Annotated in this window: 889 protein-coding genes, 6 tRNA genes and 22 pseudogenes (2 of these 917 cut by a window edge); 411 read left to right on the top strand and 506 right to left on the bottom strand. The window is 64.0% G+C overall.

From position 1 onward, the window contains the following. On the bottom strand, window positions 1-3,380 hold the 5' portion of the coding sequence (locus tag AB7Z56_RS22280; RefSeq protein ID WP_441256416.1) for a beta strand repeat-containing protein. It extends 1,129 nt beyond the left edge of the window; the window shows 3,380 of its 4,509 coding nt (coding positions 1-3,380); the start codon lies at window positions 3,378-3,380; the stop codon falls past the left edge of the window. Between the two features lie 521 nt (window positions 3,381-3,901). Between AB7Z56_RS22280 and AB7Z56_RS22285 the strand changes: the two genes are divergently transcribed. From AB7Z56_RS22285 to AB7Z56_RS22300, 4 genes are all read left to right on the top strand, one after another. Further along, window positions 3,902-4,447, top strand: coding sequence for a phage tail protein (locus tag AB7Z56_RS22285; RefSeq protein ID WP_063983286.1), 546 nt, complete (start codon window positions 3,902-3,904; stop codon window positions 4,445-4,447). A gap of 110 nt (window positions 4,448-4,557) precedes the next feature. Further along, entirely contained in the window at window positions 4,558-5,085 is a 528-nt protein-coding gene (locus AB7Z56_RS22290; RefSeq protein WP_166096568.1) for a phage tail protein, read from the top strand. Window positions 5,086-5,125: 40 nt separating this feature from the next. Then, complete coding sequence (locus AB7Z56_RS22295) at window positions 5,126-5,674, top strand: phage tail protein (protein ID WP_354113829.1); 549 nt, start codon at window positions 5,126-5,128, stop codon at window positions 5,672-5,674. Window positions 5,675-5,696: 22 nt separating this feature from the next. Next, window positions 5,697-6,212: a GNAT family N-acetyltransferase gene (locus AB7Z56_RS22300; protein WP_354123800.1), complete on the top strand. Its 516-nt coding sequence runs from the start codon at window positions 5,697-5,699 to the stop codon at window positions 6,210-6,212. Here AB7Z56_RS22300 and AB7Z56_RS22305 read toward each other — a convergent pair. Further along, on the bottom strand, window positions 6,209-7,165 hold the full coding sequence (locus AB7Z56_RS22305) for an alpha/beta fold hydrolase (RefSeq protein WP_441256417.1): 957 nt from the start codon (window positions 7,163-7,165) through the stop codon (window positions 6,209-6,211). The two genes, AB7Z56_RS22300 and AB7Z56_RS22305, sit on opposite strands and share 4 nt — an antisense overlap. Before the next feature lie 152 nt (window positions 7,166-7,317). On the opposite strand from AB7Z56_RS22305, the gene AB7Z56_RS22310 reads away from it, so the two are divergent. The 6 genes from AB7Z56_RS22310 (at window position 7,318) to AB7Z56_RS22335 (ending at window position 14,031) form a co-directional block, all read left to right on the top strand. Continuing rightward, a complete protein-coding gene (locus tag AB7Z56_RS22310) occupies window positions 7,318-8,580 on the top strand; it encodes a D-alanyl-D-alanine carboxypeptidase family protein (RefSeq protein WP_166341880.1) in 1,263 nt (420 codons plus the stop codon). Between the two features lie 2 nt (window positions 8,581-8,582). Next, on the top strand, window positions 8,583-9,269 hold the full coding sequence (tmk, locus tag AB7Z56_RS22315) for a dTMP kinase (protein WP_085401502.1): 687 nt from the start codon (window positions 8,583-8,585) through the stop codon (window positions 9,267-9,269). Beyond that, window positions 9,266-10,312, top strand: a complete 1,047-nt coding sequence (locus tag AB7Z56_RS22320; RefSeq protein ID WP_283016470.1) for a DNA polymerase III subunit delta' — start codon at window positions 9,266-9,268, stop codon at window positions 10,310-10,312. The genes tmk and AB7Z56_RS22320 overlap by 4 nt, the downstream gene beginning before the upstream one ends. Window positions 10,313-10,421: 109 nt before the next feature. Beyond that, window positions 10,422-12,431 carry a methionine--tRNA ligase gene (gene metG / locus AB7Z56_RS22325; RefSeq protein WP_441256418.1) on the top strand — a complete coding sequence of 670 codons (2,010 nt, stop codon included), beginning with the start codon at window positions 10,422-10,424 and terminating at the stop codon, window positions 12,429-12,431. A 12-nt stretch (window positions 12,432-12,443) separates the two neighbouring features. After that, on the top strand, window positions 12,444-13,220 hold the full coding sequence (locus tag AB7Z56_RS22330) for a TatD family hydrolase (RefSeq protein WP_283016468.1): 777 nt from the start codon (window positions 12,444-12,446) through the stop codon (window positions 13,218-13,220). Between the two features lie 13 nt (window positions 13,221-13,233). Next, window positions 13,234-14,031: an MBL fold metallo-hydrolase gene (locus tag AB7Z56_RS22335; RefSeq protein ID WP_283016467.1), complete on the top strand. Its 798-nt coding sequence runs from the start codon at window positions 13,234-13,236 to the stop codon at window positions 14,029-14,031. 15 nt (window positions 14,032-14,046) lie between these two features. On the opposite strand, the gene AB7Z56_RS22340 is transcribed toward AB7Z56_RS22335, so the two are convergent. The 6 genes from AB7Z56_RS22340 to AB7Z56_RS22365 form a co-directional block, all read right to left on the bottom strand. Beyond that, window positions 14,047-15,696 carry an acyl-CoA synthetase gene (locus AB7Z56_RS22340; protein ID WP_283016466.1) on the bottom strand — a complete coding sequence of 550 codons (1,650 nt, stop codon included), beginning with the start codon at window positions 15,694-15,696 and terminating at the stop codon, window positions 14,047-14,049. Window positions 15,697-15,719: 23 nt separating this feature from the next. Further along, window positions 15,720-17,609, bottom strand: coding sequence for a TRAP transporter large permease (locus tag AB7Z56_RS22345; protein WP_354123802.1), 1,890 nt, complete (start codon window positions 17,607-17,609; stop codon window positions 15,720-15,722). A 30-nt stretch (window positions 17,610-17,639) separates the two neighbouring features. Next, window positions 17,640-18,659, bottom strand: a complete 1,020-nt coding sequence (locus AB7Z56_RS22350; protein ID WP_354123803.1) for a TRAP transporter substrate-binding protein — start codon at window positions 18,657-18,659, stop codon at window positions 17,640-17,642. Between the two features lie 485 nt (window positions 18,660-19,144). After that, window positions 19,145-19,684 carry a 4-hydroxylaminobenzoate lyase gene (locus AB7Z56_RS22355; RefSeq protein WP_063983298.1) on the bottom strand — a complete coding sequence of 180 codons (540 nt, stop codon included), beginning with the start codon at window positions 19,682-19,684 and terminating at the stop codon, window positions 19,145-19,147. Beyond that, window positions 19,663-20,412, bottom strand: a complete 750-nt coding sequence (locus AB7Z56_RS22360; protein ID WP_063983299.1) for a nitroreductase — start codon at window positions 20,410-20,412, stop codon at window positions 19,663-19,665. The genes AB7Z56_RS22355 and AB7Z56_RS22360 overlap by 22 nt, the downstream gene beginning before the upstream one ends. Further along, window positions 20,409-21,617 (bottom strand): ABC transporter substrate-binding protein, encoded by a 1,209-nt coding sequence (locus AB7Z56_RS22365; protein WP_063983300.1) that lies wholly within the window; start codon window positions 21,615-21,617, stop codon window positions 20,409-20,411. The genes AB7Z56_RS22360 and AB7Z56_RS22365 overlap by 4 nt, the downstream gene beginning before the upstream one ends. Before the next feature lie 228 nt (window positions 21,618-21,845). On the opposite strand from AB7Z56_RS22365, the gene AB7Z56_RS22370 reads away from it, so the two are divergent. Next, window positions 21,846-22,823: a LysR family transcriptional regulator gene (locus tag AB7Z56_RS22370; RefSeq protein ID WP_063983301.1), complete on the top strand. Its 978-nt coding sequence runs from the start codon at window positions 21,846-21,848 to the stop codon at window positions 22,821-22,823. 149 nt (window positions 22,824-22,972) lie between these two features. Continuing rightward, window positions 22,973-24,169 (top strand): M24 family metallopeptidase, encoded by a 1,197-nt coding sequence (locus tag AB7Z56_RS22375; RefSeq protein ID WP_441256419.1) that lies wholly within the window; start codon window positions 22,973-22,975, stop codon window positions 24,167-24,169. Window positions 24,170-24,316: 147 nt separating this feature from the next. On the opposite strand, the gene AB7Z56_RS22380 is transcribed toward AB7Z56_RS22375, so the two are convergent. Beyond that, entirely contained in the window at window positions 24,317-25,132 is an 816-nt protein-coding gene (locus AB7Z56_RS22380; protein ID WP_354123804.1) for a hypothetical protein, read from the bottom strand. Window positions 25,133-25,421: 289 nt separating this feature from the next. Between AB7Z56_RS22380 and AB7Z56_RS22385 the strand changes: the two are divergent. Further along, a pseudogene (locus AB7Z56_RS22385) lies at window positions 25,422-25,574 on the top strand (glyoxalase superfamily protein); the annotation flags it as partial. Window positions 25,575-25,646: 72 nt separating this feature from the next. Further along, window positions 25,647-25,740, top strand: a pseudogene (locus AB7Z56_RS22390) (ClpX C4-type zinc finger protein); the annotation flags it as partial. A 350-nt stretch (window positions 25,741-26,090) separates the two neighbouring features. On the opposite strand, the gene fsrB reads toward AB7Z56_RS22390, so the two are convergent. From fsrB to AB7Z56_RS22415, 5 genes and pseudogenes are all read right to left on the bottom strand, one after another. Then, on the bottom strand, window positions 26,091-27,383 hold the full coding sequence (fsrB, locus tag AB7Z56_RS22395) for a siderophore utilization protein FsrB (RefSeq protein WP_063983305.1): 1,293 nt from the start codon (window positions 27,381-27,383) through the stop codon (window positions 26,091-26,093). 495 nt (window positions 27,384-27,878) lie between these two features. Beyond that, window positions 27,879-29,285, bottom strand: coding sequence for a Dyp-type peroxidase (locus AB7Z56_RS22400; protein ID WP_063983306.1), 1,407 nt, complete (start codon window positions 29,283-29,285; stop codon window positions 27,879-27,881). Between the two features lie 81 nt (window positions 29,286-29,366). Then, entirely contained in the window at window positions 29,367-29,825 is a 459-nt protein-coding gene (locus AB7Z56_RS22405) for a hypothetical protein (protein WP_028147544.1), read from the bottom strand. Between the two features lie 207 nt (window positions 29,826-30,032). Beyond that, a complete protein-coding gene (locus AB7Z56_RS22410) occupies window positions 30,033-32,033 on the bottom strand; it encodes a primary-amine oxidase (protein WP_231141974.1) in 2,001 nt (666 codons plus the stop codon). A gap of 15 nt (window positions 32,034-32,048) precedes the next feature. Further along, a pseudogene (locus tag AB7Z56_RS22415) lies at window positions 32,049-33,245 on the bottom strand (serine hydrolase domain-containing protein). Between the two features lie 179 nt (window positions 33,246-33,424). Between AB7Z56_RS22415 and AB7Z56_RS22420 the strand changes: the two are divergent. After that, the gene (locus AB7Z56_RS22420) at window positions 33,425-34,414 is read left to right on the top strand and encodes a helix-turn-helix domain-containing protein (RefSeq protein WP_063983308.1); all 990 of its coding nucleotides are present in this window, start codon (window positions 33,425-33,427) and stop codon (window positions 34,412-34,414) included. Between the two features lie 177 nt (window positions 34,415-34,591). On the opposite strand, the gene AB7Z56_RS22425 is transcribed toward AB7Z56_RS22420, so the two are convergent. From AB7Z56_RS22425 to AB7Z56_RS22445, 5 genes are all read right to left on the bottom strand, one after another. After that, window positions 34,592-35,365 carry a MetQ/NlpA family ABC transporter substrate-binding protein gene (locus tag AB7Z56_RS22425; protein WP_063983309.1) on the bottom strand — a complete coding sequence of 258 codons (774 nt, stop codon included), beginning with the start codon at window positions 35,363-35,365 and terminating at the stop codon, window positions 34,592-34,594. Window positions 35,366-35,393: 28 nt separating this feature from the next. Further along, entirely contained in the window at window positions 35,394-36,059 is a 666-nt protein-coding gene (locus AB7Z56_RS22430) for a methionine ABC transporter permease (protein ID WP_063983310.1), read from the bottom strand. Then, window positions 36,049-37,188, bottom strand: a complete 1,140-nt coding sequence (locus AB7Z56_RS22435) for a methionine ABC transporter ATP-binding protein (RefSeq protein ID WP_187387699.1) — start codon at window positions 37,186-37,188, stop codon at window positions 36,049-36,051. The genes AB7Z56_RS22430 and AB7Z56_RS22435 overlap by 11 nt, the downstream gene beginning before the upstream one ends. Window positions 37,189-37,421: 233 nt before the next feature. After that, entirely contained in the window at window positions 37,422-38,894 is a 1,473-nt protein-coding gene (locus AB7Z56_RS22440; RefSeq protein WP_063983311.1) for a DASS family sodium-coupled anion symporter, read from the bottom strand. A gap of 128 nt (window positions 38,895-39,022) precedes the next feature. After that, entirely contained in the window at window positions 39,023-39,829 is an 807-nt protein-coding gene (locus AB7Z56_RS22445; protein ID WP_063986375.1) for an enoyl-CoA hydratase/isomerase family protein, read from the bottom strand. Between the two features lie 120 nt (window positions 39,830-39,949). Here AB7Z56_RS22445 and nthA point away from each other — a divergent pair, with 120 nt between their 5' ends. Genes nthA through AB7Z56_RS22460 form a run of 3 tightly spaced genes read left to right on the top strand, consistent with a single transcriptional unit; the run spans window position 39,950 to window position 41,606 of the window. Further along, the gene (nthA, locus tag AB7Z56_RS22450) at window positions 39,950-40,573 is read left to right on the top strand and encodes a nitrile hydratase subunit alpha (RefSeq protein WP_063983312.1); all 624 of its coding nucleotides are present in this window, start codon (window positions 39,950-39,952) and stop codon (window positions 40,571-40,573) included. Further along, complete coding sequence (gene nthB / locus AB7Z56_RS22455) at window positions 40,570-41,229, top strand: nitrile hydratase subunit beta (protein WP_063983313.1); 660 nt, start codon at window positions 40,570-40,572, stop codon at window positions 41,227-41,229. The genes nthA and nthB overlap by 4 nt, the downstream gene beginning before the upstream one ends. Next, window positions 41,229-41,606 carry a nitrile hydratase accessory protein gene (locus AB7Z56_RS22460; protein WP_063983314.1) on the top strand — a complete coding sequence of 126 codons (378 nt, stop codon included), beginning with the start codon at window positions 41,229-41,231 and terminating at the stop codon, window positions 41,604-41,606. The genes nthB and AB7Z56_RS22460 overlap by 1 nt, the downstream gene beginning before the upstream one ends. A 149-nt stretch (window positions 41,607-41,755) precedes the next feature. Here the strand turns inward: AB7Z56_RS22460 and queC are convergent, their stop codons facing one another. After that, a complete protein-coding gene (gene queC, locus AB7Z56_RS22465) occupies window positions 41,756-42,469 on the bottom strand; it encodes a 7-cyano-7-deazaguanine synthase QueC (protein WP_063983315.1) in 714 nt (237 codons plus the stop codon). Window positions 42,470-42,606: 137 nt separating this feature from the next. Between queC and mazG the strand changes: the two genes are divergently transcribed. Together mazG and AB7Z56_RS22475 are read left to right on the top strand one after the other, a co-directional pair. Further along, window positions 42,607-43,461 carry a nucleoside triphosphate pyrophosphohydrolase gene (gene mazG, locus AB7Z56_RS22470; RefSeq protein WP_063983316.1) on the top strand — a complete coding sequence of 285 codons (855 nt, stop codon included), beginning with the start codon at window positions 42,607-42,609 and terminating at the stop codon, window positions 43,459-43,461. A 193-nt stretch (window positions 43,462-43,654) separates the two neighbouring features. Next, window positions 43,655-44,677 carry a DUF2278 family protein gene (locus tag AB7Z56_RS22475; protein ID WP_354123806.1) on the top strand — a complete coding sequence of 341 codons (1,023 nt, stop codon included), beginning with the start codon at window positions 43,655-43,657 and terminating at the stop codon, window positions 44,675-44,677. A gap of 78 nt (window positions 44,678-44,755) precedes the next feature. Here the strand turns inward: AB7Z56_RS22475 and hflX are convergent, their stop codons facing one another. The 4 genes from hflX to AB7Z56_RS22495 all read right to left on the bottom strand — a co-directional run bounded on the left by hflX (window position 44,756) and on the right by AB7Z56_RS22495 (window position 50,419). Then, entirely contained in the window at window positions 44,756-46,135 is a 1,380-nt protein-coding gene (gene hflX, locus AB7Z56_RS22480; protein ID WP_166096548.1) for a GTPase HflX, read from the bottom strand. 11 nt (window positions 46,136-46,146) lie between these two features. After that, window positions 46,147-46,395 carry an RNA chaperone Hfq gene (gene hfq, locus AB7Z56_RS22485; protein ID WP_007591126.1) on the bottom strand — a complete coding sequence of 83 codons (249 nt, stop codon included), beginning with the start codon at window positions 46,393-46,395 and terminating at the stop codon, window positions 46,147-46,149. Window positions 46,396-46,643: 248 nt separating this feature from the next. Then, on the bottom strand, window positions 46,644-48,014 hold the full coding sequence (gene ntrX, locus AB7Z56_RS22490) for a nitrogen assimilation response regulator NtrX (RefSeq protein ID WP_071914044.1): 1,371 nt from the start codon (window positions 48,012-48,014) through the stop codon (window positions 46,644-46,646). A gap of 17 nt (window positions 48,015-48,031) precedes the next feature. Continuing rightward, window positions 48,032-50,419, bottom strand: coding sequence for a sensor histidine kinase (locus AB7Z56_RS22495; RefSeq protein ID WP_354123807.1), 2,388 nt, complete (start codon window positions 50,417-50,419; stop codon window positions 48,032-48,034). A gap of 45 nt (window positions 50,420-50,464) precedes the next feature. Between AB7Z56_RS22495 and AB7Z56_RS22500 the strand changes: the two genes are divergently transcribed. Then, window positions 50,465-50,749 (top strand): hypothetical protein, encoded by a 285-nt coding sequence (locus AB7Z56_RS22500; protein ID WP_063983321.1) that lies wholly within the window; start codon window positions 50,465-50,467, stop codon window positions 50,747-50,749. A 167-nt stretch (window positions 50,750-50,916) separates the two neighbouring features. On the opposite strand, the gene ntrC is transcribed toward AB7Z56_RS22500, so the two are convergent. Genes ntrC through dusB form a run of 3 tightly spaced genes read right to left on the bottom strand, consistent with a single transcriptional unit; the run spans window position 50,917 to window position 54,542 of the window. Continuing rightward, window positions 50,917-52,359, bottom strand: a complete 1,443-nt coding sequence (ntrC, locus tag AB7Z56_RS22505) for a nitrogen regulation protein NR(I) (protein ID WP_028147560.1) — start codon at window positions 52,357-52,359, stop codon at window positions 50,917-50,919. Window positions 52,360-52,368: 9 nt separating this feature from the next. After that, entirely contained in the window at window positions 52,369-53,544 is a 1,176-nt protein-coding gene (locus AB7Z56_RS22510; protein ID WP_063986376.1) for a two-component system sensor histidine kinase NtrB, read from the bottom strand. Continuing rightward, window positions 53,541-54,542 carry a tRNA dihydrouridine synthase DusB gene (gene dusB, locus AB7Z56_RS22515; RefSeq protein ID WP_187388075.1) on the bottom strand — a complete coding sequence of 334 codons (1,002 nt, stop codon included), beginning with the start codon at window positions 54,540-54,542 and terminating at the stop codon, window positions 53,541-53,543. Before dusB ends, AB7Z56_RS22510 begins: the two co-directional genes overlap by 4 nt. 282 nt (window positions 54,543-54,824) lie before the next feature. Between dusB and AB7Z56_RS22520 the strand changes: the two genes are divergently transcribed. Beyond that, window positions 54,825-56,006, top strand: coding sequence for a bifunctional 2-C-methyl-D-erythritol 4-phosphate cytidylyltransferase/2-C-methyl-D-erythritol 2,4-cyclodiphosphate synthase (locus AB7Z56_RS22520; protein ID WP_063983322.1), 1,182 nt, complete (start codon window positions 54,825-54,827; stop codon window positions 56,004-56,006). A 3-nt stretch (window positions 56,007-56,009) separates the two neighbouring features. Then, a complete protein-coding gene (locus AB7Z56_RS22525) occupies window positions 56,010-56,621 on the top strand; it encodes a CinA family protein (protein ID WP_028161429.1) in 612 nt (203 codons plus the stop codon). A gap of 6 nt (window positions 56,622-56,627) precedes the next feature. Here AB7Z56_RS22525 and AB7Z56_RS22530 read toward each other — a convergent pair whose 3' ends face one another. Beyond that, window positions 56,628-56,813 carry a hypothetical protein gene (locus tag AB7Z56_RS22530; RefSeq protein WP_231141971.1) on the bottom strand — a complete coding sequence of 62 codons (186 nt, stop codon included), beginning with the start codon at window positions 56,811-56,813 and terminating at the stop codon, window positions 56,628-56,630. A 124-nt stretch (window positions 56,814-56,937) separates the two neighbouring features. Then, complete coding sequence (locus AB7Z56_RS22535) at window positions 56,938-57,489, bottom strand: hypothetical protein (protein WP_354096316.1); 552 nt, start codon at window positions 57,487-57,489, stop codon at window positions 56,938-56,940. Window positions 57,490-57,678: 189 nt separating this feature from the next. On the opposite strand from AB7Z56_RS22535, the gene AB7Z56_RS22540 reads away from it, so the two are divergent. From AB7Z56_RS22540 to AB7Z56_RS22565, 6 genes are read left to right on the top strand one after another with little or no spacing between them, the layout of a single operon-like run. After that, the gene (locus AB7Z56_RS22540; protein WP_225048829.1) at window positions 57,679-58,290 is read left to right on the top strand and encodes a c-type cytochrome; all 612 of its coding nucleotides are present in this window, start codon (window positions 57,679-57,681) and stop codon (window positions 58,288-58,290) included. Window positions 58,291-58,298: 8 nt separating this feature from the next. Continuing rightward, window positions 58,299-59,555 (top strand): cytochrome c, encoded by a 1,257-nt coding sequence (locus AB7Z56_RS22545; protein WP_094183930.1) that lies wholly within the window; start codon window positions 58,299-58,301, stop codon window positions 59,553-59,555. 8 nt (window positions 59,556-59,563) lie between these two features. After that, complete coding sequence (locus AB7Z56_RS22550; protein WP_166341619.1) at window positions 59,564-59,740, top strand: hypothetical protein; 177 nt, start codon at window positions 59,564-59,566, stop codon at window positions 59,738-59,740. Further along, entirely contained in the window at window positions 59,737-60,306 is a 570-nt protein-coding gene (locus AB7Z56_RS22555; RefSeq protein ID WP_354123809.1) for a cytochrome C oxidase subunit II, read from the top strand. Before AB7Z56_RS22550 ends, AB7Z56_RS22555 begins: the two co-directional genes overlap by 4 nt. After that, complete coding sequence (locus AB7Z56_RS22560; protein ID WP_135213613.1) at window positions 60,293-61,915, top strand: b(o/a)3-type cytochrome-c oxidase subunit 1; 1,623 nt, start codon at window positions 60,293-60,295, stop codon at window positions 61,913-61,915. The genes AB7Z56_RS22555 and AB7Z56_RS22560 overlap by 14 nt, the downstream gene beginning before the upstream one ends. Then, entirely contained in the window at window positions 61,915-62,730 is an 816-nt protein-coding gene (locus tag AB7Z56_RS22565) for a c-type cytochrome (protein ID WP_166096541.1), read from the top strand. The genes AB7Z56_RS22560 and AB7Z56_RS22565 overlap by 1 nt, the downstream gene beginning before the upstream one ends. A gap of 110 nt (window positions 62,731-62,840) precedes the next feature. Here AB7Z56_RS22565 and AB7Z56_RS22570 read toward each other — a convergent pair whose 3' ends face one another. After that, window positions 62,841-63,311: a type II toxin-antitoxin system RatA family toxin gene (locus AB7Z56_RS22570; protein ID WP_071914058.1), complete on the bottom strand. Its 471-nt coding sequence runs from the start codon at window positions 63,309-63,311 to the stop codon at window positions 62,841-62,843. 6 nt (window positions 63,312-63,317) lie between these two features. Continuing rightward, on the bottom strand, window positions 63,318-64,274 hold the full coding sequence (gene lipA / locus AB7Z56_RS22575) for a lipoyl synthase (protein WP_063983327.1): 957 nt from the start codon (window positions 64,272-64,274) through the stop codon (window positions 63,318-63,320). Between the two features lie 130 nt (window positions 64,275-64,404). Here lipA and AB7Z56_RS22580 point away from each other — a divergent pair, with 130 nt between their 5' ends. Beyond that, window positions 64,405-65,013 (top strand): DNA-3-methyladenine glycosylase, encoded by a 609-nt coding sequence (locus AB7Z56_RS22580; RefSeq protein ID WP_063983328.1) that lies wholly within the window; start codon window positions 64,405-64,407, stop codon window positions 65,011-65,013. An 86-nt stretch (window positions 65,014-65,099) separates the two neighbouring features. On the opposite strand, the gene AB7Z56_RS22585 is transcribed toward AB7Z56_RS22580, so the two are convergent. The 24 genes and pseudogenes from AB7Z56_RS22585 to AB7Z56_RS22700 all read right to left on the bottom strand — a co-directional run bounded on the left by AB7Z56_RS22585 (window position 65,100) and on the right by AB7Z56_RS22700 (window position 92,566). Then, a complete protein-coding gene (locus AB7Z56_RS22585) occupies window positions 65,100-67,976 on the bottom strand; it encodes a valine--tRNA ligase (protein WP_231141965.1) in 2,877 nt (958 codons plus the stop codon). 162 nt (window positions 67,977-68,138) lie between these two features. Further along, window positions 68,139-68,873: a PopZ family protein gene (locus tag AB7Z56_RS22590; protein ID WP_223154042.1), complete on the bottom strand. Its 735-nt coding sequence runs from the start codon at window positions 68,871-68,873 to the stop codon at window positions 68,139-68,141. A gap of 339 nt (window positions 68,874-69,212) precedes the next feature. Next, entirely contained in the window at window positions 69,213-70,604 is a 1,392-nt protein-coding gene (locus AB7Z56_RS22595) for a TolC family outer membrane protein (RefSeq protein WP_071914064.1), read from the bottom strand. A gap of 217 nt (window positions 70,605-70,821) precedes the next feature. After that, window positions 70,822-71,478, bottom strand: coding sequence for a protein-L-isoaspartate O-methyltransferase family protein (locus AB7Z56_RS22600; protein WP_063983331.1), 657 nt, complete (start codon window positions 71,476-71,478; stop codon window positions 70,822-70,824). A 137-nt stretch (window positions 71,479-71,615) separates the two neighbouring features. Next, window positions 71,616-71,792 (bottom strand): hypothetical protein, encoded by a 177-nt coding sequence (locus tag AB7Z56_RS22605; protein ID WP_094183926.1) that lies wholly within the window; start codon window positions 71,790-71,792, stop codon window positions 71,616-71,618. A 270-nt stretch (window positions 71,793-72,062) separates the two neighbouring features. Continuing rightward, the gene (locus AB7Z56_RS22610; RefSeq protein WP_063983333.1) at window positions 72,063-73,067 is read right to left on the bottom strand and encodes an ABC transporter substrate-binding protein; all 1,005 of its coding nucleotides are present in this window, start codon (window positions 73,065-73,067) and stop codon (window positions 72,063-72,065) included. Further along, window positions 73,064-75,169 (bottom strand): adenylate/guanylate cyclase domain-containing protein, encoded by a 2,106-nt coding sequence (locus tag AB7Z56_RS22615; RefSeq protein ID WP_063983334.1) that lies wholly within the window; start codon window positions 75,167-75,169, stop codon window positions 73,064-73,066. Before AB7Z56_RS22615 ends, AB7Z56_RS22610 begins: the two co-directional genes overlap by 4 nt. Window positions 75,170-75,191: 22 nt before the next feature. Further along, window positions 75,192-76,202, bottom strand: coding sequence for a SphA family protein (locus AB7Z56_RS22620; RefSeq protein WP_063983335.1), 1,011 nt, complete (start codon window positions 76,200-76,202; stop codon window positions 75,192-75,194). A 51-nt stretch (window positions 76,203-76,253) separates the two neighbouring features. Next, the gene (locus AB7Z56_RS22625; RefSeq protein ID WP_063983336.1) at window positions 76,254-77,693 is read right to left on the bottom strand and encodes a DUF1254 domain-containing protein; all 1,440 of its coding nucleotides are present in this window, start codon (window positions 77,691-77,693) and stop codon (window positions 76,254-76,256) included. A 13-nt stretch (window positions 77,694-77,706) separates the two neighbouring features. Beyond that, window positions 77,707-78,648 (bottom strand): HlyD family secretion protein, encoded by a 942-nt coding sequence (locus AB7Z56_RS22630; protein WP_063983337.1) that lies wholly within the window; start codon window positions 78,646-78,648, stop codon window positions 77,707-77,709. Continuing rightward, window positions 78,648-78,887 (bottom strand): DUF3302 domain-containing protein, encoded by a 240-nt coding sequence (locus AB7Z56_RS22635; RefSeq protein ID WP_063983338.1) that lies wholly within the window; start codon window positions 78,885-78,887, stop codon window positions 78,648-78,650. Before AB7Z56_RS22635 ends, AB7Z56_RS22630 begins: the two co-directional genes overlap by 1 nt. A gap of 10 nt (window positions 78,888-78,897) precedes the next feature. Beyond that, window positions 78,898-79,930, bottom strand: a pseudogene (locus tag AB7Z56_RS22640) (DUF1254 domain-containing protein). Window positions 79,931-80,229: 299 nt separating this feature from the next. Beyond that, entirely contained in the window at window positions 80,230-80,739 is a 510-nt protein-coding gene (locus AB7Z56_RS22645) for a hypothetical protein (protein WP_231141962.1), read from the bottom strand. A 36-nt stretch (window positions 80,740-80,775) separates the two neighbouring features. Beyond that, window positions 80,776-80,982: pseudogene (locus AB7Z56_RS22650) on the bottom strand (haloacid dehalogenase-like hydrolase); the annotation flags it as partial. Between the two features lie 24 nt (window positions 80,983-81,006). After that, window positions 81,007-82,692, bottom strand: a complete 1,686-nt coding sequence (locus AB7Z56_RS22655; RefSeq protein ID WP_063983340.1) for an arylsulfatase — start codon at window positions 82,690-82,692, stop codon at window positions 81,007-81,009. 91 nt (window positions 82,693-82,783) lie between these two features. Then, window positions 82,784-84,151: a BatD family protein gene (locus tag AB7Z56_RS22660; protein ID WP_245328429.1), complete on the bottom strand. Its 1,368-nt coding sequence runs from the start codon at window positions 84,149-84,151 to the stop codon at window positions 82,784-82,786. A gap of 23 nt (window positions 84,152-84,174) precedes the next feature. After that, window positions 84,175-85,698, bottom strand: a complete 1,524-nt coding sequence (locus AB7Z56_RS22665) for a vWA domain-containing protein (RefSeq protein WP_084795128.1) — start codon at window positions 85,696-85,698, stop codon at window positions 84,175-84,177. Beyond that, entirely contained in the window at window positions 85,691-86,689 is a 999-nt protein-coding gene (locus AB7Z56_RS22670) for a VWA domain-containing protein (RefSeq protein WP_063983342.1), read from the bottom strand. Before AB7Z56_RS22670 ends, AB7Z56_RS22665 begins: the two co-directional genes overlap by 8 nt. Beyond that, window positions 86,682-87,173, bottom strand: coding sequence for a DUF4381 domain-containing protein (locus AB7Z56_RS22675; protein ID WP_187387700.1), 492 nt, complete (start codon window positions 87,171-87,173; stop codon window positions 86,682-86,684). The genes AB7Z56_RS22670 and AB7Z56_RS22675 overlap by 8 nt, the downstream gene beginning before the upstream one ends. Then, window positions 87,166-88,152, bottom strand: a complete 987-nt coding sequence (locus AB7Z56_RS22680) for a DUF58 domain-containing protein (protein ID WP_063983344.1) — start codon at window positions 88,150-88,152, stop codon at window positions 87,166-87,168. The genes AB7Z56_RS22675 and AB7Z56_RS22680 overlap by 8 nt, the downstream gene beginning before the upstream one ends. A gap of 7 nt (window positions 88,153-88,159) precedes the next feature. Then, entirely contained in the window at window positions 88,160-89,194 is a 1,035-nt protein-coding gene (locus AB7Z56_RS22685) for an AAA family ATPase (RefSeq protein ID WP_231141961.1), read from the bottom strand. A 62-nt stretch (window positions 89,195-89,256) separates the two neighbouring features. Further along, window positions 89,257-90,909: an arylsulfatase gene (locus AB7Z56_RS22690; RefSeq protein WP_063983345.1), complete on the bottom strand. Its 1,653-nt coding sequence runs from the start codon at window positions 90,907-90,909 to the stop codon at window positions 89,257-89,259. A gap of 10 nt (window positions 90,910-90,919) precedes the next feature. Further along, window positions 90,920-91,927 (bottom strand): formylglycine-generating enzyme family protein, encoded by a 1,008-nt coding sequence (locus AB7Z56_RS22695; RefSeq protein WP_063983346.1) that lies wholly within the window; start codon window positions 91,925-91,927, stop codon window positions 90,920-90,922. 459 nt (window positions 91,928-92,386) lie between these two features. Then, window positions 92,387-92,566, bottom strand: a complete 180-nt coding sequence (locus AB7Z56_RS22700) for a hypothetical protein (RefSeq protein ID WP_245328430.1) — start codon at window positions 92,564-92,566, stop codon at window positions 92,387-92,389. Here AB7Z56_RS22700 and AB7Z56_RS22705 point away from each other — a divergent pair. Then, window positions 92,546-93,430 carry a helix-turn-helix domain-containing protein gene (locus AB7Z56_RS22705; RefSeq protein WP_245328431.1) on the top strand — a complete coding sequence of 295 codons (885 nt, stop codon included), beginning with the start codon at window positions 92,546-92,548 and terminating at the stop codon, window positions 93,428-93,430. The two genes, AB7Z56_RS22700 and AB7Z56_RS22705, sit on opposite strands and share 21 nt — an antisense overlap. 152 nt (window positions 93,431-93,582) lie before the next feature. Here the strand turns inward: AB7Z56_RS22705 and AB7Z56_RS22710 are convergent. From AB7Z56_RS22710 to AB7Z56_RS22760, 11 genes are all read right to left on the bottom strand, one after another. Beyond that, a tRNA-Asn gene (locus AB7Z56_RS22710) sits at window positions 93,583-93,657 on the bottom strand. Window positions 93,658-93,789: 132 nt separating this feature from the next. Next, on the bottom strand, window positions 93,790-94,158 hold the full coding sequence (locus AB7Z56_RS22715; RefSeq protein ID WP_063983400.1) for a hypothetical protein: 369 nt from the start codon (window positions 94,156-94,158) through the stop codon (window positions 93,790-93,792). 210 nt (window positions 94,159-94,368) lie between these two features. Then, window positions 94,369-96,063, bottom strand: coding sequence for a flotillin family protein (locus AB7Z56_RS22720; protein WP_166096526.1), 1,695 nt, complete (start codon window positions 96,061-96,063; stop codon window positions 94,369-94,371). 23 nt (window positions 96,064-96,086) lie between these two features. After that, window positions 96,087-96,746, bottom strand: a complete 660-nt coding sequence (locus AB7Z56_RS22725; protein WP_354123813.1) for an OB-fold-containig protein — start codon at window positions 96,744-96,746, stop codon at window positions 96,087-96,089. 10 nt (window positions 96,747-96,756) lie between these two features. Next, window positions 96,757-97,920, bottom strand: a complete 1,164-nt coding sequence (locus AB7Z56_RS22730) for a PspA/IM30 family protein (RefSeq protein ID WP_354123814.1) — start codon at window positions 97,918-97,920, stop codon at window positions 96,757-96,759. Between the two features lie 341 nt (window positions 97,921-98,261). Beyond that, window positions 98,262-98,645 carry a RidA family protein gene (locus tag AB7Z56_RS22735; RefSeq protein WP_063983404.1) on the bottom strand — a complete coding sequence of 128 codons (384 nt, stop codon included), beginning with the start codon at window positions 98,643-98,645 and terminating at the stop codon, window positions 98,262-98,264. A 14-nt stretch (window positions 98,646-98,659) separates the two neighbouring features. Beyond that, the gene (locus AB7Z56_RS22740) at window positions 98,660-100,990 is read right to left on the bottom strand and encodes an acetamidase/formamidase family protein (protein WP_063983405.1); all 2,331 of its coding nucleotides are present in this window, start codon (window positions 100,988-100,990) and stop codon (window positions 98,660-98,662) included. A gap of 134 nt (window positions 100,991-101,124) precedes the next feature. Continuing rightward, window positions 101,125-102,366 carry an acetamidase/formamidase family protein gene (locus tag AB7Z56_RS22745; RefSeq protein WP_063983406.1) on the bottom strand — a complete coding sequence of 414 codons (1,242 nt, stop codon included), beginning with the start codon at window positions 102,364-102,366 and terminating at the stop codon, window positions 101,125-101,127. 46 nt (window positions 102,367-102,412) lie between these two features. Next, window positions 102,413-104,035 carry an amino acid ABC transporter permease/ATP-binding protein gene (locus tag AB7Z56_RS22750; protein ID WP_063983407.1) on the bottom strand — a complete coding sequence of 541 codons (1,623 nt, stop codon included), beginning with the start codon at window positions 104,033-104,035 and terminating at the stop codon, window positions 102,413-102,415. Further along, complete coding sequence (locus AB7Z56_RS22755) at window positions 104,035-104,952, bottom strand: ABC transporter substrate-binding protein (RefSeq protein WP_063983408.1); 918 nt, start codon at window positions 104,950-104,952, stop codon at window positions 104,035-104,037. The genes AB7Z56_RS22750 and AB7Z56_RS22755 overlap by 1 nt, the downstream gene beginning before the upstream one ends. 440 nt (window positions 104,953-105,392) lie before the next feature. After that, a complete protein-coding gene (locus AB7Z56_RS22760; RefSeq protein ID WP_063983409.1) occupies window positions 105,393-105,656 on the bottom strand; it encodes a hypothetical protein in 264 nt (87 codons plus the stop codon). Between the two features lie 262 nt (window positions 105,657-105,918). On the opposite strand from AB7Z56_RS22760, the gene AB7Z56_RS22765 reads away from it, so the two are divergent. Beyond that, window positions 105,919-106,113: a hypothetical protein gene (locus AB7Z56_RS22765; RefSeq protein WP_039148908.1), complete on the top strand. Its 195-nt coding sequence runs from the start codon at window positions 105,919-105,921 to the stop codon at window positions 106,111-106,113. A gap of 81 nt (window positions 106,114-106,194) precedes the next feature. On the opposite strand, the gene AB7Z56_RS22770 is transcribed toward AB7Z56_RS22765, so the two are convergent. The 10 genes and pseudogenes from AB7Z56_RS22770 to AB7Z56_RS22815 all read right to left on the bottom strand — a co-directional run bounded on the left by AB7Z56_RS22770 (window position 106,195) and on the right by AB7Z56_RS22815 (window position 119,733). Beyond that, window positions 106,195-106,341, bottom strand: a complete 147-nt coding sequence (locus AB7Z56_RS22770; RefSeq protein WP_167767891.1) for a hypothetical protein — start codon at window positions 106,339-106,341, stop codon at window positions 106,195-106,197. Window positions 106,342-106,530: 189 nt separating this feature from the next. Further along, a tRNA-Cys gene (locus AB7Z56_RS22775) sits at window positions 106,531-106,604 on the bottom strand. 56 nt (window positions 106,605-106,660) lie between these two features. Next, window positions 106,661-107,266, bottom strand: a pseudogene (locus AB7Z56_RS22780) (ABC transporter ATP-binding protein); the annotation flags it as partial. Between the two features lie 163 nt (window positions 107,267-107,429). After that, window positions 107,430-108,275 (bottom strand): ABC transporter permease, encoded by an 846-nt coding sequence (locus AB7Z56_RS22785; protein WP_245328437.1) that lies wholly within the window; start codon window positions 108,273-108,275, stop codon window positions 107,430-107,432. Window positions 108,276-108,342: 67 nt separating this feature from the next. Next, window positions 108,343-109,077 carry a tRNA-uridine aminocarboxypropyltransferase gene (locus AB7Z56_RS22790; RefSeq protein WP_063983412.1) on the bottom strand — a complete coding sequence of 245 codons (735 nt, stop codon included), beginning with the start codon at window positions 109,075-109,077 and terminating at the stop codon, window positions 108,343-108,345. A 498-nt stretch (window positions 109,078-109,575) separates the two neighbouring features. Then, window positions 109,576-110,388 carry a class I SAM-dependent methyltransferase gene (locus AB7Z56_RS22795; protein ID WP_187387706.1) on the bottom strand — a complete coding sequence of 271 codons (813 nt, stop codon included), beginning with the start codon at window positions 110,386-110,388 and terminating at the stop codon, window positions 109,576-109,578. 213 nt (window positions 110,389-110,601) lie between these two features. Continuing rightward, the gene (locus AB7Z56_RS22800) at window positions 110,602-113,706 is read right to left on the bottom strand and encodes an efflux RND transporter permease subunit (protein ID WP_441256420.1); all 3,105 of its coding nucleotides are present in this window, start codon (window positions 113,704-113,706) and stop codon (window positions 110,602-110,604) included. Further along, window positions 113,706-116,855: an efflux RND transporter permease subunit gene (locus AB7Z56_RS22805; protein ID WP_063983415.1), complete on the bottom strand. Its 3,150-nt coding sequence runs from the start codon at window positions 116,853-116,855 to the stop codon at window positions 113,706-113,708. Before AB7Z56_RS22805 ends, AB7Z56_RS22800 begins: the two co-directional genes overlap by 1 nt. Window positions 116,856-116,891: 36 nt before the next feature. After that, window positions 116,892-118,292: an efflux RND transporter periplasmic adaptor subunit gene (locus AB7Z56_RS22810; protein WP_063983416.1), complete on the bottom strand. Its 1,401-nt coding sequence runs from the start codon at window positions 118,290-118,292 to the stop codon at window positions 116,892-116,894. Continuing rightward, window positions 118,282-119,733: an efflux transporter outer membrane subunit gene (locus tag AB7Z56_RS22815; RefSeq protein WP_245328438.1), complete on the bottom strand. Its 1,452-nt coding sequence runs from the start codon at window positions 119,731-119,733 to the stop codon at window positions 118,282-118,284. Before AB7Z56_RS22815 ends, AB7Z56_RS22810 begins: the two co-directional genes overlap by 11 nt. 648 nt (window positions 119,734-120,381) lie before the next feature. On the opposite strand from AB7Z56_RS22815, the gene AB7Z56_RS22820 reads away from it, so the two are divergent. Beyond that, window positions 120,382-121,611 (top strand): SAM-dependent methyltransferase, encoded by a 1,230-nt coding sequence (locus AB7Z56_RS22820; protein WP_063986386.1) that lies wholly within the window; start codon window positions 120,382-120,384, stop codon window positions 121,609-121,611. A gap of 96 nt (window positions 121,612-121,707) precedes the next feature. Then, the gene (locus AB7Z56_RS22825) at window positions 121,708-122,742 is read left to right on the top strand and encodes a cysteine synthase A (protein WP_063983418.1); all 1,035 of its coding nucleotides are present in this window, start codon (window positions 121,708-121,710) and stop codon (window positions 122,740-122,742) included. A 167-nt stretch (window positions 122,743-122,909) separates the two neighbouring features. Here AB7Z56_RS22825 and AB7Z56_RS22830 read toward each other — a convergent pair whose 3' ends face one another. From AB7Z56_RS22830 to AB7Z56_RS22845, 4 genes are read right to left on the bottom strand one after another with little or no spacing between them, the layout of a single operon-like run. Further along, window positions 122,910-123,647 (bottom strand): amino acid ABC transporter ATP-binding protein, encoded by a 738-nt coding sequence (locus tag AB7Z56_RS22830; RefSeq protein WP_063983419.1) that lies wholly within the window; start codon window positions 123,645-123,647, stop codon window positions 122,910-122,912. 11 nt (window positions 123,648-123,658) lie between these two features. Further along, on the bottom strand, window positions 123,659-125,179 hold the full coding sequence (locus AB7Z56_RS22835) for an amino acid ABC transporter permease (protein WP_354123816.1): 1,521 nt from the start codon (window positions 125,177-125,179) through the stop codon (window positions 123,659-123,661). Then, window positions 125,176-126,381, bottom strand: a complete 1,206-nt coding sequence (locus tag AB7Z56_RS22840; protein ID WP_441256421.1) for an amino acid ABC transporter permease — start codon at window positions 126,379-126,381, stop codon at window positions 125,176-125,178. Before AB7Z56_RS22840 ends, AB7Z56_RS22835 begins: the two co-directional genes overlap by 4 nt. Before the next feature lie 19 nt (window positions 126,382-126,400). Further along, window positions 126,401-127,417 carry an amino acid ABC transporter substrate-binding protein gene (locus AB7Z56_RS22845; RefSeq protein ID WP_085401451.1) on the bottom strand — a complete coding sequence of 339 codons (1,017 nt, stop codon included), beginning with the start codon at window positions 127,415-127,417 and terminating at the stop codon, window positions 126,401-126,403. A 394-nt stretch (window positions 127,418-127,811) separates the two neighbouring features. Between AB7Z56_RS22845 and metC the strand changes: the two genes are divergently transcribed. Then, a complete protein-coding gene (gene metC, locus AB7Z56_RS22850) occupies window positions 127,812-128,996 on the top strand; it encodes a cystathionine beta-lyase (protein ID WP_135213582.1) in 1,185 nt (394 codons plus the stop codon). Between the two features lie 179 nt (window positions 128,997-129,175). Next, a complete protein-coding gene (locus AB7Z56_RS22855; RefSeq protein WP_354234379.1) occupies window positions 129,176-130,864 on the top strand; it encodes a Na/Pi cotransporter family protein in 1,689 nt (562 codons plus the stop codon). Between the two features lie 9 nt (window positions 130,865-130,873). Here the strand turns inward: AB7Z56_RS22855 and AB7Z56_RS22860 are convergent, their stop codons facing one another. The 7 genes from AB7Z56_RS22860 to AB7Z56_RS22890 all read right to left on the bottom strand — a co-directional run bounded on the left by AB7Z56_RS22860 (window position 130,874) and on the right by AB7Z56_RS22890 (window position 142,322). Beyond that, on the bottom strand, window positions 130,874-131,212 hold the full coding sequence (locus AB7Z56_RS22860; RefSeq protein WP_071914138.1) for a lipid-A-disaccharide synthase N-terminal domain-containing protein: 339 nt from the start codon (window positions 131,210-131,212) through the stop codon (window positions 130,874-130,876). Then, the gene (locus AB7Z56_RS22865; protein ID WP_085401448.1) at window positions 131,209-131,946 is read right to left on the bottom strand and encodes a glycosyltransferase family 2 protein; all 738 of its coding nucleotides are present in this window, start codon (window positions 131,944-131,946) and stop codon (window positions 131,209-131,211) included. Before AB7Z56_RS22865 ends, AB7Z56_RS22860 begins: the two co-directional genes overlap by 4 nt. A 65-nt stretch (window positions 131,947-132,011) precedes the next feature. Continuing rightward, window positions 132,012-132,857: a phosphatase PAP2 family protein gene (locus tag AB7Z56_RS22870; RefSeq protein WP_354123818.1), complete on the bottom strand. Its 846-nt coding sequence runs from the start codon at window positions 132,855-132,857 to the stop codon at window positions 132,012-132,014. Then, window positions 132,858-134,600, bottom strand: a complete 1,743-nt coding sequence (locus AB7Z56_RS22875; RefSeq protein WP_028151725.1) for an ArnT family glycosyltransferase — start codon at window positions 134,598-134,600, stop codon at window positions 132,858-132,860. A 50-nt stretch (window positions 134,601-134,650) separates the two neighbouring features. Beyond that, the gene (pbpC, locus tag AB7Z56_RS22880; protein WP_441256422.1) at window positions 134,651-136,759 is read right to left on the bottom strand and encodes a penicillin-binding protein 1C; all 2,109 of its coding nucleotides are present in this window, start codon (window positions 136,757-136,759) and stop codon (window positions 134,651-134,653) included. Between the two features lie 119 nt (window positions 136,760-136,878). Beyond that, window positions 136,879-142,083 (bottom strand): alpha-2-macroglobulin family protein, encoded by a 5,205-nt coding sequence (locus tag AB7Z56_RS22885; protein WP_354123819.1) that lies wholly within the window; start codon window positions 142,081-142,083, stop codon window positions 136,879-136,881. Next, entirely contained in the window at window positions 142,080-142,322 is a 243-nt protein-coding gene (locus tag AB7Z56_RS22890) for a hypothetical protein (RefSeq protein WP_155795229.1), read from the bottom strand. The genes AB7Z56_RS22885 and AB7Z56_RS22890 overlap by 4 nt, the downstream gene beginning before the upstream one ends. A gap of 163 nt (window positions 142,323-142,485) precedes the next feature. On the opposite strand from AB7Z56_RS22890, the gene AB7Z56_RS22895 reads away from it, so the two are divergent. Both AB7Z56_RS22895 and AB7Z56_RS22900 read left to right on the top strand, forming a co-directional pair. Continuing rightward, a tRNA-Arg gene (locus AB7Z56_RS22895) sits at window positions 142,486-142,562 on the top strand. Between the two features lie 276 nt (window positions 142,563-142,838). Continuing rightward, a complete protein-coding gene (locus AB7Z56_RS22900) occupies window positions 142,839-143,093 on the top strand; it encodes a hypothetical protein (RefSeq protein WP_354123820.1) in 255 nt (84 codons plus the stop codon). 147 nt (window positions 143,094-143,240) lie between these two features. Here the strand turns inward: AB7Z56_RS22900 and AB7Z56_RS22905 are convergent, their stop codons facing one another. Beyond that, window positions 143,241-143,459 carry a hypothetical protein gene (locus tag AB7Z56_RS22905; RefSeq protein WP_063983431.1) on the bottom strand — a complete coding sequence of 73 codons (219 nt, stop codon included), beginning with the start codon at window positions 143,457-143,459 and terminating at the stop codon, window positions 143,241-143,243. A 267-nt stretch (window positions 143,460-143,726) separates the two neighbouring features. Beyond that, entirely contained in the window at window positions 143,727-143,879 is a 153-nt protein-coding gene (locus tag AB7Z56_RS22910; RefSeq protein ID WP_014495428.1) for a hypothetical protein, read from the bottom strand. A 188-nt stretch (window positions 143,880-144,067) separates the two neighbouring features. On the opposite strand from AB7Z56_RS22910, the gene AB7Z56_RS22915 reads away from it, so the two are divergent. Beyond that, window positions 144,068-144,226 (top strand): hypothetical protein, encoded by a 159-nt coding sequence (locus AB7Z56_RS22915; protein ID WP_028161343.1) that lies wholly within the window; start codon window positions 144,068-144,070, stop codon window positions 144,224-144,226. A 100-nt stretch (window positions 144,227-144,326) separates the two neighbouring features. Here the strand turns inward: AB7Z56_RS22915 and AB7Z56_RS22920 are convergent, their stop codons facing one another. From AB7Z56_RS22920 to AB7Z56_RS22930, 3 genes are all read right to left on the bottom strand, one after another. Beyond that, entirely contained in the window at window positions 144,327-145,109 is a 783-nt protein-coding gene (locus AB7Z56_RS22920) for a hypothetical protein (RefSeq protein WP_247310434.1), read from the bottom strand. A 173-nt stretch (window positions 145,110-145,282) separates the two neighbouring features. Then, on the bottom strand, window positions 145,283-145,519 hold the full coding sequence (locus AB7Z56_RS22925; protein ID WP_063983433.1) for a hypothetical protein: 237 nt from the start codon (window positions 145,517-145,519) through the stop codon (window positions 145,283-145,285). Between the two features lie 70 nt (window positions 145,520-145,589). Continuing rightward, on the bottom strand, window positions 145,590-145,817 hold the full coding sequence (locus tag AB7Z56_RS22930; RefSeq protein ID WP_028150973.1) for a hypothetical protein: 228 nt from the start codon (window positions 145,815-145,817) through the stop codon (window positions 145,590-145,592). A gap of 263 nt (window positions 145,818-146,080) precedes the next feature. Between AB7Z56_RS22930 and AB7Z56_RS22935 the strand changes: the two genes are divergently transcribed. Then, a complete protein-coding gene (locus tag AB7Z56_RS22935) occupies window positions 146,081-146,428 on the top strand; it encodes a DUF6481 family protein (RefSeq protein ID WP_071914157.1) in 348 nt (115 codons plus the stop codon). Window positions 146,429-146,565: 137 nt separating this feature from the next. On the opposite strand, the gene AB7Z56_RS22940 is transcribed toward AB7Z56_RS22935, so the two are convergent. Beyond that, window positions 146,566-146,808, bottom strand: coding sequence for a pentapeptide MXKDX repeat protein (locus AB7Z56_RS22940; protein ID WP_028150975.1), 243 nt, complete (start codon window positions 146,806-146,808; stop codon window positions 146,566-146,568). Window positions 146,809-147,105: 297 nt separating this feature from the next. Here AB7Z56_RS22940 and AB7Z56_RS22945 point away from each other — a divergent pair, with 297 nt between their 5' ends. The 3 genes from AB7Z56_RS22945 to AB7Z56_RS22955 are packed head-to-tail and all read left to right on the top strand — an operon-like array spanning window position 147,106 to window position 150,034. Beyond that, a complete protein-coding gene (locus AB7Z56_RS22945) occupies window positions 147,106-148,128 on the top strand; it encodes a TRAP transporter substrate-binding protein (protein WP_063983435.1) in 1,023 nt (340 codons plus the stop codon). Then, entirely contained in the window at window positions 148,125-148,679 is a 555-nt protein-coding gene (locus tag AB7Z56_RS22950) for a TRAP transporter small permease (protein ID WP_063983436.1), read from the top strand. The genes AB7Z56_RS22945 and AB7Z56_RS22950 overlap by 4 nt, the downstream gene beginning before the upstream one ends. Further along, entirely contained in the window at window positions 148,676-150,034 is a 1,359-nt protein-coding gene (locus AB7Z56_RS22955) for a TRAP transporter large permease (RefSeq protein ID WP_063983437.1), read from the top strand. Before AB7Z56_RS22950 ends, AB7Z56_RS22955 begins: the two co-directional genes overlap by 4 nt. Before the next feature lie 143 nt (window positions 150,035-150,177). Here the strand turns inward: AB7Z56_RS22955 and AB7Z56_RS22960 are convergent, their stop codons facing one another. Then, window positions 150,178-150,870, bottom strand: a complete 693-nt coding sequence (locus AB7Z56_RS22960; RefSeq protein WP_063983438.1) for a GntR family transcriptional regulator — start codon at window positions 150,868-150,870, stop codon at window positions 150,178-150,180. Window positions 150,871-151,101: 231 nt separating this feature from the next. Between AB7Z56_RS22960 and AB7Z56_RS22965 the strand changes: the two genes are divergently transcribed. The 4 genes from AB7Z56_RS22965 to AB7Z56_RS22980 all read left to right on the top strand — a co-directional run bounded on the left by AB7Z56_RS22965 (window position 151,102) and on the right by AB7Z56_RS22980 (window position 154,983). Then, on the top strand, window positions 151,102-151,710 hold the full coding sequence (locus tag AB7Z56_RS22965; RefSeq protein WP_063986387.1) for a TRAP transporter small permease: 609 nt from the start codon (window positions 151,102-151,104) through the stop codon (window positions 151,708-151,710). After that, window positions 151,710-152,975, top strand: a complete 1,266-nt coding sequence (locus AB7Z56_RS22970) for a TRAP transporter large permease (protein WP_063983439.1) — start codon at window positions 151,710-151,712, stop codon at window positions 152,973-152,975. The genes AB7Z56_RS22965 and AB7Z56_RS22970 overlap by 1 nt, the downstream gene beginning before the upstream one ends. A gap of 24 nt (window positions 152,976-152,999) precedes the next feature. Then, on the top strand, window positions 153,000-153,983 hold the full coding sequence (locus AB7Z56_RS22975; protein WP_354096302.1) for a TRAP transporter substrate-binding protein: 984 nt from the start codon (window positions 153,000-153,002) through the stop codon (window positions 153,981-153,983). A gap of 73 nt (window positions 153,984-154,056) precedes the next feature. Continuing rightward, on the top strand, window positions 154,057-154,983 hold the full coding sequence (locus AB7Z56_RS22980) for a dihydrodipicolinate synthase family protein (RefSeq protein ID WP_063983441.1): 927 nt from the start codon (window positions 154,057-154,059) through the stop codon (window positions 154,981-154,983). Window positions 154,984-155,084: 101 nt separating this feature from the next. Here the strand turns inward: AB7Z56_RS22980 and AB7Z56_RS22985 are convergent, their stop codons facing one another. Genes AB7Z56_RS22985 through AB7Z56_RS23000 form a run of 4 tightly spaced genes read right to left on the bottom strand, consistent with a single transcriptional unit; the run spans window position 155,085 to window position 160,762 of the window. Next, on the bottom strand, window positions 155,085-155,996 hold the full coding sequence (locus AB7Z56_RS22985) for a hydroxymethylglutaryl-CoA lyase (protein WP_063983442.1): 912 nt from the start codon (window positions 155,994-155,996) through the stop codon (window positions 155,085-155,087). A gap of 1 nt (window position 155,997) precedes the next feature. After that, window positions 155,998-158,001 (bottom strand): acetyl/propionyl/methylcrotonyl-CoA carboxylase subunit alpha, encoded by a 2,004-nt coding sequence (locus AB7Z56_RS22990; RefSeq protein WP_063983443.1) that lies wholly within the window; start codon window positions 157,999-158,001, stop codon window positions 155,998-156,000. Between the two features lie 4 nt (window positions 158,002-158,005). Beyond that, the gene (locus tag AB7Z56_RS22995) at window positions 158,006-159,610 is read right to left on the bottom strand and encodes a carboxyl transferase domain-containing protein (protein WP_063983444.1); all 1,605 of its coding nucleotides are present in this window, start codon (window positions 159,608-159,610) and stop codon (window positions 158,006-158,008) included. Between the two features lie 24 nt (window positions 159,611-159,634). After that, a complete protein-coding gene (locus AB7Z56_RS23000) occupies window positions 159,635-160,762 on the bottom strand; it encodes an isovaleryl-CoA dehydrogenase (RefSeq protein ID WP_135213850.1) in 1,128 nt (375 codons plus the stop codon). A gap of 147 nt (window positions 160,763-160,909) precedes the next feature. Here AB7Z56_RS23000 and AB7Z56_RS23005 point away from each other — a divergent pair, with 147 nt between their 5' ends. After that, window positions 160,910-161,938, top strand: coding sequence for an AraC family transcriptional regulator (locus AB7Z56_RS23005; protein ID WP_063983446.1), 1,029 nt, complete (start codon window positions 160,910-160,912; stop codon window positions 161,936-161,938). A 91-nt stretch (window positions 161,939-162,029) separates the two neighbouring features. On the opposite strand, the gene AB7Z56_RS23010 is transcribed toward AB7Z56_RS23005, so the two are convergent. The 3 genes from AB7Z56_RS23010 to AB7Z56_RS23020 form a co-directional block, all read right to left on the bottom strand. Next, on the bottom strand, window positions 162,030-162,317 hold the full coding sequence (locus AB7Z56_RS23010; protein WP_063983447.1) for a DUF3551 domain-containing protein: 288 nt from the start codon (window positions 162,315-162,317) through the stop codon (window positions 162,030-162,032). Between the two features lie 240 nt (window positions 162,318-162,557). Beyond that, a complete protein-coding gene (locus AB7Z56_RS23015) occupies window positions 162,558-163,049 on the bottom strand; it encodes an Lrp/AsnC family transcriptional regulator (protein ID WP_063983448.1) in 492 nt (163 codons plus the stop codon). A 311-nt stretch (window positions 163,050-163,360) separates the two neighbouring features. Continuing rightward, entirely contained in the window at window positions 163,361-163,666 is a 306-nt protein-coding gene (locus AB7Z56_RS23020; RefSeq protein WP_014495449.1) for an ETC complex I subunit, read from the bottom strand. Between the two features lie 259 nt (window positions 163,667-163,925). Between AB7Z56_RS23020 and AB7Z56_RS23025 the strand changes: the two genes are divergently transcribed. Beyond that, complete coding sequence (locus AB7Z56_RS23025; RefSeq protein ID WP_063983449.1) at window positions 163,926-165,107, top strand: OpgC domain-containing protein; 1,182 nt, start codon at window positions 163,926-163,928, stop codon at window positions 165,105-165,107. 64 nt (window positions 165,108-165,171) lie between these two features. Here AB7Z56_RS23025 and AB7Z56_RS23030 read toward each other — a convergent pair whose 3' ends face one another. Then, a complete protein-coding gene (locus AB7Z56_RS23030; RefSeq protein WP_063983450.1) occupies window positions 165,172-165,363 on the bottom strand; it encodes a hypothetical protein in 192 nt (63 codons plus the stop codon). Window positions 165,364-165,667: 304 nt separating this feature from the next. Here AB7Z56_RS23030 and AB7Z56_RS23035 point away from each other — a divergent pair, with 304 nt between their 5' ends. Beyond that, entirely contained in the window at window positions 165,668-165,835 is a 168-nt protein-coding gene (locus tag AB7Z56_RS23035; RefSeq protein WP_166341408.1) for a hypothetical protein, read from the top strand. Window positions 165,836-166,378: 543 nt separating this feature from the next. Here AB7Z56_RS23035 and tnpC read toward each other — a convergent pair. The 3 genes from tnpC to tnpA (AB7Z56_RS23050) form a co-directional block, all read right to left on the bottom strand. Beyond that, the gene (gene tnpC, locus AB7Z56_RS23040) at window positions 166,379-167,908 is read right to left on the bottom strand and encodes an IS66 family transposase (protein ID WP_283018506.1); all 1,530 of its coding nucleotides are present in this window, start codon (window positions 167,906-167,908) and stop codon (window positions 166,379-166,381) included. Window positions 167,909-167,977: 69 nt separating this feature from the next. After that, the gene (gene tnpB / locus AB7Z56_RS23045) at window positions 167,978-168,334 is read right to left on the bottom strand and encodes an IS66 family insertion sequence element accessory protein TnpB (RefSeq protein WP_007606730.1); all 357 of its coding nucleotides are present in this window, start codon (window positions 168,332-168,334) and stop codon (window positions 167,978-167,980) included. Then, window positions 168,331-168,783: an IS66-like element accessory protein TnpA gene (gene tnpA / locus AB7Z56_RS23050; RefSeq protein WP_144030647.1), complete on the bottom strand. Its 453-nt coding sequence runs from the start codon at window positions 168,781-168,783 to the stop codon at window positions 168,331-168,333. Before tnpA (AB7Z56_RS23050) ends, tnpB (AB7Z56_RS23045) begins: the two co-directional genes overlap by 4 nt. Before the next feature lie 158 nt (window positions 168,784-168,941). Between tnpA (AB7Z56_RS23050) and AB7Z56_RS23055 the strand changes: the two genes are divergently transcribed. Further along, a complete protein-coding gene (locus AB7Z56_RS23055) occupies window positions 168,942-169,103 on the top strand; it encodes an RNA-binding protein (protein WP_223153565.1) in 162 nt (53 codons plus the stop codon). 155 nt (window positions 169,104-169,258) lie between these two features. Here the strand turns inward: AB7Z56_RS23055 and AB7Z56_RS23060 are convergent. The 4 genes from AB7Z56_RS23060 to AB7Z56_RS23075 form a co-directional block, all read right to left on the bottom strand. Further along, window positions 169,259-169,335, bottom strand: a tRNA-Pro gene (locus AB7Z56_RS23060). A gap of 92 nt (window positions 169,336-169,427) precedes the next feature. Then, window positions 169,428-169,910 (bottom strand): DUF192 domain-containing protein, encoded by a 483-nt coding sequence (locus AB7Z56_RS23065; protein ID WP_038959501.1) that lies wholly within the window; start codon window positions 169,908-169,910, stop codon window positions 169,428-169,430. A 123-nt stretch (window positions 169,911-170,033) separates the two neighbouring features. Then, window positions 170,034-170,666: a cold-shock protein gene (locus AB7Z56_RS23070; protein ID WP_028150990.1), complete on the bottom strand. Its 633-nt coding sequence runs from the start codon at window positions 170,664-170,666 to the stop codon at window positions 170,034-170,036. Between the two features lie 199 nt (window positions 170,667-170,865). Then, the gene (locus tag AB7Z56_RS23075; RefSeq protein ID WP_354096254.1) at window positions 170,866-171,627 is read right to left on the bottom strand and encodes an SIR2 family NAD-dependent protein deacylase; all 762 of its coding nucleotides are present in this window, start codon (window positions 171,625-171,627) and stop codon (window positions 170,866-170,868) included. Between the two features lie 284 nt (window positions 171,628-171,911). On the opposite strand from AB7Z56_RS23075, the gene AB7Z56_RS23080 reads away from it, so the two are divergent. Continuing rightward, window positions 171,912-172,076, top strand: a complete 165-nt coding sequence (locus AB7Z56_RS23080) for a hypothetical protein (RefSeq protein ID WP_014495457.1) — start codon at window positions 171,912-171,914, stop codon at window positions 172,074-172,076. A 69-nt stretch (window positions 172,077-172,145) separates the two neighbouring features. On the opposite strand, the gene AB7Z56_RS23085 is transcribed toward AB7Z56_RS23080, so the two are convergent. Further along, the gene (locus AB7Z56_RS23085) at window positions 172,146-172,433 is read right to left on the bottom strand and encodes a hypothetical protein (protein WP_063983453.1); all 288 of its coding nucleotides are present in this window, start codon (window positions 172,431-172,433) and stop codon (window positions 172,146-172,148) included. 172 nt (window positions 172,434-172,605) lie between these two features. On the opposite strand from AB7Z56_RS23085, the gene AB7Z56_RS23090 reads away from it, so the two are divergent. Beyond that, window positions 172,606-172,959 (top strand): hypothetical protein, encoded by a 354-nt coding sequence (locus AB7Z56_RS23090; protein ID WP_354096252.1) that lies wholly within the window; start codon window positions 172,606-172,608, stop codon window positions 172,957-172,959. Between the two features lie 78 nt (window positions 172,960-173,037). Then, entirely contained in the window at window positions 173,038-173,163 is a 126-nt protein-coding gene (locus AB7Z56_RS23095; protein WP_135213555.1) for a hypothetical protein, read from the top strand. Here AB7Z56_RS23095 and AB7Z56_RS23100 read toward each other — a convergent pair. The 3 genes from AB7Z56_RS23100 to AB7Z56_RS23110 form a co-directional block, all read right to left on the bottom strand. Beyond that, window positions 173,160-173,357, bottom strand: coding sequence for a hypothetical protein (locus AB7Z56_RS23100; protein WP_039148983.1), 198 nt, complete (start codon window positions 173,355-173,357; stop codon window positions 173,160-173,162). The two genes, AB7Z56_RS23095 and AB7Z56_RS23100, sit on opposite strands and share 4 nt — an antisense overlap. A gap of 370 nt (window positions 173,358-173,727) precedes the next feature. Next, window positions 173,728-173,856 carry a hypothetical protein gene (locus AB7Z56_RS23105; RefSeq protein WP_256376411.1) on the bottom strand — a complete coding sequence of 43 codons (129 nt, stop codon included), beginning with the start codon at window positions 173,854-173,856 and terminating at the stop codon, window positions 173,728-173,730. 288 nt (window positions 173,857-174,144) lie between these two features. Next, window positions 174,145-174,282, bottom strand: a complete 138-nt coding sequence (locus AB7Z56_RS23110; protein ID WP_014495463.1) for a hypothetical protein — start codon at window positions 174,280-174,282, stop codon at window positions 174,145-174,147. A 346-nt stretch (window positions 174,283-174,628) separates the two neighbouring features. Between AB7Z56_RS23110 and AB7Z56_RS23115 the strand changes: the two genes are divergently transcribed. After that, entirely contained in the window at window positions 174,629-174,856 is a 228-nt protein-coding gene (locus AB7Z56_RS23115) for a hypothetical protein (RefSeq protein WP_063983455.1), read from the top strand. A gap of 294 nt (window positions 174,857-175,150) precedes the next feature. Here AB7Z56_RS23115 and AB7Z56_RS23120 read toward each other — a convergent pair whose 3' ends face one another. Further along, the gene (locus tag AB7Z56_RS23120) at window positions 175,151-175,327 is read right to left on the bottom strand and encodes a DUF2934 domain-containing protein (RefSeq protein ID WP_084795141.1); all 177 of its coding nucleotides are present in this window, start codon (window positions 175,325-175,327) and stop codon (window positions 175,151-175,153) included. A gap of 128 nt (window positions 175,328-175,455) precedes the next feature. Next, window positions 175,456-175,752, bottom strand: a complete 297-nt coding sequence (locus AB7Z56_RS23125; RefSeq protein WP_007591377.1) for an HU family DNA-binding protein — start codon at window positions 175,750-175,752, stop codon at window positions 175,456-175,458. Between the two features lie 350 nt (window positions 175,753-176,102). Between AB7Z56_RS23125 and AB7Z56_RS23130 the strand changes: the two genes are divergently transcribed. From AB7Z56_RS23130 to AB7Z56_RS23140, 3 genes are all read left to right on the top strand, one after another. Next, on the top strand, window positions 176,103-176,597 hold the full coding sequence (locus AB7Z56_RS23130) for a hypothetical protein (protein ID WP_063983456.1): 495 nt from the start codon (window positions 176,103-176,105) through the stop codon (window positions 176,595-176,597). Window positions 176,598-176,760: 163 nt separating this feature from the next. After that, window positions 176,761-177,063: a hypothetical protein gene (locus AB7Z56_RS23135; RefSeq protein ID WP_028161315.1), complete on the top strand. Its 303-nt coding sequence runs from the start codon at window positions 176,761-176,763 to the stop codon at window positions 177,061-177,063. A gap of 86 nt (window positions 177,064-177,149) precedes the next feature. After that, complete coding sequence (locus AB7Z56_RS23140; protein WP_187387710.1) at window positions 177,150-177,326, top strand: hypothetical protein; 177 nt, start codon at window positions 177,150-177,152, stop codon at window positions 177,324-177,326. A 466-nt stretch (window positions 177,327-177,792) separates the two neighbouring features. On the opposite strand, the gene AB7Z56_RS23145 is transcribed toward AB7Z56_RS23140, so the two are convergent. Continuing rightward, window positions 177,793-178,071 carry a hypothetical protein gene (locus AB7Z56_RS23145; protein WP_063983458.1) on the bottom strand — a complete coding sequence of 93 codons (279 nt, stop codon included), beginning with the start codon at window positions 178,069-178,071 and terminating at the stop codon, window positions 177,793-177,795. Next, window positions 178,071-178,271, bottom strand: coding sequence for a hypothetical protein (locus AB7Z56_RS23150; RefSeq protein ID WP_084795142.1), 201 nt, complete (start codon window positions 178,269-178,271; stop codon window positions 178,071-178,073). The genes AB7Z56_RS23145 and AB7Z56_RS23150 overlap by 1 nt, the downstream gene beginning before the upstream one ends. Before the next feature lie 173 nt (window positions 178,272-178,444). Here AB7Z56_RS23150 and AB7Z56_RS23155 point away from each other — a divergent pair, with 173 nt between their 5' ends. After that, a complete protein-coding gene (locus AB7Z56_RS23155) occupies window positions 178,445-178,630 on the top strand; it encodes a hypothetical protein (protein ID WP_028151001.1) in 186 nt (61 codons plus the stop codon). Between the two features lie 131 nt (window positions 178,631-178,761). On the opposite strand, the gene AB7Z56_RS23160 is transcribed toward AB7Z56_RS23155, so the two are convergent. The 3 genes from AB7Z56_RS23160 to AB7Z56_RS23170 all read right to left on the bottom strand — a co-directional run bounded on the left by AB7Z56_RS23160 (window position 178,762) and on the right by AB7Z56_RS23170 (window position 179,989). Next, window positions 178,762-179,433 carry a transposase gene (locus AB7Z56_RS23160; RefSeq protein WP_354096250.1) on the bottom strand — a complete coding sequence of 224 codons (672 nt, stop codon included), beginning with the start codon at window positions 179,431-179,433 and terminating at the stop codon, window positions 178,762-178,764. Between the two features lie 77 nt (window positions 179,434-179,510). Beyond that, window positions 179,511-179,789 carry a hypothetical protein gene (locus tag AB7Z56_RS23165; protein ID WP_063983460.1) on the bottom strand — a complete coding sequence of 93 codons (279 nt, stop codon included), beginning with the start codon at window positions 179,787-179,789 and terminating at the stop codon, window positions 179,511-179,513. After that, window positions 179,789-179,989, bottom strand: coding sequence for a hypothetical protein (locus AB7Z56_RS23170; protein WP_354096249.1), 201 nt, complete (start codon window positions 179,987-179,989; stop codon window positions 179,789-179,791). Before AB7Z56_RS23170 ends, AB7Z56_RS23165 begins: the two co-directional genes overlap by 1 nt. A 242-nt stretch (window positions 179,990-180,231) precedes the next feature. Between AB7Z56_RS23170 and AB7Z56_RS23175 the strand changes: the two genes are divergently transcribed. Next, entirely contained in the window at window positions 180,232-180,417 is a 186-nt protein-coding gene (locus AB7Z56_RS23175) for a hypothetical protein (protein WP_441256423.1), read from the top strand. A 131-nt stretch (window positions 180,418-180,548) separates the two neighbouring features. Here the strand turns inward: AB7Z56_RS23175 and AB7Z56_RS23180 are convergent, their stop codons facing one another. The 5 genes from AB7Z56_RS23180 to AB7Z56_RS23200 all read right to left on the bottom strand — a co-directional run bounded on the left by AB7Z56_RS23180 (window position 180,549) and on the right by AB7Z56_RS23200 (window position 185,126). After that, window positions 180,549-181,220 (bottom strand): transposase, encoded by a 672-nt coding sequence (locus AB7Z56_RS23180; protein ID WP_231141878.1) that lies wholly within the window; start codon window positions 181,218-181,220, stop codon window positions 180,549-180,551. Window positions 181,221-182,252: 1,032 nt separating this feature from the next. Beyond that, window positions 182,253-182,816 (bottom strand): hypothetical protein, encoded by a 564-nt coding sequence (locus AB7Z56_RS23185; RefSeq protein ID WP_063983464.1) that lies wholly within the window; start codon window positions 182,814-182,816, stop codon window positions 182,253-182,255. Between the two features lie 162 nt (window positions 182,817-182,978). Beyond that, window positions 182,979-183,890, bottom strand: a complete 912-nt coding sequence (locus AB7Z56_RS23190) for a peptidoglycan-binding domain-containing protein (protein ID WP_084795143.1) — start codon at window positions 183,888-183,890, stop codon at window positions 182,979-182,981. A 310-nt stretch (window positions 183,891-184,200) separates the two neighbouring features. Beyond that, the gene (locus AB7Z56_RS23195; RefSeq protein ID WP_354096940.1) at window positions 184,201-184,914 is read right to left on the bottom strand and encodes a hypothetical protein; all 714 of its coding nucleotides are present in this window, start codon (window positions 184,912-184,914) and stop codon (window positions 184,201-184,203) included. A 5-nt stretch (window positions 184,915-184,919) separates the two neighbouring features. Further along, window positions 184,920-185,126, bottom strand: coding sequence for a hypothetical protein (locus AB7Z56_RS23200; protein WP_028151003.1), 207 nt, complete (start codon window positions 185,124-185,126; stop codon window positions 184,920-184,922). A gap of 302 nt (window positions 185,127-185,428) precedes the next feature. Here AB7Z56_RS23200 and AB7Z56_RS23205 point away from each other — a divergent pair, with 302 nt between their 5' ends. Next, the gene (locus AB7Z56_RS23205) at window positions 185,429-185,881 is read left to right on the top strand and encodes a VOC family protein (protein ID WP_014495478.1); all 453 of its coding nucleotides are present in this window, start codon (window positions 185,429-185,431) and stop codon (window positions 185,879-185,881) included. A 341-nt stretch (window positions 185,882-186,222) separates the two neighbouring features. After that, entirely contained in the window at window positions 186,223-186,861 is a 639-nt protein-coding gene (locus tag AB7Z56_RS23210) for a glutathione S-transferase family protein (protein WP_441256424.1), read from the top strand. Between the two features lie 132 nt (window positions 186,862-186,993). Here the strand turns inward: AB7Z56_RS23210 and AB7Z56_RS23215 are convergent, their stop codons facing one another. From AB7Z56_RS23215 to AB7Z56_RS23225, 3 genes are read right to left on the bottom strand one after another with little or no spacing between them, the layout of a single operon-like run. Next, on the bottom strand, window positions 186,994-187,161 hold the full coding sequence (locus tag AB7Z56_RS23215) for a hypothetical protein (RefSeq protein WP_014495480.1): 168 nt from the start codon (window positions 187,159-187,161) through the stop codon (window positions 186,994-186,996). 6 nt (window positions 187,162-187,167) lie between these two features. Then, a complete protein-coding gene (locus AB7Z56_RS23220) occupies window positions 187,168-187,413 on the bottom strand; it encodes a hypothetical protein (protein WP_354096942.1) in 246 nt (81 codons plus the stop codon). Window positions 187,414-187,469: 56 nt separating this feature from the next. Beyond that, window positions 187,470-187,724 carry a PilZ domain-containing protein gene (locus AB7Z56_RS23225; protein WP_063983468.1) on the bottom strand — a complete coding sequence of 85 codons (255 nt, stop codon included), beginning with the start codon at window positions 187,722-187,724 and terminating at the stop codon, window positions 187,470-187,472. Window positions 187,725-187,948: 224 nt separating this feature from the next. Here AB7Z56_RS23225 and AB7Z56_RS23230 point away from each other — a divergent pair. From AB7Z56_RS23230 to AB7Z56_RS23265, 8 genes and pseudogenes are all read left to right on the top strand, one after another. Then, window positions 187,949-188,023, top strand: a tRNA-Glu gene (locus AB7Z56_RS23230). Between the two features lie 114 nt (window positions 188,024-188,137). Beyond that, window positions 188,138-189,487, top strand: coding sequence for a hypothetical protein (locus tag AB7Z56_RS23235; protein ID WP_231141877.1), 1,350 nt, complete (start codon window positions 188,138-188,140; stop codon window positions 189,485-189,487). A gap of 402 nt (window positions 189,488-189,889) precedes the next feature. Then, window positions 189,890-190,180 carry a hypothetical protein gene (locus AB7Z56_RS23240; RefSeq protein ID WP_354096944.1) on the top strand — a complete coding sequence of 97 codons (291 nt, stop codon included), beginning with the start codon at window positions 189,890-189,892 and terminating at the stop codon, window positions 190,178-190,180. A 549-nt stretch (window positions 190,181-190,729) separates the two neighbouring features. Continuing rightward, window positions 190,730-191,158 (top strand): IS66-like element accessory protein TnpA, encoded by a 429-nt coding sequence (gene tnpA, locus AB7Z56_RS23245; RefSeq protein WP_354124927.1) that lies wholly within the window; start codon window positions 190,730-190,732, stop codon window positions 191,156-191,158. Further along, window positions 191,155-191,256: pseudogene (gene tnpB / locus AB7Z56_RS23250) on the top strand (IS66 family insertion sequence element accessory protein TnpB); the annotation flags it as partial. The gene tnpA (AB7Z56_RS23245) and the pseudogene tnpB (AB7Z56_RS23250), both read left to right, overlap by 4 nt. Continuing rightward, window positions 191,253-191,360: pseudogene (locus AB7Z56_RS23255) on the top strand (transposase domain-containing protein); the annotation flags it as partial. The pseudogenes tnpB (AB7Z56_RS23250) and AB7Z56_RS23255, both read left to right, overlap by 4 nt. 610 nt (window positions 191,361-191,970) lie before the next feature. Next, window positions 191,971-192,471, top strand: a complete 501-nt coding sequence (locus tag AB7Z56_RS23260) for a hypothetical protein (protein WP_283016368.1) — start codon at window positions 191,971-191,973, stop codon at window positions 192,469-192,471. Between the two features lie 121 nt (window positions 192,472-192,592). Further along, window positions 192,593-193,687 carry a DUF2971 domain-containing protein gene (locus tag AB7Z56_RS23265; protein WP_354234073.1) on the top strand — a complete coding sequence of 365 codons (1,095 nt, stop codon included), beginning with the start codon at window positions 192,593-192,595 and terminating at the stop codon, window positions 193,685-193,687. Between the two features lie 54 nt (window positions 193,688-193,741). On the opposite strand, the gene AB7Z56_RS23270 is transcribed toward AB7Z56_RS23265, so the two are convergent. Then, the gene (locus tag AB7Z56_RS23270; RefSeq protein ID WP_283016366.1) at window positions 193,742-193,981 is read right to left on the bottom strand and encodes a DUF6894 family protein; all 240 of its coding nucleotides are present in this window, start codon (window positions 193,979-193,981) and stop codon (window positions 193,742-193,744) included. Window positions 193,982-194,140: 159 nt separating this feature from the next. Here AB7Z56_RS23270 and AB7Z56_RS23275 point away from each other — a divergent pair, with 159 nt between their 5' ends. After that, entirely contained in the window at window positions 194,141-194,317 is a 177-nt protein-coding gene (locus AB7Z56_RS23275; protein WP_187387677.1) for a hypothetical protein, read from the top strand. 697 nt (window positions 194,318-195,014) lie between these two features. Here AB7Z56_RS23275 and AB7Z56_RS23280 read toward each other — a convergent pair. The 5 genes from AB7Z56_RS23280 to AB7Z56_RS23300 all read right to left on the bottom strand — a co-directional run bounded on the left by AB7Z56_RS23280 (window position 195,015) and on the right by AB7Z56_RS23300 (window position 199,988). After that, window positions 195,015-195,509 carry a DUF4142 domain-containing protein gene (locus tag AB7Z56_RS23280; protein ID WP_063983357.1) on the bottom strand — a complete coding sequence of 165 codons (495 nt, stop codon included), beginning with the start codon at window positions 195,507-195,509 and terminating at the stop codon, window positions 195,015-195,017. Window positions 195,510-197,362: 1,853 nt separating this feature from the next. Further along, entirely contained in the window at window positions 197,363-197,599 is a 237-nt protein-coding gene (locus AB7Z56_RS23285) for a hypothetical protein (protein ID WP_085398194.1), read from the bottom strand. 139 nt (window positions 197,600-197,738) lie between these two features. Further along, window positions 197,739-198,014 (bottom strand): hypothetical protein, encoded by a 276-nt coding sequence (locus AB7Z56_RS23290; protein WP_231141875.1) that lies wholly within the window; start codon window positions 198,012-198,014, stop codon window positions 197,739-197,741. A gap of 136 nt (window positions 198,015-198,150) precedes the next feature. Continuing rightward, a complete protein-coding gene (locus AB7Z56_RS23295) occupies window positions 198,151-198,714 on the bottom strand; it encodes a hemerythrin domain-containing protein (protein WP_231141873.1) in 564 nt (187 codons plus the stop codon). Between the two features lie 839 nt (window positions 198,715-199,553). Beyond that, a complete protein-coding gene (locus tag AB7Z56_RS23300; protein WP_187387703.1) occupies window positions 199,554-199,988 on the bottom strand; it encodes a hypothetical protein in 435 nt (144 codons plus the stop codon). A gap of 323 nt (window positions 199,989-200,311) precedes the next feature. Between AB7Z56_RS23300 and AB7Z56_RS23305 the strand changes: the two are divergent. The 3 genes and pseudogenes from AB7Z56_RS23305 (at window position 200,312) to AB7Z56_RS23315 (ending at window position 201,842) form a co-directional block, all read left to right on the top strand. After that, a pseudogene (locus AB7Z56_RS23305) lies at window positions 200,312-200,661 on the top strand (PRC-barrel domain-containing protein). A 450-nt stretch (window positions 200,662-201,111) separates the two neighbouring features. Continuing rightward, window positions 201,112-201,576, top strand: a complete 465-nt coding sequence (locus tag AB7Z56_RS23310) for a hypothetical protein (RefSeq protein WP_231141865.1) — start codon at window positions 201,112-201,114, stop codon at window positions 201,574-201,576. Then, on the top strand, window positions 201,573-201,842 hold the full coding sequence (locus AB7Z56_RS23315; RefSeq protein WP_085398671.1) for a hypothetical protein: 270 nt from the start codon (window positions 201,573-201,575) through the stop codon (window positions 201,840-201,842). Before AB7Z56_RS23310 ends, AB7Z56_RS23315 begins: the two co-directional genes overlap by 4 nt. A 9-nt stretch (window positions 201,843-201,851) precedes the next feature. Here AB7Z56_RS23315 and AB7Z56_RS23320 read toward each other — a convergent pair whose 3' ends face one another. The 5 genes from AB7Z56_RS23320 to AB7Z56_RS23340 all read right to left on the bottom strand — a co-directional run bounded on the left by AB7Z56_RS23320 (window position 201,852) and on the right by AB7Z56_RS23340 (window position 205,001). Then, window positions 201,852-202,082 (bottom strand): DUF6894 family protein, encoded by a 231-nt coding sequence (locus AB7Z56_RS23320; RefSeq protein WP_014494432.1) that lies wholly within the window; start codon window positions 202,080-202,082, stop codon window positions 201,852-201,854. 48 nt (window positions 202,083-202,130) lie between these two features. Then, complete coding sequence (locus tag AB7Z56_RS23325) at window positions 202,131-202,331, bottom strand: hypothetical protein (protein ID WP_231141863.1); 201 nt, start codon at window positions 202,329-202,331, stop codon at window positions 202,131-202,133. A 353-nt stretch (window positions 202,332-202,684) separates the two neighbouring features. Further along, window positions 202,685-202,933, bottom strand: a complete 249-nt coding sequence (locus tag AB7Z56_RS23330; RefSeq protein WP_014494430.1) for a hypothetical protein — start codon at window positions 202,931-202,933, stop codon at window positions 202,685-202,687. Between the two features lie 372 nt (window positions 202,934-203,305). Next, complete coding sequence (locus AB7Z56_RS23335) at window positions 203,306-203,548, bottom strand: DUF6894 family protein (protein ID WP_014494428.1); 243 nt, start codon at window positions 203,546-203,548, stop codon at window positions 203,306-203,308. Window positions 203,549-204,299: 751 nt separating this feature from the next. Beyond that, window positions 204,300-205,001 carry a response regulator transcription factor gene (locus tag AB7Z56_RS23340; RefSeq protein WP_441256425.1) on the bottom strand — a complete coding sequence of 234 codons (702 nt, stop codon included), beginning with the start codon at window positions 204,999-205,001 and terminating at the stop codon, window positions 204,300-204,302. A 266-nt stretch (window positions 205,002-205,267) separates the two neighbouring features. Between AB7Z56_RS23340 and AB7Z56_RS23345 the strand changes: the two are divergent. Both AB7Z56_RS23345 and AB7Z56_RS23350 read left to right on the top strand, forming a co-directional pair. Further along, window positions 205,268-205,480 (top strand): annotated as a pseudogene (locus AB7Z56_RS23345) (hypothetical protein); the annotation flags it as partial. Between the two features lie 607 nt (window positions 205,481-206,087). After that, window positions 206,088-206,780 (top strand): helix-turn-helix domain-containing protein, encoded by a 693-nt coding sequence (locus tag AB7Z56_RS23350; RefSeq protein WP_063983365.1) that lies wholly within the window; start codon window positions 206,088-206,090, stop codon window positions 206,778-206,780. Window positions 206,781-207,242: 462 nt separating this feature from the next. Here the strand turns inward: AB7Z56_RS23350 and AB7Z56_RS23355 are convergent, their stop codons facing one another. From AB7Z56_RS23355 to AB7Z56_RS23385, 7 genes and pseudogenes are all read right to left on the bottom strand, one after another. Continuing rightward, a complete protein-coding gene (locus tag AB7Z56_RS23355) occupies window positions 207,243-207,605 on the bottom strand; it encodes a response regulator (protein WP_084795133.1) in 363 nt (120 codons plus the stop codon). Window positions 207,606-207,613: 8 nt separating this feature from the next. Further along, the gene (locus AB7Z56_RS23360) at window positions 207,614-208,015 is read right to left on the bottom strand and encodes a response regulator (protein WP_085398163.1); all 402 of its coding nucleotides are present in this window, start codon (window positions 208,013-208,015) and stop codon (window positions 207,614-207,616) included. After that, window positions 208,012-208,362 carry a PilZ domain-containing protein gene (locus tag AB7Z56_RS23365; RefSeq protein ID WP_341850513.1) on the bottom strand — a complete coding sequence of 117 codons (351 nt, stop codon included), beginning with the start codon at window positions 208,360-208,362 and terminating at the stop codon, window positions 208,012-208,014. Before AB7Z56_RS23365 ends, AB7Z56_RS23360 begins: the two co-directional genes overlap by 4 nt. Window positions 208,363-208,563: 201 nt before the next feature. Next, on the bottom strand, window positions 208,564-208,809 hold the full coding sequence (locus AB7Z56_RS23370; RefSeq protein WP_084795134.1) for a hypothetical protein: 246 nt from the start codon (window positions 208,807-208,809) through the stop codon (window positions 208,564-208,566). Window positions 208,810-208,901: 92 nt separating this feature from the next. After that, window positions 208,902-209,108, bottom strand: coding sequence for a hypothetical protein (locus AB7Z56_RS23375; protein ID WP_231141861.1), 207 nt, complete (start codon window positions 209,106-209,108; stop codon window positions 208,902-208,904). Between the two features lie 439 nt (window positions 209,109-209,547). Next, entirely contained in the window at window positions 209,548-209,934 is a 387-nt protein-coding gene (locus tag AB7Z56_RS23380; RefSeq protein ID WP_231145284.1) for a DUF1236 domain-containing protein, read from the bottom strand. A 423-nt stretch (window positions 209,935-210,357) separates the two neighbouring features. Next, window positions 210,358-210,756 (bottom strand): annotated as a pseudogene (locus AB7Z56_RS23385) (ATP-dependent DNA ligase); the annotation flags it as partial. A 41-nt stretch (window positions 210,757-210,797) separates the two neighbouring features. On the opposite strand from AB7Z56_RS23385, the gene AB7Z56_RS23390 reads away from it, so the two are divergent. From AB7Z56_RS23390 to AB7Z56_RS23410, 5 genes and pseudogenes are all read left to right on the top strand, one after another. Next, window positions 210,798-210,947, top strand: a complete 150-nt coding sequence (locus tag AB7Z56_RS23390) for a hypothetical protein (protein WP_441256831.1) — start codon at window positions 210,798-210,800, stop codon at window positions 210,945-210,947. 177 nt (window positions 210,948-211,124) lie between these two features. Beyond that, window positions 211,125-211,583, top strand: a complete 459-nt coding sequence (locus AB7Z56_RS23395) for an Hsp20 family protein (RefSeq protein ID WP_231141859.1) — start codon at window positions 211,125-211,127, stop codon at window positions 211,581-211,583. A 70-nt stretch (window positions 211,584-211,653) separates the two neighbouring features. After that, complete coding sequence (locus AB7Z56_RS23400; RefSeq protein WP_063979757.1) at window positions 211,654-211,974, top strand: hypothetical protein; 321 nt, start codon at window positions 211,654-211,656, stop codon at window positions 211,972-211,974. Between the two features lie 15 nt (window positions 211,975-211,989). Further along, window positions 211,990-212,211: a hypothetical protein gene (locus tag AB7Z56_RS23405; RefSeq protein ID WP_084794892.1), complete on the top strand. Its 222-nt coding sequence runs from the start codon at window positions 211,990-211,992 to the stop codon at window positions 212,209-212,211. A 738-nt stretch (window positions 212,212-212,949) separates the two neighbouring features. After that, a pseudogene (locus AB7Z56_RS23410) lies at window positions 212,950-213,201 on the top strand (hypothetical protein); the annotation flags it as partial. A 435-nt stretch (window positions 213,202-213,636) separates the two neighbouring features. Here AB7Z56_RS23410 and AB7Z56_RS23415 read toward each other — a convergent pair. The 3 genes and pseudogenes from AB7Z56_RS23415 to AB7Z56_RS23425 all read right to left on the bottom strand — a co-directional run bounded on the left by AB7Z56_RS23415 (window position 213,637) and on the right by AB7Z56_RS23425 (window position 214,643). Continuing rightward, window positions 213,637-213,879 carry a hypothetical protein gene (locus AB7Z56_RS23415; RefSeq protein WP_063983370.1) on the bottom strand — a complete coding sequence of 81 codons (243 nt, stop codon included), beginning with the start codon at window positions 213,877-213,879 and terminating at the stop codon, window positions 213,637-213,639. Window positions 213,880-213,930: 51 nt separating this feature from the next. Beyond that, window positions 213,931-214,327 (bottom strand): annotated as a pseudogene (locus AB7Z56_RS23420) (Ku protein); the annotation flags it as partial. Window positions 214,328-214,361: 34 nt separating this feature from the next. Next, window positions 214,362-214,643, bottom strand: coding sequence for a hypothetical protein (locus AB7Z56_RS23425; RefSeq protein ID WP_085398433.1), 282 nt, complete (start codon window positions 214,641-214,643; stop codon window positions 214,362-214,364). A gap of 830 nt (window positions 214,644-215,473) precedes the next feature. Between AB7Z56_RS23425 and AB7Z56_RS23430 the strand changes: the two genes are divergently transcribed. The 3 genes from AB7Z56_RS23430 to AB7Z56_RS23440 all read left to right on the top strand — a co-directional run bounded on the left by AB7Z56_RS23430 (window position 215,474) and on the right by AB7Z56_RS23440 (window position 217,912). After that, a complete protein-coding gene (locus tag AB7Z56_RS23430; protein WP_231141857.1) occupies window positions 215,474-216,670 on the top strand; it encodes an MFS transporter in 1,197 nt (398 codons plus the stop codon). 87 nt (window positions 216,671-216,757) lie between these two features. Then, window positions 216,758-216,997 (top strand): hypothetical protein, encoded by a 240-nt coding sequence (locus AB7Z56_RS23435; protein WP_063983378.1) that lies wholly within the window; start codon window positions 216,758-216,760, stop codon window positions 216,995-216,997. 771 nt (window positions 216,998-217,768) lie between these two features. After that, entirely contained in the window at window positions 217,769-217,912 is a 144-nt protein-coding gene (locus AB7Z56_RS23440) for a hypothetical protein (protein ID WP_231141855.1), read from the top strand. Here AB7Z56_RS23440 and uvrA read toward each other — a convergent pair. After that, entirely contained in the window at window positions 217,909-220,437 is a 2,529-nt protein-coding gene (uvrA, locus tag AB7Z56_RS23445) for an excinuclease ABC subunit UvrA (RefSeq protein ID WP_063983379.1), read from the bottom strand. The two genes, AB7Z56_RS23440 and uvrA, sit on opposite strands and share 4 nt — an antisense overlap. Window positions 220,438-220,626: 189 nt before the next feature. Here uvrA and AB7Z56_RS23450 point away from each other — a divergent pair, with 189 nt between their 5' ends. The 6 genes and pseudogenes from AB7Z56_RS23450 (at window position 220,627) to AB7Z56_RS23475 (ending at window position 225,654) form a co-directional block, all read left to right on the top strand. Beyond that, window positions 220,627-221,652, top strand: a complete 1,026-nt coding sequence (locus AB7Z56_RS23450; RefSeq protein ID WP_231141853.1) for an aldo/keto reductase — start codon at window positions 220,627-220,629, stop codon at window positions 221,650-221,652. Next, a pseudogene (locus AB7Z56_RS23455) lies at window positions 221,649-223,432 on the top strand (thiamine pyrophosphate-requiring protein). The gene AB7Z56_RS23450 and the pseudogene AB7Z56_RS23455 overlap by 4 nt, the downstream one beginning before the upstream one ends. A 436-nt stretch (window positions 223,433-223,868) precedes the next feature. Then, a complete protein-coding gene (locus AB7Z56_RS23460; protein WP_028152961.1) occupies window positions 223,869-224,189 on the top strand; it encodes a PepSY domain-containing protein in 321 nt (106 codons plus the stop codon). 37 nt (window positions 224,190-224,226) lie between these two features. After that, window positions 224,227-224,847, top strand: a complete 621-nt coding sequence (locus AB7Z56_RS23465; RefSeq protein WP_231141849.1) for a general stress protein — start codon at window positions 224,227-224,229, stop codon at window positions 224,845-224,847. A 73-nt stretch (window positions 224,848-224,920) separates the two neighbouring features. Beyond that, a pseudogene (locus AB7Z56_RS23470) lies at window positions 224,921-225,381 on the top strand (YidB family protein). Window positions 225,382-225,390: 9 nt separating this feature from the next. Then, window positions 225,391-225,654 (top strand): GlsB/YeaQ/YmgE family stress response membrane protein, encoded by a 264-nt coding sequence (locus AB7Z56_RS23475; RefSeq protein WP_063983383.1) that lies wholly within the window; start codon window positions 225,391-225,393, stop codon window positions 225,652-225,654. Window positions 225,655-226,751: 1,097 nt separating this feature from the next. Here the strand turns inward: AB7Z56_RS23475 and AB7Z56_RS23480 are convergent. The 4 genes from AB7Z56_RS23480 to AB7Z56_RS23495 are packed head-to-tail and all read right to left on the bottom strand — an operon-like array spanning window position 226,752 to window position 229,186. Then, the gene (locus AB7Z56_RS23480; protein WP_283018862.1) at window positions 226,752-227,702 is read right to left on the bottom strand and encodes a L,D-transpeptidase family protein; all 951 of its coding nucleotides are present in this window, start codon (window positions 227,700-227,702) and stop codon (window positions 226,752-226,754) included. Between the two features lie 57 nt (window positions 227,703-227,759). Then, window positions 227,760-228,836 carry a glycosyltransferase family 4 protein gene (locus tag AB7Z56_RS23485; protein WP_063983385.1) on the bottom strand — a complete coding sequence of 359 codons (1,077 nt, stop codon included), beginning with the start codon at window positions 228,834-228,836 and terminating at the stop codon, window positions 227,760-227,762. 12 nt (window positions 228,837-228,848) lie between these two features. Continuing rightward, a complete protein-coding gene (locus tag AB7Z56_RS23490) occupies window positions 228,849-228,983 on the bottom strand; it encodes a hypothetical protein (protein WP_256376410.1) in 135 nt (44 codons plus the stop codon). Next, a complete protein-coding gene (locus AB7Z56_RS23495) occupies window positions 228,977-229,186 on the bottom strand; it encodes a hypothetical protein (protein ID WP_063983386.1) in 210 nt (69 codons plus the stop codon). Before AB7Z56_RS23495 ends, AB7Z56_RS23490 begins: the two co-directional genes overlap by 7 nt. A gap of 601 nt (window positions 229,187-229,787) precedes the next feature. Here AB7Z56_RS23495 and AB7Z56_RS23500 point away from each other — a divergent pair. The 3 genes and pseudogenes from AB7Z56_RS23500 to AB7Z56_RS23510 all read left to right on the top strand — a co-directional run bounded on the left by AB7Z56_RS23500 (window position 229,788) and on the right by AB7Z56_RS23510 (window position 232,306). Then, window positions 229,788-230,923, top strand: a pseudogene (locus AB7Z56_RS23500) (YihY/virulence factor BrkB family protein). A 60-nt stretch (window positions 230,924-230,983) separates the two neighbouring features. After that, complete coding sequence (locus tag AB7Z56_RS23505; protein WP_084795139.1) at window positions 230,984-231,334, top strand: response regulator; 351 nt, start codon at window positions 230,984-230,986, stop codon at window positions 231,332-231,334. Between the two features lie 456 nt (window positions 231,335-231,790). Continuing rightward, on the top strand, window positions 231,791-232,306 hold the full coding sequence (locus tag AB7Z56_RS23510) for a YciE/YciF ferroxidase family protein (protein ID WP_231145137.1): 516 nt from the start codon (window positions 231,791-231,793) through the stop codon (window positions 232,304-232,306). Window positions 232,307-232,339: 33 nt separating this feature from the next. Here AB7Z56_RS23510 and AB7Z56_RS23515 read toward each other — a convergent pair whose 3' ends face one another. Genes AB7Z56_RS23515 through AB7Z56_RS23530 form a run of 4 tightly spaced genes read right to left on the bottom strand, consistent with a single transcriptional unit; the run spans window position 232,340 to window position 234,324 of the window. Next, a complete protein-coding gene (locus AB7Z56_RS23515; RefSeq protein WP_063983389.1) occupies window positions 232,340-232,807 on the bottom strand; it encodes a DUF3147 family protein in 468 nt (155 codons plus the stop codon). Further along, window positions 232,804-233,151, bottom strand: coding sequence for a DUF3147 family protein (locus AB7Z56_RS23520; protein WP_063983390.1), 348 nt, complete (start codon window positions 233,149-233,151; stop codon window positions 232,804-232,806). Before AB7Z56_RS23520 ends, AB7Z56_RS23515 begins: the two co-directional genes overlap by 4 nt. Further along, window positions 233,148-233,753: a cupin domain-containing protein gene (locus AB7Z56_RS23525; RefSeq protein WP_231145135.1), complete on the bottom strand. Its 606-nt coding sequence runs from the start codon at window positions 233,751-233,753 to the stop codon at window positions 233,148-233,150. The genes AB7Z56_RS23520 and AB7Z56_RS23525 overlap by 4 nt, the downstream gene beginning before the upstream one ends. Further along, window positions 233,740-234,324 (bottom strand): phosphatase PAP2 family protein, encoded by a 585-nt coding sequence (locus tag AB7Z56_RS23530; protein WP_441256426.1) that lies wholly within the window; start codon window positions 234,322-234,324, stop codon window positions 233,740-233,742. Before AB7Z56_RS23530 ends, AB7Z56_RS23525 begins: the two co-directional genes overlap by 14 nt. A gap of 356 nt (window positions 234,325-234,680) precedes the next feature. On the opposite strand from AB7Z56_RS23530, the gene AB7Z56_RS23535 reads away from it, so the two are divergent. The 5 genes from AB7Z56_RS23535 (at window position 234,681) to AB7Z56_RS23555 (ending at window position 236,777) form a co-directional block, all read left to right on the top strand. Further along, entirely contained in the window at window positions 234,681-234,971 is a 291-nt protein-coding gene (locus AB7Z56_RS23535; RefSeq protein WP_063983394.1) for a SemiSWEET family sugar transporter, read from the top strand. 36 nt (window positions 234,972-235,007) lie between these two features. Next, window positions 235,008-235,646: a cysteine hydrolase family protein gene (locus tag AB7Z56_RS23540; RefSeq protein ID WP_063983395.1), complete on the top strand. Its 639-nt coding sequence runs from the start codon at window positions 235,008-235,010 to the stop codon at window positions 235,644-235,646. Further along, window positions 235,643-235,954, top strand: a complete 312-nt coding sequence (locus AB7Z56_RS23545) for a hypothetical protein (RefSeq protein ID WP_063983396.1) — start codon at window positions 235,643-235,645, stop codon at window positions 235,952-235,954. The genes AB7Z56_RS23540 and AB7Z56_RS23545 overlap by 4 nt, the downstream gene beginning before the upstream one ends. A 61-nt stretch (window positions 235,955-236,015) precedes the next feature. Continuing rightward, on the top strand, window positions 236,016-236,519 hold the full coding sequence (locus AB7Z56_RS23550) for a YciE/YciF ferroxidase family protein (RefSeq protein WP_231145131.1): 504 nt from the start codon (window positions 236,016-236,018) through the stop codon (window positions 236,517-236,519). Window positions 236,520-236,582: 63 nt separating this feature from the next. Beyond that, window positions 236,583-236,777, top strand: coding sequence for a hypothetical protein (locus AB7Z56_RS23555; protein WP_144030747.1), 195 nt, complete (start codon window positions 236,583-236,585; stop codon window positions 236,775-236,777). 971 nt (window positions 236,778-237,748) lie between these two features. On the opposite strand, the gene AB7Z56_RS23560 is transcribed toward AB7Z56_RS23555, so the two are convergent. Continuing rightward, window positions 237,749-237,925, bottom strand: a complete 177-nt coding sequence (locus AB7Z56_RS23560; RefSeq protein ID WP_231145129.1) for a hypothetical protein — start codon at window positions 237,923-237,925, stop codon at window positions 237,749-237,751. An 803-nt stretch (window positions 237,926-238,728) separates the two neighbouring features. Here AB7Z56_RS23560 and AB7Z56_RS23565 point away from each other — a divergent pair. Beyond that, window positions 238,729-238,920 (top strand): CsbD family protein, encoded by a 192-nt coding sequence (locus AB7Z56_RS23565; protein ID WP_231145127.1) that lies wholly within the window; start codon window positions 238,729-238,731, stop codon window positions 238,918-238,920. Window positions 238,921-240,011: 1,091 nt separating this feature from the next. Here AB7Z56_RS23565 and AB7Z56_RS23570 read toward each other — a convergent pair. From AB7Z56_RS23570 to AB7Z56_RS23580, 3 genes are all read right to left on the bottom strand, one after another. Further along, window positions 240,012-241,232, bottom strand: a complete 1,221-nt coding sequence (locus tag AB7Z56_RS23570) for an AAA family ATPase (protein WP_231145125.1) — start codon at window positions 241,230-241,232, stop codon at window positions 240,012-240,014. Continuing rightward, window positions 241,229-242,065, bottom strand: coding sequence for a DUF7146 domain-containing protein (locus AB7Z56_RS23575; protein ID WP_231145123.1), 837 nt, complete (start codon window positions 242,063-242,065; stop codon window positions 241,229-241,231). Before AB7Z56_RS23575 ends, AB7Z56_RS23570 begins: the two co-directional genes overlap by 4 nt. A 302-nt stretch (window positions 242,066-242,367) precedes the next feature. Further along, on the bottom strand, window positions 242,368-242,913 hold the full coding sequence (locus AB7Z56_RS23580) for a phage N-6-adenine-methyltransferase (RefSeq protein WP_231145120.1): 546 nt from the start codon (window positions 242,911-242,913) through the stop codon (window positions 242,368-242,370). Between the two features lie 1,355 nt (window positions 242,914-244,268). Between AB7Z56_RS23580 and AB7Z56_RS23585 the strand changes: the two genes are divergently transcribed. From AB7Z56_RS23585 to AB7Z56_RS23625, 9 genes are all read left to right on the top strand, one after another. Then, window positions 244,269-244,499: a photosystem reaction center subunit H gene (locus AB7Z56_RS23585; protein WP_081369264.1), complete on the top strand. Its 231-nt coding sequence runs from the start codon at window positions 244,269-244,271 to the stop codon at window positions 244,497-244,499. Between the two features lie 901 nt (window positions 244,500-245,400). Further along, the gene (locus tag AB7Z56_RS23590; protein ID WP_354096874.1) at window positions 245,401-246,060 is read left to right on the top strand and encodes a hypothetical protein; all 660 of its coding nucleotides are present in this window, start codon (window positions 245,401-245,403) and stop codon (window positions 246,058-246,060) included. 141 nt (window positions 246,061-246,201) lie between these two features. Then, complete coding sequence (locus AB7Z56_RS23595; protein WP_354096873.1) at window positions 246,202-246,828, top strand: PilZ domain-containing protein; 627 nt, start codon at window positions 246,202-246,204, stop codon at window positions 246,826-246,828. A 122-nt stretch (window positions 246,829-246,950) separates the two neighbouring features. After that, on the top strand, window positions 246,951-247,958 hold the full coding sequence (locus AB7Z56_RS23600; protein ID WP_354096872.1) for an acyl-CoA desaturase: 1,008 nt from the start codon (window positions 246,951-246,953) through the stop codon (window positions 247,956-247,958). 137 nt (window positions 247,959-248,095) lie between these two features. Next, window positions 248,096-248,353 carry a hypothetical protein gene (locus AB7Z56_RS23605; RefSeq protein ID WP_063983473.1) on the top strand — a complete coding sequence of 86 codons (258 nt, stop codon included), beginning with the start codon at window positions 248,096-248,098 and terminating at the stop codon, window positions 248,351-248,353. Window positions 248,354-248,446: 93 nt separating this feature from the next. Then, the gene (locus AB7Z56_RS23610; RefSeq protein WP_187387714.1) at window positions 248,447-248,602 is read left to right on the top strand and encodes a hypothetical protein; all 156 of its coding nucleotides are present in this window, start codon (window positions 248,447-248,449) and stop codon (window positions 248,600-248,602) included. Between the two features lie 329 nt (window positions 248,603-248,931). Next, window positions 248,932-249,972 (top strand): PrsW family glutamic-type intramembrane protease, encoded by a 1,041-nt coding sequence (locus AB7Z56_RS23615; RefSeq protein ID WP_028151012.1) that lies wholly within the window; start codon window positions 248,932-248,934, stop codon window positions 249,970-249,972. Between the two features lie 69 nt (window positions 249,973-250,041). Then, on the top strand, window positions 250,042-250,620 hold the full coding sequence (locus AB7Z56_RS23620) for an HdeD family acid-resistance protein (RefSeq protein ID WP_063983474.1): 579 nt from the start codon (window positions 250,042-250,044) through the stop codon (window positions 250,618-250,620). Between the two features lie 231 nt (window positions 250,621-250,851). After that, window positions 250,852-251,937 carry a 3-deoxy-7-phosphoheptulonate synthase gene (locus tag AB7Z56_RS23625; RefSeq protein WP_063986391.1) on the top strand — a complete coding sequence of 362 codons (1,086 nt, stop codon included), beginning with the start codon at window positions 250,852-250,854 and terminating at the stop codon, window positions 251,935-251,937. Window positions 251,938-251,995: 58 nt separating this feature from the next. Here AB7Z56_RS23625 and AB7Z56_RS23630 read toward each other — a convergent pair whose 3' ends face one another. From AB7Z56_RS23630 to epmA, 3 genes are read right to left on the bottom strand one after another with little or no spacing between them, the layout of a single operon-like run. Further along, a complete protein-coding gene (locus AB7Z56_RS23630; protein WP_063983475.1) occupies window positions 251,996-252,253 on the bottom strand; it encodes a hypothetical protein in 258 nt (85 codons plus the stop codon). Window positions 252,254-252,296: 43 nt separating this feature from the next. Then, a complete protein-coding gene (locus AB7Z56_RS23635; protein ID WP_063983476.1) occupies window positions 252,297-253,391 on the bottom strand; it encodes a lysine-2,3-aminomutase-like protein in 1,095 nt (364 codons plus the stop codon). After that, a complete protein-coding gene (gene epmA, locus AB7Z56_RS23640; protein WP_063983477.1) occupies window positions 253,388-254,452 on the bottom strand; it encodes an EF-P lysine aminoacylase EpmA in 1,065 nt (354 codons plus the stop codon). Before epmA ends, AB7Z56_RS23635 begins: the two co-directional genes overlap by 4 nt. Window positions 254,453-254,670: 218 nt before the next feature. Between epmA and AB7Z56_RS23645 the strand changes: the two genes are divergently transcribed. The 5 genes from AB7Z56_RS23645 (at window position 254,671) to AB7Z56_RS23665 (ending at window position 257,490) form a co-directional block, all read left to right on the top strand. After that, window positions 254,671-255,135: a hypothetical protein gene (locus AB7Z56_RS23645; RefSeq protein ID WP_441256427.1), complete on the top strand. Its 465-nt coding sequence runs from the start codon at window positions 254,671-254,673 to the stop codon at window positions 255,133-255,135. Continuing rightward, complete coding sequence (locus AB7Z56_RS23650) at window positions 255,132-255,398, top strand: hypothetical protein (RefSeq protein ID WP_441256428.1); 267 nt, start codon at window positions 255,132-255,134, stop codon at window positions 255,396-255,398. Before AB7Z56_RS23645 ends, AB7Z56_RS23650 begins: the two co-directional genes overlap by 4 nt. Window positions 255,399-255,505: 107 nt before the next feature. Then, complete coding sequence (locus AB7Z56_RS23655; RefSeq protein ID WP_441256429.1) at window positions 255,506-256,330, top strand: hypothetical protein; 825 nt, start codon at window positions 255,506-255,508, stop codon at window positions 256,328-256,330. Between the two features lie 164 nt (window positions 256,331-256,494). Next, window positions 256,495-257,244, top strand: coding sequence for a hypothetical protein (locus AB7Z56_RS23660; RefSeq protein ID WP_441256430.1), 750 nt, complete (start codon window positions 256,495-256,497; stop codon window positions 257,242-257,244). A gap of 45 nt (window positions 257,245-257,289) precedes the next feature. Continuing rightward, window positions 257,290-257,490 carry a hypothetical protein gene (locus AB7Z56_RS23665; protein ID WP_441256431.1) on the top strand — a complete coding sequence of 67 codons (201 nt, stop codon included), beginning with the start codon at window positions 257,290-257,292 and terminating at the stop codon, window positions 257,488-257,490. Window positions 257,491-257,676: 186 nt separating this feature from the next. On the opposite strand, the gene AB7Z56_RS23670 is transcribed toward AB7Z56_RS23665, so the two are convergent. The 10 genes from AB7Z56_RS23670 to AB7Z56_RS23715 form a co-directional block, all read right to left on the bottom strand. Then, on the bottom strand, window positions 257,677-258,600 hold the full coding sequence (locus tag AB7Z56_RS23670; RefSeq protein WP_441256432.1) for a DUF4435 domain-containing protein: 924 nt from the start codon (window positions 258,598-258,600) through the stop codon (window positions 257,677-257,679). Continuing rightward, window positions 258,597-259,154, bottom strand: a complete 558-nt coding sequence (locus tag AB7Z56_RS23675) for an AAA family ATPase (protein ID WP_441256433.1) — start codon at window positions 259,152-259,154, stop codon at window positions 258,597-258,599. Before AB7Z56_RS23675 ends, AB7Z56_RS23670 begins: the two co-directional genes overlap by 4 nt. Further along, complete coding sequence (locus tag AB7Z56_RS23680; protein ID WP_441256434.1) at window positions 259,151-261,307, bottom strand: hypothetical protein; 2,157 nt, start codon at window positions 261,305-261,307, stop codon at window positions 259,151-259,153. Before AB7Z56_RS23680 ends, AB7Z56_RS23675 begins: the two co-directional genes overlap by 4 nt. After that, a complete protein-coding gene (locus AB7Z56_RS23685; RefSeq protein WP_441256435.1) occupies window positions 261,225-261,662 on the bottom strand; it encodes a hypothetical protein in 438 nt (145 codons plus the stop codon). The genes AB7Z56_RS23680 and AB7Z56_RS23685 overlap by 83 nt, the downstream gene beginning before the upstream one ends. 96 nt (window positions 261,663-261,758) lie before the next feature. Beyond that, window positions 261,759-261,950, bottom strand: coding sequence for a hypothetical protein (locus tag AB7Z56_RS23690; RefSeq protein ID WP_231145077.1), 192 nt, complete (start codon window positions 261,948-261,950; stop codon window positions 261,759-261,761). Window positions 261,951-261,959: 9 nt separating this feature from the next. Continuing rightward, window positions 261,960-262,415, bottom strand: a complete 456-nt coding sequence (locus AB7Z56_RS23695; protein ID WP_231145075.1) for a hypothetical protein — start codon at window positions 262,413-262,415, stop codon at window positions 261,960-261,962. Beyond that, window positions 262,415-262,894, bottom strand: coding sequence for a hypothetical protein (locus AB7Z56_RS23700; RefSeq protein ID WP_231145073.1), 480 nt, complete (start codon window positions 262,892-262,894; stop codon window positions 262,415-262,417). Before AB7Z56_RS23700 ends, AB7Z56_RS23695 begins: the two co-directional genes overlap by 1 nt. Window position 262,895: 1 nt before the next feature. Beyond that, entirely contained in the window at window positions 262,896-263,702 is an 807-nt protein-coding gene (locus AB7Z56_RS23705) for a hypothetical protein (RefSeq protein WP_231145071.1), read from the bottom strand. A 12-nt stretch (window positions 263,703-263,714) separates the two neighbouring features. Continuing rightward, window positions 263,715-264,077, bottom strand: a complete 363-nt coding sequence (locus AB7Z56_RS23710) for a hypothetical protein (protein ID WP_231145069.1) — start codon at window positions 264,075-264,077, stop codon at window positions 263,715-263,717. A gap of 80 nt (window positions 264,078-264,157) precedes the next feature. Continuing rightward, window positions 264,158-266,095 carry a PBSX family phage terminase large subunit gene (locus AB7Z56_RS23715; RefSeq protein ID WP_441256436.1) on the bottom strand — a complete coding sequence of 646 codons (1,938 nt, stop codon included), beginning with the start codon at window positions 266,093-266,095 and terminating at the stop codon, window positions 264,158-264,160. Between the two features lie 178 nt (window positions 266,096-266,273). Here AB7Z56_RS23715 and AB7Z56_RS23720 point away from each other — a divergent pair, with 178 nt between their 5' ends. The 5 genes from AB7Z56_RS23720 (at window position 266,274) to AB7Z56_RS23740 (ending at window position 269,491) form a co-directional block, all read left to right on the top strand. Continuing rightward, window positions 266,274-267,410 (top strand): amidoligase family protein, encoded by a 1,137-nt coding sequence (locus AB7Z56_RS23720; RefSeq protein ID WP_441256437.1) that lies wholly within the window; start codon window positions 266,274-266,276, stop codon window positions 267,408-267,410. Window positions 267,411-267,452: 42 nt separating this feature from the next. Then, entirely contained in the window at window positions 267,453-267,641 is a 189-nt protein-coding gene (locus tag AB7Z56_RS23725; protein ID WP_231145054.1) for a hypothetical protein, read from the top strand. Window positions 267,642-267,753: 112 nt separating this feature from the next. Next, window positions 267,754-268,245: a hypothetical protein gene (locus AB7Z56_RS23730; RefSeq protein ID WP_231145053.1), complete on the top strand. Its 492-nt coding sequence runs from the start codon at window positions 267,754-267,756 to the stop codon at window positions 268,243-268,245. Next, window positions 268,197-269,189 (top strand): gamma-glutamylcyclotransferase family protein, encoded by a 993-nt coding sequence (locus tag AB7Z56_RS23735; protein ID WP_441256438.1) that lies wholly within the window; start codon window positions 268,197-268,199, stop codon window positions 269,187-269,189. The genes AB7Z56_RS23730 and AB7Z56_RS23735 overlap by 49 nt, the downstream gene beginning before the upstream one ends. Window positions 269,190-269,194: 5 nt before the next feature. Then, the gene (locus AB7Z56_RS23740) at window positions 269,195-269,491 is read left to right on the top strand and encodes a hypothetical protein (RefSeq protein ID WP_231145051.1); all 297 of its coding nucleotides are present in this window, start codon (window positions 269,195-269,197) and stop codon (window positions 269,489-269,491) included. Here the strand turns inward: AB7Z56_RS23740 and AB7Z56_RS23745 are convergent. After that, window positions 269,488-269,862 carry a hypothetical protein gene (locus AB7Z56_RS23745; RefSeq protein WP_231145050.1) on the bottom strand — a complete coding sequence of 125 codons (375 nt, stop codon included), beginning with the start codon at window positions 269,860-269,862 and terminating at the stop codon, window positions 269,488-269,490. The genes AB7Z56_RS23740 and AB7Z56_RS23745 overlap by 4 nt on opposite strands. A gap of 241 nt (window positions 269,863-270,103) precedes the next feature. On the opposite strand from AB7Z56_RS23745, the gene AB7Z56_RS23750 reads away from it, so the two are divergent. The 7 genes from AB7Z56_RS23750 to AB7Z56_RS23780 all read left to right on the top strand — a co-directional run bounded on the left by AB7Z56_RS23750 (window position 270,104) and on the right by AB7Z56_RS23780 (window position 273,534). Then, window positions 270,104-270,826 (top strand): methyltransferase, encoded by a 723-nt coding sequence (locus AB7Z56_RS23750; RefSeq protein WP_441256439.1) that lies wholly within the window; start codon window positions 270,104-270,106, stop codon window positions 270,824-270,826. 115 nt (window positions 270,827-270,941) lie between these two features. Then, window positions 270,942-271,223 (top strand): hypothetical protein, encoded by a 282-nt coding sequence (locus AB7Z56_RS23755; protein WP_231145048.1) that lies wholly within the window; start codon window positions 270,942-270,944, stop codon window positions 271,221-271,223. Continuing rightward, the gene (locus tag AB7Z56_RS23760; RefSeq protein WP_231145047.1) at window positions 271,220-271,435 is read left to right on the top strand and encodes a hypothetical protein; all 216 of its coding nucleotides are present in this window, start codon (window positions 271,220-271,222) and stop codon (window positions 271,433-271,435) included. The genes AB7Z56_RS23755 and AB7Z56_RS23760 overlap by 4 nt, the downstream gene beginning before the upstream one ends. Further along, window positions 271,432-271,953, top strand: coding sequence for a hypothetical protein (locus AB7Z56_RS23765; protein WP_231145046.1), 522 nt, complete (start codon window positions 271,432-271,434; stop codon window positions 271,951-271,953). The genes AB7Z56_RS23760 and AB7Z56_RS23765 overlap by 4 nt, the downstream gene beginning before the upstream one ends. Before the next feature lie 40 nt (window positions 271,954-271,993). After that, window positions 271,994-272,416: a gamma-glutamylcyclotransferase family protein gene (locus tag AB7Z56_RS23770; RefSeq protein ID WP_231145044.1), complete on the top strand. Its 423-nt coding sequence runs from the start codon at window positions 271,994-271,996 to the stop codon at window positions 272,414-272,416. Between the two features lie 37 nt (window positions 272,417-272,453). Beyond that, complete coding sequence (locus AB7Z56_RS23775; protein ID WP_231145042.1) at window positions 272,454-272,591, top strand: hypothetical protein; 138 nt, start codon at window positions 272,454-272,456, stop codon at window positions 272,589-272,591. Window positions 272,592-272,706: 115 nt separating this feature from the next. Further along, window positions 272,707-273,534, top strand: coding sequence for a hypothetical protein (locus AB7Z56_RS23780; protein ID WP_231145040.1), 828 nt, complete (start codon window positions 272,707-272,709; stop codon window positions 273,532-273,534). Between the two features lie 52 nt (window positions 273,535-273,586). On the opposite strand, the gene AB7Z56_RS23785 is transcribed toward AB7Z56_RS23780, so the two are convergent. Together AB7Z56_RS23785 and AB7Z56_RS23790 are read right to left on the bottom strand one after the other, a co-directional pair. Further along, window positions 273,587-274,051, bottom strand: a complete 465-nt coding sequence (locus AB7Z56_RS23785) for a hypothetical protein (protein WP_231145037.1) — start codon at window positions 274,049-274,051, stop codon at window positions 273,587-273,589. A gap of 14 nt (window positions 274,052-274,065) precedes the next feature. Next, complete coding sequence (locus AB7Z56_RS23790) at window positions 274,066-275,469, bottom strand: methyltransferase domain-containing protein (RefSeq protein ID WP_231145035.1); 1,404 nt, start codon at window positions 275,467-275,469, stop codon at window positions 274,066-274,068. A 169-nt stretch (window positions 275,470-275,638) separates the two neighbouring features. Here AB7Z56_RS23790 and AB7Z56_RS23795 point away from each other — a divergent pair, with 169 nt between their 5' ends. Continuing rightward, window positions 275,639-276,142, top strand: a complete 504-nt coding sequence (locus tag AB7Z56_RS23795) for a hypothetical protein (RefSeq protein WP_231145033.1) — start codon at window positions 275,639-275,641, stop codon at window positions 276,140-276,142. Between the two features lie 32 nt (window positions 276,143-276,174). Here the strand turns inward: AB7Z56_RS23795 and AB7Z56_RS23800 are convergent, their stop codons facing one another. Next, on the bottom strand, window positions 276,175-276,804 hold the full coding sequence (locus tag AB7Z56_RS23800) for a ParB/Srx family N-terminal domain-containing protein (RefSeq protein WP_441256440.1): 630 nt from the start codon (window positions 276,802-276,804) through the stop codon (window positions 276,175-276,177). A gap of 376 nt (window positions 276,805-277,180) precedes the next feature. On the opposite strand from AB7Z56_RS23800, the gene AB7Z56_RS23805 reads away from it, so the two are divergent. Further along, window positions 277,181-278,587 (top strand): invasion associated locus B family protein, encoded by a 1,407-nt coding sequence (locus AB7Z56_RS23805; protein WP_341850559.1) that lies wholly within the window; start codon window positions 277,181-277,183, stop codon window positions 278,585-278,587. 137 nt (window positions 278,588-278,724) lie between these two features. After that, a complete protein-coding gene (locus AB7Z56_RS23810) occupies window positions 278,725-280,455 on the top strand; it encodes an adenylate/guanylate cyclase domain-containing protein (protein WP_231145021.1) in 1,731 nt (576 codons plus the stop codon). A 101-nt stretch (window positions 280,456-280,556) separates the two neighbouring features. Here the strand turns inward: AB7Z56_RS23810 and AB7Z56_RS23815 are convergent, their stop codons facing one another. The 19 genes and pseudogenes from AB7Z56_RS23815 to AB7Z56_RS23905 form a co-directional block, all read right to left on the bottom strand. Next, window positions 280,557-280,733 carry a hypothetical protein gene (locus AB7Z56_RS23815; RefSeq protein WP_231145019.1) on the bottom strand — a complete coding sequence of 59 codons (177 nt, stop codon included), beginning with the start codon at window positions 280,731-280,733 and terminating at the stop codon, window positions 280,557-280,559. Between the two features lie 665 nt (window positions 280,734-281,398). Continuing rightward, window positions 281,399-281,740 (bottom strand): hypothetical protein, encoded by a 342-nt coding sequence (locus tag AB7Z56_RS23820; protein WP_231145017.1) that lies wholly within the window; start codon window positions 281,738-281,740, stop codon window positions 281,399-281,401. A 23-nt stretch (window positions 281,741-281,763) separates the two neighbouring features. After that, window positions 281,764-282,045, bottom strand: a complete 282-nt coding sequence (locus tag AB7Z56_RS23825; RefSeq protein WP_231145016.1) for a hypothetical protein — start codon at window positions 282,043-282,045, stop codon at window positions 281,764-281,766. Further along, window positions 282,038-282,310, bottom strand: a complete 273-nt coding sequence (locus AB7Z56_RS23830) for a hypothetical protein (RefSeq protein ID WP_231145015.1) — start codon at window positions 282,308-282,310, stop codon at window positions 282,038-282,040. Before AB7Z56_RS23830 ends, AB7Z56_RS23825 begins: the two co-directional genes overlap by 8 nt. Further along, a complete protein-coding gene (locus AB7Z56_RS23835) occupies window positions 282,307-282,501 on the bottom strand; it encodes a hypothetical protein (RefSeq protein ID WP_231145014.1) in 195 nt (64 codons plus the stop codon). Before AB7Z56_RS23835 ends, AB7Z56_RS23830 begins: the two co-directional genes overlap by 4 nt. Then, window positions 282,498-282,701 carry a hypothetical protein gene (locus AB7Z56_RS23840; protein WP_231145013.1) on the bottom strand — a complete coding sequence of 68 codons (204 nt, stop codon included), beginning with the start codon at window positions 282,699-282,701 and terminating at the stop codon, window positions 282,498-282,500. Before AB7Z56_RS23840 ends, AB7Z56_RS23835 begins: the two co-directional genes overlap by 4 nt. Beyond that, complete coding sequence (locus AB7Z56_RS23845) at window positions 282,701-282,925, bottom strand: hypothetical protein (protein ID WP_231145011.1); 225 nt, start codon at window positions 282,923-282,925, stop codon at window positions 282,701-282,703. Before AB7Z56_RS23845 ends, AB7Z56_RS23840 begins: the two co-directional genes overlap by 1 nt. Window positions 282,926-283,183: 258 nt before the next feature. Beyond that, window positions 283,184-283,558 carry a hypothetical protein gene (locus AB7Z56_RS23850; protein WP_231145001.1) on the bottom strand — a complete coding sequence of 125 codons (375 nt, stop codon included), beginning with the start codon at window positions 283,556-283,558 and terminating at the stop codon, window positions 283,184-283,186. After that, window positions 283,555-284,151 carry a hypothetical protein gene (locus AB7Z56_RS23855; RefSeq protein WP_231145000.1) on the bottom strand — a complete coding sequence of 199 codons (597 nt, stop codon included), beginning with the start codon at window positions 284,149-284,151 and terminating at the stop codon, window positions 283,555-283,557. Before AB7Z56_RS23855 ends, AB7Z56_RS23850 begins: the two co-directional genes overlap by 4 nt. A 22-nt stretch (window positions 284,152-284,173) precedes the next feature. After that, window positions 284,174-285,055 (bottom strand): YdaU family protein, encoded by an 882-nt coding sequence (locus AB7Z56_RS23860; protein WP_441256441.1) that lies wholly within the window; start codon window positions 285,053-285,055, stop codon window positions 284,174-284,176. A gap of 11 nt (window positions 285,056-285,066) precedes the next feature. Further along, window positions 285,067-285,513 carry a RusA family crossover junction endodeoxyribonuclease gene (locus AB7Z56_RS23865; protein ID WP_441256442.1) on the bottom strand — a complete coding sequence of 149 codons (447 nt, stop codon included), beginning with the start codon at window positions 285,511-285,513 and terminating at the stop codon, window positions 285,067-285,069. Further along, entirely contained in the window at window positions 285,510-285,815 is a 306-nt protein-coding gene (locus AB7Z56_RS23870; protein WP_441256443.1) for a hypothetical protein, read from the bottom strand. The genes AB7Z56_RS23865 and AB7Z56_RS23870 overlap by 4 nt, the downstream gene beginning before the upstream one ends. 14 nt (window positions 285,816-285,829) lie before the next feature. Continuing rightward, entirely contained in the window at window positions 285,830-286,027 is a 198-nt protein-coding gene (locus AB7Z56_RS23875) for a hypothetical protein (protein WP_441256444.1), read from the bottom strand. Then, window positions 286,024-286,329 (bottom strand): hypothetical protein, encoded by a 306-nt coding sequence (locus AB7Z56_RS23880; RefSeq protein WP_441256445.1) that lies wholly within the window; start codon window positions 286,327-286,329, stop codon window positions 286,024-286,026. The genes AB7Z56_RS23875 and AB7Z56_RS23880 overlap by 4 nt, the downstream gene beginning before the upstream one ends. Window positions 286,330-286,418: 89 nt before the next feature. Next, window positions 286,419-286,670 (bottom strand): annotated as a pseudogene (locus AB7Z56_RS23885) (DUF2312 domain-containing protein); the annotation flags it as partial. After that, window positions 286,667-287,149 (bottom strand): hypothetical protein, encoded by a 483-nt coding sequence (locus tag AB7Z56_RS23890; RefSeq protein ID WP_441256446.1) that lies wholly within the window; start codon window positions 287,147-287,149, stop codon window positions 286,667-286,669. The gene AB7Z56_RS23890 and the pseudogene AB7Z56_RS23885, both read right to left, overlap by 4 nt. Then, entirely contained in the window at window positions 287,146-287,688 is a 543-nt protein-coding gene (locus tag AB7Z56_RS23895; RefSeq protein WP_441256447.1) for a GcrA family cell cycle regulator, read from the bottom strand. Before AB7Z56_RS23895 ends, AB7Z56_RS23890 begins: the two co-directional genes overlap by 4 nt. A gap of 18 nt (window positions 287,689-287,706) precedes the next feature. Continuing rightward, on the bottom strand, window positions 287,707-288,078 hold the full coding sequence (locus AB7Z56_RS23900; protein WP_441256448.1) for a hypothetical protein: 372 nt from the start codon (window positions 288,076-288,078) through the stop codon (window positions 287,707-287,709). A gap of 168 nt (window positions 288,079-288,246) precedes the next feature. Beyond that, complete coding sequence (locus AB7Z56_RS23905) at window positions 288,247-288,510, bottom strand: hypothetical protein (protein WP_441256449.1); 264 nt, start codon at window positions 288,508-288,510, stop codon at window positions 288,247-288,249. On the opposite strand from AB7Z56_RS23905, the gene AB7Z56_RS23910 reads away from it, so the two are divergent. Further along, window positions 288,509-288,961 carry a helix-turn-helix domain-containing protein gene (locus tag AB7Z56_RS23910; RefSeq protein ID WP_441256450.1) on the top strand — a complete coding sequence of 151 codons (453 nt, stop codon included), beginning with the start codon at window positions 288,509-288,511 and terminating at the stop codon, window positions 288,959-288,961. The two genes, AB7Z56_RS23905 and AB7Z56_RS23910, sit on opposite strands and share 2 nt — an antisense overlap. Window positions 288,962-289,210: 249 nt before the next feature. Here the strand turns inward: AB7Z56_RS23910 and AB7Z56_RS23915 are convergent, their stop codons facing one another. Continuing rightward, window positions 289,211-289,699 carry a hypothetical protein gene (locus AB7Z56_RS23915; protein ID WP_441256451.1) on the bottom strand — a complete coding sequence of 163 codons (489 nt, stop codon included), beginning with the start codon at window positions 289,697-289,699 and terminating at the stop codon, window positions 289,211-289,213. 44 nt (window positions 289,700-289,743) lie between these two features. Here AB7Z56_RS23915 and AB7Z56_RS23920 point away from each other — a divergent pair, with 44 nt between their 5' ends. From AB7Z56_RS23920 to AB7Z56_RS23970, 11 genes are all read left to right on the top strand, one after another. Further along, window positions 289,744-289,920 (top strand): hypothetical protein, encoded by a 177-nt coding sequence (locus AB7Z56_RS23920; RefSeq protein WP_354095367.1) that lies wholly within the window; start codon window positions 289,744-289,746, stop codon window positions 289,918-289,920. Further along, complete coding sequence (locus tag AB7Z56_RS23925; protein ID WP_441256452.1) at window positions 289,917-290,135, top strand: hypothetical protein; 219 nt, start codon at window positions 289,917-289,919, stop codon at window positions 290,133-290,135. Before AB7Z56_RS23920 ends, AB7Z56_RS23925 begins: the two co-directional genes overlap by 4 nt. 87 nt (window positions 290,136-290,222) lie before the next feature. Beyond that, complete coding sequence (locus tag AB7Z56_RS23930) at window positions 290,223-291,110, top strand: hypothetical protein (RefSeq protein WP_354095365.1); 888 nt, start codon at window positions 290,223-290,225, stop codon at window positions 291,108-291,110. A 51-nt stretch (window positions 291,111-291,161) separates the two neighbouring features. Continuing rightward, a complete protein-coding gene (locus tag AB7Z56_RS23935; protein ID WP_354095364.1) occupies window positions 291,162-291,674 on the top strand; it encodes a hypothetical protein in 513 nt (170 codons plus the stop codon). Window positions 291,675-291,762: 88 nt separating this feature from the next. Then, a complete protein-coding gene (locus tag AB7Z56_RS23940; RefSeq protein WP_354095363.1) occupies window positions 291,763-292,227 on the top strand; it encodes a DUF1367 family protein in 465 nt (154 codons plus the stop codon). After that, on the top strand, window positions 292,224-292,478 hold the full coding sequence (locus AB7Z56_RS23945) for a hypothetical protein (protein WP_441256453.1): 255 nt from the start codon (window positions 292,224-292,226) through the stop codon (window positions 292,476-292,478). Before AB7Z56_RS23940 ends, AB7Z56_RS23945 begins: the two co-directional genes overlap by 4 nt. Continuing rightward, the gene (locus AB7Z56_RS23950; protein ID WP_441256454.1) at window positions 292,475-292,942 is read left to right on the top strand and encodes a DUF968 domain-containing protein; all 468 of its coding nucleotides are present in this window, start codon (window positions 292,475-292,477) and stop codon (window positions 292,940-292,942) included. Before AB7Z56_RS23945 ends, AB7Z56_RS23950 begins: the two co-directional genes overlap by 4 nt. Further along, window positions 292,891-293,190 carry a sigma factor-like helix-turn-helix DNA-binding protein gene (locus AB7Z56_RS23955; RefSeq protein ID WP_441256455.1) on the top strand — a complete coding sequence of 100 codons (300 nt, stop codon included), beginning with the start codon at window positions 292,891-292,893 and terminating at the stop codon, window positions 293,188-293,190. The genes AB7Z56_RS23950 and AB7Z56_RS23955 overlap by 52 nt, the downstream gene beginning before the upstream one ends. Before the next feature lie 319 nt (window positions 293,191-293,509). Continuing rightward, a complete protein-coding gene (locus AB7Z56_RS23960) occupies window positions 293,510-294,529 on the top strand; it encodes a tyrosine-type recombinase/integrase (RefSeq protein WP_441256456.1) in 1,020 nt (339 codons plus the stop codon). Window positions 294,530-294,713: 184 nt separating this feature from the next. Further along, window positions 294,714-295,280 (top strand): elongation factor P, encoded by a 567-nt coding sequence (gene efp / locus AB7Z56_RS23965; protein WP_063983478.1) that lies wholly within the window; start codon window positions 294,714-294,716, stop codon window positions 295,278-295,280. 17 nt (window positions 295,281-295,297) lie between these two features. Beyond that, a complete protein-coding gene (locus AB7Z56_RS23970) occupies window positions 295,298-296,920 on the top strand; it encodes a hypothetical protein (RefSeq protein WP_063983479.1) in 1,623 nt (540 codons plus the stop codon). Between the two features lie 31 nt (window positions 296,921-296,951). Here AB7Z56_RS23970 and AB7Z56_RS23975 read toward each other — a convergent pair whose 3' ends face one another. Together AB7Z56_RS23975 and AB7Z56_RS23980 are read right to left on the bottom strand one after the other, a co-directional pair. Next, window positions 296,952-297,455, bottom strand: coding sequence for a cupin domain-containing protein (locus AB7Z56_RS23975; protein WP_063983480.1), 504 nt, complete (start codon window positions 297,453-297,455; stop codon window positions 296,952-296,954). A gap of 32 nt (window positions 297,456-297,487) precedes the next feature. Beyond that, window positions 297,488-297,967 (bottom strand): carboxymuconolactone decarboxylase family protein, encoded by a 480-nt coding sequence (locus AB7Z56_RS23980; protein WP_063983481.1) that lies wholly within the window; start codon window positions 297,965-297,967, stop codon window positions 297,488-297,490. 53 nt (window positions 297,968-298,020) lie between these two features. Here AB7Z56_RS23980 and AB7Z56_RS23985 point away from each other — a divergent pair, with 53 nt between their 5' ends. Next, entirely contained in the window at window positions 298,021-298,551 is a 531-nt protein-coding gene (locus AB7Z56_RS23985; protein WP_063983482.1) for a MarR family winged helix-turn-helix transcriptional regulator, read from the top strand. Between the two features lie 6 nt (window positions 298,552-298,557). On the opposite strand, the gene AB7Z56_RS23990 is transcribed toward AB7Z56_RS23985, so the two are convergent. From AB7Z56_RS23990 to AB7Z56_RS24000, 3 genes are all read right to left on the bottom strand, one after another. After that, window positions 298,558-298,740, bottom strand: a complete 183-nt coding sequence (locus AB7Z56_RS23990) for a hypothetical protein (protein WP_063983483.1) — start codon at window positions 298,738-298,740, stop codon at window positions 298,558-298,560. Between the two features lie 84 nt (window positions 298,741-298,824). Further along, on the bottom strand, window positions 298,825-299,076 hold the full coding sequence (locus AB7Z56_RS23995; protein WP_063983484.1) for a hypothetical protein: 252 nt from the start codon (window positions 299,074-299,076) through the stop codon (window positions 298,825-298,827). 73 nt (window positions 299,077-299,149) lie between these two features. Continuing rightward, on the bottom strand, window positions 299,150-299,410 hold the full coding sequence (locus AB7Z56_RS24000) for a hypothetical protein (RefSeq protein ID WP_028151025.1): 261 nt from the start codon (window positions 299,408-299,410) through the stop codon (window positions 299,150-299,152). A gap of 133 nt (window positions 299,411-299,543) precedes the next feature. Between AB7Z56_RS24000 and AB7Z56_RS24005 the strand changes: the two genes are divergently transcribed. After that, entirely contained in the window at window positions 299,544-300,773 is a 1,230-nt protein-coding gene (locus AB7Z56_RS24005) for a lytic murein transglycosylase (RefSeq protein WP_063983485.1), read from the top strand. A 70-nt stretch (window positions 300,774-300,843) separates the two neighbouring features. On the opposite strand, the gene AB7Z56_RS24010 is transcribed toward AB7Z56_RS24005, so the two are convergent. From AB7Z56_RS24010 to recJ, 3 genes are all read right to left on the bottom strand, one after another. Further along, window positions 300,844-301,641 (bottom strand): aldolase, encoded by a 798-nt coding sequence (locus tag AB7Z56_RS24010; RefSeq protein WP_283018789.1) that lies wholly within the window; start codon window positions 301,639-301,641, stop codon window positions 300,844-300,846. A gap of 108 nt (window positions 301,642-301,749) precedes the next feature. Beyond that, window positions 301,750-302,559 carry an SDR family NAD(P)-dependent oxidoreductase gene (locus AB7Z56_RS24015; protein ID WP_283018788.1) on the bottom strand — a complete coding sequence of 270 codons (810 nt, stop codon included), beginning with the start codon at window positions 302,557-302,559 and terminating at the stop codon, window positions 301,750-301,752. A 91-nt stretch (window positions 302,560-302,650) separates the two neighbouring features. Then, window positions 302,651-304,492 carry a single-stranded-DNA-specific exonuclease RecJ gene (gene recJ / locus AB7Z56_RS24020; RefSeq protein WP_071914265.1) on the bottom strand — a complete coding sequence of 614 codons (1,842 nt, stop codon included), beginning with the start codon at window positions 304,490-304,492 and terminating at the stop codon, window positions 302,651-302,653. Between the two features lie 283 nt (window positions 304,493-304,775). On the opposite strand from recJ, the gene AB7Z56_RS24025 reads away from it, so the two are divergent. Further along, window positions 304,776-305,852, top strand: a complete 1,077-nt coding sequence (locus tag AB7Z56_RS24025; RefSeq protein WP_085401220.1) for a methyl-accepting chemotaxis protein — start codon at window positions 304,776-304,778, stop codon at window positions 305,850-305,852. A gap of 80 nt (window positions 305,853-305,932) precedes the next feature. Here the strand turns inward: AB7Z56_RS24025 and AB7Z56_RS24030 are convergent, their stop codons facing one another. After that, window positions 305,933-306,691 (bottom strand): sulfite exporter TauE/SafE family protein, encoded by a 759-nt coding sequence (locus AB7Z56_RS24030; RefSeq protein ID WP_354123662.1) that lies wholly within the window; start codon window positions 306,689-306,691, stop codon window positions 305,933-305,935. Window positions 306,692-306,764: 73 nt separating this feature from the next. Continuing rightward, window positions 306,765-306,938, bottom strand: coding sequence for a hypothetical protein (locus AB7Z56_RS24035; RefSeq protein ID WP_166096445.1), 174 nt, complete (start codon window positions 306,936-306,938; stop codon window positions 306,765-306,767). Window positions 306,939-307,308: 370 nt separating this feature from the next. Between AB7Z56_RS24035 and AB7Z56_RS24040 the strand changes: the two genes are divergently transcribed. Both AB7Z56_RS24040 and AB7Z56_RS24045 read left to right on the top strand, forming a co-directional pair. After that, window positions 307,309-308,052 (top strand): SDR family oxidoreductase, encoded by a 744-nt coding sequence (locus tag AB7Z56_RS24040; protein WP_354123661.1) that lies wholly within the window; start codon window positions 307,309-307,311, stop codon window positions 308,050-308,052. A 50-nt stretch (window positions 308,053-308,102) separates the two neighbouring features. After that, on the top strand, window positions 308,103-308,516 hold the full coding sequence (locus AB7Z56_RS24045; protein ID WP_354097772.1) for a cupin domain-containing protein: 414 nt from the start codon (window positions 308,103-308,105) through the stop codon (window positions 308,514-308,516). Between the two features lie 10 nt (window positions 308,517-308,526). Here AB7Z56_RS24045 and AB7Z56_RS24050 read toward each other — a convergent pair. Further along, window positions 308,527-308,667: pseudogene (locus AB7Z56_RS24050) on the bottom strand (4-hydroxythreonine-4-phosphate dehydrogenase PdxA); the annotation flags it as partial. Between AB7Z56_RS24050 and AB7Z56_RS24055 the strand changes: the two are divergent. From AB7Z56_RS24055 to AB7Z56_RS24085, 7 genes and pseudogenes are all read left to right on the top strand, one after another. Further along, window positions 308,629-309,101, top strand: a pseudogene (locus AB7Z56_RS24055) (GntR family transcriptional regulator). The pseudogenes AB7Z56_RS24050 and AB7Z56_RS24055 overlap by 39 nt on opposite strands. A 110-nt stretch (window positions 309,102-309,211) precedes the next feature. Then, window positions 309,212-309,694: a bleomycin resistance protein gene (locus AB7Z56_RS24060; RefSeq protein ID WP_354123660.1), complete on the top strand. Its 483-nt coding sequence runs from the start codon at window positions 309,212-309,214 to the stop codon at window positions 309,692-309,694. 278 nt (window positions 309,695-309,972) lie between these two features. Next, complete coding sequence (locus tag AB7Z56_RS24065) at window positions 309,973-310,659, top strand: alpha/beta fold hydrolase (protein ID WP_071914273.1); 687 nt, start codon at window positions 309,973-309,975, stop codon at window positions 310,657-310,659. A 264-nt stretch (window positions 310,660-310,923) separates the two neighbouring features. Then, window positions 310,924-312,345: an L-lactate MFS transporter gene (locus AB7Z56_RS24070; protein ID WP_354131283.1), complete on the top strand. Its 1,422-nt coding sequence runs from the start codon at window positions 310,924-310,926 to the stop codon at window positions 312,343-312,345. Between the two features lie 27 nt (window positions 312,346-312,372). After that, on the top strand, window positions 312,373-312,531 hold the full coding sequence (locus AB7Z56_RS24075; protein WP_157790313.1) for a hypothetical protein: 159 nt from the start codon (window positions 312,373-312,375) through the stop codon (window positions 312,529-312,531). Between the two features lie 4 nt (window positions 312,532-312,535). Beyond that, window positions 312,536-312,661: an MFS transporter small subunit gene (locus AB7Z56_RS24080; protein ID WP_014495518.1), complete on the top strand. Its 126-nt coding sequence runs from the start codon at window positions 312,536-312,538 to the stop codon at window positions 312,659-312,661. Window positions 312,662-312,668: 7 nt separating this feature from the next. Then, a complete protein-coding gene (locus AB7Z56_RS24085; protein WP_354123658.1) occupies window positions 312,669-312,878 on the top strand; it encodes a hypothetical protein in 210 nt (69 codons plus the stop codon). A gap of 18 nt (window positions 312,879-312,896) precedes the next feature. Here AB7Z56_RS24085 and AB7Z56_RS24090 read toward each other — a convergent pair whose 3' ends face one another. From AB7Z56_RS24090 to AB7Z56_RS24115, 6 genes are all read right to left on the bottom strand, one after another. After that, complete coding sequence (locus AB7Z56_RS24090) at window positions 312,897-313,790, bottom strand: LysR family transcriptional regulator (RefSeq protein ID WP_135213526.1); 894 nt, start codon at window positions 313,788-313,790, stop codon at window positions 312,897-312,899. Between the two features lie 75 nt (window positions 313,791-313,865). Further along, window positions 313,866-314,585: a haloacid dehalogenase type II gene (locus AB7Z56_RS24095; RefSeq protein WP_135213525.1), complete on the bottom strand. Its 720-nt coding sequence runs from the start codon at window positions 314,583-314,585 to the stop codon at window positions 313,866-313,868. A 142-nt stretch (window positions 314,586-314,727) separates the two neighbouring features. After that, window positions 314,728-315,729 (bottom strand): class II fructose-bisphosphatase, encoded by a 1,002-nt coding sequence (gene glpX / locus AB7Z56_RS24100; protein ID WP_063983497.1) that lies wholly within the window; start codon window positions 315,727-315,729, stop codon window positions 314,728-314,730. 139 nt (window positions 315,730-315,868) lie between these two features. Next, a complete protein-coding gene (locus AB7Z56_RS24105) occupies window positions 315,869-317,185 on the bottom strand; it encodes a homoserine dehydrogenase (protein WP_085401211.1) in 1,317 nt (438 codons plus the stop codon). A gap of 30 nt (window positions 317,186-317,215) precedes the next feature. Continuing rightward, window positions 317,216-318,436, bottom strand: coding sequence for an LL-diaminopimelate aminotransferase (locus AB7Z56_RS24110; protein ID WP_014495524.1), 1,221 nt, complete (start codon window positions 318,434-318,436; stop codon window positions 317,216-317,218). A 209-nt stretch (window positions 318,437-318,645) separates the two neighbouring features. Then, the gene (locus tag AB7Z56_RS24115) at window positions 318,646-318,921 is read right to left on the bottom strand and encodes a hypothetical protein (protein WP_135213523.1); all 276 of its coding nucleotides are present in this window, start codon (window positions 318,919-318,921) and stop codon (window positions 318,646-318,648) included. 253 nt (window positions 318,922-319,174) lie between these two features. On the opposite strand from AB7Z56_RS24115, the gene AB7Z56_RS24120 reads away from it, so the two are divergent. Together AB7Z56_RS24120 and AB7Z56_RS24125 are read left to right on the top strand one after the other, a co-directional pair. Then, window positions 319,175-320,983 (top strand): PHA/PHB synthase family protein, encoded by a 1,809-nt coding sequence (locus AB7Z56_RS24120; protein WP_354234062.1) that lies wholly within the window; start codon window positions 319,175-319,177, stop codon window positions 320,981-320,983. Between the two features lie 63 nt (window positions 320,984-321,046). After that, on the top strand, window positions 321,047-321,445 hold the full coding sequence (locus tag AB7Z56_RS24125; protein WP_063983501.1) for an MAPEG family protein: 399 nt from the start codon (window positions 321,047-321,049) through the stop codon (window positions 321,443-321,445). 19 nt (window positions 321,446-321,464) lie between these two features. Here the strand turns inward: AB7Z56_RS24125 and AB7Z56_RS24130 are convergent, their stop codons facing one another. The 4 genes from AB7Z56_RS24130 to AB7Z56_RS24145 all read right to left on the bottom strand — a co-directional run bounded on the left by AB7Z56_RS24130 (window position 321,465) and on the right by AB7Z56_RS24145 (window position 324,861). After that, window positions 321,465-322,052 (bottom strand): class I SAM-dependent methyltransferase, encoded by a 588-nt coding sequence (locus AB7Z56_RS24130; protein ID WP_085401209.1) that lies wholly within the window; start codon window positions 322,050-322,052, stop codon window positions 321,465-321,467. 14 nt (window positions 322,053-322,066) lie between these two features. Beyond that, entirely contained in the window at window positions 322,067-323,113 is a 1,047-nt protein-coding gene (gene argC, locus AB7Z56_RS24135) for an N-acetyl-gamma-glutamyl-phosphate reductase (RefSeq protein WP_208071604.1), read from the bottom strand. Window positions 323,114-323,209: 96 nt separating this feature from the next. Next, on the bottom strand, window positions 323,210-324,196 hold the full coding sequence (argC, locus tag AB7Z56_RS24140; RefSeq protein WP_208071606.1) for an N-acetyl-gamma-glutamyl-phosphate reductase: 987 nt from the start codon (window positions 324,194-324,196) through the stop codon (window positions 323,210-323,212). Beyond that, window positions 324,193-324,861 (bottom strand): FMN-binding negative transcriptional regulator, encoded by a 669-nt coding sequence (locus AB7Z56_RS24145; RefSeq protein WP_063983505.1) that lies wholly within the window; start codon window positions 324,859-324,861, stop codon window positions 324,193-324,195. The genes argC (AB7Z56_RS24140) and AB7Z56_RS24145 overlap by 4 nt, the downstream gene beginning before the upstream one ends. Window positions 324,862-325,249: 388 nt before the next feature. Between AB7Z56_RS24145 and AB7Z56_RS24150 the strand changes: the two genes are divergently transcribed. Next, window positions 325,250-326,251, top strand: a complete 1,002-nt coding sequence (locus tag AB7Z56_RS24150; protein ID WP_085401206.1) for an MBL fold metallo-hydrolase — start codon at window positions 325,250-325,252, stop codon at window positions 326,249-326,251. A gap of 40 nt (window positions 326,252-326,291) precedes the next feature. On the opposite strand, the gene AB7Z56_RS24155 is transcribed toward AB7Z56_RS24150, so the two are convergent. Then, the gene (locus tag AB7Z56_RS24155; RefSeq protein ID WP_354113167.1) at window positions 326,292-326,822 is read right to left on the bottom strand and encodes a DedA family protein; all 531 of its coding nucleotides are present in this window, start codon (window positions 326,820-326,822) and stop codon (window positions 326,292-326,294) included. A 271-nt stretch (window positions 326,823-327,093) separates the two neighbouring features. Between AB7Z56_RS24155 and parE the strand changes: the two genes are divergently transcribed. From parE to AB7Z56_RS24170, 3 genes are all read left to right on the top strand, one after another. After that, window positions 327,094-329,139 carry a DNA topoisomerase IV subunit B gene (gene parE / locus AB7Z56_RS24160; RefSeq protein ID WP_071914292.1) on the top strand — a complete coding sequence of 682 codons (2,046 nt, stop codon included), beginning with the start codon at window positions 327,094-327,096 and terminating at the stop codon, window positions 329,137-329,139. A 428-nt stretch (window positions 329,140-329,567) separates the two neighbouring features. Further along, window positions 329,568-330,350 (top strand): outer membrane protein, encoded by a 783-nt coding sequence (locus tag AB7Z56_RS24165; protein WP_085401054.1) that lies wholly within the window; start codon window positions 329,568-329,570, stop codon window positions 330,348-330,350. A gap of 278 nt (window positions 330,351-330,628) precedes the next feature. Continuing rightward, window positions 330,629-331,453 (top strand): outer membrane protein, encoded by an 825-nt coding sequence (locus tag AB7Z56_RS24170; protein WP_354113166.1) that lies wholly within the window; start codon window positions 330,629-330,631, stop codon window positions 331,451-331,453. A 92-nt stretch (window positions 331,454-331,545) separates the two neighbouring features. On the opposite strand, the gene AB7Z56_RS24175 is transcribed toward AB7Z56_RS24170, so the two are convergent. Continuing rightward, window positions 331,546-332,247: a hypothetical protein gene (locus tag AB7Z56_RS24175; protein WP_354234056.1), complete on the bottom strand. Its 702-nt coding sequence runs from the start codon at window positions 332,245-332,247 to the stop codon at window positions 331,546-331,548. A 173-nt stretch (window positions 332,248-332,420) separates the two neighbouring features. Here AB7Z56_RS24175 and AB7Z56_RS24180 point away from each other — a divergent pair, with 173 nt between their 5' ends. Beyond that, complete coding sequence (locus AB7Z56_RS24180; RefSeq protein ID WP_007609848.1) at window positions 332,421-332,606, top strand: hypothetical protein; 186 nt, start codon at window positions 332,421-332,423, stop codon at window positions 332,604-332,606. Between the two features lie 21 nt (window positions 332,607-332,627). Then, window positions 332,628-333,398, top strand: a complete 771-nt coding sequence (locus AB7Z56_RS24185; protein WP_063983511.1) for an SDR family NAD(P)-dependent oxidoreductase — start codon at window positions 332,628-332,630, stop codon at window positions 333,396-333,398. Between the two features lie 366 nt (window positions 333,399-333,764). On the opposite strand, the gene AB7Z56_RS24190 is transcribed toward AB7Z56_RS24185, so the two are convergent. Both AB7Z56_RS24190 and AB7Z56_RS24195 read right to left on the bottom strand, forming a co-directional pair. Then, window positions 333,765-334,532 (bottom strand): outer membrane protein, encoded by a 768-nt coding sequence (locus AB7Z56_RS24190; protein WP_354113164.1) that lies wholly within the window; start codon window positions 334,530-334,532, stop codon window positions 333,765-333,767. A 179-nt stretch (window positions 334,533-334,711) separates the two neighbouring features. After that, window positions 334,712-335,971 (bottom strand): FAD-dependent oxidoreductase, encoded by a 1,260-nt coding sequence (locus AB7Z56_RS24195; RefSeq protein ID WP_354113163.1) that lies wholly within the window; start codon window positions 335,969-335,971, stop codon window positions 334,712-334,714. A 121-nt stretch (window positions 335,972-336,092) separates the two neighbouring features. On the opposite strand from AB7Z56_RS24195, the gene AB7Z56_RS24200 reads away from it, so the two are divergent. Then, window positions 336,093-336,377, top strand: a complete 285-nt coding sequence (locus AB7Z56_RS24200; protein WP_028148780.1) for a hypothetical protein — start codon at window positions 336,093-336,095, stop codon at window positions 336,375-336,377. Window positions 336,378-336,426: 49 nt separating this feature from the next. On the opposite strand, the gene AB7Z56_RS24205 is transcribed toward AB7Z56_RS24200, so the two are convergent. After that, window positions 336,427-337,947: a caspase family protein gene (locus tag AB7Z56_RS24205; RefSeq protein ID WP_441256457.1), complete on the bottom strand. Its 1,521-nt coding sequence runs from the start codon at window positions 337,945-337,947 to the stop codon at window positions 336,427-336,429. A 200-nt stretch (window positions 337,948-338,147) separates the two neighbouring features. Between AB7Z56_RS24205 and AB7Z56_RS24210 the strand changes: the two genes are divergently transcribed. From AB7Z56_RS24210 to fabA, 4 genes are all read left to right on the top strand, one after another. Continuing rightward, the gene (locus tag AB7Z56_RS24210) at window positions 338,148-339,158 is read left to right on the top strand and encodes a helix-turn-helix transcriptional regulator (protein WP_354113161.1); all 1,011 of its coding nucleotides are present in this window, start codon (window positions 338,148-338,150) and stop codon (window positions 339,156-339,158) included. Window positions 339,159-339,458: 300 nt separating this feature from the next. Next, a complete protein-coding gene (locus AB7Z56_RS24215; RefSeq protein ID WP_063983517.1) occupies window positions 339,459-340,997 on the top strand; it encodes a DEAD/DEAH box helicase in 1,539 nt (512 codons plus the stop codon). 165 nt (window positions 340,998-341,162) lie between these two features. After that, entirely contained in the window at window positions 341,163-342,230 is a 1,068-nt protein-coding gene (locus AB7Z56_RS24220) for a GGDEF domain-containing protein (RefSeq protein ID WP_247310734.1), read from the top strand. Between the two features lie 104 nt (window positions 342,231-342,334). After that, window positions 342,335-342,865, top strand: a complete 531-nt coding sequence (gene fabA / locus AB7Z56_RS24225) for a bifunctional 3-hydroxydecanoyl-ACP dehydratase/trans-2-decenoyl-ACP isomerase (protein ID WP_354075579.1) — start codon at window positions 342,335-342,337, stop codon at window positions 342,863-342,865. A gap of 60 nt (window positions 342,866-342,925) precedes the next feature. Here fabA and AB7Z56_RS24230 read toward each other — a convergent pair whose 3' ends face one another. From AB7Z56_RS24230 to AB7Z56_RS24265, 8 genes are all read right to left on the bottom strand, one after another. Next, window positions 342,926-343,357, bottom strand: coding sequence for a TfoX/Sxy family protein (locus tag AB7Z56_RS24230; RefSeq protein ID WP_354123654.1), 432 nt, complete (start codon window positions 343,355-343,357; stop codon window positions 342,926-342,928). A gap of 162 nt (window positions 343,358-343,519) precedes the next feature. Beyond that, a complete protein-coding gene (locus tag AB7Z56_RS24235; RefSeq protein ID WP_071914312.1) occupies window positions 343,520-343,930 on the bottom strand; it encodes a HesB/IscA family protein in 411 nt (136 codons plus the stop codon). 49 nt (window positions 343,931-343,979) lie between these two features. After that, window positions 343,980-344,351 (bottom strand): SUF system Fe-S cluster assembly protein, encoded by a 372-nt coding sequence (locus AB7Z56_RS24240; RefSeq protein WP_354123653.1) that lies wholly within the window; start codon window positions 344,349-344,351, stop codon window positions 343,980-343,982. Beyond that, entirely contained in the window at window positions 344,348-345,595 is a 1,248-nt protein-coding gene (locus tag AB7Z56_RS24245) for a cysteine desulfurase (protein ID WP_166096422.1), read from the bottom strand. The genes AB7Z56_RS24240 and AB7Z56_RS24245 overlap by 4 nt, the downstream gene beginning before the upstream one ends. Next, window positions 345,592-346,896, bottom strand: a complete 1,305-nt coding sequence (sufD, locus tag AB7Z56_RS24250) for a Fe-S cluster assembly protein SufD (protein ID WP_354075584.1) — start codon at window positions 346,894-346,896, stop codon at window positions 345,592-345,594. Before sufD ends, AB7Z56_RS24245 begins: the two co-directional genes overlap by 4 nt. 11 nt (window positions 346,897-346,907) lie before the next feature. Then, on the bottom strand, window positions 346,908-347,660 hold the full coding sequence (gene sufC, locus AB7Z56_RS24255; RefSeq protein ID WP_028161255.1) for a Fe-S cluster assembly ATPase SufC: 753 nt from the start codon (window positions 347,658-347,660) through the stop codon (window positions 346,908-346,910). 62 nt (window positions 347,661-347,722) lie between these two features. Further along, window positions 347,723-349,219 carry a Fe-S cluster assembly protein SufB gene (sufB, locus tag AB7Z56_RS24260; protein ID WP_135213508.1) on the bottom strand — a complete coding sequence of 499 codons (1,497 nt, stop codon included), beginning with the start codon at window positions 349,217-349,219 and terminating at the stop codon, window positions 347,723-347,725. Between the two features lie 115 nt (window positions 349,220-349,334). Next, window positions 349,335-350,474, bottom strand: coding sequence for a cysteine desulfurase family protein (locus tag AB7Z56_RS24265; protein ID WP_135213507.1), 1,140 nt, complete (start codon window positions 350,472-350,474; stop codon window positions 349,335-349,337). Between the two features lie 345 nt (window positions 350,475-350,819). Between AB7Z56_RS24265 and AB7Z56_RS24270 the strand changes: the two genes are divergently transcribed. Further along, the gene (locus AB7Z56_RS24270; protein ID WP_014495555.1) at window positions 350,820-351,467 is read left to right on the top strand and encodes an alpha/beta hydrolase; all 648 of its coding nucleotides are present in this window, start codon (window positions 350,820-350,822) and stop codon (window positions 351,465-351,467) included. An 8-nt stretch (window positions 351,468-351,475) separates the two neighbouring features. Continuing rightward, window positions 351,476-351,988, top strand: coding sequence for a DUF1697 domain-containing protein (locus AB7Z56_RS24275; RefSeq protein ID WP_135213506.1), 513 nt, complete (start codon window positions 351,476-351,478; stop codon window positions 351,986-351,988). On the opposite strand, the gene AB7Z56_RS24280 is transcribed toward AB7Z56_RS24275, so the two are convergent. The 3 genes from AB7Z56_RS24280 to AB7Z56_RS24290 all read right to left on the bottom strand — a co-directional run bounded on the left by AB7Z56_RS24280 (window position 351,985) and on the right by AB7Z56_RS24290 (window position 354,208). Beyond that, window positions 351,985-352,308, bottom strand: coding sequence for a DMT family transporter (locus AB7Z56_RS24280; protein WP_354123652.1), 324 nt, complete (start codon window positions 352,306-352,308; stop codon window positions 351,985-351,987). The genes AB7Z56_RS24275 and AB7Z56_RS24280 overlap by 4 nt on opposite strands. A gap of 10 nt (window positions 352,309-352,318) precedes the next feature. Beyond that, entirely contained in the window at window positions 352,319-352,996 is a 678-nt protein-coding gene (locus tag AB7Z56_RS24285; protein ID WP_354123651.1) for a glutathione S-transferase family protein, read from the bottom strand. A 108-nt stretch (window positions 352,997-353,104) separates the two neighbouring features. Then, window positions 353,105-354,208: an anhydro-N-acetylmuramic acid kinase gene (locus AB7Z56_RS24290; RefSeq protein ID WP_063983525.1), complete on the bottom strand. Its 1,104-nt coding sequence runs from the start codon at window positions 354,206-354,208 to the stop codon at window positions 353,105-353,107. Window positions 354,209-354,372: 164 nt separating this feature from the next. Here AB7Z56_RS24290 and tyrS point away from each other — a divergent pair, with 164 nt between their 5' ends. The 3 genes from tyrS (at window position 354,373) to AB7Z56_RS24305 (ending at window position 357,605) form a co-directional block, all read left to right on the top strand. Next, a complete protein-coding gene (gene tyrS / locus AB7Z56_RS24295) occupies window positions 354,373-355,626 on the top strand; it encodes a tyrosine--tRNA ligase (RefSeq protein WP_135213502.1) in 1,254 nt (417 codons plus the stop codon). A gap of 56 nt (window positions 355,627-355,682) precedes the next feature. Next, a complete protein-coding gene (locus tag AB7Z56_RS24300) occupies window positions 355,683-356,942 on the top strand; it encodes an MFS transporter (protein WP_208086615.1) in 1,260 nt (419 codons plus the stop codon). A 219-nt stretch (window positions 356,943-357,161) separates the two neighbouring features. Further along, window positions 357,162-357,605: a DoxX family protein gene (locus AB7Z56_RS24305; RefSeq protein ID WP_071914328.1), complete on the top strand. Its 444-nt coding sequence runs from the start codon at window positions 357,162-357,164 to the stop codon at window positions 357,603-357,605. Window positions 357,606-357,743: 138 nt separating this feature from the next. Here AB7Z56_RS24305 and AB7Z56_RS24310 read toward each other — a convergent pair whose 3' ends face one another. Next, complete coding sequence (locus AB7Z56_RS24310) at window positions 357,744-357,983, bottom strand: hypothetical protein (RefSeq protein ID WP_208086614.1); 240 nt, start codon at window positions 357,981-357,983, stop codon at window positions 357,744-357,746. On the opposite strand from AB7Z56_RS24310, the gene AB7Z56_RS24315 reads away from it, so the two are divergent. Both AB7Z56_RS24315 and AB7Z56_RS24320 read left to right on the top strand, forming a co-directional pair. After that, complete coding sequence (locus AB7Z56_RS24315; protein WP_354123650.1) at window positions 357,966-359,657, top strand: methyl-accepting chemotaxis protein; 1,692 nt, start codon at window positions 357,966-357,968, stop codon at window positions 359,655-359,657. The genes AB7Z56_RS24310 and AB7Z56_RS24315 overlap by 18 nt on opposite strands. A gap of 270 nt (window positions 359,658-359,927) precedes the next feature. Further along, window positions 359,928-361,623, top strand: a pseudogene (locus tag AB7Z56_RS24320) (methyl-accepting chemotaxis protein). A gap of 166 nt (window positions 361,624-361,789) precedes the next feature. Here AB7Z56_RS24320 and AB7Z56_RS24325 read toward each other — a convergent pair. Continuing rightward, complete coding sequence (locus AB7Z56_RS24325; protein WP_166105781.1) at window positions 361,790-365,590, bottom strand: DUF3971 domain-containing protein; 3,801 nt, start codon at window positions 365,588-365,590, stop codon at window positions 361,790-361,792. Window positions 365,591-365,792: 202 nt separating this feature from the next. On the opposite strand from AB7Z56_RS24325, the gene AB7Z56_RS24330 reads away from it, so the two are divergent. Together AB7Z56_RS24330 and AB7Z56_RS24335 are read left to right on the top strand one after the other, a co-directional pair. Next, window positions 365,793-366,482, top strand: coding sequence for a peroxiredoxin (locus AB7Z56_RS24330; RefSeq protein WP_166096410.1), 690 nt, complete (start codon window positions 365,793-365,795; stop codon window positions 366,480-366,482). A gap of 110 nt (window positions 366,483-366,592) precedes the next feature. Next, window positions 366,593-367,960: a M23 family metallopeptidase gene (locus tag AB7Z56_RS24335; protein WP_201266171.1), complete on the top strand. Its 1,368-nt coding sequence runs from the start codon at window positions 366,593-366,595 to the stop codon at window positions 367,958-367,960. Window positions 367,961-367,996: 36 nt separating this feature from the next. On the opposite strand, the gene AB7Z56_RS24340 is transcribed toward AB7Z56_RS24335, so the two are convergent. Together AB7Z56_RS24340 and AB7Z56_RS24345 are read right to left on the bottom strand one after the other, a co-directional pair. Then, on the bottom strand, window positions 367,997-369,205 hold the full coding sequence (locus AB7Z56_RS24340) for a DUF5666 domain-containing protein (protein WP_354123649.1): 1,209 nt from the start codon (window positions 369,203-369,205) through the stop codon (window positions 367,997-367,999). Beyond that, entirely contained in the window at window positions 369,202-370,101 is a 900-nt protein-coding gene (locus AB7Z56_RS24345; RefSeq protein WP_354123648.1) for a DUF6502 family protein, read from the bottom strand. The genes AB7Z56_RS24340 and AB7Z56_RS24345 overlap by 4 nt, the downstream gene beginning before the upstream one ends. Window positions 370,102-370,227: 126 nt before the next feature. Here AB7Z56_RS24345 and AB7Z56_RS24350 point away from each other — a divergent pair, with 126 nt between their 5' ends. The 5 genes from AB7Z56_RS24350 to AB7Z56_RS24370 are packed head-to-tail and all read left to right on the top strand — an operon-like array spanning window position 370,228 to window position 375,816. Beyond that, window positions 370,228-370,389 carry a hypothetical protein gene (locus AB7Z56_RS24350; RefSeq protein ID WP_193375689.1) on the top strand — a complete coding sequence of 54 codons (162 nt, stop codon included), beginning with the start codon at window positions 370,228-370,230 and terminating at the stop codon, window positions 370,387-370,389. A gap of 7 nt (window positions 370,390-370,396) precedes the next feature. Further along, on the top strand, window positions 370,397-372,325 hold the full coding sequence (locus tag AB7Z56_RS24355; protein ID WP_354123647.1) for a glycosyltransferase: 1,929 nt from the start codon (window positions 370,397-370,399) through the stop codon (window positions 372,323-372,325). Between the two features lie 3 nt (window positions 372,326-372,328). Further along, window positions 372,329-373,069, top strand: a complete 741-nt coding sequence (locus tag AB7Z56_RS24360; RefSeq protein ID WP_354123646.1) for an ABC transporter ATP-binding protein — start codon at window positions 372,329-372,331, stop codon at window positions 373,067-373,069. Continuing rightward, window positions 373,066-374,445 carry a glycosyltransferase family 4 protein gene (locus tag AB7Z56_RS24365; RefSeq protein ID WP_354123645.1) on the top strand — a complete coding sequence of 460 codons (1,380 nt, stop codon included), beginning with the start codon at window positions 373,066-373,068 and terminating at the stop codon, window positions 374,443-374,445. The genes AB7Z56_RS24360 and AB7Z56_RS24365 overlap by 4 nt, the downstream gene beginning before the upstream one ends. Window positions 374,446-374,457: 12 nt before the next feature. Continuing rightward, window positions 374,458-375,816, top strand: a complete 1,359-nt coding sequence (locus AB7Z56_RS24370; RefSeq protein ID WP_354123644.1) for an O-antigen ligase family protein — start codon at window positions 374,458-374,460, stop codon at window positions 375,814-375,816. 5 nt (window positions 375,817-375,821) lie between these two features. Here the strand turns inward: AB7Z56_RS24370 and AB7Z56_RS24375 are convergent, their stop codons facing one another. From AB7Z56_RS24375 to AB7Z56_RS24410, 8 genes are all read right to left on the bottom strand, one after another. Further along, on the bottom strand, window positions 375,822-378,005 hold the full coding sequence (locus AB7Z56_RS24375; protein ID WP_354123643.1) for a hypothetical protein: 2,184 nt from the start codon (window positions 378,003-378,005) through the stop codon (window positions 375,822-375,824). A gap of 237 nt (window positions 378,006-378,242) precedes the next feature. Further along, entirely contained in the window at window positions 378,243-379,478 is a 1,236-nt protein-coding gene (locus tag AB7Z56_RS24380; protein ID WP_354123642.1) for an ABC transporter substrate-binding protein, read from the bottom strand. 109 nt (window positions 379,479-379,587) lie between these two features. After that, complete coding sequence (locus tag AB7Z56_RS24385) at window positions 379,588-380,493, bottom strand: DMT family transporter (protein ID WP_354113156.1); 906 nt, start codon at window positions 380,491-380,493, stop codon at window positions 379,588-379,590. 78 nt (window positions 380,494-380,571) lie between these two features. After that, window positions 380,572-381,447: a DMT family transporter gene (locus AB7Z56_RS24390; RefSeq protein WP_354113155.1), complete on the bottom strand. Its 876-nt coding sequence runs from the start codon at window positions 381,445-381,447 to the stop codon at window positions 380,572-380,574. Between the two features lie 14 nt (window positions 381,448-381,461). Next, a complete protein-coding gene (locus AB7Z56_RS24395; RefSeq protein ID WP_283018754.1) occupies window positions 381,462-382,343 on the bottom strand; it encodes an NAD(P)-dependent oxidoreductase in 882 nt (293 codons plus the stop codon). Next, a protein-coding gene (prfB, locus tag AB7Z56_RS24400; RefSeq protein ID WP_166341001.1) for a peptide chain release factor 2 occupies window positions 382,343-383,474 on the bottom strand; the annotation gives its coding sequence in 2 pieces (ribosomal slippage) (window positions 382,343-383,404 and window positions 383,406-383,474; 1,131 coding nt in all). The genes AB7Z56_RS24395 and prfB overlap by 1 nt, the downstream gene beginning before the upstream one ends. A 104-nt stretch (window positions 383,475-383,578) precedes the next feature. After that, entirely contained in the window at window positions 383,579-386,089 is a 2,511-nt protein-coding gene (locus AB7Z56_RS24405; protein ID WP_071914354.1) for a penicillin-binding protein 1A, read from the bottom strand. Window positions 386,090-386,352: 263 nt separating this feature from the next. Beyond that, window positions 386,353-387,648, bottom strand: a complete 1,296-nt coding sequence (locus tag AB7Z56_RS24410) for an N-acetylmuramoyl-L-alanine amidase (protein WP_354113154.1) — start codon at window positions 387,646-387,648, stop codon at window positions 386,353-386,355. 705 nt (window positions 387,649-388,353) lie between these two features. Between AB7Z56_RS24410 and AB7Z56_RS24415 the strand changes: the two genes are divergently transcribed. Next, window positions 388,354-391,449, top strand: a complete 3,096-nt coding sequence (locus AB7Z56_RS24415; protein ID WP_354234043.1) for an Rne/Rng family ribonuclease — start codon at window positions 388,354-388,356, stop codon at window positions 391,447-391,449. Window positions 391,450-391,513: 64 nt separating this feature from the next. Further along, window positions 391,514-392,746: an NAD(P)/FAD-dependent oxidoreductase gene (locus AB7Z56_RS24420; RefSeq protein WP_354113151.1), complete on the top strand. Its 1,233-nt coding sequence runs from the start codon at window positions 391,514-391,516 to the stop codon at window positions 392,744-392,746. On the opposite strand, the gene AB7Z56_RS24425 is transcribed toward AB7Z56_RS24420, so the two are convergent. Beyond that, a complete protein-coding gene (locus tag AB7Z56_RS24425) occupies window positions 392,743-393,582 on the bottom strand; it encodes a helix-turn-helix transcriptional regulator (RefSeq protein WP_354113150.1) in 840 nt (279 codons plus the stop codon). The genes AB7Z56_RS24420 and AB7Z56_RS24425 overlap by 4 nt on opposite strands. Before the next feature lie 91 nt (window positions 393,583-393,673). Between AB7Z56_RS24425 and AB7Z56_RS24430 the strand changes: the two genes are divergently transcribed. Continuing rightward, window positions 393,674-394,558 (top strand): SDR family oxidoreductase, encoded by an 885-nt coding sequence (locus tag AB7Z56_RS24430; RefSeq protein WP_354123639.1) that lies wholly within the window; start codon window positions 393,674-393,676, stop codon window positions 394,556-394,558. A 35-nt stretch (window positions 394,559-394,593) separates the two neighbouring features. Here the strand turns inward: AB7Z56_RS24430 and AB7Z56_RS24435 are convergent, their stop codons facing one another. The 3 genes from AB7Z56_RS24435 to AB7Z56_RS24445 form a co-directional block, all read right to left on the bottom strand. After that, window positions 394,594-395,928, bottom strand: a complete 1,335-nt coding sequence (locus AB7Z56_RS24435) for a dicarboxylate/amino acid:cation symporter (protein ID WP_208086594.1) — start codon at window positions 395,926-395,928, stop codon at window positions 394,594-394,596. Window positions 395,929-396,011: 83 nt separating this feature from the next. Then, the gene (locus AB7Z56_RS24440) at window positions 396,012-396,569 is read right to left on the bottom strand and encodes a biotin transporter BioY (RefSeq protein ID WP_354123666.1); all 558 of its coding nucleotides are present in this window, start codon (window positions 396,567-396,569) and stop codon (window positions 396,012-396,014) included. A gap of 106 nt (window positions 396,570-396,675) precedes the next feature. Next, a complete protein-coding gene (locus AB7Z56_RS24445; protein WP_354123638.1) occupies window positions 396,676-397,863 on the bottom strand; it encodes a pyridoxal phosphate-dependent aminotransferase in 1,188 nt (395 codons plus the stop codon). Window positions 397,864-398,041: 178 nt separating this feature from the next. On the opposite strand from AB7Z56_RS24445, the gene AB7Z56_RS24450 reads away from it, so the two are divergent. The 10 genes from AB7Z56_RS24450 to aat all read left to right on the top strand — a co-directional run bounded on the left by AB7Z56_RS24450 (window position 398,042) and on the right by aat (window position 407,905). Then, a complete protein-coding gene (locus AB7Z56_RS24450) occupies window positions 398,042-399,445 on the top strand; it encodes a M48 family metalloprotease (RefSeq protein WP_071914367.1) in 1,404 nt (467 codons plus the stop codon). A 98-nt stretch (window positions 399,446-399,543) separates the two neighbouring features. Continuing rightward, entirely contained in the window at window positions 399,544-400,311 is a 768-nt protein-coding gene (locus AB7Z56_RS24455; RefSeq protein ID WP_135213478.1) for a DsbA family protein, read from the top strand. A gap of 237 nt (window positions 400,312-400,548) precedes the next feature. Next, complete coding sequence (locus AB7Z56_RS24460) at window positions 400,549-401,343, top strand: DUF1236 domain-containing protein (protein ID WP_063983551.1); 795 nt, start codon at window positions 400,549-400,551, stop codon at window positions 401,341-401,343. Between the two features lie 257 nt (window positions 401,344-401,600). After that, a complete protein-coding gene (gene aroQ, locus AB7Z56_RS24465) occupies window positions 401,601-402,068 on the top strand; it encodes a type II 3-dehydroquinate dehydratase (RefSeq protein ID WP_135213477.1) in 468 nt (155 codons plus the stop codon). 35 nt (window positions 402,069-402,103) lie between these two features. Next, the gene (accB, locus tag AB7Z56_RS24470; RefSeq protein WP_063983552.1) at window positions 402,104-402,592 is read left to right on the top strand and encodes an acetyl-CoA carboxylase biotin carboxyl carrier protein; all 489 of its coding nucleotides are present in this window, start codon (window positions 402,104-402,106) and stop codon (window positions 402,590-402,592) included. 59 nt (window positions 402,593-402,651) lie between these two features. Next, complete coding sequence (accC, locus tag AB7Z56_RS24475) at window positions 402,652-404,007, top strand: acetyl-CoA carboxylase biotin carboxylase subunit (protein WP_354123637.1); 1,356 nt, start codon at window positions 402,652-402,654, stop codon at window positions 404,005-404,007. 103 nt (window positions 404,008-404,110) lie between these two features. Further along, on the top strand, window positions 404,111-405,628 hold the full coding sequence (locus AB7Z56_RS24480) for a sensor histidine kinase (RefSeq protein WP_094184055.1): 1,518 nt from the start codon (window positions 404,111-404,113) through the stop codon (window positions 405,626-405,628). Then, window positions 405,625-406,065 (top strand): response regulator, encoded by a 441-nt coding sequence (locus AB7Z56_RS24485; RefSeq protein ID WP_063983554.1) that lies wholly within the window; start codon window positions 405,625-405,627, stop codon window positions 406,063-406,065. Before AB7Z56_RS24480 ends, AB7Z56_RS24485 begins: the two co-directional genes overlap by 4 nt. Next, window positions 406,062-407,177, top strand: coding sequence for a sensor histidine kinase (locus AB7Z56_RS24490; protein WP_441256458.1), 1,116 nt, complete (start codon window positions 406,062-406,064; stop codon window positions 407,175-407,177). Before AB7Z56_RS24485 ends, AB7Z56_RS24490 begins: the two co-directional genes overlap by 4 nt. A 47-nt stretch (window positions 407,178-407,224) precedes the next feature. Beyond that, on the top strand, window positions 407,225-407,905 hold the full coding sequence (aat, locus tag AB7Z56_RS24495) for a leucyl/phenylalanyl-tRNA--protein transferase (RefSeq protein ID WP_166096386.1): 681 nt from the start codon (window positions 407,225-407,227) through the stop codon (window positions 407,903-407,905). Between the two features lie 39 nt (window positions 407,906-407,944). On the opposite strand, the gene AB7Z56_RS24500 is transcribed toward aat, so the two are convergent. After that, entirely contained in the window at window positions 407,945-409,003 is a 1,059-nt protein-coding gene (locus AB7Z56_RS24500) for a DUF2155 domain-containing protein (protein ID WP_166096385.1), read from the bottom strand. Window positions 409,004-409,207: 204 nt separating this feature from the next. Between AB7Z56_RS24500 and AB7Z56_RS24505 the strand changes: the two genes are divergently transcribed. Together AB7Z56_RS24505 and AB7Z56_RS24510 are read left to right on the top strand one after the other, a co-directional pair. Next, window positions 409,208-410,155, top strand: a complete 948-nt coding sequence (locus tag AB7Z56_RS24505) for an alpha/beta hydrolase (RefSeq protein WP_354131250.1) — start codon at window positions 409,208-409,210, stop codon at window positions 410,153-410,155. A gap of 8 nt (window positions 410,156-410,163) precedes the next feature. Then, the gene (locus AB7Z56_RS24510; RefSeq protein WP_354131249.1) at window positions 410,164-411,171 is read left to right on the top strand and encodes a Na+-dependent transporter; all 1,008 of its coding nucleotides are present in this window, start codon (window positions 410,164-410,166) and stop codon (window positions 411,169-411,171) included. Window positions 411,172-411,178: 7 nt separating this feature from the next. On the opposite strand, the gene AB7Z56_RS24515 is transcribed toward AB7Z56_RS24510, so the two are convergent. Together AB7Z56_RS24515 and AB7Z56_RS24520 are read right to left on the bottom strand one after the other, a co-directional pair. Beyond that, the gene (locus AB7Z56_RS24515; protein ID WP_354131248.1) at window positions 411,179-411,973 is read right to left on the bottom strand and encodes a methyltransferase domain-containing protein; all 795 of its coding nucleotides are present in this window, start codon (window positions 411,971-411,973) and stop codon (window positions 411,179-411,181) included. 35 nt (window positions 411,974-412,008) lie between these two features. Further along, window positions 412,009-412,950: a GlxA family transcriptional regulator gene (locus AB7Z56_RS24520; RefSeq protein ID WP_441256459.1), complete on the bottom strand. Its 942-nt coding sequence runs from the start codon at window positions 412,948-412,950 to the stop codon at window positions 412,009-412,011. 94 nt (window positions 412,951-413,044) lie between these two features. Here AB7Z56_RS24520 and AB7Z56_RS24525 point away from each other — a divergent pair, with 94 nt between their 5' ends. Then, on the top strand, window positions 413,045-413,731 hold the full coding sequence (locus AB7Z56_RS24525; protein ID WP_354131246.1) for a DJ-1/PfpI family protein: 687 nt from the start codon (window positions 413,045-413,047) through the stop codon (window positions 413,729-413,731). 411 nt (window positions 413,732-414,142) lie between these two features. On the opposite strand, the gene AB7Z56_RS24530 is transcribed toward AB7Z56_RS24525, so the two are convergent. After that, complete coding sequence (locus tag AB7Z56_RS24530; protein WP_028148726.1) at window positions 414,143-414,550, bottom strand: NADH:ubiquinone oxidoreductase subunit NDUFA12; 408 nt, start codon at window positions 414,548-414,550, stop codon at window positions 414,143-414,145. Window positions 414,551-414,796: 246 nt separating this feature from the next. Here AB7Z56_RS24530 and AB7Z56_RS24535 point away from each other — a divergent pair, with 246 nt between their 5' ends. The 4 genes from AB7Z56_RS24535 (at window position 414,797) to AB7Z56_RS24550 (ending at window position 423,030) form a co-directional block, all read left to right on the top strand. Further along, window positions 414,797-415,417, top strand: coding sequence for a BA14K family protein (locus AB7Z56_RS24535; protein ID WP_063983561.1), 621 nt, complete (start codon window positions 414,797-414,799; stop codon window positions 415,415-415,417). A 246-nt stretch (window positions 415,418-415,663) separates the two neighbouring features. Next, window positions 415,664-416,077, top strand: a complete 414-nt coding sequence (locus AB7Z56_RS24540) for a response regulator (RefSeq protein ID WP_028148724.1) — start codon at window positions 415,664-415,666, stop codon at window positions 416,075-416,077. Next, window positions 416,074-418,332, top strand: coding sequence for a CHASE3 domain-containing protein (locus AB7Z56_RS24545; RefSeq protein WP_354131245.1), 2,259 nt, complete (start codon window positions 416,074-416,076; stop codon window positions 418,330-418,332). The genes AB7Z56_RS24540 and AB7Z56_RS24545 overlap by 4 nt, the downstream gene beginning before the upstream one ends. 336 nt (window positions 418,333-418,668) lie before the next feature. After that, on the top strand, window positions 418,669-423,030 hold the full coding sequence (locus tag AB7Z56_RS24550) for an autotransporter domain-containing protein (RefSeq protein ID WP_354141730.1): 4,362 nt from the start codon (window positions 418,669-418,671) through the stop codon (window positions 423,028-423,030). A 15-nt stretch (window positions 423,031-423,045) separates the two neighbouring features. On the opposite strand, the gene AB7Z56_RS24555 is transcribed toward AB7Z56_RS24550, so the two are convergent. After that, window positions 423,046-423,942 carry a DMT family transporter gene (locus AB7Z56_RS24555; protein WP_354131243.1) on the bottom strand — a complete coding sequence of 299 codons (897 nt, stop codon included), beginning with the start codon at window positions 423,940-423,942 and terminating at the stop codon, window positions 423,046-423,048. Between the two features lie 745 nt (window positions 423,943-424,687). Here AB7Z56_RS24555 and AB7Z56_RS24560 point away from each other — a divergent pair. The 4 genes from AB7Z56_RS24560 (at window position 424,688) to AB7Z56_RS24575 (ending at window position 430,450) form a co-directional block, all read left to right on the top strand. After that, a complete protein-coding gene (locus tag AB7Z56_RS24560) occupies window positions 424,688-428,452 on the top strand; it encodes a vitamin B12-dependent ribonucleotide reductase (RefSeq protein WP_354131242.1) in 3,765 nt (1,254 codons plus the stop codon). Window positions 428,453-429,213: 761 nt separating this feature from the next. Continuing rightward, complete coding sequence (locus AB7Z56_RS24565) at window positions 429,214-429,402, top strand: hypothetical protein (protein ID WP_155257768.1); 189 nt, start codon at window positions 429,214-429,216, stop codon at window positions 429,400-429,402. 38 nt (window positions 429,403-429,440) lie between these two features. Beyond that, window positions 429,441-429,614, top strand: coding sequence for a hypothetical protein (locus AB7Z56_RS24570; protein WP_166096372.1), 174 nt, complete (start codon window positions 429,441-429,443; stop codon window positions 429,612-429,614). 143 nt (window positions 429,615-429,757) lie between these two features. Further along, on the top strand, window positions 429,758-430,450 hold the full coding sequence (locus tag AB7Z56_RS24575; protein ID WP_231144942.1) for a phasin family protein: 693 nt from the start codon (window positions 429,758-429,760) through the stop codon (window positions 430,448-430,450). Window positions 430,451-430,676: 226 nt separating this feature from the next. Here AB7Z56_RS24575 and AB7Z56_RS24580 read toward each other — a convergent pair whose 3' ends face one another. Together AB7Z56_RS24580 and AB7Z56_RS24585 are read right to left on the bottom strand one after the other, a co-directional pair. After that, entirely contained in the window at window positions 430,677-430,874 is a 198-nt protein-coding gene (locus AB7Z56_RS24580) for a hypothetical protein (protein WP_014495617.1), read from the bottom strand. A gap of 100 nt (window positions 430,875-430,974) precedes the next feature. Continuing rightward, window positions 430,975-431,271, bottom strand: a complete 297-nt coding sequence (locus AB7Z56_RS24585) for a hypothetical protein (RefSeq protein WP_063983569.1) — start codon at window positions 431,269-431,271, stop codon at window positions 430,975-430,977. A gap of 487 nt (window positions 431,272-431,758) precedes the next feature. Here AB7Z56_RS24585 and AB7Z56_RS24590 point away from each other — a divergent pair, with 487 nt between their 5' ends. Next, entirely contained in the window at window positions 431,759-432,805 is a 1,047-nt protein-coding gene (locus AB7Z56_RS24590; protein WP_441256832.1) for a hypothetical protein, read from the top strand. 185 nt (window positions 432,806-432,990) lie between these two features. After that, on the top strand, window positions 432,991-433,215 hold the full coding sequence (locus AB7Z56_RS24595; RefSeq protein ID WP_441256833.1) for a GCG_CRPN prefix-to-repeats domain-containing protein: 225 nt from the start codon (window positions 432,991-432,993) through the stop codon (window positions 433,213-433,215). Between the two features lie 68 nt (window positions 433,216-433,283). Here AB7Z56_RS24595 and AB7Z56_RS24600 read toward each other — a convergent pair whose 3' ends face one another. After that, on the bottom strand, window positions 433,284-433,790 hold the full coding sequence (locus tag AB7Z56_RS24600) for a hypothetical protein (RefSeq protein ID WP_063983570.1): 507 nt from the start codon (window positions 433,788-433,790) through the stop codon (window positions 433,284-433,286). Window positions 433,791-434,136: 346 nt separating this feature from the next. On the opposite strand from AB7Z56_RS24600, the gene AB7Z56_RS24605 reads away from it, so the two are divergent. Further along, complete coding sequence (locus AB7Z56_RS24605; protein ID WP_063983571.1) at window positions 434,137-434,931, top strand: transglycosylase SLT domain-containing protein; 795 nt, start codon at window positions 434,137-434,139, stop codon at window positions 434,929-434,931. Between the two features lie 103 nt (window positions 434,932-435,034). Here AB7Z56_RS24605 and AB7Z56_RS24610 read toward each other — a convergent pair whose 3' ends face one another. From AB7Z56_RS24610 to AB7Z56_RS24625, 4 genes are all read right to left on the bottom strand, one after another. Further along, complete coding sequence (locus AB7Z56_RS24610) at window positions 435,035-435,322, bottom strand: hypothetical protein (RefSeq protein ID WP_063983572.1); 288 nt, start codon at window positions 435,320-435,322, stop codon at window positions 435,035-435,037. Between the two features lie 183 nt (window positions 435,323-435,505). Next, window positions 435,506-435,787 carry a hypothetical protein gene (locus AB7Z56_RS24615; protein WP_071914421.1) on the bottom strand — a complete coding sequence of 94 codons (282 nt, stop codon included), beginning with the start codon at window positions 435,785-435,787 and terminating at the stop codon, window positions 435,506-435,508. 66 nt (window positions 435,788-435,853) lie between these two features. After that, on the bottom strand, window positions 435,854-436,537 hold the full coding sequence (locus tag AB7Z56_RS24620) for a hypothetical protein (protein ID WP_063983573.1): 684 nt from the start codon (window positions 436,535-436,537) through the stop codon (window positions 435,854-435,856). Window positions 436,538-436,789: 252 nt separating this feature from the next. Further along, on the bottom strand, window positions 436,790-437,326 hold the full coding sequence (locus AB7Z56_RS24625) for a helix-turn-helix domain-containing protein (protein ID WP_063983574.1): 537 nt from the start codon (window positions 437,324-437,326) through the stop codon (window positions 436,790-436,792). 287 nt (window positions 437,327-437,613) lie between these two features. Between AB7Z56_RS24625 and AB7Z56_RS24630 the strand changes: the two genes are divergently transcribed. Next, complete coding sequence (locus tag AB7Z56_RS24630; protein ID WP_063983575.1) at window positions 437,614-437,964, top strand: zinc ribbon domain-containing protein YjdM; 351 nt, start codon at window positions 437,614-437,616, stop codon at window positions 437,962-437,964. 20 nt (window positions 437,965-437,984) lie between these two features. Here AB7Z56_RS24630 and AB7Z56_RS24635 read toward each other — a convergent pair whose 3' ends face one another. The 3 genes from AB7Z56_RS24635 to AB7Z56_RS24645 all read right to left on the bottom strand — a co-directional run bounded on the left by AB7Z56_RS24635 (window position 437,985) and on the right by AB7Z56_RS24645 (window position 439,895). Then, complete coding sequence (locus AB7Z56_RS24635; RefSeq protein WP_063983576.1) at window positions 437,985-438,386, bottom strand: VOC family protein; 402 nt, start codon at window positions 438,384-438,386, stop codon at window positions 437,985-437,987. A gap of 73 nt (window positions 438,387-438,459) precedes the next feature. After that, the gene (locus tag AB7Z56_RS24640) at window positions 438,460-439,380 is read right to left on the bottom strand and encodes a DMT family transporter (protein WP_063983577.1); all 921 of its coding nucleotides are present in this window, start codon (window positions 439,378-439,380) and stop codon (window positions 438,460-438,462) included. A gap of 98 nt (window positions 439,381-439,478) precedes the next feature. Beyond that, the gene (locus AB7Z56_RS24645; protein ID WP_231144940.1) at window positions 439,479-439,895 is read right to left on the bottom strand and encodes a nuclear transport factor 2 family protein; all 417 of its coding nucleotides are present in this window, start codon (window positions 439,893-439,895) and stop codon (window positions 439,479-439,481) included. A 140-nt stretch (window positions 439,896-440,035) separates the two neighbouring features. On the opposite strand from AB7Z56_RS24645, the gene AB7Z56_RS24650 reads away from it, so the two are divergent. Beyond that, a complete protein-coding gene (locus tag AB7Z56_RS24650) occupies window positions 440,036-440,599 on the top strand; it encodes a bifunctional transcriptional activator/DNA repair enzyme AdaA (protein WP_063986402.1) in 564 nt (187 codons plus the stop codon). Between the two features lie 25 nt (window positions 440,600-440,624). On the opposite strand, the gene AB7Z56_RS24655 is transcribed toward AB7Z56_RS24650, so the two are convergent. The 3 genes from AB7Z56_RS24655 to AB7Z56_RS24665 all read right to left on the bottom strand — a co-directional run bounded on the left by AB7Z56_RS24655 (window position 440,625) and on the right by AB7Z56_RS24665 (window position 441,683). Beyond that, a complete protein-coding gene (locus AB7Z56_RS24655; RefSeq protein WP_166096368.1) occupies window positions 440,625-440,771 on the bottom strand; it encodes a hypothetical protein in 147 nt (48 codons plus the stop codon). A 285-nt stretch (window positions 440,772-441,056) separates the two neighbouring features. Then, a complete protein-coding gene (locus tag AB7Z56_RS24660; RefSeq protein WP_028161188.1) occupies window positions 441,057-441,311 on the bottom strand; it encodes a hypothetical protein in 255 nt (84 codons plus the stop codon). A 207-nt stretch (window positions 441,312-441,518) separates the two neighbouring features. Further along, window positions 441,519-441,683, bottom strand: coding sequence for a Flp family type IVb pilin (locus AB7Z56_RS24665; RefSeq protein WP_028169565.1), 165 nt, complete (start codon window positions 441,681-441,683; stop codon window positions 441,519-441,521). Window positions 441,684-441,991: 308 nt separating this feature from the next. Here AB7Z56_RS24665 and AB7Z56_RS24670 point away from each other — a divergent pair, with 308 nt between their 5' ends. After that, entirely contained in the window at window positions 441,992-443,314 is a 1,323-nt protein-coding gene (locus AB7Z56_RS24670) for a hypothetical protein (RefSeq protein ID WP_063983579.1), read from the top strand. A gap of 5 nt (window positions 443,315-443,319) precedes the next feature. Here the strand turns inward: AB7Z56_RS24670 and pdxY are convergent, their stop codons facing one another. The 3 genes from pdxY to AB7Z56_RS24685 all read right to left on the bottom strand — a co-directional run bounded on the left by pdxY (window position 443,320) and on the right by AB7Z56_RS24685 (window position 445,701). Further along, window positions 443,320-444,138: a pyridoxal kinase gene (pdxY, locus tag AB7Z56_RS24675; RefSeq protein WP_063983580.1), complete on the bottom strand. Its 819-nt coding sequence runs from the start codon at window positions 444,136-444,138 to the stop codon at window positions 443,320-443,322. Between the two features lie 181 nt (window positions 444,139-444,319). Next, window positions 444,320-444,961, bottom strand: a complete 642-nt coding sequence (locus AB7Z56_RS24680; protein WP_063983581.1) for an FMN-binding negative transcriptional regulator — start codon at window positions 444,959-444,961, stop codon at window positions 444,320-444,322. Window positions 444,962-445,068: 107 nt separating this feature from the next. Continuing rightward, window positions 445,069-445,701, bottom strand: a complete 633-nt coding sequence (locus tag AB7Z56_RS24685; protein ID WP_063983582.1) for a TetR family transcriptional regulator — start codon at window positions 445,699-445,701, stop codon at window positions 445,069-445,071. Window positions 445,702-445,798: 97 nt separating this feature from the next. On the opposite strand from AB7Z56_RS24685, the gene AB7Z56_RS24690 reads away from it, so the two are divergent. From AB7Z56_RS24690 to AB7Z56_RS24700, 3 genes are all read left to right on the top strand, one after another. Continuing rightward, window positions 445,799-446,464, top strand: a complete 666-nt coding sequence (locus tag AB7Z56_RS24690; RefSeq protein WP_063983583.1) for an O-methyltransferase — start codon at window positions 445,799-445,801, stop codon at window positions 446,462-446,464. 222 nt (window positions 446,465-446,686) lie between these two features. Then, window positions 446,687-447,031 (top strand): DMT family transporter, encoded by a 345-nt coding sequence (locus tag AB7Z56_RS24695; protein WP_014495640.1) that lies wholly within the window; start codon window positions 446,687-446,689, stop codon window positions 447,029-447,031. After that, complete coding sequence (locus AB7Z56_RS24700; protein WP_063983584.1) at window positions 447,031-447,600, top strand: TetR/AcrR family transcriptional regulator; 570 nt, start codon at window positions 447,031-447,033, stop codon at window positions 447,598-447,600. The genes AB7Z56_RS24695 and AB7Z56_RS24700 overlap by 1 nt, the downstream gene beginning before the upstream one ends. Window positions 447,601-447,612: 12 nt before the next feature. Here the strand turns inward: AB7Z56_RS24700 and AB7Z56_RS24705 are convergent, their stop codons facing one another. Together AB7Z56_RS24705 and AB7Z56_RS24710 are read right to left on the bottom strand one after the other, a co-directional pair. Then, entirely contained in the window at window positions 447,613-447,933 is a 321-nt protein-coding gene (locus AB7Z56_RS24705; protein ID WP_231144935.1) for a hypothetical protein, read from the bottom strand. 130 nt (window positions 447,934-448,063) lie between these two features. Continuing rightward, the gene (locus AB7Z56_RS24710; protein ID WP_063983585.1) at window positions 448,064-448,270 is read right to left on the bottom strand and encodes a hypothetical protein; all 207 of its coding nucleotides are present in this window, start codon (window positions 448,268-448,270) and stop codon (window positions 448,064-448,066) included. 111 nt (window positions 448,271-448,381) lie between these two features. On the opposite strand from AB7Z56_RS24710, the gene AB7Z56_RS24715 reads away from it, so the two are divergent. Next, on the top strand, window positions 448,382-448,660 hold the full coding sequence (locus tag AB7Z56_RS24715) for a DUF3551 domain-containing protein (protein ID WP_187387720.1): 279 nt from the start codon (window positions 448,382-448,384) through the stop codon (window positions 448,658-448,660). 15 nt (window positions 448,661-448,675) lie between these two features. Here AB7Z56_RS24715 and AB7Z56_RS24720 read toward each other — a convergent pair whose 3' ends face one another. Further along, window positions 448,676-448,903 carry a hypothetical protein gene (locus tag AB7Z56_RS24720; RefSeq protein ID WP_224580733.1) on the bottom strand — a complete coding sequence of 76 codons (228 nt, stop codon included), beginning with the start codon at window positions 448,901-448,903 and terminating at the stop codon, window positions 448,676-448,678. Window positions 448,904-449,142: 239 nt separating this feature from the next. Further along, entirely contained in the window at window positions 449,143-451,065 is a 1,923-nt protein-coding gene (locus AB7Z56_RS24725; RefSeq protein WP_063983586.1) for an FAD-binding monooxygenase, read from the bottom strand. A gap of 102 nt (window positions 451,066-451,167) precedes the next feature. Between AB7Z56_RS24725 and AB7Z56_RS24730 the strand changes: the two genes are divergently transcribed. Beyond that, window positions 451,168-451,632 carry a MarR family winged helix-turn-helix transcriptional regulator gene (locus tag AB7Z56_RS24730; RefSeq protein WP_063986404.1) on the top strand — a complete coding sequence of 155 codons (465 nt, stop codon included), beginning with the start codon at window positions 451,168-451,170 and terminating at the stop codon, window positions 451,630-451,632. A gap of 121 nt (window positions 451,633-451,753) precedes the next feature. Then, entirely contained in the window at window positions 451,754-452,185 is a 432-nt protein-coding gene (locus AB7Z56_RS24735) for a COG4315 family predicted lipoprotein (RefSeq protein ID WP_063983587.1), read from the top strand. Between the two features lie 60 nt (window positions 452,186-452,245). Here AB7Z56_RS24735 and AB7Z56_RS24740 read toward each other — a convergent pair whose 3' ends face one another. Further along, window positions 452,246-452,863 (bottom strand): L,D-transpeptidase, encoded by a 618-nt coding sequence (locus tag AB7Z56_RS24740; RefSeq protein WP_166105773.1) that lies wholly within the window; start codon window positions 452,861-452,863, stop codon window positions 452,246-452,248. 335 nt (window positions 452,864-453,198) lie between these two features. Here AB7Z56_RS24740 and AB7Z56_RS24745 point away from each other — a divergent pair, with 335 nt between their 5' ends. Together AB7Z56_RS24745 and AB7Z56_RS24750 are read left to right on the top strand one after the other, a co-directional pair. After that, window positions 453,199-454,239 carry a hypothetical protein gene (locus tag AB7Z56_RS24745; RefSeq protein ID WP_354102581.1) on the top strand — a complete coding sequence of 347 codons (1,041 nt, stop codon included), beginning with the start codon at window positions 453,199-453,201 and terminating at the stop codon, window positions 454,237-454,239. A gap of 377 nt (window positions 454,240-454,616) precedes the next feature. Continuing rightward, window positions 454,617-454,847, top strand: a complete 231-nt coding sequence (locus tag AB7Z56_RS24750) for a DUF6894 family protein (RefSeq protein ID WP_027530842.1) — start codon at window positions 454,617-454,619, stop codon at window positions 454,845-454,847. 94 nt (window positions 454,848-454,941) lie between these two features. Here AB7Z56_RS24750 and AB7Z56_RS24755 read toward each other — a convergent pair whose 3' ends face one another. After that, a complete protein-coding gene (locus AB7Z56_RS24755) occupies window positions 454,942-455,724 on the bottom strand; it encodes an SDR family NAD(P)-dependent oxidoreductase (RefSeq protein WP_063986405.1) in 783 nt (260 codons plus the stop codon). 129 nt (window positions 455,725-455,853) lie between these two features. Here AB7Z56_RS24755 and AB7Z56_RS24760 point away from each other — a divergent pair, with 129 nt between their 5' ends. Next, entirely contained in the window at window positions 455,854-456,243 is a 390-nt protein-coding gene (locus AB7Z56_RS24760) for a hypothetical protein (protein ID WP_063983589.1), read from the top strand. Between the two features lie 110 nt (window positions 456,244-456,353). Further along, on the top strand, window positions 456,354-456,602 hold the full coding sequence (locus tag AB7Z56_RS24765) for a hypothetical protein (protein WP_231144930.1): 249 nt from the start codon (window positions 456,354-456,356) through the stop codon (window positions 456,600-456,602). Window positions 456,603-456,618: 16 nt separating this feature from the next. Here the strand turns inward: AB7Z56_RS24765 and AB7Z56_RS24770 are convergent, their stop codons facing one another. The 4 genes from AB7Z56_RS24770 to minC form a co-directional block, all read right to left on the bottom strand. Continuing rightward, window positions 456,619-456,804 carry a hypothetical protein gene (locus tag AB7Z56_RS24770; RefSeq protein ID WP_028161169.1) on the bottom strand — a complete coding sequence of 62 codons (186 nt, stop codon included), beginning with the start codon at window positions 456,802-456,804 and terminating at the stop codon, window positions 456,619-456,621. Between the two features lie 212 nt (window positions 456,805-457,016). Further along, window positions 457,017-457,298, bottom strand: a complete 282-nt coding sequence (gene minE / locus AB7Z56_RS24775) for a cell division topological specificity factor MinE (RefSeq protein WP_063983590.1) — start codon at window positions 457,296-457,298, stop codon at window positions 457,017-457,019. Then, window positions 457,295-458,110 (bottom strand): septum site-determining protein MinD, encoded by an 816-nt coding sequence (gene minD / locus AB7Z56_RS24780; RefSeq protein WP_063983591.1) that lies wholly within the window; start codon window positions 458,108-458,110, stop codon window positions 457,295-457,297. The genes minE and minD overlap by 4 nt, the downstream gene beginning before the upstream one ends. 21 nt (window positions 458,111-458,131) lie before the next feature. Next, window positions 458,132-458,830, bottom strand: coding sequence for a septum site-determining protein MinC (gene minC, locus AB7Z56_RS24785; protein ID WP_063983592.1), 699 nt, complete (start codon window positions 458,828-458,830; stop codon window positions 458,132-458,134). Between the two features lie 331 nt (window positions 458,831-459,161). On the opposite strand from minC, the gene panB reads away from it, so the two are divergent. Beyond that, entirely contained in the window at window positions 459,162-459,983 is an 822-nt protein-coding gene (panB, locus tag AB7Z56_RS24790) for a 3-methyl-2-oxobutanoate hydroxymethyltransferase (RefSeq protein ID WP_063983593.1), read from the top strand. 40 nt (window positions 459,984-460,023) lie between these two features. On the opposite strand, the gene AB7Z56_RS24795 is transcribed toward panB, so the two are convergent. Beyond that, window positions 460,024-461,040: an ABC transporter substrate-binding protein gene (locus AB7Z56_RS24795; protein ID WP_063983594.1), complete on the bottom strand. Its 1,017-nt coding sequence runs from the start codon at window positions 461,038-461,040 to the stop codon at window positions 460,024-460,026. Window positions 461,041-461,140: 100 nt separating this feature from the next. Here AB7Z56_RS24795 and AB7Z56_RS24800 point away from each other — a divergent pair, with 100 nt between their 5' ends. The 6 genes from AB7Z56_RS24800 to AB7Z56_RS24825 all read left to right on the top strand — a co-directional run bounded on the left by AB7Z56_RS24800 (window position 461,141) and on the right by AB7Z56_RS24825 (window position 466,337). After that, complete coding sequence (locus AB7Z56_RS24800) at window positions 461,141-461,788, top strand: TetR/AcrR family transcriptional regulator (RefSeq protein ID WP_441256460.1); 648 nt, start codon at window positions 461,141-461,143, stop codon at window positions 461,786-461,788. A gap of 84 nt (window positions 461,789-461,872) precedes the next feature. Further along, complete coding sequence (locus AB7Z56_RS24805) at window positions 461,873-462,643, top strand: ABC transporter permease (protein WP_063983596.1); 771 nt, start codon at window positions 461,873-461,875, stop codon at window positions 462,641-462,643. Between the two features lie 16 nt (window positions 462,644-462,659). Further along, window positions 462,660-463,697, top strand: coding sequence for an NAD-dependent epimerase/dehydratase family protein (locus tag AB7Z56_RS24810; protein ID WP_441256461.1), 1,038 nt, complete (start codon window positions 462,660-462,662; stop codon window positions 463,695-463,697). Then, on the top strand, window positions 463,684-464,505 hold the full coding sequence (locus AB7Z56_RS24815) for a GNAT family N-acetyltransferase (RefSeq protein WP_063983598.1): 822 nt from the start codon (window positions 463,684-463,686) through the stop codon (window positions 464,503-464,505). Before AB7Z56_RS24810 ends, AB7Z56_RS24815 begins: the two co-directional genes overlap by 14 nt. Before the next feature lie 6 nt (window positions 464,506-464,511). Continuing rightward, entirely contained in the window at window positions 464,512-465,567 is a 1,056-nt protein-coding gene (locus tag AB7Z56_RS24820; RefSeq protein ID WP_063983599.1) for a dihydrodipicolinate synthase family protein, read from the top strand. Next, entirely contained in the window at window positions 465,555-466,337 is a 783-nt protein-coding gene (locus tag AB7Z56_RS24825) for an ABC transporter ATP-binding protein (RefSeq protein ID WP_063983600.1), read from the top strand. Before AB7Z56_RS24820 ends, AB7Z56_RS24825 begins: the two co-directional genes overlap by 13 nt. Window positions 466,338-466,517: 180 nt before the next feature. Here AB7Z56_RS24825 and AB7Z56_RS24830 read toward each other — a convergent pair whose 3' ends face one another. From AB7Z56_RS24830 to AB7Z56_RS24840, 3 genes are all read right to left on the bottom strand, one after another. After that, entirely contained in the window at window positions 466,518-467,609 is a 1,092-nt protein-coding gene (locus AB7Z56_RS24830; protein ID WP_063983601.1) for a TRAP transporter substrate-binding protein, read from the bottom strand. Window positions 467,610-467,786: 177 nt separating this feature from the next. Further along, window positions 467,787-468,044: a hypothetical protein gene (locus AB7Z56_RS24835; protein ID WP_014495671.1), complete on the bottom strand. Its 258-nt coding sequence runs from the start codon at window positions 468,042-468,044 to the stop codon at window positions 467,787-467,789. Window positions 468,045-468,108: 64 nt separating this feature from the next. Further along, complete coding sequence (locus AB7Z56_RS24840) at window positions 468,109-469,092, bottom strand: DUF2778 domain-containing protein (RefSeq protein WP_063986406.1); 984 nt, start codon at window positions 469,090-469,092, stop codon at window positions 468,109-468,111. Between the two features lie 192 nt (window positions 469,093-469,284). Between AB7Z56_RS24840 and AB7Z56_RS24845 the strand changes: the two genes are divergently transcribed. Together AB7Z56_RS24845 and AB7Z56_RS24850 are read left to right on the top strand one after the other, a co-directional pair. Next, the gene (locus AB7Z56_RS24845; protein WP_063983602.1) at window positions 469,285-469,725 is read left to right on the top strand and encodes a DUF1810 domain-containing protein; all 441 of its coding nucleotides are present in this window, start codon (window positions 469,285-469,287) and stop codon (window positions 469,723-469,725) included. Between the two features lie 134 nt (window positions 469,726-469,859). Next, a complete protein-coding gene (locus AB7Z56_RS24850) occupies window positions 469,860-471,941 on the top strand; it encodes a methyl-accepting chemotaxis protein (protein WP_231144926.1) in 2,082 nt (693 codons plus the stop codon). A gap of 5 nt (window positions 471,942-471,946) precedes the next feature. On the opposite strand, the gene AB7Z56_RS24855 is transcribed toward AB7Z56_RS24850, so the two are convergent. Next, window positions 471,947-472,537: an NADPH-dependent FMN reductase gene (locus AB7Z56_RS24855; RefSeq protein ID WP_063983604.1), complete on the bottom strand. Its 591-nt coding sequence runs from the start codon at window positions 472,535-472,537 to the stop codon at window positions 471,947-471,949. A gap of 51 nt (window positions 472,538-472,588) precedes the next feature. After that, the gene (locus AB7Z56_RS24860; protein ID WP_063983605.1) at window positions 472,589-473,518 is read right to left on the bottom strand and encodes an AraC family transcriptional regulator; all 930 of its coding nucleotides are present in this window, start codon (window positions 473,516-473,518) and stop codon (window positions 472,589-472,591) included. A 301-nt stretch (window positions 473,519-473,819) separates the two neighbouring features. Between AB7Z56_RS24860 and AB7Z56_RS24865 the strand changes: the two genes are divergently transcribed. Genes AB7Z56_RS24865 through AB7Z56_RS24875 form a run of 3 tightly spaced genes read left to right on the top strand, consistent with a single transcriptional unit; the run spans window position 473,820 to window position 476,429 of the window. After that, on the top strand, window positions 473,820-474,929 hold the full coding sequence (locus AB7Z56_RS24865) for a DUF2336 domain-containing protein (RefSeq protein WP_063983606.1): 1,110 nt from the start codon (window positions 473,820-473,822) through the stop codon (window positions 474,927-474,929). Next, window positions 474,926-475,258, top strand: a complete 333-nt coding sequence (locus AB7Z56_RS24870) for a PilZ domain-containing protein (RefSeq protein ID WP_028152715.1) — start codon at window positions 474,926-474,928, stop codon at window positions 475,256-475,258. Before AB7Z56_RS24865 ends, AB7Z56_RS24870 begins: the two co-directional genes overlap by 4 nt. 49 nt (window positions 475,259-475,307) lie before the next feature. Then, on the top strand, window positions 475,308-476,429 hold the full coding sequence (locus AB7Z56_RS24875) for an HD-GYP domain-containing protein (protein WP_441256462.1): 1,122 nt from the start codon (window positions 475,308-475,310) through the stop codon (window positions 476,427-476,429). Between the two features lie 452 nt (window positions 476,430-476,881). Here AB7Z56_RS24875 and AB7Z56_RS24880 read toward each other — a convergent pair whose 3' ends face one another. Continuing rightward, window positions 476,882-477,559, bottom strand: coding sequence for a nitroreductase (locus AB7Z56_RS24880; protein WP_063986407.1), 678 nt, complete (start codon window positions 477,557-477,559; stop codon window positions 476,882-476,884). A 125-nt stretch (window positions 477,560-477,684) separates the two neighbouring features. Here AB7Z56_RS24880 and AB7Z56_RS24885 point away from each other — a divergent pair, with 125 nt between their 5' ends. The 4 genes from AB7Z56_RS24885 to AB7Z56_RS24900 all read left to right on the top strand — a co-directional run bounded on the left by AB7Z56_RS24885 (window position 477,685) and on the right by AB7Z56_RS24900 (window position 480,720). Continuing rightward, window positions 477,685-478,647, top strand: a complete 963-nt coding sequence (locus tag AB7Z56_RS24885; protein WP_063986408.1) for an alpha/beta hydrolase — start codon at window positions 477,685-477,687, stop codon at window positions 478,645-478,647. A 116-nt stretch (window positions 478,648-478,763) separates the two neighbouring features. Continuing rightward, a complete protein-coding gene (locus tag AB7Z56_RS24890; RefSeq protein WP_063983609.1) occupies window positions 478,764-479,012 on the top strand; it encodes a hypothetical protein in 249 nt (82 codons plus the stop codon). Window positions 479,013-479,334: 322 nt separating this feature from the next. Beyond that, window positions 479,335-479,691 (top strand): PilZ domain-containing protein, encoded by a 357-nt coding sequence (locus tag AB7Z56_RS24895; RefSeq protein WP_063986409.1) that lies wholly within the window; start codon window positions 479,335-479,337, stop codon window positions 479,689-479,691. A 54-nt stretch (window positions 479,692-479,745) separates the two neighbouring features. Next, entirely contained in the window at window positions 479,746-480,720 is a 975-nt protein-coding gene (locus AB7Z56_RS24900; RefSeq protein ID WP_063983610.1) for an ABC transporter substrate-binding protein, read from the top strand. 53 nt (window positions 480,721-480,773) lie between these two features. Here AB7Z56_RS24900 and AB7Z56_RS24905 read toward each other — a convergent pair whose 3' ends face one another. Continuing rightward, a complete protein-coding gene (locus AB7Z56_RS24905) occupies window positions 480,774-481,271 on the bottom strand; it encodes a DUF3551 domain-containing protein (protein WP_321576634.1) in 498 nt (165 codons plus the stop codon). Window positions 481,272-481,918: 647 nt separating this feature from the next. On the opposite strand from AB7Z56_RS24905, the gene AB7Z56_RS24910 reads away from it, so the two are divergent. The 3 genes from AB7Z56_RS24910 (at window position 481,919) to AB7Z56_RS24920 (ending at window position 484,500) form a co-directional block, all read left to right on the top strand. Continuing rightward, window positions 481,919-483,028, top strand: a complete 1,110-nt coding sequence (locus tag AB7Z56_RS24910) for a DUF937 domain-containing protein (RefSeq protein WP_063983611.1) — start codon at window positions 481,919-481,921, stop codon at window positions 483,026-483,028. A 94-nt stretch (window positions 483,029-483,122) separates the two neighbouring features. Further along, window positions 483,123-483,617 carry a hypothetical protein gene (locus tag AB7Z56_RS24915; protein ID WP_063983612.1) on the top strand — a complete coding sequence of 165 codons (495 nt, stop codon included), beginning with the start codon at window positions 483,123-483,125 and terminating at the stop codon, window positions 483,615-483,617. Window positions 483,618-483,876: 259 nt separating this feature from the next. Next, window positions 483,877-484,500 carry a septal ring lytic transglycosylase RlpA family protein gene (locus tag AB7Z56_RS24920; protein ID WP_354075822.1) on the top strand — a complete coding sequence of 208 codons (624 nt, stop codon included), beginning with the start codon at window positions 483,877-483,879 and terminating at the stop codon, window positions 484,498-484,500. Between the two features lie 79 nt (window positions 484,501-484,579). Here the strand turns inward: AB7Z56_RS24920 and AB7Z56_RS24925 are convergent, their stop codons facing one another. Beyond that, window positions 484,580-485,455, bottom strand: coding sequence for an MBL fold metallo-hydrolase (locus AB7Z56_RS24925; protein ID WP_063983613.1), 876 nt, complete (start codon window positions 485,453-485,455; stop codon window positions 484,580-484,582). A gap of 234 nt (window positions 485,456-485,689) precedes the next feature. On the opposite strand from AB7Z56_RS24925, the gene AB7Z56_RS24930 reads away from it, so the two are divergent. Further along, the gene (locus AB7Z56_RS24930; protein WP_231144922.1) at window positions 485,690-487,924 is read left to right on the top strand and encodes an alkaline phosphatase family protein; all 2,235 of its coding nucleotides are present in this window, start codon (window positions 485,690-485,692) and stop codon (window positions 487,922-487,924) included. 189 nt (window positions 487,925-488,113) lie between these two features. Here AB7Z56_RS24930 and AB7Z56_RS24935 read toward each other — a convergent pair whose 3' ends face one another. Together AB7Z56_RS24935 and AB7Z56_RS24940 are read right to left on the bottom strand one after the other, a co-directional pair. Beyond that, window positions 488,114-489,736 carry an ABC-F family ATP-binding cassette domain-containing protein gene (locus AB7Z56_RS24935; RefSeq protein ID WP_063983614.1) on the bottom strand — a complete coding sequence of 541 codons (1,623 nt, stop codon included), beginning with the start codon at window positions 489,734-489,736 and terminating at the stop codon, window positions 488,114-488,116. 348 nt (window positions 489,737-490,084) lie between these two features. Then, entirely contained in the window at window positions 490,085-491,035 is a 951-nt protein-coding gene (locus AB7Z56_RS24940) for an AraC family transcriptional regulator (RefSeq protein WP_231145272.1), read from the bottom strand. A 236-nt stretch (window positions 491,036-491,271) separates the two neighbouring features. Here AB7Z56_RS24940 and AB7Z56_RS24945 point away from each other — a divergent pair, with 236 nt between their 5' ends. From AB7Z56_RS24945 to AB7Z56_RS24955, 3 genes are all read left to right on the top strand, one after another. Beyond that, the gene (locus tag AB7Z56_RS24945; protein ID WP_063983616.1) at window positions 491,272-492,948 is read left to right on the top strand and encodes a winged helix-turn-helix domain-containing tetratricopeptide repeat protein; all 1,677 of its coding nucleotides are present in this window, start codon (window positions 491,272-491,274) and stop codon (window positions 492,946-492,948) included. A gap of 59 nt (window positions 492,949-493,007) precedes the next feature. Then, a complete protein-coding gene (locus AB7Z56_RS24950; protein ID WP_224581010.1) occupies window positions 493,008-493,967 on the top strand; it encodes an MBL fold metallo-hydrolase in 960 nt (319 codons plus the stop codon). A gap of 309 nt (window positions 493,968-494,276) precedes the next feature. Continuing rightward, window positions 494,277-495,173 (top strand): hypothetical protein, encoded by an 897-nt coding sequence (locus AB7Z56_RS24955; RefSeq protein WP_341850557.1) that lies wholly within the window; start codon window positions 494,277-494,279, stop codon window positions 495,171-495,173. Between the two features lie 112 nt (window positions 495,174-495,285). Here AB7Z56_RS24955 and AB7Z56_RS24960 read toward each other — a convergent pair whose 3' ends face one another. From AB7Z56_RS24960 to AB7Z56_RS24970, 3 genes are all read right to left on the bottom strand, one after another. After that, a complete protein-coding gene (locus AB7Z56_RS24960; RefSeq protein WP_354131238.1) occupies window positions 495,286-495,990 on the bottom strand; it encodes a GrlR family regulatory protein in 705 nt (234 codons plus the stop codon). A gap of 165 nt (window positions 495,991-496,155) precedes the next feature. Then, window positions 496,156-499,668 carry an autotransporter domain-containing protein gene (locus tag AB7Z56_RS24965; RefSeq protein WP_354131237.1) on the bottom strand — a complete coding sequence of 1,171 codons (3,513 nt, stop codon included), beginning with the start codon at window positions 499,666-499,668 and terminating at the stop codon, window positions 496,156-496,158. Between the two features lie 258 nt (window positions 499,669-499,926). Beyond that, window positions 499,927-503,727 carry an autotransporter outer membrane beta-barrel domain-containing protein gene (locus AB7Z56_RS24970; RefSeq protein WP_354131236.1) on the bottom strand — a complete coding sequence of 1,267 codons (3,801 nt, stop codon included), beginning with the start codon at window positions 503,725-503,727 and terminating at the stop codon, window positions 499,927-499,929. A 664-nt stretch (window positions 503,728-504,391) separates the two neighbouring features. Between AB7Z56_RS24970 and AB7Z56_RS24975 the strand changes: the two genes are divergently transcribed. After that, on the top strand, window positions 504,392-504,850 hold the full coding sequence (locus AB7Z56_RS24975) for a hypothetical protein (protein WP_354131235.1): 459 nt from the start codon (window positions 504,392-504,394) through the stop codon (window positions 504,848-504,850). Window position 504,851: 1 nt separating this feature from the next. On the opposite strand, the gene AB7Z56_RS24980 is transcribed toward AB7Z56_RS24975, so the two are convergent. The 4 genes from AB7Z56_RS24980 to AB7Z56_RS24995 all read right to left on the bottom strand — a co-directional run bounded on the left by AB7Z56_RS24980 (window position 504,852) and on the right by AB7Z56_RS24995 (window position 508,341). Beyond that, entirely contained in the window at window positions 504,852-505,673 is an 822-nt protein-coding gene (locus tag AB7Z56_RS24980) for a tetratricopeptide repeat protein (protein WP_354131234.1), read from the bottom strand. A 32-nt stretch (window positions 505,674-505,705) separates the two neighbouring features. Further along, a complete protein-coding gene (locus AB7Z56_RS24985; protein ID WP_354131233.1) occupies window positions 505,706-506,389 on the bottom strand; it encodes a substrate-binding domain-containing protein in 684 nt (227 codons plus the stop codon). Between the two features lie 18 nt (window positions 506,390-506,407). After that, on the bottom strand, window positions 506,408-507,109 hold the full coding sequence (locus tag AB7Z56_RS24990) for a GrlR family regulatory protein (protein WP_071914523.1): 702 nt from the start codon (window positions 507,107-507,109) through the stop codon (window positions 506,408-506,410). Window positions 507,110-507,306: 197 nt separating this feature from the next. Beyond that, on the bottom strand, window positions 507,307-508,341 hold the full coding sequence (locus AB7Z56_RS24995) for a glutamine synthetase beta-grasp domain-containing protein (protein ID WP_038943077.1): 1,035 nt from the start codon (window positions 508,339-508,341) through the stop codon (window positions 507,307-507,309). 535 nt (window positions 508,342-508,876) lie between these two features. Here AB7Z56_RS24995 and AB7Z56_RS25000 point away from each other — a divergent pair. Continuing rightward, on the top strand, window positions 508,877-509,080 hold the full coding sequence (locus tag AB7Z56_RS25000) for a DUF2735 domain-containing protein (RefSeq protein WP_028147811.1): 204 nt from the start codon (window positions 508,877-508,879) through the stop codon (window positions 509,078-509,080). Between the two features lie 111 nt (window positions 509,081-509,191). Here AB7Z56_RS25000 and AB7Z56_RS25005 read toward each other — a convergent pair whose 3' ends face one another. Then, the gene (locus AB7Z56_RS25005; RefSeq protein ID WP_166105761.1) at window positions 509,192-509,518 is read right to left on the bottom strand and encodes an MliC family protein; all 327 of its coding nucleotides are present in this window, start codon (window positions 509,516-509,518) and stop codon (window positions 509,192-509,194) included. Between the two features lie 69 nt (window positions 509,519-509,587). Here AB7Z56_RS25005 and AB7Z56_RS25010 point away from each other — a divergent pair, with 69 nt between their 5' ends. Both AB7Z56_RS25010 and AB7Z56_RS25015 read left to right on the top strand, forming a co-directional pair. After that, a complete protein-coding gene (locus AB7Z56_RS25010) occupies window positions 509,588-510,331 on the top strand; it encodes a tyrosine-protein phosphatase (RefSeq protein ID WP_354131232.1) in 744 nt (247 codons plus the stop codon). Between the two features lie 23 nt (window positions 510,332-510,354). Continuing rightward, window positions 510,355-511,035: an SDR family oxidoreductase gene (locus AB7Z56_RS25015; RefSeq protein ID WP_354131231.1), complete on the top strand. Its 681-nt coding sequence runs from the start codon at window positions 510,355-510,357 to the stop codon at window positions 511,033-511,035. Here AB7Z56_RS25015 and AB7Z56_RS25020 read toward each other — a convergent pair. Beyond that, a complete protein-coding gene (locus AB7Z56_RS25020; RefSeq protein ID WP_354131230.1) occupies window positions 511,032-511,379 on the bottom strand; it encodes a GrlR family regulatory protein in 348 nt (115 codons plus the stop codon). The genes AB7Z56_RS25015 and AB7Z56_RS25020 overlap by 4 nt on opposite strands. Before the next feature lie 143 nt (window positions 511,380-511,522). Between AB7Z56_RS25020 and AB7Z56_RS25025 the strand changes: the two genes are divergently transcribed. The 3 genes from AB7Z56_RS25025 to AB7Z56_RS25035 all read left to right on the top strand — a co-directional run bounded on the left by AB7Z56_RS25025 (window position 511,523) and on the right by AB7Z56_RS25035 (window position 512,925). After that, window positions 511,523-512,209, top strand: coding sequence for a DUF2161 domain-containing phosphodiesterase (locus AB7Z56_RS25025; protein ID WP_135216872.1), 687 nt, complete (start codon window positions 511,523-511,525; stop codon window positions 512,207-512,209). 25 nt (window positions 512,210-512,234) lie between these two features. Beyond that, the gene (locus AB7Z56_RS25030) at window positions 512,235-512,534 is read left to right on the top strand and encodes a putative quinol monooxygenase (protein ID WP_135216871.1); all 300 of its coding nucleotides are present in this window, start codon (window positions 512,235-512,237) and stop codon (window positions 512,532-512,534) included. Window positions 512,535-512,619: 85 nt separating this feature from the next. Further along, window positions 512,620-512,925: a hypothetical protein gene (locus AB7Z56_RS25035; protein WP_135216870.1), complete on the top strand. Its 306-nt coding sequence runs from the start codon at window positions 512,620-512,622 to the stop codon at window positions 512,923-512,925. Window positions 512,926-513,003: 78 nt separating this feature from the next. On the opposite strand, the gene AB7Z56_RS25040 is transcribed toward AB7Z56_RS25035, so the two are convergent. Continuing rightward, window positions 513,004-513,615, bottom strand: coding sequence for a GNAT family N-acetyltransferase (locus tag AB7Z56_RS25040; protein ID WP_028147806.1), 612 nt, complete (start codon window positions 513,613-513,615; stop codon window positions 513,004-513,006). Between the two features lie 162 nt (window positions 513,616-513,777). After that, the gene (locus AB7Z56_RS25045) at window positions 513,778-514,179 is read right to left on the bottom strand and encodes a PaaI family thioesterase (RefSeq protein ID WP_028157491.1); all 402 of its coding nucleotides are present in this window, start codon (window positions 514,177-514,179) and stop codon (window positions 513,778-513,780) included. A 119-nt stretch (window positions 514,180-514,298) separates the two neighbouring features. On the opposite strand from AB7Z56_RS25045, the gene AB7Z56_RS25050 reads away from it, so the two are divergent. Continuing rightward, window positions 514,299-515,087, top strand: a complete 789-nt coding sequence (locus AB7Z56_RS25050; RefSeq protein WP_354131229.1) for a cobalamin-binding protein — start codon at window positions 514,299-514,301, stop codon at window positions 515,085-515,087. 180 nt (window positions 515,088-515,267) lie between these two features. Here the strand turns inward: AB7Z56_RS25050 and kynU are convergent, their stop codons facing one another. The 5 genes from kynU to AB7Z56_RS25075 all read right to left on the bottom strand — a co-directional run bounded on the left by kynU (window position 515,268) and on the right by AB7Z56_RS25075 (window position 520,589). Continuing rightward, entirely contained in the window at window positions 515,268-516,470 is a 1,203-nt protein-coding gene (gene kynU / locus AB7Z56_RS25055; protein ID WP_354131228.1) for a kynureninase, read from the bottom strand. A 7-nt stretch (window positions 516,471-516,477) separates the two neighbouring features. After that, on the bottom strand, window positions 516,478-517,317 hold the full coding sequence (kynA, locus tag AB7Z56_RS25060; protein WP_135216868.1) for a tryptophan 2,3-dioxygenase: 840 nt from the start codon (window positions 517,315-517,317) through the stop codon (window positions 516,478-516,480). Between the two features lie 34 nt (window positions 517,318-517,351). Continuing rightward, window positions 517,352-518,161 (bottom strand): alpha/beta hydrolase, encoded by an 810-nt coding sequence (locus AB7Z56_RS25065; protein ID WP_135216867.1) that lies wholly within the window; start codon window positions 518,159-518,161, stop codon window positions 517,352-517,354. A gap of 372 nt (window positions 518,162-518,533) precedes the next feature. Beyond that, window positions 518,534-519,811 carry an ArgE/DapE family deacylase gene (locus tag AB7Z56_RS25070; protein ID WP_135216866.1) on the bottom strand — a complete coding sequence of 426 codons (1,278 nt, stop codon included), beginning with the start codon at window positions 519,809-519,811 and terminating at the stop codon, window positions 518,534-518,536. A 52-nt stretch (window positions 519,812-519,863) separates the two neighbouring features. Beyond that, window positions 519,864-520,589 carry a pyridoxamine 5'-phosphate oxidase family protein gene (locus AB7Z56_RS25075; RefSeq protein ID WP_135216865.1) on the bottom strand — a complete coding sequence of 242 codons (726 nt, stop codon included), beginning with the start codon at window positions 520,587-520,589 and terminating at the stop codon, window positions 519,864-519,866. Between the two features lie 75 nt (window positions 520,590-520,664). On the opposite strand from AB7Z56_RS25075, the gene pdxR reads away from it, so the two are divergent. Further along, window positions 520,665-522,134, top strand: a complete 1,470-nt coding sequence (pdxR, locus tag AB7Z56_RS25080; protein WP_354131227.1) for a MocR-like pyridoxine biosynthesis transcription factor PdxR — start codon at window positions 520,665-520,667, stop codon at window positions 522,132-522,134. 67 nt (window positions 522,135-522,201) lie between these two features. Next, the gene (locus AB7Z56_RS25085) at window positions 522,202-522,447 is read left to right on the top strand and encodes a DUF6719 family protein (RefSeq protein WP_071914551.1); all 246 of its coding nucleotides are present in this window, start codon (window positions 522,202-522,204) and stop codon (window positions 522,445-522,447) included. A gap of 3 nt (window positions 522,448-522,450) precedes the next feature. Here AB7Z56_RS25085 and AB7Z56_RS25090 read toward each other — a convergent pair whose 3' ends face one another. Continuing rightward, window positions 522,451-522,816, bottom strand: coding sequence for a hypothetical protein (locus tag AB7Z56_RS25090; RefSeq protein WP_063983641.1), 366 nt, complete (start codon window positions 522,814-522,816; stop codon window positions 522,451-522,453). A gap of 59 nt (window positions 522,817-522,875) precedes the next feature. After that, the gene (locus tag AB7Z56_RS25095) at window positions 522,876-523,040 is read right to left on the bottom strand and encodes a hypothetical protein (protein ID WP_354131226.1); all 165 of its coding nucleotides are present in this window, start codon (window positions 523,038-523,040) and stop codon (window positions 522,876-522,878) included. 413 nt (window positions 523,041-523,453) lie between these two features. Between AB7Z56_RS25095 and AB7Z56_RS25100 the strand changes: the two genes are divergently transcribed. Then, entirely contained in the window at window positions 523,454-523,657 is a 204-nt protein-coding gene (locus AB7Z56_RS25100; RefSeq protein WP_354131225.1) for a hypothetical protein, read from the top strand. Window positions 523,658-523,690: 33 nt separating this feature from the next. On the opposite strand, the gene AB7Z56_RS25105 is transcribed toward AB7Z56_RS25100, so the two are convergent. Then, entirely contained in the window at window positions 523,691-524,239 is a 549-nt protein-coding gene (locus AB7Z56_RS25105; RefSeq protein ID WP_028157500.1) for a CreA family protein, read from the bottom strand. Between the two features lie 208 nt (window positions 524,240-524,447). Here AB7Z56_RS25105 and AB7Z56_RS25110 point away from each other — a divergent pair, with 208 nt between their 5' ends. The 4 genes from AB7Z56_RS25110 (at window position 524,448) to AB7Z56_RS25125 (ending at window position 528,483) form a co-directional block, all read left to right on the top strand. Next, complete coding sequence (locus tag AB7Z56_RS25110) at window positions 524,448-526,067, top strand: L,D-transpeptidase (RefSeq protein ID WP_354131224.1); 1,620 nt, start codon at window positions 524,448-524,450, stop codon at window positions 526,065-526,067. Between the two features lie 110 nt (window positions 526,068-526,177). Further along, the gene (locus AB7Z56_RS25115) at window positions 526,178-526,744 is read left to right on the top strand and encodes a glutathione peroxidase (RefSeq protein WP_247311262.1); all 567 of its coding nucleotides are present in this window, start codon (window positions 526,178-526,180) and stop codon (window positions 526,742-526,744) included. A gap of 166 nt (window positions 526,745-526,910) precedes the next feature. Then, entirely contained in the window at window positions 526,911-527,924 is a 1,014-nt protein-coding gene (locus AB7Z56_RS25120) for a polysaccharide deacetylase family protein (protein WP_028147793.1), read from the top strand. Between the two features lie 7 nt (window positions 527,925-527,931). After that, a complete protein-coding gene (locus tag AB7Z56_RS25125) occupies window positions 527,932-528,483 on the top strand; it encodes a dihydrofolate reductase (RefSeq protein ID WP_028147792.1) in 552 nt (183 codons plus the stop codon). A gap of 182 nt (window positions 528,484-528,665) precedes the next feature. On the opposite strand, the gene AB7Z56_RS25130 is transcribed toward AB7Z56_RS25125, so the two are convergent. Both AB7Z56_RS25130 and AB7Z56_RS25135 read right to left on the bottom strand, forming a co-directional pair. After that, window positions 528,666-529,118, bottom strand: a complete 453-nt coding sequence (locus AB7Z56_RS25130) for a DoxX family protein (protein WP_354131223.1) — start codon at window positions 529,116-529,118, stop codon at window positions 528,666-528,668. Between the two features lie 350 nt (window positions 529,119-529,468). After that, window positions 529,469-531,778 carry an NADP-dependent malic enzyme gene (locus tag AB7Z56_RS25135; protein ID WP_063983646.1) on the bottom strand — a complete coding sequence of 770 codons (2,310 nt, stop codon included), beginning with the start codon at window positions 531,776-531,778 and terminating at the stop codon, window positions 529,469-529,471. Window positions 531,779-532,024: 246 nt separating this feature from the next. Here AB7Z56_RS25135 and AB7Z56_RS25140 point away from each other — a divergent pair, with 246 nt between their 5' ends. Further along, window positions 532,025-533,998, top strand: coding sequence for a hypothetical protein (locus AB7Z56_RS25140; RefSeq protein WP_354131222.1), 1,974 nt, complete (start codon window positions 532,025-532,027; stop codon window positions 533,996-533,998). Window positions 533,999-534,068: 70 nt separating this feature from the next. Here the strand turns inward: AB7Z56_RS25140 and AB7Z56_RS25145 are convergent, their stop codons facing one another. Beyond that, window positions 534,069-535,010 (bottom strand): transposase, encoded by a 942-nt coding sequence (locus tag AB7Z56_RS25145; protein ID WP_208067597.1) that lies wholly within the window; start codon window positions 535,008-535,010, stop codon window positions 534,069-534,071. 268 nt (window positions 535,011-535,278) lie between these two features. Continuing rightward, window positions 535,279-537,051 carry an aspartate--tRNA ligase gene (aspS, locus tag AB7Z56_RS25150; protein WP_135215317.1) on the bottom strand — a complete coding sequence of 591 codons (1,773 nt, stop codon included), beginning with the start codon at window positions 537,049-537,051 and terminating at the stop codon, window positions 535,279-535,281. Between the two features lie 197 nt (window positions 537,052-537,248). Between aspS and AB7Z56_RS25155 the strand changes: the two genes are divergently transcribed. Next, a complete protein-coding gene (locus tag AB7Z56_RS25155) occupies window positions 537,249-538,727 on the top strand; it encodes a protein adenylyltransferase SelO (protein ID WP_135215316.1) in 1,479 nt (492 codons plus the stop codon). A gap of 120 nt (window positions 538,728-538,847) precedes the next feature. Here AB7Z56_RS25155 and AB7Z56_RS25160 read toward each other — a convergent pair whose 3' ends face one another. Then, entirely contained in the window at window positions 538,848-539,381 is a 534-nt protein-coding gene (locus AB7Z56_RS25160) for an REP-associated tyrosine transposase (RefSeq protein ID WP_135215315.1), read from the bottom strand. A 75-nt stretch (window positions 539,382-539,456) separates the two neighbouring features. After that, complete coding sequence (locus AB7Z56_RS25165) at window positions 539,457-540,467, bottom strand: M23 family metallopeptidase (protein WP_354131221.1); 1,011 nt, start codon at window positions 540,465-540,467, stop codon at window positions 539,457-539,459. Window positions 540,468-540,727: 260 nt separating this feature from the next. On the opposite strand from AB7Z56_RS25165, the gene AB7Z56_RS25170 reads away from it, so the two are divergent. From AB7Z56_RS25170 to AB7Z56_RS25185, 4 genes are read left to right on the top strand one after another with little or no spacing between them, the layout of a single operon-like run. Beyond that, window positions 540,728-541,579, top strand: coding sequence for a phosphodiesterase (locus tag AB7Z56_RS25170; protein WP_135215313.1), 852 nt, complete (start codon window positions 540,728-540,730; stop codon window positions 541,577-541,579). A gap of 1 nt (window position 541,580) precedes the next feature. Beyond that, the gene (locus AB7Z56_RS25175; protein ID WP_167768106.1) at window positions 541,581-542,531 is read left to right on the top strand and encodes a carbohydrate ABC transporter permease; all 951 of its coding nucleotides are present in this window, start codon (window positions 541,581-541,583) and stop codon (window positions 542,529-542,531) included. Then, a complete protein-coding gene (locus AB7Z56_RS25180; RefSeq protein WP_135215311.1) occupies window positions 542,528-543,397 on the top strand; it encodes a carbohydrate ABC transporter permease in 870 nt (289 codons plus the stop codon). Before AB7Z56_RS25175 ends, AB7Z56_RS25180 begins: the two co-directional genes overlap by 4 nt. An 11-nt stretch (window positions 543,398-543,408) precedes the next feature. Then, window positions 543,409-544,740, top strand: coding sequence for an ABC transporter substrate-binding protein (locus AB7Z56_RS25185; RefSeq protein ID WP_354131220.1), 1,332 nt, complete (start codon window positions 543,409-543,411; stop codon window positions 544,738-544,740). A 75-nt stretch (window positions 544,741-544,815) separates the two neighbouring features. Here AB7Z56_RS25185 and AB7Z56_RS25190 read toward each other — a convergent pair whose 3' ends face one another. The 4 genes from AB7Z56_RS25190 to AB7Z56_RS25205 form a co-directional block, all read right to left on the bottom strand. Next, the gene (locus AB7Z56_RS25190; protein WP_354131219.1) at window positions 544,816-545,637 is read right to left on the bottom strand and encodes an ABC transporter permease; all 822 of its coding nucleotides are present in this window, start codon (window positions 545,635-545,637) and stop codon (window positions 544,816-544,818) included. Window positions 545,638-545,647: 10 nt separating this feature from the next. Continuing rightward, window positions 545,648-546,532 carry an ABC transporter permease gene (locus tag AB7Z56_RS25195; RefSeq protein WP_028147781.1) on the bottom strand — a complete coding sequence of 295 codons (885 nt, stop codon included), beginning with the start codon at window positions 546,530-546,532 and terminating at the stop codon, window positions 545,648-545,650. An 11-nt stretch (window positions 546,533-546,543) separates the two neighbouring features. Then, window positions 546,544-547,608: an ABC transporter ATP-binding protein gene (locus AB7Z56_RS25200; RefSeq protein ID WP_354131218.1), complete on the bottom strand. Its 1,065-nt coding sequence runs from the start codon at window positions 547,606-547,608 to the stop codon at window positions 546,544-546,546. Between the two features lie 66 nt (window positions 547,609-547,674). Further along, window positions 547,675-548,814, bottom strand: coding sequence for an ABC transporter substrate-binding protein (locus tag AB7Z56_RS25205; protein WP_354131217.1), 1,140 nt, complete (start codon window positions 548,812-548,814; stop codon window positions 547,675-547,677). 250 nt (window positions 548,815-549,064) lie between these two features. Between AB7Z56_RS25205 and AB7Z56_RS25210 the strand changes: the two genes are divergently transcribed. After that, a complete protein-coding gene (locus tag AB7Z56_RS25210; protein WP_354131216.1) occupies window positions 549,065-549,742 on the top strand; it encodes a FadR/GntR family transcriptional regulator in 678 nt (225 codons plus the stop codon). Between the two features lie 32 nt (window positions 549,743-549,774). On the opposite strand, the gene AB7Z56_RS25215 is transcribed toward AB7Z56_RS25210, so the two are convergent. Further along, a complete protein-coding gene (locus tag AB7Z56_RS25215) occupies window positions 549,775-550,764 on the bottom strand; it encodes a zinc-dependent alcohol dehydrogenase family protein (protein ID WP_354131215.1) in 990 nt (329 codons plus the stop codon). A 103-nt stretch (window positions 550,765-550,867) separates the two neighbouring features. Between AB7Z56_RS25215 and AB7Z56_RS25220 the strand changes: the two genes are divergently transcribed. Both AB7Z56_RS25220 and rnd read left to right on the top strand, forming a co-directional pair. Beyond that, window positions 550,868-551,767 carry a LysR family transcriptional regulator gene (locus tag AB7Z56_RS25220; protein WP_354131214.1) on the top strand — a complete coding sequence of 300 codons (900 nt, stop codon included), beginning with the start codon at window positions 550,868-550,870 and terminating at the stop codon, window positions 551,765-551,767. Between the two features lie 353 nt (window positions 551,768-552,120). Beyond that, on the top strand, window positions 552,121-553,290 hold the full coding sequence (gene rnd, locus AB7Z56_RS25225) for a ribonuclease D (RefSeq protein WP_085402881.1): 1,170 nt from the start codon (window positions 552,121-552,123) through the stop codon (window positions 553,288-553,290). A gap of 255 nt (window positions 553,291-553,545) precedes the next feature. Here rnd and AB7Z56_RS25230 read toward each other — a convergent pair whose 3' ends face one another. Both AB7Z56_RS25230 and AB7Z56_RS25235 read right to left on the bottom strand, forming a co-directional pair. After that, window positions 553,546-554,928 carry an aspartate aminotransferase family protein gene (locus AB7Z56_RS25230; RefSeq protein WP_071914591.1) on the bottom strand — a complete coding sequence of 461 codons (1,383 nt, stop codon included), beginning with the start codon at window positions 554,926-554,928 and terminating at the stop codon, window positions 553,546-553,548. Window positions 554,929-555,123: 195 nt separating this feature from the next. Next, the gene (locus AB7Z56_RS25235; protein WP_208071750.1) at window positions 555,124-556,455 is read right to left on the bottom strand and encodes an MFS transporter; all 1,332 of its coding nucleotides are present in this window, start codon (window positions 556,453-556,455) and stop codon (window positions 555,124-555,126) included. Window positions 556,456-556,610: 155 nt separating this feature from the next. Here AB7Z56_RS25235 and AB7Z56_RS25240 point away from each other — a divergent pair, with 155 nt between their 5' ends. Together AB7Z56_RS25240 and AB7Z56_RS25245 are read left to right on the top strand one after the other, a co-directional pair. Further along, window positions 556,611-557,354, top strand: coding sequence for an IclR family transcriptional regulator (locus tag AB7Z56_RS25240; protein WP_166096102.1), 744 nt, complete (start codon window positions 556,611-556,613; stop codon window positions 557,352-557,354). 98 nt (window positions 557,355-557,452) lie between these two features. Then, window positions 557,453-559,045 carry an FAD-dependent monooxygenase gene (locus AB7Z56_RS25245; RefSeq protein WP_225048801.1) on the top strand — a complete coding sequence of 531 codons (1,593 nt, stop codon included), beginning with the start codon at window positions 557,453-557,455 and terminating at the stop codon, window positions 559,043-559,045. Between the two features lie 30 nt (window positions 559,046-559,075). Here the strand turns inward: AB7Z56_RS25245 and AB7Z56_RS25250 are convergent, their stop codons facing one another. From AB7Z56_RS25250 to AB7Z56_RS25265, 4 genes are read right to left on the bottom strand one after another with little or no spacing between them, the layout of a single operon-like run. After that, window positions 559,076-559,246 carry a hypothetical protein gene (locus AB7Z56_RS25250; RefSeq protein WP_166096098.1) on the bottom strand — a complete coding sequence of 57 codons (171 nt, stop codon included), beginning with the start codon at window positions 559,244-559,246 and terminating at the stop codon, window positions 559,076-559,078. A 34-nt stretch (window positions 559,247-559,280) separates the two neighbouring features. Further along, complete coding sequence (locus AB7Z56_RS25255) at window positions 559,281-559,844, bottom strand: isochorismatase family protein (protein WP_063983663.1); 564 nt, start codon at window positions 559,842-559,844, stop codon at window positions 559,281-559,283. A 25-nt stretch (window positions 559,845-559,869) separates the two neighbouring features. Beyond that, the gene (locus tag AB7Z56_RS25260) at window positions 559,870-560,490 is read right to left on the bottom strand and encodes a GNAT family N-acetyltransferase (RefSeq protein ID WP_063983664.1); all 621 of its coding nucleotides are present in this window, start codon (window positions 560,488-560,490) and stop codon (window positions 559,870-559,872) included. After that, a complete protein-coding gene (locus tag AB7Z56_RS25265; RefSeq protein ID WP_063983665.1) occupies window positions 560,477-561,094 on the bottom strand; it encodes a hypothetical protein in 618 nt (205 codons plus the stop codon). Before AB7Z56_RS25265 ends, AB7Z56_RS25260 begins: the two co-directional genes overlap by 14 nt. Before the next feature lie 71 nt (window positions 561,095-561,165). Here AB7Z56_RS25265 and AB7Z56_RS25270 point away from each other — a divergent pair, with 71 nt between their 5' ends. Then, on the top strand, window positions 561,166-562,206 hold the full coding sequence (locus tag AB7Z56_RS25270; protein ID WP_071914600.1) for a LysR family transcriptional regulator: 1,041 nt from the start codon (window positions 561,166-561,168) through the stop codon (window positions 562,204-562,206). Between the two features lie 20 nt (window positions 562,207-562,226). On the opposite strand, the gene AB7Z56_RS25275 is transcribed toward AB7Z56_RS25270, so the two are convergent. Continuing rightward, window positions 562,227-563,381, bottom strand: coding sequence for an autotransporter outer membrane beta-barrel domain-containing protein (locus AB7Z56_RS25275; protein WP_283018685.1), 1,155 nt, complete (start codon window positions 563,379-563,381; stop codon window positions 562,227-562,229). 372 nt (window positions 563,382-563,753) lie between these two features. Between AB7Z56_RS25275 and AB7Z56_RS25280 the strand changes: the two genes are divergently transcribed. Next, a complete protein-coding gene (locus AB7Z56_RS25280) occupies window positions 563,754-563,960 on the top strand; it encodes a cold-shock protein (protein WP_007591938.1) in 207 nt (68 codons plus the stop codon). Window positions 563,961-564,054: 94 nt separating this feature from the next. Here AB7Z56_RS25280 and purN read toward each other — a convergent pair whose 3' ends face one another. Together purN and purM are read right to left on the bottom strand one after the other, a co-directional pair. Next, on the bottom strand, window positions 564,055-564,708 hold the full coding sequence (purN, locus tag AB7Z56_RS25285) for a phosphoribosylglycinamide formyltransferase (RefSeq protein WP_063983667.1): 654 nt from the start codon (window positions 564,706-564,708) through the stop codon (window positions 564,055-564,057). A 14-nt stretch (window positions 564,709-564,722) separates the two neighbouring features. Beyond that, complete coding sequence (purM, locus tag AB7Z56_RS25290) at window positions 564,723-565,796, bottom strand: phosphoribosylformylglycinamidine cyclo-ligase (protein WP_441256463.1); 1,074 nt, start codon at window positions 565,794-565,796, stop codon at window positions 564,723-564,725. A gap of 154 nt (window positions 565,797-565,950) precedes the next feature. Between purM and AB7Z56_RS25295 the strand changes: the two genes are divergently transcribed. From AB7Z56_RS25295 to ppx, 4 genes are all read left to right on the top strand, one after another. Further along, window positions 565,951-566,493: a CDP-alcohol phosphatidyltransferase family protein gene (locus AB7Z56_RS25295; protein WP_063983669.1), complete on the top strand. Its 543-nt coding sequence runs from the start codon at window positions 565,951-565,953 to the stop codon at window positions 566,491-566,493. A 112-nt stretch (window positions 566,494-566,605) separates the two neighbouring features. After that, a complete protein-coding gene (locus AB7Z56_RS25300) occupies window positions 566,606-567,283 on the top strand; it encodes a DnaA ATPase domain-containing protein (protein WP_063986416.1) in 678 nt (225 codons plus the stop codon). Between the two features lie 144 nt (window positions 567,284-567,427). After that, on the top strand, window positions 567,428-569,620 hold the full coding sequence (locus tag AB7Z56_RS25305; RefSeq protein WP_063983670.1) for an RNA degradosome polyphosphate kinase: 2,193 nt from the start codon (window positions 567,428-567,430) through the stop codon (window positions 569,618-569,620). A 15-nt stretch (window positions 569,621-569,635) separates the two neighbouring features. Continuing rightward, the gene (gene ppx, locus AB7Z56_RS25310) at window positions 569,636-571,138 is read left to right on the top strand and encodes an exopolyphosphatase (RefSeq protein WP_041957841.1); all 1,503 of its coding nucleotides are present in this window, start codon (window positions 569,636-569,638) and stop codon (window positions 571,136-571,138) included. Here ppx and AB7Z56_RS25315 read toward each other — a convergent pair. The 4 genes from AB7Z56_RS25315 to ndk form a co-directional block, all read right to left on the bottom strand. Continuing rightward, window positions 571,135-572,283 carry a PepSY-associated TM helix domain-containing protein gene (locus AB7Z56_RS25315; RefSeq protein WP_354076017.1) on the bottom strand — a complete coding sequence of 383 codons (1,149 nt, stop codon included), beginning with the start codon at window positions 572,281-572,283 and terminating at the stop codon, window positions 571,135-571,137. The genes ppx and AB7Z56_RS25315 overlap by 4 nt on opposite strands. A gap of 30 nt (window positions 572,284-572,313) precedes the next feature. Further along, entirely contained in the window at window positions 572,314-574,359 is a 2,046-nt protein-coding gene (locus tag AB7Z56_RS25320) for a TonB-dependent receptor (protein ID WP_354075912.1), read from the bottom strand. A gap of 623 nt (window positions 574,360-574,982) precedes the next feature. Then, window positions 574,983-575,843: a TerC family protein gene (locus AB7Z56_RS25325; protein WP_063983672.1), complete on the bottom strand. Its 861-nt coding sequence runs from the start codon at window positions 575,841-575,843 to the stop codon at window positions 574,983-574,985. 41 nt (window positions 575,844-575,884) lie between these two features. Next, entirely contained in the window at window positions 575,885-576,307 is a 423-nt protein-coding gene (gene ndk / locus AB7Z56_RS25330) for a nucleoside-diphosphate kinase (RefSeq protein WP_027535388.1), read from the bottom strand. 310 nt (window positions 576,308-576,617) lie between these two features. Between ndk and AB7Z56_RS25335 the strand changes: the two genes are divergently transcribed. The 3 genes from AB7Z56_RS25335 to AB7Z56_RS25345 all read left to right on the top strand — a co-directional run bounded on the left by AB7Z56_RS25335 (window position 576,618) and on the right by AB7Z56_RS25345 (window position 579,182). Continuing rightward, window positions 576,618-576,872 (top strand): hypothetical protein, encoded by a 255-nt coding sequence (locus AB7Z56_RS25335; RefSeq protein ID WP_038931848.1) that lies wholly within the window; start codon window positions 576,618-576,620, stop codon window positions 576,870-576,872. Window positions 576,873-577,088: 216 nt separating this feature from the next. Continuing rightward, a complete protein-coding gene (locus AB7Z56_RS25340) occupies window positions 577,089-577,262 on the top strand; it encodes a hypothetical protein (RefSeq protein ID WP_166096073.1) in 174 nt (57 codons plus the stop codon). Between the two features lie 57 nt (window positions 577,263-577,319). Further along, a complete protein-coding gene (locus AB7Z56_RS25345; protein ID WP_283018684.1) occupies window positions 577,320-579,182 on the top strand; it encodes an ABC-F family ATP-binding cassette domain-containing protein in 1,863 nt (620 codons plus the stop codon). An 83-nt stretch (window positions 579,183-579,265) separates the two neighbouring features. On the opposite strand, the gene AB7Z56_RS25350 is transcribed toward AB7Z56_RS25345, so the two are convergent. The 7 genes from AB7Z56_RS25350 to AB7Z56_RS25380 form a co-directional block, all read right to left on the bottom strand. Continuing rightward, window positions 579,266-580,231, bottom strand: a complete 966-nt coding sequence (locus AB7Z56_RS25350; RefSeq protein WP_063986418.1) for a tripartite tricarboxylate transporter substrate-binding protein — start codon at window positions 580,229-580,231, stop codon at window positions 579,266-579,268. Window positions 580,232-580,408: 177 nt separating this feature from the next. Continuing rightward, window positions 580,409-581,857 (bottom strand): HlyD family type I secretion periplasmic adaptor subunit, encoded by a 1,449-nt coding sequence (locus AB7Z56_RS25355; protein WP_441256464.1) that lies wholly within the window; start codon window positions 581,855-581,857, stop codon window positions 580,409-580,411. Beyond that, window positions 581,844-583,976, bottom strand: coding sequence for a type I secretion system permease/ATPase (locus tag AB7Z56_RS25360; RefSeq protein WP_231144892.1), 2,133 nt, complete (start codon window positions 583,974-583,976; stop codon window positions 581,844-581,846). Before AB7Z56_RS25360 ends, AB7Z56_RS25355 begins: the two co-directional genes overlap by 14 nt. Before the next feature lie 27 nt (window positions 583,977-584,003). After that, window positions 584,004-586,853, bottom strand: coding sequence for a beta strand repeat-containing protein (locus tag AB7Z56_RS25365; RefSeq protein WP_063983677.1), 2,850 nt, complete (start codon window positions 586,851-586,853; stop codon window positions 584,004-584,006). Window positions 586,854-587,351: 498 nt separating this feature from the next. Next, window positions 587,352-587,840, bottom strand: a complete 489-nt coding sequence (locus AB7Z56_RS25370; RefSeq protein ID WP_028147753.1) for a hypothetical protein — start codon at window positions 587,838-587,840, stop codon at window positions 587,352-587,354. 166 nt (window positions 587,841-588,006) lie between these two features. Continuing rightward, entirely contained in the window at window positions 588,007-588,459 is a 453-nt protein-coding gene (locus tag AB7Z56_RS25375) for a DNA polymerase III subunit chi (RefSeq protein ID WP_014495779.1), read from the bottom strand. A gap of 6 nt (window positions 588,460-588,465) precedes the next feature. Continuing rightward, window positions 588,466-589,965 (bottom strand): leucyl aminopeptidase, encoded by a 1,500-nt coding sequence (locus AB7Z56_RS25380; protein WP_063983678.1) that lies wholly within the window; start codon window positions 589,963-589,965, stop codon window positions 588,466-588,468. Window positions 589,966-590,306: 341 nt separating this feature from the next. Here AB7Z56_RS25380 and lptF point away from each other — a divergent pair, with 341 nt between their 5' ends. The 17 genes from lptF (at window position 590,307) to AB7Z56_RS25465 (ending at window position 605,144) form a co-directional block, all read left to right on the top strand. After that, window positions 590,307-591,476, top strand: coding sequence for an LPS export ABC transporter permease LptF (lptF, locus tag AB7Z56_RS25385; protein WP_063983679.1), 1,170 nt, complete (start codon window positions 590,307-590,309; stop codon window positions 591,474-591,476). Beyond that, complete coding sequence (lptG, locus tag AB7Z56_RS25390) at window positions 591,473-592,570, top strand: LPS export ABC transporter permease LptG (RefSeq protein WP_063983680.1); 1,098 nt, start codon at window positions 591,473-591,475, stop codon at window positions 592,568-592,570. The genes lptF and lptG overlap by 4 nt, the downstream gene beginning before the upstream one ends. Next, window positions 592,570-595,056, top strand: coding sequence for an LPS-assembly protein LptD (locus AB7Z56_RS25395; RefSeq protein ID WP_063983681.1), 2,487 nt, complete (start codon window positions 592,570-592,572; stop codon window positions 595,054-595,056). Before lptG ends, AB7Z56_RS25395 begins: the two co-directional genes overlap by 1 nt. 68 nt (window positions 595,057-595,124) lie before the next feature. Continuing rightward, window positions 595,125-596,060 carry a SurA N-terminal domain-containing protein gene (locus AB7Z56_RS25400; protein ID WP_208086436.1) on the top strand — a complete coding sequence of 312 codons (936 nt, stop codon included), beginning with the start codon at window positions 595,125-595,127 and terminating at the stop codon, window positions 596,058-596,060. Further along, window positions 596,060-597,094: a 4-hydroxythreonine-4-phosphate dehydrogenase PdxA gene (gene pdxA / locus AB7Z56_RS25405; protein ID WP_441256465.1), complete on the top strand. Its 1,035-nt coding sequence runs from the start codon at window positions 596,060-596,062 to the stop codon at window positions 597,092-597,094. Before AB7Z56_RS25400 ends, pdxA (AB7Z56_RS25405) begins: the two co-directional genes overlap by 1 nt. Further along, on the top strand, window positions 597,094-597,951 hold the full coding sequence (gene rsmA, locus AB7Z56_RS25410; RefSeq protein ID WP_063983684.1) for a 16S rRNA (adenine(1518)-N(6)/adenine(1519)-N(6))-dimethyltransferase RsmA: 858 nt from the start codon (window positions 597,094-597,096) through the stop codon (window positions 597,949-597,951). The genes pdxA (AB7Z56_RS25405) and rsmA overlap by 1 nt, the downstream gene beginning before the upstream one ends. A 22-nt stretch (window positions 597,952-597,973) precedes the next feature. Beyond that, the gene (locus tag AB7Z56_RS25415) at window positions 597,974-599,032 is read left to right on the top strand and encodes an alcohol dehydrogenase (protein ID WP_063983685.1); all 1,059 of its coding nucleotides are present in this window, start codon (window positions 597,974-597,976) and stop codon (window positions 599,030-599,032) included. 168 nt (window positions 599,033-599,200) lie between these two features. Continuing rightward, window positions 599,201-599,362: a Flp family type IVb pilin gene (locus AB7Z56_RS25420; RefSeq protein WP_354131206.1), complete on the top strand. Its 162-nt coding sequence runs from the start codon at window positions 599,201-599,203 to the stop codon at window positions 599,360-599,362. Between the two features lie 72 nt (window positions 599,363-599,434). After that, entirely contained in the window at window positions 599,435-599,671 is a 237-nt protein-coding gene (locus AB7Z56_RS25425) for a hypothetical protein (protein ID WP_354131205.1), read from the top strand. Window positions 599,672-599,913: 242 nt separating this feature from the next. Then, window positions 599,914-600,624 carry a Crp/Fnr family transcriptional regulator gene (locus AB7Z56_RS25430; protein ID WP_354131204.1) on the top strand — a complete coding sequence of 237 codons (711 nt, stop codon included), beginning with the start codon at window positions 599,914-599,916 and terminating at the stop codon, window positions 600,622-600,624. A gap of 48 nt (window positions 600,625-600,672) precedes the next feature. Continuing rightward, window positions 600,673-600,888: a DUF6894 family protein gene (locus AB7Z56_RS25435; protein ID WP_063983687.1), complete on the top strand. Its 216-nt coding sequence runs from the start codon at window positions 600,673-600,675 to the stop codon at window positions 600,886-600,888. A gap of 106 nt (window positions 600,889-600,994) precedes the next feature. Beyond that, on the top strand, window positions 600,995-601,186 hold the full coding sequence (locus AB7Z56_RS25440; RefSeq protein WP_354131203.1) for a hypothetical protein: 192 nt from the start codon (window positions 600,995-600,997) through the stop codon (window positions 601,184-601,186). A gap of 36 nt (window positions 601,187-601,222) precedes the next feature. After that, entirely contained in the window at window positions 601,223-601,399 is a 177-nt protein-coding gene (locus AB7Z56_RS25445; RefSeq protein ID WP_354131202.1) for a hypothetical protein, read from the top strand. A gap of 60 nt (window positions 601,400-601,459) precedes the next feature. Then, entirely contained in the window at window positions 601,460-601,681 is a 222-nt protein-coding gene (locus AB7Z56_RS25450; RefSeq protein ID WP_354131201.1) for a hypothetical protein, read from the top strand. A 176-nt stretch (window positions 601,682-601,857) separates the two neighbouring features. After that, window positions 601,858-603,204 carry a caspase family protein gene (locus AB7Z56_RS25455; RefSeq protein ID WP_247311389.1) on the top strand — a complete coding sequence of 449 codons (1,347 nt, stop codon included), beginning with the start codon at window positions 601,858-601,860 and terminating at the stop codon, window positions 603,202-603,204. 28 nt (window positions 603,205-603,232) lie between these two features. Beyond that, complete coding sequence (locus tag AB7Z56_RS25460) at window positions 603,233-603,745, top strand: hypothetical protein (protein ID WP_063983692.1); 513 nt, start codon at window positions 603,233-603,235, stop codon at window positions 603,743-603,745. A 151-nt stretch (window positions 603,746-603,896) separates the two neighbouring features. After that, the gene (locus AB7Z56_RS25465; RefSeq protein WP_354131200.1) at window positions 603,897-605,144 is read left to right on the top strand and encodes a hypothetical protein; all 1,248 of its coding nucleotides are present in this window, start codon (window positions 603,897-603,899) and stop codon (window positions 605,142-605,144) included. On the opposite strand, the gene gmk is transcribed toward AB7Z56_RS25465, so the two are convergent. From gmk to AB7Z56_RS25510, 9 genes are all read right to left on the bottom strand, one after another. After that, on the bottom strand, window positions 605,077-605,736 hold the full coding sequence (gene gmk / locus AB7Z56_RS25470) for a guanylate kinase (RefSeq protein WP_071914659.1): 660 nt from the start codon (window positions 605,734-605,736) through the stop codon (window positions 605,077-605,079). The two genes, AB7Z56_RS25465 and gmk, sit on opposite strands and share 68 nt — an antisense overlap. A gap of 3 nt (window positions 605,737-605,739) precedes the next feature. Further along, window positions 605,740-606,627 carry a YicC/YloC family endoribonuclease gene (locus AB7Z56_RS25475; protein ID WP_063983695.1) on the bottom strand — a complete coding sequence of 296 codons (888 nt, stop codon included), beginning with the start codon at window positions 606,625-606,627 and terminating at the stop codon, window positions 605,740-605,742. A gap of 116 nt (window positions 606,628-606,743) precedes the next feature. Then, window positions 606,744-608,021 (bottom strand): endolytic transglycosylase MltG, encoded by a 1,278-nt coding sequence (gene mltG / locus AB7Z56_RS25480; RefSeq protein ID WP_354131198.1) that lies wholly within the window; start codon window positions 608,019-608,021, stop codon window positions 606,744-606,746. Between the two features lie 125 nt (window positions 608,022-608,146). Next, the gene (fabF, locus tag AB7Z56_RS25485) at window positions 608,147-609,412 is read right to left on the bottom strand and encodes a beta-ketoacyl-ACP synthase II (protein ID WP_354131197.1); all 1,266 of its coding nucleotides are present in this window, start codon (window positions 609,410-609,412) and stop codon (window positions 608,147-608,149) included. Window positions 609,413-609,520: 108 nt separating this feature from the next. After that, window positions 609,521-609,760, bottom strand: a complete 240-nt coding sequence (locus AB7Z56_RS25490) for an acyl carrier protein (protein WP_008130699.1) — start codon at window positions 609,758-609,760, stop codon at window positions 609,521-609,523. Window positions 609,761-610,067: 307 nt separating this feature from the next. Next, entirely contained in the window at window positions 610,068-610,805 is a 738-nt protein-coding gene (fabG, locus tag AB7Z56_RS25495) for a 3-oxoacyl-[acyl-carrier-protein] reductase (RefSeq protein ID WP_028147729.1), read from the bottom strand. Window positions 610,806-610,817: 12 nt separating this feature from the next. Then, the gene (fabD, locus tag AB7Z56_RS25500; protein WP_354131196.1) at window positions 610,818-611,777 is read right to left on the bottom strand and encodes an ACP S-malonyltransferase; all 960 of its coding nucleotides are present in this window, start codon (window positions 611,775-611,777) and stop codon (window positions 610,818-610,820) included. Between the two features lie 172 nt (window positions 611,778-611,949). Next, window positions 611,950-612,975: a fatty acid desaturase family protein gene (locus AB7Z56_RS25505; RefSeq protein WP_354131195.1), complete on the bottom strand. Its 1,026-nt coding sequence runs from the start codon at window positions 612,973-612,975 to the stop codon at window positions 611,950-611,952. Window positions 612,976-612,978: 3 nt separating this feature from the next. Beyond that, window positions 612,979-613,683 (bottom strand): TetR/AcrR family transcriptional regulator C-terminal domain-containing protein, encoded by a 705-nt coding sequence (locus AB7Z56_RS25510; RefSeq protein WP_354131194.1) that lies wholly within the window; start codon window positions 613,681-613,683, stop codon window positions 612,979-612,981. Between the two features lie 344 nt (window positions 613,684-614,027). Here AB7Z56_RS25510 and rpsF point away from each other — a divergent pair, with 344 nt between their 5' ends. The 4 genes from rpsF (at window position 614,028) to rplI (ending at window position 616,536) form a co-directional block, all read left to right on the top strand. After that, entirely contained in the window at window positions 614,028-614,534 is a 507-nt protein-coding gene (gene rpsF, locus AB7Z56_RS25515) for a 30S ribosomal protein S6 (RefSeq protein ID WP_014495806.1), read from the top strand. Between the two features lie 5 nt (window positions 614,535-614,539). Further along, window positions 614,540-614,779 (top strand): 30S ribosomal protein S18, encoded by a 240-nt coding sequence (rpsR, locus tag AB7Z56_RS25520; protein ID WP_007592020.1) that lies wholly within the window; start codon window positions 614,540-614,542, stop codon window positions 614,777-614,779. A gap of 128 nt (window positions 614,780-614,907) precedes the next feature. After that, the gene (locus AB7Z56_RS25525) at window positions 614,908-615,885 is read left to right on the top strand and encodes a hypothetical protein (RefSeq protein ID WP_063983701.1); all 978 of its coding nucleotides are present in this window, start codon (window positions 614,908-614,910) and stop codon (window positions 615,883-615,885) included. A 48-nt stretch (window positions 615,886-615,933) separates the two neighbouring features. Next, window positions 615,934-616,536: a 50S ribosomal protein L9 gene (rplI, locus tag AB7Z56_RS25530; protein WP_063983702.1), complete on the top strand. Its 603-nt coding sequence runs from the start codon at window positions 615,934-615,936 to the stop codon at window positions 616,534-616,536. 36 nt (window positions 616,537-616,572) lie between these two features. On the opposite strand, the gene AB7Z56_RS25535 is transcribed toward rplI, so the two are convergent. From AB7Z56_RS25535 to AB7Z56_RS25550, 4 genes are all read right to left on the bottom strand, one after another. Further along, window positions 616,573-617,040 carry a PaaI family thioesterase gene (locus AB7Z56_RS25535; RefSeq protein WP_028149711.1) on the bottom strand — a complete coding sequence of 156 codons (468 nt, stop codon included), beginning with the start codon at window positions 617,038-617,040 and terminating at the stop codon, window positions 616,573-616,575. A 10-nt stretch (window positions 617,041-617,050) separates the two neighbouring features. Then, window positions 617,051-617,647, bottom strand: coding sequence for a TetR/AcrR family transcriptional regulator (locus AB7Z56_RS25540; RefSeq protein WP_231144888.1), 597 nt, complete (start codon window positions 617,645-617,647; stop codon window positions 617,051-617,053). 108 nt (window positions 617,648-617,755) lie between these two features. Next, the gene (locus AB7Z56_RS25545) at window positions 617,756-618,745 is read right to left on the bottom strand and encodes a hypothetical protein (protein WP_063986420.1); all 990 of its coding nucleotides are present in this window, start codon (window positions 618,743-618,745) and stop codon (window positions 617,756-617,758) included. Between the two features lie 312 nt (window positions 618,746-619,057). Next, entirely contained in the window at window positions 619,058-619,363 is a 306-nt protein-coding gene (locus AB7Z56_RS25550; protein WP_231144886.1) for a hypothetical protein, read from the bottom strand. Window positions 619,364-619,805: 442 nt separating this feature from the next. On the opposite strand from AB7Z56_RS25550, the gene AB7Z56_RS25555 reads away from it, so the two are divergent. Then, a complete protein-coding gene (locus tag AB7Z56_RS25555) occupies window positions 619,806-621,314 on the top strand; it encodes a replicative DNA helicase (RefSeq protein ID WP_063983703.1) in 1,509 nt (502 codons plus the stop codon). Between the two features lie 46 nt (window positions 621,315-621,360). Continuing rightward, window positions 621,361-622,644: an alanine racemase gene (gene alr, locus AB7Z56_RS25560; RefSeq protein ID WP_441256834.1), complete on the top strand. Its 1,284-nt coding sequence runs from the start codon at window positions 621,361-621,363 to the stop codon at window positions 622,642-622,644. 150 nt (window positions 622,645-622,794) lie between these two features. Here alr and AB7Z56_RS25565 read toward each other — a convergent pair whose 3' ends face one another. Then, window positions 622,795-623,019 (bottom strand): cysteine rich repeat-containing protein, encoded by a 225-nt coding sequence (locus tag AB7Z56_RS25565; RefSeq protein ID WP_071914679.1) that lies wholly within the window; start codon window positions 623,017-623,019, stop codon window positions 622,795-622,797. On the opposite strand from AB7Z56_RS25565, the gene AB7Z56_RS25570 reads away from it, so the two are divergent. Together AB7Z56_RS25570 and AB7Z56_RS25575 are read left to right on the top strand one after the other, a co-directional pair. Then, window positions 623,018-623,467, top strand: coding sequence for a hypothetical protein (locus AB7Z56_RS25570; RefSeq protein WP_231144883.1), 450 nt, complete (start codon window positions 623,018-623,020; stop codon window positions 623,465-623,467). The two genes, AB7Z56_RS25565 and AB7Z56_RS25570, sit on opposite strands and share 2 nt — an antisense overlap. A gap of 68 nt (window positions 623,468-623,535) precedes the next feature. Beyond that, window positions 623,536-624,312, top strand: a complete 777-nt coding sequence (locus AB7Z56_RS25575) for an exodeoxyribonuclease III (protein WP_063983707.1) — start codon at window positions 623,536-623,538, stop codon at window positions 624,310-624,312. 142 nt (window positions 624,313-624,454) lie between these two features. On the opposite strand, the gene AB7Z56_RS25580 is transcribed toward AB7Z56_RS25575, so the two are convergent. The 3 genes from AB7Z56_RS25580 to AB7Z56_RS25590 form a co-directional block, all read right to left on the bottom strand. Then, complete coding sequence (locus AB7Z56_RS25580; RefSeq protein WP_063983708.1) at window positions 624,455-625,270, bottom strand: DUF4886 domain-containing protein; 816 nt, start codon at window positions 625,268-625,270, stop codon at window positions 624,455-624,457. A gap of 98 nt (window positions 625,271-625,368) precedes the next feature. Then, a complete protein-coding gene (locus AB7Z56_RS25585; RefSeq protein WP_063983709.1) occupies window positions 625,369-625,737 on the bottom strand; it encodes a GFA family protein in 369 nt (122 codons plus the stop codon). Window positions 625,738-625,814: 77 nt separating this feature from the next. Beyond that, window positions 625,815-626,132: a hypothetical protein gene (locus AB7Z56_RS25590; RefSeq protein WP_063983710.1), complete on the bottom strand. Its 318-nt coding sequence runs from the start codon at window positions 626,130-626,132 to the stop codon at window positions 625,815-625,817. A gap of 180 nt (window positions 626,133-626,312) precedes the next feature. On the opposite strand from AB7Z56_RS25590, the gene AB7Z56_RS25595 reads away from it, so the two are divergent. The 8 genes from AB7Z56_RS25595 (at window position 626,313) to AB7Z56_RS25630 (ending at window position 632,295) form a co-directional block, all read left to right on the top strand. Then, window positions 626,313-627,053, top strand: a complete 741-nt coding sequence (locus AB7Z56_RS25595; protein WP_166095906.1) for a FadR/GntR family transcriptional regulator — start codon at window positions 626,313-626,315, stop codon at window positions 627,051-627,053. Then, a complete protein-coding gene (locus tag AB7Z56_RS25600; RefSeq protein WP_354095448.1) occupies window positions 627,053-628,006 on the top strand; it encodes an NAD(P)-dependent oxidoreductase in 954 nt (317 codons plus the stop codon). The genes AB7Z56_RS25595 and AB7Z56_RS25600 overlap by 1 nt, the downstream gene beginning before the upstream one ends. 10 nt (window positions 628,007-628,016) lie before the next feature. Then, window positions 628,017-628,700: an amino acid ABC transporter permease gene (locus AB7Z56_RS25605; protein WP_063983713.1), complete on the top strand. Its 684-nt coding sequence runs from the start codon at window positions 628,017-628,019 to the stop codon at window positions 628,698-628,700. Between the two features lie 7 nt (window positions 628,701-628,707). After that, complete coding sequence (locus AB7Z56_RS25610; protein ID WP_063986421.1) at window positions 628,708-629,376, top strand: amino acid ABC transporter permease; 669 nt, start codon at window positions 628,708-628,710, stop codon at window positions 629,374-629,376. 1 nt (window position 629,377) lies between these two features. Then, window positions 629,378-630,136 (top strand): amino acid ABC transporter ATP-binding protein, encoded by a 759-nt coding sequence (locus AB7Z56_RS25615; protein ID WP_063983714.1) that lies wholly within the window; start codon window positions 629,378-629,380, stop codon window positions 630,134-630,136. 19 nt (window positions 630,137-630,155) lie between these two features. Further along, window positions 630,156-630,950 carry a transporter substrate-binding domain-containing protein gene (locus AB7Z56_RS25620; protein ID WP_063983715.1) on the top strand — a complete coding sequence of 265 codons (795 nt, stop codon included), beginning with the start codon at window positions 630,156-630,158 and terminating at the stop codon, window positions 630,948-630,950. Window positions 630,951-631,018: 68 nt separating this feature from the next. Continuing rightward, window positions 631,019-631,465, top strand: a complete 447-nt coding sequence (gene rpiB / locus AB7Z56_RS25625) for a ribose 5-phosphate isomerase B (RefSeq protein ID WP_063983716.1) — start codon at window positions 631,019-631,021, stop codon at window positions 631,463-631,465. A gap of 104 nt (window positions 631,466-631,569) precedes the next feature. Continuing rightward, the gene (locus AB7Z56_RS25630; RefSeq protein WP_063986422.1) at window positions 631,570-632,295 is read left to right on the top strand and encodes a sulfite exporter TauE/SafE family protein; all 726 of its coding nucleotides are present in this window, start codon (window positions 631,570-631,572) and stop codon (window positions 632,293-632,295) included. 6 nt (window positions 632,296-632,301) lie between these two features. Here the strand turns inward: AB7Z56_RS25630 and AB7Z56_RS25635 are convergent, their stop codons facing one another. Together AB7Z56_RS25635 and AB7Z56_RS25640 are read right to left on the bottom strand one after the other, a co-directional pair. After that, window positions 632,302-634,380: a putative bifunctional diguanylate cyclase/phosphodiesterase gene (locus tag AB7Z56_RS25635; protein WP_063983717.1), complete on the bottom strand. Its 2,079-nt coding sequence runs from the start codon at window positions 634,378-634,380 to the stop codon at window positions 632,302-632,304. Further along, the gene (locus AB7Z56_RS25640) at window positions 634,380-635,537 is read right to left on the bottom strand and encodes an ABC transporter substrate-binding protein (RefSeq protein WP_231144879.1); all 1,158 of its coding nucleotides are present in this window, start codon (window positions 635,535-635,537) and stop codon (window positions 634,380-634,382) included. The genes AB7Z56_RS25635 and AB7Z56_RS25640 overlap by 1 nt, the downstream gene beginning before the upstream one ends. 201 nt (window positions 635,538-635,738) lie before the next feature. Here AB7Z56_RS25640 and radA point away from each other — a divergent pair, with 201 nt between their 5' ends. The 6 genes from radA to AB7Z56_RS25670 all read left to right on the top strand — a co-directional run bounded on the left by radA (window position 635,739) and on the right by AB7Z56_RS25670 (window position 643,110). Further along, window positions 635,739-637,187: a DNA repair protein RadA gene (gene radA, locus AB7Z56_RS25645; RefSeq protein WP_063983719.1), complete on the top strand. Its 1,449-nt coding sequence runs from the start codon at window positions 635,739-635,741 to the stop codon at window positions 637,185-637,187. Window positions 637,188-637,353: 166 nt separating this feature from the next. After that, on the top strand, window positions 637,354-637,983 hold the full coding sequence (locus tag AB7Z56_RS25650) for a CvpA family protein (protein WP_063983720.1): 630 nt from the start codon (window positions 637,354-637,356) through the stop codon (window positions 637,981-637,983). A 29-nt stretch (window positions 637,984-638,012) separates the two neighbouring features. Continuing rightward, window positions 638,013-639,518 carry an amidophosphoribosyltransferase gene (purF, locus tag AB7Z56_RS25655; protein ID WP_063983721.1) on the top strand — a complete coding sequence of 502 codons (1,506 nt, stop codon included), beginning with the start codon at window positions 638,013-638,015 and terminating at the stop codon, window positions 639,516-639,518. A 216-nt stretch (window positions 639,519-639,734) separates the two neighbouring features. After that, window positions 639,735-640,475: an SDR family NAD(P)-dependent oxidoreductase gene (locus AB7Z56_RS25660; protein ID WP_063983722.1), complete on the top strand. Its 741-nt coding sequence runs from the start codon at window positions 639,735-639,737 to the stop codon at window positions 640,473-640,475. A gap of 78 nt (window positions 640,476-640,553) precedes the next feature. Further along, a complete protein-coding gene (locus AB7Z56_RS25665) occupies window positions 640,554-641,717 on the top strand; it encodes a hypothetical protein (RefSeq protein WP_231144878.1) in 1,164 nt (387 codons plus the stop codon). 166 nt (window positions 641,718-641,883) lie between these two features. Further along, complete coding sequence (locus AB7Z56_RS25670) at window positions 641,884-643,110, top strand: ABC transporter substrate-binding protein (protein ID WP_063983724.1); 1,227 nt, start codon at window positions 641,884-641,886, stop codon at window positions 643,108-643,110. A gap of 105 nt (window positions 643,111-643,215) precedes the next feature. Here AB7Z56_RS25670 and AB7Z56_RS25675 read toward each other — a convergent pair whose 3' ends face one another. The 8 genes from AB7Z56_RS25675 to AB7Z56_RS25710 form a co-directional block, all read right to left on the bottom strand. After that, entirely contained in the window at window positions 643,216-644,472 is a 1,257-nt protein-coding gene (locus AB7Z56_RS25675) for a TCR/Tet family MFS transporter (RefSeq protein WP_166352692.1), read from the bottom strand. Next, window positions 644,469-645,851: a ribosome biogenesis GTPase Der gene (gene der / locus AB7Z56_RS25680; protein ID WP_063983725.1), complete on the bottom strand. Its 1,383-nt coding sequence runs from the start codon at window positions 645,849-645,851 to the stop codon at window positions 644,469-644,471. Before der ends, AB7Z56_RS25675 begins: the two co-directional genes overlap by 4 nt. Before the next feature lie 49 nt (window positions 645,852-645,900). Next, window positions 645,901-646,452: a hypothetical protein gene (locus AB7Z56_RS25685; protein WP_166352690.1), complete on the bottom strand. Its 552-nt coding sequence runs from the start codon at window positions 646,450-646,452 to the stop codon at window positions 645,901-645,903. Between the two features lie 44 nt (window positions 646,453-646,496). After that, window positions 646,497-647,150: a tetratricopeptide repeat protein gene (locus AB7Z56_RS25690; RefSeq protein ID WP_063983726.1), complete on the bottom strand. Its 654-nt coding sequence runs from the start codon at window positions 647,148-647,150 to the stop codon at window positions 646,497-646,499. Window positions 647,151-647,317: 167 nt separating this feature from the next. Then, the gene (locus AB7Z56_RS25695; protein WP_063983727.1) at window positions 647,318-648,910 is read right to left on the bottom strand and encodes a class I adenylate-forming enzyme family protein; all 1,593 of its coding nucleotides are present in this window, start codon (window positions 648,908-648,910) and stop codon (window positions 647,318-647,320) included. A 75-nt stretch (window positions 648,911-648,985) separates the two neighbouring features. Beyond that, window positions 648,986-649,570, bottom strand: coding sequence for an NnrU family protein (locus AB7Z56_RS25700; protein ID WP_063983728.1), 585 nt, complete (start codon window positions 649,568-649,570; stop codon window positions 648,986-648,988). Between the two features lie 166 nt (window positions 649,571-649,736). Further along, window positions 649,737-650,315: a hypothetical protein gene (locus AB7Z56_RS25705; RefSeq protein ID WP_063983729.1), complete on the bottom strand. Its 579-nt coding sequence runs from the start codon at window positions 650,313-650,315 to the stop codon at window positions 649,737-649,739. Between the two features lie 232 nt (window positions 650,316-650,547). Beyond that, a complete protein-coding gene (locus AB7Z56_RS25710) occupies window positions 650,548-652,167 on the bottom strand; it encodes a peptide chain release factor 3 (protein ID WP_063983730.1) in 1,620 nt (539 codons plus the stop codon). A 158-nt stretch (window positions 652,168-652,325) separates the two neighbouring features. Here AB7Z56_RS25710 and sugE point away from each other — a divergent pair, with 158 nt between their 5' ends. Then, a complete protein-coding gene (sugE, locus tag AB7Z56_RS25715; protein WP_231144876.1) occupies window positions 652,326-652,640 on the top strand; it encodes a quaternary ammonium compound efflux SMR transporter SugE in 315 nt (104 codons plus the stop codon). On the opposite strand, the gene AB7Z56_RS25720 is transcribed toward sugE, so the two are convergent. The 7 genes from AB7Z56_RS25720 to AB7Z56_RS25750 form a co-directional block, all read right to left on the bottom strand. Next, window positions 652,633-653,640, bottom strand: coding sequence for an inorganic phosphate transporter (locus tag AB7Z56_RS25720; RefSeq protein ID WP_063983731.1), 1,008 nt, complete (start codon window positions 653,638-653,640; stop codon window positions 652,633-652,635). The two genes, sugE and AB7Z56_RS25720, sit on opposite strands and share 8 nt — an antisense overlap. Window positions 653,641-653,655: 15 nt before the next feature. After that, window positions 653,656-654,300, bottom strand: coding sequence for a DUF47 domain-containing protein (locus AB7Z56_RS25725; protein WP_014495845.1), 645 nt, complete (start codon window positions 654,298-654,300; stop codon window positions 653,656-653,658). A 156-nt stretch (window positions 654,301-654,456) separates the two neighbouring features. After that, window positions 654,457-655,425, bottom strand: a complete 969-nt coding sequence (locus AB7Z56_RS25730) for a branched-chain amino acid ABC transporter permease (RefSeq protein ID WP_135215252.1) — start codon at window positions 655,423-655,425, stop codon at window positions 654,457-654,459. A gap of 1 nt (window position 655,426) precedes the next feature. Then, entirely contained in the window at window positions 655,427-656,290 is an 864-nt protein-coding gene (locus AB7Z56_RS25735) for a branched-chain amino acid ABC transporter permease (protein ID WP_063983732.1), read from the bottom strand. 72 nt (window positions 656,291-656,362) lie between these two features. Next, the gene (locus AB7Z56_RS25740) at window positions 656,363-657,583 is read right to left on the bottom strand and encodes an ABC transporter substrate-binding protein (RefSeq protein WP_063983733.1); all 1,221 of its coding nucleotides are present in this window, start codon (window positions 657,581-657,583) and stop codon (window positions 656,363-656,365) included. A 48-nt stretch (window positions 657,584-657,631) separates the two neighbouring features. Then, a complete protein-coding gene (locus tag AB7Z56_RS25745; protein ID WP_063983734.1) occupies window positions 657,632-658,378 on the bottom strand; it encodes an ABC transporter ATP-binding protein in 747 nt (248 codons plus the stop codon). After that, on the bottom strand, window positions 658,371-659,126 hold the full coding sequence (locus AB7Z56_RS25750) for an ABC transporter ATP-binding protein (protein ID WP_063983735.1): 756 nt from the start codon (window positions 659,124-659,126) through the stop codon (window positions 658,371-658,373). The genes AB7Z56_RS25745 and AB7Z56_RS25750 overlap by 8 nt, the downstream gene beginning before the upstream one ends. Before the next feature lie 302 nt (window positions 659,127-659,428). On the opposite strand from AB7Z56_RS25750, the gene AB7Z56_RS25755 reads away from it, so the two are divergent. After that, window positions 659,429-660,121 carry a hypothetical protein gene (locus AB7Z56_RS25755; protein WP_063983736.1) on the top strand — a complete coding sequence of 231 codons (693 nt, stop codon included), beginning with the start codon at window positions 659,429-659,431 and terminating at the stop codon, window positions 660,119-660,121. A gap of 23 nt (window positions 660,122-660,144) precedes the next feature. On the opposite strand, the gene AB7Z56_RS25760 is transcribed toward AB7Z56_RS25755, so the two are convergent. Further along, window positions 660,145-660,498 carry an ArsC family reductase gene (locus tag AB7Z56_RS25760; protein WP_014495852.1) on the bottom strand — a complete coding sequence of 118 codons (354 nt, stop codon included), beginning with the start codon at window positions 660,496-660,498 and terminating at the stop codon, window positions 660,145-660,147. Between the two features lie 104 nt (window positions 660,499-660,602). Here AB7Z56_RS25760 and AB7Z56_RS25765 point away from each other — a divergent pair, with 104 nt between their 5' ends. The 3 genes from AB7Z56_RS25765 to AB7Z56_RS25775 all read left to right on the top strand — a co-directional run bounded on the left by AB7Z56_RS25765 (window position 660,603) and on the right by AB7Z56_RS25775 (window position 662,605). After that, a complete protein-coding gene (locus AB7Z56_RS25765; protein WP_063983737.1) occupies window positions 660,603-660,974 on the top strand; it encodes a tRNA-binding protein in 372 nt (123 codons plus the stop codon). Window positions 660,975-661,186: 212 nt separating this feature from the next. Continuing rightward, on the top strand, window positions 661,187-661,819 hold the full coding sequence (locus AB7Z56_RS25770) for a TetR/AcrR family transcriptional regulator (RefSeq protein ID WP_063983738.1): 633 nt from the start codon (window positions 661,187-661,189) through the stop codon (window positions 661,817-661,819). A 3-nt stretch (window positions 661,820-661,822) separates the two neighbouring features. Further along, window positions 661,823-662,605: a sulfite exporter TauE/SafE family protein gene (locus AB7Z56_RS25775; RefSeq protein WP_283018677.1), complete on the top strand. Its 783-nt coding sequence runs from the start codon at window positions 661,823-661,825 to the stop codon at window positions 662,603-662,605. A gap of 2 nt (window positions 662,606-662,607) precedes the next feature. On the opposite strand, the gene AB7Z56_RS25780 is transcribed toward AB7Z56_RS25775, so the two are convergent. The 8 genes from AB7Z56_RS25780 to AB7Z56_RS25815 all read right to left on the bottom strand — a co-directional run bounded on the left by AB7Z56_RS25780 (window position 662,608) and on the right by AB7Z56_RS25815 (window position 668,205). Beyond that, window positions 662,608-663,312: a glutathione S-transferase family protein gene (locus AB7Z56_RS25780; protein ID WP_231144874.1), complete on the bottom strand. Its 705-nt coding sequence runs from the start codon at window positions 663,310-663,312 to the stop codon at window positions 662,608-662,610. Between the two features lie 92 nt (window positions 663,313-663,404). Continuing rightward, window positions 663,405-663,548, bottom strand: coding sequence for a hypothetical protein (locus tag AB7Z56_RS25785; RefSeq protein ID WP_167768104.1), 144 nt, complete (start codon window positions 663,546-663,548; stop codon window positions 663,405-663,407). Between the two features lie 118 nt (window positions 663,549-663,666). Further along, window positions 663,667-664,332 carry a DUF429 domain-containing protein gene (locus AB7Z56_RS25790; RefSeq protein ID WP_063983740.1) on the bottom strand — a complete coding sequence of 222 codons (666 nt, stop codon included), beginning with the start codon at window positions 664,330-664,332 and terminating at the stop codon, window positions 663,667-663,669. A gap of 28 nt (window positions 664,333-664,360) precedes the next feature. Continuing rightward, window positions 664,361-664,708, bottom strand: coding sequence for a carboxymuconolactone decarboxylase family protein (locus tag AB7Z56_RS25795; protein ID WP_028157609.1), 348 nt, complete (start codon window positions 664,706-664,708; stop codon window positions 664,361-664,363). Between the two features lie 3 nt (window positions 664,709-664,711). Beyond that, window positions 664,712-665,233: an RNA polymerase sigma factor gene (locus AB7Z56_RS25800; RefSeq protein ID WP_063983741.1), complete on the bottom strand. Its 522-nt coding sequence runs from the start codon at window positions 665,231-665,233 to the stop codon at window positions 664,712-664,714. Beyond that, entirely contained in the window at window positions 665,230-665,397 is a 168-nt protein-coding gene (locus tag AB7Z56_RS25805) for a YgaP family membrane protein (RefSeq protein ID WP_441256835.1), read from the bottom strand. Before AB7Z56_RS25805 ends, AB7Z56_RS25800 begins: the two co-directional genes overlap by 4 nt. After that, a complete protein-coding gene (locus AB7Z56_RS25810; RefSeq protein ID WP_063983746.1) occupies window positions 665,397-667,061 on the bottom strand; it encodes an acetolactate synthase large subunit in 1,665 nt (554 codons plus the stop codon). Before AB7Z56_RS25810 ends, AB7Z56_RS25805 begins: the two co-directional genes overlap by 1 nt. Window positions 667,062-667,311: 250 nt before the next feature. Next, on the bottom strand, window positions 667,312-668,205 hold the full coding sequence (locus tag AB7Z56_RS25815) for a LysR family transcriptional regulator (protein WP_063983747.1): 894 nt from the start codon (window positions 668,203-668,205) through the stop codon (window positions 667,312-667,314). Between the two features lie 117 nt (window positions 668,206-668,322). On the opposite strand from AB7Z56_RS25815, the gene AB7Z56_RS25820 reads away from it, so the two are divergent. Further along, window positions 668,323-668,550, top strand: a complete 228-nt coding sequence (locus tag AB7Z56_RS25820) for a tautomerase family protein (protein WP_014495867.1) — start codon at window positions 668,323-668,325, stop codon at window positions 668,548-668,550. Here the strand turns inward: AB7Z56_RS25820 and AB7Z56_RS25825 are convergent. The 3 genes from AB7Z56_RS25825 to AB7Z56_RS25835 all read right to left on the bottom strand — a co-directional run bounded on the left by AB7Z56_RS25825 (window position 668,537) and on the right by AB7Z56_RS25835 (window position 670,507). Further along, on the bottom strand, window positions 668,537-669,181 hold the full coding sequence (locus AB7Z56_RS25825) for an O-methyltransferase (RefSeq protein ID WP_063983748.1): 645 nt from the start codon (window positions 669,179-669,181) through the stop codon (window positions 668,537-668,539). The genes AB7Z56_RS25820 and AB7Z56_RS25825 overlap by 14 nt on opposite strands. Before the next feature lie 19 nt (window positions 669,182-669,200). Beyond that, complete coding sequence (locus AB7Z56_RS25830; RefSeq protein WP_063983749.1) at window positions 669,201-669,827, bottom strand: PadR family transcriptional regulator; 627 nt, start codon at window positions 669,825-669,827, stop codon at window positions 669,201-669,203. A 128-nt stretch (window positions 669,828-669,955) separates the two neighbouring features. Then, complete coding sequence (locus AB7Z56_RS25835; protein WP_063983750.1) at window positions 669,956-670,507, bottom strand: carboxymuconolactone decarboxylase family protein; 552 nt, start codon at window positions 670,505-670,507, stop codon at window positions 669,956-669,958. Between the two features lie 68 nt (window positions 670,508-670,575). Between AB7Z56_RS25835 and AB7Z56_RS25840 the strand changes: the two genes are divergently transcribed. Beyond that, the gene (locus AB7Z56_RS25840) at window positions 670,576-670,929 is read left to right on the top strand and encodes an MmcQ/YjbR family DNA-binding protein (RefSeq protein WP_063983751.1); all 354 of its coding nucleotides are present in this window, start codon (window positions 670,576-670,578) and stop codon (window positions 670,927-670,929) included. 100 nt (window positions 670,930-671,029) lie between these two features. Beyond that, window positions 671,030-671,185 carry a hypothetical protein gene (locus AB7Z56_RS25845; protein ID WP_094184234.1) on the top strand — a complete coding sequence of 52 codons (156 nt, stop codon included), beginning with the start codon at window positions 671,030-671,032 and terminating at the stop codon, window positions 671,183-671,185. Window positions 671,186-671,262: 77 nt separating this feature from the next. On the opposite strand, the gene AB7Z56_RS25850 is transcribed toward AB7Z56_RS25845, so the two are convergent. Further along, on the bottom strand, window positions 671,263-671,733 hold the full coding sequence (locus AB7Z56_RS25850) for a MarR family winged helix-turn-helix transcriptional regulator (RefSeq protein WP_063983752.1): 471 nt from the start codon (window positions 671,731-671,733) through the stop codon (window positions 671,263-671,265). Between the two features lie 148 nt (window positions 671,734-671,881). Here AB7Z56_RS25850 and AB7Z56_RS25855 point away from each other — a divergent pair, with 148 nt between their 5' ends. Genes AB7Z56_RS25855 through AB7Z56_RS25865 form a run of 3 tightly spaced genes read left to right on the top strand, consistent with a single transcriptional unit; the run spans window position 671,882 to window position 673,659 of the window. Continuing rightward, on the top strand, window positions 671,882-672,283 hold the full coding sequence (locus AB7Z56_RS25855) for an Ohr family peroxiredoxin (protein WP_063983753.1): 402 nt from the start codon (window positions 671,882-671,884) through the stop codon (window positions 672,281-672,283). Window positions 672,284-672,314: 31 nt separating this feature from the next. Beyond that, window positions 672,315-672,728 carry a cupin domain-containing protein gene (locus tag AB7Z56_RS25860; protein WP_063983754.1) on the top strand — a complete coding sequence of 138 codons (414 nt, stop codon included), beginning with the start codon at window positions 672,315-672,317 and terminating at the stop codon, window positions 672,726-672,728. 52 nt (window positions 672,729-672,780) lie between these two features. After that, the gene (locus AB7Z56_RS25865; protein ID WP_063983755.1) at window positions 672,781-673,659 is read left to right on the top strand and encodes a bifunctional helix-turn-helix transcriptional regulator/GNAT family N-acetyltransferase; all 879 of its coding nucleotides are present in this window, start codon (window positions 672,781-672,783) and stop codon (window positions 673,657-673,659) included. Window positions 673,660-673,665: 6 nt separating this feature from the next. Here AB7Z56_RS25865 and AB7Z56_RS25870 read toward each other — a convergent pair whose 3' ends face one another. Beyond that, a complete protein-coding gene (locus AB7Z56_RS25870; RefSeq protein WP_063983756.1) occupies window positions 673,666-674,886 on the bottom strand; it encodes an MFS transporter in 1,221 nt (406 codons plus the stop codon). Between the two features lie 322 nt (window positions 674,887-675,208). On the opposite strand from AB7Z56_RS25870, the gene AB7Z56_RS25875 reads away from it, so the two are divergent. Beyond that, the gene (locus AB7Z56_RS25875) at window positions 675,209-675,670 is read left to right on the top strand and encodes a cupin domain-containing protein (RefSeq protein ID WP_063983757.1); all 462 of its coding nucleotides are present in this window, start codon (window positions 675,209-675,211) and stop codon (window positions 675,668-675,670) included. A 17-nt stretch (window positions 675,671-675,687) separates the two neighbouring features. Here AB7Z56_RS25875 and AB7Z56_RS25880 read toward each other — a convergent pair whose 3' ends face one another. Both AB7Z56_RS25880 and AB7Z56_RS25885 read right to left on the bottom strand, forming a co-directional pair. Then, window positions 675,688-676,266, bottom strand: a complete 579-nt coding sequence (locus tag AB7Z56_RS25880; RefSeq protein WP_063983758.1) for a hypothetical protein — start codon at window positions 676,264-676,266, stop codon at window positions 675,688-675,690. 105 nt (window positions 676,267-676,371) lie between these two features. Beyond that, window positions 676,372-676,956: a TetR/AcrR family transcriptional regulator gene (locus tag AB7Z56_RS25885; protein ID WP_063983759.1), complete on the bottom strand. Its 585-nt coding sequence runs from the start codon at window positions 676,954-676,956 to the stop codon at window positions 676,372-676,374. Window positions 676,957-677,034: 78 nt separating this feature from the next. Between AB7Z56_RS25885 and AB7Z56_RS25890 the strand changes: the two genes are divergently transcribed. The 3 genes from AB7Z56_RS25890 to AB7Z56_RS25900 all read left to right on the top strand — a co-directional run bounded on the left by AB7Z56_RS25890 (window position 677,035) and on the right by AB7Z56_RS25900 (window position 681,405). Continuing rightward, window positions 677,035-677,532 (top strand): peptide deformylase, encoded by a 498-nt coding sequence (locus AB7Z56_RS25890; RefSeq protein ID WP_231144870.1) that lies wholly within the window; start codon window positions 677,035-677,037, stop codon window positions 677,530-677,532. 428 nt (window positions 677,533-677,960) lie between these two features. Beyond that, window positions 677,961-679,703 (top strand): adenylate/guanylate cyclase domain-containing protein, encoded by a 1,743-nt coding sequence (locus tag AB7Z56_RS25895; protein WP_231144868.1) that lies wholly within the window; start codon window positions 677,961-677,963, stop codon window positions 679,701-679,703. 751 nt (window positions 679,704-680,454) lie between these two features. Further along, complete coding sequence (locus AB7Z56_RS25900) at window positions 680,455-681,405, top strand: transglycosylase SLT domain-containing protein (protein WP_354122525.1); 951 nt, start codon at window positions 680,455-680,457, stop codon at window positions 681,403-681,405. A 481-nt stretch (window positions 681,406-681,886) separates the two neighbouring features. Here the strand turns inward: AB7Z56_RS25900 and AB7Z56_RS25905 are convergent, their stop codons facing one another. Further along, entirely contained in the window at window positions 681,887-682,906 is a 1,020-nt protein-coding gene (locus AB7Z56_RS25905) for a phosphatase PAP2 family protein (RefSeq protein ID WP_063983761.1), read from the bottom strand. A 154-nt stretch (window positions 682,907-683,060) separates the two neighbouring features. Here AB7Z56_RS25905 and AB7Z56_RS25910 point away from each other — a divergent pair, with 154 nt between their 5' ends. From AB7Z56_RS25910 to AB7Z56_RS25935, 6 genes are all read left to right on the top strand, one after another. Then, complete coding sequence (locus AB7Z56_RS25910; RefSeq protein WP_187387726.1) at window positions 683,061-684,050, top strand: phosphatase PAP2 family protein; 990 nt, start codon at window positions 683,061-683,063, stop codon at window positions 684,048-684,050. A gap of 238 nt (window positions 684,051-684,288) precedes the next feature. Beyond that, window positions 684,289-685,290, top strand: a complete 1,002-nt coding sequence (locus AB7Z56_RS25915) for an ABC transporter substrate-binding protein (protein ID WP_071914789.1) — start codon at window positions 684,289-684,291, stop codon at window positions 685,288-685,290. Window positions 685,291-685,587: 297 nt separating this feature from the next. After that, a complete protein-coding gene (locus tag AB7Z56_RS25920; RefSeq protein ID WP_063983765.1) occupies window positions 685,588-687,261 on the top strand; it encodes an arylsulfatase in 1,674 nt (557 codons plus the stop codon). Window positions 687,262-687,621: 360 nt separating this feature from the next. Then, window positions 687,622-687,885, top strand: a complete 264-nt coding sequence (locus AB7Z56_RS25925; RefSeq protein ID WP_028157629.1) for a hypothetical protein — start codon at window positions 687,622-687,624, stop codon at window positions 687,883-687,885. Window positions 687,886-688,176: 291 nt separating this feature from the next. Then, window positions 688,177-689,505 (top strand): H(+)/Cl(-) exchange transporter ClcA, encoded by a 1,329-nt coding sequence (gene clcA / locus AB7Z56_RS25930; protein ID WP_084795165.1) that lies wholly within the window; start codon window positions 688,177-688,179, stop codon window positions 689,503-689,505. A gap of 359 nt (window positions 689,506-689,864) precedes the next feature. Then, on the top strand, window positions 689,865-690,251 hold the full coding sequence (locus AB7Z56_RS25935; protein WP_354176695.1) for a hypothetical protein: 387 nt from the start codon (window positions 689,865-689,867) through the stop codon (window positions 690,249-690,251). Window positions 690,252-690,398: 147 nt separating this feature from the next. On the opposite strand, the gene AB7Z56_RS25940 is transcribed toward AB7Z56_RS25935, so the two are convergent. Together AB7Z56_RS25940 and AB7Z56_RS25945 are read right to left on the bottom strand one after the other, a co-directional pair. Beyond that, on the bottom strand, window positions 690,399-690,917 hold the full coding sequence (locus tag AB7Z56_RS25940) for a hypothetical protein (RefSeq protein ID WP_354176696.1): 519 nt from the start codon (window positions 690,915-690,917) through the stop codon (window positions 690,399-690,401). 161 nt (window positions 690,918-691,078) lie between these two features. Continuing rightward, window positions 691,079-691,504 carry a hypothetical protein gene (locus AB7Z56_RS25945; RefSeq protein WP_205124592.1) on the bottom strand — a complete coding sequence of 142 codons (426 nt, stop codon included), beginning with the start codon at window positions 691,502-691,504 and terminating at the stop codon, window positions 691,079-691,081. Between the two features lie 150 nt (window positions 691,505-691,654). Between AB7Z56_RS25945 and AB7Z56_RS25950 the strand changes: the two genes are divergently transcribed. After that, window positions 691,655-692,626 (top strand): LysR family transcriptional regulator, encoded by a 972-nt coding sequence (locus AB7Z56_RS25950; protein ID WP_441256466.1) that lies wholly within the window; start codon window positions 691,655-691,657, stop codon window positions 692,624-692,626. Between the two features lie 194 nt (window positions 692,627-692,820). Further along, window positions 692,821-693,330 (top strand): GFA family protein, encoded by a 510-nt coding sequence (locus tag AB7Z56_RS25955; protein ID WP_441256467.1) that lies wholly within the window; start codon window positions 692,821-692,823, stop codon window positions 693,328-693,330. 94 nt (window positions 693,331-693,424) lie between these two features. Here AB7Z56_RS25955 and AB7Z56_RS25960 read toward each other — a convergent pair whose 3' ends face one another. The 9 genes from AB7Z56_RS25960 to AB7Z56_RS26000 form a co-directional block, all read right to left on the bottom strand. Continuing rightward, the gene (locus tag AB7Z56_RS25960) at window positions 693,425-693,787 is read right to left on the bottom strand and encodes an ArsR/SmtB family transcription factor (RefSeq protein ID WP_135214285.1); all 363 of its coding nucleotides are present in this window, start codon (window positions 693,785-693,787) and stop codon (window positions 693,425-693,427) included. Next, entirely contained in the window at window positions 693,787-694,449 is a 663-nt protein-coding gene (locus AB7Z56_RS25965; RefSeq protein WP_441256468.1) for an SRPBCC family protein, read from the bottom strand. The genes AB7Z56_RS25960 and AB7Z56_RS25965 overlap by 1 nt, the downstream gene beginning before the upstream one ends. Window positions 694,450-694,618: 169 nt before the next feature. Then, entirely contained in the window at window positions 694,619-695,497 is an 879-nt protein-coding gene (locus AB7Z56_RS25970) for an AraC family transcriptional regulator (RefSeq protein WP_135214287.1), read from the bottom strand. A gap of 205 nt (window positions 695,498-695,702) precedes the next feature. Then, window positions 695,703-696,962 carry a serine hydrolase domain-containing protein gene (locus AB7Z56_RS25975; RefSeq protein ID WP_439037333.1) on the bottom strand — a complete coding sequence of 420 codons (1,260 nt, stop codon included), beginning with the start codon at window positions 696,960-696,962 and terminating at the stop codon, window positions 695,703-695,705. Window positions 696,963-697,154: 192 nt separating this feature from the next. After that, window positions 697,155-699,074, bottom strand: coding sequence for a Vps62-related protein (locus AB7Z56_RS25980; RefSeq protein ID WP_208071832.1), 1,920 nt, complete (start codon window positions 699,072-699,074; stop codon window positions 697,155-697,157). Between the two features lie 256 nt (window positions 699,075-699,330). Beyond that, window positions 699,331-700,224 (bottom strand): APH(6)-I family aminoglycoside O-phosphotransferase, encoded by an 894-nt coding sequence (locus tag AB7Z56_RS25985; protein ID WP_441256469.1) that lies wholly within the window; start codon window positions 700,222-700,224, stop codon window positions 699,331-699,333. Window positions 700,225-700,408: 184 nt separating this feature from the next. Next, complete coding sequence (locus AB7Z56_RS25990) at window positions 700,409-702,694, bottom strand: hypothetical protein (protein ID WP_441256470.1); 2,286 nt, start codon at window positions 702,692-702,694, stop codon at window positions 700,409-700,411. 101 nt (window positions 702,695-702,795) lie between these two features. Continuing rightward, window positions 702,796-703,092: a hypothetical protein gene (locus AB7Z56_RS25995; protein WP_028150930.1), complete on the bottom strand. Its 297-nt coding sequence runs from the start codon at window positions 703,090-703,092 to the stop codon at window positions 702,796-702,798. 397 nt (window positions 703,093-703,489) lie between these two features. Further along, the gene (locus tag AB7Z56_RS26000; RefSeq protein WP_441256836.1) at window positions 703,490-704,452 is read right to left on the bottom strand and encodes a cupin domain-containing protein; all 963 of its coding nucleotides are present in this window, start codon (window positions 704,450-704,452) and stop codon (window positions 703,490-703,492) included. A gap of 217 nt (window positions 704,453-704,669) precedes the next feature. Between AB7Z56_RS26000 and AB7Z56_RS26005 the strand changes: the two genes are divergently transcribed. The 4 genes and pseudogenes from AB7Z56_RS26005 to AB7Z56_RS26020 form a co-directional block, all read left to right on the top strand. Beyond that, entirely contained in the window at window positions 704,670-705,440 is a 771-nt protein-coding gene (locus AB7Z56_RS26005) for an alpha/beta hydrolase (protein WP_063983778.1), read from the top strand. Window positions 705,441-705,615: 175 nt separating this feature from the next. Then, window positions 705,616-706,512: an alpha/beta fold hydrolase gene (locus AB7Z56_RS26010; protein WP_063983779.1), complete on the top strand. Its 897-nt coding sequence runs from the start codon at window positions 705,616-705,618 to the stop codon at window positions 706,510-706,512. A gap of 46 nt (window positions 706,513-706,558) precedes the next feature. Then, window positions 706,559-707,053, top strand: coding sequence for a DUF302 domain-containing protein (locus AB7Z56_RS26015; RefSeq protein WP_354176712.1), 495 nt, complete (start codon window positions 706,559-706,561; stop codon window positions 707,051-707,053). 90 nt (window positions 707,054-707,143) lie between these two features. Then, a pseudogene (locus AB7Z56_RS26020) lies at window positions 707,144-707,281 on the top strand (alpha/beta hydrolase); the annotation flags it as partial. Between the two features lie 270 nt (window positions 707,282-707,551). On the opposite strand, the gene AB7Z56_RS26025 reads toward AB7Z56_RS26020, so the two are convergent. Further along, window positions 707,552-708,454 (bottom strand): HNH endonuclease, encoded by a 903-nt coding sequence (locus AB7Z56_RS26025; RefSeq protein ID WP_354176713.1) that lies wholly within the window; start codon window positions 708,452-708,454, stop codon window positions 707,552-707,554. Window positions 708,455-708,520: 66 nt separating this feature from the next. After that, window positions 708,521-710,119: a glutamine-hydrolyzing GMP synthase gene (gene guaA, locus AB7Z56_RS26030; protein WP_441256837.1), complete on the bottom strand. Its 1,599-nt coding sequence runs from the start codon at window positions 710,117-710,119 to the stop codon at window positions 708,521-708,523. Between the two features lie 149 nt (window positions 710,120-710,268). Between guaA and AB7Z56_RS26035 the strand changes: the two genes are divergently transcribed. The 3 genes from AB7Z56_RS26035 (at window position 710,269) to AB7Z56_RS26045 (ending at window position 711,671) form a co-directional block, all read left to right on the top strand. Then, window positions 710,269-710,637 (top strand): nuclear transport factor 2 family protein, encoded by a 369-nt coding sequence (locus AB7Z56_RS26035; protein WP_071914830.1) that lies wholly within the window; start codon window positions 710,269-710,271, stop codon window positions 710,635-710,637. A 226-nt stretch (window positions 710,638-710,863) separates the two neighbouring features. Next, window positions 710,864-711,196, top strand: a complete 333-nt coding sequence (locus tag AB7Z56_RS26040; protein ID WP_063983785.1) for a DHCW motif cupin fold protein — start codon at window positions 710,864-710,866, stop codon at window positions 711,194-711,196. A gap of 265 nt (window positions 711,197-711,461) precedes the next feature. Beyond that, window positions 711,462-711,671, top strand: a complete 210-nt coding sequence (locus tag AB7Z56_RS26045) for a cold-shock protein (protein WP_008141931.1) — start codon at window positions 711,462-711,464, stop codon at window positions 711,669-711,671. Between the two features lie 214 nt (window positions 711,672-711,885). On the opposite strand, the gene AB7Z56_RS26050 is transcribed toward AB7Z56_RS26045, so the two are convergent. After that, window positions 711,886-713,184 (bottom strand): RsmB/NOP family class I SAM-dependent RNA methyltransferase, encoded by a 1,299-nt coding sequence (locus tag AB7Z56_RS26050; RefSeq protein WP_441256471.1) that lies wholly within the window; start codon window positions 713,182-713,184, stop codon window positions 711,886-711,888. A 111-nt stretch (window positions 713,185-713,295) separates the two neighbouring features. Further along, window positions 713,296-713,670: an MAPEG family protein gene (locus AB7Z56_RS26055; RefSeq protein ID WP_063986431.1), complete on the bottom strand. Its 375-nt coding sequence runs from the start codon at window positions 713,668-713,670 to the stop codon at window positions 713,296-713,298. Window positions 713,671-713,837: 167 nt separating this feature from the next. On the opposite strand from AB7Z56_RS26055, the gene AB7Z56_RS26060 reads away from it, so the two are divergent. The 10 genes from AB7Z56_RS26060 (at window position 713,838) to AB7Z56_RS26105 (ending at window position 722,277) form a co-directional block, all read left to right on the top strand. Next, entirely contained in the window at window positions 713,838-714,452 is a 615-nt protein-coding gene (locus AB7Z56_RS26060; RefSeq protein ID WP_441256472.1) for an acriflavin resistance protein, read from the top strand. A 70-nt stretch (window positions 714,453-714,522) separates the two neighbouring features. Next, a complete protein-coding gene (locus AB7Z56_RS26065; RefSeq protein ID WP_441256473.1) occupies window positions 714,523-715,365 on the top strand; it encodes a metallophosphoesterase family protein in 843 nt (280 codons plus the stop codon). A gap of 141 nt (window positions 715,366-715,506) precedes the next feature. Next, on the top strand, window positions 715,507-716,802 hold the full coding sequence (locus AB7Z56_RS26070) for an amino acid deaminase (RefSeq protein WP_441256474.1): 1,296 nt from the start codon (window positions 715,507-715,509) through the stop codon (window positions 716,800-716,802). 11 nt (window positions 716,803-716,813) lie between these two features. Next, on the top strand, window positions 716,814-717,473 hold the full coding sequence (locus AB7Z56_RS26075) for an amino acid ABC transporter permease (RefSeq protein ID WP_063983789.1): 660 nt from the start codon (window positions 716,814-716,816) through the stop codon (window positions 717,471-717,473). A 10-nt stretch (window positions 717,474-717,483) separates the two neighbouring features. Further along, window positions 717,484-718,134 carry an amino acid ABC transporter permease gene (locus AB7Z56_RS26080; RefSeq protein WP_071914840.1) on the top strand — a complete coding sequence of 217 codons (651 nt, stop codon included), beginning with the start codon at window positions 717,484-717,486 and terminating at the stop codon, window positions 718,132-718,134. Continuing rightward, complete coding sequence (locus tag AB7Z56_RS26085) at window positions 718,121-718,849, top strand: amino acid ABC transporter ATP-binding protein (RefSeq protein ID WP_441256475.1); 729 nt, start codon at window positions 718,121-718,123, stop codon at window positions 718,847-718,849. The genes AB7Z56_RS26080 and AB7Z56_RS26085 overlap by 14 nt, the downstream gene beginning before the upstream one ends. Before the next feature lie 31 nt (window positions 718,850-718,880). Then, the gene (locus tag AB7Z56_RS26090) at window positions 718,881-719,678 is read left to right on the top strand and encodes a transporter substrate-binding domain-containing protein (protein ID WP_441256476.1); all 798 of its coding nucleotides are present in this window, start codon (window positions 718,881-718,883) and stop codon (window positions 719,676-719,678) included. Window positions 719,679-719,736: 58 nt separating this feature from the next. Continuing rightward, on the top strand, window positions 719,737-720,081 hold the full coding sequence (locus AB7Z56_RS26095; protein WP_441256477.1) for a RidA family protein: 345 nt from the start codon (window positions 719,737-719,739) through the stop codon (window positions 720,079-720,081). Between the two features lie 61 nt (window positions 720,082-720,142). Next, a complete protein-coding gene (locus AB7Z56_RS26100; RefSeq protein ID WP_441256478.1) occupies window positions 720,143-721,171 on the top strand; it encodes a succinylglutamate desuccinylase/aspartoacylase family protein in 1,029 nt (342 codons plus the stop codon). A 41-nt stretch (window positions 721,172-721,212) separates the two neighbouring features. Then, complete coding sequence (locus AB7Z56_RS26105; protein WP_441256479.1) at window positions 721,213-722,277, top strand: LacI family DNA-binding transcriptional regulator; 1,065 nt, start codon at window positions 721,213-721,215, stop codon at window positions 722,275-722,277. Between the two features lie 9 nt (window positions 722,278-722,286). On the opposite strand, the gene AB7Z56_RS26110 is transcribed toward AB7Z56_RS26105, so the two are convergent. Together AB7Z56_RS26110 and AB7Z56_RS26115 are read right to left on the bottom strand one after the other, a co-directional pair. After that, complete coding sequence (locus tag AB7Z56_RS26110) at window positions 722,287-722,583, bottom strand: hypothetical protein (protein ID WP_063983794.1); 297 nt, start codon at window positions 722,581-722,583, stop codon at window positions 722,287-722,289. Window positions 722,584-722,743: 160 nt separating this feature from the next. Next, complete coding sequence (locus tag AB7Z56_RS26115; protein WP_441256480.1) at window positions 722,744-723,766, bottom strand: NADP-dependent oxidoreductase; 1,023 nt, start codon at window positions 723,764-723,766, stop codon at window positions 722,744-722,746. A 256-nt stretch (window positions 723,767-724,022) separates the two neighbouring features. On the opposite strand from AB7Z56_RS26115, the gene AB7Z56_RS26120 reads away from it, so the two are divergent. After that, a complete protein-coding gene (locus AB7Z56_RS26120) occupies window positions 724,023-725,198 on the top strand; it encodes an IS481 family transposase (protein WP_283016764.1) in 1,176 nt (391 codons plus the stop codon). Between the two features lie 37 nt (window positions 725,199-725,235). On the opposite strand, the gene guaB is transcribed toward AB7Z56_RS26120, so the two are convergent. After that, complete coding sequence (guaB, locus tag AB7Z56_RS26125; protein WP_028150953.1) at window positions 725,236-726,729, bottom strand: IMP dehydrogenase; 1,494 nt, start codon at window positions 726,727-726,729, stop codon at window positions 725,236-725,238. Between the two features lie 469 nt (window positions 726,730-727,198). On the opposite strand from guaB, the gene AB7Z56_RS26130 reads away from it, so the two are divergent. From AB7Z56_RS26130 to AB7Z56_RS26140, 3 genes are all read left to right on the top strand, one after another. Continuing rightward, entirely contained in the window at window positions 727,199-728,689 is a 1,491-nt protein-coding gene (locus tag AB7Z56_RS26130) for an MFS transporter (protein WP_441256481.1), read from the top strand. A 173-nt stretch (window positions 728,690-728,862) separates the two neighbouring features. After that, on the top strand, window positions 728,863-729,546 hold the full coding sequence (locus AB7Z56_RS26135) for a VIT1/CCC1 transporter family protein (RefSeq protein WP_354176727.1): 684 nt from the start codon (window positions 728,863-728,865) through the stop codon (window positions 729,544-729,546). Window positions 729,547-729,629: 83 nt separating this feature from the next. Beyond that, entirely contained in the window at window positions 729,630-730,484 is an 855-nt protein-coding gene (locus AB7Z56_RS26140) for a TorF family putative porin (RefSeq protein WP_441256482.1), read from the top strand. 1 nt (window position 730,485) lies between these two features. Here AB7Z56_RS26140 and AB7Z56_RS26145 read toward each other — a convergent pair whose 3' ends face one another. The 3 genes from AB7Z56_RS26145 to AB7Z56_RS26155 all read right to left on the bottom strand — a co-directional run bounded on the left by AB7Z56_RS26145 (window position 730,486) and on the right by AB7Z56_RS26155 (window position 734,226). Then, window positions 730,486-732,342, bottom strand: a complete 1,857-nt coding sequence (locus tag AB7Z56_RS26145; protein WP_441256483.1) for a hypothetical protein — start codon at window positions 732,340-732,342, stop codon at window positions 730,486-730,488. A gap of 116 nt (window positions 732,343-732,458) precedes the next feature. Beyond that, window positions 732,459-733,151, bottom strand: a complete 693-nt coding sequence (locus AB7Z56_RS26150) for an RlmE family RNA methyltransferase (protein ID WP_071914858.1) — start codon at window positions 733,149-733,151, stop codon at window positions 732,459-732,461. Between the two features lies 1 nt (window position 733,152). Then, the gene (locus tag AB7Z56_RS26155; protein WP_259257891.1) at window positions 733,153-734,226 is read right to left on the bottom strand and encodes a Ppx/GppA phosphatase family protein; all 1,074 of its coding nucleotides are present in this window, start codon (window positions 734,224-734,226) and stop codon (window positions 733,153-733,155) included. Between the two features lie 212 nt (window positions 734,227-734,438). Here AB7Z56_RS26155 and AB7Z56_RS26160 point away from each other — a divergent pair, with 212 nt between their 5' ends. Beyond that, on the top strand, window positions 734,439-736,811 hold the full coding sequence (locus tag AB7Z56_RS26160) for a xanthine dehydrogenase family protein molybdopterin-binding subunit (RefSeq protein ID WP_063983802.1): 2,373 nt from the start codon (window positions 734,439-734,441) through the stop codon (window positions 736,809-736,811). A gap of 55 nt (window positions 736,812-736,866) precedes the next feature. Here AB7Z56_RS26160 and AB7Z56_RS26165 read toward each other — a convergent pair whose 3' ends face one another. Further along, a complete protein-coding gene (locus AB7Z56_RS26165) occupies window positions 736,867-738,291 on the bottom strand; it encodes a DUF5107 domain-containing protein (RefSeq protein ID WP_441256484.1) in 1,425 nt (474 codons plus the stop codon). Between the two features lie 18 nt (window positions 738,292-738,309). Then, window positions 738,310-739,110 (bottom strand): hypothetical protein, encoded by an 801-nt coding sequence (locus AB7Z56_RS26170; RefSeq protein WP_063983804.1) that lies wholly within the window; start codon window positions 739,108-739,110, stop codon window positions 738,310-738,312. 107 nt (window positions 739,111-739,217) lie between these two features. Between AB7Z56_RS26170 and AB7Z56_RS26175 the strand changes: the two genes are divergently transcribed. The 3 genes from AB7Z56_RS26175 to AB7Z56_RS26185 are packed head-to-tail and all read left to right on the top strand — an operon-like array spanning window position 739,218 to window position 742,618. Continuing rightward, on the top strand, window positions 739,218-739,721 hold the full coding sequence (locus AB7Z56_RS26175) for a YaiI/YqxD family protein (RefSeq protein WP_063983805.1): 504 nt from the start codon (window positions 739,218-739,220) through the stop codon (window positions 739,719-739,721). A gap of 2 nt (window positions 739,722-739,723) precedes the next feature. Continuing rightward, complete coding sequence (locus AB7Z56_RS26180) at window positions 739,724-741,535, top strand: ABC-F family ATP-binding cassette domain-containing protein (RefSeq protein ID WP_063983806.1); 1,812 nt, start codon at window positions 739,724-739,726, stop codon at window positions 741,533-741,535. Window positions 741,536-741,538: 3 nt separating this feature from the next. Continuing rightward, on the top strand, window positions 741,539-742,618 hold the full coding sequence (locus AB7Z56_RS26185; protein ID WP_441256485.1) for a D-TA family PLP-dependent enzyme: 1,080 nt from the start codon (window positions 741,539-741,541) through the stop codon (window positions 742,616-742,618). On the opposite strand, the gene AB7Z56_RS26190 is transcribed toward AB7Z56_RS26185, so the two are convergent. Further along, complete coding sequence (locus AB7Z56_RS26190) at window positions 742,615-743,517, bottom strand: LysR family transcriptional regulator (RefSeq protein WP_071914874.1); 903 nt, start codon at window positions 743,515-743,517, stop codon at window positions 742,615-742,617. The genes AB7Z56_RS26185 and AB7Z56_RS26190 overlap by 4 nt on opposite strands. A gap of 93 nt (window positions 743,518-743,610) precedes the next feature. Here AB7Z56_RS26190 and AB7Z56_RS26195 point away from each other — a divergent pair, with 93 nt between their 5' ends. After that, window positions 743,611-744,828: an MFS transporter gene (locus AB7Z56_RS26195; RefSeq protein ID WP_354176739.1), complete on the top strand. Its 1,218-nt coding sequence runs from the start codon at window positions 743,611-743,613 to the stop codon at window positions 744,826-744,828. Here AB7Z56_RS26195 and AB7Z56_RS26200 read toward each other — a convergent pair whose 3' ends face one another. The 8 genes from AB7Z56_RS26200 to AB7Z56_RS26235 form a co-directional block, all read right to left on the bottom strand. Further along, complete coding sequence (locus AB7Z56_RS26200) at window positions 744,829-746,049, bottom strand: NAD(P)/FAD-dependent oxidoreductase (protein WP_441256838.1); 1,221 nt, start codon at window positions 746,047-746,049, stop codon at window positions 744,829-744,831. It abuts the gene before it with no gap. After that, window positions 746,046-746,963 (bottom strand): SDR family NAD(P)-dependent oxidoreductase, encoded by a 918-nt coding sequence (locus AB7Z56_RS26205; protein ID WP_071914878.1) that lies wholly within the window; start codon window positions 746,961-746,963, stop codon window positions 746,046-746,048. Before AB7Z56_RS26205 ends, AB7Z56_RS26200 begins: the two co-directional genes overlap by 4 nt. A gap of 226 nt (window positions 746,964-747,189) precedes the next feature. Next, on the bottom strand, window positions 747,190-747,669 hold the full coding sequence (locus AB7Z56_RS26210; protein WP_014495943.1) for a MaoC family dehydratase: 480 nt from the start codon (window positions 747,667-747,669) through the stop codon (window positions 747,190-747,192). Further along, complete coding sequence (locus tag AB7Z56_RS26215; protein ID WP_441256486.1) at window positions 747,670-749,385, bottom strand: AMP-binding protein; 1,716 nt, start codon at window positions 749,383-749,385, stop codon at window positions 747,670-747,672. It abuts the gene before it with no gap. Beyond that, window positions 749,385-750,281 carry a 3-hydroxyisobutyrate dehydrogenase gene (mmsB, locus tag AB7Z56_RS26220; protein WP_441256839.1) on the bottom strand — a complete coding sequence of 299 codons (897 nt, stop codon included), beginning with the start codon at window positions 750,279-750,281 and terminating at the stop codon, window positions 749,385-749,387. The genes AB7Z56_RS26215 and mmsB overlap by 1 nt, the downstream gene beginning before the upstream one ends. Window positions 750,282-750,305: 24 nt before the next feature. Further along, a complete protein-coding gene (locus AB7Z56_RS26225; RefSeq protein WP_441256487.1) occupies window positions 750,306-751,373 on the bottom strand; it encodes an enoyl-CoA hydratase/isomerase family protein in 1,068 nt (355 codons plus the stop codon). Continuing rightward, window positions 751,370-752,515, bottom strand: coding sequence for an isobutyryl-CoA dehydrogenase (locus AB7Z56_RS26230; RefSeq protein WP_135214325.1), 1,146 nt, complete (start codon window positions 752,513-752,515; stop codon window positions 751,370-751,372). The genes AB7Z56_RS26225 and AB7Z56_RS26230 overlap by 4 nt, the downstream gene beginning before the upstream one ends. A 23-nt stretch (window positions 752,516-752,538) precedes the next feature. Then, window positions 752,539-754,035, bottom strand: a complete 1,497-nt coding sequence (locus AB7Z56_RS26235) for a CoA-acylating methylmalonate-semialdehyde dehydrogenase (RefSeq protein ID WP_063983817.1) — start codon at window positions 754,033-754,035, stop codon at window positions 752,539-752,541. Between the two features lie 101 nt (window positions 754,036-754,136). Between AB7Z56_RS26235 and AB7Z56_RS26240 the strand changes: the two genes are divergently transcribed. Then, window positions 754,137-755,051, top strand: coding sequence for a LysR family transcriptional regulator (locus AB7Z56_RS26240; RefSeq protein ID WP_439034686.1), 915 nt, complete (start codon window positions 754,137-754,139; stop codon window positions 755,049-755,051). Between the two features lie 95 nt (window positions 755,052-755,146). Here AB7Z56_RS26240 and AB7Z56_RS26245 read toward each other — a convergent pair whose 3' ends face one another. Together AB7Z56_RS26245 and AB7Z56_RS26250 are read right to left on the bottom strand one after the other, a co-directional pair. Beyond that, on the bottom strand, window positions 755,147-755,767 hold the full coding sequence (locus tag AB7Z56_RS26245) for a TetR/AcrR family transcriptional regulator (protein WP_028153393.1): 621 nt from the start codon (window positions 755,765-755,767) through the stop codon (window positions 755,147-755,149). 69 nt (window positions 755,768-755,836) lie between these two features. Next, window positions 755,837-756,367: a PaaI family thioesterase gene (locus AB7Z56_RS26250; RefSeq protein WP_441256488.1), complete on the bottom strand. Its 531-nt coding sequence runs from the start codon at window positions 756,365-756,367 to the stop codon at window positions 755,837-755,839. 153 nt (window positions 756,368-756,520) lie between these two features. Here AB7Z56_RS26250 and AB7Z56_RS26255 point away from each other — a divergent pair, with 153 nt between their 5' ends. The 3 genes from AB7Z56_RS26255 (at window position 756,521) to AB7Z56_RS26265 (ending at window position 760,196) form a co-directional block, all read left to right on the top strand. After that, window positions 756,521-757,291 carry an enoyl-CoA hydratase gene (locus AB7Z56_RS26255; RefSeq protein ID WP_441256489.1) on the top strand — a complete coding sequence of 257 codons (771 nt, stop codon included), beginning with the start codon at window positions 756,521-756,523 and terminating at the stop codon, window positions 757,289-757,291. A gap of 299 nt (window positions 757,292-757,590) precedes the next feature. Further along, window positions 757,591-758,787, top strand: a complete 1,197-nt coding sequence (locus tag AB7Z56_RS26260; RefSeq protein WP_441256490.1) for an acetyl-CoA C-acyltransferase — start codon at window positions 757,591-757,593, stop codon at window positions 758,785-758,787. A 113-nt stretch (window positions 758,788-758,900) separates the two neighbouring features. After that, window positions 758,901-760,196, top strand: coding sequence for an MFS transporter (locus AB7Z56_RS26265; protein WP_063983822.1), 1,296 nt, complete (start codon window positions 758,901-758,903; stop codon window positions 760,194-760,196). Here the strand turns inward: AB7Z56_RS26265 and AB7Z56_RS26270 are convergent. The 3 genes and pseudogenes from AB7Z56_RS26270 to AB7Z56_RS26280 all read right to left on the bottom strand — a co-directional run bounded on the left by AB7Z56_RS26270 (window position 760,193) and on the right by AB7Z56_RS26280 (window position 763,530). Then, window positions 760,193-761,594: pseudogene (locus AB7Z56_RS26270) on the bottom strand (carbohydrate porin). The gene AB7Z56_RS26265 and the pseudogene AB7Z56_RS26270 sit on opposite strands and share 4 nt — an antisense overlap. Window positions 761,595-761,615: 21 nt before the next feature. Further along, window positions 761,616-762,632: a transporter gene (locus tag AB7Z56_RS26275; RefSeq protein WP_231144625.1), complete on the bottom strand. Its 1,017-nt coding sequence runs from the start codon at window positions 762,630-762,632 to the stop codon at window positions 761,616-761,618. A 115-nt stretch (window positions 762,633-762,747) separates the two neighbouring features. Then, the gene (locus AB7Z56_RS26280; protein ID WP_441256491.1) at window positions 762,748-763,530 is read right to left on the bottom strand and encodes an acetoacetate decarboxylase; all 783 of its coding nucleotides are present in this window, start codon (window positions 763,528-763,530) and stop codon (window positions 762,748-762,750) included. Window positions 763,531-763,750: 220 nt separating this feature from the next. On the opposite strand from AB7Z56_RS26280, the gene AB7Z56_RS26285 reads away from it, so the two are divergent. Both AB7Z56_RS26285 and AB7Z56_RS26290 read left to right on the top strand, forming a co-directional pair. Continuing rightward, on the top strand, window positions 763,751-764,926 hold the full coding sequence (locus AB7Z56_RS26285; protein ID WP_135214333.1) for a patatin-like phospholipase family protein: 1,176 nt from the start codon (window positions 763,751-763,753) through the stop codon (window positions 764,924-764,926). A 467-nt stretch (window positions 764,927-765,393) separates the two neighbouring features. Beyond that, complete coding sequence (locus AB7Z56_RS26290; RefSeq protein WP_208086279.1) at window positions 765,394-766,194, top strand: type 1 glutamine amidotransferase domain-containing protein; 801 nt, start codon at window positions 765,394-765,396, stop codon at window positions 766,192-766,194. A gap of 117 nt (window positions 766,195-766,311) precedes the next feature. Here AB7Z56_RS26290 and AB7Z56_RS26295 read toward each other — a convergent pair whose 3' ends face one another. From AB7Z56_RS26295 to AB7Z56_RS26310, 4 genes are all read right to left on the bottom strand, one after another. Further along, window positions 766,312-766,965, bottom strand: coding sequence for a TadE/TadG family type IV pilus assembly protein (locus tag AB7Z56_RS26295; protein WP_028157690.1), 654 nt, complete (start codon window positions 766,963-766,965; stop codon window positions 766,312-766,314). After that, window positions 766,965-767,522: a TadE/TadG family type IV pilus assembly protein gene (locus AB7Z56_RS26300; protein ID WP_135214335.1), complete on the bottom strand. Its 558-nt coding sequence runs from the start codon at window positions 767,520-767,522 to the stop codon at window positions 766,965-766,967. Before AB7Z56_RS26300 ends, AB7Z56_RS26295 begins: the two co-directional genes overlap by 1 nt. Before the next feature lie 10 nt (window positions 767,523-767,532). Next, complete coding sequence (locus tag AB7Z56_RS26305; RefSeq protein ID WP_071917521.1) at window positions 767,533-768,957, bottom strand: TadE/TadG family type IV pilus assembly protein; 1,425 nt, start codon at window positions 768,955-768,957, stop codon at window positions 767,533-767,535. Between the two features lie 380 nt (window positions 768,958-769,337). Further along, the gene (locus tag AB7Z56_RS26310; RefSeq protein WP_354176752.1) at window positions 769,338-770,132 is read right to left on the bottom strand and encodes an IclR family transcriptional regulator; all 795 of its coding nucleotides are present in this window, start codon (window positions 770,130-770,132) and stop codon (window positions 769,338-769,340) included. Between the two features lie 237 nt (window positions 770,133-770,369). Between AB7Z56_RS26310 and AB7Z56_RS26315 the strand changes: the two genes are divergently transcribed. From AB7Z56_RS26315 to AB7Z56_RS26340, 6 genes are all read left to right on the top strand, one after another. After that, a complete protein-coding gene (locus AB7Z56_RS26315; protein WP_354176753.1) occupies window positions 770,370-771,530 on the top strand; it encodes an aminotransferase class V-fold PLP-dependent enzyme in 1,161 nt (386 codons plus the stop codon). 29 nt (window positions 771,531-771,559) lie between these two features. After that, window positions 771,560-772,456 carry an amino acid ABC transporter substrate-binding protein gene (locus AB7Z56_RS26320; RefSeq protein ID WP_354176754.1) on the top strand — a complete coding sequence of 299 codons (897 nt, stop codon included), beginning with the start codon at window positions 771,560-771,562 and terminating at the stop codon, window positions 772,454-772,456. A 62-nt stretch (window positions 772,457-772,518) separates the two neighbouring features. Then, window positions 772,519-773,313 (top strand): amino acid ABC transporter permease, encoded by a 795-nt coding sequence (locus AB7Z56_RS26325; RefSeq protein ID WP_354176756.1) that lies wholly within the window; start codon window positions 772,519-772,521, stop codon window positions 773,311-773,313. Further along, window positions 773,310-774,002 carry an amino acid ABC transporter permease gene (locus AB7Z56_RS26330; RefSeq protein WP_354176758.1) on the top strand — a complete coding sequence of 231 codons (693 nt, stop codon included), beginning with the start codon at window positions 773,310-773,312 and terminating at the stop codon, window positions 774,000-774,002. Before AB7Z56_RS26325 ends, AB7Z56_RS26330 begins: the two co-directional genes overlap by 4 nt. 40 nt (window positions 774,003-774,042) lie before the next feature. Beyond that, window positions 774,043-774,810, top strand: coding sequence for an amino acid ABC transporter ATP-binding protein (locus AB7Z56_RS26335; RefSeq protein WP_354176760.1), 768 nt, complete (start codon window positions 774,043-774,045; stop codon window positions 774,808-774,810). Window positions 774,811-774,980: 170 nt separating this feature from the next. Further along, window positions 774,981-776,456, top strand: a complete 1,476-nt coding sequence (locus AB7Z56_RS26340; RefSeq protein WP_441256492.1) for an FAD-binding oxidoreductase — start codon at window positions 774,981-774,983, stop codon at window positions 776,454-776,456. A gap of 20 nt (window positions 776,457-776,476) precedes the next feature. Here AB7Z56_RS26340 and AB7Z56_RS26345 read toward each other — a convergent pair whose 3' ends face one another. Further along, complete coding sequence (locus AB7Z56_RS26345; protein ID WP_441256493.1) at window positions 776,477-778,513, bottom strand: molybdopterin-containing oxidoreductase family protein; 2,037 nt, start codon at window positions 778,511-778,513, stop codon at window positions 776,477-776,479. A gap of 269 nt (window positions 778,514-778,782) precedes the next feature. Here AB7Z56_RS26345 and AB7Z56_RS26350 point away from each other — a divergent pair, with 269 nt between their 5' ends. Continuing rightward, window positions 778,783-779,058 (top strand): DUF3303 domain-containing protein, encoded by a 276-nt coding sequence (locus tag AB7Z56_RS26350; RefSeq protein WP_038941960.1) that lies wholly within the window; start codon window positions 778,783-778,785, stop codon window positions 779,056-779,058. Between the two features lie 491 nt (window positions 779,059-779,549). Here the strand turns inward: AB7Z56_RS26350 and AB7Z56_RS26355 are convergent, their stop codons facing one another. Next, window positions 779,550-781,109: an acyl-CoA carboxylase subunit beta gene (locus AB7Z56_RS26355; protein ID WP_354176765.1), complete on the bottom strand. Its 1,560-nt coding sequence runs from the start codon at window positions 781,107-781,109 to the stop codon at window positions 779,550-779,552. Beyond that, entirely contained in the window at window positions 781,039-782,013 is a 975-nt protein-coding gene (locus AB7Z56_RS26360; protein WP_354176766.1) for an IclR family transcriptional regulator, read from the bottom strand. Before AB7Z56_RS26360 ends, AB7Z56_RS26355 begins: the two co-directional genes overlap by 71 nt. A gap of 94 nt (window positions 782,014-782,107) precedes the next feature. Between AB7Z56_RS26360 and AB7Z56_RS26365 the strand changes: the two genes are divergently transcribed. From AB7Z56_RS26365 to glsA, 4 genes are all read left to right on the top strand, one after another. Beyond that, window positions 782,108-782,329, top strand: a complete 222-nt coding sequence (locus AB7Z56_RS26365) for an acetyl-CoA carboxylase biotin carboxyl carrier protein subunit (protein WP_135214343.1) — start codon at window positions 782,108-782,110, stop codon at window positions 782,327-782,329. Window positions 782,330-782,496: 167 nt separating this feature from the next. Then, window positions 782,497-783,660 carry a TAXI family TRAP transporter solute-binding subunit gene (locus AB7Z56_RS26370; protein ID WP_354176768.1) on the top strand — a complete coding sequence of 388 codons (1,164 nt, stop codon included), beginning with the start codon at window positions 782,497-782,499 and terminating at the stop codon, window positions 783,658-783,660. 42 nt (window positions 783,661-783,702) lie between these two features. Next, window positions 783,703-785,901 carry a TRAP transporter permease gene (locus AB7Z56_RS26375; RefSeq protein ID WP_063983840.1) on the top strand — a complete coding sequence of 733 codons (2,199 nt, stop codon included), beginning with the start codon at window positions 783,703-783,705 and terminating at the stop codon, window positions 785,899-785,901. A gap of 22 nt (window positions 785,902-785,923) precedes the next feature. Beyond that, window positions 785,924-787,771 carry a glutaminase A gene (gene glsA / locus AB7Z56_RS26380; RefSeq protein WP_354176769.1) on the top strand — a complete coding sequence of 616 codons (1,848 nt, stop codon included), beginning with the start codon at window positions 785,924-785,926 and terminating at the stop codon, window positions 787,769-787,771. Window positions 787,772-787,786: 15 nt separating this feature from the next. On the opposite strand, the gene AB7Z56_RS26385 is transcribed toward glsA, so the two are convergent. From AB7Z56_RS26385 to AB7Z56_RS26450, 14 genes are all read right to left on the bottom strand, one after another. Then, entirely contained in the window at window positions 787,787-788,089 is a 303-nt protein-coding gene (locus tag AB7Z56_RS26385) for a nucleoside triphosphate pyrophosphohydrolase family protein (RefSeq protein ID WP_014495972.1), read from the bottom strand. Between the two features lie 26 nt (window positions 788,090-788,115). Next, window positions 788,116-788,643: a carboxymuconolactone decarboxylase family protein gene (locus tag AB7Z56_RS26390; RefSeq protein ID WP_028146557.1), complete on the bottom strand. Its 528-nt coding sequence runs from the start codon at window positions 788,641-788,643 to the stop codon at window positions 788,116-788,118. 497 nt (window positions 788,644-789,140) lie between these two features. Then, entirely contained in the window at window positions 789,141-789,500 is a 360-nt protein-coding gene (locus AB7Z56_RS26395; protein WP_063983842.1) for a Zn-ribbon domain-containing OB-fold protein, read from the bottom strand. Beyond that, a complete protein-coding gene (locus tag AB7Z56_RS26400; protein WP_063983843.1) occupies window positions 789,497-790,633 on the bottom strand; it encodes a thiolase family protein in 1,137 nt (378 codons plus the stop codon). Before AB7Z56_RS26400 ends, AB7Z56_RS26395 begins: the two co-directional genes overlap by 4 nt. Continuing rightward, window positions 790,630-791,844: a CaiB/BaiF CoA transferase family protein gene (locus tag AB7Z56_RS26405; RefSeq protein WP_085401985.1), complete on the bottom strand. Its 1,215-nt coding sequence runs from the start codon at window positions 791,842-791,844 to the stop codon at window positions 790,630-790,632. Before AB7Z56_RS26405 ends, AB7Z56_RS26400 begins: the two co-directional genes overlap by 4 nt. A 119-nt stretch (window positions 791,845-791,963) precedes the next feature. Further along, window positions 791,964-792,170: a hypothetical protein gene (locus tag AB7Z56_RS26410; protein WP_014495977.1), complete on the bottom strand. Its 207-nt coding sequence runs from the start codon at window positions 792,168-792,170 to the stop codon at window positions 791,964-791,966. Between the two features lie 123 nt (window positions 792,171-792,293). Beyond that, window positions 792,294-793,463: an acetyl-CoA acetyltransferase gene (locus tag AB7Z56_RS26415; protein ID WP_063983845.1), complete on the bottom strand. Its 1,170-nt coding sequence runs from the start codon at window positions 793,461-793,463 to the stop codon at window positions 792,294-792,296. 57 nt (window positions 793,464-793,520) lie between these two features. Next, window positions 793,521-794,171 (bottom strand): bifunctional 4-hydroxy-2-oxoglutarate aldolase/2-dehydro-3-deoxy-phosphogluconate aldolase, encoded by a 651-nt coding sequence (gene eda / locus AB7Z56_RS26420; RefSeq protein ID WP_354176773.1) that lies wholly within the window; start codon window positions 794,169-794,171, stop codon window positions 793,521-793,523. A 13-nt stretch (window positions 794,172-794,184) separates the two neighbouring features. Then, entirely contained in the window at window positions 794,185-795,171 is a 987-nt protein-coding gene (locus AB7Z56_RS26425; RefSeq protein WP_441256494.1) for a sugar kinase, read from the bottom strand. A gap of 29 nt (window positions 795,172-795,200) precedes the next feature. Then, entirely contained in the window at window positions 795,201-796,187 is a 987-nt protein-coding gene (denD, locus tag AB7Z56_RS26430; protein WP_014495981.1) for a D-erythronate dehydrogenase, read from the bottom strand. Window positions 796,188-796,266: 79 nt separating this feature from the next. Further along, on the bottom strand, window positions 796,267-797,142 hold the full coding sequence (locus AB7Z56_RS26435) for a carbohydrate ABC transporter permease (protein ID WP_014495982.1): 876 nt from the start codon (window positions 797,140-797,142) through the stop codon (window positions 796,267-796,269). Between the two features lie 2 nt (window positions 797,143-797,144). Next, the gene (locus tag AB7Z56_RS26440; protein WP_063983847.1) at window positions 797,145-798,092 is read right to left on the bottom strand and encodes a carbohydrate ABC transporter permease; all 948 of its coding nucleotides are present in this window, start codon (window positions 798,090-798,092) and stop codon (window positions 797,145-797,147) included. A gap of 67 nt (window positions 798,093-798,159) precedes the next feature. After that, window positions 798,160-799,473 (bottom strand): ABC transporter substrate-binding protein, encoded by a 1,314-nt coding sequence (locus AB7Z56_RS26445; RefSeq protein ID WP_071914934.1) that lies wholly within the window; start codon window positions 799,471-799,473, stop codon window positions 798,160-798,162. A 72-nt stretch (window positions 799,474-799,545) separates the two neighbouring features. Further along, on the bottom strand, window positions 799,546-800,607 hold the full coding sequence (locus AB7Z56_RS26450) for an ABC transporter ATP-binding protein (protein WP_063983849.1): 1,062 nt from the start codon (window positions 800,605-800,607) through the stop codon (window positions 799,546-799,548). Between the two features lie 201 nt (window positions 800,608-800,808). Here AB7Z56_RS26450 and AB7Z56_RS26455 point away from each other — a divergent pair, with 201 nt between their 5' ends. The 6 genes from AB7Z56_RS26455 to AB7Z56_RS26480 all read left to right on the top strand — a co-directional run bounded on the left by AB7Z56_RS26455 (window position 800,809) and on the right by AB7Z56_RS26480 (window position 807,223). Further along, window positions 800,809-801,909: a LacI family DNA-binding transcriptional regulator gene (locus AB7Z56_RS26455; RefSeq protein WP_441256495.1), complete on the top strand. Its 1,101-nt coding sequence runs from the start codon at window positions 800,809-800,811 to the stop codon at window positions 801,907-801,909. Window positions 801,910-802,031: 122 nt separating this feature from the next. Further along, on the top strand, window positions 802,032-803,861 hold the full coding sequence (locus AB7Z56_RS26460; protein ID WP_028146570.1) for an IlvD/Edd family dehydratase: 1,830 nt from the start codon (window positions 802,032-802,034) through the stop codon (window positions 803,859-803,861). A 164-nt stretch (window positions 803,862-804,025) separates the two neighbouring features. Then, entirely contained in the window at window positions 804,026-804,757 is a 732-nt protein-coding gene (locus AB7Z56_RS26465; protein ID WP_135214354.1) for an SDR family oxidoreductase, read from the top strand. Between the two features lie 120 nt (window positions 804,758-804,877). Next, on the top strand, window positions 804,878-805,624 hold the full coding sequence (locus AB7Z56_RS26470; protein ID WP_014495989.1) for an SDR family NAD(P)-dependent oxidoreductase: 747 nt from the start codon (window positions 804,878-804,880) through the stop codon (window positions 805,622-805,624). Between the two features lie 69 nt (window positions 805,625-805,693). Continuing rightward, a complete protein-coding gene (locus AB7Z56_RS26475) occupies window positions 805,694-806,827 on the top strand; it encodes a serine hydrolase domain-containing protein (RefSeq protein ID WP_441256496.1) in 1,134 nt (377 codons plus the stop codon). 3 nt (window positions 806,828-806,830) lie between these two features. Further along, the gene (locus tag AB7Z56_RS26480; protein WP_071914943.1) at window positions 806,831-807,223 is read left to right on the top strand and encodes a GFA family protein; all 393 of its coding nucleotides are present in this window, start codon (window positions 806,831-806,833) and stop codon (window positions 807,221-807,223) included. A 2-nt stretch (window positions 807,224-807,225) separates the two neighbouring features. Here AB7Z56_RS26480 and AB7Z56_RS26485 read toward each other — a convergent pair whose 3' ends face one another. Beyond that, on the bottom strand, window positions 807,226-808,137 hold the full coding sequence (locus tag AB7Z56_RS26485) for a DMT family transporter (protein ID WP_441256497.1): 912 nt from the start codon (window positions 808,135-808,137) through the stop codon (window positions 807,226-807,228). 90 nt (window positions 808,138-808,227) lie between these two features. Here AB7Z56_RS26485 and AB7Z56_RS26490 point away from each other — a divergent pair, with 90 nt between their 5' ends. The 3 genes from AB7Z56_RS26490 (at window position 808,228) to AB7Z56_RS26500 (ending at window position 810,328) form a co-directional block, all read left to right on the top strand. Next, complete coding sequence (locus AB7Z56_RS26490; RefSeq protein ID WP_063983856.1) at window positions 808,228-809,094, top strand: LysR family transcriptional regulator; 867 nt, start codon at window positions 808,228-808,230, stop codon at window positions 809,092-809,094. A 71-nt stretch (window positions 809,095-809,165) separates the two neighbouring features. Next, the gene (locus tag AB7Z56_RS26495) at window positions 809,166-809,846 is read left to right on the top strand and encodes a site-2 protease family protein (RefSeq protein ID WP_063983857.1); all 681 of its coding nucleotides are present in this window, start codon (window positions 809,166-809,168) and stop codon (window positions 809,844-809,846) included. Between the two features lie 62 nt (window positions 809,847-809,908). Beyond that, a complete protein-coding gene (locus AB7Z56_RS26500; protein ID WP_028146575.1) occupies window positions 809,909-810,328 on the top strand; it encodes a hypothetical protein in 420 nt (139 codons plus the stop codon). On the opposite strand, the gene AB7Z56_RS26505 is transcribed toward AB7Z56_RS26500, so the two are convergent. From AB7Z56_RS26505 to AB7Z56_RS26530, 6 genes are all read right to left on the bottom strand, one after another. Continuing rightward, window positions 810,316-811,131, bottom strand: coding sequence for an energy transducer TonB family protein (locus AB7Z56_RS26505; protein ID WP_063983858.1), 816 nt, complete (start codon window positions 811,129-811,131; stop codon window positions 810,316-810,318). The two genes, AB7Z56_RS26500 and AB7Z56_RS26505, sit on opposite strands and share 13 nt — an antisense overlap. 9 nt (window positions 811,132-811,140) lie before the next feature. Continuing rightward, window positions 811,141-811,596 carry a TonB system transport protein ExbD gene (gene exbD / locus AB7Z56_RS26510; RefSeq protein WP_014495997.1) on the bottom strand — a complete coding sequence of 152 codons (456 nt, stop codon included), beginning with the start codon at window positions 811,594-811,596 and terminating at the stop codon, window positions 811,141-811,143. Between the two features lie 3 nt (window positions 811,597-811,599). After that, a complete protein-coding gene (exbB, locus tag AB7Z56_RS26515; RefSeq protein WP_063983859.1) occupies window positions 811,600-812,508 on the bottom strand; it encodes a tonB-system energizer ExbB in 909 nt (302 codons plus the stop codon). Next, entirely contained in the window at window positions 812,505-813,194 is a 690-nt protein-coding gene (locus tag AB7Z56_RS26520; RefSeq protein ID WP_063983860.1) for a Fe2+-dependent dioxygenase, read from the bottom strand. The genes exbB and AB7Z56_RS26520 overlap by 4 nt, the downstream gene beginning before the upstream one ends. 20 nt (window positions 813,195-813,214) lie before the next feature. Then, window positions 813,215-815,767 carry a TonB-dependent receptor gene (locus AB7Z56_RS26525; protein WP_231144619.1) on the bottom strand — a complete coding sequence of 851 codons (2,553 nt, stop codon included), beginning with the start codon at window positions 815,765-815,767 and terminating at the stop codon, window positions 813,215-813,217. A gap of 424 nt (window positions 815,768-816,191) precedes the next feature. Continuing rightward, on the bottom strand, window positions 816,192-816,431 hold the full coding sequence (locus AB7Z56_RS26530; protein WP_063983861.1) for a hypothetical protein: 240 nt from the start codon (window positions 816,429-816,431) through the stop codon (window positions 816,192-816,194). A gap of 397 nt (window positions 816,432-816,828) precedes the next feature. Between AB7Z56_RS26530 and AB7Z56_RS26535 the strand changes: the two genes are divergently transcribed. The 3 genes from AB7Z56_RS26535 to AB7Z56_RS26545 all read left to right on the top strand — a co-directional run bounded on the left by AB7Z56_RS26535 (window position 816,829) and on the right by AB7Z56_RS26545 (window position 821,775). Next, window positions 816,829-818,001, top strand: coding sequence for an efflux RND transporter periplasmic adaptor subunit (locus tag AB7Z56_RS26535; protein ID WP_071914957.1), 1,173 nt, complete (start codon window positions 816,829-816,831; stop codon window positions 817,999-818,001). After that, window positions 817,998-821,144, top strand: coding sequence for a multidrug efflux RND transporter permease subunit (locus AB7Z56_RS26540; protein WP_063983863.1), 3,147 nt, complete (start codon window positions 817,998-818,000; stop codon window positions 821,142-821,144). The genes AB7Z56_RS26535 and AB7Z56_RS26540 overlap by 4 nt, the downstream gene beginning before the upstream one ends. Window positions 821,145-821,208: 64 nt before the next feature. Then, entirely contained in the window at window positions 821,209-821,775 is a 567-nt protein-coding gene (locus tag AB7Z56_RS26545) for an invasion associated locus B family protein (protein ID WP_063983864.1), read from the top strand. Between the two features lie 151 nt (window positions 821,776-821,926). Here AB7Z56_RS26545 and AB7Z56_RS26550 read toward each other — a convergent pair whose 3' ends face one another. Next, window positions 821,927-824,215, bottom strand: a complete 2,289-nt coding sequence (locus tag AB7Z56_RS26550; RefSeq protein WP_063986439.1) for an arylsulfatase — start codon at window positions 824,213-824,215, stop codon at window positions 821,927-821,929. Between the two features lie 107 nt (window positions 824,216-824,322). Between AB7Z56_RS26550 and AB7Z56_RS26555 the strand changes: the two genes are divergently transcribed. Continuing rightward, window positions 824,323-824,988 carry a TetR/AcrR family transcriptional regulator gene (locus tag AB7Z56_RS26555; protein WP_063983865.1) on the top strand — a complete coding sequence of 222 codons (666 nt, stop codon included), beginning with the start codon at window positions 824,323-824,325 and terminating at the stop codon, window positions 824,986-824,988. Here AB7Z56_RS26555 and AB7Z56_RS26560 read toward each other — a convergent pair. The 6 genes from AB7Z56_RS26560 to AB7Z56_RS26585 all read right to left on the bottom strand — a co-directional run bounded on the left by AB7Z56_RS26560 (window position 824,970) and on the right by AB7Z56_RS26585 (window position 830,340). Then, window positions 824,970-825,689 carry an ABC transporter ATP-binding protein gene (locus AB7Z56_RS26560; RefSeq protein ID WP_063983866.1) on the bottom strand — a complete coding sequence of 240 codons (720 nt, stop codon included), beginning with the start codon at window positions 825,687-825,689 and terminating at the stop codon, window positions 824,970-824,972. The genes AB7Z56_RS26555 and AB7Z56_RS26560 overlap by 19 nt on opposite strands. Further along, window positions 825,686-826,453 (bottom strand): ABC transporter ATP-binding protein, encoded by a 768-nt coding sequence (locus tag AB7Z56_RS26565; protein WP_441256498.1) that lies wholly within the window; start codon window positions 826,451-826,453, stop codon window positions 825,686-825,688. Before AB7Z56_RS26565 ends, AB7Z56_RS26560 begins: the two co-directional genes overlap by 4 nt. Next, window positions 826,443-827,414 (bottom strand): branched-chain amino acid ABC transporter permease, encoded by a 972-nt coding sequence (locus AB7Z56_RS26570; protein ID WP_063983868.1) that lies wholly within the window; start codon window positions 827,412-827,414, stop codon window positions 826,443-826,445. Before AB7Z56_RS26570 ends, AB7Z56_RS26565 begins: the two co-directional genes overlap by 11 nt. Before the next feature lie 13 nt (window positions 827,415-827,427). Then, entirely contained in the window at window positions 827,428-828,291 is an 864-nt protein-coding gene (locus tag AB7Z56_RS26575; RefSeq protein ID WP_063983869.1) for a branched-chain amino acid ABC transporter permease, read from the bottom strand. A 67-nt stretch (window positions 828,292-828,358) separates the two neighbouring features. Further along, window positions 828,359-829,612, bottom strand: coding sequence for an ABC transporter substrate-binding protein (locus AB7Z56_RS26580; protein ID WP_063983870.1), 1,254 nt, complete (start codon window positions 829,610-829,612; stop codon window positions 828,359-828,361). Between the two features lie 365 nt (window positions 829,613-829,977). Beyond that, window positions 829,978-830,340, bottom strand: coding sequence for a DUF1428 domain-containing protein (locus AB7Z56_RS26585; RefSeq protein ID WP_063983871.1), 363 nt, complete (start codon window positions 830,338-830,340; stop codon window positions 829,978-829,980). A 205-nt stretch (window positions 830,341-830,545) separates the two neighbouring features. On the opposite strand from AB7Z56_RS26585, the gene AB7Z56_RS26590 reads away from it, so the two are divergent. Continuing rightward, a complete protein-coding gene (locus AB7Z56_RS26590) occupies window positions 830,546-832,369 on the top strand; it encodes a caspase family protein (protein WP_441256499.1) in 1,824 nt (607 codons plus the stop codon). A 161-nt stretch (window positions 832,370-832,530) separates the two neighbouring features. On the opposite strand, the gene AB7Z56_RS26595 is transcribed toward AB7Z56_RS26590, so the two are convergent. The 3 genes from AB7Z56_RS26595 to AB7Z56_RS26605 all read right to left on the bottom strand — a co-directional run bounded on the left by AB7Z56_RS26595 (window position 832,531) and on the right by AB7Z56_RS26605 (window position 834,862). Beyond that, a tRNA-Gln gene (locus AB7Z56_RS26595) sits at window positions 832,531-832,604 on the bottom strand. A gap of 485 nt (window positions 832,605-833,089) precedes the next feature. Beyond that, window positions 833,090-834,397: a DUF6056 family protein gene (locus AB7Z56_RS26600; protein ID WP_441256500.1), complete on the bottom strand. Its 1,308-nt coding sequence runs from the start codon at window positions 834,395-834,397 to the stop codon at window positions 833,090-833,092. Between the two features lie 144 nt (window positions 834,398-834,541). Continuing rightward, window positions 834,542-834,862, bottom strand: a complete 321-nt coding sequence (locus tag AB7Z56_RS26605) for a hypothetical protein (protein ID WP_063983883.1) — start codon at window positions 834,860-834,862, stop codon at window positions 834,542-834,544. Between AB7Z56_RS26605 and AB7Z56_RS26610 the strand changes: the two genes are divergently transcribed. Continuing rightward, a complete protein-coding gene (locus AB7Z56_RS26610; RefSeq protein WP_441256501.1) occupies window positions 834,861-835,151 on the top strand; it encodes a hypothetical protein in 291 nt (96 codons plus the stop codon). The genes AB7Z56_RS26605 and AB7Z56_RS26610 overlap by 2 nt on opposite strands. An 80-nt stretch (window positions 835,152-835,231) precedes the next feature. On the opposite strand, the gene AB7Z56_RS26615 is transcribed toward AB7Z56_RS26610, so the two are convergent. The 6 genes from AB7Z56_RS26615 to AB7Z56_RS26640 are packed head-to-tail and all read right to left on the bottom strand — an operon-like array spanning window position 835,232 to window position 841,936. Further along, window positions 835,232-836,203 (bottom strand): Bug family tripartite tricarboxylate transporter substrate binding protein, encoded by a 972-nt coding sequence (locus AB7Z56_RS26615; RefSeq protein ID WP_441256502.1) that lies wholly within the window; start codon window positions 836,201-836,203, stop codon window positions 835,232-835,234. 58 nt (window positions 836,204-836,261) lie between these two features. After that, window positions 836,262-837,392, bottom strand: a complete 1,131-nt coding sequence (locus AB7Z56_RS26620; RefSeq protein ID WP_354176798.1) for an iron-containing alcohol dehydrogenase — start codon at window positions 837,390-837,392, stop codon at window positions 836,262-836,264. 13 nt (window positions 837,393-837,405) lie between these two features. Then, entirely contained in the window at window positions 837,406-838,443 is a 1,038-nt protein-coding gene (gene pdxA / locus AB7Z56_RS26625) for a 4-hydroxythreonine-4-phosphate dehydrogenase PdxA (protein WP_441256503.1), read from the bottom strand. Continuing rightward, window positions 838,440-839,546: a four-carbon acid sugar kinase family protein gene (locus AB7Z56_RS26630; protein WP_354177098.1), complete on the bottom strand. Its 1,107-nt coding sequence runs from the start codon at window positions 839,544-839,546 to the stop codon at window positions 838,440-838,442. The genes pdxA (AB7Z56_RS26625) and AB7Z56_RS26630 overlap by 4 nt, the downstream gene beginning before the upstream one ends. A 2-nt stretch (window positions 839,547-839,548) precedes the next feature. Further along, on the bottom strand, window positions 839,549-840,988 hold the full coding sequence (locus tag AB7Z56_RS26635; RefSeq protein ID WP_441256504.1) for an FAD-binding oxidoreductase: 1,440 nt from the start codon (window positions 840,986-840,988) through the stop codon (window positions 839,549-839,551). 27 nt (window positions 840,989-841,015) lie between these two features. Then, the gene (locus AB7Z56_RS26640) at window positions 841,016-841,936 is read right to left on the bottom strand and encodes a dihydrodipicolinate synthase family protein (RefSeq protein WP_247311880.1); all 921 of its coding nucleotides are present in this window, start codon (window positions 841,934-841,936) and stop codon (window positions 841,016-841,018) included. A gap of 123 nt (window positions 841,937-842,059) precedes the next feature. Here AB7Z56_RS26640 and AB7Z56_RS26645 point away from each other — a divergent pair, with 123 nt between their 5' ends. Continuing rightward, window positions 842,060-842,893 carry an IclR family transcriptional regulator gene (locus AB7Z56_RS26645; RefSeq protein WP_354176804.1) on the top strand — a complete coding sequence of 278 codons (834 nt, stop codon included), beginning with the start codon at window positions 842,060-842,062 and terminating at the stop codon, window positions 842,891-842,893. 15 nt (window positions 842,894-842,908) lie between these two features. On the opposite strand, the gene rnz is transcribed toward AB7Z56_RS26645, so the two are convergent. The 5 genes from rnz to AB7Z56_RS26670 all read right to left on the bottom strand — a co-directional run bounded on the left by rnz (window position 842,909) and on the right by AB7Z56_RS26670 (window position 848,677). Next, window positions 842,909-843,811, bottom strand: coding sequence for a ribonuclease Z (rnz, locus tag AB7Z56_RS26650; protein WP_441256505.1), 903 nt, complete (start codon window positions 843,809-843,811; stop codon window positions 842,909-842,911). Between the two features lie 66 nt (window positions 843,812-843,877). Further along, window positions 843,878-844,861, bottom strand: coding sequence for an antibiotic biosynthesis monooxygenase (locus AB7Z56_RS26655; protein ID WP_441256506.1), 984 nt, complete (start codon window positions 844,859-844,861; stop codon window positions 843,878-843,880). Window positions 844,862-844,875: 14 nt separating this feature from the next. Next, window positions 844,876-846,273: a guanine deaminase gene (gene guaD, locus AB7Z56_RS26660; RefSeq protein ID WP_441256507.1), complete on the bottom strand. Its 1,398-nt coding sequence runs from the start codon at window positions 846,271-846,273 to the stop codon at window positions 844,876-844,878. A gap of 15 nt (window positions 846,274-846,288) precedes the next feature. After that, complete coding sequence (locus AB7Z56_RS26665; protein WP_441256508.1) at window positions 846,289-847,506, bottom strand: multidrug effflux MFS transporter; 1,218 nt, start codon at window positions 847,504-847,506, stop codon at window positions 846,289-846,291. 397 nt (window positions 847,507-847,903) lie between these two features. Further along, a complete protein-coding gene (locus AB7Z56_RS26670; RefSeq protein WP_441256509.1) occupies window positions 847,904-848,677 on the bottom strand; it encodes an alpha/beta fold hydrolase in 774 nt (257 codons plus the stop codon). A gap of 156 nt (window positions 848,678-848,833) precedes the next feature. On the opposite strand from AB7Z56_RS26670, the gene AB7Z56_RS26675 reads away from it, so the two are divergent. From AB7Z56_RS26675 to AB7Z56_RS26695, 5 genes are all read left to right on the top strand, one after another. Continuing rightward, a complete protein-coding gene (locus AB7Z56_RS26675; protein ID WP_028146609.1) occupies window positions 848,834-849,484 on the top strand; it encodes a GntR family transcriptional regulator in 651 nt (216 codons plus the stop codon). Beyond that, complete coding sequence (locus AB7Z56_RS26680) at window positions 849,481-851,010, top strand: aldehyde dehydrogenase (RefSeq protein ID WP_166094885.1); 1,530 nt, start codon at window positions 849,481-849,483, stop codon at window positions 851,008-851,010. The genes AB7Z56_RS26675 and AB7Z56_RS26680 overlap by 4 nt, the downstream gene beginning before the upstream one ends. A gap of 76 nt (window positions 851,011-851,086) precedes the next feature. Next, a complete protein-coding gene (locus AB7Z56_RS26685) occupies window positions 851,087-852,454 on the top strand; it encodes an MFS transporter (RefSeq protein ID WP_166352431.1) in 1,368 nt (455 codons plus the stop codon). A gap of 222 nt (window positions 852,455-852,676) precedes the next feature. Beyond that, window positions 852,677-854,161 carry an amidase gene (locus AB7Z56_RS26690; protein WP_441256510.1) on the top strand — a complete coding sequence of 495 codons (1,485 nt, stop codon included), beginning with the start codon at window positions 852,677-852,679 and terminating at the stop codon, window positions 854,159-854,161. 84 nt (window positions 854,162-854,245) lie between these two features. Then, window positions 854,246-854,698, top strand: coding sequence for a hypothetical protein (locus AB7Z56_RS26695; protein ID WP_441256511.1), 453 nt, complete (start codon window positions 854,246-854,248; stop codon window positions 854,696-854,698). Between the two features lie 65 nt (window positions 854,699-854,763). On the opposite strand, the gene AB7Z56_RS26700 is transcribed toward AB7Z56_RS26695, so the two are convergent. Further along, the gene (locus tag AB7Z56_RS26700) at window positions 854,764-855,366 is read right to left on the bottom strand and encodes a TetR/AcrR family transcriptional regulator (RefSeq protein ID WP_441256512.1); all 603 of its coding nucleotides are present in this window, start codon (window positions 855,364-855,366) and stop codon (window positions 854,764-854,766) included. A 201-nt stretch (window positions 855,367-855,567) separates the two neighbouring features. Between AB7Z56_RS26700 and AB7Z56_RS26705 the strand changes: the two genes are divergently transcribed. Continuing rightward, window positions 855,568-856,812, top strand: coding sequence for an efflux RND transporter periplasmic adaptor subunit (locus AB7Z56_RS26705; protein WP_441256513.1), 1,245 nt, complete (start codon window positions 855,568-855,570; stop codon window positions 856,810-856,812). Window positions 856,813-856,947: 135 nt separating this feature from the next. Continuing rightward, a complete protein-coding gene (locus AB7Z56_RS26710) occupies window positions 856,948-860,151 on the top strand; it encodes an efflux RND transporter permease subunit (RefSeq protein ID WP_441256514.1) in 3,204 nt (1,067 codons plus the stop codon). Here the strand turns inward: AB7Z56_RS26710 and AB7Z56_RS26715 are convergent. From AB7Z56_RS26715 to AB7Z56_RS26785, 15 genes are all read right to left on the bottom strand, one after another. After that, window positions 860,148-860,876 carry a sulfite exporter TauE/SafE family protein gene (locus AB7Z56_RS26715; protein WP_063983902.1) on the bottom strand — a complete coding sequence of 243 codons (729 nt, stop codon included), beginning with the start codon at window positions 860,874-860,876 and terminating at the stop codon, window positions 860,148-860,150. The two genes, AB7Z56_RS26710 and AB7Z56_RS26715, sit on opposite strands and share 4 nt — an antisense overlap. Window positions 860,877-861,069: 193 nt before the next feature. Further along, window positions 861,070-861,327, bottom strand: a complete 258-nt coding sequence (locus tag AB7Z56_RS26720; protein ID WP_441256515.1) for a hypothetical protein — start codon at window positions 861,325-861,327, stop codon at window positions 861,070-861,072. Between the two features lie 231 nt (window positions 861,328-861,558). After that, window positions 861,559-862,677, bottom strand: a complete 1,119-nt coding sequence (locus tag AB7Z56_RS26725; protein WP_354176820.1) for a helix-turn-helix transcriptional regulator — start codon at window positions 862,675-862,677, stop codon at window positions 861,559-861,561. A gap of 108 nt (window positions 862,678-862,785) precedes the next feature. Continuing rightward, on the bottom strand, window positions 862,786-863,904 hold the full coding sequence (locus tag AB7Z56_RS26730; protein ID WP_354176821.1) for a helix-turn-helix transcriptional regulator: 1,119 nt from the start codon (window positions 863,902-863,904) through the stop codon (window positions 862,786-862,788). Between the two features lie 144 nt (window positions 863,905-864,048). Then, complete coding sequence (locus tag AB7Z56_RS26735; RefSeq protein WP_441256856.1) at window positions 864,049-864,270, bottom strand: hypothetical protein; 222 nt, start codon at window positions 864,268-864,270, stop codon at window positions 864,049-864,051. Then, window positions 864,251-864,499 (bottom strand): DUF6894 family protein, encoded by a 249-nt coding sequence (locus tag AB7Z56_RS26740; RefSeq protein WP_282518163.1) that lies wholly within the window; start codon window positions 864,497-864,499, stop codon window positions 864,251-864,253. The genes AB7Z56_RS26735 and AB7Z56_RS26740 overlap by 20 nt, the downstream gene beginning before the upstream one ends. Window positions 864,500-864,633: 134 nt before the next feature. Next, window positions 864,634-865,608, bottom strand: coding sequence for a helix-turn-helix transcriptional regulator (locus AB7Z56_RS26745; RefSeq protein WP_135214390.1), 975 nt, complete (start codon window positions 865,606-865,608; stop codon window positions 864,634-864,636). A 222-nt stretch (window positions 865,609-865,830) separates the two neighbouring features. Next, window positions 865,831-866,988, bottom strand: a complete 1,158-nt coding sequence (locus AB7Z56_RS26750; RefSeq protein ID WP_354177100.1) for a helix-turn-helix transcriptional regulator — start codon at window positions 866,986-866,988, stop codon at window positions 865,831-865,833. 289 nt (window positions 866,989-867,277) lie between these two features. Continuing rightward, the gene (locus tag AB7Z56_RS26755) at window positions 867,278-867,790 is read right to left on the bottom strand and encodes a hypothetical protein (RefSeq protein ID WP_166352411.1); all 513 of its coding nucleotides are present in this window, start codon (window positions 867,788-867,790) and stop codon (window positions 867,278-867,280) included. A gap of 99 nt (window positions 867,791-867,889) precedes the next feature. Beyond that, window positions 867,890-868,336: a MaoC family dehydratase gene (locus tag AB7Z56_RS26760; RefSeq protein WP_014496047.1), complete on the bottom strand. Its 447-nt coding sequence runs from the start codon at window positions 868,334-868,336 to the stop codon at window positions 867,890-867,892. A gap of 387 nt (window positions 868,337-868,723) precedes the next feature. After that, window positions 868,724-869,146 (bottom strand): hypothetical protein, encoded by a 423-nt coding sequence (locus AB7Z56_RS26765; RefSeq protein WP_063983909.1) that lies wholly within the window; start codon window positions 869,144-869,146, stop codon window positions 868,724-868,726. Window positions 869,147-869,158: 12 nt separating this feature from the next. Next, a complete protein-coding gene (locus AB7Z56_RS26770; protein ID WP_028146622.1) occupies window positions 869,159-869,380 on the bottom strand; it encodes a hypothetical protein in 222 nt (73 codons plus the stop codon). A gap of 105 nt (window positions 869,381-869,485) precedes the next feature. Beyond that, on the bottom strand, window positions 869,486-870,319 hold the full coding sequence (locus tag AB7Z56_RS26775) for a lytic murein transglycosylase (RefSeq protein ID WP_354176824.1): 834 nt from the start codon (window positions 870,317-870,319) through the stop codon (window positions 869,486-869,488). Window positions 870,320-870,438: 119 nt separating this feature from the next. Continuing rightward, on the bottom strand, window positions 870,439-871,245 hold the full coding sequence (locus AB7Z56_RS26780; protein ID WP_354176826.1) for a shikimate dehydrogenase family protein: 807 nt from the start codon (window positions 871,243-871,245) through the stop codon (window positions 870,439-870,441). Beyond that, entirely contained in the window at window positions 871,242-873,104 is a 1,863-nt protein-coding gene (locus AB7Z56_RS26785; RefSeq protein WP_063983912.1) for a flavin-containing monooxygenase, read from the bottom strand. Before AB7Z56_RS26785 ends, AB7Z56_RS26780 begins: the two co-directional genes overlap by 4 nt. A 163-nt stretch (window positions 873,105-873,267) precedes the next feature. On the opposite strand from AB7Z56_RS26785, the gene AB7Z56_RS26790 reads away from it, so the two are divergent. Further along, window positions 873,268-874,893, top strand: coding sequence for a long-chain fatty acid--CoA ligase (locus AB7Z56_RS26790; RefSeq protein ID WP_441256516.1), 1,626 nt, complete (start codon window positions 873,268-873,270; stop codon window positions 874,891-874,893). A gap of 92 nt (window positions 874,894-874,985) precedes the next feature. Beyond that, window positions 874,986-876,095 (top strand): glycoside hydrolase family 172 protein, encoded by a 1,110-nt coding sequence (locus tag AB7Z56_RS26795; RefSeq protein ID WP_441256517.1) that lies wholly within the window; start codon window positions 874,986-874,988, stop codon window positions 876,093-876,095. A gap of 83 nt (window positions 876,096-876,178) precedes the next feature. Here AB7Z56_RS26795 and AB7Z56_RS26800 read toward each other — a convergent pair whose 3' ends face one another. The 4 genes from AB7Z56_RS26800 to AB7Z56_RS26815 are packed head-to-tail and all read right to left on the bottom strand — an operon-like array spanning window position 876,179 to window position 878,845. Continuing rightward, entirely contained in the window at window positions 876,179-876,712 is a 534-nt protein-coding gene (locus AB7Z56_RS26800) for a porin (protein ID WP_063983914.1), read from the bottom strand. A gap of 31 nt (window positions 876,713-876,743) precedes the next feature. Next, complete coding sequence (locus tag AB7Z56_RS26805) at window positions 876,744-877,559, bottom strand: outer membrane protein (protein WP_441256518.1); 816 nt, start codon at window positions 877,557-877,559, stop codon at window positions 876,744-876,746. Further along, window positions 877,556-878,065: a porin gene (locus AB7Z56_RS26810; protein WP_441256519.1), complete on the bottom strand. Its 510-nt coding sequence runs from the start codon at window positions 878,063-878,065 to the stop codon at window positions 877,556-877,558. Before AB7Z56_RS26810 ends, AB7Z56_RS26805 begins: the two co-directional genes overlap by 4 nt. Window positions 878,066-878,116: 51 nt before the next feature. Further along, a complete protein-coding gene (locus AB7Z56_RS26815; protein WP_441256520.1) occupies window positions 878,117-878,845 on the bottom strand; it encodes an outer membrane protein in 729 nt (242 codons plus the stop codon). A gap of 569 nt (window positions 878,846-879,414) precedes the next feature. Here AB7Z56_RS26815 and AB7Z56_RS26820 point away from each other — a divergent pair. Continuing rightward, window positions 879,415-880,626, top strand: coding sequence for an acyl-CoA dehydrogenase family protein (locus AB7Z56_RS26820; RefSeq protein ID WP_441256521.1), 1,212 nt, complete (start codon window positions 879,415-879,417; stop codon window positions 880,624-880,626). A 659-nt stretch (window positions 880,627-881,285) separates the two neighbouring features. On the opposite strand, the gene AB7Z56_RS26825 is transcribed toward AB7Z56_RS26820, so the two are convergent. From AB7Z56_RS26825 to AB7Z56_RS26840, 4 genes are read right to left on the bottom strand one after another with little or no spacing between them, the layout of a single operon-like run. Beyond that, window positions 881,286-882,152 carry an efflux RND transporter periplasmic adaptor subunit gene (locus tag AB7Z56_RS26825; protein WP_063983918.1) on the bottom strand — a complete coding sequence of 289 codons (867 nt, stop codon included), beginning with the start codon at window positions 882,150-882,152 and terminating at the stop codon, window positions 881,286-881,288. Next, complete coding sequence (locus AB7Z56_RS26830; RefSeq protein ID WP_028146630.1) at window positions 882,149-882,355, bottom strand: DUF1656 domain-containing protein; 207 nt, start codon at window positions 882,353-882,355, stop codon at window positions 882,149-882,151. Before AB7Z56_RS26830 ends, AB7Z56_RS26825 begins: the two co-directional genes overlap by 4 nt. Continuing rightward, the gene (locus tag AB7Z56_RS26835; protein ID WP_441256522.1) at window positions 882,352-884,403 is read right to left on the bottom strand and encodes an FUSC family protein; all 2,052 of its coding nucleotides are present in this window, start codon (window positions 884,401-884,403) and stop codon (window positions 882,352-882,354) included. The genes AB7Z56_RS26830 and AB7Z56_RS26835 overlap by 4 nt, the downstream gene beginning before the upstream one ends. A 1-nt stretch (window position 884,404) precedes the next feature. Beyond that, complete coding sequence (locus AB7Z56_RS26840) at window positions 884,405-884,878, bottom strand: MarR family winged helix-turn-helix transcriptional regulator (protein WP_063983920.1); 474 nt, start codon at window positions 884,876-884,878, stop codon at window positions 884,405-884,407. 91 nt (window positions 884,879-884,969) lie between these two features. Between AB7Z56_RS26840 and AB7Z56_RS26845 the strand changes: the two genes are divergently transcribed. Continuing rightward, window positions 884,970-886,196, top strand: coding sequence for an MFS transporter (locus AB7Z56_RS26845; RefSeq protein WP_441256523.1), 1,227 nt, complete (start codon window positions 884,970-884,972; stop codon window positions 886,194-886,196). A gap of 10 nt (window positions 886,197-886,206) precedes the next feature. Here the strand turns inward: AB7Z56_RS26845 and AB7Z56_RS26850 are convergent, their stop codons facing one another. Then, window positions 886,207-887,115, bottom strand: coding sequence for an amino acid ABC transporter substrate-binding protein (locus tag AB7Z56_RS26850; RefSeq protein ID WP_014496061.1), 909 nt, complete (start codon window positions 887,113-887,115; stop codon window positions 886,207-886,209). A gap of 351 nt (window positions 887,116-887,466) precedes the next feature. On the opposite strand from AB7Z56_RS26850, the gene AB7Z56_RS26855 reads away from it, so the two are divergent. Then, complete coding sequence (locus AB7Z56_RS26855; RefSeq protein WP_354176838.1) at window positions 887,467-888,261, top strand: ABC transporter ATP-binding protein; 795 nt, start codon at window positions 887,467-887,469, stop codon at window positions 888,259-888,261. Beyond that, window positions 888,258-888,639 carry the 5' portion of an ABC transporter ATP-binding protein gene (locus AB7Z56_RS26860; RefSeq protein ID WP_063983924.1) on the top strand. Its footprint extends 362 nt past the window's final position, so only the first 382 of its 744 coding nucleotides appear in the window; its start codon is at window positions 888,258-888,260; the stop codon falls past the right edge of the window. Before AB7Z56_RS26855 ends, AB7Z56_RS26860 begins: the two co-directional genes overlap by 4 nt.

An 888,639-nucleotide genomic window follows, 5' to 3' on the forward strand; every position in this document is an offset into this window, starting at 1 on the left:
TGTGCCACGATCTTGGTGACGTTGAGCTGGAGGGCGCGCAGCTTGGCGCTGTCGGCGGGAATGTCGACCGACTGGTTCAGAGCCGGCGATGTCGAGGCGTTGAAGGCCACACTGCCGTTGTAGGTCGCCGTGATGCTGTGATTGCCGACGGGGAGCGTGGTCGTGGCAAAGGTGGCGTCACCGGCCGACAGGGTAGACGTGCCGATCGGCGTGCCGCCGTCGTTGAAAGTGACCGTTCCCGTCGGCGTTCCGCCCGAACTCCTCACCTTGGCCGTGAACGTTACAGACTCGCCGTAGCTGCTCGGATTCTTCGACGAGGTGAGCTCCGTGGTGGTCGTCGCGGACAGATAGGTGAACCTGTCTGCCGCCGAGGTCGGCGACGTTCCTCCGGCCGTCGTCACGGTGACATCGACCGTGCCGGCGCCGGGCGGCGAGGTTGCCGTGATCGACGTTGCCGAATTAACCGTGAAGCTGGTCGCGTTGTTGGCGCCGAACTTCACTGCGGTGGCGCCGGTGAATCCGGTCCCCGTGACCGCCACGGAGGTGCTGCCGATCGCGGATCCGGAGCTCGGTGAGATTGAGCCGACCGTTGGTGCCGGCGTGTAGCTGAATTGGTCCGATGCCGATGTGGCGGACGTTCCGTCTGGCGTCGTCACGGTGACATCGACCGTACCGGCGCCGGCCGGCGAGACCGCGGTGATCGAGGTCGCGGAATTGACCGTGAAGCTCGATGCATTCGTCACCCCGAACTTCACGGCGGTCGCACCGGTGAAATTGGTGCCGGTGACGGTCACCGACGTGCCGCCTGCGAGCGGGCCGCCCGTCGGCGAGATCGACGTCACGGTCGGCACGGCGAAATAGGTGAACTGGTCTGCCGCCGATGTGGCCGAGGTGCCGCCCGTGGTCGTCACCCTGACGTCGACGGTACCGGTGCCGGCCTGCGATGTCGCGGTGATCGAGGTTGCGGAGTTGACGGTGAAGCCCGCCGCCGCGGTTGCACCGAACGTCACGGCTGTCGCGCTGGTGAAATTGGTGCCCGTGATCGTTACCACCGTGCCGCCGGCCGCCGGCCCCGACGTCGGCGAAAGCGACGTGACGGCTGGCGTGGCGACATAGGTGAACTGGTCGGCGGCGGAGGTGGCCGAGGTGCCGCCTGGATTGGTCACGCGGAGGTCAACGGTGCTGGTACCGGCGGGTGACGTCGCGGTGATTGATGTTGACGAATTGACCGTGATACTCGTTGCGGCGGTTGCGCCGAATGTCACTGCGGTGGCGCCGGTGAAGCCTGTGCCCGTGACCGTCACGACCGTGCCGCCTGTCTGCGAACCCGTAGTCGGTGAGATCGAGGTGACGGTCGGCGCGGCGGTGTAGGTGAATTGGTCAGCGGCGGACATTGCCGACGTTCCGCCCACGGTGGTCACTCTGACATCTACGGTGCCGGCCCCGGCAGGCGATGTCGCGGTGATCTGGGTTGCCGAATTGACGGTGAAGCCGGCCGCCGCCGTGGCGCCGAACGTCACCGCCGTTGCACCTGACAGATTGGCGCCGGTGATCGTGACCGTCGTGCCGCCGCCCAGGGGGCCGCCTGTCGGCGAAATCGACGTGATGGAGGGAGGGCCGGCATAGGTGAATTGATCAGCCGCCGAGGTCGCGGACGTCCCGCCCGGCGTCGTGACCCTCACGTCCACGACGCCGGTCCCGGGCGGCGAGGTCGCTGTGATCGATGTTGCTGAATTGAACGTGAAGCCGAGCGCGGCCGTCCCGCCGAATGACACGGCCGTGACGCCGGTGAAATTTGTGCCTGTGATCGTCACCACCGTGCTGCCGGCCTGCGAGCCCGCAGTGGGGGAGATCGAGGTGACGGTCGGTGAGGGAATATAGGTGAACTGGTCCGCTGCCGATGTTGCCGACGTGCCGCCGGCTGTCGTCACCCTGATGTCGATCGTGCTGGTTCCTGCCGGCGACGTCGCGGTGATCTGGGTCGCCGAATTAACCGTGACGCCAGTCGCAGCCGTTGCTCCGAACACCACGGCCGTCGCGCCTGAGAAGTTGGTGCCGGTGATGGTTACGGAGGTGCCGCCAGAGCCCGGACCCGAGGTCGGCGAAATCGAAGTGACCGTCGGTGCCGGAACATAAGTGAATTGATCGGCTGCTGACGTTGTCGATGTTCCGCCCACGGTCGTCACCGTGATGTCGACCGTACCAGTGCCTGCGGGCGATGTCGCGGTGATCTGGTTCGCGGAATTGACCGCTAAACCGGTTGCCGCTGTTGCGCCGAACGTGACCGCAGTTGCTCCGGAGAGGTTCGTGCCGGTGATGATCACGGTTGTGCCGCCGGTCTGCGGGCCTGATGCCGGCGAGATCGACGTCACGGTTGGCGGAGCAGCATAGGTGAACTGATCCGCAGCCGAGGTCGCTGATGTCCCGCCCGGTGTCGTGACCCTGACGTCAACAGCACCGGCGGCACCCGCCGGCGAGGTCGCCGTGATCGATGTCGCTGAATTGAACGTAAAGCCGGCCGCCGCGGTCCCGCCGAACGTCACGGCCGTGACTCCGGTGAAGTTGGTGCCGGTGATCGTCACCGACGTCCCGCCGGCGGTGGGGCCTGCGGTCGGTGAGATCGAGGTGACAGTCGGGGCGGCAATATAGGTGAACTGGTCTGCCGCCGACGTCGCCGACGTCCCGCCGGCCGTCGTCACTCGGACATCCACGGTGCCAGTCCCGGCCGGAGATGTCGCAGTGATCTGGGTCGCCGAATTGACCGTGACGCCAGTCGCGGCCGTTGTCCCGAACGTCACGGCCGTCGCACCTGTGAAATTGGTGCCAGTGATGATCACGTTGGTGCCGCCTCCACCTGGGCCTGAAGTCGGCGTAATCGAAGTGATGGTCGGCGCGGGGACGGGCAGATTGATCGTGAACGTGTAAGCGGTGTTTGCTATCGAACTGCCGGAGCAGCCCACGTTGAAATCGCTGCAGCCCGGCGCGTAATACAGGATGATCGAGTCCTGTCCGTTACCTGTCTTGCTGTTCAGCGTGATATCGATCTCGGCCTGGCCGGCCTTCGCGGATTGACCGTTTTGGTTCGGGTTCGTTGGATGAAATGTGTAAGTTGCCTTTGACGTGGTCGGATTATAATCGGCCGCTGTGAGCAGTGGGCTGCCCGAATGGCCGCTCGAATTTGCGATCGGTGCATTGTAAAAGGCGTCTGTGCCCGCGACGGAATAGACGCCGTATACAACCGAGTCGTCGGCCGCGGCTGCGCCAACGGTCAAACACAGGCGATAGATCTGACCGACCGACGTGAAGTTGATCGTCACGCCCGACGTCGAATCCGTCGTTTGATCACAAGCCGCGTTCGCCGCTGCCATCGCGCCGAGCATCACGACGGCCGCGATGCAGATGCGTTGAGCCGCCCGCCAGAGAGAGCGCAATATCTGCGAAGGCTTAGCTTCACCATCGCGTGTCGGGACCGCCAGTTCCCCGACTATCTCTGGAATGGCCACCGCAATTGCGTGACTCACCGGCCCCCCTTAGCGGCAGCTCTCGATAGAGCATCCGCCTAAAATCCCTGATTGTGAAATTATTCGCCTATATCGTTGCGTGCATTTGACGGGACGCGGTGCGCAACGCAAGCGAACGAGCCAGCCAAACTGCCGGAACCAAGTCGCGGGCACTACTTTGCGGCGAACCGTTGCATAGCGGCAACAAAAGCGTGCTTTGATGGCAATCGACGGAAACGCTTGATGTATCAATTTATGGTTGCGCTTGCGCTTGACTGTCGACGCTGGCTGTTCAACAATCTCGGCGAGTGGGCCGCAATAAATTCATTCTTTAATTTAAGTGCCGCCGTCGTGGTTTGCATCATCACGCGACGGGTCGTTAGTTTTTTGGGGGAGGGGTCATGCCGTTACAGCCGGTTCTCGGACAGATCATGCCTTTTGCGGGCGCAGTGATTCCCAGAGGTTGGGCGCTGTGTAACGGTGCGCTGCTGGCCATCCAGCAAAATTCCGCACTGTTCTCGTTGCTCGGCACCTATTATGGCGGCAACGGAGTGACGACGTTTGCACTCCCGGATCTGCGCGGTCGCGCGATCCTCGGCTCGAGTGGCGCCGGCCAATATCCCGTGGGCATGACCGGCGGATCGTATATGGCCAGCCTCAATGTGCAGCAGCTCCCGGCCCACAATCATCTTATTCAAGTGTCTGCAGCGGTCGGAGGAGGCGGACGCGGGAGCGTCCCTCCCACAGGCAACGTCTTCGCGACAAACTCACTGCCGGCGACCAATCCGACGAAGATTTTTGCCGCAGCCGGGAGCGGCGACACGCCATTGGCCACCGCCACCAATCTGGTGAACGAAGGCGGCAACCAGCAGCATAACAACATGCAGCCCTATCTCACGATCAGCTATCTGATCGCGACGCAGGGGATTTTTCCGTCGCGAAGCTGAGCGGCTGCACGGCCGCATTTTCGCAACCGTAATCCATCCACTTCAGTTTTCCCACATTCGCGCATTCGCCGATCGGATCGGAACGGGCGCACACCAAAGGATCATATGCGATGGCAGATCCGTTTCTCGGCGAGATCAGGTTGTTTGGCTTTCCGCGGGTGCCGGACGGCTGGTTCGCCTGCAATGGACAGTCGGTCTCGATTGCCCAATTTGAGACGCTTTACGCCGTGATCGGCACCACCTATGGCGGCGATGGCGTCAACACGTTCAACCTTCCCGATCTGCGCGGCCGTGTGCCGATTGGACAGGGACAGGGGACAGGCCTTCCGAACTATACGCTGGGCCAGCCCGGGGGTGAGGAGAACCACACCCTGATCGAAGCCGAAATGCCGACCCACAGTCATGCGCTGATGTCCTCGACCGTGACGGCAACGGATGTAACGCCCGGGCCGACCCTTCATCTTGCCACGGCGTCAGCAGGTGAACTCTACGCACCGATTGCGAACGCCGGGACGTACTCCACGATGGCCCCCTGCGTCGCCACTTCGGGCAACAGCCTCGGGCACAACAACATGATGCCGAGCGTCGTTGCCAATTACTGCATTTGCTACGCGGGCGTCTTCCCTTCGTCCGGTTAGGCTGCGCGCGCATCCGTATTCAGTCTCGAGGAAAGACACCATGTCAGATCCGTTCGTCGGAGAAATCCAGGCTTTTGCGTTTCCTTTTGCAGTCGGCGGCTTCAACAGCGCCTGGCTGCCGTGCGGCGGCCAGCTCCTGCCAATTCAGGGTTACAGTGCATTATTTGCACTCGTCGGTACCTACTACGGCGGCAATGGCACGACCAATTTCGCCTTGCCGAACCTGAACGGTTCGGTCGCGATCGGCCAGGGGCAAGGTCCGGGATTGCAAAATTATGTCGTCGGCGAGACCGTCGGCAGTTCGACGGTGACGCTGATCGGCGACAACATGGCGAGGCACACGCACGCCCTGCAACTCGGCGACAAGAGCGCGACAGGCGCTACGGCAGGTCCCGGCGCGGCGGGGACCACGGTTGCGATCGACCCGAACTTCACCGGCTTCACGGCGCCACCCGGCAGTCTCACCTTGGTGCCAAGCGCCGTCACACTCACCGGGCAGAACCTGCCGCACGACAACATGCAGCCGACCCAGGCGATCGTGTGGTGTATCGCCTACGCGGGAATCTTTCCGGCTTTCGGCAGCTCCTGAACGATCTTGAGTGCGCAACGGCATGATTGACGGCGCGCCGCTCGACATCGTCCCGGACGATCCGGCTCTTCGGCTTCGGCCCGCAAGTCCGAATGACGAGCCGTTCATCCGGCGTCTCTTCGAGGAGGTGCGGACAGGGCAATTCACCGCGACCGGATTGTCCGGGCCGATCGTCGGCCAGATCATCGCGCAACAGTTCCGCGGCCAGGCGGCCGGCTATGCCGCGCAGTTTCCGCGTGCGATCTCGCTGATCGTCACACAGGACGCGACCGCGATCGGCCGGCTGCTGCTTCATTGCGCAAGCGAGTGCTGGCACATCATCGACATCGCGCTGCTGCCGGCCGATTGCGGTCGCGGCGCCGGCACGAAGATCCTCGACGCGCTCGAAGCGAGCGCACGGCAGCAGGGTGTCGGTGCGCTGACGCTCTCGGTGCTTGCGGACAATTCGGCCGCGCATAGGCTTTACCTGCGGCGAGGATTTGCCGAGATGGGGCAGGCGGGCGCCGTCCACATCGCGATGAAAAAGGATCTCGCCTAACGCACAGTCACCTCGCGCAGGAACTTCAGCAGCGCGGCATTGACCTCGTCGGGCCGCTCCTGCTGGACCCAATGGCCGGCGCCCTCGATGATCAGCTTCCGCGTCAGATTGGGTAGCACGCGCTCGAGCTCGTTGACGCGCTTGGCGCCGATCAGGCCGGTGATGACAGCGTCTTTCGAGCCGGCAATGAAGAGCGATGGCTGATGGATCTGCGCGTCCTGCCAGGGCGCCGTCAGCTCCCAGTTGCGGTCGAGGTTGCGATACCAGTTCAGCCCGCCGCGGAAGCCGGACTTGCGGAAGCTTTCGGTGAAATAGGCGAGGTCAGCCTCGCTGAGCCAGTTGGGCAGCGGCTCCTCGGTGAGCGCGTGACCGAGAAAGCCCTTGCCCTCCTGGACGAACATCGCGGCGCTGGGATCGGCAAGGCCGCGGCCGCCGAGCACGATGCGCATGGTGCGGGCAACATCACGCTCGAACTCCGCCTCGGCGACGCCGGGCGTCTGGAAATACTGCCAGTAGAAATTGCTGACGCCGCCCAGGCGCAGCAGATCGAGCGGCTTGCCGCGGCCGCGGAATGGCGGCGGCACGCTCAGGCCCGCCACCGCCGTGAAGATGTCGGGCCGGAACAACGCCGCGTGCCAGGCGACCGGCGCGCCCCAGTCGTGGCCGACCACCATCGCCTTGCTCTCGCCGAGCGCGTGCACGAGGCCAACGATGTCGCCGACCGTGTCGAAGATCGAGTAGGCGGCGACGTCCGCCGGCGCCGCGCTCTGGCCGTAGCCGCGCATGTCGGGGGCGACGACGTGGAAACCGGCGTCCGCCAGCGCCGGGATCTGGTGGCGCCAGGAGTAGGATAGCTCGGGCCAGCCGTGGCACAGCACCACCAGCGGACCCTGGCCGGCCTCGCGGATGAACAGGTCGATCCCGTTGGCCTTGATCACGCGGGTGGACAACATCGCTTTTCCGCCTTGTTTCAGGGGTTTGGTCGGGAAATATCAGGTGCCACGATAGGGGCGCGCCGAGAATCGTGCAATCTCGGGTTCGGCGGCCAGCCCCGTGTTGTTCGCACCGGTTCCTGCTGTTAGAACGCCGCTCTCAGGGCTTCGCCATGGCATTTCGTCTTTTTCCGCTCCGTCGCACCCGGTTCTCCGCCGGTGCGCTGGCGCGTGGGCTGATCGCGGCGGTTCTGGTGGCGGGCATCGGCTGGGGCGGGGCCCTCTACGCCGCCAACCAGAGCATCCAGGGCGCCAAGAAAGCCGAGGATTCCGGCTTCGATGGCGACGCCCCCACCGCGATCCTGATCGAGGCTTCCAGCGGCAGCGTCCTATTCGAGAAGAACGCCGACGAGCTGCGTGCGCCCTCCAGCATGATGAAGCTGATGACGGCGGAAGTCGTCTTCAATGCCATCAAGAAGGGCGACATCAAGCCGACCGACGAGTACCGGATCAGCGAGAATGCCTGGCGCAAAGGCGGGGCGCCCTCGGGCGGCTCGACGATGTTCGCCGCCATCAACAGCAAGGTTTCGGTCGACGACCTCCTGCATGGCGCGATCATCCAGAGCGGCAATGACGCCTGCATCGCGCTGGCCGAGGGCATCGCCGGCAACGAGAAGATCTTTGCCGCCGACTTCATGACCAAGCGTGCCCGCGAGCTCGGCATGACGAAGTCGACCTTCGGCAATTCCAACGGCCTGCCCGATCCCGGCAACAAGATGACAGTGCGCGAGCTCGGCATCCTCGCCCGCCACATCATTCTCGACTTCCCCGAATTCTACAAACTGTTCGGCGAGAAGGAGTACACCTGGAACAAGATCCGCCAGCCCAACCGCAATCCTCTGCTCAATTCGATGGAAGGCGCCGACGGTCTGAAAACCGGCTACACCAAAGAAGGCGGCTACGGCATGGTCGGCTCGGCCGTGCAGAACGGCACGCGGCTGATCGTGGTCGTCAATGGCCTGGAAGATCCTGAGGATCGCGCCACCGAAGCCAAGAAGATGCTGGAATGGGGCTTTCGCAATTTCGAGACCCGCACCCTGATCGCGGCCGACCAGCAGGTTGGCTACGCAAAAGTGTTTGGCGGCGAGAGCCGCTCGGTCAAGCTGGTCGCCAAGACGCCCGTCAAGGTGATGGTGCACAAGAACGGCAGCGACAAGCTGATTGCGCGCATCGTCTATAGCGGACCGGTGCGCGCGCCGATCGAAGCCGGGCAGAAGGTCGGCGTGGTCAAGGTCTGGCGCAGCGGCAATATCGCGGTGGAAACGCCCGTCTATGCCGCCGAAGCGATCGGCACCGGCTCGACCATGCGCCGCGCGATCGACGGCGCCAGCGAGCTCGTGATCGGCATGTTCCGCGCGGGCGCCGAGAAGCTCTGATCATGAGTGAGAGCGCAGCACAGCGGCCGTCCGGACGCGGACGCTTCATCACCTTTGAAGGCGGCGAGGGCACCGGCAAGTCGACCCAGATCAAGAAGCTCGCCGATCGCCTCACTGCGGCCAGGATGCGGACCCTCGTCACGCGCGAGCCCGGCGGCTCGCCGGGTGCCGAGATCATGCGCCACCTGGTGCTGTCGGGGATGGGCAAGCTGCTCGGGCCCGAAGCCGAGACGCTGCTGTTCGCGGCTGCCCGCGACGACCATGTCCGCACCGTGATCCAGCCTGCGCTCAATCGGGGCGCCTGGGTGCTGTGCGACCGCTTCGCCGACTCGACGCGGGCCTATCAGGGCAGCCTCGGCCGCGTGCCGATGGGCCTGATCAACGCGATGCAGCGGGTCACGATCGGCGATCTCAAGCCGGACCTCACCCTCATCCTCGATTTGCCGGTCGAGATTGGATTGCAGCGCGCCGCCGTGCGTCGTGGTAGCGGCACACCTGACAGGTTCGAGGGCGAGCAGCTCAGCTTCCACCAGGGCCTGCGCGAGGCCTATCGCAAGATCGCCGAGGACGATCCCGGCCGTTGCGTCCTGATCGATGCCAATTCCGATCCCGACACGGTTGCTGGACGAGTCTGGACGGCGCTGCGCGACCGTCTTCTCCCAACCCCTGCATCGGTGGTTTCCCTATGAGCCCGCGCCAGGCCGAACGCGAAACCGCCATTCCGCATCCGCGCGAGACGAGCCTTCTGTTCGGCCATCGCGAGGCCGAGACGGCGCTGCTCGCGGCCTATCGCAGCGGGCGCATCCCGCATGCCTGGCTGATCGGCGGGCCGCAGGGGATCGGCAAGGCGACGCTGGCCTATCGCATGGCGCGCTTCGTGCTTTCCAACGGCCAGCCGCTGGCGCCGTCCGTGCAGCAAGCCCAGACCCTCGCGATCGATCCTGATAACGCCGTGGCGCGGCAGGTTGCGGCCAGCTCGCACGGCGGGCTGTTGACGCTGGAACGCACCGCCAACGATCGCGGCGTGATGCGCACCGTGATCACCGTGGACGAGACGCGGGAGACGATCGGTTTTTTCGGCTCGACTGCCGCGGCAGAGGGCTGGCGCGTCTGCATCGTCGACACCGTCGACGAGCTCAACCCGAATGCCGCCAACGCGCTGCTGAAAATCCTCGAAGAACCGCCGCAGCAGTCGCTGTTCCTCCTGGTCAGCCACGCGCCGGCGCGCGTGCTCGCCACGATCCAGTCGCGCTGCCGCAAGCTGCGCCTGCGCCCGCTCGGCACGGATGATGTGATCGGCGCCGCAGCTTCGACGGCTGACCTCGATCCGAACGATCCGGCGCTGCGCGAGGCCGCGGAGGCCTCCGAGGGCAGCGTCGCGCGGGCGCTGACGCTGCTCGGCGGCGATGCCCTGAAGCTGCAGCAGCGCACGGCGGCGCTGCTTGCGCGCCTGCCACAGGTCGATCCGCGCGAACTGCACACGCTCGGCGATTCGCTCGGCACCAGTGACCGCGTCGCGCTGGCGGCCTTCATCGACGGCATCGATCGCTGGATTGCGGAACGCCTGCACTCCGACGAGGCCAATGCCAACCAGAATCTGCCGCGCCTTGCGCGCCTAGCTGAGGTATGGGAAAAGATCGTCCGCGCCGCGCGCGACACCGAAACCTACAATCTGGAGCGAAAGCCCTTGGTTTTCTCGGTGTTTGGCTGGCTGGCGGACGCAACGCGCTAGAGCATGATCCGGAAAAGTGTGCAGCGGTTTTCCGACAGGATCATGCTCCAAATAATGACCTAACGCAGGTTCGTTTCCAAATTTCGAGAAGCCGGTAAAGGAATTCGTCGTGGCCACGCGAGCTAAGAAAACCGCTAGAGGCAAGAGCAGCAAGAAGAAGGCTGCCAACAAGGCCGTGAAGAAGGCCGTGAAGGCGCTCGCGCGCAAAGCTGCCAAGAAGGTCAAGAAAACCAGGAAGGCTGCCGCCAAGAAGGGCGTGAAGAAGAGCGCTGCGAAGACGACAAAGAAGGCCGGCAAGAAGGCTGCGAAGAAGCAGGCCGTCGCCAAGAAGGCGGTGAAGAAAGCGGCCAAAAAGGCAGCCAAGTCTCCGGCGAAGAGCAAGGCTCCCGCGAAGAAGGCCGCCAAGAAAACGAAAGTGACTGCGCCTGCCGTGACCGTCGCACCGGCTCCCGTCGCCACGCCGCCGAAGGTTGTGAAGCCCAAGGTGTCGAAGCCGAAGGTGTCGAAGCCTGAGGCGCCGCCCGCGCTAAAGCCCGTCGCCGCTCCGCAAGCCGCAACTCCCGTTGCTGCGCCCGCGCGCGACAACGTCTTCTATATCTCGACCGCCATCGCCTATCCCAACGGCAGCCCGCATATCGGCCACGCCTATGAGGCGATCTCGGCCGACGTGCTGGCGCGCTTTGCGCGGCTCGACGGCAAGGACGTGTTCTTCCTGACCGGCACCGACGAGCACGGCCAGAAGATGGTCCAGACCGCGCAGAACGAGGGCCTGACCCCGTCCGCGCTCGCGACCCGCAATGCTGGCCGCTTCAAGGAGATGGACGAGCGTCTGAACGTGTCGTTCGACCGCTTCATCCGCACCACCGAAGAGCAGCACCATCGCTCCAGCCAGGAAATCTGGCGGCGCATGGAAGCGAACGGCGACATCTACTCCGACACCTATGCCGGCTGGTACTCGGTGCGCGACGAGGCGTATTACGCCGAGGACGAGACCCGCCTGAACGACGACGGCGTGCGCCTCGGCCCGCAAGGCACGCCAGTCGAATGGGTCGAGGAGAAGAGCTATTTCTTCCGCCTGTCGGCCTATCAGGACAAGCTTCTGAAGCTCTACGAAGATCATCCTGAATTCATTGGCCCGGACTCGCGCAAGAACGAGGTGGTGAGCTTCGTACGCGGCGGCCTGCGCGATCTCTCGATCTCGCGCACCACCTTCGATTGGGGCGTGAAAGTGCCCAGCGACGAAGAGCACGTGATGTATGTCTGGGTCGACGCGCTGACCAATTACATCACCGGCGTCGGATTCCCCGACGAGAGCGACAAGAACTGGCGCTACTGGCCGGCCGACGTGCACATCATCGGCAAGGACATCATCCGCTTCCACGCGGTCTACTGGCCCGCATTCCTGATGTCGGCCGGCATTTCGCTGCCGAAGAGGGTCTATGCCCATGGCTTCCTGTTCAACAGGGGTGAGAAGATGTCGAAGTCGGTCGGCAATGTCGTCGACCCCTTCAATCTTGCCGACCAGTATGGCGTCGACCAGATGCGCTATTTCTTCCTGCGCGAGGTCTCGTATGGCCAGGACGGCAACTACAACCACGATGCCATCGTCGCGCGCATCAATGCCGATCTCGCCAACGACCTCGGCAACCTCGCGCAGCGCTCGCTGTCGATGGTCGCCAAGCAGCTCGGCGGCGTGCTGCCGGAGCCGGGCGAGTTCAGCGACAACGACAAGGCGATTCTGGCGATGGCGGACGGCATGATCGCCGCATCGCGCGAAGCGATGGCGACGCAGCAGATCCATCACTGGCTCAACGCCGTGTGGGCCGTGGTCGCGGAGGCCAACCGCTATTTCGCGGGCGAGGCGCCGTGGGCGCTCGCCAAGACCGATCCTGTCAGGCAGAAGACGGTGCTCTATGTCACCGCCGAAGTCGTGCGCCAGATCGCGATCCTGGCCCAGCCGGCGATGCCGACTGCCTCGGGCTTGCTGCTCGACAGCCTCGGCATTCCCGCGGGCGAGCGGAATTTCGTGATGCTCGGGGGCGCCAAACGGATCGCGCCCGGCTCGACGCTACCGGCGCCGACACCGGCGTTCCCGCGCTACATCGAGCCGGCGGCCTAGGGCGTTCGGGCGATGCTGGTCGACAGCCACTGCCATCTGGATTTTCCGGACTTTGCGGAAGATCTCGACGGGATCGTCTCGCGTGCACGTGCGGCCGGCATCGGCCGTATGGTCACGATCTCCACGCGGGTGCGAAAGCTCAATCAGCTTCTGGCCATCGCTGAGCGCTACGACGACGTCTACTGCTCGGTCGGCACCCATCCGCACAACGCGGACGAGGAAGACGGCATCTCGCCGGACGAACTGATCGGGTTGACCGGGCATCCCAAGGTGGTCGCGCTCGGCGAGGCCGGGCTCGACTATTTCTACGACAACGGCGCGCCGGAGGCGCAGGCGAGGGGCTTCCGCGCCCACATCGCGGCGGCCCGTGCGACCGGCCTGCCGCTGGTGATCCACACCCGCGAGGCGGACGAGGATTGCGGCCGCATCCTGGAGGAGGAAGCGGCCAAGGGATCGTTTCGCGCCGTGCTGCATTGCTACACGGGCGGGCGCGAGCTGGCGCTGAAGGCGGTGTCGCTCGGGCTCTATGTCGGGTTCACGGGCATCCTGACCTTCAAGAAGTCGGAGACCCTGCGCGCGCTTGCGGCTGAACTGCCGTCTGACCGTATTCTGGTTGAAACAGACTCGCCCTATCTTGCGCCCGGCAAGTTCCGGGGCAAACGCAACGAGCCGGCCTATGTGGTCGAGGTCGCCAAGGTGCTAGCCGAAACGCGCGGCGTGTCGCTCGATGAGATCTCACGCCAGACCACCGAAAACTTCTTCCGCCTGTTCTCCAAGGTGAAATCTTAGGACTGGGAGCCGCATGACGCTGACGCTGACGATCCTGGGTTGCGGCTCCTCCGCCGGCGTGCCGCGCCCGGCACTCGGCTGGGGCGCCTGCGACCCCAACAATCCAAAGAACCGCCGCCGCCGCTGCTCGCTGCTGGTTGAGCAGACATCACACCACGGCACCACGCGCATCGTGATCGACACCTCGCCCGACCTGCGCGAGCAGCTCATCGATACCAATGTCGACCACATCGACGCGGTGTTCCTGACCCACGAGCATGCCGACCAGACCCACGGCATGGACGATCTGCGCTCCGTCGTGCTCCACATGCGCAAGCGCATTCCGGTCTATTTCAACCAGTCGACCGCGAAAGACATCATGGCGCGGTTCTCCTATTGCTTCATCTCGCCCGAGGGCAGCGACTATCCGCCGATTTTGCACCGGCATTCGATCGAGGCCGGCGAAAGCCGGACCATCAGCGGCAAGGGCGGGGACGTGACCATGACCGCCTTCCTGGTCCAGCACGGCCAGATCCCCGCGCTCGGCTATCGCATCTGCAATGCCGCCTACACGCCCGACCTCAACGACATCCCGCGCGAGAGCTGGGGCGCGCTGGAGAATCTCGATCTCTGGATCGTCGACGGCTTACGCTACACCCAGCATTCCAGCCATTTCAGCATCAACGATGCGCTGTCCTGGATCGAGCGCTTCAAGCCCAAGCGCGCCGTCATCACCAACATGACGGCCGACGTCGATTACGAGGTGATCCGGCAATCGCTGCCGGCGGGCGTGGTGCCGGCCTACGACGGCATGCGGCTCGAGACGCACTGATCGCGCCGGCTCGGTTCAGGCCGAGATCGCCTTCGACGAGCCGATCTCGTTACGCAGCAGGAATTTCTGGATCTTGCCCGTGGACGTCTTCGGGATCGGTCCGAACACGACGGCCTTCGGCGTCTTGAAGCCGCTCATATGCGTGCGGCAGAAGGCGATGATTTCGGCTTCGGTCGCGCTGGCGCCGTCCTTCAGTTCGACGAAGGCGCAGGGCACCTCGCCCCATTTCGGATCGGGCTTTGCGACGACGGCTGCGAACAGCACGGCCGGATGCTTGTAGAGGATGTCCTCGACCTCGACGGAGGAAATGTTCTCGCCGCCGGAAATGATGATGTCCTTGGAGCGATCCTTGATGATGACGTAACCGTGCTCGTCGAGCACGCCGAGGTCGCCGGTGTGAAACCAGCCGCCCTCGAAGGCTTCTTTCGTCGCCTTCTCGTTCTTGAGGTAACCCTTCATCACGATGTTGCCGCGGAACATGACCTCGCCGATGGTCTCGCCGTCGCGGGGCACCTCCTGCATCGTCTGCGGATTGATGACGGTGACGCCTTCCTCGAGCGGGTAGGGCACGCCCTGCCGCCGCTTCATGCTGGCGCGCTCGGCGGCGGGCAGATCGTCCCAGCCGGGTTGCTCGGCGCAGACGGAGGCGGGGCCGTAGACCTCGGTCAGGCCGTAGACGTGCGTAAGCCTGATGCCGATGTTTTCTGCGCCTTCGAGCACCGCGACCGGCGGTGCGGCGCCGGCGATCAGGCCGACGACGCCGCGCGCGGCACTGCCCTTCGGCGCATCGGGTGCGTTGATCAGCGTGTTGTAGACGATCGGCGCGCCGCACATGTGGGTGACGCCGTGCTGCTTGATCAGCTCGAAGATTTTTGTCGGCTCGACCTTGCGCAGGCAGACATTGATGCCGGCGGCCGCAGCGATGGTCCAGGGGAAGCACCAGCCGTTGCAGTGGAACATCGGCAGCGTCCAGAGATAGACCGGATGCTGGCCGAGCTGGCCGGCGAGGATGTTGCTGACGGCGTTGAGATACGCGCCGCGATGATGGGTGACGACGCCCTTGGGATTGCCCGTGGTGCCCGAAGTATAGCTCAGCGCGATGGCGTCCCATTCGTCCTTGGGCGGGATCGCCGCGAAGTCCGGGTCGCCTTGCGCAACCGCCGCCTCGTACTCGATCTCGCCAATGCGCTTGCCGCCCTTGAAAGCGGCGTCGTCGACGTCGACGACGAACGGCTTCGGGCCCTTCATCTGCGCGAGCGCGTCGGTGATGACAGTCGAAAACTCCGGATCGACCAGGATGATCTTGGCGCCGCCATGATCGAGCTGAAACGCGATCGAAGGCGCATCGAGACGAATGTTGAGCGCATTGAGAACGGCGCCGGTCATGGGGACGGCGAAGTGCACCTCGTTCATCGCCGGAATGTTCGGCAGCATCGCCGCGACGGTATCGCCGACGCCGATGCCCTTGCCGCCGAGCCAGGACGCAAAGCGTTTGCAGCGCTCATGCGTCTCGCGCCACGTGAAGCTGCGGCCCTCATAGACAGTGCTGACGTGGTTGGGATAGACGGCGGCGCTGCGCGCGAGGAAGCTCAGCGGGCTCAGGGGGACGTAATTGGCGGGGGTCTTGTCGAGGCCGATATTGTACTGGTTCTGCCGCTCGCTCATCGAACCCTCCTTGACGCCGCGCTCTACAGGAATCCGATCGAGATCCAGGGGAAGATCGCGACGATGATCAATCCCACCAGCAGCGCCAGCAGATAGCCCCAGATCGGCCTGATGCCTTCGGCCGGATCGACGCGTCCGATGGCGCAGGCGGCATAATAGCCGACGCCGAAGGGCGGGGCGAATAGCCCGATACCCATGGCGAGAATGATCACCATGGCGTAGTGCACCTCGTGCACGCCGACGGCACGGGCGATCGGAAACAGCAGCGGCCCGAACAGCACGATTGCCGGAATGCCCTCAAGCACGCTGCCGAGGATGGTGAAGGCCAGGATCGACACGGCGATGAAGGTCGCAGGCCCCCCGGGCAATCCGGTCATGGCTGAAGCCAGCGAGCGCGAGAAGCCGGATTGGGTGAGCCCCCAGGCCATGCCGGTCGCCGTGCCGATGATCAGCAGGATCGCGCCCGACAGCGCCGCGGTCTCGACCAGCATGGGAAACAGCCGCCGCCAGTCGAAGCGGCGGTAGACGAGGAGGCCGACCAGGGCGCCGTAGACGATCCCGATGGTGGAGACTTCGGTCGCGGTCGCAATGCCCTCGACCACGGCGTAGCGGATCACGAAGGGAAGCGCGAGCGCGGGCAGGGCGATGACGAAGGTCTTGCCGATCTCGCCACCCGTGGCGCGGCGCACATGGCTCATGTCCTCGTGGCGATAGCGCCACCACACCAGCATGCAGAGGGTGATGGCGAGCACGACGCCGGGCAGCAGGCCGCCGGTGAAGAGGGCGGCGATCGATACGCCCGTGACCGAGCCGATCGTGATCAGCACGAGGCTCGGCGGAATGGTCTCGGTTTGGGCACCCGTAGCCGCAAGAAGCGCCACGAGGTCGCCGGGCTTGGCGCCGCGCTGCTTCATTTCCGGGAACAGCACGGGCGCCACCGCCGCCATGTCGGCGGCCTTGGCGCCGGAGATGCCGGAGACGAGATACATCGCGCCGACCAGCACGTAATGCAGGCCGCCGCGGACATGGCCGAGCAGGCTCGCCAGGAACGCGACCATGGCCCGCGCCATGCCGGTCATCTCGATCAGAAGCCCCAGGAACACGAACAGCGGCACCGAGAGCAGGATGAGGTGGCTCATGCCCTCGTCCATCCGCCCGACCAGCACCATCACCGGCGTCCGCGTGGTCAGCGCCAGATAGCCGTAGATCGCGAGGCCAAACCCGAACGCAATGGGAACGCCGGCAAAGACGCAGAAGCCGGCGACGCCGACGAAGAAGATGACGAGGTTGAGGTTGCCGAGCGGCCGCAGATAAGGCTGCGCCAACCAGAACAGACCGACGATGACGGCAACCGATATCACCGCCGTCAGCACCATGCGGTAATCGGCGGCGCGCAGCAGCCGCAGCAGCGCGAACACCGCCATCAGGCAGATGCCGGCCGGCAGCGCCGCGGCGCGCCACATGTTCGAGATCTGGAGCGCCGGCGTGGTGATGAAGCTTTCCTCGTAGGCGTATTCGGCGGATGGCCAGACGATCAGCGCCAGGAACGCCAGCGCCGCGCAGGTCGCGACCATGTCCAGATAGGCGCGCAACGCCGGCCGCGCGCTCGCGACGAGCGCCGTCATGCGCATGTGCTCGGAGCGGCGGAATGCGACCGCCGCGCCCAGCATCGCCAGCCACAGGAACAGGATCGAGGCGAGCTCATCCGACCAGATAAGCGGCCGGTGCACGCCATAGCGTGCGACCACGCCGGCAAACAGGATTACGATCTCGGCGACGACCAGGATTGCCGCGGGGATCTCGACGGCGAGGCCGAGGAGGCGCTCCAGCGAGGCCAGCACGGGGGATCGGCGAGGGGGCTGAACAGCCACCTCGCCCACCACTTCGGTCGCCTGAACCTCGACATGAGCCATCTCGATAAGAACCTCGGCGGCCCCGACGCGTTACGACAGCTTGCCGACGGCCTTTTCCAGGAGATCCCAGGCCTGGTCGCCATACTTGCCCTTCCACTCGGCATAGAAGCCGGCGGAGCGCAGCTTGTCACGGAACGGCGCCACCGCAGGCTGGTTGAAGGTCAGGCCTTTGCCCGCGAGCTCCTGCTGGAGATTCGCATTGAGCTTGGCGGTATCCTCACGCTCCTTGACGGCGGCGGCGTTGATGTTCTTGGCGACGACGGTGCGCACATCCTCTGGCAGCGCGCTCCAGGCGCGGCGGTTGGCCAGGAACCAGAATCCGTCCCACATGTGGTTGGTCAGCGAGCAGTACTTCTGCACCTCGTACAGCTTGGCGGTCGAGATGATCGCCAGCGGGTTCTCCTGGCCCTCGACGATCTTGGTCTGAAGCGCGGAATAGACCTCGGCGAAATTGATCGAGGCGGGCGCGGCGTCGAACGCCTTGAACATCGAGGTCCACAGCGGTGACACCGGCACGCGGATCTTGAAGCCCTTGAGGTCGTCGGGACCGGTGATCGGCTTGCTCGACGACGTGGTCTGGCGGAAGCCGTTGTCCCAGATCTTGTCCATGACCTCGAGGCCGGCCTTCTTGATCTCGCCGCGGACATGGGCGCCGAGGTCGCCGTCCATGGCCTTCCAGACCGTGCCGTAGTCCGGGAACGCGAAGCCGATGCCGTTGATGGACGCGGCCGGCACCAGGGTCGACAGGATCAGGCCTGACAGCGTGAAGAATTCGACGCCGCCGGACCGGATCTGGCTCAGCATGTCGGTGTCGGAGCCGAGCTGGTTGTTCGGAAAGATCTGGAGGTCGAACTTGCCGTTGGTCTCGGCCTTGATCGCCGCCGCCATCTCCTTGGCGCGCACGTTCAGCGGATGGGTGTCAGGCAGGTTGTTGGCGTATTTGTAGGTGAACTCGGCGCTCTGGGCGCGGGCCACATGGGGCGCACCGAGGCCGCCCAGGACCGCGGTCGCGGCGGAGGCCTTGAGAAGCGTGCGTCGGGAAAAGCTCATGGGTCTGCTTCCTCGGAAGTTTGTTATTGTTCTGAGATGCAAACCTATACGGACGGAAGGCCTGAAGGTCATCTGCGATCTCGCGAGGTCTCGCTTATTGCAGCCGGGCACCGTTGCGGCAATATCGGCTTTCGGCAGATGGCCCGGATTCAAAATCTGAAAAACAACAAGAGCCGAGAGGCCGGTCGCGGCGTAGACCGAAAACGGACGGCAAGCGAAGACGCGGTGTCAGGAATTCGATCTAAATATCTGATCTAATTGTATATAAAGATATTCCATAATATACCTTATGCGAATTACGGATGTGGCGGTCCGGGCTGGGGCCCGCCTGGCGCATGGTCGCCGAAATCCCTCCCCACCGTTCATGGTGAGCCGCGTTGCTGGCCGTGGCGTCGCGGCGCATCGCCGCGCGCGGGCTCAGCTGTGCATTCTTCTGAGCGGGTGACGCTCGCGCACGGCGTCACCCGAGATGGTCCGGCCGGCAGTCAGGACGGCGCCGCGAAGTCGTAGGAGATGCGTCCGGCGGGCAGATAGAACAGCGCGATGACGGCGCCGCCGCGCACCTCAGGATAGTGCCGGCTGCCGGGGTCGGGCGCGGTCCAGCCAGGCCCTTGCCAGCCCTGCAGCCCCTTGAGCTCGGCGCCCTTGTCCAGCGGCACGACCAGGTTCAGTTCCCCGTATGGGTGACCGTGATATTGCCCGCGGAGCACGTCGTGGTCGTCCTCGTCCTTGAAGCGGCGCGGATCGGTGCTGTTCATGTAGACGGCCGTGATGCTGAACTGGAACGTTTCAGGCGTCGGATCCATGATGCGGCTGCGCCGGTAGTTCGGACCGTCGACCTCCTGGTTCGCCGCCCAGCCTTCCTCGACGCCGCGCTTAATCAGCCGCGCCAGGTCCTGGTAGAGCTGGCTGCCCTCGCCGTAGGTTTGGTTGAGCCACCGCTCCATCTCCGCGCCGGGCGTCATGTCCTTGACCTCGCGGAGAAACGGAATGCTGCACTGAATCAGTTCGTCTCGGCTTCCCATGGCGTTGTCCTTTCCATTTGGGTTGCACTTTGTTCTTCAAAGCCCGCGAACGAGGCGAAGTCCGCGATGTCCGCGCGCGGCATCAGCCTGCCCGCGATTTGGTGCCTGGCACGGCCGATCGAAATGCCGCACACGACCATTTGCTCCGCCGGGATCGACAGCAGCGGACGCAGGATCCGGTGGTATTTCGAGAACGTCTCCTGCGGACATGACTGGAGCCCATGGCCTGCCGCAGCCAGCAGCACGTTCTGGATGAACATGCCGAGGTCGAGCCAGCTGCCGACCTCCAGGCGCCGGTCGATCGTGACGATCAGCGCGACGGGCGCGCCGAAGAACGCATAGTTCTTGGCGGTCTGGCCGCTCCTGGCTTTGATATCGGTCTGGGCGATGCCGAGCGAACCGTAGAACAACCGGCCGAACTCCTGTCGTCGTTGCAGGTAGGGTTCGGGCAGATCACTGGCGTAGTATCTGTATTCCGACATATGCGCGTCGCGGGCGGTTTCGTGCGCCTCGCGCAGCGCCACCGAGACCCTGTCTTTGGCATCGCCGGCCAGCACGTAGACGTGCCAGGGCTGGATATTGGCGCCGCTTGGCGCAAACCGTGCCACGCGCAGAATCTGCTCGATGGTCCCTCGCCCGACCGGCGCGCCCGAGAAGTCGCGGCATGCAAAACGGCCTGCGATGATCTCGTCTATGCCGCTCTGCACGGCTGCGCCCTCGCCGATCATGGCTGCTTCAGGAGCGGACATCCGCCTTGCTCCATCGGCCGGAAGGCTTCCTCGCCCGGAATCGTCGCCAGCAGCTCGTAATAGTCGAACTTGTATTTGGACTGCTCGGGCGACTTGACGCGAAACAGATACATGTCGCGGACCAGCCGGCCGTCCTCGCGGATCCGGCCATTTCTGGTCATGAGATCGTTCACGGGCATGGCGCGCATCCTGGCGGCTATGATCGGCCCATCCAGCGTGCCGGCCGCCTGGACCGCCCTAAGGTAGTGCATCACCGCGCCATAGGTGCCGGCGTGGATCATGGTCGGGACCTTCTGGGTCTTGGCGATGAAGCGCTTCGACCACGCCCGTGTATCCTCGTTCAGGTCCCAATAGAACGCCGAGCTCAGCATCAGGCCCTGGGCGCTCTGGAGCCCGAGACTGTGAATGTCAGCAATGAAGACGAGCAGGCCGACCAGCTTCTGCCGCTGCGTGATGCCGAATTCGCCGGCCTGCTTGACGACGTTGATGAAGTCGCCGCCGGTGTCGGCGAGCGCGATCACGTCCGCCTTCGAGGACTGTGCCTGGAGCAGGAAGGACGAAAAATCCGGCGTATTGAGCGGATGTTTCACGGCGCCGATCACCTTGCCGCCCATGGCATCGATGACCTTGCGGCTGTCGGCCTCGAGCTGGGCGCCGAGAGAATAGTCGACCGAAATGAAATACCAGGACTTTGCGCCGAGACGCGACATCGCCCGTGTCGTTCCCTGCGACAGCGCATACGTGTCGTAGGTCCAGTGAATTCCGGTCGGCGAGCATTCGTCGCCAGTCAGGCGCGACGTGGCGGCGCCGGTGGCGAGGAACAGTTTCTTCTTGTCCCGTGTGATGCCCTGCACCGCCAGCGCGACCGCAGAATTCGGCACGTCGAGGACGACCTCGACGTTTTCGTTTTCAATCCAGCGCCGCGCGATGGTCGCTCCCACATCGGCCTTGTTCTGGTGGTCTCCCGCGACGATCTGGATACCGCGCCCCAGCACCTGACCACCGAAATCGTCGACCGCCATTTGCGCCGCAACCACCGAGCCCTGGCCGCCATTGTCGGCGTAGAGCGAGGACATGTCGGTGAGAACGCCGAGCTTCACCGGACCGTCCTGCGCAATAGCCGGCGCCGTGAACAGCGCCAGTGCCAGTCCGAAAGCTCCGATCGACATCCCGCAGGATTTCATTGCCCATCTCCTCCAAATCCGGCGTCGGGATCATGACGGGATCGCGCGAATGCGGAAGTGAAACTCTTGCAGAGTGATCCTGAACCGCCTTCAGATTGGTGGCGCGAACGGCCAGGCGTCGCGGTCCGGGCGCCCTGCTCGGTTGCGTCGGCTGCGCGCATGGCCTTAACTGGAATAGATCGCAGTTATGCAACGGGCGCGCGATCCGCCTGCGACGGTGTCCTGCACGTGGCTGTTTCCTTCAAGACCCTGGACCTGAACCTGCTCAAGGTCTTCGACGCCGTCATGGAGGAGCGCAGCGTGCTGCGGGCGAGCCAGCGGGTTGCGCTCAGTCAATCCGCCGTGAGCCATTCGCTCGCCCGGCTCCGCGAGATGCTGGAAGACGATCTGTTCGTGCGCACGGCGACCGGCATGCAGCCAACCGCGCGTGCATTGACGATGGCTCCACAGGTTCGCGAAGCGCTGCGATCTCTCGAGGCGGCGGTCGAGCAGCCGCGCTTCGTTCCGGCGGCCTCGACCCGACAGTTCACCCTGGCCGCCAACGACTTCACCACGATGGTGCTGGCGTCACCGCTCCTGAAGATACTTGGGCTTGAGGCGCCGGCGATCGACCTGATTATCAAGCCGGTGACGCGGATCGACCTCGCCGAGCAGATCGACCTCGGTCGCATCGACGTTGCGATCGGCGTCTTCTCGGATCCGCCGAACCGCTTTCGGACCTCACTGTTGTTCGAATATGACGACGTGCTGATCGTGGGCGGAAAGCGCAAGCTCGGTCGGATCGACAACGCGGCCCTGGCGCGCATGCCGCTGGTCGTTGTCTCCTTCGGCGGCGAGCAGGAGGGAGCGATCGGAGGCTTCATCTCCGAGCGTGGCCTCGCAAGGCGATCGGAGATGTATGACCGCGCGGCACTCGAACGGGCATTGTCCGAAAGCGACCGGCCGCCGCGCATAGCTGTTTCGCTGCCGCATTTCCTGGCGCTGCCCGCCCTGCTCGCGGACTCTGAACTCGCGGCCATCGTTCCGCGTCCATTGGCGCGGGCATTCGAACGTGAGCATGCCATCACGACGTACGAACTGCCTTACGCCACAACGCCGGTCGAGGTCCGGCTGTTGTGGCACGAACGTATCGAGGGCGAGCCGTCGCATGACTGGCTTCACGATATCCTCAGGCGCGCGACAGCGGATCTCAGGCGTGGACGCTAGCTGGAGACGCTCTCAGTCCTGGTTCCATTTTCCATCGGGTCGTTCGGTTGGGGCGCGCGAGTGGAAGGTTGTGCTAGACTAGGCGTCGCAGTCCTGAAGAGGTCAACGATACAAGGCGGTCCCAACCGCCCGCCCAAGGGAGCCCTGTCATGCAAGAGAGCGCCGCCCGCGCGAACAGCTCGCGCGCCATTCCGTTCGATGCCGCCAAACTCGACAAGCTGATGGACGCCGCCGGCCTCGACGTGCTGGTCGCGACCTCCAAGCACAATGTGCAGTACCTGCTGGGCGCCGAGCGCGCGATTTTCTTCGACTACATGGACGCCATGGGTGTCAGCCGCTATCTGCCGGTCCTGGTCTATCCCAGGGGCGCGCCTGATAAGGCGGTCTATATCGGTCACCGTCTGGAAACCCATCAGCGTGCCGTGGCGCCGCCATGGGTGCCGCAGGTCCGCACCGAATCCAATGGCTCGGTGGATGCCGTGACGCGGGCCGTGGGCCTGATCCGGGATGCCGGCGTGCCCTTGAAGCGGGTCGGGGTCGAGATGGCGTTCCTGCCGATGGATGCAGGAAGGGCGCTCGCCGACGCCCTGCCCGGTGCCGAGCTCAAGGACGCGCTGCTGGTGCTGGAGCGGCTGCGGGCGGTTAAGTCGGCCGATGAGCTGGCCAAGCTCAAGACCGCATCCGAACTGGTGATTGCCTCGATGCTGGAGGTGATCGCCGGGCACGGGCCCGGCACGACCAAGCAGCAATTGTCGGACGGCTTGCGCATCGCCGAGGCCAATCGCGGCCTGACGTTCGAATACTGCCTGCTCGCCTGCGGCAGCAGCCACAACAGGGCGCCGTCATCGCAGCGCTGGGAGCAAGGCGACGTGCTGTCGCTCGACTCCGGCGGCAATTATCACGGCTATATCGGCGACCTCGCCCGCATGGCCGTGCTGGGCGAGCCCGATGCCGAACTGAGAGACTGTCTGGCCGAGATCGAAGCCGTGCAGCGCGCCGCGTTCGCCGCGGTCCGGCCGGGCGCTCTGGGCGGCGACATCTACGTCGCGGCCGAACGGCAGCTTGCCCAGATCACCCAGCGCGACTGCACCGATTTCCTGGCCCACGGCATGGGCCTCGTCAGCCACGAGGCCCCTCGCCTGACCGCGAAGGGCCCGGTCCCCTACGACGACACCGACGCCCGCCTGCCGCTCGAAACAGGCATGGTGGTCTCGATCGAGACCACCATGAAGCATCCGAAGCGCGGCTTCATCAAGCTCGAGGACACGGTTGTGGTGACGCCGACCGGGTATGAGATTTTTGGCGAGGGCGGACGGGGGTGGAATTTGGGTGGCAGCGCGCTCTAGCCTGATGGCGTTGCAATACCCTCATGGTGAGGAGCGCGGCACGCGCGTCTCGAACCATGAAGGCCCGCCTCTCGCGTGTGGCCATCCTTCGAGACCCGCTTTGCGGGCTCCTCAGGATGAGGTGCGGAGTGTGGTGAAGCTGCGCAATTACCGCGCCAGCAGCATCTCCAGCTGGCTCTGCGCCTTCTTCACCGCGCCCGCGAACCAGCTCTGGCTTGGCGCTTCCTTGGCGAAACATTTGGTGTAGCCGTCCATCGCCTGGTCTTCCTTGGCCATGGCGTCCTCTGGAGTCTTCCTGGCCATCATCTGCTTCCAGACTTTTTCGCAGGCCGGGATCTCGGCCGTCTTCACGGCGTCGGTGACGGCGAGGAAGAAGACCTTCTCGCCCTGGATCGCGACGACATCGATTTCGTGCGGCGCGCCCTTCAGGTCGCCGTTGCCGCGCACGCCGAGCACGGCGACCGCGGTACTCGTGGATGCGGGCTTCGTGATCGGCAGCTCGGCATATTTGGCGAAGGCCGAGTCCTGGATGGCTTGATAGTAGAAGCGATCCGGCTTGAAGGCTGCGGCGATCTCCTGCGGCATGCCGTCTTCGCGGTGCTCGCGCAGCCAGTGCTTGAGCAGACCTGTGGTGGTCACCACGGCCTGCATCTTGTCGCCTTCGGAGGCAAAGCCCAGACCGTCGAGATGGCCGAAGCCCGAGTCGCCCTTGAACAGCGTGTCGGCGTTCGACTTGCCCTCGGCCGGCAGCCCCTTGATCGTAACCGGTCCGACCAGGCCGCGCAGCACACCGGTCAGCTCGTTGAGCGCTGCATCGTGCTGCTTGAAAGTCTCGTCGTTCTCCTTGGCTTTGGAGAATTTTGCGATGTAGCGATCGCGTAAATCGAGATAGTGCTGCTCGGGCGTGGCGGCGTCGGTTGGCGTCGCGAAAACGAGCAGGCAGAGCAAGGCGAGCGATCTCATTGCAATTTCCGGAAGACTGGGAGCGATCTCCAGTCTTTGTGCCGGTGCCGGACTGGAAGGTTCATCGGCTCCTGAACTGCAAACTGCGCGGCGGCCGGAGGTGTCGATGTACCCGTTTCAGGTTGACAAGAGCGGCCGTCCAGCGCCAAAATTCGGTTGGGTCGATACACCCGCTGCCTGCGCCCTTTGGGGATGGTGAACGTATCAAAGTCGCCCTCACCCTCGCTATTGGCGAGCGGGTCGGCAAGGCAGGCACCGATCTTCTCCGTTCGCCGATACGGGTGCTCTCATGCGCGATTTCCGCGATGCGAAGGCTATGGCTCGTTCCTTGCGCGATGCCTTGAATGCCAAAGCCGTGCAAACCACTCACAGCGAAGCTTTGGAACTGATCGCGAAAGCGTTCGGGTACGAGAACTGGAATATTCTGTCGGCCAAGATTGATGCGGCGCAGCCGAGTGCTGGCGTGCAGAATCCTGCCCAGCAGGATCGTCCCATCTACTGTTCGTTCTGCGGCATGAACCAGCATGAAGTGAGCAAGCTGGTGGCTGGGCCAGCTGTCTTTATATGCGACGAATGTATCGACCTATGCACCGATATCGTTGATGAGCAGCTGCTTCGCCTCATCGAAGGCGATGCAGACAGTGCTCGCGCCATGCCCACCGATAGACTGCTTCACTATGTGGAGCACGCGAACAAAGGGGTGGAGCGCAATCGGCTGTTGTCGCAGAACATCGAAAGGGTTTTTGCGCTTCGACAGAACGCTTCGGCGGCAAATGATGACGTGTTCAAGACATCCAACGTCGCCCGATTGAGAGGCAAGACGTCCGACGAACTGCTGGCGATGAAGAAGTTTTCGCTCAGTCAGTCGAAGCGTTACGAGCAGGCGCTGCAGACAGCGATGCCCATCGTCAACGAGCGGACTCGGTAAACGCGCAGACGATCGAGCGGCACGCCGGCCCTACTCCGCCGGCGTGAGTTGCTGCCGGCTCAGGCGCATCGCCGCCGTCTCGCGCGCCCGGACGCGGGCGCGGCGCTTGCGCCACCAGATCACGACGCCGGTGACCGACAGTGCCGCCACCACGAGGCCCATGATCGAGATCAAGATGCGGCCGAACAGCCCGACGATGCGGCCCGAATGTAGCGGGAATTGCGCCTGCACGAAGATGTCGGCGGCCGTGCCGACCCAGGGCAGCCGTTCGCCGATCGGGCGGCCGTCCTCGCTGTCGTAATAGAGCTGCGCCGGCCCGACGCCGCCGGCGCCGTGATCGTCGCCGGGATGAAAGAACGCCGCGGCATAGACGCCATGGGCCGGGCCGTAGCTGAGCGCGCCGACCGGGACGGTCCACCCTCGCCCCTTGCCCTCAGCCGCCGCGCGCGCAGCAATGTCGGCGAACGTCACCTTGGGCTCGATGGGATCGTCGGGATTGCGGTAGGGCCGCTGCTCATAGGGCGTCGGCGTGTAGTTCGACACCATCTTCATCATCGGCGAGAACACCTCGAAATAGAGGTTCAGCGAGAACGCCGTGAAGGCGATGACGAACAGCACGCCCCAGGTCCACAGGCTGAAGGCGCGATGGATGTCGAAATTGATCCGGTAGGCGCTGCCCGATGCCTTGATGGTCCAGGCCGGCGCCCAGCGCGCCCAGAAGCCGCGTTCGAGCTGGCGCGTGACCTGGGGCGCCCGCGCGGTCTTGGCGCGCCGTCGCGAGGGCAGCGTCAGATAGAAGCCGACGAAGCAATCGATGGTCCAGATGATGGCGATCACGCCGAGCACGCGCATGCCCCAGCGATCGCTGCCCCAGAATTCCGGGATGTGCATGGTATAGTGGAGCTTGTAGAGGAACGAGACGAAGTTTTCGCGCGTCACCGGCCACACCGCGCCCCAATAGCGCCGGCCGAGCTCCGCGCCGGTGTTGGGATCGAGGAAAATCTGGTTGTAGTCGATCGCGAAGCGTTTTCCCGTCGCCGGATCGATCCGCGGCATCACGAAGAACCACAGCGAGTGCCCCTCCTCCGGCGTCATGAAGAGGTAGACGACGCGCGCGCGGGGATCGCGCTGCTCGATCATCTTCGCGAGCTCGATCGAGGGAATGGCCGGGCCTTTGCTGGTGACATCGAACAGGTGGTGATTCAGCACCTCGTCGATCTCGTGGTCCCAGGAGATGATCGCCCCGGTGATGCCGGAGAAGAACAGGAATCCGGCCGTGAGCAGTCCCGCCCAGCGATGCAGCCTGCCAAATATCGCTCTCATCGTCTCGACTCTCATTAAGCGGGTCGGGCGCGCTGCGCCGGCGCTTCCACCGAGACCGTGGGAATTTGAGTCTGCGCCTGTACGGGCGCGAAGGGAACGCAGAGAGCGAATGTGCTGACGGCGCCGAAGAAAAGCACCTGAAGCTGTCGAACACGCGCATTGGAGCACGAACGAAGTTGGAAGTCTGACACGTCTAGCGAGGTCCCGCGCTGCCGGCTTTGCCGGAATGATTTTTGGACTCTCGCCCTAACGCGGGGGCATTCTCAGTGCGAGAGACGCAGAGTTAGAATCTATCGAGACCGGGGAATAAATCGTGCGACCAATGCGCCCATCTGCGCGTCGAGGCGCATCGCCGGCTTCTATGAGCGCTTCGATATGGAATGCTTCTAGAGTGAGAACATTCGCCGCTTGTCCGCAAACGCGTGACAACGGCGGACTCGCTGCCGCGAGCGAATGGCTGCGACGACGATGCGAAGGCTGACGGGAGCCGGCAATTCAACGTTGCACGGCAATCATCGTGTTGAGCGCTTTAACGCTCGGCGCAAACAGCACTGCGACGCCCTTGTAGCGGATAAATTGCTTCATCTGGAACGTCACGGAGGCGTCCCCCGCGAGCGGAACCTGGAACCGGGTCTCGGCCTTTGGATCTGCCCGGTTTCCAGTCAAGGCATCCTGCGCGTTGGCTCCGTTCGGAAGGCGCATGTAGGCGTCGGCAAAGTCGGTCTGATGCATCCACCGCAAGATGGTATAGAATTGCTCGTTGATCCTGGCGAAGTAGAAAAGCCCTACGATGCCGCGGTCCTTGCCGTCGTCCTCCGTGCCCTCCAGATGAGGACCGTAGGAAAATCCGCGGCGTATGACGCGTGGCGGCCCCTTGGGGAAACGAATCTGATTGGCAAATTTCAGCGGATGATCGCGGCAATTGACAATGCGAATGTGAGCCCCGAGCGGGCATTTGACGCCGTTTGGATCGTCGCCATAGCCGAAAGCATCGTTCAATTGCGGGGTCGACGGTGGTGCATCCGGAAAACGTGACAGCGGCGACCCGTGTCGCCAGCGCCCCATCATCTTGGCCGCGATCCATTCTTCGGCCAGTTCCGGGCCGACATGCGGCGCCGCCTGCGGTGCATTCGCCTTCAGGAATCTGTTGAAGGCCGCGACGTCCTGATAAAGCCACGACAGGCCGACGAATGATCCATCGCGCGCGAAGTCCTGCCATGGACCGGGCTTGAACGGTGCAGTGGGAAAATCGCTGTTCGGATAGCCGACGACGATCTCGCGACAATCGACGGCGTCGGAAGCCCTGGCAGCCGGCGCATCCTGCCAGTCAATATTGGGCGCGGTGATTCCATCACGATAGCCAAAATGCAGGCGGCCGTCGGCTGGCCGACAGCCGGACAGCGCGCCGTCGTCCCAACTGTCGAGCGACAATTCCCGGACACCGAGGCCTGTCGCGGACTGCCGCACCTGCGCGAGGCAATCGGCTTTCTGCTCGGGCGTGTCGAACCCGATGTGGATGGCGAGATCGATATCGCTCGACTTGAACTTGCCGTCCCACCATCCCGCCGGAGCGCTGGCGTCGAAGAAACCAAGCTGTGTCGCAATGCCGCCATCCGGCGCCTGCGCCGGGTCCACGAACGATACCTCGAATTGCTGCCGCCCCTGCGCGACGTCAAGGTCGGCGCGACCCGACATCATCGTCGCGATGCCGTTCCAACTGAACATGAAGTGGAACGCGGGACCCTCGGCGTCCGGGCCCGCCCCCACCGCGACCCGCGGTATCCATTGCCGCAGGAAGGACCTGGCGCCGCCGGCGTCGCCAAACCTAAACAACAGAGCCGCAAGTAGCGGCTTGGCCGAGCTTCGAGCGACGATCGCCTGCAAATTGCCGAGATCCACCATGGCGCCTGCCCTGCAAGAACGGTCAGTCGATAGGCAGCCTCAAAGCCGGCCTATCCCGAAAGCGCAAATACGCTCTGAAAGCTATTTCCCGAGCTTTGCCAGAATGTCTGCAACAGTCATGCCGTCGTAAGCCGAGAACAGCCAGCCGGACGGGTTGCCGCTGATGTCGGTTGAGCCGTCGGTCGCAGTGCCCAGCGAGCGCGCGTTGTGGTTCTTCGAGAATTCGAAGAACGCATTGGGATCGTTGATGTCCAGGCCAGTCGTATCTGCCAGGGAAAATATCGCGGCAAATATCGGCGTGAGCGCTCGCCGGAAAAACTCCGTGTATTCCTGGTGCGTTCCCTCATATTCGGTGATGACCTGGATGTACTTGTCCTCGATGACGACGACCCGGGCGAAATGAACAATCCTGGACTGCTTCAGCGCCGCCGCGATGGCGGGCTGAACCTTCTCAGTGAAGCTCGCCTCGAGATTCCGCAGCTTTGCCAGGGTCTCGGCATCCTGCTTGATCGGCAGCGTGAGATTGAGTGCATGGGTCATGGGAAATCTCCTTAAAGAATACAACCTTAAGATGGTATCACTCTCGAAAGGAATTGGAAGCGATCTTTTCGACGTGCGGCCGGCCGTCGCGTCGCGGGCCCTTCGAAAGGGGCAGCAATACTCCCCTGACAATTCGACCGCGAGCGCATGCGACCAGCGAACCAGCGCTGGTTGGCCTGCTGCGAACGTTGTTGTCGCGCGACGAGCCTACGCTTTGCCGGCGTGGCAGCACGCGCCGCCGGCGGCATCCTTCGGGTCGCCCGCCAGCACGCTGCGGCTGTTGCGCTCCGGCGGAATGTCGCCGGCGGCATTGGCCGAAAAGAATCCGGTCGGCTTCAGCATGAAGCCGGCATATTCGACCGGCATGATCGGAAAATCCTCGGGCTTGCAGACATGGGTGTGGCCGAAGGAGTGCCACACCACGAGATCTGTATTCTCGATGTTGCGGTTCTGCGCGGCGTAGCGCGGCAGGCCGTCGCCGCCGGCGTGGACATTGGGATAATCGCCGCTGGCGTATTTCTCGTCCTTGTCGAAGGCCGTGACCCAGACATGCTTTGTGGCAAAGCCGCCGCGCTTGCGCACATAGCTGCCCTCCTGCGCCAGCATCAGCGGGCTCGGATTGACCACGAGCTTGTAGGCCGGCGCGTTGCCGACCGAATTGGTCTCGTTGGGATTGCTGATCTTCCAGAACCGGCCGGTCTCGCCGTTCGCAATGGCAGCCGCATCACGCTCGCGCGACAGGATGCGGGTCGTGGTATCGAACGCGTTGCCGTGCGGATTGTCCGCGCCCCAGGGCCGCGGCAGGAACTCGTGCTCGGTGACGGTATTGCCGCCGCCGTCGAGGTCCATGTGCAGGCGCACGTTGAAGAAATGCTGGTGCGTTGGGCCGCCCAGATTGTCGTCGACCATGCCGCCCCATTTGTACTTTTCGCCGGATGGCACGGCGGCGGTCTGGATGATGCCGGTGAGTTTTGTCTCGAGCTGGATCGTGCCGTCCTGGTACAGGTACCAGTAGAAGCCGTAGTCGTAATTGCCGACGGTGGCGAAGAACGAGATGACGAGGCGCCGCGAGCGGCGCACCTCGAACAGGCCGTTGCGGAATTCGTAGTGTTTCCAGGCAATTCCGTAATCTTCCTCATGCATGCAGATGGCATTCTGCATGACGAAGGGCGCGCCCTTGTTGTCGGCGGCCGGCACGTCGAAATAATGGATGTTGCCGAGACAGTCGCAGCCGAGCTCGAGCGCATTGGCGAGCATGCCGAGCCCGTATTCACCGGCATCGAACGCCGACTTCCAGAAATGGTTCTCGGTCGGATCGGCATAGGGCACCACCATCTCGGTGACGCTGGCGCGATGGATCAGCGAGCGCTTGCGATCACCGTCCTGGTAGGCGAGCTGATGCAGCACCAGCCCTTCGCGCGGCGTGAAGCCGGCGCGAAAACTCCATTTCTGCCAGTCGACCTTCCAGCCATCGACCTTGAAGCTCGCGCCCTCCGGCTGTTCGATATGCAGCGGCTTGATGTCGGTGCGCGGGTTTTTGACTTCATGCGCGCCGTAATTCCGCTTCTTGCGCGGGATCGGCACGATCGGGTCTGCGTCCGTGAGGTCGATGACCTTGCCGCCGATCAGGTCGACCACAGCGACTACGCCCTCGATCGGATGGGCGTAGCCGTTGTCCTGCAGATGTTCGCGGAAAAAGCTGACGGCGCGCACGATACGGGCGCCGCGCTCGTACTCAAAATCGAAGAAGCCCGAGGAGAACGGATCGACCTGGACCAGCTCGATATCCTTGTCGGTGAGCCCGCGGCGGACCATCGCCGCGCGCCAGCCTGGATCGGCCTTCACCACGGCCTCGCACTTGAAAAATTCTTCCAGCATCACCGGCGGCTGCCCATAGGGCGCCTCGCGGTTCGGAATGACCTTGCGGCCGACGATCTCGTTGCGGCCGAGATCGACGATGTGCTCGATCGCCTCGCCCGTGGTGACGTCGAGCGTCAGCGCGAAGGCGCGGCGCCCTGCTCCGCCCGTAGCCAATTCCTGTTTGGTCGGCTCCTCCAGCCGGACGGTCGGGAAGCGGCAGTTCTCCGGCGAGGTCGCGGCGGCACGAACCAGCGTGCAGGCGGCCGTGATCTCTTCGGCTGTCAGAGGATCGAGCGGATGCGGTGCGGCCGCTTGAATCGGTGATTTGGCTTTGACGGTATCGAGCATGATGATGACCAGAAATCAGCGCGGGGCGAGATGCGCGGTGATGGCGCGGAAGGCGGCGAGCCAGCGGTGGTCGAGCGGAACGTCCATCGCCTTCGGCTGCGTCGCGAGCTTGACGATGACGGTGTCGGTGGCCGCGTCGATGTAGAGCCACTGGCCGTGAATGCCGATCCCCGCGAGATCGTTCCGCGACGGATCGATCGTGTACCATTTGCTGCGGTAGCGGGCGCCCGGGAAGATGTCGGCGAGGTCGCCGTCTTTCCACGCCTGGGGATCGCCGTTCTCGTGGATGTCGTCGATCCACTAGCCCGGCACCACCTGCCGTCCCTCGACCACGCCGCGGCAGCGGATCATTTCGCCGAAGCGCAGCAGATCGCGTGCGGTGACGGAAAGCCCGCCGGCGATGCGGCCCATGCCGTGGCTGTCGAGCGTGAGGGAGCCATCCTCCTCGGCGCCCATCGGCTGCCAGAGATAGTCGGAGAGGATGCGATGGTAAGGCATGCCGCAGGCGCGCTCGTAGACCCAGCCGAGCACTTCCGTATTGGTCGAGACGTAGTGGAACACCTTGCCGTGCGGCTTTCCTGTCCCGCGCAGCGTGGTGAGATAGGCGCGCTGATGGCCGGCCTCGACGCCTGGCGGCGGCACGTCCCAGCCCGAGGAGAAGCGATAGCGCGCGACGTCGCCGGCCGGATCCTCGTAGTCCTCCTCGAACTTGATCGCGACCGCCATGTCGAGGACGTTGCGGACGGTGCAGCTGCCATAGACCGAGCTCTCCAGCTCCGGCACGTAGCGCACCACCCTCGCCTCCGGATCGAGCAGGGCGCGCGCAGCCAGCACGCCGCCGAGCGTGCCGGCGATCGACTTGCTGATGGAGCAGATCAGATGCGGCGTGGTGACGCTCATGCCGTCGCCGTACCATTCGTGGATCAGTGTGCCCCGGTGCATGACCAGCAGCGCATCGCCGAAGGTTTCGCGCAACGTGGCCTCGACCGTGGTCGGCTTGCCGTCCGGCGCGGTGAAGCTGAGCTTTTGCAGCTCGCGCGGCGCGCTTGCCATCGGTGTGGGATGCGCGGAGCGGCGAACCTCCGCGGTCGGCAGCACTTCGCGGGTGTGGGTGAAGCCCCAGCGGATGGCGGGAAAGCTGCGCCAGTTGGCGCGGGTCACCTGGGCCTCGGGCGTGGGCGGGCTGCCGCGCATGATGTCCGTCGGTCGCATCTCGATCCTCCGCAAGGCCATCCCGACTGCGATGTCGGAACGGCAAGGGAGAAGACTGCACACAGGCCGCATCGGGCGTTATCGAGATCCGGCAATATTTTGCTGGACAGCGGCCATGGCCGTGCCAGTCTGGCGTAGTTCTTGCTGGCTATTCGGCTTGCAAATACTGACGTGCTGTCATGGCCTTAAGCGCAACTCTTCCGATTCAAGACTCGGCTGCCAATCTACTTCAAGCGAGCAGCACGGATGTCGACGAGCATTGCGCCACGCTCGGCCGCTGGCGGCTGAGCTACGACCAGATCAGCGCCGGGGCGTTCCGGGGCAGCTTCACGCAACTCTCCCTGCCCCGGCTCGAAGTCTTCCGCGAGATCACCAGCCAGCAGGTGCGCCAATACGGCCAGCTAGGTGCCGACAGCTTTGGCATCGGCCTGCCCTGGCACGGCGGCAGCGAGGTCAATTGCAACGGCGCCAATGTTGCGGGCTCCCAGGTCATCGCCAGCATCGACGCCGAGATCGACATGTGTACGCCGAAGGCGTTCGAGCTCCGCGGTGTCGTCGCCAGCGCGGCGCTGATCGCGGAGCTTGCGGCACGGCTCGACATCGAATTGCCGCGCGCCGTCTGGCACCAGTTGCTGGTGATCGAGATGGCGGCGGCGCCGGTCGCGCGGCTGCGCGCCCACCTCGCCGCCATTCACGAGACCATCACGGCCGCATCCGAACGGTTCGACGATCCGGCCGCGCGACAGGCGCTGGAGGACGCCCTCCTCGTCGAGATCATGGACATGCTGCCGACGGCCCAGCCCAGCGATCCCGGCCGCAGCGCCACGGCGCGCAAGCGCACCGTGGATCGCGCCCGCGAGCTGATGCATGGCAGCGGCGATCGCTCGCTGTCGCTGCTGGAGGTCTGCAAGGCGGTCGGCGCGAGCCCGCGCAAGCTCGGCTATTGCTTTCAGGAAGTCGTGGGCACGAGCCCGATGCATTACTGGCGCGCGATGCGGCTGAATCGGGTGCGGCGGGACCTGAAGCGCGCCGGCGGCGCCGAGACGTCGATCTACGACGTCGCCGTGCAACACGGCTTCTGGCACTTCAGCCAGTTCTCGCTCGACTACAAGCGCCACTTCTCCGAGCTGCCCTCGGAGACACTGCGGCGCGCGAGGCTTATCGCCTGACGCGCGCGTCTTCTACTCTACGACTAGTCGTGGCTAGCAGCTCGCTTGCGGCCATCCTTCGAGACGCCCGCCTCTGGCGGGCCCTCAGGATGAGGTCGTGTTTTGCGGCGAGATATTGGACCCTCGTGGTGAGGAGCCCGCGCAAGCGGGCGTCTCGAGCCATGCAGGCCGGGCACGTCACCAGGTCGGCAAATACGTACCCTTGAAGCGCGTCTCAAGAAACGCCTTCACGGGATCGGAGTGATAGACCGCGATCAACTGCTTCACCCACGGCTTGTCCTTGTCCTCCTCGCGGACGGCGAGGATGTTGACCCAGGGACCATCGGGGTTCTCGCGCGCGATCGCATCGGTCGCCGGATTGAGGCCGGCCTGCACGGCGTAATTGTTGTTGATCGAGACGACGTCGACGTCCTGCAGCGCGCGCGGCAGCTGGGCGGCATCGAGCTCGACGAAGCGCAGCTTCTTCGGATTGTCGGTGATGTCGGCAATGGTCGAGGAGACGTTGTTCGGATCCTTTAGCTTGATCACGCCGTGCAGCGCCAAAATCATCAGGCCGCGCGCGCCGTTGGAGGGATCGCTGGCAATCGCAACGCGAGCGCCTTCCGGCAAATCGGCGAGCTTCTTGTATTTCTGCGAATAGACGCCCTGCGGCGAGCCGATCGTGTTGGCTACCTTGACAATTTTCCAGCCGGTCTTGGAGATCTGGTTCTTCAGGTAAGGCTCGTGCTGGAACGAGTTGGCTTCGAGGTCCTTCAGCGCCAGCGCCTGGTTCGGAATGACGTAGTCGGTGAACTCGACCACCTTGATGTCGAGGCCGCGCTCGGCGCCGACCTTCTTCACCACGTCCAGGATCTCGGCATGGGGGCCGGCGGTAACGCCGACGCGGATGGTTTCAGCTTGAGCGGTGGTCGCAAGCAAGGCTGCAGCCGCAAGGGTTGCGAGAAAGCGCATTGTAGTCTCCAGTTTCAGGGAATGAGTATCAGCGCTGCCGCAGCCGGCGGTTGACCCGGCGTGCCAGATAATCGCCCGCGCTCTGCACGAGCTGCACCAGCGCGATCAGCACGACCACGACGGCCAGCATCATCTCCGGCATGAAGCGCTGATAGCCGTAGCGGATGCCGAGATCGCCGAGTCCGCCGCCGCCGACGGCACCGACCATGGCGGAGTAGCCGAGCAGGCTGACCACCGCGAGCGTCAGCGCCAGCAGCAGGCCGGGCAACGCTTCGGGGATCAGTACCTTGAGAACGATCTGGATCGGTGATGCCCCGAACGAGGACGCGGTTTCGATCAGGCCGCCATCGACCTCGCGGATCGCGGCCTCGACCAGACGCGCGATGAACGGCGTCGATGCGATGACCAGCGGCACGATCGCCGCGGTCGATCCGATCGAGGTGCCGGCAATGAGCCGCGTGAACGGGATGATGGCGACGACCAGGATGATGAAGGGCGTGGAGCGCGTCGCATTGACGACCATGCCGAGCACGCGATTGATGGTGGGCGCCGCGAACAGCTCGCCTTTCCGGCTGGTCGCGAGGAACACGCCGAGCGGCAGGCCGAAGGCGGTGCCGAGCAGTGCCGCGATGCCGACCATGTACAGGCTTTCGCCTGTTGCCTGGACGATGAGGTTGATGAGTTCAGGCGACATAGCCGAGACGCTCCGCCGGGAGTTGATATTGAGAGAGCCAGGCGAGCGTGCGCGTCACCGCGTCCTCGCCACCGGGAATACCGAGGGTCAATGAGCCCACATGCTGGCCGCCGATCTCGTCGATGCGCGCCGACAGCAGCGCCACGTCGAGACCGAGCTCGCGGGCAAGCCGCGCCACCACCGTGTCGCCGGCCCCTGCCCCGCGCACCTGGACGCGGATCACGGCCTGCCCGCCCGCAGACGGCTCTGGTACGATCCGGCTCGCCAGCGAGACCGGCAGGCTGTCGCCGATGACCTCGGCCAGGAAAGACTGTGTGATCGGGTGTTTGGGATGGGTGAAGATATCGGCGACATGGCCGCTCTCGACGACGTGGCCGGCATCGAGTACCACGACTTCCTTGGCGAGCTGTCGCACCACGGACATTTCGTGGGTGATCAGCACGATGGTCACGCCAAGCTCGCGGTTGATGTTGGCAAGCAGATCGAGGATCGCGCGCGTGGTCTGCGGGTCGAGCGCCGAGGTCGCCTCGTCCGACAGCAGCACGCTCGGCCGCGTCGCCAGCGCACGGGCAATGCCGACGCGCTGCTTCTGGCCGCCCGAGAGTTCGGAAGGATAGCGGTCGTGCTTGTCGGCGATGCCGACCAGCGCCAGCAGCTCGGCGACGCGGGCCTTGATGTCGGACTTGGCCCAGCCGGCGATCTCCAGCGGCAGCGCGATGTTGTCGGCCGCCGTACGCGACGACAGCAGGTTGAAATGCTGGAAGATCATCCCGATCGAGCGCTGCGCCAGCCGCAATTCGCGGCCGGCCAGCGCCGAGATATCGCTGTTATCGACGATCACGCGGCCCGTGGTCGGCTTCTCCAGCCCGTTGATCAGCCGGACCAGGCTCGACTTGCCGGCGCCGGAGCGGCCGATGACGCCGGTGATCGAGCTGCGCGCAATCGCGAAGTCGATGTCTTGCAGCGCGTTGACGCCGGGCTTGCCGCGATAGGCCGGATAGATCTTCGAGATGCCCTCGAAACGGACCATCGCGTCAGCGTTTCGGGCGGCAGGTGAAATCGCTTCAAGCGTTTCGATCTTCTGTCCGATCGCGAGCGATTGGTGGGCGTTCATGGGGGCGGCCTTCATGCACAACAGTTCCTGCTGCCCCCGTGGGGCATGCGGGAACCGGTCGCGTCAAGCGACGGAGAGTGAAATCGCGGCGAGGGTTCCGGTGGAACGCGCTGCACTGCAGCACGCACCATCGCCTTTTCAGGTCTTCCTTGCAATGTCAGATATTTGCGGGGAGTTGGACGAAGTTTTCCTAATCCCACCCCGGCGAAGAAAATTCGTCTGCCGGGGGTATGAGCTTCCGGCCCCGCTCAACTGATCTGCAACCAGGGCAGCACGATCAGCAGCAGTCCCGCAAAATAGAGCAGCCCGAACAGCAGCCCAAAGCCCCAGAACTGGCCCTTCCCGATGTAGCCGCTGCCGAAATACATCGGCGCGGGTCCCGTCGCGTAAGGCGAGATCACGCCCATCAGGCCGAGCGAATACATGCAGAGCATGGCGAGCGTCGTGACCGGCAGGCCGGGGATGCCCGATCCGACCGCGAGCACCACCGGCAGCACGGCCGCCGCATGCGAGGTGATGCTCGAGAAGAAGTAGTGGATCCAGAAGAACAGCGCGACCAGCAGGATCATCGCGGTCGACGGCGACAGCCCCGCGAGCGGTTTGGCGTATTCGGTCGCGAACCATTTGATGAAGCCGATCTCGTTGAGGCCCGAGGCCAGCGTCAGCAGCGAGGTGAAATAGAAGAACACCTCCCAGGCGCTCTTCTCGCTGACGATGTCGGCGAACTCGATCACGCCCGTCACCAGCATCAGCGAGATCACGATGAACACGACGGTGGTGGCGTTGACGAAGTTCGAGCCGAGCAGCGGCACGTGGATGTCCGGGCTCGAGCCCGCGATCCACAGGAACATCGCGAGGATGATCAGAGCCAGCATGATCCACTCGTTGCGCGACATCGGGCCCATCTCGCTGACCTCCCTGGCCGCCCATTCGGAGATCTCCGGGCTGTGCTTCACCTCGGGACGGCAGACCACATAGCTGAGCAGCGGAACGAGGATCATCAGGAGGATGCCGAGCGGCGCAAAGCCGACGAACCACTGCGCCCAGCTCACCTCGACGCCGGCGGTCCTCTTGGCGATCGCAAGCGCGGCCGCATTGGGCGCGAGCGCGGTGAAGAACAGCGAGCTGGTAATCGCGGTTGCCGCAAACGCCGTCCACATCACATAGGTGCCGATCTTGCCGGCGGTCGGTCCCGGCTCGGAGCCGTAGATGCGCGGGATGTTGCTGATGATGGGATAGACGATGCCGCCGCTGCGCGCGGTGTTGGATGGCGTCGCTGGTGCCAGCAGGAAGTCCGACATCGCCACCGCATAGCCGAGACCGAGCGTGTTGCGGCCGAGCTTCTGCACCAGCACCAGCGCGATGCGGCGGCCGAGCTGGCTCTTGCGATAACCGATCGAGAATACGAAGGCGCCGACGATCAGCCACACCGTGCTCTCGGCAAAGCCCGCGAGCATCCAGCGCAGCGACTTGCCGGGATCGGGATCGATATAGCCGGCGACGCCAGCGACCGTCAGCCCGATGAACCCGACCGCGCCGACCGGCATCGATTCCAGGATGAGTCCGGTGATGACGGCCGCGAACACGGCAAAATAGTGCCATTGATTGGCGTTGAGACCCGTCGGCACCGGCCACAGATAGATGGCCAGCCACACCACGAGCGGCGCGATCAGCTTCCAGCTAAACCCTTTTGCCTGAGGCGTCTGCGAGCTAGCGGCCATGGGCCCTCCCCCCTCGATTGTCGTCGCATTGTACCGCCCGTTGGCCGAGCCGTTTTTGTCCTAGCGCGGCGTATACGGACTGTCCGCGGCGCGATCAATGGCCTGACTTCACGTTCTACCGCCCCTTGCTACCGCCCCTTGAAGCGCGGTTTGCGGCGGGTCAGGAACGCCTCGATGCCCTCCTTGTGGTCTTCGGTGAGACTCGCCAGCGCGAACTGGTCGACGTCCATGTGGCTGGCGAGATCGTCCAGCGCATGTGCCAGCCGGTTGACGGTCAGCTTGGTCATTGCGACTGAGAGCGGCGGCTGCGCGGCGACCTTCCGGGCAAGCTCCATGGCGGCATCGAACGCATGGCCGGGATCGGCCACCTGCTCCACCAGGCCCCATTCATAGGCCTCATCAGCGCTGATGCGCTGGTCGGCCAGGATCACCGCCTGCTTGGTGCGGGCCGGCCCGATCAGATGCAGCATGCGCGGGATGCTCTGCCAGCTCATGTTCATGCCGAGCCCGATCTCGGGCACGCGCAGATGCGCGTCGTGCCCCATCACGCGGAAGTCGAGCGCCACGGCCAGCGCGACGCCGCCGCCGACGCAAAAACCCTCGATGGCGGCGATCGTGATCTGCTCCATCTCATGCCAGGCGTGGGTCAGACGCGGCCCGAGCTTGAGATGCCGCCGCAGCGTGCCGAGATCCATGTCCTTGCGCGAGCGGCCCTCGGCATCCTTGAGGTCGAAGCCGGCGCTGAAGGCGCTGGTGCTGCCCGTCAGAACCACGACGGACGTTGCGGCATCATCCTCGAAGCTGCGCGCGGCCGCGGTGAGCTGGCGCAGTGCCTCCGGCGAGAGCGCGTTGATGCCGTCGCCGCGGTCGAACCGCACCACCGCAATCCGCCCCTCCGGTCCGAGGCCCTTCTCGATCGTCACGAAGTTCGTCACCAATGTCTCCCAATCCGCTTTGCTGCGAGGCTAGCCTACATCCGGCCTCACGAATATGGGACCCGGTTGCGCCCCAGCGCATACTCGACAGGCAGGGACCATTGCGCCTATCTTTGCGCCATGAGCCACGATCACGACCATCATCACGACCATTCCGAGCTGTCGGAGACCGAGCTGCGCGTGCGCGCGCTCGAGACGATCCTGACAGAAAAAGGCTATGTCGAGCCGGCCGCGCTCGACGCCATCATCCAGGCCTATGAGACCAGGATCGGACCGCACAATGGCGCGCGCGTCGTCGCCAAGGCCTGGACCGATCCGGCGTTCAAGAAGGCGCTGCTAGAGGATGGCTCGAAGGCCATCGGCACGCTCGGCCATGTCAGCCGCGTCGGCGACCATCTCGTCGTGGTCGAGAACACGCCGGAGCGACACAACATGGTCGTGTGCACGCTGTGCTCCTGCTACCCTTGGGAGATGCTGGGGCTGCCGCCGGTCTGGTACAAGGCTGCGCCCTATCGCTCGCGCGCGGTGAAGGACCCGCGCGGCGTGCTCGCCGATTTCGACGTCACCCTGCCGAAGGACATGGAAATCCGTGTCTGGGATTCGACGGCCGAGACCCGCTTCCTGGTGCTGCCGATGCGCCCCGCGGGCACCGAAGGCTGGAGTGAGGAGCAGCTCGCCGAACTCGTCACGCGCGATTCCATGATCGGCACCGGCTTTCCCAAGACGCCTGGAGCGCCCTCGTGAACGGCGTCCACGACATGGGCGGCATGGACGGGTTCGGCAAGGTCGAGGCCGAGCCGAACGAGCCGATGTTTCACGAGGAGTGGGAATCGCGTGTTCTCGCCATGGTGCGCGCGATGGGCGCGGCGGGCGCCTTCAACATCGACACCTCGCGCTTCTATCGCGAGACGCTGCCGCCGCACGACTATCTCTCGAGCTCCTACTACAAGAAATGGTTTCTCGGGCTCGAGGAGATGCTGATCGAGAAGGGCTACCTCACCCGGGAGGAGGTCGCCGCCGGCCACGCGATGCAGCCTGCAAAGGCGCTCAAGCACGGCAAGTTCGACCTCGCCAATGTCGAGCGCGTCATGGTGCGCGGCAAGTTCGCCCGCCCTGCTCCGGCGCCGGCAAAATTCAACATCGGCGATCGCGTCCGCGCCAAGAACATTCATCCGACCACGCATACGCGGCTGCCGCGCTATGTGCGCGGCCATGTCGGTGTCGTCGAGCTGAACCACGGCTGCCACGTATTTCCGGATTCGGCGGCGATGGAGCTCGGCGAAAATCCGCAATGGCTTTACACGGTCGTATTCGAGGGCCGCGACCTCTGGGGCGCGGACGGTGATCCGACCTTGAAGGTGTCGATCGACGCCTTCGAACCCTATCTGGACCCGGCGTGATGAGCAGCCCGGCTGCGGCCGCTGCGACGGCGGCCATTCCGAGCATTCCGCGCGATGACGACGGCCCGGTGTTCCGCGCACCCTGGGAAGCGCATGCGTTTGCGATGGCGCTGACGCTGCACGAGCGCGGCGTGTTCACCTGGCCGGAATGGGCCGCAGCCTTGGCCTCCGAGATCAAGCGCGCCCAAGCCGCCGGCGACCCTGACACGGGCGAGACCTATTACCTGCACTGGCTCGCCACGCTGGAAGGTTTGGTTGCAAGCAAGGGCGTCGCATCGGCGGAGACGCTGCACCGCTACCGCGACGCCTGGGACCACGCCGCGGATCGTACGCCGCACGGTAAGCCGATCGAGCTGCGGCCGGAGGATTTTCGGTAGGTCGGTAAGAGGCACGCTCGTGCCAAGCCCTCCGCTGTCATTCCCCGCGAAAGCGGGGAATCCAGTAGGCCGCGGCCTCTCGACTCAAGCACGGTCTCTGGGATACTGGATCACCCGCTTTCGCGGGTGATGACACCGAATATGTGGCCTCAGCGGCCCGCCGCAAACTCCCGCCATCCCTTCGCCCGCAAACTGCACGCCGGGCACTCGCCGCACCCGAAACCCCACTCATGCTGCGCGCCGCGTTCGCCGAGATAGCAGGTGTGCGAGTGCTCGCGGATGAGATCGACCAGTCCTGCGCCACCGAGGTCGTGAGCGAGCTTCCACGTCGCCGCCTTGTCGATCCACATCAGCGGCGTATGCAGCTCGAATTGCCTGGCCATGCCGAGCGAGAGCGCGGCCTGCATGGCGCGGATGGTGTCGTCGCGGCAATCGGGGTAGCCGGAATAATCGGTCTCGCACATGCCGCCGACGATGTGGGTGATGCCGCGCCGGTAGGCGAGCGCCGCGGCAAACGTCAGGAACACCAGGTTGCGGCCGGGCACGAACGTATTCGGCAGGCCGTCGGCGCCCATCGCGATGGCGACGTCGCGCGTCAGCGCCGTCTCGGACACAGCCGCCAGCGTCGGAATCGACAGCGTGTGGCTCTCGCCGAGCCTTGCGGCCCAATCGGCACGCAGCCCCTTGATGCCGTCGAACAGCCGGTCGCGGCAGGCGAGTTCGATGGCATGGCGCTGGCCATACTCGAAACCCAGTGTCTCCACGCGTGCAAAGCGGCTGAGCGCCCAGGCGAGGCAGGTGGTGGAATCCTGGCCGCCGGAAAAGAGCACCAGGGCGGTTTGTGATGAAAATGCGTCACTCATGGCCCGCGCTTTAGCACTGCGGGCGCGGCTCGCCAATCTGCCGCCAATCGGTGGAAATCGGCCTGTTCCGCAGCGCCGCGCTGGGAACGGCGGGCCGCTTTTGGCATAAGGCTTTGGAGCCAGGAGACTGCCCCGCAATGACCCCTTCCCGCGACATTTCCCGTCTGATCGAGATCATGGCGGCGCTGCGCACGCCGGTGACCGGCTGCCCCTGGGACCTCGAGCAGAATTTCGCGACGATCGCGCCCTACACGATCGAGGAGGCCTATGAGGTGGTCGAGGCCATCAGCCGCGGCGATCTCGACGATCTGCGCGAGGAGCTCGGTGACCTCCTGCTCCAGGTCGTGTTTCACGCCCAGATGGCTTCAGAACAGAATGCCTTTACCTTCGGCGACGTCGTGGAGGCCATCACCCGCAAGATGATCCGGCGCCACCCTCATGTCTTCGCCGACAAGGACGGCAACCTCGCCTCCTCCCACGTCAAGGAGGTCTGGGACCGCATCAAGGCCGAGGAGAAAGCCGAACGTGCGGCTCGCCGGCCGCCGGAGGAAACGCCGACGCACAAGTCGTTACTCTCGGGCGTCAAGGCCGGTCAGCCCGCGCTGACGCGCGCGATGGAGCTCCAGCGCAAGGCCTCCACCGTCGGCTTCGACTGGAACGACCCGCGCGCGGTGCTGGCGAAAATCCGCGAAGAAGCCGACGAGATCGAGGCGGCGCTCGACCGCAACGACAGCGAGGGGCTGGCGGAGGAAACCGGCGATCTGATGTTCGCACTCGTCAATCTCGCCCGCCACGTCGACGCCGATCCGGAAGCCGCGCTACGCGCGACGAATGCAAAGTTCGAGCGGCGCTTCGCCTTCATCGAGCGCGCGCTTGAGGCGCAAGGGCGGACGCTCGAGCAGGCGTCGCTGGCGGAGATGGACGCGCTGTGGAACGCGGCGAAGAGTGAGGGGAAACCGGTATCAGAGACTCGCTCGCAGGCCCGCCGCTAGCGTTGTGGCCTGCTCCATCGGTGTACCCGCAAGGATCGAAGCGGTCGCGAAGGAGATATAGGTCAGCATCTTTTCCCGAATGCCGCGAGGCGGTCATGGCGGATCGCAGTCAAGCCATGAAACCGTCACGACAAGCAGTCTAGAGTTGAGCAACGGAGCCCGCGCAGCCGAAATCCCACCTCAGGTGAGTGCGATGCCATTAAAGCACTATTCGGTCCTCAAAGGACGCCCGATCGCGATGCGTTTCGGCACCGGCCAGTCGCCGCACTATCAAGTCCATGTCGTGGCCGACAACGCGGATTTCCGCATCGCCGTCAATGTGCAGTCAGCCGACGGAAGCGAAGTCGAGTTCCTGGTGCGATCGCACTTTGTCCATCCGATCACCGATCATCTCGCGGCGCTGCCGGAGGGCCTGCACCCGCAGCCGCCGAAGCCGGCCAGCATCGCGCTGGACTTCATTCGCGGCAATCTGATGCAGCCCCAGGAGATGATCCCGCTGCCGCTGTCCGTGCCCGGACCCGACAATGACCTCAACGAGAAGCTCGACCAGTTCGTCCAGCGCGCGCTCTCAAACGAAAGCGCGATGATCTACGCATTCGGTGAGACATGGGGGCCGGAAACCAAAGCGGACAATTATTTCGGCTTCCGGCCGGGTCGCGGCATTCACGACATCCATATGAATCAGGGAAATCCAATCGGGCGATTCTCGGGCGACAACGGGCCATGGCAAGACGGCGGGCTGGTGTTCGAATTCCCGGATCAGAAGCTATGGACGGCGGTCTTCCTCAAATTTCAGACGCAGGCCTGGCACACCGACGACAAGACCGGTGACCCCATCGATCTCGGCGCGCCGACACAGCCGCCAGATCCGACCGCTCCTCCGACCGGGCAAATGCCTGACGGACTCGTGCGCATCATCGCAGCACTCGTCAATGCCTTGAAAACGCCTGAGCGGGAAGTCGTCACGCTGCTCAATACGGCCGATCGCGACATCGATCTCACCGGCTGGATGCTGGCCGACAAGCAGAAGAACAAGATGGCCCTGTCAGGGAAGATCGCGGCCGGGGGCACGCTCGCAATCGTCGTGCAGAAGCCGATGGAGTTGTCGAACCAGGGCGGCATCATTTCGCTGCTGGACGAGCGCGGGATCAAGATCCACGGCGTCGCCTATACCAAGGCGCAGGCGAAGAATCCGGGCCTGACCATTCCATTCTAGCGTTACGCGTCTCAACCCAGAAACGCGGATATGGTCGATATCGCACGCAGGCCGGTCGGGCGCACCGCGCCCTTCGGATCACGCCACGCGCGGCACGGCATCGAACCGGTTCACCACGATATCCCGCTTGGTCTCGTCGACCCGCACCGTCATGTCGAAGCGGCCGTCGTGCAGCTCTTTCGCCAGCACCTCGGAATTCCTGTGCAGCCAGCTGATCCCGGCACCGTCGGCGGCGTCGATGGAGAGATCGAGCGTGGTGCGCTTTGCGGCGAGCCGTTCCTCGATCGCGGCGAGCAGCGCGTCGATCCCCTCGCCTGACACGGCCGACACCAGCATCGCCGGGTGATCCTCCGGCCGGCGCGCGGCGATGTTCAAGAGCTCTTCGCGCTTGTCAGGCTCGTAACGGTCGATCTTGTTCCAGACCTCGATGATGCGGCCGGAATCGTCGGGGTTGATGCCGAGCTGGCGCAGCACCGCGTCGACGTCACTCTGCTGGGCCTCGGCATCCTCGTGCGAGATGTCGCGCACATGCAGGATGACGTCGGCCTCCAGCACCTCTTCCAGCGTAGCGCGGAAGGCCGCGACGAGCTGGGTCGGCAGGTTGGAGATGAAGCCGACGGTGTCGGACAGCATTGCCTTGCCGCCATGCGGCAAAGTGAGCGCGCGCAGGGTCGGATCGAGTGTTGCAAACAACATGTCGGCGGCCTGGACGTCTGCGCGCGTCAGGCGGTTGAACAGCGTCGACTTGCCGGCATTGGTGTAGCCGACCAGCGCGACGACGCGATACGGCACACGCTGACGGCCGGCGCGATGCAGCCGCCGCGTCGCCTGCACCTTCTTCAGCTCGCCCTCGAGTTTCGAGATGCGCTCCTGGATCAGGCGGCGATCGGCTTCGATCTGCGTCTCGCCGGGACCGCCCATGAAGCCGAAGCCGCCACGCTGGCGTTCCAGATGGGTCCAGGAGCGAACGAGGCGCGAGCGCTGGTAGTTGAGATGCGCAAGCTCGACCTGGAGCGAGCCTTCCTTGGTCTTGGCGCGGCGGCCGAAGATTTCCAGGATGAGCCCGGTGCGGTCGAGCACCTTGGCGTGCAATTCCTTCTCGAGATTGCGCTGCTGGATCGGCGCCAGCGCGCAATCCATCACGACGAGCTCGACGTCGAGGCTCTTGGCCAGCGCGGCGATCTCCTCGACCTTGCCCTTGCCGATATAGGTCGCGGGGCGGATCTGGCTGATCGGCGCGATGATGGCGTCGGCAATGACGAGGTCGATCGCCCGCGCGAGGCCGGCGGCCTCATCAAGCCGGGCCTCCGCGTCACGCTGAACATGGCTTTCCGATTGCGTGTCGGTACCGCCCGCGCGCACACGCAAGTAGGGGCCGATGACAAGCACCCGCCCCGTCTGCTTCGCCCCTGCCGACCGCGGACGGTCGGCCTCCCCGTCGAAATTCCGGGGTTCCAATCAGATCACTCTCAAGCCGGCTGATCCTCGCCGCCTTCGAACAACTGGATCGGAGCGCCCGGCATGATGGTCGAGATCGCATGCTTGTAGACAAGCTGCGAGTGACCGTCGCGCCGAAGCAGCAAACAGAAATTGTCGAACCAGGTCACGATGCCCTGGAGCTTCACTCCGTTGACCAGAAAGATCGTCAGTGGCGTCTTGGTTTTGCGAACGTGATTGAGGAAGGTGTCCTGTAGGTTTTGTGCGCGGTCTGCCGCCATTGTTTTTTTCTCGCTTTGAGTTTCTTTTTATTGCGCCGGTTGCGGCCCTCTTTGTGACATTCGGGGCCTCTTCCGGTTGCTATTCCTCATGAGATCCCCCTCGGAGGAACAGCGGTTCGATTAGAGGACAGGACGGGTTATTAGGCAAGCCGCTTCACGCGGCAGGCCACGCCCAAATGCCCCGAAAAACTACGGAAATCGATGATTTTCCTCGCTAATCCCTGAGGTGCGGCCGCGACGTCGCGGTGTCAGCCGACACCGAGCGCCTTCAGCTTCCGGTGCAACGCCGAACGTTCCATGCCAACAAACTCAGCTGTGCGAGAAATATTTCCTGAAAAACGGCTGATCTGTGCAATCAAATAGTCGCGCTCGAACACTTCGCGCGCTTCGCGCAGCGGCAGCCCCATGATGTGCTCGCCATTGTTGCTGGTCGGCATCGCCGGCACCATCGAGCCGACGTCCTGCGGCAGCATGTCGGCGGTGATGATCACCTCCGGTCCGCCCGCGGCCAGAATCATGACTCTCTCAACGTTGTTGCGGAGCTGGCGCACGTTGCCCGGCCACACATGCGATTGCAGCACCGCCATCGCGTCCTGCCCGATCTGCCGCTTGGGCAGGCCGCTGCCGGCCGAGATCTGCTCCATGAAATAGTCGATCAATTCCGGAATGTCCTCGCGCCGCTCCGAGAGCGCGGGCACGCGGATCGGCACCACCGAGAGCCGATGATAGAGGTCTTCGCGGAAATGACCGGCAGCGATCTCCTCTTCGAGATTTCGCGCCGTGGAGGAGATGATGCGGACGTCGACCTGCACCTTGCCGGTGCCGCCGACGCGCTGGAACGACTGCTCGACCAGCACGCGCAAAATCTTGTTCTGGGTCTCGCGCGGCATGTCCGCGATCTCGTCGATGAACAGCGTGCCGCCATGGGCTTCCTCGAGCGCACCGGGCTTGCGCGCCTGCTCGCCGTTAGATTGCTCGACACCGAACATCTCGTGCTCCATGCGCTCCGGCGTGATCGCGGCGGCATTGATCACGACGAACGGACCATCGGCGCGGCCCGAGGCCGTATGCAGCGTGCGCGCGGTCAGCTCCTTGCCCGCGCCGGCCGGGCCGACGATCAGGATGCGGCTGTTGGCCTTGGCCGCGCGATCGATGGTCTGGCGCAGCTGGTTCATGCTCGGCGAGCGGCCGACGAGCGAGCTTGCGCTCGGCGCGAGCTGCTTCAGCTCCTTGACCTCGCGCTTGAGTCGCGAGTTCTCCAGCGCTCTGTTCGCGACCAGGATCAGCCGGTCGGCCTTGAACGGCTTCTCGATGAAGTCGTAGGCGCCGCGCTTGATCGCGGCGACCGCGGTCTCGATATTGCCGTGGCCGGAGATCATCACGACCGGCAGATCGGCATTGTCCTTCTTGACCTGCTCCAGCAGCTGCAAGCCGTCGAGCTTGGAGCCCTGGAGCCAGATGTCGAGAAACACCAGGTGCGGCCTGCGATTGGCGATCTCGGCGAGCGCCGTATCGCTGTCGCGAGCGGTCCGGGTCACGAAGCCCTCGTCTTCGAGAATGCCCGCGACGAGATCGCGAATATCGGCCTCATCATCGACAATCAGAATTTCACTTGCCATGGTTCGCGCCTGTCTTGTCAGATGCCTGTTGAGGCTTCGATCTTCGTTGAATCATTGGTCATTTCAGCCGGCTCTTTGGTTTCGGCGGCCGGCGGTTTTGTTTCGGGCGGCTTGGCGATGTCCGTGACCGCGTTTGCGGCCAACGATGCCTGCACGGTCCCCTCGCTCTTCGCGGGGGCACCGGAGATCGCAAAACGCATCCGCATCCACGCGCCGCGCTGGCCCTCGCGGAAATCGGAAGCGTCCTTCAGCTCGATACGCCCGCCATGGTCTTCGAGCACGCGGCCGACGATCGCCAGGCCAAGGCCGGTGCCCTTGGCCCGCGTCGTCACATAAGGCTCGAGGAGGCGCGAGCGCGCGACCTTGGGCAGGCCGATGCCGTTGTCGATGACGTCGATCAGCACGTCCTCGCCCTCGCGCGAGACCACGACGTCGATGCGGCCCTTGCCGTAATCCTTGCCGAGCTCCTCCGGCGGCACCTGCTCGACCGCCTCGGTGGCGTTCTTGACGATGTTGGTGACCGCCTGCGAGATCAGCCGCCGGTCGAACTGCGCGCGCAGCGGATCTTCCTTGAATTCGGCCTCGATATCGATCTCGGGATGGGCGACCTTCATCAGGAACACCGCCTGCCGCACGGTGTCGGCGACGTCCTCGCCCTCCATCACCGGCTTCGGCATCCGTGCGAAACGCGAGAACTCGTCGACCATGCGGCGGATATCGTCGACCTGGCGCACGATGGTATCGGTGCACTGCTCGAAGATCTGCTTGTCCTTGGTCTCGGTGATGTCCTTGCCGAACTTGCGGCGGATGCGCTCGGCCGAGAGCTGGATCGGCGTCAGCGGATTCTTGATCTCATGCGCGATGCGGCGCGCGACGTCGCCCCAGGCCGAGGTGCGCTGCGCCGAGACCAGCTCGGTGATGTCGTCGAGCGTGATGATGTAGCTGTCGTGCGGCTGGCTGGTCTTCTCGGCGCTGACGCGGACCGACAGGTTGCGCTCGGTGCCGTCGCGCGTGATCGTGATCTGGCCCTGCACCAGGCGCTGGGTCCCTTCCCGCGCCGTCTTCATCATCTCCTCTAGCTCGGGCAGCACGTCGGAGAGCGGATGGCCGAGCGTCTCCGCTTCGGAGTGCCCGATCAGCTTCTCGGCGGAGCGGTTGAGGATGCCGACGCTGCCCGAATTGTCGACGCCGATGATGCCGGCACTCGCCGAGGACAGCACGGCCTCGATGAAGCGGCGGCGGCTGTCGATGAGATCGCTGGCGTTGACGAGCTCGTCACGCTGGCTGCGCAATTCCTGCGTCATCTTGTTGAAGGTCTCACCCAGCTGGGCGAGGTCGCCTTCCGACTGGTGCACGGGCACCTTCACATGGAGGTCGCCGGTCGAGACCGTGTGTGCCGCGTTCATCAGCCGCCGGATCGGGGCCACCAGCGAGTTGGCGAAGTTGAGGCCGATCAACACCGAGGCCATCAGGATGGTCAGCGCGATCACCGCGAACATCAGCGCGAAGGCGACCTGGATGCCGAGCCGGCGCGACTCGATCTGGGCGTATTCGGCGACGCTGACTTCGGTCTGCTTGAGCTGGTTGACGACGTTCGGATCGAGCGGCCGCGCGACATAAAGGAAGGTGTCGCTGAAGGCGCGCAGGCGGATCACCGCGGCGACGAAGCTCGCATCCGGCAGCACGGCGATCTCGGGCTCGGATTCGTTGACGTTGCTGAGGAAGTCCGGCGCCGGCGGCGAATAGGCGAGCCGCATGCCGGTGTCGGCCGATTCGAGGATATTGGTGTTCTTGTCGATGATCATCGCGCCCGGCAGGTTGCGGGAGCCGGCGCTGGCGGTCAGCAGCTCGCGGAACGAGCGGCGGTCCTGGTCGTAGAGCGGCCGGGCGTGGGCGATGTCATTGGCCATGCCGAGAATGTCGCCGCGGATCAGCTGTGCGTGGTCCTGCATGTAGGCGCGCGCGATCGTCAGCGAATTCTGGATCACCTCCTTGGTCGGGCCGGAGAACAGCCGGTCGAGGCCGCGCTCGATGGTGACGTTGGCGACGACGGCGACCAGCACCGCCGGCAGCACCGCCACGATCGAGAACAGGCTGACGATCTGGACATGGAGGCGCGCCGCCGCCCGGCCCCGCCGCCGCGCCAGGATCAACTGCCAGAGCTCGCGGACGATGATGCCAACCAGCAGCAGGATCGTGGCCGCATTGATCAGATAGAAGGAGCGGACCACCTCCGGCGTCGGCTCGATCCTCGTGAGACCGGTCAGGACCAGGAAGGTCAGGAGGGCCGACAGCAACGCCATCGCCACGGCAAGGGGTGCCAGCCAGCGTCGCACCGACCAACGCCGGGGCTCTTCCGCTGGGGCCGTGTCGAAGTGTGCGGCCGAGGTATCTGCGCTGGTCATTCCGGCAATGGTGCTGAAAACGGGGTCCGCGGCGGGCGGATACTGATGTATTCGTACCACATTGTTGCCGAATTGCGACAATTCCGCGGCGCCCTCGCCGCGACGGACCGGCGCATCCACAGGCCGCTGTTCTGGCAAACCTCGCTTGCGGGAACGGATTCCCGCCCCTGCGGCTTGACCGCCATGGACAGGTTCTTTCTCGCGATGATGGTGTCGGCCGTGCTGCTGCTGATCGTAGCCGCCGACCTCCTGGTCAATGGTCTCGGGGTGCAGCAGCCGCTGGCGAACGTCGCCAGCGCCCAGCCGGTCTCGGCGCGGCTGATCAGATGAGCGCGACGCTGCGCTCGGCGGTTGAATAGCAATTCATACGTTCCAGCGGAACGTTTCGGCCTGATTCGGACTTTTGCTCACCGCGTTAGCCACAACGGCCAGCGCGATCCGGACAGGCTCAGCTCCGCTTTGGTAGGGGGAGCTGAGCCACCGTCCGTTCGGGAAGACTAACCCCCGCTCCGGTACACCTGGATATCGAGGTCCCGGATCTTCTTCCGCAGCGTGTTGCGGTTGAGACCGAGCAAATCGGCGGCGCGGATCTGGTTGCCGCGGGTGGCGGCGAGCGCGGCCGTGAGCAGTGGCACCTCGATCTCCTTGAGGATGCGGTGATAGAGGCCCGGCGGCGGCACGCCGTTCGGGAAGCCCTGGAAGTGCGAGGAGAGATAGGCCTCGACCGCGCCGCCGAGATTGTCGACGCCCTGCTGGACCGCGGCACCGGGGCTGACCGTGGGCGGCGCCAACTCGCCGTCGATGACGGAGCCCGTGATCACGTCCTGCGGGTAGAGCGCGGCGAGGCGCCGGGCGAGATTCTCGAGCTCGCGCACGTTGCCGGGCCAGCGGTGCTGCTTCATCCGCTCCAGCGCCAGCGCATCGAGCTTCTTCGGCGGCAGGCCGTCCTTCTCGGCCAGCGTGAAGAAGTGCCGCACGAGGTCCGGCAGGTCTTCGATGCGCTCGCGCAAGGGGGGCAGCCGCAGCGGCACGACGTTGAGGCGGAAGAACAGATCTTCGCGGAATAGGCCCTGCTGGATCAGGACGCGCAGGTCCTTGTTGGACGCCGCGACGATCCGCACGTCGGTCTTGATCGGGGTGCGGCCGCCGACGGTGGTGTATTCGCCCTGCTGGAGCACGCGCAGCAGGCGGGTCTGCGCCTCCATCGGCATGTCGCCGATCTCGTCGAGGAACAGCGTGCCGCCCTCGGCCTGCTCGAACCGGCCCGAGGCGCGGGTGTTGGCGCCGGTGAAGGCGCCGCGCTCGTGGCCGAACAGTTCGGACTCGATGAGGTCACGCGGGATCGCCGCCATGTTGACCGCGACGAACGGGCCGTTGCGGCGCTTGCCGTAATCGTGCAGCGCGCGCGCCACCAGCTCCTTGCCGGTGCCGGACTCGCCCGTGATCATCACGGTGAGGTCGGTCTGCATCAGGCGCGCCAGCACGCGGTAGATTTCCTGCATCGCCGGCGAGCGGCCGACCAGCGGGATCGCCTCCATCTCGGCGTCCTCGTCCGGCGTCGAGACCCGTTCCTTCGGCTCGGCCAGCGCACGGCCGACGATGGCGATCAGCTCCTTCAGGTCGAAGGGCTTTGGCAGATATTCGTACGCCCCGCGCTCCGAGGCGCGGATCGCGGTCATGAACGTGTTCTGCGCGCTCATGACGATGACGGGCAGATTCGGCCGCATCTTCTTGATCCGCGGCAGCAGGTCGAAGGCGTTCTCGTCGGGCATCACCACGTCGGTGATGACGAGATCGCCCTCCCCCTGGCTGACCCAGCGCCACAGCGTTGCGGCATTGCCGGTGAGCCGGACTTCATAGCCGGCGCGGGATAGCGCCTGATTGAGAACCGTGCGGATGGCGGTGTCGTCATCAGCAACGAGAATGCTACCTGCGGGCATCGTTAATCCTCATTTCGCCCCCTGTGACGCAGACGACGACTTCCCGGCAGAGCCGTCGCGGCTGCTTGGATCGGCATGTTTGACCGATGTGGAATACATCGGCATCAGCACGCGGAAGGTGGTCTTGCGCGGCTGAGACTCGCATTCGATGATGCCCCCGTGATCTCCGATGATCTTTGCGACCAGCGCCAGGCCAAGACCCGAGCCGGTCTGCTTGGTGGTCACGAAGGGATCGAACAGGTTGGGCAGAAGATCGTCCGGCACGCCTGGTCCGTTGTCCTTCACGCAGAATTCGAGCGGCAGCGATACACGGGATTTTTGACCGGGGACTGACAGGCGCACGCCGGGACGGAACGCGGTGGTGAGCTGGATCTCGGCGTCGGGGACGTCGATCAGCGCTTCGGCGGCGTTCTTCACGAGGTTGAGGAACACCTGGACGAGCTGGTCCTGGTTCGCCAGGACCGGCGGCAGCGACGGATCATAATCCTCGATGAAGCGGATGTTGCGGGCAAAGCCCGACTGCGCCAGTCGCTTCACGTGATCGAGCACGGAATGGATGTTGACGGGACCGCGCACCACGGGGCGCTCGTCGCCGAACACCTCCATGCGGTCGACCAGCGTCACGATGCGGTCGGCCTCGTCGCAGATCAGCCGCGTCAGCATGCGGTCCTCGGACGAGGCCTGCTGCTCCAGCAGTTGCGCCGCGCCGCGGATGCCGGAGAGCGGATTCTTGATCTCATGCGCCAGCATGGCGGCCAGCGCGATCACCGAGCGCGCGGCGCTGCGATGGGTGAGCTGGCGATCCATCTTGTCGGCAATGGAACGCTCCTGGAGCATCACCACGATATGGCCGGGCCGCTCCGTCAGCGGGGCGACATGCAGATCGACCTGGCGGTCGCCGCCCATGCGCGGCGTGCCCAGATCGACCTTGTATTCGTTGACCGGCGAGTTCGACGAACGAACCTGGTCGATCAGCGCCAGCAAGGGGCTCCCGAACGGCACCAGCTCTTTCAGCGACTGCCGTTTCAGGAACTGCGTCGAGATGTCGAAGAAGGCTTCGGTCGCGATGTTGGCGGCGACGATCTTGCCGTCCGGCCCGATCATGAGCACGGGATTGGGCAGCGCATCCAGGATCGCATCGCTCTCGGACGGAAGCGGCCGGCGATGGTCAGCAGCTGAGCTCATGCAGCAGCGCTCCATGCGAAATCGTCGAAGGCATCTTGCAGCGACTGGTGGACGAGGCGCGGATCCTCGGAGGTGAGGATCTTCTGGCGCCAGGCTTTCAGCTTCTCGGCCGGCGCACGGCTCACATCGGCCGCGACGTCGAGCGCCCAGCCGAGATGTTTTCGCGCGTGCCGGAGGCCGATGCGCAGGCCGTAGAGCGCGCAGACGCCCTCATAGAGCGTGCGGACATAATGCAGCTGGGTCGCGAGCGACGGCGCGGCTTCGACCGCCCCGCCCTTCAGGCGGCGGCCGATCTCGCCGGGCAACCAAGGCTGCCCCTGCGCGCCGCGGCCGATCATCACGGCATCGGCGCCGGAGGCCTCCAACGCCGCGAGCGCCTTCTCGTAAGTGGTGATGTCGCCGTTGACGACGAGCGGAATGGAGATCGCTTCGCGCACCGCGCGGATCGCATCCCAATCGGCCTCGCCCTTGTAGAACTGACAACGGGTGCGGCCGTGCACGGTGACGAGCTTGATGCCGGCGGCTTCCGCACGCCGCGCCAATTCCGGCGCGTTGCGGGTGTGATCGTCCCAGCCGAGCCGCATCTTCAGCGTTACCGGCACCTTCACCGCCGCGATCGTCGCATCGATCAGGCTGACGGCATGGTCGAGATCGCGCATCAGGGCGGAGCCGGACTGGCCGCCGGTGACGTGCCGGGCCGGACAGCCCATGTTGATGTCGATGATGTCGGCGCCTCCGGCTTCGGCGATCCGGGCTCCCTCGGCCATCCAGTGCGCCTCGCAGCCGGCGAGCTGGACCACATGAGGCCCGATTCCGGTCGCTTCGCAGCGCAACCGAGACATCTTGTGGCCATTCGCGAGCTCATCGCTGGCGGTCATTTCGGACACGACCAAACCGGCCCCGAGCTCGGCGGCGAGCCTGCGGACGGGCGAGTCGGTGACCCCCGACATCGGCGCCAGGAAGACCGGGGTGGCGACCTCGATATCGCCAATTTTCAACGGCTTAGAGCCTGATACTGCCGAGCCGGTCACAGGGGTCTCGTTGCGTAGGCAGGGCCTCATCGCGCCTGCCATGACCTATCTTGCGCACAATTCTTGTGCAGTCAAGCGTCATGCCTACAGTTTAGACAGTTCTGCAAATCTTTCAAGTGCAGTGCAGCAAAATGCTGTTTCCCACAATCCGGGGAAACCCCCTTTTTTTGCGGGCCTGCCGTGCTAGAGGCATGCGGCAATCACCCCACTCCCCGACTCTCTTCATCACCAACTGAGTATTTGAGTCCTATGGCGAAATCACAGCGCACCGCAGTCGTCCTCGTCGCGGCCGGACGCGGCCTGCGGGCTGGCGCCGGTGGTCCCAAGCAATATCGCGAGATCGGCGGCGTGCCCGTGATCTATCGCGCCATGGAAGCCTTCAGCCGGCACCCCGACGTGTTTGCCGTGCAGCCGGTGGTGAACCCCGACGACAGCGCCATGTTCACGGCAGCGGTCGCAGGTCTCAGCCACGAGCCGCCGACCAATGGCGGCGCGACGCGGCAGGCCTCCGTGCTCGCAGGGCTCGAAGCACTCGCCAGGCATAAGCCCGATATCGTGCTCATCCACGACGCCGCGCGCCCCTTCGTCTCGGCAGGCGTGATCTCGCGCGCAATCGAGGCGGCGAGCCGCACCGGCGCCGCGCTCCCCGTCGTTGCCGTCACCGACACCATCAAGGTCACCGGCGAGAGCGGCAATGTCGAGGACACGCCGGACCGCTCAGCCTTGCGAATCGCGCAGACGCCGCAATCCTTTCGTTTCGACGTCATCCTCGAGGCGCATCGTCGCGCGGCAAAGGATGGACGCAGCGATTTCACCGACGATGCCGCGATTGCCGAATGGGCGGGATTGACGGTCGCAACCTTTGAAGGCGATGTTGCCAATATGAAGCTCACCACTCCCGAGGATTTCGTGCGCGAGGAAGCGCGCCTGGCCAGCCTGCTCGGCGACATCAGGACCGGCACCGGCTACGACGTGCACGCCTTCGGCGAAGGCGACCACGTGATGATCTGTGGCGTGCGGGTACCGCACACCAAAGGCTTCCTCGCCCATTCCGACGGCGATGTCGGCCTGCATGCGCTGGTCGACGCCATCCTCGGCGCACTCGCCGACGGCGATATCGGCTCGCACTTTCCGCCGAGCGATGCGAAATGGAAGGGGGCTTCCTCCGACCAGTTCCTGAAATACGCCATCGAGCGCGTCGCGCAGCGCGGCGGCCGCGTCGCCAACCTCGAGGTGACGATGATCTGCGAGCGGCCGAAGATTGGCCCCTTGCGCGACACCATGCGCGCCCGCATCGCCGAGATCTCCGGGGTCGACATCTCGCGCGTCGCGGTGAAGGCGACCACCAGCGAGCGGCTCGGCTTCACCGGCCGCGAGGAAGGCATCGCGGCTACCGCGAGCGCCACCATCCGCCTGCCCTGGGGCGTCTAGGTCATGGGCGGCAGCGACGCACGCGCCCTCTCCCGCTCGCTGCTCGATCTTTGCCGGATGCGCAAGCTGACGATCGCCACCGCCGAGTCCTGCACCGGCGGCCTGGTTGCCGGCGCGCTGACCGACATTCCCGGCTCCTCCGACGTGATCGACCGCGGCTTCGTCACTTATTCCAATGATGCCAAGCGCGCGATGTTGGGCGTCGAGGCGAGCACGCTCGCGAATTTCGGCGCCGTCAGCAAGGAGACCGCAACCGCGATGGCGGTCGGCGCGCTGGAGCGGGCCGGCGTCGATCTCGCCGTTGCCATCACCGGTATCGCCGGCCCCGGCGGCGCCACGCCCGGCAAGCCGGTCGGTCTCGTGCATTTTGCGGTTGCCGCGCGCGACGGCCGCATCGTCCATCGCGAGCATCGCTTTGGCGCGATCGGCCGGACCGCCGTGCGCCAGCGCTCGGTGGTCGAGGCATTGCGCATGCTGATGGATCTCGCCCGCGGCCCGAAGGCCCAGCCCAAGCCCCGGCGCGCCGCCGCGGCAACCCGCCTGCGTCCCCGCGTGACCCGCTCGCCGCGCCGGCATGCGGTGAAGCGCAGGACGCCGCGGTCACCGCGCGGCTGAGCCACGTCATGCCGCCGCCAGCAGCGCGCTCGCGTGGTCGAGCACGCGCTGCTTGACCGCATCGGCGTCGGACGGCGCCACCTTCGCGCTCACCGTCAATTCCACGACGGGCGCTGCGGGATCGGCGGCGACCACCTTCGACACATTGACCGATGGCGCGGCCCGCTCGTCGACGCGAGGATCTTCACGCAACTCCTTCAGGATCTGGTCAGCCAGCTGCCGGCCTGTCCCATGCTGTCAATTGAGCGCGGCCAAGCGCGCGTTCCCGGCATGTGCGTTCGGCGCAAGGAAGCTGAATGGGTTCCGCGACATCCAATTATTGTTCCTGGCGCTTCGTCCGACAAATGACAGGGAGCTTCTGCTCAATCGCCTTCGCCAGCACCGTGCCGCGGGTCCGGCCGAGCTCTTTCGCTATCAGCGCAATCGGCTTGGTGCCTGCCAGTACCTTCAGCCTGCCAAGGTCTTCTTCGCTCCATGCCTGCTTCCAGCGTCCCATCTCCCCCGATCCCGCGATAAAGCGCCCGCGCCCGACTCGGATTGTAGTCAAACCTTTCGCGAAGGGCAGAGCTCGTGGTGCGCCGTTTGCGGCAAGGGGTGTTGCGTCAGCGCGCTGCGTTTTGGCACAAACTGCACTTGTCGCCCGACGGGAAGATGCACTCTGATGACAGGTCGTCTGCCCGGCCCAAGCGGCAGAACACCCGCGCGCGCGAACGGATTCCACATTGCCGCGCTTCCCGCTTGTGAAGCAAAGCTCGGGCGGAATACGCCGCGAGATCGCGGCGTTACGCCAGTTTTCAAAAAGCACGCAATTCTTGTCGAATTCGATCAGGATCGCAAATGTGCAACCGCGACCAAGCGTCATCGCCATGTCCGATCTTGCGCGCGACTGTATTGGCGCAATAATGCGGCTCTACGCTGTGGCCAGGAATCAACCCGGTCCTGCTTTTTGGAGGGCGACGGCGTGTTCGCTCGCGACACTGCACTGGCTATCGCAATTGCTACCTTGGCCGCTATTGATGGTACTGCCGCACAAACGGCCAACCAGCCGCCGGATACCATGGCGGCGCGGGTGGAGGCGTGCACGCCCTGTCACGGCAACAAGGGCGAAGGCACCAGCGACGTCTATTTCCCGCGGCTTGCCGGCAAGCCGGCCGGCTATCTCTACAACCAGCTCCTCGCCTTCCGCAGCGGCCGGCGCAAATACCCGCCGATGAACTATCTGCTGGAGTTTCTGCCTGATCCGTATCTGGAGGCGATGGCTGAATATTTCGCCAGCGAGCATCCGCCGCTGCCGCAGCCCGCGCCGAGCGAAGTCAGCAAGGAAGTGCTGGCGCAGGGCGAACTGCTCGCGACCAGCGGCGATGCCGGTCGTAACATACCGGCGTGCGTGAGCTGTCACGGCCCGGGCCTCACCGGCATGCAGCCCGGCATCCCCGGTCTGCTGGGCTTGCGCGCCGCTTACGTCAGTGCGCAGCTCGGCGCCTGGCGCTACGGCACGCGAACGGCAAAATCGCCGGACTGCATGCAGCTCGTCGCCGGCCATCTGACGGAAGCAGATGTTACCGCCGTTGCGGCCTGGCTCGCGACGCGACCCGCGCCCACCAACCCGGCCCCCGTCCCGAAAGGCACCTACGCGCTGCCGTTCGGCTGCGGCAGCCAGCCCAACTGACGAGGCGCATGATGGGCTCAAGACTGTCGATCACGCTGCTTTCGATCAAGCTCCTGGCCCTTGCCGCGCTCATCACGGCCGCGCAGGCGCAGGACAAGGCCGGCGACGTCATTGCGCGGGGTGAATATCTCGCCCGCGCCGGCGATTGCACGGCCTGCCATACTGCGGCTGAGGGCCGGCTGTTTGCCGGCGGGCGCCCGATGCCGACCCCGTTCGGAACGATCTACACCTCCAACATCACGCCCGATCCGGAGACCGGCATCGGCAAGTGGAGCGCGGACGATTTCTACAGAACCATGCACAACGGCCGTTTCCCGGATGGTGGGCTGATCTATCCGGCGATGCCGTTCGCGTCCTACACAAAGGTGACACGCGCCGACAGCGACGCGATCTTCGCCTATCTGCGCTCGATTCAGCCGGTGAACCAGAAGAACAAGCCGCACGAGCTGCGCTTTCCCTATGACAACCGCCAGCTCATCCTCGGCTGGCGCACGCTGTTCTTCCGCGAGGGTGAGTTCAAGCCCGACCCCACCAAGTCGGCGGAATGGAATCGCGGCGCCTATCTGGTCGAGGGGCTCGGTCATTGCGGCATGTGCCATTCGCCGATCAACGCGCTCGGCGGCACCTCGCAATCGGACGCCTTCAAGGGCGGCCTGATCCCGATGCAGAACTGGTACGCGCCGTCCCTCACCTCCAACCGTGAGGCGGGTCTCGGCGACTGGAGCATCAAGGACATCACCGACCTGCTCCAGACCGGCGTCTCCATGCGCGGCGTGGTCTACGGCCCGATGGCCGAGGTCGTGCACAACAGCCTGCAATACCTCAACGACGAGGACACGCGCGCCATGGCGGTGTACCTCAAGGGCATCGCGGAGCCCTCGCCTCCGCCCGCGCCGAGCTCGGCGCTGCCGAACACCGAGAGCAGCCTGCTGATCAGCCTCGGCAAGACCGTCTACGACAAGAATTGCGCGAGCTGTCATGGGGCGCAGGGCGAAGGCAAGCCGCCGCACTGGCCGCCGCTCGCCAACAACCAGTCGATCGAGATGCAGTCGGCGGTCAATCCGATCCGCATGGTGCTCAACGGCGGCTATCCGCCGGGCACCAAGGGCAATCCGATGCCCTACGGCATGCCGCCCTTCGCAGGCCTCCTCTCCGACAACGAGGTCGCCGCCGTCGTCTCCTACATCCGCACCGCCTGGGGCAATCGCGGCACGCCGGTCTCGGCGCGCGAGGCCAACGAGCTGCGCTCCGCACCGCTGAACTGAGAGGCGTCATGTTCAATTCCGATCCGCCGACCAGCCCAGCCGCCGCCGACCAGGCCGTCGAGGAAGTCGTCTCGCAAGGACCGTCCGGCGCGATCGTGCTGGCCGGCATCGCCACGGCCTGCGTGGTCGCGATGTGGTTTGCCTTCTATCTCTTCGTCTTCCTGCCGCGCGGATCGCTGCAATGAGCGCAGGGGACACCCACACCCATGGCAGCGCCGAGGTCGCGGCCCGCGTCGAGCGGCGCTGGGCGACCATTGCCGTGATAATCGTCGTCGGCATGGCGCTTCTGGCAGCCTTCGCCGGCATCCATCGCGCCACCATGCCGCAGCCGCGCGTCGAGACCACCGATCCCTCGCGCATTCATCTGTCCGGCGAATTCGTCGAGAGCAATCTCGGCAGCGTGCTGGAGGCCAATGGCAATGTGACCGTGCGCGCGATCGGCCAGCAATATTCCTTCACGCCGGCCTGCATCGTGGTGCCCGTAGATACGCCGATCACGATGCGCGCCACCAGCGCCGACGTCGTCCACGGCATCCTGATCCAGGGCACCAACATCAACACCATGCTGGTGCCGGGCTACATCTCCGAGCAATTGATGCGCTTTACGAAGACCGGCGACTATCTGATGCCCTGCCAGGAGTTTTGCTCCTTCGGCCACGAGGGCATGTGGGGCAAGGTCAAGGTGATCAACAAGACCGACTTCGCCGATCGCGCGAAGGGTGGCGGGAGGCTGAGCTGTGTTGGCGAATAGGAAACTCATCCTCGCCCATTTCTGGCTGGCCTTCGGCGTGTTCGGCATCGCGCTCACGCTCGGCGCCTGGCAGATGTTCATCCGCAGCCCGATCGGCACCTGGCTGTCCAATCCCGAGCTCTATTACCGCTCGCTGACCGCGCACGGCACGGTGATGGGCTACGTCTTTCCCACGCTCGTCGCGATGGGCTTTGGCTATGCCATCAGCGAGTCCGCGCTGGAGCAGCGCCTGGTCGGCGTGCGCTGGGCCTGGACCGGATTTTGGCTGATCGTGATCGGCAGCGTCATGGCGCTGATCCCGGTCGCGCTGGGGCGCGCGTCGGTGCTCTACACCTTCTATCCGCCGCTGATCGGCAACGTTTTCTACTACCTCGGCGTCGTGCTGGTCGTGGTCGGCTCCTGGATTTGGGTCGCGCTGATGGCGATCAATCTGCGCGTCTGGCGGAAGGCCCATCCCGGCGCACCGGTGCCGCTGGCGATGTTCGCCAATGTTGCGGGCTCCTATCTCTGGGCCTGGACCGCGGTTGGTGCCGCGCTCGAGCTGCTGCTCCAGATCATTCCCGTCGCGGCCGGGCTGAAGGCCACGATCGACGCGGGTCTTGCCCGCGTGTTCTTCTCCTGGACGCTGCACGCCATCGTCTATTTCTGGCTGATGCCGACCTACATCGCCTATTACACCATCGTGCCGCGCGCGATCGGCGGCCGGGTTTATTCCGACAGCATGGCGCGGATCTCCTTCATCCTGTTCCTGGTGGTGGCGATGCCGATCGGCATGCACCACACCTTCGCCGATCCGCAGGTCGGCGCCGGCTTCAAGTTCATCCATTCGGCCTTCACGGCGCTGGTCGCGCTGCCGACGCTGCTGACCGTGTTCACGATCTGCGCCTCGGTCGAGATCGCGGCGCGCCTGCGCGGCGGCCGCGGCCTATTCGGCTGGATCAAGGCGCTGCCCTGGGACAACCCGATGATGCTGGCGCTGGCGTTCTCGTTCGTCATGCTCGGCTTCGGCGGCGCCGGCGGCCTGATCAACATGAGCTACCAGCTCGATGCGTCGATCCACAACACGCAGTGGATCACCGGCCATTTCCACCTGATCTTCGGCGGCGCCATCGTGATCATGTACTTTGCGATCGCCTATGATCTGTGGCCGCATCTGACCGGGCGCGAACTCATCGACATCCGCCTGATCCGCACCCAGCTCTGGCTTTGGTTCATCGGTATGATCATCACGACCTTCCCGTGGCACTGGGTCGGCATCCTGGGCATGCCGCGCCGCATGGCCTATTTCGACTTCGGCGATCCCGCGATCGCGCCGCAGGCGCTCTCGGTCACGTTCTCCGCGATCGGCGGCTTCATCCTGCTGGCGTCGGGCATCATGTTCATCGTCATCCTCGCACGTGGCATGCGTGCGCCCCGGGTTGACGCCGGCCCGTACCGCTTTGCGCTGGCTGTGCATCAGCCCGCGACCGTGCCGGTCGCGCTCAACACGCATGCGCTGTGGGTGGCGCTGATGATCGTCCTCACCCTCACCAATTACGGCTACCCGATCGTGACGCTGGCGCTGACCGAGGGCACGTCGGTGCCGGCCGTCTATGTGGGAGCGCAGTGATGAGCGCGCGCGACCTCTTCACCTTCCGCAACAGCCATTTCAGGATGGGCGTCGGCATCACCGCCGCGATCCTGATCGTGACGGCGATCACCGGCTTCATCGTGCTGCCCTTCGCACAGCCCTGGGTTCAGTTCGCCAATGTCTGGGATGCGATCTGCAGCGCCGCCGGCGTGCCACAGCGCGCGGCGAATGTTACTGCGCCCGAGCAGACAAAACGCCTGTCGGAGGTCGTGCTGACCTCGCATACGCTGTCGCGTCCGAGCCAGGAAGCGATCGGCCGCGGCGCGACGCTGGCGCAGCGCTGCGCGATCTGCCACGGCCCGACCGGCATCAGCCGCGCGGATTCGCCCAATCTCGCCGGCCAGTACGCGGCCGTCATCTACAAGGAGCTGCACGATTTCCGATCCGGCGCGCGCACCAATGCCGTGATGTCGCCATTCGCCGTCAATCTGACGGACCAGGAGATCGCCGATCTCTCGAACTATTACGCCTATCTGCCGCGGCCGGCAGCCTATCACCCGACGCCGCAGCTGCCGAAACCGAGCATCGTCATCTACGGCGCGCCGATGCGCGGGATCGCGCCCTGCGGCTCCTGCCATGGCAGCCTCGACAACAAGACCGGCAGTCCGTGGCTCGAAGGCCAGTCCGAAGCTTACATGAAGGCGCAGCTCCAGGCCTTCGCATCCGGCGAGCGGCGCAACGACATCAGCCAGCAGATGCGCAACATCGCCCGCGCGATGACGCCGCAGGAGATCGAGGCGGCCGCGGCCTATTACGCCTCGCAGCCGCCGGATGTGGTGAAGGCGGTGGATTGAGCCTCACTGTCATTGCGAGCGCAGCGAAGCAATCCAGAATCCCTCCGCGGAAAGACCCTGGATTGCTTCGTCGCAAGGGCTCCTCGCAATGACGGCGGAGAGAGTACGCCTTACGACGACGCCAGCTTCGGCCGGCCGTAGATCGCATCCGCCCGCTTCTCGAATGCGATGGAGAAGCGCGCGAACGCGGCATCGAACATCGAGCCCATCAGCATCGCCAGCATCCGGCTCTTGAACTCGTAGGCCAGGAAGAATCCGACGTCGCAGACGCCCTCACCCTTGGGCTCGAACGTCCAGCGGTTCTCGAGGTTGCTGAACGGGCCTTGCAGATATTCGACCCGGATATTCAGATTGGCGCGGTCGAGAGTCACGCGGCTGGTGAAGGACTCCTTGACCAGCTTGAACGACACCGTCATGTCGGCGACCAGCACCTCGGTGCCGTCGGGTTTGGCCATCCGCTGGCGGATCTTGAGCGCGCTGCACAGCGGCACGAACTCCGGGTAGCGCTCGACGTCGGCGACCAGATCAAACATCTCGGACGCGCTGTGATGGACACGGCGCTTGCTTGAAAATTTGGGCATGGCGGTTCAGCGGGCAGTCGCGGCCCGTGCGGCCTTCAGTCTCGCAAAGTCCTCGCCGGCATGATGCGACGAACGGGTGAGCGGGCTCGCCGACACCATCAGGAAACCCTTGGTGTAGGCGACCTTCTCGTAGGACGAAAACTCGTCGGGCGGCACATAGCGCATCACGGCGTGGTGCTTCCGGGTCGGCTGGAGATATTGCCCGATGGTCAGGAAGTCGACGTCGGCTGAGCGCAGATCGTCCATCACCTGCTGCACCTCGTGGCGCTCCTCGCCGAGGCCGACCATGATGCCGGACTTGGTGAAGATGGTGGGATCGAGCTCCTTGACCCGCTGCAACAGCCGGATCGAGTGGAAGTAGCGCGCGCCGGGCCGCACCGTGAGGTAACGCGACGGCACGGTCTCGAGATTGTGGTTGAACACGTCGGGCCTCGCCGCGACGACGATTTCGAGCGCCCCCTCCTTGCGCAGGAAGTCGGGCGTCAGGATCTCGATCGTGGTCGAGGGGCACGCGGCCCGGATCGCACGGATGGTCTCTGCAAAATGCTCGGCGCCGCCATCGGCCAGATCGTCGCGGTCGACGGAGGTGATGACGACGTGGGCCAGCCCCAGCTTGGCGACGGCTTCGGCGACGTTCTGCGGCTCGGCCGCATCCAGCGCATTGGGCATGCCGGTCTTGACGTTACAGAACGCGCAGGCCCGGGTGCAGGTGTCCCCCATGATCATGAAGGTCGCGTGCTTCTTGTCCCAGCACTCGCCGATGTTCGGGCAGCCCGCCTCCTCGCACACGGTATGCAGGCCGTTGGCGCGCACGATGTTGCGGGTGTCGGCATAGCCGCGGGTATTGGGCGCGCGCACGCGAATCCAATCCGGCTTCGGCGGCGAAGCGGAATCAGGGCGATTCACCTTTTCAGGGTGGCGGGGGCGCAACGGGTTCGAGATGGTGTCGACAATAACGACCATGGGCTGTCCGGTCTGTTCAGGTCCTACCTAGTCGGTCTGGCTGCCTGCCGCAACCCGGCTCGCGCCGCTTCAGGGAACATGGCAGATATGGGCAATATCCTGCTCTGTTCTCAGGCGATTCTCACCTCGAATGGCTCCAACCTCGAAAGCCTCACCACCGCGGCTCGGCAAAGCCCTGAAGCGTGGGTTTTTCGGCCGCAGCGTCCACGAGGTCGCGCCCGATTTGATCGGGGCCACCATGCTGGTCAATGGCGTCGGCGGCCTCATCGTCGAGGTCGAGGCCTATCATCATACCGAGCCGGCGGCGCACTCCTACAATGGCCCGACGCCGCGGAACCAAATCATGTTTGGCCCGCCCGGTTTTGCCTATGTCTACCGCTCCTACGGCATTCACTGGTGCGTGAACTTCGTCTGCGAGGAGGAAGGCTCCGCCAGCGCCGTGCTGATCCGCGCATTGGAGCCGACGCATGGCATCGCCGCGATGCGCCGCCGCCGCCATCTCCAGGAGGTGCACGCGCTGTGCTCGGGTCCCGGCAAGCTGACCGAGGCGCTGGGCATCACCATCGCGCACAACGCCCTGCCGTTGGACCGGCCGCCGATCGCGCTGCATGCGCGGACAGAGGAGGTCGAAGTGGTGGCCGGCATCCGGATCGGCATCACCAAGGCCGTCGAGCTGCCCTGGCGCTATGGCGTCAAGGGCTCGAAGTTCTTGAGCAAGCCGTTCCCGAAGGAGGCCTAGAACCCGTTCCGATGGAACGGGCTCTAGATTCTAGTTTTGACGCGTTTTCTTGACGCGAACCGGTTTCCACTTCGCTCGAAAACGCTCTACGACGCCTGCTTCAGCCGCTCCAGCGCCTCCAGCAGCTTGGCCTTGCGGGCCAGCGCCGCCTCGCGCTTTTCGCGCTCCTCCTCGACGACCTCCTCGGCCGCGTTGGCGACGAACTTCTCGTTCGCCAGCTTGGACTCGGCGCGCTTGATGTCGGCGTCGGCCTTGCCGATTTCCTTGTCGAGGCGCGTGCGCTCGGCGGCAACGTCGATCACGCCCTTCAGCGGCAGCGCGGCCACCTCGCCGCGCACGAGGAGCTGGACCGCGCCATCAGGTGCGCGGTCGGCGAAGGAGATGTCGGACAGCCGTGCCATGCGCTTGATGACGTCGGTCCAGCGCGGCGCGCGTTCCTTCGTCTCGGTCGAGGCGCCCGCGAGCACCAGCGCCGTCAGCGTTGCCGGCGGGATGTTCATCTCGGCGCGCACCGAGCGGATCTGCGTGACCAGGTCGATCACCCAGCCGATCTCGGCTTCCGCCTTCGGATCGGTGAAGTCGGCATGGTCGAAGATCGGCATGATCAGGACCGGCGAGATCAGCGGATCAGTCGGCCCGGCAGCCGCGGCGAGCATCGCGAGTTGCTCCGGCGTCGGCTCGGACGGCTTCAGCGGCCATTGCGCCAGCGCCAGCAGGCCGTCGCGCTTGGCCGTCACCTCCCACAGCTCTTCGGTGATGAAGGGCATGAAGGGGTGCAGCAGCTTCAGGATCTCGTCGCGCGCCCAGGCGACCATGGCACGGGTTTCGTCCTTGGCGGGGCTGTCCGGACCGAGCAGCACGGGCTTTGCGAGCTCGACATACCAGTCGCAATAGACGTTCCAGACGAAGCGGTAGATCGCACCGGCCGCATCGTTGAAGCGATAGGCTTCGATTGCCTCGGTCACCTCGCGCGTGGTGTGGGCGCTCTCGTGCGCGATCCAGCGGTTCAGCGTTTCCTTGGCCTTCGCCGGCTCGAAACCTTCGGGCACGGCGCAGTGGTTCATCTCCGCGAAGCGCGACGCATTCCAGAGCTTCGTCGCGAAATTCCGGTAACCCTCGACGCGGCTGGTGGCGAGCTTGATGTCGCGTCCCTGCGCCGCCATGGCGGCCAGCGTGAAGCGCAACGCGTCGGCGCCGTATTCGTCGATCAGGTTGAGGGGGTCGATGACGTTGCCCTTCGACTTCGACATCTTGGCGCCCTTCTCGTCGCGGACGAGGGCGTGGATGTAGATCGTCGAGAACGGCACTTCTTTCATGAAGTGCAGGCCCATCATCATCATCCGGGCAACCCAGAAGAAGATGATGTCGAAGCCGGTCACCAGCGCGTTGGTCGGGTAATAGCGCTGCACTTCCGGCGCGTCCTCGGGCCAGCCGAGCGTCGAGAACGGCCACAGCGCCGAGGAGAACCAGGTGTCGAGCACGTCCTCGTCACGCGTGATGAAGCCTTCGCGCTTGTTGCGGTCGAGCGCCATCTCGCGGCCCTGCTCGGCCGTGATGACCTCCTGCTCGACGTAATAGCCGAGCGCGTGGCTGACGGCCTCCTCCTCGGTTTCGGCGACGAACACCTTGCCATCAGGGCCGTACCAGGCCGGGATCTGATGACCCCACCACAGCTGGCGCGAGATGCACCAGGGCTGGATGTTCTCCATCCACTCGAAATAGGTCTTTTCCCAGTTCTTCGGCACGAACGTCGTTTCGCCCGAACGCACCGCCGCGATCGCGGGCTTTGCCAGCGTCTTGGCGTCGACGTACCACTGGTCGGTCAGATAGGGCTCGATCACGCTGTTCGAGCGGTCGCCGTGCGGCACCATGTGGGTGTGCGGCTCGATCCGCTCGACGAAGCCGAAGGATTCCAGTCGCTCGACGATGCGCTTGCGCGCCGCGAAGCGGTCGACCTTGTGAAACTCCTCGGCGAACTGCGAAGCGCCTTCCGGCAGGTTACGCAGGTAAACCTCATTGTCGACGAGGTCGAGGCAACCTTCCTTGTCGATGACGCTGATCCGGCCCAGGCCGTGGCGATTGCCGACCTCGAAATCGTTGAAGTCGTGCGCCGGCGTCACCTTCACCGCGCCCGAGCCCTTGTCCGGATCGGAATATTCGTCAGCGACGATCTTAATCTTGCGACCGACCAGCGGCAGGATCACGTTCTTGCCGACCAGCTTCTGATAGCGCTCGTCGTCGGGATGCACCGCGACGCCGGTGTCGCCGAGCATGGTCTCGGGCCGCGTGGTGGCGACGACGATGAAGCTCGAGGAATCCTCGGGGCTGAACGTCTTGCCCTCGATCGGATAGCGCAGATACCACAGGTGGCCCTTGACCTCGGTCTGCTGCACTTCGAGGTCGGAGATCGCGGTCAGCAGCTTGGTGTCCCAGTTCACCAGCCGCTTGTCCTTGTAGATCAGGCCGTCGCGATGCAGCTCGACGAACACCTTGATGACGGCCTTCGACAGGCCCTCGTCCATGGTGAAGCGTTCGCGCGACCAGTCGCAGGAGGCGCCGAGGCGCTTGAGCTGGTTGATGATGGTGTCGCCGCTCTCGGCTTTCCACTGCCAGACCCGCTCCAGAAACTTCTCGCGGCCCATCTCGCGGCGGCTGGGCTGCTGACGCTCCATCAGCTGCCGCTCGACCACCATCTGGGTGGCGATGCCGGCATGGTCGGTGCCGGGCTGCCACAGCACGTCGCGGCCGCGCATTCGCTCGAACCGGCACAGGATGTCCTGGAGGGTGTTGTTGAGGGCGTGGCCCATATGCAGCGAGCCCGTCACGTTCGGCGGCGGGATCACGATGGTAAAGGGCACTGCGTCGCGGCGGTCGGGGCGGCCGGCCCTGAAGGCACGGCTGTCCTCCCACACGACGGACATGCGGGCTTCGATATCGGCGGGCTGGTAATTTTTCTCGATCATGGGCTGCTAGAAAGCCGCGCGCGGGGGGCAAGTCAACGAAAAGGTCCAAAAGAAGGACCAAGAGAAGATCAACGGAAAGCCCGGCGGCAAAACGGCTTGCCGGCCGGTCGGCAGGCCAAACAGGCGCATAAGAGGGGCTTTATGAGGGCTCGGGAGCCGCCCTCACCTGCCGCCGCGCGAGACCCGCTCGATTTCGGCCTTCACGATGCGTTCAACGAGGCCCGGCAGGTTGTCGTCGAGCCAGGATTTCAGCATCGGACGCAGCATCTCCTTGACCAGATCTTCCAGCGTCCGCGCATTGCTGCTGAGCACCGTGTGGGCCAGGGAGTTGAAGGCGGATTCGACCGCCGAGACCGTCGATTGGGCCAGGATCGGCTGTTGGGGCGGTACCGGCGGCGCATCGTAGTCCACCGCCGCATAGGACGATGACGGCATCAGGCGCAGCGGCGATTCGGCGAATTCCAGATCGTCGCGCGGCTCGACCTTGCGGAAGCTCGGCGGCGGCGGAGGCGGCGTCGGCTCCGGATCCACCGCCATCTCGTCGGTCAATTCGAGCACGTCGGGTTCAGGTTCGGGCTCTGGCTCAGGTGCACGGACCTCGGGCGCAGGCGTAGCCGCGTCCAGCCCCGCCAGCAGAGCATCAATATCGTCCTGGTTATTGGATGCATCCGCCGCAGGTGCGGGCGGCGGCGGCGCTGGAGCCGGCTTCGCAACCGGCGGCGGCGCGGGCTTCTCGGCAGCAGGTTTCGCGGGAGCGACCTTGGATGGCGGAATGTCGTTCATTGCTGACGGCTTCGGCGCAGCTGCAGCGGGCGCTGGCTTGGCAGCTTCGGCCGGCGGCGGCTTGGCCTCATCGTCGGCAATGATGCGCCGGATCGAGGCCAGAATCTCCTCCATCGAGGGTTCTGTGACCTTTGCAGGCTGCGTCATCTCCGACTCCACATCATCAACGCCCTCGCATGCGTTGTTTTACACCAAGCACGACAGGATTGGCCGGTTCCGCAACGGACGCCCCGACATTTTCGTCGCGGCAGCCCGACTTGTCCCCAGTTCACGGCTCAACGTGCGGCGGTGCGCCCCTGCCCTCGGCACTCAAGCCTTTACGCACACGACATCAGGTGCCGGGCGAATCGACCCGCATCTTCTTGGCAAGGCTATGTCAGGGATTTTGATGATTGCAAGCAAAGCACCAGTCGGCCTCGGCTGTTTGCGAGGCCGACCGGATGACTACGGACCTTAGCGTCCGTCAGGCGTGCGCACGCCGGCCCAGCTGTCGCGGACCTGATGGTAGTGAACGCTCGCATCATAAACCGTGGTCGCAAGGCCGAGGACCTGCGGCGACAGACGGCCGATGGCGGCCAGAACCTGATAGGACGCGACCACGCGGTCGTGCTGTGCGGTCACCAGCGCGACGCGCGCGTTGACCAGCGCCTGCTGCGCGTTGAGCACGTCGAGGGTGGTACGCTGACCAGCCTTGGCTTCTTCGCGCACGCCGTTCAGCGCGATCTCGGACGCCGTGACCTGCGCCTGCGCGGACTGCACCTGGGCCTTACCGGCCTGCAGCGAACCCCACCACTGCACGACCGTCGCGCGGGTCTGGTCGCGGGTGGTTTCGAGGTTGAGACGCTGCTGCGCCAGGTTTTCCTTGGACTGGCGGATCAGCGAATATGTATTGCCGCCATCGTAGAGCTGCCAATTGGCCTGCGCGATGGCGGACGCGTTGAACGACCTGTATTGAATCAAGGACTGTTCGTTCCCCTGCGTGGCCCCCACTTGCAACGCGATCGTCGGCAGCAGCGCGCCTTCGGCGACCTTGACCTGCAGAAAGTTGACGTCGATGCCGAACATCGCGGCCGTGACGTTGGGATGTTCGATCAGGCCGAGCTCGACTGCCCCGGCGAGGCTTGCGGGCAAGAAACGATCCACCGGCGAACCGGGCGCGAGGTTCGTCGGCTCGTTGCCGATGATGCGGCGGAAGTTCGCGCGCGTCGTGGTGAGATTTGCTTCGGCCGTGAGGGCCTGCGTCTTGCCAGCCGCCAGCTGCGCTTCCGATTGCGCAACGTCGGTGCGCGTCACTTCGCCGACGTTGAAGCGATCACGCGTCTGCTTCAGCGTCTGCTCGAGCACGCGCACGTTGCTGCGCTGGACTTCGAGCGTAGCTGCATCGCGCAGATAGTCCATGTAGATCGAAGCGCCCTGAAGCAGCACGCTCTGATCCAGGCTGCGCAGCGCTTCGCGGGAGCCGGAAACCTGGCTCTCGGCGGCGCGCGTCCTGTTGCCGGTGATGTTGCCGTTATAGAGCGTCTGCGTGACGGTCACACCCACGCTGCGCGGCACGCTCGGCCCGTTGATTGGTGTGTTACCCGGCCCCGGCGAACTCAGTGTATCCTGATATTGATAGCCGCCGTTCGCCGTCAGCGCGACCCTGGGACGATAGCCCGACAACGCCTGAGGCACGTTCTCGTCGGTCGAGCGCACCTGGGCGCGCTGTGCGTTGAGCTGCGGATTGTTCTGATAGGCCCGCACCAAGGCGGCCTCGATCGTGTCCGCCAAGGCAGGCGTCGGCCCGGCAAGCGCCAGCAGCAGGACCGAAACCGCAGCTCCGGTGAAGAGCTTCACCCCATGCATCCCTTAAATTCCGTTCATTCTAACGCCCCGCTCGTGCCCGCGAGCTAGGATACCGTCTACCGAGTGGAGTCGTTGCCCCTCAGCAACATAGGCTGCCAATTGGCGCAACGGAACCACCTGAAGGTAGTTCCCGGTGGAAACTCTTCACGTGCAGCATCCGGGCCACACTTCTGATTCAGAACGGGATTTTAACGGGCCAAAGCCCTCAATCGGGCGTTCAGAAAACGAAAGCGGCGGCCCGTTCCAACCCGGGAAGGACCGGAGCTGCGGCATCGAACAGCGCCCGATGGCCGAATTCACCGTGGGTATGGGTCACGATCACGGCCCGGGGGGGCGTGGATTGGGCCGACACCCCCACGAGGCGCCCGCCCTCCTTGAGCTGCCCGAGCAGCGCCTCTGGCGTCACCTCGAAGGCACCGTTGAGGATAATGACGTCATAGGGAGCGGCAGAAGGATCCCCTTCGGCGCAGGCTGCGGCCTTGCACGTGACGTTGGCGAGGCTGGCGCAAGCATCCTTGGCCTTCGCGGCCAGGGCCGAATCACACTCCGTCGCGGTGACCTGACGGGCGAGCCGGGCCGTCAGCGCGGCGAGGTAGCCGGTGGCGCAGCCGACCACCAGCACGTTGTCCCCCTCGCCGATTTCGGCGGCCTGGAGCAGCTTGCCGGTCAGCTGCGGCTTGATCAGGAACCGCTTGGCCCCGCCTTCGCTCACGTCGAGATCGAGGTCGAGATAGGCCAATGCCTGCCTGGCAATCGGCACGAACGCCTCGCGCGGAACTGTGAGCATCGCGTCGAGAATACGGCGATCGGTGACGTCATTGGTGCGCACCTGGCCATCGACCATTTTTAGGCGCGCGGTCGAGAAACCGGACATTTGCGGACCCTGCAATGCGGACGATGCCGCGGACGAAATTTGGCGGCATCTTTGGAACAGGCTCCGCGAAAACGCAACACGTCCGTTGGCCCGGCGGACCAGGCTGCGCAACCCGAGGCGTCAAGGTGATCGATGAGCTATTCGATCGTGACTGCGAGGCGGCCGATCAATGCGGCGACTTCGTCGAGCCGCGCCGAATCGTGCGCCTCGACGGCGCGCGCGAGGCAGGCCAGGCATTCATCATCGCTGAGCTCGGGAACGTCCGCCGGCAGAATCGAGGGGGCCATTTCGGAACGGTCGAGGACGTCTGGCATTGGAATCACCTCCGTAAGGATCCGGCGCCTGCCAAGCTCGATTTGAATTGGGTCGAATTGGCGTCGCCCTCATGACGCGACCGCGCCCGACACACACAACTGCTTGAGTGCGATTCTGCGCTGGGGCGGATATCACCTGACGTGGTGCCGCGGCTACATTAGAATGCGGGCGCAGGATATTGAAAACACATTGAAATATGATCTGGACGCTGGGCAGGCCGATGCATGGCCCGAAGGGAGTGTCCGTGCGAGCCTGTGCCCCCTGCAAGTTCAGGCGACGGTTGCAAGGTAAAGCTGCGTGTCGAAATAGTCTGCGGCCCGCACGGGGGTGGTGACGCCGGCATCCGTCATGAAGAAGTCACTGACCTGCTGGAGCCATTTCACGACGGTCCCGTCGGAATAGAGCCGCTTCCATTCGCGCGAGGAATAGAGCTTCTGAGCCTTGAAGGCTTCCGCGATGTCGGCGGGACGCGACTGCCCGTAATGTGTCTGGATCGCCTCCGCTGCGGCCGCCGGGTTGCGCACCATGTGGTCGTTCGCTTCTGCCCACGCGCGGATGATCCGGGCCAGCACCTCCCTGTTCGCCGCATAAAAATCCATCCGCGCGGCCCAGCCGCCGAGCACGGCGGATTGCGGGTAGAAGGCGGAGGCGTCCACCAGCTTGACCGCATCCGGCAACGCATCGCGGACGGCAATGTTGAACGGCACCCAGAGCGCAACGGCCGGCACCTCGCCGGCAATGAACGCCTTGACGGCGGCGGCCATGCTGCCGTTGACGATCTCGACCTCGGACGGATTGACGTTGTTGGCCCGCAGCGCGCGATCGAGAAAAATGTGAGCCGTGGTCTTCATCGTCGTCGCGATCCGCTTGCCCCTGAGATCGGCCATCCCCTTGACGCCGAGCGTCGGCCGGACCCAGAGCTGTGCGGTCGCGACCTCAATGTCGTTGATGAGAAAGCCCCGGCCGCGGCCGAGCGCCAGATAGTTGGAGATGACGCCGCCGGCCGAGAGAACGTCGAGCTCACCCCGCGCCATCGCCTCGAAGACTTCAGGTCCGGTGTTGAACTCGTGCAATTCGAAATCGATCCCTTCGCGGTCGAACGAGCCGCGATCGAGCCCGGTCCAGATGTGTCCGTCCACGGCGACAACGTGGAGATAACCGAGCCGAATTCTGCTGCGCGCCTGCGCAATGGCTGGCGCCGCGTGCATTGACGCGGCCGCCAGCGCCGCGCCGTGCCGCAGCAATTGCCGGCGATTGAGACCACAGATGTTCATGCCGCCGCTCCCGCATTCCGGGCCGCGGACCGAAATCGCTGGGCATGAAATAGCGCGACGCTATCCTCGGGATAGTCGTGCAGGAAGGCCGACAGCCGGACCCGCGTCGTCTCGGCCGCGCCGTCCTGCGCGATCGCCGCAAAGACTTCATCCCAGCGTCGACACATCGCAACCTCGGCTTCATCGGCGTGCGCCAGCTCGCCGCGGAGCTCACTGACTTCGATCGCGTCGGCAAATCCCTTCGGCGTGATGCTGTCGACGCTGCGGAACAGGAACCGATCGCCGACGCTGGCGCGGACCGCCGCGCTGACCAGCACGCGCGTGCCGTAATTCTTGTTCAGTCCCTCCAGCCGCGACGCCAGGTTGATGGTGGCGCCAAGCGCGGTGTAGTTCATCCGGTCGCTCGAGCCGATGTTGCCGACCACGGCATCGCCGACATGCAGGCCAAAGCGGGTGTCGTAGGGCGGCCAGCCCTCGCGCCAAAACTCCTGGTTGAGCGCTTCGTTGGCCGCAAGGCATGCCAGGATGGCGCGGCAGGCATTGACGGTGTGGTCGGGATCGTCGGCCGGCGCGTTCCAGAACGCCATCACGGCGTCGCCGATATATTTGTCGACCGTGCCCTGGTGCCGCATGATCTCGTCCGACAGTACCGCGAAATAGCGCGAGGTGTGGATCATCACCTGCGACGGGTCGGCGCGCTCCGTCTTGGCGGTAAAGTCGGCGACGTCGGTGAACAGCACCGTGACCTCACGCCTGGAGCCGCCGAGGCTGAGCGAAGAGCCGGTCTCGATCAACTGCCGCACGATCTGGCGCGGGATGAAGCTCGCAAAGCTGCGGACCACGCTACGCATGGTGAACACCGAGCGGCCAAGCTCCTCGATCTCGGCGATGACGGAATGGACGCGCGGCCGCTCGGTAATCTCGAACCGCTGGATCGCGTCGGTCTCGTCGGCCAGTTTGCGCAGCGGCCGCGCCATCAGCGATCCCAGCCAGAACGCGAATGGCAGCGTGGCTCCGACAAAGGCCAGCGCAAGCGCGAACAGCGTACGGCGCTCGTCGATGATCTGCGCATAGAACTCGTCGAGCGGCGCGACCATCGCCATCCGGATATTGGCCGAGCCGGCCGTCTCGAGCCTGTGAACCGCCGCAACATAGGTTCGGCCCGACGCGTCGGCAAAGAACTGCTGGGCCGCGCCGCCGTCCCGCCAGGAGCGGATGACCGGCACGAGCGCAGGCAGCCGGAGCGCGCCGATCTGTGGCAGGTCGTCCTGCCGCTCCGGGATCTCCGCCATCAGGCGGTTCATCTCGGGATGGCCGACGATGCGCCCGGCATCGTTGAACAGGAACGCCAGCCCTGATTGGCCGAGCTTCTGCTCCGCCAGCATGTCCTCGAACCGGTTCAGCAGCAAATCACCCGCAATGACGCCGCGGCGCCCTTCCCTCAACGGCGTCCGCAGCGTGTAGCCCGGCTCGCCCGTGGCGTAGAAGACGTAAGGACCGGTCAACAGCGTCTTGTCGTTCTTGAACGCCTCGACATACCAGGGCCGCTGCCGCGGGTCGTAGCTCGCGGGTCCGGCGACCTCGGCAACCTGAATGAGGTTTTCGGAGAGATACTGCGTGACAGGCGCGGCCCCCGTCGTGCGCGAGATCACGACCAGCCGGAAGGCAGCATCCTCATCGACGTTCAAGCCCTTCCGGAACGACGGTTGGGCGCGGTCGATCACGTCCATCTCGATGAACGAGCCGTCCTCGTAGCCGACATAGAGGTTGAAGAGCTGCGGGTTGTTGCGCAGCATCGCCGCCATCAGGCTGTAGAGCCGCGTATTGTCCGCGATGTCGGCCTCCTGGATCGGCGGCAGGCCGGACAGTATGTCGAGATTGTCGCGGACATTCTTGAACTGCTCGTCGATGTGATCGGCGCCAAGCTGTGCCACCTTCTCGATGAAGCCAGAGGCGGCCGTCCTGGTGATGGCGGTCACGCGTTCGAAGCTGAGATAGACCAGCGTCAGGCCCACAAGCAACACCACGCCCACGAACACCGTGATGATCGATGTCTGAAAGCCAATGCGAAATACGCGCTTGCTGGTCTTCTCTCCTGTCATCGGAGCTGCCTGAACGCCTCCATCAGTATTTTCGCACGATGGGCTTCGTCGCCGCCGGCGCCGACGGCGAGACCGAGAAAGTAACCCAGGTCGACCAGCTGTTCGGCCGGTTCTCGGTCTCAAGGTCCTTGTAGCCTCGGATATTGAGATAGCCCTGGTAGCCGTCGGACATCGGGATCATGAAGCCGATCTGCGGACCGATGCCGACCGCCTGGCCGCGGAAGCCTCCGAGCTTGGCGCCGGGACCGCTATCGTCGGTGATCTGCTGGAAGAAATAGCCGGCGATGCCGATGTGAACGTTCTTGCTGACGAACTGCGAGGCGGCCCAGTCGACATGAAAATCCATGCCGTTCTGATACTGCAGGGCCCCGTTCATGAAACTATAGGTGAGCCCGCCGACGATCGAGAATTCGTGGCCGCTCTTCGGATCGAGATAGGTGTAGCCGGCACCGACATCGATCGCGGGGAAGCCAAAACTCAGATTCGCGAGCCGGCTGGAATCATAGGTGCCGCTCGGGATGTTGCCGGTGATGTAGACAAGCTCGTTGTGGACGCCCTGATTCCATTTCAGCGTGCCCTGGTAGAACACGTCGGTCAGCGTCGTGCGGTTGTCGGTGGCGCTGCCCGAGATCGTATTGCCGCGCGGACCGGTCAGCGTCGCATCGATGCCGGCGCCAATGTTGCCGGGCGCGGTGAGCACGGTGAAGCCGGCTTGGCCGCCCAGCACCGGCATCGGCGAGGTGTAGGTGATGCCCATGACGAACGCGTCGGCATGTGCGTTGAGGCCGGCGGTCACCGAGCCGGGTATGCGGCCGCTAGTGACGAAGTTCTGCCCTCCTCCGGCCTTTTCGTTGAGGTGAATGTAGATCGTCGAATAGGCCCATCCAGGCGTTACGGGAACGGCGGCCAAGCTGCCGAAGATGCCCGGAAGCCAGAAGCTCACGCCGCCTGAAGCCGCGAGCGCAGGCTGAGCGGCGAAGCTCGCCATCGCCAATGCCGTCGCGAGCCCGACTTTGCGAATGTGTCCCGTCATGTCGAGTCCTTCATTCCATCCTAAAAACTGTGCTTCTCATCTCCCAGCGATCTAGTTCTTCGTCGCACCTCCCACAGTCGCTGCGATCCGCTCGACGTCAGACAGTTTCCAGCTGTGGTCGAAAAGCGCCTTGGTCGGCGCATAGGCGCGGAACATCAACTCGAACTTGCGGTTCGGGTCGGTCGGCACCCAGTTCGATTCCTTGCCCGCCGGCGCCGCCGGGCCAAAATAGATATCGACCGAGCCATCCGCGTTCTTCTGCAACTCGGGAATCTGCGAGGAGCGGCTGGCGCGCGACATGTTCTTGATCAGCGCATGGGTCTGCCGGTCATACGCCGTGACGGACCAATATTGCTCGACCGGCGGATTGGCCGGCACGGTCAGCCGATAGGACTGGCCACCCTCGAACGATTGGCCGTCCTTGTCCCGGATCGAGATCAGGTAGAACTGCCCCGAACCGAGGCGCTTGATGCCGATATAAGCGTAGCTGTAGGCCATGCCACGCTGATCGACCGGATACTGTTCCGGATCCGCATAACCTTCTTGCGCCGCTTTGATCAGATCTGGCGGCGCGGGAAAGGTCCAGCGGCTCGTCGTCGAGAAGAATGGTGGCAGGCCGGCGTCGTATTTCGCTTCCAGCAGAGCCCCGGCCTCACGTGCCGCAGACGCCAGCAGGGTCTTGGTCGCATCAGCCGGTTGGAACGGCTTTCCCTTCTCTATACCGAGCGTCTTGAGCTGATCGATCATCGCCCGATCGCGCTGCAGCCATGGCTCGCTCTGCACCATGCGATCAAGATGCTCGAAGAAGCTCTCGTCATAGCGGATGGTCGAATCGTAGTTGACGTCCTTGACGTCGGTGAAAACGGTCGCAGGAGGATTTTCGGCTTGCGCCAGCGGATACACCTTGAGCCGCTTGCCGTAGGCGATGGACGTCGCGACGTCGGCGGGGCCGTGGCTCCTGAGATTTGATCGGAACAGCATGTATCCGCCGAACGTATCGGATTGCAGTGTGACGTATCCGTCCGGCGGTTTGCCTGAATACCCCGGCGGCAGAACCAGATATTTTCCCCCGCTTCCCTTGTCGGCACCGAGAAGCCCGGCGTCTTCGAGCGGCATCTGCCAGACCGTCACGATGTTGCCGTTGAACGAGCCGTCATTGTCGCCGGGCGGCAGGTCGAGCACGACCGGACCGTCCTTGGTGTTGAAGAACACCATGAAATAGAGCGCGTCGGGATTCGGGGTCAGGGTTTGGTTGTGCCAATCCAGCGGCCGCCCCCAATAGATCGCCTGCCCTACCTTTCCTTCCGTCTTCGCGAACATTTCCTGGAGCATCAAGTCGTAGTTGACCACCGGCATCCCCCAGATTACGGCCTCTATGGCGCGGCGCTGGATGCTGCGGCTGTTCAGTTCGTCCGGTGAAATGCTCTGGGCGTGTGTGCCCGACACCGCGAGAGCTATTGCGATAGCTGCTCCAATGATCGTCTTTTTCATCGGCGGCTCCTCTCTAGAACGGGTTGACGTAGTTGAGGATCGCAAGCTGGCGCAGGACCACGCGACGGACGATGTGGGTCGGCTTCAGATGGTCAGTATAGATCGCCGCCGTTCCGGCGCTGCCGGCTGGCAAGCGGTCGGCGAAGGCAGCATCGTCGAGCTTGACCCGAACGATGAAGGGGGCCGCCTCGATCGCCTTTGGCAGCACCGCCGTACCCGAGGTCTGCGCCTGCCCGGTCGCGATCGCCTGAAGCACGCTTTCGACCTTGCCAGTGTAGATCCGCCCGGGCGCGAACTTGAACGTGGCTTCGACGTCCTGTCCGGGTGCGACGTAGCGGGCGTCGATCTGGTTGATCTCGACCCCGATGATCGTATTGGAAGTATCAATGAACGCCATCACCGGCGACAGCGGCAGGTTCGCCACCCGGGCACCCTTGCGCAGCGCAAGGTTGGTGACATAGCCGTCGGTCGGTGCGCGCACGACCGTCTTGTCGAGATTCCACTGTGCCGACTCCAACTGACCGCCAAGCTGGTCGACCTCCGATTGGCGCTGCTCGACGTCGAAGCCGCGGCCGGCGTCGCGCTCGTAGAGCTGCGTCATTTGGCCCAGGCGCGTCTTGGCAAGCTTGAACTGGGCCTCGATGGCCTTGACCTGCGCCGCGTAGGGCGTCGGATCGATCTTGAACAGCACGTCTCCGGTCTTGAGCGGAGTGTTCGCCACCACCGGCACGTCTATCACCTCACCCGCCACGTCGGGTACGATCGATACGGCATTGCGTACCACCAGCGCGTTACCTTGCGGCGCACCCCAGCCCATCGGAACCAGAAGCCCGAACATCACGAGCACCAGAACGATGAACGGCGAAGCCTTCCAAAAGGTGTTGAAAGGTACGACCTTGAAGCGCACCAGCAGGAACAGCAGCAGCAGATAGATGTTGAGGATCGCGACCGCCATCACGCGTCTCCCGCCTTGCGCGAGGGTACGTCGACATAGGCCCAGATCAAGGCAATCGGCCACAACGCGAAGCCGAAGAACAACGTAATCCAGCCCGCGACCGTCACCGCCTGCGCGTAAGGATGGTTGCGGGACTTCGCGATGTGTCCCGGCAACCAGCCGGCGATGCAGACCACGCCGATCGCGCTCACGACGAGAATGATGAGCACGATCCAAGCGAAGATGTCGTAGCCGCTCATGGTCGATCCTCTAGCTCGCCGGCTGCGGCTCCGGGAATTTCCACTTGCCGTTCAAGATTTCGGGACGCGGGCGATAGAGCCGCACCGTGTAGCTCCAGCCGCTCATGATCGGCAGGCAGTTGGGAATCGTGCCGTCGCAGCCGCCGAATTGAACGCTAACCGATCCATCCGCATTTTTCTTTCGATGTGATGTTGTTGAGCGAATAAGCCTCATACGGATTCTTCTGATAATAGCCGTCAGCGTTGTAGAGACTGATCGACCAGAAGCCGTCGATGGGCACATCCTTGACGCTGAGCTTGTAGATCGAGTTTCCATCGTTCTTCGGCGGCGTGTAATTGAGATAGATGGCATCTTTCCGTGGATTGCCGCCCCACGTCGCAGCTGCCGAGATGAGACGCTGGACCGGATCGACCTGATCTTTGGTGCCGAAGGAGCGGCTGGTGTCGGTGAGCGTTGTGGCCAGAACGATCAACGCGTCGCGAACTTTTTTCTGGCTGACCGGGTCCCATTTCGGTACCTCGAACGTGCCCGGCCCTCCGGGCTGGTCGACTTTGATCGCGTCCTGGAGCGCATGAACCTTCTTCACGTCGGCGGCGTCGTTGGGATCGACCAGCGTTCGTACGCCGACAAGCACATAACGCGTTCCGATCTGCCTCTTGGTGATGGTGTGCTTGCCGGCGCCATAGAGCGCAGGCGGTGAATACTCATCCTGACTGATAAGCTGAAGAGACATGAAACGCTTGCCCGCGTCCGGCAGCGTAACCGTTACGGGGCCGGCATCGAGATCGAACACAGCCGCCGAGTAGAGTGTGTCGCGGTTCATCCGGACGATGGTCTGGGCATCAATCGGTGACAGTTCACGATGGTGCTCGAACCTGCCGAAGCCGCCTTCTTTAATCGCGACGACGCTGAGATAGAGATCGGATTCCGCACGGATGAAATTGTCGACCGTGACGGGAATTGTGTTTGAAACCTGCGCCAAGGCCGCACCTGTGCAGATAAGTATCCCCTGCAATCCCCAAAAGACATATCTCAATTTCATCGCTGATCCTCGCGTTCGAAACCGGAAGCCGGCGACAAAAATCCGACGCGTTGTCCCGTTCATCATTGCATCGGCTCCAGTGGCGGCGGCTTCCATGCTCCGGTCATCGCGGCTTTGCTCGGCCCGTAGACGCGCGCGACCAGGCTGCATTTCTAAACCTCCATCCAGCACTTTGTTGATCGTTCTACCCACCATTGGGGATCGGACGCGTATCTTGTCCGGAGATGGGAACCGGGCCGGTAAGCGTCCGCCCCGGTTGGCCTTCGCAGGCGAGCATCACATCGATCGGCGCCCCACCATCACTGGCAGTAATCCCAAAAGCCCTGGGTCCGGGACGGATCGGTGTAGTACCAGCACATGCCGGGCGCAGGCGCAGCACCTGCCCAGGCAGCAGCCGTGGCCGCTGTCACGAAACCGATCGCGGCGCCCGCCGCAATGGCACCGCCCCTCGGCCAACCGTACCAGCCGGGCCGCGCCCAGCCGCCGCGTCCCGCCACGGCCGTGGTTCGGCGAACTGCAACGTTGCCGCGCGGTCCGCGCACCACGGTGCCGCCGCGATAGGCCGCGCCGCGAGGCCCGACCACGGCGCCGCCGCGGTGAACCACGGCCCCACCGCGCGGACCCATGGCAGCTCCGCCGCGACGAACGGCCGCGCGCACTTCGATGAGATCAGACGATGTGGCGGCGTCCCAGTGAATGGCGGCAGGCTGAAGCGGCGCCGCCGCCGCAGCCCCGATCGGAAGAGAAGCGCCGGTGGCCAGCGCCAGCAAGCAGGTCGTCAACCGAAAAACGCGCATATGTTCAAGCATCTTGGTTTCTCACATTGTTCTTGCTTCGTTGATGAAATCGAACACGGCAATGCGCTCGGCGGGCGGCACAAAGTCCGTTCCGCCTTGCGTCGTGACGCGCGCGACGAAATCGGAAATCGCCTTTTTCGCCGCGCCATCGTTCCACGATGGCAAGGGATCCGCCGGCTGCGCCACCGCAACAGCCACCGCAACGGAGATGGCTGCGAGACATGCAGGCAGCACAGCGTAAACCCTAACCATCAGCACACTTGTCCTTTCTGCCCGTTGCTATTGCGGCTTGAGGGTTTCAAGCTCGTTGAGCCGCTTCAGCGCCGCTTGCTGCCGGAGCATTCCGTAGTTGATGCTGCCCGCGTTCAGCGAACTGCCTTCCTGATAGGGGAACTGATCGAAATCGGAGAAGAACTCCTTGATCTTGCCCTGCACCGGCACGATGAGCCACATGTTCTGGGCGAGGAATTTCATCGCCTCGCCGCCCTCCTCCAAGCCACGCTCATATGGATCCATGCGCAGATTGGTGATCAGCGACCAGGCCGTAACCTCACGCGTGCCGGTTGCGATGTTTCCCTTCGACGAGGCAAAGCTCAGCTTCCAGTCGTTCCACCGGATGGCATTGAGGTTGCCGCCCTGATCGAAGTAATAGATCGCCTCGCGTGGTCCTTGCTTGGCCTCGCCTTTGAGGAACGGCATGAAGTTGTAGCCGTCGAGATGAACCTTGAAGTTCTTCCCGCCTGCACCTGCAAATCCCGTCTTCATCTTCTCCTTGACGTCGGGGATCCCCGCCGCTGCACAGAGGGTCGGGAACCAGTCGGTCAGCGAGATAATGTCGTTGTACTGGGTGCCGGGCTTCACCACGCCGGGCCAGCGCACCATCATGGGAATGCGCATGCCGCCTTCCCATGTGGTGCCCTTCTCGCCATGGAAGGGGGTCATGGCTCCGTCCGGCCAAAGCGCGATTTCGGCGCCGTTGTCGGTCGTATAGAGAACGATCGTGTTCTCAGCGATGCCGAGGTCATCGAGTTGCTTGAGCAACTCCCCGACCATCCCGTCGTGCTCCACCATGCCGTCGGCGTGGATGCCCTTGCCGGTCTTGCCGAGCGACTCCTTCTTCAGATGCGTGAACACGTGCATGCGCGTCGAGTTGAACCAGACGAAAAACGGCTTGTCGGCCTTGGCCTGACGGCCGATGAAGTCCTTGGCTGCCCCCAGGAACTCCTCGTCGACCGTCGGCATGCGCGCGGTATTCAGCGGTCCAGTATCTTCGATCTTTCCGTCCGCCGATGATTTGATGACGCCACGCGGACCATACTGCTTCCGGAAGTTCGGATCCTTGGGATAGAAGTACCCTTCCGGCTCCTCCTCCGCGTTGAGGTGGTAGAGATTGCCGAAAAACTCATCGAAGCCATGCTTCGTCGGCAAATGTTCGTCGCGGTCGCCCAGATGGTTCTTGCCAAACTGCCCGGTGGCATAGCCCTGGGTCTTCATGGCGTCGGCAATCGTCGGCATCCAATCCTGGATGCCGTGGGGGTCGCCCGGCATACCGATCGTGAGAAGGCCGGTCCGGAACGGTTCCTGCCCCAGGATGAAGGAGGCACGACCGGCTGTGCAGCTCTGCTGGCCGTAGGCGTCGGTGAAGATCGCCCCTTCATTCGCGATGCGGTCGATGTTGGGCGTGCGATATCCCATCATGCCCATGGTGTAGGCGCTGATTTGCGGGATGCCGATGTCGTCACCGAAGATGACGAGAATGTTGGGCTTGCGGCCCGCGGCGGGCGCCGCAGTCGGCGCCGCCGAAGGAGCCGCCTTCTGAGCCTGCGCCAGTGCCTGCGATGTCAGCGCCGCTGTTGCGACGATCGACGATGTGCCAAGCAACACGGCGCGGCGATGAATCGCCGAATGGTCGCTACAGGTGGAATCAACAACGGCATTATTCTGCTTCTTCGTCTCGTTGGTCATTCGACGCTCCCTGACTTATTCGATGTTGGTTGGCGTGGATGAGGGCGAATCTAGATCGTCCGTTCCGTCTGAGTGGCCTCCTGTGCTTTGCTTATCTCGCGGGTTTTCCATACGCGGTGACCTTCGGGGTCCCGACCGGGTTCAAATGCGGGGGCAGACCTGTCGTGGCCCGGCTTCCGGCGCGCGGGCGCAGCTTGCGGCGGGCGGCGACCAATTGGTGGAGCAGCCGGCGTGGAGACCAATGAGCCGGATTGCCCCGATTTCCGAACAACTCGCTCTCGATCGCATCAAGCTGGAGATCCAGCTCCGGATCGCGTGCGGCGGCCTTGAAAGCTCCGGCCGAAATTGGAGGTTGCGTCGCGTTGAGATGCGGCAGCCATTCAAGCAGTGCAAAATAAGACGCTTTTGAGTCGCGATGGCGGATCGCGCGGCGCAACCGGCTGAAGGCAAACGCCTCCGACTGAAGATAGGCCTGGTGCCGACGATGAAGATTGCCCGCAACGCGGCGGGTCACACGAGGAGCAAACCAAGCGAACCCGGCGGTGACGGCCACCAAGAGCAGGGCCGTCAGCCAGTGGTCGAAGATAAAGTCGACGACGCTATCCCACGTCCACCGCCGAGCTGATTGGTTCGAAGAAGCTGGACCCGCCACCGCCGAAGTCACGGTTCCCTTGAGCGGCACGGCCTCGAGATGAACCTGATCGACCTTGCCGCTGCCGACATTCCACCAACCGATATCGATGGACGGCAGCGAATTGTCACTTGCCCGCTCCACCATATACGTTGCGGAATCGACGCGGGTCGACGTCATGACGTCGGAGCGCCCGTCGACCTTGTCCTCGAGCTTCGGCTGCGCCGGATAAAGCTTCAAGCCATCGACAGACGGGAATTGCTGAGGCGGCAGCAGCATCGCCGGCGTGCCTTCCGCCCGGATCGTGATGGTTCGTGTCACGGCGTCACCGGCCTTGAGCGGGTCAGACGAACGCCTGACGTCCTGCTCGGCGGTCAGGCTGTTGGCCGATACGAACGGGCGAAGCGCGCTCGCCGCATCCGGAATGAATGCTTCGAATGACACGCGTGGCAGCGCGACAGCCACCTCACGGGTGGCTGGCGGCTCGGCCGCATATTTGATCCTGACGATCTGGTTGGCGACGGCGTAGGACCCCGGCTCCTGCGGCGAGATCGCGTATTCAAACCGCACACCGGCATAGGGCACGCCATCGCGCTGCTCGCTGGTGTTGACGCTCTGCAATTGTCGTGTCACCGCGTTGCGCACCTGAAAATCCGGCAGTTCGGGCGGCGACGTCATGTAGTTCGGCGCCAGGACCAGGACACTCAACGTGGTTTTTTGCCCAACCACGACTCGCGGCGGGGCGATCGTCACCTGCACGATCGGCTCGAGCGCCACTGATTGCTGCGCATACACAGCCTGCGACGGGAGCGCGCCGCCGAGCAGCAAGGCGATGAAGCCGATCCAAACTCTCACTGCGACACCCTCCCCTGGGCTGGAGCGGCCGCCTGGATCGCGAATTTGAGTTTGAGGAAATCCGCAGGTGAGGTCTGGACCTGACGCATCCAGGCCTCGGCGGCGCCGGCAGTGGTGACGTCCTGCGGTGTGACCGTGATCTTCTTTCCGCCTTTCTGATTGGGATCGACGCGCATCTCGTCGGCCTTCTCATCCGGCGGTGCAGGGTCATCCTGCTCCTGCTTGCGGCGCTTGGCTTCACGCGCATCCAGCGCCGCCTGAACGATGGCGCGGTTCGTCTTCGCGGCGGCGTTGCCGGGTTGCGCCTTGAGCACCTCGTCATAGGTCTTGAGCGCTTTCTCATAAGCGTGGTTCTGCGCCTGCGCGTTGCCCAGCGCGAATTTTCCCTCCAGCGTGTCAACGCGCGAGAATTCCTCGGCAGCGGCGAGAAAATCGTATGCGCGGTAAGCCGAGATGCCGCGCCACATTGGATCGGCAAACGTCGTTTTCGCGGCGGCATAGTCGCCACGGTCAAATGCAAGCCGTCCCTGTTGATCCGGCGTCAGCCAAAGATTAGTAAAGCGCGATGTCTCCTCGGCTCTCGAAGCGCTGGCGTGCGTCACGATGAAGAGAGCCAGGACCCACGCCACTGTCGTACCGCGCCGGAACCAGAGAAGACTCAACAGGGCCAGCGGCGGCAGCAGCCAATAGCCCTCATCCCGCCATTGCGTGCCGAACGCATCGCCCTGGGCGGCCTGAAAGTGCGTTTCGATCCGGCGCTCCAGTCGCACGATGTCCGAGCCGTCGATGCTGACCCGAATGACGTCCGCGCCAGCGGGCAGCGCCGATGAATCCGGGCTGACCGCGAATATGACGAGACCATTGCGTCCGGCTGCCTGCCGCACGGCGGCCGCATCCGCGGTCCCGAGATCGTCCGCGACCAGCAGGACCGTTCCGGGGACCGGTTCGGCCGCCAGCGCGTCGGCCGCCAGCGCGACCGCACCCGCAACGTTCTTGCCATCCGCCGGCATTAGCCCTGGCTCAAGCGCGGCCAGAAACGGCTCGATCACGGACCGGTCGTCGGTCGGCGGCATCACCAGATGCGCGGTGCCGGCAAAGGCCACGAGCCCGGTCCTGGCGCCCGCGCGGGCCGCCAGCAGATCCCTGATCTTCTGCTTGGCGCGTTCGAGGCGCGAGGGCGCCACATCGGTCTCATTCATCGATGATCCGACTGCGAGCGCAATCATCAACGGTGCCTTGTCTTCGACAAAGGGCGGAAGCTCGCGGCGCCAGGTCGGACCGGACAGGCCGATGATGCCGAGCATCATTCCGGCGGCGACGAGATAGAGCGGGTTGATTTGGCGTCCTTGTCCCGGCCGCACGATGAGATGCGTCAGCAGATGCGGCGCGATCACGCCACCCCATTGCGCGCGCACATCTTGCCGGCGAAGCAGCACCGCAAACACGACAGCAAGCGGGAGCAGCGCGAGCAGCCAGAGCGGGCGTAAGAGATGGAAGGACATGGTGGCTGCGTCACGCATGGCTGACGCTCCTCATCCGGCGCCACTCGCTGCCGAGCAGGAGCCAGAGCCACAAGAGCAGACCGATCGCGATGGCCAGGCCGAACGGCCATTGAAACAGCGGCAGCTTCGGCCGCCATGACAAGGTCTGAAGCTTGGCCGGCGCGAGGCGATCGATATCGGCATAGATCGCCTGCAACTGCGCGCCATCCTCGGCGCGAAAAAAGTGCCCTCCGGTGGCGTCCGCGACATGCTGCAAGACGGCGAGGTTGACGCGGTTCTCGCCCGAGGCTGCGGGATCGCCAACGCCGATGGTGTAGACCGTGACATCGTTCTGGCGAGCGATGTCGGCGGCGTGCTCGGGCGGCACCCGGCTCGCCGTATCGTTGCCGTCCGTCAGGAGGATCAGGAGCTTCTGCTTCGCCCTGCTGGCTGCAAACGTCTTGATGGCAAGACCGATCGTGTCGCCGATCGCCGTCTGCTGGCCGGCCATGCCGACCCCCGCCTGATCGAGCAGTTGCTGCGCCGTCTGGAGGTCTTGCGTGAATGGCACCTGCACATAGGCCATGGTGCCGAACAGGATCAGGGCGACGCGGTCGCCCTTGCGGCGGGCGATGAAGTCTCTGACCACGCGCTTGACGCCGTCGAGACGGGTGAGCGACGTACCGTCCGGCGCTTTGAAATCGCGCTGATCCATCGATCCCGAAATGTCGATCGCCAGGATCAGGTCGCGCGCGGAGACCTCGCGCGTCACCGCCTCGCCGACCCATTGCGGCCGGGCCAGCGCCACAACCAGCAGCGTCCAGATGGCCACTGCCGCGACCATCTGGACGGTGCGGCGTTCAAGGACGACCGCGCCGCGCTGCGGCGTCTGCCCGGTCGCCGCCGCCAGCCTGTCGAAGAAGGGCACCTGGATCGAGGCCTGCCGCGCCCGGTATGGCGGCAGCAGCCACCACGCCAGGACTGGCAGCGGCAACAGCAGAAGCAACCATGGCCAGGCGAATTCAAGCATGATGCCCCCTGATCCAGCGGCGCACGAGACGGACCAGCGATTGCAGCTCGGCGCCATCAGGCGGAATCTGCCGATAAGGACCACTCGCGAGCAGCTGGCCTACGCCGTGAGAAAACTCCTCGCCTCCACAGCTGCGATCGAGGAAGGCCAGCCATGCCGGCCCGACCAGTGGCGCCACTCGCTCGCGCGGAAAGGCCGCGAGCGCCGTGCGCCGCACCAGCAAGGTCAGCTTCGACAACAGCTCCGACGGCACCGAATTTCGCGCATGCTCGATGCTATCAAGCTCCGCGAGCGCTTCGCGGCGATAGCGGTTGACACGGCGCAGATGCGCCACGCGCCACACGGTAGCGCAGATGGCCGCGAGCAGCAGGGCGATCGCAAGCCTCGCCTCCCAGGTCTGTGGCCAGAGGCTGACCTCGCGCGGCAGCGGGAAGTCGATTAGGCCGGCCACCGGGTCGGCAGTCACGGATGTAGCCTCAGCCAAGAGCCGCCTCCGTCTGGTTATGCGGGGCCGCGCGGCCACGACCGGCCGGCAGACCACCAAGAAGACGCCGAAGCTGCGCAGCGGTGTCCTCCGCCGCGCTCAGCGGCAGCACGGGAATTCCGAGCTCGTGCGTCCAGTCGAAGATGCCTTTCAGGCGGTCCCGGGTGACCTGCGCTACGCTCTTGCGGACGCTGTCACGGCCGACATCAAGCCGGATCTGCAACTCGCCATCGGTCACCGTCATGCTGGCCGACGGTGGCAGATCGCTTTGCAGGGGATCATGGACCAACGCAGCGACGACGTCATTGTGCCGCGCCAGCGCGGCGACCATATCGCGCGTTGCAGCGTCCGCGCCGTCGAAATCGCTGATGATGATCACGGCGGCATCGTGCGGTGCCCGACGCCTTGCATGATCGAGCGCGGTGTTGAGCATCGCCGGCGCGGACACCAGACCGCGCCCGACGCCGAGCGCCTGGTTCTGCGTGACGACCGCCGCGAGGATCTGGAGCACGGTCGCCCGGCTGCGGCGCGCCGTCACCTCGATGAAGTCTCGATCGTTGAACACGACGGCGCCGACGCGATCGCCGACGCCTAGCACCCGCCACGCCCCGATCGCTGCGGCCTCGGCCGCCGTCACCGATTTCATCGCATGCCGGCTGCCGAAGAACATCGACAGGCGCTGATCCACCACCAGGATCGTCTGCCGGTCGCGCTCCTCGTTGAAGACCCGGATATGCGGCTTGCGCAGGCGCGCCGTCACCTTCCAGTCGATCGAGCGGACGTCGTCGCCGGGACGATAATCCCTGATCTCCTCGAAGTTCAGGCCCCGGCCCCGCATGCGGGACGCAAAGCGGCCGGACAAAAGGCTATGCACGGGTTGGCGCGGAAGGAAGGAGACCTTGCGTCCGCGATGTTCGAGCGCGATCAATTCGTGAAGACCGACATAGACACCTGGCATATTGGCTGATGTCTCGGTCATGATGGCCTCAGGCTGCCGCAACTAGCTCGGTAATCTTGTCGATCACCTGATCGGGCGTAACGCCCTGCGACACTGCCTCGTAGCTGAGGATGATCCGGTGGCGTAGGCAGTCGTGGATCACCGCGCGCACGTGGTCGGGCGTCACGAAATCGTATTCATCGAGCCAGGCGCGAGTCCGCGCGGAACGATCGAGCGCCAGGCTGCCGCGCGGGCTGGCGCCGACCTGGATCCATTTGCTCAGCGGTTCGCCATAGCGCCCGGGAAAGCGCGTCGCGTAGATCACGTCGACGATGTACTTCTGAACGAGGTCCGAGACGAAGATGCCGTCGATCTCACCACGTGCGTCCAGGATCGCCTGTTGCGGGATCGGCGGCGGCTCCGAGGTGTGATCCTTCGGTGCTTGCGCGTTCTCGGCGCGATTGAGCCGGATGATCTCGCCCTCGGATGCCTCGTCGGGGTAAGTGATGACGACATGCATCAGGAAGCGGTCGAGCTGCGCTTCGGGGAGCGAATAGGTGCCTTCCTGCTCGATCGGGTTTTCGGTCGCGAGCACCATGAAGAGGTCCGGCATTTTGTAAGTCTTGCCTGCAACCGTGACCTGGCGTTCCTCCATGGCCTCGAGCAGCGCGGACTGCACCTTGGCCGGAGCGCGGTTGATCTCGTCGGCGAGCACAAGATTGGCGAAGATCGGCCCTTTCTGAAATTCAAACTGTCCACCCTTGTCGGTCTGGACGTAGATCTCGGCGCCAGTCACGTCCGACGGCAGGAGATCCGGGGTGAATTGCACGCGCGACAAATCAGCGGCGAGATGCTTTGCCAGCGTCTTGACTGCCCGCGTCTTGGCGAGACCGGGCAGGCTCTCGATCAGAAGATTACCGTTGGCAAGAAGGCCAATCAGCATGCTCTCGACCAGATGATCCTGGCCAAGCACGGACTTTCCGATCCGCGATTTCAGCTCGAGCACGGCATCGCGGGAGGCCGAGCGTTTGGTGTCCGCTCGCTCTGTGAAGCCTGACGTTTGCGCCGTTCCGGAATCCGACATGTCCTTCCAGTCTCATCGAGAAGCGTCCGGCCGGAACGCAGCCGGCCGGTAGGCCGCTTTTGTCAGTTCTTGCCCGGAGGCGTTGTCGTCAGCTTGTCCATGACGTCGCTGACGGTGAAGCTTGCCGCCTTGGCGCGCGGTGGAAATTCCTTGAAGCTCTCGATGTACTTCGCGACAATGGCCTGCGCCGGCACGAACATAAATGCGCGGTGCGCCTGCCAATCGGCGTAATAGATGCTGTCGGGCCCACGTTCGAATGGATCTGTCCGTAAATTGTAGAGATTTGGCCCGCGAAGCTTGGTGAAATTGCCCTGCCAGACTCCAAGCGGGGTCTTGGGACCTATTTCCGTGTGCTGCTCCATGAAGCTGATCTTCCAATCGCGCAGACGAAGAGCCATCAAGTCGCCGTCATCACTCCAGTACAGGAATTCCTTGCGGGGCGATTCTTTTACGTCGCCCTTCAAGAACGGCATCAGATTGAAACCGTCCAGATAGACCTTAAAAGTCTTGCCGTTCAGCATTGAACCTTTTTTGACCTTCTCGACGAGGTCCGGATCGCCATTCGCTGCGGCGAAGGTCGGGATGAAGTCTTCGTGGGCACAGATATCATTGATGATCGTGCCCGGTTGGATGACACCCGGCCAGCGCATCAAGCACGGGACGCGGAAGCCGCCTTCCCAGTTCGTGGCCTTCTCACCCTTGAACGGCGTTGAGCCACCGTCCGGCCAGGTGAATGCCTCGGCGCCATTGTCGGTGGTGTAGACGACAATGGTGTTGTTGGTGACACCGAGGTCATCCACAAGCTTGAGCAGTTCTCCGACCATGCCGTCGTGCTCGACCATTCCGTCAGGGTAGGTCCCGAGACCTGTCTTTCCTTCCGACGCCTTCTTCAAATGTGTGAAAATGTGCATGCGCGTCGAGTTGAAATAGCAGAACCAGGGCTTGTCGGCCCGATGCTGTCGGTTGATGAAATCTTTGGCCGCGCCAAGAAATTCCTCGTCGATGGTCTCCATACGCTTGGCATTCAATGGGCCGGTATTCTCGATCTTGCCGTCGGCAGTTGATTTGATGACGCCGCGCGGCCCGAATTTCTTCCGGAACTCCGGGTCCTTGGGATAGTCGGGATTCTCGGGCTCCTCCTCGGCATTGAGATGATAGAGGTTGCCAAAGAACTCGTCGAAGCCATGCGCCGTCGGAAGATGTTCGTCGCGGTCACCAAGATGGTTCTTGCCGAACTGGCCGGTGGCGTAGCCGTAGGTCTTGAGCACATCGGCGACACTAGGGTCGAGCGGTCCCAGGCCGAGCTCGGCGCCGGGAAGACCAACTTTCGTCAGGCCGGTTCGGATAGGCGATTGGCCGGTGATGAAGGCGGCGCGGCCTGCGGTACAGCTCTGCTGTCCGTACCAGTCGGTAAATACCGCCCCCTCCTTGCCGATGCGATCGATGTTGGGGGTACGGTAGCCCATCACTCCCATGTTGTAGGCGCTGACATTGAACCAGCCGATGTCGTCGCCCATGATGAAGAGGATGTTCGGCTTGCGACCGGATGATGTCGCTGCCGGCGAGCCGCCTGGTGCTGCCTTCTGGGCTTGCGCTAATGCCTCCGATGTTAGGGCCGCGGCGGCAACTAGGGAAGACGTCCCGAGAAGGAGATTGCGACGATTGATGGCATCATTTGCGTCCGTCCCGGTCTTGCTCCTAATTCCACGGCTCATTCCGATGCTCCTACTTTGTGGTCGGTGATCTCACTGAATTCGGATCGACTGCTCGAACCACACACCTGAACCCGACGTGGCTCGTCGACGTATCGACCGGCTCGGCGTGGCGGGCGGCGGGACGATAGCGGCGGCAGTAATTCGGCGCGCAGAGGTGCGAGCCGCCCTTTAGAACCTTGCGCGGGATCCTGATGTCCGGCAGGCGCGGGTCGTAGCTCGCGTCCTCGCGGCCGCCACGCGGATTGTTCGGGATGCAGCAGGGCTTTGCGGCGTCGGCGGCATGCTTTGACGACCACCAGTCCGAGGTCCACTCCCAGACATTGCCGATCATGTCGTGGAGGCCGTAGCCGTTCGGCGGGAAAGCCATGACCGGCGAGGTACGCTCGAACCCATCCTCGCCGAGATTCTGGACGGGGAAATTGCCCTGCCAGATGTTGGCCATGTGCTTGCCGCCGGGCATCAGCGCATCGCCCCAGGCGAACTCCTCGCCGTCGAGGCCGCCGCGCGCGGCGAACTCCCATTCCGCTTCCGTCGGCAGCTCCTTGCCGGCCCAGCGGGCATAGGCTGCCGCATCGCTATAGGAGACGTGCACGACCGGATGGTCGTCGAGGCCCTTGATGTTGCTGCCGGGGCCGTAAGGATGACGCCAGTTGGCGCCGCGCATGAAGGACCACCATTGGCTCCAGTCGGTGAGATCGGTGATGCGCGGCAGCGGCGAGAACACCAGCGAGCCGGCGTAGAGCATCTCCTTCAGCGCGCCGGGATAGTCCTTGGGGTCGGGAACGATCTGCGCCTCGGTGACGTGGCCGGTCGCGTTGACGAATTGCTTGAACTGCCGGTTGGTGACGGAGGTGCGGTCGATCCAGAAACCGTCGACGGAGACGCGGTGGCTCGGCGCCTCCTCGGGATAATGATGGTCGGATCCCATACGGAAGGTCCCGCCGGGAATGAAGACCATCTCGCCGGTCTTCGCGTCGTCCGGTAACCACTCGCAGTGATCCGTATCTGCCCGCAGCATTGTGGAAACTCCGATACGAGTATTCCACCCGATACTATGGCGCGGACTTCAGCAGGCGTCGACGAGAACACATTGCCCGGCATTCTGGACGCATTGTCTGGTCCCCTCTTCTTGGCGCCGAGGGTGCGAGATGGGTGTCGTAGACTTGCGTCAGCATCTCTCCCTCTTTTGCGCACATCCTTCGAGCCCGCGGCAACACCATACCGCCATCCTCGCCCCGCGGTTCGCAGAGCGATCGTCACCGAAATCGCCTAGGTTGCAAATGGTATCCGAAGATTGGATGCCCGTGATGTGCAGTTTGTGCCAATACGTCGCGCCGATCGGTGAGGCTTAACGACACATGTCGCAAATTCCTCAATCCACAGCATCATGTGGTGCACAGCTCGCGTCAAATTCGGTGATAATTTACCTCAAAGCGCGAACTCGGCTCGTCGTACCCACTTCGCGTTGTGGTGGTATTCAGCCGCCGCCTGCCGCAGAATTGTCGCGCTTGAGTAACAGGGTGGCGCCATGGGCCAATTCCTTCTGGTTGATTCGCGTAAGCTTGACGGCTTCGAAGGTCTTCACCAGGCCGTTCACGGCTCGCACGTCGATGTCATGCAGCTCGGGCGCGGGCGATTGCGCGGATCGCTGTCCCATGTCGGCATCGGCGATTTCTCGCTCAGCATCGGCACCTTCAGCGTCGGCATGCGTACGCAGCGCGTCGCCAGCGACGACAAGCTGATCATCGGGATGTTGCTCGCGGCCGAAGAGCGCGTCACCCACTGGTCCTTCGACATGCGCCTCAACGACGTGCTCGTGATCCCGCCGCTGCTCGAGCATGACGGAATCTTTCACGGTGGATCCGCTTACGCCGCCATGCGCTTCGACATCAACGAGGTCGCATCGCTGTTCGGCGGCGAAGCGAGGCTGAGCAATCCCGACACCTGGCGCAGGCGCGACCATTTCCGGGCGGACCCCGATGGCGGCGCGATCGCCGCACATCGTCTGGTCCGGATCATGTCGCATCTGCGCACCTACAGGAGCGGCCTGACGCCCTCGACCGCCGATTTCTGGAAGCGATCGATCGTCGAATGCATGGCGGCCAACGTGATGTCGTCACTGCCGCCCGACGACACCGGCTGGCTGCCTTCGGCAAGGCGGCTGATCCGCCGGGTCGAGGAGTATCTCGACGAGGCCGGCACGCGCCCGGTGCATGTCTCGGAGATCTGCGCCGCTCTCGGGGTGTCGCGCCGCACCCTCCATCGCGCGTTCCAGGAGGTGTTCGGCTTGGGCCCGGTCAGCTTCCTCAGGCACAAGCGGCTGTGTGCCGTTCATTCCATTCTGCATGAGAGCGTTCCCGGCTCGACGACCGTGGCCGCTGTCGCCATGCAGCAGGGCTTCTACGAGCTCGGGCGGTTCTCGCAATATTACCATGCGATGTTCGGGGAACGTCCGTCGCAGACCCTGGGAGGACGAACTGTCCCTCGCCTGAGGGTTCAACCCTCTGAGCATGAATTATAGGCGCCTGGTTCGGCTGTGCTGGGGGACGGCTATGGTCCGACCGATTCCCGCTCCACCGGTCGACTGCACAGCCGTGCACCGGGCCCAACGCGGCGGCCGCGGGTAGTGTTGCGCAATTGCAACGCAAGTAAGGCTTTGAATTTGCTGGATTTTGGCTCCCCGGGCTGGATTCGAACCAGCGACCATCCGATTAACAGTCGGATGCTCTACCGCTGAGCTACCGAGGAAAGGGCGAACCAGTCGTTCGCGCGCGGCTGCGTATAACAAAGCCGCTTGCGCTTGCAAAGGACGAATTCGCGATCTTGCACAATGCGCCGAGGAAGGGCCGCCGCCCCTCCCCTGGCTCAAGTCAGGTCAAACTATTCGGCGACGAAGGACGTGGTCTTGGTTCCGGAATCGTACCGCAACCGAAGCGCGGTGATCTTGCAGAGGTTGACGTTCTTCCAGAGCACGGATTCGTCATAGTTCTGCCAGTCGACGCGGATGTTCCAGACACATCCCTCGTCGTCCTCCTCGAACTCGACATAGGTGCTCGCCTGGTTCTGCAAAACCTTGTCGAGTTCGTTCTCCCATTCGTCCAGGCCGTCGTCCGGTGCGTTGAAGCCCAGGAATTTGATGGCATAGCCGGTCTCGTTGACGACGGTGACGTTGCGGGCGTCGGCCGCGAACGACGGCGCAGCGGCGATCGCAAGACCGATCGCGATCAGTCCGGACAGAAAATACTTCATGTGAAATTCCCCCGATCGAAAGAGGCTCCGGTGCCTGACGTCGATCCGCGCAGGCACCGCGGCAACAAATGGCGTTGCCTCGAAGAATTCACCCGGAGCGCGATCAAGTGGTTCAACACGCGATCGATCGACGCTCCGGAGCGTGCGCGACGCGAGACGCGCACGGGCAGTTCATATCGATTCGAATTCTCCGCAGCAATGAACCGGCGTTCATAGATCGGCGGTGTTTGTTTTCTCCGGCACGGGCGCCGGCACTGCGGCGCCGTTGCTCTTTCCCGTCACCGCGCCGACCAGCGCTTTCACGGGATCCTCGCCCGGCGCAAACCCGCTCTGGCGCAGGATCTCGTCGATCATCGGACGCAGCGCGTGCACCTTGAGGAGCTCGCCCGCAAGCCCTTCGCCGAAGCCGACATTGCCGCCGCCGGTGCCATTGCCGCCGAACGCGCCGCCGGTGTGCAGGATGCGGACGTCCTTGAGATTGCCGATCGGCTTGACCATCTCGGCCAGAGCCGAGGGCATGGTCTCGATCCGCTTCTTGGCGAGCTCGAAGTCGATGACGTTGGCACCGAGCTTGTTCTGCGCCTCGTTCTTGAGCGTGATGATTGCGGCTTCGGCCTCGCCGATATTCCTGACGCCGACTGCCTTGATCTTGTTGGACTCGGCTTCCGCGGTGGCCAGCGTCTTGACGGCCTCGGCACGATCGAGCGAGGCCTTCTTTTCAGCTTCGGCCGCGACGATCAGCTCGGTCGACTTGCGCTCGGCCTCGGTGCGCGCGGCGAGCACCTGGGTGAGACGGGCACGGTCGGCGACCTCGACCGCGCGGGCGGTCACGACCTTTTCCTCCGCGGAGACGGCGAGCGCCTCGGCGGTCTTGGCGTCGGCGACGGCTTCCGAGGTCTGCTTGCTCTTGGCCGCGATCTGGATCTCGTTCTCCTGCGTGGCGATCTGGATTTCGCGCTGCGCGTCGGTCTTGCGCTTGTTGATGGCGAGATCCGACTCGATGACCGCGGTTTCCTTGACCTGCTTGGCGCCGGCCTCCTTCTCGGCCACGGCGCGGTCGGTATCGATGCGGGCGTTCTCCTCGGTCAGGCGCGCGGTCTGGGTCGCGGTTGCGACTTCAGCGCGGGTGCTCGCGGTCTTGTTGGCGATGTCGCGCTCCTGGGAGAGCTCGGCCTCCTTCTTGGTGCGCTCGATGGTCAGGGTCTGCTGCCGCGCCTCGAGGTCCTTTTGCGCAATCGCCACCTCGTTGTCGCGCACGATCGAGTTGCGGTCGCGCCGGCGCGTCTCGGTGACGGTCTTCAGCTGGGTCAGACCTTCGGCGTCGAAGAAGTTTTCCGGATTGAAGAATTTCACATCCGTCTGGTCGAGCTTGGTCAGCGACACCGATTCAAGCTCGAGACCGTTGGATTTCACATCCGATTCCACTGTCGCCTGCACATGCTTGACGAAGTCGCTGCGCTTCTCCTGCAACTCCAGGATGGACATGGTGGCCGCCACCGAACGCAGGCCGTCGACGAATTTTGCCTCGACCTGGTTACGCAGGGCTTCGGCGTCATTCGTCAGCGCGCCCAGCGTCTGGCTCGCGAGCGCAATGCTCTCATCGTCAGGACGGACGCGCACGTAGAACTCGGCGACGATGTCGACGCGCAGGCGGTCCTTGGTGATCAGGGACTCCCGCTCCTTGCGCTCGACGGTGAGCCGCAGCGTCTTCAAATTGACGCTGGCATAGGAGTGGAAGATCGGCAGGATCATGGCGCCGCCGTCGAGCACGACCTTCTTGCCGCCGAGGCCGGTGCGCACGAAGGCCTCGTCGCGGGTGGCGCGCTTGTAGAGGATGGTGAAGACGATCCCGAGGACGACGATCAGCGCGACGCCGATCATGGCCGGGACTGCAATGTCGAACATGACTTTCTCCGATAAATGACTTGTCAGCTGCTTAGAGGCGGTTTGGAAGGTTTCAGTTCATCGTCGGCCTTCACCGCCACGAAGCGGGTGCCGGCGCGATCGACCAGCAGGACCATGGTTCCCTGCGGCAGGGGCAATGATGACGGTGCGGCGACCGCCCACACGAAATGGCGGTTGCCGTGGATGTCGGCGACGCTGACGCGGCCGGGCGGCCCCTGATCGAGCGGGCCGATCACGACCGCGCCGACACGGCCGACGAGATCGCCGAGACCGACGGCATAGCTTTCATCCTTGGGAATGACCCGCGCGATGCCCCTGCTTGCGGCGCGGACCACCGGAATCGAGACGGCGACCGCTCCGACCGACGCGAGCGTTGCCGGCAAGGGACCGGCCACCATCCGCGCGATGTCCTGGATCAGGAAGCCGGTGATGGAGAACGCGCCAAGCAGCAACAGCAGGAAGATCAAGAGCGGCACGCCGCCGACATTGATCCAGGAGATGGCGTTGATCACGCCATTGTCGCTGGGGTGACCAAAATCGATGTTGGTGCCGAGCATCTCGCTCAGCGAGGCCCCGACCAGCATCGAGACCACCTCGATCGAGCCGACGATGAGGATCATGGCCGCCGCGATCGCGAACGGCCTGACCTCCGGCGACATCACGTGTTCGAGCAGAGCGCTCATGACACATTACTCAGGAGCGCGACTTCAACCGCGCCAGCCTCGCTGCAATCTCCTTGTCGCGATGCAACGTGCTGAGCTCGTCGATGTCGCTTGAATACGGGATCGCTGCCGGGACGCCGGTGGCGCGCGCCACCGCCCTGCCCGCGCGCAAGGCCTTCGCTGCCGCCGAGGCACCACCGGACTTCCGGGGCGACGTCGAAGCCTGATGGCTTGCCTGAGCCTCGCTCTTTTCGAGATCGGCGCGGCGTTGCTCGGCATCTTGCAATGCTGACAGCACGGCGCGCAGCGACGTCACGCACTGTTCGATCTTCTCGTTGTTCTCGTCGATGGCCCGGGAGAGCACCTCGAACTGCGCTTCGAGGTCCATCTGCCGCGCGATGCCGGCGCGGGCGAGATCGTCCCGGCTATCAGCAATCGCACCTTCGATCTTGGGCGCAAGATTGGTCATCTCGCGTTCTATCTCGGTGCGGCGCGCGTTGAGACGGTATTCCTCGGCGCGCGCGGCCGCGAGCGCATCGCGCGCTTCACTCTCCGCGCGCTCGATCTCGCGGATGGCTTGGCCAACCACGTTCAGCTTGTTCTTCCCCTCCGCCTGCTCGATCGCGTCATAGGCGATCCCGGCGATCAGGCGCCCGACCCGGGACAGGAAGTTGTCGGGGGCGGCAGCGATGGTATCCATAGCGTTCTCCTCCTCTGGCAGATTGTTCGGCGTGACGCCGTAGTGAACTTCGAAACCGTCGTCGGTGCGGATGAGGTGCGCGGGAGCGCTCTGCCCCCAACCCTCGGCATAGCCGGCATAGTCGAAGGGAACGCTGAAGCGCCCTTCCACGGTTGCAATCGAAATGGTGGCGGGGCCCTTGATCTTGGCGAGCTTGTCGTCGAGCGGCAGGCGGCGGCCCTGCGCGGCGCGATAATCGGCGCGGTCGCGCAGGCCCAGCGTCACCAGCCGCGACGGCAGCGCGGTTTCTTTCCGGATCGGCTCATAGGCATGGGCATGGAGCAGGACGACATTGGAGCCGACGTTATGGCTCCGCGCCACCTCGTCCAGGATCTCCATCATGCGGTCATAGGCCCTGAACGTCGCCTCCATGGCGGCCTTGGCGGACGGGTCAGGGGCAAGCCTGTAACGCAGCGCGGACGGCGCGTTTTTGGACGACGGGCTCATGGAAAGCACTAAAGCACCATTTTGGTGCTTTTGGAAGAGGAAGTACGATCACGTTCCCCTGACCCTCATGCACTCTGTGGGTTAGTCGTCGGCCGCAGGCGACGCGTTCAAGGAGGTTGATCATCCCTAGATCACGGCCGATCAAGACTTCATGCACGCACGGGTTGCAATTTAAGGCGAACCCAACGGAAACCGGACTGGTCAACGTTGCCGCCGACCATCCGACTGTTAATCGGCTGGTCGATGTCCCGACACTTCCATTTTTAGAGCCCGGATGGAGCGCAGCGTAATCCGGGGCCTCAGGACGCGTCCAGGATCGATCTGCGCGCCATCCGGGCTACAGCATCGCCTCACGGCCGCCGGCACACCAGATCGATCTCGATCAGTGCGTCATAGGCGAGCCCGGTGACGCCGACACACGTGCGAGCCGGCAAACGATCCGGTGCGAAGAAGCTGCGATACGTCTCGTTCATCGCGGCATAGTCTTCCTTGAAACGCGTCAGATAGATCCGCGTCATCACGACGTGCTCGAGGCCGAGATCGAGGCCGGCGAGCACCACCTTCAAATTCTCCATCACGGCCCGCGTCTGCGCCTCTATGCCGTCGGGCAGCACACCCGGCGCCTGCGGCGTGTCCGGCATCTGGCCGGTGACGAAGACAAACCCGTCGGTCTCGACGGCGTGGCTGAAGGGCGCGACCGGCTTCGGTCCGCCGCTGATCATGTGGAATTTCACTTGAGATGTCCTTGTTAAGTCGCGTCCCGAAACAGGCGCTTGCTGAGGATGGCGTGCACGCCCCAATTGCCGTCGACGACCTGGGTGACGCCGAAATCAACGGCGGCCGACATCAAGGCGATCGCCTCGTCCTCGCTGAGCCCTTTGACGTTCATCAGAAAGCGCCGCATTTTGCGGAACGCATCCTTCATGGCGAGGTCGAGCGAGGATTTTGTGTAGACTTCGCTTTGGCCCTGCGCGCCGAACTCGGCGAGATAGTTGGGATGGCTGAAGCCGGTCAGCACCCAGTCGGTCTCGGTCTCGATCAGGGGATAAGAGAGATCGGCAAAGGGCCGGCCTGCAAGATCGGCCTTCTTGTGCAGGATCACCTCGAATGTCCCTGTCATCGAGCATTCGATCGCCGTGCCGCTGAGTTCGCCGTCGCCTTGCGTGGCGTGGGAATCGCCGACCGACAGCAGCGCGCCGGGCACCGAAACCGGAAGATAGACGGTAGAGCCCTTCCCCAGCCGCCAATTGTCGAGATTGCCGCCGAAATAGGACGGCGGCACGGAGTCGACGAAATCGACCTCGCGCGGCGCCACCGCGATCACGCCGAAATGCGGCCTCAGGGGAATGCGGATGCCATCGAGTACGGCATGCCGGCGCTTCACCGTGGCCGGCGCGACGGGGACGCCGGGATAGTCGTAGGTGGCGTGCACGACGCCGAAGGGGTCGGTCTGCGGCTCCCAGCGATAGGAATAAAGCGCCCGGGCGTGCGGCTCCTCTGGATCGTCGAAGATCTCGTAGATGGTGACGACCTCGCGCGGCATGGGACCGCCGAGAAACTCGTTGTAGTGATAGCCCCACCAAGCCGCGACCGAGGAGCCGAACACACGGCCGGCATGGTTCGGATTGCGGCTCGCGCGCGGCACGATGTCGAGGATGCGCACCTCCAGCACGTCGCCGGGCTGGGCATCCTTCACCGCGACCGGCCCCGTGCAGATGTGCACGCCAAATCCTTCGCCGGCGCCACGGCCGAACACGCTGGCATCCATCGGGCCAGCGCCGCGACGATCGACGTTCTTCTTGTCCCGTGTCCAGCCGAACACGCTTTCAGCACCGGAATCGCCCGCGATCATCATCTCGGGCGCATCGGAGGCGTGCTGCGTCAGCGTCTCGATGGTGATGGTGTCGCCCGAGGCGATCTCGATTTGCGGCGATAGCGAGCGGCTGAAATAGCCCCAATGGATGCGGCTGGCTTCGACCGGGAGATGGTGATGCCTGCGTTCCGCGGTCGTCCGCTCCTCGGTGCCGGCGCAAGCAGCGGTGCTGCGTGCCTCGACGCTCGAATGCACGCGGAGCTGCGCCAGCGCCTCCTGCGGCCAGCCGCGCTGGCCGGCAATGCCGTGCTGCAAGGTCGCCCGCTCCGCCTCCTGCTGGCGGAATTCGCGCGGCGGCAGGCCGAAGCGATGACGGAAGGCGCGGCTGAAATGTGCGGAATCGCCAAAGCCGTAGGCGTAGGCGATCTCCGAGATCGAACGAAGCGCCTCGGTCGGATTGGACAGATCGGCCCAGGCACGCTGGAGGCGGCGCTCCCGGACGTAATGGGTGAAATTGTCGCCGACCGTCTCGAACAGTTTTTGCAGGTAGCGCTCGGAAATCCCCTGGGCCTGCGCGACGCGCGCCGGCGCCAGTTCGGGATCGTCGAGCCGCCGCTCGATGGTCTGGCAGATCCGGTGCAGCAGCGCGGCCTGCGTCGCACTCGATCCGGCATCGGACGTCGAAGCCGCCAGTTGATGCGCGAGCGTCAGGAGCAGGTCAACGAGCGACTGCGCGACCGAATTCCACTCGGCATCGCTCAACGTGTCGAGCGTGCGCGCGGTCGCGTCCAGCAGACGCGAGAACACATCGGCAAAGCCGCTGGGTGGAACGACGCGGGGCTCGCCGAGCCGCGGCCTGCCCGAGAGGCGTCCGTGCAGCGCTTCCGAGGTCACCGACAGCACGATGGCCCGCATGTCGCGCTGGAACACGATGCTCCAGTCTCCGCTCCGCGGCAGCAGCACGAGATGGCCGACCGGAACGATGCGGTGGCCGCCGGCGCTCTTCAGCACCATGCCGTCCTCGACCGGGATCAGCGCGATCGGAAGGTCTTCATTCGCTTGCGATAGCGGCGCGACGCTTTGCGCGCCAGCCGCCATCCGCGTCAGCGCAACACCTGCTGTGTGGCGATGCGATGCGGTTGCATGTCCGTCAAAGAAGGAATGGCCGGTCGCCGGTTGCAGGCCGACCGCCGCCAGCACGTCCCGCCAGGCTTCGGGGCGGTCGTCTTGCGCGTAGGACTCGCTCGTGAACGGCCGGAAGCTCATCAGATCAACCCAGATTGCAGTTGATCGAAGCAACCTCTGTGCCAGACGAACGCGGTCATCCGTCGCAGCAACGGGCCGCAAATGACGTTCGCCGCTCATCCCCTCATCCCGAAAACTCGCTGTGTCTCAATGCATTAGTCGCAGCGAAAGATGTTCTTGCGGATCGTGCCGTGGACGCCCCAGTTGGCGTCGACGACCTGGGTGACGCCGAAATCGGCGCCGACCGACAGCAGCGAGATCGCCTCGTCCTCGCTGAGACCGTGCACGGTCATCAGGAACCGCCGGAGTTTTCTGAACGCATCGCGCATCGCACGGTCGAGGCTCGAGTGATTGGCAATCTCGGTTTGTGCGTCGGCGCCGAGCGCGGCCAGATAGTTCGGATAGGTGAAGCCGTAGAACGACCAGGCGTGATCGGTCTCCAGCATCGGATGGTCGAGGCCCTCCAGACTGGTGCCGGCCAGATCAGCCTTCTTGTGCAGGATGAACTCGAAATCGCCGGTGAGCGAGGTCTCGATTGCGGTGCCGCCGAGCTCGCTGTCGCCTTGCGCGGCGTGAGGATCGCCGACCGAGAAATAGGCGCCGGGGACTGCGACCGGATAGAACATCCGCGCGCCCTTGCCGATACGCCAGTCGTCGATGTTGCCGCCGGTGTAGCTCGGCGGGATCGAGCTGACGAAATCAGCTTCCGAGGGCGCGAGGCCCATGGTGCCGAAATGCAATCGCGCGGGCACCCTCACGCTCGACAGGATGTTTTCGCGCTTCCTGACGGTGGCGTGATCGACGCGCACGCCGGGATAGTCGATGGTGGGATGCACGATGCCGTCGGGGTCGGTCTGCGGCGTCCAGACGTAGTTGTAGACCGCTTTCGCATAAGGCTCGCCCGAGGTGTCGAGCTCGAAGATGGTGACGACCTCCCGCGGCTTCGGCTCCTCGATCAAATCGTGATAGTGAAAGCCCCAGTTTGCGGCGACGTTGGAGCCGAAGCAGCGGCCGGCGTGGCAGGCGCTGCAGCTCGGCCGCGGCCTGATATCGAGGATGCGCACTTCCAGGATGTCACCGGGCTCGGCGCCTTCGATCGCGACGGGACCTGTGAGAAGATGCACGCCGATCCCCTCGCCTGCGCCGCGGATGAACGGACCTTCGACCGGGCCTGAGCCGCGGCGCGGGACCGCCTTGTACTCGCGCGTCCACTGGAACACGCTCTCGGCGCCGGGATCGCCCTGGATCATGCGCTCGTAATCATCGTTGGCGTGATGGGTCAGCGTCTCGATGGTGGCGCGGTCGCCGGAGCGCAGTGTCAGGGCCGGCGTGACCTTCTTGGAGAAATAGCCCCAGTGGACGGTCTTCGGCGAAACCGGCAGCGTGAAATGCTTCATCAGGTGGCCTCTTCGGGGAACGCGGTCTTGAACGTGGGGGCGGCGCTCATCGCACCGCCTCCGGAGTCTTGTCGGCTTCCATCACGCTGAGGAAACGCGCCGTCAGCGGATTGCGGGGATTGGTGAGCACCTCGTGCGCCGGTCCCTCCTCGATGATGGTGCCGCCGCTCAGGAAAGCGACGCGGTCGGCGACTTCATCGGCAAAGCGGATCTGGTGCGTCGAGATGATCATGGTGAGACCGTCGTCGATGGCGAGCCGCCGGATCACTTCCAGTACCTCGTTGACGAGCTCGGGATCGAGCGCCGAGGTCGGCTCGTCCAAGAGCAGCACGCTTGGATTGGGCGCCAGCGCGCGGGCGATGGCGACGCGCTGCTGCTGGCCGCCGGAGAGATGTCGCGGCAGCGCGTCGGCGCGCTGTGAGAGACCGACACGGTCGAGCAGCTCGGTGGCGCGACGGTCGGCGTCGATGCGGGTCATACCGTGGACCCAGCGCAAAGGCCCGGCGATGTTTTCGCGTGCCGACAGATGGGCGAACAAATTGAACTGCTGGAACACCATGCCGACACCGACCGTTGCCCGCTCGTTGGCGATCGCCCGCGGTGACAGCAACTTGCCGTCGTCGTCAAAGCCGAGACGGCGGCCGCCGACGCGCACGGTGCCTCCGTCCCAGCTTTCGAGATGGTTGATGCAGCGAAGCAGCGTGCTCTTGCCCGAGCCGCTGGGGCCGAGCAGCGCGACCACTTCGCCGACGCGAACGGTCAGATCGAGGCCACCGAGCACCTTTTGCGTGCCGTAGCTCTTGGTGAGGTCCTTGGTCTCGACCGCGATGTTGTTGCGCGCGATCGTCGCGGAACGCCGCGTGCGCTCCTCTCTGGTCAGAGCAAGCGGCGGCGTGTCGGTCAGCTCTGCCTGCACGGGTTCGGGATCGGCGACGGTCGCCTCCGCAAGCTCCAGCTTGGCGCCGAGATCGACGCGACGCCACGGCAGGTAATCGGCGAGCTTGCGCTTCCGTCCCTTGGCGCGGTCGAGATCGAGCAGCCATTCGACGAACAACTGGATGACGCTGATGGCAAAGGTCAGCACGAGGTACAAGAGGCCAGAGGCGAAGAAGATCGAGAAGAAGTCGAAGGTCGAGGACGCCAATTGAGTCGAGCGCAAGGTCAGCTCCTGGACTGCGACGACGGACGCCAGCGAGGAATTCTTCAGCGCGCTCACCGCCTCGTTGCCGAAGGCCGGGATCATGGTGCGGATCGCCTGCGGCGCGATCACCCGCCACATCAGGATCCGCGGCGTCATGCCGAGCGCCTGGCCGGCCGTCACCTGCCCGCGGTCGACGCCGAGCACGCCGGCGCGCAGCATCTCCGCGATGAACGGCGCCTCGTTGCAGGCGAGCGCGAGGCCGGCCGCCAGCACCGCCGGCAGCTTGATGCCGATATGCGGTAACGCATCGTAGGCGAAAACCATCTGCAGAATCAGCGGCGTGCCGCGAAAGATCACGGTATAGGCCCTGGCGATCGCCGCCAGGAGCCAGAAGCGCGAGAGCTGCATGCCGGCGAGGATCAATCCAAGGATCAATCCACCGCCGAGCCCGAGGGCGGTCACCTCGAGGGTGAGCTCGATGCCCTCGAGCAGATACGGCATGCTCAGGTAATGGAGGAACAGCGACATCAGTCTGCCGTCAGAATGTCAGGCTCCTTGAAGTTGTTCACGTCGAGCCCATGCTTCTTTAGAAGCTCCATATGCGTGCCGGCCTTCTGCACCTCGATCAGTGCGGCGAGCACGGCGTCGCGGAATTTCGGCTTGTCCTTGGGAACGGCGATGCCGACCGAATACGGGATCGTCACCGCGATCGCCTTCTCCAGCTTGTCCGGATAGGCCTTCACCGCACTGTCGACGGTGTTGACGTCATTGACATAGGTGTCGGCGCGGCCGGCCAGGATCGCCTGGATGCAGTTGGCGTTGTTGTCGTAGAGCTGGATGGTCGGCTCGGCCTTGCCCGCCTTCTTGCATTCCGGGATCAGGGCCTGGATCAGGGGCACCTCGACATAGCCGGTGTTCTCGGCGGCGGCCGCGCCACACATCGACATGTTGATGCCGTTGATGCCCTTCGGATTGCCCTTGGCGACGAGCACCCCGTCGAACACTTTCGAGTAGGTGATGAAGTCGGCGGCCTTGGCGCGCTCCTTGGTGGCGTAGATGTCGGAGATGACGATGTCCGCCTGGCCGGCAGCGAGCGTTGTGAGGAGTGCTGCGAACGTCACCGGCTTGTAGGTCAGCTTGAAGCCGAGGCATTCGCCGATGGCCTCGCCAAGATCGATGTCGAAGCCGATATATTTGCTGGGATCCTTCGGGTCGATCGTCTCATAGCCCGGTGTATGCGGGTTGATGGCGTTGACGAGCGTCTTGCCCTTCCAGTCCGGATATTTCTCCTGGAGTGCGGCGCAGGCGGCGGGCGCGGCGGCCTGCGCGCTCAGCGGCGCCGCTGCGACGAGGCCGAAGGCGATGGTGGCGCCGAGCGCGACCTTGCGCCACGGTGATGATGCGCGCGCCGTTCCCTGCGCGTGGGGCAATACCCGTCTCTCCATCTCCAGCTCCTTTGAATTGTCATGGCACTGGCCATGTTCCAGATCTCGGGAGCGAGCCTAGGTGGAGTGCGGACGGGAAAGCTTGTCCGCGGGCGTACAAAAAATTGGATGAATGAGGCCCGCGAATTAGGCAGCCGGCTGCACAAAAACTGTTCGTGCGTCAGGTGTCCTGCGGCACGCAATTCCGAATTCGGGAGAACCAAATGATCTCGCGCGACGCAATAATCTGCACGGTTGGAGAATCAATCAGTCAGGATATTTGACAGAGATATGACGTTCGCTGACGGAAATGAGGCGCGGGGCAGACGCATCTGTGGACGACATCCACAGCATCTCACCGCTTTCCACAGCCTGTCCGCAGCATATCCACAGGCCGACTATGCCGGATTCGCGAGGCCGCACGAGCCACTTGCTGCGCACAAACCCACAGGGCGGCTATGTCAACCGCCGGCTTGATCGAACACGGTGCGGCAAGCCTCGCTCAAGCTTGACCGGTTACGGCGCAGACAGGCCGTGATGGCGCGGACGTTGGGGATCTCGCCGGCGCAGAGCCGGTAGACGTCGGGGGTGCAGGCCCGGCGCTGCTCCGGCGTTCCCTGCTGTGCATTGGCGGCGGAGGCGAACAGCGCCAGGAACAGCCCGACCGTCGAGGCGCGGCGCGCCCGGCTCTTCGCCCCCGCAAACCGTAAGAACCTTGCCCTCATGACCAAGTCTCCCGTCTGCCTTGCCCGCCCCCGGCCTTCGCTGGCCGGTGTCGTGCCAAGGGGTAGGAGAAATAAATCGCGGGGGATGTGATCTCTTTCACACTGAGGCCGGACGGGAGGAACGTACGGTTCCGCGGGGATTTTAAGGAATCGCTAACCAATCGGAGCCCGATCGCCGGATCGCTAAAATGCGAACGATCGGCTCAATCGGGTAACAAACCGGCTTTGCGACATTGCGCCATCCGCGTTCTGCGAGGGTGCGATGAGCGAAGCCGAATTCAACTTGCTGCTGGATGCCGTCCGGGACGCCATGGTCTATCAAGATTTCGCGCCCGAGCCGGAGGAGGAATTCGTGCCCCGCTCGTGGTCGTACGTCGCAACGCCCAAAGCCGCCAATGACAATGAGGGCGCCTGGCCCCTTCTGCCGTTTCCGGACGGCTGGTACGCGGCCTGTTGAGACCACTTTCAACGTCAACCGATGCGCCCGCTCCTGCGGGCGTTTTGCTATCGGCCATGCGCCGGAACGGCGCGGCTCCGATCAGGTCTTGACCCGCTCCTCGCCGTCCTGCGGCACCCGGTCGGGTGCGGCCGGCGGAAAGATACTGTCATAGATCGCACGGGCCTCGCGAATGAGGCGAGCCCGCTCCAGCTCGGATTTCGGGACAAATCGGACGACGTCGCTCACGTGCTCTCCAGCTCCAGGGGGGCCTGACGCATCACTTCGCAGATGCGAAGTCTATGCCATCGGGCCTGAATCGCTGGTGTCCGCCAAGCCCCGGGCAAACCCGGTGTGCACGACCTGGCAGGCCTTAGCCGCGCGCTTGGCGGAACGCGCGGTGAGCAAAATTTGTGATGAAATATCAGGAAGTTGTAATGGAGGCCACGACCAGAATTGAACTGGTGTACACGGTTTTGCAGACCGTTGCGTAACCACTCCGCCACGTGGCCCCGTACGGGCGGAGCAATATAGGGGATCAATGGCTTAGGCAACCCCGGCCGGGTGTTTACGCCTTTGCCACGCCAGGACCGGCGAGATATTTCGCAAGAATCGCATCGGTCGGGCCGGCCGCGGTCATCCGCCCCTCCTCGAGCAGGATCGCGCGGTTACAGGTGCTCTGGATCAGCTCGATGTCGTGGGAGGCCAGCACCAGGATGCCGGCACGGGCCACGATCTCGTCGAGCCGCTGCCGCGCCTTCCGGCGGAATTGCTGGTCGCCGACGCCGATCCATTCGTCCAGCAGCACGATCTCGCCTTCCACGGCGGTTGCGACCGCGAAGATCAGCCGCAGCATCATGCCGCTGGAATAGGTCCGCAGCGGCAGGTCGAGCCTGTCGCCGAGCTCGGTGAACTCTGCGATCTCCGCCCGCCGCGCATCGATCTCGGAGCGCCGCGCGCCGATCACGAGCCCGCGGCGCACGATGTTCTCGTAGCCCGTGGCCTCCTCGTCGAAGCCGGCCGACAGGTCGAACAGCGACAGGCAGCGGCCGAGCACGTCCACGCTGCCCGCGGTCGGATGATAGATGCCGGCGAGCACCCGCAGCAGCGTGGTCTTGCCTGCGCCGTTGGCGCCGATGATGGCGACGCGGTCGCCGGCGCGGATGTCGAGACTGACGTCGTTGAGCGCGGAGACGATGTGCGGCACAGCCCGCGTCCGGCGCAGCGTCACCGCGCTGACGAACCGGCTGCGCAGCGAACGGTCGCGGAACGACAGCACCGGAAAGTTGACCGAAACGTTGCGAAGCACGATGTGGGCAGCAAGGCTCATGCGCGCCTCACAGCCAATACGCCACGCGGTGGCGGTATTTCGCGTAGCAGCCGAAGGCGATGACGGCTACGACGATCGCATAGATCGCCCCGAGCAGCCATTGCACCGGATCGGTCGGCTGCGACAGCAGCGGCCTGCGCACGAGGTCGAGCAGCGTCGCGAACGGATTGGCGCGGATCAGCCAGGAGAACGCGGTGCCGCGCAGGGCGTCCTCGGTCCAGATGATCGGCGTCAGGAAGAAGATGAATTGCAGGCCGCTGACGACCGCCGTGCCGATATCGCGAAAGCGCGCGCAGAGCATGCCGAGTGCGACCGAACCGCCGAGCAGAACGATGAGCAGGATCGCAAAGCCGGGCACCGCGAGCAGCATGCTCCCATGCAGCGGCCAGGGCATCACGATGTAGAGCAGCACCACGATCACCAGATGATGCGCGAAGATGAGCACGTTGCGCGCGATCATCTGGAGCACATGCACGATCAGCGGCGCCGGCACGGCCTTGATCAAGTGGCCCGACGCCACGAAGATGCTTGAGCCTTCCTGGAGCGTCGTCGCGATCAGGGTCCAGACGATCAGGCCGACGGCGAAGGGCGGCAGGAAACCGGCGATGTCCTGCTTGAACAGTGCGGCGTAGACCGTGCCGACACTTGCGATTGTTGCTGCCAGCGTCAGCGTGATCCAGAGCGGGCCGATCACGGTGCGCCGGTAACGCAGCGAGATGTCCATCAGCGCGAGCGTGCCCCACCGATCGGGCCGCGCCGCCTGTGCAAGGATTTCCTTCGCCGCGGCCTGAATTCGACTGCCCCTTCCGCTTCCGGCTTTCCGATTCTGCGAAGATAACAGTTCGCGGCCCATCGGCCGATCGTCTCTACCCGCCCGTCTCGCGCGGGGCAATCAACCGTACGGAGGATTTAAGCGCGAGTCAGCTGCGCTTGCTGCGCCGGACACCGCGCCGGCGGTCCTTGACCGGCGGTTTTGGCGCCAATTCCGGCATTTCGGCCTGAACCTCGCGGTAGCGCGTCAACATCCGTTCAAAACTGGCATTGAGCGTCTCGGCGATATCGGGGCGCTTCTCAAGACTGGCCAGGATGGTCGCGGCCGCCTCGATGGTCGACAGCCCGTCTTTCCGCGGCTCCTTGCGCAGGCGTCCGTATCGGGAGGGATGCGCCGGGTTGAGGATCACGCGCTGGCATTTGAGCATCCAGGGATTGCGCCACCACAGCGCCTTGGCCTGGCTCCAGGTGCCGTCGAGCAGCACCACGCCTTCGAGCTTGCCGAGGATCGAGCGCTGGTTCTCCGCGACTTCGCCCTTGCGGTTGAGCGCCAGGATCTCGCCCTCGGCCTCCAGATCGGCCGCGCGCGCCGAGCCAAGATAGAGCACGGCCCAGTGCGAGGCGTTCTCGACCGGCCGCGCCAGCGCCTTGGACAGGCTCGACCAGGACAGGCCGACCCGCACCGTGGCATCGGCAAAGTGCTTCGCAAGCAGCCGGGCGGTGCCGAGCGCCCTGTCCTGCTCCTGCGGATGCTGGAGGATCAGGAGCGAGAGCCGGTTCTTGATGGGCGTGACACTGTCGCAGATGCACAGCGGCATCGGCTTCTGGCAGTGCGGGCATTCGGGGATCGGATCGGCCGGCGCGGCGGCTGTGGGGTTCGACATGGTCGCCGCTATACGCTTGAAGCGGCGGTTCAACAACTCTCTTGCCGGGAGTGGCGCCGCCATAACCCCGAACCTCGGCACACGACAAAAAGACCGCCCGAAGGCGGTCTCGTTGCGCCGGTATGTCGAACGCGTCGACCGCTCTGCTAGACCGGCGTTCCGGCAGCGTCTCTCCAATCCACAGTACCATTCGCGGCCACGTTGGCGACCCAAATCGGCTTGCTGAGGTCTGTGTCGTAGAACTGAGCACCTACGTCGACATGGGCTTTGGGATGGGGATTGGGAGGCGATGGTCATGAAGTGTGGTGGTCAGGCCGTAATACACGCCCCAGTTGATCGCCGAATGACGTTATCGCTCGGACTTGGTGACGTCTTGGAGGGTACGATCTTTCTACAAGGCGCCTGCGTTGCGTGACGTTCCGCGCTCGAAGGCCTTTCGTCCCGTCTTCGCAATGAGGTGTACGGCGGCTTGAGCCCGACGTGACTTGGCTGTCGGGCTCACGGCACGGGGCGTTTGCGCATGAACGCCGTCAACACCGTCTTGAACGGAGCCGGCGTGCAGTGCTGAACCGCTAGCAACAGCGAATAGAGCAGCTTCGATCCGAAATAGTAGGCCGGCTCCGCGTCCCACGGGATCACATACAGATCGTATCGGGAGGCGGGAAAATGCCGTTTGAACGCGCTGGCAGTGTTCAGCCGATAGACGGCCGGGAAGACATCCTCGCCCTTGCGGTCGTCCTGGGCCGACTGGATGATGCGGGCATGCAACTGGTCGGGGATCATCCGGTTGGCGAGTGCGATGTATCCATAGCGGTTGGGCGTTCGCGCGCAGATCCAGCCGCCCGGCTTGAGCACGCGGTCGAGTTCACGGGCGGCTCTGGCAGGATCCTGGAGATGCTCGAACACAAAATCCGATACGATCACGTCGATGGAGTGATCGGCGATCGGTAGCTCTCCATCGGGTGTGATCACGAACGCCCGATCCAGCGCCTTGTTGGTCGTTACGGCCGGGTCGACATCCACCCCGACGAGCTCGCGCACCCGTCCCTTCAACGACCGCAGACTGCGCCGGTAGGCGACCGAATCCTCGCTCTGGCCGGCGCCTCGCCCGGCGCCAAAGTCCAGCACGACGGAATCCGGGCCAACCAAAGCCCCGACCCGCTGCCAGAACTGAACCGTGCCATCGACCCGAGAGAATCCACCCGCCGCAATCTCCGGGAAAAAGTGCGATCCGACCGTATTAGCCATTTGGCCAATCACTCCAAAACACCACGAGCCAGCCGATTTCCGCTCGCCCGCAAGGATTCCCAAGCACGTCACACGTTCTCGGGGCGGGATTCCGTTCGAATGCAATAGCTTCGGGCGGCGCGACGAGCGAAGGCCGCGCCCGTCTCCGTTCTGTAACGAGCTTTGTTGACAGAAATGAGAAGTAACAGCCTTTATGAGAACAGATGTTAAGTTGACAACATCAAATGTTAGGGGATCGAGCCGACTGACGGTGTCGGAACGTGCGCGATACTTGGCCTATTCCGCGGGCGCGGCGAGCGGACGGGGCTCGGAACGGCGGCGCAGGCGGTCGATCAGCAGGTAGATCACGGGCGTCGTGTAGAGCGTCAGGATCTGCGAGACGAACAGGCCGCCGATGATGGTGATGCCGAGCGGACGGCGCATCTCCGTGCCCGGACCGGTCGCGATGACCAGCGGAATGCCGGCGAACAGCGCCGCCATGGTCGTCATCAGGATGGGGCGGAAGCGCGCCTGGCAGGCCTCGAAGATCGCCTCCGCCGAGGACAGGCCGCGCTGGCGCTCGGCATCGAGCGCGAAGTCCACCATCATGATGCCGTTCTTCTTGACGATGCCGATCAACAGGATGATGCCGACGAAGGCGATCACCGTCAGCGGCGTGTTGGTGAGCTGCAAGGCGAGCAGTGCGCCGAGCCCGGCGGACGGCAGCGTCGAGATGATCGTCAGCGGATGGGCGAGGCTCTCATAGAGCACGCCGAGCACGATATACATCGCCACCAGCGCACCGAGGATCAGCAGCGGTTGCCGGCCGCTGGTCCTGGCGAAATCGCCGGCATTGCCGTCAAAACTGCCGCGAATGCCTTCCGGCATGTGCAGCTCCTCGATCGCGCGCTGCACGTTCTGGGTCGCGGTCTGGAGCGGCACGTCCGGCATCAGGTTGAACGATACCGTGGTCGAGGGAAACCCCTGCGAATGGTAGACCGCCAGCGCAGCGAGCCCGCGCGTCGCATGCACCACGGCCGACAGCGGCACCTGCGCGTCATTGGCACCGGCGACATAGATGCGATCGAGGTTGGATGGGTCGACCTGGAATTTCGGGTCGATCTCCAGCACGGTCATATACTGGTTGCGCTGAGTGTAGATGATCCCGATCTGCCGCTGCGAAAATGCGTTGTTGAGCGCGTTGTCGATGTCCTGGACCTTGACGCCGAGCGCCGAGGCCTTCTGGCGGTCGATCGAGAGCGTGAGCTGAAGCCCGCCGGGATCGCGGTCGCTGGAAATATCCGTGATGCCCTCGACGCTCTCCATGCGCTTGGCCACGATCGGCGCCCATTTCTGGAGCAGGCTAAGGTCGGTGCTGGTCAGCGTGTACTGGTAGTCGGAATCGCTCTGCCGTCCGCCGGCGCGGACGTCCTGGGCGGCGAACATGAACAGGCGGATGCCGGGCACCGGGTACAGGGCGCGCCTGAGACGGTCGATCACGACCTGCGTCGAGACGTGGTCACGCTCCTCCGGCGGCTTCAGGCTGATGAACATGGTGCCGCGGTTCGAGGTCGCTCCCCCCGGCCCGCCTCCGCTGCCGACCGTCGAGCCGATGCCGGCCACGGCCGGATCCTGCATCACGATGTCGGCGAGCCGCTGCTGCAGGCCGAGCATGGACTGGAACGAGATGTCGGCCGAGGCGCGCGTCGCGCCGATGACGAAGCCGGAATCGTCGGTCGGGAAATAGCCCTTGGGGACCTTGATGTAGAGCGTCACCGTGAGGCCGATGGTGGCGAAGAACACCAGCAGCGTCAGCAGCGGATATTGCAGCACGGTGCGCAAGCTGCGGGCGTAAAACGTGACGACGCGTGACAGCGAGCCTTCGATCAGCCGATCGAACAGCGTCGCGGTCCCGGACGTGGTCTGCCGGATGTAATGGGCGCAGATCATCGGCGTGACCGTCAGCGACACCAGCGTCGAGACCAGGATCGCGAAGGTCAGCGTCAGCGAGAACTCGCGCAGCAGGCGGCCGACGATGCCGTCCATGAAGATCAACGGCGTGAAAGCCGCGATCAGCGATAGGCTGATCGAGACCACGGTGAACCCGATCTGCCGGGCGCCTACGAGCGCCGCCTGGAGCGGCCGCATGCCATGTTCGAGATTGCGGTACATGTTCTCGATCATGACGATGGCGTCGTCGACCACGAAGCCGACCGAGATCGCCAGCGCCATCAGCGACAGATTGTCGATCGAGAAGCCCGCGACCCACATCCCGGCACAGGTCCCGGCCAACGCCAGCGGCACGGAGATGCCGGCCGCGATCGTCGGCGTCAGCCGCCGAAGGAACACGAACACCACGACCATTACGAGGACAGCGGTTGCCAGCAGCGTCCACTGCATGTCGAGCACGCTGGCGCGGATCGTACTGGTGCGATCGACCAGCGTGGAAATATCGACACCCGCCGGGATCCATTGCTTCAGCGCCGGGATCAGCGCCTTCACCCGGTCGACGGTGTCGATGACGTTGGCGTCGCCCTGCTTGGTGATCTGGATCAGCACGGCCGGCTGCTTGTTGAACCAGGCGATCGAGCGAGCGTTGCGGACGGAGTCCTCGATGTCGGCGACGTCGGCCAGCCGGACGAAATTGCCGTTCGAGCTCTTGATGATGATGTCGCGGAACTCTTTCGCCGTCCGCATCTGCTTGTTCAGCGACAGCGTCTCGCTCTGGCGCTCGCCGTTGAAGATGCCGACGGGACCAAGCGGGTTGGCGTTGATGATCGCGGTCCTGACGTCGTCGGTGGCGATGCCGGCGTTGGACAATGCGACGGGGTTGAGCTGCACGCGCACCGCCGGCTGGTCGGCGCCGCTCACCGTCACGTCACCGACACCAGGCACCTGCGAGATGCGCTGCGCGAGCACGGTATCGGCGACGTCGTAGATCGCGCTGGCCGACAGCGTCTTCGAGGTCAGCGCCAGCACGAAAACGGGCGCGCCGGCCGTGTTCGCCTTGCGGAAGCGCGGCAGCGTCGGCAGGTCGCTCGGCAGGTCGATCAGCGCCGCGTTGATCGCCGCCTGCACGTCGCGTGCGGCCTTGTCGATGTTGCGACCGATGTCGAACTGCAGCTGGATGCTGGTCGTGCCGAGCGACGACGTCGAGGTGATCTGGTTGATGCCCGCGATCTCGCCGAGCCGACGCTCCAATGGCGAGGCCACCGTCGCCGCCATGACGGACGGGTCGGCGCCCGGCCGGCTGGCCGACACGAAGATGGCGGGGAAGTCGACGTTCGGGACCGAGGCGACGGGAAGGAACTCGTAGGCGACGACACCCAGCAGGAACAACCCGATCGACAGCAGCGTGGTCGCGACCGGCCGGCGGATGAAGGGCTCCGAGATCGATGCCATCACTGCATCCCCTCGGTTGCGCCCGCGACCGGCGGGCCGCCGGATTCAGCCGGCGGCAGCGCCTGCTCGAGGCGGCGGTTGATGCGGTCGAGCGCCAGGTAGATCACGGGCGTGGTGTAGAGCGTCAGAAGCTGGCTCAGCAGCAGGCCGCCAATGATGGATATGCCGAGCGGAAAGCGCAGCTCGGCGCCGGTGCCGCTCTCGATCGCGAGCGGCAGCGCGCCGAACAGCGCCGCCAGCGTCGTCATCATGATCGGACGGAAGCGCAAGAGACAGGCCTGCACGATCGCCTCGTTCGGCGACATCCCCTGCCTGCGCTCGGCCTCGAGCGCGAAGTCGATCATCATGATCGCGTTCTTCTTGACGATGCCCATCAGCAGGATGATGCCGATCAGGCCGATCACCGAGAGGTCCTGACCGCACAGCATCAGTGCCAGGATCGCGCCGACGCCGGCCGAGGGCAGCGTCGACAGGATGGTGATCGGGTGGATGTAGCTCTCATAGAGCACGCCCAGCACGATGTAGATCGTGATGACGGCGGCGAGCAGCAGCCAGGGCTGGCCGGCGAGCGCCTTGGCGAATTCGGCGGCATCGCCGGCATAGACGCCGACGATGCTGTTGGGCATCTCGATCCGGGTCTCGATCGTCTTCACCGCCTCGACGGCATCGCCGAGCGCGGCGCCCGGGGCGAGGTTGAAGCTGAGCGAGATCGACGGGAATTGCGCCTGGTGCGAGATCGCGAGCGGCGCCGTGGTGCGCTTCAGGGTCGCCACGGCCGAGAGCGGCACCTGGGCGTTGGGCGCGCCCACGATGCTGCTCGCCGCGCCCGGCAGATACAGCTTCGACAGGATCGAGGGATCGCGCTGGTACATCGGCAGCGCCTCCAGCACCACGCGGTACTGGTTGGCCTGGCCGTAGATGGTCGAGATCTGCCGCTGCGCGAACGCGTCGTTGAGCGTGTCGGTGATTCCTTGCAGGCTCACGCCGAGCTGTCCGGCCCGGGTCCGGTCCACATCGAGCTGCGCCCGCAGGCCGCCCTCCTGCGCCTCCGAGGAGACGTCGCGGAACAGCGGATCGCGCCGCATCTCGGCAACGAGCTTGCGCGCCCATTCCGACACCAGCGTCGCGTCGGTCCCGGTCAGCGTGTACTGGTACTGCGAACGGCTCGACTGGGTCGAGATCTGCACGTCCTGCACCGGCTGGAAATAGACGGTCATGCCGGGGATGGCCGACACCCGTTCCTTCAGCCGGGTCACGACCGCGCTGACGTCGTCGCGCCGCTCGCCGCGCGGCTTCAAGGTCATGACCAGGCGCCCGACATTGGTGGTCGGGTTGACCGAGCCCGCCCCGATCACCGAGACCACGCCGACCACATCAGGGTCCGCCTTGATGGCATCGGCCGCCTCGGCCTGCCGATTCTGCATCTCGGTGAACGACACGTCGGGTCCCGCCTCCGTCACCGCCGTGATCGATGCGGTGTCCTGAAGCGGCAGAAAGCCCTTTGGCGCGACGACGTAGAGGACGAGGGTCGCGCCCAGCGTGGCGAACGTCACGAGCAGCGTGGCGCGCTGGCGTTCCAGGACCCAGAGGAGCGTCCGGTGATAGAACTCGACGGTGCGATCGATGAAGCGGCTGATCGCGGCCAATCCCGGCACAGCCAGTTCCTCATGGGCGTGCTTGAGCAGCCGCGAGCACATCATCGGCGTCAGCGTCAGCGAGACCACGGCCGAGGTCACGACCGCGATCGTCAGCGTCAGCGCGAATTCGCGGAACATGCGCCCGACGAGGCCGGACATGAACAGCAGCGGGATGAACACCGCAATCAACGACACCGTCAGCGAGATCACGGTGAAGCCGATTTCGCTGGCCCCCTTCAGCGAGGCCTCCATCGCGCTGTCGCCGTTCTCCATGTGGCGGACGATGTTCTCGATCATGACGATGGCGTCGTCGACGACGAAGCCGGTGCCGATGGTGAGCGCCATCAGCGACAGATTGTCGAGGCTGAAGCCGGCGAAATACATGATGCCGAAGCTGGTGATCAGCGACAGCGGCAGCGCGACGCCCGCGATCAGCGTGGCCCGCAGCGAGCGCAGGAACAGCAGCACCACCAGCGTCACCAAGACGACGCTGAGGATCAGGGTGAACTGCACGTCGCGGACCGAGGCGCGGATCGTGACGGTGCGGTCGGAGACGATGGTGAGGTTCACGCCGGCCGGAATGGCGCGCTGGACTTTTGGGATTTCCGCCCGGATCTGGCTGACGACATCAATGACGTTGGCGCCGGGCTGGCGCTGGATGTCGATGATGACCGCCGGCGTGCCCTGGTACCAGCCGCCGGTGCGGTCGTTCTCCAGGCCATCCACGATCTGCGCGACGTCGCCGATCGTGACCGGGGAGCCGTTGCGGTAGGCGATGATAACAGGCTTGTAGGCGTCGGCAGCGGCGATCTGGTCGTTGGCGGCGATGAGGTAGGATTGCTGCGCGCCGTCGAGCGAGCCTTTTGGCCCGGAGACGTTGGCATTGGAGATCGCGGTGCGCAGATCCTCCATGGCGATGCCATAGGCGGCAAGGCGCGCCAGATCCGCCTGGATGCGCACGGCCGGCTTCAGCCCACCTAGCACCGAGACCCGGCCGACGCCGGAGATCTGGCTCAGCCGCTGCGCCAGAAGCGTGTCGGCGATGTCGCTCATCGCCCGCAGCGAGATCGTGTCGGAGCGAAGCGCCAGGGTCATCACCGGTGCGTCCGCCGGGTTCACCTTGGCGTAGGTCGGCGGATAGGGCAGCGTCTTGGGCAGCACGCCGGCCGCCGCGTTGATCGCGGCCTGCACGTCCTGGGTCGCGCCGTCGATGTCGCGGTTGAGATCGAACTGGAGCGAGATCTGGCTGACGCCGAACGAGCTCGTCGAGTTCATCGCCGTCAGCGACGGGATCTGGCCGAGCTGCCGTTCCAGCGGCGCGGTGATCAGCGAGGCGATCACGTCGGGGCTCGCGCCCGGAAGCTGCGTCGACACCTGCACGGTCGGGAAATCGACCTGCGGCAGCGCCGAGACCGGCAGCGAGAAATAGCCGAGCGCGCCCCCGATCAGCAGGGCGATGCCGAGCAGCGAGGTCGCGATCGGGCGGCGGATGAAGGGTTCGGAGACGCCCATGGGATATGCCTGCCGCTCAGGCGGCTGTTGTCGGGATCATGGCTGCTTGGCTCCAGGTCCCGATGCCCCCGGCCCCGATGCCGGTCCGGTCTGCCCCTTCTGGTCGCCTTCACTGCTGCTCCGCTTGGCGCGGTGCTCGCCGTCCTTGCCCTGTCCGTCCTTTTGCCCGTCCTTGGCCTGCCCATCCTTTTTCTGGCCGTCCGGGCCGCGCGTGCGCTTGCGCGGGGCGAGATCGGCCGACGGTGTCTGGTCATCGCGGCCGACGACCACCTTGGACCCGTCGGACAGATTGGCAAAGCCCGTCGTGACGACCTTGTCGGTCGGCGACAAGCCGCTGGCAATGACGGCGTCATGCTCGTTCTGCTGGGTCACGGTCACCGGCTTGGCGGAGACGACATTGTCCTCGCCGATGACGTAGCTGAAGGTGCCGATCGGTCCGCGCTGCACCGCCGATGTCGGCACCACCAGCGCCTGCATCAAGGTCTCGACCTTGAGGCGGACATTGACGAACTGGCCCGGCCAGAGCTGATAATTGGCGTTGGGGAATTCCGCCTTGAGCTTGAGCGTGCCGGTGGTCTGGTCGACCTGGTTGTCGATGCCGGTCAGCTTGCCGGTGTCGATCACGGTGATGCCGTCATTGCCGAACACGTCGACCGCGAGCGTGCCCTTCGACGCCGCTGCGTTGACGCGCATGATCTGCTGCTGCGGCAGGCTGAACCACACCGCGATCGGCTGCAATTGCGTGATCACCAGGAGGCCGGTGGCGTCGGCGGCGTGGATGATGTTGCCCTGGTCGACCTGCCGCAGGCCGGCGCGGCCCGAAAGCGGCGCCACGATCTTGGTGTAGCTCAACGTCGCCGCCGCATTGTCGATCGCGGCCTGATCGGCTTTGACCAGCGCCTCGGTCTGCGCGACCGCGGCGCGCTGGGTGTCGGCCTGCTGCTTGGAGCCCGCGTTGGAGGCAGCCAACTGCTCGTAGCGCGTGAGATCGATGCGCTGGTTGGCGAGCTGGGCCTCGTCCTGCGCCTTCTTGGCGACGGCCTGGTCGTACGTCGCCTGGTAGAGCGCGGGATCAATCTCGCCGAGCACGTCACCCTTCTTGACGTCCTGGCCCTCGGTGAATTTCACGGCGATCAGCTTGCCGTCGACCTGCGAGCGCACGGTCACGGTGTTGAGCGCGCGGATCGCTCCCACGCCGTCGAGATAGACCGGGACGTCCTGGATGCGGGGCGTCGCCGCCAGCACCGGCACCGGCAGATCGGGCCGTTGGTTGCGGCCATTCGCTTGCTGCGGCTGCTGGTGCCAGACGGTCCAGCCGAAATAGCCGAGCCCGCCAAGGATGGCGAGCGTGATCAGGGTCATGACGAAGCCGCGGCCGCGCGATTTCTTCGCCGTCCCTTCTTTCGCGCCTTCCTTCGTATCCGGCTTAAAGAGCATTGACCGGTTTCTCCATTCGCGGCTCCCAGCCGCCGCCGAGCGCCTGATACAGGCTGACGATGGCGAGAAGCCGTGCGAGTTGGGCCTGCCACAACGCATCTTCGGCCTGAAATAGTGTCTGCTGGACGTTCAGCACAGTCACGATGTCGGCCGTGCCGGCGCGCAATTGCTGCTCGGCGAGATCGAAGGCGCGCTTCGACGAGGTAACGACATCGCGCTGCAATTGTAGCTTGATCGTGGTCTGCTTGATCGAATACAGCGCGTTGTCGACGTCCGCAAACGACTGGATGATGGTCTTGCGGTAGGTCTGGAGCAACTCGTCCTGCCGCGCCTTGGCGAATTCGAAATTGCCGAGGATCTTGCCGCCGTCGAAGATCGGCTGCGTGGCGCTGCCGACGAGCTGGAAGAAGGCCGCATGCGGCTGGAACAGCGAGACCAGCGCCGAGCTCTGATAGCCGCCATTGCCGGTGAGCTGGATCGTCGGAAAGAACTGCGCGCGGGCATTGCCGATGTTCGCGGTCGCCGAGGCGAGCTGTGCCTCCTGGCGGCGGATGTCGGGCCGCTGCGTCAAAAGCTCCGACGGCAGGCCGGGCGTGACGCGCGGGATCGCGATCTTGTTCAGCGTGCCGCCGAGCACGCGCACGCTCTCCGGCGGCCGCGACACCAGCACGGCGAGCGCGTTGACGTTCTGGTCGAGCGTCTGGCGCAGCGGCGGCACCAGCGCCTTCTGGTTGGCGACCACGCTCTCCTGCTGGGCGACGTCGAGATCGGTCCCGGTGCCGGCCTTGCGGCGCTCGCGAATGGCATCAAGGATCCGCTGCGCGCTGGCGATGTTGCTCTGGGCGGTGCGCAGCCGGTCCTGCGAGGCCAGCACCTGGAAATAGGCGTTGGCAACGCCTGCCAGCGTCGTGAGCGCGACGACGTCACGATCGAACCGGTTGGCATTCGCCGTCTCTTCCGCCGATTGCAGCGCATCGCGGTTCTGGCCCCAGAAGTCGAGCTGGTAGCTCGCGCTCAGCGACGCCGAATAGTTGACGACCTCGCGGCCGCCGATGGACAGGCCCGAGGCGCTCGAACCCGAGGTGCGTGAATAGGTTTCCGATCCGCCGCCCGACAGGCTCGGCAGCAGCGCAGCGCCCGCCTGCCGCGCCTGGGCGTCGGCCTGGACGATGCGCGAGACGGCGGCGGCGATGTCGAGATTGACGGTCTGCGCCTCCTCCACCAGTTGCGTCAGCTCCGCGGAGCGAAAGCCGCGCCACCAATCCAGCGACGGCGGCGCATCCGGCTTGCCCGCGTATTTGTACTGCGCGGGAACATCGAGTGCGGGATCAGGCAAATCCTGCGTCAGCACGCAGGCGCCTGAACTGGCGGCAAGGCACGCCACGGCAGCCCATCGCGCCGCGCGCGACGTCCGGAACGTAAGGCCGGGAGATCGCCTCATGGCGACCGCAGGACCATCCTGTGTCACATCCACCCCCCGCCGGGCAGATAGATCCGCCACCGCAGAGCCGGATTAACCGATTCGTGGCGGGACGGCCGGGGGCGTTTATGTAACTCGTTCACAGCCGTGATGCTTTCTGCGGAACCTGAAGTTCATACTAGCGGGGCGCGGAACAGGGGGACAGTCCCGCACCTGCGAAATGCGGCCTCGAATGCGTCGATGTCGAACTCACGCAAATACAAAATATACCTGTGTCACAGGGCTTTTTTGTATTCCAACCTCGCTCCGAGGCGCATTCAAGCTTACCAAGATTTCATGTGATATTGCCGCCACGCCGACGCCAGAGCTACCGGTCCCGCCAGGCGCTCCACCGAAACCTGCGCCGCGGCGCACCGCAGCTTCCCCGGCCTTGGCTGAGCGCACGGCGCGCTATGATCGGGTGCTGGCCCGCAATTGCGCTGTGCACACGGCGGTGGACTGCCGGAGGTACCCCGCCAGCCCCTTGGCGACCGGCGCAGCGCGCACCTATATCATGCGCATGATTCGACGCTGACCGTTTGCGGGGCGCCCTCGGGTCCAGCGATATGAGGCGTATGGGGGCGCCTGGCTCGCGGTCGGACAGTATCCGTTCAGGTGATGGATCTGCCGATGTCGCATACCATCTCGGTGACGTCAGACACCATAGACACAGTGCTCGCCGATCTGCCGCGCATCGTTCGGCTCGCACTCAGTTTTGGCGCGCGGCTGCGGCGAGGAACGCTCGACGTCACCCTGCCCGACGGACGCGTGATCCGTCTCGGCGGCCAGGAGCCGGGCCCGAATGCGGCGATGCGACTGCACAATTACGGCTTCGCGTCGCGCCTCATCAACGGCGGCGACATCGGCATCGCGGAGGCCTATCTCGCCGGCGACTGGGATACGCCGGACCTGACGCAATTCCTCTACCTGTTCTGCGTCAATCACGATCTGATCCAGGCCATGCTGAACGACAAGCCGCTGATGCGGTTCGTCCAACTGCTGCAGCACTGGTTCAACCGCAACACCCGCCGTCAGGCGCGGCGCAACATCCATGCCCATTACGACATCGGCAACGCGTTCTATTCGGCCTGGCTCGATCCCGGCATGACCTATTCCTCGGCGCTGTTCGAGGAGAGCACCTCCGATCTCACGGCAGCCCAGACCAACAAATACCGCCGGCTCGCCGAGGCGCTCGACCTGAAGCCGGACCAGACGCTGCTCGAGATCGGCTGCGGCTGGGGCGGCTTCGCCGAGTTCGCCGCAAAGACCTTCGGCACGCGCGTGGTGGGCCTCACGATCTCGACCGAGCAGCGCGATTTTGCGCAGAAGCGCATTCACGAGGCGGGCCTTGCCGACAAGGTCGAGATCCGTCTTCAGGACTATCGCGACGAATGCGACCGCTACGACCGCATCGCCTCGATCGAGATGATCGAGGCCGTCGGCGAGCAGTTCTGGCCGAAATATTTCGCCCAGTTGCGGGACCGGCTGCTGCCCGGCGGCCTCGCCGGCATCCAGGCGATCACCATCCAGGACAGGCTGTTCCAGAGCTACCGGCGCGAGGTGGACTTCATCCAGCGCTACGTCTTTCCCGGCGGCATGCTGCCCTCGCCCGCCGTGCTCAAGTCGCTCGGCGACAGGTTCGGCCTGCCCGTCATTCGCGAGCGCATCTTCGGGCAGGATTATGCCAAGACGCTGGCCACCTGGCGGAATAACTTCCAGACGGCCTGGCCGGGCCTCGTGCCGCTCGGCTTCGACGACCGGTTCCGGCGGCTGTGGGAGTATTACCTGTCCTATTGCGAGGCCGGATTCCTGTCCGGAAATATCGACGTCCGGCAAGTCATCTTCGCAAAGCAGCAATAAGAGTTTGCGGGCTCGCCTTGCAAGGGTCGCTTGTAAGGCCCGCCACCCTACTTTAGGGTCGCGCCCACCCTATGATCCAGCCGGTAATTGCCTGACATGACCATCAAAAATGACGTTGTCGAAGCCATCGGCAACACCCCGCTCATCAAGCTCAAGCGCGCCTCCGAACTGACCGGCTGCACCATTCTGGGCAAGGCCGAGTTCATGAATCCGGGCCAGTCGGTGAAGGACCGCGCCGGCAAATGGATGATCCTGGAGGCCGAGAAGCGCGGCGAGCTCAAGCCGGGCGGTCTCGTGGTGGAGGCGACCGCCGGCAACACCGGAATCGGCCTCGCGGTCGTGGCGAGCGCGCGCGGTTACCGCACGCTGATCGTGATCCCGGAGACGCAGAGCCAGGAGAAGAAGGATTTTCTGAAGCTGTGCGGCGCCGAGCTGATCGAGGTGCCGGCCCTGCCCTATGCCAATCCTAACAATTATCAGCATGTCGGCCGCCGGCTCGCCGACGAGCTGCGCAAGACCGAGCCCAATGGCGTGCTGTTCGCAGACCAGTGGAACAACCTCGACAATGCGAAGGCGCACTACGAGTCGACGGGCCCCGAGATCTGGGAGCAGACCGGAGGCAAGGTCGACGGCTTCGTCTGCTCGGTCGGCAGCGGCGGCACGCTCGCCGGCGTCAGTCGCTATCTGAAAGAGAAGAACAAGGACGTCCGGATCGCCTGCGCCGATCCGCATGGCGCCGGCATGTTCGAATATTTCCGGAGCGGCGACGCCAAGGCGACGCCGGGCGGCTCGATCACGGAAGGTATCGGCCTCAACCGTGCGACCGCAATCGTCGAGAGCGCCAAGGTGGATGACGCCTATCTCGTTCCCGACGCGGAAGCCGTCACGGTGATCTACGAGCTGCTCCAGCACGAAGGCCTGTGCCTCGGCGGTTCCACCGGCATCAACATCGCCGGCGCGATACGACTCGCGAAACAGCTCGGGCCCGGCAAGACCGTCGTCACCGTGCTCTGCGATTCCGGCAGCCGCTATCAGTCGAAGCTGTTCAATGCGGATTTCATGCGCGCCAAGAACCTGCCGGTGCCGGAATGGCTGGAGAAGCGCAGCAACATCAAGCCGCCGTTCGTCTAGGCCGGGAGGGTTGCGGCCGCCCGGATTTCGAAGTCCGGCTCAAGTTGAGGCAAGCCGCGGTGCCGTAGCCGTAGGGTGGGCAAAGCGAAGCGTGCCCACCTTGCTTGCCGGAGACTGCGGACGGATGGTGGGCACGGCGCAAAGGCGCCTTTGCTCACCCTACGGGGTCACCGCAAGATCTGGCTCAAGAACAGCTTCGTCCGCGCGTGCTGGGGGGCGGCGAAGAACTCGTTCGGCGTATTGGCCTCGATGATCTGGCCCGCATCCATGAACACGACGCGGTTGGCGACCTCGCGGGCGAAGCCCATTTCGTGGGTGACAACCAGCATGGTCATGCCCTCCTCGGCGAGGTCGACCATGGTGTCGAGCACTTCCTTGACCATTTCGGGGTCGAGCGCCGAGGTCGGCTCGTCGAACAGCATCACCTTGGGGTTCATCGTCAGCGCGCGTGCGATCGCGACGCGCTGCTGCTGGCCGCCGGACATCTGTCCCGGAAACTTGTTGGCCTGGTGCGGGATCTTGACCCGCTCCAGGAATTTCATCGCGTTGACCTCGGCGTCCCTCTTCGGGATGTTGCGCACCCAGATCGGCGCCAGCGTGCAGTTCTCCAGGACGGTCAGATGCGGGAACAGATTAAAGCTCTGGAACACCATGCCGACCTCGCGGCGGACCGCATCAACGTGCTTCAGGTTCGGCCCGAGCTCGATGCCGTCGACGACGATCTCGCCCTCCTGGAATTCCTCGAGCGCGTTGATGCAGCGGATCAACGTCGACTTGCCCGAGCCTGAGGGGCCGCAGATCACGATGCGCTCGCCCTTCTTGACCTCGAGGTCGATGTCGCGCAGCACGTGGAACTCGCCGTACCATTTGTTGAGGCCGGAAATCTTGACGATGGGGTCGGACATGATGACCTCGATCAGTTGCGACGGTGAGCGTTGAGGCGGTGCTCGACGAAGAGCGAGTAGCGCGACATTCCAAAGCAGAAGATGAAGTAGATGATCCCGGCGAAGGCAAAGCCGGTGAACGCGGTCGACGGCGTCGACCATTTCGGATCCGAGAACGACGCCCTGAGCGAGCCCAGCAGGTCGAACAGCGCCACGATCGAGACCAGCGACGTGTCCTTGAACAGCGAGATGAAGCTGTTGACGAGGTTCGGAATGACGTGGCGCAGCGCCTGCGGCAGCACGATCAGCGAGGTCGTCTTCCACCAGGACAGGCCCAGAGCGGCCGCCGCCTCGCCCTGCCCGCGCGGGATCGCGGCCAGCCCGCCGCGGACGTTCTCGGCCTGATAGGCGCCCGTGAACAGCGAAATGCCGATCAGCGCGCGCACCAGACCGTCGACCGTGAAATTGCCCGGCAGGAACAAAGGCAGCATGTAGGTCGCGAAGAACAGCACGGTGATCAGCGGCACGCCGCGCCAGAACTCGATGAAGGCGATCGAGAAGATCCGGATCAGCGGAATGGTCGAGCGGCGGCCGAGCGCCAGCGCGATGCCGATCGGCAGCGAGGTGACGATGCCGGTCACCGAGACCACCAGCGTCACCAGGAGCCCGCCCCACAGATTCGTGGTCACGACCGGCAGGCCGCCGTGATCGAGCCCCATCAGCTTGATCACGGCCGCGATGCCGATGAAGGTGCCGACGCTGGATGTCAGAGCCCGGCCGCCGGTGCGAACGCCGCCACCGACAGCGAAGGCGATCAGGGAGACGACCGCCGCCGTGATGGCGAAATCGGCCCAGACCGACTGGCCCGTTCCCTGGAGCTGGTCACGGAGCCAGGTCAGCGGAAAGATCAGCCAGTAGATCGCGCTGCCGACCAGCACGATGAGATTGCCGGCCAGCCAGAAGAGCGGTGCGACGGCCGAGGTCTTGGCGAGACTGAGCAGAGCCTGCCCGGCGCCGATGATGCTGTCGTCGAACAATTGCAGCAGGCCGGCCGTCCAGCTCAGGCCGAACCCGGTGATGCCGCCGCCGTGCAGCAGAAAGAACGCAACCACTGGAAAGGCGAAGAAGAAGAGACTTGCGTTCAGTCCTTTCGCCGGCAGGCGCGGAATGAGCAGCGGCAGCAGCAGAGCCGCCGACAGGATCAGCGCGAGATTGACCCGCCAGCGCTCGGCCTCGGGATAGAAGCCGTAGATCAGTTGCGGCAGCTTGGCCTGGATGAAGGGCCAGCAGGCGCCGACCGTAAAGCCGGCATTCTCGGTCAGGCACGCCGTGCGATCCTTGCCGGTCCAGACCGCATCGACCATCAGGAACTTCACGGCAGGAATGACGGTGAACCAGAGCAGCAAGGCGCCCACGATCGTGAGCAAAATGTTGGTCGGCGAATTGAACAGGCGCGTGCGCATCAGGCCGATGAAGCCCGTGGTCTTGACCGGCGCGGGACGCTCGGTGAGCAGGTCCCGGCGGACATAGGCGGACGAGATGATGTCGCTCATGCGCCCAGACTCCGGCTGACGCGCCAACCGTAGACGCTCATGACGGCGCTCGTGAGCAGCGAGATCAGGAGGTAGACGCCCATCGTCATGGCAATGATCTCGATCGCCTGCCCGGTCTGGCTCAGCGACGTGCCGGCGAACACCGAGACGAGGTCGGGATAGCCGATCGCGACCGCCAGCGAAGAGTTCTTGGTGAGGTTGAGATACTGGTTGGTCAGCGGCGGCACGATCACGCGCATCGCCTGCGGCACGACGATCAGGCGCAACGTGGTGCCGCGGCTCAGCCCCAGCGAGGATCCCGCTTCCATCTGACCGGAGTGGACGGACAGGATGCCGGCGCGCACGATCTCGGCGATGAAGGCCGCGGTATAGGTCGACAGCGCCAGCGTCAGCGCCACGAATTCCGGGATGACTCTTGAGCCGCCGGCAAAATTGAACCCCTTGAGCTGCGGCAGCTCGAAGGTGAAGGGCAGGCCGAACACCAGCACGGCCGCGAGCGGCAGCCCGAACAGCAGGCCCAGCACATAGGGCCAGATCCGGATCATCTGACCGCGCTGAAATAGCGCCCGCCGCGCATAGAAGCGCAAAACCAGCGAAGCGACGATGCCGAGGACCAGCATCGCCAGGAACGGCTCGAAGCCGCCCTCGCCGATCGGGCGCGGAATGACGAGCCCACGGTTGCTGATGAAGGCGATGCCCAGCAGCGAAATGCTCTGCCGCGGATTGGGCAAGGCCGCGAGAACCGCCAGGTACCAGAACAGGATCTGGAACAGCACCGGCAGATTTCGGCAGATCTCGACATAGATCTCGCCGACGCGCGACAACAGCCAGTTGGGCGACAGCCGGCACAGCGCGACGATGAAGCCGATCACGGTGGCGAAGAAGATGCCCACCACCGAGACCACGAGCGTGTTCAAAAGCCCGACCACGAACACGCGCAGGAATGTGTCCGAGCCGGTGTAGGAGATCAGGGTCTGGTTGACGTCGAAGCCGGCATTGTTCCGGAGGAAGCCGAAGCCGGCGGCAATGTGCTGGTTTTCGAGGTTCGTCCGGGCGTTGGAAACGATCTCATAGCCAATCCAGCCCAGGATCGCCGCGAAGGCAAACTGGACGGCGACGCCGTTCCAGCCTGCCTTGCCGCCCAGAACACGCCTGATCTTCAGCGCGATCCGGGCCGGCGGTTTTCGAGCCTCGGTGCTCATCGCCGCGGATCAGGCGGGATCAGCGGATCGGCGGCGCGTACTGAAGACCGCCCTTATTCCAGAGATTGTTGAGGCCACGGCTGATGCCGAGCGGCGAACCGGCGCCGACGTTGCGATCGAACACCTCGCCGTAATTGCCGGTGGCCTTCACGATCCGCACCACCCAGTCCTTGGTCAGGCCGAGCTGTTCGCCGAAATTGCCGTCGCTGCCGAGCACGCGCTTCAGCTCCGGATTTTCCAGTTTCGCCTTCTCGTCGACGTTCTTCGAGGTCACGCCCAGCTCTTCGGCGGTAACCATGGCGAACAGCGTCCATTTCACGATGTCGAACCACTGGTCGTCGCCGTGACGCACCATCGGCCCGAGCGGCTCCTTCGAGATGATTTCGGGGAGCACCATATGGTCGTTGGGATTGGCAAGCTTGAGGCGGTTGGCGTACAGGCCCGACTGGTCGGTGGTGAAGACGTCGCAGCGCCCGGCTTCATAGGCCTTGACGGTCTCGTCGTTGGTGCCGAACGCGATCACCTCGTACTTCATGTTGTTGGCCTTGAAGTAGTCGGCGAGGTTCTGCTCGGTGGTGGTGCCGGTCTGGACGCAGACCGAGGCGCTGTTGAGCTCGAGCGCCGAATTCACCTTGAGCGACTTCTTCACCATGAAGCCCTGCCCGTCATAATAGGTCACGCCGGTGAAGTTGGCGCCGAGCGAGGTGTCGCGCGAGATGGTCCAGGTGGTGTTGCGCGAGAGCACGTCGATTTCGCCGGATTGCAGCGCCGTGAAACGATCCTTGGCGGACAACGGCACGTACTTGACCTTGGTCGGATCGTTGAAGATCGCGCCTGCGATCGCGCGGCAGAGGTCGACGTCAAGCCCGGTCCAGTTGCCCTTGTCGTCGGGCGAGGAGAAGCCGGGCAGGCCTTGGCTGACGCCGCAGGACAGCATGCCCCGGTCCTTGATGGTCTTGAGCGTTTGCGCATCGGCGGCCTGGGCGGAGAGGCCGGCGGCGACAGCGAGAGTGAGAGCCAGGGTTACGCGTTTCATGGGCTGAAGGCCTTTCAAAGTCGTCTCAAGGTCAGGAATGGCGTCTTTGGGATCGTCTCCGCCAGGGCTAGCCGCATCAAGACTAGCCTTGCAAGAGTCATGCTGGAAAACCTTGCCGAACACTCGCCCATCCCGGGAGGCCATACCTTAATCCCCGCCGCAGGCGTCCGCCGTTATGGCTGTGACGCAAGGTCCGGTCAGACGATGGATCGAAGGTCGCGGCAGCCCCTCAACATGCGGCGACTGAATAGCACCCGCGCATCTCAGAACGACTGGCGAGCCGGGTCAAGGGGTTGACGGGACTCTTCTGTGTTCTGTTATTAACGGCAGCGGCCTTCGGCCGGCCCGCGGGCGCGGCGCGCCCGGTGGAAACGCGCTTTTTGAAAGCAGACGCATGGATTCCTCGCATCCCGCCCAACAGCACGCCGAAACCCGGCTGGTGACCTCCGGCCGCGACACCAAGGCGCAGAAGGGGTTCGTCAATCCGCCGGTGTTTCACGGTTCGACCGTGCTCTATCCGACCGCTGAGGACCTGCACGCCCATCGCGGCGAGTTCCAGTACGGCCGCCACGGCACCCCCACCACCAGGGCGTTCCAGGAGACGCTGATGGCACTGGAGGGGCCGCAATGCGCCGGCGTCGGCATCGTGCCGTCAGGCCTGTCGGCGATCTCCACCACCCTGCTCTCGGTGCTGAAGACCGGCGACCATCTGCTCGTCTGCGACAACGTCTATCGGCCCTCGCGCAATTTCTGCAACGGCATGCTCGCGCGCCTCGGCATCGAGACCACCTATTTCGATCCGCTGATCGGCGCGAGCATCGACAAGCTGTTCAAGCCCAACACCCGCGCGGTGCTGGTGGAGGCGCCGGGCTCGCAGTCGTTCGAGATGCCTGACATCCGCGCCATCGCCGAGGTCGCGCATGCGCGCGATGCGCTCGTCATCGACGACAACACCTGGGCGACGCCGCTCTATCATCGCTCGCTCGACCAGGGTGTCGACATCAGCATGCAGGCCGCCACCAAGTATATCGGCGGCCATTCCGACATCATGTTCGGCACCATCTCGGCCAACGCCAAGGCGTGGCCGCAGATTGCCGAAGGCATCCGCCTGCTCGGCGTCTGCGCCGGCCCTGACGACGTCTTCCTGGCGCTGCGCGGCCTGCGCACGCTGTCGGTACGATTGGCGCAGCATCACCGCTCGGGGCTCGACATGGCGCGCTGGCTCGCGGCCCGCCCCGAGGTCGCGCGCGTGCTGCATCCGGCGCTCGAGACCGATCCCGGCCATGCCATCTGGAAGCGCGATTTCACCGGCGCGTCGGGCCTGTTCAGCATCGTGTTGAAGCCGGCGCCGCAGAAGGCCGTCGACACCATGCTCGACACGCTCAAGCTGTTCGGCATGGGCTTCTCCTGGGGCGGCTTCGAGAGCCTCGTGATTCCCTTCGATTGCGACGCCTATCGCACCGCCACGAAGTGGTCGCCGGGCGGCCCGACCCTGCGACTGCACATCGGCCTCGAAAGCGTCGACGATCTCAAGTCCGATCTCGATCGCGGCTTCGCTGCCCTCAAGGCGGCAATGTGAGCCTGCTCACAAGGCATCGCGCCTCGGGACGCGGCAATCGCGCGCCGGCGGACGCGCAAAACGCGCGCCGCGGGAACGCGCAACCGCCGCAAACGTTAACGCGGATGCGCCAACAAAGGGTTTGAACCGCTGACGTTTGGCGCTAGCCTCACCAATCGACTCCAATCCGGACGCGGAGCATGGGAACGTTGGTTCTGCTCGATCTGATGGGCGGCGTGGCGCTGTTGCTGTGGGGCCTGCACATGGTCCACAGCGGGATTCTGCGCGCCTTCGGCCCGGACCTGCGGCGGCTGCTCGGCAAGGCGCTCGGCAACCGATTCAACGCGTTCGCCGCCGGGCTAGGCCTTACCGCGCTGCTCCAGAGCAGCACGGCGACGGCGCTGATCACCAGCTCATTCGCGGCAGAAGGCCTCGTCAGCCTGGCCGCCGCGCTCGCCATCATGATGGGGGCCAATGTCGGCACGACGCTGATCGTGCAGGTGCTGTCGTTCAACATCGCAGCCGTTGCGCCTGTCCTGTTCGTGCTCGGGCTCGTCGCCTTCCGCTCCGGCCCACGGTCGCGGATCAAGGATATCGGGCGCGTATTCATCGGTCTCGGCTTGATGCTGCTGTCGCTGCACATCCTGCTCGACACGCTGGCTCCGGCGGAGAACGCGCCGGGTGTTCGTGTCATGATGTCCGCGATCACGGGCGATCCCGTGCTCTGCATCGTCATCGCCGCGCTCGTCACCTGGGCGGTGCATTCGAGCGTCGCCAGCGTGCTGCTGATCATGTCGCTGGCCTATTCGCAGTTCATCACACCTTACGCGGCCCTCGCGCTGGTGTTGGGGGCCAATCTCGGCAGCGCCATCAATCCCGTGTTCGAGGGGGCCCGGCGCGACGATCCCGCAAGCTACCGCCTGCCGCTCGGCAATCTCGCCAACCGCGTGATCGGGATCGCGCTGGTGCTGCCGTTCCTGAATGGGATCGCTGAGCACATGCACGCCTGGCAGCCTGATCTCGCCAGGATGACGGCGGCCTTCCACATCGCCTTCAACGTAGGCACGGCCGTCATCTTCATCGGCCTGCTCGACATCATGTCCCGGCTCCTGACCCGGCTGCTGCCTGATCGCGTCCGGGAAGACGATCCGGCCCGGCCGCGCTATCTCGACGAGAGCGCGCTGGAGACGCCGTCACTGGCGCTCGCCGACGCCGCGCGTGAGACCTTGCGCATGGGCGATCTGGTCGAGGTCATGCTGCGCAAGGTAATGGCGGCGATGATGACCGGCGACCGCGCGCTGGTCGACCAGGTCACGAAGATGGACAATGTCGTTGACAGCCTCGACGAAGCCATCAAGCTCTATGTGACGAAGCTGATGCGGGGCAGCCTCGACGAGAGCGAGGGCCGGCGCGCGATGGAGATCATCTCCTTCGCCATCAACCTCGAGCATATCGGCGACATCATCGACAAGAGCCTGAGCGAGCTCGCGACCAAGAAGATCAAGCGCCGCTTCCAGTTCTCGGCCGAGGGCGCCGAGGAGCTCGCCGCCTTCCACAAGCGCACGATGGACTCGCTGCGGATCGCCTTCGGCGTCTTCATGTCGGGCGATGCCAACGAAGCGCGCAAGCTGCTGGTGGAGAAGACCACGCTGAAGAACACCGAGCTCGCCGCCGTCGAGCGTCATCTCGACCGCTTGCGCGAGGGCCGCCCCGAGACCATCGAGACCACCTCGCTGCATCTCGACGTGCTGCGCGACCTACGCCGCATCCACTCGCATATCTGCTCGGTCGCCTATCCCGTGCTCGATGCCGCCGGCGAGCCTTATCGCAGGAGCGAGGCGGATGCCGCCCTGCCCGCCTCCGGCGCGGCGTCGGCGTTACCGCGCTAGCGGCGCGTCTCAGCGTTCCAGCGTCCTCGAGGCGCGGCCGCGGTTCTTGATGATCAGCATGATGTTGCGGATATAGATGATGGTCGCGAGCGCCTGTCCGAGGATGATGACGGGCTCGCGCTTCACGACGCCGTAGACCAGCGTCATCAGCCCGCCGCCCATCGAGCAGAACCAGAACGCCATCGGCACCACGCTGTTGCCGGCCCGCTCGCTCGCGATCCACTGCACCAGGAAGCGTGCGGTGAAGAACAGCTGCGCGACGAGGCCGAACGCCAGCCAGAAATCGAACTTGGCGACGAAGACGTCGTAGAGATAGTTATTCAACGCCTGACCGTATTGGATGATCATGCCTTCACCTCAGTCACATCTGGTGTCGGCTTCTTGCGGCGGATCAGCCACCACACGCCGACGAGATCCATGATGCCGATCCACAGCCGGTCGAAGAAACCATAGTTTGACACGCCGGAATGGCGCGGCCGGTCGATCACGTCGACATAGGCGATCTCGTAGCCTTCGCGGCGCACCAGCGCCGGCAGGAAGCGATGCAGCCCGTCGAAATAGGGCATCATCAGGAACACGTCGCGCCGGAACGCCTTCAGGCCGCAACCGGTATCGCGCGTTCCGTCCTTCAGGATAGCATTGCGGACGCCGTTCGCCACGCGCGACTGGAATTTCTTGAAGCCGGTATCCTTGCGTCCGACACGCTGACCGGCCGCGAGACCGACGCGCCCCGCCCCCTTCTCGACCGCCGCGATCAGGTCCGGCAGGAAGGCGGGATTGTTCTGCCCGTCGCCGTCGAGCGTCGCCACGATCGCGCCGCGCGCTGCGCGCACGCCGCTGCGCACTGCTGCCGACTGGCCGCCTGATCTGGCATGGCGAAGCTGCCGGAGATTGTCCCGCTGCTGCATGATCGCGCCGAGCCGTTCGCCGGTCGCGTCCGTCGAGCCGTCATTGACGTAGATGATTTCATAGGCCCAGCGGCCGTCGAGCGCCGCGCCGATCTCCTCGATCAGCGGCGCGATGTTGTCGGCTTCGTTGCGCACGGGAACGACGATGGAAACCGAAGGCTGGGACGACGACAAATCGAAAGCTCGTGGTTGGAATTGGCCTGCCCCGGGGAACCGGCGGTCCCGGCAGGCAGCCGCTTTTATGGGGCGGATGCCCCGTGGGCAACCCTTTTGAGGCGGCCCGAGACCGCCCCTGCAAGAGGCACAATGGTGCCGTCGGCGCGGATGGCAAAGCCGAGCCTCCGGGCCGCGAACCAGTAGCGCACTGCCATGGCGCCGACCATGCCGACCAGAGCGCCGGCGACGACGTCGCTCGGATGATGCGCGAGCAGCACCAGCCGGGTCAGCAGGATCACGATTGCGTAAGTGAACATGAACACGCGCAGGCGCGGCCACAGCGCCGAGACAGCAAACGCCAGCGCAAACGCCGTCACCGCATGACCCGACGGCAGGCTGGCATAAGCCCCCGTTCCCTCGAACGGGATGAAGTTGAACGGATCGGCCTTGCCGCTCACGAACGGACGGCCGCGGCCGATGAGATATTTCAGGATCTCGGCAACGAACACGGACAGGGCGACAGACAGAAACATGAACTGCAGCCGCGTACCGATGCCGAGCAGCAGCCCACGACGGGTGCCGTGCAATCCCGCTGCAACGAGCGCCAGGACCACCAGCGTCCCCCCGAGCACCGAGAGCACATACTCGTCCTTGCCGAAATCGGTGAGGATACGGATCGGCCACAGGCTCGGCGTGCCGCGCGTCGGCATCAGCTGGATCTCGGTCTGATCGAACGCGAGCATCAGCACGATGATCAAGGTCGCACCGGCCGCACTGAGCCACAGCGAATGCCGCGCCAGCTTTCGCGCGGCTTCGGCGCGGCGCGAATGCGAAGGCGTACGGACGAGCTGCACCAGGGCATGGCCCGACACCGCGAGCAATTGCGCGGGATAGCCCGGGCGTGGCGCGCTGTCGGCCGGCGCTGGCATCTACTCAGTGCCTTCCGAGCGGAAGATCGAGATCGAGATCGCGCGCCCTTGCGAGAAATTATAGCCGTCGATGCGGGTACCTACCTTGTAGCGCAGCCCGATCGCCTCGGCCCGCTGCACGAAGCTGCGCTCCGAGCGCTGCTCGATCAGCGCGAAGCGACAGCTCCCCTGCCGCAGGAAATCCGCCGCGCCCGAGCCGTCGGTGAGCAGCGTCTGCGTGCCCGTCAGGAACACGAGGCTCGGCTCGTGATAGCCGGCGGCGGCTGCCTTCGGCCCGACGCAGGTGACGTTGCGAAGCGCGCGTGCGATCTCGATGCTCGGAAACAGCGGGGTCAGCGACGGCAGCACGATGCCGTAGACCACGACCGCGAGCATCAGCGCTGCGACCAGCGCGTTGAGCAGCGAGCGCTCGGCGCGGTTGGTGTCGAACAGCCACCAGGCGAACAGACCGAAGATGAGCGAGGCCGCAATGAACGGCCAGGCCACGAACGCCGGTTGCCGCGTCAGCATGACCGCGCCGACCACGGCGATGATCGAGGCGGCAGCGGGAATCGCGAACCACCACGCCGAGCCGCGCGCGAGCCACGAGCGCGACAGCACGTTCCGCTCCAGCGCACCGACCGTGAGGATCGCGATCGCCGGATACAGCGGCAGCACGTAATGCGGCAGTTTGGTCAGCACCGCCTCGAACACGATCCAGGACGGGATCAGCCAGGCCAGCAGGAACTGCGCGCCGGGCTCGCGCCGGGCCCGCCACACCGCCGGCGCCGCCATCGCCGCAAGCGGCGCGCCCGGCCAGAATGTGATCCAGAACAGCGCCAGATACAGTCCGGGCGGCGCGCCATGGGATTCCTGGGCGCCGATTTTGCTCAGCATGTCGCCGCCGACGGAATCGGCGAAGAAGGCATCACCCGCGCGCCAGAAGATCGCGACGAACCAGGGCAGCACCAGCACCAGCATCCACATCAGGCCCCAGAGCGGACGCAGCTTCCACAGCCACGAGGCATCACGGTCCTGGATCGCGAGCGCGACAATGGTGAGGCCTGCGAACATCAGGATCAGCGGACCCTTGATCAGGATGCCGACCGCGAGCGCGGTCCAGAAGATCGCGGGCCAGCTCCACGGCGGATGGGTCTCATCCTCGGCGCGCTGCCACGACAGATAGGCGCGCGACATTGCGCCCATCGCGGCGGTCACGCAGAACAGCAGCATCGCATCGGTTTTCGCCAGCCGCGCCTCGACGCCGAGCAGCACGGAGGCACACATCAGGAGCGCGGCAAGCACCGCCGCGCGCCGCGTGACGAAGCCGAGCGCCGCCCAATAGGTCATCAGCACGGCGCCGATGGCGCCGATCAGCGACGGCAGCCGGTACACCCAGATCCGCAATTCGGCCTTCGGCAGCTTGAGCGCTGATGCGGCTTCAACTGCGGCCGATTGCAACCAGTAGATGCCGACCGGCTTCTTGTAGCGGACGTCTTCCTGGAAACGGATGTCGACATAATCGCCGCTCTCGACCATCTGCTTGGTGGCCTGCGCGAAGCGCGCCTCGTCGCGGTCAACAGGCGGAATCGTGAAGAAGCCCGGCAGGAACAGCAGCAGCGCACACAGCAGCAGGAAGCCGACTGCGCGGGCGTGACTGGCCGTGGCGTAGTCCAGCATAAGCACGAGCCGGCTGCCCGGATTCACGGGCGCTTTCGGCTCGCGGGGTGCTCCAAAACGGGGGCTGGGATAGGTCTCGGCCATTGGTTCCGCTTACGCTGAAACCGTCATTCCGACAACCGGTTAAGGCGGGGTCATTGAATTCGAATGACAACTGTGTCCGCGGCGCCAGTTGCGTCGATCACGGTAAGCCGCGCAAAGCCCGGACCGGGCGGATCGATCAGGCGCTGGCGGCGCCCGTCGATCTCGCCGAGTGATGTTCCATTAACCATGACGGTCATGGGAAGGACGCCGCCGGCGACCTTCACCGGCATGGCTGCGCTCCCCTCGCCGCCGGAACGGTCGACATCGATCCGCGAGCCGTTCAGCGGGAACTGGATGTGCAGCGCCTGCTCGCTGCCGGTCCGCACCAGGTCCCCGACCGGGCGGAACCGCTTGAGTGGCAATGGCAACTTGGCGTTGCTGGCGACCAGGGTTCCCTTCGGCGGCTTCGGCAACGGGGCCAGCGTCTTGCCGGTGCGCGCGAAGGCGTCGAACAGGATCGGGGCTGCGGCCACGCGGCCGATCAGGCCGGGAACCGGCGCGCCGTCGGGCCGGCCGACCCAGACGCCGATGGTCATGCGGCCGTCGAAGCCGACCGACCAGGCGTCGCGATAGCCGTACGAGGTGCCGGTCTTGAACGCGATGCGGTTGTGGGCGGCGTTTTCGGGCGGCGGCGTGCCCAGGAGCACGTTGCCGACCTGCCAGGCCGCAACCTGGTCCAGCAGCCGCAGCGGTTCCCGATCGTCCCGGCCGGTCATGAGGTCGCGCAACGGCATGGTGGTGCCGAGCCGAGCGAAACCCGTATAGAGCTGGGTGAGGTCCTGGAGTGTCACACCGACGCCGCCGAGTCCCATCGCGAGCCCCGGTGCCTCGTCCTTGGGCAGGACCAGATTGCCGCCGGCCTGCCGCAGCCGCGACGACAGCCGGCTCGCGCCGACGCGGTCGAGCAGCACGATCGCCGGCACGTTCAGCGACAATTGCAGCGCCTTCTTCACTGGCACCGTGCCCTGAAACGTCATGTCGAAATTTTCCGGCGCGTAGGAGCCGAAGCGGACGGGCCTGTCGTCGATCAGGCTGTCGGGATGGACAAAACCGTCCTCGAAGGCGAGCCCATAGATGAAGGGTTTCAGCGTCGAACCCGGCGAGCGGACGGCGCGGGTCATGTCGACCTGCCCCGCCCGGCTCTCGTCGAAATAATCGGCCGAACCGACGCGGGCGAGCACGTCGCCGCTCTCATTGTCGACCACGATGATGCCGACCGAGATGTTGGGCCCGAGCGCAATGGCGCGGTCGCGCGCCAGTGGCTCCAGCACCTTTTGCAGATTGGCATCGAGCGTCAGCTTGATGACCGGCGTATCCTTGACCGTCGACAGCGCCGTGTCGGAAGCGTGCGGCGCGAGGATCGGCATCGGCTTGCGCAGTTTTGGCACGGGCACGGCCTTGGTCTGCTTCGCGTCCTCAAGACTGACCACATGCTCCTCGACCATGCGGTCCAGCACGCGGTCGCGCGCCTTGCGTGCGGCCTCGGGATAGCGATCGAGCCGGCGCGTCTCCGGCGATTGCGGCAGCGCCACCAGCAGCGCGGCCTCGGCCAGAGAGAGCCGCTTCGGCTCCTTGCCGAGATAGGCGATCGAGGCTGAGCGGATGCCTTCGAGATTGCCGCCGTAGGGCGCGAGCGCGAGATAGAGGTCGAGGATCTCAGCCTTGCTCATGCTGCGCTCGATCTCGATCGCCCGCACGATCTGCCGCAGCTTTGCATAGAGCGAGCGCTGCCGCCGCGGCTCCATCAGCCGCGCCAGCTGCATCGAGATGGTCGAGCCGCCCGAGACGATGTGGCCGCGCGTGGTGAGCTGTAGTGCGGCGCGCCCGAGAGCGAGCGGGTCGAGACCGTTATGCGCGTAGAAGCGCTGGTCCTCATAGGCGAGCAGCAGTTTGAGATAGGTCGGATCGACATTGGCCTTGGCATCGACCGGCAGCCGCCAGCGGCCGTCGGCCATGGCATACGCGCGCAGCAGTTTTCCGTTGCGATCGACGATGGTGGTGGAGACCTGGCGCGCCTCGTCGAGCGGGAGCGGGCCGAGCGAGTAGACCCAGGCGACAAAGCCGAAGATGGCGAGGATGAGCGTGAGCGCGAGGCCCGAGAGGACGCGAAAGCCCCTGCCCCTTGCCCCGTCATGGCCGGGCTTGACCCGGCCATCCACGTCTTTGCCGGCAGCGCCACAGCTCGTGGATGCCCGGGACATCTGCGCGAAGACGCGCTTCGCGCTTTTGCCCGGGCATGACGACGGAGTATGTGGCTCTGCTTCGCTCATCTCTCCACTCACTTCGCCGCCCGCACCTCGACGTTACCCGTCCCGGTCCGGCCGTAGCGCGAGGGATTGTACATGTCCTCGACATAGGCCTGCGGCAGCACGTATTTGCCGGGCGAGACCGCGCGCACGACGTAGGCGACGGTGAAGACCGACTTGGAGTCCGAGGCGCGATCGACCGCCGCCGTGAAGCGGTCGTCACGGAACTCGGTATCTTCAGGCTCCTCGCCGTCCTCGATCCAGTCCAGCGTGCCACTGTCGCCCGACGACACCAGCTTCGGATTGTCGATCTCGAGGCCCGCGGGCAGATAGTCGGACACCATGATGTGGCCGTACTCGGGCTTCGCCTCGGTGATCTTCAGCACCACGGCGAAACGCTGGTTCTGCTTGACCTTGCTGATGTCGGCGGGCTTGCCGTCGAGCGTGAAGTAATTGCGCTCGATCTTGAAGCCGTTCGATGCAGCCGGCTCCGGCGTGACCGGCGAGCCCGACACCGAGACCACCGCCTGGACCGGCGCATCGCCGGTGTTGGTGATCTTCAGTGGCTTGCCCTCCAGCGTCACGGCCTTGTAGCTGCGGTACAGCGCGGTCTTGACCGGCTGGCCGTCGACGTCCATCGACAGGTTCTCCTTGGCGAGCGCGCGCGCCGCCAGCACCAGCCACGCATTCTCCTGCGTCGAAGTGTAGGGCGTCAGACCGCGCGCGGTCTCGACCCGCGACACCGCCTGCGTCAGCGTCGCCTTCGGCGCATTGCCTTCGCTGGCGAGCGAGACCAGCGCGGCGGCATCGCGAAGCTGCGAGCCGTAGTCGGTGCGGCCGAACTCCAGCACCGGTTTTGGCGCAAGGCTGTCGAGCGCGGCACCGTAGACGCGTTCCGCGCGGTTGCGGTCGCCGACCAGTGCGAGCGCCGCCGCAAGCTGCGACTTCGCGATCGGCGTTGCGAGGTTGGCGAGCTTGGTGTCGGCGAGGTAGCGCAGATCGCCGATCGGAGCAGCGCCGTTACGCGCGAGCACGTAGAGGCCGTAGGCGAGATCGCGCCCGCCGTCCTTCTCAGGCTCGTTGCCGTTCACGACCGAGTTGCGGATACGGTCGAGCGCGTTCTTGAACAGCACGTCCGGCACCGCAAAGCCTTTTTCGCGGGCGCGGGTGAGGAAGTCCGTTACGTAGGCGTCGAGCCAGGCGTCGTCGCCTCCGGCCGACCACAGGCCGAACGAGCCGTTGGAGCCCTGGCGTGCCAGGAGCCGCTCGATCGCATCGCGGATGCGCTGGTCGACCTCGGTGTCCATGGCCAGATGCGCGCCGACGGCGAGCTCATTGACATAGAGCAACGGCAAGGCACGGCTCGTGATCTGTTCCGAGCAGCCATAGGGGTAGCGGTCGAGCGCCTTCAGGATCGTTGCGGCGTCGAGCGCCGTCGACAGGCTGGCCGAAACCGAGACGCTGCCGGTGCCCGGGACGAGATCGGAGAACATGTCCGAGGTCAGCGTCAGGCTTTCACCCTTCGCCAGCGTCCGGATCGAACGCCGCGCCAGCACCTGTGTCGCCGCCTTGACGTCGAGCGCATAGTGACGCGCCAGCGCAAGGCCGTTCGGCCCCTTGATGTCCACGTCGAGCGTCGCCTGCCCCGCCGCCGTCGCGTCGATTGCGAGCGTAAACGCGTTGCGCTGCTTGGCGGCGAGCTTGACCGTGGTTGCGGGATTGCCGGTCATCTTCACCGGGCCGCCGGTCTTCACGTTGATGACGTAGTCGCCGGCCTGGCCCTCGACATTGTCGATCTCGAGGTTGACCGTGCCGTGGTCGCCATTGAGCAGGAAGCGCGGCAAGGTCGTGGTCAGCACCACGGGATCGCGGATCACGACATCCGTGTTGGCACGGCCGAGTTTCGTGGCGGTCCACGCCACCGCCATGACGCGCGCGGTGCCGGCGAACTCGGGGATATCGAAGCTCACTTCGGCGGTGCCGTCGGCGGCGACCGTGACGATGCCCGAGTAGAGCGCGAGCGGCTTTTGCGCGGGCGGAGAGCCCTGCAATTCGCCGGCGCCGGCATCGCCGCCGGACTTGATCTGTCCGCGCGTGCCCGACATGCCGTCGATCAGTTGCCCATAGAGATCGCGGATTTCCGCGCTCAGGCGGCGCTGGCCGAGATAGTAATCGTCCGGCGCCGGCGGCTTGTAATTGGTCAGGTTGAGGATGCCGACATCGACCGCGGCGATGACGATTTTGGCGTCCTCGCCCGGATTGAGCCCGTCGAGCTTGACCGGGATCTTCAACGTCGCATTCGGCCGGACCAGTGCCGGCGGCGTCAGCTTCACCTGGAGCGTGCGGGTCTGCTTGTCGATGCCGAACCATTTCAGGCCGATCGCCCGGCCCGGCATGCGTTGCGCAGCCGCATCGAGCGGCCGGCGCAGCGTCGCCACCACATAGGCGCCGGTGCCCCAGTCCTTGCCGACCGGCAGCCTCACCTGCGCGGTACCTTCCTTGACGTCGATGGTCTGCGTCGTCAGCAGGCGGTCGCCGAGCACATTGACGGTGAGCTTGCCGGCGCTGCGGACGTTCACCGATACCGTCATGGTGTCGCCGGAGGCATATTGCGGCTTGTCGATCGAGGTCTCCAGCAGGTCCGGCGTGTCGGCGCTGCCGTCGGAATACCAGCCGACATCGAACTGCACCGAGGTCACCGGACCGTCGGCATCGTTCGACTTCACATCGAGCCGATAGCGGCCGGGCTGCGGTGCCAGCGAAATCCGCGACGGCTTGTCGGCCGCGATCGTCACGTCGCCGTCGGAAACGCGCGAAGTCGATTTGACCGGCTCGTACTCCCAGTAATTGTTCTGGCGATACCACTGGTAGCGCGACTCCATCTTCAGGAGCTCGTAGCGCAGGCCATCGCGGCGCAGCCTCTCACCTTCGGGCGAGACGAACACGACGTCGAACTCGGCCTTGTCGCCCTCGGCGACGTTCTTGTCGCCGAACAGCGGCTTGATGCCGATCATGGCGTTGGCGGGCGCGACCGGCAGCACGATCTTGCGCTCGACGGCACGGCCGCCGGTCTCGACCATGCGAACGAAGATCTGCGCTTCCTGCGGGCGCGTCGAGGCGGGCTGCTTGTCCAGCGTCACCGGGAAGGTGGCAACGCCGTTGGCGTCGGCTTCCGGCAAATTCTCCAGCGGCGTGCGCTCGTTCGAGGTGGTCTCCTCGTCGGCGACGCCGAACTGGTAGCCGGCAAAGCCCGGGCGTTCGCTCGCGGGCGCGACCAGCATGTCGCCTTCGAGCTGGAGACCCGACGCCGGCGCTCCATAGAGGAAATGACCATCCGCCTTGAGCTCCACCGGAGCGTTAGCTTTGATCAGCTTGTCCTTGGCGGACAAGTCGAATTCGATCCGATCTGGAACGTAATCCTCGACCATGAAGGTGGTTTCGCCGACCGACGAGCCCTTCGGATCGGTGAAGGCACGCACCCGCCAGGTCCCGGTCGGGACGGCCGAATTGAGCGGCACGGACAGCGTACGGCCGCCGGCGCCCTGGTCGGCCAGCACCGCGCGGCGGAATTCGACGCCGTCGGGGCGCTCGATCACCAGCGTCAGCGGCCCGCCGGCAATGGCATTGCCCTGCCCGTCGCGCAAGAGCGCGGTGAGATAGACGGTCTCGCTGGAGCGATAGACGCCGCGCTCGGCGTAGACGAAGGCATCGGCGCCCGATGGCACCGCCCGGCCCGAAACGCCGCGGTCGGACAGGTCGAAAGCCGAGGTCTTCAGGCTCAGGAAAGCATAGTCGGCCTTCTCGCCCGTGACAGTCAGCATCGCCGGCGACAGGCCGCCCTCGCCACGCGCAAGCCCCGCCTCGAACAGCACATGGCCGGACTCATCCGTCTTGCGGGTCGCCAAAATCTCGTTGTTGCGCGCGACCAGCCGCACCTCGGCCTTGCCGACCGGATCGGTCGAGGCCAGCGAGTTCACGAAGACATGGATGCCGTCATTGCCGGAATAGGCGGTGACCCCGAGGTCTGAGACGATGAACCATTGCGTCGCGAGCTGGTAATCGTCGTCCGAGCCCGGCCCCTTGGCCGCGGCGGTCATCACGTAGACCCCGGGCTGGAGCTCGCCGAGCGCCTGGTCGACCGGGAATGCGGTGGTGACGTCCTGGTTCAGCGTCATCGCGGTCGCGAGCTCGCCGGTCCAGACCTTGACGCCACGCTCGCCGCCGAGATCGGCGAGCTGGTAGCGCGACAGCGTCTTCTGGAAATCGCTGTCGACCACCGTGTTGATCAGGTTGCGGTCGCCGATCCGGAAGACGTTGACGTTGACGGCGGGCGTGTTGACGCTGACCACGGGAATGCCGCGCTGGCCGGTCCGCGGCAGCACATAGGCACGGCTGGTGAAGCGCACGAAGGGCTTGCGGTCGCGCACATAGACGTTGAACTCGGCCGATTTCGGCAGGCCCTCCTTCACGGTGGACGGCAAGCCGGCGCGCAGATTGATGTTGTAGCGCTCGCCGTGCTTCAGCCCGTCGACGCAGAGCTGCTTGCCTTCGGCCGATAGCGCCGGCTTGTCCTGGCCCGCCAGCGCGAGGTACGGCGCGAAATCGGTGCGCTTGGCCAGCTCCTCCGAGAACTGGAAGCAGGCGCGCGGGCTCGCCGAATCCGAGTCCACGGTATAGTCGAGCAGCCGGAAGCCGTGCTCGTCGCGCATCTTCTCGTATTGGCCGCGAACGTCGGCGACCTCGCGCATGTCGAGCGACAGCCGCAGCGCATCCAGCGCCGGCCGCCACAGCTTGCGTTCGGCCAGCGACTTGCCGAGCACGGCGAGCGCATCCGCCTCCTCGCCCGGATTGCCGGCGCGCTGGTAGGCGATGTAGGCGGCGGTCGAGGCCCGCTCCAGCAGGAACGTCTGCTCGCTAGAGCTCTTCGGCGAGATCTGGAAGATCACCTTGGCGAGCCGCAGCCAGTTGCCGGTATCCTCCGGCGTGGTCGCGGCGATCTGGCCGAGCACCGACAGCCCGGTGCGGAAATCATTGCGCCGGAAGGCGGCGTCGGCGTCGGTGCGCAGCGTCGCGCTGGTCTTGGCGACCGGCCCCGCCTCGCTCTTGATCTGGGCCTCCAGCTTGATCGCGGAATCGGCGAGGTCGTCGCGCTTGAACGCTTTGTCGGCGGCCAGCGCTGCGCTAAGGCCGAGCGCCAGCGTGGCGCAGAGTGTGACGGCGCGAACAAGACCGATCATAATGGACTCCCGGAAATCGCGGCGAACGCCGCGTGAGCATGAAATGCGCGGAAAGGTGACCGACTCAAGGCGATGGAACCAAAGGTGCAAATCGTCGCATTCGCCATGACAAGGCAAGCCCTGAGGAGACCGATCGAGATATCACCGCGCACGCCGTCCTGATGGCGCAGCCATACCTGACCGATCGACCGGCGGCCGTGTCCCGGAAGCTGGCCAGCGTTCCCGGCGATGTAATCCATCGTCCAGTCCGCTGCCGCTCAACCCGGCACCCTGACACCCCACCGTTCCGCTTAGTCGCGGCGTTCAGGAAAACGGTTCGGTTCAGACTTGGCGGGGTCGAGGATTTTTTATATCTGGCGTGATAGAAGACCGGCAGGCGGCAGCCAAGGCTGGCCTCAAGACGGTCCCATAGCTCAACTGGATAGAGTAGCGGATTTCTACTCCGCGGGTTGCAGGTTCGAGTCCTGCTGGGATCGCCATTCATCACTGGATTGACGAGGCCGATGAGAGCCGACTTGCGGTATCGGCCGCCCGCTCACCGGAGACGTCTTCAAGAGCCTCGCTGTTCTCGTCGATCCCGTGGACGATTTCGATTCGCGCTGCCGGAATTTCGGTGCCGCTTGATCGACGTGACGGACGCACAGTTACCAATCCTCATTACTTCACGAATACGTGGGTACCCTCGCCCCGGTCTTTGAACCGGACAGACGAACCCTATCTATGCGCCGGGCGACGTGCGCCCGATAGGGAATTCGATGCTGCCAACCGAGTGGACGAGAATGACTATCGCATCTGCGGTTGCCGTGATCGCGATGTCGTATTTGGCAATCGACGCTGGCGTCGTGAACTCCAGCGTGATCACACGGCGCATCGAGACGGCGCGGGCTTCCATTGCGGACGCGGCGGCCAGTCAGCATCAACTCGCCTTCGCTATTCAGGCCTGGGCGCGTCCAAGCCGCCAGAAGGCGGACTCGGAGCCACATCTGGAGCACTGCCTGGCGATCGATTGAGTCAGGCGCAGCACCAGATCAGCCGACGCCTAAGCGGCATTTCTTTTGTTCACGGTCCGACTCCGCTTCGTTCCAAAAGCACGAATCGTCATCGCAAAAATCGGCAGCGCGCATTCATTAATGCCGCGTTTCGCTGGCTCGGTTCGTTCATGCATCCGAGGTCACGAGCACGGGCCGCAATCGGTACGCATCGATCGCGGCGTTCGACAGCAGCAGCCTGCGCCGCTCGCCGCGCAGCATCAACCGGTCGATCCTGTTCAGGATGAAGCGGGCTGAATCATTGGGCTCACCGGTGAGCAGGCCGGATTGGTCGAGATATTTCCAGGCGATCTCGAAAGACTGCGCGCGCAATTCGGGGTCTGTCATAGCCGGCCAACGTCGACGGGGAACGGATGTTCCTAACCGCGCAACGTCAGTCGCAGCGAACCACGGCGCGACGAAATGCGTAGCGCCGCGAACGAGATCACGACCAGCACGTTGGCTGCAACGAAATGGAGTGGTGCCGACCCGCCAGCCCCGGTCGGCTTTGAAGGGCCCCGTGCTTGTCCCCCCGAGCACGGGGCTTTCTCATGCAGGCCAACCAGCGTCCCGACCTCGGCCGGCCATTGACGCGAGATCTCGCCGAGGATGCGATTAGTCCGTCTGCTCGTCGCGCCGGTCGCGGGCGAGTTGATGCCAGGCCAGAGCCAGTTGGATCAGTCTCTGCCGGTCGGCGCCGTCGGCGGACGCCGCGGCCCGCTTCATCGCCGCCTCGGCTTCGTGCTGTGGGTCGTACTTGGGGCACATGAGGCCGAACCTAACCGACCGATATGGACGGACCGATGGCAATTTCGTCCGTATGAATGCGGGGTGGCTTCGCGTCGTCCGAACCCACCCTGACGCATCTGTGAAGTGCGTCACAGCCTGCAACCGGCGTCTCGGCTAAACAGAACTCAACCGCTCGCACCACCGCGAGAGGGCATGGGTGGTCCATCATGACACAGGAAGCAGCAGCCGAGGCTCACGTCCCAACGCGACGCGCAAGGCCCGACCTGTTCGGCGCCACGTTTCTTGCCACCATCGGTATCGTGATGCTGGCCTGGATCGCAGGCCTGGTCTGGGCCGCGATCGCGTTCTTCAACTGGCTGGTGTGACGCGCGAAGCGATCAGTATCGCTTCAGCAAGCAATACGTTGCCCAGACAAAAAGAGGCGGGCCTGCGCCCGCCTCCTTGTTTCAGACCTTGCCTGAAGCCTCAGTAACACGCGCGAGGATCGGCCTGCACATACTGGCCGCTCGGATAGCGGTAGTAGCAATTGCCCTGGGCGAAATAATAGCCGGGCCGCGAGGCAGCCGTGGCGCCGGCGATCGCGCCGGTGGCGCCGCCGATCACGGCACCCGCGGCCGCGCCCGAGGCGTTGCCCGAGATCAGGCCGCCCAGCACGCCGCCGACGATGGCGCCGCCAAGTGCGCTTGCGCCGGGATCAGCCGGTGGCGGAGGCGGCGGCGGTTCGTAGGCGACGGGAGGCGGCGCCGGAGCATAGGCCACCGGCATGTCGTCGAAGTAATCCTCGGAGATGTAGGCCGGCGGGCCGGCCATCCGCTGCGGATAATAGTACCAGACGCCGCCGACGTCCCACCACCAGCCGGAGCGGCCGTTGCGGACCTCGTGGCGCCAGCGCCCGCCATCCCAGGCGCGATTGCCGCGATAGGCGTGTCCGCCCCAGTCGCGCTCCGGTGCGGGGCCCCTGGCGTAATTGCGTCCGGGCGGCGGGCCGCCTGCTCCGTGCGGGCCGGGACCGGGGCCGCCGGCGTGGGGCTGGCCGCCGGGCTGTTGCGCGGGCCGGGCCGCCTGCTGCGGCGGGGGGCCCTTGCGCATGTTCTGGTTGTTCTGGGGCGGCGCGCCCGCGCCGGGCCCCGCAGGCGTCTGGGCCTGGGGTCTTGGCGGCAATGAGTCCTGTGCCTGCGCCGAAAGCGCGACAAGGGACATGGCCGAAACCAAGGGAATAATGATCTTCATGCGGCTGGACGCACTCATGCGTGCTTGACCCCCTACTCTCGCGATTGCCGTGGTGCCTAGCGCGATAGACGATTCGCCTCGCGCCTGGCTGATGCCGGCGGACATAACTGACCTGCTTTGGTCGGCTAAGTCCCGTTACAAATGATTAAGATCACGGCAATTTTCGGCCCTGGGGGCGCGGCGGAACCGTTCTAGCGCGCCGGCTCGATCACATTGCAGTTGGTCCGCCCCGACATCAGGCAGTCCTGCATCTTGCTGGCCGCGGTGAGATCGCGGGCGAGCCACCAGCCGACACCGAGGATCACGAGCGCGATGACCAATCCGGCAATCGCGCCGCGACGGTTGTCGCCGGATTGAGGTTTTGCGAGGGATTTGGGCTTTTTGCCCGGTTCGGGCTTGGACTCAGACTTGGACTCAGACTTGGACATGACTGGCCGATCGCAGGGGTGAGCCGGCTTTACCACCTCTGCGACGTCGCGTCACATCCCGGTCGATCGTTCAGCCCCGGGTCTGCCGGATCGCATCCTTGCGCGAGGTTTCGACCGCCGGTGTGGCCCGCGGTGCGCAGGTCGTCAGCAAGAATGCGGTCTGGGTGCATTCCCAATCCGCGCCGAGGACGGCACTTTCGATCGGCTTCGGGCGGGCAAGCAACAGTGCGACGCCAGCCAAGGCGACCACCGCGACGGCGATTGCGAGCGCCTTCGGGCTCAGTCTTGAGATCATCATGCCCGTGCTCCGTCTCGTACCGGGCGGACGCTAGGCGCCGCTCCGTGTGGTCCTCTATGAAGGACATCACAATTCGGCAGTTTTTCGGGGCTACGAGAGATCGTCGGGGGTGGCGATTTTTCGTCTACCTGATCGGCTGCGATTATGGGTGGCTTCGCGACGCGCGCCGATGTACACGCTTCTGCGTCGCGTGGTGCCTGCTATGCCCAGCCGACGTACCAACAGTCACCGATGTAGGATTGAAAGCGAGGAAGGCAAGGCCCGTGAGTGGATTTAGGGAACCCGGGTTTTCAGACCGGCAAAAGGCGGCGCAGGAAGCGCGCAAAAATCTTTTGAACAAATTCAAGTCGCAGCCCGGGCTGGATGATCCGGCCGTGGCGGCACGTCGTGCTGAGCGCGAGGCGCTCGCGGCCAAGCGCGCAGAGGCAAAGGCCGCGCGCGAAGCCGAGAAGGCCGAGCAGAAGCGTATTGCGGAAGAAGCTGCAGCGGCCGAAGCCGCGCGTATCGCCCGCGAAGCGGAAGAAGCGATCGCCAAGCAGGCTGAAGTCGAGGCCGAGCAAAAGGCCAAGCGCGACGCCCGCTACGCTGCCCGAAAGGCTAAGCGGAAGTAACGTTCGCAAGTCACGTTCAACTCACGTCGCGTTCAAGTGAAGTTGAACTGAAACATCGCTGGGGGCGGTCCATGTGACCGCCCTCGGACTTCCAAGCGCGCGGCTGCCTTCGCAGACGCCGCGACGACGGCGGAAGATCAGTTCTTCTTCATCATCCCGTCGTCTTTCTTCATCCCGTCCTTCGACATGTGGTCCTTCTTCATGCCGTCGTCCTTGGACATGGTGTCCTTCTTCATGCCGTCCTTGGACATCGTGTCCTTCTTCATCATGCCGTCGTCCTTGCCCATCTTGTCCTGGGCAAAAGCGGCCGGCGACAGCGCGAGGCCAAGCGACAGAGCGGCAGCCGAGACGCCGAGCACGATGCGGGTGCGAATGGTCATGAGTGATTTCCCTTCGAGATGGTGTTTGTCAGCGACGGACGCCGCTATCTGATCTCGACGGATTGCCCGCTGGCGTTGTTACGCGCCCACTGACAAAATTTCTGCGGGCCGGCTGCGAGGATGTTCCGTGTGCACTGCAGCAAGGCCGGCACTTGCCCCGGCATTCGGTCTCGAACTATCAGATGAGAGAATATTGGGTGAGAGACCGGCTAGGATGGACCTATGCGCTGGTCTCAAGGACCCAGCCCACCTCACACCAAACAAGAACCGGCCAAGGGCCGTCCAAGGGGATACACCATGCTCACGCGCCGTCATCTGATCGCGACCGCCGTCGCCGCACCCGCCATTCTTCGCTTCGGCACTGGTACCGCGCATGCCGCGACCACGCTGAAGATCTCGCATCAATTCCCGGGAGGGACCATCGACAAGGGCGACTTCCGCGACCGGCTTTGCCGCATGTTCGCGGCTGAAGTCGCCAAGCGCAGCAAAGGCGACATCGCCGCTGAAATCTATCCGAACTCCTCGCTGATCAAGACCAACGCGCAGTTCTCCGCGATGCGCAAGGGCGCGCTCGACATCAGCCTCTATCCGATGCCTTACGCCGGTGGTGAGCTGCCGGAGACCAATATCGGCCTGATGCCGGGCCTCGTGACCACCTACGACCAGGGCATGCGCTGGAAGAAGGCGCCGGTCGGCAAGGCGCTGACTGACTTCCTCGCCGACAAGGGCATCATCCTGCTCACCTGGGTGTGGCAGGCCGGCGGCGTCGCCAGCCGCTCCAAACCGATCGTCGCCCCTGAAGATGCCAAGGGCATGAAGGTGCGCGGCGGCTCGCGCGAAATGGACATGGTGCTCCAGACCGCCGGCGCCTCGGTGCTCTCGGTGCCGTCGAACGAAATCTACGCGGCGATGCAGACCGGCGCCTGCGATGCCGGCATCACCTCCTCGACCAGCCTGATCTCGTTCCGGCTCGAAGAGGTCGCGAAGTCGCTGACCTCCGGTGCGGGTGCCTCCTACTGGTTCATGCTCGAGCCGCTGATGATGTCGAAGGCGATCTTCGACAAGCTGCCGAAGAACCAGCAGGACGTCCTGCTCGCGGTCGGCACCGAGCTCGAAGCCTTCGGCCGCAAGGGCGCGCAGGACGACGACGTCGAGGTCGCCAAGGTCTACGAGAAGGCCGGCGCCAAGGTCAGTGCGCTCGATGCCGCCACCGTCGGCAAATGGCGCGACATCGCCCGCGACACCGCGTGGAAGGATTACGGCGCCAAGACCGCGACCGCCGCCAACCTGCTCAAGCTCGCCTCCGACGTCGGCGCATGAGCCACGGTCCGCTTCCGGATCGTGACGACCAGGCGAACGCTGCCGCAGGGACCGGCCTTGCGGCGGCGATCGATCGCGGTCTCGCCGTCCTCAACACCATCATCGTCGTGTTCGCAGCGATCGCGCTGATCGCGGCTTGCGCCATCCTGAGCTACAGCGTGCTCAGCCGCGCTCTGTTCAAGGCCGCCAATTACTGGCAGGACGAGGCCGCCGTATTCCTCCTGGTCGGCGCCACCTTCATGACGGCGGCCTATGTGCAGCAGAACCGCGGCCATATCGGCATCGAGGCCTTTGTCGGCCTGCTGTCGCCGCTCGCGAACCGGATCAGGCTCTGGCTGGTCGATGCCGCGACGTTCCTGTTCTGCGCCTTTTTCGCCTGGAAGTCCTGGACGCTGACCCATGAAGCCTATGTCGACGGCCAGGTCTCGAACTCGATGTGGTCGCCGCCGCTCGCCATTCCCTATTCGCTGATGGCGCTCGGGATGAGCCTGCTCTGCATCCAGATCCTCGTGCAGCTTGCGCTGCCTTTCGCAGGAGCCAGGCGTCCATGAGCGTTTTCGGTATCGGCCTCGCCTACGGTATCGCGACGCTGGTCGTGATGTTTTCAGGCATGCCGATCGCGTTCGCGCTCGGCGCGGTCGCGGTCGTGTTCATGGGCATCTACATGCCGGCCGCGTCCCTGGATACGGTGACGCAGAACGTCTACGAGGAAATGGCCTCGATCACGCTGCTGTCGATCCCGCTCTTCATCCTGAAGGGCGCCGCGATCGGCAAATCGCGCGCCGGCCAGGATCTCTATTCGGCCCTCCATGCCTGGCTGCATCGCGTCCCCGGCGGCCTCGGCGTCGCCAACGTGTTCGCCTGTGCGCTGTTTGCGGCGATGGCGGGCTCCAGCCCCGCGACCTGCTCGGCGATCGGATCGGCCGGCATCCCCGAGATGCGCAAGCGCGGCTATTCCGGCGGATTTGCCGCCGGCATCATCGCGGCCGGCGGCACGCTCGGCATTCTGCTGCCGCCCTCGATCACGATGATCCTGTTCGCGGTCGCCGCGGAAAAATCGCTCGGCCGTCTCTTCCTCGCCGGCATCGGGCCCGGCCTGCTGCTGGTGTCCCTGTTCGGCGCCTATGCGGTGATCCGCTTCCGCCAGGAATATGCCGCGGCGCAGGCGATCTTTGAGAAAGGCGGGCCTGAGGCTGCGATCCTGGCCCGCGACGAATACACGCTGGCCGAACGCTTCAGCGTGCTGCCGCGCGTAATCCCCTTCGTGCTGCTGCTCACCGGCGTCATGATCGCGCTCTATGGCGGCTACGCGACGCCGTCGGAAACCGCCGGCCTCGGCGGCCTGCTCGCGCTGGCGCTGATCGCGGCGATCTACAGCGTCTGGCGGCCGAGCGACCTCGCCCCGATCTTGAAGTCGACGATCCGGGAATCGACCATGCTGATGATGATCATCGGCATGTCGCTGCTCTATTCCTACGTGATGAGCTATCTGCACATCTCGCAATCGGTCGCCGAATCCATCGTCGCGATGCACCTGCCGCGCTGGGAGCTGCTGTTCGCGATCCTCGTCATGGTCGTCGTGCTCGGCTTCTTCCTGCCGCCGGTCTCCATTATTCTCATGACCGCGCCGATCATCCTGCCGCCGCTCCGCGCCGCCAATTTCGACATCATCTGGTTCGGCGTAGTCATGACCATCGTGATGGAGATGGGGCTGATCCATCCGCCGGTCGGCCTCAACATCTTCGTCATCCGCAACGTCGCGCCGGACATTCCCCTGCGCGAGGTGATCTGGGGCACCCTGCCCTTCGTGCTGCTGATGATGCTCGCGGTGCTGCTGCTGTGCTTCTTCCCGGGAATCTCGACCGGGCTGCCGGACCTGGTGATGGGGCCGGACGGGAGCAGATGATGCTGCCGTAGGGTGGGCAAAGCGACTTGTCCGCCGTAGCTCGAAGAGCGAAGGGCGGAAGCGTGCCCGCCATTTGTCGTGTCCGTTGGACAGCGTGGTGGGCACGGCGCAAGTGCGCCTTTGCCACCCTATGAGCGCATCGATTACGACTCGCTCTTCCGCCGTGACTTCGGCGCGATCGTGCTGCCGGCCACCACCTGCAACAGATCCTTGCGCACGGCCTCGATGTGCCGCTCCAAAAACCGGCAGGCCTCCTCGACCTTCTGCGCGCGGCAGAGCGCGATCAGATGGGCGTGCTCCTTTTCGGCGATCCCCATTGCCTTGGTGTTGGAGAGCTGGAGGCGCGTGTAGCGGTCGCTGGTCTGGAGCAGCGACAGCACGATCGCGCGCGTACGCGGCTGCGGGGCGTGAACATAGAGCGCCATGTGGAAGTCGGCGTTGAGCTGCCCCCATTCGCTGACGTTGCGCGCCTTGATCGCCTTCTCAAAACTCTTGTGGATGTCGTCGAGCCCGCTGAAATCATCGGCGGTGAAACGCGGCGCCGATTGCGCCAGGAGGCGTGGCTCCAGGATTCCGCGCAGGTCGAACACATCGTTGATCTCGTCCAGCGACAGCTCCGAGACGATCGCGCCCTTCTGCGGAACGATGCGCACCAGGCCTTCGGCCTCGAGCTGGAACAGCGCTTCGCGCACCGGGATGCGGCTGACGCCATAGGCCTCGCCAAGTGCGTCCTGCCGTAGCTGCGATCCGGCCGGATAGGTGCCGTCGAGGATCGCCTGCCTGAGCTGGTCGACGATCGCGGCCGACAGCGTGCGATGCTTCAGAGGCTGTTTCATCTGACCTTCTGTTGTCCTTCCCGACTCATCCGGCCGAAGCGGTCTCTCTCTTGCATGTTGAGGGGCCCAACAAAAGTGTGGGGCCCGGCAAAAGCCAGTGCCCAGCAAAAGCGCGTCCTGCCGCCGAAATGACCGCAATCTCCGTTTGACACGCAAAATGTATAAATTATACATTTGCCGATAGCACGAGATTTCTCAGGGGGCGGGGCCTCTTTCATGATCGAGCAGACGATGCCGGCCACGCGCGCATTCAGCGTTCGACGCATTGTCGTCGGCGCGTCCAGTGCCCTGCTCGCCGTCGAGCGCGTCGCGCTGATGGGCCTGATGTACCTGCTCACCGGCCTGATCCTGGTGAACGTCGTCACCCGCTACGCGCGCTTCCCGATCTACTGGATCGATGAATCCGCGGTCTATTGCGTGGTCTGGCTGACCTTCGTCGGGGCGTCCGCGATGACGCGGCTGCGGCTCGATTTCGCGGTCACCATGCTGACGGAGCGTCTTTCGCCACGGCACCAGAAGATCGCAAAGGTGATCTCGACCGGCATGGTCGTCGCGTTCGGAATCGCACTGATCGTGACCTGCGTGCTCTGGATGGACCCGATTGGTCTCGCGCGCGCCGGCTTCGACGGGCGCAAGCTCGCGGCTGAGACCTTCAACTTTCTCTACACCGAGCACACCCAGACGCTGAACTGGCCGACCTGGGTGCTCTATTTGACGCTGCCGATCTTCGCGGTCTCGATGACCATCCACGGCCTCGCCAACCTGCTGGAAGATCTCGAACTGGTCCCGCGCACGCCGCCGAAGGGCTTTGCGCTCTCCGAACTCGACGGGGTCAACTGATGATCACGTCAGCCGCCTTCGTCGCGATCATGCTGGTCGGCGTGCCGATCGGCCTCTGCCTATGCCTCGCCGGCCTCGTCTACATCGCAGCATCCGGCAATCCGGTGCTGTTCCAGTCCTATCCGCTCCAGCTGTTCGGCGGCGTCGACAGCTACGGCCTGATCGCCATTCCGCTCTTCATCCTGATCGGCGAGATCATGAACGGCGGCGGCATCACGCGGCGCATCGTCGACATGGCGATGGCCTTCGTCGGCTCGCTCAAGGGCGGGCTCGCCTACGTCAACATCCTCGCCAACATGTTCATCTCCTCGATCCTGGGATCGGCGACCGCGCAGGTCGCGATCATGGCCCAGATCATGGTGCCGGAGATGGAGAAGAAGGGCTACGACAAGACCTTCGCGGCGGGATTGACCGCCTATGGCGGCATGCTCGGCCCGATCATTCCGCCGTCGGTGATGTTCGTGGTCTACAGCGTGCTCGCGCAGGTCTCGGTCAGCGACATGCTGATCGCCGGCATCGTGCCGGGCGTGATCCTCACGGTGATGTTCTGCCTCGTCATCGCGCTGATGGGATACGTCTACAACTATCCCCGCGCGGATTATCAGACGCCGCGCCAGCGCGTCATGACGATCCTGCGGACGTCACCCACCCTGCTGATCCCGATCGTCATCGTCGGCACCATCCTCAGCGGCCTCGCCAATGCGACGGAATCCGCTGCGGTCGGCGCGGTCGCCGCCGCACTTGTCGGGAAATACTGGACCAGGGAATTCGAGTTCTCGCAGCTGCCGCAGATGATGCTGCGCAGCGCCATCTATTCGGCGATCGTGCTGTTCCTGGTGGCGGCCGCGGCGGTGTTCTCCTGGGTGCTGATCTTCGGCAAGGTGCCGCAGGAAACCGCCGGCTGGATCCAGTCCGCCGCCAAGGACCCGGTCAGCTTCATGCTGATCTGCAACGTCATCCTGCTGATCATCGGCACGGTGATCGATGGCATTCCCGGCCTGATCATGACGGTGCCGATCCTGCTGCCGGTTGCAACCGACGTCTACCACATCGATCCCAGGCATTTCGGCGTCGTGGTGGTGATCAACCTCGTGCTCGGCCTGCTGTCGCCGCCGGTCGGGCTCTGCTTCTTCGTCGCGGCCGCCGTCACCGGGGCCAAGCCCGGCAAGATGTTCATGGTGACGCTGCCGTTCTTCGTCATCTCCTGCGTCCTGCTGGTGCTGCTCTCGCTCTACCCGTCGCTCTCGCTGATCCTCATCAAATAGGCCCGTTCAAAAGGAAGCCCGACCATGCCGCTTTCACGCCGCCGCTTTCTCGCCGCCAGCGCCGCCGCCTCGGTGTTCGCGCCCTCGCTGGCGCTTGCCCAGGCCAAGGAATTCCGCCTCGGCCTGATCACGCCCAATGGCCATTCCTGGAACAAGGCGGCGCTGAAATTCGGCGACGATCTCAAGGCCGCGACCAACGGCCGGCTCACCCTGACCGTGTTCCATTCCGGCCAGCTCGGCAACGAGCCCGCGATGATGCAGCAATTGCAGTCCGGCGCGCTCGACATGGGCTTCATCCAGGCCGCCGAGCTCGGCTCGCGCGTGCCGCACATCGCCGCGATCAATGCGCCCTACATCGTCCGCTCGACGCCTGCGGTCGCGAAATTCGTGCGGCATCCGGCTGCGGTGAAGTTGTTCGATGTGCTGCCGCAGGAGACCGGCACTATCGGCCTCGGTTGGGGCATCACCGGCATGCGCGCGGTGTTCTCCTCGAAGGACCTGAACTCGCTCGCCGACATCAAGGGCATGAAGCTGCGCATCAACCCGACGCCGGTCTATCGCGATTTCTATTCCTCGCTCGGTGCCGCGCCGACGCCGATCCCGACGCCGCAGGTGTTCGACGCGATGGCCAACGGCCAGGTCGATGGCCTCGAGGCCGATCTCGAATTCTCCTGGAACCAGCGCTTCGACAAGGTCTCCAAGGTGATCCTGCAGATGAACGCCGTCTTCATGCCGATGGCCGCGGTCGTTTCCGGCCGGGTCTGGCAGACGCTCCCCGCAGCCGACCGCGAGCTGATCGCCAAGACGGTGAAGTCGACGCTGGACGCGCAGATCGACGAGTTGGCCTCCAACGAGCCCGCGCTGATCGAGAATTTCAAGAACGCGCCGATCCCGATCCGCCAGGTCCCGGCCGGCGACACCGAGGCTGTCATCGCCGAGTTCGACAAGATCTGGCTGCCCAAGGCACCTGTCCTTGCCGAGCTGCGCAAGGTCGGCGCGACGCTCTGATCCCATCCGCTATCCTCTTCACCACAGCCGGCGGATCCAGCCCCCCGCCGGCAAACTCACTTGGAGTCAATTCATGAGCCGCCGCGTTTCCTGGGAAGGCGTCTTCCCGGCCGTCACCACGCAATTCCACGACAATCTCTCGCTCGACATCGACGCGACCGCCAAGGTCATGGACGGGTTGATCCGCGACGGCGTCTCCGGCCTGATCGTCTGCGGCTCGGTCGGCGAGAACACCTCGCTGGAGCGCAAGGAGAAGGTCGCGATCATGGAGACGGCGAAATCCGTCGCGGCCGGCCGCGTGCCCGTGCTGTGTGGCATCGCCGAATTCACCACCGCCTTTGCGGTCGAAACCGCCAAGGAAGCCGCGCGCGTCGGCATCGACGGCGTGATGGTGATGCCGGCGCTGGTCTATTCGTCGAAGCCGCACGAGACCGCCGCACATTTCCGCGCGGTTGCCAGCGCGACCGACCTGCCGGTGATGCTCTACAACAATCCGCCGATCTACAAGAACGACGTCACCCCCGACATCCTGGCCTCGCTCGCCGACGTCGAGACCGTGGTCTGCTTCAAGGATTCCTCGGGCGACACGCGGCGCTTCATCGACACCAGGAACATGGTCGGTGACCGCTTCGTGCTGTTCGCTGGTCTCGACGACGTCATCGTCGAGAGCATCGCTATGGGCGCGGTGGGCTGGGTCTCCGGCATGTCAAACGCGTTCCCGCGCGAGGGCGAGACGCTGTTTCGTCTCGCCAAGGCCGGCCGCTTTGCGGAAGCCATGCCGATCTACGAATGGTTCATGCCGCTGCTGCATCTCGATGCGCGCCCCGACCTCGTCCAGTGCATCAAGCTGTGCGAGCACATCATGGGCCGCGGCACCGCGCTGACCCGCCCGCCCCGCCTCGCGCTGCTGCCGCAGGAGAAGGCCGAGGTCGAGGCCATGATGGCGAAGGCGCTCAAGAACCGGCCGCGCCTGCCGGATGTCGGGCTGAAGGCGGCCTGAAGGCACAGTTTGGTAGGGTGGGCAAAGCGAAAGCGTGCCCACCATTTGAGATCAAAATCGCGGAGAGATGGTGGGCACGGCGCTACGCGCCTTTGCCCACCCTACGAAGCAGCCCGCTTCTTCTTCGCGTTCAGCGCGGAGGCTACGCGGCTCACAGGCGGCTTGCCCAGCACGCCGCTCATCTCGTTCGTGGCCGCCAGCAGCTTGTCCATGTCGACACCGGTCCTGACGCCCATGCCTTCGAGCATGTAGACGACGTCCTCCGTCGCGACGTTACCGGTCGCGCCCGGCGCGTAGGGGCAGCCGCCGAGGCCGCCGGCGGCGGCATCGATGACGCGGACGCCCTCCTCCAGGCCGGCATAGAGATTGGCGAGTGCCTGGCCATAGGTGTCGTGGAAATGCATCGCGAGTTTTGCCGGCGGGATATTGGCGATGACCGCGCGCAGCATCTCCTTGGCCTTATCAGGCGTGCCGACGCCGATGGTGTCGCCGAGCGAGATCTCGTAGCAGCCAAGCTCCCACAGCGTGTTGGCGAGATCGGCGACCGCCTTCGGCTTGATCTCGCCGTCGAACGGACAGCCCAGCACGCAGGAGATATAGCCGCGGACCCTGACGCCATCCGCCTGGGCGCGCGCCAGCACCGGCTTGAACCGTTCGATGGACTCCGCCACCGTGCAGTTGATATTGGCGCGCGAAAACCCTTCCGAGGCCGCCGCGAACACGGAGACGACTTGCGCGCCGGCAGCGCGCGCGGCGTCATAGCCCTTCTCGTTCGGCACCAGCACGTGGAATTCGGCGCCCTTGACGTGGCTGACGCCGCGCAGCACGGCGTCCGAGCTCGCCATTTGCGGGACCGCCTTGGGCGAGACGAAGGCGCCGACCTCGACCGTGGTGAGGCCAGCGGTGACGAGCGCCTCGACGAAGGCGATGCGGGCCTCGACGCTGACGGGCGTCTTCTCGTTCTGGAGGCCGTCGCGCGGCCCCATTTCGATGATGCGGACGGGATCGCTCATCTCACTCTCCCGATGGCTCGACCACGGCGAGCTCGACGCCCTCCTGGACGATGTCTCCGACCTTGCATTTGATTGATTTCAGCACGCCGGCATAGGGCGCGCGCAGCGTCTGCTCCATCTTCATCACTTCCAGGGTGAGGATCGGCGCGCCCTTCTCGAGCTTGGCGCCCTCCTCGGCCAGCACGGCGACGACCGTGCCCGGCAGAGGCGCCGCGATCTTGTCCTCTCCGACATGCTCTTCGCTCTCGCCGCCGAACGGATCGACCCAATGCAGGTCGAAGCGGCCGTTGCGTGTGCGCAAATACAGCTCATGACCGTCGATCACGGCTGCGACCTGTGATTTGACGCCATCGAGTGTCAGATCGAAGCCGCCGTCACGCGGGGCGATCGTGAACGCCAATTCGCGGTCGCCGGTCACCAGCGTCGAGGGGCCGCTGCCGTAATTCAGCGTGATCTTCTGTTCAGGTCCATGGCCGACGCGGAAGGCAAAGCTGCGCTGGCGGCGGCCGACCGGCTGCCAGCCAAAAGTCTGCCAGGGCGAACTCGCCTCGTCTTGCGCGGCCTGCCGCTCGTCGTTGATAACAGCGGCGACTGCTGCGCACAGCTCGAGCTCGCCGGGTGCCGGCGGGGCCTGCGTTAGGCCCGCCAGCTCGCGCTCGATGAAGCCGGTGTCGATCGCATTGGTCCGCACCTTCGGATGCGTCATCAGCGCCGACAGGAACGGGATGTTGGTGACGATGCCGCGGACGTCGGAGTCTTGCAGCCCGCGATTCAGCCGTTCGATCGCGACGTCCCGCGTCGGCGCCCACGCGATCATTTTTGCGAGCATGGCATCGTAATAGGGCGAGACCGTATCGCCTTCGCGATAGCCGGCGTCGATGCGCAGGCCGCCGGTTTCCGCCGGCAGCCGCCAAGTCGAGATCCTCCCGACCGACGGCATGAAGTTCTTGGTCGGATTTTCCGCGTAGACACGCGCCTCGACCGCATGGCCATTGAGCCGGAGCTCGTCCTGCTTCAGCGGCAGCGCCTCGCCGAAGGCGACGCGCAGCTGCCACTCGACCAGATCGATGCCGGTGATCAGCTCGGTCACGGGATGCTCGACCTGAAGACGCGTGTTCATCTCGATGAAGAACACGTCCTTGCCGTCGGAGACGAACTCGATCGTGCCGGCGCCGACATAGTTCACGGCTCCGGCCGCCTTTCGCGCGGCGGCGCAGACGGTCTCGCGCTGGGCGGGATTGAGCGTCGGCGACGGCGCCTCCTCGATCACCTTCTGGTGCCGGCGCTGCAACGTGCATTCGCGCTCAAACAGTGACAGCAGATTGCCGTGGCTGTCGCCGATGATCTGCACCTCGATGTGGCGGGGATTGTCGACATATTTTTCGATCAGCATGCGGTCGTCGCCGAACGCGGCCTTGGCCTCGCGCTTGGCGCTGACGATCGCCGGCCCAAGCTCGTCCGCCGAGCGCACGATGCGCATGCCGCGGCCGCCACCACCGGCGGACGCCTTCACCAGGATCGGGAAGCCGATCTTGTCCGCGGCCTTCGAAAGCGTCGCCTCGTCCTGGGCCTCGCCGTGATAGCCGGGCACCAGCGGCACGCCGGCCTTCTCCATCAGCTCCTTGGAGCCGGACTTCGAGCCCATCGCCGTCATCATCGCGGCGGTCGGGCCGACGAACACCAGGCCCGCCTCCAGGCACGCCCGCGCGAACTCGGCATTTTCGGACAGGAAACCGTAGCCGGGATGCACGGCTTCCGCGCCGGTCTTTCGCGCGGCCTCGATCAGCCGCTCGACACTGAGGTAGCTGTCGCGCGCCCGCGCCGGACCGAGCAGCACGGCTTCATCTGCTAGCGCGACATGCATCGCGTCGCGGTCGGCCTCGGAATAGACCGCGACCGTGCGCAGGCCCATGGCTCGCGCGGTGCGGATGACGCGGCAGGCGATCTCGCCGCGGTTGGCGATCAGAAGCGTGCGAAAACGCCGGTAGAGCATTGAACGGTCCATCGCATCACATCCTGAACAGGCCGAATTTGGTAGGCTCGATCGGCGCATTCGACGCCGCGGAAAGGCCGAGGCCGAGCACGAGGCGCGTGTCGGCCGGGTCGATCACGCCGTCGTCCCACAGGCGGGCGGTCGCGTAATACGGATGTCCCTGGCTCTCATATTGCGCGCGGATAGGCTCGCGGAACTTGTCTTCCTCTTCCTTCGACCAGCTATCGCCCTTGGCCTCGATGTTGTCGCGCCGGACCTGGCTCAGCACCATCGAGGCCTGCTCGCCGCCCATCACCGAGATGCGCGCGTTCGGCCACATCCACAGGAAGCGCGGCGAGTAGGCGCGGCCGCACATGCCGTAATTGCCGGCGCCGTAGGAGCCGCCGATCACCACGGTAAATTTCGGCACCGAGGCGGCCGCTACCGCCGTGACAAGCTTGGCGCCGTCGCGCGCGATGCCGCCGGCCTCGTACTTCTTGCCGACCATGAAGCCGGTGATGTTCTGCAGGAACACCAAGGGAATGCCGCGCTGGCAGCACAGCTCGATGAAATGCGCGCCCTTCAGCGAGCTCTCGCTGAACAGGATGCCGTTGTTGGCGATGATACCGACCGGATAGCCCCAGACATGGGCGAAGCCGCAGACCAGCGTCGTGCCGTAGAGTTTTTTGAACTCGTCGAACTCCGAGCCGTCGACGATGCGGGCGATGATATCGCGTACGTCGAACGGCTTTCGGCCATCGACGGGCACCACGCCGTAGATTTCTTCCGCCGCAAACAGCGGATCGCGCGGCTTGTGCATGTTGAGGTTCGGCCGCACCGATGGCTTCAGCGTGCCGACGATGCGCCGGGCGATGCCGATCGCATGCGCATCGTTCTGGGCGTAGTGGTCGGTCACGCCCGACTGCCGCGAATGCACGTCGGCGCCGCCAAGCTCCTCGGCACTCACCACCTCGCCGGTCGCGGCCTTCACCAGCGGCGGACCGCCGAGGAAGATGGTGCCCTGGTTGCGCACGATGATGCTCTCGTCCGACATCGCGGGGACATAGGCGCCGCCGGCGGTGCAGGAGCCCATCACGATCGCGATCTGCGGGATGCCCTGCGACGACATCTGGGCCTGGTTGTAGAAGATCCGGCCGAAATGGCGCTCGTCCGGAAAGATCTCGTCCTGGAGCGGCAGGAAGGCGCCGCCGGAATCGACCATGTAGACGCAGGGAAGATTGTTCTGCCGCGCCACGTCCTGCGCGCGCAGATGCTTCTTCACCGTCATCGGATAGTAAGTGCCGCCCTTGATGGTGGCGTCGTTGGCGACGATCACGCATTCGCGGCCCGAGATGCGCCCGACGCCGGTGATGACGCTCGCCGAATGCACGTCGCCGCCATAGAGGCCGTACGCCGCCAGCGGCGACAGCTCCATGAACGAGGTGCCGGGATCGACCAGCAGGTCGACGCGCTCGCGCGCCAGCATCTTGCCGCGCGAGGTGTGGCGGTTGCGCGAGACCTCGCCGCCGCCGCCGGCGACCTGGCTCAGTTTTTCGCGCAAGTCCGCGACAAGCCCGCGCATGGCCTCGGAATTGCGCGCAAAGTCCGATGAAGACGTATCGATGCTGGAATGGAGCGGCATGTTGATTCCAATGAGGTGAAGGTTTCAGGCCGTCTCGGACATCAGCTCGCGGCCGATCAGCATGCGACGCACCTCCGAGGTGCCGGCGCCGATCTCGTAGAGTTTTGCGTCGCGCCAGAGACGTCCGACCGGGAATTCGGAGGTGTAGCCGACGCCGCCGAGCGCCTGGATCGCCTCGCCGGCCATCCACGTCGCCTTCTCCGCGGAATAGAGGATCGCGGCCGCCGCATCCTTGCGCAGCGTGCGGGCGTGGTCGGCCCTGTCGCAGGCGCGCCCGACCGCATAGACATAGGCGCGCGCCGACTGCCAGGTCGCATACATGTCGGCGAGCTTGCCCTGCATCAACTGGAAGTCGCCGATCGGCTGGCCGAACTGTTTTCGCTCGTGCATGTAGGGCACCACGGCGTCCATGCAGGCCGCCATGATCCCGAGCGGGCCGCCCGACAGCACCGTGCGCTCGTAATCGAGGCCGGACATCAGCACCTTGACGCCCTCGCCGACCTTGCCGAGCACGTTCTCCTCCGGCACCTCGCACTCGTCGAAGAACAACGGATAGGTGTTGGAGCCGCGCATGCCGAGCTTGTCGAGATGCTGGCCGTGGGTGAACCCCTTGAAGCCCTTTTCGATCAGGAAGGCGGTCATGCCGCGCGGGCCCGCCTCCGGATCGGTCTTGGCATAGACGACCAGCACGTCGGCGTCGCCGCCATTGGTGATCCACATCTTCGAGCCGTTGAGCACGTAACGGTCGCCGCGCTTGTCGGCGCGCAGCTTCATCGAAACGACGTCGGAGCCCGCGCCGGGCTCGGACATCGCGAGCGCGCCGACATATTCGCCGGAGATCAGCTTTGGCAGATAGCGCGCGCGCTGCGCGTCGTTGCCGTTGCGGCGGATCTGGTTGACGCAGAGGTTGGAATGGGCGCCGTAGGATAGCCCCACGGCAGCCGAGCCCCGCGAAATCTCCTCCATGGCGACGATATGGGCGAGATAGCCCATGCTGGAGCCGCCATATTGCTCCGGCGCGGTCATGCCGAGCAGGCCGAGGTCGCCAAAGCGCTTCCAGAGGTCGGCCGGGAACAGATTGGCCTTCTCGATCTCGGCGGCGCGCGGGGCGATCTCCGCCTCCACGAAGGCGCGCAGCGTGTCGCGCAGCATGCTGATGTCTTCGCCCAGATCGAAATCGATGCTCGGGATGTTCAAGGCGATTCCTCCGTATTCTTGTCGGGTCCGAACCTACCCCCGCCCGGGCGTCCCAGCGGTCGAAAAGGTTGCATTTTCCGCCAAGTTTGGCGAGGATTTTTCATGCCCTTTCAAGCCGCGACCGCGACGCCCCGCCGCGCCATGACCCCAGCCGCCTTCGTCCGCGGCGTGGTTGCCGCTTATGCCCTTTACGGGCGGGATCCGGCCGAAGCCTTGGGCAAGGGGCAGGTCACCGCGGACCTCGTTCGATCCCGCGACGGACGGGTGACAGCGGCCCAGTTCGAGGCGCTGGCCGGCCATGCCATGCGCGAGCTCGACGACGAAGCGCTTGGCTGGTTCTCGCGCCGGCTGCCTTGGGGAACCTACGGTATGCTGTGCCGCGCCTCGATCACGGCCCCCAATCTCGAAGTCGCGCTAAAACGCTGGTGCCGGCATCATCGCCTGCTGACCGAGGACGTGCTGTTCGAGCTCTCGCTTGGTGATGAGACCGCGACGATCTCCATTCGCGAACAGCGCGACCTCGGCCCCTTGCGTGAATTCTGCCTGGTCACCCTGCTCCGCTATGTTCTCGGCTTCTCCTGCTGGGCCGTCGATTCCGCGATCGCGCTGCGTGCGGCCGAGTTTCCCTATTCCGAGCCGGGCCACGTCTCGGTCTATCCGACGATCTTCTGCAGGCATTTGAGCTTTGGTGCGGACGGCGCCCGCATCGTGTTCGACAAGCATTATCTCTCTCTGCCGCTGACCCGCAGCCCCGCCGATCTCGACAGCATGCTCAAGGGCGCGCTGCGGCTCACCGTGCTGCCCTACCGGCGCGACCGGCTGCTGGTCGAGCGCGTCCGCCGCGTGCTGCGCAATGCACGCGGGCGCATTCTCGGCGCCGAGGATGTCGCAAGCGAGTTGGCACTCTCGACCCGCACCATGCACCGGCGCCTGCGCGAGGAAGCGACCTCGCTGCGCGATCTCAAGGAAGAGGCAAAGTTCGAGCTCGCCAAGCAGGAGCTGATGCGCGGCCGCGCCCCCATCAAGCGGATCGCGGAGATCGCCGGCTTCCGCAACGAGAAGAGTTTTTCGCGCGCCTTCCGCACCTGGACCGGCGCCTCCCCGCGCGAGTTTCGCGAGCGCTATCGCTGAGGCGCGGCGTCACCTGCTTGTCATAAATTGACGTCCTCCGAGATCACTCTCGGAGGACGCAATCTCTCGGATCAGGTCGCGATCTCAGGCGTTAGTTCTGCGCGCCCTGGCGAGCCTTGGGCTGCTTCGTCTGCTTCGGCTGGAAGGCGAGCGCATCGTTGCTAGTCTTGGCGCCGCCGGCCTGCGAGCACGTGCCGCCGATGCCACCGGCCGCCTGACGGCAGGCTTCCATCGTCGGATAGCCGCAGCCGTGAGCGGCCTGGGCGCCGTTGGTGATGCAATAATCGTCGGCCTTCGCAGCCGGCGCCGACAGAACAAAAAACGCAGACGCAAACAGCGTCGCAGCAGAGGCTGCGATCGTCTTCGAAGTCGATGTCATGATGTCTTTTCCTGCTTAGGGTCCCACAAAAGCATCCCCGGCGTGCGACGCAGACCGAGGTTCACACCCTGCATTTAGGCAGCGCAAAGATGCCGACAATCACGGTTGCGCGCATTGCAGTCCTGCCTAAATCACATGTCATAGTTAGGTGAGTTACTAAGCTATTATAACTATCCGAATCGACCGCACCGCGCGCAAGCGCCCCCCGACTTCGGACTTTCAGTAGAGAGACTTGAACGCCTATCCGACGGGTGCCGCCACTACATCCTGTAACGGCAGCGGCACATCCTTCGCGACGCCCAGCACCGGAAAGCTGCGGACGTTCTTCACATCAGGCATCGCGGCGAAATGCAGCAGCTGCTGGCGCATGCTTTCGACGTTCGGCGCGACGCATTTCAGCAGGTAGTCGGTGTCGCCTGAAATCCGCCAGCACTGCTGGATGCGCGGGATCGCGGCAATCGAGCTCTCGAACGCCTCCAGCACCGGCTGGGCCTGGCTCACGAGCTGGATCGAGACGAACGAAACCACCTCATAGCCGAGCAGCCGCTCGTCGATGACGGCGCGGACCGCCCGGATCACGCCGCGGCTGAACAGCAATTTCAACCGCCGCAGGCAATTGGGCGCGGACACGCCGACCCGCAGCGCCAGCTCGTTGTTGCGCACCCGCCCGTCCTGCTGCAGCTCGGAGAGTATCTTCAGATCGATGCCGTCGAGCTGGTCACGCCCGGCCATCCCCCACCTCGCCATGATCCCGTCATGACGTCAGCGAAGCACGCGGCGGAATCGCTGCCAAGGGGCCGGAGCCCGGCGCGACAGCTGGTCCGTGGATCGGGATCATCGGACGCGACGTCATGTCTGCGGGCGGGGTACCCCCGCCGTCATGCCAGGGCTTGTCGCGGCCATCCGCGCTCTTTCACTCGGCCCCAAAGACGTCGATGCCCGGGCCTTCGCCTCGCCGAAGCGGCTTCGGCCGCGCAGGCGGGACAAGGCCCAAGCATGACGAGTAAATCACGTCGTATGAAGTCGGAGCAGCCAGCCGCCCCTCAATGCGTCCAGGGCTCGCCGCGCCGGAACGAGAAATTGTCGGCATAGGCGACCGGGCGGCGGATCGAATCCTGCGGCTCGATCACCTGGTAGGCGATGCCCTTGCGCTCGCAATAAGCGACCGCCTCTTCCTTGCTGTGGAAGCGCAGCGTGATCTGCTGCTTCATGTCGCCGGACGAGGTCCATCCCATCAGCGGCTCGACCGAACGCGGCTGCTCCGGCTCGTAATCCAGCTGCCATTCCTTGGTCTTGGACCGGCCGGATTGCATCGCGTTCTTGGCGGGCTTGAAAATGCGTGCGGTCATGGGTGGTCCGGGCCTCTTGGTCTTTTCGTTCGATTTCGATGCGTCACGGTAGCAGTTGGTGGAAACCGCGGGCATAGTATAGAGACACCTTTTGGGAACTGATCGGTGATTCCGGTCCCCCCGGGGGTGCGTTGCCGACGGGTATAGTCATTATGCTGCACCGTGACAATTGCGTACCCGCCTTCCGCGCCGGGATCCCGCCCGGCGGCCCTGTCTCGCCGACACCAGCGTATCCGCCCCCTCCGAAAGCTTCCGTCGCATGGCCTTCCTGAACATCAACGCCACGCTTCCCGAAAAGGGCCGTGACCTCAGGCTCGACCTGTTTCGCGGCATCGCGAACTGGGCGATCTTCCTCGACCATATCCCCGACAACGTGGTGAACTGGATCACCACCCGCAACTACGGCTTTTCCGACGCCGCCGACCTGTTCGTCTTCATCTCAGGCTACACCGCTTCCTTCGTCTATGCGCGAATGATGCTCGAGCGCGGCTTCATCGTCGGCGCCACGAGGCTGACCAAGCGGGTCTGGCAGCTCTACGTCGCCCACATCATCCTGTTCGTGATCTACATCGCCTCGATCAGCTATCTGGCGCTGCGGTTCGGCGATTCCGACATGATCAACGAGTTCAACGTCGCCGGCCTCGTCGACAACGCCACCGAGACGCTGCGCCAGGGCCTGTTCCTGCGCTTCAAGCCGCTCAATCTCGACGTGCTGCCGCTCTACATCGTGCTGATGGGGCTGTTTCCGCCGGTGCTGTGGTTCATGCTGCGCAAGCCCGACCTGACGATGGCGCTGTCCATCGTGCTGTGGCTCGCCGCCCGCCATTACGGCCTGAACCTGACCGCCTATCCGGCCGGCCAGTGGTACTTCAACCCGTATGCCTGGCAGGTGCTGTTCGTGTTCGGCGCCTGGTGCGCGATGGGCGGCGCCCGGCGTTCGGGAGCCGTGATCAATTCGCCGATCACGCTGTGGCTTTGCCTCGGCTATCTCGCCTTCGCGCTGGTCATGACCATGGCCGGCCGCTTCCCCACCCTCGGCGGCATGTTCCCGGGATGGCTGTTCTCGGCCTTCAACCCCAACGACAAGACCAACCTTGCGCCCTACCGCTTCCTCCATTTCGTCGTGATCGTGATCCTGGTGATCCGCTTCGTGCCGAAGGACTGGCCCGGCCTGGAGTGGAAGGTGTTCGATCCCTTGATCGTCTGCGGCCAGCAGTCGCTCGCCGTATTCTGCGTCGGCGTGTTCCTGTCCTTCGTCGGCCATTTCGAGCTGTCGATGAGCTCGGGCTCGCTGTTCGCGCAGATCTTCGTCAGCATCGCCGGCATCGCGATCATGACGACGGTGGCCTATTACATTTCCTGGTCGAAAAAGCAGGACAAGCCGTTGAAGCCGCCGCCGCCCAAGCCTGCGGCGGCCGCCTCGCCCGCAAAGGCCGCCTAGAGCCGTTTCCGTTCCGATGAAATCGGAACGGGGCGCTAGATTCAGTTGCGGCAGCGGAGCCGGCTCAGGCCGCCTCGGTGTCGTACTCGGTGAACTTCTTGTAGATCCAGTCGCGGCCGTCGTGGCGGCGCCAGACCTTTCCATAGACGAGCTGCCCGTTGATCGAGCGGCGCGGCACGATCACGGTCCAGAGGTGCCAGATCTCGGTCCAGCTCGACTGCGGATGGACGGTTCGGACGTTGCGATCGAAAGACATGACGCAAAACTCACAAGATATGAGCGCCGCGACGAACTGTGACCTGTGTGACCACCGATTGCAGGCACCCCATCGCGAGCCTTGCCGACCTGATATCAGCCAGGAATGTGGCTGCAACAACCACTCGGCCTTAACCTAACTGGTCAACCTTACCCCTCGTGGGTACCCGCCAAGACCCGTTGAAAGCCGGCGCCGATCTTTCTATGATGCGTGCACAATTTGAGAATGAGCGCGCCGTTTTGGACGCGTGGCAATTGCGAACTGATTTTCATTTTTCAAATGACTTGCTGACTGGGGCACCACAATGAATATGCAATGTGGACGTTTGCGCCTGGCGGTGTGCTCGGTGCCGCCTGCGCCGCGCATCAAGACAGTCAAGACATCCGTCTCTGAACCGCCGAAGGCGGCCAACGACAATCATCTGGCGTGGCCGTTCCTGCCGTTTCCGCTCGGCTGGTACGCGACGAACTGATCCCCGGAAATAGCGCGACGCCGCTCAAGCGGAATATCATCGCTTGGCGGCGTCCGTTTAGGCATTGGGCGCTGAAATCCCCAATGCCTATATGTCTATGGCGACAGCCAAAGGTTCGAAGCAATTTTGCGAATTCTGCGGCGGGCCGGCCGGCGCAATGCCTTGAAAAATCGCGCAGAAGTGGCGTTTTGTGAAGAACAAGCGCCAGGGCTTCAGGCAAGGCTTCAGGCAAGGCTTCAGGCAAGGCTTCAGGCAAGGTTCGCGCGCGCTTCAGGTCGCCATAGGCCGCCTGCCCCGCCCCCACAATCGCGCCGGCTCAGATGCGCGACGTGCTCTGCGCATTGACGCCCAGCGTGCCCTGCGCGTTGTAGACCTGTCCCACCTGGTTGCCATGTTCCCGGCTCTGCGGTCGCAACCAATCACCGCGCCATGAGTTGCAGGTCCTTCCCGTCTGTCCGGGGAAGCCGCGTGGCTGCGATCCATGCCCGCGCGATGTACGGACGATCATCTCGTCTCACGACCGTGTGAGCGTAAGCGATGTTCTCAGGCCACGCGCCAGCGTTCTTGGGTAGCGAGATAGGCCCAGGGTAGCAGTTCGTCGATCTGGCTGTTCGGGTGGTCGTTGACGATGCGGGTGATGACGTCGGCGAGATAGGCGTGGGGTTCGACGCCGATGAGCTTGCAGGTTTCGATCAGTGAGGCGATGACGGCCCAGTGTTCGCCGCCGCCGTCCGAGCCAGCGAACAGGGCGTTCTTGCGGTTGAGCGCGATTGGGCGGATAGCGCGCTCGACGACGTTGGAATCGATCTCGACGCGGCCGTCGGCAATGAAGCGCGTCAGCCCGTCCCAACGCGACAGCGCATATCGGACGGCCTCCGCGAGTTTGGTCTTCTGGCTAATCAGACCAAGCTTGGCGCGCAGCCAGGGTTCGAACTCGTCGGCGATCGGCCGGCTCTTCTCTTGGCGGACGGCGCGACGCTCGTCGGCGGTGCGGCCGCGGATCTCGGCTTCGATGACGTAGAGCCCGGCGATACGTTCGAGTGCCTCGCTGGCGATCGGTGCGGGACCGGCCGCGGCGAGTTCGTAGAAGCGCCGGCGCACATGGGACCAGCAGAACGCCAGTTCTACGTCACCGCGCTCGGCCAGGACCCGATAGCCGGCATAGCCGTCGACCTGGAGGATGCCGGCAAAACCCGCGAGGTGGACGATCGGCCGTTCGGCCTTGCGATCGGGAGCGTAGACATAGGCGACGGCGGGCGGGTCCGTGCCGCCCCAGGGCCGGTCGTCGCGGGCATAGGCCCAGAGCTGGCCGGTCTTGGTGCGGCCGCGTCCGGGATCGAGCACCGGGGCGGTGGTCTCGTCGGCAAACAGTTTTGGCGACTGCTTCAGCCTCGCGAGCAGTCGCTCATGCACCGGCCGCAACAGGAAGGCTGCCCGCCCGACCCAATCGGCCAGGGTCGAGCGATCCAGCTCGAGGCCCTGGCGGGCGTAAATTTGAGCCTGCCGATACAGCGGCAGATGGTCGGCATATTTGGCGACGAGTACCTGCGCCACGGTGGCTTCGGTCGGTAGCCCGCCCTCGATCAGCCGCGCTGGCGCCGGTGCCTGTACCATGGTCTCGCAGGCCCGGCAGGCATACTTCGGCCGCCTTACGACTAGGACCCGGAACTGGGCCGGGACGATATCCAGTCGTTCGCTCACATCCTCGCCGATCCGGTGCAGCGCCTGCTGACAGCACGGGCAGGCGTGATCGTCGAGGTCGACCAGCATCTCGACCCGCGGCAGATGCGCCGGCAACGCTCCTCTGTTCCTGCGGCGCCGTGCGGCTCGGCTCGATCGCTCGGCAGCATTGGCTGCATCGGTCGCCGCATCACTGCTCGCCTCGACCTGCTCGACCTCCTCCAGGCCGAGCAGCAACTGGTCCTCCGGCAGCGTCTCGGCCCGGCGGCCGAAGCGATGACGCTGCAACTCCTTGATGATCTGCTCGAGCCGCGCGGCGCGCGCCCGTTCGGCCAGCAGCATCGCCTTGAGCGTGCCGGGATCGTCCGGAAGCGTGTCGGCCGTCGTCGCCATGATGCGATTACACCATGCGTCGCGGCATCCCGCGAGCGCGACATGCATACTGATTCACTGTGCCGCAGTTCAACTCGCTTGGATCGGCGACGGTGTCTCGCGCGCGGCGTGGACGCGCTTCCAGTCTAGTCCTTCGAGCAAGGCTGACAGCTGCGCCGCGGTCAGGCGAATGACGCCGTCCTGCACGTTGGGCCAGCAGAACGAACCGGTCTCAAGCCGCTTGGCGAACAGGCACACACCCGTGCCGTCCCAATAGATCAGCTTTACCCGGTCGGCGCGCTTGGCGCGGAACACATACACGGCGCCGGAGAACGGATCGGCCTGGATGCTCTCACGCACCAGGGCCGCGAGCCCTTCGGCACCCTTGCGGAAGTCGACCGGCCTGGTCGCCACCATCACCCGCACCGCGCCCGTCGGACCGATCACGTGCAGGTCTTCAGCGCATGGATCACGGCCGCAATCGTCGCGGCATCCGCGCCGCGGCCGACCCGGACCGCGACGCCGTTGATCTCGAGCTCGATGATGCTGCTGTTCTCGGCGCCCTCGAGCGCCTTCCGGAGGCGTCGGCGCTGCCGCGGTGAGCGCTCCGGCGGCGTGGACGATGGGGTAACGACAGCGGGCACGAACGTCTGCGGCTCGGGAGCCACAGGGATCGCAACCGGCTGTCGCATTTGCCGGCGCCACGTAAACAGCTGTTGCGGCGACAATCCGTGCCGCCGCGCGACCTCCGATACCACGGCTCCCGGGGCCAGCGTCTCCTCGACGAACCGCGCCTTGTCGTCGGCCGAGAACTGCCGGCGTCGGCCGCTCTCCGTGATGACCTCGACCAGACGAACCGAGGTCCTGGGCTCAAGCATATGTTCAAGCTTAGACACAAGCCGATCTCCAATCAGAGATCGATCATTCCTCGCTCGACGCCTTCAATGGAAGGTGGGACCGAAACAGCGCTTACGTGTGAGCTGGAGCGCGGCCGGTGAATTTTCACGAGCGAGCAGAGACCAACGAACAGCAGGCCGCAAGCCAAGGGGATGCAGTGAGTCAAATCGATACGACCGAGAAGCTCTCGGGCACGCCGGAGACTGAAAGTTCGCTGTTCGCACTGTGCGGGCTTGGCGTCGCCGGGATCGCAATGCTGGGCTGGATCTGCGCCCTCGCCTGGATCGCCTGGCGCCTGGTCGATTGGCTGTTGTTCTGAAATCGAAACGCCGCCGGCACGCCGACGCACGCAAAAGTGGCAGCGGACGCAATTTCGCGGAGATCGTCCTGCCGACCTGACCGTCGTGGCGGCAGCGGCAACGGGATGAGCGCGGCGCAATATCGAGAGAATTGAAGGAGCTTCAACCTCGGGACTGGTCGGGGCAGCTGGATTCGAACCAACGACCTGCAGTACCCAAAACTGCCGCGCTACCAGGCTGCGCTATACCCCGAATGTCCAGCGAGCCCCGTCGATACACGCTTCCCAAAGCGCCATCAAGCTTTCAAGCCGCCAGCAAGGCGGCAATAACCCCGCCGGGTCGCCCTACTTGGTGCCGAACAGCGGGTGGCCGACGCGGTCGCCGGGACGGATGCCGTATTTCTGCGCCGTTCCCGCCACCACCTCCAGCACGGCCCGCGCGGGCCCCTGGGACGAGATGATCTTGGTCGACAGCGGCTCGGTGTTTTCGGCGATGCGCAGGATGCGGCCGTCGGCGCGGATGAAGATCATGTCGAGCGAGACGTAGGTGTTCTTCATCCACATCGACACTTCCTGCTCGGGTTTGAAGTCGAACAGCATGCCTTTGCCGTCGGCCAGTTCCTTGCGGTACATCAGCCCGGTCTGCTTCTCCTCCTCGGTCGTCGCCATTTCCACCGAGAACACCTGCACGCCGTTCCTGGTGACGATCTCGAGCGGCTGGAAGCTGGCGGCGCGCACCGGCGCGCTCCCGACGGCACAGCCGACGACGAGGATGGCGGCCAGCCAGCCCCTCGCAATGGACCAGACGGCCTTTCGGTCAAAATTCATGGGACGGTACTCAAGGGGGCGTGGGACTGGACCAGTCCTTACGCGGCGATCGTGACAAAAGCCAGAGGCGCGCCGGACGGCCCGCGCGCCTCTTGTCACGATTGCGGGAGTTGGTGATCGCCGCTAGTGCGACTGCAATCCCGGCGATCCCGTCTCGGGATGGATCTCGGCCGCCATCATGCCCTTGGAGCCGGGCCCGAAGCGGACCAGGACATATTGGCCGGGCCTGAGCTCGGTCATGCCGAAGCGGCGCAGCGTCTCCATGTGCACGAAGATGTCGGGCGTGCCCTCGCCGCAGGTCAGGAAGCCGAAGCCGCGCAGGCGGTTGAACCACTTGACCTGGGCTCGCTCCAGTCCGCTGGTCGCGGTGACCGTGACGTGGGTGCGCGGCGGCAGCATCTGCGCCGGATGGATCGCGGTCGACTCGTCCATCGAGACCACGCGGAAGGCCTGGTAGCCCTTGGCGCGCTGGATGCACTCGACGACGATGCGGGCGCCCTCATAGGCGGTCTGGAAGCCGTCGCGCCTGAGCACGGTGACGTGCAGCAGCACGTCCGGCCAGCCATTGTCGGGAACGATGAAGCCGTAGCCCTTTGAAGCGTCGAACCATTTGATGACGCCGTGAACCTCAACGAGGTTGGCACTGCCTTCACCAAGTCCGCTGAACGGGCTTAGCGCGTTATCGCGACCGCCGCCGTGCTCGCCCACAGCGGGAACTCCGATCTTCTTGGACTCAAATCCGTCCGACGACCCCATAACCCCGGACCCCACACTGCCCATTGCAACCCGCCTCAGCGGCGGCGTCGAATCACGCGTCTTAAGAGAATGTTCTCAATTCGACGCGATGCGAATCTTTCGACTCAAAAGATAACACTCCCGGTTGCGGCGCATAGATAAAAATATGATTCGCCGGAACCTATGAACAGCTTGCACAGCCGCGAATCAAATTGATGCCTCAATTTCCGACAAAGGGCCCGAGAGTCTCGCCGATGTCGTGGCGGATGACGAGGTCGGCGATGTCGTCCTGATCGGTCGGCTCGCGATTGATGATCACCAGACGTGCACCGGCGTTCTTCGCCATCATCGGAAAGCCCGCCGCCGGCCACACCACGAGCGAGGAGCCGATCGCGATGAAGAGGTCGCAGGCTTGCGACAGCGCGGTCGCGCGCTGCATTTCGTCGTCGGGCATCATCTGGCCGAACGAGATCGTCGCGGTCTTCACCGGCTCGTCGCACGCGGTGCAGTTGGGTGCGCCGCCGTCTTCGTCGAAGCGGCGCTTCACCCAGTCGAGCTGATAGGCCTGCCCGCATCCGATGCAGCGTGCATAAGTGGTATTGCCGTGAAGCTCGATGACGTGCTCGGCGGCAAAGCCCGAAGCCTGGTGCAGATTGTCGATGTTCTGGGTGATGACGGCGGGAACCTTGCCGGCGCGGTAGAGCGAGGCGAGTGCGCGATGACCGCGGCCGGGCCTGGCCGCGGCAAAGACAGATTCCATCGCAAAGCGGCGGCGCCAGGATTCGTCGCGAGCCTCCTGGCTCGCGACGAACTCGTCGAACGCGATCGGACGATTGCGCGTCCAGATTCCGCCCGGCGAGCGGAAGTCCGGGATGCCGCATTCGGTGGAGATGCCCGCGCCGGTGAACGGCACGATGGTCCTGGATTCGGCGATCATGTCGCCGAGTCGTTCGACGCCGCTGCGAATATCCGATGCAATCACTCGCGGCCTCCCGTGTTGGCCTTGCGCTGGCCGCTCCATGCGCAAGCGACAAGATCGTTGACGCTGTTATCCACTGTCACGTGAGAATCGCGCAAGCGCGGTCGGCAATTTTTTCCGACCTTCGCTTATCACAATCCTGCAATGCCTCCTCCCCATTGACGCCCCAATCAGAAGCGCCAATGCATGTGTTAACGCGACTCAACGTGATTGCGGCGGCAGTGCGTGAGTTCGGCCGTGCACACATATTGGAGTGCACAGATACTGACGTGTAGAGGGGATTTGACATGACCGAAGACGAACAACGCAAAATCCGCGAACGCGAAGAGATCGCCGCCCGTGTCGCCGCCTTCCGTGCCACCCAGGAAAAATTCCAGCGCGAGCGCGAAGAGTATTTCGTGTCGACGCTCGACAATGCGCGCAAGGTGGAGCGGCCCTCGCTCTGGCCATAAAGGCACCTCCGATCGCCACGCATGAAAAAAGCCCGGAGCATCGCTCCGGGCTTTTCACTTGGTCAGCCGTTACCAGTGGCGGTAGTAGTGGCGCCGGGGATAGTACGGCCCATCGCCGTAATAGGCATACGGGCCGGGGCTGTAATAGGCGGGCCCGCCATAATAGCCGTAGCCCGGACCATAATAGCCGTACGGATGGGACGCAGCGACCGCGCCGGCGGTGATCGCGCCGGCGGCGAGGCCGAATGCGAGGCCCGGGCCAATGCCGCGACCGCGCGCCTCTGCAGGCGCAGGCGCCGCGACCGCGGTCACGCCGACGGCCGCAACGGTGGCCAGAACTGCCAATGTCTTCTTCATGACTCTCCTCCTTCGCGTCTCGCGGGGACAACGTCGCCGGCCCGCGATGGTTGCGCGCAGGAGTGGAACCCGGGCGGCAGAAAAATATCGGCACGAGCGGAACGAAAGCCGGTTCGGCGGATTGCATCTGCGAGTGCGGAAGCCTCCGCTATCCGGTTGAGGCGACAGCACGATGCCCCGTCAGCATCTCCGCGATGCTGGCGGGGTTTTTGGTTTCACGGAAAGAAGTTTCACGGAAAGAAAATGGCGGCAGACATCAATGGCTGCCACCGGGACGGATGCCGAGGAGGACCCATTGCCGCTATCCGCTTTGCTGGGGCGCATCCGCAGGCTCGTTCCCAAATCCCGCGACCAGCACTACGACGAGATCGTCCGCAACTTCGGTGTCGGCGCGCTGCGCCCGCCGCCGACGCCGATGAGCGACGGCGAGCTGGCGCGGGCCATCGCCGAGTTCCTCAAGGAGCAGCCCTCGAGCGCGTCCGTTGCGACCCTCGGCCGGCGGCTGGACCCCTCCTCTCCGCTGTAAGCGGGTTTGTTTCTGGCGAGCACGGAACAAATGTTTCCCGCGCACGTTGAACCCTCTTCACGCAAGAAGGGACCCGACATGCCCGCGTGGCTTGAAGTTCTGCTCAACCTGTCCGGCTATGCCGGCTTCGTCGCGCTTGCGCGCCGCGGCACCGCGTGCCCGGACCATTCCGCCGACGACCGCATCTACGGTGACGAGCGCTAATTGGTGTGGGGCGCCTGGCCTGCCGTGCGCACCAGCCGGTCGGCCTTGACCGCGACGCGCGTGTCCTCGAGCTGCGGCCGCAGCGAGAAGCTGATCACCACGAAGGCGAGGCAGAACAGCGAGCCGACGACGGCGACGCGCCGGTAGGTGTGCCGGTCGCCCTGAAAGAAGGATGGTTCTGAAAAAGGTGTCATGCAAACTTGCTTCTGGGCAAAGTCGTTTCTTGTCCTTGCCAAGACACCTATCCCAAGCAACCGCAAGCGCAACGCGATTGGGGTTTTAACCTAACCGAATAGGGTTATCGGCTTTCCCGCAAATTTTCGTTAGGAGTTTGCGCAAGGCTTGAGACATCTGCCCTTGAGATCCCGGCGCGCCGCTTCAGACAACGTCCGCACCAAAACTCGTAAACGCTCCGGCGGAGCCGCGGGTACGGCTTTGTTCCAGCTTCGCCTGCATTTCGTTCTCGAAGAACGAATCGGAATCGAAAAAATCGGCACGGAGCAACTCTTAACAAGTGGTGCGGATCGTCGCGAAAGCGAACGTGCGATCGCAGCGAAGGCACCATCACTCCATGTCATCTCGCTTCGGTGGCGGCGGCACCTGCGGCACCGAGGGCCTGCCTTTGCGCAGCCGCTTGTGCCTGTCGGACCAGAACACTTTGACGATCTCGGCGAGAAACCAGCACGCATCCATGTCGCTCTCCTTCGCCTCATTCCGTAACGAGGACACGAGGGCGGGACCGTGCGAAGCATCACGCTCACGCGCGGCGAGAAGGACTGTCCCGCATCGACACAGAAGGCACGCCTTGTTCTGCATCCGACTCCATTTCGTTCGCAAAGAACGAATCGGAGTCGAGCAAATCAGCGCGGCGCGACTCCTAACGATCGATGAAGGCGCGCGCCGTCACGGCTTCATCGGCAAGATTTTCAACGGCAGACGAGATCGCGCTTACTGGGTCGCGTCGTGGCCCGCCGGCGCGCCTCAGGCCGCTCGCTTGGCGTTGGCCTTCTCGGAAAAACATTCGAGGATCTGGATGCGGAGCTCTTCAGCGGCCGGCCCCTCGACCTTCCGCAGCTGATTCCAGAGCCTAATCACTTCGCGCTGTTTCTCGATGGTCATGAGTCACCTCCAACGTGATTACCAACTAGAACAAAATGAGAACAAAAAGTCCAGCCCCTCGCGCGCGATTTCCCACGCACATCGCCTCAAGCCTTCCTCGCGCCGCGCGGCCCCCCCTGAAAGCTGGGGATTTCCGCGCCCGGCCACTGGCAGCTCCGCCTGACGAACATGCGCCATCGCCACGGCGGGTTGCTTTTTGGATTTTCAACCTTAAGTTCGAGGCGCTGGCGGCCAGGCGCTGAAATCCCAACGCCGCCGGCCAAGAGAGCCCCGTGCGCAAGCGCGGGGTTTTTCTTTTGGGAACGCGCCGTCGTCCTCCCCGTTAGCCATTCCGGAGCGAGGGACCGTGACCAGGAAATTCTACGCCGTCGAAGTGGTTCGTCAGATCGAGGAGACCGTGGAGATCATGGTCGAGGCCCCCGACGAGACCACGGCGCACGATGCGGCGCTTGCGCACCTCAAGGCGCGCGGCTCCGAATATCAGTGGCTCAATCCCAAATGCGAATTCATCGTCTGGCGCGAGCGCCAGATCGATCCGCCGGCGATCATCGATGTGTCGGTGTCGACGGAGTAGCGGCCGGAACGAATGTCCCCGCCCCGCGTTGTCAGGCTGAATTCAGTGGTGCTGGCGGCTGTGCGACGCGGCCATCCAGCTTCGAGAAGCCCCGGCCCCAAGGCCGGGGCTTTTCTTTTCGGCGCCGTCGAACAACAAGGCAGCAAACAACAAAGCAGCCACACGGGCGTTACACCGGGTGGCTGCTTTGACGACTGTCAGCTTCGCGCAAGATTCCGTCGCCGTCATCTTAACCGCCGAACGCCGGACAACGTTCCGGTGTACGGCAAATTTTCGTGCGGCCTTTGTTGACCGTCAGACCGGCAAATTGTCGTTCAGCCCCGGCGGGACTTCGCCTTGCGCGGCCCTCTCGGCGAGGAGCAACTTTTCGGCCTCATACCAGAAGGTGTCCATTCTCCCCGCGGGCTCGCCGGCTTCCCGCCAGAGATGATAGGCGCGGTCCCGGATCTGTTCCTCGCTCAGACTGGCCATGTGACGTCTCCCTTTGGGAAGCAAAGCGTGACGATGCCCGAGAGTTCCTTGTCCGTGTCCGACACACCAGCCGGCGGTCGTTGCGGCGCTCCGCGACAGGAAGCCGCCGCGACGACGTCGCGGGTCGCTTAGACGGAGTCCTTGGCCACCTTCAGCGGCGAGGCCTTCACCGACTTGCTCGCCGGCTTCGCCGCGAACTGCATCGGCTCCTTGGTGAAGGGGTTGACGCCCATGCGGGCCTCGGTCGCCGGCTTGTTCACGACCGACATCTTGACGAAGCCGGGAATGACGAACTCGCCGGACTCGTTGAGCTCCTTGTAGCCAACCGTCGCCATGTACTCGATGACCGACTTCACGTCGTTCTTCGACAGCTGCGTGCCCTCGGCAATTGCATCAATCAATTGAGTTTTCGTCATCTTCGCCATGTCTGAATTCCTTTTGTGCGGGTGAGCAGATCCTGCTCAGGACGCGGCTGAACCACGCAAGTGTGATGCCGATTCACGCCGGAGGTCATGAAGTCACGGGGCTTAGAACCCATTGAGGCCCAAAACACAAGCATGGCTTCGGCTGGGGTTCCAGCCCGTCCCGCGAAAGTGTCGCAGCATGCGCCGCGTTGGCTTTGAACCATTCTGCCGCTGGCGCATCTAACTAATTGAAGTCCCCAAGCTTCACCCCCATCAGAGAGCCCCGCTTCCCCCAGGCGGGGCTTTCGCTTTTGGAGGCCTGGTGGAGCGCGCCGGCTGTTATATGGTCGGATGTTTCTCGTGAGGGGCTGATGAAGATTGCCATTGTTATCGCCGGCCTGATCGTCGTTGCGGTCGCCGCCCTGGTCGCCATCCAGCCGGAGTTCTTGAAGCCTGCGTCTCTGGCACAGGTCAAGAAGTCCGACATCTTCGGCTTTTCGCCCGGGATGACATTCGAGGAGACCAACAAGCTCGTCACGCAACGTCACTACCGCTGCCGACAGGGTCGCGGTTCGTACATCCTCGAATGCGAAATCAACGGCGCCAAAGTCACGGTCTATAGTGACGACGTCGACGCCAGCCACCCCATCCGGCGCGTCAATGCCGCGTTGAACAATCCGGGGCCGCAGGACGCGGCCGTCAAGTCGATCTCCGACCAGTTCAACGCCCAACCGACCAGGGACGCTCGCGAGGGATGGACGTGGATCGTCGGCCGTGGGCTCAAGCTGAGCTACGACGGCAGCGCCTTGAAGCTCGTGGACGAGGCCGGGGATAACAGGCTTCGCAACGACGAAGCCAAGCGCTAGGCGCGCTGCGCCGAAATGAGCGGACTGTCACCGCAACCCGGTTATCCCCAGCCAACGCGTCACCTCATCGTGAAACCTGCGGCCCGGCACGCCTTGTTGAGACTTCGGTAACCTAACCCATCCACTCTCCCCGCCAGTATCGTTGCGTTGGAGTAAACCCACAGTGCTGAATTTTGACGAGCTGCGTGAACTCGCGGCTGATGTTCGCGTGTTTGTTGACATCGCCGAGGACAAGGCTGAAGCGCTCAAGGCCGTCATCGCGGCCTACGACGTGGTGCTGGCGATCTTCCCCTCGCAGGAAGGCATGGGCCTCCACGTCATCAAGGGCAAAGAGATCCTGGACAGAATCGCAAACTCACGGACCCATGCGGTCTATAGCCACACGGCGATCGCGGTTCCCGATCTCGAGCATGCGCAGATGCTCAAATATCTGACGGCGCCTGTCGAACGGCGGATTGCTGCGTAGTTGCCCACGGCATCCTCACAATGACCGGCGCATAGGAACGGTCGGCTCTGCCGCACATTGATCCATCTCCAGATGAGGAGATTGCAATGAGCGTTGAAGGTAAAGCCAAGGAAGCCGCCGGCTACGTCAAGGAAGAGCTGTACGAGCGCGGCAAATCGCCCGAGAGCCAGAAGAAGGCTCAGGAGGGTCGCGACCTCAGGAACGAAGGCCGCGTCGAAGACGGCAAGCCGCCTAAGACGACGAAGCCCGGCACCGGTCACTAGACCGACTTTTCGAAACCCGCCCCTGGCCATGTCAGGGGCGGTTTTTCATGTGCGCTCGTGCCCCGGACGCAGCGCTCCCGGCGATGCGAAGCATGGTCCGACAGCGACGAACGCGCTGCGGCTACGTCCCATCTCGCATGTCCCTGGTCGCGAAGTGACATCCAAACGCCACCAGGACCAGAGCAAACGTCGAGCCGAGCAGAATTCGCAGGGTCGATCCCATCTCCTGGCTCACATATCGGACGTCGTGTCGGTGACTGTAACGCTGGGGATGTGCGGCATCAGGCTCTTGGGGAGAGCTCGTCAAAAGCACAAGCCACGCGACGGTCCCGCAAAGCGCAGCAATCCTCGCAATCTTCCCGAGCCGTTGCAGCCAGCGCGTCATGCCGCCCTCGTCATGGCGTGGATCTCCGCTACGCTCTTTCCCGGATCGGCCTTCATAAGCTCCAGGAGGCAGCCGCGCCTCTCAAGTCTTCGGCTTGGCCAGCAGCCTGAGAGCGCTGAGAACGCTGAGAATGGCGAAAGCACCGAGAGCGTAGATGAGTGCATTCACGAGCCAGGAAATGGCAATCCCTGCGAAGCTGGAGCCTCCGACCGCTCCCCAGAACAAATACGCTGCGCTGATGCCGGGCCACTCCAGCGAAAGAAAAGCGAAGTCGGTCAGCGGCTCGATGGCGAGGAGCACCGACGAGATGAGCGCCCCGATGACCAATGCGATGATGAGGTTCGCTTTCACGGAGAGCATCAAAACCCCAACAGCCCGGCGAAAACAGGAATGAGGAAATAGGCGGCGAGCCCGAGAAGGCCGCCCACGACGAGGCGTGCAGCGCGGCCGTGAATCTTCGTATCGAGCCACGCACAAACCGCCACCGCAACCTGCCTCAGCCAGTTACCAACGAGGCTTCTGACGAGATCAAACAGGAGTTCTGCAAGGACAGCGGACATGGCGTTTAGTCGCCCTAACTCTGGCGGGGTTCAACTGCCGAGGGTTTGACCATTGCGGGCGCCGGTTCGATAGGTTGCTGGCAAGGTCATTGCTCGACACTCATAAACAGCCATCATCGCCGAGCCAGCCGCAAGCGGGTTCACTTTTGAGAGAATTCCCTGCATAGTGCGGCATGGCCAAAGCAAAAGTGACCTTCAAAACCGTCCGCCTCTCAGACAGCGACTGGAAGATACTGGCGGACTACCCCGACCACGAACAGCGCGAAATCACCGGATTCGCCAGCAAGGCAGATGCCGACGACTGGATCAACGGCGATCGCAAGATCGCATGGCTCCGTTCCCAGGGTTACGCCAAGTGAGCTAGCCCAGTGAGCTAACAAAGTGACGTAGCTGTCGCGCGCACCTCGCAATCCTCCTTTTTGATATTGCAGCCGCGTCGTGTCATGTCCTCGCGCGTAATTACGGTGACAGTGCACTTAATTAGCTGACCTCATTCATCATCTGCCGTAGATGGCTTCGGCCCGCGCTTCGCCAGCTTGAGAACGCGTCCGGTCAGGCGCTCGATGCGAGCCAGAAAGCGGTCGTCGCCAAGCGGGCGGCCGATGCTTTCCGCGGAACGCAGCGCGCCGAATAGATTCAGCTCCGGCTCAGTTGCCAGCAAATCGGCAAAATCCGGGAAGCGATCGCGGATCGGCGCCAGCGCGGTCAGGCCGTCATCCCGCCAGCGCAGATGGGCACGCGTGCTCGCCCACCGCCAATCCTGCGCGCGCTGCACCAACCGCGCCCGCACGGGGTTGAGCGACACGTAACGCAGCGCCGCCGCAAGATGGCGCTCGTCCATGGCGACAGCGCCGAACCTACCTTGCCAGAAATGACCCGTGCGCTTGCGTCGCGCCTGGATGGTGCCGGCATAGCTTCGATGCGCACGGGCCAGTGCGCGGCGCAGCCCGTCGGGATCGGACGGCACCAGGATGAGATGCACGTGGTTTGGCATCAGGCACCAGGCCCACACCTCAACTCCGGCGTCGCCGCAATTTGCGGCGAGCAGGTCACGATAGAGCGCGTAATCGTCATCGTCGAAGAACGTGCGCGACCGGCCATTGCCGCGCTGGGTGACATGGTGCGGATGACCGGGAATAACGACACGGGCAAGACGGGCCATGCCGCATCTTGATCGCGAAATCGGATGGCGTCAATTTAGTGCACTGTCACCGTAATTTCAGGAGGTCGCCGCGCGCCTCAACTCTTCGGCCTGGCCAGCAGCCTGAGAGCGCTGAGAACACTGAGAATGGCGAAAGCACAAAGACCGTAGGTGAGTGCATTCACGACCCAGGATATGGCAATCCCTGCGAAGCTGGAGCCTCCGACTGCTCCCCAGAACAAATACGCTGCGGTGATGCCGGGCCACTCCAGCGAAAGAAAAGCGAATTCGGTCAGCGGCTCGATGGCGAGGAGCACCGACGAGATGAGCGCCCCGATGGCCAATGCGATGATGAGGTTCGCCTTCACGGAGAGCATCAAAACCCCAGCAGCCCGGCGATAACCGGAACGAGGAAATAGGCGGCGAGCCCGAGCAGGCCGCCCACGACCAAGCGTGCCCCGCGGCCGTGAATCTTCGTATCGAGCCACGCACAAACCGCCACCGCAGCCTGTCTCAGCCAGTCGCCAACGAGGATTCTGGCGAGATCAAACAGGAGTTCTGCAAAGAAAGCGGCCATGGCGTTTAGTCGCCCTACCTCTGGCGGGGTTCAACCGCCGCGAGTTGGCCATTGAGGGCGCCGGTTCGATAGGTTGCTGGCGAGGTCACTGCTCGACACTCGTAAACAGCCATCATCGCCGAGGAACGGGCCGATCGGGGCCGGATCGGTTTTCCGTCACTGTGAGTGATGCCGATGCGGATTGACGAAAAGCCGGCCGCAAAGCGGGTTCTCTTTTGAGAGAATTCCCTGCATAGTGCGGCATGGCCAAAGCAAAAGTGACCTTCAAAACCGTCCGCCTCTCAGACAGCGACTGGAAGATACTGGCGGACTACCCCGACCACGAACAGCGCGAAATCACCGGATTCGCCAGCAAGGCAAATGCCGACGACTGGATCAACGGCGATCGCAAGATCGCATGGCTCCGTTCCCAAGGTTACGCCAAGTGAACTAGCCAAGTGAGCTAGCCAAGTGACGTAGCTGTCGCGCGCACATCGCAATCCTCCTTTTTGATGTTGCAGCCGCGCCGTGTCATGTCATCGCGCGTAATTACGGTGACAGTGCACTTAATTAGCTGACCTCATTCATCATCTACCGTAGATGGCTTCGGCCCGCGCTTCGCCGGCTTGAGAACGCGTCCGGTCTGGCGCTCGATGCGAGCCAGAAAGCGGTCGTCGCCAAGCGGGCGGCCGATGCTTTCCGCGGAACGCAGCGCGCCGAATAGATTCAGCTCCGGCTCAGTTGTGAGCAAATCAGCAAAATCCGGGAAGCGATGGGGGATCGGCACCAGCGCGGTCAGGCCGTCATCCCGCCAGCGCAGATGGGCACGCGTGCTCGCCCACCGCCAATCCTGAGCACGCTGCACCAACCGCGCCCGCGCGGGGTTGAACGACACGTAACGCAGCGCCGCCGCAAGATGGCGCTCGTCCATGGCGACAGCGCCGAACCTACCTTGCCAGAAATGACTCGTGCGCTTGCGTCGCGCCTGGATGGTGCCGGCATAGCTTCGATGCACACGGGCCAGTGCGCGGCGCAGCCCGTCGGGATCGGACGGCACCAGGATGAGATGCACGTGGTTTGGCATCAGGCACCAGGCCCACACCTCAACTCCGGCGTCGCCGCAATTTGCGGCGAGCAGGTCACGATAGAGCGCATAGTCGCCATCGTCGAAGAACGTGCGCGACCGGCCATTGCCGCGCTGGGTGACATGGTGCGGATGACCGGGAATAACGACACGGGCAAGGCGGGCCATGCCGCTTCTTGATCGCGAAATCGGATGGCGTCAATTTAGTGCACTGTCACCGTAATTCTGCGGATGCACGGACTGGAATGAGAGCAACGATGTCGGACTAAACAGCTACTGGGATTCGGAAGACGCTAGAACCAGAACCCAGGCATTCGCCTGTCCAGGCCAAAATAGGTAGGTGCGTCCAGTTGTTGCCTTGATCGTCTTATTTTCCTTTCCGTCGTGGTACGAGACTAGAACCGTCTCGCCGCATTTTGCACACGAAAAGTCTGTCGACTGCTTAGGCTCAATCGATAGGGTTTGCCATGCAGACTGCCCGTTCCAGTAAGAAAAAACTAACGTGTATGGACCGGGATTTCGTATGCGAATTTCACCCGACTTAGGCGGCGAGTTCAAGAGAATAGACGGGGGAGCTATCTGAGCTATTCCCCCTTCCCGAGGACCGATAGGCGTCCTTGGTGTCGCAGAATCCCCCGCGGCGGCTGGCGCCCCTAGACCTATTGCGACCAAAACGCAAACCGGAATCATCGCGCGGACCATCATGCTGCGCTCCTTACTTCTTCTGTATTCGAAAGCTTTCCTGGTGACTGAGAAGCTGTGCTTTGTTGAGCGTCACTCGAAACAGGGGCAGCCGAAGTAGTTTGTGCAAAACGACCTAGCATGTACCCGATGATAGTTCCGAATAGTCCGAAAGCCGGTGCAATCTGTTCGTTGCTGTAGCCAACTGTCACCAAGATGAGAGTTCCAGTGATTACGGTAAGTATGATTACTGGGCGGGCAATGTCATCAGGCCGAGCATTCGCTACTTTCCGTAACGAAAAAATAAGGGCGCCTATAATCGCGAGACCAAGAATGCCGATCAAGCAGGTCAGCCAAAACTCGTAAGGTGTCTTTGACGAAAAAAATCCCGCGAGAGTGGCTCCTGCGCTCGAAGGATTCTGAAGCACTGGCGGAGGAGGTATGGTCTCCTCGCAGGCGCTTGGCGAAATCCAGCAACTCCACATTGCTATGGCTAAAGTGAGCTGCGCTGAATGCTTTCTACAGTCCACGCACATAGGATGCACCCTCCTGCGCTGAATCTTGGAACGGCTTCCCACTCAACGACAGCGTATATCCTTTATCCAATGCCGCGCATCGCTGCCCCGGAGATCCATGATCATCCGGTGAAGCGTTTTCGTAAGCGCCTAGGTCAATGAATGCCCTCAGTACATCGCGCATAGCGCCGGGATCGGATCCCATCTTCTTGGCCAAATAGTATCCGGCGAGGACGTCAGCATGAAGCTCGCGCAAACGCTCCGTGGGGCCGCTCAAACGAGCATAATATTGATCGGCCGAGAAGAACTGAAATATGTGCCCGCACTCGTGTGCTAACACACAGGCTACGGTGATGCCTCCTTGCCTCGGTTTGAGAAGCTCATTAACCAGCCTGATTCCGATTAAGACAGTCCCCTTTGTTCCATTGACGATGGTCTCAGGCGTGGCTCCTGCGTTCTTGGCGTTGACAAACTTGAATCCAGGGTCAACCGGAATCACCGAAATGATGCGCTTCAATTCTGCTATCAGCGCTCTGTCAAAGGCCGGATCGCCCGATTTGGATGTCATGTTACTATAATCGGGCGGCGAACTTCCAGAAACGCAGGCCACACGGCTGCCGTCGATCGCATAGGAAGCTGTTCGGCTTGACACGAGGGTCGAAATCGAACCGATGATCAAAGCGCGTCGCGAGCATGCAATACACATGGCGACATCTCTCAATGTTAAAGCTCAATCCTTTTTAAACGCGGCAACCGGAGCCGGGGTCATCGCAGCTGGACAATCTCCAAGTCCCTTGTAACAGTCTAAAACGCTGACCGCGGACTTGCTCGTCTGAATTACAAGAGGAGGTGGATTCGCAACGGCAGGCGGAGTGCTGATGCCAACCGTTTCATTCGACGAAGCATCATTCTTTCGGTCGGTGTTGGACCTGAAACTAGACAGCATCGCGGGAGGAATTGCCTGGTACTCGATGGGCCGATCCTTGCTCATCCAAATTGAAAATCCGCGTATCTCCGGTGGCTTGTTAGGCGGCGTTACAACATCGGCGCGGACATAGACAGCTGCTTTTCCCTCGAATGCAGCAATCACGAACCAATCGTTTTCAACGAAACGCTGATAGGCAACTTTCCTGTCATTGATCTTGAGGAATCTGTCGAAGAGATCTTTAAACGACACTTCGGTCCCAAACCGCAGTGTCTCAACAAGCAATCCGTTTTTCTTGCTGTACCAGTGGTTACCCCATTTCGTCTCTGTTGGTCCCTCCACATAGCCCAAGGGAATACCGACTGAAACCCCTGCGTCATTGTCTGTAAACTGCTTAAACCCCGCTTGAGTACGACGAACTCGACCCTCGCGCAGAAGTTGACCTTCTTCCAGCGGCGTCAATTGACCCGTTACAGGATGCCCAATGCGAGCTTGGAATTTCTTGATAGCCGCAAGCGTGCCTTCACCGACATTTCCATCAACAAGACCTTCGTAGTAGGTCATCCAAATCAGAGCTTCTTGTTGCTTTCGGATTTGGGGCGCTGTTTGAGATTGCGCAAATGCCGGTCCGGCGCAAAGCGACGCAACCGTTGCGGCTATCCGTATGACGTGGGTCGCATTCTGGATGCTGGATACAGCCCGTCCGCACGTACTCATATCTTCCCTCCGGAAGAAGCGCGTCCGAAGTTTGCACCGGCAAAGGGTAGTGCTCGCTATACAGCGGGAATATGAACTAGTTCACATTACGAAAAAATGCACAAAGTTATGGGCCGGCGCGTCAAAAGATCGGGGCGCGGCAACCTTCAGGATGATCCGTTTCGAGCGGCAAACAGCATTCGATGCTTGGGATTACGGTGACAGTGCACTAAATTGATTCCCGATCGCCACCCCTACTGACTCTGGGGCTTCGGCCGACAGCTTGGTGCTAGCGCCAATTGAGTGCACTGTCACCGTAACTCCAGCCACTTCAATTCGTCGTGGTCTTGCCGCCGCGCATGGACACGAGCTTGTCCTCACCAAATCCGAGAATGAGCCAAGCGGTCTCATCGAAACCGTCTGCGAGCTTTCCCTCGTGAGAATACACGATCTGAGCAGCTTCCGACTTCGACGGCGGTCCCAACGCCGTGATTACCTCCTGACGCGACATACCTAAATGCAGCTTGCTGTCGAGGACGACGGGCGAGAACTTTTCCGGGATGATGGCGCAATCGGCCGAGGCCCCGGCGTCTTTCTCGGTGAGCTCTTCAACGATCTCCGTGACGAGATGGTCCGGGCCGCCCATCTCTCCGCTGGACACCACCCATAATCGATGCTGCGCGCGCCGATAACACAGCCAATAGATGCTATCTCCAGCGTCGCCTTGGTGTCGGATGGTCCCTTCGCCCACGGCTTCGCGAACCGCGCCGAGTCGCGTCTCTTCGAAGCGGCCGGCGAATGCGCCTAGCGAAAAGCGGGTCGCCAATCTCTTCACGACTGTCGGCGGCACGCGCTCGAACGCATGTTTGTCGACTGGGGGCGGCGGTGTCTGCGCGGAGCAGTCGTCCGCGGGGATCGCGAAAAGGAGAAGGAGCAAGAAGAGCGTCTTTCGACCATCAACTCCGAATTGCCTATATATTTCTCGCCTCAGCAGGTCGCGCCTAGGCGTCGAGAGTGCGGGCATCAGTTTCTGGGTGTCGGACACGTCAGTCACCCCAGCTTCCCTTCATTGATCTTGTGCGCAACCTCGCCAACAGAGCTGCCAACGATGACGGCGGTCACGATTGGCCAAAAACCCGCCACCATGACGATAGCGCCCCAACGCATGTCTTCGCCGGGCCGTCTGTAGCCATCGTTGATGCCGCCGAGGATCAACCAGATCAGGCAGCCAATTGCATATCGCTTGAACCATTTCACGGCGAAATACCTTCCAGATATGGGCATTAGTGACCGGGACATTGAGGATGGTTCATCGGCAGGACCGGGCTTGCTCATTGACGAGAAGCGCTGAATTCCGCTGACAGCGCATTGAACTCATCTGCGTGTCCCGGCTGACGCTACGGCTTGTCCGTCCATGCTGAGTTGGCTGACCGCACCCACCGTCTCTCCCTCACGCACATGTGCCTGCGCCCCCTGCCCCTCCTCCCACTTTCCTGCTATCTCCTGTCCCCGCCGTTCCGGCCCAAACCAAAACACCTCCGTATCAGGGAGCAACAACCATGCGATACCTCCACACCATGCTGCGCGTGCGCAATCTCGATGTCGCGCTGAAGTTTTACCAGGATGCGCTGGGACTGAAGGAGGTGCGGCGGATCGAGAACGACAAGGGGCGCTTCACGCTCGTCTTCCTGTGCTCGGCAGACGATCTCGAGGCGCTGAAGAAGCAGCCGCAAACGCGCGGCGCGCCGCTGGTCGAGCTCACTTACAATTGGGACGAGGAGAAGTATGGCGAGGATCGCTTCTTCGGCCATCTCGCCTATGAGGTCGACGACATCTACGCAACCTGCGCGCAGCTGATGAAGGCCGGCGTCACCATCAACCGGCCGCCGCGCGACGGCAACATGGCCTTCGTCCGCTCGCCAGACCTGCACTCGATCGAGTTGCTGCAGAAGGGCGAGCCGAAGGCGCCGGCCGAGCCCTGGTCGTCGATGCCGAATACCGGCCACTGGTAGGGCCGCGACGCAGGAACTAGCCCTCGCTACCCGTGTTGTCCCTCCGACATAACGATTGGAGGAGGACGCAATGGGACGAGGACTGTTGCTGTGGATGCTTGGCGTGCCGATCCCGGTGATCATTCTGTTGTGGCTGTTCTTCGGCCACTGATCATCGGGCTCGATTTGCCGGGTTCGATTTGCCAGGCTCAACTTGCTAGGTTCAACTTGCCAAGTTTGGCTTGCAATGAAAGCTCCGCCGACGGCGGAGCTTTTTGCATGAGGGGCGCGCCGCAATCGCCGTCGCTCCCGCCAGGGAATTCCGCTATCACGCGCGCCAAAGCGAAATGCGGGAGGACTTCATGCCGGGCACCAAGCGGACGATCTGGGGCCGCGCCAACTCGGTCAACGTGCAGAAGGTGCTGTGGTGCCTCGCCGAGCTCGACCTGCCCTATGAGCGCATCGACGCCGGCATGAGTTTCGGCAAGACCCGCGAGCCCGACTATCTCGCGATGAACCCCAATGCGCGCATCCCGACGCTGGTCGAGGGCGACTTCGTGCTGTGGGAGTCCAACTCCATCATGCGCTATCTCTGCCTCGCGCATGGCCGCGGCACGCCGATCTATCCCGAGGCAGCGAAGCTGCGCACCAGCGTCGACCGCTGGCTCGACTGGACGCTGTCGATGGTGCAGCCGGTCGACCGCCCGGTGTTCTGGGGCATCGTGCGCACGGCACCCGCCGAGCGCGACATGATCCAGGTGCAGCGGGATGCCGATGCCGCCGCCGAGGTCTGGGCCATCGCCGACCGCCTGCTCTCAACGCGCCGCTTCATCGACGGCGACCAGTTTACGCTGGCCGACATCGCGATCGGCGCCTATGCGCGGCGCTGGCTGGGCGTCGAAGGCATCACCCGCCCGGCGCAACCGCATTTGACCCGCTGGCTCGCCGAGCTCGGCAAACGGCCCGGATTTGCACAGTTTGTCGCACCGCCGATGTCGTGAGCCGGTGACGCGGCGTAAGCTCCGCTGAGCGCGCGATGAATCGTCGTCATGGCGCACGTGCCAGGCGTCGCGCCGGCACTTGACGGCTACTGTGCATGGGGTTGTTTTCGCGTTTTTTGTTTCGGGTGGTGCCTAGCGCCAGCCGCGCTCGACCAGCAGCACGCAGATGATCAGCACCAGCGTCACGGCGGCGGTGGCGAGCTTGGCCGTCCAGCTCAGGCCGCGGCCGACCCACAACAGCAGCGCGCAATACATCACGAAGGGGACGATGATGTCGGGCCGCATGAGATCGGGCGGCATCCGGCTTCAGCGCCTGACCGTGGTCTCGACGCTGACCGAGCCGCCGATCTTCACGCAGGTGCCGGTGCTCTCGACCATGACGAAGCGCGGGCCATAGGAGGCGCAGGAGCCGGCCTTCACTGTGCCGCCCGTCCCCTTCAGCGGCAGAGTCTTGCCGGCCTGTGGTCGCTCGGCGGGCGGAAGGCGCAGGGCCTCGGCCGCGGCCGCGGAGGTGGCCAGCAACGGGATGAGGATGAGGAGCAGCGCGCGCATGCAGCCGTTCTAGCCCGGACCGGCGCCCCGCGCCATCCGGGTCGCCTCGGCCGGGATCAGATGAACTTGACGCCGGCCGATTTGCCGCGGCGCCAGATCACCTGGCAGCTCCGCCCGGTGCGGGCATCGCGAGCGAAGGCCATCCGGATCACGCCCGGGAGCTGGCTCGCGTCCTCGTCCAGCGTGATCTTCGCGCCGGTATCGGAGATGTCCTGGACCAGGCAATGCCGCGCCGCGAACCCGCCGTCGAGCGTGATCCAGGCGTGCCGCGACAGCGATTTGCGGGCTGCGCGCTTCTTGGGCTGGGGCATGGACAAATTTCTCCGGTTCCAGCGCTAGCTCACGGGGCCTAAGAAACCGTTGAAATCGCCCCCGAATGTAGCGGGGGTGGAGGCTATCCACCGGTGCCAAAAGACCGTTCCCGAACGGCTTGCCCACGGCGCCAAAGGCCACTATACGTTCGCCCGCTGCAGCCGCTGGGCTCGACTCGGATGGCCGGCGGCCATGCCGTGAAAAGCGGCGGGGCCTTGTGTTTGCTCCCTTCGTCTATCGGTTAGGACGCCACCCTTTCACGGTGGAGAGAGCGGTTCGATTCCGCTAGGGAGCGCCAAAACGTCTCCAATAAAAACACCGCAAAATCAGCTAGTTAAGTGTAAAGAGTGACATATTCGGCACCCTAACGGCATGTAAACGTAGATACATAGCGTAGATACGTGGGGCGGAAATGAAGGCCGACTACCTGATTCAGCGAAACGGCTACTGGCAGTATCACAGACGCGTCCCGAAAGCCTACGTCGGCCTGGGCGGCAAGAGCAGCAAGTTCATCGTCATCAGCACGAAGATCGCGGTTGCCGACGACCGCGCAGGCAGCAAGGCCGCGCGCGTGGCAGCCAGGCTCAATGAACAGCAGGAAGCCCGCTGGCGTAGCCTCGCATCCGGAACCCCAGACAAGCAGCGGTGGCAGGACGCCGTATCCATCGCCCGCTCGCACGGGCTGGATTACCTGACGCCGGTTGAGGCGGCCCAGCGCCAGATTGAAGAGTTGCTTGCGCGGATCGAGACCTTGAAGGTCGGTGAGCGCAGGACCGACGTCGCCGTCGTGGACGCCGTGCTGGGTGCTGTCGACAAGCCGCGCGTCATGCTCTCCGATCTGTTCGGCGAGTATGAAAAGACCCAGCAAACGCCGCTCTCGAAAATGTCGCCCAACCAAAAGCGGAAATGGACCAGCGCCAAGAAGCGCGCGGTCGAAATCCTGATCGAGCAGCGCGGCGACAAGGCGTTGCAAGATATTACGCGCGCCGACGCCGTGGCCTATGCTGACTTCTGGGAAGGCCGCACCATCGCTGAAGGCATCAGCCCTAGCAGCGCTAACAAGAACATCAGCCACATCGGAGGCATGATCCGCGCTGTCGACAAACGCCTCAAGCTTGGGCTGGATCATGTATTCGGCGGCACGCGCCTGGAGGGCGGCAGGGACGGTAATCGGTCGCCATTCACGGTAGAGCACATCCGCAGCGTTATCCTGGCTCCGGGAGCGCTGGACGGGCTCAACGACGAGGCAAAGGATGTGGTTTACATCGTGATGGAAACGGGCTGTCGACCAAGCGAGATAGTGAACCTCAGTAAGAGCCGGATCAAGCTGGGCGCAGAGATCCCGTTCATTCGCGTAGAAGCTGAAGGCAGGCTGTTGAAGACAGAGCACAGCGAGCGCGATATTCCGCTCGTCGGCATGGCGCTGGATGCGATGAAGCGGCACCCGGCAGGCTTCCCGCGCTACTTCGACAACGGCGACAACCTTAGCGCCACGCTGATGAAGCATTTTAAAAAGGCCAAGCTGCTGCCCAAGGTGAGCGAGGATACGCCACTGAAGAAGAGACCCAAGTACGGCGTTTACTCGTTTCGTCACAGCCTCAAAGATCGCCTGAAGGCTGTGGAGTGCCCAGAGGAGTTAACCGACGAGTTGATCGGTCACGCCACAGGCAAGCCGAAGTATGGCGATGGCTACGGGCTGCAGCTCAAGGCGAAATATCTGCAGTCGATTGCTCTGGCGCCAGCATGCATAAGCAAAAAGTAACGCCGCCCGCCGCGCGGTTGAGGAAGATCGTTGCTGCACTGAGTGGAAAATAGCCCGAGGAACCGTAACTAGCCCGCAAGATTTGATTCCTGCCGGGGGCTGCACGGAGAACCCCCATGGGAAGAAACCGCCGCCGTTTCGAACAGATTCAGTCTGCTGAAGAACGTCTGGTTGACCAAGCCGCGGAACTGCGGGAGCGGGCTCAGGCGATGCCTCCGGGGGTCGAGAAAGATGCCCTTCTCCGGCGCGCCCGTCAGGCTGAGGCTGGCACTCACGTCACGAAAGGTCGCCGGGGTTGTAGTTGCCGACGGCGCTGGAGCCCGGCCGAACGGAAAAACGCGGCCAGGGCGTTTTCACACCTGCGAAAGAGAAACCAGTAGCGAGCTGTCGAATTGGGGGTGGATGGCGGAGTCGTTCGGCAGCTCATTTACGGTCGTTGAAGTGACGGCGGAATGCCTGCCGCCCGACCAGCCAAAGCACCAAATTTGGGTCGCGCTCGCTAAGCCAAGTCAGGCTCTAACTTTGGTGCTCGCAGCCGTGCCTGAAGGCTGGACGGCGGAGGTTTTAGATGTCGCGCTCACCGCCGAGCAGCAGCGGATGTTAGAAGAACTAAAACTCGATCCTGGTGATGTGTACAGGTTGACGAAACAGGGCGGTGTTGCCTCGCCTCGGCGCAGTCCGCGGACGGATTGATTGCGCAGCCTCAAACGAAAACTGAAGCTGAAAACCCCGCCTGCGCAAGGAACCTTTTTTTAAATTCCGATTTTAAGGATTTTTCAGTGAGGAGTATCGCAGATGCCCGAGTCGCATCGACGGTGGAGTGAAGATGAAATCTCTACGCTTAAGAGCCTGGCGGGGAAGATGCCGGTTGGCCAGATTGCTGCTAAACTGAGCCGGACCGAAGGGGCTGTCATGGTCGAAGCTTCGAAGTTGAGGCTCTCGCTTCGCCTTCAGCGAACGCACGTACAACAGCCTCAACCGGCCTCGTAACGCGCGTTGCAGCAAGCGTGGTTATTCCTGTAGCGAAGCGCCCGCCCCAGCTTTGCGGCTGGAGCGGGGCTCGGGGTCCAGTCCCTAAGCCAGCACCCCCACGTCCTTAACCACCCGAAGCAGAGCCGCCGAGTCCTCGTCCTCCATGGCCCATTCCAAGCTCTGGGCAATCGTAAGCGCTGTTCAGCGGCCACCTACCGGATGACGGGGTGATCTGCGAGTCTGCGGTTTGTTCGGACCGTTAGGCTTAGAATGGACACAGTGCATAGTGCTATCGCGGAGCCGGTGCGGCGGCTTGAGGTCTTCACCGGAGCCGGTCGTCGGCGGAAGTGGAGCGACGACGACAAGGCGCGGGTCGTCGCCGAGATCGTGGCGAGTGGCGACTCGGTGTGTTCCGTGGCCCGACGGCATGGATTGTCGCCGCAGCAGTTGTTTGGTTGGCGCCGCCAGTTGCGAGAAGCAGCAGGCGGTCATTCCGAAGCGGACAAAGTCCAGTTTGTGCCAGCGGTGGTGGAGGCCGTGGTACCGGCGCCGGCAGCTCACCAGGAGCGTAAAGTGGTGCGCAAGGCAGATAGCGGGATCATCGAGATCGAAGTCAACGGCATCACGATCCGGGCCGGTCGTGGTGCGGACCCAACGATGATTGCGTCGATCGTCCAGGCGCTGAAGGCGAGCCGGTGATCGGTCCGTCGGGTGCGGTCCGGGTGATGGTGGCGACCAAACCGGTAGACTTCCGCAAGGGAATGGAGGGGCTTGCTACCCTGGTGCGCGAGAGTATCTGACCGATGCCCTCACCAGGATCGTCAACGGCCATCCAAACAGCAACATCGATGAGCTGCTTCCGTGGGCCTATTGCCGTCACGACCTCAAAGCCGTGGCCTGAGAACGACGCTTACGGGCAATCGCGACGGCGCGCATTTGGTTCTCATCGGTACGCGTCAGCAGCGCAACCGTGGCCTCGCTCTGGGCCGCGCGCAGGCCCTCTAGCAGGCTCGCCGCCCACCCGTCGGCCGGTCCGCTACAGCGCGGTGCCTGGGCCAGCCCGGTCAGCACAGCCGCCAGGGTGGCAGCGATGTCGTGAATTGCAACGAGTTCGGTGGTGGAAGAAGCCGAGCAAAGAGCGGCGCACCACCGCCGATATGCCCCTCTACCCCACCGAGGCTCGGATAGCGCGGGCGGTGTTGGGCGATCGCGCCAAGGACTGGAAGCGTGTCGCCAAGATCCTGGAAGACAAGGGGGGGTTGCCGCGCATCAATGAGCTAATGGGCGGCAGATTTTGGCCGGCGGTGGTCGCGTTCTTTTATGGGTGGCAGTGCGTTCCAATTAGCGGCAGCATTCCTGAAAATCAGGCGCCATCTATGTTTCGCACTGTCCCGCCGAAGAGCAAGTGGGAGGACTAAAGCGTAGTCCGCACCCCAAAAGCTATTCCAAAAGAATAGTTGCCCCCGCCACCCTCCGCGATCTAAAATTGCGGCGGGTTTGGGGAGATTTCAATGAAGATGTTTTTCGCTGCGCTCGCGCTGCTGGCTGCGTGCGTCAATTCCGCTCGGGCGGCTGACTGCACTTCCATTGCTGACACACAGGCCAGGCTGGCGTGCTTCGACAAAGCGGCCAAAGCACCAAAGGCGGCGATCAAGAAACCTCCCACCGACGAGTTCGCTGATGCTAAGGCGGCACTAGTGCGCAAGCTCACCGATCCCGAATCCGCGTGCTTCACCGACCTTTTCAAGGTCTCTACGCCCGATGAAGGTGAAGTGGTTTGCGGAACGGTCAACTCGAAGAACCGCATGGGCGGATATGCCGGCGCACGAGGCTCCATCTTCCATAGAAGGCAAAATCTCGCCACGCTTATGCTTAGCGGCGGATCTGATCCCGATTATCGTGGGGAGAACGCCGCCTCATATTACGTCTACTGTGCGAACGACCATCGCGGTGACCGCGAATTTTCCGTCCATTGCCCGTCGCTCATCAAGTCATATCGATCCGGTCGATGACTCATCTATTGAATTTTCGCATCCCGACCCAATCAGCTAAATTATCTGGGGACACAGCATGCGTGGATCATCCACGCATTTTGTGCCGATTGTGGTTCGGTTCTCCTGACGGGGGAGCACGATGAGCAAACGTGGGCAGCGTCGAGGCAAGGCGAGAGCGCGGCCGCAGTCCGGCGGACCCATCGTCAAATCTTCTGGCATGCCGGCAAGTGCCCTACCCCCGAAGTCTCGGCGCATCACAGATCCCGACCATTCTCTTTTTCACTACACCACTGCCACCGGTCTTATTGGCATCGTCGAATCCAACACCTTGTGGGCGACACATGCGAGTTTTTTGAATGATACCGCCGAGTGCCAGCTACTGAGCACTCTGCTCGCTCCACAAATAAGACGCGAGTTCGAAAAGATCGTGCCGGAACTAACTTCGCGAGGTGCCTTCAAACCAGAATTGCTTTCGCAGCTTGGCGACAATGGGATGGCTACCGAGGCCGAGCGGGTCGTTAACTCAATTTCCAGGGCCATAGATTCAGGATCGCCGATTCACATCACGTCGTTTTGCCTTCATAAGAATGGATCGCCGGAAAGTGAACACGGTCTCCTGAGTCAATGGCGCGGCTACGGAAGGGGTGGATTTGCCATTGAATTCGATGAGGCCAAGATCGACGATCTAACAAATATCGAGAACGAACGATTCTCGTACCAATCAATGATCACGCGACGAGTTTCCTATCACGACCATAAGAAGGTGGCGGGACTGGACAATTTCATCGGCATGGCAAATGCTTCTCTGAAGGCGGTCTTCGGGGCCGCGGCCCCGAATCTGGCAAGGCGCCCGGACGTCGCAGAGATACTCGGAGAGAGGGAGCTGACGAGCTATATCGGAGCTTTCGTGCAAGCTGTCCCCTTCCTTAAGAGCCCTAGATTTGAGGAGGAAAACGAATACAGGATAGTTGCCCTCCCGACGAGGTCGCCCAAGCTCACCATTGAAGTGGATAAGCGCCAGTGGAAGCCTCGCAATTTCCGAGAAGGCCTCGGCGGATCAATGGTCCCCTTCATCAGATTGGTCGAGGGGGCAGGTCGCCCGCTTCCAATTAAGAAGATAATCGTCGGGCCTCATCGCGACCAACAAAATCAGAAACTAGCTGCTGAGCTACTGTTGGAGAAACATGGAGTGGAAGTCCCGGTCATCGCCTCCGACACCACGCTACGATTCTGATGAACCATAAGACGTCCCCGCTCATACTACTAGCGATAGGCGAACACCTAATTGCTACGGGGAGACTCGCCCTTTCCGCCCGCCCCTCACCTCCCGCCGCGCGATCTCGGTGCCGGAGTCGTCAAGCACGATTACGACCGTGCCCACACCACGGTCGCAATCGGGATCGCTGGCGATATCCCGGGCGACACGCGCGCCGTATTGGACCGCTAGTTCAGCAGAGGCAAATAGCTCTCCCACCTCGTCCGCCTGTGTCTCGCCATTGTGGAAGATCGGGAAGTAGTAACGTCGCATAGCCGCGGCCCTCGTCCTTTAGCCGCGATCATGCGCTCACCCCGGGAGGTCCGCACCTGTCCAAAACGACAGGGTTCGTCAAACAGCGCCGTCCACCAGTGATTTGCGTACCGCGCGCCATGTGTTAGACCGCGCTCCTATCAATGAAGGAGCGGCGAGTTGGCCAAGAAAAAGAAGACTGTTCGTCGCGAGTGGACGAAAGACGACCTGAAGACGCTGAAGTTACTTGCGAGGCAAAAGACTGGTGTCACGAAGATCGCAAAGAAGTTGAAGCGAACGCCGGGCGCGACGGCGGCTAAGGCATTTGTTCTTGGCGTGTCGCTCAGCACGCAATAGGCGGGCACCTACTAGTCATCCGACAGCGCTCGCTTGCGCGGAACCTTGATCTGACGGGATGCCGCGCGATGCGACGCGCTTTTCTGAGCGCCGTTGATCGCGCGCGGCATTCGTTAAGCATTTCCCGGTTATGCGGATGCCATGTTGCGGGCGTTGGGGCAGTTGCTGTTGCGAGGTGCGGTAAGCGTTGCGGGCGCCGCGCTGACGGCCCTCTGCATCGCTGGTGTTCTGTCGTTGGTGGCGACGCACTTTCCGACCAAAAAACAAGCAGTCGTCGAAACCATCGCGCTCAAGATCGGTTGCCTACCCAGCCGATGCGGTACGAGGGTGAACACTGAGCATTAGCGGGAACAGCGATGCTTTCTGGGATGGAGTATCCACACTGGTTTATGCTCGCCGGAGCTGTCCTCGTGCTGGCGGGATTAATCGGATGGGCATTCCAAAGAAACCGACAAGCTTCCAAAGATATCGTGCGAGAACCCGCCGCACCTGAAATCGACCAACCGGCCGTCGAACCGGAGGCGAGTCCCAAACCGCGTTGAGAATCAAGCCCGTCAATCGGCCTAGAAGGTTTAAGCCCGGCCGCCGGCTTACGCGAGCGATCCGCCAGGCACCAGTAAACCGACGGGATAATCTTCCGCCCGGCGCTTTGCATATCTTTTGCCGCGATCCTGCCGCCCCAATTCCCGGCGTCGGATCAATTACCGCTCTTCAACGATTTTGCGGTGTCCAGGTGCTTTTGCAACGTATCTATCTGGCCGGAAGCATATTCTCCAGCAGCATCCTTACTTTTTGATGCCTTCTTGTACTCGGCGATATCCGTCTGGTGGTCTGCGACCATGTGGGTAGCGAACATCTTATCGAAACCCGCGCCGGTCATTTTTGACATCTTGTCATGGTCAGCTTTTTGCTTCGCATTCGGTCCGCCTGGTGAGTTCATTCCCAGTGCTTGGGCAGCATTTAATGCCTTCTGATTGGCGGCAGCGTGGTCTGTAGAGAGCATTCTGCCAAACGATTTGACGGCGTCGCTTTGACCGTTTTGCTGCGCCAGCTCTCCCATGCTCACTTCAGCGAAATTGCCCTCGATTGCCTTCTTAAGGAAGGTTTCGCTTTGCTTGTCTTTCGCAGATGCGCTGGCAATTGAGATTGCCATCAAGGTTGCTGTCCCGAGTGACATAAGCATTCTGATCATCGGCAACTCCTGTGGGTTGTCTGTCGATGAACACGTCAATTGCGGAAGAGGTTCCAATTGAGGATATGGCGCGTTGGATCTGGCGGACGCCTCTTGGGTTCGGACGCAGGACCTACCGCAGGATATTAGTAGGCCGAAGTCGGCACGATCCCCGACAGGAACCGAATAGTGCGGGCGCTATTAGCTCGCTATGAGCGATCGGGTCCTGTATGAAAGCAGCAATGGCGACGTCTGGTCTTTGGCGCGACATCCAGCTTCGAGCACGCCAGTCGTGAAGCATCAGCCGAATGCCGGCTCAGGAGGACGGACCTCGTACATTGAAATCGGCCGATTCCTGCGCGACAGCGTAAACGGTCCGGAGCACCAGGCGCTGCTCAACCTGATCGGGACTTTGATACCAGACTAAGGAGGACGCAATGATGCGGTATCCTTGGACTTTAACGGCAACGCTTTTCGCAGTCGGCGTCATCGCTTGGGCTGTGCTGGCTGAGCGCCCTCCAGAGAACCCGCTCCGGATCGAGGCTTCCCTGACCATAGCCGCCGACCCCGACCTTCGATTGGTCTCAGAGCGCAGCCCTTACATGCGGACAGAGCGATGATAACGAACAGCGCCCAGCCGCCAGCGTGAACCGGCGGGCCTTTGTGATGGACTCGCGATCGGCTTACCAAGGAAGATAGAGCGCGACGAACAGCGCTAGGCCGATCAGACCGCACGCCCACGCGACCGGGCCAATTGGTGTCTGCGTATCCACGATACCCCCAAAAAACTGCGAACTCGACTCTGAAGGGCGGCCCGCGCCTCGATCTCGTCCACGGAGCGCCTACAATCCTCGGCGACCTTCAGTAGTCCGATCCGCTCGATATCCATCGTGGCAAGCGCGGCCTCAGCTAGACAGATCTGCTCTATCCGCCGGAGCTCTTTCAGGTCTCGTTTCATCGGCCATGCCCCCCATTGGCAGATGCTGATCCCTTTGTGGTGCAAAACTGTGGCAATAAAACTTATGCGAGTAAGCGTGCATATAGTTCCAAGATTTGCCGCAAGGTCCACGATGCCACTCGCAGAAGTGCCTTTTGTCACAGCCGGGTCGGCAGCCCGAACGGCCCACACCCGCGACGCAGTAGCTCGCACGCGTTCCGTGGGCGAAAACTTGCTGTCCTTAGAAGCGGTCCGCTGGGTCGGACCGCCGAGTAGCCCGTTCGATGCGTCTTAACCGTGCCTTAAGGCGCTCGATCTTGAGCCGAGCCCTGCGCATGGACGTGCGCCGAGTTTCGGTAAGGCCTGAGAGACGATGTATTGAGCTGCGCCAGCACTATTCGGTTGGCATCTGTCATTCGAAGCTCGGTCGAAGAAAACCCGCCGACCTTGCGAGCCGGCGGGAGTTTTGACTGAGATATTGGCAATCGGCGGGCACCGATTACAGGATTAAGTTAGCGGAGTCGCCGGCCGAGCGCGAACCGCGGAATCGTCTTCAGCGCTTCAGCCGACGGCGGTGCGTCATCAGCCGCTGCCGGTCGCGCCTCCTATGGGCTCGGCGACGGCGGCTTCATTGGTCCACGCTGGGCCAGGATGCGCCTGATCTCGGCGTCAATCGCCTGATCCTCCGGCGAAAGTGGAGCATACCTCGCTGCGAGCTGTTCGGCACTCGGCAGCTACGTCTGTCGGCAGCGGCGCTCGTTGAGGCCCATCAGACGGCAGCCGAGCATCCGGTCGAAGCTGATGCGGTGGCGCTGGCAGTACTCGGCAAGGTCTTTTGGCGGGTCCGGCCAACCCTCGGCGGCGCCCCTGTGTGCTAATAGCTGGCGGCTTTCCCACACTCACGAGCGGCAGTAGCCCGCGCTCTCGACGAGCCACTTCACGCCCTGCCGCCTGCCGGATATACACGGGTGAACTCTCCTTGGCGCTTGATGCGGTCGTAACGAAACGCGCAGCCATGCGCGCGGGCAAAGACTCCTGCCTCTGCAATCGCGAGGGCACGCGTACCGCCGAACGCGCGCTCAATGTATCGGCCGCGAACTATCAGCCGCTCGTCCATCGCGAGAACATCCAAAACACTCGCCAGCCGGAGCAAGTAGTCTTCGCGCGTCTCCATGAAGGCCGGCCATCGTGAGGTTTGTCTTGCCGCGATCCTGCCGAAAGCCAACCAGCGTGAACGAGCATGCTGTCAGCTAGCCAACACTAAGATTCTTTGCCTCGGTTTTCCCTTTCCGGTGTCCTGACGGCGCGGCCCGTCAGTTATGGGAAGCAACCAGCTGCGCACACCGAGGACACACGCCGTCGGCCGCATCCGTGAGTTGGCGCACAATCTCCTCCATGAGATCTTCACGCTCCCAGCACGTGCCATCACTCTTGGTGATGCTTCTGGCGCGGTAATAAGCATGTGTTTCAGCGTCGCTGTCTCCGACGCGGATCATGACCTCGGGATGGAAAGGACAGAGGGCTATAGCACGCGTTGTCAGCAATGCATAGCGCATGGTCGATTCGAGATTGTCGGTGTGGAGCGGCATCATAGCCTCCTGCTTCGGGCCGCAAGCGTATGTGAGCGCGCAAGCAAAGGCGCAGCTCAATTCTGACTCTGCCTTACGCTTGACCTCAGCGTCCTCAGCGTCGCGCGGCACAATGCACGGCGCGACGCCATAGCGATTACTTACGCTCGGCGTCAGCCTCCTGCTCAAGCCGCACAATATGTGCGCGCAGCGTGTCAAACCGCTCCTCGGCAACGTCGCTGAATAGCGGGTCATTGTGACTCGTTGCGGCTGAAGCGATCTCAGTCCAATCTTGAGGCTTGAGAACCTTAAGTGCCACGGGAAAAAAATCGCGTTCTTCCATCCTCATGTGACGGCGCTCGTGCGCGATAAAATCCCGAACGATAAGATCCACATCTTGGCGCAGAATCTCACGTTCCGCGAGAACGCCGTCGACCGCCTGAGCGACGCGGCGCAAAAGTTGGGCCCCTTTCTGGTGTTCGCGAGCTAGATCGCCGACCTTCGCAGCAGCAGCCGGATCTCGTGCCCTCAGCTTGGCAAATACCAAGTCTTCCTGGGGATGATGATAAACTTCTGGGTAGACTTCGAAGTAACTGATAACCGCGTGAATGACCTCGTAGTCAGCACGGTCCCCGCGGTCGAATACCTCGAGTTCCCGCTCGAGGATGGCCAGCAGCTTCTCAATGTTGAGATGCTCTTGGGATAAGCGCTCTATGATCATGGCAGAGCTCCATAAACCAGTCTCCAGTATAGTCTTTGGTCCGGTGTCAGCATTTGCCACAGATCAATCCGAGACAACTTAAATCGGCCGCCGGCTTTCCCGACGGCAGTCTCAGCCGTGCCTAAAGCTCGATCACGACATTGGACGGGAGCGCTTCTTTCGCTCTGTGGCTGCTTAGCTGAAAGTAGGGCTCGCCAACTCAGCCAGCCCCGGCGGCCTTCGCTCTTCGCGTGCCGTGCGCGCGGTTAGTCCTCGTGACCGCACAAAGAGACTGTCGGTTTCGTTGAGAGGGCGATGCGTGCGGACGGCAATCGCGCTGCCATTCGCTAAAACGGAGATGCCGGCATGTCCTGTCTTAATGAGCAGCATTAAAGAAACTATATGATCTCCGGCTCATCCGAAAGTCAGCACAACTGACCGGGTATCGCGACTCCTGAGACGACCAACCAGCGCGTCGCAAGGTCCGCTAATGGGATGGACCGGCTGCTTCCTCCGCGGGATCAGTCTGGAAAGACTACCCTGCAGCATCCGGAGAAACATCCCATGGACACCACCACACAGCCGCTGGCCTCGATCGGCATCCATCGGGAAGGAAGTCTTCCACGTCGTCGGCTTTGGCACGGACGGCAAGATCGCGCGAGCGTCGACCAGTCGGCACGCCCTTGTGCGGTCGGTGACCGCATAAGGCTGTCATGGGTTGCAGCCAACGTGCGCCGATCGACTTCAACCTCGGACCGGAAGCGGAAGCAATCGGCACCGGCCCGGTCCAGTGGTGCAGAGGACCACTTCATATCAGGCGTTTAGCCAGTGTTCCCTCTTGAAGCCATTGACCCCCGCGCTTACTCGCAGTCCTGGTCGGCCGCCGTTACCTTTTTCTGGGACGGCGCGGGCTCGGCCGCACCGGCCGTCGCCTTCTTTGATTGTTCCGTGGGCGCGGGGCGGGTCTGCTCGACGGTGCCTGCCGTTCGATCCGGTGACTGGGCAGAGGGTGCGGGGTGGGTCGCCTTTGATTGTTCGGCAGCGGTCGGCTGGCTCTGCATCTGGCGCTGAGCATCTTCCGACGACGTTGCGGTATTCTCCGAGGCTTTGCTCATCGAAGATGTCGGCGGTTGCTGCTTAGAATCAGTTGCTGTGGAACCAGTGGTTTGTCCCGTATAGCCCGGGACATTTCCTGATCCTGCATCGCGGCTCACCGTGGTGCAGGGACCGGCATAAACGGAGTTGGCGCTGAAGGCGAGCAACGCACCCAAGATCATAAATCTGTTAGCGATCATAGCCCTTCTCCTTTGAACTCTCTGGACGATTGAACAAAGGATGGCGCCTTCCGTTCCGGACGCGCAAGAGCAGCGCCAACATTGACGAGTGGCTGAGTTCACCGGGGCCAAAATCGCCACCTAAAATAGGGCCGCTCAGTTGGCGGCCTCATTATCCTCGTCTTTGCCCACTTCGCCTTCCGATACAGGTTTTCGCCATGGGATCGGAGCTGGAGGTTGTTTGAATCGATGTCGACGACGATAGATTGATGATTGGCGTGCGACACTATTCTCCGAAGCTAGGAACACCCCTGGAGTGGCCGAGTTAGGCCGACAAAACCTACATTCAAGGGACCGAGGTTTATGGAGCAGATCGAAAGAACATCGGTGAGATTGATCACCTCATCATCGACAAGGTCACAGGTCGCGTGGCTTATGCCGTCTTGAGCTTGGGTGGATATGTTGGATTGGGCCATAGCCATTACCGCATTCCGTGGGGCGCTCTAAAATACGATACGTCGCGCTTGGTGGTTTTCGAACCAACATCACCGAGCAACAGCTGAGGGACGCGCCTGAGTTCAGTGATGACTCATGGCAGGATCGAGACTGGGAAGCGCGCACCCACCGGTACTATGGGACGCCGACGTACTGGGAGGGTCGGGGTGGCTTTTATGACGCCCGGCAGTGCATCTGAAACTTCCCAGTCGTGTGTTGCCAGACTGAAGAACTGAACGACCAGCCCTTGCCCTTGGGTCGGCACGGCTGTCAGCGGCGCGTTTATGGGAAATAGAAAAGCACGTTGTTGGGCGGACGACATTCCCGCATCTCCCTATCGCGCGCGAACATGGCGTCGCCTATGTTGACGTGCTGTTGCTCTCCGATCGGCTGGAGGGGTGCAGACCCGAGGTGCGATCCCGCCGTCCTCGCCGGCCTGGGCGCATGCGACGTTTACTGCTTGGGCTGAGGAGCGCGAGCGGCGCGCACTGGCGTGATCACCGGAGCGCTACGCGGCGCACGATAACAAGGTGCAGCTCTGGCCGCACGAAGCGCTTAAGCGTTGACCAACAGATAGAGCCCTGAGACCAGAGCAGGCCTCAAAATCCAGCGACTGGTGCCGCGCCTGACTTGCCCCTATTCTTGTGGAATGACCGCCCTCACCCGTCGCCGCGGTAACAATCCGCACGAGGAATCTTGGCAGATCTACTTCACCGACGTCCGCACCGGGACCATCGGCGCGCGCGCCGGCGTACCGATCCACGCCGATCAATGGGGTTGGTCCATCGGCTTCTATCGTGGCATGGAGCCAGGCACATGGCGGAGTGGCATAGCCGCCACCTTCGAAGCCGCGCGCGAGGCTTTCGAGGCCGCGTGGTCCGAGCTGCGGCTCACCATCCCAGACACCGCCTTCGCCGAATGGCGCCAAGATCGCGACTGGCGGGCCGAGGTTGCGGCCAAGCGGGCGCGGGGCGAGAAGCTCGACAGCGAGATCCGGAGCACACTGATGCGCTGCGTCTGCGGCACCACGTTCGACAGCTGGAAAACGGCGGAGAGCTACCCTCACCGCGCACACATCACCGCCGCGCGGGCGGCCAATGGGACACGACGATGAAGCACACCGCAGAACGACCCTATGCAGACCCGGATGCGGCCGCGCGCAAGCTCGTCGAGCTCGCGGCCAGCGTCGCGGCCGTGCAGGACGGCCGCATCTACATCGAGCGGATCAACGGGCAGTTCATGATCGAGCTGAAGGGCAGCGGGAGCGAGTTCGGCGCCGGGCTCAGATACGCCATCGAGCGCGGCTGGTTATCGAAGCATGAAAGCGGCACCTACGTGAAGCTGATGCCGCCCGGGGAAGATCTGCTGACTCGCAAATAGGAACCGTCCTTACTGCTTCGTCCTACTTCTGTCGAAAATGAATGCGGCTTGAAACACCCGCTCAACTTCTGTCCTCACTTCCACGGAAACGTCCTGCCGTATGGTGGCAAAGTCCTTTGCCAAGTTCGCAAGCGACCTAGCGGCTTCGACCTCGGCCTCTTGCTGAGTGTCGAATTCCAGACCTTCCTCGTCCGGGTACAAACCAGTGTCGTCCCGGATGTCGAAGTAGTACCGGGTCATAAGCCGCCCTCATTCGAGGGAGAGCATAGAAGAAATGTTCGCGTGTTCCTATTCTGGCGGCTGCAGTCCGGGTGATCTCAACCACTCGCTCAAGTGCGAGCCGGTCTCGGCCTGTCTGGCCTTGCGGAGGAGAGCTTCTCGCTCGAAGCCGGCAGGGAGCTTCTTGGCTAGCTCTCTTAAGCGTACGGCTTCTTGGGCAAGACGTTCTTCGAGGGACACAGTTTGTTTAAAACGACGGCGTCGCTGCATGACACACCTCGATCTTACGGGTCCTAACCGTTGGGTTTGAGTTCTTGCAGCCTAACGCGCGGGCAGTTCCGTGGTCTGTGCCCTAGTGAACACAAGTTCCACGCGATAACGCGGGAACCTCGGATCACAATTGAATGTTACTTATCGCGGGCAGCCGGAGGGGAACGCCATGGAAATGGACCTTGCCGAGCGCTTCTTTTTGGGTCTCGCATTCATAGGTGCAAGCTGCCTCTGTGTCGTTTTCTCCGTCTGGATGCTTACTTGAAGTTCTGGCCCGCCAGCGTGAACCGGCCGCCGGACTTGCTTTTCCGCACCCAACGACCAGCAGTAGCCCGCGCTCTCGACGAGCCACCTCACGCCCTGCCGCCTGCCGGATAAGCACGGGTGAACTCTCCTTGGCGCTTGATGCGGTTGTAGCGAAAAGTGCAGCCGTGCGCCCGGGCAAAGACCTCCGCCTCTGCAATCGCGATGGCACGCGTGCCGCCAAACGCACGCTCGATGTAACGGTCCCGAATTATCAATTTCTGGTTCGACCCGACGTCATCCAAAACCGTCGCTAGCTTAAGCAGGAAGTCTTCGCGCGTCTCCATAGGGACAAACATGCAAGGGCGAACGCCTGAATGCCAGCAAGGAGCTATGAAAGGCGAAACCTCGCCGCACAAATAGCCCGTCCTCAGTCTTTGGGCGGGAATGGATGGACGACGGCTTTTGCGTCCGTCGCCTGTGCGATCAGGACTGCAATTCCGTCCAGCGTTTGTCGGTCGTTGATTCGGAATGACAGGCGCCGATACCGGGCGATCTTGTCGTCGTACTGAACGCACTTCTCACACATGGCTTCCGCTTGGCATAGAGGGCGGGAGCATGAAGCACTCTCAGTCACCAATGGGCGCCTCGGACGGGGCGGTGATCTCCGGACCATAAACCAGAACTCGGGTTCCCGACAGAAGGAACACAGCCCGCCAACGGAGGCGGCCTCAATGCCTGCGCCGTTCGACCGCGAATGTGAATTTGAGCTGGAGCACCGGACCGCTCTCGTCCCGGACTTCAATCGACAGCTTTTGGCTATCGCCCCCTAAGGCGCGGACGGCATCTCTGGCCATATCGGCAAGCGAGCGCGCCGCCTCTTCCTGCACCTTCTCTATGGTTGAGAACTCTAGACCTTCCTCATCCGGGAAAATCTCGTCACCCTCTCTGATGTCAAAATAATACCGTCTCATCAGACCAGAACGACGCCAACCTCAAATTGTTTCTTTCGTAAAACAGGCCACGCCCAAATCAAACTAGGCGACTGATGCCGAAAGCAGGCCGGCCACCTACCTCAGCTCGTTCCTCGCGAGAGAAGCCAGTCTGTCCAGTTGGCCAGCCAAACCCACATAAGTTCGGGCGATGTTTTTCAGGACGTCGGCGCGATCTTTGGAAATGCCGCTCGCGCCAGAAAGTCTCTTGTAGAGGTCAGCATGTTCTCGGCACTCAGCAATGTTGATCACTGGCTCTGCCTTCTGTTGGCCGTGCGGGTCACAGCAGCGCCTTCCCCGCTGGCTTGCCTTCTACCATGTTAGCGCCCGTTAAAATCAGTCTTATGACACTGGTTAAATACGGAAGCGCCCCCTTCAGTTTGGAAAAGGAACCACAAGGGCGGCTGATATTTGACTGGCTCGCCGGCAGAGCTGGCGGAGCGGCCTCGGCCTACCCCCTAGGCCCCTGCAGCCGGGGCCGTCTCTCGCTCTTGTTGTATCGGAGTAGCGTATGCGTTCCTCGCCCTCGATCGTGCCGGCCGACCGCCTCGACCGCGATATCTATCTGGTGCTTGAAGACTCTGGAGCGCGCCGGTTGCGCCTGGCGCGAGACGGATGAGGCTGACACCAACCTCGAGGGCGTCCTGCAAACTCCCCTATCGCTAGAGCCATCCCGGTCCCGATGGAACGAGAACCGGCGATGCTCTCAGTCTTTCGTGAAGGCGCGTGAGCCTCAGGCTTCCTTGAAGCGGTAGCCGACGCCGTAAAGTGTCTCGATCATCTCGAACTCGTTGTCGACCACCTTGAACTTCTTGCGCAGCCGCTTGATGTGGCTGTCGATGGTGCGGTCGTCGACATAGACCTGGTCGTCATAGGCGGCGTCCATCAGCGCGTTGCGGCTCTTCACCACGCCGGGGCGGGTCGCCAGCGCCTGGAGGATCAGGAATTCGGTGACGGTCAGCGCCACCGGCTCGTTCTTCCAGGTGCAGGTGTGCCGTTCGGGGTCCATGCGCAGCAGGCCGCGGTCGAGCGCCTTGGCATTGTTCTCCTTCGGCGCGACAGTCGGGTCCTTCGGCGCCGAGCGGCGCAGCACGGCCTTGACGCGCTCGACCAGCAGGCGCTGCGAGAACGGTTTGCGGATGAAGTCGTCGGCGCCCATCTTGAGGCCGAACAGTTCGTCGATCTCTTCGTCCTTGGAGGTCAGAAAGATCACCGGCAGGTTGGACTTCTGCTGCAGCCGGCGCAGCGTTTCCAAGCCGTCCATGCGCGGCATCTTGATGTCGAGAATGGCAAGATCGGGCTGGGTGGTGCGGAAGCCGTCGAGCGCGGAGGCGCCGTCGGCGTAAGTCATGATGCGGTAGCCTTCCGTCTCCAGCGCGATCGAGACGGATGTGAGAATGTTGCTGTCATCGTCGACCAAAGCGATTGTGGGCATGAGCCTCTGCTTTCTGCTTTCCGTTTGGGTCGTGCTTGAAACGGCGAGCAATCCACTGATGTGCCGCATACATGGGTGCCGAAGTCGGCGATCGAACCTTGTCGCCGAGCAATGCAAACTGGGCTGAGGTGTGACCAAGTTCCACAAAGCGCGACAGATTCGCCCCGTTTCGCCCCTTAACCTGACCCCCGTTTACCCGAAAAAAGACCTCCCTTGCAACCACCTGACCCGAGAAGGCCGATGCACCCGCCCCCCGATTTCGACCCTCGGGCCAGTACGCCTATCCGCTCCGGATTGTATCCTTCAATCCCGTCGAGGGGTGGTCGCGGGACGCGACTTCCGAGGTAGCCGATGCGTTGGCCCGGCGCGCGGCCGACACCGACGCCGAGGTCTCGTCTGCGTTGCAAGACTTCATCGCCGCCAACGCCACAAGGCGCTTCGACACGCAGCTCGCGCTGCCCTTGCGCGGGGTCGCCTGACGGTGGCGGACTTCCGCTCTAGCAAGAGGGTAACGCAGATTCGAAACAATCGAGTCAATGACCCGGCGCTGGCTCGGCTGTTGAAGGTCGACGCTTTGGCATGGCGTGGTATCGCAAAGAGATACCGAGCTGACGCGCTTTAACAGCCACCGACGAGACGCCTCGGTTCAATTCAGCGGCTATCTCTTCGCGGCGGTGATTCCCGGCCATCGCCTTGAGCGTCTCAAGGTCTTCCGAGGTCCATGGGCGAACAGAATTGGCCATATGGCGGCCTCCCAAACAACAAATTTGGCTCACGTAGCGCAATAGCCCATGGGACCAAAAGTTTCATTCCGCCCTCTTGGATAGATCGCACGTCGGCTCTGTTATGAGCGCCACCGCGCTAACCGCAAAAATCTAGAAGCACACCGCAGAACGACCCTATGCAGACCCGGAGGCGTCCGCGCGCGAGCTCCTCGAAACGCAACATTGCGGCCGGGGACGCCAGCAACCTGACATTGTCCTTTGGTACAATGATCTAAGGGACATGGAATGAATATGGTCGCTCGTCGAACGACCTGGTGGCAAAGGATTATTCAAAGGATTTGATGCGGAAGAGGAATGACCGATGTTTGTGCGTATCACAACGGATCGACGACCTCAGCCCAATACGCTCGATGAATTCGGTTTAGCGGGTACATTCAACCGAATCATCGGCCTCAGCGAATTTAAATACCGAAAAGACACCGAAATCTTCGGTGAAAAAGAGCCCGCTGTGTATGTCTATCAAGTCAAGCATGGTGCGGTGCGAAGTTACAAGTTGCTCTCGGACGGTCGGCGTCAAATCGCCGCCTTTCACTTAGTGGGCGATATCTTCGGGATTGAGAATGGCGACACGCATCGATTTACCGCAGAGGCGGTCGTCGAAACCGTCGCGCGCCTGATTAAGCGAGAAAGCATTCAATTGGTGGCCGCAAGAGACGCGGTTGTCTCGCACAACCTGCTCAGCATGACTACCCGCAACCTGGAGCACGCAGAAAACCATATGCTGCTTCTGGGCCGCAAGACCGCGGTAGAAAGGGTTGCCGCCTTCTTACTTGAGATGGATTGCCGCACCGGAGCAGACAATGTGTCGCTCCCGATGACTCGTCGCGACATTGCGGACTATCTCGGCCTGACGTTGGAGACGGTTTCTCGCGTGCTATCTAGCTTGCGTAAAGCGGGCGTCCTTACGTTCCTCGACGGCGATCAGCGAGAGATCATGTTAAACGACAGGAGCCGGCTTGCCGATTTCGATCGGCAAGAACCGGCACAACCCTGATACCAAAAGCGACGAGCCGTACTGGCGACGATGATGAATACGCAGACTCACATCATGATCGCGGATATTGCGGGAGCTAGCACGAAGGTCCGTTGACTTAGATCAAGGATTGCCGGCGATCTAGGTTCAAGGCCTCTGCCATGAACAAGCCTTCCGATACCGAGCCCAAGCCAACCGAACCCGAGCCCAAGCCAACTCGCTTGGAGGAGGCGCGCCGGATCGTTGAGGATTATGCGAATGACCTTCGCGAGTTCATCCGAAAGCTCCGTGAGAAGATGAATTGAAGCGGATTGGCGCCGGGCTCAGATATGAGATCGAGCGCGGCTGGTGATCGCAGCATGAAAGCGGACGCCGCCCGGGGAGGATCTGCTGACTCGCAAATAGGAGGTGCTGGGCGGGGTAGCCCGCCAACTGAGGCGGCCTTGCTTCGCAAAGGGCAACCGCAACGGTTGTCTTGCGCTTTCAAGTTTCTCCGTTCGGCAAAACAGTATCGATTGTGTGCCTAAGCTTATCCAGCGTGCACGGTTTGACTAAGACGGGCGTTCCTTCAAATCCGTGCGGCACGCCGCTGCTGCCGTATCCGCTCAAGAAAAAGAACGGCAGCCCTCGTCTCCTTATTGCTTGGGCAACGGGCCCCACGTTCATACCATGCAAATTGATGTCGAGGATCGCGAGATCGTATTCCCCGATCTCGGCAACGGATCGCGCATCATCTATATTCCCCACTTCAGCGATGACCCTGTGTCCGAGTTCCTCGACCATCTCGACAAGCATCATTCGAATAAGCGCCTCATCTTCCACGAGGAGTATTGATGCCTGCGTCATCTCTCGCCTCAAGCCTTGCCTAAATCGGCCACCGAGCGCTCGTTAAGGAGCTGAGAGACCGCCGTTGTAAGCTGCGCGAGGGCAAACGGTTTCTGAAGAATTATGCTGTTGGGAACGCCTTGTGCCGGCCAGTCGTGGGCCGCTGCGCCCGATATGTAGACCACGGGCAAATTGGGATCGGTCTCGCGTGCCGCCCGCGCGACCTCCCAGCCGGTGAGGCTTCCTAACAGATTGATGTCAGTCACTAGAGCGCAGTATGCAACGAGCCGACCTTTGAGCAGTGTTACCGCCTCCTCGCCGGTCTTGGCGCTGGTGAACTCGAAGCCCCCCTCCCTCAATGCTTCCTCGACAATGCCTTGGATCGCATCGTCGTCTTCTACCAGAAGAACTGTCGGCAGCACTTCCGTCATAGTTTTCCGCCGAGCACACGTGAACTGGAGGTTACAAAGTGCACACAAGCCAAAGGTTCCCGGGAAAGTTTGGCAGTCTTGAAATCCGGGGTCCAGCTCCTGTCGGAGGATTTTTTGGCCTTGACCTTTTCGCGGATGAAGCTGACCCGCAACTGGTCGCCGTTTACTCGTTCGAGCTGACAGCGACGATAGGCAAGTCCAGTGGACGAAAGCAGAAGAAAGAACTCGTTCAGGGTCAGCCCCTCAATCGAGGTCTCAACTTGAAGTGTTGCTCCGACATTTGAGACCTCCTTAAGCGTGCACGCGCGACGCCACGTGCCATCAATGGCCATCATTTGCGCAGGCAACGGATGCTCGAAGGTGACCCTTCGGTCTTCTTGCTCTTTTTATGCTGGCATCGGGTAAACGGAAGTGGTCCCCCCTATATCCCCGATCAACTAAAAGGTAGTAACCGCGGTCGGGAAAAGTTGGCAAATTGGGATCCGCTTGGGACACCGAAGTTGAAATACGAACAGCGTCCGTGAAGTCGCAAGCAGGCCAGTGCCGCCTTACTTCACCTCCATTGTCTGCTCGTTCCGCGCGAGAGACGCCAGTCTATCCAGTTGGCCGGCCAAACCGACATAGGTTCGGGCGATGTTTCTCAGGGCGGTGGCGCGGTCCTTGGAGATGCCGCTCGCGGAAGAAAGTCTCTTGTAGTGGTCAGAAAGTCTCTTGTAGTGATCCGCATGTTCGCGGCACTCAGCAATGTTGTGGTCGAGAGGGGCGGCTGGCATGATCGAGAGCGAGGAACGCATACGTTACTCCGATATGACAACGGTAGAGAGACGGCCCCGGCTCTAAGGGCTCAATCCAGCAATCAACACGTCCTGTTGGGACGCATCCATCGCTAATCCCGGCGGAAAATCTGGCCCCGCTCGGCCGCGAGCGCGAGCTCTGTCCATTCGCCCGCAAGCTTCAGCCAGCCTTCTCGATCGACCTGGTCGAGGCTGCGAGCCGCCTCCCCGCGACAGGCCGTCGCCTCCTTGAAAAATTGCTGAGCGGAGGCGGCCATCTTATCGTAGTGGGACAACTTCCCGGGTAGCTTGGTCTTCATCGTTGCCTCGGCGCATAACCATGCAACACAGACGGTTCGAAAACTCGTGGAATTGCCACTTGTTCCCGCAACCAATAAGTACGGCCAGCGCCTAAGGTCGGACACAAGCCAGTGCCCATTTTTGGAATGATGGTCCCAATAGGAACGACGAGCGCGGGCAATTATTGAGTCGTCGCTGGCTCGCCGGCAGAGCTGGCGGAGCGGCCTCGGCCTACCCCCTTGACCCCTGCAGCCGGGGCCGTCTCTCCGCCATTATCGTACACCCGGCTCGGCGGCCTCGAGCACGAGAAGCCCGCCACAGTTGCCTAGGGCCTTCTCGCAACGACTGATCTCCCAACCGCACCGGCGGTTCGCGCCAATTCGGCAATGACGAACTAAGGCCCCGCGGAGTGACGCTCCGCGGGGCCTTAGCTCTTAACAGCCTACACGCCTTGACCGATCAGTCGATGATTTTCACGACCCGGCGCGTGCGCGGTTCGACGATGACACGGCGGTCGTTCACGACCGCGTAGCGATACTCGGTGTAGTTCGGCACCGGGCGCAAGACCACGGTCGGGGGCAAGGGCTCGCCGACGACGACGCGCTCGTGAATCACGACGGAGTCGTCGCGCGGAATTCCGCCGAGCACGGCATTCGGAATTTCGAGGCCGGCGCCAACGGCCGCACCGACGGTGCCGCCGACCATCGCGCCGACCGGGCCACCGATGTCGCCACCCGCACGCGCGCCGTCCCTAGCGCCCTGTTCGGTCGTCGACTGGGCAAAGGCCGCAGTCGACGCCGCCAGCAGCGACACAGCAGCCAATGAAATCGCAAGACGGGTTTTCATGTCCACTCTCTCCAGTGGTTGTTGATGCGCCGTCAACCGCTGGGCCAGAGCATTGTTCCGGTTCCTCCGATGAAAGGCGCGTCTGGAGAATGTTACTGCGTAACAGTTCAGGCCGCGGTGGCGCAGCGTTGCTGTCAGGCATACGTTGCTAAGACGGGTAGCTCTTGATTGGAAAGCCGCAGTATCATGGGCCGGTTGCAAGAAGTTGCGACGAAGAAGGCTATCGCAATTATTGCAATCTTTTGCTCGACGGATTCGAAATCCGCGTTTTCTTGAGCGACGCGTAGCAAATCGGATACACTGCGGCAAATCCTGAAGAAGGGTGGGTTCGGGTGATTCAAGGCGAGCTCGGCCATCATAAACGGCGAGGTCGTGATGCCGGCCGCCGATGGCAGCACCGATTTCTCCGTCTTGCAGAACGACATGGTCGACCTTGCCGGCATAGATTAGGTGGTCGCCCTTGCGCCTCGCGAGATAAATACCGTCCCATTTGCCCTCGTCGAGCGCGAAGCCGGCAATTGTTAAGGTCTCGCGTTGGGCGCATGTCTTTTTGATCCAATTGTTGCCCCGGCCGCTGGCGTAGATGCTGTCACGCACCTTCGAGACTACGCCTTCGAGCCCCACCTTGCAGGCGTGCGTGAACATCTCGCGGCCATCGATCTCGAAGCTATCGCTTAACTGTAGGTCGCTGCCGGTGATGATCTTCTTCAGCGCCGCCTTGCGCTCCAACAGCGGCACATTCCGGAGGTCCCTGCCGTTGAGATAAAGCAGGTCGAAGGCGACGAGCACGATCTTCGTCGAGGCGCCCTTGAGCTGGCTTCGACAAGACATCGGCGGCCGAGCTGCGGCGGCGCCTCGAGCCGCTGGTCCGTAAGACACAGCCCTATGCCAAGAGGATTGCGCACAAAGGCATCTGGGTCGAACCGAAGCTGCTTGCTGAGATCGAATACCAAGCGAAGTCGGCCGAGGGGAAGGTGCGGCATCCGTTCTTCAAGGGGTGCGAGGACCTGTAACGGCGCGGCGATCGGTGGCAAAATTTTTTCAGCCCCCTCTTGAAACCAAAACCGGCTTTGCTAATTTTTTTGTCGCCATCTGACGATGGTGTCCGGGCGCCTCATGGGCCCGGGCCAAGAGACGGGCACCGTGTCCGGTGCCGCTCGTAGACATCTTGCTCTTAGGAGGATTTGGCTATGCGCACCTACGATTTTGCCCCCCTCTGGCGCTCGACCATTGGTTTCGACCGCCTCTTCGACCTCGCAGAAACCGCTCAGCGGGCCAGCGAGGACAATTACCCGCCCTACAACATCGAACGGATGGCGGAGGATCGCTATCAGATCTCGCTGGCGGTGGCGGGTTTCTCGCCCGAGGATATCGTCATCACCGCCGAGCAGAACGTGGTGACGGTTGAAGGCAGCAAATCCGACAAGACCGAACGTGATTTCCTCTATCGCGGTATCTCGCACCGCGCCTTCAAGCGCCAATTCAGCCTCGCCGAATATGTCCAGGTGAAAAGCGCCGCATTCGACAACGGCTTGCTGACCATCGAACTCGTCCGCGAGATTCCGGAAGCGATGAAGCCGCGCCGGATTGCGATCGGCGATGCCTCGACCGGCAGCGTGCGGAAGCTGGAAGCCAAAGCCGCCGCCTAGTAGAGGCGCCATGGAGCCGCGCTGCAAGTCGTGCGGCTCCCATCCATTCGTCAATGAAAAGGAGAGGACCATGCGGCCGACGACCGCTGACGACAACGTTTTCGACTTCGACGCGCTGCTTCATCCCGGCACGGTCTTTGAGACACCCAAAGACGTTCTGGATCACCCTGCCCTGACGCTGGCCGAGAAGCGCGCAATCTTGGCATCATGGGCGTCCGACGCGTCCGCGATCGCCTCTTGCCCGTCGATGCGCGCACCTGCCGGCCTCAAGAAGCCGGTATCGATCGACGAAATCTTGGACGCGTTGCGCGCCTTGGACGGTGGCCCCCGGACGCCACCCGGCGGAAAGCCCTACCGTCTCCGTTCGACCGAACGTGCGGCCGCGGCGTGAAGTTCGGAGCCTCAGATGACAACGGACGAAAAACTAGCGCGGCTTCGCGCCCATCGCAACAACGTCCACCGCTACCGCCGCCTGCTGAGCACTCGGCTCTCAGATCTTGAGCGCGAGTTCTTGATGAAGCGACTCTCGGAGGAGCAAATCGCTATTGATGCGCTATCGACGACGACTTTCCCATTTTCCTTGAATCTCGACGGTCCAATCACCGGTGCAGCATCCAGGGTGGCTTAGCTTCAATGCTGGACCTTATATTGATCGATCGCAATCGTCGTGGTTGGGAATGGCGAGTTTGCGACCAGTCTGGCACTGCCCTGGGTAAGGGCCGTGAAAGAACGCGAATGGCCGCGAGATATCGCGGTTATCAGGCGATGTTTCTATTGCTCGCAAGCGGAGCCCGGTTAATCGATCCGGGGCCGTTGGCGCCATAAGATGAGCTTACGGCTCCTCCCCGGCAATGGCCGAAAGCGGCGGGCCTGCAACAATGTCCTTCCTGACCGGCCCCGGGGCCACCAGGTAGGCGCCACTCCCCTGACGGACTCAGTTTCCGTAATTGGCCGGTAGCGGTCGTCACGGCAACGATGACGAGGTGTTGGATTCACGGGGCATCAGACGTGGTCGGCAAGTCCGGCCCGGCATCCAGGGACATCCCTCCGTTACCGCGATTGCCGCTATGGGCTTCATGTCGCGCGGCACTCTTCATCGATACTTGGTGCTAAGTCCTCAGGACGCATTCCGCGGATGATCCAGCTCAGTGCGAATTGGTCCTTTGGCAGGATTTCGGGAAACCCCTCGGCCTCACGCCCTCGGCCGTCCGAACCACGGTTAGCAGCTGCTTTTTGTAGGCATATCCGGAACGGGAACCTAGGCTTGCTGCCCGCCGTTATGCAATTCCTCTGCGGATCGCCTGGCTCAGGGCACGCCCCTGAAATATTAAGAAATCAATATGCTCAAAGACACAAAGGGGGATCGATGACGTTACGGGCTACGCCATCGGTCGACCGCATGTCCGTCCTTGACACCCTGAGCGATTTCATCCGTCGGATCGACGATCCCGATGCTCTTGCGTATGCCGCGGCTGAACTTCTCGGAAGCAGCCTGGGGGTCAGCAGGGCCGGCTACGGTACGGTCGATACATCGGCCGAAACGATCACCATAAGCCGTGACTGGAATGCGCCGGGCATATCGAGCCTGGCGGGCGTTCTTCGCTTCCGCGACTACGGTATTCGCTGAGGTCGTAAGCTGCAATCCACGGCATCCTAAGCCCCTTAGTTTTCACGGGATGCGTTGGCGGCCGCGATAAGACGACGCAAGTCAATGTTGTACTGCGGCACGTTCGGGTTCTTTACAGCCCGCTCCAGCAGGAGCTGCCACGTTCGGATCGAACCGAGCCATGTGCATGATCTCGTCCGCGTTCTGCTTGTTCGAAGGAAGCTGCTCGAGAAGCAACTTAAACCGCTTGATCAAGCCTCCGCCGGCGAGATCGCCCTTGAAGTGGCGAACGACCTGTTATTCGGCGCATGGTTTGCCCCCCGATCGGCGCCCAAGGCTGACCCCGCCCAACACCATCGACACCCTTGAACCATCACAAGCCGATGGGGGTCAAAGTTCGGCGCTTATTTACAGTCCGGTGCGCAAGGTTTCCGGTCCCACGGGTGCCTAGCGCCGACTCGCCACCCAGATCCCAAGCAGGAACGCCACAAACAGGGATTGCAGCGGCGCCTTCAAAGTCATCTCGCGCAACTGTTCGGCCCAGCGCATCGCGGCATCATGCGAATGCGACGGGCGACGGCTCGCATCCGCCTGGCGGCTCGACCTCGCTAAGGAAGCCTGCTCTATGCCGCCGTCATCATTCGTCAGCCCGGAGGCTTCCGTCATTGCCGAGGTTTCTTTCATATCCATGCGGTCCTCCTACGATAGCGTCGGAGCAACCGATCTCCCGACGGCTCGTTCCTATGCGGACTTCCGCCGCGTCCCGGCCCCCGGCTTCTTGGCGGCCGCCTCCTTCGCCGACTTCTTGCCGGCGATCGGCATCAACATCTCCTTCTGAACGGCCGAGGTCTCTTTGGCCTTCTTGGCCGACTTTTTTGGAACCTTGGCTACGGCTGCGGCGCCCCCGACGCTTTTCCGCCACGTCCATCAGATCGACGACGTTTTCGCCGCGCGGACGCTCCTTCGGAGTGATCGGCTTGCCGGCGCGCTTCTGATTGATGAGCTCGATCAGAGCCGTTTCGTAGTGGTCCTCGAATTTCTCGGGATCGAACGTGCCGGACTTCTGGTTGACAATGTGCTTTGCGAGATCGAGCATATCCTTGGTGACTTTGACGTCTTGGATCTCGTCAAAATGCTGGTTCGCTCCTTCGCTCTAGTGTTATGGCCTAAAGCTACGTGTCAGATTGTGCATTGCGTGATGCTGAAAACTCGGCCAAAACTTGATCTGCCGCGAGTCTCGCACATCGGTCGTCATGCAATTCGTCGAGTTTTCTCAAATAGGCGACTGCCGCTATTTGCAAGAGATCGAAATCATCTTCGCCGGTATTACGAAGATGAGCGACGTAGCGATAGAGGGCGGAACACCTGTCGTCGTTCTCGCTGATGCCACTGTGGAGCAGCAAGTAGTTCCGCCACGCGAACGCGCACGCACCATCTACGGCCTGAGATGTCATGGGCGTCTCCCAAAGTCAGAGAAAGACTGACGATGCCTTTCGTTCCGCGAATCTCACAGATGTAACGTTGTTCCGTAGTTGCGCCGCAAGATGGATTCCACGGGGCAATGTCGATCGTTGCACAGAACGGTCAATGCGATTGGCTGTTCGAAAAAGCGTCGAGCTGGGCTGGCCGCCTTGCAAGTAGCTGCTTTGCCCGAATGAGCCTGCATATGTTCCCTAGAAAAGAAGATTTGGGAACATGCCACCTTTGCTCATGGGGGCCCTTAACCGACCTCGGCATCGGCACCAATGTCCGCTTTGCGCGCGACAAGCTTCCGCCCCAATGAAACGCGTCGTAGCCCAAAGCTTACCCCTGAGCTAAAAGTGCGAATTGGGTGGTGCGTCCCGACGGGTTTTGAACGGCCGACCTCCGCCATGTCACAGCGGCGCTGCTACCAACTGAGCTGCGGACGCGGGCCGGTATCGACGCTCTGACGCGTACGTCGCTGGCGTTTACCCCAGCGGCCGATCTCCGGCTCTGCCCCTTCCAATTCACATATTGCCCCTCGTCCTCGCAGTTCAGGCGCGAGGCAGGTGGATTTCCGCTGTCTGAAATCGGGCGCCGCAGGTTTCGCGGGTCCAGAGAGGCATGGCCATGATCCAGGAGAAGCAAGGGGCACCCACGAGATGACGCCGTAACCATCCCATCGCAGGGGCGGAGGAACCACCGCGATTGGCCCATATTATCCTCTGGTCCGCCCCCGCGCCAATTGGCTGGCCATGTCATCGCGTCTTGTCAGCCCTGCGTGTACGGGACCACATTCTGTCGGAAGTCGTTCAGCGTCTCGATGGCATCGCGCTCCCCTCCCCGCCTCTGGCCCCTCTACGCAGTCAACTTCTTCATGGCCGACATGCAGTCGGGCATCGGACCGTTCGTCGGCGTGTTCCTCCAGGAGCGCGGCTGGGCGACCGGACTGATCGGCACCGCGCTGACGATCGGCAATGTCGCCGGCATGCTGGTCACAACGCCGATCGGCGGCTTCATCGATTCGAGCCGCAACAAGCGCCTGTGGGTCGTCATTCCCGGCATCTGCGTGGTGCTTGCGTCCGCGATCATCCTGATCTCGCAACATTTCTGGGCGGTCACGTTGTCGCAAGTAGCGCAATCGCTCGCGAGCGCTGCGATCGTGCCGGCGGTCACAGGCATCACGCTCGGCATCGCCAGGCAAAAGGGCTTCAATGCGTTGAACGGCCGCAACCAGGCCTTCAACCACGCCGGCAACATGGTGGGCGCGGCGCTGTCGGGCTATCTCGGCTACAAGTTCGGCTACGTCGCCGTGTTCGTGCTTGCGGCGGTATTCGGCGCCATCGCGATAGCCTGCGTGCTGATGATCCCGGACAACTCGATCGACGATCGCCAGGCCCGCGGCAGCAAGGAAGACGAGAGCAAGAACCCGCCGGATGGCATGTCCGTCCTGCTCAAGCACAAGCCGCTACTGGTGCTGGCGTTTGCGCTTGCCATCTTCCATCTCGGCAATGCAGCGATCGTGCCGCTCTATGGACTTGCAGCGGTCGCCGAAGGCCAGGCCAACGGACCGAGCTTTGTTGCGACCACCGTGGTGATCGCCCAAGGCGTTATGGTGGTGACCTCGCTGATCGCCATGCAGGTCGCGGGAAAGCGCAACTACTGGCCGGTGATCCTCATCTCCTTCATGTTTCTGCCGATCCGCGGCGTGCTCGCCTTCTTCGTAACGGGATGGTGGGGGGTGATTCCGACGCAGGTGCTGGACGGCATCGGCACCGGGCTGCAGACCGTCGCCGTGCCTGGCATGGTGGCGCGCTCGCTTGACGGCACCGGCCGCATCAATCTCGGCCAGGGCGCCGTCATCACCGTGCAGGGCGTCGGCGCAAGCCTGAGCCCCGCGCTTGGCGGCTGGATCGCGCAGTGGATCGGCTACGGCCCGACCTTCTTGCTGCTGGGCGGCTTCGGGCTCGCATCGATCGGGCTGTGGCTGGCGTTCGGTGCCGCAGTGAAGAAGTATTGAGGCAAGCGGCCGGCCGGACATTACGGCGCGAATTGCTTTTGCGATCCGGGCACACCAAGCTGCGGCACCTTTGGCACAAGACCAGCCATGCGCCGAAGTCTCGCCGGTACCAATGGCGGCGACCACGGCGGTCGAGATCAGAGGGCCGACGCCCGGAATGCTCATGAGGCGACGGCAGTCAGTTTCCTTCTCACCGATCTGGTCAATCTCGCCGGAAAGGCTCTCGACCCGTTCATCGAGAGATATCCAGTCTTCGTACAAGCCAGCAATCAGGCCGCGCATTCGTGGCGATATCTCATCCTGACGGCTCTCCAGGATCGCCAATGAGCGCGGGGGCGCGAAATGCCACTGTTCCCCAGCGATACGTGAGTTGGTTCAGGCGCCCTTCATATTCGGCCCGCTAAACTGGCGGACTGGGATTTGAGACCAGCGGAATAAGCGCCGCCAGGACAATGTATTTTGAGCCTGGCGGCGTTCAATTTTAAGGCCAATGAGAAGCCCGCCCGCTGAACCGGCGCATACGAAGAGGCTGCCAACTGAGGGCTTCTTTATTTTGGTGCCGTTTCACCGATCAGATCGAATAACCGCGTTCAACGCACGGCTCATGTACCGGGCGCGCGCCGGATTGGGTTATCCCGCCCGGAGGCGGTTTTCGGCGGTGCACACATTGGCGAAAGCTCGATTCTTCCCAATTCCGTTGGCTCCATCAGGACGCTTGTGCCGTCAATCTTGCGGCCGGGTGCAATCAATCTCGTGCGCCATAAGAACCACAGAGACCTAGAGCTGCGCCCGTTCGATACGAAAGTGAACTAGCGGCGTCGTGCACAACCTCCCCACGTGCCGCCGCCTCCAATGCGTTGCGCTGTGATTTGGTAAGAGTCGATCGGCCAACCCCGCTCACGATTTGACTCCGAAGCATCGCCCTTAATGGGCTCACCAGGTGTGGGCCCGCCAGCGTGAACCGGCGGGCCATGATCGCTAGCTAGCCAGAGCCGAAGCGCAATGTTGTCGCCGCGATCGAGACAGTGGCGAAGCAACTCGGCAACACGCCTGCCATCTGCCGCAAGAGCTACGTACACAGAGGTCTTGACTGCCTACATGTCCGGCGAATTCGTCGATATGATCGAAGCGAAAATAGCTCAAAAATTCAAGAAGCAGTACGCGCAACTGACGCCCATCATGGTTCTGGCCTTTCTACACATGCGCCTGGCGGCGTTGAAGGCGGCAGATTCAGGATCTTAGAGGACGGCTGCGAGATAATTCGCTGTCCGGCTCCGCGATTTCTTCGCGACCTGCGACGGCGTGCCTGAGGCTACTATCCGACCGCCTTCGTCGCCGGCACCGGGCCCGATATCGATGATCCAGTCGCTGGCGGCAGCCACCGTCATGTCGTGCTCGACCACGATGACCGTATTGCCGGCCTCAACGAGGCCGTGCAGTTGCCTCATCAATTTGGTGACGTCCGACGGATGAAGTCCAGTCGTCGGTTCATCCAAAACGTAGAGTGTCTGACCACGTTGCGCCCGTTGCAGCTCGGTGGCGAGCTTGACCCGCTGCGCCTCACCTCCTGACAGTTCGGTCGCCGACTGGCCGAGCCGGACATACCCGAGCCCGACGTCGCGAAGCACGCCCAGACAACGACGTAGAAAATCCTCACTACTGAAGAACTCGAACGCTTCGTCTACAGTCAACGCCAGCACGTCAGCGATTGATTTGTTCCGGATCTTGACCTCCAACGTTTTGGCGTTGTACCGCGCGCCTTTGCAAGTCGGACAGGGAGCGTAAACGCTCGGCAGGAAGAGAAGCTCGACACAGACGAAGCCTTCCCCTTGGCACGTCTCGCAACGGCCTTTCGCTACATTGAAGGAGAACCTTCCCGCGTCATAGCGCCTTGCACGCGCCTGTTTGGTTGAAGCGAATATCTTGCGAACATGATCCAGCAGGCCGGTGTAAGTCGCGAGGTTCGATCTCGGCGTGCGGCCGATCGGCTTCTGGTCCACTACTACCAATCGCTTGATGTCATCGAGGCCTTCCGCAATCTCGCCACCTAAGGTTTCGACCGAAGCCTCTAGCTTGTCGTCCTCGTCGCCCGCCTCTTTGCGATGGCCCAGTTCGTCGCCCACGGCATCGACAAGAAACTGACTAATGAGGCTCGACTTGCCGGATCCCGAAATCCCCGTGACGCTCGTAAACACGCCGAGCGGAATTTCCGTGTCTAGCCGATTGAGATTGTTGCGCGTGACACCGCGAAGCTTGAGCCATCCGCGGGGGTTTCGTGGAGCCCTTGCCACGCTCTCGTGCTGGCCACAGAGGTAAGGTCGCGTCCGAGACGCTTCCACGTCTTTCAGTCCTGCCAGGGGACCGCTGTACATAATACGCCCTCCCTGCGCGCCTGCGTCGGGGCCGACGTCGACGATCCAATCGGCGTGCCGCACCACGTCGAGCTCGTGTTCGACGACAAACAGCGAGTTGCCGGCCGACTTCAGGCGGTCGAGAGCGCGCAACAAGGCTTCCGTGTCCGCCGGATGCAGTCCCGCCGAGGGCTCATCCAGGACATAGACCACTCCGAACAGATTAGAGCGGACCTGCGTCGCCAATCGAAGCCGCTGAAGCTCGCCTGGCGACAGCGTCGGCGTGCTGCGTTCGGGCGTCAAATAGCCAAGACCGAGATCAAGTAGCACTTCAAGGCGTGCCGACATGTCCTCCGTTATCCGTTGCACCACGAGAGCCTTCTCAGGATGGCCGACGAATTGATTCCTTTTCTTATCGAGATGCCCGCCGAGCAACAAGCGGAGCTGGTTCAACGGCAGTCGCGAAACCTCGGCAATGTCCATTCCGGCGAAGGTGACGGACAGCGGTTCGGGTTTAAGCCGCTTCCCCTTGCAGACTGGGCAATTTGAGCTCGACAGAAATTGCGCCACCCGGCGTTTCATCATAGCGCTCTGCGTCGTGGCGAACGTCTGCAGCACGTATTTGCGCGCGCCGGTAAAAGTACCTTGATAGCTCGGCTCCTCCTTCCGCTTCAGCGCCCGCCTCGTCTCGGCAGGCGTATAGCCGGCGTAGACCGGCACGGTCGGCTGCTCGTCAGTAAACAGAATCCAGTCCCGATCTTTCTTCGGCAATTCGCGCCACGGCCTGTCTACGTCGTAGCCGAGGGTAACGAGAACATCGCGCAGGTTCTGGCCTTGCCACGCGCTTGGCCACGCGGCTATGGCCCGCTCGCGAATGGTCAACGTGTCGTCGGGAACGAGCGAACGTTCATCGACCGCATGGACGCGTCCGATGCCATGACAGTTGGGACAAGCGCCCTCGGGCGTGTTGGGCGAGAACGACTCCGCATATAGCAACGGTTGATGCTGCGGATAGTCGCCGGCGCGCGAGTACAACATCCGCAGCAGATTGGACAGGGTCGTCACGCTGCCGACTGATGACCTTGTCGTCGGCGAGCCTCGCTGTTGCTGCAAAGCGACTGCGGGGGGAAGCCCCTCGATCGAGTCCACTTCGGGCACTGCCATTTGGTGGAAAAGGCGGCGGGCGTACGGTGAGACCGATTCCAAGTAACGCCGCTGGGCCTCTGCGTACAAGGTCCCGAAGGCGAGCGACGACTTCCCGGATCCGGACACGCCCGTGAACACCACGAGCGCATTTCGGGGTATCTCGAGCGAAACGTCCTTCAGATTGTGCTCGCGGGCTCCGCGGACGCGGACGAAACCGTCGTCTGTATGGATATTCCGCTCGCCCTTATCGCCGATCAGCGACTTGTCCATCGTACGGTTCCTCGCCACTCGCGGAACGCTATGGCCGTCTCGAAGAGGAAAGTCTCCGGGAAATGACCGGTTCCGTAACGGTCACTGTCCGTCCCTTCAGCGCCGAAAACCCAAGCTCCTGTGAATTTACATCTAGGAACCGGCTCTCGCGCCCGTCGTTCAATTCCCGACAAATGTTGAGGATTCTCTATGAATGACCGCGCGCGACAGATCTTCAAACCCAAATTCCGTTTCGGCCTCGGTGGCGTTTCCCTCGGCAACGAGTTCAACAAGCATACCGATAAAGAAGCCGAGGCAACCCTTGAAGGCGCATGGGCGATGGGCGTTCGATATTTCGATGTAGCGCCTTGGTATGGGTTCGGACTCTGCGAGCGTCGCTTCGGTCATTTTCTGCATAACCAGAAGCGCGACGATTATATGCTCTCGTCGAAGGTCGGGAAGCTTTTCAAGGCGTCAAAGAACAACAAACATGCGGATATTTATCCGCTGTCAGATTCGCCCAATGACATCATTTTTGACTATACGGCGGACGGTGTGCGCCGCTCGATCGAAGACAGCCTGCAGCGCCTCGGCGTCGACAGCCTGGACGTCGCTTTCGTGCACGACATCTCACCCGATTTCGCGTTCTTTCCGAACGGCTGGGAAGAACAGTACGAAATCGCCCGTAAAGGCGCGTTTCCGGCGCTCTCCAAAATGCGTGACGAGGGCATCATCCGCGCTTGGGGCATCGGCGTGAATACACCGCTTCCCATCCTCAAAGTCATGGAAGATGCGGATCCTGACGTCTGCCTGTGCGCCCGCCAATACTCGTTGATCGATCACGCAAGTGCGGTGAACGAACTTTTCCCGGTCGTGCGAAAAAAGAACGTTTCGCTCGTCATCGGCTCCTCTCTCAACGCCGGCTTCATCTCAGGAAGTCCACGTTACAATTACGGAAAAGAGAACTTCAAGATTCCCGCTGCTGTCATCGAGAAGCGGGAGAAGCTCAGGACGATCGCCTCTCGGTATGGCGTGGACCTCCGAACTGCCGCACTTCAGTTTTCGGCGGCGGCCGACGTCGCGGTCGCTCTGGTCGTGGGGGCACGGAGCGCTCAACAGATCCAGGAGGACTGGAATTCGCTCCAGGCCAAGATCCCTTCGGATTTCTGGGGTGATCTCAAGCAACAAGGCCTCATCGAGAAAAGCGCCTCGCTCCCTGCTGCTTCGGAGGCTTGAGCATGAAGGTCGGCGATTTTGTGGTCGAACGGCTCCACGCTTGGGGCGTGCGCCGCATCTATGGCTATCCGGGCGACGGCATCAACGGTGTGATCGGCGCCCTGCAGCGCGCCGACAGCATTGAATTCATCCAGGTGCGGCACGAGGAGATGGCCGCCTTCATGGCGGTCGCACACGCCAAGTTCACCGGTGAATTAGGGGTGTGCTTGTCGACCGGCGGCCCGGGAGCAACTCACCTCATCACGGGATTGTACGATGGTAAACTGGACCATGCTCCCGTTCTTGCTATCTGCGGGCAAGCTGAGGCAACCGTTCGAGGTGCCAGTTACCAGCAGGAACTTAACTTAGACCGGATGTTTGCGGACGTCGCTGGCTTCGTACAGGAAGCGTCATCCCCTGCCCAGGTGCGGCACCTATTTGACCGCAGCATCAGGGTCGCTAAAGCCGACAACATACCTTCCGTCATTATATCTTGCCGAAAGATATTCAGGACGAGGAATACGAAGAGCCCGCGGTAGCGCACGGGTTTACGCGGTCTGGAGTGGGCTATTCCAAACCCAAGATCATTCCAGAGGATGCGGACCTATCCAAGGCGGCCGAGGTCCTGAATGCCGGCAAGAAGGTAGCCATTCTGGTCGGCGCGGGCGCTCGTGGCACCGCTCCTCAACTCATCGAAATGGCGACCTTGCTCGGCGCCGGCATTGCGAAGGCATTGCTGGGCAAGGATGTGTTGCCGGACGACCTGCCGTTCGCTACCGGCGCGATAGGCCTGCTCGGGACCGAGCCAAGCTGGGATCTTATGCAAGGCTGCGATACGCTCCTGATGGTCGGCACGGGCTTTCCCTGGTCGGAGTTCTTACCCAAAGACGGGGCCGCACGCGCCGTCCAGATCGACATCAAAGCCTCGATGCTGTCGCTGCGGTATCCGGTCGACGTCGGCCTTCACGGCGATGCCGCCGCAACGCTTAAGGCGCTCCTGCCCCTAATCCAGCGCAAGGAGGACCGGGAATGGGCGAAGACGATCGAGACCAACATAACTGGGTGGTGGAAGAAGCTGGAAGGTCGGGCTAAGGCGGAAGCCAATCCCGTCAATCCGCAGCGCGTCGTTTGGGAAATGTCACCCTTGCTACCTGCTAACGCCATCGTGACCAGTGACAGCGGATCCTGCGCCAACTGGTATGCCCGCGATTTCCGGGTGCAGCAGGGCCAGGCTGCATCGCTTTCGGGAGGCTTGGCGTCGATGGGCGCAGCGGTCCCCTATGCCATCGGGGCCAAGTTCGCCCATCCGGACCGGCCGGTCATCGCACTTGTGGGCGATGGCGCAATGCAAATGAACAACATGGCCGAACTCATCACGGTCCAGAAGTACTGGAAGCGTTGGGCGGATCCGCGATGGATCGTATGTGTATTCAACAATCAGGACCTCAACGAAGTCACTTGGGAGCAGCGGGTCATGGAGGGAAACCCAAGATTCGAGGCTTCGCAGGATATCCCCGACTTTGCCTATGCCAAATTTGGCGAACTGCTCGGGCTCAGGGGGATCTTCGTTGATTCTCCGGGCCGCCTGGCATCCGCATGGCAGGAGGCACTTTCGAGCGATCGCCCTGTCGTCCTGGAAGTGAAGACAGATCCTGAGGTGGCTCCGCTGCCGCCGCACGTCACGTTCAAGGAGGCCCGCTCCTTTATGCCTGCGATGGCTAAAGGAGACAGAGGCGCTGGCCGTGTCATCAGCGACACCGCAAGACAAGTTGTCGACGGCCTATTCGGCAAGAGAGATTGAATTTGGGGCCCGCGGCGCTTCAACGCGTTGCGGACCTCCGCCGACGGCGGGTAGCTTACTTAACCCACGAATCTTCCAACTTCGAAGGCGATGCGGTGTTCCGAATCAAAAGACACGGTGCACGCCTGAACACAGCTAAGGACGGATCACACGTTGCGCTTTGGGATACCGCGCCTGCCGCATCAGCCTCAGCAAATGTACTACCCGCGCTGCGCTTCTTGCGAGGTTCGCTATTACTTCTGACAGGGGCGCGTTGGCGCACGTCGCCCCAGGCCCGAGTTGGACCACGTCCGGGCTCTCCTTCTAATAGGTTCAAGTACGCGCCCCGGAGCTCGCTCCCGCTTTCTTGTAGATGCTTTGCAAGCCCTGCGGACCGGGAAAACTTGGAACTTCTCAGTTCAGCGTATGTTGGGCCTTGCCACGACAGGAGGACGATATGAAAAAGACATTTCTTTTGCTGCTGACGGCTGCTTCGCTTCTGGCGGGTCCGTCGTTTGCGCAAAATCCGCCGGCGACCGATCGGCCCAACAACAATGCGGTCAACAGTTCCGGCCAGAACAATTCCAGCAAGCCGGTTGAAGGCGCCAACAGCTTCACCGAGGGCCAGGCCAAATCGAAGATCGAGGACGCGGGCTACAGCAACGTCACATCCCTGAAGAAGGACGACAACGGCGTTTGGCGCGGAAAGGCCAGCAAAGGCGGTGCCTCGACCAATGTCAGTCTGGATTTCCAGGGCAACGTGAACGCGGCCAAGTAACCTGGCGACCACCAGCGAAAATTAAGAGGGATTCAGCATGACCGTTACGATTTCACGTCTCTACGATAACTACTCCGATGCGCAGCGCGCGGTGACGAGCCTGGAGGCCGCGGGCGTGCCGCATTCGGATCTGAGCATCGTCGCGAACAATTCCGACAACTGGTACAGCACCGACAAGAAGGACGATCGCGATCGCGATGGGGTGGACGATCGGGCGGAAGGCGCAGCCACGGGAGCGGGCGTCGGCGCAGGTCTTGGTGGCGCTGCCGGCTTGCTCGCGGGCCTTGGTTTGTTGGCTATCCCCGGCCTGGGTCCGGTCGTGGCGGCCGGATGGCTCGCATCGACCGCGCTCGGTGCCGTTGCCGGCGGCGCCACAGGCGGGGTCGTTGGGGCGCTGACGCAGGCCGGCGTATCCGATGAGGAAGCACCACTCTACGCCGAAGGTGTGAGGCGCGGCGGTACGCTGGTTTCAGCTCGTGTGCCGGATGCGGATCGGACGCGATACGAAGCGATCTTGAATCAGTCCGCCGTCAACCTGCGCGACCGGAGCGCAGCCTGGCAGAAGGCAGGGTGGAAAAATTATGATCCATCCGCCCAGCCTTATGGCGCGGAGGAGGTCCGGAGAGAGCGCCAGCTCTACGGCACCGGCCTGCGATGAATTACCCGGCGGCCCGCCAAGGCGGGTCGCCCTTTTCTTGCGTACGTTTGCCCATCGAACTCAGGAGCCGAAGATGAGTCGCGGAATGCCATCAATGACCGCCCTCTTGGGTATGCTCGCAATCGCCGGTTACCAAAATCGGGACTCGCCGACATGTTTCGCAACGCTACCTCCGGTCAGCCGGCGGGTGCCAAGGATTCCCTGAGCGGTATGCTCGCAATCTTGGCGGCCTTGTGGGAGGCGGCGGCGTGAGTTCGCTGCTGAACGGCGGGATCGGCGAGTTGCTTGAGCACTTCAAGCAGAACGGACAGGGCGATGCGGCCCAATCCTGGATCAATCAAGGGCCAAACCGGGAAGTCACCCCGCCCGAACTCCAGCAGGCTATCGGTCCGGACGTCCTTCAAAAACTGGAGCAGCAGACCGGCCTGTCCCGGCAGGAGATTCTCGACCGATTGTCTCGCGAGCTGCCGGCAAGCGGTGGACAAATACACGCCTGATGGACGTCTTCCGGCTCCATCGGGATCGCAAGGCTAGGGGAGAGACATGAGCATCATCTGGACGATCATCATTGGCTTCGTCGCAGGCGTCATCGCGAAGTTCATCATGCCTGGCGACAACGAGCCCTCCGGCTTCATCCTGACCACTATCCTGGGAATAGTGGGAGCGTTCGTTGCGACCTATCTTGGCCAGTCACTAGGCTGGTATCGGCCCGGAGAAGGCGCAGGGCTGGTGGGGGCGGTCGTGGGCGCCATCATCGTGCTTTTTGTCTACGGTTTTGTGGCCGGTCGCAGTCGACGGGCTATCTAACCGCGGTAACCGGAAATTCTTCGCGTAAACGCGAATATCCGTCCGGGGCGAAAGGCACAAGCAGATGAAATGGATGCTCGTTGTCCTGGTAGGAGGCATGACACCGGTCAACACCGACCTCGTCTTCGACAAATTCGCCGGTTGCCTTGCCGCCGAGAAGCAGATGAGCACTACACCGACGCCTTCGAGGTCTGGGACCGATCGGCCGCGGCAAATATCGAGCGGCGACGCGAATACTCAAAGGTGCGCGACCTCCAGACCAAACGCCTGCTTAGCAGCATCGGTACGTGCGTTCCTCATGCAGGCGGCGACACCATAGCGCCGCGGCAGCCGAGCAATTCGATGCCCTCTCAGCCTCCTCAAGCCGCACCCACGTCGCCACCAAGTCCGAAATCGTGACGTCTGAACGTTCGGAACATAGGGGTCGCAAACGCGTGTTGCAGCTGCTTTGAAAAGCTCTTCACCGCCGTTGCCGTCGGCAGGCGTAAGCTCCGGCGGCTTAGTGTACGTCGAGAGGCAGCCCGATAGGGAAACTAGCGCTCATAAGAACACGCCTAAATGCCGACTAGAACAGGCCTGCGGCCCTCACCACGGCGACAGAACTAAAGGCGAGAATGGGCGCTTACCGAGATCATGTCGGACGCTTTTGATTACTTCCGCGCCTATCCCGTCCGGGCTCTTTGCAAAGCCCGATCCATGTCGCGGGGCAGGATGAAGCATCTGCAGCTGGTGGCGGGCCGAATTTATAACCTCCTCAAGAAAGAGGCCGCTACACTCCTAACACACAGCACATTGAGGAATTCCGGACAGCGCAGAAACTTGAGGCATCTCTCGATCGTCGGCCCGATGACGGCCCACCCCCTCAATGTCACTTTGCTCCGGCGCCGCCGGGCGCGGAACGGGAGGCTTGGTTAAGTGCCTTCCCTCGACGCTCGCACTGTCGCAAGTCTCTTGCAAGAATACGACAGGCTACTCAACGCCAGAACAGGTTCCGGGTTCGATGCTGCGCTTACCTCGATAAACACTTGCCGACCTGGCCCACCGGAGTCATTCACGCCAATCGGCGCCGGGGGGCCACGCTCGCGGTGCATTTGCTGTCATCGTGAGCCCTCGACGAAGGCGATCGGAGTGCCCTTTGCGACGCTCGCTGCAACCCGCTCCGCATCCCAGTTGGTCAGACGGACGCAGCCATGGGATTCCGCCTTCGAGACCTTGTCGGGCGAGGGTGTGCCATGAATGCCGTATCCTTCAGCGGTGAGGTTGATCCACACCGTTCCAACCGGATTGTTGGGGCCCGGCTTGATGGTGAAAGGTTTTCGGGATTGAACGCCCTTAAAGTGGTAGGCCGGACTGTAGCGATAGGTCGGATTTCGGTCGACCTCGGTCACCTTCAGAGTGCCGGATGGCGACGGCTTCTCCTCGCTCCCGACTGTTGCCGGATAGAAGCCGATAAGCACGTTAGACTTGTCGAACAGCTTCACGGTCTGCCGACTCTTGTCGACCTCGACCCTGTCCGCCCTCGACGGCGCGCCGGCCTCTGCACTGCCAGTATCCACAACGATGATGTCGTCGCCGGGGCGGTCGAAGCGCTGCCCGGGATTGAGCGCCGCCAGCAGTTGCTCGCTCATATGAAATTTCTCGGCCAGTCCTTCTCGCGGACTGGTGAAACCCAGCTTCGGCAGGTCTTTCATTTCCTCCATCTTCGACGGGAGCTTGCTAAGAAAAGGTCCGGCGACATCCTGCTCGGTGATCGTGTAGTTCGCCGTGACCCGCCGATCGTCCGCGCGCAGTGCGTTCCAGACGTCCTCGGTCGGAACGTCCGAGCTCGGCAATTGCCGCGCCTCCGCGAAGGCGCGTAGGGCCTTCTTCGCGTTCTCGCCGAATCTGCCGTCGATCTCACCTGGCGAGAAGTGGGCCCGGTCGAGCAGGACTTGTAACCGAACCCCCGCCGGCGTCGGCTTCTCGTTCGACAAGATCTTCTTCGATGGTTCGGCGGCATCGATAGCAGCCGCGCCCATTTCGGCGCACCGCGCCGCCGGGTCGGCCATCACGGCCAGGAGAACAATGATGTGTTTCACCTTTCGAGGCCACATCGCCAAATCCTTTCATGGTATCGATGGCTGAGCACCTGGGCAAAGGTCCGTTTCCTTCACGCCGGGATCGGCGATCAAGCCTCGGTAGGCGCGCTCATACTCTCGCGCCATCCGGCTTGCGGAGAAGCGCGCTTCGAAGCGGGCGCGGGCTACCCTCCGGTCGAGACGGCCAAGCTCTCCAACCGCCCTTACCGCCTGGTCCTCATTCTCGACGATGAAACCCGTCACGCCGTCCTCAACGACTTCCGGCACGGATCCGGATCGGTAGGCAATAACGGGCGTTCCGCATGCCATCGCCTCGATCATGACGAGACCGAACGGCTCAGGCCAATCGATCGGGAATAGGAGGGCCGCTGCGTCGGCGAGGAACGGCTGCTTCTTCGCATCGTCGACTTCCCCCACAAGCTGAACCATTCGACCATCGATGTGCGGCTCTAGCTTCTTCTTGAAGTATCCGGTCTCACCGCGCGGGATCTTTGCGGCGATGCGCAGTGGCTTACCGGCCGCCCGCGCGATCCGGATTGCGTCCTCGGGACCTTTCTCCGCCGTGAGGCGACCAAGGAAAGCGAGATAGGATCCCTCATCGAAAGACGGGCGGAAGAGGTGCGAAGGCAGCCCGTGCTGGATCGTGGCGATCCAGTTCGCCTCCGGAAGCGGCACGCGCTGGTGCTCGGATATCGAGACGAAGCCGGCGCCGGGAAACTCGCGCACCACGTCCGGCAGGCCCGGGAGGTCTAGCCGACCATGCATCGTGGTCAGGAAGGGCACGCCGAGCCGACTGAGCAGCGGAAGCGGCAACCAATCGATGTGTGCGTGGATCACGTCGAAGTCTTTCGCGCGCCTGGCGATGGCCTCCAGCAGCACGGCACTGGCCGCATTGGGGTCCACGCCCTTCCGACCGAGGCGCAGCGCGCGTGGCCACACGGGATGGAGTTTGCCTTTCGTCCTGGAGTCGCCGCTCGCGAATAGTGTGACCTCGTGACCGAGCTCTACCAACTCGTCCACCAACCATGCCACGACCCGCTCGGTGCCGCCGTAGAGCTTTGGGGGAACGCTTTCGGCGAGGGGAGCAAGCTGAGCAATGCGCATCTTGCCGATCCTCTAGACTGGAAACATCAAAAGGAGGATCAGCATGATGGCAGCCGAAACGAGCTTGGAGATGATCAACAGCGTCCAGTCCGGCCTCGCGGTGCTTGCCACCAATTGCCTGACGAGCTTCTCCATAAGCCTCAACATTCGTCCTTGGGGAGACGGTTCAAGTAGGCCAGGCCGAACCCGGTCAGTTCTTCGACCTCGCTCACGCGCGCTTCCCATCTTCCTTGAAGGTGGCGCTGCAGCAGACAACGCCGGCTGTCCGCGGCATCCACGTCGCGATGCTTCGCACGATAGAGGGACCAAACTGTATCCACGGCTCGCCGCCGCAGGGCTTCGTCGACCATGTTCCGGGTCCAACAAAATTGACATCGTGGGACGGCAACTCATCGCCCGAGCGGAGGTTTCCAGTTTTTCCCGAAAATCTTAAGCCCAGTGACGGAGATGGACCGTATCGAGGCCGTGACGGCTCACGGGACACCTGGAGTTCGCCATCGCCGTCCAAGCGCAATCCCATCGCTTCGAGCTCCAGTGCCAATGCTAAACCATGGCCGATGCGAATAAGATCGACGAGCAAGAGCAAGCCCTGCGCCGGATTATTTCCCTACTTGTCGAGCGGCCGGAGAAGACCCTCGATCCAACAGCGCCTAATGGGATCCTCCAACCGACTTAAGTCATAGCAGTTCATACAAACGTACCGATCCCGCCCCCGCCGGGTTCTGTCAGGCGCGCGTTCATTGGACCCGCCTCACAACGGTCAAGGCTTCCGCATCGGTTGGTCTATCGCCGACATCTGAGTATCCCCACCGAGTTAGCATAGGCTCCTCTCAGGCCGCAGCTCAGGCGCGTGGCGCATGTTTCCCCAACCGGGGGCTAAGGCCGGAAACCTCCGAAGTCGCCGCGAGGAATTCCCTTCAACCACTCCGATTAACTTTCGCGGAGAGGCTCATGAAACATGTTGTCGATGGCACGCCCCGCGGTCGCACCGACCATAGTGGTTGGAGTATCGCCGCGGCGCTCGGCTTGTTGGCCGCGGCATTCCTGGTCGAGCGCTTTGCCCCTTTAGAGGACGAAATCCATCCGCCGCTGGCGGAGGCAAAGCGGGACACCGCCGCTGCCGGCCTGGCGGCAGAAGGCGACGGTCGCGGCCGGAGCGCGACTTCTCCGTCGGAGATCCCGGCGGAAGGGTGGAAAGACATTCTTTGGCGTGTATACGGCAACATCGGCGAACATCACATTCTCGCGCTGGCCGCCGGTATGACCTACTACAGCATACTCGCGAACTTTCCGGCGATCGCCGCTCTCGTCGCCATCTACGGGTTGTTTTCGGATCCAGGCAGCATCGCCAGGCACCTCGACGACGTGTCCGGCTTCATCCCGGGCGGTGCCGTCGACGTGGCACGCGAACAACTCATGCGCGTTGCCACCAAGGGAGATCGGACCCTGGGCTCTTCACATTCGCGATCGGGCTGGGAATCTCGCTGTGGAGCGCGAACGCCGCTATGAAGTCGCTTTTTGACACCTTAAACATAGTCTACTGCGAACAGGAGAAGCGCGGCTTTCTGAAATTGAATGCGATGTCCCTAAGCTTCACCGCCGCCGGGATCGCGTTTGTTATAGCGGCGCTGGGTGCGGTCGTCGTCGTTCCACTGCAGTACGTTGGCCTGTCGAACGCAGCCAAACTCCTGGTCCGGATTGGGCGCTGGCCGGCGCTCTTTGTCGTCCTCGCGCTCTCTCTCGCCTGTATCTACCGCTTCGGGCCAAGCCGCCAAGCGCCACGCTGGACGTGGATCACCTGGGGCAGCACGGGCGCGACCGTGCTCTGGCTCGTGGCTTCGGCGCTGTTCTCCTGGTACGCCGCCAACTTCGGCACGTTCAACCAGACCTACGGCTCGCTCAGCACCGTCATCGGCTTCATGACGTGGCTCTGGATCTCAGCGATCGTGATCCTGCTCGGATGCGAACTTAACGCGGAGATAGAGCATCAGACCGCACGTGACACCACGACCGGCGCGCCTAAGCCGCTCGGCGCGCGGGGCGCGAAGATGGCGGACACGGTCGGCGCGGCCCGTGTGGACCGATAGACCAGCAGGAACCGCCCAAACATTCGGCGGTTCAGACTCCTGAGTGAATCGGAGTTCCGCGTGCGCATCCTTTTCGTCGAAGACGACCCTCTGATCCGAGAATTCATCGTCGAAGCGCTACGCGAGGAAGGCTATGACGTCATCCACGCCTGCGACGGCGAAGAAGCGCTTGCGTGGTGCAAACGTACGGCGGCCGACGTTCTTGTCACCGATGTGAGGCTGCCCGGAAAGATCGACGGCTGGCAGATCGCCGAACACTGCCGTCAACATCATCCGGAGTTGCCGGTGATCTATGCGACGGGCTTCTCTCCCGTGACGCCCCGACCGGTGCCGAACAGCCTCATGTTACGGAAGCCCTACCATCCGGAGCAGATTGTCGAAGCCGTGAGAGAGATGACGGCGGGTCGCTAACGTCTGCTAGTTTTTGCCGTTGCCGCGGTTGGTGACGCGGGCGTTGCCCAGTCCCGTCCCGATCGTCAGCACGCCCCACCGCTTCATGTCCTCGGATGCCGGTCGAGTAGTGGCGCAGCGAGCTCGTCGCGCTCTGCGTCGCGCGACGCAGGAACGGCGACCGACATCGAACGTTGAATAAGCTTCGAGGATGTCACGATACTCGAAGAGCAAAACTTAGGGCCCGCGCCCTCGTGGCGCCGGCCCCTTTTCCCGCCATCGCTCCTGCCGACGTTCGAGGAAGAGTGTCTCTTAAATATGGCGTGGCACGTCGCTCTAGTCGCCCATGGCCGCTCGATCGAGCCGCGCTACGAAGGTATTGGTTCGATCTGTCATCAGTGTCTCCGTGTCGCAAGGCGGAACCGCCGAAGACCCTTCGGCGTTCCGTTGACATCATTGCGAGAGGAGAAATCGATTATGGGCTTCTTCACCAAAGACATCAAAACCATGGATGACCTTCTGATCCACGGTCTTCAGGACATCTACTACGCCGAGCAGCAAATCTTGAAAGCGCTGCCGAAGATGATCGAAAAGGCCACCAACCGCGACCTGGTTACCGGCCTCAAGAACCATCTGGAAGAGACCAATAAGCAGGTAGAGCGGCTCGAGAAGGCCTTCGCAAAGCTCGGCAAGGAGCCCAGCGGCACGAAGTGCCCGGCCATCGACGGCATCATCAAGGAAGCCGACGAGACCGCCGGCGAAATCGAAGAGAAGGCGGTGCTGGACGCGGCCATCGTCGCCAACGCGCAGGCCGTCGAGCACTACGAGATGTGCCGCTACGGGACGTTGATCGCCTGGGCCGAAGAACTCGGCCATGACGAGATCGTGCGCTTCCTCACGACCAACCTGAACGAAGAGAAGGCGGCGAACACCAAGCTCAACACGGTCGCGCTGCGCAAGGGCGTCAACGCCAAGGCCTCCGACGCTGCCTGACGGCTGACCAACTTCAGAAGGGCCGGCTTCGCGTTAACGCGGGCCGGCCCTTTCGGCTGCGGGCGAGCTCCGACATGATCTCGCCTTGCGTCGCACGAACCAAGCCGCGACCGACACCGCCAGCCACGCCAGCGAGGCGCTCGCAAATGCGCCGGCGACGCTTCGTTCGACCAGTAGCCAGAACACTCCGGCGAACGCCAGCATCCCGAGCGCGCCGAGCGCCGCGCCGGCGGCGTCGAGCGCTGCGGCTTGTTGCCCTCGCCGCTTTCCGTCAAGTCCGGCCTCGCGCATGCGGCGGATCTCATGCTTCTCGATGAGAGTGGCGCTGGCGCAGAAGATCGCCGGTAGAGCAAGGAATAGGCCGCCGATCGAAGCCCCGTACCAACTGCTGACCAGGCCGGCGAAGACGGTCGCTGCGCCGCCCAGCGCGAAGCGGACCGCGTATTCGTGCCAGCGTCCTTCTCGCAGCGAGGACGGCGAGATTTCAATCGGCGCGCTCATGTCTGACCTCCCGCGGCCGCCCACAGGCCGAAGGCAGCTGCGAGCCACACGACGATCGACAGCAGCGTGGCCGGCAGCGCACGCATGCGCGCCCGGATCAAGAGCTGGCAGACGACCAAGCTGTAGATCCCGAGCGCGATCGCACCGGCCATCATCGAATGGGTTTGGACGGCTGCGTAGGATTCGCCGTGCTGATAGATCGCGATGCCTAGAGTGGCGAGCGCGACCGAGGGCGCGGCTCCGAACAGGCCGGCGAAGCTCTTCGGCCTGAGCACGTCTCCGAGCATCGCGAAGGCCGACACAACGGCGCCGCCTACCAGGAAGCGGACGACGTACTCGCTCATTTCGGTTTCTTCCATAGCTTTGAGAGCTGGCCTCCCGCGCCGTACACCGGATCCTTGCGCGGGACAGGCACCTTTGGAATCGTCTTCAGAGCTTTCGGACGGTCCTCGACCTGCGTGCACTCGTCGTAGGTGCCGACGCGCGGATAGGCGCCGACGACGAGGAAGTCCTCATCTGCGAACAGGCATTGGTGTCCCGTGCCCGCCGGCAGGATGGCGACATCGCCCGCCTTAAGCTTGAAGATCCGGCCTTTGCTTCCGCCGAAGCGTACACGTCCCCTACCCCGCGCGATGCCAAGCACCTCATGGATACGTGAATGGTAGTGAACGTAGTCGTAAATCCCGTCCCGCCAAGTTTCGCCCCAGCCGTTGGCCTCGAACAGGTCCTCCATGACGGCCGCCGGATCATGCCCGTCGCCGAGATCCACAGCGCCTCGGTAGATGACGAGAGGCCAGCGCGGATGGTTCGGGATGAGACCGTCGTCCTTGAAACGAGCCGTCTGAGGCTTTCTTGGCCGCGCTAGGTCAGGCGCCTCCTTCTTTCCGGGTCGGCGCAGACCGGTCGCGCGCTGCACGTATTCCTTCACGTCCTCAAGGATTGGCATTGTCATCCTCCTTCGGTGGCGACATTGGATAGCCGGTCCAGAGACGCAGTAACCGCTCCATGATGACTCCGAGCGCGAAGCCCGCGATCACGTCGCTCGCCCAGTGCGCCAGCACTTTGACCCGCGTCAGGGAAAGGCCGACCGCCAAGGTACGGATTAGTCGCCGCAGCAGAGGCGGCAATGAGCCCCCAGCGGATGCCAGGGCGCCCATGTGGAGCGCGTGGCCGGACGGAAATGCGTCCTCGCGCTTGCCGGAAAACGAGACCCCGTGCAGATGACCGAGCACCGTCGTGCGATCCGGGCGGGTCTGGTCGAAAACCGATTTCATACCGTGAGGCGCCAGGGAGGCTGCGACTGTGACCAGGAGAGCGTGGTTGCCCGCGCGCTGCAGCTGCTCCGATCTGCCCCTCGTCACGACCCAACCGGCGACGGCCAAAGCCAGGAGGATCTTTTCGTCGCCGCCCCACGTCAGGCCGCGCGAGACCCTCTCCGCGCAATGGTTGGTCTTACTCGCCACGGTCCGTGCAATGAGCACGTCAGGCTTGGTAGGTTTGACAGTGACCAGCGCCATCACCTCGATCCGTGACGGCGTCCGCGTAGTCGCGGACGCCTCGTTTGAATTGCCTTTGCCATCATAACGTCGGAGCAGGTTCCAAGTTCATCTGCCTGTCATGGAACCAATCGACCAGGCCAAGATTTGGAAAACGATGGGTACAATCGGGAAGAAGCGGAAATCGCAATGGCTCGCATCTAGTGGAGCGCTGGTGCTCGCGACCGTTTTCCTCAGTTACCCGCTGATCGGGGGAAGAATTCCGGCTCCGTCCACGCCAACTCCGGTGTGAGCACCGAGCAGGCCGCGGCCGATGTCGGCGCGAAAGTCCTTCCTACCGATCCTAAGCTCAAGATCGAGCCCAAGTAGCTACCGGCTTGTCGACCCTTGCCCCCTACGTCGGCGCACTTGCCGCCTTTCTCGCCTCCCTGTCCTACGTGCCGCAGGTCCGGAAGGCTTGGCCACGCGGATCCACGGACGACCTCTCTCTCGGCATGCTCACGGCACTCACGCTCGGCCTGACGCTCTGGATCGTCTACGGCGCCATTAAGGGAGATTGGGTCATCGTCGGCTCCAACGTGGTCGGCGCCGCCCTCGCCGGTGCCGTCCTCGGCTGCAAGCTCCGCGACCGCAAGTGCCACTCGCACAAGCGAGGAACCAAGCCCTAGCAGGTCCGTTGGGGCTGGCTTTCGAGGATGGGAGCGATGTCAAAAAAGGACGAGCTCAGGTACGGGCCCGTGGGCGCCGAGGCGATCCACCTCTGCGTCGATATGCAGCGCATGTTCGCCGAAGACACGGATTGGAAGATGCCGTGGCTGCCCCGCGTCCTGCCGAACGTCGTGGCGATAACGGCCGCGCACCCGGCGCGCACGGTCTTCACCCGCTTCATTCCGGCGAGCGCTCCCGGCCACGGCGTCGGCATGTGGCGCCGCTACTATGAGCGCTGGAGCTCGATGACCATCGACGAGATCGGTTCCGACATGATCGATCTTGTACCGAATCTCGCCCGCTTCGTTCCACCTGCCCGCACTTTTGACAAGTACGTCTACTCGCCGTGGATCGGCAGCGACCTGCACGCGCAACTGCGCGCCGCCGGCGTCGACACCGTGATCGTCACGGGCGGCGAGACCGACGTCTGCGTGTTGGCGACCGTGCTGGGCGCGGTCGATTGGGGCTTTCGAGTCGTCCTCATGACCGACGCGATCTGCAGCTCCGCCGACGAGACCCACGACTCCATGATGACCATCTACGCGAACAGGTTCGGGCAGCAGGTGGAATGCGTGACGACGGAAACGCTCCTCGCCGCCTGGCCCGGCGGCACCCGCACGGGCCTTCTGCCATGAGCGAGTCCTATCTTGTGCAGATCCTGCTACCGAAGGAGACGGGCAAGGGAGAAAAGATCCCGAAGGATTGGTTCGACGGGCTTCTGAGAGAGCTGACCGACAAGTTCGGCGGCGCAACGAGCTTCATCCGAGCGCCCGGCGAAGGTCTGTGGCGAAGCGGCGGCGGCACCGAGCACGACAATATCGCCGTCGTTGAGGTCACGACGGAGCTTCTCCTCCCGGACTACTGGCGCGGTCTTCGCGAGCGACTGGAGTCGGAGCTCGCGCAGCATAAGATCGTCATCCCCGCGCAGCAAATCCCGCTGTAGCGCGTAGGAACGGTCCCCCCGGCCGGACGTTTGGAGTGCGAACCCAACACAGGAGGACGCCATGGGCTTTTTCACCAGGGACATTAAAACGCTGAACGACCTCTTCGTGCATACGCTGCAGGATATCTATTACGCCGAGCAGCAGATCGCGAAGAACCTTCCGGACATGATCGAGAAGGCAAGCGATCCCGGCCTCAAGAACGGCTTCCAAACGCATCTCTCCGAAACCAAGGGCCAGATCACCCGGCTTGAGAAAGTCTTCGAAATGCATGGCGTCGCGGCGAAGGGCGTCGATTGCCCCGCGATCGACGGCATCCTCAAGGAAGCGAGTGAGGTCGCGGGCGACGTCGACGACAAGCAAGTGCTGGATGCGGCTCTGATTGCGGCGGCCCAAGCCGTCGAACACTATGAAATCACCCGGTACGGCACACTGATCGCATGGGCCAAGATGCTCGGCCGCGATGATTGCGCCTCCGTCCTGCAGCAGAATCTCGATGAGGAGAAGGCGACGGACGAGAAGCTCAATACGATGGCGCTGCGCAGCGTGAACCGGAAAGCCGCCTAGTCCGTTGGCAGGATTGACGTGGAGGGCCGCCCGGAAGGCGGCCCTTGTTTTGAGCAGGAAAGCATGAGCCTTGAAGTATTAAGGACACTGGCAGCCGCCATGACGATTATCGCTGCCGCCATGGTGGCGGCGAACTGGAACGCGCGCATCACCGTGTGCGGGTTCGCTCTCTTTATCGCCGCGTCTCTCGCATGGATCGCCGACGGGATAATGAACCGAAGAACTCGCTCATCATCCAGAACGCCGTTCTTCTTCTGATCAACTTACTGGCGTACAGCGCTGGCTACCGCGCGCCGACAAGGAAGCCGCCGCGTCTCGGCCTGCGGATCACGCGGCCCGGTAGAGAAGATCAGGCCTGCTTCCTGTCTGAAATGGCCCGGCGTGCGAGCGCGGCTTCTCCCGCCTCCGTCAAACCGCCGATCGATGTCTGCCGTTTCCTCGCGCAGGCGATGATGCTGTCGGCGATATGGCTATCATTGATGAGGCGGCCGTCCCATGCTTGCGACTAATCGGCATCCGCAACTGATTTACTTGTCGACGACCAAAGAAAAGCGGAGCGCGTTGCTAGCGGGTTCATGAAGGATCTATTCTTCGACTACGGAGCACTGATCTCGCCGCGCTTTCGCGCGGCATGGGTCTTCTCGTCAGGTGCGTTACTATACAATGCAATCTAAGATACCCCATATTTTGATTTGTGGATGCGCGAAATTTCGGAGGCGGCCGGTTGCTAGTGACGAAGGTCGTAAGGATCTGACCCACCCCTCCCCGAGCTTCTGCTTACGACCTCAGCGGGATATTGCGTCTGCGCATCGCCATGAATAAGGAAAAGTTGCCGTCGGTCCCTGTCTTTGCATAGGGATATCGACTGACACTGGCGAGCATGATGATGGTCGGGTCGAATCTCTGGCGGTATGGAAGGCTGCAAGAAAGCTAGCTATCCAGGCTGGAAACGTGTGGTGTGGTCTTTCACCGAGCGCGACGCCAACAACGCGTGCAGAGCACGCGGATCGTCGGCTAGCGAGCAGCTGAACGCTCTAGTGAGATTGCTGGGTACTGTCGGTTCATGCGCGTAAGAGTTAAGGAGTGAGCCACGCAATCCAATAAGTCCTCACCCTAAGAAGAACGGCATTAGGTCTTGGTCTTAGAAGGTCATCGCTTGGTACCTAATTTGACCATCTCTGCCGAATGCTTTCGGAACATTGCGATCCGCTTGCTAGCGAACTCTGCAACTAGTCCGGGAAGTTCAAGGGGCGACCTTCCAGTAGCATCGCTTGATAAGCCCGCATGTTTGCGCTGGCCGACGACAGAAAATCAATCTCTTTGCTTGAATCGTTCTCTGTCACCTGGAAGGCGATCTCAACAAAAGGCGGCGGCGGATTTTCAACGAGGGTGTCTTCTTGGGACACCTGAGGACGCTTTGCAGGAGGTTCGTTTGCGTCCGCGGCAATGGAAGCCGAAGCACTCGCTTTCGGCTTCTGACAATAGCCTGAGCAGACCGTTGGGCCTTCGCGACTGCTTTCGGGCCGCGGGTATGCTTTGACGTCGCTGGTTTACGCTTGCTCATTTGGCACTCCAAGGATGGTTGGTCGCCCCCCTCGGCGAGACGTCAACATGCTGTGCAGTGCAACGTTCCGAAAGCCACCTCGATAGAGCAAGCCCACCGCCGCAATGTGAATGTCACGTCTGACGAAGATTAGTCCCGCACAATGACTCGCCCGCTTGCCGGTATGTTTGCGTGACCGGCACTGGCAGGGGCACGACGTCCAAAACTCTCAGCCGCCGTTGAGCCGCTCTGCACCAACAGGCTGGGCTGGGTGTACGGTTTCGTCAAAGAGAGGGTATGTCAAACCTACGGGGAACCCAGCCGCCATCGAGGAATAGGAATTCGCAGCCTTCGGCTTAGGACTCGAACATGCTCAATTTGCCATGGTTGAGAGCGTCCGGCGCTGCAAGTGGCCCTTCGAACCTGCTCGCTGTGCGGCGCTAGGCTACGTCTTCGGAGACTGGCCTTCTACAGGCTTTGCAGTTCCGACCGAGTTGTGGCCTCATCGAGATCACCTGAGTCAAGACCGCCCGCACGAACAGCGACTTCTTACGACTCCGGAGTTTCTTCAGCTGAGGCACCTAGCTGAACCACACCTATAGTTCCATAGGAACGCCCACACGAGCGAGCCGTTGTCGTGCCTAATGTCACAGGGAAGGATACGGTATGGATCGCGAACACGTGAAAGGTGCGGCTGATAAAGCAAAGGGTGCCATCAAAGAAGGCGCCGGCAAGCTCACTGGTGATAAGAGCATGGAAGCCGAAGGCAAGATGGATAAAGCCAAGGGCTCCGTACACAATGCCGCAGGCGACGTAAAAGATGGCGCGCGCGATGCGGCGGATGCCCTAAAGAAGTAAGCAATTGGACATAACTAACAACTGGCCGCCTTCGAGCGGCTTTTTCTTTATCTGAGATTGGGTCACATAGTCAGAAACGCCAGTGCTGGCGTCAATGCGCCCTCCTGTGATGAGCTGGATCAGATCTGGCCGCTTGTGCGGCTCGATCGGGTTAGTGGCTAGTGGCGCCGAATGCCAAACGCACCGACTCTTTTTGATATCAAAACTCGGACTAGAATTCTGCCACTGGTTTGTTGGTGCCTTGCTCCAAGGGAAAGGACCGCTCCAGGGGGTGGTTCAGGCTCTGGCGCGGTCGCCCCCACCTACCGCCAAGTTGCACGCGTCATCCCGCAGGTTTTCGAAAGGTAACAAAGGCCAAAATTTTCCTCGAAATCTGCGGGATTTAGCGCGCGAATGTGCGGCCGGAAGTTAAGGCCCACGGTGGGAGCGATCGAGATGGCCCCTACCCCTAGCAGCCAGCCACGGTAGCAGATCGCCGAGGCCAGCCTCCAAGAGCGACTCCACCGCAACCCATTCCCATGTCCACTCGCACAAGCTTGCCAGCCTTGTGTAGACGCCGGCCTTGTGGCCATGAGCCGCCCTGGTAGGCACGCTCGCCCGTGGTTGCTTGCTCCGCCAGGATGCGGCGGTGCTGTTCGGGGCTGCGGGGTTGGTTGTCGTTTGCTGGTGTCATGAGTCCTCTACGTGATGGTGCTCTACGTTGCCGCATTCGCGGTCTATGTGCGCCGGCCTCTTCGCGCCGGTCGAAAATCGAAGCGGTTTCCGGATTGCCTATTCCCAAAGGGTTTTTGATACGCGCGGAAATCGTGCGCACAATTTTCAAATCTGCACGGCAGCTAAGTCATTGCTGACACAATGATTATGCCGATCGTGCGCGCATTCGTGTGCCCTAGAGAAGTAAGTGCACGGCGTTCGCGCACGATCTTGCCCTGTGTGTGGGTGTGATGAATCACACACCACACAGCAAACAGTGGGTTGTTGGTTCAAATCGTGCGCGTCACTCATACGTGTAAGCCCTTGTTTATAATATGATATTCGTCATATCGCGCGACCGTGCGCGCTGGTTTCGTGCGCGCACGGTTCGCGCACGCTCAGCCATCACGCTTGCGAGTGAGGCCTGCAGATAAGCGCGCTGCCGACTCGGCGCTGTGCTTGTCGGCGCGCGCCTCAACAGCGGCCTCATGCCCGCGCTTGGTGAGTTTCCAGCCCTTGCGCGCGACGTCGACAAGCTTTCTCTTATAAAGCCGGTCCTTCGCATGACGAACGCGGTCCTTGTTCGGCTCGCCGGTTGGCGTGCACCAACATAGCGTTTCCGCCATCTCGGCAAGCGAAGCGCCCTTGCCGCGTTCAATCGCAAGCAACACCTCGTCATCGTCACCGCGTGCTTTGTCGGCTCGCTTAACGCTCTCGCCCTTGGTTAGAGCTTCAGCCATAACCGTGGGAACGGGCCGCCCCTTGCTGTCGACAAGCGATGGTGCCGTGACCGTTTTCAACTCGAAATGAATCGGGTCAAAATCTGGGCCGCGGTGCTTACCTTGCCAGTGGAGTTTGACTGTCTCGCCCTTATTGAGTGTGAGATTTCCATCAACCTCTGCAATGAATGCACCACCGCCGCGCGGTAGTAGATTTGACGGATCTGCATTCTTCACGGGATGGCACGCGGCATAGACAGATGGCTTGCCCAGTAGGGTTGTTAGCTTGCGCAAGTTGCGGGCGTGGGCTCCGAGCTGAGTGTTGCTGTTTTCATCATCACCCTGGAAGTACGCGGCGCTGGTGTCGACAACGATCATGTCGGCACCTCCTATCCGGTCGACGTCGGCCTTAATGCGCTCAAACATCTCCGCGACGCTGAATGTTCCAGCAATGAAGTGCACGTCGACGCAATCGGGGTTAAAGTTCAGATGGTGCGCCATGGCAATCCACCGCATGCGGACATCATCTGGATTCTCGCCAGCAAAATAGACGACACGCCCCTTCTCAACCTCACGGTCGCCGAGTGGCTTTCCAAGCATCGTAAGTGCCGCAAGCAAGAGCAGCACAGCTGTCTTGCCCGTGCCTGTCATGGCGGTGGTGCTGTAGAGATAGCCTTTCTGCGACACCCCATCGATGTGGTAGTCAGGCGGCTGAAACCCCCGAATGAACTCCGCGCTAGATTGGATTCCGGGATATTGGTCCTGCTGTTTTGCGGAGGCCGCCTTGCCAGCCGACTTTTCTGGGGACGGAGTATTATCATTCGCGGGCTTCAACGGCTTAGGCGGCACTTCGGCTTCGTTGAACTTGCTGCCAGGCTGCGATTTCCAATTGATGATCATGCCGCACCCCGCATGTCAGCGAAGTCGCTGCCAATCTCTGGTGGCGCAACAATCTCCACCTCCTTGCCGGCCTCATGCCAGCGTCGGCCGCATCCGTTCGCGGCAGACATGCCGGCGTGATCGCGGTCCGCAAAGATGGTCAACGCCTCAATAGCCGCCAGCAACGGGAAGCGCTCCATAGTGCCCGCTGAGAGACACGCCCAGATAGGCGTAAAATCGGCTGCTAGGCAGGTCTCGATGCCCTCACCTATCGCCAATCCGTAATGGACGTCCTGGTCGGCCGAAAGTCGCACCACAGCGCCCAGCGCGCGACCGCGCATCTTGCGCTCGATCTTCCCGACATCTCGATCCAGATATGTGCAGTGAACGCCGCAAGGCTCGTTGGTGACAATATCTGTCATCAACGCGACCATCGTCCGATCATTTTCCCGGAAGCGGAGCGCGTCACCTTGATAAGAGAGGCCGCGGCTGGCGAGATAGGTTTCTGCTAGCGTCCCGGTGAGCGGGACAGCGCGTTCCCACCGCTGTAAGGCGGTGCGAATGCGCGCCGGCTCGTCGTCCTCACGCTCGCGCAACTCGACGACCGGCGCGTCATCATTCACCGGCTCACGGCGCCAGTCGTTCGGAATGCCAAGGCGGTCGCGAATGAAGTCCTTGCAGGCCTGCCAGTTGTCGCCCGCGAAGCTGGTGACCGTGAACGTGCCATCAGATTTGAACTTGACTTTCAGGGAGCGGTCGCGACGGCTGTGGCCGGGCCCGGGACAGAGTACATACCTGTTACCCACCGCGTCGCCGCCGAGAGCGTGAGCAATGCTTTTAAGCGACTGAGACATGTTCGGTCTGAAGCTCCAAAAGAGACTTGAGGGCGAGTTCGGCAAGCGCCTTGCTGAAGGACGAAAGCCAGCAGTGCGTTCTTGGAAGGCATTAGGCGCGAGGACATGCGCGGGCTCGTCACCACGCTGTCGAAGGGCGAGGTTGAAGAGTTTGAGGTGGTCGTTTAGCTCCAAGTCGAAACGCGCAATTGTGCTGCCTCCCGGAGGTGCCGGGCGGATTGATAGGATTTTCAAGGTAGTATTCCCCTAAATCGGGGGTTGCGCCAGTTGGCGCTGTGCACTCGGCAGAAAGGCCGATCGTGCTAGGCGGCTGCCGGCGTGTAACTATTCCACTCCGCCACCCGCCCTGTTGTGGTCGCCCATGTCGGAGGCAGGTGACCTACATTTCCGAGAGGTCCGAACTTCTCGACAAATCGCTCTGGCCTTTTGCCCAAGTAGAAGAACACCTGTCCATTCGGCGGCGTTGCGCTTTTTCGCTCGATAGATTCGAAGCTGATACGTCCCTGCTTAAAAACAGCGAGGCCCGTCTCATCCATCAGCATCTGCGCCCATGCGGTGTCCAGACTGTTCGGCACCAAGATAATCGCCTCATCTACATTTCCGCTGCGATAGTCGGAAATGAGCTTCTTAGTGAACGGCGCAGTCGCGCCACGCCCCTGCGGCGGGTTGAGCCAGATGCGTCCAAACCATCGCTCCCTCAAACCGTCTCGCTCTGGCGTGAAGTAACGCCGCGCTTGGACGTTGCGCTGAGCCGCGTCACTCGATGCCGGGTCGAGATCGATATCGCCCATCACCGATTTAGCGAGGTGAATGAATGGCCGCGGCGTTATCCACTCGATGACGCTCATGCCGCCACCTCGTCTGCCTTGGTATTGTCGTTCGCCCCTCGCCCTTCGAGTCGACGCCGAGCCCGTGCCATCACGTCATCACTGGACCGCAGGGCGGCTAGCTCCCGCTCCAGGCGCTCTACGTAGGGCGCGAAGCACGGTCGATTGTGCCGAACCATGACCTCGGAAATGAGGTCAATAGCGTCATCGAGGCGCTCTGCTGTTACGGCAGGCGCATTCATGGTGGTCATGGATGTGGGAATTTTCGGTTAGCGTTGCCGCTGAGCGGCTGCATTACCTCGGCTAGGAGCCGATGATGGACAAGGCGTCCACCAGGCAGTCACGGGTGCGCCCACGAATCGCACAACGTCGCCATAATCCATATATAGCACAACGCAACCTCAGCCGCAACACGAAAAGTCAAATCAAGTTTTGTTACAAGATGCATATAATATGGTTGCTCTTGCCACCGCCCTGTCCGTCCCGTCAGTTTCGGCAGCCGAGTCGGCCACCGCTAGCCCGAACGTAGATACATTGCGTAGACACACCACGAAACGAATAAATGTCAACATATTGAAATATAGATATAAATTTCATTATTCCCCGTGGTTACATTCCGCTAGGGAGCGCCAACAAAATCAATCACTTACTGCCCTGCCCTACCGCCTTGTCCAACACATGGCCAATATACGCGTGTGGACTCGTACACAGCGCCGGGTCGCGGAGCTGCGCGAGATGGAGCGCCTTTGCTCGGATTGGGCGGACGATAACGATCTCGTTCTCGCGCGCGACGGACTGAAAGCGCTGGCGGCCGACTACCGCGCCGCTGCGGACGCGATGGTTCCCTCTGGTGCTGTTTGGGACCTTTAGGGCGCGGTGAGCGTTAAGGCGTTAGCACCGGGGCAGGATCGCGAACCCCGGAGTTCGGATCATGAGCACGATCCCTGCGGACCTCGAAAGAAAGTTCGAACAACGGTGGGCCGCCAGATTGGCGCGGCCCATTCCGCCGGCTCCATTTGCGCGCCCAGCCTGTCCGAGGTGCAAGGCCCAGATGATGCTCGTCAGCATCGAGCCAAAAAGCCTAAGCGTGGACTTGCACATGTTTCGCTGCGCTGTCTGCAATCACGCACTTACGACATTCGCAACGCATGAAGATCCGATGCATTCCAATGGCCGCTGGCTTCAAGGCGATTTGCGCCCACTGAAGTAACCCGCGCTGCAAGTCGTGACCGAAGGCGAGATGCCGCGGCTGCCGGAAGGTTTCAGGGTCGAGCTCGACAAGGACGGTTGGCGGCACTGACTCGCACGAAGCGGCGATGGCCTCAATGCATCTGCTGCTCTGACTGATCTTCACTAATCCGCCAGCCGCGTAGGGCATGACCATGTCCGATGACTGGACCAAACGAGCGACGAACATCCTTCGAGAACTTCATGCTGCCGAGACGGAGCTAATCGGCAGGGGTGTTATCCTGACCGACGGTAAGGCGGGGACGGTTGATCACGTCTTCCTTGACGAGGTGCACGGGCTCCGGATCTCGATCGGTGGCCACGACGGCAAGTGGCCGATTTCGACTCTGAAGCTTCTAGACTCCGGTTTCGCCAGATAGCTTGTCCGCCCGGTCACCGTCCGCGGTGATCACTCGGTGACCGGGCGCCCAGCGCGGACTTCGAAGGCCTGCTCGCCGGTGCCTGGCCGAGTAAGCCAGTCACGGTTTACCTGGAGTGGCAGCCATGATGCAGAACGTTGTAGCCGGATGCGTCGTAGTGGCTTTGATTATCCTGGCCTTGATTGGCTTCGCCCAAACGCACCATGAATGTTGGCACGGGCACGTGCTCCTAAGCCATGAGCCCTGCGGATCCGTCAGCCCTTCAATATAGGAACAACCATTTTCCGTTGATCTAGGCGCGGGACCAAAGCCCCGCCGCTCGTGAAGTTCTGCCAGCACAGGTAAGCTTGCGGACGACTCAGCGCGAAAGCCCCCCTACCGCCCGGTAACCGCCTTCTGGCGCGCAGCGTTCAGGCCTGCCTTTGTCTGTGCAGTTGCGGCACTCGCGGGCTCTCGATTTGGGGGCGGCTCATTGAGGTCTCGGGCCCACGGCGCGCCAGATCGAGCAACTGACTTCGGAGCGGCATGTTCTGAGCTGGAGCAGGCAGAGACGAGAGAGACGACAACAAGGGACATCCCCGTCCGGCCCAACGTTTGAGTGATCCTGTTCATCAGGCAATCAACTTCCGGCGCGGCCTTACTGTTGGCGCCTGCGATCCGCTCTAGCATCGATATAGATGACCACCGCGAATGTGGCGCCTAGAGCCAAAACGCTGACACAGCCGGTAATCAACGCCACCGCCATCATAGCTGGATCAGTATTTCTACGGCGTCAGGGGTGGGCAATTCACGAATGATTAGCGCATGCAACAAGGCTGGGGCGCGGCGAAATCCGCCGCCCCCGCATGAACCTCCCCGCCCCTGACCGACGACCAATGTCCCGTTGGAACCGGTACAGGCTATGGTGCTGCATAAATCCCCCTCGGACCGCCAGACCGGCGCCGCCTCGCCGGCACCGCCGTCCTGGATGCACCGTACCGCGCCCTACGCGCCGGAGCGGCGCGCCAGAATGCTGGAGCACATGGCGCGCGCCCGATCGCTTCCGCAGTCCCAGGCTGCGACGGTGGCGACGCCGACGCGCATCCGCGGCATGGACATTCTCGGCGATGCCTTCGGCTACACGGTCCTGTTCGGTGTCATCGCCCTGCTGTTCCAGTCGCGCATTCCGCTCTATCTCGGCGCCTATCTCTTCCTCACCGATGGCGAGCGCATCGAGCACGCGCTCAGAGTGGTCGGCATCCGGTTCGAGCCGGATACGGTCGGTCCCGACATCATCAAGGGCTTCGCATCCCTGTTCGGATGGTTCGCGCTGCTCGCATCCTTGCAAGGCTCCGTCCCGGCCTGGCTTGCGGCATGGATGCCGCCGGCCGCATCCTGGTCCGCCATTGCCGGCATCGCCGTCGTGTTCGCGACCGTCGAAGCGTCTGCGGGGTTGGCGATGCGGCACGCATTGCCGTGGTTCGGATTCCAGATCAGGCCGGACAGCCTGACCGCGACGACGATCAGGCTCCTCATGGCCCTTGGCCTGCTCGCCTTGCTGGTGCTGCTCGGATCTCTCTGAGCGGCACGCAATGACGATGTCGTGAGACGGCCGGGCCGTTTACCGGAAATTTACCCCTGCTATTTGATCGGCGTATCGTTTGCTTAGACGTTGCGCCCTACCGTGAATCTACGGAAACAATCCGAAACACGATTGGCGTTCATGTCCGTCTCAGAGTTCCTCCGGCAGCGTGCAGTGGAAGTCAGCGTGAGCGGCAGCTACTCGCTGCCGCGCTGGTACGATTGTGAGGGCCAGCTGCGCACCTTCGCCTGCCGCACCAAGCGTGTCTCCCCGTTCCGCATGATCGTCGACGTGCCTGTTGTCGGCAAGGTCGGCGAGCGCGTGACCTCCTATTTCCAGGACTTTGGCGAATTCCAGTGCACCATCAGCGCGACGCTGAAGGCGGGCTTCCTGATGGAACTCGACATGACGCGGGAGCGGCGCGCCTGGATGTCGGAAAAGCTGACCTGGCTGGAGAGGAAGCAGAAGGACGCCAGCATTCTGGAACTGCGCAATGACGCGCGGTTCGTTCCCCAGGTCTCGCACAGCTTTCTGACGCTCGCCGACGGCAGCACCCATGCCTGCTTCATCATCGACGTCTCCACGGCCGGCGTCGCGATATCCTGCGAATACGACCCGGCGATCGGAACCCCGCTTGCGGTCGGCGCCTGCGTCGGGCGCGTCATTCGCAAATTCGACAACGGCTTTGCGGTCAAGTTCGCCGAGAAGCAGCAGCGGGACGACCTCGTCCGCCTGGTCGTCCGCACGCCCATGCTGCAATCGGCCTGAATCGGCCCGATCGATTTTAACTCAACTTTAACTAAATACTGGAGGTGCCGATCCCCGCGCGCTAGGGTGTGACCCAGCACGTCCGCAATCACTGCGGGCCTCGACTTATTGGAAGTCCTGGAATGTCCATCGCTGAGTTCGCCCCGGCAGAGACCGCCCAAAACGCGCCCGCCGCCGCAAAGCCGCAACTCCCGCCCGGCGTCATCACTGAAGGCCCACTCGTCCAGGCCAAATTGCGCGAAAGCTATCTCCTCCTCGGTATTCTCTATGTCGGCGCTGTCGCGGGCATCATCTGGGCCATCACGCAGGGCGTCGGCAAGGTGGAGCTGTTTACCTTCGCCTGGATGTTCGCGCTGACGACGTTCGGCATCGGTGCCGGCATGCACCGCCTGTTCGTCCATCGCAGCTTCCGCACCGGCCCGATCATGCGCGTCTTCTTCTGCGCCATCGCCCAGATGGCGGTGCAGGGCTCGATCGCGAAATGGGTTGCCAACCACCGCCGCCATCACCTCTATGCCGATGACGTCGGCGATCCCCACAGCCCGCAATTCGACGGCTTCGGCAATCGCTATGTCAGCGCGCTCAAGGGTTTCCTGCACGCCCAGGGCAGCTGGGTGTTCGACCAGGCGACCACCGACAACGAATACTATGCCAAGGACATCCTCGCCGATCCGATCGCGATGTTCTTCGTGCGCACGCGCTGGGTCTGGTACGGGATGTCCGGCGTCTTCATTCCCGGCGTGATCGGCTACACCTTCGGCGGCGTGCACACCATGATCGGCTGCGTGCTGTTCTCCGGCCTGCTCCGCTGCTACCTGCTGATCCTCACCAGCCAGCTCACCGGCTCGGTCTGCCACGCCTACGGCTATCGCCGCTTCGAGGTCGAGGACGCCTCGACCAACGAGTTCGTGACAACGATCCTCACCTTCGGCGAGGGTCTGCACAACAACCATCACCGCTTCCCGCGGGACGCCTATATCTCGCACGCCTGGTGGGAGATCGATCTCAACGGCCTGATCATTTTGGGCATGGAGAAGATCGGCCTCGTCCACGACGTCTTCCACGCCTCGCACCGTCAGCTCGAGCTGGCGTCCGAAGCGGAGGCGCGGGCAGCCACGACGGCGCGCTAAGGCGGCAGGCGGCGGCCGTTCTTCCGGCCGCCTTGCCTCCGCTCCGCTGCCCTATCGCGGCCCCATTGCGGGATCAGCTTTTGAGGGTCTGTGCCTCGTGCCGGACCTCATTTGCAGACTTGCGATCGGGGGACCGAATGGCAGTCAACAAGATTAGGATTGATAAGATCACTTGGGACAGGGTTGGCCGGGTCACCGAGCCCGGACGCTACATGTACACCTTTGGCTGGCTGACGATTACGGCCGGCGATCTCGATATCTGGAAGCAATATCCGCAAGCCGCCTTCACGCTGCTCGCGCACCACGCCGAGCCGGACGAGGCCGTCGGCGAGGAATTCCATCTCGGCGCCTTCGACATCGCGCCGGACACCCCACCGCCGTTCACCACGCATTGAAGGGCGGGAACGCCGGCCCAAATCGCCTTGCGGGCTGCGCGCGGCGCAGGCGGCTGCGGGAACGCATGGCATGCACGTTGCTTAATCAACGTCATGATGCACATCCCCGCCGTCGACCAGGCCTTCCTGCTGCTGCTCATCGTCTTCTGCCTTGGCACGTGCCTCGTGCGCGCCTTCTGGGAGTTGGAGCAGGTGCGGGCACGCCGGGTCGCTGCGCCGCCCCGCGGGCGCACAACGAAGCGTGACTAGGCCGGTTAGCCCGGCCGCGCGTTGTCCAGGCGGAAGCCCCGCCGCCTCTGGACTCGCCGCTCAGTCACGTGCATCGAGAATCGAAGAAACCTGCGCAGTGCCTTGATCTGACTTGCCAATCGCGATCCGGTGGCGGGCGCGGACCGCTCCCATCGATGACGAATTGGTTCTGTCATGCGCTTGATTGCGCTCGTATTCTACACGTTCGGTGCCGATCCCGATGAACGCCGGCTGTCGCGCCTGTTAAGTGACGCGACAGCAAATGCATGACACATGGTCGCATCGGTAGACGTAGATAAGCAGATCAAGGGAACCTATTTTCGGCGCCGATGTACCTGATTGAAGCTTTGCCCACCGTCATCGGAACTGCCGCCATCGCCCCGGCGCTGCTGATGCTGTGGCTCGTCATTGCCGCCGAGGAGCGCCCGGGACCGCCGGCCCAGGTCTGGACTGCGTTCCTGCTCGGGGCGGCCAGCATTTCGCTGCTGGGCCTTGCCCGCGCGCCCTTCGCCAAGATGGTTGCGGCCCCCGACAACCCCTGGGCGGCGCTCGCCATGCATTCGGTCTTCGGGGTCGCGCTGCCCGAGGAAGCGGTCAAGGTGATCGCCATCGTGCTGGTCTCCTCGACCAAGCGGCGGACCTTCGCCAATCCGATGGACACCGTGGTCTATGGCGCCGCGGTCGGCCTCGGCTTCGCCGCCTACGAGAACCTCGCCTACCTCGTCCAGCACGCCGAGATGTGGCGCTCGCTGGCCGCGCTGCGCAGCGTGCTGACCGTGCCGTTCCACGGCGCGCTCGGCATCATCGCCGGCGCCTACCTGACGATCGCGCGGGCCGGCACGGCGCTGGGCGCCAACCGCCACCATCGCGACTGGGCCCGCCTGTCCAGCCGCCTGCTGATCTTCGCAGGTCCGCTCGCGCTGCATTCGGCCTTCGACTTCCCGCTGCTGACCTTGCAGCGGATGCCCGATCTCGATCCGACGCTGCGGATGTGGCTGGGCGGAGCGAGCCTGCTGATCGGCTTCAGCTCGATCGCCTTCGCCATCCGCCTGGTGCGGCGGGTCGCGCGCCATCACGCGCCGCGGACCGATATCGCGCGGGAGCGGCTTAGCCAGCTGCGCCGGATGTGGGCGCTGCTGCTCGCCGGCGGCGGCGTCGGCTTTCTCGGCCTCGCCTTCGTGCTGACCTCGATCCATCACTGGCTGATCAATCCCGAGCGCAATCTGACATTGGCCCTGATCCCGATCGGCTTCGTCTCGATCCTGCTCGGCCTCGCGCTCCTGATCGTCACGATCGCGATCTACATTCTCGGCCGCAACCGCGTTCGCACCAGCGGCGAAGGTTTTTCGTCAGCGCACGGCGGCGGTTGAGCCCCGGGATGGCAAGCGCGGTGTGTGCATACTAGATTGAGCAGACATCTTTCGATCTGGAGCCTGCCGATGACATCGCCTGAGGATTTTTCCCGGCTGCAATCCGCCATGAGCGAAACGGTCAAGGCGCATTGGAAGGCTTTCCTGTTCGAAGGCATCCTGCTTGCCGTTCTCGGCGTCGCCGCGCTGATCCTGCCGCCGCTCGCGAGCCTTGCGATCACGATCTTTCTCGGCTGGATGTTCCTGATCAGCGGCATCGGCGGACTGATCGTGACCTATTGGGCGCGCAGCTCGCCGGGATTCTGGTGGTCGCTGATCTCGGCCGCGCTGGCCGTGCTCGCCGGCATGCTCCTGCTGGCCCGGCCGATGCAGGCCGTGCTGACGCTGACTATCGTGCTCGGCGCCTACTTCCTCGCCGAGGGCGTCGCCACCATCATGTATGCGCTGGAGCACCGCCGCGAGCTGAGCAGCCGCTGGTCCTGGCTCCTGATCTCCGGCCTCGTCGACATCGCCATCGCGTTCATGGTGATCACGGGGCTGCCGAGCTCGGCGGAATGGGCGATCGGCATCCTCGTCGGTATCAATTTGCTGTTCGGCGGCGCCACCCTGATCGGCATGGCGCTGGCGGCTCGCAAGAGCAACAGTTGAGGCGCCTCGTGGCCGCTCGCGCCGATTGGGGGGTGACAACCCGCCAATCGCACGCTATATGAGCGGCCATGATCACCCTCGTCACCAGCTATTTTTGGTACTTTAGCTACGACAGCTCGCTGGCGGCAGGAGGATCGCGCTCAATCTGAATATTGAAGCAAACGTCCGAACAAGCCGCCAGACCTGGCGGCTTTTTTATTGCCGGCAGGTTCAAACAAACAGGAGCCCGCCGTGCTGAGCACGACCGACGATCTTCGTATCCGCGAACTGAAAGAGCTGAGCACGCCGGAAGAGGTGATGCGGGAAGTCCCGCGCACGCTCACCGCAACGCGTGTGGTGATGGCGGCGCGCAACGCCATCCATGCCATCCTCAACGGCCAGGACGACCGCCTGCTGGTCGTGGTCGGCCCCTGCTCGGTGCACGATCCCAAGGCCGCGCTCGAATATGCCGAGCGCCTCGCGAGCTTGCGCGAAGAGCTGGCCGACCAGCTCGAGATCGTGATGCGGGTCTATTTCGAGAAGCCGCGCACCACCGTCGGCTGGAAGGGCCTGATCAACGATCCTGACCTGGACGGCAGTTTCGACATCAACAAGGGCCTGCGGCTGGCGCGCAACGTGCTGTCCGCGGTAAACAATCTCGGCCTGCCCGCCGGCGCAGAATTTCTGGACATGACGACGCCGCAATACATTGCGGACCTCGTGTCCTGGGCCGCGATCGGCGCGCGCACGACCGAGAGCCAGATCCATCGCGAGCTGGCCTCGGGGTTGTCCTGCCCGGTCGGGTTCAAGAACGGCACCGACGGCAATGTGCGCATCGCTGCGGACGCGGTAAAGTCGGCCTCGCATCCGCATCATTTCATGGCGGTGACCAAGCTCGGCCGTTCGGCGATCGCTTCGACCGCGGGCAACGAGGATTGCCACATCATCCTGCGCGGCGGCAGCAAGCCGAATTACGATGCGGCAAGCGTCGCGGCGGCCTGCAACGATCTGGCCAAATCCGGCGTCGCGCCGCTGGTGATGGTGGATGCAAGCCACGCCAATTCGAGCAAGAAGCCGGAAAACCAGCCGCTGGTCATGGCCGACATCGCCGGCCAGATCTCGGGCGGCGAGAACCGTATCATGGGCGTGATGATCGAGAGCAATCTCGTCGCCGGCCGCCAGGACGTGGTGCCGGGCAAGCCGCTGACCTACGGCCAGAGCATCACGGACGGATGCATCGACTGGGCGACCACGGCAACCGCGCTCGAGCAACTCGCTGACGCGGTCGAGATCCGGCGCAACACGAAGCGCGCGGGGCTGCACGAACGCTCGGCGTAAGGCCAAAACCAACGCGGGCGGGGCGAGCTGTCGCGCCCTGCCCGCCGATAGCCACAAGCTAACAGCCGCGGCAGATGCTCTTGATCTTCTTGTCGAGCGCCGCGTCTTCCTTGTTCACGGGATTATTCGGATCGCTCAGATTTTTCTCGTTCGGTACGTCACCGGCGCGCGGCTGGCGATGCCCGATCGGCGCTTGCGGCACCGACCCGGACGTCGCGCCGCCGGATGTCGCCCCCTTGGAGCCGCTGGGCTGTGCAACCGCCGCGCCGCCAAGCAAGACCACGAGCGACGCTGCCACCACCATGATCTTCTTCATGTCCGTTCCTCCATTCTCAAACCCACGTTCTCTGCATCGCCGCTCACGTCTCGGGCGGATAGAGATGAACGTCGCCGCAATAATCCACGATACGATAGCGCGTTTCCTTTTCCGCTTCACGCGCGTCGGCTGCGGTATTTTGCACCGCCAACACATAATTCGGCCCCACCGGCGATTTGCCGGCGCCGCCGGGAATGTCGATGACATAATCGGGCTGACACAGTCCTGACACCCGTCCGCGCAACTGCCGCATCAAATCCTGCCCCTGGGCCAACGTCGTTCGCAAATGCACGGTGCCCGGCGCGAGATCGCCGTGATGCAGATAGTAGGGCTTGATCCGGCATTCGACGAAAGCTCGCATCAAATCCGACAAAGCGGCAATGCTGTCGTTAACGCCGCGCAAAAGCACGGACTGGCTCACCATGGGAATTCCGGCATCGGCAAGCCGCGCGCAGGCCGCGCGCGCAGGCCCCGTCAACTCGCGCGCATGGTTGGCATGCACCGCGACCCAGGTGGTCGCGCCCTCGACCTTCAACGCAGCCACCATCTCGTCGCTGATCCGCGCGGGATCGGCTACCGGCACGCGGGTGTGAAGGCGGATGATCTTGACGTGATCGATTCCCGCGAGATCGGCCATGATCTCGCTCATCCGGCGCGGCGATAGCATCAAGGGATCGCCGCCGGTCAGGATCACTTCCCAGATCTCGCTGTGCGAACGGATGTAGTCGATCGCCGCGCGATATGCGCCGTCCGAGAGCGCGTTCTCCTTGCCGGGCCCGACCATTTCGCGGCGGAAGCAGAAGCGGCAATAGACCGCGCAGACGTGGACGAGCTTGAACAGCACGCGGTCGGGATAGCGATGCACAATGCCCTGCACCGGCGAGTGCGGATGATCGCCGATCGGATCGGCGCTCTCGCCTGGCTGCATCTCCAGTTCTGCGGCGGTCGGAACGAATTGCCGCGCGATCGGATCGTCGGGATCGGACGTGTCGATCAGCTCGACCAGCGCCGGCGTGATCGCCACCGCATAGCGCGCGGCGACACGTTCGAGCGCGGGCAGCGCTTCGGCAGGTGCAAGCTGCGCGGCCACAAGTTCGGCCGGCTCACGCAGGGTGCGTGCAAGGTTGGTCTTCGTCATGTCTCACTTAACGTTTCATTTGCAGGCGGTGTCCACACCACCTGATCGATCCGCGCTGCGCCGCTCGCCAGCATCACCAGCCGGTCGAAGCCGAGCGCGACACCGCTCGCCTCCGGCATTTGGGCGACCGCGGCCAGAAAATCCTCGTCCAGCGGATAGGCCTCGCCGTAGCGGCGCTGCTTCTCCGCCATCGACTCCGTGAAGCGCTTGCGCTGTTCCTCGGCGTCGGTCAACTCGCCAAAGCCGTTGGCGAGCTCGACGCCGCAGGCATAGACCTCGAACCGCTCGGCGACCCGCGGGTCATCGGCCTTCACCCGCGCCAACGCCGCCTCTGGAGATGGGTATTCGAACAGAATGGTCAAACGCCCCTGCCCCAGATGCGGCTCGACATGCTCGACCAGGACCTTGCTGAAGATGTCGGACCAGGTGTCGTCCTCCGCCACCCGGACCTTGGCGCCGGCCGCCTGCGCGAGCGCGGCACGGTTACCCTCGCCGCCCGAAATTGTCGACAGCAGGTCGATCCCTGCGAACCGCTCGAAGGCGCCGGCGACCGTCACCAGCTCCGGCTCGGCGAAGGGGTCCGCGGCCCGGCCGCGGAACGAGAAATTCCCGATCCCGGTCGCCTGCGCGGCGCGGGCGATGACCACGACGGTGTCCGCCATAATGGCATCATAGGGGGCGCTGGCCCGGTACCATTCCAACATGGTGAATTCGGGCAGATGCAGGTCGCCACGCTCGCGATCACGGAACACCCGTGCGAATTCGAAAATCCGCTCCTCGCCCGCCGCCAGCAGCTTCTTGCAGGCGAATTCCGGCGAGGTCCGCAAGTACCGGCTGGCACGGCTGCCATCGGGCCGCATGATCTCGGTCCGGGGGGCGTGCAGATGGGTTTCGTTACCCGGGGAGACCTGAAGGACCGAGGTTTCGACCTCGAGGAACCCCTGCTCGGCGAAAAAGCCCCTGAGAGACCCGGTAATGGCCCCCCTGGCCTGGAGGAGCGGCCGCCGGTCGAGGTGCCGCGAGGGCGACCAGAACGGCGAAATCGGCTTGTCCCCAACCATCAACCGGCCGCCCCGCAGGCCAGCAAAATGCTGGCATTCAATGACAAAATGCGTATTTTCTGCCAAATCGCTAAGTACATTGAATTTGCTTGATCTTTTTTCTTGCGAAACCGTGAACAGAACGGGAAACTAGGGGGGTAGTCTTACCGTAGGCTCACCGGGCTCGCGGTACAACTAGCGGAACTGACTCCGAACATCGAGCCCCTGCTCAGCCGACCATGCCGCCCCTCACTCGCCGCTCGGACAACGACCCACACCGCCAAGGCTGGCTCATCTATTTTGGTGACGTCCGCATTGGTCATATCGGCCGCCGCGCGGGAGTGCCGGTCCATGCCGATCAATGGGGCTGGAGCTGCGGCTTTTATCCCGGCATGGGCCCCGGTGTGCAACGCGCTGGGGTCGCCTCGACCTTTGAAGCCGCACGCGAGACGTTCGAGGCGGCATGGTCGCAGATATTGCCAACGATCCCAGATAGCGCCTTCGATGAATGGCGGCGTGATCGCGATTGGCGTGCCGAGGTCGCCGCCAAGCGCTCCCGCGGGGAGAAGCTCGACAGCGAGGTCCCGAGCACGATGCGGCGCTGCGTCTGCGGCGTCCTGTTCGATGAATGGAAACCGGCCGAGAGCTACCCGCACCGCAAGCATATCTACGCTGCACAAGCAACGCGAGGGGTTCGCTCGTGAAGCACGTCGAGAGCCGTCCTTACGCAGACCCGGAAGCCGCCGCGCGAAAGCTGGTCGAACTGGCCGCCAGCATCGAGCCGGTTCAGGATGGTCGCATTCACATCGAAAAAATCAACGCGGCCTTCCTCTACAAGCTGAAGGGGACCGGACCAGAGTTCGGGGCCGGCATCAATGTGGCGGTCGAGCGCGGCTGGCTCGAACTGCACGAGAGCGGCACCTATGTGCGGCTCAAGGCGACTGACCAAGATTTGGGGAATGGCTAGGAACTGCGCGAACCCATAAACTGAGTCGCATCACACGGATGAACGAATCAGGGCCTCGCGAGGCGAGCAATTTTCTCGAGTCGCAGGGCAGCTTTGCATAGGCCAGCATGTCGAAACTCAAGCTTCCCGATCCCTGCGTCTATTGCGGCAAGCCAGGCTCCAGCCACGAGCACATAATTGGCGACTGGGTAAAAAAATATCTACCGCGGAAGGATCGTCGTTACGGGATTACCAGAGCAACGGCCGATCGTTCCAATCCGGCAGTGCCCCGGCTCAAGTCGCAACAGTCGATGAAGAATGGCGACCTCGGAACGCGCAAATTCAGAAGGGTCTGCCGGAAGTGCAACAACGAGTGGCTAAGCAAAATTCAACAGACTGCTGAACCTGTTCTCGGCCCCATAATATCTGGACATTGGCCAACCCAACTCGACATTGCGCCGGCACAGCTGGTTGCTCAATGGACCGCGATGACAGCGATAAACATAGCCTGCTCCGGCCCAAAGCCCACACAGGAAGTGGATTGCAGGCATTTTCACGAGCACCAAACTCCCCCTTCTCACTGGCGCATCTTCGTCGGGCGCTCGGCTGGCAACTCTCTCAACTTTATGCATCGATACGGTGATTTTATTGAAGCGCCGCAGGGCTCTGCTTATTCAGTCCAACATTTGGCCGATGCCATCACTATCAAGATTGGTCTTGTTACCCTACACGTTGTGGCAATTACGCCAAACACAGCAATTCGACTTGACGAGGTTGCTTATGGTCGGAGCATCGGGATGATGCAGCTTTTCCCGGCAACAGCAGCGATTGATCTTTCTGGAGCAAGACTTCTGTCTAGGGACGAACTGAACAAAGTCGGCAACGGCCTGATTGATAGTGCCATAATGCAGATTCAGAAGTTTCCGATCCCGCGTTACGAGTGGCCGCTTTAGTGTCTCGTCTTCCTAACAATCTTCAACACCCTGGAGTGCGGACGATCGAAATCTATGTTGCGCTTTCCGCCCCTTTCCCCACTGGAGCAGCGATGGTTTGCGCTCGCTCCACGGTTGCGCTCTAATTATGGGCGGTCCCGTCGAACGAAAACGTCACGACTAAAATGCCAGATTTTGAGAGCCCGAAATTTCTTATAGGTCAGACGCGGGAGCAGCTGATTGAGCTCGACCGCATCCTTATTCCTTATTTCTCGCACCACCTTTTGATCGCGGAAAATGAGCCACGAACAAACCGCAAGATTATAAAGCAGGTTTTTACCGGTCCAATCCCGGGCCGAGTTCGTCATATCGCTGCCAGTGGGATCGCTGACATGCGTCATGCCCTCGATCAGGCGACCTGTAGCGCATTCGAGATTGTCACCGGGAAATCCGCGCCAAATACGCTCTATTTTCCTATCGCGTCGAGCCCAGCAGACCTTGCCTCTAGGTTGACGCGGGCCTTGCCTCCATCGCTCCACGCAGTATTTCAAAGCTTCCAATCGTACGGACCATCTCCAAGTTACGAGGGTGGATCGACTATATTGGCAGCGCTAAGCAAGGCTGCACAACGAAAGCACAGGGTGACCTGCTCGGTGCATGCTTCAGTTGGCTCTTGGTCATTCCGTGAATTACATTTATCCGCACATACTGAGTTCCCAATCTTCGAATGGATTGCCGAAAAAGGCGAATTGATTATCGCCAAGACGCCCGGCCATGTGGGCGGCCTAGACATGAACTTCAATTACCAGGTTGTTTATCAGAACGCAGGGCCTATCGACGGAGAACCAATATCGCCGGTACTTGGCACCTTTGCCGATACGGTGGAGAGGATAGTGCTTTCAATTGAGGCAGAGGTCGACCGAATTGTGGGCTAAGGCGAACCTACAGGGGCTGCTGCCACGCCAGCGGGAGTTATTTTCATGAGCGACTTCGAGCTGGGCGAGACCTGTCCCGATCTATTTCGTCACGCCTGCCTGATGGGCCTTGAAGGCTTGGTCTCGAAACAGCGGGATCGAGCATATCGCGCCGGCACCTGCACCCACTGGATCAAGGTGAAGAACCCGAACCATCCGGCAATGACGCGCCACGAAGCGTGGAATAAGCCGCGAGCAGCAAAATAGGTCCCGAGGCCGACAAGGCGACGGAAAGTCAGACGTTCGTGTCGGGCGGGCATATCTAGCGATCAAGTATATCGACCAGCTCATGCCCCGTTCGACGAACAGCGCTCATCACGTGAGCAACGGCGGCACTATGAATTTGCTGACGCGGTTTGACCAGTTGGTGAGCTCGGGCGAGATGGGCTGTCGCTAATGGACCGTATGTAAGAATTCTTTGAGCCCAGCCGGCGCTTCGGACTTCGAGGCCAGCATACCAATCGTAATCCCGCCGGAGTTGACTCCTTTGGCATTTCCAAGCTTGCTGAAGTGTGTCGAGCTTTGCGCTGCTCGGTCGGCGGCAAGAAGTTCTAGCCACTTCATGAAGAACAACAGATTGAATTTGCCCCGATAGGACTTCTGCGGGTTCAACGCCGCAAACTCGGCTTTGAGTGCATCGAATTGCTCAGCGTTAACTTGTTCGTTGAATATGACGATCTGCTCGGGCCCGATCGCGACGGGATACACAGCGTCAAGAGCAACCTGGGCCACGTTGTTTATTCTGGTTGGCAGATTCTTCTTGAGTTCGAAACCGCTTCTTCTGGCGATGAATAGCCGGAGGTTGATTGCTTCGGTTGCACCCAGAAATTCGGCTAGCCGTTTGTCGAAAACAGCGAGGCAAGCATTACGGACACCTGGCTCAGCGTGACAATGGAACTCATCCTTTAAAAGCTCCTCCAACACCTCGCGTGTAACCAAATAATTCTCAATGGAATACTGATCCGTCGCGAACGTAGTGGCCGGATCGGGTTGGAAACCACGGAAATCATCGAAGTCACGATCAATGAAGAAGTACACCCGCGCAGCAAGGCCACCGAGGTCACGTCTTAACATTTCGCGGAATTCAAGGACGTGCCGTTTTCCGCCGCATGGAAACGGCTCGTAAACGAGATCGGCACGAAAACGCCTGACCCACTGGTAATACGCGCCCTTGTCTCCATCACCCTCGAAGGCGAACACGAGGCAGCCGGGGTTAGCGCTCCGAACAGATGCGAGCATTATCTTCAAAACTGCGGGGCGGTTTCGGGCGGCTCTGAGCTTGTTTACGTAAGGATCTGCTGAAACGGGCACGGTCATTGGTTGTCAGTCTCGAAATCATCAGGCACTTGAGATGCGCGATCAGCGTCAATGGTTGAGGTTAAGGGCCGAGCAAAAGGCTCAAGAGTGTTATCGAACACAAAAGGAGAATGGGTGATTGCCACTACCTGGCGACACAGTGGAGCTTGCACGATGTCGACCAAAATCTGTCGCTGCCAGTCTATCGAGAGAGACAGCTCGGGCTCGTCGATGAGAATGATCTTGTCTCTGGGGTAAAGGTAGAGCTTGGCGAAAAGAGAGATCATCTGTTTTTCGCCTGAAGATAGCGAATTAAGAGGGATCTTCCGATGCGCATCGAGGCTCTCAACTGAGATCGTCAGATCGCGCCTACTGAGAGTAAGAGCTTTGCCGTCTGTCTCTCCGTTAGCTGGCGACAACTCGAACGGCAGCTCGAAGGCGTAGATGGCATACGGCTGCAAAGACTGCATGGTCGAGGTGCCGGCGACGCTCTTGTGCTTGAGCGTCTGGAAGCTGGGGGACTTCTTGACCGGCCAAGTCAGGCCGCTCAGTGCAGGGAATGTGAGAATGGTCATGCAGTCAACGCCGCCTTCCCTGTGAGGATTTTGTTAATCATGCCGGCGTTCTCGCGAACGTAGGCCGCGAACGACCGGGCATCGAGCGCCTGCACGTTCCAATGATGGTGCGTAGCGCCGCCCGGCCCCGCCCCTGATCCGTCTGGGGCGTTCACGGCTGCGGGCACCACGCGCTCGCCTCTATGGAGGTACGCCAGACCGTCTGACTGGACCCATGGCGTGCCCACGGCCAGCTTCGGGACGTTAGCCATCTGCGCCATGACGGTGGCCTCACCGGCCGCCGCAGGCCCGGCGGCGAGCGGTCCCAGTGCAGGAGAGAGGTTCGCCATGATGCCGGCGAACGTCAGGCCGGCCGAAGACATCAGTTGGCTCGTGAAGAAACCGATGCGGGCGGGAAGCGTCGCCTCCTGGGCAGCGGTCTCAGCAGCCGCGCGGGCGGTTGCGCCCGAGGCCGTCGCGGCGGTCATGCCGAGCTGGCCGGCTACCCACTCGAAGCCGATCTTCGCGACATACTGGATGAACGAAATGATGAGGTCGCCGAGCATCGACATCATCGCCTGCTTCAGCGACGTGGTGCCGGCTAGCAGCCCGCGGAGCTGGCCGTTGAACGCGCCTTGCAGCGCATCGAACATGTTCTGGAAAATCTTGGTCCGGGCGGCTACCGCCTCGCTGTCCATCTTGACCTGATCGGTGCGGTGCTTCTCCTCAAGCTCCGCGATCTTGTTCAGCACCTGCTGGCGCTGGGTCAGCGACAGGTTTCCAAGCGACAGCTCTTTCTGCAACAACGCCAGCTCAGCGCTGTACTCCTGATCGACGGCCTGCCGGGTCGCTTCAACCTTCTCGCCTTCGGTGATCTGGTGGGCTTGATATTCGGTTTCGAGTATCTGCCGCTTCTGGTTCAACCCCTCGCGCAGCACACGGATTTGGCCGTCCACTTCGCGCATAGCCGCCGAGAGCGCGTCCTTGCCGGACCCGCCATCATCGAGCAGGCCCGTGGCGCTCTTGGTGCCCTGCGCGCCCTTGCCCAGATCGAGGTTCAGGTTCTCGAACGGCTTGGCCGCAAGCACCTTCGCCTTGATCTCGTCGATGGTCTTGATCGCATTGTCGCGAAACTTGTTCAGGCTATCGATCGTAGCGCCGAACTGGTCGATGGACGCGAGAGCTTCGCCCTCCGTGGTCGAGCCCATCTTGGTCTTGATGTACTGCCAGAGCACGAACAGGTTGTAGACGCCGGTCGCGACCGTCGTGACAAAATTGATGAAGCCCTGAGCCGCGGCAAAGCCGCCCTCCACGATGGACTTCATGTTGTCCTTCATGGCTTGGATAATGATGGGCGTCTTTTCGACAAACCAGTTGCCGAACTCCGTGAGGTACGGGAGCACGGCGCTGCCGATGGCCTTCTTGATGCCGTCGAAAGCCATGCCGAGTTCGGTCACGACCAGCTTGTACTCGCGGGCGTTCTGCTGATCCTGCTTCGTGATCGTGAGGCCGAACGCCTCTTCGAGCTCGCGGGCCTTGGCGGTCACGCCGTCCATGCCAAGCTTGACCAACTTCAGGGCTTCGTCACCGCCGCGGCCGAACAGAACGGTCGCGGCGATGTTGCGGTCGATGCCTTCCTTGTACGAGCCGAGCAGAGTGATGGCCTTGTCCATCACTCCCTTCTGTCCGAGGTCCAAATCCTTCGCGGTCAGGCCCATCTTCGCCAAGGCATCGCTGCCCGTGCGAAGCTGGCGGTCCAGCCTCATTGCCATCGACACGTAGTCGTCGGTCGCGATGCCGAGCAAATCGAGCGACGACTTCGTGAGGTTGGCCTGTTCGAGCGTGAGCCCGAACGTCTTTTGCAGCTTGGTCACCTCCCCGGTCGCTTCGAGCGACGAGCGGATCATGTCCTTGAACATCGCGCCGCCGGCTACGACGGCGGCGATGCCAAGCATGACCTCCTGCAACTTCTTGAAGCTGCTGGTGATGCCATCGGCCTGAGACTTCACCTGATCGCTGAAGTCTTTCACGCCGCCGGTCGCCGTCTTCAGGCCCGCGAGGAGCCCTTCCACAGCCGCACCAAATTGGACCTTAGACGCCGGCCGCGCTGACCGAGTATTGGCCCGTCGCCGGGGCCGAGGCGATCTTCGTGAGAGGCAAGCCCGTCGCGGCATTGAGCACGCCAAGGTCCGCGACGTACGTGGCCGTATTGACCACGGTCACCTGAAAGGGCGACGCCGGGACCACGCCCGCCTCGCCGAACGCAGTCGCGAGCTGGCCGGCCTGCGGCACCACGCCGTAGTAGAGCGAGGCGAAGGCGATGCCGGAGATGCGCGCGACCTTGGCTTTGCCCGTGGTCTTGATGGTGCCGCGCGCGATGGCGACCGGGCGCTGAAACTGGCCGTACAGTTCCTTGATGTTCGCGCTCTCGTCGATGGTCACCTCCTGCACCAGACCGAAGTTGATCGGCGTGGCGTTGGCGATGTCCGTGCGGGTGCCAATGAGGACGCCCGATCCGAAGCTATACATGGTTCAGTCCTTTCATGCGGACGGGGCCGCGGTGGAAATAGAAAAGCCGACCTGCGGTGGCAGGCCGGCTCGGTCATGGGTGGATGGTGGGTCGCGCTAAAGCGCCGCGATGCGCTTCTTCAGGTCTTCCTTCGCAGCGAAAGAAGCGTTCCAAAGTTCAGTCGTTGGCATGCCCGCGAAGTGGTCGCGATGCCATGCGTCGATCAGCACATGCACCGGGTCCGGCTTGGGCTCGGTGTCGATCTTGACTTGCGGCAATGCCGCGGCGGTCGATTGAGTGTCGTCCATCTCTGCTCCTTATGGCACGAAGATTTTGATCGGGATGATCGCGAGGGCCTGCCCGTCCAGATCGCCGGGGTCGAGCATGACCTGCCCCTCACGGCGGCAATGCGAAACCAAGCCGCCGAGGGTTTGCTTGCCCGTCAGCACCGATGGCTTCAGCGCCGTGTCGATGCCGTCGAGGATGAGGTTGAGATCAACCGCCTGTTCAACGGTTTCGTCGCCCGTCTTGGTGTAGACGTAGAGGTCGGCCGAGATGGTGGTCTTGCTCGGAGTCAACTCCGACGAATAGGCGTCGTTCTCCTGATGCGCGGCAATGAAGCACGCGGGCTGGATCGGCACCTCATTCCAGAGCTTCAGGCGACGGCTGACAGGCACCGCCCAGGTGGTGGCACCGCCGGACAGGGCGACGAACGTCACGCCCTGCAACAGCGCCTTGAGCGCCGTATATATCGGCTCGCGCGAGACAATCATTAGCGCACCCCTTCCCGCACGGCTTCGGTCATCTCGGCGATGATCTGTTCGCGCATGTCGCTCAGCGAGGAGCGCATGAAGGAACGCTCAGGCATCTTGACCGTGTGCGCGCGAACCTTCTTGTAGAAGGCCATCTTGCCGCCCTGCATGAACGCCAGCGCCTTGCCCTTGGCCGTTATCTCGGGAATGTTGATGACGCCGCCGAACTCGTGAACGCCGGCATACTTCACGTCGCCCGACGATTGCGCCTTGCCGATGGTCGAGGTGTCCGTCTGCTCAACCGAGGAAAAGATCGAGGCCCGGAGCTTGCCGGTCTTTACGTTGAGCACCTGACCGGACAGCTTGTCGGCCTTGATCTTGCGTTCAAGCTGCAACGACAGAGCGGTGATGGTCCGCAGCAGCTTCTTTCGCACCGCGTCCGGCATCGAAGACAGGCGCGCGACGAGCGCGTCGTCTCCGAGGATCTTCAGGTTGAGCATGCTACTGCGTCACGCTTGTGTATTGCTGGAGCATGTCGCCGATGAAGCTTGGGACAGTGCCGATGGCGAAGGACACGGTCTCCTGCCCGCCAAGCGACTTTGAGGTCTGGCCGATGCGCGAGCGATAGGAGTAGCGCTCAGCCACCCATTCCAACGCCGCCTGGGCGAGATCGCCGGGGATGTACCCGTAGCTGATCTGGACGTTCAGGCCCGCGTCGGCGGCGTTGAAGACGTAGCCGCCCACGATGGTCGTCGATAGCTGATATTGCCCCTGTGCCGGAGCGCCCACCACCTTCGTCAGAGCCGCGCCAGTCGCGGCGTTCTTCACGCCAAGGTCTGAGCCCCAAGCGCCGTAAGGCTGCTGGACGGTCACGGCTGCGGCTACGGTGACCGCTTCCGCGCTGACCTGATAGCCGGCGACGTACACCACTGTGACGTTCTGCTGCCCCTTGTTGAAGCAACTACCGCGCAATTGCAGCGTCTGCCGGCTTCCGGGCGGCGTGTCGTCGGGCGGCTGGAACATGTAGCCGTTGCTCTGCCACGAGCCGGCCGGGATGGAGACGCCATCGACGGTCACGCTCAGCACTGCGGTGACCGGATAATTCCTGAGCATGATGGCTTGCTTGCCGTTGCCGTTGAGCACTTCCGTGTACGTGCGCGGCAGCAACCAGTTGCGGTTGATGTGGTTGATGATCTTCAGGCTGCATTGCGTGATGACCGAACCCAGCGGCCCGTCGTCGTTAGCCGACGTGATGTTCAACCACGCCTTGACGGAGGCGAGCGTGACGAGGTCGCTGGGTCCAGCCATGTTGCTCAGTCCTTACTTGCCGGCTTCGGCAGCAGCCTTCGCGGCGGCGTCGTCGGCCGCGCGCTCTTCCGGCGAATACTGCAACCGGGCAGCAGCGCGCAGCTCCTCGGTGCCGGTCTGCGGCACGACCGGGAGGCCCTTGCCCTTGATGTAACCGATGATCTCGGCCCGGCTCATGTCGCTGAATTTGTCCACGGGCGGCTTCTCGGCCGGCGCTGCCGGCTTGTCCGCGTTGAAGATCGTGAAGCCGTGGGTGTCACAGAGTTCGCGAATGGCGGCGACACCGGAGACGGTGACGGTGCCATCGTTCTCGATCTCCAAGTTTTCACCACCCAAGCTGATCGAGCTGGTGCCAATCGGGGCGAGCAATTTCATGTTCGTGCTTCCTGCTTTTGATGTTGAGGGGGCCGAGCCCGCGGCAGTCGCCTGCCGCGGGTCGCTAATCGTCGCGGCTGTTAGCCGTTGCCGATGTTGGTGATCACCGCCATGGACGGCGGGAAGAAGTTCTGGAGCACCTGATCCGAGTAGACGCCGTACTCATACTTGCGCGAGCGCAGCGGCCATTCGATCTGGTAGTAGTCCTGGCGGGTCCTGATCTGGATGATGTTGCCCACGCCGCTCAGCGGATAGGGCAGCGTCTTCGTGGTCATCAGGATCGTGCCCGCCGGAACGTTCGGGTGGACCTTGATGTCGATCACCGACCCGCCCTGCATCGAGAAGCGGTTCAGGTAGGTGCGGACCATGATGCCGCCGCCGATGGCGTCCTGCACGGTCTCGAAGACGAAGCGCTGAGCAGCGGTCGTGCTGCCGGCGACGATCTTCTTCGAGATGTTCAGAGCCTCCTGCGAGTTCACCCACATGGTATCGGGCGACAGCCGATAGAGGTCCCACATGTTCTTCAGGACCGCATCGATCTCCACGATGCCGCCCGCGCTGTCCGAGGTCAGCGGGGTGCCGGTGCCGGCAGTGCCGGCCGGCTGGACGACGACGGTGGCGTTCGAGCCCGGCTTCAGGGCCTGATAGAGCAGACCGTCGAAGGCGAGCGCGTTCTGCGACCAATCGGCCGCGGGCAGCGAAGCCGCAGTCTGCGCGCCGGTCGCAGCGGCAGTGATCAGCGCGGAGTTGATCGTGGTGATCGCGCCGAGAACTTCCGCGCCGGCAGTCCCCCAGAACCAAGCGTAGCCGACCGCGCCGATCTTGGCCGCAACCGAGGCCGAGATCGAAGAGGTCGCGCCGGTCGTGACGACGGTGGCGCTCGCCGACTTCTGGGCCGAGCCGCCGCCGAAGGTATCCGAAGAACCGTCGGCGTTGGTGCGGGTGATGGACGCCTGAATGCCGCCGACCACCGAGCCGTTCACGAGCGCATCGAGCGAGAGCGCGACGCAGATGACCGACCAAGTCTGGGCAGCGAGGGTGCCGCCCGTGGTCGAGCCGACGAGCGTGGCCGTGCCGGTGGTGCCGAGCTGGACCGAGGTGTTGCCGATCTGGTCAGCGGTCGCGAGCGCGGCTTGCTGGCGGTACCAGTCGATGATGCCCACCATGCTCTTCCTCGCCTCTTCGAGCGCATAGCGGAGGGCGTCGATGGTGTGGTTCTTCTTGTCTAGAAGTACCGGGATGACCTTCAGCGTGAGCGGATCGACCTTGTAGCTGTAGTACATCAGCTCGTTGATGACGTGCTTGCAGTCGGGATGCACCACGATGTCGATGGACTTCAGGAAGGCCACGCCCTCCTCGACCGAGCCCGGCCCCTTGATCGAAGGGGTGATCGTGAACCCGTTGCGGTTCATGTAGCTGATGGTCTCAGGCCGCGCGCTGTCCCCGCGCATCTGCCATTTGCGCACGTTCGGAATGCGCTCATCGTTCAGCTTGTCGAAGAGTGCCGGCGTCTCGTCGATCTCGCAGCCGACCTGATAGACCTCTTTGTCGATGTACAGCAGGCGGTCGCTCAGCAGCCAGCAGCGCACGCCCACGGTCGGGTCAGCCGCGAAGCCCCAATCCGCGCCGAACAGCGGCCGAGCCTCCTCCGGAATGTCGAGGACGCCTTCGCGCCAGTTGCGGAAGACAGTCGCTTCCGAGATCGAATTGTACTCGCCGAGCCAGACATGTTTGAACTTGTCCGGGTCGCGCAGCCGGTCCCATTCCAGATCGCGCGCGAGCACGTCCGGAAACCAAGGGTTATCCATGTAGTTGACGCGGCGGACGATGGCGTCCGGCGGCTCGTCCGCGCCGCGCAAGAGCACGTCTACCGGGTCGGTAGCGTTCCGCGGGTTCCAGCTAAACCAGATCTCCGAGCCTTCCTTACGGATGGTCGGCCGTAGCAGGTCCAAGCTGCGCTGGGACAGCGACTGCGCTTCCTCAACCCACGCGCCGTCATAGCCTTCGAGCGACTTCACGCTCTCGGCGGTGTCCCGACCGCAGCAGCGACCTCGACCATCTTTCGCTGCTCGGGGGTGGGAACAAACTTCTTGGACACTTGCTGGCCTTCCCGAATTAAAATACAAATTATTTGTTTTCCCCGTTGACTTCAAACGGACAGGGTATATTCTACCCTCATTGAAACGGAGACGGCAGATGACCCTGAGCAACCGCACCTTTGGAGTTGAACTGGAAGTGATCCTGAACGGTAAGACCCGCGCAGGCGTCGCCCAGGAAGTGCGGCGCGCGACCGGGATCAACATCCGGGAGGAACGCTACGGCCACACGGTCCCGAACGCTTGGAAGATCGTCACGGACGGCAGCATCGGCCACCAGAACGGCGAAGTGGTTTCGCCGGTCCTGAGCGGCGAAGAAGGGCTCGAACAGGCCCGCAAGATCACCGAAGCGCTCAAGGCGGCTGGTTGCACGGTGAACCCGGCTTGCGGCTTTCACGTCCACGTCGGGGCCGGCGACCTCGATCTGAACCAGCTCAGGAAGCTGGCGGTCAACTTCGTACACGCCGAGACGGCGATGGATTGCATCATGCCGGTGAGCCGCCGCGCGGACAAAAACACCTATGTCCAAAGCAACCGCAGCGGTTTCGGTGGCGAGACGGAGAACCAAAAGATCAACAACGCGATCAAGGCTTACGAGCGGGCACAGACCAAAGCCGCCCTGATCACCCACGTTTCGAGCAACGGCAGCGCGGGCGGCGCGAGCCGTTACCGTAAGCTGAACTTCCAAGCCCTGAACCGCCAGCCGTCAGTTGAGTTTCGCCAGCATCAGGGCACGGTCGAAAGCGAGAAGGTCGTGAATTGGGTCCGCCTCTGTGTTGCCTTCGTTGACCGCAGCATAGTCTCCCGGCCCCGCCCCCGCACCGCGCTGAACGCGAAGCATGTCGAAACCGCGGAGCTGGGGCAGCTCCTGACGTGGCTCCGGTTGGAGCCGGAAGCCTGCAAGTTTTTCCGCGCCCGCCGCAAAGAGTTCTCGCAGCGCGCCGTCGAGCGGGCCGCTCAGCAGCAGCGCGAAGCTGCCGCGCGGGCCGAGGCCGAGCGCCTTGCAGCATGGGAAGCCGATGCCCCGGCACGGGCGATCCGTGAGGCAGAGGCGGCCGCTCAGGCCGCCCGCGAGGAAGAGGCACGTCATACCGCCGCGGCTCAGGCAGCCGCCGAGGCTGAGCGCGTTGCCCGCGAGCAGCGCGAGGCCCGCGCGGTCGAACAGACCCGCTACTTCGCCGAGCGCCGCGCCGCTGCCGAGGCCGCCTTGGCCGCAGCAATGTCGGCCCGTGGCTAGTTAATACAACTAATTTGTATTAGAGGCAGAAGGATAACCACCATGACGACGCTTCCAGTGCTCTTCGCCGCAGCAGTCTACGGGACCGCGCTTGGCTTGCTGCCTGACCGGGTCGCCAATTGGTGGGGTATCTTCTCCTGCCTCGCAGCGTTCGCGTGGACCGGCTTCTGGTGGCTGTTGCTGGTCGGCTTGGCCGCCGGCTATCGAACCGCCCGCCGCCATCGAGATTAAATACAAGATTTTTGAATTTGCATGTTGACTGCAAATGCTAGGGGGTATTTTATACCCCATAGAGACCGGCACGGACTGAACCGGAAAAATCAGCCCACACAGGAGACCGACCATGAAGATGATCATCGTGAACCAAGTCACCGGACGCAACGACATTGACACGGGCGCGGAGAGCGTCACGCCGACCGTGATCAACGCGGAGGCCGTCCGCAACTACTACCCCCGCAAGAATGAAGCGCCCGGCACTCGCATGACCTTCGATGACGGCGGCGGCTTTCCGGTCAGCGACAGCTTCGCTGATATCCGCGCCAAGCTTGCCGCCCTTGGTTTGAACTATCTTCCGCTGACCATGGTGGTCGATGTCCCCGCCATGATCGACGAGGAGACCGGCGAGCACCTGAACGCCGACGACGAGGGTAACACGCCCGTCGATGTTAAGCCCGAGCTGATCCGCTGCTTCTACCCGCGGAAGGACAACAAGCCCGGCACCCGCATCACCTTCGCCAAGGGCAGCGGCATTGCGGTGCAGAACCTCTTCGAGGAGGTCACCACGCTTTGCGCCGCCCTCCCGGTCGCAGCGCTCCCGGCCCCCAGCCGCCGCTGACCGCAATCCGGGGCGCGCTGTATAGCGCGCCCCGCCCTCCCCCCGAGCGAGCGCATCACATGACCGAGAAACCCATCTATTATTTCGCCTACGGCAGCAACCTGAACAAAGCGCAGATGAAGTTTCGCTGCCCCAAGGCAATCGCCCTGGGCGGAATGGAATTGCCCAACGCTCAACTACTGTTCAACGGCGTGGCTGACGTGATCTACCACAAGACCAAGACCGCAGTCGGCGGGCTCTGGAAGATCACCGAGGAATGCGAGAAGTCGCTTGACCGATACGAAGGAGTGTCGGGCTTCAAGGGCCGCGGCGCTTACCGCAAGGAAACGATCAAGGTGATCGTGACCATCAAGGGCAAGGAAACCATCGCCGACGCGCTGATCTACGTCATGAACCGCGACCGGCGGGCGATGCCAACGGTGGCCTACCTCAATACGATCCGCGACGGCTTCAAGGACTTCGGGCTCGACACGACCTTCCTCAACCGCGCCCTGCTCGATACGCAGAAGGAAGCGGCTCAGCAGGCCATCAACGATGCCGCCGAGCGCAAGGCCCGTTGGGCTCGCGAGGATGCCGAGCGCGCCTCCCGCAGCCATCATACCCTGTCAAGCTGGGAGGAAGCCAAGCGGCGCGAGAAGCGGCTGCGGCTGCCGCCACCCAACGCCGGCACGACGGACATGTTCAGCGACGAGGTCGATGATCTCTTTCGTGACTATGAGCAGACCCAGCAGGACTTCGAGACCCGCGACTTCGGCGAGTGGCCGGATCGGTTCACCCAGGACGATATCCGCGACATCAAGGAAATCCCGCCGCGGCAGTCCAAGACCGCCCCGCCCCGTCGCGTCATCAAATCGCATGACAAGAGCGGCACGGGGTCTAATATACCCCAGCGCAAATCAGTTCATCTTTTCGATGAGCCGTCCCCGTACCGACACAGGAAGTAAGGCCCATGTCCCTCACCATCCGCGAAAAGCGCCGCCGCCAGTTCCGCGCCATGATTGAGGAGCGCGGCCTGACCCGCGAGCATATCGCCGGCCTACTCCACGTCAGTCTCGACACACTCAAGGCATGGCTGAAACCCGAGACCGCGGCGAGCTCGAACCCGGTGCCGGAGTGGGCAATCGAGTTGCTTGGCTTCAAAGCGCCCATGCCCGGTGACCGCCCGTTCGATCCTGCCCGCGATATCGTGAGCGTCGGGGCCAAACCGGCCAAGGCCAAGCCGGTGAAGAAGCGAGCCCGCGCCTAGTCGCCCAGGGGCCTCGGCCGGCGCAGCAACCACACGTCCTTGCCGTCACGCAGGCGCTTCACAGCGATGAAGCCCTGCTTGCCGAACCACCGATGCCGATGCGCAGCGCAGACGACTTCAATGTCGCGCTTGCCGGCAGCGTCCATAATCTCCTTCAAGATGCGCGTGCCGTTGCCGACCTGACGCTTGCCCGGCAGCACGAAGAGCGCGCCGACGGTCGTGGTGCACGCGTCCTGCTTGATCCCTACAAAGCCCGTGGAGTGCCGGTCGAAGTACCACTGATGCGCCATAGGGCGCGACAGGATCAGGCCATCCAGATGCGCCTCAGCGGCGTGGACGGACACGTCATCAAAGATACAGCGGCGCAGCATTTCGGTCCTTTCGAGGGGCTGTCGAATTTATTCAAATAATTTGTATTTTGTGCTTGCGTCGAACCGGCATCGGCGCGATACAATATTTTTGTATTAGCCGGAGACACGCGATGACCGAGTTCGGTTTTCACTGCCTTGTAGTGCCGCCCCTGCTTTTGGCCATCGCCGTCCTGAGCTTCTACGCCCTCACGATTTTCTGACAGGAGACTTACCAGTGAAGATCGCTACCAACGTCCTCGCCGTGCTCGATCAGGCCACCATCAGCGGCAATGCCCTCACCCTCACCGGCCAGCTAGACCGGGCCATGTACACGGCGGTCGCCAAGGTCATCGAAATGGCCGGCGGTAAGTGGAACAAGAAGGCGAAATGCCACCTGTTTGCCCAGGACGCGGCCGAGACAATCGAGCTGCTGCTGCTCACGGGCGAGATCGCCGACACGAAGAAAGACTTCGGCCAGTTCGACACGCCAGCCGAGATCGCCAAGCTTGCCGTGCGGAATGCCTGCATCAAGCCCGGCATGTTCGTGCTCGAACCGAACGCCGGCCTCGGTAATCTCGCCATGGCCGTCGAGGACGTGGGCGGCCAGACGGCGGGCTTCGAGATAGACGCACAGCGCCTATGGAAAGCCAAGCAGCGTTGCGAGTTTGCCGGCGGCATCAAGCACATGAGCTTCCTGTCAGCGAAGCCAGAGCCGGTGTTCGACCGCGTCGTGATGAACCCGCCCTTCGCCGGGCAGGCCGACATTGCGCACGTCACCCACGCCATGGGCTTCTTGAAACCGGACGGCCGGCTGGTGGCGATCATGTCCAACGGTGTCGAGTTCAGGACGAACAAGGCGACGGTCGCCTTCCGCGCGCTGATGGAGCTGCACGGCGGCGAGATCACGCGCTTGCCCGAGGGCGCGTTCAAGGAAAGCGGGACCGGCGTGAACACGGTCATGGTCAGCATGGACGCGAGGCAGTGATGCGCGACCTTTCCACAATGCTTCTGGTCAGTGGCGCGGTCGGCGTGATCTTCCCCAGGCGGGGTTGGGCCGTGCTCCTGATCGGCATGATCCTGACGCTGGCGCGGAGCGGCTGATGATCAGGCCTGTCAAGCCTGTCTTCGTGAAACCAGCGCGCGTCGTCACCCCTCAGTGCTGCATTGAGCCCGACGACAACGATCGCATGCGGCTGTGGCGGCAAGAACGCTATCGGCAATTGCGACCCGATTTCGATCCACAAAAATGCCAGCGCGAAAGCGTCGTGGAAATAGACGGTAAACACTATTGCGGCAGTCATGCCGGCAAGGTCGCGTTGAACAAATGGCTCAGCGGCGACTTGGTCGAGAAGACGACGCAACAGAAAGGCACCGCCCCATGACCGAACGCTTTATCACCCACTGGTTTCCGCAGAGGCTGGACAAGGATCATCCCCATCGCCTGAATTCACCCTCCGGCCTCGATAACGTTGGCAAGCTGATCGAAAAGCAGCTCAACAAAGACGAACGGCTGCTGGACTACGACTACAAGCAGGGCTTCTGGATGGCCGATGGCCTGCTCATGATCTTTCAAAAGCGAGAGCAGCCCAAATGAAGTTCGACCTGCGCCGTCCCTGCGACAACTGCCCCTTCCGTTCCGACATTCGCTTCCCGCTCGAAGTCGAGCGCGTTGAAGAGATCGTCGAGGCGATCACCGAGCGCGACCTAACCTTCGCCTGTCACAAGACAACGCGCTTCGATCCAGAGACGGGCGAGCACATCCTTGGCAATCCAAAAGAGCAGCACTGCGCAGGCACGCTAATCATGCTGGAGAAGATGGAGCGACCCAACCAGTTGATGCGGATCGCCGAGCGCTGCGGCAACTACGACAGGACGAAGCTCGATATGAACTATGTGCCTGTCTACGATGATGGCGACGACATGATCTCGGGCGGCGCGTGGGTCCGCGGGCGCATGCGCGTCCAGACCACGACGATGCAGCGCACTGCCGAGCGCGACAGGCAAACCGCGCTCAAAGAGGCCAACCCTCCTCCGCTACGGAAGTCCCGCCCCGCGCCGCGGCCGAAGAGCCGCTGGCCCCAGCCCGCCCGCGCTATTGCTCACTCCAAATAATTTGTATATCGCTGGACGCACACAACAGGAGAAAGACGAAGTGACCCACACTGTTTTTGTATATGGCACGCTTAAGAACGGCCAAGGCAACAATCACCTTCTCGACGATAGCGCCTTCATCGGCGCGGCGGTGACCGACACTGCGGACTACGGCATGCTCGACGGCGGCTTCCCCGTGGTGCTGCCGGCAGAGAGCGGCGGACTCGCCGTGGCCGGCGAGGTTTGGGAGGTCGATGATCAGACCTTGGCCCGGCTGGATCGCCTGGAAGGCTACCGCGGCGGAGGCAACCCGACGAACATGTACGACCGCAAGGTGATCAGCGTGAAGATCAACGGCCAGCGGCTGGACAATGTGAGCATCTATATCGGCGCGGGGCGCTGGCAGGAGCGCGGGGCCTTCTACAAGGCCGACCGCCTCACGAACGCCGCCGGCCACCTCGAATGGAACGGAGGCCGGTGGTGACCGAGGCCGATCTGGACAACATGATCGACCTCGCCGCATGAAGTTTTTGGAAGTCATTGCGCGCTGGGTATTCCCAAAGGAGCCCAGCGCGAGCCGAGCGATCATACAGTTGATCATCATTATCGCGCTCGGGATCGCCTGGGGCTTCGCCTACGAAGCTTTCATGGGCAACTGAGCGGTCACAGATCCTTCACTAACCCTTCAGGGAGTTGTGGCAGACCCTAAGGGAGTGGACGGGTTGCCACCCGGGATGGCAAGCTAGGCGCGCTCACCCGTCAGAGGAATTTCACTTGAGATCTGTAATTAACGCTGCGGCGCTCGCGACCCTTGTGGCCGTAATCCTACTCTGCTTGCCTTACATCACTACGGGCCATTTCTGCGGGGTGAACGAAAGCGCCGCTGAATGCACCCGGGGATGGTTAAATGGCATCTTGCCGATCTACGCGCTCGCTGGCGCTATTGTCGCGGCCCTATTTGCCTTCGGGCAAATGGATGCTGCACAACGGCAGCTGAGTGAGATGCAGTCCACAGCCCAGCAGACCAACACCTTGGTCGAGGCCAACAAACAGTTGGCGACCGCAGCAGAACAATCAGCGGCCGCTGCCAGTTCGGCAAACAAACTGTTGACGGCCGTTCAGCGGCCTCATCTGCGGCTGGTACGCGTCGAGATTGTTTCGCCTCTGAGCCGACCAGCTCAGTATGCCGCTCAGTTGTCAGTGAGAGCGACCTTCAAAAACGCTGGCAACACGCCCGCGATCAAAGCGTTCCCATCCTTTAGAGCATTTCATTTTGTCGTAGGCCCATGGGACGAGATCAAAGAGTTCAGCAATGGCATTAAAAACCTTCCTCGGCACGTTCCAGCCGAGACTATCTTCCCAGGGGAAGAAATGACCCACGAGGCTCAGCTCCCTATCGATGCCGCTCCGGGACTTCGAGTTGGTCTTTTTCTCGGTGTCGGATATTTTTTCGAACCCGAACAGGAACGTTACATCACCGCCGCAACGTACATCGTAGAAACAACAGACGGTCGCACTGATTTCTCATCCCTGCCAGCTGGCGAACAGATAGAGAAAGATTTGCTCCGCGCGAGATCCATCCCGATCAGGTTTGTCAGCTAGGCGCACTCCTGCGTAAGCAGCAGGCTAGTCAGCCGCGATCAGAGCCGGCCCGTTAAATGCAGTTGAAGCGTCCGGCGGCGAGCTCCGCGCCGAACTGAAAATTCCGACAGGTCAGAAAGTCCTTGCCGCGGCCCGCAAACGACCGCTCAGCGGTGCTGCCGTCGAACTCAACGCGGGTAGCGCCGCGGAGCATGACCGTATCCCCGCCCGCCATAGGGCCGGCGGCGACGTCATCAGCGGCGCCCGTCACCCGGCAAGCCATGTGGAAGTTGTTTGCCCAGCGGTAGGGCTGAGCGACGCCGCACACATAGATCAGATCGCCGACCGCGTGGCCTGCCAGATCGACCTCTGTGTTGACCGGGGCGCGCGTGCCGATGGGCTTGATGTACGAGCCAATGAGGCACCTGGCGCAATGCAGATCGGAGTTGAAGCCCTTGACGTTCTTTGCCCAGAAATACTTCCAGCCTTGGAAGGCCGGGCGCTCGGACAGGATGAAGAACTTCAGGTTTGCCGACACTGTTGCGCCCTCGCCTATTGAGCCGCGGCGCGGAAGGCGGCCTTCACGTCTTCATGACGGCCGATGCGCTTCTCTTCACCAAACGGCAGGTTGAACTCGAAATCTATCGAAGGGTATAAGATACCCTCCGGCGAGTGCAACACCTTCTTCGCATGAGCCTGCCAAGACGTGCCGGCATTGGTCCGCTTCACGATAGCGAGTCCGTGATCCGCGCAAAGCTTCTCGATGCCCTTGGCGTCGTGGAATTTCTGATAGAACCACACACCGTTGCGGTAGAGCGCGCTGAAGCCGTGCTCATCCAAGAACTCGACGCCGCGACGCTGGTTCGTGTTGACCGTCTTCGTGTGGTTCAGCCGGCTGTGCACGCTTTCCATGGTGCGCCCGCTGAAGAACACGTTGCCGCCGACCTTGCACAGCGAGTTGATCATGGTCATGACCGCGTGCTCAGCTTCGAGGCTGTCCACCGAGTTCATGACGCTGTCGCAGACCACCGCATCGTAGCGCCCGCGGCTGCGCAGGTCCGAGCAGAGCTTGTCGATCATCAGGTTCACGGCGGTGCCGTCCAGCGTCGAGCTCGATCCCTTGCGCCGGAACAGCTCCACGTCATGGAAGTCGAAACCACGCAGCCGCATCGCCTTGGCGTAGTCGCCATGGCCCGAGCCGAAATCGATATATCGGAGATCCTTGTTCGCCTGGGCGAAAGGCACCACCAGCGTTTCGTAGAGCGACGACTTCTGGTCGCGCTTGGCCGCCGAGCCCTCGCCGGCCCGGAGCCGGTTCATCTGGGCCAGCGTCTGGATGTACGTCTTGCGCTCCAGTTTGTCGTAGCTGAACACGCCGTACTGCTTGCTCAGCAGCTCGCGCGCGCGGGCGATCTTGTCGTCGGGCAGCACATGCACCGTGAGCGGGACGTTCTTTGCACGGGCCGCCAGCGCGTATTGCGCGGCATGGATGATCTCGCCGGACATGGTTGATACTACGCCGCCCCATGGGCCGAAGCGCTGTATGAGGCTGCAAATGTCCTCACGGACGATGCTCATGCCGCTGCGCCAGTTGGCCGTCAGCCGCTTGATGTCCACCTGATGCCAGCCCGGCTTGTCGAAGCCGCCCGTGATGCGCGCGTTCTCGTCGCCGTTGTCCACGTCGGTGCCGTTGTGGAACTGGTTGAACTTGATCTCGTCGTACAGCGTCGTCTCGCTGGACAGGAAGTAGACTGCCGCGCGCGTGATGCCCAGGTGCCGGAGCGCCTTGGTCCGTTGATGGCCCGCCACGAGCAGGTCACCGCGGACGATCAGCGGCTTGACCAGCCCCAACTCGGTGATGCTCCCCGCCAGCGCCTTCAGGTCGTCTTCGTTGATCCGGCGCGGGTTGTATTCAGCGCCACGGAGCCCCGTGATGTCGGCGTTCAGGTTCAGCATATCGTATCCAAATAACTTGTATCGACACATGACGTTTGGAAGATACGACCAGACAAGCTATGTTCCCGCCGTGGTTGAACCTGCCACTGTCATTTCGAGTGAGTAAGTACCCATGACCAATTATTTAGCCGTCGCACGCTCATTTTTAAAAGCCATTGGGAGTTGAGAGATGCAGTTTGGCCCACAGCGACTACTTGGACATCTTGAAAGAACTTCTGATCACATAAGCATTCCGACCGACGGATTGCTAACCGGTCTTCGCATTGGGAGGACGATCGAAGATCTCAGTCGCTTTACATTGGAAATTTACTACAGCCCGATCGTTGGCATTGGGCAGTTGCATTTTGATGGTCTCGGCGGTGCTGACAAAACCTTTGCCCAGCGCGGCAGCCTCAGTAAGTTTGTTCAGCTCCCTGCCGGCGGTAGCTGGGGAGACTGGCGTTTTTATGAACTCTCAGATCCCGGACTACAGCTCACGTGGCCGGGCAAAGTCACAAACCCAGGTTTTGCTTTAGGTCCGGAAGAGAAAGGCATGCCAACCAAAGTGCCGGAAAACGGAGGCGGTGGAGCATTGGCTCAGAGGCCCGGCTGGACCATAACCGCCCTACAATTTACCGAAGATCCGTCGGATTGGGATGTCGGGTTGAATTTATGGTACCGACAACTGCTTTAAGCTAAGGGCGTCGCACCAGAGACCATGCCTAGTTAAGCCGCCGCGTCCAGCAGCCACTGCGCGAAGCCGTGGCTGAGCCCGAACTGGTCGGTGTAGCGCGCCAGCATGCGGTTGAGCCCTTCGAGTTCTTCGTCCGTGATGACAACGCTCGCCTTCCCGAATTTCATGTGCTGAGCCCGCACGCCCGTCGCCGCCTCGTCGCGGTCGGCCGCGATATTGACGCCGCCCTCGTCGAACAGCTTGGTCATGAACTCCATGTCCAAGCCCATCTTACCCACGTCGAAGTTCAGCGCCTCGATTGCCTTGATCTCGACCTTGAGCAGCGCTTCGTCCCAGCCGGCGTTCAGGGGCAGCGCGTTGTCGGCGATGGTGTAGGCCCGGATTTGAGCCTCCGTCCAGCCGCGCGCGACCATGACGGGGATCTCGGGGATGCCGAGCTGCTTGGCCGCCTCCAGGCGGGCGTGCCCGGCGATCAGCATGCCCTGTTCATCGACAAGGACCGGCGTGGTCCAGCCCCACTCCTGAATAGATGCGACCAGTTGCGCTACCTGCGCCCGTGAGTGCGTGCGCGTGTTGTTGGGGTAAGGGCGCAGCCTGTCCACGGCCACGCGCTGGACGTTGTCCGCAGGCCATTCCACGGCCAGTCCAATAGGATGCGTCATGGCGGCCGTCCTTGTTGTTAATGTGAGCCGCCCCGGGGCGGTTTCAATGGGCGACAAGCACCGACGCGGCCTGAAGTATGCTGCCGCAGTGCGAATGTCCGCTCTGCCCCCGGGAGCGGAAATGGTTAGTTCTGCCTCGCTAGTCAGCTAAGGGCCAGCAGCGGACCCGCGACGATAGCGGCGGCGGGCCCCCGAAGAAGCAAGAGCAGCGTGAAAAGACCATGGACGCTCATCCAGGTTTCCTAGGACGCTGTTATCGCTTGGCCACTAAGCCGCATGATCTGGGGAACTTGCGGTTTGCTACTTGATCCAGATCAATGGATGCCTACCCCCCAGACCTAGCGTCAGGCCAGACCATATCTGTCGGAGAAAGAAGATGCTGAAGCACTTGCTTGTGATTCTTCTTTTGCTGCTTTTCCCCTCGGCATTCCATTCCGCTACCGCAGCAGATAATCGAACTGCGGGACCACAAATCCAGGAGGAAATCTGGGCGTTGCCGTTTCCGCTACCTGTGCTTGCCTTCCTGGTACGGCCGGTCGGAGATGGGCCGTTCCCCCTGGTGGTCATGAACCACGGGATTTCTCTCGACGCCAATCAGCGGACGATGTTTCCGGCGATCGAATATCGGGACGCGGCACGTTGGTTTGCACGCCGCGGTTATGTGGTCATCTCGCCTATCAGGTACGGGGCGAGCAGTCTCGATGACAAGGATCAGGGTCTCTACGGGTCTGTCTTTGCCCACGTCGGTAGCTGCGACAACCCGAACTTTCGTGGTCCCGGGCTCGCTATCGCCACTCTGAATGAGTGGGTCATCGACTACATGAGTAAGAGGAAGATGATCCAGCCTGGCAAGGTTGTCGTCGTTGGCCAGTCTGGCGGCGGATGGGGTTCGATCGCTCTTGGGAGCCTAAACCCGTCATCAGTTCAGGCCATCCTTACATTTGCGGCTGGCCGTGGAGGCCGCGTTGACGGAAAACCCAACAACAATTGTGCACCCGACAAGCTTGTTGCCGCTACTGGTGAGTTCGGCCGCACCGCGCGCGTCCCGATGCTTTGGATCTACGCCGAAAACGACACCTACTTCGGACCGGAATTGACGAAGCGGATGCATCAGGCCTTTGTCGAAGCGGGCGGAAATGCCGATTATCGTATGCTCCCGTCCTTTGGGACCGACGGGCACTTCATGATCGATTCCGCCGACGCGGTGCCGATCTGGTCGCCCTTGGTATCGCAATTTCTAGAGAAGCATTCAGCGACCGCCCCGCCGCTTGGGCAACAAGTCAACGGCGCTTCGGCCCGGCAGGAGCCTCAGTCGACGCCGCCGCGATTGCGGCTGCCTGAAAACATCCATTTATCAACCTGGCAAAAATTTTGTTTCGCCTCATCCGATCGAACCACGATATGCCGATCGACATCAACCGCCACGGACGATCTCGATCAGGTCGTGGTGCGTGTCGATCTGATCGAGCGAGCTGACGGTCCGGCTCGCTTGCAGCTATTCGTTCCGCAAGGGGCAAATCTGCAGCAGGGAGTCAAGGTGACGGTAGATCAGGGCAGCCCTATCCAGGTTCCTTTCAACTGGTGTCTCACCAACATCTGCATCGCAGCCCGCGGAATCGAACCAACTGTGGCGGCCCAAATGGAAGCCGGTCAACAGCTCAAACTCGAACTCACCGACCTTTACTCCTCTTCGCTGGTGATAAATTTGCCGCTTAGCCAGTTCGGGGCTGTTCACCAAGGCCCGCCTGCCAAAACCTTCGAATTCAGCTTGAATGAGGAATGAACGAAGTTGGTCTCTGACCGCTTGACGTGGCTGAGTGCGGGGAAGCTCGACTGTGAGTACATCGGACGTTTCACCACGGAGCACGAGACATCTCAAAGGTTCTCGCTCTTAAAGGATTCAAGAAATTCTCCGGATCGATGATCAAACAGTCGATACGGCGGCGGATTGTTGCGATCTCCGTCGGATTGATCATCCTCATGCTGGCGACATCGGTCCTATCGATAGTGATGATCAGGCGCGTCGGCCATCTGCTTGATGAACTCTCTGCACGGTACGCCCCGATCAACGGGCATCTGACGCGGATCAATACTCTGTCTCTGGAACGAGGTCTCGCGGTCCGCCGCATGGTGATCGCGAAGATGCAGGAGCCGCCCGATGTGCTCGGGTATAGGGCCCGCTTGGAGTTATACAACGCGAAGGGAGACGAGGTCGAAAGTGAGGCGCAAGCCGCGCGGACACTGATCAATTCGATCATTGAGGACGCAAGTACACCCTCGGACAATGCAGCCCTGGCGCGCATCGAAAACCGAATTGAAAATCTGAGCGATACTCGCCGCAAACTGAAGCAGGAAACCGGAGAGCTACTTTCACACCTTGAGGCCAGAGACTTTGCGGCGGTCAGGCGCAGCCTTGCGCAAGCAGACGCTGCTCGCGACGAACTGGATGAGAAAGTCAACGCTATTCGGTTGAGCATGTTGACCGTCAGCGATGGGGCTATCGCAAAAATCAGGTCGGAACAAACCCGGGTGGCCCTGACCTCGGCCATCGTTACGCTGCTTGCCGCGATCGTCGGATTGATTTTCGCCAACCTGGTCAGTGGCGGCATCATTCGCTCGATCCGTCAACTGCTAGAGGGTACCCGCGCGGTCGAAGCGGGCCAGCTCGATCAGTCAATCGATGTAAGGGCGACTGACGAAATCGGACAACTGGCGGCTGCCTTCAATCGGATGGTTGTGCAATTGCGCAACAACCAACGCATCAAGGAAACATTCGGCAAGTATATCGATCCGCGCGTCGTTGAAGGACTGATCGATCGCCCTAATTTGACGGCCGCCGAAGGCCAGCGCCGAGTGATGACTGTGTTGTTCTGCGACTTGAAGGGCTTCACCAGCCTGAGCGAAGGCATGACCCCGCAAGGTCTCGTCAAGGTCATGAACCACTATCTTTCGGTCATGTCCGAACCAATTCGGAACAACCGAGGGATCATCGACAAGTATATCGGCGACGGCATCATGGCTTATTGGGGCCCCCCTTTCGTCGATGAGGCCGATCATGCCCGGCTTGCATGCCTCGCCGCGTTGGAAATGATCGAACGTATCGAAAAATTGCGTGAGGAGATTCCTGAGCTACTTGGCGTTCGCGCAACCCCAATGGAGAAATGCGATCTAAGGATCGGGATCGCGACCGGCGAGGCGCTGGTCGGCAGCATCGGCTCCGACGTGATGATGAGCTACACCGTCATGGGCGACGTAGTGAACCTCGCCTCGCGGCTGGAGGGCGCGAACAAGGTGTACGGCACCCGCAATCTCGTTTCCGAAAGAACTATTGCTGCCGTGGGCACCTCACTTGAGGTGCGGGAGATCGATCGGATCGTGGTAGCGGGGCAGAGTCGTTTCGAAGCCGTTTTCGAAATAGTTGGAAACAAGGGTGATCTTACACCACAGCAACTTGCATCACGGGCCAAGTACCTTGAAGGGCTCTCGGCCTATCGGGACCGGCGATGCGATGATGCGCTTGCCGCGCTCAATGCGTCGCTCGAAGCGATGCCCGGCGACGGGCCTGCAAGGGCTCTAATCGAGCGCATCGAAAGCTTCAAAGCAGAACCACCGCCGTGCGACTGGGACGGGTCGTGGCACATCGAAAAATAAGCGCCGGTCTGACACGGCGGTCGTCTGCGGTCAAAAGGCGAAATGCTCAAATTGCCTGCGTAAGCCTGCTTTGCCGCCAGAAGCGGGCATCCGTCCGTGCGTTACTGCGCCGGCTTCGGCGAGATGAAGGACACGCAACCGTGCTCGATCTTCTTCGAGACGCGCGTGATCTGGGTCTTGGACGCCTCGCAGCTATCCTTGTCGGCGAACGGGCAGAGCACGCCGACCCCCGCAAGCGCGAAGACGACGGGCAAGCCGCTCAGGTCGGGACCGTACATGCGCGCTCCTGGGCAGCGTCGGGATTTGGTCGGGGCCGACCTCGAGCTTTTTCTAGGCGGGACGTGCCGGGCTCAAACCGGTACCAGCAAATCCGTTCAAGGGCTTAGCAGCCGCGCCCTGAAGCAGACGCGGCCGGTGTGCCAAGCCGAGCGGCCCGTATGAAACCAATCAGCCCCTAGGGCGTACTAGGTGGGCGGAGCGATCAGTCGCTTCCCGCAATGCGGGATCGCCCCGCTAGACATGCGAGACGGAACAATCAGCGTGTTTGTGAGTGCGATATGCAAGAGTGTCAGGAAGCTCAGCGGTATCGGAGGCAGGCGGGGCAGTGCCGAGAACGGGCCAGCGGCTCCGACGACCCGATAGCTCGGCAGGAATGGCTTCGGTTGGCGACGGAAATGGAGAAGCTGGCCGAAGCGGAGAGCAAGCGCGCTAGCCGTTCCGCGATGATCATCCCGAGTATCCGTTCACGGCAAGGAACAACCTGACTAGCGTGTAACCCCAGCCGATGCCGTAGGCAGCAGCGGTGCAGGCCAAGGCCGCGACGGTGACGCGCCCGATGATCTCGTAGACGCTCACGCGCGCCGGCCCGTGCGCCAGCGACAGCCGGCGTAGACGGCGAGCAGGTTGAGCCCAGCGTAGATGCCGGCGGCGATCAGCGCGGTTGTCATCGGCCTGCCTTGTCGAAGATACTGGGGATGATCGGGCGCGCGGGCTGCTCGCCCAGGAAGTGTTGCGCGATCTCGCTGGGGGTCATCTTGCAATCGGCGCTGTACACGTCGATCACGCTGGCCCGCGGCGGGTACCGGAACAGCAACTGACCTTCCGGCGTGGTCACCATGTTCGGCGGCGCGGCTGCCGGCGTCAGACCGATGCCGTGCATGTCGATGGTGTTTTCATCAACGAATGCATGGTCATAGCCGGCGGCACGCAACTTTTGCGCTATCTCATCCCACGCAGCCCGGCTGATCTCCAACTCCGCGAAGGTATGGGTGCTGCGCAGGGTCATGGACGTTCCTCGGTTGCGGGAAGTCAGCCGTGCAAGAACTCGGCGCGGCGATGACGCGCGCGGGCGGCTTCGGTGTTCAGTTTCATCTCGACCAGCCCATGGGTGCGGACGGCGATCAGCATCTCGTAGGGAACCGGCGTCGGATGGTTCTCGACGTAGACGAACGTCGCGCCATCAAGGCCCGCCAGCGGATAAGGCTTGTCGATGCGGACGACATGGAAGCGGTCATGCAGCAAGCCAGCTTCATTCAGAACAGCCATCACGGCGTCATAGTGCCTGCCGTAGCAGAAGAGCCGGCTACGCATGGGCCGCCCTCGCCTGCTCAGCCGCACGCTTGGCGGCCTTGCGGTCACGCTTCGCCTGGGCGGCCGGGATGGCCGTCTCAGCGGCGGCCACGCGGCGCTCGTATCGCTGCATGGACGTGCGAGCCCAACGGTCGCGATCACGGGCCGCGGCGATAGCCGCCGGGTCGTAGGGCGTCTTGGAGCTTTCCATGGGGGCATCATCCGTGACGGTGAGGACGTGGGCCGTGCCGACCGGCGCGGTGACGGCGAGGACGCGGCGGCTCACGCCTTGAACAGCACGGCGCGCACGGCGCAATCCTTGGCCTCCAAGAGCTTGCGGAGGGCCGTGGTGCTCTCGGCGTTCGCCGGCAGCGTAGCGGCCAGCTCGTGCGCGAGGTCATGGAAGCGCTTGCTGATGTCACGCAGGGCCTGATCTCTCAGGTGCTCATAGGCGAAGAATTGCAGCAGCGCGTTCATGTGCCAGCTTTCTTGATCAGGGTCAGGTCGCGCAGGTTGCGGTGCCAGAGCGTGCTGTCGCTCAGCCGCCGGACCTTGAAGATGTTGCCGGTGTGCTCGTTCACGGTGCCGACGAACTCCGGGATCGGCCCGAACTCGCGGACCTTCACGGTGTCGCCATTGCCGATGCTTTGGCGCAGCGGGGCCTTCATGACGGCCATCAGCGGCTCGCCCGGCGGCATTCCAAGGGGCGCGGTTTCTGGCCGAATTTCTTGCTTGCGATCCGCTTCAGTTCCTCGCGGTCCACCCAGCTAAGGGTGGGGTCGTTGAGGTCGATGATCACAATGTCATGGTCATGGAAGGCGAGGCGCTTGGTCCGCTGATAGTCGACCGAATTGCCCAACTGACGGGTCGGGTAGTTCGTGCGGAGCGCGTTCAGGCCCATGGTTTCTCTCGCGTTTTTCCAGACACGCAAGAATTGCGCGTCATACAAATCGGCTGTATATGCGACTGGTGGACAAGATCGAATTCAGGGCCGCCAAGGCCGCCCTCGCCCTCACCAATCCCGGCATGGCGAAGATGCTCGGCGTCTCGCTCAGGACCGCAAACGGCTAGCCGGTCGATGCCGCGCTCGATGAATGCCATCTCGCCCGTGAGCACCGTGATTGCCACGGGCTTCTCCATGACCGCCTTTTTCTTTGACCTACGTGCCATTCGCCTGCCCCCTCTGCTCTCGCGTCAATAGCTTGCCGATGTATTTCCACCCCGTAGCGCCGCGCGGCACCTTGAGCCCGTGCAACACAGCCCAGCGCGCTGAGCCGTACAGCACGGTCGCGTGGTCGCGCGCCGTCAGCTCGCCCAGGAGCGTCGAAGACGCCAAGGTCTCCGTGAGCGCCTGATAGTAGAACTCGTGTAGTGCATCGATCACATGCGGCTGGCGCGTCTTCGGCAGAACATCGACGGGCCGCATGTTGTATTTGTTGACGACGCGGGCGAGCATGCCCTTGAGCACCGGGTGCTCAGCCAGCAGCTCGACCGCGGCGTTCACGCGCACAACCTGCTTTGTGTGCACGCTCAAAAGTCAGCGCCCTGATCCAGCGTCACGCCGTCAATCACGATGGGCGCGGCTTCGAGCGCGGCCATGGCGGGATCGATCATGCGTGCCGGGGCACGGCCTTCGTGCGGCGACACCTGATCCGGCTGCGAGGACGCTCGCCACAGTCCAACCAGCTCAGGCATCGTCCAGCTACCGCCATCGGGCAACGTGCGGGCAAAGGCGCGAAGCGTGTCACCAATCGCGGGGTGCGCGATGTAGTCTGCCTTCGTCCTCACGCGCTGCAACGTTTTCACCGGCTCAACATCGCCGCCGATACCCCAGTTCGGGCCGTACTTCGCTTTGAGTTCATCAAGCGTCGGGCGACGCTCACGCGGCGGCGGTAGCAGGCCCTGATCCTTCATGCGCTCGCGCTCGTCGGCATCGACGTTGTTCAGCCCCCAATTTTCGAAGCGGCGCTTCCTCGCCTTTTCGGCCATACGGTCGTCGCAAGCCGACTTCACCTCGGCGACGCTCGGCATCCACTTCAGCTTGCCCGGAACCCCCGTGCGCGGGTCACACACATGCTGCACGACATCGGGCGCGTAGCATTGCAGCACCGCTGCGATAGCGCCCAAAAAATGCTCTCCGTTGCCGTTGTCAGCGACTCGAAAGCAGGCGGCCAGACTGGTCGCTGCTCCAATCGCTTGCGAGGCCGTCGTCCTGTTCCAGTCGTCGCTGGCGTTCGAGGAGCCGCGCTCCGGCCTCTGCGAGGCTACCTCGATTACCGGGCCGGCTATTTGGTCTAACATCGACGTTCTCCGCGGGTTTGATTGTTGCAGTCGGGACGGGTTGCGCGGCGCGCGCTGCGGCGGTCGCGAAAACTTTCTCGTAGTAGGCAAGCGGCATCGTGGTGCCGGCGCGCTCGGTGACGATGCGCGTCTCGGCGGTGACCATCGCCTCGGACCACCCGGCAGCGATCCACGCCGCCGCGCGCTCGCTGACGCGATAGAACGTCGGTGGTGCGTCGGCGTAGTCGGTGAAACCGGCGGCGTTCAGGAATGCGAGACCGAGAGCGATGGCGGCCTGCTTGTCCGCGGAGGGAAGCGGTCTTGCCGGAAGGCGATCTTCGGCGACAGCGGTTTCCGCCTCGCGCTCGCGCGTTCCTTCAATATCTCTTTCTTTCACCGTCTTAGGTCTTAAGTCTGTGGTGGAAACGTCCTGCAAACCTTGTGCTTCCTCCCTGCGTTTGCGGTGCTGCTCCACTGCATTTGCAGACTTGACCTCAGACTTTCCAATGACATGCGCCAAATCTCGGTCCAGACGACGGTGCCGTAGGTCGTCGCCAAAGAACGACATCAGGAGGTCACCAGATGACGACCACTGGCGGGTGGTCATGCGCGAGACCCGGCGATAGGCGTCACGGTTCGGCAGCGGGCCGCCGCGTGCCCAATACGCCATGATCATCAGCAGATAGGCCCCGATCTCGACCGTGCTCAGGTGCTGCGTGTCCTGAAGGAAGTCGCCGATATCGAGGGGCATCCAAGGTCGTTTCACGCTTCCAGCCCCTTAATGCCGACAACCACCATGGGCTGGAGGCCGTAGACCTTCTTGCTGCCGTCGAGGTCCACGATCCGCGCATCGTCCGTGAGCACGATGCCGTTCATGCCGTCCTCAACCGCCTTGATGATGTTGGACAGGTCGGGCTTTACGCCCGGCCGGATTTCGCCCACCAGCGCGCGGTCCTTTTTCGCCTGGGACCACGATGCGGGGATCTCGAACACAGCCCGGACACAGAGCGACACGCAGCCGTCAATGGGCGGCCGGCTACGCATAGCCAGCCGCGCCATCGTCCCCACCGCGCGCTCGTAGGAGACCGTCTTAGCGGGCGTGTAGTGCGTCCTCTTCCCGCCGGTAGCCGCGGCAAGTTTGCGCGACGAACGCGCCCTCGCCTTTCCCTGCGGCTTGCCGGGCACCACGAACGTGACGGGCTCGATCACGCAACGACCATCCAGACAGTGCGCTTCGTCCTATCGTTCTCGCGACGGGTGCCGCTGTCTTTGAGCACGCCCATCTCCACCAACTCGGCGCGGCGGCTGCGGTAGGTGGACTTCCGGCAATTGAACTTGCTGTCCAGCTCCCAGTCGGTCAGGCCGACGTTGCCGGCCTCGCGCATCACGGCGAGAACCTGAGACTGGATCAGGTTCAGGCGCGGCATGACCATGCGTGCGGCTTCGCGTGACGACTGCGGATCATTGCCGCGATGCATGCCGTGGACGTCGTCGGGCAAGGTGTCCTTCATCGAACGTGCAGGCGCTACCATTTGTGAAATTCCTCATTGCTCTTTTGTGGCTCGGGTACGCGGGACAAAGTTTCGGCGGCTTCGCGCAACATCGCGATGTAGTGCTCAGCCTCGGAAGCGCGGATACCGGCGATGGCGCGCTTCAAATTCGCGGGGCTCAGTTGGTTCGCCAGCGCTACGAGCGCGGAGCGTTGCTGACCGACCGTGCTCATGTCTCCTCCGGCGCTGGAGGTTGACGAAAATGGCTGCAAGCCGGGGTGCGCGCGTCGAAGATGCGGCGGCGCTTGGGTTCGCCTGCCCCCTCGAAGTGACGCCGCCAGCGGTCGCACGCCCCGTTGACGGTCTCCGGTGCCTCGCGCTCGGCCTTGGTCCGCAACTTCCGTTGATCGAAGTTGAGACAGCCGAAGCAAGTCTTGCCGGCCGGGCCGGTACCCGACCAGTGCATCATCCCGGTCGGCGTCGCGTCGATGCGCTCTTGCAGGCTTGGATTGGCAACGGTCAGGTGCTCGGTCATCAGCCAGCCATCCGCGTGTCAGAGCGGTTGCGGCGGCCCGTGGTGCGCGTTGCGGCCTGCATGGCTGCCGCGCCCAGGGGAGTGTCCGCGAGCATCCCCAGCGCGCGCCGGTAGACGTCCAGAATGGACTCGTGTTCGGCCCGGTCGCTCGGGTCTTGCTTGCGTTCACGCACAATGGTCCTGAGCGCCTTCACGTCGTAGCCGTTGCCCTTCGCCTCCGCGTACACATCGGTGATGTCGTCGCTGATCGCCTTCTTTTCTTCCTCAAGGCGTTCGATGCGCTCGATGATGCTGCGCAGTTGATCGCTGGCGAACTCTTGAGCGGGAGCGGTCACCGTCATGACGCTTCTCCCCAATGCGCGCGGTCCCAATCGCTGAGCCGGCGATCCATCTGGTGCTCAGTCTCGTGGGTCATGTAGAAGTCATCGCAACAGCGGCGATAGAACTCATGCCAGCGGCGAAGGAAGTGCGGGTCGGGGTGCTTGTAGCCGATGATCTCGGCACCATGAGCGAGGTGCAGCGTGAAGTGGTGCGGCAGTGTGTCGATGCCGTTGAAGAACATGTTGCAGAGGCCGCGCCACGCAACATCTTCGTCGAAGCCTTCCAGCGTCATGAACGTGGTGGCATCGCCCTCGCCCGACTTCATGGCCCGCCCGAGATAGGCGGCCTTCATGACGCTGGCGCGGTACCGCGCGACGATCTTCTTGGTCGGGTGAAACTTGCGGATGCCGTCCGGCCCGCGGCATGCGAGCACCAAAACGGATTGCTGCTGCATCGTGGTCTCGAAAATCCACTCTTGAAAAACAGATGGCGTCGTCATGCTGCGTTCCTCTCCGGGAGCCGGTGGGTGATGCCGTAGTGGCGGGGGCAAAAGCTCGACCGCTCCGGCCCGCGCTTGCCGCGGATCACCATCGTGATGTGACCGCAGACGGCGACGGGTTCGCCGTCCCCGGTGCAGATGTAGGCGCACTGGTTGCTCAGGCGGTCGAGGAACGGGATCAACAGCGGCGCAACCTCGTCCGCCATGCGGACGGCCGCATGCTGATGCGTGATGGGCGGATTGTGAGGGATGGCAGGGCCGACATACCGGCGCTTCTGCGGCGCGATCACAGTGCCCTCGGCTACGGCCTTTGCGTGCCTGATGCGCGCGACGCTGTTGCCGGTGCGGCGCGGGCGCGGTGTGACGTTCGCGTTGTGCGTTTTGCCGCGAGGCTCAAGCTTGAGCCGGTGCACCTTGCCGATCACTGCGTTGCGCGTGACGTGACCGAGCTCGGCCGCGACTTGCGAGGCGCTGAGCCCGGCCGTCCAGAGCTTCTTCAGCATCTCGATGCGGTCGTCCGTCCATCCTAGCGATGACATGACGGCGACCCCTCGGGCTTATGATTGAAGATCGCCGCGAGGGCGATCCGGCAGAAACGCAGGAAGTGATATTTCGCGAATGAGCGGATCAGTCTCATTAAGGCCCCCAACGATCTCGTTGATTTTGCTCCGCTCGCGCTCAGCCTTTCGGTCGAGATCATCGCAGAGTTCTTGGTAGTATTTCGCGAGGCGATAACCGACCGACCAGCGAGGCTCAGGGGTGCCGTCAACGGTGATGAATTTCCGGACCCAAGACGCTGAAACACCTACGACTGCTGCCAATTTTTCGTAGGCCACCATGCGAGAACCGTACAAAGGCTCCAGCTTATTGACTGTGTTTTTCACGATGCCGCGCATGATCTCGACTTCGCTGTTGTCGTTGTTACGCATGACGCACTCCCAAACTTTTTGACGCACTCCTGCCAATGTTTGTCCCGACAGGGACAATGATCCGTGGGCATGCTGAGCCCATGGAAAACCGAAATAGCAATGAAGATGGTTTTGAACCGATAGGGTTCGCAGCGGCCCGTGTAATCACGAGGCTGCAAACCCGCGACGTCATGCGCCGCGGGCCTCAGTTTTCATCCGCCACAGGGCGTCGGGATCAGCTACGCAGTATCCCTTCGCCGCCAACGCAGCCCTCAGCAGATTGTGCGTGTTGCTGGGGAACGTGTGTTGCCTGCGCCAGTTTGAAATGGCGCTCGGCTCGCCGCCCGTGATCGCCACGACGGCAGGGTTGCCGCCGAGAACGTCAATGACTTTAGCGGTCAAGAACTCGCCGCGATCCGCGGAGAGGACTTGCAGTGCTTTGGATTTGCTCATGCCGAGAATACGTAAAACAGAAAATTTGTATTCGCAAGCATCAAAACAATTTGGATATGATATAAAAGCGCATCAGGGCATAGTTCCCGGCATGGTCAATAAGCCGGCATCGGGGGCAAACAAGCCCATTCCCAAGCGCCTTCGCACCCTGCGCATTGCCGAAGGGTACGAGACGGCTCTCTCGTTCGCGAATCACCTGGGCATTTCGCCCGCCCGCTACGGCAATATTGAAGCCGGCAGCAACCTCTCGATAGAGGTCGCGCAACTCATTGTTAAAAAGGTGCCGGGCGCGTCGCTGGACTGGCTGTATAACGGCAAAGAGGAAGCTCTGCCGCTGGGCTTGCGTCAGCGGCTCGGCTCGGTCGAGGCTGAGACCGGAAACATCAGGACCTCGCCCGCATCCCGCACCAAGACAGGTAGTCCGTCCGGCCGGCGGTCTTCAGCCAAATAGCTCGCGACCAGCACGCGCGTCGCTTCGAGCACGGCCAGCGCATCAGCGGTGTCCTCGGGAAGCTGCATCGCGATTTGCAGCGCGTGGCGTCGGTGCCACGGCAATTCTATTCCAACTAACTCACCCAACATACCCTTAGCCCATATTTCTGCTTGTTATTCCCGCTGACGCAATTGCGACACTATTGCGCGCGTTACCACCTGCCTACCGTCCATTTTGGACGTTCTGTGGACAACAATCAGACCGCGTTCAACGGTCGGTTAACAACTTCTTTGCGAGGGCGGTCAGCTTGTCGATACTCGCGGGCGGCTTTTGGCGACTAACGGCCATCAGGTAGAAATTGCCCCGCTGCACGACGATCTTCGCAGCCAACAACTCCTTCAGTTTGCGAAGCACCGTTGTCCTGGGCATATTCAAATAGAGCGCGATCTTTGTCGCATTCATGGGCCGACCTTCCGCGTGACCGATGAACACGCAGAAGCTTACAAACATTCCCATCACGTTCGCGCTGGAGCCCGCCCCTCGATATACGTCCCGTTGCAAGAGCAGCGCGCCCTCGATTGCGATCTTGTACAACGGATAGCGGGCGTCGCTCTTGTCGATTGATGCTGCTGGCATCCGCGCGAGGTAGGCGAGTATCAGCTTCGTTCCAATACCCGCCCGGTGGAATTCTCGATCGAGGCTGGCCTGAGCTGGATAACAAATACAAACAATTTTGTTCTGTTTGTTGCATATCAAAATTATTTGTGTTTTATGGTTCCCACATTTTGAGGAACCGGCACATGACCAAGCAGCCCGACGACCTCCCTCTCTCCTTCGCGATGTCAGAGCAGGACGCTCAACTGTCCGCCCTCTACCGCCGTGAGTACGCCGCGTGCGGTGATCAGGACACGGCAGCCAAGAACGTCGAGCAGCACCTGCTGCGGCAGAACATCCTCCGCGCAGCGCGCGCCGAATGAACATCATCGAGCAATTCACCAGCCCGCATCAGGCCGCGCTTGACGCCGCGCTGCTACCGCGCCCCGGCGACAGCAATCATTGCGCCTTCGACAGAGCGGCAAAGGTCATCACGGCAGCAACCGTGAAACGAATGGCCGAAGCTCAGCCGGCACGCGAGCTGACCGCCGATGACTTCGACGACGAACAGGCGCGCGAGGATTGGAGCAGGCGATGAGCGAGCTAGCGCAGGCAGCACTGGCACTCGGAAGCATTTTGATCGCGCTGGCCTTCATGGCTTACGCGGGACCGGAGACGGAAGCAGATGGTGAACGTTAAAGAGATCGACTGGCATGGGCGCGGCAATCGCCGCTTCGACTTGCCCCATGAGCCTGATCTGGACGAGCGGCCCAACCCGCGCGCGGTGATGGGCGGCAACAGCAAGCCGGCGGGCGTCGAGCCCCTGATGAACAGCACGGCGCTCACGATCCCCAACCCCACCCCGCTGGAGTTCGCTAAGACCTCCATGGAGATGATGGGCAAGTTTCTCGACGATCACCCGGTCATCGAACTTCACGAAGAGGCCATCGCGAAACAGGCCAAGACGCACATCGACACCGCGCGCGGCTTGCTGTCCGGCCTTGAGACCGAGCGAGACCGCAAGGTCCGCCCGCTCAACGAGCGGGTCTCGGAAATCAACAGCGCCTACAAGGCGGTCACGCGCCCCTTCCAGAAGGTACTGGACGATATCCGGGAGAAGCTGACCGACTACGCCAAGGCGGTCGAGAACGAACGGCTCCAGATTGCCGAGGAAGCGCGCCGCAAGGCTGACGCAGCAATCGCGGCGGCGCGCGAGGCTGAGCGCCTTGAGCAAGAGGCTCGCGACAACGCCCGCCAGGGCGAGCTGGAAACCAGCTTGGCACAGCGCACGGTCGAAGCAGATGCGGCCTTCGCTGACGCGAAGAAAGCAACCCGCCAAGCCGCGGTCGCAGAGCGCGACACGAACGTGAAGGTCGGGGGCGGCGTCGGCCGCAGCCTTGGCCTCCGCACACAGATCACCCTCACGCTGGATGATCCCGTCAAAGCCATCGTTGCGATGAACGGGGTCTCCGAAAAGACGCGCGAGGCAATCCTTTCGGATGCGCGAGCATTCCGGAAACTGAACGGCTCTTGGCCGGCGGGGGTCACCGCCACCACGGATCGCTCAGTCTAGTACGCAACTGACCTGAACCTGAACCTGAAAACCTGAACTGGAAATCCCGAAATGAACATCAATGAAGCTTTCCCGAGCAAGTACCTCTCCGCAGCCGACCTGCAAGGCCGACCCGCAACGGTACGAATGGGCGAAGTGAACAGCGAGGTTCTGGACCGTGAGACGAAGCTGATCCTGTCCTTGCAGGGCAAGAAGAAGCAGATGGTCCTGAACAAGACCAACGCAATGGCAATCGCCGAACTGCACGGAGCCGAGACGAACGACTGGTACGACAAGGTGATCGAAATCTACGCCACCGAAGTCGAGTTCCAAGGCAAGATGACTGATGCGATCCGCGTCCGCGCCCCCCGGCGCATCGAGACGAGATCGGATCAGGGCGCGGATACCCGCCGTGATGCTCCCCGCGAACCTGTCCGTGAGCCGGCTTACGCCGACGATGGACGTGGGCGCGGAGACGACCGGCGCGATCCGCCCCGCGACGATCGCAGCGACTTCGGTCGCGACGAGCCGCCGCGTCGGCCGGCCACGGCACGCAGCGACATGAATGACGACATCCCGTTCTGATCTGCACTGAGCTGATGACTACTGCGGTGCCGGGGGTTGCAGACAGCTTCACCGGCACCGCGCTTTTCCCCTCAGAACCGGACGCACCATGGTGAAATTCCTCGCAGCCAAGCGAGCCGATGGCGGCCTTCATCCGATGGATGACAAGGGCCGCGACGCCGTCGCGAAGCTGGCGCGGGACAAGCTGGTGATGGTCGAGGTGAAGCAACAGCGGCACCTCGAACACCACCGGCTCTATTGGGTGTTGATGGGGCTGTGCTGGGAGCAGATGGACGACCCGCTGCGCTGGCCGGACGTGGAAGATTTTTCCGACAGCGTGAAGATCATGGCCGGGCTCAGGCGCACCATTTGGGCTCCGAACGGCGATGTATACTACAGCCCCGGCAGCATCGCATTCCACAACATGGATCAGACGGTATTCGCCGCCTTCTTCGACCGTGTGTGCGACGTGATCGCCCGCGACTTCCTGCCCGGCGTATCGAGCCAGACGCTCTACGACGAGGTTTCCCTGATCGTTGGCGCGGCCTTCATGCCACAACGGATGGCAGCATGACGTCGGATCTCGAACAAGCCCGCCAGCGCGCGCAGGAGGCGTTCGACGCGCTTTGGCAACCCGGCGAACGTCGGCGCACGCTGAGCCGCGACAAGGCCCTGTATTGGCTTGCTATCGCGCTGGGGGTGAAGCCCGGCCTGATCAACATCGAGCGCGCCAATGAGACGGCGTGCCGGCAGATCGAGCGCGCATGTATCGGGGCTCACGGCCCCGCGGCCTTCAACCTCAAGGCTGAGCGGAGGCGCTTGTGAGCGAGCTGCGGCAGCGTCACCCGCGGCAGGAAAATCCGGCCTATCTCGCCTTCATTCGCGACATGCCGTGCCTGATCTGTCGGAAGAGCCCGGTCGATCCCGCGCACATTCGCATGGGCTGCATCGCGGTCGGCAAGGACGGCACGGGGGGCGGCCAGAAGTCCGACGACAAGTGGGCGCTCCCGCTGTGTCGCGATCACCACGACGAGCAGCACGCCGCCGGCAGCGAGATTCTGTTCTGGCGTCACTACAGGATCGACCCGTTCGCCATGGCCGCCCGCCTCTACGCGGCATGGTGCGAGGCTCGCAACATAAGCGAGCCCGAGGAGCCCGAACGGTACCGCACCAAGAAAAAGCGCTCCAGCTTCAAACGACCATCGAACCCCCAACCGTTCCCCAGGAGAAAGCAGCCATGGCCGACACCGCAACTCAAGAGCAGAGGCTTCCGAAAGGCCCGACCCTGACCAAGTTCAGCGACGCTGAGCTTGCGAAACTTTCGATCCCATTCCGCAATGCCCTGACCGCGCACGTCTGCAACGGCCAGAAGTATTCGCAGATCGCAGTCGATCAAGCGATCCCGATTGGCACGGTCCGCAGCCGCATCAACCGGGCTCGCCGGCACGTCGCCGCTATGCGCGAATTCGAGGCGAACAAGGCGAAGGAAGATGCGCGCGAATTCGAACAATCTGGCCCGCCGAGCGCGAGAGCCTGATGACCCCTTACGTTGATGATGTCCGCCATCCGTTCGGCAACGATGGTGGACATCATCGGCGTGCAGCGAAAGTGGATACACTTGTCCACTGCCTGACTTGCATATCAAAATAATTTGGAATAGAGACAATGACCCATCCGCTGAACGGCATCCCTCGCGATCAGCCGCTTACGCTGGACTTCGTGAGTCGCCAGAAATTCGGCGGTGAAGTGTCTGTCGCGTCTCTTCTCGCTGAACACAGTCGCGGCAAGCTTGTGATCACCAAAGTCGGGCGGTCGTACTACACGACCCTCGACGACATTGACGAGATGTTGCGCCTATGCCGCGTCCCAAGTCCGGCCCACGTCTCTGGCTCGATCCCGCCCGCGAAAAATACACCGTCATCGACGGGCGAAAAACAGTCCGCACGGGCTGCGGCAAGGGCGAGCTTCAAGCGGCTAAAGACTTCCTCCGCGACTACCTAGCAGCGCATCACACGATCAAAGCGGGCACCGACCCCCTGATCGCGGACATGCTGACGGTGTACGCGGACCTGCAAATCGCCGGCAAGCCTTCGGCCTACTCCGTCGCGCGAGATCTCGTGAATCTTGAGGGTTGGTGGGGTGAGAAGCGCGCGAGCGACATCAACGTCGATAATTGCAAACAGTACATCACGCACAGGAATGCCCCGACGATCTGCCGGCGCGAGATTGGCTTCCTGCATGCCGCGGCGATGTTCTGGCACAAGACCCCCAAGAAAGGCCCGCTCGCGACCATGCCGGTCGTGTTCAAACCGGCGGCCAAGCGGCGCACGCGCTGGTTGACCCGGAGCGAGGCGGCTCGGTTCTTGTGGGCAACCCGCAAGCTGCTGCCGGCGACGCGCCAGCGCATCCGGCGCTTCTTCATAATCGGCTGGTACACGGGAACCCGCCACAAGGCGATCAGCGGGGTCGAGTACGACAGCATGATTGACCTCGAAACGAGGATCATGCTCAGACGGCCAGCGGGGGCCGAGGAGACGACCAAGCGGACGCCACCCGTCAAGATGGGCAGCCGGCTGCTCTCGCACCTGAGACGCTGGCGCAGGCTGGACGGGCCGGATGCGCGGTACCCCATCCAGCGCGGCGGAAAGGCGGCCCGAGACATGGGCGAAGCGTGGCGGAAGACGCGCACGCTGGCCGGGCTGTCCAAGGACGTAACCCCGCATACGCTGCGCCACTCACGCGCCACCCACATGATGCGCCAGCGCGTGGACCCCTGGCAGGCCGCCAAGGCGCTTGGAATGGGCGTAAAAATGCTGGTAGAGGTCTACGGCCACCATCACCCGGACTGGCAGAATGAGGCCGCGGAAGCGAGGTAGACTTACCGTAGGTTTACCGGCCTAAGCGCCCGCCCCTACAAGAACCGGAAGAATTGCATTCGGGCCGGAAATGCGTATGTTGCGGCCCGAAACGGGTGCCGCGGTCTGATTTGAGGCCCCAGGTCCCCCATCAATTTGACCACGTCCTGGCCGGAGCCGGGCCAAGCAAGCAGGAAATATAGCTTTGAGAGTCATCGCCAGTTCTATTCGCAAGGGCAACGTGATCGAGCAAGACGGCAAGCTTTATGTCGTTGTGACCGCCGAGAACATCCATCCCGGCAAGGGCACTCCGGTCAGCCAGATCGAAATGCGCCGAATCTCGGACGGGGTAAAGATCTCCGAGCGCTACAAGACCACCGACCAGGTCGAGAAGGCCACGATCGAAGAGCGCAACTTCACCTTCCTCTATGAAGATGGCGACGGCTTCCATTTCATGAACCCGGAGACCTATGACCAGGTCCAGGTGTCCAAGGACGTCATCGGCGACGCGGCCGCCTATCTCCAGGAGAGTATGACGGTCAAGCTGTCGACGCATGACGTCAACGTGGTGTCGATCGCGTTGCCGCAGCGCGTGACGCTGGAAGTGGTCGAGACCGAGCCCGTGACCAAGGGCCAGACCGCCTCCTCCTCCTACAAGCCCGCGGTGCTCTCCAACGGCCTGCGCACCACCGTGCCGCCGCACATCGCCGTCGGCACCCGTATCGTGGTGATGACCGAAGACGGCTCCTACTCCGAGCGCGCCAAGGACTAAGCGAGGAATCAGAGCAGGTGCCGCCGGGGGCCGAGGCAGTGGTTGGGAAAAGTTTCCGCTTCGTCTCGCTGATTCTGGCGGCGCTTTCGCTCCTCACCGCCACTCCGCTCGCTGCGGACGAAATCCGCAGCCCTTCGCTCACGGCGCTGCGCGTCGATTGGCGCGCAGCGCTCGACCAGTTCCGCACCGAGGTCAACAGCCGTCCTCCGATCGCGGGCGACTTCATCTTCGCACCCCGCCGTTCGGTGCCACGCTACGATCCGCGCGCCATGCCTGCGCTGGTGCAGCTCAACGCGGTCTCATCGCAATTCTTCACCGGTATCGCCCGCAGCTCCGTGCCCGTGCTTCTGCCGTTCGATGCTGCCGCCTATCTCGAGGCGCAGCGCAATCGCGCGCCGGGGACACTCGCGCTCTCGCGCTATCAGGCCGATTTCAATCCCGTCGACATGTTTGATGCCGGCCCCTCAGGTTACAGTGCCAGCTTCTCGCTCGAACCCGGTGCCGGCGACGGCATGCCGAGCCGCGTCTACACAAGGCCGGTCGAGGTGCAGATCACGGGCTCGGCACTCGTTTACGACGTCGCCGATCCCGCCGGCGGCAAGGGCGAGCAGGTCAAGCCGCTTGCGGCAACCTATCCGGACCTGCGCAGGTTCATCCGGGAAGGCTATGTGCGCTACGCCTTCACCCGCTTCGGCGTTGCCTATGTCGTCTCCATCCAGTGCCTGGACAGCATCGCAAAGCCGCGGAGGCTCGCCTGCAAGGAAGCCTATCCGGTTGCCGAGCGCTTCCTGAAAGGGCTCCGCATCGCCGGCGGCCAGCGCATGCGGCCGCTCACGGACATGGCCTCCAGCATCATCGATCGTCCTTCAGCGCGGTCGCCGGATTTCACCTACCGACCGAGCGGCGACATCATCCCGAACACCGGCTATCGCAACAAGGCCGGCCATCCGGATGTGATGGCCTATGCGCAGATCCGTTTTCCGCTCGAAAAGGCGCCCGCCTTCGTGCGTTCGCAATCCTACGGCAAGCGCGACAAGAGCGACGGCCCGACGGCCTATCCCTGGCGCGACAATTTCTGCGAGTCCCGCAGTTTCGAGGTCTGGCAATGCGGCGGCGGTTATGGCCACCAGGGCGAGGACATCCGCGCCGCCGAATGCCCACCGCCCGGCGAAGGCCACGAACCCTGCGATCGCAAGCAGCGAGGCGTCGTCGCGGTGCGCGACGCCATCGTGATCCGCGGCGCCAAGGATCAGGCCGCGACGCTCGAGGTCAACAGCCGCACCGAGCATATTCGCTTCCGCTATATGCACATGAACCCGCAGGCGCTGACCGCCGACGGCATGCTCAACGGCCGCATCGTCACCGAAGGCGAGAAGATCGGCGTGGTCTCCAACTATCTCGACCATCCCGCCGGCACATCGATGCATTTGCATTTCGACGTGCAGGTATTTACTCGCGACGGCTGGATCTGGGTCAGTCCTTACGTCACGCTGGTCTCGGCCTATGAACGCCTGATCCACGCCCGCGGCCGCGAAGTCGGCCCGGAGATCGCCGGCACGCCGCAGCCGGTGGCGCATGCGTTGCCGGAGGACGTGATCAAGCCGGACCTGCGCGAGGGATCGAGCGGCGAGGAGAATTGAGGGGCGAGCTCGCTCATGGGGCCGCTACGGACTACTCCAACAGCGTCGTCAGCTGCGCGCCCTCGTCCGCCACGAACACCGCGATCAATTCCGCCGGCTCGGTCGCGCTGGCATTGGCCGAGACCAGATGCGTCGATCCCGGCGGCTCGAAGAAGGACTGGCCGACACCAAATGTCTCGACAGGACCGCCGCCAAGCTGGGAACGGATTTCACCCTTGGTGATGTAAGCGGTCACCGAGCCCGCGTGACGATGCGGCCGCGAGAATCCGCCGGGACCGTAGAACACACGCACGATGGTGACGCGCTTGCCCGGGACGTTCGGTAGCGCGTAGGAGCCGATCGGCTCGACCTTGTCGAGCGGCGAGCTCTCCGCCGCGGTCGCGCAGAGCGGCGCCAACGCGCCGGATACGGCGTCCATCGTCACCGGCAACGCCTTGCCGATCGCAAGCGCGCAGGCGAGCCCGCCGACGACGGCCAGAGCCATCGAGCGCGATGGCGCCGGACGCTGCGCATGGGTCAAACTCATTGCAGTCATGATAACCTCCCCTTGTTTTATCGTTGTTGCACTCAAGATGCCGCGGCGCTCGCTGCGACCGGCCGCTTCGCCGGCGTCCAGCGATACGCGGCGCCAAAGCGGTTCCAGACGTTGATCGAGGCGACCGCCGAGGTCAGGTACATCAGCTCGGTCTCGGAGAATTCGCCGGAAGCCTCCGCATAGACCTCTTCGCTGACGCCATCGGGCAGGCAGGTCAGCGCCTCTGCCCAGGCCAGCGCGGCCCGCTCGCGCGCGGAAAAGACCGGCGCCTCGCGCCAGACCGCGACCAGATTGAGCTTGTCCACGGGCACGCCGATCCGCTCCGACAACAGGACGTGGTGCTGCACGCAGAAGGCGCAGCCGTTGATCTGCGAGGCGCGCAGCTTGACCAGCTCGAGCAGCTGCTTGTCGAGGCCCGCCTTTGCCGCCACCTGGCCGAGCGCCAGCACCAGCTCGTACGCATCGGGCGCGATCTTCTTGAAATCCTCGTACTCGCCGCGGGCGTGTGACATTGGCGTTCACCTCGTGTATTGTAAGACTACTTACATCTTATAAGAGCTCTTATATGACACGCAAGACCGCTGCCATCACGAAATCGAAGGCTCCGCGGAAGCCGACCGCACCTGCCGAAATCGTTGCCGTTCGCGTGCCCGCGCCCGGAGAAGGCAAGCGCGGCGAGCAAGGTTATCTCGGCTATCTGCTGCGACAGGCCCACGCCGCGGTCCGCCTGACGATGGAACGGACGCTCGCCGACCTCGGCGTGACGTCGCCGCAATTTGCCGTGCTCACCATGCTGAACGCCTACCCCGGCCTCTCCGGCGCCGACGTCGCCCGGCTCACATTCCTGACCCCGCAGACGGTCGGTGTGATCATTCGCAACCTCGATCGCGACGGTGCGATCGCAATGACGCCTCATCCGGTCCACGGCCGGATCCAGCAATGGACGCTGACGCAGCGGGGAACGACGCTGTTGAAGGCTTGCAGGGAGCGCGTGATCGCGCTGGAGAAGCGCCTTGCCGCAAGTCTGGACGCCAAGGCAGAGACCGCGATCCGGCGCTGGCTCGCCGGCATCGCCGCCGATTTGCAGGAGGACTAACCGGCTCTAGTCGCCTCCGTCACCACCGCAGCCGCCGTCGCCTCCATCGGCATCCGAGAAGTCGCTGACGGCGCCGTCGCCCTGAATGCCACGGCCAAAGTTCTCGGCGATGATCATCAGGATCACGACAAACAGCCCGGCGCCGAACGGCCAGGGATTGGTACGGATGATGTCGAACAGCTCCCGCATGCGCGCATTCTGGGCAGACGGAAGCAAACCGACCGTAAAGCGACAGGCTCACAATTGGGGATATCCGGGCAAGCCTAAGGACGCTCAGCCGCCCTTCAACGCTTTCTTAACCTCGCCGTCGGGCCAGGCATCGCCTGCCGCGCTCACGCGCACGCGGCTCTGATCGGTGGCATTCACCAGCACATGCGAACTCGTCCGATCACCGCTCGGCTCGAGACGCAAATCGGTTTCGGGCTTCCAGCTCAACGTGGTCGCGAGATCGCCGGGATAGATCCGCCATTGCGATCCGTCGTCGAGTTCGACGACATGACTTTCCGCGTGTGCCCGTATCTTCATTCCGCCCCGAATTCTCGATGAGCAGATTGCGTGCAGACGGCGGGCCCCGGCGCTCGGCCGGGGCCCAGCTCCGTCAGTCGTTGTCGTGATGAATCACGGTCTTGCTGCGATTGCCGAATTCATCTTCCTTCTTGATCACCGTGGTGCGGTTGGCAGGCTCGCGCTCCCTGATGACCGTGGTGCGGTCGCGATCGCGGTCCCGCTCACGATATTCGTGGGACTGTCCGACCGTCACGCCGGCTCCGACCGGGCCGACGTGAACGCCGACTTCGTCGGCGAACGCAGGAGCGGCGATGGCCGTGACCATGGCGGCGGCAAACAGATATCTTTTCATCTTCATCCTCCAGTGTATGCGGAGGGAATGCGGGACTGCGACACTTTGTTCCGGCGGAACGCAGCGCGATGGCCTGTTCCCGGTGTTCCAGGAACGGGCCCACAGCAGCCGTGATTCCCGCTAGAATGGGTCCATGAAACAAGCTGATTCCTCGGCCAATCACAGCCGCCGCGCCCTGCTTCGATCCACGCTCGGCGCAGCCGCATTCATCACATTCCCCACGCAGCTTCTCGCCGCGCCTCCGGGCTTCGACGAATGGCGCGAGGGTTTTCGTGCACGCGCCATGGCGAAGGGCATTTCGGCTGCGACCTGGCAGCGCGCGATGGCGCGGGTCGAGCCCGACATGAGCGTGTTCAAGCAGATGCGCAACCAGCCCGAATTCCACGAGCAGGTCTGGCAATACATCAACCGCCGCGTCTCGGACTGGCGCATCATCAATGGCAAGATCGCGCTGAAAAACAACGAGGCGCTGCTCGCGCGCATCGAGCGTGATTTCGGCGTCGAGCGCGGCACGCTGCTAGCGCTGTGGGGCGTGGAGTCCGCCTATGGCGATCCGCTGGTGCAACAAAACCACATGACGCCGGTATTCCCCTCGCTCGCCGCGCTCGCCTGGAACGAGCCGCGCCGCAAAGCCTATTGGGAGACCGAGCTGATCAACGCGCTGCGCATCGTCGACAAGGGCTGGAGCACGCCGGAGCAGATGCAGGGCTCCTGGGCCGGCGCGATGGGGCATTCGCAATGGATGCCGGAGGTCTGGCTCAATGTCGGCATCGACTATGACGGCGACGGCAAGGTCTCGCCGTTCGGCAAGCCCGACGACGCGCTGGGATCGACGGCAAAGTATCTCGTCAATCGCGGCAAATGGCATCGTGGCGAGCACTGGGGCTACGAGGTGCGCGCGTCCGGCGAGATGAGCGGCAACCGCACCTACGCGGCGTGGGCATCGGCCGGCGTCACTCGCGCCGACGGCCAGCCGTTTCCGCAACCGAATGCATCCGCGCAGATGTGGACGCCGGTTGCGGGCGGGCCGACATTCCTGCTGGGACCGAATTTCTATTCGGTGAAGAGCTACAATCCCTCGATGAACTATGCGCTCGCAATCTGCCATCTGGGCGACCGCTGCCTCGGCGCGCCGCCCTTCATCCAGCCCTTCCCCGGCTCAGAGCGCGCGCTGACGCTCGCCGAGGTGCAGGAGATGCAGACTCGCCTGACCAAGGCCGGGTTCGACACCGGCGGCACCGACGGCCGTGTCGGCAACGACACCATGAAGGCAATCAAGGATTTTCAGCAGCGCGCGGGGATCACGCCCGCCGATGGCTATGGCGGGCTGAAGGTGCTGGCGAAGTTGCGGCAGGGATCGTAGGGCCCGCTCTCTCACTTTGTCGTTCCGGGGCGCGCCACTTGGCGCGAGCCCGGAATGACGGCGGTTGGGGTCAGTGCCGGTACTGCGGCTCTTCCGCATCCAGCTGGCGCCGGATCGCGGCGAGATGCAATCGCGCGGATTCGGAATCGCCTTCGCGCATCTGCCTGTAGGTTTCCGCCGCGATCGCGGGATCGACCGACAGCACCTTTCGTCCCGTCGACATCGCCAGCACCTGCACCTCGGCGGCGCGCTCGAGATAGTAGAGATCGTCCCAGGCCTCCGCGATGGTCGGCGCCAGGACCATCACGCCATGATGCTTCATGAAGACGATGTCGGCATCGCCGACGGCGGATGCGATCCGCGCGCCTTCGCGGTTGTCGAGTGCGAGGCCGTTGTAAACGCGGTCCACTGCGGTGCGGCCGTAGAATTTCAGCGCGGTCTGGCCGGCCCAGATCAGGGGATCACCCTCGGTCATCGACAAAGCCGTGGCGTAGGGCATGTGGGTGTGGAAGGCGACCTTCGCGCGCGGCAGCAGCCTGTGCATCTCGGCGTGGATGTAGAACGCGGTTGCCTCGGGCGCGCCCTCGCCGTCGAGGACGTTGCCGTGGAAATCGCAGATCAGGAGCTTTGACGCCGTCAGCTCGCGGAAGGCGTAGCCATATGGATTGACCAGGAAGAGATCGTCATGGCCAGGCACCACGGCCGAGAAATGGTTGCAGATGCCCTCCTCAAAACCATTGCGCGCGGCCATGCGGAAGCAGGCCGCAAGATCCTCGCGCGCGGTGCGGATCGCGTCGGTGGCGAGATCAGGCCGGTTCGAGCGGAACGGCGCAGGTGCGGATGAGGAAGATTGAAGGCTGTGCGCCATGGCGAAGGAAACCTCTTTCGGTCGGAAGAGGCCCGCGTTGTACAGGGCCGACGCCTCTGCGTCAGCCCCTGCGGGCGCCACCCTGCCCTTCGCGTCTTGCGCGGCGGCTTATTGCCGCCGCGGCACGCCGCCGGCGTTCATGCCGCCGTCGATGACGAGCTCGCTGCCGGTGACGTAGCGCGAGGCATCGGAGGCCAGATACAGCACACCGGAAGCGATCTCCGCGGCCTGCCCGGCGCGGCCGAGCGGGGTTGCGACCTTGGCTCGCTCCTCGGGGTCGATCGGGGCGTTCTGGCCGGCGCCCGTTGCCCCCGTCGGAATCTTGCCCCAGATCGGGGTATCGATGATGCCGGGGTGAACGGAGTTGACGCGGATGCCGTCGCCGGCGGCCGCGCACTCCATCGCGATCGATTTGGCGAACAGCCGCACGCCGCCTTTGGTCAGCGAATAGGCCGAGAGGCCGGGCGCACCGCGCAAGCCCGCGAGCGAGGACATCATCACGATCGAGCTGCCGCCCGTCTTGCGCATCAGCGGCAGGCAATGCTTCACGGACAGAAACACGCCGTCGAGGTTGATCGCGTTCTGCTTGTGCCAGTCAGCGAGCGTCATATCGACGATCGAGGGTACCGCAATGCCGATGCCGGCATTGGAGACCATGATGTCGAGCCGGCCATGGCGCTTGGCGATCTCGGCTACGATCTCGATCCAGCGCTCCTCGCTGGTGACGTCCTGCTCCAGGAAAATCGCCTTGCCGCCGGCTTTTGTCAAGCGCTTGACGAGCTCCGGGCCTCGCAGCTCGTCGATGTCGGTGATGACGACGGTAGCGCCTTCGCGCGCGAACAATTCGACGATAGCCTCGCCAATGCCCGAGGCGCCGCCCGTCACCAGCGCGACCTTGCCCTCAACCTGCCCTGCCATGTTCACTCCCTTTTTTGTTGTTTGAGCGGCTTATTTTTGACGCATGATCTCCGCGCAAACGCGTACCGCGTTTGTCGCGAGGGATCTTGCGTCATCTAATCACGGATGGCCCCTGGTCCGGTAGCGCGACGTCGACGACGCGGAATTGCACGCGCTCGGCGCCCTGGTACCGGTCGACCGACAACGATCCCGCGACATGCAATTGCTGACCGCGATTGGCGAGAAGTGCATTGCCGAGCTTCTGGCCGACCGAACGGAACGCAATGCCGTTGACGATCGAGCCGTCGCCCGACTTGAAGCGTAGCCTCAAATGCGCCTGTCCGACCTCATCGGCATAGACGAGCTGATGCGACGGCAGCGCCAGCACGACTTCCGGATTGCCGCTGCCGAAGGGACCGGCGCGGTTGAGCGTGGTTGCAAGCTCCGTCGTCACGGCGCGCGCGGACACCGCGCCGTCGACATAGAGCTCGTTGACATGGCGCGCCTCGGCAACGTCCCGCGCCAGCGCATTTTCGAGATAGGCGCGGAATTCGGCGAGCTTCTCCTTCCGCAACGTTACGCCCGCGGCCATCGCGTGGCCGCCGCCCTTCAGCAAGATGCCGTCGGTCACCGCCTGCCGCACCGCCTTACCGAGATCGACGCCGGCGATGGAGCGGCCCGAGCCGGTGCCGATGCCGCCGGGCTCCAGCGCAATCGCAAAGGCCGGCCGTGAAAACTTCTCCTTCAGGCGGGACGCGACGAGGCCGACCACGCCGGGATGCCAGCCTTCGGAGGCCGTGACGATGACGCCAATCTTGTCCTCTAGCCCGATCGAGGCCAGCGCCTCGGCTTCGGCCTGCGCTTCGGCCGCCTGCTCGATGACGCGGCGCTCGCTGTTGAGGCGATCGAGCTCGGCCGCAATCCGAGCCGCCTCGACGCTGTCGCCTTCGAGCAAGAGCCGCACGCCAAGGTCGGCGCGGCCGATGCGGCCGCCGGCATTGACGCGCGGCCCCAGCATGAAGCCGAGATGCCAGGCCTCCGGCGGGCCGTTGAGCCGCGCCACGTCCATCAGCGCGGTGTGGCCGACATGGTCGCGCCGCCGCATCGCGATCAGGCCTTTTGCGACGAAAGCACGATTGAGCCCGATCAGCGGCGCGACATCCGCAACCGTGCCGAGCGCGACGTGATGCAGCATGCCGAGGAGATCGGGCTCGGGCATCTCGCTCGTCCAGAAGCCGCGCTGGCGCAGCTCGCGGTTGACCGCGACCAGCGTCACCAGCACGAGGCCGACGGCGGCGAGATGGCCAAGGCCCGAGAGATCGTCGAGCCGGTTCGGATTGACCAGCGCATCGACCTCCGGCAGCTCCGTGCCGGCCTGGTGATGATCGATCACGACCACGGACATGCCGAGGCGCTTGGCTTCAGCGAGCGGCTCGATGCTGGTGGTGCCGCAATCGACGGTGACGAGCAGCGTGGCGCCCTTCGCGGCCAGCGCGCGGATCGCTTCAGTGTTCGGGCCGTAGCCTTCGAAAATCCGGTCGGGAATATGGATCAGCGGATCGAGCCCGCAATGGCGCAGATGCCAGGCGAGCAGCGCCGCCGAGGTCGCGCCATCGACATCGTAGTCGCCGAAGATCGCGACCTTCTCGCCGCGCATCGCTGCGTCCGCGATCCGCTTCGCGGCGGCCTCCATCTCGGTCACAGTGTACGGGTCCGGCAGCAGCTTGCGGATGGTCGGATCCAGGAAGTCGCTGACGCCATCGATGTCGATGCCGCGGCCCGCCAGCACCCGCGCCAGCAACTCCGGCAGCTGGTGCCGCTGCACGATGGCGAGCGCCTTGGCCGCCCCGCGCGCATCCAGCCGGTCGAGCCAGAGCTTGTCGGTGAGCGAGCGCGCGACGCCCAGAAACGCCTGGGGCACTTCGACGGGCAAGGCGGTTGCGGGCGGCGTCATGAGTCGAGACTGGCTTGAGGAACCCGGGAATCGGACTGGGCGTTGCGGCGATCGGCCGACAATGACGATTGACCTGGAATCCCCCGGGATTTGCAATGTCCGCGCCGCACAAAGCGGTGGATTGCCGCTTTGCTGCGCGGACTGACTATCATTTGGGCATTCCGTGGAACAGCAAATTAAGCGGGCGTTAGGCGGAATCTTCGAAAAAGACTCGTATTCGATCTGTAATTAGTTGTTCCGGGTTCGTTGCAGATCAGGCCTCATTGCCAAGGGAAGCTCCCCGATGTCTGCTGCGCTGGGTCTGAAAGCCAAGCCAATCGCCACCGAACCCGCTGATGACGATTCCGATATCTCCGCGCTGATCAATCGCCTGACCGCGGAGGTCAACCAGATCGCGGTCGACAAGACCAAGGCGATCCAGCAGATCACCAACCAGATGAAGATGCTGGCGCTGAACGCGCTGATCGAAAGCTCGCGCGCCGGCGCGCAGGGCGCCGGCTTCGCAGTGGTGGCGCAGGAGGTGCGCGGCGTCGGCCAGCAGGTCGAAACCATCGCCCGCGAGCTCGAAACCCAGCTGACGAAGCGCACCGGTGATCTCGTCGCCTCGATCGACCGCATGAGCCAGCGCTCGCGCGGCGAGCGCATGGTCGACCTGTCGCTCAACGCCATCGAGCTGATCGATCGCAACCTCTATGAACGCACCTGCGATGTGCGCTGGTGGGCGACCGATTCCGCCGTGGTCGATTGCGCGGCCTCGCCCAACGCCGCAGCAGTCTCCCATGCCTCGCAGCGGCTTGGCGTGATCCTCGGCGCCTACACCGTCTATCTCGACCTCTGGCTCTGCGACCTCGACGGCAATGTCATCGCCAACGGCCGCGCCGACCGCTTTCGCGTCGTCGGCCAGAACGTCGCCCACACAAAGTGGTTTCGCGAGGCGCGAACCTTGCGCTCCGGCGACGACTATGTCGCCGGTGACGTCGAGAACCAGCCGCTGCTCGGCAATGCGCAAGTCGCGACCTATTGTGCCAGCGTCCGCGCCGGCGGCCAGGCCAACGGCGCGCCGATCGGCGTGCTCGCCATCCATTTCGACTGGGAGGCACAGGCCCGCGCCATCGTGCAGGGGGTGCGCGTCGGCGACAGCGACAAGGCGCGCGTGCTGCTGGTCGACTCCAATCTGCGTGTCATCGCAGCTTCCGACGGCCAGGGTATTTTGAGCGAGCGCATCTCGATCTCGCTGAACGGCCAGCGCTCCGGCTTCTACCACGACCGCACGGGCGCACTGGTCGCGTTCCATGCGACCCCGGGCTACGAGACCTATCGCGGCCTCGGCTGGTACGGCGTGATCGTCTGCGGGGCGTGACGACATCATCGCGTGATCTGTGAGCGCGGCAGCGTGACCGTCGAACGATGGTCGCGCCGTGATGCGGAGTGACTTGCAGCCTATCCGAGATAGCCAGACACTCCGTCCCACAACAGCTTCAACGCCGTCACGGCCAGCAAGCCATGGCACGCCCGGTAGATCTGCCGCTGGTCCAGCTTTCCGTGCAGCCGCCAGCCGAGCCAGACGCCGCTGGGAATGGCAAAGAGGCACGCCGCCATCACGATCCAGACGTTGCCCGCCGGCCGCACGAGCAGCAGCCAAGGTACCGCCTTGATCGCGTTGCCGACGGTGAAGAACAGGCTGGTCGTTCCCGCGTAGACCTCCTTGCTGAGGCCAAGCGGCAGGAGGTACATCGCCAGCGGCGGTCCGCCGGAATGCGCGACCATGGTCGTGACACCCGAGGCAAGACCGGCAGCAACCGCCTTCGGCGAGGAGCGCGGACGAATGACCACCTTCGGATCACTTACGAACCATATGCCAACGAAGCTCAACGTCACGACCGCCATCACGATCGCGACGGCGCGATGGTCCAATACACGGAACAAGAGATAGCCGAGGGCAATGCCGATCACGAGCCCGGGCAACAGCAGCACCAGGTCCGGCTTCGACCATGTCGATGGCTTCCAGTAGCGCAACGCGAACAGGTCCATGGCGATGAAGAGCGGCGCGAGCAGGCCGCCCGCGGTGACCGGATCCATCACGCACGACAGCAACGGAATGCCAACGATGGAGAAGCCGCCGCCGAATGCGCCCTTCATGAAGCAGATCAGGAAGACGCCGGAAAAGGCGATGATCACCGTGGCGACCGTCAAATCCATCTGCGCATCTCCATGACCGCCACGCTCGCGCCTCGGCGCGCGTCACGCCGAAACATCGCGGGCGAGACCCGGCTCAGGTCGCCGTGACGTCGTCATCGGTTGCTGTTGGGCCGGCGTCGGTCGACGTCGCTTGCGAGGTTCGAGGCGGCTCGGCCTTCGGCTGGAAAAAGAGACCGGGCAGCACTGAAGGCAGGCCAAAGGTCATTCCGAGGAATGCCAGAAACACATCAAGATAACTCACGCTCATTCTGTTGCTCCGCTTTGTCGGGCGCGACCACCTCTCGGTGCATTTGAGGGTCGATGCGGCGCAATATGAACCGGTACATTATTCAGTACAATAAGAACATTGATCTCGGTGCAATTTTGCCGCCTCCGCATGAGCAGAGCAGATGCAGCAAACTTCTTGCGTTGGGCTTCGAACCGACCGCGGCAGGCGCGGCGCCCACCCCGTCGCAACGAGTCTTCTGAAGCATTTTCCGGCAAAGCAGGCCGGTTACAGGCAAGAGCTTGCCGCATTGCTCGGCTACGCTGCGCTTCGCATCACGTTGGGCGGACGTGACGTGATCGGCTCACGGATTGGGATCACTCACGCTCGTCACATGCCGAGGAGACATGCCATGCAGATCGTCGTGATCGGCGGGACCGGATTGATCGGATCCAAGCTCGTGACGAAGTTGAAACAGCACGGCCACGAGGCCGTTGCAGCCTCGCCGAAATCAGGCGTGAACGCCGTGACCGGGGAAGGCCTCGCTGCAGCGCTGGCTGGCGCGGATGTCGTCGTCGACGTTGCCAACGCGCCGTCCTGGGAGCCCGCCGCCGTGCTCGATTTCTTCCAGCGCTCAAGCACAAACCTCGTCGCGGCAGAGGCGGCCGCGGGCGTGAAGCATCACGTGGCGCTGTCGATCGTGGGGACCGAACGGTCGCCCGACAATTCCTATTTTCGGGCCAAGCTCGCCCAGGAGACCATCATCAAATCCTCGTCGGTCCCCTACTCCATCGTTCGTGCCACCCAGTTCTTCGAATTCCTCGGCGCCATTGCCGAAACGGCTGTGGTCGAAGGAAAGATCGTCGTCCCGTCCGCACTGTTTCAGCCGATCGCCGCCGAAGACGTAGCCGATCGCCTCGCGGAGGTCGCCATGGGCCGGCCGCTCAACGGCACCATCGATATCGCAGGCCCCGAGAAGGCGCCCTTCAATGAATTCATTGCGCGGCGCCTGAAGGCGTCCGGCGACGCCCGACCGGTGGTGGGAGACCCGAAGGCACCGTACTACGGCGCCCCCATCGACGACACATCGCTGAACCCGCTCGGCGAGGCGCGGCTTGGAAAAACGCCGCTCGCAACGTGGCTCGCAAGACTCTGAGGGACCGCAAGAGCTTCCATCACGACAACCACTGCAATGAAGGAAATCCCATGCGCAGATTGCTGATCGCAACGGCGGTTTATGCCGCATCAATCCTGACGGCTTATGCGGCCGAACCGGCACCTCTGGCCAAAGTGACGGTCGTGTTCGACCAGGCGCTGCCGAACGTCCCGGGCAAGAGCATGAAGGGCGTGCTGGTCGAGTATGGTCCCGGAGGCTCCTCGCCGGCCCACATGCATCCGCGCTCCGCATTCATCTATGCGACCATCCTGGAAGGAGCGATCCGCAGTCAGGTCAATGACGAGCCCGCCAAGGTCTATCGCAAAGGAGAGAATTTCTTCGAAAAGCCCGGCGACCGTCACGCCATAAGCGCGAATGCCAGCGATACCGAACCTGCGAAGCTGCTTGCCGTCTTCGTCGTGGATTCAGCAGACAAGGAGCTGGTCACGCCGATCACGAAGTAGCGCCGCCTCGTCACGCACCGCGGCGCGCGGCCATCTCCGCGGCGAGCAGCAACGCGGCGCGGCTGGCGCCGATCGACGCGATGCCTTGCCCTGCGATGTCGTAGGCGGTGCCGTGCGCGGGCGTGCAGATCGGGAATGGGAAGCCACCGAGGTCTGCCAGGGTCTCGAGGCGCTCGCCGGCGAGCTCGCCTGCGAGCGCATCAGCGACGCCGGGATCGGCGAAATCGCCGCCGCACATGACGACATGGTTCGGCATTATCGCGAGGGCGATCTGATCCAGTATTATCGCGGCAACCGCGCAATTCACGAGGCCATCGTCGCCGCAGCCGAAATCCCGCGCTGACCCGGCTCTATGCTTCCGTGACCGCGCGCATCAGGCGCGCGCGCTACGTCACGCCGATGACGCCGCAGCGCTGGGCGTTCGCCGTGAAGGAGCACGAGGCGATCCTGAACGCGCTGCAGCGGCGCGATGGCGCCGGCCTCTCCCACATCCTGCGTGCGCATCTGCGCCACAAGCGCGAAGAGGTCTTGCAGGCGGGCTTTGCCGAGACGGAAGGAAACGACCTCGCGCTGCGGATCGCGTGAGGCGACCTTGCCCGGCGAGCACTCGTTCGCCCCATTCCGCGTCTGGCATTCGCGCCGCTTCGCTGCGATAACCGCCCCGAAGGTCGGTCATAAGATCAGGCGACGCCGCAATGAACAAACCACTGCCCTCTGCCCCCGTCGCGCGTGCGACCTCCAACAGCACGGGAAGCGCACCGCAAGGCGGCTTTGCCGATCTCGTTCCCGAACTCAGCGTTTCCAGCATTCAAGCCAGCCTGCCGTTCTGGCGCGACTTGCTCGGCTTCGAGCTCGCCTATGATCGCCCCGATGCGCGATTTGCGTATCTCGTCAGGGGGCGTTTGCAGGTGATGCTCTGCGAACTGAATGGACGCTGGGAGACGGCCGAGATGCAGCGGCCATTCGGACGCGGCGTCAATTTCCAGATGGTCGTCGATCGCATTGATCCCATGCTTAGGGCTCTCGGCGATGCCAAATGGCCGCTCTACGAGCAGCCGAACGAAGCCTGGTATCGGGCTGGCGACCAGGAATTCGGCCAGCGTGAATTCCTCGTCCAGGATCCGGACGGTTACCTCGTGCGCTTCGTCGAACGCCTGGGCATGCGCACGCCATCCTGACGCAAAAAGATTCGTGCCGTCCTGCCGCATCGCGCGATCAGGAGACACAATCGCGACGGTGCACGCTGCCCGGACCATTGAACTGATGCACGCTCTCTGTCGTGTGGGGCGTAAGCTGCATTCGGCTCGCGAGCCGAACTTGCTCAATTTCGCATTCGCCCGATTATCCTTGCGACCCTCTGTCAGCTGACGTGGTCGCGCGTTAGACGTGAAGCTCCCCCGCTTCCCGCTCCGCGAGCACCTCGGCTCGCCGTTGCGCAGCCAACGGAGACCATCTCATGACCAAACCAAGCATCGTTTTCGCGCACGGCCTCTGGGCTGACGGATCGTGCTTCGGCAAGCTGATCCCGACGCTGCAAGCCGAAGGCCACGAGGTCCTGGCGAGCCAGCACGGGCTCGATTCACTCGCAACCGACGTCGCCTGCGTGACGGCGTGCTTTGGCCGTGTTCCCGGACCCGTGGTCCTCGTCGGCCACTCCTATGGCGGCACACTGATCACGCATGCCGGAACCGATCCGCGGGTCGCCGCGCTGGTCTACATCGCCGCGCTCGCGCCCGCTGCCGACGAAACTTCGCAGAGCCAGATTGCAAAATTTCCGACGACGCAGGTGTTCGGCCACATCGACGCGCCGGCGGGCCGTGTCTGGCTCAAGCCAAGCGGCCTGACGCACTTTGCCGGCGACCTGCCCGAAGCCGAGCAAAAGCTGGTCTACGCAACGCAAGGGGCGCCGGTTGCGGATCTCCTGACCCAGAAGGTCGATGGCACAGCGTGGACCTCGAAGCCGAGCTGGTACATCCTCGCCAGCAAGGACCAGACGGTTCACCCCGATCTGCAACACTTCGTCTCGAAGCGCATGAACGCTACCGTGACCGAAGTGGCTTCGTCCCACGTCCCCATGCTGTCGAAGCCGGATGTGGTGCTGGATGTGATCCGAAAGGCTGCGAATGCGGTCACAGCGAAGTAGCATCGGCTGACATACCATACCGAACCAAGGCAGATGACGTTGTCATTCTTCAGATCAGGTCCGGGCGGCGCGAGACCGCCCGGACCTTTTGTCCATCGCGAAAACGCCATGCCGATTTCTGCTCTTTCTAATATCGATTAATCCGATTGTAACAGCGCGTATTATTCGTTTGTCAAAATCCTCCTTCTGCGTAGCCTGATCCGCGCCATCGCCCGGCTGCCCGTAAAGGCCGCCCCCGAGAACAGCGAGGCACCGGAGGATTGGATGACGACGACGCTCGACGCATCGGGAATGCCTGCACGTTCGCTGCTGCCCTTCCTTGATCGCGAGCACACGATCGCAAGGCCGGGCTACAGCCGATGGATGGTGCCGCCCGCCGCACTCTGCGTGCATCTGTGCATCGGGCAGGCCTACGCCTTCAGCGTCTTCAACCTGCCGATGACCAAGCTGCTCGGCGTCACCCAATCGGCATCCGGCGACTGGAAGCTCACCGAGCTCGGCTGGATTTTCTCCATCGCGATGGTTTTCCTCGGACTGTCGGCCGCAGTGTTCGGACGCTGTGTCGAGGAAGGCGGCCCGCGCAAGGCGATGTTCACTGCCGGCGTTGCCTGGGCGAGCGCATTCCTGATCTCGGCCCTCGGCGTCTATCTCCACAATCTCTGGATCATCTATCTCGGCTACGGCGTGATCGGCGGCTGCGCGCTCGGCATCGGCTACATCTCCCCGGTTTCGACGCTCATGAAGTGGTTTCCCGACCGGCCGGGGATGGCCACCGGCATGGCGATCATGGGCTTTGGCGGCGGCGCGCTGATCGCTTCCCCCCTCTCCGTATGGCTGATGAGCAAGTTTGCGACCACGAGCGACGTCGGCGTGCTCGGCGCCTTCATCACGCTCGGCTGTGTCTACTTCGTCTTCATGATGGTCGGCTCCGCCATCGTGCGCGTGCCGGCGCAGGGCTGGAAGCCGGAGGGTTATGTGCCGCCTGCGGCCGCCACCAAGCTGATGACCAGGAACGACGTGTTCGTCTACCAGGCGATCAAGACGCCGCAGTTCTGGCTGATCTGGATCGTGCTGTTCTGCAACACCACCGCCGGCATCGGCGTGCTCGGCCAGGCCTCGGCGATGAGCCAGGAGATGTTCCCCGGCCACATCACCGCAGTCGCGGCCGCAGGTCTCGTCGGCCTGATGAGCCTGTTCAACATGGGCGGACGCTTCAGCTGGGCCTCGTTATCCGACTTCATCGGACGCAAGAGCACCTATTTCGTCTACATGGTGCTCGGAATCGCCCTCTACGTGACCGTGCCCTATGCCGGCGCGAGCGGCAATGTCGTGCTGTTCGTGCTGTGCTTCCTGATCATCGTCAGCATGTATGGCGGCGGCTTTTCCACCGTGCCGGCCTATCTGCGCGACATGTTCGGCACGCGCTATGTCGGCGCCATCCACGGCATCCTGCTGACGGCCTGGTCGATGGCCGGCATCGCTGGGCCTGTGCTGATCAACTACATCCGCGAATACAACGTCACGCACGGCGTGCCGAAGGCGCAGGCCTACAACACGACCATGTACATCATGGCCGGACTGCTCGTGATCGGCTTCCTCGCCAACCTCTGCGTCCGTGCCGTCGACAAGCGTCATCACATGAAAGACGAGGACAGTTCAGGTCTCGAGGCGGCGCGTGCTGCCTGACGTTCGGACGAACACAAGGAGGCGACCATGACCACGACATCACGGAGCGAAGCGTCATTCTCCCAATCGCTGCTGAGCTGGATCGCCTGGCGGGTATCACGGACGATGGCGGCGATGCGGCCGGTGCATCGTGCCACCGAGATCGCGGCCGCAGCCGCGGCGAGCAACAATCCCTCGGGGGCCTGACATCATGCAGACCGCTCAGACGGCAAAGACCACGCCGCTGCAATTGGCGTTGGCCTGGAGCTTTGCGGGCATCCCCCTGCTCGCGGGCGTGATCCAGACCCTGCTCAACGCCATGAAGCTGTTTCAGTAGGCGGCGAATGCGTCCCACGAACAAGCGTGCAACGCTTCTCAGCGGCGCACGACGGTTGATAACCGACGAAGGCTTCACCATCACCGTGCTGGCCGCGGTGATCGCCGCTGCAGTTCTCGCCGTCGGCTTCGACGCGACTGCGGATATCGTCGTCGCGACGCTCGCACTTGGCGCGGTGACGGCGCTCGCCGAGACCCGCCTGCACCGGCGCGGATAGATCCAGTCAAACGAGCCGTCAGCGGCGCCTGCGCGCGCCACGCGCCGGCGTTTCCGTCACGCGCCGGGTCTGCTCGGCGGCGAGGTCGCGCATGATCGCTATCGCGCTCTGCACATGGTCGTCGGGCTGGTCGACCGAATAGACGACATAGGCCGGCATCGAGAATTTCGGCGCTCCCACCACCAGGTGCAGCCGCCGCGCCTTCAGCAGCGGCTCGACGATCCGGTGCGCAAAATAGCCGGAGCCGCCGTTGGCGAGGACGTGCTGCAGCCCGAGCCAGCCGATGTTGGCGGTCAGCGCAGGCCCCGCGAAATTGGGAAAGACGGCACTGTGCCGGGCGTAGAATTCGGGCCCCCAGTCGACATAGACGTAGCCCTCCTGCGGCTCCGGATCGCTCCTGGGATTGGTCGACACCAGCACGAGCTGCTCCTCGATCAGCAACTCGACCTTGAGGCCGGGGCGGCTTTGCGGGGTGTACATCACGCCGATGTCGATGCGTCCCTCGACCAGCCCCTGCATCAGTTCGGGCTCAAGGGCACTCTCGGCCCGGATCGAGATCTGCGGATTGGCCTCCTGCATGCGCGGCACCCAAAGCAGCAGGAACTCCTCCCACAGGCCGATGCGGCCGCCGAGCACCAGCACCCCGCTAAAGCCCTTGGGGAGGCCGACGTCATGGCGGGCCTGCTCGACGGTGCGAACAAGCGTCGAGGCATGGCGCTGAAATTGCCGCCCCGCCACCGTAAGCGTCGCGCCTGCCTTGTTGCGCACGAACAGCGTGCAGCCGAGCAGCTCCTCGAGCGAGTGGATCCGCGTGCTGACGGTGGACTGGCTGACGTGAAGCCGGTCGGCGGCGGTGATGAAATTGCCGGTGGCAACCACCGTCAGGAATGTACGCGCGAGCTCGGTATCCAGGGGCGCACCTCACACATCGACATTGTCGATATGAAAGGCGCTGTCTTGAAGGATGTCAAACAGAAGCGATGCCGCTCAGCAGCCGAGCTTGTCGGCGACCCCGCCAAAATCCTTGGCGACGATGTCCCAATTGCCGGTCGCCTCGAAGTCGACCTTCTGAAGCGGACCGTATTCGGTCGGCCGCGCCACGAACGCGGTCTTCAGCCCGTTCTTCTGCGCGGCGGCGAGATCGCCGTTGTGGGCGGCGACCATCATCACCTGCTCCGGCTTGAGGCCGAGCAGGCGCGCGGCGCCGAGATAGGTCTCGGGATCGGGCTTGTAGTGCTCGAACAGCTCGGCCGACATGATGAGGTCCCACGGCAGGCCTGCGAACTTCGCCATGTTGGTGAGCAGCGCGACATTGCCGTTCGACAGCGGCGAGATCACGAATTTCGACTTCAGCCGTGTGAGGCCCGCGACACTGTCGGGCCAGGGATGCAGACGGTGCCAGCCCTTGGTGATGTAGTCGAGGTCGGCCTCGGTCAAACCCTTGATCGCGAACTTCTCGACCAGCTTGTCCAGCGAGCGGCGGTGCAGGACGTCGAGGATGACATAGCCACGTTCGGGGTGCTTGCGCACGTCATCCATGGCGGCCGTGTACATGCCGCGCCAGCCGTCGACCAAAGCGGTCCAGTCGGCGGAGATGCCGCGGCCCTTGCCCCACCACGTGAGGTCGGTGATCAGGCTGGTGCGCCAGTCCACGACGGTGCCGAACACGTCGAAGACCAGGGCTTTGACGGAGGAGAGATCGGACATGTGCGCTTCCTCTTTTGTTGTTCTTGTCATTCCGGGGGGCGCGTCAGCACCAACCCGGAATCCAGAAGTTATGGCGCGAGATTCCGGTTTCTCCGGGCCGCGCGCTTTGCGCGGTCCCGTCGCGCCGGAATGACGAAGCGCGTCAGCCCAGGTAAAACTTCTCCAACTGCCGGTGCTCGGCCTTGATGTAACGCACGGTGCCGGTGACGGAGCGCATCACGACCGTCTCGGTCTCGATCACGCCGTCCTTGCGGAACTTGACGCCCGACAGCAACGAGCCCGTGGTGACGCCGGTGGCAGCGAACAGGCAGTCGCCGCGCGCCATGTCCTCGATGCCGTAGATCATCTTGGGATCGTTGACGCCCATCTTGGCGGCGCGCTCGCGCTTCTCGTCGGAATCCAGGATCAGGCGGCACTGCATCTGGCCACCGATGCAGCGCAGCGCCACGGCCGCGAGCACGCCTTCCGGCGCGCCGCCGGTGCCGAGATACATGTCGACGCCGGTGTTATCGGGGTCGGCGCAGTGGATTACGCCGGCCACGTCGCCGTCGGTGATGAGGCGGACGGCGGCACCGGTCGAGCGCACGCTCTCGATGATGCTGGCATGGCGCGGGCGGTCGAGCACGAGAACGGTGATGCCTTCCGGCTGGACACCCTTGGCCTTGGCGAGGCGGCGGACGTTGTCGGCGGGCGAGGCATCAATTTCGACAACACCCTTGTCGTAGCCGGGACCGATCGCGAGCTTCTCCATGTAGACGTCAGGAGCGTGCAGCAGCGTGCCGCCGTCGGCCATCGCCATGGTGGCAATCGAGCCCGGCATGTTCTTGGCGCACAGCGTGGTGCCTTCGAGCGGGTCGACCGCGATGTCGACCTGCGGGCCGGCGTTCATGCCAACCTTCTCGCCGATGAACAGCATCGGCGCCTCGTCGCGCTCGCCCTCGCCGATCACGATGGTGCCCTCGATCGGCAGCTTGTTGAGCTCGCGCCGCATGGCGTCCACCGCGGCCTGGTCGGCCGCCTTCTCGTTGCCGTGCCCGCGCAGCCGCGCCGAAGAAACCGCCGCCCGCTCCGTCACCCGCACGATCTCCAGCGTGAGGATGCGCTCGAGCAACGCGTGCGGCGGGACTGAAATATGGGTCGACATCGGCTAACTCCTTCGGAACAGTTTTGGACGGAGATCTCCGTCCGCATCAACTCGTAACACCCACAGTTCGTTCGAACCGTGTCCTATTGTTTGAGCATGACCTTTCCGGAAAACCTCTTCACACTTTTCCGGGTCATGCTCAGTTCTTCTCGATCCGGATCACCTGTGGCCGTCCGCTGATCACCTTGTCCTTCTGCACGGCCGCGAGCGCGCGTCGCACGGCGTCCTCATGCGTCGCATAGGTGATCAGGATGACGGGCACGGGCACCGCCTTGCCGTTCGCCGGCGCAGCGCCGCCATTGGGATGACGCTGCACGATCGACTCGATCGAAATCTTCTGCTCCGCGAGCCGGGTCGCGATCGCGGCCGCAGTGCCCGGGAAATCCCGCGCCAGCAGGCGGATATAGTAGCCGCCCTCGTGCCGCTCCATCGGCGCCTTCTTGGTGTCGCGCAGATGCGAGATCGGCCGGCCGAACGGATTGGCGCGGATGCCGCGCGCAACGTCGGCGATGTCGGCGACGACGGCGGATGCGGTCGCAGCACCGCCGGCACCGGGGCCGACCAGCGTGATCGGAGGAATGCCCTCGCCATCGATCGTGACCGCATTGGTGACACCCATCACCTGCGCGATCGAGGAGGATTTTGGAACCATGGTCGGGTGCACGCGCTGCTCGATGCCCTTGGCGGTACGGACGGCAACACCGAGCAGCTTGAGCCGGTAACCGAGATCGTCGGCCGCGCGCAGATCTTCCGGCGCGATGGATGAGATACCTTCGACATACACAGCGCTTTGAGCAACTTTCGTGCCGAAAGCGAGGCTGGCGAGAATGGCAAGTTTTTGCGCGGTGTCGTGGCCATCGACGTCGAAGGACGGATTGGCCTCGGCGTAGCCGAGCCGCTGCGCATCCTTGAGACATTCGGCGAAGGACAGGCCCTCCTGCTCCATCCGCGTCAGGATGTAATTGCAGGTGCCGTTGAGGATGCCGTAGACGCGGGTGACGCCGGTTCCGGCAAGCCCTTCGCGTAACGTTTTGATGACAGGGATCGCGGCGCCGACCGCTGCCTCGAAATTCAGCGCGCCGCCGTGCTTTTCGGCGGCCTTGGCAAGCTTCAGGCCGTGCTTGGCGAGCAGCGCCTTGTTGGCGGTGACGACCGACTTGCCCGCATTCAGTGCCGCTTCGACCGCAGAGAGAGCGGGATCACCGGCGCCGCCCATCAGCTCGACGAAGCAGTCGATGCCGGGATGCGTGGCCAGTGCCATGGGGTCCCTGACCCATTCGATGCCGCGCAGATCGACGCCGCGCTTCTTCGCCTTCGAGCGCGCGGTGACGGCGACGACGCGAATGCCGCGGCCGCTGCGGCCCGCGAGCACGCGGGCCTGGGTCTCGATCAAACGGACAACTTCGGCGCCCACGGTGCCGAGCCCCGCTATGCCCACTTTCAGGGGTGCAACCATGATGCTTTAGAAAACCTGCCGAAGAGAAACTTAACGCCGATTGGCGAGCGGAACGACGTTGTGCAACGTTTCGATGCCGCTTTCAAGGAAGCGGCGCACGCCGCGCGCGGCTTGTCTGATCCGTTGCTCGTTTTCCACCATGGCGATGCGGACATATCCTTCACCGTGCTCGCCGAAGCCGACACCGGGCGAGACCGCGACGCCGGATTTCTCCACCATCAGGGTTGCGAACTGCATGCTGCCGACGCTGCGGAAGGCCTCCGGCAGCGGCACCCATGCGAACATCGAGGCTTCCGGCGGCGGGATCTCCCAGCCGGCGCGGCCGAATGACTCCACCAGCGCGTCGCGGCGCTTGCGGTAGGTGTCGCGCATCTCCTTGATGCAATCGTCGGGGCCGTTCAGCGCGGCGGTCGCGGCGACCTGCACCGGCGTGAAGGCGCCGTAGTCGAGGTAGGATTTGACGCGGGCGAGCGCGGCGATCACGCGGTCGTTGCCGACCGCAAAGCCCATGCGCCAGCCGGCCATCGAATAGGTCTTCGACATCGAGGTGAACTCGACGGTGACGTCGATCGCGCCGGGCACCTGGAGCACCGAGGGCGGCGGGTTGTTCTCGTCGAAATAGACTTCGGCATAGGCGAGATCGGACAGGATCAGTATCTCGTGCTTCTTCGCGAACGCGACGAGGTCCTTGTAGAAGTCGAGGCTCGCGACATAGGCGGTCGGATTCGAGGGGTAGCAGACGACGAGCGCGAGCGGCTTCGGGATCGAATGCACGATCGCCCGTTCCACCGCCTCGAAGAATTGCGGCGTCGGCTCCGAGGGCACCGAGCGGATCACGCCGCCCGCCATCAGGAAGCCGAAAGCGTGAATCGGGTAGCTCGGGTTCGGGCAGAGGATGACGTCGCCGGGCGCGGTGATCGCCTGCGCCACATTGGCAAAGCCCTCCTTCGAACCGAGTGTCGCCACGACCTGGGTGTCGGGGTTGAGCTTCACGCCGAAGCGGCGGGCGTAATAAGCGGCCTGAGCCCGGCGCAGCCCGGGGATGCCGCGGGAGGCCGAGTAGCGGTCGGTGCGCGGCTTGCCCAGCGTCTCCTTCAGCTTCTCCAGCACATGCGCCGGCGCCGGCAGGTCCGGATTGCCCATGCCGAGGTCGATGATGTCGGCGCCGGCATTCCGCGCGGCCGCCTTGGCCCGGTTGACCTGCTCGAACACGTAAGGCGGAAGGCGGCGGATGCGGTAAAACTCTTCCATGGCTCTCTGGGCTCCGGGCAACCGGTCAGGACAGAATCGACCGGCCATGACAGCCGCTCGGGAAAGCTCTCGCCCCCTCGCGAAAATCACTCAAAATCAAACGCTTAGAGTAATATTCGACGGCAGGAGCTGAAGTCGTTCGCCCTGACTCTCGGCTGAACTGAGGTCTTTTAGCACGGCATGGCGGGGGCGCCAGCGATTACGCCGCGTTACTTGGCGTCTTTTGCGGCAACCGATTGGCGTTCGCGCGCGGCGGCCAGCTCGGCTTCAATCTTGGCGCGCTGGTCCGGCGGGATGATCGCCTGATCACGATCCGGCGGCAGATCGTGCACCGGAAGGTAGGAGCCGGGCTCCCTGGGATGGGCCTGCGCGTCGGTGGGCGTATAGTCAGCCAGCTGACTCGAGCAGCCGCCCAAGGCAAGCGCCGCCATCAGCAGCGCGCCACAGATCGGCAGCGACTTTTGCAGGTCCCTCAACGCCAACACTTGGGAAATCCCCTACTCGTCCCAATGCAAGGCTGCCGGAACTTAACCCGACAACCTGCCCAAGCTCAAACCATTGCTGCCCACAAATGGTACGAGCGAGAATACTTCCAAGGCCCACTGCGGAAGAGGTGCACGCTGATTGTGACAAAACCAAGGGGCTTTGTCGCAGTGCAGCACATGTTGGAGCTTGTTTAACGCCAAACATGCGAGCTTCGCGGTGACGAATACGGAATGAATCGTTACTGTTCTGCTCATGAGTAGCGCCACGACCGACACACCCAAATCCGAAACGAAGTTCGATGCGGAAGCCTTCGCGATGAATGTCGCGCAGGCGATGGAGAGCGGCGGCAAGGCGCTCGCCGCGTATCTCAAGCCACGCGAGAGCGGCGAGGTGCAGGATCGCCCGCCGGCCGAGCTGACGGAAGTGGTCAAGGCCTTCACGTCGGTCGCCGAATACTGGCTGTCGGACACATCCCGCGCGTCGGATCTGCAGACCAAGCTCGCCAAGGATTATCTCGACCTCTGGGGCTCGGCGGCGCGCCGCATGGCCGGCCAGGACGCCCCGCCCGCGATCGCGCCCTCGCCGCGTGACAAGCGCTTTGCCGATCCGGAATGGAAGTCGAACCAGTTCTTCGATTTCATGATGCAGCTCTATCTGCTCACGACCAAATGGGCGCAGGAGCTGGTGCGCGACGCCGACGGGCTCGACCCGCAGACCCGCCGCAAGGCGGAGTTCTACATCCAGCAGATCACCAACGCGATCTCGCCGTCCAACTTCGTGCTGACCAATCCGGAAGTGCTGCGCGAGACGGTCGCCAGCAGCGGCGAGAACCTCGCGCGCGGCCTGAAGATGCTGGCCGAGGACATCGCGGCCGGCAAGGGCATGCTGAAGATCCGCCAGTCCAATCCGGACAATCTCGTCGTCGGGGTCAATATGGCGACGACGCCGGGCAAGGTGATCTACCAGAACGAGATGATGCAGCTGATCCAGTATTCGCCGACCACGGAGAACGTGCTGCGCACGCCGCTCCTGATCGTGCCGCCCTGGATCAACAAGTTCTACATCCTCGATCTCAAGCCGGAGAAATCCTACATCAAGTGGTGCGTCGACCAGGGCATCACCGTGTTTGTGATCTCATGGGTCAATCCCGACAAGCGGCTCGGCAACAAGAGCTGGGAAGACTACATGAAGGAAGGCCCGCTCACAGCGATGGACGTGATCGAGAAGGTCACCGGCGAGTTGAAGGTGCACACCGCCGGCTATTGCGTCGGCGGCACCATGCTCGCGACCACGCTGGCCTGGCTCGCCGAGAAGCGCCGCCAGCGCGTCGCGTCGGCGACGTTCTTCGCCGCGCAGGTCGACTTCACCCATGCCGGCGATCTCCTCGTGTTCGTCGACGAGGACCAGATCGCGGCCCTCGAGCAGGACATGAAGGCGGCCGGCGTGCTCGAAGGCTCGAAGATGGCGATGGCCTTCAACATGCTGCGCTCCAACGATCTGATCTGGTCCTATGTCGTCAGCAACTATCTGAAGGGCCAGCAGCCGAGCGCGTTCGACCTCCTGCACTGGAATTCGGATGCGACGCGCATGACCGCATCGAACCACTCCTATTACCTGCGCAATTGCTACCTGGAGAACCGGCTCTCCACCGGCACCATGGTGCTCGACAACACGCTGCTCGACCTCTCCAAGGTCAAGGTGCCCGTCTACAACCTCGCCACCCGCGAGGACCACATCGCGCCGGCCGAATCGGTGCTGTACGGCTCGCAGTTCTTCGGCGGCCCGGTGAAATACGTCCTGTCCGGCTCGGGCCACATCGCCGGCGTGGTCAACCCGCCCGCCTCGAACAAGTACCAGTACTGGACCAACGACAACGTCAAGGATGTCAACGTCGCCGAATGGATGAAGGGCGCGGTGGAGCACAAGGGCTCGTGGTGGCCGGACTGGCGGCAATGGCTGGGCGAGCTCGATCCGGAGGAAGTCCCGGCGCGCGTGGTCGGCAGCGAGGCCCTGCCCCCGATCGAGGACGCGCCCGGCAGCTATGTCAGGGTTCGCGCATAGCGGACTCGCCCGCGCTTTCGTATAGACTCGCTCTCAACGCAGCGAAGACACAGGGGACGGACCATGACGCGCGAATTGTTCTGGCTGACACTGACGGTGATCCTGACCGGGATCCTCTGGATTCCCTACACCATCAACCGCTGCCAGGTTCGGGGGCTCAGTGGCGCCTTGGCCAATCCCTCGCGCGCCGACAAGCCGCAGGCGGAGTGGGCGAACCGCCTGATGTTCGCGCATGACAACGCCGTCGAAAACCTCGTGCTCTTCGCGCCGCTGGTGCTGATCCTAAACGCGATCGACTATTCCTCGAAATGGACCGTGCTCGCCTGTGCGGTCTATTTCTGGTCGCGTGTCGCGCATCTGATCGTCTATGCGCTCGGAATCCCGGTGTTCCGGACTCTCGCCTTCACCGTCGGCTTCCTCGCCCAGGCCGTGCTTGCGCTGGCAATCTTCAAGGTGCTCTAGAAATCGGGTCTCTTAGGGATCAGGCCCTGCGTACGACGAGGTTCAGCATGTTGGCTGGCGTCTCGTCGAAACTCTGGATCACGTTGGTGTCCGACGACAGCGTGATCCACGAACCTGCGCTGGCGTAAGTCATCTCGAGCCACTCCCGCGAGACGTAGCTGTAGTACCGCCCGAGGCTGTCTCGCGCGTCGCCCTCGCCCATCTTGTAGCTGGCGTAGAACACGCCTGATGGCTTGAGTGCACGGTGGATCTTTCCAAGGATGCCGGCGAGCTCGTCGCGTGGCACATGCAGCAGACAGGCGCTCGCCCAGACGCCGTCATAGGCCTCGTGCCCATCCAGCTGGTCGAACCGCATCGCCTCGACGGGATGACCAAGCCGGCGCGAGGCGATCCCGGCCATTTCGGGCGAGCCATCGGTCGCACGCACTGAAAAACCTTCGGCGAGCATCACTGCGGAATGATTGCCGGCACCGCAACCGAGCTCGAGGATCGCGCCTCCCGGCGGCAGCAGGGCGAGAAAGCCCCGCAACCGCGTCGATGCGGCCTTCGCCCAGCCGGCATAGGCCTCGGCGTTCTGCCGGTAGAATTGCAAGGTCGCTTCGTCCACCGCAGTACCTCGTGTCATGGAAACAGCGCGATCTGCTCCAACCCCGCCGTCTCGGGCAGCCCGAACATCAGGTTCATGTTCTGGATCGCCTGCCCGGCCGACCCCTTCACCAGATTGTCGAGCGTGGAAATCACGATCGCCCGGTTCTTGATGCGGTCGGCGACGACGCCGATCTGCACATAGTTGGAGCCGCGCACATTCTGGGTCTGCGGCAGCACGCCCTTCCTGGCGACATGCACGAAGGGCTCGTTGGCATAAGCCTGCTCCAGCGCGCTTCGCAGATCGTCCGGCGTCGCGCCGTTGAGCTTGACGTAGGAGGTGCAGAGTTCGCCGCGCGCCATCGGAATAAGATGCGGCGTGAAGTTGATCGTCACTGCGGAACCGGCGGCGACGCCGACCTCCTGCTCGATCTCGGGCGCGTGCCGGTGGGTGCCGACCGAATAGGGCGACAGCCCCTCGCCCGCCTCGCTGAACAACGTGTTCTGTTTCAGCCCGCGGCCGGCGCCGGTGACGCCCGATTTCGCGTCGATGACGATGTCGTCGACGTCGATCAGCTTGGCTTTCGCAAGCGGCACCAGCGCGAGCAGCGCCGCCGTGGGATAGCAGCCGGGACAGGCGACCAGCCGCGCCGACGTGATCTTCTCGCGATAGAATTCGGTGAGACCGTAGACCGCTTCGCCCTGCAGTTCGAGCGCCCGGTGCTCATGGCCGTACCACTGCGCATAGGTGCTCTTGTCCCGCAGCCTGAAATCGGCGGACATGTCGAGGACCTTGATTTTGGGATTTGCCTTGAGGACCGCGGCGATGATTTCCTGCGTGGTGCCGTGCGGCAGTCCGCAGAACACCGCATCGAGCTTGCTCCAGTCGACCTTTTCCCATTCCACGAGTTTCGGCAGGTCCAGCATGAAACAATGCGGAAACACGTCGCCCATCGACTTGCCGGCATGGGTGTTGGCGGTGAGCGCGACGATCTCGGCATTCGGATGCCGGGCCAACAGGCGCACCGCATCGGCCCCGGTGTAACCGGAGGCGCCGAGAATGCCGATCTTCTTCGAGCTCATCACGCGTACCTTTCAGGCGTCATTTGATCGTCTTGCCGGGGTCGAAAGTCGCAGCGTCGCTTCGTCCACCGGGCTGGCCTCCCGAGCAACGTTCGATCAGCTATTGTCGGCAAGGCCCAGCATCAGCCGCATGTTCTGCACGGCCGCACCCGAGGCGCCCTTGCCGAGATTGTCGAGCCGGGCGACCAGTACCGCCTGGTGATATTTGTCGCTGGCGAAGACGTGGAGCTCGAGCGTGTTGGTCTCGTTGAGCGCCTCCGGCTCGAGCTTGCCGCCCTTGGTCGCCTCGTTCTGGAGCGGCATCACCGAGACATATTTCGAGCCGGCGTAACGCTTGGCCAGCGCGGCCTGGAGGTCCGCACCGCCAAGCTTGCCCGGCAGCGCGTCGAGCTGGAGCGGCACCGAGACCAGCATGCCCTGCCGGTAGTTGGCGACCGAGGGAATGAAGATCGGCCGCCGCGTCAGTTTCGAATAGAGCTGCATCTCCGGAAGATGCTTGTGCTCGAAGCCAAGGCCGTAGAGCTCGAAGGACGGCGCGCTGCCGTCTTCGAAGCTCGCGATCATCGACTTGCCGCCGCCGGAATAGCCGCTCACCGCGTTGACGGTGACGGGATAATCGGGCGGCAACAGACCGGCATCGACGATCGGCCGCAGCAGCGCGATCGCACCGGTCGGATAGCAGCCGGGATTGGAGACCTTCTTCGCGGCCTTGATCTTTGCGGCCTGGTCCGACGTCAGCTCCGGAAAGCCGTAGGCCCAGTCGGGCGCGACCCGGTACGCGGTGGAAGCGTCCAGCACCTTCGGCGCCGAAGCGCCCATGCTGTCGACCAGCGCCACTGTTTCCTTCGCGGCCTCGTCAGGCAGGCAGAGGATGACGAGATCGACCTCCTCCATCAGCGCCTTCTTGGCCGCGGGATCCTTGCGCTTGTCGTCGGAGATCGTCTTCACGGTGACGTCGCTCTGGAGCTTCAGCCGCTCGTTGATGCCGAGCCCGGTGGTGCCGGAGCCGCCGTCGACGAAGACGGTGGCGGGCTTCTTGGCGGCGCCGGTGGTCGGGGCCTTGGTGGTTTCCGTGAGGCTCATGGCGCGCTCCTTTCGAGCATGTTGGTTTCGTTCGCGAAGGCCTCCGGCCTCACGTCCTGCATCAATTGTGCAATCTCTCTGGCGTCGGCTGCGGGTTGCGCCCCGAGCGCGTTGGCGATCGCGGTATAGTCGGCGTCCGATTTGTGCTGGTTGAGCTTGAAGCTGCCTTCGACCTCTTCAACCGTCATGACCAGGCCCACGATCCCCTTCTTCAACGCTTCCAGCCGGCCTGCCGTCATCTTCGCCGATGTCCACGGCGCTTTCGGCAACAGCCAGCTCTCGAACTTGTCGCTCAGCGTGTCGATCTGCACCGCCAGCTGATCGTCCGACAAGAGGCGCACCGGCCCGCTCAGATGCACCGACTGGTAGAGCCAGGTCGGCACCTGATCCGGCGAGACGTACCAGTCGGGCGATACATAGGCATCGGGGCCGTTGACCGCGAGCAGCCAGGAGGTCGTCCCATCCGCCAGCTTTAGCAGCGGATTGTGACGGGCGACATGAAAGGCGGCCTGCGGCGTGCCGTCAGCGGCGTAAGTCAGGTAGAACGGCAGCGGCGAGGCGACCGGCTTGTGGCCGTCGAAGGCGCACATCGTGCCGAAGCCGCGCTCCTCGGCGAATTTCAGGCTCGCGGCGCGGTCCTGCTTGAAAAAGGGTGGCGTGTACATCGTGGTCTCCTGCTGGGCCTCCTTGAGGGGCCGCCGGATCAGATCGCGCTGACAGGAGAGAGAATGCCGCGGATAGGATCCAGCGGCAAAGACGATGATCTCAAACGCGATCGACCGCCCAAACCGCTAAAGAGCGGCGGCGGCGACGGGCGAACAGGATGGTCGCGGCGTTGATCATGGCGCGCGGCTATAAGGCCAGAGGGTTCCAGGGTCAAGTCCAAATCGATGGGGCGCGACGGCTGCCGCACCACGTGACGGCAGGATGCCGCACGGATGTCATCGGGTCGCAGCGGAATTTCTCCTAAGCTTGGGGGTTCCCGAGAAAGAAAGGCGCCACAACCCCGCCGGTTCGTGCCTTTCGTTCGCAACCCAGCCCCAGGACATCGCCATGACCGAGATCACCCGTCGCGCAACGCTAGCCGGCGCCGCCGCCTCGGCGCTCCTGCCCTTCGTGAAGACCTCGCCCGCGAGCGCCGCCGCGCCCCAGGCAGCGACCCAGAATGCGAGCTTCTACCGCTACAATGTCGGCACCCACCAGATCACCGTGGTCTGCGACGGCGTCGCGACCGTCAACCTGACGGACAATTACGCGGCCGGCGCCAGCAAGGACGACATCAACAAGATCTTCGCCGAGAACCATCTGCCGACCGACAAGGTCACCCACACCTTCAATCCGGTCGTCGTCAACACCGGGCCGAAGCTCGTCGTGATCGATACCGGTCTCGGGCCCGACCAGTTCACGCAGACCAAGGGCAAGGTCGGCCAGTTCCACAACAACCTTGCAGCGGCCAGCATCGACCGCGCGGCAGTCGACACCGTCATCATCTCGCACTTCCACGGCGACCACATCAACGGCCTGCTCGCGGCCGAGAACAAGCCGGCCTTCCCCAACGCCGAGATCATGGTTCCGGCAGTGGAATGGAAGTTCTGGATGGATGACGGCGAGATGAGCAAGGGTACCGGCAATCCGATCCTTGAGAGCAACTTCAAGAATATCCGCCGCGTGTTCGATGCGCTCGGCCGCAAGGTCACGCAATACGAGTCCGGCAAGGAAGTCGCGCCCGGCATCACCTCGGTGGCGAGCCCGGGCCACACGCCGGGACACAACTCCTTCATCGTCGCGTCCGGCGCGGAAAAGGTACTTGTGCAGGTCGACATCACCGCAGGCGCAGCGTTCCTGTTCGTGAAGCATCCTGAATGGAACATTGCCTCCGACGTCGACAAGCCGCTGGCGCAAGAGACGCGGCGGAAGCTCTACGACATGGCGATTGCCGAGAAGATGCCGATCCAGGCCTTCCATGCCGCCTTCCCCGGTCTCGTCCGCGTCGAGAAGGAGAAGGATGGTTCGGGCTATCGCTGGATTCCGTCGATCTGGAACGCCTCGCTTTAGGCTCTGCCGTATCCGCTGACCGGGCGGCCGAGCTGCCCGGTCAGATCACGCGCCAGATCCATTCCATGATCTTCGCGATCACGTCGCCAAAAAGCAGCAGCGCCGCGGACCAGACTAGCGCCGAGATGAAATTGGCGGCCTGAAAACTCCAATAGGGCATCTCGAAAATGCCAGCTGCGAGCGGCACCGAGGCGCGCAAAGGGCCGAAGAAGCGGCCGATGAAGATGCTGGGCACGCCCCAGCTCCGCACGAAGGCTTCGCCCCTGGGCAGCAGTTCCGGGTAACGCGACAGCGGCCACATCTGGGCGACCTGCTCCTTGTAGCGATAGCCGAACCAGTAGGAGACCCAGTCGCCGAGCGCAGCACCGATGCCGCCGGCGATCCAGACCGGATAGAAGCTGATGCCGCTCGCCCCGATCAGCGCGCCGATCGCAACCAGCGCTCCCCAGGCCGGGATCAGCAGCGAGACGAACGCCAGCGACTCCCCGAAGGCGAGCAGGAACACGATCGGGGCCGCCCAAGCCTGGTGAGCGCGCACGAAATCGGCCAGCGCGTGCGCGTACTGCTCCATTCCAGATTGCCTTCCCGCCCCGTCACGGTCCTGTCAGATAAAAGGACTGGTAAGCCAAGGACTTGTGTGACATCAAGTCACAAAGCCGGGCCTGAGCCGGGCCCAGGTGTCAAATTGCCGGGAATTGGTGGGGCCTGCGGCGTAAAATCGCCGGGATTGGCTCCCACCCACACCCGCCGGGCGGACCTGCGGTGACCTTTGCAGGCCAGCCGTGGCATAGTCGGCCCAACCGATTCGCCGCCATCGCGGCCATCAAAGTGCATCAAAATATATGTCCAAGCAGTTGAAGCCAAAAGCAAAAGACGATTTTTTCGGCGGCGATGAGCCGAAGTCGCGTGCGCCCGCCAAGGCGGCTTCGCGCGGAACGGGCGGCGAAGCCGACTACACTGCGGCCGATATCGAGGTGCTCGAAGGCCTGGAACCGGTGCGCCGCCGGCCCGGCATGTATATCGGCGGCACCGATGAGAAGGCGCTGCATCACCTCTTCGCCGAAGTCATCGACAACTCGATGGACGAGGCGCTGGCCGGGCACGCGACCTTCATCGGAGTCGAGCTCAGCGCCGACGGGTTCCTGACCGTCACCGACAACGGCCGCGGCATCCCGATCGATCCACATCCGAAGTTTCCGAAAAAGTCGGCGCTCGAAGTCATCATGTGCACGCTGCATTCGGGCGGCAAGTTCGACTCCAAGGTCTACGAGACTTCCGGCGGTCTGCACGGTGTCGGCATCTCCGTGGTGAACGCCCTATCCTCGCTGCTCGAGGTCGAGGTCGCACGCAGCCAGAAACTCTACCGCATGACGTTCGAGCGCGGGCACCCGAAGGGCAAGCTCGAGGATCTCGGCAAGATCAACAACCGCCGCGGCACCCGCGTGCGCTTCAAGCCCGACACCGACATTTTCGGCGCCAAGGCCGCGTTCAAGCCGCAGCGCCTGTTCAAGATGACGCGCTCGAAGGCGTATCTGTTCGGCGGCGTCGAGATCCGCTGGAACTGCGCGCCCGAGCTCCTGAAGGGCGTCGAGGACGTGCCGGCGGAAGCAACGTTCCATTTCCCCGGCGGACTCAAGGATTACCTCGCCGCTGCGATCCACGCCGACACGCTGGTGCATCCCGACATCTTCTCTGGCAAATCAGGCCGCAACGGCGCGCACGGCGCCTGCGAATGGGCTGTCGCCTGGACCGCGGATGCCGACGGCTTCCTGTCGTCCTACACCAACACCGTGCCGACGCCCGATGGCGGCACGCACGAATCCGGCCTGCGCAGCGCGCTGCTGCGCGGCCTGAAGGATCACGCCGAGCGCGTCGGTCAGGGCAAGCGCGCGTCATCCATTACGTCGGAAGACGTCATGGTGGGCGCGGCCGTGATGCTGTCGGTGTTCGTGCGCGAGCCTGAATTCCAGGGCCAGACCAAGGATCGTCTCGCCACCGCAGAAGCGCAGCGCATCGTCGAACAGGCGATGAAGGATCCGTTCGACCACTGGCTATCGGGCAATCCGAACATGGCCAACCGGCTGCTCGACTTCGTGATCGACCGCGCCGAGGAGCGGCTGCGCCGTCGCCAGGAAAAGGAAACGGCACGCAAGACCGCCGGCAAGAAGCTGCGCCTGCCCGGCAAGCTCGCCGACTGCACCGATGCCGGCACCGAGGGCTCCGAGCTCTTCATCGTCGAGGGTGACTCGGCGGGCGGCAGCGCCAAGCAGGCCCGTGATCGCAAGACGCAAGCGGTGCTGCCGCTGCGCGGCAAGATCCTCAACGTCGCCTCGGCCGGCAAGGACAAGCTGACGGCGAACGCGCAGCTCTCCGACCTCGTGCAGGCGATCGGCTGCGGCCAGCTTTTGCAATATCGCGAAGAGGATCTGCGCTATCAGCGCATCATCATCATGACCGACGCCGACGTCGACGGCGCCCACATCGCCTCGCTCCTGATCACCTTCTTCTACCGGCAGATGCCGCGGCTGATCGACGAGGGCCACCTCTTCCTCGCGGTGCCGCCGCTCTACAAGCTGACCCATGGCTCGAAGTCCGTCTACGCACGCGACGACAAGCACAAGGAGACGCTGCTCAAGAGCGAGTTCAACGCCAACGCCAAGGTCGAGGTGAACCGCTTCAAAGGTCTCGGTGAGATGATGCCGGCGCAGCTCAAGGAAACCACCATGGATCCGCGCAAGCGGACGCTGCTAAAGGTGGTGCTGCTCGCCGACGACCGCGACACCACGGCGGATTCGGTGGAGCGTCTGATGGGCACCAAGGCCGAGGCGCGCTTCGCGTTCATCTCGGACAAGGCGGAGTTTGCGAGCGAGGAGCTGCTGGACGTCTGAGGCAGTCTTCCGACGTCACGCACAAAGTCCCGGCCTCGGCCGGGGCTTTTTTGTTTGCGGCTGCTCGCGGAGGCGCCCGACCCAGACCGCGTCCGCTACCCGACTCATCTTGGGGCGGAACGACTCGGCCAACGACTCACCGGCGCCAAGGCTGAGGCAGGATTGCTACCATTTCGGACAGAGCCGGATTTGCTAACGAGAAGTTACCGGAATTCGATCTTCGGAAAATGACGCAACATATTGTAATAATAGAGATATTTTTGATTTCGGCGATCACGCCCGGAATCCTCGCCGAGCGGCGTTTCCCGGCGACTGTGCCTGTCCGGCAACAGCATTTCGGTGGAAAGCGGCTATAGTCCGGGCATCAGATCACTCGGACTTCAGTGCGCTCGCGCCTGCCGGACAGACCAAAGCTTGGGGATTTTAAGATGAAGAAGATTTTGCTCGCACTCACCGCGGTTGCCGCGATGACCGGCTCGGCGTCGGCGGCCGATCTGGCTGCCCGTCCCTACGTGAAGGCCCCGCTTCCGGCGCCCGTCGCCAACTGGACCGGCTTCTACATCTTCGGCGGTGGTGGTGGTGGCCTCTCGAACTCCGATCAGTCCGTCCAGACCACGGTCGGCGCGGTTCCGCTGACGATCGGCCAGCGCCAGGGTGGCTCGGGCTGGTTCGGCACCGTCGGTCTCGGCTACGACTGGCAGTTCAACAGCACTTGGGTCGCCGGCGTGTTCGCTGACGGTCAGTTCGGCAGCATCCGTGGCACGGTTCAGGATCCCTTCTTCGGCATCACCGGCTCGCAGAAGCTGGAAGACTCCTGGGCCGCTGGTGTGCGCCTCGGCTATCTGGTTGCTCCGAACGTTCTCTCCTACGTCAACGGCGGTTATTCCGGCGCTCACTTCGGCCAGACCAACTTCCTGACGCTGGCCGGCGTTCCCGCTGGTGCCCACCTCAACAGCTACAACCGCAATGGTTGGTTCGTTGGCGGCGGCGTCGAGAACAGCCTGAACATCTTCGGCATCTCTTCGCCCGGCTGGTTCATGAAGACCGAATATCGTTCGGCCTTCTACAACGCCAAGACCCAGGACGAACTGATCGACGGCACCAACCTCCCGACCGGCAACAGCATCCGCGCCAACAGCTGGAACCAGACGATCTCGACCTCGCTGGTCTACCGCTTCAACTGGACCGGTCCGGTCGTCGCGAAGTACTGATCTGTTCTGAAATTCAGACGTCAAAGCCCCGGCATTGTCCGGGGCTTTTTCGTTGCGGCTTCTGTTTTGCGGAGTTCAAGGCTCGATACATCGAGAGCTCCGGTGCGCGGTGCCCCAGCGGGTCGTGCCAGTCCGGAGGCGTCGCCTCAAGCTCTGCGTTCCCAATTCATATGTACCTGACCGGCAACAGCTTTTTGGCTGGAACCGCCTATAGCTTGGTCATCCGATGACTCGAAGTTCAGCGCGCGCGCCGAACAGACCAAGGTTGGGATTTAATCATGAAGAAGTTTTTGCTCGCTCTGACGGCATTGGCGGCGATGACCGGTTCGGCCGCGGCGGCTGACCTTGGGGCCCGCCCCTATGTGAAGGCTCCGGCGCCCGCGCCAGTGCAAAGCTGGACCGGCTTCTACATCTTCGGCGGTGGCGGCGGCGGTCTGTGGTCCGCTGACAGCAACATCCAGAGCACCGGTGTTGCCGGAGGGTTCGGTGCCTTCGGACCGGCGGGCACCGCGATAACCCGCGATACGCGCCTGGGCGGCAGCGGCTGGTTTGGAACCGTCGGCGCCGGTTACGATTGGCAATTCAACGGCCGCTGGGTGGCCGGCGTCTTTGCTGACGGCCAGTTCGGTGACATCAGTGGCTCGCTGACCGACCCCGCCTTCTGGCAAACTGAAGGCCGCCAAAAGCTCCGCACCAGCTACACGGCCGGCGCGCGGTTAGGCTATCTCGTTGCGCCCAATGTCCTGTCCTACGTCAACGCCGGTTACTCGGGTTCGGAATGGTCAGGCACGTCTCAGACGTTTCTGGGTGTGGGACCGGGCGCCAGTACCGCGACGCAGACGACCACTGGCTCCTTCCACCGCGATGGCTTTTTCGTTGGCGGTGGCGTCGAGAACAACCTCGACATTTTCGGAATTGCTGCGCCCGGCTGGTTCATGAAAACCGAATACCGTTCGGCGTACTATGACCGCATTTCCCGGCCCACGACGTTTGCTCCGGGCAATAATTTCGGCGCGCCGGCGGTGGGTCTGACGGGCACCGCAATTACCTTCAAGCCCTGGGTCCAGACCATCAGCACGTCGCTGGTCTACCGCTTCAACTGAAGCGGCCCAACTCCTGAGACAAATCCCGATCCAGTCTGGATATCAGACGTCAAAGCCCCGGCATCATCCGGGGCTTTTTCGTTGCCGGATTGTCAGCGGCCGACGCTCGCCTTCAGAGATCGGTATGCCTCATCAAGCCGGTTCTCGATTCCCGCCCAGTCGGCCTCGGTGATCGCCTCGCCCCGCGCATCGCGAAACGCCATGGCCTCTGCCCGCGCGATGCCGAACTGCCTGATGCCGGAATCGTCCGCACTCTTGCCGTAGGTCAGCGCCGCCACGCGTGCGATGGTGAGGCCATAGTCGCGCGGGTCCACCGCCTCGCGCCGCGCCCGCCACCAGTCAAGCTCGAGACGGGCGGCCTCGTGCGCGTCGAATGCCGCGGGCGCGGCCGATGCAAGATCCCGGTAGTATCCAACGAGCGCTGGCAGGGCCGCATCGGCCTCCCGGCGTGACCGCGTCGGCTGGAACGTCCTGGCGGCCCCGGCGGCGCCGAACGCGATCTGCAAGCTTCCTAGCGGCGAAAAGCCGAACTGCGTCCGCGTCGATTCGTAGAGATGGTAGAACAGCGCGGCATAGCGCTTGTCGTAATAGTCGCGCCACATCGCTGTCTCGAGCCGCGCCATCTCGGCCGGATCGAACGCCCGCAGATCCGCACGACGCGGAATGACGGCATAGGCCGCCACCAGTGCGGCCGCAGCAGCGATGCCAAGGGTGCTACCAAGGCGCCCGCAGATCCGCACGACGCGGAATGACGGCATAGGCCGCCACCAGTGCGGCCGCAGCAGCGATGCCAAGGGTGCTACCAAGGATCATCTTCCGCACGGACATGGATCCTCCCAGCGGCCCTGCATCCGCAGCCATTGTATCCAAACCGAAGCTACGGCTAGTCTGGCGGGAAGTTTTCGTGACAAGCGGCGATCGTTGATGCCGTAGGCCACGACAGAGGCAAACCAACGGGGAGGAATGCATGCGCAGATTTCTGCTGATCGCAGGCCTGTTTGCCCTCGCCGTCGGGCTGCTCTGGATCGGACAGGGAACGGGCACCGTCGCCTGGCCGCGGTCGAGCTTCATGGTCAACCAGTTGCAATGGGCCGGCTATGGCGCAGCCATGGCCGGCTTCGGACTGGTCCTGATCTGGCAGAGCAACCAATAGAAGAAACCAGGGAATACAAATATGACATCCAACCGGTTCGATCTCCGCGGCAAAGTCGCGATCGTCACAGGGGGCAATGGCGGCATCGGTCTTGGCCTCGCCCACGGACTCGCCGATGCCGGCGCCGATATCGCCGTGGTCGCACGTAACGAAACCAAGTCGGCCGCTGCCGTTGCCGATCTCAGAGAGCGCGGCGTGAAGGCGATTGCCGTCACCACCGACGTCACCGACAAGGCGGCGGTCGCGGCCATGATCGACCGCGTCGTCAAGGAGCTCGGCCGGATCGACATCCTCATCAACAATGCCGGCATGAGCATCCGCAAGCCGCCGCACGAGCTCGAGCTCGACGAGTGGAACAAGGTGATCGACACCAACCTAACCAGCGCTTTCGTGTGCTCGAAGCTGGCCTATCCGGCGCTGAAGGCGTCGGGCAACGGCAAGGTGATCAATATCGGCTCGATGATGTCGATCTTCGGTGCGAGCTTCGCCACCGCCTATGCGGCAAGCAAGGGCGGCATCGTGCAGTACACGCGCGCGTGCGCCAATGCGTGGGCGCCCGACAACATCCAGGTCAACGCCATCCTGCCGGGCTGGATCGACACCGACCTCACCCGCGGCGCGCGGCAGCAGGTCTCGGGACTGCATGAGCGCGTGCTGGCGCGCACGCCCGCGGGACGCTGGGGCGATATCGACGACTTCGCCGGCATCGCCGTGTTCCTCGCCTCGCCCGCCTCGAACTTCGTCACGGGCACTGCGATCCCCGTCGACGGTGGATTCTCCGTGATGGCGTAAGCTTGCCCCGCGGTCGACGAAAAGGCCCCGGCAGATGCCGGGGCTTTGAAAGCTCTCACGTTCGGAGAGATCAGTACCTTGCGACGACGGCCGAGGGACCGAAGCGGTAGTTCACGCCGACGCGCACCGCATCAACGACATGGCTGAACGATACGTCGCTGAGTACGTGGGGCAGAAATAGGCAAGTGCTATTTACCTACTGCACCCTTATGCACCGTCACGGTCAGTTTCCGGAGATGACCATCCGCTGCGCCGTCCCGCCCGTGGCGACAACGACGCGCGAATCGGCAGAAGAAAGCCCCGGACGGAGCCGGGGCTTTCAGTTGTTGGCAGTACTTTTTTAGCTTCGGTCGTTTGTTGACGTGCTCAGTAGCGCGCGATGACCGGTGCGTCGAACTTGTAGCTCGCGCGCACGACGGCCCACTGGATGTCGCGCGGCTTGGCATCGAAGGTGTAGTTACCCGAGGTGCCGCCGAGCTGATAGGTCTGGCTGCCGAAGGCCGCGTAATTGTACTCGAGGCCGACGATCCAGTTGCGGGTGATGCCGTATTCCCAGCCGGCGCCGACGGTCCAGCCGTTGGCCCAGTGGGTCTGACCGCCCGAGCCGGTCGAGGGCGCAACGGTGTCGCTGACGTTGAGGCGGTTGTTCACGCCGGCATAGCCGCCCTTGATGTAGAACAAATTGTTCTGCACGGCGAAGCCGGCGCGGCCGACGACGGTCGCGAGCACGTTGGCGCGCCAGGTGAAGATGTCGTCAGCGGCGCCGAAGGCGGTGTTGACGACCGTACCCTTGTTGTCGAGGCCGGAGATCGTGCCTTCCATGCCGAACACGTAGTTGTTGGCCTGCCAGTTGTAGCCGATCTGAGCACCGCCCATGATGCCGGCGCCACGCTGGCGATAGCCCTGGCCCGGAACGAGATCGCCGAACGGCGCGCCGGCCCCGTTGTTGATGAACTGCTCGTTGGTCCATGCGCCACCGATGTGGCCGCCGACATAGAAACCGGTCCAGTTGAACAGCGGCTCCGCATAGGCGGGCGCCTTCATGTAGCGCGCACCGAGATCGGCGGCTGAAGCGGCGCCGGTCGAAACCAGAGCGGTCGTGCAGGCGAAGGCGGCAATCAATTTGTTACGCATGGTACACCCCGTGTCCTTTGATGGGTGCACGGTCACACGCAGGTCTTACTCAAATTTGAATCAAGAAAGTTAAGACGCCGGATTGGCAAGCGGCACGACGTGAATCCGTTTGCGCTGTTGCGCGCACGCAACGCGCGGCGCGCGATTTAACGCCGCGTTATCCCTACCGACCTCCTGCACTATGACGCCGGCGCGGCCTTGGATTGCACGTGCTCGGGCCGCACGCCGAGCGCAATCAGGCGCGCCGGAAGACCCTGGAGCCATGGCAGCGCAGTGATCAGGCGCACGACCAGCGGCACCTTCAGCGGCCGATCGCCGCCCTGCAGGGCGCCGCTGATGATGTTGTTCTGCACGATCACCTGCATGCGCTGCGTCATCCTCACCGGGAATTCGCGGCGTCGGCGCACGGCATCGAGTTCATTCTCGGTTGGGCAGCCCTGCCGAAGCTTGTCGGCCAGCAAATTGGCGGTCGCGACCGCGTCCTGCACGGCGAGATTGACGCCGACGCCACCGACCGGCGACATCGCATGCGCGGCATCGCCGATGAGAAGCAGGCCCGGCCGCGTCCAGCGCGCCAGGCGGTTGATCGCGACGGTGAGCAGCTTGACGTCGTCAAAGCTCTTCACATCGGCAATGCCGGATCGAAGGATCGGCGCCATGCGCACGACGTCGTCGAGCAGCGCCTGCAATCCCCTCGCCTTCACCGCCTCGTATTGTCCCTTCGCGATGACATAGGCGCACTGCCAATAGTCGCCGCGCTCGAACGTAACCATCATCTTTCCGGGCTCGATGCGCGCGAACAGGTTCTCGGTCTCGTCCGCCTTGCGGCCGACGCGGAACCACAGCACGTCCATCGGCGCGCCGATCTCCTCGACGCGGAGCCCCGCACGCTCGCGCACCGTCGAATGCCGGCCGTCGCAGGCAATGGTGAGATCGGCTTCGATGTCGATCGGCCCATCCGGTGTCATCGCGCGCACGCCGGCGATGGTCTCGCCGCGACGGATCAGATCGACGGCTTCCGTATTCATCATCACCTTGAGCGAGGCGAAGCGCTGGCCGGCCTCACGCAGGAAATTCAGGAAGTCCCATTGCGGCATGAAGGCAATGAACGGGTACTTGGTGCGGAGCCGGCGGAGATCGGCGATCCGCACGGGCGTGCCGCCAAACAGACCGTCCATCATCTGCAGGCGCTGGTGCGGCAGCTTCAGGAACCCATCGATCAGGCCGAGCTCGTCCATCACCTGGAGCGTCGAGGGATGCACGGTGTCGCCGCGAAAGTCGCGGAAGAAATCCGCATGCTTCTCCAGCACCACGACGTCGATGCCGGCGCGTCCCAGGAGATAGCCGAGCATCATGCCGGCCGGCCCGCCGCCGACGATGCAACATCGGGTTCTCACGGAGTGACGCACGGTGTGCTCTGGGGTATCAGATTCCGTCATCAACTCCTCGCTTACAACTTTAGTACTCTGTGCGGTGCAACAAGCCGGAATTGGTTTGCCGCAACGCCGAATGGCCGGTAGCGTTGCTGATAATTTCGATTGATTTCAGGATGATCCCGCGTTGCGCACCATACTGATAGTGCTTGGCATCTGGCTGCTGATCAACGTGCTTTTCGTCGTGATCATGCTGCCGCCGCGCAAGCCGCGGAAGCCGGATCCTCAGGAGGCGGGCACGCTCGCGCCGGCACGGATCGACCAGAACGGCTATCCGTTCGAGGAACAGGAGAAGGTCCTGCTTCGCCATGTGGTCATCTCGATCGCCATGGGGACGTTCTTCTCGCTTGCACCGCCCTTGATGGAAGCGATCGACTCCATCAAGCGCTACATCGGGAAGCGTCGCGGCTAGTTTCCCGCGCCAACTGCGCTCGCCGCCCAACAATGGAACCGCAGACCGCTCAGTTGTTGCTGCGGTTCGCGGCCCGAAAACTCTTGATTTCCGACACGCTGCCATCGCGGTAGGTCAGTTCCACCGAGACGAACTGCGTCGCCGGGGCAAGCTTCATGTAGAGCGGCATGCCGGCGCTGATCGCGCTGGGATCGCGCATGTCGCAGCCCGGCATCTTCAACACCTGGTTCGGAACGGCGGTGTCGATGCCGATGCGCACCTCGCGGATGGCGCAGCGGTAGGACACGAGATGCGTGTAATAGACGAGCAGCCCGTTGAACTCGCGGAACGACAGCCAGCTCGTCGCGGTCATGTCGAGAATCTTGCGCTGGTCGCGGATCAGCGCGGCCTCGGGATCGAACCTGATCGGGAATGGCCCCTGCATGTCGCCGGACTGATCGACATAGCGGACCTCGATGGTGCCGGCCTGCGCATCCGGCGGCAATTCGATCGACGGGTTCGGCATCCGCTTGCGCGTGCGCGAATCGAGCGTGTCGATGAAGCCGGTCTCGCGGAAATCGCCATTGCCGGCCATGCGCCAGGAAATGCCGAGCGTCGGGTCGGCGAAGGAGAACACCACGCTCCAGCCGCCATTGTGCCGCGAGAAGCTGGCGATCGGCGCGTTGGTGGTTTCTTCCTTCGGCACGCGCGGTACCGACACCGGCGGGAGAGCCGCGAGCTTCTGCGGCGGCGGATCGGCCGGGCGCGCAGCGGCCGTCGCGTCCTTGGCAACACCACTGAGGAACACGTCGTCGACCATCTGGTCGAAATAGACCGGCACCTGCCTGTGCTTGACGGTGTCGGCCATCTCGCTGACGAGACGGCGGGTGCGCTGCGCCACCTGCACCAGGTTCTCGCCGGGCTGGAGCAGCTCCTTGGCGAAGGTGCGCGTGAACACCGAATTGGGATTGGCGTCGTCGTTGGAGAGACGATCGAGTGCGGTCTGGCGGGGACCTGCGGAGAACACCGAGAACACGCCTTCGGGCAGCTGCACCATCGGCGCGAGGCCGCCGCCGCCGGCGACCGCGCGGGTGCCTTTGCGCTCGAACGGGTTGTTGCGGCAGGCGTCGAACACCAGGATCGACGTGCGCGCCTTCTTGTTCTGAAGGCGCTCGACGATGCGGTCGGCCAGGATGGAAGCGTCGCGCACCAGCTCTTCCTGCCCTTCGGTCGCCGCCGGTACGTCAGTCGGCAACAGGTAGTTCTGGCCCGCGATCTCGAAGCCGTGGCCGGCGTAGAAGAAGAATGCGGTGTCGCCGGGCTCGATCGTCCTGTCGAACGCGAGCAGCGTCTCGGAGAATTGCTGCCGGCTCTGGTTCTCGGCGACCATCACCGAGAAACCGAGCTGCTTCAGTGTATCGCCCATGGTGCGGGCGTCGTTGACCGCCTTGAGGAGCTTGGGGACGTTCCTGTAGTCGTTGTTGCCGACGACGAGCGCAACGCGCTTCTCGGCTTGTGCGGGCAGCGCGAAGCCGCTCAGGCTCACCGCAAGGCCAAGGGCCGCCAGAATTCTGAAAAGCCGACGCGTCATCGTAAAATTCCCGTTGCAGAACGGCGCTCCGCCGGCCCCCTCGAACAGCGATTCATTGGAACCCTCTGCCGTTGATGATAGTCGGTCCAGCCATATCGACGGTTCAACGCGCAGAGCCCACGGGTTCCGTCATCTGGACTATGGCAGATTCCTCCGGAATCTGCTTTTTCTAGGAAGCTGCGCTGCAAGCGGGGGCTGCCGTGTATCGATGGTGTACTGACGAGGTCGAGCCGCATGACCGGTTCGACTATTGGCGCGAGGTCCGGTCCAAGGGCCTGTTCGGCGTCACCGCCGAACTCGAGCGCGAGCGCCGCGCGGACTTCTACGGCGAATTCTCGCTGCGCCAGCTCGGCGGCGGTGGACTCGTCGAGCTGAAGGCGTCGCACTACACGGTCGAGCGCAGCAACTCCGACATCGCCTACGCGCCCGGCGACAGCATCTGCGTCTACCAGCAGCTCGGCAGCGGCGGCTGGTTCGGCGGCATGCGCACCGGCGACTTTGCGATCGCCAACGGCAGCTTCGCCACCAGCCATACCGACCAGCCCTATCGCACCGCGCCGCTCGGCGCAGGCGGCTTCCACCTGCGCATCCTGAAGATCCCCGTGAGCAGGCTCTCCACGCAGGACAGGCGCATGCGCGAGCTTGCGCCCCGGACCTTCAGCGATCCCGGCCTGGCGCCCCTGCTCGGCGCCTGCTTCGCCGACCTCGATGAAGCCGCCGCGGGCGATAACGGCGCCACTGATGCGACCTCAGTCGCCCAGACCTCCTTGGATCAAGCCTCCTTGGATCAAGCCTCGCTCGTCCAGGCCTTGGCCCATCTGGCCCTGATCGAGCGCGGCATCGTGCGGCCCGGCAGCCGCCGTGGGCAGGCCGCGCTGCGGACCGCCCGGCTCTCACAGGCGCGTCGCCTGATCGCGCGCTATCTGCAAGACCCCGATCTGGCGCCGGCGATGGTGGCCGACCAGCTCGGTGTGTCCGTGCGTCACCTGCACATGCTGTTCGAAGCCGCGGCGAAGAGCTTTTCGCAGACCGTGACGGACGAACGCCTGAAACAGAGCCGCCGCCTGATGCGCGAGGCGCCGGACCGGCTGATCGCTGATATCGCAACCTCCTGCGGCTTCGAGAGCTTGGCGACCTATTACCGGGTCTTCAACGCCGCCTACGGAATGGCCCCCGGCGATTTCCGGGCCCGGGGCCCGGAAGGGCGTTAGCCGTCCCTCCGGCAGCCATCGCCCGGTTAGCGGTGGAGGCGGAAAAGCCCAGCCGGGCCCGCTATTTGGGCAAAAACCTCAGGTTTTTTAGGGTCTTCCCGCGCCCGCTCCATTGACTTTGGCCGATTCCCGCCTATGTTCCGGGGCGACGCGGCTCAGATCGAAGACCGATTCTTGAGCCTTGCGCTTTGTTCGCGTGAGTCAGCACCCCCAGCTTCTTTGAGAGCGCGCCGTTTCGGGGTGGAACGCGACAGCCTTAATTACCCTCGATTCCGAACGGCGGTTTCGACCAGAGGCTCAATGTCCTTTTCAAATCTCGGACTGTCCGAAAAAGTCCTCGCCGCAGTGGCGGCCACAGGTTACACCACCCCCACCCCCATTCAGGAACAGGCGATCCCCCACGTCCTCGCACGCAAGGACGTGCTCGGCATCGCCCAGACCGGCACCGGCAAGACCGCGGCCTTCGTGCTGCCGATGCTCACCATCCTCGAAAAGGGTCGCGCCCGCGCGCGCATGCCGCGCACGCTGATCCTGGAGCCGACCCGCGAGCTCGCGGCGCAGGTGAAGGAAAACTTCGACCGCTACGGCGCCGGCCAGAAGCTCAACGTCGCCCTGCTGATCGGCGGCGTTTCCTTCGGCGACCAGGATGCCAAGCTGACGCGCGGCGTCGACGTGCTGATCGCCACCCCCGGCCGCCTGCTCGACCACACCGAGCGCGGCGGGCTCCTGCTCACCGGCGTGGAGCTGCTCGTCATCGACGAAGCCGACCGCATGCTGGACATGGGCTTCATTCCTGACATCGAGCGCGTCTGTAAGCTCGTCCCGTTCACGCGGCAAACCCTGTTCTTCACCGCGACCATGCCGCCGGAAATCCGGCGCATCACCGAGACCTTCCTGCATAATCCGCAGAAGGTCGAGGTCTCCAAGCCCGCCACCACCGCCGTGACCGTCACGCAGTGTCAGGTCCCGGCCGGGCGCGAGGCGCATGAGAAGCGTGAATTGCTGCGACGCCTGCTGCGCGAGGCCAAGGATCTCCAGAACGCGATCATCTTCTGCAATCGCAAGCGCGAGGTCGCCGTCGTTCACAAATCACTGCAAAAGCATGGTTTCAGCGTCGGCGCCCTGCATGGCGACATGGACCAGTCGGCCCGCACGGCGGCGCTCGAACAGTTCCGCAAGGGCGAACTGCCGCTGCTGGTCGCCTCCGATGTTGCCGCCCGCGGCCTCGACATCCCTGAGGTCAGCCACGTCTTCAATTTCGACGTCCCCCACCACCCCGACGACTATGTTCACCGCGTCGGCCGCACCGGCCGCGCCGGCCGGTCCGGCATGGCGATCTCGCTCGTGACGCCGCTCGACCAGAAGTCGATGGTGGCGATCGAGAAGCTGATCGGCCAGAGCATTCCGCGCGCCGAGGGCGATTTCGAAGTGCCCGCGGACGCAGGCGAGCAGAGCGCACGTTCGCGCGAACCGCGCGGGCGCGACCGTGAACGTTCCCGCGGCGGACGCGGCAAGCCGCAGCGTGGCCGCGATCGTGAGCGCAGCCACGAGCCCCGCGAACCGCGCGGCGAGGCGAGGCCCTCCGCAGAGACACAGCCCGCTCCTGAAGCGAGACCTGCACGTGAGCCGAGGCCCGCACGGGAGGCGAGGCCTCCGCGTGAAGCGAAGCAATCATCCGAGCCGCGCGGTGGATCGCGCCAGCAAGCCAATCCATCGCATGTGCCGTCGATCGGCCGCCCCGAGCCGCGCCGCCAGCGCGAGGCCGATACCGAGCCCGGCGATCACTCGCACCTTCCGGCGTTTCTGCTCCGGCCAGTGCGTTCTCCCGCCGGCGCCTGACGCGCCGGCGCGATTCAGGTTCGGTTGAGCAGAACCGCTTCACACTTATTCTGATGCATTCGCGAACGTCTGTTTACAGAGCGTTCACGATCGTCCGTTAGCCTGCGAACATAATTTAAGTATTGCTGCGGTCGATGGCGCACCGACCGCTGTGGGGTATGTTCAGTGGTCAAGGTGCTCGACGAACACGAACGCACGATGGCGTTCGCCGAAGTGGCTCTCGGTCAGATCCGCTCGCTTCGACAGACTGCAATTCCCCGCAATTACGAGATCTGGTACGTCTACGCCACCGGCTATAACGCACCGCTCAACAAGATCATCAACGAGACGCTGGCGCGCCACGGCAAGCTGACCGAAGGCGATCTCGAGCAGATCTACGAGACCTATCTTTCCCACATCAAGACCACCGACCGCATCGACAAGGTCGGCGCACGCGTCATCGGCGAGATCGACGACGTGATGACGGTGCTGAGCGAAGCGCTCGGGATGACCGGCTCCTACGATGCCAGCCTGTCGGGCGCGACCGAGCAACTGTCGTCGGCCAAGAGCCGCGACCAGATCAAGTCGATCGTCGAGACGCTGCTGCGTTCGACCAGCGAGATGCGGGAGACCAACAAGGCGCTGGAAGACCGCCTGACCCTGTCCAAGAACGAGATCAGCAATCTCCAGCAGAGCCTGGAGGCGATCCGCGCCGAGAGCCTGACCGATCCGCTTACGGGATTGGGCAATCGCAAATATTTCGATCGCATGATCGGCATGGCCGTGCAGAGCGCGCTCGCCTCGGGCGAGCCACTGTCGCTGCTGCTGTTCGACATCGATCATTTCAAATCGTTCAACGATTCCTACGGCCATCTCACCGGCGACCAAGTGTTGCGGCTGGTCGGCCTGTCCATGAAGCAGACCATCAAGGGACAGGACATCACCGCGCGCTATGGCGGCGAGGAATTCGCGGTCCTGCTGCCCAACACGGCGCTGCGCCAGGCCCTCACCGTTGCAGATCACATCCGCCGCGCCGTGATGGCGAAGGAATTGAAGAAGAAATCGACCGGCGAGATCCTCGGCCGCGTCACCATCTCCGTCGGCGTCTCCATGCTCAAGCAGGGCGACGACCCCGACGCGCTGATCGAGCGTGCGGATGCCTGCCTCTATGCCGCCAAGCGCAACGGGCGCAACCGCGTGATCTGCGAGGCCGATCCGGAATTCGCGATCGAGTCGCACAGCCGGGTGGCCTGACGCCGAAGCAGCGCGCCGAAGAGACGGCCGGCGCTTGACATTCCAACCCGCCGAACGACATCTTCCCCGCCGCCCGACTGCGAGCGTCGAGAGGACTTGTCGTCTTGCCCAATCCCCATGACTTTCACACACCGCAACCATCCTACACCAGGGACGAACTGCTGAGATCGAGCGACGGCGGCTATTTCGGCCCGGGCAACGCGCAATTGCCGGCCCCGCCGATGCTCATGATGGATCGCATCACCGAGATCAGCCTGGACGGCGGCGAGTTCGGCAAGGGCCACATCGTCGGCGAGCTCGATATTGTGCCCGGCCACTGGTTCTTCGATTGCCACTATCGCGGTGACGCGATGATGCCGGGAAGCCTCGGTTTGGATGCGATGTGGCAGATGATCGGCTACTGGCTCGGCTGGTCGGGCTCACCGGGCAAGGGCCGCGCCATCGGCGTCGGCGAGGTCGAGGCTACGGGATTGGTCACACCGGAGACGCGACGCGTGCGCTACGAGGTCGCCATGCGTATGGTCCGGCGCGGCAAGCTGGTGCTCGGAATTGCCGACGGTCGCGTGCTGGCCGACGGCGTCGGTGTCTTCATGGCCAAGGACATGAGGGTCGGCCTGACCAAGGCCGTAGATTGATCCTCAGGTCCCGTAGGGTGGGCAAAGGCGCGCAGCGTCGTGCCCACCATCTCGGCATAACTATCTCGAACGGTGGGCACGCTTCGCTTTGCCCACCCTACGCACCGCCTTCTTGGCCACTTTCTTGGCTGGCTGCTTCTTCGCCACCGCCTTCTTCCCCTTCGGCCGCTTCTTCACCTTGGCGCGCTGGGCGGCGGCGAGCGCTGCCCTCGCCCATTGCGCAAGCTCCTCGGAATCGTCGAACAGGCGCGCCGGCAATTCCCAATAGGAATTCACCAGCACGGTTTTGGCGCGGGTCGAATACTGGAACGGCTTCGAGCCTTCCGCTTCAAAGTCCGGGATGGTGACCTCGTCGGCGCGGAAGAACAGGCCCGCGCGCAAGGCGAGCGCGAAGTTGATGCCGTCGGCGGAGATGCCGTAGCCGGAGAACATTTTTCGGATGGTGACGGGGCCGAAATTGGCGAACAGGTCGATCAGGAATTCGCGGTCCATGGCCAAGCTGTCTCCCCACGGTCGTCCCCGCGAACGCGGGGACCCATAACCACAGGGAGGAGTTTAGCGAAGACTACCAGCCAGGAAAGCTTGGTACTGATACCGAGCGTCATCGCCAGATCACGCGGTATGGGTCCCCGCGTTCGCGGGGACGACAGCGACTTACCCGTCGATCTTCGCGGGCCGCAGCTCGACCGACTCGCCGCAGCCGCAGGCGGAGACCTGGTTGGGGTTGTTGAAGACGAACTGGGCCTGCATCTTGTCGGCCTTGTAGTCCATCTCGGTGCCGAGCAGGAACAGCACGGCCTTGGGATCGACCAGGATCTTGACGCCCTTGTCCTCGACGACCTCGTCGGTCGGGCGGACATCATGGGCGTATTCGACCGTGTAGGACTGGCCGGCACAGCCGCCGTTCTTCACGCCGACGCGCAGGCCCACGATCTCGGAATCGGCGCGGCTCGTCAGCTCGCTGATGCGCTGGGCGGCGGCATCGGTCAGCCGCATCACCTGCGGACGCGGGCGCCGCGGTTTCGGAGTGGATGCTGGTGTTGGGCCGGACGATATCTGTGTCATGTCAGTGATGTGGTCCGTTGCTGAGCGAATTCAATGCCAGAGTTACGCGTCACCACATATTGAGGACGAGACGGGCCTCGTCGCTCATGCGTTCCGGCGTCCATGCCGGCTCCCAGACGACCTTAACGTCGACCACGCCGACGCCGGGGACGCTGGCGACCGCGTTCTCGACCATGGTCGGGAGCTCGCCGGCAGCCGGGCAGTTCGGCGTCGTCAGCGTCATCTGGACGTCAACCGAGCGGTCGTCCTTGATCTCGACCTTGTAGATCAGGCCGAGTTCGTAGATGTCGGCCGGGATCTCCGGATCGAACACGGTCTTGAGGCCCGCGATGATCTCGGTGGTGAGACGCTCGGTCTCCTCAGGCGGCAGCGCCGACTGGGTCTCCATCGGATTGGCTTTGACTTCGGCCGTGTCACTCATGCGAACAAATCCCGCGCCTTCAACAGCGCCTGTGCCAGATGATCGACTTCTTCCCGCGTATTATACATGCCGAACGACGCCCGGCAGGTGGCAGTCACGTTGAACCGCTCTAAAAGCGGCATCACGCAATGGGTGCCGGCGCGCACGGCGATGCCCTGGCGGTCGATCACGGTGGCGACGTCGTGGGCGTGGGCGCCCTTGAGCTCGAAGGAGATCACCGGGCCCTTGCCCCGGGCGGTGCCGATCAGCCGCAGCGAGTTGATCTCGCGCAGCCGGTCCTGGGCATAGGTGGTGAGATCGTGCTCGTGGGCGGCGATGCGCTCCTTGCCAATCGAATTGACGTAGTCGATGGCCGCGCCAAGGCCCACGGCCTCGACGATCGCGGGCGTGCCGGCCTCGAACTTGTGCGGGGGATCGCCATAGGTGACGATGTCGCGCGAGACCTCACGGATCATCTCGCCGCCGCCGTTATAGGGACGCATCGCGACGAGGTGATCGTACTTGGCCCAGAGGATGCCGATGCCGGTCGGCCCGTAGACCTTGTGGCCGGTAAAGACATAGAAATCGCAGCCGAGATCCTGGACGTCGACAGGCAGATGCACTGCACCCTGGCTGCCGTCGACGAGCACGGGAATGCCGCGGGCGTGGGCGATTTTCACGACGTCCTTGATCGGCACAATGGTGCCGAGCGCGTTCGACATCTGCGTGATCGCGACCAGCTTGGTCTTCGACGTCAGCAGCTTCTCGAACTCGTCGATGAGGAAGTTACCCTCGTCGTCGACCGGCGCCCACTTGATCACGGCGCCATGGCGTTCCCTGAGGAAATGCCACGGCACGATGTTGGAGTGGTGCTCCATGATCGAGATGACGATCTCGTCGCCCTCTTTGATGTTCGGTTCGCCCCAGGACGACGCGACGAGGTTGATCGCCTCCGTCGCGTTGCGGGTGAAGATGACCTCTTCGGTCCGCGGCGCGTTGATGAACTGCGCAACCTTGCTGCGACCGCCCTCATAGGCCTCGGTGGCGGCATTGGCGAGGTAATGCAGGCCGCGATGCACGTTGGCGTATTCGGACGTATAGGCCTGCGTCATGCGGTCGAGCACGGCGCTCGGCTTCTGCGCAGAGGCGGCGTTGTCGAGATAGACCAGCGGCTTGCCGTAGACCTGCATGGCGAGCGCCGGAAAATCCTGGCGCACGCGTGCGACGTCGTAGGCACCGTTCTTGACTGCGGGATGCGTGCTCATTGGCGCCGCTCCAGCCAGCGCTCGGCGATACCGATCACGTGCTCGCGCAAACCGTCATCGGCGATCTGCTCGATCGCCTCACCCACGAAAGCCTGGATCAGCAGCGCCTGGGCCTGCTTCTCCGGGAGGCCGCGCGCCTTCAGGTAGAACAGCAGGCTGTCGTCGAGCGCGCCGGCAGTGGCGCCGTGGCCGCAGGAGACGTCATCGGCGAAGATCTCGAGCTCCGGCTTGTTGTCGGCCTCGGCTTCGTCCGAAAGCAGCAGCGCGCGGGTCATCATCTTGCCGTCGGTCTTCTGCGCGTCGGGACGGACGATGATGCGGCCCTGGAACACCGAATGGGCGCGATCGTCGATCACCGCGCGGAAGACCTCGCGGCTGACGCAGTTCGGCACGGCATGATCGACCACCAGCGTGGTGTCGCCGTGCTCGGTCTTCTGGAGCAGGTTCACGCCGTTGACGGAGAGGTCGCTGCCCTCGCCCGCCATCGTGATGAAGCCCTGGAGGCGGCTGACGGCAGCGCCAGTCGTCATGTTGAAGAAATTGAGCTTCGTGTTCGCGCCGACCGTGACGAACTGCGAAGTCACATTCACTGCGTCGGGTGCATCGTCCAACAGGCGGATATGCGCGACGTCGGCATTGTCGCCGACCGAGAGGATGACGGCGTCGTTGACCTGGTAGGCCTTGGCACCGGCCGCAACAAAGCTCTCGATGATGGTGGCGCGAGCGCCGTTCCCGACCGCGATCTGTGAACGGCTGAAAGCCGACGCGGACGAAGCGGTCGCGATGTGGATGATCTGGATCGGCGCGGACAGCTGCGCACCGTCGGCGATCGACAACACGACGCCGTCGGTTGCCAGCGCCGCATTCAGCGCGATCACGGCATCGGTGGCCGCGGTCTTCAGGAGACCTGCGTCCTTCTCCAGCGCTTCCCGAAGCATCTTGAGGCCCGCCTCAGAGGCAAGCGCCTTGACGTCGGAGAGATCGGCCGCGAACACGCCGTCGACCAGCACCAGCTTGCGGGCGCCTTCGATCGCATGCGCCTTGACGGCATCCGCGGCACGCTTCAGCGCGGCCGCATCGGGGCTGGCTGCAAGCGGCAGCACCTCGCCGACCAGTGCACGCAGGTCGGTGTATTTCCATTCCTCGATCCGGCGATGCGGCAGGCCGAGACGCTCATAGGTCTCGAACGCCTCGCGGCGTACCGCGATCACAGAAGGCGAACCCGGCAGGCGGCCTTCGGCGCTGGCGAAGAGATCGCTCACCGCACGGCCGTTTCCGGTCTTTGCCACAGCAACGTTCATCCTAAAATTCCTTACGCGGCATCCTCGAACTGGGCGTAGCCGGACGCTTCCAGCTCCAGCGCCAAGTCCTTGCCGCCGCTCTTCACGACACGGCCCTTCGACATCACGTGCACGACGTCGGGCACGATGTAGTTCAGCAGCCGCTGATAATGGGTGATGACGACCATCGCGCGCTTGGGCGAGCGCAGCGCGTTGACGCCGTCGGCCGCAATGCGCAGCGCGTCGATGTCGAGGCCGGAATCCATCTCGTCGAGGATGCACAGACTCGGCTCGAACAGCGCCATCTGCAGCACCTCGTTGCGCTTCTTCTCACCGCCGGAGAAGCCGACATTGACGCCGCGCTTGAGCATGTCCTGCGGGATGTTCAGCGACTTCGAGACCTCGCGGACCTTCCTCAGGAAGTCCGGGGTCGAATATTCGCTTTCGCCGCGCGCCTTGCGCTGCGCGTTCAGTGCGGTGCGCAGGAAGGTCATGGTGGCGACGCCGGGAATCTCGACCGGATACTGGAACGCCAGGAACACGCCCTTCGCGGCGCGCTCGTTGGGATCCATCTCCAGCAGGTCCTCGCCCTTGAACAGGATCTGGCCGTCGGTAACCTCGTAGCCGGGCTTGCCGGCGATGACGTGGGAGAGCGTCGATTTGCCGGAGCCGTTCGGCCCCATGATCGCGTGAACCTCGCCCTCGTTCACGGTCAGCGTCAGCCCGTGGAGGATCTCACGCTCTTCGACACGAACCTTCAAATCCTTCACTTCAAGCAAAGCCATCTTGGTGTCCAGTCTATTCAAATGATGCATGGAGCGCCGTAGCGCACCGCGAGGGTCGGCGATTAGCCGACCGACCCTTCAAGCGAGATCGAGATCAGCTTCTGCGCTTCCACCGCGAATTCCATCGGCAGCTGCTGAAGCACGTCCTTGACGAAACCGTTGACGACGAGGCCGACGGCTTCTTCCTGGGTGAGGCCGCGCTGGATGCAATAGAACAGCACGTCCTCGGAGATCTTCGAGGTCGTCGCCTCGTGCTCGAACGTCGCCGAGGAGTTTTTGGCCTCGATATACGGCACGGTGTGCGCGCCGCATTTGTCACCGATCAACAGGGAATCGCACGCCGTGAAGTTGCGCGCGCCGGTCGCTTTCCGGTGCGCGGTGACGAGCCCGCGATAGGTGTTCTGCGACTTGCCGGCGGCGATGCCCTTCGAGATGATCCGGCTCGACGTGTTCTTGCCGAGGTGGATCATCTTGGTGCCCGAATCGACCTGCTGGAAACCGTTCGAGATCGCGATCGAGTAGAACTCACCGCTGGAATTGTCGCCACGCAGGATGCAGCTCGGGTACTTCCAGGTGATGGCGGAGCCGGTCTCGACCTGGGTCCAGGAAATCTTGGACCGGTCGCCACGGCAGTCGCCACGCTTGGTGACGAAATTGTAGATGCCGCCCTTGCCTTCCGAATTGCCGGGATACCAGTTCTGCACCGTCGAGTATTTGATCTCGGCATCATCGTGCGCAACGAGCTCGACCACGGCGGCGTGCAGCTGGTTCTCATCGCGCTGCGGCGCGGTGCAGCCTTCGAGATAGCTGACGTAAGAACCCTTGTCGGCGATGATCAGCGTGCGCTCGAACTGGCCGGTGTTGCGCTCGTTGATGCGGAAATAGGTCGACAGCTCCATCGGGCAGCGCACGCCCGGCGGCACGTAGACGAACGAGCCGTCGGAGAACACCGCCGAGTTCAGCGTCGCGTAGAAATTGTCCGAGGTCGGAACCACCGAGCCCAGATATTTCTGCACCAGCTCGGGATGCTCGCGGATCGCCTCCGAGATCGGCATGAAGATCACGCCGGCCTTCTTCAGCTCGGCCTTGAACGTGGTCGCAACCGAGACCGAATCGAAGACCGCGTCGACCGCGATCTTGCGCCGGGCCGGATCTTCCTCGCCGGGCTTCGGCTCGACGCCTTCGAGCATCGCGACTTCCCGCAGGGGAATGCCGAGCTTCTCGTAGGTCTTCAGAATCTCCGGATCGATCTCGTCGAGCGAGGTGACCGTCTTCTTCGGCTTCGGCGCCGCATAGTAATAGAGGTCCTGGAAGTCGATCTTGGGATAGTCGACGCGCGCCCAGGTAGGCTCGGTCATGGTCAGCCAGCGCCGATAGGCCTCGAGCCGCCACTGGAGCATCCAGGCGGGTTCGTTCTTCTTCTCGGAGATGAACTTGACGGTCTCTTCCGACAGTCCCTTGGGGGCCTTGTCGGACTCGATCAGGGTCTCAAACCCATAACGATACTGATCGACGTCGATGCGCTTCACGCGCTCGACCGTCTCTTGCACGGCTGGCATTCTATCCTCCGCTCGCGGTTTCAAGGACCGCGGTGGATCACAAACTTGGACGAGTATTACGATGTTTTTCGGCAGAAAGCACGCGCTTAGAACCGTTCAAGCCGTGTTTCGTCGCTTAGGCTCTAAGTAGGGTATTACCAAGCTTTCGCCAAGCCTCTAACGTCCTGTTGATGTCATCTGGTTCCGTGGACCAGCCCAGACTGAGACGCACCGCTCCCTGGGCAAGGGTGGCATCATACCCCATCGCCGACAGCACGTGAGACGGCTGCACCTTGCCTGATGAACAGGCCGAGCCCGAGGACACAGCCACGCCTTCGAGATCGAAGCCGATCACGGCGGTTTCGGCCTTCAGGCCGGGGGCAGTGAAAAGGGTGGTATTTGGCAACCGCTTGATGTCATCCGCGAAGACCATCGCCCCGGCAATCCCGCGGATACCATTTTCCAAGGAATCTCTGAGGGTTGCCATCCGCTCCGCATCCTCCGGCAGAGCCTGAAGGGCCGCTCTCACCGCCGCCCCGAAGCCGGCGATGCCGGCGACATTCTCGGTTCCCGCGCGCCGGCTCAGCTCCTGCCCGCCGCCCCGCAGCACGGGTTCCAGTCCGGCGATCCCCTCCGCCAGGACCAGCGCGCCGACGCCCTTGGGGCCGCCGATCTTGTGCGCGGAAAAGGTCGCAAGGTCTGCGTCCACAGTCTTGATATCGAACGGGATTTTCCCCAGCGCCTGGATCGCATCGACGTGCAGGAGCCCCCCCGCCTCGTGGACGATACCAGCAGCCTCTGCGATCGGCTGAATTGCGCCGGTCTCGTTGTTCGCAGCCATGATGGAGACCAGCGCCGGTGGGCCGTCACCGAGCAAAGCCTGCAGACGGTCGAGGTCGATCACGCCGGCGCGTGTGACCGGGATCTGGCTGACCTTCTCCGGTGGGAATCGGCCGCCCGACAGCACCGAGGCATGCTCGACGGCCGAGACCAACAGGCGCTCGACGGGGCCGCCGGACGCCCCCCGCAGACCGGGCGACAGCGCCAACGCATTGGCCTCGGTTCCGGCTGAGGTGAAGACGACGTTCCTCGGCAATGCACCGACGGCTGCCGCGAGCGTGGCGCGGGCTTCCTCGACCAGCCGGCGAGCCTCGCGACCCTCGGCATGAACCGAGGACGGATTGCCGATCAGCTCCCAGGCTGCAAGCATCGCGGTCCGCACTTCGGCGCGGAGCGGCGAGGTCGCATTCCAGTCGAGATAGACACGACTCTGCATGAGGTATTATGTTACTCCATGGATCAAGCTGGTGTGCCCGTCCTGGAGCCCGACATGGGCCCCCGTGGAGCGCTTGGCAACTCGATTCCGAATCCCCACCGTTCAATGACGCCGCCATGACGCGCTAACATCTTGAGCCCATTGCGGGATGTTCAAGATGCTTGCTTTTTGACCCTCGCCTCATGTTAGAACGCCCGCGTCAGTTCACCGCGCGCCGCTCGCGCACCATCCGAGGGCGCCGCTCCACTCTTCCATTCGCGGTTTGATCGGCACAGCAGTCGATGAAGTCCGCACAATCGGTTGATTGCTGAAGAGCGTCTTCAAGGGATCAATCAAGAGATCATCATGCCTGAAGTCATTTTCACCGGCCCTGCTGGCCGTCTCGAAGGCCGCTATCACCCGGCCAAGCAGAAGAACGCGCCGATCGCGATGATCCTGCATCCGCATCCGCAGTTTCACGGCACGATGAACCATCAGATCGTGTACCAGTGCTACTACGCCTTCGCGCATCGCGGCTTCTCGGTGCTGCGCTTCAACTTCCGCGGCGTCGGCCGCAGCCAGGGCTCGTTCGACCACGGCACCGGCGAACTGTCGGATGCTGCCGCAGCCCTCGACTGGGCGCAGACCATCAATCCCGAAGCACGCGCATGCTGGGTCGCGGGCTTCTCGTTCGGTGCCTGGATCGGCATGCAGCTGTTGATGCGCCGTCCCGAGGTTGAGGGTTTCATCTCGATCGCGCCGCCCGCCAACCTCTACGACTTCTCGTTCCTGGCGCCCTGCCCCTCGTCGGGGCTGATCGTGCATGGCGAGAAGGATGCGGTGGTGCCGCCCAAGGACGTCAACACGCTGGTCGAGAAGCTGAAGACGCAGAAGGGCATCGTGATCGACCAACAGGTCATCCCCGGCGCCAACCACTTCTTCGACGCCAAGCTCGAGCCGCTGATGGAAACCATCACGGCCTATCTCGACATGCGCCTCGCCAACGTGCGCTAAGGCCTCAAATGGGCTCCTTCGTCGCCTTGCTGCGTGCCGTCAATGTCGGCGGCACCGGCAAGCTGCCGATGAGCGAGCTCAAGGCCATGTGCGAAGAGCTCGGCTTCGCCGCCGTGCGCACCTATATTGCGAGCGGCAACGTCGTCTTCACGAGCCGCAAGTCGGAAGCTGCAATCAAGACCGCCCTCGAAAAGCGCCTGCACGCCTACGCCGGCGCGCCGGTCGGGGTGCTCGTGCGTAGCGCCGCCGAGATGGCGCAAGTCTCGGCCGACAATCCTTTTCCAAAGGCTACGCCCAATCGCACCGTCGCGATCTTCCTCGACAGGGCGCCACCTGAAGACGCGCTTGCCAACATCCGCGGCCGGAACAGCGAAGAGCTCCGCCTCGGCCGCCGCGAGATTTACGTGCACTATGGCGACGGCATGGGGACGTCGAAGCTCGTCATCCCCGCCGCCAAGACCGGCACCGCGCGCAACATGAATACCGTCGCAACGCTCGCGAAGATGGCCGCGGAGATCTAGGCCAGCTTGAGCGCGGCGATCCCCATCAGCACGAGCGCGATGCCGGCAAGCTTCATCGCGCTCAAGGTCTCGCCGAACAGCACGACGCCCAGCAGGAAGGTGCCGGCCGCGCCGATGCCGGTCCACACCGAATAGGCGACGCCGACCTCCAGCACCTGCAAAGCGCGTCCGAGCAGGAAGACGAAGGCGGCGAGCAGCACCAGCGAGGTGATGCTCCAGCCTGCCCGCGTGTAGCCCTCCGCATATTTCATCGAGATCGCCCAACCGACATCGAGCGCACCGGCGATCACCAGCATCAGCCAGGCCATGGATTGCGACATTGGCGTGCGCTCAGGCCGCAAGCTTCAGCAGATGCGCGTCGTGGCGCACCAGGAAGGCACGCAGCAATTGCGGATAATCCGTGCCGACCGCGGTGCGCACGCTCGGGCGTCTCGCAAGCTCGGCGCGCCACGCGCGGACCTTCGGCACTTCGCGGAAGATACCGTGCTCGGTCAGTTCGTCGAACAGGTCGAAATAGCGGAAGATCGGGGCGAAGACCGCATCCACGAGGCTGAACGCATCGCCTGCGAAGTAAGGCCCTGCGCCGAGCGCTGCCTCCACGCGCGCGAATTTCGCCGCAACCGCCTGGCGCTTGCTTTCGAACGTCGCCGGATCGGTCGTGGTCTCCAGACCCCAGAGGTCACCGAGGATCGCCGAGCCGAACTCCATCCAGGCGCGATGCTCGGCGCGCTTCAACGGATCCGCCGGATGCAGTTTGAGGCCTGCCTGCGTCTCCTCGATATATTCGCAGATCACGTTGCTCTCGAACAGCGCGACCTCGCCCTTCTCCGTCGTCACCACCAGGACCGGCACCTTGCCGAGCGGCGAGAGTTTCAGAAACCAGTCGGGCTTGTTGGCGAGATCGATGTCGATCCGCTCGAACGGCACGCCCTTCTCGTTGAGCGCGATCACGGCGCGCTGCACATACGGGCAAAGCTTGTGGCTGATGAGTTTCAGTGAAGCGGTCATGGCAATGATCCCGGCGGTTTGATGCAACTGCATCCAATATAGATGCAATTGCATTCACTCGTCAAGATCGATGCATTTGCATCAACCGTCCTTGGATCTTCCCGGACCTCAGGGCCGCGCCATCACGCCGCCCGTCATCGGCATCGGCACCCCCGTCGTGGCCGGGTAGGACAGCGGCAGGCCCTTGAGGCCGCGGGCGGCCAGGAAGCCGAAGGCCTGCGCCTCGATGGCGTCGGAGGCCCAGCCGAGCGTCTCGGCGGCTTCGACGGTGGCCGAGCCCACCCGCTCCCGCAGCATCCGCAGCATGGTGAGGTTGCGGGCGCCCCCGCCACAAACGATCCAGCTCCGCGGACGGCGCGGCAGGAGCGAGATGATCCGGGCGATCGCCGCCGCGGTGAAGGCGGTCAGGGTCGCGGCGCCATCGGCCGGCGGGACGTCGCCGAGCTTCAGCGCGGCAAAGTCGTTGCGGTCGAGCGATTTCGGCGGCGGAGCTGCGAAGAACGGCAGTTCCAGTCCCCGCGCGATCCAGGCTTCGTCCGCCTTGCCGAGCGCCGCGAACTTTCCTTCCGCATCGAAGGCCTGGTTCATGGTGCGGTACATGAAATCGTCGAGCAGCGCGTTGCCCGGTCCGGTGTCGCAGGCGATCAGCGTGTCGTTGCCGTCGATATAGGTGATGTTGGAGACGCCGCCGATATTGACGACGACGATCGGCCCTTCGCGCTCCAGCGAATGGACGAGCGCCCGGTGGTAGACCGGCACGAACGGCGCGCCCTGCCCGCCGGCCTCGACGTCGGCGGCGCGGAAGTCGTGCATCACGGGGATATGAATCGCCCTGGCCAGCGCCGGCGCATCGCCGATCTGGACCGTCAGCCGCTTCTCGGGGCGATGCAGCACCGTCTGGCCGTGGAAGCCGACGATGTCGATGTCCTCCGGCTTCATCCGGTTCTGGGCGATGAAGGCGGCCACAGCCTCGGCATGGGCCAGCGTCACCGCGCGCTCGGCCTCGGCCAGAACGCCCGGGCGGGCGTCGCGTCGCGGCAGGTGCACGGCCTCGCTCAGCGCCTGGCGCAGCAGATTGCGCTCCGCCGGGCTGTAGGCCCGGTAGCCGGACGGCCCGAACGCCTTCACTTGCTTTCCGTCGGTTTCGATCAGCGCGACGTCCACCCCGTCCAGCGAGGTGCCGCTCATCAAACCGAGTGCCGTCAACATCATGGATCAGCGTCCTCAAGAGACCCCCTCCGGCATGCCGATCTTGTGCCAGAGGGACACATCTTATAATGCCACAGGCAAAGTGGCGGGTGGCAATCAAGTTCCCACGGGAGACCCTTAAATTGCACCCGAAACAGTAAACCAAGAATTGTCAGGCTCGCCGACAGATGACTGCATTTAAATCGGATTTCCTCAACACCCTGCAGGAACGTGGTTTCATCCATCAGTGCTCCGATTTCGAGGGGCTGGACGCGCTTGCCGCCAAGGGCGAAGCGACCACCTATGTCGGCTACGATTGCACCGCCCGCTCGCTGCACATCGGCAACTACCTGACCATGATGATGCTGCACTGGCTCCAGCAGTCCGGCAACAAGCCGATCACGCTGATGGGCGGCGGCACCACCATGGTCGGCGATCCCTCTGGCAAGGACGAGACCCGCGCGATGCGCACGGTCGCCGAGATCGAGGCCAACAAGGAATCGATCCGCGGCGTGTTCGCAAAGGTGCTGCGCTACGGCGACGGCAAGAGCGACGCCATCATGCTCGACAATGCGGAGTGGCTCACAAAACTCAACTGGATCGAGATGCTGCGCGACGTCGGCCGGCATTTCTCGGTCAACCGCATGTTGACCATGGACTCTGTGCGGCTGCGCCTCGAGCGCGAGCAGGAGATGAGCTTCATCGAGTTCAACTACATGGTCTGCCAGGCCTACGACTTCGTCGAGCTCGCCAAGCGCACCGGTTGCAAATTGCAGATGGGCGGCTCGGACCAGTGGGGCAACATCATCATGGGCGTCGATCTCGGCCGCCGCATGGGCACCCACCAGCTGTTCGCGCTGACGACGCCGCTGCTGACCACGGCGTCCGGCGCCAAGATGGGCAAGACCGCGCAAGGCGCGGTGTGGCTGAACGCCGACCAGTTCTCGCCCTATGACTTCTGGCAATACTGGCGCAACACCGAGGACGCCGACGTCGGCAAATTCCTGAAACTGTTCACGACGCTGCCGATGAGCGAGATCAGGAAGCTCGAGGCGCTCGGCGGCTCCGAGATCAACGAGGCCAAGAAGGTGCTTGCGACCGAGGCGACCGCGCTCTTGCACGGCCGCGACGCGGCAAACCAAGCGGCTGAAACCGCGCGCCGCACCTTCGAGGAAGGCGCACTGGCCGAAAGCCTGCCGACGGTGGAAATTCCGCGCGGCGAGCTGGACGCCGGCCTCGGCGTGCTCAACGCCTTCGTCAAGGCAGGCCTGGTTGCCTCCAATGGCGAGGCACGGCGCCAGATCAAGGGCGGCGGCCTGCGCGTCAACGACGAGTCCGTCAGCGACGAGAAGATGGCGCTGTCTGCGGCCAATCTGACACCCGAGGGCGTGATCAAGCTGTCCTTCGGCAAGAAGAAGCACGTCCTGATCCGGCCTGCATAGGCGTATGAGCTTTTGATGCTTGTCAGGGCACGCCGAAGCGCGCTCCCTGACCGGCAATGGATCAAAACACGCCCAGGGAAACTTCGAGGGAACAAGCCGTACGCACGCAGCGAGATGCGGTGCGCACCGCACTCATCGTGCTCGGACTGTGCTTCACGCTCGCCGTCCTCGGCCGCGGCCTCAGCGAGAGCTTCACTGTCTTCCTCAAGCCGATCTCCGAAAACTTTGGCTGGGACCGTGCGCAGGTCGTCTCGATCTACTCACTGACCTGGCTGATCAGCGGGCTGACCGCGCCACTGGTCGGGCGCCTGTTCGACCATTCCGGACCGCGCATCGTCTACGCACTCGGACTTTTCCTGCTCGGCTCGGCCTTCCTGATCGCTGCGCACGCGCAGGCGCTCTGGCAATTTCAGCTCTCGATCGGCCTCTGCGTCGGCATTGGCGTCGCCTTCATCGGCATTGTGCCGAACTCGATCCTGCTCGGCCGCTGGTTTGGGCCACGGCTGCCGACCGCGATGGCGGTGGTCTATTCGGCGATGGGCGGCGGCGTGCTGGCGCTGCTCCCGACCTCGCAGCTTTTGATCGATCATCTCGGCTGGCGTGAAGCCTATCAGGTATACGGCTTCGCCGCGCTCGGTTTGCTCGTGCCGCTGCTGCTTCTGCCCTGGCGCATGTTCGCGCTCGGCTCGCCGCGTGTCAGCAAGAAGACCGATCCTGATTTCATCGACAACGGCTGGACGCTTGCGAGCGCGATGCGCCACCACGCCTTCTGGGCGCTGTTCTCGACCTTCTTCTTCACCGCGGTCGGCATGTATTCGATCGCCGCGCAGATCGTGGCCTATCTCATCGACGCCGGCTTTCCGCCGCTCCAGGCCGCGACCGCCTGGGGTTTTTCGGGCGTGGTGCTGGTGTTCGGCATGCTCGGCGTATCCGCGCTCGACGGGCTGATCGGGCGCCGGCCCTCGGTACTGCTCAGCTACGCGATCTCGATCATCGGCATCGTCCTGCTCTGGCTCTTGCAGTATTATCCGAACATCATCCTGCTCACCGGCTTCGTCGTCTGTTTCGGCAGCATGATGGGCTCGCGCGGCCCGCTGATCACAGCGACCGCCATGAAGATTTTTCGCGGCAAGCGCGTCGGCACGATCTTCGGCACCATCTCGATCGGCAGCGGATTGGGTTCGGCGTTCGGCTCATGGAGCGGCGGCCTCATCCACGACTTCACGCACGGCTACAATCTCCTGCTCGTCTTCGCACTTGCGAGCGTGATCCTCGGAATGATTCCATTTCTGATTGTCCCTGCCTTGCGGGAGTAGGTCTCCCCGACGTAACCTGCACCCCTCCGCGTCACCGGGAAATTACGGGCGACACACGCGGCTCCGCGTGCGAAACAGTCGAGCGCAACCGGAGTTAAGGGACGAACTGCGATATTTTGTCCACATGACAAAAATGTCAGCACGGAATTGACCCCGGGTGGCTTGCGAGGCCGAACTGAATACGGTCCAAGTCGCCCATTGGATGGAGGGCACAAACCAATGAACTTTTCCTATCTCACTCGCTTTGAACCGGTTCTCCTGAGCCTGTTCCGCTTCATCACCGGCCTGCTGCTGTTTCAATTCGGCGTAGCCAAGCTTTTCAAGTTTCCGCCTTTGCCGATGTTCGCGAAAGTCGAACTGATGTCGCTTTATGGCGCGGCCGGGACGCTTGAACTGGTGCTTGGCGCGCTGTTGATCCTCGGCCTGTTCACCCGCCTCGCCGCTTTCATCCTCTCCGGTGAAATGGCCTTCGCCTACTTCATGGGACATATGCTCAAGGGCGAGACGCCGGTGCTCCTGCCGCTGCTCAACAACGGCACGCTTGCCATCCTGTTCTGCTTCGCCTGCCTCTATCTCTCGGCGGCCGGCGGTGGCCCGATCAGCGTCGATGCGGCGCTGGGCAACGAACGCGCCTCAACCGGCGGCGCATTTGCGCGACGCTGACGCGCGCAATTGACGCGCAAGTCATGGATGGCACCGGCAGCTTTGCCGGTGTCATCTACCGCGAGCCCAGCACGTTCCAGATCAGGACGAGGGCCGCGACGAGCAGCGCGGACATGATGAGGCGGTGAACGAATCGGTTCATTGCCGCTCCCGCCAGGCTCGATGACCACCAAAGTCCAGCATCGATCTTTTCCAGCATACGCGCTGACGTGCGCCGACGCATGTCGCTTTGCCTGCACGGTTGCGCATCAGGCTGCGAACGGTCACGCGCGCGGCCGGCGGCCGCATGCCTATGTTCATGATTGGTAAGAACTTCATGCTACCGATGCGAGCAATAACAACCATTTCGTAGAGGCTGCGATGAAGCTGCTGAGCCATCTGAAGATCCGCACCAAGCTTACCAGCATGGTCTGTCTTGCGGCTCTCACAGTCACGGCCATCATCGCGGTATCGGCCTTCCTCAGCAAGAGCCGCATGATGGAGGACCGGGTCCAGCAGATGAAGACCGCGGTCGACATGCTCTACAATCTCGCCCAGTCGGTCCAGGACGACGTCACCGCCGGCAAGCTGACGCAGGCCGAGGCCAAGGCCCAGTTCCACATGCGCGGACGGCGCATGACCTTCAACGGCAACCAGGGCTATCCGGTCGTCTACAACGCCGACACGTCCCTCCTCGTCAACGGCGCCAACCAGCAGCTCGAAGGCAAGATCACCGGCGCGATCGACGCCAACGGCGTCCTGATTGCCGACGCGATCCTCAAGGCCGGCGAACAGAATGGCGGCGGCGTAGCCTCCTATCTTTATCCCCGCCCCGGCCAGACCGAAGCGGTGCGCAAGACCGTGTTCGCGCGCAAGTTCGCTCCCTGGAACGCGACGATCAGCTATGGCCTCTATGTCGACGACATCGACGCCGATGTGCGCGCGCTGACGCTCGAGCTTGCCGCGGTCGGCTTCGGCCTGATGCTGCTGATGGCGACGTTGTCGTGGCTGATCGCCCGCGACGTGCTCGGCGCGCTTGATCGCCAGAAGACCCGCATGCAGGAGATCGCCGACGGTGCCATCGACAAGCCGGTCGAGGAGACCAGCCGCGGTGACGAGATCGGCCGCATGGCCGAAACCCTCGAAGTGCTCAGGCAGACCGCTTTGACGGCGCGCACGCTGGAGTCCGAACAGATCGCCGCCAAGACACGCAGCGAGCAGGAGAAGCGTGACGCGCTGATCGCGCTCGCCGACCGCTTCGATGCCTCGGTCGGCCAGCTCGTCGGCCTGATGGCCTCGGGCTCCGGCGAGCTCGAGACCACCGCCAAGTCGATGTCGTCCACGGCCGAGGGCACCAACCACCGCGCCGCCGTGGTCGGCTCGGCCGCCACCGAAGCCAGCCAGCGCGTCCAGACGGTCGCGGCTGCCGCCGAAGAGCTCTCCTCCTCCATCACCGAGATCAGCCGCCAGGTCGCGCAATCCGCCGAAGTGACCGGCCGCGCCGTGGACAGCGCACGCCGCACCGACACCATCGTCCGTGCCCTCTCTGACGGCGCCCAGCAGATCGAGCACGTCGCCGAGCTGATCTCCAGCATCGCGGCGCAGACCAATCTGCTCGCGCTGAATGCCACCATCGAGGCCGCGCGCGCCGGTGAAGCCGGCCGCGGCTTTGCCGTCGTCGCCTCCGAGGTGAAGTCGCTGGCGAGCCAGACCGCGGAAGCCACCCGCGAGATCGGCGACAAGATCGCCCAGATCCAGGGCGCGACCAAGGAGGCCGTGGACGCCATCGGCGGCATCACCGCCACCATCGAGGAAGTCAGCCGGATCGCCACCTCGATCGGCGCGGCCATCGAGGAGCAAGGCGCCGCCACCGCCGAGATCGCCCGCAGCGTCTCGCAGACCGCTGAAGCGACCAAGGAAGTCACCACCAATATCGGCGGCGTCAGCACCGCAGCGAACGAGACCGGCAACGCCGCCGGCATGGTGCTCGCGGCCGCCTCCAACCTCTCCAAGCAGGCCGAGCAGCTCTCAGGCGAAGTCGGGACGTTCCTCGCGGGCGTGCGCGCGGCTTAAGCCGCGCAACGCTACGCTGGTTCTGAACGCGACGAAGCATCGGCGAATCGATGCATCGATCGAACCGACACGCGATCGCACGAACACGATCACGATCCGTTTTTTTGGACACGTCGCCGCAGACCTCGGCGTCTCGTCTGCATATGCGTGTCCACGGCTGCGCGAATTGCGCCACGCCTGAATGCACCATGCGGTGCGTTCAGGAATCATAAGAACTTCCTGATACGGCTGCGCGAGAACAAGCATCTTACAACCGTTCCCGAGGCCGTCATGACGCTGCTCAGTCACCTGAAAATCCGCACCAAGCTTGCCAGCATGGTCTGTCTTGCGGCGCTCACCGTGACCGCCCTCATCGTCGCGTCAGCCTATCTCAGCAAGACCCGCATGCTCGAAGATCGCGGGCGCCAGATGCAGACGGCGGTCGATCTGCTGCACGGCTTCGCGCAATCGCTCCAGGACGACGTCACCGCCGGCAAGATGACGCTCGCCGATGCGCAAGACCAGTTCAAGCTGCGCGGCCGGCGAATGAAGTTCAACGGCGGCCAAGGCTATCCCGTCGTCTATACCGCCGATTCAACAGTGATGATGAATGGCGGCGCGCCTCAGCTCGAGGGCAAGAACAACGGCATCAAGGATGCCAATGGCATCGTGATCGGCGATGCCACGGTGGCCGCAGGCAAGCAGACACCGGAAGGCAGTATCCTGTCCTATCTGTTCCCGCGTCCGGGCGAGACGGTTCCGGTTCGCAAACTGGTGTTCGCCCGCCAGTTCGCCCCCTGGAACGTCGCAATTGCCTACGGTCTCTATGTCGACGACATCGACGCCGACGTGCGCGCGCTGACGCTGGAGCTCGCCGCAATCGGCGTTGGCCTGATGCTGCTGATGGCGACGCTGTCCTGGTTGATCGCCCGCGACGTGCTCGGCGCGCTCAACCGCCAGAAGACCCGCATGCAGGAGATTTCCGAAGGCGCTATCGACAGGCCGGTCGAGGAGACCGATCGCGGCGACGAGATCGGCCGCATGGCCGAGACGCTCGAAGTGCTCAGGCAGACCGCTTTGACGGCGCGCACGCTGGAGGCCGAGCAGGTTGCCGCCAAGACCCGCAATGAGCAAGGAGAAACGCGACGCCCTGATCTCGCTCGCCGACCACTTCGATGCCTCCGTCGGCCAGCTCGTCGGCCTGATGGCCTCCGGCTCCGGCGAGCTCGAGACCACCGCCAGGTCGATGTCGTCCACGGCCGAGGGCACCAACCGCCGCGCCGCGGTGGTCGGCTCGGCCGCCACCGAGGCCAGCCAGCGCGTTCAGACCGTTGCCGCCGCGGCCGAGGAGCTCTCCTCCTCCATCACCGAGATCAGCCGTCAGGTCGCGCAGTCCGCCGAGGTGACGGGGCGCGCCGTCGACAGCGCACGCCGCACCGACACCATCGTCCGTGCGCTCTCAGACGGCGCCCAGCAGATCGAGCACGTCGCCGAGCTGATCTCCAGCATCGCGGCGCAGACCAATCTGCTCGCGCTGAATGCCACCATCGAGGCCGCACGCGCCGGTGAAGCCGGCCGCGGCTTTGCCGTCGTCGCCTCCGAGGTGAAGTCGCTCGCCAGCCAGACCGCGGAAGCCACCCGCGAGATCGGCGACAAGATTACCCAGATCCAGGGTGCGACCAAGGAGGCGGTGGATGCCATCGGCGGCATCACCGCCACCATCGAGGAAGTCAGCCGGATCGCCACCTCGATCGGCGCGGCCATCGAGGAGCAAGGCGCCGCCACCGCCGAGATCGCCCGCAGCGTCTCGCAGACCGCTGAAGCGACCAAGGAAGTCACCACGAATATCGGCGGTGTCAGCACCGCAGCGAACGAGACCGGCAACGCCGCCGGCATGGTGCTCGCTGCGGCCAGCAATCTCTCCAAGCAGGCCGAGCAGCTCTCAGGCGAAGTCGGCACCTTCCTGGCGGGCGTGCGCGCGGCGTAAGCTTCCCGACGCCAATCCCTCCACATGCGTCATGGCCGGGCTAAACACTTGTCCCGGCCATTCACGTTTTGCCGCGCGGCAGGAAGGACGTGGATACCCAGGCCTTCGCCGCGCCGAAGCGGCTTCGGCCGCGCAGCCGGGACGAGCACCTGCGAATTTTAGTGGGTTATCGCCGCGCGAGGGTGCAGCCGCTCGAGAGCTGGCGCGCCGATCCGGTCGAGCCGTCGTTCGACTGCGACGGGAATTCCTCGAACGGCGTGTTCTGCTTGCCGGTGTTGAATTCGAAGATCTTGCGGAACACACCCGGCACCATGGCCGAAACCGGATTGACGCGCATCACCGGCGCGGCCGGCGTACCGACGACCTCGTAGGTCACGCCGATCAGGCCTTCCTTGTCGCCACCGCCCAGGAACAACCCGAGCACCGGAATCTGTCCGAACATGTTGTTCAAGCCGTACATCGGCACGAAGGTGCCGCTCATGCAGACCTGGTTGCCGGGATAGTCGATCGAGCCCTCGATGGTGGCGCCGATCATCGGGCCCTTGACGACGCCATCGCGGATCGTCAGCGCGCCGTTCTGGCGCGTGAACTCGGCGCGCAGCGCGCTGAAGGAGACGCCGTTCCCGGTGCCGTTGGGCGCGCCGGCGGCAACGCGTTCGAGCTGCGCCTCGCCCTTCACCGTGAAGTCGCGGACGTTGATGAGGCCCTCGCGCGTGGTGTTCGGCTCCGACGTCGGCGGCTCCATCGCCACCACCATCTGGCCGCCGCTCGCCTTGGTGTAGGTGTCGGTGAAGCGCAGCAACGCGCCGGCATCGTTGGTCTGGAGGTAGATCACCTCGCGATTGCCCTGGGCGCGGCCGCCGCGCAAATCGGCTGCCACCGGCGTGTCGCGGCCGATCTTGCCGTTCAGCGTGAAGGCTTTGACGGTGCCGTTGCGCCGCGACATCTTGCCGTCGACGCTGCGCATCGCCTCGCCGTTGAAGCCCGCGACGGCACCGAGCTTCACGTCGATGTCGAAATCGACGTTCTTCATCTTGTTCTTGGCGTCGTCCTTGGAATTGCCCGAGATCGCCGACTTCAGGAAACCGCGGCCGTCGAACACATCCCCGCGCATCGTGCCCCGCACCACCCCGTCCTGGCCACGCTCCACCTTCAACGAGGCCTTGTCGCCGTCGGACGGGGCGTAGGTCGGGAAGTTCGCGTTCATGAGGTCGCCGTTCGGATCGACTTCAAGCGAGCCCTTGATCGAGGCGCCGCCGCCTTCGACGACGATGTCCTCCAGGCGCGTTGATTGCGCCGTCGGCACCACCTTGAAGCTGGCCTTGGCCGATTTGCCCGGCAGCTTGACCCAGCCGGGCAGGATATTGTCGAGCTTGACCGAGGTCAGGTCCGCCTCGACACCGAGCTTCGTTGTCTGGTCGGGACCTCCGGCGATCTTGCCCGACAGCTTGATCGGCAGCGATCCGCTCACGGCAGGGCTGAGGTCGAATCCGAGACGCGCGCGGCTCGCATCGTCGAGCGTGGCCTGCAATTTGACGTCAGCGTCGCCCTCGGTCGGCTTGCGGTAGTCCAGCGAAGCCGTCTGCCCGTTGATCTTGACGTCGCCCTTGACCTGATAGCCCTGGTTGTTGGCTGATATCTTGAGGTTGTTGGCCTCCAGCTTCTGATTCATCACCAGCTTGTCGGCGGCAAAGCCGCTGAGGTCGGCGCTGACGGCGTAGCTGGTGTCGCCCTTGGTCAGCGCGCCCTTGACCGGCAAGCCGAGCTGGATGTTCGCCGAGAACGTTCCCTTGCTGGTGTTGGGATCGACGAACGTCGCCGACAGATCGCTGAGCCGATCATTGGAAAGGATTTCGGCGGCTGCCGCCACGGGGCCGTCGGCGCGGAACCTGGTCCGCGATGGCGACGGCTTGGGCGCCATATCCGGCACCTCGAAGACGAAGTCGGAGATCGTGACCTTGCGGCCCGCCGGCGTATCGGCAATGCCCTGCCCGATATTCACGGTCGCGGTGCGCCCGGTCACACGCGCCTTCAAATCGGCATCGTGCACCACCGGCATGCCATCCACGGGGCGGACCGCGACGCCACTCGCGACGATGTTGACCGACAGGCCATCGTCGGGAATGGGCGGGCCCTTGCGCGGGAGGTTCTTCGTCGGCGAATTGACGCCGATCTCGATGCGCTGGAGCGTGCCGCGCTCGATCCGCTCGATCACCCATTCGCGCAACTCGGGAACGACGAGCGTCGGCCACATCCGCTTGAGCGCGGAGGCCGACATCGGCGTTCCCGCAAAGCCCAGCGTCAACCGCGGCTCGCCCGAATAGTCGATGGCACCGGTGCCGGCGACGCCGATCTCGCCATTGCTGATATCGGCTTGCGTCAGCAGCATGCGCTTGTGGTCGGTATCGAAGCGGAAGCCGATCGCGATGCGGTTGAAGACCAGCGGGGGCTCGTTGTCGATGCCGCCCAGCAGGATCGAGCCGCCGCTGAAGCCAAGCTGCCAGTCGTTGATGGTGCCGTTGGGCGGCTCGAGATGGGCCAGAAGCGTCAGGCGGTTCGCGCCCGAGAGAATCTTGAACGGAGCGACCAATACCCGCCGGTTCGAATCCCACTCGACGTTGATCTCGGCCGAGTCGATCGCCATCGGATAATCTGGCGTGTCGGTGTCGATGATATTGCCCGCGCCGACCGCGATCTTGCCGCGGAAGAAGGTCGGCACGCCGTCGCGGCCGAGCTCGCCCTTGAGCTCGCCGGTCAGCGGCAGGTCGGCGGTGTAGGTGAAGTCCTTCACCCGGAGCGCCAGCAGGATGTTGGCGGTGGAAAGCTTATCGGCGCGGATGTCGACCGAACGCACACCATTCTCGGCAGGGCCGATCGTGGCGCGCAGCGACCACGGGCGCGCGCCCTCCTCGCCTAGGCTGAGCGCGACGCCGCCATGGCTCGGCCGGCGCAGGCTGAGCGTGATGTTCTCAAAGCTCCATTTGCTGCCGCGCTGCTGATCGTCGACGATCAGATTGCCGTTCTTCAGACCGATCTCGTTGAGGTTCTGGCCGTCGAGGCCGGTCATACTCAGACTGTCGAGCCAGTCGAGGCCCTGAAGAATGCCGCTCGGGGCAGCGGCCTGGGGAGCGGCCTGCGATGCGTCCGGGCTTGCAGGTCCGGTGGCGAATGGCGGCGGCGGGACACCGTTGCGCGGGAATGTCGGCGGCAGGCCCGCTTCCTTCTTGGATGCGACGCCGGTTGCCAGCGGCTTGGCGGTGTCGCCGGCGGACACGGTGACGGTGCCGTCGGGCGCGATGCGGATCGCGAGCTCCGCGTCCACGAGATTGAGGCTCTCGGCGCGCAGGTGCCCCATCAGGAGACCTGCCCCCGACAGCTTCACCTCGGCCTTCGGCGCGGTGGCGACGATGGCGTGGTCGTGGTCGCGGACGACGATGTCGCGGATGCGCACGGCGATGCGGATCCGCCCGGCCCGCTCGATCTGGGTGCCGCCGACCTCCACAGTGTTGCCGTGGCCGATATTGTCCTCGATGGCAGCAGCGAGCCAGGGTGTCGCGATATCGAGATTGATGGGACCTGCACCAAGCCGCCACCACAGCGCGCCGAAACAGCCGATGAAAATGACGGCAAGGGCTCCGACCACGATGGCCAGCCGCTTCAGCCAGCGATCAGCCGCCAGCCAGCGGCGCATTGACGCAAACCCGTCACCGAAACGATGGAAGCCTGAATTGGAACGCGACAACAGCCGGCGCGCCCGATAGCCCGCCGCTGCTTCCTGATCCGGATCCCAGTCGGCGTCGTCCCATTCCTGCGGCTGCTGTTGACCGCCGCGCCGATCGAAATCCCGATTGTAATCCTGGGGCGACGTATTCCTTGCCATTGCCTCTCGATACAGGCGCCCATCGTAGGATTGAGCACCGCCGGGACCGCAGCCGTCCGCGGGAAGCGAAGCTCCCCGCGCCGGCATTGCCGCCATACCTCGAATGTTCCTGCTGTTCGTCATTTCGCCCCGGGCGCGCGTTCAACGAGCAGTGGGGTGGTGCGTGGAATTCCTTGTAACCATACCCCGGCGTCGCCAGACTTGCCCAGACGAGGGCGATTCCGGCACACCGGACGAGAGCTGCAATACCGCTTTGGTTGACCCGCCGAAAGCGACGAAAGGAAGGCGTATGTCCAAGAAATCCCGAAAGAAATCGTCCAAAACGCCCTCCGGCATCGCAACGGCTAAAAAGAAGACCCCGACCAAGCGGGCAACGACTCAAACAAAGTCCGCAAAAACACAGCGGACGCAGGCGAGCAAATCAACCAGGACCGTAGCAAAAGCAGGATCACATAAGGCCGCATCGAAACAGTTAAATTCCTCCAAATCGGCCTCCGCGCCCGCGAAGGCGAAGCCGGCCCTGACCGAAGGCCAGAAGGCGCCCGCCTTCCGGCTGCCCCGCGACGGCGGCGATGTGGTCTCGCTCGCCGACTATGCCGGTCGGAAGCTCGTCCTGTTCTTCTACCCCCGCGCCGACACGCCCGGCTGCACCCGGGAGGCGATCGATTTCACGCGGCTGGCGGACGCTTTCAGCGCTGCCGGCACGGCCCTGCTCGGCATCTCCGCCGATCCGTTAAGGGCCCAGGAGAAGTTCCGCGACAAGCACAGCCTCGGCATGCCCCTCATCTCGGATGAGAAACACGAGATGCTGGAGGCGTACGGCGCGTGGGGCGAAAAATCCATGTATGGCAAGAGCTTCCTCGGAGTTCTTCGCACCACGATACTGCTTGGTGCCGACAGCAAGGTAGCCAGGGTCTGGCGCAATGTCCGCGTCGACGGCCACGCCGACGAGGTGCTGGAAGCGGCAAGAGGCCTTTAACCAATCCGTTAAATTCGAGCGGTTCCGTTTCCGGAAAATTAACCATGACCGGCCCAGATTGCTGCGGCAATTAGGCCGTACGGACTCATCCGACCGGCGCGGGAGTGCCGATGTCGAAAAGTTCTGCCCAATATTCGCAGTACCCCCAACATCACGCGCACGACCACGGACGGCCCCTCCATCGCCGTCCTGCCGCCGCCGTGGCTGCAGCCGCGATCCCCCTTCCCTCGACCGACGACGCCTACACCATCGTGCACCACGGCAAGCAGGTCCGCCTCGGACCGGTGGTGTTCTGGATCGTGGTCGGCACCGTCGTGCTGCTCGGACTCTGGTCGGCCGCGACCGCGACCTATTTCGCCTTCCGCGACGACGTCCTGACCCGGCTGATCGCACGTCAGGCCGAGATGCAGTACGCCTACGAGGATCGCATCGCCGAGCTCCGTGCCAAGGTCGACCGCACCACCAGCCGGCAGCTGCTCGACCAGGAACAGTTCGACCAGAAGCTCGACCAGATCATGAAGCGCCAGACGGCGCTGGAGTCCCGCGCCACGGCGCTCGGGGCCATGCCCGACGTGACCGGATCAATCCCCCGCACGGCCCCGCAGCGCGGTGATTCGAGCCAGGGCGCGACGCAGGGCACGCCGAAGCCGTCGCCGATCAGCGACACCGTGATCTTCGTGGCACCGCCCGATCGCGAAGCGCGGCTTGAGTCGCGTGCGCCGACCGTCGCGGCACCGCCGACCAGCCAATTCGCCAAGAACCAGGGTTTCGACAACGTCCTGGTCCGGCTCACGACCTCGCTTGACCAGGTCGAGCGTCGCCAGATGGCGACGCTCAGCGCCGTCGAGGAAGGCATGGATTCACGCATGCGCCGGATGCGCGGCGTCGTCAGCGACCTCGGCCTCAATCTCGCCAGCCTCGAAGCCGCCGTGCCGCGCTCCGCGATGGGCGGTCCTTTCGTGCCCGTCAAGCTGACGGCCAATGCCGGGCCGTTCGAGAAGCAGCTCAACCGCATCAATGTCACCCGCGCCGAGATGGATCGGCTCAATCGCACGCTGGCGCTGGTGCCCTACCGCAAGCCCGTCATCGGCGAGGTCGAATTCACCTCCGGTTTCGGCGTGCGCAGCGATCCCTTCCTCGGCCGGCCCGCGATGCATACCGGGCTCGACTTCCGCGCCGCGACCGGCGATCCCGCCCGCGTCACCGCCAACGGCAAGGTGGTCTCGGCCGGCTGGTCCGGTGGTTACGGCCGCATGGTCGAAGTCGATCACGGCAACGGGCTGTCGACCCGCTACGGCCATCTCTCCGAGATCAACGTGAAGGTCGGCGAGATCGTGAAGCTCGGCCAGGTCATCGGCCTCGTCGGCTCGACCGGCCGTTCCACCGGCCCGCATCTGCATTACGAAACCCGCATCGACGGCGAAGCGGTCGATCCGCAGAAGTTCTTGCGCGCCGGCGTGCGGCTCAGCGCGGGCTAACAAGCCCACGCCACGCGCTTCCAGCGTGGCCGCGTCCTACCGCCGGCCGCCGCCCATCCCGCCTCCGGGACCTCCGAAGCCGCCACCGCCCATTCCACCGCCGGGTCCCATGGGCCCACCGCCGGGCGAACCAAATCCGCCGGGGCCTGACGGGCCGCTCGGGCCCGCCGGTGCGGAGCCGGGATTCGCACTTGGGCCAGGTCCTGCGCCAGATCCCGGGGCAGGTCCACCACCTGGCGCGCCGGGCTGGCCACCGCTCGGGGTGGTGGCGCTGCGGTTCGGATGCAGGATCGAGCCGCCGGGCGACCGATTGGGATTGCCGCCACCGGATGGAGGGGCTCCAGGCCCCTGACCGATGGCCTGAGCCGACTCCACCTGGAAGCCGCGCGAGCGATCGAACACGCCGTTGACCACCATGCGGGCCTCGCCGGCGGCCGGGCCGAAGCGCGAACCGTCACGAGCCACGAAGCCTGAGCCGAGCTGGAGGTTCGATCCCACACGCTGCACATAGGCCTCGATCGAGAGGCGGCTTGCGCCGACGAGATCCGAGAAGTCGTCGATGCGCGTGCGCGCGGCCTGCATCGTGCCCTGGCTCGAACGGCCCTCGATCTGGGCGCGCTGGCCAACCAGCAGCGGATCGACCCCGCTCAGCCTCAGCCCGCCAATATGCAAGCCGTCAGGCCCGCGCTCGACGAGACCGGTGACACGCTCGGTCGCCTCGCGCCGCGGCTCGATCAAGCTTGCGACGATCACGCCGTCGGTCCGGCGCAGGCCGTAGACGGCCACCTGCGTGCCGGCACGAAGCTTGCTCTCCTTCTCGCTTGTGACGATCTTCTGGCCGAGCACCGTCAGCTCGTTGCCCCTCACGGTTTCGATCGGACCTGCGACCTCGCTCGCGATCGTGATGTTGCGCGTCACGAGCGTGCCGTCGGCCTGACGGGTCGCGACCACGCGCGCAAGCTGGCCGATGCGTAGAGCCTTGGGGCTCGCGGCCTCGCCGTCGATCCGGACCGGCACGTCGCTCGCATAAGTGACCCGCTCGCCGTTGACGTAGATGCTGCCAAACCGCTGGATCACGCCGACGATGCCGGTGCCGCCGATGCCGTGGTCGTCACCGCGCCTGATTCCGGTGCCGCCGATGCCCTGATCGGTGCCGCGCTTAACCTGCGCGTGGGCCATCGCCGTACCGGCGAGCCAAAATCCTGTCAGCAGCAGACGGCGGGAGATCAGCGGCGGCCGGCTCATGAAGAACCACCCTCCTTGCCGCTTTCCTTGCCGCTGTCCTTGCCGCCTTCCTTGGCCTCTGCCTCGCCATCTGCATCTTCGCTGTAGATGTAGATGCCGAAATTCCAGCGGGCGTCGCCGCCCTTGTCCTTGCCGAGCGCGCGGTTGGCCTCGCGGTTAGCGGTCTTCAGCGCGTCCATCGCGAGCTCGCGCGAGCGTGCCTCGAGGCGCCGCGCCAGCTTGGGCGAAATGTTGTTGTAGTGCACCGCGCGTTCGAGGAAGCGCGGCGCCGCGCCTGAGACGTTCTGCGCGGCGGCCGCGATATGGTCGTGCAGATTGCGGCCGAGATAGTGCCACTTGCTGTCGTCCTCGCCGCTCGGGACGAAGGCCGCCTCGACCAGCTCGATCTCGTCGGAATCGTTGATGGTGACGAGCTTGCGGTCGACCCATTCGTCGAGCACCGCGCGCGGCCGCACGTCCTTGGTCACCGAGGCGACCAGCTGCTCGAACGACGGCGCATCGCCCTCGGCCGTGCGCGGCAACGCCAGCGGCTCGCCCTTCGCATCGGTGAATTCGGGCGCAGCAAGCCAGCGCGCAATCACAGCGCTCGTCAGCGACACCGCGGCCGGCGCCTCGTGCACCGGCGCGCCGGCACCGCGCAGCCGCGCCACCTCCTTGCGATGGATTCCGGTGAGCAGGCTGACACGGCTGTCGGTCTGCTCCTTCCCCTCCAGCGCAAAATCGTGCTCGGCGACGTTGACGAACAGCTCGCGGAGCAATTGCGCCAATGCAGGAAAGGTCATGCCGCTGCGAATGCAGAGCCGCACGAGCGGGCGCAGCAGCCGCGCCAGCGGCGCGTGCAGCTTCGCGGCAGTCGGCTGCGGAGCCGCTGCTTTGGACCCGGACTTGGCATTCATGTCTGAATTGTACCCGCGCCCCACGTGGGACACAATCCCACTTTTTTCTCCCTTCCGATTGACGTGGTAAATTTTCCCACGTAAATGAGACGCCACTGAGGGCGCGACGTAAAGGGACTCACACCCATGGCTGACCGTTTGGTCCGCAATTCCAACTCACTGCGTGCTGTGCCGGCTCCTGACTGGGGGCGCGGCGCAATCGAGCCGATGCTGCCGGCGCTGTTGCGCGGCGTGATCTTCATCTCGGTGCTGGCCGCACCGTTCGTCGCGGCCCTTCTCGCAGGCTGACACCATCATGCATCACACCAGCGAAACTCAGCGCCGCCCGTCGGTGCTGCACATCTTCAAGATCTATTATCCCGATCTGTTCGGCGGCACGCTGACGGTGATCCGCGACATCTGCGCCAGCCTGAAGGACAGCTTCGCCTCCGCCGTGCTGGTCTGCTCGCAATCGGCCGAGCGGCGCGAGATCGTCGTCAATGACGTGCCGGTCGAGCGCGTTCGCTCCTTCGGCAATGTCCTGTCGCTTCCCACCGCTCCCACCTATCCCTGGCGGCTCTGGCGCAAGATTGCCGAGCACGATTTGCTCGCGCTCCATGCCCCCTTCCCGCTCGCCGACCTCGTTTTCGCCTTCGGCTTCGGCGCCAATCGCCCGCTGGTGGTGCACTGGCATGCCGACATCGTCACCCATGCCGGCCTTCGCTGGTTCATCGAACCGTTGATGCGGCGGACACTGCGCCGGGCGAAAGCGATCATCGTCTCGGACCACGCGCTGATCGAGAACACGCCGTTGCTGCGGGAATTCGTCGACAAATGCCACGTCGTGCCGTTCGGCATCGACACCTCGGGTTACGACTGGCCGAAGATCGAGCCTCACCACGTGAACGATCGCGGCCGGCTCGTGCTCGCCTGCGGCCGGCTCGTGCCCTACAAGGGCTTTGACGTCCTGATCCGCGCCGCCGTCAACCGCAAGTTCGAGGTCTGGATCATCGGCGAAGGCACCGAGCGTCCGCGGCTCGAGCAGCTGATCCGCGAGCTCGGCCTCGGTGACCGCGTCCGCCTGCTCGGTTCGGTGAACGACAGCGAGCGCATCAAGCTGATGTGCCTGTCCGACGTCTTCGTCATGCCGTCGGTGACCAATGCCGAGACCTTTGGCCTGGTCCAGCTCGAGGCCATGGCCGCCGGCCGCCCTGTTGTGAACACGGCGCTCGACACCGCGGTGCCGCGCGTCGCCCGCCATGGCATGGAGGCGATCACGGTGCCGCCTGGCGATGCCGAAAAGCTCGGCGATGCCATCGACACGCTGATCAGCGATCCCGAGCGCCGCCGCCGCATGGGACTGTCAGCCCGGACGCGCGCCCTCACCCGCTATTCCGCCCCAGCCTTCAGGGAAGGCATGCAGGCCGTCTACCGCGACGCCGTCACCGCGTCGTGCAGGGAACCCGCAACCGCCGCCGAGCTGCCGCAGGCGACCGGCTGGCTGGACACCGTCCGGATTGCGGCGGCACTGGCCTGGTCGGACATGCGCCACCGCTACGTGCGTTCGCTGCTCGGCCCGTTCTGGATGTCGCTTCAGATGGCGATCATGGTCGCCGTATTGGGCTCGGTGATCGGCCAGATGTCGAACGCCGACATGCTGGCGCGCCTGCCGATGCTGGCGCTGTCGATGACGGCCTGGACCTTCCTCAACAGCGTCGTGCTCGATGCGACCACGGCGCTTCAGAATTCCGCGAGCCTGATCCGCGACCGGGCGCTGCCGCCGGTGATCTTCCTGCTGCAATGCACCTTCCGCCAGGCGCTGTTCGCGCTGCATAACGCCTGCGTGCCGCTGGTGCTGTGGCTGATCCTCTCGCCCCACGACCTCTCTCACGCGCTGGCGGCGCTGCCCGGCCTCCTGCTGTTCATAGCCTGTACCTTCGCCCTGAGCCTCGTCCTCGGCGCGACGGCAACGCGCTATCGCGACCTCAAGCCGATCATCGAATCCACGCTGATGCTCGCCTTCCTCGCCTCGCCCGTGATCTGGTCGGCCGAGATGATCAATCACCGCTCGACGGTGATGCGGCTCAATCCGCTGACGCATCTGTTCGCGGTATGGCGCGAGCCACTTGCAGGCGGCCATATCGATCCCGCCAGCATCGTCTACGTCCTCATCACGCTGGCGCTGCTGATCTTTGCGAGCGTGCTGACGCTGGTCCACCTGCGCAAAGCCGCATTCTGGATTTGACGCATGGTCTCGATCAGCCTGCACGATGTCTGTCTCGACTATCCGCTCTACGGCGCCTACGACTTCTCGCTGAAGCGGCGGCTGCTCGGCCACCTCATCCGCGAACCGGGCAAGATGCGGATCATCCGCGCCGTCGACAACGTCTCGATCGAGGCCGAAGCCGGCGCCCGTATCGGGCTTGCCGGGCCCAACGGCTCCGGCAAGTCGACGCTGCTGCGCCTGATCGCCGGTGTCTATCCGCCGAGCAGTGGCCGCGTCACGGTCCGGGGCAACGTCGTGCCCCTGCTCGGCCTGAACGCCGGGGTCAATCTGGACTTCGTGGCGGAGGACAACATCGCGCTGCTGCTGCGGATCAGCGGTCGCAAGCCCACACGCAGCGTGATCGACGAGATATGGGCCTTCACCGAGCTCGAAGCGCGCATGCAGCGCCTGCCCCTGCGGATGTTCTCCTCGGGCATGCTGATGCGGGTGTTGTTCGCGACCGCCACCGCTTTCCCGGCCGACATCCTGCTGCTCGACGAATGGCTCAGCGTCGTCGACGAGCATTTTGCCGAGAAGGCCGAGAGACGGCTGCAAAACCTGGTCTCGCAGGCGGCGATCGTGATCATCGCCTCGCACGACCTGCCGCTGCTGCGCCGCACCTGCTCCAGCATCATCAACCTCGATCACGGCCGCATCGCCTCGACCATCGCGGTCGAGCCGCCCGTCACGCACACCTTTGAGCTCCGAGAGAAACGCGCATGAAACAGAACATCCTGGTCGTGTCCGAGTCGCTCGGACAACCCAATCACAAGCGCGGCATCTTCCACTTCACCCGGGAATTGGTACGGTCGCTCGCGTCGGAAGGCCACGAACTCACGTTGCTGGTGGAAACCTCAAAGCGTTACCGCAAGCTATGTCGGCGCGAGCGACGCACGAAGCTGTTTCCGGCGCAGTCACGCAACATCGAGCTGCTCGCTCTTTATCGCTTCCTCGACGAGGTCAACGTGAGCGGGCCGGTGATGCTCAGCGGCGCGCGTCGCAGGTTCGACTGGTTCCGCCACAAGGCCACCATGCTGCTGTCGCGGGACAATATCCTCTGCCTCCTGCGCGCGATCGGCCTGCTTGGCCTGCACGCCCGGCTGATCGAGAACCGGACCGCCGCGCTCGAATACATTCCGCCGGATATGCGCCATCTCGAACTGTTCAGCGAATTCCAGCTCGAGCCCGGATTCTTCAACTATCAGGACTCCTCGGCCTTCTTCCTGCTGCCGCCGCCGCGGATCGACGCGCGTGACTATGATCTCATCGTCGTGGACACCCCGACGCGGGTCGCGATCAGGCGCAAGCCGAACGCCAAGGTGATCTGCGTCGTCCACGATTTGCTGCCGCTCACCGACCTCAAGCTCAGCGACATCGCCACGCGGCAGTTCCTGGCGCGGATCGGCACCAGCCTGCGCCAGGCTGACGAGCTCGCCTTCGTTTCAAACTATAGCATGATGCGGTTCAGGGAACTGTTGCCGCAATTTGCGCACCTGCCGGCGCGGGTCGTGTATCCCCGCACCCGGTTCGACGCCCCGGATGTCCTCCACCTCCCAGCCCTGTCGGGGCGTCCGGGGCGGCCGAACTTCGTCATCATCGTGTCGAACGAGCCGCGCAAGAACGTCGCCACCGTCATTCGTGCCTTCCGCAACGTCCCTCAGGCCGATCTCGTGGTGATCGGTCATGCGGGCCAGATCAGCCGGATGCGCAACCTGCCGCCAAATGTCCGCTTCGCCGGCTATGTCGACGAGCATGAAAAGGCCGCCATGATCGCGGAGGCGCACGGGCTGATCATGCCGAGCCTGGCCGAAGGCTTCGGCATACCGATCATCGAGGCGCTGGCCGCGAACACACCGGTGCTATGCTCCGATATCGCGGTGTTCCGTGAGGTCGCAGGCGAGCTCGCCGACTATTTCGATCCGTTCTCGACCGATGCGATCGCAGCTTCAATCACCCGCGTGCTGACGCGGCAGGAGGAATGCCGCGGCCGCATCCGCGCGCGGCGACACGAGCTCGCCGAGCGCTTCGGCTACGAGACCCAGGCGCGCGACTTCCTCGGGCATGAGATGCCCCGGGAAAGCCTGGCCGCCGCGCAATAAGCGTCGTTGCACATGACTGCTGAAACCGCGGAATGGTCCGGCCCGGCCGGTCGACAAGCCTTGCGCGCCCGATGGCAGGCCATGGGCAAATCGCGCGCTCTGATCGGGGCCGCCGATGTGCTCGCTGTGTTGATCGCGGCGTCCCTGCCCTGGTCGACCACAGCGCCTTCGATCTTCGTCGGGCTCTGGCTGCTGGTGGTGACACCGACCATCGACTGGCGCGACTATGGACGCCAGCTCGCACGGCCTGCGTTCGCCCTGCCCTTTGTCTTGCTGCTGCTCGCGCTTCTCGGCACGCTCTGGTCGGACGGCGCGTGGGCCGACCGGGTGCATGCGATCAAGCCGGTCGCAAAGCTCGTGCTCATTCCAGCACTGCTCTATCACTTCAGCCGATCCGAACGCGGTTTCTGGGTTTTCCTTGGCTTTCTCGTATCCTGCGCGCTGCTTGCAGTCTACTCCTGGATCGTGCTGCACGATCCCGCCTGGAAGCTCACCGCGACCGCGTCGGCGGGCGTTCCCGTCAAGAACTACATCGACCAGAGCCAGGAATTCACGCTGTGCGCCTTTGCGCTCGCGCTGCCGGCGTTGACTTTTTGGCGCGGCGGAAACGTGGTCGCGACAGCCGTCTGTCTGGCATTGATCCTGCTGTTCGCCACCAACATGGCGTTCGTCGCCTTCGCGCGCACGGCGCTGCTGTGCATCGCGGTGCTGCTTGGACTGCTCGCCTGGAGGCATTTGAGCCGACGCGCGGCGCTGGTCCTGCTCGCAGGCACGATAGCCGCGAGCGCGCTGGCCTGGACGACATCGCCCTATCTGCGCCACCGCATTGCGGACATCGCCGTGGAATACCGCCACGGCCACGAGGACATCAGCCGAGCCTCGACCGCCCAACGCCTGACCTATTGGCGCAAGGCGCTTCACGCCATTGCCGAGGCGCCCCTGACCGGTCACGGCACCGGGTCGATCAAGCGCCAGTTCGAGCGCGCCGCCACCGGTGGAAGCCGCCTCGATGCGGAGATCGTCAGCAATCCCCACAACCAGACCCTCAATGTCGCAATGCAATGGGGCGTACTCGGCGTCGCTCTGCTCTACGCCATGTGGATCGCCCACCTTCGCCTGTTCCTTGACGAAGGCCTTGCGGCCTGGATCGGGCTCGTGGCCGTCGTACAGAACATCGCGAGCTCGCTTCTGAACTCGCATTTGTTCGATTTCCACGAAGGCTGGATGTATGTGCTGGGCGTTGGCGTCGCCGGCGGTATGGCGCTGAAGGCAAGAGCCGGACCGCATCTGCATTATGAGACCCGCATCGGGGGTGAAGCGGTCGATCCGCAGAGATTTCTGCGCGCCCGCGTGCGGCTCAGCGCCGACTAGGCCTTTTACTCCGCCGCCACGCAAGCCACCTGGGGGGGAGCCAACGCAAAGACGCCGAAATCGGGCACGACCATTTCGAGTTCGCGGCGATAGCTTTCGTAGCTGAGCGCTCCCGGCCGAATGAAGCCGAGTTGAAGCGTGTGATCGACCACACGCCTGAGAACGATCGGAGCGCTCGCCGGTGTAAACTGGGCGCCACCGGGATTGGACAGCGTCGTGATCAGACCGCGTGCGGGCTCGTTTCTCTTATCGGGACGTGACACCATGATCAGACGTATCGCTCCCTTTTCGAGGGTGACGAAGTTCAGGAACGGGCGTCCATCCGGGATGTAGACACGGCCCCTCTGCGTGTGCCCGGCATCAACACGCTCGCGTTCCTCGAACATGAGACAGGACTCGGTTTCGTCCCAATGAATGCCGATGATGTAGGCACTGATGATCTCGGGGTTGGAGAACGCGGGCCTGAAGCAGACGTAGTCCCCCTCGAAGGCCTCCACTCCCGCGCGATCGCGGTAACCAAGATCATCGGCGACGTCGAACCTAGACGTCGCTGGCGGAGGTTCGAGTCCGCCGGCAATCGACGGCGCATCATGCAATGGAAACTCCTTGTGCGGACTGGTGGCTATCCGCTCAGCAGTGACGTTGCGTATGCGCTCGGACTCATTGAAGACCGCGAGGACCATGCCGCCGACGATGAAGCCGGTTAAGCCAGTGCTTAACGCCACCAGTTGGATCGCATCCTGCGGATGTACATAGAACAGAGCCAGTACTTGCTGGCCGATCATATGCGCGACCAGCCACCCCGCACAGGTCAGCGCGGCGCCGTTCGCGAGAGCCCCGAGGGCCGCCACGCGGTACCAGCTCATCCGCGAACATCCCATGTAGGAACAAATGAGCCCGAGGGAAATCGTACAGATGAAAGGCGTGATGACGCCGTATAGCCGCTCGATGAACTGCCTAAGAACGTCCTGATATCCTCCTCCCTGCATCAGGGCGGACACTAGTGGAATGCCGATCCGGAGCCCAATCGACAGCCCCACGACGACGAGACCGGCGACAACCAACTCGGCGATAGGCGGATATCCGGGTGTGTTGCCTTCCTTGCGTCCGATGAAGCGTTGCGCCACGACGATCGCGCCCAGGACTGCGAAGCCGATCGAAGCGCCGAACGTGACCGCAATCGTCAGCACCTTGCCGACGTCGATCGGAAGTGTTCCCGGCATGAACACCATCATGCCAATGCTCCAGGCCGTCACGAGGAAGATCGTCGTCGCCCATTGATCCAGCCCAAAGGTCGGCCCCGGACTGTAGGCGAAGCCCATCCTCGCTAGCCGCTGCAATCGGCCGCTATGGGTCCGTTCGCAAAACAGGACATAGCGAGACACGAGGCCGCAAGTGAGGTTGGTGACCTCAGCAATGTTGCGGTTCAAAGCGTCCTTCAATTCCGGGGTTGGAAGCGACGACGTGAAAAAGGCAAGACCGGCGTGCATCATCTCTTCGTAACGGGCATCCGCACGAGCCGCCACCGCGTCGCCCAATTGCATGATCATGGCGTAGGCGGATCGGCCATAGCCATTTCCGGTGAAGTCGAGTGCCGCGGCATTCTGCCGGGGTCCGACGAACAGGTTGTAAAGGCCGATGGCTCTTGTGAAGCGGTCGGGAAGAGTACCGTCCCTGCTGAAACTCAACGCTTGCGGACCGATATTCTCCGAAACGATTTTGGTCACCTTGCTTCGAAGGTCGTCGCGCGGGACGAAACCCGTGGTTTGCGCGAGTTCAAATGCGAGTCGGTCGGCTTCACGCGGAATGGCGGCCAATCTGACACAAAATGCGCGCGCGGCCCGGTCGATCCGTGCCACCTGCCGGAATTGCGAAGCGACGACGATGATGAGCACGGCCACGATCGGAGCATATTGAGCCAGTTGCGCCTGCGCCTTTGGATCTACCGCCTTCACCTGGCCGACGATGAAGTCGAACCCGATGCTGCCCTGGACGAGTCCGATCATGACGACCAGCCAGAGCGGTATCATCAGGGCATAGTAGAATATCACCCCCCAAAAGAACAGCGCGAAGGTCGTACCGGACCGATTGGTGGGCGGAGAGTTGAAGCGAGCCCAGGCAACGACAAAGAGTGCCAAGATCGCAATAATCCATTGGCTCTTCGTAACGATCGCTTCAATGATGTCCATGTTACGCGCTCCCACATAGCAGGCGACGCTTGCATGAATGGCTCTGCCCTCGCCGAGGCAGGGCACAATTCAGATCAGGGACATCGTGGAGACGCAGCGCGCGTCGACACAGGTGCCCGAACAATAGGGAAGACTACGCTGGGCCGACCCGGCTGCAATGTGAAGTAGAACACACCCGGGAGGACATTTCTTTAGCGGAGTTGGACACCGCGACCGCTGTTGGCACATACAACCGAACTACGGACTCCGCTCGTGGCCGACCTCGCCGGTGATGACGTCGCCGAACAGCTCCCAGGCCTGCCCGTTGAAGCGCATCAACTGCATCTGCTCGATCGGGAAATAGTCGTCGGTGGAGGTGTTGACCATGATGCCTGGCAGCATCAGATCAGTGTGGAAATTCTTCAGGCTAGTGGCCTGCTTCATCACGTTCTCACGGGTGAGATTGTCACCGCACTGCTTCAACACCTGCGCCATCGCCTCGGCCTGCACATAGCCGTAGATGTTGTTGGCGTTGGCCTTGTCGCCATCGGGATAATATTTGTCCATGAATTCGCGCCACTTCACCACCGCCGGGTCCTTGTCCCAGGTCGGGTCGGTCGGATCCTTCAGATAGACGGTCGAGATGATATCCTTGGAATAGTCGAGCCCGGCGGGCTTGAGCACCGAGGCGACCGAGGTCGCGGTATTGGCGAGGAAGAATTTTGGTTTCCAGCCGAGCTCTCCGACCTTCCGGATTGCCTGCGCCGATCCCTTCGGGGCGGCCCATGAGAAGAAGATGTCGGCGCCCGAGTCATGCAGCGCCACGATCTGCGAGTCGATCGAGGGATCGCTGACCTCATAGGACTTGTCGGCGATGATCATGCCGGCCTTGTCGCCGAGCCCGTCCTTCAGGCCCTTGAACTGGTCCTTGCCGGCGTCGTCGTTCTGCCAGAACACGGCGATCTTGCTGTTGGGGAAATGATCGCGGATGTACTTTGCGTAGATCCGCCCCTCGCTCTGGTAGTTCGGCTGGAAACCCATGGTCCACGGGAAATTCTTGGGGTCCCCGAACTTGGTACCGCCGGAGGCGACGAACAGCTGCGGCACCTTCTTGGCGTTCATGTATTTCATGATCGCCGAGTTCGAGGGCGTGCCGAGCGGCTGGAAGATCAGCAGCACCTCGTCGCTCTCGACCAGCTTGCGCGCCTGCTCGATCGCCTTCGGCGGCGAATAGGCGTCGTCATAGCTGATGAAGTTGATCTTGCGGCCGTTGATTCCGCCCTGGTCGTTGATCATCCTGAAATAGGCGGCCTCGGTTTTGCCGATCACGCCATAGGACGACGCCGGCCCGCTATAGGGCATAATGTTGCCGATCTTGACTTCGGTGTCGGTGGCGCCGGGATCGTATTTCTTCTGCGCCAGAGCCGGTGCCGTGACGAGCACGCCGGCAGCAAGAATGGCGAGGGCAGCAAGGCTTTCGCGACGACCCGGCATCGTTCTCTCCCCTATGTTTTGTAGTCTTGTTTTGCGGAGAGTGTCGCAAGGCCGTTCGCCGCTGGCAAGCGCCGCGATTTTCCGCGCCGTGAAACGACGGACCCGGAACTTACGCGGTGCGCCGCAGCAGTCTCAGCGCGCGCCCGTCGATCACGAGCAATGCGCTACCGATGACGATGGCGCCCGCGATCTCGCGCGCGGAGATCGGCTCACCCAGCACCAGCCATCCCAGCAGGATGGCGGTGACGGGAATGAGCAGAGTCACCAGCATCACGTTGGTCGCGCCCGAACGCCGAATGATCTGAAAGAAGACGATGTAGGCGAGCGCCGTCGACAGGGCGGCAAGGCCAAGCACCGCGAGCCAGGTCGTCAGGCCCGGCATCGAAAGATGCCACGGCTGCTCCATGGCGCCGGCGACGATCGCCATCATCACAGTCGATGCCATCAGCTGAAACGTCGCCGTTCCCAGCGGAGGCGTGTCCTTCAGCAGCCGCCGCGCGGCCAGCGCCGCAAAGCCATAGCTGAATGCGCCGCCCAGGCAGAGCAGGATGCCGAGCCCCTGCCCCGGCCTCGTTTCCCATCCGCGCAGGATGATGACGCCGGCGAGCCCGAGCGCCACGCCGGCCACCCGACGCATCTGCAGGGCCTCTTCGCCGGCCGCCGCCATCACCATCACCGTGAACAGCGGCGTGGTCGCATTCAGGATCGAGGCCAGCCCACTCGGAATGTAGGTCTGGCCGAGCACGATCAGCGAGAACGGGATGACGTTGTTGAGCAGCCCAATCGCGACGAACGGCTTCCAGCCCGCCATGCCCTTGGGAAGACCGATACCCTGCATCCGCAGCAACGGCAGCAGAATGGCCGCCCCAAGCGCGACGCGCAGCAGCACCAGCGTCAGCGGCGGCAATTCCCGCAGCGCCGCGCCATTGAAGAAGAACGATCCGCCCCAGAGAACCGAGAGCACCGCGAGCAGCGACCAGTCTCGCGCGTCGATCCTGTTATCGTTCGGGGACATGTTGCTTCACCTCGGCGGCCGAGCCTGCCGCCTAGAACGGCGCGAGACAGGCCGCCACCCGATTTCCGACAAATTTGCTCAGGAGGGGCGCCGCGAGCGAGCGTCACCGGCAATATCGGCGACAACCGCTCCGATCACCAGCGCGCCGCCAATGAGCGCATGCACGGCGGGCAGTTCGCGAAAAGCGACCCAGATCCAGAACGGCATTAGCGGCGTTTCCAGCGTCGCGATCAGGGAAGCCTGCCCCGAAGGCAACAAGCGCGAGCCGAGCATGTAGAAGGTCAGGCCGAGCGCGACCTGGAGGCAGCCGAACATCGCGAGGATCGCAAGGCTGTTGCCGCCGACATGGGCGATGTCGTGGGCAAAGGGAAGACTGACGAGGCTCCCCATGAAGTTCGACAGCGCGGCCGCGGCCACCATCGACGTCTCGCGATGACGCCGGACCACGACCGTCATGGCGGAGATGGCGAGCACCATCAGGCAGCTCAGCGCGACGCCGCCGAGATCGGCGCCGGCCCGAACGCCGCCGACCGTGATCACCACGCCGGCAAAGGCGATCAGGCTCGCGGTCAGCGTACGCCACGTCGCGGCTTCGCCGAGCCACAGCCACGCCAGCGCAGCCGCAACGAAGGGCTGGGTGGCGATCAGCACCGCCACGTTCATGACCTTGGTCATCTGAAGCGCGGGAATGAACGAGACCATGCCGACCGCGGACAAGGACGCGACGAGCAGGCCGCCCTTCCCCGGCACTACCAATTGCCACAGTGCAGCGCGGCCCTGCATCACGACAAGAAACACGCTGATCAGGCTGCCCGCGAACAGGCCGCGCCAGAACAGGATGGTCCAGGGATCGAACGGCAAGAGGCGCGTGAAGAACGGCGCCGTGCTCCAGGCAACTGCGGCAGCGATGACGAGGGCAATGCCGAGACCGCGATCCGAACGAGGCTGCCCCATGTTGATGCGTCCAGCTAGGTCGGCTTCTTCGGCCGCGACACCAGCTCGATCATCTTGCCTTCATCGTCGTCGGGCATTGCGGCCTTCGCCTGCGCGTAGGACTCGACCGCAGCGCGCGAGACCAGCGGCTTGTCGGCGAGCAGGCTTTCGGCGAGCTTCACGGCGTAGGCGGCATCCTTGTGCCGCAGCGCCGCCGTAAACGTCGCGCCGCTGAAATCGCGGGCGACCATGCGCTTGGAATGACGCTGCACCTGCGGGCTTGCCGCGACACCGGCCTGGATCGATTCCAGCACCAGGTTCATGTCGAGCCCGGCCTGTTCGGCGATGGCGAGGCCTTCGGCAAGGCCCGCGATCTGGATCGCACCCAGGAGATTGTTGATGAGCTTGTAGACGGTGCCGGAGCCGACCGCGCCGAAATGGCGGATGGTCGAGCCGATCGGTTCGAGGAACGGCCGCGCACGTTCGAGATCAGCTGCGTCAGCGCCGGCGAGCAGCGTCAGCTTTCCGGCCGCTGCCGCATCCGGCAATCCCGTCACGGGGCAGTCGATGTAGATCAGCCCGCGCGCGTTCAGTTCGCGGCCCATCTCGCGGGCGTGGTCATAGGAGACGGTGGAGCACTCGATCGCAATGGTGCCGGCCTTTGCCGTCTTGGCCGCGCCCTCAGGCCCGAGCCAGACCGCGCGCGAGGCTTCGTCGTCGGCGACCATGGTCACGACCGCATCGGCATCGATCGCGGCATCCTCAGGCGACGTCGCCCAATGCGCACCGCGCGCGATCAGGTCGTCCGCCTTTGCCTTGCTGCGATTCCACAACGTCACCGTGAAGCCGGCATCGAGATAGCGACCGGCCATGCCGTGGCCCATCCGCCCCAACCCGATGAAGGCGACGCGGGACATCAGTCGACGTCCTCGATGTCGGCGCCGGTGGTGCCGAAGGCGCGCTGCGCCAGGGTTGCGGCCATGAAGTCGTCGAGCTCGCCGTTCAGCACGCCCGACGTGTCGGACGTCTGCACGCCGGTGCGCAAATCCTTCACCATCTGGTAGGGCTGCAGCACGTAGGAGCGAATCTGGTGACCCCAGCCGATATCGGTCTTGGCGGCCTGGTCGGCGGCAGCCTTCTCCTCGCGCTTCTTCAGCTCGATCTCGTAAAGCCGCGCGCGCAGCATGTCCCAGGCCTGCGCCCGGTTCTTGTGCTGGGACCGGCCGGCCTGGCAGACCACGGCAACGCCGGTCGGAATATGCGTCAGGCGCACCGCGGATTCGGTCTTGTTGACGTGCTGGCCGCCGGCGCCGCCCGAGCGCATGGTGTCGACGCGGACGTCGGCTTCCTTGATGTCGATCTTGATGCTGTCGTCGATGACGGGGAACACCTGCACGCTCGAAAACGAGGTGTGCCGCCGCGCGTTGGAATCGAACGGCGAGATGCGCACCAGCCGGTGCACGCCCGCCTCCGTCTTCAGCCAGCCATAGGCGTTGTGGCCCGAGACCTGGATCGTCGCGGACTTGATGCCGGCCTCTTCGCCCTCGGACTCTTCGAGGAATTCGACCTTGAAGCCGTGCGTCTCGGCCCAGCGCGTGTACATGCGCAGCAGCATCTGCGCCCAGTCCTGGCTCTCGGTGCCGCCGGCGCCGGCATGGACTTCGAGATAGGAATCGAAACGATCGGCCTCGCCCGACAGCAGCGCCTCGAGCTCGCGCCGCGCGACTTCCTTCTTGAGGTTCTTCAGCGCGGTTTCAGCCTCAGCGACGACGCCAGCATCGCCCTCGGCCTCGCCGAGCTCGATCATGCCGATGTCGTCTTCGAGCTCCTGCTCGACCTTGCCGATGCCCGAGAGCGAATCCTCAAGCGAGGTGCGCTCCTGCATCAGCTTCTGGGCTTTCTGGGGATCGTTCCAGAGGTTGGGATCTTCTGCGAGCTTGTTCAGCTCAGCGAGGCGCGCCGTCGATTTCTCGACGTCAAAGATGCCTCCTCAGCAGCCCGACTGACTGCTTGATCTCTTCTACCAACCGTTCGATTTCGGCGCGCATGTTGTTCTCTGATCTCGCGGAATCCCGCGTGCAATTCAGATCGGGATGTAGCGGCGGCGGCTGCAAAGCGCAACCGCCGGAACCGCGATCGTCCGTCTTATCCGCTAGTACAGCCCGCCGGTGCCCGGCCGCATGAAGAAGCCGGAATCCGGCTGCTGCTGCTGCGACGCCGGCACGCCGCCGCGCCCGTCGGCATCAGCAACGCCGATCACCGAATAGTTGTCCGGCGGCGCCGTGCCCGGCTTGAAGGCTTCCAAAATGGTTCCGCCGGTCTCGCCGGGACCGGCGCGCATGCCGGTCTTGGAGACGACGCGCACGAGCTTGATGCCGGCCGGCACCTTGAACGGAACGGCGGGCTTGTCGGCGAGCGCAAGCTTGAGGAAGTCGCGCGCGATGGGTGCGGCCAGATGGCCGCCGGTCGCGGCGTTGCCCCTACCGAGCGCGCGCGGCTTGTCGTAGCCCATATAGATCGCGACGGCGACGTCGGGCGAGAAGCCGACGAACCAGGCGTCCTTGGCCTCGTTGGTGGTGCCGGTCTTGCCGGCGATCGGCTTGCCGACCTCCTTGACCACGGTTGCGGTACCGGCCTGGACCACGCCTTCCATCAGCTCGGTGATCTGATAGGCGGTCATGGAATCCAGCACCTGCTCGCGGCGGTCGATCAGCTGCGGCTCGACCTGATTCTTCCAGCCGCCCGGCGCGTCGCAGCCGCGGCATTCACGCTGGTCGTGCTTGAAGATGGTGCGGCCGTAACGGTCCTGGATGCGGTCGATCAAGGTCGGCTTCACCCGGCGACCGCCATTGGCGAGCATCGAATAGGCCGTGACCATGCGCATCGCCGTGGTCTCGCCGGCGCCGAGCGCGTAGGACAGATAGTTCGGCAGTTCGTCATAGACGCCGAAGCGGCGCGCATATTCGCCGATCAGGGGCATGCCGATGTCCTGCGCGAGGCGCACCGTCACGGTGTTCAGCGACTGCCGCAGCGCGTTGCGCAGCGTGACGGGTCCCTGGAATTTGCCGGACGAGAAGTTTTCGGGCCGCCACACGCCGGCGCCCTGGCCCTGGTCGATTTCGATGGGCGCGTCGAGCACCACGGTCGAGGGCGTATAACCGTTGTCGAGCGCGGCCGAATAGACGATCGGCTTGAACGACGAGCCCGGCTGCCGGTAGGCCTGCGTGGCGCGGTTGAACTGGCTCTGGTCGAACGAGAAGCCGCCGACCATCGCGAGCACGCGGCCGGTCCAGGGATCCATCGCCACCATCGCACCGGACACTTCGGGGATCTGGCGCAGGCGGTACTGGCCTTCGACCGGCTGTCCCTCCTTGGTGTAGAGCGGATCGGCATAGATTACGTCGCCGGGCTGCAACACCTGCGCCACCGACGTCGGGGTCTTGCCCTTGGCATTGCCCTGGGCCGCCCTCGCCCAGCGCACGCCGTCGACCGTGACGATGCCGGTCTCGCGCTGCTTGCTGATGGCGCCGCCGAGCTCGCGGTTCGGCTGGAAGCCGATGCGCGCCGACTGGTCGCTGGTCTCCAGCACCACCGCCATGCGCCATGGCGAGATGTCGGAAAGCGACTTGATCTCGGCGAGCTTCACGCCCCAATCGCCCGAAATATCGAGCTTGCTCATCGCACCGCGATAGCCCTGCTGCTCATCATAGTTCACGAGGCCGGCGACCATGGCCTTGCGCGCCATGACCTGGATCTTCGGATCGAGCGTGGTGCGGACGGACAGACCGCCTTCGTAGAGCTTCTTCTCGCCGTAGCGCTCGAAGATGTCGCGGCGGACTTCCTCGGCGAAATATTCGCCGGCGAAGGTGTGGGCACCGTTGGAACGGTTGGTGACGGCCAGCGGCTCCTTGCGCGCCTTGTCGGCGTCGGCCTGCTTGATCCAGCCGTTCTCCAGCAGACGGTCGATGACGTAGTTGCGGCGCTCGATGGCGCGGTCGCGGTTGCGCACCGGATGCAGCGTCGCGGGCATCTTCGGCAACGCGGCCAGATAGGACGCTTCAGCGACCGTCAGCTCGTTCACCGACTTGTCGAAATACACCAGCGAAGCGGCCGCGATGCCGTAGGCGCCGAGGCCGAGATAGATCTCGTTCAGGTACAGCTCGAGGATCTTGTCCTTCGAATAGGTCTTCTCGATGCGCATCGCCAGCAAGGCTTCCTTGATCTTGCGGGCGAAGGAGACCTCGTTGGTCAGAAGGAAGTTCTTGGCGACCTGCTGGGTGATCGTGGAGGCGCCCTGCGGACGCCGGTTCGAGCCGTAGTTCTGGATGAAGAGCACGCCGGCGCGCGCCATGCCGGTGTAGTCGATGCCGCCATGCTCGTAGAAATTCTTGTCCTCGGCCGCGAGGAAGGCGTTGATCACGAGCTTCGGCACCGCCTGGATCGGCAGGTACAGCCGGCGCTCCTTGGCGTATTCGCCGAGCAGCGAGCCGTCGACCGCGTGCACGCGGGTCATCACCGGCGGCTCGTAATCCTGAAGCTGAGAGTAGTCCGGCAAGTCCTTGGAGAAATGCCAGATCAGGCCTGCCACGGCCCCGACACCGACAAGGAACACCACCGTTCCCGCGGCGAACAGGAAGCCCATGAACCGCACCAGCAAGCGCATTATATGTTTATCCGTTCAAACTCTGGATCAGCTCAAGGCACCCAAAACAGGCGCCAACTCCACGTCGCGAATTTACCGGCCTACTCAATTACATCAGTGCCGGACCCAAGACGCTTGCCGAACGGGATTCTCGCCGATTCCGGAACCCCCTGCGGCATTTTTATAAAGCGCCCGCTGTGGCCAAACTAGGGCTTTTGCAACGGGACGGAAAATCCCTCTCAATTCGACGCCTCCCGGTCGTCAATTCGACGATCCCCCGGTCGTCAATTTGACGATCCGGCCGTGGCCATCCGCTTGGTCAGAAACCCGTCGATCGCCTGCGCCATCGAGCCCACGGCCTTGGACCGCCAGCCCTCGGAGACCAGATGCTCGAGGTCGCCCTTGTTGGAGACATAGCCGATCTCGACCAGCACCGACGGCACGTCCGGCGCCTTGAGGACCCGGAAGCCGGCCGACTTCAGGGGATGCTTGTGCATCCGCACCGACGACTTCATTTCGCCCATCAACAGGCGGGCAAAACGGCTTGAAAAGGTACGAGTTTCCCGCTGGGTGAGGTCGATCAGGATGTCCGCGACGTCGGTCGGCTCCTCCGCGAGATTGAAACCGGCGATCGCGTCCGCCCGGTTTTCCGCGTCCGCCAGTCGCTGCGCCTCGGCGTCGGAGGCCTTGTCGGACAGCGTATAGATAGTCGCGCCCTGCGCATCGCCCTCGGCCTTCGGCAGCGCGTCGGCGTGGATCGAGACGAACAAGGCGGCCTTGAGCCCGCGAGCGACTTTGACCCGGTCGTTGAGCGGAATGAAGGTATCGTCGTCCCGTGTCATCACCACGCGGAATTTGCCGGCCTTGTCCAGCCGGTCGCGCAGCGCCAGGCCGAAGGCCAGCACCAGGTTCTTCTCGCTCTCGCCGCCCGACTGCGTGCCGTTGTCGATGCCGCCATGGCCGGGATCGATCACGACGATCGGGCGTCCGTCGACCTTTTGCTGCCCGGCTTCCGGAGTTGCGGCGGCCGGAACCGTTGCCGGCGGCGCGTCGGCGATTGCCGGCCGCAGTTCGGGGCGTTTCTCGGGGACGAGCGACTGCACGAAGGCGGTCCGGTCGACCTCCTCCAGCTCAAGCACGAGCCGGGCCGGCTGGCCATTGGCGGCCTCCAGCACGTAGGACTTGGCGATCTTGGCCGGGCCTGTCAGGTCGAACACGATTCGCGAGCCGCCGGGCATGACCAGCCCGTAGCGGAAGGCCTTGACCAGTCCCCGCCCCTCGACCCCGGTGCCCGCAGGCAGTTGAAAATTGACTTGAGGCACATCGACCACCACCCGATACGGGTCGGCGAGCGTCACGGCGCGGAAGGTGACGGCCTGATCGATGTCGAGGATGAAGCGGGTCTGCTTGCCATCGCCGGCCAGCCGGGCGGCGGAGGCGGTGGGAAAATTCGCTACCGCAACAGAGGGTTGCGGCTGGCTTTCCGCCGCGCTCAGGCGCCAGGAATCAGCGCATACCAATGCTGCGGCGCACAGAAGCGCGCATCCCAGCAAAACCCTTTGATTTGTGCGGCTCGTCACCGATTCAGTGCCTCCGAGCGGCCCTTCTAACGCAATAGAACCACAGGGTTAATCGTCGCCTAATGACAGATATACGAAACTCCCCGACTGTGACCGCCGTGCGACGCTCCCTTGCACGGTTGGTCCATTCCACGTATGTACGGAGTGCTGACGGCCGATATTTCCGGTTGTGTCGCGTTCAGCCTCCCGGTGCAGCGCCGGAACTCTCAAGGTTTGGGAATTCCAGCGTTTTTCCGTTCCCCTCAAAGACCAGCGCGGTGCGCGGCAGCGAGGTGGAGCGGGTCAAGCCCCGGTGGCGGACGGTCCCTGGTTACCACCGCGTTTCCGGGACGGTTTTGACAGCGACGTGACTCGTTACCCGGTCCCTTAATCCCAAGGGAGCGGTTCGTAATCCCCAAGGCGAGCGCGCTCGCGCCATGCCTGGCCAGCAGCAACTGATTGAGGGGCGGCCCCGCCGCCCAATGTTTCATACGGGCCGACGCTTGATGCGCCAGACTGTGCCGACGAATTCTGAAGGACCGTTCGCGACGCTGCGGAGTGACAATCCCGCGCGCCGCTTCGGCCCTCCAGCTTCCGTTTCGGCAAGGCGCGAGAGACGGCGTTTCGGCCTTCCCCTCACCCCCGAATCAGGTGGACCGTCGCGGCACCCGGCAGCGCTAATCGCGCCCACGGTGAATCGCGCCCGCCGCCGCCAAGAGTTAAGACATGCCCAACAAGATGTTGATCGATGCCACCCACCCGGAGGAGACCCGGGTCGTCGTGGTCCGCGGCAATCGCGTCGAAGAGTTTGATTTCGAGACCGCACAACGCAAGCAACTGCGCGGGAATATCTACCTCGCCAAGGTCACCCGGGTGGAGCCTTCGCTCCAGGCCGCCTTTGTCGAATATGGCGGCAACCGCCACGGCTTCCTCGCCTTCAGCGAAATCCATCCCGATTACTACCAGATCCCGGTCGCCGACCGGCAGGCACTGATCGAGGCCGAGGAACAGGCCCATCGCGAGGCCGAGGAAGAGAGCGAGAACCGCTCCCACGGCCGCCGCCGCTCGCGCCACCGCAACTCCCGCCGCCGCAGTCAAGGCGAACGCGTCCGCAGCGACATCGTCGAGGGCCTCGAGGCCGGCGCCGATCCAGCGGCCCAGCCGGTCGAGAGCGACGCCCTGCACACCGAGGGTGCGTCGCACGAGGGCGAGCACCTGCACGCCGAGACGGAGCATCACGGCGAGCACGAAGGCCACGAGCATCAAGACCACGAACATGGCGATCATGATCACCACGATCATGACCACGAAGGCCATGATCATCTCGATCATGGGCACGACGACCATCATCACGATCATGACCACGGCCACGACGGCCAGCACGATCATCACGACCATGATCATGCCGACGAAACGCCCGCGCCTGTCGCAGCCTTCGGCGCCGAGCCCGTGGTCGCGACCGAGACCGCTTCCGAACCGCAGGAGGCTATCGCCTCCGAAGCCCATGCCGAGGCTCTCGCCGAAGCCGTGACCGCCTCCGCCGAACCGGCCGACGCCGTCTACGCTGCCGGCGAAAGCACTGATGCTCGCCATCAGGAGTCCGAGGAGGAAGACGACGAGGACGAGGACGGCGAGGAAGCCGAAGAGGAACACGTCGAATCCGTCGGCGGCGACGACGTGATGGAGGAGGTGCCGGAGCGCACCTTCCGCCCGCGCCGCCAGTACAAGATCCAGGAAGTCATCAAGCGCCGCCAGGTGATGCTGGTGCAGGTCGTCAAGGAAGAGCGCGGCAACAAGGGCGCGGCGCTGACCACCTATCTCTCGCTCGCCGGCCGCTATGCCGTGTTGATGCCGAACACCGCCCGCGGCGGCGGCATCAGCCGCAAGATCACCAGCGCCCAGGATCGTTCCCGCCTGAAGGAAGTTGTGCAGGATCTCGACGTGCCCGAGGGCATGGGCATCATCCTGCGCACCGCCGGCGCTGCCCGTACCAAGCCCGAGATCAAGCGCGACTTCGAATACCTGATCCGGATGTGGGAGACGGTGCGCGACCTGACGCTGAAGTCGCAGGCCCCGACCCTGGTCTACGAGGAAGGCTCGCTGATCAAGCGCTCGCTGCGCGACCTCTACAACAAGGAGATCGACGAGATCTCGGTTGCCGGTGAGTCCGGCTACCGCGAAGCGCGCGACTTCATGAAGATGCTGATGCCCGCCAATGTCAGCGCGGTGAAGCAGTATCGGGACGGCCAGCCGCTGTTCTCACGCATGGGCGTCGAGAGCCAGCTGGACGCGATGTTCTCTCCGACCGTGCAGTTGCGCTCCGGAGGCTACATCGTCATCAACCAGACCGAGGCGCTGGTCTCGATCGACGTCAACTCCGGACGATCGACCCGCGAGCACCATATCGAGGACACCGCGCTCAAGACCAATCTGGAAGCGGCCGAAGAGGTCGCCCGCCAGCTCCGTCTGCGCGACCTCGCCGGCCTGATCGTCATCGACTTCATCGACATGGACGAGAAGCGCAACAACCGCGCGGTCGAGCGCAAGCTGTCCGATTGCCTGCGGCAGGACCGCGCCCGCATCCAGGTCGGCCGCATCTCGCATTTCGGCCTGCTCGAGATGTCGCGCCAGCGCATCCGCGCCAGCGTGCTGGAATCCTCGACCGATCCCTGCCCGCATTGCGGCGGCACCGGCCATGTCCGCTCGGTCTCCTCGGTTGCGCTCCAGCTGCTGCGCGGCCTCGAAGAGATCCTGATGAAGGGCGCGACCCACAATCTCGTGGTCCGCACCCGCACCGACGTCGCGCTCTATGTGCTGAACCACAAGCGCGGCCATCTGCGCGACCTCGAGAACGGCTTCAAGGTCACGCTGGCCGTCATCGCCGACCCCAGCGTCAGCGGACCGCAGGCCTATCTCATCGACCGCGGCGAGCAGGTGCATACGCTGGAAGCCGCGAAGGCGCTGCTGGCGGCACAGGCCGCCGCAAGCCCGCCGCCCGTAGCCGAAGAAGTCTATGACGACGAGGAATTCGATCCGGAGCTGGAATCCGAGGTCGAGACCGAAGAAACCGAAGGCCTCACCGAAGAGCAGGCTGGCAGCGAAGCGGCTTCCGACCAGGATGGCCAGCGCCGCAAGCGCCGCCGGCGTCGGCGCGGCCGCGGTGCCCCGCGCGACGGCGAGTTGCGCGAGGATGGCGCTCCGGCGTCTTCCGAAGCGGCCGTGGCGGCCAGCGAAGGTGAAGAGGATTCCGAATCCGAACAGGACGGCGAGGAAGGTGAGGACCAGGCGGCCCGCAGCGAGCAGCAGGGCAACGGCGATCGCCGTCGCCGGCGTGGTCGTCGCGGTGGACGTCGCCGTCGCGGTGGCAACGAGGAAGGTCTCGCCGGCTCCATCGGCGACGAACTCGCGGCCAATGCGCCGTCGGAAGCGACCGATGCCGTCGCCGATTTCGACAGCTTTGGCGGCGAGGCTGCGCCCTCGATCGCGCAGGCCGAACACACCACCGCCGAGCCTGAGGTCAGCCAGCCCGAGCCGCGCGCCGAGGTGCAGATTGAGGCGCCGGCCCAGCCTGAGCCCGCTCCTGCCGCCGCGGACGAAGAGCCGGCCGACGACAAGGCTGCGCGTCGCCGCTCCACGGTCCGGGAAAAGGTGAGCTTCCTGTCGAGCAGCGCGAGCGAGCCGGCAACACCGGTTGCGGCAGCGCCAGAGCCGGTTGCCCCGCCCGCACCAGCCGCTGAACCCACGCCGGAGGCGGCAACCGAAACCCCGGCCGCCCCGCGTCGCGCCGGCTGGTGGTCTCGCCGGTTCGGCGGCGGCGAATAGGCGAACAAATCAGTTGAGACCGCCCGGCCAAACCGGGCGGTTTTGATTTGGCAAGGTCAGTACGATGCAAAGCGCAATTGTTCTCGGCGGCGGCATGATCGGCGTGAGCGCGGCGCTGCACCTCCGGCAGCGCGGCTGGTCGGTCACGCTCGTCGACCGCAGGGAGCCGGGCCGCGAGACCAGCTACGGCAATGCCGGGATGATCCAGGCAGAAGCCGTGCGTCCCTATCCGATGCCGCGCGACCTCGCTTCGCTCCTGAAGATCGCGACCGGCCGCACCAACGACGTGCGCTACAGCCTGTCGTCGCTTCATCTCCATATCGAGCCCCTGCTCCGCTACTGGTGGCACTCGGCGCCGAAGCGGCATCGCGAGGCGATCGACGCCTGGGCGCGGCTGATCGCCTACGCGACGGCGGAGCACGACATCCTCATTCGCGAAGCTCATGCCGACAATCTGATCCGCCGCGCGGGCTACCGGCATCTGCATCGCGACGCGGCCTCCTTCGATCTCGCCGTCAAGGCGGCAGAAGAAGACCAGCGCGAATTCGGCGTGAGGTTTCGCGCGCTCTCGGGGGCCGAGCTCGCCAAGGCCGAACCGATTCTGCGCGACGACCTGCCCGGTGCGATCCATTGGCTCGACACCTGGACCGTGTCCGATCCCGGCGCACTGGTCACGGCCTATGCCGAGCTGTTCGAGCGCCTCGGCGGTACCATCGTGCTCGGCGATGCCCAGACCTTGCGGCAGACCGCGACCGGCTGGTCAGTCGATACGGACCAGGGAACCATCGACGCTGCGGCCGCCGTCGTGACGCTCGGGCCCTGGTCGCCCAATCTCCTGCACAAATTCGGCTACCGCATTCCGCTGGTGCGCAAGCGCGGCTACCACATGCATTACAGCGGCGGCGCATCACTCGATCTGCCGCTGGTCGACAAGGCCGGCGGCTACGCCATGGGTCCGATGGCGAAGGGCATCCGCATCACCACGGGTGCGGAATTGACCGGCATGGACGCGCTCGCAACGCCCGTGCAGCTCGCCAGTGCCGAAGCTTCCGCGCGAGAGCTGATCGACCTCGGCAAGCGGGTCGAGCCCGACCCGTGGTTCGGCACCCGCCCCTGCACGCCCGACATGCTGCCGGTGCTCGGGCAAGCTCCGCGTCATCCCGGCCTCTGGATGAATTTCGGCCACGGCCACCAGGGCTTTACGCTTGGACCTGCGACCGGCCGCCTGCTCGCCGAGATGATGAGCGGCGAGACGCCGGCGATAGATCCGACGCCATACCGGCCTGAGCGCTTTTAGCTGTCGGCGCGCTCGGCCAGCATCTTCCTGATGCGGTCGGCATCTTCGGGCGTCGCCGGATTGTAGACGATCATGCTGAGATCGGAGCGGCCCTCGACATTGAAGCTCGAATATTCGAACGACATCGTGCCGTGAACGGGATGCCGCAGCCGCTTGGTGCCGTCGCCATGATGGCGCACGTCATTGTCGCGCCAGAGCGCCGCGAATTCCGGACTTGTCCGGCAGAGCTCGTCGACGAAATCGGCGACATGCGAGACGGCACCTGCTCGCGCCGCGTCTGCCCTGAATGCGGCCACCACGAAGCGTGCCACACTGTCCCAGTCATATTGCGCGGCGCGCACGCGCGGATCGCAGAAGATGAAGCGCAGGATGTTGCGCTGTCCCGGAGGGATCGCGCCGTAGTCGGTCAGCACGACGCTTGCGGCGCGATTCCAGGCGACGACGTCCCAGGTCGCGGTGCGTACCAACGCCGGGCTGAATGAGAGCGCATCGAGCACGCGTTGCAGCCGCGGCGAGACGCCTTCGCTCGCCTGGTAGCGCACCTCGGGCGGGCGGCCGAGGCCGATCAGGAACAGGTGCTCGCGCTCGACATCGGTCAGCATCAACGCGCGCGCGATCCGGTCGAGCACGTCGGCCGATGGCGCCCCGCCGCGGCCCTGCTCCAGCCAGGTGTACCAGGTCGAGCTGATATTGGCGCGCTGGGCCACTTCCTCCCGGCGCAGACCCGGCGTGCGCCTGCGGCTGCCGGAGAAGCCGAACGCGGCTGCATCGAGCCGGGTGCGACGGTCCTTCAGATAGGCCCCAAGCAAGTTCTCGGCGGCAGCGCTCTCACTCATCCTGTTAGCTATTATAACCTGATAAGGTCACTACTTTACCCGGATAACTGTAGCGCAGATGGTTCTCTCCACCAACACCAGGAGATTTCGCATGCGTGTTTTCGTTACCGGTGCCACCGGCTTCGTCGGTTCCGCCGTCGTTCGAGACCTGATGGCCGCCGGCCATAGCGTACTCGGCCTCGCCCGCTCCGATGCCGGCGCCGCAGCGCTCACCGCGATGGGCGCCGAGGTCCATCGTGGGTCGCTGGAGGATCATGCCTCCTTACGCGGCGGCGCCGCCGCTTCGGACGGTGTGCTGCATCTCGGCTTCAACCACGACTTCTCGAAATTCGCCGACAATTGCGAGCTCGACCGCCGCGCGATCCTGGCGCTCGGTGAGGAGCTCAAAGGCTCCGACCGCCCTCTCATCGTCACATCCGGTGTAGCGCTGCTGGCGCCCGGACGGCTCGCGACCGAAGACGATGCGGCGGCCCGCCACTTTCCGCGCGTCTCGGAAGCCACTGCCGAAGACCTCGCAGAGCGCGGCGTCCGCACCGGCATCGTGCGGCTGCCGCCCACGACCCACGGTGAGGGCGACCACGGCTTCGTGCCGCGCCTGATCGCGCTCGCCCGGGAGAAAGGTGCCGCTGCCTATATCGGCGAAGGCCAAAACCGCTGGCCGGCCGCGCACCGCCTCGACGCCGCGCGCGTCTATCGTCTCGCGCTGGAGCAAGGCGCGACCGCGCGACGCTATCATGCGATCGCCGAGGAAGGCGTGCCGTTCAAGGCGATTGCAGAGGTGATCGGCCGACGGCTCGGCGTCCCCGTCGTGTCCAAATCGTCCGAGGAAGCGGCCGCGCATTTCGGCTGGTTCGCACAGTTCGCCGGCATCGACGTTCCGACCTCAAGCACCAAGACGCGCGCTTCGCTCAGCTGGGCGCCGAAAGAAAAAGGGCTGATCGACGATCTCGACCAGCCCCATTATTTCGAGGTCTGACGGCGCCGCCCGCGCCGTCAGATTCCGCTTGCAGATCAGTCCGTCGTGACGGCCGTTTCCAGGTCGGTCGGATCGATCTGCCTGGCGAGGTTGGCGTTGAGCTTGTCGCGGTCGAGCTCACCTTCCCACCAGGCGACGATCACGCAGGCCACGCCGTTGCCACAGAGGTTGGTCAGCGCGCGGCACTCGCTCATGAACTTGTCGATTCCGAGCACGATCGCCATGCCCGGCACGAGGCGCGGATCGACCACGGCGAGCGTCGCGGCCAGCGTGATGAAGCCCGCGCCGGTGATGCCGGAGGCACCCTTCGAGGTCAGCATCGCCACCACCAGGATGGTGAGCTGCTGGCCGAAGGAGAGATCGAAGCCAAGCGCCTGCGCGATGAACAGCGTCGCCAGCGTCATGTAGATGTTGGTGCCGTCGAGATTGAACGAATAGCCCGTGGGCACCACGAGACCGACCACCGACTTCGAGCAGCCGAGGCGCTCGAGCTTCTCCATCAAGGACGGCAACGCGCTTTCCGAGGACGAGGTACCGAGCACGATCAGCAGCTCGTCCTTGATGTAGGCCAGGAACTTGAAGATGGAGAAGCCGGCGAGGCGCGCGATGGTTCCGAGCACGACGAACACGAACAGCGCCGCGGTGACGTAGAACGTCGCGATCAGGCCGACCAGGTTGAGGATCGCCCCGGTGCCGAACTTGCCGATGGTGTAGGCCATTGCGCCGAAGGCGCCGATCGGCGCCGCGCGCATCACGATGGAGATGACTCCGAACACCGCATGCGCGGCGTCATCGATGAAGCTGCGGATGGTATGGCCGCGCTCGCCGAGGCCCATGATGGCGAAGCCGAACAGCACCGAGAACAGCAACACCTGCAGGATCTCGCCTTGCGCGAAGGCGCCGACCACGGTGTCGGGGATGATGTGCAGGATGAAGTCGACCGACCTCTGGCCCTCGGCCTGCTTGGCGTAGTTGGCGACGGCCTGCGCGTTGGCGGCGGCGCTGCCGAAGCCCGCACCCGGCTTCACCAGGTTGCCGATGATGAGTCCGATCACCAGCGCGAAGGTCGAGACGACTTCGAAATAGACCAGCGCCTTGACGCCGATGCGGCCGACCTTCTTGGCGTCCTGGATATGCGCGATGCCGGAGACCACGGTGCAGAAGATGATCGGCGCAATCACCATCTTGATCAGCTTGATGAAGCCGTCGCCCATCGCCTTGATCCACTCGTTGGTGGCGAGCGACGGCCACAGCCAGCCGACCAAGGCGCCGAGCACGATGGCGATCAGCACCTGGACGTAGAGAACCTTGTACCAAGGCTTGGCGGCGGCCGGCGCGACCGGCGCCCCCGCCATCGTTGTCGTCGTCATTGTTTCACTCCCCCTCAAACTCAGAGCCAGCCAAGATCAACTTGGCCGGCTCTGTCAATCGGAACTGCTCGGAACGGTGCGCTTTACCCGCGTCGATCGACGATCCGGCGGGCCGCCGGCATCAGCGCGGCGCCCAGCGCGTTCTTGACCACCGATGCCGCAATGAACGGCGCGACGCCGACCGCCCAGGCCTTGGTTGCGCCAAGGCCGATGACGTAGGCCAGCCAGCCGAAGCCGGCGATGAAAATCACGACATGGGCGAGCGCCATTGCTCCAAACAGCAGCGCGACATTGCGATCCCAGCCGCGCTCGGCCAGCCAGCCGGTGATGAAGGCAGCCAGCACGAAGCCATACAGATAGCCGGCAGTCGGGCCGAGCAGCGGTGCAATTCCACCGACCGGACCGGCGAACACCGGCAGCCCCATCGCGCCTTCGGCGAGGTAGGCGATCATGGTTGCGCTGCCAAGGCGCCAGCCATAGGCGGCGCCGATCATCAGCACGACCAGCGTCTGCAGGGTCATGGGCACGTAAGGCAGCGGCAGATTCACCTTGGCTGATAGCGCCATCAAGGCGGTGCCGAGCGCAATCAGCACGACGGCGCGAAGTGCGCCGACGGTTTCACCCGGACGGGCCGGCCACATCAATGCGGCGAGAGGAGAATGCGGCGTGGCGACGGACGGGAGGGAACGGTCAGACAAAGTTGAACTCCGCAGGGCTGGTGTCGAGACGGCTGTCGAAAACTGGCGGCTATTTAAGCCAGTGAGCGATCCGGTCAACTGCCTCCCGCATCTCCGCTGCCGAACGCGCATAGGAAAGCCGTATGAACGAACGACCATGGATGGGATCGAAATCGAGACCCGGCGTGGCCGCAACGTGCGCCTGCTCCAGCATCTGCTTGGCGAACTCGAAACTGTCCGAGGTGAAGTCCGAGACGTCGGCGTAGAGATAGAAGGCGCCGTCGGCAGGCAGGAACCTGCTGAGGCCCGCCTTGGGCAATCCCTCGATCAGGATGCGCCGGTTTTCCTGATAGCCGTGCTTGATCTCCTCCATCTCGGCCGCGCCGTCGAAGGCGGCCTCGGCCGCGATCTGCGACAGCGAAGGCACCGAGATCGACAGGTTCTGCTGCAGCCGCTCGATCGGCCGCACCAGGATCTCGGGCACGACCATCCAGCCGACGCGCCAGCCCGTCATGCAAAAATATTTCGAGAACGAGTTGATCACGAGTGCGTGCTCCGACAGCGCCGCCGCCGTCGCCGCCGGAAACGCGTAGTCGAGCCCGTGATAGATCTCGTCGGAGATGAAGCGGATGCCGGCGTCTTCTGCCGCAGCGATCAGACCTGCGAGCGCCTCGCGGGACATCATCGTCCCGGTCGGATTGGCCGGGCTGCCGACCAGCACGCCCTTCAGCGGCGCCTTGCGATGCGCCGCCAGCAGCGCCTCGCCGGTCAGCGCGTGGCGCGTGTCATTGGTGGTCTCGATCAGCACCGGCTCGCAACCGAGCGCGGTGAGGATGTGACGGTAGGGCGGATAGCCCGGCACCGTCACGGCGACGCGGTCGCCGGGCGTGAACATCGACAGGAAGGCCAGGATGAAGCCGCCGGAGGAGCCTGTCGTCACCACGATCCGCTCGGGGCTGACATCACAGCCATAGGCATCCCGATAGTGGCGCGCGATGCGTTCGCGCAATGAGGGGATGCCGAGCGCGGAGGTGTAATCGATCCGCCCCGCCTCGAGCGCCGCATGGGCGGCCGCGATCGCGGTCTTTGGGGCGCCGGTTGCGGGCTGGCCGACCTCCATGTGGATGACATGGCCGCCTGCCGCCTCGATTCGGGCCGCGGCGGCCATGACGTCCATCACCATGAACGGGGGAACATCGCTGCGGCGGGAGGGCTCGAGCCACTGCCCCACCCGGTTCCTCAATGTCGCATCGTGCATCGAATTCTGCTATTTCGCTGGCGAACCGGTCGGTTTGGTCCGGGAAACGGGGCGCTTGCGCCCCAGACTGGCCGCATTGTACGGCTCATAAGGGCATATCTCGTATCCGGTCCGCCGCCAATCGCCAAAAACCAATCACGAAACTGCTTGATCAAGACCGTTTGACCCAGACCGCCTGATGTTGCTCCAGATCGCATTGCGCAAGAAGGCCTCCACCCTCACCGCCCTCGTCACTGCAGCGGCGATCGCGCTGTTGCCGACGCCGGCCGCGCATGCGCAGGCCAAGGGGCCGCCGATCCTGCGCGACACCGAGACCGAGCAGCTGCTGCGCGAATACACGCGCCCGATCCTGCGCGTTGCCGGTCTGGAAAAGCAGAACATCCAGATGGTGATCATCAACGAAAGCTCGTTCAACGCGTTCGTCGCGGACGGCCGCCGCATCTTTGTCAATTACGGCGCGATCATGCAGTCGGAGACGCCGAACCAGATCATCGGCGTGCTCGCGCACGAGACCGGGCATCTGGCCGGCGGCCATCTGTCCAAGCTGCGCGAACAGCTCGCCAACGCACAGACCCAGATGATCATCGCCATGCTGCTCGGGGCCGGCGCGATTGCCGTGGGTAGCACCCGAGGCAGCAACAGCGCCGGCAACAACGGCCTCGCCAATGCCGGTGCCGCCGCCATCGCTGGACCGCAGGAGATGATCCGCCGCACGCTGCTGTCCTATCAGCGCCAGCAGGAGGAGAACGCCGACCGCGCCGGCGTGAAATTCCTGACCGCGACCCAGCAGTCGCCGAAGGGCATGTACGAGACCTTCAAGCGCTTCACCAGCGAGAGCCTGTTCGCGTCCCGCGGCGCCGATCCCTATCTCCAGTCGCATCCGATGCCCGCCGAGCGTGTCGCATCGCTTCAGGAATTCGCCAGTTCCAGCCCCTATTGGGACAAGAAGGACGATCCCGCGCTCCAGCTCCGCCACGACATGGCGCGCGCCAAGATTTCCGCGTTCATGGAGCGGCCGGAGACGGTCTACCGCCGCTATCCCCAGACGAACGACAGCATGCCGGCGCGCTATGCCCGCGCCATCAGCACCTATCTGCACGGCGATTTACGCAGCGCCCTGGCCCAGATCGACGCGCTGATCCAGGTCCAGCCGAACAACCCGTATTTCTACGAGGTGCGCGGCCAGGCCCTGCTGGAGGGCGGCAAGCCGGCCGAAGCGATCCCTGCCCTGCGCAAGGCGGTGCAGCTGTCCAACAACGCCCCCCTCATCGAGATGTTACTTGGGCAGGCTCTGGTTGGATCGGATAATAAGGCCTACACCGATGATGCTGTTCGGATTCTCCGGGCCGCTGTGGCACGGGAACCGGAGGCCGCGCTCGGCTATATGCAGCTCGCGATGGCCTATGGCCGGAAGGGCGATTATGCCGAGGCGGATCTGGCGTCGGCGCAGGCCGCTTATCTGCGCGGCGACAACAAGACCGCCCGCGAACTCGCCACGCGCGCGAAAACCCGTTTCGCCGTCGGCACGCCCGGATGGGTCAAGGCCGACGACATCGTGGCGGCCAAGCCGCCGCGCAACTAACGCGACCAAGACGACGCCTGACACCACGACGTCACGACACCGAGCTTAAGTCCGCCGGGACGTTTTCCGAAACCAGCTTTCGATAAGAGGATTTGCCTATGCCTTCGCTGCGCCTGCTTGCTCCCGCGCTGTTCGCGCTCGCCATGTTCGGCGCAGCCGTTCCCGCGTCGGCCGACAGCTTCTCGGATGCCCAGCGCACCGACATCGAGGCGATCATCAAGAATTATCTCGTCACCCATCCCGAGGTGCTCGAGGAAGCGATGACCGAACTCACCAAGCGCCAGGCCGCGGCCGAAACGCAGAAGCATGAAGCCAGCATCGCGCAGAACTCCGATGCGATCTTCAACTCGCCGCGCCAGGTCGTGCTCGGCAACAAGGACGGCGATGTCACCTTCGTCGAGTTCTTCGATTACAATTGCGGCTACTGCAAGCGCGCGATGGGCGACATGCTCGACCTCATGAAGGCCGATCCGAAGCTGAAGGTCGTGCTGAAGGAGTTTCCGGTGCTGAGCCAGGGCTCGGTCGAAGCGGCGCAGGTCGCGGTCGCCGTGCGCATGCAGGATCCCACCGGCAAGAAGTATCTCGACTTCCACCAGAAGCTGCTCGGCGGCCGTGGCGCCGCCGACAAGGCGCGCGCGCTGCAGGCGGCCAAGGAAGCCGGCCTCGATACCGCGAAGATCGAGAAGGACATCGGCAGCCCCGAGGTGCGCGCCACCATCGAGGAGAATTTCAAGCTCGCCGAAGCGATGGGCATGAACGGCACGCCGAGCTACGTGATCGGCAAGCAGATCGTGATCGGCGCCGTCGGCCTCGAAGGCCTGAAGGAAAAGATCGGCGTTGCCCGTTGCGGCAAGGCGACTTGCTAACAAGGCGACCTGCTGATCCCGCATTTCACAATCTGCGCATGCGACGAGGCCGGCTGAACAGCCGGCCTTTTTCGTTGACCGCAGCTTTGCGCGAATTCTGGCGCGAATCCGGCGCGCGCATTCATCTCGCGTTTAAGAAACAAATACCCCGGAACCGCCGATGTTCCGGAACAACTCAAATCTCCTTTCGTTGGTGGCGCGGGCAATGACGCAAAGAAACACGTGAGGAGAAATTTGATGTCTAACCGCTTTATGATCTCGGTCGCCGCGCTCGCGCTCGTCGCAGGCACCGGGCTGGCGAACGCACAGGGCACCATGAACCGCGATAGCGGTGGCGGGGCCGGCGCGCAGCCGACGCAACATTCGCAACCCGCCGGTGGCGCAGCTGAACGTGGCGCGATGGGCAAGGAAGCCGCTCCCGAGAGGGGCACCGTCGGCCAGGCTGGCGGCGCCATGAAGCCCGGCGGAGCAGCCGAGGAGAAGTCGTCTGGCGCGACGGAGAAATCCGGTGCGATGGAAAAGTCAGGCGGGATGGAAAAATCCGGCACGATGAACAAGAACGCGGCTGACGAGAAGGCCGGCGCGACGAAGGGTGAGCACGCCCAGGGCGCGCAGGACAAGTCCAAGAGCACGATGGACAAGTCCCAGATGGACAAGTCCAAGAGCACCGAGACTGACACCAAGAGCGGCAACATGAACGCCCAGACCAAGGGCGCGGACAGCAAGGCTGCCGACACCAAGTCTCAGACCACGACCGGCGCCGCGCCTGCGACCGCTGCGGCACCGCCTGCCGAGAAGCGGACCGAGATCTCAACGGCGATCAAGTCGACCAAGATCGAAGAGACCACGAACGTCAACTTCAACATCTCGGTCGGCGCCGCGATCCCGGCATCCGTTCGCTTCCATCCGCTGCCGCCCCGGATCGTGGAAATCTATCCGGAGTGGCGCGGCTATGACGTGATCTACGTCCGCGGACAGTACATCATCGTCCGTCCGCAGACGCGCGAGATCGTGTACATCATCGAAGGCTAAGCCGCTTGGCTGACGCCCGATAAGCCCTTGCCGAGAGATCGGCAGGGGCTTTTGGCCTATTGGGCGGCCTCCCCTGCCTATCCCGCCCGGCAGCCACGATTAGAACTGGTTAACAAGCAATTTCCGTAGCTTCCGCACAGGTTTTTGCACCCCGGATGAGCTGTTTGAAGCCCCCTGGGAGGTCCTTCAAGGCTTCCCCTAGGGCGCTTTGTTACCTATAACCCCCGCCACGCCGAAGCACCTCTTGCGGGATTGGAATGGCCGAACCAGCAACCGACACGATCCTCGTTCTCAACGGGCCGAACCTCAACATGTTGGGGACGCGCGAGCCCGAGAAGTATGGCCACGCGACGCTGGCCGACGTCGAAACGCTGTGCCGCGAAGCGGCGGCGGCGTACGGCCTCAAGGCCGACTGCCGGCAGTCCAACCGCGAAGGCGAGTTGATCGACTTCATCCACGAGGCGCATGCCCGCAAGATGAAGGGCATCATCATCAATGCCGGCGGCTATTCGCACACCTCGATCGCGCTGCACGACGCGCTGCTCGCGGTGCAGATCCCGACCGTCGAAGTGCACGTGACCAACATCCACGCCCGCGAGAGCTTCCGTCACCATTCCTACACCGCGCGCGCGGCCTTCGCCTCGCTCTGCGGTTTCGGCATCGAGGGCTACCGCCTCGCGATCCAGGGCCTTGCCGCCAAGCTCGGCATCAAGCCCAAAGCCTGACGCTCCCTCTTCACACAGAACATTCGGATCAGAACATGGCGCGCCAGCCAGACGACAAAGCAGCCGTAAAGTTTTCCAGCGAGGATTCCGCGCTCGTCCGCGAGCTCGCACTTCTGCTCGATGAGACCAGCCTCACCGAGATCGAGATCGAACGGGCCGGCCTTCGCCTGCGCGTCGCCCGCAACATCAGCGTAGCCGCCACCATGCCGATGCAGATGGCGGCCGGTCCCGCCGTCCTGCCGGCGGCCGCAGCTGCCGCCGCGCCAGCCGCGGCCGACCTGTCGAAGCATCCGGGCGCGGTGATCTCGCCGATGGTCGGCACCGCCTATTGGGCGCCGGAGCCCGGCGCCAAGCCGTTCATCGAGGTCGGCAGCAAGGTCTCGGTCGGCCAGACGCTGCTGATCATCGAAGCCATGAAGACCATGAACCAGATCCCCTCGCCGCGCGCCGGCACGGTGACGCAGATTCTGGTCGAAGACGGCCAGCCGGTCGAGTACGGCGAGCCGCTCGTCATCATAGAGTAATGGTCGTGGGCGGTCAGCCGCCCTAGCCGCCTCCCGCGCGCCAGTCCCTTAAGGACACCATGTTCGACAAGATCCTCATAGCCAATCGCGGCGAGATCGCCCTTCGCATCCTGCGCGCCTGCAAGGAGCTCGGGATCGCGACCGTCGCCGTGCACTCCACTGCCGATGCCGACGCCATGCATGTGCGCCTGTCGGACGAGAGCGTCTGCATCGGGCCGCCGCCGTCCAAGGACAGCTATCTCAACGTGCCCGCGCTGCTCGCGGCCTGCGAGATCACCGGCGCGGATGCCGTGCATCCCGGCTACGGCTTCCTCTCCGAGAACGCGCGCTTCGCCGAAATCCTTGGCGAGCACAATCTGCATTTCATCGGCCCCAAGGCCGAGCACATCCGCCTGATGGGCGACAAGATCGAGGCCAAGAAGACGGCCAGGAAGCTCGGCATTCCCGTGGTGCCCGGCTCGGACGGCGCGGTCGGCCCCGAGGACGACGCGATGGCGATCGCCAGGAAGATCGGCTTCCCCGTGCTGGTCAAGGCAGCCGCCGGCGGCGGCGGCCGCGGCATGAAGGTCGCGCAGAGCGAGGCCGACCTCCAGGTGGCGCTGTCGACGGCAGCCAACGAGGCCAAGTCCGCCTTCGGTGACGCGTCCGTCTATCTCGAAAAATACCTCCAGAAGCCGCGCCACATCGAGATCCAGATCCTCGGTGACGGCCGCGGCGGCGCGATCCATCTCGGCGAGCGCGATTGCTCGCTGCAGCGCCGCCACCAGAAGGTCTGGGAGGAAGGTCCCTCGCCCGTCCTTGCCGCCGCTGCACGCGCCAAGATCGGCGAAACCTGCGCCAAGGCGATGCGCGAGATGAAATATCTCGGCGTCGGCACCATCGAATTCCTGTTCGAGGACGGCGAGTTCTACTTCATCGAGATGAATACCCGCATCCAGGTCGAGCATCCCGTCACCGAGAGCATCACCGACATCGACCTCGTGCTGGAGCAGATCCGCATCGCTGCCGGCGGCGATCTGCCGGCCAAGCAAAGCGAGATTCAGATCATCGGCCACGCGATCGAGTGCCGTATCAACGCCGAGAACCCGCAGAGCTTCCGTCCCTCGCCGGGCCGCATCACGCAATATCACCAGCCCGGCGGGCTCGGCGTGCGCATCGATTCCGCGGTCTATCAGGGCTACACCATCCCGCCCTATTACGACTCCCTCGTCGGCAAGCTCATCGTCCACGGCAAGACCCGCGCCGAATGCCTGATGCGGCTGCGCCGGGCACTGGACGAGATGGTGGTCGAGGGTATCGAGACGACGCTGCCGCTGTTCCGCGACCTGGTGCGCCAGGACGACATCATCAACGGCGACTATCACATCCACTGGCTGGAACAGTACCTCGCGGGCAAGGAACCGGTCGCGGGGTGACCCCTCTCCTCCCGTGGAACCCTTTGGCCCCCATCGCGTTCTGGACGGGGACAGTTCCGAGGGGGCCTTTTGAGTTCCGTTGACGTGACGAAGCGAGACCGTCGTGACGACTGAAGCGCAACGACGGCGCTCCATGTGGCAGATCCTGCTGTTCTCGGCGGGTCTTCTGGTGTTGACCGTGATCAGCGCCGGCTCCGTCTACCTGGTCAACAAGGCCAGAGACGATAGCAAATGGGTGATCCACACCATCGAGGCGGAGAACCAGATCAACGCTCTGCTGCTGGAAATCCGGCGTGCCGAGAGCGCCGCCCGCGGCTATCTCCTGACCCAAGGGGCGGATTTCAAGGCCGACCATGAGAAAGCCGTGGCAGCGATCATACCTGCCCTCGACAAGCTCACGCGCCTGACCCGCGATAATCCGGACCAACGCGGCAACATCGAGAAGCTGAGCGCGGCGATCGAAATCCGGCTGGGGCAATTCAAGCAGGAGTTGGACTTCATCGGCCAGAATCGGCCGGACAAGGCCATAGCGCAGGTCCGCGAGGCCGCCTCCACCGACACCACGGCCGAGATCAGCAAAGTCGCCGTCTCCATGATCCAGGAGGAGGAGCGTCTGTTCCGGCTCCGATCGGCCAATTCCGACCGCAGCCAGACGCTGGCGGCCTCGATGACCGGCATCGGTTCGGGCCTCGTGGTGCTGCTGACCCTGATCTCGATCTGGCTGGTGCGGCGCTCGGTGCTGGCCCGCGACGAGGCCGAGACGCGCCTGCGCGACGCCTACGCCAACCTCGAGACCGTGGTCGACGAACGCACGGCAGACCTGCGCGAGGCCAACAACGAGATTCAGCGCTTTGCCTATATCGTCAGCCACGACCTTCGTTCGCCACTCGTCAACATCATGGGCTTCACCAGCGAACTCGAAGAGCTCAGCGGCGACATTTTCCGCCGTATCGGCGGCCTTACCCATGTCCCGGCCGATGGCCCGCCGCTAGCTGACGGCGAGGTCACGCTCGAAGGCCCCGACAAGCAGCTTTCAACGGATTTTTCCGAAGCGCTCGGCTTCATCAAGTCGTCGATCGCCAAGATGGACCGCCTGATCTCGGCGATCCTCAACCTCACCCGCGAGGGCCGGCGCGAATTCGTGCCCGAAAAGATCGACACCCGCGAGTTGATCGAAGCCATCGTCTCGACGCTGGCGCATCAGTCCGCCGAAGCGCAGGCCGAGATCCATGTCGCGCCGCTGCCGGATCTCGTCAGCGACCGCCTTGCGCTGGAGCAGATCTTCTCCAATCTGATCGACAATGCCATCAAATATCTCAAGGCCGGCGCCCCCGGCGAGATCAGAATCCGCGGGCGCACCAAGCTTGGCTACGCTATCTTCGAGATCAGCGATAACGGCCGCGGGATCGATCCGAAAGATCACCAGCGGATTTTCGACCTGTTTCGCCGGGCGGGAACCCAGGACAAGCCTGGTCAGGGCATCGGTCTTGCGCATGTGCGTGCACTTGTGCGCCGCCTCGGCGGTACCATGTCGGTATCATCGGAACTGAATACGGGCAGCACCTTCACCATCACGCTGCCCATCACCTGGAACGCAAGCAACCGGAACGCCGACCAATGACTCAACCCGTCACCATCATCATGATCGAGGACGACGAGGGCCACGCCCGGCTGATCGAGCGCAACATCCGCCGATCCGGCGTCAACAACGAGATCATCCCCTTCGCCAACGGCACGGACGCGGTGAAGCACCTGTTCGGCTCCGACGGCAGCGGGCTCGTGCAGAAGGGCAATGCGCTCCTGATCCTGCTCGATCTCAATCTCCCCGACATGACCGGGATCGACATCCTGAAGCAGATCAAGGAGAACAAATATCTGAAGGCCTCGCCCGTGGTGGTGCTGACCACCACCGACGACAGCCAGGAAATCAAGCGCTGCTACGAACTCGGCTGCAACGTCTACATCACCAAGCCCGTGAACTACGAGAATTTCGCCAATGCCATCCGGCAGCTCGGCCTGTTCTTCTCGGTCATCCAGGTCCCGCCCGCCGCCTCATGAACCAGCACCCGCCTACACTGCTCTACATCGACGACGACGCGGCCTTGGCCCGCCTGGTCGAGCGCGGCCTGACGCGACGCGGCTACAAGGTCATTCATGCCGCGAGCGGCGAGGAAGGCCTGGAGCGTATCCGTCGCGCGGGGACCCAAAACAGCGCCGACGGCTGCATCGACGTCGTAGCGCTCGACCAGTACATGCCCGGCCTCGACGGGCTGGAGACGCTCGAGCAGATCATGGCGATACCAGGCGCGCCGCCCGTGGTGTTCGTCACCGCGTCGCAGGATTCCAGCATCGCGGTCACCGCGCTGAAGGCGGGCGCGGCCGATTATCTCGTCAAGGACGTCAAGGGCGATTTCATCCCCCTGCTCCACGTCGCCGCCGACGGCGCGCTGCGCCAGGCCGAATTGCAGAAGGCGCGCGAGGAAGCCGAGGCCGAGATCCACGCATCGCGCGACCGCTACGCCGCGCTCGCCGCCGAACGTGAGCTGCTGCTGCGCGAGGTCAATCACCGCGTCGGCAACTCGCTCCAGATCATCGCTTCGCTGCTGCATCTCCAGGCGAACTCGGCGGGCCAGGAAGAGGTCAAGGCGGCGCTGACCAACGCGATGGGCCGCGTCGCCGCGGTCGCGCAGGTGCACCGCCGGCTCTACACTTCGCAGGACCTGAAGAGCGTGGTGCTGAACCAGTATCTGGATTCGCTGCTCGAGGATCTCAGGCGCTCGGCCGAAGGCAACCGGATGTCGCGCCTGACGGTGAAGGCCGAGCCGATCGAGATCGACCCGGACCGCGCCGTCGCCGTCGGCATCATCGTCAACGAGCTGGTGATGAACGCGGTGAAATACGCCTATCCCGACGGCGCCGGCCCCATCCATGTCGAGCTGACCTCGCAGGGCGAGGATCTGCTGCTGGCGATCACCGACAACGGCGTCGGCGACAAGGTCAAGGCGGATCCACGCTCGACCGGCATGGGCCAGCGCATCGTCGCGGCGATGGCCACCAAGCTCGACGCCACCGTCGAGCGCGACCCCGCCCATTCCGGAACTCGCGTCATGCTGAGGTTCCGCCGCACGCCCGCGGCCCCCGACAAGACCAACAACGCCGCCGCAGGCTGACCCTCGCCCCCTTCGCAACACCTCCACGATCCTGCTATTGTTGCGCCATGACTTCGCGCGACTCCGCTTCGTCTGAAATCACGCCGGCCGTGCTGTTGCGTGCCTATGCCTGCGGCATTTTTCCGATGGCCGAGAGCGCCGACGATCCGACGCTGTTCTGGGTGGAGCCGGAATTGCGCGGCGTGATCCCGCTCGAGGGATTTCGCGTGGCCTCGCGGCTCGCGCGCACCGTCCGTACGGACGCCTTTCGCGTCACCGTCAACACCGCGTTCAAGGCAACGATCGCCGGCTGCGCGGCGCCGCAAGCGGGACGCGAGGACACCTGGATCAACAAGCGGATCCGCGACCTCTATGGCGGCCTCTACGAGCTCGGCCATTGCCACAGCGTCGAGGCCTGGCAGGGCGACGACCTCGTCGGCGGGCTCTACGGCGTGAGCCTCGGACGCGCCTTCTTCGGCGAGAGCATGTTTCACACCGCGCGCGATGCCTCGAAGGTCGCGCTGGTGCATCTGGTCGCGCGGCTGATCCATGGCGGCTTCGAGCTGCTCGACACGCAATACGTCACCGAGCACTTGAAGAGTTTTGGCGCGGTCGAGATTTCGCGTCGGCGCTACACCGCACTGCTCGACAAGGCCCTCGCCGGCGACCCCGGCGATTTCCTGAGGCTGTCAGCCGGTGACGCGATCCCGGGCGCGCGCGCGCTCGACATCGTCGCCTCCCGGCCATAATCGGTGATGGGGCCTAGCGCCCGAACCCGGGGATTTGGTCTAACGCCCAAACCCCGGGATACCGAACAGGCCCGGCCGCTGCTCCGGCGGCGGCGGGGGTGGCGGCGCCGGCTGCTGCTGCTGGATCGGCGGCAAGGGCTGCGGCGGGCGCTGCTGCACGGCCTGCTTGGGTGGCGCCGCCTTCTTCTGCGCGGGCGGCGGAGCCGGCGGCTTTGCCGCGGCCGGATCGGGCGCCGCGGTTGCAATGGTCTGCTGCGGCTCTTTGCAGTCGGTGAGCCAGATGTCGTAGATCGGATGCTCGACGCCGTGCAGGCCGGGGCTTGCCGCATACATCCAGCCCGAGAAGATGCGCTTCACCTCGCCCTGCAAGGTGATCTCGTCGACCTCGACGAAGGCGTCGGTATTGGTGGCCTCCGTCGCCGGCCGCGTGTAGCAGGCGTCGGTCTTGACCCGCAGCGCGCCGAACTGGACGGTCTCGCCGATGTCCTCGTCGAAATTGATGATGCGCCCGGTGATCTTGTCGAGGCCGGAGAAGGTCGCCTTCTTGTTCACGATCTTCTGGGCCGGCGGCTCGGTCACGACCTCGTCGCCCGGCTGGAGGCTAGCCGGGGTCTGCGGGACAGTGCCGCCCGGCCCGCCCTTCTGCTGGGGCTGGCGCTGACCGGGCGCACCCGGGGCGGCTTGCGGATTGGGCGGAGCGACCGCCACGGACGGCGGCTGGTTTGGCGGAGCGACGGTTGAGCCCGGCGGCGGCGCCAGGGGCTGGGATTCGACCGGCCCCGGCATCACGTTACCTTGCCGGCCCGGCGGCGGCGCCATCGGGCGCGACGGCAGCACGCGGCCCTGCGGCGGCAGCTCGGGGACCTCTTCATCGTCATCGGGGATCTGAGGCTGCGGCTGACCACGCGGAATCGAACCCGGCGGCCGCGGCGGCGGGTCGGAGAAGATCGTGCCGATCTGCGCCTGCGCGGGCGTCGCAACCGTCAATGCGGTGGCGGCCAGAAGCGCCGCAAGACCTGGCAGGGCAAGTCTTGTAAGGGTAAAGGTTCGAACCATCTTCTCGCGCGGCTTCAACAGCGAATCGGGCTTGCTGGACATTCTACAGGGGATACCGCCGCTCGCAGGCCATCCGGTTAACACGGCGAATACGGCGGGGGAAGGGCGGCATCCCTGCCCTGCCCGCGGCCCGCTGGCCAGACCGGCGGCCGGATGGGATAGTTCACCGGCTCCTCCCCTGGGCCAAGGCGGGCAGCGCCCCCGAAACGACGTCCAACGATAACAGAAAACCCCAAGGTCGCTCCCATGCCCGTCGTGCTCGATCCCGATGCCGCCGCCGTCTACAAGGCCTTCCAGGAGGCCGGCCGCCCGGCCTACGAGACGCTGACGGCACCGCAAGCCCGCGCCTATTACGCGCAGGCCCGCTTTGCCACCAACCCCGAGCCGCCGGAACTGGCGCGCGTCGCGGCGCTGGCGATCCCGGCGCCGCACGGCGAAATCCCCGCCCGCATCTACGTCCCGAAGCAGCCACGCCTTCAGAACGGCCTGTCGCCGGCGCTGGTGTTCTTCCATGGCGGCGGCTGGGTGATCGGCGATCTCGACTCCCACGACGTCGTCTGCCGCCAGCTCGCCGTTTCAGGCGCGCTGATCGTGATCGCGGTCGATTACCGCCTCGCGCCCGAGCACAAGTTTCCCGCCGCCGCCGATGACGCGATCGCCGCCACGAAATGGATTGCCGCGAATGCGCGCGAACTCGGCATCGACGCTGCGCGCCTTTCGATCGGCGGCGACAGCGCCGGCGGCAATCTCGCCGCTGTGGTCGCACTCACCGCACGCGACGGCAACGGTCCAGAGATCGCGGGCCAGGTCCTGATCTACCCTGCGACCGATTTCGCCATGACACACGGCTCGCACCGCGAGCCCGAGACCAGCGTACTGCTGACGCATTCGGTGATCCGCTGGTTCCGCGACCACTATCTCAATGGCGCCGCCGACATCCAGGACTGGCGTGCCTCGCCGGCGCGCGCGAAGAGCCTTGCCGGTCTGCCGCCGGCCTATGTGCTGACCGCCGGCGCCGATCCCCTGCGCGACGAAGGCGACGACTATGCCGAGCGCCTCAGGCAGGCCGGCGTGCCCGTCGCCTACAAACATTATCCCGGGCAATTCCACGGCTTCTTCACGATGGGCAAGCTGCTGCCGCAGGCCAATGTCGCGGTGCGCGAGATCGGCGCCTGGTTGAAGGAGCTGGGCTGACGCCTCCCATGCCCTTCGTTCTTCAAACCGTCTTCGCCCTCCTCCTGCGCGCGCTGACATGGCTCGGCAGCCAGGGCACCCGCGGGGTCGCGGCGGTCGTGTTCGTCGCCGCCGCCGTGCCGCCGCTCGGCGCGCTGCTGCGGCCCTACATCACCGAAGCGATCCTCGTCCTGCTCTGCATCTCCTTCATGCGAGTCGATCTCGCGGCGCTGTACGGTCACCTACGCCGCCCGGCGCTGATTGCGACCGCAACCGCCTGGACTACGATGGGCGTGCCGCTGATCGTCGGACTGATCATCTATGCAACAGGGCTCAACGACCGCTCGCCCGGCCTTTCCGTTGCCCTGATGCTCCAGAGCATGGCCTCGCCCATGATGGCGTCTCCGGCGCTCGCCGCGCTGATGGGCCTCGATGCCACGCTCGTGCTGGTCACGCTGGTGACCTCCACCGCGCTGGTCCCCTTCACAGCGTCGCTGTTCGCAAGCCTGTTCCTCGACGGCATGCTCAGCGTCACACCGGCGACGCTCGGCCTGAAGCTGCTTGGCATCCTCGCGGCGTCGCTGCTGGCCGCAACTATCATCCGTTGGGTGTTCGGCGCAGAAGCGATCCAGCGCCACAGGAAGCCGATCGACGGCTTCAACATCATCATCCTCCTGATCTTCGCCGCCGCGATCATGGGCGATGTTGTGAACGATCTGGTGGCGCAGCCGGTGTTCACCATCAGCCTGGCGGCTCTGTCCTTCGCCATCTATTTCACGCTGCTCGCCGTCACCACGCTGCTGTTCCGCCGCATCGGCTATGAGCGCGCGCTGGCGCTCGGGCTGATGGTGTCACAGCGCAATCTGGGCCTGATGCTGGCCGCGACCGCCGGCGCGCTGCCGCCCACCACCTGGCTCTATTTCGCGATGACGCAGTTTCCGATCCATCTTGCGCCCTACATGCTGACGCCGATCGCGCGGCGCTTCACGGCGCGCGCGGATGGCAACGGTGAGGCCGCTGCAGGCAAGGCGACCTAGGACGCAGTCATAGCGGCGGCGCAGCCGGCTTCGAGGCCCTGAAGAGATAGCGGTTGGTGCTGAAGAAGTATCGTCCCGCCCCGCTGAGACGCCCGAACTCGCTATGCCATGCTTCGAGATCATCGGCTGAAACGTCGTTCCTGCGGGCGACGAAGTCCCGAATGCCCTGGGCCAGCCCCTTGCTGTAGCTATCGTCATCGTACTGCAGATTCAGGATTGGAAAGACCGACGCACCGTCCAGGTGAAGTCGTGCATTCACCAGTCTATGGGCCATCGACCTCGGGAGACGCGGGTGAGCGCAGTGCGCTTCCCATGATTTCATCACCGCGGCCATACGTTCCGGGCTTTCGGAATGCCACACCACCGCGTCCCAGTCCGTTGCGACAAAAATCGTGCGGCCCCCCGGCTTGAGCACGCGAAATGTCTCTGCGAGGACGCGGTCAACATCAGGCACGTACTCGGCAACCTGTGTGCATACGACAACATCGAACGACGCATCGGATTGACTCAATTCCGTCGCGTTGCCGATCGCATATGAAATCCAGGCGGAAGCCTTCTGCCGGTTGCAGACCTCGATCAGGTCAGTCGACACATCGATACCGAGGACAGCACCATCAGGCCCAACGATCTGCGCCATGCTTTCGCAGAGATAGCCGGGACCACATCCGATATCGAGAACGCTCTCGCCGGCAGACAGATTGAGCTGCCGAATGGTCTCCGCGCGCTGGGCGGTCACGTCCCCTGTGAGATAAAGTCTTTGGAGCCGTTTCGCGTTCTCGTTGCTGTACTCCATCCCGCTCATCTTCGCCTCCACGCTCGAGTGCCAGGTCAGATTGCCTAGCCCGCCCGCGCCGCGCGCCGCAGCGCCTGCGGCGGCTGGCCGAAGGCGCGGATGAAGGCGCGCCGCATGCGCTCGGGGTCGCCAAATCCGGTCGCCTCCGCGACGAGCTCGATCGCCTCGCGCGAGGACTGCACGCGCTCGCGCGCGACCTCGATCCGTAAGCGCTCGATCGCCTTGGAGGGTGTCGTGCCGGTCTCGGCGGCAAAGGCGCGGGCAAAATGCCGCGCGCTCATGCCGGCACGATCGGCGAGGTCTTCGACCGTCAGCCGGGCGTCGAGGTTCTCGCGCGCCCAGGACAGCAGCGCGCCGAAACGGCCGTTCGGCGTCTTCAACTCCAAAAGCGATGAGAACTGCGACTGGCCGCCGCTGCGGCGATGATACAGCACGAGCTGGCGCGCGGCCTGTTGCGCGATCTCCTCGCCATGGTCCTCCGTGACCATCGCGAGCGCGAGATCGATACCCGCGGTGATGCCCGCCGATGTCCACACATTGCCGTCATGCGTGAAGATCTGGTCCGGCTCGAACTTCACCTTGGGATAGCGCGCGACGAAATCCCGTGTGCGGCCCCAATGCGTGGTGGCGCGGCGCCCATCGAGCAGGCCCGCCTCGGCCAGCACATAGGCGCCCGAGCAGACGCTGGCGACACGCACACCGCGCCGCGCCAGCCGCTGCACGAAGGCGCGCGTGACCTCGCAGCGTGCGGCGTCCGTTACGCCTGCCCCACCCGCGATGACCAGTGTCGTGATCGCATTCGCCGACCTGAAGTCGCGCGCCATCATTTCGACGCCGGACGAGCTGCACACGGGCCCCGCGTTCAGTGCCAGCACGCGGATTCCGGTGGTCGTCTTGCCCGTGCAGCGCGCTGCGATCTCGAACACCGAGATCGGGCCGGCCGCATCGAGCAACTGGAAGTCCGGGAAGATCAGGATGCCGATCATGGTCATGTCCGAAAGTGAGGGAAATACGCCATTTTGGACGGAATGGCATCATGAGAGGCTGCGTCCGTCAAGCTCATCTTTGGAGGACCTGCCCATGTCGTCACCGCTCCAGATCGGTCTTTTGGTGTTTCCGCGCGTCACCCAGCTCGACTTCACCGGTCCCTTGCAGGTGTTCTCCTCCGTCCCTGGCGCGAAGCTGCACCTGATCTGGAAACGGATCGAGCCGGTGCCGAGCGATTCCGTGCTGACGCTGACGCCGACCACGACGTTCGCCGACTGTCCGCAGCTCGACGTGATCTGCGTGCCCGGCGGCGGCGGCACCAACGACCTGCTCAATGACGAAGAGGTGCTGGATTTCCTGCGCAGGCAGGCCGAAGGCGCCAGGTACGTCACCTCGGTCTGCACGGGGGCGCTGGCGCTCGGCGCTGCCGGCCTGCTCAAGGGCTACCGCGCTGCCACCCATTGGAGCGCGATGGAGATGCTCGGCCAGTTCGGCGCGACGCCGACCAGGACGCGCGTCTGCATCGACCGCAACCGCGTCACCGGCGGCGGCGTCACCGCCGGGATCGATTTCGCGCTGACGCTGGTGTCGATCCTGGTCGACCGCACCACGGCAGAAGCGATCCAGCTCCAGATCGAATACAATCCCGCCCCGCCATTCACTTCCGGCTCGCCCGACACCGCGCCGGCCGAAGTGCTGGCCTTGCTGAGAGAGCGCGGCGCCGCAAACCAGGCCCGCCGCCTCGAGGCGGTCAAGAGCGCGGCTGAGCGGGTGATGTAGCTCTCATGTCCCGGACGCGGTGCAGCATGCAACGCTGCGCCGCAGCGTCCGGGGCACGAGACCTCCCGCAAGTCCCCAAAAGAAAAAGGCCGCTCGGTTTCCCAAGCGGCCTTTCCTGTCTTACGGTGGCTGCACATTCCATCGGGCGATTTCGAACTTCCAGACCGGGGGCCTATCTCCCGATCGAGTCCTCGTCGGCGGCCGCTGCATCACGGGACAGTCGCGAACTGTTGCCCGAACCGAACGCGATGGTCTCCCATCTCCGTAAGATGGGACCATTGAGCCGCATCGCTCGCGTAGCTGCAACGCCGGCGCAGGCGCTGTCCCCGCTGTTCCCGTTGTCCACAGCAAGGTGAGGCGGATGCTGGTGCATCCACCCCCACGGCAAGGATTCGGACGGAGATCGGAAAGCTAGCCAGGCGTCCAGGGCTGGTAGTCGCCGGTCGCCTTGGGACGCTTGCCGCTGGCAAGCGTCGAGCCGGAGGGCCGATAGGCGTTCGGCGTGCCGGTGGGGTTCGGCTGGTGCGGCTTTTGCCATTCGCGCGGCTGGTAGTTCTCTTCGGTCGGCGGCACATCGACGACGTGATGCATCCAGCCGTGCCAACCCGTCGGGATGCGGCTCGCTTCGGCGTAGCCGTTATAGATGACCCAGCGCCGCTCGAAGCCGAGTGTCGGATCGATCGCGCCGCCGCGGGTCCGATAATAGCGGTTCCCCTGCTCGTCCTGGCCGACCAGCTCGCCATACCGCTTGGTCCAGAGCTGGGTGCCAAAGGTCTGGCCACTCCACCAGGTGAAGAACTTGAGGAAGAACTGTTTCATACGGCTAGGGCCCTGCTTCGTGAGGCCCTGATGCCATCCGGGCGGCGAAATGTCCAGTTCCGCGGGGGCGGCGGTGCCCCCCGCAAAATGTGGTGCCCGGCGCAAGCCCTGCCGCAAATCGGACGCGATCCGTTCATGCCGGGTACAGCGGCCACATGGAAACCTGCGCCATACGCGCACACCGGCGTGAACCCTGGAACCGCGGGCCCTTCAAGAGGTTTGCTTCAGGGAATAAGGAGTTTGAACATGAAAAGTCTGAGAATTTTGAGCGCCGCGGCAGCGGTGGCGTTGGTCCTTCCGTTGGCGACGCCGAGCTTCGCCCAGGGCCGTGGCGGCCACGGCGGTGGCGGCGGTGGTCATTTTGGCGGTGGTGGCGGCGCCCATTTCGGCGGTGGCGGCGCCCGCATGGGCGGCGGCAGCTTTGGCGGCGCGCGGTTCGGTGGCGGCGGCGGCAATTTCGCAGCCGGAGCCATGCGCCCGAGCGCCGGCCTAGCCATGCGTCCGACCGCAGGAGCCACGTTTAGTGGTGGCGGCGGCCGTCCCCTCGCAGTCGCGGGTAACAACTGGCGCGGCGGCGGTGGCAACTGGCACGGTGGCGGCTGGCGTCGTCATGGTGGCGGTTTCTGGCCGGGCGTCGCAGCCGGTGCTGCGATCGGCGGGCTCGGCTCCTACGCCTACTACGGTGGCGGGTACTACAACGATCCCTACTACTATGGCGACGACAGCTATTATGACGAACCGTCGGTCGCGGTGGTGCCGGATAGCGGTGGTGACTCGTCGGCTTATTGCGCGCAGCGATACAGATCCTACGATCCGGCCTCGGGCACGTATCTCGGCTATGACGGCCAGCGTCATCCCTGCCCGTAAGCAGGTCGACAACGCTTGACGGAAGAGGCGTCGCATCGGTGCGGCGCCTCTTTCGTTTGTCGCGCGCTCATCGCCTGTTTCGCGCGCAGCCCGCGCATCGCGCGGGAGTAACTATGCACGCGAACGCGAGGGACCTTTATTCACCGCACCGTGCATATCTACAATGATCCAATCCCAAATTGACCCGTCCCGCGATTCGCCTATATCACCGATGAATGTTGGGACTTCGATCTACTGGGAAATGTCATGCCGCGTATCCTCGTGGTAGATGACGATCCGATGGTCGGCGCGACCATCGAGGTTCTGCTCCAGCGTCAGGGCTTCGATGTCACGATGGCTGACGGCGGCGAAACGGGACTGGCTGCGCTCGAAGCGCAGACGTTTGACGTGATGCTGGTCGACATCTTCATGCCGCACATGCGCGGCTTCGAATCCATCCGCATCTTTCACGAGCGCGCCCCGGCGATCCCTCTGATCGCGATGTCCGGCTACGCCTTCGCCTCGTCTGCCTCGCCCTCCCCCGATTTCCTTCGCATGGCATTGGAACTCGGCGCGACACGCTGCCTGCGTAAGCCGTTCACGCCGGACGCACTCCTGACCACGATCCGGGAATGCCTTGGCGAGGCCGCGCAGCCGAAGGACAAGAAAGAAGCCCCTTGATCCCAACGCAGCGCGTCATTCTCGGTGCTGGACTTGCAATCCTCCTGATCATCACCGCCGCCTCGATCGGACTCGACGTCAAGTCGCGGTACGATGCCGCCTGGGTCAATCACACTATCGAGACGCAGAAGAAGATCTCCGATCTGCGCGTGCTGATGCGCCACGCCGAGAGCGCCGCGCGCGGCTACGAGATCTATCGCAACCCGAGCTTCAGCGACGAGTTTCAGGCGGTGCACGCCCAGCTCGCGCCGGCGCTCGCCGACCTCAAGCGCAGCCTGCGTGACAATCCCGATCAGGTCGCGCTCATCGAGGGCACCGAGCCGCTGGCGCTGCGCCGGGTCGAGATCGCCGCAGAGGTGATGCGCCTGCGCGCCGAGAACGACCAGGCCGGCGTTGCCGCGCTCCAGGGCAAGGGCGAGGGCCGCGGCCTGATGGACACGGTGATGGGCAATCTCGATCAGCTGAGCGCGGAGGAAGAGCGATTGCTCGCCGCCCGCGCCCTAAGTTCCCGCCGCACCGGCATCGTCTTGCTCGGCATCGATGTGATCGGCGCGCTGGTGATCCTGCTGCTGGTCGCGATGCTGATGCGCGAGAGCCAGCGCACCACGGTCGCGCTGAAGAGCACCCTGCTGGAGACCACGGCGGCGAAGGAGCAACTCGAGGCGGCCGTCGCCGAGCGCACCGAGCATCTCGTCAACGCGCATGACGAGCTGCGGCTGTCGGTGAACGTGCTCCAGAGCACGTTCCACAGCATGGCCGAGGCTGTGCTGGTGATCGACGCCGAGGGCACCGTCCTTCTGTCCAATCCGGCCGCGGAGCGCATCTTGCTGCATCGCGCCGGCATGAGCCTGCGCAATCTGCGCGCCCTGTCCGACGTGTTTCACGGCGACGGCGTCACGCCGCTCAGGGCCGACGAGCTGCCCTCGACGCGCGTGCTGCGCGGCGAGCAGTTCGAGAATCTGGAGATGATCGTCCGCCCGCATAACGGCAACGATCCCCGCCATCTGATGATCAGCGGCCGGCCGATGCGCGACGGACAAGGCAACGTCTCCGGCGCCGTGCTGGTCTATCACGACGCGACCACGTCGCGCGAAACCGAGCGACAGCTGCACCAGTCGCAGAAGCTGGATGCGATCGGCAAGCTGACGGGCGGCGTCGCGCACGACTTCAACAACATGCTCACGGTGATATCAGGCAATACCGAGACGCTGGTGGCGAGCCTGAAGCAGCAGCCCGAGCTCCAGCGCGTGGCGCGGCTGATCGACGATGCCGCCGAGCGCTGCGCCGAGCTGATCCAGCATCTGCTCGCCTTTGCGCGAAGGCAGCCGCTCCAGCCGCGCAATGTCGAGATCAACGGCGCGATCGCCGATATCGCCAAGCTGCTGCGCCCCACCCTCGGCGAGCAGATCCAGATCGAGACCGTGCTGGAACAGGGACCGATGACCGCGCACATCGATCCGTCCCGCCTCACCAACGCCGTGCTCAACATGGCGATCAACGCCCGCGACGCCATGCCGAACGGCGGCAAGCTGCTGCTCGAGACCCACCACGTCGTGCTCGACGAGGCCTATGCGCAGGCCCACGCCGAGGTGCAGCCCGGCCCCTACGTGATGCTCGCGGTCAGCGACACCGGCACCGGCATGTCAGCGGACATCCAGCAGAAGGCCTTCGAGCCGTTCTTCACCACCAAGGAGGTCGGCAAGGGCTCGGGCCTCGGCCTCTCCATGGTCTACGGCTTCGTCAAGCAGTCCGGCGGCCACATCAAGATCTACAGCGAGGAAGGCCACGGCACCACGATCAAGCTCTATCTGCCGCCCGGCGACGGCATGACGGACGCGGCGGCCCCCGTGGCGCCGCAGGCCGAAGGCGGCGCCGAGACCATTTTCGTGGTCGAGGACGACACGCTGGTGCGCAACTTCGTCACCGCGCAGCTGCAGAGCCTCGGCTACGACACGGTCGCCGCGCCCGACAGTCGGGCCGCGCTGGACATGATCGAGGCCGGCCAGGACTTCGACCTCCTGTTCACCGACGTCGTCATCCCCGGCGGCATGAGCGGCCGCGAGCTCGCCGAAGAGGTGGCCAAGCGCCGGCCGGGCGTGAGGGTGCTCTACACCTCCGGCTACACCGACAACGCCATCGTCCATCACGGCAAGCTCGACGACGGCGTGCTGCTGCTGACCAAGCCCTACCGCCGAAACCAGCTCGCCGAGATGATCCGGAAAGCGCTGAACGGCGGCGGGATGACGGCGGGCTAGAGCACTTTCTCACGGCTTCGAAAGCGCGCGGATTGTGTGTGCGCTCGGCTGAGAACTGCACTGAATTACGAATGCTCACTGACGTCATCCGCGGTCTCGCGGCGGGTGTCGATGTTGTTTCCGGGTGACAGGCGACCGAAATCAAGCGGTATTTCTGGCAGGCAAGACCATTCTCGTTGAGCCGTTTCGGCGAGCGAATATGTTGCGGTCTGTTTCTGAGGATTTCACCTCGGAATGGCCTGCGGGTCGGTGCCAAGGCTGCCGGTAATACAATTGATAATTGAATCGAGAATTGGTTCTTGTCCGACCCGGCGCCGTTTCAGGCTCCCTACATTGTTGGCGAGCACGGCTGTCGCACTGGCGCTGACGATCGTGTCGGTGCGCGCCGACGGCGGCGCTGGCGGAGCCGGTGGCAATGGCACGGGCGGCGGCGGTGGCGCGGCCGGTACCAGCGCCTCTCCTAACGGTGGGAATGGCGGTGACAACGCGACCGGACAAGGCGCGGGCGGCGGCGGCGGCGCTGCCGCAGGCGGCACCGGAGGCTCCGGGGGCACGGCGACCTCGGGCGGCGACGGCGGACTTGGCGGTGACGGCGGCAGCGTTGCCGGTGGCAACGGCGGCAATGGCGGCAACGGCAACTCAGCCCTGACTGCGGGTAGTGGCGGTGGCGGCGGCGGTGGCGGCGAAGGTGCGCTCGGTGCCGGCTCCGGTGGAGCGGGTGGCGCTGGCGGTCACGGCGGCGCCAGCGCGAGCGGCGCCGATGGTTCTGCTGTCATTGGTGGCCTTGATGCCAGCGCGGGAACGGGCAGCGGCGGCGTCGGTGGCGGCGGTGGTGCGGGTGGCGCCGGCGTGCAGGTCAGCGTCGGAGGCAGCACCCTTTCGATAGCGGCGACCGGCGGCGCGGGTGGGGTTGGTGGCAGTGGCGGCGCCGGCGGGAGCGGCGGCAATGGAGCCAGTGCTCTCTCCCTGGGCGTCGCTGGTGTGACCGGCGGGACCGGTGGCAACGTCCTCGGCAGCGGGGGCGCTGCCGGCGGCGGCGGCAATGGCGGCACCGCCGTGCAGGTCACCAGCGCAGGCACCACGACGGTCCAGCAAACGGTCGCCGGCGGCGATGGCGGCAGCGGCGGGCGCGGCGGTACAGCGGGTCACGGCGGGAGCGGTGGTGCGGGCGCTTCCGGCGCCAATGTTCTCGGCGCGCTCGATGGCGGGACCGGTGGAAACGGCGGCAATAGCGGGGTTGGTGCCGGCGGCAATGGTGCGATCGGCGGCAGCGGTGGCGACGGCATCCAGGTCACGGGTGGCGGCACCGTGACGATTTTGCAAAGCGTCACGGCAGGTACCGGCGGCAGCGGTGGCGCTGGCGGTGCAGGCAGCGCCGGCGGCATGGCCGGCAACGGCGGCAACGCGGGATCCAGCATCGGGCTCGGCGTAGCCGGCGGGCGCGGTGGCAATGGTGGCACCGGCGGCAGCGCCAGCGCCCACGCAGGCGATGGCGCCAATGGTGCCGACGGTGGCGTTGGTCTGCAGGTGACGAGCGGTGGCACGCTCTCAATTTCCCAAACGATCATGGGAGGCGCCGGTGGCAATGGCGGCGCTGGCGGCAACGGCGCCAATGGCGGCGCAAGCGGGATCGGCGGCGCCGGCGGCACAGGCGACAATGGCGCCAACGGGTCCTCCGGCTCCGGCTTTCTCAATGGCAACAACGGTCTGGTTGGTGGCGCTGGCGGCAACGGCGGGAATGGTGGCGCCGGCGGAAATGGCGGCATTGGCGGTAGCGGATCCAGCGGCGGCGATGGTGTCCAGCTCACGAACGGCGGGACCGTTACAGTTTCGGGCAACATCGCTGGTGGCGCCGGCGGGATTGGCGGCTCCGGCGGCAATGCCGGCAACGGCGCCGCCGGGGGCAACGGCAGTGACGCCGGCACAGCGGGCACCGGCGGTGCTGGCGCGAGTGCCCTTCTCCCGGCCGTCGCTGGCGGCAGCGGCGGCAGCGGCGCCGCTGGCGGAATGGGTGGCAACGGCGGGAGCGGAGGAAGCGCCGGCGATGCTGGCGTAGGTGGTCATGGCGGCGCCGGCGGCGCCGGCGCGACCATTTCAAACGGTGGCACGCTGACCAATCAAGGCATCATCACCGGCGGCGATGGCGGCCGCGGCGGCACCGCAGGCAGTGGCGGCAACGGCGGCGCCGGTGGCAATGCGGGCAACGGCGGTGTCGGCGGCGTTGGCGGCGCTGGCGGCAACGGCACCGCTGGCGTCAACGTGGTCGGCTCGACCGATGGCGGCAATGGCGGCAACGGCGGGACCGGCGGATTTGGCGGTGCCGGCGGCAATGCCGGCAACGGTGGCAGCGCCTCGAGCCGCGGCGGCGATGGCGGCTATGGTGGCACCGGCGGCGTTGGCGCCGCCTTCTCCAACGGCGGCACGCTGATCAATCGCGGCACGATCACCGGCGGCAATGGCGGCATCGCCGGGGCCGCGGGCATGGGTGGCCTCGGCGGCACCGCGGGCAGCGCCGGCAGCGGTGGTGTCGGCGGCTCCGGCGGCGTCGGCGGTGCCGAGGCCTTGGCCGCCAGTGGCGGCACGAACGGCACCACGGGAACGAACGGCTTCTCCGGCGTGAGCGGCAGCGCCGGCGCGAGCGGTAGCTCCGGCAGCAGCACCGTCACCGCCGGGGTCTCCGGCGCGGTCGGCGCAGGCGGCGCCGGCGTCATCGGCACCAATCTCAGCATCATCAACAGCGGATCGATTTCCGGCGGTCTCGCCGGCGACGGCGTCACGCGTGCCAACGCCATCACCTTCACCAGCGGCACCAACACGCTGCAGCTTCAGGCCGGCTACAGCTTCAGCGGCAACGTCGTCGATCAGACGGGCAACGGCACCTTGCAGTTCGGCGGCAGCACCAACCCCACTGCTTCTTTCGACGTTTCGCTGATCGGCGCCGCTGCGCAGTATCGGGGCTTCGCGAACTTCGAGAAGACGGGCGCTTCGACCTGGACGCTGAGCGGCACCAATACCGCTGCATTGCCCTGGTCGATCGCCGCCGGCACGCTGCTGGTGAACGGCTCGCTGGCCAATTCGACCATGACCGTGAACGCCGGCGGCACGCTTGGCGGCACGGGCACTGTCGGCGCAACGACGATCAATGCCGGTGGCACGTTCATGCCTGGAGCCGTCAACACGCCGGGGACGTCGACGACGGTCGCCGGCAATCTGGCCTTCCAATCGGGCGCGCTCTACGTCGTTGCGGTCGATCCATCGACGTCGAGCTTCGCCAATGTCACGGGCGCGGCGACGTTGACGGGCGCGACCGTGGTCGCGAATTTCCTGCCCGGCAGCTATGTCTCGAAGACATACACGATCCTGACCGCGGCCGGCGGACGTGGCGGCACGACGTTCGCGGGCATCACCAATGTCGGACTGCCGACGGGCGCGAGCGATACGCTGAGCTATGACGCCAACAACGCCTATCTGAACCTGACGGCCGCCTTCACCAATTACACCGGCCTCAACGTCAACCAGCAGAACGTCGCCAACGCGCTGACCTACGCCTTCAACAATAACGGCAGCCTTCCGATGGGCTTCTTCGGACTCGATCCCACCGGCTTGACCCAGGTCTCCGGCGAGAGCGCCACTGGCTCCCAGCAGACGACGTTCAACGCGATGAACCAGTTCATCGGCGTGATGACGGATCCATTCATCTCCGGTCGCAGAGGTCCCGTCAGCGCCGGCGGCCCGCCGAACGCGTATGCCGAGGACAGCTCGGCTTACGCGGCACGCGGTCGAACTGTTGGCGAGCGCGACGCGTATGCGGCGATGTCCACCAAGGCGCTGCCAGCCCCGACCTTCGAACAACGCTGGAGCGTGTGGGCCGCCGGCTTCGGCGGGTCGCAGACCACGGCCGGCAACGCCATCATCGGCTCGAACAACAGCGCGAGCAGCATCTACGGCATCGCGGTCGGTGCGGACTATCGGGTCTCGCCGGACACGCTCGCGGGATTTGCGCTGGCGGGCGGCCGCACCGGCTTCAACGTCAACGGCCTCGGCTATGGCAGCTCCGACCTGTTCCAGGCCGGCGGCTTCGTTCGCCATAACATCGGTGCGGCCTACATCATTGCTGCGCTGGCCTATGGCTGGCAGGACATCACGACCAACCGCATCGTCACGGTCGCCGGCATCGACCACCTGCGCGCCGAGTTCAATGCGAACGCGTATTCGGGTCGCGTGGAGAGTGGCTACCGCTTCGTCATGCCGAAGCTGGGCGGTCTCGGCATCACCCCTTACGCCGCAGGGCAATTCACCACATTCGACCTGCCGGCCTATGCCGAAAGTGTCGTCGCCGGCTCCCTGTTGTTTGCACAGACCTATGCCGCCAAGAACGTGACCGACACGCGCAGCGAGCTCGGCATTCGCACCGACAAATCATTCGCCATGCAGAACGGCATCATCACGCTGCGCGGCCGCCTTGCATGGGCGCATGATTTTAATCCGGATCGTTCGATTGCTCCGACCTTCCAGTCGCTGCCGGGCGCAAGCTTCGTCGTCAACGGTGCGGCGCTGGCGCCCGACTCCGCGCTGACCACAGCCTCGGCCGAATGGCAGTGGACCAACGGCTGGTCTGCCGCCGCGACGTTCGAGGGCGAGTTCTCGAATGTCACGCAAAGCTATGCCGGCAAGGGCGCGATCCGCTACGCATGGTGATGCCTGGTTCTCGAGCTAGCGCGTCGCCAGCACCACGGCCGCCAGCGTGAAGGTCAGCGCGGCGATCTGGCCCGGTCCCAACGGCTCGCCCAGCGCCAGCGCGGAGGCGACTACGCCAATCACCGGCACTGCCATGGTGCCGATCGCGGCGACCGAGGCCGGCAGCCGCGCCAGTGCCGCGAACCAGCTGACATAGGCAATGCAGAACTGCACCACGGTGGAATAGACCAGCAACCACCAGCCGACCGGCGTCACCAGCGAAAGATGCGTGGTCTCGACCAAGAGGCCGATGATCGAGATCGGCAGGCAGCCGATCCCGATCTGCCAGGCCGCGGCCGTGATCGGCGGCAGATGGATCGGGTACTTCTTCGAGAACACCGTGCCGACGGCGAAGCCGATCGCGCCGCCCAGCGCCATGATGATGCCCGGCAGCTTCTCCACGCTTGCGGCAAAGCCGTTGCCGCCCATGATCGAGGCCAGGCCGACGAAGGCCATCACCAGCCCCAGCGTGCGCAGCACGGTCGGCCGCTCGCCCAGCACTGGCCAGGCGATCAGCGAGGCCCAGACCGGCATGGTGTAGGCGATCAGCGCCGCCTCGCTGGCCGGCAGCCAGAGCAGCGCCAGGCCCATCAGCACCATCCAGCCGGTGACGTTGAGGACGGCGGCGGTCAGTAAGCGCGGCCAGATCCCCGGCCCCACCTTGAGGCTCTGGCGGCGGATCAGCGCGAGGGCGGCGAGCAGCACCGCGCCCAGCACGCCGGTCACCCCGCGCAGCGTCAGCGGCGGCAGCTCAGACAGCAGGAATTTCGTCACCGGCCAGTTGAAGCCCCAGCCGATCGAGGTAATGGCGAGGAACATCAGGCCGGCCGGGGCGATGCGCGGTCGCGCATCCCGGCGAGTCGAATCAAGCATGTGGGGTACCCGGCAAAATCGCGGTCAGCTTGGCGCGGATTCGCACGCGCCACCACCACCCCGGCGGGCATGCCTGCCCTCACCTTCCGTAGCCCTACGTGAGTCCCGCTGAGGCAACCCCGGTCCCGAAAAATATACCTGCCCTGTGAACAGTGGGGTGAAGGGTCCGTATCGTCACGGGATGCAAATTTTTTTGGTTGGGAATCCCTGAGGACTCACTGATACTTGGCTCAACAACAGGCGCGGGCTTGCCCCCTGTTATCCCCCGCAATCCACCATATTTAGTATTTGATTCAGGAACTCGCACTAGTTCTTGACGGGCGCAACGGAGAGTCCTAGCTTTCGGTCCGTTCGGCGCGAGTGAGTTTGCGTCCCGCCGGCACTCCCCCAAAGGGTCTCGCAAATCGTCACTCCGCCAAGCCAGCCAAAGGCCGCGGATGAGGGCTTGTCTGCCCTCGAAATGCAGACCTTCGGGCGCCAGAACGGGCCGGCAACAGGCTCGGATGGCATTGGTTGAAGTGGCGTGTGGGGCGTTGAACGCATGTCGCGCACATCCCCTTGGGGGCGGATGGGTGTGGACATGCCGGCGGATGAGAACCATCGCGCCGGGAGAAACTGGGCCGGATCCACCGGCTGAACTGCGAAGCCTTTGGGCCGATGAGGCCCTTGGAGGAATCGCGAACCGAAATAGCGACCCGGGCGCCTTGCGGAGGCAGTCCGGCAGATAAAAGGACGGGGCAAGACCATGCGGATTGAGCGGCGCCACACCACTTCGGGACAGTCACCTTACGCCGGGATCGATTTCCGGCTGACCACGTCGGAGATCCGGAATCCCGACGGCTCGGTCGTGTTCAAGCTTGAGAACGTCGAGGTGCCGACCGAGTGGTCGCAGGTCGCCTCCGACGTGCTCGCCCAGAAGTACTTTCGCAAAGCCGGCGTCGCCGCGCGCCTGAAGAAGGTCGAGGAGGAGTGCGTCCCCTCCTTCCTGTGGCGCTCCGTGCCCGACACCGAGGCGCTCGCCGCTCTCCCCGAGAAAGAGCGCTTCGTCAGCGAGCTCTCGGCCAAGCAGGTGTTCGATCGTCTGGCCGGCTGCTGGACCTATTGGGGCTGGAAGGGCAACTACTTCTCCTCCGACGAGGACGCCCAGACCTTCTATGACGAGATCCGCTACATGCTCGCCATGCAGATGGTCGCGCCGAACTCGCCGCAATGGTTCAACACCGGTCTGCACTGGGCCTATGGCATCGACGGCCCCGGCCAGGGCCACTATTACGTCGACCCCTTCACCGGCAAGCTGACCAAGTCCAAGTCCGCCTACGAGCACCCGCAGCCGCACGCCTGCTTCATCCAGGGCGTCGGTGACGACCTCGTCAACGAGGGCGGCATCATGGACCTCTGGGTCCGCGAAGCGCGCCTGTTCAAATACGGTTCCGGCACCGGCTCCAACTTCTCCCGCCTGCGCGGCGAAGGCGAGAAGCTCTCCGGCGGCGGCCGCTCGAGCGGCCTCATGAGCTTCCTCAAGATCGGCGACCGGGCAGCCGGCGCGATCAAGTCGGGCGGCACCACGCGCCGCGCGGCCAAGATGGTCGTCGTCGACGTCGATCACCCCGACATCGAGACCTATATCGACTGGAAGGTGAAGGAGGAGCAGAAGGTCGCGGCTCTCGTCACCGGATCCAAGATCAACCAGAAGCACCTCAAGGCGGTGCTGAAGGCCTGCGTGAACTGCGAAGGCTCGGGCGACGATTGCTTCGATCCCGAGAAGAACCCGGCGCTCCGCCGCGAGATCAAGCTCGCGCGCCGCAGCCTTGTGCCTGACAATTACATCAAGCGCGTGATGCAGTTCGCCAAGCAGGGCTACAAGGACATCCAGTTCGACGTCTATGACACCGACTGGGATTCGGAAGCCTACCTCACCGTTTCGGGCCAGAACTCCAACAACTCGGTCTCGCTGAAGGACGACTTCCTCCGCGCCGTGGAAACGGATGGCGACTGGAACCTCGTGGGACGCACGACGAAGAAGATCACCAAGACGCTGAAGGCGCGCGACCTCTGGGAAAAGATCGGCTACGCCGCCTGGGCGTCGGCCGACCCGGGCCTGCACTTCAACACCACCATGAACGACTGGCACACCTGCAAGGCGTCCGGCGACATCCGCGCGTCCAATCCGTGCTCGGAATATATGTTCCTGGACGACACGGCGTGCAACCTCGCCTCCGCCAACCTGCTGACCTTCTACAACACCGAGACCAAGCAGTTCGACGTCGCCGGCTACGAGCACCTCTGCCAGCTCTGGACCATCGTGCTCGAAATCTCCGTGATGATGGCGCAGTTCCCGTCGCGCGCGATCGCCGAGCTCTCCTACGAGTTCCGCACGCTCGGCCTCGGCTATGCCAACATCGGCGGCCTGCTGATGACCATGGGCCTGTCCTATGACAGCAAGGAAGGCCGCGCGCTCTGCGGCGCCCTCACCGCTGTGATGACCGGCATCACCTACAAGACCTCGGCGGAGATGGCGGCCGAGCTCGGCACCTTCCCGGGCTACAAGAAGAACGCCGCGCACATGCTGCGCGTGATCCGCAACCACCGCCGCGCCGCCCACGGCCAGTCCAACGGCTACGAGGCGCTCTCGGTGAACCCGGTGCCGATGGACCTCGTCTCCTGCCCGCAGGCTGACCTCGTCAGCCACGCGCAGGCCGCCTGGGATGCGGCGCTCGAGCTCGGCGAGAAGCACGGCTATCGCAACGCCCAGACCACGGTGATCGCACCGACCGGCACGATCGGCCTCGTGATGGATTGCGACACCACCGGCATCGAGCCCGACTTCGCGCTGGTCAAATTCAAGAAGCTCGCCGGCGGCGGCTACTTCAAGATCATCAACCGCGCGGTCCCCGCGGCGCTGCGCGCGCTCGGCTATCGCGAGAGCGAGATCGCGGAGATCGAAGCCTACGCCGTCGGCCACGGCTCGCTCTCCAACGCGCCGGCCATCAACGCCTCGACGCTGAAGGCCAAGGGCTTCACCGATGAAGCCATCGCCAAGGTCGAAAAGGCCCTGCCGACCGCCTTCGACATCAAGTTCGCCTTCAACAAGTGGACCTTTGGCGAGGATTTCATCCGCGACCAGCTCGGCATCGGTGCCGAGGCGATCGCAGCCCCCGGCTTCGACCTGCTTCAGGCCGTGGGCTTCACCAAGCGCGAGATCGAGGCGGCCAACGTCCACATCTGCGGCGCGATGACGGTGGAAGGTGCCCCGCACCTGAAGGCCGAGCACTATTCGGTGTTCGACTGCGCCAATCCCTGCGGCAAGATCGGCAAGCGCTATCTGTCGGTCGAGAGCCACATCCGCATGATGGCGGCGGCCCAGCCCTTCATCTCGGGTGCGATCTCCAAGACCATCAACATGCCGAACGACGCCACGGTGGAGGACTGCAAGTCCGCCTACATGCTGTCGTGGAAGCTCGCGCTGAAGGCCAACGCGCTCTATCGCGATGGCTCGAAGCTCTCCCAGCCGCTCAACTCGCAGCTCATCGCCGACGATGAGGACGAGGAGGATGCGGCCGAGTCACTCTACGAAAAGCCGATGGCGGCGCGTGCCACCCAGGTCTCGGAAAAGATCGTCGAGAAGCTGGTCGAGCGCATCATCGTGATGCGCGAGCGCGAGAAGATGCCGGATCGCCGCAAGGGCTACACCCAGAAGGCGGTCGTCGGCGGCCACAAGGTCTACCTGCGGACCGGCGAATATGACGACGGCCGTCTCGGCGAGATCTTCATCGACATGCACAAGGAAGGCGCAGCGCTCCGCTCCTTCATCAACAACTTCGCCATCGCGGTGTCGCTGGGCCTCCAGTACGGCGTGCCGCTCGACGAATATGTCGACGCCTTCACCTTCACCCGCTTCGAGCCGGCGGGCCCCGTGCAGGGCAACGACAGCATCAAGTACGCGACCTCGATCCTCGACTACGTCTTCCGCGAGCTCGCGGTGAGCTACATGTCGCGCTTCGATCTCGCCCATGTCGATCCGACCGAGTCGAACTTCGACGCGCTCGGCAAGGGCGTCGAGGAAGGCAAGGAGCCGGACGAGACCCAGCACGCGACCAAGCTGGTCTCGCGCGGCCTCACCCGCTCCCGCACCGACAACCTCGTCGTGATGCGCGGCGGCTCCACCGCGGTCGCCCAGGGTAACGACAGTGCCCCGACCGGTGGCAGCAAGGTCACGGCGCTGGCCTCGCACGGCGCAAGCGCGCGGGTCGGCGATGCCCTGGAAGGCGCGGTCGCGCTGAAGCAGGAAGTGGCCCACGACCTGTCGCCGACGGAGAAGCTCGAGCAGCTCCAGTGGAGCAAGTCCGGCACCGCGCAGACCCTGGTTCCCAGCAAGGCCGAGCGCCGCGCGGAAGCCAAGGCCAAGGGCTACGAAGGCGAGATGTGCTCGGAGTGCGGCAACTTCACGCTGGTGCGAAATGGCACGTGCATGAAGTGCGATACTTGCGGCAGCACGACCGGGTGTTCGTGAGCACCACGTTATAGTCGCAGCCTTGGCGAGACCCGCTGATCGACTCAGCGGGTCTTTTGCTATTGGTCCCCAGCGAATATTCAGCTGCAAACGCACCCGCAGCGGGCGAGCTAACCATGAAGTTCCGACTTCTATATGAGGGTCCGATCGCACCAAAAAGCGGGCGACCGAACGCCCCTTCCGGGGGCGTTCGAACTCGCACCTAGCTTTGGTAATCGGGATTTCCGTCGATACGACCGCTGAGAGCAATTGAGCGAAAATGGCCTTTCGCGATGAAGCGCCAGTTTCTGCGGCTGGCGGCGGATATCGGCAATTCGTAGCTCGGATCAGGGTAGCGATATCTGGGAAGGGTGTAGGAATGGGTGGAGCGTTCGCTCCACCCATCCTACGAGACCTCACGGCTCATCATTCGCCGGCGCGTTGCGGCGTGCTTGCCTTGCGGCTTGTCTTGCGTCTTTTCTGGCAACCCAGTGCGCGCGAAATCGCTTCGCGGCATGAAACGCCCGCGGCGCCACGACCTGAAACGCTATGGAGGCAACGCCGGCGACAAATCCCTTCACCACGTCAAAAGCGAAATCGGGTCCAAAATACTCCCACATGACCCTGCATCCTTCTTCGCGAAGGCACCGCCGGGCAGTCGTGGGCTGACATGAAAAATGGAAAGGCCCCGTCCGTCACCGGCGGGGCCTCAAGAAAAATCCCTGCACGCGCCGTTGCGCGCACGCGAAAATCTCTCGGTTCACCCGCTCATGGTGGACACGATGAAAGAGCTGCAAAGCATGGCCGTGCGATTGAAAACGCCCATAGCGATCATCCCGAAATTGCCAAATGCCGACCCGCCGGTGCGCATCGCCGAGCAAGCGCACGAGGGTATAGTGTCGGTGCTAAAGAAGCAGACCCGAGGGCTGCCGTCTGTGTGCCATTTCACAATTGGCGGAAGACTTTTATAAGGCGTGATGAGCAAGCGTGGCCCGCAGGAAGGACCGCCATGAACGGCAATCGCTACTACGGGGTTCGGGTCGAGGGCGCCAAATACGGCGTGGGTTTTGGCTCCGCACTCGCCATCGCAATCTCCTACACCAACAATCATTCGATCCTGTGGGCGATCATCCACGGCATCTTGGGCTGGCTCTACGTGGTCTATGTCGCCCTGTTCGGGTGACGACGAACGCGCGAGGACCAGGACGCCCGTCATTGCGAGCCACCGGGTCCGCGCGGAGCGCGGCCCGATGACGGGCGCTGCGAAGCAGTCCAGGCCGTCACCCGCGAATTGCGCCTTGCCGATGCCCGGCAAAATCTCACCACATGGCCGCCACGCAAGCGACAACCCACAATCGCGATTTCAGCGCAAACACGACGGAGGCTTGCGGCTTCAGCGATATTCAGGAGTCATTTGCAATGTTGAGTGCGGGCGAAAATAAGACAACGGGAAAATCCGGCCGGCGCGGCGCGAAGAAGAAGGCCGGGCAACGGACCAGGGCCGGCGAGCAACACGCAGCTGCAGCCCATCAACTGCCGGATGCCTCGGCGGAGATCAGCCAAGAGACTAAGCAAGAGAACAAGCAAGAGAACAGGCAAGAGGCCGAGCAAGAGATAAGGCAAGAGACGAGCCGAGAGATCAGTGCTCAGGTACCCTCGGCTGCAGCCTTGCCGGGCGAGGCTTCCGGGATGGAGATCGCTGCAAGCGCGCCCGTCGCACCGGTGGAACCCTCCCAGGCCAGCCCGCAGGCGATTGCCGATGCCTATAGCGACTACACGAGGACGTCGCTTGAGCACGCCTGGAACTTCCTGGGAAAGCTCGCGGCGGCGCGCTCACCCGTCGAGGCCTTTCAGCTTCAGATGGAGTACGCGAAACAGGTGTGCGGATCGTTGATCGCCGAATCCCAGAAGATCGCCGAGTTGCATGGACAATTGACCAGACAAAGGGTCATGCATTTTGAGGGGTTCGTGGCCAAGCTCACCCAGACGACGCTCGAAATCCGCGCGACACGTCACTAACGACAACTGCGTACTCCGACGCAGGGGGGAGCGAGCGTAGCCCGGATGGAGCGACTTGTCCGCCGTAGCTCGAAGAGCGAAGGCGGAAGCGAAATCCGGGCTACCTGCCGCGGTCTCGGCATCGGCTAACGCATGATCCGGAAAAGTGCGAAGCGGTTTTCCGAAAAGATCATGCTCAAACAACAACCTAAAGCGCGATGACGATTCATCCCAATCTCATCGCGCTTTAGCCGGTTGTCTTGGCCCGCTGCACTTCGTGCGGGTGGCGACGATCGCCACGCCGATTTGACTTGCGAACGTAGGTGACGAGTGCCTCGGGGTTCTCGAGCTTGATCTTCAGCGCCGCGACCAATGCGTCCTCGGCTTCGATCGTGAGCACCTTGGCACGCACCCCGAGCTTCAACCCGACAGTATATGACGTCATGGCAGACTCCACGGGTCCAAGCTTCCACCGTACCTCAATCGGCGTCCCTTCGGAACAGCCCTACTCGACACATCCCCTTTCGCCGCCGAACAAAACCGGATCACGACCGCTCTACCAGGATCGGTGAACCGAGCTCTTCGAAATGAAAGAGCTGAAAGACCCGCTGGCCGTTGAAGTCGAGCACTCTCAAATCATCGGTCTCGTGCAGATTGCTTTCGACCGCGTGAAAGTGCCCGCCGTAGCGCTCTCTGGCGAGCGACAAGGGAACCTCGAACGCGACGAACTTGCCGATACCTTTTTGCCTGAGCACCCCAAGGAGCTTCTGGTCGTCCAGGGACTGGTGCGAGGTGAGAATGAGCAGCGGACCGCTCGCCGTGAGCAGCAGAAGCGATTTCATTGGATCCTCCTTTGCGCCCCTCCCTACCTGATCTTCGCCAGGACTCCTTCAGGCGCTCCAGCTCCGTACGAACCTGCGCCTCCATGGCGTCTTGCAATGCGAGTATGCCCTGCTGGACAATTCTGCGGAGGCCTTTCTGTCCAGATTCTGCTTCCAATCCCGGATGGCTTGCTTGGTGGCCTTTTGGGCCTCCGACGTCGTCTTAACGTACTCCTTCATGTGGGCGTCGGCCATTGAGCATGTCTGGCACTCCCGGGCCGCGGCCGGACCTGAAAGAAGCAGGGCGAGTGTCGCGGTAGAGACCCTCATGGCGCTTCCTCCCGCGATAGCACAGCACGTCGCAGGGATGCCCCGGGGAGCAGCGCCCGGCTGCTTCAGCAACCGTAGCCCGCCATAATTTCTCCTTCGCGCGCGCGTTGTGTTGGACAACGGTGAGGCCTATCCTTCCGACGATCGGACTGCCGCACTCCCATTGACGCCCGACTGGATGGAGCGCGCATCGGTGCCTGAAGCGAACGACCCCAAGCCTGATACCGACAAGCCTGATACCGACAAGCCTGAGGCCGCCAAGCCGGACGAGGTGCGCGCCGATGGCGGGCTGGCACGGGCCTATGACCAGATCAAGAGCGCAGAGCAAGACCTTGCGCGGCTGGACCGGCTGGTTTCCGGAATGGAACGCGGCAACGAAGCCCCGCGGGCCTCGCAGGCCAGCGCCGGTGCGAAGGCAGCCGAGGGTCCCAAGGACAAGGTGCCGGCACCGGTTAGCAAGGTGGGCAATCAAGGCCTGAAGGGAGATCGGACCATGCTGCGTGCCTTGGTTGGCCTCGTGTTGGCGATCGGCCTTCTCGGCGCCGCCTTCGCTTCGCAATATCGCGATGAGGCCAAGTCGATGACCAGGTCCATCATGGCGCGATGGGCTCCGCCGGCCGCGAGCGAACCCGCGCGAGCGTCCGTGGTCGAAAGTCCGGCGCAACCGCCGGCCGTGCAACTGGCTGCTGCGGATGGGCCCAGTCCGGTGCCCGCGCCGCCGCTCGGCAAGGAAACGGAAAGCGCTCCAAGAACTGACGCTCCAAGAGCTGAGGCTCCAAAACCTGACGCTGCAAGACCTGACGCGCCAAGAACCGGCGCCACGGCGCCTGATCCGTCATCGTCCGATCTCGCGCAATCGCTCAAGACCATCACCAGCGAGCTTGCGAGCATCAACGGAAAGCTCGAGCAACTGAAAAGCCGCAACGAGCAGACGCTGCGCGAGCAGGCCGACACCATTCAACAGCTCAAGGCGGCGCAGGAGAAGGATGCCGCGGACAATGCGCGCCTCGCCGCACAGGTCCAGGCGCTGCAAACGCAACTGACGACGTCAGCCGCGCCTGCACCCGCGAAACCGGTCGTGCGGAGCGCGACGAGCAACGAGACGGCTGCGCCTGCACGGCCGCACGTGCAAGCGACCGCCCCCCGGCGGCCCAGGCCACCGCCGCCGCGAGGACGCTGGATGCCCCCGCCCTATATGGCCGACCCCTACGATCCGGATTGGTAAGCCGTCAGCGTTCTCGGCCAAGAGGCTTGGTGCCAAGAGCCTTGGTGCCAAGAACCTTGGTGCTATGCTGCGCGGCGATCGGCCGGCAGGCCCTCGGCCAGATCTGTGCGACGTCACGACGGGCCTCGGCATGAAGGAGCAAGCCCATGACCAGGCACCTTTCACGCGTCCTGTTGACCCCAATGATGCTTCTGTTTGCAGTCTGCGCGGCCAGCGCCGCAGACGGCTGCGGCACCGGTTGCCACGCCACCGTTTCCGGCGCGTGCGTGGTCGATGGCTGGGCAACGGGTGCGCGGGTCTGGAATCAATGTCCGGCCACGTCGCGTGCGCGTCCGCCTTGCGGCGGTTCGGATTACGTCTGGGACTCTCGCAAACGGGCTTGTTTCCCGTCGACGCTCGATTGGCTTTGAAGCCCAGCCCGCAGGATGGGGGCGCGCGAGCGCTCACCCCATCCTGCGAACTACGCTCTACGCCCGCCTCACCGTACCTCGCACACCGACACCGTGGCTGCGATCCCGGTCGGCTCGAGCTCTTCCGTCGCAAGCTCCTCGCTGCAGTACTCGCCGACCGAGACGTCCTTCATCCTGCGCTTGACCTGCTCGCACGTCTTGCGGACGTCTTCCGTGAAGAGCGCGCATTCCTCGATGCGCTTGAAGATCTTCCGCCCCTCGTCGCGATACCCCGCTGCCGTCTCGCGCATGAAGGCGATCGCATCATGGACCTGGGCTGTCAGCGCCTCGCATTTTCGCGCGGCATCGATCAGCTCGGCGCCCATGGCCTCGATCTCTTTCGCAGCGGACTCATAGTCACGAATGACCGCCTCTGCACTGAGCGCGCCCACGCGCGTGACCCCCTCGGTGTGCTCGACGTAATCGGGCAGCGCAATTGAAGCAATCGAGCTTCCCGTGCGCACCGATGCAATGTCCGCCTCGAGCTGGACCAAGTTTACGCCTTCACGTCTGCGCAATTGTTCGACACTTGCCATGATTGACCCTCCCAATACGCTCCCCGTACCCCAAACGGCGCTGAGTGTATTACGTGGATAAGCGACCTTCTAATCAGATATGTCGTTGACAGTCGCAGCTTTGCCATTTTTGTGCAGTTTCCGCCGCGGCACGCAGCGATGATGGATGTCATCAACGCTCAACCTCTCATAGTTGCGGTTCGAATTGCGGTGACGGTGCACCCAACTCTCAGAGGACAGGGACGAATCGTTGCAGTGATACCCCCACACGATCCATAGGATGGGTGGAGCGAGTCGATCCCCATCGACCCCGTCAGGTGATGGATTTCGCAAAGCCTCAACTCATCCACGCGCTCCCACCAGACCCATGCCACGAAAAAGCAAACGCCTCCTCCCCCGCCTTCGCAGCGTCCGGCGAGGCGCCCGGTGGATGCGAAAGAGGTTCGCGCGCGCACCGCGGATGGTTCGGATCGCAGGCAGCGTGGCGATCCTGCTTGCGGTCGCTGCGCTTCTGAACATCGTCTATCACGTCATCCGCAAGCCGACCGAGCTGTTCGTCCTTGTCGGCAACGCGCTCGACAAGGAGCCGGCCGAGAACTGGCGGCAATACGGGCCGCTGTTCCGAAGCTTTTCCACCGCGACGATCACGCCCGAATTGCTGGCCGCGCTGGCGCAGGTCGAGAGCTCGGGCAATCCCGTGGCGCGCACCTACTGGCGCTGGCGATTGAGCCTCAATCCGCTCGCGATCTACCGGCCCGCCTCCAGCGCCGTCGGCCTCTACCAGATGACCGATCCCGCCTACGCCGACGCCGCACGGTTCTGTGTCCGCGGCAACGCGGTCACGGAGACCGGTTGCGGGTTCACGGGCCTCTATAGCCGCGCGATCCCGAGCCACGCCATCGAGCTGGCATCGGTGTATCTGGACCGCAACGTGGCTGACGTTCTCGCTCGCGCGGGCGATGTGAAGGCAAGCCGCGAGCAGAAGCAGGATCTGGCCGCCTTCATCCATCTCTGCGGCGCCGGTCCCGCCACAGCCTACGCGCGCCGCAAGTTTCAGATGATCGCCGACGAACGCTGCGGCGATCACTCGGTTGCAAGCTATATCGCCAGGGTCAACGCGATGAAGCGGCAGTTCCTGCGGCTATCGGCGGATGACCCGTAGGGTGGGTTTGCCTGCGGCTGCGCAAAGCGCACCAGCCTAGACATTCATGGTCGCGAGGGCGCGCGTCCCTATATGCGGGTGCTTTCCGCCGCGCGCTTGCGCCCTACCTGATCTTCGCCAGGCACTCCTTCAGCCGCTCCAGCTCGGAACGAACCTGCGCCTCCATCGCGTCCTGCAATGCGAGTATGCCCCTGCTGGACAATTCGGCGGAGGCCTTTCGGTCCAGATTCTGCTTCCAGTCCCGGATTGCTTGCTTCGTGGCCCTTTGGGCCTCCAACGTTGCCTTAGAGTACTCCTTCATGCAGGCGTCGGCCATTGAGCATGTCTGGCACTCCTGGGCGGCGGCCGGGCTTGAAAGAAGCAGGGCGAGTATCGCGGTAGGGACTCTCATGCTGATTCCTCCCGCCCAGGAGCATAGCACGTCTCGGGGATGCCTCGAGGAGCAGCGCGCAGGATGGGTGGAGCGCTTGCGAAACCCATCATTCCATGACGGCCATTGATGGGTTTCGCTTCCGCCTTCGCTCTTCGAGCTACGGCGGACAAGTCGCTCTACCCATCATACGCATCTATTCCTCTACCACCAGTACGGCCACCGCCATCCCTCGTAGCGGACCCATGACGACACATAGGGCGGACCGTTCGGATCGACCCGGTCGTCTTCAGGGCGATAACGATATCGTGGAACAATGTAGTAATCCCACGGCGTCGGCCTGAGCACGGGCGCCGTGACGATAAGCCTCTGCTGTGGTTCGCGAACCACTTGGGCCTTCCGCGTCCGGGCCTCAGCGCCCGATATCCCGAGGTTGCACAGCACCAGGGCCGTTCCGAGCGCACACGCGGCGGTGATGATCTTCATGCGTTGGTCTCCTTCCCTGGAAGAGTGCAAAAGGACGCAAGGCAAGGCAAGCTAAATTCGCTCGCGCTACGTGCGCGCGCGGCGCAGAGCCTCCTCCAGCTTTTTCCTTTGCTTGTCCCACCGGCCCTGCTCGGCCTCGGCGCGTTCGTCGAGCACAGCCCGCTCGGCTTCGATCGCCTCCGCCTTCGCGGCGTGCTCCCGCCTCGCATTGTCCAGCGCCGCCTGGGCCGTGGCCACCGCCTTGTCGCGGCGCGCGCGCTCCTTGGCGCGCTCCTTGGCGAGGGCGACCTCTTCCTTGCGTCGCTCGGCGTCCCGCCGCCGCTCTTCCTTCTCGAACGCCGCGGCGGCTTTGCGCGCGTCCTGATCGTCAATCTTGCGTGACTGTTTTGTTACGCCCTCGGCCGGAGGCTGCTTCGACTCGGATTTGGACTCGGGCTTGGACTTGGAGTTGGAGTTGGGTTTGGGTTTTCGCTTGGCCTCATCGTCGGCGAGATCGGTCGGCAGCGCGGCGTTCTCGGTGAACGGGCCGCCGGAGCCGACCGGACGCCGGAGCACGACGCCCGGGCTTGCCATGGTCGCCGCGACGATGTCGGGGTCGTCGGTCTCCCTCGCGGCGCCCTGATGGAAGAGGTTGGAGCTCGCGCCCCAGGCCTCCAGCGCCGCCTTCATCGAGGGTGCGGCGACCGCCTGGTCGTAGAAGCCGAGCGAGGTCTGGTAGGTCTTCAGTTTTCTCTTCAGGTCTTTCGGCATGTCTCCCCGCGGCCCGGCGAAGCACCTCTCCCTCGCACCGGCGCCACCATGCCATAGTGCCCCTGTTTTGCCCGACGAGTCAAATTTTATTCGGGATCACCGAAATCGATCCGAGGCAAGCAACGATCGGGATTGCCGACGGTGCAGCACAATATTCGGTCCCGCAGACCCCTGAAATCACGCGAGTTTTCTACGGTGCATGGGGTTGTTTTCGACATTTTTGTTGGCCGGACAGTTCCGCGAGGTGTGCCCCTACGCCGCGTCGACGTCCTCAGGCGGCGGACCTGCGACGAGCCCGTCGAGGCCGACCATCAGCAAATCGGCAATGTGCATCAGCTGGTAGAGCGGAATGTCGGCCTCGCCGTTCTCGGCCAGCGCCAGGAAGGCGGGCGTCACGCCGATGCGCTCGGCGAGCTGGACTTCGGTGTAGCCGCGGGTCTCGCGCGCCGCTCTGACGCGCGCACCGATCCCGAGCCGATGCCGGGACTGCTCGTCCGCGGTCATCATGACGGCCTGTTCGTCCGGGCTCGCATAACCCTCGGCGAACGCGGTGCCGATCAGTCTGCCTTTGCGCCAGGCGACGCGGCAGTCCTTGCGCAGTCCGCTGCTGAAGACCAGCGTGAACTGCTCGGCGACCCATAGCGACGAGTTGAGCTGCAGGCGGGCGCCGGTGCCGGAGACATCGCGGATCGTGCAGGGCACGCTGATGAGGCTGCCGGTGCCGTTGTCGAACTCGACAATCCCGGTTCGCAACGTCTGATGTCTGGCAGCGGCACGATGCTCGCTCATGACCTGGACTCCCAAAGCTTGCGGCAGCGTCGAACGGCGTAGCCGACGCATCCGTATGATCAGGACATGGATACCGCGGAATTTTTCCCGAACTCCTAAGGCTCCGGCACTTCAACCGGGACCGGACGCCATGGTAAAGGATTTGCTCCCAATCCATCTTTTCCGGCGGAATGCGTGCGGCGCGCCCGTGAGAGCGTTTTCGAGCGAAGTGGATACCGGTTTTCGTAAAGAAAACGCGCCAAAACAAAAACCTGGAGCAAAGGCTCTAGGGGGTGACGAGGCAAGCAATGACCGAACCGATGAAATGCCCGAACTGCCAGTCCGAGCACGCCTATCAGGACCGCGATCTCTGGGTCTGTCCGGAATGCGCCCATGAATGGCGCGCTGGGGGCGATGCGGCCACTCCGGTCGCGCAGGAGGCCGGCGTGTGCGATGCGCATGGTAATGCGCTCGCCGATGGCGACAGCGTCATCGTGATGAAGGACCTCAAGGTCAAGGGGTCGTCGTCGGTCGTCAAGGGCGGCACCAAGGTCAGGAACATTCGCCTCCAGGACGCCACCGACGGCCACAACATCGCCTGCAAGATCGACGGCATCGGCGCGATGAATTTGAAATCGGAGTTCGTGAAGAAGGCTTAAGCCGCCCGCGTCCGCTCGCGCTATTCCTCCAGCAGCGCGTCATACCCTTTCGCGCTGAATGCCAGCAGACAAAACCCGTGCCCGAACGGATCGGCCAGCATGGCGATCCGGCCATAAGGCACATCGCACGCGGGCGCCTCGAGGGTCGCACCGGCGGCAAGTGCGCGCGCGACGGCGGCATCGACATCGTCGACGACGACGTCGATATGCAGCGGCGTCCAGTGCCGCTCGTAGCGCCGGCGGTCGCTGCCCGCGCCCGGTGTGCCGGCCTGCTTGGTCAGAAGATACACCGGCGCCGGCCAGCCCAGCAGCTCGACGAAGTCGGTGCCGAAGTGGCGGCCGACCGTCAGGCCGAAGGCGGCGGTGTAGAAGGTGGTCGCTTGCGCTGCGTCGGGAACGTCGATGTTGAGCAGGATGGTCATGACGGACAGCGTAGCCCGGATGGAGCGGACGCATAATCCGGAATGTTGCCGCACCTCCGGTCGCGCTATGCGATCACCGCTGCCGCTGCGCCAGATAGAACCCGCACAGCACCGTGACCAGGCCCGCCACCTGCAACATCGTCGGCGGCTCGCCGAGCAGCAGCCAGCCGACCAGGAGCGTCAGCGCCGGCACGCAGGCCGGGATCACGGCGGCGCGGGCGACGCCGAGGCGTTGGACCGAGACAGCGAACAGATAAAGCGCGGCGGGGCCGGCGAGCACGCCCTGCGCCAGCGCCTGAATGGCATTCTCGGTCACGCCGATCGCCGCGACATGGGCGAGACCGACGGTGGCGAGATAGATCGGCAACAGCAGCAGCGACAGCACGTTGATGACGAGCGCGGCCGACACGGCGGAGACGCGCCAGTGCCGCAGCAGCGCGCCAAAACCGGCGAACATGAATCCGGTGAGCACGAAGATCAGATCGCCGAGCACGCCGTCGGACCCAATATGGCCGATCGATTCGGCGCCGATCACGCAGAGGCCGCCGACGATGACCAGGGCGCCGGCAAGGCGCGAGGCGGAGATGTGCTCCTTCAGCACGACTGCCGCGAGCAGGAGGCCGCCGAGCGTCGCGCAGGAGGGCTGGATCACGCTGCCGTGGCCGAGCGGCACGAACAGGAATCCGGTGTAGGAGATCAGCGACATCACGGGACCGCCGAGCACCATCAGCACAAGGCCCCTGCCCCAGCCGATGCCACAGAGATCACCGATGCCGGCGCGCGCGACCAGCGGCAGGAACGCGATGCCCGACCAGACATAGCGATGCACGAGCAGATCGACCGGGGTGAAACCGACCTTGAGGCCGTGCCGCGTGCCGGCAAAGCCCAGCGCCCAGAACAGCGCAGCCGACAGGCCGCAGACGACGCCGAGTAACGCCGGCGCCGCATCGTTCTTCTGAATGAGAGCGTCAGCGCCGCTCGTTCGCTGATCCATGAGGAAGCCTTATGTCAGCGCGTGAGCCGCCTCAACCCACGCCGTTGCAGGTCTGGCACACGGCGAGATTCCGTAGCTCGGATGGAGCGTATCAACCGTCATGCCTCCTCGCCGAACACCATCCGCCATCCCTTGCGCGTGTCCATGTATTCCCGCACCTCGCGAATGCGGTCCCCGGCCACCGTGAACACGAAGCAATAGTCGTTCTCGTAGGGCTTGCCGCCCGCAAGCGTGGCACGCATCCGCTCTTCCACGATCACGACATCGCCGTCGGCGTAGACGCTGCGGAAGGCGATATCGATCTCGGAAAACATCCTGTGCATCTCCTGCGCGATGAAGCGCGCGATCGCTTGCGCGCCCACCATGTGATCGGTGTGATCGAGCGCGACGGCGGTGGCGTTGCCCTTCGGCGCGATCCATTCGGCATCGTCGGTGAACAGTGCGGCGATGCGGCCGGCATCGCGCGACGAAAAGGTCTTCCAGGCGTTGAGGACGATGTCTTTCGGGCTGGTCACGGCGCGCTCCAGAACTGGCATTGAGGGGGCTTGCATCGAGGGCTGGCTTCTAGGCCGCCATGCGCGTTGCGGCTCGCCACAATCGGACTCGGTCATCCCGCGGCCCTTCCGCCCGCGCAGGCATGCGCTATCATCCGGTCATGCTGAGTTTTGACGACTGCAACGCCGCGCGCCTGCGCAGGGATTCCCGCTATGACGGCCGCTTCTTCACCGCGGTGAAGACCACGGGCATCTATTGCCGCCCGGTCTGTCCGGCCAAGCAGCCGCTGACGCGCAACGTCGTCTATTACCCGACGGCGGCCGCGGCCGAAGCCTCTGGCTTCCGGCCCTGCCTGCGCTGCCGTCCCGAAACCGCACCGTTCTGCCCGGCCTGGAACGGCACGCGTTCGACGGTCGCGCGCGCGGTGAAGCTGATCAACGAGGGCGCGCTCGATGAAGATTCGGTGGTGACGCTCGCGATGCGGCTCGGCATCTCCTCGCGTCACCTGGCGCGCTTGTTCGAGCGCCATGTCGGCGCGACGCCGCAGCAGCTTGCCAAGACGCTGCGCGTCCAGCGCGCAAAACGCCTGCTCGATGCCGGCGAACGCACCATGACCGACATCGCGTTCCAGGCCGGCTTCGGTAGCCTGCGGAGATTCAACGCCGCGTTCGCCGAGCTCTATGGAAGATCGCCGTCCAGCCTGCGCTCATCGAAGCATGCGTAGCCCGAATCGAACTGCGCAAGTTCGCTCAGAAAAACCCGGGGCTGAGATCGAGTCCATAGGTCAGGCTCAGCACGAACACGAACAGCGCGGCGGCTGCGAACAATGCAATATGTCTGAGAATAAACGCGCGCGGCGAGGTGGTGGCAATAACGGCTTTTTGCGCAACGGGCATGACGGCTCCATTATGAAAACGGTTTTTGGCCGCCACTAAGCGGCGCCCGCATCAGGCGCCGCGATCTGCAAAGCAACTATTAAAGAGATCACACGCGTCTTGAACGGCCGTACACAACCGGCGCGCGACGGCGATTTTTCTTGCCGCAGCTTTCTCAACCCGCGCACGGCCGCGCCAAATCACGGCTCGCCTCTCAAAAAAAGACCGCGCTCCCGAAAGAGAACACGGTCCGCGCAGGCTCGGGAGGAGACGAGCCAGATTCGTGTTGTCTTCAGACGATTGAGATCAGCGGGCCGTGCCCGTCGTGACATCCGCGGTCTTGACCTTGCGCGGCGTCAGCACGCGGGCCTGGTGGACCGAAGCGACCGTGGTCGGCACGGTTGCCTGCTGCTCGACATGCGCGGCACCAAGCACGCGCACCTGCAGGGGGGAGACCGGAAAACCGTTGGCCTCATAGGTCGGCAACTCGGCGGCGAAAGCCGCGGTGCTGCCCGCGATCGTCAGGATGGCGGCGGCGATCGACAGAGTCTTCTTGTTCATTGGTGATGCTCCTGAGTGGAAGGTTCGGAGCACATTTAAGCGCGTTTTGCTGCATTGCGACATGCTCCGTTGCATTGCAACAGCGCGCCCGCTGCATGGCAATATGTTTAATGCGCACAAGCGCTTGGTCAAAGCCCTGCCAGACGCGACATGACACTTTTATGGGCGGCGGTCAGGTACCGAGCACATGCCCCGCGTCCACGCGGCCTATTTCAACGCCGTCGCCAGCGATTGCAGCTTTGCGACGAGATTGGTGCCGAGCGCATAGATGATCTCGATGATCGCCAGCGCGATACCAGCTGCAATCAAGCCGTATTCGATCGCGGTGGCGCCGGATTCATCGGCGGCAAATTCGGTCAACAGGCATTTCAATTTCACAACTCGCATCCCTTCCAACTCTACCGCACGTTGCTGGCACGGGAGAGATACCAAGCCGCAATCCAAGATTGAGTAAATTCAACCCCTTCAATTTGATGACAATGAATGGCTGGCGCTTTTCAGCCACTTGCCGCCCCTCAAACCGCAGGGAACTCGCGTTGCACCTCGGCAACACCCGCCCGAAAAGCCCCATTTCGCCTCTTTGCGCCATTGCGCCGCCACACCATCCTCCGAACAATTGACGCGTCACGTGCCTGGCTGTGCAAGATTGGTTCGAACAGAACCGTTTGGAGGCAGGGATCATGAATGATCGGCGGTCTCTTCTGGTGGCGGTCTCGTGCCCCTCGGCCGTTCTCGCCGGCTGGCTGGCGCTCTCCCTGTCCGCCTACGCTCCGGCCCTCATCGAGAAAGGCAGCGCCAATGCTTCCGCCGTGTCGCACGCGAAAGATCTTGGCCGGCTCGAGCTCGCCGACGTCCCGCATGCTGCGGCCATCGAGGATGGCATCGCCCTGACCGCCGATATCGCAGCCGCTGTCGCTGCGACACCGAATCCGGATCCGGCCCCCGAGGCCGCAACAGCCGAGATGCCCGCCGCCGTCATCAAGCTCGCCTCGGCCGATCCGGCGCTGATCTTGCCGGCGGAAGCGCCGCCGGCGCTACAGATTTCACCTGAACCCGCGCCCGTCCTCAGCGAGGCTGCACCAGCAGAAGCCGCACCGGCGCCGGAGCCCGTGGTCAAGCTCGCCTCCGCCGATCCCACCGAGATCGTGACGACAGATGAGCTGTCGCCCGCGGCGATCGCGACCGGCCCAGCGCCTGCCGCGAGCACGCCCTCGCCGCCGGCCGACACAGTCGCCGTGCTCGATGAATGCTTTGTCATGGACGCCTGCATCGACCGCTATCTGTGGACGCTCTATCAGCGCACCGCGAAGGAGGATTCGATCAAGGTCGAGGACCGCCGCCCCGTCACCATCAAGCGCAGGGGCAAGATGGTCACGGTGATGCGCAGCTTCACAAAGCTGGTTGATCAGGATTTTGGCTGGAAGGATCCGAAAGCGGCCGAGCGCGCCAGCATGCCGATGATGGACTACGTCATCGGCGGCATGGACAAGAGCTTCAAGCGAAAGCTGTTTCGCATGCTGCTCGCAGCCGAGTCCGCCGGCCTGTCGCCGGGCATCACCAGCGCGTTCCGCGACGACTACCGCCAGTCGATCGCGAGCGGCCTGAAGGCCGCCTCCGACCGCTCCTATCATGGCGGCAGCACGCGCGGTGGCTACGGCCACGGCATGGCGGCCGACATCGTCAGCACCCAGGGCAACAACCGCGCGCAGCGCTGGGTCTCGACCGAAATCCTGTGGAAGTGGGTTGACGCCAACGGCAAGGCATTCGGCATCGGCCGGCCCTATCTCGGCCGCGATCCGCCGCATGTCGGCCCGGTCGACGGCCAGGAATACATCTCGAAGCGTGGCACGGGAGACCGCAAGGAAGCGGCCAACGTGAGGTCCAAGAAGGTGATGCGGGCCGCGGCCCACGCAAAGCTGCGAAAGACACACGCCGCACGCGAGCAGAAGAGTTTGGCCAAGCCGCAGAAGTCAGCGCAATCGGCCGGCAAGCGCGCGACCTGACCCTGTTACGGCTTCCGCCCGGGGATCGGCAGCGGTACGAGGCGCATCTCGGCGGTGCCTGCGTCTTGCGTGCGCACCAGCACCGCAAAGATGGTTTCGACCGCGAGCCGTACGGCCGCCTGCATCGCCTTGCCCTTGGCCAGATGCGCCGCAATCAGGCCGGCAAGGAGATCGCCGGTGCCTGAGGGGCGGATCGGCAACCGCGGCGTCGCAAAGCGCGACAGCTGGCCGTCGGCGCACAGGATCGTCTCCACCTGCCCTTCTGCCGTGTCGGCGAGCGTGCAGCCAGTAGCGACGACATCGATGCGACGTTGCCCCGCCAGCGCCGCGCAGGCCGTGCGCAGGCTCTGCGTGTCCGCGATCGTGACGCCCGACAGCAGCTCGAGCTCGAACTGGTTCGGCGTGGTCAGGTTGGCGGCCGGCAGCAGCCGGTGCTGCACCACGTCCAGAATGCCATCGGCGACGTAGACGCGGCCGTCATCGCCGATCACGGGATCGCAGAGATAGACGAGCTTCGAATTCCGCGTCAGCGCCCGCTCGACGAAGTCGGCGATCACAGCCGCGTTGCCAGGCGAGCCGAGATAGCCGGTGACGAGCACCGCGGCCTCATCGACGAGGTCGCGCTCCTCGACGCCTTTGAGGAGATCGGCGACGAGCTCGGTCTCCAGCACCCGCCCACGCAACGTCGGATAACGCGGATGGTTCGACAGCAGCGTCGTCGGCACCGCCGCGACGTTCACGCCCTCGGCCTGCATGGCATAGGCCGCCGCGCTGTTGCCGACATGGCCGTGAACCACCTGGCTTTGAATGGAGATCACGAGCATGCAGAGGTCCGTAAGATCAAATGCTGAGCGACGCAAGCGTAGCAGGAACGGCTGGTGTAGCCCGGATGGAGCGAAGCGCAATCCGGGGTTCTCAGATCGCGGCATGAATCCCGGATTACGCGGAGCTTGTCATCGGGCGGCCGCTTCGCGCCGACCCGTTGACTCCATCCGGGCTACAAGTTTAGAGCATCTCATACCCCAGCCCCGGCCGCAGCGCCTGCATCTTCCGCGCCAGCCGCCCGTGCCCCGTCTCCTCCGACCGCGCCAGCCGGTCAGCGATCGCGACATGGTCCGCATCGCTCTTGTGCTGATTGAGCTTGGCCTGCCCCTCGACGGTGTCGACCACGAGATCGACGACCCGGATCGCAGCCAGCATGCTCTCGCGCTTGCCCGGCTCCATTTGCGCGAGGTCCCAGGGCTGCTTCGGCAACCGCGCCTCGGACACCGCAAGCAGCGCATCGCCATGCCCGCGGTTCTCGTCCAGTTCGCGCAGATGCGCCACGCCCGACAGGTGCACGGCCTCGTAAAGCCAGGTCGAGACATTGTCGCGCGAAGAGTACCAGTCGTTGGAGATGTAGGCGTCGTCGCCGGCAACGATCAGCAGGAAGCGCCGCGTGCCGTCCGCAAGCGCAACGAGCGGATTCTTGGCGGTGAAATGGATCTGCACGACCACCTGCCCGTCGCGCTCGCCCAGCACGAACGGCACGTGCGAGGCCCGCGGACCGTGCTCGTCCGCCGCGACGATCATGCCGAAGCCGCGTTGCCCGGCAAATTCCAGCGCACGCTGCTCCTCGATGCGAAACTGGGGGCGAAGCACATGCATGGCGCGGCGCTCGATGGCTCGAATAGGGAACGGCGAGAGAAGGTTAACCCACGAGCCGGCAAGATCTGAAGAACAATCGGCCCGCAAACGCCGATGTCAGCAATGCCTCAGCGCCGCGCCAGCGTCGCAAGATAGGCGCAGAACATGTCGGCCATGGCATCGGCATAGACTGCGATCTCCGTCTCGCTCCGCGTCACTTCCGAAAAACTCTTGCCGACCTCGCTCAGCGTCGCCGTGATCAGCTCGCCGGCGAGGGTACGCGTCGCATCCGAGGCTTTCGGCAGCGCCTCCCGCATGAACGCGGCGACGATCCCCTCGCCGGCTGCCCGGGCGTCCTGCGCCTCGGGCGCGTCGCGATACAGCGGTGCAGCGTCACTGAGCGCGACGCGGATCGCGGCCTCCTCGCACTCGGAACGAATGAAAGCGTGGACCAGCGCGCGCAGCCGCGCCGGTGGCGGCTTCGCCGCATCCGCGAGGATCCCGCGCAAGAGCTCGCTCGTGCGCCGCCACTCGTCGCTCTGGAGGCGGAACAGGATCGCCGCCTTGTTCGGAAAATATTGGTAGAGCGATCCGACGCTCACACCGGCCCGCTCCGCCACCCGTGCCGTAGTGAAACGCTGCGCCCCCTCCTTGGCCAGGACCTGAACAGCGGCATCCAGAATGGCGGCCACCAGCCCGCTCGATCGGGCCTGTTGCGGCTGTTTTCGTGAGGAAATTGAACGGCTTCGACGGTCGGCCATGGCGTACTCGGGCAATGCGAATAGGAAATGCGACGAATTAGTCGTATTTCAACCGCTGGGCAAGCGCGCGCTTCCTCGCGAACTCCGGAGACATCAAATGACCACCCCGACCATCACAACGCTTGCGCCGCTGCTGGATCGCCTGTTTGACGAGGCCGAAGCAGCCAGGGGCGCAACGCACGCCGCCGTCGCCGATTTGTCCGACGCAGACCGGGCGCGGATGATGCGGAGCAAGACCGATTACCGCGACCTCTACGGACGCTTGAAGGACGCACCGCTCGCGGTCTCGCGCGAGACGGGTCACCTGCTCTACATGCTGGCGCGCAGTTCGCGCGCCAAGGCGATTGTCGAGTTCGGGACCTCGTTCGGCATCTCGACCCTGCACCTTGCCGCAGGCTTGCGCGACAATGGCGGCGGCCGTCTCATCACCAGCGAGTTCGAGCCGTCCAAGGCGGCACGGGCACGGGACAATCTTTCGGTTGGTGGGCTGATCGATCTCGTCGAAATCCGCGAGGGCGATGCGCTGAAGACGCTCAGCGCCGATCTGCCCGACACGATCGACCTCGTGCTGCTCGACGGCGCCAAGGCGCTCTACCCGGAGATCCTGGATCTGGTCGAAGGCCATCTCAAGCCGGGCGCGATCATCGTCGCCGACAATGCCGACGACAGCCCCGACTATCTCGCGCGCGTACGCAGGCCCGCAAGCGGCTACATGTCCACGCCCTTCGCCGAAGACGTCGAGCTCTCCGTGCGGATCAGCTGACGCCGCATAAAATCGACACTCCGAGCCGTCGTGCGATCTATCGCGCGGCGGCTTCGTCTTTTCGGCGAAACAGCCAAAACTCCGGCAAACCGCTGCCAACAGGCTCCGGCCTGTCGCAGGCTCGTCACTCACACGTGATACCTTCACCCGCCAAAAGCCATGTTCCGCGTGCTAAACATACCTACCGCGCGGTATCTTTCGCGCGCCACATCTGAGCTCGCCATGACCTCCGCCTTCAATGCCTACGCGGCGCTTGCCCTCGCCATCGTCTTCGAGGTGACCGCGTCCGCCTTCCTGCAACAGTCCGCGCAGTTCACGCGGCCATGGCCGACGCTGGCCATGGTGCTGTTCTACGTCGCCTCCTTCTACGCGCTGTCGGTGGCGATCCGGGTCATTCCGTTGAGCATCGCCTATGCGATCTGGGGCGGCGTCGGCATTATTCTGACTGCGACCGTCTCCTTCGTGCTGTTCCGCCAGATGCTGGACGCCGCGGCCTTCGTCGGCATCGGACTGATCGTGTCAGGGGTCGTGGTCATCAACCTGTTCTCGCAGACGACGGCGCATTGATGCCGGCCAGCGCCTACACCCGCGCCAAGCAGCCCGAGCAGGTCCGGCGCGCCCTGCTCGACCATGCCGCGGCGATCGCCATGGATCACGGCGTATCGGGGATCACGGTGCAGGCGGTGGCGGCGGCGGCCGGCGTCACCAAGGGCGGGCTGTTTCATCATTTCGGCAGCAAGCAGGCGCTGATCGAGGGCCTGTTCGCCGATCTCCTCGGCCGCGTCGATGCCGAGATCGACGCCGCTATCGAAACGGACCCGAAGCCGCGCGGCAGCTTTACGCGGGCCTATGTCAATGCGGTCTTCACCGGCAAGGCCTTCGGCTTTGCGACGCCCTGGGCGGCGCTGAGCATGGTCGTCGTCACCGATCCGTCCCTGCGCCGGCTCTGGAACGACTGGATGAAGGCGCGCCTGAAGCGTCACCGTACGACCGACGCGGCGCCCGAACTCCACGTTGTGCGCCTCGCCGCCGACGGCGCCTGGCTGTCCTACATCACGACGGGACAGACGCGCATGGGCGCGGACTTGCGTGCCGTGCACGACCGCCTGATCGCACAGACCTATCGGCGCGGATAACCGGAACGACAGCTATTGGCTCTGCACTGCCTTGGGCGGACGCGGCGCGGATTTGGCCGGCTTTGCACCGGACTTGGCCGCCGCGCGCGGCGGCGGTTCGTCGACGGACACCAGATAGGCGGCGAGCGCCTTGGCGGAGTCGGGGCTGGTTGCGTAATGGTCCTTCAGGAACCAGGCGAGCGTCAGGCTGAAGCGCCCTTTCGCCAATCCCCGCGGGCTGCGATGGCAGGTCGCGCAGCCGTCCGCGAAGAGCTTTGCGGCCGGCTTGCCGGCATCGAGATTTTGCGCGGACGCGACCGTCACCGTCAGCGCCGCGGCTGCGAGAGTCACCATGGGCGCGATCACGTCGCGCCCCGGTCGAAACAGCGAAATCAATGTCGTCCCCTAGAGCGTTTTCGAGCGAAGTGGATTCCGGTTCGCGTAAAGAAAACGCGTCAAAAGAAGAATCGGCCCCGTCGCGCGGTCACGCCGCCGATAGCTGATCGAATTCGGGCGGAGTGTAGGCCTTGCCGTCCGGGTCGGTGATGACGACCTTCCATCCCTCGCTCGCCCATACTTTTGCCTTCGCCACGATGAGCAACCGGCTCTCGCGGGCAAAACTGCACTTCTCATTGTCGCGTTCTGCGACCATTTTATAGGCCAATGCGCATCCCCTTGCGTCGCTCTGCACCCGCTCCCTCGTGGCAGCGGGCTTTGGCGGCAATTCGCCGGGAGCGTGGCAATTTGGTGCCATCGACGGCAGCATTGTGCCCTGGTTCCAACTGAGCGACGGAGATTGATCGTGCGCAGCATCAGAAGTGCGATTCTGCTTGTCGCGGGCTTGCCTGGCGTGGCGCTGCTTGCCACCGCACCTGCGCGGGCGCAGACCTACGATCCGCGCTATCCCGTCTGCATCGAGATCTACACCATCGACGGCAGCAGCATCGATTGCAGCTTCACGTCGATCGCGCAGTGCGCCGCGACTGCTTCCGGGCAGTCCGCCCAGTGCTACGCCAACCCTTATGCCCTGCGGAGCCGGCCACCGGGCCCGGGTCCATCGCCGCCGCGACGGAACCGTTAAGGTATCGCGATCCGCTTAGTGGACGCGAATGATATGGGGACGGCCGAGATCGATCAGCCCTTGCACCGCCGAGAGACGGTCGTCCAACGCTGCGATGGTCAGCAACAGGTTGTTGCGGCGCTCGTCGAGCATGCCCATCTCGGCACCGGTGAGCTTCGTGCTCGTCCGCTCCTTGTGAATCCCGTCGAGGGATTTGCGCAGCCCGGCGATCAGGCTGGACAGTTGTTTGGCCTCCTTGGTCATCGACCGCTTCGCGACATTTTGGCGGCGCGTCTCCGCCTGGCTCTGTCTCATCGTCATCCTCCCGTTGCCCCGCTGCCCCGAGTGGATGCTTACAGCTTTGAGTACACATATTACGATCGATGAAATCTGCCCGCGAAGAACTTTCTTAAATTGGACAAGCCGGGAACCTGACTCGAACCAAACGGAAAGCCCGGCGCGAGGACCGGGCTTTCGTTGGCAACGCCAGGGCTGTTTGAGCGTCAGCTCGCTTGCAGCATGAACGCGTCGAAGTACGCCGCGAGCGCAGAAAAAGCGTCGATCGGAAGAACCTGCGCGACATATTGGTCGGGGCGCACCACGACGATGCAGCCAGCCCTCCGATCGATACCGCGCATGGTGAAAACGTCCTGGCCGCTCTTGAGGTCCGGACAGAACATCTTCTCGTAGTCGATCAAGCCGTGTCGCCCCTTGCGCGGCAGCAGCAGCGCCGGCATCGCCTCCACGGCGAGCGCGCGATGATCCTGCTGGAAGACGGCACGCAGGTCGATCACGCTGTCGATGTCGGCTCCAGCGGGCGTATGGCGACGGACCGGCGATTCACGGGCCTCTGCGAGAAAATCACACAGCGCGCGGATCGCCGATCCCGCGGCGGCGGGATCCTCCGCGGGCGAAAACGCGTAGACGCGGAAGCGGCCATCGGCCTGCGCGGCATGGCCGAGATGCACCGGCTTGGCGTCCGCAAGCCGGATCACCGGCGCGGAATGGAAGCGCGTGCCGATGACGAGGCCTTCGGCAAGATGCTGGTGTGATGTCGCGCCAGTGAGGGGCGACGGCCGGTAATGCGTCGCCGTGCCCGCGGTATAGCGCCCGTGCCTGACGAAATAGTCCTGCGTCCTGGCCGCATCGGCACCACCGGCCTTGGCGGCGGAGGCGAGAATGCCCGCCCATTCGCGGTCGAAATCGATCAGCTCCTTCGCCACCGCCTGGCGCTCGGCCGAATAGGAATGCAAGAGGCCCGGTGCACACTGCCCCCGGAGGACGGCGGCGAGCTTCCAGCCGAGATTGAAAGCGTCCTGCATCGAGACGTTCATGCCCTGCCCCGCCTTCGGGCTGTGGGTATGGCAGGCATCGCCGGCGATGAAGATGCGCGGGAGGCGCGAGGCGATCTCGGCCTCCGGAACGTCGTCGAACTTGTCGGTCAGGCGCTGGCCGATCTCGTAGACCGACCACCAGGCGATCTCCTTCACATCCAACGTGTGCGGCTTCAGGATCCGCCGCGCTTTCGCGATCACGTCATCGGCGGTGATGTTTCGATTGGCGACGCGCTCGCCGACATCGAGCTTTGCGAGCTCGACATAGAGGCGGACCATGTAGCCGCCTTCGCGCGGAATGATCAGCAGGCTGCCGTCCTTCGCCGACTGGATCAGGGCCTTGAAGCGGATGTCGGGAAAATCGGTCACCGCCAGCACGTCCATCACGCCCCAGGCGTGGTTGGCGGAATCGCCATGCAGTTCGCGGCCGATCGATTTGCGCACCGTGCTGCGCGCGCCGTCGCAGCCGACGACGTAGCGCGCCCTGATCGTCTCCACCTTCCCCTCATTGCCGGCATCGCCTCGCTCGAGCCGCACCGTCACGGCATGGTCGGCGGGACCTGCCGCCGGATCGACCTCGAGGTCGAGCAGGCGCCGGTTGTAATAGGGCTCGAGCTTGGCCGGCGAATTGCGCATGACATCGAGAAAGCCGTCATGGATGCGCGCCTGGTTGAGGATGACATGCGGGAATTCAGACAGCCCGTCCTCGACATCCTGCACACGCCCGCTGCGGACGATCGTCTCGGGCTTCCGTTCGTCCGGCTTCCAGAACGTGGTCTCGTTAACCCAATAGGCTTCCTTCAGCACGCGCGCGCTAAACCCATAGGCGTGGAACATCTCCATGGTGCGGCAGGCGATGCCGTCGGCCTGCCCGACCAGCAAACGGCCCGGCTTCTGCTCGACAATGCAGGTCTTGATGTCGCCGAACTGCGCAAGCTGGGCCGCGAGCGTCAGGCCCGCAGGGCCGCAGCCGACGATGAGGACATCGACCTCTTCAGGCACGACCCCGGCTGCGCCCGAAGCCAGAATGCGTTCGGCGGGATCGGCGATTTCAGGATCGCCCGGCTGAAATCCATTGAGATGGAATTGCATGAGCACCTCTCCCGTCAACGTCTTCTTCGATATTGCTCAGTATGCTGACTATCAGTATACTTGTCAACGATCCGCGCCTTCCCTGCCGCAACGGAGAATTCGGTGAAAGACAACAACGACATGCCCGGGCATCTGGCGCGCCGGTTCCAGCAGATCGCGGTGGCGGTGTTTCTGGCCGAGGTTGGGGAAGCCGGTTTCGACCTGACGCCGGTGCAATACGCGGCACTTGCGACCATCAAGGGCAATCCGGGGCTCGACCAGGTGACGCTGGCAGGATTGATCGCCTACGACCGCACCACCATCACCGGCGTCATCGACCGCCTCGTCCAGAAAGGCCTTGCCGAGCGCCGCGCCTCCAGCCGCGACCGCCGCGCCCGCGAGCTTGAGATCACCGACGAGGGCCGACGCACGCTGCGCAAGATCACGCCGGCCGTGGAGTCCGCCCAGCGCGTCATGCTGCGCGGCCTCAGCGCGAAGGAAGGTGAAGAGCTAATGCGGCTGCTGCGCAAGGCCATTGCCGCCGGCAACGAGCTCAGCCGCGCCCCGCTGCGCGAGCTGGAGGCATGAACCCCGTATTTCTATCCGTAATTGTCGCAGTGCCGCGAAACCAGGAACTAACCTTCGGCTGCTACGGTCGGCAATATTCGGCGTTTAACGCGCGATTTACTTTGCCGCCCGGGAGTTTCGGATGTTCAGGTTCCTCATTGCGGCGACGGCCATCGCGCTCTCGGCCGGTCCTGCGCTTGCCAACGGCCATGGCGGCGGCGACCCTGCTCCGCCGAAGCCCGAGGCCACGACCGCACCGGCGAAGGTGGTCCTGACCAAGCAGGGTCCCACGCTCGTCGACCTCAAGGGCATGACGCTCTACACTTACGAGCGCGACACCACCGGCAAGACGTCGAACTGCAACGGCAAGTGCACCGAGAGCTGGGTACCGTTATCCGCTACGGTCGACGCCAAGCCCATCGGCGACTTCACCGTGATCAGTCGCAACGACGGAAGCAAGATGTGGGCGTACCGCTATCGTCCGCTCTACACCTCGCCGGCCGACAAGGCGCCAGGCGACGCCAACGGCAATGCCACGACGTTGCAATGGCGCGTCGCCCGGCCTGAGAACTAGGTCTCAACCCTGCCCACGACGAAAGTCTCGTGAGCAGTGGAATGACCGATCGCACTGCGCCTACCCGCGCCAGCTAGACCCCGCGTCGACCCGTGCATTCTGCCCGGGCGGCAACACCACCACCGTGGCATTCAGCTTCACCCGGTCGAACAGATCGATCACGTCCTCGTTGCGCATCCGAATGCAGCCGGACGAGATCGCCTGCCCGATATATTCCGGCTGGTTGGTGCCGTGGATACGGTAGAGCGTGTCCTTGTTGCCGAGGTAGAGATAGATGCCCCGCGCGCCCAGCGGATTGGCGGGGCCACCGGCGACGCGCGCCGGATACGGTCCTAGCCGCGCCTGGATCTCCGCTGTCGGAACCCAGTCGGGCCATTCCGCCAGACGGCCAACGCGCGCGACGCCGGAGAAGGCCATGGCTTCCTCGCCGACCGCGACGCCGTAGCGGATCGCCTTGCCTTCGGGCAGCACGAAATAGAGGTAGCGCGCATCGGTATCGACCAGGATCGTGCCCGGCTGCTCCTTGCGCGGGTAGTCGACGATATGACGGAGATATTGCTCAGGCACGTTCGCCTGCGCGTAGGGCGTGTGCGCAAGCAACTGCCGGTCGCGCGGCGTCATGCTCGCATCCGTCGATGGAGAAAGCGTCGTCTGCATGCAGCCGGCGAGCGGAAGCATGGCCATGACGAACAATACGATTAGAGATTTTGGCACCACCGGCCCCCCGATAGCGGATAGCAGCGCCCCCAGCCCCACTAGATGCTGCCCAAATCGTGCTGAAAAAAAGGCAGTGTGGAACACGTGCGCGTGTTCCACCGGCCTGGTTCCATCACCACAAACGGCGGAGAAGCGTCGCACAGTCTCCATCCCCTCGCCTTGCTTTGGTCAAACCCGGCTGGACTCGTGGGTCATCGTGCTGACTCATCGGATTTGGGATGGGTTCACCTCGACAGATCGGCTCGCGCCAATGCGGACGCCCATACATTAAACACTCGGACTTCAAAGGAGCTGCGATGCTCGCGACGCTGAACTCTAGGCAAATCGTCGATGAGATCGTGAAGGACACGGTCAAGGACAACGATCCGCACGACGCCGTTGAGATTTCACCCGACATGGTGCTGGCTTCGCGCCCCATCGGTGGTGCGCCCGCGTTGGCGCCTGAGATCGCAACCCGTCCAGAGCCGAAAATAGATCCGAAGTTCGCGCCGGAGCGCACCATTAATCCGGAGCCGAAATTCAGTCCCGTCTTGGAGCCGCAGACGGCAGCGCCCTCGGTCGACACCGCCGTGCGCGTCGCCGCCAGCGATGGTCGCCGGCAGAAGCGATCCTCCGCCGGCAAATGGCTGCGCGGCGCGTTCGTCATGATCTTGTTTGCGGGCGGAAGCGCGGCCGCCACTGTCGCCTGGGAGAAACATGGCGACACGGCCAGGCAGATCCTCGCCGAATGGACACCTGCATTGACTGCGTTGACTTCGCTGTTGCCTTCGACATCGCAAACGGCGGCACCGGTGACCGCCGCGCCGGTCACCGCTGCGCAGGCCGCGCCGCCCGCGGAGCCAGTCGCAACGGATCAAGCGGCGGATCAAGCTGCTCAACCCGCGACGCCGCCTCCGGTTCAGGTTGCAGCAGCCGCACCTGTCGCAACACAGCCCGATCCCGCGCAGTCGGTCCAATCGATGACGCGCGATCTCGCAGCGATGGCGCAGCAGATCGAAGCGCTCAAGGCCAACATCGCCGAGCTGAAGGCCGGGCAGGAGCAGATGGCGCGCGAGATGGCGAAACCGCCCGCGCCAAAGCCGGTGGCTGAGGCCAAGCCGGTCGATCCGCGCGCGCGTGTGTCCACGCTCCCGCCGAGATCTCCGGCGGCTCCGGTTCGCAAACCGAAGCCGGTCGTGTCGCAAACCTACATGCCGGCCTATTCGCCCGCGCCGCTTGCACCTCCGCCGCCTTCGCAGGCTGCCGCGGCGGCGTCGACGGCAGCACCGGTCGCCACGACGCAAGCCGTTGCCGATGACGACGGACCTGTCGTGCGTCCGCCGATGCCGGTGCGTTAAACCAGTCGCGAGCGCGGCGTCGCTTTCGCGACGTCGTCCAAGCTGTCTGAGTCGATGCGACGCGTTGAGTCCGGGCAATTACGGAGACCGATATTTCGATCGTCTTCCGTCAAGAGAAAAGGCCGTCGGGATTTATGCCGCCGGCCTTCTCTTGCAGCTGCCGGTTCCCGGAGCCCGGTTCTGCTGCAATTCCATGCCTTATGATCACGTCGACATATTTAATAAAATCTTAACGCACCCGAATGCTGCACATGATTTCTGCGCCATAAGCACAGAGATTGCGCGCCCCGTTCATTCGAAAATATCGACTCAGTGGTATCATCCGAGATGTGTTGAGACTTCCACTGAAGCTCACGTCGTCACACCGGGGAAATCGAATGCCCTACTATTCCTTCGATCTCGTGGTTGGTGAAGAGTTCAAGAACCAGGGTGGAATCATCCTCGAAGACATCGAGGTCGCTTCCGATCGCGCCGTTCAATTGGCTACCGAGCTGTCGCAGGTGAAGCCGGAGCTGCAACGGAAGGGTTGCGCGGTGCGCGTCACCGATCGCGATCACAACGAGGTCTATCGCACGCCGCTCGATCCCGTGCCGGCCTGGCGACGCTAGGCCACGGCGTTTCGAGCGATTTGGAAACCGCTTCGCGTAGAAGTGCGTCGAACTGTGACTCAAAAGCATCCTTCCGAGTCATCGGAACGGGGCCTTAGTCGTCCAGCTCCGGCGGCTCGAACCAGTTCGTCAGCGACAATCCGCCGTCGACGACGAAGGCTGCGCCGGTGACGTAACCCGAGAGCTTGTTCGACAGCACCGCAAGCGCCATCGGCGCGAGGTCCTTGGCCTCGCCGAGACGCCCGAGCGGAATGTGCTTCGCCAGCGAGGCATCGGCAACGAACCCGCCCGCCGCGATCGCGCCGGGCACCAGCGCGTTGACGCGGATGTCGTGACGCCCGAGCGTCTTCGCGAGCTCCTTCACCAGCATTGCCATCCCCGCCTTCGCCGTCGAATAATGCGGCAGGTTGCGCGGCGTGCCCGCGTGCAGCGAGGTGAGAAACAGGAACGAGCCGGGCCGTTTCGCCGCGATCAGCCGTTTTGCCAGCCCGCGCGCCAGATGGAATCCTGCATCGAGATTGACGGCATGCATCTCGTGCCAGGTCTTGCGGTCGACCGCGAGCGCATGATCGGCCTCCCGCCGCGGCGGCGATGCGCTGTGCACGAAATGCGTCACCCCACCGAGCGCCTCTGCGGCGGCCAGCAGGGCATCGCAAGCGTCTGACCTGGCGAGATCGCCGACCCACGGCACCGCCAGTTCAGGCCTGCCGCTCGCGCTGATCGCCGCATTCACCCGTTCCAGGCTCATATCGGCGAACACGGTCCGAACGCCCTCGCCGACCAGCGCCTGCGCAATCGCGCGGCCGATGCCGTTGCCTGCGCCGGTGACGAGCGCCGTGTCGCGTGCGGGGTCGAACGGCGTGCTCAACAGGCTCATGTCGCTCTCCGTGGCCAGGACGGGGTGACGATAGCGCACCGCACCGGGGAGCGACAAATACGTCCCGGCACCATTGCGGAGTGGCTTGCCGGACGCTAGCCTCCCAAAAAAACGGAGGAGATACCAAGGATGCGCACCGGTTTCCTGATCGCAGGTCTGTTACTGCTCGCCGCGCCGGCCCAAGCGGCGGACCGTGCACGCTCGACCTATGTGACGATGGTCTTGCAGGCCTTCGCCGCCAAGGTGGAATGTCCGAACACCGATCTCGTCTATCAGGACCTCGTGCAGAAGGCGCAGCAGATGCAGCTGCCGGACGGCACCACCGAGAAGGTGCGCAAGGCGATCGCCTGGATGCACACCGGCGGCAAGATGGGCGAGAAGCAGGACGATGATTTGATGGCCGAGGTCGCGGTCGCGACGCAGGCGACCGACATGGACCAGCGCCGCCTCGGCATGCCCGGCTGGTGCGAGGCCCAGAAGACCAACCTCGCCGGCCTGATCCGCAGCAAGGGCGGCTAGGCGCTCTCTCGCGGCGTTAAGCACGCCGTGGCGGAACCGTCGCGGCGGCCAACTATCGTCATAATCCTCGACACCATGCGGCCTCTTCGAATTCGAACAGGAGAGCCCACATGCGGAGTATCCATTTTGTTTTCGCCGGCGCATTTGCGGCCGCCGCTGTGCTGACCGCGCCCGCCCTGGCGAAGAACTCCGATGCCCAGAAAGGCGAGGAAAAATCCACCTCGTCATCCTGCAGTGCTTACCAGCAAGCACCCGACGGCTCGTGGGAACCGCTGCCCTGCAAAGAGACAGGCGAGCGTCCCCAGCCGCAGACACAAAATCGCACTACGCAGCCGGGCGCCGACCGCGGGGAGCGCTGAGCGCGCTGGCCGCGGATCAGCTCTGGTGCGGGCCGCGGATGATCTTCATGGCGTCCTCGATGTGACGCCACTCCTTGGCCTCATCGGCCTCGCCGCGGCCCTCACAGGCCTGCGCCTGCTCGGCGGCCTTCGCAATCGCAGCGAAACCATGTTTTTCCAGCATCTGGCGCGCGATGGTGTGGACCTGGATCTCGGATATCATGGGCGCTCTCCTGTTCAGGAAACCGCAGCGCCTGGCTTGGCGCTCCGCGGCCTCCGACAACGATTTCGCCGCAGGTCCCGTTCCGCCCACGACCGATCACATCGGCAGGCCTGGAATTTGACGTGACGAGCAAGTAAGACAAAGGCGGTCCGCTATGCCCAGCGGACCGCCTTCTCACCCACCCCAAATTTGCAGTGTACCGGCCGGATCCCCTACCCGACCGCCGCGCGCTTGCGCTCCAAATCGTTCGGCACCTCGATATCGACCTCCAGGGTCGATACCTCGTCGCCGCGCTCAAGCCGGACGATGACCTTGGTCGGGTCCAGCGTGACGTGCCTGGACACGACAGCAAGAATTTCCTCGCGCAGCACGCCGAGCAGATCGGGCTGGCCGCGCAATCCGCGTTCATGGGCAAGCAGGATCTGCAATCGCTCGCGAGCGACCGGGGCAGAGGCCTTCTTGCCGCGGAGAAGCCGAAGCAGACCCATGCTCATGCAGCCCTCCGTCGCAGCAGACGATCCATGAAGCGCCTGCGCTCGGCCGGAACCTGCATCGCCACGGTGTCGCCGCACAGCCGCCGCGCCGCATCGATATAGGCCCGTGCGGGTGCGCCGTCCACGTTCGACAGCGTCACCGGCGTGCCGACATTGGAGGCCTTCAACACGTCCTGGCTCTCGGGGATGATGCCGAGCAAGGGCGTTGCGAGGATTTCGAGGATGTCGTCGATGGTCAGCATCTCGCCGCGCGCGGCGCGCGAGGCATCGTAGCGGGTGATGAGAATGTGCTTCTGGACGTGCTCGCCCTTCTCGGCCCGCACCGTCTTGGAATCGAGCATGCCGATGATGCGGTCGGAATCGCGCACCGAGGAGACTTCCGGATTGGTGACGATCACGGCCTCGTCCGCAAAGCGCATCGCCATGGAGGCGCCGCGCTCGATGCCGGCCGGGCTGTCGCAGATCACCCAGTCGAAGCGGTCGCGCAAATCGTCGATGACCTTGCCGACGCCCTCTTCCGTCAACGCGTCCTTGTCGCGGGTTTGCGAGGCCGGCAGCAGCCAGAGATTCTCCAGCCGCTTGTCGCGGATCAGCGCCTGCGGCAGCTTTGCGACACCCTGCACCACGTTGATGAGATCGAACACGACGCGGCGTTCGGCGCCCATGACGAGGTCGAGGTTGCGCAGGCCGACGTCGAAATCGACGACGACGACCTTGTCGCCGCGCTGCGCCAGCGCAGCCCCCAACGCGGCGGTCGTCGTGGTCTTGCCGACCCCGCCCTTGCCTGATGTCACGACCAGTACCTTACTCATCTGAAATGTCTCCTTTGCTGGTCAGTTCAGTGCTGTAATTCGCATGGTATTCCCCTGCAGCCAGGCCTGCGCCGGCTTGCCGCGCAAAGCGGCGTCGATGTCGTCCGCAGTCTGGTAAAATCCATCAATTGCAAGCAGTTCAGCCTCGATCTTCTGACAATAGATGCGGGCGCTCGTGTGCCCATTGACCCCCGCCATGGCACGGCCGCGGAGCGCGCCGTAGATGTGGATGGAACCGCCGGCGACGACTTCGGCGCCGGAGCCGACCGAGCCCAGAATGGTGACGTCGCCCTCCGGGAAGATCACGGTCTGGCCCGAGCGCACCGGGCTATCGAGCAGGAGCGAGGTCGGCTTGGTTACGGCCTTCGCCTCGGCCTTCTTCGGCGCGCTCGGCTCGACCACGCAGCTGCGCCCTCCCGAGAGCAGCGGCGGCATCGTCGGCGTCAGCCGGCCCTCCTCCACCCCCTCGATCCCGAGCACCCGGATGTTGCGATCCTGGAGGCTCGTGAGCAGATGGGCGATGCCGGACTGGCTGAGATCGACCGAGGACAGATCGATCACCACGGGCCGGCCGGCGAAGAAACCCGGCGAGCGCGCAATCGTGGCGTCGATCTCCTGCAGCCAGTCCTGGATCGGAACCGTCGGCACGAACACGAAGGCCACGTAGGAGCGCCCGCGCAGGCGAACCATTTGGCGTTGGACTTTTGCTGCAGCCTCCATAGCGGCCGACTCGATCCCTGTTATTGAATGGTTAACGATGCGGCGGATTTGGTTAACGACGGGTTAATTTCTCCAGGGGTTACGTGGGTAGGTGATGGATTGGCGCTGGCTCTCGCCACATCGTCATTGCGAGCGCAGCGAAGCAATCCAGACTGCCGATGCGGAAAGACTCTGGATTGCTTCGTCGCTGCGCTCCTCGCAATGACGGCGCCCCTGCCCCTCCTTCTTCACCTCTGCTCGCGTCGATTTTGATCGCAGCCCCAATCATCCCGCATTGACATGCCCTTGGCATCTGGCTTCGATCCGCGTCCCCCGGATATGGAGCCCGATCATGTCAATTCAGTCTTCCATCAGGCGCAAGACCGCGCCGGACATCCGTGCACGCAAGCGGGGCGAGCCGATCGTGATGCTGACGTCCTATCACGCGCATACGGCCGCGCTGGTGGATCGGCATTGCGATGTCATCCTGGTCGGCGATTCCCTTGGCAACGTCATGCACGGCTTCGAGACGACGGTGCCTGTTACGCTCGACATGATGATCCTCCAGGGCGCCGCGGTGATGCGGGGCTCGAAGCAGGCGCTGGTCGTGGTCGACATGCCGTTCGGCTCGTATGAAGCTTCCAGGGAGCAGGCGTTCAACTCCGCGGTGCGGATCATGAAGGAGACGCAATGCGGCGCAGTGAAGCTCGAAGGCGGCGTTCGCATGGCGGAGACGATTGCATTCCTGTGCGGGCGCGGCATCCCGGTGATGGGCCACATTGGTCTGACACCGCAATCCATCAACACGCTCGGTTCGTTTCGTGCCCAGGGGCGCAACGAGGTGGACTGGGGCCCGATCGAGGACGACGCGAAGGCCGTCGCCGATGCCGGTGCATTCTCGGTCGTCGTCGAAGCCGTGGCCGAACCGTTGGCGCGCAGGATTACGGAGACGATTGCGATCCCCACCATAGGCATCGGTGCGAGCGCTGCCTGCGACGGTCAGGTGCTCGTGCTCGAGGACATGCTCGGGCTGTCGCCGCGAACCCCGAAATTCGTCCGGCGGTACGGCAATCTTGGTCCGGCCATCGAAGCGGCGATCCAAGGATATGCCACCGACGTGCGCTCACGCGCCTTTCCCGGGCCCGAACACGTCTACGAGATGAAGAAAAGCTGACGATACGCAGCAAGCGGTCAGGGACCGCTCACGGCTCCCCCTACTTCTTCACCTTGCTCGCATCCATCTTGACGGCGGGATCCAGCATCTTCGTCGTGAACGCCGTCGTCACGTCGAACGGCTTCTCCATGCCGAGATAGGTCTGGACCAGCTCATAGTCCTTCTTCATCCGCTCGCCGTCGATCCAGCCGAGACCCTTGGTGGTCGTGAACTCGTCGGTCATCAAATACTTGATGCGCTCCCACTGGCGTTCCTGGTTCTCCTTGTCGAGACCGGAGACCTGGTCGAGCAGCGCCTTCAGGCACGGCGTGACGTCGGCGACGCAGGCCGCAAAGGCCTTCTGCGAGACGCGCACGAACTCCTCGACCAGCTTGGGGTTCTTCTGGAGATAAGCGCCGTTGACGATCAGCGAATTGCCGTAGGGGTTGAGCCCGATGTCCTTCCAGTTGACGAAGCCGAGATCGCTTCCGAACTCTGTCACCTTCAGATCGTGCTCGTTGTAGAAGTCGCTGATGATGTCGACGGTGTGGCTCTTCAGCGCCGCGATTTTCGCGGTCGGCCCGATATTGACGAAGCTGACGGCATCAGGCGCGATGCCTGCGGCCTTGGCAAAGGCCGGCCACATCACGCGCGAGGCGTCGCCGGGCGGGTTGCCGATCTTGTGGCTCGGAAACTCCTTCACGCCATTCACGCCGTAGCTCTTCAGCCAATAAAACGTCTGGCCGGTGTTGGCGTAGATGCTCATCAGCGCGACGTCGTCGGCGCCCTTGCTCTTGGCGACCAGCATGGTGGCGAGATCGGCGATGCCGAAGGCTGAGCCGCCCGAGCCGACCTTGGCGGCGGAGACGCCGGAGCCCTTGCCGACCTCGATGGTGAGGTCGATGCCGGCCTTCTCGAACCAGCCCTGCGCCTTGGCGTAATAGAACGGCGAATGGTCGGCCGTCGGCGTCCAGTTCAGGATCAGATTGACCGCCTCGCCCGCGCTCGCCGGCACCGCCGGCACACCGAGCATCAGGGCCAAAGCCAAAGCCGAGCCCGCAGCCTGCAAACGCTTCATCGCATCCCTCCTCATTGCCGCGACCCGGCTTGTCGCTCTCCCCATGTGAGGATACCAATGCAACAAGCCCGCCCTCGACTTGTCAACTGTCTGGTTGGAAATGCCCGCAAAACGTTCAGGCGACACCGTGCCGCAGCGGCGCGATCCCGTCGCCACCCGAAAGAAGCTGCTCACCGCGGCGCGCCTGGAGTTCGCCCGGCACGGCTTTGCCGGCGCCCGCGTCGACGAGATCGCCGAGCGCGCGGGGGTCAACAAGCAGCTCGTCTACCACTACTTCGGCGACAAGGACGCGCTCTATCTCGCCGTGCTCGAATGGGTCTACGCCGATATCCGCGAGCAGGAGCGCCAGCTCAACCTCGAAGGCCTGCCGTCGGAAAAGGCGATCCGGAAGCTGATCGAGGCCTCGTTCGATTACCTCGCAACAAACCCCGATTTCATCGTGCTCCTGAACGACGAGAACCGCGGCGGCGCCCGCCACGTCCGCGGCTCGACGCGGCTGGAGGCGATGCATTCGCCGCTGGTGAAGAGCGTCTCCCACATCCTCCACGAGGGCGTCCGCACCGGCGTGTTCCGCAAGGGGATCGATCCGATCCAGCTCTATATCTCCATCGCGGGCCTCAGCTATTTCTATCTCTCCAACACGCCGACGCTGTCGGCGATCTTCGGCAAGGACCTCTCGAGCCGGGCGGCAAGGCGCGCCCGCCGCAGGCATGTCGTCGACCTCTTGCTGCATTCGCTCCGGCCCTAATCAACCAACTGGTTGAAACTTTCCGAAAGGCCGGCTAGGCTTAACTTCCAGCGGCATCGTCGCCGCAGTGACAGGGAGCAACCGGTGGCGGGAGACGGGGCAAGCACCTCGCGCAGCTTTGCGATCATCCTGATCGTGCATCTCGCCGTGCTCGTGCTCTGGCAGGTCGCGGTCGATGCCTTCCACGTGCCGAAATTCATCCTGCCCTCCCCGCTCGCGACGGTGCAGACGCTGGGCACCGCGAGCTATGCCTGGGGCGCCAACACGCTGGTCACGGCGATCGAGATCCTCGGCGGCTTCGCGCTCGGCGCGTTCGTCGGCGTCGCGCTAGCGGTGATTTTCAGCTGGGCACCGCTGCTGAGCCTCGTGCTGCTGCCGCTGTTCGTGACGATGAACATGATCCCGAAGGTCGCGCTCGGCCCGCTCTTCATCGTCTGGTTCTCCTACGGCATCGTGCCGAACATTTTGATCGCCTTCAGCATCTGCTTCTTCCCGATCCTGCTGACCACCGCGCGCGGCCTGCGCGAGGTCGAGCCGGACCTGCTCGACCTCGTCAAATCGCTGCGCGGTTCGCGCTGGACGCTGTTCCGCAAGATCCAGTTGCCGGGATCGCTGCCTTACGTGTTCTCCGGCATGAAGGTCGGCGCGATCCTCGCGGTGGCGGGCGCCATCGTCGGCGAGTTCATCGCCTCGGAGCGCGGGCTCGGCTATCTCATGATCCAGGTGCAGTCGTCGCTCGACACGCCCGCGATGGTGATGGCCGTCGTGCTGCTGACCCTGCTCGGCGTCGCTCTCTACGGCCTGGTCCTCGCGCTCGAACGCATGTTCGTGGTCGGCGATGCCAGGCAGAACTAACGACAAGGACCGATCCATGCTGCTCACCCGCCAGACGCTGCCGAAGACGATCCCGGATATCGCAGCCCTCGACGATCTTCTGTGCCGGCCGACCCAGGCGCTGATCGACGACATCAAGAAGGTCGAGGGCGACATCATGATCCTCGGCGTCGCCGGCAAGATGGGACCGACGCTGGCGGGGCTCGCGAAAGCCGCCGCACCCGATCGCCGCGTCATCGGCGTCGCGCGATTCAGTGACCCCAGCGTCAAGGACTGGCTGCAGGCGCGCGGCGTCGAGACGATCAATTGCGACCTGATGGACGAGACGGCGATTCAAGCGCTGCCTAAGGCGCCCAACATCGTCTTCATGGCCGGCCGCAAGTTCGGCGCCGAGGGCGACCTGTCGCTGACCTGGGCGATGAACGCGCATGTGCCGGCCCTCGTCGCACAGGCCTTCCCGACGTCGCGCATCGTGGCGTTCTCGACCGGCTGCATCTATCCCTTCGTCCCCGTCGACGGCAAAGGCGCGACCGAGGACATGGCGCCGAATCCGCCCGGCGAATACGCCCAGTCCTGCGTCGGCCGCGAGCGCATGTTCGAGTATTTTTCGCGCAAGTTTTCGACGCCGGGCCGGCTGTTCCGGCTCAATTACGCGATCGACATGCGCTATGGCGTGCTGCACGATATCGCGACAAAGGTCCTCACGGGAACGCCGATCGATGTCAGTCTCGGCCACGTCAATTTCATCTGGCAGGGCGATGCTTCCTCGCAGGCGCTGCGCTGCCTTGCGCATTGCACGGCGCCGACCTCGCCGATCAACGTCAGCGGCCACGAGATTTTGGCGGTACGAGATCTCGCCGCAAAATTCGGCGCGCGCTTCGGCCGCGCGCCGGTGCTGACAGGCAAGGAAGAGCCGACGGCCTGGCTCACCGACACGTCGAAAGCTGTCGAGCTGTTCGGCCTGCCGGTCGTGGACACCGAACAGTTGATCGCCTGGACCGCGGACTGGGTGTCCCGCGCCATGCCAAGCCTCGGCAAGCCCACCAAATACGAGGTGCGCGATGGACGCTACTGACGGTCCGCCCATCCTCAAGCTCGCCGTCGACGACGCGATCGCCGGGCTGGTGCTGTCGACGGAAGCGCACTGGAACCAGACCGAGGAGGACTGGCGAATCTTCCTGCACGAGGGCGTGGTGTTCGGTATTCGCGACGGCCTACGGCTGGTCGCGACCGCGGCGCTGCTGCCCTATTCCGGCAACAACGCCTGGATCAGCATGGTGCTGGTATCGGGCACGCATCGCCGCCGCGGCCTCGCCACCCGTCTCGTCGATGCCTGCCTGGAAACCGCGCGCAAGAACGGGCTGACGAGCTGGCTCGACGCGACGCCCGACGGCGCCGCCGTCTACGGCCCGCTCGGCTTCACGCCGACGCTGCAATTGCGCCGGCTGAAGCTGGTGAAATCCGGGCGAGCCGAAGCCCCACCGCCTTCATCGGCGACCATCGATGCGCTGCGAGCGCGGGACCGGCGCGCCACCGGTTTCGACCGCACCGCGCTCCTCGCCGCCATCGCCCTGCGCTCCGGCTCGCGCATCGTCGCCGCACATGGCGCCATCGCGCTGGTTCGCGACGGCCGAACCGCGCGCCATATCGGACCGTTGCTTGCCAACAATGCCGCGCCAGCGCTGGCCCTGGTTCATGCGATCGTGCGCTCCGAGACCGGCCCGATTCTGATCGATGCCGTTGCGTCGCAAGCCGCATTCCTGGACGGATTGACCGCCTCGGGCTGGACCATCGAGCGGCCGTTCCAGCGCATGCGGTTCGGCCCCGCCACCACCGCTGCCAAGGATACGCCATTCGCCGTCGCCGGCCCTGAATTCGGATAGGACATCATGCACCACAGCCAGATCAACAGCGACGTCCGCAAGCTGATCGCCGACGGCACCGTGCTGCCGGCGCACCCCCTCGCGCTCACGGCGGAGCGCCAGCTCGACAAGAAGCATCAACGCGCGCTGACGCGCTACTACATCGACGCCGGCTCGGGCGGCCTTGCGGTCGGCGTCCACACCACGCAATTTGCGATCCGGGACGTCGGCCTCTACCGTCCCGTGCTCGAGCTCGCCGCCGAGACCGCTGCGAACTGGACCAAGCGTCCGCTGGCGATGGTCGCGGGCCTCGCCGGCCCGACCCGGCAGGCAGCGGCTGAGGCCCGCACCGCGCGCGATATCGGCTATCACGCGGGGCTCCTCAGCCTCGCCGCGATGAAGAGCGCCTCCGAGGATGAGATCATTGCGCATTGCACGGCGGTCGCCGCCGAGATCCCGCTGGTCGGTTTCTATCTCCAGCCGGCCGTCGGCGGCGTCATCCTGTCGAGCCGGTTCTGGCAGCGCTTCGCCGCGATCGACAATGTGATCGCGATCAAGATCGCGCCGTTCAACCGCTATCGCACGCTCGACGTGCTGCGCGGCGTCGCGGCGGCCGGTGCGCTCGACCGCGTCGCGCTCTACACCGGCAATGACGACCACATCCTGCTCGACCTGATGCTGCCGTTCGACCTGCGCGACAACGGCATCACCACGCGCACCTATTTTAGAGGCGGCCTGCTCGGCCATTGGTCGGTGTGGACCGCGAGCGCCATCAAACAGTTCGAGCGCTGCAAGGCGGCGCGGCACAAGGAGGCCGTGCCGGCCGATCTGCTCGCCCTCGATGCCCGCGTCACCGACTGCAACAGCGCCTTCTTCGACGTCGCCAATAATTTTCACGGCTGCATCGCCGGTTGCCACGAGGTGCTGCGGCGTCAGGGCCTGATGCAGGGCCTGTGGTGCCTCGACCCGAACGAGGGCCTCAGCCCCGGCCAGAAGGAGGAGATCGACCGCGTCTATCGCGAGCACGCCGACCTCGGCGACGATGCGTTCGTCGCCCCCAATCTGAATAAATGGCTGGCATGAGCGCCGAGCCCTTCATCAGCCTGAGCGGCGTCCGAAAGGTTTATCGCAGCGGCGGCGCCGAGTTCTTGGCGGTGTCCGACGTCACGATGGACGTGCAGGAAGGTGAGCTCGTCTCGCTGGTCGGCCCCTCCGGCTGCGGCAAGACCACGGTGATGAAGATTTTGGCCGGCCTGCACAGCTCCGACGGCGGCACCATCAGAATTGGCAATGCCAAAAGCCCGTTCGATCCGACCCGCGACATCGGCATGGTGTTCCAGCAAGCGCTGCTGCTGAAGTGGCGCACCATCCTGGACAACGTGCTGTTGCCGGCCGAGATCGTTGGCCTGCCGATCAAGGCCGCGCGCGAGCGGGCGCGCGATCTGCTCAACCTGGTCGGGCTTGCCGGCTACGAGCAGAAATATCCGCGAGAGCTCTCGGGCGGCATGCAGCAGCGCACCGCAATCGCGCGGGCCTTCATTCACGATCCAAAGCTGATCCTGATGGACGAGCCGTTCGGGGCGCTGGACGCCCTGACGCGCGAGCAGATGAATCTGGAAATGCTGCGGATCTGGCGCGAGAGCGGCAAGACCATCATCTTCGTCACGCACTCGATCCAGGAAGCCGTGTTCCTGTCCTCGCATTGCGCCGTGCTGACGGCGGGGCCTGCGAAGATGGCCGACTACTTCCCGATCGACCTGCCCTTCCCGCGCGACCTGCCGCTCAAGACGACCGACGCGTTCGGCGCCTATGCAAGGCGGATCTACGCGAAGCTGGGGCTGGGTGCGGCGTAAGGCGCCACACGACAGGTGCCGTAGGGTGGGCAAAGCGACTTGTCCGCCGTAGCTCGAAGAGCGAAGGCGGAAGCGTGCCCACCATTGCACGTGACGCAAAGAACGTGGGCACGGCGCAAGTGCGCCTTTGCCCACCCTACGAGAGCGGGGCGCGGCGTAGTCATCGCGCCCCGCTCGTCATCAAGTCTTATTCCGCATCTTGCTGAGCAGATAGTTGTCGTAGAAGTTTTCCGCGATCTGCGTGTAGAACAGCAGCTCCTTCATATAGGCGTCGTGGCTTTCCTTGGTGCGCTTGAACAAATCGCTCTTGGCGGCGAGCTCGTTCAGATGCTCCTGGGTCGCGTTGTAGCAGGCTTCCAGCACCGGCTGCGGGAACGCCTTCAGCTCCGCGCCGTTGGCGATCAGCCGCTTCAGCGCTGCCGGATTCACGCTGTCGTATTTCTCCAGCATCCAGGCACCGGCCGCCGAGGCAGCCTGATTGACGATCGCCTGGTACTGCTTCGGCAAGCTCGCCCACTTCTCGTCATTGACGATCATGTGCAGCATCGCGCCGCCTTCCCACCAGCCGGGGAAGTAATAGTACTTGGCGACCTTCTGGAAACCGAGCTTCTCGTCGTCATAGGGACCGACGAATTCAGCGGCGTCGATCGAGCCCTTCTCCAGCGCCGCATAGACGTCGCCGCCGGCGAGTTGCTGCGGCACGATGCCGAGTCTGGCCAGCACGTGGCCGCCCATGCCGGCGATGCGGAATTTGAGGCCCTTGAGATCGTCGACGGTCTTGATCTCCTTGCGGAACCAGCCGCCCATCTGGGTGCCGGAATTGCCGCAGAGGATGGCGTGCGTCTTGAACGGCTTCAGCGCCTCGTTGGTGAGTTCGGCGCCGCCGCCGAAATACCACCAGGATTCCTGGTGGCGATGGTTCATGCCGAACGGCGCGCCGGTGGCGTAGGCCAGCGCCGGCTCCTTGCCGATGTAGAAATACAGCGGCGTCTGCGCCATCTCGACGGACGCGACGCTGACGGCATCGAGCGCCTGGAGGCCGGGGACGAGCTCGCCGGCCGCAAAGGTCTGGATCTGGAATTTGTTGTCGGTGGCTTCCGCGACGTATTTCGCAAAGGTCTGCGCCGTGCCGTAGATGGTGTCGAGCGACTTGGGGAAGCTCGAGGTCAGGCGCCATTTGATCTCGGGCGCGCCTTGCGCAATCGCAGGTGCAGCAACCAGCGTCGTCGCGCCGGCGACCGCGCCGCCCTTGAGGAATGTACGGCGTTTCATGTTGGGGTCTCTCCCTGCAGGTAAGTTTCAAACATATCGGGGTCTGGCCACGGTCTTCGCGGACCGTTTGCCCGTTCCTATAGCGGAGTTCAAGCTGAGAGCGGAAGGCCTGCCGGCGTCCATAGCCCGGATGGAGCGCAGCGCAATCCGGGCGACGAGAGCGCGTTGAAAGGCCGCTCAGAGCAGCTTCGCGCTCACGAACAGCGCGCGCACGGCGTTGGTCGCCTGCACCGCGAGCATGGCGTTGTCGGCGGCGCCCTCGAGCGCCGCGACCGCCTCTTCATGGAGCGAGCGGAATTCCATCCACTCGACCGATTTGAAGTTGGTGAGGAATTGATAGGCCTGGCCGACGGTCGCAATCGCCAGCGTGTCGCCGTTCAGCTTGATCTTGAACGTCGTACGCAGCGGGGTCTCGGAACTTTGGGGATCACTCATGGGCTGCTTCTGGACGAGGTCGGCTTAACGAAGGGGAAACGGCAGCCCCGCCGTCCAGCAAATATCAGGAGTCGGTGCTCGCGCGCTGCGAGACGGTCGCCGATCCGCGCAGGCTAGGCACGACGACCAGGCGGTTGAACTCGCCATTGTCCCAGGACTTCAGGAAGCGATCATAGTCCTTGATCGAGACGCAGCCATTGGAGTCGCCGCGTGGCCCGAGCATGTAGTTATGGGTGAGCAGGCCGACGCGGCCGAGCGCACTGGTGCCGTCAGTGGGCGTCAAGCGCAGGGCACGGACGCCGTGGAACAGCTTTTCGCGCGGCTTCAAATCGTAAGTCGCCGGCGGGGTCGCGCCAACCATGCGCTGGTCGACATGGTCGGGGTCGTCCATTAGCGCGCCCATGCCCGAATGCGCTTCCAGCGCGATGCCGCTCGGCAGGTAAAGCGCCTTGGCCTTGATGTCATAGACCGCCGTGCGTGAATCGTAGCCGAGCGCGGCGAGATCAGGCGCCCTGCTGAGCAGGCCGTCGCCGGGAGTCAGCGAGGCCAGCTTGATCTTGTCGGTGAATTTTTCGAAGAAATTGCGGTTGTCGACCCTGGGATTGGTCTCGGCGTAGGCCTGGCTCGAGGCGATCTGGGACGCGAGGTCTGCCTGGGCCGGGCGCGAGCGCGGCACCGGGATGGCGTCGGCGCGCTGCGACGGCCTCGTCTCGTCAACCACGTGCCGGTCGTCATCGGTCAGGGTCGAGCCGGTCAGGGTCGAGCGCCAGTCGTCGCCCTGGAGTTTTTGGGCCAGCATCGCCTTGGCGTCGCGCAGCTTGAGCTGGACCACGCTCACCGCGGAGCGCTCCAGCGTCCGCAGGCCGAAGTCACGGGCCGGCGGGCTGCTGGATACTGAAGCGAAACGGTCGTCAAACGAAGGGCCATTGGCCGGAGGCAGTGCGGTGGCCGGAGGCAGTGAGGCGGTGACCAGCGGCGTCGAATCGCCCATGTCAGCGACCCAGGCGGCCGCTCCCAGTGCCAGCGCGACGGCTGCCAAAGACAGCAGTATCGTCTCCGCTCGCCCAATACGGCGGCGCGACAACAGCCTTTCGGCGCTTGCGCGGTCGGAAACCATCAGATCCCCAAATCAACCCCCGGAGGGGCCCAACCCCCGTCCGGAGACTCTATACCAGCTATCGCATTGGGAGCCAAAACTTAGGCATAATCGCGGCCGGCAAGCCCCCCCTTGAGGTATCCAATGACCGATCCTTTCGACCTAGAGCGCTTTGTCGGGGCCCAGGACCCGGTTTTTCACGACGTCCAGGGGGAGCTGGCCCGGGGCCGGAAACAGACTCACTGGATGTGGTTCGTCTTCCCGCAGATCGCCGGCCTCGGCTTCAGCACCATGTCGCAGCGCTACGCCATCGGCTCGCGCGCCGAGGCCAGAGCCTACCTCGCCCACCCCGTACTCGGTCCGCGACTCATTGAATGCACCACGCTCGTGCTTGCCGTCGAGGGACGAACCATCAACGCGATCCTCGGCGCGCCCGATGACGCCAAATTCCGCTCGTCGATGACGTTGTTCGGCGCGGTCTCCGACGAACCCGTCTTCGACCAGGCGCTTGCCCGATATTTCGCAGGCGAGCGCGACGGTGCCACGCTGGAGATGCTCGCCAGGCTCGATCGGCCGGCGCGCTAGCGCGACCTACGCCTAGACGAATGGACGCATGCAGGCGGAGCATGGCGGCCGGCAGCGTAAACTCCGGATTAACACCGGCTGCCTATCGTTTGCGCAGAATAATTTTCTTCCCCGCGCCAATTGCCGGACAGATCATGAAAATCGGTACGCTGCTGACCACCGCCATCGTCTCGCTCTCGACAGTCGGCGGCGGCCTCGCCGTCTACGTCGCCGTGACGAAGTACCAGACGATGGACAGGATCGCTGAAGCGCAGGGACGACTCGCGATCGTCCGCGCCGCCAGCGACATCCCGCGCTACCTCAACCCCGAGCGCGGCTTCGCCACCAACATCCTCTACGGGCCAGCGACGGTCGATCCGGCGCAGCTCACCGAGCACGACAAGCTGCGCAAGCAGACCGACGGCGCCCGCGACCGGATGAACGCGCTGCGCAAGGAGCTGCCTGGCCCGTTCGACGACGGTGCCACCATCGGCAGCAACATCGACGCGATCAATTCGAAATTCACCGCGCTCCGCGAGGCCATCGACAAGGCGATCGCAGGACCTGCGGATGCCCGCAAGGACGCCGCCAAAAAGGTCGTCGCCGACAATGCCGTGCTCAATGCCGGCGTCACCGCGCTGCTCAACGAGCAGGTCCGCCGCATGGCGATCCTGAATGGGGACGCCTACCGCCAGTCCAACTACGCCAACATCGCCATGACGCTGCGCGACGTCGGCGGCCTCAATTCCAGCGTGCACAAGAACCTCGTCGGCGCGAAGAAAGTGGCCAACGACGCCGAGAAGGCCGACATGGCCCGCATGCAGGGCCGCAACGACCAGATCGTGATGTCGCTGATGGAATTGCGTGGCAATGCGGCAACTCCGGCTAACGTCGCCGCGGCGCTGGAGACGATGAACTCGAACTATGTCGAGGAATTCGGCCGCGAGATGAAGCTCGTCAAGGACGGCGCCGTCAGCGGCAAATACGAACACGATGTCGAGACCTTCTACGTAGCGTCCCAGAAGGGCCTCGGGTCCATTATCGGCGTCCGCGACGCCTTCTACGACAACGCCGAGCAGATCCTCGCCGGCGCTTCCTCCGCCGCGCGCACCAGCTTCACCATCGCGCTGGCCGGCCTCCTCGCCGTGCTGATCGCCAGCGCCGGCCTGATCGTGATGGTCCGCCGCCGCGTCTGCGCTCCGATCGTCAGCCTGACGACGCGGATGTCGCGCCTTGCCGACGGCGACGTTGCGGACGAGATCCCCGGTGCCGAGCGTTCCGACGAGATCGGGGCGATGGCTTCCGCCGTCCAGGTGTTCAAGGACAACATGATCCGGGCCGACCGGCTCGCGGCGGAGAAGCAGGCCGAGAACGACGGCAAGATGCGCCGCGCCCAGGCGCTCGACGGGCTCACCCGTGCATTCGAGGCCAAGGTCACCGAGCTCGTCGGCGGCCTCTCCCGCGCCTCCTCCACCATGGAAAGCACGGCGCAGTCGATGACCTCGACGGCGGCCCAGACCAACAGCCAGGCCGCGGTCGTTGCCGCCGCCTCGCAGCAGACCTCGACCAACGTGCAGACGGTCGCTAGCGCGACCGAAGAGCTGACCTCCTCGATCTCCGAGATCGGCCGGCAGGTGGCACAAAGCACCGAGATCGCGGCCCGCGCCGTCGACAACGCCCGCCGCACCGGCGACACGGCGCGCGCGCTCGCCGAGGGCGCCCAGAAGATCGGCGACGTCGTCACGCTGATCCAGAGCATCGCCGAGCAGACCAATCTGCTGGCGCTCAACGCGACCATCGAAGCCGCCCGCGCCGGCGACGCCGGCCGCGGCTTTGCGGTCGTCGCATCCGAGGTGAAGTCGCTGGCGGGCCAGACCGCCAAGGCCACCACCGAAATCTCCGAGCAGATCACCGCGATCCAGTCCGCAAGCGACGAGACCGTGAACGCGATCCGCAACGTCGCCGACGTCATCGCCGAGATCGACCAGATCGGCACCGCGATTGCGGCTGCGATCGAAGAACAGGGCTCGGCAACCCGGGAGATCTCCCGCAGCGTGCAGGAGGCCGCGCGCGGCACCCAGGAGGTCAACACCAACATATCGGGCGTGCAGCGCGCCGCCGACGACACCGGTGCGGCCGCGAGGGAAGTGCTGGGCGCCGCCGAGCAGCTCTCGACCCAGTCGCGCGATCTCGCCGGCCAGTTCGACCGCTTCCTCGGTGAGGTCAGGGCCGCCTAGTCAGCTTAATAAGGCGGCGCCTTGCGGGCCCGCTGCGCCTTGGCGGCCTCGATCCACCACAGCAGGTCATCGGCAAAGCGCGGGAACGAGCGCTCCAGTGCCTTGCCGCCCTCGCCGATCGGCTCGCTCTCGGCCGACAGCGTCTGCGCGATCGGGCCGACGCCGATGGTGCTCGACACCACGACCATGCCCATCTCCGACAGCGTGCCATGCCAGGCGGTCGAGGCGCGTGCGCCGGACAGTCGGCCGGCGGAGTAGCTCACGATCGCGGCCGGGCGCCAGAACCACTCTTCCAGGAAGTGATCGGTGAGGTTCTTCAGGCCGGGCTGGATGCCCCAATTGTATTCGCCGGTGACGAAGACAAAACCGTCGGCGCCGCGGATCTGCCCCGCCAGCTTCTCGAGCGCCTCGGGTGCCGCCCCCTTGGGATATTCCTTGTACATGCGATCGAGCATCGGCAGGCCGATCGCCTTGGCGTCGATGAACTCGACCTCCTCGCCGCGCTGGCGCAGGCGATCGATGACGAAATTCGCAAGGCGGACGCCCATGCGGTCGGAACGGTAGGAGCCGTAGAGGACGAGGATGCGATTGCTCATGGCCGGGACGCTAGCACGAAATGGCGGTACGGCCTCAACCGATTTGCCGCGCTACCGTTGTCGTCCGAGCTCCAGCGTTTGCGACGGCGTCTCGCCGAACTGGTCGCGATAGCTTCTGGAGAAGTCGCTGAGATGCCAGAAGCCGAACGCCAGTGCGACGGCCTTGACGCTGTCGGCACCGGCGAGCAGGCGCTGACGCACCAGCCACAACCGGCGCAGGCGCAAATAGCGATGCAGGCTCATGCCGCGATAGCGGCGGACGACGTCGTGCAGGGTGCGGACGGACAGGTTGAGCTTGCGCGCAATCTCCTCGCTGTAGATCGGCTGCGAGAGGTCGTCGGACAGAAGCGCTCGGATCTCCCGGAAGATCCTGAAGTTGCGCTCGTCATTGGGACGCAGGGTCCATCGCGCGGCAACGACGCTTTCGAACGCGTCGTCGACGGCGCCAAGCAGGGACTCCTTCATGGCTGCAGCCTTCAGCGGCACGTCCGCGCCTCCGATCGGCTCCGACGCGGCAGCCAGCACCTCCCGGACCAGGCTGCGCAGCCGGTTCAGGCTCGCGGCCGTCGTTTCAAATATCTTGAAGCTGGATGTCGCGTGCGGCCAGCCGCGATCCGTCACCTCCGGCCTGAACACCACCGAGGCAATTTGCCGCTCCACCTCCTCGATGGTGGTGTAGGCGGCGCCGCCGCTGCCGATCACGATGACCGGTCGTGCCCGCTGCGAGCCGTTGAAGCGGATGGGCACGTTGAGCTCATCCATCGTGAATCCGATGGCGGTGCAATTCTCGACGAGCTGCGCGTCGACGACGCGGGGAAACGCCCGCGTGAAATTCACGTCGCAACCGGGCAGCGACAGGATGGTCTGCTCGGCCGAAATCCTCCGTACGAAGGGCGTGAACTCGAAATTCAGGCCTCGTATGGCATTCCGAAATTCGTCGACGTCGGAGAAGCGAAATACCCTGGGCGCAATACTGTTCATGGCAATGTGAAACGTCGCGTCGTAACCAACGCGCGTCCGGCGGCGATGCCGGTCCGAGTTTCCCCCTTTCGGTTGTCCCGTTCGACCGAAAGAATCATCCTAATTCGTCTCGTTCAGTTGGCGAGGGTCCCGTTCAAAGGACAAGTCGCCGCATCGAGTCTCGCCGAATTTCGATAGCGTTTCCAGCGCCGCCAGCGGTGCGCTGATACCCCATCGATCAAGCTCTAAATTTCAAATTAACGCCTGTCAGGCGCAATGAAGGTCATTGGATAGTCGCGATTTTTTGAGTCAGGCCCCTGCCATGATGGCAAATTTGCCTGCTGATATTCTGGTTGAGCTGGAACAGGCGGTCGCTAGTTGCCCGCCGGACCGCTGTGCTCGCATCCTCTCGGGCATTGTGCAGTTGCTCACCGGTAGCCCCGACCGGCCTCAGGAATTGCTCGCTGGGGTGGTTGACGGCGTTCTGCTGCGCTTGACGGAACGCGTCGAGGCCAAGGCGCTCGTTCAACTCAGCACGGCGCTTGCCGAGCTCAAGGTCGCCCCGCCCGAGACATTGCTGCGCCTTGCCTCACACGCCGATCCGGACGTGGCCTGTCCTGTCCTCGTCAAATCGCAGGCATTCTCCGCCACCGATCTCGCGACGATCGCGGCCTCGTGCGACGAGCGGCATCAACGCGCGATCGCCGCGCGCAACTCGATCGAGCCTGAAGTGGCCGAGGCGCTGATCAAGCGCGGCGGCCCGATCTGCCTTGCGCTGATCAAGAACCCGGGAACCCAATTCTCCGAGGCAGCTTACGCCGCGCTGATCGCCAGGGCCGATCCGGACGGCGAGATTGCCAAGGCGCTGGTGCTGCGGCCCGACACGCCCGACCTGGTCGTCCGGAAGCTGCTCTCCCAGAAGGCGCCGGCCCCGAAGGCGCCGGCCAAGGCCAACGCATCCACCATTCCGCCCGCACAACACGCCGCGCCGGTTCCGCCCAAGCTGCCCTGCCCGGCCGACTATGCGAGCGCGAGGCCGGAGATCGTCGCCCTCAGCCGCGTCGGCAAGCTCAACGATTCCACCGTCAACCGCTTCACGATCCGCGGCGAGACGGCCAATCTGTTCACGGCGCTCTCGGTGCTCTCGGGCGCTCCGATCGAGATCGTCGAGCATGTCATGACCGATGACGATTGCGAGGGCCTCGTCATGGCCTGCCGGGCCGCACGGCTGAACTGGGCCACTACGCTTGCGATCCTGAGCAACCGCAGCGGCTCACGGCTCTCCTTCGTCGAGCGCGAACGGGCGCAGCAGATTTTCGAAACGCTTCTCTTGTCGACCAGCCAATGGACAGTGCGCTGGGGGGAAATTGCAGCGAGTGCCAACCCAAGCGATGCGGGACATCGCGGCACAAAAATGGGGGTTAACCGATGAGGTTCGACGGTCGAAAGGCGCTTCGCGTACGGATGGATCACAAGCAGGCCGTCAATCTGATGGGCTCCGACGGCACCTGGCGACGTAGTTGCTTCCTGCTCGACGTGTCGCAAAGTGGCGCCAAGATCGAGGTCGAAGGGACGCTCGACGTGCTCCAGGCCAAGGAATTCTTCATGCTGCTGTCATCGACGGGGCTTGCCTACCGGCGGTGCGAATTGGTGTGGATCGACGGCACCATGGCCGGCGTGCACTTCATCACCGCTGACGGCAAGAAGAAGCCGGCGAGCGCAAAGGCGGCCGCCGCGCCAAACTCCACGCCGAGCAAATAGGCTCCAGAATTCATCGAGCTCATTCAACGTCATCATAGTCCGGTCCGCCGTGCAGAGTGCCCGAACCATATCCAGCCCCGCCAAAAACGACGGCGGCGTCCGAATGACGGAAGCGATTCGCCCGTTTGTGCATGTGCTGGCCGATTCGTCCGACAAACTGGCGGGCGTCTGCTCGGCCCTCGAACGGCAATTTACCGTCGCCGGCGAACGACTCGATGCGGAAGCCAAGCTGTCACAAGTGCCATTCGCGGTCGTCGTTCGCGCGGAGCTGCGTGACGTCGGCACCATCGCGGCCATCAAGAAGCGCGCCGGCAAGCTGGCGAAAGCCACGAAGCGCATCTTCCTCGTCGAGCACTCGTCTCACGTCGGCATCTCGCAGGCCTACGCACTCGGCGCCACCCTCGTTCTTCCTGGGGCTCTCAACAAGAGCAAGCTGCTGGCAGCGCTGGCTGACCCGGCCGAACCGGCCTCTGCTGGCTCAAGTGACGCAGCGCAACCGGACAACGCCGTCGAAGCCGCGGCGACCGCCATCGCGTCGATGTTCACGGCCGTCACGCTCGGCGAGCCCCTCGACGTCGACGGCACGAAGGAAGCGGGCCGCAGGATCGCCGACCGCATCACCGAGCACAGCCTGTCCGAATGGCTTGCCACGGTGCGGCGTCACCATGAGGGAACCTACCAGCATTGCCTGCTCGTGACCGGCGTGGCGATCGACTTCGGACTGAGCCTCGGCGTCGGACGAACCGATCTCGAGCGGCTGTATTCCGCAGCCATGTTCCACGACATCGGCAAGGCGCAGATTCCGCTTGCGATCCTCGACAAGCCCGGCCGCCTCGACACCGACGAACGCGCCATGATCGAGAAGCATCCGGCAGCGGGTTACGAGTTTCTGAAGGATCACGAGAAAATCTCGCCCGAGATTCTCGACGCCGTGCGGCATCATCACGAATATCTAGACGGGAGCGGTTATCCCGACGCGCTGTGCGGCGAGAGCATCAATGACATCGTCCGCATTCTGACGATCTCGGACATCTTCGCCGCGCTGATCGAACACCGGCACTACAAGCCGACAATGCCGCGCACCGAGGCCTACAACATTCTTTGCGGGATGACCGGAAAACTCGAGAAGGCGCTCGTAACCTCGTTCAAGGAGGTTGCGCTCACGCGATGACCGCGCAGGCTGGGCGATCCCGCAGCGAGGACCTCGTCACGAACCGCGCTTAGTGCGTGGCCCGGTATTTGGCGCGGTGCGGAATCGACCGGGAGGCCAGTCCTTCCGCAAGCAGCTTCATGTCCTCGCGTCTGCCACTCCGGATCAGCTTGCCGAGCTCATCGGGTGTGAAGGGCAGATTTGGATCATCATCAATCGGATACCGCTGTCGCGGACCGAAGAACCGTCGAACCAGGCTAGCCAGCCGCCGCATGTCGATTCCCTCGCGCCAGCAACAAACCTTTCACTCCGCGTATTGTTCCTCCCGCGCGATCGAGATTGCAAGAGGCCACCAACGGCTCAGCATCAAAAAAATCGACGAGAGAATAATCTCCTCTCCTCCACCTCAGCCGGCTCTCCGCGTTAGTCGGCTCGCAGCGTCAGCCGGCTGTGCGCATCAGTGACTTCCCGCACTAGTCGGCAAAGCCGACATAACGCACGAAATCGTCGTTGCCCTCGCGATCGGAGCGCACGGCGTTCGCGGCGAAGCTGTCGTCGGGATACCCCATCGCCACACATGTCATGATGACTTCGTCTTCCGGAATCTTCGCGACCTCGCGCACGATGTCGGAGCGCATGATGCCCTGCCCGTTGATCACCGAACCGAGACCGCGGTCCCAGGCCGCGAGCACGATGCCGTAGCAGAGCGCACCGAGATCGAAATGGCAGACCGCGCCGGGATCCAGCACGCGGTCATAGGTCAGCACCAGCGAGACCGGCGCGTCGAACTGGCGGAAGCCGCGCAGCACCCAGTCCTGCCGCATCGGCTTGTCGTCGCGCTCGATCCCCATCGCGCCGAACAGCTTCTTGGCGATGTCGACCTGCCGGGTGCGATGAATGCCCTGGTATTCGCCATGGCTGATGATATCGCGCTTGACCTTGGCGCCGCCGACCATCTCCTCCATGTTGCGGCGGCGCAACTCTTCAAGCGGAGGGCCTGTGAGCACATGCACATGCCAGGGCTGGGTGTTCATCGACGACGGCGCGCGCTTGGCGCTCTCGATGATCGCCTCGATCACCGCGCGCGGCACCGGCTGCTGCTTGAAACCGCGCACGCTGCGGCGCGACTGGACCAGCGTTTCGAATTCCAACTCTTGACCTCCCTGACCGTTCATTCCGCGGCATTGCAATTGTAACGCGTAACCGGTTGCCGATGCGGTACGCCAAATCTATGCTACCCCGCAAGCAAGACCAAGAACCCAGCGAGGACCTGCAAATGCCCGCACCGCTCGATCCCGTCATCGCCCAGATCATTCCGCTGCTGCCGCTGCGCGATCCCACCACGATGACGCCACAGAGCGCGCGCGATGCCTTGCGCGCACTGGCTGCCTCGCGTGCGGATGTGCCGCCGCCCCCCGTCGACACGGTGCAGGATATCAAGGTGAAAGGCGGCGCCGGGCCGCTCGATGCACGTGTCTATCGCGTCGGCCCCAATCCTGCGCCAACCGTAGTCTTCTTCCACGGCGGCGGCTGGGTCGCGGGCGATCTCGAAACCCACGACCGGCAGGCGCGCAATCTCGCGATCGAAACCGGCGCGGTCGTCGTCTCCGTCGATTATCGGCGCCCGCCGGAAACGCGCTTTCCCGGCGCCTTCGAGGACGCGTTCGCCGCTGCGAGTGACATCTTCAACCGCGTCGCGGAATTTGGCGGCGATGCAAAGCGTCTCGGCGTTGCCGGCGACAGCGCCGGCGGCAATCTCGCAGCCGCCACCGCGATCGCCTGCCGCGACGCCGGCATCACGCTCGCGGCGCAACTGCTGGTCTATCCCGTGACCGACGTCGTCGGGGGCTACGCGGATGCGCGCGAGAACGCGCCCTATCCGTCACGTACCGAGAATGCCGACGGCTATTTTCTGACACGCGCGACGATGGAATGGTTTTGTGGCCACTATCTCGCCGATCCCAAGGGTGCCGCCGACTGGCGGGTCTCGCCGCTCCGCGCCGCTTCGCTCAAAGGGCTCGCGCCCGCGATCGTGACCACCGCATGGTTCGATCCGTTGCGCGACGAAGGCACGGCCTATGCACGGGCGCTGGAGGCCGCCGGCGTCCGCGTCAAGCACCATGAGGGCCCCGGCCTGATCCACGGCTATTTCGGCCTTGGCGATGCTTCCGCGGCCGCGAAGGCCGAGGCGCAACGCGCACGGGCCGATTTCAAGACACTGCTCGCGCGCGGAATCTGAACCGCAGATGAATGGAAAAATCCGCGACATCGGTCGTGGCGCGCATCGATCCTGCTTGATTGCGCCACGATTCGCGGCTCCAATCCGCTCGGTAATTTTGTCCTAGGGAGACACCCATGATGAAGCGGATTTTTCTCGCAGCGATCGTCGCCACCTTTGCAGCGGGCTCGGCCTTCGCGGAGGACACCTGCGAGAGCAAGGCGGTCGGCAAGGACGGCAAGGCACTCGCCGGCGCCGCCAAGACCTCGTTCATGAAGAAGTGCAAGGCCGACGCTTGCACGCCCAAGGCCGTCAGCGCCGACGGCAAGCCGCTTGCCGGTGCCGCCAAGAACAGCTTCATGAAGAAGTGCGAAGTCGGCGCCTGATCGCTGCTGGTTCGCCACTGCTGCACGGACACTCTGCAACTCCGTCGTGCCCGGGCCTGTCCCGGGCATCCACATATGTGTGTCCGTGCGGCACAGATCAGATGGCCGGGCCAAGTCGAAAGCACGAACGTCCTCTGGTAACATCGTCGTCAAGCCGTTCGAATTAACCACCAATTCGATCCAATTTTAATAAGACAACAACGCTGCTTGTTAGCGTGAGCCGCACAGATCAACGTGCGGGAATTGCCGTTTTCCGGATATCGGCGGGACCGGGAAAGTGACTTCGTCGAGTGCGATCGTCTTTCATTGGGAGCATCTCGCCATGATCGAACGTCGTGCAATGAAGCGCATACCGATCAACCGGGCCGCGCGGCTATCGTTTGGTGAAATTCACGGGACTCATCCGTGCTTGGTGCGCGATATCAACGCCTTGGGTGCCCGCATTTCCACGCCGTACTACATATTTGCCGACGAGTTTGTGTTGTCGTTCGACGGCCATTCCGGAATTTTCTACTGCCGCGTCGTATGGAAAAAGGAGACGCTCTGCGGCGTTTTATTCCTCCTGCGTCGTCGCTCGCCAAAAGCAGCGAACGATTCCGGCGCGCCCGCAAATGTGGTGCGACTTGATCGCCGGCTCGTGTGCCGCGGCGGGGTCTTTAGCCCGGAAGTATCGACCTGACTCCTCGCCCGCGCGGGTGCATATTGCAGCGGTAGGGCGTCGCGAGGTGACCGAATGAAACGCCGCAATTTTGTCGCGCTTCTCGGCGCTGCGGTGACCGTCATGCCCCTCGCGGCCCACGCGCAGCAACCCGCGGTGCCGCGGGTTGGCTATGTCTGGGGTGGCGTTCGCGGGACGGACTTGTACTACCAGACCGGCTTCCGTCAGGGACTTGCGGACCTGGGATATGTCGTGGGGCGCAACCTGCTGCTCGAAGAACGCTACGCCGACGGAGAGCCGGAGCGCGTTCCCGCATTGATCGCTGAACTCCTCACGCTCAACGTCGATGTTCTCGTGACTCCAGGCACACCAATTTCGCAGGCTGCGCAACGTGCAACGTCCACGGTGCCGATCGTCTGCATGAGCGGAGATCCGGTCAGAGCCGGTCTTGTGGCAAGCCTTGCCCGACCAGGCGGCAATATCACCGGGCTGTCGCAGCTCTCGGGCGAATACGGTGTCAAGTGGGTGGAACTGCTGAAGGAGGCGGCACCGAAAGTGCGCCGTGTCGCAGTGTTGTGGAATCCTGACAATCCGACGACCGCCAACCAAGTCGAACTCATGCAGAAAGCGGCGCCCGGTCTCGGTATCGAGCTGACGGCTCTCTCGATACGGCGCGCGGACATCGACAACAGCTTCGCCGCGCTTGGGGAGAGAGGCTTCGATGGTCTCGTCGTCACCGACGATCCATCGCTGATACCCCTCGTTCCCCGCCTGATCGAGTTCACTGCAGAGCGGCGCTTGCCGGCGATCTATCCATTCCGCGACTCGGCTCAGAGAGGAGGACTGATGTCGTACTCGGCCAACCTTTTCAAACTATGGCAACGTGCTGCAAGCTATGTTGATCGCATTCTGAAAGGGGCCCGTCCGGCGGAGCTTCCCGTCCAGCAGACGACGGATGTGATCCTGAATATCAACCTCAAGACCGCCAAGGCTCTTGGTCTCGACATTCCCATGACGCTGTCCGCCCGAGCCGACGAGGTGATCGAATAGCAACGGAAATGCTGCGCGCGAAAATTGCGCTTGGGAGACTGTCGCCGGGCGCATCAGTACGGGGTTGATGAACGCAAGCGGCCGCCTGATAGCCTCGCCTGCGGTCGCTGCCAATACGGGTTGTCCACGCACATCGCGGAAAGTCCGATCGCAGACGCTCGGCATTGATCCCATGACGTATAAGCGCACTCGAAATAGGTGCTGCCACCCCACTCCCATCTCTGAAGGCAGACGGGGTGGCTGGGATCGTAGGTTTGGGCTGTAGCCGAGGCGATCGCCAGGATCGCCGCACTGCCCAGGATTAGCCAACGGAGCATCCGCATCGCCGCCTCCTCCAAATGGATCATCCAAGCTTTCCGGTTCGACCGCCGCTCATGTGGAGACGGGAGACGCTTGCGACGCTTCATAGCTCCTGCGTCGTCGCTCGACGAAAGCGGCGAACGAGTCCCTCGTGCCCACATCGGCACCTCTGCGCTCGCCCCGGGCCGGCGGACATAACTCATCCGATAAGTGGCCCTGAGCCTTGCTCGGAAAGACCCTGCAGCCGCCATCCTGCAATATCACTGGTCTTTCCGCATTGCTCGCAATTCAGGTGAGAGCATCCCCTAGCTCGTCCCCGCTGAACGTTCTCGCGGGAGGCTTCACATCCGCAGCGCGGGCAAGCTAGCGCCGCGCGCCCGCATCCAGGGCTTGCGAGCAAGAAACTGGCGAAGTTCGATACGCGGTCGACGATCCTTCTGATCAATTTGGATTATCCAAACGACGGCCCCGGACTTGGGTTGAGTGTGAGGTTCCGGGACCGTCATCGAGGCGCGGACCGCAGCCCACCCGCGCACTGCCAGTAACGTGGATGTCCGCGCGACGAACAATTGTCTTCTGGTACAATCCCACTGCGCGTCATCATGCCCGCTAGCGGGCATTGCGGTGCTCGGAGCCGATAGCCAATCCTGGCCCGTCAGCGAAATATCGATGCCTCTCAACCAGGTCCGCCTGATGGGCCGCAGCGCACTGGATATCTCGCGCCGAACTCTTCGCATTTGCCCTGTACCGAAGACCTTTGATCTGGATCAAGGAGTCGAACTATCGATGCAATCTCAACTTGGGCGATAGGCGACGTTCGGAACCATCGACGCCTGTCACATCAAATTCGCGAATTAGGGGGCAACCAACAGACCTGCAACGTAGTGGAGAGACCGCCATGGCCGTCAATCTCATTTCAGCTGCACAACAGCTCCTGACCCCTGAAGTCATTGCGCAGATTTCCTCCTTTCTTGGGATGGACCGAAGCGCGACGCAGAAGGCCGCAATAGCGGCCATCCCGACAATACTGGCCAGCCTGTCGGATCTGGTCGGAACCCCGGCCGGCGCCAATCAACTGTCAAAACTGCTGTCACAACAGCAAGGCAGCAATCCCATGGATATGTTGCGCAACGCCGGCGCCCCGGACCTGGCTCAGACGGGTTCGAGCATGTTGTCCGGACTGCTTGGAGGCCGAACCATGGATACCATGGCCCAGGCGATCGGGAGTTTCGCGGGAATGGGCGATGGCGGCGGCAAGTCGTTACTCGCCGTGGTCGGGCCGCTGGTCCTGGGTATGCTCGGCAAGCAGCAGCATGACGCCGGGATGGATGCAAACGGACTGGCATCGCTTCTGCGCTCGCAGAAAGATCAGATCATGGCGGCGATTCCATCGGGCCTCAGTGATCAACTCGGCGCCGCGGGCCTGATCGACAAGGCACGCAGTGGAATGGCCTCGGCCGCCGCCACAGGGAGCCGGATCGCCGGCGTTTCCGGCGCCACTGGCGCGAGCCAGGCCGCCATGGCCGCCGGCCGGTCGCAATGGCCATATTGGCTCGCCGCGCTCGTTATCGTTGCCGGGCTTGCCATATATGCGCTTCAGCGTCCGACCGAGCCGACGGTCGCTCAGAGTACAAACATTACGCGGCCCTCAACCGGAACTGTGGGCATGGCGCCCGCGGATCTGACCGTTGACGGCGTGAATCTGGCGAACCAGGTCAATTCGTCCCTTGGTACGCTGCAGGCTCAACTGCCGACCATCACCGATGAAGCTAGCGCGCAGGCGGCCCTGCCGAAGATCAACGACGCCATCTCACAGCTGGATGGCGTCACGGCACGAGCTGCCAAGCTTTCTCCGGAAGCGCGACGCGCGCTTGCCAAGCTGATCGTCGCGGCGGCGCCGGCCATCAATCAGATGTGCGACAAGGTCTCGGCGACACCGGCCGGCACGATCGCAAAGCCAGTGATCGACAATCTTCGTGCCAAGCTCGACCAGTTGGCGAAAGCCTGAAAGCCAGAGACGTCACACGCAATAAACTCGCCACACTTCAGGACGGGACGTGTTTCCCACCCTCCCGTCCTGCAAGATGAAAGGAGAAGACTCCATGGCCGACAAGACCAGTTTCACCAAGGATGAATGGGCGCTCCTCCTGAGAAGCCCGATGAATGCTGGAATGGCCATTACGGCTGCCGAACCGAGCGGATTGTTTGGCCTTCTGAAGGAATCATTTGCTGGCGGCACCGCGCTCGCCCAGGCGGCCACCGATCCCAATGCCAACCCCTTGGTAAAGGCTGTGGTCGCCGACTTCCAGACGAGCGACGGCCGGGCCGCGGCTCATGACGGGTTGAAGGCGGAGCTCGGCAAGAGCACGCCGGCCGAGATCAAGACCAAGACAATCGCATCGTTGCATGAAGTCACGGCGCTGCTTGCTGCGAAAGCTCCGGATGATGCCGCGGCTTTCAAGGGCTGGCTGCGTCAGATTAGTCAAAAGACGGCTGAGGCTGCATCGGAAGGCGGAGGGTGGTTCGGTGGGGGCGTTCAGGTCAGCGACGCCGAGAAAGCAACCCTCGGCGAAATCTCCAGCGCGCTTGGCATCTGATCTCGGTGGGCCGCACGGCCCACCTCTACGCGCCCTGCACCATTGGTTTGCGGGATGCCAGAGCCGCTGGCTTCCCCAAGGCCAGCGGCTGTTCTTTGCGGCGATGTGCGGGCAGTTGGGCAAATTCTCGTTGCGCGTCGGCTGGGCGCTGACCGAAATGGCAACTCCGCTGCCTTCCACGGCAACGTTGACATATGTCAAAGCCGGCAATTCCTGGAACCGAACTACTCCAACCAGCTGAGGCGCTGGGGGGGCCATCATGAAACGATGGAGCGGTCAACCTGCACTGCTCGCTGCTACCGCGATTGCTGCATCATGCATCGCATTCGATGGTGGAATTGACTCTGCGCATGCGAAGTTCGGTCGAATAACGAAGTCGGCGATTGTCCCTGGCGCAACGCCACTGGAAGTGCATGACCATACCCGCGACGCAAACGGTTCGCCAAACGCCAACGACCTCCCCTCGCTTGCCACGAAATCACCGCGACGGCGTCAGCGCGCAGCAGGGCAAGGCCCGAAAGCTCACGGCGACATTCGGCGAGCAACGCATCGGAAGAGCAACCATCAGCATGCATTTCATAAAAAGCATCCCAGAAGGGAAACCCCACTGTTTGGGCTTGCGAGTTTCTACTCGGAAGACCAGATGACCGCGAGCGGCGAGAGGTTCAACAAGCATGCGCTGCATGCGGCGCATCCGTCCTTGCCTTTCGGAACGCGCCTGCGCGTGACTAATGTCTTGAACAAAAAGTCCGTGATCGTGAGAGTCAACGACCGCGGTCCATTTGTTCATGGACGCATCATCGACGTTACATCGGGTGCGGCCGCAGCCCTTGGAATGATCAAGATCGGCGTGGTCAATGTCACGCTTGAAATCGTTCGATAATGGCCGCCAATTTCATATATCGACGGCGGCCGGGCCGTGATCAATACGGCGGGAAAGGACTGATTTGGGCGTACACGGCCTAGTCCCGCTTGAACCGATAGTCGAACGCCCCATCCAGCGGCTTGATCAGCCCGACCGTCGGAGCCGGAAAATGGATCGGCAGGATCAGCGTGTCGGTGTCCGCAACGGAGGCGAATAACTTTCGTCGCGACACCGCCGACTGCCTGGCATCCCAATCCGGCTTCGCCGACCAGTCCGGCTCGCGGCACTGGATCTGGTGATGCATGAGATCGCCCGCGACCACCGCGCGGCGCCCCTTCGAAAAGATATTCACGCAGCAATGACAAGGTGAGTGCCCCGGCGTCGGCGTCAGCGTGACGGTGTCATCGAGCGCGTAGTCGTCGTCCACCAGCAGCGCCTGCCCGGCCTCGACGATCGGCAGGCAGTTGTCGCGGAAGACGGTGCCGGGCGGGTTGTTGCCTTTGGCATTCTCCGCCTCCCAGGCCGCGTACTCGCCCTTGTGAAAGACGTACTTTGCATTCGGAAACGTCGGCACCCAGCGCCCGTCGCGCAAGGTCGTATTCCAGCCGGTGTGATCGATGTGCAGATGCGTGCAGAAGACGTAGTCGATCTGCTCGAAAGAGATGCCGAGCGCGAACAATTCGTTGCGCCAGCGCACCTTGCCGGGAAAGTCGAACGGCGGCGGATGGCCCTTGTCCTCGCCGGTGCAGGTGTCGACGAGGATGGTGTAGCGCGGCGTGCGCACCACGAAGGTCTGATAGGTGATCACCATCATGCCGCGCGCGGCATCGAACACCTCCGGCTCCATCGTCGGCAGATGACGGGCGAACACGCCCTCGTCATAGGCCGGGAAGAAATCCTGCGGCCGCCGCCACGGCCCTTCCCGCTCGATCACCGCATCGATGGTGATGTCGCCGATCCGCAGTTGCTTCACGCGTCTCCTCCCGCTTTTTCTTCAGCGTAACGAGCGAGTTCGCAGTGCTCAAGGCTCATATGCGCATGTCTGTGCGGCCGGGACCTTGATTTCGGTGTGACGTGACCACAGCCACGCCGCGTTATCTCAACGACGCACACACGTCGCCGAGGCGTCACACGCGCGTCGTGGGCCACGCTCGATAATCCCCGCGTCATTCCAGGTCAAACCCGCGCAGGTTGCGCAGCAAGAAACATGGGGCACCACGTGGACATGAAGGCGCTCTTCTCCCTGATCTCGTCGATATCGCTCGCCGCATCGCTGGCTGGCACCGCAATTCCGGCGCACGCCGATCAGGACGACAACGGCCGCGACCGCGGCTTCGACAATTCCAGGGATCGCGACCACGATCGCGACCATCATCACGGACACCGCTCGCCGCCGGTAGTCGTCATCTCGCTCGACGGTGCAAAGCCCGATTTCATCCAGCAATTTATCGACGAAGGCGTACTGCCGCGCGACGGCGCTCTGGCGCGGCTGAGCCGCCATGGCGCGGTGGCGCAGCAAAACATCACGGCGTCGCCGTCACTTACCGCCGTCTCGCATATCGAGATCGCCACCGGCTCGACCGCCGTCCACAACGACATTCCCTCGAACACCTATCAGGCGATCGTCGGGCCGGTTACGTCGAGCCTCAGCGGTTTCGCCGCGCCGATCGGCGGCTATCGCGAGAGCCCGCTCGGGCCCTCGCCGCGTCCGACGGCATTGCCGCTGTGGGTGCAACTGCGCCAGCAGGGCAGGAAAGTCGTCACTGCGACGTGGCCGGGCGGCGACGGCGCCGACATCTCGATCAACGGCACGGTGGTGCAACCGGCCCAGCCGATCCGCATCACCGACTACACCGTGCCGTTCGGCGCATTCGGCGGTATCGGCGCCCAGGGCTTTTCGCTCACATCGGCGGACTTCGCCGCCGATCCGGCCGTGGCCACGGCCCTCCAGGCGGCTGGCCGCTTCTCGTTCAGCCCGGTGCTGGCAACCTCCGCGCCGATCGAGACGTTCTCATGCGCATCCGCTCCGACCGCAACCTGCACCAACGCGGCTACCCAGGACATCAAATATGCGATCCGGGTAGCGGCGCTCGACACCACCAATGACAGCAGGGTGAACTACGACACGCTTGTGTTCTTCGACGCCACGCGCGGCATTACGGCTGGACCGTTCAAGCCCCCGGCGACCGGACCGGCCTATGCGAAGTTCGGTGGCGAGAACGCGCCGTTCTTCTTCGACGGCAGCGGCGCCAAGGTCGGTGCGGCCTACTTCGTCTCGCAGCTCGCGCCCGATCTCTCGGTGGTGCGCTTCGCCCGTTACGGCGCCAACTTCATTCCGCGCAACGCACCGGTCCTGACCGACGTCGACGACATCAACAACACTATCGGCTTCTGGCGTCCGCAGGCCGACTTCCGCATTCCGGAGCGGCTGAGCCCGGGCTTCACCAATTTCCCGGACATCGAGATCGAGGCGATGTTCGAGGACATGGTCAAGACCTTCGTGCGCTATCAGGCGGATATCGGCGAGCGCGCCATCCTGAACAATCCCGACGCCGATCTCGTGATGGTCTATATCGAGCAGCCCGACGGCTCCGAGCATCAGTTCCTGCTCACCGACCCGCGCCAGGGCACCAACCCGAAGGACCCGAACTCGATCGGGGCCAACCAGGACGCAGCCAAGGTCGCCCGCTACAAGTCCTACATTCGCTTCGCCTATCAGACCGCGGACAAGGCGGTGAAGCGGATCGCCGATGCCGCAGGGCCGGACAGCAACGTCATCGTCGTGTCGGACCACGGCTTTGCGCCGTTCCACACCTCGGTCAGCATGGCCAATATCCTGAAGAACGCCGGCATCGACACCACCAAGGTGGCGATCCGCACCTCCGGTCCGGCGGCCAACATCTACGTCAACCTGCAACAGCGCGAACAGGGTGGCACCGTCGATCCTGCCACCTACAAGTCGCTGGTGACGCAGATCACCGAGGCCGTGAGGAATGCCGTCGATCCCAACCCCAAATTCAACGCTTCGCTCGAGGACGGGCGGCTGTTCACGGTGGTCGAGACCCGCCCGCTACAATGCGAGGCCGGGCTCGGACAGTGCACCAGCAAGACCATCGGTCAGGACTTTGGCGACGTATTCGCGCTGATGGCCCCGGGGTACAATTTCGACGGCATCCAGAGCCCCGGCGTCGCCCGGCTCGGCGATGCTCCGTTCAATGCGGCGACGACCACGCTGTCGATGCCAAACTTCTACGGTGCCCACGGCCACGATCCCAAGCTGCCGGTGATGAGCGCGACCTTCATCGCCGCCGGCCCGCAGATCCGCAACAACACCACGATCCGACGCATGCACAATCTCGACGTCGCGCCGACCATCATGCAGATCCTGGGCGTCAGACCGCACCAGGTCGATGGCGAGGTGCTGCGCGAGATTTTGCGATAGCGATTGAGGGCCACAACGGATGGGTGCTGTACCGCCGCCCATCCCGCTAGTTCATTGCGAGTCTCTCGATTTGGTTGCAGCCCGGATGGAGCGAAGCGCAATCCGGGGCCGGAGCAACTGCATCACGCGACCGCTCGCGTGGAACGAATCCCGGATGGCCCTTCGCTCCATCCGGGCTACGGCTTCCAATTAAGACCGCAACCCCGGCGCTTCCTGCCCGGTGCGCGCGACATATTCGGTGTAGCCGCCGCCGAACTGGTGGATGCCTTCCGGCGTCAGTTCCAGCACGCGGTTCGACAGCGTCGCCAGGAAGTGGCGGTCATGCGAGACGAACAGCATGGTGCCCTCGAAATCCGCCAGCGCCGTGATCAGCATCTCCTTGGTGGCGAGGTCGAGATGGTTGGTCGGCTCGTCCAGCACCAGGAAGTTCGGCGGGTCGAACAGCATCTTGGCCATCACGAGGCGCGCCTTCTCGCCGCCCGACAGTACGCGGCAGCGCTTCTCGACATCGTCGCCGGAGAAGCCGAAACAGCCGGCGAGCGCGCGCAACGACCCCTGCCCCGCGGTCGGAAACTGGTCTTCGAGCGACTGAAACACGGTGCGCTCACCGTCGAGCAGATCCATCGCGTGCTGAGCGAAATAGCCCATCTTGACGCTGCCGCCGACTGCCACCGTGCCCTCGTCCGGCTCGCTCGCACCGGCGATCAGCTTGAGCAGCGTCGACTTGCCGGCGCCGTTGACGCCCATCACGCACCAGCGCTCCCTGCGGCGGATCATGAAATCGAGGCCGTCATAGATGCGCTTGCTGCCGTAACCCTTGTAGACGTTCTTGAGCGCCACGACGTCCTCGCCCGAGCGCGGCGCCGGCGGAAAATCGAATGCCACGGTCTGGCGGCGGCGCGGCGGCTCGACCCGCTCGATCTTGTCGAGCTTCTTCACCCGGCTCTGCACCTGGGCGGCATGAGACGCGCGCGCCTTGAAACGCTCGATGAACTTGATCTCCTTGGCGAGCATGGCCTGCTGGCGCTCGAACTGCGCCTGCTGCTGCTTCTCGTTCTGCGCCCGCTGCTGCTCGTAGAACTCGTAGTCGCCGGTATAGGTCGTGAGCGAGCCGGAATCGATCTCGATCACCTTGGAGATCACGCGGTTGATGAACTCGCGATCATGCGAGGTCATCAGCAGCGTGCCTTCGAAATCGTGCAGGAATTTTTCCAGCCAGATCAGGCTTTCGAGATCGAGATGGTTGCTCGGCTCGTCGAGCAGCATGACGTCGGGGCGCATCAAAAGAATACGCGCCAGCGCCACGCGCATCTTCCAGCCGCCGGAAAGCTTGCCGACATCGCCGTCCATCATCTCCTGGCTGAAGCCGAGGCCGGACAGCGCCTCGCGCGCGCGGCCGTCGAGCGCATAGCCGTCGAGTTCCTCGAACGCGTGCTGCACCTCGCCATAGCGCGCGATGATCTCGTCCATCTGGTCGGCCTTGTCGGGGTCGGCCATCGCGGCCTCGAGCTCGCGCAACTCGGCTGCGACCTCGCTGACGGGACCTGCGCCATCCATCACCTCGGCCACGGCGCTGCGGCCGCTCATCTCGCCGACGTCCTGGTTGAAATAGCCGATCGTGATGCCGCGATCAGTCGAGACCTGCCCCTCGTCGGGCAGTTCCTCACCGGCAATCATCCGGAACAAAGTGGTCTTTCCGGCCCCATTCGGGCCGACGAGCCCGATCTTCTCGCCCTTGTTAAGGGCGGCGGAGGCTTCGATGAACAGGATCTGGTGGCCGGCTTGCTTGCTGACGTTGTCGAGGCGGATCATGGGGTCTTTTTGGGAGGATTTTTTGCGTTGCAGCGTCATAGGCCATGCCGGCCGCCAGGGGAAGCCCGGCCGGGCCCGGATTCCACCCCGCCAGACGCCAGCTTCCTGTAATTCATCCCGACGCGACGCTTCGCGCCCGCTGCCTGCCGTCTCGCTGTCCGCTTCCAGCCGAAGCGCGCTGTGCGAGCGGCAAGGCGTGACGTCCGCCAATGTCCCATATAGCGGACTTGCCGCTACCGCCCGTCAGGCGTCGGCTTGTGACCCATAGCGGTCATGGGACCTTCTTTTGCCCGCCTGCATCCGGGAGCCTTTCTCGCAATGATGCTGTTCCCAGCATAGGCGATGCTGTCAACGTGCACGCCGTCGCCAATTGCTCGGGGTGTCCCCAGTCAGCTTCCTGAAGGCGGCGGCGAACGCGGTCTGGGAAGAATAGCCGAGCGCGACCGCGATCGAGATGACCGACGCGTCGGTGCCGCGCAGCATGTTTTTGGCCTCCTCGAGCCGTTGCTGGCGCCGCCAGGCATGTGGGGAAAGCCCGGTGCTTTCCTTGAAGGCGCGGCAGAAGTGGAATCGCGAAAGACCGGCATCAGAAGCGAGCGCCGCGAGCGATACGTCAGCGTCGATGTCCGAGTGCAGGCGCTCGATGGCGCGGCGCAATACGACCGGTGAGAGGCCGCCCCGCGTCGGCTGGAACGTGGACGGCGCGCCGACATGCGCCGCCAGCAGGCGCGTGGCCAAGAGGTCCATCAGCTGATGCCTGAACAGTGTATCCACGACGACATTGCCCACCACGGCGTCGGTCGCGGTCAGGAGCAATCGGGATGTAATGGGGTCGGGATGCGCCGTTCGCTCCAGCAGATCGGTCGAGGTGGCGCTGTCGACCTCGCCTGCAACCCGCTCGAGCGTGGCGTGCGGAAGATAGAGTTGGATGACATCGACAGGTTTCGGAATATCCCACCGGGAGCTCGATCCTTCGGGGATGATGATCACGACTCCGGGACGAAACGTACCGATCGCAACCGCGCTTCCCATCCGCCGCTCCATGCGCTGCACCGTGCCGTTGTAAGCCATGATGACGTGATGGCTCATGGGCGCGACGACGTCGTGCAGCGGGTCATGCTTCCAGTGGGCGATTCCGGCGCCGGAGGAATCCAAAGCCATTTGAAATGGCGTGGTCCCGAGCACCCGCGCCATTTCTGCACCGGCGGGAGGGCGCTCGGCATGAGCCGGAGTGACTTGGCACGCCTCAGGCGCAAGTGACGCGTCCTCCAGGGAAGCGCGCAAGATATGCTTGTTCATGAACGTATCCTCGCACTCGGGAGGCGATGCAGGTGGTAAGCCTGCCTCGGCTCGGCCAGGTTTGTTGCGTTGTTTGCGAACGTCAGTGCGCGTCGAGTGCAGGCGGGCCAACCATTTCTCGAACCCTCGTTCCCGAAGGGTGAGAAAATGTGTACTGTTTCGAACGGAAAAGACCTTGCAGCCGGCCTGAATTGCGATCGAGTTTTCCTTGGCTTCTTGTCCAGGAAGGATCACAAGTGTCGTTTCTATTCGAAGATTATTGTCTCGATGCCAACCGGCGCGAGCTCAAGCGAGGCTCCGAGCTCATCCCCATCGGACCGAAGGTGTTCGACCTGCTGCTCTTCCTGGTCCGAAACCGGGAACAGGTCGTGACAAGGGACGATCTTCTGAAGGCGGTGTGGGAAGGACGGATCGTGTCCGAATCCACGCTGACCAGCCACGTCAATGCCGTGCGCAAGGCAATCGGGGATACCGGCAAGGAGCAACGCCTGATCCGGACGGTTTCTCGCAGAGGCTTCCGGTTTGTTGGCGAGATCACCGAGGAAGAATTGCCCGCGCGAGCCTCGGTCACAGACCCAGGTACGGATCTTGGCGTTCAACATGTAAAGAACATTCAGGAGCCAATCAGGGCCTTTGAGGTCGATGCGCCGACGGAAACGCGAGAGGCTGCGCCAGTTTTTGCTGCCGAGGCCGGGAGTCCGCCTCCGCTGCCCGACAGGCCTTCCATTGCGGTGCTTCCGTTTCAGAATATGTCTGGCGATGTCGAACAGGAATACTTTGCCGATGGAATGGCCGAGGACATCATCACGGCGCTGTCCCGTTTCAAGGCGCCATTTGTCATCGCCCGAAACTCCAGCTTCACCTACAAGGCGCGCGCTGTCGACGTGAAGCAGGTGGGGCGCGAGCTTGGGGTGCGCTACGTGTTGGAAGGGAGCGTTCGCAAGGCGGCAAACCGAGTGCGCATTACGGGACAACTCGTCGATACCGCTACTGGAGCACATATTTGGGCCGATCGGTTTGATGGCGAGCTCGGCGACATCTTCGATTTGCAGGACCAGGTGACTGAAAGCGTTGTCGGGGCGATCGCGCCTGCGGTGGAGAAAGCTGAGATCGAGCGCGCCAAACGCAAGCCGACCGCTAGTCTCGACGCCTATGCCCACTATTTGCGCGGTCTGGCCCGGCTTCATCAGTTTGGTAACCGGCAAGCGAACGACGAGGCATTGCGTCTGTTCAACCGCGCGATAGAGCTCGACCCGGAATTTGCCACCGCCTACGGTCGCGCAGCCTTTTGCTACCTCATTGCCAGGATCAATGGCTGGATTCCGGACACGGCGAACGCGATTGCCGAAGTGAAGAAGCTCACCCAACGGGCAGTTGAGTTGGGCAAGGATGACGCGAACGCGCTCTCCGCTGGCGGGAATGCGTTAGCGTTTGTTGTTGGGGATCTCGGGGTAGGTGCCGGCTTAGTTGATCGCGCGATCGCGCTTAATTCCAATTTGGCTGAGGCATGGAATTTCGGCGGCTGGGTAAAACTCTGGCTCGGCGAGCCGGAATCGGCGATCGAGCGCTTCGCACGAGCCATTCGCCTGAGCCCACTTGATCCGTGGCTGATGGGCATGCGAGCCGGGACCGCGTATGCACATTTCTTTTTGGACCGCTATGACGAAGCGGCATCATGGGCGGCAATGGCATTGCAGTGCAGCCCGGACTATCGGCCTGGATTACGGATCACCGCCGCAAGCAACGCAATGGCCGGTCGGCCGGAGCAAGCACACAAGGCCGTGGCTCGGCTGCGAGAACTCAGCCCCACGCTGCGCGTTTCCAATCTCAAAGATGTGCTTGGCCCTTATCGACGTGCTGAGGACGTCGCGCGATATGAGGAAGGATTGCGGCAAGCAGGGCTGCCCGAATGACCATCTCGGCCCTGTCGTGAAATTTGCAAGACCGATTTGATAGACTCTGTTTGAACAACATGGGTGTCTTCATGGTTCGGCTTCCGGTTATTTTCTTGCTGGGAATTTTCTGTGCGTCACTGAGCAGTTTGAGCGCTTTCGGACAGAGTTGCGGTACAACGCCGCTCGACGTGCAAATCCTCGGTTCTGGTGGCCCCAGAATGAATCCCACTCGGGCATCGACGAGTTATCTGGTCTGGATCGAGGGGCGCGCAAGAATACTCATCGACATGGGCGGTGGTGCTCAACACCGCTTTGGTGAATCGCAAGCCAAACTCGAAGACTTGTGGATGGTCGGAATAAGCCATCTTCATCCAGATCACGTTTCCGACTTGCCAGCGTTCCTTTGGCTGAGCCACGAGGTCCGCAAGGAACCTCTCAAGGTTTTCGGTCCTACAGGCAACGATGCGGCCCCTGACTTTGCGATTTTCCTCAACAGGCTTTTTGACGAGAAGACTGGCGCATTTCCAGTGCTCGGATCGGCGTTAGGCGGCTCATACGGGGGCAGCGGCGTGCGGCCCGATATGGGGCGCGTTGTGGCGGGTGGCGTTCGACTTGATGTCGGAGTGATTGACGCTGTCAAAAGCGATCCATCCGTGGTTTTGCAGCGCGAGGGAACGACAGTCACGGCACGGAAAATCCCGCATGGAAATATGCCAACCTTGGCCTATCGCGTGCAGACCGGAAATGTGTCGATCGTGTTTAGCTCCGACCAAAACGGCACCGATCCAGGCTTCGTCGAATTCGCAAAGGGCGCGAACCTCCTGATCATGCATCTTGCAATCCCGCCCGGTGCGAATGTTCCCTTGCACGCAACACCGGCAGTCGTCGGACGCGTTGCCCAAGAGGCTGCGGTCAAGCAGCTCATCGTCAGTCATTTCGGTCTGTTTGAACTCGATGCCGCCATCGCTGATTTGCGAACTGCCTACAACGGGCCGCTCATCGTCGGAGCAGACATGCAGTGTACGCCAGTGCTGTGAGACCCACGGTCCTTCGCTGGTTGATGTCCGGTTATGGCCCACAGCGGACCTGCCGCTGCCACCCGTCAGGCGTCAGCCTGTGCCCCCTTGGTTGACTTTGGTCAGTGTGTTTCCCGCACCGGCAACTGCCCCCTTGAGCAAAACCAGCTGTGGCTCTTCCACCGGTTGTTGAAAATCGCGGGAGCAACCAATTTACGGATTGTTAGTAGATTCCATCATAAATGGTTCAAGAAGATAACAACAACCATACCGGGTTCCATTGCCCGACCAAATCCATGAATGCATCTGCTTTCCTGATCGCGACGGCCTTTGGCCGCAGCATTCCTTGCTGTGGAGTACAAGTGGTACTACCAGCCCGACATGTTCAATCCGGATGTCGTGCTCAGCATCTTCTCTAACGAGCACATGAAAGCTCGCGCAGCAGTTCGGCGCGTGCTGATCGATCCGGACTCGGCCAAATTCAGCGCATTGCGTTCAGTCGAGGCCGACGCGGCGCGATATGTTTGCGGCGCCGTCAACGCCAGAGACAAATCCGGCCAATCCATCGATGCCGCTTTCGTCTACACTGTGGCCGTTGACTTTGCCCGCATCGACGACGACGGCCGGATCACGCAGCTGCGCTCGGGATTTCGGCCTTGCCCCACTGAAAATGACAAGGTCGCGCAGCAGAAGCCTGCTCTTTCGCCTGGCATGCTGTCCGTTGCGCAAACCGTTCAGAAGGTTGCTCCGCAGGCCGGCACCTCAACTGTGTCAGGTCTGACGACGCGTGCACCTGCGGCAGGCGCAACGGCGTCCGGCGGGACCATGGAGCAGCAGCTCCGCGAGCTGGGCGCACGGACTGTCCCGCCTCAATCGGCCAATGGAGCCCAGGCAAACTTGCCGGGAGAGCGTGGGACCGGCAAGGAGAGTGAGTGGCGAGCCGATCAGCCTCCCGTCGCATGGCCCAAATTCCCTCCGGATCACCCTTTGGCGAGGTCAACCCGGAAACGGAGCCCCTCCGAAGCACTCGCCTTGGCGAAAGGCGTCGAGGAACGCTGGAACCAAGCCAAGTCGTCCGGCAACGTCGCGATGCGTCCCTCGTCGGACGAAATCAAAGAGGCGTGTCGCGCCTTGCTTGCGATCGATCCGACAGATAGCGAATATCGAAAAGCCTGGGCAACTTTCGTGCACCTGCAAGACATCGACCGCGATGTTGCGATGAAATGAAGCGGGAGTGGTAAGAACTGGCCTTCGCGCCTCTGCCCAAGGACGACATTCGTCCAGACCACTTCGATGTCACTTTTGGCGCGAGCCGACGCGGCTACTATGAGTGCACGTCCTAGGCCCGCCGCATCAGCTTGAGCGAGGCTGCAAGGCGCAGGCTGCGCTTGCCGGCGAGCGCGATGCCTTCGAGCTCGCCGCTATCCGCCATGCAGGTTCCGGAGAAGCCGATCCCGACTTCATAGCCGCCAAACACGGGATTTTCGCCCTTCGCCGGCGTGTGCTCCTGGTTCAGCATCTCGCCCTTCCAGCGGCCGTCCGCCGAGGAATAGGAGCCGAGATAGTAGAAGAACGCATCGCCGCCGAGGATGCGGCCGTCGATCAGAAGCATCACGCCCGATAATCCGGCATCGACACCGTCAAGCGCGCGCAGGCTCATCCCATAGAGTCCGTTGGCGATGCCGCCCGGACCGACCGCACCACTCGGAGGCAGCCCCTCGTCGTCGAGCCGGGTGAGATTGGCCCAGAATTTTGCGCCCGGCATGGTGTCCGCGCCACCCTCGAGACGGATCTGGTTGCCGTGCAGCCGCCCGCGCGCACCGATCGAGGCGATATCGGCTCCCATCAGCGGCTTGTAATTGGGATCCTCGTTGTGCCGTTCGGTGATCACCTCGGCGACGATCTCGCCGTCGCGCTCGTCATAGGTTCCAAGGTGCGCGAAGGCCGAATTGCCGCCCAGCATCTTACCGTCATGCAGGCACATGATGCTGCGGCCGAACGCATCGTTGACGCCGTATTCAACCTTGTAGAGTCCATCCAGCAACGTCTTGAGCCCACAAAATCAAAAAAAGAATCGCGGGCTACCTAGGCCGTGATCCCATAAATCGGCCGATCGGTCGGCTTGCCAGAGTCCGCTATGCCCCCGATAGCTACCAAATTCCGCAGCACAGCGAAATGATGCGAAGGGCCAAAACCGGAAATCGTCAACTTACCAGGAATACCGCACCACGCCCTTGCCGGCGTAGCTGGTGGTGAGTTGAGAGAACTCGCCTTCGAAAGTGCCGGCGGCGGACCAGCCGTTCAGCCATTTCTTCTCGACGGAAGCAGTGACGAGCGCGGAGTCGCTGGCTTGCGCGGCGCCGCCAACGACAAAGGATGCGCCCGGCAGCGTCTGGAACGTCGCACCGATAGTGCGGCCGGGGTTAAAATCGTGCGCCCATGCCAGGCGACCGCGCAAAGTGAGGATGCCGTCCGGCATCGCATATGATTTGTCGCTGCGAAGGCCGAGTTCGCTGCGCGTATCGGTGACACTCTTCGAAGCGTAGGCGAGCGCGAACGTGTTGACGCCGGTTACCGCCTGCTCGGCATAGGCCGGCAGATCGAAGGTGGTGAACTGTCCTGCTACGTAGGGCGTGATGCCGATGCCGCCCATCCACGGGCTGACAAAGCGATAGCCGCCTTCGACGCGACCCGAGAAGGCATTGGCGTTGAACTGCGCGCGCAACTGGTCGATGCCGGTCACCGTCACGGTGCGGTTGGTGGTGATGTCCTGCCAGCCATAGGCCAGTGCGCCGGAGAGATACGCCGCACCGGCATTGTGCCGGATGAAGGCGCCGGCCTGGAACAGATCAGATCGGCCAGAGCCGCTATTGACGACGCTGAAGTTCGTACCACCGCCGGCCAGCGCAAAGCCTGCCAGCGTATTCGGCGAGATACGGTAATCGGCGCCGACCGCGGTGCCTGCGATGCGGCTGGTCGTGTTGTTGGAGCCGAGTGTCGTGTTGCCGTCGGTGGTCTGCGCGCCGCCATAGCCCGCCGCCCACACGCTCCAGCGCTGCGCGAACGGATCGGCCATGACGACCGCCTTAGTGAACATCGCATTGGCGTCCCGCGCCGCACCGGAGCGTGGCATGTCCGGTGAGGCGTAGGCCGATGCGCCCGCCGATGACCCCGCTGAAACGCCATCGCCGCGGCCGTCGATGAAGGGATCGGTCAGCAATCCCATGAACTGGTTCATCGCGTTGAAGGTCGTCTGCTGCGAGCCGGTCGCGGTCTCGCCGGAGATCTGGGTCAGTCCCGCCGGCGTCAGCCCGCCGAACGCCAGCGGAATACTGCCGTTGGAGTTGAAGAAATTGACGATCGGGTCGGCGATGTTCCGTTGGTTGTTGTTGAGACCCGTCCCGGGCGGCGGCACGAAACTGAGAACGAGATTGAGATACGCATTGTTGGCGTCATAGCTCAGGCTCGACGCGAAGCCACCCGGCAAGTTGGTGTTGACGATCGAGCCGAACGTGCTGGTGCCGATACCGCCGGCGGCGTTGAGAATGGTGTATTGCTTTGCGACATAGGCCCCGGCTGCGAAAGATGCCTTGACGGTGGCGCCGCCGAACGTCGCCACGCCGGTGACGTTGGTGCGGTCGGCCGCCGAAGGCGACACCTCGACCATGTAGCTCGATGCGGCCGTCAACACGAGATTGCCCTGCACGGTCAACGTACCGATCGAATTGCCGGGCGCCAGCGTGCCGCCATTGATGGTCGTGTTGCCGACCGTGCCGTTGCCGCCGAGCGTACCGCCGGCATTCACCGTCACCGCGCTGGCCGTGCTCGTGCCGTTGACCGAGAGCAGGCCGCTGTTGACCGTGGTCGCGCCTGTGAAGGTGTTGGTGCCCGTCACATTGGTCGCGCCGCTATTCACCGTCAGCGTCATGCCGCCGCCGAGGCTGTTCAGCGTGCCGCCGCTTGAGGTCACTGCGCCGGTCAACGCGCCGTTGGCCAACGTGCCGCCCGATAGCGAAACGATATTGATCGTTTGTGCCAGCAAACCGAGATCGAGCGTGCCGCCGGTGTTGATTGTCGTCGCGCTCGTAGCGCTGAATGTGTTCGCCGCAGCGCCCCTTAGCGTGCCGGCATTGATCGTCGTAGCTCCAGTATAAGTGTTGGCGCCAGAAAAGCTGAGCGTGCCGATGCCGCTCTTGGTAATGGCGCTCGATCCACCGGTGCCGCCGAGGCCGTCCGAGGCCGCGGCGCCGCCGGAACCGTTCTGATCGGCGATGGCGTCCGACACCGTGTAGCTGCCGCTGCCACCGAAGGTCAGCGTCGAGCCCTGCACGAAGAGGCCCGTGCCTAAGGCCGAGCCCGCACCGCCGCCATTGGAGCCGGTGCCGCCGGCTACGCTGCCGCCCGAGGTCGAGCCGTTGCCGTTGATGGTGAGCGAGCCGCCCTTGACCACGAACACCGCCCCGCCCATGCCGCCGCCGCCGCCGTTCCCGCCACTGGCGCCGTCGCCGCCACCAAAGCCACCCGCCCCAACGGTCCCGCCGCCTCCGCCGCCACCGCCAAACCCACCCGCGCCGCCGCCGCCACCGCCGCCGCCGCCAAAGCCGCCCGCACCGCCGCCACCGCCGCCGCCGCCACCGAAGCCACCGGCGCCGCCAGGGCCGCTGAAACCACCGCCGCCGCCGCCGAAACCACCGCCGCCGCCGCCGTTCAAGCCGGTGCCGCCGCCGCCGCCGAAACCACCCGCCCCGCCGGTCGAGCCGGAACTGCTTGCGCCGCCGAAGCCGCCACCCCCGCCCGCATTTCCGATACCGCCGCCGCCGCCGCCATTGGCACCACCGGTGGTGCCACCACCAAATCCGGCGCCGCCGGCGCCGTTGAGGCCGGCTATCGACAGGAGGCCCGCGGTGCCGTTCGTGCCGTTTCCGCCGGCGCCGCTATAGCCGCCGCCGCCGGCAGCGGCAACGGAACCGCCGAAAATGCCGCCGCCGCCGGGGCCGCCGCCGCCGAAGATGCCGCCGCCGCCGCTGCCGCCGCCGCTGCCACCGAGGCCGCCGCCGCCGCGAAACGTGTTGGTTGTTGCGTTGCCGCCCTTCGCGTTGTTGTTGGCGAAGCTGACATTGCTCAGCGTCACGTCGGCCGACTGGTTGACGAACAGCGCGCCGCCCGCCCCCATGCCGCCGCCGGCGCCGTTGCCGCCGCCCTGGGCGAGGCCCGCGGACAGGATGACGTTGCTGATCGCCACCTGAGGGCGGTCCGCGATGATCGAGCCCGCCACCCCCGCGCTGGTCTGCGTCGCGGTGTCAACGCCGACCATAAAGATGCGCTGCGAATTGTTGCCGCTGATGGTGAACCCGTTGCCGTTGATGGTCACCGAGTTGAAGATCGGCGACAGCGGCCCTGACAGCGTGACATTGGTCTGCAGGTTGATGATGAAGCCGCCGGGGGGCGTGGAAGCATTGATCTGCGCGAGCGCGGCGCTAAGCGTGCCGGCGCCGCCAGTCGAGCCCCCCGAGGTGGTGCCGGTGTCGTTGGCGACCGTGACGTTGATCACCGTCTGGGCCTGCGCTCCGGTCGCGAGCGCGCCGAGCAAGACGCCGGCGAACAGCGCCGCGCGCGTCATCGCCGCGCGCATGGTCGCCGCAAAGCGGCTAATCGATCGCTTGCGCCCAACAACGGCCGCGCCGGTTTCCAGCGCGCCTTCAGACGCTACAAAATAAGACAACCCAAACCTCCCCGCAGCCCAAATAGCGACCGTTGAAATTCCATTGCGCCGTTGCGGCGCCGGTCGCGCATGGACCCGTTAAGCGGGGCTCTGTGGAATCAGGTTTAGCGGGGGAACATCGCGGAGTCCGACCAATATCGGCATCCAACAAAGCGCGCCGCCGTATTTGGCCGACTGCGTCACTAATATCACAGGAGGAACGCGGATATCGACATCACCAGATGGCTTTGGAGAGGCGTCGTTCGGGAAGCCGCCACCTCACCACGCATACCGCACGACGCCCTTGCCGGCGTAGCTCTTGGTGAGCTGAGAGAACTCGCCTTCGAAAGTGGCGGCGGCGGACCAGCCGTTCAGCCATTTCTTTTCGGCAGAAGCGGTGACGAGCGCGGAGTCGCTGGCTTGCGCGGCGCCGCCAACGACAAAGGATGCGCCCGGCAGCGTCTGGAACGTCGCGCCGATATTGCGGCCGGGGTTGAAATCATGCGCCCATGCCAGGCGACCGCGCAGCGTGAAGATTCCGTCCGGCATCGCATATGATTTGTCGCTGCGAAGGCCGAGTTCGCTGCGCGTATCGGTGACACTCTTTGATGCGTAGGCCAGCGCAAAGGTGTTGACGCCGGATACCGCCTGCTCGGCATAGGCCGGCAGGTCGAAGGTGGTGAACTGGCCTGCTGCGTAGGGCGTGATGCCGATGCCGCCCATCCACGGGCTGACAAAGCGATAGCCGCCTTCGACGCGACCCGAGAAGGCATTGGCGTTGAACTGCGCGCGCAATTGGTCGATGCCGGCCACCGTCACGGTGCGGTTGGTGGTGATGTCCTGCCAGCCATAGGCCAGCGCGCCGGAGAGATACGCCGCACCCGCATTGTGCCGGACGAAGGCGCCGGCCTGGAACATATCGGATCGGCCAGAGCCGCCATTGACGGTGCTGAAGGTCGTACCACCGCCCGCCAGCGCAAAGCCTGCCAGCGTATTCGGCGAGATACGGTAATCGGCGCCGACCGCGATGCCTGCGATGCGGCTGGTCGTGTTGTTGGAGCCGAGTGTCGTGTTGCCGTCCGTGGTCTGCGAGCCGCCATAGCCCGCCGCCCACACGCTCCAGCGCTGCGCGAACGGATCGGCCATGACGGGCGCCTTGGTGAACATCGCATTGGCGTCCCGCGCCGCACCGGAGCGCGACCTGTCCGGCGAGGCATAGGCCGATGCGCCCGCCGATGATCCCGCTGAAACGCCATCGCCGCGACCGTCGATGAAGGGATCGGTCAGCAATCCCATAAACTGGTTCATCGCGTTGAAGGTCGTCTGCTGCGAGCCGGTCGCGGTCTCGCCGGAGGTTTGCGACAGCGCGGCTGAAAGATTGCTGCCGGTGAGACCAAACAGCGCGACAAAGCCCGGCGGCAGCGCGCCGCCATTGTTGAAGAAGTTGTTGAGCGTGGATGCGACGGTCTGCGGATTGCCCGGCAGCGAGGTGCCGGCGCCGAGCGAGGCCGTGAGGTTCAGCAACACATCGGACAGCGTGTAGCTCAGGCCGGCATTAAAATTCGGCAGCCCGCTCACGCCACCGAAACTGGTGCCGCCGAGGCCGCCGGCCGCCGACAGGATGGTGTAGTTCTTGCTGACATAGCTGCCCGGCTGGAAGACCGTTTGCACGGTGGCGCCAGTGAGCGTTGCGGCGCCTGTGACATTGGTGCGGTCGGCCGATGCCGAGACCTCGACGCGGTAGAGGCCGCCGGTGCTGAACGCCAGATTGCCGCCGACCGTCAGCGTGCCGATCGAATTGCCGGGCGCGAGCACGCCGCCGCCGTTGATGGTGGTATTGCCGACGGTGCCGTTGCCGCCGAGCGTGCCACCGGCATTGACCGTCACCGCCGAATTGGCGATGGAGCCGTTGACCGCCAGCGTGCCGCCATTGACCGTGGTCGCCCCGCTATAGGTGTTGGTCGCGGTCAGGATGGTGGTGCCGTTCTCCACCGTCACCGACCCCGCGCCGGAAATGACCGGGGCGAAGTTGTAGTTCGAGGCGGTGTGGTTGAAGACGATGCTGCCGGTGCCTGCCCCGAACGCGACCGAGGGCGTGGTCAGCGTGCCCGGCGCGGTCGCGGCCTGGCCGGAGGCGGCGCCGATATTGAGCGTGCCGGTCGAGCCGGCAAAAGCGGCGATCTGCATGCCCGAAGCCGTCGAGACGGTGCCGCCATTGGCGATCGTCAGCATGCCGGTGCCTAAATAGCCGACAAAGAGGTTGAAGGAATTGGTCCAGGTCGAGCCGGCGCCATCAACCGTCGCGGTGCCGGTCGAGCCGCCATTGTAGCCGAGGAAGCCGTTGCCGACGTTGCTCACCGCGCCGCCGTTCTGGATCGTCAGCGTGCCGGTGCCGCGAAAGCCGACAACGAGGCCGGAATTGGTCCACGACGACCCGGCGCCATCAACCGTCACGGTGCCGGTCGAGCCGGCATTGAAGCCGAGATGGCCGATGGTGGCGTTGCTCACCGCGCCGCCGTTCCGGATCGTCAGCGTGCCGGCGCCGGAATCGCCGACATAGAGCGCGCCGGAACTCCAGGACGAGCCGGCTCCGTCCACCGTTACGGTACCGGTCGAGCCGGCATTGTTGCCGAGATCGCCGATGACGTTGCTCACCGTGCCGCCGTTCCGGATCGTCAGCGTGCCGGCGCCGGAATTGCCGACAACGAGGTTGCCGGAATTGGTCCAGGCCGAGCCGGCACCATCAACCGTCGCGGTGCCGGTCGAGCCGGCAAGGGAGCCGAGAAAGCCGACGGCGTTGCTCACCGCGCCGCCGTTCTGGATCGTCAGCGTGCCGGTGCCGGAATTGCCAACTTTGAGGTCGCCGGAATTGGTCCAGGTCGAGCCGGCGCCGTCAACCGTCGCGGTGCCCGTCGAGCCGGCATTGAAGCCGAGATAGCCGAACCCGGCGTTGCTCATCGTGCCGCCGTTCCGGATCGTCAGCGTGCCGGCGCCAGAATTGCCGACATAGAGCCCGCTGGAACTCCAGGACGAGCCGGCGCCATCGACCGTCATGGTGCCGGTCGAACCGGCATTGGCGCCAAGGATGCCGATGACGTTGCTCCCCGCGCCGCCGTTCCGGATCGTCAGCGTGCCGGTGCCGAAACTGCCAACAACGAGGTCGCCGGAATTGGTCCAGGACGAGCCGGCGCCATCCACCGTTACGGTGCCGGTCGAGCCGCCATTGACGCCGAGATGGCCGGTGACGTTGCTCACCGCGCCGCCGTTCTGGATCGTCAGCGTGCCGGTGTCGTCAAAGCCGACAATGAGGCTGGAACTGGTCCAGGCCGAGCCGGCGCCATCAACCGTCGCGGTGCCGGTCGAGGCGCCGCCGAGATAGCCGGTGCCGGCGTTGCTCACCGTGCCGCCGTTCCGGATCGTCAGCGTGCCGGTGCCGGAATTGCCGACAACGAGGTTGCCGGAATTGGTCCAGGCCGAGCCGGCGCCATCAACCGTCGCGGTGCCGGTCGAGCCGGCAAAGGCGCCGAGATAGCCGGTGGCGCTGCTCACAGCGCCGCCGTTCTGGATCGTCAGCGTGCCGGTGCCGGCTTGGCCGACAATGAACAAGCCGGAATTGGTCCAGGCCGAGCCGGCGCCATCAACCGTCGCGGTGCCGGTCGAGCCGGCAAAGAGGCCGAGATAGCCGAGACCGCTGCTCACCGTGCCGCCGTTCTGGATCGTCAGCGTGCCGGTGTCTGAATAGCCAACAATGACAGTGTTCGCTTGCGCGCCGGTCGCTCCGACCACTGTGGCATTGGGCGCGACGGTGTCGATCTTCGCGGTGCCCGCGCTGGTTGGAACGCCGGCCGACCAGTTGGTGGCGGTGAACCAGTCGGTTGAGGTTCCGCCGGTCCAGTCGGTGGCGCGCGATGGCGTCGATGTCGCCAGGACCAGTCCGAGCGCCACCATGGAGCTGGTGCCCAGCAGGCGGCGGGACAACGCGGCCAAGGTCAGCGCCGCAAAGCGGCTAATCGATCGCTTGCGCGCAACAACGGCCGCGCCGGCTTCCAGCGCGCCTTCAGACGCTACAAAATAAGACAACCCAAATCTCCCCGCAGCCCAGAGAGCGACGTTTGAAATTCCGTTGCGCCGTTGCGGCGCCCGTCGCGCATGGACCCGTTAAGCGGGGCTCTGCGGTATCAGGTTTAGCGGGGGAACATCGCGGTGTCCGACTAATATCGGTCTTCCGACAAAGTGCGCGCCGTATCTGGCCGATTGCGTCATTAATATCACAGGAGGAACGCGGACAGGATATGAACGTCACCAGTTGGCTTAAGAGGCGAGGTCCGTTGCGGGTCATTCGCGACCAGGTCGAACCAGTTAGCGGCGCCTCGCAGGGCCAATGCGGCTTGATGGTATCACCGCGGACATGATTCAAGCCCCGAAACTGGAGCCTCGAATCATGCGCTACGAACTCAGACGCACCGAGGTCATCCGGCTTTTCAGCGCAGGGCCGGGAGCGGAGCCCACTCGCCGCATGATGCCATCATGCCCCTGTTTTGCCCGACGGGTCAATTGATTTTCGTAAAATACGAACTTAGTGATTTCGACGACTTGGCTACTGTGCATGGGATTGTTTTTGACTTTTTTGTTTCGTGCGATCCCGGGCGGCCCTCCTCATGTTGTGGTTCAACGGCCCGTGCCGGAGCTGGTTCATCCTTGAGGCCCCTTCGAACCCGCCGGAGCGAGCGCACGACAAAGCGGCATGAACCAGACAGAGCCTTCAGCCGAAGCGCAGATCGCAGCGATCATCGCCAGCGCTGCAAAGCAGCCGCTGCTCGATGCGGCCTTCGAGCTCTGGTGCCGGCGCTACCGGTTCAACACACTCGACGGACGCCCGACCGACGAAGAGGTGCGCGTCTATCGCACCCTCACCCCGCAGCAGATGGCCGAGAAATACCGCTACGACCGCGACCACGCCCATGAGGGACCGATGTTCGGTTATGTGAAGCGCGCCCATCCACGCGCCGATGACGCAGCAATCCGGCAGGCCATCATCACCGCCGTGAAGTTCGAAGATGCCACCTTCGAGCACTTCAACTGGAACGGCGATTTCTGGGAGTGCGTCGTGCGCGCCGTCGCGCGCGCGGCCGCTCAATATCCGGACTTTCTCGAGACGACTTATCGCGACGCCCGCAACAACGTCGCCTACTACTACAAGTGAGCTAGAAGCACAGCGTGGTGACGAGCTTGCCCTGCTTGTCCTTGATCGCATAGGGGCAGCGCAGCCGCTCCAGCGCCTTCTTGGCGTCCTCGTCGCCGAGCGCGGCAGCGCGCTCGTAATAGGCCTTGGCGGCGTCCTTGTCCTTGGCGCCGCCGCGGCCTTCCTGCGCGAAGGCGCCCATCCGCTCCAGCGCGCCGGGATGGTTTTGCGCCGCCGCCTTCTCGAACATCGCGCGCGCCGCGACGTCGTCCTTCTCGCCGCCGTTGCCGTTGGAGAGCATCAGGCCGAGCTGGTACTGCGCCTCCGCGTTGGTCTCGGCCGCCCTGCCGAGCAGCGCGCGCGCCTGTGCGGGATCGGCCGGCGCAGCACCGCCAGCGCCGCCGAGCGCAGCAAGATTGCTGACACCGCGAGGATTGCCGGCCTGCGCAGCCTTCTCGAACAGCTTTCGCGCTTGTGCTTCGTCTTTCGCAACACCGGAGCCGGTGCCGTAGGCGACGCCGAGCTCGACCATCGCCGCGCTCGATCCCTTGTCGGCCGCCTTGCGCCAGGCAGCGATCGCCTCCGCCGTCTGCCGGTTGGCGGCATAGGCGCGGCCGAGCGCGAACATCGCGCGCCGCGACGACGGTGCGGCCTGCTTGCAGAATTTGACGGCGGTCGCAATGTCGGATGCAGCAAGCTCCGTCACGCCCTTCACATCGGCCGGCTTGTCGGGGTCGCTGGGATCGGCGGCCAGCCGGTCGCACAGGACGAGATCGGCCGACTGCGCATGCGCCGATAACGGCGCTGCAAGCGCGAGGAGGATGGCAAGGAGACAAGTCCGCATGGGCGCCACGTTGCGTCTCTGCTCCGGCAAATTCAAGGCTCGAGTCCCGATTGGCGCAGCACCGGGACGACCTCCGGCGATGCCAGATAGCGCAGCAGCCGATCGGCCGCTTCGGCATGTCTGGCGTTGGCCATGCGGCCGGCGGAAAACACGGCCGGTGTTTGCAAATCGTGCGGGATCGGGCCGACGACCTCGATGCCCTCGACCTGCTTCAGCTCACTGATCTGCTGCACGGCGAGGTCAGCCTCGCCGCTGACGAGCCGCTCCGCCGTAAAGCCCTGCTCGACGATGGTGGCCTTGGCGTTGATCTCGGCTGCGATGCCCCATCGCTGGATCAGCTGGGCGAAATAGACACCGCTCGCGCCCAGCCGCGAATAGGCGACGGATCGCGCCGCGAGCAGCGACTTGCGCAATGCAGCTTCGCTGGAGATGTCGGGATGCGCCTGCCCTGCCCGCACGGCCACGCCGACGAAGGAGCGCGCCAGATCGGCCGCGCTACCCGCGGCCACGCGGCCATCGCCGATCATCTCGTCGAGCCCCTCACGGGTCAGGATGACGAGATCGGCGGGCTCGCCGTCGCGCAGACGTTCCAGCAGTGCCAGGGTTGGCGCGAAGTCGGCATCGACATGGATGCCGTGAGCGGCCTCGAAGGCGGAGGACAGGCTGCGCATCGCGCCCATCAGGCCGAGCGTCGAGAGCATGCGAATGTTTTCCATGGGCTATTCCTGTCGCGATCAGGCGCGGTGCATCAGCTTGAGCGCGGCGGTCAGGCGCAGGCTGCGCTTGCCGGCGAGCGCCGTTGCCTCCAGCACTGCCTGCTCCGCGTCATAGGTGCCGGAGAAACCGATGCCGACCTCATGGCCGCCGAAGATCGGATCGTCCTTGGCCGGCGTGTGCTCCTGGTTGAGGATCTGACCCTTCCAGCGCCCCTTGGCCGCGGTGTAGCTGCCGAGATAGTAGAACGAGGCATCGCCGCCGAGGATGCGGCCCTGGTTGAGCAACATCACGCCGGTCAGGCCGCCATCGACGCCGTCGAGCATGCGAAGGTGGATCGAATAGAGCCCGTCGGCGATGCCGGCCTCCCCGACGCCGCCCGCGATCGGCACCTCGTCTTCGGTGATCGGCGTCATCACCGACTGGAAGGGCACGCCGGGCAGCTCTTTCAGCTCGCCCTTGAAGCGATAGAGATCGCCGTCGGCCCAGCCTTTCGCAAGCAAGGTCGCATCGTCGGTGCCGGCCATGGCGCGGTAGTTCGGGTCCGGGTTGTGGCGGACCGTCTTGATGACGATGTCGACGCCGGCTTCGGTCCTCTCATAGGTGCCGATATGAGCGAAGGCCGAATTGCCGCCGAGCATCTTGCCATTGCCGACATGCATCACGCTCCGGCCGACCGCGTCGCCGAGCTGAAATCGCACCTTGTAGAAGCCTTCAAACACCAGCCGTGTCCCCGGCCCCGCGCATCCCGGGGCATTCTATCCCGGTTTCGCCGGCGATGGACAGACTTCAAGCCGGCATGGCCGGCAGACCCACAACAACGGCTGTCATCGGAATGCAAAAATCCGCCGGAGCCTTTTCGGCTCCGGCGGATTGAAGACCAACCCGGGCCAGCCCCCCGGCCCGGGCCGGGAGGATCTTAGGCCGCGGCCTTCTTGTCGGCCGGCACGGACGCGATCGTCTTCAGGATCTGCGAAGCGATCTGGTATGGGTCGCCCTGCGAGTTCGGACGGCGGTCTTCCAGATAGCCCTTGTAGCCGTTGTTGACGAAGGAGTGCGGAACGCGGATCGACGCGCCGCGATCGGCAACGCCGTAGCTGAACTTGTTCCACGGCGCGGTCTCGTGCTTGCCGGTCAGACGCTTGTCGTTGTCCGGGCCGTAGACGGCGATGTGGTCCATCAGGTTCTTGTCGAAGGCCGCCATCAGCGCCTCGAAGTACTCCTTGCCGCCGACCGTACGCATGTACTCGGTGGAGAAGTTGGCGTGCATGCCCGAGCCGTTCCAGTCGGTGTCGCCGAGCGGCTTGCAGTGGAACTCGATGTCGATGCCGTACTTTTCGGTCAGGCGCAGCATCAGGTAGCGGGCCATCCACATTTCGTCAGCGGCCTTCTTGGAGCCCTTGCCGAAGATCTGGAATTCCCACTGGCCCTTCGCGACTTCCGCGTTGATGCCTTCATGGTTGATGCCGGCAGCCAGGCAGAGGTCGAGATGCTCTTCGACGATCTTGCGGGCGACGTCGCCGACGTTCGAGAAGCCGACGCCGGTGTAGTACGGGCCCTGCGGCGCCGGATAGCCGGAGGCCGGGAAGCCGAGCGGACGGCCGTCCTTGTAGAAGAAGTATTCCTGCTCGAAGCCGAACCATGCGCCGGCGTCATCGAGGATGGTGGCGCGCTTGTTGGAGGCGTGCGGGGTCTTGCCATCGGGCATCATGACTTCGCACATCACGAGCACGCCGTTGGTGCGCGCGGCGTCCGGGAACACGGCGACCGGCTTCAGCACGCAATCGGAGCTGTGGCCTTCGGCCTGCTGCGTGGAGGAGCCATCGAAGCCCCAGAGCGGAAGCTGCTCGAGCGTCGGGAACGACGCGAATTCCTTGATCTGTGTTTTGCCGCGCAAGTTCGGAGTCGGCGTATATCCGTCGAGCCAAATGTACTCGAGCTTATACTTGGTCATTGAGCCTCTCTGTAGATGATGCGAAAGGTGGGGTTGAGAGCCCCCGCACGTTTGTACCCGGCCATCATCGGCCGACCCTCTACAAGCATTTTGCGTGCCAAAAGGCCGCAGCGCGGGAGGTTTTCCACCGCGGCCGGGATCGGCCCCCGACGGCAAACCGTCCCCGGCGGCGTGCGTCATAGCCGCGCACCTTCGCGTGAAGCTGCACTGCAAAAATCCCGCGGAAAACGCCTGATTCTGGAGCAGACGCACCGTTGCCGGAGGTTGCCGATGAAACGCGCATCAACGTCCAGCAACTTTCGCAAAGTCCTGCGCCTCTGCCTAGCAACCTTTGGAATGGCCCAGGCGTTAGCCACCGACACGGTGCCTTAGGGGGTGCAGAGGGTCACCTGCCTACAGATTGGGCAGCAACTGATTTCCTTTTCAGCACTTTCCAATTCGGGATGCGCGGCCGATATGGGGAATCCAGTAACCACAATCGAACGAGTCGGGCGCACCATGGAGGCGAAGGCGCTTCGACCCAGGAGCAATCGCAATGATGAATAATGGTCTGAATCACGGATCTGCAACGATCTACCAATTCCCTGTCGGGGGCCGCGCGGCTCTCGCCGGACGCCGCTATGGCGACACCCGTCTTCCCGCCGATCATGCTTCGCTTCCTGCGAACGTCTCGATCTGCAGCGACAGCTGGTACCACCAGGATGCGGTCGACGAAGCAAAGCCCAAATGGGAACGCTAATGTTTGTGTTTGGTATGATACCGCCGCGCGCGCGCAAGCGTCCGACGGAAGTTTGAAAAAGGGTCGAAACAACGAGGTTTCGGCCCTTTTTGATTCCTGCTGGACTTCCGGTTAGAGCGCGGGCTTTTCGATCACCGTGCAGGAAGTGACCGGCCGCTTCAGATGCTGGACCGTGGTCGCTCCGGTCTTGCCGATCCTCAGTGTGATCCCTGCCCCCGAATAGCGGGTGCCAGAAAGCGCCAGCCGCTTCTTCAGCGTGACAGGTTCGCCGTCGATCTGGAGGAAGGCGCGTTTGTCATCGTCATAAAATCCCACGATGAACTGCGTACCATCGGCGCAGCGATAGGTCCGGAACGTCTGCGCGTCCGCCTGTCCCGCACCGATAATTCCGCCCGACAGCATGGTGATCGCCAAAACAATGGCCTTGTGCCGGCTCATGATTGCCCCCTTGAATGCACTCAAGGACGCCGTAGTGCGTCCAGTGGAAACATAACCCAAGCTGATCTCATGCCAGATTCCCCTGCCCGCCACCTCGCCCTGCAAGGCGCCAGCAATTTTCGCGACCTCGGCGGCTATCCGACTTCGGATGGCCGCACCACGCGCTGGCGCCACATCTTCCGCTCCAACCATCTCGGCCAGCTCACGCCCGCCGACGTCGAGATCGTCCGTGCGCTGGGCGTGCGCAGCGCCTTCGATTTTCGCGGCGTCGAGGAGCGCGCGGCCGGCGTCTGCGTCGTGAACGAGATCACCGTGCATTCGCTGCCGATCGAGCCGACGGTCGTCGCCGCGCTGCGCGCCGAGCTTGCTGAGGGCAGGCTCACCGCGCCGGTCGCGCTCGAGCTCATGCGGGAGTCCTACCGCAACTATGTCCGCCACAACACGCACAGTTTTCGCGCGCTGTTCGGCCATCTCCTGGAAGACCGCGCGCCGCTGGTGATCCACTGCACCGCCGGCAAGGACCGCACCGGCTTTGCAAGCGCGCTGATCCTGCATGCGCTCGGCGTGACCGACGAGGTCATTGCCGAGGACTACCTGTTGACCAACCAGCACTACAAGCGGGACGCATCGAACGCTTCCGATCTTCCCGCCGACGTCCTCGATGCGATCGGCAGCGTCGAAGCCTCATATCTTGGTGCTGCCTTCGAGGCCGTCTCCAACGAATATGGCGATCTCGAAACCTACTTGCGCGACGGCCTCAAGCTCGGCACACCGGAGCAAACGGCGCTGAAGGCGCGCTATCTGCAATCGTAAGCGGCCGTGCCGGGAGAACGACGATGCAAGGCAAGGTTCTGATCGTGACGGGCGCGCTCGGCGCACTTGGCAAGGTTGTCGCCGAGACAGCGTTGGCGCGCGGCGCGCGTGTGGCCGGCATCGATCACGCACCCTCGCAGATGTCGGCAACGCCCGAGCGCATCGAGATCGGCGGCGTCGATCTGTCCGACCCAGCGCAAGCGAAGACGGCGGTCGAGGCGGCGGCAAAGCAGTTCGGCAGGCTGGATGCGCTGATCAACATCGCCGGCGGCTTCGCGATCGAGACCGTGGGCGACGGCGACATCAAGACGTGGCAGCGCATGCATGCGCTCAACGTGCTGACGGCCCTCAACACCTCGCACGCGGCGCTGCCGCATCTCGCCGCATCCGGGGCCGGCCGCATCGTCAATATCGGCGCCATGGGCGCGCTTCAGGCAGGTTCCGGCATGGGCCCCTATGCGGCGTCGAAAGCCGGCGTGCATCGCCTCACCGAGGCGCTTGCCAACGAGTGGAAGGGCAAGGTGACCGTGAATGCGGTGCTGCCGTCGATCATCGACACCAAGGCCAACCGCGCCGACATGCCGAAAGCGGATTTCTCCAAATGGGTGACACCGCAGGAACTCGCCGAGGTGATCCTCTTCCTCGCCAGCGAGGCCGCGAGCGGCGTCACCGGCGCGCTGATCCCGGTGAGCGGCCGCGTCTAGTCCGGCACTAATAGCCGCAGATTGCCTTTGAAGCGGATGCTCTGCTTGCCGGCGAGCGCAATGCCTTCGCCATAGGCGGTCTCGTCGGCGTAGGTGCCGCTGAATCCGATGGTCACGACCTTGCGGCCCCACACCGGGCGCTCGTCGAACGAAGGCGAATGCTCCTCGTTGGTCAGCTCGCCCTTCCACTTGCCGTCGGCCGAGGTGTAGGTGCCGTAAGCGAAAAAGAATGAATCGCCACCTCGCATGGTGCCGTCGCGCAGGACCATGACGCCCTGGTTGCCGCCCTGGACGGCATCCAGCATCTCGATGCGAATGTGATAGAGGCCATTCCTGATCGTCATCTTCGTAAAGCGCCCGACTGTCCCGGTCGCAGGATAACCGCACCATCGGTTCCCGATCAAATGGCGCAGAGCCACAACTGCGTTCCGGGCTAGACTGGCCGCGACTGATTCTCGGATCGGAACGCAAGACCCGGACGCTTTCCTTGGAAACCGCGCTTTATCTACCCGTCAAACGCTTCCTCGAAGAGCTCGGCTTCACGGTCAAGGGCGAGATCGGCGGCTGCGACCTCGTCGGTCTCAGCGCCGGTGATCCGCCTGTGGTGGTGATCGGCGAGCTCAAGCTCGCCTTCAATCTCGAGCTGATCCTCCAGGCGGTCGATCGTGCATCGGCAGCCGACGAGGTCTGGATCGCCGCAAAAATGTCGATCCGCGGCAAGGGGCGCGAGAGCGATGCGCGTTATCGCAATCTCTGCCGCCGCCTCGGCTTCGGTATGCTTGGGGTGACTGACCGCGGCCAGGTCGAGGTGCTGGTGAAGCCGCCGACGGCAGCGCCGCGCCGCGAGCCGAAGGTCCGTTCGCGCTTGGTCGCCGAACATCAGCGCCGCCAGGGCGATCCCGTGCTCGGTGGCAGCACCCGCGCGCCGATCATGACGGCCTATCGCCAGCAGGCGCTGGCCTGCGCCTCGGCGCTCGCGGGAGGTCCGCGGCGCGTGAGCGAACTGCGCGAACGCTGTCCCGATGCCGGCAAGATCTTGCTTAGCAATGTGTATGGCTGGTTCGAACGCGTTGAGCGGGGAATCTACGGGCTGACCGAGGCCGGACACGCGGCGCTGACACGCTGGCCGCAGGCACCGATGAAAGAGACGCCCCGCGAGGCATCGCCGCCCTAGCGGAAATCACGTCGGGAGACATCGCATGATCGTTGTGACTGGCAGCGTAACGGTCCGCACCGAAACGTTCGACGAGGCGCGCCGCCTGAGCCTCGAGCATGTTCATCGGTCGCGACAGGAACCCGGCTGCATCTCACATGCAGTGCATGTCGACTGCGAGAACCCGCTCAGGCTGGTGTTCTTCGAGCAATGGGCCGACCGCACCGCGCTCGCCGCCCACTTTGCGGTACCTGCATCCGGCGAGTTCGTGCGCACCTTGCGCTCGCTGGCCACGGGGCCGACCACGCTCGACCTCTATGAGGCCGACAGGCTCGAAAAGCTGTGAGCGCATAGCTGTGATGCCACACCAAATTCATATTGCAATGCAACATCTCCGGCACTAGGTATCCCGGCATCAAACCGAGGCCGTTATGAGCGCAGACTGGAACACCAAATATGGCACGCGGCGCGTGCGCCACGATCCGCCGACCCTGGACGAGGCGATCTTCGCCGCCGTCGGCATCACCGACGATCACGAGCAGCAGGCGGAGATCGCGGCAGCGCTGATGGGGATGCCGCTCGAAATCGTGCAGGCCGAGGTGAAGAAGCAGGCCCGCACCAACGGCCGCATCACCGCCACGCGCGTGATCGCAGGCGAACAGGGTGCGCAGCGCTCGGTGGTGGTCGAACGCCGTGTCGTCCGCCGCTTCGGCAACGACAAGCGCACCGGTACCTGAGCGCTCAATTCCCCATCTCAAATACGAAAGCGGACCGGTTTTGCCGGTCCGCTTTTTGATTCCAGTCCGCTTTTAGATTTAGGCGGCGCGATTGCCGTACATGCTGGAGATGATCTTCCAGCAGGTCGAGTTGAAGCTGAGAAGAGCGCGGCCGGCCGTGAAGGGCGAGGCCGCGAGTTCAGCGAGCTCGGCCTCGGGCGTCTTGGCGAGATCGATCGTGCCGGTCGATTCGCCATGACGGAATTGCAGATTCGCCCCGAACTTCCTGGCGAGCGCCCGCATGGCGTGATTCTCGGCGCCGGTCGTGATGCGCAGGCGCTTGTAGCCTTTCCAGCGCGCTTCCGCGATCAGCCGGCTGAACAAGATGGTGCCGACATTCTGGCGCCGTGCCGAGGCTTCCACGCTGAAGGCGACCTCCGGCAACGAATCGTCCTCCGGCGGATGCAGCTCGGCCGCACCGCGGACCACGCCGTCGACGATGTAGGCGACAATCACGGTGCCGTCCTCGGCGCAGCGGGCGGCGTAACGCTCGATGAAGCTGTCGTCGAGAAAGCCGTTGAAACGGTCGTGCCGGCTTGCGGAATCAAGCCTCAGGAGGTGATCGCGCAGAAGCGGCAATTCTTCCTGCTGGCTCAAGGTCCGCACATAGCCCGGAACGGGCGTCGTGCGGGTCGTGTCTTCAAGTACCACGTCAAGTACCACGTCAAAACTCCTCTTGGTGTCCCTCGAGGAGGCGTTCGAATCCCTAGGCCCCCAATATTGTGCGTCGCAGCATATTTTTCAAGACGGGAACCTGCCCAAGTTTCAGGCATCGAAAGCGACCAATTCGTTAATAAAATCAAGCCCCCGTAGTCATACGAGGACCAGCTGGGTCTGGGTCACCACGGCAACCAGCTTGCCGTCCTCGGTCTCCAGCCGGGTGCTCCAGACCTGGGTCCGCCGTCCCCGATGGACCGGTGTAGCCGTGGCGATAACCGTGGTTCCCTCCTTCGCCCCACCGATGAAGTTGGTCTTGCTCTCGAGCGTCGTGGTGCCCTTGGCATCCTCCGGCAGATTGATCACGGTCGCGGCGGCACCGACGGAATCGGCGAGCGCCATCACCGCGCCGCCGTGGATGGTGTGGTGGAGTGTGCAGAGGTCGGGCCTGACCGTCATCCGCGCCACCACGCGGTCTTTCTCGGCCTCGACGAATTCGACGCCCTTGAGCTCGGCAAACGGCATCTTCATCGCTTTAAGTTTCTCGAGCGGCGTCATCGGATCTCCTCCCAATTCATTGTTGTTTCAGCGTGAATTGCTTCGGGCGGCAAAGCAATGACGTCCGAGGTAATGGCCCTGCTGACATCGGCGACGGCATTTGCGCATATGCTCTTCCCATGCGCCACTTCCCGCCCCGCCGCATCGTCTGCCTGACCGAAGAGACGGTCGAAACGCTGTACCTGCTCGGCGAGCAGGACCGCATCGTCGGTGTCTCCGGCTACGCCGTCCGCCCGCCCCAGGTGCGGCGGGAGAAGCCGCGGGTGTCGGCCTTCGTCTCCGCAGACATCCCGAAGATCCTGGCGCTGGAACCGGAGCTGGTGCTGGCCTTCTCCGACCTCCAGGCCGGCATCGTCGCCGATCTCGTGCGCGCGAGCGTCGACGTCCATGTTTTCAACCAGCGCGACATCGCCGGGATTTTGGCGATGATCCGGACACTTGGTGCGCTGGTCGGCGCCGCTGAACGCGCCGAAGGCCTTGCCCGTGATCTCGAACGGCGCCTCGCAGAGATGGCGGCAACACCTCGCCCCTCGGCGCGGCCAAAGGTCTATTTCGAGGAATGGGACGATCCGTTGATCTCCGGCATCGGCTGGGTGTCCGAGTTGATCGAGATCGCCGGCGGTCAGGATGTGTTTCAGGAATTGCGACATCGGCAGGCGGCAAAGGATCGCATCGTCTCGGCGGAGGCGGTGCGCGAGGCAGCGCCCGACGTGATCCTTGCCTCCTGGTGCGGCAAGAAGGTCGTCCCTGCCCGCATCCGCGCGCGCGATTGCTGGAACGAGATCCCCGCCGTGCGCGACGACCGCATCGTCGAGATCAAGTCGCCGATCATCTTGCAGCCGGGGCCGGCGGCGCTGACGGATGGGCTCGATGCGATCGTGACGGCCTTGTGGGGTAGACTCAAATAGCTTGATCGCGGCTCTCGTGTCCCGGACGCGCTGCAACGCGCCAGCGTTGCTGCGCAGAGCTGGGACCCGTCTCGATACGGAGTTCAGTGCAGCGTGGGCCCCGGCTCTGCAGCGCACCGCACCGGACGATGCTTCGCATTGCCGGGGGCGCTGCGCCGCGTCCGGGGCACGAGACCTTCTTCAGGTCACCGCGTTCACGACCTGATATTCCGGCCGACGCCAGACCTCGCCTGCAATCACCTCCTCGATGATCTCGGCTGCTCGCATGATCTCGCTCTCCCCAATGTAGAGCGGTGTAATCCCGAACCTCATGATGTCAGGCGCGCGGAAATCGCCGATGAGGCCACGGGCGATCAGGGCCTGCATGGCGGCGTAGCCGCCGTCGAACGCGAAGGAGACTTGTGAGCCGCGGTGCTCGTGCGCGCGCGGGGTGACGAGCTTGAGCTCGGGGCAGCGGCGTTCGACCTCGGCGATCAGGAGATCGCCAAGGGCGAGCGAACGCGCACGGACCTCACGAAGGTCGACCCTGTCCCAGATGTCGAGCGAGGCCTCCAGCGCCGCCATTGCGAGCACCGGCGGAGTGCCGACGCGCATGCGCTCGACGCCGCCGGCCGCCGCGTAGCCAAGCTCGAACGCAAACGGCTTGGCGTGGCCCATCCACCCCGACAGCGCGGCGCGCACGCCGTCGGCGTGGCGCGGCGCGACGTAGAGGAAGGCCGGCGCGCCGGGGCCGGCGTTGATATATTTGTAGGTGCAGCCGGCGGCGAAATCGGCACCGCAGCCAGCGAGATCGACCGGCAGCGCGCCGGCCGAATGCGCGAGGTCCCAGACCGTGACGATGCCGAGCGCATGCGCCTTCGCGGTGAGCGTCGCTATGTCGTGGCGCCGTCCGGTGCGATAGTCGACCTCGGTGATGTAGAGGACCGCAATCTCCTCCGACAACGTGGCCTCGATCTCCTCCGGCGCCACCAGGCGCAATTGATGGCCGCGGCCGAGCGTCGCGATCAGGCCCTCGGCCATGTAGAGATCGGTCGGAAAGTTTCCGGTGTCCGATAGCACCACCTTGCGCGAGGCGTTCATGTCGAGCGCGGCGGCGAGTGCTTGGTAGACCTTGAGCGACAGCGTGTCTCCGACCATCACGGAGCCGGCTTCCGCACCGACCAATCGCGCGATGCGGTCGCCGACATGGCGCGGCTGGGCATACCAGCCCGCACTGTTCCAGGCGCGGATCAGCTCGTTGCCCCACTCGGCCGTGATGACGTTGCCGACGCGCTCGGCAACGCCCAGCGGCAGCGCGCCGAGCGAATTGCCGTCGAGATAGATCACGCCCTCAGGCAAATGGAACAAGGCCCTGGTGTCGTCATAGACGCGAAGCTTGGTCATGGGATCTCTACAGAATCGTGCGGACGCGCCAGAGCTCGGGGAACAGCTCGACCTCCAGCATGCGCTTGAGATAGCTGACGCCGCCGGTGCCGCCGGTGCCGCGCTTGAAGCCGATGACGCGCTCGACCGTCGTGACATGGTTGAAGCGCCAGCGCCGGAAGTAGTCCTCGAAGTCGACCAGCTTCTCGGCAAGCTCGTAGAGCATCCAATGCGTCTCCGGCGCTTCGTAGACGATCCGCCAGGCCTGGAGCACGCCCTCGTTGAAGCTGTGGGTTTCGCGAACGTCGCGCGCCAGCACGGACGCGGGCATCTTGAGCCCGTTGCGGTCGGCGAGCCGCAGCACCTCGTCGTACAGGCTCGGCGTGGCAAGCTCGCCTTCGAGCACCCTGGTCGTTTCCACGTCGTGCGCGTGCGGCTTGAGCATGGCGTGGTTGCGGTTGCCGACCAGAAATTCGATCAGCCGGTACTGGCGCGACTGGAAGCCCGAGGACTGGCCAAGCTGCGAGCGGAAACGCGTATACTCGCTGGGAGTCATGGTGCGCAGCACGTCCCAGGCGCCGTTGAGCTGCTCGAAGATGCGCGACATCCGCGCCAGCATCTTCATCGCGGGCTGCACTTCGTCCCTGGCGATGGCGCGGCGCGCAGCGCTGAGCTCGTGGATGGCAAGCCGCATCCACAGCTCCGTGGTCTGATGCTGGATGATGAACAGCATCTCGTCATGGGCCTCCGAGAGCGGATGCTGCGCGCCGAGGATCGCGTCCAGCGCCAGATAGTCGCCGTAGGACATACGCCGGGCGAAATCGGTCTCGGCGCCTTCGCTCGTGGGATCGTAATCGCTGGACGTCATGGCAGGCCCTTTCGATCGATCGATCCTCGCCGCGTCAGTCGAGGCCGATCAGGCGCGCGGTGATCGGGGACGACGGATCCTTCAGTCCGTCGATCACCGTAAAATGGTTGAGCCCGGGATCGACGACGAGGCGCGTCGGCACGTCGAAACCGGTCCAAACATTGGCGATCAGATCGGACTGGCGCATGAATTCGGGCCGCTCACCGCCGCCGACCCAGGCCGTGACCGGCGAATGTCCCAGCGGCAGGTGCAGCGCCGCGCTTTCAAGCGTCGCCTCCTCCATGGTCATGCGTAGCGTGTCGTTCATCTTCGTCTTGAGCAGCGGTCGCAGATCATGCAAGCCGCTGATCGAGAGCGTGCCGGCGATGCGGTTGTAGACGGCAGGCTCGAGCCGGCTGTCGTTGCACAGCATGCGCGTGACGAGATGGCCGCCCGCGGAATGGCCGGCGAGCCGGATCGGGCCGGAAACGAGCGAAGCCGCCTTGGCGATCGCGGCGGTGATCTCTGCGGTGATGTCGGAGATGCGGGCGGCCGGCGTCAGCGTGTAGCTCGGCAGCGCCACCGTCCAGCCGTGATGCCGCGCGCCTTCGGCCAGATCGGTCCAGGTCGACTTGTCGAAGCGCATCCAGTAGCCGCCGTGCACGAAGACGACGAGGCCCTTGCTGTCGCCGTCGGGCAGGATCAGGTCGAGACGCTGGCGCTCGCCCGGGCCGTAGGAGACGTCCGCGCGGAAGTCTTTCAGGCCGGCGCGGTAAGCCGCCGCCCGCTCCGCCCATTGGGCCGGCATCTTGTCCGAGCCCGGGATATGGGCCGAATTGGCATAAGCATCATCCCAATCGCGCATCGTGACACCCTAGGATTCGGCCGTCGAACCGGGCGCCAGTCTGCCACCAGTCAGGACGGCGTCCTAGTCTTTCTTTTAAGCTTAAAGTATTTGATCGCGCCCGTGTTTCAGGCAGTGGGCGCTCCAACCGAGGTGCCGCAGGGTGGGCAAAGCGATTTGTCCGCCGTAGCTCGAAGAGCGAAGGCGGAAGCGTGCCCACCCTTTCGCGCAAGATCGAAGAGAGATGGTGGGCACGGCGCAAGGGCGCCTTTGCCCACCCTACAGGACCGTCCGCCCATCATTGCGAGCGCAGCGAAGCAATCCAGTCTGCTTCCGCAGCGACGCTCTGGATTGCTTCGTCGCAAGGGCTCCTCGCAATGACGGCGGAGAGACCTACGCCTTCTCCACCCCGCACCAATCCGCGATGAACAGGGCCATCGCCTTGGTCGACTTCTTCAGCGACTCCAGGTCGACGAATTCGTTGAAGCCGTGCATCTCGCCGCCGCTCGCGCCGAAGCAGAGGCTCGGGATACCGTGATTGAGACCGTAGAAGCGGGTGTCGGTGAGCGCGGTGAAGACGAGGTCTTGGATTTCGCCGCCATAGACGGTGTTGAAGGCCTTGCCGAACGCGGCCTCGGGCGCCGCGGCGTCGGTCAGTTCATACCCCTCCGACAAAAAGCCCGACCATTCGACCTCCGGCGGATTGTTGGCGAGGAAGCGGTGGTTGCGCGCGGCAGCCGCAACGCAGGCCATGATCTCCTTCTGGTGATCGGCGATCGACCAGCCCGGCAGGACGGCGATACGACAATCGACGTCGCACCAGGCCGGCACGCTGGAGGCCCAGTCGCCGCCCTTGATGATGCCAGGGTTGAAGTTGATGGGATGGTTCAGCGTCTTGAAGTACCGATCGGCTTTCGCGCGCTCGTTCCATTCGATCTCGAGTTTCTGCAGCGCCTGGATCAAATGATAGGCCGCCATGATTGCGTTGGCGCCGGAGCCGGCGAAGGCAACGTGGGTCGGATGGCCCTTCACGCGCAGGCGAAACCAGATCACGCCGACCTGCGAGCGCACCATCTTGCCGCCGGTCGGCTCCGGGATGAAGCAGGCGTCGGCGCGATAGCCGCGCTGCAATGTCGAGAGCGCGCCGACGCCGGTGCTCTCCTCCTCGATCACGGACTGGAAGTGGATCCGCGCCGTCGGCTTGAAACCCGCCGCCTTGATCGCATCCAGCGCGTAGAGCGCGCCGATCGTGCCCGACTTCATGTCGCAGGCGCCGCGGCCGAACATCTTGCCGTCCTTGATGACCGGCGAGAATGGCGGCGTGTCCCACAGTTCCAGCGGCCCCGCGGGCACCACGTCGCAGTGCCCCTGGAGGATCAGCGATTTGCCGCCGTTCGTTTGCGGGCGGTAGGTGCCCACCACCGTGCGCGCCTTGGAGAAATCGTGCTCGATCGGACCGAAACCACGCAGATCCTTGAGGTCATCGACATCGATGTGCCAGTCGTCGACCTCGTAGCCGCGTTCGCGCAGGAGGTCGCCGATCATGTCCTGGCACGGCCCCTCGGCCCCGCGGGTCGAAGGGATCGCAACGAAATCGCTTGTGGTCGCAAGCTGGGCTTCGAAGCCGACATCGACGGCGTCAAGAATCCTCTGCTGCGTTTCGGCATTCATCAGGCAACTCCAAGCATCCAATTGGTCAATGGTGCGCGCAAGCTAGCCGATTTCAGCCGTTCGGGTACTCCACAAAATAAGCATCCCGCAATGCATCTTCGAGCAGCCGGCCTTCCGAATAGCCATTCAGCGTCGCAGGCCGGGTTACACCATCCAGCAGGCGCGAGCACGGCTCCGGCGCGCCCAAGACGGTGCGCACGGGGATGCACTCGGCATAGATCGGCAACTCGTAGTCCTCGTCGTCATCGGCGACACCCTTGGCGCGGACTTTGGCCGAGGCCTCCTCGATCTCCATCGCGATGAAGGAGGTCGCCTTGATCTCCTGCGTGTTGCTCTGACGCAGGGTCGCGGTGCGGTCCGGGAAGAAGCGATCGACCATGGCGATCACCGCCCGCTCCTTCTCCTCGGAATCGGTGACGAGATAGGCAGTGCCGAACGCCATCACGGCGCGGTAGTCGGCGGAATGGTTGAAGCCGCAACGCGCCAGCACGAGGCTGTCGAGATGGGCAACGGTGAGGCAGACGCGCTCGCCCCTGGTCTGATTGCGCAGCATGCGGCTCGCGCTCGAGCCGTGCCAATAGAGTTTTGTCCCTTCGCGCCAGAAGAAGGTCGGCGTGCAATAGGGCTGGCCGTCGATGACATAGGAGACGTGGCAGAGCATCGAGGAATCCAGGATGCGGTGAACGGTGTCGTGATCGTAGAAGCCGCGGTCGTGACGGCGCTTGACCTGGTTGCGCGCTGACGTCGGATAGGAATTCTGGCTTTCAGTTTGGCTCACGGCCGCTCCTGTCGGGCTTGGAACAATTCCAGGAGAGTTGTAACCGCGGATTTGGTCTGCGATAGTGCCAATTCCATGCGAAAAATTCCAACCAATTCACCCGCGCCCGCCAAGGCGGAGTTGCCCCTCGACCTCACCGGCCCGCACATCACCGCGGTCGCGTCGTCGGCGCACCGGCTGTACCAGGCGTTGTGCGACATGATCGTCTCTGGCCTCGTCAAACCCGGCGAGCCGCTGCCGCCGTCGCGGACACTGGCCAAGCAGACCGGCTTCCGCCGCAACGCCGTCGTCACTGCCTATGAGCGGCTGATCGCCGACGGCTTTGCCGACGCGACCGTTGGCTCCGGCACTTTCGTCGCCGCGCGCATTCCGGCGCCTGCGGCCGATTCGAAGAAGCCGAAGGCCGTGGTCGAAGCACCGCGGCAGGGCGCGTTCTCGCTCGGCTGCACCCATATCGACGAGCGCGCGGTGCAGCGCTTCCGTGCCTTCCTCGGACGGCGCATGCGCGCGTTCGGACCTGAGCATCTGCACTATGGTGATCCCCGCGGCAGCCGCGAGCTGCGCTCCGCGATCGCCGATCATCTGCTGTCAGCGCGTGGCCTGCGCTGTGACCCCGATCAGATCATGCTGACCTCGGGCACGCTGCACGCGTTGCGCATCGTGCTGAGCGCGATCCTGAGGCCCAACGATCAGGTCTGGTGCGAGGACCCGGGCTACCCCGCCGCGCGAAACACCATTTGGCATTGCGGTTATCGCGCCGTGCCCGTCCCCGTCGACGAGCACGGGATACGTGTCGCCAAGGGCCGCACCGCCGTATCGTCCGCACGCGCGGCCTATGTGACGCCGTCGCACCAGTTTCCGCTGGGCGTGCAGATGTCGATGCCGCGACGGCTGGAGCTGCTGGATTGGGCGAAGCAGGCCGGCGCCTTCGTGCTGGAGGACGATTACGACAGCGAGTTCCGCTATGACGGCGCGCCGTTGATGTCGCTTGCCGGCATCGATCATCTCCAGCGCGTGATCTATATGGGCACGTTCGCCAAGACGCTGTTTCCGGGCCTGCGCATCGGCTATTGCGCGCTGCCCGAGCGGCTGATCGCGGACGTCACGGCCGCGCGCGCCGCGCTCGACCGCTTTCCCGGCACGCTGATGGAGGGCGCGGTGGCCGACATGCTCAATTCCGGCGCGTTCGCCGCCAACCTGAAGCGGGTACGAAAGCTCTATCGCGAGGCGCGCGACGCGCTGGCTGAGACCCTGGAAACAGCATCCGACGGCGCGTTGTCGGTGCCTGTGCCGTCGCAAGGGCTGCACCTCGTCGCCCGGTTCGATCCATCGGTCGAGCTGTCGGCGGCGGCAGAAGCGAAGCAGGCGGCAGGCGCGGAAGGCTGGCTACTGGCCGACACCTATTCGCGCGCGCGTCCCCTGCCCGGGTTCGTGCTGGGATTTTCCGGCCACGCGGTTCCGCAACTCGTGGCCTCCGCCGAACGGCTCGCGCTGGAGTCGCGTGGCGCCTTGCGCGCGAGGAGCAAATCGGCCCGGCGGGCGTGACGAACGTTCACTATGAGAATCGCCTGCCGCTCCCTACATTGCGGCATCGATGCCGGGACCTCACATCATGCTGCTGCGCCGCGCGACCTGCCTCTCGCTGCTGATCTCGGTCGCCCTCGCGACGGCGGCGCATGCCGTCACTGTCGGACGTGAACAGGACATCACCGATCTCAAGCTCGGCCAGCGCGTGCAAGTGGATGACGGAACCTGCCCCGCCGGGCAGGTCAAGGAAGTGCGCGGTGCGAGAATGACCGACAAGGGCGTCGCGCGGACCATCGCCTGCGTTCCGCGCTTCGGTCCGAAATCGAAGTGATGGTTACGACTTCGCCGGGTCGAACATGCACTGCAAGGTCGGTTTGGCGATCTTGGTGAAGGTCGAGCCGATCTCGCCCTGCTTGGACGCGGGCACCCAATCAGTCTCGATCGTTGGCACGCCGGTCTCGCTGATGCCGCGCAACAGCGCCTCGCGCAGATCGCGGTCCTCGACGGCAGCAACGGCGTGATCATGCAGGCAGCCGCAGACCTCCTCGGGATGCTCCCAGCGCCCGAGCATCCGCGGCGCACACTGACGCATGAACTCGCTGCGGGGATCCGGTAGCCTCGAAGGAGCGCGAACCTGCGCGTGGGCAGCGCTGATCGTCAGAAGCGAAACGAACGCTGCGGCGCAGAATCGGACAATCATGATGGCCTTTATCGGCTGGTTTTTCTTGTGATTTTTCTTTTGATTTTCTTGGCTGTCGATCAGAAACGCGCAGCGACCACGATCGGCTGCGGCGCCGTGGTGGTGACCGGCGAGCCGCTGTACTGGAAGGTGCCGACACCCGGGAGATTGCCGTCCGGCGCCCCCGCGAACGAAGAGCCGGCGAGCACGAAAACGAAGGCAAGGATGAAGCTGAGCGTGCGCATGATCTCGTGTCCCAATTCCTTGGCCGGCGGTGCGTCGTCGTTGTGAAGCTGATAACCATGCGTCGTTTCGCGCGTGATGCGCCAAAAGCGGAAAATGGTTTCGTCTTTGTGAGAATTGTTTCGTCACGCGCTAGGCGACGAAACATTCAGCGGAAAATCCCAGTCTTTTCAAATGGGTCGCGCCGCGCCTGAAAGTGGCCTTGCAGGCTCTGTCCCTGCTTGGAAGCAGACCCACACTGCGCGCCGTCACACGCACGCCTTCCGCACTTCACATGCATTTTACGTTTTTCTGCTGAAGAGAAGCCCGAACGGGGGCTGGGTTCCGTCGAACCGGGCGCGATTCGACTGCGACCCAAGCCATCGAAACCGAGAAGCCCGGAACCACCGGGCGCGTTCAGTTGAGGGATGCCATCATGACGGCGCAAGATCGCGCAACGCCGCGCGACGCGGACCTGCGGACGGACCGCGCCGACCAGCGACCCAGCCGCGTCGCTTCAATCGGGGCGATGTCGCTGCAGTCGGACCGCGGCCACGAGGCCGCGCCACAAGCATTCGTGCGGCTGACCGGCTCGCATCTCGCAAAACCGCGCGCCAGCCGCACTCTCGTCACTGAGTGAACGCAAGAGCGTCACTGAGTGAACGCACGCGCGTCACTGAGTGAAGAACTCGCCGCACTTCTGGACGTTGGCGTCAGCCGGTCCCCACGGCATGACCGGTACCGTCGAGGTCGAGTTCTTCGGCGAGCCTTCGATCAGCCGGTCCGAATAGACCATGTAGACCAGCACATTCCGCTTGGCGTCACAGCCGCGCACGATCTGCATCTTCTTGAAGAACAGCGAGCGGCGCTGGCGGAACATGTCGTCGCCCTGCTCCATCTTGTTCTTGAACTTGATCGGACCGACCTGGCGGCAGGCCAGCGAGATATCCGAGACCTCCTCGGCAAGGCCGAGCCAGCCCTTGAAGCCGCCCTTCTCCGGCACCGTGAAATGACAGGCCACGCCCTCGACTTCGGGGTCGTCGAGGCCGTAGGTCGCGAGCTTGTCATTCGGGCTCATCCATTTGAATACCGTCGAGCGGCGGAAGATCAGATCCGGCTCGTCGGCGGCGATTGCAGAACTCGCTGGGACAGCGAGCAACAGGAGGAATAAAGCAAGGCCTTTCAAGCGGATGCCGGAAAGACCGGGGAAACGAGATGACATGAAGTTCTCCGGTAACAAGTCCCGGCAATGTAGGCATGCGACAGCCGGTCAGGAAGACGACCGGGAGCCAACGCGGTCGCCGTTTACCGCTCCGTGAGGCTTTTTTGCTACGTCATGGACAAAATTCGCTGACGGCAGAACTGCCGTGCTAGTGAACGCGTATCCCCTCTGCGAGACTAATTTCTGAGTTGGATTGTGGATTCGAGGAATGAATAGCGTGAACGGGGCCAGTTTTTCTGCCAGGCCGGCCCGGCTGTGGCAGGTCGCCATTTTGACGGCGGCGGGTGCGATTGGCTTGACCAGCCAGGCGGACGCGGCGTTCTACTACTGGAGCGACTACTCCGACGGGTCCTACGCCGCCCGGCAGGAGCGCTATCCCGACATTCCCCGGCAGAAGCCTCAGAAGCGCAGTACGGCTGGCAAGAAAGCGGTCGTCGCCGAGAAGGAAGCCGGCACGAAGCCGCAAGGTCCGCTCGTGATCGTCGTGTCGATCGATCGGCAGAAGGTGACGGTCTACGACACCAACGGCGTGTTCGCGGAATCCGCGGTGTCGACAGGCATGAAGGGCCACTCGACGCCGATGGGCGTGTTCAGCGTGATCCAGAAGCACAAATTCCACCAGTCCAACATCTATAGCGGCGCGCCGATGCCGTACATGCAGCGGATCACCTGGTCCGGCATCGCCATGCATGCCGGCGTGCTGCCGGGCTATCCGGCCTCGCACGGTTGCATCCGCATGCCGATGGCGTTCGCGGTGAAGATGTGGAACTGGACCAGGATGGGCGCGCGCGTGATCGTCTCGCCCGGCCAGATGTCGCCGCAAAATTTCTCGCATCCCCTGCTCGCCTCGGTGCGCGTGCCGCCGCAGCCCGCCGCCAGCCTGGAGCCGCAGACCAATGTCGGCGACAAGGCCGACAAGGGCGCCGCACCAACCAAAGTCAGCGAAGCAAAACCCGTCGAGACGAAGACCGCCAGCGCGGAGAGCGCGCTCGAGCTGCGTTCGTCGCTCGGCCATACCGTGATGTCGGATGCCACCACCGGCAATGCACCGGCGCGCGCGGAAGCAGCCGCACCAGCCGACAAGGTTGAGGCCAAGTCTGAAAAGAGCGCCGAGGCATCTGCCCCGGTCAAGCCGCAGTCGGAAGAAGCAGCCAAACCCGCAAGCACCGACGCAAAGCCCGTTGAGGCCGCGGAAGCGCCCAAGACTGCAGAAGCGCCCAAGGCTGAAGCCGCCGAGCCCGCGAAGAAGCCCGATGCGCCCGCTGCCGCACCGGCGCTCGCCGCCTCGCCCGACGCCAAGAAGGACGAGACCCGCGTCGCTGATCCTGCGCCTGCCGCGAAGCCGGAGACGCCCAAACGGGCCGGCCAGATCGCGGTGTTCATCAGCCGCAAGGACTCCAAGCTCTACGTGCGGCAGAACTTTGCGCCGCTGTTCGAGGTTCCCGTCACGATCGCTGCGAGCGACCGGCCGCTCGGCACGCACGTGTTCACCGCGGAGGTCGACAAGACCGACACCAACGCGTTGCGTTGGTCGGTGGTATCGCTGCCGGTCTCCGCCCGCGCCGCCGCGCGCGAGGATGACAGCCGCGTGACACTCCGCCAGCGTGGCGCCGCCGTGATCCCCGTCGCCGCCAAGCCCGTTACAGCCAAGCCCGTGGTCATGCCGGACAGCCCAGCCGAGGCACTCGACCGTATCTCGATCCCTGCGGACACCATGGCGAAGATCAACGAGATGCTGACATCGGGCGGCTCGATCATCGTCTCCGACCAGGGCATCAACCAGGGCGAGACCGGCGAAGGCACCGACTTCATCGTCCGCCTGTACTAGAGCGCTTTCGAGCGAAGTGGCGCCGCCCCGCGTCCGATAACGCGGTGTTGACCAGGCGCGTCGCGCCGACGCAGTAAGGTGCGTCCCGGATCACGTCGGGGGACGTTGCCATGCTGAACCGCAGGACCATGCTCGCCGCGCTGGTCGCGACTACCGCGTCTGCTGGACGCAGCCGTGCCGATGGCGGCATGAGCCGAATCTCGGCCTATGCCTTCTCCTTCCCTGCATTATCAGGCGACGACATCCGCCTTGCCGCGTTCACGGGCAAGCCGCTGCTGGTGGTCAACACTGCTTCGCTCTGCGGCTACACTCCGCAATACGCCGGCCTGCAAGAGCTCTGGAGCGAGTTTCGCGAGCGCGGGCTCACCGTGATCGGCGTGCCCTCCAACGATTTCGGTGGCCAGGAGCCCGGCGGCACCAGCGAGATCACGGAGACTGCACACCACCAATACGGCGTTACCTTCCCGATCGCGGCCAAGGCCGTGGTGCTCGGCGCCAAGGCGCATCCGTTCTACAAATGGGCGGCCGAGGCGCGCCCCCGCGACGTTCCGCGCTGGAACTTCCACAAATACCTGATCGGGCGCGACGGCTACATTGCCGAGGTGTATCCGTCTGCGGTCGATCCGACGGACACACGGGTCAAGACGGCGATTGCGAAGGCGCTGGCCGACAGCTGACACCCGCAAGCCCGCATCCGGTTGGGCACAATTGTGGCGGGGTGCCAAACAGCCGTTGCAATGACGAGGGCCCACCATCTAGGCTAGGACTATCAAGGGGCAGGATGGTTTTGCCAGAGGCGAAAAGCTGCGGCGGAACAACGGGATCAATCTCGAGGACAACACCATGCGTGTGGCGGCAGGACTGATTTTGGCAAGCGCGATGTCGGTTGCGATGGCAGGCGCAGCGTGGTCGCAGACCCCGGCCGCAAAGCCCGCAGCCGCCACACAGGCGGCACCTGCTGCAGCCCCCGCCGCAGCACCGGCGCCCGCTCCCGCGGCGGCAGCCGCTGCGCCGACGCAAGCGGCCTTCCCGCCCCCGCCCAAACAGGCGCCCCAGCCCGCCCGCGCGGCCTGCAACACGCCCGGCGCGCTCGGCGTCGCCCGCACGGTTGAGATCGACACCACGGGTGGTCCGGGCTTCGGCTTCGAGCATTTCAAGGAGCTCGACTTCCTGCGCGACAAGGAGGTCGTGCTGACCTTCGACGACGGCCCCTGGCCGAAGAACACGCCCGCCGTGTTGAAGGCTCTCGCCGACGAATGCACCACCGGCATCTTCTTCTCGATCGGCAAGCACGCGACCTATGAGCCGGAGATCTTGAAGCAGGTCTATGCGGCCGGCCACACCGTCGGCGCCCACACCTGGTCGCACGCCAACCTCAACAACAAGAAGCTCACGGAAGCGCAGCGCAAGGAAGAGATCGAGAAGGGATTCTCCGCAGTGAAGTGGGCGCTCGGCGGCATCTCGCCCTCGCCGTTCTTCCGCTTCCCGGCGCTCCAGCACCCGCCGGAGATGGTCACCTATCTCGGCAACCGCAACGTCGCGATCTTCTCCTGCGACATCGACTCCTTCGACTTCAAGGCCTCGAAGCCCGAGAAGGTGATCGAGACCGTCATGAAGAAGCTCGACACCAAGGGCAAGGGCATCATCCTGATGCACGATTTCCAGAAGCACACCGCCGAAGCCCTGCCCGAGTTGCTGAAGCGGCTGAAAGCCGGCGGCTACAAGGTCGTGGCGATGCGCGCCAAGTTCCCGGCCTCGACGCTGCCGGAATACGACCAGGAGCTGCTCAAGGACGTCAAGCTGCCGACGGTGAGCACGCGCCCGGTCAATTCCGTCGTGACGACGGTCTCGGAATAGACCGCAATTGTCTTTCCGGTTTGAAGGTTACGTCATCATATCGGCGGACGGCATGCTTGCCGATCCGTCGCACATCATGCCCTCAACGTTGGTGTTCGAAGGCGACAAGCGCTTTTTCGAGCAAGCGCTCGATCGAGCCGCGGTCGTCGTGCACGGCGGACACTCGCACGAGCAGCAGCCGAATTCGCCGAAGCGCAAGCGGCTGATCCTCACCCGCAAGATCAAGGCACTCACCGTCGACCCGGAGATGCCGAACGCGACGCTGTGGAATCCCGAGCATGCGAGCTTCGAGGAGGCCTGCGCTTTCGCCGATGTCGCCTCCGGCACGGTCGCAATCATCGGCGGCCCCGTCGTGTTCGACATGTTCATGGACCGCTACGACACGTTCTGGCTGTCGGAAGCACCGCATGTGCGGTTGCCCGGCGGCGAAGGCTGCTTTGTCGGCGTGCCGGAGCGGACGCCGCATGAGGTGCTGGCGTCACACGGGATGAAGCCGGGGGCGCCGTATCTGCTCGACGCGGCGCATGACGTCACGGTGACGCCGTGGCGTCGAGTCTAGCGCAGGCGATCTGCGCTACGGCGTCGGAAGGTGATAGGCCAGCACGCCGCGCAGCGTGTGCACCGTGCCGCCCGCGCTCAGGCTGGTCATGAAATCAGACGCCAGATCGTCTCGCGCCCCGAGATGGGTGACGCGATATTCGGCGCGGGCGGAGATGCTGTCGGACGAGCCATCAACTCGCTTTACACGTCGCCGTAGGCCGTCTCGGCTGAGCGCGTAGCGCGGCCGTAGCCCATGATCATGAACAGCGCGCCGATGATCGAGAGATTCTTCAGCGCATCGACCACCATCCTGGCGTTGTCGGGCGCGGCCTGATTCCAGAAATCGGAGAACAGGACGGTCGAAACCGCGATGTAGATGATCATGAGCAATGCGAAAAAGCGCGCGCCGAAGTTCAGCGCAATCATCAGGCCTGCAATGATCTCAAGCCCGCCGGCCGCGATCGCCAGCAGTTGCGGCGTGGTCATGGCGGTCGCCGTCTCGATCTGCTTGGTGTAGGACTCGATGACCTCAGGCACCACCACCTTGGTGGCGATGAAATCGGCCGTCGCCTGGAGGGGAAAGAACTTGGTCGCGCCCGTGTAGATGAACAGCACGGCGAACAGGATTCGCCCGAAAGTCACGAACGCTGGCATGATCGGCCTCTTGGCTCAGGCTTTTTGAAAAAGGCATCTTCACGAGAGTACCGGGCGATTATGAAGAGTCGTGCGCCGGTTTACAAACGGGGAAATGGCGAACTGCGAGCAATTCAAAGTTGGCGGCACGGGCGGTGCAGCTTCTCCCCCTGTGGGAGAAAGTGGCATAGGCGGCCTGCGGCCGCCGTTCTTAAGAACGCCGAAGCGAAGCTTCGGCTATGGCGCCGGATGAGGGGTATCTATCCGCGAGCTCAATAGCGGTGGGACTCGTGGATAGAGACTCCTCACCCGTCTCGCCGCTAACGCCGCGATCCACCCTCTCCCACAGGGGGAGAGGGTAAGACGGCATCTTACGTAAACAACGTCGGCTGCTGCCGTGCAGCGCGCTCCTGCGCTTCCACGACCGCAACGGCCGTCATGTTGAGGATGCCTCGCGCCGTCACCGACGGCGTGAGGATATGGGCGGGGCGTGCCGGGCCGATCAGGATCGGGCCGACGGGGAGCGCATCCGCCAACGACTTGATCATCTGATAGGCGACGTTGGCGGTGTCGAGGCTCGGCATGATCATGATGTTGGCCTCGCCCTCCAGCTTCGAGTGCGGCAGCACCATTTTCCGCGCAGCAGCTGAAAGTGCCGTGTCGCCCTGCATCTCGCCGTCGGCCTCGATCTCCGGATGCTTCTCCTTCAACAGCTGGGTCGCCCGGCGCATCTTGCGCGAGGACTCGGTGTCGTAGCTGCCGAAATCCGAGTGCGAGACGAAGGCGATCTTAGGCTTGATGTTGAAGCGCTGGACGTGGACCGCCGCCAGCGAGGCGATCTCGGCGAGCTCCTCGGCGCTCGGATTGGGCCGAACCTGCGTGTCGGCGATGAAGAAGGCGCCCTTGCTGGTGATCAGCAGCGCCAGCGCCGCATAGTCGATGATCCCCGCGGAGAAGCCGATGATCTCGCGGACATGGCGGAGGTGGTGCATGTAGCGGCCTTCGACGCCGCAGAGCATGGCATCCGCCTCCCCGCGCATGACCGCGAGCGCGGCGATCACCGTGTTGTTGGTGCGCACCACCGTACGCGCCGCATCCGGCGTCACGCCGCGGCGGCCGGCAACCTCGACATAGGACTGCACATAGGAGCGATAGCGCGGATCGTCCTCGGGATTGACGAGGTCGAAATCCTTGCCTGCCTTGATCGACAGGCCGAAGCGCTTGATGCGCGCCTCGACGACCGACGGACGCCCGACCAGGATCGGCGTCGCCAGCTTCTCCTCCAGCACCACTTGCGTGGCACGCAGCACGCGCTCGTCCTCGCCTTCGGCGTAGATCACGCGCACCGGCTGGGTCTTGGCCTTGGCGAACATCGGCTTCATGACGAGGCCGGAGCGGAAGGCGAAGCGCTCGAGCAGCGCGGTGTATTCGTCAAAGTTGGTGATGGGGCGCGTCGCGACGCCCGACTCCATCGCCGCCTTGGCGACGGCGGGCGCGATGCGCAGAATCAACCTGGGATCAAAGGGGCTCGGGATCAGCGAGCCCGGGCCGAAGCCCTGCGTTTCGCCGGTGTCAAAGCCTTGCGCGACCGCATCCGACGGCGCCTCGCGCGCGAGCTGCGCGATGGCCTCGACGGCAGCGTGCTTCATCTCCTCGTTGATGGCGCTGGCGCCAACGTCGAGCGCGCCGCGGAAGATGAACGGAAAGCACAGGACGTTGTTGACCTGGTTCGGATAGTCGGAGCGGCCGGTGCAGATCATGGCGTCGGGGCGCACCTTCCGCGCCTCCTCCGGCATGATCTCCGGGGTCGGGTTGGCGAGCGCCATGATCAGGGGCTTGTCGCCCATCGCCTTGGCCATCTCCGGCTTGAGCACCCCTGGTGCCGACAGCCCGATGAAGATGTCGGCGCCGCCGATGACGTCGCCCAGCGTGCGCTTGTCGGTCTTCTGCGCGTAGACCGCCTTCCAGCGATCCATCGTGGTGTTGCGGCCTTCATGCACGAGACCGTCGATGTCGCAGACCCAGATGTTCTTGCGCTGCGCGCCCATCGACACCAGAAGGTTGAGCGTCGCGATCGCGGCGGCGCCTGCCCCCGACGCGACGATCTTGACGTCGGACAGCTTCTTGCCGTTCAGCCTGAGACCATTGGTGATGGCGGCGGCGACGATGATGGCGGTGCCGTGCTGGTCGTCATGAAAGACCGGGATCTTCATGCGCTCCTTCAGCTGCGCCTCGATCTCAAAACATTCCGGTCCGCGGATGTCCTCGAGATTGATGCCGCCGAAGGTCGGCTCGAGGGCCGCCACGGTCTCGACCACGCGCTCGATGGTGTCGGCGGCGATCTCGATGTCGAACACGTCGATGCCGGCGAATTTCTTGAACAGGACGGCCTTGCCCTCCATCACCGGCTTGGAGGCCAGCGGGCCGATATTGCCGAGGCCGAGCACCGCGGTGCCGTTGGAGACCACCGCGACCAGATTGGCGCGGGTGGTAAGCGTGGCGGCCTCCGCCGGGTTCTTGGCGATCTCGGTACAGGCGGCGGCAACGCCCGGAGAATAGGCAAGCGCGAGGTCGCGCTGGTTGGCGAGCGGCTTGCTCGCCTGGATCTCGAGCTTTCCGGGGCGCGGCAGACGGTGATAGGCCAGCGCCGCCTGGTGGAGATCATCAGAATAAGACGACATGCGGTGTCTCGCCTCGCGTTACCGGCTTCAAAATGCCTCATCCGGAGCCGCCGCCCAAGCGGACGGTATTTCCGGGTCATGGAAACGGGATGAAGCACGGCGGGCGCCCCGGTGGCAACATCCGATTACGGCCCCATCAACAGGGCGCATGGTCAAATACCTGATAGCGCTAGCTTTCCCTAGACCGCGCGGCATTTCCCGAATATGGCAGGTTGCGCAGTGCAAAACGGGCAACTGGAGCTGGGAATGAAGCGAATCCTGATCGGCCTGATCGTGGCAGCCGTGCTTGCCGCGGGCGGATGGTTCGGCTTCAACCTCTATGTCCAGCACCGCGCGACCAGCGAGGTCGAGGCGGCGTTCGAGCAGATGCGCCAACAGGGCGGCAAGGCGAGCCACGGCAAGATCACGTTCGAGCTCGCGACCCGGACGCTGACGATCGAGGATATCGCGGTCACTCCCGGCAACCTGCCGCAGGCGCAGATCAAGATCGCCGGCATCAAAGGGACGGGCGTTCGCCTGGTCGACGATATCAGGTTTTCGGCCGACAGCATCGACATCACCGGTGTTGAGGTCGCACTGGACCAGGCTCCCCCGGCAAAACTGAAGGTCTCCTACAAGATCCCGCAATTGACGATGCGCGACTACGCCGGTCCCGTTCACGCCGCGGCTGCGCCAGCGGACAACTCCCTGATCGAGATGTACCGCTATGCGCTCAGCCAGTACACGGGCGTCACGGCCTCGTCGCTTACGGCCCCGACACTGACGATGAGCTTCGATTCCGGCAACGCTGCCGCCGGCAGCGGCGAGTTCACCTATACCGGGCTGGCGATCCAGAACCTCAAGCACGGCAAGATCGATGCGATGAAGGCCGACCGCGCCGTCATCTCGGTCGAGGTGAAGCAGCCAGGCAAGCCGGACAAGCTGACAGGCGAGCTGTCGAACATCATCGTCAACGATTTCGATGCCACCGCGATCCTCGCGGCGCTCGATCCGCAGACGAGCGGCGACGACAACTATCGCCGGGTCTACCGGCAAGTCTCGGCAGGCCCGTACACGCTCAAATCGGCACAGGCGATTCGCGTCGATATCGACGGCTTCGCCATCGAGGACATCGCCGTGCAGCCGTCGAAATTCCGGCTGGCCGACGTGCTCGCCGCGCTGCCGCAGGATCAATCGGCGCCCCAGACGCCGGCGCAGGCGCGCGAGCTGCTGGAGAAGCTCGCCGGGGTCTACGAGGGTGTTCGCATCGGCAAGGCCGAGATGGGCAAGACGTCGATCGGGACGCCGCAGGGAACAGCCAAGATCAATGCGGTCAGGTACCGCGAGGGCGAGTTCGCCGTCGAGGGCGTCGATACGCCGTCGCCGCAAGGGCAGTTCAAGATGGAGCGCTTCGCGCTCAAATCGTTCAGCATTACGAACCTGATGCGCTGGGCCGCTGGCCTCAGCAATCCCGGGCAGGCGCCCTCGCCCGACCAGATGCTGGGCTTGTTCCGGGTGCTCGAAGGTGCCGAGATCAAGGGCGTGGTCTCGCCCTTCAAGAACACGCGGCAGCTCGTCACCATCGACACGATCAGCCTGAATTGGGGCCAGCTGGTCGGATCGATCCCGAGCAAGGCCAATCTGGTCGTGAAGATGGTCACGCCGACCGATCCCTCCAATCCGGCGCAGCGGCCGCTGATCATGGCGGGCGTGGACAAGCTGGCGATCGACCTCGATCTCGGCGCCGCCTGGACGGAGTCCTCGGGCGCGTTTGCGCTTGCGCCCGCCACCATTGATCTCGGCAACCTCGCCAAGGCGCAGGCCCGCTTCGCGCTCGCCAATGTGCCGCGCGGCCTGTTCACCATGACCGACCCGATGGAGGCTATGAGTGAGATGGCGCAGGTCGAGACCGGCACGCTCGAACTCTCCCTGCGTGACAGCGGCGTCGTCGATCTCGTCGTGGCGCAGTTCTCGCGCATGCAAAATGTCAGCCGCGACGCCGCCCGCAGTACCATCGCCGAGATGATCCGCGCGCAGGGCGAGAAGGTCACGGCCGCCAATCTCGATGCCAAAGCGGCGGTCGATGCACTCGCCGGCTTCGTCGAGACCTCAGGTCAGACGCTGACGATCAAGCTGACCCCGCTCGGCAAGGTGCCGGTGCTTCAGCTCATGGACGCACTGAACAGCGAGCCGATCGTCGCGCTGGCGCAGTTCAGGATCGAGGCGTCGACGGGGCTGTAGGCGACGGCGGTGGTCTTGTGTTCCGGACGCGCTGCAGCGTTCTTACGCTGCTGCGCAGAGCCGGCAACTGTTATGTCGGCTTGACGTTCAGGTAGGGCTTCCTGTCGCGCATCATGGCGTTGAGGACCGTCAGCAGCTTCCTGGCGACGGCAATGAGGGCGAGTTTGGCTGGTTTGCCGGCCTGTCGCAATCGTACGTAAAAGACCTTGAACGGATCGGCCCGGCGGACCGCGTTGAGAGCAGCCATGTAAAGGGCATCACGGACGCGCTTTCGGCCCCCGGCGATCTTACGTTTGCCACGGTAAGCCCCGCTGTCGACGTTGAAGGGAGCCAGGCCGGCTAGCGCTGCCACCTGCTTCGGTCCCACTTTTCCGAGTTCCGGCATCTGCGCGATCAGTTGCATGCAGGTTACGGGACCCACGCCAGGAAGTGAACGTATCAACTGCGCATCGCCCGAGATCTCCGGCTCGGTCTTGATCAGCGTGCTGATGTCGGCCTCGATCTCGGCGATCTCGCCGTCGAGGACCTCGATGAGACGGCCGATACGATCGGCCATGGCACGGTCGTCGGCCTCGCTGCGCCGGTTCTTCTCCTGCGCACGCATGAGGACCAGCTGATCCCGCCGTTTTGCGAGCCTCGCCAAGGCATTGCGGGCGGGATTGGCAATTTGCTCGGTGGCTGGCTTCAGGGCCCGCGCAAAGGCCGCCAGCATCCTCGCATCGATCGGGTCGGTCTTGGCGAGCTGGCCGCTGGCGCGCGCAAAGTCGCGAGCCCGGGCCGGGTTGATCCGCGCGAAGCGGATACCGGCCTGACCCAGCGCCTCGCGAAGTTCGAGATCATAGACACCCGTTGCCTCGAAGACGACCAGCACGTCGCATCGCCAACGCGCCACGATCTGTGTGATGGCCTGCGGCGCGTTGGCGATGCGCTCCGGCACACCCAAGCCCTCATCGAAGATATCGAGATGTTGTTTGGAGACGTCGATTCCGACGTAACGAAGGGGTATGATCACGGTGCCTGTCCCTGTGATGCGAGGTCTGTTGCCGCAGCCTCGTGCAACTGTTCAGGTTGATAGATGGAACGGGCGGGAGACCGGGCCGGATCACGGCGTCAAGCGCCAAGGACCCAACGGCTTCCCGCCCACTCCATCATGACAGGCTTCCAAGACACAGGGACCCAGAAGCGCCGCTGCTCGCCGAGACGTGGGCCCCGGCTCCGCAGCGCACCGCCGAAGTCGCGCTGCGCTGCGTCCGGGGTACGGGACCGAAAACCGGCTCAGATCACTTCTGCGGCAGATTCACCCGCACATGCAGCTCGCGGAGCTGCTTGGTGCTGGGCTCCGACGGCGCGCCCATCAGCAGATCCATGGCCTGCTGGTTCATCGGGAAAAGCGAGATCTCGCGCAGATTATTGGTGCCGCACAGAAGCATCACGATGCGGTCGACGCCCGCGGCCATGCCGCCATGCGGCGGCGCGCCGTATTGGAAGGCGCGGTACATGCCGCCGAAGCGGTCGACCACTTCCTGCTCGCCGTAACCCGCGATCTCGAACGCCTTCACCATCGCTTCCGGCACGTGGTTGCGGATGCCGCCCGAGGCGATCTCGTAGCCGTTGCAGGTGATGTCGTACTGGAACGCCTTGATGGTCAGCGGGTCCTGGCCCTTCAACGCGTCGAGACCGCCCTGCGGCATCGAGAACGGGTTGTGCGAGAAGTCGACTTTCTTGTCGTCCTCGTTGTACTCGTACATCGGGAAGTCGACGATCCAGGCGAGCTCGAACCGCTCCTTGTCGGTGAGGTTCAATTCCTCGCCGACCTTGTTGCGGGCAAGACCTGAGAATTTCCAGAACTTGTCGGGGTCGCCGGCGACGAAGAAGGCGGCATCGCCTTCCTTGACGCCGATCTGCGCGCGGATCGCAGCCGTACGCTCTGGCCCAATGTTGTTCGCGAGCGGACCCGCGCCCTCGCCGCCCTCGCGCCACATGATGTAGCCGAGACCGGGTTGGCCTTCACCCTGCGCCCACGAGTTCATGCGGTCGCAGAACGCGCGGCTGCCACCGCCCGGCGCCGGGATCGCCCAGACCTGGTTCTTGGGGTCTTCGAGCATGCGCGCAAAGACCTTGAAGCCGGAGCCGCGGAAATGCTCGGAGACGTCCTGCATCTCGATCGGGTTGCGCAGGTCCGGCTTGTCGCTGCCGTATTTGCGTAGCGCTTCGGCGAACGGGATACGGCGCCAGTTCTTGCTCACCGGCTTGCCCTTGGCGAACTCCTCGAACACGCCGGTGATCACGGGCTCCATCGCCGCGAACACGTCCTCCTGCGTGACAAAGCTCATCTCGACGTCGAGCTGGTAGAACTCGCCCGGCAGACGGTCGGCGCGCGGGTCCTCGTCGCGGAAGCAGGGCGCGATCTGGAAATAGCGGTCGAAGCCCGACATCATCAGCAGCTGCTTGTACTGCTGCGGCGCCTGCGGCAGCGCATAGAACTTGCCGGGATGGATGCGCGAGGGCACCAGGAAGTCGCGCGCGCCTTCCGGCGAGGACGCAGTCAGGATCGGGGTGTTGAACTCGAAGAACCCCTGCCCCTCCATGCGCCGACGCATCGACTTGATGATTTCGACGCGCGTCATGATGTTCTGGTGCAGCTTCTCGCGGCGCAAATCGAGGAAGCGGTACTTCAGGCGGATGTCCTCAGGGTATTCCTGATCGCCGAACACCGGCAGCGGCAGGTCGCCGGCCGGACCGAGCACCTCAATCTCGCTGACATAGATCTCGATCTTGCCGGTCGGCAGATCGTCATTGTCGGTCCCCTCGGGGCGGCGGCGGACCTTGCCGTCCATCTTGACCACGAATTCCGACCGGAGCTTTTCGGCCAGCGCGAACGCCGGCGAGTCCGGATCGACCACGCACTGGGTCAGGCCGTAATGGTCGCGCAGGTCGATGAACAGCACGCCGCCATGGTCGCGAACGCGATGGACCCAGCCCGAGAGGCGAACTGTTTCGCCGATGTTGCTCTCGCGGAGCGCGCCGCATGTATGTGACCGGTAGCGATGCATGGTCGTCCCAAAATCAATGTCGGAGGGGTCGAATCGGACGGCCTGAAACGACCGGTCCGAAGTTGCGGCAGGGTTTACCCGACGAGGCCGGAGGCGGCAACCAAGGGAACGGGCTGTTTTGGGGCCGAAGCGCCCATTTTTGGCCGATTGGGCCTCAAGCCTTTGCCATCAGGCGTTCCCCGCCTATCTTTACCTCCATGACCGTCCATTTCCCCTTCCAGAACTCGTATTCGGCACTGCCGGACAGCTTCTTTGCCCGGGTCGCGCCGACCCCTGTGGCCGCCCCCCGGCTGATCAAGCTGAACCGGCCGCTGGCGGTCCAGCTCGGGCTCGACCCTGACCTGCTAGAGACCCCTGAGGGTGCCGAAATCCTGGCCGGGAAAACGGTTCCCGCTGGCGCCGACCCAATCGCCATGGCCTATGCCGGCCACCAGTTCGGGCAATTCGTGCCCCAGCTCGGCGACGGCCGAGCGATCCTGCTCGGCGAGGTCATCGACAGAGACGGCATCCGCCGCGACATCCAGCTCAAGGGCTCGGGTCCCACCCCGTTCTCCCGCCGCGGCGACGGCCGTGCTGCGTTGGGTCCGGTGCTGCGTGAATACATCGTCAGCGAAGCCATGTTTGCGCTCGGCATCCCGACCACGCGCTCGCTCGCCGCGGTCGTCACCGGCGAGCACGTCATCCGCGAGACCGCGCTGCCCGGCGCTGTGCTGACGCGCGTCGCCGCGAGCCACATCCGCGTCGGCACCTTCCAGTTCTTCGCCGTCCGCCGCGACACCGGCGCGATCCGCCGGCTCGCCGACCACGTCATCGCCCGCCACTATCCGGATCTGCTCCATGCAGAGCGCCCCTATCACGCCCTGCTCGCCGGCGTCGTCGCGCGTCAGGCCGATCTCATCGCGCGCTGGTTGCTGGTCGGCTTCATCCACGGCGTGATGAACACCGACAACTCTTCGATCTCGGGCGAGACCATCGATTACGGCCCCTGCGCCTTCATGGATGCCTACAACCCCGCGCAGGTGTTTTCGTCGATCGACGAGATGGGCCGCTATGCCTATGCCAACCAGCCGCGCATCGCGCTGTGGAATCTGACCCGGCTCGCCGAATGCCTGCTGCCGCTGTTCTCCGACGATCAGGAGAAGGCGGTCGCGGAAGCCCAGGACATTCTCGGCGCTTTCTCCGAGACGTTCAGCACCGCCTATCAAGCAGGCCTGCGCAAGAAGGTCGGCCTGTTCACGGAACGCGACGGCGACGAGGCGCTGATCCAGGACCTGCTGGACGCCATGGCCAAGAACCAGGCCGACTTCACCCTCACCTTCCGCAAGCTCGGTGACGCCGCAGGCGACGAGGCCGCCGCTGCCGACGTCCGCGCGCAGTTCATGGACCCCTCAGCCCTCGACGACTGGGCCAGACGCTGGCGCGAGCGCACCGCGCTGGAGCCGCAGGCCGCAGCCGAGCGGCAGGCCGCCATGCACGCCGTCAACCCGATCTTCATCCCGCGCAACCACCGCGTCGAGGCCGTGATCCAGGCCGCGGTGAACAACGACGACTACGCGCCGTTCGAAGAGCTGGTGAAGGTGCTGGCCAAGCCGTTCGAGGAGCAGCCGGACTATGCCGCCTACGCCGATCCGCCGCTGCCGGACCAGCGAGTGCTGCAGACGTTCTGCGGGACATAGCAACAAACTCGGTGCGTAGGGTGGATTAGCCGAAGGCGTAATCCACCGCTTCTCTCAACCAGACGAGAGTACAGAGGTGGATTACGCTTCGCTAATCCACCCTACGAGCTAACGCGATCGTCACGCCCGCTCACCGAATTCGCCCGCGATCTTGGCGTCACCGCCCGAATCCTCGGGAAATAATCCAGCCCGCACATCGCGGTGAAATGACGAGTACCGCCAATCGCAAACCTTCGAGACATGACCGTGCTTGACGGGATTGTAATAGCAATATTCGACGTGGCGGGCGTAGTCGGCCTCGTCACGGATCAGATGCTCCCAGAACCGGCGTTGCCAGATGCCGCGTTCGTTCCGCGCCGCACGGACAACGCTCAGCCGCTCATTCGCTGGGAGTGCTTTGGCAAATCGCGTCTTGATCAGCCTCCAGCGGACCGAAAAATTGGCATCGTCCGGTGGCAGCTTCCAGATCGCGTGGAGATGATCCGGTAAAACTACGAAAGCATCGATCTCGAAAGGATGGCTCCGGCGCGTTGCGGCGACCGCGTCCCGTAAGATTTCGATGTGGTGGGTCAAAAGAGCTTTCCGCCGATCGAGCAGGTTCACGGTGAAGAACCAGCCCCCTCCGGGGATGAATGCGCGGCGGTAGTCGGACATATCACCGATAACACAACTTGAAGTTGGCTCACAGTGGTGGATTACGCCTTCGGCTAATCCACCCTACGCACCTTCTTACTTCGTCGCCTTCCTGATCCCGCCGAACGACGCCGCGTCGAACTTCTGCGGATCGACGGGATCGTAGCGGGACCACTCCATGTCGGGCACGTTGGCATACCGCTCGGCCCAGGCCTTGTTCGTCGTCGTCGTTCCGGGCGCGACGGGGCGGATCTCGAAATGCAGCACCTTGTTCGGGTCGATCTCGCCGATCGTGTCCTTTGCCTTGACGCTCGCGCCCACCGCAAGCGCCTCTCCCTTCGGCCCGACAATGCGGCCAAGCTGGACGTAGCGCGTGTAGATGACGCCGCCGTTGGGATAGGTGTGCTTGAGCACGACATAGCGGCCGCAACCGCCGATCACGGGCAGGTCGGCCGGCGCCTGCTCGCTGGTCTCGATCTTGACGACGACGCCGTCCGCCATCGCCGCCACCGGACCGCCTGCCTTGTCGGAGGTGAAATCGACGCCGGGATGCTCGTCCTGGGTCCAGCATCCACAGGAGGTCATCGTCTTGTCTGCCGGCTTGTCGGCGCGCGGAAAGCTGCGCGGGGTGAGGAATTCATTGACCAGCAGCCCCGGCCCTTCGGGGGACGTGAAGGCATGGATCGCATAGAGCGAGAGCTTGTCCCCGACCGGCACCTCCGCCGGCAAGAAGCCGTAGACCACATCCTGGATGAAGACCTTGAGCTCGCGCCCCTTGGCGGAGCGGACCGTGATGCAGTTGGTCGCCTGCAAGGCGTCGGCGTCGGTCTTGGGCATGCCGCTCATGATCAGCGATCGCTTGAGCGCGCCGCTTGCGCACGGCTCGCCGTGGGAGGCCAGCGTGACGTCGAGCTTCAGCGGCGACATCGGGTAGACGTCGAGGCCGGTGGCCGGTCGCCGCCGTGCCAGGAACTCGTCGAGATCGGTCTCCTTGTAACGGGCGAAATTGAATTCGGCGCGCGCCGCATCGGGGACGGCGGAGAGGACGACAAGCAGCAGGGAGACGGCAAGCAAACCCAGCTTGGGGAGGCCACGCGGCGGCAACATTCGGAGGTCTCGTGATGCAAATTCGGTGAGCAGCATGAGCAAACCACGACCGCATCTTCGCGGCAAGGTAGACCGCATCTTGCGCCTCAATCGTGAGAGGTCATTCGGCCCCAGAGTACGCTCGCCCGGTCGTCCCAAGCATGTCCACATCTTCCACGCGCCGCAGGAACCGCTGTCATCAAACTGAAACACTGGCACTCTAACGGCCTATCAGGGACGTCCTGCCGGAGGCGCCCATCCTCCAACAGTCCTGACGCGCCATGCCCTTCAAATTCATCCACATCACCGACACGCATCTCGCGAACCCCGGACTGAAGCTCTATGGCCTCGATCCGCGCGCCCGGCTGGACGCGGCGGTTGCCAACATCAACAAGCACCAGTCCGACGCTGCCTTCGCAGTCGTGACCGGCGACCTCACCCATTGGGGCGAGCCTGAATCCTACATCAATTTCGCCGAGGCGATGGGCGCGCTGAAAATCCCTTATATCGCCATGGTCGGCAATCACGACAAGCGCGTGGCCTGCCTCGACGGCCTGAAGGCCGCGCCGCGCGACCCGAACGGCTTCGTCCAGGGCACCCGCACCACCGAGCACGGCCTGTTCGTCTTCCTCGACACGCTGGACGAGACCAGCCACGCCGGCGAGATGTGCGCCAAGCGCCTCGGCTGGCTCGCGAGCACGCTGGCCGCAGCGCCCGCCGACATGCCGTTCGTCGTCTTCATGCATCATCCGCCCTTCCCGGTCGGCGTCCACGCGATGGACGAGATCGCACTGGCGCAGAGCGCCGAATTCGCCGAGGTGATCGCGCCCTATCGCGCACGCATCCGCCACCTCTTCTTCGGCCACGTGCACCGGCCGATCTTCGGCAGCTACGGCAAGATCCCGTTCTCGACGCTCCGCGGCACCAACCACCAGGTCTGGTTCGAGCTCGACGCTGCCGCGACCGACCATCTCGCCAGCCATGAGCCGCCGGCCTATGGCGTGGTGCTCATCGACAGCGAGAACCTGGTCGTGCACAGCCACGACTTCCTCGACACCAGTCTGCGCTTTCCATTCGCCGCACCGACGGGAATGAACGACCGCGACTATGCGCTCAATTTCCCGGCGCGATGAGATGAGCCTCGCTGAACCCGCGGCTCTCCCGGTCGCGACTTCGGCGGCACCGCGTCTGCACGTCCTGAAGCGGTTTGTAGGCCGCTTCAACGCCTCGCTGCCTGCCTATCTGTTGCTTCTGCCATCACTGGTCTTCCTCGCACTGTTCACCTATGGCGCGATGGGCCGCGTGCTGATCGACGCGCTCTACCAGCGCGCGACGCCGAAGGCACCGGTCCGCTTCGTCGGCCTCGACAATGTCAGTGCCGTGCTTGCCGATCCCGCCTTCACCGGCGCGGTCGTCAACAATCTCGTCTACGCCATCGGCACGGCGATCCCGAGCATCGGACTTGCACTGCTGTTCGCGCTGGCGCTGTCGCGCACCAATGCGGTGAGCAGCGCGCTGCGCGCGGCGCTGTTCCTGCCGGTGCTGATCCCGATGGTCGCGGCCTCCGCGCTGTTCCTGTTCATCTTCCTGCCCAATGTCGGCCTGCTCGACTACTACATCGGCCGCCTGCTTCCGGTGGTGCCGAACTGGCTCGGCGACCCCGACATCGCGCTCTATGCGATCATGGTGATCACCATCTGGAAGAACGCCGGCTACTACATGCTGTTCTTCCTCGCTGGCCTCCAGGCCGTGCCCGAGGATGTCATGGAAGCCGCGCATCTCGATGGCGCCGGCCCGTTCATGCGGCTGCGCTACATCATCCTGCCCGAGCTCAAGCCGACCTTCCTGTTCGTCATTGTCATCGCCACGCTCAACGCGGTCACGCAGGTCGACCACGTCTTCGTCATGACCAAGGGCGGGCCGTCCAACTCGACCAATCTTGTGCTGTTCTACATCTACCAGCAGGCGGTCGAGCATTACGACATCGGCAAGGCCTCGGCAGCGACACTGCTGACGCTTGCGGCGCTGATGGGCCTCACCGCGCTCTCCTTCCGGACGATGGCAAACCGCGAGGGCGGGCCATGACGCTGATCGACCGCCTGCTCAAGGATGCCCCGCTCGCCACCCGCCGCGAGATCACGCCCAAGCTCGGCTTCGTGTTGACGATCTTGCTCGCCATCGTCTGGCTGATCCCGTTCCTGTGGATGGGCGTGGCGACGCTGCGCCCGGCGTCCGACGGCATCAACGTGATGGCCGAGCTGATGCCGAGCCTGAAGCCGACCCTCGACAATGTCAGGGATGCCTGGGAGATCGGCGATTTCCCGCGCTACACCCTCAACACCACGATCATCTGCACCGGCATTCTGCTGGTGCAGTTCGTCACGATCACGCTGGCGGGCTTTGCCTTTGCGCGGCTCGAATTCGCCGGCAAGACGCTGATCTTCTATTTGTTCCTGATGCAGCTGATGCTGGTGCCGGTGCTGCTGATCGTGCCGAATTTGAGCCTGGTGGCGCAGCTCGGGCTCTACGACACGCTCGCCGGCGTGATGATGCCGTTCTTCGCCTCGGCCTTCGGCACCTTCCTGATGCGGCAGGCTTTTGAAGCCATTCCGACCGAGCTGGAAGACGCCGCCCTGATCGACGGCGCCAGCCTTCTCCAGCGCATCCGCCACATCTACGTGCCGCTGTCGATGCCGAGCTTCTCGGCCTTCGCCATCATCTCCGTCACCAGCCACTGGAACGACTTCCTGTGGCCGCTGATGGTGATCAATTCGCCGGACAAGCGGCCGCTCACGGTCGGTCTGTCCGTCTTCACCGCGACCGCCGAAGGCACGCAGGCCTGGGGCACGATTGCCGCCGGCACGCTGATGGTGATCGCGCCGCTGCTCATCACATTCCTGATCTTCCAGAAACGCTTCATCAGCTCTTTCGTCACCTCAGGCATCAAATAGGAGATTTTTCGATGCTGTTTACCCGCAGGCTCATGCTTGGCCTCGCCATGGCAGGCTCTATGGCAGGCGCCCTCGCCTTCCCGGCAATGGCCGAAGGTCCGACCGAGATCGACCTGTTCTTCCCCGTTCCCGTCGACGGCAAGCTCGCCCGCGACATGGGCACCTTGATCAAGGAGTTCAACGAGACCCATCCCGCCATCAAGGCGACCGCGGTCTACACCGGCTCCTATGACGACACGCTGATCAAGACGCGCGCGGCCATCAAGGCCGGCAAGCCGCCGGCCGCCGTGATCATGTCCGCGAACTTCCTGCTCGACATGCAGATCGAGAACGAGCTCACCAATCTCGACAGCCTGATCGCCGCCGACGGCTCCACCAAGGAAAAGTTCTTGGGCCAGTTCTTCCCGGCGCTGCAGGGCAACGCGGTGATCGACCGCTCGGTCTACGGCGTGCCCTTCCACAATTCGACGCCGCTGCTCTACATCAACGCCGACAAGGCCAAGGAAGCCGGCCTCGATCCGAGCAAGCCGCCGCAGACCTGGGCCGAGCTCACCGACTGGGCCAAGAAGCTCACCAAGCGCGAAGGCGACAAGGTGACCCAATGGGGCATCGCGATCCCCTGCGCCTATGACTATTGCGGCTGGATGATGGAAACGCTCACCATGACCAATGGCGGGCGCTACTACAACGAGGAATTCGGCGGCGAAGTCTATTACGACACGCCCTCGATGCTGGGCGCGCTGACCTGGTGGAACGACCTCGTCTACAAGCACAAGGTCCACGCCCCCGGCGCGACGCCCGGCCCGGCCGTCAGCACCTCCTTCATCTCCGGCAATGCCGCGATGATGATGCTCTCGACGGGCTCGCTGACCTATGTGCGCGACAACGCCAAGTTCAACTACAAGGTCGCGTTCATCCCGCGCAACGTCCGCAACGCCGTGCCGATCGGTGGCGCCTCGCTGATCGTTCCGGCCGGCCTCGAAGCCGACAAGCAGAAGGCCGCCTGGACGCTGATCAAGTGGATGACCTCGCCCGAGAAGAGCGCCTGGTGGAGCCGCGCCACCGGCTATTTCGCGCCCAACATGGCCGCCTACAAGACGCCTGACATGGTCGACTTCCTCAACAAGAACCCGGACGCCAAGACCGCCGTCGAGCAGCTCGACGTCGCAAAACCCTGGTTCGCGACCTACAAGACCGTGCCGGTCCGCAAGACGCTCGAGGACGAGGTCATGCTGGTCCTCAACGGCAAGAAGCAGCCGAAGGAGGCGCTGGTCGCCGCCCAGAAGGCTGCCGACGAGACGCTGAGGCCGTACAACGCGGAGACCTCGCTGAAGCTGCCGTGAGGCCAGCGATCAGCCAAACAACCTCGGCGCTCCACGGTGTGGGGCGCCGAAATCATTTCAGGGGCCGTGATCGCGTCAGTTGCGCCTGCCGTCGAGCCTGAACACCATCTGCGTCGGACGCACGAACCGCAATGCGACCAGCAGCACAGCCATGACGGTGCACATGTAGATGACAGCCATCGCATCAATCGAATAGACCGGCCGCACACCGCCAGCGAAGACGTTGTAATACAGCGCGACGACCAGGGTCTGCGATCCCCCGCCCGCGAGCAGAAACGCCAGCTCGAAGTTCGAGATCGTATTCACGAGAACCAGCAGGCCCGCCGTCAAAATGCCGGGCAGCATCAGCGGCAACAGGATGCGGCGGAATATCTGCAGCCGGCTCGCGCCGAGCATCTGCGCCGACCATTCAAGGTTCAAGCTGATCTGCTCGAAGAACGGCAACAGGATGAAGACGGCAAGAGGAACCATCGGGACGAGCACGGCGAGAATGACGCCAATGACCGTCCCGCCGACACCGAACCCATAAAGCGTCGTGGCAAGCGGAATGCCGTAGGTCATCTGAGGGATCAGCAGCGGCAGGAAGTAGAGCAGCAGCAGGACCGGCTTGGCGTTGAAATTCCGCCGCGCCAGCACGTAGGCCGCTGGAAATCCGATCGCGAGCGCGATGAAGACCACGGCCAGCGCGATGAACAGCGTGATGAAGAGAACATGGGACAGCTCGAACTCCCGCCAGGCGTAGGTAAACCAATCCGTCGTGAACGCCGGCGGCAACGGCTTGCCGAACCAGCGTTTGGCGAACGAGCTCACCACGACATGCGTCACGATGCCGACCAGGTTCAGGATGAATCCCAGCAGGAACAGGTAGATCGCCAATTTCCACATCCGTCCGCGCATTGGCGCCCCCTCAGCGTTTGCCGACGCCCATGGTTGTTGCAATCGTCATCCGGCGGCGCACCAGCACGATGACCACCAGCGCCGCGAGCTGGCAGAGCCCCATGATGACCGCGATCGCGGATGCGTAGGACATGTCATATTGCTCGAAGGCCTGCTGGTAGGCCGCGATCGAGATCGTCCGCGTCGAACCGGCCGGCTGGCCAACCATCACCGCGGATGGAAACACCGCAAAGCTCATCACGAAGACGAGGGCAAACGCGATGATCAGGCCCGGTGCGATCAACGGGAACATGACGCGCCGGAAGATGGTCCAGGGCCCGGCGCCCAGCATGCGTGCGGAGCTTTCCAGGCTCGGGTCGATGCCGGAGATGTAACCGAGCAACATCAGGAAGCAGAACGGAAAGTTCTGCATGAACAGCGAGAAGATGACGCCGATCGAATTGTGGGTCAGCTCGAGCGGGTTCTGGATCAATCCGACCGCAAGCAGCAACTGGTTCAGCCAGCCATTGTGGCCGTAGAAGCCGAGGATCCCTTCCGACAGGAAGACGACACCGAGCGAGATCGGAAGCACGAGAATGGTCGTGATGGTGCGCTCGAACCAGATGCCACGCCGCATGCCGTATGCGAGGAACAGCGCAACCAACACGACCGCGACCGTCGTCGGCAACGCCAACATGAAGGTCGTCTTGATCGTATTGTACTGGTAGGCGTCGTTGAAGAACGCGACATAGTTCGAGAATATCCCGGCGTCGCGCTTCTTCGGCTGCAAGCTGATGTAGATCCCGTAGAGGAACGGGTAGACGAACATCGCGAGCACGTAGAGCAGCGACGGCGCAAGACAGAGGATCGCGACGAGGTCCAGTTCGCTGCGAGAATCAGAGCGGATGCGGGCCACGATCTGTCCCCTCACTCGCGACGCAGCAGAACGAACTTGTCCGCCGGCAAGGTCAGATCCAGCATCTCGCCCAGTACGAGCTTCTCGTGCGAGCGCACCCAGAGCCTTGTGCCGCCATCGAGCGCGATCTCGGCCTCCTGCTCGCGTCCGAGATATTCGACCAGCTCGACCTTGCCGCGCAGCACGTTGACGCCATCGCCAAATTTGCCGAGACGCACATCTTCCGGCCGGATCGCCAGAACGGCGTGCTCGCCCGGGCGGAAGCTATCCCTGGCCCTGGCCTGCAGGATTTGCCCCTTGAAACCGGCATCGATCATACCGCCCGCTTCCTTGCCGAGCGTCACATCGAGGAAATTTCGGAAGCCCATGAAATCCGCCACGAAGACGTTCTTGGGACGGTCGTGGATTTCCTGCGGCGTCCCGACCTGCATGAGCACACCTTCGCGCAGCACGACGATGCGGTCGGAGAGCGAGAGAGCTTCGGCCTGGTCGTGGGTGACGTAGATGGAGGTCAGGCCGAGCTGTGCGTGCAGCTGCTTGATCTCGGCGCGCATCTCGACGCGGAGCTTCGCGTCGAGGTTGGACAACGGCTCGTCGAACAGCATCAACCGAGGGTGCAGCACAAGAGCGCGCGCGATGGCGACACGCTGCTGCTGTCCGCCCGAGAGCTGACCGGGATAGCGGTCTTCATAACCGGCAAGACGCACCAGACCGAGCATGTCCCGCACGCGCTGCTCGATTTCCGCAGACGGCCGCTTCTGGAGAGAGAGGCCGAAGGCGACGTTGCCGAACACAGTCAGATGCGGAAACAGCGCGTAGTTCTGGAACACCATGCCGAACCCGCGCTTTTCGGGCGAGACATCGTCAATCCGTCGTCCGTTGAGATGGATCTCGCCGTCGCTCGGCGGCACCAGGCCTGCGATGATGCCGAGCGCCGTGGACTTTCCGCACCCGCTCGGCCCCAGGAAGGTAACGAACTCGCGGCCGCCGACCTCCAGCGGAAAGTGGTCGAGCACCACCTTGCCGCCATAACGCTTGGTGATCGACATCTGCAGCTTATCGATAGAGTCGGCCATTCCCCGCCCCGCATACGCACGCGAGGGCCGCACCTGCGCGCCCTCGCGTCTTGGTCCCGGTTATTGTTATTTCTTGACCTGATCGGCGCCGACCTCACGGTCCCACCGTTCCATCGCGTAGCTCAGCTCGGTCACGCCCAGCGGAGGCGATACTTTCCATTTGGTCCCGATCTGATCATATTCAGGACGCCAGAACTCCTTCACCTCGTCCTGGATATCCTTGGGCGCCGATGCGAGGGCCGCGGCCTTCACGACCGGCCCGATGAAGGCCTTCCAGGTGAGCGCCTGCTGCTCCGGCTTCCACATGAACTTCATGAGGTCGACGATGACATCGACCTGTTCCTGCGGTACGCCCTTCGGGATGCACCAATAATGGCCGTCCACCACGAACGTCGTGTTCTCCAAAATTGCGATCTTCGAGTCCGGCGGGATCACGCTCTGCGCGCGCGGCTTCATGTCCCATTCCATGATCCCGGCGATCATCCAGCGTTGCCCCTGGGCGAATTCCTTCAACGTGATCGCGGTACCGGTCGGATAATATTCGACGGACTTGCCGAGCTCTTTCAGGAAATCCCAGCTCTTGTCCCAGCCCTTTTCGGGGTCGAGCGGCTTGGAGTCCCCAAGAATGAAGGCAAAGCCCTGGAGGATCGCGCGGCCCGGCCCGCTGTTCGCCGGACGCGCATACATGAATTTGCCCGGGTTCGCCTTCACCCAAGTCAGCAATTCCTGCGCGGTCTTCGGCGGGCTCGGCACCTTCGCCGGATTGTAGATCAGCACCGGTCCACCGGCATTGCCGACTGACGGAATCAGGACGCCCTTGCCCTCGTCGTAAAGCGCCTTGCCCGCATCGGTGAGGCCGTCGCGCGGAAAGGTCTTCTGATAATCGGGGATGGCGATGAGCTGGCCGTTCTGGGCCAGCAGTGCGCCGCCATCCTGCCCGGTCAGCACCAGATTGATATCGAGGCGTCCGGCGTCCTGCTGCGCCTTGATCTTGGCCGGAAGCTCCGGCGCGGGCGCGCGCTGGATTCTGATCTCGCTGACCTTGTCCGGATTCGCCTTCTTGTAGTTCTCGATGATGGTCTGCACCGAGGCCAGGTCACCGCCGGTATCAATGATCGAAAGACTGACCGGAGCGGCCAGGGCTCCGCTGCAAAGACACGCCCCCAACAGGGCGGCGACCATTGGGGTTGCTGACCTCGGTTTCATTCTCGCCTCCCACGCGCTTTATTTTTTGCGCAACTTGTTATTTATTTGTAAGGCAAGCATCGACGAAATCTTCGCTGGTTGTCAAGCGGTCTGTTCTGTAGCTGTTTTAAACTGGCGGCCGAGCGCCTTGTGCACGGACTGAAATGTCAAAAACTTGTTTGGAAGCCGAACGCAAAACCGGGCGGAGCCGGACTTGAAAAAGCCTGCGATGAAATCCGTGGAGTTGCCGCTGTCGTCCTCGACGGGACGATTGAGCGACCGGATCTACGACCATGTGCTCGGTCAGATCGCGATCGGCATCCTTCCCGTGAACTGCCGGCTACCGCCCGAGAATGGCCTTGCCGAACTCCTTGGCGTGTCGCGGCCCGTCGTTCGCGAGGCGCTGACGCGATTGCGCGACGACGGGCTGATCGCATCACGCCAGGGTGCGGGCTGGTTCGTGACGCGGCGCCCGGCCGCCAATGCCTTCGACTTCGCGCCTGTCAGTAGCATCCCCGACATCCAGCGCTGCTTCGTGTTCCGGATGGCCGTCGAGGGTGATGCCGCGGCCCTCGCCGCCCGTAATCGGGACAGGCAAAGCCTGCGCCGCATTCAGCAGGTGCTGACCAGGCTGGATACGATGGTCGCCCAAGGGCGCGAGGGCGGCCTTGGTGTCGAGGAAGATCTCCTCTTCCACCGCACGATTGCGGAGGCGAGCGGCAACCGGTTCTTTGTCGAGACGCTGACGTCGTTGAGGGAGCAGATCGCCATTGGCGTCAATCTCAACCGCAACCTGTCGCTCATTCAGCCGCGCGGCCGCATTCTCAGGGGGCAGCAGGAGCATCGCCGCGTGTTCGAGGCCATCGAGGCACAAGACGAGGACGGCGCCCGCCGCGCCATGCGCACGCATGTCGAAAATGCCCGCAAGAGAATATTCGAGGGGGGCTGATCGCCGCGACGTGAGCCACGCGCCGCGCGCGTTTAGATCGTCACAACGATCTTGCCGAACTGATTGTTCGACTCCAGGAAACGATGCGCCTCGACGATCTCATCGAACGGGAACGTTCTGGCGATCACCGGCTTCAAGCTGCCGTCCGCCAACCCATCGAGGATGAACGCCTTTGCCCGCGCAAGGCGCACGGGATCGCGGATGATCTCGTGCACGAGGTAGCCGCGCAGGACCAGACTCTTGGTCAACACGTTGAAGAGTGGGAACGGCGTCGGCGCGGGGCTTAGCCCGCCATACTCGATCAGGATACCGCCCGGTGACATCGCCGCGGTCAGCGGCTCGAATGCGGGACCGCCGACGGCGTCAAACACCACGCGGACGCCGTTTGAACCGGCGATCTCCGCGAGCCGCGCTCCGATGTCCTCCTCGTCCGAGGCGATCACGTGCGCGGCGCCGGCATCGCGCAAGGCGCGCCGCTTGGTCGAGGTCCGCGTCAGGCCGACCGGGACCGCGCCGATCCGGTTCGCGATCTGGATGGCCGCAAGCCCGACGCTGCTCGATGCCGCCGTGATGGCGACGACATCCCCTCGCCCAAGTCCGGCGATGTCGACCAGCGCGCCGTAGGCCGTCAGATACTGCATCCACACCGCGGCCGCCGCCTCGAAGCCAAGCTCGGGCGGATGCTTCACGACGAGCTCGGCCGGAAAGGTGGTAAGCTCGGCATAGGCCGGCCATCGCACCATCGACAGCGGCGGCACGATGCTGACCGCATCGCCCGGCGCAAAGCCGGCCACGCCTTCGCCGATGGCCTCGACGATACCTGCCGCCTCCAGACCAAGGCCGGACGGAAATGTCGCGGTCTCGATATAGGTGCCCGTCCGCAACAGGGCCTCTGCACGGTTGAGACCGAGTGCCCTGACCCGGATCTGCACCTCGCCCTTTCCCGGCGGTGGAACGTCGACGGTCTCGATGCAAAGCACTTCGGGACCGCCATACCGGTGAAAGCGAACGACGCGGGTCATGGATACACTCCAAAACAGTTGAACTGAATGGAGCTATGCCGATCCCACCGAAGTGGATAAATGGCCCGAATGCGCGAACAGTCGAAACCAGGAGTTTTCAATCATGGACCGCCTGACCAGCATGGCCGTATTCGTCCGGGCCGTCGATCTCGGCTCGTTCGCAGCAGCGGCCGACGCCCTGGAGATGTCGGGGCCGATGGTCGGCAAGCATGTGCGCTTCCTCGAAGAACGCCTCGGCGTCCGCCTCCTCAACCGCACCACGCGGCGCCAGAGCCTGACCGAAGCTGGCCAAGTCTATTACGAGCGCTGCCGCACGGTACTCAGCGAGGCCGAAGCCGCCGACGCCGTCGTGGCCGATGAACTCTCCGCGCCGCGCGGCAGGCTGCGCGTGACCATGCCTGCCCTGCTGGGCCGACACTGCATCGCGCCCTTGCTGATGAAGCTCGCGCGAAAATATCCGCATCTCGAGCTCGACCTCTCCTTCGGCGATCCGATCGCTGACATCATCGAGGCCGGCTACGATCTTGCGATCCGGACCGGCGATCTCGACGACCAGTCCGGTCTGATCACGCGGCGCATCGCAAGCCAGCGCATGGTGGTGTGCGGCGCGCGGTCCTATTTGCGCGCCAACGGCAAGCCGAAATCGCTCGACGATCTCGCCGCGCATCAGGCGATCATCTATCGCCGCTCTGGACGCGTCCGGCCGTGGCTGTTTCCGCAAGCCGACCAGCCGGCACGCGAGATCATGCCTTCAGGCCGGCTGAGGCTCGACGATATGGAGGCGATCGCGGACGCCGCCGCGCAAGGCATGGGTCTCTCCTGGCTGCCTTATTGGCTGGTCCGCGAGCGTCTCAATACCGGCGCGCTGGTCGGCCTCTTCGAAGGCCAGCCCGAATTCCTCTACGACTGCCACGCGCTGTGGCCCCGTTCGCCCCGGATTCCGCCAAAAGTCCGTGCCGCCGTGGACGCGCTCGCCGCCGTCTTGCCGAAGCTCATGGGGTGATGGTCGAGCCCGCCCCCGTTAACTCCCCGTCCACCATCCGGCTTGCCGGGCGGCCGGTAACCACGAGCATTAACAGACCCTCAACGTACCCCCGACAAATCTATCAATGTTTCTGGAGATTTCGCCGTGGATCTGTTGGTTTTCGAGTTCCTGGGGCTGGCGCTGGTCGCCATGTGCGTGGTCGTGGTGGCGCTGCCCTGCGCGCGCAAATCCTCGCACCGGATCCGTTACGAATAGGAATTTCGTCGGAAAGAGACGATTCCGGCCCGATGCAAGGCTCGAATTCGCTTAGAGCCCCTTGACATCACAGCGCTTTCGGCAGAACGGCTGATACCAAGTGTCATGGGCCGTTCATGGATTTGATTACCACCACCGCTGACCTCGCGGCTGCCTGCAGCCGGCTGGCCAAGCACCCCGTTATTACAGTCGATACCGAGTTCCTGCGCGAAACCACCTACTACCCGCTGCTGTGCGTGGTGCAGATGGCCAGCCCCGAGGAAGCGATCGTCATCGACACCCTGGCCGAGGGCATCGACCTCAAGCCGTTCTTCGACCTGATGGGCAACGAGGGCGTGCTGAAGGTATTCCATGCCGCCCGCCAGGACATCGAGATCATCTGGCACCAGGCCAACATCATCCCGCACCCGGTGTTCGACACCCAGGTCGCGGCCATGGTGCTCGGCTACGGCGACAGCATCGCCTATGACGCGCTGGTCGAGAAGGTCGCGGGCCACCGCCCGGACAAGACCCACCGCTTCACCGACTGGTCGCGCCGGCCGCTGACGAAAGAGCAGATGCACTACGCGGTGTCCGACGTCACGCACCTGCGCGACGTGTTCGCCGCGCTCGATGCCGACCTCAAGAAGCGGCGCCGCAGCGAGTGGGTCTCCATCGAGATGGAGGTTTTGACCTCGCCCCGCACTTACGACTTCCACCCCGAGCGCGCCTGGGAACGGCTGAAGACGCGGGTCCGCAAGCCGAAGGACCTCGCGGTCCTGATGGAGGTCGCGGCCTGGCGCGAGCAGGAAGCGCAGAGCCGCGACGTGCCGCGCGGCCGCGTGCTGCGTGATGAAGCCATCAGCGACATCGCGACCCACGCGCCGAACACGCTGGAGAAGCTCGCCCATCTGCGCTCGGTGCCGAAGGGGTTCGAGAAATCCAAATGGGGCGCGGACATCGTCGCCGCGGTCGAGCGCGGGCTGGCGCGGGACTTTGCGACGCTGCCGAAGCTGGAGAAGCCGCGCAACAACAACAATGGCGCCGCCATCGTCGAGCTGTTGAAGGTGCTGCTGCGCATGACCGCGGAGCGCCACGCGGTCGCCAGCAAGGTGATCGCCACTGTCGACGATCTCGAAGAGATCGCAGCGGACGACGAGGCCGACGTGCCGGCCTTGCGCGGCTGGCGCCGCGAGTTGTTCGGCGACGCCGCCTTGAAGCTCAAGCGCGGCGAGCTGGCGCTCGCGATCGAGAAAGGCCGCGTGATCGGGGTCCAACGGGTGGAGCCGGTTAAACCGTCATCCTGAGTCGCGAGGCGTGAGCCTCGAAGGATGAGCGGCCCCCGCTGCGGCCAGTCGGCCGTCGCCCTTCGAGGCTCGCCGAAGAGGCGAGCACCTCAGGGTGACGGTGATAAATCGAGGCTCACTGCATCAACGCCGTCATTGCGAGCGAAGCGAAGCAATCCAGAATCTTTCCGCGGAGACGGTCTGGATTGCTTCGTCGCCCGCGCAAAATTGCTTCGCAATTTTGTTGCGGGCTCCTCGCAATGACGAGGAGAGAGCCTACGCCGGCGTCAGCTTCGCCACTTCCGGCTTCATGTCGTTCAGCACGCCCGTAATGGCCGCGATCAGCTCGTCGATCTGGGCCTTGGTGACGATCAGCGGCGGGCAGATGGCGATGGCATCCAGCATGTTGCGCGAGATCACGCCGCGCTCCTGGAGCATGCGGCTGGCGATGCCGCCGACGGCGCCGGGCGTGCTGGCGGCGGTCTTGCGTCCCTTGTCTAGCACGAGCTCGATCGCCGCGATCATGCCGACGCCGCGGACCTCGCCGACCAGCGGATCGCTGGTGAGCTCGCGCAGCTTGCCCTGCATGTAGCCGCCGAGCTCGGCGGCGTGCGCGACCAGGCCGCGCTCCTCGATGATCTTGAGGTTCTCCAGCGCGATGGCCGAGCCGACGGGATGGCCGCCCGCGGTGAAACCGTGGCCGAGCACGCCGATCTTGTTGCTCTCGTCCGCGATCGGCTCGAACATGCGATCGTTCAGGATGATCGCCGACAGCGGGAAATAGCTCGAGGTGATCTGCTTGGAGACCACCATCACGTCCGGCTTGATGCCATAGGTCTCGCAGCCGAACATCTTGCCGGTACGGCCGAAGCCGCAGATGACCTCATCTGCGACCAGCAGAATGTCGTACTTCTTCAGGACGGCCTGGATCTTGTCCCAATAGGTCGCCGGCGGCACGACGACGCCGCCCGCGCCCATCACCGGCTCGCCGAAGAAGGCCGCGATCGTATCCGGGCCCTCCTTCTGGATCAGCGCGTCGAGCTCCTCGGCCCGGCGCGTCGCGAACGCCTCCTCGCTCTCACCGGGCGCGCCGTCCTTGTAGAAATGCGGCGAGCCCGTGTGCAGGATGTTGGGCAGCGGCAGGTCGAACGAGCGGTGGTTGTTCGGCAGGCCGGTGAGGCTTGCCGAGGCAATGGTGACGCCGTGATAGGCGCGCATCCGGCTGATGATCTTCTTGCGCTGGGGCTGGCCGAGCGCGTTGGAGCGATAGGCGATCAGCTTGAGAACGGTGTCGTTAGCCTCCGACCCGGAATTGGTGAAGAACACCTTGCTCATCGGCACCGGCGCGAGCGCCACCAGCTTCTCGGCGAGGTCGATCGAGGGCCCGTGCGATTTGGCGGAGAACGTATGGTAGAACGGCAGCGCCAGCATCTGCTTGTGCGCCGCCTCGACCAGCCGCTTCTCGTTGAAGCCGAGCCCGACGCTCCACAAGCCGGCCATGGCCTCGAAATAGCGCTTGCCCGACGCGTCGAACACGTAAGGACCCTCGCCGCGCTCGATCACCAGCGGACCGGCCTGCTGATGCGCGCGCGCGTTGGTATAGGAATGGAGCTGGTAGGCCACATCCCGGGCCTCTTGCGAATTGGGCAGCATGGACATTGCGGGATTCCTCAACGGTGCGTCATTGGAGGTCACGACGCAGACCTGTCCAAACGACGAGCTTGTCCAAAGAAAACGTCGACATCTTGGCTATTGCGGCAGGCCGCAACTTGCAACGTCATTTCGTTGGCAACAAGCGCACACGAGCGTTGCAGGAAAGCAGCGCTGGCACTTCGGCAGGATATATCGCCTCGGCTAGCCTCGCCGTGCCAGCACGAAGGCCGCCGCCGCGGCGATCAATGCCGGGACGGCCGCAGCGCCAAACAGCGGCTGCGGTCCCATGTCGCGGGCCAGCATCACGCCGCCGATCAGAGGCCCCACGATCGAGCCGATGCGGCCGATGCCCAGCGCCCAGCCCACGCCGGTCGATCTGATCGCCGTCGGATAGAAGGTCGCCGTCAGCGCGTTCGAGGCGATCTGTCCCCCGACGATGCAAAATCCCGACGCGAAGATCGCGATCGTGACCAGCACGATCGAATGGCTGGCCATGCCGACGGCCGCAACCGCGACCGCCGCCGCGAGATAGGTCAGCGACAGCGCGCGAAACGAGAAGCGGTCGATGAATTGGCCGAGCGTGAACGTGCCGACCACGCCGCCGACCTGGAGCATCGCACCAATCGCGGCCGCCCCCGAAACCGACACGCCGAGATCGTTCAGCACGGTGGGCAGCCAGTTCGACAGCAAATACAGGTCGAGCAGGCTCATGAAGAACACGACCCAGAGCAGAACCGTCACCGATGCGCGGCCCTCTGCAAACAAATGCGCGACGCGCAATCCCGACAATTTGGGCTCCTGGACCACGAATTTGGCATTGCCGGCGAAGGATACCCCCGGGGCTATCTTTTGCAGGAGGTTCGCCACCTCGCGGTCGCGGCCGCCCATCATCGCCAGGAACCGGATCGACTCGGGCAACGCCTTGAAGAGGAAAGGCAGAAGCAGCAGCGGCACGAGGCCGCCGACGAGGAACACCGAGCGCCAGCCGAAAGCGGGGATCATGGCGGCCGCCAGCAGCCCGCCCAGGGCCGCACCGATCGAAAAGCCTGCGAACATGATCATGACCATGGTGGCGCGGCGGCGATGCGGGCTGAACTCGGAGGTCAGCGCAATCGCATTGGGCATTGCACCGCCGAGACCAAGACCGGTCAGAACGCGCAACGCGATCAGCCAGGTCGTGTCCACCGCGAACACGGTGAGCAGCGTCCCGATGCCGAACACCAGCACGCTTGCGAGGATGATGCGGCGGCGACCGATCCTGTCGGCCATCGGACCGAAGATCAGGGCGCCGATCATGAGACCCAGAAGCCCCGCGCTGAACACCGGTCCGAGGCTCCCGCGTGCCAGCTTCCATTCCTGCGCGACTGCAGGCGCGACATAACCGATGGCCTGGGTGTCGAAGCCGTCGATGAACAGCACCGCGGCGCAGACGAGCAGAACCCGGATCTGAAAGGCGCCAACCGGCTGACGATCGACATAGGCGGGAACGTCGACCGTGCCCGACACGATCTCATCCGTAGCTGTGACGGCCATGCCCAACCCCTCCCCCGGCAGCTCATGCACTATTATTCTTCTTAAAATCTCTTATAGTGAGATTATAACGAAGGCAAGCCACTACCGTGCCACCGTTTGCGGTCGGCGCGAATGCGGGTATCACGGCCAATACGCGAAGCTGGATCGAATCTCACTTGGTCAAAGCAAACAGTCAGGATCGAGTCCTTGCCGTGCTCGATCTCTTCACCGAGGCACGGCCGCAATGGTCGCCCGAAGAGCTCATGAAGGAGCTCGGCTACACGAGGCCGACGCTGTATCGCTATCTGAAGAGCTTGAAGGACAGCGGCTTCGTGATGCCGACGCGCGGTGGCCGGTTCGCGCTTGGCCCGCGCGTGGTGGAGATGGACTATCTCAGCCGCCGCTCCGATCCGCTGATCGCAGCAGCCACCCCGCATCTGGAGCGGCTGTCGGCCGCGCACCCCTGTACGGCCCTGGTCGTGCGCTGGTATGGGGAAAAGATGCTGTGCGTGGCTTCAATCGCCTCCGTCGTGAATCCCGTGAGCAGCTATCCGCGCGGCCGACCGATGGCGATGGGACGCGGCGCAATCGCGCGCTCGATCATGTCTTTTCTGCCCAAGCAACGCGTGATGCCACTGGTGACGCGCTATGCCGCCGATCTGCGCAGCGTCGGCGTCGGCGACACGTCCGACGAAATCCTGGCAGCGCTGAAGCGCGTGCGGCGCGCCGGCGTCGCCGTTGCCTTTGGCGAAGTGACACCGGGCGCGGTCGGGATCGCCGCGCCGATCCTCGATGCGGGCTACCCGATCGCGAGCCTCTGCATCACGATCGCCGGACCACATGCCAAGGGCGAGTTGATCGATCGCATCAGCGCGGAGGTCCGCGAAGCGGCCCGGCAGATCTCCGAGGCTGCGACATAATAATCTCATTATTTGAGATTTTACTTGACGAGATCTGTACGACATCTCATGAGGACGAGCGATCGCGCCTCGCGCGATGACAATCGTGGGGAAGCGATGTGAGGCAGGCTTCAGCGGATAGCGACGCGCCCGTCGTGATCGTCGGCGGCGGACCGGTCGGGATGGGTCTGGCGATCGGCCTTGGCCAGCGCGGCATCAAGACCATCGTCGTGGAACGCCACGAACAGCCGCAGCCGATCCCCAAGGGACAGAACCTCACGCAGCGGACGATGGAGCATTTCCATTTCTGGGGCGCGGAGGCAGCGCTGCGCGCGGCCCGCACCATTCCTCCCGACTACGGCATCGGCGGAATGACCAGCTACGGGACGCTGCTCAGCGGCCACAATTACAACTGGCTGCAGCGCGAGCTCGTCCGCCCCTTCTATTTCACCGACAACGAACGCCTGCCGCAATACGCGACCGAAGCCGTGTTGCGGCAACGGGCGGCACAGCTTCCCTCCATTGACCTGCAATACGGCTGGACCTGCCGGGATGTCCGGCCTGACGCCGAGGGCGTGGGCCTCGACATCGAAAATCGCGACGGGATGATACAGAGCCTTCGCGCCGACTACGTGATCGGCTGCGATGGCAGCCGATCGATCGTGCGCGAACGCGCCGGCATCACCCAGACCCGCTCCGACCACGATCGGCTGATGGTGCTGCTGGTGTTTCGCTCCGTCGAATTGCATCGACTGCTCGAGGCCTTTCCAGGCAAGTCGTTCTACAGCGTGTTGCATCCGGACCTCGAGGGCTATTGGAAGTTCTTCGGCCGGGTCGATCTCGGCAGCACCTGGTTCTTCCATGCCCCCGTTCCCGCGGACACCACCGCCGACAATTTCGATTTCCGACGCTTGCTGCACGATGCCGCCGGCGCACAATTCGACATCGAGTTCGAGCACATCGGATTCTGGGATCTTCGCTTCACGGTCGCGGACAGCTACCGCGCCGGCCGCGTCTTCGTCGCCGGAGATGCCGCGCACAGCCATCCGCCCTACGGCGGCTATGGCATCAACACCGGCTTCGAGGACGCCGCAAATCTGGCGTGGAAGCTCGCCGCGACGCTGCAAGGCTGGGCGCCAGCCGGTCTGCTCGACAGCTACGATGCCGAGCGGCGTCCGGTGTTTGCGTCCACCGCGCGCGATTTCATCGAGACGCCGATCTTCCGCGACCGCGATTTTCTTCGCCGGCACGATCCAGCGCGCGATCGGGCGGATTTCGAGGCCGCCTGGCACGAGCGGCACTCCGGCGCGCGCGCCGAGGTCAACGCCTTCGAGCCGAATTACGAGGGGTCACCAATCGTCTTTGGTCCGGCCGGCGCTGTCTGCAGCGCGATCGGCTCGCACGCCTATCCGGCGCGCGCAGGTCATCATCTCACCCCGCAACCTCTGTCGTCAGGCAAAAACGTGTTCGAGGAATTGGGCGACGGCTTCACCTTGATCGATCTGACGGACGGCGCCGCGGCAACAGCTCTCGAGCAAGCCGCCGCGCGGCTTGGCATCCCGCTGACGGTGATCAGGGACACCGCATCAGGCGGACGCGAGAAATACGAGGCGCGGCTGATCCTGGTGCGGCCCGATCAATTCGTCGCCTACGCGGGCGACAACGCTGATGACGCATCCGATATCCTGATGCGCGCCATCGGCCGATCCTGAGAGAAACGCTTTCGCCGCAGGCCCGAAACCCTACGCCGCGCCGTCGTCATCCTCTTCGTCGGCAGCGCGAGCGGCTTCCCTCACCTCCACCAGCGCCATCGAGAGCAGATAGACCGTCGTGGGCAAGCCGACGCTGCGCGCCGTCTCCACAGCACGCGACAAATCGCTTGCCAGCTCCTTGAGCTCGTCCCCCCGTGACAATGTCCCACCCCATCCATCCGCCGACCACGGCCGCCTAGACCGCGATGGCGCCGCTGGTTCTGATCAGTTCGGCGCTGGCATGGACTGTAGCAAAATTCCCGATCACATTCACCACCGACTGTTTGTAGACGGCGGCATCGCCCGTGCCCGGCTGCCGGCAGGCCACGGCGTCAGCGACGATCTGGTAGCGATGGCTGCGGTGAAACCCGTCGACGGCGGTGGCCAGGATGGTTTCGTCCAGGGAAAAGCCGACCAGAATGCAGCGCACATTGCGGATATTGGACATGTAGTCCACGAACCGCGAAGAGCTGTAGGCCGACGGCAACGGGTGCTCGAAAGTCATTTCGCCGGGTCGCGGCTTCGCCTCCGCGATCCAATCGGTCAGCCTGGATGCCGGATTGAACCACGCCGCCTGGGCGATGCGCTTCAGATGCATCACCGGCCAGAGATTGGTGCGCCACAGTGTCAGGAGCTCCAGGCAGCGCACGGTGGCGGCTTCGCCGTCGAGGATGACATGGCGACGCCCGGGGGTCAGATATTCGACCTGGAGATCCGCACAGACCAGGATCGACGGATCATCGGTAATGGAAGCCAGCATTGTCTTGCGCAGAGCTGCACCAATTTCAGTGATCGGCGAGTGCGAGGTCCCGTAGCGGCGAGGTCACCGCCCGCCCCGCGGATGCGTCGAGCACGCCGGGCCGGTCCCAATCGCCCTCGGGGCGAATGATCACATAGGGATCGCTGTCCAGCGTGATGGCGTCCGGCCCCGGCTCGATCTCCAGCAGCATCTCCGTGTAGGAGAAATCCGAGAAGGTGATCTTGCGGTTGTGACCGAGCGGCTTGGCGCCGAAATGAGCCCAGAAATCGACCAGCCGGTCCTGCGCCTGGCCGTAGATCTTGCGAAAGCCCTTGCGCTTCACATAGTCGACGCTCGCCTGGACCAGCTTGAACGAGACGCGCGAGCGCCGATATTGATGACGCACCGCGAGCCGCTCCACCTTGGCGAAATCCCCGAAGAAGCGTACCCGCAGGCAACCCGCAGGCTCGTTGCCGACGTAACCGATGAAGTGCGCTGCGACCATGTCGTTGCCGTCGAACTCCTCGTCGAACGGACAATCCTGCTCGGCGAGATAGACCGCCGCGCGAATGGCGGTGACCAGCATGAGGTCGTTGGGATCGCGCGCGAGGCGAATGGTGATGGCGCGGGAGTCGGGCTTGGCGAGGGGAATCCTAGTGCCGTGCATCTGCAAAACTCCTTGTTTGGATGATCGCGCCCGGCATCCGCATCGGCTGCCGATGCCAGGGCCGCTCGTAACACCAGAGATCGGGCTGGAAGCTCGGGACGGGGTCGAATCCCGTCGCCTTCATGATGTCGCGTCCGGCCACGGTTGACGGCTGCGCATAGCAATCCGCGCCGCGAAACCTTACCTGACGTAGATGAGCCGCGGCCTTGCCGAGACCGGCGATACCGCGGCCCGTCGCCGCGATCGCCCAGATGTAGATCGCTGCAACGTCTTCCTTCGCGGAAGCGAGATAGCGCGTCTCGGGTGCGGTCAGGCAGATCTCGTCGAGCAGCAGCGCATCATGTCCGCGGTCGTTGAGGAACAAGAAGGCCATGCCGCCGACCAGATTGCCCTTGCGACTGAACGTCAGGATGCTCTGAGGATCGAACGTGAAATATCGTGCAAGCTCTGCCGTTCCGATCTGCACACCCGGCACCAGCCGGTGCGCCATGTCGGAAAGCGCAGCAATTTCGGAAGATTGCGCACATCGGACATCGACGTCCGGACTGAGCGGCAATGCATCGAAATCATGCCTTGCGGCAAAGGAGCCCCTTTCCATACTCATGTCACCCCTCTATCGTCCGAGGATTTAGTGCCCCGCTATGACGATGACCTTAGCGGTTGGGGATCTGGCGTATGCAGCAGTTATTGCACCGGGGTGCTGCTTTGATGCAGCACCGTGAAGAAGCCCTGGACGCGTCCTGGGACGATTTGAAACTCTTTTTAGCGTGCGCAAAATATAAAAGTTTCCGCAACGCGGCCGAAGAACTCGGCCTCACCTCCACCACGCTGATGCGCAGGATCGACCGGCTCGAAGAGAGCATCGACTGCAAGCTGTTCCTGCGCGACCAGAGCGGACTGACGCTCAGCGATGAAGGCGCCGCGATGATCGCCGACGTCGCGCATATGGAGCGTCATGCCTTCAACGTCTTCCGGCGTGCCTCGCGATCGTCGAACGACACGTCAGGCACCGTGCGCGTCGCGGTGACGGAAGGCCCCGGCAATTTCTGGATCCTGCCGCGGCTGATCGATTTCCAGAAGACCTATCGCAAGATCACCGTCGATCTGCGCTGCGCGATGGAGCAGGCCGACGTCGCCCGGCTTGAATCCGACATCGCGATCCAGCTCGAGCCGCCGACCAATCCCGACCTGATCGTCGCCAAGCTCGGCCGCCTGCACATCTATCCCTTCGTCTCCAGGGAATACGAGAACCTCTACGGCGTGCCGGCGTCCCTCGCCGAGTTGAAGAACCATCGCATCATCAAGCAGAGCGCGCCGCAGGTCGACGACGGCGCCTACGCCCGCGTGCTTGGACTGAAGTCGCTCGAAGGCATCGTCGGAATCAAGACCAACTCCTCGGTCGGCGTGCTCTATGCGGTGGAGCGCGGCGCCGGCATCGGCTTCCTGCCGACCGTGTCGATCGCGCTCGGCGCACCGCTCGTTGCCGTCGATCTCGGTGTCAGCCACCACGCCGATCTCTGGCTCACCTATCACAAGGAATTCCGCAACTCCGAGCGCCACAAGATCGTGGTCGACTGGCTGAAGAAGATCTTCGATGCCAAGACCTATCCCTGCTTCCGCGACGAGTTCATCCATCCGAATGCGCTGGTGCCAATGATGACGGCCGCGCGCGAGGGCTTTGGGCTAACGGGTTATGTCGCGGCAACGCCAACTTAGGCGAAGGGGGCACTTCGCCCTCACCATCTGTATTCGAAGCCGACCGTGCCTTGGTGCGACGTCAGCTCGTTGCGGAACTTACCATCATAGTTGATGTAGAGCCGCGCGACGCTGGTGAGGCTGAGCGAGGCCGAGGCGCCGGCATCCATGCCGTAACGGCTCTCCCCGATGCCGGGAACGACGATGCTCTGGGTGCCCAGGCTGACCTGCACCGATCCCAGGTTCTGGTAGAAATTGTCGACGAACTTGCCGTAGGCCGACAGGTCCAGGATCTTCTGGTCGTAGATGAAGTAGCGCCCGATCTCCGCGCCGATCATTACGCGTGCGCGTGAGAGTGCCGAGGAGCCGACGTTCAATGGATCGAGCCCTCCGGCCTCCTGGAACGCAGCGCTGGTGGCGCGCACATATTCGAGCGCGCCCTTGGGCACGATGCGCATCTGGTCCTTGGTCCAGTAGTAGCTGATCTCGGTCAGGCCACCGTCGATCGCAGCACGATAACCCGCGGTCGCAAGACCAACGCCGGTGTCCCTGCTGGAACGGACCTTGCCGAAACCGTGCACCACCGCGAACGCCCAGGTCCACGGTCCCTTGTCGACCGAGCCGTTGAAACCGATTTGCGTCAGGTCGAGCGTCGCCGACTGGAGCGCCAGCGGCACGTCGATGTCGGTATGGCTCTGGTCGACGGAGAAGCCGAGATTGACGCCCGGCGCGACCCGCGCGCCGAAGCCGGCGACGCCGCCAAAGGTCTTGCGCTTGTCGCCGACGAAGTCGCCTTGCGCGTCGGTCCGGACCGAGATGCCATAGCCTTCGAACCAGGTGCGGTAGAGCGGATCCTCCGTGCTCGCCGAGGCACCGCCCCCACCGGGATTGGTGCGCGATGCGCGGTTGACGCCGCCAGAGGCCTGGTTGCCGAGCCGCTCCAGGAAATTGGACCCAAGATTGAGCGCACTGTTGCCGGCCGACTGGTCGTAATTGGTCGCGGTCGGCATGGGGGTCGGTGACGCCGTGGGTGTCGGGGTCGGGGTCGGCGTGGGCGTCGGACTCTGCGCGAAGGCTGATGTCGCAGACATCATCACGACGAGTCCAAGCGCCATGACGAGCGCAGCCGCGATCCGGCGGACACGGCCCAGCCCGACCGTCTGCCGTGTCCCGGAGAGCTGCAACGCGCAGCGCATGACGACTAATCCCGAAGCAAAGTGGCGGAGCGCAAAAATGCAACACGAACGGCGCGCGCTTGCGGCGATTTGTGCCGAACTGCCACGCAGGGTCAACCGGTTGGCGCGCTGGAGCGGGGCTATTGCCTCGATTGTGGTTCCCTTGCCACAGGTCGCAAATAGCAGACAGCGACACCCGCCGCGATCTTGAAAGCCGTGCGCCGCTTGCTAACGCGCGAATTTCATGTTGCAATATTGGACACAATCGGAATTGGCCGCTCGGCTGTGCGTTTCGCGACATTGAGACTCGAACAGACTATCGGAAGCCCGTTTGTGGCGTGGCACGCGAAACTGCGGCCGCGTCTTTTTTGTATCTAGTGGAGGAGATGAGCGATGCCGCAAAAGGGCACCGTCAAATGGTTCAACCCGACCAAGGGCTATGGGTTCATCAAGCCGAACGGCAGCGATAAGGACGTGTTCGTCCATATCTCGGCCGTCGAGCGTGCCGGACTCTCGACCCTTAATGAGAACCAGGTGGTTGAATACGACCTCGTGGAGAACCGCGGCAAAGCATCCGCGGAGAACCTCAAGGTCTCCTGATTTCTCTCAAAGCTTCGCGCGAGAGATCATGACGATGCCCCCGGCTCTGCCGGGGGATTTTGTTTGCGAAGACGAAACACGGTGCGACGGCGCTTCAGCGCACCACCGGCGATACCAGGAAATTCTCCGAGGGCCCGCTTCCGTCCGTCCTGCACACATCGCCCTCGATCCGAACCTTGCCGGTCGCAAGCAGCCGCAACGCTTCCGGATAGATGCGATGCTCCACCTCGAGAATGCGCTCCGACAGCGTAGCGCCCGTGTCGTGGTCGCTGACGGGGACCGCACCCTGCATCACGATCGGACCGGCATCGGTCTCGGGGATCACGAAGTGCACTGTCGCGCCTGACAGTTTGACGCCGGCGCGCAAAGCTTGACCATGCGGGTCCAAACCTGGGAACGACGGCAGCAGCGAGGGATGGATGTTGAGCATCCGCCCGTACCAGGCCTTGGTGAACTCGGCCGTGAACAGGCGCATGAAGCCGCCGAGACAGATCAGCTCGATGCCGTGCTGGTCGAGCGCGGCCTGCAGCAGCTTTTCGAAGCCGGCGCGGTCCTTGCCGAACGGCTTGCTCTCAATCACCAGCGTTTTGACGCCGCTCGCCTTGGCCCGTTCGAGGCCGAGCGCGTCGGCCTTGTTCGAGATGACGAGCGAGATTTCCGCCGGAAACTCCGCTGCGGCAGCGGCCCTGATCAGCGCGGACATGTTGGAGCCGCGGCCGGAGATCAGGATGGCGACGCGGCGCTTCATCACAGCGCCAGTCATCACAGTGCCAGGTCGAGGTGGCCGTTGTAGACGACGCGGTGCTCGCCCTCGGCCGGAATCACGGTACCGAGCTGCGCCACCGTCTCACCGGCATCGCTGAAGACCTGCACGACCTGATCGACCTTGTCGGGCTCGACGATCGCGATCATGCCGATGCCGCAGTTGAAGGTGCGCAGCATCTCGAGCTCGGCGATGCCGGCTTGGGCAGCCAGCCATTTGAACACCGGCAGCACCGGCAGGCGCGCCAGATCGATGCCGACGCCAAGATGGCTCGGCAGCACGCGTGGGATGTTGTCGGTGAAACCGCCGCCGGTGATGTGGGCAAGCCCCTTCACCGCGCCGGTCTCGCGGATCGCACGCAGGCAGGATTTGACGTAGAGCCGTGTCGGCGTCAGCAGCGCGCCGCCGAGCGTCATGACCGGCGCGAACGGGGCCGGCGCCTCGAAGCTGAGGCCGGACTGCTCGACGATCTTGCGCACCAGCGAGAAGCCGTTGGAGTGCACGCCGGACGAGGCAAGGCCAATCACGGCATCCCCTGCGGCGATGTCCTTGCGCGGCAACAAGGTACCGCGCTCGGCGGCGCCGACGGCAAAGCCGCCGAGGTCGTAGTCGCCGTCCTTGTAGAGGTCGGGCATCTCGGCGGTTTCGCCCCCGATCAGGGCGCAGCCGGATTCGCGGCAGCCTTCGGCGACACCGGCGACGATCGAGGCGGTCGCCTCCGGGTCGAGCTTGCCGCAGGCGAAATAGTCGAGGAAGAACAACGGCTCGGCGCCCTGTACCACGAGGTCGTTGACGCTCATGGCGACGAGGTCGATGCCGATCCCGCCATGCAGGCCGGTCTCGATCGCGATCTTGACCTTGGTGCCGACCCCGTCGGTGGCGGCGACCAGGACGGGGTCCTTGAAACCGGCCGCCTTTAGGTCGAACAGGCCGCCGAATCCGCCAATCTCGGCGTCGGCGCCGGGCCGCGCGGTGGCGCGCACCAACGGCTTGATCAGATCGACCAGGCGGTTGCCCGCGTCGATATCGACGCCTGAATCGGCGTAAGTGAGGCCGTTTTTGCGGTCGGTCATGCCCGATTTCCAGTGGGTTTGCGGCTGGTTACGTCGAATTCCGGGGACGCGCAATGGCAAGCGTGGCGCCCCGCCCTATACTATGTAGATATCAACCGGTTCAGCCTTCAAACGGGCCGGATTCGAGGTCAGGCCGGGTGCCAGGAAGCGCCGCGTGAGTATTCCGAATATCATTACCCTGGGCCGCATCATGCTGGTCCCAATCATCGTCTGGGCCATCGTGTCGAGCCAAATGGAGGTTGCGTTCGCCGTCTTCCTCATTGCCGGCGTCAGCGACGCGGTCGACGGCTTCCTCGCCAAGCGCTTCAACATGACGAGCGAGCTCGGCGCCCTGCTCGATCCGCTCGCGGACAAGGCGCTGCTGGTCTCGATCTATCTGGCACTGGGGATCTGGGGCGACATCCCGCGCTGGATCGTGATCCTGGTGGTGTCGCGCGACATCATGATCGTCGCCGCCGTGATCGTGTCCTGGCTGTTCGACAAGCCGGTCGAGATGAAGCCGTCGAAGGTGTCGAAGCTCAACACCGCCGCCCAGGTGGCCTATGCGGCGCTGGTGCTGGCCTCCCTGGCCTTCGGCTTCAAACCGGCGCCTTATGATATGATCCTGATGGGCCTCGTCACGGTCTTCACGCTCTCTTCCGTGTCGCTCTATCTCGTCGAGTGGCTGCGGCACATGAGTACGATCGAAGCCAAGTAGCACGATCGAGGCCAAATGAGCCGGGATGCGGCCCCGCAAAAGGCCAACTCCCGCTCGATGACGTCGAATCTCTTCAAACGAAGCCGGCGTGCCGGCACGGAGCACAGCAAGCGTGGCAGGCCGCGTTCATCCCCGACAATTGGCATTCTCGCTTCCGCACGCGGAAAGCCTCAGCCGGGATAATTTCCTCGAAGGCCCCGCCAACGAAGCCGGTCTTGCCCTCATCGACGCCTGGCCTGAATGGCCGAACCGGATCATGTGGCTGGCCGGCCCGGAAGGAAGCGGCAAGAGCCATCTCGCCGCGATCTGGGCCGAGGCTTCCGGCGCCCGCTCGACCACAGCCAATGGGCTGACCGCCGAAAACGTCCCGGGCGCGCTCGCCACCGGCGCGCTGGTGGTCGAGGATCTCAGGGCAAAAGAGCTCGACGAGCGGGCCCTGTTTCATCTGATGAACCTCGCCCGCGAGGATGGGGCCTACCTGCTCTTCACCGGCCGCGAGGTACCGGCGTCGCTCGAGATCGAGCTGCGCGACCTGCGCTCGCGGCTGCGCGCGGTGCCTGTGATCTCGCTGCTGCCGCCCGACGACCAGCTCTTCCGCGGCCTGATCGTCAAGTTCTGCGCCGACCGCCAGCTCGCCGTGGATGAGAGCGTGGTCAGCTACCTCGCTACCCGCCTGGAGCGCTCTTCGGCGGCCGCACGGGAGGCCGTTGAGCTGCTCGACAGCGAGGCCCTGCGCCTCGGTCGCCCCGTCACGCGGGCGCTGGCCGCCGAGCTGCTTCGGGACGCCTGACCCTTCCGCCCTGGCTCCAAGGCCGCTTGACGCGGCGCAGCGGCGGAACATCAATGTCATCGAAACGTCATCGGACTAACACATGCTCCCGCCGGTTTTGCGCATAAGTCGCAAATTGGGGCGAACTGGATGGATCGACTTCTGATGGACTCTGCGCAAGCTGTTGAAATTAAAGAAAAAGCCCCGGAGACCGAGGGCCTGCCGGCGATTGCCTCAAGTCCCGAGCGCTTCATCAATCGCGAGCTCTCCTGGCTGCACTTCAACCGCCGCGTCCTCGAGGAAGCGGTCAATCCCAGCCACCCCATGCTGGAGCGGGTGCGATTCCTGTCGATTTCAGCGAATAACCTCGACGAGTTCTTCATGGTCCGCGTCGCCGGCATCAAGGCCCAGATCCGCGAGGGCATCGCCGAGCGCAGCCCCGACGGCCTGACGCCGTCCGAGCAGCTCGCGCTGATCAACCGCACCGTCTCGCAGCTTGCCTCCGACCAGCAGGCGATCTGGCGCGACCTGCGCGGCACGCTGGCCGACGTCGGCATCGTGCTGGTCGACGGCAAGGACGTCACCAAGGCGGAACGGACCTGGATCGAGGACTACTTCCTCAACAACGTGTTTCCGCTGCTGACCCCGCTCGCGATCGACCCGGCTCACCCCTTCCCGTTCATTCCGAGCCTCGGCTTCACCATCGCGCTCCAGCTGACGCGCGCCGCCGACGGCAAGCAGATGAACGCGCTGATTCGTATGCCCGGCAAGATCGACCGCTTCATCCGGTTGCCGGCCGAGGGCAAGGTCGTGCGGCTGATCTCGCTCGAGCAGGCGACCGGGCTGTTCATCAACCGCCTGTTCCCCGGCTACAATCTCCACGGCCAGGGCGCCTTCCGCATCATCCGCGACTCCGAGCTCGAAATCGAGGAAGAGGCCGAAGACCTCGTCCGCCTGTTCGAGACCGCTCTGAAGCGCCGCCGCCGCGGGTCGGTGATCCGGCTCGAGATCGACGGCAAGATGCCGGAGGAGCTGCGCAGCTTCGTGCAGCATGCGCTGTCGGCCGCCGACGACGAGGTCTTCCTGGTCGACGGCGTGCTCGCCATGAACGAGCTCTCGCAGCTCACCCGCCTCGACCGGCCCGATCTCGAATTCACCCCTTACGTACCGCGCCATCCCGAGCGCGTGCGCGAGCATGGCGGCGACATCTTTGCCGCGATCCGGCAGAAGGACCTCGTCGTCCATCATCCCTACGAATCCTTCGACGTGGTGGTGCAGTTCCTGCAGCAGGCCGCCCGCGATCCCGATGTCGTCGCGATCAAGCAGACGCTCTACCGCACCTCCAACAACTCCCCGATTGTGCGCACGCTGGCGGAAGCCGCCGAAGCCGGCAAGTCCGTCACCGCGCTGATCGAATTGAAGGCGCGCTTCGACGAGGAGGCCAACATCCGCTGGGCCCGCGACCTCGAACGCGCCGGCGTGCAGGTCGTCTACGGCTTCCTCGAACTGAAGACGCACGCGAAGCTCTCGATGGTGGTGCGCCGCGAGGGCGGCGGCCTCACCACCTACGTCCACACCGGCACCGGCAATTATCACCCCGTCACCGCACGTATCTACACCGACCTCTCCTACTTCACCTCGGATCCGACCATCGGCCGCGACGCCGCGCGCGTGTTCAATTTCATCACCGGTTATGCCGCGCCGAGCGATCTGGAAAAGATGGCGGTGTCGCCGCTGACGTTGCGCAAGCGCATCATCGAGCACATCCAAGGCGAGACCGCGCATGCGCGGCATGGCCGCCCCGGCGCGGTCTGGATGAAGATGAATGCGCTGGTCGACCCCGACATCATCGACGCGCTCTACGAGGCCTCACAAGCCGGCGTCCAGGTCGAGCTCGTCGTGCGCGGCATCTGCTGCCTCAGGCCCGGCATTCCAGGCCTGTCGGAGAACATCCGCGTCAAGTCGATCATCGGGCGCTTCCTGGAACACGGCCGAATCTACTGTTTCGGCATGGGCCAGGGCCTGCCGAGCGCGAAAGCGGCTGTGTATATCTCCTCGGCCGACATGATGCCACGCAACCTCGACCGCCGCGTCGAGGTGCTGTGTCCGCTGCAAAATCCCACGGTGCATCAGCAGGTTCTCGAACAGATCATGGTCGCGAATCTGAAGGACAATGAGCAGAGCTGGCAATTGTTGCCGGACGGGTCCTCGACGCGTATGAAGACCGCGAAGGGCGAGGAGCCTTTCAACGTCCACAACTACTTCATGACAAATCCGAGTCTATCTGGCCGTGGAAAGTCGCTCAAGGAATCCTCGCCGCGCCGTCTCACGCGCCGTAATGAACGTCATCAATCTTGATCCGGGATCGAGGACGTGAAGCGGCCGCGTAAGCGCGGCTCGAGCGTCGCGGTCATCGATATCGGTTCCAACTCTGTCCGTCTCGTCGTCTACGAGGGACTGACGCGGAGCCTCATTCCGATCTTCAACGAGAAGACGCTGTGCGGCCTCGGGCGCGAGGTGCAGAGCACGGGCCTGCTTGCTCCCGATGCCGTCGACAAGGCGCTGACCTCGCTGAAGCGGTTCCGGGCGCTGTGCCGCGTCATGCAGGTCGGTCGCGTGTTTGCGATTGCGACCGCAGCCTGCCGCGATGCCTCCAACGGCCCCGACTTCATCGCGAAAGCCGAGCGCATCTGCGCCGTGAAGATCGAGATCCTGTCGGGCCCGCGCGAGGCGCGGCTGTCGGCGCTCGGCGTGATCTCCGGCATCCATCATCCCGACGGCATCGTCGGCGATCTCGGCGGCGGCTCGCTCGAGCTGATCGACGTGCGCAAGAACAGCGTGCGCAGCGGCGTGACGCTGCCGCTCGGCGGCCTCGCGCTCCAGGACCTCGCGCACAAATCGCTCAAGCGCGCCGACCGTATCGTGCGCGAGGAGCTCGACGAGGTGCCGCAGCTCACCGCCGGCCGCGGCCGCACCTTCTACGCCGTCGGCGGCACCTGGCGCGCGCTCGCGCGCATCCACATCATCCAGAGCGGCTATCCGCTCCAGGTGATGCACGGCTACTCCATTTCCGCAGCTGAAGCGCTCGACTTTTCGCGTCGTCTCCGCCGGCTTGCGGCCGCCGACATGCTGGCCGACATCGAGATCGTCGCGGATGCCAGGCGCCCGCTCCTTACCTATGCGGCGCTGGTGCTCGAGCACATCATCCGCGTGGCGAAACCCAAGTCCATCGTGTTCTCGACCTTCGGCGTGCGCGAGGGCCTCTTGCACGAGAAGCTGTCGGAATCCGAGCGCAACAAGGACGGGCTGATCTGCGCCGCGGAAGAGCTCAATCAGCTGCTGTCGCGTTCGGCAAAGCACGCCCGCGAGCTGATCGCCTGGACCGACCGCCTCGCGCGCGTGGTGAAGCTGCGCGAGACCGAAGAGGACCGCCGCTTGCGCCACACCGCGTGCCTGCTCTCCGACATCGGCTGGCGCGTGCATCCCGACCATCGCGGCGAGCAGACGCTGAGCTTGGTCGTCAACGGCAATTTCGGCGCAATCACCCACACCGAGCGCGCCTTCGTCGGCCTGTCCGTGTTCTACCGCTATGCGGGCCTGAGCGAGGAGAACCAGCCGCCGGTGACCATGCAGGAGCTGCTGACACCTGCCCAGCTCGAACGCGCCCGTCTGCTGGGCGCGGCGTTCCGCGTCGCCCATCTGATCTCGGCGGCACGTCCGGGTGTGCTGCCGGCCACGCATTTCCGCAGCCAGGGCCGCAATCTGATGCTGGTGTTCGAGCACCGGCTCGTCGACCTCGTCGCCGACCGCGTCGGCAGCCGCTTCCGCGCCCTCGCCCGCCTGATCGGCCGCTCCGGCTCGATCGTGCGGCGCTAGACTCGCCAGCCGGTCCTAATCCTCCCTGGACGCTTCTTGAGCCACATGATCGCGCCGCTGATGAACAGGGCGAGAGGTGCGAAGCCGGTTGCGAACACGAACAGGCGCCCGATCAGCCCGAACGTCGCGCCGTTATGGATCCAGAGCTGTTCGGCCAGATAGCGATCCCCCATCGACATCGCGGCCGAAGTGCGATCGTGCACCACTGCGCCACTCCATGGATCGAGCCAGATCGCCCCCCGGGCACGTACCGCGGGATCAGCACCCGCGGCCCGGAACTGCACCCGCCACGTGTTGCGCGTTTCGGTGGGCGGGCTCAGCATGGCAACCGCCATGCCCGGCTTGGCCGCTTGCGCGCTCCGCATGATCGCATCGGGTGATAGCGGCGGTGTCCCCGTGGGGGGCGGCGCTTCGATCCGCGGCGACGGATCGGCTGTCGGTTGCGACACAAGGCCAACGATGGGACGCACGACGTCGGGAAAAATAATCCCGACGCCGGTCATCGAGATCACCGTGAGCGCGAGCAGCGCCCAAAAGCCGGCCGTGCCGTGGACGTCGAAAACAAATCGAAGCAGCGAAACGTCCTTCCGGACCGACACTGATCGCCAGAATCGACCCGGCCTCGGCCACCACAAGATGACGCCTGACATGGCCAGGCCGAGCAGCATGAACCCGACAACGCCGACCAGCTCTTTGCCCCACCACTCGTAGAGCAGCAGCGTGTAGTGCAGACGATAAACCTTGAGGGAGAACGCGTTGACGTAGTCACGCCGCCCGAGCACCTTCCCGTTCGAAGGATCGACCATGGTCGTCCAGCGATTCGGGTAGCGGCCTTTCGCAGTTTCATGCGCATGTATCACGACCCAGACCGGCCAGGTCCGATCCGGCGCGAGGATCGTGGCAATCGGCGCGGGATCCGCTGCCGCGGCCGCGCGCATCACCTCGCTCAACGTAGCCTCTCGTTCCCGACCTGCGGGAGTGTAAAGCGCCGGGTTCAGGGCGGCGTCGATTTCCCGATAGAAGACGATGAAGCTACCCGTGAGGCCGATCAGCACCACGACGATGCCGCCGAGCAATCCGAGCCATCGATGAGCCCACAGAAGCCCACGCCGTGCGCGTCCGGTGAGGTTCGGGGCCGGCAACATCGCCGTTGCACGCGTCAAAGCCGACCCGCCTCAGAAATCCGTCGACATCGACAATAGCAGGGTTCGCGGTACACCTTGCGACAATGCGGAGAAGCTCGCCACGCCAGCCCAGTAATTGGTATCGAACACGTTCTGAACCAGGGCCCGAAGCGTCACCGGCCGGTTGTTGATCCGCGTGTTGTAGCGGGCACCCAGGTCGAGCCTCGTCCAGGCCGGAACGACCTGCATGTTCGCCGCATCCAGATATTGGTGTCCCGTATAGATGGTGTTTGCGACCAGCGTCAGTCCGGGCGCGAACGGGGTGTCCCATTCAGCGGACAGGTTTGCCTGCACCTGAGGCACACCGATCGGCGTCTTGCCGAGATTGGTTGGCGTGCTTGTCTTTGTCAGCTCCGCATCGATCAACGTCACGCCGCCAAGGACCCGTATGCCCGGCTGCACCTCTCCGAATACGGTGAACTCCAGGCCGCGATTGCGCTGTTCGGCGTCCGCCCGGAAGATCTTGTCGACGCCCAATTGTCCCGACGGCTTGGTGATCTGGAACACGCTGATCGTGGTGGCCAGCATTCCGAAGTCGACCTTGACGCCTGCCTCGTGCTGCTTGCTGAAGTAAGGCGCAAGAACTTCCCCCTGATTGCTCGCGGTCGTCGGTGCGACGTCGCCCTTGCTGAGCCCTTCGATGTAGTTGGTGTAGAGCGAAACGTTGCTCCAGGGCTTGACGACGAGGCCGACCATCGGCGTGAGCGCCGTCTGGTCATAGGAGGACGTGACCGCTCCCGTGTTGGTATTGAAGTTGTTGGACTTCACCCCCTGCTGGCGCACGCCGACGGTCAGCTGAAGGCGCTCCTGAAAAACCGACAAAGTGTCAGCCAGCGCAAGGCCGGTCAATTCGGTATCCGAAAGCTTCGGAACAGTCGCGGGAGCAGCAACGAGCTGCTCAGGACGGGCGATCGGCGCATAGATGTTGGACAGAACCGGCGTCCCGGACACAGAGCCCCGTGAGATCTGATCCGTGTAGTAGCTGCCCTGGAAACTCACGGCGTGACTGATCGCGCCGGTTTCAAACCGGGCGCGCACACCGGCGTCAGCGACATTCCTGTCGATATCGAATTTGAAGCGTCCCGGTGTCGACGTGGTGTTGCCGGCCGCGTTCAGGATCGTCGGCGTGCCGAACAAGCGATCGACCTGGGTCCTGCCGCCACCGCCGTCGGCGAACACCGTCACGGAATCCGTCACATCGTATTCGGCGCGCGCCAGCAGCGAGTTGTCATGAACCTTAGCCCATTCCCAGGCCTGCGTGACATTGCGCCTCCCGACCGGCGCGGTCGGGACAGCTACGCCTGTTGCGACCAGAAACGGTCTCGTGGGCGCGTCGAACTTTTCTTCCTGATCGATGAAGTCGAGCGATGCTCTGAATTTCTCACCGCGATAATCGAATGCGGCGGCGCCGACATGCGCCTCCCGGTTCTGGTTGTCCAGCGGCGTATCACCATTGTGATAGCTGCCATTGACGCGAATTCCGAATTCGCGGTTCTCGCCGAACCGTCGGCTGACGTCGAGATGCGTGCCGAACTGGCTGTTCGTCGCGTAGTCGGTCGTAACCCGTGTGAGATCGACATCAGAGGCACGCTTCGGGACGATATTGATGGTGCCCCCGACGCTGCTGTTCGGGGCCATCCCGTAAAGCAGCGCGGTCGGGCCCTTGATGATCTCGATCCGTTCGACGTAGTCGGTGAAGACACGGTAGTTCGGCGCAACACCGTAGACACCGTTGAAGGCAATTTCTCCGACATTCCCCTCGCCGATCGGAAAGCCGCGGATGAAGAAGGAGTCGAGAATGCCGCCGGTCTGACCGGTGAAACGGACCGAAGGGTCGTTGCTGACGACGTCGGCTATCGTGCTGGCCTGTTGATCTTCGATTTTCTTCGCCGTGTAACTGGTGATGTTGAACGGCGTGTCCATGAAATCCCTGTTGCCCAGCAAGCCGATCTGGCCTCCGCGGGCGACCTGCCCGCCTGAGTAGGAGGGCGGGAGTGCGCCGGGCCTTGCGGCAGCGAGCTTCGCTTCCGCCTGCATCCTGGCCCGCTCATTCGCGGGCGCGCTTTGACGGCCCGCCCTTCGACTTGGGTTCAAACGCGGGCGTGCACGCTGCTTCGGCACGTCGGCAGTGACGGTCACCGCCGGCAAGGCTGTCGCCGTCTCCGGCGCAGCGCTTTGCGCGCTGGTGCGGTGAAGGAAGCCGTCGCCGAACAAGGCGATGGAGACCAGAGAGGCCGCGAAAGCCGTCGGTCTGGAGAACTTCGGATGGGATTTGACGGTAGCGGCAAGAATAGCAACAGGGCGGCAGGTGGCACTCGAAGACATTTCTCAACAGCTTCCGGTTTGACAGGAATAAATACCGGAGCGACGTGCCGCGGCACGAGCCGCCAAGTCAATAAAAACGCCTTTATTTTCAGTAGTTTATAATAAGTCAAAGTCTAAATCGCGCAGAGGTTGAGAGCGCTGTGGGTCACCCACGAAGTGCCGGACCGCACTGTGCGTGACCGCTTGACGCGCGAGTCCGCCATGAGGCGGCAATGCTCGCCGGCGTGCGGAGCTATGATGACCGGTTCAGTGGGGACGGCGACTGCCGGAATGATCGCGCGCAACACCTCTCCCCGCCGGGAAGAGGCAAGCAAAACCAGATCATGCCGCAGAGATTACTCTGCCGAAGCCTTGGCGTGGCGCTCGGAGGATTCCAGCGCGGCCGCGCTCAGGCTGCGCCGGCGCCAGATGCTGCCGACGACCAGCACGACGACGACGCCGAGAGCTGCGCAGAGATATTCGCCGCCTCCGCCGCCATGGGCGAATTGGGGCGGGATGCGAAGTGCGCCGAGCATGCTGTCCAGCGAGGCACCGAGCGGGCCGTCGAACAGCGTGTGCAGCTTCGGCGCGATGCCGGGATCGGTCGCGATCACCTCGCCCGAGATCCAGCCGAGCAGCGCTGCACCCGCCCAGACCAGGACCGGCAGCTTTGCGAGCAGCGCCATGATCAGCGCCGCACCGGCGACGATCAGCGGCACGCTGATGGCGAGACCGAGGATCAGCAGCGGCACGCTGCCATTGGCGGCGGCGGCCACCGCAATGACGTTGTCGAGACTCATGACGATGTCGGCGACGACGACGATCTGCACCGCTTGCCACAGATGCGAGGCGGACTCGACGCCGTCCTCGTCCTCGTTCTCCGGCACCAGGAGCTTCGCCGCGATCACGATCAGCGCGAGACCGCCGACGAGCTTGAGATACGGTAGCTCCATCAGGCTCGCGACGATGCCGGTGAAGATGATCCGCAGCAGCACGGCTGCGCCGGCGCCGAAGATCATGCCCCACAGCCGGTGCCGCGGCTTGAGGCCGCGGCAGGCGAGCGCGATCACCAGCGCGTTGTCGCCGGAGAGCAGGATGTTGATCCAGATGATCTTGGCGACCGCAACCCAGAAGGTCGGTTCGGCCATCTCGTTGCGAAACTGGGTGAAGAATGCCCCGATCGTTGCGGGATCGAAGATCTGCCAGAGCCAGTTCACAATACGTCCTTTCGCCCCGTCGATATTAACCTATCGGCTGATCAGCCGACGATCTCGTTGCCCGAGAAGAACTGCGCGATTTCGATCGCAGCGGTCTCCGGCGCATCCGAGCCGTGAGCGGAATTCTCGCCGATCGACTTTGCGTAGAGCTTGCGGATGGTGCCGTCGGCGGCCTTGGACGGATCGGTCGCACCCATCGCGTCGCGGTACTTGGCAATGGCGCCCTCGGCTTCCAGCACCTGGACCACCACGGGGCCCGAGGTCATGAACTCGACGAGCTCGCCGAAGAACGGGCGCGCCTTGTGCACGGCATAGAAGGTCTCGGCCTGTTCCTTGGTCATGCGGATGCGCTTCTGCGCGACGATGCGCAGGCCCGCCTTCTCGATCACGGCATTGACCGCACCGGTCAGGTTACGCGCGGTCGCATCGGGCTTGATGATCGAGAAAGTGCGTTCGATGGCCATAATCTTGTCCTTGAGAAGAAAGCGGTGGTTCGGAGTTGCCGGGCTTATATCGGCGCCATCGCCGGACGGCAAGCGACCGCAAAAACGGCCTCACAGGCGCTTCGCCGCAGGGCCCGCCCCGGATTCCAGCATGGATTACAACGATTTCATCCAGATGAACCCAATCTGAAACCCCCGTCAGGGTTCGGTTCAGCTTCGCCGGCGTAAGGTCGGGCCTATCGAAACCGAAGGCCCGATCATCAGGCAGACCGTTTCGGCGGCCTTTCCATCGACGCGATAGCCCCGCGCCGGCAGTCTTTAGGAGATCACCATGTTGAGGAAACTTTCGCTTGCCGCTGTCGCCGCGGTTGCGCTGGGTGCCGCGCTGGCGCCGACCTCCGCCTCCGCTCACTGGCATGGCGGCTGGGGCTGGCACGGCGGCGGCGGTGGCTGGCATCACGGCTGGGGTGGACCGCGCTTCTATGCCGGCGGCCCCGTCTCCTACGGTTATGGCGGCTGCTACGCGCGCCGGCTGGTCCCGACCCCCTGGGGACCCCGCTGGCGGCTGATCAACCGCTGCTACTGAGCCCGACAGCACCTTCCTGAGGTACCTAGGCCCCCCAGGTACCTTCCAAGCGAAGCCCCGGCGTTCCCCTGCGCCGGGGCTTTGTATTTCGGCGGATATTGCCCGGCTTCATGCAATTTTTACTAGAGTGCCGGGCAATGTCCGCGAGCGGCGAAACCATTTGGGGGGCCAAGGACTTGGTAACGTGTCATCACCTTGAGAAGACGGAACCCCACAATGGCTGGCCTTTTTGCCAATGACAGCGAACAGATCGACCGGCGCACCAGCCGCTCGATCTGCGATGCGGTGGGCGAACGGCTTCAGCAGAGCCTGCGCCCCGAACCACGGCTCCCGACGCATCTCGAACAGCTCCTCGACGAGTTGAAGCAGCGCGACCGCGATTCGCACTGACGTGAGGCTCACGCAAAAACGGGTTGCGTTCGACGCGCCTTGCGGTGACAAGGCCGCATGCTTGCTATCACCGACCTCTCCATCCGCCTTGCCGGACGCCTTCTGATTGACCAGAGTTCCGTGCAGATCACGCCCGGCGCGCGCGTCGGCATGGTCGGGCGCAACGGCACCGGCAAGTCGACCCTGTTCAAGGTGATCCGCGGCGAGCTGGCGGCCGAGCACGGCACGGTCACCCTGCCGCCACGCTGGCGCGTCGGCAGCCTCGCGCAGGAGGCCCCGAACGGCCCCGAAAGCCTGATCTCCGTCGTGCTCAAGGCCGACCTCGAACGCGACGCGCTGCTTCACGAAGCGGAGAGCGCGACCGCCCCGCACCGGATCGCCGAGATCCAGACCCGCCTCGTCGACATCGACGCCCATTCGGCGCCGAGCCGCGCGGCCGCGATCCTCTCCGGCCTCGGCTTCTCCGCCACCGACCAGCTCCGCCCCTGCGCCGAATTCTCCGGCGGCTGGCGCATGCGCGTCGCGCTCGCCGCCACGCTGTTCGCCGCCCCTGACCTCCTGCTGCTCGACGAGCCCACCAACTATCTCGACCTCGAAGGCACGCTGTGGCTCGAGGATCACCTTGCGCATTATCCGCGCACGGTGATCGTGATCAGCCATGACCGCGACCTGCTGGAAAGCTCGGTCGACCAGATCCTGCATCTGGAGCGCGGCAAGCTCACGCTCTACAAAGGCACCTATTCCTCCTTCGAGGAGCAACGGGCCATGCGCGAGCTGCTCGATGCCAAGGCGGTGAAGCGCCAGGAGGCCGAGCGCGCGCGGCTGCAGGCCTTCGTCGACCGCTTCAAGGCCAAGGCCTCGAAAGCGCGCCAGGCGCAATCTCGCGTAAAAATGCTGGAGCGGCTGAAGCCGATCACGGCGCTGGTCACCCAGGACGTGCGCGAAATCAGCTTTCCCGCGCCGGAGAAAATCCTGTCGCCGCCGATCATCGCCGCCGACAACGTCGTGGTCGGCTACGATCCGAACACGCCCGTGCTTAACCGCGTCACCTTGCGCGTCGACAATGACGACCGCATCGCGCTCCTTGGTTCCAACGGCAACGGCAAGTCGACGCTGGTGAAACTGCTCGCGGGCCGCCTCGCACCGTTCTCGGGCAAGGTGACGCGTGCCGACAAGCTCTCGATTGCCTATTTCGCCCAGCACCAGCTCGACGAATTGAACGAGGATGCCTCGACCTACGACCACGTCCGCAAGCTTATGGGTGAAGCGCCCGAGGCCAAGGTGCGCGCACGCGCCGGCGCCATCGGATTCTCCGGCAAGGCGGCCGATACCAAGGTCGGGAAATTGTCTGGCGGCGAGAAGGCGCGCTTGCTGCTGGGGCTGGCGACCTTCTTCGGCCCCAACATGATCATTCTGGACGAGCCGACCAACCATCTCGACATCGACAGCCGCGCTGCGCTTGCGGAGGCGATCAACGAATTCCCCGGCGCCGTCATCATGGTTTCGCACGACCGCTATCTGATTGAGTCCTGCGCCGACCAACTCTGGATCGTCGCCGACCGGACCGTGACCAATTACGACGGCGACCTCGACGAGTATCGCCGCCTGGTGCTGTCGGCGCGCAATGGCGAGCCCGTCCCGCGCGAGCGTAGCGCCGCGAGCGAGAAGCCGCAGCGCCCGAGATCGGACAATCGTGGCTCGCTGAAGAAGCGCATCGCGGAAGCCGAGAGCGAGATCGCCCGCGTCAGCGAGATCATCACCAAGATCGACACCGCGCTCGCCCTGCCCGACATCTTCACCCGGGATCCCAAGCAGGCCGCGCAACTGTCGAAGGCGCGCGCCAACGCCGCCGACGCGCTGGCGCGCGCGGAGGAACTGTGGCTGGAGGCGAGCACGCAGTTCGACGAGGCGGCGGGCTAGACTCAAAATCTGAAAAACAACCCCATGCACAGTACGGGTAATAAATTACCTGCATGCAAGCCGCTGAGCAGTTGGCCCTTTACTCAATCGGCATACTGCCCCGCTGCCTTGATGATCGGCGCCCAGCGGTCGACTTCGCTGGTCAGCATCGCCCCGAGCGCCTCCGGCGTCGCCTTGTCCTGAGGGACCGGCTCGGTGTTGATGTCGTTGAACCGGGCGATCAACGCGGGATCCCTGAGCGCGGCCTGGAGCACCGCCGTCAGCTTCTGAACGACCGCGGGCGGCGTGCCCTTAGGGGCATAGAGGCCATGCCAGACGCCGAGCTCGAACCCCTTGAGGCCGGCCTCGTCGGCGGTCGGCAGATCGGGCAGGCTCTTCAGCCGCTCTTTTGTGGTGACAGCGTAGGCCTTGACCTGCTTGGCCGTGATCGGCCCGGTCGTGTTCGTCGCCTGGTCGCAGGTGAGATCGATCTGCTTGCCGAGCAGATCGTTCATGATCGGCCCATTGCCCTTGTAGGGCACCGTGGTGAGCTGCTTCTGGATCGCCGTCATGAACAGCATGCCGCACAGATGCGATGCCGCACCTAACCCGGCATTGGCGTAAGTCAGCTTGTCGCCCTGCTGCTGGGCGTAGACGACCAGTTCCTTGAGCGTGTCGGCCGGGAAGTCCGGACGCGCGATGATGGTCATCGGCGCATTGGTCACGAGCCCGATCGGCGCAAAGGCCGTCTTCGTGTCGTAGCTCAGGTTGCGATACAGCGTGGCCGCGGTCGAAATGCCGACATGATGGACCAGCAGCGTGTAGCCGTCCGGCTGGGCGCGCGCGGCGCGCGTCGTGCCGATCGTGCCGCCGGCGCCCGTCGCGTTCTCGACGATGATCTGCTGCCCGAGGGATTTCGCCATGCTTGCTGCGGTCAGACGCGCGATGGTGTCCGTCGGTCCACCCGCGGCGTACGGCACCAGCACGGTGATGGGCCTGGACGGATAGTCCTGGGCGACCGCCGCGCCGAGCGACAGAAGCAGAGCCGACACGATCGTGATGAAACGCATGTTCCCTCCAAGATTCTTTATCGCGCCATAAAAGCGCATCCCCGGCCGCACGGCCATCAGGAAAGCGACCTCTGCAAAAGTGTCGCAATCACGATGATCCGCGCCGAGAATGGCGACGTCGCCGGCGAGACGAATGGTGGGCAGGCGTGATACAGCTCCTCTGGAGCAAAATGGGATCTACCGCTCCCGCATGATCTCCTGTCGGTAGCGCTGAAGCGGAGACAACAGGTAGCTCAAAATGGTGCGCGAGCCGGTCCTGATCTCCACCGTCACGGCCATTCCCGGTGACAGGCTGACGAGGCGATCGTCCACCTGCATTTGCGTACGATCGAGCGAGATGCGTGCGCTGTAGCTCAGCTCCTGCCCGTTAGGCTCGCTGCTGTCGCGCGGCGTCCCGAGCGCGCGGTCGCTTCCCGGCGGACGGTCGCGGATGATGGCGTCCTGCGAGACGCTCAGCACCCGTCCCTCCAGCAGGCCGTAGCGGGTGAAGTTGAAGGTGTCGATCTTGACGGCGGCATCCTGCCCGGCCTCGACGAAGCCGATGTCGCGGTTGGAGATCATCGCCTCGACCTCGAGCCGCGTATCCGATGGCACGATCACCAGCAGCGATTGCGCGGGCGTGACCACGCCGCCCACGGTGTGGACCGCAAGCTGCTGCACGACGCCGTCGACCGGCGAGGTCAGCTGCTGCAGCCGGGTCCGCTGCTGCGCCTTGATCAGATCGCGCGCGACGCCATTGGCTTTCTGCTCGCTCTTGGCGAGTTCGTCGGACAGGCTCTTGCGATACTCAGCCACGGCCTGGGTGCGGGTCTCCCGGATCGCGGCGACGGCCGCCTCGGCTTCCTTCAGATGGCTGCTCTGGACGCGAAGCTCCTCCTGCTGCTCGATCAGAAGCTGAAGGGTCTCGTAATAGGTCAGCTTCGAGCCGATTTCCTTCTCCATCAGAATCTTGCGGATATCGACGCGCTGCTGGGTGACGGGGAGCAACGCATCCAGCTTGTGGATCGTCGCCGCAATGGTCTGATGCTCGGCCTCCTTCTGCGCCTGCTGGCGCGCAAGCGACGCCAATTTGGCGCGATGCTCGCTGACCTGATTGGCAAGAAGCTGCCGCTGTGTCGCGACCAGCGAGGGATCGGCATCCGCAGGCGGGACGAGATCGGTGGAGGCATCTTCGCCGCTTGCCAATGCGGCGCGGAGACGCGCCATATTGAGCCGTTCGGCCATGAGATCGTCATGCAGGTGATCGCGCTCCGCGGCATTCACGGTCGGATCGAGCTCGATCAGCACGTCGCCCGATTTGACCGCCTGCCCGTCCTGTACGTGGATGGCGCGCACCACCCCGGTCTCGAACGGCTGGACCACCTTGCTTCGCCCGCTCGACACCACCTTCCCGGTTGCGGACGCCACGATGTCGATCGTGCCCCATGCCGACCACGCGAGTGCCGCGCAGACAAGGAGCATCAGGGCGATCGCGATGGCCCGGCCGATCGGTGACGGTGGTGCCTCGGCAATCTCCAGCACCGCGGGCAGGAAGGCGATCTCTTCAGTGCGCCGCCCCTTCGCTTTCCGGAAGGGAACGACGGTCTGCTCCGGCCGCGGGGCCGGCGCCGCGCTAGCCAACCTCATAGATCCCTCCCTGGAGACGATGCAGGGCCGCGTATCGGCCGCCGGTCTTGATCAACGCGTCATGCGTGCCGTCCTCGACCAGACGGCCGCGCTCGAGCGTGAAGATGCGATCGGCGCCGCGGACGGTGGACAGCCGATGCGCGATGATCAGAACGGTGCGGCCCCTGGCGATCTCCTTCATGTTCTCATGGATGATCCGCTCGCTTTCATAGTCGAGCGCGCTGGTCGCTTCATCGAAGATCAGGATGCGGGGATTGGTCACCAATGCGCGGGCGATCGCGATGCGCTGGCGCTGCCCGCCCGAGAGCGTCGAGCCGCGCTCGCCGACGACAGTGTCGTAGCCTTCGGGAAGCTCCAGAATAAACTCATGCGCGCCAGCAAGTTTTGCTGCGTCCATGACGCGGTCCATTGGCAGGGTCGGATCGGCCAGCGCGATGTTGTCGCGCACCGAGCGGTTGAACAGCATGTTGTCCTGGAGCACCACGCCGATCTGGCGGCGGAGCCAGGCCGGATCGGTCATCACCAGATCCATTCCGTCGATCAGCACGCGGCCGCCTTGCGGAACGTAGAGCCGCTGCACCAGCTTGGCGAACGTGCTCTTGCCCGAGCCCGACGATCCGACGATGCCGACGGTTTGCCCGGCCGGAACATCGAACGAGACGTCATGCAGGATTTCCGGCCCATCGAGCCGGTAGCGGAACGACACGTGCTCGAACCGGATATTGCCCCGGATCGGCGGCAGCCCCGCACGCGCCGCCGAATAAGCCGGCTCTGCCGCGCTGTTGAGGATGTCGCCAAGCCGCGCGATCGAGAGCCGCGCCTGATGAAAATCCTGCCAGACCTGTGCCAGCCGCAGCACGGGCGCCGAAACGCGCCCCGCAAAAATGTTGAAGGCTACGAGCTCGCCGACGGTCAATGCATCGCCGATCACGAGGCGCGCGCCGACATAGAGAATGGCGGCGGTCACGACCTTGCTGACGAACTGGACGAGTTGGCTTGCGGTGTTGCCGAGGCTGGTGACGCCGAAGCTCGCCGAGACATAGCCGGCGAGCTGCTCTTCCCAGCGGCGTTGCATCTGCGGCTCGACCGCCATCGCCTTCAGCGTCTCGATGCCGCTGACGCTCTCGACCAGAAAAGCCTGGTTCTCGGCGCCGCGGCGGAATTTCTCGTCCAGCCTGCGGCGAAACAGCGGCGTCGCCACCGCCGAGATCGCGATGTAGAACGGGAACGATGCCAGCACGATGCAGCTCATCAACGGCGAATAGGCGAACATCACCGCCAGGAATACCGAGGTGAAGAACAGGTCGATGAGCAGCGTCAGCGACGAGCTGGTGATGAAGTTGCGGATGTTCTCGAGCTCGCGAACCCGCGCCACGGAATCGCCGACACGCCGCGCCTGAAACCATGCCATCGGCAATGCCAGAAGGTGATGGAACAACCGCGCCCCCAGCTCCACGTCGATGCGGTTGGTCGTATGCGCAAACAGATAATTACGCAGGATACCCAGCACCGTGTCGAACAGCGAGACGACGACGAGACCGATGACGAGCACGTCGAGCGTGGACAGCGAGCGATGCACCAGCACCTTGTCGATCACGACCTGGAAGAACAGCGGTGAGACCAGCGCGAAGAACTGCAGAAAGAACGAGGCGGCCAGCACCTCGCCGAACAGCCGCCGGTATTTGCCGATCGCGCCGATGAACCAGGTGATATCGAAATGGCGCCCGAGGTCGGAGAGCCCGGCGCGCCGGGCCATCAGAATCAGTCCGCCGTCCCAGATCGCGCACAGCTCGTCGCGCTCCATCAGCACCGGGCGCTGGGCCTGCGGCGATTGCACCAGCACCTTGTCAGCGGAGGCCTTTGCGATGACCATGAAGCTGCCGTCGCGCAGCACTGCGATCGCCGGCAGCGGGCTGCCCGACAGACGACTCCACTGCGTTCGATAGGTTCGTGCCTTGAGGCCGAGAGATTTGGCGCAGCGGATGATCTCCGCTGCGCCAAAGATAGCCGTTCCGGTCCGGTGCCTGAGCTGGTCGCGGTCGGCCGCAACACCCTGCAAATGCAGCAGGGTGAGCAGCGCGTCCAACCCCGTATCGGTCGAGACCGCGTTCGTGGTCATGGGCGTTCTCCGGGCCGGAGCCTAGTGTCAGGCGTGCTGCGGCGGTGCGAGGGTCTGGCTCTGCGCCGCGTGTGGATCGGGCAACGGCATCTCGCCGTGACCGTCACCTGCCGGAACGAGGTTTGCCGCCATGGCCTGGTTGAGCAGCATCGCGGCCGCCATCGCCCCGCCCCCGTTGATGACGACGTTGTTGCCGGGGCCACCGTCGAGGACGTCCTGTCCGCCGCCACCGATCAGCACGTCGTCACCCGCCCCGCCCGCGAGCGTGTCGTTGCCGGGGCTGCCGATCAGGACGTCATCGCCATTGCCGCCATTGGCGACGAGCTGGATGCCGCCGTGCAGACCGGAGGCCGTGATGACGTCGTCGCCATCGAGGCCGTTGATCACGATCCTGTCACCTGTGCCGGCATCGGTGATGTTGATGTCCTGGCCAAGCCCCGACACCGTAATGATGCCGTCGTGCTCGGTCACCGTGATGACGTCGCTGCCGCTGGTTCCGTTGATCGTCACCGTATCCGCGGCGCCGTCATTGGCGCCGAGGTCGAGGTTGACCTGATTCACGCCGGTCCCGGAGAGGTCGCCGACCGTGATGTTGTCGGCACCACCGAGGGCGTTGAAGTTGATATGCTCGACGCCGTTGAGGTCCATCGCGATGGCAGCAACATCGCGGGTGAACAGCACCCGGCCGCCATTGGCCGAGATGTTGATGTTCTCGTTGATGTTGGCGCCGTTGAACAGCAGCGTATCGGTACCCTTGCCGCCTTCGACAATGTCGCTGCCGTCGCCGGGATTCCAGACGAAGGTATCATCGCCAGCGCCGAGAAGAGCGACGTCGTTGCCGCGGCCGCCGTTCACAATGTCATTGCCGGCACTGCCGGTGATGGTGTCGTTGCCGTCACCGCCGTTGATGTTGAGGCTGAACGGCTGCCCCGCCTTGATGGACGAGGCATTGATGACGTCGTTACCGCCTCCGCCGTTGACGGTCAGGACGTCACCGGCATCGGCGTGAGCGATGGTCACCTGCGCCGCAAGGCCGTTGACAACGATCGATCCGCCAGCGGTCGTGACCGAGATGTTGTCATCGCCTGCGGTGCCGTTCACGGTCACACGATCTGCCGCACCGTCACCACTCTGGCTGCCGGGGCCGGCACTGAGGTCGATCGCCACCTGCGTGACGCCGGTGCCGGAGAGATCGTTGACGGTGATGTTGTCGGCGCCGCCGGCGGCAGCGATCTGCACATGCTCTACGTCGTTGAGATCCATGGTGATGGCACCGACGTCGCGGGTGAGAAGCGCGCGGCCGCCATTCGCCGAGATCGACATGTTCTCCGCGACATTGGAGCCGTTGAACACCAGCGTATCCGTTCCCGCGCCACCTTCGACGGTGTCGCTACCGTCACCGGGATTCCACGTGAAGAGGTCGTCGCCTGCGCCGAGAAGAGCGACGTCGTTGCCGCTGCCACCGGTGACCTTATCGTTTCCGTCGCCGCCGATCAGGGTGTCGGCGCCCTGACTGCCGGTGATGGTATCGTTGCCCGCGCCGCCGTCGATGGTCAGCCCAATCGCCGCAGCAAGTAGCGATGCATCGATGACGTCGTTGCCGCCGAGCGCCTGGATCACCAGCCGGTCGTTGGCAGCTTCCGCATTCGCGATCGTCACGACTTCGGGCAGGCCCGTCACCGTCACGGTCGTCCCGTTGGACGTGACCTCGATGTGCTGGCCGCCGTTAGTGCCGTTGACGGTCACCGTGTCGGCCGCGCCGTCGCCTTGCGTGCCGCCGGGAACGGCTCCGAGATCGACCAGCACCTGCTTGACGCCGGTCCCGGAGAGATCGCCGACGGTGATGTTGTCGGCGCCGCCGCGTGCATCGAATTCGATCTGCTCGATGCTGTTGAGGTCCATCGTGATGTTGGCGACGTCGCGGGTGAAGCGCACCCGGCCGCCATTGGCCGAGATGTTGATGGTCTCGTTGATGTTGGCGCCGTTGAACAGCAGCTTGTCGTTGCCCGATCCGCCTTCGACCGTGTCGCTGCCGTCGCCGGGATTCCAGATGAAGGTGTCGTCGCCCGTCCCTAGTTGCGCGACGTCGTTGCCGCGCCCGCCATTGACGATGTCGTCGCCGCTGCCGCCGATCAGGAGGTCATTGCCGTCGCCGCCGGTGATCCTGTCGTTGCCGGCGCCGCCGTCGAGCGTCAGCGAGATCAGGCTGGCGAGTCCATTGCTTGCGGTGATGACGTCGTCGCCGCCGCCGGCGTGCAGCACGAGATTCTCCGTCGTGCCGATGTCGAGCGAAAATGGCGCGGCGCCTGTCCCATCGAATCGCACGCGCGTGCCGTTCGCCGTGATCGTGAACGTCTCCGGGTCATTGCTTCCGTTGACCTGCGCGGTGTCGTTGCCGTCACCGCCCTCGAACAGGTTGGTGCCGCCCCCCGGATTCCAGATCATGAGGTCGTTGCCCGCTTCGCCGAACAACTGGTTGTCGCCGCTGCCGCCGTCCAGCGTGTCGTTGCCCGCGCCGCCGAACAGCAGATCGTTGCCGCCGCCGCCCTTGATCGTATCGTCGCCGGCCTGCCCAAACAGCAAATCGGCACCTGAGCCGCCCGTGATCCTGTCATTGCCGTCGCCGCCGAAAATGTGCACCGCGGGCATTGGGCCGTTGGATTCGTTAACGGTGATCGTGTCGTCGCCGCCCTGACCGAAGATGTCGATCTCATTGGTGTTGGCCACGGTGGGATCGCCACCGATCGTCTTCACCTGCCCGTTATTGATGAGAATGCGGCCCGACTTGTCGCGGCTGATCACGACGCCGTTATTGGCGCTGTCGCCGAAAATGGTGAGCTGGCCCGTAACCGGGGAGAAAACAGAGGTAGTAGACATCCAAATATTCCTTCGATCGATCTAGCCCCTCCCCTCGATGCGTAGCAGTGGTGCGGATGTCTTACTTGAAGCACTGCTTTAGACACGCGTGATTATTCTGGAGATTTCCTCCAGTTTTCCTCCGGGCTGGTTTCGACAGCGGATGCAAACGCTCTCACATCACGAATTGCCGATCACTTATAACGGCAGCGTGACTTTCGAAGGCGCGCGCGAGTCCCACCAACACATTGATGCGCGCGCAGAAGCCACAGCTCGAAGCGACGACGCATTCGTTTTGATGAGATGGCGAATTCGATCGGTGCTCTCGTGCGCCGGACACAGCGCAGCACGATAGTGGTGCGCTGCTGAGCCGGGGCTCATGATCGAGAGAGACTGGATCGAGAGAGACTTGATCGAGAGAGACCTGGTCCCGGCTCTGCGCAGCAGCCCATAGCGCGTCGAAGACGCGCGTGAACGCGCTGATGGCGCTGCAGCGCGTCCGGGACGCGAGAGTTCGCCTTACGCCGACTTCTTCTTCGGCTTCGGCTTGGTCGCCTTCGGCATGACAGGCGCTTCCGGCGTGCCCTCGATCGAGGACAGACGGCCGGACGTGAAGGTGTAGATGCCTGCGCGCGGACCGGTGCTCCAGGTGACCACGGCAACGCGCCGACCGGCGGCATCACTGGAGAGATTGACGGTCGAGGGCGCCCCGATGCCGCGCACCACATCGCATTCGGTGTGACCGAGCGCGACCGTGCCGCCCATGGGCGCCGGCGCCGTCGTCGAAGCATTGGCGTCAGCCGGCCCAGGGGGCGGCGTCATGCCGGGACAGGCGCCGTCGGCGCTGACCAGATCCTCGGCCGTCACGGGCTTGTCGGGGGTCAGTGGTGGCGATTCGATTGAGATGCTCTTGATGAACAGGCGGCTCGGCGTGTTGAACCACTGGGCATCCTTGGACAACAGGTCGGTCCCCGAGCAGCCCGCGAGCAGCGGTGCTACGGCAGCCAACGCAACTATGAGCGAGCTGGGAAGCTTTTGATGTCGCACGATAAACTAAATTCCCCGCATGAAGGACCGGCCCTAAGCGATTGTCCCAACATCACTTTGCGGCACGAAGGTGACAAAAGCCAGCATCGCCCGAAAAGTGCAAATTATCATTAATTGCAGACGACCGCTAATTCCGGCGCTGCCAACGGCCCCGTTCGTCGGCCTGCCAATAGGTGACATCAAATCCCCGCGCCTTGCAATCCGTCCAGGCGCTCCGGGCAAACGCCAGCGCATCCGGATCGTCGCCGTTGAACAGCAGCACCATGCGTTCATAGCCCTGCGCGTCCTGCGGCAGCGCGGCGTTGTCGACCAGGAAGCGGACATTGGCGCCGTTGGGATTGTCCTCCTCGATCGCCAGCACGATCGGCTGATCGGCGGCATCGTTCACGCGCCATGTCGCGTGCGGCAAGAAGGAATCGTCGCGGTAGGTCCATAGGTGCGCGTCGAGCGCGTCGGCGCGCTCCGGCGAGGTCGACTGCACCACGACGCGCCAGCCGCGCTCGAGCGATTTCTCGAGAAGCGGCGGCAACACGTTCTCCACCGTCATGTTTTGCAGATGGTAGAAAAGGACTTCGGTCATCTCAGATCATTTGCGCTCGTAGTGGTCGGCGACCAGACGGTCGAGCAAACGCACACCGTAACCGCTTCCCCAGCTCTGGTTGATATCGGTCTTCGGCGCGCCCATCGCGGTGCCGGCGATGTCGAGATGCGCCCAGGGCGTGCCGTCGACGAAGCGCTGGAGGAACTGCGCCGCGGTGATCGAGCCGCCGTGGCGGCCGCCGGTGTTCTTCATGTCGGCGAACTGGGAATCGATCAGCTTGTCGTATTCGGGGCCGAGCGGCATGCGCCAGACTTTCTCTCCGCTCTCGATGCCGGCCGCGAGCAGACGGTCGGCGAGCTCGTCATTGTTGGAGAACATGCCGGCATGCTCGGTGCCGAGCGCGACCATGATCGCGCCGGTCAGCGTCGCCAGATCCACCATGAATTTCGGCTTGGTCTTTTTCGCGACGTACCAGAGCACGTCGGCGAGCACGAGGCGGCCTTCGGCGTCGGTGTTGATGATCTCGATGGTCTGGCCCGACATCGAAGTGACGATGTCACCCGGCCGCTGCGCATTGCCGTCGGGCATGTTCTCGACGAGGCCAATGGCGCCGACCACGTTGGCCTTGGCCTTGCGCGCGGCGAGCGCGTGCATCAGGCCGACGACGCAGGCGGCACCGCCCATGTCGCCCTTCATGTCCTCCATGCTGCCGGCCGGCTTGATCGAGATGCCGCCGGTGTCGAAGCAGACACCCTTGCCGACGAAGGCGACCGGTGCCTCGCCCTTCTTGCCGCCGTCCCAGCGCATGATCACGGTGCGGCTCGGCCGCGACGAACCCTGGCCGACACCGAGCAGCGCGCCCATGCCGAGCTTGTCCATCGCCCTGACGTCGAGCACCTCGACCTTGACGCCGAGCTTGCGGAGCAGGCCTGCGCGGCGCGCGAACTCCTCGGGGAAAAGCACGTTCGGCGGCTCGTTGACGAGGTCGCGCGCGATGATCACGCCGTCGACGACATGGCCGGCCGAGGCAAACGCCTTCTTCGCCGCGGTGGCATCGCCGACCGCAAGCGAGACGTCGGCGCGCAAGCCGCCCTCCTCGCCGTCTTTCTTTTTCGTCTTGTAGCGATCGAACTTGTAGGCGCGCAGCCGCAGGCCCGAGGCGATCGCAACCGCCTGCTCGCTGGTCATGGCGCCATCAGGAAGTTCCGCGATGATGGTCATGGCAGCGGCCGCGGCCGAAAGCTTGCTCGCCGCCACGCCGCCGAATTTGAGGAAGTCGTTCGCCTTCAGGCTCGCCGCCTTGCCGGCGCCGATCACGACCAGGCGGGTGGCCTTCACCCCCTCCGGCGCCAGGATGTCCAGCGCGGCGCCGCTTTTGCCCTTGAAGCCGGCGGCGGAGGCCGCCCGCTTGACCAGCTCAGTGGCGCCACCGAGTGCCTTGGCCGTCGCCGGACCGAGCTTCAGAGTGTCGTCGCAGAACACGACCAGAATGCCACGGGCGGCAGCAGACAGCGGGACAAAGCCGACCTTGATGGCATCGGACATGGGTAACTCCTTCAAAACATCGGGCTTTTCGTCGCTGGGCGGACCCGGCCACGGGCCGGAGCTGAACGACGATTCACTGGACTTTCCCCACTATGGGCCACCGGCGCGGTGGCTGCCAAGCACCCCCGTGGCCGCCGGGCCACAACGAGGGAAATATTAACCATATATTGACGGCGCCACGGGGCAGCCATTTTGTTGATGGATCAAAGGGATGGTAGTGAGAGAGTAAGCCGGTGGAAGAGGTGGTTGGCCGACCTTGGGGATCTCCTGATCGGGGATTGGTTGGGCAGCCGAACTTCCGGCCTGCATTGGGGCGCTGGTGGGGATTCGTGCGGTAGCGCATGGGGTCAATCGATAGGTATATCTTCCGCACGACGCTGGCGTCGTTTGCGCTGGTCCTGGTCAGCCTCACCGGCGTGATCTGGATTACGCAGGCGTTGCGCGGCATCGACCTGATGACGAGCCAGGGTCAGACCATCCTGACCTTCCTCGGCATCACCAGCCTCGTCGTGCCGGCACTGGTCCTGATCATCTCGCCGATCGCGCTGATGATCGCGATCTCGCACACGCTGAACAAGCTCGCGACCGATTCGGAGATCATCGTGATGAATGCCGCCGGCTTCTCGCCGTTCCGGCTGTTCTATCCGTTCTTCTACGCCACCTGTGTCGTGGCGCTGCTGGTCGCCTTCATCGCGGCCTATCTCGCCCCCGACGGCATGCGGCGGATCAAGCAGTGGGACGCCGAGATCACCGCCGACGTGCTCACCAACATCCTCCAGCCCGGCCGCTTCGCCCAACTCGACAAGAACCTCACGATCCGGATCCGCGAACGCCAGCCCGGCGGCATCCTCGCCGGGATCTTCATCGACGATCGCCGTGATCCTAACGAGCGCGTCTCGATCGTCGCCGAGCATGGCGAGGTCGTGAAGAACGACAACGGCTCGTTCCTGGTGCTCAAGGACGGCAATCTCCAGCGCTTCGAGGCCGGCAAGCGCGATCCCGCGCTGGTGGCGTTCGGCCGCTACGGCTTCGACATGTCGAAATTCTCGGGCCAAGGTCACGACGTCACCCTCGGCATCCGCGAGCGCTATCTCTGGGAGCTGTTCTCCCCGTCCGAGGACGATCCGGTCTACAAGCAGATTCCCGGCCAGTTCCGCTCGGCTCTGCACGACAGCCTGCTGGCGCCGATCTATCCCTTCGCCTTTGCCGTGCTGACCTTCGCCTTCCTCGGCGCGCCGCGCACCACGCGCCAAAGCCGCAACTTCTCGATCGGCGGCTCCGTGATCGCCGTGTTCGGCCTGCGCATGGCGGGATTCGCCTGCTCGGTGATGGCGGTGAAGTCGCCTGGCCCAGTGCTGTTCCAATACGCGATGGTCCTGGGCGCCATCGGTGTCGGGCTGTGGTTGATCATCGGCGGCATCGTGGTCGAGCCGCCGCCCCGCCTCATGGAGGCCATCAACAGGTCGAACGCGCGCATCGCGCGGCTGTTCGGGCGGCCGGCCGCCGCATGAGCATGCTCACCAACACCCTCGGGCGCTATTTCGCCGGACGCTTCGTCGTCGCGGCGCTCGGCGTGTTCGCGGGCATCTTCCTGCTGCTGGTGCTGGTCGACTACATCGAGATGGTGCGCAAGACCTCAGGGCTCGCATCCGCCTCCGCGATCATGGTGGCCGAGACCTCGCTGTTCCGGGTCCCGCAATTGCTGGAGAAGCTGACGCCGTTCTGCATGCTGATCGGCGCCATGACCTGCTATCTCGCCCTCTCCCGCCGGCTCGAGCTCGTGGTCGCGCGCGCCGCCGGAATCTCCGCGTGGCAATTCATCTCGCCGGCTCTCGGCAGCGCGCTCCTGATCGGGGTGATCGCCACCGTCGCCTACAATCCGATGTCGGCGAACCTGCGCGAGCTGTCCAAGCGCATGGAAGCCGAGCTGTTCGGCTCGGCCCCCGGCGGCGGCATCCAGGACGCCTCCGGCTTCTGGCTCAACCAGGTCACCAATGACGGCCAGGTCATCATCAACGCGGCGCGCAGCGAGCAGCAGGGCGTCCGGTTGACCGGCCTGACCCTGTTCCGATTCGATACGGACTGGCATTTCAAGGAGCGGATCGAGGCGCGCGAGGCGGCGCTGGAGTCCGGTCACTGGCTGTTCAAATCGGTGCGCCGCTTCTCGCTGGATTCGCCGCCGATCGACCAGGCGACGTTGGAGATTCCGACGACGCTGACCGAAGCCCAGATCCGCAACAGCTTTTCCACACCCGAGACTGTGTCCTTTTGGCAACTACCGAGCTACATCCGCTCCTCGGAGAGCTCGGGCTTCGCGACAGCCGGCTATCGACTCCAGTATCACAAGCTCCTGGCACAGCCGTTTTTGCTGGCCGCCATGGTGATGCTGGCGGCTTCCGTGTCGTTGCGTTTCTTCCGGATGGGCGGCGTGCAGAAGATGGTTTTGAGTGGCGTGGGCGCAGGCTTTCTGCTCTACGTTTTGTCGAAAGTGACTGAAGACTTGAGCAAGGCTGAGTTGATGCATCCGATCGCTGCGGCGTGGTTGCCCGCGGTGGTGGGCGGCCTCACCGGCTTTTTGGCCTTGTTGTATCAGGAGGACGGTTAGTGACTGCCGTCCATCGAGGGCTCGTGTCTTGTTTGACGCAGCGTACTGTGGTGCGCGCGAACGGATACGGCTTGTCCATTCGCAGGCTCCTGCTGGCCGTCGCCGCCGTGGCGTCGCTCGGCGGGCTGATGGACGTTGCGGCCGTGACGCCGGCCTCCGCTCAGAGCTTCACCTACAATCCGCTGCCGCCGCGTGCGAAGCCGCCGAAGGTCGCCAACGACAACCAGATGCTGGTTCAGGCGACCGAGGTCGACTACGACTACAACAATTCGCGCGTCTCCGCGGTCGGTAACGTCCAGCTGTTCTACAACGGCACGAGCGTCGAGGCCGACAAGGTCATCTACGACCAGAAGACCAAGCGGCTGCATGCCGAAGGCAACGTCCGCATGACGGATGCCGACGGCAAGATCACCTATGCCGAGATCCTGGATCTCTCCGACGACTACCGCGACGGTTTCGTCGATTCGCTGCGCGTGGACACCGCCGACCAGACCCGCATGGCGGCGAGCCGCGCCGACCGCTCCAGCGGCAACTACACGGTGTTCGAGAACGGCGTCTACACGGCCTGCGCGCCGTGTAAGGACGATCCGAAGAAGCCGCCGCTGTGGCAGGTCAAGGGTGCGCGCATCATCCACGACCAGCAGGAGAAGATGCTGTATTTCGAGACGGCACAGCTCGAATTCTTCGGCGTGCCGATCGCCTACATGCCCTATTTCTCGACGCCCGACCCGACCGTGAAGCGCAAGACCGGCTTCCTGATGCCGGGCTTCACGTCGAACACGCCGTTCGGCTACGGCGTCGAAGTTCCGTTCTACTGGGCGATCGCGCCCGATATGGACATGACCTTCAGCCCGCGCATCACCTCCAGGCAGGGCGTGCTGTTCCAGGCCGAGTACCGCCAGCGCCTGATGGACGGCGCCTACCAGATCCGAGTCTACGGCATCGACCAACTCGACCCCGGCGCACTCGCCGGCCAGCCCGGCGACCGCCAGTTCCGCGGCGCCGTCGACACCAAGGGTCAGTTCGCGCTGAACGACAAGTGGGTCTGGGGCTGGGACGGCGTCGTCATGTCCGACTACTACTTCTTCTCGGACTACCGCCTGTCGCAATACCGCGATCCGCTGGGCTCGTTCCTGTATCTGCCGACTGACGCATTGTCGCAGCTCTATCTGACCGGCGTCGGCAATCGCAGCTTCTTCGATGCGCGCACGATGTACTGGCTGAGCTACTCGGGCAACCAGAGCCAGGTGCCGATCGTCTATCCCGTGATCGACTATTCGAACGTGCTCAACTATCCGGTGTTCGGCGGCGAGTTCAGCTACAAGACCAACTTCACCAACCTGTCGCGTGACACGGCGGTGTTCGATCCGATCACCACGCTCGCCAATACCGCCAGCCTGTGCACGACGACGTCGGCCGATCCGCTCGCGCGCACGCCGTCGCAGTGCTTGCTGCGCGGCGTCCCCGGCACCTACACCCGCCTCACGGCGGAAGCGCAGTGGCGCAAGTCCTACACCGACCCGTTCGGCGAGATCTGGACACCGTTCGCCAGCCTCCGCGCCGACGCGATCAACGCCTCGATCTCCAACCAGCCGGGCGTGTCGAACTACCTGCCGGTCGGCGACACCCAGGCGTTCCGCCTGATGCCGACCGTCGGCCTCGAATACCGCTATCCCTTCATCAACGTTCAGCCCTGGGGCTCGACCACCATCGAGCCGATCGCGCAGGTCATCATCCGGCCGAACGAGCCCTATGCCGGCAAGTTCCCGAACGAGGACGCCCAGAGTATGGTGTTCGACACCTCGAACCTGTTCAGCGTCGACAAGTTCTCCGGTTACGACCGCGTCGAGGGCGGCGGCCGCGCCAATGTCGGCGTGCAGTCCACCACGCAGTTCGACAAGGGCGGCGCCGTCAAGGTGCTGTTCGGCCAGTCCTACCAGCTGTTCGGCCTGAACTCCTACACGGTCCAGGACACCATCAACACGGGCCTTGATTCCGGCCTCGACAAGCCGCGCTCGGATTACGTGGCGAGCGCCAGCTACTCGCCCAACAGCACCTACACGTTCAGCGTCCGCTCCCGCATGGACGAGCAGACCTGGAACGTGCAGCGCTTCGAGGCGGAAGGCCGCGCCAACTTCAATCGCTGGTCGGTCAGCATGATGTACGGCAATTACGCCGAGCAGCCGGAGCTCGGCTATCTGACGCGGCGCGAGGGCATCCTGACCTCGGGCTCGATCAAGGTCGCGGCCAATTGGGTGGTGACCGGCTCGGCGCGCTGGGACCTCGAGGCCAACAAGATCAACCAGTATGTGCTCGGAGCGGGCTATGTCGACGATTGCTTCGTGCTCGGCGTGAACTATGTAACTTCGTATAGTTACTCTGCGGGCACGGCGCCGCCCGTGCTGAACCACGCGTTCATGTTCCAGATCGGCCTGCGCACGCTGGCGACCTCGACGGGGTCCAGCTCGTCCGCCGGCTACCAATGAACCGTCTGAAATGACGGCCGGGCTCTCCCGAGAGCGAGCTCATCCCGGCTGACATGCGAGCGATAATCATGACGACCCAATTGCCTGTTTTTCGCCTCCTCCTCGCCATCGGTGCCGGGCTGATCCTCACCGGCCTGCCCGCGCCGTCGCGCGCGCAGAACATCGTCGTGATGGTCAACGGCGACCCGATCACCGATTTCGACATCGAGCAGCGCTCCAAGCTCGACCAGCTGACCACGCAGAAGACCCCGAGCCGCCAGGACGTCATCAACGAGCTGATCGACGACAAGGTGAAGCTCAAGGAAGGCAAGAAATACGGCGTCGACCCCGGCATCTCCGACATCAACCAGTCCTACGAGGGCATGGCGCAGCGCATGCGCATCACGCCGGATCAGCTCACCAAGTCGCTCGAGGTCAAGGGCGTCCGCCCCGAGACGCTGAAGGGCCGCATGAAGGCCGAGATGGTCTGGACCAGCCTCGTACGCGGCCGCTTCAAGGAGAAGCTGATGGTCGGCGAGCGCGACGTCGCGCAGGCCGTGCAGGCCCAGACCGGCGACAAGCTCCAGATCGAGGGCACCGAGTACAAAATGCAGCCGATCGTGCTGATCGTGCCGCGCGGCTCGTCCCCGGCGTTCCTGGAGACGCGGCAGAAGGAAGCCGAGACCTATCGCTCGCGTGTCGGAAGCTGCGAGGAAGCCAATTCGCTGTTCCGCTCAACGCCGAACGCCACCATCCGCGACACCGTCACCAAGACCACCGCGGAACTGCCCGAGGCGCTTCGCAAGGTGCTCGACGACACCCAGATCGGCCACCTGACCGCGCCGGAGGTCACCAAGGCGGGCATCGAGATGGTCGTGCTGTGCTCGCGCAAGCCGACCATGATCGACACGCCGAAAAAGCGCGAGGTCCGCGAGAAGATGTATTCGGAGAAATACGAGAAGACCCAGAAGGCCTATCTCGATGATCTCCGGAAAGCGGCGATGATCGAATATCGCAACCGCTGATGGCCAACTTCGCCTTAGAACCTTCCATCAAGCCTTCGAAGCCCCTCGCCCTGACCCTGGGAGAGCCCGCCGGCATCGGCCCCGACATCACGATCGCAGCCTGGCTCAGACGCCGCGAACTGAACCTGCCCGCCTTCTATCTGCTCGGCGACGAGGCCTTCGTCGCTCGCCGCGCCAAGGCCCTCGGCGCCGATATCCGGATTGCCTCGGTAAGCGCCGGCGAGGCCGCAGCCGTCTTCACCGAGGCCCTGCCCGTGGTCGCAACGGGTGAGAGTGCGACAGCCGAGCCCGGCAAGCCCGATGAAGCGAGCGCGCCGGCCGCGCTCGCTTCGATCCGGCAGGCGGTCGCCGACGTCCGTGAAGGCCGCGCCGGCGCCGTCGTCACCAACCCGATCGCCAAGAGCGTGCTCTACCGCTCAGGCTTCCGCCATCCCGGCCACACCGAATACCTCGCCGAGCTCGCCGCAAAGAACGGCCGCGTGCCGCAGCCGGTGATGATGCTGTGGTCGCCGCGGCTCGCCGTGGTGCCCGTGACCATCCACGTCTCCTTGCGCGATGCGCTGGCCCAGCTCACCAGCGAGCTCATTGTCTCGACCGTGCGCATCGTCGCGACCGAGCTGAAATCCCGCTTCGGCATCGAAGGGCCGCGCATCGCGATCTCCGGCCTCAACCCGCATGCCGGAGAGGACGGCTCGCTCGGCCACGAGGAGCAGACCGTGATTGCACCAGCGCTCAAAGCGTTGCGTAGCGACGGCATCGAGGCGAAGGGACCGCTCCCTGCCGACACCATGTTCCACGAGGCCGCACGCAGCACCTATGACTGCGCCGTCTGCATGTACCACGACCAGGCGCTGATCCCGATCAAGACGGTCGCCTTCGACGACGCGGTCAATGTCACCCTCGGCCTGCCCTTCATCCGCACCTCGCCCGATCACGGCACCGCGTTCGACATTGCCGGCACGGCCAAGGCCAATCCGGCAAGCCTGATCGCCGCGCTCAAGCTCGCAAGCCGCATGGCGGCTGCGCAAAGCTGATGAGCGCGATCGACGACCTCCCGCCGCTTCGCGAGATCATTCGCCAGCACGCACTGTCGGCACGCAAATCGCTGGGGCAGAACTTCCTGCTCGACCTCAATCTCACCGCGCGCATCGCGCGTGCCGCCGCGCCGCTCGAGGACTCCACCATCGTCGAGATCGGTCCCGGCCCGGGCGGGTTGACGCGCGCGTTGCTCGCGCTCGGCGCCAAACGCGTCATCGCCATCGAGCATGACGAGCGCGCGATCCCTGCCTTGCAGGATATTTCCGCGCGCTACCCTGATAGGCTCGAGATCGTGCATGGCGATGCCATGACCTTCGACCCGCGTCCGCTGCTCAATGGCGAAAGAACCAAGATCGTCGCGAACCTGCCTTACAACATCGCGACCCAGCTCCTGATCGGCTGGCTCACGACCGACCCCTGGCCGCCCTGGTACGACATGATGGTCCTGATGTTCCAGCGCGAGGTCGGTGAACGGATCGTGGCGCGCGAGGACGAGGAGGCCTATGGCCGCCTCGGCGTGCTCGCCAACTGGCGCTGCGAGACGAAGATCCTGTTCGACATTTCGCCGTCGGCCTTCGTGCCGCCGCCGAAGGTCACCTCCTCCGTCGTGCGGCTGGTGCCGCGCGCAGAGCCCCTGCCTTGCGATCGCAAGCTGCTCGAACAGGTCGCAGCCGCCGCTTTCGGGCAGCGCCGAAAAATGCTGCGACAAAGCCTGAAATCGCTTCAAGCGGATCCCGCTCGCCTTGCCGCGGCCGCAGGTGTCGATGCGACGCGGCGTGCCGAGACCATCCCGATATCAGGCTTTGTTGCCATGGCGCGTGAATTGGCGGATATACGAAAGCAAGCTGGATAACAGGAATTTCGGAGGAAGGAATATGGCGTTGATGCGTCGGCAGTCCCTGGTCAAGTTCGATGCGCCGTTGTGCGAGACCATCGTCGACACGCCGAAGCCGAAAGGCGCCGAAGTGCTGGTGCGCATCGAGCGCTGCGGCCTCTGCCATTCCGACCTGCACATCCAGGACGGCTATGCCGATCTCGGCGGCGGCAAGAAGCTCGACACCACGCGCGGCATGACGCTGCCCTTCACGCTCGGCCACGAGATCGCGGGCGTGGTCGACGAAGTCGGCTCGGACGTGCCGGCGAACCTTGTCGGAGCCAAGAAGGCGGTGTTCCCGTGGATCGGCTGCGGCCAGTGCCGCGACTGCGCCAATGGCGACGAGAACCTTTGCGCGAAACAGCGCTTCCTCGGCGTCTCCATCGACGGCGGCTTCGCCACCCACGTGCTGGTGCCCGACGCAAAGTACCTGCTCGACTACGATCCCCTGCCCGTCAACCAGGCCGCGACCCTGATGTGCTCCGGCGTGACCGCCTACGGCGCGCTCAAGCGCCTGGTCGACCGCCCGCGCCAGCGCAATCTGCTGCTGATCGGTCTCGGTGGCGTCGGCATGATGGGCCTGTCGTTCGCGCAGGCGATGTTCAAGCAGCCGATCACGGTGGCCGATCTCTCGCCGGCCGCACGCGAGACCGCGCTGAAGAACGGCGCAGCCGTCGCCTACGATCCGTCCGAGCCCGACGTGATCAAGCGCATCCTGAAGGAAACCGAGGGCGGCTTCGACGAGGTGGTAGATTTCGCCGGCAATGAGAAGTCGATGGCCTTTGCCGTGGCGGTCGCCGCGCGCGGCGGCAAGGTCGTCGTCTCCGGCCTGATGGGCGGCCAGTTCACCCTGCCGATGGTGCAATGGGTCTACAAGCGCCTGACCGTCGAAGGCTTCATGGTCGGCACGCTCGCGGAAGCCCAGGAGCTGATGGCGCTCGCCCGCGCCGGCAAGATCAAGCCGACGCCGATGCGCGAGGAGCCGATGGGCGACGTCCAGAAATGGATCGACGAATTGCGCGCCGGCAAGGTCGTCGGCCGCATCGTGCTGAAGAACTGACGCGCCGGAACATCTGGACAGGCTTGGCGGCGGGATGAGGTCTCGCCGCCGTTTTTTCCTCCGCCGAATTAGCCCGGAATTGATCCAAGCCCCGGTTCCAAATAGGGGAACCGGCACATCGCGAACTAAAGTCCTCGCCAGCTTTCTCTTTGGAATTCTGGTGAGGCCATGCAGACCATCCGCCGCTTCCTGGCCGATGAAATCGCAGCCACTGCGATCGAATACGGCCTGATCGCAGCCGGCATCGCGCTCGCGATCATCGCCGTGGTCAACAATCTCGGCTCGTCGTTGAAGTTGAAGTTCGGCTCGATCAGCACCTCGCTGAAGTAGCGAGAATCCAGCCCGCGCGCTGAAGGCACGTCGCCGCGCGGAACGGCTGCGGCCACACCGCGTTGGCAGCGCATGTCCATTCGTTGCACCGTCGAAAGCGCATTCTTCATCGCCTGGAGTTTCCTGGAGCAGAGCGGCGAGCTCGGGCCTCCGGACGAGACCGCCAACACCATTCTGGATGCCATCGAAGCGCAGCTCAGGACCGGTGAGCGCCGGCAGTTGATGCTCGCCAACAACGCGATCGGTGCCTACCGCAAGCAGGTGGCCCAAAGCCGCCTCCTGGCCGAACGCCAGATCCGTCTCGGATAAGAGCCCGCGGCGCCCCACAAGCGCTGGCTCATTTGGAGATTCCGTAGTTCTCCGGATGAGAACAAAGTTCGCAGCGTGTCCTGCGGGCAACGCCGGACGGCGCGACGCCTCGCTGCTGCGAACTTTTCGGTTTCCCGCAAACACTTGTGTTCACTTTGGAACTGTCGGTTCCTGCGCGGAAACGTAGGGTTTTTCCTGGAGACGCCGATTCCCGGCCAACGAAGAGCCCAGAGACAAGAAGAGTGACCGGCCGGCCCAGGAACGATCTGCTGCGAAGGCTCAGCGCCCAGGATTTCGAGCTGCTCGCGCCGCACCTGCAATCGGTCGAGGTCGCCGCGAACCACGTTCTGCATCACGCCGGCGACGGCATCTCCGTCGTCCACTTCCCCTGCGGCCCTGCGTTCGTGTCGTTCGCGGTGCCGGTTGAGGATGACCGCGAGGTCGAAAGTCTCCTGGTGGGCCGCGAGGGCGGGGTCGGTCTTTCCGCAGGCCGCAGCCCATCGCCGGCCTTTTCCCGCGTCGTCGTGAAGGTCGGCGGCACGCTGGTCCGCCTGCCGCTGCGCGCGCTCGAGCAGGCGCAGCAGCGATCGCCCAGCATGCAGGAGATTTTTTCGCGCTACGCGGCCTGCCAGTTCGCACAGCTGCTCCAGACAGCGGCCTGCAACGCGGCGCATTCGATCGAGCAACGCGCGGCCAAATGGATCATCGCGGCCCGAGAGCATATCGGCAGCGACGAAATCCGCCTCACCCATGAGCAGCTCGCCGGCATGCTCGGCGTCTCCCGCAGCTATGCCAGCCGCGTCATCCAGACCTTCAAGGCCAGGCGCATCCTCGCGCCCCGCCGCGGTGCCATCCTGATTCTCGATGCGCCGGCACTCGAGACAAGCGCCTGCACCTGCAACGGTGCGGTGAAGAAGCACTTTCGCGAAGTGCTGGGACGCGCGGCGGGCTAGAACGATCCGCGCAGCCGGAACATATTCGCGTGGCCCGCATTGCCCGACATGGCGCGCTACTTCTTTCATTTCGAGGGCCAGCAACCTCACACCGACACGACCGGTGAAACGCTCCTCGACGACGATGCCGCCTGGCGCGAAGCCGTCCGCCTCTCCCGCGACGTCGAGCATGCGCTGCGCCCCGGCGACAGCTGGACGCTCAGCGTGTTTGACGGAAGCGAGCCGGTCTTCGTGCTCGCAATGGTGACACGGCGGTTTCGCTGACAGCCCTTCCCGTCGCCTCCGCACCGATCACATCAGACCACCAATTGGAACGCCGCGAATGTCCCATGCGTTGGCATCTCGTGAGGCAACGACGGAGTCAAAGCCCATGACGAAGCCGCTGACGAAAACGGTCAAGCCTGTTCCCGCGGAGAACCAGAGCCACAAGGGTTCCGGCAGCACGCCGTCAATTCCGCTCGACACCACCAAGGGCCATCGCGACGACGAGAAGCAGAACATTCGCGAGCAGGCCGAGCACGGCAACATCACCCAGAACACCACGAACAGGCGCATGGGATAGTCAGGACCAGGGGGAACGAAGAGAGGAGACACGAACTTGGTCAATCTCGGCAAGTGGTACGATCCGATATCCGAGCGCTGGATCGCACCACGTGAATCACGACTGGAGGAAAAGTCCTCTCATGCAAGCGAGAACCACGTCCTTGAGCTGCAGCGGACCATCGAAGTTCAGCGCATCTGGCGCGCACTTGTCGATTGCTGCGCCCGCGACTGATGCTCTTGCGTGCACGCCGCGGCGGAGTAACCGCCGCCGGCCGCGCCGTTGTAACCCTGCATGAACGATCCCGCATCACCCGCAGGGCCCGTCGCAACCGCGATATGCTATCTGTCTATCATCGTTGGCTGCGCCTGCCTGCTGCTGGCCGCAATCTGCATCGCCATCGCCTGTCAGGTCTTCATCCAGACCGGCGTGTTCGCGCAGTCCTACGCGATGGTGGGGCTGATCGGCACTGCGCTGGGATGTCTGGCGCTGACGCTGGCGCGGGTCTGGAAGTAAACACCGATCCATCCCTCATCATTCCGGCGTGCGTGGCCCGGGATAAGCCCGGGCATGACGGCCTGTAACGCTCCCATGCGATTGCCCTGCACAGAATGTCGCACCGCTTTTCGCCGGCGCGCCGGGCTGGTAGATTGGCGTCATTGCCGTGAAGAATTTTCGCTTTGGGGGTTTTCATGCGCGCGAGGATTTTCAATCGCGTCGTGGGGCTGGCGGCGCTGGCCGCAGCCCTGCTTATCGCCGGGGCGGCGCCGGCCTCGGCCGAGAAGCGCATTGCGCTGGTCGTCGGCAACTCCGCCTACAAGAACATCACGCCGCTCGACAATCCGTCCAAGGACGCGAGCCTGATGGCGGAGACGCTTGCCGCACTCGGCTTCACGCTGGTCGGCGGGCGCGCCCAGCTCGATCTCGACAAGGGCGCAATGGACATCGCGGTGCAGAGCTTTGGCCGGCAGGTCCAGGGCGCCGACGTCGCGCTGTTCTATTATGCCGGTCACGGCGTGCAGGTCGCCGGCTCCAACTATCTCGTGCCTGTCGGCGCCAATCCGACGCGCGAGGCCGATGTCGATTTCCAGATGACCGACGTCAACCTCGTGCTGCGGCAGATGCAGGGATCGGGCACGCGCCTCAACCTCGTGATCCTCGACGCCTGCCGCAACAACCCGTTTGGCTCGCGCGGCCTGCGATCCTCCGACGGCGGCCTTGCGCAGATGCGCGCGCCGGAGGGCACGCTGATCTCCTACGCGACGCAGCCCGGCAACGTCGCGCAGGACGGCAGCGACGGCCACAGCCCCTACACCAAGGCGCTGGCGGCGACGGTCCGGACCGCGGGCCTCGACGTGTTCCAGACCTTCAACCAGGTCGGCCTCGCCGTGAAGCGCGCCACGTCAGGCGCGCAGCAGCCCTGGGTGTCATCCTCGCCGATCGACGGCACCTTCTATTTCGTGCCGCCGACGCAAAGCCCGCCGCCGCAGGTCGCCGCGATGCAGCCCGATCCGCTGCCGGCGGATCGGCTGCGCGCCGATCCCGATCGCGTGCCGCTGCGCGATGCCGCGCTGCTGAGCGAATTGAGCGAGCGGCTCTACGAGCTCAATTTCGATCCTGACACGCCCGATGGACTGACCCGTGCGATCACCAAGCTCCAGCAGCGGATCTCGATGGCGCCGACGGGCGAGGCAACCGAAGGCCTGCTGCTGCGGATGCGCAAGATGGAGGATCTGAAGCCGTGGGGCTCGATCGTGTACGGTCCCGACAGCAGCAAATGGGGCATATCGTGGAACCACGCCTCGCGGCGCGCGGCGGTGGCGGATGCGCGCGGCAATTGCGCCGGCGCCAAATGTCCGATCGAGCTCTCCTTCTACGGCAACCGCTGCGGCGCGTTCGCGATATCAGACAAGTCCTGGTCGCTGGTCCAGCGCGACAGCATCCAGCACGCCAGGGATGCCGCGCTTGACGAATGCGGCAAGGCTGGCAAAGCTTGCCGCATTATCGGATCCGTCTGCGCCGACGGCTCCGGCCGCTGATACCTTTTTCATTTCGGATTGTTTCCTCATGCCCAATGCCGTCGTCCGTACGATCGCCCTTGCGTCCCTCCTCAACCTCGCCCTCGCCTCGTCGTCCGCCTTCGCGCAGTCCGGCAGCGCCGGCGGCTCGATCGGCAACGACGAAAAGTCGCTGTCCGGCTCGCGCCAGGATACTTCTTCAGGCCGCTCGGCCGAACCGGCCGCGCCCTCACGCCGGAGCAAGCCGGCGACCGAGGAACGCTCGTCGCCTCGGCGAAGCGGAGGTGGCGGTGGAGGTGGCGGCGGTGGTTTCGACGGTGCCTGGGCGGTCGTCAGCGTTGGTTGCGGCGGCAGCACGAGCGGCGCTGTCGTCGTGAGCTCGGGCAAGATCATCGGCGAAGGCGTTCGCGGAACCGTCAGCACGGGCGGCTCGGTCAGCACGTTCGGCCAGGGCCAAGGCGTGACCTTTACCAGCACGGGCCGGCTCTCGGGCCGCAGTGGTTCCGGAACGTGGCGCCGCTCCGACGGCTGCGGCGGAACCTGGAGTTCGGCGAAGCAATAGCCCTCGAAAACGCCTGAATTCGCGGCGGAACGAACGCCGCGCAGGCCCGATTCAAGCCACATCCTCTCCGGATTTGCGGCTCATTGCCACCCAAGTCTTTGATGACAAAGGGAAGGTAAAGAGTTGCGTTATGCGTAATCGGGAGACCAGGATGGGCAACCGCACCGCGAAGTTCATATCTGCGCTTGTCGGCAGCATCATCGCCGGCGCACCACTGGCCGCCGTGTCGCAGAATGCGCCGGAGGCAACGAGCTCGGCAAATGCCGCCAGCGACTGCCTCGCCTCGCCAAAGGGCGTCGCGCCGCAGGGGCAGCATTGGTACTATCGCCTGGAGCGCGGGAGCAAGCGGCAATGCTGGTATTTGCGCGCCGAAGGCAGCAAGGACAGCGCCAAGGCCGTGCAGGCCGCGCAGGCTGCGCCCGATGCACCGACGGCAGATTCAGCAGCGCCGCCGCAGCAGCACCCAGTGCAGGACGCACGCGCCGAATATCTGACGCCGCAGGGCAATACCGCGCCGACGACGCCGAATGCGCCCGCACCAGCGAAACCGGCGCCGATGCAACAAGCTGCCACTCCCTCCGCTGACAGCAACGCGCAGCAGCCCCCGGTCGCCACGCGCTGGCCCGATGCCTCCGCCGCGGCTCCGTCGCCCGCACCGCAGGCTGCGCCCGCTCCTGTCGCCTCGCCTGCGCCGCCGAGCGCGAAGCCGTCAAAATCCCCTGCCCCGGTCACGCTTGCCGCGGCAGATGCCACCACCGATAAAGCGACCGGCTCGCTCCAGACGCTGCTGCTCGTGATCGGTGGCGCGCTGGCGCTCGCCGGCCTCCTCGCCAGCATCATCTATCGCTTCGCAGGCGGACGACGCGTCCGCGTCCAGGATCGTCGCGTTAATTGGGACAATCGGGAGCCGCACGACGACGGCCGCGCACCCTGGCTCGAGGCGATGCCGACTGCCGCGCCGCGCGCGCAGCAGCCGCGCCCGGTGGATTTCGATGCCGCCCGTCCCCAGGCGGCCGCGCGTCCCCAAGCTGCCCAGCGCGAAGCCGCACAGCCCAAGGCCGCGCAGCTCAAGGCGATCGATCACGCGATCGATGCCGTCGATCAGCGGGCGCCCCAAGCCAGCAACGAGGTCGCAGAGCTCGACGAGGCCAACATGTTCAACGGAGAGTTCGAGATCGAGGCATCGGCCCCCCGGCTCGCGGCCAACGACATTAATGGCAAAGAGTCGGCCAATCGCGATGACGATCTGCAGATCGAGGACGCCGTCGACGTCGACGTGATCACGGCGATGCTGGAACGGCTGGCGCAGGAAGGACCGCGTCTCGCGAAGCCTAACCTTGAAGCTGGCCTTGCAAACCTCGTACGAAACCAACGAGGCCAGTCCGCCGCTCGCGCTTGAGGCGCTCGGCCTTCAGGATCGACTGCACCTCGGCAAACGCCTCGTCGACCGCGTGGTTGATGACGATGTAGTCGTACTCGGCCCAGTGGCTCATCTCGTGGCTGGCGCGGCTCATGCGCTTGCGGATCACCTCGTCGGAATCCTGCGCGCGCGAATGCAGCCGCTTCTCGAGATCGGCGGCCGAGGGCGGCAAGATGAACACGCTGACAACGTCCGCGCGCGCCTTCTCGCGGAGCTGCTGCGTGCCCTGCCAATCGATGTCGAACAGCACGTCTTGCCCGGCCGACAGCGCCGCCTCGACCGGCGCACGCGGCGTGCCGTAGCTGTTGTCGAACACCGTCGCCCATTCCAGCAGCTCGTCGCCCTTCACCATCGCGTCGAACCTGGCCTTGTCGACGAACAGGTAGTCGCGGCCGTCGACCTCGCCGGGCCGCATCGCCCGCGTGGTCGCGGAGACCGACATGCGAAGGCCGGGCATGCGGTCGATCAGTAGACGCGACAGCGTCGTCTTGCCCGCGCCCGACGGCGAGGACAGCACGAACATCAATCCACGCCGCTCGACACCGTCAGTTCCGTGCCCGCCCGCCGTCATCGATCACTCCAGATTCTGGACCTGTTCGCGGAATTGCTCGACCACGTTCTTCATGGCCAGGCCCGTATTGGTCAGCTCGATATCGTTCGACTTCGAGCAGCAGGTGTTGACCTCGCGGTGAAACTCCTGCGCCAGGAAGTCGAGCTTGCGGCCGATCGGGCCGCCCTTGCCGATCAGCTCGCGCGCCTGTGCGATGTGGGAGGCGATGCGGTCGAGCTCCTCGCGGATGTCGGCCCTGGTGGCGATCAGGATCGCCTCCTGCATCAGGCGGTCGGAATCGAAACGGTCGGAAGTGTCGAGCAGGGTTGCGATCTGCTCGGCGAGTCTCGCCTTGATCGCCTCGGGCTTGCGGCCGGGCGCGGCTTCCGCCTTCCTCGCCAGCACCTCGACCTCGTCGACCCGCTGGGTCAGGATCTGCCCGAGCGATGTGCCCTCGCGCTTGCGCATCTCGACGAGATCGGCGAGCGCCTTGTCGAAGGCCTCCGCAGCCGCGGCACGCGCGGCCTTGTCCTCCTCCTCGTCACCCTCGGGCTCGGCGACCTCGACGACGCCCTTGATGGCGAGCAGGCCGTCGACGCTCGGCGCGACCGCATCGACCTTGCCGGCGATCATCGCGGCCGCCTTCAGGACGGCATTGAGCACGTCCTCGTTGACGCGGACGGAAGCTGCGGCGTTGGCGCGCTTGACGTTGAGATTGGCGTAGACGGTGCCGCGCGACAAAAGCTCGCCGGCGCGCTTCTTGGCGTGGGCCTCAAGCTCGTCGAACCCCTGCGGCAACCGCACCCTGAGGTCAAAGCCCTTGGCGTTGACCGACTTCAATTCCCATTCGAACGTATACGGCCCGCTAGCGCCGTGGCTTCGGGCAAAGCCGGTCATGGACGACAGCGCCATCAGGTCAATTTCTCCGGAAACTCAGGATTCGCGAGGCCCATCAGGCCACGCGAATCTTAAGACTATTTTGCAGGAAAGTGGAATCCGCAAAGTCCCGCAGGCAGGTCTGCGCGAACCTAGCGCTGGACCACCGGCGGCGACGGCTGCACCGCGCCCTGGCGGGCGGGCGCGGGACCAGCGGGGCGAGCGGCTGGCGGCTTTTTCTGCTGATTGGGCCGCGTCGGCGTGGTCGCGGTCGGCGGATCCGCGGCAGCGCCGGGCGCGGCGGCTGCCGGCGGCTGCGCATCCTCGACCGGCTCGACCGTGTCGTTCTGGATCTGCTTCTCCATCGCGCGCAGCTTGGCGACGTTCTTCTGGTGCGCGTCGTAGGTTTCGGTGAAGGCATGCCCGCCGGTGCCGTCGGCGACGAAATAGAAGTCGCGGGTGCGGGCCGGGTTGGCGGTGGCTTCCAGCGAGGCGCGGCCGGGGTTGGAGATCGGGCCGGGCGGCAGTCCCTCGATCACATAGGTGTTGTAGGGCGAAGGCTGCGTGATCTCGCTGCGCTTGATCGGTCGGCCGAGCGTACCCTTGCCGCCGACAAGCCCATAGATGATGGTCGGATCGGACTGCAGCTTGATTTTCTGCTTCAGCCGGTTGGCGAATACGGCAGCGACACGGCTGCGCTCGTCCGGCTTGCCGGTCTCCTTCTCGACGATCGAGGCCAGCGTCACCAGTTGCTCCGGCGACTTCACCGGAATGTCCTGGCTGCGACGCTCCCAGATCTCGGCCAGCACACGCTTGTGCGCCTGTTGCATGCGCTGGATCACCTGATCGCGCGGGGTCCCGCGCGGGAACTTGTAGGTCTCTGGCAGCAGCGTGCCCTCACGCGGCAATTCGCGGACGCTGCCGGTGAAGATGTCGTTGTCGGACAGGCGCGCCACGATCTGCTCGGAGGTCAGGCCTTCCGGGATCGTGACGGAATGCTGCACCACCTTGCCCTCGACGATGGTGGCGATGACGTCGCGCAAGGAGGCGTTCTTCTGGAACGAATATTCACCCGGCTTGAGGTCCGAGCTCGCCTTCAGCGCGGCGACGCTGGCGATGAACACCCACGGATTGACGTCGGCCACGCCTTCCCGGTTCAGCGTCTCGGCGATGTCGCGCTTGCCGGCCCGCTGCGGGATGTTGACGATCTTGTCTTCCTTCAGCGGCCCCGGCGCCTCGAGCAATTGCCGGCCGTAGTAGTAGACGCCGCCGGCGCCCAGCATGGCGATCAGCAGAAGGGTGATGATGGCGTTGCCGACGATCACGAAGGGATTGCGCGCCCGGTCCGATCGCCTCGGCGGCGGCGGAACCTGCTCGGGCTCCAGCGCTGCCCGCGGACTCCGGGGCGAAATGGGCGGCCTTTCACTCATCGAAGCAACCTGAATCCTGCCGGTTCAATCGCGGCCAGACAATCGCTTGTCGAGCCAATGCACGCGCCCACGGGGTATGACTATCGCTGAATACGGCAAAACGGTGGATTCGTTTCAAACGCAAACTAATGAACCAGGCGGCGGAAGATCACCGACGCGTTGGTACCGCCAAAACCGAAAGAATTCGACAACGCGACGTTGACCTCGCGCTGCTTCGCAATGTGCGGCACGAGATCGATCGCAGTCTCGACCGACGGATTGTCCAGATTGATGGTCGGCGGCACGACATTATCGCGAATCGCGAGAATGGCGAAGATCGCCTCGATCGCGCCGGCGGCACCGAGGAGATGGCCGGTCGAGGATTTGGTCGAGGACATCGCGACCTTGGAAGCGGCGTTGCCGAGCAGCCGCTCGACCGCACCGAGCTCGATCTCGTCGCCGAGCGGTGTCGAGGTGCCGTGGGCGTTGATGTAGTCGAGATCGGATGCCGTGAGGCCGGCGCGCTTGAGTGCTGCCGACATGCTGCGGAAGCCGCCATCGCCATCGGGCGACGGCGAGGTGATGTGATAGGCATCGCCCGAAAGACCGTAGCCGATCACCTCGGCGTAGATCTTGGCGCCGCGGCGCTGAGCGTGCTCGAGTTCTTCCAGGACGAGGACGCCGGCGCCCTCGCCCATCACGAAGCCGTCGCGGTCCTTATCGTAGGGACGCGATGCCTTCTCGGGCGTTTCGTTGAAGCCGGTCGAGAGCGCGCGCGCGGCGTTGAAGCCGGCAATGCCGATCCGGCTGATCGGCGACTCGGCGCCACCGGCAACCATGACGTCGGCATCGGCCAGCGCAATCAGACGGGCGGCGTCGCCCACCGCATGTGCACCGGTCGAGCAGGCCGTGACCACCGAATGGTTCGGCCCCTTCAGGCCGTGCGCGATCGAGACGTAGCCGGAAGCAAGATTGATGAGGCGGCCCGGAATGAAGAACGGCGACACCCGGCGCGGTCCGCGCTCCTTCAGGAGGATCGCGGTTTCGGCAATGCCGGTGAGGCCGCCGATGCCGGAACCGATCATGGTGCCGGTCGCACACTTGTCCTCTTCGGTCTCGGGATGCCAGTTGGCATCATCGAGCGCCTGGCCGGCTGCGGCCATGCCGAAGATGATGAAGTCGTCGACCTTGCGCTGGTCCTTCGGCTCCATCCAGGTATCGGGATTGAAAGTATCGTTCGTGCCGTCGCCGCGCACGACGGTGCAGGCGTATTTGGTCTGAAGATCGGAGACATCGAAGCTCTCGATCCTGCGTGCGCCGCTTTCGCCGTTGAGGATGCGTTTCCAGGTCGGTTCGACGCCGCAGCCGAGCGGCGACACCATGCCGAGACCAGTGACGACAACCCGCCTCATATTCGAAAACTCCGCATCGAAAGATTCACGGCCAATAACAAGAAACCGGCTGACCGCTGGTCAGCGGCCCGTCCGGTTTCAATGTTGTCCCCGCGAAAATGAAGAGCCTTAGCTCTTCGCGTTCTTCTCGAGAAACTTCGTGGCGTCGCCGACGGTGAGAATCGTTTCCGCGGCGTCGTCCGGAATCTCGCAACCGAATTCTTCTTCGAACGCCATCACCAGTTCGACGGTGTCCAGACTGTCGGCGCCGAGGTCGTCGATGAAGCTCGCAGCGTCGACAACCTTCTCGGGTTCAACACCAAGGTGTTCGACCACGATCTTCTTAACCCGCTCGCCAATGTCACTCATTGCATAACCTCGTGTTGTTCCCTGTAGACCCGACCCCCCGGGACGATACGAGCCGTCGTGGTCGTTGACTGCCTTCGCTTACGTACTTTGATTGGCCCCATCTTAACCGATGCAGGCCCGGCGAGACGGCCAAGGCTCCGCATCGCCAATATACAGGGTTTCAAAAACCTGCAATGGCGTTCTTTGCCCATCCGTTGAGCGTCCGGTTATCATACTTCAACTGCCTTGACTACAAGCCTCATTTCGCACCGGAAACGGCCGTTTGCCGCACTCCGCACCGCCCTTGTGGGCAGTGCGGAAGGAGACGTCAGATCATGGCCATGCCGCCGTTGACGTGGATGGTTTGTCCCGTGACGTAGGCCGCTTCGTTCGAACTCAGGTAGACGGCGGCGGCTGCGATGTCCTCCGGCGTCCCCAGGCGGGCAGCCGGAACCTTGGCCAGAATCGTCTCGCGCTGCTTGTCGTTGAGCGCATCGGTCATCGGCGTCTTGATGAAGCCCGGAGCGATGCAGTTCGCGGTCACGCCGCGCTTGGCGTATTCGGCACCGAGCGTCTTGATCATGCCGATCAGGCCGGCCTTCGATGCCGTGTAGTTGCCCTGCCCGGGATTGCCGGTGACGCCGACGATCGACGTGATGGCAATGATACGGCCGAAGCGCTTGCGCATCATCAGCTTGGTCGCGGCGCGCGCCAGGCGGAAGGTCGAGGTCAGATTGATGTTGATGACCTCCTCCCAGTCCTCGTCACGGAGCTGGACGAAGAGATTGTCGCGGGTGATGCCGGCATTGGCGACGAGAATGTCGACCTGCCCCATCGCGGCTTCCGCAGCGGGCACCAGCGCCTCGACCTCGTCGGCCTTGGAGAGATTGCAGGGCAGCACGTGGGTACGCTCGCCGAGCTTGCCGGCAAGCTCATCCAGCACTTCCTTGCGCGTTCCGGAAATCGCAACGGTAGCACCCTGCGCGTGCAGCGCCTGCGCGATCGCGCCGCCGATGCCGCCGGTCGCGCCGGTGACGAGCGCCTTTTTGCCAGTCAGGTCGAACATTGAAAAACTCCTCTAGGCCTGCTTCGCAGCGGCCAATGCATCCTTGGCAGCGGCAATGTCGTTGGGACCACCGACCGACACGCCGACGGCGCCGTCCGCAATGCGCTTGACGAGACCAGACAGCACCTTGCCGGCGCCGATCTCGAAGAAGCGGTTGACGCCCTGGCCTGCCATATAGGCAACCGACTCGCGCCAGCGCACCGTGCCGGTGACTTGCTCGACCAGGCGGCGACGGATCTCGTCGGGATCGCTGATGGCGCTGGCCAGCACGTTCGACACCAGCGGCGCCGCCGGCGCCTTGATCGTGACCTTCGCCAGCGCCTCCGCCATGGCGTCGGCGGCGGGCTGCATCAACTTGCAATGGAACGGTGCGGACACCGGCAGCAGCATTGCGCGCTTGGCACCCTTGGTCTTGGCAATCTCGACGGCGCGATCGACCGCAGCCTTGTCGCCGGAGACGACAACCTGCCCGCCGCCATTGTCGTTGGCGGCCTGGCAGACCTGGCCCTGTGCCGCCTCGCCTGCGACCTCCATGGCGGCCTCGTAGTCGAGACCTAGGAGAGCGGCCATCGCACCGGCGCCGACCGGAACGGCTTTTTGCATTGCGAGACCGCGGGTGCGAAGCAACCGCGCGGTATCCGAGATCGTCAGGCTGCCGGCCGCAGCCAGCGCCGAATATTCACCGAGCGAGTGGCCGGCGACGAAGGCCGCGTCCCGTCCCACGGAAAACCCGGCTTCGGCCTCCAGCACGCGCAGGGTGGCGACAGATACCGCCATCAGCGCCGGCTGGGCGTTCTCTGTAAGCTGGAGCGTTTCTGCAGGACCATCCCAGATGATCGCCGTCAGCTTCTCCCCAAGCGCGGCATCGACCTCGTCGAACACGGCGCGCGCCAACGGAAAGGCGTCGGCCAGGGCCTTGCCCATGCCAACCGCCTGGGACCCCTGCCCTGGAAATGTGAATGCTGCCGTCATCGGCGCTCCCTGCTTGTCGGGCGTGATCCCTGCGAGAACCGGCAGCCGATGACGCACGGCCTTAGGCCATGGTTCCGGATCATGCTACAAAGGGGGCCGTAGACACTGTCCGGGGCCGGAATGTCAAGCCAAGATAGGAACTTCGCCCGGGATTCAACGGGGAACGCTGGCCCTAGAATCCACCATTGGTCTGATTGGCGTCGACCGCCGCCCCTGCCTGCGCGCGGCGCGCGCTGTTCACGAGTTGCCCCGGCCGGTCATCCCGGTCCGGCTTCGCGGTCGCGAGCCGCAGCACCGCGGCGTAGCCCGGCTGCACCTCCATGCGGCCGGCGTGCCGGCTCGCACTCAGCAGGCGATGCACCTTCGGCAGATTGTAGCAGGGCACGTAGAACAGGAGATGATGCTCGAGGTGATAGTTCACGTAGTACGGCGCGATGAACAGCCGCTCGAGGAAATTCGCATGCGTGGTGCGGGTGTTGCGCAAGGGATCGCTACTGTCGGGCACGACGGCGTGCTCGGCGATGTTGCGGATGCGGGTGATGACCATCATCCAGGTCAACAGCGGCACCAGCCATAGCAGCGGATAGGCCCACCACACGCCGGCTGCCGCGAGCGCTGCGAACATCGCGGCATTGGCGAGGCATTGCGGGCCGAGTTTCTCCCAGAAATGCGCAGCACGCTGCCGCAACGTCCAGTCCTTCGGCCCGAGCGCATTGAGCAGTTGCGCCTTGCGCTGCTGGTAGCCGGTCTGCCCGGTGATGTCGCGAATGAACTTGCGGCGATAGCTCAGCTTGGTGATCGGAAACGGCGCCGACAGCACGAGATCGGGGTCGTCCTCCTGCTGGGTGCGCGCGTGATGCTGAAGGTGATAGCGCCGATAGCTGCGCGTCTCCGCGAAGAGAGGATAGGCGCAGAACCATTGGCTCAGGGTCAGATTGGTCTTCTCGTCAGCGGACAGGCAGCCATGCGCGCCGTCGTGCATCAGGATCGCGAGCCCGAGCTGGCGCGAACCGATGATGGCAACGGCGAGAATGTAGGTGATCGGGTTGGGCCACCACGCGACCAAAGCGATCGCGGCGACAATGAGTGCCCAGGCGTGGGCGATCAGCGCGACGCCTTTCCAGGTCACGCGCTGGCGCACGTCGGCGAGCTGGTCGTCGGTCAGGAAATCGCGGGCACGCATGCGAAGTGCAGTCATGGCCTAACCCTCCTCATTCGAATTGCCAGATGCGTCGCGCTCGTCGACCAGACGGAGGCGCGCCGTGTCGCTGGCTGATTTCGCCTGCTCGCCGAGCACACGCAGCATCTCGGCGCATAATTCATCCGGCGACCGGCCCATCGCGTATCCCTCGAGAATGACGCCGACGGCGACGGCCCAGAACCGCCGCGAGCTTTCGTCGGGCGCACGCAGGGAGCGCCAGCCGTGCCGCGCGACCTGGCTCGCATAGGCGCGTGCGCCTTCACCGTGCAGGCGCTCGATGGTGCGCTCGACCAGCGGCGCAAGATCCTGGCGCCGCCGGGTCAACGTCAGCGCCTCGGCGAAGAAGGCGACCGAATCGCTCGCAGTCACGGTCTCGGCCAGCGCACGGGTGTAGTCGCGCGGCGTGCGCGCTTTCAGCGCCGCCTGCTCCGTCGCCCGCGCCAGATACAGCAGCTCGCGGCAGGCGCATTCGACGAACAGCGCCTCCTTGGTGCGGAAGTAATAGGTGATCTGGCTCGGGAACGCGTCCGCGGCGGCGGCGATGTCGGTGATGGCCGTGCCGGACAGCCCCCGCTCCCTGAACAGCGGGCTCGCCGCATCCAGCAGCAGCGACCGCATCTTGCGGCCGGCCGAACGTGTAGCCCGGGCAGCATGCTTGGGGTCGCCAGCCGCCTCTAACGGCTCATGGACCGACTTTTCCGCCATTGGGGTCCTCTGCGTTGCTTTATTTGTATGCTATACAAACAAATAAATCAAGCTGGTATGGTCCGCGAGGACCGGTCCCGCTGCCCGCACCGGAACCATCCGGGGCCGAAAGCACGGCCTCCAACCTTGCAAAGCCGGCCAAAATCCGTATAAGCGCGCCATCCGCAGACCCGGCCGGGAGCTGAACGGACGGTCTCAGCAAATCATTCGTGATTTTGGTGTGGCAGGGCCAGTCGGCCCGTCGTCCCGTGTTTCCGCCTTCTGAGCTTAATCCCAGAGTCCTTTCCGAAGGCCTCTTAAGGGCTTGACGCCGGGCGATGCGCCAACATGAGGAAAGGACCATTATGGCTCTCTATGAGCATGTTTTTCTCGCGCGCCAAGACGCGAGCACGCAGCAGGTCGAAGAGCTGACTGCGCAGATGACCGGCATCGTCGAGGGTCTCGGCGGCAAGGTGACCAAGACCGAGAATTGGGGCGTTCGCTCCCTCACCTACCGCATGAACAAGAACCGCAAGGCGCACTTCGTGCTGCTCAACATCGACGCGCCGTCCGCGGCGATCGCCGAGATCGAGCGCCAGGAGCGCATCAGCGAAGACGTGATCCGCTATCTCAGCGTCCGCGTCGAGGAGCTCGAGGAAGGCCCGTCGGCGATGATGCGCAAGGCTGACCGTGACCGCGAGCGTGACGACCGTGGCGGCGGCTTCCGCGGCGATCGTGAAGGCGGTGGCTTCCGTGGCGACCGCGAGGGTGGTTTCCGTGGCGGCGATCGCGACGGTGGTGGCTTCCGCGGTGACCGCGGTCCGCGCCGTCCGCGCGACGAAGCTGAAACGACAACGCCGGATGCGGAGTAAGATCAATGGCTGAAGCTGGTGCACGCCGTCCGTTTTTCCGTCGTCGCAAGAGCTGCCCGTTCACGGGCGCAAATGCTCCGAAGATCGACTACAAGGACTCCAAGCTCTTGATGCGCTACGTTTCCGAGCGCGGCAAGATCGTGCCGAGCCGCATCACCGCGGTGTCGGCCAAGAAGCAGCGTGAGCTCGCCCGCGCCATCAAGCGCGCGCGCTTCCTGGGCCTGCTGCCCTACGTCATTCGCTAAGACGAATTCGGCCGGCGGCGACATCGCCGCCGGCCGCGCTTTTTTGGTTTCATAAGGCTTCCGGGTCGTCCGGTCGCCGATGGTTGGGGCAAGATGCCTCTAACCGCTCGAAGGGAGCGGGACAGCTGATGATGACTCTTGGACTGATAGCTCTGATCGCCGGCGCTGCGTCGGCCCTGATGTTCGCCTCGATCGTATCGGGCGCGCTGATCTCGCTCGTCCTGTTCTATCTCGCACCGCTGCCGCTGATGGTCGCCTCGATCGGCTGGGGCCCGCTTTGCGCGAGCCTCGGCGGCATCGCAGCTGCGATCGGCCTCGGGGCCCTGTTCGGCCTGCCCTACTGCATCGCCTTTGCCGTGACCGTCGCGCTGCCCGCGTGGTGGCTCGGCCATCTCGTCCTGCTCAGCCGGCGGGTTGGACCCGTCGCGCCGGAAGCCACCACCGAGCCGCCGGCCGAGCCCGAGCTCGAATGGTATCCGGTCGGTCGCATCCTGCTGTGGATCGCGGGCTTCGCCGCGCTGACCACGATCGCCGCCCTGCTCACCCTCGGCACCGACGCCGAGACCATCACCGGCACGCTGCGGCGCGGCTTGATGCGCCTGCTCCGCACCGCCGACCCGCAGACGTCAGGCGAAGCCGGTCAGTTCGTCGACGCGCTGGTGCTGATCGCTCCGGCCGCCGCCACCATCGTCGCGATGATGACGCTCACCCTCAATCTCTGGCTCAGCGGCAAGATAACGGCGACATCGGGCCGCCTGCTGCGTCCGTGGCCGGACATGATGACGGCCGAGCTGCCGCCGATGACGCTGGTGGCGCTCTGCATTGCGCTCGCGTTCTGCTTCACCGGCGGGTTGCTCGCGATGGTCGCGCAGATCACGACGGCGGCGCTGATGATGGGCTATGCGCTGACCGGATTTGCCGTGCTGCATACGCTGACGCTGGCGCTGAAGAGCCGCACCTTCTGGCTCGGTTCGACCTATGCCGTCGTCGTGGTGTTCGGCTGGCCCGTCATCGCGATGGTGATCCTCGGCCTCGCGGATGCCGTGTTCGGCTTCCGCGAGCGCTTCCTGCGCAGCCGCCAGCCACCGCCGCTGCCAACCTCTTAAGTTCAACCCCAAAACCCAACTCACTCAACACTTCAAAGGAGAACGAATATGGAAGTCATTTTGCTGGAACGCGTGAGCAAGCTCGGCCAGATGGGCGAAGTCGTGAAGGTTCGCGACGGCTATGCCCGCAATTTCCTGCTCAAGCGCGGCAAGGCGCTGCGCGCCACCGCCGACAACCGCGCCAAGTACGACGGCATGAAGGCCGATCTCGAGGCTCGCAACCTCCAGTCCAAGGGCGAGGCGTCCAAGGTCGCCGAGAAGATCCAAGGCAAGAACATCATCGTGATCCGTCAGGCTTCCGAAGCCGGCCAGCTGTTCGGCTCGGTCACGGTGCGCGACGTCGTCATTGCGTTCGAAGCCGACGGTGTCTCGCTTGAGCGCCCGCAAGTGCAGCTCGACGCGCCGATCAAGACCATCGGCAAGCACACCATCACCGTCGCCGTTCACCCCGAGGTCGAGGTCGAGGTTTCCGTCACGGTTGCGCGCAGCCAGGACGAGGCCGAGCGCATCAACCGCGGCGAGGACATCTCGACCCGCAACGAGGACCGCGATGCGGCCGCCGAAGCGATCGCCGCCGCCGGCGAGTTCTTCGATCCGGAAGCCCAGCAGGACGACGAGCCGGCGCCGGCTGCGGACGAGACCGAGAAGTAAGACCCGCGTTCGCGCAGGTTGCGACGCCCGGCCGCCTCAGGCGGCCGGGCTTTTCGTTTTCGCGGCGACGTCCTCGCTCAGCATCGCGATCGAAGCGAGCGCAGTTGCCGTGTGCTTCTCGACACCGTCGTTGACGCAAAACACGTCGGCCGCGACCACCGAGACCTGGCGGCCCGGCTTGATCACCCTGGCCCGGCAGATCAGTTTCTCGCCGACCGCCGGCGACAACAGATTGAGCTTGTATTCCGCCGTCAACGCCGGCTGGCCGCGCGAGGTCGCCGCCGCGATCGTCGTGGCGTTGTCGACCAGGAAGGCGGTGACGCCGCCGTGGAAGAAGCCGTGCTGCTGGAGCAGCTCGGGCCGGCGCGCGACCGCAATCGTGCAAGTGCCGCGCGACAATTCCGAGAGCTCGGCGCCCACCAGGTTCATAAACCCCTGACGGCCGACATTGGCGTGGATGCGCTCGGCTACAGCTGCGAATTCGGGATCTGCTTCGGCTCGCATGCGGCTTCTCCTATTGCTTGTGGATGCGATCGGGCGGCCGCAGCGCACGGATGGCACAGGCGACAAGCGTGTCGGCTTCGCTGCGCGGATCGGCGCGGTCACGTCCCGAGAGAAAGGCGCGGCAGAAGATCTGGGCAGGGCCGATGAGCTGGCTGACGAACATCACCGGCGTCATCGGCAAGAGCTCGCCGCCGGCAACCAACGGCGCGCGCCAGCGCTCGATGCCTTCGGCAAGGCGCGCATTCTGCGCGCGCTGAGCGTCGCGGACGTCCTCGCTCCATTCGCTGCGCGATATCTCGAAGAGATAGCGGGCCTCGCGCCGGCTCGACACCACCCAGTCGAGATGGGCCCGGATCAACCGATCGATGCCCTGCCCGGCCCTCGGCATCGGATCGAGCGCGGCCAGCACCGCGGCGTGATAGTGCCGCAGCACCTCCAGGAAAAGCGCGCCCGCCAGTTCCTTCTTCGATCCGAAGACATGAAAGAAGCTGCCGTTGGAGGCGCGTGCCCGGGCGCGGATCGCTGCCACCGTCGCGGCTTCGAAGCCGACGCGGTCGAATACGAAAAGCCCGGCCGCCAACAGGTCGTCACGCACGCTCGTCGTCATCGACGCCTCCTAGAGCATCACTCTAGAGTAACGCTCTAATTGCAGTCAAGACGATGCGAAGGCCGCGATGCGTGCGGCCTTCGCAAATCGACGGAAAATCTGGCTCGCTTAGCGCGAAATCGGCGGTGTGGGCGGACCGGACGAGTCGGCTGGCGCCGCGGGCGGGGCCGCAGCGGTCGCGGGCGGTGCAGGCTCCTGCGGCTTGGCTGCCGGCTCGGAGCTCACGGCAGGCGCGGCCGGCTTAGCAGCCTCCTCCGCCGGCTTGGCCTCGGCGGGCTTCGCGGCGGCAGACGGTGCAGCCGGCGTGACCTGCGGTACCGGATCGGGCCGCAGCGCCGGAGTATCGCTGCCGCGCGGCTCGACCTTGGCACTATCCGGCCTGGCCTCAGCGGGCTTCTCTGCCGGCTTGTTCTCGGGCTTCGCCTCGTCACGGCCGGGCTCGACCTTGGCCGAGTCGGGCCTGGTCGTGTCAGGCTTGGTCTCGGCCTTCGGCTCGCTCTTCTTGTCTTCAATGGCCGGCGCGGCGGCGTCGACCTTCGGTGCTTCCTCGGTCCCGGGCTTGGCGCGACGCTTAGCTTTGCGTCCCTCGGGCGCGGCCTGGCCCTCGGGCTTCGCACCTTCCTTCGATCCCTCCTCGGGTGGCCGTGCCGCGCGCTTCTGACGGGCGCCCTCGGGCGCGGCAGCCTCGCCGTCCGGCTTGGCGGCGTCCTGGGAGCGCTGGCGGCGCCCCTGATGGTCCGGCGCCTGGCCGGGCGCGGTATTGGCTTCCTTCTCCTTGGCGCCGTCCTTTTTGTCCTTGCCGTCCTTGGCCTGGTAGCGGGTGTCGGTGGCACCGTTGGAGACGAGGTAGGACGCGAGCACGCCGGCCATGTCGGAGCTGGTCGTGTAGTGCTGGCGCAGGAAGCCCGGCAGCGAGCCCGGCGCCACCGTCTTCAACAGACCGCGCGGGCTCTTGTGGCAGGCACTGCAGGTCTGCGCGAAAAGCTGGGATGGGGCCTTGCCGGCCTCGAGGTTCGTCGCCTGCGCAAGGACGGTATCGGTCACGCCGAAGCCGATCAGAAGAAATACCGTCGCGAGGCTGAGCGCTCGGCTCGACATTCCCATCATCTCCATTGAATTTACGCGAATGCAGCCGGCATAAGGCGCGGCGGCGGGTCACCTTTTAGCGGATTGAGCCGCGAATGGAAGCAGCCTCCACACGCAAGGATGTGATTAAGCGCTTTTGGAATATCGGCTGTGATCACAGCGCAATAGCGCTGCAGCTTGTTCGAGTGCCGGTGGCCTCGTGAGACGACGCGTCGCCTGTCGGAAGCGGCACATCGTCGCAAAGTCACGACGCCGCAGACACCCGTCATCGTGCGCGCGAAGGCGGCGCCGAACCCGGACCTGACGCTGGTTGGTGAATGAATCCTAATGACGCAGGGTCGAGATCTGGGACGATCGGAAAGAGGCTGTTAACGCCAGTTGCGCCCGCAGGTCCGCGAGGGTCTCGGGCGAGACCGGCTCGCGCCGCACTTCGGGCCGCTCGGCGTGCTGCATGGCCGCGATCAGCCCCGACAACCAAAGCCGGCTGGCCGCCTCGCTTCGCCAATTCTGGTGCTGCCGTTCTGGCCGCATCGCTCGCCTCGTTCCCTGGTGGCGGGAGACAACCCCCCGACCGCCTTCCTGTTCCGGGTCGTACCCCGAAAGAATCCGGGGAGATGTGATCTGTTTCACATAAGTCTCGTCGGGCCCGGCTTAGACCGTCGCCATGAGCAAGCGGACCCAAACCTCATTCGACGTGCAGGACGACCTCCGCACCGATTACGCTCTGATCGCCACCGGCGTCGGAGCGGCCTTGGTTGCGCTGGTCTACCTCCTGCTGGTCTGAATCCGAGCCCAAAGCTCCCGGCGTGCGTCATTTCGCGCGCTTCTTGATACGTCTGCGCGCCAATCCATTAGGTTCATGTCACCCGGAGTTTTCCGTGGCGCGGTCACGGCCGCTTCCGGGACGGGCGAGTTCCGCAAAAACCGTCAAGCGCGGCGCGTGCCGCGGCTGCCAATCATCCACCATTTTAACTGAGCGGTTGATAGCGGTCAGCTTTTGCTTCCGCTTTGGCCTGAGGCGGCGCTTTATCCCGGCCCCGTATCCGCCCCAGAAAATTGCTAACGCTCGACCATGGCCCTGACTGATTCGAACGTCCTCAAACTCGCGCCCGAGCCCGGAACTCCGGCGTATCGGAGCGCGCCGCATAATATCGAGGCGGAACAGAGCCTTCTCGGCGCGATCCTGGTCAACAACGACGCCTTCTACCGCGTCTCCGACTTCCTCGAGCCGAAGCATTATTTCGAGCCGCTGCATCAGACCATCTACGAGACGGCCAGCAGCCTGATCCGGATGGGCAAGATCGCCACGCCCGTCACGCTGAAGACGTTCCTCCCGGCCGACACCGATGTCGGCGGCATGACCATCGGGCAATATCTGGCGCGGCTCGCGGCGGAAGCAACCACCATCATCAACGCCCAGGACTACGGCCGCACCATCTATGATCTGGCGCTGCGACGCGACCTGATCGGCATCGGCGAGGACATGGTCAATGTCGCCTATGACGCGCCGGTCGACTTCGCGCCGCGGGCGCAGATCGAGGACGCCGAGCGCCGCCTGTACGAACTCGCCGAATCCGGCCGTTATGACGGCGGCTTCCAGAAATTCTCGCAGGCGTTGGCGGTCGCGGTCGATCTCGCGGCCAAAGCGTTCCAGCGCGATGGAAAGCTGTCCGGCATCTCGACCGGCATGCGCGACCTCGACACCAAGATGGGCGGCCTCCAGCACTCCGACCTCATCATTGTGGCCGGACGCCCGGGCATGGGCAAGACTTCGCTGGCGACCAACGTCGCCTACAACGTCGCCAAGGCCTATGTCGGCGAGGTCCAGGCTGACGGCACCATGAAGGCCGCCAATGGCGGCGTGATCGGCTTCTTCTCCTGCGAAATGTCGGCCGACCAGCTCGCCACGCGTATCGTCGCCGAGCGCACCGGCATTCCCTCCTCCCACATCCGCCGCGGCGGCATCTCGGAAGCCGATTTCGACAAGATCCGGGAAGTCTCGATCGAGCTGCAGTCGCTGCCGTTCTATGTCGACGCGACCGGCGGCCTGTCGATCGCGCAGCTGATGGCACGCGCGCGCCGGCTGAAGCGGCAGAAGGGCCTCGATCTCCTCGTGATCGACTACATCCAGTTGCTCTCCGGATCCGGCAAGCGGAGTGACAACCGAGTACAGGAAATCACGGAGATCACGACCAGCCTGAAGGCGCTGGCCAAGGAGCTCAACGTTCCCGTGATCGCGCTGTCCCAGCTCTCACGCCAAGTCGAATCCCGCGACGACAAACGGCCGCAGCTCTCCGACTTGCGTGAATCCGGATCAATCGAGCAGGACGCCGACGTCGTCCTGTTCGTTTACCGCGAGGAATATTACCTCGCGATGAAGGAGCCCCGCCCAGGCACGCCTGAACACGAGAAGTGGCAGCTTGACATGAGTCTTGCGCACGGAAAAGCCGAGGTCATCATCGGCAAGCAGCGCCACGGCCCGACCGGCACCGTCGATTTGGCGTTCGAAGCCTCGGTCACCAGGTTCGGCGACCTCGCGCCTGACAGTCAGTTGCCGGTTCGCAGCGGCAACGACTACTGAGTTCCTTGAACCAGACCGGCCTCTTGCGTAAAACGGCGCCATGACAATGGCGTCCGACCCGAAAATGATCCCGCAATCCGGCCTCCTCTCCGCGGAGGCCAATCAGGCTGCCGCGCTCGCAGCCTATGGCGGCGTGCTCACCGTCGATCTCGACGCCATCATCGCCAATTGGCGCAAGCTCGAGAAGACGGCCGTGCCGGCCGAATGCTCGGCCGTGATCAAGGCCGATGCCTATGGCTGCGGCGCCGCGCAGGTCTCGCGGGCCCTGAGCAAGGCCGGTTGCAAGACCTTCTTCGTCGCCACCATCGAGGAAGCGCGCACTGTGCGCGAAGCCGTGCCGGAAGCCGCGATCTACGTGCTCGGCGGCTATTTCCAGAACACCGGCGAGCACTACGCCAGGATCAATTGCCGGCCGGTGATCGGCGATCTCAACGAGCTTGCCGAATGGGACGTGTTCTGCCGCCGCACCGGCTGGACCGGAGGCGCCGCTGTTCACATCGACACCGGCATGAACCGGCTCGGGCTGACGCTTGCGGACGCGCAGGCCATCATCCCCCGCATCAACGCCGGCGATCCCGGCATCACGCTGGTGATGAGCCATCTGGTCTCGGCCGAGCAGCTCAACAGTCCCGTGAATGCAAAACAGCTGGCAACCTTCCGCAGTATCGCCAGCGAATTTTCCGGCGTGCCGGCTGCGCTTGCCAATTCCTCCGGAATCTTCCTCGGCGCGCCCTTCCAGTTCGACCTGGTGCGGCCGGGCGCAGCGCTCTACGGCGTCAACCCGACGCCTGAGGCCGACAACCCGATGCAGCCGGTGGTCGACCTCAAGGCGCGCATCGTGCAGACCCGCAATGTCGAACGCGGCGAGAGCGTCGGCTATGGCGGCACCTGGACCGCGCGGCGGCCGACAAAACTCGCAATCATCGCAGTCGGCTATGCCGACGGCTATTTCCGCGCCGCCAGCTCCAATGACGGCACCCGCGGCGCCGAGGTCGTTGTCGCCGGCAAGCGCTGCCCGGTCGCGGGCCGCGTTTCGATGGACCTGATCGCGATCGACATCACCGACTTGGCCCCGAACGCGGCGCGGCGCGGCCACATGGTGACGCTGCTCGGCGAGGGCATCACCGTCGACGAGCTCGCGCATCATTTCGGCACGATCGGCTACGAGGTGCTGACCAGCCTCGGCCACCGCTACGCCCGCGTCTACAAGGGCGGCAATGAGGTGGAGCCGCTGGTCAAGCCGGAGCCCGCGCTGGTGCAGGCGGCCGAGCAGCCGCCCTCCCCGCCGCCGATCGAGCAGCCCGCGAGCCCGCCGCCGCTGCCGAGTTAGGGACGCGCCCGTTCTTCGGGCGCGGCGCAGCGCTCCTTCAGCAATGCGCTGCAGAGCCGGGGCCATCTTCTCGCACCGTACTCTGTCGCTTTCTGGGTCCCGGCTCTGCGGAGCAGCGTCACACGCTGCGCCGCGTCCGGGACACGAGACTTACTTCTTCCGGCTGTCGAGCGCCGTCTTGCAGGACGCGCTGAGCTGATCGCGCTTGGCGTTGAGGCAGGCGATGATCTTGCCGCCACCGGGCGCGATGCCGGCGCAGAATTTGTCATAGTCCGCCTTGCACGCGCCGCGTGGATCGGACGATTGTGCCGACGAGACACCGGAGAACGCGACGACGAATGCGACGATGGCGAGGCTCAGACTGGACTTCAACATGGATTTGGATCTCCGGTGGCGGCGCAAACGACCGCGGCCGCAATCTCTACATGAAGATTGCGGCACTCAACGTCAACCGAATCTGTCCTACGACCGCGCGGCGAAGCCTGATGTCGCTGCCTCGCCCGTGGTCCTAGGGGCGATGATGCTTCATCGATCTCATCGCGCTCTATTATCCGCGCACCTTGTTATCGATAACCCACGCATCCATGCTCTCTTTGCACGCGTTGCCGATATGGCTCCTGTACCTGTTCAGGCAAGCAACAATGCGCCCGCCCCCCGGCACGACACTGGGGCAGTATTTGAAATATTCCACCCTACAGGCGATTTCCATTTTCTCGGCAGCAAGAGCCACTCCGGAAAATGCGGTTGCGGCCACGACTACGGCAAGGCAAAGCTTGGTCATCGTCAAACCTCCGTCGTGTTGATCGGCAATTTTGGGTTGTAAGCATACATCGTGGAACGCCGATGACAACGGTAGCGAGTCATTTCTGAAGATTTCCAGTCGTTGGGCCCATGAGGATCGCGACGTTCAACATCAACAATGTCAACCGCCGCCTGCCCAACCTGTTGCGTTGGCTGAGCGCGGCGAAGCCTGATGTCGTCGCGCTCCAGGAACTGAAGGCAGCCGACGGCGAATTTCCGGCAGCGGCCATCGAACAGGCCGGTTACGGCGCGGTGTGGCGTGGACAGAAGACGTGGAACGGCGTCGCCATCCTCGCCCGCAATGCCGAGCCCATTCTCACGCGCGACCGCTTGCCGGGAAAGCCTGATGATCGCGAAGCCCGCTACATCGAGGCCGCCGTGCGCGGAATCATCGTCACCAGCATTTACCTGCCGAACGGCAATCCGCAGCCGGGGCCGAAATTCGACTACAAGCTCGACTGGTTCGCGCGCCTCAAGCGCCACGCCAAGACCTTCATCAAGCAGGATCTGCCCGTGGTGCTCGCCGGCGACTACAACGTCGCGCCTAATGAGATCGACATCTATCCGACGCGGTCATGGGACAAGGATGCCTTGATTCAGCCGAAGAGCCGCGCTGCGTTTGCCTCGCTCATTGAACAGGGTTGGTGTGATGCGATCCGCGAACTGAATCCGGAGAAACGCATCTACACGTTCTGGGACTACAAGCGAAACCGCTGGCCGCGCGATGCGGGCCTCAGACTCGATCATCTCCTGCTGAGCCCCGCCCTGGTCTCGCGTCTGGCCAAGGCGGGTGTCGACAAGAAGGTGCGCGGCGAGGAAGGGGCGAGCGATCACGCGCCGGCGTGGGTGGTTCTGAAGGAGCGTTGACGGTGCCGTAGGGTGGGCAAAGGCGCTCTTGCGCCGTGCCCACCATCTTCTATCGCGAGTAAGGTGGTGGGCACGCTTCCGCCTTCGCTCTTCTAGCTACGGCGGACAAGTCGCTTTGCCCACCCTACGAGATCGCGCCAGATCAACGCCCGTAATACTCCTGCACCGTATCCCACGCCGCCTTTTGCAGCAGTTGGGTGGTCTCCGCATCCAAGCCCGTCGCATAGGAATTGCCGACCGGCGAGCGCCCGGTCAGCGCGGCGAGCGTCACACAGGTTGCCAGATACGTGCCCGCCGGACTCGGGTGTCGCTTGTCCGGCGCATACAGATTGAGCTCCGGCTGGAGCTTGCGCACGCGCGCGAAGGCGAGGCCTGCGGGAATCACGAGCGCATCATTGGCATTGCCGGCGAGCGTATAGGCCTCGGCCAAGGCTTCCGTCATCTCCGGCTTGTCGGCATAGGCCCAGGACATAAAGAACACCGGCCGCATGCCGTGGGCACGGACGATCTCGCTGTCCTTCTTGGCGAAGGTCGCGAACGCGTCCTTCAATTGCGGATGGATCGGGCACTGGCTGCAATCCATCATGACGACGGCGTCGAACTGCCTGCCCGGCTTGTTGAAGACGACGTTGTTCTGCTCGTCGAAGGAATAGGCGCCGATGCCGCCCGGCCGCAGCAGATTGTCCATGTCGTGCCAATCGAGGCCGGAGCCGCCGATCGTAGCCATGGTGTTGCGGTACGCCGCCTTGTTGTCAGCATCAGCCGCGCGCTCCATGAAGGAGAGATGCCCGGGCATGCCGTTGTTGTAGTAGAAGAAGCTGTTGCCGACGAACAGCGCGGCCTTGGGGAAGTCAGGTCCTGATGTCGTGACCTTCGGTTTGGTCTGCGCCTGCGCGTTGAAGCCGGCTGCAACGGCCAGACACATTGCGAGCATCACTCGCGCAAAACGACGCATCATGGCTTCCCCCCCTTTTTCTCTGGGGCCGGACCAAATCAGCTTTTCAAAATCGCCTCAAGGTCACAGATGCGCAGCGGACATGCGCGCGCCCTGCATGCTCACCACAAATTCCTGCCGTCGATCATGTTCACCGGCACGGCATCGAGATCGAAATCGTCGAACAGGCGCGCGTTCACCGCAACCTTGGGATTGTCGAAATCGGCCTTGCCGGTCGACCAGTCCGGCGACTCCGAATAAGTACCGCAGCCGCAGCTCGCGCAGAAATGATGCTTGACCGTGCGGCTGCCCCAGAGATAGGTCGCCACACTTTCCGGCGGCGACAGCAGGCGAAATTGCGCCGGCGTGTAATAGGCCCACAACGCGCCCCGCTTGGCGCAGAGTGAGCAGGTGCAGCGCGTCACGCTCGCCGGCGCCTCCGTCACCTCGAACACCGTCTCACCGCAATGACAGCTTGCCTCGATCGGCATGGACCCGCTCTCCGTTTTGTCAGGAGATGGTCGTAGCTTGCCCCTGCTGCCAACATGCTGTCAGCAGCGCAACTCGGTCATGGAGCCTCGTTCGCGGACAGCCGCCTGGCGTTCGCGGCCACGTGCTCGCGGTAGCGCTGGACGATCGCGGCCGGCGTTGCTCCCGCAAGCAGGCTCGCGGCCGCCTCGAAAGCCGCGGCGATCTTCTCGCTGACCATCAGCACGGCCTCCTGCCGAGCGCCCTCGTCGCCGTGGCTGAGCTTCTCGCAGCGCAGCCGCACCACCTCGCTCGCTTCGACCGCGAGCATCGCGCCCGCATACCAGGGAAAGCCGTTGTCGGATCCGCTGAGCGCCGCATGACGGTCGAGGGCGGAGAAAGAATGATGATCGGGCATCGCGGACCTCAAATTCTTTGAGTGAGCGCTCCGATCAATACGCCTCAAATTTGAAGGATCCGGCCGGGGAACTGATCGGATTAGCCGCGCCTGCGACACCCGCAATTAACCAAGGCTCTTGACGCCGACGCTCTGGTTAGCCTACTGGTCTGACCAAGATCAGACCAAGAAGAGACCGGGATGGAAGTGAAGCGGGCCACTGAGGGCGAAAAAGGGTTCGAGAAGGTGTTCGCCTTCCTGCGCGAACGCCTGCTTGCGGGCTCGCTCAAGCCCGGCGACCGCCTGATTTCCGAGCGCGAGCTGGCGACCCTCCTCGGCGTCAGCCGGCCGATCGTCCGCGAGGCGCTACGCGCCCTCACCGTGCTCGGCATCGTCGAGATCCGCGACCGCATCGGCACCGTGGTGACGCAGCCGGACGTCTCGGTGCTGAACGACTTCTTCACCTTCGCGCTCGCCCAGCAGGCGGACATGCTCGATGACGTCATGCAGGCGCGTGTCGCGATCGAGTGTCAGGCGATCCGGCTCGCCTGCGAGCGCGCCAACATTGCCGATTTCGAACGCCTGCAGCGTGCGCTCGCGAAGATCGGAGATACGATCGACGAGGCCGATGCCGGCGGCATGGCCGACTTCGAATTCCATCGCGCCATCGTCGTGGCATCGCATTCGGAAACGCTGACGGTCTTGCACGGTTCGCTGGCGGGGCTGCTGACGCATTCGCATCGCAGCCGCCGCGAGCTGGTGCAGGCCTTCCCGTCGATGAAGACGTACCTGATCGACGACCATCGGCGCATCTTCGACGCGATCATCGCGCGCGACCCCGAGCGAGCGGATGCGACGCTGCGCAAGCATTTTGCCATTGGCGACGAATACCGCAGGCGCGCCGTCGTCGGCGACATCGACAAGACCAGCGCCTCAGGCTGATCGCGGCAGGCCAACAAGCAAGAAACCACTCAACCAAGAAACGGACGACTGACATGGGACGGAACGACAAGGGCAATGTCGGCTTCATCGGTATCGGCACGATGGGCCGCGAGATGGTGCGCAACCTCCTGGTGGCCGGGCATGCGGTTCGCGTCTTCGATCTCAACGAAGCCGCCTTGGCCGACAGCGTCAAGGAAGGCGCGGCCGGCGCCAACAGCCCCGCTGACGCCGCGCAAGGCGCTGACATCGTCATCACCATGTTGCCCGACACGCCTCATGTCGAGGCGACCGTCTACGGCGAACATGGTCTCCTGAAGTCTCCCCCGCCCGGCAAGCTGATCGTCGACATGAGCACGATCTCGCCAGTCGCCGTCCGCCGCATCCATGCCGACCTGCAAAAGGCCGGCGTCAGCTTCATCGACGCGCCGGTCTCGGGCGGGCCCGTGGGCGCCAAGAACGCTGCGCTCTCGATCATGGCCGGCGGCGATGCGGCGGCCTTCGCGCGGGCCGAGCCGTTCTTCCGCGCAATGGGGACGACCATCACGCATGTCGGCGCGTCCGGCGCGGGCCAGACCGTGAAACTCTGCAATCAGTTGATCTGTGGCATCAACATCCAGGCGATCTGCGAGGCGCTGGCGCTCGGGCGCGCTTCCGGCATCGATCTCAATCTGCTGCGTCGCGTTCTGCTCGGCGGCTCCGCCGCCTCCTGGATGCTCGACAAGCTCGGCCCCGCGATGATCGCGGGCGACGTCTCCGCCGGCTTCCGGATCGATCTCCAGCTCAAGGATCTCCGCCTGGTGCAAGAGCACGCACAGGCGCTGAGCGTGCCGTTGCCCGGCACCGCGCTCGTCACCAGCCAGTACGTGGACGCACGCGCGCATGGCGAAGGCAGCAACGGCAACCAGGCGCTGTTCCGCGTCTATGACCGCATGACCAACCAGACCACCGGCTGAACCTGATACGATGAGCCTCCAACTCGACTTTCCCGCGGTGCTGGAGCGTTGGCCGAATTTTCTGGCCGGCGCGGCGCTGACGCTGGAGTTGGCGGCCTTCGCGACGGTGCTCGGCGCCCTGTTCGGCACGCTCGCAGCCGTCGGCCGCGGCTCACGAAGCCCGCTGATCGCGGGCGCCTGCAAAGGCTATGTCGAGACCATCCGCAACACGCCACTGCTGGTACAGATCTTTCTGGTCTATTTCGGCCTCGCCAGCCTCGGCCTGAAATTCTCCGCCTTCACCGTGGCGGTGGCCGCGTTGACGATCAATGTCGGCGCCTACACCGCCGAGATCATGCGCGCCGGTTTCGAAGCGATCCCGCGCGGACAGATCGAGGCCGCCGAAGGGCTGGCGCTGTCGCGACTGCAAATCTACTGGCACATCATCCTGCTGCCGGCGATCGAGAAGGTCTATCCGGCGCTGACCAGCCAGTTCGTACTGCTGATGCTGGCTTCCTCGGTCTGCTCGCAGATCTCGGCGGAGGAACTCACCGCCGTCGCCAACTACATCCAGTCGGACACCTATCGCGCCTTCGAGACCTACATCATCGTCGCCGTGCTCTACGTCATCCTGTCGCTGGTGATGCGCGCAGGCTTCTGGGGCCTAGGCCTCGTGCTGTTTCCGCGCCGGCGCCGGCTCGGCACACCGTTGTGAGATGACCATGGGCGGACATCTCAACATCAATCATCTGATGTTCCTCGGCCAGGGCGCGCTGTGGACGATTGGCCTGTCCGTGATCGCGCTGATCGGCGGCGGCATTGTCGGCTTCGTGATTGCGCTCGCGCGCATCTCGCCGCTCAAGTCGGTGCGGATCGCCAGCGGCGTCTATGTCCAGCTGATCCAGGGTACGCCGCTGCTCGTCATCCTGTTCCTCGGCTATTTCGGCCTCGCCGCGATCGGCCTCAAGGTCTCGCCGTTAGCTGCCGCCGGCGCCTCGCTCACGCTCTATGTCTCGGCCTATCTCGGCGAGATCTGGCGCGGCTGCATCCAGTCGGTGCCGAAGCCGCAATGGGAGGCCGCCGAAGGCCTCGCGCTGAGCCGGACCCAGCGCATGATGAAGGTGATCCTGCCGCAGGCGATCCGCATCGCGACGCCGCCGACCGTCGGCTTCATGGTGCAGATCATCAAGAATACCTCGCTCGCCTCGGTCGTCGGCTTCGTCGAGCTGATGCGGTCGGGCCAGATCGTCAACAACTCGCTGTTCGAGCCGTTCGCCATCTACGCGATCATCGCCGTCGTCTATTTCACCATGTGCTATCCCCTGTCCCTGTTCAGCCAGAAGCTGGAACGGCGGATGGGGCGTGGCAGGTCCAACCTCGCACCAGCCTGACATGCAGCAAAACCCCTCCTCCTCCGAACCGATCGTGTCGCTCCGCGACGTGCAGAAGAGCTTTGGCCCGCTGCGGGTGCTCGATGGCGTCTCCTTTGCCGTCGAACGCGGCGAGGTGCTGGCACTGATCGGCCGCTCCGGCTCCGGCAAGAGCACGGCGCTGCGCTGCATCGACCGCTTCGAGAAGGTCGACGGGGGCGAGATCGTCGTGTGCGGGCATCGCGTCGACCGCCCTGATGTCGATCTGCGCGCGCTGCGCCAGGACGTCGGCATCGTGTTCCAGAGCTACAATCTGTTTCCACATCTCACGATCGAACAGAACATCACGCTCGCCCCCTGCGCCGTGAAGGGCATGGCCGCCTCGCAAGCCAGGGACCTCGCCCGAAAAGTGCTCGCGCAGGTCGGGCTCGAGGAGAAGCTGCACGCCTATCCCGAGCAGCTCTCGGGCGGCCAGCAGCAGCGCGCGGCGATCGCCCGCTCGCTCGCGATGCAGCCGAAAGTGATGCTGTTCGACGAGGTCACCTCCGCGCTCGATCCCGAGCTTACTGGCGAGGTGCTGAAGGTAATCGAGCAATTGGCGGCGGACGGCATGACCATGGTGATGGTCACCCATGAGATGGGTTTTGCCAAAGGCATCGCCGACCGGATCGTCTTCATGCATCGGGGCAAGGTCCACGAGACCGGCCCCGCCTCGATCCTGACGTCGCCGGCGACGCCCGAACTCACGCAATTCGTGGGCACTGGAAACTTAAAATCATAACAGGAGAGGAGAACCAAGGATGACAAACAAGACACTGCTGGGGACCGCCACCGCGCTGTTCGGCCTCGTCATGATATCAGCCACGCCGGCGTCGGCCGACCTGCTCGACGACATCACGCAGGCCAAGAAAATCCGCATCTCGACGGACGTCGCCATTCCGCCCTCGGGCATGATGGACAGCAGCATGAAGCCGACCGGCTCCGACGTCGAAGTGGCGCAACTGCTCGCCAAGGATTGGGGGCTCGAGCTCGAATTCATCCAGACCACCGGTGCGACGCGCATCCCCAACGTCCTGACCGGCAAGGCCGACATCATCATCTCGACCCTGTCGGTGACGCCCGATCGCGCCAAGGTCATCGACTTCACGAAGCGCTATGCGACGCTGCAGTCCGACGTCGGCTGCCTCAAATCCTCGACCGTCAAGGACTGGCCCGACCTGAAAGACAAGCCGATCGGCGTCTCCCGCGGCACCACGCAGGACACCACCCTGTCCAACATGAAGGACAAGGACCTCAAGATCTCGCGCTACGACGACGACGCCACGATGGTGACGGCGGCCGTCTCCGGCCAGGTCGACTGCGTCGCCTCGTCGGCGACGATCATCAACCAGATCGGGGTGAAGAACCCGTCGCGCGTGTTCGAGTCACGGATTCCGCTGGCGACCTTCGACCTCGCGATCGGCCTGAAGAAGGGTGAGCAGCGCCTGATGGACAAGCTCAACGCCTGGATCACCGAGAACGTCAAGAACGGCAAGCTCAACGCGATCTACAAGAAATTCCATGGGGTCGAGCTGCCGCCCGACATGCGCAGCTGAAACCAGGGAAAATCGTGGCAGCCGCGAAGCGGCTGTCACGACCAACATAAAATCAAGAAGGACATCACATGCGTCTCGTCATCGGATCCGACCACGCCGGCTGGCCGCTCAAGCAGACCGTTATCGACCACATCCGCAGCCTCGGCCACGACGTCGTCGATGTCGGCTCCTATGACGACAAGCCGGTGGATTTCCCCGACATCGCGCGGGCCGTTGCGCAGAAGGTGACGTCAGGCGAAGCCGCACGCGGCATCATGGTGTGTGGCACCGGCGTCGGCGCCTCGATCGCGGCCAACAAGATGAAGGGCATTCGCGCCGCGGTCTGCCACGACGTTCATTCCGCCCATCAGAGCGTCGAGCATGACGACGTCAACGTCATGTGCATCGGCGCGCAGATCGTCGGCGCCTGGCTCGCCGTGGATCTGGTCTCGTCCTATCTCTCCGCCGAATTCTCTACGGACGAGGATTTTCGCCGCCGCGTCGAGAAGCTGCGCATCATGGACGAGCAAGGCTGACGGCCGGCCGGGATGGCATGCGCTGAGCGATTGGTTCCCTCGCCTGGAATGGATCGCCCGCATCGCCGGCCACGGCTAAACTCTCCCGATTCGTGGAGAGCACCTTGGCCTTTCTCTTCGTCCTCATCGTCGGCCTGATCGCCGGCACCGTCTCAGGCATCGTCGGCACGGGGTCGTCGATCATGCTGATGCCGGTGCTGGTCTATGCCTATGGGCCGAAGGAAGCCGTGCCGATCATGGCGGTCGCCTCCGTGATGGCGAACTTCTCGCGGATCCTGGCGTGGTGGCGCGAGGTCGACTGGCGGGCCTGCGCGGCCTATTCGGTGACGGGCATTCCGGCCGCCGTGCTGGGCGCGCGCACGCTGCTCGCGCTCCCCTCGCACGCCGTCGATCTCGCCATCGGCGTCTTCCTGATCGCGATGGTGCCGGTGCGGCACTGGCTGGCGCGGCACGATCTCAAGGCCAATCTCTGGCACCTCGCGATCGGCGGGGCGATCATCGGCTATCTCACCGGCATCGTGGTCTCGACCGGCCCGCTCAGCGTGCCGCTGTTCCTGTTCTACGGCCTGTCCAAGGGCGCCTTCCTCGCAACCGAGGCGGCCTCCTCACTCGGCCTCTACTTCGCGAAGTCCGTGACCTTCGAACGTTTCGGCGCGCTGACGCAGGACGTCTTCATCAAGGGCCTGGTCGCAGGCTCCTCGCTGATGTCGGGCGCCTTCATCGCAAAACGCTTCGTGCTGCATCTCAAGCCGGAGATGTTCCGCCTGGTGATGGACGCGATCATGATCGCGGCCGGGCTCTCCATGCTCTGGAACGCAACGCAGTCGTAATCGCGCTCAGGCGGCGAATTCGGGCGCGATCGACGGGCTGCCGGCGACGACGCGGCTTGTCTCAGTGGGTACCGCCTGCTTTTCGAGCCATTGCAGCACGGCGTCGAGCGGCTGCGGCCGATGGTAGTGATAACCCTGCCCGAGCATCACGCCCATCTCGCGCATGGCCTCAGCCTGCTCGGGCCGCTCGATGCCTTCCGCGACAAGCTTCAGCCCCAGCGTGCCGGCGAGCGAGGCGATGACGCCGACGATCGCCTTGTCTTCCGCGCTGTCAGGGATCTCGCTGATGAAGGCTTTGTCGATCTTGACCTTGTCGAGCGGGAAACGCCGGAGATGAGCGAGCGAGCTATAGCCGGTGCCGAAATCGTCGAGCGCGATGGTTGCGCCCAGGCGCCGCAGGCGGTGCAGCGTCTCGGAGGCGCTGGCGATGTTGTTGATCAGCGAGCCCTCGGTGATCTCGAGCTCCAGCAATGATGCCGCGACATCGAAACGCGCGCAGGTCGCGCGCAGCTCGGCAGCGAGCGAATGGTCGGCGAGCTCGGACGGCGGCAGATTGATCGCGATCCGGATCTGCGGCCTGCCGGCGGATGCCAGTCGCTGCAGCGCGCGACAGGCATCGGTCAGCACGTAGCGCGTCAGCCGCGCATTGTTGCCGCTGCGCTCAATCAGCGGCAGGAATTCGCCGGGACCGATCAAACCAAGTTCGGGATGGCGCCAGCGGATCAGCGCCTCGAGGCCGACAACGGCCTGGCTCTCGAGGTCGACCTGGCTTTGATACCAGACCTCGAACTGCCCGTCGGCGAAGCCTGCGGGAATGGCGAGCTCGAGATCCCGGCGGCGGCGATAGTCGCGCTGAAGCGCTTCGTCGAGCACGGCGACCGTGCCGGGCGCCTTGCTCTTGGCATGGTAGAGCGCGATGTCGGCGAGCGCCGGCAAATGCGACAGCTCGGGATCGCCGGCGCGGCGCACGGCAAGGCCGATGCTGGCGCGCGGCACGACCTGCTTGTCGTGCAGCCGGATCGGCTCGGAAATCGCATCTAACAGCTGGCGCGCGAACGCCTGGGCGGTCGCTTCATTGCTGACCTCGGGGCGGATGACGACGAATTCGTCGCCGCCGAGCCGGGCGACCCAATCCTGCGGTTCGACCGCATCACGAAGGCGCTCGGAGATGTGCACCAGGAACTTGTCGCCGGCATCATGGCCGAAGGTGTCGTTGATGCCCTTGAAGTCGTCGAGATCGATGAAGCAGAAGGCGATCAACGAGTCCGGCGAGCCGGCATCGCCGCTCAGGGTCACCAGATGCTCGGACAGCGAGCGACGATTGGGCAGGCCCGTGAGCGGATCGTGCGCGGCCATGTGCCCGAGCCGGTCGAGCGCGCCCGATGTCGTGTGCTGCATGGCGTTGAAGGCACGCGCGAGCTGGCCGAATTCGTTCGTCGATTTGATGTCGGCCGGATAGGCTCGCCCGTCCTGCTTGCTGCGCTGGATCGCCGACATGATCGCGGTAAGCGGCTTGCCGATGAAGATGTTGGCCGATATCCGCATCGCGATCAGGGTGGCAAATGTTGCGAGCAGGCCGACCACCAGCAGCAGCATCAGCCGGCTGCCCGTGTCCGTGTAGACCGTCGCATAGGAATAGGCGATCGCGATACGACCGGCCTGCACGGCGATGTTGCCGTTGCTGTAGCGGATCGGACGCGAGACTTCCGATACCGCCTGGTCCGCCGGCCGCGCCACCACCCGCGCGATCGCGACGCCGGTGTCGTCATAAACGGCCGCCGCGGCAATGGTCTCGTCGTGCATGATCTCGTTGAGCACGCTCGTGACCTGATCGTAGCGCATCTTCCAGAGCGGCTCGGCGATCAGCTCGGCGCGGCTCTCTGCGGTGCGGGCAATGCGCGCGTCGAGCTGCCTGATCTGCGACCAGAAGCTCGATGCCTCGACGCCGGCGGAGGCGAGCAGCTGCACCACCAGCAGCACCGGCACGGTGGCCCAGATCATCGCACGGACCACCGAGCGCGAGCGCGACGGCGCCGTCGCCTGCTGCTTGCGATCCCGATCGGTCATGTCGTCACCGTTTCGCATCAGTCAGCAGCGCCTTCCGGAAGCGTCAGCGAAGAGATGAGCGCATCGATGGAGAAATCGTACTGGCCGCAGCGCCCCGCCCTCGCCCTGAAGCGCGCGAAATCGATCCGATCGAAGGCGCGCGTCTTGATGAGGTCTCCGACCGAAGCGAGATTGTCGCGCGTGATCGCGGACGTCCTGGCCTCGACGCGGGGCGATGCGGTCGCGAAATCGCAGCCGTCGGCGTAGTCGCGCAGGAGGACGATCGACCAGCCGCCGAGCAGAAAATGTCCGCCATCGGTCATGAGCAGACGGCCCGCCTTGATCTCGCGCAGCGCGTCCTCCGACCAGTTGAGGCCGACCAGCTGGATGTTTCGGCCGGGCGTGAGGCCGGCCGCGACCACCGCGCGAAGCGCGCCGAGCGCCATCGGATCGTTTCCGGCCCAGATGCCGGCAGGCCGGATCTCCTTGCGCGCGGCCCAGCTCAGATAATTCCTGGTGACCTGCTCTGCCTCCGACTGGGTCCAGTTGGCGAACAGCATCCGGTCCACCACCACGTCGGGCGCGGCGTCCACCGCGAGCTTGAGACCCGCGTTGCGGGCGATCGAGGCCGGCGTGATCTCGTCGCCGCCGATGCCGAGAATGTGGATCTTGCCGTCCGGGCTCTGCCATTTCTCGGCGCGCGCCACTTTGATCAAGGCATTGGCCATCCTCGCACCCGCGGTCTGGAGATCCGTCGTGATGTCGCCGAGCCAGGTCTTGAGCTTTTGCCGGGGCGGTCCGAGGCGCGCGGCGTCGTCGCCGATCAGCGTGTTCGAGAGCAGCAGCGTCTTGACCCCGGCGGCCTCGGCCGCCTCCAGGATGGGAACGGCGGCGGATTCCTCGTTCGACAGGATGAGGAAGTCCGGCTTGTCGGCGCGTGCCACCACGCCGAAGCCAAGCTCCTGCATGGTGCGGTAATTTCGTTCGCTGGTCAGCACCTCGACATGCGCGTCGAGCTTGCGGCCCGCGGCCTGCATGGTCTGCGCGACCATGTCCCAGTAGACCTCGCCGGTCTTGCCAGGGTTGACGAAAACGATATTGAGACGCCCGGCGTCGGCCGCAACGGCGCCGCCAATCGGCAGAAGAAGGCCGCAGGCCATGCCCACGGCGAGCATTATCCGCAAGACTACCGTCATTCGTTTCGCCATCCCGTATCGGTTTCGAAACTGGACCGGCGTCCGCTAACATTTGGCAAAGTCCGGAACGGCGCGGCGGCGTAGAGCTAACAAAGGGTGTATCGGCTGCGGTGAATTGGGCTAATGGGGGTTACGGCGATCGCCGTCTCGCCCGTCATTCCGTGCTATCAGCAAACCTGAAAACCCCGACTCGCTGTCCCCATGGCCAAGAACACGCTTTCCTTCGTCTGCCAGAACTGCGGCGCGGCCTATAACCGCTGGCAGGGCAAGTGCGAATCCTGCGGCGAGTGGAACACGCTTGCCGAGGAGGACACGACCGGCAGCGTGCCGGTCTCGATCCGCTCCAAGCGCAAGGGCCGGACGTTTGCGCTGGAGAGCCTGTCGGGGAAGACCCAGGACGCTCCTCGCCTGTCCTCAGGCATGACCGAGCTCGACCGCGTCACCGGTGGCGGCTTCGTCCGCGGCTCGGTGCTGCTGGTCGGCGGCGATCCCGGCATCGGCAAGTCGACGCTGCTGACGCAGGCCACCAGCATGATGGCGCGCGCCGGCCACCGCATCGTCTACATCTCCGGCGAAGAGGCGGTCGCCCAGGTGCGCCTGCGCGCCGAGCGGCTCGGCTTGTCGGACGCGCCGGTGCAGCTGGCGGCCGAGACCTCTGTCGAGGATATCGTCTCGACGCTGTCGGAAGGCGCGGTGCCGCGGCTGATCGTGATCGACTCGATCCAGACCATGTGGACCGACACGGTGGAATCCGCGCCCGGCACGGTCACCCAGGTGCGCGCCTCGGCGCAGGCGCTGATCCGCTTCGCCAAGAAGACCGGTGCTGCCATCATCCTGGTCGGCCATGTCACCAAGGACGGCCAGATCGCAGGCCCCCGCGTGGTCGAGCACATGGTCGATGCGGTGCTGTCCTTCGAGGGCGAAGGCTCACAGCAATTCCGCATCCTGCGCGCAGTGAAGAACCGCTTCGGCCCGACCGACGAGATCGGCGTGTTCGAGATGACCGGCCTTGGCCTGCGCGAGGTCACCAATCCCTCCGAGCTGTTCCTGTCCGAGCGCGATCTGGGCACGCCGGGCACCGCAGTCTTCGCGGGCATCGAGGGTACGAGGCCCGTTCTGGTCGAATTGCAGGCCTTGGTGGCCCCCACCTCGCTCGGCACCCCGCGTAGGGCCGTGGTCGGCTGGGATCAGAGCAGGCTCTCCATGGTGCTGGCGGTGCTGGAGGCCCATTGCGGGGTCAAGCTGTCCGGCCACGACGTCTATCTGAACGTCGCGGGCGGCCTGCGCATCCACGAGCCGGCGGCCGATATGGCCGCCGCGGCCGCACTGGTTTCATCCCTGGTTAATGCGCAGTTACCCACCGATGCTGTCTATTTCGGCGAGATTTCGCTCTCCGGCGTCATCCGCCCGGTGGCGCAGACCCCGGCCCGGCTCAAGGAAGCGGTCAAGCTCGGCTTCAAGCGCGCCGTGCTGCCCGAATCGGCCCGTGGCGGCGATGCTGGCGGCGACGCCGGACTGTCCCTGAACGCGATCAACAGCCTGACGACACTGGTGGCCGAGATCGCGGCCCGGGGCTCCCGCCGCGGCGACTCGAGCCCGCCGGCGGAGAAAAATGCCACACCGGCAAGATTCCGCCGTGGAGAGGGTTAGGTGGAGGTGACGTCCTCCGCCCCCACCGCTATACAGCCGTCACAAAAGCAGCATGGGATTGCGTGGTTGCGGCCTTGCCGGGAACGCCGTCTGGCCCTCACTTAGGGCCACGGCCAAGCACCGATTCGCTGAGCACCTTTGAAGTACGAGCGGACCCGACCAGCCGATGCCAGTAACACTCCTCGACCTGATCCTGCTCGGTGTGATGCTGATCTCGGGCCTGCTCGCCATGGTCCGCGGCTTCATGCGCGAAATCCTGTCGATCGCGGCCTGGGGCGCAGCGGCGATCGTGACGCTGTACTCGTTCTCGAAGCTGCTGCCGACCGCAAAGACCTATTTCAACAACGACACGGTGGCGAGCGTCGTCGTGGTCGCCGGCGTGTTCGTGGGCACCCTGGTCGTGGTCTCCGTGATCACGGTCCGGATCTCCGACATGATCCTGGATTCGCGCATCGGCGCGCTAGACCGCACCCTGGGCTTCCTGTTTGGCCTCGCTCGCGGGCTTTTGATCGTCGTGGTCGCGTTCCTGTTCTTCACCTGGCTGGTGCCGGACAAGCAGCGCCCGGACTGGGTCACGGGGGCCAAATCTCGCGTGGTGCTCCAGGGAACCGGGGATTGGCTGATGGCCCTCTTGCCTGACGACCCCGAGAACACCATCTTGAAGAGATTCAAGAAAAACAAACCAGATGATGATCAAGCTGATTCCGAACCGCAGCCTTCGGGCACTGGCGACGGATACAGTAAACCTGCTCGTGACAGCCTCAAGAAGCTGATCGAGAAACCTGCGGCGCGTTGATTAGGCCCTAAAAGAGAGGCGCGGACGAGATGCGACACCCTGACCAGGACGCCCAACTTGATCTCGGCCCAGCCGCGCTAGAGCTTCAGGACGACCTGGAGGGCGATACGCTCCGCGAGGAATGCGGCGTCTTCGGCATCTACGGCCACCCTGACGCCGCGGCCATCACGGCGCTCGGCCTCCACGCCCTCCAGCATCGCGGCCAGGAGGCCGCCGGCATCGTCTCCTACGACGGCAGCCGCTTTCACTCGGAACGCCGCCTCGGCCTCGTCGGCGACACCTTCTCCCGCCGCGAGGTGATCGACCGCCTGCCCGGCAATATGGCCGTCGGTCATGTCCGCTACTCCACCACCGGCGCCACCATCCTGCGCAACGTGCAGCCGCTGTTCGCCGAGCTCAATGCCGGCGGCCTTGCGGTCGCCCACAACGGCAACCTCACCAACGGCCTGACGCTGCGCCGCGAGCTCGTGAAGAACGGCGCGATGATGCAGTCGACCACCGACACCGAGGTGATCCTGCATCTCGTCGCGCGCTCCAGGCGCAGCCGCTTCATCGAGCGCTACATCGACGCCCTGCGCGAGATCGAGGGCGCCTATGCGCTGGTTTCGCTGACCAACAAGAAGCTGGTCGGCGCGCGCGATCCACGCGGCATCCGCCCGCTGGTGCTCGGCGAGCTCGACGGTTGCCCGATCCTGACCTCGGAGACCTGCGCGCTCGACATCATCGGCGCGCGCTTCATTCGCGACATCGAGCCCGGCGAAGTCATCGTGTTCGACGAGAACGGCCAGGACATCCACAAGCCGTTCCCGCCGATGGCGCCACGCCCCTGCATCTTCGAATACATCTATTTCTCCCGTCCGGACTCCATCGTTCACGGCCGCTCGGTCTACGAAGTGCGCAAGGCCTTTGGTGCGCAGCTCGCGCGCGAGAGCCATGTGCCGATCGACGTCGTCGTCCCGGTGCCGGATTCCGGCGTACCCGCCGCGGTCGGCTACAGCCAGCATTCCGGCGTGCCGTTCGAGCTCGGCATCATCCGCAACCACTATGTCGGCCGCACCTTCATCCAGCCGACCCAGGCGATCCGCGAGTCCGGCGTGCGCATGAAGCATTCGGCCAACCGCGCCGCGATCGAAGGCAAGCGCATCATCCTGATCGACGACTCGCTGGTGCGCGGCACCACCTCGAAGAAGATCGTGCGCATGATGCGCGATGCCGGCGCCAAGGAAGTCCATTTCCGCCTCGCCTCGCCGCCGATCCTCTATCCCGATTATTACGGCATCGACCTGCCGGATCGCGGCGGCCTCCTGGCCGCGACGCATTCGCTGGAGGAGATGCGCGAGATCATCGGCGCCGACTCGCTCGCCTTCCTGTCGATCGACGGCATGTATCGCGCCATGGGCGAGCCCGGCCGCGACCCCGCCAATCCGAAATTCTCGGATCATTGCTTCACCGGGGCGTATCCGACCCACCTCACCGACCAGACCCAGACCGAGCAGCAGCCGCGGCAATTGTCGCTGCTGGCGGAAGCGAGCTGACGAAAGACCGCGACGATGCAGCTGGCCATCGCCATTCTCTGCGGAGGGCTTTTGGTCGGCTTCATCGTCTTGCCTTCAGGCAGGGCATGAAGGTGCCGCCTGACAGCTCGGGGAACGGCCCGAACAATAGTACCAATATCCAGTAGGGCTGCGGCGGGAGCTCGAGGGCAGAAATTCCGGGCTTGTCCCGGCCATCCACGCCTGTAAAACCCCGCCATGACAAATCCCCTCGCCAACCGCATCGCTCTCGTCACCGGCGCCTCGCGCGGCATCGGCTTTGCCACGGCCAAGGCGCTGGCCAAGGCCGGCGCGCATATCGTTGCGACGGCGCGCACGCAGGGCGGGCTCGAAGAGCTCGATGACGAGATCCGGAAAGACGGCGGCAGCGCCACGCTGGTGCCGCTCAATCTCACCGATTCCGACGGCATCGCGCGGCTCGGCGCCGGCCTGCACGAGCGCTACGGCAAGCTCGACATCCTCGTCGGCAATGCCGGCGTGCTCGGCCCCTCCTCGCCGGTCGGCCACATCGAACTGAAAGCCTTCACCGACGTGATGGCCGTCAACGTCTCGGCGAACTTCCAGCTGATCCGCTGCATGGAGCCGCTGCTGAGGCAGTCCGATGCCGGCCGGGCCGTGTTCATCACCTCGGGCGCCGCCAACAAGGCCACCGCCTATGTCAGCCCCTACGCCGCCTCCAAGGCCGCGCTGGAAACGCTGGCCCGCGCCTGGGCGCAGGAAACCGCGAACACGCCGCTCCGTGTCAACCTGTTCAACCCGGGCCCGATCCGCACCCGCATGCGGGCCACGTTGATGCCGGGCGAAGATCCGGCGACGCTGGAGACACCCGAGCAGGTCGCCGAATTCATCGTCCCGATGTGCGCGCCTGACTGGACCGAAACCGGCAAGTTCTACGACTACAAGACCCGCACACTGATGAGCTTCCGCTCGCCGGCCTGATTGACTCGCGTGCCTCCCCGCGATTGACTGCCCGCGCTCAAGCGGCAGCAAGCCGCAAGCCAAAAAAGGGAGGTTGCCATGGCGCCGTGGCATGATCGCGCAGGGCTTGTCTGTACAAGGCTCGGCCGTGCGCTCGTACGAGTCTCTCACGCCTTCTCCATCCTTATTGCAGCCATCGCGTTCGTGCTTCCAGGCACGGCGACTGCGGGTGACGTCCCGACCTTCGCGGTCGATGCCTCCTGGCCAAAACAGCTGCCGAACAACTGGATCCTCGGCCAGGTCGGCGGCATCACCGTCGACTGGCAGGGCCATATCTGGGTGATCCATCGCCCGCGTTCGCTCACCGATGACGAGAAAGGCGCGAGCCTCAACCCGCCGCGCTCGAAGTGCTGCGTCTCGGCGCCGCCCGTGCTCGAATTCGACACCGACGGCAATCTGCTGCGGTCGTGGGGCGGTCCGGGCGAAGGCTATGAATGGGTCGGCCGCGAGCACGGCATCGAGGTCGACGAGCGCGGCTTCGTCTGGGTCGGCGGCAACGCCGACAACGACAATGCCATTTTGAAATTCACGCTCGACGGCAAGTTCGTCGCCCAGATCGGAAAGATCGCGCCGAGCCTCGGCAGCAACGACACCACGCAGCTCGGCAAGCCCGCCGAAACCGCGATCGACAAGGCGGCGAACGAAATCTACGTCGCCGACGGTTATGGCAACCGCCGCGTCATCGTGTTCGATGCGACGACGCTCGCTTACAAGCGGCACTGGGGCGCCTATGGCAACAAGCCCGATGACAATAAGCAGGCGGCGTATGATCCCAAGGCGCCCGTCTCCCAACAATTCGGAAATCCCGTCCATTGCGTGAAGCTCGCCAATGACGGTCTCGTCTACGTCTGCGACCGCATCAACAATCGCATCCAGGTGTTCAAAAAGGATGGCACCTTCGTGAAGGAGTTCTTCTTCGAGAAGAACACCCTCGGCAACGGCGCGGTGTGGGACATCGCGATCTGGCCCGATCCGAAGCAGACCTATTTGCTCAGCGCCGACGGCGAGAACAACGAGATCCGGGTGATCAAGCGCGAGGACGGCAGCGTGGCCGGCAGCTTCGGCCACAACGGCCGCAATGCCGGGCAGTTCCACTGGGTGCATGCCATGGCGATAGACGCCAAGGGTAACGTCTATACCGCCGAGGTCGACACCGGTAAGCGCATCCAGAAATTCAAGCTGACCTCGGACGCGCTCAAATAGCGTCTCAACACACTTTGCCCAAAGGTTAACCGACGGATGACGCTACGCCGCAGCGTCATCCGGCTTTAGGCGCATTGCCGCCAGCCGTGGGACACGGTAGAGCGATCAGCCGGAACAAGGCTCCGCAAGAGAGCCGTCCGCATATTGAAAATGGAGGAGACCTTTTATGACGACGACGCTCGCGCGCCGCTATGCGGCCCTTCTGGCCTGTGCCGCCTTCGGTTTTGCAACATCCGCTTACGCGCAGGACAAGACCGTCAAGATCGGCGTCTTGAATGACATGTCGAGCCTTTATGCCGATATCGGCGGCCCGAACTCCGTGGTCGCGATCAAGATGGCCGTCGAGGATTCCGGCCTGCTCAAGAAGGGCTGGAAGATCGACGTTCTGAGCGGCGATCACCAGAACAAGCCGGACGTCGGCGTCAATATCGCTCGGCAGTGGATCGACAACGAGAAGGTCGATGCGATCGCTGATACGCCGAACTCCGGCGTCGCGCTTGCGGTCAGCAACCTCGTCAAGGAAAAGAATTCGGTGCTGCTGAATTCCGGCGCCGCCTCTGCCGACTTGACCGGCAAGGCCTGCACGCCGAACACGATCTCCTACACTTACGACACCTACATGCTCGCCAACGGCACCGGCAAGGCGCTGACCAAGGCCGGCGGCGACACCTGGTTCTTTCTTACCGCGGATTATGCCTTCGGCCACGCGCTGGAACGCGACACCACGGCCGTCGTGACGGCAAACGGCGGCAAGGTGCTGGGCAGCGTCAAGCACCCGATCAACAGCTCGGACTTCTCGTCCTTCCTGCTGCAGGCCCAATCGTCCAAGGCCAAGGTGGTCGGCCTCGCCAATGCCGGCGGCGACACCACGAACTCGATCAAGCAGGCGGCCGAATTCGGCATCGTATCGGGCGGCCAGAAGCTCGCGGCGCTGCTGCTGTTCATCAACGACGTGCATTCGCTGGGGTTAAAGACCGCGCACGGCCTGACCTTCACCGAGTCCTTCTACTGGGACATGAACGAGCAGACCCGCGCCTGGTCGAAGCGCTTCGCTGCCCTGGCCAGCAAGAACGCGATGCCGTCGATGACCCAGGCCGGCAACTACGCGATGGTGCTGCACTATCTCAAGGCGATGGAAGCGCTCGGCGGCAACCCGCATGACGGCGCCAAGGTCGTCGCCAAGATGAAGGAGCTGCCGACCGACGATCCGCTGTTCGGCAATGGCCCGCTGCGCCAGGACGGACGCCGTCTCATCCCGGCCTATCTGTTCGAGGTGAAGAAGCCCGAGGAGTCGAAGGGTCCGTGGGACTACTACAAGCAGATCGCCACGATCGCGGCGGAAGACGCGGCCAAGCCGCTCAAGGACAGCGAGTGTCCGCTGGTGAAGAAGTAAGAGAGTCGACGCTGCCGTAGGGTGGGCAAAGGCGCGTAAGCGCCGTGCCCACCTTCTCTCCGCGAGTTGACGAAGTAGCGGTGGGCACGCTTCGCTTTACCCACCCTACGAAACCGTCTTCGTGGCAGATAGCGACCGCATCGCGATGGCGACACATACCACCATCAATACCGCCGCAAGCAGGAATGGCGCGCCGGGCAGATGCCACGGCGCGCTGGCGCCGATGAAATAGGAAAACGTCAGCGTGAACAGGAACGGCCCGACGAGCTGCGAGACGCTCTGCACGCTCGCGGTTGCGCCCTGCAACTGGCCCTGCTGATCGGGCGCAACCAGCCGCGTCATCAAGGATTGCATGGCGGCGCCCGAGATTCCCCACAGCGACATCACGGGAATGCCGATCCAGAACAGCGGGCCGGTCGGCGCCGCGCCGAAGATCACGAAGCCAATCGCGCCACAGCACAGACCGAGCACCAGCGCATTCCGCTCGCCGAGCACGCGCACGATCGGGCCGATGGCGAGCCCCTGCACCACCATGGCGCAGATGCCGACCATCGCGAGCGTCAGACCCACGGTCTTGGAATCCCAGCCGTAGCGATAGGTCGCATAGAGCACGAAAGTCGAGGGCAGCACGACATGCGCGACTTGTGCGATGAAGTTGACGATGGATAACGCGGCCAACGCCGCGTTGGAACGCAGCAAGTGCAGCGCTCCGACCGGATTGGCGCTGGTCCAGCGGAACGGCGCGCGCCGCTCCGGCGCCAGCGATTCCGGCAGGACGAAGAGCCCATAGAGCGCATTGGCAAAGCTCAAAGCCGCCGACGCCCAGAACGGCAGCCGCGGATCGATATCGCCGAGCAGGCCGCCGAGCGCCGGGCCCAGGATGAAGCCGGCGCCGAAGGCAGCTCCAATCCTGCCGAAGACGGCCGCGCGCCGCTCCGGCGGCGTGATGTCGGCGATATAGGCAAAGGCGGTCGAAATGCTCGCCGAGGTGATGCCCGAGATCACGCGGCCGATGAACAACCAGAGCAGCGACGGCGCGAGCGCCATCAGCACATAGTCGGCGGCGAGCCCGAAATTCGACAGCAGCACCACCGGCCGCCGTCCGAAGCGATCCGACAGCGCGCCGAGCACCGGCGAGAACACGAACTGCATCAGCGCCCAGGCGGTGCCGAACAGGCCGAAGATGCGGGCCGCATGCGCGGTGTCGTTGTCGACGAAGCTCTCGATCAGCTTCGGCAGGATCGGCATGATCACGCCGAGCGCGAGCATGTCGAGCAGGATGGTGACGAAGATGAAGGCGACGGCACCACGCCGGACCGGCGCAGCGCTTCGCGCCGTCGCCTCGCCGGCATCGTTGCTCACGACGGCCGCTTGCGCTTGTGGGCGAAGGGGTTGGCCTTTTCGCGCAAGGTGATGCGCACCGGCGTACCCGGCAGCTCAAAGGCCTCGCGCATGGAATTGGTCAGGTAGCGCAAATAGGACTGCGGCACCGCGTCCGCGCGCGAGCAGAACAGCACGAAGCTCGGCGGACGCGCCTTGTTCTGCGTGATATAATTCAGCTTGAGCCGTCTGCCGGACACCGCCGGCGGCGGATTGGCCTGCACGGCCTGCTCGAACCAGCGATTGAGCGCGGAAGTCGGCACGCGCCTGTTCCAGACCGCGTAGGCGTCCTGGATCGCCTGCATCAGCCGATCGATGCCCTCGCCCATCAGACCTGATACGGCGACGATCGGCACGCCCTTGATCTGCGGCAGCCAATGGTCGGCATCCCGGCGCAGGCCCGAGATGGCGCCGCCGCCCTTGGTCTCCATCAAATCCCATTTGTTGACTGCGAGCACGACCGCGCGGCCTTCGCGCTCGATCAGATCGGCGATGCGCAGATCCTGCTCCTCGAAGCGGTTCTGCGTATCCATCATCATCACGACGACTTCGGCAAAGCGGACCGCGCGCAACGCGTCGGCGACCGAGAGCTTCTCGAGCTTTTCCTCGATGCGCGAGCGACGGCGCAGGCCTGCGGTATCGAACACGCGAAATTCGCGGCCCCTCCAGTTGATCTCGACCGCGATGGAATCGCGCGTGGTGCCTGCCTCCGGGCTCGTCAGCAGGCGCTCCTCGCCGAGCAGATGGTTGATCAGCGTCGACTTGCCGGCATTGGGCCGGCCGACGATGGCGACGCGGATCGGACGCGTCGCGGCCTCCTCCTCGGTCAGCGGCTCATCGTCATCGGCTTCATCTTCGTCGACAGGCTCCGGCATCAACTCACGGAGCGCGTCATACAGCTCGCCCATGCCCTCGCCGTGCTCGGCCGAGACCTGGATGGGATCGCCGAGGCCGAGCGCAAAGGCCTCCATCGCGCCGGCATCGCCATGCTTGCCTTCGCTCTTGTTGGCGACCAGCAGTACCGGCTTGTCGGCCTTGCGGGCGAAATCGGCGAAGGCGCGGTCGGTGGGCGTCAGGCCGATGCGGGCGTCGATGACGAAGAACAGCGCGTCGGCCTGTGCGATCGCGGCCTCGGTCTGCTCCTGCATGCGCGCGGTCAGCGAGCCCTTGGCGCCCTCGTCGAGGCCAGCGGTGTCGATGATGGTGAATTCGAGGTCGCCGAGCCTGGCCTCGCCTTCGCGGCGGTCGCGGGTAACGCCCGGCAGGTCATCGACGAGCGCGAGCTTCTGCCCAACCAGGCGGTTGAACAGCGTCGATTTGCCGACATTGGGCCGGCCGATAATAGCAATCGTGAAGGACATCGGTCATTCGTGCGCTGCGAAGGCCGCGCCTGTCAATGTAATGAAGGGATCAGCGCGAAAAGCTGCCGCTCGGCATCGGTGCCGGGAAAGCTCCCTGCGATTGCTGCTGGGTGGTCTGGGTCGGTTGCGCCTGCTGGACGGGTTGATCCGGCGGCGGGGCGGTGGTGCGCTTGCGCACGATCTTCTGCTTGGGCGGCGGAGCGGCCGTGGGCGGCGCGGCCTCCGGCTGGGCCTCGCCGTCGACCTCGCCCGCCGGCGCCTCAGCGGGCGCGGCCGCGGTGCTGGCAGGCTGTTTGGTCTTCTTCGCCTTGGTACCCTTTGCCGGCTTGGCCTCGGGCGGCGGCTCGGCGGGCAGAGCCGCGACGGCCGGTGCGTTCGGATCCGGCTGCTGCTGTGCTGCGCCCTTGTACATCTCCCGCGGCACGCCCTGCTCGAGGCCCGGAACGCCCTCCGGGAAGACCGGCTTGCGGTCGCCCGGCAGCTTCTTCTTGGTGTCGAGGAAGTCGAGCATGTCGCTTGGATCGAAGCTGGAGCAGCCGCCCAGGATGCCCGTGAAGGCGATCAGGACGGCGGCTGCGATCAAGCGTGGCGTGCGGCGCATCTTGTGTCTCGTCTACGTCAGAGAGCCCGAAGGTCAGCTCTTGGTCAGCTTTTGGCGACGGGCGGCAGCAGGGCCTGGAGCGCCTCGGCGCGTGAGCGCAAACCGGGCGGCGTTTCGCCGTCCTCGGCAATCGCGTCGAGCCATTTGCGGGCCGCGGTCATGTCGTTGTTGCGCCAGGCCGATAGCGCCAGCAACTCGCGGGCGCTGTGGCGGAACGTGGATTTGGGCGCGGCGGAGGACTCCAGCCGCTGCTGCATGTCGGCATAGGACGCGCTGTCGACCAGCAAGCCGGCGGCGCGAATCTTCGCCAGGTCCTGCCACTCACCACCGATGCTGCGATCGGCGGCGATGTCGTCAAACATCTTGGCGGCCGCCTTGGGATCGCGGGGCGCTGCCTCGGCCGCGGCACGTAGCCGCGCCAGGGTGCGATAACCCGAGGGAGCCTTGGCGGCGAGCGCGGTGAAGGCGGCCTCGGCCTCCGCGTGCTTGTCCTGGTCGGACAGCTCAGCGGCCTTCTCGAAGGCGGCGCCGGCCTCGGCGGCCTTCTTGCCCTCCAGGTACTGGTAGCCGCGCCAGCCGCCCACAGCAGCCACGATCAGCACCATCAGGGCAATGAAGACGATCGAATACTTGTCCCACAGCTTCTTGAGCTGTTCGCGACGTACTTCCTCGTCGACTTCGTCAAATAATTCAGACACTTATGTTAATCCCATGCCCGTCCGGGTGCGCGCGCCAATGCGTTCGCGTCAGGAATCCCCGTCCCCCACGTGGCGGCGGGGTACCCTAACGATATGGCGGTGGCAAGGCAAAGCGAGCCCAATCAAGGCGTTAACCACCCGGAACAGCCCGGACCGGCCTGTCCGGCTCAGGTTCCCAGGAGCTCCCGCAGCTGCCGCTTCAGCACCTTGCCGTTGGCATTGCGCGGCAGCGGCTCGGGGGTGATCGCCATGGTTTCGGGGACCTTGTAGTCGGACAGCCGCTCCGCGCACCAGGCGCGCAAGGCCTCGCCGGTCACCGGGGCGCGCGTCACCACCACGGCGTGGACGCGCTCGCCCAGCACCGGGCAGGCCTTGGCAATGATCGCGCTCTCGACCACGGCGGGGTGGCCGGCCAGCACGGACTCGACCTCGGCCGAATAGATCTTCAGGCCGCCGCGATTGATCATGTCCTTCTGCCGGTCGAACACGCGGACAAACCCCTCCGCATCGACCGAGCCGAGATCACCGGAATGCCAGAAGCCACCCGTGAAGCTTTCGGCCGTCGCCTTCGGATTATTCCAGTAGCCCTTGATGACGGAGGCGCTCTGGATCCAGAGCTCGCCGATCTCGCCAGCGGGCAGCTCGCGCCCGTCCGCTCCCATCGCGACGATGCGGGCACCCGGACACGGCAGGCCGACACTGTCGATGTGGCTCGCGGTCAGCTCGCCCGGCATGATCGTCGAGGGCGACGTCGTCTCGGTCGAGCCGTAGCAGTTCGCGAGCTTCAGGCCGGGAATCGTCGCCTTGAGCTTCTCGATGGTCGCGACCGGCATCGGCGCGCCGCCAAAGCCGCCGATGCGCCAGCTCGAGAGATCGTAGCTGTCGAAATCGGGCTGGAGCAGGCAGAGATTGTACATCGCCGGCACCATCACGGTGTAGGTGACGCGCTCGCGCGCGGCGAGCCTGAGATAATCGGCAGCCTTGAACTCGGGCATGATGATCAGCGCGCCGCCGCAGCGGATCATGGTCGTGATGTTGGCTACGACGCCGGTGACGTGGCCGAGCGGCACCGCCGCGATCGAACGGTCCGCTTCCGTCAATTGCAGGCAGGAGACGAACACCATCGAGGAATGGACGATGTTGCAATGGGCGAGCATCGCGCCCTTCGGCTTGCCCGTCGTGCCCGAGGTGTACAGGATCATCGCGGTGTCCTCCTCGCCGATCTCGACCGGCGCCGGTGCCGGGACGTTGTCGGCGAGCACGGCGAAACGCGACAGGGCCTGATCGCTGTCGACGGCGATGCGGCGGATGACGTCGGGAACATCAAGCGCATCGGGCAGCCGCTCGGTGAGCCCTGCTTCATGGATCAGGATCCTGGCGCCGCAATCGGCGAGGACATAGGCGATCTCAGGCTTCTGCTGGCGCGTGCCGAGCAGCACCGTCACCAGCCCCTCATGCGCAGCGGCAAACAGCAGCAGTGGAAATTCGATACGATTGCCGAGCAGGATCGCGACGCGATCGCCACGCTGCAGGCCGAGCTTGCGAAAGCCCGCCGCGATCCGCGCGGCCTGCTCCACGGCCTGCCGCCAGCTCAACCGGACATCGCCTGCGATCAGCGCTTCGCCGTCAGGATTGCGGGCGCAAGCGTCCGCGATCATCGCCCACAGGCTCGCCGGCCGGTCGCTGAAGGCCGGCACCACCCGATCGCCGAAGCGCGCCTCGAACCGCATCGGCGGGATCTGAGATTGCGACCAGTCCATCGGGATGCCCTCGGCTGTTGCTTGTCACGTTCCGCGCACGGCTGCGCGGAACCGTCTTGCGCTGATCGGCTGTCGTTAGCCCCCCATGACGGGAACGCCGATCACAACCGGGTGGAATGCGAAAGCCAGCGCGAGATAGGCGACGACGCCGACTGCAACAGCGATCAGATCATTGGTCACCCCACCCACTGGAATCGGCGGGCCGCCGCCATCGGTGCGATGCTTCAGCGAGATGCGGTCGTACACGGCCCAGCCCAGGAACGAGCCAAACAGGATGATGGAGCCGAGATCGCCATTGGCAAGCAGATGCGCGGCCGCCCACAATTTGATGCCCGCCAGCATCGGATGCTTCAGCGTCGCATAGATGCGCCCGCGCAAGTAGGACGCCACCACCAGGATGACCGCGGGCAGCATCAGCGCGACTGTAATGTGCTTGAATGCGACCGGCGGCTCCCAAACCGGGATCATTCCGGCAGCGCGATAATGGGCAAAGCCCCAGATGATCAGCGCCAATCCCGCAAGCGAGACGGCCGCATAGAGGATCTTGTAGGTCCCCTCGCCCAGTCTCGCGATCGCTTGCGCGCGCGCCTCTCGTTTCGTTGTGAAAACATGGGCCGCAAAAAACAGCATCAGCCCCAGGATCATGACCAGCAGACCCACGACATCCTCCCCTCAACCAGCGCCCCCGCCCATGGCGTATCATCGATTGGGCGCGGGTCGCAACTCTCACGCCTCATGGTCAGGCGTGAAGGCTCGGGTCTGCAACAGCGCGGCCTTCATCCTGCGAGACCCGCGCAAGCGCAGTCCGCAAGATGCGGGGATAGAGCTATTTTCCAAGCTCGCGATTATCGACATAGCGGATCGCGATCGGGCGTCCGGCCAGAGCGCCGCCGAGGCCGCTGGTGAATTTGAGCGGCAGGCAGGCTTTCAGCGATGAATTGATCGCGTTGAGATAGGTCGTTCGGGTATCGGCCGGGACGCCCGCGGTCGCATAGGTCAGCTGCGGCGGACCGATCATGCCGCCTGCCTTGTTGAAGCTGAAGCGCACCGCCATCTGCATGCCCGCGCGCGCATTGTCCGATGGCGGCGACCAGCAGGTGCGCAGCTCGGCGAAGAGATCGCCGATCGTATCGAGATCGTGATCCGGCTTCCGGTATTTGGCGCGATCAGCCTCCGTCGGCACGGTTTCGATCGTGAGCTGGAGGTTCTGACCGTAGGGATAATCGATCTCGGGAATGCAGGGGCCGGGCTCGAGCGGGCTGCAATAGTACGGCGTGCAGGGCCGGCCGTCGAGCACGCTGCACGGCTCATGCGAAAACGGGATCGGATTGATCTGGCGGCGCTGCGCATCGGCGGCAACCGTCGATATCGCCAATAGGAGGAAAACGAGGATGCCGCGCCACATGATGCGAGCTCACAATGTCACACGCACAAACGTGGCATTGCCAACGAACGCGTCAAGCCTACGGCTGTTCACATGCTCGCGTTTAGCTCCGGTGTCGTCGCCCGGCTCGACCGGGCGACCCAGTACTCCGAGACGGCGGTGATGGAATCGAGAGGCTGCGGCGTACTGGATTCCCCGCCTTCGCGGGGAATGACAGCGGAGTGTGGCCACGCAGCAGCGCGCGGAGTACGCCCTACCCCTTCTTCTTGACGTCCTTGACGTTCGTGAACTCGATGCCCTCGGCGCGCTCCCTGGCGTAGCCGAGATAGAACTCGTTTCTCGCCAGATACACGGGATCGCCGTCGACATCGTCGGCGATGCTCGAGGTGTTGGCGGCGATGAAAGTGTCGAGCTTCTTGCGATCTTCGGATGAGACCCACCGGGCGAGCTGGAACTCGCTGACCTCGAACTCGACGGGCAGCGAATATTCCGCCTCGAGCCGTGCCTTCAGCACGTCAAGCTGCAGCGCGCCGACCACGCCGACCAGCGCCGGTGCGCCGTCGCGCGGGCGGAACACCTGCACCACGCCCTCTTCGGACATTTGCTGAAGCGCTTCCTTCAGCTTCTTCGCCTTCATCGCGTCGGTGAGACGCACGCGGCGGACGATTTCCGGCGCGAAGCTCGGCACGCCGACGAAGGTGAAATCCTCGCCCTCGGTCAGGGTGTCGCCGATGCGCAGCGTGCCGTGATTGGGAATGCCGACGACGTCGCCGGCGAAGGCTTCGTCCGCGACCGACCGGTCCTGTGCGAAGAAGAATTGCGGGCTCGACAGCGGCATGCTCTTGCCGGTGCGCACCAGCTTCGCCTTCATGCCGCGGCTGAGCTTGCCGGAGCACAGGCGCGCAAAAGCAATGCGGTCGCGGTGGTTCGGATCCATGTTCGCCTGGATCTTGAACACGAAGGCGCTCATGCGCGGGTCGGTCGCCTCGACCTTGCGCTGGTCGCTCTCCTGCGCGCGCGGCTCCGGCGCGAACTTGCCGAGGCCTTCCAGGAGGTCGCCGACGCCGAAATTGCGCAGCGCGCTGCCGAAATAGACCGGCGTCAGATGCCCCTCGCGAAAGGCGGCGAGTTCGAACGGTTTCGAGGCCTCGGTGACAAGCTCGAGCTCGTCCTTGACCGCGCCGACATCGAGGTTGGCGTTGAGCTTGCCGAGCTCGGCGATCTCGATCTGCTGTGCAGCGCCGGTCTTGGCGCCGCCGCCTTCGAGCAGACGCACGCCGCCATTGGCAACGTCATAGGTGCCGAGGAAATCGCGGCCGCGGCCGACCGGCCAGGTCATCGGCGTGGTGTCGAGCGCGAGCGTCTTCTCGATCTCGTCGAGCAGCTCGAACACGTCGCGGCTCTCGCGGTCCATCTTGTTGATGAAGGTGATGATCGGAATGTCGCGCAGGCGGCAGACTTCGAACAGCTTTCGGGTGCGCGCCTCGATGCCCTTGGCAGCGTCGATCACCATGACGGCGGAGTCGACGGCCGTGAGCGTACGGTAGGTGTCCTCCGAAAAGTCCTCGTGGCCCGGCGTGTCCAGCAGATTGAACACGAGACCCTCGAACTCGAACGTCATGACCGAGGTCACGACCGAGATGCCGCGCTCGCGCTCGATCTTCATCCAGTCCGAACGGGTGTTGCGCCGCTCGCCCTTGGCCTTGACCTGGCCGGCGAGATTGATGGCGCCGCCGAACAGCAGCAGTTTCTCGGTCAGCGTGGTTTTGCCCGCGTCCGGGTGGGAGATGATCGCGAAGGTGCGCCGCCGCGCCACCTCGGTGGCAAGCGGGGAACGGGCCGGCGAGTCGGCTGATATGGCGATGTCGGACATGGCGGGAGCGTTTGGCAGGGAAAATGGGCCTGATCAAGCCTCATGTGGTGATTGCGGAGCCCTACGGCCAGCCCCATATCCGCTCCCGGGGAGGACGGCCTCCCCCCTCATCAGCATATCCGCCGCGGGGACGACCCTGCCTTGAATGGAGGGTCGTCATGGCCTGGAGCATCCTGTTCGTCGCCGGTCTTCTCGAGATTACCTGGGCGATCGGCCTGAAATACACCGAGGGTTTTACCAAGCTTGTTCCGTCCGTCATCACGCTCGCGGCGATGGCCGGCAGCGTCATCCTGCTCGGTTTAGCCCTCAAATCGCTGCCCGTCGGAACCGCCTATGCGGTCTGGACCGGCATCGGCGCGGTCGGTACCGCCACGCTTGGCATCATTCTGTTCGGCGAGCCGGCCACGGCGTTCCGCCTCGCCAGCATTGGGCTGATCGTCGCCGGCATCGCAGGGCTGAAATTCGTCACCTGACGAGAATCTGGACCGCCCACCAGGTCAGCGCCGCGACAATGGCCGAGGCCGGGATCGTGATCACCCAGGCATAGACGATCGAGCTCGCGACGTTCCAGCGCACCGCCGAGACGCGGCGGGCCGCGCCGACGCCGACGATCGCGCCGGTAATGGTGTGGGTGGTCGAGACGGGAACGCCGAGGAAGGTCGCCATGAACAGCGTCGCGGCGCCGCCGGTCTCGGCGCAAAAGCCCTGCATCGGCGTCAGCTTGGTGATGCGCAGGCCCATGGTGCGGACGATACGCCAGCCGCCCATCAGCGTGCCCAGCGCCATCGCGGCCTGGCAGGACAGCACCACCCAGAACGGCACCGAGAATTCACCGCCGAGATGCCCCTGCGAATAGAGCAGCACGGCGATGATGCCCATGGTCTTTTGGGCGTCATTACCGCCATGGCCGAGCGAATAGAGCGAGGCGGAGGCGAATTGCAGGATGCGGAAGGCGCGATCAACCGCGAACGGCGTCGAGCGCACCGAGAGCCAGGACACGATCGCGACCAGCATCATCGCGAGCAGGAAACCGACCAGCGGCGACAGCACGATCGCCAGCACCGCCTTGGACAGTCCGCTCCACACCGCAGCCGAGATCCCCGCCTTGGCCATGCCGCCGCCGACGAGACCGCCGATCAGCGCATGCGACGACGAGGATGGGATGCCGAGCCCCCAGGTCACGAGGTTCCAGACGATCGCGCCGACGAGCGCCGCGAAGATCACCTGGGCGTCGACGACCGCGGGATCGATGATGCCGGTGCCGATGGTCTGGGCAACATGCAGCCCGAACACCATGAAGGCGATGAAATTGAAGAACGCGGCCCAGAGCACCGCGAATTGCGGCCGCAGCACGCGGGTCGAAACGATGGTCGCGATCGAATTGGCGGCGTCGTGCAGGCCGTTCAGGAAGTCGAACAGCAGCGCGACGGCGATCAAGCCGACGAGGACAGGAAGTCCGAGCGCAGCATCCACGGCGCGACCCCTGCCCTAAACTTGCTCGATGACGATGCTGTTGATCTCGTTCGCGACGTCGTCGAAACGGTCGGCCACCTTTTCGAGATGGTCGTAGATCTCGACGCCGACGATGAAATCCATCGCGCTACCATCACGGTGCTTGAGAAACAGCTCCTTCAGCCCGATGTCGTGGAGATCGTCGACCCGACCCTCGAGCTTGCCTAGCTCTTCCGTGATCGCGGTCAGCATCGCGACGTTCGGGCCGATCGACTGCATCAGCGGCAACGCGCGCCCCACGAGATTGGCGCATTCGATCAGCAGTCCGCCAATCTCCCGCATCGGCGGCTCGAAGGTGCGCACCTCGAACAGCATCACGGCCTTGGCCGTCTGCTGCATCTGGTCGATGGCATCGTCCATCGAGGTGATCAGGTTCTTGATGTCGCCGCGGTCGAAGGGGGTGATGAAGGTGCGGCGCACCGCCGTCAGCACCTCACGGGTGATGTTGTCGGCGTCGTTCTCGAACTGGTTGACGCGCTGACAGTAGACCGGCGTCTCCTCTCCCCCGTTGAGCATGCCCTGGAGCGCGATCGAGCCCTGGATCACCGTCTGTGCATGGCGGTCGAACAGGTCGAAGAACCGTTCTTCCTTGGGCAGGAAAGCGCGAAACCATCGCATCATGGGGATAGGCTACCGGTTGGAAATGGCCCGGCCCGAATAGGCCGTCACAAAACTGTCATAGACCATTTCCGCTCCGCGCGCGTGTCATCTCACGCCCGCGGAGCAGGATCATCCACCGGATTCGCGCACCAATGAAATTGGTGCGATATCAAAGGTTTATAGCGAGCGCCGGAAGTAATGAGCGATTTCGCCGATGACGCCGCGGCGGAAGGTGAGCACGCAGACCACGAAGATCGAGCCCTGGATCACCGTCACCCATTGGCCAAAACCCGCCAGATATTGCTGCATGGCGATGATCGCGAAGGCACCAACCACGGGGCCGAAGATGGTGCCGAGACCGCCAACCAGCGTCATCAGCACGACCTCGCCCGACATCGTCCAGTGCACGTCGGTGAGCGAGGCATTCTGCGCCACGAACACCTTCAGCGATCCGGCAAAGCCGGCCAGCGTGCCGGACAGGACGAAAGCCAGGAATTTATATTGGTCGGTCCGGTAGCCGAGCGAGATCGCGCGCGGCTCGTTCTCGCGGATCGACTTCAGCACTTCACCGAACGGCGAGTTGATGATGCGGTAGATCAGCAGGAAGCCGGCGAGGAAGCCGGCCAACACGACGTAATAAAGCACCGTCGGCTTGGAGAGATCGAGCAAGCCGAACATCCGCCCCTGCGGAATGCCCTGAATGCCGTCCTCACCATGGGTGAACGGCGCCTGGAGGTAGATGAAGTACAGGAGCTGCGACAGCGCCAGCGTGATCATCGAGAAATAGATGCCCTGGCGGCGGATCGAGATATAGCCGGTGATGAGCGACAGCCCGAACGCCGCGGCGATTCCAACGAGGATGCCGAGCTCCGGCGGCAACGCCCACACTTTCAGCGCGTGCGCGCTGCAATAGCCGGCGGTGCCCATGAACATTGCGTGGCCGAACGACAACAGGCCGCCATAGCCGATCAGCAGGTTGAAGGCGCAGGCAAGCAGCGCAAAGCACAGCGCCTGCATCACGAAGAACGGATAGACGCCCGTGAAGGGCACCGACGCCAGCAGCAGCGCCATCACCACGAACACGACCATCTCGTCACGCATCGCGCGCGGGGTTACCGGCAGCGTGTCGTCCGTCAAGGCTGTCATATCAGGCCGCCCTTCCCGTCAGTCCCGTTGGCTTCACCAAGAGCACCAGCACCATCAGCACGAACACGACGGTGTTGGAGGCCTCGGGGTAGAAATACTTGGTCAGGCCCTCGATCACACCGAGCGCAAAGCCGGTGATGATGGAGCCCATGATTGATCCCATGCCGCCGATCACGACCACCGCGAACACGACGATGATGAGGTCGGCGCCCATCAACGGCCGCACCTGGTTGATCGGCGCCGAGAGCACACCGGCGAGCGCGGCAAGGCCGACGCCGAGACCGTAGGTCAGCGTAATCATGCGCGGCACGTTGATGCCGAAAGCGCGCACCAGCGTCGGATTTTCAGTGGCAGCGCGCAGGTTAGCACCGAGCCGCGTCTTCTCGATCAGGAACCAGGTGGCGATACACACCACCAGCGAGAAGATGACGACCCAGCCGCGATAGATCGGCAGGAACATGAAGCCGAGATTCATGCCGCCCTTGAGCTGGTCCGGAATCGCATAAGGCAGACCGGAGGAGCCGAAATAGTTCTGGAACACGCCCTGCACGATCAGCGCGATCCCGAAGGTCAGGAGCAGGCCGTAGAGGTGGTCGAGCCCCGTCAGCCATTGCAGCATGGTCCGTTCCAGGATCATGCCGAAGATGCCGACGATAACAGGCGCGATCAGCAGCGCCCACCAGTAGTTGATGCCGCCGAGGCTCAGCAGGAAATAGGCAACGAACGCGCCCATCATGTAGAGCGCGCCGTGGGCGAAATTGATGATGTTGAGCATGCCGAAGATCACGGCAAGCCCGAGACTGAGCAGCGCGTAGAACGAGCCGTTGATCAATCCCACCAGTAGCTGAGCGTAAAGAGCCTGCATCGATCCCGCACCCGGTCCCTTCGGCGTTGCCTGAAAATCGCCCGCAGGCCTGATGGCCTGCGGGCGGTTATCTTACTTCTTCAAGAGCGCGCACTTGCTCTCGGACAGCGGCGTGAAAGCCTGGTCGCCCGGCACGGTGCCGACCAGCTTGTAGAAGTCCCACGGCCCCTTGGACTCCGAGGGCTTCTTCACCTCGAACAGGTAGGCGCTGTGGATGGTGCGGCCGTTCGGCTGGATCTCGCCCTTGCCGAACAGGTCGTCCTCCGTCGGCAACGACTTCATCTTCTCGACGACCTTGACGCCGTCATGGGGATTGCCGCCGAGCGCTTCCAGCGTCTTGAGATAGTGACGCACGCCCGCATAGACGCCGGCCTGCACCATGGTGGGCGGCGCGTTGTTCTTCATCTTCTCGGAGAAGCGCTTGGAGAACGCCCGGGTCTGGTCGTTCATGTCCCAGTAGAAGGTCTCGGTGAAGTTGAGGCCCTGCGCGGTCTCGAGACCGATCGCCTTGACGTCGGTGAGGAACAGCAGCAACGCCGCGAGCTTCTGGCCACCCTTGACGATGCCGAACTCGGCCGCCTGCTTGATCGAGTTGGTGGTGTCGCCGCCGGCATTGGCAAGGCCGATGATCTTGGCCTTGGAAGCCTGTGCCTGCAGCAGGAACGAGGAGAAGTCCGGCGTGTTGAGCGGATGCTTGACGCCGCCGACCACCTTGCCGCCGTTGGCGGTGACCACGGCCGTGGTGTCGCGCTCGAGCGCCGCACCGAAGGCGTAGTCCGCGGTCAGGAAGAACCAGCTGTCGCCACCGGCCTTCACCAGCGCCTGCCCCGTGGTATGGGCCAGCATGTAGGTGTCGTAGGTCCAGTGCACCGTGTTGGGCGAGCACTGCGCGTTGGTGAGGTCCGAGGTCGCGGCGCCCGAGTTGATGTAGACGCCATTCTTTTCCTTGATGACGTTGTTGACGGCGAGCGCCACGCCGGAATTCGGCACGTCGACGATGATGTCGACCTTGTCGACGTCGAACCATTGCCGCGCGATCGCGGTGCCGATGTCGGGCTTGTTCTGGTGATCGCCGGAGATGATGTCGATCTTCCAGCCCTTCGCCGCAAGGCCGGAATCTTCGACGGCCATCTGGGCGGCGAGCGTCGAGCCGGGACCGCCGAGGTCGGCGTAGAGGCCGGACTGATCGGACAGCGCGCCGATCTTGACGGTCTTGTCCTGCGCAAAGGCTACGCCAGCCGTGGTGACGGCCAACGCCGTGCCGAGCAGAAACGACGCAATCGACTTTTTCATGCTACTTCCCTCGTGAATTTTCTCGTGGCCGTTTGACGCTTGGCCGTCTTAGACGCCGAGATAGGTGTGGAGCTTGTCCATGTTGGCGGCAAGCTCCGAATTGGAAAATCCGTCAATGATCTTGCCGTGCTCGACCACGTAGTAGCGGTCGGCGACGGTGGATGCGAACCGGAAGTTCTGCTCGACCAGGAGGATGGTAAAACCCTCCTTCTTGAGCCGTGCAATGGTGTGGCCGATCTGCTGGATAATGACAGGCGCAAGACCTTCGGTCGGCTCGTCCAGCATCAGGAAGCTCGCGCCGGTGCGCAGGATGCGCGCGATCGCGAGCATCTGCTGCTCACCGCCGGAGAGCTTGGTGCCCTGGCTGTTGAGACGTTCCTTCAGATTCGGAAACAGATCGAAGATCTGCTCGAGCGGCAATCCACCCGGGCGAACCACCGGCGGCAGCAACAAATTCTCCCGCACATCGAGACTGGAGAAAATGCCGCGTTCCTCCGGGCAGAACGCGATGCCCATCCGCGCGATCTTGTCGGAGGTCGCGCGGATGATGTCCTGGTTGTTGAACTTCACCGAGCCGGTCCGCTTGCCGATGATGCCCATGATCGACTTCAGCGTGGTCGTCTTGCCGGCGCCGTTGCGGCCGAGCAGCGTAACCACCTCGCCCGCGTTCACGTCGAAATTGATCCCGTGCAGGATGTGGGACTCGCCGTACCACGCTTCCAGGTTGCGGACCTGGAGGATGTTGCCGCCGGTTGCGGCTTTTGCGGGAGCGTCCGCGGTTGCAGTCTCACGCATGACCGGCTCCCAGATAGGCTTCCTTGACGCGCTCGTCCTTGGTGAGCTCGCTGTAATGGCCTTGCGCCAGCACCTGCCCGCGCGTCAGCACGGTGATGATGTCGGAGAGATTGGCCACGACGCTCAGATTATGCTCGACCATCAGGATGGTGTACTTCGCGGAGATGCGCTTGATCAGCGCCGCGATCTTGTCGATGTCCTCGTGGCCCATGCCGGCCATCGGCTCGTCCAGCAACATCATCTCGGGGTCGAGCGCGAGCGTCGTTGCGATCTCGAGCGCGCGCTTGCGGCCGTAGGCCATCTCGACCGCGGGCGTATTGGCAAACTCGCTGAGGCCGACATCGTTCAACAGTTCACGCGCGCGATCGTTGAAGCGGTTGAGCACGGACTTGGAGCGCCAGAAATCGAAGGAACTGCCGTGCTGGCGCTGGAGCGCGACGCGAACGTTTTCCAGCGCGGTGAGATGCGGAAATACCGCCGAGATCTGGAATGAACGGACCAGTCCAAGGCGCGCCACGTCGGCTGGCGCCATCGCCGTGATGTCCTGCCCCTTGTACAGAATTTTGCCGGCGGACGGTTTGAGGAACTTGGTCAAAAGATTGAAGCACGTCGTCTTGCCCGCCCCGTTCGGGCCGATCAACGCGTGAATGCTCCCACGGCGAACCTTGAGCGCAACGTCGCGGACGGCGAAGAAGCCCGCGAACTCCTTGGTCAAGCCTTCCGTTTCGAGAATGAACTCATCGGCCAAACAGATTTCCCCCTGCCCGCACAATACGCGTGGCTGTCCTTAGTTACTTCGGCTTTCCGGGGGCCTTGGAGCCTGTCCCGGAACGTCGCCTCCGGGCGCGGAATATGCCGGAGGTGACGGGGGTTAGGCAAGGCGGAAAGCTGAGCAGATCAGGTCTCCGGCCGGGAGGCTTATGCTCCCTTAGTCGGACGCGTTTTGATGTCGCCTGCCCGGCCTCCCGGTTCGCAAGGCACCGGTCATCAAGCCGTCGTTAACGGTCTTTCATCCCGCGCGCCAGCCTTCATAGAAAATTTTCCCGCCGCATGGATCATGCGCGGGTTTTATGCGTCGGGAATATTGTCTTGGAAATTGCCTTGGATTTTGCAAGCGCCGCTCCTTCTGTCGTCAAGTCGATCAGGCAGCGTGATCTCCTGAACACGTGGCTGCGACTTTATGCGCGCGGGCAGATGGTGCCGGCGATCTGGGAGTATCAGCCCGCGCGGCTCGAGGAAGAGCTGTCCGATCTCATCTATTATACCGTCGACATCTCGGCGCCGACGCCGCGCCTCATCATCCAGAGCGAGGGCACGCGCATCTCGCGCGCCTATGGACAGACCGGCAAAGGCGTTCTGCTCGACGACTATATCGGGCCGCGCCTCGCACCCTTCGTGATGCCGATCTATTATGAATGTGTGGCGCGCGGCCTTCCGGTCTACAGCGTGGCCGACGTCGACGACATCTATGGCCGCGTGGTTGCCTATGAACGGCTGCTGCTGCCGTTCCAGACCGACGGCAAGGTCTGCCACGTCATCGCCTCGCTCAAGACGTTCTGCGAGGACGGCGGCTTCGAGATCAAGAATCTGATGCGCGGAAATGACGCGCTGCCGCGCCCGAAACTGCGCGCGGTGATCGACCGCGATCTCTTCCATCGCGCCCCCGGCCGGATCGCCGCCGCCGACGTCGTCGAGTTCGCCGATCAGCCGGGCGTCACCACCGAAATCGTCGAGCTGAACTAGGGTCAGCGCGATTTCGCGCCGACTTACTTGGCCTTGACTTCCTTGGCATAGATATCCGGCTTGAAGCCGACCAGAAGCTTGCCGCCGACTTCGAGCACCGGCCGCTTGATCATCGATGGTTGCGCTAGCATCAGCGCCAGCGCCTTCTTCTCGGTGAGGCCTTCCTTGTCGGAATCCGGCAGCTTCTTGAAGGTCGTGCCGGCGCGATTGAGCAGCGTCTCCCAGCCAGCCTTGTCGCTCCACTGCTTGAGCTTGTCCTTCTCGACGCCCGCCGCCTTGTAGTCGTGGAACTCGTAGGCGACGCCATGGGTGTCGAGCCAGGCGCGCGCCTTCTTCATGGTGTCGCAGTTCTTGATGCCGTAGATGATGTTGGGCAAGACCTTCCTCGCGCATGCGTCGTTGGATGACTGCAGCGTTGTACGAAACTCCGGTTCGCGCGACAACATCGCGAACGAACCTCGCTCTCCGAACGGATACATCAATGCACGTCACTCACGATCCCGCCGCGGCCGTGTCGCCAACCATCGACTTCAACAGCTTCCTCGCGGTCGATATCCGCGTCGGCACCATCGTCGATGCAAAACCGTTCCCGGAGGCACGCAAGCCGGCCTGGCGGCTGTGGATCGACTTCGGTCCCGCGATCGGCGTGCGCAAGAGCTCGGCCCGGATCACCGAAAATCATCCGCTCGAGACGCTGGTGGGGCAGCAGGTCGCGGCCGTCGTGAACTTCCCGCCGCGACAGATCGGCCCGGTCGTCTCCGAGGTGTTGACGCTCGGCTTCCCCGATGCCGAGGGCAAGGTCGTGCTGGTGCAGCCGAGCAAGCCTGTGCCGAACGGCGGACGGCTGTTCTAGCCGCGCGATCGCCGGCCGGGCCGCCGCACCTCAGCCACGGCCCCGGCAACGGTTTGATCCTCCTGTTTCCGGACCGTCTGGACTTGACCAAGATCGCCTTTGATAATAAAAATGACTGACTGATCGTTTTTTATTAATACCCGGCTTCATAGGTGCCGCATCAGGCAAACGCTCAAAACGACCGATCTGTCAGTTATTTATGGACGGCCAAAATGCCCAAGATCAGCGACAAGCAACGCGAAGGTAGGCGGCAGCAGATCCTCGAAGCGGCCCTTGCCTGCTTCGCCGAGCAAGGCTTTCATCAGACCGGCATGGCCGACATCGTCAAACGGTCGGGCTTGAGCCACGGCGCGGTCTATCTCTACTTCCAGAGCAAGGACGATTTGATCGAGGCGCTCGCCGACGACCGGCATCGTCGCGAGGCCGTGCTCAACTCGGTGGCGCAGGGATCGGGTGATCCGATCGAAGGACTCCACGCGCTGATCCGCGTCTACGCGCAATGGCTCACCGATCCCGCCGGCGAAGCGCGGCGTCGCGTCGGCATTCACGGCTGGGCGGAGGCCCTGCGCAATCGCCGCGTCCGCACCAGCGTCGTCGAAGGCATCGACATGCCGCGCGCGCTGATCGTGGCGCTGGTCGAGCGCGGGCAGCATGACGGCCTGATCAAGCGCGACCTCGGCGCCGACGCGGTCGCACGCGTGCTCATCGCGATCTTCCAGGGCTTCGTGCTGCAGAAATGCTGGGGCGAGGATTTTGACGTCGAGGCCTGCATGGCGGCCGTCGGCGGCGTGATCGAGGGATTTCGCACGACCAAGCCTGACATCAAGCGACGGACCAGGACGTAAGCGATGTCCTGGATTCACGATCTCCTCGCAGGCATTGGCGTCGGTCTCGTCGGCGGACTGACATCGGGCTTCATGGGTACGAGCCCGGGCGGCGGGCTTGTCGTCTTCACCGTGCTGCTGCTCGGCGCGGAGCAGCATGTCGCCCAGGGGACGTCGCTGATCACGCAGGTCCCGCCCACTGGCCTCGCCGGCGTGCGCCGCTACTGGCAGAGCGGCAATCGCAGCCCGCTGCAATGGATCGCCTGGATCGGCCTCGGATTTCTCGTCGGCGGTGCGGGCGGCGGTTACGCCGCGGCGGCGGTCTCCGACTCGGTGCTGCAATGGACCTACGTCGTCTATCTCGTCGCGCTGATCGCCCTTCTGATCCTGCGCCGCGACCGCAAGGACGGGAGCCACGCGGCCGTTGACCGAGACGTACTGCCTTGGCTCCCCCTGCTCCTCATCGGCGCGCTTGCCGGGTTTTCCTCCGGCTTCATGGGCATCGGCGGCGGGCTCGCGATCACCGTCGGCCTCGCCGCGGGCCTACGCGTCCCGCAGCACCAGGCGCAACTCGTCAGCCTCATCTTCTCGGTCATCCCGACCAACATTCCGGCGGCCTGGATCTACTGGAGCAAGGGGCTCATGGTCGGCTGGCCGGCGATCGTCGGGATTCTCGCCGGCCTCTGGATCGGCACCGATCTCGGCGCACGCGCGGCCAACGGCGTCAGCAAAGCGGTGCTGCACAGGGGCATGATCGCCCTCATCTCGGTGATGGCGCTCTACATGACGCATAAGGCGCTGACCTGATTCTACGGCCGCTTCGGAATGTTCAGCCCGCGCTGCACGGCAGGACGCGCCAGCCCCCGTTCGAGCCAGGCACCGACCGACTTGAACTGGCTGAATTCGACGAGATCGCCGGCGCCGTAGAAACCGATGAGATTGCGCACCCAGCCGAGCATGGAGATATCGGCGATGGTGTAGTCGTCATCCATGAACCACTGCCGGCCGGAAAGATGCGTCTCCATCACGCCGAGCAGACGCTTGGCCTCGCTGACATAGCGGTCGAGCGGCCGCTTGTCCTCGAAATCCTTGCCGGCGAATTTGTGGAAGAAGCCGACCTGGCCGAACATCGGCCCGATGCCGCCCATCTGGAAATGCACCCACTGGATGGCCTGGTAGCGGCGCGCGGCGTCCTCCGGCAGAAGCTTGCCGGTCTTCTCGGCGAGGTATTGCAGGATCGCCCCGGACTCGAACAGCGGCAGCGGCCGGCCGCCCGGACCGTTGGGATCGAGGATCGCCGGAATCTTGCCGTTCGGATTGAGTGAGAGGAATTCCGCCGTCTTCTGGTCGTCCTTGCCGAAGTCGACGAGGTGGACCTCGTAAGGCAGACCGATCTCTTCCAGCATGATCGACACCTTGACGCCGTTCGGCGTCGGCAGCGAATAAAGCTGAAGCAACTCCGGATGCCTGGCAGGCCAGCGCTTGGTGATGGGAAAGGCGGACAGATCAGGCATCGGGACCCCGGCTTCGTTCGTGAGATGCCGCCTAATCTAGGCGAGCCGTCGAACGGCGCAAGGCCGAGCAGTGATCATGCATCGAAGCCGGACTACAGGGGCCGCAGCAGATGCCTGGCGGCGTACGCGATATCGCGCTGCGCGCGTTGCTCGATGAAGAGCTGCCCGGTGACGAGCAGCGTTCCGGTGAAAATGAGCGCGAGCATCGCGGTCGCGAACTGACTGGCATCCTTCATCGCACGAGCTTCTCCGTCATCGGTTCGCACGGGGAACGCGGGCCGACCGTCGACAGTTCCTGCACGCCTCAAACAAATTGCCACTTTATCCCGAATCGAGGCGCGCGAGGCCGCGACCTCAATAATTGATCTCCATCCGCAGTCCGCGCGGATCGACCTCTTCGCCGCCGACACGCTGTGTGCTGTCGCGGGCCGCGACCGCGCAGGCACAGGCATCGATGAGATCGTCGCGGCCGATGCCGGTGCCATGACGCTGCGTCAGCCATGTCTCCAGGCGCGTGAAGCCGCGTTGCGCCAGCAGCGCGATGCGCTGCTCACGACCTTGCGCCGACGTCTTCTTCGGAAGAAGGACGCACCCTGCCAGATTCCAGAAAATCAATTCCGGATGCGCTTCGCCAATTGTCGCCTGGCGCACCGGCGTCATGATCTCGTCGACGTCCCTGATCTTCTCCCTGATGTTCCAGAGCTGCGCCGACACGCCCCTGCCCTTGCCTTCCCGCTCCCAATAGTGGCGATTGGCCGTCGCCATGTCGGGAAATGTCCAGAGATCGCGGCGCGCGCCAAGAAACACGGCAGGGCCGACCAGCTCGCGTGCACGCAAGTCGCAGGCTCGATAGCCGCTTGGCTTCAATCCGATCGGCATGTCGATCATCGCACGCGCATGCGGCATCGCAAGCAAGCGCGTCAGGCCCGGCGAATAATCAAAGCCATGATCGCCGCGCTCGTCGATCCAGGCTGCGACCCAGCCGAAGCGAAATCCATCGAGACCGAGATAGTTTGGCAAATCATGCGTCCCGACGTCGACAAGACATCTATGCTTCTCCCTCGTCTCGATGGCGCTCGAACAAGCGCTGCGCCAGCAGCGCATGGCCGAGCGTACCCCCGGCGCGCACGGCCGCGGCGATCAATGCCGCTTCGGCGACTTCCTCCCGCGTCGCGCCGGCTTTCGCTGCCTGCGCCGTATGCACGTCCAGGCAATAGGCACATTGCGTGGTGAGCGCGACCGCGAGCGAGATCAGCTCGCGATATTTCGGCGGGATCAATCCGTCCTTGCGCTCGACCGCGTGGTTGAACGCAAGGAACGCGTTGGCCTCGACCGGCGCGAGCGCCACGAAAGCCGGGACAGACTTCAGATCGTCAGGCGTTTGATAATCGGTCATGTCTCACCTCGTCAGATATTCGCGCATCAAGGCGCGGGCGCGATGCAGGCGCGCCTTCACAGTCTGCCTGGACGCTCCGAGCGCGGCGGCGATTTCGTCGATGGTCATTTCCTTGACGTCCCGCATCAGCGCGACATCGCGATAATGCGCCGGCAACGCTTCGAACGCAGCCGCCACGTCAAGACGCAAATCCGCTTCGGAGCGCGACAGCAGCAGGGCCTCCGCCTCGCCGTCGTCGATCGATGGCGCAAGCCCCGCCTTGCGCGCGAGCCGCAGACATTCGCGGCGGACCACGCTGAACAGCCACGCGGAAAAGGCGACGAGCGAGCGGATCGTGCCGACATGGCGGAACAGGATCCACATCGCCTCCTGGGTTGCATCCTCGGCATCCGCCGAGCTGCGGCAGGTGGCGCGTGCGTAGCGGCGGATATCCGGCTGCGCCGTCTCGAGCAGAGACGCGATCGCCTGGGGATCGCCGAGCCGGGCCGCCTCGAACAGGCTTGACGAGATCGCCGCCGCACTCACGACACGCCTCCTCGTCCGATCCCGGCCATCGCGCACATCGGGCAATAGCCGACGAGCCCCGTCAGTGCGAAGCCTGCGCCACCGAGCGCCACCAGCCACGCCGCGACGCCGGTGAGAAAAACGAATGCGGCAATCGCAACCGCAATCGAGAGCATCGACCACATCACGCTTTCGCCTTCTCATGCGCCCGCAGCTCGTCGACCAGCACGCGCACATTCTCCGAATAGTCGATCGGGATCACGACCAGATGCACGCCGCCCTCCTTGAAGGCCGCATCGAGCGTCGGGCCGAAGCTGTCGATGCTCTCGATGCGATGTCCTTTGGCACCGTAGGCCTTCGCGTAAAGGACGAAATCGGGATTGCCAAAGGTCATGCCGTAATCGGCGAAGTGATCGACGGCCTGCTTCCAGCGGATCATGCCGTAGGCGTTGTCCTCGAGCACCAGCACGACCAAATTGAGCTTGAGGCGGACGGCGGTCTCCATCTCCTGGCTGTTCATCATGAAGCCGCCGTCGCCGGCAACCGCGAGCACGCGGCGCTCGGGATAGAGCATCGCGGCCATCATGGCCGACGGCAGACCGGCGCCCATCGTCGCCAGCGCATTGTCGAGCAGCAGCGTGTTGGCGACGCGGGTTCGGTAGTTGCGCGCGAACCAGATCTTGTACATGCCGTTGTCGAGCGCGACGATGCCATTCTCCGGGATCACCTGGCGGATGTCGTGCACGATGCGCTGCGGTGTCGGCGGCCAGCGGGCCTCGGTGGCGCGGTCGGCGATGTGCGTGAGGATCCCCTCGCGCAACGGCAACAGCGCCGCCGCCTGCGGCAGCTTGCCTTCGAGCCGGTCGGCGAGCAGCTCCAGGCTCGGGCCGACGTCGCCGACGACCTCGGCATCGGGGAAATAGACCAGCTCGACGCTGGCCGGCGTGTAGCTGACGTGAATGACCTTCGGTCCCGACGGCCCCATGATGAAGGGCGGCTTCTCGATCGGGTCATGGCCGATCGCCACGATCAGATCGGCTGCGTCGATCGCGTCGTGGACATAGTCGCGCTCTGATAGCGCCGCCGTGCCCATGTAGAGATTGGTGCCGCCGGGCACCGTGCCCTTTCCCATCTGTGTCGTGAAAAACGGAATGCCGGTTCGCCGCACGAAGCTGGCGATGCCGTGGGTCGAGCGCGGCCGGCTGGTCGCAGCTCCCATCATCACCAATGGACGTCTTGCGGCCAGGATCATCTCGGCCGCACGGTCGAGCGCGGCGCGATGGGCCACCGGAATTTCAATCGGATGGACCGGGATCACGGGGACGGCGGGCACTTCGTCGCCCGCGATGTCCTCGGGCAGCTCGAGATGCACCGGCCCCGGCCGTTCCTCCATCGCCACGCGAAAGGCATCGCGCACCACGGTCGGAATGCTGGAGGCGCTGATGATCTGCCGAGAGAGCTTCGTCAGCGGCTTCATGGTCGCAACCACGTCCACGATCTGAAAGCGCGCCTGCCGGCTGCTCATGATCGGCTTCTGGCCGGTGATCAAGATCATCGGCATCGCGCCGAGATGGGCATAGGCGGCGCCCGTGGACAGGTTGAGCGCGCCCGGGCCGAGCGTTGAGAGACACACTCCCGGCCTGCCGGTCAGCCGACCGTGCGTGGCGGCCATGAAGGCCGCGGCCTGCTCGTGACGGGTCAGGACCAGCTCGATCTTGGAGGTGCGCAGCGATTCGACCAGGTCGAGATTTTCCTCCCCGGGGATACCGAAGATGCGATCGACGCCCTCGTTCTCCAGCGCCGCCACAAACAGGTCCGATCCTTTTGCCTTGCGTTCCTGCCCGCTCATGTCGCCTCCGCTCGCTGTGCGTCCCGTGGTCGGGAGCGGTCACATGGTAGCGGCTCGTGGCGCAGGCACAACTCACAAAGAGGCGGGCGATTGTTCCAACATCGTCAATACGATCGCAGCGAAGCAATCCAGAATCTTTCCGCGGAATTTCTGGAATTGCTCCGCCGCGCTCGCAACGACGCCGTTTCCGAATTCCGGTAGAGCGGATTGACCGACTGTTCGGACATTTTGCCTGTCGGGCTACGAAGCTCTACAGCTTCGCCTCGGCAAAGATGCCTGATATCCAGTCGAGGAAGACGCGCAGGCGGAGCGCGAGCTGGCGGTTTTGCGGATAGAGCGCGGAGAGCGGCGTCGGCGACGGTGGATAGCCTGCCAGCACCTCGACCAGCGCACCGCTGGCGAGATCCGCTGCGAAGCGATAGCGGGGCGCCTGCGTGAGGCCGAAGCCGAGCCGCGCGAGATCGGCCATGGTGTCGGAATTGTTGACGCGAACCCTGCTTGGCAGCACGACATTGCGCAGCCCGCCGGCGATAGAAAACTCCAGCGGCAAAACATCGCCGGTGCGCGATGAGATGAACGCGACCATCTGATGGCCGTCGAGCGTATCAGGCGTCGCGGGCAAGCCGTGGCTGGCGAGATAGCCCGGGCTCGCCACCGTGATTTCCTCGACCGTCCCGAGACGGCGCAAAATCATCCCGCTGTCCTCGGGCTCTCCCGACCGGATCGCGCAATCGATGCCCTCGCGCACGAGATCGACCAGCCGATCGCCCTGCCCGATCTGCAAGTCGAGTTGCGGATGGCGCGCCAGGAATTCCGGCAGGTGCGGCAAGATGAAGGTGCGGGTCAGCAAAGGATGTGCGTCGATGCGCAGCAAGCCACGCGGTCGCGCATCGCGCATCGTGGTTTCGGCTTCCTCGACCTCCGCGAGGATGGCGACGCAGCGGCGGTAATAGTCCTCGCCGTCGAGCGTCGGCGTGACATGCCGTGTCGTCCGTTCGAGCAGGCGCGCGCCCAGCCGCGCCTCGAGCCCGCGCAAAACCTCGCTCGCCGTCGAGCGGGGAATGCCGAGGTCGGCAGCCGCAGCCGTAAAGCTCTGCCGTTCGACGAGGCGGACGAACAGGCGCATGGCGTCAAACCGGTCCATAGCCGATTGTTCACCACAGCCGACAAGTGATGACAAGTTTTTCGCGATTATCCGGTCGCGGCGATCGGGCATTCTCGAACAGGAGCAACCACACCCCATCACACGGAGAGACCCATCATGCCTTTCGCCAATATCAAGATCCCCCAGGCCGCCTTATCGCGGGCGCAGAAGGCGGAGATCGTGCACAACCTCACCGCGCTGTTCGCGCACTATTTCGGCGAAGCGGCGCGGACGCACACCATGGTGCTGATCGAGGAAGTGCCTGATGGCGGTTATGGCCGCGCCGACGAGGTGTTCGTGGTTCCCGACGCCTATCGCGCAAGCGACGCCGCTACCTCACCTTGAGGCTGAGCTCGGTGCCGCCCTTGAGCGGCAGCGTCATCGATACGAAGCCGTTGTCGGGATCGCGGATGAAATCGAGATAGTCGGGCTCGGCATTGTCGTTCATGACGTAGCCGCCGACGCGCAGCTGCGGCGCGACGATCCCGATCACCTCGCGCGCCAGCGAGGGACCGCTCTCACCCGGCCAGCCGTCGATCAGAACGAAGTCGACGGGACCGCCGAGATCGCGCAAGGTTTTTCGCGCATCGCCCTCGCGGATCTCGGCGTAGTCGGCAAGGCCGGCCTCGGCGAGATTGCGTTTGGCGGTCTCGACCTTGGCCGGCACGATCTCCGAGCCGATCACGGTGCCGCCGCCATTGTCGCGGATAGCGGCCGCGAAATAGAGCGTGGACATGCCGACCGAGGTGGCGAACTCGGCCATGCGCGTAGCACGCAAGCCACGGCACAGCAGATAGATCAGTTCGCCCTGCTCGGAATGAATCGAAAAGCCCTGCTCGGCATAGGCGTGGGGATCACGGCTGTTGAAGGAACCGCGCGGCCCGCCGCCGGCCGGCCGCTGCCGCGCGCCTTGGAGGCGCGCGAGGACGGCGTTGACGCGTGGGTCTTGAATCGGGCTGTAGGGCCGATCATTCATGTGTTGCTTCGCCTCTCAGTTATTTGCCGAGGATTTCCGCGGCGGCACGATCCAGGATCGCCGCGATGCGGCGCGCCTCGGCGGGGTCGCTGCCAAGCCTGGAACGCAGCGCGCGCTTGAGGTTGTGGCGGGCACGGTGCAATTCGTCGGAGGCGTCGGCATCGAGATCGCTGACGCCAGCAAAGGCCTCGCGCACCTCGTCCATGCGGCGACCGATCCGCGACAACGCTTGCAGGATTGCATCCGCAGTGGCGCGGTTCTCGGCGAGATGCGCCTCGCCCTGCGGCGTGATGCTGTAGAGCTTTCGACCGCCATCCTGCTCGACGCTGCTGTGGCCGACCTCTTCCAGATAAGTCAGCGCCGGATAAATCACGCCCGGGCTCGGCGTGTAGAAGCCGTCGGACCGCTCCTCGATAATCTTGATCAGCTCGTATCCATGAGCCGGCTTTTCGGCGAGCAACGCCAGGATCACGAGTTGGAGGTCCTGCGAGGACAGCCGCCTTGCGCCGGGGAAATCGCCCCCCGGGCCGCGCCCGAAGAAGCCATGCCCGCCGCGGCCGAAGCGCCGTCCGCCGCCGTGCCGGCCCATGACGAAATGAGCGAAATGCCCAAAATGGAAGTCTTTGTGGTCTCGTCCGTGGTGCATATCGTACGCCCTTTTGTAAAACATATCTTACGATATAGTTTGCGATAGACAGTCCACAACCCACGAATCTGTGATCGGGCGCCTTGGCGCCGGTCCCGGCTCGGGGGACCGGCACCGCCGGGGGCCGATTACTCCGCGGCTTCGCTGTGGGGAACGCCCTGCTCGACCTCGAGCTGAAAGATGTCGTTGAAGCGGTTGAAGGCACCGCAGAGCGCGATGCGCCAGGTCAGCTCGACGATCTGGGCTTCCGAGAAATGCGCGCGCAGGCGGGCGAATATCTCGTCGCGGGTCTTGTTCCAGTTGTTGGTGACGGCGATGGAATATTCGACGACGAGCTTGTCGAGCTCATCGAGCTCGGGATGGTCTTTGTAATCGACGAGGCGCGCGGCGCCCTCCTCAGACACGCCCTGCACCGCCAGCTTTGGTGCGTGGTGCGAGACGCAATAGTCGCATTTGTTCAGCAGCGAGACCGTGACCAGCGCGAGCTCCAGATGGCGCTTCGAGACATTGCCTTCTTCAGCAAGATCGACCAGCAGCGACCACATATGCTTGAAGATCGGCAGGCGGTGGGCCATGACACCGGCCTGGTTCTCGAACGCGCCGTAGGTCGTCATCTTGTCCCACAACGGCCTCAGCGCCTCCGGCAGATCGTCCCTGGTCTTGATCGAAACGCGCGACATGGCAATTCATCCCTGGTTGGAAGACGCATGTTGCCATAACGGCGGGCCTTCGTCTCAAGTGCGAGCGCATGACACCCAAGACATTCGAAGCCCGCTGCCTGCGCCTGGCCGCGGCCACCAAGGTGGTGCAGTGGGAAGGCACCTCCGTGTTCAAGGTCGGCGGGAAGATGTTCGCGCTCGGCGGCGGCTTTGCCGCGGGCTCCGGCGGCTACATGTTCAAGGTCTCGGACATGGCCTATGCGATGCTGATCGAGCATGGCGTGGCACGACCGGCGCCTTATCTGGCGCGCGCCAAATGGGTGCAGCTCACCAGCAACAACGCACTTCCCGATGCGGAACTCACCGCCTATCTGGCGCAGGCCCATGCCCTGATCGTCGCAAAGCTCACGCGCAAATCGCGCAAGGCGCTCGGGCTGGACTAAGCACTCTCCACAACGTGATGCGCTGATCATCGTACTCCCATTGGACTTTTGTTGCACCGCACCTAGCTCGAAGCAAAGCCCATTCGAGATGGAGTGCTCCATGAGTAAGCCCAACACCACTGCAGCCAACACTTATCGCTATGAACTCGTGCATGATGATGATGACGCCGATTTCGTCGCTTACCAGCGCCGTCGCGAAGACGGGTTCTGGCAGACTTTTGCGACCTGGATGATTCCGCGCACGGTCTGCAACTAGAGCCGCGCGCTTTTCCTCGTACTTGTATCGGAGGCGGACGCCGCCTCCGACTTTCCCAGCGGGAAGGCGCTGCCCGCTCAGCGTTTCTTCTCTCCGGCCGCCTGGGTCGCGCGCAGCAGGTTGTCGCGCAGCCGGCTCACCGTCTTCTGCACCACCGGAAAATCGTCGCCGAGGCCGGTCGCCTCGATCACGGAGTTGCCGAGATCCTGTTCGATCAGCTTTCGGCCGGCCGGCGTCAGGCTCACGCGCACCTGCCGCTCGTCGGCGGGATCGCGGTGGCGCTTGATGTAACCGATCTGCTCGAGCTTCTTCAGGATCGGCGTCAGCGTGTTGGATTCCAGGAACAGCTTGTCGCCGAGCGCGCTGACGGTCTGCTCGTCTTCGTCCAACAGCGCCACCATGGCGATGTACTGGGTGTAGGTCAGTCCCACCTTGTCGAGCAGTGGCTTGTAGGCGCGGCCGAAGGCCAGATTGGCCGAATAGACGGCGAAGCACAGGAAATTCGACAGTTTTCGGCCTTTGCCGGCAGCTTTGGCGGGACGGGACACGTGAACCTCCGCAATTCGTGATCTCCGCGTCAATATAAATCGCATCCGATTAAATCGGAAGAGCTTGACCGGACAGAGCGACGGGTTTATTTCAACGCGCATCCGATTAGATCGGACACGATCTACATCGAACCCGAAAGGATGCGCCATGACCACCGCTGCAAAGCTTCTCTTCACCGGCAAGACCCACGTCACCTCCGGCCCCGACGGCGCCGCGCACGCGAACGACGGCTCTCTCGATATCAAGCTGGCCCAGCCGCACCCGGCCGCCGAGAACCTGTTCGCTGCCGCCTGGTCGGCCTGCTACCTCGGCGCGCTCGGCCTCGCCGCCGCCCAACGCAAGGTCAAGTTGCCGAGCGAGCCGTCGGTCGACACAACGATCGACCTGAGCAACGCCAATGACGCCTTCTTTCTGCGGGCCCGTCTCGACGTCAGCGTTCCCGGCGTCGATCGCTCGGTCGCCCAGGAGCTGATCGAGACGGCGCACGGCATCTGCCCCTACTCCAAGGCTGTCCACGGCAACATCGAGGTGACCACCACCCTCGTTTGACCCGCCATCAAGCGAACATCAGGAGTCGACCATGAGCCCCTATCCATTACGAACCCTGCGCATGCTTGCGAGCGCCGCCGTGCTCGCCACCAACCTTCTCACCCTGCCGGCGGCAGCCCAGCCGGCCGGCGTCACGCGCACCGACCTCCAGCACCATGATCTCAGCGCGCCCGGTCGCGAGGCGGTCCAGGTCCGCGTCGACCTCGCGCCCGGAGTTGCGTTCGGCCGGCACACTCATCCAGGCGAGGAGATTATCTATGTGCTGATAGGCGCCATCGAATACGACGTCGAGGGCAAGCCGCCAGTGACGCTGAAGGCAGGCGACGTGCTGTTCATTCCAGCGGGAGCGGTTCATGCGGCGAAGAACGTCGGCCCGGACACCGCGAGCGAGCTTGCAACCTATGTCGTCGCCAAGGACAAGCCGCTGCTGACGCTGGTGAAGTGAGACCGGCCGTCTCGATTGACCCGCACACAATATCTGACTAAAGTCAGATATCATGCTCGATCCCGTCTCCCGCGTCCGCCGCTTCAATCGCGCCGTGACCTCCGCCGTCGGCGCGCTCGACACCTCGTTCCTCGGGCGCGGCCGACCGCTCGGGGCGGCGCGCGTGCTCAATGCGATCGGACATGGGCGCTCGGACGTCGCGGAGATTCGCGACTATCTCGGCCTCGATTCCGGATTGATGAGTCGGCTGCTCCGCAGCCTCGAGGACGAAGGGCTGGTCGAGACCACGACACATGAGGACGATGCGCGCCGCCGTGTCGCGACGTTGACGCGTGCGGGACGGCGCGAGTTCGCAGCCTACGAGGCGCTGTCCAATACGCAGGCCGAAGGCTTCCTGGCGCAACATTCGCAGCGCGAGGCGCTGCTGGCGGCGATGGACCTGATCGCCTCCGCGCTGACGCGCGAGCGCGTCGCGTTGGACGAGATGGATCCACGGAGCGAAGCAGCACGTTATTGCCTGCGCGAGTACTATTCCGAGCTCGGCCGCCGCTTCAAGCAGGGTTTTGACGTCTCGCTGTCGCGCGATCCTGACGCCAAGGACATGCGCCGTCCGCGCGGCACCTTCATCGTGGCGATGTCCGACACGCTGCCGATCGGCTGCGTCGGATTGAAGGGAACGGATCACGGCTATGCCGAGATCAAGCGTCTCTGGGTTGCCCCCGCAGCGCGCGGATTGCGGCTCGGCCGGCGCCTGATGGACGCGGCCGAGAATGCCGCACGCGACCTCGGCGTCACGCTGCTGCGGCTCGACACCAACAGCGCGCTCGCCGAAGCCGGCCAGCTCTACCGCACCACGGGCTGGCGCGAGATCCCCCGCTTCAACGATGATCCCTACCCGGATCTCTTTTTCGAAAAGCACATCCAGTCATAGACCTCGTCACGCCGCCGCCACCGCGGTCTCGCCTTGCGGCTTCGCGAATGGCCTGAAATTCATCGCCATCAGGAAGGCGCCGAGGCCCATTGCCCAGGAGGCGATATAGAGCCAGGCGTAGCTGGAGAAGGCGTCGTAGATCAGGCCGCCGGCGAGCGGGCCGGTCGCCATGCCGAGGCTGCCGGCCATCGCCGTGCCGCCGATCACCGTGCCCATCATGCGCAGCGGAAAGTTCTCGCGCACCAGCACGGCATAGAGCGGCATGGTGCCGGCATAGATGAAGCCGAAGACGGCGCCGACCGCGTAGAACGTCGCGAGCTGCTGCGCGAAGACATAGGCGAGCGCGCCGAACGCCTGCAACAGCAGCCCCGTCACCAGCACGCGCTTGGCGCCGAAACGATCGCCGAGCAGCCCGAAGGCGATACGGCCGCCCATGCCGGCAAAACCCTCGATGCTGTAGATCGTCACCGCCGCGATCAGCGGGATGCCGCAGCTCACGGCATAGCTGACGGTGTGGATGATCGGGCCGGAATGGGTGGCGCAGCAGAAGAAGTTGGTGGCAAGCAGGATCATGAATTGCGGCGAGCGCAGCGCCTCGCCCAGCGACATCTCCCCTTGCGGCGCGCTCTCGCCCGCAGGCGCGGCCACGGCATGCGCCAGCGCGGGCGGGCGTCGCACCAGGAACGAGACCGGGATCATGATGGCGCCGACCACCAGCGCCACGATCTGCATCGAGGTGCGCCAGTCGTGGCCGGAGACGAGCCAGGCCGCGAGCGGCGCCATCGTCATCGGCGCCATGCCCATGCCGGCCGATACCAGCGACACAGCCAGGCTGCGATGGGTGTCGAACCAGCCGGTGACGGTCGCCATCATCGGCGCGAAGATCGCCGCGCAGGAGGCGCCGACCAGAAGGCCGAACATGACCTGGAACGCCAGCAGCGAAGTCGCATGACTTGCGGCGAACAGGCTGAGCGACAGCACCGTCGATCCCGTCAGCACCACCGGCAGCGGCCCGAATCTGTCGGTCGCCGTGCCCCAGGCCATGCTGGTGAAGGCCATCGCCAGGAAGCCGATCGTCATCGCGCTGGAAATGCCGGTCACCGACCAGCCGGTGTCCTTGGCGATCGGCTGGAGGAACACCGGCAGCGAAAACATGCCGCCGATCGCGACGCAGCCGAGCAAGCCGCCGGCGGCGACGATCACCCAGCGATAGGAGGAAGCGTTCATTTGGGTCTCCCGTCAGATCTGTCTGGGTGGAAGACGAATGGGAACTGCGCTTGCCGACAACGGCATCGAGGACACCAGATTTTTTTGGCGCCGCCAAACAAACCCCCGAAAACAACCCCATGCACAGTAGCCGGCCGCTGCCGGATCAAAGACTTACCAACGCCCTGCAACGCGAGGGGCGCGTTTGACACGTCGGGCAAAACACCGGCACAATGTCATCATCCCGCCAACGCGATCTCATCACACTCCGGACGCCGCCGATCTGGCGCACGCCACCGATCCGGTGCGCGGTCAATGCTCCGACTTCGGAGGGAATAGCTGCATGCCAAAGATTGATCTCGCCACCGTGCCGGGCCGAAAAGGCTCGGGTTATCCCGCGCCGCTCGACGCGCCCTGCGCCGAGCGCATCCGCCAACGGCTGGGCAATGCCGGAAAGCTTAAGGATTTCGGCGTCAACCTGATGCGTCTGCCGCCAGGCAGCTGGTCGAGCCAGCGCCACTGGCATTCGCATGAGGACGAGTTCGTCTATGTGCTCGAAGGCGAGCTGACGCTTGTCGAGGACGAGGGCGAAACCGTGCTGAGCGCCGGCGACTGCGCCGCCTTCCCGAAGGGAAGCGGCAACGGCCATCACATGATCAACCGGTCTGATGCGACGGCCGTCTACCTCGAAGTCGGCTCGCGCTCGCCCGATGACCTCATCACCTGCTCCGACGTCGACATGATGAGCCCGGCTTCCAGCGGCCGGTTCCTGCACAAGGACGGCACGCCCTATCCGCACGAATGAACGGCAACAGCGACGCCTCACATGGCTGCGCCATGCCGCCACTCGGTCACGGTCAGCCATACCGCCGAGACCAGGAAGTAGATCGCGCCGACCGCAGCGTAGCCCGCGACATTTGCGATCGTTGGAGACATCGGCGTCGTGGCCTGAAAGATGAAGAAGCCACCGGCCAGAGCCGACTGGCCGCCGCTGAGCACCATGGCCCACTGCGCGCCAAAACTTCTCCAGCGGCGAATCGCGGTCCCCAGCTGGAGCAATCCGGACAGGATCGCCCAGGCCCCGAAGACGCCGAGCACCCCGTTCATGCTCATCTGCAAGGCGACGAGGACCGCGACAGTGGTCACCAGGCTGACCAGAACGTTCAGCGCCTGCGTGCGATTTTGAGCGAGCCCGCCACTGCGCAACGCGTCGACCAAGTTCGCCGCCGCATCCCATGCCGGATAGAGCACGAGCAAGGCTCCGGCAATCGCCGCGGATGACGGCCCGACGGCAAAGGCGGCAACGACCCAGGCGACGGAGAACGCCGCCCGGATGAAGTAGTAGAGCTTCAGCCATTGCTCGCGGTCGGCCCGAACGAGATCCAATTGATGATGCGTCACTGCACTCTCTCCTTTACCTACTAGTTGGTAGTTTTCCCGCACAACAAGTCACCCTCGCCCGCAAGCTCACCTGCGGGCGTGTCGTTGTCGTCTCGTCGATATGTTTCAGTGCCTGGCGGACAACCGATCCAGCAGCGGCCCGGTGATCACACCGAACATCTTTGGATCGCCATAGGCACGCGCCGACAGCATCGCGCCGTGAACGGTCGCCATGAAGCCTTCAGCCTCGATCTTCGCTGCGCTGGAGAGATGCAGCTGCCCCTTCCGCTTGCCGCGCTCCATCACCGAGGTCAGCCACGACGCCAGCGAACGGAAATGCGCGCGGACCTCAAGCGCCACCTGCTCCGGCAGGATCGGTAGCTCGCAGGCAAGCAGCGCACACACGCAGAAAGGCGCCGTCGCATCATTGATGCACGCCTCCCAATACCGGACATAGCTTTTGAGCTGGTCGCGGGGGTCCGCGACATTGCGTTCGAGCGCGGACAGTCCCGCCTCGGCTTCCGCGCGATAGCGCGACACGAGGGTTCGGACCAGATCGACCTTGCTGGCGAAATGGTGGTGGATGCTCGGCTTGCGGATACCGACGATTTCGGCCACGTCGGCATAGCTGAAGCCGTTATAGCCGCCCGCGATGATCAGGGTACGCGCGCAGGCCAGGATGTCGTCGGCCGTCGACGAAACGTTGGTCATGGCGGATTGACTACCTTCCAGTTGGTAGGCAGTCAAGAACGGGATGCTTCAACCATCCGTGAGTGGTAGGGAGCCTGCATGACCATTCGTCCCCTCCTCCGCTATCCCGATCGCCGGCTCGCGACGCCGGCCCATCCCGTCACCGCATTCGACGGCGCGTTGCGCGAGCTTGCAGCCGACCTGCTCGACACCATGCGCGCCGCGCCCGGCATCGGCATCACGGCGCCGCATATCGGCGTGCCCTTGCGCGTCGTCGTGCTCGAGCTCGACGCCAAGGCGGGTCCGCAAACCTACGTCAATCCGGAGATCGAGTGGGCTTCGCCCGAGATGATCCTGCACAAGGAAGGCAGCGTCTCGATGCCCGGCGTCAACGACGAGGTCCAGCGCCACGCAAGGGTGCGGATCAGCTACTGGGATCTCGACGGCAACATGCACAGCGAGGAGTCGGATGGCTTACGCGCCGTTTGTCACCAGCACGAGATCGACCAGCTCGACGGCATGTTCTGGATCCAGCGGCTGTCGCGGCTGAAGCGGGAACGGCTGGTGAAGAAGTTCGAGAAGATGTCGCGGGATTGAGCGCGTCGCACAGCCAGTGCAGGCTCGCCGACAGACCTGGTTGTGTCGATGCGTGTTGCAGCTCTGAGATGTTCATGGATTTCGGTAGAGGTCGGCACTGGGTCTCGGCATACAGAGCGAGATTTCAGAGAGAACTCCCGCCACTGCAGCTCCAGGTTTGCACGAAATTCAAGCCGATTGGCGTTGTACTTCCAGAGGGCGTGTACTCATTGAGGCGAGATGTCCGCTTTCGGATGCGAAGCAGAACTCACGTGCTCGATCCAAGCCTTACCGGTCGTGACCCAACTCGGACCTTCCGAGTTGCCGCAACAGCAAATGCCACCTCGGGGCAACAGGGCCCTCCCGCGATTACCGCTCACAGGTCCGCAACAAAGTGCTAGGCTCCTCCTGGCCCCAGCGAATTTTTGGCTGGCCGTTCGGAGAGAGCTGTGACGGAGCAGCGGGTTCAAAGGCGATTAGCGGCGATTTTGGCTGCCGACGTGGTCGGCTACTCTGCGTTGATGCAACGCGCCGAGGAAGCTACCTATGCCGAGTTCGAGCGGCTCAAGCGAGAACTGATCGAGCCGAGCCTCTCCCGCCACGAAGGCCGTCTAATCAAGACAACGGGTGATGGCGCACTCGCCGAGTTCGCCAGTCCCCTGGCCGCCATGAGATGCGCGGTTGAGATACAGGATCATCTCGCCGAGGGTAGCGGTCCATTCAAGCTACGCATCGGGCTCAACCTTGGTGACGTGATCGTTGGACAGGACGACGACCTCTACGGCGACGGGATCAACATTGCTGTTCGGCTGGAGGGGATCGCCGATCCGGGCGGTATCCTGATTTCCGACAAGGTCTACAACGAAGTCGAGGGCAAGCTAGACGCTGGCTTCGAGGATCGTGGCGAGCAGCAGCTCAAGAACATCTCCAAGCCGGTCCGCGCCTACGCTGTCCGCGCCGGAGCGCCAGGGGCGCTGACAGAGGGGCTGAGTGCGGCCCCGCCACACCCGGACAAGCCTTCCATCGCCGTACTGCCGTTCGAGAACATGAGCGGCGATCCCGAACAGGAATACTTTGCGGACGGAATGGTCGAGGAGATCATCACCGCACTGTCGCGCTTCAAGTCGCTGTTCGTGATCGCGCGCAATTCGAGCTTCACCTTCAAGGGTCGAGCGGTCGATATCAAGGAGGTCGGGCGAAGGCTCGGCGTGCGCTATGTCCTCGAGGGGTCTGTGCGGAAGGCGTCGGGGAAAGTTCGCATCACAGGGCAGTTGATCGATGCGGTTACAGGCGCGCACATCTGGGTGGACAGGTTTGAGCGTGACCTGACCGACGTTTTTGCTCTTCAGGACGAAGTAACGCTCGCCGTTGTCTCGGCCATTGAGCCAAAGATGCTTCAAACAGAAATTGAATTGGCGACGCGGCGGCGGCCAGAGAACCTCACCGCGTATGATTTTTATCTCCGTGCCATGCCGCAGTTCTACCTAAGGACCCGCGAAGGGTTGGCCGAGGCAATCCGACTGTTCCACCGCGCCTTGGAGCTCGACCCTCGGTTCGGCGCTGTCGCGGCTCTGGCAGGTGTCTGCCACATGCTCAACGTCCTTTTGGGCTATGCCAACGACCCTCAGTTCGACCGCAAGGAAGCGGTTCGGCTTGCTCGTTTGGCATTGAGCATCGACGATGGCGATCCGGACACGTTAGCAAGGGCTGCCGTAATCTCGGCGTTCATGGTCGGCGATCGTGAAGCCGAGATCGAAATGGCTGACCGGGCGGTCGGGCTCAACCCAAATTCATGGCTCACATGGAGCTGCAGAGGCCATGTCTATAGAATTGCGGGGCTGCCGGAGGAAGCGATCTGGAGCTTTGAACGTGCCGTTCGCATGAGCCCAGTAGACCCGCTACTATACATGACGCTTACTGGCATTGGGCAGGCCCTTATCGAGCTTCGCCGCTTTGACGAAGCCATCGTCGTATTGAAGAAAGCCCTTCGTCAGAACCTTTATTTGGCAACTTACCAATGGCTCGCGTCCGCCTTCGCCCATCTCGGACGTGACGCTGAGGCGCACGACGCGGCGGCGCGTGTGCTTGAGATCGATCCCGCCTTTACAATATCGGCGCTTATCGCCCGGGCCGGACTATCAAACGCAAAGCTGTTTATTGAGGGTCTTCGGAAAGCGGGGTTGCCCGATTAGCTCTCCATCCCATGAGGCGATTGAATAGCGGCACTCTGCTGCGACGCATGAGTCCGGTTATGGCCCATCGCTTCAGTTTGCGACATGTCCGGAGCGGGGAGTAGACCGGAGTCTTCGAGCTACGGGCCAACCGACGCGATTGACCCAACTGAGACATTGGCGCACTAGTTTACTGTTGTGCAAGAATGCGGCAGGCGCTGTGGTAAGCCGCAACGCTCCGGCCCGAGCGGAGACAACGGTCACGGCAGACCTGAGCTTGGCTAGACCAGCTCCGCTGAGACCGACGCTAGCGCGTCATAAAGCGGATCGCGATTGTCCATTCCCAGCGAACCGTCCTCGGGTCTTGCGACGTCGCGGCCTCGAGATGCTTGGGAGCGGTGTGCGCGCGGGCGCCGGTCTCGATGCGCTAACGCACGAAGATGCCTTGTTTAGCGATGGTTGCGCGATATGGCGCCCGTCCTGTTCCTCGGCGGGAGGCGCATCACGACCGCAACTTTCAATTTAGGCAATCTTGGCGACGTGACCGAGACCGGCCGCACCTGCGCCACAGGTGCGCCCCATTGTCATCCCCTCACCTCCTTAATCTGCGTGCCAAGTCGGGGACGTGAATGGGGGGACCGCGGCCGCGCGGCTGGCGACATTGAAGATTTGGCAAACAAGCTGTATTGCCGGCGCGCTGACAGCGACTTCGCTTGTCGCGATTGGTCAGATCGCGGTACCGCGCCCAAGCATCGCAACGCCGAATGCAAGAGTGGCTGATGCATTCAGCGGCATCCCGCTGAATGTGACGACGGTTCTGTCAAATGCTGGCGCCGCGTTTCCGGCCCCGGCCATCGAGACGAAATTCGATACAGGATTATCGGCTAATGCGATCGTTGCGGCGGGATTCAGCGCCGCGGCGCCGGACTCGGTGCCGCCGTCCGATGTAACCACTTCGCAAGAGCCAATGGTGCAGGTCGCCAGCCTTGAGGCAGCGTCGCCCGAGAACTCGGCAACGCTACAGCAGGACCGTCCGCCCGTTGCTTCGCCCAATCCGGGCGAAGGCAAACCGTCGTATCTCAAATACTACGTCTACTCGGAAATTCCGCCGCCGGAAAAACCCGCAAAGATCGCCTTGTCGGCGTTGAGCGACGTTCCGCTCGGAACGCCCGTCCAGGAGATCGAACGTGCAGCCGAAGCGTTCGGTGTCGATGTCAACTTCATGAAGGCGGTCGCCAAAATCGAATCCGATTTCAATCCCAAGCAACGCACCGGCTCCTATATCGGCCTGTTCCAGCTGAGCAAGTTTGAGTTCAGCAAATACGGATCGGGCGACATCCTCAATCCTCGCGACAACGCTGTAGGTGCCGCCTACAAGTTTCTCAGCGAGGCTGCGCTATTCGAAATATTGACGCAGAAAAAGCCGACCCTTTCCGACCTCTACCTGATCCACCAGCAGGGCTGGGAAGGAGCCGCCCAACACATCAGCCGTCCGCAGCGGATTGCCTGGAAGTCGATGTGCGCAACCCGGGAGGGCTCGGCAAAGGGCGAGCGATGGTGCAAGCGCGCTATCTGGGGCAATACGCTGCCTGCGGTCAAACGCGAATGGAAGTCGGTCGATGATCTCACCTCGGGTGCGTTCGTGGCGATGTGGCGGGACCGCGTCGACACGCTCTATGCCCGCTATCCTGTGCTAACGGCGGCGGCCGAACGCTCGAGATAGAACAGCTTGCGACTGCGCACACGCACACCTCTGGGTCGACATTCGTTTCGTCGAGAAGCTGTGTCGGCAATCTAGTTTCCGGCGCCAGGTAAGTTTGCGTTCCGCTCAGAGACTGGGTGGTTGTTCGGCTCCCGCGGCCGGATTGACCCAATACCTCGACCAGTGCCGCTCCGCGGCCCGGACTCCTAGATTATTCACAGGCAATCACGTCGGCTGATAACCCATCAGCGAAGTGACGACACTCCTCGTTGAGGTCCGCTTAGTGGGGTGAAGCGGACTGGATTTGCTCACTCTGAGTTCTTCGCATTTTGACCCAAAGCGGTCGAACGTACCCAATCTAGTTGTTGTCATCGTCTGCTGTGGGAGCCTTCCGAAGAAGGTAGGAGCGCAGCCAGCAAAATTAGTGCTTTCCCCAAATTTATTGAAACGTCACCAACGTTAGACTCTGTCACCGGCACGCCAGTGGTGACCATTACAGCAGTCATTGCACGTGAAGCTCTGTCACTTGAGACACAGGCGACGCTCCTTTCCAACGGCCTTCCTGAGCCAGATGGTTTCCGAGACGTTGCACAGTGTAAATTGATCCGAGGGCAACGACCAATCCAGCCCAGACATCAGCGAAGAAGTGCCCACCACCGATCGGCGTAGCCGCGATCATGACGACATTCCACAAAAGGCCGGCGATCCTCAGCCACCGGAACGGCCAAAGAGCCCAAGCGTAAAGAACCGCACAAACGGCATGAAAACTCGGAAACGTCAGGATAGAACCTAGAGAATAGGCGTTGAGCAGTCTGGTGGTGCCGTCGCGCACGAGCGGAAGTTCTTTCAGGGTCCCGTAGTAGACGACTGGTTCGATATTGGGATGGTCGGCCGGCACGATTCCGACCGCGTGATAAGCGCCAATCGCCGGCACCAGCGTGGAGATGATGGTTGTCGCAATCAGCGCGATGGCGAAGCCAAACGCGAACTCTGCTGCACGTCGGTGATGACCGAACAGCGGCAGGATAAACATCAGGATAAGAAGCTGCCGATGGATGGAACCGTATGTTTGCGTGAAAGCCCAGCGCAGCGGCAGTTGGTCGTTCACGAGGCCGAGGTAGGCCCTGAAATCGAATCCAAGCATACGGTCGAGCGCCAGCAGATTTTTTTCCTGCATGGGCAAATTCGCTGCAGCCGCGACGTAACCGAGAGAAATGAGCAGCACGAGCATTGAAATGAACTGCGCCAGCGTTATGAGCGTGGCGTAGATGTTCGCGTTTCTGGCCGCGGATCGCTCATTGAGATGACCGATGATACCGTAGAGCCCGGCCATTCCGAGCATGGCGAGGTAGCTGCTCCACTCGACACGGAAACTGGTTAGCAAAAGGCCAAGACAAAGACTGACCAGAACGAGGAAGATGAGCGCCCAATTCAGCTGGAACAGGCGCAGAGAAACAAGTTCGTCTTGCGTTAAGCTGTCCTGCTTTGAATGTGACGCCCCCCCATAAGACTCCAGAGCCATTTGCAGTCACCCGTGGAATTGCGATAGCGCAAATAGCATTACAACCATTAATACATTAACAATAAAAGCGTGTGTAACAGATTGGGTACACGCCTTGGCACGCCCTCAGATTGTAGGTCGTTGTGGCTATTGTGCTTCCAAAGAGGAGTCGCACTTGGTCGGTCACATGGAGCGACGGATTGCAAACAGGTTGCAATTGATCAATTGGAGCCTTGTAGCTGGATGTGCGATGTCACTTTGCCTCGGACTGGCTGTAACAACCTTCACGCTGGAAGGTCTGGTAACGACGGAGGTCGTCACAGCGCCAGCGCTGGCGGCTACCGGGTTGTGGCTCATGCGGCGGAGTTGGGGCGAGCGACCGGCATTCACGATGCTTGCATTTGCGCAGATGGGATCTGGCGTGATCTGCGCGGCGCCGCTGTCGTATATCGGCTTGAGCGCCGGGATGCCGCTGCAGGACTCAAGATTCGCCGAGCTCGACCGATTGCTCGGCCTGGATTGGCCTGCATATTTCCATTTTGCGATGGCCAATCCGGAATTGCTGCTCTACGCCAAGTTCTTTTACGCAATGATCCTCGTGCCAGCCTTCGGCGTACCGGTCATACTGGGGCTGACGGGGCAATATATCCGTCTGCAGCAGTTCGTGATGGCGGCAATTTTGGCGTTGTGCGTGGTGATTGCTGTCTCCACCCTGTTTCCGGCGATCGGCACCTATTTCGAGTTTGGGCTCCCCTCCGACACCGAGATATTCAAGGCGAACGGATATGGAGGACAGGCGCGCGACATACCGATGCTACGCGATGGCACGCTGCGAGCACTCAAGCTCACGGAACTCGGCGGCATCCTCACCTTCCCGAGCTTTCACGCTGCGACGGCGCTTCTTAGCATCTGGAGTTTGTGGAGCATCTGGTGGCTGCGTCCCGCCCTCCTGATCTTGAATGCGGGAATGCTCGTTGCGACCCCGCTGGTTGGGGGGCATTATTTTGTTGATGTGATCGCCGGCGTGTCGGTGGCTGCGCTGACGATCCAGTTGTCGAAATGCCTAACGGCGGTCGTCGCTGCAAGCCCGCTGGCGGTCTCGACGCAGTCGGCATCGGCGGAACCGGGTCGGCTGGTCGATCCTGCCTTTGGCCGCGGCGTTTGAACGGCCACGCCGTCGTAAGAAGTCCCGGTTTGGGATACACCTTTGGACGCCGGCTTTTGGCTCCAAGCGGTCGACCCGGCATGTCCGCTAGATGTCCGCTCCTTGGGGGTGAAGCAGACTTGATATGCTCAGCCCGAGTTCTTCCGTGTGTGACCCAAAGCAGACTTTCACCGGCCTGATTACACTTCCAAGGCGCCACCTTTTGTCTGTACGATAGTTCGGCTTGGCTGAGGGCCGCATGAAACGGCGCAAGTTCATCACGGTTGTTGGGGGTATGGCTGCAACGTGGCCGTTCGCAGGTCATGCTCAGCAATCGACCAAGCTTCATCAGATCGGTGTGCTTTCACTCGGCCGCGGTGACAAGTCCGACGCAAGTCTAAAGACTCTCGATGCGTTTGTGCCGGCATTGCGTGTGCTCGGCTATACTGAAGGAAAGAATGTCGCGTTTTACCGTAAATTCGCAGACGGCGATGAGGACAAGCTCAACGAGTACGCGCAGGAATTCGTGACGCACCGCGTCGACGCAATTGTTGCTTTGGCTACCCCGGCCGTCCGCGCAGCCAAGAAAGCGACTTCCACCATTCCGATTGTCGGCATAGGCATGGCAGATCCCGTCGACGACGAACTCGCTTCCAGCCTGGCGCGGCCGGGCGGCAATGTCACCGGGACGGCATTTCTCGGCCCGGAGTTGGTGTCCAAACGGCTTCAACTGCTTAAGGAGATCGTTCCCGGTCTCTCTCACGTTGTCGTTTTGTGGCACCCTCGCGCATACGGTGAGCGCACAATGAAGGGGATGCTGAACGAGATTGAGAGCGCCGCCCGATCTCTCGGAGCAAGCCTTCAACTTGTGCCGGCGGATAGCCCCGCCGATCTCGAAAGCGCGTTTGCGGAGTTGGCCAAAGCGCGAGCGGATGGTCTCGTCGTGTTTCCTAGTCCGATGCTGTACAGCCAGTACTCTCGGATTGTACCCTTTGCCGAGAAGAACCGCCTCCCGACGATCTACGCCGCCAGAGAGGGCGTGGAGCTCGGTGGCCTTGTCTCTTACGGAGTCAACCTGCCTGACCTGTCACGCGCGACCGCTATCTATCTGGACCGAATACTCAAAGGCGCAACGCCGGCCGAGTTGCCGATACAGCAGCCAACCAAGTTCGAGCTGGTTGTAAACCTTAAAGCGGCCAAGGCGCTTGGTTTGGCGGCTGGTCGAGACTCTCTCCTGACCGCCGACGAAGTGTTCGAATGAGCAGGCAGAATGTCTGCGATTGGCCCCTTTGAGACATGCCGCCCCTCACGATGAATGTCGGTTTTCGGGGGTAAAGCGGAAGTAGCGCGGACATCGCCAAACCGTCGCTTTTTGACCCGCAGCGGACATCGTGGAGCGACGCCTAGCAAGCGGCATAGACCCGTCACAATCGGTGTCTTGATCTAAATCAAACAATCGCACATTGAACACGCTGTGGCGCAGAGCTAAAAAGCACGACTGCGACATATCCATTCGTTTGGCACAAGTGACCGACCTTTGAAATCGGAGGAAGCAGTCATGAGTATCCGAAAGAGTGTTGCGCACGGCATGTTCGCACTGTTCGGCGCGATGTTGGTTGCGGTACCTCAAGCGACCGCACAGCAGCAGAAGCGGCCAAATGTCGTCATGCTAATGACGGATGACACTGGATGGAACGATTTCGGCGCCTATAGCGGGGGTGGCGCCGCGCTCGGCCATCCAACACCAAACATCGACCGGATCGCTAAGGAAGGCGCGACGTTCACGAACTGGTACGGGCAAGCAAGCTGCACGGCAGGCCGCGCCTCGTTTATAACCGGACGTATTCCGATCCGTTCGGCTCTCTCCATCGTGGTCGCTCCCGGCGATGAGAATGCGCTCAAAAAGGAGACGCCGACCATAGCCGAATTTTTTCAAAAGAACGGCTACTCCACCTACTTTTCTGGCAAATGGCATCTCGGTGATAAGCCGGAGTCCTATCCGATCGAGCACGGGTTCGACGAGATGAAGGCGTTCGCCGCATACTATCCGGGCGTCTACACCTATGCCGATACGTCCAAGTGGTTTCATCCATGGTTTCCCTCGTACAACCCAGAGATCGCGAAAGCCTATTTTGATGTCGTAAACATGTACGAGTGGGAGGGAGTTGCTGGACAACCGGCGAAGAGAGGCGAGTACATTACGTACGATTACCTCGCCAACTTTGACGTCCGGCAGGCTGATTACGCAATCGATTACATCAAGAAGCACGCCAAGGACGCCAAGCCATTCTTCATGGACGTCAATTTCATGAAGATGCACAACCCGACCAACGCATCATCAAAATTCGCCGGGAAGTCGCGGTTGGGCGATTACTCGGACTCGGTGATAGAACTCGATGACGACATCGGCCGGGTCATGGACGCGATCCGTGCCGAAGCGCCGAATACGATTGTGATCGTAACGGCAGACAACGGGGCGTGGCAGGATGCTTATCCTGATGCGGGCACCACGCCTTTCCGCGGCGAAAAGGGTTCAGCATTTGAAGGAGGCTGGCGCGTACCCGGGTTAATGTGGTGGCCCGAACACATTCCCGCCGGTGCAAATTACCATGAAATGATGTCCCATATCGACTGCTGGGCAACGCTCGCCAAGATGGTCGGCCTGAGCCCGCCGCCGCACGGCGCATGGACCGACGATAATGGCAGGCCAATCTACTTCGACAGCATCGACAACAGCGAGTACATCCTCGGCCGCGCGAAGCACTCGGCACGAAGGTCGTGGATTTACATCGACGGCGAAAGCTTCATGGGAGCGCGGGCGGATGTCGGCGGTGATCCAACCAACCCCGATCTCAGCATCGCGTGGAAGTATCTCTGGACGGCCAAGGACACTTGGCTCGGTCCGGAGCAAAATCTCGGCGCGATTGGCTCGGTCTACAATCTGACGATGGACCCATTCGAGAAATACGACATGGTTTTCAACGGCGCGATGTCGGCACGTATGCCATTGCAGTCGCCGGGCAAGTACACCGGACAGGACAACGGCTGGGTCTTGGCACTAATCTTCCCCGTCGTGATGGAGTTCAACAAATCGATTGCCGACTATCCAAGCATCAAGCGTAAGCCGGGCGGAGCCTCGAACGATTGGAGACCGGATCTGCAGCGCCCGGAAAACCCGGTCCCGATGCTCGACATGAAAAACCTGCCGAATATCAAGGGGAGCGGTGGGTAATATCGCGACGTCCCGTGAAGCCATTGGCTGACGGGCTGCATCAAGCGGCATACGGCGGGTCGGCTTTCACGAGCGGCTCGCCGTCGCGCATCGAGTGCTTGCCCGGCGGGAGCCAACGTCGCCTTTTGGCCCATCAGCGAAGTGACGACACCTTTCATTGAGGTCCGCTTGGTGGGGTAGAGCGGACTGACTTTGCTCACTCTGTGTTCTTCGCATTTTGACCCGAAGGCGACATCCGAGGAGGTCGCCAGACAATAGCCTTGCTGAGATCACTCTCCTTGACATTTCAGCTTGTCGACGCTGACGCTGCATTGCTCGGCGATCGTCTTGCAGCCTTCGCAGCGTTGGAAAGGTATCACCATGAGGAAGACGTTGTTGGCTCTCGCTGCCGTCGCGACTTTGGTCGTTTCAGCAGCCTCGCCCGCTTATGCTGGTCCGCGCTATGATTACGGCCCCGGCGGCAATCCGTATCCGCGCACTTATCCCGGACCCGGCGGCTATCCGTACTGGTCGGGCTATGTCGATGCCCCGGTTGGAGAGCCGATCCCGCCCTGCCACTGGATAACCCAGCGCTTCTGGGACGGGCATGGCTGGCGCGAGCGCCGCGTGCGCATCTGCGGCTGATCAGGTCGCGGCTGTTTCAGTTGTCTGTTTTTGGCCCGTGGCTGACCTCTGCTCAGAGGGCTGCAATGTCTGCTTTCAGGAGATAAGCGAACCAGGTCAAGCAGGTTGTCGAAGTCAGCCTGTGACCCAAAGCGGGGCCTTGGTTCGGCGCACCTTTTCGTTGGGACGTGCGGTGAGGTCCCTCGGAGAGGCAGTTGTTCGGTCAAGTTGGAAGCATTCTTTTCCGGGACATTCGCCAGTGATTTTGGCAAAGATTAGCCCTTGCGAAGGCCTCGGGATCATCGACCAGCCGTGGACCATAACCCTGACGACGACCGGCAAGTCGCAGACGAACGTCGCAGCCTGTTGGGGCTCGCGGCGATGGCTCTCATCATAGGAGCGGCGACTGGATGTGTTGGGGCGATCTTCCGGCTTTTGCTCGCGCATGCCGATCGTCTGCGCGATGCGATGATCGCCTGGGCCCATGGCCACGCAATCTGGGGGTTCTTGACTGTCGTCGGCGCGTGCGGTGTCGCGACCCTGGTTGCCGCGTGGATGGTACGGCAATTCTCGCCACACGCTTCGGGCAGCGGCATTCCGCATGTCGAAGCTGTTCTGCGCGAAGAGATCCCGCCGGCTCCGTTTCGCCTGGTGCCAGTGAAATTCTTCGGCGGAATACTGGCGATCGGCTCCGGGCTGGCGCTGGGCCGTGAGGGGCCGACCGTCCAGATGGGCGCCGGTATCGCGGTTTTCGCTGCGCGCGTCTGCCGGTTGTGTTGGGCGGACTCGCGAGTGCTTCTGGCGGCCGGCGCCGGCGCCGGCCTTGCAACGGCCTTCAATGCGCCGATTGCCGGGCTCGTGTTCGTGCTGGAGGAACTGGTGCAGAGGTTCGAACACCGTGTTGCCGTCGCCGCCCTTGCAGCGCTGGCGACGGCGATCCCGGTCGCAAGGCTGCTTCTCGGCGACGCGCCCGACTTCCAGGTCGCGCCGCTGAGCTATCCCAGCGCTGAGTCCGCCCCGCTCTTCCTTGCTCTCGGTGGTATCGCGGGCCTGCTGGCCGTCGCATACAATCGTACCCTGCTCGCGACCATCGCGTTTCGCGACCGATTTGGAGGACTACCGATCGAGCTCCGCGCCGGATTGATTGGCGCAAGCGTCGGCATGTTGGCCTGGTTCGCGCCCGAACTGGTCGGTGGCGGAGATCAGATCACGCAGCGGGCGCTGATCGGCCACGAGAGTGTGGGGATCCTGGGGGGCGCGTTCCTGATCCGATTCGGACTCGGCGCTCTCTCATACGCTGCCGGCACGCCCGGCGGCCTGTTCGCACCCTTGCTCGTGCTGGGAGCCCAGTCTGGGTTGCTGTTCGGGGCGGCTTGCCGTCTTGCATTCCCGGCGCTCTCTATCCAGCCGGAAGCATTTGCTTTGGTGGGCATGGCCGCTCTCTTCACCGGCGTTGTGCGCGCGCCGGTGACCGGCATCGTTCTCGTCGCTGAAATGACCGGTAACGTGACGATGCTGCTGCCGATGCTGGGAGCTTGCTTCATGGCGATGCTGCTGCCCATGCTGCTGGGTAATGCGCCGATTTACGATTCCCTGCGTGAGCATACGCTGCGCTTGGAGCGGCAAATCAGACAGAGATGAGATCGGTGTCACCCACCCCAACGACGCCGATGCGTTGCAACGTTTTGAGCCTTCGACTTCCCCATCGGAAATTCTGTTCTTGAGCAGCGTTCATTTCCGCTTGTGGGCCCCTGGCGGACGCTTTGTGGTCTTTGCTCAGATGTCGGCTTGTGACCCAACGCGGACGTAGCCGCTGTGCGCAGGCGGAAACCAAGACCTCCTTCAATGCGACGAAACAAAACCTGTCGGGATGAAACCATTTTCCGGCGTTCACGAAGGCATGGTGAAACCGCCGGCCATTAGAAAGCAACCATGGGAAGCGATGGGCCGGGGGGCGCTGCGTAAGGATCGACAATCGCCATGGGGCGAGGAGCGAAGCCATGTCACAGATTCGCAAAGCTCTTCTAGGCGCTGTCGCGACCGCGTTGACGCTCGGTGCAGTGCAGTACGCTTCAGGTCACGACCTCGTAAACCGCTGGCAGGCGGTCTCCGAACAGTCAAGCCACATCGTCAATCGCGCCGGCAAGGCAGATCGTCTTGCCGACCGCAAGCCTTTCGCAGTGCCGACGAAAACGGTTTCGCTGCGCTTGAACGATCTCGCCGATACCTCGGTCTTGCTGCGTATTCCGTCTGCGCAGGCCCGCACCACCAAGCCGCCGACGCTGCTGCGAAATCAGAGCCGTAAGCCGACACTTGCCTGCGAGCCCGTGGTCAGCGCGCTCACGGAAGTCGCAAGGCTTCTGCAGCCCGGCCGTTGCGTGACCTGATCGGCTCAATCCTCACCGTTCATACGCCGACCGGAACGCAAACGGCCGCGCGTTGCCTTCATGCGCCAACGGCTGCTCGAGGCAGCCGCCGATTGGTAGGGAGGGCGAGGCCTCTGTCGGAGGGAACTACTACTTTAGCGGTTCGTCTCAGCCCGCGCCGGCCAGTGCCACCGCATCGGCGCCGACTCGCGGGCGTACCAGAAAATAGAATGCGGAGACGTGCGTGATCATCAGCAGCGGCACGTAGATGATCGGGATCGCGTAGGTTGAGCCAAGCCACTCCGCATGCGCGGGAAGGCCGACCTGGATGGCATCATAGTAGTCGACGACGAGATCGACCGTGCCCGCGAGATTGAAGGCGACGACGAACAGCCAGAAGAGCGTGCGTATCCTCACCGTGAGAAGCGCCAGCATGGCCAGCACCCCGGTCGCGAAGTCGCCCCAGGCGGCGAACACCGCGAAGCCAGCCGGCAGGTCCGGGCTCACGATGCCGGGAAGGATGAAGACGAGCCCGAAGAAGCGGAAGCTGTGCAGAGTGGCGATGGCACGGTGCGCGTCGCGCCCGTCCATCGACCTGAGCCAGGGCCAGACATACGTGCCGAAGCAGAGCAGCCACGCGACATAACCGAGGACAAGATGTATCTGGAAGAGCGTTTCTGTCGTCATTTTGGTCTCCGATCAGATCGCGACTAGCGCATGGATCAACAGGTCCACAGTGCCGTGAATGGGACGGTCCAAAGCAGGCTATGCCAGGCTCGAAGCGGCGGGACGATCGCAGAGGGAGCAGCGTCGGTGGTCATCGGCAGTCCTCCATCCGGATCTCGCCCTTATTGCCGGCGCTCGGGATTGGCCATGAGCAGGCGGAGCGGCAAAAGCGGACCGATTGCGATATACTCGTGGTCCATCAGATCTTGCCTGGCCAATGGGAGATCCTCCATGATCGCCTGCGCCCCGGCGACATCCCCGGCATCGACGAGGAAGATCGCTCCGCGCCCATCGCCACGCGAATACCACTCGCGAATTTTCCCATTGAGATAGAGCTGCACCGTCTGCTGGATTTCAGCGGGCATGACGGCCATGACCTGCTCGCGCGTGACGCCCGCCTTCACGGTCAGGATGACCATCACCCCGGTGGTCGCGGGCGACATGGCTTGCGAGATGGCTTGTGTTTGGGCAACGGATGGATCGGTCATGGAAGTCGCTCCCATCAGGGTTAGGGTGAGCATGACGACAAATTTACGGATGACTTTCATCGGTCTCGTTTCCCGGAGCACGGCGGTCCCCTTTGTTCTCTGAGATCGCGCTGACGTCGCAGATGTCCGCCATCAGCGATGGTTCCGATCTGCGAGCGAGACATACGATCGATTGGCGCGAGCGACTATTCGGGATAATGTTGATGGGCTATGAAGCAGAACTTCACAGTCAGACAAGGCGCGCTCGATGGCGTGGAAGCGTTCCTGCGTGTCGCCCAGTATCGCAGTTTCCGCCGCGCAGCCGCGGAGCTCGGCGTCACGCCATCGGCCATCAGCCAGGCGGTCCGTGCGCTCGAGGGGCGTGTCGGCGCAGCCTTGTTCATACGCACGACACGCAGTGTCGGCCTGACCGAGGCCGGCGCGCGGTTCCTCTCGCGCGCAAAGCCCGCTTTCGAGGAGCTCGTCGCCGCAAGCGAGGTTGCGCGCGATCTTGGGCAGCGGCCGACTGGACTGTTGCGCCTCACCGTGCCGCGCGCCGTGGTACCGATCCTGCTGGAGCCGCTGATCGCATCCTTCTGCCAGGCCTATCCCGAGGTCGAAGTGGAGATCGCCGCCGGCGAGGAATTGGTCGACCTCGCGGCCAAGGGGTTTGATGCCGGCGTCCGGATGGGCCAGTTCATCGCCACCGACATGGTCGCGGTCCGGCTGACGCCCCCCTTCCCGTTCGTGGTCGTCGGCAGCCCCGACTATCTAAGCCGGCACAGGCGACCCGAGCGTATCGACGACCTGCGTCGGCACGCATGCCTGCGCATTCGCCGCAGCAACGGATCGATCGCGCCCTGGTCTCTTGTCGATGGCAACAAGACAGTCGAAGCGATCGTCTCGGGGCCGCTGATTGCCCACGACTTTCCCACCATGCTTGGCGCCGCCGTGGAAGGCATGGGACTTGCGCAAGTGCCCGCGCCGATCGCCGCCAGCCAGGTGAAGACGGGAAGGCTCGTACAGGTCCTGAAGTCCTTCGCGCCAATGGCGCCGGGCGTGTTTCTCTATTATCCGAGCCGCCATCAAACGATGCCGAAGCTGAGAGCCTTCATCGACCACGTGAAGGGCCGTCAGGTTGCTGCCGGCAAAACGCGCGTTCACGTTGATGACAAGCGAGCGCGCGGGACGAAAACGCGCTGATATCGAAAGCGCGGAACGGTTGATCGAGCAGTTCGAGAAGATGTCGCGGGGGTGAGGGAGACACCGCAGCAAAGCGAAGTCACCGCTTTCGCTTGCGTGCTTTGCCGTATGATGCGAGGAACCTGCGCGTACCGGCTTCCGCGTAACGCCAGAGTTCCGCAACGGCGAGAACAACCCATGGTGATTGCAGGCAGATGACCCACTCCCCCGTCATGATCGCGTCGTGCGCCTGCGGCAGCGTCGAAGTCAAAGCGCTCGGCAAGCCGATTGTCAGCGCCGCCTGCTATTGCGACGACTGCCAGAAGGGTGCGGCGCAGCTCGAGGCGCTGCCGAACGCGCCTGCCGTCCGCGATCCCGGCGGCGGCACGGCCTATGTGCTTTATCGCAAGGACCGCTTCGCATGCTCCAAGGGGGCCGAGCTCCTGAAGCCTCATAAGCTCAAGGACATTTCGCCGACCAACAGGGTTGTCGCGACCTGCTGCAATTCGGCAATGTTCGTCAATTTCGATCGCGGTCCGCACTGGGTCTCGGCCTACCGGGCGCGATTTCACGGCGAACTCCCTCCCCTGCAGGCCCGGATCTGCACGAAGTTCAAACCGGAGGGCGTCGTGCTGTCGGACGATGTGCCGAGCTATCGAAGCTATCCGCCCGGTCTCATGGTCAAGCTTCTGGCCTCGCGCATCGCGATGGCGCTGGGAAGATGAGCGTGTGGAATGGGTAGAGCGCAGCGAAACCCATCGGGTTCAACGCGCGGTATTGATGGGATTCGCTGCGCTCTACCCATCCTACCAATGGAGCTCACGCCCTCTTCCCGCTCCGTTTGGTCATCGGCGCGTGACGGCGCTCCCGTTTGCCGCGCGCGATCTCCGTCGCCAGCGCGTCCAGCTTCGGCTCCCAGAAATTCCTGAACTGACCGATCCAGGCATCCACCGACCGAAGCCCCGCGCCGTCGACCGAATAGAGTCGTCTTTGCGCCTCCGCCCGAACCGTCGCAAAGCCGCTCTCGCGCAGCACCTTGAGATGCTGCGACACGGCCGCCTGCGTGATCCCGAACTCGGCCCCGATCGCTTCAACGACCTCACCGGACGCCATCTCCCCCGGGGCGAGCAGCTCGAGGATACGACGGCGCACGGGATCGGCGAGGACCTCGAAGACGTGCATCAGCTTCCTGTGCCCGGATGTGCAACGTCAGGCGGCATCTCGCCGCGGTAGAAGGCGATGGTGCGGTCGGAGCGCTGCTTCGCCGTATCAGGATCGACCCCGCTTGCGACATGCGCCTTGCACCAATATTCACCGCTCGTCGTCATGAATTCCTTGCCGGCAGGAGAGCCCATCCAGGCCTCGGCCGTCTCGTGGTCGACCGATGCGCCGGTCGCAACATATCGCTCCAATCCCGCGATGGCGAGATCCCAGCCGATACCCACCGCACCAGGACCGAACTGATTCCAATGGTCCTCGATAATTGCGGTGTGCTCCAGCGTCAGACGCGCCTGATCTCGTTCTGCCGCCAGCTTGACGTCGATCCAGCTTATCCCGCCGCCGAATTCCCACGTCGCTGCAAAATGCGTCGGCGGCGCACATGCCGTAATGGTGCCGCCCGCGTTCCCCTTCAGCTGGTACCTTCCGCCCAGCTGGAGGTCTCCCTCGACCGGCAGGAACCAGCGCGGAATGCGTTGCCGGCTGGTCACTGCGTCCCAGAGATCGTCGACACTGGTCTCGTAAAGCCGCGTCAGCGTCACCGTGCTGGCTGCTTTTCCATCCTTCTCGAAATTCTTCACCGAACGCGTGACAAGCCCCAAGACCCTGGCGACGTCGATTTCCATTGCATCCCTCCGTATCGTTTCGCGCAATGGCGAATATCGGCCTTCACTAATATAAGTCAACTCTTATATTAGTGAGACCGTGCCGCTGTGGCTGGCGCTCCGGGCAGACCGTACGACGCATGGAGCGCGCGATATTGATTGATGCCAGTTCGTCCGCCGTCGGAGGGCGCTATTTCAGCGGCAGGAACACGTCCGCAACCGTCTCGTGCTCCGGCACCTCCGGGAAGAAACTCAGCCGCTGGCAATAGATCGGGAAGTCGCGTGCTTCCTCGCCGCTGGCCGGAAGCCAGTCGCGATAAAGGTAGAGCGCGGCGGGCTCCAGATTGTCGGTGTAGCCGACGACCCGCAGCACCGCGCAGCGTCCGCCGGGGATCTCGCCGGCCTTGATCTCTTCGCCATTCGCCTCGATCGGCTGGTCGGTCCCGACACAGAGGTCCGTGCTGTAAGTGGCGGGCGAGGAAGGACGCCGTTCGGACCGCCAGACATTGAAGGTCGGACTTGTCCTGGGGTGCAGGCCGGCTGCCTTGCGCCACGCGATGAACCGCCGGATGGTGTCGCCGAGCGTCGCCGGGTCGCCCCGATGCTCCATGATCGCCACCCTCGTGGAGGGCACATCGCGTATCGTCACGTCGTCGGTGGTAAAAGTCTTCATGAGCTTGCTCCTCGCGTTGTCGAGAGGCCCGAAGGCCACAAGCCACGGCTCCCAGTCGGGAGAATTGCGGAACGACGACGGTGATTGCCCGAACCGTTGCCGAAAGGCGCGGGCAAAGGCGTCCGGTGCATCGTAACCGGCGTCCATCGCGATGTCAGTGACACCAAGGGCGTCACTGTAGGCCAGCATGTAGGAAGCGCGCTTCATACGGGCCAGCTGGACATAGCGATGCACTGACAACCCGAAGGTCGCCGTAAACTGCCGGTGGAAATGAAATTTCGAGAAGGCCGCAACGCTGCTCAGCGTTTCCAGGTCCAGATCGCTGTCGAGATGCCGGTCGATATGGTCCAGCACCCGCCGCATCCGGTTCTGATAGTTTTGCAGCGCCGCCTTCATCGTCCCTCCTCCGTGGCGGCTCCAGATAGCCGCTGACGGCGATCATTTGCTCGACCGATCTTGCGGTTTGGAAGTTGTCGCGAATTCGTCGGCCCCGTAGGGCGGATTAGCGAAGCGTAATCCGCCATCTTCAACGCGGCTCGATGACAGATGGTGGATTACGCCTTCGGCTAATCCACCCTACGCCATCAGCCCCCGCCTCGCCCTACCCGCCGGCCATCAGCTCCTTTGCCAGCGCCATATAGGCCGGCAGCGTCACGGGGTCGTTGGCGGCGTTGCCCGCTACGGGGTGCGACGCGTAGCGCGCGATCACCATCTCGGCCTTGGGATCGACATAGATGCCCTGGCCGTGAACGCCGCGCGCCATATAGGCGCCGTGGGCGTTGTGTGTGACCCACCATTGATTGCGATAGGACGCGCCGGGCAGCGTGGTGTAGCCGGCCGGCTTGAACTTCTCGGGATCGCCGCCGTGCGCGATGTCCTCGACGACGGACGACGGCACGATCTGGCGGCCGTTGAAGCGGCCGTGATTGCGCATGGTCTCGCCGAAGCGGGCGAGATCGCGCAACGTGGTCGAGAGGCCGCCACCGCCGCTCTCGGTGCCGATGCGATCGACGTGATAATGCGCGTCCTCCTCCGCCCCCATCGGCGTCCAGATGCGCTCGGAGAGAAGGTCGGACAATGTCATGCCGCTGGCACGCCGGCAGATCCAGGCGAGCACATCGGTGTTGACGGTCTTGTAGGCAAAGGCCTTGCCGTGCTCACCCTGCTTCTTCTGCGCGACGAGGAAATCGAAGATATTGGTCGGGCCGCTATAGTCAGGCGGAATCGGCGCCATGCCGTTGGCACGCCGCAAGCCCCACACGTGGGAGTTCTTGTCGGTATAGACTTCGGTGTATTCGAGCCCCGTGGTCATATCCATGACCTCGTGCACGCGCGCATCGCCGAACGCGCTGGCTTTCAGCTCCGGCACATAATCCGTGACCTGTGCCTGCGGATCGACCTTGCCCTCGGTGACGAGAATGCCGGCCAGCACTCCCGTGAACGACTTCGTCACCGACATCGCGATATGCGGCTTGTGCGGCTTCAGCGCGCCGAAATAGCGCTCATAGATCAGCTTGCCCCGATGCAGCACGGCGATGCCGTCGGTATAAGTCTCCTCCAGCATCTTCGCGAACGTCATGGGCCGGCCGTCCATGGTGGTCGAGGCGACCGCGCCGATGTCGTGGTCTTCCCGCGGCAACACGGACGCGGGCCCTGCCCCGCGCCAGACATTCACGGTCGGCACCAGCTGGCGGACGTTGCTCCAGGCCCAGCGCAATTCGGGGAAATTGCGGAACGAGCCGTTCTGGAAGGTGATCGTGCGGTCGGGCGCTGGCGGGAAGCCCTTCATCCAGCCGAGCGCTTCGGCATCGGTCTCGGTGGAAGTTGCGGGCTGTTGGTTCGGGGCAGTTGCGGCGGACATGAACACGAACTCCGGAAGCAGCGGTGCGGATGGCGTATCATGGGATGGCATGATCCACATCCGGCGTTTGCGCCGAGGTGCCGTGCAGTGATCGGGGCGGCGGCGCCCCTTCGCCGCCTGCCCCTGCTTGGTCAATCACACGCCGATCGACGTCGTCAACATCGACGCCTGCATCCGACAGCGCATCGCGCCTTACTCGAAGGTCGCGCTGTTCCAGTACACCGTCGGTGACGACTTGCCGGGATGCACGACGAGAAAGCCGCCCTGCCAGGGGACCACGCTAGGCGTCCGCTGGGTGAACGCGCCAGCGATCGTGCCTGAATCGCTCCAGTCCGCGCCGTCGCTGGTGACCGAGTAACGCACCTTCTTGTTGCCGTCGGCATAGAAGCAATAGAGCGTCCCGTTCGGCCCTCCGGCGAGCGCGCCGCTGGTGTTCGAACAGAGCGACATGCTCGGCAGCAGATTGGGGCCGGTCCAGTTCGAACCGTCGGACGACACATAGGCGCCGAGCACCGTCGGCATCCCCTTTTCGAGCCCGGCGATCGGCGCCACGATCACCAGCGCGCCCCCGCAGCTCTCCACCGCAGGCGCCACCAGCGCACCGCCCGCGATCGTCGCAGGCACCGGGCCGTCGACGCTGGGAATCATCACGCTTTGCGGAGACCCGAAATGCACCCAGTCGGTCGTGCTGAGATACTGGATGCTGCCGTCGGCGCCGCCCCAGGCAATATACCAGACGCCGTTGAGCTGGCCGATGCTGGCCCCGGTCGTGGCCGGCGGTGCGGGCCAGAGCCCCGCTGCGCTCCACGGCCCTCCGGACGCCCCAGAGGACGAGATGAAGGCGAGAAGGCTGGTCTTGCCCAGACCGAGCAGCGCCAGTCCGCCCGAGGGCGTCGCGCAGGCGGCCAGTCCGCCGAACGGGCTCATGGTAGGCGACTTCGCACTGGACCATTTACCCTGATTGAGGCTCCACGCACGCATCGCCGGCGGCAAGGGACTCCCCATTCCGATGCAGAGGATTTGCGATCCCGGCATCGTCGCGAGCGCCACCGGAACGAGACTGACGCTCGAAGCGATCGGCGCGTCGGTGCCGAACGGCAGGAAGGTCGGCGTGACGGCCCAGGAGCCCTTCTGCGATGGTCCCGTTGGGCCGGTCAGGTCGCCCTTCGCGATCGGCAGGATCACTTCCGAGAGCCAGGCCTGCAGCGTGGTCGAGCCTGCCACGTACTGCACGGCGTCCTCGACCAGCACGTTCAGTTGCATGCCGCTGGCGGCGGCGGCGACCAATGAGCCTATCTCCGCGTCGGTCAGCGTGGGCTCGATCGGCTGTCCCCAGCGTCCCCTGAAGGCGAGCCAGGGTGGCGAGGTGACGGGCGTGGGAAGGATCGCCTGCGCATCGTTCTGGATCACGACCGGCGGATTGGGCGCGAACAGATTGACGGTCGGACCGCCGCCGCGCGCGTAGTCGGCCACCGCGAAGCGCACATCCCACACATCGACGCCGCCGATCTCGTAGGTGCTGTTGCTGGCGGCCGGATAGTTGGCATGCGACCCGCTCGCGACATAGACGTTCGGGTGCGTGCCGCTCAGCGACAGGAAGCCGTCGTTCGGCGAGCACCATTGTCCGCCCGAATGCTGCGAGAAGAACACGCCGACGACCTGCTGGTCGATATTGACGCGCACCGTGACGCATTCCCAGTCGCCCCAATGGATCGAGAGCGGCATCAGCGCCTGACCGGTGGTGCCGGTCCAGCCGGTGACCTCGAAGGTCTCCTGCCCGTTATAGGGATAGAACAGCCAGTACTGGAGATCGACCATGTCGGTGCGGTCGTCGACCGGCAGGACGTGAACATAGCTGGTGGCGCTGGGGAGATAGCCCTTCATGAGCGAGGCCCAGATGGCCTGCGGCGCGACCAGATAGTCGTCGGGGCTGCTCTGCTCGACCGTCCCCCAATTCCACTGACCGGGACCGGAATAGATGCCGCCGGCGGCCTGGTAGCCGACCTGGCCGATGTACCAGTCGGTCGACGAGGGCAGATTGACCTCGTCCTTGTCGAGATGAAGGATCGGCGCGAAGTTCGAGACGAGTTCGGCAAGCGTAGGCCAGGCCATGATTTGCTCCCTGCTGGTCGTAGATCGACGGTCGGGAGCTTCGAACAACCGATATTGGACGCGAGCCAGCCCCTGCGCGATAGTCTACAACAATACACGCTTAAAGCGAGATCACATCATGCTGAAACTGAGCGCGGACGAAACAGCGCGGCAGCGATGGAGAATTTCACACTGCTGTCATTCGTCTGTGAAGCTTGCGCCCTGGCGCGGCCGCTCGCGCGGGTCCGCGTCATGAGCGAGCACTCGCGCGCCGAGGCTAAGCGAGCAGGCGGCGAGCTATTGTATTGATGGTCAGGTCGATGGCAGCGCCCTGCTCGTCGCCGTCGCCAATGAACCAGGCTGCCGACAACCCCGTCCACGCAACGATCCAGCGAAGCAGCCGCTCGGGCTGAAGGCCCGTCACGGCGACCACGGTATCCAGCCGGGCCTCCAGTCGACCCGGCAGGATCGCAAGCGGCCGGCTCGGATCGCTGAGGTCAGGGTTCGTGAAGATGTTGGCATAGTCGAATGTTCGTTCGCCGATCAGCCCATGCGGGTCGATCGCCAGCCATCCGCGCTCACCGAAGTCGAGCACATTCTCGTGGTGCAGGTCGCCGTGCAGCGGACCGATGGCGTGTGGCGCGGCCAGGAGTTGGCGGGCGATGTCGGCGGCGGGCGCGAGTGCCGCGTGGTCCGGGGCGAGCTGGAAGAGCGGCTGAAACCAGTCCTCCAGCGGATGCAGGTCGGGAAGCGGGCCGGACCGCGTTGCGTGCAGCCGAGCCGCCGTGTCGCAGAGGATCCGGCATGCCTCGTCGTCCCGGCCCGACCAGGCCATCTGCGCGAGATCACCGGCTCCCGAGGCCCGTTCCATCAGCAGAGCGTCCGCACTCGAGGCAAAGACCCTGGCCGCGCCCTGACCGTCCCACCAGGTCAGAAGACGATAGCCCGCCCCCTCATCGGGAATACGGGCAACCTTGAGCATTGCAGGCCGGCCCTCATGCCGGACCGGCAGGACCCAGCTGGAATGGGTGGTCAGCAGTGCCCCGTCCGGAACCAGACGCCATCGCTCAAGCCAAATTGCGACTGGCGCTGGAATATGGGGATGCGAGTCCATGGGGTCATCACCTGGGATCATGTCCGGCGCTCTGTCTGCCGGGACTTGATCAATCATGCGGCCGGCCGCCACCGTTTCGTTGCAGCGATACCCTTTCCACGTTTTCGTTTTCCTTTCCCGTGGCCAAAGAGTCGCGCTTTCGCGTCGCGGTCGGCGAAGGTGACGGCGCACCTGCGACGACACGGTCGCAGGTGCGCTCGCCCATGACACCGATGGTCTTCACCGGACTCTGGCGAAACCGTTACCGCTTTCGCCCAGCGCGCCCCTTTGCCTTCGCCGCGCGTTTGCGGCCTGGGGCGGCTGCTCGCGCCGGTCCGCGTGGCGTACGGCCGCCGGTCTCAGTGGACAGTTCGGGACGTAACCTGGCGAGCTTGGCGCGATCGGGCAGCATGTCGGCAAAACCGTCGATCGCGCGCGGCGCGGTCGTATCGTCGCCGGCCGCAGCCGTTGCAGCGCGCGCACCTGACGGCCCTGCGGTCTGGCTGAGCGCCTGCAATCGCCGGCACGCTTCACCGAGGTGATAGGCATCGCCGCCGAGCGCCACCCATTTGCCGACCTCGGGATGCAGCACGAGATTGGCCGAATGGTTGTCGCTCGCGCTGGTCGGATAGTCGACGAACACGTCGATCCCCGACTGCACGCCCACCATCACGCCCTGCGCCGACCACGACACCGCGACGTCGACGCGGTAGCGACCCGGCTTCTCGAAGGCGAAGCCCGCCGTGCTCCAGAACACTTTCGCCGAAGCCGTGACGCTCTTGCCGGGCTCGAGCTCGCTCAGCTTCGCGTGCTCGCACAGGATCACGAAGGGCCTGACCGGACGCTCGTGCCCCTCGCCGTCGGTGACGGTGATCGATGCGAACAGGGCCTCGGTGCTGACGTCGTTCGGCGCGCGCAGCGACACGCCGCTCGTGTTCGTCATCGTCCAGGTCAGATCCAGCGGCTGGCCGAGCGCGACGCGGTCGGTCGTGGCCGTCACCGTCAGCGCCAGCTCGGAAGGTTCGAAATCGTGCCGGTCGGCGGCTTGCGGCGCACCGGTCGGGAACCAGCTTGCGAACGGCCATCCGCCCGGACGAATGACCGGATCCGGCATGTGGTTGAGGTGATGACGGACGTTGGTGTTGTGCGCGAGCGCGATCTGGTCCGGGAACACGCCGGGTGCGCCGGTCGCGGGACCGCCGAGCACGTCCGCCACGCTCGGCGTCGTGGTCATGATCGAGTTGTCGGCCGCCGTCTCCTGCTCCTGGTGGATCTGGTTCAGCGTATGCGTCAGCTCGTGGGTCGCGCTGCGCAGGAACGCACGCGGCACGTCGCGCTGCTTCTTGTTGGCGGCGAGACCGAAGTTCGAGGAGTCCGAGACGGGATAGCCGTCATCGGAGAAGCTGGCGCAGCCTTCGCGGGGTACGCCGATCTGGTCGTACATGATGCCGCGCGAGCACCCGAGTTTTGCGGGCACCACGATCATGTGCACGCGCCATTCGGTGTCCAGATTCGTCGCGGGATTGCGTACGGTCGTCATCAGCGCATGCAGATCCGCTGAGCTCCAGCAATTGGTCGCCACCACGCCTGATGGCACCGGAACGTTGAGCTGGTCCTGCACCACCGACAGCTGCCAGCCGGTCTTCGCAAAGACCGTGTCGAAGAACTCGGTGCCACCGGCACCGTCAGGCACCGGCGCGGGCCGGACGGCTCCGACCAGCGTGTCGATCTCCAGCGTGGCGCGGCGGAAGAACTTCGACACCCAGGCGAGCGTGATGCTGCCCTTGTCCACGCCGCCCTCGAACAGCCGGCCCTGGTAGAACGGGCCGCCGGTCAGGGAGAACGGAAACGGCGCCGGCACCTTTGAAAGCTTCATCGTCACGGTGCGCGACGGCGAAGCCGGGAACGTGCCTTTGAACTGGCCGGCCGGCGGCTGCGTGTAATTGAACTGCTCGGCTGTGATCGTCAGCTCGCACTTCTTCGGCGGCGGGACCGCGACAGGCGCGGACGCGCTGGTCACCCTGAGATAGGAATGATAGCGCGCGCGGGGGAAGATGGGGATCCGCGGCCTGCGGATCGGAAACGGAATCAGGGGGTCATCGAGCGCACTGAGCGAACCGGCCAGGCTCGTCAATCCCGAGCCCGCCGCCGCTTCATCTTCGTCCGCGTCGCCCACCGGCACCACGGGCCCCACCGGCGGGATCGGACCGATCACCGGCCGGCGCGAGTAGAGATCGCCGCTGACGATCAGATGGTCGGCGCCGCCGTCGGGTGCCGAGCGATCGACGCGCAGCGTGCCTTCAAAGGTCACGAAGCCCGCGGTCGGCCTGAAGTTGATCTGGTAGCAGCCTTCGCGGAAGTCGAGCCTGCACAGCCTGAACGGCGGAAACGGCTGCAGATCGGTCGAGGCCGGCTGATCGCCGGACTCCTCGTCGCTGAAGCTGATTTGGCGCGACAGGGGGACTTGCGGCTTCATCGCGGGCTCGACCGATGCCGCGGTCATCTTGGAAAGGCTGCCACTCGATTCATGCTCTGAGCAATTGCACATGTCGTCTTCTCCTCGTTGAAAGGGTGAGACGATCGACGTGAGCATCGGGCTCGTTCGCGGGTACAGCCGCGTTATTTCGGTCAGCTGTGGCGTGCGCAGTCCTACGCGCGCCGATAGGTCACGACACAGCCCTCTGAATCCGTAAACTCAAATCGGTCGGCCTTGAGTGAAATGCGATAGGTCACAAGTTCATCAGTCGCCGTCCCGACGACGAGTGTGTTGGAATCTTCGAGACGGTAGATTCCCGCGTCCCACCACACCATGCCCTGCCCTGGTCCGCGCATGCCGCGGTAGGTGCCGGTCGAGAATGTGAGAGTGGCGGGATATTTGTCCGCACACGCAGCCGACGTGGATTTGGTCCACGTACCAACCATGCTCTGTTCGTGTTTGTCAGCCATAGTGTCTCCATAGCTCTCATCGGCCGAGCGGCCGATTGGAGGCTATTTCAACATGCCGTTCTGGCGTGTGCAGCTCATTTGAGGCTGATGTGATGGCAGGTGTGTCAAATCGACTAAATTCACCTCGCTCAATCACAACAGGTACTCTATCGCAGCATTGACGCAAGCGTGCGTGTGAGATGCTTCACACCGAAGGTGCGACAATTGAGCACCGGCGATGAGAGCGAGATGAAAGCGCGGCGGAGAAGCAGCTCAGTCCGCATCTTGCGACAGCGGGCTCAAGTCACAGCCGGCGTTCGTGAACCGGACATTTGGACGGCGCGGTTCGCAGAGGCGTGGTCGTGTTGCAGGTTCGCAGCACGCCTGACATTCCCTGTCGGCACCAACTGACGCAAATTCAATCGGAGACGTTCACTTCCGAACCGTGCGGTTGACCTTGGTGTCCATCAAGGCGCTGAGAGGTCCGGTAGCGGCCGGGCGACATGCCATGATGTCGATGAAAGAGTTTTGAAAACGCCGCCGCTGTCTCGTAACCGACCTGGCTCGCGATCCGTGCGATGGGCTCATCGCTGGTTTCGAGCAGGAACGCCGCTTCCGCCATCCGGCGTTCGATCACATAACGATGCATCGACTGGCCGACGAGCTTGGTGAAGCGGGCCGAAAATACCGAGCGGCCGAGCCCCACGCGATGGCCGAGGTCGCTCAGGGTCCAGGGCCGCTCCGGGTTTTCGTGGATCAACTTGAGCGCCGGTCCGATATGCGGGTCCGATATGGCCCCGAGCCAGCCGCCTTGTCCGGGACTGAGAGACGCGATCCAGCTTCGGAGCACCTCGACAAACAGCACTTCCGTCAGTCGTGAGAGCGCGACGCGCTGGCCGGGACGCTCGTGCGCGGACTCACTCACCATGCGCCGCAGGATCGCTTCGAGCCAGCCACCGTCCGCCGTCGGCTTCAACAGAAGCACGGGCGGAAGCATTTCCAGCACGCTGCTGAACGAGGGCCGCGACACGGTGAAATTGCCGCAGATCATGGTCGAGAGCGGCTTGGCACGGCCGCCGTGACGAACGACGCCAAGACGTGCCGACGATCGATCGAGGTCCACAATCTGCAAAGGCTTGGCCCGGCGATCCGAATAAAACACATGGGGCTCGCCGCGTGTGATGACGACAAAATCGCCCTCGGTCATCTGGATTTCTTGTCCGAGTTCGAGCGCGAGGGTCGCGGAGCCCCGACTGAGATAGTGAAACAGCGCGTAGGGGCGCGCCGGCAGCGCCAAATTCCAGGGATGGCCGAGCTCGAAGTGGAACAGCAGCGTCCCACCGAGACGAACGCGATCGAGCACTTGGGCGAGGATGTCCATGCCGCCGAAGTTAGTCCGGTGGACGGTCGGACACAACATCCGGACGATTGATCCCTACCGTCCGAAAAGCCTGCGAACTAGGTCATGTCGCGGCGGGCCGACGTCATGTGCGGCAACCATCTCGCCAACGGCGGATGGAAGAAACCGCGACCAGGCAGGAAACGCCTGTCCATTCCCCCGGACCTTATTCCGTCCGACATATCAACAGGAACAATCAATGCTAAATATCCTTCTCTCAGCCGCCACCGTACTCCTGGCCGGAACGGCATGGGTCGGCCCCGCCCATTCCGCTGAGCTGCCCAAGGGAGCAGCCCACAACATCGTGCTCGTGCACGGCGCTTTCGTGGACCAGACGAGCTGGCAGCCCGTTGCCGATATTCTGTCGAAGAAGGGCTACAACGTCACGCTCGTGGAAAATCCGCTCACTTCGCTCGCCGCTGACGTCGATGCCACCAAACAGGCGCTCGCGAAACAGGACGGCAGGACCGTTCTGGTCGGCCATTCATGGGGCGGCGTGGTGATCACGCAAGCCGGCAACGATCCCAAGGTCTCGGCGCTGGTCTATGTCTCCGCCTTCGCACCGGAGGTCGGTCAATCCCTGGCGTTGCTGGCCAAAGACGGCCCGCAGACCGAAGGCGTCAAGGCGATCCATCCCGACGCGAAGGGCAATCTGTATATCGATCCTAAGTTGTTTCCGTCAGCCGTCGCGGCTGACCTTCCTCCTGAGATCGCCGAGCACCTGGCCAACTCGCAGCTTCCGCTGAGCCTCGCTGCGTTCGAGGCGCCTGTCAGCATTGCGGCCTGGCGCGACAAGCCGACGTTCTACGTCATCACCACGAAGGACAAAGTCATCGCGCCCGAGGTCCAGAAGTTGTTCGCAGCCAGGATGAAGGCTCAGACGACGGAAGTCGCCGGCAGCCATGCCTCGCTCGTGGTCCATGCGAAGGAAGTCGCTGAGGTCATCGAAAAGGCGGCGCTCGCGAAGTGACGAACCTGCTCCCGGCGCTGTCGCGCCGGGAGCGCGCACGCTCGCTCGGAGGAATGCGGAACGCCTCGGACCGCGATGGCGCGAAGCGCCAGCGACATCCTAGAGGAAGGTTTCGGTCGCCGCGCTGCGTGCGTCACCCGCTCGATCATTTCATGCCAAGCATCCGGAGTACGATATGACTCAACTCGACATCGCGAACCAGGACGCCCTCACACTCGAAACGGCGCCAACCCATTACATCGAAGGCCACGGAATCCGCTTCGCCTATCGCCGTCTCGGCCCCACGACTGGAACTCCGCTGGTTCTTCTGCAGCACTTCTCGGGAAACATCGACGGATGGGATCCCGCCGTCGTCAACGCTCTGGCCGCTGATCGCCCCGTGATCGCCTTTGACAACGCAGGGGTCGGCCGGTCGACCGGTCAAACGCCCGACAACGTCGCGACGATGGCACGAGACGCCGTGGATTTCATCGACTTGCTCGGCCTCTCCGAAGTGGACCTGCTTGGCTTCTCCCTCGGCGGCTGCGTCGCTCAGCAGATCGCCGCCGAACACGGACAGCTGGTCCGCAAGCTCATACTCGTCGGTACCGCGCCGAAAGGCGGAGAGGAACACCTGTTAGCGGTTCTGCAGGAAGCGTTTTCCCAAACCGATGCGCCGGACCCCCGCCTGCCGCTGTTCTTCACGAATTCATCCGCCAGCCGGTCGTCCGGCTTGGCCTTCCTGAAGAGGACCAAGGTGCGCAAGGATGATCGGGACACCGATAACGGCAACGCGGTAACCGATCCACAGGCCAAGGCGCTGATCACCTGGTGCGCCACACCTGATCCCGGGCACGCCATTCTGCGCGCTATCCGCCAGCCCGTTCTTGTGGTCAGCGGCAGCCACGACACCATGCTGCCTGCGAACAACGCTTACGCAATGTCTAGGGAACTGAGTAACGCTCAGCTGGTCCTCTATCCCGATTCAGGGCACGGCGCGCTGTTTCAGCACCACGACATCTTCGTCAGCCACGTCCGGACTTTCCTGGATGCCCAACCCGCCCGCGGCCGCATGACACAAGGCGCGTTCTGACGGGATCAGGCGCACTTTATCCATGAGAATTGTTACAGAGGACAAAATGACAATCGCTAAAATCGAAGTAGAGCGCTTCAGCCTCACGAGCTTAAAATCATTCGACACTATTGTGGCGGCGCTCAAGTCGGCGGTCGGGCAGCCCAACATGGTCGAATTTTTCAAGGAAACGAGGGCGACAAATTCCTTCCCGGATTTGGAGCGCGTTGTACGAAGCGGCCTCGGCCGAACGGACCTTATGCTCTTCGCAGAATTTGACTTGGGCGACATTCTGCGTCGCGAAGCCGGATCCAAGACGCCTAAAATCGTACGGCTTGTGATCGGCAATCCACTCATCATGAAAGAAATGGTCAAGCACGTGCCCGATGCTGGATCTTACGCTCCAGTCACGGTGCTCATTGATGAGCGTTCCGATGGCGTGCATGTCTCTTACGACAAAATGGAGAGTTTTCTGCTGCCTTATGGCAATTCGGACGCACTCTCCGTCGCCCGAAATCTTGATACGAAAATCACAACCTTGCTACGCGAATGTGCAAGCTAAACGCCCTCGACGTCTTCGGCCGATGGAAGTGCGTACCTCATAGCAGTCGCGGAACGAGCTTTGAGTCACAAGCAGCCGTCGCGACCAAACATCGCGCCCGTGGCCCAGAAGTTGTTCGCGGCTAGGATGAAGGCTCAGACGACGGAAGTCGCCGGCAGCCATGCCTCGCTCGTCGTCCATGCGAAGGAGCTCGCTGAAGTCATCGAAAAGGCAGGGCTCGCCAAGTGACGAACCTGCTCCCGGCGCTGTCGGTGTCGGGAGCAGCCTGTGTTTATGCAGAGGACAATTGGGAGGTCGCTTCCAAGATTCTGAAGGGCCGCCTGCACCGGCGTCAACGGCGGGCGATGGAATCTGGCTCTTGGCAGGCGTGTTTGTGAGCCGCTCACACCGAAGGTGCGACAATTGAGCACCGGTGCTCGGAAGGAAATGAAATCGCGGGCAACCAAGGAAATCAATCTGGCAGGTGGGTGGATGTGGCGAAGCACCACCCCCAAATGCTCATTGCTTGAAACAATGCTCGCGATGCCACTTTAAAAAATGCGGATGAGGCCGGTCCGATGGCCTCCTCGGCTCAAGCGCACGACCGGTCTTGTTGATGACCGATCGAACGCCTTCTAGGTCGTTTGTCTGGCGCGAGATCAATATTTCCAAATCATCGGCCAAGCTGATCAGACCGCGATCGAACATCCAATGAGCGGTACCGGACAGTGCGATCCCGTTGCTCACGATGTCCGGCCCGCTCGCCTCCACAGGCCGAATGTGCGCAGCTGCAACTTCTGCGCGCCCCATCCCGTTAATTAGTTTCAACCCGGTAATGGCACAGCGCTCGTCGTAGGCACGCAGTACAATCCGGCGAAAAACTCGATCGCGCAAAACTCTGGATACCGTAAGGCTGACGCGATCTCGCTGCTGCTCAAAGATGAACGGCGCCTGCTCTTTTTCGTCAATTTGAGACAACCGAACATCGGCATCAACCCGGGGCAACACCGGTGCGCCTTCTGTGAAACCGAGCTCGAATATTCGATTGAAATCGTCGGGTGAGATTGGCCGAACCGCCGCCTGAGCACGTCCCGAAATTCGTCCCCGCTCGTTCAACACGCCGCGCTCCACCGGACCATCAGGCCCGTTGAAAGCGACTGGATTGGCAAAATCGAGATAACTTCCGGGTTCAATCAGAGCGAGATACATCCCCGAAGTACCGGGGTCAGGAATAACCTGCTGAACCCGAGCAATCGCAAAGTAGCCGCGCGTCTCGGTAACCTTGCTCGGTTCGTAATAGATGATCCAGTCACCGACGCAGGCTTGAACGCGACGCAAATACTGACTGGGGAACTGATACCGTTCAGCCGGGCTGTCATCGTAGATCGAGTCCAATCGATGGATGAATACCCCAAACCCCATGATCTATGCTGCGACGCCTCTCCGGGAAGTAACCACCGAATTCAGTGCTGTTGAACTTGGAGCCCCCTACTCCCACTCAATCGTCCCGGGCGGCTTGCTCGTCACGTCGTACACCACCCGGTTCACGCCCTTCACCTCGTTGATGATGCGCGTGGCGGTCTCGCCGAGGAAGTTCATGTCGAACTGGTAGAAGTCCGCGGTCATGCCGTCGGTTGAGGTGACGGCGCGGAGGCCCACGACGTAGTCGTAGGTGCGGCCGTCGCCCATGACGCCGACGGTCTTGACCGGGAGCAGCACGGCGAAGGCCTGCCAGATGTCGTCGTAGAGGCCGTGCTTGCGGATCTGGTCGATGTAGACGGCGTCGGCCTTGCGCAGGATGTCGAGCTTGTCTCTGGTGATGTCGCCGGGGCAGCGGATGGCGAGGCCCGGGCCCGGGAACGGGTGGCGGCCGACGAAGATTTCGGGGAGGCCGAGCTCGCGGCCGAGCTTGCGCACCTCGTCCTTGAACAGCTCGCGCAAGGGCTCGACGAGCTTCATGTTCATGCGCTCGGGCAGACCGCCGACATTGTGGTGCGACTTGATCGTCACCGAGGGGCCGCCGGTGAAGGAGACGCTCTCGATCACATCAGGATAGAGCGTGCCCTGCGCCAGGAAGTCGGCGCCGCCGATCTTCTTGGCCTCCGCCTCGAACACCTCGATGAAGAGGCGGCCGATGGTCTTGCGCTTGGTCTCGGGGTCGGTGACGCCTTCGAGCTCGCCCAAGAATTGCTTCGAGGCATCCACGTGCACGAGCGGGATGTTGTAGTGGTGGCGGAACAAATCGACCACGGTCTTGGCTTCGTCGAGGCGCAGCATGCCGTGGTCGACGAAGACGCAGGTGAGCTGGTCGCCGATGGCTTCGTGGATCAAGACGGCCGCGACGGCGGAATCGACGCCGCCGGAGAGGCCGCAGAGCACCTTGCCCTTGCCGACCTGCGCGCGGATCTTTGCGATCTCTTCCTCGCGGAAGGCGCGCATGGTCCAGTCGCCGGAGAGGCCCGCGATCTTGCGGACGAAATTGCGGATCAGCTTGGCGCCGTCGGGCGTGTGTACCACTTCGGGGTGGAACATCAGGCCGTAATACTTGCGCGTCTCGTCCTGGATGATCGCGAACGGCGCGTTCGGCGAGGTGCCGGCCACGGAGAAGCCCGGCGGCATTTTTGTGATGCGGTCGCCATGGCTCATCCAGACCTGGTTCTTGCCGCCTGATGACCAGACGTCCTCGAACAGCTTGCTCGGCGCCTTCACCTCGACGTCGGCGCGGCCGAACTCGCGGTGATGGCCGCCCTCGACGGTGCCGCCGAGCTGCTCCGCCATGGTCATCTGGCCATAGCAGATGCCGAGCACCGGCACGCCCGAGGCGAAGATCAGCTGCGGGGCGCGGGGCGAGCCGGCTTCGTGCACCGACTCAGGGCCGCCGGAGAGGATCACCGCTTTGGGTTTCATCTCCTTGAAGGCTTCTTCGGCCTTGTTGAACGGGACGATCTCGCAATAGACGCCGTCCTCGCGCACGCGACGCGCGATCAGCTGCGTCACCTGGCTGCCGAAGTCGACGATGAGAATCTTGTCGTGCGCCGAGGCCACCGAGGGCGTCGACGCGGAGCGGTCGTTCTGTGCTGCTGTCATGGCCAGCAAATACGCGACCGTGCCCCTGCCCGCAACCGCGCGATGCGCGCGCCCACATTCTTCTTTGGGCATGGACAAATCAATATAGGTAAGTATCATTGACCTAATTTGCCCCACGCGTCAAACAGGGGCCAATCAGGGAGAACGCGATGTCACAGCACCATCAGCCATCAACGCTCGCCGCGCTCGGCCGGACCTGGGTCGAGGCCTGGAACGCGCGCGATCTCGAGCGCGTGCTGACGCTCTACGACGAGGACACCGTGATGACCTCCGACCGCATCCCCGCGATGGGGTTCGATGCCAGCGGCACCGTGCGCGGCAAGGACGCGCTGCGGGGGTATTGGGGCAAGGCGCTCGCCCTGCTGCCGGAGCTGCATTTTGCGCTGATCGACCTGTTCGTCAGCCCGGATAGCGTCGTGGTGTTTTACGAGAACGAGCGGGGGAAGCGGATCTGCGAGTATCTGCGGGTGAATGATGCGGGGCTGATCGTGCAGGGGTCGGCGAACCATTTGGTGTAGTGAAGGCTTGCTACATTCGACGGTGTCGCCTTAACCACCGCTGTCATTCCCCGCGAAGGCGGGGAATCCAGTACGCCGCGGCTTCTCCGCATCACGGCGCGGCCTCTGGAATACTGGATCGCCCGATCAAGTCGGGCGATGACACCGAGTATCGCCCGCAATGACGGAGACTGCCGGACGCGCGTGCGCTAACAACAGCGCTGCCGGCTCTGACATAGGATTCCCCATGAAACTCCCCGCCTCCCCCTTCACCGTCACCGACTGGAGCAAGGTCGAGGCCACCACGCATCCCGGCGAGACCGGGCAGGCCAAGTGGCGGACGCTCAACATCGGCGATCTCCGGGTGCGGATGGTCGAGTATTCGCCGGGCTATCTCGCCGACCATTGGTGCGACCGCGGCCACGTGCTCTACGTGCTCGAGGGCGAGCTCGACAGCGAGCTGCGCGACGGGCGGAAATTCAAGCTCACCGCCGGGATGAGCTACCAGGTCTCGGACTTCGGCGACGCCGCGCACCGGTCCTCGACCGCCACGGGGGCGACGCTTTTCATCGTGGATTGAGGGCTGTCGGGCGGCTCATTTGCACCGCAAAATAGCAAAGCCGCGCCACATGCCGGCCCACGGGTGGTGCCTTGAAGTAGCCCCAAATTCTCGCTATATTGTGATCATCGATACTTGGCCGAACGACTGGGCCGCTTCGCTTCGTTGCAGACGGGCGCGCACGCTTCAGATGACTTCCCCAAACATCGACTGAACAGGATCATGGGCGCAATTTCGCGTACCGGTCCACGTGCGTATCCTCTCTAACTAACTAAAGGAAATTCCCATGGCTATGGGCACCGTGAAGTGGTTCAACACCCAAAAGGGTTATGGTTTCATCCAGCCGGATGACGGCCAGAAGGACGTGTTCGTTCACATCAGCGCCGTCGAGCGCGCTGGCCTCTCCTCCCTCAACGAGGGTCAGAAGGTCTCGTTCGACATCGTCGCCGACCGCCGCAGCGGCAAGTCGTCGGCTGACAATCTCCGCGTCGGCTAACGCCCACGCACCGTTCTGACCACGGACGTACCGGCAGAACGTCGAGTTAGAAAGCCCCGCGAGCTTCGGTTCGCGGGGTTTTTGTTTTAGGGAACTGCGGCACGGCACACGCGGTGCCGTAGGGTGGGCAAAGGCGCGCTCTTCGCGCGCCGTGCCCACCATCTTTCACACTGCGAATGGTGGGCACGCTTTCGCTTTGCCCACCCTACGAGAGCTACGTCTTCTTCAGCACCGAGACGAAGAACCCGTCCGTCCCCGTCCGGCGCGGCGTCATCAGCCAGCCTTCATCCGACGGCAGCGCGGCCTTTGCGAAATCCTCCGCCTTGTCCCAGAGCACGCTTGCGGTCTGCTCGGGCGGCACGACGGCGAACTCGGGATGGCGGGCGGTGAACGCCCTCACCTGCTCGCCGTTCTCTTCCGCCAGCACCGAACAGGTGATGTAGGCGATGCGCCCGCCGGCCTTGACCAGCGGCACGGCGCGCTCCAGCACCTCGGCCTGGTCACGCAGGCGGATCTCCAGCGCGCCGGGGCGCATGCGCCATTTGGCGTCCGGATTGCGGCGCCAGGTGCCGGTTCCCGTGCAGGGCGCATCGATCACGACGAGGTCGGCGGTGCCGCTGATGTCGGCCAGCGGATCGGCCTCGCCCTTGGGCGTGCGGACATCGGCATTATGGACGCCGGCGCGCGACAGGCGCTCGTGGATCGGGGCAAGCTGGCGCTTGTCGCTGTCGGTGGCGATCAGCCGGCCCTTGCCCTGCATCATGGCCGCGAGCGCCAGCGTCTTGCCGCCGGCGCCGGCGCAGAGATCGATCACCTGCTCGCCGGGTTTTGCCGCGGTGAAGCTGGCCGCAAGCTGCGATCCCTCATCCTGCACTTCAACGGCGCCCTTGATGAAATCCTCCTCCGCCTGGAGGCCGGGATTGCGCGCATCGGCCGAAAGCTCGATGCGCAGGCCGTTTGCGGACCATGGCGTCGGTTCCGCATGAAGATGAGCAAGCCCGCGCAGCACCTTGTCGCGATTGGATTTTAGCGTGTTGACGCGCAAATCGAGCGGCGCACGGCTCGCCATCGCGGCCGCCTCCGCGGCGCGCTCCTCGCCGAACACTTTCGCAAAGTACGGGTCGAGCCAATCCGGATAATCGCCGGCGACCGCAGCCGGCGCGTCCTTGAGAGAACGCGAGGCCAGCGCGGCCTGCTCGGCCTCGGTCAACGGCGCCGGTGCAAACCGGCTGCCGTCGAACAGCGCGCCCATGGTGGCCGCATCCATGTTGCGCTCGAGGCGGAGCATGCCGATCAGCCGGGCGCGCGCGGTATCGGCATCCATCAGGAAGGCGCTCGAGGCATAGCGGCGCAGCACGTCCCAGACGAGGCCGGCGATGGCGGCGCGGTCGCCGGAGCCGGCGAAGCGGTGCGCCGTGCCCCACTCCTTGAGCGCCTTGGCCGCGGGCACGCGGTCCTTCTCGATGGTGTCGATCAGTTCGATGGCTGCGGACAGCCGGGCAGCGGGAGTCATATGAATCTTTCAGGTCAGGAATGGCTATTTTTGTTTTGCGCATGATCTTGTCGGAAAACCGGTATCCACTTTGCGCTAACGCGGCCCTCCGGGTCCGGATCATGCGCGCGCCTAGATCAGCAACAGCATCTTCAGCGCGAAGTAGATCCACATCGCGAGCAGCACAAGCACGCCCGCGAGCCAGATCGTGGAGCGCCGGCCGGGATCGTTGGAGGAGACGAACACGCCGGCATGGGCGAACCGCGTCACCACGAACACCCAGGACATCAGCACGATGAAGAGATCGGCATGGCGCAAGGGCAGCGCCAGGGCAATCAGCGCGTAGAACAGCACCGGCAATTCGAACTGCTCGCCCAGCGCAATGTCGCGGCTCTTGGTCTCGCCGGAGACCAGCGAGCGCCGGCGCGCCAGTACCATTCCGATCAGGAGTGCGAAGGTGAGACCGACCTGCACGAAGACAGGCAGCAAAACCATTTGGATGGACATCGGAACTTTCCCGTCAGGCGGAACACCGCGGACCGTCATTAGCCGCGACTGCTGGCGCTGACAATCAACGAGTTGAACCGGTGTTCCCGGTCCCGCGACCAAAGCCCGATAGTTAAAGCGATTTCGGCCCCTGGGGCCGCAAGGCGAGCGAGCGCCAAGAGACTGACATGAACCCCCTCCCCAGCCTTTTGACCGAATCCGCGGACGGCCGGCTCGGCGTCCTGATGTCGGCGCTGGCAGGCATCGCGGCGGCGCTCGCGGTCGCGCTGGCGATGACGGTGTACCTCCGCCTGAGCTACCGGAGCTGGCGCGACGTCGTCAGGCATGGCCTCGCCACTCTGGCCGCCCTCGCCCTGTTCGCCTTTGCCGCCTACGACATGCGCCACGCCGCGCTGGCCTATCTCGGTCTCAACCCCTCCAAGCCGGCGGTCGAGTTCGAGATCCGGATGCCCAGGGAAACGCTCACGGCGGCGCCCGACAGCCAGATCGAGCTGCACACCGACCGCAACCAGACGCTGGCGCTGATCGACGGCGTGCGCGAACTCGATGATGGCCGCTCCGTGCTGCGCGGCGTCGTGGCGCTCAACCACCGCACCGCCGACCGCGTGCTGGTCGTGAACCTGCCCGGCAAGGGCACCTTCGAATTCCGCCTCCGCCTGCCCGCCGAGCCGCATCGCTCCGAGCAGTTCGGGCCCTGGCACCTCGCTGACCGCATCGCCTCGCCGGCAACCGGCAGCGTCGCCCCGCAGGACGCCTACACGATCCGCTATCGCGTGCTTTAAACTTTGTTTCATCGCGATGCATGCGCCTGCCGTCATCGTTCCGACGTGCGACAACGCGTATGCTCATGCCATGTCCGAATTTCGCCTCACGCAGATTTCCGACACCCATCTCGGCCGGCGCTTCCCCGGCCTGATCGCCAACTTCGATCGCGTCAGCGAACACATCGACGCTGATAGGCCCGACCTCGTCGTCAACACCGGCGACGTCTCCTTCGACGGGCCGACAAGTCGCGACGATGTCGAATTCGCCAAGAGCCTGCACGACGCCCTGCCCGTCGCCTGCCGCTACCTCCCCGGCAATCACGACATCGGCGACAATCCGACCGCGATCGGGCCTGCGCCCAAGCCGCCGGTCGAGGAAAAGCACCGCCAACAATTCCGCGACATCATCGGCGAGGACCATTGGACGTTCGAAGCGGCCGGCTGGCACTTCATCGGCCTGAACTCGCTGGTGATGAATTCCGGGCTCGCCTTCGAGGCCGAGCAGTTCGACTGGTTGTCCCGGGAAATGGCGCGCATTAACGGCAGGCCGATCGCGCTGTTCGTCCACAAGCCGATGTTTCTCAACCTGCCCGACGACCCCGAGACGCCGGAGACCTCGATCCGCTACGTGCCGCAGCCGGCACGCGCGCGCCTGATCGAGATGTTCTCGACTGTGGACCTGCGCCTCATCGCAAGCGGGCACGTGCACCAGCGGCGCGACTTCACCTACCGCCACACCCGCCATGTCTGGGCGCCGTCGGTCGGCTTCAGGATCAACGACGCGCGCCAGGACCGGATCGCGATCAAGGAAGTCGGGCTCGTCGAATATCGCTTCCGGCCGAACAGTCTTGAAGTCCGCCACGTCAGGGCCGCGGGCCAGGTCGATGTCGATATCGAGGAGCTGCTCGCCCAGATGGGCGGCGAGCACTAGCCCAATTCACGAGCACAATACCTTACCTAATTACCTCATTGCATCGAATTCGCGCCGAGATTGGCTAGAATCCCCTAATGACAACGTTGTCATTCCGATCTATCGTTCCCTAGCGGTCGAGGGGCCGCTGAGGGAGCGACGATGCAGTTCTTGTCCCGGTGGGAGAGCCAACGTCTTTCAACGACCACGCGGGGCATTCCCCTGGTCGATGGCCTGCCGATCGAGGAGATCGCCGGCCAGGATTGGAAGCCCTCCCGCGGCGATCTCGCTTTGCCCGCCCTCACCCTCGATGAAGCCGCCTTCGCGGCCAATCGCGACCTCTTCCTGCGCTGGTGCAAGAGCGCCGGCGTTGCCGTTGCGCCCCACGCCAAGACGCCGATGTCGCCGGAGCTCGCACGCTCGCTGCGCGAGGCCGGCGCCTGGGGCACGACGGTTGCCAACATCCAGCAGGCCGCCGTGCTGCTCGCGAGCGGCGAGCGGCGCCTGCTGCTGGCCAACGAAATCGGCGGCCTCGCGGCCGGCCGGCGCCTCGGCGCGTTGCTCGGCGCCTATCCCGACGTCGAATTTCACGCCTTCGCGGATTCACCGGCGGCGGTCGCAGCGCTCGCTGAAGCGGCCCGGATTGCGGGCGGCCGCGAATTGTCCGTGCTGGTCGAACTCGGCGCGGGCCGGGCCGGCGCGCGCGATCGCGCCGCGGTCGAAGCGACGATGGCCGCGGTGCTTGCGGCCGACGGCCTCGTGCTCGGCGGCGTCGCCACTTACGAAGGCGCGGTCGCAACGCCCGATGCCGACGAGACGATGCGCGCGATCGCGGCGCTGATGGAGCGCACCATCGCGGCCTTCGCGCTGGTACGTCATGCGGCCCCGGGCCGGCCGTTGATCATCAGCGCCGGCGGCTCGGCCTATTTCGACGTCGTCGCCCGCGCGCTCGCACCGAGCGCGCAGGCCGACGGCAACGCCGGCGTCCTTTTGCGTTCAGGCGCCCTGTTCTTCGCCGATCACGGCATTTACGCGCGCGCTTTCGCCGAGCTCGACCGTCGCGGCGGTCTCGTCATCGACGGCGCGCGGCACTCGGCGGCCGAGGGTTTCCAGCCTGCGCTCAAACTTTGGGCCGAGGTGTTGTCGCGGCCGGAGGCAAGCCTCGCGATCGCTGGCTTCGGCATGCGCGATGCTTCCTTCGATCAGGGATTGCCGGTGCCGCTACGCGTCTTCCGCGACGGCGTCGAACAACAAGGGCTTGCCGAGACCTTGTCGGTCACCCGTCTCAATGACCAGCATGCGTTCCTGTCCGTCGCGCCCGATGACACGCTTGCGGTCGGCGACGTCATCGCCTTCGGCATCTCGCATCCCTGCACCTGCCTCGACCGCTGGCGCGTCATCCTCGGCCTCGATGCCGACGGCGTGGTGACGCGCGCCCTGCCCACCCAGTTCGGCTGAGAGCGGGCCCGATGAATTTCCTGCCGCTGTGGCGCTATCAGAACCAGCTCATCGACGGCGCCATCGTCACGCTCGAGCTGACGGTGATCGCGGCGCTGGCCGGGCTTTTGATCGGCGTTGCCGGCGCGGTCGCGCTGAACGGCCGCATCACGCCGTTGCGCTGGCTGGTGCGCGGCTACATCGAGCTGTTCCGCAACACGCCGTCGTTGATCCAGATCTTCATCGTGTTCTTCGTGCTGCCGAACTTCGGCCTGAAGCTGCCGGCGTTCGAAGCCGCCGCCGTCGCGCTCTCGCTTTATTTCGGGGCCTATTCGGTCGAGATCATCCGCGCAGGTCTCGATTCCGTGCCGAAGAACCAGATCGAGGCCGGCCAGTGCCTTGGGCTGTCAGGCTGGCAGGTGTTCCGTCACATCCTGCTGCCGCCGGCGCTGCGCAACGCCTATCCGGCCGTGACCAGCCAGTTCGTCCTGCTGTTGCTCGGCACCTCGCTCGCCTCGCAGGTCGCGGCCGACGAGCTGTTTCATGTCGCGGGCTTCATCGAGAGTCGTACCTATCGCAGCTTCGAGGTCTATGCGGTGATCTGCGTGGTCTATTTCGCGATGGCGATGTCGTTCAAGGCGCTGTTCGCCATCATCGGTCTGGCGGCCTTCCGCTGGCCGCGGCGGCGCTGAGGACAAGGCGATGCGATCCTTCACCCTCATCGACTTCGTCTCGCTGTTCGCGGCGCTACGCTGGACCGTTGCGCTCGTCGTGCTCGCGCTCGCCTTCGGTGCGCCGCTGGCGCTGGCGCTCGCCACGGGCCGCATCAGCCGCTTCGCCGGGCTGCGCTGGACGATGGCGGCGTGCATCCAGATCGTCCAAAGCGTGCCGCTGCTCGGGCTGCTGTTCTTCTTCTATTTCGGCATGCCGATGTTCCTGGGCATCCAGGTGCCGGCCCTCGTTGCCGTCACCGTCGCCTACACGCTCTACACCGCCGCCTTCCTCGGCGAGATCTGGCGCGGCGGGCTGGAAGCCGTGAAGCAGGCGCAATGGGAGGCAGGCAGCTGTCTCGGCCTCTCCGCCTGGCAGCAATTCCGCCACATCATCGCGCCGCAAGCACTGCGGCTGTCGCTGCCGCCGACCGTCGGCTTCCTGGTGCAGCTCATCAAGGGCACCTCGCTCGCCTCGATCCTCGGCTTCGTCGAACTCGCCCGCGCCGGCCAAGTGGTGAGCGCGGCAACGTTCCAGCCGCTGCTCACCTACGCGCTCGTCGCCGCGATCTATTTCGCGCTGTGCCTGCCGCTCACGCTCTGGTCCCGCTCTCTGGAGGCCCGCCTCGATGGCTCTCGTTGAAATCCGCGACGTGCACAAGACATTCGGCAAGGTCGAGGTGCTCAAGGGCGTCTCGCTCGACGTCGAGGAAGGCGAGATCGTCACGATCATCGGCCGCTCCGGCTCGGGCAAGTCGACCCTGCTCCGCTGCATCAATGCACTGGAGAGCGTCGATTCCGGCGAGATCCGCGTCGAGGGCGAGAAGGTCCACGCCAGGATGCCTGACCTGAAGGCATTCCGTCAGCGCGTCGGCATCGTGTTCCAGGCTTTCAACTTGTTTCCGCACCTGAGGGTCGAGCGCAACATCACGCTCGCTCCGCTCCTGACCGGCCGTATCGACAAGGCCCGCGCGCGGGCCCTCGCCGAGGACGTGCTGACCAGAGTCGGCCTCGCCGACAAGATCGACGCCTGGCCGGAGCAGCTCTCTGGCGGCCAGCAGCAGCGCGTCGCCATCGCGCGCTGCCTCGCCATGGCCCCTCACCTCATGCTGTTCGACGAGGTGACCTCCGCGCTCGACCCCGAGCTCGTCGGCGAAGTGTTGAAGGTGATGGAGGCGATGGCGAAGCAGGGCATGACCATGATCCTCGTCACCCACGAGATGGGGTTTGCCCGCAACGTCGCCAATCGCATCGTCTTCATGCATCAGGGCCGCGTCTGGGAACAGGGACCGCCGGCAAAACTGTTCGCCAATCCTGAAACTCCCGAGCTCGCAAGCTTCATCGCGTCCGCCAGATAACCATCCACCAATCCCCGATCAGGAGAGAGCCATGAGACCACTGAAATCCCTCTTTGCGATCGCAGCCACGGCGCTCGCCGTGCTCGCTGCCCCCACTCTCGCGCAAGCCGACAAGCTCCAGGACGTGCTCGGCGCGGGCAAGCTGCGCGTCGGCCTGCTGACCGATGCCGCGCCGTGGGGCTTCAAGGACGACAAGGGCGAAATCGCAGGTCTCGATGCCGACCTCGCCCGGCTGATCGCCGCCGACATGGGCGTCAAGCTCGAGCTCGTGCCGGTGACGGGCGCAGCGCGCATCCCGAGCCTGCTCTCCGACAAGATCGACATCCTGATCGCGGGCCTCGGCGCGACGCCCGAGCGCGCCCAGCAGGTGATGTTCTCGCAGCCCTATGCGGTGGTGAATCTCGGCGTCTATGGCGCCAAGGCAATTCCGGCCGCGACCGGCAAGAGGCCCGACAATCTCGACGGCCGCAGCGTTGCGGTGGCCAAGGGCTCGACGCTCGACGTCTGGCTCACCGACAACGCGCCAAAGGTGAAGCTGGTGCGCTTCGAGGACACGCCGGCCGCGCTCGCCGCGTTTCTCGCGGGACAGGCCGACACCTTTGCCGAGAACAGCGCCATCGCGCTGAAGGTGCAGGATCAGAACCCGACCAAGGAGGTCGAGCTGAAGTTCCTGATCCGCCAGTCGCCGGCTCATGTCGGCGTGCGCCAGGGCGAGCAGAACCTGCTCAACTGGATCAACACCGACATCTTCTTCAACAAGCTCAACGGCAAGCTCGGCGCACTTCAGCTGAAATGGTTCAAGGAAGAGCAGACGCTGCCGACGCTGTGAGCTAGCACACGGCTCCCGCACCGATGCGGGAGCCAAGCTTCACGAGGAGAATTTCGAGATGATCAAACGTTACGTCGTCGGCTCGCGCATGAGCCAGGCCGTCGCCGCCGGCGGCATGGTGCACATCGCCGGCCAGGTTGCCGATGACCGCAAGGCCGGCATCGTGTCGCAGACCCAGCAGGTGCTCGCCAAGATCGACGCGTTGCTGAATGAAGCGGGCTCCGACCGGTCGAAGCTGATCGCGGTCAACGTCTTCCTGCCTCATATCACCGACTTCGACACCATGAACTCGGTCTACGATTCCTGGATCGATCCGGCCAATCCGCCGGCACGCGCCTGCGTCGAAGCCCGTCTCGCCGATCCCGACCTGCGCGTCGAGATGACCGCGGTCGCCTTGCTCTAGGGCGCCGCCCCCCTTTCAACCTTTGGCCGGCGCCGGCGACGGCGCGGCCGCGAGGCAAGCCATGCATACCGGACTTTTCCACGAGATCGATTTCGAGAAGGACCAGAAATGGTCGGGCCATCTCGGCATTCCCTTCTCGATCGATCGCTCCCCCTACTACCAGCTCAAGATCCCGATCTTCCGGATCAAGAACGGCACCGGGCCAAAACTGCTTTTGATGGCCGGCAATCACGGCGACGAATATGAGGGCGAGATCGCGCTGACGCGGCTGTATCGCCGGCTCGATGCAAAGGACGTTAAAGGCGAGATCACCATCCTGCCCTTCGCCAATTGGCCAGCCGTGATGGCGGCGCGCCGCCGCTCGCCGCTCGACGAGGGCAATCTCAACCGCGCCTTCCCCGGCGATGCCGCGGGCACGCCGACGTTCCGGCTTGCGCACTTCCTCGAGCACGAGCTGTTTCCGCGGCACGACGTCGTCTTCGACATCCATTCCGGCGGCACCTCAATGGCGCATGTGCCTTGCGCGCTGATCGAGCGGCAGGGCACGCCCGAGATGTTCGGCCACGCGCTGCGCCTGATGGAGGGGTTGGGGATGCCCTTCGCCTTCGTCGCGGAAAACGGCGCGACCGCTCCGACCTCGATGGCCGCGGCTGCACGCGCCGGCGCGATCGGGCTCTCCGGTGAATTCGGCGGCGGCGGCACCGTCACGCCGCAGACAATGGCGCTCACCGCGCGCGCCGTCGATCGCCTGCTGCTCGCGCTCGGCATCGTCCAGGCGCCGGTGCTGGGGCCACATGCGCCGGTCGAGCGCGCCACCGAATTGCTGGCGCTGCAAAGCCATGCGCAGGCGGTGTTCGCGACGCGGCGCGGCTGGTTCGAGCCCGCCGTCATGGTCGGCGCGCGCGTTGCGGCCGGCGACGTCGCCGGCTGGTATCATGATTTCGAGCGCCCGGAGTTGTCGGAAGAGGTGCTGCGCTTCCCCGCCGACGGCATCGTGATCTCGCAGCGCCTGCACACCGACAGCCAGAGCGGCGACTGCCTGGTCCAGGTCGGCCGCGCGCTGTCGCGCGACGAGCTGCCGGCGCGCTGAGTTTTGGAGACGATACCGACTGCGATTACACTCGGGATTCGATGACCGATCCGGCAAAGCCGACCTATGACGACGTGGTGCGCATTCCAGCGCCGCCCGGCCGCGCCAGCGCGAGCGGGCGGCCGCCGCGCATCGAGGAGGTCGCGGAGCGCGCGGGCGTTGCGCCGATCACGGTGTCGCGGGTGCTGCGCCACCCCGAGAAGGTCAATCGCGAGACCCGCGAGCGCATCCTCGAAGTGATCGAGGCGACCGGTTACGCCTCCAACCCGCATGCGCGCGCGCTGCGCTCGGGGCGCTCGAACGTCGTCATGGCCTTCGTCTCCAACATTCTCAGCCAGCAGTTCGGCCTTGCGGTGCGCAGCTTCGCCGCCACGCTGGAGCCGGAAGGCTTCGAGGTGCTGGTCGGCCAGACCTCCTACTCCTATGCCAAGGAAGTCGCGATGATCCAGTCGCTGCGCGGCATCCGCCCCGCAGCGGTGATGTTCACCGGCGTGATCGAGCTCGAGGAGAATCGCGCCGCGCTGCTCGAGCTCGGCATTCCCGTGATCGAGACCTGGGCGTTTCCGCGCGACCCCATCGACATGCTGGTCGGCCTGCCCAATGCGGATGCCGGCGCGATGGCGGCGCGCAGGCTGGCTGAAGCCGGACATCGCCGCGTCGCCTTCATCGGACGCAGCAGCGGCCGTGGCGCGCTGCGCCGCGACGGTTTTCGGAGCGCAGCGGCAAAGCTCGGCCTCGAGATCGTCCACGAGATCGGCGTCGGTGAGATCACGGGCCTCGTCGACGGCCGCGCCGCCTTCACCGCCCTGCTCGATCGCGGCGGCGACGTCGATGCGGTGTTCTGCGCCAACGATCTGCTCGCGACCGGCGCGCTGATCGAGGCCCGCGCCCGCGGCCTCTCGGTGCCGCGCGATCTGGCGCTGCTCGGCTTCGGCGACAACGACGTCGCCGATCAGATCACGCCCGGTCTCACCACCATCTCGTTCGATGCGGCGGCCGTGGGACGGATCGCGGGCGAACTGCTACTGGCGCGGCTATCAGGCACGCCGCGCGCCGAGCAGCGGCTCGCCGTCGAGCTGTTCCTGGTCGAGCGCGGCAGCGTCTGAGGTTGCGGATCAGGCGATGGTCTTGAGATCCTGCTGGATCGCAGCCAGCAGCGATTGCAGCGCATCGCTGTTCACCGGCCTCGCCTCCGCCTTCGCAGGCTGGATCTTGTCGGGCTGCGCAGCTTTGCCCGGACGTTTCGGGAATGGCGGTGGTGGCGCCGGCATCGCGGCTGGCGTGAAATCGCCCTCCTCGTCGACGTGGACGAACTTGCCATGGATGACGTCGTCGCGACGGCCCATGACGAACAGGGTCGCCCAATAGCCGGCAGCCAGAAGGATTACGCTGAAAATACCAATCTCTAACATCGCAGCACCTAAAATATGCGCGATGATTCAATGCCTTCGCTCAGCCGTCAATGAACCGACGGTCACACCTGCGGCTTTTGCGGGCAGGTGTGGCCGATCGGTCACTCTTTGTTAACCATCGATGTCCGGGGTGTGACGCCTTTGCAACTAGGCCTTGCAGTTAAGCTTTGTCTTGCCCAACCCGCACCAGCTGCTTGCCGAAATTGGCGCCCTTCAGAAGCCCCATGAAGGCGCCGGGCGCGCTGTCCAGGCCCTCGGTGACGAACTCCTTGTACTTCACCTTGCCGTCACGGACCCAGCCGGACATGTCGCGCAGGAAGTCGCCATGGCGGTTGGCGAAGTCGGAGACGATGAAGCCGCGGAAGGTGAGCCGCTTGGTCAGGGTCGCGCGCATCATGCTGGCAGCCCATTTCGGCGGCTTGGCCTCGGTGTCGTTGTAATGGGCGATCAGGCCGCAGACCGGCACACGCGCGAACGGATTGAGCAGCGGGAACACCGCCTCGAACACAGCGCCGCCGACATTCTCGAAATAGACGTCGATGCCTTTCGGGCAGGCAAACTTCAGCTTCGCGGCGAAATCGGTTTCGCGGTGATCGAGGCAGGCATCAAAGCCGAGCTCCTTCACCACGTAGTCGCACTTGTCCTTGCCGCCGGCGATGCCGACCGCGCGCGCGCCCTTGATCTTCGCGATCTGGCCGACGGCCGAGCCGACCGCACCGGAGGCACCGGCGACGACGACGGTCTCGCCTTCCTGCGGCTTGCCGATGTCGAGCAGGCCCGTATAGGCGGTCATGCCGGGCATGCCGAGCACGCCGATGGAGGTCGAGATCGGACCGAGCTTCGGATCGACCTTGATCAGGCCCTTGCCGTTGGAGATTGCGTGCGATTGCCATCCGGTACGGGCTCGCACGATGTCGCCCTTGGCGAAATCAGGATTGTTGGAGGCCGCGACCTCGCTGACCGCCTCGCCCTCCATCACGCCGCCGACCGGCACAGGTGCTGCGTAGGACGGACCGTCACTCATGCGCCCGCGCATATACGGATCGAGCGAGAGCCAGATCGTGCGCAGCAGGACTTCACCTGCACCGGGCGCCGGGACTGCGAATTCCTCCAGACGAAAATCGGATGGCTTGGGCTCGCCGACGGGACGCGCGGCGAGAACGATGCGCTTGGCTTGGGACATGGCTTCCTCCGGATTTTGTTTCGACCGGACGGAAGCGGAGGGAAAGGAGCGCGTCAATACAAAAGCACACTCTCGCTGTCATCGCCCGCGAAGGCGGGCGATCCAGTATTCCGAGACGCCTGTGATTGAGCCGAGAAGCCGCGGCGTACTGGATGCCCCGGTCAAGTGTTTAGCCCGGACAGATCACTGACGGGTGTTCGGAGACATAGCTGACACATCAACATTGGCTGGATTGGTCCGATTCGGGAGGCCGTCCATGCCTTGGAGCGAGGTGTCAGTGATGGATCAGCGCCACGAGTTTGTGCGGCTGGCTTTGCAGGAGGGCGCCAACCGGCGCGAACTGTGCCGTCGGTTCAACATCAGTCCTGACGTCGGCTACAAGTGGCTGGCGCGCTGGCAGGCCGGCGATCGGGAGCTGGCCGACTGTTCCCGGCGCCCGCATGCGATGCCCAAGCGGAGTGAGGCTGCGGTCGAAGCAGAAGTCCTGGCTGTACGCGACAAGCATCCGGCTTGGGGAGCACGGAAGATTGCCCATTGCCTGAAGCGGGGCGGGCAGACGGTGCCTGTGCCATCAACGGTGCACCAGATCCTGTGTCGGAACGGCCGGATCAAACCGAGTGAGAATGCGCCGCCCAATCCGGGCCACCGGTTCGAGAAGGAAGCTCCCAACCTGCTGTGGCAGATGGACTTCAAGGGTCACCTGCCGCTCGCCAATGGGACGCGGTGCCATCCGCTAACGATCGTCGACGATCACTCGCGCTACGTGCTGTGCCTGAAGGCATGTGCCGACGAGCAGCGCCTCACCGTGCAGAATCACTTGTCGACGACGTTCCGCTGCTATGGCCTGCCGGAGGCGTTCTACACCGACAATGGCTCACCCTGGGGCGATACGTCCGGCATTCGTTGGACCGGACTGAAGGTGTGGCTGCTCAAGCTTGGCGTCAGGGTGGTGCACGCCAGGCCATGCCACCCACAGGCCCGCGGCAAGAACGAACGCTTCCATCGCACCCTGAAGGCCGAGGTGTTTGCAATGCGCCGTTTCCGCACTCTGCCGGAAGTCCAGCGCGCCTTCGACGCCTGGCGGCCGGTCTACAATCTGGAGCGGCCTCACCAAGGCCTCGATATGCAGGTCCCTGCCGATCGCTTCCGGCCAAGTGCTCGCCCCATGCCGGCCCGCGTTCCGAACATCGAATACGACAGCGGCGAGATCGTGCGCAGGGTCTCATCGACAAGACCCTACATCTCCTTCAAGGGACACTTCTGGAAAGTTCCCCAGGCCTTCGCCCGCGAACGCCTTGCCATCCGGCCGCTGGATCGTGACGGCCACTACGGAATCTTCTTCGCCAGCTGGCAGGTCGCATCGATCGACTTGACCAATGGCCAACCTGTCAGTGATGTGTCCGAACAGGTGTCAGCCATGTCTCCGGACTAAACATCAAGCCGGGGCATGACAGTGGTGTGTGGAGTACCTAACCCGCGCCCGGATAGTTCGGGCTCTCGCGCGTGATCGTCACGTCGTGGACGTGGCTTTCGCGCAGGCCCGCGCCGGTGATGCGGACGAACTGGGCCTTGTCGTGCAGGTCCTTCATGTCCTTTGCGCCGACATAGCCCATCGCGGCGCGCAAGCCGCCGGCGAGCTGGTGCATGACGTTGCCGACCGGCCCCTTGTAGGGCACCTGGCCCTCGATGCCTTCAGGCACGAGCTTGAGCGTGTCCTTGATGTCCTGCTGGAAGTAGCGATCGGCCGAGCCGCGCGCCATCGCGCCGACCGAGCCCATGCCGCGATAGGCCTTGTAGGAACGGCCCTGCCACAAGAACACTTCGCCGGGGGTCTCGTCGGTACCAGCGAGCAGCGAACCGACCATGGCGATGTCGGCGCCGGCGGCGAGCGCCTTCGCAAGGTCGCCGGAGAACTTGATGCCGCCGTCGGCAATGACGGGAATGTCGGACTTCTTTGCGGCCTCGACCGCATCCATGATCGCGGTGAGCTGGGGAACGCCGACGCCGGCAACGATGCGCGTGGTGCAGATCGAGCCCGGGCCGATGCCGACCTTGATGCAGTCCGCGCCCGCATCGATCAGCGCCTGCGCGCCCTCGGTGGTGGCGACGTTGCCGGCAACGACCTGGACGGAGTTGGACAAACGCTTGATGCGATTGACCGCATGCAGCACGTGGCGGGAATGGCCGTGTGCGGTGTCGACGACGACGAGATCGACGCCCGCATCGATCAGGCGCTCGGTGCGCTCGAAGCCGGTGTCGCCGACGGTGGTGGCGGCGGCGACGCGCAGGCGGCCCTGTGCGTCCTTGCAGGCGAGCGGATGAGCGACCGCCTTCTCCATGTCCTTCACGGTGATCAGGCCGACGCAGCGATATTGCTCGTCGACCACGAGCAGCTTCTCGATGCGATGCTGGTGCAGCATTCGCCGCGCCTCGTCCTGGCTGACATTCTCGCGGACTGTGACGAGGCCGTCATGCGTCATCAGCTCGGAGACTTTTTGCCGGCGGTCGGTGGCAAACCGCACGTCGCGGTTGGTGAGGATGCCGACCAGCTTGCCGGGCGTATTCTTGCTCGCGCCGGTGACGACGGGAATGCCGGAGATGCCGTGGTCGCTCATCAGCTTGAGCGCATCGTCGAGCGTGGCCTCGGGGCTTATGGTGAGCGGGTTCACCACCATGCCCGACTCGTAGCGCTTGACCTGCCGGACCTGGGCGGCCTGCCCCTCGGGGTCGAAATTGCGGTGGATGACGCCGAGGCCGCCGGCCTGCGCCATGGCGATCGCCATGCGGGCTTCGGTGACCGTGTCCATGGCGGAGGCCATGATCGGGATGTTGAGCGGAATGGCGCGGGTGACGCGGGAGCGGATGTCGACCTCGCCCGGCATGACGTCCGACAGGCCCGGCTTCAACAGCACGTCGTCGAACGTAAAGGCTTCGCGAATGCCTTGAAGTTGCACCGTGGCCATCTGCCAACTCCTTCCTGCGGCCCTGCCGCAAATAGCTATGGATGAGCGCCGCCCTCAGCGTGCCTTGCGGCATCGCCGGAGAATCGGAGCCCATCGGTGGGGTTGACGCGGGTCGATAGCACGGCCACGCGACGAATCAAAGCAAATCGGACCGCCGGCCAGCCATGCACAGGCTTTTTAAGTAAATTCGGCGTGGATGGCCGGGTGGCGGCCCCCCTCGTCATTCCCCGGCGCGACGAAGTCGCGAGCCCGGAATCCATCCCGCAGCGGTCTCTGGGGCCCGATGGATTCCGGGCCCGCCAAGGGGCGCGCCGCGGAATGACGAGGGAGCGCGCGCACCCGCCGTCGAGGGTCACACCGTTGTTACGCAGGATTTAGGTGCTATGCGTTGATCCGCGATGGTCCCGGCGGAGCGGCGGTGATAAGCCGCAAGTCCACCTTTCCTTCTGATTTTCATTACCAATCCGTCATGGTCGAAAAGCAACGCGTCATTCCGCTGATCGTGGCCACCGCTCTCTTCATGGAGAACATGGATTCGACGGTGATCGCCACCTCGCTGCCCGCGATCGCGGCCGACATCGGCACGAGCCCGCTGACGCTCAAGCTTGCCATCACCTCCTATCTGCTGTCGCTCGCGGTGTTCATCCCGGCGAGCGGCTGGACTGCGGACCGGTTCGGCGCGCGCATGGTGTTCGCGATCGCGGTCGGCGTGTTCATGGTCGGCTCGATCGGCTGCGCACTCTCGACCTCTGTCACCGATTTCGTATTCGCGCGCATCCTTCAGGGCATGGGCGGGGCGATGATGACGCCGGTCGGGCGCCTGGTGCTGCTGCGCTCGGTCGACAAGAGCGCGCTGGTCAACGCAATGGCCTGGGTGACGGTCCCTGCCCTCATCGGCCCCGTGATCGGCCCGCCGCTCGGCGGCTTCATCACGACCTATGCGTCATGGCACTGGATCTTCCTGATCAACATTCCGATCGGGCTGCTCGGCATCTTCATGGCCTTGCGTTTCATCGATCCCATCAAGAGCGAGACGCGGGAACCGTTCGATCTTTACGGCATGGTGCTCGCGGGCGTTGGCCTCGCCGGCATCGCGTTCGGTCTCTCCGTCGCCGGGCTCAACCTTCTGCCCTGGAGCACGGTCGCGGCGCTGGTCGTGGGCGGAGCGATCTCGATGACACTGTACGTCCTGCACGCGCGGCGGACGGGTTCGCCGGTGCTGGATTTTTCGCTGCTGAAGCTGCCGACGCTGCGCGCGGCCGTTTTCGGCGGCTTCATGTTCCGGCTCGGCATCGGCGCGCTACCGTTCCTGCTTCCGCTGCTGATGCAGATCGGATTCGGGCTGTCGCCCTTCCGTTCCGGCCTCGTCACCTTCGGCTCCTCGCTCGGCGCCATGGGCATGAAGACGCTGGCCGCGCGCATCATCCGCACCTTCGGCTTCCGCAATTTGATGACGGTGAACGCGATCGTCAGCGCGTTCTTCCTCGGCGTCTGCGCACTGTTCACGGTGACGACGCCGCTGCTCATCATCATGGTGATCCTGGTGGTCGGCGGCTTCTTCCGCTCGCTGGAGTTCACCGCGATCAACACGGTGGCCTATGCCGACGTCGAGACCGCGCAGATGAGCCGCGCCACCACGCTGGTCAGCGTCAACCAGCAGCTCGCGGTCTCCGCCGGCGTCGCGGTCGGCGCGGCCTGCGTGGAAACGACGATGTGGTTCAACCATGTCAGCGAGATCGACGCCACCGTGTTCGCGCCGGCCTTCGTCGTGATCGCGCTGACCTCGGCGGCGTCGAGCTGGTTCTTCTGGCAGATGCCCGCCGACGCCGGCCACGAGATCTCCGGCCGCAAGGCGGTGGAGATCGCCAGCCGCAAGGGGGCCGCAAAGAGCGCCGCGACCGCCGCCGTCAAGACGGCGACGGAGGATACGCAGGACGTGCGGGACCAAAGGCTCGGCTAAGGCGCTATCAGGCCCGAGTGACGTCGGTCAGAACCCGACGTCGCAAAATCGTCCACGATGTGGCGGGCACGGGCGGCGTCCGCCGGCCGGTCGGCCCAGCACTCGTGCCCAGCCGCCTTGACCTAGCTCAAGGAGCGAAAGCCGGACATGAGCCTCGATGACACCTGCAAACGGTGATCGAAGACCAGGCCATGGCTCTATTGGGACGGGATACTCCGTTCGGGGACGTACTTGATCCGATGGAACGGATCTCGGAGACTTTGTTCGGGCTGATCATGGCCCTTACCTTCATCTGCTCGCTTGGTGTCGCGACCGGGACCAATATCAATGTTCAGACGATGCTGGTTGGTGCGCTCGGCTGCAACCTCGCCTGGGGCATCGTTGACGGCGGTCTTTATCTGCTGGCGCGCATCAATGACCGGGGAGACAAGATTCTGACCCTCCGCGCGATCCGCAAGGCGCCGGATCCCGAAGCAGCGCGCCGCGTCATTGCCGACGCACTGCCGCCGGAATTGTCGGCCATGCTGCCCGTAGAGCAGTTGGAATCGCTGCGGCAACGGTTGCAACAATTGCCTGAGCCGGCTCCCGGTCCAGGGCTGACGAAGCGTGACTGGATCGGAGCGCTCGGCCTTTGCCTGCTGAGCTTCCTGTCGACCTTCCCGGTGGTCATCCCGTTCCTGTTCCTGAGCGATGCCAGACTGGCGCTGCGCGTCTCCTATGCCGTCGCCATCGTGATGCTCTTCTGTTGCGGTTACGTGTTCGGGGTTCGTAGCGGGCTGCGGCCTTCAGTGGCGGGACTTGCGATGGTGGCTGTCGGTAGTACGCTGGTTGGCATCGCGGTCGCTCTGGGAGGATGATCGACTTGCGGCGACACGAAGCATCGTTTCGGGGTGCAAGCGGCGCCTTACTTGCCGCGCTGGCCGGATTGTGGCTTGCACCCATGACCGGCGGTTTGGCGCTGGCCCAATCCTCGGCCGGGGCGCTCGGCCTCGGCAACCGCGGTTGGTCGGCGGCCGACACCACCCACGCAACGCCTGCCGACGAGTTCGAGTTCAGCGCTCGCGCGGGGCTTGCATCCGACTACATCTATCGCGGGACCACGTTGTCCGATCATGGCCCCGCGGCTGGCGCCGCCTTCGAGACGAGATGGGGCCCGCTCTACGCCGGCACAACGGTCGCCACCGTCAAGCTGCCGACCCAACCGGCCGCCGAACTCACCTTTGCCGCCGGCATGCGCCCGCAGATTGCCACGATCGATTTTGATCTTGGGGCGACCTATTTCGCCTATCCCGGTGAAAGACTTCCTGGCGAGACCAACGGCATCAATTATTGGGAGATCGTGGTCCGCGGCGATCGACGCATCGGCGATCAGTTCCGCGTCGCCGGCGGTTACGCCTATTCTCCGAACGTCTCGAACACCGGCGCCTGGAGCCAATATGTGGCGGCCGGAGTCGGCTTCGACGTGCCGGAGCGGCTTCTGCTGCAGAACCTGACCGTGTCGTTCACCACCGCCGCCGGCTATTCCTGGTTTGGCAACCAGACCCCGCAACTCGGCGGCTTCCCGCTGCCTGCCTATCTCAACTGGCAGGCTGGCGTGACGTTCACGCACAAGGCGCTCAACCTCGATCTGCGCTACTACGACACCAATCTGTCGAAGGAAAACTGCTTCGTCTTTACAGGCGATCCAAATGCGCGGCCGGGCGGCCGTGTCAATCCGATCACCAACCCGGACGGCCTGGTCTCGAACTGGTGCGGCGCGACATTCGTCGCCAAGGTCTGGTTTGCGTTCAACTAATTTAGGGAACCACCGTCGGCGGCAATATTCGGTAGAGCACGACACCCAGCCCGAGCGCGTCGCCCGTCAGGACGAGCTTTCCGCTATTGATCGTTCGCTGCAGCAATATCCTCTGCAGGTTGGGATCGGGGTGGGTCGGATCGGAATAGAACTTCGCCAGGTTGCTGGTATTCGCATCGATCAGGTAGCGCTCAATCGTCACGGTCGAGCCATTGCTGAACGGCAGGTTGTCGACCTCAAGCGAAATCCCCTCCGGCGTCTCGGTCGAAATGTTGTTGCCGAAGACACGTGTCGGATCATAGTTGTAGACCATGATGTTCGCGGTCGAGTTAGCGCCGTCCCAGGTCGCGAACGCATTGAGGTGGGAGCCCGACCCGCCGGTGAGAGCGGCCTGCACGCGCTGGCCGGACATCTTGTTGTACATCTTGAAGAGGTTCGCGACCGGCTTCGGGTAGTAGTCGGCCGGCTTGTCGCCGTGCGGCACCTTGTGGAGCAGGCTGGCCTGGCCGAGGAAAGGTGTGATGTTCGGATCCCCCTGGCCGTCGCCGATAATGAGGTACGACCCCATCGATATCTTCTTTTTCACGGCTTCGGACAGGAACGCCGCCGTCCAGGCCGCCCCCTTGTGCGAATAATTGACGTCAGTCGCCTCATAGGCCGTAGGGCCCCATTCCGACAGGAACAGTTTAACGTCGGGCATGTTGGCATTGTTCTTCTTCAAGGCGTCCAGCTTGGCCTTGGCCTTGTCGACCAGATTGTCGAAGAACGCGAAACCGCCGGTGCCGTCTGTCGAGCCGTAATAGTGGAACGAAAAACGATCGAGCCGCGCGTTGAATTTTGCCAAGTAAGTGTCGGCCAGCGGATTGAAGGTCTGGTCGAGGAAGACTTCCTCCAGCGTCGGAAGATTCTCCGCCGGATAATAGTTGAAGCTCAGTCCGACCAGGGCCGACCCGGCTATTTCCAGCGTCTTGCCGTTATAACTGTGGTTGGCGGCGAGTTCGTTTCTGATGTTCACGATCGCCTTCGAGAAGACCTTCTGAACCGGCAAGAGCTGCCTGGGCAGACGGCGCGCATCGAGCCCGTAGGGGTACGACAAGGTCGGATCTTCGGCGTTGGACATCACGTGGGTCTGCAGCGGGGTCCACTGGTTGAGGACATACTTGGCCGGATCCATCCACCACAGCCAACGGCCCCATGACCCCAATGGCTTGAGCCTGTAGGCGGATGGATTGGTGTCGCTCCAGTTCTCCGGGGCTGAATCGGCGATATCGGCCTCGTTGCTGACCTCGAAGATGACGGATGACGCCCCGCCGTCGAACGATTTCTTCGCGATATATCGCACGAGAGCGTTGGCGTATTTCTGGAAAAGTGCCGGAGCCGGCCCGTTCCGATTCCAACTCTCGCCAGGTCCGTATTGCACCAGGCGCGGCGGCATGAAGGCCGCGACCGCCACGTGAGGCGAGAGCCCGCGACCCAGGGCCCACTCAAGATGCCAGGCCAGAGGCTGGCAGTCGCCCGGATGGAAAACGCCGTCCTGCGTGTACCCGAACACATCGCCGGTCTGATCGACATCGCAATAGACATCGCTGAGCAGCAGGCGCGTCCGCTTCATGCCGGTATCGGTGATGATCTGGTTGAACTGGTCGAGAGCCTGCTCGGACGGGCTGTTCGCGCTCTGGTAGATCTTCTTGAGATCACCGAGATCGTCGTTGCCGCTGAGGCCGATATTGTAAGGCCTCTGGGTGCTGACCGTGATCGACGTCCCTGCACGCGACGTCGTCGCCGAAGCAAAGCCGAGCGACGCCAACGCCAGCAAGGAGACCGAGGCAAGGGACAGGCGATGCTTGCAAACGCGCAAGCGTTGTCGATGAAGGCACGGCATGGATTGATCTCACCCGCTGAAATTGCAGATGATGTATCTATCAGCTCAAGATGTTATCGATGTGAATGTCATGCTGATGTGAGCGTGACACGTCAGCCCGAGTCCGGCTGCCCGCCGCGAAACCCCGTCGCCAGCACATAGCGCTCGGAGGAATCCTGCCTGCTGGCCGCGGGCTTCACATGCCGCACTGTCGCAAAATCGCGCTTGAGCTGGGCCAGCAGATCGGCGTCGGCGCCGCTCTGGAACGTCTTGGCCAGGAATGCCCCGCCCGGTTTCAGCACGTCGCAGGCGAACGCGGCCGCCGTTTCGATCAGGCCGACGATGCGGAGCTGGTCGGTCTTGCGGTGGCCGGTGGTGTTGGCGGCCATGTCGGACATCACGATGTCGGCGCCGCCCCCGAGCATCGCAGTGAGCTTCGCGGGTGCGTCGTTGTCCATGAAGTCGAGCTGCGCGAAGTCGACGCCGGCAATCTCGGGCATGTCCAACAGATCGATCGCGACGACCTTGCCCTTGCCGTCGACCGAGCCGACACGCTTGGCGGCGATCTGGCTCCAGCCGCCCGGCGCAGCGCCGAGATCGACCACGGCCATGCCGTGCTTGAGCAGGCGGTATTTGTCGTCGATCTCGAGCAGCTTGAACGCGGCACGCGAACGATAGCCGAGCGCCTTCGCCTTGACGACATAGGGATCGTTGAGCTGCCGCTCCAGCCACAGCTTCGACGACAATTTGCGCTTGCCGCCGGTCTTGACCTGGACGTGCAAGCGGCCGGTGGTGTCCTTGGCCATCTCACCAGCTCCTGAGTGCGCCGTCCTCGCGCATCATCTCGACCAGCATGCCTTCGCGCAGGCCCCGGTCGGCGACGCGCAGGCGCGGCAGCGGAAAGGCGCGCCTGATAGCATCGAGGATGGCGCAGCCGGCCAGCACGAGATCGGCGCGCTCGACGCTGATGCAGCTGTTGTTGGCGCGTTCCTCGTAGCTCATGCCGAGCAGCTTGCTGATGGTCGCGGTGATGTCGGAATCGTTCATCCAGATGCTGTCGATGCGGCGGCGGTCGTAGCGCGCGAGGTTGAGATGGATGCCGGCGAGCGTCGTCACCGTGCCCGAGGTGCCGAGCAGGTGCATGTCGGCGAGATCGCCGCCGTGCGCTTCGGCGAACGGTGCGACGTGGTTGGCGACCTCTTGCTCCATCGCGGCATAGATTTCCGGCGTGACGTCGCGGCCGCCGAACTGCTCGGCCAGCGTCACGACGCCCAGCGGGATCGACATCCAGGCTTTGATGCGCGGCTCCGGATTTTGCGGATCGCGTTCGATCCGCACCAGCTCGGTCGAGCCGCCGCCGATGTCGAACAGGATCGCGCCCCGGCCCCTGGGGTCGACCAGCGGCGCGCAGCCGAGCACGGCGAGCGAGGCCTCGGTCTCGCGGTCGATCACCTCGAGGTCGATGCCGGTCTCGGCCGCGACGCGGCTGCGGAAACCTTCCGCATTCGAGGCGGCCCGGCAGGCTTCGGTCGCGATCAGCCGCAGCCGCTTGGCTTTGCGCAAATTGATCTTGTCGCGGCAGATGCTGAGCGCGGCGACGGCGCGCTCGATCGCGGCCTCGCTGATGCAGCCGGTCGCCGAGACGCCCTCTCCGAGCCGGATGATGCGCGAGAAGGAATCGACCACGCGAAAGCCGTCGCTGGTCGGACAAGCGATCAGGAGCCTGCAATTGTTGGTGCCGAGGTCCAGCGCCGCATAGACGCCGGTTCCCGGCGCTTGCGCGACGACGGCCGGTTCGGGGGCCAACGCCACCGCCGCCATCGACCCATCCAGCCCACCGTGCGGCGCATGGCCGTCGCGGAGCCGCGTGTGGTCATTCATACAAATTGTCTTTCCGCGGCCCGATGGGGCCGATCTGGAATTGCTTTTTCGCCTGAAACATTAGCAGCGCGGCAAGCCTGCGCAACAACGCATCACATGGGACCATGCCCATTCGTGCGTTGTCGTGAACGGGACCGTGGGTTATTTTTGGAGGGTCCGGTCCTCCAGGCGCCCCCCAAAACGCGCGATTGCCGGCTTTTCAGGTCAATTCCATGCAAGAACACACCAAATCGTCCACGCTCGAAAACGCTATTGCACTGCAAAAATACGGCGTCGGGCAGCCGGTCCGCCGCAAGGAAGACGATACGCTGGTGCGCGGCAAGGGCCGCTACACCGACGATTTCAACCTGCCCGGCCAGGCCCATGCCGTGGTCGTCCGCTCCACCCATGCCCATGGGCTCATTCGCGGCATCGGCACCGACGCCGCCAGGGCGATGCCCGGCGTGCTGGGGGTGTGGACCGGCAAGGACCTCGATGCCGCCGGATACGGCCCCTTCACCTGCGGCCTGCCGCTGAAGAGCCGCGACGGCTCCCCCCTGCTCCAGACCAACCGGCAACCGCTGGCGACCGACAAGGTCCGTTTCGTCGGCGATCCCGTCGCCTTCGTGGTCGCCGACACGCTGGCGCAGGCGCGCGACGCCGCCGAAGCCGTCGAGCTCGATATCGAGCCGCTGCCGGCGGTGACCGATCCCGAGGAAGCCGCCAGGCCCGGTGCGCCGCTGCTCTATGACCACATCCCGAACAATGTCGCACTCGACTACCACTATGGCGACATGGACAAGGTGAACGCGGCCTTCGCCAGTGCCGCCCACGTCACCAAGGTCGACATCGAGAACACCCGCGTCGCCGTCGTCTCGATGGAGCCGCGCGTGGGGCTCGCCTCCTACGACAAGAAGACCGAGCGCTACACCATCCAGATGCCGACGCAGGGCGTTGCGGGCAACCGCGCCAACCTCGCCAAGAACCTGAAGGTGCCGAACGAGAAGGTGCGGGTCCTCACCGCCAATGTCGGCGGCTCCTTCGGCATGAAGAACGTCAATTACCCCGAATACATGTGCATCCTGTACGCGGCCAAGGAGCTTGGCCGCCCGGTGAAATGGCTGGACGAACGCTCCACCAGCTTCCTCTCCGACAGCCACGGCCGTGCGCAGAAAATCCATGCCGAGCTGGCGCTCGACGCCGAAGGGCACTTCCTCGCGGCAAAGCTTGAAGGCTATGGCAATCTCGGTGCCTACATCACCGGCGTCGCGCCGGGGCCGCTCTCGCTCAACACCGGAAAGAACTTTTCCAGCGTCTACCGCACGCCGCTGATGGCCGTCGACATCAAGACGGTGCTCACCAACACCACGCTGATGGGCGCCTATCGCGGCGCCGGCCGGCCCGAGGCGAACTACTACATGGAGCGGCTGATCGACCGAGCCGCCGACGAGATGGGCATCAACCGGCTGACCTTGCGCAAGCGCAACTTCATCAAGCCGAACCAGATGCCGTTCCCGGCCTCCTCCGGCGTCACCTATGACAGCGGCGACTTCCAGGCGGTGTTCAACAAGGCGCTCGAAATCTCCGACCACGAGAACTTCGCCAAGCGCAAGAAAGAGAGCAAGAAGATCGGCAAGCTGCGCGGCATCGCCGTCGGCTCCTATCTCGAGGTCACCGCGCCGCCGAGCCCCGAACTCGGCAAGATCGTGTTCGATCCCGATGGCTCGGTACAGCTCATCACCGGCACACTCGATTACGGCCAGGGCCACGCGTCCGCATTCGCGCAGGTGCTGTGCGCGCAATTAGGGGTGCCGTTCGACAGCGTGAAGCTGGAGCAAGGCGACAGCGACATCGTCCACACCGGCAACGGCACCGGCGGTTCGCGCTCCATCACGGCGAGCGGCATGGCCATCGTGGGCGCCGCCAAGCTCGTGATCGAGAAGGGCAAGCGCGCCGCGGCGCATATGCTGGAAGCCTCCGAGGCCGACATCGAGTTCGCCGACGGCAGCTTCACCATCGCCGGCACCGACCGCAGCATCGACATCATGGAGCTCGCCAGGAAGCTGCATGACGGCAAGGTGCCGGACGGCGTGCCTGACAGCCTCGACGTCGACCATACCAGCGAACCGGTGCCCTCGGCGTTCCCGAACGGCTGCCACGTCGCCGAGGTCGAGATCGACCCTGATACCGGCGTGGTGCAGATCGTGCGCTACAGCGCGGTCAACGATTTCGGCACGGTGATCAACCCGCTGCTGGTCGCGGGCCAGCTTCATGGCGGCGTCGTCCAGGGCATTGGCCAGGCGCTGATGGAGCACGTCCGCTACGACGAGAGCGGCCAGCCGATCACGGGCTCGCTGATGGACTACGCGCTGCCGCGCGCCGAGGACGTTCCGAACATGACGGTCGGCGATCATCCGGTGCCGGCCACGACCAATCCGCTCGGCAGCAAGGGTTGCGGCGAAGCCGGCTGCGCCGGCAGCCTGTCGACGGTGGTGAACGCGGTGCTCGACGCCCTCTCCGACTACGGCATCAAGCACATCGACATGCCGCTGACCCCGGAGCGGGTGTGGCGCGCCATCCAGGATGCGAAGGGCAACGCGGCGTAGGGGGAGTTCCGCGATCGTGACAACGCCGGGGGTTCGACCGGCATTCCGAAAGAGATCACTTGATCGCTGTTTCGGCGGCGATCAACTCCTTTCCCTCCGTGGTCGTGATCGTTAGCCGTATCTTTTCCCCGCTGCGGCCGTCGGCAATCGCTGCCGAAATGCGATTTCCGTTGTTCGGATCGGCGCTCACGACCCCGCTGAACAGAGCCGTGTCACCCTGTTTCAACGTGACAAGCAACGGGATGGCCGGTTCGACGCTGAAGAACTCGAGAACAGCGCGAGACGCCTCGGCCGAGAAATTGATCAGGATTTTCTCGTTCGCATGCGTCACGTTGCTCATGCCGACGGTCGGGCTGTAGGTTTCCGGAATCGACACCTCACTGCGTGCGGGAAAATCTGTGCTGTGGAAGAACTGGTCTGACACGCCCGCCCATAATTCGACATACGGCCGCCACTCGTTCGGATCCTTCCGGGCATCGGTTTCGCCGGTGAACGACGGAAACCCCCACGTCCACATTTTCAGGCCCCGCGTGAGGGTATTGTCCGCAATGCGAATAATTCCTTCTGCATTGTCATGGTTGATGACGCCCCAGAAATTCCCGCCCTGCATATCTGGTGCAGCATAGGCGATGCCCATCGTTGGCCAGTTCTTGAAGTAGCGCAGGTTTCCGAAGCGCCGCCTGCCCATACCCGCGCTCTCGTCGCCGTCGGCCAGATTGGCCGACCAGGCAGGCGTCGTGAAAGTTCGGATCGGCGCGATGATTTCGGCGCCGCCCGTTGCCTTGGGATTTTTCGGCTCCGATCCCGGAGCGAGCGTCGTGCACGTCCAGTATTCGTATTGGACAGCCTCGTCGTTCGGATTCTTCAGCACCACGCGCGCATCGAGTGCGGCACGATCGGCCTTCAGCGTGACGTAGTAGCTCGCCTCGATGCCGGTCGCGCCCCTGAACTTGCTCGGCCGCGCGGAATAGTCGAAGTCATCCCGGAACGACATCACGACCGTGACTTCGTCGGCGCCCTGCTTCACCACCCGGAAAGCCCACGGCTTCAGCCACGTCTTGCCGTGCTCGGCATCCGGGAACGTTGAAAAGATTCCGCCGTACACCATCAGCCAGTCGTAGTAGAAATTTCCGGCCTTCATGCCGTAGGGCACTCCGACTTCCGTTCGATAGAGCTGCTCGTGGCCGGTCGGCTTGTAGACCATGGAAAGAATACGCCCTCCGAATTCGGGCACGAGCGTTACCCTCAGATATCGATTCTCAAGCACGTAGGACTTGAAACTGCGTTCGACGATCACGCTCTTGTCGAGCGACCCGCTGACAAAGCCATTCTCCGCATCGACGGCGAATTTGACGGTGCTCCACGTCGTCGTCTGCTCGCTGAGCGACACACTATCGGACACCGGTCCGGCGGCATGCACGACGCAAAGCGCCTGGAGTGACAAAAGGAGTGCTATTCCAAAACAAACGAGGGCGCGCAAGGAGACCTCAACTGGCTTTCAGGCCGCCGCCTGCTCGCGCGGCTGGTAGATCGCAGTATGCTGGCAGTGCGCCAGCGGCGTCGTGCCGTTGGCGACGACCAGCGCGTCGAGCTCGACGAAGCGGTGGCCCTTCTTCTCGTAATTCGCGATGACTTTTGCCCGCGCGGTGATCTCGTCGCCGGCGCGCGCGGCCGACAGCAGCTGCATGCGGCTGCCGACATGGATCCACGGGCCCAAAATCGTGTTGTCGACGAGGACGCGATTCATCACGCGCTGGATCAAGCCGGGATGGCCGAGCCCCTCGCGCGCAAAAATCGGATCGGTTTCCCTGACGTCGGCGAGATAATCGGTCGCGTCCTGCCCGGCCCAGCGGCGCGGCATCGTGCCGAGCCACTTGCCGGTCTCGAAAGTCGCTGGGCTGACCGGCTTGCGTTCGGCTACGACCGGCACCGCCACATAGTCGTTCAGCGACACCACAGGCGCGGCCACCGGCAGGGAGGCCGTGCCCGTGGCACAGAGTTCGGTGCGGCTGAACACCTCGATCGTGAGCAGGCCGTTGTGCTCGGTCGCATCGACATCGGCGGTCTCGCCGTCATAGACCGGCTTGATGAAGCGGGCCTCGACCAGCCCGCGCGACAGGAAATCGCGGCCCCAGCGCGCCACCGGCACGTGCATCATGTAGGCGAAGACATCGACGCCGGGGACCAGCCCGCCGGAAAAGCCGAAGCGGCGCGCCACCGTGTCGTCATGCATCTTGTTTTCGGACTGTTTGGCGGTGTTGTAGGCCTCGACGCGGTAGGTTTCGAGCCGGTTCGGCATGGCGGGCCTTTCCCTGAATTCTTGTTGTTTCAGGGTTGATCGTAGGCCCCCGGGAACACCGGTCAATCCCCTCGCCTTTGCGGCCCGAATGGGGTACCACGCGGCGAATGACTGATACCCCCACCCGCATCTATGTCGACGCCGACGCCTGCCCGGTGAAGGACGAGATCTACCGCGTCGCGCTCCGGCACGGAGTGCCCGTGAGCGTGGTCGCCGGCAACTTCATCCGCGTTCCGCAAGACCCGATGATCGAGCGGATCGCGGCCGGCGCCGGCATGGATGCCGCCGACGACTGGATCGCGGAGCGGGCCAAGCCGGGCGACGTCGTCGTGACATCGGACATTCCGCTGGCGAGCCGTTGCGTGAAAGCGGGCGCCGACGTGATCGCACCGAACGGCAAGCCGTTCACGGAAGAGTCGATCGGAATGACGCTGGCGGTGCGCAATCTGATGACGGATCTGCGTTCGGCCGGCGAGGTCACCGGCGGCCCACGCTCGTTCGCGCCGCGCGACCGCTCCGCGTTCCTCTCCGCGCTCGACCAGACGCTGCGCCGGATCCAGCGCCGCCGTGCCGACCAGGCCGCGACGAGCCAGAATTTGAATCAAGGCTAGTCATGGCGCCGCCCCTGATCCAACTCAAAGACATCAAGCTCACCTTTGGCGGCACGCCGCTGCTGAGCGGCGTCGAGCTCAACGTCGCGCCGAGCGAGCGCGTCTGCTTGATCGGCCGCAACGGCTCCGGCAAGTCGACGCTGCTGAAGATCGCAGCCGGCCTCGTCGAGCCCGACGGCGGCACGCGCTTCGTGCAGCCGGGCGCCACCGTTCGCTATCTGCCGCAGGAGCCTGACTTCGGCGACCACAAGACCACGCTCGCCTATGTCGAGGCGGGCCTCGCGCCCGGCGACGACCCGTACCAGGCACGCTACCTCGTGGAGCAGCTCGGGCTTACCGGCAACGAGAACCCGGCCAACGTCTCCGGCGGCGAGGCCCGCCGTGCCGCGCTGGCACGCGTGCTGGCGCCCTCGCCCGACATATTGCTGCTGGACGAGCCGACCAACCATCTGGACCTCTCCACCATCGAATGGCTGGAAAAGGAGCTCGACAGCCGCCGCGGCGCGCTGGTGATCATCAGCCATGACCGCCGTTTCCTCACCAATCTCTCGCGCTCGACCGCATGGCTCGACCGCGGCAAGATCAAGCAGATCGATCGTGGCTTCGCCTCGTTCGAGAGCTGGCGCGACGAGGTGCTCGCCGAGGAAGAGCGCGACCAACACAAGCTCGACCGCAAGATCGTCGACGAGGAGCACTGGCTGCGCCACGGCGTCTCCGGCCGCCGCAAGCGCAACGTCAAGCGGCTCGGCAATCTGCATGCACTGCGCGACCAGCGCCGCAACTATCGCGGCACGGCCGGCACCGCCAGTCTCGCTGCGTCCGAAGCGGAGCAATCCGGCAAGCTGGTGATCGAGGCCAAGGGCATCACCAAGGCCTTCGGCGACCGCGTGATCGTCGACAATTTTTCCACCCGCATCCAGCGCGGCGACCGGCTCGGCATCGTCGGACCGAACGGCGCCGGCAAGACCACGCTGGTCAACCTGCTGACCGGCGGCGCGGAGCCTGATTCCGGCATCTTGCGGCTCGGCGCCAATCTTGAGACGGCCACGCTCGATCAGCACCGCGAAAGCCTCGATCCCAAGTCGACGCTGGCCGAGGCGCTAACCGGCGGCCGCGGCGACCAGATCATGGTCGGCGGCAAACCGAAGCATGTGGTCGGCTACATGAAGGACTTCCTGTTCGCCCAGGAGCAGCGCGGCACGCCTGTCGAGGTGCTCTCGGGCGGTGAGCGCGGCAGGCTGATGCTGGCGCGCGCGCTGGCAAAGCCCTCGAACCTGCTGGTGCTGGACGAACCGACCAACGATCTCGACCTCGAGACGCTCGACGTGCTCGAGGACATGCTCGGCGACTACGAGGGCACCGTGATCCTGATCAGCCACGACCGCGACTTCCTCGACCGCGTCGTCACGTCCGTGATCGCACCCGAAGGCAACGGCAAGTGGACCGAATATGCCGGCGGCTACAGCGACATGCTGGCGCAGCGCGGTGCCGATCTCAAGCGCGAGACGACGAAGGCGCAAGCCCCCGCGGAGAAGAAAGAGGAGCGGCTGGCTGCTCCGCCCGCCACGGCAAAACGTCGGTTGAGCTTCAACGAGAAGCACGCGCTGGAAACGCTGCCGAAGAAGATCGAGACCCTGCACGCCGACATTGCCAAGCTGCAGCGCTTCCTTGATGATCCCAATCTCTACACCAAAGACCGCAAGAAATTCGACGACACCTCCGCCTCCATCGCCAAGGCGCACGACGAATTGTCCGCCGCCGAAGAGCGCTGGCTCGAACTGGAAATGCTCCGCGAAGAGATTGAACAGGCTTAACTCATGACCACTCCCCTCGCCGCCAAAATCGCCCGTGAATATGGCACGCCCTGCGCCGTCATCGACATGGACCGGGTCGAGCGCAACATCGCACGGATCCAGAAGGCCTGCGACGATGCGGGTGTCGCCAACCGGCCGCACATCAAGACGCACAAGAACCCGACGATCGCCAAGCTGCAGGTTGCGGCCGGCGCGAAGGGCATCACCTGCCAGAAGCTCGGCGAGGCCGAGATCATGGCCAATGCCGGCATCGACGACATCCTGATCAGCTACAATCTGCTCGGCGAAGAGAAGATGGCGCGCCTCGGCGCGCTGCAGGCGAAGGCGAACATGACGGTCGCTGCCGATAACTCGACGGTCGTCGCCGGCCTGCCCAAGGCAGCCGCAGCCTCGGGTCGTCCGCTCTCGGTCGTGGTCGAATGCGATACGGGGCGCAAGCGCGCGGGCGTCGAGACCCCGGCTGAGGCGATTGCGCTGGCCCGCGAGATCGCCGGGTCCAAGGGGCTCGAATTCGCCGGCTTCATGCTGTACCCGACCGAGACCGGTTGGGCCGACGCGCAGAAATTCTACGACGAGGCGCTGGCCGGCGTGCGCGCGCACGGACTGGACGCCAAAATCGTCTCGACTGGCGGCACGCCGAACCTGAAGAATCTCGGCAAGCTCAAGGGCGGCACCGAACATCGCTTCGGCACCTATATCTACAACGACCGCATGCAGGTCGCGGCCGGCTCCGCCACCTGGGACGATTGCGCGCTGCACATCTATTCGACCGTCGTCAGCCGCGCCGCACCCAAGCGCGGCATTCTGGACGCCGGCTCGAAGACGCTGACGACGGACACCGGCGGCCTCGACGGCCACGGCCTGATCCTGGAGCACCCCGAGGCCAAAATTGCGCGCTTCGCGGAAGAACACGGCTTCCTCGACCTCTCCCGCAGCAACACGCGCCCCAATGTCGGCGACGTCGTCCGCATCGTGCCCAATCACGTCTGCGTCGTCGTCAACATGATGGACGAGGTCGTGATGGTGCGCGGCGATGAGATCATCGGCACGCTGCCGGTGGCCGCGCGCGGGAAGCTGCGCTAGGCGCGAATTAGAGTTTGCAGCTCCCGATCCAGTCCGTCGCGGAACAGGTTAATCGGGCGAGTCAGTCGCCCGGCCGGCGGGCGATGCACCAGCCATGCGCGGACGGCGGGATTGAACTCCCGCGCAGCGACCGGCTTGAGCTTGTCGCGAAATGCGCTGCGCTTCAGCCCGATCGGCGTGACCAGGCCGACGCCCAGACCGCGTGACACCAGCGACAGCCGAAGCTCGCTGTCCAGCGCCTCCACAGCGACGGTGAACGGTAAATGCTCTGCATCGAAGCGACGCTTGAGTGTGTCGCGAAATCCGCAACCGTCCTGATTGATCACCCACGAGAGCTGCGACAGGCGCTCCAGGTCGACGGTGCGCGGAATCTTCATGTCGCGCGCGACGACGAACACCACCGGCTGCGACCCGAGATCGTCGGCGACGAGATCGGCAGGCGGCGTTGCCCCGTCAGGCAGGCAGATCGCGGCGGCATCCAGCTCGTTGCGGCTGACCCGCTCGACTTGGTTGGGCGACCAGCCCGAGACGACGCGCACGCTCAGTGCCGGAAATTCGGCACGCACCGCGTCGAGCGGCGCGCTGAGTCCGGCTTCGGAGAGAAACGGCGTGAGGCCGAGCCTGAACTCGCCGCGTACAACGCCGTCATTGGCGACGCCTGACTTGAGGTCGTCCAGCATCCGAAGAAGGCGCCGGCCCTGCTCATAGGCCTCACGACCTGCGGCCGTGGGCTTCAACGGTTTCGACAGGCGGTCCAACAACTGCGCGCCCAGCATCTCCTCGAGATTCTGGATGCGCCGGGTTACGCCAGGCTGCGTGAGATTGAGGCGCGTCGAGGCGGCAACGATTGATCCGGTCTCGACCACAGCGACGAAGGCGACAAGGTCATGGGTATTCATAACGAACTCGCATATTCTTTATAGGCTTAATTGAATTGTAGCATATTAGTCACCCCGCTTAAAGGGGACCCCGTACCCTGCCCGCGAGGTCCCATGACCATCTCCGAAACCACCAAGCACGCATCCCCGAAGCAACTTGCCGAGCGATCCCTGATCTGGCTCGGCGCCATCACCACCGGCGTCGTCGTCACCAATTTGTTCGCGCCGCAGATCCTGGTTGGACTGATCGGCCGGTCGCTGGCCATGACCGCCTGGCAGGCTGGCCTCGTCAGCACGCTAACGCTGCTCGGCTATGCGCTCGGCCTGTTGTTGCTGGTGCCGCTGGTCGATCTTATCGAGAACCGGCGCCTGATCCTGCGCACGCTCGGCTGCGCGATCTTCGCGGCGCTGGCAACGGCGCTGGCGCCGACGCCGTCGCTTTTATTGCTCGCCACGTTCGTTCTCGGCGCCTCCTGCGCCGCGATCCAGATGATGGTTCCGCTCGTGGCTTCGATGGTGGCGCCCGAGCGTCGCGGCCAGGCCATCGGTGAAGTCATGAGTGGATTGATGATCGGCATCCTGCTGTCGCGGCCAGCAGCGAGCCTGATCGCAGATCTCTGGAGCTGGCGTGCCTATTATCTCGCCTCAGCCATCCTGATGACGTTCCTCGCGGGTGCGCTCGGCCGTTATCTGCCGACGCTGCGACCGGCAGCCCGCGTCGGCTACGGCGAATTGCTCCGCTCGTTCCCAAAGCTGCTGCGGGAAGAACCTGTGCTGCGCGTGCGGGCCTGGACCGCATCGCTGGTCATGGCCTCCTTCACCGCCTTCTGGTCGGCGGTCGCGCTCCGCCTGCCGGAGGCGCCATTCGGCCTCGACTCCAAGGGCATCGCGGCCTTCGCGCTGATCGGCGTCGCAGGCGCCGCGGCGACACCGCTCGCTGGCCGCTGGGGCGATAAGGGCTGGGCGCGCCCGCTGTTTCTTGTGGCGCATCTGCTCATCATCGGCTCGCTCGCGCTCTGCGCCGTGGCCGGTGCGATGGAGTCCCGCATGGCGGCACTGCTGGTATTGAGCCTCGGCACGATCCTGCTCGACGTCGGCATCACCGCCGACCAGACGCTCGGCCGCCGCGCCGTCAATCTGCTGCACCCCGAGGCGCGCGGCCGCATCAACGGCCTGTTCGTTGCGCTGTTCTTCATCGGCGGCGGCGTCGGCTCCGCAGCGGCCTCGCTGGCCTGGAGTTTTGGCGGCTGGACCGCTGTCTGCGTGGTCGCGGCGAGCTTTGGTGTGCTAGGTCTTCTCACCGATCTTCTGACCAGGACCGGCACGTCGTGATCAGGACGACGCGAGCCATCGCAACACGCCCCTTCCGGCCGCCGCCCCCGTCGCAAACGACGCCTGCAACAGATAGCCGCCGGTCGGCGCCTCCCAGTCCAGCATCTCGCCGGCGGCGAACACGCCGGGCAGCTTTCGCAGCATGAAGTGGTCATCGAGCTCGTCGAAGGTCACCCCGCCCGCCGTCGAGATCGCGCGCTCGATCGGGGCAACGCCGGTAAGCTGAACCGGAATGGCGTTGATCAGCTTCGCAAGCTCCGCCGGCGAGAACGACGCCAGCGGCCGGCCGGATGCGATGGCGGCCTCCTGCATCAGGCCGATGCCGACCGGCGACAGCTGCGCCGCCTTGCGCAGGAAATTTGCGAGCGATTGCTTGCCGCGCGTGCCCGACAGGCGCGTGGTCAGCGCGGCCACGTCGAGGTCGGGCCGCAATGCGATCGTCAGCGTCGCCTGCCCGAGACCCAGCACCGCCTCGCGCAGCTCGGCCGACAACGCGTAGATGGCGCCACCTTCGATGCCGCTGCGCGTGATCATGGCTTCGCCGCGGACCGTATGCGCCCCGATCGTCAGCGCCACGCCCTTGAGCGGCTGGCCCTCAAAGCGGTCGCGGAACACGTCGGACCATGCGACGGTGAAGCCGGAATTAGCCGGCCGCAGCTTCGAGATCGCAACGCCTTTGGATGCAAGGATATCGGCCCAGCCGCCGTCGGAGCCCAGCCGCGGCCAGCTTGCGCCGCCGAGCGCGAGGACTGTGGCCTTGGCTTCAATCGGCCGTTGCCCATCGGTGGTGCGAAATAGCAACCGCCCCTCACCGTCCCAGCCGGTCCAGCGATGACGAAACGCGAACCGCACGCCGGCGGCATCGAGGCGCCGCAGCCAGGCGCGCAGCAAGGGCGAGGCCTTGAACGCCTTTGGAAACACGCGCCCGCTGCTGCCGACGAAGGTCGGCTCCCCCAGCGCATCGCTCCAGACGCGCAACGCATCCGGCGAAAACGCTGCGATCGCCGCTCGCAGCATCGGCGCCGCCTCGCGATAGCGCGCCATGAACTGCGGCAGCGGCTCGCTGTGGGTGAGATTGAGCCCGCCCCGACCGGCCATCAGGAATTTGCGGCCCGCGGACGGCATGGCGTCGTAGACACTGACGCGGGCGCCGCCCTGCGCCAGCACCTCCGCCGCCATCAGCCCGGCGGGACCGGCGCCGATGACGACGATGTCAGTCAGAGCTTGATCCCCGCCCGTGCCGCGGCCTGCGCCACGTATTTCTGCGTCTGCTCGAACGCGCCCTGCAGCGCCTTCGCTTTCGACATGTCGCTGATCTCGGCGAAATGCGCGGCGACCGCATCCGGCGTCCATTCGGATTCCGGCAGGTTGATGCCTTCGCTCTCCACAATCTTGATCACGGCGAAGGAGCCGGCACCGGCGCCCATGATGGTGCGGGTCGGTGCGTCCTCGCTCAACATGTACTCGACAGCGGGCGTGATCGCGTTCGGCTTCATCAGTTGCAGCGCCTGCGGCGGCAGCAGCTCTTCCGTCATGCGGGTCGCCGCGGTCGGCGAGATGATGTTGACGCGGATGTCGGTCTTGCGGCCCTCTTCCGCCAGCACGTTCATCAGGCCGACCATGCCAGACTTGGCCGCGCCGTAATTGGCCTGGCCGAAATTGCCGTAGAGGCCGGAGGACGACGTCGTCAGCACGATGCGGCCGTAATTGCGGTCGCGCATGCCGGCCCAGGCCGCCTTGCAGCAATAGAAGGTGCCGACGAGATGCACGTCGAGCACCTTCTGGAAATCGGCGGCCTCCATCTTGCCGAACGACTTGTCGCGCAGGATGCCGGCATTGGCGCACATCAGGTCGACGCTGCCCCACTCCTTGGTGGCGCGCTCCACCATGGCGGTGACCTGTTCGAAATTGGAGACGTCGGCGCCGTCGGCCATCGCGGTGCCGCCGGCTTTGCGGATCTCCTCGACGACGGCTTCGGCCGGCGACAACGAGCCACCGCTGCCGTCACGCGCGCCGCCGAAATCGTTGACGACGACCTTCGCGCCGCGGCTGGCCAGCCCCAGCGCATGCGCGCGTCCGAGGCCATTGCCCGCGCCGGTGACGATGGCGACACGTCCGTCGAACCTGATTGCCATGTGCAGTTCCTGCCTCTTCTTCCTTCTCCCCTTGTGGGAGAAGGTGGCGCGAAGCGCCGGATGAGGGGTCTCTCTCGACAGGCGCTCGCGGAGAGAGACCCCTCACCCGCCTCGCGTTCCGCGAGGCACCCTCTCCCACAAGGGGAGAGGGTCAGACCCGCGAAAATTTGTCAGCTTTTGAGCAGCGATGGATGGCCGGGTCAAGCCCGGCCATGGCGGCTTGGGCCTACGCGAAATAGATCAACCCCAGCCAGTCGGCGACCAGCGCCGGCTTGTCCTCGCCCTCGATCTCCACCGTGACGTTCGTGCGGGACTGCAACTCGTTGGGCTTGCGCAGCTTGGCTTCCGCCAGCACGAAGCGGCCGCGGACGCGCTTGCCCGAGCGCACCGGCGAGATGAAGCGCAGCTTGTCGAAGCCGTAATTGACGCCCATCGTCGTGCCGGCGATGACCGGCATCACCTCGTACGACATGATCGACAGCAGCGACATCGTCAGGAAGCCGTGGGCGATGGTGGTGCCGAAGGCGGTCTCCTTCTTCGCACGCTCCGGATCGACGTGGATGAACTGGTGATCCTCGATCACGTCGGCATAGGTGTCGATGCGGGGCTGATCGACCAGATGCCACGACGACACGCCGATCTCCTTGCCGACCATGGCCTGATAGGCTTCGAGAGAAATCGGCGGCTTCTTCCAGACTTCGTTCACTTAGGTCTCACTCCGTGTTTTCGGCAGCTCCGGAAAATCCTCTTCCCGGAATTCGCGACCGCGCAGGGGATCGTTGCGGTCGTCGTCGCGCTCCAGCCGTCTGAGCTGCACGCGGCGGATCTTGCCCGAAATCGTCTTCGGCAGCTCGGTGACGATTTCAAGGCGGCGGATGCGCTTGAACGGTGCAAGGCGCGTGTGCAGATGCCTGAAGATGGACAGCGCTGTCTCGGGCGAGCGCTCCGCACCTGATGTCAGCAGCACAAAGGCCTTGGGGATCGCGAGCCGGATCGGGTCCGGGCTCGGCACCACCGCAGCTTCTGCGACGAGCTCATGCTCGAGCAACACGCTCTCGAGCTCGAACGGGCTGATGCGATAATCGGAGGATTTGAACACGTCGTCGGAACGGCCAACGAAGGTGAGATAGCCATCCTCGTCCGCGAACACGACGTCACCGCTGCGGTAGAGCGCGCCTTCCGCGCCCGAGAGCTCGCCGTCGTCGCCCTGATAACCCTGCATCAGGCCGGCGGCGCGCTCAGTGCCGAGCACCAGGGCCACCTCGCCTTCCTTCGCCGGGTTGCCGTCGGCGTCGCTGACCTGCACGCGATAGCCCGGCAGCGGCCGGCCCATCGAGCCGACCTTGATCTTTTGCCCCGGCGAGTTGCCGGCCAGCGCGGTGGTCTCGGTCTGGCCGTAGCCGTCGCGGATGGTGAGACCCCAGGCGGCCTGCACCTGGTCGATCACTTCCGGATTGAGCGGCTCGCCGGCGCCGCAGACCTCGCGCAAGCTCACCTTGAACGCCGCAAGGTTCTCCTGGATGAACAGCCGCCACACCGTCGGCGGCGCGCACAGCGTGGTGACGCCGCAGCGGCCGATGGTGGCGAGCAGCCCCTTGGCATCGAAGCGCGGCTGGTTGACCACGAACACGGTCGCACCGGCATTCCACGGCGCGAAGAAGCAGCTCCAGGCGTGCTTGGCCCAGCCGGGCGATGAGATGTTGAGGTGGACATCGCCCGGCTTCAGCCCGATCCAGTACATGGTCGAGAGATGGCCGACCGGATAGCTCCGCTGGCTGTGCAGCACGAGCTTTGGTTTTGCCGTGGTGCCCGAGGTGAAATAGAGCAGCATCGGGTCTTCGGCGTTGGTCGGACCGTCAGCCGTAAAGCTCTCCGAAGCCTTCGCTGCCTCGTCGTAGGCAAGCCAGCCATCGGAGGCCGCGCCGACGACGATGCGGACAACATTCTCGGCACCAAGGCTTGCGAATTTCGCGACCTGGTCTTGCGCTGCCACCACCGCCTTCGCCTTGCCGCGATCGAGTCGATCGCGCAGCTCGTCCGCGGTGAGCAGCGTGGTGGCGGGAATCACGACGACGCCGAGCTTCATCGCCGCCAGCATCGTCTCCCACAACGGCACCACATTGCCGAGCAGCAGCAGCAGGTGGTCGCCGCGCTTCAGACCCTGCGCGCGCAGGAAGTTGGCGACTTGGTTGGAGCGCTGCGAGAGCGCCGCGAAAGACAGCTTGGTTTGCTTGTCCTGTGCGGCATCGACGATCCAGAGCGCGGGACGGTCCTTGGCGTCCGCATCCTTCGCGAGTTCGTCGAACCAGTCGAGCGCCCAATTGAAGGGAACCGGATCGGGCCAGCGGAACTCTTTGACCGCTGTCTCGTAATCCGTGCGGTGTTTAAGCAGAAACGCGCGCGCGTCCTGAAATGTCGTCATTAGGCTTTCCCGGCTAGCCCCCTAACGTGCTTGATAATTCCGGAAAAATCCACCCCGCCCTGCCCGGCGGCATCGAAGGACTGATAGATCTCCTGCGCATGCTTGCCGAGCGGCGTGGCCGCGCCCGCGGCCTTGGCGGCGTCCTGCGCCAGCGTCAGATCCTTCACCATCAGCGCCGAGGCAAAGCCCGGCTTGTAATCGTTGTTGGCGGGCGAGGTCGGCACCGGGCCCGGCACCGGGCAATAGGTCGTCAGCGACCAGCATTGGCCCGACGAGGTCGAGGCAACGTCGAACAGCGCCTGATGCGAGAGCCCGAGCTTCTCACCGAGCGCAAAGGCCTCGCTCACCGCGATCATGGAGATGCCGAGGATCATGTTGTTGCAGATCTTTGCCGCCTGCCCGGCGCCGGCACCGCCGCAATGCACGATCTTCTTGCCCATCTTCTCCAGCACCGGCTTTGCCGCCGCGAACGCGCCCTCCTCGCCGCCGCACATGAAGGTGAGGGTCGCACCCTTGGCACCACCCGTGCCGCCGGACACCGGCGCGTCGACCGAGAGCACGCCATGCTTGGCGGCCAGCGCATGCGCCTGACGCGCGCTCTCGACGTCGATGGTGGAGCTGTCGATGATCAGCGCGCCCTTGGCCATGGCCGGAACAACCTCGCTCCAGACGCCGAGCACGTGCTTGCCGGCCGGCAGCATGGTGACGACGACATCGGCGCCCTTCACCGCACCCGCAGCGCTGTCGGCAATGCCGGCGCCATCGGCCTTGGCCTGGTTGCGGGAGGCCTCGGCGAGATCGAACGCCGTCACCTTGTGGCCGGCCTTGACCAGATTGGCCGCCATCGGGCCGCCCATGTTGCCGAGACCGATGAATGCGATCGTGGCCATATCGATATCCTCCGCTAGACGTTTCGTTGATTAGTTGAACTTCAGTTCGTCGGCGCCGATCTCGGCGAAATACGGCGCAATCATCGCCGGCGTCACGTCCTCGATGCGCGGCGGCGACCAGGTCGGATTGCGGTCCTTGTCGATCACGGCCGCGCGTACGCCTTCGCGGAAATCGTCGCTGCGGAAGACCTCCAGCGCAGCGCGATATTCGCGCACCAGGCACTCTTCCAGGTTCGATGCAGTGCGCGCGAGCCGCAGCAGCTTCAGCGTCACCACCATGCCGCGCGGCGATTTCTCGTTGAGCGTCTTCAGCGTCGCCTGCGCGAACTCGGAGCCGTCGCGCTTCAACGCAGCGACGATGTCCTCCATGCGGTCGAAGCCGAACAACGCGTCGATAACAGGCTCTTTCGCGGCGACCGGCCCCGCGGTCTCACCGGTCGCAAAACCGTTGATCAGCTTGCTCACGTCGGCCGCAGTCGCCCCCTGACCAACCTTCGTCAGCGCGTTGCGCAGCTCCGGCCATCTGGCGGCCGGCACGACAGCATCGGCGAACTTCGCGTGGATCGCATCGGGCCCGTTCATGGTCTGGCCGGTCAGGCCGAAATACGTGCCGATCTCCCCCGGCGAGCGCGACAACAGAAAAGTGCCGCCGACATCCGGGAAGAAGCCGAGCCCGACCTCGGGCATCGCGAGCCTGGTGCGGTCGGTGACGACGCGGTGGCTAGCATGGGCGGAGAGCCCGACGCCGCCGCCCATCACGATGCCGTCCATGAACGCGACATACGGTTTCGGAAACTTCTTGATCCGGGCGTTGAGGATGTATTCCTCACGCCACAGGATCTTGCCGAGGTCACCGTTGACCTTCGAGCTTTCCCAGAGCGTGCGGATGTCGCCGCCGGCGCACAGGCCGCGCTCGCCGGCCCCCTCCAGCAGGATCACGGCGACGGCGGAATCGGCCTCGAAGCGGTCGAGCGCCTTTTCGATGTCGCGAAACATCTCCAGCGTCACGGCGTTGATGGCCTTGGGGCGATTGAGCCGGATCACGCCGGCTGCGCCCTCGACACGGGCGACCAGATCGCCCTCCTCCACTGAACTCATCGCGCGCCCTCGATCAATTTGCGCGCCACGATGAGCCGCATGATTTCATTGGTGCCTTCGAGGATCTGGTGCACGCGCAGATCGCGCACGATCTTCTCGATGCCGTATTCGCTGAGATAACCGTAGCCGCCATGGAGCTGGAGCGCCTGGTTGGCGACCTCGAAACCGACATCGGTGCCGAAGCGCTTTGCCATCGCGCACAGCATGGTGGCATCGGGGTCCTTGCGGTCGAGCGCAGCCGCTGCGCGCCACAGGAAGGTGCGCGCGGCCTCGAGCTCGATCGCCATATCGGCGAGCCGGAATTGCAATGCCTGGAATTCGTCGAGACGTTTTCCAAAAGCCTTGCGCTCCTTCATGTAGGTGCGCGCCTTGTCGAGCGCGGTCTGCGCGCCGCCGAGCGAGCATGCGGTGATGTTGAGGCGGCCGCCGTCGAGGCCGGCCATCGCGATCTTGAAGCCGATGCCCTCCTCGCCCAGCCGGTTGGCAACCGGCACGCGGGCGTTCTCGAACATCACGGCGCGGGTCGGCTGCGCATTCCAGCCCATCTTGCGCTCATTGGCGCCGTAGGAGACGCCGGGCGTGTTGCCGTCGATCACGACGGTCGAGATGCCGCCGGGGCCGTCACCGCCAGTTCGGACCATGGCGACAAGGAGATCCGTGCCGCCGGCGCCGGAGATGAACTGCTTCTGGCCGTTGAGGACGTAATGATCGCCGTCGCGCACCGCGCGCGTGCGCAGCGCCGCGGCGTCCGAGCCGGCACCCGGCTCGGTCAGGCAGTAGCTCGCAATCAGCTCCATCGAGCAGAGTTTCGGCAACCATTTGTGGCGCTGGGTGTCGCTGCCGAAGCCATCGATCATCCAGGACGCCATGTTGTGGATGGAGATGAAGGCCGAGGTGGTCGGACAGCCCGTCGCCAGCGCCTCGAAGATCAGCGCCGCGTCGAACCGCGTCATGGCGGAACCACCGACATCCTCGCGGATGTAGATGCCGCCCATGCCGAGGGTCGCCGCCTCGCGCATCACGTCGACGGGGAAATGCTTTTCCTCGTCCCAGCGCAACGCGTGCGGCGCGATCTTCTCGGCCGCAAACGCCAACGCCATGTCGCGAACTGCGACCTGATCCTCGTTCAGAGCGAACTGCATCCCCGGCCTCGCTCTTGAGAGGGTTACTTCATCAGCGGGATCGAGAACTCCGCACCTTCCTTGACGCCGGACGGCCAGCGCGAGGTCACCGTCTTGGTCTTGGTGTAGAAGCGGACAGAGTCCGGGCCGTGCTGGTTGAGATCGCCGAAGCCCGACTTCTTCCAGCCGCCGAAGGTGTAATAGGCGATCGGCACCGGGATCGGCACGTTGACGCCGACCATGCCGACATTGACCTTGGCCGCGAAGTCGCGTGCAGCGTCGCCGTCGCGGGTGAAGATGGCGACGCCGTTGCCGTAGTCATGATCCGACGGCAGCGCCAGCGCTTCCTTGTAGTCGTGCGCGCGCACGACCGAGAGCACGGGCCCAAAGATTTCTTCCTTGTAGATCCGCATGTCCTTGGTGACGTTGTCGAACAGCGAACCGCCGAGATAGAACCCCTTCTCGTAGCCCTGCATCTTGAAGCCGCGGCCGTCGACGGCGAGCGTCGCGCCTTCCTTGATGCCGATGTCGATGTAGCTCTTGACCTTCTCGACCGCCTCGCGCGTGACCAGCGGACCGTAGTCCGCCGACGGATCGATCGAGGTGCCGATCTTGAGCGACTCGACGCGCGGAATCAGTTTTTCCATCAGCCGGTCGGCGGTGGACTTGCCGACGGGCACCGCGACCGACACGGCCATGCAACGCTCGCCGGCAGAGCCGTAGCCCGCACCGATCAGCGCGTCGACTGCCTGGTCCATGTCCGCGTCGGGCATGATGATGGCGTGGTTCTTGGCGCCGCCAAAACACTGGCAGCGCTTGCCGGTCTGGGCTGCGCGCTCATAGATGTATTGCGCGATCGGCGTGGAGCCGACGAAGCCGATGGCCTTGATATCGGGATCGTCGAGAATGGCGTCGACAGCTTCCTTGTCGCCGTTGACGACGTTGAGGATGCCAGCCGGCAGGCCCGCCTCGATCATCAGCTCAGCGAGCATCATCGGCACGCCGGGGTCGCGCTCGGACGGCTTCAGGATGAAAGCATTGCCGCAGGCGATCGCGGGGGCGAACTTCCACATCGGAATCATCGCCGGGAAGTTGAACGGCGTGATACCGGCGACCACGCCGAGCGGCTGGCGCATGGAATAGATGTCGATGCCGGGGCCGGCGCCTTCGGTGTATTCGCCCTTCATCAGATGCGGGATGCCGCAGGCGAACTCGGCGACTTCGAGGCCACGCTGAATGTCGCCCTTGGCGTCCGGCACGGTCTTGCCATGCTCACGCGCGAGTAGCTCGGCGAGCTTATCGTAGTCGCGCTGCACCAGTTCCACGAACTTCATCATGACGCGGGCCCGGCGCTGCGGGTTGGTCGCGGCCCATTCCGGCTGCGCGGCGCGGGCGTTCTCGACGGCAGCGCGGACCTCGGCCTTGGACGCCAGCGCCACCTTGGCCTGGACGTCACCGGTCATCGGCTCGAATACGTCCGCCGTCCGGCCTGAGGTGCCCTTGACCTCCTTGCCACCGATGAAATGTCCGATTGAACGCATGGAATGATCTCCTAAGGTCGAGCGTGAACGCTTTGACAAATCCTATCGACCTGCATTTTATAGGATTCAAGTCTGAGATAATGCACCATAGATGTGCGAAAATGCTGGATCAAGGTAGCATCGACTGGGACGACTTCCGCTTCGTGCTGGCCATCGTGCGGGGCGGCTCGGTTTCGGCTGCGGCTAAACAGCTCGGAGTGGACCACGCCACCGTGATCCGCCGTGTCGACCGGCTGGAGAGACACCTCTCGGCAAAGCTGTTTGACCGGCGCAAGACCGGCTATCTCCTCACCGAGGCCGGCCAGCGCGTCGCCGACAGCGCGGAAGCCATGGAATCGACCATCGTCGCCAACCAGGAGCAGGTCGGCGGCTCGGTGGCACGGCTGACCGGAACGGTGCGGATCGGCGCGCCCGACGGGTTCGGCACCGCCTTCCTGGCGCCGCGGCTGGCGCCGTTCGCCGACCGCTATCCCGACCTCGATCTGCAACTTGTGGCCACCGCGCGGCTGTTCAGTCTCTCCAAGCGCGAAGCGGATATCGCGATCAGCCTGACCATGCCGAAGGAAGGCCGCATCGTCGGCCGCAAGCTCCTGGACTACCGCCTCGGGCTTTATGCGGCGCCAGCCTATCTCGACCGTTTCCCGAAAATCACCTCGCGGCAGGACCTGCCGCAGCATCGCTTCGTCGGCTATATCGAGGAGCTCCTGTTCACGCCCGAGCTCGATTACCTCCCGCAGGTATCGCCGCGGATTTCGGCGCGCTTCCGCAGCGCCAATCTGATCGCGCAGCTCAATTCGACACTCGCGGGCTTCGGCATCGCCGTGCTCCCGCATTTCATGGCGAGCGATTATCCGCAGCTTGTCGCGGTGCTGCCGGAGGAGATATCGATCACGCGGACGTTCTGGATGCTGATGCACGCGGACAGCAAGGATCTCGCGCGGATCCGCGCGGTGGCCGATTACATCGGCGAGATCGTGGAGCGCGAGCGGGCGTTGTTTGCGGGGCGAACTTCGTAGGGTGGGCAAAGCGAAAGCGTGCCCACCATGTCTCTTGCAGGCGTGGAGAGATGGTGGGCACGGCGCTGGAGCGCCTTTGCCCACCCTACCGCAGCTCAGTTCTGCTTCGCCTTCTTCGCCGCCGTCACCTTCGGCTCGCGCTTCGCGCCATCGAGCGCGCTGTCCTTGCCGGCCTTCAGCACCTCGTCCGACAGTTCGCTGGATCCTGCAATGCGCGCCAGCAGCATGGTGCCGGCCATCGTGGCCAGCGTCGCGATTGCCTGCTTGCGCGCGGCCTTGCGCGGCAGGTTGGGGATGAAATCGGTCATCATCTCGACCATCTCGTCGAGCTTTCCGGCAAAGGCCTTGCGCGTCTTCGGACTCTCGCGGGCGATCTCGGCGCCGAGCGCGGGAATCGAGCAGCCGTGGCCGGGATTATCCCGATGCAGCGCCGAAAGATAGGTCTCGACGATCTGGGTCAGTTGCTTTTCGGGCGCGACCTGATCGGACTGCTTGCGCCAGTGCTCCATCGAGCGGTCCATGGCATAGGCAAAGGCCTCGATCACCAGCGCCTCGCGCGAGTCGAAATGCGCGTAGAAGCCGCCATGGGTCAGGCCCGCCTCCTTCATGAGGTCGGCGACGCCGATGCCGTGAGCGCCTTTTTCGCGCAGCCGCACGGAGGCCTTCTTCACGATTCGGTCGTGGGTTTCCTGCTTGTGTTCCCGGGAATAGCGCATGCGGGTCTCATTGAATGTCGGAGATCATCTCATAACACAGAAATGGACCAGGCGGCGCATTAATTCATGTTAAGTTGTCGCGCCGATCATGGAAAAGGTTGCAGTTGCATGGACTGCGAGCGCACCCTTGCCGTCGCGCACGAAACCTTCCGTGTAGCTGGTCTGGCGTCCCAGCTTGATGATCTTGCCTTCGGCCGAGATCAGCCCGGAACGGACCGACAGCGGGCGCAGGAACGTCATTTTCAGGTCGAGGGTCACGGACGATTGCCCGGCCTCCAGCCGCGTCGAGATGGCGCAGCCCATGGCGGTATCAATCAGCGCCGCGGCGGTCGCGCCGTGCAGGAGGCCGATGGTATTTTCGAGATCCTCGCGCGGCTCAAGTTCCATCACGATCCGGCCCGGCTCGACCACGGCCATAGTGAAACCGATCAATTTTGCGAAGGGCGGCGGCGGCAACCGGCCGTCGCGGATTCCCAGCATCGCGTCCATGCCTGAAAGCCCCATCGCTGCTTTTGCAACCGGCGCAGGCACCTGCCAGTCCACCACGCGCTCACGCCGCTGCGCGGGCGAAAACAGGTCGAGTTGATCGTTACAGGTCATGGCGGCCTCTTTGTATGATGTATGTCATACTATGTCACGAACTTCGCCATGGCAACTCCGCCCCCCACCCGCTTGACAAGCAGAGCGTTTCGGCACCGAAGTGATCCCGACCCGCGCGCCTCGCGCATGTCCACGAAACTCTGAGATGCTCCGATGGAAATGCTCAACAATCACTGCAGCATGACGCGCGATGCGCGCGGCGTCGTCCATGTCGCGATCTGCAACGCCGGCCCGCTCAACATTCTGGGCTCGCCCGTCACTGATGCCGTGCGCGAAGGCCTGCAGACCCTCGCGACTGACCGCAGCATCCGCGTCGTGGTGCTGCGCGGCCAGAGCGAGAAGAGCATGATCGGCGGCGCCGACATCAAGGAGATGGCCAAGCTCGACCAGAAGTCAGCCGAAGCTTTTATCAGCCGCCTGCGCGATCTCTGCGAGGCCGTGCGCCAATTCCCGGCCCCCGTGATCGCGCGGATGCCGGGCTGGTGCCTCGGCGGCGGCCTCGAAGTCGCCGCCGCCTGCGACTTCCGGATCGCGGCGCATGATGCGCATTTCGGCATGCCCGAGGTCCGCGTCGGCATCCCCTCGGTGATCCACGCCGCCCTGCTTCCGCGCCTGATCGGCTGGGCCCGCGCGCGCTGGCTGGTGATGACCGCGGAGAACATCGACGCGCCGACGGCGCTGGCCTGGGGACTGGTGGACAAGGTTGCGCCGGAGGGCGGATTGGATGCCGAGGTCGAACACGTCGTGAAGGCGCTGCTCGAATGCGGCCCCGAGGCGCTGCGCTCGCAAAAGGCGCTGCTGCGGCAATGGGAGGAACTGCCGCTGACGGAGTCGGTAAATCTCAGCGTCAAGGTGTTCGGCGAGTCGTTCCTGACGGACGAGCCGACGCGGCTGATGCAGGCTTTCGTAAACAGGAAGCGGTAGGCTGCCTCCACACTGACGGTGTCATGCCCCGGCTTGACCGGGGCATCCAGTACGCCGCGGCTCATCGGTTCGATCACCACCGCCTCTGGAATACTAGATCGCCCGATCAAGTCGGGCGATGACAGTGCCGTGCGGAGCGACCGCCACGCCAAAGTCCGCGACAGTCACGTCACCCCCTCCAATCGAACGACCAAATCTCATCCGAACCACGACAATTTCTCATGCCGGCCGCGGTTGCATTTTTTGCGCCGCATCATATGATGACCATAATGTTTTCCGTCATCGCTGGGAGTTTCATCATGGCCGAAGCCGCCGATCCCGTCGTCATCGTCTCCGCCGCCCGCACCCCGCTCGGCCGCTTCATGGGCGAGCTGTCGCCGCTGGCGGCACACAAGCTCGGATCGCATGTGATCAACGCCGCGCTGGAGCGCGCCAAGCTCGCGCCCGAGAAGGTGGACGAAGTTTTCATGGGCTGTGTGCTGCCGGCCGGACAAGGCCAGGCGCCGGCGCGACAGGCGGCACGTAGCGCCGGCCTGCCCGACGCCACGGGCGCGACCACGGTCAACAAGGTCTGCGGCTCCGGCATGAAGGCGACCATGCTGGCGCACGACATCATCCGCGCCGGCTCGGCCGAGATCGTCGTTTCCGGCGGCATGGAGAGCATGAGCAACGCGCCCTATCTGCTCGCCAAGGCCCGCGGTGGCTACCGCGCCGGGCACGACCGCATCATCGACCACATGATGATGGACGGGCTGGAGGATGCCTACGAGACCGGCCGTTCCATGGGCGATTTCGGCGAGGCCACCGCGGAAGCCTATCAGTTCACCCGCAAGGACCAGGATGCCTATGCGATGGAGACGCTGAGCCGTGCGCGCAAGGCGGTCGAGAGCGGCGCGTTCAAGGCCGAGATCGCGCCGATCACGCTGACCGAGAAAGCAGGCCCTCGCATCGTCGCCAATGACGAGCATCCGCTGAAGGTCGATCCTGCGAAAATCCCCGGATTGAAGCCGGCGTTCCGCGCCAACGGCACCATCACGCCGGCCGCCTCCTCCGCCAATGCCGACGGCGCCGCGGCGCTGGTGCTGACGAAGCGCTCGCTGGCTGATCGCAACGGCCTGCCGGCAATCGCCGAGATCAAGGGCCACGCCACCCACAGCCAGGAGCCGCAATGGTTCACGACGGCTCCGATCCCGGCGATCCGCAAGCTGCTCGACAAGGTCGGCTGGAGCGCCGGCGATGTCGACCTGTTCGAGATCAACGAGGCCTTCGCCGTGGTGGCGATGGCGGCGCAGCGCGACCTCGGCATCCCGCGCGAGAAGCTGAACATCAACGGCGGCGCCTGCGCGCTTGGCCATCCCATCGGTGCCACCGGCGCGCGGCTGATTGTGACGCTGCTGCACGCGCTCGAGGCGCAAAACCTCAAGCGCGGCGTTGCGGCACTCTGCATTGGCGGCGGTGAAGCCACGGCCATCGCCGTGGAGCGTCTGACGCACTGACCTAGATACGTCCGAAAATGAGGGAACTCTGTCATTTTCGACAGACGCGTCCCGTGCCATTCTACAAGCTCGTGCAGGTGTCTCAAAGCCTGCCCATCAAACATTGAGGCCCAATGATCTCGAACTGGCTCGCGGCGACACTCGGCCGCCGCAATATCCACTACGGCTGGGTGATGGTCGGCGTGACCTTCCTCACCGCGCTGATCAGCGCCGGCACGGTCGGCGCGCCCGGCGTGTTCATCGTCCCGCTTCAGCAGGAGTTCGGCTGGAGCACGGCGCAGATTTCCTCCGCGCTGTCGATCCGCTTCATCCTGTTCGGGCTGATGGCGCCGTTCGCGGCCGCCCTGCTCAACCGCTACGGCCTGCGCAACGTCACGCTGGCCGCCCAGCTCATCGTCGTTTCCGCGCTTGTGGCTTCGCTCGGCATGACGCAAGTCTGGCAGCTCGTGTTGCTGTGGGGCGTCGTGATCGGCATCGGCACCGGCATGACCGCGCTGGTGCTGGGCGCCACCATAGCGACGCGCTGGTTCGCCGCGCGGCGCGGCCTCGTCGTCGGCATCATGACCGCGAGCGTCGCCACCGGCCAGCTCGTATTCCTGCCGCTGCTCGCAAGCCTGACCGAACGTTACGGCTGGCGGCTCGCGCTCGGCTTCGTCTGCATCGCGCTCGGCGTCTCCGCCGTGGCGGTTCTCCTTGCGATGCGCGACCGGCCGAGCGATGTGGGCCTGCGCCCATTCGGCGACGAAGGCACCGAGCCCCTGCCGGCCCCTCCGGTCAGCCATGGTTCGATCACCGGCGTGGCACTCGGCACGCTGCGCGACGCCTCGAAGTCGCGCGCGTTCTGGATCCTGTTTGCGACCTTCTTCGTCTGCGGCGCGTCGACCAACGGCCTCGTCCAGGTGCACCTGATCCCGATGTGCCTCGATTTCGGGATTCCGCAGGTGCAGGCCGCAGGCCTGCTCGCCGCGATGGGCATCTTCGATTTCTTCGGCACGATCATGTCGGGCTGGCTGTCGGACCGCTACGACAACCGCTACCTCCTGTTCTGGTACTACGGCCTGCGCGGGCTCTCGCTGATCTTCCTGCCGTTCAGCGACTTCTCGTTCTACGGGCTGTCGATCTTCGCGATGTTCTACGGCCTCGACTGGATCGCCACGGTGCCGCCGACCGTGCGGCTCACCGCGCAGAAGTTCGGGCCCGAGCGCGCCAATCTGGTGTTCGGCTGGATCTTTGCCGGCCATCAGCTCGGCGCAGGCACTGCGGCGTTCGGTGCCGGCTTCTCGCGGACGGTCTATGAGAGCTACCTGCCCGCGTTCTTCATCGCCGGCGCGCTCTGCGTGTTCGCCTCGCTGATCGTTCTGGCGCTGTCGCGGCAACCGAAGGCCGAGCCGAAGCCGGCGATGGCCTAGTACCTGATCGTGGTGGTGACGCCGAACACTGCGGCGTCACCGATCCGCGAAACGCCGGTCGGATCGTTCGGATTGGGGATGCCGCCGGAGGGCCGGAACACGTATTGGAAGTAAGGCGCGATCAGCCAGCCCGGCTTGATATGCGCCTCGTAGATCATCTCGATCAGCGTCTCGTTGCTGCGCACCGGACTCTGGATGCCGGTGAAAGCCTGCGTATCAATGTCAAGATTGCGCGCGGTGTTCGAAATCCGCATATAGGCCATCGCCACGCCGAAGCGATCGAGCGGACGGCCTGGCGTGAAGCCCACGAAACCGATGCCGCCGTCCACATAAAGGTCGATCAGATTGCGGTCCGGCGGGCTGTAGGCAATGCGGCCGAACGCGGTGACGCCCGGAAGCGAGGCTGACGTGGTGTTGTCCTTCACCTCCGGCGGGCGATAGAGCACCTGCTCGATGACAGCGAAGATACCGTAATTGCCGCGAAGTCTTGCAGGCACACCGCTTCCGCCGGGATCGGCGATCGAGAGCCCCTCGGCCGTAAAACGCTGGCTGTCGAACGAGCCGTAATGCTTCCAGGCGCCCGGCGTGAAATTGCCGGCGAGCGGCCGGCCGCCGATATCGATGTCGTAGTTGAAGCGGACCTGCCCGATCACCCACGGCGGATCGTTGACCCGGAACGCCAGGCCATGATGGTCGCGCAGCTGCGGATCCTGATCGCCCGGACCCGACGGATCGCCGTTGAACACCGCACCGAACGCGGTGATGTTGTCCGTCAGCGCCGCCTTGATGCGGATACCGGGCACAGCGATCGGGTGCCGGGCCGCCGGCCGGAAGGTTGCTGGCCTTGATCGCGGGCCAGCCGAAGGTGCCGTTGATGAAGAGGTCGTCGGTCTGGCTGTCGAAGAACTCGACGTCGGCGGCCTGCTGGCCGGCCCTGATGTTCAGGCGGTCGCCAAAGAAGCTCTGCTCGAAATAGGCGTTGTAGAGCCGCTGGTCCGGCAATGCCTCGATCTCGCTGATGGTGGCGAGGTTCATCACGTAGTTGCGGCTCAGCCCCTGGCCGTAGATCACGAACGCATTGGCGTAGAAGCGGCCGCCGGCCCAGCCGACGAGCTTGTCGAGATCGGCATCGACCGAGAGATCGAGGCGCCCGAAATGGATGGCGCCGCGCTTCACGCCGCCGGAGACGTTGGCGATGTTGTCGGCGATATAGGTGGCGCCGAAGTTCAGGCCCTTGTTGGCAAGCCCGTCATGCCATTCGTTGAACCATTTCGGCGCCAGCCATTCGGCCGCGCTTTCGTCCTTGGCGCCGGCGAGCGCGCCGGTGCTCGCCACCGTCGAGGCCAGCACGATCGCGGCCGCATTTCGCAGCGGAAATCTGTGGGACGTCCCGATCACGGCTGATACCGGCTGCGTACGCTACCTGAAGATACCCGTGCGCCGCATGAACAGATAGGCCGCGCCGACCGACGAGGCCATCAGGAGCGCCGCCCAGAGAAATCCGCTCTCGACGTCGGTGAGCGGCAGGCCCTTGGTGTTCATGCCGAAGATGCCGGTGATCAGGGTCGGCGGCAGCAGCAGCGAGGTCACGATGGAGAGCGTGTGGAGGTGGTGGTTGCTCTCCTCCTCGTTCTTGAAGCGCAGCTCCTCCTCGAGCAGGCGGCTGCGTTCGCGGAGCTCGACGATGTCGTGATCGAGCCCGTCCAGCCGCTGCGCCAGCTTGCCGGCGTGAATGCGCAAGGCCGGCGCGAGATGATCGGTGTTCTTCTGATCGAGGCGGTGGAACAGCACGCGCAGGCCGGTGAGCTGGCGATGCAACCTGACGCAGGTCCGGCGCAGCCGGCCGAGATTGCGGCGCATCTCCGGCTTGGCGTCGTCGGCCAAAATCCGTTCCTCGATGTCGTCGATCTCCTGGCCGAGCTTGTCCGCCATCCGGTCCAGCGTATCGGCGACCTCGTCGACGATCTTTTCCAGGAGATGGGCGACGTTGTCGACGCGGTAGCCGCCTTCGAGCACGCGGCGCGTCGCATCGGCCGAGCACAGCGCCTGATGCCGGCCGCTGACGAGAAGATGCTCGGTCATGGCGAAACGCAGGAACGCGGTCTCCTCCGTCGCGCTGTCGATGTCGCGCACGAGATCGGAGAAGACGCCGTAGACGCAATGGTCGATGACGTGAAGCTGCTGGAAAGTGTCGTTGGACAGCAGGAGGTCACGCGCGAGCGGCGGCAGCTGTGACGCCGCGATCCAGGGCCGTGCGCGCGTATCGGTCAGGTTGAAATGCAGCCAGAGCCGGCCGTCATGGCTGAACTCGATCGGCTGGTCGATCGGCAGCGCCTCGGCACTGCCGTCGCCGTGCAGCCGGAACGCCCAGACCAGGCCGGGAATGACGGGCACGGTGTCCGATATCGTGCTGACAAGCTTCGCCGGCTCAGCCATGGCCAACCCCAACCGTCAACAAATGCCCCGCTTCCGGAAGATGGCTGACGGCATCTTCCGGACTTCTCGCGGGTACTCAATTACGGCTTTGTTACAGTTTGATGATGGTGCCGCCCTACTCTGCAGCGAGCCCCGTCGCGGCCATCGCCTCGGCCTCCTTGACGTAGTCGTGCACGACGCGGCCGAACGGCAGCGTGAGATCGGCGATGTAGTGGTGCGCGCCCAGGCAGCGGCGGACCGGGAAATCCGCGACCGGCGCGTTGACATGCGGCACCAGATGCAGCCGGCCGGGCCCCATCCAGGAGCCCTTCGGCACGATGTCGATGAGGTTGATCGCGACGAGTTGGCAAACTTCGAGACGGCCGTCGACGCCCGGGATCATCTTCAGATTGATCTGCGTCTTCGACAGCGTCGCACGGGTGTGATCGCCGTTGCCGGCCATGCTCTCGTGCTTGTAGCCCATCGTGCCCATGGCGACGAGCTGACCGGCATATTCCAGCGTGCCAGTCAGCGTGTCCTTGACGATCTCGAGTTTCGGATGGGCATATTTCTTGGGAAAGCCCCAGATCTCGCGGCCCGCCGCGATCGGCGGATCATCATCCAGATACATCTGCGAGACGAAATTGACCTCCTCGCCGTTGAGGCGCGCGGGGATGACGAGGCCGGATTCGGTGTAGCTGCCGAAGCCGGAGGAGTCCGGCATCTTGATCCATTCGTAGTGCACGATCGGCTGGTCGATCGGCTCCAGCGGCTCAGGCAGGCCGGCGCGGATCAGCTCCGGATCGGTCTCGTAGGTGATGACGAGGAATTCGCGGTTGACGAAGCGATAGGGCCCGGCCGGATAGCTCGGCCCCGCCGCCGGCATGGACGGAAGTCTCAGCACGTCTTCCCTGCGCATCCTGATCTCCTGTGTGTGGTGCCCGCCCGGCGGCGTCAGGCCTGGACCGCAAATTGCTAGCCGCCGTCATTGACTGCGATGTGAAGGATTTCCGTCAGGCGCACGACCTCCCGCCATTTCCGCTGCGGTCGGCCTGCATGCAGACGACGCATCGGCGCTGAAATTGTCATCACGCCGTCACTGCCGGACGCAATCGTTTGGTCCACGCTAGGAGGCACCCATGGACGCCCGCACGTCGCAACCGGCTCATCAGACGCATCAGCCTCCCGCACGGGGCTGGCGCCCCGAACGCTGCGACCGCGTCGCGCTGGTGCTGCAAGGTGGCGGCGCGCTCGGCGCCTACCAGGCCGGCGTCTACCAGGCGCTGCACGAAGCCGGCATCGAGCCCGACTGGGTCTGCGGTGTCTCGATCGGTGCAATCAACTCCGCCATCATCGCCGGCAACAAGCCGGAGAAGCGGCTGGAGGCGCTGCGCATCTTCTGGGAGCGCATCACCAATCGCAAGATCTGGCATTACACGCCCGACGGCGACATCTTCCGCCAGTGGCGCAATCTCACCAGTGCGTGGATGACGTCGGCGATGGGCCAGCCCGGCTTCTTCACCCCGCACCAGGTCAATCCCTGGTTCAGCCCGGTCGGCGCGCGCACCGCCACCAGCTATTACGACACGATGCCGCTGAAGGAGAGCCTGCTGGAGCTCGTCGACTTCGACCTCATCAACGAGAAGAAGGTCCGTTTCGCGGTCGGCGCGGTCAACGTGCTCTCGGGCAACTTCATCTATTTCGACAACTCCCATGACGAGATCGAGCCGGAGCACATCATGGCCTCCGGCGCCCTGCCCCCGGCGCTGCCGATGGTGCGGATCGGCACCGATCATTTCTGGGACGGCGGCATCGTCTCCAACACGCCGCTCCAGCATCTGCTCGACCAGGAGGATGCGCTCAACTCGCTGGTGTTCCAGGTCGACCTGTTCAGCGCACGGGGTGTGCTGCCGCGCTCGATCCAGGACGTGATGGCCCGCCACAAGGACATCATGTATTCCTCGCGCACGCGCCACAACACCGACGTCTACCGCCGCACGCACAACCTCAAGGTTCTGCTCTACAAGGCCCTGGCGAAAGTCCCGGACGAGCAACTCTCCGACGAGGATCGCCAGCTCAAGTCGAGCCTGCGCCGCATGCCGGAGATCGCGATCCTGCACCTGATCTACCAGCAGAAGGCCTATGAGGGCGACGCCAAGGACCATGAGTTCTCGGGCACCTCGATGCGCGAGCACTGGACGAGCGGCTACGAGGACACCAAGCGCACGCTGAAGCGCCGCGACTGGATCAAGATGCCGGACGAAGGCATGGGCCTCGTGGTGCACGACGTGCACCGGGAGACGGAGAGCGCGTAAAGCACCCCGCGCGGGCTGCTCCAAACAAAAACTGCGAAAACAACCCCATGCACAGTAGCCGGCGCGCGGCGGATCAATGACTTACGTTTTACCGAAGTAAACTTGACTCGTCGGGCAAAACAGGAGCATGATGGCATCATTGCAAAATCGCACGATGCATCCGCTCCAGGCCGATCGCGCCACATGGTCAGACTACGCCGCATCCCCTAAATTGCGCGCGGAATGACGTTGGGAGGCTGGCTTGCGCGCCATCAGCGAAGCCGCTTACTTCTTCGGCAGCGACAGATTATTCCCTCCGCAGGAGCCTTCGGGGCGAGCTTGCGGAGCGAAGCGGCGTGCTCCGCCCGATCTGCTCCAGTCGTTGCTTGAAACGCCAGAACGGTCGTCGCGTCAGGTTGCCGTTCGCGTCGGCCGGATTGTTATGAAGTTCTAACCGCAAGACGATCAAGCAAATCGCAGGAGACACCATGTCCAAAGGAAAAGTGCTCGTTGTCGGCTCCAATGCCACCCGTATCGAGATCCAGGGCGGCGGCACCGGACCGACCGGCCAATACCTCAATGAAACCGTCGTGCCGGCGATGGCCGTGATCGATGCCGGCTACGAGGTGGTGCTGGCGACGCCGAACGGCAAGCAACCGTACATCGATCCGGCCTCCGATCATGCGGCCCATTTTGACGGCGACGAGAAGGCCTACCGGCGGGGACGCGACTTCTTCGACAAGGACCCGGCGATGACCAACGTCCATACGTTGCGCGCGATCGTGGACGGAGGACTGGATCAATACGCCGCCGTTTTTGTCCCCGGCGGGCAGGGCCCGGTCGTCGACCTCATGCAGGATCCCGAGCTCGGCAAGATTCTGCGATATTTCCACGAACGGAAGAAGATCACGGCGCTGCTCTGCCACGGACCGATCGCAACTCTGGCCGCCCTGCCCGACGCCAAGGCCTATCGCGCCGCCCTGATCGCCGGCGACAAGGCCAAGGTCGCGGAGCTGGGCAAGGGCTGGCAATATGCGGGATATAAGATGACGGTGTTCACCGCCTCGGAAGAGATACCGATCGAGGAGCAGTTCCTGCACGGCAAGATCTACTTCACCATGCCGGACGCGCTGGGAGCTGCGGGTGCCGAGGTCAGCCGAAGCGCCGTCGACTTCGAGCCTTACGTCGTCGAGGACCGCGAGCTGATCACCGGCCAGAATCCGCGGTCCGACCATCCCATCGCGGCAAAGCTGATCGCAGCGCTCGACCGCGCCACTGTGGCGGCGTAAGCGTTTACTCCAATGTCATCCGGCCCGGTGCGCAATTGCGCACAGGGGCCGGGAGGAAATCGGGACGGAAGCGTGCCTCAGCGGCATCCGGCTTCTTTCGGACCGCGTTCCGTGAAACTAACAGGTCTTCTGCTGCAAGTGCTGCACGCAGGTGCAGGTCTTCGCCGCCGGATATTTCACGTCGTAATAGGGAAAACTCGACGTGGCGGGGGTGTTCGTCGAGCAGCGGGGGAACAGGTAATAGCTGTCGGACAGCTTCACCGTGCCGGCGATCGTGAAGCCGAGGTTGGGCGCGTAGTCGTAGGACACCTCGCTCAGAATGAGCGAGATGTTGGCATTGCTGGTGCCGCCCGGCGCGGTAAAGGACGACAAGGTCATCTGCTGACCGGCGGCCCTCGCCCCCGACGTACTGGTCGACTTGCTCCATTGCACCGTCGCGTTGCCATTGCTGTCGGTCGAGACCTCGGAGACCGTGATCGTCATCAGCGAGGTGCTGCCGTTCTTGATGGGATAGGGAGCCATGATGGAGCTCGCCGCAGCGAGAATGCCGTCCATCTGGGTCGACGTGACGGCCGTGTTCTGCGAGATCATGTCGGCAACGCTGTGCGCAGTCGCGCTGACCTTGACGTTCATGGCGAGCCCGTTCCCGAGCTCGACGCCGCCGACATAGAGCACCAGCATGAACGGCGTCACGATGGCGAACTCCGTCGCTGCAACAGCGCGTACATCGGTCAACATCTGCCGAGCGCGAGACGACAGGGCGGAGATCATCAGGTAGCTCCTGGCTCGTTCTGGAACGCGGCGGACGACATGAGCAGCCGGTTGCCATTGCTAAGGTTCGAGAGATTGAAGCCGAGCGGCCCGAGCACGACCGGCCAGACATACATGACGCGGAGAACGACGATATCGCCGGAATCGCCCGGATTGTATTGCCAGCTGTTGGTCACATTGCCCGAGCCGTCGAAGGTCAGCGTGGGCGTCGCCGTGTTCGCGGAAGACCAGGACGTTGCGACCTGCATGTCGACCATCAGACCGCTGCAATTGAACAGGATCACGATCTGATCGCAGACCTTCTGCTTGAAAACCGCCTGGTTCATCTGCGCCGACTGAACCTGCCCCGTCATGACGAGACGCGCCGACTGGCGCACCACGGTTTCAAGCATCTGCTGGGCAAAGAAAACCAGAAACGTCTGGATGAGCGCGATGATGAGGGCGAGAAACGGCGCGGCAACGAGCGCGAATTCGACGGCCGTGGCTCCGCGGCTATCGCCGGCGAAGGCGGCGCAGCGGTTGCGGCGTCTTTTCGTTGTCGTGACCTGTCGGGTCATGGCGCCTTCCCTACTGCACGAGGCTGGCCGTGCTGGACGCAACCTTGATGAAGAGGTTGGTCAGCGCAGCGGAAATGTCGCCACCTGTCTGCACGCTCGCATACAGACCGGGCGATGCGCACGATTGCAGCCGTGTCGCGATCGTGCCGGTTGACGAGGATGGATTGTTGAACTGCGAGATGCGGCTCGTGTACCAGCTGTCGCTCAGCTGCAGATACTCGGTGTAGAGGACCGCGATGCGAATGCCGCGGTTCTTGATCGTCGTGCAGACCGTCGTGTCGAGCGGTTGCTGGCACCGCAAGGTCGTCGAGTTGGCTGTCGGAAGCGCATAGGTGGCATTGGGGTCGCAGGAGCCCCCCGTCTTCGGGATGAGCTTGTCCTCGACGCCGTCGGTGACGAGGAAGACCACTTCCTGCGGCGTATCGCCCGCCTGATTGGTGCCGGTGCCTGGCGCAGGCATCACGGTGTTGACGCCCGTGAGCCCGCCCGAGATATCCGTGCCGTAGTCGGTGGTGTAGGTGCAGTTGCCCTTGCTATCGACAATGGGGCAGTTCTGGTGGTCGACCGTCAGGAGCTGAATGTTGTTGATCTTCGTGGCGGCGGTGTCCGGCGTGGTCAGCACCTGAATCGTGTTGAGGGCGTAGTCGAAGGTGTAGATGGCGGCCTTGTAGGTCGTGTTGTTGAGCGCCGACATGCACTGCATGACGCCGCCCGTCACACCCGCCTGCGGGCACGTCCAGGGTCCCTTCAGCAATTGCGTAACGGCGTTGGTCACGAGATCGATGCGCAGCGTGATGTTGTTTGCGCGTGCGACGGTGAGATTGTCCTTGTTCGTCGAGCTGGCAGTTGCGTTGTTGGGACGCGCCTCATGGCAGGCGAACGAGCAATTCTTCGCGTAGCTGGGCTGGTTCTTCGTGGCCGCGATCATGTTGGTGATGTCGGCCTGCGTCGCGGCAAGCGCCATCGACGGCGAGTCGTCCAGCAGCAGGTAGAAATTCATGTTGGGCGCACTCGACGCCTTCGCCGTTGAGGAGCCAGAGACGTCCCAGGTCTGCTTGCCGAGAACGCTGGGGAAATTATTGACGGACTGCGCGGTGTACGAAACCGTGATGCTTCGTGCGAGGCCGGAATCCGTGACGGTGATGGTCGGCGTCGGCGTCGCCGTCAGACCGGGAAGATTCGCCTTCGCTGCAAAGACGGCTGCGGCGGTCGCCTGGACGACCGTCTTGTCGGTCTGGGTCAGCATCGCCGGCCGCACGGCTGCGATCGCGGCCGCGTCGGCGGCTGCGTTCAATTGCTCCCGCTTGCGGACGGCCTGCGTGTAGTCGAGCGTCATGCCCAGGAGAAAGACGATCGGCACCATCGTGAGGGCGAAGATAACGGCGATGTTGGCCTTCCGGTCTCTTGCGAAACGGAGCACTACCCGGCGGAGCATGACCTTCATCCTGATTGCCGTCGTGGCGGCAGAGAGCAATTCCTAAAGTCTTTTGATCGGGGCAACCGGTGGGATTACCGCTGCCGGTCAGCCCGCCAATCGCAGGCTGGAATATGGATATGGCCTTCTTAATCAACACTTACGGGCAATCCACAAACAGGGAGTGCAACGGAGTGGGATGTTCCATATCGAGAAGACATCATTAACGTCGGTTAAACGCGATCGCAGAGATTGAGGGGTAAGCGGCCTCAGGTGCGGTCGATACGGCCTCAACGCCGGCGCTGGCGGGTGCGTCCGGTGGGCTGCGCAGCATCACCGCGCAGCAGGCACGTCGGTCTGGTTAAGGACGGCTATGGCACAGAGGCCAAGGCATCATGCCGTCATCGGGCATCTGCGCCATCGTCGTCTTCAACTTGCAGAATGGTGTCGGATAGCAGAGCGGCGGCCTTTTGAAGCGGCGCTATGAACCGGTCCAGTTCGGCGAAGCTCACGCGGGCCACCGGTACAGAGACGCCGAGGCAAGCGATCAACTCCCGATCCGGTGACAGAATGGGGACAGCGCACCCCACCACCCCCTTGACGTACTCTTCGTTTGTCTTGGCCCAGCCGCGTTGTCGCGTCTCCTCGAGAACCTTCATCAGCGCCTGGACATCGACGATCGTCGTTTTGGTGAATTTGGTGAGGGGTAGCGCGCGGCACAGCTTCGCCCGGATCCGCTCGGGCAGTCTGCTCATATAGATCTTTCCGGTCGACGTGCAGTGTAACGGCGCCGCTTCCCCCGGATTGAACTGAAGACCTTGCGGCTCCGAAACGCGAACGCTGTCGACATAGGCAACGACGTTGTCGCGTACGACGCCGATCTCACACTGTTCGCCGATTTCTTCCGCGACCGCCCGAAGCACCGCGTGCCGCCGCGCAGTGCGAAATGCAGCGCCGATGACAGTCGCGGACAGTGTGACGAGCTGGTTTCCCACAACGTACCGCTTGGTACCCAACGCCTTCTGAAGCAGTCCGCGGTCTTCGAGGTTTCCGATCAACCTGTGTGCCGTTGGAAGCGGCAGCGAAAGAGCCTTTGCGATCTCTGCGGCCGAGACGGCTTTGCGTTGGTCGGCAACATGCCGAACGATCGCGAAAGCACGATCCAACGGTCCTTCCTTCCCAATTCGCTTCGTCATTTCCCACCCGGCCAAAACTGGAAGTGAAATCAAGATCAACGCCGAGTATTATCATTTTTCGGAATAAAATATATTGAAATTCGACAAAATCAATTGTCGAAATCCTGAAAGCTCATATTCTTGGCGTCACCGGCGATTGACCAGAAATTGTGCAGTGCGGTCTCGCCGTTCCGAAAATCGCGCTCCGCCGCTTGGCCGGGAGCCAAGTTCTGCCGGCGCGCTCAACAGGAGATGTGCATGTCTCGTCATTACGACGTGGAAGCCGTGAGGAAGGAATTCCCCGCCGTCGAACGGATGGTCTATCTGGATTCCGGGTTTCAAACGCCGCTCGCGCGTCCCGTGAAGGCCGCGATCGAGCTTTTCCTTCGCGAGGGCTTCGAGACAGCCGGTCCGAAGAGCATCTGGCTCGATCGGGTCGAGCAGACCCGTGCCAAGGTCGCCCGCTTTCTCGGCGTGACGGCGGATGAGATTGCCTTCACGAAAAACACGTCGGAAAGCATGAACATTGCGGCAAACGCACTGCCGCTACAGGCCGGCGACAACGTCCTGATGATCCACGGCGATCACCCGAACAACGCCTACGCGTTCCTCAATCTGCAACGGAAAGGCGTCGAGATCCGCTTCATCCCGATGACGGACGTCGTCGACGCCGACAGCTTTGCTCCCTTCATTGACGAAAGGACGCGTGCGATCTCGATGTCGCATGTGACTTTTCACGCCGGTCACCGCTTTGACATCGAGAGCGTCGGCGCGATGTGCGTCAGGAACAAACTCCACTTCGTGGTGGACGTGATGCAGGCCATCGGAGTCGTGCCTGTTAACGCCAAGGCGATCGGCGCAAGCTTCATCGGCTCCGGCAGCCACAAGGGATTACTGGTTCCGCAAGGGCTCGGGCTGCTCTATTGGGACCAGACGCTCAAAGAGCTCGAGCCGACCTATCTGGCGGCTGCGAGCCTCGCCGAGATCCCGAGCGACCTCATCGCGCGTGCCGACGGGATGGCGCCCTCGCCGGCCGCCAAGCGCTTCGAGCTCGGCAACTTCAACCTGCCCGCAGTCCACGCCCTCGGTGCTTCGCTCGACATGATCGAGCAGATTGGGGTGCAGAACATCCAGAACCATTGCTTCGATCTCGGCGATCACCTGATTGCACGCCTGGACGAGCTGGGCGTCCGCCTCGTTGGTCCGCGCGAGCGCAAGCATCGCGCTCCGCACATCTACGTCATCGCCCTGCCCGCAGCAGACTGGCTCGGCCATTTCGAGGAGAACGGCGTGCGCGTGTCGCCCGAACGAGATGGCATTCGCGTCTCGCTCGGCATGTTCAACACCGCCACCGACATCGATCGCCTGATCGACGTCATCCGTCGGCGAGGGCTCGGACGCCCGTCCGTCGCAGCTTGAGTTTGACAAACGATGGGAAGGCAAAGACCATGAAGAAGCTCGTTCAGGTATTGGGACTTCTCCCGGCGCTCCTGGCTGTCAACGCAAGCCCGTCCGCGGCAGCCGACAGCGCGACGCTCGACAAGATCAAATCCAGCGGCGCGATCACGATCGGCTACCGTGAGGCTTCGATACCGTTCTCATACCTCGGGCCGGATCAGAAGCCGATCGGATTCTCGCTCGAGCTCTGCGCGGCGATCGTCGATCGCATCAAGGATGAGCTGAAGTTGCCCAGTCTGAAGGTCAACTACACGCCGGTGAACTCCTCGAACCGGATTCCCCTGATCCAGAGCGGGACTGTCGACATCGAATGCGGCGGCACCGCCAACGACAAGAAGCGGCAGGAACAGGTCTCGTTCTCGGTCGCAACGTTCGTCAGCCAGCCGCGCTGGCTCGTCAAGGCCGCCAGTGGCGTGAAGACCGCCGGCGATCTGAAAGGCAAGACGGTTGTCGCTACGCAAGGCTCCAACGCGGTCGGTTTCGCGCAGAGCGTCAACGCCAAGGAGCAGCTCGGCCTCAACATCGTCCAGGCCAAGGACCATGCGGAATCTTTCCTCATGCTGAACACCGGCCGTGCCGTCGCCTTCATGGAGGACGATATCCTTCTCGCCGGGCTCAAGGCTGCGGCGCCGAATCCGGACGCGCTCCTGTTCCTTTCCGAGGGTTACGCGAAGATCTACTATGGACTGATGTTCACCAAGGGCGATGCCGGCTTCAAGAGGCTCGTCGACGACGTTCTCTCCAAGCAGATGGCATCCGGCCAGTTCGAGAAGACCTACGCAAAATGGTTCACCATGCCGATCCCGCCCAAGGGTGAGAACCTCGCATTCCCGCTCACCGACGAGTTGATGGAGCGGATCGCACATCCCAGCGATGCCGTCGACTGATTGACGGAGCTGATCGTCTCGGAAAGTCATCCTCGTCCGCACCTGCAACCCGGAGGCTCGCGATGTTCGGAGTGCTTTTTGAACAGGCGGCAGACGGCCAGCGCTATATCGACTGGCTTCTGTCGGGTCTCGGTTGGACCCTGGCTCTGGCCTTCTTCGGCTGGTGGATCGCCTTCGGCATCGGCGTATTCGTCGGCGTGGGCCGCACAGTCCAGAATCGTTTCGTCTCGATTCCGGCCCGGCTCTACGTCGAGATATTCCGGAACATCCCTGTCCTGGTGCAGATGTTCCTCTGGTACTTCGTTTTCCCGGAGGTGGTGCCGACCGCGCTCGGAAATGCCATCAAGCAGATGCCGCCGCCTTGGGCATCGTTCTTCCCGGCTCTCCTTTGCCTCGGACTCTACACAGCGTCTCGAATAGCCGAGCAGGTCCGGGCCGGCATCGAAGCGCTTCCGAAGGGGCAGATTGAGGCCGCCAACGCTCTCGGCCTCAGTGGCTACCTCACCTATCGGTACATCGTCGTGCCGCAGGCTCTGCGCCTGATCGTGCCGAGCCTCACCAGCGAGGTGATGGGAATATACAAGAACACCTCCGTCGCACTCACGATCGGCTTGATGGAGCTGACCGCACAGGCGCGCCAGATCAGCGAGGCAACGTTCCAGACATTCTCGGCATTCGGCGCGGCGACGATCATCTATCTTTGCCTGGCGCTGGTTGCGTATCAGATCATGACGCTCATCGACAAGGCCTTCAGGATTCCGGGTAGCGCCCCGGTGAAGCTCACTGCTGAACAGGATCTCGCCGCCGACATGCAGCAAGGCAGCGCTCTGCCTGGCACCATGGAGACCGTGAAATGAACACCCTCGATTTCTCGATCGTCGCGCAGTCGTGGCCTTATCTCTGGTCGGGCCTGCTCTTCTCGCTTTCGCTCACGGCGGCCGCATTCGCCATCGGCATGGTGCTCGGAACCTGTCTTGCGCTGGTACAGCACTTCGAGGTCCCGGTGTTCGCGCAGATCGTCCGCGGCTACGTCGCGATCATCCGGTCGATCCCGTTGATCCTCGTTCTCTTCTGGTTCTTCTTCCTGGTGCCGATCGTGCTTGGGCACCTGAGCGGCAACGGCCGCCCGATTCCGATCGGGGCGACCTACACGGCGTTCATCACCTTTGGCTTGTTTGAAGCCGCCTACTACTCCGAGATCATCCGCGTCGGACTGCGGGCCGTGAACAAGGGTCAGTTCGAGGCCTGCCAGGCGCTCGCGCTGTCGACCTACGACACCTACCGTCATGTCGTTCTGCCGCAAGTCCTTCGCGTGGCGAGCCCGATCATCCTGAGCCAGACGATCATCCTGTTTCAGGACACGTCTCTCGTCTACGTGCTGTCGTTGACGGATCTTCTGGGCGCGGCTTCCAAGCTCGCACAGCTCAATGGACGTCTCGTCGAGATGTACCTCGTCGTCGCGGTGGCCTACCTCGCCATCAGCTCGGTGGCCTCCCAGTGCGTCGCCACCCTTCGCAAGCGATATGGCCTTGCCACAGCACGGTGATCCTCGGGATACCCAACGGCCTCGTATTCGGGAGACGAACATGCCTCAAGCGACTGTCAGCAATGCCACGCAGCCCAGTGCAATCGTCCTCGTCGAGAATGTGATGAAGCGATTCGGCGCATTCAATGCGCTGAACGACGTCAATCTCAGGGTCGGCAAGGGCGAGAAGATCGTGCTGTGCGGCCCCTCGGGCTCCGGCAAGTCGACGCTCATCCGGTGCATCAACCATATCGAGAAACACGACGGCGGCAGGATCGTCGTCGACGGTTTCGAATTGAGCAACCGCATGGCCGACATCAACAGCGTGCGCTGCGAGGTCGGGATGGTCTTTCAGAGCTTCAACCTCTTTCCGCACCTCACGGTCGCCGAGAACTGCATGCTGGCTCCGATGAAGGTTCGCGGCATCTCGCAAGCGGAAGCGCGCGATCGCGCACTCGGCTTGCTGCGGAAGGTCCGCATCCAGGATCAGGCGGACAAGTATCCCGCGCAATTGTCGGGTGGTCAGCAGCAACGCGTCGCCATCGCGCGGGCGCTGTGCATGCAGCCCAAGATCATGCTGTTCGACGAACCGACGTCCGCTCTCGACCCCGAGATGGTCAAGGAAGTGCTGGACACCATGGTCGAGCTGGCGCGAGATGGAATGACGATGGTCTGCGTGACGCACGAGATGGGATTCGCCCGCGAGGTCGCCGATCGGGTCGTCTTCATGGATCGCGGAAGCATCGTGGAGGAGGCCGATCCGGAGACATTCTTCCGGGCTCCGCGCACGGAACGGGCGAAGGGTTTCCTGAACCAGATCATCCACTAGAATCCCGCTCGGCCGAGACCAAGCGCCGTCGGTGACGGCAGCTGCTCGACGCGTTCGTCCACGGTCCCCGCTTCGAGACATATTGCCATTAGACTCCGCGCCGCAAACGTGGAGAATGCCCCCGCACGTTACGTGCGCAGTGCACACCAAGATGCGCCAGGGGAAACAAAATGCCGGCTGCCTTCCCGTCCTCCCTACCCACCATCCCGACCGCTCCTTTGACCGCCCGGATGCGCGATGCGTTGCGCGCGATCGTCGGCGAGAAGGGCCTGATCGAGGACGAGCACGGCAAGCAGCCGTTCGTGACGGATTGGCGCGGATTGCTGGTTGGCGGCGCGGGCGCCGTCGTTCGTCCTGGCAGCACCGAGGAAGTCTCGAAAGTGGTCCGGCTTTGCCACGAGCACGGCGTCGCGATCGTGCCGCAGGGTGGCAACACCGGTCTGATGGGCGGGGCCACGCCCTGGCCGGCGCACACCGGCATCGTGTTGTCGCTCGGCCGCATGAACCGCGTGCTGGACGTCGATGCCGTCGGCTACGCGATGACGGTCGAGGCCGGCTGCGTTCTCCAGACGCTTCAGGAGACCGCAAGCCGTCACGACAGGTTCCTGCCGCTCAGCCTTGGCGCCCAGGGCTCATGCATGATCGGCGGCAACCTGTCGACCAACGCCGGCGGCGTGCAGGTGCTCCGCTATGGCAATGCCCGCAATCTCGTCTTGGGGCTCGAAGTCGTGCTGGCCAACGGGGATGTCTGGGACGGACTGCGTGCGCTCAAGAAGGACAACACGGGCTACGACCTCAAGCACCTTTTCATGGGTGCCGAGGGAACGCTGGGCATCATCACGAAGGCCGTCCTCAAGCTATGGCCCGCGCCAAAGGACGTCTGCACGGCGTGGCTGGCGATCCGCGATCCGCGCGCGGCGCTGGAGATCCTGTCGGAAGCGCATGCGGCATCAGGGGACAATGTCGGCTCCTGCGAGCTGATGAGCCGCAGCGCCATCGACATGGTGCTGCGCCATATCCCCGGCACCCAGGATCCTCTCAAGGCGGACACGCCATGGTACCTCCTGCTTGAATGGTCGTCCTCGCGGGCCCGACAGGACGGGACCGAGGGCATGACCGAGAAGCTGGAGCAGTTTCTCGCCGATCAGCTCGAGGCCGGCCGCGTGCTCGACGCGGCGATCGCGCACACCGGAAATCAATCGCGCAACATGTGGCGCATCCGGGAAAGCGTCGCCGAGGCCTCCCGTGCCGAGGGGCCGGGACTGAGCTACGACGTGTCGGTGGCCATCTCCAGGATTCCCGGCTTCATCGACCAGGGGCTCAAGGCCGTGCTCGACATTCTCCCGACCATTCGCCCCTATCCTTTGGGGCACATCGGCGACGGCAATCTGCATTTCTCGTTCATGGGCCCCAAAGGCATGGATCAGCAGACGCTGACCCAATATTCGTCCGCCATCACGCGGGCCGTGAACGATCTCATCACCTCGATGGGCGGCTCGATCTCGGCGGAGCACGGCATCGGCATCGACAAGCTCGACGAGCTCAGTCACTACCGCTCGAAGACCGAGCTCGACATCATGCGCACCATCAAGCGCGCGCTCGATCCGCAGAACATCATGAATCCGGGCAAGATGCTGCGGCTCTGATCGACGCCGGATAGCCTCGTCTACAACGATGCCTGCCTTCGCGCGACCTCCACGCGGGCGCCGTAGTCGGACTGGCCAACGGAGAAGTGAAAAAGACTGAGAGCGTCTCCGGTCAGGACCGCGTCGCCGGACGTGAGATGATTGAGGCCAACCCAGCCATCGCGCATCCAGACCACCCCGGGCTTCACGTCGTCGGTGACGCAGGCCTTTGCCGCGAACTCGCCCCGTTGATTGTAAATCCTGATCGCATCCCCGTTGCTGAGCTGACGCGCCTCTGCATCCACCGGCGATATCCAGAGTTGCGGGGCGACATTGTGCTTTGCCAATGCCGGGAGAGCCTGACCCTCGTCATAGAACGAATGAAAATGTGTCAGCGTCCTTCCGAAGCTCAGCGACAACGGATAGGGCGAAGCCTGGTCGCCGCCATGCACCGGAAGTGGCGGAAGCCCGAGCCTTGCCGCCTGCGGCGAGCAGAATTCGATCTTCCCGGACGGTGAATCGAATTTCCGATCCGCATAGGCGACCGCGGGCACGTTAAGAGGCAAAAAGCCGCCGGCAGCGCGCAGCGACGCAACAGTCGCATGGCCGGTTGTCGTGTCATTCAAGATGACATCGATCACCTCTTCGATCGACGCCCACGGAAAGAAGTCAGCAAGCCCGAGGGAGTCTGCCAAAGAACTCAGGATTTCATGGATCGGGCGCGTCTCTCCCTCCCGCTCTAGTGCACGCTCCATCAGATAGAGGTGCGTGTTCGTCACCTTAAATCCCAATTCCTCGAGCCAGGCGGTTCCAGGCAACAACACATCGGCGAAACGCCGCGCCGTTTCATTCATGAACAGATCGACGCAAACGACCAGACCCGTCTTGTCGAGACCATGGGAGATTTCACCGGCGTCCGCGAAGGACGACAGCATGTTGGTCCCCAGCAGGAGCAAAACCTTGAGCTGCCCGTCGGACAAGGCCTTTGCGATGTCGGGCATTTGATTGGCAACATAATTGCCCGACGCGCGTGCCACACCCGTATTCAGATTGCACATGGCCGCACTGTGGGCGCCATGACGTGGGCCGAGACCGCCGCCTGCAACCCCAAAATTGCCGGTCAACGCCGGCAGACAGCTGATCGCACGCGCCGCGCGCCAGCCGTTGGCACTCTTGTGCATGGAGCTGCCGCCGAGAAGGATCATGGCTGGTCGCGTGGACGCGTACGCTCTGGCGAACGACGCAATCTGGCCTTCCTCAAGACCGGTCTCGGCTGCTGCCCAGGCCGGCGTGAAGGGCAGAACGTGAGACGACAATTCCGCGAAGCCGACGGTATGCGCTTCGATAAACTCAGAGTCGTAGAGCTTTTCAGTGACGATGACGTGCATGACGGCCAAAGCGAACGCAGCGTCCGATCCAGGGCGGATCAGGAAAACTTCATCCGATTGAGCCGCCGCTTCCGTTCTCCTTACATCGATCGTGATGACTTTTGCCCCGCGACGCCGAGCCGCGACGATATGACGGGCGGTATTGGGCTGACTCGAAATGTTCGCGCCCCAAAGCACGATCATGTTCGAGTTCTCAGCCATATCCTCCTTGGTATTGACCTTGAGCGCGCCCGTCAGACCCACTCCAAAACCGCCAAGCCCCCAACAGACCATTGCAGGATGCCAGTTCTGGCATCCATACATATGCGCGAAACGCTGCATCAACTGCACCGTCACGGCACTGCCCACGGTGAAGCCGCCATGCCCCGCCCATAGACCCACCGCCTCGGGTCCAGCCGACCGCATCCGCTTCGCCATGAAATCCAGCGCCTCGTCCCAGCTTACCCGGCGCCAGATGTCGGTGCGGCGATCGTCGCGAATCTGGGGGTAGAGCAGTCGCTTCGGATTGCCGAAGATCTCGCTGGTCGCGCGCCCGCGAACGCAAAGAAACCCGGCACTGTCCGGATTATCCTTGTCTCCGCTCAGCGTCTTGAGCCGACCGCTCTCGACCTCAACCTGCATTCCGCAAAACGTCGGGTGGCAGTTCATCGGACACATGGTGCGGACGATCTTCGCATCGACAGCCGACATGAGCGAGCCCTCCCGGTCTCATTCCCGAGATGATCTTATCAGAGACGGGATAGGTCGGCAGCCCCAATGAGTTCCCCGTTCGCGCCGCTACGGCCGTATCGTCATGTTCTCCGGCGGACGCCGGTGACACACGACCAAGTCCGCTACGGCGCCTCCATCGCACTAACCCGCGGCTTCATTCGCCGTTGTTATTCGACACGCCAGCGCTATTGTGCGCGGGCGGCGCAGCCGCGGCATTCATCCAATAATTCAGATTATGGGAGAATCGCATGAAATTCATTACAACCTGGAGTGTACCTCAAGGCACCTTCAATGCGGCCGTCAGCCGTTTTCTGGAAACCGGCGGAGCGCCACCCGAAGGCGTCAAGATGCTGGGCCGGTGGCATGGCATGAACGGACAGGGATTTGCGATCTCTGAATCGAGCGATCCAAAGGCGATGTATCGGTGGCTCGCACAGTGGGCTGACCTGCTCCCATTGACCGTCACACCCTGTCTGGAGGATGGCGACGCGGGCGAAGTGATGGCCTCGCTGCCCAAGCGCTAATCGTCAATCCTCATGTCGCTGCCGCTGAAGACCGGCGGCAGTGACATCCCCGGCAGGTCTAAAATGTCGATCTGTCCGGCCGAAGGCGTGGCCGTTTCCGTGGCGGCTTACAACGAATGTGTTTGCGGGTATTTCGATAGGGCCGTCAGTGACGGCCGCGATTCCTTTAGCGCTCAGGTGGCGGGCGTGGAATCACCCATTGCTCGAGGCGATCGATTGATGCCTCCCGTTCATGCTGGCCCAGCCAAACCGTAAAGAGAACCAGCGCGGCGGCGAGAGCCCCGATGCCGAAATACAGGTTCCTCATGCGCGTTTGAATGCACAGCGCCGGAAATGGTTCCACGCATCACGACTTGCACCGCGCCGCTCCACGAGGAGCGAAGCGACGAAGCAATCCAGACGGCCTCCGCGGGTAAAGTCAGGATTGCTTCGCGGAGCCCGTCATCGGGACTTCGCTTCGCGCGCCCCCGGTTGCTCGCCATGACCGCAACCTAAGGCCTGATCGTCATGTTCTCCGGCGGCCCCGCCTTCCGCAGCGGCTCGGCCAGCCTCGCGAACTCGCACAGCAGCGACCGCGTCTTCCGGGGATCGATGATCTCCTCGACCCAGAATTTTTCGGCGGAGCGGAACGGCGAACGCAGCTTGTTGAGACGTTCCTGGATCTCCTTGAGCTTGCCCGCCTTGTCCTCGGCCGCATCGATGTCGGCACGGTAGGCGGCTTCGATGCCGCCTTCGAGCGGCAGCGAGCCCCAATAGGCTGACGGCCAGGCGTAGCGGATCGAGAAGCGGTCGGCGGGCTGATGCACCACGCCGGCGACACCGAAGGCGTTGCGCAGGATCACGGTGCACCAGGGCACGGTGGTCTGGTTGACCGCGGCCATGGCGCGGACGCCGTGGCGGATGGTGGCGGCCTTCTCGGCATCGAGGCCGATCATGAAGCCCGGGCAGTCCATGAGATAGACGATCGGCAGATGAAACGTTTCCGCGAAGTCGACCCAGCGCACCACCTTCTGGCACGCATCCGCAGTCCACGAGCCGCCATAGTGAAAGCTGTCGCTCGCAAGCACCATCACCGCCCTGCCCTCGAGCCGGGCGAGACCGACGATGATTGGCTTGCCGAAATTCTTGGCGACCTCGAAGAACGAGCCCTTGTCGACGACCTGCTCGACGATCGGCCGCATCTTGTAGACCTGCTTGCGGTTGCGCGGCACCGCATTCATCAGGGCTTCTTCGGTGCGCTCCGGATTGTCGGTGCAGGGCAAGGTCGGCGGCAGTTCGTAGACCGATGACGGCAGATAAGAGAGGAAACGTCGCGCGCAGGCGAACGCCTCTTCTTCCGTATCGACGGCGTGATCGACCGCGCCGGCGCGAGTCTGGATGTCGGCGCCGCCAAGCTCCTCCTTCGAGAGGTCCTGCCCGAGCGCCTTCACCACCGGCGGCCCCGCGACGAACATCGCGGACTTCCTGGTCATGATGGAATAGTGGCTGGCGGCAAGGCGCGCCGCGCCAAGGCCCGCGACCGAGCCGAGACCGAGCGCGACGACCGGCACGCGCGACAAATTCTCCGTCGTGAAGCGATACCAGCGCGTGCCGCCGATGCCGCCCGGCAGATTGGCCGCGCCCTTGGTCTCGATGGTCTTGACCGAGCCGCCGCCGCCGGAGCCCTCAATGATGCGGACGATGGGCAGACGGAAGTCGTGCGCCATCTCCTCCGCCATCAACGGCTTGGCCGAGATCGACGCATCGGCCGAGCCGCCGCGGACGGTGAAATCGTCGCCGACCACGACGACCGTGCGGCCTTCGACGCGCGCGCGGCCGAACACGCAGTTCGCCGGCGTCAATTTCTGCAACTCGCCGCTGGAATCGTACTCACCGATGCCGGAGACGGCACCGATCTCGTGAAAGGTGCCGCTGTCGATCAGTCTGTCGATACGCTCCCGAACAGTCAGTCGGCCCTGGTCATGCTGACGCTTGACCTTGTCAACGCCGCCCATCTCCCGCGCGAAGGCTTCGCGCCGGGCGAGCTCGTCGAGTTCCGGCTTCCAGTTCATTCACTCCCTCCGAATTGATCGGCTTGTTATTGTTATGCACGGCCATTGCGACCGGTTTGCGCGAGAGGCGGTTGTTGAAGACATCACCTTCGGCGCCCTCCATCAGGCTTCCGAGCGAGCGGCCGAGCGCGACCATCAACGGCGCGACTTCCGCATGCAGACGCTGCTCGTCATACATCGACGACAACAGCCCGATCGTGATGACGACGAAGGTCTGGTATTGCGGCGACCAGATCGGCACCGCGAGGCCGTTGATGTGCGGGCTCCACAGGCCGCAGGCCGTGACATAACCGCGCTCGAGCAACGACTGCCTGTTGGCCTCGATGCGGGGCCGCAGGATCTTTGCAGCTTCGGGCGCTTCCCGTTCCATGTCCGTAATGAAGGCATCGCCGACTTCAGGCGAAAGCGCCGCGGTGTAGGCCGCGCCCGCGGCCGTCGAGGCCATCGAGATGCGGCTGCCGGTGCCCTCATGCAGACCGAGCGCAGTCGCCGAGCGCGCGAACTGGAGATAGACCAGATGGAAGCGATCGGGGACGACGAAGCCGACAGTGCCTGGCAATTGCTCGGCGACTTCCTGCAGCCGCTGCCGGATCATGCTGCGCAGCTGCGCGCCCTTCATCATCGAGGCGCTCATCGCCACCGCGCTCGGGCCGATGCGATATTTCTGGTCGCGCGGCAGGTACACGAGTTGCCCCATCCGCGTCAGCGTGTGCGTGAGCCGCGACACCGTCGAGCGCGGCAGGCCGCAGCGATTTGAAATCTCGAGATTGCCGAGTCGGGCCTCATGGCCCTCGAAGCATCGCAACACGTCGAACGCGCGCGACACCACCTGGATGACATCACCCTCGCCGGCATCGCCAGCGAGCGCACCTTGCCTGCTTAACCGCTCCGATCGTCGTCCCATGTTCCCTACCGTTCGTTCCGCTCTGCGGAATTAAATTCCACTTGCAGACGACGCTACCTCAGGCATTTTGCAACGACAACAAAAAGGCGATGGCATGCCAGAAATTAAGATCGTCACGGAGGTCGCGGGTCGCATCTGCGCAACTCCCGTGCAAGTTGGAGGAACCGTTGCGGATGGCGATGACGTTGTAGTCGTCGAAGCCATGAAGATGGAGATACCTGTGCCCTCGCCCGCGAGCGGCACGATCAAATCGCTGCTCGTCAAGCTCGACGATGTCGTCGCCGAAGGACAGGCGATCGCGATCGTCGCGAACTGACTGCATTATCCGTGGCTTCCGCGACAATCTGTCTGCCTCATCGCCGCGTTCGCGGTACGGCGTTGCCATCGCCTGATCGCGATGACATGATCCGTTTCAAACAAAAAACTGTTTCAAACAAAGAATGAAACTCTTCGCGGCAAACGCGAGGATCATTGGAGGGAAAAATGCTTCGTGAGCTGACCATGCTCGCGCCTGCCTTGGTTGCGGGCATTTCTTTTGCGTCTACAAGCTATGCAATCGCCGAAGACATCAAGCTGCCGGCGACATTGACGTTCACCGCCTATGACACCGGCACCGCCGGCTTCAACATCGCGGTCGGCGTCGGCAAGATGATGAAGGACAAATACGGCACCGATGTGCGCGTGCTGCCCGCAGGCAACGACGTCGCGCGGCTTGCACCATTGCGCGCCAAGCGCGCGGCGTCATCGGCGATGGGATCGGGTACCTATTTCGCGCAGGAAGGCGTGTTCGAGTTCGGCTCGAAGGAATGGGGCCCGCAGCCGCTCCAGATCATGCTCTCGAGCGTCGATTGCAATTGCGGTTCGCTTGGGGTCGCAGCCGATAGCGGCGTGAAAGATCTGAAAGACCTGAAAGGCAAGCGCGTCGGCTTCGTCGTCGGCTCGCCCGCGCTGAACCAGAACTCGCTCGCGGTGCTCGCCTTCGCAGGCCTGACGCAGAAGGATGTCAAGGTCGTCGAGTTCGCGAGCTACGGCGCGATGTGGAAGGGCCTGATCAACAACGACACCGACGCCGCCTTCGGCACCACCATCACCGGCCCCGCCAAGGAAGCCGAGACCTCGCCGCGCGGTCTGGTCTGGCCGCCGCTGCCCGCCAAGGACAAGGAAGGCTGGGCGCGGATGCAGAAGGTCGGCTCGTTCTTCTTCCCGCAGACGGCAACCTGCGGCGCCGGCATCACGCTGGACAAGCCGATCGAGCTCGGCAACTACCCCTATCCGATCTTCGTCGCCTATGCCTCGCAACCGGCAGACCAGGTCTATGCGATGACCAAGGCGATGATCGTCAGCTACGACGCCTACAAGGACTCCGCGCCCGGCGCCGGCGGGCTCGCCGCCGACCGGCAGACCAAGAACTGGGTGGTGCCCGTGCATCCCGGCGCGGTGAAGGCCTTGAAAGAAGCCGGGCAATGGTCTGACGCGCAGGACGCCCACAACAACAAGCTGTTCAAGCGACAGGAAGTGCTTGGCGCGGCGTGGGCGGATTACGGCAAGTCCAATCCGCCGTCGGACGAAAAGGCCTTCCTCGAGGGCTGGATGAAGGCGCGCGCCACGGCGCTGGCCAAGGCCGACATGCCGAACGGGTTTGACTGACCGTCAAGCTGCCTGCCGCAGAACTGTTTTAGGAGAGCGCCGATGTCAGAGACTGCGGCAGCGCCGGCGACGAAGGTTGAGTTCGCAGATCCGCATCTCGGCGCCGCCGCCGACTTGCAGGAAGCCGAGGTCACGCGCGTCCGCACATTGAAGGGCGCGTGGCGCTGGGTGCTGATGGCGGCCACCGCAGCCACTATTCTGTTGTGTGTGAACCAGCAATTCTCGCTGCGGTTCTTCATCGACTACACCCAGCTCAACACCGAATATTTCTACCTGCTGATCGCGTTGATGCTCCCGTTCACCTTCCTGATCTTTCCGGGATCGGAGAAGGCGCCGCTCGACCGCATCCCCTGGTATGACCTGCTGCTGTTCGCCGCGACCTTCGGCTCGGCGATCTGGCTGATGCTCAACATCCGCAAGGCCGCGCAATTCGGCTGGGAGTTCGATGGCGCGCCTGGCAACGTCATCGCCGCCGGGCTCGTGATGTGGTTCGTGCTGATGGAGGCGCTGCGGCGCACCGGCGGCTGGAGCCTGCTGCTCAGCGTGCTGCCCTTCACGCTCTATCCGCTGTTTGCGGACTCTTCCTGGCTCGGGCCGTTCCGCGGCACGCAGTCGACGCTGCAGCAGACCACGTCCTATCACATGCTCTCCGGTGAGAGCCTGCTCGGCATTCCCATCCAGGCCTTTGCCGACACCGTGATCGGCTTCCTCGTCTTCGGCACCGCGCTGATGATGACGGGCGCGGGCAAATTCTTCATCAACATCGCCTTCGCGATGTGCGGCACCTTCCGCGGCGGCGCGGCAAAGGTCTGCGTGTTTGCCTCCGGCCTGCTCGGCACCGTCGGCGGCAGCATCGTCTCCAACGTGCTGACGGCGGGCACGATGACGATCCCTGCGATGAAGAAGACGGGGTTCACGCCGTCCTATTCCGGCGCGATCGAGGCCTGCGCCTCGACCGGCGCCGTGCTGGCCCCGCCCGTGCTGGGCGCCACCGCCTTCGTCATGGCGCAGTTCATGAACACGGGCTATGCCGACGTCGCGCTCGCCGCGACCATCCCCTCGATCCTCTATTATGTCGGCCTGTTCGCGCAGGTCGACGCCTATGCCGCCCGCCACAAGCTGAAGGGCCTGCCACGCGCCGAGCTGCCGCGCTTCTGGGACGCTTTCAAGGAGGGCTGGTATTATCTCTTCGTGATTGTCGTGCTCGTGGTCATGCTGCTGTATTTCAAGCGCGAGAGCCACGCGCCGTTCTACGCCTCCGTGCTGCTCGTGATCCTGCATCAATGGTCCGGGCCGGCGCGCTGGAGGCTCGGCAATACGCTGGTGCTCGCCGGTTCGATCGCGGCAACGGCTGCGATGTTCTGGTTCGGCGTGCTCAACGCCGCGCTGTGGGGCATGTGCCTGCTGGCAGCACTGAACGAATTCTTCCCCGGCAAGAACTGGGGCGGCGCGCGCTGGCTGCATTTCCTCGAACTCAACGGCAAGACCTTCGTCGAGCTGATCGCGATCCTCGCCGGCTGTGGCCTGCTGATCGGCGCCTTCTCGCTCACCGGCGTGATCTCGAGCCTCGCCAACGACCTGCTCAGTATCGCCGGGGGCGATGCCTTCCTGCTGCTGATCATGTGCGCCATCACCAGCCTGATCCTCGGGCTCGGGCTGACCACGACCTCCTGCTACATCTTCCTGGCCATTCTGGTGGCGCCGGCGCTGGAGAAGCTCGGGCTCAACAAGATGGCGGTGCACATGTTCATCTTCTACTGGGGCATGCTGTCCTCGATCACGCCGCCGGTGGCGATCGCCTCCTTCGCGGCGGCCGGCATTGCCGGCGCTCCCGCGATGAAGACGGGCTGGGAGAGCATGTGGGTGGGCAGCATCATCTATTTCATCCCGTTCTTCTTCGTGCTCAATCCGGCGCTGCTGCTTCAGGGCAGCAACCCGTATCTGGAGGCATTCGGGCTGACCGGACTTGCCTGCTTCGGCATCGTCTTCATCTGCGGCGGCATCCAGGGCTACCAGGCTTTTGTCGGCGACCTTCGCGGCGCGGGCCTGATGGAGTGGCCTTTGCGGGTGCTGCTGGTGATCGGCGGTTTTGTCGTGGCCACCCCGGGCGGCGGGATCATGCCGCTGTCGCAGATGCAGGTCACGCTGCTGGGCCTCGCGATCCTCGTGCCCACGGTTTTGATCGCCCTGCTGCTGGTCCGGCGGCAGGCCGTGGTGCCGGACGGGTTGCGCGTGCCCTGATTGCGTTGCACAAAGACAGGCGATGACAACGCACTCGCCTGCCGCCTCCGCCTGGACCCGCTCGAAGCCGCCCTTGCTGCGGTTTCTGGGCAATTGTCTCAACGAATTCTCGGCCGAGACCTCCGGCGCCGTCGCCGACTACATCCCCGAGCTGAGCAAGGCCGACCCTGCCCATTTTGGCATCAGCCTCGCGACGCTGGACGGCCATGTCTACGAGGTCGGCGACAGCCGGGTGCCCTTCACCATCCAGTCGATGTCGAAGCCCTTCGTGTTCGCGCTGGCCCTGGACCTCCTGGGCGCCGGCCGCGTCGAGAGCGCGATCGGCGTCGAGCCCTCGGGCGATCCCTTCAACTCGATCCGGCTCAATTCCGACAACCATCCGTTCAACCCGATGGTCAATGCCGGCGCGATCGCCTGCACCGGGCTGATCTATGACAACAAGGGCACGGAAGCCTTCGAGCAGATCCGGCTTGCGCTCAGCCGCTTTGCGGGGCGCGATCTCGCGGTGGACGAGGCCGTTTACAGCTCGGAGAGCCAGACCGGCGACCGCAACCGCGCCATCGGCTACCTCCTCAAGACCAATGCGGTGATCTCGGACAATGTCGCCGGCGTGCTCGACGTCTATTTCCGGCAATGCGCGGTGCTGGTCACGGCGCGCGACATCGCGGTGATGGCGGCGACGCTCGCCAATCGCGGCGTCAATCCCGTGACGGGCGAGCAGGTGCTGACGCCCTACGCGATCTCGCGGACGCTCTCGGTGATGACGTCGTCGGGCATGTACGACTACGCCGGCGAATGGATCTACCGGATCGGCATCCCCGCCAAGAGCGGCGTCGGCGGCGGCATCCTGGCCGCACTCCCTGCCCGCCTCGGCCTCGGCAGCTATTCGCCGAAGCTCGACAAGCACGGCAACAGCGTGCGCGGCATCAAGGTCTGCGAGGCGCTGTCCTCGCATTACGACCTGCACATGCTCAACCGCAGCGACGACGCCCGCAACGCCGTCATCGCCGACTACGACATCGGCAAGAGCCCGTCGCGGCGCGTGCGCCGGCCGCAGGAGCGCGAGATTCTGGCCGGGCATGAGCAGGAGGTGCGGGTCATCGAGCTGGTCGGCACGCTGTCGCTGTCGGCGGTCGACTATGTCTCGCGCAGGCTGGCCGGACAGCCGCGGCCGCAAATCGTGATCTTCGATCTCCACCGCGTCACCTCCACCACCCGCGCCGGGGCGCGGCTCGTGGCCGAGGCGTTCGAGGAGCTGGCAGCGCTGAACGTGACCGTCGTACTGTCGGGGGTCAGGCGTGCGTCGAAGGAATGGGACAGCCTGCGGGAATGGACGGCGGAGCTGAAGAACGTCCGCGACTTCTATTTGCTCGACACCGCGATCGAATGGGCGGAAGACCAGATCGTCTACCGCTACGGCGGCTCGATCGATTTCCACGAGACCACCGAGCTTGCCGAGCAGCCGCTGCTATCAGGCATGAGCGAGGAAGAGCTGACCGACCTCGCCTCGATCTGCACGATCCGGACCTTTCCATCCGGGGCAAAGATCATCACGACCGGCGACCCCGCCGATTTCCTGTTCTTCCTGCGCAGCGGCGCCGTACATGTCACCCTGCCCGACGGCGTGCGGCTGGCGACGCTGACCGCCGGCATGGCCTTCGGCGAGATGGCGCTGCTGGAGCCGACGCGTTCGGCCGATGTTTTCGCGGACATGGCGGCGACCGCATTCGAGGTGCCGCTGAAGGATTTCGAGCGCTTCCGCAAGCAGCACCCGCGCGCTTCCGAGCGCATCATGCGCAATCTGGCGCAGCTGCTCGCCGACCGCCTGATCGTCGCCAATGCCAAGGTCGACATTCTGACGTCGACGTGAGCGCGCTGATCCGGGTCAGCGGCTCGCGGCTTCGCTCAGTCGCCGCTTGATCTTGGCAGCGCTCGCCTTGAGCAATTCGGACGGCTGCTGGCCGGTCGCGGCGCACAGGCAGGCCCAGTAATAGATGACATCGCCGAGCTCATCGACGAGGCCCGCCTTGTCGAGCCAGTCATCGCGCAGCAGCTTCTTGATGTGGTCGGCGACCTCGCCGGATTCGCCGGCGAGGCCGAGCCCGAGATAGGACAGCCGCTCGTTGGACGGATGCTCATCGACTTTCGCAATGCTCGCGGCCCAGACCGCGTATTCATCGATCGTCATCGGCAAACCTCGCCACAGTTTTTGGATCAGCCCACCACTTCCGTGACGGGCTGGAGGTCGATTTCAAAAGTCTCCAGAAATTTCGAGGTCATGATGTAGAAGCCGACCGAGAGCTGGAGCTCGACCAGCGCGGCCGGTGTCAGCTTCGACGCGATCGCCTTGAACGTCGCATCCGTCGGCTTCTTCAGCTTCACGATCTCGTCGGTGAAGGCGAGTGCGGCGCGCTGCACCTCGTTGAAGCAGGTCGCGGCCTGCCAGTTCTCCAGCGCCTCGTTCTGCTCGTCGGTGACGCCGACATTCTTGCCGATGCGCTTGTGCGCGACGATCTCATACGGCGCCTCGCACAAAATCCCGGTGCGGGTGATCGCGAGCTCGCGCACGATGGGATCGAGCTCGCCCTTGTGGCGGATGGCTCCGCCGAGCCGGCAGTACTGCTCAAAGTAGCTCGGCGAGTGCGCCATCATGCGGAAGATGTTGGCGTTGCGGTTCTTGTCGAGAATTTCGCGGGTGCGGTCGGACGCCTTGAACGGGTCGCTGTAGTTGATGCGGGCCATGATTTACCTGAAGATTTCCTTGACGATTTCCTTGGGCCTTTGATGCTTTTTGTCGTTAGCGGCGAGAGTCCCACGAAACTGTATTCTGGCGTGACCGCAACAGCAACATCATCGAGTCAAAATGCCGCCGCATTGCTGATCGACCTTGGGACAGTCGATATTCGCCGTGTGGGGACAAATCACGGTGAATACTCGCAAGGGGTGTTCCGAGTAAAAAACAATTGACCGTCGGGTGCGCTAGCCGCGCAACGATGAGTCACGCCCAAGTCTAGGGAGAAAAAGGCATGAAGGAAGCCACCAAGGGGGCGGCCTCGGGAGCGCTCGCGCATATGCTGGCGGTGACGGCGATGCTCGTCATCGCCAGCATATTGTTCTACGGGCGTTAGCAAGAGTTGCGTAGAGTGTTTTCGTCATTCCGGGGTGGCTCTCGCACAAGCCAGGCTCAGAATCCCGTTCCAGGCTCGGTCCCTCGGACCGCCCCCGAATGACGGATCCTACTATTTCCTTTTGCTGAAAAACGGCACGAGCTTGCCGGCAAACGTCGGGAAGCTCGCAGTGACCTCATCGCCGATAGCTAGATTCGTCTCGCCGTGCGCCATCATGCGAAATCCCTCTGCGCAATCGACCAGCAGGATGTTGTAGGGCAAGTGCGCCCGGGTCTCGGGCGTGGCGGCGCGGCAGACCAGCGAAGTCGCATAGACGCTGCCCTTGCCGCAGGCGCGCGCATCGCGCGGATCGGGCGCGCCGCAGGCCGCGCAGAAGGCGCGATGGAAATACTGCGCATGGCCGCATGCGCCGCAGGTCTGAAAGGTGATGGCCTGCTCACCCTTGGTCCAGTCCGCGATTCGTTCGCTCATCGCACGCGCTCCAGAAACATGCTCACGTGGGACGACAGCACGCCGCCGTCGCCGTGCAGCAGCGCGATCGATGCGTCGCGCACCTGGCGGCTAGCCGCCCGCCCCGTCATCTGCAAATGCGCCTCGACCAGATGCGCCATCGCGCCGCCGACGCCGCAATGGCCATAGCTGAGCAGGCCGCCATGGGTGTTGAGCGGCATCGCGCCGTCGCGGCTGAAATGGCCTGATCGCACGCGCGCAGCCGCCTCGCCGCGGCCGGCGAGGCCGAGGTCTTCCAGCAGCATGGCGAGCGTGATCGTAAAGCTGTCGTAGATCGCGGCGTAGCGCACGTCGGAGATCGCAAGGCCGGTGGCCTCCTTGGCGCGGGCGATGGAGATTTCAGCACCGAGCTCGCTGAGCGCGGGCGCGGCCGTCACGTGCTGATGGGTATGCGCCTGGGCGCAGCCGCGGATGCGCACGCCGGCCTCGCCGGTCCGCTCACGGCTGATGACGAAAGCCGCGCCGCCGTCCGACACCGGGCAGCAGTCCAGCAGCTTGAGCGGCATTGCCACCGGCTTCGAGGCGATGACATCGGCGACCGTGATGGGATCGTGGAATTGCGCGCCGGGATGGGTGCAGGCGTGCGCGCGCATCAGCACCGCGAATTCGGCGAGATCCTCTTCCGTCACGCCGTATTCGTGCATGTAGCGGGTGGCGACCAGGCCGTAATAGGCGGGAATGGTCGGGCCGAGCGGCACCTCGTAGTCGGGATGCCCGACCTGCGCCAAAGCCTGGATCGAAGCGTCGCGGCTTTGGCCAGTGAGGCGGTTCTCGCCAGCAACGACGAGGACGTTGCGCGCGACGCCCGCCTCGACGAGGTGATGGGCCAGCATGGTCATAGCAAGGCCCGTCGCGCCGCCGACCTGCACGGCGTGCGCGTAAGACGGACGGATGCCAAAATGCTCGGCGAAGACGGTGGCCAGCATGATGTGGGGCGAGACGGTCGAGTAGCCGCAGAGGATGCCGTCGATGTCGGCGCGCTTGAAACCGGCATCGTCGAGTGCGGCTTGCGCCGCCTTGCTCATCAGGTCGAGCGAGGACGAGCCTTCGTGCTTGCCGAAAGGTGTGAGGCCGACGCCGGTGATGAAGCTCATGATGCCCCTCCCTGCTCCGGCGGCGAACGCGTGACGCCATCGCGGACCATCGCGTCGATCTCGTCCGCGGAATAGCCGATCTCACGCAGGATCTCCGCGCCATGCTCGTTGAGCCGCGGCGCCAGCCTTGCCGGCTCGGCCTCGGTCTCCGACCAACTGGCCGTCACCTTCATGCTGCGGATCGGGCCTTCGGTCGGATGGTTCACGACCGGGAAGAAGCCGGTGGCTTCCAGATGCTCATCGTGCAGGATCGACGCGAGGTCGTGCATCGGCATCACGGGCACGTCGGCCTTGGTCAGCAAATCGATCCATTCGGCCGTGGTGCGCGTCTCGAAGATGCGCGCGAGCTCGGCATAGACGACGTCGATATTGGCGGCACGGCCGGCGAAGGTCGCGAATTTGGGGTCGGCACGCAGATCGTCGCGGCTCGTTGCCTTGAAGAAGTTCTCCCACTGCTTGTCGTTGTAGACGATGACGCTGAGATAGCCGTCCGAGGTCTTGTAGGGCCGGCGGTCGCGCGAGAGGTGGCGGGCGTAGCCGCCCTTGTCGAGCGGCGGCTCGTAGGTGAGCCCGCCCATGTGGTCGCCCATGACGAAGCCGGCCATGGTCTCGAACATCGGGATGTCGACGCGCTGGCCGCGGCCGGTGCGATCCCGATGCACGAGGCTGGCACAGATCGCGCCGACCGCAGTGAGACCGACGATGCGGTCGACCAGCGCATTGGGCACATAGCGCGGCACGCCGTCACCGGTCTGCGCCATCAAGGCGGGGAGCGCGGTCGCGCCCTGGATCAAATCGTCGTAGGCGGGCTTGGCGGCATATGGCCCGTCCTGGCCGAAGCCGAACACCCCGGCATAGACGAGGCGCGGATTGATTGCGGAGACGACGTCGTAGCCGAGCTGAAGCCGCGCCATCGCCTGCGGGCGGACATTGTAGACGAGAACGTCGGCGTCCTTCAGCAGCCGCAGCACGGCATCGCGGCCAGCGGGCTTCTTCAGGTCGAGGCAGATCGAGCGCTTGCTGCGGTTGGTATTGAGGAACACCGGGCCCATGCCGGCATGGCGCATCGGGCCGATCAGGCGAGTGACGTCGCCGTCGAGCGATTCCACCTTGATCACGTCGGCACCGTAGTCGCCGAGCATCTGGGTCGCATAGGGACCCATCAGCACGGTGGTCATATCCACGACCTTGATGCCCTTCAGCGGCCCCATCCGTTCGCTCCCGATTGCGCGGGCTCAACCTGGCCCTGCGATTTCGGTCCAGCTAAGGGCAGCGACGCCGCGCGCGCAAGGGCGGCCGGGGTATGGCCGCATGCGCGGTGCCGCGGCCGCTATTTCTTCTGGCGGGATTCGCGGATCTTGATGAGACGGTCGAGCTCATCGTTCTGCTGGTTGATCCGGTCGGCGATCCGCGACTCGTTCTGCTCGCCGGAGGCGGCCGCGGCCTGCTCGATGAGCTGCCGGATATTGTCCTCGAGGATCGCGATGCGATCGTTGAGTGCGTCTATCGACAGCGAGTCTTCGTAGTCATTGCCCATGATGCATTCCCTGCCAATCAATGAAGAGCCGCAGGATGGGCAAAGCGTAGCGTGCCCACCATGATCTAGCGCAACAAAAAGGTGGGCACGGCGCAAACGCGCCTTTGCCCACCCTACGAGAACTTACTTCAGCGGCTCCAGCACGGAAACGTAATTCGCGACCGCTGCGCCGCCCATGTTGAAGATGCCGCCAAGCTTGGCGTTCTTGAGCTGCATGCCCTCGGGCGCCTGGCCAGCGAGCTGCATCGCGGTCATCACGTGCATGGAGACGCCGGTGGCGCCGATCGGGTGGCCCTTGGCCTTCAGGCCGCCGGACGGATTGACCGGCAGCTTGCCATCCTTGAGGGTCCAGCCTTCCTTGATGGCGCGGGCACCCTGCCCCTTCGGCGTCAGGCCCATCGCTTCGTACTCGATCAGCTCGGCGACGGTGAAGCAGTCATGGGTCTCGACGAAGGAGAGATCGGTGAGCGCAACGCCCGCCTTCTCCAGCGCGCGCTGCCAGGCGACCGTGCAGCCCTCGAACTGGAGGATGTCGCGCTTGGACATCGGCAGGAAGTCCTGGGCGTGCGCGGTGGCGCGGAAGCCGATCGACTTGCTCATGCCCTTGGCGGTCTCGGCATCGGCCAGCACCAGCGCCGCGGCGCCGTCGGAGACCAGCGAGCAGTCGGTACGCTTCAGGGGACCCGCGACATAGGGGTTCTTCTCGCTCTCGGCGCGGCAGAACTCGAAGCCAAAATCCTTGCGCATCTGGGCGAAGGGATTGGCGACGCCGTTCTTGTGGTTCTTGGCCGCGATCAGCGCCAGAGCATCGGACTGGTCACCGTATTTCTGGAAATAGGAGCTGGCGATCTTGCCGAACACGCCGGCGAAGCCGCCGACGGTGTCGCCGTCCTCCGGCAGATAGGATGCCTTGAGCAGGTTCTTGCCGATCTCAGGCCCGGGGGTGCGGGTCATCTGCTCGACCCCGACGACGAGCACGATCCTGGCCGCGCCTGCGTCGATCGCACGCAGGCCCTGATGGACCGCGGCGGAGCCGGTGGCGCAGGCGTTCTCGACGCGGGTCGTCGGCTTGAAGCGCAGCTTCGGGTCGGCCTGGAGCACCAGCGAGGCGGTAAAATCCTGCGGCGAGAAGCCGGCGTTGAAATGGCCGAGCACGATCTCGTCGACGTCGGACGCGGAAATGCCGGCATCGGCCATCGCCTCGTTGGCCACGCGGGTGACGAGGCTTTCGACGGTCTCGGTGTCGAACTTGCCGAACGGCGTATGCGCCCATCCGACGATGCTGGCGGTCATGGTCATCTCCCTGGGGTCTCTTACTGACCTAAGTCTTAGCCCACCAACCGCAAGACTTCACGTGGCTTTCAGGGCCTTGAGGGTGCGCTGGCAGATGGCAGTTATGCCGGCCCAGTTCCCGGCCTTGATCTCCGCCGACGGGCATAGCCAGGAACCGCCGACCGCGACCACGTTGGGCTCGGCAAGCCAGGTTGCCGCATTGGCCTCGCCCACACCGCCGGTCGGGCAAAACCGCACGTTCGGGAACGGGCCGCCCAGCGCGCGCAGGCCCTTGATGCCGCCGGCCTGCTCGGCCGGGAAGAATTTTGCGACGTCGAGGCCGTACGACAGCGCCAGCATCAGTTCGGACGCCGTGGCAATGCCCGGCGCGAACGGCAAGGAGCTGTCGGCGGCGACCTTCAGGAGATCGGGGGTCAGGCCCGGGCTGATGCCGAACGCGACGCCGAGCTTCTCGACGCGGACGAAATCGGCCGGATTGAGGATCGTGCCGATGCCGACGACCGCCTCGGGCACCTCGGCCATCATCGCCCTCGCCGCCTCGATCGCAACGGGGGTGCGCATGGTCACCTCCAGCGTGCGGACGCCGCCGGCCACCAGCGCTTTCGCCAGCGGCACGGCATCCTGGATCCGCTCGATGGTGAGGACAGGAATGACGGTCGCGGCCTTGAACAGCGCGACGAGGTGGTTCTGTTGGGCAGTCGTGGTCATCTTGGCTTTCGTTTCACTTGGTCGCTTGACGCGTGGTCGCCGGCCGGTGCCGCTTCTTCGGCGGCATGGCATAGCCCGGAATGATGGCGCCGGCATAGCAGATCACGAGGCTGGCGAGGCGGTGCCCGGCCTGGGCCGCCTCGACCGGATCGGAGCCGCCGAGCCGGGCCGCGATATAGGCCGCGGCAAAGCTGTCGCCCGCCGCTGTGGTGTCAACGACCGGCTTAGTCATCGGTTCGGCGCGGACCTCGCTGGTGCCGCCGGGAAAGCGCAGCAGGCTGACCGGCTCGGCCAGCCGGAACACCAGCTCGGGGCTCGGGATGCGTGCCATCAGCTGGTCATGGCTCTCGCCGGGATAGAGCGCGAGCAGATCCTCGGTCGAGGTCAGCACGATGTCGGCGGTTGCAAATGCCGCGGCAAAGACCTCGCGGGCGACATCGCGGTCCGGCCATCCCCGCGCGCGAAAATTGGTGTCGAACACGAAGCGGGTGCCGAGCAGGCGCGCCCGCTTGATCGCCGCGAACAGGCGCTCGCGCCCGGCCGCATCGTAGATCGAGAGCGTGATCGCCGAGAGATAGACGATGTCGTAGCTCATCAGCGAGTTGAGCAGCTCGTCCGTCTCGGGCAGGCTCATCAATTGGCGCGCCGCCGCGCTGTCGCGCCAGTGGAAGAACTGGCGCTCGCCCTTCGCATCCGTCTGGATCATGTAGAGGCCAGGCAGCTTGCCCGGCAGCCGGGAGACGCGGCGGGTCCCGACGCCCTCCGCATTCCAGGCCGCGATCATCTCGTCGCTCAGGGCATCATCGCCGAGCGCGGTGAGATAGTCGACCTTGACCTCGAGCCGCGCCAGATACACCGCCGTGTTGAGGGTGTCGCCACCGAAGCCGCGCGAATACAGGCCGCCGCCCTGGCCATGCCCGCTGGACTGTCCAGCGGACTGTCCACCCTGGGCCTGCCGGAGCTCGACCATGCATTCACCGATGCAAGCAACGCTCGCCATCGTCATATCCACGCTGTTCATCAGTTCGATCAGGCGACGAAGTTGCCGCCGAGCTCGTCTTCGATGTGAATGCGGATGATGTCGTCAAAAGTCTTTTCTTCGGTGGTGAAGCCGAGCTCGCGCGCCCGCTTCGCCTCGAAATTGCGCGGCCAGCCGCCGACGATGCCGACGATGAACGGATCCAGCTCGTGCTTGATGCGCGCGGCGACCTTGTCGCCGGCCACCCGCTTGAGCGCAGCGATCTGTTCGCCGACGGTGGCCGAGAAGCCGGGCATCGTCAGGTTGCGGCGCGGGCCGACCTTGGCGAGATCCATGGTGCCGGCATGGAGCAGGAAGCCGACGGCGGAACGCGGCGTGGCGTGCCAGTGGCGGACATCCTCGGAGACCGGGAGCACCGCTTCCTTGCCGGCCAGCGGCTCGCGCAGGATGTTGGAGAAGAAGCCCGATGCCGCCTTGTTGGGCAGGCCGGGCCGGATGCAGATGGTCGGCAGGCGGATGCCGATGCCGTCGAGGAAGCCGCGGCGCGAATAGTCGGCGAGCAGTAACTCACCGATCGCCTTCTGGGTGCCGTAGCTGAGCAGCGGGGTGTGGAAGAACTCATCGCCGATCGCATCCGGGAACGGGGCGCCGAACACCGCGATTGACGAGGTGAAGACCACGCGCGGCTTGTAGCCGCCGCCGACGAGCCTGACGGCATCGAGCAGCATCCGCGTGCCGTCGAGATTGATGCGGTAGCCCTTGTCGAAATCGAGCTCGGCTTCGCCGGAGACGATCGCGGCGAGATGGAAGATCACGTCGGGTCGGCCGGCGATCAGCTTTTCGGCTGCGCCCGGCACGGCGAAATCGCCTGACACGGTCTCGACGGGGAAACCGGCCTTTTCCGGCTTCTTGGGCTCGACCACGTCGTGCATGGTCAGCTTGGTGATGTCGCTCTTGCCGAGCCGGCCGTCGCGCAACAGCCGTTCACACAATTTACGGCCGACCATGCCGGCGGCGCCCAGAACCAGAATGTGCAAGAGCCTACTCCTTCTTATTGGCCGGAGCGCGCCGCTCCTGACACGTTCTCCTGGCACGCTCTCAAGGCAGGCCCCGCGATCATTCCTTCACGGCGCCGGTCATCGCCGACACATAGTACTCCACGAAGAAGGAATAAAGGATAACTACGGGGACCGAGCCGATCAGGGCCGCCGCCATCAGCGCGCCCCAATGGTAGACGTCGCCGCTGACGAGCTCGGTGATGGCGCCGACGGGGATGGTCTTGTTCTCCGACGAGGAGATGAAGGTCAGCGCGTAGATGAACTCATTCCAGGACAACGTGAAGGCGAAGATGCCGGCCGAGATGACCCCCGGGAGCGACAGCGGCAGCGTGATCTTGACCAGGATCTGGAGCCGCGTCGCCCCGTCGATCAGGGCGCATTCCTCCAGCTCGTACGGAATGGTGCGGAAATAGCCCATCAGGAGCCAGGTGCAGAACGGGATCAGGAAGGTCGGATAGGTCAGGATCAGCGCCAGATTGCCATCGAACAGGCCGAGCTGGAACACGATCGCCGCCAGCGGAATGAACAGGATCGAGGGCGGCACGAGATAGCCGAGGAAGATCGCTAGCCCCACATAGCGCGAGCCCTTGTAGCGGAGACGTTCGATCGCGTAGGCGGCGCAGACGCTGGCGAACAGCGAGATGAAGGTGGAGGACACCGAGACGATCACGGTGTTCCACATCCAGAGCGGATAGTCGGTTTCGACCAACAGCTTCTTGATGTGCTCGATGGTCGGATTCACGATCCAGAACGGATTGTACTTCTCGTAATCGTACATCTCCGCGTCCGGCTTGAACGTCGCGACCGCCATCCAATAGAACGGGAACAGCAGGAAGAAGATGATCAGGCCGAGCGGAAAGTAGACCCGCAAGAACTTCCGCGGGAAGCTCTCGAGATAATCCATTCCGACGCTTTGGTCGTCTGCGGTGCTCATGGTCAGTCCCTCCCGCCCTGCTGCCAGCGGGAGCGCTGAAGCCCGAAGAAGCTGAGCAGGATCGCCGCGACCAGGAACGGGATCATCGCGTTCGAGATCGCCGCGCCCTCCCCGAGATTGCCGCCGGTGATGGCGCGCTGGAACGACAGCGTCGCCATCAGATGCGTGGCATTGATCGGCCCGCCCCGCGTGATGGTGTAGATCAGCTGGAAGTCGGTGAACGTCATCAGCACCGAGAATGTCATCACGACCGCGATGATCGGCGACAGCATCGGCAGCGTGATGTGGCGGAAGCGCTGCATGTTGGTGGCGCCATCGAGATTGGCCGCCTCGTAGAGCGAGGGCGAAATCGTCTGCAATCCCGCCAGCAGCGTGATCGCCACGAAAGGCACGCCGCGCCAGATGTTGGCGGCGACGACCGACAAGCGCGCATTCCAGGGATCGCCGAGGAAGTCGATGTAGCGCGTGATCAGGCCGGCCTTGATCAGTACCCAGGAGATGATCGAGAACTGGCTGTCATAGATCCACCAGAACGCGATCGCGGACAGCACCGTCGGTACCACGAAGGGCAGCAGCACGATGGCGCGGATCATCGACTTGAACGGCAGCCGCTCGTTGAGCAGCAGCGCGAGGTAAAGGCCGATGGCGAATTTCACGATGCTCGCGGTGAACGTATAGAAGATGGTGTTGAAGACCGAGAGCCAGAACACCGAATCCTTGGAGAGCGAGACGAAGTTCGCAAAGCCGATATAGCGCCCGGCCCCGCCGATCTTGGTGTCGGTCATGCCGAGCCAGAAGCCCAGCGCCAGCGGATAAGCCAGAAACAGGATGAGGATCGCGATCGCCGGCACCATGAACATCGCGCCGAGCCAATTCCGGCTCTCGAATGCTCTGGTCCAGAGGCTGGCGCGCTTGACCTGCGCGACAGCGGACTCGGCCATGACTGCCATGTCGGATTCCCCTCGGGAGAAAAGTCACGGCGTCCGGCGAACCGGACGCCGCGCGGATTGGCTTTGATCAGACCTGGTAGTAGCGCTTGGCGCGCTCGGCGGCGCGCGCCGCCGCCTGCTTCGGCGTCGCCGAGCCGGAGGCTGCTTCCGCGAACATGTCGACGACGACGAAGTCGCCCATCACCGCGGCGGAGGCATAGCCGAGATCGCCGGCAAAGCCGTTGTCGCGGCAGCGCTTCAGGCAGTCGCGATACGGGGTGATCTTCGGATCCGACGTCCACACCGGGTTGTCGTTGTAGGCCGGCAGCGGCGGCGACACGTAGCCGTTGGAAGCGACCTCCCAGGCGTCGTAATTCTCCTTGTCCATCATGAACTTGATGAATTCCTTGACCGCCTTGGGATACTTCGAGTGCTTGTAGCCGTAGTAGACCAGCACGTTCTGCTGCTCGGTCGACACGCCCACGGGGCCGATCGGCATCGGCGCGTGGTTCATGTCCTTGGCGATCTCCTGCTGCTTCGCATCGGTGGAGTTCTTGCCGACGGTCCAGATCGAGATGCCGTTCAGCGTCAGGCTGAGTTCGCCGTTCAGGAACGCCTTGTTGTTGTTCGAGTCATTCCACGACAGCACGCCCGGGATGAAGGTCTCGTAGAGCTGCTTGACGTATTCGAGCGCGGCGATCGTCTCCGGGGAGTCGATCACGACCTCGTTCTTGTCGTTGACGACCTTGCCGCCGAACGCCCAGAGCGCCCACTGGCACCAGCCATTGGCATCGCCCGTGGCATGGCCAAGCGCGAAGCCGGCCGGCGTGTTGTTCTTCTTCAACGCCTGGCAGAGCTTGAGGAAGCCGGCGGTGTCCTTGGGGAATTCCTCGAAGCCCGCAGCCTTCACGTGGCTGATGCGGTAGTTCAGGCAGCCGCCGGTCGCGCCCTGCGGAATGGCGATCCAGCTGTTGCCCTTCTTGCCGTAACGTTCGGCAACCGGATACCAGCCGCCATACTGCGCGCCGAGATAGTCGGCGACATCAGTCATATCGATCAGCTTTTCCGGGAATTTGTGGGGATCGTCGAGCGTGCCGATGATGAGGTCGGGGCCGGCGCCGACATTGGCGGCCACCGCGGCCTTGGGGCGGATGTCTTCCCAGCTCTCGGCCTCGAGCTTGATCTTGACGCCGGTCTTCTCGGAGAACTTCTTGGTCTGCTCGGCAAACTTGTCGAACTCGGCCTGGATGAACTGCTTCCAGCGCAAGACGCGGATGGACGCGTTCGGTTCGGGCGTGTTGGTCCACTCCGCGGCGCGGACCGGCACGATGCCCGGGCCGGCCAGCAGCGCTGCGCCGCCCAGGCCGGCCTTAAGCACACTTCGCCTGTCGAAATTGCTCATCGTTCTCTCCCTGAATTTTATATTTGTATTTGGGTCGTTCTTGAACAGTCGTTGGGCAATCCTTCGGCGCGGCTACATGCGTTTGCCCGTCGCCTCGTCGAACAGATGAACCAGTGACGGGTCAGGCTTCAGCTTGACCTTGTCGCCCGGATTGAACTGGTGACGCTCGCGGAACACCGCGACGACCTGCTCGCCACCCACCTTCGCGAACACCTGCGTCTCCGAGCCGGTCGGCTCGACCACGATGATCTCGGCATCGGCGCCGTCGTCCGCGATGGTGAAATGCTCGGGTCGCACACCATAGACGACAGGGCGACCGTCAGACGCCGCCGGCGCGTTCTTGAGCGGCAGCTTGACGCCGTTCGGCCCCTCGAAGGTCGCAACGCCGTTGACGCGCACATGGCCTTTCAGGAAGTTCATGGCCGGCGAGCCGATGAAGCCGGCGACGAACTGGTTGTCGGGCTTGTCGTAGAGCTCGAGCGGGGTGCCCATCTGCTCGACGATGCCGTCATGCATGACGACGATCTTGTCGGCCATGGTCATGGCCTCGATCTGGTCGTGCGTGACGTAGACGGTCGTCGTCTTCAGCCGCTGGTGCAGCTCCTTGATCTCGGTGCGCATGGCGACGCGCAGCTTGGCGTCGAGGTTCGACAAGGGCTCGTCGAACAGGAACACCTGCGGATCGCGCACGATGGCGCGGCCCATCGCGACGCGCTGGCGCTGGCCGCCGGAGAGCTGGCGCGGATAGCGCTCGAGCAGCGGCGACAGCGCGAGAATTTCGGCAGCGCGCTTGACACGCTTGTTGATCTCGTCGGAGCTCGCGTTCCGCAGCTTCAGCGAGAAGCCCATGTTCTCGCCGACGGTCATGTGCGGATAGAGCGCGTAGTTCTGGAACACCATCGCAATATCCCGCTCCTTGGGCTGGATATTGTTGACGACGCGGTCGCCGATCGAGATCGTGCCGGAGGTGATGTTCTCGAGGCCTGCAAGCATGCGCAGAAGCGTCGACTTGCCGCAGCCGGAGGGGCCAACTAGGACGACAAACTGGCCGTCCTCGATCGGAATCGAAACGCCGTGCAGGACTTCAAAATTGCCGAACGATTTCCGCACGTCGCGGATTTGCACAGACGACATCTAGCTCCCTCCTCGAAAGTCCACGACGCCTCACGCGCCGCGACCGTCTTGTTTTTCAGACTTCACCGAACGAAGCCCGATCTTAGCGAGCGACATTGTCGGCAGTTTGTGCGGTTTTGGCAATTTGTCTTTGGTTAGTCGTTGCTGGTAGCGCTGTCAACGTTCCTTTGTTTGCCGGACCGACTGTGATAAGAGCAACTAATGGGTCGAAAACGCACCAAGTCAGGTAAAATCCGGCTGGCGGAAGTTGCCGAGCTTGCCGGCGTCAGCCCGATCACGGCGTCCCGGTTCTTCCGCAATCCGGAGGCCCTGTCGGTCGCCAAGCGGACGCGGGTCGAGAGCGCGGCCAACGAGCTCGGCTATGTACCGAACCTGGCGGCGCGAGCGCTGGCCTCGCAGCGCACCGAAGTGATCGGCGTCTTGATCCCGTCACTGACCAACAACGTGTTTTCCGACGTGCTGCGCGGCATCTATGACGCCTCCGAAGGCAGCCGGTACTCGATCCAGTTATCCAACACACGCTACAGTATTCTCCAGGAGGAGAAGCTGCTGCGCCTGTTTCTCGCGCAGAAGCCGGCCGGACTGATCGTCACCGGCATCGACCAGACCGCGGAATCGCGCGCGATGCTGGAGGCGGCCGACTGCCCGATCGTGCAGATCATGGAGATCGGACCCAATCCGGTCGACATGATGATCGGCTTTTCGCACTATGATGCGGCCCGCGCGGCGATCGCCCACCTGTTCGCGCAAGGCCATCGCAAGATCGGCTTCGTCGGCGCGCGCATGGATCCGCGGGTGCAGCGGCGGCTGGACGGATATGTCTCGGCCATGAAGGACGCCGCGCTGTTCGAGCAGCGCCTCGTCGTCACGACGGCGACACCGACCTCGGTGACGCTCGGCGGCACCCTGTTCACCGATCTGCTGGCGCGCGAGCCCGATATCGACTCGGTGTTCTGCGCCAATGACGACCTCGCGCTCGGCGTGCTGTTCGAATGCCGGCGCCGGGAGATCGCGGTCCCCGAGCAGATCGCGATCGTCGGATTCAACGACCTCGAATTCATGGCCTCCGCAGTGCCCACCCTCACCAGCGTGCGCACCAACCGCTACGAGATGGGCAACACGGCCGCCACCATGCTGATCGAAGCGATCGACGGACGGCGCCCCGAGCAGCCGGTGCTCGATCTCGGCTTCAAGGTGATCGAGCGGCAAAGCTCGTCGTCGCGGCGGTCGGACGACAGGCCTGCCGCATCAGGCGCGGGCGTCGCGAACAAAATGATAGCGTTACCAAGTGGCCAAGACTAGTATCGCGCTTGTGAGGGAATGACCCGCCAACGGGCCTTTGAACCATGGATCGCGCCGTTGGGCATCGCACCAGCCGAAGCTGAGCTCCCGACGCCAGTGCGTTTGCATTGCAGGAGAAACCAATGACAAAAAAACCAACCAATGGGCATGCGCCCGCCAGCAACGGCGCTCGCCGCCACCTCCGCTCGCAGGAATGGTTCAACAATCCGCATAATCCGGGCATGACGGCGCTCTATATGGAGCGCTACCTGAATTACGGCCTCACCCGGGCCGAGCTTCAGTCCGGCAAGCCGATCATCGGCATCGCCCAGACCGGCAACGACCTTTCCCCCTGCAACCGCCACCATATCGAGCTGGCGCACCGCGTCCGCGAAGGCATCCGCGAGGCCGGCGGCATTGCGATGGAATTCCCGACCCATCCGATCCAGGAGACCGGCAAGCGCCCGACCGCGGCGCTCGACCGCAACCTCGCCTATCTCGGCCTCGTCGAGATCCTCTACGGCTATCCGCTCGACGGCGTCGTGCTGACGACCGGCTGCGACAAGACCACGCCTGCCTGCATGATGGCGGCGGCGACCGTGAACCTGCCCGCGATCGTGCTGTCGGGCGGCCCGATGCTGAACGGCTGGCATGCCGGCGAGCGCACCGGCTCCGGCACCATCGTCTGGAAGTCGCGCGAACGGCTCGCCGCCGGCGAGATCGACTATGAGGAATTCATGGAGATCGTGGCGTCCTCGGCGCCGTCGGTCGGCCATTGCAACACCATGGGCACCGCCTCGACCATGAACGGGCTTGCCGAAGCGCTCGGCTTCTCGCTGCCGGGCTGCGCGGCGATCCCCGCCCCCTATCGGGAGCGCGGCCAGATCGCCTACGAGACCGGCAAGCGCGCCGTCGAGATGGTCTGGGAAGACCTCAAGCCGTCGGACATCCTGACCCGCAAGGCGTTCGAGAACTGCATCGTGATCAACTCGGCGATCGGCGGCTCGACCAACGCGCCGATCCACATCAACGCGCTGGCCCGCCACATCGGCGTCGAGCTGTCGATCGACGACTGGCAGAAATTCGGCCACGACGTGCCGCTGCTGGTCAACATGCAGCCGGCCGGCTTCTATCTCGGCGAGGAATTCCACCGCGCCGGCGGCGTGCCGGCCGTGGTGCGCGAGCTGATGAAGCACAAGCGCATCCACGAGGACGCGGTTACCGTGAACGGCCGCGGCATCGGCGAGAACTGCGCCAATGCGCCCGCGCCCGACAATGACGTGATCCGGGCCTACGACAAGCCGCTGGTGAAGGACGCCGGCTTCCTGGTCCTGAAGGGCAATCTGTTCGATTCCGCGATCATGAAGACCAGCGTGATCTCCAAGGAATTCCGCGACCGCTATCTCAGCAACCCGAAGGACCTCAACGCCTTCGAGGGCCGCGCCATCGTGTTCGAGGGCCCGGAGGATTATCACGAGCGGATCGACGATGCCTCACTCGACATCGACGAGAATTGCATGCTGTTCGTCCGCGGCACCGGCCCGATCGGCTACCCCGGTGGCGCCGAGGTCGTGAACATGCAGCCGCCGGCCGCGCTGATCAAACGCGGCATTCTCGCCCTGCCCTGCATCGGCGACGGCCGCCAGTCCGGCACCTCGGGCTCGCCGTCGATCCTGAACGCCTCGCCGGAAGCTGCCGCCAATGGCGGGCTCGCGATCCTCAAGACCGGCGACAAGGTACGCATCGACCTCAACAAGGGCAGCGCCAATATTCTCATTTCGGACGACGAAGTGAAGAAGCGCCACGCCGAGCTGATGGCCAATGGCGGCTTCAAGCATCCGGCGAACCAGACGCCGTGGCAGGAGATCTACCGCAACACGGTGGGCCAGCAATCGACCGGCGCATGCATGGAGCTCGCCACACGCTACCAGAACGTCGCCGGCACATTTGGTGTCGCCAGAGACAACCACTAACAGCCACGTCGTCATTGCGAGCGAAGCGAAGCAATCCAGAGATATCTCCAAGGAGACAGTCTGGATTGCTTCGTCGCAACAGTGCAAAATTGCTGCGCAATTTTGTCACGAGCTCCTCGCAATGACGAGCCGATAGACAAATTCAAGCCAAGGAGAAAAACAACATGGCAGACCGCCTCAAGGGAAAGCGCGCCGTCGTCACGGCTGCAGCGGCAGGCATCGGGCGCGCATGCGCCATCGCATTCGCGCGTGAAGGCGCAACCGTCATCGCCACCGACATCAACGAGGCCGGCATCGCGGGCCTGACCAAGGAAGGCATCGCCGAGGTCGCCAAGCTCGACGTCCGCAACACCGCCGACGTCAACGCCTTCGCCAAGCGCATCGGCAAGGTCGACATCCTGCTCAACGCGGCCGGTTTCGTGCATCACGGCACCATCCTGGAGTGCTCGGAAGAGGATTTTGACTTCTCGTTCGACCTCAACGTCAAGTCGATGCACCGGACCATCAGGGCGTTCCTGCCCGAGATGCTGGCGGGCGGCGGCGGCAGCATCGTCAACATCTCGTCCTGCGCGGCGCTGCGGCCACCGGCCAACCGCTACGTCTACAGCGCGTCGAAGGCGGCGGTGTCGCTGCTGACGCGCGCGGTCGCGCTCGACTTCATCACCAAGGGCATCCGCTGCAACAGCATCTGCCCCGGCACCGTCGAGACGCCCTCGATGCTCGACCGCGCCGCCGCGCAGGGTCCGCAAGGCAAGGAGATGTTCGTCTCCCGCCAGAAGATGGGCCGGCTCGGCACCGCCGACGAAATCGCATCCATGGCGGTCTATCTCGGCAGCGACGAAAGCGCATTCACCACCGGCGTCGACCTTGTCGTCGACGGCGGCTACATGCTCTGATCGCTCCTCATCCCGAGGAGGCGCGACAGCGCCGTCTCGAGGGATGGGCCACGGGCTTATGGTTCGAGACGCGCGCAAGTGCGCGCTCCTCACCATGAGGGATAGACAAGGGAGTTCTCGATGAACAAGATCGATCTCAACGGCCGCATTGCCGTCGTCACCGGCGGCGCGCAGGGCTTTGGCCGTGCCATCACCCGGCGTTTCATCGACTCCGGCGCCAAGGTCGCGATCTGGGATTTTGACTCGGCTCTCGCCGAGAAGACCGCGAATGAAGTCGGCGGCGAGACAAAAGTCTTCAAGGTCGACGTCACCGACCCCGCCGCCGTCGAGCAGGCGCGCGATGCGACGCTTGCCGCCTTCGGCAAGATCGACATCCTCGTCAACAATGCCGGCATCGCCGGCGTCAACAAGCCGGTCTGGGAGACCGATCTCGAGGAGTGGCGCAAGGTCCTGCGCATCAATCTCGACGGCCCTTTCATCGTCTGCAAGGCGATCGTGCCGACGATGCTCAAGCAGAAGTACGGGCGGATCGTGAACATCGCCTCGATCGCCGGCAAGGAAGGCAATCCCAACGCCTCGCATTATTCGGCCTCCAAGGCCGGACTGATCGCGCTGACGAAATCGCTCGGCAAGGAATTGGCGGCACATGACATCCTCGTGAATGCGGTGACGCCGGCCGCGGCGAAGACCGCGATCTTCGACCAGATGACGCAGCAGCATATCGACTTCATGCTGTCGAAAATCCCGAAGGCGCGCTTCGTGCTGGTGGAAGAGCTCGCCGCGATGGTGAGCTGGCTCGCATCCCAAGATTGTGCCTTCTCCACCGGCGCGGTGTTTGATATTTCCGGCGGACGGGCGACCTACTGAAGCTTTGGCCGCCCCTGGAAGGGGCGGACCATGCGGCTTGGACGTCGGGATTTTGGGCGTCGGGATTTCGTGAAGCTCGCAGCGGGCGCAGGCGCGCTTCCGTTGCTGTCGCGTGTTGCGCCCGCGCAACTGGCGCCCAGCCCGCCGAGCATCCGTCCGCCCTCGCCGGCCGAACGCGGCGCCATGGCGCGGCTCGCGCGCAGCTTCATGGACAAATACGACGTGCCGGCGCTGTCCTTTGCGATCGGCTATGCCGGCACTGTTGTCCACGAGGACGCCTTCGGTCTTGCGGATCGCGAGCGGAACGAGACCGTGACGCCGCGGCATCTGTTCCGGATCGCCAGCGTCAGCAAGATGATCACCTCGGTCACGATCTTCCGCCTGATCGAGGAGAACCGCCTCAAGCTCACGGATCGCGTGTTCGGCCCCGGTGCACTGCTCGGCACCGATTACGGGTCACCGCCCTACTCCGCCGGCATCGACCAGATCACGCTCGAGCATCTGCTGACGCACGCTGCCGGCGGCTGGAGCAACGACAACCGCGATCCCATGTTCACGCATCCGCGGATGGATCATGCCGAGCTGATCGCCTGGACGCTCGCCAACCGGCCGCTGGACCGGCCGCCGGGCCAGCACTACGCCTATTCCAATTTCGGCTATTGCGTTCTGGGCCGCGTGATCGAGAAGCTCACCGGCCAGGCCTATGCCGAGCACGTCCGCACCGAGGTGCTGGCGCGCTGCGGCGTCACCGACATGAGCGTCGCCGGCAACACGCGCGAGCAGCGCCAGGCCGGCGAAGTCGTCTATTACGGTCAGGCCGAAAATCCCTACAGCATGAATGTACGGCGGATGGATTCCCATGGTGGCTGGATCGCGACGCCGGCGGATCTCGTCCAGTTCCTGATGCATGTCGACGGCTACACCAGACCGGCGAACATCCTGCGGCCGCGCACCATCGAGGTCATGACCACCGCGCCCAGTTACAGCCCGAACTACGCCAAGGGCTTCTGTGTCAACAAATTCGACAATTGGTGGCACAATGGCAGCCTGCCGGGCACGAGCACGATTGCCGTGCGCACCCATGGCGGCTTCTGCTGGGCCGCCTTCACCAACACCAGACGCGGGAATTCCAACATGGATGGCGATCTCGACAATCTCAACTGGAGCATGGCGCGCCAGGTCGGCGAATGGCGGGTGGCCTGAGCCATGATCCGGGAAGGTGGATGCCTGTGCGGCGCGGTGCGGTTCAAGGCGGAGGGTGAGCCGCTCAACGTCCGCATCTGCCATTGCCGCCTGTGCCAGAAGGCGATGGGCTCGCCCTACTTCGCCCGCGCGCAATTCGACCAGCGCGCGCTGACCGTCGAGGGTGACATCGAGCGCTATGCCTCGTCCGAGAACATCGACCGCGTGTTCTGCAAGCGCTGCGGCACGCGCCTGTTCTCCTGGCGGCGCAACGGCACGCTGGCGGGCGTTTCGCTCACGACCTTCGACGATCGCAACGCCTTTGCGCCGACCGAGCATATCTGGGTCTCGGAGAAGGTCGCCTGGCTGAAGCTCGACGACGGCCTGACGCAATATCAGGGCACCATCCCGGCGTGACGTCAGGCTTGCCCTGACGCAGGCACTCTCGCCGCCTGAGCGCGCCGTCCCGTCGTCGTCGCGATCCAGATCCCGGCAAACACCGCGACGATGCCGGCCGCCAGATTCCAGCGCAGCGGTTCGTTCAGCAGCCAGGCGCCGACCAGCGAGGCCGTGATCGGATTGACCGTCACCGAGATCGCGACGCGCGTCGGCGTGGTCCGCTCCAGCGCGAAGGCCCAGAGATAGAAGGTCAGCGCAGCACCGAAGGCGCCGAGATAGAAAGCCGCCAGCCATTGCGGCGCGCCGAAGCCGGCGACCGGCGCAAAACTGCTCCGGATATAAGAGAGCAGGATGAGGCAGGCCGCGCCGGCCGCCATGCTCATCGTGGTGAAGGCGATCGGGCCGGAGCGCCGGATCAGCGGTTTTGACCAGATGCCGTACAGCGCCATGCACAGCGCGGCCGCCATCATCAGGAGATCGCCGCGCCAGGCGCCGGATGGTGCCGAGGTCAGGTCGGAGAGCAGCGCGACGGCAACGCCAAACGTCGCGATCACGACACCGATCGATTTGCGCCAGCTCAGGGCCTCGGCGCCGAGCGCGGCGCCGATCACGAGCGACAACAGCGGAAGTGTCGACAAAGCGAGCGCGCCGCGCGCGGCGGTCGTAAAGATCAGCGATGCATTGAACAGGATCGGAAACAGCGCGAAGAACAGAATGCCGAGCCCGGTCGCGGCGGCCCAGTCCCCTCGCCCCGGCCAACGGTCACCGCGGAGCAGCGTCAGGGGTAACAGCAGCAGGAAGCCGATGCCGAACCGGAACGAGCCGATCGCGAGCGGATCGAGGCTGCCCACCAGATAGCGCGTGGCACCGATCGAGGTGCCGCCGAGGCCGCTCGACAGCACCGCGGCCAGAACGCCGGAGATTTCGCCCACACGCCCTCCCTTGACGAGCCCTGAACGCAGCATACGAGGCGCGCCGAAACAGGGAATGGAGTTTCCGTCATGCTGGGATAAGTTTTCGTCATGACCACGCCTGTTCTCGACCCCGATCTGCTGAAGGCATTTCTCGCCGTCGCCGAGCATCGCTCGTTCACGCGCGCAGCCCAATTGCTCAACCGGACCCAGTCGGCGGTCAGCGTCCAGATCAGGCGCCTGGAAGAGCGGATCGGCACCAAGCTGTTTCAGCGCACCAGGGCCGGCGTCGCGCTGACCGCGGCGGGCGATGAGCTCCTCGTTTATGCGAGGCGGCTTCTCGACCTCAATGCAGAGGCGATCGATGTGCTCCGCGCACGCAAGCGCGACGCCGTGGTCCGCCTCGGCGTGATGGACGATTACGGCACGATCGTCATTCCGCCCTTGCTGGCGCGCTTTGCCCAAAACCATCCGGAGATCCGGGTCGAGATCGAGACCGGCCTGACCGCGACGATGCCGGCCCGGCTCGGCGAGGCCTATGACCTCGTCATCGCCATGCATCCGGAAGGACGCGGCGATGGCGAACTGCTCCGACGCGAGCAGGCGGTCTGGGCTGCGGCCAGGACGTATCGAGCCGAAGCACAGGACACGCTGCCCGTCGCGCTCTACCCGCCGGGCTGCCTGTTCCGGCAATGGGCCGCGGACGCCCTCGATGCCGCCGGCCGGCCCTGGCGCCTTGCCTTCGTCAGTCGCACCCTTGCGGCGGTGGAAGCGATCGCGGCGGAGGGCCTTGCGATCACGGTCGTGAAGGCCGGCACCCTGCCCTCCCGCCTGCGCGCCCTGTCGAACGGCCTGCCGCCGCTGCCGGCTGCCGACATCCACCTGCACCGCGCGCGCAACCTGTCGCAGCCGGCGGCGCTGCTGGCGGATCATTTACGGCTTGGGATTTCGGAACCCGCGTCCCATATCCTGACCTGACGCGTTGCCCCATCACCGGATCGGCCGGGTTGGCTGCAAGGCCACGAGGCACAAACCGGGACGGACGAGCCGTGAACATTTCCCTCTATGAGCTTTCTGTATGGGTGCTACCGCTGCTGCTCGCCATCACCTTCCACGAGGCCGCGCACGCTTTCGTCGCGTACCGTCTCGGTGACAACACGGCCTGGCAGCTCGGCCGCGTCAGCTTCAACCCTATCAAGCATATCGATCCGTTCGGCACCCTGATCCTGCCGGCGATGCTGCTGTTCGCGCACTCGCCGTTCCTATTCGGCTATGCCAAGCCGGTTCCCGTCAATTTCCGCAAGCTCAACCATCCCAGGCTCGACATGGTCTGGGTGGCCCTTGCCGGACCCGCCACCAACATCCTGCTGGCGCTCGCGGCGGCTCTTGCCCTGCATGCCCTGCCCCTAGCACCGGCGGCCTCGGCCCAGTGGATCTTCGACAACCTCAAGAATGCGCTGGTGATCAACGCGGTGCTGGCGGTGTTCAACATGATGCCGATCCCGCCGCTCGACGGCGGGCGCGTCGCGGTCGGGCTGTTGCCTCGGGCCCTCGCCATGCCGCTGGCCCGGCTCGAGCCATTCGGGATGCTGATCCTGATTGGTCTTCTGATCCTGCTGCCGCTCGCGGGCTCGCAGTTCGGTCTAAATCTTGATGTTATTTCAGGAATACTGCGAACGTTGACCGGTTATGTGATTCAGGCTGTTCTCTTCCTGACCGGCAACGCGTAGTTCAACAGAACACCCGAACATAAGCCGAAGGGCTCGAGGCCGACTTGGTCAAAGCTGCCGATATGCTGATCGCGCGACGCGCGGACACCCGCGCCCGCGCCGATTTTGCCACCTGGAAGATGATGGCCAAGCTCAACGGGGCCTCCGCGCTGCCTGCCGAGGCGCAGGAGTTCCTGGTCAGCTACAAGAACCTGCTGGCGCGGATGAGCGAGGGCGAGGCCACCGAGGCCACGATCGGCGCGATCTACAAGGCCTACTATGCCGAGATGGGCGGCGCGGGAACTCCGCCCGACGTCCGCACCCGTCCGCCCGAGCCGGCGGCGGACAATGTTACCGCTTTCCGCCGACCTCCCCCGAAACCGACGAAGACGGCCTCCTTCACGGCGGCGTTTAGCGGAGCCCAGAAACGGCCCCTCCCGGTGGCGCTGATCTTCGTCTGCCTGGTCGTGGTCTATGTCGGGATCCGGCTCTACTGGCGCTGAGCCGATTTCTTCTTTTTCTTCTCGTCCGGCGGCGTGAAGATGATGTCGACGGTCCGCTCGAACCGGTCTTCGGTCAGTCCGGCCGGGGGCTGCGGGATGGGATCGGACTTGCGGACAATCGAGAGCGCGGCCGCATCGTAGGCCACATCCCCCGATGACTCCACGACGTCGACGGACAGCACATTGCCCCTGCGGTTGATCGCGAAGCTGACCTTCACCTTCTGATTATTGGGCTGCTTGCCCTCCGGGTTGACCTTGTGGGCCGTGAGGTGCGCACTGATCTTGCGATTCCAGTCGGTCGTGATCCTGAGGATGTCCTTGCCGAGGCCAAGCACCGGCGCCAGGGCCTTCTCGGCCTCGCGCGCGTCCTCGTCGAGTGTCTGCCGCGCCGTTGCAACCGACTGCGGCGAAGCCTCGGCAGCGGGTGTCTCGACCGCCGCGATCTTGGGATCCTCGTCCTGCGGCTTCTTCGAGATGTTTTCGGTGACGACCCGATCGGGATCGTCGACCTGTTGCGACTGGTCCTTTGGAAGCTCGGTTTCCTTGGTCTCGGCCTTTTGCTCTGGAAGCGCCTGCTGCTCCTGCATCGCTTCGCTGTCCGGTCCCGGCGGAAGGTCGGTCTCGGGCGCCTTGGGCGAGGCCATCTCGACGGCGAACTCCGCGCCGGCCGCACCCAGGCCATCGTCGTCGTCATCGGTCCGCAGATGGGCCAGGGCGAGCGCGGCACCGCCCAGATGGAGCGCGAGCGCCGCCACCGCCGCCAAAATCCAGAGCTTCCGGGATGGTCTGGCTTCGTCCGACATCGTGCGCCTCTAAGGCTGACCGGCGCCTGCCGCAGGCGCTCCGGGAGCGCCCTCCAGCGCGACCAGCTTCACCCGGGAATAGCCGCCTGAGCGCAAGAGCTCCATGACACTCATTAACTCGCCATACGGCACCGAGCGATCGGCGCGCAGGAAGACATACTTGTCCTTGCTCATGTCGGACAGGCCGTCGAGGGTCCCGATCAACTCGGCGCGGTGGACCGGGTTTTCGCCGATCGCAAGCGTCAGATCGGGCTTGATGCTGAGATAGGTCGGCTTGTCCGGCTTCTTCTGCGGGGTCGCGCTCGAGGTCGGCAGATCGATCGGCAGGTCGACCGTGGAGAGCGGAGCTGCGACCATGAAGATGATCAGCAGCACCAGGATGACGTCGATGAACGGCGTGACGTTGATGTCATGCGTCTCGCCGAAATCGTCGTCGTCATCATTGTCTGCGAGCGAAACGCCCATGGTTCACTCCGCCGCGCGCGAATGCGCGCTGCCGTGGCTGCGGTCGAGATCGCGCGAGAGCAGCCGCCCCGCCGCGCCCGAGGCACGGCTGACGAGCTCGAGATAGCTTTTCGTCACGCGCGAGAAGTGGTTGTAGATGATGACGGCGGGAATGGCGGCGACGAGGCCGATCGCGGTCGCGAGCAGCGCCTCGGCGATGCCGGGCGCGACCACGGCGAGGTTCGTGGTCTGCGACTTCGAGATGCCGATGAAGCTGTTCATGATGCCCCAGACCGTGCCGAACAGGCCGACGAAGGGCGATGTCGAGCCGATGGTCGCCAGCACGCCCATGCCGATGCGGATGCGCCGTGCCTCCGCGCGCACGATTTCGGAAAAGCTCGAGGCCGCACGCTCCTTGATGCCGGCATCGCTGGACAGGCCGGCCGACATCCGCGCCTCACGCAGTGCCGCCGCCAGGAAGGACGGCAGAATGCCCTGCTTGGCGCCGAGCGCCATTTGCGCTTCCGCGAGCGAGCGCGCCTCCGAGATCTTCTTCAGTGCCGAACGAAGCTTGCCGGACGCGACCGACAGCTCGATCGACTTGGCGATCAGGACGGTCCAGGTCATCAGCGATGCGAAGGCAAGCCCGATCATCACCGCCTTCACGATGACGTCCGCCGACATAAACATCACCCAGGGGGACAGCTCCTTCATGGCGGGCGCGATAGCGGCCGCGTCGGGCTTCGCCACGGGCGCCACCACCGCCGGAGCGGCAGCCGGAGCCGGGCTGGCGGTGGCCGGCTGAGCCGTCGCCTGTGCCGGTGCAGGTGCCGCCGGCGGGGTCTGTGTCTGGGCAGAAACAGGGGATACGAGCCAGGCGGCCGCCAGCATCAAGGCGGCGGCAAGGCTTGCTTGGAAGGACATGATCTTCATACTTCGGCCCAGTAGCGAATGAGGTTGTGATAGATACCCGTCAATTTGACCGTTTCGGGATCGTCACGCCCGAGCCGTTCCACCAGCGCCTGTATCGCGGTGTCGAGGTCAAAGATCATGCTCCGGGCTTGATCGTCCCGTATCATGCTCTGAAGCCAGAAGAAAGACGCAACCCGCGTCCCCCTCTTCACCGGCGTGACGAGATGGAGGCTGGTCGAGGGATAGAGCACGCAGTCCCCGGCTTGCAACTTCACTTCGTGCGAACCGTAGGTGTCCTCGATCACAAGTTCGCCACCGTCATACTCTTCCGGCTCGGCCAGGAACAGCGTGACAGACAGGTCTGTGCGGATGCGAAGGCCGGTCAGGCGGTCGCCGCGGATCGCATTGTCGACATGCAGCCCGAAATGATGGCCGCTGTTGGCCGCATAGCGGTTGAACAGCGGCGGGAAGATCTGCAGCGGGATCGCCGCTGCCAGGAACCGCGGGTTCGACGTCAGCGCCGAGATGATGCGGTTGCCGAGCTTGCGCGCGACCTCGCTGTCAGGCGGCAACTGCTCATTGCGCTTGACCATTGCTGACTGCGCGCCCGCGGTGGAACGGCCGTCTTCCCATTCGCTGGCGTCCATGATGCGGCGGAATTCCGCCACATCATCCTTGCTCAGGACGCCGTCTATGCATGTCAGCATGGCACCTCGTCGTTACTCCATCAGTAGCGCGCCGAGATCACCAGATAGGCGGCGCGTCCCGGTGCTTCCAGCACGAAGGGCGCGGCGCTCTGGTACAGCGCGTCATAGTAGCGTTTGTCGAAGATGTTGTTCACGAACAGCTTCAGCTGCCAGTTCTGGTTGAGCTTGGCTTCGACGAAGGCATCGAACCGCCAGTAGCTCGGGATCGAAGTGCCCTGGTTCGCCGCGAGGAACGTACCGCCATAAATCTTCGAGCGGTAGACCGCCTGACCGCCCAGCTCCCACACATCCGTCAACTGATATTTGCTGAGCAAACTGAAGGATTGGTGCGCGACGTTGGAGAGGGGCAGGCCCACGTTGGTGGTGTAGAGCGTCGTGTTGGCCGGCGGAATCAGCGACTTCGTCACTTCCGACTGCATCAGAACGAGACCGCCGAAAATGCTCCATTTGTCGGTGATCTTGCCGCTGACGCCGAGGTCGATACCGCGAATACGATAGGCCGCGCCGGCCGTGATACAGGATACGTTCCCCGCCGTAGCAGTATAGGGACATGCCGCAGTCGCAGTTGCAGCAGTGACATTGCGCGACTCTCGCGCATTTTCCTTTTCGGTCTGGAAGAGCGCAGCGGTCAGCAACAGGTGCCTGTCGAACAGCTCCCACTTCGTTCCAAGCTCGATCGCCTTGTTCTTCTCAGGACCGAAGATCTGAGGAGCGGCGCCGTTGAGCACGGGCGCAAGACCACCATACTGAACGCTGGTTCCGTCAAATTCCGCGCCGACCGGGTTCGACGAGGTTGCGTAGGCCGCGTAAACGCTTCCGTTCGGCAATGGCTTGAGGGTGAGGCCGAGATTGAAATTCGGCATCCCGTAGTCTTGCTGCTGCTGGCCAAAGGCGTTCAGCGTTCCCCCGTTGACCGAACCCCAGCCGTTCACCTTGATATTGTAGTCATCAAACCGAACGCCACCATTCAGGATCAGGACGTCGTTGTAGTTGGCCGTATCCAGCACGTATACGCTCTTGGTATCGATCGCGATGTTGGTCGGCTTCTGCGTCAAACCTCCGGGAATCCCGAAGGGAAGGTTTGTGTATTGCGGACTGAACACGCTCACGCCTGTCAGCGAGTTGCCGGTAAAGCCGCCAGGCAGCGCCTCCGAAGCAAGGCCGGTATAGCTGTTGATAGACGAGGTCTCGTGGTCGTATTCAAACCCGGCAAGCGCAGTGTGTTTGAAGCCTGCGCTATCACTGAACTTGTAAGTCGCCTCCGTCTGATTGGCGATGACGTCCGTGACCTGGTAGCGGCTCTGCGGATTCGCACTGAGGGTGTAGGCCGTAAACGGAGCCCCTGGGGCGAGTGTCGGCGCTTCAGGCAGCGTTCCAATGTAGTTCTGCGTGGAGTGAGAATCCCTGAACCTATTGGTGATCAAGAGATCTGGCGTGACGTAAACCTCGGCGTTGAGCGAACCAATGTCCTGGCCGGTCCGGTAGAAGTCTCGGTTGAGGAAGCCGTACCAATTCTTACGATTAACCCCGAAATCGGTGAACGGGCCGCCGGCGGTCGTCGCCGTGCTCGGCCGATAGTAAGGCACGCCGAAGTCCGGGAGTCCGGTCAGTTCGGTATGGATGTAGTTGGCAGTGATTTTGACTGCATCCAGAGGCTTCCATATCGTCGCGACGAATGCGCCGTCGCGATTGTCGGTCACATAGCTTCGCCCAGCGACATTGGCGTCCTGAAACAGTCCGCCCGCGCGCACCGACCAGGTCGGGTTGATCACCTGGTTGACGTCGAGCACCACGCGCTTGGTCATGTCGGTGCCAAACGTGGTGTCCATGTTGTAGAAGCTCTTCTCGGTCGTCGCCTGCTTGGTGACGATGTTGATCGCACCACCGGCGACACCGCGGCCCGCGAAAGTTGAGCCCGGACCACGCAGAATTTCGACCTGCTCGGTGAAGAAGTTTTCACGGACGCTGACGCCCGCGTCGCGCACGCCGTCGATGAAGACGTCGTTGCGGGCATCGAAGCCGCGAATGAAGAAGCGGTCACCGAAGGCATTGCCGCCCTCACCCGTTCCGAGCGTCACGCCGGCCGTGCTCAGGATCGCCTGCTTCAGCGTCGTGGCGTTCTTGTCCTCCAGCACATCCTTTGTAAGCACGGTGATCGATTTTGGCGTGTTGAGGATTGGCTCAGGGAATTTACCTGACGCTTGCACTCGGGTGGCCATGTAAGGCGCGGCGGGATTTGCGTACGGATCACGATCGGCAGGACCAGGGCTCGGATTGGCGACAGGCGCTTGTGCGGCCTGCTGCCGCTGCGCCGCGCGCCGCAGCGCGTTGCGCGCACGAATCTGATCGGCGGTGGGCTTCGAAGCGGTCGGACGCGGACGCTGCTGAGGCGCATCGACGTTCACGGGGGGCAGATTGGTCTGCTGCGCCTGTGCGCCGGTCGAGACCGTCGCGACCGCAATCAAACTGGCGACCGTGGACACAGTCTTGCCGGTCGCAGTGTCGAAATTGTTGCCGAAGGATTTCCGATCCGCATCCGAACGCAACGATCGCGGTGTTTTCATCATGCCCATCACACGCCCCACAGTGCTTATGCTTCCATTGGTCGCGTTGCGACAACGCGACGCATTGGTGCTATCGGGCGTGTTCATGGGGGTCAACGCGATCTCTGCAACACTCCGTTTGAATCCGACCATTTCAAAGCAATTCTAAACTCGGTTGAGTGCGCCGCAGTTTTAAATGGTTCTAAACTTGAACCGTTCTAATCTGGACATTGAGCGCTGCGATCTCGTCGTGCCGCATCAACCTTCGAGCTGATGCGCTTCGTCGATGCAGAAACGCGAACGATGGGGCGGTGCTATCGGTCGGAGAAAAGCAGGTCAATGCGATTGATCTGCCAGCACATTTGAATTCATCCAGATCGGACTCGGTGCAGATTTCAATCTGGAAACATGGGCGCATGCGAGAGCTGCGCAGGCGCGAGCAGCGGCGCCGCTCTCAATCGCTGCTCGGCGGCTTCATCAGCGAGAACAATTCGTCGACGGTTTTCTGCGCGACGGCGCGCACGCGATCGGAGTTGTCCATGCCGGCGATGTTGACGCCGCCAACGACGGCTTTGATCTCGTCCCGGAAGTCGGTCAGGAATCGCAAGGGATCGCGCTGCTCGTTGGCGACGCGCGCGATCAGTCCCGTGATCAGAATCTGGCACGCGATCAGCTTGCCGTTCAGTTCGTCCATCCTGCGCTCCCGTTGTGGCGGGGCCGATATGACCGATGCCGGATTTCCTGACAACCGAAACGCCGTGCAGGCGAATTAGAACCGTTCTCACGGGGGTTGATCCCGGCTCACTTCGCAGCACAGCCGGGGCGCCCTTGCGGACAGCTCTGCAAGCCGCCCACACCGGCTCCGGGCATTGCCCAAGATTTGCGCGCGGATCGCTCGCGCCGGGAAAATGCAGCACTGCACACCGTAGTGTCACGGAGCTGCCTAGACAGTACAAAGCTTTCCAATTGTTTAGGATTCCGAACCGATAGTGCTGTTTACACTGGAACTTGGCGTGTATTATACAAGCGCGCTGGAACCCTATGATTGCTCCACAATTCGTAGTTTTGGGCGTAAAAGCCAACGAGCCGACATGAAAAAAACACGGCCGATCCTCTGGATTCTGATCATCGCGGCCGTGGCCTCCGCGGGTTACTATGGCTGGCAGAAATTCGGCTCGCCCGAGGCCGGAAAAACCCAGACGGCTCAGAAGGGTCCGGCGCGTCCGCCCGCCATCCCCGTCAGCGTTTCGCCGGTCCAGAAGGCCGACTTTCCGGTATATCTGACCGGTCTCGGCACGGTTCAGGGCTTCAACACCGTACAGGTCCGGAGCCGGGTTGACGGCCAGATCGACAAGATCGCCTTCAGCGAAGGCCAGATGGTCAAGCAGGACGAGCTTCTGGTCTCGATCGATCCCCGGCCCTATCAAGCCACGCTCGACCAGGCCAAGGCCAAGAAGGCGCAGGACGAGGCGAATCTGGCCAACGCCAATCTCGAGCTCCAGCGTGCCATGAAGCTTGGCGAGTTCGCGACTGCGCAGCGGGTCGACACCCAGCGTTCCACCGTCGCGCAGCTGACCGCCCAGATCGCCGCCGACGAAGCCGCCATCTCCAACGCCCAGACCCAGCTCGACTACACCCAGATCAAGGCGCCGTTCACCGGCGTGGCCGGGCTGCGCCTGGTCGACGTTGGCAACATCGTCAACGCCTCCACGCAGACGGGAATCGTGACGATCTCGCAGGTCGAGCCGATCTCGGTGATCTTCACCGCGCCGGAAGACCAGCTGCCTTATATCAGCGAAGGCCAGAAGGCCGGCGCGCTCAAGGTGATCGCGTTCACCACCGACGGCAAGAAAACGTTGGCCGAGGGCAAGCTCGCGGTCATCAACAATCAGGTCGACACGACCAGCGGGACTATTCGGCTCAAGGCGGTGTTCGACAACAAGGAACACACGCTGTGGCCGGGCCAGTCGGTTTCGACGCGCCTTCTGGTACGCACCCTGAAGGACGCGACCGTGGTTCCGGATGACGCGGTTCAGCATTCGACCAACGGCCTCTACGCCTATACCGTCAATCAGGACAACAAGGCGGAAGTGCACAAGATCAAGGTCAGCTACGCCATCGACGGCCGTTCGGTGGTCGACGAAGGCTTGAGCCCGGGTCAACAGGTGATCACCGGCGGCCAGTTCAAGGTCCAGCCCGGAAGCCTCGTCTCGACGGCCGTAGCAAGCTCGGATCCGAGCCAGAATAAGGTACGACAGGAATGACCGAGGGCGGGATTTCGGCACCTTTCATCCGTTATCCCATCGGCACCTCGCTGCTGATGGCCGGCATCCTCTTCGTCGGTCTCGTCGCCTATCCCCTGCTGCCGGTCGCGCCGCTGCCGCAGGTGGACTTCCCGACCATCCAGATCACAGCCAATTTGCCGGGCGGCAGCCCCGAGACGATGGCCTCGTCGGTGGCCCAGCCGCTCGAGCGGCAATTCGCCCAGATTCCCGGCATCGCCCAGATGACCTCGACGAGCTATCTGGGAACCGCCTCGATCACCATCCAGTTCGACCTCAACCGCAGCATCGACGGCGCCGCCAACGACGTGCAGGGCGCCATCAACGCCGCAAGCGGTCAATTGCCGAAGAATCTGCCCTCGCCGCCGACCTACCGCAAGGTCAACCCGGCCGACGCGCCGATCCTGCTGCTCTCGGCAACATCCGATACACTGCCGCTGACCACCGTCAGCGATGCCGTCGACGCCCAGCTTGCCCAGCAGATCAGCCAGCTCTCGGGCGTCGCGCAGGTCTTCATCGGCGGCCAGCAGAAGCCCTCCATCCGCATTCAGATCGACCCGGCGAAACTCGTCGCCAAGGGCCTGTCGCTGGAGGACGTGCGCAGCCAGATCGCGATCACCACAGTCGACAGCCCCAAGGGCAATATCGACGGGCCGAAGCGCGCCTACACGATCTACGCCAACGACCAGCTCACCCAGTCCAAGGACTGGAACGACGTCGTCATCGCCTATCGCAATGGCGGTCCGCTTCGAATCCGCGACATCGGACAGGCGGTGAGCGGCGCCGAGGACGCCAAGCAGGCAGCCTGGGCCAACGGCAAGCGTGGCGTGTTCCTGGTGGTGTTCAAGCAGCCGGGCGCCAACGTCATCGAGACCGTCGACCGGATCAAGGCCACCCTGCCCCGCCTCGTCGCGGCGATTCCGCCCGCGATCAAGATCGAGTTGATCAGCGACCGCACCACGACCATCCGCGCCGCGGTCGAGGACGTCCAGTTCACGCTGCTGCTGACCATTGCCCTCGTGGTCATGGTCATCTTCGTCTTCCTGCGCAGCTTCTGGGCGACGGTCATTCCCACCATCACGGTTCCGCTGGCGCTACTGGGCGCGTGCGCCCTGATGTGGGTGGTTGGCTATTCGCTCGACAATCTATCGCTGATGGCGCTCACCATCGCGGTCGGATTCGTCGTCGACGACGCCATCGTGATGCTCGAGAACATCACGCGCTACATCGAGGAAGGCGAATCGCCGATGGCGGCCGCCTTCAAGGGCTCCAAGGAAATCGGCTTCACCATCGTCTCGATCAGCATCTCGCTGGTCGCGGTGCTGATCCCGCTGCTGCTGATGGGCGGCATCATCGGACGCCTGTTCCGCGAGTTCGCCGTCGTGCTGGCGATGACCATCTTCGTCTCGATGTTCGTGTCGCTGACGCTGACGCCGATGATGGCCTCACGCTTCCTGCGCGCTCATGGCGAGGTGACCCACGGCAAGTTCTACCAGTGGAGCGAACGCGCCTTCGACGGCATGCTGCGCGGCTACGAGTACGTTCTCGATCATGCTCTGGCCTGGCGCCGCACCACGCTCCTGATCTTCTTCGCCACGCTCGGCCTGTCGATCTATTTGTTCATCCTGATCCCGAAGGGCTTCTTCCCGCAGCAGGACGTCGGCCTGATCACCGCGACCTCGGAAGCGTCCCAGGACATCTCCTTCGCCGAGATGCAGCGCCGCCAGGTCGAGCTCGGCAAGATCGTGATGGACGATCCCGACGTCGCCACGATCGCGATGAACATCGGCGGCAGCGGCCGCGCCGGCAACAACGGCAATTTGTTCATCACGCTGAAGCCGCGCAACGAGCGCAACGCGTCGGCGCAGGAGATCATTGCCCGGCTGCGTCCTAAGCTCGAGAAGGTGTCGGGCGCCCGCCTCTACATGCAAGCGGCCCAGGACGTCCGGCTCGGCGGCCGGCCGACGCGCACGCAGTTTGAATTCACGCTACAGGATGCCGATCTCACCGAGCTCAACGACTGGGCGCCGAAAATCCTCGCCAAGATGCAGACGCTGCCGCAACTGCGCGACGTCGCGACCGACCAGCAGACGCAGGGCACCACGGTCCAGCTCAAGATCAACCGCGACACCGCATCGCGCTACGGCATCCAGCCGCAGCTGATCGACGACACGCTGTACGACGCCTTCGGACAGCGGCAGGTCACGCAGTATTTCACCCAGCTCAACACCTACAAGGTGATCCTCGAGATCCTGCCGGAGATGCAGGGCAGTCTCGACAGCCTGAACAAGCTCTACCTGAAATCGCCGCTGACCGGCGACCAGGTGCCGCTGTCGACCTTTGCGACCTGGACCACCGATCCGGTCCGCCCGCTCTCGATCAGCCACCAGGGCCAATTCCCGGCGATCACGATCAGCTTCAACCTCGCCCAGGGCGTCGCGCTCGGCCAGGCCACCGAGGCCGTGCAGAAGGCGATGGCCGATCTCGGCGCACCCCCAACCCTGAATTCGAGCTTCCAGGGCACCGCGCAGGCGTTCCAGCAGTCGCTCGGCACCGTGCCGCTGCTGATCCTCGCAGCCCTCGTCGTGGTCTATCTGATCCTCGGCATTCTCTACGAGAGCTACATCCACCCGATTACGATTCTGTCGACCCTGCCCTCGGCCGGCGTCGGCGCGCTCCTGATCCTGATGGCGGCCGGCTTCGACTTCAGCCTCATTGCATTGATCGGAATCATTCTCCTGATCGGCATCGTGAAGAAGAACGGCATCATGATGGTCGACTTCGCCATCGCGGCCGAGCGCGACGAGCACAAGACGCCGGAGCAATCGATCCGTCAGGCCGCGCTGCTGCGCTTCCGGCCGATCATGATGACGACGATGGCCGCCCTGCTCGGCGGCGTGCCGCTGATGCTCGGCCACGGCACCGGCGCCGAGATCCGCCAGCCGCTCGGCTACGCCATGGTCGGCGGCCTGATCGTCAGCCAGGCGCTGACGCTGTTCACCACCCCGGTGGTCTATCTCTATCTCGACGAGCTCAACAACTGGTTCTCGGGCTGGGGCCGTTCGGGTGACGGCAAAGGTCACGAGGCGCCCGAGCACAGCACCGTCAAGCAGGCCGCCGAGTAAGCTTGCACCGCGGCTTCCGCGACGCTACAGCGAGGCCCTCGGTTCACGCCAACGCGGTTTCGCCATGTCCATGCAATCCAGACTTGTCGCCCTCGCCGCCGCCCTTCTGCTGTCGACAGGCGGCGCGTATGCCCAGCAGAGCGCCAAAAAGAACGCCGCTTCCCCTGCACCGGCCGCACAGCCCGCGCCAGCTCCGACCCAGCCGCAGGCTGACGGTGCGCAGCAAGCCGGATGGGTCGTGCGCTGCACCAGCGTCAGCCGCGACGCGCCGCTCGAATGCGCAATGGAGCAGAACGCGGTGCTGACCAAAACCGGCCAGACCATCGTGCTGATCAACATCCGCATCGCGCCCGACACCCGCACGCCGGTGGCGCTGCTGCAATTACCGCTCGGACTCAACCTGCCCGTCGGGGCCAAGCTCCAGGTCGACGAGGGCAAGACATTCGACCTCCAGATCCAGACCTGCGAGAACCGCGGCTGCTACGCCTCGACGCCGATCGCGGCGGACCTGCTCGCCGCCTTGCGGTCGGGCAAGCAGCTGAAGGTCTCCTTCCAGAACATGGCCAAGGAGGCGATCGCGATCCCGATGCCGCTGGGCGATTTCGCGGCGGCCTACGACAAGATCAAGTAAGGACCGCTCCCGTTTCCTGTTGGAGTGGACGCTCTCTCACCTCGTCATTGCGAGCGTAGCGAAGCAATCCAGCAATCTTTCCGCGGAGGCAGTCTGGATTGCTTCGCTGCGCTCGCAATGACGGCGCGGATGCTGCGCCGCCTCTTCCCTATCACTGTCGCGCCATCTGCGCGTTGCCGACGGCATCGCCGTCGAGCTTCTGGTCGTTGTGCATGGTGACGGTGACGCGCAGCAATCGCCCCTCGAACTCGAACGGCGCCTCGTAATGCGACACGGGGCTGCCGCGGTCACGGCCGATGTCGAGACCGGACCACGAGATCAGCGTGTGGAAGCCGAGCTGGGTCTGGAGCGACCCCGCCGGCTCGCCGTCGATCAGCAGCGTATATTCGGTGACGCCGGTGCGCGCCCCCTTGGCCGGCGGCTCCTTGCGCACGAGCCGCTCGACATACACGCCGAGCCGCCGCGCGCCTGACGGCACCTTGCGGTCCGACCGCGCGATCTGGTGGCTGCCGCCGATGTTGAGGTCGTGCACGAGGTGACCGTCCCTGACGTAGAGGCTGTAGCCCGACGTCGCGTCGCCATGCGAGATCAGCACGCCGTTTGCACCCGCCTCGTCGATCTCGACATGCGCCTCGATCGTGTAGCTGCGGCTGCGCACGTCAGGCGCGACATCGGTCGGCACGTGGCCCATGCCGGCGTGGAAGACGAAATGGTGGCGCGCACCGTGGAAGCGTGCGGCGTTCTCCGCAAAGCGCGGCCCGAAGCGATCGTCGAGCGGCAGCACCTTGTGCCTCGCGGCCTCCGCCCACCAGGTCGCCATCATTGCTGCCAGACGTTCCGGCTCCTTTGCGGCGAGATCGTCGGTCTCGGAGAAATCCTGGTCGAGATGAAACAGCTCCCATTTGTCGTTCTCGAACGGCGTGCCCGAGGGATGGAAGGCGACCGCCTTCCAGCCGCCCTGCCAGAGGCCGCGATGGCCGAACATCTCGAAATATTGCGGCGAGCTTTTTGAGGACGCGGACGCATCCGTGATCGAGCGCGCGAAGCTCTCGCCTTCCAGCGGCATCTGCGGGCAGCCACCGATCTCGTTCGGCGCCTCAACGCCGATCAGCTCCAGCAGCGTCGGGGTGAGGTCGCAGGCGTGGACGAACTGGTGCCGCAGCTCGCCTTTGCCTGCGATCCGCTTAGGCCAGTTGATGACGAAGGGATCGCGGATGCCGCCGCCATGGGTGTTCTGCTTGTAGCGCCGCAGCGGCGTGTTCGACGCCATCGCCCAGCCATGCGGGAAATTGCTGTGGGTGTCGGGCCCGCCGATGTCGTCGATACGGCCGAGCTTTTCCGCGATCGGCTCCGGCTTGAAGTTGAACGGCCCCATCGCGTTGACGAAGCCGAGCGGCCCGCCCTCCTGGCTCGCGCCGTTGTCGGACATCACGATGATCACGGTGTTGTCGCGAATGCCGGCCGTTTCCAGGAACGAGACAAGCCGTGCAAGATGCCGATCGGAATGATCAAGCATGCCGGCGAAAGCCGCCTGCAGGCGGGTGAAGACGCGGCGCTCATCGGCCGAGTGCTCCTCCCAGGCCTTCACGCCATCGTTGCGCGCCGGCATCCGCGTTCCCTCAGGCACCAGCCCCAACGCCTTCTGGCGTGCCAGACGCCGTTCGCGCTCGACGTCCCAGCCGTGCGCGAATTCGGCGTCATAGCTCATGATGATATCGGCCGGCGCCTGATGCGGCGCGTGGCAGGCGCCAAGTGCGACCCAGGTGAGCCAGGGAACGTCAGGACGGTCGGCGACATGGTCGCCGATGAAGCGGATCGATTGGTCGATCAGATCCTCGGTCAGATGATAGCCGTCCGCATACGTGCCCGGTGGATCGATATGCGTGTTGTCGGAGACGAGCTCCGGCGCGTACTGGTCGGTCTCGGCATCAAGGAAGCCGTAGAAGCGGTCGAAGCCGCGGCCGAGCGGCCAGCCGTCGAACGGGCCGGTGGCGCCGCTCTCGGTCAGCGGCGTGACGTGCCATTTGCCGACCATGTAGTTGCGATAGCCATGTATGCGCAGCATCTCGGCCAGCGTCCCCGCCTCACGCGCAATCTTGCCGCGGTAGCCGGGATAACCGGAATCGAAATTGGCAAGGCAGCCGACGCCGACCGAGTGATGATTGCGTCCTGTCAGCAGCGCGGCGCGCGTCGTCGAGCACATTGCCGTGGTGTGGAATCCGGAGTAGCGCAGCCCCTCCGCGGCGAGCCGGTCGATGGTCGGCGTCTTGATTGTCGAGCCATAGCAGCCGAAATCGGAGAAGCCGACGTCGTCGAACAGCACGACCAGGATGTTCGGCGCGCCCTCGGGCGGCCTTGGCGCCTCCGGCCACCAGGGTTTCGACTCCGCGACCGTCTTGCCGACGGTGCCGCGGAACGGCGTGCCGCTGTTTGCGCTCATCTGCTTCTCCCTGCTGGTTGCCCGGCGGCTGCGGTTGACCCGCGGCTCGGCCACGTCTAAATTATAATCCGAATTATGATTATGATTTTAGCCGGATGCAAGCACGGATGCGGCCAAGCTCGGACGAACCCGATTTCGACCTTCCCGGCGTTGCCCCGTCGCGCCAGAAGCGCAGCCGCGAGACGACGCTGGCGCTGCTGCGCGCCGGCGCCGGCATGCTGCGCACGCGCAGCCTTGCGGAGCTGTCCATCGAGGCGCTCTGCACCGAGGTCGGCGCCACCGTCGGCGCCTTCTACAGCCGCTTCGAGAGCAAGGAGGCCTATTTCAACGCACTGATGGCGCTGGCTGCGCGCGACGGCGAACAGCGGCTGGGCGAAATCAGGCGGCCGTCACCGGATACGGACCTCGACAAGCTCTGCCACATCATCGTCAGCGGCATCATCGCCTGGATGCGCAACCACGAGGGCGTGCTGCGCGCCGCGCTTCAGCATGACGACACCCGTCCGGACAAATGGACGCCGTTCAAGGCCCTCGCGAAGGCAACGACTGGACGCGCGACCCCTCTCCTGCTCCCGGCCATGGACAAGGGACGCAAGGCCGCCAAGACCCGCACGATCGCCTTCGGCTTTCAGGTCGTGCTGGGCACGCTGGTGAACGCGATCCTCAACGATCCCGGGCCGCTGTCGCTTAGATCAAAAGAGATGGAGACGCGGCTGGCCGGTTGCCTGTTGCTGTTGCTCCAGGCGGAGATCAATCAGTCGACCCCGAGATAGGCCTTCTGCACCTGCGGGTCCTGTGCGAGCGCAGCGGCCGTGCCGGACAGCACGCTCTTGCCGACCTGGAGCACGGTCGCGAAGTCCGAGACTTCCAGCGCGAGCTCGATCGACTGCTCGGCGAGCAGGATGGTCAGGCCCTCGCGATGCAGGCGGCCGAAGGTTTCGTACATGGATTCGACCACCGCCGGCGCGAGGCCGAGCGACGGTTCATCCAGCATCAATAGCTTAGGATCGCTCATCAGCGCGCGGCCGACCGCGAGCATCTGCCGCTCGCCGCCGGACATGGTGCCGGCGCGCTGGTTGCGGCGTTCCTTCAGCCGCGGGAAGATCTCGTAGACGCGCTCAAGCAAATTGGTCTGGCGCGACTTGTCGTGCAGCGGCGTCGCGCCGAGCATGAGGTTGTTCTCGACGCTCTGCTGCACGAACAGGCGCCAGCCTTCCGGCGACAGCGCCAGCCCCTTGCGCACGATCGCAAAGGCCTTCTGGCCGGCGATGTCCTCGCCGCGAAAGCTGATCGATCCGGAATGCACGGGAATGAGACCCGCGATCGCGTTCAGCGTCGTGGTCTTGCCGCCGCCATTGGAGCCGAGCAGCGCGACGACGCTGCCCTCCGGCACCTCCAGCGAGACGTCGGAGACACCTATGAGGTCGCCATAGCGCACCTCGAGGTGCTCGATCCGAAGAAGCGCGCCGCTCATAGGTCCCGCCCGCCCATCAGCTCGACCGGCGTATGGCGGGCCGCGGCCTTCGCCGCGCGTTTGCCGAGATAGGCTTCGATCACCGCCGGGTTCGAGGTGACCTCGCGCGGCGAGCCGCGGGCGATCTCCTTGCCCTGGTGAAACACCATCACGCGGCTCGCGAGCGACATGATCACTTCCATGATGTGCTCGACGATGACGAGCGTGATGCCGGAACGGTGGATGTCGCGCACGAGATCGATGGCGAGCCTCACCTCGTGGGCGTTGAGCCCGGCCATGGCCTCGTCGAGCAGCAGCACCTTCGGCTCGGTCGCCAGTGCGCGGGCGATCTCCAGCCGCTTGCGGCCGGGTGTGCCCAGCGAGCGCGCCGGCGCATCCGCAAGCCTGCTCATGCCGACGCGCTCCAGCACCGCTCGCGCCCTGGTCTCGGCCCCGTGGCGATGCGAGGTGCGCAGGAAGGCGCCGATCATGACGTTCTCGAGCACCGTCATGCCTTCAAAGGTCTGCGGCACCTGGAAGGTGCGCGCAAGCCCGAGCCCGGCGCGCTGCTCCGGCGCGAAGTCGGTGATGTCGGTCCCCTCGAACAGCACGCGGCCCGAGGTGGTCTTGAGGTCGCCGGTGAGGCAATTGAAGAAGGTGGATTTGCCGGCGCCGTTCGGGCCGATCAGGCCGAGAATATCGCCCTGCTCCAGCGTGACGGACGCATCGTCCACCGCCTTGAAGCTGCCGAACGCCTTTGTGATCCCGCGCGCCTCAAGGAGCATGGCCGGCTCCCTTATCTGCGCCGGGCTTACGTCGTCCCATGAACAGGCTGAGCAGGCCGCCGGGCTGGAAGCGCGCGATCAGCACGATGATCGCGCCATACAGGACGAAGGTGAGGCCGGCCCCCTTGCCGCCAAGCCAGCTGTTGGAGATCTCCTCCAGCGGCACGAGGATCGCGGCTCCCACCAGCGGACCGAACAGCAACCCCGCCCCGCCCAGCGCCGCCATGATCAGGATTTTGACCGAGATCAGGATGCCGAGCCCGGACTCGGGATCGACGAAGCCGAACATCATCGCATAGAGCGCGCCGGCAACGCTCGTCAGCGCCGCGCTCAGCATGTAGGCGTAGAGCTTGGTCCGGCTCGCGGGTGCGCCCAGGGAACGTGCGGCCCTCTCGGAATCCTTGATCGCGCGCAGATAGAATCCCATGCGGCTGTTGGTCATCCACCAGGTGATGAACAGCGTGATCACGAGGACGACCAGGAAGAGGTAGTAGTACGGCAGCGACGACAGGAACGAGAGATCGAAGATGTTGCGGGGGACCGTTGGACCGGAAAGACCCACGGCCGCGCCGAGCCAGTCGGTGTTGGTGACGATCAGCCGCACGGTCTCGGCGACCGCGATCGTCGCCATGCTGAAATAGTGACCCGACAGCCGTAGCGTCGGCACGCCGATGATCGCAGCGAGCCCCACCGCCAGCACGATCCCGCCGGGGATGCCGAACAGCGGCGACAGCCCGAACTTGGCGTAGCTCCCCATCGCGGCATAAGCGCCGCAGCCGAAGAACACGACGTGGCCGACCGAGACCTGGCCGGCATAGCCGCCGACGATGTTCCAGGCCGACGCGGCGATGGCATAGAGCAGCACCAGTGCGCCCAGGCGCTGCTGGAACGGCGAGGACAGCAGCAACGGATAGGCAATCGCCAGTGCTGCGACGATCGAGAGCCAGATCAAGCGCCGCATTGCAGCTTTCTCATCAGAGCTTGCCCATCAGGCCTTGCGGCCGGAACCAGAGGAAGGACAGGAACAGGACATAGACGACGATGTCCTTGTAGACCGCACCGATCAGATAGCCGGAGAGCGACTCGATCACGCCGATCAACAGGCCCGCGACGAGCGCGCCTGGCACGCTGCCGAAGCCGCCAAGGGATACCGTGACGAAGGCGACGATGCCGAGCGTCTCGCCGACCGTCGGCACGATGTAGAAGAAGTTCGCGATTAGCGCGCCGGCAAGGCCGGTGGCGCCGGCCGCGATGGCCCAGGCGATCGCCTGCATCGTATCGGGCCTGATGCCCATGAGCTGAGCCGCGGTCTGATCCTCCGCCACCGCCAGCATTTTTGAACCAAGCGATGTGCGCGTCAGGAGCAGGTGAAGACCGAATGTCACCAGCAGCGCGACGACACCGGCAAGCAGCCGCGAGGCTTCGATGCGCAGGCCCGCAAACGCATAGGTGCCGCCGACGATATTCGACGGCATCGACAGGAAGTTGGCGCCGAACCACCAGAACACGGAATAGCGCAGCAGCAGCGCGAGCCCGAACGTGCCGAGGATCTGCGCCAGCATCGGCCCCTTCATGATGTCGCGGATCAGGGCGAAATAGACGACGACCCCGACGGTCGCGAGCACCAGTGTCGCCAGTGGGGCGCCGAGGATGGGCCCTCCCCCCATCAGGGTATAGACGACATAGGCGACGTACATGCCGAGCATGACGAAGTCGCCATGCGCGAAATTGACGATGTTCATCATGCCCCACACCAGCGTGAGGCCAGAGGAAAACAGGGCGTAGACGGCACCGAGCAGAAGCCCGCCGGCAATCACCTGCACGAGTACGAAGGACATGAGCTGCGTTGCTCTGATCAAAACATTCTGGGAAAGGCGGGACGCGCGGTCCCGCCTTCAGGCAATCTCACCAGCCCTTGTAGGGCAGTACCGGCGCCTTCTCGGCATTGGCCTTCGGCCATACCGCGACGTAGTTCTCGCCATCCTGGAGCTGGATGATGGCGCCGGAAGCCAGGATGTTCTGGCCCTTGTCGTCGAACTTCACGCCCTTGTAGCCGATCATGAGCTGCTCGGGCTTCAGGTCCGTCGCCTTCAGCGCGGCCTGGATCTTGGCAGGCTCGGTCGAGCCGGCGCGGTCGATGGCATCGGCCAGCACGAAGAAGCCCTGCATCTGCCGGGCGACCGTGTCGTCCATCTCCTCGCCGCTCTTCTTCTTGTACATGTCGGCGATGATGGCGGACGCCGAGCCCGGCGGTCCCACGACCCAGGACGAGCGGTTGAAGACGCCTTGCGAGATCTTGCCTACCGCCTTGGTGAAGGACGGATCGGAGTAGCCGGCATCGTCGGCCAGCAGCACGGCCGGCTTGTAGTCGAGCGACTGCATGGTCTTGGCGAACAGGATCGCATCCGACGTGTAGCTGATCATGATGACGACGTCGGGCTTCTTGTCCTTGAGCTGCAGCACCTGGCCCTGCAAATCGGTCGCATTGACGGGATAGGCGATGTCGAGCGCGATCGGCTGGCCCTTTTCCTTGAAGGCGCCGGCGATCGTGTTGGCGACCGAGGTGCCGTATTCGGTGTTGTCATGGACCACCGCGACGGCGTCGGTCTTGGCACCCTGCGCCTTGATGTCGGCGAGGAAGTCGACATAGATCTTGGCGAAATCGGTCGCGATCGGCGTGGTGCGGAAGAACCATTTGAAGCCGCGCTCGGTGAGATTGGCGGCGACCGATTCCGAGTTCAGGAAGGGAACGCCGTATTTCTCGGCGATCGCGCTCGAAGTCAGCGTGACGCCGGACTGGTAGGAGCCGAACACGGCCGCCACCTTCTCTTCCGTGATCAGGCGTAGCGCCTGGTTCTGGCCCGTCGCCGGGTTGCCCTGGTTGTCGGCGAACACAGCCTCGATCTTGGCGCCGCCGAGGCCGGCAAGGCCGGCGTTCTTCGCCAGCGGCAGATTGCCAAGCTCAGGATGAGCGTTGTTGATGATGTCCATGGCGACTTCGAGCGCCGCCTTGGCGTGCGCACCGATCGAGGCGGTGCCGCCGGACATCGGCATGATGACGCCGATCTTGATGACCTTGTCCTGGGCCTGCGCGCCGGAGCCCAGCGTAAGGAACATCGCGGCTGCGCAAAACAGCCCGGTGACGTGCTTGAAATTCATCAAATCAGACCTCCCAAAGGGTTTCCCCGACCAAGCTATTTTGGAAGCTGCAGGCTAAGCGCCCGCTTCCGTTTGTTTATGCCTGGTGGATCTAGGATGGCATGCCAGCCGGACACCGGCAAGACGAAACGGACTTGCGCAATGCTGCATGGGAGAGGCAGCGAATGCGCCGGCGCGGGCAGCGTTCAAATCCGGCGTCGTCCGGCGCGAACGCGGTAACCCGAACGGCGGACGTCATTGCCATCTGCAGGGGTGGGTTAACGCTGCGACTGCGCCAAGCGCGGTCCGCTGGCGTAACCCGGCCCCCGTCTGTTTCCGCGAACGCAGAGGCGGTGGCTGCCGCCAACCCACCCTGCAAAACGCCGTCAGCCGACGACGTCGCTCGCCCGCAACAGCGTCGTGAAGCCGCCATAGATCATGCGCTTGCCGTCGAAGGGCATGTCGGCGCCCTTGAACCGCTCATCAGCCATCACCTTCTTGTTGACGGCATCGCGGGTCTCCCGGTCACGGTAGACGATCCAGGAGAACACCACGACCTCGTCCTCCTTCGCGATCACCGCGCGCGGAAACGAGGTCAATTCGCCATAAGGCACGTCGTCGCCGATGCACTCGACGTAATCGAGCGCGCCATGTTCCATCCACACGGCGCAGGCCTTACGCGCCAGCACCTTGTAGGCCTCGATCTTGTCCTTCGGCACGGCCAGCACGAAACCATCGACATAAGGCATCACGGATCTCCTTGGGTTGCCTGCCCCGAGGACGAAGCGGCGCGGGACGATCCGACACGTCATGCCTCCCGCAAGGTGAGGCAAACTGTCGCGAGGATTTCGTGCGCTACTTCATATTTGAAGCTCGTGGCGCCGTGACATCATCCCGGACGTTTGCGCTCGAACATCGGCTACTTCAGATTGCATTGAGCAGAAGGCAGCTTTCATGAGCACCCGCCTGTCATTGCTTTGCGTCCACGGCGTCGGTCACGCGGAGATCGACGCCGAGTTTCGAAAGTCATGGTCCGAGGCGATCATACGCGCGGTCCAGTCCGTCGATCAGAGCCTCAACCCGGCCATCGACTTCCTCTCGTATGACGACCTGTTCGACAAGAGCCCGCCGAACCTCATCACCTATGGCATCGCGCTGGCAAAACTGCTCGCGAGCGCGACCGTCCACGGGGTCGGTGATCTGCTCGCGGGCACACGCAGCCTCGAAGATGTACCAACCCTGATCAGATGGACCGCGGGCATGGTCGCCCAGTGGTCGGTGGATGAACAGCTGCAGGCCGCGCTGCGCGGCGCAGTCCTCGACAAGCTGAAGAGCGGCAACTACGACGTTGTCCTGGCTCACAGCCTCGGCTCGCTGATCTGCTACGACACGTTCGTGCGTAATCCCGGTGCGATCAGGGACAAGGTCTTCGTCACGTTCGGTTCGCAGATCGGCAATCCCGCGGTGCGCGACATCTTCGCAGGCCGCATTCAGGACCTTCCCTGCCGGAAATGGTACCATCTGTTCAACCGGGAAGATCGCGTTCTCACCTATCCGCTCGAGATCGCCGCAGACAATTTTCAACAGGTGCTGACACCGTTCGATGTCCCCAACGATCTCCTGAATCACAACGCGACCTGGTACCTGTCGCGCCCCGAGACCGTCGCCACCGTCTGGCACGACGTGGTCCCGGTGCCGACGTCCCGCTCCATCGTCAGCGCCGCGCGGGGGATTGCCCGCATTGACGCCCGGCCGACCCGCCGCGCCCTGCTGATCGGCATCAACGACTATCCCAAACCCGCGGACAGGCTCGAAGGATGCGTCAACGACGTATTCCTCATGAGCTCGGTGCTACAGGAGAGCGGCTTCAAGCCGGACGAAATACGCGTCGTGCTCAATGAGCGGGCGACGGCGCAGGGCATCATGGAAAGGCTTCACTGGCTGCTCGAGGGCGTCCGCGACGGCGACGAGCGCATGCTGTTCTACTCGGGCCATGGCGCCCAGATTCCCAGATACAGCCCGAGCGGCGCACCGGATAGCGTCGACGAGTGCCTCGTTCCCTATGATTTCGACTGGACGCCCGAGCACGCCATTCTCGACCGCCAGTTCAGCCAGCTCTACTCACAGCTTCCGTACGACTGCTATTTCGTCGCCATGCTCGACTGCTGCCATTCCGGCGGCATGACACGTGACGGTGGTCCGCGTATCCGCGGCCTGACGCCGCCCGACGATATCCGCCACCGGGCGCTGCGGTGGGAGGCAAGCGAAGGCATGTGGGTGCCGCGTGAGTTCCCTCCCCTGAACGAAAGTCTGAGCAAGAGCAAGAACGGCGCCGACTATCTCGGCGACAACGGCGCCACGCAGCGGCTCGGGCGCAGCATGGCGCTCCGCACCCAGCCCGACAAGACATACAACAAGACGCGCGCCGAGCTCGGGCATCACGGTCCTTATCTGCCGATTCTCCTCGAGGCCTGCCAGGAGCAGGAGCTGTCCTATGAATATCGTGACGGCGTCACGTCGTATGGCGCCTACACGTTCTGCATGGCGAAGGTGCTGCGCGAACAACGAGACCGCAGCGCCAATCCGTCGTTCCAGGAGCTGAGCGAGCTCGTCACGGCCAAACTCCGTCGCCTCAAATACAACCAGACGCCCAATCTCGTTGGCGCCAAGACGCGCGTCAGCGCGAAAATTCCATGGGGCGCGGCAGATGCAGGTCGCGGCCAGCGACGGGCGACGAAAAAGCGTGCCGCCAAGACGGGCCGGAAGAGGCGCCGCTAGTCATTTCGCCTTGCATCGCCGCGCGGCGCATCGCGGACGCGATAAGTCGGGCCAACGCGCCGAGGCCGCACCGACGACGGGGAGGCCTGCCGACGGCACGTCAGGCTCGCGGCGCGGGCCTGATTCAGAGCAGGTTATGATCTGGGTAAATCGCCCGGAACTGGCTGGGGAACCTGGATTCGAACCAAGACAAACAGAGTCAGAGTCTGTTGTGCTACCGTTACACCATTCCCCACCGAAGTGCTTGATATCACAAGACTTTCTTCGGAAGCTTTGCAAGCCGCAGCAAAAGTTTTGCAAATCAGCGGCGCGCTGGCGCTCATATAGCCGCGCCGGCGTTCGCGGTCTAGCCCCTCTGTAAGCATCGCAGCTTGTTCTCGCTGCGTTCGCGCCGTAGCGGCATGTCCGCCCTCACCCGCGGCCGGCTCCGGCAATCAGCACCAGGAGACCTGGCACGCCTGCCTCGACGACGTCCACATGCCACGATCAACGGGCGCGCCGGCGTGCCGCTTCACGTCGATCAATGGGGATGGTCTGTCGGCTTTACCCAGGCATGATGCGCGCGCTCGACGCCGGCACGCCGCAGCCGGCGATCGCCCGCACGAAGCGCGAGCGGGTTTACAGCCTGATCCGCTGACTTAATCGCCCAAGACCACGGATCGCTTGCCATAGAATTCACCGACGCAATCATTCGGCAGCTGGCCCGAATTTTTGGTTAGCTCACCGTCCATCAGCATGGACGGCTTGACCGATCTCTTGGGGACGACAACATCCAGGTCCTTGGTCGTCCGAAGAAATTGATGCCTCTGGACAACTCTCGCTCCAGAAGGTCGCGAATTGCGACTCCTCGGCGCGGACGTATCCCAGCGCGACGCTATCGAGGAGCAAAAAAGAAAGGAGCCCGCAGGCCACCAGGGCCGTCATGCGAATATGGGCATGATGGCCCAGGGAGGGAAGGAAGCGGGCAGCCAGGGCGACGACGCAGCCCCCTCCGGCAAGAAGAAAAACCACCACCTCATTCCGCCCTCGCGTCGCGAGATCCTCCGCCGTCGCAAAATAGGCAATGACATAAGCGGTGTAGAGACCAGCGAGCACTGCCGCCACGAACCCGACGATCAAGACCAGCAGCCGCGCCGTCGGCCTCGGTTGCGAAGGCACCACGAAGACCGAAAACAACGCCACGAAACCGAGCCAGGCCCACGTCGCAGATTCGGTGTAATGCCGAACCAGCTCGAGCCACAGATAGTACAACCCCATCGAGAAAGAAGCGGCGATCTTCCCCCCCTCCGGATATGCCGCCATCCGGACCGCATTCCCCGGTGACAAAAGCAGGATCGCAAGTCCGATGAAGGTCGCCGTCAGCATCACTGCATGGCCCGCCAGTTGCGGGCGAGGATGGTAGAACGCTCGATAAACGGCAGAACCGGCGACGAGGGCCACGATCCAAAATGGCGTGAACTCGTTGGCCAGAGCACCCAGGAAGCCGATTGCGGAGAGAACGACGATTTGGCCGGTCGAGAGCACGGTTTCGTTCGCTGCGGACCGCACCAGCTCAACGAGGATGATGATCACGAAGAGGGCGGGAACCATGTAGGACGCACTGCCCGAGATCCAGTAAAGCATCTCCCGCAGACTGATCGCCAGAACGAAGCTCGCCGCGCAGAGCATTGCACCCGCCAAAAATCTCTCTGGCCACGACAGGCCGGTCCACATTCGACCAGCCCAATAAACGCTGACTGCCAAGAAGATGGCCATGCCGCAAATGAGTATGACCGGATAGACGACCAAATAATCGACGCCTGTCACCTTGCTGACAACGGCGGGGGCGGCGATCGCCACAAGCGAGGTCAGTCGGCCCATCTGGTGCAAATAATAGGATTTGACCATTCCGACGAGACCCATGCTGTTGACGCGGTTCGTCACGCAATAATCGTCGGATTCAGGCATCGCATAGAGCGCGATGGGTGCGAGCCAGAGCAGGATGAAGAGAGCGACAGAAGCGGCCACGATAGGCATCACGTCCGGCATGCGGCTTCCGAGGCGCACAGGAAATCCCCCAAAATCGACTGAACAAAGCGGCAGCAACGAGAGAGCGAACAGCCCCGAATGCAACCCTCGTTATGCAACGCGGCACAGAAGATCACAAGGTTCCGCGGGCAAACAATCGAAAGGCTAGTTCGAGCCGCAGACGCGGACCACGATCTCAGCCTTGCCGTTCGCGATCATCACCTGGCCGTATTCGTCCTGCGGCGGGCTCTCCTCGTAACGGAGCGGGATCGTGGTGATCGCTTCCTGCGCTTCGCCGCCCGGCTGCTGCGTGTTCACGTCGAGGATCAGGATCTTCGGATTGATACCTTGCGGCGAGCGCCTGGTCAGCCGGGCCTGCCAGCCATCGGTCGGTACCCTCACGTCGCCGACCATGACCAGCTTGGGCGGCGCGCCCGGCGCCCGGTCGATCCAGGCCTTGAAGGTGTTTCTCAGCAGGACAGTCATGACACGTCTCTCGGAAACCGCGGAGGACATCACGTTCCTGATGCTTCGGCAGCAGCCGACCCACTTTCCGATCGCAGGAACTTTCTTTCCGACCGACGGCTACAGCCGGATTTTCGAGTCACAAGGCAGGTTTCGCCTGCGGAGCGAAGGACGCCACGCGCACCGTGCGCGAGGCCTCGGCAGTCACGTCCGCAGCGACGTGCCGGATCCCCTGCCGAACGCGCAACGCGCAATAGGCTGGCACGTCGAGGCTGTCAGGCACAACTGGGTTGGCGAATTCTTCGAATGAGGGGCGAGCCCCGCGCTCAGCGGGGGCTCGTGAGGAAGCCGAGCCGACAGCGACCCGTCCGCCAGATAAGCGACCGTCGCCTACTCCAGCTTGATATTCGCCGCTTCGATCACCTTCTTCCACCGCTCGGTCTCGGAGGCGATGTAGGCCTTGAACGGCTCCGAATCCACCGCCACCGCGGCCGCACCGAGCTCGGCCATCTTCTGCACCGTCTCCGGCTGCTGCATGAAGGCGCGGATCTCGCCCGACAGCTTTTCGACGATGGGCTTCGGCGTGGCCGCGGGAACGAAGAAGCCGTGCCAGGCCACCGCTTCGAAGCCCGGCAGGAATTCGGCGACGGCCGGGACTTCCGGATCGAAGGCGGCGCGCTTGGGCGTTGCAGTGGCGAGCATCGCGAGCTGGCCGGTCTTCACCTGTGGCAGCAGCAGTGGCACGTTGTCGAAGGCAAGATCGATCTGGCCGCTCAACAGATCCGTCAGCATCTGGCTGGAGCCCTTGTAGGGCACATGCACCATCTTGGTGCCGGTCATCTGTTGAAACAGTTCAGCGGCAAGATGCTGCGAGGTGCCGACGCCGGCCGAGCCGAACGAGACCTTGTCCGGGTTCGCCTTCAGATAGGCGATCAGCTCCGGCACGGTGCGCGCCTTGATCTTGTTCGGATTCACCACGAGCACGTTCGGCACGACACTGATCTGGGCGACCGCCACCAGGTCCCTATCCGGCTGGTAGCTGAGCTTGGGCCCGTAGAGCGTGGGGTTGATCGCGAGCGCGGAGGTGCTGGCAAGGCCGAGCGTGATGCCGTCAGGCGCCGACTTCGCCAGCCGCGTCACGCCGAGGATCGAGCCGGCACCGCCGACATTCTCGACCACGAACGGCTTGCCCAGCTTCACTTGCAGATGGTTCGACACCATGCGCGCGAAGATGTCGGCGGTGCCGCCGGCGGCGAAGGGCACGATCACCGTCACCTGCTTGGCCGGATAGCCGTCCTGCGCCTTTGCCGGCAACGTCGCCAGCAGCACGGCTGACACAAGACCAAGCCACATCGATCTCATCGAAGTTTCCTCTACTGTTACTGTTTTGTTGATTGGGTGCCGCGCGCGGCGGAGGTGACTAGAACGCGACCTCGTACATGTTCAGGATCGCATCCCGGCCGAGGTCGCGCGGATTGTTGTCAAGCAGGCGGCGAATGGCGTGTGCCTCGTCGGCCATCACGCCGAGATCGCCCTTGGGCACGCCGAGCGCGGACAGACGCATCTCGATGCCGAGGTTCTTGCAGAAATCGTAAGTGGCGTCGAATGCGAGCTTCGCATCGTTCTGCGCCGGCAGGCCGAGCGCCGCCAGCACCGCGACCGTCTTCGCCTCGACTGCCGGCATGTTGAAGGCCAGCGTGTGCGGGAAGATCAAGGCACAGGCGAGCCCATGCGCGACATGATGGCGCGTGCCGAGCGGATAGGCCACGGCATGGCCGGCGGTGGTGTTCACCGGCCCGAGGCAATAGCCGCCATAGAGTGAAGCCAGGGAGAGACCCGCGCGTGCCTCGCGATCGCCGCCGTCGGCAACCGCCCGCTTGAGATATTGCCCGACCAGCCGCGCGCCCTCGAGCGCATAAAGGTCGATCATCGGATGCGCCTTGCGGCTGGTATAGGCCTCGACGCAATGCGCCAGCGCATCGACGCCGGTGGCCGCAGTGACCTCCTTCGGCACGGTCATCGTGAGATCAGGATCGACGATGGCGATATCAGCAAGCATGAAGCGGCTCTGCACCGCCTGCTTGTTCTGGCTGACGGGATCGGTGACGAGCGCGCGAGTGCCGGCCTCGCTGCCGGTGCCCGACGTGGTCGGGATCTGCATCAGCGGCACGCTGCGGCCGGCGACTTTTTCCGGCCCAACGATATCGGCAAAGGCCACGTCGCTGGTGCAGAGCACCGCGACCAGCTTGGCGAGATCCATCGCGCTGCCGCCGCCGAAGCCGACGACGAGATCAGGCGCGACCTCTTTCGCCATCGCCACCGCCTTCTCCAGATTAGGCAGGTCCGGTTCAGGCTTGACGTCGCCAAACACTTTCACTGCCCCCGGCAGCGCCAGCGCATCGACGCGGCGCGCATTGAACGGATCGGAAATCACCAGCGGCCGCCTGGCGCCGATCCGCTCGGCGAAGCGCGCAGCAGCCGTGATGGTGCCGTTGCCGAATTCCAGGATGGTGGGACGTTGGATTTCGATGGGCGTGAAGGCGTTGGTCATCGTGCGCTAGATCTCATGACTTGGAGGCGGAGACGCCAGCGGAGAGCCGCTCGGCATAGTCGATGGCCTCGATCAGGCTGTGCTCGTTGGCAATGCCCTTGCCGGCAATGTCGAAGGCGGTGCCATGATCGACGGAGGTGCGGATGATCGGCAGGCCCAGCGTGATGTTGACGCCGGAGAGCTCCTGCCAGCGGCCGGTCGCGGGATCGACCTGGAAGCCCAGCAGCTTGACGGGGATGTGCCCCTGGTCGTGATACATCGCGACCGCAGCATCGTACTGGCCGGCGCGCAGCTTGACGAAGATGGTGTCACCGGGCACCGGGCCGACGACGTCGAGGCCATCGGCGACGGCCTTGGCAATCGTCGGTGCCGAAACGTCGATATCCTGCCGGCCGAACAGACCGCCCTCGCCCGCATGCGGATTGAGCGCGGCGATTGCAATCTTCGGCTTGGCGATACCGAGCCGCAGCAAGGCCTCGTTGGTGAGATCGATCACCATGCGCAGACGCTCCGGCGTCAGACGCTTCGGCACGTCTTCCAGCGCCACGTGGGTCGAGACATGGCTGACGCGCATGTTGCCGTGGGCGAGCAGCATCACCGATCCGCGCACACCAGTGAGGTGCGCCAGCATCTCGGTATGTCCAGGGAAATGATAGCCGGCCTTGTTGAGTGCTTCCTTGTTGAGCGGCGCGGTGACAATCGCGGAGGTCCGCCCGGCCTGCGTCAGGCGCACGCCCTGCTCGATCGCCTTGTAGGCAAAGCGGCCGCCGTCGGCGCTCAAGACGCCGGGCTTGATCGGGGTGCCCTCGACATCCGCCTGGAGGAAGCAGAGGTTCGGCCAGTCAGCATCGTCGGCACTCACCTCCGGAATCGCAACGGCAGCGCCGAGCGCGACCTTGGCATCCTCGAGCGCGGCGCCGCTGCCGATGATCAGGATGCGCAGATCGCCTTTCGCGATCCGGTCCTTCAGCCCGACGCAGGCCTTGACGATGATCTCCGGGCCGATCCCGGCCGGATCGCCCATGGTAATGGCAAGATGACGAGAGGTCATGTCGGGCTCCCCGTATTGAGCAAATGATTGTCCCGGAGCAGATCGCGCCACAGCTCGCTGGTGCCGAACGCGCCGGATTTCGAGATGACGTCGACGCCGGCCCAGCGGCCGCCTTGCAGCACCGAGCGCGGCAATCCCGGCACGATACGCCCCGTCACCTGGAGCGCATGCTCGCCGAGCGCAACGCATACGGCCTTCAAGGTCTCGCCGCCAGCAACGATCAGGGTTCCGGGCGGATTGAGCACCGCAATCAGCGTTGTCAGCTCGCGCGCGATCCGCTGGGCGGCCTCGGCGCGCGAAAGGCCATCCGCGAGCGCGAATTTCACCAGCGCCACGCCATCGTCAGCCAGCTTGCGTTGAACGCCCGCGCCCCCCTCACCTTCGGCCAACGCGATGGTGGCTTCGCCACATGCTGCGAGCTGGGAGGCGGTGGCGGCTTGGTCGGAACCGAACAGCCCAAGCACCGGCCGCTTCAGCCGGCTCGGCGCATCGGCGCGATGGCCGCGGGCGAGCGCACCGGCCAGCCCGCCGCTTCCGCACCAGAGCACGGGCCCCGGCATCTGCCCCGCCATTTCGACGACGCGATCGAGGTCGATGTCGCTCTCGGCATCGAACACCTGAACGCCACCTTGAGCGAGCGTGTCAGGGCCGCCCTGCCGTGCATCGATACCTTCCAGTTTCAATTGGTCCAGCAGGTTGTCGCCGACGCGATGCCAGTCACCCTGTACAGTGCGCGCGAATTGCTGGCCCTCGACGGTACGGCGTCCCTGATAGTCGAAGGCTGGTGCGACCACGCATGACGCCCAAGGGCCGCCGCGCAGGCAGGCACCGAGCTCGGCCGCCCAGGCACCGCGGAGCAGGCTGTCGACCTTCTTGTAGGCGATCGTCCCACCCTGAAGCTGCGGCGCCAGCCGTCCGACGATCTCGACGCTGTCGGCTTTCGACCGCTCGCGGGTGCCGCTGTCGATCGCGAGGCTTTGCGCGCCTGGAGTCGCGGGCGAATCCGCCCAGGTGACGTCGAACGGTCCGCACAGGCCGACGAACTCCGCCGCGGTGTCGAGTGCGCCGGTGAGATCGTCGGCAAGCAGGCGCACGACCGTCATCGTCATGCTGCTCCCGCGCCCAAGATCTTGCCGGGGTTCATCAGGCCGTTCGGATCGAGCAAGTGCTTGATGCCGCGCATCAGCTCGATATCGAGCGGATCGGCGACACGGGCCAGCCGCACGCGATTGGTGATCCCGATGCCATGCTCGGCACTGATCGCCCCGCCCCGCGCTGCGGTCTCGTCATCGACGATCTCATTGATTTGCGCCACCAGGGCGGCCGTCGTCGCCGGCTCCTGACAATGCGCACGGTCGATCAGGGCGATCACGTGGATGTTGCCGTCGCCGATATGACCATGCATCACCACGCGGGCATGCGGCACAGCGGCCATAATTCGCGCCTCGACATTGGTGACGAAGTCCGCCTGGCGATCCAGCGGCACAACGCTGTCGTGCGAGACGACATAGCCGCTGCGCTTGTTGCCTTCGGACACGCTGTGCCTGACGGCCCAGATCGCCTTCGCCTGTGCGAGGTTCGAGGCCAGGATGACGTCTTCGGCGATGCGGGCCTCCATCGCATCCGCCAGAGCCGTGGCGAGCGGCTCGTCGAGATCGACGCCCGCGAGCGTGTCCGTCAACTCGACGATCAGATACCACGGTGTCGTCAGCTCGAACGGGATGGTGACATGCGGCACGGTCTCCGCGATCGCCTCGATCTGCGAGCGCGACATGATTTCGAGGCTGCCGAGCCGGTCGCCGACCACACCGCGCAGGCGCGCCATGATCTCGAGTGCCTGCGCGACACCCTGCAATTTCACCAGCGCCAGCGCCGAGCTGCGCGGCGGCGAGAACAGTTTCAGCACCGCCGCGGTGACGATGCCGAGCGTGCCTTCCGCCCCGATGAAGAGCTGCTTGAGCGCGTAACCCGTGTTGTCCTTGCGCAGCGCGCGCAGGCCGTTGAAGATACGCCCGTCGGGCAGCACGGCTTCGAGCCCGAGCACGAGATCGCGCGTCGGGCCGTAGCGCAGCACGGCCGTGCCGCCGGCATTGGTCGAGATGTTGCCGCCGATCTGGCAGGAACCCTCGGCACCCAGGCTCAAGGGAAAGTAGCGATCGACGCTACGCGCCGCATTCTGGACCTCGGCGAGAATGCAGCCAGCCTCGACCGTGATCGTGTTGGCGAGCGGACTGACGTCGCGCACAGCTCGCATGCGGTCGAGCCGGATCACGACATTGCCCGCGTGATCGTCCGGCGTCGCGGCTCCGCACATGCCGGTGTTGCCGCCTTGCGGCACGATCGTAAGGCGCCTGTCGGCGCAGTATTTGACGACAGAGGCGACCTCGGCGGTCGAGCCGGGCTTCACCACTGCGACCGCGCGGCCGCGATAGCGCCCGCGCCAGTCCACCACATAAGGCTCCTGGTCGGCTCCGGACGCGATGACGTGCTTCTCGCCGACGATCGCGGCGAGCCCGGCCAATGCATCCTGGAATGAGTCGGACATCAGGTCGCCTCGTCGTCCGTACCGAGCTTAGGCGGAAGCTGCGAATGCCGCAGCATTCGCAAGCAGCTCTTTCAGCTGGTCCGGCGGCAAGGATTCCAGCGGCGGCCGCAGGCGCTGCCAACCGGCGTGCTTCGTGCGATCAGCCGCAAGCGCCTTCAGCGAGGCCATCTGCGGAAATTGCGAGACCAGCTCGCGCGCCTTCACGATGCGCGCCTGCGCCGCCTTGAGCGCCGGATCGTCGTCGCTGTCGCCAAAGTGCTTGAAGACATAGGCAAGACTGCGCGCGACGACATTGGAGGTCGCGGTGATGCAGCCCGCGCCCCCCTTGCGCAACAGCGGCAGCATCAACGGATCGGCGCCGCCGAGGACCGCGAAGCCCGGAAACCGTTCGACCATCGCCGTCATGTTGGCGAAGTCGCCGGACGAATCCTTGATGCCCGTGAACGTGGCCGGATAGGCCTTGCGCAGCCGCTCGATCAGCGCATGCGAGATCGGTTGCGCCGACATCTGCGGGTAGTGATAGAGGACGACTTTCAGGCGCGCATCACCGATGCGCTGCACCACTTCGCTGTAGGAGGCATAGATTCCGTCATCAGTGACGTTCTTGTAGTAGAACGGCGGCAGCATCACCACGGTGTTGACGCCGACCGAGAGCGCGTGACGCGTCAGCGCGATGGTGTCGCTGAGCGCGGCAACGCCGGTGCCGGGCAAAAGCCGCCGCGGCGCGATGCCGGCGGCCACCACCGCCTCGAGCAGCGCCGTGCGTTCGGCCACCGAAAAGGAGTTCGCCTCACCCGTCGTGCCCAGCATCGCGATGCCGTCGCAGCCTTCGTCGAGCAGATAGCGACAATGGTCCACGAAGCGCGCATGATCGGGAGCAAGCTCGGCGTCGAGCGGCGTCAACGCGGCGGAGAACACGCCATGAGGGTGCAGCGATGATGTCGACAAAACTTCCTCCGATCGTCAGAACGATGTTGTTCGGAATGCGAACATTTGTTATTTGCTGGTGCAGTCGTAAAATCAGCTCGGCCCGACGTCAAGGGCATGGCTGTCATGGCGGGGCATTCGAGCATGACCAAGGCTGCAGGGAAGGCCGCGAAGCGCGTATCGGAAACTAGCGCCAAAAATCCCAAGAATTATGTCGCCTCCGTCGGCAAGGCCTTTGCCGTGCTCAAGAGTTTCACCAGCGAAACCTTCGAGCTGACCCTGAGTGAGATTGCCGCACGGGCTGATCTCGATCGCGGGACGGCGTTCCGCCTGATCCAGACCCTGACCGAACTCGGCTATCTCCAGGCCGTTCCGCAAAGTCGCCGGTTCCGTCTCGGCATCGCCTGTCTCGACCTCGGCTACACCGTGCTGTCGCACGGCTCGTTGCGGCCGATCGTCGAGCCGCTGCTGCGCGACCTCGTCCCAGCGGTCGGCGATGCGGCATCGCTCGGCATTCTCGATGGCGGCGACGTGGTCTATCTCGCGCGCGTCGGTGCCGGCCTCGACCGTCACAAGATGGACCGCCGGCCGGGCACGCGCATCCCCGCCTACAGCGCCGCGCTCGGTCATGTCATGCTGGCGCATCTGCCACGCGACCAGCAGATCGAGCGGCTCGAGTTGCGTCCTCGAGTAAAGCTGTCGGAGCGAACGCTGACCGATCTCGATGCACTGCTCGCCCGGCTCGATCAGGTGAAGAAGAAAGGCCATGCGGTCTCCGACGGCGAGAATGCCTATGGCCTGCGCACGCTGGCAACGCCGATCTTCGACGCTCAGGGTTTTGTGATCGGCGGCTTGAGCGTCACGGTCGATGCGATGCGCATGGACATGGCGGCCTTCCGCGATCAGGCGCTGCCGCGGCTCATGCAGGCGACGGCCCAAGTCCAGGATCTCGCGATCAAGTCGGGATTGACGAGCTGAGTGCGGTGATGGCGATTAGATCACGATGTGATCGAAGTCGGCGGCGATCCGCGTATTCGGAAACACCTTTGTCGCCTCCGCCAAGATCTCTTCATCCTCGTATCGTCCCGACATGTGGACCAGCACGAGCTGCTTGACGTTGCTGGCGGCGGCAAACGAAGCGGCTTCGGTCGCTGTGAGATGGCCGTAGTCCCGCGCGGTCGCGGCGTCACGGTCGAGGAAGGTCGCCTCGATCACCAGCATGTCGGCGTCGGCGACATGTCGAGATAGACCATCCGTGGTTTCGGTGTCGCCGACCACGACGAGCTTCCTGCCGCCGCCCGGCGGGCCCAGGACGTCCTCCGGATCGATGGTTCGACCGGCGATCACGACCGGCCGTCCGGCGGCCAGCTCTCCGCGCATCGGCCCGTCCGGGACACTGAGCGACGCAAGCCGCTCGGGCAGAAGGTGGCGGTGCGCGGGGCTTTGGAAAGAGAAGCCAAAGCTGTCGGTGTCGCGGTGGCGAACCGGAAAGCAGTCGATGGTGAAGTCGCCGGCATCGATGACCTGCCCCTCGCTCAGCGGCGCGAACGCCACGGGGATCGGCGCCCTGCCCGCGCCCCACAAGCCCGCGAGCATGCGAACGACGATGTCGAGCGTGCCCGGGCCCGCATGAATGGTCATCACGTCGGAGGTCTGCCGCAGCCCCAGCGTCGAGAAGAGACCGGGGATGCCGAGTACGTGATCGAGATGCCCGTGCGTCAGCAGGATGCGGTCGAGCCGGCGAAAGCCGGCGCCGCTGCGCAGCAACTGGCGCTGCGTGCCCTCGCCGCAATCAACCAGGATACGCTTGCCCGCGGCCTCCACCAGGAGGGCCGGATGGTTGCGCTCCACTGAGGGAACGCTTGCCGAGGTGCCGAGGAATGTCAGGGCGAACATGGTCGTCAGCGTCCAGAGACCGACCTCTTCCCGACGGCACCGCAACGGTCCGCACGGAGGATGGCCTCACCGTCCCCAATGCCATGCGAGCAGCAGCGCGTACAGGCCCATCGAGCCCGCATAGAGCACGGCGAGCAGTGCATATCCCGCGATCTGGCGGCCGAGCGCTGCCTTCGGCTTGATCCACCAGTCGAGCGCCCTGAAGGCGGCCGGCACGAGAAACCAGCCGAGCAACTGGGTGCTCACGAGATTGCCGACGAACAGCGACAGCCAGACCGGCACGCCGTGGCTGTCGATCAGCGGCCCGCTGATGAAATAGCCCCAGAGATAGACTACGGGATAGAGCACCAGCAGGACGATGAGGTTGCTCTTCCAGATCAAGCCAGATCCTTGCTCCGGAGCCCGCGTCTTGCCGGCCGGGAACCAGAAATTGAAGCCGTAGCTTGCCCGCTTCACGTTCATGCCGGCGTTGAAGCGCGCGCCTTCCTCAAGCAGCGTCTGCCGCAAGGGCGAGTCCAGCCATGCATTGAGGTTGGCATCGCTGTCGAACGACAGGATGACGATCCACTCGTCGTGCAGGCCCGGGATAGGCCGCTCGATCTTGTGGCGCAGGAACCCCTTGAACTCGGCCTCCGCGGCCTGGATGCGCTGTTGCCATTTGAGGAACGCATCCTCGAGTCCATCCGGCACCTTGAAGGAGATGACGGCGGAGACCGCGCTGTCGCGCTGAACGCCGGTGTCGGGAAGGATATGGACGTCCTCCGACCCGACGAAGAAGCGCTGCACGTCCGCGATCAGCCGCGCCCGCACATCGCTCTGAAGCCAGGCGCGGGCAGCGGCCGGGTTCGCGAAACGCAGGATGGTCACCCAGTCCACATGCGCCGGCGGCTGCGGCGGCACGACCTCCTGGCTGAGGAAGCCGGGCCACGCCTTCAGCACCTCGCCGACCTCGCCGTTCCACCGCGCGAACGCGGCAAAGCCGTCGTCGGCGATGCGACGCTGGATGACGAGGGCGACCGGCTGGGCCGCCGGATCCGGAGATGCGCTCATCGCGACCGTCCGCTTCAGCTCTGCTTGTAGAGACGCTTGCCCATCACCCAGGTCTCGTCGACGCAGCGGTCGTCGCCGACCATCATGACGGCGAACAGCATGTTAGCGGCGTCGTCGACCGTGCGCGGACCAGCACCGTCGGCGATCAGCGACTGGTGCCAGGGCTGCGCCAGCTGGCCGCCATTCGGATCGAGTGCGACGAAATCGGCTTCCTTGCCGGGCTCGAAATTGCCGAGCTTGTCGTCGATGTAGAGGCCCTCGGCACCGCCGAGCGTGACCGACCAGAAGCCGCGATAGGGCGAGAGCTTGTTGCGCTCGGCCTCGGCGAGATCCTTGCGCGCCGGATCGATGCTGCCGTCGAGCATCGTGTTGTTGCACATGCCGACCTTGTAGGCGTCGTCGAGCACGGAGATCATCGAGAAGCGGTTGCCACCGCCGACGTCGGTGCCGAACGACATCTTTACGCGATGCTCGGGATCGGTGGCACGGCCGAGGCGGAACAGACCGCTGCCGAGGAACAGGTTCGAGCACGGGCAGAACACCACCGCGGCGCCCTTCTTCGACATGCGGCGGAACTCGTTGTTCGAGAAATAGACACCGTGGCCGCCGGAGAACTTTGGCCCGACCAGGTCGAACTTCTCGTAGACGCCGAGATAGTCCTGGCAGTCCGGATGCTCGACCAGCACGCCACTGCACTCGGCCGGGTTCTCGGAGATGTGGGTGTTGACCCAGCAGTCCGGATGCTCGTGCTTGAGGCGCTGACATGCCTTGAGCAGCTCCGGCGAAGCGCCAAAGGCGAAGCGCGGCGTGATGGCGTAGAGGTTGCGGCCCTTGTTGTGGTACTGCGCGATCAGACGCTTGCTGTCGCGGTAGAAGTTTTCGGGCGTGTCGATGAACTCGGCCGGCGCGTTGCGGTCGATCCCGGTGAGGCCCGCGATCACGCGCATGTTGCGGCGGGCCGCTTCCTCGAACAGCTCTTCGGTCGCGACCGGCGAGGAGCTGGTGAAGGCCTGGCAGGTGGTGGTGCCGGCGGCGAGCAGTGCGTCGAGAAAACGCTTCACGCCGTCGCGCGCGTAGTTGCGATCCTTGTACTTGATCTCCTCGGGGTAGATCGACTTCTGGAGCCACGGCAGCAGCTGTTCGCCATAGGCGCCGAGCACGCGGGTCTGCGGCAGATGGATGTGGCCGTCGATGAAGCCCGGGACGATGATGCGGTCCTTGATATGGGTGATCTCGACGCCCGGATGCGCGGCGGCAATCTTGTCATGGGGACCGAACGCCCTGATGACGCCATCCGTGACGACCATCAGACCGTCCTGATGGAAACGCGCGGCCGCCTGCTCGTTGCCGATGTGCTTCCAGGGATCGTCGACGAAGTCGAAGAACGTGCCGCGAATACCAACGGTGGTCATGAATGGGTTCCTTCCTTAGGTCTGTATGGCGTGGCGCGCCGAAGGCAGCGAGATCGCAAGCAGCGTCCCTGCGACGGCGCAGAGGCCGAGATAGAGCCAGCCGATCGGCGCCTGGGTCGCTTCAGGCAACACCGCCGCGATCGCCATGGCGCCGCTCACCGCGAGATAGCAGAGCGCGCTGATGAGGCCGCCGATCAGGCCGTGGTCGCGCTCGAACAGGCCGAGCGCCATGCCGTACATCATCGGGCACAGCACGCCGCAACCGCCGAGCACCAGCGCACCGCCGATCGTGATCGACATAAAATCGAGACCGACGGCCAAGCCGGTCGCGGTCAAGACCACAGCGCCGGCGAGAAACAGCGCGAAGGCGCAAAAGCCCATCACGCGGGCCGGCATGAAGCGCGCGAAATGCGCGCAACCGAGCTCGCCGGCGAGATTCACGCCGCCAAGGCCGAGCGCGACGAGACCGTAGATGGCCGCGGAATAACCGAGGCCGGTCTGATAGAAGAACGGCGCGACGACGCCGAACGCCAGTTGCGCGCTCGCCGCGGCGGCGAACACCAGCACGAAGGCCAGGAAGCCCGGACGGACGAGCGCCTCGCGGAGAATGCTCGCCGTGCGGCGCGGATCGAACGGCGCGCGTCGCTCTGCCGGCAACGTCTCGGGCAGAAGCAACACGACAATCGCAGCGACGATGGCCGCGGCGATGGCGATAATGACGAAGACCCCGCGCCAGGACGTCAGCTCGACGATGAAGCCGCCGGCCGCCGGTGCGAGCACGGGTGCAAGCCCCCAGGCAGCACCAAGCAATCCAGAGATCGCCGTGAGCTCGCGGCCGCGAAAGCAGTCGGCCGCAACCGCATAGGCGACGACGAGGCAGGTGCAGCCGCCGACGCCCTGCAGGAAGCGCAGCGCGAGCAGCAGCGACGCGCTGGTGGCGAGCGCACAGGCGATGCTCATCGCGATGAGAACCGATAGCCCCGCGAGCAGGACGTTACGGCGGCCGAGCGTGTCGGAGGCGATGCCGACAGGCACCAGCGCCAGACTCATGCCGAGCATGTAGGCAGTGACGGTGTTCTGCATCGACGCGGAATCGGTTGCGAGGTCCACCACCATCTGCGGCAGGCCCGGCGTATAGGCATCGAGCGGAATCTGACTGAACGGCACCACGCATAGCAGGATCGGCACGATCCCGCCCTTCGCGCGACCAGCGTCCGAAGCAACTGCAGTCATGGCTCACGCCCCCTCGATGCCCGCGGGTCCCGTCTTTTCGCGCGCGCAATGAGAGGCGACGATGCAGGTTGCGGATATTGACGCGCGGAGCGTGCCAGAACTGTGTATAAAAACTCTTAGGAGGCCCGCTTCAATGCGGGCGGCTCATGCCCTGGTCCTCGCTGCCTGGGGCTGCTCCAATAAAAAATGCGAAAACAACCCCATGCGCAGTACAAATCATTGAAGAATTTCGCTCCGGCATGGCGCCCTCTCTAGCCCAGAGGACGTTTGACGCGTCGGGCAACACAGGCGCAGGATTGCACCATCCCCGCTTGTGAATTCCCGCCGCACAGAAGCCATTAACCGTTCGGAAGGCATCGCCGTTTCGAGCGCAGGATCGGCATCGGCCAGGCGCAGATCAAAGCAGGAAGCCCTTGAGAGCTCCGAGAAACTGCCGCGGCGACTGAAGCTGCGGCACGTGCGCGCAGCCTGGAATGACCTTGAGTTCGCCGTGCGGCAATCCGGCGGCCAACTCACGCGACATTGGCGGAGGCGTCGCTTCGTCGTGCTCACCGACCAGAACGAGGACAGGAATTTTCACCGCGGCAAGTTCAGAGCGGAGATCGAGGCTTGCCAATGCGTCGCATGCGGCACGAAACACGTCGGGATCCGTCCGCAGAAACGCTTCACGACGGTCCAGCATCAGCTCCGGATGCTGCTCCTGAAACTCGGGCGCGAACAGGCGACGCATCGCGACGTCAGTGATGGCCTCCAGCCCTTTCTCGCGCGATGCTTTCGCCATGTTGCGAAACGCCTCACGGCCGGGCTCCGAGAACGCCGCGCCGCAATCGGCGAGGACGAGCTTGCTGGCGATCTCCGGGTGCCGGATCGCCATCTGCAAGGCGACGAAGCCGCCATAGCCATTGCCGAGCACGATCGCCGGCGCACCGCCCGCAGCCTCCTTCACGGCCTCCGCCATCCTGTCTGCGACAACGACGAGGCCGCCCTCGACCGCGCGTGAACGGCCGAACCCCGGCAACTCCGGCACGATGGTGCGAAACGATCCCTCGAGCTCGGGCACGATCGCATCGAAGCTCGCACGGTCCGACAACAGCGAGTGGAAGAGAAACAGCGCCGGCCCATCGCCCGATTGCGCGGCGTTGACGGTCCCGTTGGCAAGAAGCCTGTCCATATCCGGTCTTTCCTTAACTTCGTCGGCGGGATCACACCCGTTTGCGTGCCGTGGAGGCCCCCGATTGATAAATCAACTGTCAGGGAATTCAAGCATTTGGCTCTTGACGTGAAATATCAGGATTGCCAAATTGAAGCCAACGAGGTCCCTAGAATCATGCTTTTGCGCGAAAACATCTACGATCTTCTGAGGTCTGATATTTTAGCGTGCCGGTTTGCTCCGGGCGATGAAATGCGGGAGCAGGACCTGGCCGAGCGCTATTCGGTGAGCCGCCAACCGGTTCGGGATGCGCTTTTGAGGCTGCAGCGCGAGCACCTGGTGACGGTGCAGCCGCGCCAGGGCTACCGGGTCACGCCGATCTCGCTGTCGGACGCCCGCGACCTTCTCCGCTTCCGTCTTGCGCTGGAGCCGGCCTGCGTCGCCGAGGCGATCGAGAGCGCTCCCGACAGCGTTCTGAAATCGCTCGATGAATTTCGCCGCTTCTCCGGCAACCACGAAGACTTCATCGCCTACAATCGCGGCTTCCACTCCGCGCTGGCTCACGCGTCCGGCAATCGCCGCATGGCGACGGCGCTGTGCGACCTGATCGGCCAGGCCGACCGGTTGGTCCGCGTCAGCGTGTCCAACCTGAAGGGTCACGATCCGGCAAAGCTCGTCGCCGAGCACGTCGCCCTGATCGACGCCATGCAGAGCCGCGAAACGCGAACCGCGGCGCGCATCATCAAGGCCCATATCGGGGCCACCGAAAAACGCGTTCTGCCGGCGCTCAAGCGCAACGCCGTTATCGTCGAGGAGAGGTCATCATGAACATTCCATCGAAACCCGCGTCGATCGACGTCGAAACCCATGGCAATTTCATCGACGGACGTGAAGTCGAAGCCGGCAACGGCGTGATGCTCGACGTCCGCAACCCCGCGACGGGCGACGTGATCGCCCGCATCCCCAATTCGACCGCCGAGGATATCGACCGCGCCATGAAAAGCGCGCGCGCGGCGTTCGAAGGCAAGGCCTGGGGCGGCATGGACACACGCGCGCGTGCCAGACTGGTCAATAAGCTCGCCGATGCTTTCGAGGCCAATCTCGACAGCCTGTACCGGCTGGAAACCCTCAACAACGGCCGGCCGGTCAACGAGACCCGCGCCCAGCTCTCCCGCCTGCCCGACTTCTTCCGCTACTTTGCCGGCGTTGCGCTGGCGCGCCGCGACTCCGTCATCCCGGTCGAAGGCGCCTATCTGAACTACACGCTCCGCACCCCCATCGGCATCGTCGCCAATTGCACGCCGTTCAATCATCCCTTGATGATCCTGTGCAAGTCGCTGGCCGTGGTGCTGGCGACCGGATGCGTCACCGTGGTCAAGCCGTCCGAATACACGCCGCTGACGACGTTGAAGCTCGCGCAGATCTTCACCGAAGCCGGCCTTCCGCCCGGCGTCTTCAACATCGTTCTCGGCCTCGGCCAGAACGCCGGCAAGATGCTGGCCGAGCATGGCGACATCAACAAGCTGGTCCTGACCGGCGGCACCGAGGCAGGCCGCATCGCCGGCAGCGCGGCCGCAAAAGTGTTCGCGCATCAAACCATGGAGCTCGGCGGCAAGACGCCGGTGATGGTGTTCGACGATTTCGACGTCGACCGCGCCGTCAACTACGCCGCGTTCGGCGCCTTCATCGGCGCCGGACAGACCTGCGTCTGTGCCTCGCGCCACATCGTCCAGGCTTCGATCTATGACGAATTCGTCGAGAAGCTGCAGGCCAAGACCCGCACGATCCGCGTCGGCGATCCCTTCGACGCGAACACCCAAATGGGCCCCGTGATCTCCGCCAGGCAGCGCGACCGCGTTCTCACCTACGTAGGCTACGGCCACGAGGATGGCGCGCGTCTTGTCACCGGCGGTGTTGCCGCGAAGGTGCCGGGTCACGACAACGGCTATTTCGTCGAGCCGACGGTGTTCGCCGACGTCACATCCGACATGCGCATCTTCCAGGAGGAAGTGTTTGGTCCCTTCACCTCGGTGACGCCGTTCAAGGACGAGGCCGATGCGCTGCGGCTTGCCAACAACTCGCCCTTCGGCCTCGCTGCGGCCATCCGAACCCGTGACGTCGCCCGCGCGCACCGCGTCGCCGCCTCCGTCAAGGCCGGCATCGTCTGGATCAACGATCACCACCGTCTCGACCCGGCTTCGCCCTGGGGTGGCGTCGACGATTCCGGCATCGGCCGCGAATGCGGCACCGAAAGCTTCAACGACCACTTCAACACCAAGAGCGTGATGGTCGCCACCCACGAGCAACCGTTCGACTGGTATCGCGATACGGCCAACCAGCAGCGCCTGAACTAGCAAAAAACGACAAGCGGCCGACCGCCCATAGAAGGCGGGCCGCATCGACCAGAACAACAGTCAGGGGAGAGCGTATATGTCGACATTGGTGAACGCAGGCAGCCGTCTGGATCGGCTGCCGATCGGGCCATTCCACCGCCGCATCATGCTGCTGATCGGCATCGGAATGTTTTTCGACGGTTTCGACATCTATATCGCCGGGACCGTGCTCAGCGTCACGCTGAAGACAGGCTTTTCGACCCTCGCGCAGAATGCGGTTTTCATCTCCGCGACCTTCGTCGGCATGATGCTGGGATCATTCGGCACCGGCTTCCTCGGCGACCGCTACGGACGCCGCTTCACCTATCAATTCAATTTGCTCCTTTTCGGCGTTGCCTCCCTGGCCGCGGCGTTCTCACCGAACATGGCCTTCCTGATCGCCTGCCGCTTCGTGATGGGCGTTGGGCTCGGGGCGGAGAACGTCGTCGGCTATTCGACGATGACGGAATTCGTGCCCGCGCGCACCCGTGGCAAATGGCTCGGCTTCACGACCGTGTGCGTCGTCACCGGTCTGCCCGTGGCGCTATTGGTCGCGTCCGTGGTGGTGCCGCAATTCGGCTGGCGCTCCATGTTCGTGCTCGGCGGCGTCGGCGCGCTCGTGGTGTGGTACATGCGCAAGTCGCTGCCGGAATCGCCGCGCTGGCTGGAAGCGGTGGGACGCACCGCCGAGGCGGAAGCGCTGATGCAAGCCATCGAGAAGGAAGCTGCGCAGGGTCAGCCTCTGCCTCCTCCCGCGGCCACGACACCGGTCCCGGCATCTGCGGATCTCGGCACGCTGTTCACCGCGCCCTTGCTGTCGCGGATGATCGTCGGCGCCGTCTGCCTGATCACCATCAACACCCTGCTCTATGGCTTCGTGACCTGGCTGCCCGTGTTCTTCGTCAAGCAGGGCCTCTCGATCGCGACCTCGTTCGGCTATTCGCTGCTGATGGCGCTCGGCGCGCCCGTCGGCTCGGCCATCGGCGCGCTGACCGCCGACCGCTGGGGCCGCAAGCCGACCATCATCGGCGCATCCCTGATCACGGTGGCGCTTGGAATCCTCTACCCCATGATCTCCGACCCGATCCTGCTGCCGGCTGTCGGCTTCGCGCTGACGGTACCGATCTACGTCCTGGTCGCCCTTCTGTTCGGCATCTATATCCCCGAGCTGTTTCCGACCGAGGTTCGCCTGCGCGCCTCCGGCATCGTCAACACGCTGGGGCGCGGCGCCACGATCGTCACACCGTTCCTCGTTGTCTCGCTGTTCGAGACGCGCGGCGTGGCCGGCGTGATGGCGCTGATGATCGGGCTGCTGGTGGTGCAGATCATCACGGTCTGGGCGCTGGGCATCGAACCCCGGCATCGCAGCCTCGAGGAGCTCAAGGCGGAGGAATCTGCCGCGCCGGTGCTGAAGGAAGCCTCCTGAGGCTCTCCACCGCGTCATGGCCGGGCTTGTCCCGGCCAACGCCGCACTGAGAACGTGGATGCCCGGGACAAGCCCGGGCATGACGACCAGATGCGATAGCGTCGTAGCCCGGATGAAGCGATAGCGTAATCCGGGTCATGCATCCGCGTCGGGATATCTCCCGGATTGCGCTGCGCTCCATCCGGGCTACAAGGTCTCAGCCGGGATACAATGGAGCTCGTGATGACCGCAGATGCCGCTGACCTGGACTACGGCTCGATCAGCACACTTCTGAGCGCGCTGCACGCGCGCAAAGTGTCCGCGTCGGAGTTGCTCGCGCATACGATCGCGCGCATCGAGGCGCTGGACGGGCGCATCAACGCGATTATCGTTCGCGATTTCGATCGTGCGAGAGAGGCCGCACGCGCCGCCGATGCCGCGCTTGGTCGCGGCGAGCGGCTGCCGCTGCTCGGCATCCCCGTGACCCTCAAGGAACCGTTCAACGTCGCCGGCCTGCGGACGACATGGGGCTTTCCGCATTTCAGGGATTTCCAACCGGCGGAAGATGCCCTTGTCGTCTCGCGGTTGAAGGCGGCAGGCGCCATCATCATCGGCAAGACCAATATCCCGATCGGGCTCCGGGACTTCCAGAGCTACAACGACATCCACGGGACGACGAACAACCCGTGGGACCTCGGCCGGTCGCCCGGCGGCTCCTCGGGCGGATCGGGCGCGGCGCTGGCCGCGGGTTTCGGTCCGCTCTCGATCGGCTCGGACATCGGCGGCTCGATCCGGGTGCCTGCGCATTTCTGCGGTGTGTTCGGACACAAGCCGAGCCTCGGCCTGGTGCCGCTGCGCGGCTACAGCCTGCCGCCGGCACTACCCGTCCCCGGCCAGGGCGATCTGGCTGTCGTCGGGCCGATGGCGCGCACCGCCTCAGACCTCGCGCTGGCGCTCGACGTGATTGCCGGCCCCGACGAGACGCGCGACGGGATCGGCTATCGCCTTGCGCTACCGGCCCCGCGGCACAACGATCTCAAGGATTTCAAGATCCTCGTGATCGATACCCATCCGCTGATGCCGACGGGTGATGCCGTGCGTTCAGCCATCGGGCGATTGGCCGACCGGCTCGACAAATCTGGCGCGCGGGTCGCGCGCGCGAGCACCTCGCTGCCTGATCTCGCCGACTCCGCGCGGCTCTACATGAAGCTGTTGAACGCAGCGCGAAGTCCGCGCCTGACACCGGCCGCTCTCGCAGAGGCGCAAGGAGTTGCCGCGGCACTCTCGCCCGACGACCGCAGCCTGCAGGCCGAGCGCGCCCGCGGCTGGGGCATGATCCATCGCGAATGGCTGGCGACCGACGCGGCGCGCTTGCAGTTGCAGCAGCGGTGGCAGCAGTTCTTCCGCGAGTTCGACGCCGTGATCTACCCGGCCGCCGCCGTGCCGGCCTTTCCGCACGACCAGTCCGAACCGTTCGACGCGCGGCAACTGGACATCGACGGAAAGCTGCACCCTTACGCCGATGCGTGCTTCATCTGGGCGGACCCGGCCTCGACGTGCGGACTGCCGGCGACCGCCGTACCGGTCGAGCGCACGGCGTCGGGCCTGCCGGTCGGGGTCCAGATCATCGGGCCTTATCTCGAGGACCGCACGACGATTGCGCTCGCCGGGTTGATTGAGCGCGAGTTCGGTGGCTTCGTCGCGCCGCTGGCGCTCTCGACACAATAGCGCGAGATGACGGGGGCAGACGGGTCACACGGCCGTCACTTGACCGGCTAGACTCGTTCGAGCATCAGCACCGTAGGAAGATGAATGCGCAACAACAACACAGCAGTTGCCGCCCTCTTGGCCGCATCGAGCACGTTTGCGATGCCTTCACCGTCAATCGCCTCTCCAATTTGCTGGATAGACCGCGTCACCAAAGCCGAGGCCGGCGTCAACGTCTACTTCATGCAAAAGGCCGCGCTCCGCATCATGGTTTACGGCGCCGCCAATGGAGGGTCCTACACCTCTTCAGATGGCATTCTTCGCGACGCCAGCGGTCATTCTCGAGACCACCTATTCGTCAAGGAAGGCGCCAAGTTCTATGCGTCCCAGGTAGTCGAGGATTCTTGTTCCTATGAAGTCAGCGTGGGCGAGGCCGTGCGAATGGTGACCGCCAAATCGGCATTCGCTTTGCCGGGGGAGAAACCAGCGTATACCGCGCAGATCATTCGAACGGATGGCACTGTCTCCCGGGCTTGGCTGCTTCCCGAATCCGAATGATGCTGCGCCGGTGCTGGATTCGCCCGCTGTCGCACAGTCACTTCTCAGGTGAGCTTGGTCGCTCTCTACTCCCGCGCCGACTGCGCCTCGACCGCCTGCACGGCAACGCTCGCGACCTGACGCAGCGCCTCGCGGTCGGAGCCTGAGGACGCCATCACGCCCATGCCGACCGAGACGGCCGAGACGTAGCGCGCGAGCGCGGCGGGATCAGAGCTCGGCTTGAGATCGCCTTCGGCCTTGGCGCGAACAAAGCGGTCGCGGAGCTGGTCTTCATTTTGGGCGCGGCGGGCGGCGAGCTCGAACGGGACGTTCTCGGAGCCGCTGCCGCAGGCGATGCCGCCTTGCACGAGCAGGCAGCCGGGCGGGTTGGCGGGATCGGTCTGCTTGTCGGCGATGCCCATCAGCATCCGCTCGGCAACGTCGCGGGCAGTCGGCGCGGCGACCACCTCGTCCATCCAGACGCCCCGCAATTTGGTGTAACGGTCGAGCGCGGCCTTGAGCAGGCCTTCCTTGTTGCCGAAGCAGGCGTAAAGGCTCGGGGGATTGATGCCCATGGCCTCGGTGAGCTGGGCGATGGTGGCGCCCTCATAGCCATGGCGCCAAAACACTTCCATCGCCTGGTCCAACGCCGTTTCGGCGTCGAATTCGCGGGGGCGTCCCATGCCCATGTGCCTGTCTCCTCGGAATTCACGTTCTGCCTGAAGCTTAACGCCGAATCCTATCTATTTGTTCTAGCTTTATTTTCTCTGCCGTCTTCCAATTCTTGCGGTATGCCGCTACAATTTTCTTAGTGAATGATACATAAGTATCTTGCACTGCGACATCCAGCTCCACATCTGTAGTGAACACTACATATCTGGAGCGCGCAAATGCATCCCTCGCAAAACTCCCCTCGCACCGGCCGTTTCCGCCGCCTCCTCGGCGGCGTCGCCATCGTGGGCGCCCTCGCCGTGGCCGGCTCGATCGCGACCGGCCACTACTTCCGTGCAGCCCAGGCCACCGCAACGGCCGCCGCTGCCGAGCAGGCCGTCCCTGTCACGGTCGCGCTGATCGAACCGAAGCAGACCGTGCTGTGGGACGATTTCTCCGGCCGGCTCGAGGCCATCAACCGTGTCGAGCTTCGTCCCCGCGTTGCGGGTGCGATCCTTGCGACCAACTTCACCGAAGGCGCGCTGGTGAAGGCCGGCGACGTGCTGTTCAAGATCGATCCGGCGCCTTACGCAGCAGAGGTCGACAAGGCCAACGCCCAGCTCGAGGCTGCCAAAGCGCGCGTCGTGTTCACCCAGAGCGAGCTCGAGCGCGGCGCGCAGCTGGTCGGCAATGCCGTGGTCACACGGCGCGACTACGACCAGCGCGACAATGCCAATCGCGAAGCCATCGCCAATGTGAAGGCGGCAGAAGCGACGCTCCAGACCGCAAAGCTCAATCTCGACTACACCGAGGTGCGTGCGCCAGTGGACGGCCGCGTCGGCAAGTTCGAGATCACCGTCGGCAATCTCGTCGCCGCCGGCACCGCCTCCCCGGTGCTGACCTCGCTGGTGTCGGTCAATCCGATCTACGCCTCGTTCGATGCGGATGAAGAGGTCGTGCTGCGCGCGCTGAACTCGATCGCGGATGCCTCCGGCAAGCGCGGCAATCTCGACCAGATCCCGGTGGAAATGACGACATCCGGCGGTCTCTCGGCGAGAGGTCATATCCAGCTCATCGACAACCAAGTCAACGGCCAGAGCGGCACCATCCGGGTCCGCGCGGTGTTTCGGAACGAGGACGGGCGTCTCATCCCCGGCCAGTTCGCCCGCGTACGCATGGGCCAGCCGAAGCAGCAGACGCTGGTGATGATCGACGAGCGCGCGATCGGCACGGACCAGGACAAGAAGTTCGTGATGGGGGTCGGCGACGACAGCCGCGCGGTCTATCGGCCGATCACGCTCGGCGGTTCGGTTGACGGCCTGCGCATCGTGACGGCGGGGCTGAAGCCCGGTGATCGCATCATCGTCAATGGCCTGCAACGCGTGCGTCCGGGTGCTCTCCTCAAGACGGAGGTCGCGGTGATGGGTGCGCGGGGACCGCAGCAGGCCTCCAACCACAGCAACCAGGACGTGGTGCAACGCTAGTTACATCATTCCGGGCCGCGTGCCCGGAATAACGACGTCATAGAGCTACCAAGACATCGCATCTCGATTCCGGGTTCGCGGGTATTTCCCGCGTCCCGGTAACGGGAGAGCTGTCTCTCTTGCAGGGGCAAGGCCATGAATCTCTCAAAGTTCTTTATCGACCGTCCGATCTTCGCCGGCGTGCTGTCCGTGCTGATCTTCCTCGCAGGCCTGATCTCGCTGTTCGCGATGCCGATCTCCGAATATCCGGACGTGGTGCCGCCCTCGGTGCTGGTGCGCGCGACCTATCCCGGTGCCAACCCCAAGGTGATCGCCGAGACGGTGGCAACCCCGATCGAGGAGCAGATCAACGGCGTCGAAGGCATGCTCTACATGTCGAGCCAGGCGACCACCGACGGCGCCATGACGCTGACGGTAACGTTCCGGCTCGGCACCGACCCCGACAAGGCGACGCAGCTGGTGCAGAACCGCGTGCAGCAGGCCGAGCCGCGCCTGCCAGCCGTGGTGCGCCAGCTCGGCATCATCACCAAAAAGTCGTCGCCCGACCTCACCATGGTCGTGCATTTGCTGTCGCCCAACGGCCGCTACGACATGACGTATTTGCGCAACTACGCGGTGCTCAACGTCAAGGACCGCCTCGCGCGGATCGACGGCGTCGGCGACGTCCAGCTTTACGGCGCCGGCGACTATTCGATGCGGGTCTGGGTCGATCCGCAGAAGGCGGCCGAGCACGGCCTGACCGCAAGCGACATCGTCAAGTCGATCCAGGCACAGAACGTCGAAGCCGCCGCCGGCGTCGTCGGCTCGTCGCCGAACGTCAGGGGTATCGACCTGCAAATGTCCGTCAATGCGGAAGGACGGCTTGCGAACGAGGAGCAGTTCGGCGACATCGTGGTCAAGACCGGCACGCGCGGCGAAGTCGTGCGGCTGCGCGACGTCGCCCGCATCGAGCTTGGCGCCTCCGAATACGGCCTGCGCTCGCTGCTCGACAACAAGCAGGCCGTGGCGATCCCGATCTTCCAGGCGCCGGGCTCCAACGCGCTGGAGATTTCCGACCACGTCCGCGCCACCATGGCCGAGATCAAGAAGAACATGCCGGAGGGCGTGTCCTACCAGATCGTCTACGACCCCACCCAGTTCGTGCGCTCCTCGATCGAAGCTGTCATCCACACGCTGCTGGAAGCGATCGCACTGGTCGTGCTGGTGGTGATCCTGTTCCTGCAGACCTGGCGCGCTTCCATCATTCCACTGCTGGCAGTGCCGGTGTCCATCGTCGGCACCTTTGCGGTGATGCATCTGTTCGGCTTCTCCATCAACGCGCTCAGCCTGTTCGGCCTCGTACTTGCGATCGGCATCGTCGTCGACGACGCCATCGTCGTGGTCGAGAACGTCGAGCGCAACATCGAGGGTGGCCTCTCGCCGCGCGACGCCACCTACCAGGCGATGCGCGAGGTCTCCGGCCCGATCATCGCGATCGCGATGGTGCTGATCGCGGTGTTCGTGCCGCTGGCCTTCATCTCCGGCCTCACCGGGCAGTTCTACAAGCAGTTCGCGCTGACCATCGCGATCTCGACCGTGATCTCGGCCGTCAACTCGCTGACGCTGTCGCCGGCCCTATCGGCCCTTCTGCTGAAGGGACACAACGAGCCGAAGGACAAGCTGACGATCATCATGGAAAAGGGCCTTGGCTGGTTCTTCCGCGGCTTCAACAAGGCCTTCACGCGCTCTTCGGACAATTACAGCGGCACCGTCACCAAGGTGATCTCGGGCAAGGCTGCGGTGATGGGCCTCTATGTGGTGCTGGTCGGCCTCACCGCCTTCCTGTTCCAGCAGGTGCCGAGCGGCTTCGTGCCGGGCCAGGACAAGCAATATCTGGTCGGCTTCTCAAGACTGCCCGACGGTGCCGCGCTCGATCGCACCGAAGAGGTGATCCGCAAGATGAGCGACATCGCGCTGACCCAGCCCGGTGTCGAGAGCTCGGTCGCGTTTCCGGGCCTGTCGATTGCCGGCTTCACCAACTCCTCCAATGCCGGCATCGTGTTCTCGACGCTGAAACCGTTCGACGAGCGCAAGGGTCCGGCCCTGAGCGGGAATGCGATCGCGGCCGACCTCAACAAGAAATATTCCGGGATCCAGGAAGCTTTCATCGCCATGTTCCCGCCGCCGCCGGTCAACGGCCTCGGCACCATCGGCGGCTTCAAGCTCCAGATCGAGGACCGTGCCGGTCTCGGCTATGAAGCGCTGAACGAGGCGACCAAGGCGTTCATGGCGGCGATGCAGAAGGCGCCGGAGATCGCCGGCGTGTTCTCGAGCTTCCAGGTCAACGTGCCCCAGCTCTTCGCCGACATCGACCGCACCAAGGCGCTCCAGCTCGGCGTGCCCGTGACCGAGGTGTTCAACACGCTGCAGATCTACCTCGGCTCCTACTACGTCAACGACTTCAACAAGTTTGGTCGCACCTACTCCGTCTATGTCCAGGCCGACGCGCCGTTCCGCGCCCGCGCCGACGACATCAGGCAGTTGAAGGTGCGCTCGTCCTCCGGCGACATGGTGCCGCTGTCGGCGCTGCTCACGATCCGCCAGAGCGCGGGGCCTGAGCGCGCGATCCGCTACAACGGCTTTTTGTCATCCGACATCAACGCAGCCGCTGCGCCCGGTTTTTCATCGGGCCAGGCGCAGGAGGTCGCGACGCGGATCGCGGCGGAGACATTGCCGCCGGGCTTTGCCTTCGAATGGACCGACCTGACCTATCAGGAGTTCATCGCCGGCAATTCCGGTCTCTGGGTGTTTCCGCTGGCGATCCTGCTGGTGTTCCTGGTGCTGGCCGCGCTCTACGAGAGCCTGACCTTGCCGCTCTCGATCATCATGATCGTGCCGATGGGCCTGTTGGCGGCGATGTTCGGCGTCTGGATCTCGAAGGGTGACAACAACGTCTTCACCCAGATCGGGCTTATCGTTCTCGTCGGCCTCTCCGCCAAGAACGCCATCCTGATCGTCGAATTCGCGCGCGAGCTCGAATTCGCGGGACGCACGCCGATCCGGGCCGCGATCGAGGCGAGCCGCTTGCGGCTGCGTCCGATCCTGATGACGTCGATGGCGTTCATCATGGGCGTCTTGCCGCTCGTGCTCTCGACCGGCGCCGGCTCGGAGATGCGGCGCGCGATGGGCGTCGCGGTGTTCTCCGGCATGATCGGCGTCACCGTGTTCGGCCTGTTCCTGACGCCGGTGTTCTATGTGCTGCTGCGGACCGTCACCGGCAACAAGCCGCTGGTGCATCACAGCAGCGACACCAGCGCGGCGCCGGCCCAGGGTCTCAAGCACGAAGGCGCAGGCCACTAGATCAGGGAAATCCCTGAGAGCAACAACAGAACGAGCACGGTCTTGCGAAAGACCGTCTCGTTGACCCGGTGAAAGGCGATCACACCGAGCGCTGAGCCTGCGAACAGCGCAGGCAGGCTGATCGCGAGGTCGACGAACACCTTGGACGACAGGTCCTGGTGCCCGACCAGCAGCGCGATCGCGAAGACCTGCATCGCGGCGATGAAGGGCTGCACCAGGCCGCGTTGCTCGCTCTTGGGCATGCCGCGCATGTCGCACCAGATCGTGGGGATCGCGCCGGGCATCGCGGTGAGGCCGCCGACCAGCCCTCCCCCGAACCCGATCAGTGCAACCCAGGGCCGGCCGACCGCCTCACCGGCCGTCACAAGCGTCGGCCGCAGCAGCATGTAGGCCGCATAGAGCGCGACGATGATACCGAAGCCACGGCGGAGCAGATGCGTGTCGGTGGATTGCAACAGCGACACCGCAATGGGAACGCCGATCAATCCGCCGACGATCAGCAGCAGACTGCCCTCCCACCGGATGCTGCGCCGAAGCGCCCACAGATTGGTGGCCTGCACGCCGATGCTGCACGCCATCATCAGCGGCACGGCCTCCAGCGGCTGAAACACGCGGAGCAGAATCGCGCCCGCCACGGCCGAGAACGCGAAGCCCGAGAGCCCCGAAACGAAGGCGCCGGCGAACACGGCGACGCTCACGAGAAGGCTGGTCGTGATATCAGGCACGATGCGTTCTCCGGCTCAGTCGTAGGGTGTCTGCGTCGCCGGGACATCGGCAGTCCCGGTGCAGAGCTCCGCATCGTGCGAATTCAGGAGAGGCCGAGAGACCGGCTGCGCGTGCGAACGCTCCAGCATTGCCAGCCCGACCAGTTGAAGCGTGACAAGCGCCACCGTCAGCGCGGCGGCGACAATATTGACGTTACGCGCGTTCGAACGTGGTGCGGCCGGCCGCGCACTCGCGCGGATCAACTCTGTTGGCATTTTCAAAAGTATCCTCTTCATTGCAGACCGGAATCATTTCATTCAAACGCGACGTTTCATGCGACTGCTCCAGTAAATGGCTGTAGCGCCGCAACGCGCGCTTCGCGTCAATCTCGCGCTGCGCGCGGAATGCCGCGCCGATGCGCGCGACGATGTCGCGGAACTTGCCGGCCGGAGCTGGTGACGCCTTTCGCATGACAATCTCCTCTCAACTTGTGCGAGAGATTGATGAGGTTCACTTCCGCTTGCTGTGAGTTGCTTCACACGAAGATCGAACGCGTCGAACAAGAAAACGCGTGAGTTCTCGTAGAAGAGAGCGCGGAGAATCGCGTCATTCGATCGAACGACCCGCGATAACTTTCTAATGATGCTGCTGTTTGAACCTATCGCGAGCCGGAGCGACTCGCCTGCGCCTTCGGAAAGCGCGTCAGTGCAGAACCGGATTGGAGAATCCAGCCGCGAGCTTGACGAGATCGGCCTGACGCGAGACGCCGGTCTTCGCGAACACTCGATGCAGATGCGTCTTCACCGTCGTCTCCGCGATGCCGAGCGCCACGGCCGTCTCCGGCACACCGCCGACCTCGACGATCGATTGCATGACCCTCAGCTCCGCAGGGGTCAACTCGAACGCGCGGTCGATGAGGCCGGCACATGAGCGGCCGTCGAGTTCCGCCTTCCAGATGAACAAGGCGCCGACCGCCGACGTGCGCTCCGCCGCGCCCTCACGCAACAACGACGGCAGCGCGATGACGTGCGCGACGTAGTAGGAGCCGTCATGCGACATCAGCGGAATCTTTCGCCCGGCGGCCGCCGCGACGGCAACCTCGCCTGCGTCACGGAAGATATCGCGCAGCGCCGAATTTGCCGCGGAAGATCGTGCCGCCAGCCGGCCCGCGACAGACCGCAGGACATCATCGGCGGCGAGCAACATGTCCGCGGCGGGATTGCTGTGGACGATGTTGCAGGCCGTATCGAGCAGGATGACGCCGGCATTCAGCCGATCCACGACATCGGCGAGCGCGATCGCCCGCTGCTGCTTCCGCTCGATCGCCCGGTTGATCAGCAGCGCCCGGCTCGCATGCGGAACCAGGAATTGCATCCGCGCCCGTTGCTCAGCATCGAGCATCCCCTTGCCGGGGATCACGGTGATCAGCATCGGACACGGCGACTTCGACTGTTCCAGAACCACGCTGGCAACATCGACGCAGCCCTGGGGCCGCAGCCATTCCTGATAGAACCGCCCGCGGCGATATTCGTCGAAATTCACGAGATCGGGGATGTTACGAACCTCGCCATAGCGAGGCAGCCGTGCCAGCGGATCGTACTGGGCGTAGGTCTCGGCATAGAGCTGGATGTAGTGCGGATCGACACCGCAGTAATAATGCGTCGCGCCGGACTTGCTGACCGGATCCTTCGAAATCAGCCCGCAAGCCTTGCTGCCGATGAACACATTGAGCTTGACGACAACATCGCTCCACAACTCAGGGTCGAGACCCGCGTCATATATATTCTCGATCAACTCGGACTGTTTGGGAGGTCGGGACATCAGAACAGCCAATGGTGACTTGGAGATCGCGAAATGTTCGTCATGCCCGGCGGCACAATTGAGTCTATCGTGGGAGCAAAAGGTTCAACCCCGACCGCGATTGACCGATCAGTTGACGAGCGGATTGGAGAATCCGGCCGCGAGCTTGACGAGATCGGCCTGACGCGAAACGCCGGTCTTGGCGAACACCCGATGCAGATGCGTCTTCGCCGTGGTTTCTGCGATACCGAGCGCTGCCGCCGTTTCCGGGACGCCACCGACCTCGACAATCGACAGGAACACGCGCAGCTCGGCCGGCGTGAGGTCGAAGGTCCGTGCGATCAGCTCGCCATAGGACTGCCCGCCAAGCGACACCTTGCGCAGGAGCAGCGCACCGGCGGCATCGACCACCCCCTCGCTGCCATTTCGCAGCACGGACGACAGCGGCAGGATGTGCGCGACATAACGCTCGCCGCTCGGCGAAAGCAGCGGGATCGCATGGCCCCCTGTGGCAAGCAGGCCGATTTCGGTTCGGGTCGCAAGCGCTTCGCGTAGCGTCTGGTTGGCCTCCGCGCTGCTGGTTACGAGCTGCCCGGCAACGGACCGAACCACGTCGGCGGCGGCAAACAAGGCGTGGCCGGCCGAATTCGCATGCACCACCCGGCAAAAGGCATCGAGCAGGAAGATGCCGGACGCCAGATTGTCCAGAACATCCACCAGCGCCGTCGCCAGTGTCAGTTGCGAGGTGATGGCGCGGTTGATCAGCAGCGCGCGGCTGGCGTGCGGCACAATCAGCGAAAGCCGATGCTTCATCGCTGGGTCCACCATGCGCCGGCCCGATAGCACCGTCATCATCACGGGGCAGCTCGCATGCGATGTCTCGAGCACGACGTTGGCCGCGTCGCTGCAACCCTGCGGCTGCATCCACTCCTGGTAAAAGCGCCCTTTCCGGTATTCATCGAAATTGACGAGATCAGGGATGCTGACGATCTCGCCAAGCGGCGGCAGCACCGTCAGCGGATCGAACTTCGAATAAGTCTCTGAATAGAGTTGGATGTAGCGCGGATCGGCCCCGCAATAATAATGAGTGACGCCGAATTTGCTGATCGAATCCTTGGAAAACAGCCCGCAGGCCTGCCCGCCGACGAAATCGCGAACGCCGGCGACAACGTGGTTCCACAGCGAAGGATCGAGCCCCGCGTCATAGATGGACTCGACCAGTTCGGGCAGCTTCGGTGGTCGATGCATGGCTATAAATGGCCTGAGTGATCAATATCACCAAGAATACCATAACCACGGCATGCGACGTCCTCCGATCGGAGGAGGCGCCGGCCGGGCGGATGGGGCCCGGCCGGCGGGCATCGCGTTCAAGCCGCCAGGGCTGATGCCGGCTCAGAACGCGACGCGAACGCCCCCTTTCGCCGTGCCGGTGCGGCTCCGGTCGGACATCATCATGCCCTCGACCGCGCCGAACACGGACACGTTTTGGGTGGTGCGGTAGTCGAAGCCAAAGCCGGCCCCCGCAGCATTGTTGAGCACTTGGCGCCGCGACCGGTTGTCGGCGTTGCCGCCCCGGAAGGTGAAGCCGGAACAGTCATGCCTGGTCCCAGCCAACCTTCTCAGAATTTTCTGACCAGACCGCGGCGCGATAGACCTCTCGTCCGCCGGCATCCCTGACGCGGATCCAGGCGTCGCGATCGCGCAGATCGTCACGCCAGACGAACAGATGTCTCGCCATCTCGTCGGCCACGACGAACGTGGCCCTGGCCTGCTCGAAGACCATGCCGCCCGGATCGATCTTCACGACATTGTCGACCAGGAGATCAAAGAAGAAGCGGCGCATTCACAACTCCAACTACAGGCGCCGTCCGAAACGCAGCGTCATCGTTCTACTCCGCGCGCTTAGAAGACGTAATCGGCCGAATACGCGCACTGCGACAGGCACCCGCCTGGTCACACGAACCGCGCACCGCGCGGTCACAGCGCTTCGCCGCTCCTGACGCCGCTGGGCGTCGCGCCATAGGCCCGGCGGAAACAACGATTGAAATAAGAGAGATCGCCGAAGCCCACGTCGTAGGCGATCGAGCTCACCGGCCGCCCGGCGAAGTCAGGCTCGCGCAGCATGCGATGGGCGCGTTTGAGGCGCTGCCCGGTCAGGAAGGACGAGAACGTCTTGCCGTCGGCTTCGAACAGCCGCTGGAGATAACGTGTGGTCACGCCGAATTCCTGCGCCACGGTCGCGACCGAGAGGTCCTGATGCCAGCAATTGTTGACGATGAAGGACTTCACCTTCCGCAGCCGCGCGGCCCGGACGCCTCGGCGCCCGGCCAGCTCGTGAACCTCATCCGTCGCGCCGAGAACACGCGCCATCAGATCATGGAGATGTGCTACGGCGAGCTGGCGCAATGCGGGCACCGCGAACGCGCGCTCGCGCACCAGAGACGTCGCGTAGTCGACCAGCAGGCGAAGTCCGGTGGCGCGCTCCGGAATGATTCGCATCACGGTGTCGTCGATGTCCACGATCATGGGCGCCAGCACCCGCCGCGGCACGCGCAGCGACAGACAATTTCCAAGCGAGAGGCGTTCGTAGATCGTCGCGTCCTCCGCGCTCGTCAGAACCGCGTCACCGGGATGAAGCCTCAGATCTCGTCCTCGCGCAGATACTTCGACGATGCCGGATCGGTTGATCATCAGGCCAAGGCTGTCGTTGCCGTCGACGACCAGTTGCTTGGTACGGATGACCCGAGCTCCGACCAGCCCGCCGATCACCAGCTGGACGTCCGGCAAGCCATGGGATGTGAGGCTCGCCGCGAACGGTTTTTCGTCCGTCGGCTCGACCTCCGCCTTGAGCACGCCGCGGCAATAGAATTCGCGCAGCAGCGGCACACGCTCGTCTTCGGGAATGTGGTCCGTCGAAACATTGAGAATGGAAAATTCGTCCTTGCCGCTCACTGCAATTTCTCCAACCGACAGGCAAGCTCGCTCACGCGCTGTCGTCTCCCGCGTCCGGTGCCGGCGCGCATTGTTCCGTGGCGCACGCTGCCCTTCTCATTCAAGTGGCGTCATATACGAAAGTATCAAATGACGCGCGTCGTACGTTCGGAGGACCTGACGATCCTGCTCATCACAATGGATTGAGATTGCATCGCCGCGCGGCTCGCGCCGTGAAATGAATCACATGGTGTCATCGTCGCGGCGCGTTCGCTGTACAAACGGCGCGGTGAAGCCGGCGGCGATCTTCACGAGATCTGCCTGCCTGCCGGCACCGGTCTTCTCGAACAGGCGACCGAGATGCGTCTTCACCGTCGTCTCGGCAATGCCGAGCTTTGCCGCGATATCGGGAACGCCGCCGACCTCGACGATGGCCATCAGCACGCGCAATTCGGACCGCGTCAGCCTGAAGGCCGCAGCAATGGCGTCGGGCACGAGCGATGGCACCATCGCGGCCTTCTGTACGAGGAGCACCCTGGCCGCGACGTCTCGCGGCAGGCTGCACTCCCGCTTCAACGGAAGGACATGAACGAGATAGTGCTGACCGTCCGCCGACGTCGCGAGCTCGATGCGGCGGCGACCAGCCGGCTGAGCTTCGCTATCCGCAACAACTTCGAACAGGCCGCGGAATAATTTGTCGGTCTGAGTGTTACGCGCCACGATCCGGTCGCCAACCATCGCGAGCAGGTTTGCATCGACGAACAGCTGCCGGCACGCCGCGTTGGAGTGGACGACCCGGCCATCGGCGTCGAGCAGGCAGATCGCCGTGCTCAGGCCGTCTAGCACATCGGCAAGGTCGTCCACGGTGTGCGAGCGCGCCCTGATCTGCCGGCCCATGATCCTGGAACGCTGGATGTGGGGTGCGAGCAGCCGCATGCGTTCGCGCATCGCCTCGTCGACGGTTCCGCGGGATCGATGGCGTAACACCTGCAAGACCGTGGTACGCGCTTCCGATCTCTCGAGCGCGACGGTCGCGAGGTCGATCGCGCCCTGCGGCTCGACCCACTCGCGATAGAAGCTCGTCGCCACGAAGTCCGCGTGCGGCATGATATCGGTCACGCCGATGGCGTGCCCGGCCGCAAAAGCGAGATGACGATCGAGCAGAGGATCCTGCTCGACATATCTGTCGCGATAGAGCTGGCGAAAGCGGGATTCGGTGCCAAAATGCTGGTGAATCTCGATCGAGAGCCTTGCCGCATCGCGGGACAGGATGGTCGCGGCATACCCGCCGACGAAATGGGAAACCTGTTCCAGCGCGCCGCTGCGCAGCGCAGGATCGACCGCAGCATCGTAGATCTCGCCGACGAGAGACGAGAACCGGTTTGCCTGGAGGATCGTCATCGGAAGGACGATGCGATCGGCGTGCGGCCCCGGTGACGAAGGGAGCTTGCGCATTGGACATTGGCAGAGGCGACGGAGCGGTCAATCGTCGCCTTCGGCGTGGAAAAGGCAGTGCAGCGAGATGCTAAAATATCGAACATCGTCCTTGCGTAACGTCAACCGCAGGGTGCGGCTTGGACGTTTTCGCCAAAGACTAGGATAAAAGCGAACAGCGCGCGGGCTGTGTGCTGTGGGTCACGCGCCCTCGCGCTGCTTGCTCGATCGCGCGCACTGTGCGCGGCGCAGCACTTTACTTCCGGTTCTCCTCGCAGAACTTCAGCGCGGCCAGCGCCTCGCCGGCGCGCGGGATCTGCATCTCGATGCTGTCCTCGTCATCGTCCTCGAAATCGAGCGAGAGACGCCTGGCCTTCGACAGCCGATCCATGATCGTCTGGTCGTATTCGAAGATGCCGCGCACGGTGGTCTTGTCCATGACCTCCCACTTCGCCTTCTTCATGATGTCGGCGTCATCGGTGCCGACGTCGGCCCGGAGGATCTCGCCGACCTTGTCCCACTCCCAACCGTCATAGATCATCACGATCACGATGGCCTTCTCGGAATAGGTGATCACGATGACGTAGTTGCGGTTCTCGTCTTCCTTGTCCTTGTAGCCGCGGCTCGCATTGCAATGCGTGTCCTGCGCGCGCTTCTCGATGGTCCAGTCGCCGACCCTGGATTGCTGCGCGAACGCCGGCCCTGCGCTCGATACGGCTGCGCCCAAGGCGCCCGCGCTCAGCAAAGCGGCAAGAAGGAATCGTCTCATGTCAGCCTCCAGCGTTCCCCACGCGGAGATGACCACCTCAGCCTGCGGCCCGCAAGGGCTCGAGGAGGCTGATCCCGGCCGATGCTGACGTCGCCGACCCTACACCCGCCTGGGGATGATGGCGATCGGGGTGAAGGTGTAAACCTCCTCGCCGTTCTGGTTGAACATGGTCCATTTCACCAGCGCGATGCCCTGCGGCTTCGACTTCGACGGCGTCAGGCTCATGACCTCGCCGACCAGATGCAGGCGGTCATTGGGCCGTACCGGGATGGTCCAGCGCAGACCGTCGACGCCCGCGCCGATCAGCGGATGCGGGCCGAACGGGCGGGCCTGGATCGCGAGGTTCATGGCGATCGCGGCGGTGTGCCATCCTGATGCAGCCAGGCCGTTGAACAAGGTCTGCTTGGCGGCCTCGTGGTCGAGATGCATCGGCTGCGGATCGAACTCGGCTGCAAAGCGCTTGATGTCGGCTTCGGTGACTTGCACCTCGGGGGATTTGAACCGCATTCCGATGGTGAGATCGTCGAACCACTCGACCTGCGCCATGATTTTGCCTCGCAATATGACTTGCCGCCCACCCGAAAGGCCCGGCTGAAGGACTGAGCAGAGCGGGATGTAGCGGGTCTGCGGTGCACAAACCAGCCCCGGGTTCCCCGCGAAACCCGTTTCCCAAAACGACGAAACACGCCTGAAACAGATTGCCGGTTATCTGGTTGTCAAAATCATACAGGGACGGCCACCATGCAATTCTTCCTCGACCTCATCCTGGATTATGCCTGCTGCCAAAATCTCGTCTCCCAGCCGCTACGGGAGGATGAGCTATGATCGAGCTGATCTCAGCCGTGCTCGCGCTTTGCAGCGTAGCTGTCTTCGCGGCACATGCTTTGGATGCCTACCGCACCAAGCACTCCTGATCTGTACGCCCTCCGGCCGCTAGAACGGGCGCCGGTAAAAGTGCTCTGAGTGCGTGGCCGGCGGAAACCGGTTTGCGAGCGCGATTGCCGCGTTCTCGTCAGTCTCGAGCGCGACCTTCTGCGCCAGCATCACGTCGCCGGGCACGAGAAAGCCTGACGGGACGAAGCACCATCCCATCGCCGCACGCCCCTCATCGTCGATCTCATGGACATTGGCGGCCGTGCCGTAGTGGATGCGGTACCTTTTGCCGGTATCGCAGCCGATGACATCGAAATACCGATGCTGCTCGAATTGCGCGCGCTGCGCCGGCGACAGCCATTCGGCCAAAAGCCGGCGGCCGCGGGCATCCGGCGTGTTCTCGCCGAAGAAGCGCCGATAGAGCTCGCGCAGCGCATGCAGACGCGCACGCGCCGGCGCACGGAGCCAAATTGCCGCGATCATGAGCAGCTCAGATCAACCGCCGACCAGGCGGGGATAGAACAGCGTTTCGTGCGCGGTCGGATCGAATGACTTGATGCGGGTGACTTCACCGGGTCCAGTACGATAGGCGGCGGTGAAGCCCGCTCCGGTCAGCTCACGAAAGCGCCGTTCGGCTCGCGCCAGCGCTTCGGCATTGTCAGGATCAAACTCGTGGCGCGTGTCGCCCGTCTGGTCCATCACGATCTGGGTAGCCATATTGAGTCTCCTCATGCCAGCCCTGCCCCCGATCAAAGCAAACCTCGTGCCGTCAGTTCCTCAACGCAAGAACTTTCTCGTGCGCGGCCGCGCCTTCATGCGGCCTCAACGCAACGCGGCCGCCCCTCCTCCCTCGTCGATCTGCCGTCCCATCAGGGCGATTGCCTTCTGATAGACGCCGGCAGCATTCCAAGCCTCGATAGCGGCAAAATTCGGTTCGCCCGGCTGGTAACCGGCTCCTGCGCGCCAGCCATGAGCTTTCAGGAAATTCGCCGTCGAGTTCAGCGCATTGGCGGCAACCTCGAGATTACCGGTGCCATAGGCCAGGATGTTCTTGGGCATGAACTGGGTCTGGCCGACCTCGCCGTGCATAGAGCCGCGGGTCGCCCCGGACAGCGTGCCGCGGTCGATCAGCTTGAGGGCGGCATAGAGCTGGTCGGTGAAGAATTCGGGACGGCGGCAGTCATAGGCAAGGGTCGCGATCGACGACAGCATGTTCTGGTTGCCGCGCTGACTGCCGAAACCGGTCTCCATGCCCCAGATCGCGATCAGCGGCCCGGGCGGGACGCCGTAGCGCTGCTGGATCGAGGCGAACAAGGCGGCCTGCGATTGCTTGAGCTGCCGCCCCTTGGCGACGATGGTGGTGGCGCCGCGCTTGGCGAGGAACTGGTCGAGCGTCAGCGAGAAGCTGCGCTGGCCGCGGTCGGCCGCAATCGTGGCACCGGCGTAATTGGTCTGCATCAGCGCCGCGAGCGCGGTCTGGCCGACGCCCTTGCCCTGCGCCTCCGCGCTGAACTCGCGCTTCCAGGCCTCAAAGCCCGCCGGCGAGCTGCCGCATTGCGCGGCCTCGGCCATGGATATCAGGGACATGGGCGCCAGCGAGAGAAGCAGCGCTGCAGCGCCGATCATGGCCGTCGCAACGGTCCTGCCCTTGGTCATTCCCTGGTCCTCTCACATAAACGTGCGCGACCGGCTCGCGCGCGCCCATGATCCTACGTCGGCCCCGATCGCTCAAGCCCCATCCGGCGCAACCTGTGCCTTGACACCGGGACGACTGCCTAGCCTTCCCCGTCGCGGCCGAGCAGGAAATCCACCATGATGCCCTGGTGCTGCTCGTACATGTCCGTACCGGTCCCGGTCACGCAGCCGATCCTGCGGGCGGCAGCGACGAAGGGCGAGACTTCGGGCTTTGTGATGACGCAGCCGCAATAGGCCGTCGGCGCAAGCCGCGCGACATCGACCGGCAGCGGATCGCCCTCCTTCATCCCGGCGGGTGTCGCATTGGCGACGAAATCGAAGCCCGCGGGATCCCCGGTGCCGACCTGCACGGGCGTTCTGCCGAGCCCGTTGAGCCGGCCGATCAGTGCGTCGCGGCGCTCGGGCTCGCTGTCGTGAATCGCGAGATCGCTCACGCCGGCCTCGACCAGCGCAAGCGCGATCGCCGATCCTGCGCCGCCGGCGCCGACGAGCAGCGCCCGCATGCCCCGGGGATCGATCCCCTTCGCCCGCGCCGCACCGACGAAGCCGAGGCCGTCCACCATGTCGCCATGCCATGAACCGTCCGCGCGCCGGCGCATCAGGTTCGCGGTGCGCAGGAAATGTGCGCGCTCGGTCGCACTGGCGCAGGCCTGATAGCAGGCAAATTTGTGCGGGATGGTCACGACGATGCCGTCGAGGTTCTTCAGCCGCGTTGCCACCGAGAGGAAATCCGGCAAATCCGCTGGCGCGACCTGAACCGGCACGAGAATGCCGTCATGGCCGCGCGCAGCGAAGGCGGCCGTCACGCCTGCCGGCGAGCGCACCTGCGCGATGGGATCGCCGACAATGACGTAGAGCCGCGTCGCGCCTGATAGACCCGGGATCATGCCGGTGAAGCCGGACCCTGAGAGCCGCCCGCCTCGGTCCCCTCAGTCAATTCCAGGCCATCCAGATTGCCTTCCTTGCGCCATTTGTCGAGCAGCCGCAGGAACGCCACCGGCCCGCGCCAGTACTGGCTGTTTCGTGCCGCGATCGGATCGAACACGCCCTCGTTGTTGTAGTAGCCCGGCGTGCACTCGGCCAGATAGGTCTGGCGGCCGAGCGCGGCCTTGACGACCTCCTCGACCCAGGCGTCCTCGGCGGCGAGCGTCGGCTCCAGCGTCCGCGCCTTGCGCTTGCGCGCCTCCGCGATCACATAGGCGATGTGCTGCGACTGCTCGTCGATGATGTGCGGAAAATTGGCGCTCTGACCGGCCTGCACCGTGACGATCAGGAAGCAATTCGGGAAGCCACGGCTGTAGAAGCCATGCAGCGTCTTGACGCCATCGCGCCATCGCTCGGACAGGCTCACGCCGTCACGGCCGTAAACCTCGAAGCCCATGCGGCGGGCGTAATCGGTGCCGACCTCGAAGCCGCTGGCATAGATCAGGCAGTCGAGCTCATAGGCCTTGCCGTCAACCACGACGGCGTTCTCGGTGATCCGCTCGACGCCCTGCCCTTTGGTGTCGACCAGATGCACGTTGGGACGATTGAAAGTGTCGAGATATTCGTCGTGGAAGCATGGGCGTTTGCAGAACGCCTTGTACCAGGGCTTGAGCGCCGCCGCGGCGGCTTCGTCCTTCACGACGGTATCGACGCGCGCGCGGATCTCTTCCATCTTGCGGTAGTCGGCCTGCTCGATGACCTTCAGCGCCTCTTCGAGCGAGGTCACCGGCTGCGGCTGGCGGCGCGGCGCCAGCAGGATCTCGCCAAGCAGGCCGGTCCAACCGTCCTGCACCAGATCCCGTTCGAACGGCTCGCCGGAGATGACCGCAGTGAAATTGTCCATGCGCTCGCGCTGCCAGCCGGGCTCGAGGCTCTGCGCCCAGCTTGCGTCCGTCGGACGGTCGTCGCGCACGCCGATCGCCGATGGCGTGCGCTGGAAGACATAGAGCTCTTTCGCCGATCGGCCGAGATGCGGCACGCATTGCACGGCGGTCGCGCCGGTCCCGATGATGCCGACGCGCTTGTCGGCCAGACCGGTGAGACCGCCTTCAGCCGTGCCGCCGGTGTAGCCATAGTCCCAGCGGCTGGTGTGGAAGCTGTGGCCCTTGAAGGTCTCGATGCCGGGAATACCCGGCAGCTTCGGACGGCTCAGCGGGCCCCCGGCGAGAATGACGAAGCGTGCGCGGATGCGATCGCCACGATCGGTCTCGACCAGCCAGCAACCCTCCTGCTCCTGCCATTCCATCCGCGAGATGATCGTCTGAAACAGCGCGCGCTCGTAGAGGCCGAAGTGACGGCCGATGCGGCGGGAATGCTCGTAGATCTCGGGCGCGCGCGCATATTTGCGCACCGGCATGTAGCCGGTCTCTTCCAGCAGCGGCAGATAGATGTAGCTCTCGGTATCGCAGGCCGCACCGGGATAACGATTCCAGTACCAGGTGCCGCCGAAATCGGCGGCCTTTTCCACGATACGAAAATCCTCGATGCCGGCCTCGCGCAGGCGCGCGCCGCAGAGCAGACCGCCGAAGCCGCCGCCGACTATGAGAACTTCGGTCTGTTCGCTGACAGCTGCGCGCGCAAATCCGGGATCGGCCCAGGGATCGTCGAGATAGCGGCCGAAATCGCCTGCGACCTCGACATATTGCGCCTTGCCCTCGGCGCGCAAACGCCGGTCGCGCTCGTCGCGATAGCGCGCGCGGAGTGCGGAAATATCGACCGTAGATTCGCCGGCTGCACCGGTCTTGTGTCTTTCCGCTGACATCGATTTCCTCCACGGCGGACGCTGCTTCGGATCAGTTAGCCCCGAAAAAGTGACGCATGCAATCGCGTCCATCGCTTTTTGCGTGAACGTCCCGTGACGTTCCGCTAACCTCACGCGCAAATCACAACATATGCCACGCAACGACGTGGCCGCGGAGGAGACCATGCAGGGATTGATGATGGATATGCCGCTCCTGATCAGCGGCCTGATCCAGTATGCCGCGGACTATCACGGCGAAGCCGAGATCGTCGCGCGCGAGATCGAGGGCGACATCCATCGCTACACCTACGCCGACGCCCATCCACGCATCAAGCGCATGGCGCTGGCTCTGAAGCGGCTCGGCATGAAGCAAGGCGACCGCGTCGGCACCCTGGCCTGGAATACGCACCGGCATTTCGAGATGTTCTATGCCGCGCCCGGCATGGGCTATGTGCTGCACACCATCAATCCGCGGCTGTTCCCCGAGCAGCTCGTCTACATCATCAACCACGCCGAGGACCGGCTGCTGTTCATCGACCGCGCCACGCTGCCGCTGGTCGAGGCGATCGCGCCGCAACTGAAGACGATCGAGGCCTATGTCGTGATGTCCTCGCGCGAGCGGATGCCGGAGACCAGGCTTGCGAACGTGCATTGCTATGAGGATCTCCTCGCCAGCGAGAACGACGCCGGCTTCGCCTGGCCGGAGTTCGACGAAAAATCCGCCTCCACCATCTGCTACACGTCGGGCACGACGGGCAACCCCAAGGGCGTGATCTACTCGCACCGCGCCGCCATCCTGCAGACCATGACCTGCTGCAATTTCGACTTCCTGCCGGGACATCTCGAAGGCGTACGCGAAGTCATGATGCCGATGGCGCCGCTCTTCCACGGCAACGGCTGGAACATGCCGTTCACCGCGCCTTACAAGGGATCAAAGCTGGTGCTGCCCGGCCGCAACTATGAGCCCGACAAGCTCTATGAGCTGCTCGAAGGCGAGAAGGTGACGCTCTCCGCCGGCGTGCCGAGCTTCTGGCTGATCCTGCTCGACTGGCTGGGGCGCACCGGCAATAAATTCTCGACCCTGCGCGCGACGCTGTCGTCCGGCTCGGCGCCGCCGCGCGCGATGGTCGAGAAGCTCAAGCGCGACTATGACATCGACTACGTCCAGGCCTGGGGTATGACCGAAGCCCTGGGCTGCTCGATGCCGGGCTTGCGGCCCGGCTCCGAGCATCTCGGCGACAAGGAGAAATTTGACCGGCGCCAGGTGTCGGGCCGCGCCTGCTTCGGCACATCCTTGCGCATCGTCGACGACGGCGGCAACGAGCTGCCGCGCGACGGCAAGACCGTCGGACATCTGCGAGCACGCGGGCCGTGGGTCGCCTCGGGCTACATGAAGCTCGACGAAGGCCTCGACCGTGATGGTTGGCTGATCACCGGCGACATGGCGGTGATCGACAGCCAAGGCCACGTCACGCTGACCGATCGCTCCAAGGACGTGATCAAGTCCGGCGGCGAATGGATCTCCTCGATCCAGCTCGAGGACGTCGCCTTGTCCCACCCCGACGTGCTGCAAGCCGCGGTAGTCGCGATCAACCATGAGAAATGGCAGGAGCGTCCGCTGCTCCTCGTCGTCCGCAAGAAGGGCGCGACCGTGGACGGCAAGACCTTGCTCGACCACATGCGCCCGAAGATTGCGAGTTGGTGGATGCCCGACGCCGTCGAATTCCTGGACGAATTTCCGATGACCGGCACCGGCAAGGTGCTCAAATCCGCGCTGCGCGAGAAGTTCAGGGAGTACCGCGTCGTCTGAAGTACGCGCACCCTGCGTGCGCGGTCTTCATCTTTTGGTAGATTCGACGGCGATATATCGAGGTGTCGCTAACTCCAGGGATAGAGGACAGCATGGCGTTTTCCGGATTGGGCCTGCATCTCGGCAATCTGTCGCGCCTGTCGAATGCGCAGACGCGCTCGATCAGCCCCGAGAATTTCACCGGCGAGAAGGGCAAGGGCGGCATGTCCGTCGACGGACCCGCCGCACGCCAGGCCCGCGATCTCGGCCAGGGCTGGAAGATCTCGCCCTATGTCGTCATCGAGCCCGGCGCGACCTTTACGCTCGCCGACATTCAGGGCCAGGGCGCGATCCAGCAGATCTGGATGACGCTGGCGCGCGGGCGCCTGCGCCATTCGATCCTGCGCATTTACTGGGACGACCAAATGCTGCCAAGCGTGGAATGCCCGGCCGGCGATTTCTTCGCCTGCGGATGGGAGGAGTTCGCGCAGGTGTCCTCGCTCGCGGTCTGCGTCAATCCCGGCCGCGCGTTCAACTGCTACTGGGAAATGCCGTTCCGCACGCGCGCGCGCTTCACGCTGGAGAACCGCAGCGAGGAGCAGCTCACCGTCTACTACCAGATCAACTACACTCTCACTGAGGTGCCCGAGGACTGCGCCTATTTCCATGCGCAGTTCCGGCGTACCAACCCGCTGCCGTACAAAGAGGTCTACACCATCCTCGATGGCGTCAGCGGTGCGGGCCACTACGTCGGCACCTATATGGCCTGGGGCGTCAACAACAACGGCTGGTGGGGCGAAGGCGAGATCAAGTTCTTCATCGACGGCGACGGTGCATTCCCGACCATCTGCGGCACCGGCACCGAGGATTATTTCTGCGGCGCCTATAATTTCGATCCCTATGTCGCGCATGCCGGTCAGGGGCAATCCCGCTACCAGGAATTCACCACGCCCTATGCCGGCCTGCCGCAGGTGATCCGTCCCGATGGCGCCTACAAGTCGCAGCAACGCTTCGGCCTATACCGCTGGCACATCCCCGATCCCGTGCGCTTCCGATCCGATCTGCGCGTGACGATCCAGGCGCTGGGCTGGCTGCCGGGCGTCAAGGAGGCGAAGTATCTTCCATTGCAGGACGACATCGCCTCGGTCGCGTTCTGGTACCAGACGCTGCCGACCGCGCCCTTCCCGACATTGCCCGGCCCGGATTATCTCGAAATCGGCTAGCCGCCCTTCCCTGCGCTCACAGCATTTGCGCCGCCCGGACGTCGTGAAGATCGTCCGGGCAGCGCCTTCGTGTTCGGCGCCGGCTACCAGGAATACTGGAGCCCCACCCGTCCAAGGGCGCGCACGTCGCTCCACGACTGCGCCGGAAGCGCCACGCCAAACTCCGTCGCGGTCCGGTTGGACGTGGACGTCAAGCTGCCGCGATCGAGACCGAATGCGATGCCCATGGTCAGTGACAGGTTTCCCTGGATCCTGATCATTCCGACCACACCGGCGGCATGCTGCCCGTCGAAGACGGCCCAGTGCGTCGAGATCGCATAGTTGGTCCCGTCGGGCAGGAACGGATTGACGAGCGAGGTCGCCATGGCCGTTCCCGTCGCTGCACGGGTAATCTGGCGTGCAAGATCGAACTGGCTCTGCACCGTCTGCCCCGCGTTCACGCAGGTGTCAGTACCCGGTATGTAGAAGAAGTTGGCACCGTAGACCGAGCAGATCTTTTCGTACTCGACCGCAGCATGACCGGGCGTCGGGATCGCCAGAACCAGAGCGGCAGTCGCAAGGATAGCGCGCAGGTGACGTCGGAAGACGTCTCGTGCTGCGTTGATTTGCTTCCACATGTTTGTCTCCAATCAGTGACGTTGACGCGGCTCAGTAACGAGCAACGATGGCATCGCCGTTGAAGCGGTAGTTCACGCCGAGCTTCACGAGGTGCAGGTCATGGTCGACGTTTTGGGTACTGATCCGTGTGCTCAGCGCGATCGCGGCCGGACCGAAGTACAGATAGTCGTACTCCAGTCGCGCCGAGAGATTGCTCGTCAGCGCGTATTCAAGGCCAACGCCGCCGGTCAAACCGGTCCGCTGGTGGTTCACGTCGAGCGGAGCAAATGTGCCGACATAGGCCTGGTAGGCGACGTTGGCCCATGCAACGCCGCCTTTGGCGTAAGCCAGCACATTATCAAACGCGTAGCCGATGCGACCGGTACCCGTCGCCAGTGCCTGGTACGACACTGAAAGCCCGGACAAGATGGGGTTCGCGGGATCGAACGGACGATTGCCCTTGATCGACGCCCAGGAAAGATCGAGCTCGGCACCGACCACGATGTTGTCGAACTGCCAGTTGGCGCCAACCTGCGCACCTGCGAGCGCGCCCTTTGTGTCCATCGTGAAGCGATCTTGCGCGAATGCGAAGCTCGGGTCGACGAGCCGGCTGCTGCCCATGCCATAACCGCCATGAGCACCAATGTAGAAGCCGTTCCAGAGCGGCACCGGAGCCACGACCGGAGCCTTCACGGTCATGTCGGCGGCGTTCGCGGATGTGGCAGTGAGCGGCATGGCCGCGAGAAGCGGCGTAGCGGCAGCAACGCAGGAGAGGAAGCGGCGCGCCGATCGCGAGAGAGAGATTGTCATGAGATGATCTTTCAAAATGTCAGAATGAATTTTCGGAGCGAGCGTCGCGTGCTTCACCAGGCGTACATGAAGCCCGCGCGGCCGAGGCCACGGACGTCACTCCACGATTGCGCCGGGATCGCCGTGCCGAATTCCGTCTGCGTCCGGTTGGTGTTGGACGTGAGGCTTCCCTTGTCGAGGCCCAGCGAGAACCCGCCCGAGAACACGAAATTGCCGGAGACCCGCACCAGGCCCGAGAAGCCCGCGGCGTGCTGGCCGTCATAGGTCGCCCAGTGGGTCGAGACCGCGTAGTTGGTGCCGGTCGGAAGCCACGGCGCGACGAGCGACGCAGCCATCGCGGTGCCGGTCGAAGCGCGGGTCTGCGCACGCGCGAGATCGAACTGGTTCGTCGCGATCTGGTTGGCGTTGGTGCAGGTGTCGGTGCCCGGAATGTAGAAGAAGCCGGCGCCGTACAAGGAGCAGACCTTGACGTACTCGACTGGAGCGGCGGCGTGGCTTGGTGCGGCGATCATGGCGCCGAGGCCGGCGGTGACGACTGCGGCGATCTTAGACATGGTGGACATGATGTTGTCTCCGAGGATTTCTGTTGAATGTTGTTTCGATGTGCCGGGGAATTAACGCGGGAGGCCGCCGTCGCCGTTGAAACGGATGTTGATGCCGGCCTTCACCACCTGGACGAAATGCTTGATCTCGGAGGTCGTGTCCTGGCTCACCCAATGCAGCGTTTCGGTGGGGAGAAAGATCGCGTTGTATTCGACCTTGGCGGAGACGTTGCGCAGGAAGGCCACTTCCAGGCCGACGCCGCCGACGGCACCGAACAGCTCGCGGTTGTAGTTGGTGATCTCCGGGGTGAACCGCGACGAAAGCTCCATGCGGGCATAGGCGGCACCGCCCTTGGCATAGGCGAGCCATTGGCCCGATGCGTAGCCGACACGGCCCGTCGCGGTCGCGAGGGCGGTGTAGCCGACCCCGTTGGTGGTGCTCGACGTGAGAAGGGGCGAGGTGCTGGTGTTGCCCTTCACGAAGGACCAGGAGCCGTCGACCTCGGCACCAAGGACATAGTTGCCCAGCTGCCAATTGTAGCCGAGCTGCCCGCCCGCGAGCGGTCCGTTGTAGTAGGCAAAGAACGGATTGTTGGCGGGGCTGTTGAGGGGATCGCGAAACTCCGACTTCCCCCATCCCCAGCCGCCATGGACACCGGCGTAGAATCCGGACCAGGAGACGACGGGTGCAGGCAGCGGACCGCCGGCGAAAGCAGGTGAAGTGATAATCGCGCTCACCGCTGCAACGGTGGCGGCGAGTCTGATGCGGTGAGTTACGGAACGTCCTGATTGCGTGTGCATGTCGATGTCCATTTCCTTTTCGAATTCAAGATTGATGTTATTATATTTCTCTATTTTAGATTGTGTCTTGAGACGCAACGTTTGGATCAAGCCCTTGCTTGCTTTTGAACGAACGAAACCGGCGACCGCGCAGCTTGCGGATCGACGGGACGAACTATCGGTTGTTGGAAGAACCCGCGCGCAGTCTAGGACAATGCGCTCCGCGTCCTATCGACTGGCGAACTAGGGGCGCGCGATCCGTAAGGATGTGCTTCCGTAGTGCCCTTGTGTTGTCATGACTGCTGCCCCCACTTTTGATTGAGGCCGATCTTAGGCACGACCTTTCGGATTGCCAGTCGCCTCAAAGTCACAGTTGCTGATTGTTTCCCACGCGCTTCTCATTCGGTGCACAAACGCAAGACAACGCATGAATGGACGTTAATATCGCTACGCAACAGGTGAGCTCTGACGCGATTTGCGCAGAGCCGCGCCGATGAAAATGCGATGAGGCAAGCGCCGCTATCGCCGACTCGATTCTGATGCAGGCCGGCCCCCCCGTGCAGGCGCTGCTTGATCTACAGGAGGTCCAGATGCTCTACCCGATGTCGCCCAAAGTCGTCGAGCTCAAGCGCAAGCTCGAAAGTTTCATGGACCGGCACATCTATCCGAACGAGGAGCGCTTCTATCGCGAAGCGGAAGAGCTCGGACCGTGGAAGGTCTATCCCGTCGTCGAGGAGCTGAAGCCACTGGCGCGCGCCGAAGGTCTCTGGAATTTGTTCCTGCCGGAGTCCGGCCACGGCGCGGGTCTCACCAATCTCGAATATGCCCCGCTCTGCGAGGTGATGGGGCGCACGCATCTGGCGCCCGAAGTGTTCAACTGCTCGGCGCCCGACACAGGCAACATGGAGGTGCTGGAGCGCTATGGCACGGAGCAGGACAAGGAGCGCTGGCTGAAGCCGCTGCTCGCCGGCGAAATCCGCTCCTGCTTCGCCATGACCGAGCCCGCCGTCGCATCATCCGATGCGACGAACATCGAAAGCTCCATCGTGCGCGACGGCGACCATTACGTCATCAACGGGCGGAAATGGTACACGACCAACGCGACCGATCCGCGCTGCAAGATCTGCATCTTCATGGGCAAGACCGATCCGGACAATCCCGACCGGCACAAGCAGCAATCCATGATCCTCGTGCCGATGGACACGCCGGGCATCGAGGTCAAGCGTCCCCTGCCCGTGTTCGGTTTCTACGGCGTGCCCGACCGCGCTTCCGAGGTCGTCTTCACCAATGTGCGCGTGCCCAAGGAGAACATGCTGCTGGGCGAAGGCCGTGGCTTCGAGATCGCACAGGGCCGCCTCGGCCCCGGCCGCATCCATCACTGCATGCGGCTGATCGGCCTTGCCGAGCGTACGCTGGAAAAGATGTGCCGCCGCGTGCGCAGCCGCGTCGCCTTCGGCAAGCCGGTCTCGGAGCAGACCGTGACGCAGGAGCGCATCGCGGAAGCCCGCATCATGATCGAGCAGGCCCGGCTGCTGACGCTCAACGCCGCCTATGCGATGGACACGGTCGGCAACAAGGTCGCGAAGGCCGAGATCGCGATGATCAAGGTCGCCGTGCCCAACATGGCCTGCCAGATCATCGACTGGGCCATCCAGGCCCATGGCGGCGGCGGCACCTCGAACGATTTTGGCTTGACCCAGGCCTACGCGTCCGCGCGCCTGCTCCGGCTTGCCGATGGGCCGGATGAGGTGCATCGAAACCAGATCGCGCGGTTCGAGCTGAAGAAATACTCGAATGCCTGAGCAGACGCTGGTTCGTCAGTCCCGAGCGGAACGCGTGAGCGTCGGAGTCTAATCGATGCTTGGCGGCTCCTGGATGGGTGCAGAGACAGTTTGCTTCGAAATCGCTTCGAGCATCGCTCCGAAAATGATGATCGGCAGATAGAACGCAAGCATGATCGTATTCCTCCTGCTGTGACAACCTTGGCCCGCAGGACCAGGTTCCTCAAATTGACACTCGCCCGCCTCGGAACAATTTCGTCGCTTACCGAGCTACCGACGAACCGAGTCGCAGGCGGTATCAGGAACGCATCGCGTCAATCGCATGGGCGATCAGAACGACTGCGCTCGCGGCAATGAGAAACACAAACAACCAGCTCATGTCCGCCTCCGATCCCGGAAGTGAACGCGGTCATCCATGCACAGTCAAAAACCATCGGTCTGGAACCGCTATTCAACGGCTGGCTGATGCTTCGCAGCAACATTTGCGTCCGCTGTCGGCTCTATCGGCAGAATGCCAAAAGGAGCAACGCGCCGACGACGCAAGCTGCCAGGACTAAAAACCAAACGCCCATACGGTCCCCCGACTCACACAAGCGCGTCAGGATTAGCCCTGCGATTTGGCATTGAAACGCCTGTTGGCGGTTTTCCCCAAGCCAGGCGCGATCCATGGGCTCGTTGCGTTAGTCCAATACCTCTACCGTCGCGGAGCGGCCGGCGACGAGCGAGATGGTGTCGGGGACATTGTCCAACGCGATGCGCACGGGGACGCGCTGGGCGAGCCGCACCCAGCTGAAGGTAGGGTTGACATTGGCAAGCAGGTTCGCGCCCTCAGCGCGGTCGCGGTCCTCAATGCCGGCGGCGATGCTCTCGACATGGCCCGACAGCGTGACCGTTTCGCCCATCAGGCGGACCCGCACCTTGTCGCCGGTGCGGATGCGCGCGAGCTTTGTCTCTTCGAAATAACCCTCCACGTGCAACGTATCCGTGTCGACCAGCGCCATCACGCCCTTGCCGGCCGTGACGTAAGCGCCGGGACGCAGATCCATATTGGTGATGACACCGTTCACGGAGGCGTGGACCTCGCTGCGATCGAGGTTGAGCTGGGCGACCGCGCGGTCGGCGACGGCCTGATCGAACGCCGCCTTGGCCTGGAGCTGGGTGGCCAACACCTGCTCCTGCTTCTGCTGCGATACCGCATCGGTGGTCAGCGCGCTGTAGCGCTTCAAATCGGAATTGGCCTGGTCGAGCGTGGCCTGATGACCCGCCACGGATGCATCGGCTTGCCGCAAGGCCAGCGCGAAACGTTCGCGATCAATCCGGAACAGCACATCGCCGCGATGGACTTTCTGGTTGTCCTTGACCAGCACCTCCGTGACGAACCCGGAGACGTCAGGCGCGACCTGCACCACATCGGCGCGGACGCGACCGTCGCGGGTCCAGGGCTGCTCCATGTAATAGACCCAAAGTTCACGGCCGACCGCGAGCGCGGCGACGACGGCGAGAACGGTCAGCGCAAGGCGGCCAAACCAGGCGAAATTCCCCTTCATGGCAAAAACTCCGAGAGATAGACGACGCCGCCGAGAAGACAGACGAAAATCGCGAAATCGAACAGCGCACGGTGCCAGACCAGCCGGTAGAGGTCGAAGCGCTGCATGAGCCGGCGCAGGATCGCGCTCAGGACATAGGCGACGATGATCCACAGCAGCAGCGCCGGTACGAGCACGCCATAGATGTCGATCACGTATCTCATGCTGCAACACTCGCGCCTGTACGCGGCCGGTAGGCCGGTGCGTCCGGGAACAGGCCGCGGCGGATGCCGACGAGGCCGATCAGAGCGTCTTCGCGCGCGCGGTCATTGGAATCCGTCACCGCCTTGGCAAGCGCCCGATCGACGCTGGTCAACAGCTCGGTCGGCATTCCTCCACCGGCATGGCTGCGGCAAGCGATCGCGAGCTGATCAAGCATGTCGTCGATGACGGCAATGGTGGTCGCGGCAAGCCCATAGCGGGCGCGGCGCAGGTCGATGATATTGATCCCGATTCGAAGCTGCACGAGGCTGTCGGCATCGTGGCGATCGCTCTCGGAGAGGAAGGCGGTCCGCTGCACCAGAAGGCCCAGACGATGCAGCATGAGGCCCGCAAACTCCGCCCGATCATGCTTGCCACGGCGCTCGGCAGCGACCGCGAGCGTCTTCCAGCTCGACAGCACCAGGCGATTGGCGACCCATTCCGCGCCCACGCCGCGCGCGATCCGCGTCACGAGCTCGGCGATCACGACGCCGACGAAGAAGGCGACCGCGGAATTGGCATAGGTTGCGAAGTCCGCGCTGTAGGTCGATTGCAACGCCAATAGCGTTGCGGTGTTGGCCGCGAGCGCCATGCCTGTTCCCGCCGTTGCAGGCCGTCCGATCAGGAAGCCGTAGAGCAGGAAGGTCGGCGCCAGCGCGACGATCAGAACCTCGATATGGGAGATCGCGGGCACCAGCGCGAACAGATAGATCGCGACGACCACGATGGCGACCAGCGACCACAGGCCGAAACTGCGGATGAAACGTGCGGGCTCGTCCTGCGCGGCAAAGAAGGAGCACGCGACCGCCGCCATCATCGGCGCCGAGGCGCCGTCCGGCCAGCCGGTCCCGATCCAGAACGCGCAGCAGATCAGGATGGCCGTGGCCGCGCCGGCCGCCGACCACAAGGCAAGGCCGCGGTCGCGATGGCGCACCGGCGCGGCACCGGCCTCGGAACGGAAGGCCAGATCGACCGTCGAAACATTGCGGCTCTCGGCGATGGCCTCGCTGAGCACGTGGCAGTCGCGCGAGAGGTCGACCAGCTCGCGCAGCCGCAACAGCAGGCTCGTGGTGATGATCCGCTCCCATGAGGCGCTGTCATCGAGCACCGCCTGTCGCTCTGCAATCATGGCGCGGATCGGCTCGGCCGGTTGCCGCGCGCCGACATCGCTCGCAATCCATTGCGCAAGATCCTCCAGCAGCCGCTTCAGCTCGGGCTGCCGGCGCAACGCCTCCTCCCCCAGCGCAGCCAGCCGATCCTCCAGCGAGGCGATCACCGGCAACTGCATCAGCATGCGCAGCCGGATCTCGCCGAGGCCAGTCACCGCATTGCGATCGGTCAGCCGGTCATACGCAAGATGAGTGGAAAGCGTGTCGATCTCGACGATGTCGGTCGCAAGCTTGAATCGCCTGCCGCGGCGCGTTTCACTCGTTCCCTGACGAAGCAGCACCGCCTGGCTCACGCGCTGCGCATCCGACAGCCAGGCGTCGACGCGATTGGCAACGGCTGGCGCGACGCTGCGGGGAAAGACGATGGTGGAGACGAGGCTCGCGCAGATGATGCCGAGGGAAATCTCCTCCACCCGCGCAATGGCGGTATCGAAGATGGCGCCGGGCTCGGAGACGGAGGGAAACCCGATCAATGCGACCGTGTATCCCGCCAGCATGAAGACGTAGCTGCGCGGCGTGCCATCGAGCAGCGACAGATAGAGGCAGAGTCCGACCCAGAGCGCGATCGCGAGGCAAAGCAATTCCGGCGCATCGATCAGGTTCGGCACCAGCGCCACCGTCATGGCGGCGCCGACCAGCGTGCCCATCACGCGGAAGAACGCTTTTGAGCTGGTCGCGCCCGCCAGCGGCTGCGAGGTGATGTAGACCGTCGCCATCGCCCAATACGGCCGCGGCAGGTCCATGGCGAAGGCGATGACGAGCGCCAGCATCGACGCGGCAAACGTCTTCAACGCAAAAATGACGTCCGCGTGGCGGACCAGGAACGGCTCGTCTGCGCGCATGCTATTTCGTCTCTGGACCGGTCTTGGTGTCCTGCAGGCGACTGGCCCGCTGCTCGATGCGCTGAAGAGTTTCGAAGGTTATCGCAAGTTCGTCCGCGCCGATATCCTTGAGCAGGCTCGCCCGGACCCGGCGCAGCACCCGGTTGGTCTCTTCGACCTTGACCTCGCCCGCTTTGGTCAGATGTAGCGTTTTGGCACGGCGGTCGCTCGGATCCTCGCGACGTTCAACCAGCCCCTCGGCCTCGAGCAGATCGATCAACCGGACCAGCGACGGCCCCTCGATGCCGAGTTCGTCGGCGAGCACGCCCTGGCGCACGTTCTCGCCCTGCCGCGACAGCACCAGCAGCGGAATCGCGGTCGCATAGGACAGGCCGTGATCGGACAGCGCCTGATCCGACTCGCGGCGCCAGATGCGGGCCAGACGTGCGATGAGCCGGCCGATCTCGCCGTGGATATGCGCCTGCGAGGGAGCCATGCAATTTGATAGGACGCGAACTATTAGGCTGCAACTATATAATCCGGCGTGTGGCAATCGATCACGCAAATGCGAACGAGGACAGCGCTGGATGGGACCGGGTTCCGCGACCGAGGCAAGGGAGACGATGGCGGGCGAGAGCACGCTGACGCTGGTCCCGACCTTCGTGGTCGTCGCTGTGGACGCCACGGGCATGGGAATCATCCTGCCGCTGCTGCCGTTCTACTCGCAGCGACTCGGCGCAACGCCGTTCCTGCTCGGCGCACTGATCTCGGCCTATGCCGTCTGTCAGCTCGTTGCCGGCCCCGTGGTCGGCATGCTCTCGGATCGTTACGGCCGGCGGAAGGTTCTGGTCGTCAGCCAGATCGGGACTTTCATCGGCTTCATCCTGCTCGCATTGGCGGGCAACCTGACGCTGGTGTTCCTGGCGCGCATCATCGACGGCCTGACATCAGGCAACATCTCGGTCGCTCACGCCTATGCCGCCGAGCACAGCGCGCCGGCAACACGCAAGCAGGCACTCGGCATGACCAGCGGTGCGATCGGGACCGGGCTGCTGCTCGGCCCTGCTCTCTCGAGCTTCCTCGTGCACTACGGCCAGACCGCGCCGGTGTGGGCCGCGGCCGCGCTCTCGCTGATCAGCATCGTTGCGACGATCGCCCTGCTCCCGCCTGATCACCCGGCGTCCGAGCCGCTCTACCAGCATCGCGTGCCTGAGCCGACGCTGACCCGCAGCCTGCTCGGCATGCGCTATGCCTGGCGGCTGCTCGGCCTGCTCATCGTGTTCTTCTTCGTCAACTCGATGTTCCTGTCGCAGATCGGCCTGTTCCTGTCGGCGCGGTTCTCCTGGGACGGACATCCCTTCGGGGCGCGCGAACTGGGCTGGATGTTCGCCTATGCTGGTTTCATCAACATGGTGGTTCAGGGACTGCTCATCACGCGTGTGAGCATCATCGCGTCAGACCGCAGCATCGTGATGGCCGCGTTCGCTTGCATGGGTCTCGGATTTTCCGGACTTGCGGCCCGCGACAATGTCGGCCTGCTCGCGATCAACCTGACACTGATCATCGTCGGCACCATGTTCGCGCGCAGCACGCTGACGGCCGAGCTGTCGCGCTCGACCGCGATCAACCGTCAGGGCATGATTATGGGCCTGAACCAGTCGCTGATGTCGGGCGCGAATATCAGCGCGCCGCTCCTGAGCGGCGCGCTGATCGGTCATCGGCTGTTCGTTCCGTGGGCGCTTGCCATGGCCGCGATCGCGGCGATCGGCGTCGCACTGGCGGGCCAGTTGCTGGACACGCCGCGGGCGCGCTAGCGCCCTCGCCTCAGTTCACCACGTAGACGTCGGGATCGAAGCTCGAGCTCGGCTTCTTGAAGGCGTTGCGCAGGGCCGCCGACATCGGGACATTGTAGTTGAGGCCGTTCGGCGGCGTCGGCGATTCCAGCCAGCGCTTGTAGAGCACCTCGATCTCCGGGCTCGCGTAGAGCTCGGCGGTGGCGCGGTCGGCGAGCGCCTTGAACGGCGCGTCTTCCCGCCGCAGCATGATCCCGAAGGGCTCGGCCTTCGAGAACGTCTCTTCGCTGATCATGAACAGCGCCGGCTCCTTCGAGCGCGCAATCGCGACCGCAAGCTGGACGTCGTCGAGTGCGTAAGCCTGAGCGCGGTCGGTTTCCAGCAGCAGGAACGCTTCGGCCTGATCCACGGCCGGCATGATTCTGATGCCGAGATTTCGCTCGGTGTTGACCTTGGCGAGCTGATTCAGATTGACCGAGCCTGCCACCGCCGTGACGGCCTTGCCCTTGAGATCGTCGATGGTGTTGATCTTCGCGGCTTTCTTGGCTGCAAACCGGGTCGCGCTGAGGAAATGCGTGTTGGTGAAGGCGACCTGCTTCTGGCGGTCGGCGTTGTTTGTTGTCGCCGAGCAGTGCAGATCGAGGGTGCCGTTGACCATCAGCGGAATCCGGTTTGACGACGTCACGGCGAGCGTGTCGACGGCGATGTCGGGCATGCCGAGCTGCTTCTTCACGGCATCCACGATCTTGAGGCAGATATCCATCGCAAAGCCGATCGGCTTCTGGTTGCCGTCGAGATAGCTGAACGGAACCGAGGCCTCCTGATAGCCCAGCGTGATCTTCTTGGTCTCCTTGACCTTCTGGAGCGTGCCGGACAGGTCCTCGGCCGAAGCTGCGCCCGCAAGACATGTGACGGCCAGGATAATTGTGGGAAGACGCATCGCAGGGCTCCTCAAGGGGGTCATGGGCTGCGCCGCAGCGCAACTCCAGGGTTCATAGCCCACAGCCCGGATGATCGCCAGACGAGGTTCCGTCTATCAGCTATTGCGGTTTTGTATGTACCACTGCGGGAGAAAATACCGTGCCGCGCCGTCAGGGTTGAGCGCGCTGCAGCGCAGGCGTCTCTGGTCTGACAACCAGTCAGCACAAGTTTTCAGAGTTGGCGCGCAATACCTTGCCTCTCGCGAGGCTGCCTCTCTCCTGCGGTTTGATCCCACATCGATTGCCGTGCGCTGCCTCGCCAAAACCGGTTGCCGTAAGCGCGGCCGGGACAACAAGGGATGGACGGCCGGGTGGCAAGTTCCGGGGAAACGCGTCGCGGCGCGAGCGAGGTGCTGCGCGTCGAAGGGCTGACCGTGCAGTATGGCGCGCTCGTCGCCCTGCGCGACGTGAGCTGGTCAGTCCATAACGACGAGATCCTCGGCATCATCGGCCCGAACGGCGCGGGAAAAAGCAGCTGCTTTGCCGCCGTCACCAATGCCGTCACCCATCGCGGCCACACATTCCTCGACAAGGCCGACGTCTCGGCGCTCCGGACGTTCGACCTCGCCGGCCGCGGCCTGCGCCGCACCTTTCAGCAGAACTCGTTCTTCGGCGAGCTGACCGTCCTGCAGAACGCGGTCTCGGCCATCTTCCGCGATTTCTCGACCGATCTCGCCACATCCCTGTTCGCGCCCTGGCGCGAGGCCACCACGCGCCGCGCAGCCGAACTGGCGGCCGCACAACTGCTCGACTTCTTCGGCATCGCCCGACAGTACCACGACCACCTTCCCGGCGACATTCCCTACGGCGTGCAGCGCCTGCTCTCGGTCGCACTCGCCTATGGCACCGGCGCAAAGGTGCTCCTGCTCGATGAACCCGCGGCCGGCCTCAGCGGCGGCGACATGAAGAAGCTCGCCGACGTCCTGATTGGCCTCCGCAAGCGTAACCTCGCCCTCGTCGTCATCGAGCACCACATGGACCTCATCATGTCGATTGCCGATCGCATCGTCATGATCGACCAGGGTGCCATGCTGGCGACGGGAACGCCTGTTGACATCCAGCGCGATCCGCGCGTGCGCGAAGCCTATCTGGGACGCGACGAATGAGCGGCGTACTCCAGAGCGACGGTCTCTCAGTCCGCTACGCAGGCAATGTCGCGGTGTCAGGCGTCAATATCGGCGTGCCCGCGGGGCGAATGGTTGGCCTCGTCGGCGCCAACGGCGCCGGCAAGACCACGCTGGTCAATGCGCTCGCCGGCTGGTCCCGTGGCCGCGCCGTGGTCACCGGCAGCGTCCAGCTCGAAGGACGCAGCATCGAGAAACTCGCCGCGCACGAGCGGGTGGCGCGCGGCCTTACGCTGGTGCCGGAAGGCAAGAACATCTTTGCGGAGCTGACCGTCGACGAGAACCTGGCACTGGTGCGGCCGCCCGCGGACACGACCGGCCGGCATCTCTTCACCATCCCCGAGGTTTTCGAGTTCTTCC

This window comes from Bradyrhizobium sp. 482_C4_N1_8 (assembly GCF_052075965.1).
GTDB lineage: Bacteria > Pseudomonadota > Alphaproteobacteria > Rhizobiales > Xanthobacteraceae > Bradyrhizobium > Bradyrhizobium barranii.

What these genes read in the sequence shown, in the direction of transcription:
- AB7Z56_RS22285 (WP_063983286.1), top strand. Translation starts at nt 3,902, where the DNA reads ATGCCGTTACAGCCGGTTCTCGGACAGATCATGCCTTTTGCGGGCGCA.
- AB7Z56_RS22290 (WP_166096568.1), top strand. Translation starts at nt 4,558, where the DNA reads ATGGCAGATCCGTTTCTCGGCGAGATCAGGTTGTTTGGCTTTCCGCGG.
- AB7Z56_RS22295 (WP_354113829.1), top strand. Translation starts at nt 5,126, where the DNA reads ATGTCAGATCCGTTCGTCGGAGAAATCCAGGCTTTTGCGTTTCCTTTT.
- AB7Z56_RS22300 (WP_354123800.1), top strand. Translation starts at nt 5,697, where the DNA reads ATGATTGACGGCGCGCCGCTCGACATCGTCCCGGACGATCCGGCTCTT.
- AB7Z56_RS22305 (WP_441256417.1), bottom strand. Translation starts at nt 7,165, where the DNA reads ATGTTGTCCACCCGCGTGATCAAGGCCAACGGGATCGACCTGTTCATC.
- AB7Z56_RS22310 (WP_166341880.1), top strand. Translation starts at nt 7,318, where the DNA reads ATGGCATTTCGTCTTTTTCCGCTCCGTCGCACCCGGTTCTCCGCCGGT.
- tmk (WP_085401502.1), top strand. Translation starts at nt 8,583, where the DNA reads ATGAGTGAGAGCGCAGCACAGCGGCCGTCCGGACGCGGACGCTTCATC.
- AB7Z56_RS22320 (WP_283016470.1), top strand. Translation starts at nt 9,266, where the DNA reads ATGAGCCCGCGCCAGGCCGAACGCGAAACCGCCATTCCGCATCCGCGC.
- AB7Z56_RS22330 (WP_283016468.1), top strand. Translation starts at nt 12,444, where the DNA reads ATGCTGGTCGACAGCCACTGCCATCTGGATTTTCCGGACTTTGCGGAA.
- AB7Z56_RS22335 (WP_283016467.1), top strand. Translation starts at nt 13,234, where the DNA reads ATGACGCTGACGCTGACGATCCTGGGTTGCGGCTCCTCCGCCGGCGTG.
- AB7Z56_RS22340 (WP_283016466.1), bottom strand. Translation starts at nt 15,696, where the DNA reads ATGAGCGAGCGGCAGAACCAGTACAATATCGGCCTCGACAAGACCCCC.
- AB7Z56_RS22345 (WP_354123802.1), bottom strand. Translation starts at nt 17,609, where the DNA reads ATGGCTCATGTCGAGGTTCAGGCGACCGAAGTGGTGGGCGAGGTGGCT.
- AB7Z56_RS22350 (WP_354123803.1), bottom strand. Translation starts at nt 18,659, where the DNA reads ATGAGCTTTTCCCGACGCACGCTTCTCAAGGCCTCCGCCGCGACCGCG.
- AB7Z56_RS22355 (WP_063983298.1), bottom strand. Translation starts at nt 19,684, where the DNA reads ATGGGAAGCCGAGACGAACTGATTCAGTGCAGCATTCCGTTTCTCCGC.
- AB7Z56_RS22360 (WP_063983299.1), bottom strand. Translation starts at nt 20,412, where the DNA reads ATGATCGGCGAGGGCGCAGCCGTGCAGAGCGGCATAGACGAGATCATC.
- AB7Z56_RS22365 (WP_063983300.1), bottom strand. Translation starts at nt 21,617, where the DNA reads ATGAAATCCTGCGGGATGTCGATCGGAGCTTTCGGACTGGCACTGGCG.
- AB7Z56_RS22375 (WP_441256419.1), top strand. Translation starts at nt 22,973, where the DNA reads ATGCAAGAGAGCGCCGCCCGCGCGAACAGCTCGCGCGCCATTCCGTTC.
- AB7Z56_RS22380 (WP_354123804.1), bottom strand. Translation starts at nt 25,132, where the DNA reads ATGAGATCGCTCGCCTTGCTCTGCCTGCTCGTTTTCGCGACGCCAACC.
- fsrB (WP_063983305.1), bottom strand. Translation starts at nt 27,383, where the DNA reads ATGAGAGCGATATTTGGCAGGCTGCATCGCTGGGCGGGACTGCTCACG.
- AB7Z56_RS22400 (WP_063983306.1), bottom strand. Translation starts at nt 29,285, where the DNA reads ATGGTGGATCTCGGCAATTTGCAGGCGATCGTCGCTCGAAGCTCGGCC.
- AB7Z56_RS22405 (WP_028147544.1), bottom strand. Translation starts at nt 29,825, where the DNA reads ATGACCCATGCACTCAATCTCACGCTGCCGATCAAGCAGGATGCCGAG.
- AB7Z56_RS22410 (WP_231141974.1), bottom strand. Translation starts at nt 32,033, where the DNA reads ATGCTCGATACCGTCAAAGCCAAATCACCGATTCAAGCGGCCGCACCG.
- AB7Z56_RS22420 (WP_063983308.1), top strand. Translation starts at nt 33,425, where the DNA reads ATGGCCTTAAGCGCAACTCTTCCGATTCAAGACTCGGCTGCCAATCTA.
- AB7Z56_RS22425 (WP_063983309.1), bottom strand. Translation starts at nt 35,365, where the DNA reads ATGCGCTTTCTCGCAACCCTTGCGGCTGCAGCCTTGCTTGCGACCACC.
- AB7Z56_RS22430 (WP_063983310.1), bottom strand. Translation starts at nt 36,059, where the DNA reads ATGTCGCCTGAACTCATCAACCTCATCGTCCAGGCAACAGGCGAAAGC.
- AB7Z56_RS22435 (WP_187387699.1), bottom strand. Translation starts at nt 37,188, where the DNA reads ATGAAGGCCGCCCCCATGAACGCCCACCAATCGCTCGCGATCGGACAG.
- AB7Z56_RS22440 (WP_063983311.1), bottom strand. Translation starts at nt 38,894, where the DNA reads ATGGCCGCTAGCTCGCAGACGCCTCAGGCAAAAGGGTTTAGCTGGAAG.
- nthA (WP_063983312.1), top strand. Translation starts at nt 39,950, where the DNA reads ATGAGCCACGATCACGACCATCATCACGACCATTCCGAGCTGTCGGAG.
- AB7Z56_RS22460 (WP_063983314.1), top strand. Translation starts at nt 41,229, where the DNA reads ATGAGCAGCCCGGCTGCGGCCGCTGCGACGGCGGCCATTCCGAGCATT.
- queC (WP_063983315.1), bottom strand. Translation starts at nt 42,469, where the DNA reads ATGAGTGACGCATTTTCATCACAAACCGCCCTGGTGCTCTTTTCCGGC.
- mazG (WP_063983316.1), top strand. Translation starts at nt 42,607, where the DNA reads ATGACCCCTTCCCGCGACATTTCCCGTCTGATCGAGATCATGGCGGCG.
- AB7Z56_RS22475 (WP_354123806.1), top strand. Translation starts at nt 43,655, where the DNA reads ATGCCATTAAAGCACTATTCGGTCCTCAAAGGACGCCCGATCGCGATG.
- hfq (WP_007591126.1), bottom strand. Translation starts at nt 46,395, where the DNA reads ATGGCGGCAGACCGCGCACAAAACCTACAGGACACCTTCCTCAATCAC.
- ntrX (WP_071914044.1), bottom strand. Translation starts at nt 48,014, where the DNA reads ATGGCAAGTGAAATTCTGATTGTCGATGATGAGGCCGATATTCGCGAT.
- AB7Z56_RS22495 (WP_354123807.1), bottom strand. Translation starts at nt 50,419, where the DNA reads ATGACCAGCGCAGATACCTCGGCCGCACACTTCGACACGGCCCCAGCG.
- AB7Z56_RS22500 (WP_063983321.1), top strand. Translation starts at nt 50,465, where the DNA reads ATGTATTCGTACCACATTGTTGCCGAATTGCGACAATTCCGCGGCGCC.
- ntrC (WP_028147560.1), bottom strand. Translation starts at nt 52,359, where the DNA reads ATGCCCGCAGGTAGCATTCTCGTTGCTGATGACGACACCGCCATCCGC.
- AB7Z56_RS22510 (WP_063986376.1), bottom strand. Translation starts at nt 53,544, where the DNA reads ATGAGCTCAGCTGCTGACCATCGCCGGCCGCTTCCGTCCGAGAGCGAT.
- AB7Z56_RS22520 (WP_063983322.1), top strand. Translation starts at nt 54,825, where the DNA reads ATGGCGAAATCACAGCGCACCGCAGTCGTCCTCGTCGCGGCCGGACGC.
- AB7Z56_RS22525 (WP_028161429.1), top strand. Translation starts at nt 56,010, where the DNA reads ATGGGCGGCAGCGACGCACGCGCCCTCTCCCGCTCGCTGCTCGATCTT.
- AB7Z56_RS22535 (WP_354096316.1), bottom strand. Translation starts at nt 57,489, where the DNA reads ATGGCGATGACGCTTGGTCGCGGTTGCACATTTGCGATCCTGATCGAA.
- AB7Z56_RS22540 (WP_225048829.1), top strand. Translation starts at nt 57,679, where the DNA reads ATGGCGGCGCGGGTGGAGGCGTGCACGCCCTGTCACGGCAACAAGGGC.
- AB7Z56_RS22545 (WP_094183930.1), top strand. Translation starts at nt 58,299, where the DNA reads ATGATGGGCTCAAGACTGTCGATCACGCTGCTTTCGATCAAGCTCCTG.
- AB7Z56_RS22550 (WP_166341619.1), top strand. Translation starts at nt 59,564, where the DNA reads ATGTTCAATTCCGATCCGCCGACCAGCCCAGCCGCCGCCGACCAGGCC.
- AB7Z56_RS22555 (WP_354123809.1), top strand. Translation starts at nt 59,737, where the DNA reads ATGAGCGCAGGGGACACCCACACCCATGGCAGCGCCGAGGTCGCGGCC.
- AB7Z56_RS22565 (WP_166096541.1), top strand. Translation starts at nt 61,915, where the DNA reads ATGAGCGCGCGCGACCTCTTCACCTTCCGCAACAGCCATTTCAGGATG.
- AB7Z56_RS22570 (WP_071914058.1), bottom strand. Translation starts at nt 63,311, where the DNA reads ATGCCCAAATTTTCAAGCAAGCGCCGTGTCCATCACAGCGCGTCCGAG.
- lipA (WP_063983327.1), bottom strand. Translation starts at nt 64,274, where the DNA reads ATGGTCGTTATTGTCGACACCATCTCGAACCCGTTGCGCCCCCGCCAC.
- AB7Z56_RS22580 (WP_063983328.1), top strand. Translation starts at nt 64,405, where the DNA reads ATGGCTCCAACCTCGAAAGCCTCACCACCGCGGCTCGGCAAAGCCCTG.
- AB7Z56_RS22585 (WP_231141965.1), bottom strand. Translation starts at nt 67,976, where the DNA reads ATGATCGAGAAAAATTACCAGCCCGCCGATATCGAAGCCCGCATGTCC.
- AB7Z56_RS22590 (WP_223154042.1), bottom strand. Translation starts at nt 68,873, where the DNA reads ATGGAGGAGATTCTGGCCTCGATCCGGCGCATCATTGCCGACGATGAG.
- AB7Z56_RS22595 (WP_071914064.1), bottom strand. Translation starts at nt 70,604, where the DNA reads ATGCATGGGGTGAAGCTCTTCACCGGAGCTGCGGTTTCGGTCCTGCTG.
- AB7Z56_RS22600 (WP_063983331.1), bottom strand. Translation starts at nt 71,478, where the DNA reads ATGTCCGGTTTCTCGACCGCGCGCCTAAAAATGGTCGATGGCCAGGTG.
- AB7Z56_RS22605 (WP_094183926.1), bottom strand. Translation starts at nt 71,792, where the DNA reads ATGCCAGACGTCCTCGACCGTTCCGAAATGGCCCCCTCGATTCTGCCG.
- AB7Z56_RS22610 (WP_063983333.1), bottom strand. Translation starts at nt 73,067, where the DNA reads ATGAACATCTGTGGTCTCAATCGCCGGCAATTGCTGCGGCACGGCGCG.
- AB7Z56_RS22615 (WP_063983334.1), bottom strand. Translation starts at nt 75,169, where the DNA reads ATGACAGGAGAGAAGACCAGCAAGCGCGTATTTCGCATTGGCTTTCAG.
- AB7Z56_RS22620 (WP_063983335.1), bottom strand. Translation starts at nt 76,202, where the DNA reads ATGACGGGACACATTCGCAAAGTCGGGCTCGCGACGGCATTGGCGATG.
- AB7Z56_RS22625 (WP_063983336.1), bottom strand. Translation starts at nt 77,693, where the DNA reads ATGAAAAAGACGATCATTGGAGCAGCTATCGCAATAGCTCTCGCGGTG.
- AB7Z56_RS22630 (WP_063983337.1), bottom strand. Translation starts at nt 78,648, where the DNA reads ATGGCGGTCGCGATCCTCAACATCTATCTGCTGCTGCTGTTCCTGCTG.
- AB7Z56_RS22635 (WP_063983338.1), bottom strand. Translation starts at nt 78,887, where the DNA reads ATGAGCGGCTACGACATCTTCGCTTGGATCGTGCTCATCATTCTCGTC.
- AB7Z56_RS22645 (WP_231141962.1), bottom strand. Translation starts at nt 80,739, where the DNA reads ATGCTTGAACATATGCGCGTTTTTCGGTTGACGACCTGCTTGCTGGCG.
- AB7Z56_RS22655 (WP_063983340.1), bottom strand. Translation starts at nt 82,692, where the DNA reads ATGACCAACGAGACGAAGAAGCAGAATAATGCCGTTGTTGATTCCACC.
- AB7Z56_RS22665 (WP_084795128.1), bottom strand. Translation starts at nt 85,698, where the DNA reads ATGCGTGACGCAGCCACCATGTCCTTCCATCTCTTACGCCCGCTCTGG.
- AB7Z56_RS22670 (WP_063983342.1), bottom strand. Translation starts at nt 86,689, where the DNA reads ATGCTTGAATTCGCCTGGCCATGGTTGCTTCTGCTGTTGCCGCTGCCA.
- AB7Z56_RS22680 (WP_063983344.1), bottom strand. Translation starts at nt 88,152, where the DNA reads ATGACCGAGACATCAGCCAATATGCCAGGTGTCTATGTCGGTCTTCAC.
- AB7Z56_RS22685 (WP_231141961.1), bottom strand. Translation starts at nt 89,194, where the DNA reads ATGTCGGATTCCGGAACGGCGCAAACGTCAGGCTTCACAGAGCGAGCG.
- AB7Z56_RS22690 (WP_063983345.1), bottom strand. Translation starts at nt 90,909, where the DNA reads ATGAGCCGTGGAATTAGGAGCAAGACCGGGACGGACGCAAATGATGCC.
- AB7Z56_RS22695 (WP_063983346.1), bottom strand. Translation starts at nt 91,927, where the DNA reads ATGCTGCGGGCAGATACGGATCACTGCGAGTGGTTACCGGACGACGCG.
- AB7Z56_RS22700 (WP_245328430.1), bottom strand. Translation starts at nt 92,566, where the DNA reads ATGGGACAGCGATCCGCGCAATCGCCCGCGCCCGAGCTGCATGACATC.
- AB7Z56_RS22715 (WP_063983400.1), bottom strand. Translation starts at nt 94,158, where the DNA reads ATGAAGTATTTTCTGTCCGGACTGATCGCGATCGGTCTTGCGATCGCC.
- AB7Z56_RS22720 (WP_166096526.1), bottom strand. Translation starts at nt 96,063, where the DNA reads ATGTTCGACATTGCAGTCCCGGCCATGATCGGCGTCGCGCTGATCGTC.
- AB7Z56_RS22725 (WP_354123813.1), bottom strand. Translation starts at nt 96,746, where the DNA reads ATGAGCGCTCTGCTCGAACACGTGATGTCGCCGGAGGTCAGGCCGTTC.
- AB7Z56_RS22740 (WP_063983405.1), bottom strand. Translation starts at nt 100,990, where the DNA reads ATGAGCTTCCGGCCGTTCACGAGCGAGTCCTACGCGCAAGACGACCGC.
- AB7Z56_RS22745 (WP_063983406.1), bottom strand. Translation starts at nt 102,366, where the DNA reads ATGAAGCATTTCACGCTGCCGGTTTCGCCGAAGACCGTCCACTGGGGC.
- AB7Z56_RS22750 (WP_063983407.1), bottom strand. Translation starts at nt 104,035, where the DNA reads ATGTCGCTGTTCCTCCATTACCTGAGCATGCCGTATCTGCTCGAGGGC.
- AB7Z56_RS22755 (WP_063983408.1), bottom strand. Translation starts at nt 104,952, where the DNA reads ATGGAGAGACGGGTATTGCCCCACGCGCAGGGAACGGCGCGCGCATCA.
- AB7Z56_RS22760 (WP_063983409.1), bottom strand. Translation starts at nt 105,656, where the DNA reads ATGAGGGCAAGGTTCTTACGGTTTGCGGGGGCGAAGAGCCGGGCGCGC.
- AB7Z56_RS22765 (WP_039148908.1), top strand. Translation starts at nt 105,919, where the DNA reads ATGAGCGAAGCCGAATTCAACTTGCTGCTGGATGCCGTCCGGGACGCC.
- AB7Z56_RS22785 (WP_245328437.1), bottom strand. Translation starts at nt 108,275, where the DNA reads ATGGGCCGCGAACTGTTATCTTCGCAGAATCGGAAAGCCGGAAGCGGA.
- AB7Z56_RS22790 (WP_063983412.1), bottom strand. Translation starts at nt 109,077, where the DNA reads ATGTCGAACCCCACAGCCGCCGCGCCGGCCGATCCGATCCCCGAATGC.
- AB7Z56_RS22800 (WP_441256420.1), bottom strand. Translation starts at nt 113,706, where the DNA reads ATGGCATCGATCTCGGAGCCCTTCATCCGCCGGCCGGTCGCGACCACG.
- AB7Z56_RS22805 (WP_063983415.1), bottom strand. Translation starts at nt 116,855, where the DNA reads ATGGGCGTCTCCGAACCCTTCATCCGCCGCCCGATCGCGACCTCGCTG.
- AB7Z56_RS22810 (WP_063983416.1), bottom strand. Translation starts at nt 118,292, where the DNA reads ATGCTCTTTAAGCCGGATACGAAGGAAGGCGCGAAAGAAGGGACGGCG.
- AB7Z56_RS22815 (WP_245328438.1), bottom strand. Translation starts at nt 119,733, where the DNA reads ATGAGGCGATCTCCCGGCCTTACGTTCCGGACGTCGCGCGCGGCGCGA.
- AB7Z56_RS22820 (WP_063986386.1), top strand. Translation starts at nt 120,382, where the DNA reads ATGTCGCATACCATCTCGGTGACGTCAGACACCATAGACACAGTGCTC.
- AB7Z56_RS22825 (WP_063983418.1), top strand. Translation starts at nt 121,708, where the DNA reads ATGACCATCAAAAATGACGTTGTCGAAGCCATCGGCAACACCCCGCTC.
- AB7Z56_RS22830 (WP_063983419.1), bottom strand. Translation starts at nt 123,647, where the DNA reads ATGTCCGACCCCATCGTCAAGATTTCCGGCCTCAACAAATGGTACGGC.
- AB7Z56_RS22835 (WP_354123816.1), bottom strand. Translation starts at nt 125,179, where the DNA reads ATGAGCGACATCATCTCGTCCGCCTATGTCCGCCGGGACCTGCTCACC.
- AB7Z56_RS22840 (WP_441256421.1), bottom strand. Translation starts at nt 126,381, where the DNA reads ATGAGCACCGAGGCTCGAAAACCGCCGGCCCGGATCGCGCTGAAGATC.
- AB7Z56_RS22845 (WP_085401451.1), bottom strand. Translation starts at nt 127,417, where the DNA reads ATGAAACGCGTAACCCTGGCTCTCACTCTCGCTGTCGCCGCCGGCCTC.
- metC (WP_135213582.1), top strand. Translation starts at nt 127,812, where the DNA reads ATGGATTCCTCGCATCCCGCCCAACAGCACGCCGAAACCCGGCTGGTG.
- AB7Z56_RS22855 (WP_354234379.1), top strand. Translation starts at nt 129,176, where the DNA reads ATGGGAACGTTGGTTCTGCTCGATCTGATGGGCGGCGTGGCGCTGTTG.
- AB7Z56_RS22860 (WP_071914138.1), bottom strand. Translation starts at nt 131,212, where the DNA reads ATGATCATCCAATACGGTCAGGCGTTGAATAACTATCTCTACGACGTC.
- AB7Z56_RS22870 (WP_354123818.1), bottom strand. Translation starts at nt 132,857, where the DNA reads ATGCCAGCGCCGGCCGACAGCGCGCCACGCCCGGGCTATCCCGCGCAA.
- AB7Z56_RS22875 (WP_028151725.1), bottom strand. Translation starts at nt 134,600, where the DNA reads ATGGCCGAGACCTATCCCAGCCCCCGTTTTGGAGCACCCCGCGAGCCG.
- AB7Z56_RS22885 (WP_354123819.1), bottom strand. Translation starts at nt 142,083, where the DNA reads ATGATCGGTCTTGTTCGCGCCGTCACACTCTGCGCCACGCTGGCGCTC.
- AB7Z56_RS22890 (WP_155795229.1), bottom strand. Translation starts at nt 142,322, where the DNA reads ATGGATTACATCGCCGGGAACGCTGGCCAGCTTCCGGGACACGGCCGC.
- AB7Z56_RS22900 (WP_354123820.1), top strand. Translation starts at nt 142,839, where the DNA reads ATGCTGCCAACCGAGTGGACGAGAATGACTATCGCATCTGCGGTTGCC.
- AB7Z56_RS22905 (WP_063983431.1), bottom strand. Translation starts at nt 143,459, where the DNA reads ATGACAGACCCCGAATTGCGCGCGCAGTCTTTCGAGATCGCCTGGAAA.
- AB7Z56_RS22910 (WP_014495428.1), bottom strand. Translation starts at nt 143,879, where the DNA reads ATGTGCCCCAAGTACGACCCACAGCACGAAGCCGAGGCGGCGATGAAG.
- AB7Z56_RS22915 (WP_028161343.1), top strand. Translation starts at nt 144,068, where the DNA reads ATGACACAGGAAGCAGCAGCCGAGGCTCACGTCCCAACGCGACGCGCA.
- AB7Z56_RS22920 (WP_247310434.1), bottom strand. Translation starts at nt 145,109, where the DNA reads ATGAGTGCGTCCAGCCGCATGAAGATCATTATTCCCTTGGTTTCGGCC.
- AB7Z56_RS22925 (WP_063983433.1), bottom strand. Translation starts at nt 145,519, where the DNA reads ATGTCCAAGTCTGAGTCCAAGTCTGAGTCCAAGCCCGAACCGGGCAAA.
- AB7Z56_RS22930 (WP_028150973.1), bottom strand. Translation starts at nt 145,817, where the DNA reads ATGATGATCTCAAGACTGAGCCCGAAGGCGCTCGCAATCGCCGTCGCG.
- AB7Z56_RS22940 (WP_028150975.1), bottom strand. Translation starts at nt 146,808, where the DNA reads ATGACCATTCGCACCCGCATCGTGCTCGGCGTCTCGGCTGCCGCTCTG.
- AB7Z56_RS22945 (WP_063983435.1), top strand. Translation starts at nt 147,106, where the DNA reads ATGCTCACGCGCCGTCATCTGATCGCGACCGCCGTCGCCGCACCCGCC.
- AB7Z56_RS22950 (WP_063983436.1), top strand. Translation starts at nt 148,125, where the DNA reads ATGAGCCACGGTCCGCTTCCGGATCGTGACGACCAGGCGAACGCTGCC.
- AB7Z56_RS22955 (WP_063983437.1), top strand. Translation starts at nt 148,676, where the DNA reads ATGAGCGTTTTCGGTATCGGCCTCGCCTACGGTATCGCGACGCTGGTC.
- AB7Z56_RS22960 (WP_063983438.1), bottom strand. Translation starts at nt 150,870, where the DNA reads ATGAAACAGCCTCTGAAGCATCGCACGCTGTCGGCCGCGATCGTCGAC.
- AB7Z56_RS22965 (WP_063986387.1), top strand. Translation starts at nt 151,102, where the DNA reads ATGCCGGCCACGCGCGCATTCAGCGTTCGACGCATTGTCGTCGGCGCG.
- AB7Z56_RS22970 (WP_063983439.1), top strand. Translation starts at nt 151,710, where the DNA reads ATGATCACGTCAGCCGCCTTCGTCGCGATCATGCTGGTCGGCGTGCCG.
- AB7Z56_RS22975 (WP_354096302.1), top strand. Translation starts at nt 153,000, where the DNA reads ATGCCGCTTTCACGCCGCCGCTTTCTCGCCGCCAGCGCCGCCGCCTCG.
- AB7Z56_RS22980 (WP_063983441.1), top strand. Translation starts at nt 154,057, where the DNA reads ATGAGCCGCCGCGTTTCCTGGGAAGGCGTCTTCCCGGCCGTCACCACG.
- AB7Z56_RS22985 (WP_063983442.1), bottom strand. Translation starts at nt 155,996, where the DNA reads ATGAGCGATCCCGTCCGCATCATCGAAATGGGGCCGCGCGACGGCCTC.
- AB7Z56_RS22990 (WP_063983443.1), bottom strand. Translation starts at nt 158,001, where the DNA reads ATGGACCGTTCAATGCTCTACCGGCGTTTTCGCACGCTTCTGATCGCC.
- AB7Z56_RS22995 (WP_063983444.1), bottom strand. Translation starts at nt 159,610, where the DNA reads ATGCCGCTCCATTCCAGCATCGATACGTCTTCATCGGACTTTGCGCGC.
- AB7Z56_RS23000 (WP_135213850.1), bottom strand. Translation starts at nt 160,762, where the DNA reads ATGCTGCGCGACACGCTGCGCGCCTTCGTGGAGGCGGAGATCGCCCCG.
- AB7Z56_RS23005 (WP_063983446.1), top strand. Translation starts at nt 160,910, where the DNA reads ATGCCCTTTCAAGCCGCGACCGCGACGCCCCGCCGCGCCATGACCCCA.
- AB7Z56_RS23010 (WP_063983447.1), bottom strand. Translation starts at nt 162,317, where the DNA reads ATGACATCGACTTCGAAGACGATCGCAGCCTCTGCTGCGACGCTGTTT.
- AB7Z56_RS23015 (WP_063983448.1), bottom strand. Translation starts at nt 163,049, where the DNA reads ATGGCCGGGCGTGACCAGCTCGACGGCATCGATCTGAAGATACTCTCC.
- AB7Z56_RS23020 (WP_014495449.1), bottom strand. Translation starts at nt 163,666, where the DNA reads ATGACCGCACGCATTTTCAAGCCCGCCAAGAACGCGATGCAATCCGGC.
- AB7Z56_RS23025 (WP_063983449.1), top strand. Translation starts at nt 163,926, where the DNA reads ATGGCCTTCCTGAACATCAACGCCACGCTTCCCGAAAAGGGCCGTGAC.
- AB7Z56_RS23030 (WP_063983450.1), bottom strand. Translation starts at nt 165,363, where the DNA reads ATGTCTTTCGATCGCAACGTCCGAACCGTCCATCCGCAGTCGAGCTGG.
- AB7Z56_RS23035 (WP_166341408.1), top strand. Translation starts at nt 165,668, where the DNA reads ATGAATATGCAATGTGGACGTTTGCGCCTGGCGGTGTGCTCGGTGCCG.
- tnpC (WP_283018506.1), bottom strand. Translation starts at nt 167,908, where the DNA reads ATGGCGACGACGGCCGACACGCTTCCGGACGATCCCGGCACGCTCAAG.
- AB7Z56_RS23065 (WP_038959501.1), bottom strand. Translation starts at nt 169,910, where the DNA reads ATGAATTTTGACCGAAAGGCCGTCTGGTCCATTGCGAGGGGCTGGCTG.
- AB7Z56_RS23070 (WP_028150990.1), bottom strand. Translation starts at nt 170,666, where the DNA reads ATGGGGTCGTCGGACGGATTTGAGTCCAAGAAGATCGGAGTTCCCGCT.
- AB7Z56_RS23080 (WP_014495457.1), top strand. Translation starts at nt 171,912, where the DNA reads ATGACCGAAGACGAACAACGCAAAATCCGCGAACGCGAAGAGATCGCC.
- AB7Z56_RS23085 (WP_063983453.1), bottom strand. Translation starts at nt 172,433, where the DNA reads ATGAAGAAGACATTGGCAGTTCTGGCCACCGTTGCGGCCGTCGGCGTG.
- AB7Z56_RS23090 (WP_354096252.1), top strand. Translation starts at nt 172,606, where the DNA reads ATGCCCCGTCAGCATCTCCGCGATGCTGGCGGGGTTTTTGGTTTCACG.
- AB7Z56_RS23095 (WP_135213555.1), top strand. Translation starts at nt 173,038, where the DNA reads ATGCCCGCGTGGCTTGAAGTTCTGCTCAACCTGTCCGGCTATGCCGGC.
- AB7Z56_RS23100 (WP_039148983.1), bottom strand. Translation starts at nt 173,357, where the DNA reads ATGACACCTTTTTCAGAACCATCCTTCTTTCAGGGCGACCGGCACACC.
- AB7Z56_RS23105 (WP_256376411.1), bottom strand. Translation starts at nt 173,856, where the DNA reads ATGGATGCGTGCTGGTTTCTCGCCGAGATCGTCAAAGTGTTCTGGTCC.
- AB7Z56_RS23110 (WP_014495463.1), bottom strand. Translation starts at nt 174,282, where the DNA reads ATGACCATCGAGAAACAGCGCGAAGTGATTAGGCTCTGGAATCAGCTG.
- AB7Z56_RS23120 (WP_084795141.1), bottom strand. Translation starts at nt 175,327, where the DNA reads ATGGCCAGTCTGAGCGAGGAACAGATCCGGGACCGCGCCTATCATCTC.
- AB7Z56_RS23125 (WP_007591377.1), bottom strand. Translation starts at nt 175,752, where the DNA reads ATGGCGAAGATGACGAAAACTCAATTGATTGATGCAATTGCCGAGGGC.
- AB7Z56_RS23130 (WP_063983456.1), top strand. Translation starts at nt 176,103, where the DNA reads ATGAAGATTGCCATTGTTATCGCCGGCCTGATCGTCGTTGCGGTCGCC.
- AB7Z56_RS23140 (WP_187387710.1), top strand. Translation starts at nt 177,150, where the DNA reads ATGAGCGTTGAAGGTAAAGCCAAGGAAGCCGCCGGCTACGTCAAGGAA.
- AB7Z56_RS23145 (WP_063983458.1), bottom strand. Translation starts at nt 178,071, where the DNA reads ATGCTCTCCGTGAAAGCGAACCTCATCATCGCATTGGTCATCGGGGCG.
- AB7Z56_RS23150 (WP_084795142.1), bottom strand. Translation starts at nt 178,271, where the DNA reads ATGTCCGCTGTCCTTGCAGAACTCCTGTTTGATCTCGTCAGAAGCCTC.
- AB7Z56_RS23155 (WP_028151001.1), top strand. Translation starts at nt 178,445, where the DNA reads ATGGCCAAAGCAAAAGTGACCTTCAAAACCGTCCGCCTCTCAGACAGC.
- AB7Z56_RS23160 (WP_354096250.1), bottom strand. Translation starts at nt 179,433, where the DNA reads ATGGCCCGTCTTGCCCGTGTCGTTATTCCCGGTCATCCGCACCATGTC.
- AB7Z56_RS23165 (WP_063983460.1), bottom strand. Translation starts at nt 179,789, where the DNA reads ATGCTCTCCGTGAAGGCGAACCTCATCATCGCATTGGCCATCGGGGCG.
- AB7Z56_RS23170 (WP_354096249.1), bottom strand. Translation starts at nt 179,989, where the DNA reads ATGGCCGCTTTCTTTGCAGAACTCCTGTTTGATCTCGCCAGAATCCTC.
- AB7Z56_RS23175 (WP_441256423.1), top strand. Translation starts at nt 180,232, where the DNA reads ATGGCCAAAGCAAAAGTGACCTTCAAAACCGTCCGCCTCTCAGACAGC.
- AB7Z56_RS23180 (WP_231141878.1), bottom strand. Translation starts at nt 181,220, where the DNA reads ATGGCCCGCCTTGCCCGTGTCGTTATTCCCGGTCATCCGCACCATGTC.
- AB7Z56_RS23185 (WP_063983464.1), bottom strand. Translation starts at nt 182,816, where the DNA reads ATGACATCCAAATCGGGCGATCCGGCCTTTGACAGAGCGCTGATAGCA.
- AB7Z56_RS23190 (WP_084795143.1), bottom strand. Translation starts at nt 183,890, where the DNA reads ATGAGTACGTGCGGACGGGCTGTATCCAGCATCCAGAATGCGACCCAC.
- AB7Z56_RS23205 (WP_014495478.1), top strand. Translation starts at nt 185,429, where the DNA reads ATGCGATACCTCCACACCATGCTGCGCGTGCGCAATCTCGATGTCGCG.
- AB7Z56_RS23210 (WP_441256424.1), top strand. Translation starts at nt 186,223, where the DNA reads ATGCCGGGCACCAAGCGGACGATCTGGGGCCGCGCCAACTCGGTCAAC.
- AB7Z56_RS23215 (WP_014495480.1), bottom strand. Translation starts at nt 187,161, where the DNA reads ATGCCGCCCGATCTCATGCGGCCCGACATCATCGTCCCCTTCGTGATG.
- AB7Z56_RS23220 (WP_354096942.1), bottom strand. Translation starts at nt 187,413, where the DNA reads ATGCGCGCGCTGCTCCTCATCCTCATCCCGTTGCTGGCCACCTCCGCG.
- AB7Z56_RS23225 (WP_063983468.1), bottom strand. Translation starts at nt 187,724, where the DNA reads ATGCCCCAGCCCAAGAAGCGCGCAGCCCGCAAATCGCTGTCGCGGCAC.
- AB7Z56_RS23235 (WP_231141877.1), top strand. Translation starts at nt 188,138, where the DNA reads ATGAAGGCCGACTACCTGATTCAGCGAAACGGCTACTGGCAGTATCAC.
- AB7Z56_RS23240 (WP_354096944.1), top strand. Translation starts at nt 189,890, where the DNA reads ATGGCGGAGTCGTTCGGCAGCTCATTTACGGTCGTTGAAGTGACGGCG.
- tnpA (WP_354124927.1), top strand. Translation starts at nt 190,730, where the DNA reads ATGGACACAGTGCATAGTGCTATCGCGGAGCCGGTGCGGCGGCTTGAG.
- AB7Z56_RS23260 (WP_283016368.1), top strand. Translation starts at nt 191,971, where the DNA reads ATGAAGATGTTTTTCGCTGCGCTCGCGCTGCTGGCTGCGTGCGTCAAT.
- AB7Z56_RS23265 (WP_354234073.1), top strand. Translation starts at nt 192,593, where the DNA reads ATGAGCAAACGTGGGCAGCGTCGAGGCAAGGCGAGAGCGCGGCCGCAG.
- AB7Z56_RS23270 (WP_283016366.1), bottom strand. Translation starts at nt 193,981, where the DNA reads ATGCGACGTTACTACTTCCCGATCTTCCACAATGGCGAGACACAGGCG.
- AB7Z56_RS23280 (WP_063983357.1), bottom strand. Translation starts at nt 195,509, where the DNA reads ATGATCAGAATGCTTATGTCACTCGGGACAGCAACCTTGATGGCAATC.
- AB7Z56_RS23285 (WP_085398194.1), bottom strand. Translation starts at nt 197,599, where the DNA reads ATGGAGACGCGCGAAGACTACTTGCTCCGGCTGGCGAGTGTTTTGGAT.
- AB7Z56_RS23290 (WP_231141875.1), bottom strand. Translation starts at nt 198,014, where the DNA reads ATGCCGCTCCACACCGACAATCTCGAATCGACCATGCGCTATGCATTG.
- AB7Z56_RS23295 (WP_231141873.1), bottom strand. Translation starts at nt 198,714, where the DNA reads ATGATCATAGAGCGCTTATCCCAAGAGCATCTCAACATTGAGAAGCTG.
- AB7Z56_RS23300 (WP_187387703.1), bottom strand. Translation starts at nt 199,988, where the DNA reads ATGATCGCTAACAGATTTATGATCTTGGGTGCGTTGCTCGCCTTCAGC.
- AB7Z56_RS23310 (WP_231141865.1), top strand. Translation starts at nt 201,112, where the DNA reads ATGACCGCCCTCACCCGTCGCCGCGGTAACAATCCGCACGAGGAATCT.
- AB7Z56_RS23315 (WP_085398671.1), top strand. Translation starts at nt 201,573, where the DNA reads ATGAAGCACACCGCAGAACGACCCTATGCAGACCCGGATGCGGCCGCG.
- AB7Z56_RS23320 (WP_014494432.1), bottom strand. Translation starts at nt 202,082, where the DNA reads ATGACCCGGTACTACTTCGACATCCGGGACGACACTGGTTTGTACCCG.
- AB7Z56_RS23325 (WP_231141863.1), bottom strand. Translation starts at nt 202,331, where the DNA reads ATGCAGCGACGCCGTCGTTTTAAACAAACTGTGTCCCTCGAAGAACGT.
- AB7Z56_RS23330 (WP_014494430.1), bottom strand. Translation starts at nt 202,933, where the DNA reads ATGTTTGTCCCTATGGAGACGCGCGAAGACTTCCTGCTTAAGCTAGCG.
- AB7Z56_RS23335 (WP_014494428.1), bottom strand. Translation starts at nt 203,548, where the DNA reads ATGAGACGGTATTATTTTGACATCAGAGAGGGTGACGAGATTTTCCCG.
- AB7Z56_RS23340 (WP_441256425.1), bottom strand. Translation starts at nt 205,001, where the DNA reads ATGCCCACAATCGCTTTGGTCGACGATGACAGCAACATTCTCACATCC.
- AB7Z56_RS23350 (WP_063983365.1), top strand. Translation starts at nt 206,088, where the DNA reads ATGTTTGTGCGTATCACAACGGATCGACGACCTCAGCCCAATACGCTC.
- AB7Z56_RS23355 (WP_084795133.1), bottom strand. Translation starts at nt 207,605, where the DNA reads ATGACGCAGGCATCAATACTCCTCGTGGAAGATGAGGCGCTTATTCGA.
- AB7Z56_RS23360 (WP_085398163.1), bottom strand. Translation starts at nt 208,015, where the DNA reads ATGACGGAAGTGCTGCCGACAGTTCTTCTGGTAGAAGACGACGATGCG.
- AB7Z56_RS23370 (WP_084795134.1), bottom strand. Translation starts at nt 208,809, where the DNA reads ATGCGTTCCTCGCTCTCGATCATGCCAGCCGCCCCTCTCGACCACAAC.
- AB7Z56_RS23375 (WP_231141861.1), bottom strand. Translation starts at nt 209,108, where the DNA reads ATGAAGACCAAGCTACCCGGGAAGTTGTCCCACTACGATAAGATGGCC.
- AB7Z56_RS23380 (WP_231145284.1), bottom strand. Translation starts at nt 209,934, where the DNA reads ATGAAAACCCGTCTTGCGATTTCATTGGCTGCTGTGTCGCTGCTGGCG.
- AB7Z56_RS23395 (WP_231141859.1), top strand. Translation starts at nt 211,125, where the DNA reads ATGCGCACCTACGATTTTGCCCCCCTCTGGCGCTCGACCATTGGTTTC.
- AB7Z56_RS23400 (WP_063979757.1), top strand. Translation starts at nt 211,654, where the DNA reads ATGCGGCCGACGACCGCTGACGACAACGTTTTCGACTTCGACGCGCTG.
- AB7Z56_RS23405 (WP_084794892.1), top strand. Translation starts at nt 211,990, where the DNA reads ATGACAACGGACGAAAAACTAGCGCGGCTTCGCGCCCATCGCAACAAC.
- AB7Z56_RS23415 (WP_063983370.1), bottom strand. Translation starts at nt 213,879, where the DNA reads ATGGATATGAAAGAAACCTCGGCAATGACGGAAGCCTCCGGGCTGACG.
- AB7Z56_RS23425 (WP_085398433.1), bottom strand. Translation starts at nt 214,643, where the DNA reads ATGACATCTCAGGCCGTAGATGGTGCGTGCGCGTTCGCGTGGCGGAAC.
- AB7Z56_RS23430 (WP_231141857.1), top strand. Translation starts at nt 215,474, where the DNA reads ATGGCATCGCGCTCCCCTCCCCGCCTCTGGCCCCTCTACGCAGTCAAC.
- AB7Z56_RS23435 (WP_063983378.1), top strand. Translation starts at nt 216,758, where the DNA reads ATGCGCCGAAGTCTCGCCGGTACCAATGGCGGCGACCACGGCGGTCGA.
- AB7Z56_RS23440 (WP_231141855.1), top strand. Translation starts at nt 217,769, where the DNA reads ATGTCCGGCGAATTCGTCGATATGATCGAAGCGAAAATAGCTCAAAAA.
- uvrA (WP_063983379.1), bottom strand. Translation starts at nt 220,437, where the DNA reads ATGGACAAGTCGCTGATCGGCGATAAGGGCGAGCGGAATATCCATACA.
- AB7Z56_RS23450 (WP_231141853.1), top strand. Translation starts at nt 220,627, where the DNA reads ATGAATGACCGCGCGCGACAGATCTTCAAACCCAAATTCCGTTTCGGC.
- AB7Z56_RS23460 (WP_028152961.1), top strand. Translation starts at nt 223,869, where the DNA reads ATGAAAAAGACATTTCTTTTGCTGCTGACGGCTGCTTCGCTTCTGGCG.
- AB7Z56_RS23465 (WP_231141849.1), top strand. Translation starts at nt 224,227, where the DNA reads ATGACCGTTACGATTTCACGTCTCTACGATAACTACTCCGATGCGCAG.
- AB7Z56_RS23475 (WP_063983383.1), top strand. Translation starts at nt 225,391, where the DNA reads ATGAGCATCATCTGGACGATCATCATTGGCTTCGTCGCAGGCGTCATC.
- AB7Z56_RS23480 (WP_283018862.1), bottom strand. Translation starts at nt 227,702, where the DNA reads ATGGCCGACCCGGCGGCGCGGTGCGCCGAAATGGGCGCGGCTGCTATC.
- AB7Z56_RS23485 (WP_063983385.1), bottom strand. Translation starts at nt 228,836, where the DNA reads ATGCGCATTGCTCAGCTTGCTCCCCTCGCCGAAAGCGTTCCCCCAAAG.
- AB7Z56_RS23490 (WP_256376410.1), bottom strand. Translation starts at nt 228,983, where the DNA reads ATGTTGAGGCTTATGGAGAAGCTCGTCAGGCAATTGGTGGCAAGCACC.
- AB7Z56_RS23495 (WP_063983386.1), bottom strand. Translation starts at nt 229,186, where the DNA reads ATGGTCGACGAAGCCCTGCGGCGGCGAGCCGTGGATACAGTTTGGTCC.
- AB7Z56_RS23510 (WP_231145137.1), top strand. Translation starts at nt 231,791, where the DNA reads ATGGGCTTCTTCACCAAAGACATCAAAACCATGGATGACCTTCTGATC.
- AB7Z56_RS23515 (WP_063983389.1), bottom strand. Translation starts at nt 232,807, where the DNA reads ATGAGCGCGCCGATTGAAATCTCGCCGTCCTCGCTGCGAGAAGGACGC.
- AB7Z56_RS23520 (WP_063983390.1), bottom strand. Translation starts at nt 233,151, where the DNA reads ATGAGCGAGTACGTCGTCCGCTTCCTGGTAGGCGGCGCCGTTGTGTCG.
- AB7Z56_RS23525 (WP_231145135.1), bottom strand. Translation starts at nt 233,753, where the DNA reads ATGCCAATCCTTGAGGACGTGAAGGAATACGTGCAGCGCGCGACCGGT.
- AB7Z56_RS23530 (WP_441256426.1), bottom strand. Translation starts at nt 234,324, where the DNA reads ATGGCGCTGGTCACTGTCAAACCTACCAAGCCTGACGTGCTCATTGCA.
- AB7Z56_RS23540 (WP_063983395.1), top strand. Translation starts at nt 235,008, where the DNA reads ATGTCAAAAAAGGACGAGCTCAGGTACGGGCCCGTGGGCGCCGAGGCG.
- AB7Z56_RS23545 (WP_063983396.1), top strand. Translation starts at nt 235,643, where the DNA reads ATGAGCGAGTCCTATCTTGTGCAGATCCTGCTACCGAAGGAGACGGGC.
- AB7Z56_RS23550 (WP_231145131.1), top strand. Translation starts at nt 236,016, where the DNA reads ATGGGCTTTTTCACCAGGGACATTAAAACGCTGAACGACCTCTTCGTG.
- AB7Z56_RS23555 (WP_144030747.1), top strand. Translation starts at nt 236,583, where the DNA reads ATGAGCCTTGAAGTATTAAGGACACTGGCAGCCGCCATGACGATTATC.
- AB7Z56_RS23565 (WP_231145127.1), top strand. Translation starts at nt 238,729, where the DNA reads ATGGATCGCGAACACGTGAAAGGTGCGGCTGATAAAGCAAAGGGTGCC.
- AB7Z56_RS23570 (WP_231145125.1), bottom strand. Translation starts at nt 241,232, where the DNA reads ATGATCATCAATTGGAAATCGCAGCCTGGCAGCAAGTTCAACGAAGCC.
- AB7Z56_RS23575 (WP_231145123.1), bottom strand. Translation starts at nt 242,065, where the DNA reads ATGTCTCAGTCGCTTAAAAGCATTGCTCACGCTCTCGGCGGCGACGCG.
- AB7Z56_RS23580 (WP_231145120.1), bottom strand. Translation starts at nt 242,913, where the DNA reads ATGAGCGTCATCGAGTGGATAACGCCGCGGCCATTCATTCACCTCGCT.
- AB7Z56_RS23585 (WP_081369264.1), top strand. Translation starts at nt 244,269, where the DNA reads ATGACCATGTCCGATGACTGGACCAAACGAGCGACGAACATCCTTCGA.
- AB7Z56_RS23590 (WP_354096874.1), top strand. Translation starts at nt 245,401, where the DNA reads ATGGTGCTGCATAAATCCCCCTCGGACCGCCAGACCGGCGCCGCCTCG.
- AB7Z56_RS23595 (WP_354096873.1), top strand. Translation starts at nt 246,202, where the DNA reads ATGTCCGTCTCAGAGTTCCTCCGGCAGCGTGCAGTGGAAGTCAGCGTG.
- AB7Z56_RS23600 (WP_354096872.1), top strand. Translation starts at nt 246,951, where the DNA reads ATGTCCATCGCTGAGTTCGCCCCGGCAGAGACCGCCCAAAACGCGCCC.
- AB7Z56_RS23605 (WP_063983473.1), top strand. Translation starts at nt 248,096, where the DNA reads ATGGCAGTCAACAAGATTAGGATTGATAAGATCACTTGGGACAGGGTT.
- AB7Z56_RS23610 (WP_187387714.1), top strand. Translation starts at nt 248,447, where the DNA reads ATGATGCACATCCCCGCCGTCGACCAGGCCTTCCTGCTGCTGCTCATC.
- AB7Z56_RS23615 (WP_028151012.1), top strand. Translation starts at nt 248,932, where the DNA reads ATGTACCTGATTGAAGCTTTGCCCACCGTCATCGGAACTGCCGCCATC.
- AB7Z56_RS23620 (WP_063983474.1), top strand. Translation starts at nt 250,042, where the DNA reads ATGACATCGCCTGAGGATTTTTCCCGGCTGCAATCCGCCATGAGCGAA.
- AB7Z56_RS23630 (WP_063983475.1), bottom strand. Translation starts at nt 252,253, where the DNA reads ATGAAGAAGATCATGGTGGTGGCAGCGTCGCTCGTGGTCTTGCTTGGC.
- AB7Z56_RS23635 (WP_063983476.1), bottom strand. Translation starts at nt 253,391, where the DNA reads ATGACGAAGACCAACCTTGCACGCACCCTGCGTGAGCCGGCCGAACTT.
- epmA (WP_063983477.1), bottom strand. Translation starts at nt 254,452, where the DNA reads ATGGTTGGGGACAAGCCGATTTCGCCGTTCTGGTCGCCCTCGCGGCAC.
- AB7Z56_RS23645 (WP_441256427.1), top strand. Translation starts at nt 254,671, where the DNA reads ATGCCGCCCCTCACTCGCCGCTCGGACAACGACCCACACCGCCAAGGC.
- AB7Z56_RS23655 (WP_441256429.1), top strand. Translation starts at nt 255,506, where the DNA reads ATGTCGAAACTCAAGCTTCCCGATCCCTGCGTCTATTGCGGCAAGCCA.
- AB7Z56_RS23660 (WP_441256430.1), top strand. Translation starts at nt 256,495, where the DNA reads ATGCCAGATTTTGAGAGCCCGAAATTTCTTATAGGTCAGACGCGGGAG.
- AB7Z56_RS23665 (WP_441256431.1), top strand. Translation starts at nt 257,290, where the DNA reads ATGAGCGACTTCGAGCTGGGCGAGACCTGTCCCGATCTATTTCGTCAC.
- AB7Z56_RS23670 (WP_441256432.1), bottom strand. Translation starts at nt 258,600, where the DNA reads ATGACCGTGCCCGTTTCAGCAGATCCTTACGTAAACAAGCTCAGAGCC.
- AB7Z56_RS23675 (WP_441256433.1), bottom strand. Translation starts at nt 259,154, where the DNA reads ATGACCATTCTCACATTCCCTGCACTGAGCGGCCTGACTTGGCCGGTC.
- AB7Z56_RS23680 (WP_441256434.1), bottom strand. Translation starts at nt 261,307, where the DNA reads ATGCCGCGACGGGCTTGCCTCTCACGAAGATCGCCTCGGCCCCGGCGA.
- AB7Z56_RS23685 (WP_441256435.1), bottom strand. Translation starts at nt 261,662, where the DNA reads ATGTATAGCTTCGGATCGGGCGTCCTCATTGGCACCCGCACGGACATC.
- AB7Z56_RS23690 (WP_231145077.1), bottom strand. Translation starts at nt 261,950, where the DNA reads ATGGACGACACTCAATCGACCGCCGCGGCATTGCCGCAAGTCAAGATC.
- AB7Z56_RS23695 (WP_231145075.1), bottom strand. Translation starts at nt 262,415, where the DNA reads ATGATTGTCTCGCGCGAGCCGATATATACGGCGCTCAAGGCGCTGTTG.
- AB7Z56_RS23700 (WP_231145073.1), bottom strand. Translation starts at nt 262,894, where the DNA reads ATGCTCAACCTGAAGATCCTCGGAGACGACGCGCTCGTCGCGCGCCTG.
- AB7Z56_RS23705 (WP_231145071.1), bottom strand. Translation starts at nt 263,702, where the DNA reads ATGGCTGGACCCAGCGACCTCGTCACGCTCGCCTCCGTCAAGGCGTGG.
- AB7Z56_RS23710 (WP_231145069.1), bottom strand. Translation starts at nt 264,077, where the DNA reads ATGAAATTGCTCGCCCCGATTGGCACCAGCTCGATCAGCTTGGGTGGT.
- AB7Z56_RS23720 (WP_441256437.1), top strand. Translation starts at nt 266,274, where the DNA reads ATGACCCTGAGCAACCGCACCTTTGGAGTTGAACTGGAAGTGATCCTG.
- AB7Z56_RS23725 (WP_231145054.1), top strand. Translation starts at nt 267,453, where the DNA reads ATGACGACGCTTCCAGTGCTCTTCGCCGCAGCAGTCTACGGGACCGCG.
- AB7Z56_RS23730 (WP_231145053.1), top strand. Translation starts at nt 267,754, where the DNA reads ATGAAGATGATCATCGTGAACCAAGTCACCGGACGCAACGACATTGAC.
- AB7Z56_RS23740 (WP_231145051.1), top strand. Translation starts at nt 269,195, where the DNA reads ATGTCCCTCACCATCCGCGAAAAGCGCCGCCGCCAGTTCCGCGCCATG.
- AB7Z56_RS23745 (WP_231145050.1), bottom strand. Translation starts at nt 269,862, where the DNA reads ATGCTGCGCCGCTGTATCTTTGATGACGTGTCCGTCCACGCCGCTGAG.
- AB7Z56_RS23755 (WP_231145048.1), top strand. Translation starts at nt 270,942, where the DNA reads ATGATCAGGCCTGTCAAGCCTGTCTTCGTGAAACCAGCGCGCGTCGTC.
- AB7Z56_RS23760 (WP_231145047.1), top strand. Translation starts at nt 271,220, where the DNA reads ATGACCGAACGCTTTATCACCCACTGGTTTCCGCAGAGGCTGGACAAG.
- AB7Z56_RS23765 (WP_231145046.1), top strand. Translation starts at nt 271,432, where the DNA reads ATGAAGTTCGACCTGCGCCGTCCCTGCGACAACTGCCCCTTCCGTTCC.
- AB7Z56_RS23775 (WP_231145042.1), top strand. Translation starts at nt 272,454, where the DNA reads ATGAAGTTTTTGGAAGTCATTGCGCGCTGGGTATTCCCAAAGGAGCCC.
- AB7Z56_RS23790 (WP_231145035.1), bottom strand. Translation starts at nt 275,469, where the DNA reads ATGCTGAACCTGAACGCCGACATCACGGGGCTCCGTGGCGCTGAATAC.
- AB7Z56_RS23795 (WP_231145033.1), top strand. Translation starts at nt 275,639, where the DNA reads ATGCAGTTTGGCCCACAGCGACTACTTGGACATCTTGAAAGAACTTCT.
- AB7Z56_RS23800 (WP_441256440.1), bottom strand. Translation starts at nt 276,804, where the DNA reads ATGACGCATCCTATTGGACTGGCCGTGGAATGGCCTGCGGACAACGTC.
- AB7Z56_RS23805 (WP_341850559.1), top strand. Translation starts at nt 277,181, where the DNA reads ATGCTGAAGCACTTGCTTGTGATTCTTCTTTTGCTGCTTTTCCCCTCG.
- AB7Z56_RS23810 (WP_231145021.1), top strand. Translation starts at nt 278,725, where the DNA reads ATGATCAAACAGTCGATACGGCGGCGGATTGTTGCGATCTCCGTCGGA.
- AB7Z56_RS23815 (WP_231145019.1), bottom strand. Translation starts at nt 280,733, where the DNA reads ATGTACGGTCCCGACCTGAGCGGCTTGCCCGTCGTCTTCGCGCTTGCG.
- AB7Z56_RS23820 (WP_231145017.1), bottom strand. Translation starts at nt 281,740, where the DNA reads ATGACCCTGCGCAGCACCCATACCTTCGCGGAGTTGGAGATCAGCCGG.
- AB7Z56_RS23825 (WP_231145016.1), bottom strand. Translation starts at nt 282,045, where the DNA reads ATGCGTAGCCGGCTCTTCTGCTACGGCAGGCACTATGACGCCGTGATG.
- AB7Z56_RS23835 (WP_231145014.1), bottom strand. Translation starts at nt 282,501, where the DNA reads ATGAACGCGCTGCTGCAATTCTTCGCCTATGAGCACCTGAGAGATCAG.
- AB7Z56_RS23840 (WP_231145013.1), bottom strand. Translation starts at nt 282,701, where the DNA reads ATGGCCGTCATGAAGGCCCCGCTGCGCCAAAGCATCGGCAATGGCGAC.
- AB7Z56_RS23845 (WP_231145011.1), bottom strand. Translation starts at nt 282,925, where the DNA reads ATGGGCCTGAACGCGCTCCGCACGAACTACCCGACCCGTCAGTTGGGC.
- AB7Z56_RS23860 (WP_441256441.1), bottom strand. Translation starts at nt 285,055, where the DNA reads ATGCCCCTCGATATCGGCGACTTCCTTCAGGACACGCAGCACCTGAGC.
- AB7Z56_RS23870 (WP_441256443.1), bottom strand. Translation starts at nt 285,815, where the DNA reads ATGAAGGACACCTTGCCCGACGACGTCCACGGCATGCATCGCGGCAAT.
- AB7Z56_RS23875 (WP_441256444.1), bottom strand. Translation starts at nt 286,027, where the DNA reads ATGAGCACGGTCGGTCAGCAACGCTCCGCGCTCGTAGCGCTGGCGAAC.
- AB7Z56_RS23880 (WP_441256445.1), bottom strand. Translation starts at nt 286,329, where the DNA reads ATGACCGAGCACCTGACCGTTGCCAATCCAAGCCTGCAAGAGCGCATC.
- AB7Z56_RS23890 (WP_441256446.1), bottom strand. Translation starts at nt 287,149, where the DNA reads ATGACGACGCCATCTGTTTTTCAAGAGTGGATTTTCGAGACCACGATG.
- AB7Z56_RS23895 (WP_441256447.1), bottom strand. Translation starts at nt 287,688, where the DNA reads ATGTCATCGCTAGGATGGACGGACGACCGCATCGAGATGCTGAAGAAG.
- AB7Z56_RS23900 (WP_441256448.1), bottom strand. Translation starts at nt 288,078, where the DNA reads ATGCGTAACAACGACAACAGCGAAGTCGAGATCATGCGCGGCATCGTG.
- AB7Z56_RS23910 (WP_441256450.1), top strand. Translation starts at nt 288,509, where the DNA reads ATGCCGAGAATACGTAAAACAGAAAATTTGTATTCGCAAGCATCAAAA.
- AB7Z56_RS23905 (WP_441256449.1), bottom strand. Translation starts at nt 288,510, where the DNA reads ATGAGCAAATCCAAAGCACTGCAAGTCCTCTCCGCGGATCGCGGCGAG.
- AB7Z56_RS23920 (WP_354095367.1), top strand. Translation starts at nt 289,744, where the DNA reads ATGACCAAGCAGCCCGACGACCTCCCTCTCTCCTTCGCGATGTCAGAG.
- AB7Z56_RS23925 (WP_441256452.1), top strand. Translation starts at nt 289,917, where the DNA reads ATGAACATCATCGAGCAATTCACCAGCCCGCATCAGGCCGCGCTTGAC.
- AB7Z56_RS23930 (WP_354095365.1), top strand. Translation starts at nt 290,223, where the DNA reads ATGGTGAACGTTAAAGAGATCGACTGGCATGGGCGCGGCAATCGCCGC.
- AB7Z56_RS23935 (WP_354095364.1), top strand. Translation starts at nt 291,162, where the DNA reads ATGAACATCAATGAAGCTTTCCCGAGCAAGTACCTCTCCGCAGCCGAC.
- AB7Z56_RS23940 (WP_354095363.1), top strand. Translation starts at nt 291,763, where the DNA reads ATGGTGAAATTCCTCGCAGCCAAGCGAGCCGATGGCGGCCTTCATCCG.
- AB7Z56_RS23945 (WP_441256453.1), top strand. Translation starts at nt 292,224, where the DNA reads ATGACGTCGGATCTCGAACAAGCCCGCCAGCGCGCGCAGGAGGCGTTC.
- AB7Z56_RS23955 (WP_441256455.1), top strand. Translation starts at nt 292,891, where the DNA reads ATGGCCGACACCGCAACTCAAGAGCAGAGGCTTCCGAAAGGCCCGACC.
- AB7Z56_RS23960 (WP_441256456.1), top strand. Translation starts at nt 293,510, where the DNA reads ATGCCGCGTCCCAAGTCCGGCCCACGTCTCTGGCTCGATCCCGCCCGC.
- AB7Z56_RS23975 (WP_063983480.1), bottom strand. Translation starts at nt 297,455, where the DNA reads ATGACTGCAATGAGTTTGACCCATGCGCAGCGTCCGGCGCCATCGCGC.
- AB7Z56_RS23980 (WP_063983481.1), bottom strand. Translation starts at nt 297,967, where the DNA reads ATGTCACACGCCCGCGGCGAGTACGAGGATTTCAAGAAGATCGCGCCC.
- AB7Z56_RS23985 (WP_063983482.1), top strand. Translation starts at nt 298,021, where the DNA reads ATGACACGCAAGACCGCTGCCATCACGAAATCGAAGGCTCCGCGGAAG.
- AB7Z56_RS23990 (WP_063983483.1), bottom strand. Translation starts at nt 298,740, where the DNA reads ATGCGGGAGCTGTTCGACATCATCCGTACCAATCCCTGGCCGTTCGGC.
- AB7Z56_RS23995 (WP_063983484.1), bottom strand. Translation starts at nt 299,076, where the DNA reads ATGAAGATACGGGCACACGCGGAAAGTCATGTCGTCGAACTCGACGAC.
- AB7Z56_RS24000 (WP_028151025.1), bottom strand. Translation starts at nt 299,410, where the DNA reads ATGAAAAGATATCTGTTTGCCGCCGCCATGGTCACGGCCATCGCCGCT.
- AB7Z56_RS24005 (WP_063983485.1), top strand. Translation starts at nt 299,544, where the DNA reads ATGAAACAAGCTGATTCCTCGGCCAATCACAGCCGCCGCGCCCTGCTT.
- AB7Z56_RS24010 (WP_283018789.1), bottom strand. Translation starts at nt 301,641, where the DNA reads ATGGCGCACAGCCTTCAATCTTCCTCATCCGCACCTGCGCCGTTCCGC.
- AB7Z56_RS24015 (WP_283018788.1), bottom strand. Translation starts at nt 302,559, where the DNA reads ATGGCAGGGCAGGTTGAGGGCAAGGTCGCGCTGGTGACGGGCGGCGCC.
- recJ (WP_071914265.1), bottom strand. Translation starts at nt 304,492, where the DNA reads ATGACGCCGCCCGCAACCGCCTTGCCCGTCGAAGTGCCCCAGGCGTTT.
- AB7Z56_RS24025 (WP_085401220.1), top strand. Translation starts at nt 304,776, where the DNA reads ATGTCTGCTGCGCTGGGTCTGAAAGCCAAGCCAATCGCCACCGAACCC.
- AB7Z56_RS24030 (WP_354123662.1), bottom strand. Translation starts at nt 306,691, where the DNA reads ATGGATTTGACGGTCGCCACGGTGATCATCGCCTTTTCCGGCGTCTTC.
- AB7Z56_RS24035 (WP_166096445.1), bottom strand. Translation starts at nt 306,938, where the DNA reads ATGAGCGTGAGTTATCTTGATGTGTTTCTGGCATTCCTCGGAATGACC.
- AB7Z56_RS24040 (WP_354123661.1), top strand. Translation starts at nt 307,309, where the DNA reads ATGCAGATCGTCGTGATCGGCGGGACCGGATTGATCGGATCCAAGCTC.
- AB7Z56_RS24045 (WP_354097772.1), top strand. Translation starts at nt 308,103, where the DNA reads ATGCGCAGATTGCTGATCGCAACGGCGGTTTATGCCGCATCAATCCTG.
- AB7Z56_RS24060 (WP_354123660.1), top strand. Translation starts at nt 309,212, where the DNA reads ATGAACAAACCACTGCCCTCTGCCCCCGTCGCGCGTGCGACCTCCAAC.
- AB7Z56_RS24065 (WP_071914273.1), top strand. Translation starts at nt 309,973, where the DNA reads ATGACCAAACCAAGCATCGTTTTCGCGCACGGCCTCTGGGCTGACGGA.
- AB7Z56_RS24070 (WP_354131283.1), top strand. Translation starts at nt 310,924, where the DNA reads ATGACGACGACGCTCGACGCATCGGGAATGCCTGCACGTTCGCTGCTG.
- AB7Z56_RS24075 (WP_157790313.1), top strand. Translation starts at nt 312,373, where the DNA reads ATGACCACGACATCACGGAGCGAAGCGTCATTCTCCCAATCGCTGCTG.
- AB7Z56_RS24080 (WP_014495518.1), top strand. Translation starts at nt 312,536, where the DNA reads ATGCAGACCGCTCAGACGGCAAAGACCACGCCGCTGCAATTGGCGTTG.
- AB7Z56_RS24085 (WP_354123658.1), top strand. Translation starts at nt 312,669, where the DNA reads ATGCGTCCCACGAACAAGCGTGCAACGCTTCTCAGCGGCGCACGACGG.
- AB7Z56_RS24095 (WP_135213525.1), bottom strand. Translation starts at nt 314,585, where the DNA reads ATGTCCGATCTCTCCTCCGTCAAAGCCCTGGTCTTCGACGTGTTCGGC.
- glpX (WP_063983497.1), bottom strand. Translation starts at nt 315,729, where the DNA reads ATGTCGACCCATATTTCAGTCCCGCCGCACGCGTTGCTCGAGCGCATC.
- AB7Z56_RS24105 (WP_085401211.1), bottom strand. Translation starts at nt 317,185, where the DNA reads ATGGTTGCACCCCTGAAAGTGGGCATAGCGGGGCTCGGCACCGTGGGC.
- AB7Z56_RS24110 (WP_014495524.1), bottom strand. Translation starts at nt 318,436, where the DNA reads ATGGAAGAGTTTTACCGCATCCGCCGCCTTCCGCCTTACGTGTTCGAG.
- AB7Z56_RS24120 (WP_354234062.1), top strand. Translation starts at nt 319,175, where the DNA reads ATGAGTAGCGCCACGACCGACACACCCAAATCCGAAACGAAGTTCGAT.
- AB7Z56_RS24125 (WP_063983501.1), top strand. Translation starts at nt 321,047, where the DNA reads ATGACGCGCGAATTGTTCTGGCTGACACTGACGGTGATCCTGACCGGG.
- argC (WP_208071604.1), bottom strand. Translation starts at nt 323,113, where the DNA reads ATGAGCTCGAAGAAGATCGGCATTCTCGGCGCCTCCGGTTACACCGGG.
- argC (WP_208071606.1), bottom strand. Translation starts at nt 324,196, where the DNA reads ATGAGCCTCACGGAAACCACCAAGGCCCCGACCACCGGCGCCGCCAAG.
- AB7Z56_RS24145 (WP_063983505.1), bottom strand. Translation starts at nt 324,861, where the DNA reads ATGTACACGCCACCCTTTTTCAAGCAGGACCGCGCCGCGAGCCTGAAA.
- AB7Z56_RS24150 (WP_085401206.1), top strand. Translation starts at nt 325,250, where the DNA reads ATGACCGAGATCACCCGTCGCGCAACGCTAGCCGGCGCCGCCGCCTCG.
- AB7Z56_RS24155 (WP_354113167.1), bottom strand. Translation starts at nt 326,822, where the DNA reads ATGGAGCAGTACGCGCACGCGCTGGCCGATTTCGTGCGCGCTCACCAG.
- parE (WP_071914292.1), top strand. Translation starts at nt 327,094, where the DNA reads ATGTCCAAGCAGTTGAAGCCAAAAGCAAAAGACGATTTTTTCGGCGGC.
- AB7Z56_RS24165 (WP_085401054.1), top strand. Translation starts at nt 329,568, where the DNA reads ATGAAGAAGATTTTGCTCGCACTCACCGCGGTTGCCGCGATGACCGGC.
- AB7Z56_RS24170 (WP_354113166.1), top strand. Translation starts at nt 330,629, where the DNA reads ATGAAGAAGTTTTTGCTCGCTCTGACGGCATTGGCGGCGATGACCGGT.
- AB7Z56_RS24180 (WP_007609848.1), top strand. Translation starts at nt 332,421, where the DNA reads ATGCGCAGATTTCTGCTGATCGCAGGCCTGTTTGCCCTCGCCGTCGGG.
- AB7Z56_RS24185 (WP_063983511.1), top strand. Translation starts at nt 332,628, where the DNA reads ATGACATCCAACCGGTTCGATCTCCGCGGCAAAGTCGCGATCGTCACA.
- AB7Z56_RS24190 (WP_354113164.1), bottom strand. Translation starts at nt 334,532, where the DNA reads ATGCGTAACAAATTGATTGCCGCCTTCGCCTGCACGACCGCTCTGGTT.
- AB7Z56_RS24195 (WP_354113163.1), bottom strand. Translation starts at nt 335,971, where the DNA reads ATGACGGAATCTGATACCCCAGAGCACACCGTGCGTCACTCCGTGAGA.
- AB7Z56_RS24205 (WP_441256457.1), bottom strand. Translation starts at nt 337,947, where the DNA reads ATGACGCGTCGGCTTTTCAGAATTCTGGCGGCCCTTGGCCTTGCGGTG.
- AB7Z56_RS24215 (WP_063983517.1), top strand. Translation starts at nt 339,459, where the DNA reads ATGTCCTTTTCAAATCTCGGACTGTCCGAAAAAGTCCTCGCCGCAGTG.
- AB7Z56_RS24230 (WP_354123654.1), bottom strand. Translation starts at nt 343,357, where the DNA reads ATGGACCGCGAATTCCTGATCGACCTGTTCGCCAATTTCGGCCCCGTC.
- AB7Z56_RS24235 (WP_071914312.1), bottom strand. Translation starts at nt 343,930, where the DNA reads ATGACACAGATATCGTCCGGCCCAACACCAGCATCCACTCCGAAACCG.
- AB7Z56_RS24240 (WP_354123653.1), bottom strand. Translation starts at nt 344,351, where the DNA reads ATGAGTGACACGGCCGAAGTCAAAGCCAATCCGATGGAGACCCAGTCG.
- AB7Z56_RS24245 (WP_166096422.1), bottom strand. Translation starts at nt 345,595, where the DNA reads ATGAGCACGCATCCCGCAGTCAAGAACGGTGCCTACGACGTCGCACGC.
- sufD (WP_354075584.1), bottom strand. Translation starts at nt 346,896, where the DNA reads ATGAACGTTGCTGTGGCAAAGACCGGAAACGGCCGTGCGGTGAGCGAT.
- sufC (WP_028161255.1), bottom strand. Translation starts at nt 347,660, where the DNA reads ATGGCTTTGCTTGAAGTGAAGGATTTGAAGGTTCGTGTCGAAGAGCGT.
- sufB (WP_135213508.1), bottom strand. Translation starts at nt 349,219, where the DNA reads ATGCCAGCCGTGCAAGAGACGGTCGAGCGCGTGAAGCGCATCGACGTC.
- AB7Z56_RS24265 (WP_135213507.1), bottom strand. Translation starts at nt 350,474, where the DNA reads ATGCAGAGTCGTGTCTATCTCGACTGGAATGCGACCTCGCCGCTCCGC.
- AB7Z56_RS24270 (WP_014495555.1), top strand. Translation starts at nt 350,820, where the DNA reads ATGCCTGAAGTCATTTTCACCGGCCCTGCTGGCCGTCTCGAAGGCCGC.
- AB7Z56_RS24275 (WP_135213506.1), top strand. Translation starts at nt 351,476, where the DNA reads ATGGGCTCCTTCGTCGCCTTGCTGCGTGCCGTCAATGTCGGCGGCACC.
- AB7Z56_RS24280 (WP_354123652.1), bottom strand. Translation starts at nt 352,308, where the DNA reads ATGTCGCAATCCATGGCCTGGCTGATGCTGGTGATCGCCGGTGCGCTC.
- AB7Z56_RS24285 (WP_354123651.1), bottom strand. Translation starts at nt 352,996, where the DNA reads ATGACCGCTTCACTGAAACTCATCAGCCACAAGCTTTGCCCGTATGTG.
- AB7Z56_RS24290 (WP_063983525.1), bottom strand. Translation starts at nt 354,208, where the DNA reads ATGATGTTGACGGCACTCGGTTTGATGAGCGGCACCTCGCTGGACGGG.
- tyrS (WP_135213502.1), top strand. Translation starts at nt 354,373, where the DNA reads ATGACTGCATTTAAATCGGATTTCCTCAACACCCTGCAGGAACGTGGT.
- AB7Z56_RS24300 (WP_208086615.1), top strand. Translation starts at nt 355,683, where the DNA reads ATGGATCAAAACACGCCCAGGGAAACTTCGAGGGAACAAGCCGTACGC.
- AB7Z56_RS24305 (WP_071914328.1), top strand. Translation starts at nt 357,162, where the DNA reads ATGAACTTTTCCTATCTCACTCGCTTTGAACCGGTTCTCCTGAGCCTG.
- AB7Z56_RS24315 (WP_354123650.1), top strand. Translation starts at nt 357,966, where the DNA reads ATGAAGCTGCTGAGCCATCTGAAGATCCGCACCAAGCTTACCAGCATG.
- AB7Z56_RS24310 (WP_208086614.1), bottom strand. Translation starts at nt 357,983, where the DNA reads ATGGCTCAGCAGCTTCATCGCAGCCTCTACGAAATGGTTGTTATTGCT.
- AB7Z56_RS24325 (WP_166105781.1), bottom strand. Translation starts at nt 365,590, where the DNA reads ATGCCGGCGCGGGGAGCTTCGCTTCCCGCGGACGGCTGCGGTCCCGGC.
- AB7Z56_RS24330 (WP_166096410.1), top strand. Translation starts at nt 365,793, where the DNA reads ATGTCCAAGAAATCCCGAAAGAAATCGTCCAAAACGCCCTCCGGCATC.
- AB7Z56_RS24335 (WP_201266171.1), top strand. Translation starts at nt 366,593, where the DNA reads ATGTCGAAAAGTTCTGCCCAATATTCGCAGTACCCCCAACATCACGCG.
- AB7Z56_RS24340 (WP_354123649.1), bottom strand. Translation starts at nt 369,205, where the DNA reads ATGAGCCGGCCGCCGCTGATCTCCCGCCGTCTGCTGCTGACAGGATTT.
- AB7Z56_RS24345 (WP_354123648.1), bottom strand. Translation starts at nt 370,101, where the DNA reads ATGAATGCCAAGTCCGGGTCCAAAGCAGCGGCTCCGCAGCCGACTGCC.
- AB7Z56_RS24350 (WP_193375689.1), top strand. Translation starts at nt 370,228, where the DNA reads ATGGCTGACCGTTTGGTCCGCAATTCCAACTCACTGCGTGCTGTGCCG.
- AB7Z56_RS24355 (WP_354123647.1), top strand. Translation starts at nt 370,397, where the DNA reads ATGCATCACACCAGCGAAACTCAGCGCCGCCCGTCGGTGCTGCACATC.
- AB7Z56_RS24360 (WP_354123646.1), top strand. Translation starts at nt 372,329, where the DNA reads ATGGTCTCGATCAGCCTGCACGATGTCTGTCTCGACTATCCGCTCTAC.
- AB7Z56_RS24365 (WP_354123645.1), top strand. Translation starts at nt 373,066, where the DNA reads ATGAAACAGAACATCCTGGTCGTGTCCGAGTCGCTCGGACAACCCAAT.
- AB7Z56_RS24370 (WP_354123644.1), top strand. Translation starts at nt 374,458, where the DNA reads ATGACTGCTGAAACCGCGGAATGGTCCGGCCCGGCCGGTCGACAAGCC.
- AB7Z56_RS24375 (WP_354123643.1), bottom strand. Translation starts at nt 378,005, where the DNA reads ATGGACATCATTGAAGCGATCGTTACGAAGAGCCAATGGATTATTGCG.
- AB7Z56_RS24380 (WP_354123642.1), bottom strand. Translation starts at nt 379,478, where the DNA reads ATGCCGGGTCGTCGCGAAAGCCTTGCTGCCCTCGCCATTCTTGCTGCC.
- AB7Z56_RS24385 (WP_354113156.1), bottom strand. Translation starts at nt 380,493, where the DNA reads ATGTCCCCGAACGATAACAGGATCGACGCGCGAGACTGGTCGCTGCTC.
- AB7Z56_RS24390 (WP_354113155.1), bottom strand. Translation starts at nt 381,447, where the DNA reads ATGGGGCAGCCTCGTTCGGATCGCGGTCTCGGCATTGCCCTCGTCATC.
- AB7Z56_RS24395 (WP_283018754.1), bottom strand. Translation starts at nt 382,343, where the DNA reads ATGTCCCGCGTCGCCTTCATCGGGTTGGGGCGGATGGGCCACGGCATG.
- AB7Z56_RS24405 (WP_071914354.1), bottom strand. Translation starts at nt 386,089, where the DNA reads ATGCGCTTGCTGGTGCGGTTCATGGGCTTCCTGTTCGCCGCGGGAACG.
- AB7Z56_RS24415 (WP_354234043.1), top strand. Translation starts at nt 388,354, where the DNA reads ATGCCCAACAAGATGTTGATCGATGCCACCCACCCGGAGGAGACCCGG.
- AB7Z56_RS24420 (WP_354113151.1), top strand. Translation starts at nt 391,514, where the DNA reads ATGCAAAGCGCAATTGTTCTCGGCGGCGGCATGATCGGCGTGAGCGCG.
- AB7Z56_RS24425 (WP_354113150.1), bottom strand. Translation starts at nt 393,582, where the DNA reads ATGAGTGAGAGCGCTGCCGCCGAGAACTTGCTTGGGGCCTATCTGAAG.
- AB7Z56_RS24430 (WP_354123639.1), top strand. Translation starts at nt 393,674, where the DNA reads ATGCGTGTTTTCGTTACCGGTGCCACCGGCTTCGTCGGTTCCGCCGTC.
- AB7Z56_RS24435 (WP_208086594.1), bottom strand. Translation starts at nt 395,928, where the DNA reads ATGACGACGACAACGATGGCGGGGGCGCCGGTCGCGCCGGCCGCCGCC.
- AB7Z56_RS24440 (WP_354123666.1), bottom strand. Translation starts at nt 396,569, where the DNA reads ATGTGGCCGGCCCGTCCGGGTGAAACCGTCGGCGCACTTCGCGCCGTC.
- AB7Z56_RS24445 (WP_354123638.1), bottom strand. Translation starts at nt 397,863, where the DNA reads ATGCACGATGCGACATTGAGGAACCGGGTGGGGCAGTGGCTCGAGCCC.
- AB7Z56_RS24450 (WP_071914367.1), top strand. Translation starts at nt 398,042, where the DNA reads ATGTTGCTCCAGATCGCATTGCGCAAGAAGGCCTCCACCCTCACCGCC.
- AB7Z56_RS24455 (WP_135213478.1), top strand. Translation starts at nt 399,544, where the DNA reads ATGCCTTCGCTGCGCCTGCTTGCTCCCGCGCTGTTCGCGCTCGCCATG.
- AB7Z56_RS24460 (WP_063983551.1), top strand. Translation starts at nt 400,549, where the DNA reads ATGTCTAACCGCTTTATGATCTCGGTCGCCGCGCTCGCGCTCGTCGCA.
- aroQ (WP_135213477.1), top strand. Translation starts at nt 401,601, where the DNA reads ATGGCCGAACCAGCAACCGACACGATCCTCGTTCTCAACGGGCCGAAC.
- accB (WP_063983552.1), top strand. Translation starts at nt 402,104, where the DNA reads ATGGCGCGCCAGCCAGACGACAAAGCAGCCGTAAAGTTTTCCAGCGAG.
- accC (WP_354123637.1), top strand. Translation starts at nt 402,652, where the DNA reads ATGTTCGACAAGATCCTCATAGCCAATCGCGGCGAGATCGCCCTTCGC.
- AB7Z56_RS24485 (WP_063983554.1), top strand. Translation starts at nt 405,625, where the DNA reads ATGACTCAACCCGTCACCATCATCATGATCGAGGACGACGAGGGCCAC.
- AB7Z56_RS24490 (WP_441256458.1), top strand. Translation starts at nt 406,062, where the DNA reads ATGAACCAGCACCCGCCTACACTGCTCTACATCGACGACGACGCGGCC.
- aat (WP_166096386.1), top strand. Translation starts at nt 407,225, where the DNA reads ATGACTTCGCGCGACTCCGCTTCGTCTGAAATCACGCCGGCCGTGCTG.
- AB7Z56_RS24500 (WP_166096385.1), bottom strand. Translation starts at nt 409,003, where the DNA reads ATGTCCAGCAAGCCCGATTCGCTGTTGAAGCCGCGCGAGAAGATGGTT.
- AB7Z56_RS24505 (WP_354131250.1), top strand. Translation starts at nt 409,208, where the DNA reads ATGCCCGTCGTGCTCGATCCCGATGCCGCCGCCGTCTACAAGGCCTTC.
- AB7Z56_RS24510 (WP_354131249.1), top strand. Translation starts at nt 410,164, where the DNA reads ATGCCCTTCGTTCTTCAAACCGTCTTCGCCCTCCTCCTGCGCGCGCTG.
- AB7Z56_RS24515 (WP_354131248.1), bottom strand. Translation starts at nt 411,973, where the DNA reads ATGAGCGGGATGGAGTACAGCAACGAGAACGCGAAACGGCTCCAAAGA.
- AB7Z56_RS24520 (WP_441256459.1), bottom strand. Translation starts at nt 412,950, where the DNA reads ATGATCGGCATCCTGATCTTCCCGGACTTCCAGTTGCTCGATGCGGCC.
- AB7Z56_RS24525 (WP_354131246.1), top strand. Translation starts at nt 413,045, where the DNA reads ATGTCGTCACCGCTCCAGATCGGTCTTTTGGTGTTTCCGCGCGTCACC.
- AB7Z56_RS24530 (WP_028148726.1), bottom strand. Translation starts at nt 414,550, where the DNA reads ATGAAACAGTTCTTCCTCAAGTTCTTCACCTGGTGGAGTGGCCAGACC.
- AB7Z56_RS24535 (WP_063983561.1), top strand. Translation starts at nt 414,797, where the DNA reads ATGAAAAGTCTGAGAATTTTGAGCGCCGCGGCAGCGGTGGCGTTGGTC.
- AB7Z56_RS24540 (WP_028148724.1), top strand. Translation starts at nt 415,664, where the DNA reads ATGCCGCGTATCCTCGTGGTAGATGACGATCCGATGGTCGGCGCGACC.
- AB7Z56_RS24555 (WP_354131243.1), bottom strand. Translation starts at nt 423,942, where the DNA reads ATGCTTGATTCGACTCGCCGGGATGCGCGACCGCGCATCGCCCCGGCC.
- AB7Z56_RS24560 (WP_354131242.1), top strand. Translation starts at nt 424,688, where the DNA reads ATGCGGATTGAGCGGCGCCACACCACTTCGGGACAGTCACCTTACGCC.
- AB7Z56_RS24565 (WP_155257768.1), top strand. Translation starts at nt 429,214, where the DNA reads ATGAAAGAGCTGCAAAGCATGGCCGTGCGATTGAAAACGCCCATAGCG.
- AB7Z56_RS24570 (WP_166096372.1), top strand. Translation starts at nt 429,441, where the DNA reads ATGAACGGCAATCGCTACTACGGGGTTCGGGTCGAGGGCGCCAAATAC.
- AB7Z56_RS24575 (WP_231144942.1), top strand. Translation starts at nt 429,758, where the DNA reads ATGGCCGCCACGCAAGCGACAACCCACAATCGCGATTTCAGCGCAAAC.
- AB7Z56_RS24580 (WP_014495617.1), bottom strand. Translation starts at nt 430,874, where the DNA reads ATGACGTCATATACTGTCGGGTTGAAGCTCGGGGTGCGTGCCAAGGTG.
- AB7Z56_RS24585 (WP_063983569.1), bottom strand. Translation starts at nt 431,271, where the DNA reads ATGAAATCGCTTCTGCTGCTCACGGCGAGCGGTCCGCTGCTCATTCTC.
- AB7Z56_RS24590 (WP_441256832.1), top strand. Translation starts at nt 431,759, where the DNA reads ATGGAGCGCGCATCGGTGCCTGAAGCGAACGACCCCAAGCCTGATACC.
- AB7Z56_RS24595 (WP_441256833.1), top strand. Translation starts at nt 432,991, where the DNA reads ATGCTTCTGTTTGCAGTCTGCGCGGCCAGCGCCGCAGACGGCTGCGGC.
- AB7Z56_RS24600 (WP_063983570.1), bottom strand. Translation starts at nt 433,790, where the DNA reads ATGGCAAGTGTCGAACAATTGCGCAGACGTGAAGGCGTAAACTTGGTC.
- AB7Z56_RS24605 (WP_063983571.1), top strand. Translation starts at nt 434,137, where the DNA reads ATGCCACGAAAAAGCAAACGCCTCCTCCCCCGCCTTCGCAGCGTCCGG.
- AB7Z56_RS24610 (WP_063983572.1), bottom strand. Translation starts at nt 435,322, where the DNA reads ATGAGAGTCCCTACCGCGATACTCGCCCTGCTTCTTTCAAGCCCGGCC.
- AB7Z56_RS24615 (WP_071914421.1), bottom strand. Translation starts at nt 435,787, where the DNA reads ATGAAGATCATCACCGCCGCGTGTGCGCTCGGAACGGCCCTGGTGCTG.
- AB7Z56_RS24620 (WP_063983573.1), bottom strand. Translation starts at nt 436,537, where the DNA reads ATGCCGAAAGACCTGAAGAGAAAACTGAAGACCTACCAGACCTCGCTC.
- AB7Z56_RS24625 (WP_063983574.1), bottom strand. Translation starts at nt 437,326, where the DNA reads ATGAGCGAGCATCGTGCCGCTGCCAGACATCAGACGTTGCGAACCGGG.
- AB7Z56_RS24630 (WP_063983575.1), top strand. Translation starts at nt 437,614, where the DNA reads ATGACCGAACCGATGAAATGCCCGAACTGCCAGTCCGAGCACGCCTAT.
- AB7Z56_RS24635 (WP_063983576.1), bottom strand. Translation starts at nt 438,386, where the DNA reads ATGACCATCCTGCTCAACATCGACGTTCCCGACGCAGCGCAAGCGACC.
- AB7Z56_RS24640 (WP_063983577.1), bottom strand. Translation starts at nt 439,380, where the DNA reads ATGGATCAGCGAACGAGCGGCGCTGACGCTCTCATTCAGAAGAACGAT.
- AB7Z56_RS24650 (WP_063986402.1), top strand. Translation starts at nt 440,036, where the DNA reads ATGCTGAGTTTTGACGACTGCAACGCCGCGCGCCTGCGCAGGGATTCC.
- AB7Z56_RS24655 (WP_166096368.1), bottom strand. Translation starts at nt 440,771, where the DNA reads ATGCCCGTTGCGCAAAAAGCCGTTATTGCCACCACCTCGCCGCGCGCG.
- AB7Z56_RS24660 (WP_028161188.1), bottom strand. Translation starts at nt 441,311, where the DNA reads ATGAACAAGAAGACTCTGTCGATCGCCGCCGCCATCCTGACGATCGCG.
- AB7Z56_RS24670 (WP_063983579.1), top strand. Translation starts at nt 441,992, where the DNA reads ATGAATGATCGGCGGTCTCTTCTGGTGGCGGTCTCGTGCCCCTCGGCC.
- pdxY (WP_063983580.1), bottom strand. Translation starts at nt 444,138, where the DNA reads ATGCTCGTGATCTCCATTCAAAGCCAGGTGGTTCACGGCCATGTCGGC.
- AB7Z56_RS24680 (WP_063983581.1), bottom strand. Translation starts at nt 444,961, where the DNA reads ATGCATGTGCTTCGCCCCCAGTTTCGCATCGAGGAGCAGCGTGCGCTG.
- AB7Z56_RS24685 (WP_063983582.1), bottom strand. Translation starts at nt 445,701, where the DNA reads ATGGCCGACCGTCGAAGCCGTTCAATTTCCTCACGAAAACAGCCGCAA.
- AB7Z56_RS24690 (WP_063983583.1), top strand. Translation starts at nt 445,799, where the DNA reads ATGACCACCCCGACCATCACAACGCTTGCGCCGCTGCTGGATCGCCTG.
- AB7Z56_RS24695 (WP_014495640.1), top strand. Translation starts at nt 446,687, where the DNA reads ATGACCTCCGCCTTCAATGCCTACGCGGCGCTTGCCCTCGCCATCGTC.
- AB7Z56_RS24700 (WP_063983584.1), top strand. Translation starts at nt 447,031, where the DNA reads ATGCCGGCCAGCGCCTACACCCGCGCCAAGCAGCCCGAGCAGGTCCGG.
- AB7Z56_RS24705 (WP_231144935.1), bottom strand. Translation starts at nt 447,933, where the DNA reads ATGGTGACTCTCGCAGCCGCGGCGCTGACGGTGACGGTCGCGTCCGCG.
- AB7Z56_RS24720 (WP_224580733.1), bottom strand. Translation starts at nt 448,903, where the DNA reads ATGACCAAGGAGGCCAAACAACTGTCCAGCCTGATCGCCGGGCTGCGC.
- AB7Z56_RS24725 (WP_063983586.1), bottom strand. Translation starts at nt 451,065, where the DNA reads ATGCAATTCCATCTCAATGGATTTCAGCCGGGCGATCCTGAAATCGCC.
- AB7Z56_RS24735 (WP_063983587.1), top strand. Translation starts at nt 451,754, where the DNA reads ATGTTCAGGTTCCTCATTGCGGCGACGGCCATCGCGCTCTCGGCCGGT.
- AB7Z56_RS24740 (WP_166105773.1), bottom strand. Translation starts at nt 452,863, where the DNA reads ATGCTTCCGCTCGCCGGCTGCATGCAGACGACGCTTTCTCCATCGACG.
- AB7Z56_RS24745 (WP_354102581.1), top strand. Translation starts at nt 453,199, where the DNA reads ATGCTCGCGACGCTGAACTCTAGGCAAATCGTCGATGAGATCGTGAAG.
- AB7Z56_RS24750 (WP_027530842.1), top strand. Translation starts at nt 454,617, where the DNA reads ATGCCCTACTATTCCTTCGATCTCGTGGTTGGTGAAGAGTTCAAGAAC.
- AB7Z56_RS24755 (WP_063986405.1), bottom strand. Translation starts at nt 455,724, where the DNA reads ATGAGCCTGTTGAGCACGCCGTTCGACCCCGCACGCGACACGGCGCTC.
- AB7Z56_RS24760 (WP_063983589.1), top strand. Translation starts at nt 455,854, where the DNA reads ATGCGCACCGGTTTCCTGATCGCAGGTCTGTTACTGCTCGCCGCGCCG.
- AB7Z56_RS24765 (WP_231144930.1), top strand. Translation starts at nt 456,354, where the DNA reads ATGCGGAGTATCCATTTTGTTTTCGCCGGCGCATTTGCGGCCGCCGCT.
- AB7Z56_RS24770 (WP_028161169.1), bottom strand. Translation starts at nt 456,804, where the DNA reads ATGATATCCGAGATCCAGGTCCACACCATCGCGCGCCAGATGCTGGAA.
- minE (WP_063983590.1), bottom strand. Translation starts at nt 457,298, where the DNA reads ATGAGCATGGGTCTGCTTCGGCTTCTCCGCGGCAAGAAGGCCTCTGCC.
- minD (WP_063983591.1), bottom strand. Translation starts at nt 458,110, where the DNA reads ATGAGTAAGGTACTGGTCGTGACATCAGGCAAGGGCGGGGTCGGCAAG.
- minC (WP_063983592.1), bottom strand. Translation starts at nt 458,830, where the DNA reads ATGGAGGCTGCAGCAAAAGTCCAACGCCAAATGGTTCGCCTGCGCGGG.
- panB (WP_063983593.1), top strand. Translation starts at nt 459,162, where the DNA reads ATGTCAATTCAGTCTTCCATCAGGCGCAAGACCGCGCCGGACATCCGT.
- AB7Z56_RS24795 (WP_063983594.1), bottom strand. Translation starts at nt 461,040, where the DNA reads ATGAAGCGTTTGCAGGCTGCGGGCTCGGCTTTGGCTTTGGCCCTGATG.
- AB7Z56_RS24800 (WP_441256460.1), top strand. Translation starts at nt 461,141, where the DNA reads ATGCCCGCAAAACGTTCAGGCGACACCGTGCCGCAGCGGCGCGATCCC.
- AB7Z56_RS24810 (WP_441256461.1), top strand. Translation starts at nt 462,660, where the DNA reads ATGCTGCTCACCCGCCAGACGCTGCCGAAGACGATCCCGGATATCGCA.
- AB7Z56_RS24815 (WP_063983598.1), top strand. Translation starts at nt 463,684, where the DNA reads ATGGACGCTACTGACGGTCCGCCCATCCTCAAGCTCGCCGTCGACGAC.
- AB7Z56_RS24820 (WP_063983599.1), top strand. Translation starts at nt 464,512, where the DNA reads ATGCACCACAGCCAGATCAACAGCGACGTCCGCAAGCTGATCGCCGAC.
- AB7Z56_RS24825 (WP_063983600.1), top strand. Translation starts at nt 465,555, where the DNA reads ATGGCTGGCATGAGCGCCGAGCCCTTCATCAGCCTGAGCGGCGTCCGA.
- AB7Z56_RS24830 (WP_063983601.1), bottom strand. Translation starts at nt 467,609, where the DNA reads ATGAAACGCCGTACATTCCTCAAGGGCGGCGCGGTCGCCGGCGCGACG.
- AB7Z56_RS24835 (WP_014495671.1), bottom strand. Translation starts at nt 468,044, where the DNA reads ATGAGTGATCCCCAAAGTTCCGAGACCCCGCTGCGTACGACGTTCAAG.
- AB7Z56_RS24845 (WP_063983602.1), top strand. Translation starts at nt 469,285, where the DNA reads ATGACCGATCCTTTCGACCTAGAGCGCTTTGTCGGGGCCCAGGACCCG.
- AB7Z56_RS24850 (WP_231144926.1), top strand. Translation starts at nt 469,860, where the DNA reads ATGAAAATCGGTACGCTGCTGACCACCGCCATCGTCTCGCTCTCGACA.
- AB7Z56_RS24855 (WP_063983604.1), bottom strand. Translation starts at nt 472,537, where the DNA reads ATGAGCAATCGCATCCTCGTCCTCTACGGCTCCTACCGTTCCGACCGC.
- AB7Z56_RS24860 (WP_063983605.1), bottom strand. Translation starts at nt 473,518, where the DNA reads ATGAACAGTATTGCGCCCAGGGTATTTCGCTTCTCCGACGTCGACGAA.
- AB7Z56_RS24865 (WP_063983606.1), top strand. Translation starts at nt 473,820, where the DNA reads ATGATGGCAAATTTGCCTGCTGATATTCTGGTTGAGCTGGAACAGGCG.
- AB7Z56_RS24870 (WP_028152715.1), top strand. Translation starts at nt 474,926, where the DNA reads ATGAGGTTCGACGGTCGAAAGGCGCTTCGCGTACGGATGGATCACAAG.
- AB7Z56_RS24885 (WP_063986408.1), top strand. Translation starts at nt 477,685, where the DNA reads ATGCCCGCACCGCTCGATCCCGTCATCGCCCAGATCATTCCGCTGCTG.
- AB7Z56_RS24890 (WP_063983609.1), top strand. Translation starts at nt 478,764, where the DNA reads ATGATGAAGCGGATTTTTCTCGCAGCGATCGTCGCCACCTTTGCAGCG.
- AB7Z56_RS24895 (WP_063986409.1), top strand. Translation starts at nt 479,335, where the DNA reads ATGATCGAACGTCGTGCAATGAAGCGCATACCGATCAACCGGGCCGCG.
- AB7Z56_RS24900 (WP_063983610.1), top strand. Translation starts at nt 479,746, where the DNA reads ATGAAACGCCGCAATTTTGTCGCGCTTCTCGGCGCTGCGGTGACCGTC.
- AB7Z56_RS24905 (WP_321576634.1), bottom strand. Translation starts at nt 481,271, where the DNA reads ATGGCGGCTGCAGGGTCTTTCCGAGCAAGGCTCAGGGCCACTTATCGG.
- AB7Z56_RS24910 (WP_063983611.1), top strand. Translation starts at nt 481,919, where the DNA reads ATGGCCGTCAATCTCATTTCAGCTGCACAACAGCTCCTGACCCCTGAA.
- AB7Z56_RS24915 (WP_063983612.1), top strand. Translation starts at nt 483,123, where the DNA reads ATGGCCGACAAGACCAGTTTCACCAAGGATGAATGGGCGCTCCTCCTG.
- AB7Z56_RS24920 (WP_354075822.1), top strand. Translation starts at nt 483,877, where the DNA reads ATGAAACGATGGAGCGGTCAACCTGCACTGCTCGCTGCTACCGCGATT.
- AB7Z56_RS24930 (WP_231144922.1), top strand. Translation starts at nt 485,690, where the DNA reads ATGGGGCACCACGTGGACATGAAGGCGCTCTTCTCCCTGATCTCGTCG.
- AB7Z56_RS24935 (WP_063983614.1), bottom strand. Translation starts at nt 489,736, where the DNA reads ATGATCCGCCTCGACAACGTCAGCAAGCAAGCCGGCCACCAGATCCTG.
- AB7Z56_RS24940 (WP_231145272.1), bottom strand. Translation starts at nt 491,035, where the DNA reads ATGAACAAGCATATCTTGCGCGCTTCCCTGGAGGACGCGTCACTTGCG.
- AB7Z56_RS24950 (WP_224581010.1), top strand. Translation starts at nt 493,008, where the DNA reads ATGGGTGTCTTCATGGTTCGGCTTCCGGTTATTTTCTTGCTGGGAATT.
- AB7Z56_RS24975 (WP_354131235.1), top strand. Translation starts at nt 504,392, where the DNA reads ATGAACCAGACAGAGCCTTCAGCCGAAGCGCAGATCGCAGCGATCATC.
- AB7Z56_RS24980 (WP_354131234.1), bottom strand. Translation starts at nt 505,673, where the DNA reads ATGCGGACTTGTCTCCTTGCCATCCTCCTCGCGCTTGCAGCGCCGTTA.
- AB7Z56_RS24985 (WP_354131233.1), bottom strand. Translation starts at nt 506,389, where the DNA reads ATGGAAAACATTCGCATGCTCTCGACGCTCGGCCTGATGGGCGCGATG.
- AB7Z56_RS24995 (WP_038943077.1), bottom strand. Translation starts at nt 508,341, where the DNA reads ATGACCAAGTATAAGCTCGAGTACATTTGGCTCGACGGATATACGCCG.
- AB7Z56_RS25000 (WP_028147811.1), top strand. Translation starts at nt 508,877, where the DNA reads ATGATGAATAATGGTCTGAATCACGGATCTGCAACGATCTACCAATTC.
- AB7Z56_RS25005 (WP_166105761.1), bottom strand. Translation starts at nt 509,518, where the DNA reads ATGAGCCGGCACAAGGCCATTGTTTTGGCGATCACCATGCTGTCGGGC.
- AB7Z56_RS25010 (WP_354131232.1), top strand. Translation starts at nt 509,588, where the DNA reads ATGCCAGATTCCCCTGCCCGCCACCTCGCCCTGCAAGGCGCCAGCAAT.
- AB7Z56_RS25015 (WP_354131231.1), top strand. Translation starts at nt 510,355, where the DNA reads ATGCAAGGCAAGGTTCTGATCGTGACGGGCGCGCTCGGCGCACTTGGC.
- AB7Z56_RS25020 (WP_354131230.1), bottom strand. Translation starts at nt 511,379, where the DNA reads ATGACGATCAGGAATGGCCTCTATCACATTCGCATCGAGATGCTGGAT.
- AB7Z56_RS25030 (WP_135216871.1), top strand. Translation starts at nt 512,235, where the DNA reads ATGATCGTTGTGACTGGCAGCGTAACGGTCCGCACCGAAACGTTCGAC.
- AB7Z56_RS25035 (WP_135216870.1), top strand. Translation starts at nt 512,620, where the DNA reads ATGAGCGCAGACTGGAACACCAAATATGGCACGCGGCGCGTGCGCCAC.
- AB7Z56_RS25045 (WP_028157491.1), bottom strand. Translation starts at nt 514,179, where the DNA reads ATGACGCCGCTCGAGAAACTTAAAGCGATGAAGATGCCGTTTGCCGAG.
- AB7Z56_RS25050 (WP_354131229.1), top strand. Translation starts at nt 514,299, where the DNA reads ATGCGCCACTTCCCGCCCCGCCGCATCGTCTGCCTGACCGAAGAGACG.
- kynU (WP_354131228.1), bottom strand. Translation starts at nt 516,470, where the DNA reads ATGACCAAGCTTCGCGTCTATGACGACACCAGGGCCTTGTTCCATTTG.
- kynA (WP_135216868.1), bottom strand. Translation starts at nt 517,317, where the DNA reads ATGACGTCCAGCGATTACGATCCCACGAGCGAAGGCGCCGAGACCGAT.
- AB7Z56_RS25065 (WP_135216867.1), bottom strand. Translation starts at nt 518,161, where the DNA reads ATGCGCGATTGGGATGATGCTTATGCCAATTCGGCCCATATCCCGGGC.
- AB7Z56_RS25070 (WP_135216866.1), bottom strand. Translation starts at nt 519,811, where the DNA reads ATGAATGCCGAAACGCAGCAGAGGATTCTTGACGCCGTCGATGTCGGC.
- pdxR (WP_354131227.1), top strand. Translation starts at nt 520,665, where the DNA reads ATGCGAAAAATTCCAACCAATTCACCCGCGCCCGCCAAGGCGGAGTTG.
- AB7Z56_RS25085 (WP_071914551.1), top strand. Translation starts at nt 522,202, where the DNA reads ATGCTGCTGCGCCGCGCGACCTGCCTCTCGCTGCTGATCTCGGTCGCC.
- AB7Z56_RS25090 (WP_063983641.1), bottom strand. Translation starts at nt 522,816, where the DNA reads ATGATTGTCCGATTCTGCGCCGCAGCGTTCGTTTCGCTTCTGACGATC.
- AB7Z56_RS25095 (WP_354131226.1), bottom strand. Translation starts at nt 523,040, where the DNA reads ATGCGCACGCTCAGCTTCATCCTTGCCTTCGTTTTCGTGCTCGCCGGC.
- AB7Z56_RS25100 (WP_354131225.1), top strand. Translation starts at nt 523,454, where the DNA reads ATGACGGCGCAAGATCGCGCAACGCCGCGCGACGCGGACCTGCGGACG.
- AB7Z56_RS25105 (WP_028157500.1), bottom strand. Translation starts at nt 524,239, where the DNA reads ATGTCATCTCGTTTCCCCGGTCTTTCCGGCATCCGCTTGAAAGGCCTT.
- AB7Z56_RS25110 (WP_354131224.1), top strand. Translation starts at nt 524,448, where the DNA reads ATGAATAGCGTGAACGGGGCCAGTTTTTCTGCCAGGCCGGCCCGGCTG.
- AB7Z56_RS25115 (WP_247311262.1), top strand. Translation starts at nt 526,178, where the DNA reads ATGCTGAACCGCAGGACCATGCTCGCCGCGCTGGTCGCGACTACCGCG.
- AB7Z56_RS25120 (WP_028147793.1), top strand. Translation starts at nt 526,911, where the DNA reads ATGCGTGTGGCGGCAGGACTGATTTTGGCAAGCGCGATGTCGGTTGCG.
- AB7Z56_RS25130 (WP_354131223.1), bottom strand. Translation starts at nt 529,118, where the DNA reads ATGCCAGCGTTCGTGACTTTCGGGCGAATCCTGTTCGCCGTGCTGTTC.
- AB7Z56_RS25135 (WP_063983646.1), bottom strand. Translation starts at nt 531,778, where the DNA reads ATGTCGTCTTATTCTGATGATCTCCACCAGGCGGCGCTGGCCTATCAC.
- AB7Z56_RS25140 (WP_354131222.1), top strand. Translation starts at nt 532,025, where the DNA reads ATGAAGCGAATCCTGATCGGCCTGATCGTGGCAGCCGTGCTTGCCGCG.
- aspS (WP_135215317.1), bottom strand. Translation starts at nt 537,051, where the DNA reads ATGCATCGCTACCGGTCACATACATGCGGCGCGCTCCGCGAGAGCAAC.
- AB7Z56_RS25155 (WP_135215316.1), top strand. Translation starts at nt 537,249, where the DNA reads ATGACCGTCCATTTCCCCTTCCAGAACTCGTATTCGGCACTGCCGGAC.
- AB7Z56_RS25160 (WP_135215315.1), bottom strand. Translation starts at nt 539,381, where the DNA reads ATGTCCGACTACCGCCGCGCATTCATCCCCGGAGGGGGCTGGTTCTTC.
- AB7Z56_RS25165 (WP_354131221.1), bottom strand. Translation starts at nt 540,467, where the DNA reads ATGTTGCCGCCGCGTGGCCTCCCCAAGCTGGGTTTGCTTGCCGTCTCC.
- AB7Z56_RS25170 (WP_135215313.1), top strand. Translation starts at nt 540,728, where the DNA reads ATGCCCTTCAAATTCATCCACATCACCGACACGCATCTCGCGAACCCC.
- AB7Z56_RS25175 (WP_167768106.1), top strand. Translation starts at nt 541,581, where the DNA reads ATGAGCCTCGCTGAACCCGCGGCTCTCCCGGTCGCGACTTCGGCGGCA.
- AB7Z56_RS25180 (WP_135215311.1), top strand. Translation starts at nt 542,528, where the DNA reads ATGACGCTGATCGACCGCCTGCTCAAGGATGCCCCGCTCGCCACCCGC.
- AB7Z56_RS25185 (WP_354131220.1), top strand. Translation starts at nt 543,409, where the DNA reads ATGCTGTTTACCCGCAGGCTCATGCTTGGCCTCGCCATGGCAGGCTCT.
- AB7Z56_RS25190 (WP_354131219.1), bottom strand. Translation starts at nt 545,637, where the DNA reads ATGCGCGGACGGATGTGGAAATTGGCGATCTACCTGTTCCTGCTGGGA.
- AB7Z56_RS25200 (WP_354131218.1), bottom strand. Translation starts at nt 547,608, where the DNA reads ATGGCCGACTCTATCGATAAGCTGCAGATGTCGATCACCAAGCGTTAT.
- AB7Z56_RS25205 (WP_354131217.1), bottom strand. Translation starts at nt 548,814, where the DNA reads ATGAAACCGAGGTCAGCAACCCCAATGGTCGCCGCCCTGTTGGGGGCG.
- AB7Z56_RS25215 (WP_354131215.1), bottom strand. Translation starts at nt 550,764, where the DNA reads ATGACCCGCGTCGTTCGCTTTCACCGGTATGGCGGTCCCGAAGTGCTT.
- AB7Z56_RS25220 (WP_354131214.1), top strand. Translation starts at nt 550,868, where the DNA reads ATGGACCGCCTGACCAGCATGGCCGTATTCGTCCGGGCCGTCGATCTC.
- rnd (WP_085402881.1), top strand. Translation starts at nt 552,121, where the DNA reads ATGGATTTGATTACCACCACCGCTGACCTCGCGGCTGCCTGCAGCCGG.
- AB7Z56_RS25230 (WP_071914591.1), bottom strand. Translation starts at nt 554,928, where the DNA reads ATGTCCATGCTGCCCAATTCGCAAGAGGCCCGGGATGTGGCCTACCAG.
- AB7Z56_RS25235 (WP_208071750.1), bottom strand. Translation starts at nt 556,455, where the DNA reads ATGGCCGTCACAGCTACGGATGAGATCGTGTCGGGCACGGTCGACGTT.
- AB7Z56_RS25255 (WP_063983663.1), bottom strand. Translation starts at nt 559,844, where the DNA reads ATGCTGGCTTCCATTACCGATGATCCGTCGATCCTGGTCTGTGCGGAT.
- AB7Z56_RS25260 (WP_063983664.1), bottom strand. Translation starts at nt 560,490, where the DNA reads ATGCACGGCACTAGGATTCCCCTCGCCAAGCCCGACTCCCGCGCCATC.
- AB7Z56_RS25265 (WP_063983665.1), bottom strand. Translation starts at nt 561,094, where the DNA reads ATGAGTATGGAAAGGGGCTCCTTTGCCGCAAGGCATGATTTCGATGCA.
- AB7Z56_RS25270 (WP_071914600.1), top strand. Translation starts at nt 561,166, where the DNA reads ATGCAGCAGTTATTGCACCGGGGTGCTGCTTTGATGCAGCACCGTGAA.
- AB7Z56_RS25275 (WP_283018685.1), bottom strand. Translation starts at nt 563,381, where the DNA reads ATGCGCTGCGCGTTGCAGCTCTCCGGGACACGGCAGACGGTCGGGCTG.
- AB7Z56_RS25280 (WP_007591938.1), top strand. Translation starts at nt 563,754, where the DNA reads ATGCCGCAAAAGGGCACCGTCAAATGGTTCAACCCGACCAAGGGCTAT.
- purN (WP_063983667.1), bottom strand. Translation starts at nt 564,708, where the DNA reads ATGAAGCGCCGCGTCGCCATCCTGATCTCCGGCCGCGGCTCCAACATG.
- purM (WP_441256463.1), bottom strand. Translation starts at nt 565,796, where the DNA reads ATGACCGACCGCAAAAACGGCCTCACTTACGCCGATTCAGGCGTCGAT.
- AB7Z56_RS25305 (WP_063983670.1), top strand. Translation starts at nt 567,428, where the DNA reads ATGGACTCTGCGCAAGCTGTTGAAATTAAAGAAAAAGCCCCGGAGACC.
- AB7Z56_RS25315 (WP_354076017.1), bottom strand. Translation starts at nt 572,283, where the DNA reads ATGTTGCCGGCCCCGAACCTCACCGGACGCGCACGGCGTGGGCTTCTG.
- AB7Z56_RS25320 (WP_354075912.1), bottom strand. Translation starts at nt 574,359, where the DNA reads ATGCAGGCGGAAGCGAAGCTCGCTGCCGCAAGGCCCGGCGCACTCCCG.
- ndk (WP_027535388.1), bottom strand. Translation starts at nt 576,307, where the DNA reads ATGGCCATCGAACGCACTTTCTCGATCATCAAGCCCGATGCGACCGCG.
- AB7Z56_RS25335 (WP_038931848.1), top strand. Translation starts at nt 576,618, where the DNA reads ATGTTGAGGAAACTTTCGCTTGCCGCTGTCGCCGCGGTTGCGCTGGGT.
- AB7Z56_RS25340 (WP_166096073.1), top strand. Translation starts at nt 577,089, where the DNA reads ATGGCTGGCCTTTTTGCCAATGACAGCGAACAGATCGACCGGCGCACC.
- AB7Z56_RS25345 (WP_283018684.1), top strand. Translation starts at nt 577,320, where the DNA reads ATGCTTGCTATCACCGACCTCTCCATCCGCCTTGCCGGACGCCTTCTG.
- AB7Z56_RS25350 (WP_063986418.1), bottom strand. Translation starts at nt 580,231, where the DNA reads ATGCGTTTCATCACGATCGTGTCGGCTCTGCTTCTGTCGCTCGGCGCG.
- AB7Z56_RS25355 (WP_441256464.1), bottom strand. Translation starts at nt 581,857, where the DNA reads ATGAGGTTGGCTAGCGCGGCGCCGGCCCCGCGGCCGGAGCAGACCGTC.
- AB7Z56_RS25360 (WP_231144892.1), bottom strand. Translation starts at nt 583,976, where the DNA reads ATGACCACGAACGCGGTCTCGACCGATACGGGGTTGGACGCGCTGCTC.
- AB7Z56_RS25365 (WP_063983677.1), bottom strand. Translation starts at nt 586,853, where the DNA reads ATGTCTACTACCTCTGTTTTCTCCCCGGTTACGGGCCAGCTCACCATT.
- AB7Z56_RS25375 (WP_014495779.1), bottom strand. Translation starts at nt 588,459, where the DNA reads ATGACCGAAGTCCTTTTCTACCATCTGCAAAACATGACGGTGGAGAAC.
- AB7Z56_RS25380 (WP_063983678.1), bottom strand. Translation starts at nt 589,965, where the DNA reads ATGTCCGATGCCATCAAGGTCGGCTTTGTCCCGCTGTCTGCTGCCGCC.
- lptF (WP_063983679.1), top strand. Translation starts at nt 590,307, where the DNA reads ATGGGGTCAATCGATAGGTATATCTTCCGCACGACGCTGGCGTCGTTT.
- lptG (WP_063983680.1), top strand. Translation starts at nt 591,473, where the DNA reads ATGAGCATGCTCACCAACACCCTCGGGCGCTATTTCGCCGGACGCTTC.
- AB7Z56_RS25400 (WP_208086436.1), top strand. Translation starts at nt 595,125, where the DNA reads ATGACGACCCAATTGCCTGTTTTTCGCCTCCTCCTCGCCATCGGTGCC.
- pdxA (WP_441256465.1), top strand. Translation starts at nt 596,060, where the DNA reads ATGGCCAACTTCGCCTTAGAACCTTCCATCAAGCCTTCGAAGCCCCTC.
- rsmA (WP_063983684.1), top strand. Translation starts at nt 597,094, where the DNA reads ATGAGCGCGATCGACGACCTCCCGCCGCTTCGCGAGATCATTCGCCAG.
- AB7Z56_RS25415 (WP_063983685.1), top strand. Translation starts at nt 597,974, where the DNA reads ATGGCGTTGATGCGTCGGCAGTCCCTGGTCAAGTTCGATGCGCCGTTG.
- AB7Z56_RS25420 (WP_354131206.1), top strand. Translation starts at nt 599,201, where the DNA reads ATGCAGACCATCCGCCGCTTCCTGGCCGATGAAATCGCAGCCACTGCG.
- AB7Z56_RS25425 (WP_354131205.1), top strand. Translation starts at nt 599,435, where the DNA reads ATGTCCATTCGTTGCACCGTCGAAAGCGCATTCTTCATCGCCTGGAGT.
- AB7Z56_RS25435 (WP_063983687.1), top strand. Translation starts at nt 600,673, where the DNA reads ATGGCGCGCTACTTCTTTCATTTCGAGGGCCAGCAACCTCACACCGAC.
- AB7Z56_RS25440 (WP_354131203.1), top strand. Translation starts at nt 600,995, where the DNA reads ATGACGAAGCCGCTGACGAAAACGGTCAAGCCTGTTCCCGCGGAGAAC.
- AB7Z56_RS25450 (WP_354131201.1), top strand. Translation starts at nt 601,460, where the DNA reads ATGAACGATCCCGCATCACCCGCAGGGCCCGTCGCAACCGCGATATGC.
- AB7Z56_RS25455 (WP_247311389.1), top strand. Translation starts at nt 601,858, where the DNA reads ATGCGCGCGAGGATTTTCAATCGCGTCGTGGGGCTGGCGGCGCTGGCC.
- AB7Z56_RS25460 (WP_063983692.1), top strand. Translation starts at nt 603,233, where the DNA reads ATGCCCAATGCCGTCGTCCGTACGATCGCCCTTGCGTCCCTCCTCAAC.
- AB7Z56_RS25465 (WP_354131200.1), top strand. Translation starts at nt 603,897, where the DNA reads ATGGGCAACCGCACCGCGAAGTTCATATCTGCGCTTGTCGGCAGCATC.
- gmk (WP_071914659.1), bottom strand. Translation starts at nt 605,736, where the DNA reads ATGACGGCGGGCGGGCACGGAACTGACGGTGTCGAGCGGCGTGGATTG.
- AB7Z56_RS25475 (WP_063983695.1), bottom strand. Translation starts at nt 606,627, where the DNA reads ATGGCGCTGTCGTCCATGACCGGCTTTGCCCGAAGCCACGGCGCTAGC.
- mltG (WP_354131198.1), bottom strand. Translation starts at nt 608,021, where the DNA reads ATGAGTGAAAGGCCGCCCATTTCGCCCCGGAGTCCGCGGGCAGCGCTG.
- fabF (WP_354131197.1), bottom strand. Translation starts at nt 609,412, where the DNA reads ATGAGGCGGGTTGTCGTCACTGGTCTCGGCATGGTGTCGCCGCTCGGC.
- AB7Z56_RS25490 (WP_008130699.1), bottom strand. Translation starts at nt 609,760, where the DNA reads ATGAGTGACATTGGCGAGCGGGTTAAGAAGATCGTGGTCGAACACCTT.
- fabG (WP_028147729.1), bottom strand. Translation starts at nt 610,805, where the DNA reads ATGTTCGACCTGACTGGCAAAAAGGCGCTCGTCACCGGCGCGACCGGC.
- fabD (WP_354131196.1), bottom strand. Translation starts at nt 611,777, where the DNA reads ATGACGGCAGCATTCACATTTCCAGGGCAGGGGTCCCAGGCGGTTGGC.
- AB7Z56_RS25505 (WP_354131195.1), bottom strand. Translation starts at nt 612,975, where the DNA reads ATGACTGCACTTCGCATGCGTGCCCGCGATTTCCTGACCGACGACCAG.
- AB7Z56_RS25510 (WP_354131194.1), bottom strand. Translation starts at nt 613,683, where the DNA reads ATGGCGGAAAAGTCGGTCCATGAGCCGTTAGAGGCGGCTGGCGACCCC.
- rpsF (WP_014495806.1), top strand. Translation starts at nt 614,028, where the DNA reads ATGGCTCTCTATGAGCATGTTTTTCTCGCGCGCCAAGACGCGAGCACG.
- rpsR (WP_007592020.1), top strand. Translation starts at nt 614,540, where the DNA reads ATGGCTGAAGCTGGTGCACGCCGTCCGTTTTTCCGTCGTCGCAAGAGC.
- AB7Z56_RS25525 (WP_063983701.1), top strand. Translation starts at nt 614,908, where the DNA reads ATGATGACTCTTGGACTGATAGCTCTGATCGCCGGCGCTGCGTCGGCC.
- rplI (WP_063983702.1), top strand. Translation starts at nt 615,934, where the DNA reads ATGGAAGTCATTTTGCTGGAACGCGTGAGCAAGCTCGGCCAGATGGGC.
- AB7Z56_RS25535 (WP_028149711.1), bottom strand. Translation starts at nt 617,040, where the DNA reads ATGCGAGCCGAAGCAGATCCCGAATTCGCAGCTGTAGCCGAGCGCATC.
- AB7Z56_RS25540 (WP_231144888.1), bottom strand. Translation starts at nt 617,647, where the DNA reads ATGACGACGAGCGTGCGTGACGACCTGTTGGCGGCCGGGCTTTTCGTA.
- AB7Z56_RS25545 (WP_063986420.1), bottom strand. Translation starts at nt 618,745, where the DNA reads ATGTCGAGCCGAGCGCTCAGCCTCGCGACGGTATTTCTTCTGATCGGC.
- AB7Z56_RS25555 (WP_063983703.1), top strand. Translation starts at nt 619,806, where the DNA reads ATGGCCCTGACTGATTCGAACGTCCTCAAACTCGCGCCCGAGCCCGGA.
- alr (WP_441256834.1), top strand. Translation starts at nt 621,361, where the DNA reads ATGGCGTCCGACCCGAAAATGATCCCGCAATCCGGCCTCCTCTCCGCG.
- AB7Z56_RS25570 (WP_231144883.1), top strand. Translation starts at nt 623,018, where the DNA reads ATGGATTTGGATCTCCGGTGGCGGCGCAAACGACCGCGGCCGCAATCT.
- AB7Z56_RS25565 (WP_071914679.1), bottom strand. Translation starts at nt 623,019, where the DNA reads ATGTTGAAGTCCAGTCTGAGCCTCGCCATCGTCGCATTCGTCGTCGCG.
- AB7Z56_RS25575 (WP_063983707.1), top strand. Translation starts at nt 623,536, where the DNA reads ATGAGGATCGCGACGTTCAACATCAACAATGTCAACCGCCGCCTGCCC.
- AB7Z56_RS25580 (WP_063983708.1), bottom strand. Translation starts at nt 625,270, where the DNA reads ATGATGCGTCGTTTTGCGCGAGTGATGCTCGCAATGTGTCTGGCCGTT.
- AB7Z56_RS25585 (WP_063983709.1), bottom strand. Translation starts at nt 625,737, where the DNA reads ATGCCGATCGAGGCAAGCTGTCATTGCGGTGAGACGGTGTTCGAGGTG.
- AB7Z56_RS25590 (WP_063983710.1), bottom strand. Translation starts at nt 626,132, where the DNA reads ATGCCCGATCATCATTCTTTCTCCGCCCTCGACCGTCATGCGGCGCTC.
- AB7Z56_RS25595 (WP_166095906.1), top strand. Translation starts at nt 626,313, where the DNA reads ATGGAAGTGAAGCGGGCCACTGAGGGCGAAAAAGGGTTCGAGAAGGTG.
- AB7Z56_RS25605 (WP_063983713.1), top strand. Translation starts at nt 628,017, where the DNA reads ATGAGCCTCCAACTCGACTTTCCCGCGGTGCTGGAGCGTTGGCCGAAT.
- AB7Z56_RS25610 (WP_063986421.1), top strand. Translation starts at nt 628,708, where the DNA reads ATGGGCGGACATCTCAACATCAATCATCTGATGTTCCTCGGCCAGGGC.
- AB7Z56_RS25615 (WP_063983714.1), top strand. Translation starts at nt 629,378, where the DNA reads ATGCAGCAAAACCCCTCCTCCTCCGAACCGATCGTGTCGCTCCGCGAC.
- AB7Z56_RS25620 (WP_063983715.1), top strand. Translation starts at nt 630,156, where the DNA reads ATGACAAACAAGACACTGCTGGGGACCGCCACCGCGCTGTTCGGCCTC.
- rpiB (WP_063983716.1), top strand. Translation starts at nt 631,019, where the DNA reads ATGCGTCTCGTCATCGGATCCGACCACGCCGGCTGGCCGCTCAAGCAG.
- AB7Z56_RS25635 (WP_063983717.1), bottom strand. Translation starts at nt 634,380, where the DNA reads ATGCGAAACGGTGACGACATGACCGATCGGGATCGCAAGCAGCAGGCG.
- AB7Z56_RS25640 (WP_231144879.1), bottom strand. Translation starts at nt 635,537, where the DNA reads ATGACGGTAGTCTTGCGGATAATGCTCGCCGTGGGCATGGCCTGCGGC.
- radA (WP_063983719.1), top strand. Translation starts at nt 635,739, where the DNA reads ATGGCCAAGAACACGCTTTCCTTCGTCTGCCAGAACTGCGGCGCGGCC.
- AB7Z56_RS25650 (WP_063983720.1), top strand. Translation starts at nt 637,354, where the DNA reads ATGCCAGTAACACTCCTCGACCTGATCCTGCTCGGTGTGATGCTGATC.
- purF (WP_063983721.1), top strand. Translation starts at nt 638,013, where the DNA reads ATGCGACACCCTGACCAGGACGCCCAACTTGATCTCGGCCCAGCCGCG.
- AB7Z56_RS25660 (WP_063983722.1), top strand. Translation starts at nt 639,735, where the DNA reads ATGACAAATCCCCTCGCCAACCGCATCGCTCTCGTCACCGGCGCCTCG.
- AB7Z56_RS25665 (WP_231144878.1), top strand. Translation starts at nt 640,554, where the DNA reads ATGGCGCCGTGGCATGATCGCGCAGGGCTTGTCTGTACAAGGCTCGGC.
- AB7Z56_RS25670 (WP_063983724.1), top strand. Translation starts at nt 641,884, where the DNA reads ATGACGACGACGCTCGCGCGCCGCTATGCGGCCCTTCTGGCCTGTGCC.
- der (WP_063983725.1), bottom strand. Translation starts at nt 645,851, where the DNA reads ATGTCCTTCACGATTGCTATTATCGGCCGGCCCAATGTCGGCAAATCG.
- AB7Z56_RS25685 (WP_166352690.1), bottom strand. Translation starts at nt 646,452, where the DNA reads ATGCGCCGCACGCCACGCTTGATCGCAGCCGCCGTCCTGATCGCCTTC.
- AB7Z56_RS25695 (WP_063983727.1), bottom strand. Translation starts at nt 648,910, where the DNA reads ATGGACTGGTCGCAATCTCAGATCCCGCCGATGCGGTTCGAGGCGCGC.
- AB7Z56_RS25705 (WP_063983729.1), bottom strand. Translation starts at nt 650,315, where the DNA reads ATGTGGCGCGGCATCCTCGTTTTCCTCCTATTGGCGATATCGACGGTT.
- AB7Z56_RS25710 (WP_063983730.1), bottom strand. Translation starts at nt 652,167, where the DNA reads ATGTCCGACATCGCCATATCAGCCGACTCGCCGGCCCGTTCCCCGCTT.
- sugE (WP_231144876.1), top strand. Translation starts at nt 652,326, where the DNA reads ATGGCCTGGAGCATCCTGTTCGTCGCCGGTCTTCTCGAGATTACCTGG.
- AB7Z56_RS25725 (WP_014495845.1), bottom strand. Translation starts at nt 654,300, where the DNA reads ATGATGCGATGGTTTCGCGCTTTCCTGCCCAAGGAAGAACGGTTCTTC.
- AB7Z56_RS25730 (WP_135215252.1), bottom strand. Translation starts at nt 655,425, where the DNA reads ATGACAGCCTTGACGGACGACACGCTGCCGGTAACCCCGCGCGCGATG.
- AB7Z56_RS25735 (WP_063983732.1), bottom strand. Translation starts at nt 656,290, where the DNA reads ATGCAGGCTCTTTACGCTCAGCTACTGGTGGGATTGATCAACGGCTCG.
- AB7Z56_RS25740 (WP_063983733.1), bottom strand. Translation starts at nt 657,583, where the DNA reads ATGAAAAAGTCGATTGCGTCGTTTCTGCTCGGCACGGCGTTGGCCGTC.
- AB7Z56_RS25745 (WP_063983734.1), bottom strand. Translation starts at nt 658,378, where the DNA reads ATGCGTGAGACTGCAACCGCGGACGCTCCCGCAAAAGCCGCAACCGGC.
- AB7Z56_RS25755 (WP_063983736.1), top strand. Translation starts at nt 659,429, where the DNA reads ATGGATCATGCGCGGGTTTTATGCGTCGGGAATATTGTCTTGGAAATT.
- AB7Z56_RS25765 (WP_063983737.1), top strand. Translation starts at nt 660,603, where the DNA reads ATGCACGTCACTCACGATCCCGCCGCGGCCGTGTCGCCAACCATCGAC.
- AB7Z56_RS25770 (WP_063983738.1), top strand. Translation starts at nt 661,187, where the DNA reads ATGCCCAAGATCAGCGACAAGCAACGCGAAGGTAGGCGGCAGCAGATC.
- AB7Z56_RS25775 (WP_283018677.1), top strand. Translation starts at nt 661,823, where the DNA reads ATGTCCTGGATTCACGATCTCCTCGCAGGCATTGGCGTCGGTCTCGTC.
- AB7Z56_RS25780 (WP_231144874.1), bottom strand. Translation starts at nt 663,312, where the DNA reads ATGCCTGATCTGTCCGCCTTTCCCATCACCAAGCGCTGGCCTGCCAGG.
- AB7Z56_RS25785 (WP_167768104.1), bottom strand. Translation starts at nt 663,548, where the DNA reads ATGAAGGATGCCAGTCAGTTCGCGACCGCGATGCTCGCGCTCATTTTC.
- AB7Z56_RS25795 (WP_028157609.1), bottom strand. Translation starts at nt 664,708, where the DNA reads ATGACCGATTATCAAACGCCTGACGATCTGAAGTCTGTCCCGGCTTTC.
- AB7Z56_RS25805 (WP_441256835.1), bottom strand. Translation starts at nt 665,397, where the DNA reads ATGTGGTCGATGCTCTCGATTGCGGTTGCGATTGCCGCATTCGTTTTT.
- AB7Z56_RS25810 (WP_063983746.1), bottom strand. Translation starts at nt 667,061, where the DNA reads ATGAGCGGGCAGGAACGCAAGGCAAAAGGATCGGACCTGTTTGTGGCG.
- AB7Z56_RS25815 (WP_063983747.1), bottom strand. Translation starts at nt 668,205, where the DNA reads ATGGACCGGTTTGACGCCATGCGCCTGTTCGTCCGCCTCGTCGAACGG.
- AB7Z56_RS25820 (WP_014495867.1), top strand. Translation starts at nt 668,323, where the DNA reads ATGCCTTTCGCCAATATCAAGATCCCCCAGGCCGCCTTATCGCGGGCG.
- AB7Z56_RS25825 (WP_063983748.1), bottom strand. Translation starts at nt 669,181, where the DNA reads ATGAATGATCGGCCCTACAGCCCGATTCAAGACCCACGCGTCAACGCC.
- AB7Z56_RS25830 (WP_063983749.1), bottom strand. Translation starts at nt 669,827, where the DNA reads ATGCACCACGGACGAGACCACAAAGACTTCCATTTTGGGCATTTCGCT.
- AB7Z56_RS25835 (WP_063983750.1), bottom strand. Translation starts at nt 670,507, where the DNA reads ATGTCGCGCGTTTCGATCAAGACCAGGGACGATCTGCCGGAGGCGCTG.
- AB7Z56_RS25840 (WP_063983751.1), top strand. Translation starts at nt 670,576, where the DNA reads ATGACACCCAAGACATTCGAAGCCCGCTGCCTGCGCCTGGCCGCGGCC.
- AB7Z56_RS25845 (WP_094184234.1), top strand. Translation starts at nt 671,030, where the DNA reads ATGAGTAAGCCCAACACCACTGCAGCCAACACTTATCGCTATGAACTC.
- AB7Z56_RS25855 (WP_063983753.1), top strand. Translation starts at nt 671,882, where the DNA reads ATGACCACCGCTGCAAAGCTTCTCTTCACCGGCAAGACCCACGTCACC.
- AB7Z56_RS25860 (WP_063983754.1), top strand. Translation starts at nt 672,315, where the DNA reads ATGAGCCCCTATCCATTACGAACCCTGCGCATGCTTGCGAGCGCCGCC.
- AB7Z56_RS25865 (WP_063983755.1), top strand. Translation starts at nt 672,781, where the DNA reads ATGCTCGATCCCGTCTCCCGCGTCCGCCGCTTCAATCGCGCCGTGACC.
- AB7Z56_RS25870 (WP_063983756.1), bottom strand. Translation starts at nt 674,886, where the DNA reads ATGAACGCTTCCTCCTATCGCTGGGTGATCGTCGCCGCCGGCGGCTTG.
- AB7Z56_RS25875 (WP_063983757.1), top strand. Translation starts at nt 675,209, where the DNA reads ATGCCAAAGATTGATCTCGCCACCGTGCCGGGCCGAAAAGGCTCGGGT.
- AB7Z56_RS25885 (WP_063983759.1), bottom strand. Translation starts at nt 676,956, where the DNA reads ATGACCAACGTTTCGTCGACGGCCGACGACATCCTGGCCTGCGCGCGT.
- AB7Z56_RS25890 (WP_231144870.1), top strand. Translation starts at nt 677,035, where the DNA reads ATGACCATTCGTCCCCTCCTCCGCTATCCCGATCGCCGGCTCGCGACG.
- AB7Z56_RS25905 (WP_063983761.1), bottom strand. Translation starts at nt 682,906, where the DNA reads ATGGCTCTGGAGTCTTATGGGGGGGCGTCACATTCAAAGCAGGACAGC.
- AB7Z56_RS25915 (WP_071914789.1), top strand. Translation starts at nt 684,289, where the DNA reads ATGAAACGGCGCAAGTTCATCACGGTTGTTGGGGGTATGGCTGCAACG.
- AB7Z56_RS25920 (WP_063983765.1), top strand. Translation starts at nt 685,588, where the DNA reads ATGAGTATCCGAAAGAGTGTTGCGCACGGCATGTTCGCACTGTTCGGC.
- AB7Z56_RS25925 (WP_028157629.1), top strand. Translation starts at nt 687,622, where the DNA reads ATGAGGAAGACGTTGTTGGCTCTCGCTGCCGTCGCGACTTTGGTCGTT.
- AB7Z56_RS25935 (WP_354176695.1), top strand. Translation starts at nt 689,865, where the DNA reads ATGTCACAGATTCGCAAAGCTCTTCTAGGCGCTGTCGCGACCGCGTTG.
- AB7Z56_RS25940 (WP_354176696.1), bottom strand. Translation starts at nt 690,917, where the DNA reads ATGACGACAGAAACGCTCTTCCAGATACATCTTGTCCTCGGTTATGTC.
- AB7Z56_RS25945 (WP_205124592.1), bottom strand. Translation starts at nt 691,504, where the DNA reads ATGAAAGTCATCCGTAAATTTGTCGTCATGCTCACCCTAACCCTGATG.
- AB7Z56_RS25950 (WP_441256466.1), top strand. Translation starts at nt 691,655, where the DNA reads ATGAAGCAGAACTTCACAGTCAGACAAGGCGCGCTCGATGGCGTGGAA.
- AB7Z56_RS25955 (WP_441256467.1), top strand. Translation starts at nt 692,821, where the DNA reads ATGACCCACTCCCCCGTCATGATCGCGTCGTGCGCCTGCGGCAGCGTC.
- AB7Z56_RS25960 (WP_135214285.1), bottom strand. Translation starts at nt 693,787, where the DNA reads ATGCACGTCTTCGAGGTCCTCGCCGATCCCGTGCGCCGTCGTATCCTC.
- AB7Z56_RS25965 (WP_441256468.1), bottom strand. Translation starts at nt 694,449, where the DNA reads ATGGAAATCGACGTCGCCAGGGTCTTGGGGCTTGTCACGCGTTCGGTG.
- AB7Z56_RS25970 (WP_135214287.1), bottom strand. Translation starts at nt 695,497, where the DNA reads ATGAAGGCGGCGCTGCAAAACTATCAGAACCGGATGCGGCGGGTGCTG.
- AB7Z56_RS25975 (WP_439037333.1), bottom strand. Translation starts at nt 696,962, where the DNA reads ATGTCCGCCGCAACTGCCCCGAACCAACAGCCCGCAACTTCCACCGAG.
- AB7Z56_RS25980 (WP_208071832.1), bottom strand. Translation starts at nt 699,074, where the DNA reads ATGGCCTGGCCTACGCTTGCCGAACTCGTCTCGAACTTCGCGCCGATC.
- AB7Z56_RS25985 (WP_441256469.1), bottom strand. Translation starts at nt 700,224, where the DNA reads ATGATTGATCAAGTCCCGGCAGACAGAGCGCCGGACATGATCCCAGGT.
- AB7Z56_RS25990 (WP_441256470.1), bottom strand. Translation starts at nt 702,694, where the DNA reads ATGTGCAATTGCTCAGAGCATGAATCGAGTGGCAGCCTTTCCAAGATG.
- AB7Z56_RS25995 (WP_028150930.1), bottom strand. Translation starts at nt 703,092, where the DNA reads ATGGCTGACAAACACGAACAGAGCATGGTTGGTACGTGGACCAAATCC.
- AB7Z56_RS26000 (WP_441256836.1), bottom strand. Translation starts at nt 704,452, where the DNA reads ATGGACATCCTCGCCCAAGTGCTCGATCGCGTTCGTCTCGGTGGGACG.
- AB7Z56_RS26005 (WP_063983778.1), top strand. Translation starts at nt 704,670, where the DNA reads ATGCTAAATATCCTTCTCTCAGCCGCCACCGTACTCCTGGCCGGAACG.
- AB7Z56_RS26010 (WP_063983779.1), top strand. Translation starts at nt 705,616, where the DNA reads ATGACTCAACTCGACATCGCGAACCAGGACGCCCTCACACTCGAAACG.
- AB7Z56_RS26015 (WP_354176712.1), top strand. Translation starts at nt 706,559, where the DNA reads ATGACAATCGCTAAAATCGAAGTAGAGCGCTTCAGCCTCACGAGCTTA.
- AB7Z56_RS26025 (WP_354176713.1), bottom strand. Translation starts at nt 708,454, where the DNA reads ATGGGGTTTGGGGTATTCATCCATCGATTGGACTCGATCTACGATGAC.
- guaA (WP_441256837.1), bottom strand. Translation starts at nt 710,119, where the DNA reads ATGACAGCAGCACAGAACGACCGCTCCGCGTCGACGCCCTCGGTGGCC.
- AB7Z56_RS26035 (WP_071914830.1), top strand. Translation starts at nt 710,269, where the DNA reads ATGTCACAGCACCATCAGCCATCAACGCTCGCCGCGCTCGGCCGGACC.
- AB7Z56_RS26040 (WP_063983785.1), top strand. Translation starts at nt 710,864, where the DNA reads ATGAAACTCCCCGCCTCCCCCTTCACCGTCACCGACTGGAGCAAGGTC.
- AB7Z56_RS26045 (WP_008141931.1), top strand. Translation starts at nt 711,462, where the DNA reads ATGGCTATGGGCACCGTGAAGTGGTTCAACACCCAAAAGGGTTATGGT.
- AB7Z56_RS26050 (WP_441256471.1), bottom strand. Translation starts at nt 713,184, where the DNA reads ATGACTCCCGCTGCCCGGCTGTCCGCAGCCATCGAACTGATCGACACC.
- AB7Z56_RS26055 (WP_063986431.1), bottom strand. Translation starts at nt 713,670, where the DNA reads ATGTCCATCCAAATGGTTTTGCTGCCTGTCTTCGTGCAGGTCGGTCTC.
- AB7Z56_RS26060 (WP_441256472.1), top strand. Translation starts at nt 713,838, where the DNA reads ATGAACCCCCTCCCCAGCCTTTTGACCGAATCCGCGGACGGCCGGCTC.
- AB7Z56_RS26065 (WP_441256473.1), top strand. Translation starts at nt 714,523, where the DNA reads ATGTCCGAATTTCGCCTCACGCAGATTTCCGACACCCATCTCGGCCGG.
- AB7Z56_RS26070 (WP_441256474.1), top strand. Translation starts at nt 715,507, where the DNA reads ATGCAGTTCTTGTCCCGGTGGGAGAGCCAACGTCTTTCAACGACCACG.
- AB7Z56_RS26075 (WP_063983789.1), top strand. Translation starts at nt 716,814, where the DNA reads ATGAATTTCCTGCCGCTGTGGCGCTATCAGAACCAGCTCATCGACGGC.
- AB7Z56_RS26080 (WP_071914840.1), top strand. Translation starts at nt 717,484, where the DNA reads ATGCGATCCTTCACCCTCATCGACTTCGTCTCGCTGTTCGCGGCGCTA.
- AB7Z56_RS26085 (WP_441256475.1), top strand. Translation starts at nt 718,121, where the DNA reads ATGGCTCTCGTTGAAATCCGCGACGTGCACAAGACATTCGGCAAGGTC.
- AB7Z56_RS26090 (WP_441256476.1), top strand. Translation starts at nt 718,881, where the DNA reads ATGAGACCACTGAAATCCCTCTTTGCGATCGCAGCCACGGCGCTCGCC.
- AB7Z56_RS26095 (WP_441256477.1), top strand. Translation starts at nt 719,737, where the DNA reads ATGATCAAACGTTACGTCGTCGGCTCGCGCATGAGCCAGGCCGTCGCC.
- AB7Z56_RS26100 (WP_441256478.1), top strand. Translation starts at nt 720,143, where the DNA reads ATGCATACCGGACTTTTCCACGAGATCGATTTCGAGAAGGACCAGAAA.
- AB7Z56_RS26105 (WP_441256479.1), top strand. Translation starts at nt 721,213, where the DNA reads ATGACCGATCCGGCAAAGCCGACCTATGACGACGTGGTGCGCATTCCA.
- AB7Z56_RS26110 (WP_063983794.1), bottom strand. Translation starts at nt 722,583, where the DNA reads ATGTTAGAGATTGGTATTTTCAGCGTAATCCTTCTGGCTGCCGGCTAT.
- AB7Z56_RS26115 (WP_441256480.1), bottom strand. Translation starts at nt 723,766, where the DNA reads ATGTCCCAAGCCAAGCGCATCGTTCTCGCCGCGCGTCCCGTCGGCGAG.
- AB7Z56_RS26120 (WP_283016764.1), top strand. Translation starts at nt 724,023, where the DNA reads ATGCCTTGGAGCGAGGTGTCAGTGATGGATCAGCGCCACGAGTTTGTG.
- guaB (WP_028150953.1), bottom strand. Translation starts at nt 726,729, where the DNA reads ATGGCCACGGTGCAACTTCAAGGCATTCGCGAAGCCTTTACGTTCGAC.
- AB7Z56_RS26130 (WP_441256481.1), top strand. Translation starts at nt 727,199, where the DNA reads ATGGTCGAAAAGCAACGCGTCATTCCGCTGATCGTGGCCACCGCTCTC.
- AB7Z56_RS26140 (WP_441256482.1), top strand. Translation starts at nt 729,630, where the DNA reads ATGACCGGCGGTTTGGCGCTGGCCCAATCCTCGGCCGGGGCGCTCGGC.
- AB7Z56_RS26150 (WP_071914858.1), bottom strand. Translation starts at nt 733,151, where the DNA reads ATGGCCAAGGACACCACCGGCCGCTTGCACGTCCAGGTCAAGACCGGC.
- AB7Z56_RS26155 (WP_259257891.1), bottom strand. Translation starts at nt 734,226, where the DNA reads ATGAATGACCACACGCGGCTCCGCGACGGCCATGCGCCGCACGGTGGG.
- AB7Z56_RS26160 (WP_063983802.1), top strand. Translation starts at nt 734,439, where the DNA reads ATGCAAGAACACACCAAATCGTCCACGCTCGAAAACGCTATTGCACTG.
- AB7Z56_RS26170 (WP_063983804.1), bottom strand. Translation starts at nt 739,110, where the DNA reads ATGCCGAACCGGCTCGAAACCTACCGCGTCGAGGCCTACAACACCGCC.
- AB7Z56_RS26175 (WP_063983805.1), top strand. Translation starts at nt 739,218, where the DNA reads ATGACTGATACCCCCACCCGCATCTATGTCGACGCCGACGCCTGCCCG.
- AB7Z56_RS26180 (WP_063983806.1), top strand. Translation starts at nt 739,724, where the DNA reads ATGGCGCCGCCCCTGATCCAACTCAAAGACATCAAGCTCACCTTTGGC.
- AB7Z56_RS26185 (WP_441256485.1), top strand. Translation starts at nt 741,539, where the DNA reads ATGACCACTCCCCTCGCCGCCAAAATCGCCCGTGAATATGGCACGCCC.
- AB7Z56_RS26190 (WP_071914874.1), bottom strand. Translation starts at nt 743,517, where the DNA reads ATGAATACCCATGACCTTGTCGCCTTCGTCGCTGTGGTCGAGACCGGA.
- AB7Z56_RS26195 (WP_354176739.1), top strand. Translation starts at nt 743,611, where the DNA reads ATGACCATCTCCGAAACCACCAAGCACGCATCCCCGAAGCAACTTGCC.
- AB7Z56_RS26205 (WP_071914878.1), bottom strand. Translation starts at nt 746,963, where the DNA reads ATGGCAATCAGGTTCGACGGACGTGTCGCCATCGTCACCGGCGCGGGC.
- AB7Z56_RS26215 (WP_441256486.1), bottom strand. Translation starts at nt 749,385, where the DNA reads ATGACGACATTTCAGGACGCGCGCGCGTTTCTGCTTAAACACCGCACG.
- AB7Z56_RS26225 (WP_441256487.1), bottom strand. Translation starts at nt 751,373, where the DNA reads ATGAGTTCAGTGGAGGAGGGCGATCTGGTCGCCCGTGTCGAGGGCGCA.
- AB7Z56_RS26230 (WP_135214325.1), bottom strand. Translation starts at nt 752,515, where the DNA reads ATGCAGTTCGCTCTGAACGAGGATCAGGTCGCAGTTCGCGACATGGCG.
- AB7Z56_RS26235 (WP_063983817.1), bottom strand. Translation starts at nt 754,035, where the DNA reads ATGCGTTCAATCGGACATTTCATCGGTGGCAAGGAGGTCAAGGGCACC.
- AB7Z56_RS26240 (WP_439034686.1), top strand. Translation starts at nt 754,137, where the DNA reads ATGCTGGATCAAGGTAGCATCGACTGGGACGACTTCCGCTTCGTGCTG.
- AB7Z56_RS26245 (WP_028153393.1), bottom strand. Translation starts at nt 755,767, where the DNA reads ATGCGCTATTCCCGGGAACACAAGCAGGAAACCCACGACCGAATCGTG.
- AB7Z56_RS26250 (WP_441256488.1), bottom strand. Translation starts at nt 756,367, where the DNA reads ATGACCTGTAACGATCAACTCGACCTGTTTTCGCCCGCGCAGCGGCGT.
- AB7Z56_RS26255 (WP_441256489.1), top strand. Translation starts at nt 756,521, where the DNA reads ATGGAAATGCTCAACAATCACTGCAGCATGACGCGCGATGCGCGCGGC.
- AB7Z56_RS26260 (WP_441256490.1), top strand. Translation starts at nt 757,591, where the DNA reads ATGGCCGAAGCCGCCGATCCCGTCGTCATCGTCTCCGCCGCCCGCACC.
- AB7Z56_RS26265 (WP_063983822.1), top strand. Translation starts at nt 758,901, where the DNA reads ATGATCTCGAACTGGCTCGCGGCGACACTCGGCCGCCGCAATATCCAC.
- AB7Z56_RS26275 (WP_231144625.1), bottom strand. Translation starts at nt 762,632, where the DNA reads ATGGCTGAGCCGGCGAAGCTTGTCAGCACGATATCGGACACCGTGCCC.
- AB7Z56_RS26280 (WP_441256491.1), bottom strand. Translation starts at nt 763,530, where the DNA reads ATGCGCAGGGAAGACGTGCTGAGACTTCCGTCCATGCCGGCGGCGGGG.
- AB7Z56_RS26285 (WP_135214333.1), top strand. Translation starts at nt 763,751, where the DNA reads ATGGACGCCCGCACGTCGCAACCGGCTCATCAGACGCATCAGCCTCCC.
- AB7Z56_RS26290 (WP_208086279.1), top strand. Translation starts at nt 765,394, where the DNA reads ATGTCCAAAGGAAAAGTGCTCGTTGTCGGCTCCAATGCCACCCGTATC.
- AB7Z56_RS26295 (WP_028157690.1), bottom strand. Translation starts at nt 766,965, where the DNA reads ATGATCTCCGCCCTGTCGTCTCGCGCTCGGCAGATGTTGACCGATGTA.
- AB7Z56_RS26300 (WP_135214335.1), bottom strand. Translation starts at nt 767,522, where the DNA reads ATGACCCGACAGGTCACGACAACGAAAAGACGCCGCAACCGCTGCGCC.
- AB7Z56_RS26305 (WP_071917521.1), bottom strand. Translation starts at nt 768,957, where the DNA reads ATGCTCCGCCGGGTAGTGCTCCGTTTCGCAAGAGACCGGAAGGCCAAC.
- AB7Z56_RS26310 (WP_354176752.1), bottom strand. Translation starts at nt 770,132, where the DNA reads ATGACGAAGCGAATTGGGAAGGAAGGACCGTTGGATCGTGCTTTCGCG.
- AB7Z56_RS26315 (WP_354176753.1), top strand. Translation starts at nt 770,370, where the DNA reads ATGTCTCGTCATTACGACGTGGAAGCCGTGAGGAAGGAATTCCCCGCC.
- AB7Z56_RS26320 (WP_354176754.1), top strand. Translation starts at nt 771,560, where the DNA reads ATGAAGAAGCTCGTTCAGGTATTGGGACTTCTCCCGGCGCTCCTGGCT.
- AB7Z56_RS26325 (WP_354176756.1), top strand. Translation starts at nt 772,519, where the DNA reads ATGTTCGGAGTGCTTTTTGAACAGGCGGCAGACGGCCAGCGCTATATC.
- AB7Z56_RS26330 (WP_354176758.1), top strand. Translation starts at nt 773,310, where the DNA reads ATGAACACCCTCGATTTCTCGATCGTCGCGCAGTCGTGGCCTTATCTC.
- AB7Z56_RS26335 (WP_354176760.1), top strand. Translation starts at nt 774,043, where the DNA reads ATGCCTCAAGCGACTGTCAGCAATGCCACGCAGCCCAGTGCAATCGTC.
- AB7Z56_RS26340 (WP_441256492.1), top strand. Translation starts at nt 774,981, where the DNA reads ATGCCGGCTGCCTTCCCGTCCTCCCTACCCACCATCCCGACCGCTCCT.
- AB7Z56_RS26345 (WP_441256493.1), bottom strand. Translation starts at nt 778,513, where the DNA reads ATGTCGGCTGTCGATGCGAAGATCGTCCGCACCATGTGTCCGATGAAC.
- AB7Z56_RS26350 (WP_038941960.1), top strand. Translation starts at nt 778,783, where the DNA reads ATGAAATTCATTACAACCTGGAGTGTACCTCAAGGCACCTTCAATGCG.
- AB7Z56_RS26355 (WP_354176765.1), bottom strand. Translation starts at nt 781,109, where the DNA reads ATGAACTGGAAGCCGGAACTCGACGAGCTCGCCCGGCGCGAAGCCTTC.
- AB7Z56_RS26360 (WP_354176766.1), bottom strand. Translation starts at nt 782,013, where the DNA reads ATGGGACGACGATCGGAGCGGTTAAGCAGGCAAGGTGCGCTCGCTGGC.
- AB7Z56_RS26365 (WP_135214343.1), top strand. Translation starts at nt 782,108, where the DNA reads ATGCCAGAAATTAAGATCGTCACGGAGGTCGCGGGTCGCATCTGCGCA.
- AB7Z56_RS26370 (WP_354176768.1), top strand. Translation starts at nt 782,497, where the DNA reads ATGCTTCGTGAGCTGACCATGCTCGCGCCTGCCTTGGTTGCGGGCATT.
- AB7Z56_RS26375 (WP_063983840.1), top strand. Translation starts at nt 783,703, where the DNA reads ATGTCAGAGACTGCGGCAGCGCCGGCGACGAAGGTTGAGTTCGCAGAT.
- glsA (WP_354176769.1), top strand. Translation starts at nt 785,924, where the DNA reads ATGACAACGCACTCGCCTGCCGCCTCCGCCTGGACCCGCTCGAAGCCG.
- AB7Z56_RS26385 (WP_014495972.1), bottom strand. Translation starts at nt 788,089, where the DNA reads ATGACGATCGATGAATACGCGGTCTGGGCCGCGAGCATTGCGAAAGTC.
- AB7Z56_RS26390 (WP_028146557.1), bottom strand. Translation starts at nt 788,643, where the DNA reads ATGGCCCGCATCAACTACAGCGACCCGTTCAAGGCGTCCGACCGCACC.
- AB7Z56_RS26395 (WP_063983842.1), bottom strand. Translation starts at nt 789,500, where the DNA reads ATGAGCGAACGAATCGCGGACTGGACCAAGGGTGAGCAGGCCATCACC.
- AB7Z56_RS26400 (WP_063983843.1), bottom strand. Translation starts at nt 790,633, where the DNA reads ATGAGCTTCATCACCGGCGTCGGCCTCACACCTTTCGGCAAGCACGAA.
- AB7Z56_RS26405 (WP_085401985.1), bottom strand. Translation starts at nt 791,844, where the DNA reads ATGGGGCCGCTGAAGGGCATCAAGGTCGTGGATATGACCACCGTGCTG.
- AB7Z56_RS26410 (WP_014495977.1), bottom strand. Translation starts at nt 792,170, where the DNA reads ATGGGCAATGACTACGAAGACTCGCTGTCGATAGACGCACTCAACGAT.
- AB7Z56_RS26415 (WP_063983845.1), bottom strand. Translation starts at nt 793,463, where the DNA reads ATGACCGCCAGCATCGTCGGATGGGCGCATACGCCGTTCGGCAAGTTC.
- eda (WP_354176773.1), bottom strand. Translation starts at nt 794,171, where the DNA reads ATGACCACGACTGCCCAACAGAACCACCTCGTCGCGCTGTTCAAGGCC.
- AB7Z56_RS26425 (WP_441256494.1), bottom strand. Translation starts at nt 795,171, where the DNA reads ATGGCGAGCGTTGCTTGCATCGGTGAATGCATGGTCGAGCTCCGGCAG.
- AB7Z56_RS26435 (WP_014495982.1), bottom strand. Translation starts at nt 797,142, where the DNA reads ATGAGCACCGCAGACGACCAAAGCGTCGGAATGGATTATCTCGAGAGC.
- AB7Z56_RS26440 (WP_063983847.1), bottom strand. Translation starts at nt 798,092, where the DNA reads ATGGCAGTCATGGCCGAGTCCGCTGTCGCGCAGGTCAAGCGCGCCAGC.
- AB7Z56_RS26445 (WP_071914934.1), bottom strand. Translation starts at nt 799,473, where the DNA reads ATGAGCAATTTCGACAGGCGAAGTGTGCTTAAGGCCGGCCTGGGCGGC.
- AB7Z56_RS26450 (WP_063983849.1), bottom strand. Translation starts at nt 800,607, where the DNA reads ATGTCGTCTGTGCAAATCCGCGACGTGCGGAAATCGTTCGGCAATTTT.
- AB7Z56_RS26455 (WP_441256495.1), top strand. Translation starts at nt 800,809, where the DNA reads ATGGGTCGAAAACGCACCAAGTCAGGTAAAATCCGGCTGGCGGAAGTT.
- AB7Z56_RS26460 (WP_028146570.1), top strand. Translation starts at nt 802,032, where the DNA reads ATGACAAAAAAACCAACCAATGGGCATGCGCCCGCCAGCAACGGCGCT.
- AB7Z56_RS26465 (WP_135214354.1), top strand. Translation starts at nt 804,026, where the DNA reads ATGGCAGACCGCCTCAAGGGAAAGCGCGCCGTCGTCACGGCTGCAGCG.
- AB7Z56_RS26470 (WP_014495989.1), top strand. Translation starts at nt 804,878, where the DNA reads ATGAACAAGATCGATCTCAACGGCCGCATTGCCGTCGTCACCGGCGGC.
- AB7Z56_RS26480 (WP_071914943.1), top strand. Translation starts at nt 806,831, where the DNA reads ATGATCCGGGAAGGTGGATGCCTGTGCGGCGCGGTGCGGTTCAAGGCG.
- AB7Z56_RS26490 (WP_063983856.1), top strand. Translation starts at nt 808,228, where the DNA reads ATGACCACGCCTGTTCTCGACCCCGATCTGCTGAAGGCATTTCTCGCC.
- AB7Z56_RS26500 (WP_028146575.1), top strand. Translation starts at nt 809,909, where the DNA reads ATGCTGATCGCGCGACGCGCGGACACCCGCGCCCGCGCCGATTTTGCC.
- AB7Z56_RS26505 (WP_063983858.1), bottom strand. Translation starts at nt 811,131, where the DNA reads ATGTCGGACGAAGCCAGACCATCCCGGAAGCTCTGGATTTTGGCGGCG.
- exbD (WP_014495997.1), bottom strand. Translation starts at nt 811,596, where the DNA reads ATGGGCGTTTCGCTCGCAGACAATGATGACGACGACGATTTCGGCGAG.
- exbB (WP_063983859.1), bottom strand. Translation starts at nt 812,508, where the DNA reads ATGAAGATCATGTCCTTCCAAGCAAGCCTTGCCGCCGCCTTGATGCTG.
- AB7Z56_RS26520 (WP_063983860.1), bottom strand. Translation starts at nt 813,194, where the DNA reads ATGCTGACATGCATAGACGGCGTCCTGAGCAAGGATGATGTGGCGGAA.
- AB7Z56_RS26525 (WP_231144619.1), bottom strand. Translation starts at nt 815,767, where the DNA reads ATGGGCATGATGAAAACACCGCGATCGTTGCGTTCGGATGCGGATCGG.
- AB7Z56_RS26530 (WP_063983861.1), bottom strand. Translation starts at nt 816,431, where the DNA reads ATGGACGAACTGAACGGCAAGCTGATCGCGTGCCAGATTCTGATCACG.
- AB7Z56_RS26535 (WP_071914957.1), top strand. Translation starts at nt 816,829, where the DNA reads ATGAAAAAAACACGGCCGATCCTCTGGATTCTGATCATCGCGGCCGTG.
- AB7Z56_RS26540 (WP_063983863.1), top strand. Translation starts at nt 817,998, where the DNA reads ATGACCGAGGGCGGGATTTCGGCACCTTTCATCCGTTATCCCATCGGC.
- AB7Z56_RS26545 (WP_063983864.1), top strand. Translation starts at nt 821,209, where the DNA reads ATGTCCATGCAATCCAGACTTGTCGCCCTCGCCGCCGCCCTTCTGCTG.
- AB7Z56_RS26550 (WP_063986439.1), bottom strand. Translation starts at nt 824,215, where the DNA reads ATGAGCGCAAACAGCGGCACGCCGTTCCGCGGCACCGTCGGCAAGACG.
- AB7Z56_RS26555 (WP_063983865.1), top strand. Translation starts at nt 824,323, where the DNA reads ATGCGGCCAAGCTCGGACGAACCCGATTTCGACCTTCCCGGCGTTGCC.
- AB7Z56_RS26560 (WP_063983866.1), bottom strand. Translation starts at nt 825,689, where the DNA reads ATGAGCGGCGCGCTTCTTCGGATCGAGCACCTCGAGGTGCGCTATGGC.
- AB7Z56_RS26565 (WP_441256498.1), bottom strand. Translation starts at nt 826,453, where the DNA reads ATGCTCCTTGAGGCGCGCGGGATCACAAAGGCGTTCGGCAGCTTCAAG.
- AB7Z56_RS26570 (WP_063983868.1), bottom strand. Translation starts at nt 827,414, where the DNA reads ATGCGGCGCTTGATCTGGCTCTCGATCGTCGCAGCACTGGCGATTGCC.
- AB7Z56_RS26575 (WP_063983869.1), bottom strand. Translation starts at nt 828,291, where the DNA reads ATGTCCTTCGTACTCGTGCAGGTGATTGCCGGCGGGCTTCTGCTCGGT.
- AB7Z56_RS26580 (WP_063983870.1), bottom strand. Translation starts at nt 829,612, where the DNA reads ATGAATTTCAAGCACGTCACCGGGCTGTTTTGCGCAGCCGCGATGTTC.
- AB7Z56_RS26585 (WP_063983871.1), bottom strand. Translation starts at nt 830,340, where the DNA reads ATGCCTTATGTCGATGGTTTCGTGCTGGCCGTGCCGAAGGACAAGATC.
- AB7Z56_RS26590 (WP_441256499.1), top strand. Translation starts at nt 830,546, where the DNA reads ATGAGCACCCGCCTGTCATTGCTTTGCGTCCACGGCGTCGGTCACGCG.
- AB7Z56_RS26600 (WP_441256500.1), bottom strand. Translation starts at nt 834,397, where the DNA reads ATGCCGGACGTGATGCCTATCGTGGCCGCTTCTGTCGCTCTCTTCATC.
- AB7Z56_RS26610 (WP_441256501.1), top strand. Translation starts at nt 834,861, where the DNA reads ATGACACGTCTCTCGGAAACCGCGGAGGACATCACGTTCCTGATGCTT.
- AB7Z56_RS26605 (WP_063983883.1), bottom strand. Translation starts at nt 834,862, where the DNA reads ATGACTGTCCTGCTGAGAAACACCTTCAAGGCCTGGATCGACCGGGCG.
- AB7Z56_RS26615 (WP_441256502.1), bottom strand. Translation starts at nt 836,203, where the DNA reads ATGAGATCGATGTGGCTTGGTCTTGTGTCAGCCGTGCTGCTGGCGACG.
- AB7Z56_RS26620 (WP_354176798.1), bottom strand. Translation starts at nt 837,392, where the DNA reads ATGACCAACGCCTTCACGCCCATCGAAATCCAACGTCCCACCATCCTG.
- pdxA (WP_441256503.1), bottom strand. Translation starts at nt 838,443, where the DNA reads ATGACCTCTCGTCATCTTGCCATTACCATGGGCGATCCGGCCGGGATC.
- AB7Z56_RS26630 (WP_354177098.1), bottom strand. Translation starts at nt 839,546, where the DNA reads ATGACGGTCGTGCGCCTGCTTGCCGACGATCTCACCGGCGCACTCGAC.
- AB7Z56_RS26635 (WP_441256504.1), bottom strand. Translation starts at nt 840,988, where the DNA reads ATGTCCGACTCATTCCAGGATGCATTGGCCGGGCTCGCCGCGATCGTC.
- AB7Z56_RS26645 (WP_354176804.1), top strand. Translation starts at nt 842,060, where the DNA reads ATGACCAAGGCTGCAGGGAAGGCCGCGAAGCGCGTATCGGAAACTAGC.
- rnz (WP_441256505.1), bottom strand. Translation starts at nt 843,811, where the DNA reads ATGTTCGCCCTGACATTCCTCGGCACCTCGGCAAGCGTTCCCTCAGTG.
- AB7Z56_RS26655 (WP_441256506.1), bottom strand. Translation starts at nt 844,861, where the DNA reads ATGAGCGCATCTCCGGATCCGGCGGCCCAGCCGGTCGCCCTCGTCATC.
- guaD (WP_441256507.1), bottom strand. Translation starts at nt 846,273, where the DNA reads ATGACCACCGTTGGTATTCGCGGCACGTTCTTCGACTTCGTCGACGAT.
- AB7Z56_RS26665 (WP_441256508.1), bottom strand. Translation starts at nt 847,506, where the DNA reads ATGACTGCAGTTGCTTCGGACGCTGGTCGCGCGAAGGGCGGGATCGTG.
- AB7Z56_RS26670 (WP_441256509.1), bottom strand. Translation starts at nt 848,677, where the DNA reads ATGGACAGGCTTCTTGCCAACGGGACCGTCAACGCCGCGCAATCGGGC.
- AB7Z56_RS26675 (WP_028146609.1), top strand. Translation starts at nt 848,834, where the DNA reads ATGCTTTTGCGCGAAAACATCTACGATCTTCTGAGGTCTGATATTTTA.
- AB7Z56_RS26680 (WP_166094885.1), top strand. Translation starts at nt 849,481, where the DNA reads ATGAACATTCCATCGAAACCCGCGTCGATCGACGTCGAAACCCATGGC.
- AB7Z56_RS26685 (WP_166352431.1), top strand. Translation starts at nt 851,087, where the DNA reads ATGTCGACATTGGTGAACGCAGGCAGCCGTCTGGATCGGCTGCCGATC.
- AB7Z56_RS26690 (WP_441256510.1), top strand. Translation starts at nt 852,677, where the DNA reads ATGACCGCAGATGCCGCTGACCTGGACTACGGCTCGATCAGCACACTT.
- AB7Z56_RS26695 (WP_441256511.1), top strand. Translation starts at nt 854,246, where the DNA reads ATGCGCAACAACAACACAGCAGTTGCCGCCCTCTTGGCCGCATCGAGC.
- AB7Z56_RS26700 (WP_441256512.1), bottom strand. Translation starts at nt 855,366, where the DNA reads ATGGGCATGGGACGCCCCCGCGAATTCGACGCCGAAACGGCGTTGGAC.
- AB7Z56_RS26705 (WP_441256513.1), top strand. Translation starts at nt 855,568, where the DNA reads ATGCATCCCTCGCAAAACTCCCCTCGCACCGGCCGTTTCCGCCGCCTC.
- AB7Z56_RS26710 (WP_441256514.1), top strand. Translation starts at nt 856,948, where the DNA reads ATGAATCTCTCAAAGTTCTTTATCGACCGTCCGATCTTCGCCGGCGTG.
- AB7Z56_RS26720 (WP_441256515.1), bottom strand. Translation starts at nt 861,327, where the DNA reads ATGCGAAAGGCGTCACCAGCTCCGGCCGGCAAGTTCCGCGACATCGTC.
- AB7Z56_RS26725 (WP_354176820.1), bottom strand. Translation starts at nt 862,677, where the DNA reads ATGTCCCGACCTCCCAAACAGTCCGAGTTGATCGAGAATATATATGAC.
- AB7Z56_RS26730 (WP_354176821.1), bottom strand. Translation starts at nt 863,904, where the DNA reads ATGCATCGACCACCGAAGCTGCCCGAACTGGTCGAGTCCATCTATGAC.
- AB7Z56_RS26740 (WP_282518163.1), bottom strand. Translation starts at nt 864,499, where the DNA reads ATGCGCCGCTTCTTCTTTGATCTCCTGGTCGACAATGTCGTGAAGATC.
- AB7Z56_RS26750 (WP_354177100.1), bottom strand. Translation starts at nt 866,988, where the DNA reads ATGACGATCCTCCAGGCAAACCGGTTCTCGTCTCTCGTCGGCGAGATC.
- AB7Z56_RS26755 (WP_166352411.1), bottom strand. Translation starts at nt 867,790, where the DNA reads ATGAGACGATTCCTTCTTGCCGCTTTGCTGAGCGCGGGCGCCTTGGGC.
- AB7Z56_RS26760 (WP_014496047.1), bottom strand. Translation starts at nt 868,336, where the DNA reads ATGGCGCAGGTCGAGTGGTTCGACGATCTCACCATCGGAATGCGGTTC.
- AB7Z56_RS26765 (WP_063983909.1), bottom strand. Translation starts at nt 869,146, where the DNA reads ATGATCGCGGCAATTTGGCTCCGTGCGCCGGCGCGTGCGCGTCTGCAT.
- AB7Z56_RS26770 (WP_028146622.1), bottom strand. Translation starts at nt 869,380, where the DNA reads ATGGCTACCCAGATCGTGATGGACCAGACGGGCGACACGCGCCACGAG.
- AB7Z56_RS26775 (WP_354176824.1), bottom strand. Translation starts at nt 870,319, where the DNA reads ATGACCAAGGGCAGGACCGTTGCGACGGCCATGATCGGCGCTGCAGCG.
- AB7Z56_RS26780 (WP_354176826.1), bottom strand. Translation starts at nt 871,245, where the DNA reads ATGATCCCGGGTCTATCAGGCGCGACGCGGCTCTACGTCATTGTCGGC.
- AB7Z56_RS26785 (WP_063983912.1), bottom strand. Translation starts at nt 873,104, where the DNA reads ATGTCAGCGGAAAGACACAAGACCGGTGCAGCCGGCGAATCTACGGTC.
- AB7Z56_RS26790 (WP_441256516.1), top strand. Translation starts at nt 873,268, where the DNA reads ATGCAGGGATTGATGATGGATATGCCGCTCCTGATCAGCGGCCTGATC.
- AB7Z56_RS26795 (WP_441256517.1), top strand. Translation starts at nt 874,986, where the DNA reads ATGGCGTTTTCCGGATTGGGCCTGCATCTCGGCAATCTGTCGCGCCTG.
- AB7Z56_RS26800 (WP_063983914.1), bottom strand. Translation starts at nt 876,712, where the DNA reads ATGTGGAAGCAAATCAACGCAGCACGAGACGTCTTCCGACGTCACCTG.
- AB7Z56_RS26810 (WP_441256519.1), bottom strand. Translation starts at nt 878,065, where the DNA reads ATGTCCACCATGTCTAAGATCGCCGCAGTCGTCACCGCCGGCCTCGGC.
- AB7Z56_RS26815 (WP_441256520.1), bottom strand. Translation starts at nt 878,845, where the DNA reads ATGCACACGCAATCAGGACGTTCCGTAACTCACCGCATCAGACTCGCC.
- AB7Z56_RS26820 (WP_441256521.1), top strand. Translation starts at nt 879,415, where the DNA reads ATGCTCTACCCGATGTCGCCCAAAGTCGTCGAGCTCAAGCGCAAGCTC.
- AB7Z56_RS26825 (WP_063983918.1), bottom strand. Translation starts at nt 882,152, where the DNA reads ATGAAGGGGAATTTCGCCTGGTTTGGCCGCCTTGCGCTGACCGTTCTC.
- AB7Z56_RS26830 (WP_028146630.1), bottom strand. Translation starts at nt 882,355, where the DNA reads ATGAGATACGTGATCGACATCTATGGCGTGCTCGTACCGGCGCTGCTG.
- AB7Z56_RS26835 (WP_441256522.1), bottom strand. Translation starts at nt 884,403, where the DNA reads ATGCGCGCAGACGAGCCGTTCCTGGTCCGCCACGCGGACGTCATTTTT.
- AB7Z56_RS26840 (WP_063983920.1), bottom strand. Translation starts at nt 884,878, where the DNA reads ATGGCTCCCTCGCAGGCGCATATCCACGGCGAGATCGGCCGGCTCATC.
- AB7Z56_RS26845 (WP_441256523.1), top strand. Translation starts at nt 884,970, where the DNA reads ATGGGACCGGGTTCCGCGACCGAGGCAAGGGAGACGATGGCGGGCGAG.
- AB7Z56_RS26850 (WP_014496061.1), bottom strand. Translation starts at nt 887,115, where the DNA reads ATGCGTCTTCCCACAATTATCCTGGCCGTCACATGTCTTGCGGGCGCA.